The 908,679-nt window shown below is 60.9% G+C and carries 815 protein-coding genes, 7 tRNA genes, 1 other RNA gene, 7 pseudogenes and 1 riboswitch (2 of these 831 only partly in view); of the genes and pseudogenes, 483 read left to right on the plus strand and 347 right to left on the minus strand.

The features are described 5' to 3' along the window. The 3 genes from trxC to ACSQ17_RS13145 form a co-directional block, all read right to left on the minus strand. Positions 1–59 carry the 5' portion of a thioredoxin TrxC gene (gene trxC, locus ACSQ17_RS13135; RefSeq protein ID WP_436069160.1) on the minus strand. 376 nt of this gene lie to the left of the window's left edge, so the window shows 59 of its 435 coding nt (coding positions 1–59); its start codon is at positions 57–59; its stop codon lies off the left edge, out of view. A 60-nt stretch (positions 60–119) separates the two neighbouring features. Further along, positions 120–1,397, minus strand: a complete 1,278-nt coding sequence (locus tag ACSQ17_RS13140; RefSeq protein ID WP_436069161.1) for a bifunctional O-acetylhomoserine aminocarboxypropyltransferase/cysteine synthase — start codon at positions 1,395–1,397, stop codon at positions 120–122. A 207-nt stretch (positions 1,398–1,604) separates the two neighbouring features. Continuing rightward, entirely contained in the window at positions 1,605–2,585 is a 981-nt protein-coding gene (locus tag ACSQ17_RS13145; protein ID WP_436069162.1) for a sulfite exporter TauE/SafE family protein, read from the minus strand. A 215-nt stretch (positions 2,586–2,800) separates the two neighbouring features. On the opposite strand from ACSQ17_RS13145, the gene ACSQ17_RS13150 reads away from it, so the two are divergent. Continuing rightward, positions 2,801–3,496 (plus strand): aspartate/glutamate racemase family protein, encoded by a 696-nt coding sequence (locus ACSQ17_RS13150; protein ID WP_436069163.1) that lies wholly within the window; start codon positions 2,801–2,803, stop codon positions 3,494–3,496. Positions 3,497–3,615: 119 nt separating this feature from the next. Here the strand turns inward: ACSQ17_RS13150 and selO are convergent, their stop codons facing one another. From selO to ACSQ17_RS13175, 5 genes are all read right to left on the minus strand, one after another. Further along, positions 3,616–5,076 carry a protein adenylyltransferase SelO gene (selO, locus tag ACSQ17_RS13155; RefSeq protein WP_436069164.1) on the minus strand — a complete coding sequence of 487 codons (1,461 nt, stop codon included), beginning with the start codon at positions 5,074–5,076 and terminating at the stop codon, positions 3,616–3,618. A 53-nt stretch (positions 5,077–5,129) separates the two neighbouring features. Then, positions 5,130–8,495, minus strand: a complete 3,366-nt coding sequence (mscK, locus tag ACSQ17_RS13160) for a mechanosensitive channel MscK (RefSeq protein ID WP_436069165.1) — start codon at positions 8,493–8,495, stop codon at positions 5,130–5,132. Between the two features lie 80 nt (positions 8,496–8,575). Beyond that, positions 8,576–10,321, minus strand: coding sequence for a potassium/proton antiporter (locus ACSQ17_RS13165; RefSeq protein ID WP_436070476.1), 1,746 nt, complete (start codon positions 10,319–10,321; stop codon positions 8,576–8,578). 135 nt (positions 10,322–10,456) lie between these two features. Beyond that, the gene (locus ACSQ17_RS13170; protein WP_436069166.1) at positions 10,457–12,259 is read right to left on the minus strand and encodes an acyl-CoA dehydrogenase; all 1,803 of its coding nucleotides are present in this window, start codon (positions 12,257–12,259) and stop codon (positions 10,457–10,459) included. A gap of 171 nt (positions 12,260–12,430) precedes the next feature. Continuing rightward, on the minus strand, positions 12,431–13,474 hold the full coding sequence (locus ACSQ17_RS13175) for an NAD(P)H-dependent flavin oxidoreductase (RefSeq protein ID WP_436069167.1): 1,044 nt from the start codon (positions 13,472–13,474) through the stop codon (positions 12,431–12,433). 101 nt (positions 13,475–13,575) lie between these two features. Between ACSQ17_RS13175 and ACSQ17_RS13180 the strand changes: the two genes are divergently transcribed. Continuing rightward, positions 13,576–14,424, plus strand: a complete 849-nt coding sequence (locus ACSQ17_RS13180; protein ID WP_436069168.1) for a 23S rRNA (adenine(2030)-N(6))-methyltransferase RlmJ — start codon at positions 13,576–13,578, stop codon at positions 14,422–14,424. Here ACSQ17_RS13180 and ACSQ17_RS13185 read toward each other — a convergent pair. Further along, positions 14,421–15,674 carry an HD-GYP domain-containing protein gene (locus ACSQ17_RS13185; RefSeq protein WP_436069169.1) on the minus strand — a complete coding sequence of 418 codons (1,254 nt, stop codon included), beginning with the start codon at positions 15,672–15,674 and terminating at the stop codon, positions 14,421–14,423. The genes ACSQ17_RS13180 and ACSQ17_RS13185 overlap by 4 nt on opposite strands. Before the next feature lie 82 nt (positions 15,675–15,756). Next, positions 15,757–16,311 carry a PadR family transcriptional regulator gene (locus ACSQ17_RS13190; protein ID WP_436069170.1) on the minus strand — a complete coding sequence of 185 codons (555 nt, stop codon included), beginning with the start codon at positions 16,309–16,311 and terminating at the stop codon, positions 15,757–15,759. Positions 16,312–16,437: 126 nt separating this feature from the next. On the opposite strand from ACSQ17_RS13190, the gene ACSQ17_RS13195 reads away from it, so the two are divergent. Next, positions 16,438–18,090 carry a phytoene desaturase family protein gene (locus ACSQ17_RS13195; RefSeq protein ID WP_436069171.1) on the plus strand — a complete coding sequence of 551 codons (1,653 nt, stop codon included), beginning with the start codon at positions 16,438–16,440 and terminating at the stop codon, positions 18,088–18,090. Here the strand turns inward: ACSQ17_RS13195 and ACSQ17_RS13200 are convergent. From ACSQ17_RS13200 to ACSQ17_RS13210, 3 genes are all read right to left on the minus strand, one after another. Further along, the gene (locus ACSQ17_RS13200) at positions 18,087–18,278 is read right to left on the minus strand and encodes a putative motility protein (RefSeq protein WP_257776867.1); all 192 of its coding nucleotides are present in this window, start codon (positions 18,276–18,278) and stop codon (positions 18,087–18,089) included. The two genes, ACSQ17_RS13195 and ACSQ17_RS13200, sit on opposite strands and share 4 nt — an antisense overlap. Before the next feature lie 21 nt (positions 18,279–18,299). Beyond that, positions 18,300–18,947 (minus strand): peptide-methionine (S)-S-oxide reductase MsrA, encoded by a 648-nt coding sequence (gene msrA, locus ACSQ17_RS13205; protein ID WP_436069172.1) that lies wholly within the window; start codon positions 18,945–18,947, stop codon positions 18,300–18,302. A gap of 72 nt (positions 18,948–19,019) precedes the next feature. Beyond that, positions 19,020–21,659, minus strand: a complete 2,640-nt coding sequence (locus ACSQ17_RS13210) for a putative bifunctional diguanylate cyclase/phosphodiesterase (RefSeq protein WP_436069173.1) — start codon at positions 21,657–21,659, stop codon at positions 19,020–19,022. A gap of 131 nt (positions 21,660–21,790) precedes the next feature. Here ACSQ17_RS13210 and ACSQ17_RS13215 point away from each other — a divergent pair, with 131 nt between their 5' ends. Next, positions 21,791–22,267, plus strand: a complete 477-nt coding sequence (locus ACSQ17_RS13215) for a hypothetical protein (RefSeq protein WP_436069174.1) — start codon at positions 21,791–21,793, stop codon at positions 22,265–22,267. 93 nt (positions 22,268–22,360) lie between these two features. Here the strand turns inward: ACSQ17_RS13215 and aceF are convergent, their stop codons facing one another. Next, positions 22,361–24,040 (minus strand): dihydrolipoyllysine-residue acetyltransferase, encoded by a 1,680-nt coding sequence (gene aceF, locus ACSQ17_RS13220; RefSeq protein ID WP_436069175.1) that lies wholly within the window; start codon positions 24,038–24,040, stop codon positions 22,361–22,363. 11 nt (positions 24,041–24,051) lie between these two features. Next, positions 24,052–26,697, minus strand: a complete 2,646-nt coding sequence (gene aceE / locus ACSQ17_RS13225) for a pyruvate dehydrogenase (acetyl-transferring), homodimeric type (protein WP_436069176.1) — start codon at positions 26,695–26,697, stop codon at positions 24,052–24,054. Positions 26,698–26,963: 266 nt separating this feature from the next. On the opposite strand from aceE, the gene glnE reads away from it, so the two are divergent. The 13 genes from glnE (at position 26,964) to ACSQ17_RS13290 (ending at position 42,645) form a co-directional block, all read left to right on the plus strand. After that, a complete protein-coding gene (gene glnE, locus ACSQ17_RS13230; protein WP_436069177.1) occupies positions 26,964–29,909 on the plus strand; it encodes a bifunctional [glutamate--ammonia ligase]-adenylyl-L-tyrosine phosphorylase/[glutamate--ammonia-ligase] adenylyltransferase in 2,946 nt (981 codons plus the stop codon). An 87-nt stretch (positions 29,910–29,996) separates the two neighbouring features. Continuing rightward, a complete protein-coding gene (ilvE, locus tag ACSQ17_RS13235; RefSeq protein WP_090249834.1) occupies positions 29,997–30,920 on the plus strand; it encodes a branched-chain-amino-acid transaminase in 924 nt (307 codons plus the stop codon). A gap of 111 nt (positions 30,921–31,031) precedes the next feature. Beyond that, entirely contained in the window at positions 31,032–32,066 is a 1,035-nt protein-coding gene (waaF, locus tag ACSQ17_RS13240; RefSeq protein WP_436069178.1) for a lipopolysaccharide heptosyltransferase II, read from the plus strand. Position 32,067: 1 nt separating this feature from the next. Continuing rightward, positions 32,068–33,069: a lipopolysaccharide heptosyltransferase I gene (gene waaC, locus ACSQ17_RS13245; protein WP_436069179.1), complete on the plus strand. Its 1,002-nt coding sequence runs from the start codon at positions 32,068–32,070 to the stop codon at positions 33,067–33,069. Beyond that, positions 33,069–34,190 (plus strand): glycosyltransferase family 4 protein, encoded by a 1,122-nt coding sequence (locus ACSQ17_RS13250; RefSeq protein WP_436069180.1) that lies wholly within the window; start codon positions 33,069–33,071, stop codon positions 34,188–34,190. Before waaC ends, ACSQ17_RS13250 begins: the two co-directional genes overlap by 1 nt. Continuing rightward, a complete protein-coding gene (gene rfaP, locus ACSQ17_RS13255) occupies positions 34,187–34,993 on the plus strand; it encodes a lipopolysaccharide core heptose(I) kinase RfaP (protein WP_436069181.1) in 807 nt (268 codons plus the stop codon). Before ACSQ17_RS13250 ends, rfaP begins: the two co-directional genes overlap by 4 nt. Further along, a complete protein-coding gene (locus ACSQ17_RS13260) occupies positions 34,993–35,727 on the plus strand; it encodes a lipopolysaccharide kinase InaA family protein (RefSeq protein WP_436069182.1) in 735 nt (244 codons plus the stop codon). Before rfaP ends, ACSQ17_RS13260 begins: the two co-directional genes overlap by 1 nt. Next, positions 35,724–36,476: a lipopolysaccharide kinase InaA family protein gene (locus ACSQ17_RS13265; protein WP_436069183.1), complete on the plus strand. Its 753-nt coding sequence runs from the start codon at positions 35,724–35,726 to the stop codon at positions 36,474–36,476. Before ACSQ17_RS13260 ends, ACSQ17_RS13265 begins: the two co-directional genes overlap by 4 nt. After that, positions 36,476–37,924: a lipopolysaccharide kinase InaA family protein gene (locus ACSQ17_RS13270; protein ID WP_436069184.1), complete on the plus strand. Its 1,449-nt coding sequence runs from the start codon at positions 36,476–36,478 to the stop codon at positions 37,922–37,924. Before ACSQ17_RS13265 ends, ACSQ17_RS13270 begins: the two co-directional genes overlap by 1 nt. A gap of 14 nt (positions 37,925–37,938) precedes the next feature. After that, on the plus strand, positions 37,939–39,693 hold the full coding sequence (locus ACSQ17_RS13275; protein ID WP_436069185.1) for a carbamoyltransferase family protein: 1,755 nt from the start codon (positions 37,939–37,941) through the stop codon (positions 39,691–39,693). Continuing rightward, a complete protein-coding gene (locus ACSQ17_RS13280) occupies positions 39,680–40,594 on the plus strand; it encodes a glycosyltransferase family 2 protein (RefSeq protein ID WP_436069186.1) in 915 nt (304 codons plus the stop codon). Before ACSQ17_RS13275 ends, ACSQ17_RS13280 begins: the two co-directional genes overlap by 14 nt. Beyond that, positions 40,594–41,148, plus strand: a complete 555-nt coding sequence (locus tag ACSQ17_RS13285) for a serine acetyltransferase (RefSeq protein WP_436069187.1) — start codon at positions 40,594–40,596, stop codon at positions 41,146–41,148. The genes ACSQ17_RS13280 and ACSQ17_RS13285 overlap by 1 nt, the downstream gene beginning before the upstream one ends. A 36-nt stretch (positions 41,149–41,184) precedes the next feature. Next, positions 41,185–42,645 carry a hypothetical protein gene (locus ACSQ17_RS13290; protein ID WP_436069188.1) on the plus strand — a complete coding sequence of 487 codons (1,461 nt, stop codon included), beginning with the start codon at positions 41,185–41,187 and terminating at the stop codon, positions 42,643–42,645. A gap of 59 nt (positions 42,646–42,704) precedes the next feature. Here ACSQ17_RS13290 and ACSQ17_RS13295 read toward each other — a convergent pair whose 3' ends face one another. Then, positions 42,705–43,334 (minus strand): phosphotransferase, encoded by a 630-nt coding sequence (locus tag ACSQ17_RS13295; RefSeq protein ID WP_436069189.1) that lies wholly within the window; start codon positions 43,332–43,334, stop codon positions 42,705–42,707. A 103-nt stretch (positions 43,335–43,437) separates the two neighbouring features. Here ACSQ17_RS13295 and msbA point away from each other — a divergent pair, with 103 nt between their 5' ends. The 8 genes from msbA to ACSQ17_RS13335 all read left to right on the plus strand — a co-directional run bounded on the left by msbA (position 43,438) and on the right by ACSQ17_RS13335 (position 54,298). After that, positions 43,438–45,267 (plus strand): lipid A export permease/ATP-binding protein MsbA, encoded by a 1,830-nt coding sequence (gene msbA / locus ACSQ17_RS13300; RefSeq protein WP_436069190.1) that lies wholly within the window; start codon positions 43,438–43,440, stop codon positions 45,265–45,267. After that, positions 45,267–46,163 carry a GNAT family N-acetyltransferase gene (locus ACSQ17_RS13305; RefSeq protein ID WP_436069191.1) on the plus strand — a complete coding sequence of 299 codons (897 nt, stop codon included), beginning with the start codon at positions 45,267–45,269 and terminating at the stop codon, positions 46,161–46,163. Before msbA ends, ACSQ17_RS13305 begins: the two co-directional genes overlap by 1 nt. A 2-nt stretch (positions 46,164–46,165) precedes the next feature. After that, a complete protein-coding gene (locus ACSQ17_RS13310; RefSeq protein WP_436069192.1) occupies positions 46,166–47,563 on the plus strand; it encodes a PIG-L deacetylase family protein in 1,398 nt (465 codons plus the stop codon). 64 nt (positions 47,564–47,627) lie between these two features. Beyond that, complete coding sequence (gene hldE, locus ACSQ17_RS13315; RefSeq protein WP_436069193.1) at positions 47,628–49,052, plus strand: bifunctional D-glycero-beta-D-manno-heptose-7-phosphate kinase/D-glycero-beta-D-manno-heptose 1-phosphate adenylyltransferase HldE; 1,425 nt, start codon at positions 47,628–47,630, stop codon at positions 49,050–49,052. A 3-nt stretch (positions 49,053–49,055) separates the two neighbouring features. Continuing rightward, positions 49,056–49,703 (plus strand): acyltransferase, encoded by a 648-nt coding sequence (locus ACSQ17_RS13320; protein WP_436069194.1) that lies wholly within the window; start codon positions 49,056–49,058, stop codon positions 49,701–49,703. A gap of 52 nt (positions 49,704–49,755) precedes the next feature. Next, a complete protein-coding gene (locus ACSQ17_RS13325) occupies positions 49,756–51,696 on the plus strand; it encodes an acyltransferase family protein (RefSeq protein ID WP_436069195.1) in 1,941 nt (646 codons plus the stop codon). A 97-nt stretch (positions 51,697–51,793) separates the two neighbouring features. Further along, positions 51,794–53,077, plus strand: a complete 1,284-nt coding sequence (locus ACSQ17_RS13330) for an acyl-CoA dehydrogenase family protein (protein ID WP_436069196.1) — start codon at positions 51,794–51,796, stop codon at positions 53,075–53,077. Between the two features lie 12 nt (positions 53,078–53,089). After that, positions 53,090–54,298 carry an acyl-CoA dehydrogenase family protein gene (locus ACSQ17_RS13335; RefSeq protein ID WP_436069197.1) on the plus strand — a complete coding sequence of 403 codons (1,209 nt, stop codon included), beginning with the start codon at positions 53,090–53,092 and terminating at the stop codon, positions 54,296–54,298. A gap of 58 nt (positions 54,299–54,356) precedes the next feature. Here ACSQ17_RS13335 and ACSQ17_RS13340 read toward each other — a convergent pair whose 3' ends face one another. From ACSQ17_RS13340 to ACSQ17_RS13355, 4 genes are all read right to left on the minus strand, one after another. Then, on the minus strand, positions 54,357–55,241 hold the full coding sequence (locus ACSQ17_RS13340) for a metal ABC transporter ATPase (protein WP_436069198.1): 885 nt from the start codon (positions 55,239–55,241) through the stop codon (positions 54,357–54,359). Between the two features lie 69 nt (positions 55,242–55,310). Continuing rightward, positions 55,311–56,129, minus strand: a complete 819-nt coding sequence (locus ACSQ17_RS13345; protein ID WP_436069199.1) for an aldo/keto reductase — start codon at positions 56,127–56,129, stop codon at positions 55,311–55,313. Further along, positions 56,129–57,301, minus strand: coding sequence for an NAD(P)/FAD-dependent oxidoreductase (locus ACSQ17_RS13350; RefSeq protein ID WP_436069200.1), 1,173 nt, complete (start codon positions 57,299–57,301; stop codon positions 56,129–56,131). Before ACSQ17_RS13350 ends, ACSQ17_RS13345 begins: the two co-directional genes overlap by 1 nt. Before the next feature lie 202 nt (positions 57,302–57,503). Then, positions 57,504–57,836 (minus strand): DMT family transporter, encoded by a 333-nt coding sequence (locus ACSQ17_RS13355; RefSeq protein WP_090249763.1) that lies wholly within the window; start codon positions 57,834–57,836, stop codon positions 57,504–57,506. 87 nt (positions 57,837–57,923) lie between these two features. Here ACSQ17_RS13355 and ACSQ17_RS13360 point away from each other — a divergent pair, with 87 nt between their 5' ends. Then, the gene (locus tag ACSQ17_RS13360) at positions 57,924–58,808 is read left to right on the plus strand and encodes a LysR family transcriptional regulator (RefSeq protein WP_436069201.1); all 885 of its coding nucleotides are present in this window, start codon (positions 57,924–57,926) and stop codon (positions 58,806–58,808) included. A gap of 32 nt (positions 58,809–58,840) precedes the next feature. Further along, positions 58,841–60,136 carry a lipid IV(A) 3-deoxy-D-manno-octulosonic acid transferase gene (gene waaA / locus ACSQ17_RS13365; protein ID WP_436069202.1) on the plus strand — a complete coding sequence of 432 codons (1,296 nt, stop codon included), beginning with the start codon at positions 58,841–58,843 and terminating at the stop codon, positions 60,134–60,136. Positions 60,137–60,251: 115 nt separating this feature from the next. Here the strand turns inward: waaA and ACSQ17_RS13370 are convergent, their stop codons facing one another. Then, on the minus strand, positions 60,252–61,691 hold the full coding sequence (locus ACSQ17_RS13370) for a TolC family outer membrane protein (protein WP_436069203.1): 1,440 nt from the start codon (positions 61,689–61,691) through the stop codon (positions 60,252–60,254). 219 nt (positions 61,692–61,910) lie between these two features. After that, positions 61,911–62,017, plus strand: a riboswitch (TPP riboswitch). A 97-nt stretch (positions 62,018–62,114) separates the two neighbouring features. Between ACSQ17_RS13370 and thiC the strand changes: the two genes are divergently transcribed. The 10 genes from thiC to ACSQ17_RS13420 all read left to right on the plus strand — a co-directional run bounded on the left by thiC (position 62,115) and on the right by ACSQ17_RS13420 (position 73,340). After that, positions 62,115–63,998, plus strand: coding sequence for a phosphomethylpyrimidine synthase ThiC (thiC, locus tag ACSQ17_RS13375; RefSeq protein WP_436069204.1), 1,884 nt, complete (start codon positions 62,115–62,117; stop codon positions 63,996–63,998). Between the two features lie 89 nt (positions 63,999–64,087). After that, the gene (gene nudF / locus ACSQ17_RS13380; protein ID WP_436069205.1) at positions 64,088–64,687 is read left to right on the plus strand and encodes an ADP-ribose diphosphatase; all 600 of its coding nucleotides are present in this window, start codon (positions 64,088–64,090) and stop codon (positions 64,685–64,687) included. Next, on the plus strand, positions 64,678–65,142 hold the full coding sequence (locus ACSQ17_RS13385; protein ID WP_436069206.1) for a DUF1249 domain-containing protein: 465 nt from the start codon (positions 64,678–64,680) through the stop codon (positions 65,140–65,142). Before nudF ends, ACSQ17_RS13385 begins: the two co-directional genes overlap by 10 nt. A gap of 174 nt (positions 65,143–65,316) precedes the next feature. Continuing rightward, positions 65,317–66,138: a 3',5'-cyclic-AMP phosphodiesterase gene (cpdA, locus tag ACSQ17_RS13390; protein ID WP_436069207.1), complete on the plus strand. Its 822-nt coding sequence runs from the start codon at positions 65,317–65,319 to the stop codon at positions 66,136–66,138. Between the two features lie 55 nt (positions 66,139–66,193). Further along, positions 66,194–66,805, plus strand: coding sequence for a YqiA/YcfP family alpha/beta fold hydrolase (locus ACSQ17_RS13395; RefSeq protein ID WP_436069208.1), 612 nt, complete (start codon positions 66,194–66,196; stop codon positions 66,803–66,805). Positions 66,806–66,820: 15 nt separating this feature from the next. Further along, complete coding sequence (parE, locus tag ACSQ17_RS13400) at positions 66,821–68,719, plus strand: DNA topoisomerase IV subunit B (RefSeq protein WP_436069209.1); 1,899 nt, start codon at positions 66,821–66,823, stop codon at positions 68,717–68,719. Beyond that, the gene (locus ACSQ17_RS13405; RefSeq protein WP_436069210.1) at positions 68,719–69,702 is read left to right on the plus strand and encodes an esterase-like activity of phytase family protein; all 984 of its coding nucleotides are present in this window, start codon (positions 68,719–68,721) and stop codon (positions 69,700–69,702) included. The genes parE and ACSQ17_RS13405 overlap by 1 nt, the downstream gene beginning before the upstream one ends. Further along, entirely contained in the window at positions 69,699–70,223 is a 525-nt protein-coding gene (locus ACSQ17_RS13410; RefSeq protein ID WP_436069211.1) for a retropepsin-like aspartic protease family protein, read from the plus strand. Before ACSQ17_RS13405 ends, ACSQ17_RS13410 begins: the two co-directional genes overlap by 4 nt. A 7-nt stretch (positions 70,224–70,230) precedes the next feature. Next, the gene (gene parC, locus ACSQ17_RS13415) at positions 70,231–72,489 is read left to right on the plus strand and encodes a DNA topoisomerase IV subunit A (RefSeq protein ID WP_436069212.1); all 2,259 of its coding nucleotides are present in this window, start codon (positions 70,231–70,233) and stop codon (positions 72,487–72,489) included. A gap of 143 nt (positions 72,490–72,632) precedes the next feature. Beyond that, the gene (locus tag ACSQ17_RS13420) at positions 72,633–73,340 is read left to right on the plus strand and encodes a PqiC family protein (RefSeq protein WP_233683533.1); all 708 of its coding nucleotides are present in this window, start codon (positions 72,633–72,635) and stop codon (positions 73,338–73,340) included. A 96-nt stretch (positions 73,341–73,436) separates the two neighbouring features. Here ACSQ17_RS13420 and ACSQ17_RS13425 read toward each other — a convergent pair whose 3' ends face one another. Then, a complete protein-coding gene (locus ACSQ17_RS13425) occupies positions 73,437–74,960 on the minus strand; it encodes an AhpA/YtjB family protein (protein WP_436069213.1) in 1,524 nt (507 codons plus the stop codon). Positions 74,961–75,134: 174 nt separating this feature from the next. Between ACSQ17_RS13425 and serB the strand changes: the two genes are divergently transcribed. Beyond that, positions 75,135–76,349 (plus strand): phosphoserine phosphatase SerB, encoded by a 1,215-nt coding sequence (serB, locus tag ACSQ17_RS13430; protein WP_257776907.1) that lies wholly within the window; start codon positions 75,135–75,137, stop codon positions 76,347–76,349. Between the two features lie 64 nt (positions 76,350–76,413). Here the strand turns inward: serB and ACSQ17_RS13435 are convergent, their stop codons facing one another. From ACSQ17_RS13435 to ACSQ17_RS13455, 5 genes are all read right to left on the minus strand, one after another. Further along, positions 76,414–78,483 (minus strand): EAL domain-containing response regulator, encoded by a 2,070-nt coding sequence (locus tag ACSQ17_RS13435; protein ID WP_436069214.1) that lies wholly within the window; start codon positions 78,481–78,483, stop codon positions 76,414–76,416. 64 nt (positions 78,484–78,547) lie between these two features. Beyond that, positions 78,548–80,353: a molecular chaperone gene (locus ACSQ17_RS13440; protein ID WP_436069215.1), complete on the minus strand. Its 1,806-nt coding sequence runs from the start codon at positions 80,351–80,353 to the stop codon at positions 78,548–78,550. Between the two features lie 232 nt (positions 80,354–80,585). After that, complete coding sequence (asd, locus tag ACSQ17_RS13445; protein ID WP_436069216.1) at positions 80,586–81,446, minus strand: archaetidylserine decarboxylase; 861 nt, start codon at positions 81,444–81,446, stop codon at positions 80,586–80,588. Positions 81,447–81,473: 27 nt separating this feature from the next. Then, positions 81,474–82,289, minus strand: coding sequence for a rhodanese-like domain-containing protein (locus tag ACSQ17_RS13450; RefSeq protein WP_436069217.1), 816 nt, complete (start codon positions 82,287–82,289; stop codon positions 81,474–81,476). A gap of 46 nt (positions 82,290–82,335) precedes the next feature. Then, the gene (locus tag ACSQ17_RS13455; RefSeq protein WP_436069218.1) at positions 82,336–83,850 is read right to left on the minus strand and encodes an HDOD domain-containing protein; all 1,515 of its coding nucleotides are present in this window, start codon (positions 83,848–83,850) and stop codon (positions 82,336–82,338) included. 119 nt (positions 83,851–83,969) lie between these two features. On the opposite strand from ACSQ17_RS13455, the gene motA reads away from it, so the two are divergent. Next, a complete protein-coding gene (gene motA, locus ACSQ17_RS13460; RefSeq protein ID WP_233683541.1) occupies positions 83,970–84,821 on the plus strand; it encodes a flagellar motor stator protein MotA in 852 nt (283 codons plus the stop codon). 8 nt (positions 84,822–84,829) lie between these two features. Continuing rightward, positions 84,830–85,843, plus strand: a complete 1,014-nt coding sequence (gene motB / locus ACSQ17_RS13465) for a flagellar motor protein MotB (RefSeq protein ID WP_436069219.1) — start codon at positions 84,830–84,832, stop codon at positions 85,841–85,843. A 48-nt stretch (positions 85,844–85,891) separates the two neighbouring features. On the opposite strand, the gene rsgA is transcribed toward motB, so the two are convergent. Then, positions 85,892–86,923, minus strand: a complete 1,032-nt coding sequence (rsgA, locus tag ACSQ17_RS13470) for a small ribosomal subunit biogenesis GTPase RsgA (protein ID WP_436069220.1) — start codon at positions 86,921–86,923, stop codon at positions 85,892–85,894. Positions 86,924–87,042: 119 nt separating this feature from the next. Here rsgA and ACSQ17_RS13475 point away from each other — a divergent pair, with 119 nt between their 5' ends. Next, positions 87,043–87,816 (plus strand): class I SAM-dependent methyltransferase, encoded by a 774-nt coding sequence (locus ACSQ17_RS13475; protein WP_436069221.1) that lies wholly within the window; start codon positions 87,043–87,045, stop codon positions 87,814–87,816. A gap of 95 nt (positions 87,817–87,911) precedes the next feature. Next, positions 87,912–88,454 (plus strand): oligoribonuclease, encoded by a 543-nt coding sequence (gene orn, locus ACSQ17_RS13480; RefSeq protein WP_090249695.1) that lies wholly within the window; start codon positions 87,912–87,914, stop codon positions 88,452–88,454. Positions 88,455–88,509: 55 nt separating this feature from the next. On the opposite strand, the gene queG is transcribed toward orn, so the two are convergent. Further along, entirely contained in the window at positions 88,510–89,571 is a 1,062-nt protein-coding gene (gene queG, locus ACSQ17_RS13485) for a tRNA epoxyqueuosine(34) reductase QueG (RefSeq protein WP_436069222.1), read from the minus strand. Positions 89,572–89,631: 60 nt separating this feature from the next. Here queG and ACSQ17_RS13490 point away from each other — a divergent pair, with 60 nt between their 5' ends. The 14 genes and pseudogenes from ACSQ17_RS13490 (at position 89,632) to ACSQ17_RS13555 (ending at position 104,665) form a co-directional block, all read left to right on the plus strand. Continuing rightward, positions 89,632–91,131, plus strand: a complete 1,500-nt coding sequence (locus ACSQ17_RS13490; protein WP_436069223.1) for an NAD(P)H-hydrate dehydratase — start codon at positions 89,632–89,634, stop codon at positions 91,129–91,131. Further along, the gene (gene tsaE, locus ACSQ17_RS13495; protein ID WP_436069224.1) at positions 91,119–91,586 is read left to right on the plus strand and encodes a tRNA (adenosine(37)-N6)-threonylcarbamoyltransferase complex ATPase subunit type 1 TsaE; all 468 of its coding nucleotides are present in this window, start codon (positions 91,119–91,121) and stop codon (positions 91,584–91,586) included. The genes ACSQ17_RS13490 and tsaE overlap by 13 nt, the downstream gene beginning before the upstream one ends. 19 nt (positions 91,587–91,605) lie before the next feature. Then, on the plus strand, positions 91,606–93,024 hold the full coding sequence (locus ACSQ17_RS13500; protein WP_436069225.1) for an N-acetylmuramoyl-L-alanine amidase: 1,419 nt from the start codon (positions 91,606–91,608) through the stop codon (positions 93,022–93,024). Next, entirely contained in the window at positions 93,021–94,898 is a 1,878-nt protein-coding gene (gene mutL / locus ACSQ17_RS13505; protein WP_436069226.1) for a DNA mismatch repair endonuclease MutL, read from the plus strand. Before ACSQ17_RS13500 ends, mutL begins: the two co-directional genes overlap by 4 nt. A 28-nt stretch (positions 94,899–94,926) precedes the next feature. Then, positions 94,927–95,904, plus strand: coding sequence for a tRNA (adenosine(37)-N6)-dimethylallyltransferase MiaA (gene miaA / locus ACSQ17_RS13510; RefSeq protein WP_436069227.1), 978 nt, complete (start codon positions 94,927–94,929; stop codon positions 95,902–95,904). A gap of 102 nt (positions 95,905–96,006) precedes the next feature. Continuing rightward, a complete protein-coding gene (gene hfq, locus ACSQ17_RS13515) occupies positions 96,007–96,267 on the plus strand; it encodes an RNA chaperone Hfq (RefSeq protein WP_090249679.1) in 261 nt (86 codons plus the stop codon). A 14-nt stretch (positions 96,268–96,281) separates the two neighbouring features. Continuing rightward, positions 96,282–97,583: a ribosome rescue GTPase HflX gene (hflX, locus tag ACSQ17_RS13520; RefSeq protein WP_233683552.1), complete on the plus strand. Its 1,302-nt coding sequence runs from the start codon at positions 96,282–96,284 to the stop codon at positions 97,581–97,583. Positions 97,584–97,679: 96 nt separating this feature from the next. Continuing rightward, a complete protein-coding gene (hflK, locus tag ACSQ17_RS13525; protein WP_436069228.1) occupies positions 97,680–98,840 on the plus strand; it encodes an FtsH protease activity modulator HflK in 1,161 nt (386 codons plus the stop codon). Continuing rightward, entirely contained in the window at positions 98,840–99,709 is an 870-nt protein-coding gene (hflC, locus tag ACSQ17_RS13530) for a protease modulator HflC (protein WP_275960555.1), read from the plus strand. Before hflK ends, hflC begins: the two co-directional genes overlap by 1 nt. A 100-nt stretch (positions 99,710–99,809) precedes the next feature. Beyond that, positions 99,810–99,995 carry a DUF2065 domain-containing protein gene (locus tag ACSQ17_RS13535; protein ID WP_436070477.1) on the plus strand — a complete coding sequence of 62 codons (186 nt, stop codon included), beginning with the start codon at positions 99,810–99,812 and terminating at the stop codon, positions 99,993–99,995. A gap of 37 nt (positions 99,996–100,032) precedes the next feature. After that, the gene (locus tag ACSQ17_RS13540; RefSeq protein WP_436069229.1) at positions 100,033–101,220 is read left to right on the plus strand and encodes an ATP phosphoribosyltransferase regulatory subunit; all 1,188 of its coding nucleotides are present in this window, start codon (positions 100,033–100,035) and stop codon (positions 101,218–101,220) included. Between the two features lie 64 nt (positions 101,221–101,284). Beyond that, entirely contained in the window at positions 101,285–102,580 is a 1,296-nt protein-coding gene (locus ACSQ17_RS13545) for an adenylosuccinate synthase (protein ID WP_233683557.1), read from the plus strand. 966 nt (positions 102,581–103,546) lie between these two features. Further along, positions 103,547–103,807, plus strand: a pseudogene (locus ACSQ17_RS13550) (HAMP domain-containing protein); the annotation flags it as partial. After that, complete coding sequence (locus ACSQ17_RS13555; RefSeq protein WP_436070478.1) at positions 103,781–104,665, plus strand: methyl-accepting chemotaxis protein; 885 nt, start codon at positions 103,781–103,783, stop codon at positions 104,663–104,665. The pseudogene ACSQ17_RS13550 and the gene ACSQ17_RS13555, both read left to right, overlap by 27 nt. 99 nt (positions 104,666–104,764) lie before the next feature. Here the strand turns inward: ACSQ17_RS13555 and ACSQ17_RS13560 are convergent. Together ACSQ17_RS13560 and ACSQ17_RS13565 are read right to left on the minus strand one after the other, a co-directional pair. Next, positions 104,765–104,851 (minus strand) — tRNA-Leu (locus tag ACSQ17_RS13560). A gap of 84 nt (positions 104,852–104,935) precedes the next feature. After that, a tRNA-Leu gene (locus ACSQ17_RS13565) sits at positions 104,936–105,022 on the minus strand. Positions 105,023–105,224: 202 nt separating this feature from the next. On the opposite strand from ACSQ17_RS13565, the gene rnr reads away from it, so the two are divergent. From rnr to alr, 8 genes are all read left to right on the plus strand, one after another. Then, positions 105,225–107,771, plus strand: a complete 2,547-nt coding sequence (gene rnr / locus ACSQ17_RS13570) for a ribonuclease R (protein WP_436069230.1) — start codon at positions 105,225–105,227, stop codon at positions 107,769–107,771. Next, on the plus strand, positions 107,768–108,520 hold the full coding sequence (gene rlmB, locus ACSQ17_RS13575) for a 23S rRNA (guanosine(2251)-2'-O)-methyltransferase RlmB (protein WP_436069231.1): 753 nt from the start codon (positions 107,768–107,770) through the stop codon (positions 108,518–108,520). The genes rnr and rlmB overlap by 4 nt, the downstream gene beginning before the upstream one ends. A gap of 250 nt (positions 108,521–108,770) precedes the next feature. Then, positions 108,771–109,193: a 30S ribosomal protein S6 gene (rpsF, locus tag ACSQ17_RS13580; RefSeq protein ID WP_108485748.1), complete on the plus strand. Its 423-nt coding sequence runs from the start codon at positions 108,771–108,773 to the stop codon at positions 109,191–109,193. Between the two features lie 28 nt (positions 109,194–109,221). Further along, positions 109,222–109,452: a 30S ribosomal protein S18 gene (gene rpsR, locus ACSQ17_RS13585; protein WP_003246847.1), complete on the plus strand. Its 231-nt coding sequence runs from the start codon at positions 109,222–109,224 to the stop codon at positions 109,450–109,452. Positions 109,453–109,485: 33 nt separating this feature from the next. Then, positions 109,486–110,373 carry a hypothetical protein gene (locus tag ACSQ17_RS13590; RefSeq protein WP_436069232.1) on the plus strand — a complete coding sequence of 296 codons (888 nt, stop codon included), beginning with the start codon at positions 109,486–109,488 and terminating at the stop codon, positions 110,371–110,373. A gap of 21 nt (positions 110,374–110,394) precedes the next feature. Then, entirely contained in the window at positions 110,395–110,841 is a 447-nt protein-coding gene (rplI, locus tag ACSQ17_RS13595) for a 50S ribosomal protein L9 (RefSeq protein WP_090376762.1), read from the plus strand. A gap of 119 nt (positions 110,842–110,960) precedes the next feature. After that, positions 110,961–112,355 (plus strand): replicative DNA helicase, encoded by a 1,395-nt coding sequence (dnaB, locus tag ACSQ17_RS13600; protein WP_436069233.1) that lies wholly within the window; start codon positions 110,961–110,963, stop codon positions 112,353–112,355. 99 nt (positions 112,356–112,454) lie between these two features. Then, positions 112,455–113,534: an alanine racemase gene (gene alr / locus ACSQ17_RS13605; protein WP_436069234.1), complete on the plus strand. Its 1,080-nt coding sequence runs from the start codon at positions 112,455–112,457 to the stop codon at positions 113,532–113,534. A 1-nt stretch (position 113,535) separates the two neighbouring features. Here alr and ACSQ17_RS13610 read toward each other — a convergent pair whose 3' ends face one another. Continuing rightward, positions 113,536–115,446: a diguanylate cyclase domain-containing protein gene (locus tag ACSQ17_RS13610; protein ID WP_436070479.1), complete on the minus strand. Its 1,911-nt coding sequence runs from the start codon at positions 115,444–115,446 to the stop codon at positions 113,536–113,538. Positions 115,447–115,648: 202 nt separating this feature from the next. Between ACSQ17_RS13610 and ACSQ17_RS13615 the strand changes: the two genes are divergently transcribed. Next, complete coding sequence (locus ACSQ17_RS13615) at positions 115,649–117,964, plus strand: YgiQ family radical SAM protein (RefSeq protein ID WP_436070480.1); 2,316 nt, start codon at positions 115,649–115,651, stop codon at positions 117,962–117,964. A gap of 208 nt (positions 117,965–118,172) precedes the next feature. On the opposite strand, the gene ACSQ17_RS13620 is transcribed toward ACSQ17_RS13615, so the two are convergent. The 4 genes from ACSQ17_RS13620 to ACSQ17_RS13635 form a co-directional block, all read right to left on the minus strand. Continuing rightward, the gene (locus tag ACSQ17_RS13620) at positions 118,173–119,438 is read right to left on the minus strand and encodes an Hsp70 family protein (protein ID WP_436069235.1); all 1,266 of its coding nucleotides are present in this window, start codon (positions 119,436–119,438) and stop codon (positions 118,173–118,175) included. Between the two features lie 149 nt (positions 119,439–119,587). Next, complete coding sequence (locus ACSQ17_RS13625) at positions 119,588–120,562, minus strand: lysylphosphatidylglycerol synthase transmembrane domain-containing protein (RefSeq protein ID WP_436069236.1); 975 nt, start codon at positions 120,560–120,562, stop codon at positions 119,588–119,590. A gap of 327 nt (positions 120,563–120,889) precedes the next feature. Continuing rightward, a complete protein-coding gene (locus tag ACSQ17_RS13630) occupies positions 120,890–121,327 on the minus strand; it encodes a YqaA family protein (RefSeq protein ID WP_436069237.1) in 438 nt (145 codons plus the stop codon). Positions 121,328–121,369: 42 nt separating this feature from the next. After that, positions 121,370–122,098, minus strand: coding sequence for a VC0807 family protein (locus ACSQ17_RS13635; RefSeq protein ID WP_436070481.1), 729 nt, complete (start codon positions 122,096–122,098; stop codon positions 121,370–121,372). A gap of 315 nt (positions 122,099–122,413) precedes the next feature. Between ACSQ17_RS13635 and ACSQ17_RS13640 the strand changes: the two genes are divergently transcribed. The 6 genes from ACSQ17_RS13640 to ACSQ17_RS13665 all read left to right on the plus strand — a co-directional run bounded on the left by ACSQ17_RS13640 (position 122,414) and on the right by ACSQ17_RS13665 (position 127,400). Beyond that, positions 122,414–123,355 (plus strand): substrate-binding domain-containing protein, encoded by a 942-nt coding sequence (locus ACSQ17_RS13640; RefSeq protein WP_436069238.1) that lies wholly within the window; start codon positions 122,414–122,416, stop codon positions 123,353–123,355. A gap of 102 nt (positions 123,356–123,457) precedes the next feature. Further along, entirely contained in the window at positions 123,458–124,216 is a 759-nt protein-coding gene (locus ACSQ17_RS13645) for a substrate-binding periplasmic protein (RefSeq protein WP_436069239.1), read from the plus strand. A 55-nt stretch (positions 124,217–124,271) separates the two neighbouring features. Further along, entirely contained in the window at positions 124,272–125,024 is a 753-nt protein-coding gene (locus ACSQ17_RS13650) for a substrate-binding periplasmic protein (RefSeq protein WP_436070482.1), read from the plus strand. A 36-nt stretch (positions 125,025–125,060) separates the two neighbouring features. Beyond that, positions 125,061–126,059: a type II secretion system F family protein gene (locus ACSQ17_RS13655; protein ID WP_436069240.1), complete on the plus strand. Its 999-nt coding sequence runs from the start codon at positions 125,061–125,063 to the stop codon at positions 126,057–126,059. A gap of 136 nt (positions 126,060–126,195) precedes the next feature. Then, complete coding sequence (locus ACSQ17_RS13660) at positions 126,196–127,059, plus strand: isocitrate lyase/PEP mutase family protein (RefSeq protein ID WP_436069241.1); 864 nt, start codon at positions 126,196–126,198, stop codon at positions 127,057–127,059. 74 nt (positions 127,060–127,133) lie between these two features. Beyond that, positions 127,134–127,400, plus strand: a complete 267-nt coding sequence (locus ACSQ17_RS13665; protein ID WP_436069242.1) for a DksA/TraR family C4-type zinc finger protein — start codon at positions 127,134–127,136, stop codon at positions 127,398–127,400. 84 nt (positions 127,401–127,484) lie between these two features. On the opposite strand, the gene ureC is transcribed toward ACSQ17_RS13665, so the two are convergent. The 27 genes and pseudogenes from ureC to ACSQ17_RS13800 form a co-directional block, all read right to left on the minus strand. After that, positions 127,485–129,185 carry an urease subunit alpha gene (gene ureC / locus ACSQ17_RS13670; protein WP_436069243.1) on the minus strand — a complete coding sequence of 567 codons (1,701 nt, stop codon included), beginning with the start codon at positions 129,183–129,185 and terminating at the stop codon, positions 127,485–127,487. 87 nt (positions 129,186–129,272) lie between these two features. Further along, positions 129,273–129,578 carry an urease subunit beta gene (locus ACSQ17_RS13675; RefSeq protein ID WP_436069244.1) on the minus strand — a complete coding sequence of 102 codons (306 nt, stop codon included), beginning with the start codon at positions 129,576–129,578 and terminating at the stop codon, positions 129,273–129,275. Positions 129,579–129,585: 7 nt separating this feature from the next. Beyond that, positions 129,586–130,080, minus strand: coding sequence for an N-acetyltransferase family protein (locus ACSQ17_RS13680; protein WP_436069245.1), 495 nt, complete (start codon positions 130,078–130,080; stop codon positions 129,586–129,588). A 74-nt stretch (positions 130,081–130,154) separates the two neighbouring features. Continuing rightward, positions 130,155–130,457, minus strand: coding sequence for an urease subunit gamma (gene ureA, locus ACSQ17_RS13685; RefSeq protein ID WP_003317023.1), 303 nt, complete (start codon positions 130,455–130,457; stop codon positions 130,155–130,157). 3 nt (positions 130,458–130,460) lie between these two features. After that, positions 130,461–131,294 carry an urease accessory protein UreD gene (locus ACSQ17_RS13690; protein ID WP_436069246.1) on the minus strand — a complete coding sequence of 278 codons (834 nt, stop codon included), beginning with the start codon at positions 131,292–131,294 and terminating at the stop codon, positions 130,461–130,463. Next, positions 131,291–131,770, minus strand: coding sequence for a hypothetical protein (locus tag ACSQ17_RS13695; protein ID WP_436069247.1), 480 nt, complete (start codon positions 131,768–131,770; stop codon positions 131,291–131,293). Before ACSQ17_RS13695 ends, ACSQ17_RS13690 begins: the two co-directional genes overlap by 4 nt. Further along, positions 131,771–132,469, minus strand: coding sequence for an urea ABC transporter ATP-binding subunit UrtE (gene urtE, locus ACSQ17_RS13700; RefSeq protein ID WP_436069248.1), 699 nt, complete (start codon positions 132,467–132,469; stop codon positions 131,771–131,773). Between the two features lie 87 nt (positions 132,470–132,556). Then, positions 132,557–133,417, minus strand: coding sequence for an urea ABC transporter ATP-binding protein UrtD (urtD, locus tag ACSQ17_RS13705; protein WP_436069249.1), 861 nt, complete (start codon positions 133,415–133,417; stop codon positions 132,557–132,559). After that, positions 133,417–134,508: an urea ABC transporter permease subunit UrtC gene (gene urtC / locus ACSQ17_RS13710; RefSeq protein ID WP_436069250.1), complete on the minus strand. Its 1,092-nt coding sequence runs from the start codon at positions 134,506–134,508 to the stop codon at positions 133,417–133,419. The genes urtD (ACSQ17_RS13705) and urtC (ACSQ17_RS13710) overlap by 1 nt, the downstream gene beginning before the upstream one ends. Beyond that, positions 134,508–136,079, minus strand: coding sequence for an urea ABC transporter permease subunit UrtB (gene urtB / locus ACSQ17_RS13715; RefSeq protein WP_436069251.1), 1,572 nt, complete (start codon positions 136,077–136,079; stop codon positions 134,508–134,510). Before urtB (ACSQ17_RS13715) ends, urtC (ACSQ17_RS13710) begins: the two co-directional genes overlap by 1 nt. 116 nt (positions 136,080–136,195) lie before the next feature. Beyond that, positions 136,196–137,461, minus strand: coding sequence for an urea ABC transporter substrate-binding protein (gene urtA / locus ACSQ17_RS13720; RefSeq protein ID WP_436069252.1), 1,266 nt, complete (start codon positions 137,459–137,461; stop codon positions 136,196–136,198). Positions 137,462–137,556: 95 nt separating this feature from the next. Next, complete coding sequence (locus ACSQ17_RS13725) at positions 137,557–138,288, minus strand: GntR family transcriptional regulator (RefSeq protein WP_436069253.1); 732 nt, start codon at positions 138,286–138,288, stop codon at positions 137,557–137,559. Positions 138,289–138,292: 4 nt separating this feature from the next. Then, positions 138,293–140,095, minus strand: a complete 1,803-nt coding sequence (gene atzF / locus ACSQ17_RS13730) for an allophanate hydrolase (RefSeq protein ID WP_436069254.1) — start codon at positions 140,093–140,095, stop codon at positions 138,293–138,295. A 271-nt stretch (positions 140,096–140,366) separates the two neighbouring features. Next, a complete protein-coding gene (locus tag ACSQ17_RS13735) occupies positions 140,367–140,963 on the minus strand; it encodes a MarC family protein (RefSeq protein ID WP_311089400.1) in 597 nt (198 codons plus the stop codon). Between the two features lie 72 nt (positions 140,964–141,035). After that, complete coding sequence (locus tag ACSQ17_RS13740; RefSeq protein ID WP_436069255.1) at positions 141,036–143,816, minus strand: response regulator; 2,781 nt, start codon at positions 143,814–143,816, stop codon at positions 141,036–141,038. A 103-nt stretch (positions 143,817–143,919) separates the two neighbouring features. Continuing rightward, on the minus strand, positions 143,920–145,218 hold the full coding sequence (purD, locus tag ACSQ17_RS13745) for a phosphoribosylamine--glycine ligase (RefSeq protein ID WP_436069256.1): 1,299 nt from the start codon (positions 145,216–145,218) through the stop codon (positions 143,920–143,922). A gap of 199 nt (positions 145,219–145,417) precedes the next feature. Continuing rightward, positions 145,418–147,025 carry a bifunctional phosphoribosylaminoimidazolecarboxamide formyltransferase/IMP cyclohydrolase gene (purH, locus tag ACSQ17_RS13750; RefSeq protein ID WP_436069257.1) on the minus strand — a complete coding sequence of 536 codons (1,608 nt, stop codon included), beginning with the start codon at positions 147,023–147,025 and terminating at the stop codon, positions 145,418–145,420. Positions 147,026–147,116: 91 nt separating this feature from the next. After that, positions 147,117–147,437, minus strand: coding sequence for a DNA-binding transcriptional regulator Fis (fis, locus tag ACSQ17_RS13755; protein ID WP_108486851.1), 321 nt, complete (start codon positions 147,435–147,437; stop codon positions 147,117–147,119). Continuing rightward, positions 147,434–148,432 carry a tRNA dihydrouridine synthase DusB gene (gene dusB / locus ACSQ17_RS13760; protein ID WP_436069258.1) on the minus strand — a complete coding sequence of 333 codons (999 nt, stop codon included), beginning with the start codon at positions 148,430–148,432 and terminating at the stop codon, positions 147,434–147,436. The genes fis and dusB overlap by 4 nt, the downstream gene beginning before the upstream one ends. Before the next feature lie 179 nt (positions 148,433–148,611). Continuing rightward, positions 148,612–149,967 carry a DUF3426 domain-containing protein gene (locus tag ACSQ17_RS13765; RefSeq protein WP_436069259.1) on the minus strand — a complete coding sequence of 452 codons (1,356 nt, stop codon included), beginning with the start codon at positions 149,965–149,967 and terminating at the stop codon, positions 148,612–148,614. Positions 149,968–150,042: 75 nt separating this feature from the next. Further along, positions 150,043–150,921 (minus strand): 50S ribosomal protein L11 methyltransferase, encoded by an 879-nt coding sequence (prmA, locus tag ACSQ17_RS13770; protein WP_436069260.1) that lies wholly within the window; start codon positions 150,919–150,921, stop codon positions 150,043–150,045. A gap of 306 nt (positions 150,922–151,227) precedes the next feature. Next, on the minus strand, positions 151,228–152,577 hold the full coding sequence (accC, locus tag ACSQ17_RS13775; protein WP_436069261.1) for an acetyl-CoA carboxylase biotin carboxylase subunit: 1,350 nt from the start codon (positions 152,575–152,577) through the stop codon (positions 151,228–151,230). Positions 152,578–152,594: 17 nt separating this feature from the next. Next, complete coding sequence (accB, locus tag ACSQ17_RS13780; RefSeq protein ID WP_436069262.1) at positions 152,595–153,056, minus strand: acetyl-CoA carboxylase biotin carboxyl carrier protein; 462 nt, start codon at positions 153,054–153,056, stop codon at positions 152,595–152,597. A gap of 22 nt (positions 153,057–153,078) precedes the next feature. After that, positions 153,079–153,528: a type II 3-dehydroquinate dehydratase gene (aroQ, locus tag ACSQ17_RS13785; RefSeq protein WP_160013077.1), complete on the minus strand. Its 450-nt coding sequence runs from the start codon at positions 153,526–153,528 to the stop codon at positions 153,079–153,081. Positions 153,529–153,648: 120 nt separating this feature from the next. Continuing rightward, entirely contained in the window at positions 153,649–155,415 is a 1,767-nt protein-coding gene (locus ACSQ17_RS13790) for a protein-disulfide reductase DsbD (protein ID WP_436069263.1), read from the minus strand. Positions 155,416–155,542: 127 nt separating this feature from the next. Beyond that, a pseudogene (locus ACSQ17_RS13795) lies at positions 155,543–156,058 on the minus strand (methyl-accepting chemotaxis protein); the annotation flags it as partial. A 1,616-nt stretch (positions 156,059–157,674) separates the two neighbouring features. Next, a complete protein-coding gene (locus ACSQ17_RS13800; protein ID WP_436069264.1) occupies positions 157,675–159,294 on the minus strand; it encodes a diguanylate cyclase in 1,620 nt (539 codons plus the stop codon). 307 nt (positions 159,295–159,601) lie between these two features. Here ACSQ17_RS13800 and ACSQ17_RS13805 point away from each other — a divergent pair, with 307 nt between their 5' ends. From ACSQ17_RS13805 to speA, 4 genes are all read left to right on the plus strand, one after another. Continuing rightward, positions 159,602–160,675: a DUF2333 family protein gene (locus ACSQ17_RS13805; RefSeq protein ID WP_436069265.1), complete on the plus strand. Its 1,074-nt coding sequence runs from the start codon at positions 159,602–159,604 to the stop codon at positions 160,673–160,675. A 3-nt stretch (positions 160,676–160,678) separates the two neighbouring features. Continuing rightward, complete coding sequence (locus tag ACSQ17_RS13810) at positions 160,679–161,215, plus strand: NUDIX hydrolase (protein WP_436069266.1); 537 nt, start codon at positions 160,679–160,681, stop codon at positions 161,213–161,215. A 264-nt stretch (positions 161,216–161,479) separates the two neighbouring features. Continuing rightward, positions 161,480–161,851 carry a translation initiation factor Sui1 gene (locus ACSQ17_RS13815; protein WP_436069267.1) on the plus strand — a complete coding sequence of 124 codons (372 nt, stop codon included), beginning with the start codon at positions 161,480–161,482 and terminating at the stop codon, positions 161,849–161,851. A 124-nt stretch (positions 161,852–161,975) separates the two neighbouring features. After that, complete coding sequence (gene speA, locus ACSQ17_RS13820) at positions 161,976–163,889, plus strand: arginine decarboxylase (protein ID WP_436069268.1); 1,914 nt, start codon at positions 161,976–161,978, stop codon at positions 163,887–163,889. A 200-nt stretch (positions 163,890–164,089) separates the two neighbouring features. On the opposite strand, the gene ACSQ17_RS13825 is transcribed toward speA, so the two are convergent. Beyond that, positions 164,090–165,445 carry a 3-oxoacyl-ACP reductase gene (locus ACSQ17_RS13825; RefSeq protein ID WP_436069269.1) on the minus strand — a complete coding sequence of 452 codons (1,356 nt, stop codon included), beginning with the start codon at positions 165,443–165,445 and terminating at the stop codon, positions 164,090–164,092. A gap of 157 nt (positions 165,446–165,602) precedes the next feature. Here ACSQ17_RS13825 and ACSQ17_RS13830 point away from each other — a divergent pair, with 157 nt between their 5' ends. After that, positions 165,603–166,883 (plus strand): acetyl-CoA C-acetyltransferase, encoded by a 1,281-nt coding sequence (locus ACSQ17_RS13830; RefSeq protein WP_436069270.1) that lies wholly within the window; start codon positions 165,603–165,605, stop codon positions 166,881–166,883. Positions 166,884–167,108: 225 nt separating this feature from the next. On the opposite strand, the gene ada is transcribed toward ACSQ17_RS13830, so the two are convergent. After that, positions 167,109–168,146: a bifunctional DNA-binding transcriptional regulator/O6-methylguanine-DNA methyltransferase Ada gene (gene ada, locus ACSQ17_RS13835; protein WP_436069271.1), complete on the minus strand. Its 1,038-nt coding sequence runs from the start codon at positions 168,144–168,146 to the stop codon at positions 167,109–167,111. Positions 168,147–168,479: 333 nt separating this feature from the next. On the opposite strand from ada, the gene ACSQ17_RS13840 reads away from it, so the two are divergent. Further along, the gene (locus ACSQ17_RS13840; protein WP_436069272.1) at positions 168,480–169,367 is read left to right on the plus strand and encodes a PA4780 family RIO1-like protein kinase; all 888 of its coding nucleotides are present in this window, start codon (positions 168,480–168,482) and stop codon (positions 169,365–169,367) included. A gap of 161 nt (positions 169,368–169,528) precedes the next feature. Here ACSQ17_RS13840 and ypfJ read toward each other — a convergent pair whose 3' ends face one another. Both ypfJ and ACSQ17_RS13850 read right to left on the minus strand, forming a co-directional pair. Beyond that, a complete protein-coding gene (gene ypfJ / locus ACSQ17_RS13845) occupies positions 169,529–170,401 on the minus strand; it encodes a KPN_02809 family neutral zinc metallopeptidase (protein WP_436069273.1) in 873 nt (290 codons plus the stop codon). A 66-nt stretch (positions 170,402–170,467) separates the two neighbouring features. After that, positions 170,468–170,905, minus strand: a complete 438-nt coding sequence (locus ACSQ17_RS13850) for a DUF411 domain-containing protein (RefSeq protein ID WP_436069274.1) — start codon at positions 170,903–170,905, stop codon at positions 170,468–170,470. A gap of 141 nt (positions 170,906–171,046) precedes the next feature. Here ACSQ17_RS13850 and ACSQ17_RS13855 point away from each other — a divergent pair, with 141 nt between their 5' ends. Further along, positions 171,047–171,433, plus strand: coding sequence for a DUF4345 domain-containing protein (locus ACSQ17_RS13855; RefSeq protein WP_436069275.1), 387 nt, complete (start codon positions 171,047–171,049; stop codon positions 171,431–171,433). A 2-nt stretch (positions 171,434–171,435) separates the two neighbouring features. On the opposite strand, the gene trmA is transcribed toward ACSQ17_RS13855, so the two are convergent. Next, positions 171,436–172,524 carry a tRNA (uridine(54)-C5)-methyltransferase TrmA gene (gene trmA, locus ACSQ17_RS13860; RefSeq protein WP_436069276.1) on the minus strand — a complete coding sequence of 363 codons (1,089 nt, stop codon included), beginning with the start codon at positions 172,522–172,524 and terminating at the stop codon, positions 171,436–171,438. 67 nt (positions 172,525–172,591) lie between these two features. After that, a complete protein-coding gene (locus ACSQ17_RS13865) occupies positions 172,592–173,884 on the minus strand; it encodes an NCS2 family permease (protein ID WP_436069277.1) in 1,293 nt (430 codons plus the stop codon). 185 nt (positions 173,885–174,069) lie between these two features. On the opposite strand from ACSQ17_RS13865, the gene ACSQ17_RS13870 reads away from it, so the two are divergent. Further along, a complete protein-coding gene (locus ACSQ17_RS13870; RefSeq protein WP_436069278.1) occupies positions 174,070–174,624 on the plus strand; it encodes a DJ-1 family glyoxalase III in 555 nt (184 codons plus the stop codon). Here ACSQ17_RS13870 and ACSQ17_RS13875 read toward each other — a convergent pair. Then, positions 174,621–175,847, minus strand: a complete 1,227-nt coding sequence (locus tag ACSQ17_RS13875) for an MFS transporter (RefSeq protein WP_436069279.1) — start codon at positions 175,845–175,847, stop codon at positions 174,621–174,623. The genes ACSQ17_RS13870 and ACSQ17_RS13875 overlap by 4 nt on opposite strands. Positions 175,848–176,120: 273 nt before the next feature. On the opposite strand from ACSQ17_RS13875, the gene ACSQ17_RS13880 reads away from it, so the two are divergent. From ACSQ17_RS13880 to ACSQ17_RS13915, 8 genes are all read left to right on the plus strand, one after another. Then, positions 176,121–178,949: a xanthine dehydrogenase family protein molybdopterin-binding subunit gene (locus ACSQ17_RS13880; RefSeq protein ID WP_436069280.1), complete on the plus strand. Its 2,829-nt coding sequence runs from the start codon at positions 176,121–176,123 to the stop codon at positions 178,947–178,949. After that, entirely contained in the window at positions 178,942–179,481 is a 540-nt protein-coding gene (locus tag ACSQ17_RS13885; protein WP_436069281.1) for a (2Fe-2S)-binding protein, read from the plus strand. The genes ACSQ17_RS13880 and ACSQ17_RS13885 overlap by 8 nt, the downstream gene beginning before the upstream one ends. A 2-nt stretch (positions 179,482–179,483) precedes the next feature. Further along, entirely contained in the window at positions 179,484–180,692 is a 1,209-nt protein-coding gene (locus tag ACSQ17_RS13890; protein WP_436069282.1) for a cytochrome c, read from the plus strand. A gap of 16 nt (positions 180,693–180,708) precedes the next feature. Next, a complete protein-coding gene (locus ACSQ17_RS13895; RefSeq protein WP_436069283.1) occupies positions 180,709–181,680 on the plus strand; it encodes an XdhC family protein in 972 nt (323 codons plus the stop codon). 1 nt (position 181,681) lies between these two features. Then, positions 181,682–182,254, plus strand: coding sequence for a nucleotidyltransferase family protein (locus tag ACSQ17_RS13900; protein WP_436069284.1), 573 nt, complete (start codon positions 181,682–181,684; stop codon positions 182,252–182,254). Positions 182,255–182,498: 244 nt separating this feature from the next. Further along, the gene (locus tag ACSQ17_RS13905) at positions 182,499–183,938 is read left to right on the plus strand and encodes a cytochrome ubiquinol oxidase subunit I (protein ID WP_436069285.1); all 1,440 of its coding nucleotides are present in this window, start codon (positions 182,499–182,501) and stop codon (positions 183,936–183,938) included. A 2-nt stretch (positions 183,939–183,940) separates the two neighbouring features. After that, the gene (gene cydB, locus ACSQ17_RS13910) at positions 183,941–184,948 is read left to right on the plus strand and encodes a cytochrome d ubiquinol oxidase subunit II (RefSeq protein WP_436069286.1); all 1,008 of its coding nucleotides are present in this window, start codon (positions 183,941–183,943) and stop codon (positions 184,946–184,948) included. 150 nt (positions 184,949–185,098) lie between these two features. Then, positions 185,099–185,242 carry a DUF2474 domain-containing protein gene (locus tag ACSQ17_RS13915; protein ID WP_436069287.1) on the plus strand — a complete coding sequence of 48 codons (144 nt, stop codon included), beginning with the start codon at positions 185,099–185,101 and terminating at the stop codon, positions 185,240–185,242. Between the two features lie 66 nt (positions 185,243–185,308). Here ACSQ17_RS13915 and ACSQ17_RS13920 read toward each other — a convergent pair whose 3' ends face one another. Beyond that, positions 185,309–186,433 (minus strand): methyltransferase, encoded by a 1,125-nt coding sequence (locus ACSQ17_RS13920; protein ID WP_436069288.1) that lies wholly within the window; start codon positions 186,431–186,433, stop codon positions 185,309–185,311. Between the two features lie 392 nt (positions 186,434–186,825). On the opposite strand from ACSQ17_RS13920, the gene ACSQ17_RS13925 reads away from it, so the two are divergent. The 3 genes from ACSQ17_RS13925 (at position 186,826) to ACSQ17_RS13935 (ending at position 190,576) form a co-directional block, all read left to right on the plus strand. Continuing rightward, entirely contained in the window at positions 186,826–187,821 is a 996-nt protein-coding gene (locus ACSQ17_RS13925; RefSeq protein ID WP_436069289.1) for a DctP family TRAP transporter solute-binding subunit, read from the plus strand. Between the two features lie 106 nt (positions 187,822–187,927). Next, positions 187,928–188,701: a ferredoxin--NADP reductase gene (locus ACSQ17_RS13930; RefSeq protein ID WP_436069290.1), complete on the plus strand. Its 774-nt coding sequence runs from the start codon at positions 187,928–187,930 to the stop codon at positions 188,699–188,701. A gap of 321 nt (positions 188,702–189,022) precedes the next feature. Continuing rightward, the gene (locus tag ACSQ17_RS13935) at positions 189,023–190,576 is read left to right on the plus strand and encodes a TerC family protein (RefSeq protein WP_436069291.1); all 1,554 of its coding nucleotides are present in this window, start codon (positions 189,023–189,025) and stop codon (positions 190,574–190,576) included. 53 nt (positions 190,577–190,629) lie between these two features. On the opposite strand, the gene mscL is transcribed toward ACSQ17_RS13935, so the two are convergent. Both mscL and ACSQ17_RS13945 read right to left on the minus strand, forming a co-directional pair. Further along, positions 190,630–191,043: a large-conductance mechanosensitive channel protein MscL gene (mscL, locus tag ACSQ17_RS13940; RefSeq protein ID WP_436069292.1), complete on the minus strand. Its 414-nt coding sequence runs from the start codon at positions 191,041–191,043 to the stop codon at positions 190,630–190,632. A 65-nt stretch (positions 191,044–191,108) separates the two neighbouring features. Continuing rightward, positions 191,109–191,855, minus strand: coding sequence for an EAL domain-containing protein (locus ACSQ17_RS13945; RefSeq protein ID WP_436069293.1), 747 nt, complete (start codon positions 191,853–191,855; stop codon positions 191,109–191,111). 133 nt (positions 191,856–191,988) lie between these two features. On the opposite strand from ACSQ17_RS13945, the gene ACSQ17_RS13950 reads away from it, so the two are divergent. The 3 genes from ACSQ17_RS13950 to radA all read left to right on the plus strand — a co-directional run bounded on the left by ACSQ17_RS13950 (position 191,989) and on the right by radA (position 194,027). After that, on the plus strand, positions 191,989–192,231 hold the full coding sequence (locus ACSQ17_RS13950) for a YdcH family protein (protein WP_436069294.1): 243 nt from the start codon (positions 191,989–191,991) through the stop codon (positions 192,229–192,231). Between the two features lie 84 nt (positions 192,232–192,315). Continuing rightward, complete coding sequence (locus tag ACSQ17_RS13955) at positions 192,316–192,594, plus strand: YdcH family protein (RefSeq protein ID WP_257776995.1); 279 nt, start codon at positions 192,316–192,318, stop codon at positions 192,592–192,594. Between the two features lie 68 nt (positions 192,595–192,662). Further along, complete coding sequence (gene radA, locus ACSQ17_RS13960) at positions 192,663–194,027, plus strand: DNA repair protein RadA (protein WP_436069295.1); 1,365 nt, start codon at positions 192,663–192,665, stop codon at positions 194,025–194,027. 41 nt (positions 194,028–194,068) lie between these two features. Here radA and ACSQ17_RS13965 read toward each other — a convergent pair whose 3' ends face one another. From ACSQ17_RS13965 to ACSQ17_RS13975, 3 genes are all read right to left on the minus strand, one after another. Then, positions 194,069–194,440: a PilZ domain-containing protein gene (locus ACSQ17_RS13965; RefSeq protein ID WP_436069296.1), complete on the minus strand. Its 372-nt coding sequence runs from the start codon at positions 194,438–194,440 to the stop codon at positions 194,069–194,071. Between the two features lie 135 nt (positions 194,441–194,575). Beyond that, the gene (gene glyA, locus ACSQ17_RS13970) at positions 194,576–195,829 is read right to left on the minus strand and encodes a serine hydroxymethyltransferase (protein ID WP_233683632.1); all 1,254 of its coding nucleotides are present in this window, start codon (positions 195,827–195,829) and stop codon (positions 194,576–194,578) included. 125 nt (positions 195,830–195,954) lie between these two features. Beyond that, entirely contained in the window at positions 195,955–200,142 is a 4,188-nt protein-coding gene (locus tag ACSQ17_RS13975) for a bifunctional diguanylate cyclase/phosphodiesterase (protein WP_436069297.1), read from the minus strand. Positions 200,143–200,506: 364 nt separating this feature from the next. On the opposite strand from ACSQ17_RS13975, the gene ettA reads away from it, so the two are divergent. Beyond that, positions 200,507–202,174, plus strand: a complete 1,668-nt coding sequence (ettA, locus tag ACSQ17_RS13980; protein ID WP_257776998.1) for an energy-dependent translational throttle protein EttA — start codon at positions 200,507–200,509, stop codon at positions 202,172–202,174. Between the two features lie 50 nt (positions 202,175–202,224). On the opposite strand, the gene ACSQ17_RS13985 is transcribed toward ettA, so the two are convergent. Further along, positions 202,225–203,205 (minus strand): magnesium transporter, encoded by a 981-nt coding sequence (locus ACSQ17_RS13985; protein ID WP_436069298.1) that lies wholly within the window; start codon positions 203,203–203,205, stop codon positions 202,225–202,227. Between the two features lie 152 nt (positions 203,206–203,357). Here ACSQ17_RS13985 and ACSQ17_RS13990 point away from each other — a divergent pair, with 152 nt between their 5' ends. From ACSQ17_RS13990 to ACSQ17_RS14025, 8 genes are all read left to right on the plus strand, one after another. Further along, complete coding sequence (locus ACSQ17_RS13990) at positions 203,358–205,817, plus strand: Lon protease family protein (RefSeq protein ID WP_436069299.1); 2,460 nt, start codon at positions 203,358–203,360, stop codon at positions 205,815–205,817. 197 nt (positions 205,818–206,014) lie between these two features. After that, positions 206,015–206,356 carry a hypothetical protein gene (locus ACSQ17_RS13995; protein WP_436069300.1) on the plus strand — a complete coding sequence of 114 codons (342 nt, stop codon included), beginning with the start codon at positions 206,015–206,017 and terminating at the stop codon, positions 206,354–206,356. A 204-nt stretch (positions 206,357–206,560) separates the two neighbouring features. Then, positions 206,561–207,055 carry a TIGR00645 family protein gene (locus tag ACSQ17_RS14000; RefSeq protein ID WP_436069301.1) on the plus strand — a complete coding sequence of 165 codons (495 nt, stop codon included), beginning with the start codon at positions 206,561–206,563 and terminating at the stop codon, positions 207,053–207,055. A 139-nt stretch (positions 207,056–207,194) separates the two neighbouring features. Further along, a complete protein-coding gene (locus tag ACSQ17_RS14005) occupies positions 207,195–207,500 on the plus strand; it encodes a DUF6482 family protein (protein WP_257777003.1) in 306 nt (101 codons plus the stop codon). A gap of 4 nt (positions 207,501–207,504) precedes the next feature. Continuing rightward, positions 207,505–208,905, plus strand: a complete 1,401-nt coding sequence (locus ACSQ17_RS14010) for an exonuclease domain-containing protein (protein WP_436069302.1) — start codon at positions 207,505–207,507, stop codon at positions 208,903–208,905. Beyond that, positions 208,902–210,437, plus strand: coding sequence for a cryptochrome/photolyase family protein (locus ACSQ17_RS14015; RefSeq protein ID WP_436069303.1), 1,536 nt, complete (start codon positions 208,902–208,904; stop codon positions 210,435–210,437). The genes ACSQ17_RS14010 and ACSQ17_RS14015 overlap by 4 nt, the downstream gene beginning before the upstream one ends. After that, positions 210,434–210,562: a DUF2256 domain-containing protein gene (locus ACSQ17_RS14020; RefSeq protein ID WP_436069304.1), complete on the plus strand. Its 129-nt coding sequence runs from the start codon at positions 210,434–210,436 to the stop codon at positions 210,560–210,562. The genes ACSQ17_RS14015 and ACSQ17_RS14020 overlap by 4 nt, the downstream gene beginning before the upstream one ends. Before the next feature lie 79 nt (positions 210,563–210,641). Beyond that, entirely contained in the window at positions 210,642–211,259 is a 618-nt protein-coding gene (locus ACSQ17_RS14025) for an FKBP-type peptidyl-prolyl cis-trans isomerase (protein ID WP_436069305.1), read from the plus strand. A 229-nt stretch (positions 211,260–211,488) separates the two neighbouring features. On the opposite strand, the gene ACSQ17_RS14030 is transcribed toward ACSQ17_RS14025, so the two are convergent. Both ACSQ17_RS14030 and ACSQ17_RS14035 read right to left on the minus strand, forming a co-directional pair. Then, positions 211,489–211,716, minus strand: a complete 228-nt coding sequence (locus tag ACSQ17_RS14030; RefSeq protein ID WP_436069306.1) for a PA4570 family protein — start codon at positions 211,714–211,716, stop codon at positions 211,489–211,491. Between the two features lie 154 nt (positions 211,717–211,870). Next, positions 211,871–212,839, minus strand: coding sequence for a polyprenyl synthetase family protein (locus ACSQ17_RS14035; protein ID WP_436069307.1), 969 nt, complete (start codon positions 212,837–212,839; stop codon positions 211,871–211,873). 257 nt (positions 212,840–213,096) lie between these two features. Between ACSQ17_RS14035 and rplU the strand changes: the two genes are divergently transcribed. From rplU to ACSQ17_RS14060, 5 genes are all read left to right on the plus strand, one after another. Further along, positions 213,097–213,408 (plus strand): 50S ribosomal protein L21, encoded by a 312-nt coding sequence (gene rplU / locus ACSQ17_RS14040; RefSeq protein ID WP_160013129.1) that lies wholly within the window; start codon positions 213,097–213,099, stop codon positions 213,406–213,408. 39 nt (positions 213,409–213,447) lie between these two features. Then, positions 213,448–213,705: a 50S ribosomal protein L27 gene (gene rpmA, locus ACSQ17_RS14045; protein ID WP_085584170.1), complete on the plus strand. Its 258-nt coding sequence runs from the start codon at positions 213,448–213,450 to the stop codon at positions 213,703–213,705. Positions 213,706–213,880: 175 nt separating this feature from the next. After that, on the plus strand, positions 213,881–215,104 hold the full coding sequence (gene cgtA, locus ACSQ17_RS14050; protein WP_436069308.1) for an Obg family GTPase CgtA: 1,224 nt from the start codon (positions 213,881–213,883) through the stop codon (positions 215,102–215,104). Between the two features lie 68 nt (positions 215,105–215,172). Next, complete coding sequence (proB, locus tag ACSQ17_RS14055; protein ID WP_436069309.1) at positions 215,173–216,291, plus strand: glutamate 5-kinase; 1,119 nt, start codon at positions 215,173–215,175, stop codon at positions 216,289–216,291. A gap of 10 nt (positions 216,292–216,301) precedes the next feature. Next, complete coding sequence (locus ACSQ17_RS14060; RefSeq protein WP_436069310.1) at positions 216,302–216,766, plus strand: CreA family protein; 465 nt, start codon at positions 216,302–216,304, stop codon at positions 216,764–216,766. 123 nt (positions 216,767–216,889) lie between these two features. Here ACSQ17_RS14060 and rpsT read toward each other — a convergent pair whose 3' ends face one another. After that, on the minus strand, positions 216,890–217,168 hold the full coding sequence (gene rpsT, locus ACSQ17_RS14065; RefSeq protein ID WP_436069311.1) for a 30S ribosomal protein S20: 279 nt from the start codon (positions 217,166–217,168) through the stop codon (positions 216,890–216,892). Positions 217,169–217,345: 177 nt separating this feature from the next. Here rpsT and murJ point away from each other — a divergent pair, with 177 nt between their 5' ends. From murJ to ispH, 6 genes are all read left to right on the plus strand, one after another. After that, entirely contained in the window at positions 217,346–218,890 is a 1,545-nt protein-coding gene (murJ, locus tag ACSQ17_RS14070) for a murein biosynthesis integral membrane protein MurJ (protein WP_436069312.1), read from the plus strand. A gap of 219 nt (positions 218,891–219,109) precedes the next feature. After that, on the plus strand, positions 219,110–220,036 hold the full coding sequence (ribF, locus tag ACSQ17_RS14075) for a bifunctional riboflavin kinase/FAD synthetase (protein WP_233683650.1): 927 nt from the start codon (positions 219,110–219,112) through the stop codon (positions 220,034–220,036). 47 nt (positions 220,037–220,083) lie between these two features. Then, positions 220,084–222,915: an isoleucine--tRNA ligase gene (gene ileS, locus ACSQ17_RS14080; protein WP_436069313.1), complete on the plus strand. Its 2,832-nt coding sequence runs from the start codon at positions 220,084–220,086 to the stop codon at positions 222,913–222,915. Next, the gene (gene lspA / locus ACSQ17_RS14085; RefSeq protein WP_436069314.1) at positions 222,908–223,429 is read left to right on the plus strand and encodes a signal peptidase II; all 522 of its coding nucleotides are present in this window, start codon (positions 222,908–222,910) and stop codon (positions 223,427–223,429) included. The genes ileS and lspA overlap by 8 nt, the downstream gene beginning before the upstream one ends. Continuing rightward, positions 223,426–223,863 carry an FKBP-type peptidyl-prolyl cis-trans isomerase gene (gene fkpB, locus ACSQ17_RS14090; protein ID WP_436069315.1) on the plus strand — a complete coding sequence of 146 codons (438 nt, stop codon included), beginning with the start codon at positions 223,426–223,428 and terminating at the stop codon, positions 223,861–223,863. The genes lspA and fkpB overlap by 4 nt, the downstream gene beginning before the upstream one ends. 148 nt (positions 223,864–224,011) lie before the next feature. Continuing rightward, positions 224,012–224,956 carry a 4-hydroxy-3-methylbut-2-enyl diphosphate reductase gene (gene ispH / locus ACSQ17_RS14095; protein ID WP_436069316.1) on the plus strand — a complete coding sequence of 315 codons (945 nt, stop codon included), beginning with the start codon at positions 224,012–224,014 and terminating at the stop codon, positions 224,954–224,956. 73 nt (positions 224,957–225,029) lie between these two features. Here the strand turns inward: ispH and ACSQ17_RS14100 are convergent, their stop codons facing one another. The 8 genes from ACSQ17_RS14100 to ACSQ17_RS14135 form a co-directional block, all read right to left on the minus strand. Continuing rightward, positions 225,030–225,458: a type IV pilin protein gene (locus tag ACSQ17_RS14100; protein ID WP_436069317.1), complete on the minus strand. Its 429-nt coding sequence runs from the start codon at positions 225,456–225,458 to the stop codon at positions 225,030–225,032. Then, positions 225,458–230,431 carry a PilC/PilY family type IV pilus protein gene (locus ACSQ17_RS14105; RefSeq protein ID WP_436069318.1) on the minus strand — a complete coding sequence of 1,658 codons (4,974 nt, stop codon included), beginning with the start codon at positions 230,429–230,431 and terminating at the stop codon, positions 225,458–225,460. The genes ACSQ17_RS14100 and ACSQ17_RS14105 overlap by 1 nt, the downstream gene beginning before the upstream one ends. A gap of 15 nt (positions 230,432–230,446) precedes the next feature. Then, positions 230,447–230,782: a hypothetical protein gene (locus ACSQ17_RS14110; RefSeq protein ID WP_422911236.1), complete on the minus strand. Its 336-nt coding sequence runs from the start codon at positions 230,780–230,782 to the stop codon at positions 230,447–230,449. A 10-nt stretch (positions 230,783–230,792) separates the two neighbouring features. After that, entirely contained in the window at positions 230,793–231,314 is a 522-nt protein-coding gene (locus ACSQ17_RS14115; protein WP_436069319.1) for a pilus assembly PilX family protein, read from the minus strand. An 8-nt stretch (positions 231,315–231,322) separates the two neighbouring features. Next, entirely contained in the window at positions 231,323–232,129 is an 807-nt protein-coding gene (locus tag ACSQ17_RS14120; RefSeq protein WP_436069320.1) for a PilW family protein, read from the minus strand. Next, positions 232,126–232,686 carry a type IV pilus modification protein PilV gene (gene pilV, locus ACSQ17_RS14125; RefSeq protein ID WP_436069321.1) on the minus strand — a complete coding sequence of 187 codons (561 nt, stop codon included), beginning with the start codon at positions 232,684–232,686 and terminating at the stop codon, positions 232,126–232,128. The genes ACSQ17_RS14120 and pilV overlap by 4 nt, the downstream gene beginning before the upstream one ends. A gap of 5 nt (positions 232,687–232,691) precedes the next feature. Next, positions 232,692–233,219: a GspH/FimT family pseudopilin gene (locus tag ACSQ17_RS14130; RefSeq protein ID WP_436069322.1), complete on the minus strand. Its 528-nt coding sequence runs from the start codon at positions 233,217–233,219 to the stop codon at positions 232,692–232,694. Positions 233,220–233,317: 98 nt separating this feature from the next. Then, complete coding sequence (locus ACSQ17_RS14135; protein WP_436069323.1) at positions 233,318–233,836, minus strand: GspH/FimT family pseudopilin; 519 nt, start codon at positions 233,834–233,836, stop codon at positions 233,318–233,320. Between the two features lie 111 nt (positions 233,837–233,947). Between ACSQ17_RS14135 and thiO the strand changes: the two genes are divergently transcribed. Beyond that, positions 233,948–235,048: a glycine oxidase ThiO gene (thiO, locus tag ACSQ17_RS14140; protein ID WP_436069324.1), complete on the plus strand. Its 1,101-nt coding sequence runs from the start codon at positions 233,948–233,950 to the stop codon at positions 235,046–235,048. 53 nt (positions 235,049–235,101) lie between these two features. Here thiO and ACSQ17_RS14145 read toward each other — a convergent pair whose 3' ends face one another. The 4 genes from ACSQ17_RS14145 to ACSQ17_RS14160 all read right to left on the minus strand — a co-directional run bounded on the left by ACSQ17_RS14145 (position 235,102) and on the right by ACSQ17_RS14160 (position 239,424). Further along, entirely contained in the window at positions 235,102–236,439 is a 1,338-nt protein-coding gene (locus ACSQ17_RS14145) for a sigma-54-dependent transcriptional regulator (protein ID WP_436069325.1), read from the minus strand. A gap of 2 nt (positions 236,440–236,441) precedes the next feature. Further along, the gene (locus tag ACSQ17_RS14150) at positions 236,442–238,031 is read right to left on the minus strand and encodes a sensor histidine kinase (protein WP_436069326.1); all 1,590 of its coding nucleotides are present in this window, start codon (positions 238,029–238,031) and stop codon (positions 236,442–236,444) included. After that, positions 238,021–238,266 carry a PP0621 family protein gene (locus ACSQ17_RS14155; RefSeq protein ID WP_436069327.1) on the minus strand — a complete coding sequence of 82 codons (246 nt, stop codon included), beginning with the start codon at positions 238,264–238,266 and terminating at the stop codon, positions 238,021–238,023. The genes ACSQ17_RS14150 and ACSQ17_RS14155 overlap by 11 nt, the downstream gene beginning before the upstream one ends. A gap of 174 nt (positions 238,267–238,440) precedes the next feature. Beyond that, a complete protein-coding gene (locus ACSQ17_RS14160) occupies positions 238,441–239,424 on the minus strand; it encodes an outer membrane protein assembly factor BamD (protein ID WP_436069328.1) in 984 nt (327 codons plus the stop codon). A gap of 147 nt (positions 239,425–239,571) precedes the next feature. Between ACSQ17_RS14160 and rluD the strand changes: the two genes are divergently transcribed. From rluD to clpB, 3 genes are all read left to right on the plus strand, one after another. After that, complete coding sequence (gene rluD, locus ACSQ17_RS14165) at positions 239,572–240,546, plus strand: 23S rRNA pseudouridine(1911/1915/1917) synthase RluD (RefSeq protein WP_436069329.1); 975 nt, start codon at positions 239,572–239,574, stop codon at positions 240,544–240,546. A 17-nt stretch (positions 240,547–240,563) separates the two neighbouring features. Next, positions 240,564–241,289: a peptidoglycan editing factor PgeF gene (gene pgeF, locus ACSQ17_RS14170; protein ID WP_436069330.1), complete on the plus strand. Its 726-nt coding sequence runs from the start codon at positions 240,564–240,566 to the stop codon at positions 241,287–241,289. Between the two features lie 155 nt (positions 241,290–241,444). Then, a complete protein-coding gene (clpB, locus tag ACSQ17_RS14175; protein ID WP_436069331.1) occupies positions 241,445–244,009 on the plus strand; it encodes an ATP-dependent chaperone ClpB in 2,565 nt (854 codons plus the stop codon). A gap of 70 nt (positions 244,010–244,079) precedes the next feature. Here the strand turns inward: clpB and ACSQ17_RS14180 are convergent, their stop codons facing one another. Both ACSQ17_RS14180 and ACSQ17_RS14185 read right to left on the minus strand, forming a co-directional pair. Further along, complete coding sequence (locus ACSQ17_RS14180; protein WP_233683670.1) at positions 244,080–244,415, minus strand: PilZ domain-containing protein; 336 nt, start codon at positions 244,413–244,415, stop codon at positions 244,080–244,082. 9 nt (positions 244,416–244,424) lie between these two features. After that, on the minus strand, positions 244,425–246,779 hold the full coding sequence (locus tag ACSQ17_RS14185) for a DUF1631 domain-containing protein (protein WP_436069332.1): 2,355 nt from the start codon (positions 246,777–246,779) through the stop codon (positions 244,425–244,427). Positions 246,780–246,991: 212 nt separating this feature from the next. Between ACSQ17_RS14185 and ACSQ17_RS14190 the strand changes: the two genes are divergently transcribed. The 3 genes from ACSQ17_RS14190 to ACSQ17_RS14200 all read left to right on the plus strand — a co-directional run bounded on the left by ACSQ17_RS14190 (position 246,992) and on the right by ACSQ17_RS14200 (position 247,234). Continuing rightward, a tRNA-Asn gene (locus ACSQ17_RS14190) sits at positions 246,992–247,067 on the plus strand. A 9-nt stretch (positions 247,068–247,076) separates the two neighbouring features. Further along, positions 247,077–247,153, plus strand: a tRNA-Pro gene (locus ACSQ17_RS14195). Positions 247,154–247,158: 5 nt separating this feature from the next. Further along, positions 247,159–247,234: transfer RNA gene (locus ACSQ17_RS14200), tRNA-Lys, on the plus strand. Positions 247,235–247,379: 145 nt separating this feature from the next. Here the strand turns inward: ACSQ17_RS14200 and ACSQ17_RS14205 are convergent. The 4 genes from ACSQ17_RS14205 to ACSQ17_RS14220 form a co-directional block, all read right to left on the minus strand. Beyond that, the gene (locus tag ACSQ17_RS14205) at positions 247,380–248,681 is read right to left on the minus strand and encodes an NAD(P)/FAD-dependent oxidoreductase (protein WP_436069333.1); all 1,302 of its coding nucleotides are present in this window, start codon (positions 248,679–248,681) and stop codon (positions 247,380–247,382) included. 63 nt (positions 248,682–248,744) lie between these two features. Next, the gene (locus tag ACSQ17_RS14210; RefSeq protein WP_257777033.1) at positions 248,745–248,918 is read right to left on the minus strand and encodes a DUF3094 domain-containing protein; all 174 of its coding nucleotides are present in this window, start codon (positions 248,916–248,918) and stop codon (positions 248,745–248,747) included. Between the two features lie 70 nt (positions 248,919–248,988). Beyond that, complete coding sequence (locus ACSQ17_RS14215; RefSeq protein ID WP_436069334.1) at positions 248,989–249,483, minus strand: MOSC domain-containing protein; 495 nt, start codon at positions 249,481–249,483, stop codon at positions 248,989–248,991. Continuing rightward, complete coding sequence (locus ACSQ17_RS14220; protein ID WP_436069335.1) at positions 249,480–250,109, minus strand: DUF1780 domain-containing protein; 630 nt, start codon at positions 250,107–250,109, stop codon at positions 249,480–249,482. The genes ACSQ17_RS14215 and ACSQ17_RS14220 overlap by 4 nt, the downstream gene beginning before the upstream one ends. Positions 250,110–250,228: 119 nt before the next feature. On the opposite strand from ACSQ17_RS14220, the gene ACSQ17_RS14225 reads away from it, so the two are divergent. After that, positions 250,229–250,918 carry an energy-coupling factor ABC transporter permease gene (locus ACSQ17_RS14225; protein WP_436069336.1) on the plus strand — a complete coding sequence of 230 codons (690 nt, stop codon included), beginning with the start codon at positions 250,229–250,231 and terminating at the stop codon, positions 250,916–250,918. A gap of 104 nt (positions 250,919–251,022) precedes the next feature. Then, positions 251,023–251,238: a hypothetical protein gene (locus ACSQ17_RS14230; RefSeq protein ID WP_436069337.1), complete on the plus strand. Its 216-nt coding sequence runs from the start codon at positions 251,023–251,025 to the stop codon at positions 251,236–251,238. A 3-nt stretch (positions 251,239–251,241) separates the two neighbouring features. Here the strand turns inward: ACSQ17_RS14230 and yacG are convergent, their stop codons facing one another. The 5 genes from yacG to pilB form a co-directional block, all read right to left on the minus strand. Further along, positions 251,242–251,442, minus strand: a complete 201-nt coding sequence (gene yacG, locus ACSQ17_RS14235) for a DNA gyrase inhibitor YacG (protein WP_233683678.1) — start codon at positions 251,440–251,442, stop codon at positions 251,242–251,244. After that, entirely contained in the window at positions 251,439–252,053 is a 615-nt protein-coding gene (coaE, locus tag ACSQ17_RS14240; protein ID WP_436069338.1) for a dephospho-CoA kinase, read from the minus strand. Before coaE ends, yacG begins: the two co-directional genes overlap by 4 nt. Positions 252,054–252,314: 261 nt before the next feature. After that, positions 252,315–253,184, minus strand: a complete 870-nt coding sequence (locus tag ACSQ17_RS14245; RefSeq protein WP_436069339.1) for a prepilin peptidase — start codon at positions 253,182–253,184, stop codon at positions 252,315–252,317. Between the two features lie 3 nt (positions 253,185–253,187). Next, complete coding sequence (locus tag ACSQ17_RS14250; RefSeq protein WP_436069340.1) at positions 253,188–254,405, minus strand: type II secretion system F family protein; 1,218 nt, start codon at positions 254,403–254,405, stop codon at positions 253,188–253,190. A gap of 3 nt (positions 254,406–254,408) precedes the next feature. After that, positions 254,409–256,112 carry a type IV-A pilus assembly ATPase PilB gene (gene pilB, locus ACSQ17_RS14255; protein WP_436069341.1) on the minus strand — a complete coding sequence of 568 codons (1,704 nt, stop codon included), beginning with the start codon at positions 256,110–256,112 and terminating at the stop codon, positions 254,409–254,411. A gap of 222 nt (positions 256,113–256,334) precedes the next feature. On the opposite strand from pilB, the gene ACSQ17_RS14260 reads away from it, so the two are divergent. Beyond that, complete coding sequence (locus ACSQ17_RS14260) at positions 256,335–256,841, plus strand: pilin (protein WP_436069342.1); 507 nt, start codon at positions 256,335–256,337, stop codon at positions 256,839–256,841. Positions 256,842–256,902: 61 nt separating this feature from the next. Then, positions 256,903–258,558 (plus strand): Wzy polymerase domain-containing protein, encoded by a 1,656-nt coding sequence (locus ACSQ17_RS14265; protein ID WP_436069343.1) that lies wholly within the window; start codon positions 256,903–256,905, stop codon positions 258,556–258,558. Positions 258,559–258,646: 88 nt separating this feature from the next. On the opposite strand, the gene nadC is transcribed toward ACSQ17_RS14265, so the two are convergent. Next, positions 258,647–259,495 (minus strand): carboxylating nicotinate-nucleotide diphosphorylase, encoded by an 849-nt coding sequence (gene nadC, locus ACSQ17_RS14270; RefSeq protein ID WP_436069344.1) that lies wholly within the window; start codon positions 259,493–259,495, stop codon positions 258,647–258,649. Positions 259,496–259,851: 356 nt separating this feature from the next. Between nadC and ACSQ17_RS14275 the strand changes: the two genes are divergently transcribed. The 3 genes from ACSQ17_RS14275 (at position 259,852) to ampE (ending at position 263,691) form a co-directional block, all read left to right on the plus strand. Next, a complete protein-coding gene (locus ACSQ17_RS14275; RefSeq protein ID WP_436069345.1) occupies positions 259,852–262,167 on the plus strand; it encodes a DUF1631 domain-containing protein in 2,316 nt (771 codons plus the stop codon). A 127-nt stretch (positions 262,168–262,294) separates the two neighbouring features. After that, positions 262,295–262,858 carry a 1,6-anhydro-N-acetylmuramyl-L-alanine amidase AmpD gene (ampD, locus tag ACSQ17_RS14280; RefSeq protein WP_436069346.1) on the plus strand — a complete coding sequence of 188 codons (564 nt, stop codon included), beginning with the start codon at positions 262,295–262,297 and terminating at the stop codon, positions 262,856–262,858. Beyond that, positions 262,855–263,691, plus strand: coding sequence for a regulatory signaling modulator protein AmpE (gene ampE / locus ACSQ17_RS14285; protein ID WP_436069347.1), 837 nt, complete (start codon positions 262,855–262,857; stop codon positions 263,689–263,691). The genes ampD and ampE overlap by 4 nt, the downstream gene beginning before the upstream one ends. Here the strand turns inward: ampE and ACSQ17_RS14290 are convergent. Then, positions 263,684–264,586: an ROK family protein gene (locus ACSQ17_RS14290; protein WP_436069348.1), complete on the minus strand. Its 903-nt coding sequence runs from the start codon at positions 264,584–264,586 to the stop codon at positions 263,684–263,686. The two genes, ampE and ACSQ17_RS14290, sit on opposite strands and share 8 nt — an antisense overlap. 1,188 nt (positions 264,587–265,774) lie before the next feature. Between ACSQ17_RS14290 and ACSQ17_RS14295 the strand changes: the two are divergent. Together ACSQ17_RS14295 and ACSQ17_RS14300 are read left to right on the plus strand one after the other, a co-directional pair. Beyond that, a pseudogene (locus tag ACSQ17_RS14295) lies at positions 265,775–265,978 on the plus strand (HAMP domain-containing protein); the annotation flags it as partial. A 153-nt stretch (positions 265,979–266,131) separates the two neighbouring features. Further along, entirely contained in the window at positions 266,132–266,836 is a 705-nt protein-coding gene (locus ACSQ17_RS14300) for a methyl-accepting chemotaxis protein (protein ID WP_436070483.1), read from the plus strand. A 66-nt stretch (positions 266,837–266,902) separates the two neighbouring features. Here ACSQ17_RS14300 and ACSQ17_RS14305 read toward each other — a convergent pair whose 3' ends face one another. Further along, a complete protein-coding gene (locus ACSQ17_RS14305) occupies positions 266,903–267,601 on the minus strand; it encodes a response regulator (RefSeq protein ID WP_436069349.1) in 699 nt (232 codons plus the stop codon). Further along, positions 267,576–270,974: an ATP-binding protein gene (locus tag ACSQ17_RS14310; RefSeq protein WP_436069350.1), complete on the minus strand. Its 3,399-nt coding sequence runs from the start codon at positions 270,972–270,974 to the stop codon at positions 267,576–267,578. Before ACSQ17_RS14310 ends, ACSQ17_RS14305 begins: the two co-directional genes overlap by 26 nt. 279 nt (positions 270,975–271,253) lie before the next feature. Here ACSQ17_RS14310 and urtA (ACSQ17_RS14315) point away from each other — a divergent pair, with 279 nt between their 5' ends. The 7 genes from urtA (ACSQ17_RS14315) (at position 271,254) to ACSQ17_RS14345 (ending at position 278,240) form a co-directional block, all read left to right on the plus strand. Beyond that, the gene (gene urtA, locus ACSQ17_RS14315; protein ID WP_436069351.1) at positions 271,254–272,483 is read left to right on the plus strand and encodes an urea ABC transporter substrate-binding protein; all 1,230 of its coding nucleotides are present in this window, start codon (positions 271,254–271,256) and stop codon (positions 272,481–272,483) included. A 100-nt stretch (positions 272,484–272,583) separates the two neighbouring features. Further along, positions 272,584–273,501 carry an urea ABC transporter permease subunit UrtB gene (gene urtB / locus ACSQ17_RS14320; RefSeq protein WP_436069352.1) on the plus strand — a complete coding sequence of 306 codons (918 nt, stop codon included), beginning with the start codon at positions 272,584–272,586 and terminating at the stop codon, positions 273,499–273,501. 11 nt (positions 273,502–273,512) lie between these two features. Next, on the plus strand, positions 273,513–274,685 hold the full coding sequence (gene urtC / locus ACSQ17_RS14325; protein ID WP_436069353.1) for an urea ABC transporter permease subunit UrtC: 1,173 nt from the start codon (positions 273,513–273,515) through the stop codon (positions 274,683–274,685). Further along, on the plus strand, positions 274,682–275,443 hold the full coding sequence (gene urtD, locus ACSQ17_RS14330) for an urea ABC transporter ATP-binding protein UrtD (protein WP_436069354.1): 762 nt from the start codon (positions 274,682–274,684) through the stop codon (positions 275,441–275,443). Before urtC (ACSQ17_RS14325) ends, urtD (ACSQ17_RS14330) begins: the two co-directional genes overlap by 4 nt. A 152-nt stretch (positions 275,444–275,595) precedes the next feature. Continuing rightward, positions 275,596–276,285 carry an urea ABC transporter ATP-binding subunit UrtE gene (gene urtE / locus ACSQ17_RS14335; RefSeq protein WP_436069355.1) on the plus strand — a complete coding sequence of 230 codons (690 nt, stop codon included), beginning with the start codon at positions 275,596–275,598 and terminating at the stop codon, positions 276,283–276,285. A gap of 314 nt (positions 276,286–276,599) precedes the next feature. Further along, positions 276,600–277,829 carry a formamidase gene (fmdA, locus tag ACSQ17_RS14340; RefSeq protein ID WP_257777048.1) on the plus strand — a complete coding sequence of 410 codons (1,230 nt, stop codon included), beginning with the start codon at positions 276,600–276,602 and terminating at the stop codon, positions 277,827–277,829. 63 nt (positions 277,830–277,892) lie between these two features. Then, the gene (locus ACSQ17_RS14345) at positions 277,893–278,240 is read left to right on the plus strand and encodes an FmdB family zinc ribbon protein (protein ID WP_392540823.1); all 348 of its coding nucleotides are present in this window, start codon (positions 277,893–277,895) and stop codon (positions 278,238–278,240) included. A 9-nt stretch (positions 278,241–278,249) separates the two neighbouring features. Here ACSQ17_RS14345 and ACSQ17_RS14350 read toward each other — a convergent pair whose 3' ends face one another. The 3 genes from ACSQ17_RS14350 to ACSQ17_RS14360 form a co-directional block, all read right to left on the minus strand. Beyond that, positions 278,250–279,035 carry a TatD family hydrolase gene (locus ACSQ17_RS14350; protein WP_436069356.1) on the minus strand — a complete coding sequence of 262 codons (786 nt, stop codon included), beginning with the start codon at positions 279,033–279,035 and terminating at the stop codon, positions 278,250–278,252. Positions 279,036–279,126: 91 nt separating this feature from the next. Continuing rightward, the gene (locus ACSQ17_RS14355; RefSeq protein WP_436070484.1) at positions 279,127–279,597 is read right to left on the minus strand and encodes an REP-associated tyrosine transposase; all 471 of its coding nucleotides are present in this window, start codon (positions 279,595–279,597) and stop codon (positions 279,127–279,129) included. A gap of 111 nt (positions 279,598–279,708) precedes the next feature. Next, positions 279,709–281,292 carry a peptide chain release factor 3 gene (locus ACSQ17_RS14360; RefSeq protein ID WP_436069357.1) on the minus strand — a complete coding sequence of 528 codons (1,584 nt, stop codon included), beginning with the start codon at positions 281,290–281,292 and terminating at the stop codon, positions 279,709–279,711. A gap of 483 nt (positions 281,293–281,775) precedes the next feature. On the opposite strand from ACSQ17_RS14360, the gene ACSQ17_RS14365 reads away from it, so the two are divergent. The 5 genes from ACSQ17_RS14365 to ACSQ17_RS14385 all read left to right on the plus strand — a co-directional run bounded on the left by ACSQ17_RS14365 (position 281,776) and on the right by ACSQ17_RS14385 (position 289,826). Further along, a complete protein-coding gene (locus ACSQ17_RS14365; protein ID WP_436069358.1) occupies positions 281,776–282,939 on the plus strand; it encodes a type III PLP-dependent enzyme in 1,164 nt (387 codons plus the stop codon). A gap of 269 nt (positions 282,940–283,208) precedes the next feature. Then, a complete protein-coding gene (locus tag ACSQ17_RS14370) occupies positions 283,209–285,518 on the plus strand; it encodes a TonB-dependent receptor (protein WP_436069359.1) in 2,310 nt (769 codons plus the stop codon). Between the two features lie 202 nt (positions 285,519–285,720). Next, positions 285,721–286,401: a Fe2+-dependent dioxygenase gene (locus tag ACSQ17_RS14375; protein WP_436069360.1), complete on the plus strand. Its 681-nt coding sequence runs from the start codon at positions 285,721–285,723 to the stop codon at positions 286,399–286,401. After that, positions 286,398–287,501 (plus strand): alpha-hydroxy acid oxidase, encoded by a 1,104-nt coding sequence (locus tag ACSQ17_RS14380; RefSeq protein ID WP_436069361.1) that lies wholly within the window; start codon positions 286,398–286,400, stop codon positions 287,499–287,501. Before ACSQ17_RS14375 ends, ACSQ17_RS14380 begins: the two co-directional genes overlap by 4 nt. A 114-nt stretch (positions 287,502–287,615) precedes the next feature. Continuing rightward, complete coding sequence (locus tag ACSQ17_RS14385; RefSeq protein WP_436069362.1) at positions 287,616–289,826, plus strand: TonB-dependent receptor; 2,211 nt, start codon at positions 287,616–287,618, stop codon at positions 289,824–289,826. Between the two features lie 341 nt (positions 289,827–290,167). Here ACSQ17_RS14385 and ACSQ17_RS14390 read toward each other — a convergent pair whose 3' ends face one another. From ACSQ17_RS14390 to ACSQ17_RS14405, 4 genes are all read right to left on the minus strand, one after another. Further along, positions 290,168–291,718 carry a sulfite reductase subunit alpha gene (locus tag ACSQ17_RS14390; RefSeq protein WP_436069363.1) on the minus strand — a complete coding sequence of 517 codons (1,551 nt, stop codon included), beginning with the start codon at positions 291,716–291,718 and terminating at the stop codon, positions 290,168–290,170. 64 nt (positions 291,719–291,782) lie between these two features. Beyond that, positions 291,783–292,658, minus strand: a complete 876-nt coding sequence (locus tag ACSQ17_RS14395; protein WP_436069364.1) for a DUF4198 domain-containing protein — start codon at positions 292,656–292,658, stop codon at positions 291,783–291,785. A gap of 40 nt (positions 292,659–292,698) precedes the next feature. Continuing rightward, a complete protein-coding gene (locus tag ACSQ17_RS14400) occupies positions 292,699–293,211 on the minus strand; it encodes a DUF2271 domain-containing protein (protein WP_436069365.1) in 513 nt (170 codons plus the stop codon). A gap of 10 nt (positions 293,212–293,221) precedes the next feature. Beyond that, positions 293,222–293,821 (minus strand): PepSY-associated TM helix domain-containing protein, encoded by a 600-nt coding sequence (locus tag ACSQ17_RS14405; protein WP_436069366.1) that lies wholly within the window; start codon positions 293,819–293,821, stop codon positions 293,222–293,224. 198 nt (positions 293,822–294,019) lie between these two features. Between ACSQ17_RS14405 and ACSQ17_RS14410 the strand changes: the two genes are divergently transcribed. The 3 genes from ACSQ17_RS14410 to ACSQ17_RS14420 are packed head-to-tail and all read left to right on the plus strand — an operon-like array spanning position 294,020 to position 296,336. After that, entirely contained in the window at positions 294,020–294,763 is a 744-nt protein-coding gene (locus ACSQ17_RS14410) for a 5-oxoprolinase subunit PxpA (protein ID WP_436070485.1), read from the plus strand. Then, positions 294,760–295,437, plus strand: a complete 678-nt coding sequence (pxpB, locus tag ACSQ17_RS14415) for a 5-oxoprolinase subunit PxpB (RefSeq protein WP_436069367.1) — start codon at positions 294,760–294,762, stop codon at positions 295,435–295,437. The genes ACSQ17_RS14410 and pxpB overlap by 4 nt, the downstream gene beginning before the upstream one ends. Continuing rightward, entirely contained in the window at positions 295,434–296,336 is a 903-nt protein-coding gene (locus ACSQ17_RS14420) for a biotin-dependent carboxyltransferase family protein (protein WP_436069368.1), read from the plus strand. Before pxpB ends, ACSQ17_RS14420 begins: the two co-directional genes overlap by 4 nt. Here ACSQ17_RS14420 and lnt read toward each other — a convergent pair. From lnt to miaB, 5 genes are all read right to left on the minus strand, one after another. After that, positions 296,333–297,853: an apolipoprotein N-acyltransferase gene (gene lnt, locus ACSQ17_RS14425; RefSeq protein WP_436069369.1), complete on the minus strand. Its 1,521-nt coding sequence runs from the start codon at positions 297,851–297,853 to the stop codon at positions 296,333–296,335. The genes ACSQ17_RS14420 and lnt overlap by 4 nt on opposite strands. 101 nt (positions 297,854–297,954) lie before the next feature. Further along, positions 297,955–298,794 carry an HlyC/CorC family transporter gene (locus ACSQ17_RS14430; protein ID WP_233683707.1) on the minus strand — a complete coding sequence of 280 codons (840 nt, stop codon included), beginning with the start codon at positions 298,792–298,794 and terminating at the stop codon, positions 297,955–297,957. Positions 298,795–298,842: 48 nt separating this feature from the next. Next, positions 298,843–299,301 (minus strand): rRNA maturation RNase YbeY, encoded by a 459-nt coding sequence (gene ybeY, locus ACSQ17_RS14435; protein WP_436069370.1) that lies wholly within the window; start codon positions 299,299–299,301, stop codon positions 298,843–298,845. Next, complete coding sequence (locus ACSQ17_RS14440) at positions 299,294–300,298, minus strand: PhoH family protein (RefSeq protein WP_233683709.1); 1,005 nt, start codon at positions 300,296–300,298, stop codon at positions 299,294–299,296. Before ACSQ17_RS14440 ends, ybeY begins: the two co-directional genes overlap by 8 nt. Positions 300,299–300,386: 88 nt before the next feature. Further along, entirely contained in the window at positions 300,387–301,730 is a 1,344-nt protein-coding gene (gene miaB, locus ACSQ17_RS14445; RefSeq protein ID WP_436069371.1) for a tRNA (N6-isopentenyl adenosine(37)-C2)-methylthiotransferase MiaB, read from the minus strand. A gap of 135 nt (positions 301,731–301,865) precedes the next feature. On the opposite strand from miaB, the gene ACSQ17_RS14450 reads away from it, so the two are divergent. Continuing rightward, positions 301,866–302,189 carry a DUF1820 family protein gene (locus ACSQ17_RS14450; RefSeq protein WP_108486963.1) on the plus strand — a complete coding sequence of 108 codons (324 nt, stop codon included), beginning with the start codon at positions 301,866–301,868 and terminating at the stop codon, positions 302,187–302,189. A gap of 159 nt (positions 302,190–302,348) precedes the next feature. Here the strand turns inward: ACSQ17_RS14450 and ACSQ17_RS14455 are convergent, their stop codons facing one another. The 4 genes from ACSQ17_RS14455 to ACSQ17_RS14470 all read right to left on the minus strand — a co-directional run bounded on the left by ACSQ17_RS14455 (position 302,349) and on the right by ACSQ17_RS14470 (position 305,988). After that, on the minus strand, positions 302,349–302,900 hold the full coding sequence (locus ACSQ17_RS14455; protein WP_436069372.1) for a tetratricopeptide repeat protein: 552 nt from the start codon (positions 302,898–302,900) through the stop codon (positions 302,349–302,351). A gap of 285 nt (positions 302,901–303,185) precedes the next feature. After that, the gene (hemL, locus tag ACSQ17_RS14460; protein ID WP_436069373.1) at positions 303,186–304,475 is read right to left on the minus strand and encodes a glutamate-1-semialdehyde 2,1-aminomutase; all 1,290 of its coding nucleotides are present in this window, start codon (positions 304,473–304,475) and stop codon (positions 303,186–303,188) included. Positions 304,476–304,530: 55 nt separating this feature from the next. Then, positions 304,531–305,157, minus strand: coding sequence for a thiamine phosphate synthase (gene thiE, locus ACSQ17_RS14465; RefSeq protein WP_436069374.1), 627 nt, complete (start codon positions 305,155–305,157; stop codon positions 304,531–304,533). Between the two features lie 36 nt (positions 305,158–305,193). After that, positions 305,194–305,988, minus strand: a complete 795-nt coding sequence (locus ACSQ17_RS14470) for a hydroxymethylpyrimidine/phosphomethylpyrimidine kinase (protein WP_436069375.1) — start codon at positions 305,986–305,988, stop codon at positions 305,194–305,196. Between the two features lie 233 nt (positions 305,989–306,221). Between ACSQ17_RS14470 and ACSQ17_RS14475 the strand changes: the two genes are divergently transcribed. From ACSQ17_RS14475 to ACSQ17_RS14490, 4 genes are all read left to right on the plus strand, one after another. Continuing rightward, positions 306,222–308,603, plus strand: a complete 2,382-nt coding sequence (locus ACSQ17_RS14475) for a 7TM diverse intracellular signaling domain-containing protein (RefSeq protein WP_436069376.1) — start codon at positions 306,222–306,224, stop codon at positions 308,601–308,603. Positions 308,604–308,811: 208 nt separating this feature from the next. After that, positions 308,812–309,465 carry a TetR/AcrR family transcriptional regulator gene (locus ACSQ17_RS14480; RefSeq protein WP_436069377.1) on the plus strand — a complete coding sequence of 218 codons (654 nt, stop codon included), beginning with the start codon at positions 308,812–308,814 and terminating at the stop codon, positions 309,463–309,465. Beyond that, positions 309,462–311,114 carry an acyl-CoA dehydrogenase family protein gene (locus ACSQ17_RS14485; RefSeq protein ID WP_436069378.1) on the plus strand — a complete coding sequence of 551 codons (1,653 nt, stop codon included), beginning with the start codon at positions 309,462–309,464 and terminating at the stop codon, positions 311,112–311,114. The genes ACSQ17_RS14480 and ACSQ17_RS14485 overlap by 4 nt, the downstream gene beginning before the upstream one ends. Positions 311,115–311,124: 10 nt before the next feature. Further along, positions 311,125–311,556 carry a PaaI family thioesterase gene (locus ACSQ17_RS14490; protein ID WP_436069379.1) on the plus strand — a complete coding sequence of 144 codons (432 nt, stop codon included), beginning with the start codon at positions 311,125–311,127 and terminating at the stop codon, positions 311,554–311,556. A 65-nt stretch (positions 311,557–311,621) separates the two neighbouring features. Here the strand turns inward: ACSQ17_RS14490 and ACSQ17_RS14495 are convergent, their stop codons facing one another. Further along, positions 311,622–312,356 carry a hypothetical protein gene (locus tag ACSQ17_RS14495; RefSeq protein ID WP_436069380.1) on the minus strand — a complete coding sequence of 245 codons (735 nt, stop codon included), beginning with the start codon at positions 312,354–312,356 and terminating at the stop codon, positions 311,622–311,624. Between the two features lie 132 nt (positions 312,357–312,488). Here ACSQ17_RS14495 and amn point away from each other — a divergent pair, with 132 nt between their 5' ends. Continuing rightward, the gene (amn, locus tag ACSQ17_RS14500; RefSeq protein ID WP_436069381.1) at positions 312,489–313,961 is read left to right on the plus strand and encodes an AMP nucleosidase; all 1,473 of its coding nucleotides are present in this window, start codon (positions 312,489–312,491) and stop codon (positions 313,959–313,961) included. 138 nt (positions 313,962–314,099) lie between these two features. Here amn and ACSQ17_RS14505 read toward each other — a convergent pair whose 3' ends face one another. Beyond that, positions 314,100–314,966: a LysR substrate-binding domain-containing protein gene (locus tag ACSQ17_RS14505; RefSeq protein ID WP_436069382.1), complete on the minus strand. Its 867-nt coding sequence runs from the start codon at positions 314,964–314,966 to the stop codon at positions 314,100–314,102. Positions 314,967–315,135: 169 nt separating this feature from the next. Between ACSQ17_RS14505 and ACSQ17_RS14510 the strand changes: the two genes are divergently transcribed. The 4 genes and pseudogenes from ACSQ17_RS14510 (at position 315,136) to ACSQ17_RS14525 (ending at position 319,351) form a co-directional block, all read left to right on the plus strand. Continuing rightward, positions 315,136–316,152 (plus strand): agmatine deiminase family protein, encoded by a 1,017-nt coding sequence (locus ACSQ17_RS14510; RefSeq protein ID WP_436069383.1) that lies wholly within the window; start codon positions 315,136–315,138, stop codon positions 316,150–316,152. A 4-nt stretch (positions 316,153–316,156) separates the two neighbouring features. Beyond that, a complete protein-coding gene (gene aguB, locus ACSQ17_RS14515) occupies positions 316,157–317,065 on the plus strand; it encodes an N-carbamoylputrescine amidase (protein ID WP_436069384.1) in 909 nt (302 codons plus the stop codon). Positions 317,066–317,067: 2 nt separating this feature from the next. After that, positions 317,068–318,171, plus strand: a complete 1,104-nt coding sequence (locus ACSQ17_RS14520; protein WP_436069385.1) for an extracellular solute-binding protein — start codon at positions 317,068–317,070, stop codon at positions 318,169–318,171. A 54-nt stretch (positions 318,172–318,225) separates the two neighbouring features. Continuing rightward, positions 318,226–319,351, plus strand: a pseudogene (locus tag ACSQ17_RS14525) (agmatine deiminase family protein). Positions 319,352–319,369: 18 nt separating this feature from the next. Here the strand turns inward: ACSQ17_RS14525 and ACSQ17_RS14530 are convergent. Together ACSQ17_RS14530 and ahr are read right to left on the minus strand one after the other, a co-directional pair. Further along, positions 319,370–319,822, minus strand: coding sequence for a GNAT family N-acetyltransferase (locus tag ACSQ17_RS14530; RefSeq protein WP_436069386.1), 453 nt, complete (start codon positions 319,820–319,822; stop codon positions 319,370–319,372). Positions 319,823–319,880: 58 nt separating this feature from the next. After that, a complete protein-coding gene (ahr, locus tag ACSQ17_RS14535; RefSeq protein WP_436069387.1) occupies positions 319,881–320,915 on the minus strand; it encodes an NADPH-dependent aldehyde reductase Ahr in 1,035 nt (344 codons plus the stop codon). Positions 320,916–321,119: 204 nt separating this feature from the next. Between ahr and ACSQ17_RS14540 the strand changes: the two genes are divergently transcribed. Beyond that, complete coding sequence (locus ACSQ17_RS14540) at positions 321,120–321,689, plus strand: pseudouridine synthase (protein ID WP_436070486.1); 570 nt, start codon at positions 321,120–321,122, stop codon at positions 321,687–321,689. On the opposite strand, the gene ACSQ17_RS14545 is transcribed toward ACSQ17_RS14540, so the two are convergent. The 7 genes from ACSQ17_RS14545 to ACSQ17_RS14575 all read right to left on the minus strand — a co-directional run bounded on the left by ACSQ17_RS14545 (position 321,690) and on the right by ACSQ17_RS14575 (position 326,675). Next, positions 321,690–322,082, minus strand: a complete 393-nt coding sequence (locus tag ACSQ17_RS14545) for a globin (RefSeq protein WP_436069388.1) — start codon at positions 322,080–322,082, stop codon at positions 321,690–321,692. Between the two features lie 70 nt (positions 322,083–322,152). Continuing rightward, positions 322,153–322,371 (minus strand): DUF2788 domain-containing protein, encoded by a 219-nt coding sequence (locus ACSQ17_RS14550; protein WP_436069389.1) that lies wholly within the window; start codon positions 322,369–322,371, stop codon positions 322,153–322,155. A 139-nt stretch (positions 322,372–322,510) separates the two neighbouring features. Further along, the gene (locus ACSQ17_RS14555; RefSeq protein ID WP_436069390.1) at positions 322,511–322,990 is read right to left on the minus strand and encodes an Lrp/AsnC family transcriptional regulator; all 480 of its coding nucleotides are present in this window, start codon (positions 322,988–322,990) and stop codon (positions 322,511–322,513) included. 348 nt (positions 322,991–323,338) lie between these two features. Beyond that, on the minus strand, positions 323,339–323,872 hold the full coding sequence (locus ACSQ17_RS14560; RefSeq protein WP_436069391.1) for a BON domain-containing protein: 534 nt from the start codon (positions 323,870–323,872) through the stop codon (positions 323,339–323,341). Beyond that, positions 323,869–324,462: a phosphoheptose isomerase gene (locus ACSQ17_RS14565; protein WP_436069392.1), complete on the minus strand. Its 594-nt coding sequence runs from the start codon at positions 324,460–324,462 to the stop codon at positions 323,869–323,871. Before ACSQ17_RS14565 ends, ACSQ17_RS14560 begins: the two co-directional genes overlap by 4 nt. Before the next feature lie 30 nt (positions 324,463–324,492). After that, complete coding sequence (locus ACSQ17_RS14570) at positions 324,493–324,867, minus strand: YraN family protein (RefSeq protein WP_436069393.1); 375 nt, start codon at positions 324,865–324,867, stop codon at positions 324,493–324,495. Continuing rightward, positions 324,864–326,675: a penicillin-binding protein activator gene (locus ACSQ17_RS14575; protein ID WP_436070487.1), complete on the minus strand. Its 1,812-nt coding sequence runs from the start codon at positions 326,673–326,675 to the stop codon at positions 324,864–324,866. The genes ACSQ17_RS14570 and ACSQ17_RS14575 overlap by 4 nt, the downstream gene beginning before the upstream one ends. A 168-nt stretch (positions 326,676–326,843) precedes the next feature. Between ACSQ17_RS14575 and rsmI the strand changes: the two genes are divergently transcribed. The 18 genes from rsmI to lpxC all read left to right on the plus strand — a co-directional run bounded on the left by rsmI (position 326,844) and on the right by lpxC (position 346,154). After that, on the plus strand, positions 326,844–327,686 hold the full coding sequence (rsmI, locus tag ACSQ17_RS14580; RefSeq protein WP_436070488.1) for a 16S rRNA (cytidine(1402)-2'-O)-methyltransferase: 843 nt from the start codon (positions 326,844–326,846) through the stop codon (positions 327,684–327,686). A 41-nt stretch (positions 327,687–327,727) separates the two neighbouring features. Beyond that, positions 327,728–328,075: RNase P RNA component class A (gene rnpB / locus ACSQ17_RS14585), an RNA gene on the plus strand. Between the two features lie 308 nt (positions 328,076–328,383). Further along, positions 328,384–328,839 carry a division/cell wall cluster transcriptional repressor MraZ gene (gene mraZ, locus ACSQ17_RS14590; RefSeq protein WP_090249128.1) on the plus strand — a complete coding sequence of 152 codons (456 nt, stop codon included), beginning with the start codon at positions 328,384–328,386 and terminating at the stop codon, positions 328,837–328,839. Between the two features lie 2 nt (positions 328,840–328,841). Then, a complete protein-coding gene (rsmH, locus tag ACSQ17_RS14595; protein WP_436069394.1) occupies positions 328,842–329,783 on the plus strand; it encodes a 16S rRNA (cytosine(1402)-N(4))-methyltransferase RsmH in 942 nt (313 codons plus the stop codon). Further along, positions 329,780–330,073 (plus strand): cell division protein FtsL, encoded by a 294-nt coding sequence (ftsL, locus tag ACSQ17_RS14600; protein ID WP_233683756.1) that lies wholly within the window; start codon positions 329,780–329,782, stop codon positions 330,071–330,073. Before rsmH ends, ftsL begins: the two co-directional genes overlap by 4 nt. Further along, on the plus strand, positions 330,070–331,809 hold the full coding sequence (locus tag ACSQ17_RS14605) for a peptidoglycan D,D-transpeptidase FtsI family protein (protein WP_436069395.1): 1,740 nt from the start codon (positions 330,070–330,072) through the stop codon (positions 331,807–331,809). Before ftsL ends, ACSQ17_RS14605 begins: the two co-directional genes overlap by 4 nt. Further along, positions 331,809–333,272, plus strand: a complete 1,464-nt coding sequence (gene murE / locus ACSQ17_RS14610; protein ID WP_436069396.1) for a UDP-N-acetylmuramoyl-L-alanyl-D-glutamate--2,6-diaminopimelate ligase — start codon at positions 331,809–331,811, stop codon at positions 333,270–333,272. Before ACSQ17_RS14605 ends, murE begins: the two co-directional genes overlap by 1 nt. Then, positions 333,265–334,647, plus strand: coding sequence for a UDP-N-acetylmuramoyl-tripeptide--D-alanyl-D-alanine ligase (locus tag ACSQ17_RS14615; protein WP_436069397.1), 1,383 nt, complete (start codon positions 333,265–333,267; stop codon positions 334,645–334,647). Before murE ends, ACSQ17_RS14615 begins: the two co-directional genes overlap by 8 nt. Then, positions 334,647–335,729: a phospho-N-acetylmuramoyl-pentapeptide-transferase gene (gene mraY, locus ACSQ17_RS14620; protein ID WP_436069398.1), complete on the plus strand. Its 1,083-nt coding sequence runs from the start codon at positions 334,647–334,649 to the stop codon at positions 335,727–335,729. Before ACSQ17_RS14615 ends, mraY begins: the two co-directional genes overlap by 1 nt. A 7-nt stretch (positions 335,730–335,736) precedes the next feature. Further along, complete coding sequence (gene murD, locus ACSQ17_RS14625) at positions 335,737–337,083, plus strand: UDP-N-acetylmuramoyl-L-alanine--D-glutamate ligase (protein WP_436069399.1); 1,347 nt, start codon at positions 335,737–335,739, stop codon at positions 337,081–337,083. Further along, positions 337,083–338,309 carry a putative lipid II flippase FtsW gene (gene ftsW / locus ACSQ17_RS14630; RefSeq protein WP_436069400.1) on the plus strand — a complete coding sequence of 409 codons (1,227 nt, stop codon included), beginning with the start codon at positions 337,083–337,085 and terminating at the stop codon, positions 338,307–338,309. The genes murD and ftsW overlap by 1 nt, the downstream gene beginning before the upstream one ends. Continuing rightward, positions 338,299–339,369 carry an undecaprenyldiphospho-muramoylpentapeptide beta-N-acetylglucosaminyltransferase gene (murG, locus tag ACSQ17_RS14635; RefSeq protein ID WP_436069401.1) on the plus strand — a complete coding sequence of 357 codons (1,071 nt, stop codon included), beginning with the start codon at positions 338,299–338,301 and terminating at the stop codon, positions 339,367–339,369. Before ftsW ends, murG begins: the two co-directional genes overlap by 11 nt. A gap of 34 nt (positions 339,370–339,403) precedes the next feature. Continuing rightward, positions 339,404–340,813, plus strand: coding sequence for a UDP-N-acetylmuramate--L-alanine ligase (gene murC / locus ACSQ17_RS14640; RefSeq protein WP_436070489.1), 1,410 nt, complete (start codon positions 339,404–339,406; stop codon positions 340,811–340,813). After that, a complete protein-coding gene (locus ACSQ17_RS14645) occupies positions 340,810–341,760 on the plus strand; it encodes a D-alanine--D-alanine ligase (RefSeq protein ID WP_436069402.1) in 951 nt (316 codons plus the stop codon). The genes murC and ACSQ17_RS14645 overlap by 4 nt, the downstream gene beginning before the upstream one ends. Before the next feature lie 3 nt (positions 341,761–341,763). Further along, the gene (locus ACSQ17_RS14650) at positions 341,764–342,627 is read left to right on the plus strand and encodes a cell division protein FtsQ/DivIB (RefSeq protein ID WP_436069403.1); all 864 of its coding nucleotides are present in this window, start codon (positions 341,764–341,766) and stop codon (positions 342,625–342,627) included. Positions 342,628–342,647: 20 nt separating this feature from the next. Then, positions 342,648–343,895: a cell division protein FtsA gene (ftsA, locus tag ACSQ17_RS14655; RefSeq protein WP_090251236.1), complete on the plus strand. Its 1,248-nt coding sequence runs from the start codon at positions 342,648–342,650 to the stop codon at positions 343,893–343,895. 47 nt (positions 343,896–343,942) lie between these two features. Then, complete coding sequence (ftsZ, locus tag ACSQ17_RS14660; protein ID WP_233683765.1) at positions 343,943–345,130, plus strand: cell division protein FtsZ; 1,188 nt, start codon at positions 343,943–343,945, stop codon at positions 345,128–345,130. A gap of 112 nt (positions 345,131–345,242) precedes the next feature. Further along, positions 345,243–346,154 (plus strand): UDP-3-O-acyl-N-acetylglucosamine deacetylase, encoded by a 912-nt coding sequence (gene lpxC, locus ACSQ17_RS14665; protein ID WP_233683766.1) that lies wholly within the window; start codon positions 345,243–345,245, stop codon positions 346,152–346,154. Positions 346,155–346,234: 80 nt separating this feature from the next. On the opposite strand, the gene ACSQ17_RS14670 is transcribed toward lpxC, so the two are convergent. Then, positions 346,235–346,690, minus strand: a complete 456-nt coding sequence (locus ACSQ17_RS14670) for a DUF721 domain-containing protein (RefSeq protein ID WP_233683767.1) — start codon at positions 346,688–346,690, stop codon at positions 346,235–346,237. An 81-nt stretch (positions 346,691–346,771) separates the two neighbouring features. On the opposite strand from ACSQ17_RS14670, the gene ACSQ17_RS14675 reads away from it, so the two are divergent. From ACSQ17_RS14675 to ACSQ17_RS14705, 7 genes are all read left to right on the plus strand, one after another. Next, positions 346,772–347,698: a M23 family metallopeptidase gene (locus tag ACSQ17_RS14675; RefSeq protein WP_233683768.1), complete on the plus strand. Its 927-nt coding sequence runs from the start codon at positions 346,772–346,774 to the stop codon at positions 347,696–347,698. A 117-nt stretch (positions 347,699–347,815) separates the two neighbouring features. After that, positions 347,816–350,548 (plus strand): preprotein translocase subunit SecA, encoded by a 2,733-nt coding sequence (gene secA, locus ACSQ17_RS14680; RefSeq protein ID WP_436069404.1) that lies wholly within the window; start codon positions 347,816–347,818, stop codon positions 350,546–350,548. Between the two features lie 140 nt (positions 350,549–350,688). Next, positions 350,689–351,906 carry a bifunctional glutamate N-acetyltransferase/amino-acid acetyltransferase ArgJ gene (argJ, locus tag ACSQ17_RS14685; protein ID WP_436069405.1) on the plus strand — a complete coding sequence of 406 codons (1,218 nt, stop codon included), beginning with the start codon at positions 350,689–350,691 and terminating at the stop codon, positions 351,904–351,906. 126 nt (positions 351,907–352,032) lie between these two features. Continuing rightward, complete coding sequence (locus ACSQ17_RS14690; protein WP_436069406.1) at positions 352,033–352,665, plus strand: glutathione S-transferase family protein; 633 nt, start codon at positions 352,033–352,035, stop codon at positions 352,663–352,665. Continuing rightward, positions 352,662–353,603, plus strand: a complete 942-nt coding sequence (locus tag ACSQ17_RS14695) for a Nudix family hydrolase (protein ID WP_436069407.1) — start codon at positions 352,662–352,664, stop codon at positions 353,601–353,603. The genes ACSQ17_RS14690 and ACSQ17_RS14695 overlap by 4 nt, the downstream gene beginning before the upstream one ends. Before the next feature lie 69 nt (positions 353,604–353,672). Continuing rightward, positions 353,673–354,776, plus strand: a complete 1,104-nt coding sequence (locus tag ACSQ17_RS14700; protein WP_233684510.1) for an HPP family protein — start codon at positions 353,673–353,675, stop codon at positions 354,774–354,776. Positions 354,777–354,784: 8 nt separating this feature from the next. After that, a complete protein-coding gene (locus ACSQ17_RS14705) occupies positions 354,785–355,678 on the plus strand; it encodes an RluA family pseudouridine synthase (RefSeq protein ID WP_436069408.1) in 894 nt (297 codons plus the stop codon). Here ACSQ17_RS14705 and ACSQ17_RS14710 read toward each other — a convergent pair. The 4 genes from ACSQ17_RS14710 to ACSQ17_RS14725 form a co-directional block, all read right to left on the minus strand. Then, entirely contained in the window at positions 355,675–356,259 is a 585-nt protein-coding gene (locus ACSQ17_RS14710; RefSeq protein ID WP_436069409.1) for a cob(I)yrinic acid a,c-diamide adenosyltransferase, read from the minus strand. The two genes, ACSQ17_RS14705 and ACSQ17_RS14710, sit on opposite strands and share 4 nt — an antisense overlap. A 2-nt stretch (positions 356,260–356,261) precedes the next feature. Continuing rightward, on the minus strand, positions 356,262–358,280 hold the full coding sequence (locus ACSQ17_RS14715; RefSeq protein WP_436069410.1) for a sensor histidine kinase: 2,019 nt from the start codon (positions 358,278–358,280) through the stop codon (positions 356,262–356,264). A gap of 85 nt (positions 358,281–358,365) precedes the next feature. Further along, positions 358,366–359,274, minus strand: coding sequence for a putative 2-dehydropantoate 2-reductase (locus ACSQ17_RS14720; RefSeq protein ID WP_436069411.1), 909 nt, complete (start codon positions 359,272–359,274; stop codon positions 358,366–358,368). A 12-nt stretch (positions 359,275–359,286) separates the two neighbouring features. Continuing rightward, positions 359,287–360,249 carry a response regulator gene (locus ACSQ17_RS14725; RefSeq protein ID WP_436069412.1) on the minus strand — a complete coding sequence of 321 codons (963 nt, stop codon included), beginning with the start codon at positions 360,247–360,249 and terminating at the stop codon, positions 359,287–359,289. Between the two features lie 152 nt (positions 360,250–360,401). On the opposite strand from ACSQ17_RS14725, the gene ACSQ17_RS14730 reads away from it, so the two are divergent. Both ACSQ17_RS14730 and ACSQ17_RS14735 read left to right on the plus strand, forming a co-directional pair. Continuing rightward, on the plus strand, positions 360,402–360,881 hold the full coding sequence (locus ACSQ17_RS14730; protein WP_436069413.1) for a YajQ family cyclic di-GMP-binding protein: 480 nt from the start codon (positions 360,402–360,404) through the stop codon (positions 360,879–360,881). A 99-nt stretch (positions 360,882–360,980) separates the two neighbouring features. Next, positions 360,981–361,811 (plus strand): mechanosensitive ion channel family protein, encoded by an 831-nt coding sequence (locus ACSQ17_RS14735; protein WP_436069414.1) that lies wholly within the window; start codon positions 360,981–360,983, stop codon positions 361,809–361,811. A 27-nt stretch (positions 361,812–361,838) separates the two neighbouring features. On the opposite strand, the gene ACSQ17_RS14740 is transcribed toward ACSQ17_RS14735, so the two are convergent. The 3 genes from ACSQ17_RS14740 to ACSQ17_RS14750 all read right to left on the minus strand — a co-directional run bounded on the left by ACSQ17_RS14740 (position 361,839) and on the right by ACSQ17_RS14750 (position 364,863). Further along, on the minus strand, positions 361,839–362,552 hold the full coding sequence (locus ACSQ17_RS14740) for a lipopolysaccharide kinase InaA family protein (protein WP_436069415.1): 714 nt from the start codon (positions 362,550–362,552) through the stop codon (positions 361,839–361,841). A 74-nt stretch (positions 362,553–362,626) separates the two neighbouring features. Then, complete coding sequence (locus ACSQ17_RS14745) at positions 362,627–364,165, minus strand: AmpG family muropeptide MFS transporter (RefSeq protein WP_436069416.1); 1,539 nt, start codon at positions 364,163–364,165, stop codon at positions 362,627–362,629. A gap of 308 nt (positions 364,166–364,473) precedes the next feature. Continuing rightward, the gene (locus ACSQ17_RS14750) at positions 364,474–364,863 is read right to left on the minus strand and encodes an MGMT family protein (protein WP_436070490.1); all 390 of its coding nucleotides are present in this window, start codon (positions 364,861–364,863) and stop codon (positions 364,474–364,476) included. Between the two features lies 1 nt (position 364,864). On the opposite strand from ACSQ17_RS14750, the gene ACSQ17_RS14755 reads away from it, so the two are divergent. Next, positions 364,865–365,863, plus strand: a complete 999-nt coding sequence (locus tag ACSQ17_RS14755) for a DUF481 domain-containing protein (RefSeq protein ID WP_436069417.1) — start codon at positions 364,865–364,867, stop codon at positions 365,861–365,863. A gap of 120 nt (positions 365,864–365,983) precedes the next feature. Further along, entirely contained in the window at positions 365,984–366,988 is a 1,005-nt protein-coding gene (locus tag ACSQ17_RS14760) for a DUF481 domain-containing protein (protein WP_436069418.1), read from the plus strand. 69 nt (positions 366,989–367,057) lie between these two features. On the opposite strand, the gene ACSQ17_RS14765 is transcribed toward ACSQ17_RS14760, so the two are convergent. Then, positions 367,058–367,816 carry an SDR family oxidoreductase gene (locus ACSQ17_RS14765; protein ID WP_436069419.1) on the minus strand — a complete coding sequence of 253 codons (759 nt, stop codon included), beginning with the start codon at positions 367,814–367,816 and terminating at the stop codon, positions 367,058–367,060. 94 nt (positions 367,817–367,910) lie between these two features. Between ACSQ17_RS14765 and ACSQ17_RS14770 the strand changes: the two genes are divergently transcribed. The 5 genes from ACSQ17_RS14770 (at position 367,911) to ACSQ17_RS14790 (ending at position 372,200) form a co-directional block, all read left to right on the plus strand. Continuing rightward, positions 367,911–368,642, plus strand: a complete 732-nt coding sequence (locus tag ACSQ17_RS14770; RefSeq protein ID WP_436069420.1) for a HugZ family protein — start codon at positions 367,911–367,913, stop codon at positions 368,640–368,642. 63 nt (positions 368,643–368,705) lie between these two features. Further along, positions 368,706–369,155: an FxsA family protein gene (locus tag ACSQ17_RS14775; protein ID WP_257777147.1), complete on the plus strand. Its 450-nt coding sequence runs from the start codon at positions 368,706–368,708 to the stop codon at positions 369,153–369,155. A 248-nt stretch (positions 369,156–369,403) separates the two neighbouring features. Then, a complete protein-coding gene (locus ACSQ17_RS14780; RefSeq protein ID WP_436069421.1) occupies positions 369,404–369,697 on the plus strand; it encodes a co-chaperone GroES in 294 nt (97 codons plus the stop codon). Between the two features lie 59 nt (positions 369,698–369,756). Further along, a complete protein-coding gene (gene groL / locus ACSQ17_RS14785; RefSeq protein WP_436069422.1) occupies positions 369,757–371,400 on the plus strand; it encodes a chaperonin GroEL in 1,644 nt (547 codons plus the stop codon). Positions 371,401–371,972: 572 nt separating this feature from the next. Continuing rightward, positions 371,973–372,200 (plus strand): hypothetical protein, encoded by a 228-nt coding sequence (locus tag ACSQ17_RS14790; protein WP_436069423.1) that lies wholly within the window; start codon positions 371,973–371,975, stop codon positions 372,198–372,200. A gap of 86 nt (positions 372,201–372,286) precedes the next feature. Here the strand turns inward: ACSQ17_RS14790 and ACSQ17_RS14795 are convergent, their stop codons facing one another. The 7 genes from ACSQ17_RS14795 to ACSQ17_RS14825 all read right to left on the minus strand — a co-directional run bounded on the left by ACSQ17_RS14795 (position 372,287) and on the right by ACSQ17_RS14825 (position 383,826). After that, the gene (locus ACSQ17_RS14795) at positions 372,287–375,340 is read right to left on the minus strand and encodes a multidrug efflux RND transporter permease subunit (RefSeq protein WP_436069424.1); all 3,054 of its coding nucleotides are present in this window, start codon (positions 375,338–375,340) and stop codon (positions 372,287–372,289) included. 27 nt (positions 375,341–375,367) lie between these two features. After that, complete coding sequence (locus tag ACSQ17_RS14800) at positions 375,368–376,498, minus strand: efflux RND transporter periplasmic adaptor subunit (protein WP_436069425.1); 1,131 nt, start codon at positions 376,496–376,498, stop codon at positions 375,368–375,370. 191 nt (positions 376,499–376,689) lie between these two features. Further along, positions 376,690–378,315 carry a methyl-accepting chemotaxis protein gene (locus ACSQ17_RS14805; RefSeq protein WP_436069426.1) on the minus strand — a complete coding sequence of 542 codons (1,626 nt, stop codon included), beginning with the start codon at positions 378,313–378,315 and terminating at the stop codon, positions 376,690–376,692. A 194-nt stretch (positions 378,316–378,509) separates the two neighbouring features. Next, positions 378,510–379,619 carry a DUF1513 domain-containing protein gene (locus tag ACSQ17_RS14810; RefSeq protein WP_436070491.1) on the minus strand — a complete coding sequence of 370 codons (1,110 nt, stop codon included), beginning with the start codon at positions 379,617–379,619 and terminating at the stop codon, positions 378,510–378,512. A gap of 9 nt (positions 379,620–379,628) precedes the next feature. Beyond that, a complete protein-coding gene (locus tag ACSQ17_RS14815; RefSeq protein ID WP_436069427.1) occupies positions 379,629–380,690 on the minus strand; it encodes an imelysin family protein in 1,062 nt (353 codons plus the stop codon). A gap of 10 nt (positions 380,691–380,700) precedes the next feature. Then, positions 380,701–382,116, minus strand: coding sequence for a di-heme oxidoredictase family protein (locus ACSQ17_RS14820; protein ID WP_436069428.1), 1,416 nt, complete (start codon positions 382,114–382,116; stop codon positions 380,701–380,703). 375 nt (positions 382,117–382,491) lie between these two features. After that, the gene (locus ACSQ17_RS14825) at positions 382,492–383,826 is read right to left on the minus strand and encodes an imelysin family protein (RefSeq protein ID WP_436069429.1); all 1,335 of its coding nucleotides are present in this window, start codon (positions 383,824–383,826) and stop codon (positions 382,492–382,494) included. Positions 383,827–384,027: 201 nt separating this feature from the next. On the opposite strand from ACSQ17_RS14825, the gene ACSQ17_RS14830 reads away from it, so the two are divergent. Both ACSQ17_RS14830 and ACSQ17_RS14835 read left to right on the plus strand, forming a co-directional pair. Next, the gene (locus tag ACSQ17_RS14830) at positions 384,028–384,600 is read left to right on the plus strand and encodes a LemA family protein (RefSeq protein WP_436069430.1); all 573 of its coding nucleotides are present in this window, start codon (positions 384,028–384,030) and stop codon (positions 384,598–384,600) included. 3 nt (positions 384,601–384,603) lie between these two features. After that, complete coding sequence (locus ACSQ17_RS14835) at positions 384,604–385,506, plus strand: GIDE domain-containing protein (protein WP_436069431.1); 903 nt, start codon at positions 384,604–384,606, stop codon at positions 385,504–385,506. A 54-nt stretch (positions 385,507–385,560) separates the two neighbouring features. Here the strand turns inward: ACSQ17_RS14835 and ACSQ17_RS14840 are convergent, their stop codons facing one another. Further along, positions 385,561–387,624, minus strand: coding sequence for a putative bifunctional diguanylate cyclase/phosphodiesterase (locus ACSQ17_RS14840; RefSeq protein WP_436069432.1), 2,064 nt, complete (start codon positions 387,622–387,624; stop codon positions 385,561–385,563). 333 nt (positions 387,625–387,957) lie between these two features. Between ACSQ17_RS14840 and ACSQ17_RS14845 the strand changes: the two genes are divergently transcribed. Beyond that, on the plus strand, positions 387,958–389,253 hold the full coding sequence (locus tag ACSQ17_RS14845; RefSeq protein ID WP_436069433.1) for an ammonium transporter: 1,296 nt from the start codon (positions 387,958–387,960) through the stop codon (positions 389,251–389,253). A gap of 1 nt (position 389,254) precedes the next feature. After that, the gene (locus ACSQ17_RS14850) at positions 389,255–389,899 is read left to right on the plus strand and encodes a hypothetical protein (RefSeq protein WP_436069434.1); all 645 of its coding nucleotides are present in this window, start codon (positions 389,255–389,257) and stop codon (positions 389,897–389,899) included. 66 nt (positions 389,900–389,965) lie between these two features. Here ACSQ17_RS14850 and ACSQ17_RS14855 read toward each other — a convergent pair whose 3' ends face one another. The 3 genes from ACSQ17_RS14855 to ACSQ17_RS14865 form a co-directional block, all read right to left on the minus strand. Continuing rightward, positions 389,966–390,547: a superoxide dismutase gene (locus ACSQ17_RS14855; protein ID WP_436069435.1), complete on the minus strand. Its 582-nt coding sequence runs from the start codon at positions 390,545–390,547 to the stop codon at positions 389,966–389,968. A 188-nt stretch (positions 390,548–390,735) separates the two neighbouring features. Then, positions 390,736–391,347: a LysE/ArgO family amino acid transporter gene (locus tag ACSQ17_RS14860; RefSeq protein WP_436069436.1), complete on the minus strand. Its 612-nt coding sequence runs from the start codon at positions 391,345–391,347 to the stop codon at positions 390,736–390,738. Positions 391,348–391,352: 5 nt separating this feature from the next. Then, the gene (locus ACSQ17_RS14865) at positions 391,353–391,754 is read right to left on the minus strand and encodes an ACT domain-containing protein (RefSeq protein ID WP_436070492.1); all 402 of its coding nucleotides are present in this window, start codon (positions 391,752–391,754) and stop codon (positions 391,353–391,355) included. A 98-nt stretch (positions 391,755–391,852) separates the two neighbouring features. Between ACSQ17_RS14865 and ACSQ17_RS14870 the strand changes: the two genes are divergently transcribed. Next, positions 391,853–392,746, plus strand: a complete 894-nt coding sequence (locus ACSQ17_RS14870; RefSeq protein WP_436069437.1) for a LysR family transcriptional regulator ArgP — start codon at positions 391,853–391,855, stop codon at positions 392,744–392,746. Between the two features lie 2 nt (positions 392,747–392,748). Here ACSQ17_RS14870 and ACSQ17_RS14875 read toward each other — a convergent pair whose 3' ends face one another. Further along, complete coding sequence (locus tag ACSQ17_RS14875; protein ID WP_436069438.1) at positions 392,749–393,804, minus strand: saccharopine dehydrogenase family protein; 1,056 nt, start codon at positions 393,802–393,804, stop codon at positions 392,749–392,751. A 158-nt stretch (positions 393,805–393,962) separates the two neighbouring features. Here ACSQ17_RS14875 and ACSQ17_RS14880 point away from each other — a divergent pair, with 158 nt between their 5' ends. Continuing rightward, positions 393,963–394,955: an NAD-dependent epimerase/dehydratase family protein gene (locus ACSQ17_RS14880; RefSeq protein WP_436069439.1), complete on the plus strand. Its 993-nt coding sequence runs from the start codon at positions 393,963–393,965 to the stop codon at positions 394,953–394,955. Positions 394,956–394,972: 17 nt separating this feature from the next. Here ACSQ17_RS14880 and ACSQ17_RS14885 read toward each other — a convergent pair whose 3' ends face one another. Then, positions 394,973–395,284 carry a hypothetical protein gene (locus ACSQ17_RS14885; protein WP_436069440.1) on the minus strand — a complete coding sequence of 104 codons (312 nt, stop codon included), beginning with the start codon at positions 395,282–395,284 and terminating at the stop codon, positions 394,973–394,975. A gap of 378 nt (positions 395,285–395,662) precedes the next feature. Between ACSQ17_RS14885 and ACSQ17_RS14890 the strand changes: the two genes are divergently transcribed. Beyond that, entirely contained in the window at positions 395,663–396,508 is an 846-nt protein-coding gene (locus tag ACSQ17_RS14890; protein ID WP_436069441.1) for an ATPase, read from the plus strand. A 165-nt stretch (positions 396,509–396,673) separates the two neighbouring features. Here the strand turns inward: ACSQ17_RS14890 and ACSQ17_RS14895 are convergent, their stop codons facing one another. From ACSQ17_RS14895 to ACSQ17_RS14905, 3 genes are read right to left on the minus strand one after another with little or no spacing between them, the layout of a single operon-like run. Next, on the minus strand, positions 396,674–397,723 hold the full coding sequence (locus ACSQ17_RS14895) for an alkene reductase (protein WP_436069442.1): 1,050 nt from the start codon (positions 397,721–397,723) through the stop codon (positions 396,674–396,676). Positions 397,724–397,740: 17 nt separating this feature from the next. Then, positions 397,741–398,907 (minus strand): MFS transporter, encoded by a 1,167-nt coding sequence (locus tag ACSQ17_RS14900; protein WP_436069443.1) that lies wholly within the window; start codon positions 398,905–398,907, stop codon positions 397,741–397,743. A gap of 39 nt (positions 398,908–398,946) precedes the next feature. Then, positions 398,947–399,249, minus strand: a complete 303-nt coding sequence (locus ACSQ17_RS14905) for an ArsR/SmtB family transcription factor (RefSeq protein WP_436069444.1) — start codon at positions 399,247–399,249, stop codon at positions 398,947–398,949. A 127-nt stretch (positions 399,250–399,376) separates the two neighbouring features. Between ACSQ17_RS14905 and ACSQ17_RS14910 the strand changes: the two genes are divergently transcribed. Further along, positions 399,377–399,961: an ACP phosphodiesterase gene (locus ACSQ17_RS14910; protein ID WP_436069445.1), complete on the plus strand. Its 585-nt coding sequence runs from the start codon at positions 399,377–399,379 to the stop codon at positions 399,959–399,961. Here ACSQ17_RS14910 and ACSQ17_RS14915 read toward each other — a convergent pair. Together ACSQ17_RS14915 and olsB are read right to left on the minus strand one after the other, a co-directional pair. Then, on the minus strand, positions 399,958–400,737 hold the full coding sequence (locus ACSQ17_RS14915; RefSeq protein WP_436069446.1) for a lysophospholipid acyltransferase family protein: 780 nt from the start codon (positions 400,735–400,737) through the stop codon (positions 399,958–399,960). The genes ACSQ17_RS14910 and ACSQ17_RS14915 overlap by 4 nt on opposite strands. Before the next feature lie 139 nt (positions 400,738–400,876). Continuing rightward, on the minus strand, positions 400,877–401,626 hold the full coding sequence (gene olsB, locus ACSQ17_RS14920; protein WP_436069447.1) for an L-ornithine N(alpha)-acyltransferase: 750 nt from the start codon (positions 401,624–401,626) through the stop codon (positions 400,877–400,879). Between the two features lie 148 nt (positions 401,627–401,774). Between olsB and ACSQ17_RS14925 the strand changes: the two genes are divergently transcribed. From ACSQ17_RS14925 to ACSQ17_RS14950, 6 genes are all read left to right on the plus strand, one after another. Beyond that, positions 401,775–402,662, plus strand: coding sequence for an acyl-CoA dehydrogenase (locus ACSQ17_RS14925; RefSeq protein ID WP_436069448.1), 888 nt, complete (start codon positions 401,775–401,777; stop codon positions 402,660–402,662). Positions 402,663–402,749: 87 nt separating this feature from the next. Continuing rightward, entirely contained in the window at positions 402,750–403,535 is a 786-nt protein-coding gene (locus ACSQ17_RS14930) for an MBL fold metallo-hydrolase (RefSeq protein WP_436069449.1), read from the plus strand. A 120-nt stretch (positions 403,536–403,655) separates the two neighbouring features. Further along, positions 403,656–404,780: a serine hydrolase domain-containing protein gene (locus ACSQ17_RS14935; protein WP_436069450.1), complete on the plus strand. Its 1,125-nt coding sequence runs from the start codon at positions 403,656–403,658 to the stop codon at positions 404,778–404,780. After that, a complete protein-coding gene (locus ACSQ17_RS14940) occupies positions 404,777–405,109 on the plus strand; it encodes an amidase (RefSeq protein WP_436069451.1) in 333 nt (110 codons plus the stop codon). The genes ACSQ17_RS14935 and ACSQ17_RS14940 overlap by 4 nt, the downstream gene beginning before the upstream one ends. Positions 405,110–405,233: 124 nt before the next feature. Further along, positions 405,234–406,391, plus strand: a complete 1,158-nt coding sequence (locus ACSQ17_RS14945) for a phospholipase D-like domain-containing protein (RefSeq protein WP_436069452.1) — start codon at positions 405,234–405,236, stop codon at positions 406,389–406,391. Between the two features lie 89 nt (positions 406,392–406,480). Next, complete coding sequence (locus ACSQ17_RS14950) at positions 406,481–407,089, plus strand: DUF2846 domain-containing protein (RefSeq protein ID WP_436069453.1); 609 nt, start codon at positions 406,481–406,483, stop codon at positions 407,087–407,089. Positions 407,090–407,164: 75 nt separating this feature from the next. Here ACSQ17_RS14950 and ACSQ17_RS14955 read toward each other — a convergent pair whose 3' ends face one another. After that, positions 407,165–408,340, minus strand: a complete 1,176-nt coding sequence (locus ACSQ17_RS14955) for a thiolase family protein (protein WP_436069454.1) — start codon at positions 408,338–408,340, stop codon at positions 407,165–407,167. A 183-nt stretch (positions 408,341–408,523) separates the two neighbouring features. Between ACSQ17_RS14955 and ACSQ17_RS14960 the strand changes: the two genes are divergently transcribed. The 4 genes from ACSQ17_RS14960 to ACSQ17_RS14975 all read left to right on the plus strand — a co-directional run bounded on the left by ACSQ17_RS14960 (position 408,524) and on the right by ACSQ17_RS14975 (position 416,866). Next, a complete protein-coding gene (locus tag ACSQ17_RS14960) occupies positions 408,524–410,206 on the plus strand; it encodes a fatty acid--CoA ligase (protein WP_436069455.1) in 1,683 nt (560 codons plus the stop codon). Positions 410,207–410,577: 371 nt separating this feature from the next. Beyond that, on the plus strand, positions 410,578–412,464 hold the full coding sequence (locus ACSQ17_RS14965; RefSeq protein WP_436069456.1) for a DUF1302 domain-containing protein: 1,887 nt from the start codon (positions 410,578–410,580) through the stop codon (positions 412,462–412,464). A 31-nt stretch (positions 412,465–412,495) separates the two neighbouring features. Continuing rightward, positions 412,496–413,863 (plus strand): DUF1329 domain-containing protein, encoded by a 1,368-nt coding sequence (locus ACSQ17_RS14970; protein ID WP_436069457.1) that lies wholly within the window; start codon positions 412,496–412,498, stop codon positions 413,861–413,863. A 279-nt stretch (positions 413,864–414,142) separates the two neighbouring features. Continuing rightward, the gene (locus ACSQ17_RS14975) at positions 414,143–416,866 is read left to right on the plus strand and encodes a LuxR C-terminal-related transcriptional regulator (RefSeq protein ID WP_436069458.1); all 2,724 of its coding nucleotides are present in this window, start codon (positions 414,143–414,145) and stop codon (positions 416,864–416,866) included. Here ACSQ17_RS14975 and ACSQ17_RS14980 read toward each other — a convergent pair. Then, entirely contained in the window at positions 416,855–417,724 is an 870-nt protein-coding gene (locus tag ACSQ17_RS14980; protein ID WP_436069459.1) for a hypothetical protein, read from the minus strand. The genes ACSQ17_RS14975 and ACSQ17_RS14980 overlap by 12 nt on opposite strands. Before the next feature lie 84 nt (positions 417,725–417,808). Between ACSQ17_RS14980 and ACSQ17_RS14985 the strand changes: the two genes are divergently transcribed. Both ACSQ17_RS14985 and ACSQ17_RS14990 read left to right on the plus strand, forming a co-directional pair. Then, a complete protein-coding gene (locus ACSQ17_RS14985) occupies positions 417,809–418,489 on the plus strand; it encodes a TetR/AcrR family transcriptional regulator (protein WP_090382661.1) in 681 nt (226 codons plus the stop codon). 79 nt (positions 418,490–418,568) lie between these two features. Further along, positions 418,569–419,510, plus strand: coding sequence for an alpha/beta fold hydrolase (locus ACSQ17_RS14990; protein WP_436069460.1), 942 nt, complete (start codon positions 418,569–418,571; stop codon positions 419,508–419,510). A gap of 108 nt (positions 419,511–419,618) precedes the next feature. On the opposite strand, the gene ACSQ17_RS14995 is transcribed toward ACSQ17_RS14990, so the two are convergent. Beyond that, positions 419,619–420,458: a metal-dependent hydrolase gene (locus ACSQ17_RS14995; RefSeq protein WP_436069461.1), complete on the minus strand. Its 840-nt coding sequence runs from the start codon at positions 420,456–420,458 to the stop codon at positions 419,619–419,621. A gap of 401 nt (positions 420,459–420,859) precedes the next feature. Between ACSQ17_RS14995 and ACSQ17_RS15000 the strand changes: the two genes are divergently transcribed. From ACSQ17_RS15000 to ACSQ17_RS15020, 5 genes are all read left to right on the plus strand, one after another. Next, positions 420,860–421,879 (plus strand): AraC family transcriptional regulator, encoded by a 1,020-nt coding sequence (locus ACSQ17_RS15000; RefSeq protein ID WP_436069462.1) that lies wholly within the window; start codon positions 420,860–420,862, stop codon positions 421,877–421,879. Between the two features lie 2 nt (positions 421,880–421,881). Then, positions 421,882–422,529 carry an MBL fold metallo-hydrolase gene (locus ACSQ17_RS15005; RefSeq protein ID WP_422911364.1) on the plus strand — a complete coding sequence of 216 codons (648 nt, stop codon included), beginning with the start codon at positions 421,882–421,884 and terminating at the stop codon, positions 422,527–422,529. A gap of 112 nt (positions 422,530–422,641) precedes the next feature. Then, on the plus strand, positions 422,642–423,298 hold the full coding sequence (locus ACSQ17_RS15010; protein ID WP_392540701.1) for an OmpA family protein: 657 nt from the start codon (positions 422,642–422,644) through the stop codon (positions 423,296–423,298). Positions 423,299–423,471: 173 nt separating this feature from the next. Continuing rightward, positions 423,472–427,233, plus strand: coding sequence for a CHASE domain-containing protein (locus ACSQ17_RS15015; RefSeq protein WP_436069463.1), 3,762 nt, complete (start codon positions 423,472–423,474; stop codon positions 427,231–427,233). Between the two features lie 65 nt (positions 427,234–427,298). Beyond that, positions 427,299–429,452 (plus strand): putative bifunctional diguanylate cyclase/phosphodiesterase, encoded by a 2,154-nt coding sequence (locus ACSQ17_RS15020; RefSeq protein WP_436069464.1) that lies wholly within the window; start codon positions 427,299–427,301, stop codon positions 429,450–429,452. Positions 429,453–429,553: 101 nt separating this feature from the next. On the opposite strand, the gene ACSQ17_RS15025 is transcribed toward ACSQ17_RS15020, so the two are convergent. From ACSQ17_RS15025 to ACSQ17_RS15040, 4 genes are all read right to left on the minus strand, one after another. Further along, complete coding sequence (locus tag ACSQ17_RS15025) at positions 429,554–430,459, minus strand: acyltransferase (RefSeq protein ID WP_436069465.1); 906 nt, start codon at positions 430,457–430,459, stop codon at positions 429,554–429,556. A gap of 228 nt (positions 430,460–430,687) precedes the next feature. Further along, a complete protein-coding gene (gene pta, locus ACSQ17_RS15030) occupies positions 430,688–432,781 on the minus strand; it encodes a phosphate acetyltransferase (protein ID WP_436069466.1) in 2,094 nt (697 codons plus the stop codon). A gap of 63 nt (positions 432,782–432,844) precedes the next feature. Continuing rightward, complete coding sequence (locus ACSQ17_RS15035) at positions 432,845–434,032, minus strand: acetate kinase (protein WP_436069467.1); 1,188 nt, start codon at positions 434,030–434,032, stop codon at positions 432,845–432,847. Then, entirely contained in the window at positions 434,033–434,359 is a 327-nt protein-coding gene (locus ACSQ17_RS15040) for a DUF3565 domain-containing protein (protein ID WP_436069468.1), read from the minus strand. Positions 434,360–434,371: 12 nt separating this feature from the next. Here ACSQ17_RS15040 and ACSQ17_RS15045 point away from each other — a divergent pair, with 12 nt between their 5' ends. The 3 genes from ACSQ17_RS15045 to ACSQ17_RS15055 all read left to right on the plus strand — a co-directional run bounded on the left by ACSQ17_RS15045 (position 434,372) and on the right by ACSQ17_RS15055 (position 436,400). Next, positions 434,372–434,857: an FKBP-type peptidyl-prolyl cis-trans isomerase gene (locus ACSQ17_RS15045; RefSeq protein WP_233683837.1), complete on the plus strand. Its 486-nt coding sequence runs from the start codon at positions 434,372–434,374 to the stop codon at positions 434,855–434,857. A gap of 226 nt (positions 434,858–435,083) precedes the next feature. Continuing rightward, positions 435,084–435,566, plus strand: coding sequence for a glutathione peroxidase (locus tag ACSQ17_RS15050; RefSeq protein ID WP_436069469.1), 483 nt, complete (start codon positions 435,084–435,086; stop codon positions 435,564–435,566). A 96-nt stretch (positions 435,567–435,662) separates the two neighbouring features. Further along, positions 435,663–436,400, plus strand: a complete 738-nt coding sequence (locus ACSQ17_RS15055) for a nitroreductase family protein (protein WP_436069470.1) — start codon at positions 435,663–435,665, stop codon at positions 436,398–436,400. 118 nt (positions 436,401–436,518) lie between these two features. On the opposite strand, the gene ACSQ17_RS15060 is transcribed toward ACSQ17_RS15055, so the two are convergent. From ACSQ17_RS15060 to ACSQ17_RS15090, 7 genes are all read right to left on the minus strand, one after another. Then, positions 436,519–437,850, minus strand: coding sequence for a DUF58 domain-containing protein (locus ACSQ17_RS15060; protein ID WP_436069471.1), 1,332 nt, complete (start codon positions 437,848–437,850; stop codon positions 436,519–436,521). 40 nt (positions 437,851–437,890) lie between these two features. Beyond that, positions 437,891–438,997: an AAA family ATPase gene (locus ACSQ17_RS15065; RefSeq protein WP_392540692.1), complete on the minus strand. Its 1,107-nt coding sequence runs from the start codon at positions 438,995–438,997 to the stop codon at positions 437,891–437,893. Then, entirely contained in the window at positions 438,994–440,241 is a 1,248-nt protein-coding gene (locus ACSQ17_RS15070) for a DUF4350 domain-containing protein (RefSeq protein WP_436069472.1), read from the minus strand. Before ACSQ17_RS15070 ends, ACSQ17_RS15065 begins: the two co-directional genes overlap by 4 nt. Further along, entirely contained in the window at positions 440,238–441,815 is a 1,578-nt protein-coding gene (locus ACSQ17_RS15075; protein ID WP_436069473.1) for a DUF4129 domain-containing protein, read from the minus strand. The genes ACSQ17_RS15070 and ACSQ17_RS15075 overlap by 4 nt, the downstream gene beginning before the upstream one ends. After that, positions 441,802–442,782, minus strand: coding sequence for a stage II sporulation protein M (locus ACSQ17_RS15080; protein WP_436069474.1), 981 nt, complete (start codon positions 442,780–442,782; stop codon positions 441,802–441,804). Before ACSQ17_RS15080 ends, ACSQ17_RS15075 begins: the two co-directional genes overlap by 14 nt. Beyond that, entirely contained in the window at positions 442,779–443,501 is a 723-nt protein-coding gene (locus ACSQ17_RS15085; RefSeq protein ID WP_436069475.1) for an RDD family protein, read from the minus strand. The genes ACSQ17_RS15080 and ACSQ17_RS15085 overlap by 4 nt, the downstream gene beginning before the upstream one ends. A gap of 93 nt (positions 443,502–443,594) precedes the next feature. Continuing rightward, entirely contained in the window at positions 443,595–444,356 is a 762-nt protein-coding gene (locus ACSQ17_RS15090; protein ID WP_436069476.1) for a hypothetical protein, read from the minus strand. Between the two features lie 173 nt (positions 444,357–444,529). Here ACSQ17_RS15090 and sbcB point away from each other — a divergent pair, with 173 nt between their 5' ends. Beyond that, a complete protein-coding gene (sbcB, locus tag ACSQ17_RS15095; protein WP_436069477.1) occupies positions 444,530–445,960 on the plus strand; it encodes an exodeoxyribonuclease I in 1,431 nt (476 codons plus the stop codon). Between the two features lie 158 nt (positions 445,961–446,118). On the opposite strand, the gene mvaT is transcribed toward sbcB, so the two are convergent. After that, positions 446,119–446,493: a histone-like nucleoid-structuring protein MvaT gene (gene mvaT / locus ACSQ17_RS15100; RefSeq protein WP_233683848.1), complete on the minus strand. Its 375-nt coding sequence runs from the start codon at positions 446,491–446,493 to the stop codon at positions 446,119–446,121. 301 nt (positions 446,494–446,794) lie between these two features. On the opposite strand from mvaT, the gene purU reads away from it, so the two are divergent. The 3 genes from purU to ACSQ17_RS15115 are packed head-to-tail and all read left to right on the plus strand — an operon-like array spanning position 446,795 to position 448,313. Then, positions 446,795–447,646: a formyltetrahydrofolate deformylase gene (gene purU / locus ACSQ17_RS15105; RefSeq protein ID WP_436069478.1), complete on the plus strand. Its 852-nt coding sequence runs from the start codon at positions 446,795–446,797 to the stop codon at positions 447,644–447,646. A 46-nt stretch (positions 447,647–447,692) separates the two neighbouring features. Beyond that, on the plus strand, positions 447,693–448,118 hold the full coding sequence (locus ACSQ17_RS15110; protein ID WP_436069479.1) for a CBS domain-containing protein: 426 nt from the start codon (positions 447,693–447,695) through the stop codon (positions 448,116–448,118). 18 nt (positions 448,119–448,136) lie between these two features. Then, positions 448,137–448,313: a hypothetical protein gene (locus tag ACSQ17_RS15115; RefSeq protein WP_233683851.1), complete on the plus strand. Its 177-nt coding sequence runs from the start codon at positions 448,137–448,139 to the stop codon at positions 448,311–448,313. A gap of 95 nt (positions 448,314–448,408) precedes the next feature. Here the strand turns inward: ACSQ17_RS15115 and ACSQ17_RS15120 are convergent, their stop codons facing one another. Continuing rightward, a complete protein-coding gene (locus ACSQ17_RS15120; RefSeq protein WP_436069480.1) occupies positions 448,409–450,286 on the minus strand; it encodes a methyl-accepting chemotaxis protein in 1,878 nt (625 codons plus the stop codon). A 130-nt stretch (positions 450,287–450,416) separates the two neighbouring features. Between ACSQ17_RS15120 and ACSQ17_RS15125 the strand changes: the two genes are divergently transcribed. Further along, positions 450,417–451,916: a helicase HerA-like domain-containing protein gene (locus ACSQ17_RS15125; protein WP_436069481.1), complete on the plus strand. Its 1,500-nt coding sequence runs from the start codon at positions 450,417–450,419 to the stop codon at positions 451,914–451,916. 43 nt (positions 451,917–451,959) lie between these two features. On the opposite strand, the gene ACSQ17_RS15130 is transcribed toward ACSQ17_RS15125, so the two are convergent. Next, positions 451,960–452,172 carry a hypothetical protein gene (locus tag ACSQ17_RS15130; RefSeq protein ID WP_233684514.1) on the minus strand — a complete coding sequence of 71 codons (213 nt, stop codon included), beginning with the start codon at positions 452,170–452,172 and terminating at the stop codon, positions 451,960–451,962. Positions 452,173–453,009: 837 nt separating this feature from the next. Further along, the gene (locus ACSQ17_RS15135) at positions 453,010–453,990 is read right to left on the minus strand and encodes an IS5-like element IS1384 family transposase (protein ID WP_010466230.1); all 981 of its coding nucleotides are present in this window, start codon (positions 453,988–453,990) and stop codon (positions 453,010–453,012) included. A gap of 124 nt (positions 453,991–454,114) precedes the next feature. On the opposite strand from ACSQ17_RS15135, the gene ACSQ17_RS15140 reads away from it, so the two are divergent. Continuing rightward, on the plus strand, positions 454,115–455,107 hold the full coding sequence (locus tag ACSQ17_RS15140) for a TerC family protein (RefSeq protein WP_436069482.1): 993 nt from the start codon (positions 454,115–454,117) through the stop codon (positions 455,105–455,107). A 70-nt stretch (positions 455,108–455,177) separates the two neighbouring features. Further along, positions 455,178–455,483, plus strand: a complete 306-nt coding sequence (locus ACSQ17_RS15145) for a hypothetical protein (RefSeq protein ID WP_436069483.1) — start codon at positions 455,178–455,180, stop codon at positions 455,481–455,483. Positions 455,484–455,489: 6 nt separating this feature from the next. On the opposite strand, the gene ACSQ17_RS15150 is transcribed toward ACSQ17_RS15145, so the two are convergent. Further along, positions 455,490–456,014, minus strand: a complete 525-nt coding sequence (locus ACSQ17_RS15150; protein ID WP_436069484.1) for a tetratricopeptide repeat protein — start codon at positions 456,012–456,014, stop codon at positions 455,490–455,492. A gap of 167 nt (positions 456,015–456,181) precedes the next feature. Between ACSQ17_RS15150 and ACSQ17_RS15155 the strand changes: the two genes are divergently transcribed. Next, positions 456,182–457,318, plus strand: coding sequence for a M14 family metallopeptidase (locus ACSQ17_RS15155; protein ID WP_436069485.1), 1,137 nt, complete (start codon positions 456,182–456,184; stop codon positions 457,316–457,318). 41 nt (positions 457,319–457,359) lie between these two features. Here ACSQ17_RS15155 and gcvT read toward each other — a convergent pair whose 3' ends face one another. From gcvT to gcvH, 4 genes are all read right to left on the minus strand, one after another. After that, the gene (gene gcvT, locus ACSQ17_RS15160) at positions 457,360–458,484 is read right to left on the minus strand and encodes a glycine cleavage system aminomethyltransferase GcvT (protein ID WP_436069486.1); all 1,125 of its coding nucleotides are present in this window, start codon (positions 458,482–458,484) and stop codon (positions 457,360–457,362) included. A gap of 69 nt (positions 458,485–458,553) precedes the next feature. Beyond that, a complete protein-coding gene (locus ACSQ17_RS15165; RefSeq protein ID WP_436069487.1) occupies positions 458,554–459,930 on the minus strand; it encodes an L-serine ammonia-lyase in 1,377 nt (458 codons plus the stop codon). 324 nt (positions 459,931–460,254) lie between these two features. Further along, positions 460,255–463,107: an aminomethyl-transferring glycine dehydrogenase gene (gene gcvP / locus ACSQ17_RS15170; protein WP_436069488.1), complete on the minus strand. Its 2,853-nt coding sequence runs from the start codon at positions 463,105–463,107 to the stop codon at positions 460,255–460,257. A gap of 9 nt (positions 463,108–463,116) precedes the next feature. Next, complete coding sequence (gcvH, locus tag ACSQ17_RS15175; protein ID WP_436069489.1) at positions 463,117–463,500, minus strand: glycine cleavage system protein GcvH; 384 nt, start codon at positions 463,498–463,500, stop codon at positions 463,117–463,119. Between the two features lie 567 nt (positions 463,501–464,067). On the opposite strand from gcvH, the gene ACSQ17_RS15180 reads away from it, so the two are divergent. The 4 genes and pseudogenes from ACSQ17_RS15180 to ACSQ17_RS15195 all read left to right on the plus strand — a co-directional run. Beyond that, a complete protein-coding gene (locus ACSQ17_RS15180) occupies positions 464,068–465,819 on the plus strand; it encodes a DUF1302 domain-containing protein (RefSeq protein WP_436069490.1) in 1,752 nt (583 codons plus the stop codon). A 29-nt stretch (positions 465,820–465,848) separates the two neighbouring features. Next, positions 465,849–467,219: a DUF1329 domain-containing protein gene (locus ACSQ17_RS15185; protein ID WP_436069491.1), complete on the plus strand. Its 1,371-nt coding sequence runs from the start codon at positions 465,849–465,851 to the stop codon at positions 467,217–467,219. Between the two features lie 926 nt (positions 467,220–468,145). Then, positions 468,146–469,579: pseudogene (locus ACSQ17_RS15190) on the plus strand (hypothetical protein); the annotation flags it as partial. A gap of 150 nt (positions 469,580–469,729) precedes the next feature. Continuing rightward, positions 469,730–469,915 (plus strand): annotated as a pseudogene (locus ACSQ17_RS15195) (response regulator transcription factor); the annotation flags it as partial. Between the two features lie 98 nt (positions 469,916–470,013). Here ACSQ17_RS15195 and ACSQ17_RS15200 read toward each other — a convergent pair. Continuing rightward, a complete protein-coding gene (locus ACSQ17_RS15200; RefSeq protein ID WP_436069492.1) occupies positions 470,014–470,817 on the minus strand; it encodes a SirB1 family protein in 804 nt (267 codons plus the stop codon). 149 nt (positions 470,818–470,966) lie between these two features. Here ACSQ17_RS15200 and ACSQ17_RS15205 point away from each other — a divergent pair, with 149 nt between their 5' ends. Further along, positions 470,967–471,986 (plus strand): Leu/Phe/Val dehydrogenase, encoded by a 1,020-nt coding sequence (locus tag ACSQ17_RS15205; protein WP_436069493.1) that lies wholly within the window; start codon positions 470,967–470,969, stop codon positions 471,984–471,986. 160 nt (positions 471,987–472,146) lie between these two features. On the opposite strand, the gene ACSQ17_RS15210 is transcribed toward ACSQ17_RS15205, so the two are convergent. Next, positions 472,147–472,407 carry a YebG family protein gene (locus ACSQ17_RS15210; protein WP_436069494.1) on the minus strand — a complete coding sequence of 87 codons (261 nt, stop codon included), beginning with the start codon at positions 472,405–472,407 and terminating at the stop codon, positions 472,147–472,149. 308 nt (positions 472,408–472,715) lie between these two features. On the opposite strand from ACSQ17_RS15210, the gene ACSQ17_RS15215 reads away from it, so the two are divergent. Continuing rightward, positions 472,716–473,183, plus strand: coding sequence for a phosphate-starvation-inducible protein PsiE (locus ACSQ17_RS15215; protein ID WP_436070493.1), 468 nt, complete (start codon positions 472,716–472,718; stop codon positions 473,181–473,183). A 144-nt stretch (positions 473,184–473,327) separates the two neighbouring features. On the opposite strand, the gene ACSQ17_RS15220 is transcribed toward ACSQ17_RS15215, so the two are convergent. From ACSQ17_RS15220 to ACSQ17_RS15240, 5 genes are all read right to left on the minus strand, one after another. Continuing rightward, complete coding sequence (locus ACSQ17_RS15220; protein WP_436069495.1) at positions 473,328–475,964, minus strand: DEAD/DEAH box helicase; 2,637 nt, start codon at positions 475,962–475,964, stop codon at positions 473,328–473,330. Positions 475,965–476,138: 174 nt separating this feature from the next. After that, positions 476,139–477,017 carry a helix-turn-helix domain-containing protein gene (locus tag ACSQ17_RS15225; RefSeq protein ID WP_436069496.1) on the minus strand — a complete coding sequence of 293 codons (879 nt, stop codon included), beginning with the start codon at positions 477,015–477,017 and terminating at the stop codon, positions 476,139–476,141. Positions 477,018–477,103: 86 nt separating this feature from the next. After that, positions 477,104–477,862: a substrate-binding periplasmic protein gene (locus tag ACSQ17_RS15230; protein ID WP_436069497.1), complete on the minus strand. Its 759-nt coding sequence runs from the start codon at positions 477,860–477,862 to the stop codon at positions 477,104–477,106. Positions 477,863–478,054: 192 nt separating this feature from the next. After that, positions 478,055–479,128, minus strand: coding sequence for an ACR3 family arsenite efflux transporter (gene arsB / locus ACSQ17_RS15235; protein WP_436069498.1), 1,074 nt, complete (start codon positions 479,126–479,128; stop codon positions 478,055–478,057). Positions 479,129–479,179: 51 nt separating this feature from the next. Beyond that, a complete protein-coding gene (locus ACSQ17_RS15240; protein WP_436070494.1) occupies positions 479,180–480,247 on the minus strand; it encodes an ArsO family NAD(P)H-dependent flavin-containing monooxygenase in 1,068 nt (355 codons plus the stop codon). 118 nt (positions 480,248–480,365) lie between these two features. Here ACSQ17_RS15240 and ACSQ17_RS15245 point away from each other — a divergent pair, with 118 nt between their 5' ends. From ACSQ17_RS15245 to ACSQ17_RS15275, 7 genes are all read left to right on the plus strand, one after another. Next, the gene (locus tag ACSQ17_RS15245) at positions 480,366–481,139 is read left to right on the plus strand and encodes a metalloregulator ArsR/SmtB family transcription factor (RefSeq protein ID WP_436069499.1); all 774 of its coding nucleotides are present in this window, start codon (positions 480,366–480,368) and stop codon (positions 481,137–481,139) included. A gap of 24 nt (positions 481,140–481,163) precedes the next feature. Continuing rightward, positions 481,164–481,874: an arsenical resistance protein ArsH gene (gene arsH / locus ACSQ17_RS15250; RefSeq protein ID WP_436069500.1), complete on the plus strand. Its 711-nt coding sequence runs from the start codon at positions 481,164–481,166 to the stop codon at positions 481,872–481,874. 18 nt (positions 481,875–481,892) lie between these two features. Further along, positions 481,893–482,387 (plus strand): phosphatase domain-containing putative toxin, encoded by a 495-nt coding sequence (locus tag ACSQ17_RS15255; RefSeq protein WP_436069501.1) that lies wholly within the window; start codon positions 481,893–481,895, stop codon positions 482,385–482,387. Between the two features lie 7 nt (positions 482,388–482,394). Beyond that, positions 482,395–482,721: a YnfA family protein gene (locus ACSQ17_RS15260; protein WP_436069502.1), complete on the plus strand. Its 327-nt coding sequence runs from the start codon at positions 482,395–482,397 to the stop codon at positions 482,719–482,721. A 24-nt stretch (positions 482,722–482,745) separates the two neighbouring features. Then, positions 482,746–483,747 (plus strand): ArsJ-associated glyceraldehyde-3-phosphate dehydrogenase, encoded by a 1,002-nt coding sequence (locus ACSQ17_RS15265; RefSeq protein ID WP_436069503.1) that lies wholly within the window; start codon positions 482,746–482,748, stop codon positions 483,745–483,747. 238 nt (positions 483,748–483,985) lie between these two features. Next, positions 483,986–485,212 (plus strand): organoarsenical effux MFS transporter ArsJ, encoded by a 1,227-nt coding sequence (arsJ, locus tag ACSQ17_RS15270; protein ID WP_436069504.1) that lies wholly within the window; start codon positions 483,986–483,988, stop codon positions 485,210–485,212. A 317-nt stretch (positions 485,213–485,529) separates the two neighbouring features. Further along, positions 485,530–486,429 (plus strand): DMT family transporter, encoded by a 900-nt coding sequence (locus ACSQ17_RS15275; protein ID WP_436069505.1) that lies wholly within the window; start codon positions 485,530–485,532, stop codon positions 486,427–486,429. Between the two features lie 84 nt (positions 486,430–486,513). Here ACSQ17_RS15275 and ACSQ17_RS15280 read toward each other — a convergent pair whose 3' ends face one another. Next, positions 486,514–488,877, minus strand: a complete 2,364-nt coding sequence (locus ACSQ17_RS15280) for a DNA polymerase II (protein ID WP_436069506.1) — start codon at positions 488,875–488,877, stop codon at positions 486,514–486,516. A gap of 222 nt (positions 488,878–489,099) precedes the next feature. Between ACSQ17_RS15280 and ACSQ17_RS15285 the strand changes: the two genes are divergently transcribed. Then, a complete protein-coding gene (locus ACSQ17_RS15285; protein WP_436069507.1) occupies positions 489,100–491,097 on the plus strand; it encodes a peptidase U32 family protein in 1,998 nt (665 codons plus the stop codon). Positions 491,098–491,242: 145 nt separating this feature from the next. On the opposite strand, the gene ACSQ17_RS15290 is transcribed toward ACSQ17_RS15285, so the two are convergent. Genes ACSQ17_RS15290 through yaaA form a run of 4 tightly spaced genes read right to left on the minus strand, consistent with a single transcriptional unit; the run spans position 491,243 to position 493,750 of the window. Next, positions 491,243–491,626 carry a hypothetical protein gene (locus ACSQ17_RS15290; RefSeq protein ID WP_436069508.1) on the minus strand — a complete coding sequence of 128 codons (384 nt, stop codon included), beginning with the start codon at positions 491,624–491,626 and terminating at the stop codon, positions 491,243–491,245. Positions 491,627–491,637: 11 nt separating this feature from the next. Next, positions 491,638–492,468, minus strand: a complete 831-nt coding sequence (locus ACSQ17_RS15295) for an SDR family oxidoreductase (RefSeq protein WP_436069509.1) — start codon at positions 492,466–492,468, stop codon at positions 491,638–491,640. A gap of 34 nt (positions 492,469–492,502) precedes the next feature. Further along, entirely contained in the window at positions 492,503–492,967 is a 465-nt protein-coding gene (locus tag ACSQ17_RS15300) for a multidrug transporter (RefSeq protein ID WP_436070495.1), read from the minus strand. A gap of 3 nt (positions 492,968–492,970) precedes the next feature. Then, positions 492,971–493,750, minus strand: coding sequence for a peroxide stress protein YaaA (yaaA, locus tag ACSQ17_RS15305; protein WP_436069510.1), 780 nt, complete (start codon positions 493,748–493,750; stop codon positions 492,971–492,973). Between the two features lie 552 nt (positions 493,751–494,302). On the opposite strand from yaaA, the gene ACSQ17_RS15310 reads away from it, so the two are divergent. The 4 genes from ACSQ17_RS15310 (at position 494,303) to moaE (ending at position 497,051) form a co-directional block, all read left to right on the plus strand. Further along, entirely contained in the window at positions 494,303–495,694 is a 1,392-nt protein-coding gene (locus ACSQ17_RS15310) for a PhoH family protein (protein WP_233683884.1), read from the plus strand. 145 nt (positions 495,695–495,839) lie between these two features. After that, positions 495,840–496,328, plus strand: a complete 489-nt coding sequence (gene moaC / locus ACSQ17_RS15315) for a cyclic pyranopterin monophosphate synthase MoaC (RefSeq protein WP_436069511.1) — start codon at positions 495,840–495,842, stop codon at positions 496,326–496,328. Further along, positions 496,325–496,567: a MoaD/ThiS family protein gene (locus ACSQ17_RS15320; RefSeq protein ID WP_436069512.1), complete on the plus strand. Its 243-nt coding sequence runs from the start codon at positions 496,325–496,327 to the stop codon at positions 496,565–496,567. The genes moaC and ACSQ17_RS15320 overlap by 4 nt, the downstream gene beginning before the upstream one ends. Positions 496,568–496,592: 25 nt before the next feature. Continuing rightward, positions 496,593–497,051 (plus strand): molybdopterin synthase catalytic subunit MoaE, encoded by a 459-nt coding sequence (moaE, locus tag ACSQ17_RS15325; protein WP_436069513.1) that lies wholly within the window; start codon positions 496,593–496,595, stop codon positions 497,049–497,051. A gap of 7 nt (positions 497,052–497,058) precedes the next feature. Here moaE and ACSQ17_RS15330 read toward each other — a convergent pair whose 3' ends face one another. The 4 genes from ACSQ17_RS15330 to ACSQ17_RS15345 form a co-directional block, all read right to left on the minus strand. After that, positions 497,059–497,481 carry a group II truncated hemoglobin gene (locus tag ACSQ17_RS15330; RefSeq protein WP_436069514.1) on the minus strand — a complete coding sequence of 141 codons (423 nt, stop codon included), beginning with the start codon at positions 497,479–497,481 and terminating at the stop codon, positions 497,059–497,061. Between the two features lie 68 nt (positions 497,482–497,549). Continuing rightward, complete coding sequence (locus tag ACSQ17_RS15335; RefSeq protein WP_436069515.1) at positions 497,550–499,385, minus strand: sulfatase-like hydrolase/transferase; 1,836 nt, start codon at positions 499,383–499,385, stop codon at positions 497,550–497,552. A 119-nt stretch (positions 499,386–499,504) separates the two neighbouring features. Further along, positions 499,505–500,689: an NAD(P)/FAD-dependent oxidoreductase gene (locus ACSQ17_RS15340; protein WP_436069516.1), complete on the minus strand. Its 1,185-nt coding sequence runs from the start codon at positions 500,687–500,689 to the stop codon at positions 499,505–499,507. A gap of 84 nt (positions 500,690–500,773) precedes the next feature. Continuing rightward, entirely contained in the window at positions 500,774–501,721 is a 948-nt protein-coding gene (locus ACSQ17_RS15345; RefSeq protein WP_436070496.1) for a GlxA family transcriptional regulator, read from the minus strand. Between the two features lie 119 nt (positions 501,722–501,840). Between ACSQ17_RS15345 and ACSQ17_RS15350 the strand changes: the two genes are divergently transcribed. The 3 genes from ACSQ17_RS15350 to ACSQ17_RS15360 all read left to right on the plus strand — a co-directional run bounded on the left by ACSQ17_RS15350 (position 501,841) and on the right by ACSQ17_RS15360 (position 503,669). Continuing rightward, positions 501,841–502,311: a nuclear transport factor 2 family protein gene (locus ACSQ17_RS15350; protein WP_436069517.1), complete on the plus strand. Its 471-nt coding sequence runs from the start codon at positions 501,841–501,843 to the stop codon at positions 502,309–502,311. Positions 502,312–502,349: 38 nt separating this feature from the next. Then, the gene (locus tag ACSQ17_RS15355) at positions 502,350–502,667 is read left to right on the plus strand and encodes a GIY-YIG nuclease family protein (RefSeq protein WP_436069518.1); all 318 of its coding nucleotides are present in this window, start codon (positions 502,350–502,352) and stop codon (positions 502,665–502,667) included. A 66-nt stretch (positions 502,668–502,733) separates the two neighbouring features. Beyond that, positions 502,734–503,669 carry a glutathione S-transferase family protein gene (locus ACSQ17_RS15360; protein WP_436069519.1) on the plus strand — a complete coding sequence of 312 codons (936 nt, stop codon included), beginning with the start codon at positions 502,734–502,736 and terminating at the stop codon, positions 503,667–503,669. Between the two features lie 33 nt (positions 503,670–503,702). Here ACSQ17_RS15360 and ACSQ17_RS15365 read toward each other — a convergent pair whose 3' ends face one another. The 5 genes from ACSQ17_RS15365 to yjeH all read right to left on the minus strand — a co-directional run bounded on the left by ACSQ17_RS15365 (position 503,703) and on the right by yjeH (position 508,678). Beyond that, on the minus strand, positions 503,703–504,020 hold the full coding sequence (locus ACSQ17_RS15365; protein ID WP_436069520.1) for a glutaredoxin family protein: 318 nt from the start codon (positions 504,018–504,020) through the stop codon (positions 503,703–503,705). Positions 504,021–504,067: 47 nt separating this feature from the next. Beyond that, entirely contained in the window at positions 504,068–504,886 is an 819-nt protein-coding gene (locus ACSQ17_RS15370; RefSeq protein WP_436069521.1) for a polyphosphate kinase 2 family protein, read from the minus strand. Between the two features lie 2 nt (positions 504,887–504,888). Beyond that, positions 504,889–505,896 (minus strand): nucleoid-associated protein YejK, encoded by a 1,008-nt coding sequence (yejK, locus tag ACSQ17_RS15375; RefSeq protein WP_436069522.1) that lies wholly within the window; start codon positions 505,894–505,896, stop codon positions 504,889–504,891. Between the two features lie 36 nt (positions 505,897–505,932). Then, positions 505,933–507,267 (minus strand): TAXI family TRAP transporter solute-binding subunit, encoded by a 1,335-nt coding sequence (locus tag ACSQ17_RS15380; protein WP_233683899.1) that lies wholly within the window; start codon positions 507,265–507,267, stop codon positions 505,933–505,935. Positions 507,268–507,400: 133 nt separating this feature from the next. After that, positions 507,401–508,678 (minus strand): L-methionine/branched-chain amino acid transporter, encoded by a 1,278-nt coding sequence (yjeH, locus tag ACSQ17_RS15385; RefSeq protein ID WP_436069523.1) that lies wholly within the window; start codon positions 508,676–508,678, stop codon positions 507,401–507,403. Positions 508,679–508,806: 128 nt separating this feature from the next. Between yjeH and ACSQ17_RS15390 the strand changes: the two genes are divergently transcribed. From ACSQ17_RS15390 to ACSQ17_RS15405, 4 genes are all read left to right on the plus strand, one after another. Further along, positions 508,807–509,226, plus strand: coding sequence for an Lrp/AsnC family transcriptional regulator (locus ACSQ17_RS15390; RefSeq protein ID WP_436069524.1), 420 nt, complete (start codon positions 508,807–508,809; stop codon positions 509,224–509,226). A gap of 8 nt (positions 509,227–509,234) precedes the next feature. Further along, the gene (gene sbcD, locus ACSQ17_RS15395) at positions 509,235–510,455 is read left to right on the plus strand and encodes an exonuclease subunit SbcD (protein WP_436070497.1); all 1,221 of its coding nucleotides are present in this window, start codon (positions 509,235–509,237) and stop codon (positions 510,453–510,455) included. Further along, positions 510,452–513,886, plus strand: a complete 3,435-nt coding sequence (locus ACSQ17_RS15400) for an SbcC/MukB-like Walker B domain-containing protein (RefSeq protein ID WP_436069525.1) — start codon at positions 510,452–510,454, stop codon at positions 513,884–513,886. Before sbcD ends, ACSQ17_RS15400 begins: the two co-directional genes overlap by 4 nt. 111 nt (positions 513,887–513,997) lie before the next feature. Further along, the gene (locus tag ACSQ17_RS15405; protein WP_436069526.1) at positions 513,998–514,783 is read left to right on the plus strand and encodes a substrate-binding periplasmic protein; all 786 of its coding nucleotides are present in this window, start codon (positions 513,998–514,000) and stop codon (positions 514,781–514,783) included. Positions 514,784–514,799: 16 nt separating this feature from the next. Here ACSQ17_RS15405 and ACSQ17_RS15410 read toward each other — a convergent pair whose 3' ends face one another. Then, positions 514,800–515,942, minus strand: a complete 1,143-nt coding sequence (locus tag ACSQ17_RS15410) for an ABC transporter substrate-binding protein (protein WP_436069527.1) — start codon at positions 515,940–515,942, stop codon at positions 514,800–514,802. A 127-nt stretch (positions 515,943–516,069) separates the two neighbouring features. Further along, positions 516,070–516,867: a substrate-binding periplasmic protein gene (locus ACSQ17_RS15415; protein ID WP_233683906.1), complete on the minus strand. Its 798-nt coding sequence runs from the start codon at positions 516,865–516,867 to the stop codon at positions 516,070–516,072. A gap of 215 nt (positions 516,868–517,082) precedes the next feature. Here ACSQ17_RS15415 and ACSQ17_RS15420 point away from each other — a divergent pair, with 215 nt between their 5' ends. Beyond that, entirely contained in the window at positions 517,083–518,450 is a 1,368-nt protein-coding gene (locus ACSQ17_RS15420; protein WP_436069528.1) for a choice-of-anchor I domain-containing protein, read from the plus strand. 132 nt (positions 518,451–518,582) lie between these two features. Beyond that, the gene (locus ACSQ17_RS15425; RefSeq protein ID WP_436069529.1) at positions 518,583–519,821 is read left to right on the plus strand and encodes an SLC13 family permease; all 1,239 of its coding nucleotides are present in this window, start codon (positions 518,583–518,585) and stop codon (positions 519,819–519,821) included. Between the two features lie 4 nt (positions 519,822–519,825). Here ACSQ17_RS15425 and rlmF read toward each other — a convergent pair whose 3' ends face one another. The 8 genes from rlmF to ACSQ17_RS15465 all read right to left on the minus strand — a co-directional run bounded on the left by rlmF (position 519,826) and on the right by ACSQ17_RS15465 (position 529,702). Then, on the minus strand, positions 519,826–520,845 hold the full coding sequence (rlmF, locus tag ACSQ17_RS15430) for a 23S rRNA (adenine(1618)-N(6))-methyltransferase RlmF (RefSeq protein ID WP_436069530.1): 1,020 nt from the start codon (positions 520,843–520,845) through the stop codon (positions 519,826–519,828). Positions 520,846–520,922: 77 nt separating this feature from the next. After that, complete coding sequence (locus tag ACSQ17_RS15435) at positions 520,923–521,219, minus strand: winged helix-turn-helix domain-containing protein (protein WP_436069531.1); 297 nt, start codon at positions 521,217–521,219, stop codon at positions 520,923–520,925. Positions 521,220–521,267: 48 nt separating this feature from the next. Further along, complete coding sequence (nhaD, locus tag ACSQ17_RS15440) at positions 521,268–522,635, minus strand: sodium:proton antiporter NhaD (RefSeq protein ID WP_436069532.1); 1,368 nt, start codon at positions 522,633–522,635, stop codon at positions 521,268–521,270. A 144-nt stretch (positions 522,636–522,779) separates the two neighbouring features. Further along, positions 522,780–524,243, minus strand: a complete 1,464-nt coding sequence (gene nhaC / locus ACSQ17_RS15445) for a Na+/H+ antiporter NhaC (RefSeq protein ID WP_436069533.1) — start codon at positions 524,241–524,243, stop codon at positions 522,780–522,782. 109 nt (positions 524,244–524,352) lie between these two features. After that, positions 524,353–527,184, minus strand: coding sequence for a valine--tRNA ligase (locus tag ACSQ17_RS15450; RefSeq protein ID WP_436069534.1), 2,832 nt, complete (start codon positions 527,182–527,184; stop codon positions 524,353–524,355). Positions 527,185–527,278: 94 nt separating this feature from the next. Continuing rightward, positions 527,279–527,686, minus strand: coding sequence for a DNA polymerase III subunit chi (locus tag ACSQ17_RS15455; protein ID WP_436069535.1), 408 nt, complete (start codon positions 527,684–527,686; stop codon positions 527,279–527,281). A 9-nt stretch (positions 527,687–527,695) separates the two neighbouring features. Further along, entirely contained in the window at positions 527,696–528,145 is a 450-nt protein-coding gene (locus ACSQ17_RS15460) for a DNA polymerase III subunit chi (RefSeq protein ID WP_436069536.1), read from the minus strand. Between the two features lie 60 nt (positions 528,146–528,205). Further along, positions 528,206–529,702: a leucyl aminopeptidase gene (locus ACSQ17_RS15465; protein ID WP_436069537.1), complete on the minus strand. Its 1,497-nt coding sequence runs from the start codon at positions 529,700–529,702 to the stop codon at positions 528,206–528,208. Positions 529,703–529,846: 144 nt separating this feature from the next. Between ACSQ17_RS15465 and lptF the strand changes: the two genes are divergently transcribed. After that, positions 529,847–530,968: an LPS export ABC transporter permease LptF gene (lptF, locus tag ACSQ17_RS15470; RefSeq protein ID WP_436069538.1), complete on the plus strand. Its 1,122-nt coding sequence runs from the start codon at positions 529,847–529,849 to the stop codon at positions 530,966–530,968. Next, positions 530,961–532,022, plus strand: coding sequence for an LPS export ABC transporter permease LptG (gene lptG / locus ACSQ17_RS15475; RefSeq protein ID WP_436069539.1), 1,062 nt, complete (start codon positions 530,961–530,963; stop codon positions 532,020–532,022). Before lptF ends, lptG begins: the two co-directional genes overlap by 8 nt. A gap of 117 nt (positions 532,023–532,139) precedes the next feature. Here the strand turns inward: lptG and ACSQ17_RS15480 are convergent, their stop codons facing one another. From ACSQ17_RS15480 to ACSQ17_RS15490, 3 genes are all read right to left on the minus strand, one after another. Continuing rightward, entirely contained in the window at positions 532,140–532,634 is a 495-nt protein-coding gene (locus tag ACSQ17_RS15480) for an RDD family protein (RefSeq protein WP_436069540.1), read from the minus strand. Between the two features lie 167 nt (positions 532,635–532,801). Then, positions 532,802–533,014, minus strand: a complete 213-nt coding sequence (locus tag ACSQ17_RS15485; protein WP_090248782.1) for a cold-shock protein — start codon at positions 533,012–533,014, stop codon at positions 532,802–532,804. 360 nt (positions 533,015–533,374) lie between these two features. Then, a tRNA-Leu gene (locus ACSQ17_RS15490) sits at positions 533,375–533,459 on the minus strand. Positions 533,460–533,572: 113 nt separating this feature from the next. Here ACSQ17_RS15490 and queA point away from each other — a divergent pair. From queA to ACSQ17_RS15520, 6 genes are all read left to right on the plus strand, one after another. Continuing rightward, positions 533,573–534,622, plus strand: a complete 1,050-nt coding sequence (gene queA / locus ACSQ17_RS15495) for a tRNA preQ1(34) S-adenosylmethionine ribosyltransferase-isomerase QueA (RefSeq protein WP_436069541.1) — start codon at positions 533,573–533,575, stop codon at positions 534,620–534,622. A 14-nt stretch (positions 534,623–534,636) separates the two neighbouring features. Beyond that, positions 534,637–535,752, plus strand: coding sequence for a tRNA guanosine(34) transglycosylase Tgt (gene tgt, locus ACSQ17_RS15500; RefSeq protein ID WP_436070498.1), 1,116 nt, complete (start codon positions 534,637–534,639; stop codon positions 535,750–535,752). A gap of 39 nt (positions 535,753–535,791) precedes the next feature. After that, the gene (gene yajC, locus ACSQ17_RS15505; RefSeq protein ID WP_090375534.1) at positions 535,792–536,127 is read left to right on the plus strand and encodes a preprotein translocase subunit YajC; all 336 of its coding nucleotides are present in this window, start codon (positions 535,792–535,794) and stop codon (positions 536,125–536,127) included. Between the two features lie 62 nt (positions 536,128–536,189). Continuing rightward, on the plus strand, positions 536,190–538,058 hold the full coding sequence (gene secD / locus ACSQ17_RS15510; RefSeq protein ID WP_436069542.1) for a protein translocase subunit SecD: 1,869 nt from the start codon (positions 536,190–536,192) through the stop codon (positions 538,056–538,058). 8 nt (positions 538,059–538,066) lie between these two features. Further along, complete coding sequence (gene secF / locus ACSQ17_RS15515) at positions 538,067–538,975, plus strand: protein translocase subunit SecF (protein ID WP_436069543.1); 909 nt, start codon at positions 538,067–538,069, stop codon at positions 538,973–538,975. Positions 538,976–539,102: 127 nt separating this feature from the next. Further along, the gene (locus ACSQ17_RS15520) at positions 539,103–539,630 is read left to right on the plus strand and encodes a glycine zipper 2TM domain-containing protein (RefSeq protein WP_436069544.1); all 528 of its coding nucleotides are present in this window, start codon (positions 539,103–539,105) and stop codon (positions 539,628–539,630) included. Between the two features lie 63 nt (positions 539,631–539,693). Here the strand turns inward: ACSQ17_RS15520 and suhB are convergent, their stop codons facing one another. Continuing rightward, positions 539,694–540,509 (minus strand): type III secretion system regulator SuhB, encoded by an 816-nt coding sequence (gene suhB / locus ACSQ17_RS15525; protein ID WP_436069545.1) that lies wholly within the window; start codon positions 540,507–540,509, stop codon positions 539,694–539,696. Positions 540,510–540,651: 142 nt separating this feature from the next. Here suhB and trmJ point away from each other — a divergent pair, with 142 nt between their 5' ends. From trmJ to ACSQ17_RS15630, 21 genes are all read left to right on the plus strand, one after another. Then, a complete protein-coding gene (gene trmJ, locus ACSQ17_RS15530) occupies positions 540,652–541,425 on the plus strand; it encodes a tRNA (cytosine(32)/uridine(32)-2'-O)-methyltransferase TrmJ (protein WP_436070499.1) in 774 nt (257 codons plus the stop codon). Then, positions 541,418–542,194: a serine O-acetyltransferase gene (gene cysE / locus ACSQ17_RS15535; protein WP_436069546.1), complete on the plus strand. Its 777-nt coding sequence runs from the start codon at positions 541,418–541,420 to the stop codon at positions 542,192–542,194. Before trmJ ends, cysE begins: the two co-directional genes overlap by 8 nt. A gap of 139 nt (positions 542,195–542,333) precedes the next feature. Then, complete coding sequence (gene iscR, locus ACSQ17_RS15540; protein WP_233683938.1) at positions 542,334–542,825, plus strand: Fe-S cluster assembly transcriptional regulator IscR; 492 nt, start codon at positions 542,334–542,336, stop codon at positions 542,823–542,825. A gap of 48 nt (positions 542,826–542,873) precedes the next feature. Next, positions 542,874–544,088, plus strand: coding sequence for an IscS subfamily cysteine desulfurase (locus tag ACSQ17_RS15545; protein ID WP_233683939.1), 1,215 nt, complete (start codon positions 542,874–542,876; stop codon positions 544,086–544,088). A 47-nt stretch (positions 544,089–544,135) separates the two neighbouring features. Further along, positions 544,136–544,522, plus strand: coding sequence for a Fe-S cluster assembly scaffold IscU (iscU, locus tag ACSQ17_RS15550; RefSeq protein WP_040261926.1), 387 nt, complete (start codon positions 544,136–544,138; stop codon positions 544,520–544,522). Between the two features lie 12 nt (positions 544,523–544,534). Then, the gene (gene iscA, locus ACSQ17_RS15555; RefSeq protein ID WP_090248639.1) at positions 544,535–544,858 is read left to right on the plus strand and encodes an iron-sulfur cluster assembly protein IscA; all 324 of its coding nucleotides are present in this window, start codon (positions 544,535–544,537) and stop codon (positions 544,856–544,858) included. Positions 544,859–544,865: 7 nt separating this feature from the next. Beyond that, the gene (gene hscB / locus ACSQ17_RS15560; RefSeq protein ID WP_436069547.1) at positions 544,866–545,387 is read left to right on the plus strand and encodes a co-chaperone HscB; all 522 of its coding nucleotides are present in this window, start codon (positions 544,866–544,868) and stop codon (positions 545,385–545,387) included. A 48-nt stretch (positions 545,388–545,435) separates the two neighbouring features. Then, positions 545,436–547,301: a Fe-S protein assembly chaperone HscA gene (hscA, locus tag ACSQ17_RS15565; protein ID WP_436069548.1), complete on the plus strand. Its 1,866-nt coding sequence runs from the start codon at positions 545,436–545,438 to the stop codon at positions 547,299–547,301. Between the two features lie 2 nt (positions 547,302–547,303). Further along, positions 547,304–547,645 (plus strand): ISC system 2Fe-2S type ferredoxin, encoded by a 342-nt coding sequence (gene fdx / locus ACSQ17_RS15570; protein WP_436069549.1) that lies wholly within the window; start codon positions 547,304–547,306, stop codon positions 547,643–547,645. A 14-nt stretch (positions 547,646–547,659) separates the two neighbouring features. Beyond that, the gene (iscX, locus tag ACSQ17_RS15575) at positions 547,660–547,860 is read left to right on the plus strand and encodes a Fe-S cluster assembly protein IscX (protein WP_233683943.1); all 201 of its coding nucleotides are present in this window, start codon (positions 547,660–547,662) and stop codon (positions 547,858–547,860) included. A 94-nt stretch (positions 547,861–547,954) separates the two neighbouring features. After that, complete coding sequence (gene ndk, locus ACSQ17_RS15580; RefSeq protein WP_090248631.1) at positions 547,955–548,386, plus strand: nucleoside-diphosphate kinase; 432 nt, start codon at positions 547,955–547,957, stop codon at positions 548,384–548,386. Between the two features lie 23 nt (positions 548,387–548,409). Next, positions 548,410–549,558 (plus strand): 23S rRNA (adenine(2503)-C(2))-methyltransferase RlmN, encoded by a 1,149-nt coding sequence (gene rlmN, locus ACSQ17_RS15585; RefSeq protein WP_436069550.1) that lies wholly within the window; start codon positions 548,410–548,412, stop codon positions 549,556–549,558. Between the two features lie 13 nt (positions 549,559–549,571). Beyond that, positions 549,572–550,330 carry a type IV pilus biogenesis/stability protein PilW gene (gene pilW / locus ACSQ17_RS15590; protein WP_436069551.1) on the plus strand — a complete coding sequence of 253 codons (759 nt, stop codon included), beginning with the start codon at positions 549,572–549,574 and terminating at the stop codon, positions 550,328–550,330. Beyond that, positions 550,330–551,325 carry a RodZ domain-containing protein gene (locus ACSQ17_RS15595; RefSeq protein WP_436069552.1) on the plus strand — a complete coding sequence of 332 codons (996 nt, stop codon included), beginning with the start codon at positions 550,330–550,332 and terminating at the stop codon, positions 551,323–551,325. Before pilW ends, ACSQ17_RS15595 begins: the two co-directional genes overlap by 1 nt. Before the next feature lies 1 nt (position 551,326). Beyond that, entirely contained in the window at positions 551,327–552,445 is a 1,119-nt protein-coding gene (gene ispG, locus ACSQ17_RS15600) for a flavodoxin-dependent (E)-4-hydroxy-3-methylbut-2-enyl-diphosphate synthase (protein ID WP_392540279.1), read from the plus strand. 9 nt (positions 552,446–552,454) lie between these two features. Beyond that, positions 552,455–553,744: a histidine--tRNA ligase gene (hisS, locus tag ACSQ17_RS15605; protein WP_436069553.1), complete on the plus strand. Its 1,290-nt coding sequence runs from the start codon at positions 552,455–552,457 to the stop codon at positions 553,742–553,744. Positions 553,745–553,844: 100 nt separating this feature from the next. Continuing rightward, positions 553,845–554,426: a tetratricopeptide repeat protein gene (locus ACSQ17_RS15610; protein WP_436070500.1), complete on the plus strand. Its 582-nt coding sequence runs from the start codon at positions 553,845–553,847 to the stop codon at positions 554,424–554,426. Next, entirely contained in the window at positions 554,419–555,570 is a 1,152-nt protein-coding gene (bamB, locus tag ACSQ17_RS15615; RefSeq protein WP_436070501.1) for an outer membrane protein assembly factor BamB, read from the plus strand. Before ACSQ17_RS15610 ends, bamB begins: the two co-directional genes overlap by 8 nt. A gap of 127 nt (positions 555,571–555,697) precedes the next feature. Further along, positions 555,698–557,170 (plus strand): ribosome biogenesis GTPase Der, encoded by a 1,473-nt coding sequence (gene der / locus ACSQ17_RS15620; RefSeq protein WP_436069554.1) that lies wholly within the window; start codon positions 555,698–555,700, stop codon positions 557,168–557,170. Between the two features lie 105 nt (positions 557,171–557,275). Further along, positions 557,276–558,424: a pyridoxal phosphate-dependent aminotransferase gene (locus ACSQ17_RS15625; RefSeq protein ID WP_436069555.1), complete on the plus strand. Its 1,149-nt coding sequence runs from the start codon at positions 557,276–557,278 to the stop codon at positions 558,422–558,424. Continuing rightward, the gene (locus tag ACSQ17_RS15630; protein ID WP_436069556.1) at positions 558,412–559,212 is read left to right on the plus strand and encodes an amidohydrolase; all 801 of its coding nucleotides are present in this window, start codon (positions 558,412–558,414) and stop codon (positions 559,210–559,212) included. The genes ACSQ17_RS15625 and ACSQ17_RS15630 overlap by 13 nt, the downstream gene beginning before the upstream one ends. On the opposite strand, the gene ACSQ17_RS15635 is transcribed toward ACSQ17_RS15630, so the two are convergent. Then, positions 559,209–559,592: a MerR family DNA-binding protein gene (locus ACSQ17_RS15635; protein ID WP_436069557.1), complete on the minus strand. Its 384-nt coding sequence runs from the start codon at positions 559,590–559,592 to the stop codon at positions 559,209–559,211. The two genes, ACSQ17_RS15630 and ACSQ17_RS15635, sit on opposite strands and share 4 nt — an antisense overlap. Positions 559,593–559,668: 76 nt before the next feature. On the opposite strand from ACSQ17_RS15635, the gene ACSQ17_RS15640 reads away from it, so the two are divergent. Next, positions 559,669–560,736 (plus strand): SDR family oxidoreductase, encoded by a 1,068-nt coding sequence (locus ACSQ17_RS15640; protein ID WP_436069558.1) that lies wholly within the window; start codon positions 559,669–559,671, stop codon positions 560,734–560,736. Between the two features lie 15 nt (positions 560,737–560,751). Here the strand turns inward: ACSQ17_RS15640 and leuA are convergent, their stop codons facing one another. The 4 genes from leuA to xseA all read right to left on the minus strand — a co-directional run bounded on the left by leuA (position 560,752) and on the right by xseA (position 566,372). Continuing rightward, positions 560,752–562,422 (minus strand): 2-isopropylmalate synthase, encoded by a 1,671-nt coding sequence (gene leuA / locus ACSQ17_RS15645; RefSeq protein ID WP_436069559.1) that lies wholly within the window; start codon positions 562,420–562,422, stop codon positions 560,752–560,754. Positions 562,423–562,744: 322 nt separating this feature from the next. Further along, a complete protein-coding gene (locus ACSQ17_RS15650; RefSeq protein ID WP_436069560.1) occupies positions 562,745–564,001 on the minus strand; it encodes a mechanosensitive ion channel family protein in 1,257 nt (418 codons plus the stop codon). A gap of 103 nt (positions 564,002–564,104) precedes the next feature. Continuing rightward, positions 564,105–564,929: a peptidoglycan DD-metalloendopeptidase family protein gene (locus ACSQ17_RS15655; protein WP_436069561.1), complete on the minus strand. Its 825-nt coding sequence runs from the start codon at positions 564,927–564,929 to the stop codon at positions 564,105–564,107. A 63-nt stretch (positions 564,930–564,992) separates the two neighbouring features. Continuing rightward, the gene (gene xseA / locus ACSQ17_RS15660) at positions 564,993–566,372 is read right to left on the minus strand and encodes an exodeoxyribonuclease VII large subunit (protein WP_436069562.1); all 1,380 of its coding nucleotides are present in this window, start codon (positions 566,370–566,372) and stop codon (positions 564,993–564,995) included. Positions 566,373–566,477: 105 nt separating this feature from the next. On the opposite strand from xseA, the gene ACSQ17_RS15665 reads away from it, so the two are divergent. The 5 genes from ACSQ17_RS15665 to tadA all read left to right on the plus strand — a co-directional run bounded on the left by ACSQ17_RS15665 (position 566,478) and on the right by tadA (position 572,409). Next, a complete protein-coding gene (locus ACSQ17_RS15665; protein WP_436069563.1) occupies positions 566,478–567,029 on the plus strand; it encodes a sugar ABC transporter ATPase in 552 nt (183 codons plus the stop codon). Positions 567,030–567,146: 117 nt separating this feature from the next. After that, positions 567,147–568,616: an IMP dehydrogenase gene (gene guaB / locus ACSQ17_RS15670; RefSeq protein WP_436069564.1), complete on the plus strand. Its 1,470-nt coding sequence runs from the start codon at positions 567,147–567,149 to the stop codon at positions 568,614–568,616. A gap of 110 nt (positions 568,617–568,726) precedes the next feature. Next, a complete protein-coding gene (gene guaA, locus ACSQ17_RS15675) occupies positions 568,727–570,307 on the plus strand; it encodes a glutamine-hydrolyzing GMP synthase (RefSeq protein ID WP_436069565.1) in 1,581 nt (526 codons plus the stop codon). Positions 570,308–570,477: 170 nt separating this feature from the next. After that, the gene (locus ACSQ17_RS15680) at positions 570,478–571,848 is read left to right on the plus strand and encodes a multicopper oxidase family protein (RefSeq protein WP_436069566.1); all 1,371 of its coding nucleotides are present in this window, start codon (positions 570,478–570,480) and stop codon (positions 571,846–571,848) included. Positions 571,849–571,926: 78 nt separating this feature from the next. Further along, positions 571,927–572,409: a tRNA adenosine(34) deaminase TadA gene (tadA, locus tag ACSQ17_RS15685; RefSeq protein ID WP_436069567.1), complete on the plus strand. Its 483-nt coding sequence runs from the start codon at positions 571,927–571,929 to the stop codon at positions 572,407–572,409. A gap of 6 nt (positions 572,410–572,415) precedes the next feature. On the opposite strand, the gene mltF is transcribed toward tadA, so the two are convergent. Beyond that, positions 572,416–573,876, minus strand: a complete 1,461-nt coding sequence (gene mltF, locus ACSQ17_RS15690; RefSeq protein WP_436069568.1) for a membrane-bound lytic murein transglycosylase MltF — start codon at positions 573,874–573,876, stop codon at positions 572,416–572,418. 222 nt (positions 573,877–574,098) lie between these two features. Between mltF and purL the strand changes: the two genes are divergently transcribed. The 3 genes from purL (at position 574,099) to ACSQ17_RS15705 (ending at position 578,749) form a co-directional block, all read left to right on the plus strand. Continuing rightward, entirely contained in the window at positions 574,099–577,995 is a 3,897-nt protein-coding gene (purL, locus tag ACSQ17_RS15695; protein WP_436069569.1) for a phosphoribosylformylglycinamidine synthase, read from the plus strand. A gap of 18 nt (positions 577,996–578,013) precedes the next feature. After that, positions 578,014–578,283 carry a CDGSH iron-sulfur domain-containing protein gene (locus ACSQ17_RS15700; RefSeq protein WP_436069570.1) on the plus strand — a complete coding sequence of 90 codons (270 nt, stop codon included), beginning with the start codon at positions 578,014–578,016 and terminating at the stop codon, positions 578,281–578,283. Positions 578,284–578,431: 148 nt separating this feature from the next. Further along, positions 578,432–578,749 carry an NGG1p interacting factor NIF3 gene (locus tag ACSQ17_RS15705; protein ID WP_436069571.1) on the plus strand — a complete coding sequence of 106 codons (318 nt, stop codon included), beginning with the start codon at positions 578,432–578,434 and terminating at the stop codon, positions 578,747–578,749. A gap of 85 nt (positions 578,750–578,834) precedes the next feature. On the opposite strand, the gene ACSQ17_RS15710 is transcribed toward ACSQ17_RS15705, so the two are convergent. Together ACSQ17_RS15710 and ACSQ17_RS15715 are read right to left on the minus strand one after the other, a co-directional pair. Further along, positions 578,835–579,338, minus strand: a complete 504-nt coding sequence (locus ACSQ17_RS15710; RefSeq protein WP_436069572.1) for a L,D-transpeptidase family protein — start codon at positions 579,336–579,338, stop codon at positions 578,835–578,837. Between the two features lie 15 nt (positions 579,339–579,353). Beyond that, complete coding sequence (locus tag ACSQ17_RS15715; protein ID WP_436069573.1) at positions 579,354–579,911, minus strand: NUDIX hydrolase; 558 nt, start codon at positions 579,909–579,911, stop codon at positions 579,354–579,356. 173 nt (positions 579,912–580,084) lie between these two features. Here ACSQ17_RS15715 and ACSQ17_RS15720 point away from each other — a divergent pair, with 173 nt between their 5' ends. From ACSQ17_RS15720 to ACSQ17_RS15740, 5 genes are read left to right on the plus strand one after another with little or no spacing between them, the layout of a single operon-like run. Then, positions 580,085–580,690 (plus strand): CoA pyrophosphatase, encoded by a 606-nt coding sequence (locus ACSQ17_RS15720; RefSeq protein ID WP_436069574.1) that lies wholly within the window; start codon positions 580,085–580,087, stop codon positions 580,688–580,690. A gap of 18 nt (positions 580,691–580,708) precedes the next feature. Beyond that, the gene (locus ACSQ17_RS15725) at positions 580,709–581,233 is read left to right on the plus strand and encodes a gamma carbonic anhydrase family protein (protein WP_436069575.1); all 525 of its coding nucleotides are present in this window, start codon (positions 580,709–580,711) and stop codon (positions 581,231–581,233) included. Continuing rightward, entirely contained in the window at positions 581,233–581,424 is a 192-nt protein-coding gene (locus ACSQ17_RS15730; protein ID WP_436069576.1) for a DUF1289 domain-containing protein, read from the plus strand. The genes ACSQ17_RS15725 and ACSQ17_RS15730 overlap by 1 nt, the downstream gene beginning before the upstream one ends. Positions 581,425–581,451: 27 nt before the next feature. Then, positions 581,452–582,633: a formate-dependent phosphoribosylglycinamide formyltransferase gene (purT, locus tag ACSQ17_RS15735; RefSeq protein WP_436069577.1), complete on the plus strand. Its 1,182-nt coding sequence runs from the start codon at positions 581,452–581,454 to the stop codon at positions 582,631–582,633. Then, the gene (locus tag ACSQ17_RS15740; protein ID WP_436069578.1) at positions 582,630–583,364 is read left to right on the plus strand and encodes an SGNH/GDSL hydrolase family protein; all 735 of its coding nucleotides are present in this window, start codon (positions 582,630–582,632) and stop codon (positions 583,362–583,364) included. Before purT ends, ACSQ17_RS15740 begins: the two co-directional genes overlap by 4 nt. Here ACSQ17_RS15740 and ACSQ17_RS15745 read toward each other — a convergent pair. Together ACSQ17_RS15745 and ACSQ17_RS15750 are read right to left on the minus strand one after the other, a co-directional pair. Then, entirely contained in the window at positions 583,336–584,637 is a 1,302-nt protein-coding gene (locus ACSQ17_RS15745) for an HlyC/CorC family transporter (protein WP_436069579.1), read from the minus strand. The genes ACSQ17_RS15740 and ACSQ17_RS15745 overlap by 29 nt on opposite strands. Before the next feature lie 16 nt (positions 584,638–584,653). After that, the gene (locus tag ACSQ17_RS15750) at positions 584,654–585,454 is read right to left on the minus strand and encodes a cytochrome C assembly family protein (protein ID WP_436069580.1); all 801 of its coding nucleotides are present in this window, start codon (positions 585,452–585,454) and stop codon (positions 584,654–584,656) included. A gap of 191 nt (positions 585,455–585,645) precedes the next feature. Here ACSQ17_RS15750 and ffh point away from each other — a divergent pair, with 191 nt between their 5' ends. From ffh to ACSQ17_RS15780, 6 genes are all read left to right on the plus strand, one after another. Then, complete coding sequence (gene ffh / locus ACSQ17_RS15755) at positions 585,646–587,019, plus strand: signal recognition particle protein (protein WP_436069581.1); 1,374 nt, start codon at positions 585,646–585,648, stop codon at positions 587,017–587,019. Between the two features lie 191 nt (positions 587,020–587,210). After that, positions 587,211–587,462 (plus strand): 30S ribosomal protein S16, encoded by a 252-nt coding sequence (gene rpsP / locus ACSQ17_RS15760; protein WP_298113208.1) that lies wholly within the window; start codon positions 587,211–587,213, stop codon positions 587,460–587,462. A gap of 5 nt (positions 587,463–587,467) precedes the next feature. Further along, positions 587,468–588,004, plus strand: coding sequence for a ribosome maturation factor RimM (rimM, locus tag ACSQ17_RS15765; RefSeq protein ID WP_436069582.1), 537 nt, complete (start codon positions 587,468–587,470; stop codon positions 588,002–588,004). A gap of 5 nt (positions 588,005–588,009) precedes the next feature. Further along, on the plus strand, positions 588,010–588,762 hold the full coding sequence (gene trmD, locus ACSQ17_RS15770) for a tRNA (guanosine(37)-N1)-methyltransferase TrmD (protein ID WP_436069583.1): 753 nt from the start codon (positions 588,010–588,012) through the stop codon (positions 588,760–588,762). A 40-nt stretch (positions 588,763–588,802) separates the two neighbouring features. Beyond that, positions 588,803–589,153: a 50S ribosomal protein L19 gene (rplS, locus tag ACSQ17_RS15775; RefSeq protein ID WP_436069584.1), complete on the plus strand. Its 351-nt coding sequence runs from the start codon at positions 588,803–588,805 to the stop codon at positions 589,151–589,153. A 170-nt stretch (positions 589,154–589,323) separates the two neighbouring features. Beyond that, complete coding sequence (locus tag ACSQ17_RS15780; RefSeq protein WP_436069585.1) at positions 589,324–589,728, plus strand: acyl-CoA thioesterase; 405 nt, start codon at positions 589,324–589,326, stop codon at positions 589,726–589,728. 15 nt (positions 589,729–589,743) lie between these two features. On the opposite strand, the gene ACSQ17_RS15785 is transcribed toward ACSQ17_RS15780, so the two are convergent. Continuing rightward, a complete protein-coding gene (locus ACSQ17_RS15785; RefSeq protein ID WP_436069586.1) occupies positions 589,744–590,421 on the minus strand; it encodes a hypothetical protein in 678 nt (225 codons plus the stop codon). Between the two features lie 211 nt (positions 590,422–590,632). Between ACSQ17_RS15785 and xerD the strand changes: the two genes are divergently transcribed. From xerD to thrC, 4 genes are all read left to right on the plus strand, one after another. Continuing rightward, complete coding sequence (xerD, locus tag ACSQ17_RS15790; RefSeq protein ID WP_436069587.1) at positions 590,633–591,529, plus strand: site-specific tyrosine recombinase XerD; 897 nt, start codon at positions 590,633–590,635, stop codon at positions 591,527–591,529. A 93-nt stretch (positions 591,530–591,622) separates the two neighbouring features. Continuing rightward, a complete protein-coding gene (gene dsbC / locus ACSQ17_RS15795; RefSeq protein WP_436069588.1) occupies positions 591,623–592,348 on the plus strand; it encodes a bifunctional protein-disulfide isomerase/oxidoreductase DsbC in 726 nt (241 codons plus the stop codon). 113 nt (positions 592,349–592,461) lie between these two features. After that, the gene (locus ACSQ17_RS15800) at positions 592,462–593,766 is read left to right on the plus strand and encodes a homoserine dehydrogenase (RefSeq protein ID WP_436069589.1); all 1,305 of its coding nucleotides are present in this window, start codon (positions 592,462–592,464) and stop codon (positions 593,764–593,766) included. A gap of 65 nt (positions 593,767–593,831) precedes the next feature. Continuing rightward, positions 593,832–595,241, plus strand: a complete 1,410-nt coding sequence (gene thrC, locus ACSQ17_RS15805) for a threonine synthase (RefSeq protein ID WP_436069590.1) — start codon at positions 593,832–593,834, stop codon at positions 595,239–595,241. A gap of 59 nt (positions 595,242–595,300) precedes the next feature. Here the strand turns inward: thrC and ACSQ17_RS15810 are convergent, their stop codons facing one another. Both ACSQ17_RS15810 and ACSQ17_RS15815 read right to left on the minus strand, forming a co-directional pair. Further along, complete coding sequence (locus ACSQ17_RS15810; RefSeq protein ID WP_436069591.1) at positions 595,301–595,828, minus strand: 2'-5' RNA ligase family protein; 528 nt, start codon at positions 595,826–595,828, stop codon at positions 595,301–595,303. Between the two features lie 114 nt (positions 595,829–595,942). Then, positions 595,943–597,142 carry a CaiB/BaiF CoA transferase family protein gene (locus tag ACSQ17_RS15815; RefSeq protein WP_436069592.1) on the minus strand — a complete coding sequence of 400 codons (1,200 nt, stop codon included), beginning with the start codon at positions 597,140–597,142 and terminating at the stop codon, positions 595,943–595,945. A 96-nt stretch (positions 597,143–597,238) separates the two neighbouring features. Between ACSQ17_RS15815 and ACSQ17_RS15820 the strand changes: the two genes are divergently transcribed. Together ACSQ17_RS15820 and recJ are read left to right on the plus strand one after the other, a co-directional pair. After that, a complete protein-coding gene (locus tag ACSQ17_RS15820) occupies positions 597,239–597,778 on the plus strand; it encodes a YaeQ family protein (protein ID WP_436069593.1) in 540 nt (179 codons plus the stop codon). A gap of 202 nt (positions 597,779–597,980) precedes the next feature. Next, positions 597,981–599,693, plus strand: coding sequence for a single-stranded-DNA-specific exonuclease RecJ (gene recJ, locus ACSQ17_RS15825; protein ID WP_436069594.1), 1,713 nt, complete (start codon positions 597,981–597,983; stop codon positions 599,691–599,693). Positions 599,694–599,695: 2 nt separating this feature from the next. On the opposite strand, the gene ACSQ17_RS15830 is transcribed toward recJ, so the two are convergent. Beyond that, entirely contained in the window at positions 599,696–600,358 is a 663-nt protein-coding gene (locus tag ACSQ17_RS15830; protein ID WP_436069595.1) for a transglutaminase-like cysteine peptidase, read from the minus strand. A gap of 264 nt (positions 600,359–600,622) precedes the next feature. Here ACSQ17_RS15830 and ACSQ17_RS15835 point away from each other — a divergent pair, with 264 nt between their 5' ends. Together ACSQ17_RS15835 and ACSQ17_RS15840 are read left to right on the plus strand one after the other, a co-directional pair. Next, entirely contained in the window at positions 600,623–601,348 is a 726-nt protein-coding gene (locus tag ACSQ17_RS15835) for a tellurite resistance TerB family protein (RefSeq protein ID WP_233683990.1), read from the plus strand. Between the two features lie 85 nt (positions 601,349–601,433). Next, on the plus strand, positions 601,434–602,231 hold the full coding sequence (locus ACSQ17_RS15840) for a hypothetical protein (RefSeq protein WP_436069596.1): 798 nt from the start codon (positions 601,434–601,436) through the stop codon (positions 602,229–602,231). A 2-nt stretch (positions 602,232–602,233) separates the two neighbouring features. Here ACSQ17_RS15840 and ACSQ17_RS15845 read toward each other — a convergent pair whose 3' ends face one another. Then, complete coding sequence (locus ACSQ17_RS15845; RefSeq protein ID WP_436069597.1) at positions 602,234–603,871, minus strand: diguanylate cyclase domain-containing protein; 1,638 nt, start codon at positions 603,869–603,871, stop codon at positions 602,234–602,236. Positions 603,872–604,040: 169 nt separating this feature from the next. Between ACSQ17_RS15845 and prfB the strand changes: the two genes are divergently transcribed. From prfB to ACSQ17_RS15880, 7 genes are all read left to right on the plus strand, one after another. Further along, a protein-coding gene (gene prfB / locus ACSQ17_RS15850) for a peptide chain release factor 2 (protein WP_436069598.1) occupies positions 604,041–605,136 on the plus strand; the annotation gives its coding sequence in 2 pieces (ribosomal slippage) (positions 604,041–604,112 and positions 604,114–605,136; 1,095 coding nt in all). 101 nt (positions 605,137–605,237) lie between these two features. Beyond that, complete coding sequence (gene lysS, locus ACSQ17_RS15855; RefSeq protein WP_436069599.1) at positions 605,238–606,740, plus strand: lysine--tRNA ligase; 1,503 nt, start codon at positions 605,238–605,240, stop codon at positions 606,738–606,740. A gap of 144 nt (positions 606,741–606,884) precedes the next feature. Next, positions 606,885–607,598 carry a TetR/AcrR family transcriptional regulator gene (locus ACSQ17_RS15860; RefSeq protein WP_233683995.1) on the plus strand — a complete coding sequence of 238 codons (714 nt, stop codon included), beginning with the start codon at positions 606,885–606,887 and terminating at the stop codon, positions 607,596–607,598. Between the two features lie 39 nt (positions 607,599–607,637). Next, entirely contained in the window at positions 607,638–608,189 is a 552-nt protein-coding gene (locus tag ACSQ17_RS15865) for a hypothetical protein (protein ID WP_436069600.1), read from the plus strand. A 2-nt stretch (positions 608,190–608,191) separates the two neighbouring features. Further along, entirely contained in the window at positions 608,192–609,487 is a 1,296-nt protein-coding gene (locus ACSQ17_RS15870) for a flavohemoglobin expression-modulating QEGLA motif protein (RefSeq protein WP_436069601.1), read from the plus strand. Between the two features lie 119 nt (positions 609,488–609,606). Then, positions 609,607–610,353 (plus strand): TIGR00266 family protein, encoded by a 747-nt coding sequence (locus ACSQ17_RS15875; RefSeq protein WP_436069602.1) that lies wholly within the window; start codon positions 609,607–609,609, stop codon positions 610,351–610,353. Between the two features lie 93 nt (positions 610,354–610,446). Beyond that, positions 610,447–610,752 (plus strand): hypothetical protein, encoded by a 306-nt coding sequence (locus ACSQ17_RS15880; protein ID WP_436069603.1) that lies wholly within the window; start codon positions 610,447–610,449, stop codon positions 610,750–610,752. A 3-nt stretch (positions 610,753–610,755) separates the two neighbouring features. Here ACSQ17_RS15880 and ACSQ17_RS15885 read toward each other — a convergent pair whose 3' ends face one another. After that, positions 610,756–611,097 carry a pilin assembly protein gene (locus ACSQ17_RS15885; RefSeq protein WP_436069604.1) on the minus strand — a complete coding sequence of 114 codons (342 nt, stop codon included), beginning with the start codon at positions 611,095–611,097 and terminating at the stop codon, positions 610,756–610,758. Between the two features lie 160 nt (positions 611,098–611,257). On the opposite strand from ACSQ17_RS15885, the gene ppc reads away from it, so the two are divergent. The 7 genes from ppc (at position 611,258) to ACSQ17_RS15920 (ending at position 618,652) form a co-directional block, all read left to right on the plus strand. Beyond that, the gene (gene ppc / locus ACSQ17_RS15890) at positions 611,258–613,894 is read left to right on the plus strand and encodes a phosphoenolpyruvate carboxylase (RefSeq protein ID WP_436069605.1); all 2,637 of its coding nucleotides are present in this window, start codon (positions 611,258–611,260) and stop codon (positions 613,892–613,894) included. Between the two features lie 247 nt (positions 613,895–614,141). Beyond that, complete coding sequence (gene adk / locus ACSQ17_RS15895) at positions 614,142–614,789, plus strand: adenylate kinase (protein WP_436069606.1); 648 nt, start codon at positions 614,142–614,144, stop codon at positions 614,787–614,789. A gap of 193 nt (positions 614,790–614,982) precedes the next feature. Further along, on the plus strand, positions 614,983–615,768 hold the full coding sequence (locus ACSQ17_RS15900) for a 5'-nucleotidase, lipoprotein e(P4) family (protein WP_436069607.1): 786 nt from the start codon (positions 614,983–614,985) through the stop codon (positions 615,766–615,768). Positions 615,769–615,929: 161 nt separating this feature from the next. After that, entirely contained in the window at positions 615,930–616,610 is a 681-nt protein-coding gene (gene tsaB / locus ACSQ17_RS15905; protein WP_436069608.1) for a tRNA (adenosine(37)-N6)-threonylcarbamoyltransferase complex dimerization subunit type 1 TsaB, read from the plus strand. Between the two features lie 130 nt (positions 616,611–616,740). Then, complete coding sequence (locus tag ACSQ17_RS15910; protein WP_436070502.1) at positions 616,741–617,082, plus strand: hypothetical protein; 342 nt, start codon at positions 616,741–616,743, stop codon at positions 617,080–617,082. A gap of 3 nt (positions 617,083–617,085) precedes the next feature. Beyond that, the gene (locus ACSQ17_RS15915; protein ID WP_436069609.1) at positions 617,086–617,946 is read left to right on the plus strand and encodes a DUF72 domain-containing protein; all 861 of its coding nucleotides are present in this window, start codon (positions 617,086–617,088) and stop codon (positions 617,944–617,946) included. 13 nt (positions 617,947–617,959) lie between these two features. After that, positions 617,960–618,652 carry an extensin-like domain-containing protein gene (locus ACSQ17_RS15920; protein WP_436069610.1) on the plus strand — a complete coding sequence of 231 codons (693 nt, stop codon included), beginning with the start codon at positions 617,960–617,962 and terminating at the stop codon, positions 618,650–618,652. A gap of 194 nt (positions 618,653–618,846) precedes the next feature. On the opposite strand, the gene ACSQ17_RS15925 is transcribed toward ACSQ17_RS15920, so the two are convergent. After that, positions 618,847–619,650 carry a hypothetical protein gene (locus ACSQ17_RS15925; RefSeq protein ID WP_436069611.1) on the minus strand — a complete coding sequence of 268 codons (804 nt, stop codon included), beginning with the start codon at positions 619,648–619,650 and terminating at the stop codon, positions 618,847–618,849. A 67-nt stretch (positions 619,651–619,717) separates the two neighbouring features. Between ACSQ17_RS15925 and ACSQ17_RS15930 the strand changes: the two genes are divergently transcribed. Further along, positions 619,718–620,506, plus strand: a complete 789-nt coding sequence (locus ACSQ17_RS15930; protein ID WP_436069612.1) for a class I SAM-dependent methyltransferase — start codon at positions 619,718–619,720, stop codon at positions 620,504–620,506. Between the two features lie 61 nt (positions 620,507–620,567). Here ACSQ17_RS15930 and ACSQ17_RS15935 read toward each other — a convergent pair whose 3' ends face one another. Further along, the gene (locus tag ACSQ17_RS15935; protein WP_436069613.1) at positions 620,568–621,206 is read right to left on the minus strand and encodes a TetR/AcrR family transcriptional regulator; all 639 of its coding nucleotides are present in this window, start codon (positions 621,204–621,206) and stop codon (positions 620,568–620,570) included. 91 nt (positions 621,207–621,297) lie between these two features. Here ACSQ17_RS15935 and ACSQ17_RS15940 point away from each other — a divergent pair, with 91 nt between their 5' ends. The 5 genes from ACSQ17_RS15940 to ACSQ17_RS15960 all read left to right on the plus strand — a co-directional run bounded on the left by ACSQ17_RS15940 (position 621,298) and on the right by ACSQ17_RS15960 (position 630,787). Then, complete coding sequence (locus ACSQ17_RS15940) at positions 621,298–622,419, plus strand: efflux RND transporter periplasmic adaptor subunit (RefSeq protein WP_436069614.1); 1,122 nt, start codon at positions 621,298–621,300, stop codon at positions 622,417–622,419. Positions 622,420–622,424: 5 nt separating this feature from the next. Beyond that, positions 622,425–625,505 carry an efflux RND transporter permease subunit gene (locus ACSQ17_RS15945; RefSeq protein WP_436069615.1) on the plus strand — a complete coding sequence of 1,027 codons (3,081 nt, stop codon included), beginning with the start codon at positions 622,425–622,427 and terminating at the stop codon, positions 625,503–625,505. A gap of 370 nt (positions 625,506–625,875) precedes the next feature. Next, positions 625,876–627,315 carry a sodium:solute symporter family protein gene (locus tag ACSQ17_RS15950; protein WP_436069616.1) on the plus strand — a complete coding sequence of 480 codons (1,440 nt, stop codon included), beginning with the start codon at positions 625,876–625,878 and terminating at the stop codon, positions 627,313–627,315. Between the two features lie 1,019 nt (positions 627,316–628,334). Further along, positions 628,335–629,195: a restriction endonuclease gene (locus tag ACSQ17_RS15955; RefSeq protein ID WP_436069617.1), complete on the plus strand. Its 861-nt coding sequence runs from the start codon at positions 628,335–628,337 to the stop codon at positions 629,193–629,195. A gap of 71 nt (positions 629,196–629,266) precedes the next feature. Next, positions 629,267–630,787 carry a hypothetical protein gene (locus tag ACSQ17_RS15960; RefSeq protein WP_436069618.1) on the plus strand — a complete coding sequence of 507 codons (1,521 nt, stop codon included), beginning with the start codon at positions 629,267–629,269 and terminating at the stop codon, positions 630,785–630,787. A 110-nt stretch (positions 630,788–630,897) separates the two neighbouring features. Here the strand turns inward: ACSQ17_RS15960 and ACSQ17_RS15965 are convergent, their stop codons facing one another. Beyond that, positions 630,898–631,575, minus strand: a complete 678-nt coding sequence (locus tag ACSQ17_RS15965; RefSeq protein WP_436069619.1) for a DUF4197 domain-containing protein — start codon at positions 631,573–631,575, stop codon at positions 630,898–630,900. 212 nt (positions 631,576–631,787) lie between these two features. On the opposite strand from ACSQ17_RS15965, the gene ACSQ17_RS15970 reads away from it, so the two are divergent. Then, complete coding sequence (locus tag ACSQ17_RS15970; RefSeq protein WP_436070503.1) at positions 631,788–633,239, plus strand: transglycosylase SLT domain-containing protein; 1,452 nt, start codon at positions 631,788–631,790, stop codon at positions 633,237–633,239. A gap of 7 nt (positions 633,240–633,246) precedes the next feature. On the opposite strand, the gene ACSQ17_RS15975 is transcribed toward ACSQ17_RS15970, so the two are convergent. Both ACSQ17_RS15975 and plsB read right to left on the minus strand, forming a co-directional pair. After that, positions 633,247–633,468: a hypothetical protein gene (locus ACSQ17_RS15975; protein ID WP_436069620.1), complete on the minus strand. Its 222-nt coding sequence runs from the start codon at positions 633,466–633,468 to the stop codon at positions 633,247–633,249. Positions 633,469–633,599: 131 nt separating this feature from the next. Then, entirely contained in the window at positions 633,600–636,083 is a 2,484-nt protein-coding gene (gene plsB / locus ACSQ17_RS15980) for a glycerol-3-phosphate 1-O-acyltransferase PlsB (RefSeq protein WP_436069621.1), read from the minus strand. Between the two features lie 331 nt (positions 636,084–636,414). Between plsB and ACSQ17_RS15985 the strand changes: the two genes are divergently transcribed. The 8 genes from ACSQ17_RS15985 to ACSQ17_RS16020 all read left to right on the plus strand — a co-directional run bounded on the left by ACSQ17_RS15985 (position 636,415) and on the right by ACSQ17_RS16020 (position 643,449). Further along, positions 636,415–636,714: an HvfA family oxazolone/thioamide-modified RiPP metallophore gene (locus ACSQ17_RS15985; protein ID WP_436069622.1), complete on the plus strand. Its 300-nt coding sequence runs from the start codon at positions 636,415–636,417 to the stop codon at positions 636,712–636,714. Between the two features lie 23 nt (positions 636,715–636,737). Then, positions 636,738–637,580, plus strand: a complete 843-nt coding sequence (locus tag ACSQ17_RS15990) for an HvfB family MNIO-type RiPP peptide maturase (RefSeq protein ID WP_436069623.1) — start codon at positions 636,738–636,740, stop codon at positions 637,578–637,580. Next, on the plus strand, positions 637,577–638,275 hold the full coding sequence (locus ACSQ17_RS15995) for an HvfC family RiPP maturation protein (protein ID WP_436069624.1): 699 nt from the start codon (positions 637,577–637,579) through the stop codon (positions 638,273–638,275). The genes ACSQ17_RS15990 and ACSQ17_RS15995 overlap by 4 nt, the downstream gene beginning before the upstream one ends. 54 nt (positions 638,276–638,329) lie before the next feature. Continuing rightward, a complete protein-coding gene (locus ACSQ17_RS16000; RefSeq protein ID WP_436069625.1) occupies positions 638,330–638,929 on the plus strand; it encodes an HvfX family Cu-binding RiPP maturation protein in 600 nt (199 codons plus the stop codon). 228 nt (positions 638,930–639,157) lie between these two features. Continuing rightward, positions 639,158–640,495 (plus strand): OprO/OprP family phosphate-selective porin, encoded by a 1,338-nt coding sequence (locus tag ACSQ17_RS16005; protein WP_436069626.1) that lies wholly within the window; start codon positions 639,158–639,160, stop codon positions 640,493–640,495. A gap of 84 nt (positions 640,496–640,579) precedes the next feature. Further along, on the plus strand, positions 640,580–641,500 hold the full coding sequence (locus ACSQ17_RS16010) for a ParB/Srx family N-terminal domain-containing protein (protein WP_436069627.1): 921 nt from the start codon (positions 640,580–640,582) through the stop codon (positions 641,498–641,500). A 105-nt stretch (positions 641,501–641,605) separates the two neighbouring features. Next, positions 641,606–642,730 carry a GNAT family N-acetyltransferase gene (locus tag ACSQ17_RS16015; RefSeq protein WP_436069628.1) on the plus strand — a complete coding sequence of 375 codons (1,125 nt, stop codon included), beginning with the start codon at positions 641,606–641,608 and terminating at the stop codon, positions 642,728–642,730. A 113-nt stretch (positions 642,731–642,843) separates the two neighbouring features. Further along, positions 642,844–643,449 carry an MgtC/SapB family protein gene (locus tag ACSQ17_RS16020; RefSeq protein ID WP_436069629.1) on the plus strand — a complete coding sequence of 202 codons (606 nt, stop codon included), beginning with the start codon at positions 642,844–642,846 and terminating at the stop codon, positions 643,447–643,449. A 181-nt stretch (positions 643,450–643,630) separates the two neighbouring features. Here ACSQ17_RS16020 and ACSQ17_RS16025 read toward each other — a convergent pair whose 3' ends face one another. Genes ACSQ17_RS16025 through ACSQ17_RS16035 form a run of 3 tightly spaced genes read right to left on the minus strand, consistent with a single transcriptional unit; the run spans position 643,631 to position 645,949 of the window. Next, positions 643,631–644,185 (minus strand): peptidylprolyl isomerase, encoded by a 555-nt coding sequence (locus tag ACSQ17_RS16025; RefSeq protein WP_233684024.1) that lies wholly within the window; start codon positions 644,183–644,185, stop codon positions 643,631–643,633. 11 nt (positions 644,186–644,196) lie between these two features. After that, positions 644,197–645,009, minus strand: a complete 813-nt coding sequence (locus ACSQ17_RS16030; RefSeq protein WP_436069630.1) for an alpha/beta fold hydrolase — start codon at positions 645,007–645,009, stop codon at positions 644,197–644,199. Positions 645,010–645,022: 13 nt separating this feature from the next. Then, positions 645,023–645,949, minus strand: coding sequence for a LysR family transcriptional regulator (locus tag ACSQ17_RS16035; RefSeq protein ID WP_436069631.1), 927 nt, complete (start codon positions 645,947–645,949; stop codon positions 645,023–645,025). Positions 645,950–646,037: 88 nt separating this feature from the next. Between ACSQ17_RS16035 and ACSQ17_RS16040 the strand changes: the two genes are divergently transcribed. The 3 genes from ACSQ17_RS16040 to rarD all read left to right on the plus strand — a co-directional run bounded on the left by ACSQ17_RS16040 (position 646,038) and on the right by rarD (position 648,211). Continuing rightward, complete coding sequence (locus ACSQ17_RS16040) at positions 646,038–646,352, plus strand: 3-phosphoglycerate kinase (RefSeq protein WP_422911533.1); 315 nt, start codon at positions 646,038–646,040, stop codon at positions 646,350–646,352. A 158-nt stretch (positions 646,353–646,510) separates the two neighbouring features. Then, complete coding sequence (locus ACSQ17_RS16045; RefSeq protein ID WP_436069632.1) at positions 646,511–647,110, plus strand: FMN-dependent NADH-azoreductase; 600 nt, start codon at positions 646,511–646,513, stop codon at positions 647,108–647,110. Positions 647,111–647,314: 204 nt separating this feature from the next. Then, positions 647,315–648,211, plus strand: coding sequence for an EamA family transporter RarD (gene rarD, locus ACSQ17_RS16050; RefSeq protein WP_436069633.1), 897 nt, complete (start codon positions 647,315–647,317; stop codon positions 648,209–648,211). On the opposite strand, the gene ACSQ17_RS16055 is transcribed toward rarD, so the two are convergent. The 3 genes from ACSQ17_RS16055 to ACSQ17_RS16065 form a co-directional block, all read right to left on the minus strand. Beyond that, on the minus strand, positions 648,206–648,760 hold the full coding sequence (locus ACSQ17_RS16055) for a dihydrofolate reductase family protein (RefSeq protein WP_436069634.1): 555 nt from the start codon (positions 648,758–648,760) through the stop codon (positions 648,206–648,208). The genes rarD and ACSQ17_RS16055 overlap by 6 nt on opposite strands. Before the next feature lie 86 nt (positions 648,761–648,846). Then, complete coding sequence (locus ACSQ17_RS16060) at positions 648,847–649,251, minus strand: anti-virulence regulator CigR family protein (protein ID WP_436069635.1); 405 nt, start codon at positions 649,249–649,251, stop codon at positions 648,847–648,849. 56 nt (positions 649,252–649,307) lie between these two features. Beyond that, positions 649,308–649,961, minus strand: a complete 654-nt coding sequence (locus ACSQ17_RS16065) for a 7-cyano-7-deazaguanine/7-aminomethyl-7-deazaguanine transporter (RefSeq protein ID WP_436069636.1) — start codon at positions 649,959–649,961, stop codon at positions 649,308–649,310. 253 nt (positions 649,962–650,214) lie between these two features. On the opposite strand from ACSQ17_RS16065, the gene ACSQ17_RS16070 reads away from it, so the two are divergent. After that, complete coding sequence (locus ACSQ17_RS16070) at positions 650,215–651,564, plus strand: DEAD/DEAH box helicase (protein WP_436069637.1); 1,350 nt, start codon at positions 650,215–650,217, stop codon at positions 651,562–651,564. A gap of 75 nt (positions 651,565–651,639) precedes the next feature. Here the strand turns inward: ACSQ17_RS16070 and ACSQ17_RS16075 are convergent, their stop codons facing one another. Further along, the gene (locus tag ACSQ17_RS16075; protein ID WP_436069638.1) at positions 651,640–652,620 is read right to left on the minus strand and encodes a zinc-dependent alcohol dehydrogenase family protein; all 981 of its coding nucleotides are present in this window, start codon (positions 652,618–652,620) and stop codon (positions 651,640–651,642) included. Positions 652,621–652,780: 160 nt separating this feature from the next. Between ACSQ17_RS16075 and ACSQ17_RS16080 the strand changes: the two genes are divergently transcribed. Further along, on the plus strand, positions 652,781–653,503 hold the full coding sequence (locus ACSQ17_RS16080) for a substrate-binding periplasmic protein (RefSeq protein ID WP_436069639.1): 723 nt from the start codon (positions 652,781–652,783) through the stop codon (positions 653,501–653,503). Between the two features lie 12 nt (positions 653,504–653,515). On the opposite strand, the gene ACSQ17_RS16085 is transcribed toward ACSQ17_RS16080, so the two are convergent. Both ACSQ17_RS16085 and ACSQ17_RS16090 read right to left on the minus strand, forming a co-directional pair. Next, complete coding sequence (locus ACSQ17_RS16085) at positions 653,516–655,738, minus strand: LTA synthase family protein (RefSeq protein ID WP_436069640.1); 2,223 nt, start codon at positions 655,736–655,738, stop codon at positions 653,516–653,518. 207 nt (positions 655,739–655,945) lie between these two features. Further along, positions 655,946–656,134, minus strand: a complete 189-nt coding sequence (locus ACSQ17_RS16090; RefSeq protein ID WP_169852821.1) for a hypothetical protein — start codon at positions 656,132–656,134, stop codon at positions 655,946–655,948. 323 nt (positions 656,135–656,457) lie between these two features. On the opposite strand from ACSQ17_RS16090, the gene ACSQ17_RS16095 reads away from it, so the two are divergent. Beyond that, the gene (locus ACSQ17_RS16095; protein WP_436069641.1) at positions 656,458–657,294 is read left to right on the plus strand and encodes a CvfB family protein; all 837 of its coding nucleotides are present in this window, start codon (positions 656,458–656,460) and stop codon (positions 657,292–657,294) included. A gap of 89 nt (positions 657,295–657,383) precedes the next feature. After that, a tRNA-Thr gene (locus tag ACSQ17_RS16100) sits at positions 657,384–657,459 on the plus strand. Positions 657,460–657,808: 349 nt separating this feature from the next. Here ACSQ17_RS16100 and ACSQ17_RS16105 read toward each other — a convergent pair. From ACSQ17_RS16105 to ACSQ17_RS16115, 3 genes are all read right to left on the minus strand, one after another. Continuing rightward, a complete protein-coding gene (locus tag ACSQ17_RS16105; protein ID WP_436069642.1) occupies positions 657,809–658,651 on the minus strand; it encodes a hypothetical protein in 843 nt (280 codons plus the stop codon). 92 nt (positions 658,652–658,743) lie between these two features. After that, the gene (locus ACSQ17_RS16110; RefSeq protein WP_436069643.1) at positions 658,744–659,898 is read right to left on the minus strand and encodes a hypothetical protein; all 1,155 of its coding nucleotides are present in this window, start codon (positions 659,896–659,898) and stop codon (positions 658,744–658,746) included. Between the two features lie 90 nt (positions 659,899–659,988). Next, positions 659,989–660,687 (minus strand): hypothetical protein, encoded by a 699-nt coding sequence (locus ACSQ17_RS16115; RefSeq protein ID WP_436069644.1) that lies wholly within the window; start codon positions 660,685–660,687, stop codon positions 659,989–659,991. A gap of 280 nt (positions 660,688–660,967) precedes the next feature. Between ACSQ17_RS16115 and ACSQ17_RS16120 the strand changes: the two genes are divergently transcribed. Further along, positions 660,968–661,267 (plus strand): helix-turn-helix domain-containing protein, encoded by a 300-nt coding sequence (locus ACSQ17_RS16120; RefSeq protein ID WP_436069645.1) that lies wholly within the window; start codon positions 660,968–660,970, stop codon positions 661,265–661,267. A gap of 75 nt (positions 661,268–661,342) precedes the next feature. On the opposite strand, the gene ACSQ17_RS16125 is transcribed toward ACSQ17_RS16120, so the two are convergent. Further along, positions 661,343–661,909 (minus strand): recombinase family protein, encoded by a 567-nt coding sequence (locus ACSQ17_RS16125; RefSeq protein ID WP_436069646.1) that lies wholly within the window; start codon positions 661,907–661,909, stop codon positions 661,343–661,345. A gap of 505 nt (positions 661,910–662,414) precedes the next feature. Between ACSQ17_RS16125 and ACSQ17_RS16130 the strand changes: the two genes are divergently transcribed. The 6 genes from ACSQ17_RS16130 (at position 662,415) to ACSQ17_RS16155 (ending at position 667,670) form a co-directional block, all read left to right on the plus strand. Further along, positions 662,415–662,891, plus strand: coding sequence for a hypothetical protein (locus ACSQ17_RS16130; protein WP_436069647.1), 477 nt, complete (start codon positions 662,415–662,417; stop codon positions 662,889–662,891). After that, on the plus strand, positions 662,891–664,006 hold the full coding sequence (locus tag ACSQ17_RS16135; protein WP_436069648.1) for a hypothetical protein: 1,116 nt from the start codon (positions 662,891–662,893) through the stop codon (positions 664,004–664,006). The genes ACSQ17_RS16130 and ACSQ17_RS16135 overlap by 1 nt, the downstream gene beginning before the upstream one ends. Next, the gene (locus tag ACSQ17_RS16140) at positions 664,003–664,389 is read left to right on the plus strand and encodes a hypothetical protein (RefSeq protein WP_436069649.1); all 387 of its coding nucleotides are present in this window, start codon (positions 664,003–664,005) and stop codon (positions 664,387–664,389) included. The genes ACSQ17_RS16135 and ACSQ17_RS16140 overlap by 4 nt, the downstream gene beginning before the upstream one ends. Before the next feature lie 18 nt (positions 664,390–664,407). Beyond that, complete coding sequence (locus ACSQ17_RS16145; protein WP_436069650.1) at positions 664,408–666,189, plus strand: hypothetical protein; 1,782 nt, start codon at positions 664,408–664,410, stop codon at positions 666,187–666,189. Between the two features lie 146 nt (positions 666,190–666,335). Next, positions 666,336–666,950, plus strand: a complete 615-nt coding sequence (locus tag ACSQ17_RS16150) for a hypothetical protein (protein ID WP_436069651.1) — start codon at positions 666,336–666,338, stop codon at positions 666,948–666,950. 138 nt (positions 666,951–667,088) lie between these two features. Continuing rightward, positions 667,089–667,670, plus strand: coding sequence for a DUF6694 family lipoprotein (locus ACSQ17_RS16155; RefSeq protein ID WP_436069652.1), 582 nt, complete (start codon positions 667,089–667,091; stop codon positions 667,668–667,670). A 122-nt stretch (positions 667,671–667,792) separates the two neighbouring features. On the opposite strand, the gene ACSQ17_RS16160 is transcribed toward ACSQ17_RS16155, so the two are convergent. From ACSQ17_RS16160 to ACSQ17_RS16170, 3 genes are all read right to left on the minus strand, one after another. Further along, on the minus strand, positions 667,793–668,284 hold the full coding sequence (locus ACSQ17_RS16160) for a hypothetical protein (RefSeq protein WP_436069653.1): 492 nt from the start codon (positions 668,282–668,284) through the stop codon (positions 667,793–667,795). Positions 668,285–668,737: 453 nt separating this feature from the next. Further along, positions 668,738–669,520, minus strand: a complete 783-nt coding sequence (locus ACSQ17_RS16165) for a hypothetical protein (protein WP_436069654.1) — start codon at positions 669,518–669,520, stop codon at positions 668,738–668,740. Between the two features lie 670 nt (positions 669,521–670,190). Then, positions 670,191–671,341, minus strand: a protein-coding gene (locus ACSQ17_RS16170; protein ID WP_436067717.1) for an IS3 family transposase whose coding sequence is annotated in 2 segments (ribosomal slippage) — positions 670,191–671,098 and positions 671,098–671,341 — 1,152 coding nt in all. Because the reading frame shifts where the segments join, the coding sequence is not laid out codon by codon here. 415 nt (positions 671,342–671,756) lie between these two features. Between ACSQ17_RS16170 and ACSQ17_RS16175 the strand changes: the two genes are divergently transcribed. Beyond that, positions 671,757–672,092, plus strand: coding sequence for a hypothetical protein (locus tag ACSQ17_RS16175; RefSeq protein ID WP_436069655.1), 336 nt, complete (start codon positions 671,757–671,759; stop codon positions 672,090–672,092). Between the two features lies 1 nt (position 672,093). Here ACSQ17_RS16175 and ACSQ17_RS16180 read toward each other — a convergent pair whose 3' ends face one another. The 5 genes from ACSQ17_RS16180 to ACSQ17_RS16200 form a co-directional block, all read right to left on the minus strand. Next, positions 672,094–672,531, minus strand: coding sequence for an ABA4-like family protein (locus ACSQ17_RS16180; protein WP_436069656.1), 438 nt, complete (start codon positions 672,529–672,531; stop codon positions 672,094–672,096). A gap of 122 nt (positions 672,532–672,653) precedes the next feature. After that, positions 672,654–673,313, minus strand: coding sequence for a peptide-methionine (S)-S-oxide reductase MsrA (msrA, locus tag ACSQ17_RS16185; RefSeq protein ID WP_233684041.1), 660 nt, complete (start codon positions 673,311–673,313; stop codon positions 672,654–672,656). Between the two features lie 2 nt (positions 673,314–673,315). Further along, complete coding sequence (gene msrB / locus ACSQ17_RS16190; RefSeq protein WP_233684042.1) at positions 673,316–673,831, minus strand: peptide-methionine (R)-S-oxide reductase MsrB; 516 nt, start codon at positions 673,829–673,831, stop codon at positions 673,316–673,318. A 110-nt stretch (positions 673,832–673,941) separates the two neighbouring features. After that, positions 673,942–674,979, minus strand: a complete 1,038-nt coding sequence (locus ACSQ17_RS16195) for a diguanylate cyclase (RefSeq protein WP_436069657.1) — start codon at positions 674,977–674,979, stop codon at positions 673,942–673,944. Positions 674,980–675,147: 168 nt separating this feature from the next. After that, on the minus strand, positions 675,148–675,579 hold the full coding sequence (locus tag ACSQ17_RS16200) for a GNAT family N-acetyltransferase (protein ID WP_436069658.1): 432 nt from the start codon (positions 675,577–675,579) through the stop codon (positions 675,148–675,150). 138 nt (positions 675,580–675,717) lie between these two features. On the opposite strand from ACSQ17_RS16200, the gene ACSQ17_RS16205 reads away from it, so the two are divergent. Continuing rightward, positions 675,718–677,043, plus strand: coding sequence for a phospholipase (locus ACSQ17_RS16205; RefSeq protein ID WP_436069659.1), 1,326 nt, complete (start codon positions 675,718–675,720; stop codon positions 677,041–677,043). On the opposite strand, the gene ACSQ17_RS16210 is transcribed toward ACSQ17_RS16205, so the two are convergent. From ACSQ17_RS16210 to ACSQ17_RS16230, 5 genes are all read right to left on the minus strand, one after another. Beyond that, a complete protein-coding gene (locus ACSQ17_RS16210; protein ID WP_436069660.1) occupies positions 677,018–677,905 on the minus strand; it encodes a hypothetical protein in 888 nt (295 codons plus the stop codon). The two genes, ACSQ17_RS16205 and ACSQ17_RS16210, sit on opposite strands and share 26 nt — an antisense overlap. Positions 677,906–678,007: 102 nt before the next feature. Continuing rightward, positions 678,008–679,750: an N-acyl-D-amino-acid deacylase family protein gene (locus ACSQ17_RS16215; RefSeq protein WP_233684046.1), complete on the minus strand. Its 1,743-nt coding sequence runs from the start codon at positions 679,748–679,750 to the stop codon at positions 678,008–678,010. A 113-nt stretch (positions 679,751–679,863) separates the two neighbouring features. Beyond that, positions 679,864–680,190, minus strand: coding sequence for a DUF2025 family protein (locus ACSQ17_RS16220; protein WP_233684047.1), 327 nt, complete (start codon positions 680,188–680,190; stop codon positions 679,864–679,866). 179 nt (positions 680,191–680,369) lie between these two features. After that, on the minus strand, positions 680,370–680,990 hold the full coding sequence (locus ACSQ17_RS16225) for a hypothetical protein (protein WP_422911549.1): 621 nt from the start codon (positions 680,988–680,990) through the stop codon (positions 680,370–680,372). 189 nt (positions 680,991–681,179) lie between these two features. Beyond that, positions 681,180–681,881 carry a YebC/PmpR family DNA-binding transcriptional regulator gene (locus ACSQ17_RS16230; RefSeq protein WP_392540480.1) on the minus strand — a complete coding sequence of 234 codons (702 nt, stop codon included), beginning with the start codon at positions 681,879–681,881 and terminating at the stop codon, positions 681,180–681,182. 272 nt (positions 681,882–682,153) lie between these two features. Between ACSQ17_RS16230 and ACSQ17_RS16235 the strand changes: the two genes are divergently transcribed. Further along, positions 682,154–683,038, plus strand: coding sequence for an EamA family transporter (locus ACSQ17_RS16235; RefSeq protein WP_436069661.1), 885 nt, complete (start codon positions 682,154–682,156; stop codon positions 683,036–683,038). A 50-nt stretch (positions 683,039–683,088) separates the two neighbouring features. Here ACSQ17_RS16235 and ACSQ17_RS16240 read toward each other — a convergent pair whose 3' ends face one another. Next, positions 683,089–683,370, minus strand: a complete 282-nt coding sequence (locus tag ACSQ17_RS16240; protein ID WP_233684051.1) for a peptidylprolyl isomerase — start codon at positions 683,368–683,370, stop codon at positions 683,089–683,091. A gap of 125 nt (positions 683,371–683,495) precedes the next feature. After that, positions 683,496–684,716: a serine/threonine transporter SstT gene (gene sstT / locus ACSQ17_RS16245; RefSeq protein ID WP_436069662.1), complete on the minus strand. Its 1,221-nt coding sequence runs from the start codon at positions 684,714–684,716 to the stop codon at positions 683,496–683,498. Positions 684,717–684,983: 267 nt separating this feature from the next. Between sstT and ACSQ17_RS16250 the strand changes: the two genes are divergently transcribed. Then, entirely contained in the window at positions 684,984–685,643 is a 660-nt protein-coding gene (locus tag ACSQ17_RS16250; RefSeq protein WP_436069663.1) for a YceH family protein, read from the plus strand. A gap of 43 nt (positions 685,644–685,686) precedes the next feature. Here the strand turns inward: ACSQ17_RS16250 and ACSQ17_RS16255 are convergent, their stop codons facing one another. Then, positions 685,687–686,217 carry a hypothetical protein gene (locus ACSQ17_RS16255; protein WP_436069664.1) on the minus strand — a complete coding sequence of 177 codons (531 nt, stop codon included), beginning with the start codon at positions 686,215–686,217 and terminating at the stop codon, positions 685,687–685,689. 447 nt (positions 686,218–686,664) lie between these two features. Between ACSQ17_RS16255 and ACSQ17_RS16260 the strand changes: the two genes are divergently transcribed. The 4 genes from ACSQ17_RS16260 to ACSQ17_RS16275 are packed head-to-tail and all read left to right on the plus strand — an operon-like array spanning position 686,665 to position 690,577. Then, positions 686,665–687,906, plus strand: a complete 1,242-nt coding sequence (locus tag ACSQ17_RS16260) for a glutamine synthetase family protein (RefSeq protein WP_436070504.1) — start codon at positions 686,665–686,667, stop codon at positions 687,904–687,906. A gap of 51 nt (positions 687,907–687,957) precedes the next feature. Next, positions 687,958–689,280 (plus strand): MFS transporter, encoded by a 1,323-nt coding sequence (locus tag ACSQ17_RS16265; protein ID WP_436069665.1) that lies wholly within the window; start codon positions 687,958–687,960, stop codon positions 689,278–689,280. After that, positions 689,277–689,969, plus strand: coding sequence for a TIGR04283 family arsenosugar biosynthesis glycosyltransferase (locus tag ACSQ17_RS16270; protein WP_436069666.1), 693 nt, complete (start codon positions 689,277–689,279; stop codon positions 689,967–689,969). The genes ACSQ17_RS16265 and ACSQ17_RS16270 overlap by 4 nt, the downstream gene beginning before the upstream one ends. Next, positions 689,966–690,577 (plus strand): TIGR04282 family arsenosugar biosynthesis glycosyltransferase, encoded by a 612-nt coding sequence (locus ACSQ17_RS16275; RefSeq protein ID WP_436069667.1) that lies wholly within the window; start codon positions 689,966–689,968, stop codon positions 690,575–690,577. Before ACSQ17_RS16270 ends, ACSQ17_RS16275 begins: the two co-directional genes overlap by 4 nt. 2 nt (positions 690,578–690,579) lie before the next feature. On the opposite strand, the gene ACSQ17_RS16280 is transcribed toward ACSQ17_RS16275, so the two are convergent. The 4 genes from ACSQ17_RS16280 to flgA all read right to left on the minus strand — a co-directional run bounded on the left by ACSQ17_RS16280 (position 690,580) and on the right by flgA (position 693,222). After that, entirely contained in the window at positions 690,580–691,329 is a 750-nt protein-coding gene (locus tag ACSQ17_RS16280) for a flagellar brake protein (protein WP_436069668.1), read from the minus strand. 79 nt (positions 691,330–691,408) lie between these two features. Continuing rightward, positions 691,409–691,876: a flagella synthesis protein FlgN gene (locus tag ACSQ17_RS16285; protein ID WP_436069669.1), complete on the minus strand. Its 468-nt coding sequence runs from the start codon at positions 691,874–691,876 to the stop codon at positions 691,409–691,411. Between the two features lie 85 nt (positions 691,877–691,961). Continuing rightward, entirely contained in the window at positions 691,962–692,306 is a 345-nt protein-coding gene (gene flgM, locus ACSQ17_RS16290) for a flagellar biosynthesis anti-sigma factor FlgM (RefSeq protein WP_436069670.1), read from the minus strand. Between the two features lie 157 nt (positions 692,307–692,463). Next, complete coding sequence (gene flgA / locus ACSQ17_RS16295; protein ID WP_436069671.1) at positions 692,464–693,222, minus strand: flagellar basal body P-ring formation chaperone FlgA; 759 nt, start codon at positions 693,220–693,222, stop codon at positions 692,464–692,466. A 73-nt stretch (positions 693,223–693,295) separates the two neighbouring features. Here flgA and ACSQ17_RS16300 point away from each other — a divergent pair, with 73 nt between their 5' ends. Both ACSQ17_RS16300 and cheR read left to right on the plus strand, forming a co-directional pair. After that, positions 693,296–694,228, plus strand: coding sequence for a chemotaxis protein CheV (locus tag ACSQ17_RS16300; RefSeq protein WP_233684062.1), 933 nt, complete (start codon positions 693,296–693,298; stop codon positions 694,226–694,228). A gap of 44 nt (positions 694,229–694,272) precedes the next feature. Continuing rightward, positions 694,273–695,100 carry a protein-glutamate O-methyltransferase CheR gene (cheR, locus tag ACSQ17_RS16305; RefSeq protein WP_233684063.1) on the plus strand — a complete coding sequence of 276 codons (828 nt, stop codon included), beginning with the start codon at positions 694,273–694,275 and terminating at the stop codon, positions 695,098–695,100. 57 nt (positions 695,101–695,157) lie between these two features. On the opposite strand, the gene ACSQ17_RS16310 is transcribed toward cheR, so the two are convergent. Continuing rightward, positions 695,158–698,247 carry a transglycosylase domain-containing protein gene (locus ACSQ17_RS16310; protein WP_436069672.1) on the minus strand — a complete coding sequence of 1,030 codons (3,090 nt, stop codon included), beginning with the start codon at positions 698,245–698,247 and terminating at the stop codon, positions 695,158–695,160. A 290-nt stretch (positions 698,248–698,537) separates the two neighbouring features. Here ACSQ17_RS16310 and ACSQ17_RS16315 point away from each other — a divergent pair, with 290 nt between their 5' ends. Beyond that, on the plus strand, positions 698,538–699,224 hold the full coding sequence (locus ACSQ17_RS16315) for a class I SAM-dependent methyltransferase (protein ID WP_436069673.1): 687 nt from the start codon (positions 698,538–698,540) through the stop codon (positions 699,222–699,224). 7 nt (positions 699,225–699,231) lie between these two features. On the opposite strand, the gene ACSQ17_RS16320 is transcribed toward ACSQ17_RS16315, so the two are convergent. The 3 genes from ACSQ17_RS16320 to metR all read right to left on the minus strand — a co-directional run bounded on the left by ACSQ17_RS16320 (position 699,232) and on the right by metR (position 702,164). Continuing rightward, positions 699,232–699,972: a glutathione S-transferase family protein gene (locus tag ACSQ17_RS16320; RefSeq protein ID WP_436069674.1), complete on the minus strand. Its 741-nt coding sequence runs from the start codon at positions 699,970–699,972 to the stop codon at positions 699,232–699,234. Between the two features lie 242 nt (positions 699,973–700,214). Beyond that, positions 700,215–701,135: a bestrophin family protein gene (locus ACSQ17_RS16325; RefSeq protein WP_436069675.1), complete on the minus strand. Its 921-nt coding sequence runs from the start codon at positions 701,133–701,135 to the stop codon at positions 700,215–700,217. A gap of 111 nt (positions 701,136–701,246) precedes the next feature. Further along, complete coding sequence (gene metR, locus ACSQ17_RS16330) at positions 701,247–702,164, minus strand: transcriptional regulator MetR (protein ID WP_436069676.1); 918 nt, start codon at positions 702,162–702,164, stop codon at positions 701,247–701,249. A 219-nt stretch (positions 702,165–702,383) separates the two neighbouring features. Between metR and metE the strand changes: the two genes are divergently transcribed. Then, positions 702,384–704,687 (plus strand): 5-methyltetrahydropteroyltriglutamate--homocysteine S-methyltransferase, encoded by a 2,304-nt coding sequence (metE, locus tag ACSQ17_RS16335; protein ID WP_436069677.1) that lies wholly within the window; start codon positions 702,384–702,386, stop codon positions 704,685–704,687. Positions 704,688–704,887: 200 nt separating this feature from the next. Continuing rightward, a complete protein-coding gene (locus ACSQ17_RS16340; RefSeq protein WP_436069678.1) occupies positions 704,888–705,877 on the plus strand; it encodes an alpha/beta fold hydrolase in 990 nt (329 codons plus the stop codon). 340 nt (positions 705,878–706,217) lie between these two features. Here ACSQ17_RS16340 and ACSQ17_RS16345 read toward each other — a convergent pair whose 3' ends face one another. Genes ACSQ17_RS16345 through ACSQ17_RS16355 form a run of 3 tightly spaced genes read right to left on the minus strand, consistent with a single transcriptional unit; the run spans position 706,218 to position 708,184 of the window. Beyond that, the gene (locus tag ACSQ17_RS16345; protein WP_436069679.1) at positions 706,218–706,724 is read right to left on the minus strand and encodes a DUF1993 domain-containing protein; all 507 of its coding nucleotides are present in this window, start codon (positions 706,722–706,724) and stop codon (positions 706,218–706,220) included. Positions 706,725–706,754: 30 nt separating this feature from the next. Further along, the gene (locus ACSQ17_RS16350; RefSeq protein WP_436069680.1) at positions 706,755–707,225 is read right to left on the minus strand and encodes a MaoC family dehydratase; all 471 of its coding nucleotides are present in this window, start codon (positions 707,223–707,225) and stop codon (positions 706,755–706,757) included. Then, positions 707,222–708,184 carry a lysophospholipase gene (locus ACSQ17_RS16355; protein WP_436069681.1) on the minus strand — a complete coding sequence of 321 codons (963 nt, stop codon included), beginning with the start codon at positions 708,182–708,184 and terminating at the stop codon, positions 707,222–707,224. The genes ACSQ17_RS16350 and ACSQ17_RS16355 overlap by 4 nt, the downstream gene beginning before the upstream one ends. 416 nt (positions 708,185–708,600) lie before the next feature. Here ACSQ17_RS16355 and fadD2 point away from each other — a divergent pair, with 416 nt between their 5' ends. Together fadD2 and fadD1 are read left to right on the plus strand one after the other, a co-directional pair. Further along, positions 708,601–710,289, plus strand: coding sequence for a long-chain-fatty-acid--CoA ligase FadD2 (gene fadD2 / locus ACSQ17_RS16360; protein ID WP_436069682.1), 1,689 nt, complete (start codon positions 708,601–708,603; stop codon positions 710,287–710,289). Between the two features lie 361 nt (positions 710,290–710,650). Continuing rightward, positions 710,651–712,339 (plus strand): long-chain-fatty-acid--CoA ligase FadD1, encoded by a 1,689-nt coding sequence (gene fadD1 / locus ACSQ17_RS16365; protein WP_436069683.1) that lies wholly within the window; start codon positions 710,651–710,653, stop codon positions 712,337–712,339. 302 nt (positions 712,340–712,641) lie between these two features. On the opposite strand, the gene ACSQ17_RS16370 is transcribed toward fadD1, so the two are convergent. The 4 genes from ACSQ17_RS16370 to ACSQ17_RS16385 all read right to left on the minus strand — a co-directional run bounded on the left by ACSQ17_RS16370 (position 712,642) and on the right by ACSQ17_RS16385 (position 717,661). Beyond that, complete coding sequence (locus tag ACSQ17_RS16370) at positions 712,642–713,013, minus strand: hypothetical protein (protein ID WP_436070505.1); 372 nt, start codon at positions 713,011–713,013, stop codon at positions 712,642–712,644. A gap of 2 nt (positions 713,014–713,015) precedes the next feature. After that, the gene (locus tag ACSQ17_RS16375; RefSeq protein ID WP_436069684.1) at positions 713,016–713,822 is read right to left on the minus strand and encodes a putative RNA methyltransferase; all 807 of its coding nucleotides are present in this window, start codon (positions 713,820–713,822) and stop codon (positions 713,016–713,018) included. Then, the gene (gene dapE / locus ACSQ17_RS16380) at positions 713,819–714,973 is read right to left on the minus strand and encodes a succinyl-diaminopimelate desuccinylase (RefSeq protein WP_436069685.1); all 1,155 of its coding nucleotides are present in this window, start codon (positions 714,971–714,973) and stop codon (positions 713,819–713,821) included. Before dapE ends, ACSQ17_RS16375 begins: the two co-directional genes overlap by 4 nt. Positions 714,974–715,066: 93 nt before the next feature. Continuing rightward, positions 715,067–717,661, minus strand: coding sequence for a glycosyltransferase (locus tag ACSQ17_RS16385; RefSeq protein ID WP_436069686.1), 2,595 nt, complete (start codon positions 717,659–717,661; stop codon positions 715,067–715,069). A 251-nt stretch (positions 717,662–717,912) separates the two neighbouring features. Between ACSQ17_RS16385 and tcdA the strand changes: the two genes are divergently transcribed. Together tcdA and ACSQ17_RS16395 are read left to right on the plus strand one after the other, a co-directional pair. Next, positions 717,913–718,734, plus strand: coding sequence for a tRNA cyclic N6-threonylcarbamoyladenosine(37) synthase TcdA (gene tcdA / locus ACSQ17_RS16390; protein WP_436069687.1), 822 nt, complete (start codon positions 717,913–717,915; stop codon positions 718,732–718,734). A gap of 74 nt (positions 718,735–718,808) precedes the next feature. Next, a complete protein-coding gene (locus ACSQ17_RS16395; protein WP_436069688.1) occupies positions 718,809–719,612 on the plus strand; it encodes a substrate-binding periplasmic protein in 804 nt (267 codons plus the stop codon). On the opposite strand, the gene ACSQ17_RS16400 is transcribed toward ACSQ17_RS16395, so the two are convergent. The 7 genes from ACSQ17_RS16400 to map form a co-directional block, all read right to left on the minus strand. Beyond that, on the minus strand, positions 719,591–720,022 hold the full coding sequence (locus ACSQ17_RS16400; RefSeq protein WP_436069689.1) for a SufE family protein: 432 nt from the start codon (positions 720,020–720,022) through the stop codon (positions 719,591–719,593). The genes ACSQ17_RS16395 and ACSQ17_RS16400 overlap by 22 nt on opposite strands. Beyond that, positions 720,019–721,224 (minus strand): aminotransferase class V-fold PLP-dependent enzyme, encoded by a 1,206-nt coding sequence (locus tag ACSQ17_RS16405; RefSeq protein ID WP_436069690.1) that lies wholly within the window; start codon positions 721,222–721,224, stop codon positions 720,019–720,021. The genes ACSQ17_RS16400 and ACSQ17_RS16405 overlap by 4 nt, the downstream gene beginning before the upstream one ends. 81 nt (positions 721,225–721,305) lie before the next feature. Then, the gene (gene dapD / locus ACSQ17_RS16410) at positions 721,306–722,340 is read right to left on the minus strand and encodes a 2,3,4,5-tetrahydropyridine-2,6-dicarboxylate N-succinyltransferase (protein WP_436069691.1); all 1,035 of its coding nucleotides are present in this window, start codon (positions 722,338–722,340) and stop codon (positions 721,306–721,308) included. A 36-nt stretch (positions 722,341–722,376) separates the two neighbouring features. Beyond that, positions 722,377–722,724: an ArsC family reductase gene (locus ACSQ17_RS16415; protein WP_436069692.1), complete on the minus strand. Its 348-nt coding sequence runs from the start codon at positions 722,722–722,724 to the stop codon at positions 722,377–722,379. Further along, positions 722,724–723,920, minus strand: a complete 1,197-nt coding sequence (gene dapC / locus ACSQ17_RS16420) for a succinyldiaminopimelate transaminase (protein ID WP_436069693.1) — start codon at positions 723,918–723,920, stop codon at positions 722,724–722,726. The genes ACSQ17_RS16415 and dapC overlap by 1 nt, the downstream gene beginning before the upstream one ends. A gap of 72 nt (positions 723,921–723,992) precedes the next feature. Continuing rightward, the gene (locus tag ACSQ17_RS16425) at positions 723,993–726,695 is read right to left on the minus strand and encodes a [protein-PII] uridylyltransferase (protein WP_436069694.1); all 2,703 of its coding nucleotides are present in this window, start codon (positions 726,693–726,695) and stop codon (positions 723,993–723,995) included. 60 nt (positions 726,696–726,755) lie between these two features. Beyond that, a complete protein-coding gene (gene map, locus ACSQ17_RS16430) occupies positions 726,756–727,538 on the minus strand; it encodes a type I methionyl aminopeptidase (RefSeq protein ID WP_436069695.1) in 783 nt (260 codons plus the stop codon). Positions 727,539–727,824: 286 nt separating this feature from the next. Between map and rpsB the strand changes: the two genes are divergently transcribed. The 23 genes from rpsB to ispD all read left to right on the plus strand — a co-directional run bounded on the left by rpsB (position 727,825) and on the right by ispD (position 753,727). Continuing rightward, positions 727,825–728,568, plus strand: a complete 744-nt coding sequence (rpsB, locus tag ACSQ17_RS16435) for a 30S ribosomal protein S2 (protein ID WP_436069696.1) — start codon at positions 727,825–727,827, stop codon at positions 728,566–728,568. A 183-nt stretch (positions 728,569–728,751) separates the two neighbouring features. Continuing rightward, entirely contained in the window at positions 728,752–729,618 is an 867-nt protein-coding gene (gene tsf / locus ACSQ17_RS16440) for a translation elongation factor Ts (protein ID WP_436069697.1), read from the plus strand. A 187-nt stretch (positions 729,619–729,805) separates the two neighbouring features. Further along, positions 729,806–730,555 carry a UMP kinase gene (pyrH, locus tag ACSQ17_RS16445; RefSeq protein WP_160015693.1) on the plus strand — a complete coding sequence of 250 codons (750 nt, stop codon included), beginning with the start codon at positions 729,806–729,808 and terminating at the stop codon, positions 730,553–730,555. Then, positions 730,545–731,102 carry a ribosome recycling factor gene (frr, locus tag ACSQ17_RS16450; RefSeq protein ID WP_233684092.1) on the plus strand — a complete coding sequence of 186 codons (558 nt, stop codon included), beginning with the start codon at positions 730,545–730,547 and terminating at the stop codon, positions 731,100–731,102. Before pyrH ends, frr begins: the two co-directional genes overlap by 11 nt. A gap of 16 nt (positions 731,103–731,118) precedes the next feature. After that, positions 731,119–731,874 carry a polyprenyl diphosphate synthase gene (gene uppS, locus ACSQ17_RS16455; RefSeq protein ID WP_233684093.1) on the plus strand — a complete coding sequence of 252 codons (756 nt, stop codon included), beginning with the start codon at positions 731,119–731,121 and terminating at the stop codon, positions 731,872–731,874. After that, entirely contained in the window at positions 731,874–732,689 is an 816-nt protein-coding gene (locus tag ACSQ17_RS16460; RefSeq protein ID WP_436069698.1) for a phosphatidate cytidylyltransferase, read from the plus strand. Before uppS ends, ACSQ17_RS16460 begins: the two co-directional genes overlap by 1 nt. Beyond that, the gene (gene ispC / locus ACSQ17_RS16465) at positions 732,686–733,870 is read left to right on the plus strand and encodes a 1-deoxy-D-xylulose-5-phosphate reductoisomerase (RefSeq protein ID WP_436069699.1); all 1,185 of its coding nucleotides are present in this window, start codon (positions 732,686–732,688) and stop codon (positions 733,868–733,870) included. The genes ACSQ17_RS16460 and ispC overlap by 4 nt, the downstream gene beginning before the upstream one ends. A gap of 21 nt (positions 733,871–733,891) precedes the next feature. Next, on the plus strand, positions 733,892–735,244 hold the full coding sequence (gene rseP / locus ACSQ17_RS16470; RefSeq protein ID WP_436069700.1) for a sigma E protease regulator RseP: 1,353 nt from the start codon (positions 733,892–733,894) through the stop codon (positions 735,242–735,244). An 89-nt stretch (positions 735,245–735,333) separates the two neighbouring features. Next, entirely contained in the window at positions 735,334–737,694 is a 2,361-nt protein-coding gene (bamA, locus tag ACSQ17_RS16475) for an outer membrane protein assembly factor BamA (RefSeq protein ID WP_436069701.1), read from the plus strand. A 43-nt stretch (positions 737,695–737,737) separates the two neighbouring features. After that, entirely contained in the window at positions 737,738–738,241 is a 504-nt protein-coding gene (locus ACSQ17_RS16480; RefSeq protein WP_436069702.1) for an OmpH family outer membrane protein, read from the plus strand. Next, on the plus strand, positions 738,241–739,302 hold the full coding sequence (lpxD, locus tag ACSQ17_RS16485; RefSeq protein ID WP_436070506.1) for a UDP-3-O-(3-hydroxymyristoyl)glucosamine N-acyltransferase: 1,062 nt from the start codon (positions 738,241–738,243) through the stop codon (positions 739,300–739,302). The genes ACSQ17_RS16480 and lpxD overlap by 1 nt, the downstream gene beginning before the upstream one ends. Positions 739,303–739,349: 47 nt before the next feature. Then, positions 739,350–739,790, plus strand: a complete 441-nt coding sequence (gene fabZ / locus ACSQ17_RS16490; RefSeq protein WP_257777957.1) for a 3-hydroxyacyl-ACP dehydratase FabZ — start codon at positions 739,350–739,352, stop codon at positions 739,788–739,790. Continuing rightward, positions 739,787–740,563, plus strand: a complete 777-nt coding sequence (gene lpxA, locus ACSQ17_RS16495) for an acyl-ACP--UDP-N-acetylglucosamine O-acyltransferase (RefSeq protein WP_436069703.1) — start codon at positions 739,787–739,789, stop codon at positions 740,561–740,563. Before fabZ ends, lpxA begins: the two co-directional genes overlap by 4 nt. Positions 740,564–740,566: 3 nt before the next feature. Continuing rightward, positions 740,567–741,700: a lipid-A-disaccharide synthase gene (gene lpxB, locus ACSQ17_RS16500; RefSeq protein ID WP_436069704.1), complete on the plus strand. Its 1,134-nt coding sequence runs from the start codon at positions 740,567–740,569 to the stop codon at positions 741,698–741,700. Continuing rightward, positions 741,700–742,296, plus strand: a complete 597-nt coding sequence (rnhB, locus tag ACSQ17_RS16505; protein ID WP_436069705.1) for a ribonuclease HII — start codon at positions 741,700–741,702, stop codon at positions 742,294–742,296. Before lpxB ends, rnhB begins: the two co-directional genes overlap by 1 nt. A gap of 156 nt (positions 742,297–742,452) precedes the next feature. Beyond that, entirely contained in the window at positions 742,453–745,971 is a 3,519-nt protein-coding gene (gene dnaE / locus ACSQ17_RS16510; protein ID WP_436069706.1) for a DNA polymerase III subunit alpha, read from the plus strand. A 166-nt stretch (positions 745,972–746,137) separates the two neighbouring features. After that, on the plus strand, positions 746,138–747,088 hold the full coding sequence (gene accA, locus ACSQ17_RS16515; protein ID WP_436069707.1) for an acetyl-CoA carboxylase carboxyl transferase subunit alpha: 951 nt from the start codon (positions 746,138–746,140) through the stop codon (positions 747,086–747,088). Positions 747,089–747,148: 60 nt separating this feature from the next. Continuing rightward, positions 747,149–748,465, plus strand: coding sequence for a tRNA lysidine(34) synthetase TilS (gene tilS / locus ACSQ17_RS16520; RefSeq protein ID WP_436069708.1), 1,317 nt, complete (start codon positions 747,149–747,151; stop codon positions 748,463–748,465). Between the two features lie 167 nt (positions 748,466–748,632). After that, positions 748,633–750,264 (plus strand): CTP synthase, encoded by a 1,632-nt coding sequence (locus tag ACSQ17_RS16525; RefSeq protein ID WP_436069709.1) that lies wholly within the window; start codon positions 748,633–748,635, stop codon positions 750,262–750,264. Between the two features lie 3 nt (positions 750,265–750,267). After that, positions 750,268–751,113, plus strand: a complete 846-nt coding sequence (gene kdsA / locus ACSQ17_RS16530) for a 3-deoxy-8-phosphooctulonate synthase (RefSeq protein ID WP_436069710.1) — start codon at positions 750,268–750,270, stop codon at positions 751,111–751,113. A gap of 145 nt (positions 751,114–751,258) precedes the next feature. Continuing rightward, a complete protein-coding gene (gene eno / locus ACSQ17_RS16535; RefSeq protein WP_436069711.1) occupies positions 751,259–752,548 on the plus strand; it encodes a phosphopyruvate hydratase in 1,290 nt (429 codons plus the stop codon). A gap of 190 nt (positions 752,549–752,738) precedes the next feature. Then, positions 752,739–753,020 (plus strand): cell division protein FtsB, encoded by a 282-nt coding sequence (gene ftsB, locus ACSQ17_RS16540; RefSeq protein WP_436069712.1) that lies wholly within the window; start codon positions 752,739–752,741, stop codon positions 753,018–753,020. Then, the gene (ispD, locus tag ACSQ17_RS16545; RefSeq protein WP_436069713.1) at positions 753,017–753,727 is read left to right on the plus strand and encodes a 2-C-methyl-D-erythritol 4-phosphate cytidylyltransferase; all 711 of its coding nucleotides are present in this window, start codon (positions 753,017–753,019) and stop codon (positions 753,725–753,727) included. The genes ftsB and ispD overlap by 4 nt, the downstream gene beginning before the upstream one ends. A 139-nt stretch (positions 753,728–753,866) precedes the next feature. Here ispD and ACSQ17_RS16550 read toward each other — a convergent pair whose 3' ends face one another. Continuing rightward, positions 753,867–754,754 carry a LysR substrate-binding domain-containing protein gene (locus ACSQ17_RS16550; protein ID WP_233684109.1) on the minus strand — a complete coding sequence of 296 codons (888 nt, stop codon included), beginning with the start codon at positions 754,752–754,754 and terminating at the stop codon, positions 753,867–753,869. A gap of 123 nt (positions 754,755–754,877) precedes the next feature. Here ACSQ17_RS16550 and ACSQ17_RS16555 point away from each other — a divergent pair, with 123 nt between their 5' ends. The 9 genes from ACSQ17_RS16555 (at position 754,878) to rpoS (ending at position 762,956) form a co-directional block, all read left to right on the plus strand. Then, complete coding sequence (locus ACSQ17_RS16555; RefSeq protein WP_436069714.1) at positions 754,878–755,990, plus strand: S-(hydroxymethyl)glutathione dehydrogenase/class III alcohol dehydrogenase; 1,113 nt, start codon at positions 754,878–754,880, stop codon at positions 755,988–755,990. 102 nt (positions 755,991–756,092) lie between these two features. Then, entirely contained in the window at positions 756,093–756,938 is an 846-nt protein-coding gene (gene fghA, locus ACSQ17_RS16560; protein WP_436069715.1) for an S-formylglutathione hydrolase, read from the plus strand. 89 nt (positions 756,939–757,027) lie between these two features. Then, the gene (gene ispF / locus ACSQ17_RS16565) at positions 757,028–757,501 is read left to right on the plus strand and encodes a 2-C-methyl-D-erythritol 2,4-cyclodiphosphate synthase (RefSeq protein WP_436069716.1); all 474 of its coding nucleotides are present in this window, start codon (positions 757,028–757,030) and stop codon (positions 757,499–757,501) included. After that, on the plus strand, positions 757,498–758,556 hold the full coding sequence (gene truD / locus ACSQ17_RS16570) for a tRNA pseudouridine(13) synthase TruD (RefSeq protein WP_436069717.1): 1,059 nt from the start codon (positions 757,498–757,500) through the stop codon (positions 758,554–758,556). Before ispF ends, truD begins: the two co-directional genes overlap by 4 nt. Next, positions 758,544–759,293: a 5'/3'-nucleotidase SurE gene (gene surE, locus ACSQ17_RS16575; RefSeq protein WP_090383334.1), complete on the plus strand. Its 750-nt coding sequence runs from the start codon at positions 758,544–758,546 to the stop codon at positions 759,291–759,293. Before truD ends, surE begins: the two co-directional genes overlap by 13 nt. A 41-nt stretch (positions 759,294–759,334) precedes the next feature. Further along, complete coding sequence (locus ACSQ17_RS16580) at positions 759,335–759,970, plus strand: protein-L-isoaspartate(D-aspartate) O-methyltransferase (protein ID WP_436070507.1); 636 nt, start codon at positions 759,335–759,337, stop codon at positions 759,968–759,970. A gap of 23 nt (positions 759,971–759,993) precedes the next feature. Continuing rightward, positions 759,994–760,932 (plus strand): DUF368 domain-containing protein, encoded by a 939-nt coding sequence (locus ACSQ17_RS16585; protein WP_436069718.1) that lies wholly within the window; start codon positions 759,994–759,996, stop codon positions 760,930–760,932. 44 nt (positions 760,933–760,976) lie between these two features. Further along, positions 760,977–761,840, plus strand: coding sequence for a peptidoglycan DD-metalloendopeptidase family protein (locus ACSQ17_RS16590; protein ID WP_436070508.1), 864 nt, complete (start codon positions 760,977–760,979; stop codon positions 761,838–761,840). Between the two features lie 105 nt (positions 761,841–761,945). Then, complete coding sequence (rpoS, locus tag ACSQ17_RS16595; RefSeq protein WP_311088807.1) at positions 761,946–762,956, plus strand: RNA polymerase sigma factor RpoS; 1,011 nt, start codon at positions 761,946–761,948, stop codon at positions 762,954–762,956. 509 nt (positions 762,957–763,465) lie between these two features. On the opposite strand, the gene fdxA is transcribed toward rpoS, so the two are convergent. After that, positions 763,466–763,789 (minus strand): ferredoxin FdxA, encoded by a 324-nt coding sequence (gene fdxA, locus ACSQ17_RS16600; RefSeq protein ID WP_090248347.1) that lies wholly within the window; start codon positions 763,787–763,789, stop codon positions 763,466–763,468. A gap of 138 nt (positions 763,790–763,927) precedes the next feature. Next, positions 763,928–766,501, minus strand: coding sequence for a DNA mismatch repair protein MutS (gene mutS, locus ACSQ17_RS16605; protein ID WP_436069719.1), 2,574 nt, complete (start codon positions 766,499–766,501; stop codon positions 763,928–763,930). Positions 766,502–766,578: 77 nt separating this feature from the next. Here mutS and ACSQ17_RS16610 point away from each other — a divergent pair, with 77 nt between their 5' ends. The 3 genes from ACSQ17_RS16610 (at position 766,579) to recX (ending at position 768,707) form a co-directional block, all read left to right on the plus strand. Further along, positions 766,579–767,091, plus strand: coding sequence for a CinA family protein (locus ACSQ17_RS16610; RefSeq protein WP_436069720.1), 513 nt, complete (start codon positions 766,579–766,581; stop codon positions 767,089–767,091). A gap of 90 nt (positions 767,092–767,181) precedes the next feature. Then, the gene (gene recA / locus ACSQ17_RS16615; protein WP_257777979.1) at positions 767,182–768,231 is read left to right on the plus strand and encodes a recombinase RecA; all 1,050 of its coding nucleotides are present in this window, start codon (positions 767,182–767,184) and stop codon (positions 768,229–768,231) included. 11 nt (positions 768,232–768,242) lie between these two features. Continuing rightward, on the plus strand, positions 768,243–768,707 hold the full coding sequence (gene recX, locus ACSQ17_RS16620; RefSeq protein WP_436069721.1) for a recombination regulator RecX: 465 nt from the start codon (positions 768,243–768,245) through the stop codon (positions 768,705–768,707). A 181-nt stretch (positions 768,708–768,888) separates the two neighbouring features. On the opposite strand, the gene ACSQ17_RS16625 is transcribed toward recX, so the two are convergent. Beyond that, positions 768,889–769,968, minus strand: coding sequence for an LOG family protein (locus ACSQ17_RS16625; RefSeq protein WP_436069722.1), 1,080 nt, complete (start codon positions 769,966–769,968; stop codon positions 768,889–768,891). 132 nt (positions 769,969–770,100) lie between these two features. Continuing rightward, positions 770,101–771,504: an MBL fold metallo-hydrolase RNA specificity domain-containing protein gene (locus ACSQ17_RS16630; RefSeq protein ID WP_436069723.1), complete on the minus strand. Its 1,404-nt coding sequence runs from the start codon at positions 771,502–771,504 to the stop codon at positions 770,101–770,103. A gap of 129 nt (positions 771,505–771,633) precedes the next feature. Between ACSQ17_RS16630 and ACSQ17_RS16635 the strand changes: the two genes are divergently transcribed. Both ACSQ17_RS16635 and ACSQ17_RS16640 read left to right on the plus strand, forming a co-directional pair. Continuing rightward, positions 771,634–774,036, plus strand: coding sequence for a xylulose 5-phosphate 3-epimerase (locus ACSQ17_RS16635; protein WP_436069724.1), 2,403 nt, complete (start codon positions 771,634–771,636; stop codon positions 774,034–774,036). Positions 774,037–774,071: 35 nt separating this feature from the next. Then, positions 774,072–774,272 carry a hypothetical protein gene (locus tag ACSQ17_RS16640; protein ID WP_436069725.1) on the plus strand — a complete coding sequence of 67 codons (201 nt, stop codon included), beginning with the start codon at positions 774,072–774,074 and terminating at the stop codon, positions 774,270–774,272. Between the two features lie 5 nt (positions 774,273–774,277). Here the strand turns inward: ACSQ17_RS16640 and ACSQ17_RS16645 are convergent, their stop codons facing one another. Further along, positions 774,278–774,676 (minus strand): quorum-sensing-regulated virulence factor family protein, encoded by a 399-nt coding sequence (locus ACSQ17_RS16645; RefSeq protein ID WP_436069726.1) that lies wholly within the window; start codon positions 774,674–774,676, stop codon positions 774,278–774,280. A gap of 206 nt (positions 774,677–774,882) precedes the next feature. Between ACSQ17_RS16645 and ACSQ17_RS16650 the strand changes: the two genes are divergently transcribed. Next, the gene (locus ACSQ17_RS16650; RefSeq protein ID WP_436069727.1) at positions 774,883–775,593 is read left to right on the plus strand and encodes a tRNA-uridine aminocarboxypropyltransferase; all 711 of its coding nucleotides are present in this window, start codon (positions 774,883–774,885) and stop codon (positions 775,591–775,593) included. A 3-nt stretch (positions 775,594–775,596) separates the two neighbouring features. Here ACSQ17_RS16650 and ACSQ17_RS16655 read toward each other — a convergent pair whose 3' ends face one another. Then, positions 775,597–776,481, minus strand: coding sequence for a DMT family transporter (locus tag ACSQ17_RS16655; protein WP_436069728.1), 885 nt, complete (start codon positions 776,479–776,481; stop codon positions 775,597–775,599). A gap of 200 nt (positions 776,482–776,681) precedes the next feature. Between ACSQ17_RS16655 and erdR the strand changes: the two genes are divergently transcribed. Both erdR and ACSQ17_RS16665 read left to right on the plus strand, forming a co-directional pair. Continuing rightward, complete coding sequence (erdR, locus tag ACSQ17_RS16660; protein WP_436069729.1) at positions 776,682–777,341, plus strand: response regulator transcription factor ErdR; 660 nt, start codon at positions 776,682–776,684, stop codon at positions 777,339–777,341. 67 nt (positions 777,342–777,408) lie between these two features. After that, entirely contained in the window at positions 777,409–777,774 is a 366-nt protein-coding gene (locus tag ACSQ17_RS16665) for a diacylglycerol kinase (protein ID WP_233684130.1), read from the plus strand. 8 nt (positions 777,775–777,782) lie between these two features. On the opposite strand, the gene ACSQ17_RS16670 is transcribed toward ACSQ17_RS16665, so the two are convergent. Next, positions 777,783–778,709 carry a LysR family transcriptional regulator gene (locus tag ACSQ17_RS16670; protein ID WP_436069730.1) on the minus strand — a complete coding sequence of 309 codons (927 nt, stop codon included), beginning with the start codon at positions 778,707–778,709 and terminating at the stop codon, positions 777,783–777,785. A 125-nt stretch (positions 778,710–778,834) separates the two neighbouring features. Here ACSQ17_RS16670 and fpr point away from each other — a divergent pair, with 125 nt between their 5' ends. Then, on the plus strand, positions 778,835–779,614 hold the full coding sequence (gene fpr, locus ACSQ17_RS16675; protein WP_233684132.1) for a ferredoxin-NADP reductase: 780 nt from the start codon (positions 778,835–778,837) through the stop codon (positions 779,612–779,614). Positions 779,615–779,664: 50 nt separating this feature from the next. Here the strand turns inward: fpr and ACSQ17_RS16680 are convergent, their stop codons facing one another. The 11 genes from ACSQ17_RS16680 to ACSQ17_RS16730 form a co-directional block, all read right to left on the minus strand. Further along, a complete protein-coding gene (locus tag ACSQ17_RS16680) occupies positions 779,665–780,987 on the minus strand; it encodes a diguanylate cyclase domain-containing protein (protein WP_436069731.1) in 1,323 nt (440 codons plus the stop codon). A 141-nt stretch (positions 780,988–781,128) separates the two neighbouring features. Further along, complete coding sequence (locus ACSQ17_RS16685) at positions 781,129–781,542, minus strand: VOC family protein (RefSeq protein WP_233684134.1); 414 nt, start codon at positions 781,540–781,542, stop codon at positions 781,129–781,131. Positions 781,543–781,632: 90 nt separating this feature from the next. Beyond that, entirely contained in the window at positions 781,633–782,328 is a 696-nt protein-coding gene (tsaA, locus tag ACSQ17_RS16690) for a tRNA (N6-threonylcarbamoyladenosine(37)-N6)-methyltransferase TrmO (RefSeq protein ID WP_436069732.1), read from the minus strand. Between the two features lie 39 nt (positions 782,329–782,367). Continuing rightward, on the minus strand, positions 782,368–783,138 hold the full coding sequence (locus ACSQ17_RS16695) for an SDR family oxidoreductase (protein ID WP_436069733.1): 771 nt from the start codon (positions 783,136–783,138) through the stop codon (positions 782,368–782,370). Between the two features lie 120 nt (positions 783,139–783,258). After that, positions 783,259–783,720, minus strand: a complete 462-nt coding sequence (locus tag ACSQ17_RS16700; RefSeq protein ID WP_233684137.1) for a DUF1456 family protein — start codon at positions 783,718–783,720, stop codon at positions 783,259–783,261. Between the two features lie 50 nt (positions 783,721–783,770). Continuing rightward, the gene (locus ACSQ17_RS16705) at positions 783,771–784,481 is read right to left on the minus strand and encodes an rRNA pseudouridine synthase (protein WP_436069734.1); all 711 of its coding nucleotides are present in this window, start codon (positions 784,479–784,481) and stop codon (positions 783,771–783,773) included. A 155-nt stretch (positions 784,482–784,636) separates the two neighbouring features. Then, positions 784,637–785,338, minus strand: a complete 702-nt coding sequence (locus ACSQ17_RS16710; RefSeq protein ID WP_436069735.1) for an ABC transporter ATP-binding protein — start codon at positions 785,336–785,338, stop codon at positions 784,637–784,639. After that, positions 785,338–786,105 (minus strand): high-affinity branched-chain amino acid ABC transporter ATP-binding protein LivG, encoded by a 768-nt coding sequence (livG, locus tag ACSQ17_RS16715; RefSeq protein ID WP_233684140.1) that lies wholly within the window; start codon positions 786,103–786,105, stop codon positions 785,338–785,340. Before livG ends, ACSQ17_RS16710 begins: the two co-directional genes overlap by 1 nt. Next, a complete protein-coding gene (locus ACSQ17_RS16720) occupies positions 786,102–787,370 on the minus strand; it encodes a high-affinity branched-chain amino acid ABC transporter permease LivM (protein WP_436069736.1) in 1,269 nt (422 codons plus the stop codon). Before ACSQ17_RS16720 ends, livG begins: the two co-directional genes overlap by 4 nt. Further along, on the minus strand, positions 787,367–788,290 hold the full coding sequence (livH, locus tag ACSQ17_RS16725) for a high-affinity branched-chain amino acid ABC transporter permease LivH (RefSeq protein ID WP_233684141.1): 924 nt from the start codon (positions 788,288–788,290) through the stop codon (positions 787,367–787,369). Before livH ends, ACSQ17_RS16720 begins: the two co-directional genes overlap by 4 nt. 117 nt (positions 788,291–788,407) lie before the next feature. Continuing rightward, positions 788,408–789,529 (minus strand): branched-chain amino acid ABC transporter substrate-binding protein, encoded by a 1,122-nt coding sequence (locus ACSQ17_RS16730; protein WP_436069737.1) that lies wholly within the window; start codon positions 789,527–789,529, stop codon positions 788,408–788,410. Positions 789,530–789,840: 311 nt separating this feature from the next. Between ACSQ17_RS16730 and ACSQ17_RS16735 the strand changes: the two genes are divergently transcribed. After that, positions 789,841–790,158: a DUF2288 domain-containing protein gene (locus ACSQ17_RS16735; protein ID WP_436069738.1), complete on the plus strand. Its 318-nt coding sequence runs from the start codon at positions 789,841–789,843 to the stop codon at positions 790,156–790,158. Between the two features lie 73 nt (positions 790,159–790,231). Next, positions 790,232–790,600, plus strand: a complete 369-nt coding sequence (locus ACSQ17_RS16740) for a DUF5064 family protein (RefSeq protein WP_436069739.1) — start codon at positions 790,232–790,234, stop codon at positions 790,598–790,600. A gap of 43 nt (positions 790,601–790,643) precedes the next feature. On the opposite strand, the gene ACSQ17_RS16745 is transcribed toward ACSQ17_RS16740, so the two are convergent. After that, a complete protein-coding gene (locus ACSQ17_RS16745; protein ID WP_436069740.1) occupies positions 790,644–791,495 on the minus strand; it encodes a putative selenate ABC transporter substrate-binding protein in 852 nt (283 codons plus the stop codon). A 123-nt stretch (positions 791,496–791,618) separates the two neighbouring features. Between ACSQ17_RS16745 and ACSQ17_RS16750 the strand changes: the two genes are divergently transcribed. Both ACSQ17_RS16750 and ACSQ17_RS16755 read left to right on the plus strand, forming a co-directional pair. After that, positions 791,619–792,524 carry an NAD(P)-dependent oxidoreductase gene (locus tag ACSQ17_RS16750; protein ID WP_436069741.1) on the plus strand — a complete coding sequence of 302 codons (906 nt, stop codon included), beginning with the start codon at positions 791,619–791,621 and terminating at the stop codon, positions 792,522–792,524. Beyond that, complete coding sequence (locus tag ACSQ17_RS16755) at positions 792,521–793,303, plus strand: hydroxypyruvate isomerase family protein (protein ID WP_436069742.1); 783 nt, start codon at positions 792,521–792,523, stop codon at positions 793,301–793,303. The genes ACSQ17_RS16750 and ACSQ17_RS16755 overlap by 4 nt, the downstream gene beginning before the upstream one ends. 47 nt (positions 793,304–793,350) lie before the next feature. Here the strand turns inward: ACSQ17_RS16755 and ACSQ17_RS16760 are convergent, their stop codons facing one another. Next, positions 793,351–795,555: a hypothetical protein gene (locus ACSQ17_RS16760; protein ID WP_436069743.1), complete on the minus strand. Its 2,205-nt coding sequence runs from the start codon at positions 795,553–795,555 to the stop codon at positions 793,351–793,353. A gap of 310 nt (positions 795,556–795,865) precedes the next feature. Here ACSQ17_RS16760 and ACSQ17_RS16765 point away from each other — a divergent pair, with 310 nt between their 5' ends. Then, entirely contained in the window at positions 795,866–797,194 is a 1,329-nt protein-coding gene (locus tag ACSQ17_RS16765; protein ID WP_436069744.1) for a spinster family MFS transporter, read from the plus strand. A 109-nt stretch (positions 797,195–797,303) separates the two neighbouring features. Then, the gene (locus ACSQ17_RS16770) at positions 797,304–799,262 is read left to right on the plus strand and encodes an HD domain-containing phosphohydrolase (protein WP_436069745.1); all 1,959 of its coding nucleotides are present in this window, start codon (positions 797,304–797,306) and stop codon (positions 799,260–799,262) included. Between the two features lie 13 nt (positions 799,263–799,275). Here ACSQ17_RS16770 and ACSQ17_RS16775 read toward each other — a convergent pair whose 3' ends face one another. From ACSQ17_RS16775 to rapA, 4 genes are all read right to left on the minus strand, one after another. Beyond that, positions 799,276–800,166: a M48 family metalloprotease gene (locus tag ACSQ17_RS16775; protein ID WP_233684151.1), complete on the minus strand. Its 891-nt coding sequence runs from the start codon at positions 800,164–800,166 to the stop codon at positions 799,276–799,278. A 15-nt stretch (positions 800,167–800,181) separates the two neighbouring features. Beyond that, positions 800,182–800,685 (minus strand): SH3 domain-containing protein, encoded by a 504-nt coding sequence (locus ACSQ17_RS16780; protein ID WP_436069746.1) that lies wholly within the window; start codon positions 800,683–800,685, stop codon positions 800,182–800,184. Next, the gene (locus ACSQ17_RS16785) at positions 800,678–802,525 is read right to left on the minus strand and encodes a CHASE2 domain-containing protein (RefSeq protein ID WP_436069747.1); all 1,848 of its coding nucleotides are present in this window, start codon (positions 802,523–802,525) and stop codon (positions 800,678–800,680) included. The genes ACSQ17_RS16780 and ACSQ17_RS16785 overlap by 8 nt, the downstream gene beginning before the upstream one ends. A gap of 238 nt (positions 802,526–802,763) precedes the next feature. After that, complete coding sequence (rapA, locus tag ACSQ17_RS16790) at positions 802,764–805,607, minus strand: RNA polymerase-associated protein RapA (RefSeq protein ID WP_436069748.1); 2,844 nt, start codon at positions 805,605–805,607, stop codon at positions 802,764–802,766. A 173-nt stretch (positions 805,608–805,780) separates the two neighbouring features. On the opposite strand from rapA, the gene ACSQ17_RS16795 reads away from it, so the two are divergent. The 4 genes from ACSQ17_RS16795 to ccoM all read left to right on the plus strand — a co-directional run bounded on the left by ACSQ17_RS16795 (position 805,781) and on the right by ccoM (position 807,155). Continuing rightward, complete coding sequence (locus tag ACSQ17_RS16795; protein WP_436069749.1) at positions 805,781–806,080, plus strand: aspartate-semialdehyde dehydrogenase; 300 nt, start codon at positions 805,781–805,783, stop codon at positions 806,078–806,080. A gap of 41 nt (positions 806,081–806,121) precedes the next feature. Beyond that, a complete protein-coding gene (locus ACSQ17_RS16800; RefSeq protein WP_436069750.1) occupies positions 806,122–806,724 on the plus strand; it encodes an alpha-ketoglutarate-dependent dioxygenase AlkB family protein in 603 nt (200 codons plus the stop codon). After that, positions 806,721–806,882, plus strand: coding sequence for a hypothetical protein (locus ACSQ17_RS16805; protein WP_436069751.1), 162 nt, complete (start codon positions 806,721–806,723; stop codon positions 806,880–806,882). Before ACSQ17_RS16800 ends, ACSQ17_RS16805 begins: the two co-directional genes overlap by 4 nt. A gap of 156 nt (positions 806,883–807,038) precedes the next feature. Then, positions 807,039–807,155 (plus strand): cytochrome c oxidase subunit CcoM, encoded by a 117-nt coding sequence (gene ccoM, locus ACSQ17_RS16810; protein ID WP_325175658.1) that lies wholly within the window; start codon positions 807,039–807,041, stop codon positions 807,153–807,155. Positions 807,156–807,331: 176 nt separating this feature from the next. Here the strand turns inward: ccoM and glpD are convergent, their stop codons facing one another. Both glpD and ACSQ17_RS16820 read right to left on the minus strand, forming a co-directional pair. Next, positions 807,332–808,873: a glycerol-3-phosphate dehydrogenase gene (glpD, locus tag ACSQ17_RS16815; protein ID WP_436069752.1), complete on the minus strand. Its 1,542-nt coding sequence runs from the start codon at positions 808,871–808,873 to the stop codon at positions 807,332–807,334. A gap of 165 nt (positions 808,874–809,038) precedes the next feature. Next, on the minus strand, positions 809,039–809,797 hold the full coding sequence (locus ACSQ17_RS16820) for a DeoR family transcriptional regulator (RefSeq protein WP_436069753.1): 759 nt from the start codon (positions 809,795–809,797) through the stop codon (positions 809,039–809,041). A 96-nt stretch (positions 809,798–809,893) separates the two neighbouring features. Here ACSQ17_RS16820 and ybaK point away from each other — a divergent pair, with 96 nt between their 5' ends. The 4 genes from ybaK to ACSQ17_RS16840 all read left to right on the plus strand — a co-directional run bounded on the left by ybaK (position 809,894) and on the right by ACSQ17_RS16840 (position 813,665). After that, positions 809,894–810,364 carry a Cys-tRNA(Pro) deacylase gene (ybaK, locus tag ACSQ17_RS16825; protein ID WP_436069754.1) on the plus strand — a complete coding sequence of 157 codons (471 nt, stop codon included), beginning with the start codon at positions 809,894–809,896 and terminating at the stop codon, positions 810,362–810,364. A gap of 39 nt (positions 810,365–810,403) precedes the next feature. Then, positions 810,404–811,891, plus strand: a complete 1,488-nt coding sequence (gene glpK / locus ACSQ17_RS16830; RefSeq protein ID WP_436069755.1) for a glycerol kinase GlpK — start codon at positions 810,404–810,406, stop codon at positions 811,889–811,891. Between the two features lie 44 nt (positions 811,892–811,935). After that, positions 811,936–812,712, plus strand: coding sequence for a substrate-binding periplasmic protein (locus ACSQ17_RS16835; protein WP_436069756.1), 777 nt, complete (start codon positions 811,936–811,938; stop codon positions 812,710–812,712). A 134-nt stretch (positions 812,713–812,846) separates the two neighbouring features. Further along, positions 812,847–813,665, plus strand: coding sequence for a PhzF family phenazine biosynthesis protein (locus tag ACSQ17_RS16840; protein WP_436069757.1), 819 nt, complete (start codon positions 812,847–812,849; stop codon positions 813,663–813,665). On the opposite strand, the gene ACSQ17_RS16845 is transcribed toward ACSQ17_RS16840, so the two are convergent. Continuing rightward, positions 813,662–814,768 carry an ABC transporter ATP-binding protein gene (locus ACSQ17_RS16845; protein ID WP_436069758.1) on the minus strand — a complete coding sequence of 369 codons (1,107 nt, stop codon included), beginning with the start codon at positions 814,766–814,768 and terminating at the stop codon, positions 813,662–813,664. The two genes, ACSQ17_RS16840 and ACSQ17_RS16845, sit on opposite strands and share 4 nt — an antisense overlap. Next, on the minus strand, positions 814,765–815,685 hold the full coding sequence (gene argF / locus ACSQ17_RS16850; RefSeq protein ID WP_436069759.1) for an ornithine carbamoyltransferase: 921 nt from the start codon (positions 815,683–815,685) through the stop codon (positions 814,765–814,767). The genes ACSQ17_RS16845 and argF overlap by 4 nt, the downstream gene beginning before the upstream one ends. A gap of 309 nt (positions 815,686–815,994) precedes the next feature. On the opposite strand from argF, the gene ACSQ17_RS16855 reads away from it, so the two are divergent. Both ACSQ17_RS16855 and grxD read left to right on the plus strand, forming a co-directional pair. After that, on the plus strand, positions 815,995–818,103 hold the full coding sequence (locus ACSQ17_RS16855) for a molybdopterin oxidoreductase family protein (protein ID WP_436069760.1): 2,109 nt from the start codon (positions 815,995–815,997) through the stop codon (positions 818,101–818,103). 119 nt (positions 818,104–818,222) lie between these two features. After that, the gene (gene grxD, locus ACSQ17_RS16860; RefSeq protein ID WP_233684166.1) at positions 818,223–818,549 is read left to right on the plus strand and encodes a Grx4 family monothiol glutaredoxin; all 327 of its coding nucleotides are present in this window, start codon (positions 818,223–818,225) and stop codon (positions 818,547–818,549) included. Between the two features lie 119 nt (positions 818,550–818,668). On the opposite strand, the gene bfr is transcribed toward grxD, so the two are convergent. Both bfr and ACSQ17_RS16870 read right to left on the minus strand, forming a co-directional pair. Continuing rightward, on the minus strand, positions 818,669–819,139 hold the full coding sequence (gene bfr, locus ACSQ17_RS16865; RefSeq protein WP_090248283.1) for a bacterioferritin: 471 nt from the start codon (positions 819,137–819,139) through the stop codon (positions 818,669–818,671). A 214-nt stretch (positions 819,140–819,353) separates the two neighbouring features. After that, complete coding sequence (locus ACSQ17_RS16870) at positions 819,354–819,572, minus strand: bacterioferritin-associated ferredoxin (protein WP_257778020.1); 219 nt, start codon at positions 819,570–819,572, stop codon at positions 819,354–819,356. Between the two features lie 338 nt (positions 819,573–819,910). Here ACSQ17_RS16870 and flgB point away from each other — a divergent pair, with 338 nt between their 5' ends. From flgB to ACSQ17_RS16950, 16 genes are all read left to right on the plus strand, one after another. Next, positions 819,911–820,318, plus strand: coding sequence for a flagellar basal body rod protein FlgB (gene flgB / locus ACSQ17_RS16875; protein WP_436069761.1), 408 nt, complete (start codon positions 819,911–819,913; stop codon positions 820,316–820,318). Positions 820,319–820,333: 15 nt separating this feature from the next. Continuing rightward, positions 820,334–820,777 carry a flagellar basal body rod protein FlgC gene (gene flgC, locus ACSQ17_RS16880; protein WP_233684169.1) on the plus strand — a complete coding sequence of 148 codons (444 nt, stop codon included), beginning with the start codon at positions 820,334–820,336 and terminating at the stop codon, positions 820,775–820,777. Positions 820,778–820,802: 25 nt separating this feature from the next. Further along, positions 820,803–821,471: a flagellar hook assembly protein FlgD gene (gene flgD, locus ACSQ17_RS16885; RefSeq protein WP_436069762.1), complete on the plus strand. Its 669-nt coding sequence runs from the start codon at positions 820,803–820,805 to the stop codon at positions 821,469–821,471. 43 nt (positions 821,472–821,514) lie between these two features. Next, on the plus strand, positions 821,515–822,831 hold the full coding sequence (flgE, locus tag ACSQ17_RS16890) for a flagellar hook protein FlgE (RefSeq protein ID WP_233684171.1): 1,317 nt from the start codon (positions 821,515–821,517) through the stop codon (positions 822,829–822,831). A gap of 206 nt (positions 822,832–823,037) precedes the next feature. Continuing rightward, the gene (locus ACSQ17_RS16895) at positions 823,038–823,778 is read left to right on the plus strand and encodes a flagellar basal body rod protein FlgF (RefSeq protein WP_436069763.1); all 741 of its coding nucleotides are present in this window, start codon (positions 823,038–823,040) and stop codon (positions 823,776–823,778) included. A 46-nt stretch (positions 823,779–823,824) separates the two neighbouring features. Then, positions 823,825–824,610 (plus strand): flagellar basal-body rod protein FlgG, encoded by a 786-nt coding sequence (gene flgG / locus ACSQ17_RS16900; RefSeq protein ID WP_436069764.1) that lies wholly within the window; start codon positions 823,825–823,827, stop codon positions 824,608–824,610. Between the two features lie 121 nt (positions 824,611–824,731). Then, entirely contained in the window at positions 824,732–825,451 is a 720-nt protein-coding gene (gene flgH / locus ACSQ17_RS16905) for a flagellar basal body L-ring protein FlgH (RefSeq protein ID WP_436069765.1), read from the plus strand. 11 nt (positions 825,452–825,462) lie between these two features. Beyond that, positions 825,463–826,566 carry a flagellar basal body P-ring protein FlgI gene (locus tag ACSQ17_RS16910; protein WP_436069766.1) on the plus strand — a complete coding sequence of 368 codons (1,104 nt, stop codon included), beginning with the start codon at positions 825,463–825,465 and terminating at the stop codon, positions 826,564–826,566. A 13-nt stretch (positions 826,567–826,579) separates the two neighbouring features. Next, positions 826,580–827,752 carry a flagellar assembly peptidoglycan hydrolase FlgJ gene (gene flgJ / locus ACSQ17_RS16915; protein WP_436069767.1) on the plus strand — a complete coding sequence of 391 codons (1,173 nt, stop codon included), beginning with the start codon at positions 826,580–826,582 and terminating at the stop codon, positions 827,750–827,752. Positions 827,753–827,758: 6 nt separating this feature from the next. After that, complete coding sequence (gene flgK, locus ACSQ17_RS16920; protein ID WP_436069768.1) at positions 827,759–829,795, plus strand: flagellar hook-associated protein FlgK; 2,037 nt, start codon at positions 827,759–827,761, stop codon at positions 829,793–829,795. Between the two features lie 82 nt (positions 829,796–829,877). Beyond that, complete coding sequence (gene flgL, locus ACSQ17_RS16925) at positions 829,878–831,125, plus strand: flagellar hook-associated protein FlgL (protein ID WP_436069769.1); 1,248 nt, start codon at positions 829,878–829,880, stop codon at positions 831,123–831,125. 70 nt (positions 831,126–831,195) lie between these two features. Further along, on the plus strand, positions 831,196–833,523 hold the full coding sequence (locus ACSQ17_RS16930; protein ID WP_436069770.1) for a PEP/pyruvate-binding domain-containing protein: 2,328 nt from the start codon (positions 831,196–831,198) through the stop codon (positions 833,521–833,523). Continuing rightward, on the plus strand, positions 833,520–834,122 hold the full coding sequence (locus tag ACSQ17_RS16935) for a gamma-glutamyl-gamma-aminobutyrate hydrolase family protein (RefSeq protein ID WP_436069771.1): 603 nt from the start codon (positions 833,520–833,522) through the stop codon (positions 834,120–834,122). The genes ACSQ17_RS16930 and ACSQ17_RS16935 overlap by 4 nt, the downstream gene beginning before the upstream one ends. A gap of 7 nt (positions 834,123–834,129) precedes the next feature. Further along, positions 834,130–834,870, plus strand: a complete 741-nt coding sequence (locus ACSQ17_RS16940) for a phosphocholine cytidylyltransferase family protein (protein ID WP_436069772.1) — start codon at positions 834,130–834,132, stop codon at positions 834,868–834,870. Between the two features lie 17 nt (positions 834,871–834,887). Further along, complete coding sequence (locus ACSQ17_RS16945) at positions 834,888–835,433, plus strand: hypothetical protein (protein ID WP_436069773.1); 546 nt, start codon at positions 834,888–834,890, stop codon at positions 835,431–835,433. Between the two features lie 87 nt (positions 835,434–835,520). Next, on the plus strand, positions 835,521–836,000 hold the full coding sequence (locus ACSQ17_RS16950; RefSeq protein ID WP_436069774.1) for a hypothetical protein: 480 nt from the start codon (positions 835,521–835,523) through the stop codon (positions 835,998–836,000). A 15-nt stretch (positions 836,001–836,015) separates the two neighbouring features. Here ACSQ17_RS16950 and ACSQ17_RS16955 read toward each other — a convergent pair whose 3' ends face one another. From ACSQ17_RS16955 to ACSQ17_RS16970, 4 genes are read right to left on the minus strand one after another with little or no spacing between them, the layout of a single operon-like run. Continuing rightward, positions 836,016–836,735, minus strand: a complete 720-nt coding sequence (locus ACSQ17_RS16955) for a formyltransferase family protein (protein WP_436069775.1) — start codon at positions 836,733–836,735, stop codon at positions 836,016–836,018. Continuing rightward, on the minus strand, positions 836,732–837,307 hold the full coding sequence (locus tag ACSQ17_RS16960) for a hypothetical protein (RefSeq protein WP_436069776.1): 576 nt from the start codon (positions 837,305–837,307) through the stop codon (positions 836,732–836,734). The genes ACSQ17_RS16955 and ACSQ17_RS16960 overlap by 4 nt, the downstream gene beginning before the upstream one ends. Further along, complete coding sequence (locus tag ACSQ17_RS16965) at positions 837,304–837,825, minus strand: adenylyl-sulfate kinase (protein ID WP_436069777.1); 522 nt, start codon at positions 837,823–837,825, stop codon at positions 837,304–837,306. Before ACSQ17_RS16965 ends, ACSQ17_RS16960 begins: the two co-directional genes overlap by 4 nt. Continuing rightward, positions 837,825–838,889 carry a CDP-glycerol glycerophosphotransferase family protein gene (locus ACSQ17_RS16970; protein WP_436069778.1) on the minus strand — a complete coding sequence of 355 codons (1,065 nt, stop codon included), beginning with the start codon at positions 838,887–838,889 and terminating at the stop codon, positions 837,825–837,827. Before ACSQ17_RS16970 ends, ACSQ17_RS16965 begins: the two co-directional genes overlap by 1 nt. Positions 838,890–839,017: 128 nt before the next feature. On the opposite strand from ACSQ17_RS16970, the gene ACSQ17_RS16975 reads away from it, so the two are divergent. From ACSQ17_RS16975 to ACSQ17_RS17035, 13 genes are all read left to right on the plus strand, one after another. Further along, complete coding sequence (locus ACSQ17_RS16975) at positions 839,018–839,482, plus strand: acyltransferase (protein WP_436069779.1); 465 nt, start codon at positions 839,018–839,020, stop codon at positions 839,480–839,482. A gap of 1 nt (position 839,483) precedes the next feature. After that, a complete protein-coding gene (locus ACSQ17_RS16980; protein WP_436069780.1) occupies positions 839,484–840,593 on the plus strand; it encodes a DegT/DnrJ/EryC1/StrS family aminotransferase in 1,110 nt (369 codons plus the stop codon). Between the two features lie 147 nt (positions 840,594–840,740). Continuing rightward, on the plus strand, positions 840,741–841,151 hold the full coding sequence (locus ACSQ17_RS16985) for a sugar 3,4-ketoisomerase (RefSeq protein WP_013714967.1): 411 nt from the start codon (positions 840,741–840,743) through the stop codon (positions 841,149–841,151). A gap of 71 nt (positions 841,152–841,222) precedes the next feature. Further along, entirely contained in the window at positions 841,223–846,823 is a 5,601-nt protein-coding gene (locus tag ACSQ17_RS16990) for a glycosyltransferase (protein ID WP_436069781.1), read from the plus strand. A 268-nt stretch (positions 846,824–847,091) separates the two neighbouring features. Further along, complete coding sequence (locus tag ACSQ17_RS16995) at positions 847,092–848,246, plus strand: flagellin (RefSeq protein WP_436069782.1); 1,155 nt, start codon at positions 847,092–847,094, stop codon at positions 848,244–848,246. Positions 848,247–848,316: 70 nt separating this feature from the next. Beyond that, positions 848,317–848,709, plus strand: coding sequence for a flagellar protein FlaG (locus tag ACSQ17_RS17000; protein ID WP_436069783.1), 393 nt, complete (start codon positions 848,317–848,319; stop codon positions 848,707–848,709). Between the two features lie 74 nt (positions 848,710–848,783). Continuing rightward, positions 848,784–850,166: a flagellar filament capping protein FliD gene (gene fliD / locus ACSQ17_RS17005; protein WP_436069784.1), complete on the plus strand. Its 1,383-nt coding sequence runs from the start codon at positions 848,784–848,786 to the stop codon at positions 850,164–850,166. A gap of 3 nt (positions 850,167–850,169) precedes the next feature. Then, positions 850,170–850,556, plus strand: coding sequence for a flagellar export chaperone FliS (fliS, locus tag ACSQ17_RS17010; RefSeq protein WP_436069785.1), 387 nt, complete (start codon positions 850,170–850,172; stop codon positions 850,554–850,556). Positions 850,557–850,623: 67 nt separating this feature from the next. Next, a complete protein-coding gene (gene fliS, locus ACSQ17_RS17015) occupies positions 850,624–851,004 on the plus strand; it encodes a flagellar export chaperone FliS (RefSeq protein ID WP_436069786.1) in 381 nt (126 codons plus the stop codon). A gap of 27 nt (positions 851,005–851,031) precedes the next feature. After that, a complete protein-coding gene (locus tag ACSQ17_RS17020) occupies positions 851,032–851,328 on the plus strand; it encodes a flagellar protein FliT (protein WP_436069787.1) in 297 nt (98 codons plus the stop codon). Between the two features lie 242 nt (positions 851,329–851,570). Then, positions 851,571–853,043, plus strand: a complete 1,473-nt coding sequence (locus ACSQ17_RS17025) for a sigma-54 dependent transcriptional regulator (RefSeq protein WP_436069788.1) — start codon at positions 851,571–851,573, stop codon at positions 853,041–853,043. A gap of 186 nt (positions 853,044–853,229) precedes the next feature. After that, on the plus strand, positions 853,230–854,438 hold the full coding sequence (locus ACSQ17_RS17030; RefSeq protein ID WP_436069789.1) for a sensor histidine kinase: 1,209 nt from the start codon (positions 853,230–853,232) through the stop codon (positions 854,436–854,438). Between the two features lie 7 nt (positions 854,439–854,445). Next, on the plus strand, positions 854,446–855,855 hold the full coding sequence (locus ACSQ17_RS17035; protein ID WP_436069790.1) for a sigma-54-dependent transcriptional regulator: 1,410 nt from the start codon (positions 854,446–854,448) through the stop codon (positions 855,853–855,855). 236 nt (positions 855,856–856,091) lie between these two features. Here the strand turns inward: ACSQ17_RS17035 and lapD are convergent, their stop codons facing one another. The 4 genes from lapD to ACSQ17_RS17055 form a co-directional block, all read right to left on the minus strand. After that, a complete protein-coding gene (gene lapD, locus ACSQ17_RS17040; protein WP_436069791.1) occupies positions 856,092–858,041 on the minus strand; it encodes a cyclic di-GMP receptor LapD in 1,950 nt (649 codons plus the stop codon). 9 nt (positions 858,042–858,050) lie between these two features. Further along, positions 858,051–858,743: a cysteine protease LapG gene (gene lapG / locus ACSQ17_RS17045; protein ID WP_436069792.1), complete on the minus strand. Its 693-nt coding sequence runs from the start codon at positions 858,741–858,743 to the stop codon at positions 858,051–858,053. Between the two features lie 184 nt (positions 858,744–858,927). Next, positions 858,928–859,341 carry a YbaN family protein gene (locus tag ACSQ17_RS17050; protein ID WP_233684195.1) on the minus strand — a complete coding sequence of 138 codons (414 nt, stop codon included), beginning with the start codon at positions 859,339–859,341 and terminating at the stop codon, positions 858,928–858,930. Between the two features lie 9 nt (positions 859,342–859,350). Beyond that, positions 859,351–859,938, minus strand: coding sequence for a YecA family protein (locus ACSQ17_RS17055; RefSeq protein WP_233684196.1), 588 nt, complete (start codon positions 859,936–859,938; stop codon positions 859,351–859,353). Between the two features lie 166 nt (positions 859,939–860,104). On the opposite strand from ACSQ17_RS17055, the gene recQ reads away from it, so the two are divergent. From recQ to ACSQ17_RS17090, 7 genes are all read left to right on the plus strand, one after another. Continuing rightward, complete coding sequence (gene recQ, locus ACSQ17_RS17060; protein WP_436069793.1) at positions 860,105–862,231, plus strand: DNA helicase RecQ; 2,127 nt, start codon at positions 860,105–860,107, stop codon at positions 862,229–862,231. Positions 862,232–862,312: 81 nt separating this feature from the next. Continuing rightward, complete coding sequence (locus ACSQ17_RS17065) at positions 862,313–863,476, plus strand: diguanylate cyclase domain-containing protein (protein ID WP_436069794.1); 1,164 nt, start codon at positions 862,313–862,315, stop codon at positions 863,474–863,476. Positions 863,477–863,586: 110 nt separating this feature from the next. Then, positions 863,587–864,603 (plus strand): DUF2804 domain-containing protein, encoded by a 1,017-nt coding sequence (locus ACSQ17_RS17070; RefSeq protein WP_436069795.1) that lies wholly within the window; start codon positions 863,587–863,589, stop codon positions 864,601–864,603. Positions 864,604–864,707: 104 nt separating this feature from the next. Beyond that, on the plus strand, positions 864,708–865,142 hold the full coding sequence (locus tag ACSQ17_RS17075) for a MarR family transcriptional regulator (protein WP_233684200.1): 435 nt from the start codon (positions 864,708–864,710) through the stop codon (positions 865,140–865,142). Beyond that, positions 865,142–866,545 (plus strand): DHA2 family efflux MFS transporter permease subunit, encoded by a 1,404-nt coding sequence (locus tag ACSQ17_RS17080; RefSeq protein ID WP_436069796.1) that lies wholly within the window; start codon positions 865,142–865,144, stop codon positions 866,543–866,545. The genes ACSQ17_RS17075 and ACSQ17_RS17080 overlap by 1 nt, the downstream gene beginning before the upstream one ends. Positions 866,546–866,809: 264 nt before the next feature. Further along, a complete protein-coding gene (locus ACSQ17_RS17085) occupies positions 866,810–868,861 on the plus strand; it encodes a FimV/HubP family polar landmark protein (protein ID WP_436069797.1) in 2,052 nt (683 codons plus the stop codon). Positions 868,862–868,964: 103 nt separating this feature from the next. After that, a complete protein-coding gene (locus ACSQ17_RS17090) occupies positions 868,965–869,252 on the plus strand; it encodes a SelT/SelW/SelH family protein (RefSeq protein ID WP_436069798.1) in 288 nt (95 codons plus the stop codon). Here the strand turns inward: ACSQ17_RS17090 and ACSQ17_RS17095 are convergent, their stop codons facing one another. From ACSQ17_RS17095 to ACSQ17_RS17105, 3 genes are all read right to left on the minus strand, one after another. Beyond that, on the minus strand, positions 869,253–870,104 hold the full coding sequence (locus tag ACSQ17_RS17095) for a DMT family transporter (protein WP_436069799.1): 852 nt from the start codon (positions 870,102–870,104) through the stop codon (positions 869,253–869,255). It abuts the gene before it with no gap. After that, positions 870,101–870,436, minus strand: a complete 336-nt coding sequence (locus ACSQ17_RS17100) for a tRNA-binding protein (RefSeq protein ID WP_233684205.1) — start codon at positions 870,434–870,436, stop codon at positions 870,101–870,103. The genes ACSQ17_RS17095 and ACSQ17_RS17100 overlap by 4 nt, the downstream gene beginning before the upstream one ends. An 82-nt stretch (positions 870,437–870,518) precedes the next feature. Further along, entirely contained in the window at positions 870,519–871,271 is a 753-nt protein-coding gene (locus ACSQ17_RS17105; protein ID WP_436069800.1) for an AraC family transcriptional regulator, read from the minus strand. A 126-nt stretch (positions 871,272–871,397) separates the two neighbouring features. Here ACSQ17_RS17105 and ACSQ17_RS17110 point away from each other — a divergent pair, with 126 nt between their 5' ends. Next, entirely contained in the window at positions 871,398–872,216 is an 819-nt protein-coding gene (locus ACSQ17_RS17110) for a UDP-2,3-diacylglucosamine diphosphatase (protein WP_233684207.1), read from the plus strand. After that, positions 872,213–873,271: a glycosyltransferase family 4 protein gene (locus ACSQ17_RS17115; protein WP_436069801.1), complete on the plus strand. Its 1,059-nt coding sequence runs from the start codon at positions 872,213–872,215 to the stop codon at positions 873,269–873,271. Before ACSQ17_RS17110 ends, ACSQ17_RS17115 begins: the two co-directional genes overlap by 4 nt. On the opposite strand, the gene ACSQ17_RS17120 is transcribed toward ACSQ17_RS17115, so the two are convergent. Both ACSQ17_RS17120 and ACSQ17_RS17125 read right to left on the minus strand, forming a co-directional pair. Beyond that, on the minus strand, positions 873,264–874,652 hold the full coding sequence (locus ACSQ17_RS17120) for an adenylate/guanylate cyclase domain-containing protein (RefSeq protein WP_436069802.1): 1,389 nt from the start codon (positions 874,650–874,652) through the stop codon (positions 873,264–873,266). The two genes, ACSQ17_RS17115 and ACSQ17_RS17120, sit on opposite strands and share 8 nt — an antisense overlap. Positions 874,653–874,808: 156 nt before the next feature. Then, positions 874,809–875,126, minus strand: coding sequence for an Mpo1-like protein (locus ACSQ17_RS17125; protein WP_233684210.1), 318 nt, complete (start codon positions 875,124–875,126; stop codon positions 874,809–874,811). Between the two features lie 159 nt (positions 875,127–875,285). Here ACSQ17_RS17125 and ACSQ17_RS17130 point away from each other — a divergent pair, with 159 nt between their 5' ends. After that, positions 875,286–876,287: an AraC family transcriptional regulator gene (locus tag ACSQ17_RS17130; RefSeq protein ID WP_436069803.1), complete on the plus strand. Its 1,002-nt coding sequence runs from the start codon at positions 875,286–875,288 to the stop codon at positions 876,285–876,287. 208 nt (positions 876,288–876,495) lie between these two features. Here ACSQ17_RS17130 and ACSQ17_RS17135 read toward each other — a convergent pair whose 3' ends face one another. Further along, entirely contained in the window at positions 876,496–877,950 is a 1,455-nt protein-coding gene (locus tag ACSQ17_RS17135; RefSeq protein ID WP_436069804.1) for a TrkH family potassium uptake protein, read from the minus strand. Positions 877,951–878,029: 79 nt separating this feature from the next. Then, a complete protein-coding gene (locus ACSQ17_RS17140; protein WP_436069805.1) occupies positions 878,030–879,484 on the minus strand; it encodes a TrkH family potassium uptake protein in 1,455 nt (484 codons plus the stop codon). 151 nt (positions 879,485–879,635) lie between these two features. On the opposite strand from ACSQ17_RS17140, the gene ACSQ17_RS17145 reads away from it, so the two are divergent. Together ACSQ17_RS17145 and ACSQ17_RS17150 are read left to right on the plus strand one after the other, a co-directional pair. Continuing rightward, positions 879,636–880,007 carry a YkgJ family cysteine cluster protein gene (locus ACSQ17_RS17145; protein ID WP_436069806.1) on the plus strand — a complete coding sequence of 124 codons (372 nt, stop codon included), beginning with the start codon at positions 879,636–879,638 and terminating at the stop codon, positions 880,005–880,007. 69 nt (positions 880,008–880,076) lie between these two features. Next, positions 880,077–880,634, plus strand: a complete 558-nt coding sequence (locus ACSQ17_RS17150) for a nitroreductase family protein (RefSeq protein WP_436069807.1) — start codon at positions 880,077–880,079, stop codon at positions 880,632–880,634. On the opposite strand, the gene ACSQ17_RS17155 is transcribed toward ACSQ17_RS17150, so the two are convergent. The 5 genes from ACSQ17_RS17155 to ACSQ17_RS17175 all read right to left on the minus strand — a co-directional run bounded on the left by ACSQ17_RS17155 (position 880,609) and on the right by ACSQ17_RS17175 (position 883,995). After that, positions 880,609–881,943, minus strand: coding sequence for a sensor histidine kinase (locus ACSQ17_RS17155; protein WP_436069808.1), 1,335 nt, complete (start codon positions 881,941–881,943; stop codon positions 880,609–880,611). The two genes, ACSQ17_RS17150 and ACSQ17_RS17155, sit on opposite strands and share 26 nt — an antisense overlap. Before the next feature lie 64 nt (positions 881,944–882,007). After that, a complete protein-coding gene (locus ACSQ17_RS17160) occupies positions 882,008–882,430 on the minus strand; it encodes an LTXXQ domain protein (RefSeq protein ID WP_436069809.1) in 423 nt (140 codons plus the stop codon). 130 nt (positions 882,431–882,560) lie between these two features. Continuing rightward, positions 882,561–883,238: a response regulator transcription factor gene (locus ACSQ17_RS17165; RefSeq protein WP_436069810.1), complete on the minus strand. Its 678-nt coding sequence runs from the start codon at positions 883,236–883,238 to the stop codon at positions 882,561–882,563. Between the two features lie 4 nt (positions 883,239–883,242). Next, positions 883,243–883,644, minus strand: a complete 402-nt coding sequence (locus tag ACSQ17_RS17170; RefSeq protein WP_436069811.1) for a translation initiation factor 2 — start codon at positions 883,642–883,644, stop codon at positions 883,243–883,245. Positions 883,645–883,695: 51 nt separating this feature from the next. Next, a complete protein-coding gene (locus ACSQ17_RS17175; protein WP_436069812.1) occupies positions 883,696–883,995 on the minus strand; it encodes a YciI family protein in 300 nt (99 codons plus the stop codon). 150 nt (positions 883,996–884,145) lie between these two features. Here ACSQ17_RS17175 and ACSQ17_RS17180 point away from each other — a divergent pair, with 150 nt between their 5' ends. From ACSQ17_RS17180 to rluB, 6 genes and pseudogenes are all read left to right on the plus strand, one after another. Further along, positions 884,146–885,009 carry a PHP domain-containing protein gene (locus tag ACSQ17_RS17180; RefSeq protein WP_436069813.1) on the plus strand — a complete coding sequence of 288 codons (864 nt, stop codon included), beginning with the start codon at positions 884,146–884,148 and terminating at the stop codon, positions 885,007–885,009. 13 nt (positions 885,010–885,022) lie between these two features. After that, positions 885,023–885,652 carry an L-threonylcarbamoyladenylate synthase gene (locus tag ACSQ17_RS17185; protein WP_257778261.1) on the plus strand — a complete coding sequence of 210 codons (630 nt, stop codon included), beginning with the start codon at positions 885,023–885,025 and terminating at the stop codon, positions 885,650–885,652. Between the two features lie 48 nt (positions 885,653–885,700). After that, positions 885,701–886,915 carry a tryptophan--tRNA ligase gene (locus ACSQ17_RS17190; RefSeq protein WP_436069814.1) on the plus strand — a complete coding sequence of 405 codons (1,215 nt, stop codon included), beginning with the start codon at positions 885,701–885,703 and terminating at the stop codon, positions 886,913–886,915. A gap of 173 nt (positions 886,916–887,088) precedes the next feature. Beyond that, positions 887,089–887,787, plus strand: a complete 699-nt coding sequence (locus ACSQ17_RS17195; protein ID WP_233684534.1) for a segregation and condensation protein A — start codon at positions 887,089–887,091, stop codon at positions 887,785–887,787. A 2-nt stretch (positions 887,788–887,789) separates the two neighbouring features. Continuing rightward, positions 887,790–888,500 (plus strand): annotated as a pseudogene (scpB, locus tag ACSQ17_RS17200) (SMC-Scp complex subunit ScpB); the annotation flags it as partial. A gap of 254 nt (positions 888,501–888,754) precedes the next feature. Then, positions 888,755–889,930: a 23S rRNA pseudouridine(2605) synthase RluB gene (gene rluB, locus ACSQ17_RS17205; protein ID WP_436069815.1), complete on the plus strand. Its 1,176-nt coding sequence runs from the start codon at positions 888,755–888,757 to the stop codon at positions 889,928–889,930. A gap of 62 nt (positions 889,931–889,992) precedes the next feature. Here rluB and ACSQ17_RS17210 read toward each other — a convergent pair whose 3' ends face one another. From ACSQ17_RS17210 to ACSQ17_RS17230, 5 genes are all read right to left on the minus strand, one after another. Continuing rightward, positions 889,993–890,919 carry a GGDEF domain-containing protein gene (locus ACSQ17_RS17210; RefSeq protein ID WP_436069816.1) on the minus strand — a complete coding sequence of 309 codons (927 nt, stop codon included), beginning with the start codon at positions 890,917–890,919 and terminating at the stop codon, positions 889,993–889,995. A 215-nt stretch (positions 890,920–891,134) separates the two neighbouring features. Beyond that, positions 891,135–891,875, minus strand: a complete 741-nt coding sequence (locus tag ACSQ17_RS17215) for a YciK family oxidoreductase (protein WP_233684225.1) — start codon at positions 891,873–891,875, stop codon at positions 891,135–891,137. Between the two features lie 54 nt (positions 891,876–891,929). After that, positions 891,930–892,601: an N-acetylmuramic acid 6-phosphate phosphatase MupP gene (gene mupP / locus ACSQ17_RS17220; protein ID WP_436069817.1), complete on the minus strand. Its 672-nt coding sequence runs from the start codon at positions 892,599–892,601 to the stop codon at positions 891,930–891,932. Then, positions 892,601–893,299: a bifunctional 2-polyprenyl-6-hydroxyphenol methylase/3-demethylubiquinol 3-O-methyltransferase UbiG gene (gene ubiG / locus ACSQ17_RS17225; protein WP_233684226.1), complete on the minus strand. Its 699-nt coding sequence runs from the start codon at positions 893,297–893,299 to the stop codon at positions 892,601–892,603. Before ubiG ends, mupP begins: the two co-directional genes overlap by 1 nt. Before the next feature lie 138 nt (positions 893,300–893,437). After that, positions 893,438–894,757, minus strand: a complete 1,320-nt coding sequence (locus ACSQ17_RS17230) for a TRZ/ATZ family hydrolase (protein ID WP_436069818.1) — start codon at positions 894,755–894,757, stop codon at positions 893,438–893,440. A gap of 135 nt (positions 894,758–894,892) precedes the next feature. On the opposite strand from ACSQ17_RS17230, the gene mtnA reads away from it, so the two are divergent. From mtnA to ACSQ17_RS17280, 10 genes are all read left to right on the plus strand, one after another. Further along, positions 894,893–895,969 (plus strand): S-methyl-5-thioribose-1-phosphate isomerase, encoded by a 1,077-nt coding sequence (gene mtnA / locus ACSQ17_RS17235; protein ID WP_436069819.1) that lies wholly within the window; start codon positions 894,893–894,895, stop codon positions 895,967–895,969. Between the two features lie 244 nt (positions 895,970–896,213). After that, a complete protein-coding gene (gyrA, locus tag ACSQ17_RS17240; RefSeq protein WP_436069820.1) occupies positions 896,214–898,988 on the plus strand; it encodes a DNA gyrase subunit A in 2,775 nt (924 codons plus the stop codon). 92 nt (positions 898,989–899,080) lie between these two features. Beyond that, entirely contained in the window at positions 899,081–900,166 is a 1,086-nt protein-coding gene (gene serC / locus ACSQ17_RS17245; RefSeq protein WP_436069821.1) for a 3-phosphoserine/phosphohydroxythreonine transaminase, read from the plus strand. 1 nt (position 900,167) lies between these two features. After that, complete coding sequence (gene pheA, locus ACSQ17_RS17250) at positions 900,168–901,262, plus strand: prephenate dehydratase (RefSeq protein WP_436069822.1); 1,095 nt, start codon at positions 900,168–900,170, stop codon at positions 901,260–901,262. A gap of 91 nt (positions 901,263–901,353) precedes the next feature. After that, positions 901,354–902,460, plus strand: coding sequence for a histidinol-phosphate transaminase (gene hisC / locus ACSQ17_RS17255; protein ID WP_436069823.1), 1,107 nt, complete (start codon positions 901,354–901,356; stop codon positions 902,458–902,460). Further along, positions 902,457–904,712: a bifunctional prephenate dehydrogenase/3-phosphoshikimate 1-carboxyvinyltransferase gene (locus tag ACSQ17_RS17260; protein WP_436069824.1), complete on the plus strand. Its 2,256-nt coding sequence runs from the start codon at positions 902,457–902,459 to the stop codon at positions 904,710–904,712. Before hisC ends, ACSQ17_RS17260 begins: the two co-directional genes overlap by 4 nt. Further along, a complete protein-coding gene (gene cmk / locus ACSQ17_RS17265) occupies positions 904,709–905,395 on the plus strand; it encodes a (d)CMP kinase (protein ID WP_436069825.1) in 687 nt (228 codons plus the stop codon). The genes ACSQ17_RS17260 and cmk overlap by 4 nt, the downstream gene beginning before the upstream one ends. Before the next feature lie 151 nt (positions 905,396–905,546). Continuing rightward, positions 905,547–907,238 carry a 30S ribosomal protein S1 gene (gene rpsA, locus ACSQ17_RS17270; protein ID WP_436069826.1) on the plus strand — a complete coding sequence of 564 codons (1,692 nt, stop codon included), beginning with the start codon at positions 905,547–905,549 and terminating at the stop codon, positions 907,236–907,238. Between the two features lie 228 nt (positions 907,239–907,466). Next, positions 907,467–907,751 (plus strand): integration host factor subunit beta, encoded by a 285-nt coding sequence (ihfB, locus tag ACSQ17_RS17275; protein ID WP_090387490.1) that lies wholly within the window; start codon positions 907,467–907,469, stop codon positions 907,749–907,751. A 93-nt stretch (positions 907,752–907,844) separates the two neighbouring features. Beyond that, positions 907,845–908,679, plus strand: the 5' portion of a protein-coding gene (locus ACSQ17_RS17280; RefSeq protein ID WP_126624845.1) for an IS630 family transposase. It continues 203 nt past the right edge of the window; only the first 835 of its 1,038 coding nucleotides appear in the window; it begins with the start codon at positions 907,845–907,847; its stop codon lies beyond the right edge, outside the window.

A 908,679-nucleotide genomic window follows, 5' to 3' on the forward strand; every position in this document is an offset into this window, starting at 1 on the left:
GCGGGAATGCGGTTGAGGCCGTTGCAATGCGGGCAGGGGATCAGCAGGGGATTGGACATGGGCGACTCCAGAGACGGTTATCCCTAATCTGGAGTCGCTTGCGCGGATATCAAGGTCTGTCAGGCCCTGGCGGCATCCAGCGCCTGGGCCAGGTCGGCGAGGATGTCGTCGCTGTGTTCGATACCAATCGACAGGCGCACCATGTCGCGCGGCACGCCGGCGCGCTCCAGCTCTTCGTCATTCAACTGGCGGTGAGTGGTGGAGGCCGGGTGGCAGGCCAGCGACTTGGCATCGCCGATATTGACCAAGCGAACCACTAACTGCAGCGCATCGATAAAGCGCGCGCCGGCTTCCTGGCCGCCGACAATGCCGAAGGACAGGATCGAGGCCGGCTTGCCGCCGCAGAAGCGTTGCGCCAGGGCGTGCTCGGGGTGATCCGGCAGGCCGGCGTATTTCACCCAGGCCACCTGCGGATGATTTTGCAGGTAGTGGGCGACCTTCAACGCGTTCTCGCAGTGACGCTCCATGCGCAGGGCCAGTGTTTCCAGGCCTTGCAGAATCAGGAAGGCATTGAACGGCGACAGCGCCGCGCCGGTGTTGCGCAGCGGTACCACGCGGCAGCGGCCGATAAAGGCAGCGGGGCCGAAGGCCTCGGTGTAGGTCACGCCGTGGTAGGACGGGTCGGGCGTGTTGAGCAATGGGAAGCGCGCTTTGTTGTCTGCCCAGGGAAACTTGCCGGAATCCACCACGATGCCGCCGATGCTGGTGCCATGGCCGCCGATGTACTTGGTCAGCGAGTGCACGACGATGTCTGCGCCGTGTTCGAACGGACGGCAGAGGATCGGTGTGGCCACGGTGTTATCGACGATCAGCGGCACGCCATGGCGGTGCGCGGCCGCAGCCAGGGCAGCGAGGTCGACGATATTGCCGGCCGGGTTGCCAATGGATTCGCAGAACACGGCCTTGGTCTTGTCGTCGATCAGCGCTTCCAGGGCGGCGATGTCATCGTGCGCAGCGAAGCGGGTCTTGATGCCGAAGCGCGGCAGGGTGTGGGCCAGCAGGTTGTAGGTGCCGCCGTAGAGCTTGGCCACCGAGACGATGTTGTCACCGGCTTCGGCCACGGTCTGGATGGCGTAGGTGATGGCCGCCATGCCCGAGGCCACGGCCAAGGCGCCGACGCCACCTTCCAGCGCTGCAACGCGCTCTTCGAGCACGGCGTTGGTCGGGTTCATGATCCGCGAATAGATATTGCCGGCGACCTTCAGGTCGAACAGGTCGGCACCGTGCTGGGTGTCGTCGAAGGCGAAGGAGCTGGTCTGGTAGATCGGCACCGCCACGGCCTTGGTGGTCGGGTCAGGGCTGTAGCCGGCGTGGATGGCCAGGGTTTCCAATTTCATGCGCGCGTTCCTTCAGGGCAGATTGAAAGGATCGCAGCATGGATAAGGCAACAAGGCCCGGTCAATGCGCTGGAGCAAAAAATCGCCGGGAGCGATTTTTGACGTCGCGCAGCGACGGCCCAGCAGGGTGGCCGCCAGGGATGGCAAGCCACAATGAAACGGGCCTTTCTTAGACTGTTTTGTTAAGCGGTTATGCCGCCCTCGAAGTCAGCCCAGCGCCTTGTAGATGTTGTAGGCGCTGATCAGGGTGATCAGGCAGCCGACGATGGTCAGCAGGGTGCGCGCCGAGAGTTTTTTGCACAGCAGGGCGGCGAACGGTGCGGCGAACATACCGCCAAACACCAGCCCTGCCACCATCATCCAGGTGTCCGGTTGGCCAGCCAGGAGGATGAATGAAGTGGCACTGGTGATGGTCAGGAAGAACTCGGCGAAATTCACCGAGCCAATCGTGGTGCGCGGGTCGCTGCCGGAACCGAGCAGGCTGCTGGTGACCACAGGGCCCCAGCCGCCGCCGCCCGCAGCATCGACGAAGCCGCCGAACAGTGCCAGTTTGGCCACATGCTTGGGTTCGCGGCGTTGCTGCTGCACATGGCGATACGCCTTGCGCAGGATGTACAGGCCCATCAGCAGCAGGTAGGCGGAGATGAAGGGCTTCATCACTTCGCCATCGAAACTGGTGATCAACACCGCACCGAGCACCGCGCCGATGATGCCGGGCAGTAGCAGGCGCAGAAACAGTGATTTGTTGACGTTGCCCAGCTTGGCGTGGGAAATCCCCGACAGGCCGGTGGTGAACACCTCGGCGATGTGCACGCTGGCGCTGGCGGCAGCCGGAGACGCGCCAGCGCTGAGCAGAAAGGTGGTGGCGGTGATGCCGTAGGCCATGCCCAGTGCACCATCGATGACCTGCGCAAAGAAGCCAACCGCTACGGCGCTCCAGAAGGTCGGGCTGCGCAGAGTGGTTTCGATGATTTCCAGGCCGCTGTGGCCATTGTTGTCACCGAAAAACAGGCGCCAGGCGAGAAACAGCAGCAGGCCGATCAGGGTCAACGCGGCGAACCATACGGCTGCGCGCAATACCGGGTGATTGTCCGGGTGGGTAACGAAGTCTTCTACAGGGGGCAGCCCCAGCGCCTGGTGCTCGTCATTGAGCGGGCTTGGGCTGAGATCGAGATCACGAATTTTCATAACTAAAGGCGCGCCTGACAGCGGGTGGTAGAACAGGGCGTAAAGCAGGTCGCGAAGATAATCGGCTTTGCTTAGAGAGTCTAAGAATGTTTGGGAAGGTTTATATGCCTTTTCGATTTAATAGATAAGGCTGTACTGGCCGCTCTGGCGGGCACTGTGTCTGTGCGCTGAGTGACGCTCGGATTAGGCTGCGGTCTTTGTACGGCGGAGGTGATATGCGTCAGCTAGGCATTCTGGGCGGGATGAGCTGGGAATCCACAGCCAGCTATTACCGCTTGCTCAATCAGCGCGTGCGCGAGCAACTGGGTGGTCTGCACTCGGCCCCGTTATTGCTGCACTCCGTGAATTTCGCCGAAATCGCCGAGTTGCAGCGGCGCGCCGACTGGCAGGCGGCAGGTGAGCTACTGGCCAGGGCCGCGCAGGGTTTGCAGCAGGCCGGTGCGACCGCCTTGCTGCTGGCCACCAACACCATGCACAAGGTGGCACCGGCCATCGAGGCGGCGGTGGATATTCCCCTGCTGCATATCGGTGACGCGGTTGGCCAGGCCCTGCAACGTCAGGGTTTACGTCGCGCGGCCTTGCTCGGCACGCGCTTTACCATGCAGGAAGACTTCTACCGCCAGCGCCTGGCCGAGCACTTCGGTATTGAGGTCATCACTCCGGACGCCGTGCAGATGGCAGAGATCGACCGGGTGATCTTTGCCGAACTGTGCCAGGGCCAGTTTCTGCTGCCCGCGCGCGACTTTTATCTGGATTGCTTGCGCACGCTGCAAGAGCAAGGTGCCGAAGCGGCCATCCTTGGCTGCACCGAAATCGGTTTGCTGCTTGAGGGCCTGGATGCGCCGTTGCCGTTGCTCGACAGCACCGAATTGCATGTGGCCATGGGGCTGGAGTGGATGTTGGGCGCGTAGGGTGTTTACCGTGTGGGAGGCGCTTTAGCGGCGACTGTTGCGGCTAAAACCTCTCCCGCGTCTGGCTACAGGAACCGCCCGGCTAGCGTTGGGCTTCGTTGCAGGCTCCTTAATTCAACCTACGACGAGCAGCTGATTTCCAGGTGCTTGCCCCATTCCGGCGGGCGCTGGGCGTAGCGTTCAAAGCCGGGTTGTTCGGCGAAGGGTTGTGACAGCACCTGGTGCAGTTCGCGCACCGGGGCATAGTCGCCCTGTTCGGCGGCTTCGATCGCCTGCTGGGCCAGGTAGTTGCGCAGGATGTATTTGGGGTTGACCGCCTGCATACGCGCCTGGCGTTGCGCCGGGTCGTCGCCATCACGTTCGCTGCGCGCCAGGTAGTCGGCGGCCCAGGTGTCAAAGCCGGCCAGGTCGGTGAAGTCGTCGCGCAGGCGCGCCACCGCGTGCGCGGCCGGGCTGTCGCCGAGTTCGCGGAAGAACAGGGTGTAATCCACCGCGCTGCTCTGCATCAGTTGCAACAGGCGCTGCACCAGGGCTTCGTCGCCGTCATCGGCGCTGAGCAGGCCGAGACGTTTGCGCATTAGGTCGAGGTAATGCGCCTGGTACAGCGGCAGGAACAGGTCCAGCGTCTCACGCAGCGCTTCTATATCAACCAGCGGCACCAGGGCCTGGCCGAGGGCGGCGAGGTTCCACTGGGCAATCGGCACCTGATTGCTGAAGCTGTAGCGGCCGCTGTCATCGGAATGGTTGCAGATGTGCTGGGCATCGAAATCATCGAGAAAGGCGTAGGGGCCGTAATCGAAGGTGATGCCGAGGATCGACATGTTATCGGTGTTCATCACCCCATGGCAGAAGCCGTAGGCCTGCCAGTAGGCGATCATCGTCGCGTTACGTTCGACCACTTCGCGGAACATCGCCAGATACGGTTGTTCCTGCGTTAAACAATCAGCGTAGTGACAGCTCAGCACGTGGTCGGCCAGCTGTTTGAGCTGCTCATGCTGACGGGTGTAGTAGAAGTATTCGAAGTGGCCGAAGCGGATATGGCTGGGCGCCAGGCGCAGCACCATCGCTGCGCTTTCCTGCTTCTCACGCCACACCGGGGTGCTGGAGCCGGTGACGCACAGCGCCCGCGAGCTGGGGATGCCGAGGGCATGCAGGTGCTCGCTGGCGAGAAACTCGCGGATCGAGCTGCGCAGTACCGCGCGGCCGTCGCCCATGCGCGAGTAGGGCGTCTGTCCGGCACCTTTCAGATGCAGGTCCCAGTGCTCGCCGGCGTCATTGATGACCTCGCCCAGCAGCAGGCCGCGGCCGTCGCCCAGGCGTGGGCTGTAGCCGCCAAACTGATGCCCGGAGTAGACCATGGCGCGTGGCTCGGCGCTGCTCCACAGCTTGTGCCCGGTGAAAATCTGCGCGAACACGTCGGTCTCGGCTTCGTTCGGGTCCAGGTCGAGCAGGGCCATGGCCGCAGGGCTGGCGACCACCAGGCGCGGCTCGGAAATCGGCTCGGGCAGCACATGGGTGGAAAAGGCATCGCCAAGGCGGGCGAAACGGTTGTCGAACTGCAACTCGATCAGCGACTTCACGGTCAGGCTCCAGCCGGGCGGATCACGCCCGGCAGTGGTCAGGTGGCGGCAGGTTATTGCGGGTCCATTGCTGGCGCCGGGGGCGGCAGTTGCCCGCTGGGTGCGTTGGCGGCGGCGGTGCCGGCCACCAGTTGCCCGGTGGTCAGGTTGAGCTCTTCACCGTGCAGGTTCTTGATCAGCACTTCGACCTGGTTGAAGGCCATTTCCACATTGTTCTCGCGGAAACTCAGGGCAATGCGCGTGAGAATCTCGTCGGTGGCAGCATTGCGGTCGCCCAGCTCGCGCACATGGAAGCGCAGTTCGTAATCGAAGGTGCTCGGGCTGATGGTCAGGAAGAACAGCATGGGCGCCGGGTCACGCAGTACCCGTGGGTTTTCCTCGGCCGCTTGCATCATCAGTTTGCGTGCCAGCGGCAGGTCAGTCTCGTAGGCCACACCGATCTTCACGATAACCCGCGTGACGGTGTCGTTGAGCGACCAGTTGATCAGCTGTCCGGTGACGAAGGTCTTGTTCGGCACGATGATTTCTTTGCGGTCGAAATCGGTGATGGTGGTGGCGCGGATGCGGATTTTGCTGACCGTGCCGGACAGGTTGCCGATGGTCACCACGTCGCCGATACGCACCGGGCGTTCGAACAGGATGATCAGGCCGGAGATGAAGTTGGCGAAGATCTCCTGCAAGCCAAAACCGAGGCCGACCGACAGCGCGGCGACCAGCCACTGCAACTTGTCCCAGCTGACCCCGAGGGTCGACAGGGTGGTGACGAAACCGATGCCGACGATCAGGTAGGAGAGCAGGGTGGTGGTGGCGTAGGCGCTGCCCTGGGCCAGGTTGAGCCGCGACAGCACCAGCACTTCAAGCAGGCCCGGCAGGTTGCGCCCCAGGGCCACGGTGATGCCGACGATGATCAGCGCGCCGAGCACATCGTTGAGGCTGATCGGCACCAGGGTGGCGGCATCGCCCGTGCCGCTGCTGTATTGGTAGAGGGTGATGTTGTCGAGGTAGGCGAAGACCGAGATCAGGTCCGCCCAGACCCAGTACAGCCCGGCGATAAAGGTGCCGAGCAGGGCCAGGCGGATCAGTCGCAGCGATTGCTGGTTGACCTGCTCGATGTCCAGGGTGGGTTCCTCGACCACGGTTTCCGTGCCTTCGATGCCATCTTTGCTCTGCGCCTGACGCTTGCTCAGGGCGCGCTGATAGGCCAGGCGTCGTGCAGCCACCGAGAGGCCGCGGACGAAGGTGGCTTCGATGATCAGCCAGATCATCAGCAGGTAGAGGGTGTTGATCAGGCGGTCGCTGAGTTTCAGGGCGGTGTAGTAATAGCCGAAGCCAACCGCGACGATCAGTGCCAGCGGCAGCAGGCTCAGGGCAATGCCAATCAGCATGCGCAGCGCCGAGGCGTGCTCGCGAGCCGGGCCACTGAGCAGCAGTTTGTGCAGCAGCCAGACCATCAGGGCATAGCAGCTGAGCACCACGGTCAGACCGATCACGTCGTCGCCGAGGCTGGCCGGCTGGTGTTCGGCCACCGTTACCACGGCGACCAGGGCGATCACCACCAGGCCCAGTCGACGGATCTGGCGATGCAGGAAGGCCACCTGCGGGCGGCCCCAGCGGAAGTGCAGTTCGGCCACGCCGCCATCAGCAAGGATGCGGTACACGGTGTAGAACACCAGCCAGGCCTGGGCCATCTGGAACAGCGCCTGGCCCAGGTTGGCGTTCTGCCCGCGGGCGTCCATCTGCAGGGCGAAACCGCACAGCGCGAGGAACAGCGTACCAGGCAGGGCCAGCAGCACGTTGAGCATGATCGCCATGGGCGTATGCAGCTGGCTGTCGCGTTTGAAGTGGCCGATGTCCTGGTGCAGTTCGCCGAGCTTGCGGTACAGGTAGCCGCGTCGCCACAGCAGCACCACGATCAGCAGCAACAGCGGCAGAAACAGCAGCGGTCGTTCGGTCAGGCCGGCAGCCAGCTGACGCAGGTTGGCGCCCCAGGGCAGTTCGGCGATCTGCCGCTCCAGCAGGTGCGGCACCGATTTGAACCACTCCAGGTCCAGCGGTTTGTTGCTAGGGATCCAGAACATCTGCTCGTCGAGGGTGGCGCGCAGGGTTTCGGCCGTGGCCTTCAGCTGTTTCTGATTGAGTTGCAGGGTGATCGATTCGTTGAGCAGGGCGTTCAGCTCACGGTTGAGGCGGTCAATCAGCTCGCGGCGGGTGTCGATGATTTCCAGCAGGTTGCTGCGCAGTGCAGCGATATCGGCATCCGGGTCGCTGTTCGGGGCGGCCAGCAACTGGTCGACATAGGCGCTGGGGTTGTTGATGCTTTCGCGCTGCTGGTTGAGCTCGAACTGGTACAGGCGCAGGTCGGCAATCTGGTCGGGCAGGTCGCTGTCGATCTTCAGCGTCGGCAGTGCCTGCTGCTGCTTATAGAGAATGCGCGAGAGCAGCAGGCTGCCCTGCAAAACGCTGATCTGCTCGTCCAGGGCCTGGTCGCTCTGGCTCAGGCTGTCGAGTTGCTGCTTGGTTTGCAGATTTTCCCGGGTCAGCTGGTTGAGGCGGTCGGTGGCGCGCAGCAGGTAGTCAGACAGTGTCAGGTTGAGCGCACTTTCCCGCGCCAGCAGGCTGTCGCTGCCGGCCTTTTCAGCTTCGCGGGACTGCTCGGCGACGGTCTGCTCGGAGAGGTCGCGGCGTTTATCGTTGATCAGGTTCTGCAGGTCGAACAGCTCTTTCTCGATCCGCTTGATGCGTTCTTCCAGCAGGCTGCGGCGGCTGTTGCCGAGGTCCTGTAGCAGGCTGTTGCCGGCCAGCTCCTGGCGGCGCAGCTGGGTTTGCGCTTCCAGCTTGGCCAGCTCGGCATTGAGCTGGTCGCGGCGCTCATTGCTCAGCGGTTTGCCCGCATCGCGGGCGCTTTTCAGGATGCTGTTGATTTCCTGGCTGCGGCTCTGGTTGCTGCTGATCTCGGCCTGAGCACGTTCCGGGCGGGTTTGCGCGGTGATGATCAGGCTGTTGGCTTCGATGATCTGCTTCTGCCAGTCGCTCAGCTGGTTATTGCGCTCGGCCAGCAGCTGTTCGAGTTGCGGCAGCGGGCTGTTGGCATAGCGCAGGTTGACCTGGGTCGGCTGGCTGCCTTTGAGGCGCTCGAAGTCGCGCTGGGCTTCGCCGATCAGGCGCGGCGCTTGTTGCAGCTGTTTTTCCAGATCCGCCAGACGTTGCTGGCTGTCGGCCTGCTCGGCCAGCAATGCCAGGGTTTTTTCCAGGGTTTGCTTGATCGCCTGCTGCTCGGCTTCTGGCAGCTGGCGTTCGGCCAGGCTGTCGAGGCTGCGTTGCACGTCGGCGCTGCTGGGTGGCTCGCCTGCCAGCAATGTAGGGGCATTCAGGCACAGGCCGAGCAGCACGGCCGAGAGGTAGACGCGGAAAGAGGACATAGTGGTGATCGTAAGGCCCGAGAGGATGCTGAGTTTAACAGGCGGCCGGATAAACGCTGACCGCTGTTTCAGCTTCCTCGTCAGAGAAAGAGTGCCGGGCCCGGTCGGCTGCCTTCGGGGAATTTGACGCCGACTTTGCGGATCTTGTTCCCTTCCATGGTCGCCACGGTCCAGGTCAGGCCTTGCCACTGCACCTGGTCGCCAGTGACCGGCTCGCCACCAATCTCATGGGCGATAAAGCGACCCAACGGTTGCTCGCCGTCGGCATCGTCGAGTTTCAGGCCATAGAGCGCGGCCACGGCGGCCAGCTCCGCGTCACCTTCGAGGACGAAATCACCGAAGAAACGCAGGTCCTGGGCGCGTTTGGGGGCCTCGCTAAACAGTTTGCCGAGTGCTGGCAGGTCGTGTTCATGGCCGATCACGCAGAGGATGTCACTGGCTTCCAGGGTGGTACTGCCGGACGGGTGCAGCAGTTCATGGCCACGAAACAATGCAGCGATCCGCGTGCCTTCGGGCATGTTCAGGGCTTTCAGGGGCGCGCCGATGCACCATTTGTCTGCGCCGAGGCGATAGACGAACAACTCCCACTGGCTGGTTGGATGAATCTCCAGCCCGGCCCGCGAGATCGGCGACGGTACGGGTGGTACCTCCACTCGCGCCTTGCGTGCTGCCCAGCCGAGGGTGGTGCCCTGTAGCAGCAAGGATACAAGCACGATAAAGAACGCCACATTGAAGAACAGCTGGGCATTTTCCAGCCCGGCCATCAGTGGGAACACCGCGAGAATCACCGGCACCGCGCCGCGCAGGCCGATCCAGGAGATGAACACCCGCTCGCGCAGGTTGAAGCCCTTGAACGGCAGCAGACCGATAAACACCGACAGTGGTCGGGCAAACAGGATCATCCACAGCGAGAGCAGCAAGGCCGGTACGGCGATGGGTAGCAGGTTGCTCGGTGTGAGCAGCAGGCCGAGTACCAGAAACATGCCAATCTGGCTCAGCCAGGCCAGCCCGTCGAACATGTGCAGGATGCCATGGCGGTTGCGGATTGGCTGATTGCCCAGCAGTAGGCCGCAAACATAGACCGCGAGGATGCCACTGCCGCCAATGGCGCCCGACAGGGCGAAAATCATGATGCCGCCGCTGACGGCGAGCAGCGGGTACAGGCCGTCGGCCACTGACAGGCGGTTGATCAACTGCAACAGTAGCCAGCCACCAGCCAGGCCCAGGGCAATGCCGATGCCGAATTGCTGTACCAGGCTGCTGAGGATGCCCCAGCTGAAGCTGTTCTCGCCGGCGGCGATCATGGCGATCAGGGTGACGGTCAAGAACATCGCCATCGGGTCGTTGCTGCCCGATTCGATTTCCAGCGTGGGGCCGACGCGCTCGTTGAGGCCTTTGCCATTGAGCAGGTTGAACACCACTGCGGCGTCGGTGGAGCCAACGATGGCACCGATCAGCAGGCCTTCGATCAGGCTCAGGTTGAACAGCCAAGCCGCGGCCACGCCGGTCAGGCCGGCTGTGATAGCCACGCCCACGGTGGCCAGCGACATGGACGGCCACAACGCCACACGGAAGGTCGAGGCGCGGGTGCGCATGCCGCCGTCGAGAAGAATCACGGCGAGCGCCAGGTTACTGACCAGGTAAGCCAGCGAGTAGTCGTTGAAGACGATGCCGCCAATGCCGTCGACGCCGGCGAGCATGCCAACCGCGAGGAAAATCACCAGGATCGGGATGCCGACTCGGGTCGACAGGGAGCTGACCATGATGCTTATCGCGACCAGTAGCGCACCAATCAAAAACAGGTTGTTGATGGTGCTGGCATCCAAAATCATGTACTCCCGGAGGGTCGTTGACGGGCGCCATGCATGGCGCGTGCCAGGGATTCTAACCTGCTGCCTTGGCTTTCTGTCAAAAAAACGCCCGGCATGGGCCGGGCGTCTTGTAACAGCATGCTGTGCGCGTTAGAACCAGGCGTCCTGCATGCCCAGGCAGGTGTCGTCGCGGGCTTCGAGGATGGACAGGTCGTGGTGGCAGCTCGGCACCTCCCAGGTCAGGAAGTAGCGCGCGGCCTGCAGCTTGCCCTGGTAGAAGTCGACATCACCGGCATTGCCTTTAGCCAAACCTTCTTCAGCGCGAATCGCCTGCTCCAGCCAGCGCCAGCCGATCACGGTATGGCCGAACACCTTGAGGTACAGCGCCGAGTTGGCCAGGCCTTCATTGACCTTGCCGCTTATCAGATCACCCAGCAGCGCCAGTGTCACGCTTTGCAGACGTGCCAGCAGTTGCTCCAGCGGCTGGCGCAGGGCGGTCAGCGAAGCATGGGCTTCGGCGCGCTGGCAGGTGCCGTGGATCAGCTTGAGCAACTGCTTGAGCGCTGCGCCGCCGTTCATCGACACCTTGCGGCCGAGCAGGTCGAGCGACTGGATGCCGTGGGTGCCTTCGTGAATCGGGTTGAGGCGGTTGTCGCGGTAATACTGTTCAACCGGGTATTCGCGGGTGTAGCCGTGGCCGCCGAGAATCTGGATGGCCAGCTCGTTGGCCTTGAGGCAGAACTCCGACGGCCAGGATTTGACGATCGGGGTGAGCAGGTCGAGCAGTTCCAGGGCGGTCTTGCGCTGCTCCTCGGTCTCCAGAGTCTGGGTGTCATCGAACAGACGCGCGGCATACAGGCCGAGGTCGAAAGCGCCTTCCACATAGGCCTTCTGGGTCAGCAGCATGCGCCGCACATCGGCGTGCTCGACGATGGAAATCTGCGGGCTGCTTGGATCCTTGCCATCGGCGTGGCGGCCTTGCGGACGGTTGCGTGCGTAGTCCAGCGAGTACAGGTAGCCGGCGTAGCCGAGCATGATGGCGCCCATGCCGACGCCGATGCGCGCCTCGTTCATCATCTGGAACATGTAGCTCAGGCCGTGGTGCGGCTTGCCCACCAGATAGCCAACGCAGTCGTCGTTATCGCCGAAGTTCAGCGCGGTGGAGGTGGTGCCGCGCCAGCCCATCTTGTGGAACAGACCGGCCAGCAGGGCGTCATTGCGCTTGCCCAGTGAGCCATCTTCATTCACCAGGAATTTCGGCACGATAAACAGGCTGATGCCTTTCACCCCGGCTGGCGCGTCCGGCAGCTTGGCCAGCACCATGTGCACGATGTTCTCCGAGATCGGCTGGTCGCCGCCGGAGATGAAGATCTTGTTGCCCTTGATCCGGTAGCTGCCGTCGGCGTGCGGCTCGGCCTTGGTGCGGATATCCGACAGTGAAGAGCCGGCGTGCGGTTCGGTCAGGGCCATGGTGCCGAAGAAGCGACCGTCGATGATCGGCTGCAGGTATTTGCTTTTCTGCTCGTCATTGCCGAAGGCTTCGATCAGGTTGGCCACGCCCATGGTCAGCATCGAGTAGGAACTGGTGGCGATGTTGGCCGACTGGAAGTGGGCGAAGCAGGCTTGCGACAGCAGGTTGGGCAACTGCATGCCGCCATGTTCGAAGTCGCGTGTGGCATTAAGGAAACCGGCGTCGTGGAAGGCGCGCAGGGCCGGCTCGACTTCCGGGATAAGCACCGCGGCACCGTCCACGTACTGTGGCTCGTGCTCGTCGTTCTTGCGGTTATGTGGGGCGAATAGCTCCTCGGCGATACCGCGTGCGGTGCCGATAGCGGCGTCGAAGGTTTCGCGGTTGTGGTCGGCGAAACGTTCACGCTGGGTCAGGCCTTCGGCGTCCAGCACTTCGTATAGCTCGAAGGCCAGGTTGCGGGAACTGAGCAGGGACTCGGACATGGGTGTACCTCCGGTTGCGATGCAACGAGTCTAAGCAGCCGCGTACGCCGCTCCCAGCATTATTAATAAGCGTGATAGAGGCTCAGCGAGCAAAGCCACGGGCTGGCACTCAGGTAGGGTGGATGGAGGGAAACGTCATCCACCCTACGGTTTGCAAGGCAGCGCTTGTGTCTATTGGATAAAGCCCTGAGCCAGCTCGCGGGTCAGTTCCGCCGCGCTGATGGATTTGCAGCCGCTGACATTCTGCCCGGCCCAAAGCGGCGAGAAATCACCGCTGCCCAGGCTTTCTACCTTGCTGCGCAAAGGTGCGATGGCCGCCGTCGCCAGTGGGAAGGCCGGCGCATGCGGGCTGATCGGGCCCAGCTCGCGCATCACGCGGTTGACGATGCCACGCGCCGGGCGGCCGCTAAACAGGTTGGTCAGCGCCGTGTGCTGTGCGGCAGGGCTGCGCAGGGCCGCGCGGTGAATGGCGCTGGTGCTGGCTTCATCACAGCACAGGTAGGCGGTGCCGATCTGCACCCCAGCCGCACCCAGGGCCATGGCCGCGCGAACGCCTTGCGCATCGGCAATGCCGCCGGCAGCAATCACTGGCAAGCGCACCGCCTGGACGACCTGCGGCAGCAGGGCGAAGGTGCCGAGCTGGCTGCTCAGCTCATCGCAGAGGAACATGCCGCGATGGCCGCCGGCTTCCAGGCCCTGGGCGATGATCGCGTCCGCACCGTTGGCTTCGAGCCACAGCGCTTCTGCCACCGTAGTCGCCGAGCTGAGCACCTTGGCTCCACAGGCCTTGACCCGTGCCAACAACTCGGCTGAGGGCAGGCCGAAGTGAAAGCTCACCACGGCAGGTTTGAATTCATCAAGCAGATCAGCCATCTCGGCACTGAACGGCAGGCGGCCAGGGCCACTGGCGATGGTCGCGGGATCAATCCCGAACTCGGCATAGTAAGGGCTTAGCGCATCGCGCCAGGCCGCTTCGCGAGCAGCATCGACGGCTGGCGGGGTGTGGCAGAAGAAGTTCAGGTTATACGGTTTGCGGGTGTGCTCGCGCAGTGCCAGCAGCTCCTTGCGCAAGCCAGCCGCGTCGAGCATGGCGCAGGGCAGCGAACCGAGTGCACCGGCATTCGATACGGCAGCGGCCAAGCTGTGCAGCTGTACGCCGGCCATTGGCGCCTGGATCAGCGGCAGTTGGGTGCCCAATAGATCTTGCAGTGACATGGCGCTTCTCCTGGCCAGACGAGACGAAACAGCCGTCACCGTACTGATCCATCAGGCGCCTGGCAAACTGGTAAACTGCCCGGCCACAGGAGCCCGCCCACATGAACTACCGCCACGCTTTCCATGCCGGCAACCATGCCGATGTGCTGAAACACTATGTCCTCAGTCGTCTGATTGCCCTGCTGTCCCGCAAGGAAGCGCCGTTTGCCTACCTCGACAGCCATGCCGGCATCGGTTTGTATGACCTGCATGGCGACCAGGCCAGCCGCACCGGTGAGTGGCTGGAAGGCATCGCCCGGCTGTGGCAGGCCAGCGACGTGCCGGACCCGCTGCTGGATTATCTGGAAGTGATCCGCGCGATGAACCCGGATGGCGAGCTGCGTCATTACCCTGGTTCACCCGAACTGGCGCGCCTACTGACCCGCGAGCAGGACCGCCTGCACCTGAACGAGAAACACCCGGAAGACGGCCGTCTGCTCAAGGAAAACATGCACGGTGACCGCCGCGTGGCCGTGCACCTGGGCGAAGGCTGGTATGTCCCGCGCGCCTTGCTACCGACCCGCGAAAAGCGCGCGCTGCTGCTGATTGACCCACCGTTCGAGCAGGTCGATGAGATGGAGCGCTGCGCCCAATCGCTGAGCGAAGCCATCAGCCGCATGCGCCAGGCGGTAGTGGCGATCTGGTACCCGATCAAGGACCTGCGCCAGCTCAGCCGCTTCTACCGCGACCTGCAAAAAAGCAAAGCGCCGAAACTGCTGCGCGTGGAGCTTTATGTGCACCCCACCGACGAAGCCGCGCGGCTGAACGGCTCCGGCCTGGTGATCAGCAACCCGCCATGGGGCCTGGAAGACGAACTCAAGCAGATCCTGCCATGGCTCGCCGACTTGCTTGGGCAAAGCCAGGGCGGCTGGCGGCTGGATTGGCTGATCGAGGAAAACAGCGGCGGCTAGCGGCTGCTGCTCGGTTCGACGAAATACGTCAGCTGCTGACGCGGGTTGAGGTACTCCAGGGCCTCGCGCGGTAGCTGGGACGGGCGCAGGCTGGTGGCGATGCCCAGGCGTGGCTCCTGTTCCAGGTCGAGGATCAGCGCCTCGTGCTTGGGCACGGCGGCGTCGTAGACAATCAGCGTCGGTTTCAGCGGCTGGCTCGGGTTCATGCCGAGGATCAGGCCGTAGCGCTGGTCGTCCAGTTGCACCAGGCTGCCGGGCGGGTAGATGCCCATGCAGCGGATAAAGGCCTTCAGCGCCACCGCATCGAAGCGCGCATTGTATTGCTTGAACATCAGCGCCAGGGCTTCGTGCGGACTGAGGCCATCGCGTGGGTTGAGCGGGTTGCACAGGTTGTCGAACTGGTTGGTGATGCACACCAGGCGGCTCAGGCGGCCGATGGCGGCTTCACGCAGCTGACGCGGGTAGCCGCTGCCGTCGCAGTATTCGTGGTGCTCGTTGATGATGCGCAGCACCTCGTCGTCGAGCATCAGCTTGTGGCCCGTGCGCAGGCCGAATTCGCAGTGCAGTTGCAGCAGTTGCTGTTCCGGCCGGGTCAGCGGTTCGGGCTTGAGCAACACCTTGCTGGGGATGTCGAGCTTGCCGATATCGTGCAGCAGCGCGCCCATGCCGAGGATGTGGCAATCCTCGCTGTCCAGGCCGAGCTGGCGACCGAGCAGTAGGCTCAGCACAGTGACGTTCAGTGAGTGGAAATAGCTGTCCTCGGCCGCCTTGCTGTTGATGCTGTGCAACACCGCGCCGCTGCCACCGAGCAGGGCCTCGACCATTGCGCCGACAATCTCTCCGGCCTGTTTGCTGGCGTCTTCCGGGCGGCTGCGCAGGGTCTGGTTGAGTGCTTTGACCTGCTGGCTGGCTTGAACGAATTTGCGGTCCACCTCAGCCAGGCGTTTGCGCAGTGCGCCGAGCTTGGCGGCGCGTTGCTGGCGAGCGACGTCCTCAGGATTGGGCGTGACCGGCTCGATGGGCGCGGGTGCGCTTTCGGTCACGCGCTCCAGGGGCGGGCAGTCGCTGCGCGCCGGATCGTAGCGCAGGCGCTCCAGGCCGAGGGCGCGCAAGGCCTTGATCTGCCCTTCATCCTTGATCTTGAAATTGCTGAAGGCAAAGTTGTGCTCCCACCAGGCCAGTTCGAGCTGGATATACAGGCCGATACACAGTTGATCGGGTTCGATATAGGCAGGAGCGCTGGCAGGCATGCGGGTGTCGGCAATGATGGCTAATGGCTGGCAGTCTAGCGCTTTGCCTACCGCCTGACAGCAGGCGCCAGGCGTTTCTGCACTAATTACGGGGTGCTTCACTGCTGTCTTGTAGGACGTGCTCGACCTCATCGGCCCAGACCAGCCAGGACTGCTCGCCAAGGATGCCGCGGCGCAGGGTCAGGTAGGGCAGGCGCAGGGCTTTGCGTTGCTCGTCGGGCAGAGCCAGGTACTCGCGCTCAATATTCAGCAGGCTGTCCAGGGTCTTGCGGTGTATGGCGACATGCCGCTGCATTTCTTCGCGCAGGTTATCCGGCGAGGTATGCGCGCCGGCATAGAGTTTGACCAGCAATGCATCGTTGATCTTGTTCGGCTGCACCGGCTCGCCCAGCCAGCGCAGCAGTTCGGCATGGCCGGCAGGTGTGAGGCGGTAGTTCTTTTTGTCCGGGCGGGTGTCCTGAGCCTGCGCCTCGAACTCAAGCCAGCCGGCTTCACTGAGCTTTTTCAGCTCCAGATAAACCTGCTGATGTTTGGCGTTCCAGAAGTAGCCGAGGCCATCCTTGAAGCGCTTGAGCAGGTCGTAGCCGCTGCCAGGTTCGCTTTCCAGGAGGATAAGGATGGCGTGCTTGAGCGACATAAGCGGGTTTCACCGGCTGCAATTGAGGTGCGCCGCAGTATACGGATTATGCAAAAAGTTGCGTTGACTCCAATCGCTGCCTAGTATGCAAAAAATTGCATAACAAGAATAACGCAGGAGCATCCCATGAAACGCACCGGTACCCGCTTCCGTCCGCGCCTGGTTCAGGGTGATTACGACGCCATCATCATTGGTTCCGGTATCGGTGGCCTGACCACCGCCGCGCTGCTGGCCAAGCTTGGCAAGCGTGTGTGCGTGCTGGAGCAGCATTACACCGCCGGCGGTTATACCCACAGCTACGAACGTGAAGGCTACGAGTGGGATGTGGGGGTGCATTACATCGGCGAGGTGCATAAACCCTGGTCGACCATTCGCCGGGTGTTTGATGTGATCAGTGACGGTCAACTGCAGTGGGCACCGATGGATGCGTATTACGACCGCATCGTGATCGGCGAGCAGACCTACGACTACGTGGCGGGGCGCGATGAGTTCAAGGCCGAGATGCTGCGCCATTTTCCCGCAGAAGGCGCGGTGCTTGATCGATATGTCGACCTGCTCAGTGAGGTCAGTGCCAAGGTTCTAAGATTTTTCGCCGGTCAGGCAATGCCACGCTCAGTGGGCATGCTCTACAGCAAGCTGCGCCGGTTGTGGCTTCCGGATTACTTCTTCAAAACCACCCGTGAAGTGCTTGAAGGCCTGACCGACAACCAGCAGCTGATCGGCGTGCTCACCGCGCAGTGGGGTGATTACGGCCTGCCGCCTGCCGAAGCGGCGTTTGTCATGCATGCGATGGTGGCCAAGCACTACATCACCGGCGGCAATTACCCGGTGGGTGGTGCGACGAAGATTTCCGAAAGCATTATCCCGGTGATCGAGGCGGCCGGCGGCCATGTCTTCACTTACGCCGGGGTCGACAAGATTCTGGTGGAGCACGGTCGTGCAGTCGGCGTGCGCATGCAGAAAGATGGCTTCGAGATCCGCGCTCCGCAGATCGTCAGCTGCGCCGGCCTGGTGCCGACCTATACCCGCCTGCTTGACCATCAGGTGGCCAGTAACCATGGCCTGCTGGAGCAGCTGCCCAAGGTCAAGCTGTCGGCCGCGACACTGTGTCTCTACGCCGGCTTCAAGGGCAGCGCCGCCGAGTTGAAGCTGCCGAAGACCAACTACTGGGTCTACCCGACCCATGATCACGACCACAACGTCAGCAGTTTTATGGCTGGGCAAAATCCGGCGATGCCGCTGATCTATATCAGCTTCCCCTCGGCCAAGGACCCAGCCTGGGATGCGCAGTACCCGAACAAGGCCACGGTTGAGATCGTCGCACCGACGCAGCCCGAGTGGTTCGCCAAGTGGAAGGGCAGCACCTGGGGCAAGCGCGGTGCTGACTATGACGCCTTCAAGGCCGAGTTGACGGCGCAACTGCTGGCAACCCTCTACCAGCATCAGCCGCAATTGCGCGGTGCGCTGGACTTTTGCGAGCTGGGCACGCCGCTGTCCACCGAGTGGTTCCAGTGGAACGAGCAGGGCGAGATCTACGGCATTGATCACACGGTCGAGCGCTTTGAGCAGCACTGGATCCACACCCAGACGCCGATCAAAGGGCTGTACCTGACCGGTGCCGATACGGTCACTGCAGGAGTGGGCGGTGCACTGATGGCCGGCGTGCTGACGGCCTCGCGCATGCTTGGCTGGCGCGGCTACAAGGTCGGCAAACTGTTGAAAAGCTGGAAGGTACAAGCGCCTAGCGACGTCAGTGCGACTGCGGATGTAGCGGGCTAAACCACCACGTCGACACTATTACCCAGGTTCGGTGGATTGCTCGGCACGCTGGCTGGCGTGGCGGCCTGCACCAGGCCGCCGATGTTGGCAGTCTGCAGTTCCAGGGTTTTGCGTAGCAACAGCAGTGAGGCCAGGGCAGAGGCCTGAGCCGCTGCCTGGGTGGAAACCTGGCTGATGTTCAGTTCCATGGAATCGTCCTCAGCATATGCTCAACCCGGCAGGCAGACCCCGGTACCGCCCAGGCCGCAATAGCCGCCGGGGTTCTTCGCCAGGTACTGCTGGTGGTAGGCCTCAGCGTAGTAGAACGGCGGCGCTTCGCGCACTTCGGTGGTGATCGGGCCAAAACCGGCTTTTTCCAGCTCGGCCTGGAACTGCGCCTGGCTGGCCTGGGCGGCGGCCAGTTGCGCCGCGTCATGGCAGTAGATCGCCGAGCGGTACTGGCTGCCGATGTCGTTACCCTGGCGCATGCCCTGGGTCGGGTTGTGCGCTTCCCAGAAGACTTTCAGCAGGGCTTCATAGGAGGTGAGCTGCGGGTCGAACACCACCAGCACCACTTCGGTGTGGCCGGTCAGCCCCGAGCAGGTTTCCTCGTACGTCGGGTTGGGCGTATGGCCGCCGGCATAACCAACAGCGGTGCTCCACACTCCGGGCTGCTGCCAGAAACGTCGCTCGGCACCCCAGAAACAGCCCAGGGCAAACACCGCTTGTTGAAGGCCTTCCGGGAAGGGCGCTTGCAACGCGTTGCCATTGACGAAGTGGCTGCTGGGGACGGCCATCGCGGTGGCACGGCCGGGCAGGGCCTGTTCAGCGCTGGGCAGTTCGAGTTTATGGGCAAGTATTTGCGAGCGCAGAACCATGGGGTGTTACCTCGGCAGCAGGCGGTAAGGCATAGACAATTATCGGGCGGGCTTGTTACAGCCGGTGTGGGTTCAGCGCCGCTGATAGCGCTTGAGTTTGTCCAGCAGGTCGCGTCCGGCAATCGGTTTGTCGAACAGGTAACCCTGGCCGATATCGCATTGATGGCGGCGCAGGAAGGTCAGTTGGGCGAGGGTTTCGATGCCCTCGGCCACCACCTTGAGCTTCAGGTTGTGGGCCATGGCGATCACCGCCGAGGTGATTTCCATGTCGTCCTGATTCTCGGGAATGTCCTTGATAAAGCTGCGATCAATCTTGATCACGTCGATGGGGAATTTTTTCAGGTAACTGAGCGACGAGTAGCCGGTGCCAAAGTCATCCATGGCCAGGGTCAGGCCCAGGCTTTTCAGGCGGCTGAGTTGCTGGCGGGTGTCGCCAGTGGCTTCCAGCAGCAGGCTTTCGGTGAGCTCCAGTTCCAGCAGCGAGGGAGGCAGTTGTTCCTCATGCAGGATGGCGGCGATCTCACCCACCAGGTCCGGGTCGGAGAACTGCTTGGGTGACAGGTTGATGGCCATCTGCAAGGGCGCATGGCCGACTGCGATCAGCTGCTTGCTCATGCGGCAGGCCTGACGGGTGACCCATTTGCCGATGGGGATGATCAGGCCGGTTTCTTCCGCCACGCTGATGAACTTGTCCGGGCTGATCATGCCCTTTTCCGGGTGGTTCCAGCGCAGCAGCGCTTCCATGCCCAGTAACTGACCGCTTTTGAGGCACAGCTTGGGTTGGTAGAACACTTCCAGCTCGTTCTGCATCAGCGCACGGCGCAGGTTGCTTTCGACGAACAGCTTGTAATGCGCTTCGGCATTCAGCGCATCGGTAAACACCTGCAGCTGGTTCTTGCCGTTGGCCTTGGCTTTGTGCAGCGCCAGGCCGGTGTGTTTCATCAGGGTCTGCGGGTCATTGCCATGCAGAGGGGCGCAGCCCAGGCCGATGGAGCCGGTGACACTGATCAGTTGGTTGTCGACGAACAGGGGCTTGTCCAGGGTCTGCAGCAGCTTCTGCGCGATCATCTGGCTGTCGGCCTGGTTGGTTTCCAGCAGCACGGCAAATTCGTTGCTGGCAAAGCGCGCCAGCACGCTGCTGACTGGCAGGGTGTTGCGCAGGCGGCGGGCCAGGCTGACCAGCAGTTTGTCGCCGGTCTGGTGGCCGAGGCTGTCGTTGATCCGCTTGAAGTTGTCGATGTCCACCAGCAGCAGGCTGATCGGTTTGCCTGGGTGTTCGTTGAAGTGGCTTTCCAGCGAGCGGATAAACGCATAGCGGTTGCCCAGCCCTGTGAGGTTGTCCCGGAAGGCCAGGCGTTCGATGTGCTGCTGTGCCTGCTTGCTGGCGGTGATGTCCTCGTAGATGCCGATGTAGTGGGTCAGGCTGCCGTCGTCGGCGTGCACCTTGGACAGCGATAACTGACCCCAGTAGGGCTCAAGGTTCTTGCGCCGGCTCTTGAATTCACCCTGCCAGCTGTTCTGCTCGGCCAGGCTGGAGCGCGCGTCGAACAGCTGGTCGCTGAGGTTTTCCAGGGCGGGGATTTCGGACAGGCGGCGGCCTTGTACTTCGCTGGAGCTGTACAGGGTGATGGCGGTAAAGCTGGGGTTGACGTATTCCACCTGACCGTCGCGGTCGAGCAGGATGATCGCGCTGGAGCTTTGCTCGACGGCGCGTTGGAACAGGTAGCGGGCGCTGGTCGCCGAGCGCCGCTGCTGGCTGGTCAGCACCTGCGCGTACTGGTCAGCCAGCTCGCCGGCAAAGGCAATTTCGTCGGCCTGCCAGGTGCGCGGCAGACCGGTGTGTTCCAGGCACAGCACACCCACCACATCGCCTTCGATGCGGATGCTGGCATCGAGCATGGAGGTGATGCCCATGGGCTCCAGGTAGCCGCTCGCCAGTTCGCAGGTGCGCGGGTCGAGGTGCGCGTTATGCGCATCCAGCGAGCGGCCACTGTGCAGCGCCTGCAGGTAGGCTGGGTAGGCGCTGGCATCGATATCGCCCTGCTCGACATGCCGGCCCAGGTCACTCTGGTACAGCGCGACTGAATGCAGCATGTGGCCATCGATGTTCCAGATGCCCACGCGGTTGACGCCATACAGTTCGCAGGCACTTTTGCTGATCAGCTCGGCGGCTTCACGCAGTGGGTTGCTGTCGCTGTAATGGCGGCGGGCGAGAGACACAATCAGTTGCTGCTGGGCCTGTGAGCGCTGGTGCTGTTCCTGCAGTTCGGCCTGGGTACGCGGGTAGAGCGCTGGCGCCTGAGGGGCAGCCGTTTCCGGCTCGTCCAGCACCAGCAGATAGCCGCGCAGTAACTGACGACCATGCTGTTTGAAGCTCTCGCCCAACTCCATCAGGCTGAGGCTGCCGCGCGGGCTGTGCAGGCGGTACTGCACACAGTAATGGCGCTGTTGGGAGACCTGTTGCTGAATGACGTCGTGCAGCGCGTAGCGCGCACTGGGTTCCATCAGGCTGGCATAGGGCGCGTCGAGTAAGGAGCAGAGTTGGTTGGCCGGTAGGCCGATTTGTTGTTCACAGCCTGAATCGAGGTACAGCAGGGTCCAGCTGGCTTCATTCAAGCGCTCGAAACGCAGCAGGCCGAGGCGCGAAGGCACTGGCAACTGCGTCACAACCTCGGCCGCTAAACGACTTGCGGCATCGGGATGGCTTTTCATTCGGTGGCTGGCTTCCAGTATGCTGATTGAAGCGGCAATCGACTCACTTCATTTATCGCGTCGAGTAAGGGTGCATCATGCAATTGCGACTGACAAGAAAACTAATAACCGCCGTGTTGCTGAGCAGCTGTATGGTCACGGCTCCGCTGTTTGCCGCAGAGCCCGAAGGCGGCTTGAGCAGTGCCGAGCAGAGCAATTACCTGCTGGAACTCAAGCGCCTTTACCTGACCCAGGATGAGCGCCAGGCGCTGTTTGCCCACTGCAATGATCTGCTGAAAACCTATGCCCTGCGCGCCGCCTATCAGGTCAGTCAGTCACAGCGTCAGGACCTTGTCTATCAACTGCGCCAGGGCGAGGCTGGTGAGTTGCTGTTGCGTGAGGAAACCCGTGGCCAGCAGGGCACCGACCTTGCCGTGCGTAACCGCCGCATCGGCATATTCGGTACCGACCCGTTTGTGCGTTACGAGTGCCCAGCGAGCGGTATCAGCTGTGTGCTGCACAATCCCAACGACGGCAGTCCGCTGCTGACCATCGTGCGTGACCACAAGGGTGCCGCCGAGCTGGCCAAGGCGCTGAGCTTTCTGATCCGCAATCTGCAGAAGGGCTGATCGTCTGTTGTTCATCTAACGCGCACTCAAAAAAAACCCCGCCGAAAGGGGCGGGGTCGAGGATACGAGCGTGGCTGCTCGAAAGTTGATGCGTTACAGCAGCAGGGTGCGGATATCCGCCAGCACATCACCCAGGCGCTTGGTGAAACGCGCGGCAGCGGCACCGTTAATCACCCGGTGATCGTAAGACAGCGACAGCGGCAACATCAGCTTGGGCTGGAAGGCTTTACCGTCCCAGACCGGCTGAATGGTCGCCTTGCTGACCCCGAGGATCGCCACTTCCGGCGCGTTGACGATCGGCGTAAAACCGGTGCCGCCAATATGGCCGAGGCTGGAGATGGTGAAGCAGGCGCCCTGCATGTCATCGGCCGACAGCTTCTTGGTGCGCGCTTTCTCCGCCAGTGCGGCAGCTTCGGCAGCCAGTTGCAGCAGGCTCTTTTGATCGACGTTCTTGATCACCGGGACCAGCAGGCCATCCGGGGTGTCTACGGCAAAGCCGATGTGCACGTATTTTTTGCGGATGATCGCTTTGCCGCTCGGCGCCAGTGAGCTGTTGAAGTCCGGCAGTTCCTTGAGCAGGAAGGCGCAGGCCTTGAGCAGCAGCGGCAGCACGGTAAGTTTGACCCCGGCCTTTTCCGCCACGGCTTTCTGCGCGACGCGGAAGGCTTCCAGCTCGGTGATATCTGCCGAGTCGAACTGGGTCACGTGTGGCACGTTGAGCCAGCTGCGGTGCAGGTTGCTGGCACCGACCTGCATCAGGCGGGTCATCGCCACTTCTTCGATTTCGCCAAATTTGCTGAAGTCCACCACCGGGATCGGCGGGATGCCAGCACCACCGGTTGCACCGGCGGCCGGTGCGTCTTTGGCCTTCTGCATCATCGCCTTGACGTACGCTTGCACGTCTTCCTTGAGGATGCGGCCTTTCGGCCCAGTGCCCGGCACGGCAGACAGCTCGACACCGAACTCGCGCGCCAGCAGGCGTACTGCCGGGCCCGCATGCACCTTTGCACCGTCACGCTTGGGCGCGGCAGTAACGCTGGCGGCAGCGGCTGCCAGCGAGGCGATGGCGCTGACTTCAGCGGCGACTGCCGGGTGTGCGCCTTCTGGCACCTTGTGCACGTCGCTGGCGGGCGCAGCGGCCGGTGCTGACGCTGCGGCAGCGGCAGCTGGAGCGGAGCCGGCCACTTTCAGTTTGAGGATGAAATCACCGGTGCCGACTTCATCTTCCAGTTTGACGCTGATGCTTTCCACCACGCCGGCAGCCGGCGAGGGGATTTCCATGCTGGCCTTGTCCGACTCCAGGGTGATCAGCGACTGATCGGCTTCGACCGTATCGCCGACCTTGATCAGGATTTCGATGACCTTGGCTTTGCCGTCCGAGCCGATATCCGGCACATGCACGTCCTGCACACTGCTGCTGGCCTGTGCGGCTGGCGCAGGTGCGGCAGCTGGAGCAGGTGCTGCTGCTGGAGCAGGTGCTGCTGCTTTAGGTGCTTCTGCCGGTGCAGCAGCAGGCACCGCGGGTGCTGCTTGGGCTGCGCCTTCGGCTTCCAGCTCAAACAGTTCGTCGCCTTCTTTCAGGCGGTCGCCCAGCTTCACTTTCAGGCTTTTCACCACGCCGCCTTTCGGCGCGGGAATTTCCATGCTGGCTTTGTCCGATTCCAGGGTCAGCACGCTTTGGTCGGCTTCGATACGATCACCGACCTTGACCATCAGTTCGATAACTTCACCCTCACCACCACCGATGTCGGGTACGCGAATCAATTCACTCATCGTTTCGCTCCTTAGCAGTCCAGTGGGTTGAGTTTTTCCGGGTTGATGCCGAACTTGACGATGGCTTCGGCCACCACCTTAGGTTCGATATCACCACGGTCGGCGAGCGCTTCCAGGGCGGCCAGCACCACCCAGTGGCGGTCCACTTCAAAGAAGTCACGTAGCTTTTTGCGGCTGTCGCTGCGGCCGAAGCCGTCGGTGCCCAGGACTTTGAATTCCTTGCTCGGTACCCACTGACGAATCTGCTCGGCGAACAGCTTCATGTAGTCGGTGGAGGCGATGACCGGGCCTTTGCGACCGCTCAGGCACTCTTCCACGTAGGTCTGCTTGGGCTTCTGGCCCGGGTGCAGGCGGTTGCTGCGTTCCACGGCCAGGCCGTCGCGGCGCAGTTCGTTGAAGCTGGTGACGCTCCACACGTCTGCCGCAACGTTGAACTCGTCACGCAGAATCTTCGCCGCTTCGCGCACTTCACGCAGGATGGTGCCGGAACCGAGGAGCTGCACATGATGCGCGGCTTCCTTCTTGTCCTCTTCGAGCAGGTACATGCCCTTGATGATGCCTTCCTCGGCACCCGCCGGGATGGCCGGTTGCTGGTAGGACTCGTTCATCACGGTGATGTAGTAGAAAACGTCCTGTTGCTCTTCGGTCATCTTCTTCATGCCGTCCTGAATGATCACCGCCAGCTCGTAGCCGTAGGTCGGATCATAGGTGCGGCAGTTGGGGATGGTGGCCGCCATCAGGTGGCTGTGACCGTCCTCGTGTTGCAGGCCTTCGCCGTTCAGCGTGGTACGACCGGCGGTACCGCCGATCAAAAAGCCACGGGTGCGGCTGTCGCCAGCGGCCCAGGCCAGGTCGCCAATGCGCTGGAAGCCGAACATCGAGTAGAAGATGTAGAACGGCAGCATCGGCTGGTTGTGGCAGCTGTAGGAGGTACCGGCAGCGATGAACGACGACATGGCGCCGGCTTCGTTGATGCCTTCCTCGAGGATCTGACCCTTCTTGTCTTCGCGGTAGAACATCACCTGGTCTTTATCGACTGGCTCGTAGAGCTGGCCGACCGACGAGTAGATGCCGAGCTGGCGGAACATGCCTTCCATACCGAAGGTACGGGCTTCGTCCGGGATGATCGGGACGATGCGCTGGCCGATATCCTTGTCCTTGACCAGCTGCGCGAGGATGCGCACGAAGGCCATGGTGGTGGAAATTTCACGGTCGCCCGAGCCATCGAGGATCGCCTTGAGGGTTTCCAGCGGCGGCGTCGGGATGCTGAAGCTCTTGGCGCGGCGTTGCGGCACGAAACCGCCGAGTGCGGCGCGGCGCTCGCTCAGGTAACGGGCTTCGGCACTGCCTTCTTCCGGCTTGAGGAACGGCAGGTTTTCCAGCTCCTCGTCCTTGACTGGGATGTCGAAGCGGTCGCGGAACTGCTTGAGGCTTTCAACGTCGACCTTTTTGGTGTTGTGCGCGGTGTTTTTCGCTTCGCCGGCACCGGTGCCATAACCCTTGACGGTCTTGGCCAGGATCACGGTCGGCTGCTCTTTGTGGTTGACCGCCTGGTGGTAGGCCGCATAGACCTTGTACGGGTCGTGACCGCCGCGGTTGAGCTTCCAGATCTCGTCATCGGACAGATCGGCCACCATCGCCTTGAGTTCCGGCGAGTTGAAGAAGTGCTCACGGACGAACGCGCCGTCCTTGGCCTTGTAGTTCTGGTATTCGCCGTCGATGACTTCGTCCATGCGGCGCTGCAGGATGCCGTCGACGTCCTTGGCCAGCAGTGGGTCCCAGAAACGGCCCCAGACCACCTTGTTGACGTTCCAGCCACCGCCACGGAACACGCCTTCGAGTTCCTGGATGATCTTGCCGTTACCACGTACCGGGCCGTCGAGGCGTTGCAGGTTGCAGTTGATCACGAAAATCAGGTTGTCCAGCTTCTCGCGGCCAGCCAGGGCAATCGCCCCGAGGGATTCCGGCTCGTCGCACTCGCCGTCGCCCATAAAGCACCAGACCTTCTGCTTGCCGGCCGGGATGAAGCCGCGCGCTTCCAGGTACTTCATGAAACGCGCCTGGTAGATCGCCTGAATCGGGCCCAGGCCCATGGACACAGTCGGGAACTGCCAGAAGTCCGGCATCAACCACGGGTGCGGGTAGGACGACAGCCCCTTGCCATCGACTTCCTGGCGGAAGTTGTTCATCTGGTCTTCAGTGATGCGGCCTTCCATAAAGGCGCGGGCGTAAACGCCGGGCGAGGCATGGCCCTGGAAGAAGATCAGGTCGCCGCCATGCTCTTCGGTCGGGGCCTGGAAGAAGTAGTTGAAGCCGATGTCATACAGCGTTGCCGAGGACGCAAAGCTGGAGATGTGGCCGCCCAGATCCGAATCTTTCAGGTTGGTACGCATCACCATGGCCAAGGCGTTCCATCGCACCAGCGAGCGAATGCGGCGTTCCATAAACAGGTCGCCCGGCATGCGTGCTTCGTGGGTCAGCGGGATGGTGTTGCGGTAGGGCGTGGTGATTGCATACGGCAGCTGTGAACCACTGCGGGTGGCCAGCTCGCCCATACGGGTCATCAGATAATGTGCGCGGTCTTCACCCTCGTTATCGAGGACGGACTCAAGGGCGTCCAGCCATTCCTGGGTTTCGACGGGATCGAGGTCTTGCATGGCTTGCTCCAGGGCGGAAAGGCTTCCAGAATCGGAAGCCAGGTTTCGTGGCCGACTTCGTGAGTGGCCGCGTGAATTCTTGGATTGACCGGGGGTAGGACCGGCTGTGTGTAGTTTTACTACATTCTGATGCCGGAATCAGCCTCTTGGATACAATCTTTGGTAGTAAAACTACAATTATTTTTCTGTCCACGATTCGACCGCCTCTAGCGCGGGCGTTTGCCATCAACCGATGGGCCGTGGTCAGACCGCTAAAAGGATAGACCATGAGCCTGCCCGTGCTGGCCTCTTTGCCGGCTGCCTTGTCCCCCCTCGCAGTACGCGCTGAACAGTCCTTGCAACAGGCCTTCGCGGGGTTGTCCAGCGAGGCGGCGACGGCCTTTGCCGCGTGGCCTGCAGAGCGTCTCGAGGCCCTGCGGCGAGTTGGGGCAGCCAGTGAGTTTGTCCTGCAACAGGGGCTGCGTGATCCGCAGATGCTGCTGGATCTGGCCGCCTCTGGTGAGCTGGAGCGCAGCCTGGCGTCCGGTGAGCTGCGTGGTCAATTGGCGCAGGCCTTGGCTGAGTGTGCTGATGAGGATGAGCTGGCCCGGCGGTTGCGGCGTTACCGCAACCGTCAGCAGTTGCGCATCATCTGGCGCGATATAAGTCGCCAGGCTGATCTGATCGAAACCTGCCGTGACCTCTCCGACCTGGCCGATGCCTGTATCGACCAGGCCTATCAATGGCTCTACCCCCGTCATTGTGCGCAGTTCGGTACGCCGATCGGCCGACGCAGCGGTCAGGCGCAGCACATGGTCATCCTCGGCATGGGCAAGCTGGGGGCCCATGAGCTGAACCTGTCTTCGGACATCGACCTGATCTTCGGTTATCCCGAAGGCGGCGAAACCGAAGGGGTAAAGCGGGCGCTGGATAATCAGGAATTCTTTATCCGCCTGGGGCAGAAGCTGATCAAGGCGCTGGATGCGATCACCGTTGACGGCTTTGTGTTTCGCACCGACATGCGTTTGCGGCCTTACGGTTCAAGCGGTGCGCTGGTGTTCAGTTTCAATGCGCTGGAGCAGTACTACCAGGATCAGGGCCGCGACTGGGAACGCTACGCGATGATCAAGGCGCGGGTGGTTGGCGGTGATCAGGTCGCTGGCGCGCAGCTGCTGGAAATGCTGCGGCCGTTCGTCTATCGGCGCTATCTGGATTTTTCCGCCATCGAAGCGCTGCGCGCGATGAAGCAGCTTATTCAGCAGGAAGTGCGGCGCAAAGGCATGGCCGAGAACATCAAGCTGGGTGCTGGCGGCATCCGCGAGGTGGAATTTATCGCTCAGGCCTTTCAATTGATCCACGGTGGGCGCGACCTCAGCCTGCAGCAGCGTTCGCTGTTTGCCGTGCTCAATACCCTGCGTGATCAGGGCTACCTGCCGTCGACGGTGACCGACGAGCTGCGCGACGGTTACGCCTTTCTGCGGTATGCCGAGCACGCGTTGCAGGCCATCGATGACCGGCAGACGCAGATGCTTCCGGACAACGATCAGGACCGCGCGCGGGTCGCTTTTATCATGGGCTTCGACAGCTGGTCGGCGTTCCACGAGCAGTTGATGCACTGGCGTGGCCGGGTTGACTGGCATTTCCGTCAGGTGATTGCGGACCCTGATGAAGAGGAGGGCGAGGCGGTCGAGGACGCGGTGGGTTGCGAGTGGCTGCCGCTCTGGGAGGACGTGCAGGACGAAGAGGCCGCCTGCCGGCAGCTGGCCGAGGCTGGCTTTGCCGAGCCGCAGTCGGCCTGGCAGCGCCTGGCGGGGCTGAGCAATGGTAATCAGGTACGTGCCATGCAGCGCCTTGGCCGTGAGCGTCTGGATGCCTTTATCCCGCGGCTGCTGGCGCAGGCGGTGGAGCATGCCAATCCGGACCTGGTGCTGGAGCGCGTGCTGCCGTTGGTCGAAGCGGTGGCGCGGCGCTCGGCCTATCTGGTGCTGTTGACGGAAAACCCCAGCGCCCTGCAGCGTCTATTGACCCTGTGCGCGGCCAGCCCGTGGATTGCCGAGCAGATCACCCGCTTCCCGCTGTTGCTCGATGAGCTGCTCAACGAAGGTCGACTGTTCAAGCCGCCGTTGGCGCCTGAGCTGGCGGCTGAGTTGCGCGAACGGCTGATGCGCATTCCCGAGGAGGATCTGGAGCAGCAAATGGAGGCGCTGCGTCACTTCAAACTGGCGCACCGGCTGCGCGTGGCCGCCTCTGAAATTGCCGGCAGCCTGCCGCTGATGAAGGTCAGCGACTACCTGACCTGGCTGGCTGAGGCGATTCTTGATCAGGTGCTGGCCCTGGCCTGGCGCCATACGGTGAGCCGCTATGGCGCGCCACGCCGCGCCGACGGCAGCGTCTGCGATCCGGATTTTGTCATCGTCGGCTACGGCAAGGTCGGTGGCATCGAACTGGGTCATGGTTCGGACCTCGACCTGGTGTTTATCCACGATGGTGACCCGCAGGCAGAAACCGATGGCGAAAAGTCCATCGACGGCGCGCAGTTCTTCAATCGCCTGGGCCAGCGGATCATTCACCTGCTGACTACACAGACCAACTCCGGCCAGCTCTACGAGGTGGACATGCGCCTGCGGCCGTCGGGGGCTGCGGGGCTGCTGGTCAGCTCGCTGGGCGCCTTCGAGCGTTACCAGCAGGGCGAGGCCTGGACCTGGGAGCATCAGGCCCTGGTGCGGGCGCGGGTGCTGGTGGGTTGTGCGCGGGTTGGCAAGGCCTTCGAAGCAGTGCGCGCCGGTGTGTTGGGGCGTGAACGCGACCTGGCCACGCTGCGCGCCGAGGTCAGCGAGATGCGTGCGAAGATGCGCGACAACCTCGGCAGCAAGGCCACGGCGGCCGGTACCGCGGCGAATGCCTTCGAGGCCACGGCGCCGTTCGACCTCAAGCAGGACGCCGGAGGTATCGTCGATATTGAATTTATGGTGCAATACGCGGCCCTGGCCTGGTCGCGCCAGTACCCGGAATTGCTTGAGTTCACTGACAATATTCGCATTCTGGAAGGGCTGGAGCGGGTTGGTCTGTTACCGGGCGAAGATGCCCGCCTGCTGCAGGATATCTACAAGGCCTACCGCAGTGCGGCGCACCGTCAGGCCCTGCAAAAGCAGCCTGGGGTGGTCAGCGGTGAGCAGTTTGCCGATGAGCGGCGCACGGTGATGCGCATCTGGCAGGAGCTGGGCTTGAGCTGAAGCAGGCTGAGCTGAATTTAATAAGCGGCTGGTCACCTGGGGTGGCCGGTCAGTGCTGTACCAATCGAATCTGAGGAGCAGGCAACTATGTCGATGGCCGATCGTGATGGCGTGATCTGGTATGACGGCGAGCTGGTGCCGTGGCGCAACGCAACCACCCACGTGCTGACCCATACCCTGCACTACGGCATGGGCGTGTTCGAAGGCGTGCGCGCCTACAACACCCCGCAAGGCACGGCGATTTTCCGCCTGCAAGCGCACACTGACCGCCTGTTCGACTCGGCTCACATCATGGGCATGAAGATTCCGTTCAGCAAAGACGAAATCAACGAAGCCACCCGCGCCGCCGTGCGTGAGAACAACCTGGAAAGCGCTTATATCCGCCCGATGGTGTTCTACGGATCTGAAGCCATGGGCCTGCGCGCCAGCGGCCTGAAAACCCAAGTGATCGTCGCCGCGTGGAGCTGGGGCGCCTATATGGGCGATGAAGCCCTGCAGGTGGGCATCAAGGTGCGTACCAGCTCCTTCACCCGTCATCACGTCAACATCTCGATGACCCGCGCCAAGGCCAACGGCAACTACATCAACTCGATGCTGGCCCTGCAGGAAGCTATCTCCGGCGGCGCCGACGAAGCCATGCTGCTGGACCCTGAAGGTTACGTTGCCGAAGGCTCGGGCGAGAACATCTTCCTGGTCAAGAATGGCGTTATCTACACCCCGGAAGTGACCTCCTGCCTCAATGGCATCACCCGTAACACGATTCTGACTCTGGCCGCCGAGCATGGTCTTGAGGTGGTCGAGAAGCGCATCACCCGCGATGAGGTGTATATCGCCGACGAAGCCTTCTTCACCGGCACCGCCGCCGAAGTCACGCCGATTCGTGAAGTCGATGGCCGGCAGATCGGCGCAGGTCGTCGCGGCCCAATCACCGAGAAGCTGCAAACTGCTTATTTCGATCTGGTCACCGGTAAAACCGATGCCCATGCCGAATGGCGTACGCTGGTTAAATAACTGCTTCGCATGGGCTGGATGCTCCTGCATTCGGCCCGCAGGCTAGGCTGATAGTCGAGCGTTGAGTCTGTCCGGGAGGCGAAAGCCTCCTTGGTCGTTTCTGGATGTGGCATGAAAATACTGATCGTTGGCCCCAGCTGGGTGGGTGACATGGTGATGGCGCAGACGCTGTTCCAGTGCCTGCAACAGCGTCACCCCGGTTGCGCAATCGATGTGCTGGCCCCCGAGTGGAGCCGGCCGATTCTCGAACGCATGCCCGAAGTGCGTCAGGCCCTGAGTTTTCCGCTCGGTCACGGCGTGTTGGAGCTGGCCACGCGGCGTACGATCGGTAAGTCCCTGGCCGGCCAGTACGATCAGGCGATTCTGCTGCCCAACTCGCTGAAGTCCGCGCTGGTGCCGTTTTTCGCCGGGATCCCGAAACGTACCGGCTGGAAGGGTGAGCTGCGTTACGGCCTGCTTAACGATATCCGCACGCTTGATAAAGAGCGCTACCCGTTGATGATCGAGCGCTTTATGGTGCTGGCCTTCGAGCCCGGCGCCGCGCTGCCGCAACCTTATCCACGCCCCGCCTTGCAGATCGACGCGCAGAGCCGCGATGCTGCTCTGGCCACGTTCGGCCTGAGCCTGGACCGCCCGGTGCTGGCGTTGTGTCCGGGGGCTGAGTTTGGTGAAGCCAAGCGCTGGCCGAGCGAGCATTACGCCAAGGTCGCCGAGCTGAAAATACGCGCCGGCTGGCAGGTGTGGATTTTCGGCTCGAAGAACGATCACCCGGTTGGCGAAGATATTCGCAGCCGGCTGATTCCCGGCCTGCGTGAGGAAGCGGTGAACCTGGCCGGTGAAACCAGCCTGGCTGAAGCCATTGATCTGCTGTCCTGCGCCGGCGCTGTGGTGTCCAACGACTCCGGCCTGATGCATGTGGCCGCGGCGCTGAACCGCCCGTTGGTGGCGGTCTACGGCTCGACTTCGCCGGGCTTTACCCCGCCGCTGGCCGAGCAGGTGGAAATCGTCCGCCTGGGCCTGGAATGCAGCCCATGCTTCGACCGCACCTGCCGTTTCGGTCATTACAACTGCCTGGGCCAGCTCAAGCCGCGCCCGGTGATCGAGGCGCTGGATCGCCTGGTCAGCGACCCGGTTGAGGTTGAATAGCTTGCGGGTATTGCTGATCAAAACCTCTTCGCTGGGCGATGTGGTGCACACCTTGCCGGCGCTCACTGATGCGGCGCGGGCGATCCCCAGCATCCAGTTTGACTGGGTGGTGGAAGAGGGCTTTGCCGAGATTCCCGCCTGGCACCCAGCCGTGGTGCAGGTGATTCCGGTGGCCATTCGCCGCTGGCGCAAGCACCTCTGGCAGACCCTGAAAAATGGTGAGTGGAAGCGCTTTAAGCAGCGCCTCGGCGAAACCCAGTACGACCTGGTGATCGACGCCCAGGGCCTGCTGAAAAGTGCCTGGCTGACTCGTTATGCGCGGGGTCCGATTGCCGGGCTGAATCGTGATTCAGCCCGCGAGCCGCTGGCCAGCCGCTTCTATGACCGCCGCTATGCCGTGCCACGCGAGCAGCATGCTCTTGAGCGCACCCGCCAGTTATTCGCCCAGGCGCTGGGCTATGCGCTGCCGGCTGGTGTCGGCGACTACGGCCTCAATCGAGCGCAACTGGCTGATCAGGCGCCGCAGCCGTACCTGTTGTTTCTGCACGGCACCACCTGGCCAAGCAAGCACTGGCCGGAAGCCGATTGGCGGGCGCTGGCCGAACAGATGAGTGCGCAGGGCTGGGCGGTACGCCTGCCCTGGGGCAATGAGGTCGAGAAAGCCCGTGCCGAGCGGATTGCCGCCGGCATTGAAAACGCCGCGGTGTTGCCCAAATTGAATCTTGCAGGCGTGGCTAAAGTGATCGCCGGGGCCAGTGCCTGTGTGGCCGTGGACACCGGTCTGGGCCACCTGGCTGCTGCGCTGGATGTGCCGAGCATCTCCCTGTATGGCCCGACCCTGCCGGGCCGTGTGGGTGCCTATGGCCGTGGTCAGGTGCACCTGTGCGCCACGGGGCCGAATGCCGGCTCGGGCGATCGGCACAAAGCCTGTTTCGACGGCCTGGACGCCGAGCGCGTCGCCACGCAATTGCAGGCCCTGCTGCTGGCCGAGGACGTTGTCTGATGCAACTGGCTTTTATCCTTTATAAGTATTTTCCTTTTGGCGGCCTGCAGCGCGACTTTATGCGCATCGCCCTGGAGTGCCAGGCGCGCGGCCATGCCATCCGTGTCTATACGCCGATCTGGGAAGGCGAGGTGCCTGCGGGTTTCGAGGTGGTGGTGGTGCCGGTCAAGGCGCTGTTCAACCACAAACGCAACGAAAAGCTCACCGCCTGGGTCGAGGCCGACCTGGCCAAGCGCCCGGTGGATCGGGTGGTTGGCTTTAACAAAATGCCCGGTCTGGACGTCTACTACGCCGCCGATGGTTGCTATGAAGACAAGGCGCAGACCCTGCGCAACCCGCTGTACAAGTGCTGGGGCCGTTACAAGCACTTCGCCGACTACGAGCGGGCGGTATTTGCCCCCGAGTCGAAGACCGAAATCCTGATGATCTCCGAAGTGCAGCAGCCGCTGTTTATCAAGCATTACCACACCCCGCTGCAGCGTTTTCACCTGCTGCCGCCGGGCATCGCTCAGGACCGCCGTGCGCCGGCCAATGCCGCCGGGATCCGCGCCGAGTTCCGCACCGAGTTCAAGCTGGCGGATAGCGACCTGCTGCTGGTGCAGATCGGCTCAGGCTTTAAGACCAAGGGCCTGGATCGCAGCCTGAAAGCTCTGGCCGCCTTGCCGCGCGAGCTGAAGCAACGCACCCGCCTGATTGCCATTGGTCAGGACGACCCGCGTTCGTTCCAGCTGCAGGCCAAGGCGCTGGGCGTGTCTGATCAGGTGCAGATTCTCAAGGGGCGCAGCGATATTCCGCGCTTTCTGCTCGGTGCCGATCTGTTGATCCATCCCGCCTACAACGAGAACACCGGCACGGTGCTGCTGGAGGCGCTGGTCTCCGGCCTGCCGGTGCTGGTGACCGATGTGTGCGGCTACGCCCACTACATTGCTGAAGCCGATGCCGGGCGGGTGCTGGCCAGTCCGTTTGAGCAGGAGCGCCTCAATCATCTGCTCGCCGATATGCTGGCCGACGAGCCGCGCCGCGCCTTCTGGTCGCGCAATGGTCTGGCCTATGCCGATAGCGCTGATCTGTATTCCATGCCGCAGCACGCGGCCGACATTATCCTGGCGGCGCGTCCATGAAGTTGGTACTGGCTGAACCCTTTAAAACCCTGTGGGCCGGGCACGATGCCTTTGCCGCTGTCGAAGCGTTGCAGGGGCAGGTGTATCGCGAGCTGGAAGGCCGGCGCACGCTGCGCACCGAAGTCGATGGGCGCGGCTATTTCGTCAAGATCCACCGCGGCATTGGTTGGGGTGAGATCGTCAAGAACCTGCTCACTGCCAAATTGCCGGTGCTCGGGGCGCGTCAGGAGTGGGACGCCATTCAGCGTTTGACTGAGGTCGGTGTGGCGACCATGACGGCTGTGGCTTACGGCGAGCGCGGCAGCAACCCTGCGGCACAGCATTCCTTTATCGTTACCGAAGAACTGGCACCGACCACCGATCTTGAACAGCTCAGCCTGAACTGGGCGCAGCAACCGCCCGCGCCACGCCTGAAGTGGGCGTTGATCAAGGAAGTGGCGAACATGGTTGGCAGCATGCACCGCGCTGGGGTCAATCACCGCGACTGCTACATCTGCCACTTCCTGCTGCACACCGACAAACCGGTCACCGCCGATGATTTCCGCCTGTCGGTGATCGACTTGCACCGCGCCCAGGTGCGCAATCAACTGCCCTTGCGCTGGCGTAACAAGGATCTGGCTGCACTGTATTTCTCCGTGCTGGATATCGGTCTGACCCGCCGCGATAAACTGAGGTTTTTGCGCCACTACTTTCAGCAACCGTTGCGCCAGACGCTGAGTGCCGAGCGCTCCTTGCTGGCCTGGTTGGAGCGCAAGGCGGACGCGTTGTATGCGCGCAAGCAGCGGTATGGGGACGCATTGTGATGGCTGGCTGGACTCTCGATCCCCGATATGCCTCGTTGAGTGACGAGTTCGGTAATCTCTCGGCCGTATTTGCTCTTGAAGGTGAGGAGATTACTCGCGATCCCTTATCCGAAGTTGTCCGCATTGAGCGCGCGGGTGTGCGTTATTACATCAAGCGTTATCACAGTGCTGGTAGAGGAATCCGGCCATATTTGCCTCGGCCCAGGATCCGAACGGAATGGCAGAATCTTCGCTACTTCATGAACTGGGGTATTCCAACGGCTGAAATGGTGGCTTGGGGATTGGAGCGACAAATGGGCCGCTTCGTTCGCGGCGCACTGATTACTCGAGAACTGCCTGATACCGAAAATTTATGGATGCTTGATTATCTCGGTGACTACAGGTTGAGTGATCCTGCATGGGTCGATGTGATTAGTCGTCAGCTCGCTGATTCGACCCGGCGCATGCATGACCATAGGTTTGCTCATAACGATCTCAAATGGCGCAACTTGCTGGTTGATGGCCAGGGAAATCTGTTTTTTATCGACTGCCCTAATGGCGCATTCTGGTGCTGGCCGTTTCTTGATTATCGAATCGTGAAAGATTTGGCTTGCTTGGACAAAGTAGCCCGGAGGGTTCTGAGTCGTAGCCAGCGGTTGCGGTTTTATCTGCGTTATTGTGGCCGTAAACACACGGATGCACGTGATCGAAAGCGTATTCAGCGAGTCTTGAGATTCTTTGAGGGGCGTGAATGAGTGATTTCATCGCCGATACGGATCGCGCACTGCTTGTGCGCTATGGTCTGACTGATTTCGAAGCGCTGTGGGCGCTGACGCTAGAGGCTGTGGATGAACCAAATATGGAGCGTGGTGGGTGGAGTAGTGTCTATCGCTTGGATCTAGGAGAGTGTGCTTATTACCTCAAGCGTCAGAGTAATCACCTGACTCGTAGTCTTTGCAAGCCTCTGGGTGAGCCAACATTTACCCGTGAGTTCCGTAATATCCAGCGCTACCAAACCCTCGGTATTCCTGCTTTGCATGCTGCGTTCTTTGGCGAGCGTCACTCATCAGGTGAGCGTCGTGCGATATTGATGACGCGTGCTTTAGATGGTTGGGATGATCTCTATACGTTGTATCAAGGCTGGGGCGCGCTTTCTCCAGCACACCGTGAGGCATTGATTCGAGCCAGTGCCGAATTGGCGCGTGCCCTCCATGCGGCAGGGCAGCTACATGGCTGTTTTTATCCTAAGCATATTTTTCTGCGTGGGGGTGAGTACGGTTGTGAGGCGCGTCTGATCGATCTTGAGAAGACTCGGCCGTTGTTATTTGGGCGGCGTGATCGCGTTAAAGATCTGGAAACCTTGATTCGTCGTGCCGATCCATGGAATCAGGGCGATGTCATTACTTTTGTTGCTACCTATTTAGATATGCCGGCAGACAGTGCAACTGTTGCCGAGTGGGTCGCACGTCTGGTTCGGCGCATTCAGGACAAGGAGGCGCGGTGATGCAACTGGCCGAGCTGGCAGACGCCGGGCGCACTCCGCAGCTACCGCAGCTTTTGCAGTTGCCGGGAAGCGATTTGCAATTGCAGCAGCTGTTGCGCGTACTGCCTGGCCAGCGCTATGTGGCGTTGGCTCAGTGGCAGGGACGTGCGGTGCTGGCCAAGCTGTTGGTCGGCAGCAAGGCTGCGCGGCATTTTCAGCGTGAACTGGACGGTGCCCGCCAACTCGCGGAACAAGGCTTGAATACGCCGCAGTTGCTGGCCGACGGCCTGCGAGACGGTGAGGGCGGCTGGCTGCTGTTCGAATACCTGCAAGGCGCCGAGAGCCTGTGGGAGGCCTGGCGCGCGGTGGAACACCAGGCGCTGCTGAGTGCTGAGCAACAGGCTGTGCTGGCCAGCGCGTTGGCCAGTATTGCGCAGATGCACCGTCAGGGTTTGTGGCAGGCGGATCTGCACCTGGACAACCTGCTGCAGCATGACGGCCAGCTCTACGTTATTGACGGCGGTGGCGTGCAGGTTGAGACCGCCGGGCAGCCGCTGTCGCGCAAGCGCGTGCTGGAAAACCTCGGGGTGTTCTTCGCCCAGTTGCCGGTTGAGCTGACGCCCTTTATCGAAGAGCTGCTGGTGTATTACCTGTTGGTCAATGGCGAGCATGCCTTGCCGCTGGAGGCGTTGCTGGACGAGGTGGCCAAGGTGCGCCAATGGCGGCTGCGTGACTATCTGCGCAAAGCCGCCCGCGACTGCACGCTCTTCGCCGCCAGGATCGGGGCTTTTGGCCTGCGTGTAGTGCGCCGTGCCGATCAATCGACGTTGCAGCCCTTGCTGGAAAATATCGATCGATTCACCGAGCAGGGCCATATCTACAAAACCGGTGGTGCCGCGACTGTGGCGCAGGTGCAGCTGCAAGGCCGATCGCTTGTGGTCAAACGCTATAACGTGAAAAGCCTCGGTCACTGGCTCAAACGCTTCTGGCGGCCCAGTCGGGCTTGGCACAGCTGGATCGCCGGTAACCGCCTGCAGCTGTTGGGCATCGCCACTCCGCAGCCACTGGCTGTACTAGAGCGGCGCTGGTGCTGGCTGCGCGGGCGTGCCTACCTGATTACCGAATACTGCGGCGGGCAGGATATAATCGCGCGTTTTCAGGCGTTCCACGATGGGTCGCCCCCGGAAAGCGACCTGTTGGCGCTTGATCGCCTGTTCGCCGCGCTGCTGCGCGAACGCATCAGCCACGGTGATTTCAAGGGGCACAACCTGTTCTGGGATGACCGACTGGCGTGCTGGTCGCTGATCGACCTCGACGCCATGCAACAGCATCGCAGCGCGCGCAGTTTCGCCAGGGCCTATGCCCGCGACCGCGCCCGTTTCTTGCGCAACTGGCCGGCGGATTCTCAGCTGTTCAAACTGCTCGACCAACGTTTACCGCTGACGCCCGTCGTCGGCTCAGCAGACTAAAAGAGGCACAACCAGTGGCATTGACGATTCTCGGCCTTTCCGGCGCCCTCAGCCATGATCCATCCGCCGCCCTGTATATCGACGGCAAGTTGATCGCGGCCGCCGAAGAAGAGCGCTTCGTGCGCGACAAGCACGCGAAGAACCGCATGCCCTACGAGTCGGCCAAGTTCTGTCTGGAACAGGCAGGGATCAAACCGTCCGACGTTGATGTGGTGGCTATTCCATTTGCCCCGATCAGCATCTTCGAGAAGGCTCGCTGGCAGTACGCCAAACGCTACTGGTACGCACCGGACCGCGCCCTCGACGCCATCCTGATGGGCAATCGTCGCTACAAGCGTTACCACAAGAAGATTCAGTGGTGCCTGGAGCAGCTCGGTTTCGACCTGAAGAAGATCAAGATCGAGCCAGTCGAGCACCACCTGGCCCACGCTGCCAGCGCCTACCACTGCTCGGGTTTCACCGAGAAGACCGCGATCCTCGGCATCGACGGTAAGGGCGAATACGCCACCACCTTCTTCGGCTACGGCGAGAACGGCAAGATCCACAAGATCAAGGAGTTCTACGACCCGGATTCCCTCGGCGGCCTGTACGGCGCGATCACCGAATTCCTCGGTTTCGAGATGCTCGACGGCGAGTTCAAGGTCATGGGCATGGCGCCCTACGGTGACGCGGCCAAGTACGACTTCTCGCGTCTGGCCAAGTTCGAGAATGGTGAGCTGATTATCAACACCGACTACGCCAACGTCATCGGCTTCCGTCGCTACAAGGAAAACGGCAAGGGCTACTACTTCTCGCCCAAGCTGATCGAGTGGCTGGGGCCGAAACGGCAAGGCGATATCGCCGACGATCCGTACATCCACTACGCCGCCAGCATGCAGGCGTTGTTCGAGAAGCTGGCGCTGGAGATGATGGAGTACTACCTCGGTGACATCATCCGCGAGACCGGCAAGATCGCCTTCGCCGGCGGCTGCGCGCTGAACGTCAAGCTGAACCAGAAGATCATCGCCCGCGACGACGTGAAGGAGCTGTTCGTGCAGCCGGCTTCCGGCGATGCCGGTACTTCGGTCGGCGCGGCGGCCTACATTTCGCACCAGCGCGGCGTACCGGTGGAGAAGATGGAACATGTCTACCTTGGCCCGTCATACTCCAACGAAGACGTGATCGCCGCATGCGCCCGTCACCCGAGCAAGCCGGTATTCAAACAGATCGGCAACATGCCGCAGCGCATCGCCAAAATCATGGTCGATGCGAATCCTGTGGCCTGGTTCCAGGGGCGTATGGAGTTCGGTCCGCGCGCCCTCGGCGGTCGTTCGATCATCGGCTGCCCGAGCGTGGCCGGCGTGGCTGACCGGATCAACGAACAGATCAAGTTCCGCGAGCGCTGGAGACCCTTCTGCCCGTCGATGCTCGACACCGTTGGCCCGCAGATGCTCAAGGTCGACCACCCGAGCCCGTTCATGACCTTCACCTTCGAAGTCAATGAAGAGTGGAAGACCCGTGTCGGCGAAGTTGTGCACGAAGACGGCACCTCGCGCGCCCAGGTGCTCAAGCGCGAATACAACCCGCGCTACTACGACATGATGCTGGAGCTGGAAAAACTCACCGGCAACGGCGTGTCGCTGAACACCTCGCTCAACCGTCGCGGCGAGCCAATGATCTGCTCGCCGACCGACGCGCTGAACATGTTCTACGGCTCGGACCTGCAGTACTTGATCATGGAAGACATCCTTGTGGTCAAGGATGGCAAGGATTGGTATGACAACGTCTGAAGTGTTGATTAGCGTAGTCATTCCCGCATACAACTATGGGAAGACTTTGCCTAGGGCTGCTGAGTCGGTGCTGCGTCAATTAGATGAGCATGCCGAGTTGATCATTATCGATGATGGCTCGACTGACGATACGCCTGTTGTAGTGGCGGCTCTTGAACAAACATATCCTGGTCGGTTTCGAGCTATTCGTCAGGTCAATGCTGGGTTGGCTGCGGTACGTAACCGCGGTATTGATGAGGCTAATGGGTCTTATCTGGTATTTCTCGACGCTGATGATGAAATGGTCGATGGGGCGTTAGCCTTGTTGCTAAGACATATCGCTGAGAACCCTGATAGCCGGTTGATTATTGGCGGGCACATTTCTGTATACGCGAATGGGCGGCGTAACGAGCATACTCCCGATCCGTTACCTGCTACAGCCATGGAGCGGGTTAAAGGCTATTTGCTGGAAAAGACTTTGGGCGTGTCGAATGGCGCTTGTGCAATGCATCGTGAGGTCTTTGGGCTCGGTCGCTATCCGGAGCGGTTTCGCAATGCCGAAGATATTCCGGTGTTCGCTCAGGTTTTCGCTGCCTATCCTTGCACTTTGTTGCATAGCCCTCTGGCGCTAATTTACAAACACGAAGACAGTCTGCGGCACAATCTGAGTTATGGCATGCAGATCGGAGAGCAACTCATCGGGGAAGTGTTCGACAGTGGCCGTTTACCTGCCGCGATGCAGGTATTGAAGAAGCCATTTACTGCGCAGCGCTATTTGTCCTTGTTCCGGACGTTCTTGACCGCAGGGGAAACCCAAAGGGCTCGCGAGTTTTATAGCCAGGCATTGAAAGCTGACTGGCGAGCCGTGCTGCGTTGGTCCTACACCCGTAAAGCCATCAAGCTGTGGCTCGGAGGGGAGTGATGGGCGACGGTATGCAGCGTAAACCGTTGAAGTACTACTGGCAGGTCGAAGTACTGGATGGGGCGGATCAAGATTTTTCCTGGGTACGGCTTTGGCGCCGTGTCAGGCGTAATCGGCCGGCTCATTTCCTTTTTTGGTTTCGTCTGGCTGAACATCTGTCTTGGCAGCGTAATCGTATGTTCAAGTCGCTCGCCAAGGGGATCAACAATCGACTGATACAACGTCACGGTATTGAAATAATGCTCGGCGCTGAAATCGCTGAAGGCTTGCGCTTAAGCCACATGCAGGGGGTCGTTATTTTTCGCACCGTGCGTATTGGACGAAATTTCACTATTCGGCAGAACACAACAATTGGCACAGATTTTAAAAGTGATGCGTTATTGATAATTGGAGATAACGTTGATGTGGGCGCCAATAGCTGCATCATCGGCAGTAATATCCACATTGGTGACAATGTCACCTTGGGTGCCATGAGTTTCGTTAACAAAAGCATCCCTGCTAATCAAGTTTACATTACTGAGAAACAATGCAGGCTTATCCCGAAGTCAGTTTGATGTTTAATTATTTTAAATAAGCGGCAGGATTGTTCTGTGCAAAAGACCAAGAGTTTTTTACTGGAGTGGATTATTCAGTCGCCAGTGCTCGTAACATTTTTCAGCAGCTTGGTATTGTCGTTGATTGCTGTTGCAGGTGTGGTGACCGTTGGTAAAGACGCGGCTTTTTATCTCGATATAGCACAACAAACGAGCGAGCATGGTATTGCTGTCGCACAGGCGCAATTCAATTGGCCGTGGTTCATCTTGCTGCTCGCTGGTACGCACAAGTACTTGGGAGTCCCGCTGGAGTTGGCGGCCTACCTGTGGTGCGCGGTATTTATGGCTGGCACTTGCGCGTTGTTGGTCGATAACGTTCGCTGTCGCGTTCCGGCAGCCGCTTGGTGGGCCAGTCTGGTCGTGCTGGCGATGCCAGCTTTCAATGAGTTTCGTGGTGATATTCTACGGGAATTCGGTTTCTGGTTTTTCAGCGTCTTGACCCTCTGGTTTTCCCTACGTTGGCAGGTGGCAGGCGGGTGGTGGCGTGCGCTGAGTTTGTTTCCAGCGATTTTATGCGCAGCTCTGTTTCGTCTAGAGGCGTTACTGTTGTTGCCAGCGCTCGCTCTATGGCAGCTACCGAGTCTGCTGTGCAAGGAAAGGCGTGTTCGCGCGGCGCAGCTCTATACGTTGTTGATTTTGCTGGCTGGGGTTGCTGGGTTGGGCTTATTACTGCTTGTTGAAGTCTTTGCTTTGCCAGTCTCGCGTCTGGTCTATTATGCTAATTTGCTCAACCCTTCTCACCTGTTCCAGTCCTTTAGTGCTTTTGCCGAGCAGCTCGGCGACAGCATGACCTACAAGTATTCGCGTGATGATGCTGGGACGATTATCTTTTTTGGCATGCTTGCTACGTTACTGATCAAATTCGGTACTTTGCTCGGCCCGTTCGCGTTGCTGTTGTTAGATCGCGTTACTTGGAAACAACTGTTCCTTTCCGCACGCCATTTTCCTTTATTCGCATGGGCGGCACTGCTCTATCTGCTGGTACTGATGGTGTTCTTTATTCAGGAGCAGTTCACCATTTCTCGTTATGGCAGCTTTCTGAACTTGCTAGTGGTACCCCACGTTGCGTTGTTGCTCTACCTTTTCGCTCAGCGTCATCCGCGCTTGGTGAAAGGCTTAGCCGTTGTAGCATTGCTGGTGATGCTGGCGAACGTTGTTTCTCTTGGGGCGAAGAAAACGCACTACATTGAGGCGGGCCAGTGGTTGTCGCAGAACGTCGCGTCCGATTCGTCGATTTATTATGATGATCCACGAATTGCCTACTATGCGGAGCGGGGCTATCCGACCAGTCCACCTCTGGAACGGGCGCTGGCTGACCCAGCTGCATTCCGCTACTTGTTGATCGAAGCCGATGGCGATGAGCCTTGGTTGTTGGAGTGGCTGCAGCAACATGAGTTGCGTGTTCTGGCACGTTTTGCCAATCGTAAGGACGATGCGGTGCTGGTGATCGGTAATTGATTCGTTGTGAGTGAATGATTACGGGCCTTTCGAGGCCCGTTTGCATGTGTGGACGTTGGTCATTCTAGGTCGTTTAGGTGGAAGGATTGACCGCTGGCTGCACGGTAGGCGCTGGCGAAGCGTTTGTTGCCATTAGAGCGTAGCCATTCGCGATCTTTGCTGTCGCGCAGCATATGACGGAAATTACGCAATCGCTGGGCAGGACTGAGTGGCCTGCGCTGCTGTTTGAGGTCTGCGATGTCGATTAGACCCAGTATGCCGCTCGGTGTAAGAACCACGTTGCCTAGGTGAAGCGAGCGGAAATAGATGCCCTTTGCGTGCAGTTGGGCAATGAACTGGGCCAGCTTTTCAAGCAGATCCGGTGGCATGTCTTGGCTGTCGCGCAGTTGGCGCAGTGTCTGCCCAGGAAGTGGTCGATAGTGAACTAGATCACGCTTGAGCCAGGGCAATCGATACACGCTAATGATATGCGGGCAAGGAATTCCCTGTTGTTGCAGGCTTTGCGCGTTGTCGGCAAAGCGCTGTGCGTATGGCCAAAGCAGGGCCGAGGAAAGTAATCGCTTGCGGCGAAACAGCTTGAGGAAATTGCCATCTTTGAGGCGCAGAACCTTGTCGCCAAAGCTATCAGCCTCTAGAACTTGAGCGCCTGCACGCATCTGTTGGTAGTGCTCGGGGGCAAGGGTTTGCATAAAGCATCTCGTCTGGTCGGGAGGGCATCTTAACCGACTGTGCTTTCTCGGTCGCCAGAGGTGCCATGCTACAATTCGAGTCTTTTGAAGCTTGGGCCATTTCATGAGCGATACTGCGCAAAAACCTCCTTCCAGTTTAGCGATTTATCTGCGCCTACTGAGCTACGTGAAACCCTATGTCGGGCTCTTCATGATCAGTATCGTTGGCTTTGCTATCTTTTCTTCGACCCAGCCGATGCTCGGCTACATGCTGAAGTTTTTCGTAGATGGGTTGTCCAATCCCGATGCCAGTTTATTTGCTGAGGTGCCTTGGTTGTCTGAGGTGCCTTGGTTGGCAGACTTACGTTTACTGCAAGCTGTGCCAATGCTGATTGTTCTAATCGCTATCTGGCAGGGCATTGGTTCATTCTTGGGTAACTACTTTTTGGCGCGTGTTTCTTTGGGCTTGGTGCATGATTTGCGGGTTGCCTTGTTCAATAACCTGTTGATCTTGCCAAACGGCTATTTTGATAAACACAACTCAGGGCACTTGATTTCGCGTATCACCTTCAACGTTACCATGGTTACTGGTGCTGCCACGGATGCCATCAAAGTGGTAATCCGTGAGGGGATGACCGTAATTTTCTTGTTCGCCACGTTGTTGTGGATGAACTGGAAATTAACCTTGGTAATGGTTGCCATATTGCCCGTAATTGGCTTGATGGTTAGTAGTTCGAGCCGTAAGTTTCGTAAGCAGAGCAAGAAAATTCAGGTCGCCATGGGGGATGTTACCCATGTGGCCTCTGAAACTATTCAAGGCTATCGAGTGGTGCGCAGCTTTGGTGGCGAGGCCTATGAGCAAAAACGTTTTCTTGATTCCAGCTTAAGCAACAATGATAAGCAGCTGCGCATGACGAAGACTGCTGCGGTTTATACGCCCATGCTGCAAATGGTCATATTTACCGCTATGGCAGTCTTGATGTTTCTGGTTTTGTTGATGCGCGGTGATGCTTCGGCAGGTGATTTGATCGCGTATATCACCTTGGCAGGTATGTTGCCCAAGCCGATTCGCCAATTATCTGAAGTGAGTTCCACTGTTCAGAAAGGTGTTGCAGGTGCCGAAAGTATTTTCGAACAGCTTGATGAACCGGTTGAAGTGGATACAGGAAGTATCGAGCGTGAACGTGTCGAGGGCCGCTTAGATGTCAGCAATCTTTCTTTCCGCTACCCAGGTTGTGAAAAGAACGTACTAGACAATATCAGCTTCAGTGTAGAGCCTGGACAGATGGTCGCTCTGGTCGGCCGCTCCGGCAGCGGTAAATCGACATTGGCGGGCTTGATTCCACGTTTTTACCCGCATGTTGAAGGGCGTGTTCTTCTCGATGGCGTTGATGTGCAAGATTATCGTCTACGCAATCTGCGGCGTCATATTGCATTGGTTACCCAGCAGGTCACTCTATTCAACGATACGATTGCCAACAACATTGCATATGGTGATCTTTCAGGTGCGCCATTGGCAGATATTCGGCGAGCCGCTGAGGCAGCTTATGCTGACGAGTTTATTTCTCGTATGCCGGACGGCTACCAGACGCTAGTTGGTGAAAATGGTGTGTTGCTGTCTGGCGGCCAGCGCCAGCGTTTGGCTATTGCTCGTGCATTGCTTAAAAACGCGCCGCTGTTGATCCTCGACGAGGCCACGTCTGCTCTGGACACTGAGTCTGAACGACATATCCAGGGTGCTCTGGATGAGGTCATGAAGGGGCGTACTACCCTGGTCATTGCACACCGCCTAAGCACTATCGAGAAGGCTGATCTGATCCTCGTGATGGATCAGGGGCATATTGTCGAGCGTGGTACGCACAGCGAGTTGCTGGCGTTGAATGGCTACTATGCGCGGTTGCATGCTCGGGATTTTGTTGAGGCTGATGATGTCAGCGTGGGGCCGAACACCTGATGCTCAACCATCTGCGTGTCTGGCGTGAACGAGGCTGGACGTCGATTGATGCGGCTGCCTATGCCGAAGCCTGGCAGCATTTCGGTGGCAGTGTTGCCACTCATCCGCAGGTGCTGGAGCGGCTATCTGGCCTGGCGGGGATTGCTGTGCGCTACCTGGGCTGGTTTTCGGGCGGGGAGTTGCAGGCGGCGATTCCGACTTGGGGGCGGCATCTGGCGCTGTCCAAGGATGTGCTCAAACAGCAGGGTAAACGCGGCCTGTTCGATCTCGGCAATGCGGAATTGATTCTTCCGGCAGCGCCGTCAGCCGATGTCTCGCTGCGTCATCGCGGTCGCTATATCTCAATGCTGAATGTCGGTGCGATCAGCACGCTGCGTGAGCAGCCCGAGGGCCTGGCCTTGGCCCGTGAACCTGAGGAATACAGCAAGAAGTTTCGCTACAACCAGCGTCGCGAGCAGCGTTTGCTGGAAGAGGCGGGTGGGGTCATTCGACCGATGCTGGAGCTTTCCGCTGCCGAGCAGGCGTTGATTTATGCCGATCTGTTTCAACGACGCTGGGGCTTTGAGGCCACCGGCAAGGCGCACCTGACGGAGGTCTTCAGCCTGATGCGCGACTTTATGGCCGGCTCGCTGATTTACCTGAACGATCAGCCCGTGGCTATTCAAGTGCTGTATCGCGTCGAGGCCCCGCAGTGGGTCAGCCTGGAGTACATCAATGGCGGCGTTGATCCGCAAAACCGTGAATTTAGCCCTGGCAGCGTGTTGAGTTTTATCAATACGCAGAGCGCCTGGAGCGAGGCACGGGCGTTGGGTAAGCCGCTGCGTTATTCCTTTGGTCGGGCTGATCGTGAATACAAAGATCGCTGGTGCAACCGCGTTGCGGTTTATCAGGTGTAATCATGTCTGCCCGTAAACAGATCCTGCTCAAGCGCCATCGCCGACAAAAGCGTATCGCGTTGCTGTTGGCCCTTGTTGTGTTGGCCCTGATCGGCATTCTGGCAGCTTGGTGGTGGGTGCCAATTCTTATGTTGGCGGGCTGGGTAGCGCATGAGGCCTGGTTTGCCGACCACCTGTTCTATTCGCCCAGCGATGATTACAACTATGCCTTTGCCGAGTCGAGCGCCATAAAGGGTCGCATTGATGCCGGCTACGTGAGGCTGGAAGGCGAACTGGAGGCGGCGGATACCCTGATTCTGCAAGTGCACATAAACGCCAGCTGGCTGGGCCGTTGGCTCGATCCTTATGTGCTGATTGGCAATGATCGTCAGGATTTTGAGCGTGGCGTGAACGGGCGGCGTTATCTGAATCTGTCCGGGCAGGGCGAATTATTGGCGCAAGGCAAGCTGTCTCTGCGTGGCCGTTTTTGTCGCCTGGATCCGCTTGCCACGCTCCATGCGCAGTGCAACCCGGACTATGCCGAGCAGCGTTTGATGATTATCGCGCCGCACGCCGACGATGCCGAACTGGCCGCGTTTGGTCTGTACAGCCGGGCGCGTGAGGTCAGCATCCTGACTCTGACTCAGGGCGAAATAGAGGCCGAGGCTTACCAAGCCATGGGGTTGGATAAAGCGACTGCCGCTCAGCTCAAGGGCCGTTTGCGTGCCTGGGATAGCCTGGCCGTACCGCTGTGGGGCGGCGTGCCACAGAGCCAGTGCATGCAATTGGGCTACTACTGTCTGCAATTGCCGGCGATGCAGGCGCAGCCTGAGCAGGCGTTTGGCTCGCGTGAATCCGGCGAAGCGGATATCCGTAGCGTGCGGGCGAACAATGCCATGCCGTTGCCCGGTGATGCTGACGGTGTGCCCAACTGGCGCAATCTGCTGGCAGATCTGGTCGCAGCGCTTGAGCATTACCGGCCTGAGGTGGTTGTCACCCCGCACCCGCAGTTGGACCCGCACAGCGACCACGTCGCCAGTACTCAGGCGCTGCTAGAGGCGATTGAGCTGAGCAGTTGGAAGCCTAAAACCCTGTTGCTGTATGCCAACCACCTGCATGACAACGACCGCTGGCCCATGGGGCCGGCCGGGTTTGGTATCGCCCTGCCGCCGGCTATCGAGGCATTGCCGGCCGATGGCCTGTGGAGCCCGAGCTTGGATGCCGCGCAGCAGCTGGATAAAGCCATGGCGCTGGCCATGCAGCATGACTTGAAAGGTCGCTTGCCATTCAAGCGGCGCATCCGCCGCTGGATTCAGCGTGCGCTGGTCGGGCGACGCTGGCCTGCTACCGGTGAAGACGAATTCTTCCGCAAGGCGGTGCGCCGCCATGAACTGTTCTGGGTGCGCACGCTCGGCGGCTAGCCAGCGTAGTGGCCTACCAATGTTATGATCCGCGGCAATCTGTTCTGCCGTTTCTGGAGTGTTTATGAAAGTGTCCATGCCGCGTTTCGACCAGGCCGCCGTTCTGGTGGTGGGCGATGTCATGCTCGATCGTTATTGGCATGGCGGCACTTCGCGGATTTCGCCGGAAGCGCCGGTGCCAGTGGTCAAGGTCGAGCAGATCGAAGACCGTCCGGGCGGCGCGGCCAACGTCGCGCTGAACATCGCTGCCCTCGGTGCGCCGGCTACCTTGCTTGGCGTGACCGGTGAGGATGAAGCTGCCGCAAGTCTGCGCAACAGCCTGCAGGCGGTTGGCGTAAAGACCTTCTTTCAGACGATCAAAGACCAGCCGACTATCGTCAAACTGCGCGTGATGAGCCGTCATCAGCAGTTACTGCGCATGGATTTCGAAGAACCGTTTCGTACCGACAGCGCTGCTTTGGCTGCGAGCGTCGAAGCGCAACTGGGCGGCATCAAAGTGATGATTCTTTCTGATTACGGTAAAGGCGCACTGCAGAACCACCAGGCACTGGTGCAGCTGGCGCGCAGCAAGGGCATTACCGTGCTGGCTGATCCCAAGGGCAAGGATTTCTCCATCTACCGCGGTGCGAGCCTGATTACCCCGAACCTGCACGAATTTGAAACCATCGTTGGCCATTGCCGTGATGAAGCCGAGCTGGTGTCCAAGGGCGCCGCCCTGATGGCGGAACTGGAGCTGGGCGCGTTGTTGGTGACTCGTGGCGAACACGGCATGACCTTGCTACGCCCGGAGCATCCCGCACTGCATCTGCCGGCTCGCGCCCGTGAAGTGTTCGATGTCACCGGTGCCGGCGATACGGTGATTTCCACCCTGGCCGCCAGCCTGGCTGCGGGCGAGGAGCTGCCTTGTGCGGTGGCGCTGGCCAACCTGGCTGCGGGTATCGTGGTTGGCAAGCTCGGCACCGCCGCGATCAGCGCCCCGGAGCTGCGCCGCGCGATCCAGCGTGATGCCGGCTCCGAGCGCGGTGTGCTGAGCCTCGATCAACTGTTGTTGGCCATCGAAGACGCCCGCGCCCATGGCGAGAAGATTGTCTTTACCAATGGCTGCTTCGACATCCTGCATGCCGGGCATGTCACCTACCTGGAGCAGGCGCGTGCTCAGGGGGATCGACTGGTGTTGGCGGTGAATGACGATGCATCGGTCAGCCGCCTGAAAGGCCCGGGCCGGCCGATCAACGCCGTGGATCGCCGCATGGCCGTATTGGCCGGACTGGGCGCGGTGGACTGGGTGGTGAGCTTCAGTGAAGACACCCCGGAAAACCTGCTGCGCGCGGTCAGGCCGGATGTGCTGGTCAAGGGTGGTGATTACGGCATCGAGGGCGTGGTGGGCGGCGATATGGTGCGGGCTTATGGCGGCGAAGTGCGGGTGCTGGGGCTGGTAGAGAACAGCTCGACCACCGCGATTGTTGAAAAGATCCGTCAGAAGGACTGAGGTATGTTTGATCGACTGTATCTATTACTGCGCAATTTGGCCTATAAAAATCGACGTAAGATCAAAGCCGGTAATTTTATCGAGCTTCCCCAAAGTGCCGAATATTTGATGAAGAAAGTTACCATCAAGCTGGGTGGCCGCAATAACCGATTAATTATCGGAGATGGGGTAGAAATTAGTCACTGCGAAATTCGTATTGATGGAGAGAATAACCTCGTCGAAATTGGTGCTCGCACGCGTTTTAGCTCAGGGAAAATTTATCTTCGCCATACATCTGGTCAGCATATCCGCATCGGTGTTGATACCACTGTGGAGGGCGCTTATCTGCTGATTGACGAAGCCGCGAGCATCGACATTGGTAATGACTGCATGCTTTCCACGGACATCCTTATCCGTACTGGCGATAAGCATTCGATCATCGATGTAGAAAGCGGCAAACGTATCAACCCTTCGCGTGATGTATGTATCGCGGATCGGGTTTGGATTGGGCGTGATGTACAAATCCTCAAAGGGACGGTACTTCACCAAGAAACGGTTGTGGGAGCATGCTCACTCGTTTCTAAAGCCTTCGATGAGGGTAATTGTGTGGTTGCTGGTGTGCCAGCAAAGATTGTCAAGCGCGGTGTTCGCTGGGACCGTCAGCTCATATAACTAAAAGAGAAACGCGTCTGGTGACGTTTTTGATACATGGGGGAGAAACAAGGTGAGTGCAGCCGCAGGCGCAGTAGCGCAGGAGTTTCGGCAGGATATCAATGGACTGCGCGCCTGGGCAGTGATGGCAGTAGTGCTTTATCACTTTGGCGTTGCTGGCATCAGTGGCGGTTTTGCTGGAGTGGACGTGTTCTTCGTTATCTCCGGTTATCTGATGTGCGGGATCATCATTGGCTGCATTGAACGCAATGATTTTTCTATTTGGCGTTTTTATCTCGCACGTGCGCGTCGTATCTTCCCCGCGCTGGTTGTACTTTGTGTGGTCGCCCTGATTTTTGGCTGGTTCTTCCTGATGCCGGAGGAATATAAGCAGCTGGGTAAACATGCACGGGAAAGTCTGACGTTTAGTTCCAACTTACGATACTTCGATGAGTCGAGTTACTTTGATGTTGCCTCTCAGGAGAAGTGGCTTCTACACACGTGGTCGCTGTCAGTGGAGTGGCAGTTCTACTTGCTTCTACCGTTGGCTTTGATGTTGGTGAACAAGCTTTTGCCTGGACGCCGTGCCGCTACAATTTTGCTCGGTTTATTTTTTGTCATTTCGTTGGTTTTGTGCATATGGCGCACTGCAGTTGCACCCAGTGAAGCGTTTTACCTGATTCAAACACGTGCTTGGGAGATGCTGGCGGGTGCTCTGGTATTTATGCTGGGGCAGCGGGCGTGGCCCAGCATGGTGCAAAAGCTGCTTGAACTTGTGGGCTTTGGCCTGATCATTGCGACCATCGCATTACTCGATAAGAACAGTGTGTGGCCGGGTGGCTGGGCTCTTCTTCCAGTAATCGGCGCGGCTCTGGTGTTGTTGGCTGCACGCGGTCAATCACTGTGGACCGCTAATATCCCAGCGCAGTGGCTTGGTACCCGTTCTTATTCAATTTACCTCTGGCACTGGCCGTTAGTGGTGGCGCTGGCTTATCTGGAAAAACTTAGCGATCCCCTTTGGGTTGCCGTAGCGATTGTCGCCTCATTGTTGCTGGGGCATCTCTCGTACAGTTTCGTAGAGGTTCCTGCTCGACGCCGTTTAAGCCTGTTGTCTGCTGGGCGTGCTGGACTCGTATTGGTCGTAGTGCTGGCGCTGACTGCCACCGTTGCTCAGCAGGTTCGTCGTAGCGGTATTCCTGACCGCCTGCCTGACGCAGTGGCCGTGATCGAGGCTGAGCGCGACAATTACAATCCTCGTTTGAAAGAGTGTTTGGATCCAGAAAAATCCTGCATTTATGGTGAGGAGCCTGTTCGTGCGGTTTTGATTGGTGATAGCCATGCTGATGCGGTGGTCACGGCATTGCAGGCTGCATTGCCAGAGCATCAAGGCGGCATTCTATTTCGCGGTGGTAGTGGCTGTTTGGTAGCTTTTGGCATGCGCACTGCGAATGACAAGCCGTATTGCGAGAAACTCAACCAGGATTTGGAGAGGGAGTACTCCAGCTACCCGGCAGGTGTTCCGATCGTAATGGTTGGACGTACATCCGAGTACATTCGGGGAGGCCTACCTACTGGCGATAAACCTACGTTCCACTTCGGTGAAGCGTCAGATCACTTTACTGATGCCTTCCTGGATCAGTTCCGTGAGCGCTATCTGGAAACTGCATGCCGCTTAGCTGAGCACCATCCGTTTTATATTGTTCGTCCTACCCCTGAAATGGCGGTTGATGTTCCGACTCGTATGGGGCGTGCAATGATGCTTGGCCAGGAGCGTGAGATTAGTTTGTCTATCGCCGAATATAAAAAGCGCCATGCATTTGTCTGGGCCTTGCAGGACGATGCTGCTGAGAAGTGTGGTGCTCGGTTGTTAGATCCCTTGCCTGCATTGTGCTCGGATGGGCTTTGCCGTAGTGCACAGGATGGCCGGCCGCTGTACCGAGATCCTGATCATCTCAGTGAATTTGGTAATCGCCTCTTGGTGCCAATGTTCAGAGAGATTTTCCAAGACCAGTGACTGGCTGCTTTGCCAGCCATTCGCGTCGGCGCGGTCATAGGCGCTTGCTCTGACCGCGCGCATGATCCTTGGCATCCCCCGTATGGAGTGAGATGCCATGAGTTCCGACGTACAGGGCCGTGCCCTGGCAGTGTTGAATCGAGTCGCCCAGGCTGACTGGCCGGACCGTTTGAAGCTGCGCAAACCCTTCGAAAAACTGATCTACACGGGCAGCCGTGCGAGCTTTCGCGCGGCGGCGCAGCGTGCGGGCAAAGCTGCCAAATTGCCGCGTCCGGTTGACCCGGATGCGCTGTTCGATCTGTCCCTCTCCGATGAGCAGCAGATGCTGGTGGAGATGCTCGAGGCTTTCGCCAGTGAAGTGCTGCGCCCGCTCGCCCACGATGCCGATGAACAGGCTGCGCTGCCGGCCGCGTTGCTCAATCAGGCGCACGAGCTGGGGCTGACGCACTACGCGGTGAGTGAGGCGCAGGGCGGTATGGCCGGTGAGCGCACCACATTGAGCAATGCATTGATTGCCGAGGCGCTGGGCAAGGGCGATTTGTCCCTGGCCGCTGCTTTGTTGGTTCCCTTGTCGGCGGCCAACTGCATCCGCCGTTGGGGCAATGCCGGGCAGCAGGCCTGCTGGCTGCCAGCCTTTGTCGGCGAGGCGCCTGCGCCGGTGATGGCTATTGCGGTAAATGAACCGACGCCGCTGTTTGATCCGCACAAGCTGGCGACCCGTGCGCGTAAACGCGGCAAACACTATGTGCTCAGCGGTGAGAAGAGCCTGGTGTTGCGCGGGCTGGACGCCAGCCAGCTGATTGTCGCTGCGCAAGCGGCGGATGGTCCGGGGCTGTTTGTTGTCGAGGCCGGCGCCAAAGGTCTGCAACGTAGCCCGCAGCCGGCCATGGGGCTGAAGGCTGGCAGCACGACGCGCGTGCGGCTCAATGGCGTCAAGGTGCCGGTTGAGGCGCGATTGGCGGCCGAATCGTTCAACTACCAGAGCTTTCTCGATTATGCCGGGCTGGCCTGGTGCGCATTGGCCGTGGGCACGGCGCAGGCGGCGCTGGATTATGTGGTGCCGTACTGCAACGAGCGGGTGGCCTTCGGCGAGCCGATCAGCCATCGCCAGGGCGTGGCCTTTATGGTCGCCGATATGGCGGTGGAGCTGGATGCCATGCGCCTGATGGTTTGGCGTGCCTGCGCGCGGGCCGAGCAGGGATTGTCGTTTCAGCGCGAAGCCTATCTGGCACGCCTGCTGTGCAGCGAAAAGGCCATGAAGATCGGCACCGATGCCGTGCAATTGCTCGGCGGCCACGGCTTTACCAAAGAACATCCAGCCGAGCGCTGGTACCGCGACGTGCGTGCGCTGGCAGTTATGGCCGGCGGTCTCCAGCTTTAAGGGCACCTCAAAATGAATCTGGAAACCCCAAAGAAATTCCGTGGCCTGGTTAATCAGGCCCATCAGGTGGCGGAGAATTATTTTCGGCCGATTTCACGCAAATACGACAAGGCTGAGCATGCCTATCCCAAGGAGCTGGATCTGCTCGCGGCGCTGCTTGATGGCATGAACGCCGGATCGCCGGACGCCATCGGTGCCACCTCGGCGAGCAAGCGTGGCGCAGCCCGCGAGCAACAGGAAGGCATCAAGAATGGCGGTAATCTCTCTGCCCTGCTCGGGGTGATGGAGCTGTGCTGGGGCGATGTCGGCCTGCTGCTGGCAATGCCGCGTCAGGGCCTGGGCAACGCGGCAATTGCGGCGGTGGCCAACGATGAGCAACTGGCGCGCTTCGGCGGCACCTGGGCGGCCATGGCGATTACTGAGCCGGGCTGCGGCTCGGATTCGGCGGCGATCCGCACCACGGCGATCAAGGACGGCGATCACTACGTGCTCAACGGCGAGAAAATCTACGTCACCTCCGGCGAGCGTGCCGACGCCGTGGTGGTCTGGGCCACCCTGGACAAGAGCCTCGGCCGTGCAGCGATCAAGTCCTTTGTGGTCGAGCACGGCACGCCGGGGATGACCGTCACCCGGCTGGAAAAGAAGCTCGGCATCAAGGCCTCGGACACCGCCGCGATCAGCTTCAGCGATTGCCGCGTGCCGGCCGCCAACCTGCTCGGTAACCCGGAAATTGATGTGCAGAAGGGCTTTGCCGGGGTGATGGAAACCTTCGACAACACCCGTCCGTTGGTCGCCGGGATGGCGGTCGGTGTGGCCAAGGCCTCGCTGGATCGTACCCGCGAGCTGCTGAAAAAAGTCTGCAAGCTGGATTACCGCACGCCGCTACTCAGCGTCAGCCATGCCGAGGCGACCCTTTATCGCCTGGAGGCCGAATGGGAGGCCGCGCGACTGCTGACGATGAAAGCCGCCTGGATGGCCGACAACAAGCTGCCCAACTCCAGGGAGGCCTCCATCGCCAAAGCCAAGGCCGGGCGCGTGGCCAACGAGGTGACGTTGAAATGCGTCGAACTGGCCGGCGCGTTGGGTTACGGCGAAGATGAGTTGCTGGAGAAGTGGGCGCGCGACTCGAAGATTCTCGACATCTTTGAAGGCACCCAACAGATCCAGTTGCTGATTGTGGCGCGGCGCCTGCTGGGCAAGAGCTCCAGCGAATTGAAGTAGTTGTTCACGCGGGCTGGGTGAGCCCAGCCCACTTGCCTTGAATCCCTTTTTGCCCTGCTTAGGTGGGGCTTTTTTGTGTCTGCACCAGCCAATCTTTCCAGCGAATGCGCTCATCGCGTACCAGCCAGCCGTCCTGAGGCGCAAAGCTTTCGGCCAGCCACAGACCGCGAGTGCTGGCGGGTGAGAGCTGGCCCTGCTTCAGGGTCAGCAGCTCGGCGGTCGGCCGTCCCTCCTCCAGCGGAATCAGAAACAGGTCGGGCCGCGCGCGGTTGAGGCGGGCGATCAATTGGCCATCCTCAAGATGCTCATCGACATGCAGCAGGCTGAGTTGGCGTGTCTCCTTGGGCAGCTCCAGGCGCAAGTCGTAGACCAGCTGCAGCGAGGCGGTCGGCAGGTGCACGTAGGCGCGTGGGCGTTCGAGCAGCTTGAGGTTGCCGCATTGCACTGGGCGCGCGGCGCCGGACAGCGGGCTAAGGCTGAAGTGCGCGGTTTCCCGGTAGCGTAGGCTGCTCTGGTAGGGCGTGGGTAGCCAGGTGTCGCCAAAGCGTCCGCTGAGCCAGCCTTCCGGGGTTTCCAGCAGGCATTCTTCGGCCACTTCCTGAATTGCGGTGAGCAGCGGCAGGTTGAGTTCGTGGGTCGGTACGTAACCTGAAATCAGCTTGAGCACCACGTCGCCACGATCCGCCCGGCGCTGGCGCACCAGTATCCAGTGATCACGACCTTGCCAGTTGAGGGTCAGGCGCACCGAAACCCCCAGATTGGCCAGCTCCACGGCAAAGCGCTGGCTGTCGGCCACGGTCACCGGTTTGCGTTTTTCCAGCATCTGCGCAAAGTTCAGCGGCATGCCCAGGCCCTGGTAAACCAGCCCTTCCGGGCTTGCTTCGACAAACAGTTGCAGGGTCTTGAAGCTGTTGGGGGCTTTGCAGACCAGGGTGCGTGGCATGGCAACTCCTCGCGGGTATCAGCGTGGGCATGGGCTGAGAGCTTGGCACAGATCGCCGGATGAGACCCGTCAGGCAATATCCTGAATTACAGCGGCGGCCGTGGCGACGTTGTGCGCCAGGTGCTGCGGGTTGATGGTGCCGATAATCGCGCTGCAGGCACCTGGGTGGCCGAAGATCAGTTCGAAACTGGCGCGCACCGGATCGACACCGGGCGCCAGGCAGGCGTGACCGCTGGCCAGAGCCTTCTTGATCAGGATGCCTTTGCCGTGCAGTTCGGCATAGTCGAGTACGGCCTGTTCGCCTTGTTCGTTGAGGTTGTAGGTGACCATGGCGCAATCACCCTGCTCAAGGGCCAGCAGGCCGCCTGCAACGGTTTTGCCGGAGAGGCCGAAGCCGCGAATCTTGCCCTCGCGCTTGAGCTCGGCCAGGGTTTCGTACACGCCGCTGTCACGCAGAATCGCCACGTCGTTACCGTCGGAGTGCACCAGAACCAGGTCGATAAAGTCGGTTTCCAGGCGCTTGAGGCTGCGCTCCACCGAGAAACGGGTGTGCGCCGGGCTGAAGTCGAAGTGCGATTGGCCGTGTTCGAACTCTTCGCCGACCTTGCTGACAATCACCCACTGCTGACGATGGCCGCGTAACAACGGGCCGAGGCGGGTTTCGCTGGTGCCGTAGGCCGGCGCGGTGTCGATCAGGTTGATGCCCAGATCATGGGCCTGGGCCAGCAGTTCACGGGCTGCGGCGTCATCGGGGATGGTGAAACCGTTGGGGTATTTCACCCCCTGGTCGCGGCCCAACTTGACCGTGCCCAGGCCCAGCGGGGAAACCCGCAGCTCGGTGGCACCCAGTGGGCGATGCAGGTTGTGCAGGCTGTGCAGGGGATGCATCAGAACAGTTCCTCCCAGACGGCAGGGGCGACGCTCGGGCGTGGCAGTGCAGGCAGGGGTGCATGTACGGTCGGCTGAATGCCGTCGCGGTCGAGGGCAGCCAGTACACGGTCAGCAAAGTCCGGGGCCAGGGCCAGTTTAGTCGGCCAGCCCACCAGGAGTTTGTCTTGCTCATGCAGGAAGGCGTTATCCGGACGCACCAGGCCGGACTGCGCAGGCTCCGCGCGCTCTACCCGCAGCGTGGCCCATTGCGCAGCGGACAGGTCGACCCAGGGCAGCAGCTCGCTCAGTTCTTTTTTCGCCGCCTGGATCTGCGCGGCTTCGTCGCGGGCTACGCCATCCGCTTCGGCCAGATCGCCCCCCAGGTACCAGACCCATTGGCCGTCGGCTGCCGGGTGGGTGGTGATGGTCACGCGCGGCTTTGGTCCTCCGCCCAGGCAGTGGGCATACAGCGGTTTGAGTGTCGGGCCTTTGACCAGCGCCATATGCAGCGGGCGCAGTTGCTGAGCCGGTTGGCTCAGGCCAAGGGCGCTGAGTAATTCGGCATTACCACGGCCGGCACTGAGGATGATGCGTTGCGCGCGAACCTCGCGACCATCGATGGTCAGGCCGGCCAACTCGCCATTCTCCCGTAGCGGCTCAATGCGCTCGGCGGCCAACAAACCATCGCCAGCCAGTTCACTGAGACGGCTGATCAGGCTCGGCACATCCAGCACCAATTCGGCCAGACGATAGACCTTGCCCTTGAATTTCGGGTGCTGCAGGGCCGGTGGCAGCTGCTCGCCCTTGACCTGATCGACTCGGCCGCGCACCGCCTTGCTGGCAAAGAAACTGGTGATATTGCCGGCCAGGCTGCCAGGCGACCACAGGTAGTGGGCATCGGAGAGCAGGCGCACGCCGCTCAGGTCCAGCTCGCCAGTGCCCGCCAGGGCTTCGCGCCAGCGCCGTGGCATATCGGCGATGGCTTCGGAGGCGCCAGTCAGCGCGCCATGCAGGGCGTATTTGGCGCCGCCATGGATGATGCCCTGGGATTTCACACTCTGGCCGCCACCGAGGCGGGCATTGTCCACCAGCAGGGTGGCGAAACCCTGACGGCGCAGGCGCGCATTCAGCCAAAGGCCGGCAATGCCGCCGCCCACGATCAAAACATCGGTGCTCAATGCCTGGGACATGCAGGTGACTCAACGGGAAAACAGGCGCGCAGTATAACCCGCCCGCGCCAGCGCCTTACCCCGGAACCTGCTCAACGTCTCGCGAGCTAGAGCCATGCAAGGCAAAAACAGGCGAGGAAGCGGAGTTTACTGATGTAAATGAGCATTCCGAGCCTGTTTTTAACGCCGCAGGGCCGAAGCGCAGCAGGCGTTGGGCAGGTTCTCAGTGGCCGACGCTTTGCGAGAACAGCTGAATCACCACCACGCCGGCGACGATCAGGCCCATGCCGAGCATGGCCGGCAGGTCCAGCCGCTGCTGGTAGAGAAACACCGCCGCGATGCTCACCAGCACGATGCCCAGGCCTGCCCACACCGCATAGGCAACGCCGACCGGGATAGTCTTCACCACCAGGCTGAGCATCCAGAACGAAATGGCGTAGCCGACTACAACCAGCAGCAGGGGTAGAGGTTTGTTGAATCCATCCAGGGCCTTCATCGAGGTGGTGGCGATGACTTCGGCCGTGATGGCAATAGCGAGGTAGAGATAGCCGCCCATGATGTGGCCTCCATAGTGATCTGGCCGCCATTCTAGTGATCATGCGGATGGGATAAAGTCATTACCTATCTGAAATGGAGATGGGTTATGCAGTGGAGCCTGGAGCAGATTCGCCTGTTTGTCAGTGTTGCGGATGGTCAGTCGTTCTCCGCTGTGGGGCGGCAAATACAGCGCGCGCAATCGGCGGTGAGTAACGCAATTGCCATGCTGGAAACCGACCTTGGCGTACGCCTGTTCGAGCGCAGCAGCGGCCGCCAACCACGCCTGACCGATGCCGGCGCGGCTCTGCTGGAAGAGGCGCGCGAGGTGCTGCGCCAGTGTCAGCGTCTGGAAGGGCGGGCGCTGGGCCTGGTGCGTGGTGAAGAGGTGCGCCTGCGTCTGGCCCAGGACGAGGCGATGCCCTATCAGCCGGTGCTCGACAGCCTGGAGGCGCTGGCTCAGCAATTCCCGCTGCTGGAGGTGCAGTTGGCTAGCGGTGCCCAGGGCGATGTGGCGCGCAAGCTGCTTGAGCACCGCGCTGACCTCGGCCTGCTGTTTCACCATGAACACATGCCTGATGCGCTGGAGCGTCAGCGCTTGGGTACCATCGAGATGGTCACCGTATGCGGGGCGGGGCATGCCCTGGCGCGGGGTGGGCATGTCGATCGGCGTGAACTGGCGCGCCATCGGCAATTGTTGATGGCACCGCAGGACAGCCAGTACCCAGGCGGCGAGCAACTCAGCCCGTCGGTCTGGCGCACCGACAGTTTCTACGCCATGGCCGAACTGCTGATACGTAACCTGGGCTGGGCCTGGTTGCCACGCCATGTGGTGCAGTACCCGACGTATCAAGGCCAACTGGTGGAATTAAACAGCGATTGGGTGCCGCCACCGCTGGTGGTCGAGTTGGTCTGTCGGCGTGATGAGGCGCTGGGGCCGGCCGCGTTATGGCTGGCGGAATGCTTTGCCCAGCACCTGCAGGCCATCGGCTGATCAGTCCCAACCACTCTGTTAAGCTGCGCGCCATGAATAGAAGCCTCTACACCCTGCTGTTTCATCTCGGTCTGCCGCTGGTGGCCGGGCGTCTGGCCTGGCGCGCCTGGCAGGCGCCGGCTTATGCCAAGCGTATTGGCGAGCGCTTTGCCTTTGGCCTGCCACCGCTCAAACCGGGCGGTATCTGGCTGCATGCCGTGTCGGTGGGCGAGAGTATTGCTGCGGCGCCGTTGGTGCGTGAGTTGCTGGCGCGTTATCCGCAGTTGCCGATCACCATTACCTGCATGACGCCGACGGGTTCGGAGCGCATTCAGGCGATGTTCGGTGGTGCGGAGTACGCCGGTCGCGTGCAGCATTGCTATCTGCCGTATGACCTGCCCTGGGCGGCCGCGCGCTTTCTTGATCAAGTGCAGCCACAGCTGGCGGTGATCATGGAAACCGAGCTGTGGCCCAACCATATCCACCAGTGCGCCAAGCGTGGCATCCCGGTGGCGCTGGCCAACGGACGGCTGTCCGAGCGCTCGGCCCGTGGTTATGCGCGCTTTGCCAACCTTACCGCGCCGATGCTCGCCGAGCTGAACCTGCTGGCGGTGCAGACAGCGCTGGAGGCTGAACGCTTTCGCAGCCTGGGTGCGCGGCCTGAGTGTGTGGAAGTCACTGGCTCGATCAAATTTGATCTGACGATTGATCCGGCGCTGCTGACTCGTGCCGCCGCCCTGCGTGAGCAATGGCAGGCGACACAGCGTCCGGTATGGATCGCTGCGAGCACCCATGCCGGTGAAGACGAGGTCGTGCTAGCCGCCCACCGTGAGCTGCTCAAGCAGACTCCTGATGCCCTGTTGATTCTGGTGCCGCGCCACCCTGAGCGTTTCAATGCTGTGTTCGAGCTGTGCCAGCGGCAGGGCATCAATACCCAGCGTCGCTCTACGGGCGAGGTGGTGCAAGCGAGTGGCCAGGTGCTGCTCGGCGACACCATGGGCGAGCTGCTGTTTCTGTATGCCCTGGCCGATATCGCCTTTGTCGGCGGCAGCCTGGTGGCCAATGGCGGGCATAACCTGCTGGAGCCGGCGGCGCTGGGCAAACCGGTATTAAGCGGCCCACACCTGTTCAACTTCCTTGAGATTGCCGCGCAGTTGCGCGCTGCCGGTGCGTTGAGCGAGGTGGCGGATGCGAACGGTTTGGCGGAGCGAGTCGCGCAACTATGGCGTGAGCCCGAAACAGCACTGGCCATGCGTGATGCAGGGTTGGCGGTGATGCAGGCCAATCAGGGCGCACTGGCGCGTTTGCTGGCTGGGCTTGGGCGCTTGCTTGAGGGTAAATCGCAATAGGTTATGTAGGAGCGAGTCATGCCCGCGAGATTGCAATCGAGGGCATGACTCGCTCCTACAAATGGTGTTCCATAAAAAATCCCGCTGATTCAGCGGGATTTTTTGTTTTACCAACTCAGTACTGCGAGTTGCTGCGCAACTGCGCCTCGGCGGCCTTGGCCAGGTCTGGCGGGAGGAAGTCGCTGTCCGGGTTGTAGTCGGATTTCAGGTACTGCTCCAGGGCGTTCAGGTCGTCCGGGCTGAGGGTGCCGGCTGCCTGTTTCAGGCGCAGGTTGTTGAGGATGTAGTCGTAACGCGCGTTGTTGTAGTTACGCACCGAGCTGTACAGCTCACGCTGGGCGTCGAGCACGTCGACGATGTTGCGCGTGCCGACCTGGTAGCCGATTTCGGTGGCTTCCAGGGCGCTCTGGTTGGAGATGATCGACTGCTTGCGCGCCTGCACGGTTTCCACATCGGTGTTCACCGCGCGGTGCAGGTTGCGGGTGTTCTGCACCACCTGACGGCGCAGGCTTTCACGCAGCTGCTCGGTCTGATTCAGGCGCTGGTAGGACTCGCGCACCTGGGAGCTGGTCAGGCCGCCGCTGTAGATCGGGATATTCAGTTGCAGGCCAATCGAGCGCTGCTCGACGTCGCCGCTGAAGCGATTGACGGTGGCGGCGTTGTTGCTGAAACCGAGGCTGTCGTTGTCGCCTTTCTGGTAGCTGGCCACTGCATCCAGGGTCGGCGCATGGCCGGATTTGCGCTGGCGCAGGGTTTCTTCGGCGGCTTCAACGGCGTAGTTGCTGGCCTGTAGATTGAGGTTCTGCGCGGCGGCGGTGTCGACCCAGGCCTTGGCGTCATTCGGCGTCGGGGCGAGGATCGGCAGGCTGTGCTCGATCCCTTCCAGGGCGCTGAAATCGCGGTTGGTCAGGGTGGTCAGGGCCTGGAAGGTATCTTCCACCTGGCGCAGGGCAATGATGCGGTTGGCGCGGGCGGTGTCGAAACCGGCCTGGGCTTCCAGCACGTCGGTCTTGTCCGACAGGCCAACATCAAAGCGCTCGTTGGCTTGGTCCAGCTGGCGCTTGAAGGCGGCTTCTTCAGCCTTGGTCGAAGCCAGGTTGTCCTGGGCACGCAGCACGGCGAAGTAGGCTTCAGCACTTTGCAGAATCAGGTTCTGTTCAGTGGCCGATAGCTCCAGCACGGCTTGTTCGTTGCTGGCTTTGGCCGCTTGCAACTGGAACCAGCGGTCGGCACGGAACAGCGGCTGGCTCAGGTTGGCCTGGTACACGGTGCCACTGCGCGAGCTGGTGTTGGCTGGCGAATCGATCTGGGTGCGGGTGTCGCTCAGGTTGGCCCCGGCAGACAGGTTCGGCAGCAGGCCGGCGCGGGCCTGGGGCACCACTTCACTGCGCGCTTCATAATCAGCACGGGCGGCGGCCAGGTCGGCGTTGTTGGCGGCGGCTTCCTGGTAAACCGTGACCAGGTCAGTTTTGGTGGACAGCGGGGCTTGTTCAGCCCAGGCCATTGCGTTGGACGCGGCGGCCACGGCGATAGCCAGAGAGAGTCTGCGCAACATTAGGGGAAATCCTGAATTTGGCGGTAATCGACAAGGCTAAGGGGCCGTGCCTAGGGGGTCAAGGGCAGTTATGGCGGCTGTAGTGTAGTTTGCAACAAGCTATGTTGCCTGGGTGCAACAATTCGGGTGTTGGCGTCGGCTTCGTCATTATCCGACGCATGGGTCATGAATATTTGACTCGCGGGTTGGTTTTATTGCCTGGGGTTGATTAGACTGGCCGGGTTCTTGTCGGGGTGCCCCAATTGCGGGGCTGAGATTGGCAGCTGCCGGATCCCGTTGAACCTGATCAGGTTAAGGCCTGCGTAGGGAACAAGATGTGCTCGCCCGTCCCCTGGCGAGCCTCTGGCACCGCCCCAGGTGCGCCGTGCGCCGCTCGTCTCTTGCAGGTTCGCTCCGACATTCAGCCCTGGAGAGAGCCCGCCGATGAGTGCACAACAACAAAAGAACCTGAGTGAAAGCGCTCAGGTCGATCAGCAATCCATCCAACCCTTCCCGCGTTCGCAGAAGATCTACGTCCAGGGTTCGCGCCCGGACATCCGCGTGCCGATGCGCGAAATCAGCCTGGACGTCACCCCGACCGACTTCGGCGGTGAGATCAATGCCCCCGTGCTGGTTTATGACACCTCCGGCCCGTACACCGACCCGAACGTCACCATCGATGTGCGCAAAGGGCTGGCCGATGTGCGCTCGGCCTGGATTGATGACCGCGGCGACACCGAGCTGCTCGCCGGCCTGAGTTCGCACTTCGGTCAGGAGCGTCTGGCCAGCCCCGAGCTAACGGCGATGCGCTTTGCTCACGTGCGCAACCCGCGCCGCGCCAAGGCTGGCAAGAACGTCAGCCAGATGCACTACGCGCGTCAGGGCATCATCACCCCGGAGATGGAATACGTCGCCATCCGCGAGAACCTCAAGCTGCAGGAAGCCCGTGCAGCCGGTCTGCTCAAGGAGCAGCATGCCGGCCACAGCTTCGGCGCGAGCATTCCCAAGGAAATTACCGCCGAATTCGTGCGCGAGGAAATTGCCCGTGGCCGCGCGATTATCCCGGCCAACATCAACCACACCGAGCTGGAGCCGATGATCATCGGCCGCAACTTCCTGGTGAAGATCAACGGCAATATCGGCAACTCGGCGCTGGGTTCTTCGATTGAAGAAGAAGTGGCCAAACTGACCTGGGGCATCCGCTGGGGCTCGGACACGGTGATGGACTTGTCCACTGGCAAGCACATTCATGAAACACGCGAGTGGATCATCCGCAACTCGCCGGTGCCGATCGGTACTGTGCCGATCTACCAAGCCTTGGAAAAGGTCAATGGCGTGGCCGAAGACCTGACCTGGGAGCTGTTCCGCGACACCCTGATCGAACAGGCCGAGCAGGGCGTGGACTACTTCACCATTCACGCCGGCGTGCTGCTGCGTTATGTGCCGATGACTGCCAAGCGCGTCACCGGCATCGTTTCCCGGGGCGGCTCGATCATGGCCAAGTGGTGCCTGGCGCATCACAAAGAGAACTTCCTCTATACCCATTTCGAAGACATCTGCGAAATCATGAAGGCCTACGACGTCAGCTTCTCGCTCGGCGATGGCTTGCGTCCGGGCTCGATTGCCGACGCCAACGACGAAGCGCAGTTCGGCGAGCTGGAAACCCTCGGTGAGCTGACCAAGATCGCCTGGAAGCACGATGTGCAAACCATGATCGAAGGCCCCGGCCATGTGCCCATGCAGCTCATCAAAGAGAACATGGACAAGCAGCTGGAGTGCTGCGACGAGGCACCGTTCTACACCCTCGGCCCGTTGACCACCGACATCGCGCCGGGCTACGACCACATCACGTCGGGTATCGGTGCGGCGATGATCGGCTGGTTCGGCTGCGCCATGCTCTGCTACGTCACGCCCAAGGAACACCTGGGCCTGCCGAACAAGGATGACGTGAAGACCGGCATCATCACCTACAAGATCGCCGCGCATGCGGCGGACCTGGCCAAGGGTCATCCGGGCGCGCAGATCCGCGATAACGCGCTCTCCAAGGCGCGCTTCGAGTTCCGCTGGGAAGATCAGTTCAACCTCGGCCTCGACCCGGATACCGCGCGCAGTTATCACGACGAAACGCTGCCCAAGGACTCGGCCAAGGTGGCACACTTCTGTTCCATGTGCGGGCCGAAGTTCTGCTCGATGAAGATCACCCAGGAAGTTCGCGTCTATGCTGAAGAACAGCGCATTGCCGCTGTCGACCTGGAAGTCGAAGAGGGCATGCAGGCCAAGGCGCAGGAGTTCAAGGCGCAAGGCAGCCAGCTGTACCAGAAGGTATGAAGGGGCTTTTGCTAGGCAGTTTTGCGTAGCAGTATGAGCGTAACCAGGACGGGCCTTCGGGCCCGTTTCTGTTAATTGATGGGGGCGTTATGCAACGAGATGATGTCGAAGTGATCGCGCGTGAGGCCTGTTTCAGCGGCTTCTATAAGCTTGATCGGTTGCGCTTGCGCCATCGCCAGTTTGCCGGTGGTATGGGGCCGGAGCTCACCCGCGAGCTGTTCGTGCGCTTTGATGCGGTGTGCGTGCTGCCCTACGATCCGCAGCGCGATTGCGTGGTGCTGATTGAGCAATTTCGCGTCGGGGCGTTGGACAAGAGCGCCAACCCCTGGCTGCTGGAGCTGGTCGCCGGGTTGATCGACAAGGACGAGGTGCCCGAGGAGGTCGCCCGCCGCGAAGCCATCGAGGAAGCCAATCTGCAGCTGACCTCGCTATGGCCGATCACCCAGTATTACCCTTCACCGGGTGGCTCGGACGAGCGCGTGCATTTGTATGTCGGTCGCTGCGACAGCGAAGGCGCCGGTGGCGTGCATGGGCTGGCCGAAGAGGGTGAAGACATTCGCGTGCATGTCTGGCCGCTGGAAGATGCTCTGGCCGCCGTGCGCGATGGGCGGATCGACAACGCTGCCAGCATCATCGCCCTGCAATGGCTGGCGCTGAACCGTGCAGAAGTCCGGGGGCTGTGGTCATGAACCTGCTGCGCGAGCGCTATCGGGTCGATCTGGTCGAGCTGCAAGCGGCGTGCGAGGCCAACTATGCGCGCCTGATGCAGCTGCTACCGGCCATGCGCGATGGCCCGGCAGCACAGCCGCAGCCACGTCGCGTGGCCTTGAGTCAGGGCGAGCAGCAGCTGGGGGTATTGGCGCTGCACGTGCTGGAAACCTGCCCCTACACTTCGACCCTCTCCGTGCGTCAGGAACACAGCCTGCCCTGGTTGCCTGTGCCTCAGTTGGAAGTGCGCGTGTACCACGATGCGCGCATGGCAGAAGTGATTGGCGCGCAAAGTGCCCGGCGTTTTCGTGGCATCTATCCCTACCCCAATGCCGCCATGCATCAACCCGATGAGAAGACCCAACTCAACCTGTTTCTGGGTGAATGGCTGAGCCATTGCCTGGCCTGTGGTCATGAGCTGGAGCCGGTTCGCTAGGCTTTTCCCCACACCTGTCGATAGCCTGTTACAAGCGCATCTCAACGGGACACGCTAGCCTTAAGGCGGGCGCTGGATTTACAGCGGGCGTTCTGTGATCTATTCCCCTTTCACGGGTTTACCGCTCGCAGGGCTAACCACCATAATTCACGCATTCCGCTCAAGGAGAAGGTCTTGCCGGGCGCGCCGATTAAAACCACTGCTGTTGATCGCTCGGTACTGCTGGTGCAGTTGTCCGACAGTCACCTGTTTGCTGACGCCACGGGCAAGCTGCTGGGCATGGACACCCAGGACAGCCTGCAGCGGGTGATCGAGCGTGTGCAGGTGGAGCAACCGCAGATCGACCTGATCCTGGCCAGTGGTGATCTGTCCCAGGATGGCAGCGTGGCGTCCTATCAGCGTTTTCGCGAGATGACTGCCGCCATCCCGGCGCCGGCTCGCTGGTTCCCTGGCAACCATGATGAAGTCCCCGCGATGCAGGCTGCCTGCGTTGGCAGTGATCTGCTCGAACCGGTGGTTGACCTGGGCAACTGGCGCGTGACCCTGCTGGACTCCTCGATCCCCGGTGCGGTGCCCGGTTACCTCAGCGATCAGCAACTGGCCTTGCTGGAGCGTGCACTCAGCGAAGCGCCGGATCGCCATCACCTGATCTGCCTGCACCATCATCCGGTGTCCATCGGCTGTAAATGGATGGAGCCCATTGGCCTGCGCAATCCGGATGCCCTGTTTGCCGTGCTGGAGCGTTTCAGCCAGGCGCGGGCGGTGCTCTGGGGGCATATTCATCAGGAACTCGATCAGCAGCGCGGCCCGATCCGCCTGCTGGCCTCGCCATCCACGTGTGTGCAGTTCGCGCCCGGCAGCGAGGAGTTTCAGGTGGACACCACGGCGCCGGGCTATCGCTGGTTGCGCCTGTTCGATGACGGTCGTCTGGAGACCGGTGTCTCGCGGGTGACCGGGATCAAGTTCGAAATCGATTACACCATCAAAGGCTATTAAGCCGCTTGGCTAACCGGTTGCAGCCGGTCGCCGCAACCGGTTAGCCTCCCGCCCCATGACCGCATCCATTCTTTATATCCACGGGCTCAACAGCTCGCCGGCATCGCTCAAGGCCAGCCAGTTGCGCCGCGCCATGGAGCAGCTGGGGCTGGCCGCACAGCTGCGCGTGCCGGCGCTGCATCACCATCCGCGCCAGGCGATGGCTCAGCTTGAGGCGTTGATTGCTGAACTGGGACGCCCCGTGCTGGTTGGTAGCTCGCTGGGCGGCTACTATGCCACCCACTTGGCCGAGCGCCATGGCTTGCCGGCGCTGCTGATCAACCCCGCCGTGCGCCCACACCTGCGCTTCGATGGCTACCTGGGGCCGCAGAAAAACTATTACAGCGATGAAACCTGGGAACTGACCGCCGACCACGTCACGGCCCTGGCCGAGCTGGATGTAGCATGCTTGCAAGATCCCGCGCGCTATCAAGTGTGGCTGCAGACCGCTGACGAAACCCTCGATTACCGCGATGCCCAGGCCTATTACCGGGCCTGTGCGTTGCGCATCCAGGCCGGCGGCGACCACGGTTTCCAAGGCTTTGCCGAGCGCCTGCCGATGCTTTTTGCTTTCGCCGGTATTCCCCGCCATTTGTGGCAGGATATCGACTTTTCCGCTCTCAATTGACGAATAAGAGACCCCATGGCCCAGCAGAACACCTACAACGCCGATGCCATCGAAGTCCTTTCCGGCCTCGACCCGGTGCGCAAGCGCCCGGGCATGTACACCGATACCAGCCGGCCTAACCACCTGGCTCAGGAAGTCATCGATAACAGCGTCGACGAAGCACTGGCCGGGCATGCCAAATCGATTCAGGTGATCCTGCATGAGGACAACTCGCTGGAAGTACTCGACGATGGGCGCGGCATGCCCGTGGACATTCACCCGGAAGAGGGTGTGCCTGGCGTTGAGCTGATCCTCACCAAGCTGCATGCCGGTGGCAAGTTCAGCAACAAGAACTACCAGTTCTCTGGCGGCCTGCATGGCGTGGGTATTTCGGTGGTCAACGCGCTGTCGACACGGGTGCTCGTCACGGTCAAGCGTGACGGCAACGAATACCAGATGAGTTTTGCCGACGGTTACAAAGCCAGCGATCTGGCGGTGATCGGTTCAGTGGGCAAGCGCAATACCGGCACCAGCGTGCACTTCTGGCCGGATGCCAAGTACTTCGACTCGCATAAGTTTTCTGTTAGCCGCCTTAAACACGTGCTCAAGGCCAAGGCCGTGCTGTGTCCGGGGCTGGCGGTCAGCTTCGAGGACAAGGCCAGCGGCGAGAAAGTCGAGTGGCTGTATGAAGACGGCCTGCGCTCCTACCTAGTGGATGCCGTCAGCGAATTTGAACGGCTACCCAATGAACCCTTCTGCGGCAGCCTGGCAGGTAACAAAGAAGCGGTAGATTGGGCGCTGCTGTGGCTGCCGGAAGGCGGCGACGCGGTGCAGGAAAGCTACGTTAACCTGATCCCCACTGCGCAGGGCGGCACCCACGTCAATGGCTTGCGCCAGGGGCTGCTGGATGCCATGCGCGAGTTCTGCGAGTTCCGCAGCCTGCTGCCGCGCGGGGTCAAGCTGGCACCGGAGGATATCTGGGAGCGCATCGCCTTCGTCCTGTCGATGAAGATGCAGGACGCGCAGTTCTCTGGACAGACCAAGGAGCGCTTGTCGTCCCGTGAAGCGGCGGCATTTGTCTCCGGCGTGGTCAAGGATGCCTTCAGCCTGTGGCTCAACGCCCACCCGGAGTTGGGCCAGCAGCTCGCCGAGCTGGCGATCAGCAACGCCAACCGCCGCCTCAAGGCCGGCAAGAAGGTTGAGCGTAAACGCATCACCCAGGGCCCGGCACTGCCTGGCAAACTGGCTGACTGCGCCGGGCAGGACCCGATGCGTTCCGAGCTGTTTCTGGTCGAAGGTGATTCCGCCGGTGGTTCGGCCAAGCAGGCGCGGGACAAGGAATTTCAGGCCATCATGCCGCTGCGCGGAAAGATCCTGAATACCTGGGAAGTTGACGGCAGCGAAGTGCTGGCTTCGCAGGAAGTGCACGATATCGCCGTGGCCATCGGCATCGATCCGGGCTCCAGTGACCTGACCCAGCTGCGCTACGGCAAGATCTGCATCCTCGCCGACGCCGACTCCGACGGCCTGCACATCGCCACCTTGCTGTGTGCCCTGTTCGTCCGCCATTTCCGCCCGCTGGTGGATGCCGGCCACGTTTATGTGGCGATGCCGCCGCTGTACCGCATCGACCTCGGTAAGGAAATCTTCTATGCCCTGGATGATGCCGAACGCGATGGCATCCTCGACCGCCTGGTGGCCGAGAAACGCCGTGGCAAGCCACAGGTCACCCGCTTCAAGGGCCTGGGTGAAATGAACCCGCCACAGTTGCGCGAAACCACCATGGACCCGAACACCCGGCGTCTGGTGCAACTGACCCTGGAAGATTATCCCGGCACTCAGGAAATCATGGACATGCTGCTGGCCAAGAAGCGCGCCGGCGACCGTAAATCCTGGCTGGAGTCCAAGGGCAACCTGGCTGAGGTGCTGCTCTGATGCAGCGCTTGCTGGCTGCATGCCTGCTGCTCTGTGCGCCTTTGCTGAGTGTCGCTGCGGCGTTGGAAGAGCTGCAACTGCTTAACGAGCGGCCGGTAGAGGGCGTCAGTGGCGGTAACCTCTCGGGGCTGGCCTGGTGCGACGGCGCGCTGTGGGTGGTGTCCGACCGTGATGATCGGCAGATCTACCGTTTGGCAGGGCAGGATACGCAGTGGCAGGCTGCGGCCGAGTCTTTTGTCGCACCGCCCCCGCCGGATGTCCGGCTGCCCTGGGGCCTGCGCATGCGCAGCTGGATGGCCGGGCTAGTGCGCGGTGGCGAGCTGGATTTTGAAGGACTGAGTTGCGACGCCGCAGGCAACCGCTACCTGGTCAGTGAGGCGCATGCCGCCGTGCTGCAATTGCCGGTGATGGGTGAGCCGAACTGGCTCAAGCTGCCTCAGGGGTTGGTGCGCCAGGCGCGGGCCAGCGGCATGCTGCTGCACCACAACTCGCTGTTTGAAGGGATTGCCGTCGATCCGGCAGGCGAGCGCCTGTACCTGGCCGCCGAGCGCATGCGTCGCGGGCTGCTGGTGGTGCACAAGCAGCGTGCTACCTGGCGCTGTACGGGCGGTTGTGTGCTGTTCAGCGAGGCTGGCAGCGAAGTCGGGCCGGAGCAGCTGGGCAGCAAGGCGCAGCCACGGGATTTTTCCGGGCTGGCGTTTTATAACGAAAAACTCTTCACCCTGGAGCGTCAGGCGCACCGTATCTGTCGGCGCAACCTGAACAATGGCCAGGCCGAGAAGTGCTGGTCGTTTGCCGCTGAAGCGCTGACCCCGGAGCGTCGTTACCCGCCATCCTATGGCCTGGCCGAAGCGCTGTGGGTGGATCAGGACGGTGCCTGGGTCGGTGTCGACAACGGCCGTTTCAGCCGTGCGGACGGTGAGTCGCGGCCGATCATTTGGCAGTTTGCCGCGCCGAAAGGCGGCTGGGGCAGCAAGCCGTGAGTGAACAACCTGCTGGCAAGCGCGCCGGACGGGTGATGCTGGTGCTGGCCTGGGGGGCGGCCTTGCTGCTGGCCACGCAGTTCTTTGCCGACTGGGAAGAGGGCCGCCGCAACCCCAACCGTGCACCTGAGTCGTTGCATGGCAACGGTTATGTCGAGGTAAACCTGGCCAGCGGCCGGCAGGGGCATTACATGGCTGGCGGCAAGATCAACGGCGAGGCGGTGACCTTCCTCTTGGACACCGGTGCCACCCAGGTGGCGGTGCCCACTGAGGTGGCGCAGCGTCTGGGTTTGCAAGCCGGCGCGGCGATCACCATCAGCACCGCCAATGGTCGCGCCACGGCGCACCGTACCCGCCTGGCGCGTCTGGAACTGGGCGAAATCGTACTGACCGACGTAGAGGCTTTGATCGCCCCCGGTATGGGCGGCGATGACGTATTACTGGGCATGAGTGCCCTGAAACAACTCGAATTTACCCAGCGCGGCGGCACTTTGGTGCTGCGCCAATCCACCTTGCAATGAGGCACGCATGAGCGAACCCCTCGATTTGAGCCTGGACGGTGTAGAGCGCCGTTCCCTTGCCGACTTCACCGAGCAGGCTTACCTCAACTACTCCATGTACGTGATCATGGACCGCGCCCTGCCGCATATCGGCGATGGCCTCAAGCCCGTGCAGCGGCGCATTGTCTACGCCATGAGTGAGCTGGGCCTGGACGCCGACTCCAAGCACAAGAAATCGGCGCGTACCGTCGGCGACGTGCTCGGCAAGTTCCACCCGCACGGCGACAGCGCTTGCTACGAAGCCATGGTGCTGATGGCGCAGCCATTCAGTTACCGCTACACGCTGGTCGACGGCCAGGGCAACTGGGGTGCACCGGATGATCCGAAATCCTTCGCCGCCATGCGTTACACCGAGGCGCGCCTGTCGCGTTACTCGGAGGTGCTGCTCACCGAGCTGGGCCAGGGCACTGTGGACTGGGTGCCGAACTTCGACGGCACCCTGAATGAACCGGCCACGCTGCCGGCGCGTCTGCCCAACCTGCTGCTCAATGGCACCACCGGCATCGCCGTGGGCATGGCCACTGACGTGCCGCCACACAACCTGCGCGAAGTGGCGGCGGCCTGTGTACGCCTGCTGGATCAGCCGGATGCCACGGTTGAGCAGCTCTGCGAGCACGTGCTCGGCCCGGATTTCCCCACTGAGGCGGAAGTCATCACCCCGCGCAGCGACCTGTTGAAAATCTACGAAACCGGTCGTGGGTCGGTGCGCATGCGCGCCGTGTACCGCATCGAGGACGGTGACATTGTGGTCACCGCGTTGCCGCACCAGGTCTCCGGGGCCAAGGTGCTGGAGCAGATCGCCGCGCAGATGCAGGCCAAGAAACTGCCGATGGTCGCCGACCTGCGTGATGAGTCCGACCACGAGCACCCGTGCCGCATCGTCATTATCCCGCGCTCCAATCGCGTCGATGCCGATGAACTGATGACCCACCTGTTTGCCACCACCGAGCTGGAATCCAGCTACCGGGTCAACACCAACGTGATTGGTCTGGATGGCAAGCCGCAGGTGAAGAACCTGCGTCAGCTGCTGCGCGAATGGCTGGAATACCGCGTGGGCACCGTACGCCGGCGTCTGCAGTTCCGCCTGGACAAGGTGGAGAAACGTCTGCACCTGTTGGAAGGTTTGCTGGTGGCCTTCCTTAACCTGGATGAAGTGATTCATATCATCCGCACCGAAGATCAACCCAAGCCGGTGCTGATGGCACGCTTTGGCCTGACCGATGTGCAAGCCGATTACATCCTCGATACTCGCCTGCGTCAGCTCGCGCGTCTGGAGGAAATGAAGATCCGTGGCGAGCAGGACGAGCTGGCCAAGGAGCGCGCCAAGCTGCTGGCCCTGCTCGGCAGTGAAGTCAAGCTGAAGAAGCTGGTGCGTGACGAAATCATCAAGGATGCCGAAACCTACGGCGATGATCGCCGTTCGCCAATTGTGGCCCGTGCCGAAGCTCGCGCCTTGTCTGAAACTGAGCTGCTGCCGACTGAGCCTGTCACCGTGGTGGTGTCCGAGAAGGGCTGGGTGCGCTGTGCCAAGGGCCATGATATCGACGCCACCGGACTGTCCTATAAAGCTGGCGATGGTTTCAAGGTTGCTGCGCCCGGGCGCTCGAACCAGTACGCGGTGTTTATCGACTCCACCGGACGCAGTTATTCGCTGGCGGCGCATACGCTGCCTTCGGCGCGCGGCCAGGGCGAGCCGCTTACCGGCCGATTGACGCCGCCGCCGGGAGCGACCTTCGAATGTGTGCTGTTGCCGGATGACAGCGCGCTGTACGTGATCGCCTCTGACGCGGGCTACGGTTTTGTGGTCAAGGGTGAAGACCTGCAAGCCAAGAACAAGGCAGGCAAAGCCCTGCTTAGCCTGCCGGCTGGCGCCTTGGTGGTGCCGCCGAAAGCGCTGGCGAATCGTGAGGAAGACTGGCTGGCAGCGGTCACTACCGAAGGCCGTCTGCTGCTGTTCCCGGTGCGCGACCTGCCGCAACTGGGCAAGGGCAAAGGCAACAAGATCATCGGCATTCCTGGTGAGCGGGTTGCGTCGCGCGAGGAATACCTCACCGATTTGGCCGTGCTGCCAGTCGGGGCGACGCTGGTGCTGCAGGCCGGCAAGCGTACGCTGTCGCTCAAGGCTGACGATCTGGAACATTACAAAGGTGAGCGCGGGCGGCGTGGCAACAAGCTGCCGCGCGGCTTTCAGCGTGTCGACAGCCTGCTGGTCGAGGTTCAGGGCTAGCGGATGCATGCGGCTACAGTGTCGCGCTGGAGTCGCGCGTGGCTTTCAAGGATGATACGCAGCCGCAAGGCGGGTCGTGGTAAGTGACCCGCCGGCACCTAATAGGTATGCACGCCGGTGGTTCTGCCGGCTGGATGAGTGAAATGACTGCACTGCGTTTCCCCGCAATTCTGCTGCTGGCGGGCGTGCTCGGCCTGGCCGGCTGTACCCGCTATCAGCAAACACCGCTGTACCAGCTGGACAGTGGCAATATCCGCGTGCCAGCGGCCGAGCAGGGTGTGGCTGTGCTGATTGGTCCGGTGGCGATTGCCGATTACCTGCAGCGTGAAGCCCTGTTGCAGCGTCAGGCCGATGGCAGCCTGACCGCCGCCGAGGATGCGCGTTGGGCCGGCAGCCTGGCGGCCGAGATCGACCAGCAACTTTTACGGCAGCTGGCTTCGCGTCTGGACAGCCAGCGTCTGGTGCTGGCGCCTGCCACTGCCGGCTTTGTCCCGCAGGTGCGCCTGGGCTTGTCGATTACCCGTCTGGATTCCGGTCCGCAGCGCCCGGCAGTGCTGGAAGCGCAGTGGCGCCTGGCCGGGGCGGACGGCAAGCTGCTGGATGGCCGTCTGGTGCGTCTGGAAGAGGCGCACAGCGGCAGTATTGTGGATCAGGTGCGGGCGCAGAGCCTGGTGCTGCAACAGTTGGTCGAGCAGTTGGCTGACGCCGTGCAAACCCATGGCAAGCCCGCGCCGGTTGCCACTCCCGCGCCAGCGCGCAAGCCGGCTCCGGCTAAGCCAGCAGCGCCAGCCGTACCCCGTATACCGGTGGCTGAGCCGATTCGCAGTGAAGGCGAAGTGTTCCGCTTCTAGGGTCTGTTGACGTTTCGTTCGCGGTAACGCGGCTCACGACGAAACGTAATACCCCATAAAAAACCCGCCGATTGGCGGGTTTTTTATGGGTGCTGATCAGCGGCTTTCGTGCATGCGCGCCAACTGGCGCTCCAGCAGCGACGGGTAAGGCTCCAGCAGACGCTCGACGCAGCAGGCACCCTGGGGGCTGGCGATGGCGCGGATGCGGGCGCGCTGGCTGACCAGGGCATCGTCGGCGACGCTGCGCTCGACCAGCAGCAGGTTGCGGCTGTGTTGCGACAACGCCAGGGCGTTCTGCGCCGTTTCGCTCAACAGCAGGTCGCCCTGACTGAGGTTTGTGAGGTTTTCCCCGAGGGTCAGGCCGAGCTGCAGCTGCAGGGTAATGCCGCTGTCCGCCACTTCGATCTGCAGGGCATGGCCAAGGGCGCGCATCAGTTCACCGCAGCAGATGGCGTGGGTCAGGTAGTCCTCGTCGCAGTCCAGCTGATGGAACAGCATCAGGCTGCTGCCGTCGCTCAAGGTGTGCAGCTCGCCCTGATACAGGCTGGCGGCCTGATCCAGGCAGTCCCGGTAGCGTTGCAGCAGCTCCATCAGACGCGTGCGCGGCAGGCGTCGCAATTGTTCCTGGGCACCCAGCTGAATCGCCAGTACGGCGCTGGGCAGGGCCTGCTGGATCACGGATGGCGGTGCCAGTGCGGGCTCACTGTGGTCGCGCAGGTCGGCAAAGGGGTCATCCACTGCGCTGCTGTATTCATCACTGACGCTGGCCTGTGGGGCTAGCACTTCATCCTCAACGTCGAAACGCTCATCGTGCAGGTCCGGGACACTGAAGTCCGGTTCGTTGTCGAACGACTCCTCAAGGTAGTCGTCTTCATCTTGGGCAACCGGCTCTTCGTCGTACGGCTGTTCTTCGACCACTGCAGGCTTTTCTGGTACCAGGCGCGCTTGCAGCTGGCGCGCCAGGTCGCCGATTTCATCCTGGCGACCGGCGCCGGGGGCCGGGTCATCCGGGTCACGCAGCCAGACGCGCAGCTGCAGCAGCGGCGTGGAAATATGCCGCCCCAGGCGCATGCTCAGGGACAGGGTCAGGGCCAGCAGAATCAGGCTGAGGATGCCCATGCTCTGCAGGCTGATGGTCATCGGCTGCTGGAACTGCTGCATGTCGAGGCTTATACGCAGCTGTCCGGCGATCACTTCCTGAAAGGTAATCGGCGTCGAGTACAGCCCTTCGGTTTCCCCCAGCATGCTCTGGCTCGGCCGTGAGCCGGCCTCGGCGAGGATGCGGTTGTCCACGCTGTAGATCGCGGCATGGGCTACCAGCGGGTTTTTCACCAAGTTATTGAGCAGCACATTGAGGCTGAGAATATCGTTGGACACCAGCAGTTCGGTTGCCGAGGCGGCCGTCTGGGTGATCAGGCTGGTGCCCAGGGCTTCGGCTTGCTGCTGCATGGCGTGCTTGAACTGCATGCCGATCACCCAGCCGTAGATCACCAGGGCCAGAGCTACCAACAGCAAGCTGTGACTGACAATGCGCAGCGCCAGGGGAATGCGTCGCTGACGCAGGGCCTGGAACAGCAGGAGGAAGAAATTATCGGGCTTTACGGGGGCAGGCCGGTTCACAGAGCTCGGCTCTTGTCGACTGTAGTTGGCGCGCAGTATAGCGGTGCCCCCGCAGTGGGCAAAGCGCCGTGCGTGGCTGTTTGCCGGTGAAAATGGGTAGAATGTGCGCCTTTTCCACGGTGTGTGACCTGTTCAACACGCCGCTGCCCTTGACGCTGTCCCGGAGACCGAGCCTTGCGCGAAATCGTCCTGATCAATATCACCGGCGAAGATCGCCCCGGTTTGACTGCCGCCATCACCGGCGTACTGGCTCAGGGCGGGGTGAATATCCTCGATATTGGCCAGGCGGTGATCCACGACACCCTGTCGTTCGGCATCTTGGTGGAGATTCCCGATAGTGCTGCCGCCTCGGCCGTGCTCAAGGACATCCTCTTCACCGCTTACAAGCTCGATCAGCAGGTGCGCTTTACCCCGGTGTCTGAAGCGGACTACCAGCAGTGGGTCAGCGGCCAGGGCAAGGCGCGGCATATCGTCACCCTGCTGACCCGCAAGGTCACGGCCGAGCAGCTGCAGCGTGTCAGCGCCATTACCGCGCGTTATGACCTGAATATCGATCATATCGACCGCCTCTCAGGGCGTATGCCGCTGGACATGCCGGCCGAGCAGGGTAAGGGCTGCATCGAGTTCTCCGTGCGTGGTGAGCCTGCTGACCCGGCGGCCCTGCGCGCCGAGTTCCTCAGCGTGGCTCAGGAGCTGAATGTCGATATCGCCTTCCAGCGTGATTCGCTGTTCCGCCGCAACCGTCGTTTGGCGGTGTTCGATATGGACTCGACGCTGATCGAGGCGGAAGTCATCGACGAGCTGGCCAAGGCTGCCGGTGTGGGTGAGCAGGTATCAGAAATCACCGAGCGCGCGATGCGCGGCGAGCTGGATTTCGCCGCCAGCTTCCGCGAGCGCCTGGCGCTGCTCAAGGGCTTGCCGGAAACCGTGCTTGCGGATATCGGCGCTTCGTTGCGCCTGACCGAGGGGGCCGAGACGCTGTTCAGCGAGTTGCGACGCCTGGGTTACAAAACCGCGATTCTGTCCGGTGGGTTCACCTACTTTGCCAAGCAGTTACAAGCCAAGCTGGGCATCGATTATGTGTTTGCCAATGAGTTGCAGATTGTCGACGGTCTGGTGACCGGCGTGGCGGTGGAGCCCATCGTTGACGCGCAACGCAAGGCTGATCTGCTGCGTGAGCTGGCGGCCAAGGAAGGGCTGCGTCTGGAGCAGACCATTGCCGTAGGCGACGGAGCCAATGACCTGCCGATGCTGGCCATTGCCGGCCTGGGCGTGGCGTTTCGCGCCAAGCCGCTGGTCAAACAGTCGGCCAAACAGGCGATTTCCACCCTGGGGCTGGACGGTATTCTCTACCTGCTGGGCTTCCGTGATCGCGACGGTCAGGAATAAGCGCCAGGCAATAAAAAGCCGCCTACGGGCGGCTTTTTATTGCCTGTTTTCAGCGTGGCCAGCCTTACTCGTCACCAGCGGCGAAGTCGTAGTCCATCGATTGACTCGGCCCCTGCAGGTAATGGCCCTGGATATAGTTGACCCCGGCCTGCCAGAGGGTGGCCAGCACGCTGGCGCTCTCGACGAAGGGCACGATGGTCAGCTTGGCCTGGGAATGCAGGCTGGCCAGCAGGGTTTTCAGGGCTTCCTGGTTTTCCGCTTTGCTCAGATCCTGGGAGAACGAGCTGTCGACTTTGACGAAGTCGATATGCAGGTGCTTGAGCGTGTTGAACGGATTCAGCGAGCAACCAAACTGAGTCAGCGCAGTTTTGCAATGCAGCTCGTTGAGCCCCTGGGTGATGGCCTTGGCCTGTTTCAGGTAGGCAATCGCATCCGGTTCGCTGAACTGGAAGACCAGTGAGTCCGAAGGCAAGCGGGCGGCTTTCAGGGCCACGCTGAGCCATGGCAGCAGGGTCTGGTCCTGCAAGCTGGCGCTCGACAGGTGCACGAACAGGCGGGTGTTGTGGTCTTTGCTGCGGTGGTCAGCGAGCAGCTTGATCGAGTTGAGGATCACCCAACGGTCGATTTTCTCGGCCAGCCCGGCATCTTTGGCGGCGTTGAACAGTTCCACCGGCGGGATTTCTTCGCCTTGCGGGTTGATCAGACGCAGCAAGGCTTCGTAATGCTCAAAGCTGTCACCGCGCAGGCTGATGATCGGCTGGAACAGCAGGCGGAAGCTGTTGTTTTCCAGGGCCTGTTGGATCATCGCGACGATGTTGCCGCGGCTGGCTGCTGCGGCCAGTTCATCGGCTGGGTTGAATAGCTTGAGGGCGTTGCCGTCGCTCAGCTCATCGGCGCAGCGGTGGGCGCGATCGACCACTTCCTGAGCCTTGGCCGTCTTCTCATTGAGCCCGGCCACGCCAATCGACAGGGTGCTTTGCACGGTACGGCCGCTGACGTCGAACAGGTGACCTTCGACTTTTTTCAGCAGGCTGACCAGCTGTTCGCGGGTACTCTCCGGGCTGACGCCGGGTTGCAGCACGGTAAATACGTCATCGCCAAAGCGGGCCAGTTGCGCGTCGGCGCTGAAGTGTGCGCGCAGCAGGTTGGCCAAGTCGGTGAGCAGGATGTCGATGCCGGCCAGACCAATGTCGGCCAACAGGCTGGCATAGCGGTCGACACGGATATAGGCGAGGCTCGAAGGCTGGCCGGCATTCACCGCGCGCTCGGCGGCGCTGTCCATCAGTTCAAGGAAGTGGGTACGGTTGAACAGCCCGGTGACCAGATCCTGGCTGCTGATTTCGCGCAGTTTTTCTTCCAGTTCGGCATTGCCGGTTTCGGCGCGAATCACCACCTGGATACACGGCTCGCCATCGTAGGTGGCCGGGGAAAAGCTCATTTGTGCCTGGAAGCTCTGGCCGTTGGCCTTGATGCCGGTGCAGTTGAGCTCGGCATTACCTTCGGCACTCTGATAATTCTTCAGGAAGTCCTTGAAGCTGGATTGGTCGCTGCCGCCGATCAGGTCGATCATCGGCATGCCTTCCAGCTCGTCGGCATCTTCGTAGGCGAACAGTTCCAAGTAAGCGCGGTTGGCGTAGATGTGCATACCGTCGTGCACATAGGTAATCGCATCAACCGAGCTGTCGAGCAGCAACTGGCAGCGTTTTTCCGCTTCACGCAGGGCCACTTCCGAGGCGCGGCGGGCGCGGCGTTCTTCCAGGTTGGCCAGCTCGCGCTTGGCCACAAGAACCAGGCGTTCATCCTCGCCTTGCGGCATGGCGTCCTGAGCACCGAGCATCAGGGCTTCGGTGACGCTGTCGGAGTCGTTGTCGCTGAGTAGCTGAATAACCGGGATGTCTTTGGCCTGGCGGCGGATGGCGCCAATGGCCTCGCTGGGCGGCAGTTGTTCGCTGCTGGGCGCGCAGATCAACAGATCCCAGCTTTGTTGCAGGGCCTCATTGAGGTCGTCGCTGGAGGTCAGGCGATGCACACGGGTCGCGCGGCCTGCGTTGCGGAACAGGCTGACCAGTCGTTCGGCCTCGTTCTGCGAGTCTTCGAGAATCAGTAGCCGTATGGTTTTTTTTTCAATGGCCATGGTGTGGTATCAAATCTGCGCCGAACGGGCGCGAAAAGGCGACAAAAGGGAGTGCGTCGGCAATCTACAGCGACTTCCAGAGTGAGTCAAAGTCTTCCTCCCCGCCTGGCGTGCGGCTTTTCGGCGCTGTGACGGGCTTCCCGTGATCGCTGCTGGTCTGCTCGACGCTGCGGTATTCGAACTGGTTGAAACTGCCGGTGCTGGCCTGGCGTCTGCTGAGCACGGCGCGGTGTTCGCTGCCGTTGAGGTTGATGCTGACCTTGTTGCCTTCCTGGAACGGCAGGCGTGCGGTGATCAGGCTGGCTGGACGCGAGATGGCGCTGATTTCCGGCAGCAGCAGGGCGCGCAGGTACTGGCTGTTCTGTTCGGCCTTGCGCACCAGTTGCAGGCCGCAGGCCTGGGCGTGCGGGGCAATCAGCTCAATGCCCATCTGGGTGCCGCCGCCGCGTACCTGGCGAATCCAGCGCACTACGGCAATGCTCCAGCCCTGCTTGGGTAAGCCTTGTACACCGAGCAGTTCGCCGGCCTGCAACTGGCTGGGGACTTCTTTTGGCCAGGACAGGCAATAGCCGCCCGGGCTGATATTGACGATGGCCACTTCATAGGTCGGGTAGCTTTCGGCGCTGCTGGGTTCGGCGGCGACTGCGCCTTTGGCGGGCGCGTTGTACTGGATTTCCTCGAAAGGCAGGCCGTTCTCCCAGAGGTTGGTCTTCTGGGCATCGAAGGCATTCGACCAGACGTCCGGCGCGCCGGTGTCGGGCTTGAACACGGCAGCATTGGTGGTCTCGGGCAGTTGCAGCACTTCGTTGAACGGGCGCTTGCCTGCCAGGTGGTAGTGCAGCGAACTCATGCCGATGCACAGGGTCAGGGCGCCCTGGCCCTGGCTGCGCTGGAAGGTGCGCTCGGCAATATCACCCCAGGCGGCGGCCAGGTGCTGCAGCATGTCCTGGCTGAAGCCTTCCGGCACCAACAGGCGCGACGGGGTCTGGCTGTCGGCCGGTAGCAGCAGGTGCTCCTTGATCGCATCGACCAGTGAGCTGGGGTCGATGCCAACGGCATTGTGCAGTTCATTCTGCTGGAACAAGGAGATGTAGCGCGGCGGGCCATCCAGTTGTGGGGCTACGGCGAACAGGCTGGAGGCCTGATCGCCAGCTTGCAGGGTGGCCAGTACGCTCCAGGGCTCAAGCACTTCGGCCAACCTGGCGATGGCGCTCTGGCGCATCTGGTTGCAGCGGGCGCAGCCGAGCAGCAGGGCCACCAGGTAGCTTTGTTCAGTGCTCAAACCCTGGGTGTGAAGGGCCTGAGTGTCGCGTACCAGTATCTTATGCAGGTCGCGTGTGCGGGCTATCTGGTACAGCTGATGCAACTCCAGCCACAGTCCTTCCGGCACCGGGCAGTACAGCTGGCTGGCGCGGATCAACGGGCCACAGAGGCTGTGGGTCGAGCGTTGCAGGGCCACGGCCAGCAGCTGGTTGCGTGCCGGGTTCGCTTGTGCGGCGATGCGCGCGACGATCAGTTTGTAGCCGATGGCCAGGTGGTTCTGCAGGGCCTGGCACAGGTTGGCGACTTTGCGCGGGCGTTCATCCAGGACAATCGCCTGGTTGAGGAAGTGTTTCTCGAGTTGCTTGCAGACGAAATAGATTTCCGGACGGAGAATCTCCAGCAGTTGCAGGCGATTTTCCGAGGGGGTCAGCAGTTGGTTGAGTTCGACCAGGGCTTGGTAGAGCTGGCGTGCCGTTTCACCAATATTGGCCTTGGGCAGGCCGTCCACCCATTTCTTCAAGTCGCGGGGGCTGGCTTCGCAGAATGACAGGCTTTGCTTGTCTGGCGTGGTGACGCGCAGCAGCAAGTGAGAATTCTGTTTATCCATCTAAATCAGAGGCTCCAGCACACAGGCAAGGCGGGTGAATCTAAGAATTATGTTTCGACTCTAGCAGTATCTCGCAGGCCCCGCAGCCAAGACCTTGGCGCGATTGCCGCTATGGTGTGGCAAACCAATCAGCAGAAGGCATGCATATGTGACTGCATATGACGTGTGCAGGTTCACTGATGCGCGGGGCGATGACACACGCCGCCGCAGCGGCGCGTGCCACGGGGATTACTCAAGCACGTGGCGTGCCGAGACCCTGACCCATGCGTACCGGGCTGTTGGCCGCCAGTTCAGCAGCCCACTGCACCTGTTCGGGGCCAAACAGCACGATGGCGGTGGAACCCAGCTTGAAACGCCCCAGTTCTGCGCCTTTTTCCAGATGGATCGGCGCGCGGGCGGTTTCGTCGTACTTGACGGTTTTCAGGGTGCGCTTGGGCGGTGTGACCAGTCCGGCCCATACGGTTTCGATCGAGGCAACGATCATCGCGCCGACCAGTACCACAGCCATCGGCCCGCGCTCGGTGTCGAACAGGCAGACCACGCGCTCGTTGCGGGCAAACAGCTCAGGCACATTCTCGGCCGTGGTCTGGTTGACCGAGAACAGCCGGCCCGGCACATACACCATTTCTTTCAGGGTGCCGGCCAGCGGCATGTGCACGCGGTGGTAGTCCTTCGGCGACAAGTAGATGGTGGCGAAGTCGCCGCCCATGAAGGCCGCCGCGCGTTCGCTGTCACCGCCCAGCAGTTCGATCACGCTGAAACTGTGGCCTTTGGCCTGAAATACCCGGCCTTGTTCGATCTTGCCGAGCTGGCTGACCGCGCCGTCGGCCGGGCAGAGCACTGCGCCTGGCGTGCTGTCGAGTGGGCGCGCGCCATCTTTCAGGGCGCGGGTGAAGAAATCATTGAAGTGGGCGAAAGCGCTGAGGTCTTCGACCTGGGCTTCGCTCATGTCGACCTGGTATTGCTTGGCGAACCAGCCAATCAGGCGATTTTTGAACCAGTCCGCGCGGCACTCGGCCGCGCAGCCGATCAGGCGCGACAGCAGGTGGTGGGGCAACAGGTACTGGCTGAGGATAAACAGGCGATCTTTCATGGAGTTTCCTTAAGTGGGGGCGGGCGTTCAGCGTTCGACGGGGGTGTCGGGGTGGTTGCCCCATTCGCCCCAGGAGCCGGCATAGGCTTTTACGCGTGGATAGCCCAGGACCTTGGCGGCCAGGTAGGTGAATCCTGAGCGGTGATGGGTCTGGCAGTGGGTGATGATTTCCTTGTCGGCGGTGATGCCCAGGCTGTTGAGCTGGGTTTGCAGGTCCTGACGCATGCGCAGTGCGCGCGCCGGGTCCATGCCGGCTGTCCATTCGAAGTTGACCGCACCGGGAATGTGTCCAGCTTTCTGCGCCAGAACTTTCGCGCCGCTGTATTCACCTGGCGAGCGAGCATCCCAGATCGCCAGGTCGGCGGCGCCAAGGCGGCTTTGCAGGTATGCGCGGCTGGCAGTGGGTGCATCATTCAGGGTCAGGGCCACGCTGGCGTTGCCGGCTTGTGGTGTTTCGCTGCTGAGCGGGCGCTCTTCGGCCAGCCAAGCGTGCAGGCCGCCATCCAGGTAGTGATAGTGCGCGTGGCCAATGACATCCAGCAGCCAGATAAAGCGTCCAGCCCAGCCTCCGCCTTCATCGTCGTAGACCACATAGACCGCGTCCGGGTTGTGCCCCAGCTCGCTGAACAATTGCTCCAGCTGTTCACGTTCAGGTTGCAGGCCGGGCGCTGGTGGCTGGCCCAATTGGGTGCGCTTGGGGTCGACAAAGCGTGCGCCGGGGATATGCCCGGCGGCATAGCGCGCTGTGCTGGTCAGGTCGACCAGAATCAGCTCGGGGGCGTCCAGGCGGCTGGCCAGTTGGGCCGGCTCGATCAATAAGGGCAACTCAGCGAAGGCGGTCATGCCGGGCCTCTTTTCGTTCTCAAAGGGGGCGAATTGTAGCGGAAGCCTAGCGCCCACGGCTGGCAAAGGTGCTCAGCGCCCGCTCAATGCATTGCACGGTTTTGCCGAAACCCTGCACGCTGGCGTCGCTGAAGGCGCTACCCGCCTGGTCGGCGAAGATCAGCATGACCACCCGGTTGTTGTTGGCCAGCGAGCGAATCAGCAGGTGTTCACTGGGGAACAGGCTTTTCAGGGTGCCAGGCAGCGTGGCCGAGAACTGGGCAATGTTGCTCGGGCCGAGGCGTAGTTGCGCCGGCGCGCTGAGCAGGCGGCGCAGCAACTGGCTCTGCTGTGGATCAAGGCTGAGGCTGCTGGCTGACTTGTCCAGGCCACTGTGCTGCTGGGTCATCAGGCGGGTGTGATTACGGTCTGCCAGAAGAATCAGCACGCGTTGCATGCCACAGGCTTGCAGCGCCTGATTGGCGCAGGCGGTTAGCTGCAGGACATTGCTGAATGCACTGGGCTGGGCGAGAAGCTGAGCACAGTGCTGACGCCATGCGCTGACGACCACGGGTTTCGGCGGCTCGACGACGGCCTGCAAGTGGCGCGCCTGCCATGGCCAGAGCAAGGCTTCGGCTGGGTGCCAGAGGTCACTGCTGTACACCAGCCGTGCACTGCTGACGGCGTGTTGGTGCACCTGTTGCTGCAGGGTGTCCAGCGGCAGTTGCAGGAACAGGCCTGTCAGGCGCTGCCAGCGCAGGCTGTGCGGGCTGTTCCAGGCATAGTGCGCGGAAATCGCCAGGCAGTTGGCCAGCAGGATGCTGTTGGCGGGTTGGGTCAACCAGCGGCGCAGATGGCTGTCGGCATCCAGGCATTGCTGCTGTTGCAGCGGGTGCTCATTGTTGTGGGCAATGTGCAGCGCCTTGACCAGCAGGCGGCGGTCATTCACCAGCAGGCGGTAGCCGAGGGTGATCCACTCCGGCAGTCGCCAGTGTTCGCTGAGGGCCAGGCACAGCTTGAGCAGGGGCACGCCGAGCAGATCCTGCTCCACTGTGCTCGCCGCTTCACCCTTGACCAGCACCCGTTGTTCCCAGGCATCAAACAGTTCGGGGTGGGCGGCCAGCAAGGTCCAAACCGGGGCGAGAAACAGCAGGCTGCCCCAATGCACTTCCTGCCACAGGCGGGCCAGGCGGCCGGCGAACAGGCCATTGGCCTGCTGGCTGGCGTGTTGGCTGATCAGCTGAATCTGGCGCAGCGCCTTCGGCAGATCCTGTTCGGGGAGGGCAGGCAGACGGTTGAGCAGTGCTTCGGTGCGGCTCAGGCCGAGGCGACTGATGGCGGCTTCGAGGCTGTCAGTCTGTTCATTGAGCCCGCTGCTCTTGCTGTTGGCTTCGCGCAGCACGCTGAGGGCCAGTGCCGGGCAGCTTTGCATCAGATCAGCCAGTTCACGCCGTGAGCGGCTGCTGTCAGCCAGGGCACGACGTAGGGTTTGCAGGCTGTCGCTGGACGCGGGCAATAGCTGGTTGTCCAGCTTCTTGAGCCAGTCGTTGAGCGTGCGCGGAGAGTGGACTGGCTTATGCATGCGGGTTGAGACAAGCTGGCTTTTGACCTTAACTGGCTATAGTCTCGCGCAAAACTTCCGATAAATAGAAGGGTTGTTTTGCACAGCCTCTTTCTACCCTCTCTGGCAAGTCTCTTCCTATGGCAAAGATCATTGGCATTATCGTTGTATTCGCCAGCGTTTTAGGGGGGTTTATCCTCTCTGGCGGCAAGTTCATGGCGTTGGTCCACCCCTTCGAAGTGATGATTATTGGCGGCGCAGCATTGGGGGCATTTCTGCAAGCCAACCCGGGCAGCATGTTCATGCAGGTGTTCAAGAAGTCGCTGACCATGTTCAGCTCGCGCTTCACCCATCACTACTACCTGGATGTGCTCAAGCTGCTTTACGAGATCCTCAACAAGAGTCGTCGCGAAGGCATGATGGCCATCGAAGCGGATGTTGAAGACCCCGCCGCCAGCCCGATCTTCAGCAAGTACCCTGGCATTCTCAAGGATCAGCGGATGACCTCGTTCATCTGCGATTACTTGCGCATCATGTCCTCCGGCAACATGGCGCCGCACGAGCTTGAGGGGCTGTTCGACATGGAAATCGCCAGCCTCAAGGAAGAGCTCGAACACCCCGCACACGCTGTGGCCAAGGTTGCCGACGGTATGCCAGCGATGGGGATCGTGGCTGCGGTACTGGGGATCGTGATCACCATGTCGATTCTCGCCGAGGCGGACAACGCGGAAATCGGTGAGAAAGTGGGTACGGCCCTGGTCGGTACCTTCCTCGGCATCCTGGCGTCTTACGGTTTCTTTGGCCCGCTGTCTGGCGCGCTGGAGCACGATGCCAAGGAAGAGCTCAATGTCTACGAGGCGATCAAGGCTGGCCTGGTGGCGTCAGCCTCGGGCATGCCGCCGTCGCTGGCCGTGGAGTTTTCCCGCAAGGTGCTCTACCCGGCGCATCGGCCAAGCTTTGCCGAGCTTGAACAAGCCATGCGTGGGGGCTAAGACGCAGCATGGAGAATAACCAGCCGATTATCGTCAAGCGGGTCAAAAAGGTTGCTGGCGGCCACCACGGTGGCGCCTGGAAAATTGCCTTTGCCGACTTTGCCACGGCGATGATGGCGTTCTTTCTGGTGATGTGGCTGATGTCCTCGGCCACGCCCGAGCAGAAGAAACTGATTTCCGGCTACTTTCAGGATCCGGTGGGCTTTTCTGAAAGTGCCAGCCCCTATGTGATCGACCTGGGCGGCTCGCCCACCCCCGCGCCCGACCGTACTCTCAACCCGGAACCCAAGGACGAGCAGACCCCAGCCGAGGATGCCCAGGCTGACATCAACAAGGAGCAGGCCGAGTCGCTGGCGGAAGAGGTCGAGCGCGAGCGCCTGGAGCTGCTGTTGCAGGAATTGCAGAACAAGGTTGAGGAAAACCCGCAGCTGCAGAACTTCAAGGATCAGATCCTCTTCGAGATCACTCAGGACGGTCTGCGTATCCAGATCATGGATGCCGAGAACCGGCCGATGTTCGCCTCCGGCAGTGCGCGCTTGCAGCCGTATTTCGAGGACATCCTGCTGGCCATGACCGACACCATCGCGGCCGTGCCGAACAAGATCAGCGTCAGTGGCCATACCGATGCGGCGCCCTTCGTCGGGCGCGGTGGTTATGGCAACTGGGAGCTGTCAGCTGATCGGGCCAACGCGGCGCGACGCGTACTGATCGCCGGTGGCTATGACGAGGAGCAGGTCGCGCGGGTGGTGGGGTATGCGTCATCGGCGCTGTTTGATCGGGATAACCCACTCAATCCGGTCAACCGCCGTATCGATATCGTGGTGCTGACCAAAAAGGCCCAGCGCGCCATCGAGGGTGAGCAGGGTGAACCGGCCACTGATGCGCCACCCGCCGAAGCCGGCGCGGCGTCGGCTCCGGCAACGCCGGCGGCTCCGGGTGAACCGTTACCGGACGGCCAGCTGCGTGAACGGCTGAATATCTTTGAAGACGGTGTGCTGAAGTTCGATCAGCCCGCAGAATAAAGGATGTGAACATGAACAAGGCCGCGCAATGTCGCGGCCTTGTTCATTTCAGTACTCGGCTTCCGGCAGGCTGGCCAGAATGTGCCGGTAACTGGCCATACGCTGCGGGTGCAGGCGGCCCTCTTCCAGGGCTTTGAGCAGGGCGCAGCCCGGCTCGCGGTCGTGTTTGCAGTCGCGGAAGCGGCATTGGCCGATCAGGTCGTGAAACTCGATAAACCCCGCTTCGACGTCATCACGACTCACGTGCACCAGGCCGAATTCGCGAATCCCGGGGGAGTCGATCAGTTCGCCGCCACCGGGGAAGTGGAACAGTCGTGCGGTGGTGGTGGTGTGGGTGCCTTTGCCGGTCAGCTCGGACAGTGGTCCGACACGGGTATCGACTTCCGGCAGCAGGCTGTTGACCAGCGATGATTTGCCAACCCCGGATTGGCCGACGAATACGCTGACATGGCCATCGAGTTGCTGTTGCAACTGCTGCATGCCGTCGCCGCCATGGGCCGAGACTTCCAGCAGCGGATAGCCTAGTTCGCGGTAAACACCGAGCATGCGATTGAGGGCCACGGCGTTCTGCTCATCCAGCAGGTCGGTCTTGTTCAGCAACAGCAGCGGGCGGATGCCGGCGTGCTCGGCGGCGACCAGGTAGCGGTCGATCAGGTTGGCATGGGGCTCGGGCAGCGGGGCGAAGACAATCACGATCAGGTCGACGTTGGCGGCTACCGGCTTGAGTTGGCCACGGGTGTCTGGGCGACAGAGTTCGGTGCTGCGTGGCAGTTGCGCGACGATCACGCCGATGCCCTGGTTGCCGGCGCGCCATACCACCTGATCACCGGTGACCATGGTCGGCAGGTTGGCACGCAGGTGACAGCGGAATACCTGGCCGGCCAGCTCGCCCTCCAGGGCTTCTACTTCGACCTGTACGCCGAAGTGAGCGATGACCAGGCCGGTCTGTTCCGGGCCTAGGTCGCCGCCTTCAAGAATCTGTACCGCCTGCGACTCGCGCTTGGCGGCGCGTGCGGCGCGCTCGCCCTGAATTTTTTCGATACGCCAGTTTTGCCGGCGGTTGAGTTGGCGTTTGGCCATGGGTCTTCCGAGAGTTGAATTGCGCAATAAACGGTCGCGAGTCTAGCACGGGCTGCCTATTGAGCTGCTGGCGCAGCTAAACTGCGGCGCATCATCGGTCGGACGGTTGAGGAGTCTGCATGCTGCGTGTTGCCCGCCACTATCCGGCGTTGCTGGCCTTGTTTGCCCAGGTGGGGGCTACGCTGCTGGTCGGCTTGGCCCTGTACCTGACGGTGCAACTGGTGCCCTGGCGGCCCACCTGGCTGGCCGTCGGTCTGAGCCAGGGGCTGATCGCCGCTGTGCTGGCGCGTTACCTGGGGTTGTCGCGCTGGTGGTGTGGGCTGAATCTGCTATTCGTCCCGGCGCTGCTGCTGGCCAATGGTGCGCCACTGCCGTCCTGGGTGTTTCTCGGGGCGTTCGCGCTGGTGCTGTTGCTTAACTGGAACAGCTTTGGCGAGCGCGTGCCGTTGTACCTGACGGGTTCCGGCACGCGCCGCCAGTTGAGTGTGTTGCTGAGTGAGCAGTCGCCGTCGTTTCGCTTTGTCGACCTTGGCTGCGGGCCTGCGGGCATGCTGTTGGGTCTGGCTCGGCAGTTCCCGCAGGCGCAGTTTGTCGGGGTGGAGACCGCGCCGCTGTCCTTTGTTATCGCCTGGCTGCGTGCCTTGCTCCGGCGCAATTGCCAGATTCGCTATGAAAACCTCTGGCGTACCGATCTGGCGCTTTTCGATGTGGTGTATTGCTTCCTCTCGCCTGCGCCGATGCCCGAACTCTGGGCCAAGGCCTGCGCGCAGATGCCCGCAGGTAGTCTGCTGATCAGCAACACCTTCGAGGTGCCAGGACAGCCGGCGGATCAGCAGATCGAACTGCACGACTGGCGCCAGTCCCGTTTGTTGCTGTGGCGCATGCGCGGCTGATCTATTCACTCTTCGCTTGAGCACAATGCTGTCGGTCGAACGCAGTAGTTCTTCGGCGGCCTGTTAAACTGTCGGCCTTAGTTGAGGAGCCGCGCATGCAGAACGCCAATAACCTGATCTGGATCGACCTGGAAATGACCGGTCTGGAGCCCGAAACAGACGTCATCATCGAGATGGCCACCATCGTTACCGACAGCGACCTGAACATCCTCGCCGAAGGCCCGGTAATTGCCGTGCACCAGAGTGATGAGCTGCTGGCCGGTATGGATGAGTGGAATACCCGCACTCACGGGCAGAGCGGCCTGACCCAGCGCGTACGCGAAAGCACCATCGGCCCGGCCGAAGCGGAAGCCATGACCATCGCTTTCCTTGAGCAGTGGGTGCCGAAGGGCAAGTCGCCGATCTGCGGCAACAGCATCGGTCAGGACCGGCGCTTCCTTTACAAGTACATGCAGAACCTGGAAGCCTACTTCCACTACCGCTATCTGGATGTCTCGACCCTGAAAATCCTCGCCGGCCTATGGGCGCCGCAGGTCAAGGAGTCGTTCCAGAAGCAGGGTACACACCAGGCACTGGACGATATCCGTGAGTCCATCGCTGAGTTGAAACACTACCGACAGCACTTCCTTAAAGTCTGATGCATAAAAAAGCCCGCTAATGCGGGCTTTTTTATATGCGTTCAGATGTATTCGGCTACAGGCCGTGACGCGCCAGCGCCCATTCGACGTGCTCGCGGATCAGCTCCGATGGATGCTCCCGGCGCGCCTTTAGGGCTTCCAGCACCGGGATGCTTGAGGGCGCGTTGCCCAGGCCCACGGCCAGGTTGCGTAGCCAGCGTTCGTAGCCGGCGCGGCGTAGCGGTGAGCCCTCGGTGCGGTTAAGAAATTCTTCCTCGCTCCAGCAAAACAGCTCGGCCAGCTCGGCATTGTCCAGGCTATGGCGCGGTTGGAAGTCGCCCTGTTCGGTGGGTTTGGCAAAGCGGTTCCATGGGCAGACCATCTGGCAGTCATCGCAGCCAAACACTCGGTTGCCGATGGGGGCGCGCAGATCAACGGGGATCGCACCCTTGAGCTCGATGGTCAGGTAGGAGATGCAGCGCCGCGCGTCCAGCACATAGGGCCCGACAAAGGCGGCGGTCGGGCAGATGTCCATGCAGGCTGTGCAGCGCCCGCAGTGCTCCGTGGCATGCGGCTCATCCACGGGCAGTGGCAGATCGACAAACAGCTCGCCGAGGAAGAAGTAGCTGCCGGCCTTGCGGTTGAGCACCAGGGTGTTCTTGCCGATCCAGCCGAGCCCGGCCTGTTCGGCGATAGCCTTCTCCAGCACAGGCGCACTGTCGACAAAGGCGCGGTAGCCGAATGGGCCGGTCTGCTGCTGGATGCGCTCGGCCAGTTGCTGCAAACGCTTGCGGATCAGCTTGTGGTAATCGCGGCCCAGCGCATAGCGCGACACATAGGCCTTCTCCGGTTGGGCGAGGCGCTGCGCCATTTGCGTGTCGCCGGGCAGGTAGTCCATACGCAGTGACACCACACGCAGGGTGCCGGGCACCAGCTCGTCCGGGTGGGAGCGTTTGCTGCCGTGGGCGGCCATGTAGTCCATCTCACCCTGATAGCCGGCATCCAGCCAGCGTTGCAGGTGTGCTTCGTGCTCGCCCAGTTGCACATCGGCAATCCCGACCTGCTGAAAGCCCAGCTCACGGCCCCAGTCTTTGATCGACTGGGCGAGGGCGGCAAGGTCAAGGGTGTCAGTCTTCATATGAGGGCGGGTAACCGGAGCGCAGGTGGGTATAATTCTGCCAGACATCGGAGCCGACGCATGCTGCAATCGCCTGACAATCTTCCTCTGCCGCTTTACAGCGCTGCCCAGGTGCGCGAGCTGGATGCGCGGCTGATCGCTGCTGGCACGCCGGGTTTCGAGTTGATGAGTCGCGCCGCGCATGCCATTTGGCGGGCTCTGCGCCGCAATTGGCCGGATGCGGGCGTGCTGACGGTGCTGGCTGGGCGCGGCAATAATGCGGGTGACGGCTACCTCGTGGCCGCCTTGGCGCTGCGGGCGGGCTGGCGGGTACAGGTGCTGGCAGTCGGCGATGTTGCGCAGTTGCAGGGCGATGCCGCCCTGGCCCGCGATCAGGCGTTGGCTGCCGGGGTGGCAGTGCAGCCCTGGAGCGAATACGCCGAGTTGCAGGGCGTGGTGCTCGATGCCCTGCTTGGCACAGGCTTGCAGGGCGCCGTGCGTGAACCCTATGCCCAGGCCATCCGCCTGCTCAATGCCAGCGGTCTGCCGGTGCTGGCGGTGGATGTTCCGTCCGGGCTTTGCGCCGATACCGGCCAGGTGCTGGGCGTTGCCGTGCGTGCACAGCGGACGGTCACCCTGATTGGCCTCAAGCTGGGCCTGTTCACCGGACAGTCGGCGGATTATCGCGGTGAGTTGCAGTTTGACGATCTCCAGGCCGATGCGACGCTGGTTGCTGCTCAAGCATTTACGGCCCAGCGCCTGGCGCAAGACCGCTTGCCGCAGTTGCTGGCGCGTTCGCACGGTGTGCACAAGGGGCAGTTGGGTCATGTGCTGGTGGTGGGCGGGGATCGTGGTTTTGCCGGGGCCGGCCTGTTGGCGGCGCAAAGCGCGCTGCGCGCGGGTGCCGGTCTGGTCAGTCTTGCCACGCGCAGTGAGCATTTGTCTGCGGCGCAGGCGCGCTTGCCTGAGGTGATGGCGGCTGGCGTGGCCTCGGCCAATCAGTTGCTGAGCCTGGGGGCGAATGCCAGTGTCTGGGTCGTTGGGCCGGGGTTAGGTCAGGGCGCCTGGGGGCGTAGCCTACTGTCGGCTGCGGCAGTCAGTTCGCAAGCACAGGTCTGGGATGCCGATGCGTTGAATCTGCTGGCTCAGGGACTGGTCCAGCTACCGACGGGTACCGTGTTGACGCCGCACCCTGGTGAAGCCGCGCGCTTGTTGGGTGTCAGTACGGCCGAGGTGCAGGCTGATCGTCCGGCGGCCGCACGCGCTCTGGCCCGGCGTTATCAAACAGTGTGTGTGCTGAAAGGTGCGGGCAGCCTGATTGCTGCGCCGGATGGCGGCCTGTGGCTGTGTGAGCGTGGCCATCCCGCCATGGCCGGTGCTGGTTTGGGTGATGTGCTGGCCGGCTTTCTCGGTGCGTTGCTGGCGCAAGGTTTGGCTGCGCTGCCAGCGGCGCAGCTGGCGGTCTATCTGCATGCCGTGGCCGGTGAGCGTCTGGCGCAGCAGGGCCGTGGTCTGGCGGCCAGTGATTTGTGTGCGGTTATTCGTGAATTGTTGCAGGAGCAGTCTGCGTGTCTGAGTTAGAACTGTTTGCCGCTGATGAAGAGGCGATGCTGGCGCTGGGGGCGCGTATTGCCGCAGTGACCGGCGGGGTTGGGGTGATCTATCTGCATGGTGACCTCGGCGCCGGTAAAACCACCCTGTCGCGCGGCATCATCCGTGGGTTGGGGCATGTCGGGGCGGTAAAAAGTCCGACCTTTACCCTGGTGGAGCCCTATGAGCTGGGCGCGGTACGGGCCTTTCACTTCGACCTGTACCGCTTGGTCGATCCCGAGGAGCTGGAGTTTCTTGGTATTCGTGATTATTTCGAGGGCGATGCCCTGTGTCTGGTCGAATGGCCGCAACGCGGTGCAGGCGTTTTGCCAAAGGCAGACATGGACATTACCATTAGCCCGCAAGGAGCCGGCCGGGCGCTGCATTTGCAGGCGCAAGGCGAGCGCGGCAACACCTGGTGCGCCACCTTGGCCGTCGGGGCATGAATTAATAATGGGGTTGGCTATGCGCATAGGCGCGCGTTTCATCGCAATTGGAGTGGCATTGGTCGCCTTGGCCGCCGATGTGTTGGCCGCTTCGGATGTGCGCAGTGTCCGCTTGTGGCGCGCGCCGGATAACACGCGCCTGGTGTTTGATCTGTCCGGCCCGGTACAACACAGCGTGTTCCTGTTGTCGGCGCCCAATCGCATCGTGATTGATGTCAGTGGGGCCAAACTGGCCACCAATTTCGATCAGTTGACCCTGAGCAACACCCCGATCACTGGCGTGCGCTCGGCGCAACGCACTCCGGATGACCTGCGCGTGGTCATCGACCTGTCAGCAGCGGTCACACCGAAGAGCTTTACCCTGGCGCCCAATCAGCAATACGGCCATCGCCTGGTGGTTGACCTGTTCGATCAGGAAAGCGGGGCCGTACCTAGCCTGCCCGCCACAACCGTGACCACGGCTCCCCAAGTGCCGGTTACGCCGACCCAGGCTCCGCCGAAGCTGACGCCAGTGCCCAACGGCAAGCGCGATATCGTGATTGCCATCGACGCCGGCCACGGCGGTGAAGACCCGGGCGCACTGTCGCCGGTCAAAGGCCAGTATGAAAAGCACGTGACCCTGGCGATTTCCAAGGAACTGCAACGGCAGATCAATGCCGAGAAGGGCTTCCGTGCCGAGTTGGTGCGCACAGGTGACTACTTTATCCCGCTGCGCAAGCGCACCGAGATTGCCCGCAAGAAGGGTGCCGATCTGTTTGTCTCCATCCATGCCGATGCTGCGCCGCGCGCTGCTGCATTCGGTGCGTCGGTGTACGCCCTGTCAGATCGCGGTGCCACCTCGGAGACCGCACGCTGGCTGGCGGATGCGGAAAACCAGTCGGACCTGATCGGCGGTGCCGGCAATGTCAGCCTGGACGACAAGGACAAGATGCTCGCCGGGGTATTGCTTGATCTGTCGATGACAGCTTCGCTGTCGTCCAGCCTGAACGTCGGCAACAAGGTGCTTGGTCATATGGGGCGCGTCACCCCGCTGCATAAACGGCGGGTGGAACAGGCTGGTTTTATGGTGCTGAAGTCCCCGGATATTCCGTCGATCCTCGTTGAAACTGGGTTTATCTCCAACCCTAATGAGGCCCGCAAGCTGTCCAGTGCCAGCCATCAGCAAGCGCTGGCTCGCTCGATCGTTACGGGGGTGCGGCAGTTCTTCCACGAGAACCCGCCGCCTGGCACTCACGTGGCCTGGCTGCGTGACAATGGCAAAATCGCCCTCGGTCCGCGCGAGCATGTGGTCAGCTCCGGCGAAAGCCTGGCACTGATTGCCCAGCGTTATCAGGTCAGCCTGGGCGCCCTGCGCAATGCCAATGCGCTGAAAAATGATGTGATCAAGGTCGGTCAGCGCCTGCAGATTCCCGCCACTGCTCTGGCTGCGCAGCCATGAGTGAAGCCGCACGTATCCAGCTGCTCAGCCCGCGGCTGGCAAACCAGATTGCTGCCGGTGAAGTGGTCGAGCGACCCGCCTCGGTGATCAAGGAACTGTTGGAAAACAGCCTGGACTCCGGGGCCAGCCGCATCGAAGTGGATGTCGAGCAGGGCGGCGTCAAGCTGCTCAAGGTCCGTGACAACGGCAGTGGCATTTCCTCGGACGACCTACCGCTGGCATTGGCACGTCACGCCACCAGCAAGATTCGTGAGCTGGAAGACCTGGAGCAGGTCATGAGCCTGGGCTTTCGCGGTGAGGCGCTGGCGTCGATCAGTTCCGTCGCGCGCCTGACGTTGACCTCACGCACCGAAGGTGCCGAGCAGGCCTGGCAGGTAGAAACCGAAGGCCGCGATATGCAGCCGCGCGTGCAACCTGCAGCGCATCCGGTGGGCACCTCGGTAGAAGTGCGCGACCTGTTCTTCAACACCCCGGCGCGGCGCAAGTTTCTCAAGACCGAAAAAACCGAATTCGATCACCTGCAAGAAGTGATCAAGCGCCTGGCGCTGGCGCGTTTTGATGTGGCCTTCCATCTACGTCACAACGGCAAGACGGTGCTCGGTCTGCATGAGGCGCCAGATGAGCAGAGCCGTGCGCGACGCGTGGCATCGGTATGTGGCCCGGCGTTTCTGGAGCAGGCGCTGCCCATCGATATCGAGCGCAATGGCCTGCATCTGTGGGGCTGGGTTGGTTTGCCGACCTTCTCGCGCAGTCAGGCGGACCTGCAGTATTTCTATGTGAATGGCCGCATGGTGCGCGACAAGCTAGTTGCCCACGCGGTGCGCCAGGCCTACCGCGATGTACTGTTCAACGGCCGTCATCCGACCTTTGTGCTGTTTCTGGAAATCGACCCGTCGGTGGTTGACGTCAACGTGCACCCGACCAAACACGAAGTGCGCTTCCGTGATGGCCGCATGGTGCACGATTTCCTCTACGGCACGTTGCACCGTGCTCTTGGTAAAGTGCGCCCGGAGGATCAGCTCGCGGCTCCGGCGGCGGTGACTGAGATGGTGCGACCTACGGGGCAGGCAGCTGGCGAGTTTGGCCCACAGGGCGAGATCGGTCTGGCGGCCAGCCTGCTGGAGCCTGCGCCCAATGCATCCGTCTGGCGCTCGCCAGGTGCCGGCTATCAGGGCTATCGCCCGGAAACTCCGCTGCCGGCCGCCGAGGCTCAAGGCGCTTATCGTGAGTATTTCACTCCGCTGGCCAATACGCCGACGCCAGCGGTTCTGCCGGATGCGCAGGGCGACATTCCGCCTCTGGGTTACGCGATTGCTCAGCTCAAGGGCATCTATATCCTCGCCGAAAACGTGCAAGGCCTGGTCGTGGTGGACATGCACGCGGCCCATGAGCGCATCACCTATGAGCGGCTAAAGGTGGCCATGGCCAGTGAAGGGTTGCGTGGCCAGCCACTGCTGGTGCCGGAGTCGATTGCCGTAAGCCAGCGTGAAGCGGATTGCGCCGAAGAGCATGCCGAGTGGTTCCAGCGGCTGGGTTTCGAGTTACAGCGCCTGGGCCCGGAAACGCTGGCAATTCGGCAGATTCCGGCATTGCTCAAGCAAGCTGAGGCCACTCGTCTGGTGCAGGACGTGCTGGCGGACCTGCTGGAATACGGCACCACTGACCGTATTCAGGCGCATCTCAATGAGTTGCTCGGCACCATGGCTTGCCACGGGGCGGTGCGCGCCAATCGGCGGCTGACCTTGCCGGAGATGAACGCCTTGTTGCGCGACATGGAACACACCGAGCGAAGTGGTCAGTGCAACCATGGGCGTCCGACCTGGACGCAAATGGGCATGGATGACCTGGACAAGCTGTTCCTGCGCGGCCGTTAAGTCACCGCGCCACTAGGAGAATTTGAGCATGTCCGAGCGCTTGCCTCCGGCGATCTTCCTGATGGGGCCGACTGCAGCCGGTAAGACCGATCTGGCCATTGAGCTGGCGCGGGTATTGCCATGTGAGTTGATCAGCGTGGATTCGGCGCTGATCTACCGTGATATGGATATCGGCACCGCCAAGCCGGACAAAGCCACGCTGGCTGAGTTTCCACATCAATTGATTGATATCCGCGATCCGGCTGAGAGCTATTCGGCGGCCGAGTTCCGGGTTGATGCCCTGGCGGCCATGGCGGATATCACTGCGCGTGGCCGTATTCCGCTGCTGGTGGGCGGTACCATGTTGTATTTCAAGGCGTTGCTGGATGGTCTGGCCGAGATGCCGAGTGCCGATGCGTCGTTGCGCGCGCAGCTGGAGGCGCGTGCCCAGGCCGAAGGTTGGGCGGTGCTGCATGCCGAGTTGCGTGCGGTCGACCCTGAGTCGGCGGCACGTATCCACCCCAATGACCCGCAGCGCCTGATTCGCGCCCTTGAGGTCTATCACGTCAGCGGCGAAAGCATGACTGTTCACCGCCAGCGCCAGGCTGCAGAAAATACTGTGGACGGCACATCGGCGGCGCGTCAATTCCCCTATACTGTGGCGCAGTTGGCCATTGCCCCGGCGCAACGCCAGCTGCTGCACGAGCGAATCGCTTTGCGATTTCAGTTGATGCTGGAACAGGGGTTGGTTGCTGAGGTCGAACGCCTGCGTCAGCGAAGTGACTTGCACGTCGGTCTGCCGTCTATACGAGCGGTGGGGTATCGCCAGGTCTGGGATTATCTGGACGGCAACCTCGACGCTGCACAGATGCAGGAGCGTGGCATTATCGCTACGCGGCAGCTGGCCAAGCGGCAGTTCACCTGGTTGCGTGGTTGGCAGCAGGATGTGCATTGGCTCGATAGTGCGGCTTGCGACAATCTGCCGCGTGCCTTGAAATGCCTGGCAGCGGTCTCCATATTGACCTGAGACCTTGCCGTTGGCCGTCTACTCTTGGGGGTAGGACGGCTTTAAGCCGTTCGTTGGTTTACTAAAAATTATTGAAAATTGATCCTTAAAGGAGTGCGGCACATGTCAAAAGGGCATTCGCTACAAGACCCTTACCTGAATACCCTGCGTAAGGAACGCGTCCCGGTTTCCATCTATCTGGTCAACGGCATCAAGCTGCAGGGCCAGATCGAATCCTTCGACCAGTTCGTGATTTTGCTGAAAAACACTGTCAGCCAGATGGTCTACAAACACGCCATTTCCACTGTGGTGCCGAGCCGTCCGGTACGTCTGCCGAGCGCAAGCGAAACCGAGCAAGCTGAAGCTGAGCCTGGTAACGCCTGATTTAGGAGGCTGCATTGTTCTTCGAGCGCCATGAAGGTGGAGAGCGGGCCATTCTGGTTCATCTGGACGGCCAAAATTCCGAGGTGCGCGAAGATCCGCAAGAGTTTCAGGAACTGGCGCTTTCAGCCGGTGCCGAAACTGTTGCGTTTTTCAGCATTCCGAGCAATCGGCTGACCGCCAAGTACCTGATCGGCAGCGGCAAAGTTGAAGAACTGCGTGATCAGGTCAAGGCCGCTGAGGCCGACCTGGTTATCTTCAATCATGTGCTCACGCCCAGTCAGGAACGTAACCTTGAACGCGCTTTCGAGTGTCGGGTGCTGGATCGTACCGGCCTGATTCTCGATATCTTCGCCCAGCGCGCGCGTACCCATGAAGGCAAGTTGCAGGTCGAGCTGGCGCAGCTCGATCACATGAGCACGCGCCTGGTGCGCGGCTGGACTCACCTTGAGCGACAAAAGGGCGGGATCGGCCTGCGTGGGCCAGGTGAAACCCAGCTGGAAACTGACCGCCGCCTGTTGCGCGTGCGGATTCGCCAGATCAAACAGAAGCTCGAGAAGGTGCGCAGCCAGCGTGAGCAGGCGCGGCGTGGTCGCCAGCGTGCGGACATTCCGTCGGTGTCGTTGGTGGGTTACACCAACGCCGGCAAATCGACCCTGTTCAATGCCCTGACTACTTCCGACGTTTACGCGGCCGATCAGCTGTTCGCCACTCTTGATCCAACTTTACGCCGTCTGGAGCTGGATGACCTCGGGCCGATTGTGCTCGCCGATACCGTGGGCTTTATCCGTCATCTGCCGCACAAGCTGGTCGAGGCATTTCGCGCGACCCTTGAAGAGTCGAGCAACTCTGACTTGCTGCTGCACGTGATCGACTCCCACGAGCCTGAGCGTGATCAGCAGATCGAGCAGGTGCTGGCTGTGCTGGGCGAGATCGGTGCTCAGGAGCTGCCGATGCTTGAGGTGTACAACAAGCTCGACCTGCTTGAGGGGGTGGAGCCGCAGATTCAGCGTGATGCCGATGGCAAGCCGCAGCGGGTCTGGCTCTCGGCACGTGATGGGCGCGGTTTGCCGTTGTTGCGTCAGGCGATCGCGGAGCTGTTGGGTGACGACCTGTTTGTCGGTACATTGCAATTGCCGCAGCGCCTGGGGCGTATGCGTGCGCAGTTCTTTGCGCTGGGCGTGGTACAGAGCGAATCCTACAGCGAAGATGGCAGCAGTTTGCTGGCGGTGCGTCTGCCGCGCGTTGAGCTGAACCGCCTAGTGAGTCGCGAAGGGCTTGCGCCGCAGGAATTTATTGAGCAACACACTTTGCAATAAAGCCTGCGCCCGCGACTTTGCCGCGGGTTGCATGCATTCTGTAGCATTGGCGGGCGCGCCGTGGGCGCGTCTTTGCTTTATCAGATGGAGAGCGCTATGGCTTGGAATGAGCCGGGTGGCAACTCGAATAATCAGGACCCATGGGGCGGCCGTAAGAACGGTGATCGCAAGGGGCCACCTGATATCGATGAGGCCTTCCGCAAGCTACAGGAGAGCCTGAATGGGCTGTTCGGTGGCGGCAAAAAACGAGGCAGCGAGACTGGCTCAGGCAACGGTGGCGGTTTCGGCCTGCTGTTCGTGGGGTTGGGGCTGCTGGCTGCGGTCTGGCTGTACAGTGCTATCTATGTTGTCGACGAGCAGGAGCAGGCCGTGGTGCTGCGCTTCGGCAAGTACTACGAGACGGTCGGCCCGGGTCTGAACATCTACTTCCCGCCGATTGATCGCAAGTTTCAGGAAAACGTCACCCGCGAGCGTGCATACAGCAAGCAGGGGCAGATGTTGACCGAAGACGAGAACATCATCGAAGTGCCGCTGACGGTGCAGTACAAGATCAGCAGCCTGCAAGACTTCGTCCTCAATGTTGATCAGCCGGAAATCAGTCTGCAGCATGCCACCGACAGCGCCGTGCGCCACGTGGTGGGCTCCACCGAGATGGACCAGGTGCTGACCGAAGGTCGTGAGCTGATGGCCAGTGAGGTCAAGGATCGCTTGCAGCGCTTCCTCGACAACTATCGCACCGGTATCGCGGTTACCCAGGTCAACTTGCAGAGCGCTGCGGCGCCGCGTGAAGTGCAGGAAGCCTTCGATGACGTGATCCGTGCCCGTGAAGACGAGCAGCGCGAGAAGAACCAGGCGGAAACCTATGCCAACGGTGTGGTGCCGGAAGCGCGCGGTCAAGCGCAGCGCCTGATCGAAGACGCCAATGGTTACCGTGATGAGGTGGTTTCCCGCGCCCAGGGTGAGGCGGATCGTTTCACTGCGCTGGTTGCCGAGTACCGCAAGGCGCCGGAAGTGACACGCGAACGTCTGTATCTCGACACCATGCAGGAACTGATGACCAACACCAGCAAAGTGCTGGTAACCGGCGATAAAGGGCAGAACAACCTGCTTTACCTGCCGCTGGACAAGATGATCGACGGGCGTGCCTCGTCTGCGCCAAGCGCTATGTCCGGTGCGGCCGGTGCCGCTGATACCGGCAGTGCGCGCGTAACCATCGATCCGCGTCAGGTTGAGCTGCGTACAAGGGAGAGCCGTTGATGAGCAATAAATCGCTGATCGCCCTTATTGTTGGCGTGGTGCTGGCGCTGGTCGCCTGGAACAGTTTCTACATCGTGGCGCAGACTGAGCGTGCGGTGCTGTTGCAGTTCGGTCGTATCGTCCAGCCGGACGTGCAGCCGGGCCTGCATGTGAAGATTCCGTACGTCAACCAGGTGCGCAAGTTCGACGCTCGCCTGCTGACGCTGGACTCCACCAGCTCGCGCTTCCTGACCCTGGAAAAGAAAGCGTTGATGGTTGATGCGTTCGCCAAGTGGCGGGTGCTGGATGCCGAGCGTTACTACACCGCAACGTCTGGTATGAAGCAGATTGCCGACGAGCGCCTGGCGCGTCGTCTCGAAGCTTCGCTGCGTGACCAGTTCGGTAAGCGCACGCTGCATGAGTCGGTCTCCGGTGAGCGTGATGCGCTGATGGCCGACGTGACGGCTTCCCTGAACCGTGCGGCGCAGCGTGAGCTGGGTATTGAGGTGGTGGATGTGCGCGTCAAGGCCATCGATCTGCCGAAGGAAGTCAACCGCAGCGTGTTTGATCGCATGAGTTCCGAGCGTGAGCGCGAGGCTCGTGAGCACCGCGCCAAAGGTAAGGAGCTGGCCGAAGGTATTCGCGCCGATGCTGACCGTCAGCGTCGCGTGTTGCTGGCCGATGCCTACCGTCAGGCGGAAGAGCTGCGTGGTGAGGGTGATGCCCAGGCCGCGGCGATCTATTCCAAGGCTTATGGCATGGATCAGGAGTTCTATTCGTTCTATCGCAGCCTGAGGGCTTACCGCGAGAGCTTCGCGGACAAGCGTGATGTGCTGGTGCTGGATCCGAAGAGCGACTTCTTCCGCTACCTGGAGAAGTCCAAGCCTTAAGTCATCACCCCGGCGGGCAGCCGCCGGGGTGATCCTTGTGGAAAACGTGGTATCATGCGGCAGCCGGGAAAATCCCGGCTTTTTTGCGTCTGTGGGAAGCATGTGGCAGGAATTAGGCATCGCGTTGTGTCTCGTGTTGGTGCTGGAAGGCATCCTGCCCTTCCTGTGTCCGCGCCATTGGCGTGGCGCGCTTTTACAACTGACCCAGCTGTCTGATCGGCAGCTGCGTCTGATGGGGTTGGCCAGCATGCTGCTGGGAACAACCGTCCTTTATTGGCTTCACTGAAGGCTTGTGCCGCCCGGTTCAAGAGGGGAATGGCGAAATGGCAACGGTAGACCGCTGGCTGCTGCCAGATGGCATCGAAGAAGTACTGCCACCATACGCAGGGCGTATTGAAGTGGCGCGCCGCCAAGTGCTGGATCTGTTCCAGCGCTGGGGCTATGAATTTGTTGTGACCCCGCATATCGAGTATCTGGAATCGCTGCTGACTGGCGCGGGCCAGGACCTGGATCTGCGTACCTTCAAGGTGACCGACCCGCTGTCCGGTCGGCAGATGGGCTTTCGCGCCGACATCACGCCACAAGTGGCGCGCATCGATGCGCACACCTTGCGCCGCGAAGGGCCGAGTCGTCTGTGCTACGCCGGCAGTGTGGTGCATGCTCAGCCGCGCGCACTGACCACTTCGCGCAGCCCTATTCAGCTGGGTGCCGAGTTGTATGGCGACGCCAGTCCAGCCAGTGATGTGGAAGTGATCAGTTTGCTGGTCAATACCCTTGAGTTGGCAGCAGTGCCAGATGTGCACATGGACCTGGGTCATGTCGGCATCTATCGCGGCTTGGCGCGCGCGGCGCAACTGTCGCGGGAAGTCGAACAGCAGCTGTTCGACGCCTTGCAGCGCAAGGCCATCGACGAAGTGGTTGAGTTGACCGAAGCGTTGCCGGATGAGCTGCGCAAGATGCTGCGTGCCTTGAGTGAGCTGTGCGGTGGTCGTGAAGTGCTGGACCTGGCGCAAGCCTGCCTGATCGAGGCGCCGGACGATGTGCATGCGGCGTTGGACGATCTGATGGCGATTGCCGATGCCCTGAGCCTGCGTTACCCCGAGCTGCCGCTGTATTTTGATCTCGGTGAGTTGCGTGGCTATCACTATCACACCGGTGTGGTGTTTGCGGCCTTCGTTCCGGGCGTGGGGTATGCCATTGCCCAAGGCGGTCGCTATGACGATATCGGCGCCGATTTCGGCCGGGCGCGCCCGGCCACGGGTTTCTCCACGGACCTGAAAACCCTGGTAAGCCTGGGGCAGATGCAGTTGGGTGAAGAGCCTGCCGGTATCTGGGCTCCGGATAACCATGATGTGTTCCTGTGGCAGGCGATTGCGCGTTTGCGCCTCGAGGGGCAGCGGGTGGTGCAGGCGTTGCCTGGGCAATCCGTCGCTGACGCCGAGGCAGCAGGTTGTGATCGCCAGTTGCTGTTGCGTGATGGCCGCTGGCTGTTGGCTGCACTGACAGCCTGAGCGGTTGAGCAAAAAGTTTCCGTCGGTACGAGCCGGCATCAAGTTTGCGAAGAGGGTTAGTGTTATGGGTAAGAATGTCGTAGTCCTGGGCACCCAGTGGGGCGATGAGGGCAAAGGCAAGATCGTCGACCTGCTGACCGAACAGGCTGCAGCTGTTGTGCGTTACCAGGGTGGTCACAACGCGGGCCACACTCTGGTGATCGACGGCGAGAAGACCGTTCTGCACCTGATTCCCTCCGGCATCCTGCGCGAAAACGTGCAGTGCCTGATCGGCAACGGCGTGGTGGTTGCGCCTGATGCCCTGATGCGCGAAATCATCAAGCTGGAAGAAAAAGGTGTGCCGGTGCGTGAGCGCCTGCGCATCAGCCCATCCTGCCCGCTGATTCTGTCGTACCACGTGGCCCTGGATCAGGCGCGTGAGAAAGCCCGCGGCGATGCCAAGATCGGCACCACCGGACGTGGTATCGGCCCGGCTTATGAAGACAAGGTGGCGCGTCGCGGCCTGCGTATTGGCGACCTGTTCCACCGCGAGCGTTTTGCCGCCAAGCTCGGCGAGCTGCTGGACTACCACAACTTCGTGCTGGTCAATTACTACAAAGAGCCGGCCATCGACTTCCAGAAAACTCTGGATGAGTGCATGGAGTATGCCGAGCTGCTCAAGCCGATGATGAGCGACGTGACTGCCGTGCTGCACGACATGCGTCGTGACGGTAAGGACATCATGTTTGAAGGCGCCCAGGGCTCGCTGCTGGACATCGACCATGGCACCTACCCCTATGTCACCAGCTCCAATACCACGGCGGGCGGTATCGCTACCGGTTCCGGTTTCGGTCCGATGTACCTGGATTACATCCTCGGTATCACCAAGGCGTACACCACGCGTGTGGGTTCCGGCCCATTCCCGACTGAGCTGTTCGATGAGACCGGTGCATTCCTCGCCAAGCGTGGTCATGAGTTTGGTTCGACCACCGGTCGCGCGCGTCGCTGCGGCTGGTTCGACGCGGTGATCCTGCGTCGCGCTATCGAGATCAACAGCATCTCCGGCCTGTGCCTGACCAAGCTGGACGTGCTCGACGGCCTGGAAACCATCCGTATCTGTACGGGCTACAAGGATGCCAACGGTCAGGTGCTGGTCGATGCGCCGACCGACGCTGACAGCTACCTGGGCTTGCAGCCGGTTTACGAGGAAATGCCGGGCTGGAGTGAGTCGACCCTGGGTGCCAAGACCCTGGACGAGCTGCCGGCTGCTGCTCGCGCCTACATCAAGCGTGTGGAAGAGCTGGTCGGTGCGCCGATCGACATTATCTCCACTGGCCCGGATCGCAACGAGACCATTGTGTTGCGCCATCCGTTTGCCTGATAGTCACAGGCATGTGCACAGGGGGTCGCCAATTGGCGGCCCTTTGTCGTTTCAGGCCTCGGTAAAGGCGTTGAGAGAAATATCCGGGCTAGCCTTTATAAATCTGTTCCCCCGCCGTTAAAGGCATTACCGCTGTTAGGAGTGTCTGCCGTGTTTGCCATTATTTCTGTGTTGCGCAGTCGCCTGTTGTTGCCGGTGTTTCTGGCATTGGGGGTGGCCCTTCTGGTTCAGGTGGTGGTCGCGGTGGCGCTGACTCGCACCACGGTGGCGACGCTCGAGGCCGATCTGGCCAAAGGTATGCAGAGTGATACGGCGCGCCTGGTGGATGAGTTGAGTCAGGCGGGGGCTGAGGTGCGCGGTGGGCTGGACAGCCTGTCTGCCAGTACCCAGGCGCAGCTCGCCAAGGGACTTTCCGAGCGCTTGGCGCAAGAGCAGGGTCAGATACGTGCGGTACTCGATAGCAACCTCAAGCATTCGGCTGATGAGTTGGCTCAGCTGTTGGCAGCCGTTGCGCCGAAGGCCATCTGGGACGCCGATGTGCCGGCGTTGACCGAACTGGCGCGGGGTGCACAACGCAATCCGGCGGTGTTGTTTGCCGTGTACTTCGACGCCCAAGGGCAGCGATTGACGCGCCACCTCAATCGTCAGGATGCGCGAGTGCGTGCGCTGATGGCCAAGGGCGAGGGCGACGGTGCATTGGACAAGGTGCTGCAGGCGGCGGTCAATGATCCGGGGGTGTACATCGCTGAGGCATCGATCAGTCCGATGGGGTCGGATATCGGCAAGGTCCGGTTGGGGATTTCAACTGCCGCCGTGGATGAGGAGCTGGCTGCGTTGGATAAGCGCTTTGCCGGGCTGATCGACAGCAGCGGTCAGCTGGTGTCCGAGAGCTTGAGTGGGGCCGCGAGTAGCAGTGCCGAGGCTCTGGCTGCGCGTCTTGGTGTGGCGCGGGATACTGCAAGTGGCATGGCGCAAAGCAGCCGCGAGGTGGTGCAGAAGGCTGCTGCCGGGCTGCGCTGGAATATCAGTGTCGGTTTGGTAGTAGTGGCGCTGCTGATTCTGCTGGTGCTGGCGCTGGTGCTTGGGCAGCGGGTGGTCAGCAAGCTGCATACTCTGATTGCTGTGCTGAACAATTGGGCGGCGGGCGAGGGTGATCTGACCAAGCGCGTCGAGCTCAATAGCCACGATGAGATTGGTGATATGGCGGCGGCGGTTAATCGTTTCGTGGCCAAGTTGCAGCCGATTGTGCGCGAGGCTGGCGAGGTGGCTTCGCTCACTGGGCAGGAGATCGGTAGCCTGACTTCGCGCAGTGCTGCGGCACAGGCAGCCGCCGAGCGCCAGCGTGATGAAGTGGCCGGCAGCCTGCAGGCGCTGGCGGAAATGGCGGGTGAAGCTCAGGCTGAAAGTCAGGCTATGCGCGAGGCTCAGCAGCGGGTGGGGGCGATCCGCCAAGCGGCGGACGAAAATGCGGCGATTGCCCTGCGCGTGGGTGGCTCGATCGAAGAGCTGGTGCAGCGTGTGGAAACCGGCGCAGCGGTGATTGAGCGGCTGGCCAAACAGAGTGAGCAGATCGAGGTGGTGCTGACGGTAATCCGCTCGATTGCTGAGCAGACCAACTTGCTGGCGTTGAATGCGGCCATCGAAGCGGCGCGAGCGGGCGAAAGTGGGCGCGGCTTTGCCGTGGTGGCCGATGAGGTGCGGGCGCTGGCGAGCAAGACGCAGCAGTCCACCGGTGATATCCAGACTCATATTGGCGCCCTGCAGCAAGGGGCGCGTGAGGCGGTTGATGCGATCAGTCAGGCCGGTAAGCAGGCTGATCAGGGGCTGGCTGCTCTGCGCGAAAGTGCGCGGGTGCAGCAATCGGTGCGTGCGGCAGTCGAGGAAGTGCATGGCGCAATCAATGCGGCGACCGAGGCGGCGGCTCATCAGGCCGAGGGTGCGGATGCGGTGCGTGGTCGGGTTGAGGTGATTCACGTCGAGGCGCAGCGTGCGGCCGAGGCTGTGGCTGCAACGGCTAACAGTGGGCGTGTGCTGGATGGCTTGGCGAAGAAGCTCAAAGCCAGCCTGGGCCAGTTCCGCGTATAGCGGCCTGCGGCTGGCGGAGCAGGCTGTTGTCCGCCAGCAATTGCCTGATCAAATCGTAGGCAATAAAAAACCGAGCACTTGGCTCGGTTTTTTGAAATTTGGTGCCCAGGAGAAGACTCGAACTTCCACGACCTTGCGATCACTGATACCTGAAACCAGCGCGTCTACCAATTCCGCCACCTGGGCACTGCAGCAATGTTCACCGTTACCGGTACGGAGCGTTGCATCCGTTTATTTGCGAAGTGATTTATCAGACCACTTCACGAAATTTGGTGCCCAGGAGAAGACTCGAACTTCCACGACCTTGCGGTCACTGATACCTGAAACCAGCGCGTCTACCAATTCCGCCACCTGGGCACTGAAATCGATGATTGCTCATCTTTTCCGTGTTACAACGTCTGCTCGACGCTGTGGGCGCGAACTATACGGTCGCCCTTTTACCTTGTAAAGCCCTGATGGCGAAAAATTATTGTCGCGTAATGCTGACCCAGAGGGCTTTTTCGCGCTTCAATAGGCACATGGCAAACCGACTCTATATAGAACAGGCGAACACTCTCTAATGGCCGATTGGCAATCCCTCGATCCTGAGGCCGCTCGTGAAGCGGAAAAATACGAAAACCCCATTCCAAGTCGTGAGCTGATCCTTCAGCACCTGGACGAGCGCGGCTCACCTGCGGCGCGTGAAGAGCTGGCTGAAGAGTTCGGCCTGGTCAGCGATGAGCAGCTGGAAGCGCTGCGCCGCCGTCTGCGCGCCATGGAGCGTGACGGCCAGTTGATCTACACCCGGCGCGGCACTTATGCCCCGGTCGACAAACTTGACCTGATTCTCGGTCGCGTCAGCGGCCACCGTGATGGCTTCGGCTTTCTGGTGCCGGATGATGGCAGTGATGACCTGTTCCTCAGTCCGGCGCAAATGCGCCTGGTGTTCGATGGCGACCGTGCGTTGGCGCGGGTTTCCGGTCTGGATCGACGTGGTCGGCGTGAGGGTGCAATTGTTGAAGTGATTGCGCGGGCCCATGAAAGCATCGTCGGGCGTTACTACGAAGAGCATGGTGTGGGTTTTGTTGTCGCCGACAACCCCAAGATCCAGCAGGAAGTGCTGGTTACGCCAGGGCGTAATGCCGGTGCTAAACAGGGTCAGTTCGTTGAGGTGAAGATCACCCATTGGCCGACTCCGCGTTTCCAACCGCAGGGTGATGTGCTGGAGGTCGTCGGTAACTACATGGCGCCGGGCATGGAAATCGATGTTGCCCTGCGCAGCTACGATATTCCGCATGTCTGGCCTGAGGCCGTGATCAAGGAAGCGCGCAAACTCAAGCCGGAAGTGGAAGAGAAGGACAAGGAAAAGCGCATTGATCTGCGCCACCTGCCGTTCGTCACCATCGACGGTGAAGACGCCCGCGACTTCGATGACGCGGTGTATTGCGAGAAGAATGGCAGTAACTGGCGGCTGTTCTCCGGCGGCTGGAAGCTCTACGTCGCCATCGCTGACGTATCGCATTACGTGAAGATCGATTCGGCGCTGGACGCCGAAGCCCAGGTGCGCGGCAACTCGGTGTATTTCCCGGAGCGGGTCATCCCGATGCTGCCGGAAGAGCTGTCCAACGGCCTGTGCTCGTTGAACCCGCATGTCGACCGTCTGGCCATGGTTTGCGAGATCAGCATCTCGAAAACCGGCAAGATGACCGACTATCAGTTCTATGAGGCGGTGATCCACTCCCATGCGCGGCTGACTTACAACAAGGTCAGCGCCATGCTTGAGCAGCCGAAAAGCAGCGAAGGCAAGGCCCTGCGTGGTGAGTATAAGGAGGTGCTGCCACACCTCAAGCAGCTGTATTCGCTGTATCAGGTGTTGTTGGCTGCGCGCCATGAACGCGGTGCCATCGACTTCGAGACTCAGGAAACCCGCATCATCTTCGGTTCCGGGCGCAAGATCGCCGAGATTCGCCCGACTCAGCGCAACGATGCGCACAAGCTGATCGAGGAGTGCATGCTGGCGGCAAACGTCGCCACTGCTGCGTTTATGCAGAAGCATGAAATTCCGGCGCTGTATCGCGTGCACGATGGCCCGCCGCCGGAGCGCGTGGAAAAACTCAAGGCATTCCTCACCGAGCTGGGTTTGTCGCTGCATCGTGGCAAGTCCAAGGACGGTCCGACACCGAAGGACTACCAGTTGCTGCTGGAAAGCATTCGTGAGCGTCCGGATTACCACCTGATTCAGACCGTGATGCTGCGCTCGCTCAGTCAGGCGGTATACAGCGCTGATAATCAGGGCCACTTCGGCCTGAATTACGACGCCTATGCGCACTTCACCTCGCCGATTCGTCGCTACCCGGATCTGCTGATTCACCGGGCGATCCGCAGTGTGATCCGTTCCAAACTCGATACTCCGCATGTCAAGCGCGCCGGCGCGGCGATCATGCCGCGGGCACGGATCTATCCGTATGACGATGCGATTCTCGAGCAGTTGGGCGAGCAGTGCTCGATGTCCGAGCGCCGCGCTGATGAGGCAACCCGTGATGTGGTGAACTGGCTCAAGTGCGAGTTCATGAAGGATCGTGTCGGCGAGACCTTCCCGGGCGTGATCACCGCCGTGACGGGGTTTGGCCTGTTTGTCGAACTGCAGGATATTTATGTCGAGGGGCTGGTGCACGTCACCGCCTTGCCGGGTGACTACTACCATTTCGACCCGGTGCATCATCGCCTGGCGGGCGAGCGCAGTGGTCGCAGTTTCCGTCTGGGTGACAGTGTTGAAGTCAAGGTTATGCGTGTCGACCTTGACGAGCGCAAGATCGACTTCGAACTGGCCGAAGGCAAAACGGCTATGCCGGCAGGTCAGCGCCGTGGTGGTTTCGAGTCGGCTGCAGGCAAAACCGGTCGCCGCAGCGAGCGCGCAACGCCGGGTAATACCGATGTGGAAAAGAGCCGGGCATTGAAGAAGTCCTTGCTCAGCGAGTCGAAAGGCAAGCCGGCCAAAGGTGCTGCCGCAAGCAAAGGTGACAGCGCTCGCCCGGCCGCCAAGGGTAAGCCGAGTAGCCATCGCAAGGGTGCTGCTGGTGGTGCGCCGAGCAGCGGCGGGCCGCGCAAGCGTAAGGCGAAGTCATGAGCCAGTTGGAAAAAATCTACGGTGTGCATGCTGTAGAAGCGCTGCTGCGCCACCATCCAAAGCGGGTCAAGCAGATCTGGCTGGCGGAAGGGCGTAATGACCCACGGGTGCAAACACTGCTGGCGCTGGCCGCGGATGCGCGGGTGGCTGTCGGTCAGTGTGAGCGTCGCGAGATGGATGCTTGGGTCGAAGGCGTGCACCAGGGTGTGGTGGCTGATGTCAGTCCCAGTCAGGTGTGGGGCGAGGCCATGCTGGACGAACTGCTTGACCGCACTGAGGGAGCGCCGCTGCTGCTGGTGCTCGACGGTGTGACCGATCCGCATAACCTTGGCGCTTGCCTGCGCACGGCCGATGCCGCCGGTGCACTGGCCGTGATTGTGCCCAAGGACAAATCCGCCACCTTGAACGCCACTGTGCGTAAGGTGGCCTGCGGTGCTGCGGAGGTGATTCCGTTGGTGGCGGTGACTAACCTGGCGCGTAGTCTGGAAAAGCTCCAGCAGCGCGGCCTGTGGGTAGTCGGTACGGCCGGCGAGGCTGAGCAGGAGCTCTACGAACATGATCTGACCGGGCCAACCGTGCTGGTTATGGGCGCTGAGGGCAAAGGCATGCGCCGCCTGACCCGCGAGCACTGTGATTACCTGGTCAAGCTGCCGATGGCGGGCAGTGTCAGCAGCCTCAATGTGTCGGTGGCTACTGGCGTCTGTCTGTTTGAAGCGCTGCGTCAACGCAAGGCGGGCAGCAAGCCTTAGTGTCTTTCGGGCGCCCTGCGGCGCCCGCGTTCCTGCTGCGATGCGTGGTTTTCCCCTGTTTGGGCTAGTTTCTCGCTGTTCAAATAATCACCAGTTTACCTTGCGCCTGGTGGGGGGCTTCTCTAGAATGTCGCCCCTTGCCGCGACGGCAGGTGCTTTTGCGCCTTTTTGTTGTGGCAAGACAAACAAGTGAACTTCACTCCTTGCCTGACCGCGTTTGGCGGCAGGCTACAACCCGTAAGGAGCATTTATGCGTCATTACGAAATCATCTTTCTGGTTCACCCGGACCAGAGCGAGCAAGTCGGCGGCATGGTTGAGCGTTACACCAAGCTGATCGAAGAAGATGGCGGCAAAATTCACCGCCTGGAAGATTGGGGCCGTCGTCAGCTGGCTTACGCCATCAACAACGTCCACAAAGCTCACTACGTCATGCTGAACGTAGAGTGCACCGGCAAAGCCCTGGCTGAGCTGGAAGACAACTTCCGTTACAACGATGCCGTGATCCGTAACCTGGTCATCCGTCGCGACGAAGCCGTTACCGAACAGTCCGAAATGCTGAAAGCTGAGGAAAATCGTAGCGAGCGCCGCGAGCGTCGTGATCGTTCTGAAAGCGCTGACTCTGCCGATGGCGATGACAGCGACAACAGCGACAGCGATAACGCTGACGAGTAATCCACGGATCTATTGAGGAGCCACTCTCATGGCACGTTTCTTCCGTCGTCGTAAGTTCTGCCGTTTCACTGCTGAAGACGTGAAAGAGATCGATTTCAAAGATCTCAACACCCTGAAAGCCTACATCTCGGAAACCGGCAAAATCGTTCCAAGCCGTATCACCGGTACCAAGGCTCGTTATCAGCGTCAGCTGGCTACCGCTATCAAGCGCGCCCGCTTCCTGGCCCTGCTGCCTTACACCGACAGCCACGGCCGCTGAGATCAGGCTTAGACGGGATAAGAGATAGATCGCATGCGTGCCATAGCTGAATTCGTGATGCGCGGCCGTATGCAGGCCATCCTTGTGGTGGTGGGTTCGGCCATTGTGCCGTTGTTGTTCTGGTTGGGCGCTGCTGCAGGTGGTTTGGTGCTACTGCGCAGAGGCTTGAGTGATGCGCTCGGCATTATGGTCTGGGCAGTGTTGCCAGCAGCTTATATCTGCTACCTCGGTGAGCCGAGTGTACTGATGGTAATGCTGGGCACGCTGGCGCTGGCGCAGGTTCTACGCAGCAGTGCGTCGTGGGTCCGAGTTCTCATGGCATGTGTGCCGGTCGGCGTAGTGTTTGCACTGGTGGTAGGCGTAGCTTTCGTTGAAAACCTTGAGGCAATGGCCGAGATGTTTCGACAGGCTCTGACCGAACTGCCGGCGCAATCCGCCGGTGGCCCCAGCAGTGAGCAACTCCAGAGCATGCAACAGGCATCGCTGGTACCGCTTCTGGGCGGCTTCATGACGTTCTCGTTGTTGATGATGAGCGTCCTTAGCCTGGCTCTGGCGCGTTACTGGCAGGCGTCGTTATACAACCCTGGCGGTTTTGGTGAAGAGTTTCGCCAGATTCGTCTACCGGTGCCGCTGGCGCTTGCGTTGATCGCAGGTGTGTTTCTGGCGCCGTCGTTGCTCGGGGATGCAGGATGGGCGTTTACGCTGGTCTGCATGCTGCCACTGATGCTGGCAGGTTTGGCGTTGGGGCACGGCCTGATTGCGATGAAGCAGCTATCGAGCTTTTGGTCGATAGGGTTGTATGTGATGTTACTGGTGGCCGGAAACCTGATCTGTTTGTTAGCCGTTGTTGACAGTCTGTTTGATTTCCGTGGGCGCCTCTCTCGTAAGAGCGGTGCTGGCCCTGCGGACGGTGAAGGTTAAAAGTTAAGAGGTTATTACCAAATGGAACTGATCCTGCTGGAAAAAATCGCCAACCTGGGCAACCTGGGCGATAAAGTGAATGTTAAGGCCGGTTACGGTCGTAACTTCCTGCTGCCGCAAGGCAAAGCCACTGCCGCTACTCCTGCAAACGTTGCTGCGTTTGAAGCGCGTCGCGCCGAGCTGGAAAAACTGGCTGCCGAGAAGAAAGCTTACGCTGAATCCCGCGCTGCTCAGTTGGCTGAACTGGAAGTCACCATCACCGCTACCGCGGGCGATGAAGGCAAACTGTTCGGCTCCATCGGTACTCACGACATCGCTGAAGCCCTGACCGCCTCTGGCGTTGAAGTGGCCAAAGCTGAAGTGCGTCTGCCGAACGGCACCATTCGCCAACTCGGCGAATACGACGTCGCCGTGCACCTGCACAGCGACGTTGAAGCAACCGTCAAGGTTGTCGTCGTAGCAGCCTAATCAGCTCGCGACTAAGTGGGCTTGCACTCAGGTGCCGGGCCGCTAACAATCAGGCACGACATTACGTAAGTGATGTCGTGCCTTTTGTTTTCTGAACACAGAATTTTGCCCAGAGCCCTATGAACGACATCAGCCTGCCCGAACAGTACGACCTGCAAACCTCCGCCCTGAAGGTGCCGCCGCACTCGATCGAGGCCGAGCAAGCTGTACTCGGTGGCCTGATGCTCGACAACAATGCCTGGGAGCGCGTGCTGGATCAGGTCTCCGATGGCGACTTCTATCGACATGACCACCGGTTGATCTTTCGCGCCGTGCACAAGCTGGCCGAGCGCAATCACCCCTTTGACGTGGTGACCCTGTCCGAGCAACTGGACAAGGAGGGTCAGCTGTCGCAAGTCGGCGGCTTGGCCTACCTCGGCGAGCTGGCCAAGAACACCCCGTCGGTGGCCAACATCAAGGCCTATGCGCAGATCATTCGCGAGCGCGCCACCCTGCGCAAACTGATCGGTATCAGCAACGATATCGCTGACAGCGCCTATGCCCCGGAAGGTCGTACCGGCGAAGAAATCCTCGATGAGGCCGAACGGCTGATCTTCCAGATTGCCGAAGCGCGGCCGAAGACCGGCGGGCCTGTGGGGATCAACGACATCCTGGTCAAAGCCATTGACCGTATCGATGAGCTGTTCAATAACGGCGATGCGATCACCGGCCTGTCTACCGGCTTTTCCGATCTGGACGATCTGACCAGCGGCCTGCAGCCGGCTGACCTGATCATCGTTGCCGGCCGTCCGTCGATGGGTAAGACCACGTTCGCCATGAACCTGGTGGAAAACGCGCTGATGCGCAGCGACAAGTCGATTCTGGTGTACTCCCTGGAAATGCCTTCGGAGTCCATCGTGATTCGTATGCTGGCCTCCCTGGGGCGCATCGATCAGACCAAGGTGCGGGCCGGTCGCCTGGATGACGACGATTGGCCGCGACTGACTTCGGCGGTCAACCTGCTCAATGACCGCAAGCTGTTTATCGACGACACCGCCGGCATTTCACCGTCGGAGATGCGTGCGCGCTCCCGGCGTCTGGCGCGTGAGCACGGCGAGATCGGTCTGATCATGGTCGACTACCTGCAACTGATGCAGATTCCCGGTTCCAGCGGTGACAGCCGGGTCAACGAGATCTCGGAAATCTCGCGCTCGCTCAAGGCTCTGGCCAAAGAGTTCAACTGCCCGGTGATCGCCCTGTCGCAGCTTAACCGTGGCCTGGAGCAGCGCCCGAACAAGCGCCCGATCAACTCCGACCTGCGTGAATCCGGTGCGATCGAGCAGGACGCCGACATCATCCTGTTCGTCTACCGTGACGAGGTGTATCACCCGGAAACCGAATACAAAGGCGTGGCCGAAATCATTATCGGCAAGCAGCGTAACGGTCCGCTGGGTACGGCGCGTCTGGCCTTCCTTGGCAAGTATTCACGCTTTGAGAACCTGGCGCCGGGCAGTTACCAGTTCGACGACGAGTAACTGGCTCGGGGCAACAGGCCGTGTTGCCGCGCCAGATCAATAAAAACGGGCGACCAGTGGTTAAACTGGTCGCCCGTTTGGCTTTAAGGACTTTGCCCCATGCGCCCGCTTGTTGCCACTGTCGATTTATCCGCAATTGCCCATAACTATGCGCTGGCCAAACGCTGTGCGCCGGGGCGGCAGGCGTTTGCAGTGGTCAAGGCGAATGCCTATGGGCATGGCGTGCGCGAGGTGGTGACGGCTTTGCACGATGTCGCCGACGGCTTTGCCGTGGCCAGCCTGGAGGAGGCCGCCGAGGTGCGCGCGCTGCATGGCGAGGCACGGATTCTGTTGCTTGAAGGCTGCTTCGAGGCAGACGAGTACGCGTTCGCCGCGCAGTTAGGCCTGGATGTGGTGCTGCACAGTGATCAGCAGGCGCAGCAGCTGCTCGCTGCGAATCTGGCGCGGCCGCTGAACCTGTGGCTGAAACTGGACAGCGGCATGCATCGCCTGGGCTTCAGCGCTGCTGCCGTGCGTGACTGGCATGGCCGGCTGCAGAGGGCGGAACAGGTCGCTGAGCTAAATCTGCTGAGTCACTTTGCTTGCGCCGATGAGCGCGGCAGCGAGACCACCGAGTTGCAGCTGGAGCAGTTTCTCGACCTGCTGGATCTGGACTTCGCGCAGCGCTCGCTGGCCAACTCGGCGGCCATTCTGACCATCCCTGCGGCACATATGGACTGGTTGCGGCCCGGCATCATGCTGTATGGCGCGACGCCCTTTGCCGACCTGAGCGCGGCACAGCTGGGCCTGCGTGCGGCGATGAGCCTGACCGCGCAACTGATTGCCTGTCGTGAGATTGCCGCCGGCGAAACAGTGGGTTATAGCAACACCTGGCGCGCCGAGCGGGCGTCGCGCATTGGCACGGTGAGCTGTGGCTATGCCGACGGTTATCCGCGTCACGCCCCGACGGGAACACCCGTGGTGATTCTGGGGCAGCGGGTGCCGGTGGTGGGGCGGGTGTCGATGGACATGCTGATGGTCGACCTGACTGACTTGCCGCAAGCCGTGCAAGGTGACGCCGTGGAGCTGTGGGGCGCGCAACTGCCGGTGGATGAGGTGGCGCAGGCGGCGGGCACCATCGGTTACGAACTGCTCAGCAAGGTCACGGCGCGGGTGCCACGCCGTTACCGGCGCGGCTGAGTCAGAGCAGGCCGCTGGGGACGTTGAGCACATCCAGGTGCAAGCGCGCTTCGCTGCTCAGTTCGCCATCTTCACCACAGACTGCCCAGCCAGAGCGGCCACGGCTCTTGACCTTGTAGAGCATCTCGTCGGCGGCCTTGTAGAGCGTGGTGAAATTGCTGGCGTGGCGGGGGTACAGCGCCACGCCAATGCTGATGGTGACCGTCAGGCGTTCAGCACCGTAGATCACCGGTTTGGCCAGTTCGGCCAGCAGGCGGCGGGCAATTTCGCGGGCATGCTGCTCGGCATCCTCGCCACCAATCAGTACGGCAAACTCATCACCGCCCAGGCGTGCTACCGCGTCACCGGCACGCACATGTTCGCGCAGGCGCTGGGCGATGTTTTGCAGCATCAGGTCGCCGGCATCGTGGCCATACCTGTCGTTGATCGGTTTGAAGTGATCGAGGTCGATTAGCAGCAAGGCCGTGGCTTCACTGTGCCGGCGAGCGTTGGCCAGTGCTGCCTCGCAGCGCTCGACCAGAAAACGGCGATTCGGCAGTTCGGTCAGCGGATCATGGAAGGCGGCGTGTTGCAGTTCACGTTCGCGCTGCAGCAGGCGCTCGTTGGTGGCGGCGAGTTCTGCTGTGCGTTGCTCTACCGAGTGCTTGAGTTCGGCAGCGTTGGCTTGGGCCTGAGCCAGACGTGCGGTTTTCTCGCGGTCGACCTGCTGCAGGGCTTCGGCTTTCTCTTGCTTGAGCATCTGAATGCGGTAAGCCAGAGCGAACGAGAACAGAATGGTTTCTGCCGCTACAGAAATCGGGAACAGGTAAGCGGTGAAATTGCTGGGTTCGATCAGCCCCGCGGCTCGCATGACCAGCACGACGGTGCTGGCGAGAACCGCCCCGTAACCCAGCAGGTAAAAGCGTGAAGGGATAAAGCCCTGATAGCAGCGCACTCCGGCGCTGAACAGTGCGGTCGGGACAGTGACAATCGGGGTCAAGGCGATCATCAGTGCGCCTTCAGCACGGTAGCCGAAGGCATTGATCACAATGGCGATGACATAAAGGATGCAGCCTGCATTCAGCAGCCGGTGCGGCCAGATCAAGCCGCGTTTGGTGTAAAGCAACTCCTGGGTGAAGCGCATGACAAATATGCCCCACAGGGAGGGCAGGGTGATGCGATCCAGCCAGAAGGGCACGGGGTTATCCGGCCAGAGATATTGGGCACCGTGGCCAGTCATGCTGAGGATAAAGATCAGCACACAGGCGGTTGCCATCACATACCAGAAATAGGCACGGTCGCGCAGGGCGACGAGGATGAACAGGTTGTACAGCAGCAGGGCGAGAATTACCCCGTAGATCAAACCAAAGCCGATGTTTTCGTTGCCTGCCTGTTGTGCAAGGTCCGGTAGTTGCCAGATTTTCAGTGGGAAAGAATTACCGGCGGGGTCGAAGCTGCGAAAGTACAGCGTCAGCGGTTGTTCGCCAATTTCTGGCAGTTTGAACACCATGCGGCGATAAGCGTAGTCGCGACCGTCCAGGTAGGGCACGGCTTCACCCGTTTCACGCTGGCTCCAGCCGCCTTGACCGTCAGGCAGGTAGAGTTGCAGGTTGAAAATGGTGATGCCGGCGTTTTCCAGCCACCACTGGCTGGGGGCGTCGGCTGTGCGCTGCAGGGTAACTTTGATCCACCAGGGGTTGCGGCTCTGGCCAACGGTGGCGCGGCCTGCTGCCGGCTGGAAGCGGCTCTGCACGGCCGGATCGGCCATGTCACGAATGGTCAGTTGGGCGCCGACATCTTCCAGCAGTTCAATCTGTTCATTCAATGAACTGCCGCTGCTCTGCGGGGTGAGCACGATAGCGGCCTGGGCCAGACCATTGGCCAGTGCCAGGCTCAGCGTGAACAAGATCGAGAAGACTAAGCGTTGCACCAGATGTGCTCCCTGTCTCGGCTATTGGCGGCCGATGTTATGCGCTGGAGTATAGCCGTAAGCCACTACTGTGAAGCTACCGTGCGCAGATGGTTTTTTGCGTGTTAATCCGAGCGTCTGAGTCGGGTTTGGTTAAATTTTGTGCTATATTCCGCGCCCGCGATTTTCCATCCCTGTTCGCCAACGCCGGTTACTTTTCATGCCCATGCAAGCCGCCAAGCCGTTATTCGATTATCCAAAGTACTGGGCCGAGTGTTTCGGGCCGGCGCCTTTCCTGCCGATGAGCCGGGAAGAGATGGATCAGCTCGGCTGGGACAGCTGCGACATCATCATCGTGACCGGTGATGCCTACGTCGACCATCCGTCGTTCGGTATGGCGATTATCGGGCGGCTGCTGGAGTCGCAAGGCTTTCGCGTCGGCATCATCGCCCAGCCCAACTGGCAGTCGAAAGACGATTTTATGAAGCTCGGCGAGCCCAATCTGTTCTTCGGCGTCGCGGCCGGCAACATGGACTCGATGATCAACCGTTACACCGCCGACAAGAAAATCCGCTCGGACGACGCTTATACCCCCGGCGGCCTGGCCGGCAAGCGCCCGGATCGCGCCAGCCTGGTGTACAGCCAGCGCTGCAAGGAAGCCTACAAGCATGTGCCGATCGTGCTGGGCGGTATCGAGGCCTCGCTGCGCCGTATTGCGCATTACGATTACTGGCAGGATCGCGTGCGCAACTCGGTCCTGATCGACGCAAGCGCCGATATCCTGCTGTACGGCAACGCCGAGCGGGCGATTGTCGAAGTGGCCCAGCGTCTGTCCTACGGCCACAATATCGAAGACATCACCGACGTGCGCGGCACCGCGTTTATCCGCCGCGATACGCCGCAAGGTTGGTATGAGGTGGACTCCACCCGTATCGACCGTCCGGGCAAGATCGACAAGATCATCAACCCGTACGTGAACACCCAGGACACTGCGGCCTGCGCCATCGAGCAGGAGAAGGGGCCGCAGGAAGACCCGAACGAGCCTAAGGTCGTGCAGATCCTCGCCAGCCCGCGGATGACCCGCGACAAGACGGTGATTCGTCTGCCCTCGATGGAGAAGGTGCGTAACGACCCGGTGCTCTACGCCCACGCCAACCGCGTGCTGCACCTGGAAACCAACCCGGGCAACGCCCGCGCGCTGGTGCAGAAACATGGCGAAGTGGACGTGTGGTTCAACCCACCACCCATCCCGATGACCACCGAAGAAATGGACTACGTGTTCGGCATGCCCTATCAGCGCGTGCCGCATCCTGCTTATGGCAAGGAGAAGATCCCGGCCTATGAGATGATTCGCTTCTCGGTGAACATCATGCGCGGCTGCTTCGGTGGCTGCACCTTCTGCTCGATCACCGAGCACGAAGGCCGGATCATCCAGAACCGCTCGGAAGAATCGATCATCCGCGAGATCGAAGAGATCCGCGACAAGGTGCCGGGCTTTACCGGGGTGATTTCCGACCTCGGCGGGCCGACCGCCAACATGTACCGTATCGCCTGCAAGAGTCCGGAAATCGAGTCCGCTTGCCGCAAGCCGAGCTGCGTGTTCCCGGGTATCTGCCCGAATCTGAATACCGATCACTCCAGCCTGATTCAGCTGTACCGCAGCGCCCGCGCGCTGCCAGGAGTGAAGAAGATTCTGATTGCCTCGGGCCTTCGTTATGACCTGGCCGTCGAGTCGCCGGAGTACGTCAAGGAGCTGGTCACCCACCACGTCGGTGGCTACCTGAAAATCGCCCCGGAGCACACCGAGGAAGGCCCGCTGAATCAGATGATGAAGCCGGGCATTGGCAGCTATGACAAGTTCAAGCGCATGTTCGAGAAGTACTCCAAAGAGGCGGGCAAGGAGCAGTACCTGATCCCGTACTTTATCGCCGCGCACCCGGGCACCACCGACGAAGACATGATGAACCTGGCCCTGTGGCTCAAGGGCAATGGCTTCCGCGCTGACCAGGTGCAGGCGTTCTACCCGTCGCCGATGGCCACTGCCACGGCCATGTATCATTCGGGCAAGAACCCGTTGCGCAAGGTCAGCTACAAGAGCGACGGCGTGACCATCGTCAAGAGTGAGGAGCAGCGCCGCCTGCACAAGGCCTTCCTGCGTTATCACGACCCGAAGGGTTGGCCGATGCTGCGTGAAGCGCTGCTGCGCATGGGCCGTGGCGATCTGATCGGGCCGGGCAAGAACCAGCTGATCCCGCTGCACCAGCCGGCGACCGACAGCTACCAGAGCGCGCGCCGCAAGAACTCGACGCCTGCCGGTAGCCATAAAGTGGCTAAGGACACCACCAAGAGCAAGCCGATGCTGACCCAGCATACTGGCCTGCCACCGCGTGATACCGGCGCGGCCGGCGGTAACCCCTGGGACAAGCGCGAGCAGGCCAAGGCAGCTGCACAGGCGCGCAACCAGCAGGCGGCCAAGGAGCGTTCAGACGCAGCGAAAGGCAAGGGCAAGAAGCCGCCGAAGAAGCCGGTCGTGCCGCGCTGATTCTGCAGCCATAAAAAACGCCAGCGCTAAGCTGGCGTTTTTTATGGTGGCGTTTGCAGTTTTGTCGCGGCTAAAGCCCCTCCCACAGAGCCCGAAGCGTTTGTGGGAGGGGCTTTAGCCGCGAGTTCGTAGGATGGGTTAGCCGCGTAGCGGCGTAACCCATCGATCAGTCTGATGGGTATCGCTTCGCTCAACCCATCCTACGGTTTTAGCCGTAACGCTTCTTCGCCTCGATGGCCAGGCCGCTGCCGATGCTGCCGAACGTGTTGCCTTCGACATGGCGGGCGTTGGGCAGCATTGCCGCGACGCTCTGGCGCAGCGCGGGAATGCCGCTGGAGCCGCCGGTAAAGAACACCGTATCGACCTGCGCCACACCCACGCCGGCATCGCCGAGCAGCTTGCTGACGCTGGCGCGTACGCGCTCCAGCAGCGGCTCGATGGCGCCTTCAAACAGCTCGCGAGTCAGCTCGGCGACCAGGCCGTCTTCCAGGCGGCTGAGGTCGATGTGCCGGGCATCCTGCTCGGTGAGGGCAATCTTGCTGTCTTCCACCTGCATGGCCAGCCAGTGGCCGTCGCGGCGTTCGATCAGCTGGAACAGGCGGTCGATGCCGGTGGGGTCGACGATGTCGTAGCGCATGCTCTGCAGCTGGCGCTGCGACTGCGCCGAGTACACCGCGTTGATGGTGTGCCAGGTGGCGAGGTTCAGGTGGGTGCTGGTGGGCATCGGCGCGTCGCTCTTCATCCGGCTGCCGTAGCCGAACAGCGGCATCACGCCGGCTAGCGACAGCTGCTTGTCGAAATCGGTACCGCCGATATGCACGCCGCCGGTGGCCAGGATGTCGCTGTGCCGGTCAGCCACTGTGCGCCGCTCCGGGGCCAGGCGCACCAGGGAGAAGTCCGACGTACCGCCGCCAATATCGACGATCAGCACCAGCTCTTCGCGCTCGATGCCCGACTCGTAGTCGAAGGCTGCGGCAATCGGCTCGTACTGGAACGACACATCCTTGAAACCAAGCTTGTGCGCCACCGCCACCAGGGTGTTCTGCGCCTCCAGGTCGGCCACCGGATCATCGTCGACAAAGAACACCGGGCGGCCCAGCACCACTTGTTCGAATGGGCGCTCGGCCACGGCTTCGGCCCGACTTTTCAGCTCGCCGATAAAGAACCCGAGCAGGTCCTTGAATGGCAGGGCGCTGCCCAGCACGGTGGTTTCGCTTTTCAGCAGCTTGGAGCCCAGCAGGCTTTTCAGCGAGCGCATCAGGCGGCCTTCGTAGCCTTCCAGGTATTCCTGCAGGGCCAGGCGGCCATAGACCGGGCGGCGCTCTTCGAGGTTGAAGAACACCACCGAGGGCAAGGTGATCTTGCCGTCTTCCAGTGGGATCAGGGTTTCGGCGTCGGGGCGCAGCCAGCCGACGGTGGAGTTGGAGGTGCCGAAGTCGATGCCAATGGCACGGGCGGGGGTGGACACGGTCATGGTGCAGGCAGCCAGAAAAATTACCGGGAGAGGTTCTTGTTGCCGTATCACGACGGCCCGGAGGGTGACGGCCTGGAATGGGCGGCCGCCAAAAACGGCCGCGTATTCTATGTCAGAGCGGCGGCTTGTGCCGCTCTTTCAGATGAGGATCAGGAGGGTAGATCGATGTCGTCGCGTTTGTGCCTCCACTGCGACCATTCGAAACCCAGTACTACCAGCAGCGACAGGGCAAATGGCAGCAGCAGGTAGAAGCCGCGGAATACGATCAGTGCCGCGAGTACATCGGGCGCGGGTACTTCCGGCAGGGCGGCGATAAAGGTGACTTCCAATACGCCGAGGCCGCCTGGTGCGTGTGACAGCAGCGCCAGGGAGAAGGACGCGAGGAATACGCCGAGCACCACCAGGTAGCCCGGGTGGTTATCGGCCGGCAGGGCAAAGTAGATGATCGCCGCTGCGCACAACAGCTCCAGCGGGCCCGCCAGCAACTGACGACCGACGATGGGCAGGCGTGGGTATTCGACCCGCAGTTTGCCCAGGGTCCAGGGTTTGAACTGACGCCAGGAACCAAGCACGTAGAGCCCGACAATGCTCAGCAATAGCGTTCCGAGGGCCATGGAAATCAGCGGTGAGACGCTGACCACCCGGTGAATCAGATCGGGTTGGGCGATCAGCACGCAACCACTGGCGAAGATCGTGCCGAGGACGAAGGTGAAGGAGCAGAACACGATCAGGATGCCGATTTCCTGAGGCGTCAGACCCTTGGTGCGGTAAGCGCGGTAGCGCACCACGGCGCCGGAAAATACCGAGGCTCCGATATTGTGGGCCAGTGCATAGGTGGTGAAAGAGCACAGGGTGATGAACCGCCAGGAAATCTTTCGGCCCAGGTGGGCGACGGCGATGCGGTCGTACCAGGCCAGCGCCCAATAAGCACCGAGCGTGGCTCCGGCAGCCAGCATCCAGTTGGTATGGGATATCGCGCGTAGGCTGTCGGCGATTTCGTCGAGAGAGATAGTGCGCAATTCGCGGTAGAGCAGAAAGCAGGACAGCACTACAGCGCCAAGACCAATCAGCGACCAGATCAGGTCGCCGCGTTTCAGTTTGGGTTTGGCTTGAACAACAGACACTGCAACTCCTCACTCGATAGGCCCATGAGGCGGTGAAATGGGCCGTACGCCCCTAACGGGCATCTTTAAAAACTACCTGCGTTGTCATCGCTGAGCCTGTTTCTGCCTAGCGCTGACGGCCTCGCCTACGTTTTTAGAGGTGCCCTATCGAGGCTACTGTTCATCGGCTTTGTGGGCCGGTTATGCGGAGGGCGGACGTGTCATGCCCGCGCGGCGCGCTGCGCAGTATCACGGACGCGCGGCCGATGCTCAACCGCTATACGCATTTGCCGCGTTACCGAGTATGTCCTCGCAGAGGGTGTGGGTACCTGCGAACGGCTCGGTTGATCAGATCCAGGCCAGGGTGATAGCGGCCAGTACGGCATAGCGTCCGGCCTTGGCCAAGGTGACGATCAACAGAAAACGCCACAGGGGCTCGCGCATCACGCCGGCCACCAAGGTTAACGGGTCGCCGATCACTGGCATCCAGCTTAGCAGCAGTGACCAACGGCCATAACGTGCATACCAGGCCTGGGCCTGTTGCAGGCGAGCTTCGCTGACTGGAAACCAACGGCGTTGGCGATAGTGTTCGAGGGAGCGGCCAAGCAGCCAGTTGACCCAGGAGCCCAGTACGTTGCCGAAGGTGGCCACGGCAAGCAGCACCCAGGTGGTGTGGGCGCCGCCTAGCAGTAGTACGACCAGCACCGCCTCCGACTGCAATGGCAGCAGCGTGGCGGCAACCAAGGCGGAGAAAAACAGCGCCGGGTAAGCGCTCAGGCTCAGCATGGCGAAGACACGCGGCCAGACAGGCTGGTTTTCAACGGCCTGTCAGGACTGTTTTTCCTGCTCGACGTTGGCCATCACGTCTTCCAGCTTGAGGCCGGTCAGGCCGTGGATGGTGCGCCACAGGTAGTAGAAGATGGCCATCAGCATGATCATCGACGGGATGGCGATCATCGGGTAGCTGAGCAGGTTCATCTGCCCCAGTTCGGCGTTGAAGGCTTCGCTGCCAGCCGGGCTGATGACGATCCACTTGGCCAGCACGTAGTTCATCGCCGAGGAAAAGAAGAAGGTGCCGCTCAGCCAGTAGGTGGCTTTGAGCAGGCGGGCCTCGAACTGCTCGGTGTTGCCGGCCTGTTCCAGGCGCTCATGAATCTTGTCGACATTGAGCACGGCTTTATTGAACAGCATGGTGCGAATCAGCGGGAAGCGCGTACGGGTCGAGACCAGCACAGCGATGCCGATCAGACCGGGGATCGCGGCTTCCTTGATCGCCAGCCACTGGTTGTCCAGCTTGAGCAGGCCGATGCCGCCCGTCAGCAATACGCTGACCAGGCCGAGCAGGGCGATGAAGTTGAATTTGCGGTACTTGATCAGCTCGAAGCTGCCCCAGCCCAGCGGGAAGGCCAGTGCCAGGATCAGCGCGCCGTCAGCCCCGAGATTACTCTCGCTGCTGAGTTTCATCAGGATCAGGGACGGGATCAGGATGCTGACCAGCAAATCGATCAGAGGACGGGGTTTATGGGTTGCCTGGGTGCTCTGCGTGGTATCGGTCATGTCATTCAAGGTGCGGGAAAGAGTGCTGATCATCGCCTGCCTGAGGGCTTGCTACCAGCCCAGCTGTCGCCTTGAGTGTGAAAAAGTGTGAGGTGTCGGTGTGCGCCACGGTTTTCTGGCGGATGGCCGGCAACTCGGCGTCCGGCGTGGCTAATCGACTGATGCTAAAGTGATACTAGGGCCTGTTCCTGTTCCGATGCGGTAGCGAACGCAACGGGAAATAGGCCCGCATAACTCTACGGTGGCACCTGCGTGCTGTTCGGTATGGCGCATGCAGGTTGTGCATGGTGTCGCCAGGTTTTGGGAGTGATGGTGATGTACGGCCGATGGCAAGCGAAATATGTACTGCTGTTCGTTGTCTTGACCAGCTGGATCACTCAGGCGCTGGCAAAGGATTGCATCGGTGTAGTGGCAGTGGGTGCTACGCCCTTCTGGGTACAGGTAGAGGCCGGGGCGCGACAGGCTGCCACTGAGCGCGGCCTGGATATGCATTTTCGCGGGCCGAGCCAGGAGGGTCGCGCGGAGACCCAGTTGCAGATGATCAACTGGGTGCTGGCGCGCGGATGCAAGGCCTTGGTCATCGCCCCGGGAGGGCCGGAGATCGCCCCGCGAGTGCAGCAGTTGGCAGTCAGCGGTATCAATACCGTGTACGTCGATCGTGACCTGCCCGGCAGCGCAGTGCGCGGCGTGGTTGCCACCGATAACTTCCGCGCCGGTGTGCAAGCGGGGGATGCCATGGCGGCAGCCCTGGGCGGGCAGGGGCAGGTCGCATTGTTGCGCTTACAAACCGGGGTGCCGTCGACCAGCGCGCGCGCGCGCGGCTTTCGCCAAGCTGCCGAGCAGGGTGGTTTGAGTATTCTGGTGGATACCTATATCGGCGATGACAGCCAGGCCGCCGTGGCGGCGTTGCGCGATCATTTGCCGCAACTGGCGGGCGTGTTCACGCCCAACAGTACCAGCACGCGAGCGGCCCTTGCCGCGTTGCGGCGGCTCGGCAAGGCGGGTGAGTTGGTGCATATCGGTTTCGATGGCGACCAACTGCTGCTTGATGCGTTGCGCGAGGGCGAGGTCCACAGCCTGATGATTCAGCAGGCGCATGCCATAGGTTATCAAGCTGTCCAGCTGGCCGTGCAGAGCCTGCGTGGCGAGCTATCGGCGCAGCCTGTGAATATCGCGTTGCCAGTGCAGCAGGTAAACCGCGAAAACCTGGCGCAGTGGCTGCAAGCTCGGAAGGTGGAGCTGACGGCCAACCCATAGCCTCGCGCGGATTTGCCGCAGAGCTATGCTGGTTGCTGATTCAATGGCTGTTTATCATGCGGCCTTTCGGCTCGCTGTTCGTTTGTTTGCAGGTATTGCCCAATGCGGAAGCCCTGGCTCGTGGTGATGTTGCTTGGCTGCTGTACATCGGCGCTGGCGGCGCAGTTACAGCTGTACACCGAGGAATATCGCCCGCTGAGCTTTTACGACAACGGCAAGCTGACTGGGATGGCGGTGGAAGTGGCCGAGCAGTTGATGCAGCGTACCGGCACCTCTGCAGCCATCCAGGTAGTGCCCTGGACCCGTGGTTACCATCAGGTGCAACACGAAGCCAACAGCGGGCTGTTTTCCATTGTCCGCACGGCGCGGCGCGAGGCGCTGTTCCAGTGGGTTGGGCCGATTGCCCTGGGACACACCAGCTTTTACGCACGGCGCGGTGCCGGGTTGAATGTGCGCTCGCTTAAGGACGTTGAGCGCTTCAGCACTGTGGCCGTGCCGAAGCAGTGGTACTCCTACGAGTACCTCAGTGATCTGGGGTTGAAGAATCTCTACGGCGTACCGACCCCGCAGCACATGGTCAAGATGTTCAAGCATGGTCGCATCGAGTTGCTGGTGGCCAGCAGTCTGGCCCTGGACGATATGCTGGCTGAGCAGGGCATGAAAGCCGAGGATGTCGAGTTGCAGTTCACCCTGATGGGCACCAACTCCTACATCGCCTTTTCCCGGAATACGGACCCTGCGTTGGTGCAGGAGTGGCAGCTGGCGCTGGATCAATTGAACCGTGATGGCGGCCTGCTGCGCATCCACCGGCGCTGGTTCTCTGATCCCAACAGCATGCCGCTGCTGGCGCCGCTGCCTTGACGCAATCCGCCGACACTGAGCTAGTCTGACTGCAGTGCCGGGAGATTCCACCTTGCTGAAACGATGTTGCCTGCTGGGCATCTGGTTGCTCTGTGGCCTGATCGGCCCGGTGCAGGCCGAGCTGCAGTTGCTGACCGAAGAGGCGCCACCTACCAGCTACAGCCAGAACGGCGAGCTGCACGGTCTGGCGGTGGAGGTTGTGCGCCAACTGATCGAGCGCACCGGCGATGCCGCACACATCGAACTGCTGCCCTGGACGCGGGCCTACCACTTGGCGCAACAGCAGGCGGACACGGCGATCTTCTCCACGGTGCGCACGCCAGAGCGCGAGGCCAAATTCCAGTGGGTCGGTCCGTTGCTGATCGGCACCACCAGCTTCTATTCGCTGAAATCACGCAACCTGCGTTTCGACAGCCTGCAGCAAGCCGCCGAAAGTGGCCCGCTGGCTGTGCCGAAACAGTGGTACACCTATGAGACCCTGACCGCGCAAGGCTTCAAGAACCTCTACGGGGTGACCAGTTCGAAGAGCATGGTGACCATGCTCAAGCATGGTCGGGTGCAATTGATTGCCACCGAGGATCTCACCCTGGACGCCGAGCTGGCTCGGGGTGGGTTGCGTGCTGATCAGGTGCAGGCGCACCTGCCGTTTATGCGCTCGGCGTATTACATCGCTTTTTCCCGGCAGACCGATGCCGCTGTGGTGCAGCGCTGGCGACGCGCCCTTGATGCCATGCACCAGGACGGTAGTTTTGCCGAGATATTTCGGCGCTGGATGCCGCACGCACAGTTACCCACCGCCACTGAATAGCCCGGATCACTCCCGCTATCACAGCCGAGCCTGCTGATGCCCCGCTCCCCCTCTGTCGCACTGGATTTTGCTGCCCGCGCCCAGCTGTTCAGCCACTTGGAGGCCATGGAAAAGGCCGGTGTGCCGGTGGCGCAGGCGCTGCTCAGTGTGGCGTTGCCTGGGCACGCCAAGGCCGCGTTGCAGGGGTTGCAGGTGCAGGTTGCGAGCGGTCGCGATATGGCCAGCGCCGGGTTGCGCAGCGGCCTGTTTACACCCTTGGACAGCAGCTTGCTGGGCGCCGCGCAGGCCAGTGGTTGTCTGGCAGCGATTTACCAGCGCCTGGCGGAGCGCTATGCGCATCGGGCTCGGCAAGCCGCTGCGGTGAAGTCACGTTTACTGATGCCGGCGGCGGTGTTGGTGCTGGCGCTGCTTATTCAGCCGTTGCCGGCATTGGTCGGCGGCCAGCTGAGTCTCGCCGGGTATCTATGGGGTGTGCTCTGGCCGTTGCTGGTGCTGGGCATGCTCTACGCGCTAGGGCGTGGGCTTTATCGACGCAGCGAGTCGTCACCGGTGGGGATGGTGTCGTCGTCCGCAGGCTTATTGGCGAGTGTGCCGATCCTCGGCCCCACATTGCTGCGGCGTAATCTGCGCGACTTTTTCGACAGCCTGGGGCTGATGCTGGAGGCCGGGATGCCAATGCTTGAAGCCCTGCCCAAGGCCTGTGCAGTGATCCGCCATGCGCCGTTGCGTAAACGGTTCAGCAGTGTGCAACTGGCTGTGCAGCGTGGCCAGAGTTTGGCGCAGGTGCTGGCCAGCGTGGATTTTCCTGGCCAGGGGCTGGCTCTCGGGCTGATTCGTACGGGAGAGGCCAGCGGCACCTTGCCGGCCAGTCTGCTCAACTACGCAGGGGTAGAAACGCAGAAGCTGGATAGCCTGGTCGAGCAGTTGGCCACCTGGTTGCCGCGCCTGCTGTATGCCGCAGTGATGCTGTGGATGGCTTATGGGCTGCTCACCGGTACGGGCTTTGGCCCGCGCTTGCCGGCAGATTTGGGCTAGCACGGCGGATGGCGGGGCGAACTGAAAGGCGAGCGTAAGGTTACTGGTCGACTATGTAGTTTTACTACATGACGGGTTTTGTAGTTTTGCTACATAATGCCGTGCTTCGAATCGACCATGACCGATGGTGCACCCTATGCAAAGAGCCTCGCATCACGACCTTCGCGCGCAATTTCGCGCGCTTCTTGCCTCAAATAGCTGCTATCACACGGCCTCAGTGTTTGACCCTATGGCTGCGCGAATTGCGGCCGATCTGGGTTTTGAAGTCGGCATTCTGGGTGGTTCTGTAGCTTCACTACAAGTTCTCGCCGCACCAGACTTCGCCCTGATCACCCTCAGTGAGTTTGTTGAGCAGGCCACGCGGATTGGTCGCGTCAGCCGCCTGCCAGTGATTGCTGATGCGGACCACGGTTATGGTAATGCGCTCAACGTGATGCGTACCGTAGTGGAGTTGGAGCGCGCCGGGATTGCTGCACTGACCATCGAAGACACCCTGCTGCCCGCACAATTCGGACGTAAATCCACCGACCTGATCGGTATTGACGAAGGTGTCGGCAAGATCCGTGCGGCCCTGGAAGCGCGGGTTGACCCGGACCTGGCGATCATCGCCCGCACCCATGCCGGCGTGCTGGAAGTCGGTGAAGTGATTCGCCGTACCCAGGCGTATCAGGCGGCTGGTGCCGATGCCATCTGCCTGGTCGGAGTCGAGGATTTTGCCCACCTGGAGCAGATTGCCGAGGCCCTCAGCGTTCCGCTGATGCTGGTCACCTACGGCAACCCCAAGCTGCGCGACAACGCGCGCCTGGCCAGCCTCGGCGTACGCATCGTGGTCAACGGTCATGCTGCCTACTTCGCGGCAATCAAGGCCACCTACGACTGCCTGCGCGAGCAGCGCGGCGCCGAACTCTGCGACCTTAACGCCACCGAGCTGACCCACAAGTACACCCAGCCCGAGGACTATATCGTCTGGGCGCGCGAGTTTATGGAGGTCAAGGAGTAGGGTGACGGTGTGTGCTTGAGATTTGCCCGCAGACGGCGCATATCTAACAGAGCACACAACGGAGGGCGAAGCGCATGGCCGGCGGCTGGGCAAATGATGGTGCGGTACAGGAGCAGATCGACAGCAGCATCGAGGACGCCATTGCTCGCGCTCGCAGCCAGCTGCCGCGCGGCGAAAGCCTGAGCCACTGCGAGGAGTGTGATGCGGCGATTCCCGAGGCCCGGCGTAACGCCATCCCCGGTGTGCACTTGTGCGTCGCTTGCCAGAGCGAGCACGACAAAGAACAGGCCAGATTCAGCGGCTACAACCGCCGGGGCAGCAAGGACAGCCAGTTGCGTTGAGTGCGAGCGCGTAGGGTGCGCCGTGTGCACCGCTCACGACCGCTGTTGGTGCGCGCGGCGCACCCTACGCCTCAAGCAGCTGTATCAGAATAGAAAGTAGCGCTGCGCCATCGGCAGCACGTCGGCTGGCTCGCACCAGAGCAGCTGGCCGTCGGCCTTGACCTGATAGTTCTGCGGATCGACCTCGATATTCGGCAGATAGTCGTTGTGGATCAGGTCGGTTTTCTGCACCTCGCGGCAGCCTTTGACCACGCCGATCTTCTTCTTCAGGCCCAGTTGCTCGGGCACACCCGCCTCGAACGCGGCCTGGCTGATAAAGGTGATGCTGGTGGCATGCCGGCTACCGGCGTAGCTGGCGAACATCGGCCGGTAGTGCACGGGTTGCGGTGTGGGGATCGAGGCGTTGGCGTCGCCCATCAGGCTGGCGGCAATCGCCCCGCCCTTGAGGATCAGGGTTGGCTTGACGCCGAAGAACGCCGGGCGCCAGAGCACCAGATCTGCCCATTTGCCCACTTCGATCGACCCGACTTCATGGCTGATGCCGTGGGTGATCGCCGGGTTGATGGTGTATTTGGCGATATAGCGTTTGACCCGGAAGTTGCTGTTGCCGGGGCCGTCGCCTTCCAGCGGGCCGCGCTGCTTGTGCATCTTGTCGGCGGTCTGCCAGGTGCGGGTGATCACTTCGCCGACGCGGCCCATGGCCTGGCTGTCGGAGCTGATCATGCTGAATGCGCCGAGGTCGTGCAGGATGTCTTCGGCGGCGATGGTCTCGCGGCGAATACGGCTTTCGGCGAAGGCCACGTCCTCGGCGATGCTCGGGTCGAGGTGGTGACAGACCATGAGCATGTCCAGGTGTTCGTCGATGGTGTTGCGGGTAAACGGTCGGGTCGGGTTGGTCGAGCTGGGCAGCACGTTGGGGAAGCCGCAGGCCTTGATGATGTCCGGCGCATGGCCGCCGCCGGCACCCTCGGTGTGATAGGTGTGGATGGTGCGGCCCTTGAACGCGCCGAGGGTGGTTTCGACGAAGCCGGATTCGTTGAGCGTGTCGGTATGGATCGCCACCTGCACATCGTACTGGTCGGCGACGCTCAAGCAGTTGTCGATCGCCGCAGGGGTGGTACCCCAGTCCTCGTGCAGCTTGAGGCCGATGGCACCGGCCTTGACCTGCTCGATCAGCGGCTCGGGCAGGCTGGCGTTGCCCTTGCCGGTAAAGCCCAGGTTCATCGGGAAGGCGTCGGCGGCCTGCAGCATGCGCGCCATGTGCCAGGGCCCGGAGGTGCAGGTGGTGGCGTTGGTGCCGGTGGCCGGCCCGGTGCCGCCGCCGATCATGGTGGTGACGCCGCTCATCAGCGCCTCTTCGATCTGCTGCGGGCAGATAAAGTGGATATGGGTGTCGATGCCGCCAGCGGTGAGGATCATGCCTTCGCCGGCGATCACCTCGGTGCCCGCACCGATAGCGATAGTCACGTCCGGCTGGATATCCGGGTTGCCGGCTTTGCCGATGGCAGCGATGCGGCCGTCCTTGAGGCCGACGTCGGCCTTGACGATGCCCCAGTGGTCGATGATCAGCGCGTTGGTGATCAGCGTGTCGACTACATCGGCGGCGCACAGCTGACCCTGTCCCATGCCGTCGCGGATTACCTTGCCGCCGCCGAATTTCACCTCTTCGCCGTAGGTGGTGAAGTCCTTCTCGACTTCGATCCACAGCTCGGTATCGGCCAGGCGCACCTTGTCGCCGACGGTGGGACCGAACATATCGGCGTAGGCTTGTCTGCTGATCTTCATTGAATGCCCTCGTAGGGTGCGCTGTGCGCACCACTGCTATCGGTGTTGTGCCTGGTGCGCACGGCGCACCCTACGAAAATCGGTGTCTCAGAGGTCGCCCATCACTCGGCCGGCAAAGCCGAATACCCGGCGATGGCCAGCCAGGTCGACCAGTTCCACTTCGCGGCTCTGCCCCGGTTCGAAACGCACCGCAGTGCCGGCTGGGATGTTCAGACGCATGCCGCGCGTGGCGCTGCGGTCAAAGGTCAGCGCGTCGTTGGTCTCGAAGAAGTGGTAGTGCGAGCCGACCTGAATCGGCCGGTCGCCGCTGTTGGCCACGCTCAGGCTGATTGTGCGGCGGCCGGCGTTGAGCTCGATCTCGCCGTCCTGAATCTGGTATTCGCCGGGAATCATCGCTGCTTCACTCCAGGGTCAATTGCATAAAGGTGAGGTCCAGCCAGCGGCCGAACTTGCGGCCGACCTGCGGCATCTGGCCGGTGGTGACAAAGCCGAGGCGCTCATGCAGGCGTATCGAGGCGCTGTTGCCGCGCTCGATGGCGGCGACCATCACGTGCAGGCCGGCCGCTTGCGCGCGTTCTATCAAGGCGCGCATCAGCAACGGGCCGAGGCCTTGGCCGCGCTGGTCGCTGCGCACATACACCGAGTGCTCCACGGTGTGGCGAAAACCTTCGATGGCGCGCCAGGTGCCGTAGCTGGCGTAGCCGAGCACTTCGCCTGCGTCGCTGTGGGCCACCAACACCGGAAAGCCGGCCGCGGTGCGTTCATTCAGCCAGGCCTGGCGGTTGGCCAGGTCGACCAGGGTTTCGTTCCAGATCGCCGTGGTGTGCTGCACGGCATCGTTGTAGATGGCCAGGATGGCAGGCAGGTCGGCGGTGGTAGCGTCTTGGATAATCATGTGTTTTCCAGGAATCCATTCAAGGTCGTAGCGAGCGCAGCATGGGCAAGCGCAGTAGACATTGGATGGGTTCCTTAGGCGATCGGTTGATGGACGGTTACTAGCTTGGTGCCATCGGGAAAGGTCGCTTCCACCTGAATCTCCGGGATCATCTCCGCGATGCCTTCCATCACCTGATCGCGGCTCAGCAAGGTGGTGCCGTAATGCATCAGCTCGGCGACGGTTTGGCCGTCGCGCGCGCCTTCCAGCAGCGCGGCGGAGATATAGGCCATGGCTTCCGGGTAGTTGAGCTTTACCCCACGGGCCAGGCGGCGTTCGGCGACCAGGCCGGCGGTGAAGATCAGCAGTTTGTCTTTTTCGCGGGGTGTCAGGTCCATCGTTCAGGTGCTCCAGATTCTTGGGGGGACGGCCGTGCGGCCGAGCAGGGCCGGGCGCAACAGCTGCCAGAGGGCGATCAGCCAGGCGCGCGCGTGCAAGGCTTCGTCGGCCAGGCAGCGGGCCACCAGCAGGCCGGGTAATTGGCTCAGGTCGCCGCGCACCGGTGTACTGAGGTTGCGGCAGTGCTCCAGCAGGTCGCTGTCGATTTCACCGCTGATCAGCAGGGTGGCGAACACCGGTTTGCCCGCCAGGCCGATGGGCGAGTCGAGTAGGCCATCGCCACCCACGACGCGCTGGCGTTCGTGCCAGAGCAACTGGCCGTCGCGGCGGATATTCAGCTGGGCCTGGAAATGGCCAGCATTGAAGCGCTCGCCACTGGCCGGGCGGCCGAGGGCGACGATATCCCAGTAGAGCAGCTTGGCATCGCTAAGCAGGTCGATCTCGGTGGTCAGTTCGGCCTGGGCTGCGGCGTAGACGATGGTTTCCTGCGGCAGCCATTCCAGGGTGGCACCGGCTTCCACGCGCAGTTTCAGGCTCTGGTAAGCCGGGCCGGCGGCGCGGTACCACTTGGCTGCGCCGGGACTGGTCAATTGCGCCCAGGCGTTGCTGCCGACCGTGGCCGATATATCCAGGTGATCACCGCCGGCAATGCCACCGGGCGGGTGGACGATGATGTGTTGGCACACCTCGGGCCCTTCGGCATACAAGTGCTTCTGCACTCGCAGCGGGCCTTTATGGCGGCGCAAGGTTGGCCGCGTGCAGTCGCCGTCGCGGCCATAGCCCAGCGCCAGTTCGGCGTGCCAGCTGGGGGTAAATAAGGTAGCGGGGGCGTTCATGCCTTCACCCGGTTGCGCTGTTGACGCCAGGCTTGCACGGCGGAATAACCGCTCAGCAGAACCAGCCCAAGGCTGACCGCTAACCACCATTGCAGGTGCATGCCGTAGTAGGGCGGGGCATGCAGTGCACCTTGCAGCCAGAACAGCGCCAGGCCGATGGCCAACAGGCTGGCGCACAGCGCGCGGCCCCAGCTGCGGCAGTAAGAGCGCGGGCGCAGCAGCGCCAGCAACAGGCCGCATTCAGCCAGGACGATGGCGCAGAAAATCAGCACCGGTTTCAGCGGGTAGGGCACGTTGCTGCCGACTGGCAAGGCGCGCAGCATCCAGTAGTCCGGCTGGCTGCCGGCCCAGACCACCAAGGCGATACCCGTCAGTGCGGTGAGCGGGAGCAGGGCGTGACGCAGGGCAAACATCGGGGCCTCGAATCCGTCGGCGAAAGCCTGATTATGCGCAAAGTGCAGGGCCAGCGTCGCCATTCAGATTGCGACCAGTCCGCGCACGCCGTCGGCTTCCATGGTTTCGCCACGGCCCTGCTGGACGATTTCGCCACGGCTCATCACCAGGTACTGGTCGGCCAGCTCGGCGGCAAAGTCATAGAACTGCTCGACCAGCAGGATGGCCATGTCGCCGCGTTCGGCGAGCTTTTTGATCACCACGCCGATCTCCTTGATCACCGAGGGCTGAATGCCTTCGGTGGGTTCGTCGAGGATCAGCAGGCGTGGTTTGCTGGCGAGCGCGCGGCCGATGGCCAGCTGTTGCTGCTGGCCGCCGGAGAGGTCGCCGCCACGACGCTGCTTCATCTCGCGCAGTACCGGGAACAGCTCGTAGATAAATTCCGGCACCACTTTGGCTTCGCTGCCCGGGAAGCGTGACAGGCCCATCAGCAGGTTTTCTTCCACGGTCAGGCGGCCGAAAATTTCCCGGCCTTGGGGCACATAGGCGATGCCAGCGTGCACGCGCTGGTGCGGTTTGAATGCGGTGATCGGCTGGCCTTCCCACTGCACGCTGCCGTCCTTGGCCGGGATCAGGCCCATCAGGCACTTGAGCAGGGTGGTCTTGCCCACACCGTTACGGCCGAGCAGGCAGGTGACTTCGCCGACCTTCACGTCGAACGACAGACCACGGAGGATGTGGCTGCCGCCGTAATACTGGTGGAGTTGTTGGACTTGCAGCATAGGAATGTCCTTAACCGTTGTTCGGTGCGCATGGCGCACCCTACGGGATGTGCCATGTCGGGTAGGGTGCGCTGTGCGCACCGACTGTCAGCGACCCAGATAAACCTCGATCACCCGCTCGTCGTTCTGTACCTGCTCCAGCGAACCTTCTGCCAGCACGCTGCCCTGGTGCAATACGGTGACGTGGTCGGCGATGCTGCCGACAAAGCCCATGTCGTGTTCCACCACCATCAGCGAGTGTTTGCGCGCTAGGGACTTGAACAGCTCGGCGGTGAACTCGGTTTCAGCGTCGGTCATGCCCGCCACCGGCTCATCGAGCAGCAACAGTTGCGGGTCCTGCACCAGCAGCATGCCGATCTCCAGGAACTGCTTCTGGCCATGTGACAGCAGCCCGGCGGGACGCTGGCGCGAGCTGTCGAGGCGGATGGTTTTCAGCACTTCGTCAATGCGATCAAGCTGTTCGCCGCTGAGCTTGGCACGCAGGCTGGCCCATACCGACTTGTTGGTTTTCTGTGCCAGTTCGAGGTTCTCGAACACGCTGAGCGCCTCGAATACCGTGGGCTTCTGGAATTTGCGACCGATGCCGGACTGGGCGATTTCGACTTCGCTCATCTGGGGCAGGTCGTAGGTTTCGCCAAAGTAGGCGACGCCGTTATCCGGACGGGTCTTGCCGGTAATCACGTCCATCATGGTGGTCTTGCCGGCACCGTTTGGGCCGATGATGCAGCGCAGTTCACCGACGCCGATATACAGCGTCAGGTTGGTCAGCGCCTTGAAACCATCGAAGCTGACGTTGATGTCTTCCAGGGTCAGGATGGTGCCGTGACGCACGTTCAGGCCCTTGGTCGCAGCGCTGCCAAGGCCGAGGGCGTCGCGGCTGGTGCCGGCATCCTGATTGGGATCGTAGGCGGGTTCGAGCATCAATTCGGGTAGCGGAGTGGCGCGCATCATTGCTCTCCTTTTTTACGCAACAAACCGATCACGCCCTTGGGCAGGAACAGCGTCACGACGATAAATAGAAAGCCCAGAGCGAACAGCCAGTACTCGGGGAAGGCCACGGTGAACCAGCTCTTCATGCCGTTGACCAGGCCGGCGCCGAGCAGCGGACCGATCAGCGTGCCGCGCCCACCGAGGGCGACCCACACGGCCGCTTCGATGGAGTTGGTCGGCGACATTTCGCTGGGGTTGATGATGCCCACCTGCGGCACATACAACGCGCCGGCCAGGCCGCAGAGCACCGCGCTGAGCACCCAGATAAACAGCTTGTAGCCGCGTGGGTCGTAGCCGCAGAACATCAGGCGGTTTTCCGCATCGCGCAGCGCCGTCAGCACCCGGCCGAACTTGCTGCGTGCAAGCCGCCAGCCCAGGTACAGGCTGGCCACGAGTAGAACGACGGTGGCGAAGAACAGCACCGCGCGGGTATGCGCGGCGGTGATGTCGAAGCCGAGAATCGTTTTGAAGTTGGTAAAGCCGTTATTGCCGCCAAAGCCGGTTTCATTACGGAAGAACAGCAGCATGCCGGCAAAGGTCAGCGCCTGGGTCATGATCGAGAAGTACACGCCCTTGATCCGCGAACGGAAGGCGAAGAAGCCGAACACCAGCGCCAGCAACCCTGGTGCCAGCACCACCAGGCACAGTGCCCAGAGGAAGTTGCTGGTGCCGTACCAGTACCAGGGCAGCTCGGTCCAGGCGAGGAAGCTCATAAAGGCTGGCAAGTCGTCGCCGGCCGCTTCGCGCATCAGGTACATGCCCATGGCGTAACCGCCGAGGGCAAAGAACAGACCGTGGCCGAGCGAGAGCAGGCCGGCGTAGCCCCAGACCAGATCGAGCGCCAGGGCGACGATGCAGTAGCATAGGATCTTGCCGACCAGGGTCAGGCTGTAGGCCGAAACGTGCAGGGAGTTGTCCGCCGGCAGCAGGTGCAGCAGCGGCATGGCGATCAGCACGGCGAGTACCAGCAGGCCAATAGCCATGGACGCTTGCGGGCCGAGCGTGGCGCTGGCGCGCGCCAGCAGCGTTTGATTCAGGGGCATAGTCATCAGTCGATCACCCGTCCTTTCAAAGCAAACAGACCTTGCGGGCGTTTCTGAATAAACAGAATGATCAGCGCGAGGATAAGGATCTTGCCGAGCACGGCACCGATCTGCGGTTCGAGAATCTTGTTGGCGATGCCCAGCCCGAAGGCGGCCATGACGCTACCGGCCAGTTGCCCGACGCCGCCGAGCACCACCACCAGGAACGAGTCGATGATGTAGCTCTGTCCCAGATCCGGGCCGACGTTGCCGATCTGGCTGAGGGCCACGCCGCCGAGGCCGGCGATGCCGGAGCCGAGGCCGAAGGCCAGCATGTCCACCTGGCCGGTCGGCACGCCGCAGCAGGCGGCCATATTGCGGTTCTGGGTGACGGCGCGCACGTTGAGGCCTAGGCGGGTCTTGTTCAGCAGCAGCCAGGTCAGCACCACTACAAACAAGGCGAAGCCGATGATCACGATGCGGTTGTACGGCAGCACCAGGTTGGGCAGCACCTGGATACCGCCGGACAGCCAGTAGGGGTTGGCCACTTCAACGTTCTGTGCGCCGAAGATCACCCGCACCAGCTGGATCAGAATCAGGCTGATGCCCCAGGTGGCCAGCAGGGTTTCCAGCGGACGACCGTAGAGGTGGCGGATCACCGTGCGCTCCAGCGCCATGCCGATGGCCGCAGTGACGAAGAACGCCACCGGCAGCGCCACCAGTGGATACAGCGCCAGGGCTTCCGGGGCGAAACGCTGGAACAGCACCTGCACCATGTAGGTGGAGTAGGCGCCGAGCATCAGCATCTCGCCGTGGGCCATGTTGATCACGCCGAGTAGGCCGAAGGTGATGGCCAGGCCCAGTGCGGCGAGCAGCAGGATCGAACCGAGCGACAGGCCGCTAAACGCCTGGCCGAGCAGCTCACCGATCAGCAGCTTGCGTTTGACCTGGGCCAGGCTGGTTTCGGCAGCGGTGCGCACCGTCGGGTCGCTTTCCACGGCCGGGTCGAGCAGGGCTTCCAGGCGGGTGCGGGCCAGCGGGTCACCTGTTTCACCGAGCAGGCGCACGGCGGCCAGGCGCACCGCCAGGTCGCTGTCGACCAGTTGCAGGTTGGCCAGTGCCAGGGTCAGGGCGTCGCGCACGGCATCGTCGGTTTCGCTGGCGACCTGGGCGTTGAGCAGTTGCAGTTGCGCCGGCTTGGCGCTCTTTTGCAATTGCTTGGCAGCGGCCAGGCGCAACGCCGGGTCATCGACTAGCAGTTGATGGCTGGCCACGGCAGTGGCGATCAGGCCGCGCAGGCGGTTGTTCAGGCGCAGCTTCTTGGGCGTATCGAGAGGCTGTGCTTCACCTTCGGCAGCCTGGTAGTTGCCGGCGTTATCGATAAAGGCTGTCTTGCTGCTGTCGGTGGCAACGCGACTTTGTTGCAGGGCTTCGAGCAGCGGCAGGCGTGCGGCATCGGGCGCGGCGGACCAGCGTTCCAGCAGGCTGGCCTGCTTGGCCGGGTTGGCCGTGACAAAGTCCTGGGCGTCACCCGCGTGCGCGGCCAGGGGCAGCAGCAACAGCAGGCTCAGCAGAATTCGGGTAAAGGCAGTGGGCATAGGGCAGTCCTTTGGAAGTGCTCTTCGCCGCGTGGTCGCGGCGCAGAGCAAGCCATGGCCCGGATGTCATCCGGGCAGGGCGTTCCCGGCATACATCCGGGCTTACTGGCAGGTGCTTAGTTCGACTTGACCGCGTAATCCGGCTTCTTGTCGTTGCCTTCGATGTACGGGCTCCACGGCTGGGCACGGATCGGGCTGCTGGTTTCCCAGACCACGGAGAACTGCCCGTCTTCCTGGATTTCACCGATCATCACCGGCTTGTGCAGGTGGTGGTTGGTCTTGTCCATGGTCAGGGTGTAACCGCTCGGCGCGGCAAAGGTCTGGCCGGCAAGGGCATCACGTACTTTGTCGACATTGGTGGTGCCGGCTTTCTCTACGGCCTGGGCCCACATGTGGATGCCGACGTAGGTGGCTTCCATCGGGTCGTTAGTCACGGCCTTGTCGGCGCCTGGCAGGTTCTTGGCTTTGGCGTAGGCCTTCCATTTGGCGACGAACTCGGTGTTGACCGGGTTTTCTACCGACTGGAAGTAGTTCCACGCGGCCAGGTGGCCGACCAGCGGTTTGGTGTCGATGCCGCGCAGTTCTTCTTCACCCACGGAGAAGGCTACGACCGGTACGTCGGTGGCTTCCAGGCCCTGGTTGGCCAGTTCCTTGTAGAACGGCACGTTGGAGTCGCCGTTGACGGTGGAGATCACCGCAGTCTTGCCGCCGGCGGAGAACTTCTTGATGTTGGCGACGATGGTTTGATAGTCGCTATGACCGAACGGGGTGTAGACCTCTTCGATGTCTTTCTCGGCCACGCCTTTGCTGATCAGGAAGGCACGCAGGATCTTGTTGGTGGTGCGCGGGTAAACGTAGTCGGTGCCGAGCAGGAAGTAGCGTTTGGCCGCGCCGCCGTCTTCGCTCATCAGGTACTCGACTGCCGGAATGGCCTGCTGGTTTGGCGCGGCGCCGGTGTAGAACACATTCGGGGAAAGCTCTTCGCCTTCGTATTGCACCGGGTAGAACAGCAGGCCGTTGAGTTCTTCATAGACCGGCAGTACGGATTTGCGCGACACCGAGGTCCAGCAGCCGAAGGTCACGTCGACCTTGTCCTGGGTCAGCAACTGGCGGCCACGCTCGGCGAACAGCGGCCAGTTCGAGGCAGGGTCGACCACCACCGGCTCCAGCTGCTTGCCGAGTACGCCGCCCTTGGCATTGATTTCGTCGATGGTCATCAACGCCATGTCTTTCAGCGAGGTTTCCGAGATGGCCATGGTGCCGGACAGCGAGTGCAGGATGCCGACCTTTATGGTTTCGGCGGCTTGCACGGTCCAGGTCATACCCATGGCGGCGATGGATGCGGACAGGGTCAGGGCCTTGATCAGATTGCGACGTTGCATGGTGCGATCTCCATTCACGAACTTAAGTGTTTGAGCTGCTGGTTTTTAGTTGTTTGTCTGGCAGTTGAAACAGGGCAGGGCCCAGGGTCTTCACTTCAGGTCTTCACCTCTGGTGCCGGCATGGTGCGCTGACGCGCGCTGTGCAGCATGTGCAGGGTGATCTTGCGCACTTCGGCCTTGCTGACCTCTATATGGGTCTTGAGCAATAGCTGTGCCTCTTCGCATCGCCGCGCCAAAATTGCCGCGAGAATTTTTCCGTGTTCGTCATAAGTGGCCGCCACGCGCGGGCTCTGGGTGAAGTCCAGGCGCCTGATAATGCGGATTTTCTCGCTGACTTCGGCGTGCAGGCGGGCCATCTCGCGGTTGCCGGCGGCTTCCACCAGTTGGCAGTGAAAGCGCTCATCCAGGCGCGAAACTGCGCGACCGTCCCCTAAACGCTGCTCGGGTTGCACCAACCAGGTGCGCTCAAGTTGCACCAGTGCATCGCTGTGCTCGTCTTGGGGGCGTTCGCATAAACGCCGCACGGCCTCCAATTCGAGGACGATGCGCACGTCGTACAACTCCTCGAAATGTGTGAAGTCGAACGGCATGACCTGCCAGCCGCTGCGGAAGTACACCTGCAAGTAGCCCTCGCGTTGCAGGCGATACAGCGCCTGGCGCACCGGCGTGCGGCTGACCGCCATGCGCTCGGCGATCTCGCCTTCGGAAAAGCGATCACCGGGCAGCAGGCGGAACTCGAAGATGTCGTCCTTGAGTTGCAGGTAGATGCGCTCGGCGAGGTTCTCCGGGCGCTCCTTGCCGCTGCCTGGGGGGCCACTCAGCTGCATGGACTCAGCCCTGCTGCTGGCTGGCGATAAACGCGCGCCAGCCACCGAAGCTGGTGATGTCGCGCGCGCCATCCAGCGCATAGGGTTCGCAGATAAAGCCCTTGACCCGGCGGCCGTCGGCCAGTTGCAGATTGCCGATGCCCAATGGTGCGGGAATCTCCGCGACGAATTCGCCGAAGCGCGCCTGGGGGATATCCCACAACTCGACGATGATCGCTGCGCCATCGGCGGCTACCCGCGCCAGGCCGGGTTTTGGCGGCACGGTGCCGGGCAGGGCATACAGGCGATAGGTGGCGGCGCTGGTGGTTTGCTCGACCAGCACGGCGTCGCGACTGGTGAGTTGGACATTCAGCGGCATACCGGTCAGGTGTGCGCCGACTACGGCCACGCGCACGCTGCCGGGGGCTGGCGTGTTGCTTGGCGCCTGCTCGGGCAATGCTTTACCCGTGGCACCCAGCGGCAGATTGACTGCCTGCTGCCAGCGCTGGCCGAAGGCGGCCAATGCCTGGTCATGCCAGGCGGGGGCGAGCAGGGTAATGCCGGCCGGCAGTCCATCGGCGCGAAAACCGGCAGGTACGGCCAAGGCCGATAGGTCAGCGAGGTTGGTGAAATTGGTGTAGGTGCCGAACTGGCTGTTAAACAGCACGGGTTCGGCGTCCATCTCGGCCTGGGTGCGAAAGGTTGGCGAGGTCGGCACCACGAGGGCGTCGAAGCCGGCCAGGATGTCGTTGATCGTCCGACTCAGTTCGGCGCGGATATATTCGGCCTTGTAGGCATCACAGGCGCTGTATTTATGGCCGTTGGCGACGATGCCGCGCACCACCGGGTTGATATGTGCCGGGTCGACGCCTTCCAGCGCCACCGTGCGCTCGGCGACCCAGCTGCCGTAATACAGCTGCTCAGCCAGTTGCTGGAAGGGCGTAAAGTCGATTTCCACCAGCTCAGCGCCCAGCTCACGCAGTTTGCCCAGGGCCTGCTCAAACACCGCCTGGTTCTGCGTGTCGCCGAAAAACTCGGGGTTCTTCGGCACCGCCAGGCGCGGCTTGGTCGGCATACCGACTTTGGCGCTGCCTGGGTTTTTGCGGCTGTAGGGGTCGGCTGCGTCATAGCCGCCGGCAATCTGCGCCACGCTCAGGGCATCGCCGACGGTCAGGGCAAACACCGAGATGCAATCCAGCGTTTTGCAGGCCGGCACCAGGCCGGTATTGGACAGCCAGCCTTTGCTTGGCTTGAGCCCGACAATATTGTTGAAACCGGCCGGCACGCGACCGGAGCCGGCGGTGTCGGTGCCCAGGGCGAAGGGCACCAGGCCGCGCGCGACCACGCTGGCCGAGCCGGAGCTGGAGCCGCCGCTGACGTAAGCCGGGTTGAAGCTGTTGGGCACGGCGCCATAGGGCGAGCGGGTACCGACCAGGCCGGTGGCAAATTGGTCGAGGTTGGTTTTGCCGATCAGGATCGCGCCCGCAGCGCGCAGCTTGGCCACCACTGTGGCGTCGGCGTTGGCGGTGTAGGCGAATTCAGCACAGGCTGCTGTAGTGGGCCAGCCGGCGGCGTCGATATTGTCCTTGATGGCAAAGGGCACCCCGTACAGTGGGAGTTTGCCCAGGTCGCCGCCAGCGTTCTCCAACAGGGCCTGTAGGTCGGCCAATTGGGCATCCAGTTGCGCGGCGCTGGCCAGGCAGATCCAGGCGTTATCGCTGCTGCTCAGTTCGTTGCACAGGGCGCGCAGCAACTCGGCAGGTTGCTGGGCGTCGCGGTAGGCCTGTTGCCAGTCGGCGAGGGTGAAAGCGCTAGGGGCTTGGGACATGCTCTTAGATTCCATCTTGTATCCAAGTGATGGAGTGGCTAGAGCAAGGGTGGTGCCAGTTCTTTACAGCCCTTTATTTTCAAAGGGTTGCACGGTTTTTGAGGGCGTTCAGAGGTTTGATTGTTGCGCTGGTGCACCGGGGCGGGGCTGGCTTGCAAGCTTATGGTGCAGTTTGCCTCGTAGGGTGCGCCGTGCGCACCGCCAGATTCCGAGGTGCGCGCGGCGCACCCTACGAGAAGTACGTAGCCTGGGTTGAGCGTCTGAACCGTTGTTACAGCGCCAGGTAGTTCTTCACCCCGGTAAAGATGATCTGCGCGGCCAGGGCGCAGACAAACAGGCCCATCAGGCGGCTGACGATCTGCAGTCCCTGATCGCCGAGTAGGCGTTCGAACTGGTTGGACATATACAGCACCACGCCCACCGTGAGACTGGCCAGGGCGATGCCCAGCACGGCCACGGCCTTGTCGCCCCAGTCCGGCTGGCTGGCGCCCATCAGCAGCAGCGCACCGATGGTGCCGGGGCCGACGGTCAGGGGAATGGTCAGCGGCACGATGGTCACGTCCTGCTGCACGTTGTCGCTCTGTACTGCCGATTTGCCCTGGGCCATGCCGAGTGCCGAGATAAACAGCACGCTGCCCGCGCCGATGCGGAAGGCGTCGATGGTGATGCCGAACAGGGTGAAGATATGTTTGCCGAACAGGTACAGCAGCACACTGGCGATCAGCACGCCGGCGGCGACTTTCCAGGCCAGGCGCTTGCGCTCCTTGACGGTGTAGCCACGGCTCAGGCCGATAAAGCACGACAGCACGAAGAACGGGCTATAGAGCACCAGCAGTTTTAAATACAGGCTGAACAGCGCGGACGCCATGGAAAGGACTCGTTTCGGTAAAGAAGGGTGGCAGGGTAAGCGTGTAGCGGTTGCTGGGCAAATTCACCCTGCTCAGGATGGCAGGGCGTCGCGCTGGCGGCGGATTTCCCGTTCGGCAACCCAGTGTTCGATCAGCTCGCGCAGTTGCGACATTTCCACCGGCTTGGACATATGCCCGTCCATGCCAACCTGACGCGCGCGCTCCTTGTGTTCATTGAGGATATGCGCGGTAAGCGCCACCACCGGGGTGCGCGCGCGCTGTTCGGCGGCTTCCCAGGCACGCAGCTGCTCGGTGGCGGAGAAGCCGTCGAGCACCGGCATTTCGCAGTCCATCAGCACCAGGTCGTACTGCTGGGCCTTCATTGCGCTAAGGGCTTCTTCGCCGTTGCTGGCGGTGTCGGGTTGCAGGTTGAGCTTGCCGAGCATGCCGCGGATCACCTTGGTGGAGATGGTGTTGTCCTCGGCCACCAGGATGCGGAAGTCGCCGGGCACGTTCAGCGGCGCGCTGACCGGCGTCGGGCTGAACATCGGCGAATCGCCCTTGCCGCGCTGCGCCAGTTCATCGGCCAGGGTGGTTTTCAGGGTGTAGCCGGCCACCGGCTTGGCCAGGATGCGTTTGATCCCGGCGTTGCGCGCGATGATCTTGCTCGGCGCATTGCTGATACCGGTGAGCATGATCACCAGGATGTCGTGGTTGAGGTTGGCGTCTTCCTTGATCCGCGCGGCCAGTTGCATGCCGGTCATGCCGGGCATGTCCTGATCGAGCAGCACGGCATCGAAGTATTCACGCAGATGTGCCTTGGTGCGCAGCAGGGCCATGGCCTCTTTACCCGAAGGCACGGCACTGACCTGCATACCCCAGGCGCTGCACTGCTGTACCAGCACCTTGCGGCAGGTGTCGTTGTCGTCCACCACCAACAGGCGTGCGCCTTGCAGCGAAGCGTCGAGGTCGGCAGTGGGCTGCTCCAGGCGGGTGGCGTCCAGCGGCAGGGTCAGCCACAGGGTCGAACCCTGGCTACCGCCGCTCTGGATGCCAAACTCGCCCTCCATCAGGCGTACCAGTTGGCGGGCGATAATCAGGCCCAGGCGGCCGCCGAGTTTGGTGGCGGCCAGGAAATCCTTGCTGTGCAGTTCGGCATTCAGCAGAGCGTCGCGCTCGCTGGCATCCAGCGGTTTGCCGCTGTCCTGCACGGCAATGCGCAGGCGCGGTTGCTCGGTGTTGCTGTCGAGGGCCACCACCAGGAGGATTTCGCCTTCGTCGGTCTGTTTGAAGGCGTTGTCCAGCAGGCTCAGCAAGGTTTGGCGCAGTCGCGTGGGGTCGCCGCTGATTACCCGTGGCACTTGTGGCTGCATAAAACTGATCAGCTCGACCTTTTGCTGTTCGGCCTTGGCGCGGAAGATATCCAGGCAGTCTTCGATCAGCGCGTTGAGGTCAAACTGCACGTCATCCAGTTCGATCTGCCCGGATTCGAGCTTGGAGATATCGAGGATTTCGTTGATCAGGGTGAGCAGCTCATTGCCCGAGCTGTGGATGGTCTGCACGTAGTCGCGCTGTTTGGCCGAAAGCGGTGTGCCGAGCAGCAGCTCGGTCATGCCCAGTACGCCATTCATCGGCGTGCGGATTTCGTGGCTGATCTTGGCGAGAAACTCGGCCTTGGCCTTCAGTTCGGCGGAGCTGGCCGCCAAGGCGCGGCTGGTGCTGAACTGGTCTTGCACGATGCGCCGTTGCCGCTCGCTCAGCGCCATGCTGAGGATAAAGCCGCTGACAACGGTGATGGCGAGCAGGCCGTAGGCCATCCATTCGCTCTGCACTGCCCAGTAGCCGAACAGGATCGGCAGGGCACAGATAAAGGCCGCGCAGAACAGCAGGACGGCCAGACTGAACAGTCGTGCCGGTTGGTAGCCATGCCGCCAGTGCGTCAGCGATACCAGCAGGATGCTAAGACCAGCGACGGCGTTGAGCAGGTAGACCAACTGGTTGAATTGCAGGTTGGTGGCCACCAGCAGAACCACACAGACCAGGCTGATGACCACGACTTCACCAGTCAGCAGGTGGTTCAGTGGCGTGCTCGGGCAGACTTTGCGAAAGAAGCTGGCGGTAAAGCACAGGGCGCAGAGCGCAGCCAGCAGCATCGACAGGTTGGCGATCTGCGGTTGCAGGCTTTGCCATTCGTCCAACCAGGGCGTGCTGATACCGAGCAGGCTGATGACTGCGGCCAACTGGCAGAGCTGTGTAGCTGCCAGCCACAGGCCGCTGGCTGCACGGGTGTAGGCAAAGCGCACCAGGTTGTAGGCCACCAGCATGCCGAGGCAGCCGAGCAGCAGGCCGAACAGCAGCGGGCGGTTGTCATCGGCGACCATCTGCTGTGCGCTTTGCAGGGTGATGCTGGGGCGCAGTGCGTGTTCGGAGGCCAGGCGCAGGTAGATATCCAGCGGTTGTTCGGCTTTGGGCAGCGGCAGGAGGAAATCACGGCTGGCCAGCGGGCGGCTGGAGAACGGCAGGTTGCTGCCGGTATGCGCCTGTTCGATCAGTTCATCGCCTTGCAGCACGTAGAGATCGAGGTAGGCCAGGTAGGGCGCGAACACCCGCAGCATCTGTGCGTCGGTGTTGCCCGGTAGACGGTGATGCAGCCACAGGGCGCTGGAGCCGCCAGGGGTGTAGAGCTGAGTCAGGTCAGTGGCGCGGAACTGCGCCTGTTGTGCGGGGCTGCGGATGTCATTGAATTGCAGTGCAGCGCTGGGGTCGATGAGGCGCGACCAGGAAGCCTGCGGCTCTGCTTGAGCTGACGCCAGGGTAAGCGTCATCAGCAGTGTGCTGAACAGCAGGTAGGTGGCAATCCTCAGCCGGCGCACAGTGAAGTCCCTTCAAAAATAAGTGGTCGGATTATAGCCAAGCTGTTCGCGAGGGAAATATGACAAAGGTGGCCAATTGGCCACCTTTGTTGTGTTTTACCCTTTATTTACCTTCACTTTTCCCGCGTTCGCGGGCAATGGCGCGGTAACCGATATCGGTGCGGTAGAAACTGCCGCTCCAGCGGATTTTCTCGGCCAGGCGGTAGGCCTGTTGCTGGGCTTCCTCGACCGTGCGGCCGATAGCGGTGGCGCACAGTACGCGGCCGCCGGCGGTGACGATCTGGCCGTCTTTCAGCGCGGTACCGGCGTGGAATACCTTGCCGTCCAGTTGTGCGGCGTCATCCAGACCTTCGATCACGTCACCCTTGGCGTAGTCGGCCGGGTAACCGCCCGCCGCGATCACCACGCCGACAGTCGGGCGCGGATCCCAGGTGGCTTCGACCTTGTCCAGCGCCTTGGCCAGGGCGGCCTCGACCAGCAGCACCAGGGAGCTTTCCAGGCGGCACATGATTGGCTGGGTTTCCGGGTCGCCGAAGCGGCAGTTGAACTCGATGACTTTCGGTTTGCCGGCCTTGTCGATCATCAGCCCGGCGTAGAGGAAGCCGGTGTAGACGTTGCCTTCGGCGGCCATGCCGCGCACGGTCGGGTAGATCACTTCGTCCATCACGCGCTTATGCACGTCGGCGGTAACCACTGGGGCTGGCGAGTAAGCACCCATGCCGCCGGTGTTCGGGCCGGTATCGGCATCGCCAACACGCTTGTGGTCCTGGCTGGTGGCCATCGGCAGCACGTTCTCGCCGTCGACCATGACGATAAACGAGGCCTCTTCGCCATCGAGGAACTCCTCGATCACCACGCGCGAACCGGCGTCGCCGAACGCGTTACCGGCGAGCATGTCGCGCACGGCGTCTTCGGCTTCCTGCAGGGTCATGGCGACGATCACGCCTTTACCGGCAGCCAGGCCGTCGGCCTTGATCACGATCGGTGCGCCTTTCTCACGCAGGTAGGCCAGGGCCGGCTCGACTTCGGTGAAGTTCTGGTAGTCGGCAGTCGGGATGTTTTGGCGCGCCAGGAAGTCCTTGGTAAAGGCCTTGGAGCCTTCCAGCTGCGCGGCTGCTGCTGTAGGGCCGAAGATATCCAGCTTGCGGGCGCGGAACAGGTCGACCACGCCTTTAACCAGCGGCGCTTCCGGGCCGACGATGGTCAGTTGCACGTTCTTTTCGGCGAAGTCGGCCAGTGCCTGGATATCCAGCACGTCGATGGCGACGTTCTCGCACTTGGCCTCAACGGCGGTGCCGGCGTTGCCCGGTGCGACGAAGACTTTCTCGACGCGCTTGTCCTGCGCCACTTTCCAGGCCAGGGCATGTTCACGACCGCCGCTGCCGATGATCAATACGTTCATGTTTCTCTCCCAGTGGAGGCGGGCCTTGAGCCCGTTTGGTGGATAAGCGAAGCGTTATCCACCCTACAAATTCCGAGGCCGTGATCGGGCTGGTAGATGCAAGGCGCCTGGGGCTTTCTCAAGCGGAGTTGCCTAGCGGCAATGAGCATTGAGGAAGTCCCAGGCAACGCCGCAGATGCCTGTCCGAGCGCGACCGTTTTTAGTGCCTAAAGTGGCGCATGCCGGTAAACACCATGGCAATGCCAGCTTCGTCGGCAGCTGCAATTACTTCGGCATCACGCATCGAACCACCCGGCTGAATCACGGCGGTAATGCCGTTGGCGGCTGCATTGTCCAGACCGTCGCGGAACGGGAAGAAGGCGTCGGACGCCATCACTGAACCCGCAACCTGCAGGCCAGCGTGCTCGGCCTTGATCGCGGCGATACGGGCGGAGTTGACCCGCGACATCTGGCCGGCGCCGACGCCGATGGTCTGGCGGCCCTTGGCGTAGACGATGGCGTTGGATTTGACGAACTTGGCGACTTTCCAGGCGAAGATCAGGTCATGGATTTCCTGCTCGCTCGGCGCACGCTTGGTGACGATTTTCAGGTCTTCGGCTTTGATCATGCCGATATCGCGGCTCTGCACCAGCAGGCCACCGTTAACCCGCTTGAAGTCCCAGCCAGCACTGCGCTCGGCTGGCCATTCGCCGCACTCGAGCAAGCGCACGTTGGCTTTGGCGGCGACCACTTCACGGGCGGCAGCGCTGATTTTCGGGGCGATGATCACTTCGACAAACTGACGATCAACGATGGTCTGGGCGGTTGCGCCGTCCAGCTCACGGTTGAAGGCGATAATGCCGCCGAAGGCCGACTCGGTGTCGGTAGCGTAGGCCAGTTCGTAGGCCTGGCGGATGCCGCCTTCGCTGTCCAGGGCCACGGCCACGCCGCACGGGTTGGCGTGCTTGACGATCACGCAGGCTGGCTTGACGAAGCTCTTCACGCATTCCAGCGCGGCGTCGGTGTCGGCCACGTTGTTGAACGACAGTTCCTTGCCCTGCAGCTGGATGGCGGTGGCGACGCTAGCCTCGCCCTTCTGTGCTTCCACGTAGAACGCCGCGCTCTGGTGCGGGTTCTCGCCGTAGCGCATTTCCTGGGCCTTGATGAACTGGCTGTTGAAGGTGCGCGGGAAAGAACCGCGTTCTTCGGTGGAGAGGATGTCGCGGCTCTGGTCGATGGTGCCCAGGTAGTTGGCGATCATGCCGTCGTAGGCAGCGGTGTGCTCGAAGGCTTTCAGGGCCAGGTCGAAGCGCTGGGCATAGCTCAGGCCGCCGGCTTTCAGGCTTTCGACGATGCCAGCGTAGTCGCCGGCGTTGACCACGATGGCCACGTCTTTGTGGTTCTTGGCAGCCGAACGCACCATGGTCGGGCCGCCGATATCGATGTTCTCGATGGCATCGGCCAGGTCACAACCGGGCTTGGCCACGGTGGCGGCGAAGGGGTAGAGGTTGACCGCCACCAGGTCGATCGGCTTGATGCCGTGCTGCTCCATCACGCCACCGTCGAGGGCGCGACGGCCGAGGATACCGCCGTGGATCTTCGGGTGCAGGGTCTTGACGCGACCGTCCATCATTTCCGGGAAGCCGGTGTAATCGGCCACTTCCACGGCAGCGATGCCGTTGTCCTTGAGCAGCTTGTAAGTGCCGCCGGTGGAGAGGATTTCCACATTCAGGGCGACGAGCTCGCGGGCAAACTCGAGGATGCCGGTCTTGTCGGAAACACTGATCAAGGCGCGGCGAACGGGGAGGCGGGTGGTCTGGTCGGTCATTTCAGAGTCCATCAGGCGGAAGTTTTGGCAATCAAAGAGCTATCAGCAAAAAAGGCGGCTCATGTGGGCCGCCCTTTTCGGGGGTTCGGGGTTACAGCAGGTCGTACTGCTTGAGCTTCTTGCGCAGGGTGCCGCGATTCAGGCCGAGCAGTTCGGAGGCCTTGGTCTGGTTGCCCTTGACGTAATTCATCACGGTTTCCAGCAGCGGTGCCTCGACTTCGGTGAGCACCAGGTTGTAGACGTCACTGACGTCCGCGCCCTCAAGATGGGCGAAGTAGTTGTGCAGCGCCTTCTCGACACTGCCACGCAGGGTTTGGCCCTCTTCGCTTGGCGTATTGAGATGCTGCTTCAAGCTGCTGTTGTCACTCACGGGAGCCATTTCACTTCCTAAAGTCTCAGTCAACATCGTCATGCGGCCACCCCTTCTCCATTGTTATGCCGTTCGCTGAGAAACGCGCGAACGTTGGCGCACTGCGCGTCCGTACTGTCCAGACGATTGAATTGGGCGCGAAACTCCTTGGCGCCCGGCAAGGTTGCGAGATACCAACTGACATGTTTGCGGGCAATCCGCACGCCCATGACATCGCCGTAGAAGGCGTGCAGGGCTGTCAGATGTTCAAGCAGAATGCGTTCCACCTCGCCCAGGCCCGGTGCCGGCAATTGCTCGCCGGTTCGCAGGTAGTGCTCGATTTCACGGAATATCCACGGCCGGCCCTGAGCCGCGCGGCCGATCAGCAGGCCATCGGCGCCAGTGGCGGCCAATACGGCCTTGGCCTTTTGCGGTGAGTCGATGTCGCCGTTGGCCAGCACCGGGATCGACACCGCTTGCTTGATTGCGGCGATGGTCTCGTACTCGGCTTCGCCCATGTACAGGTCGGCGCGGGTGCGGCCGTGTACAGCGAGGGCGACAACGCCGCTGTCTTCAGCGATCTTCGCCACGGTGATGCCGTTTTTGTTGTCACGGTCCCAGCCGGTGCGGATCTTCAGAGTGACCGGCACGTCCACGGCGGCGACCACGGCCTGAAGAATCTCACGCACCAGTTGTTCGTCTTTCAGCAGGGCAGAGCCGGAAGCCTTGTTACAGACCTTCTTGGCCGGGCAGCCCATGTTGATATCGATGATCTGCGCACCCATCTCCACATTGCGCCGCGCCGCTTCGGCGAGCATCTCGGGATCACCACCGGCGATCTGTACCGAGCGGGGCTCGGGATCACCACTGTGAATCATGCGCAGGCTCGATTTGCGGGTGTTCCACAGGCGCACATCGCTGGTGACCATTTCCGACACCACCAGACCCGCGCCCATGCGCTTGCACAGCTGGCGAAACGGCTGGTCTGTGACGCCCGCCATGGGGGCGAGGATCAGCGAGTTTGGCAATGTGTAGGGGCCGATGCGTAGCGCCGACATAGGGCTTCCCTGCTCAAGAGACCTGCTGTTGAACAAATAGGAGAGTGCGAAAAAGGGTGGGCATGATACCCGCTCTGGATGACCGGAGAAAGGCTGTTTTGAACAAATTCTGAACAGCTGCGGGCTTATCGCGAAGGGTTTGGTTGTGGCGGATTTTCAAGCAATCCGCCGCGTACAGGCTATTCCGGCGAGTGGAAGCTGAGGCTGTAGTTCACCGCCTGGGTGCCGGGGTCGAGGATGTCCAGGGAGATGTGAATGGGCGTCTGCGGCGGCATTTCCGCGTTGCCTGCCAGCTCGCCGGCGAGGTATTCGCTGGGTTTGAAGCGGCGGCTGGCGAGCAGTTGGCCGTTGATGTCGGCGAAGCGCATTTCCAGCAGCGGGAAGGGCTGGGAGAACGCCGCGCGGTTGTAGAGGATGGCATCAACCACCAGGGCGCCGCTGAATTCCGGATGGCTGCGCACCACCAGGTTGCTGCTCTTGATCTGTGCAATATCGACTTTGGAGGGCAGCTGGCAGCCGATGGTCGGGCAGAGTTGTTCGAACCAGGGGCGGTACTGATCCTGGCGGGCCAGTTCATCGAAGTGATACATCACGTACTGCCCGGCGAGGGCCGCGGCACCCAGCAGGTTCAGCAGGCCCCAGCCGATCCAGCGGCCCCAGGGCTTTTGTGGTTGCTGCCAGGCCAGTTGCAGGGGCTCGTCATCCAGTTCGAAGAGGTGTTCGTCGCGCAGCTCGGGTTCGCTGCGTGGGATTTTCTTCGTAGCAACTGGAGGTGTCTCGTCGTCATCGTCACGTAGTGCGCTGAACGGTTTGCGCTCGGCATGCAGCTCGATGTGCTCAATCTCGGGTTCCGGCGGCGCAGCGCGGCGGTCGGTGGCGTTGAGGCTGAATGGCTGTTCTGTGGCGGACAGCGAAAAAGTCTCTGGCACGGCGACAGCCGGCTCGGTCGGGCTGGGCGCGCGTGCTGCTGTCGGCGTCGGGTTGCTCGTGCGCTCGCCCTGCAGGGCCAGGCTGGCAGTGGGCTTGGGTTGTTCGTCCTGCAACAGGGCTTCGGCCCAGCGCTCGTCGAGCGGGTCGTGCTCGACCGGCTCCGGGGCGAGGAAGGTTTCGCTGTATTTGGGCGCGTTATCAATCGCCAGAAATTGTTTCGACAGTTGCTGCTCTTGGGCTTCGAGCTTGGCTAGCTCCTCATCCAGGTCAAGGCTGTCGAGGTCCAGGTCGTCATGAATCCACAGGGTATCGCTGGCTTTACTGCTGGTGGGCGCGGCCGGTATTGCGGGGGCGGCGCTGGGCATAACCGGGCGCGGCGCGGACGGCACGGGCGGTTTGCTCGGCTGTGGTGCCGGCGTTGGCGTTGCGATTGGCGTCGCGGGGGGCGGCAGCGCCTGGCCTTGCTCGCGCAACTGCTGTGCGGCATTGAACACGTGCAGGCAGGCTCCGCAGCGCACGGCACCATGGGCGGCACCCAGCTGCGTGAGGTTCACGCGAAAGCTGGTGCGGCAATGGGGGCACTGGGTGACGAAGCTCTGGGTCATGCGGCGGTCCGGTTGAACAAGGCGGCTAGTCTAACGCAAGTGCTCGCTAATGCAGCAGCTGTGCGCGGTGGCCGGTTAGCGGCGTACGCCGCTGATGCGTACCCAGCCGTCTTTAACGGCGGTCGGGTCGAGGATAAAGGCATCGTTGTAAGCGGCGCGCACCTCGTCAGCCTGTTCGGCCAGAATCCCCGACAGGGCCAGGCGGCCGCCCGGTTTGACCAAGGCGGTGATCTGCGCCGCCAACGCCACCAGCGGGCCGGCGAGGATATTGGCTACCACTACGTCGGCCTGCTCCTGTGGCATATCGGCCGGCAGGAAGACTGGGAAGCGCGATGGGTCGATACCGTTGCGCCCGGCGTTGTCGCGGGAGGCTTCCAGGGCTTGTGGGTCAATATCGGTGCCGCGTGCAGTCGGTGCGCCGAGCAGCAGGGCGGCGATCGCCAGAATCCCCGAGCCGCAGCCGAAATCGATCACGCTGCAGTCGTCCAGCGGCTGGCCGTCCAGCCACTCCAGGCACAGCGCGGTGGTTGGGTGGGTGCCGGTGCCGAAGGCCAGGCCCGGATCGAGCAGCAGGTTGACTGCCTCCGGTTCCGGGGCGGCGTGCCAGCTCGGCACGATCCACAGGCGTTGGCCGAAACGCATGGGCTGGAATCCGTCCATCCAGCTGCGTTCCCAGTCCTGGTCTGCGATCACTTCAGCTTGATGTTCCGGCAATTCGGCGCCGGTGAGCAGTTGCAGGTGAGCGAATACTGCGTCAGCCGGGGTGTCGGCTTCAAACAGGGCGAGCAGATGGGTGTGTGACCACAGCGGCGTGGTGCCCAGGTCTGGCTCGAAAATCGGCTGGTCTTCGGCGTCCATAAAGGTCACCGAGACGGCGCCGACTTCCAGCAGTGCATCTTCGTAGGTTTCCGCCTGCTCCGGGGTGATGGCGAGACGAACTTGTAACCAGGGCATGGGGGAACCTCGTGAACACTGTGGCGGGACGCTGCAAATTGGCGCGCAGCTTACTTGAAGCGGTGGGGCGGCTGCCACCGCTTGCGGTCGGCAGAAACGACAAGGGCTGCCGAATGGCAGCCCTTGTTTAGCATTTCAGCTATGGCCTCGCGAGCTAGAGCGGTACAAGGCGCTACGTAGTAACAGCCTTTGGCTGGTCAAAGCGCCGAGGAAGCGGAGTTTACGTCTGTAAATGAGCATTCCTCGGGCGTTTTTAACGCCCCCTTCTTTTATCGAGAGGGGCCGACGCGCAGCAGGTCATTGGGCTTAGTGCTTATCCATACCCAGTTTTTTCTCCAGGTAATGGATATTCACGCCGCCTTTGCAGAAGCCCTTGTCACGAACCAGCATGCGGTGCAGCGGCACGTTGGTCTTGATGCCGTCGACCACGATCTCATCCAGGGCATTGCGCATACGGGCCATGGCCTCGTCGCGGGTTGCGCCGTAGGTGATGATCTTGCCGATCAGCGAGTCGTAGTGCGGTGGCACGCTGTAGCCGCTGTACAGGTGCGAGTCCATCCGCACGCCGTTACCGCCTGGCGCGTGGAAGTGCTTGACCTTACCAGGGCAGGGCATGAAGTTGTCCGGGTCTTCGGCGTTGATCCGGCACTCCAGCGAGTGACCGCGAATCACCACGTCACTCTGCTTGAACGACAGTTTGTTGCCAGCGGCGATGCTGAGCATCTCCTTGACGATGTCGATGCCGGTGACCATTTCCGAAACCGGGTGCTCAACCTGCACGCGGGTGTTCATCTCGATAAAGTAGAAACGGCCGTCTTCGTAGAGGAACTCGAAGGTGCCGGCGCCGCGATAACCGATTTCGATACAGGCATCGACGCAGCGTTGCAGCACTTCGGCGCGGGCTTTTTCATCGATGCCCGGAGCTGGCGCTTCTTCCAGCACCTTCTGGTGGCGGCGTTGCAGCGAGCAGTCGCGGTCACCCAGGTGGATGGCGTTGCCCTGGCCGTCGGAGATGACCTGGACTTCCACGTGGCGTGGGTTGCCGAGGAACTTCTCCAGATAGACCATCGGGTTGCCGAACACCGAACCGGCTTCGCTGCGGGTCAGCCTGGCCGATTTGATCAGGTCTTCTTCCTTGTACACCACGCGCATGCCGCGACCACCGCCGCCGCCAGCGGCTTTGATGATCACCGGGTAACCGACTTCGCGGGCAATCTGCAGGGCGGTTTCTTCGTCTTCCGGCAGTGGGCCGTCGGAACCAGGCACTACCGGTACACCGGCGCGCTTCATGGCGTCCTTGGCTGAGACTTTGTCGCCCATCAGGCGGATGGTCTCGGCTTTCGGGCCGATAAAGGCGAAGCCGGAGTTTTCCACCTGTTCGGCGAAGTCGGCGTTTTCCGCGAGGAAGCCGTAGCCGGGGTGAATGGCGGTGGCGCCAGTGACTTCAGCGGCGCTGATGATCGCCGGAATATTCAGGTAGGACAGCGCGCCCGAGGCCGGGCCGATGCACACCGACTCGTCGGCCAGGCCCAAGTGCATCAGTTCGCGGTCAGCGGTGGAATGCACCGCGACGGTCTTGATGCCCAGCTCTTTACAGGCGCGCAAGACGCGCAGGGCAATCTCGCCGCGGTTGGCGATCAGAACTTTTTCCAACATCGCAGGCTCTCCGCGGATCAAACGATGGTGAACAGAGGTTGATCGTATTCCACCGGCTGGCCGTTCTCGCCCAGGATGGATTCGATCACGCCGCTGGTTTCGGCCTCGATATGGTTCATCATCTTCATCGCTTCAACGATGCAGAGAATGTCGCCTTTCTTCACGCTCTGCCCGACTTCGACGAAGTTGGCCGCAGTTGGGCCTGAAGCGCGGTAGAAGGTGCCGACCATCGGCGAACGCACCACGGTGCCATTCAGTTTGGCAGCAGCCGGTGCGGCAGCTTCGGCAGCTACCGGGGCGGCAGCCACTGGCGCAGCTGTCGGGGCAGGGGCCTGGGCATACACCGGCTGTTGCATAAAGGCCGGTTGCTTGCTGTGGCGGCTGATGCGCACGGACTCTTCGCCTTCGCGAATCTCCAGCTCGTCGATACCGGATTCTTCCAGCAGCTCGATCAGTTTTTTGACTTTACGAATATCCATAGTGGTTCAACTCCCGGTGAGGTCAGGGACGCTTAAGTTCAAGTTGTTCGAGTGCAGCCTCCAGGGCCAGTCGGTAACCGCTGGCGCCAAGGCCGCAGATCACTCCCACCGCTACATCGGAAAAGTAGGAGTGATGGCGGAAAGCTTCGCGTTTGTGCACGTTGGACAAATGCACTTCGATGAATGGGATGCTCACTGCCAGCAATGCGTCACGTAATGCGACGCTGGTATGAGTAAAAGCGGCAGGATTGATCAGGATAAAGTCGACACCTTCGCCTTTTGCGGCGTGAATACGGTCAATCAGCTCGTATTCGGCATTGCTCTGCAGGTACAGCAGGTGGTGGCCTGCTTCGCGTGCCCGGCGCTCCAAGTCGAGGTTGATCTGCTCCAGGGTTGTGGCGCCGTAGGTGCCCGGCTCACGGGTGCCGAGCAGGTTGAGGTTGGGGCCGTGCAATACCAGTAGGGTCGCCATGGCGGTGCTTCCTTGTTTTTCTACTGCGCAGGACTATGCCGCGACAGCGTGGGGCTGTCCAGTTCTCAGCAATAGTCGACACGATGACCGCAGATTGCGGCAGATATATGACTCAGGGCGTTAAAAGCGTTCCCGAGCCGTGCTCAGGCGGGCAGCAAAGGTCGCCGCATCCACCTCGCCTACGACACGCAAATCCAGCCATTCGTCACCTTTGGCGTCGAATAGCAGGATGGCCGGTGGGCCGAACAGCTGGTAGCGGTCGAGCAGGGCGCGCTGGGCGGGGGTGCTTTCGGTGATGTCGAAACGCACCAGTTGATAGTCACCCAGTTGGCGGCCGACTTGCGGTGCGCTGAGCACTTCACGTTCGATTACTTTGCAGCTGATGCACCAGTCGGCATACCAGTCGAGCAGCAGCGGTTTGCCGTTGTTTTGTGCCGTGAGCAAGGCTGCATCCAGCTCGGCGGGTGTACTGATGGTTTGCCACTGACCGGATTGCACCTGAGTGGCTTCGGCGCTGCTGACCATGCGGCCGAGTGGCCGTAGCGGGTCGTCCTGGCCCTGCAGTGCGCCAACCCAGGCCACCAGTGCGTAGACCAGCAGGGGCAGGCCGAGCAGTTGCGCGAGTTTCTGGTGATGGGTCTTCGGCGTCAGTTCCAGTACGCCGAGCCACAGTGCGATGCCTGCGGCCAGCAAACCCCACAACGCCAGGCTGATTGGGCCGGGTACAACGCGCTCGAGCAGCCAGATGGCCACGGCCATCAGCAGTGCGCCGAACAGATTGCGCACGGTGAGCATCCAGGGGCCAGATTTCGGCAGCAATGCACCGCCACCGACGGCAAACAGCACCAGCGGCGCGCCCATACCCAGGCCTAGGGCCAGCAGTTTGAGACCGCCGCCCAAGGCATCGCCGCTAGCGCTGATATACAGCAGCGCGCCGGCCAGCGGCGCGGATACGCAGGGCGATACCAGTACGCTGGAGAGTACGCCCAGCGCTGCCGCGCTGAAAATCGTGCCGCCGTGTAGGCGTTGGCTCAGGCGCTGTAGTCGGCCGTCGATTGCTGCCGGCAGGCGTAGTTCAAGAAAGCCCAGGCTGGCCGCGCCGAACAGCGCGAAGAAGATCGCAAACGGCACCAACACCCAGGGCGATTGCAAGCGTGCCTGCAAGTTGAGTTCGGCGCCGAACAGGCCCATCAGTGCGCCAAGGATGGCAAAGCTCAGGGCCATCGGCAGCACGTAGGCCAGCGACAGCAGCAGGCTGCGCATGCCGCCCGGCTGGCCGCGCAGTACCACGCCGGTGAGGATCGGCAGCATCGGCAGTACGCAGGGGGTGAAGGTCAGTGCCAGGCCGCCGAGGAAGAACAGCGCCAGGTCCGTCCAGCTCCACGGCTGGGCTGCATCGGTTGCAGGATTGCCAGCACTTGCGCCGCCGCCAATCGCCAGTACTTCGGTCTCTGGGGGGTAGCACAGGCCTTTGTCGGCGCAGCCCTGGTAGCTGACGCTGAGGGAGAAGGGGCGATTGTCCGGGTTGTTGACCGGCACCTCGACATCCAGCACCTCGTAATACACCTCGACATCGCCGAAGTACTCATCATGCTTGGCCTTGCCGGCCGGCAGCACGGCCTGGCCCTGGTTTATAGCGGCCGGCTCGCTGCTAAAACCGAAGCGGTGCTTATAGAGGTAGTAACCCTCAGCAGCGACAAAGCGCAGTTTCACCGACTCACTGGAACTGCTGATCAGACTCAGCTTGAACGCCTCGCGCACCGGCAGGAAATCGGCGCTGTTGTTCAGTGGCGCACCCAGTTGTGCGGGCACGGGCGGCTTGTCGAACAGGCCGGCACTGGCCGGCAGGACGACGAGAAGCAGAAGCAGACTGAGAAAACGGTGCATGGCAGGCTCGCGAAGCGGGAGTCGCCGCATCATAGCGGAGGCGTGTAGCCCCGCGCATGCCCCAGCCTGTAAACGGTCTTGTCGAACGGCCGGATGGCGCGCGGCAGATTGCCGCGCCCAGGTGTGTTCAGACGCGAAAGGCCTGCACCGCCGTATGCAACTGGCCACCCAATTGCTGCAAATGTTCACCTTGTTGGCGGCCCTCGCCGATGCGTTGCAGGTTGTCGCTGCCAAGGCTGTGGATGCGCTCGCTATGCCCGCGAATTTCGCTGACTGCGCCGCTCTGCTGGGCGGTGGCATCGGCGATGCGCTCGGCCATGCTGGCGATGGTGCGGATTGCCGCGACGATTTCATCCAGCGCCCCGTCAGCCGCTTGCGCCTGACTTGCTGTGGTTTCGGCATGTTCAACCTGGTTGCGCATGGCCTGCACCGATTGCAGCGCGGCCTGCTGCAGGCGGCCGATCAACTCTTGAATCTGCGCGGTGGCACCGCTGGTGCGTTGCGACAGCGAGCGCACTTCATCGGCAACCACGGCAAAACCGCGGCCCAGTTCGCCGGCCCGCGCGGCTTCGATAGCGGCATTCAGCGCGAGCAGATTGGTCTGTTCGGCGATGCCGCGAATCACCGTCAGTACATTGCCGATGGTCGCGGTTTCCTCGGCCAGGCGCTCGATGGCCTGGGCGTTGCCTTGCACCTCATCAACCAGTGCATGCAGGCCGGTCAGGCTGTGTCCGATCACCTGTTGGCCCTGTTCCAGGGCGCGGTTGGCATCGCGACTGGCGTCGGCGGCCTGGCTGGCATCGCCGGCTACTTGTTGGATAGTGGCCTGCAACTCGCCGAGTGCATCGCGAATCTGCGCAGTATCGCCGGCCTGGCGCTCTGCGCCGTTGTGCAAACCGCCGCTGAGTTCGGCCAGGGTGCGGCTGGAGCCAACCACCTGTTCGGCATGCTGGCGAATGGTGCCGACCAGGTCCACCAGATAGGCACGCAGGCGGTTCAGCGACTCCTCGATATCGCGCAGTTCGCGGGTGCGTGAGTTGAGATGGATGTCATCGGCGAAGTCGCCGGCGGCCCAGGCGGATAGGGCTGGAACCAGGCGCTCAAGCACGCGGGTGAGGCGCCGCTGGATGGTGTCGATGATCAGTGCGATCAACAAGATCAGGCCGATCATCAGGCCGAGGATCAGCTGCACTTCACCCTGGATGCGTCCGTGCTCGGCGCGTACCAGGGGCTCCAGCGCTGCCAGCGCCTGCTGCACCTGGTCGATCTGCGTGCGTGTGCTGCTGGCCAGTGCACTGCGCTGTTCGATCAGACTGCGGGTGCGTTGCAGTTCGGCCGGGTAGCGGCTGGTCAGGCTGCTCAAGGCGCGTTTGAGGGCAATGCCACGGTCTTCAGCCTGGCTGTTCTCGCTGCTGGCATCCAGGCCCAGCAAATCGGCAAAAGCGTTGCCGGGTGTCGGGTTAGCGTCGGCTACGCCGAGTAGAGGAAGTTCGCTGAGCGTCTGAACCTGTTTGCCAAGGGCAGCCAGCTCACGTTCAACTTCACTGGCCAGCTCGCTGCGGCCACTGCGTACCAGCTTGTCGCGGGCATGCGCCAGGCGCGTCAGGTGGCGCGCGGCGTTGAACAGCGGGCGCCGATAGCTGGCCGCGGCGCTGGCCTCGCTGCTATCAGCGTATTGCGCCAGTTGCTCAAGGGTGGCGTCGATTTCTCGCTCGGCTTGCAAGAGCAGGCCTTGCGGGTCGGCGGAGAGCTTGCCGGCGGCCAGCAGCTCATTGGCACTGAACGCGCTGAGTGCGGCCAGGCTGGGGCGCAGGTCGCTGGCCAACTGGGCGGGCAGTTCATCCAGCGCGTGCTCAAGGTTGCCCAGTGCTTGCAGGGCGGCGCTATGACGCAAGGCGTCGCCGCTTTCCAGGTAGGCGCTGATGTTCTGTGCCACATCGCCCTGGAACTGCTGCGACAGGCTCAGGTAGCGCGCCATCAGCAGGTAGGGGCGCTCCAGGGCGCGCTGCGACCACCAGAGTGTGACGGCCAGGGCCACACAGACGGTGACCAGCAGCAGGGTGTTGAGGTTGGTAAGGGATTTCAGGCGCATGGGGCTCGACCGACAGCGAACGGTTCCAGCCGCGACGGATGCGTCAGGGCGGCTGCTAAGCCTCAGAATTTATTGCTTTTTCGTGACCGTAATATGACGCCGCCGACTGCGTCACAGTTCTCCGTCGATGGGCGGACGGATGGCGCGGCCAGGTGGCCGCGTCAGGCTCAGTCGCCTTGGTAGATGGCAACCTGATTACGTCCGCCGTGCTTGGCCACATAGAGCGCCAGGTCGGCCTGCTGCGAGAGCAGCTTGCTATCGAGCTGCGGGGCCAGCTGGGCGATGCCGCAGCTGAAGGTGCAGGAGAGGTCGTGGGGTTGCGCGGAGAACTGGATTTCCGCGAAACGCTGGCGGATGTCATCCAGTACGCGGCGCGCCGATTCGGCGTCGGTATCGGGCATGACCACCGCAAATTCTTCGCCGCCGTAACGGCCGATATGATCGCTCTTGCGCAGACGCTGCTTTAGGAACAGTGCCAGGCTCTTGATCACCCGGTCGCCCATGGGGTGGCCGTAGGTGTCGTTGACCTTCTTGAAGAAGTCGATATCGATCATCGCAAAGCTCAGCGGCTGGCCGTCGCGCTCGGCGCGGAAGCGCGCATCCTCAAGCAGTTGCAGGGTGTGGGTGTGGTTGTACAGACCGGTCAGGCTGTCACGCACCATGCGCGCCTTGAGGCTGCGCGCGCGCGCTGCACGGTTGCGTACGGTGGCGATCAGATGGCGCGGCTTGATCGGTTTGGTGAGGAAGTCGTCGCCGCCCTCGCTCATCGCGTCGAGTTGCTTGTCCAGGTCGTCTTCGGCGGACAGGTAAATGATCGGCACGCTGACATAGCGGTCGTTGTGGCGGATCACCTGGGCCAGTTCCGGGCCGTTGCACTCGGGCATATACATGTCGAGGATGATCAGATCCGGCTGGAAATCGGCCAGATGGCTCATGGCCTGGATCGGCTCGATCAGGGTGCGGGTAACGATGCCGGCGCTGTTCAGCACGCGCTCGGTGTGCGTGGCCTGAGCCCGTGAATCATCGACAATCAGCACCTTGTAGGGCTCGTACTGGGAAACGTTGGTCAGCACTTCGATGCGCTCGAACAGGTTCGATGCGTCGAGGCTGCCGGTGAAAAATTCGCGACCACCGGCGCGCACGGCGGCCAGGCGGGTCATGGTGTCGGTGTCTTCGGGGCTGAAGAACAGCAGCGGAATTTTGTGCTCCAGACCTTCCTGAACGCTCTGCGCCAGTTGCAGGCCACAACCGGGGCCGGAGAAGTCGACTTCCATAATGATCGCCGCCGGGTGGCGCTCAAGGATCGCGTTACGGAAGGCATTGGCGCTGTCCAGGGCAATGGCGTTCATGCCAAAGAACTCTAGGCGCTGCACCAGCTGTTCGGCACGCTCCAGGTGTTGCAGGGCCAGGTAGACCGGTTTGCGTAGCGGCGGCAGGATGGTTTGCTCGAAGCGGTCGCCATGGCGCAGGCCGGTGCGTGACAGGCGTTGCAGCAACTGGTTGAGCTGGCTGATCAGCTCGCTGTTGAGGCGCCCCCGGTTGTCGGCCACCAGTTGCAGGCAGTTGTCGATTTCCTGGGCCAGCTGACTGTGTTCGGCCTGGTCGAAGCGCTCGGCATAGCGTTGCAGCAACTGTGCGGCCTCGCGCAGCTCGCTCATGCCGGCTTCGCTCCATTCGCTGCGCTGCAGGCGTTGCCAGACTTCCAGCACCTGGCGCGCCTGATTGATCACGCGTTGGGCGAAGTGTTGCTTGAGGCGGTCGCGGCTGGGGTCTTCTTGCTCGGTCATGGCCTGAGTTCAGTAAGTGCGGCGTATGCCAGCAGGTGATGGCTTAGTGCTAGCAATCCTAACACTGGGATTTTTTTTTGCGAGCACCGTCGATCTATTGGCGTCGGCCTTCTGTCTATGTGTTCACAGTTATTCGCATTCACTCAACCGGCGCTAAGTTTGCTGTTTGCCGCTGCGCTGCGGGCTGTGCATCCCTTATAGTGCAAGGCAGTTGCGCAACCCTGCGCGCAGGTTGTGGTCGAACGAGCAGCCCCGATTTGTGCAGTACGGTGGCGAGCTTGCTACTTGGGTCAAAAAGGACAACGCCATGTTGGATTGGAAGAATCGAACGGCCGAAGCGCGTGATGGCGCGGCAGGCACCGCCAATACGTCATCGAGCCCATCCGCCGGCCGCCTGGCCGTGCGTAGCTTTGCCGGCCTGCTGGGGCTTTATCTGTTGGTGGCCCTGGTGGTGGGCTGGTACTGGAGTCAGGAGCCTGCGCAGTTCTCTGTGCAGCAGCGTGCCGAGACCAGTGCCGAGTTGAATGGGCGCAAGCTGGTCAACGGTTACACCACCGTGGAAACCCTCAAACAGGTGGCCGGTACGCTGCTCGACAAGCCGGGCGGCTATCTGTCCAACGATCTAGCGCCGCCGGGCTTGTGGCTCGACAACATGCCGAGTTGGGAGTTTGGCGTGCTGGTGCAGGTGCGTGACATGTCCCGCGCGCTGCGCAAGGACTTCACCCGTTCGCAGTCGCAGTCCACCGAGGACCCGGATCTGGCCAAAGCCGAGCCGCGTTTCCACTTCGACAATAAGAGCTGGGCGCTGCCGGCCTCGGAAGCCGAATACGCTGAAGGCATCAAATCGCTGGACCGTTACCTGGCGCGCCTGAGTGACCCGACCCAGGGCAATGCCCAGTTCTACACCCGTGCCGACAACCTGAATAACTGGCTGGGTGACGCCGCCACCCGCCTGGGTTCGCTGTCGCAGCGCCTGTCTGCCAGCGTTGGCCAGGTGCGCCTGAATACGGCAGTGGTTGATCCTGCGCCGGGCGAAGGCGTGGCGCAGCCGGATTTTGTCGAAGGGGTGAACTACGAAACGCCGTGGCTGCAGATCGATAACGTGTTCTACGAGGCGCGTGGCCAGGCCTGGGCGCTGGCGCATCTGCTGCGTGCCATTGAGGTGGATTTCGCCGATGTATTGGCGAAGAAGAATGCCACCGTCAGCGTGCGGCAGATCATCCGCGAGCTGGAAGCTGCGCAGGAAACCCTGTGGAGCCCGATGGTGCTCAACGGCAGCGGTTATGGCCTGCTGGCCAACCACTCGCTGGTGATGGCCAACTACATTTCCCGCGCCAATGCCGGTTTGATCGACCTGCGCCAGCTGCTGTCGCAGGGTTGAGCCGTGGCCTGGTCCGAAGCCGAGGTGGCGCACCGCGCCGCCTCGGATGCCGAGCGCATCGCCTGGGTCGATGAGCAGGATCGGCCGCTGGGTGGTGTATTGCGCAGTGAGCTGCGCGAGCGGCAGCTGATTGGCCGAGGCACTTATATCCTGCTATTCAACAGCGCCGGCCAGCTCTGTGTACACCGGCGTACCCTGAGCAAAGCGTTGTATCCCGGTTATTGGGATGTGTCCGCTGGCGGCATGGTGCTCGAGGGCGAGAGCTACGCCGAATCCGCCGCCCGCGAGCTGGCTGAAGAGTTGGGTATCGAAGATGTGCCGCTGATCGAGCACGCGCATTTCCTCTATGACGCGCCGGAAAGCCGCCTGTGGTGCATGGCTTATTCAGCGGTGTCCGATGCGCCGCTGCGCTTGCAGCCGGAAGAAGTGTTGGAGGCGCGCTTTATCTCCATTGAGCAAGCGCTGGCCGAGACTCAGCACCTGCCGTATTGCCCCGATTCGTTGGCCGCCCTGGAACGCTATCTGGCCGCCATTCGCTAGCCTCTCGATCTCGCCAAACCCCGCGCTGGCCCTGGCTTTGTGCAGGATATTTGGACGTTTCGTTCGGCATCCCGCACGGCGTCGCTAATCCGCCGATTAATGGCGCATTTTTACACTTAGCAGCTGCGCTTTTTGCCGTTACACTGCGCCGCCTTCAAGCCCTGGCCGTGTATCGCCAGGGTGCGCTGCCCCTGCCTGAGTGGGGCTTCGCGGCTGACAGCCGTCAGCCAGTCGCTATCCTGACCAGCCCAAGAGGAAAAGCCGGTGGTCAAGAAAGCCTCTTCATTTGCCGCTCTCGGCGGCCTGGTGTATTCCACTGACAGTGGTCGGCATTGCCCGGACTGCAGCCAGCCGGTGGACGCCTGCACCTGCAAACAGCCCCTGATCCCCGAAGGTGATGGCATCGCCCGCGTGCGCCGTGAGACCAAGGGTCGTGGCGGCAAGACGGTGACCACCATCAGCGGTGTACCCCTGGCCGAAGAACCCCTGAAAGACCTCGCCAGCGTGCTGAAAAAGCGCTGCGGCTGTGGTGGCTCGCTCAAGGACGGGGTGATCGAGATTCAGGGTGATCACGTCGAGCTGCTGCTGGCCGAACTGATCAAGCAAGGCTTCAAAGCCAAGAAGTCCGGCGGCTGATCCCGTCTTTTCTAAACTTACTCGGCGGACCACCGGTCACAGCTGAGTAATCGTCATTTCCAGACTTTAATCTGTAAGCGTCTTGGCACTGCCAAGGCCACCAACGCCAGCAAGGGAGACTTCGATGTCTGCACGACGCACACGCAAAGATGACGGCAGCCAGTGGACCGTAGCGGACAGCCGCAGTGTCTATGGCATTCGCCATTGGGGCGCGGGTTATTTCGCGATCAATGACAAGGGCCGTGTCGAGGTGCGCCCGAATGGTCCACAAAGTACGCCGATCGATCTCTATGAGCAGATCGATGAGCTGCGTTCCAGCGGTCTGTCGCTGCCCTTGCTGGTGCGTTTCCCGGACATTCTGCAAGACCGCGTACGGCAGCTGACCGGTGCGTTCGACGCCAACATTGCGCGCCTGGAGTACCAGAGCCGCTACACCGCGCTGTACCCGATCAAGGTCAACCAGCAGGAAGCGGTGGTGGAAAACATCATCGCCACGCAGAACGTCTCCATTGGCCTGGAAGCCGGCTCCAAGCCGGAGCTGATGGCGGTGCTGGCGCTGGCCCCGAAAGGCGGCACCATCGTCTGCAACGGTTACAAGGACCGCGAGTTCATCAAGCTGGCGCTGATGGGGCAGAAGCTCGGTCACAACGTCTTCATCGTCATCGAGAAAGAATCCGAAGTGCAGCTGGTGATCGAGGAGGCCGCCGAACTCAAGGTGGCACCGCAGGTCGGCCTGCGTGTGCGCCTGTCGTCGCTGGCCTCGAGCAAGTGGGCAGATACCGGCGGCGAGAAGTCCAAGTTTGGCCTGTCGGCGGCGCAGCTGCTGTCGGTAGTCGAGCGCTTCCGTGCCGCAGGGCTGGACCAGGGCATTCGCCTGCTGCATTTCCACATGGGCTCGCAGATCGCCAACCTGTCTGACTACCAACACGGTTTCAAGGAAGCCATTCGTTATTACGGCGAGCTGCGTGGCCTGGGCCTGCCGGTCGACCATATCGACGTCGGCGGCGGCCTGGGCGTGGATTACGACGGCACCCACTCACGTAATGCCAGCTCGATCAACTACGACATGGACGACTATGCCGGCGTGGTGGTCGGCATGCTCAAGGAGTTCTGCGACGCGCAGGAGTTGCCGCATCCGCACATCTTCTCGGAAAGCGGTCGCTCGCTGACCGCGCACCACGCCATGCTGGTGGTGCAGGTTACCGACGTGGAAAAACACAACGACGAGATTCCGCGTATCGAGGATGTCACCAGCCTGCCGGAAACCGTGCGTTACCTGGTCGAGCTGCTTGGGCCGACCGATATCGAGATGGTCACCGAGACCTACTGGCGCGCCACCCACTATATGAGCGACGTGGCCACTCAGTACGCCGACGGCAAACTCAGCCTGACCGAAAAGGCCCTGGCCGAGCAGTGCTACTTTGCCGTATGCCGCCGTTTGCACAACTCGCTCAAAGCCCGTCAGCGCTCGCACCGTCAGGTGCTCGATGAGTTGAACGACAAGCTGGCCGATAAGTACATCTGCAACTTCTCGGTGTTCCAGAGCCTGCCGGACACTTGGGCCATTGGTCAGGTGTTGCCGATTCTGCCGCTCAACCGCCTCGACGAAGAACCGCTGCGCCGCGCCGTGCTGCAGGACCTGACCTGTGACTCCGACGGCAAGATCCGCCAGTACGTTGATGAGCAGTCGATTGAGACCAGCCTACCAGTGCACGAGGTGCGCGAGGGCGAGGACTACCTGCTGGGTATCTTCCTGGTCGGCGCTTATCAAGAGATCTTGGGTGATATGCACAACCTGTTCGGCGACACCGACTCGGTGAACATCTACCAGAACGCCGATGGCAGCGTGTACCACGCCGGTATCGAGACCCACGACACCATTGAGGACATGCTGCGCTACGTGCACCTGTCGCCGGAGGAGTTGATGACCCACTACCGCGACAAGGTCGCCAGCGCCAAGATCAGCCCGCGTGAGCGCACTCAGTTCCTTGATGCGCTACGTCTGGGGCTGACCCGTTCGTCGTACCTGTCGTCTTGATCGCGGGCAAGTCCGCTCCTACGAAAGAAAAGGCCCCGCATTGCGGGGCCTTTTCTTTTAGAGCCTGATTTTAAGCTCTCGCGAGCTAGAGTCCTGCAAGGCAAAAAACGGCGAGGAAGCGGAGTGTACTTTTGTACATGAGCATTCCGAGTCGGTTTTTAACGCAGCAGGGCCGACGCGCAGCAGATCGAACATGTACCTCAGGCACCGAGTAGGCTCTGTCCGCACACACGCAGCACTTGTGCGGTGGTCGCGCCGGAACCCGGCTGGGCAAACCAGGCCACGGCTTCGGCGACATCCTGCGGCAGGCCGCCCTGGCCCATGGAGTTCATCCGCCGCCCGGCTTCGCGGATGGTCAGTGGGATCGCGGCGGTCATCTGGGTTTCGATAAAACCGGGTGCCACCGCGTTGATGCTGATGCCGCGCTTGGCCAGTGTCGGTGCCCAGGCCTGGGCCAGGCCGATAACCCCTGCCTTGCTCACCGCGTAATTGGTCTGGCCCATATTGCCGGCGATACCGCTGATCGAGGCGATTAGCACCACGCGGCCATTGTCGTGCAGCTTGCCGGCGTCCAGCAGGGCTTGGGTCAGCACCTGTGGGGCATTCAGGTTGACGTTGATCACCGAGTTCCAGAAGTCGTCGCTCATCTTCGCCAAGGTCTTGTCGCGGGTGATGCCGGCGTTGTGCACGACGATATCGATGCCGTCCGGCAGCGCCTCGACCAGTTGTGCGGCGGCGTCCTCGGCACAGATGTCCAGGGCCAGGCCGCGTCCACCCAGGCGGGCGGCCAGGGCATCGAGGGCATCCTTGGCTGGTGGCACGTCCAGCAGCACCACCTCGGCACCGTCGCGGGCCAGGGTTTCGGCGATGGCCGCACCGATGCCGCGCGAAGCCCCGGTGACCAGCGCCTTCTTGCCGGCCAGCGGGTGGGTCCAGTCCTTGACCTGCTCACTGCAGGCGTTCAGACGCAGCACCTGGCCCGATACATAGGCGCTTTTCGGCGATAGGAAGAAACGCAGCGCGCCTTCCAGCTGCGCCTCGCCGCCCTTGCCGACGTAGATCAGCTGCACGTTGCCGCCACGGCGGATTTCCTTGCCCATGGAGCGGCTGAAGCCTTCCAGCGAGCGCTGCACGCTGGCGGCAATCGGGTCTTTCAGCGATTCCGGGGCGCGCCCGAGGATCACCACGCGCGGGCATTTGCCCAGGCCCTTGAAGGTCGGCTGGAAGAAGTCGCGCAGCTCGATCAGCTGCTCGAAACGGGTCAGGTGGCTTGCATCAAATACCAGCGCCTTGAGCTTGGGGCCGTGTTCGGCGGTCCAGCGTGGCAGCTCGAACTGGCCTTCGCGGGCGGCAAACAGGGTGTCGGTCAGTTTGTGGGCGAACGGCAGCACGGCGCTGGCCAGGCTGCCTTCGCCGCCCAGCAGCAGGGCTCCGTCCACCGGCCGGCTGCGCCCGGCCATCCAGCGCTCCAGCAGCAGCGGTGCGGGCAGGCCGAGTGCGCTGACCAGGCGGCGACCGGACGTGGAGTTGGCAAAGGCGAGATAACGGTCGGACATGGAACGACTCCTGCGCATGGATCAAAAGTGCGCCCACTCTACGCAGGCCGCAGAAATGCGCAATTGACCGCGCCGCCTGCTGCACTGGCAAGGCGGCCAATGCCACACTGCCGCGACAGGTTAGCCTGTGCGCCATTCACTTCATCAGGAGTCATCCATGACCCAGCCGCGCCGCGTCGCCATTGTTGGTGGCAACCGTATTCCGTTCGCCCGCTCCAACACCGTCTATGCCACCGCGAGCAACCAGGAGATGCTGACCAGCGCGCTGGATGGCCTGGTCGAGCGCTTCAACCTGCATGGCGAGCGTCTCGGCGAGGTGGTGGCCGGCGCGGTGCTCAAGCATTCGCGCGACTTCAACCTGACCCGTGAATGCGTGCTGGGCTCGCGTCTGGCCCCGGAAACGCCGGCCTATGACCTGCAACAGGCCTGCGGCACCGGCCTGGAAGCCGCGCTGCTGGTGGCCAACAAGATCGCCCTCGGGCAGATCGAGTGCGGCATTGCCGGCGGCGTCGACACCACCTCGGACGCGCCGATCGGAGTCAACGAAGGGCTGCGCAAGATTCTTCTGCAGGCCAACCGTGGCAAGAGTACCGGCGAGAAGATCAAGAGCCTGCTGCAGATTCGTCCACGCCACCTGGCTCCGGCTATTCCGCGCAACGGCGAGCCGCGCACCGGCTTGTCGATGGGGGAGCACTGCGAGCTGATGGCGCAGACCTGGGCTATCCCCCGTGACGAGCAGGACCAGCTGGCCGTGGCCAGCCACCAGAAACTCGCCGCCGCTTACGCCGAAGGCTGGCATGACGACCTGCTGACGCCGTTCCGTGGCCTGACCCGCGACCAGAACCTGCGCGCTGACATCAGCCTGGAAAAACTCGCCACCCTAAAGCCCTGCTTCGAGCGCAGCCCGCGCGGCACCATGACCGCCGCCAACTCGACGCCGCTGACCGATGGCGCATCCCTGGTGCTACTGGCCAGTGAAGAGTGGGCCAAGGCCCGTGGTCTGCCGATCCTGGCCTACTGGAAGGACGGTGAAGCGGCGGCGGTGGATTTCGCCGGCGCGGGCAAGGAAGGTCTGCTGATGGCTCCGGTCTATGCGGTGCCGCGTCTGCTGGCGCGCAACAAACTGACGCTGCAGGACTTCGACTACTACGAAATCCATGAAGCCTTCGCCGCCCAGGTGCTCTGCACCCTCAAGGCCTGGGAAGACGCCGACTACTGTAAGACCCGCCTGGGCCTGGACGCGCCGCTGGGGGCCATCGACCGCAGCAAGATGAACGTCAAGGGCAGCTCGCTGGCTGCAGGTCACCCGTTTGCCGCCACCGGTGGGCGTATCGTTGCCAACCTGGCCAAGCTGCTTTCGGTGGCGCAGGAAGGCCGTGGGCTGATCTCGATTTGTGCGGCTGGCGGTCAGGGTGTGACTGCAATCCTGGAAAAGTAATCAAACAGCGGTATCCGCACGCGGTGCGGCTACTGATGTATGCAACTCCGTGATTTGGAGCGGCCCACCGAGGTGGAGCCGCTCTTTTTTTATGCGCGTCATTTGATGACTTCGCGCTCTGTGGGAGGGGCTTTAGCCGCGACAGATGTTCGTGGCGCTACACGTCGCGGCTAAAGCCCCTCCCACCCAAACCTGGCATTCAACCGAACGTTCAGATCGACGCGGCTATTGCGCCTGGCTATCGGCTTCGCCCTCAAGCAGCGCCGCCTTGCGCGCCAGCCCCCAGCGATAACCACTGAGGCTGCCGTTGCTGGCGATTACCCGGTGGCAGGGCACCAACAGGCCCAGCGGGTTGCTGGCGCAGGCGCGGGCTACGGCGCGTGGATGGCTGCCCAGTTGCGCGGCCAGTTCGGCGTAATTGCGTGTCTGCCCCAGTGGAATCTGTTGCAGGGCGCGCCATACCTGTTGCTGAAATGCCGTGCCGCGAATATCCAGCGGCAGCTGGGTGGCGCGTTGTGGTTCGCGCAGCTGGGTTAGCACCTGACGCAAGGCTTCACCTAGACCCGTGTCATCCACACGCAGCTCGGCGGCGGCAAAGCGTTGCTGCAATTCGCCCCGCAGTGCGTCCGGTGCGTCGCCGAACAGCAGCGCGCAGATGCCCTTGGCGCTGCTGGCTAACAACAAGTGGCCGAGCGGGCAGGGTGCGATGCTGTAACGCAGCTGCTCACCCGCCGCCTGCTTGCGCCGTTGTGCCGGGCTGAGGGGCGTTGGCTGCTGATACAGCGCGCGGGTGCCGGAGTAGCCGGCGCTGAGTGCGGCATCCAGCACGCTGTCTGCCGTCGGCAGCTGTTGTTCCAGGCGCGCGCGCCGTTGCGCCGCCGTCCAGGCTTTCGGCGTCAACCCGGTGCGGGCCTTGAAGGCGCGCGTTAGATGCGAGGCGGACAGGCCGATGCGCGCGGCCAGCTGGGCAAGGGTCAGCGGTTGTTCACTGTTGCTGAGCGATTCACAGGCGGCCACCACCAGCGCATCCAACTGTTCGGCCGGGCTCTGGCCCTGTGGCGAGCAGCGTTTGCACGGGCGAAAGCCAGCCGCTGCTGCGGCGTCAGCGTCGATATAAAAACTGACGTTTTCCCGCCTGGGCCGACGCGCCGGGCAGTTGGGCCGGCAATAGACACCGGTGCTGCGTACGGCAAAGACGAAGCGCCCATCCTGAGCGGTATCGCGTGTGCAGACGGCCTGCCAGCAAAGGTCTGAGTCGAGCATGGGGCATCTCCTTGAGCATAAGCCGATTGTCAGCTGTGCTCGGACGTACTGCCAATCCATATCTGACTTTCAAATAGTTGGCTAAACAGAGCGCCATCAGGGCAACGGTTTTTGCCCTCTGCGACAGGCTGCGCGGCGACATACGGCTCATCGCCGTTGTCGATGCGCACCTTCCACAGGCGCAGCGTTCTGCGTGGCTGTGCGGCTTCTATCGAGGCTCGGCATTGCAGCTTTCGCGCGGATGCCCCGCCCCAGGGTGGGCGCTTGGCGCAGATTGCCGTATAACGGGCGGCAGAGTCGATTTAGGCAACACAGGATCCCTGATTAAAGCTGATGAAGACGCCAAAACGTATTGAGCCGCTGGTTGAGGCCGGGCTGGTCGATGAAGTGGTACGGCCACTGATGAGTGGCAAGGAAGCCGCCGTCTATGTGGTGCGCTGTGGTGATGAGCTGCGTTGTGCCAAGGTCTACAAGGAAGCCAACAAACGTGGCTTTCGCCAGGCCGCCGAGTATCAGGAGGGCCGCAAGACGCGTAACAGCCGTGACGCCCGCGCCATGGCCAAGGGCAGCAAGTACGGGCGCAAGGAGCAGGAAGAGGCCTGGCAGAACGCCGAAGTGGCGGCGCTGTTCCGTCTGGCCAATGCTGGTGTGCGGGTGCCCAAGCCTTATGACTTCCTCGAAGGCGTATTGTTGATGGAGATGATCGATGACGGCGAGGGCGATGCAGCTCCGCGCCTCAATGATGTCGATCTGCACCCGGACGACGCCCGCGAATTCCACGCCTTTATGATTCGTGAAGTGGTGAAGATGCTTTGCGCGGGTCTGGTGCATGGCGACCTGTCGGAATTCAACGTACTGCTTGATCCGGGTGGCCCGGTGATTATCGACCTACCGCAGGCGGTAGACGCCGCCGGCAACAACCATGCGTTCAAGATGCTGGAGCGCGATGTGCGCAACATGGCCGAATACTTCGGTCAGTTTGCCCCGGAATTGAAGTTCACCAAGTACGCCAAGGAAATGTGGGCGCTGTATGAAGCCGGTGAGCTGACCCCGGAAACCCCACTGACCGGTGAGTTCGATGATCCGGAAGAAGAGGCTGATATCGACGCGGTGATGCGTGAGATCAAGGCCGCACTGGCCGACGAAGCACGCCGTCAGGCGCTGCTGAATGCCGAGGACGAACCCAAGGGCGAAGAACCGCCGCCGCCCTGGGCACAATAAGCACAGCGTGTTGCTGATAAAAAATGCCGCTGACCCAATCAGGCCAGCGGCATTTTTTATGCTGATGTCTCAATCATGTGTTGTCAGAAACACCCCATGCGGGCGAACCATGGCTGGTGCGCACGGCGCACCCTACGAGGCGGCCTTCACCTCGGGGGCAGCTACAGCCGTGCGGCCTTGAAGGTGTCGCAGCGGCTGATATCACCCCCGGCGAAACCGCTCTTGAACCAGCGTACGCGTTGCTCCGATGTGCCATGGGTGAAGGAATCCGGTACCACCTGGCCGCGGGCCTGCTTCTGCAAGCGGTCATCGCCAATGGCGTTGGCAGCGTTTAGCGCCTCCTCGATATCGCCTGGCTCCAGCCAGTCGTGCCGGCGCTGTCCGTGATAGGCCCAGACGCCAGCCAGGCAGTCGGCTTGCAGCTCCTGACGCACCAGCAGGCCGTTGGCACCTTCCACCCGCTCGCCACGTTGGCGGGCGGCATTGACCTTGGCCGAGACGCCCAGCAGGGTCTGCACGTGGTGGCCGACCTCATGGGCAATCACGTAAGCCTGGGCAAAGTCGCCGGCGGCGCCAAAGCGCTGTTCCAGCTCGCGGAAGAACGCCAGGTCGATATAGACCCGCTGATCGCCGGGGCAGTAGAAGGGGCCGACCGCCGCGTTGGCGAAGCCGCAGGCGGAGTTCACCCCGCCGCGAAACAGCACCAGGGTGGGATCACGGTACTGGCGGTTGGCGCTCTGGAAAATGTCGCGCCAGGTGTCCTCGGTATCGCCCAGCACGGCGCGGACGAATTCCGATTGCTCGTCATTGGCTGGCGGGGCTGAGTGTTGCGGTGCGCTGACCGAGCCACCCTGCATGGCCTGGCCGGCCAGTTGCCCGAGGATCTGCATCGGATCCTGGCCGCTGAGCAGGCCGACGATCACCACGATGGCCACGCCGCCGAGGGTCAAGCCCTTGCCGCCGCCCATGCGCATGCCGCCGCTGCCGCGTGCATCCACCACGTTGTCACTGCGTCTTCCGCGTTTCCAGCGCATCGCTACCGTCCTCTGTGTGCCGATCCTGAGTGTTGCTGCTGTAGGCAGGCCTGGCCAGCCCAGCGGTCAGTTGGCCGAATACTGGTTGATCACCCGTTCCGCACCCTGTTTGTCCAGGCCAATGACCTGATAGGCATCGCGCACATTGCCGTATTCCATACCGGGCGAGCCGGCGGGCATGCCCGGTACTGCCGCACCAATCAGGTCAGGTCGCTGACGCAGTTTGAGGATGTCGGCGGCCGGTACATGACCTTCAACAAACTGGCCGTTGATCACGCCGGTATGGCAGGACGCCAGGCGCGGTGGAACCCCGAGGCGCTGTTTGACCGCACTCATATCGATTTCCACGTGATCGTTGACGGTAAAACCGTTGTCCTGCAAGTGGCTGATCCAGGCCTTGCAGCAACCGCAGTTGGCATCGCGGTGTACATCGATGGTCAAAGGTTCGGCGGCGAAACTCAGGTTGCTGAGCAGCAGCGCGGCAAGCACAGACAGCTGGCGCATGGGGGACTCCTGGCAGGTAAAGGCTGAGCATAGCGCCCGGCGACCTCGGACAACCACTGACGATTTCCGAATCAGCCTGGTGCGGCTTATGCTGCGTGCTCGATTTCTGGGCTTTCGCTTTGCAAGAAAAGGATGCTGTCCATGCTGTTTGCGCGCGTTGTACTGCTGATTCAACTGCTGGCGCTGGCCGGCCTGGGGTTGGCCTACTTTGTTCAGCCCCATGAAATGACCAACCTCAGCGGCATGTTGCTGATGTCACCGGCCGCCGCCACGGATATACGGGCCTACTATGGTGGCTTGCAACTGGGTCTGGCAGCGTTTATCGGCCTGTCGCTAAGCCGCCTCGATCTGACCCGCGCTGCGCTGACCCTGCTGGTGCTGCTCTACAGCGCCTTGGCCTTGGCGCGCATTGGCGGGTTGTGGCTCGATGGCGGAGCGCAGCAGACGTTCAATCTCTACGCGCTGCTGCTGGAAGTGGTGTCAGCGGGGCTGTGCTATTGGGCGCTGCGCGGCTTGCAACGTCTCTAGCCTTAACGGCGCTCCAGCAGCACACCCGACTCCATATGGTGGGTGTAGGGGAACTGGTCGAACAGCGCGCAGCGCGTCACCTTGTGGGTGTCGTTGAGCTGGGCGATGTTGGCGGCCAGGGTCTCCGGGTTGCAGGAGATGTACAGGATGCGCTCGAAGCGGCGGGTCAGCTCGCAGGTGTCCGGGTCCATGCCGGCACGTGGCGGGTCGACGAATACGCAGCCGAAGTCGTAACTCTTCAGGTCGATATCAACCAGGCGGCGGAACGGCCGCACCTCGTTCAGCGCTTCGGTCAGCTCTTCGGCGGACAGGCGCACCAGGCTGATGTTGTCCACGCCGTTGTCGGCCAGATTGGCCAGGGCGGCATTCACCGATGACTTGCTGATCTCGGTGGCCAGCACCTTGCGCACGCGGGTGGCCAGCGGCAGGGTGAAGTTGCCATTGCCGCAATACAGCTCCAGCAAGTCATCCTGGCGTTCGCCCAGCACCTCATAAGCCCAGCCGAGCATCTTCTGGTTCACTTCGCCGTTGGGCTGGGTAAACGCGCCTTCCGGCTGGCGATAACTGAAGGTGCGCCCGGCGACCTGCAGTTTTTCCTCGACATAATCCTTGCCGATAACGATACGTTTGCCCTTGGAGCGGCCGATGATGCTGACCTGCAGCTCGGCGGCGAGCTTCTCTGCCTCGGCCTGCCAGGCAGCGTCCAGCGGGCGGTGGTAGCACAGGGTAATCAATGCATCACCCGCCAGGGTGGTGAGGAACTCGACCTGAAACAGCTTGAAGCTCAGGGTGCTATTGGCCTGCCAGGCGGCCTTCAGGCGTGGCATCAGGGCGTTGATTTGCGCGCTGGCGATGGGGAAATCTTCGAAGAAGATTGGTGTGTGCTTGTCGCCGGCTTCGAACATCGCATAGTGGCGATCCTCGCCTTCGCGCCACAGGCGGAATTCGGCACGCAGGCGATAGTGCCCGCGCGGCGACTCGAATACCTCGGGCGCGGGCGCATCGAAGGGGGCCAACAGCTCGATCAGGCGCTGCTGCTTCTCCGCAAGTTGGGCGGCGTAGTTGGCGGGATCGAACTGGGAACGGCTCATGGATTACTCGCTAATCAGCGCTGGAGGCGCCCGCCTGCATAGCTGCTGGCGGGCGGTGTGAACGGGCTTAAGAGAACAGGCCGAGCTTGATCACGCAAAACACCGCGAGAATCACCAGCATCGGGTTCAGCTCGCGCCAGCGGCCGGCCAGGGTCTTGGCGGCGACCCAGGCGATAAAGCCGAAGGCAATGCCGGAGGCGATGGAGAAGGTCAGCGGCATGGCCAGGGCGGTGATCAGCACCGGTGCGGCGACGGTGATGTCTTCCCAGTCGATTTCGGCCATCCCGGCGGTCATCAGTACTGCGACGAACAGCAACGCTGGCGCGGTGGCGAAGGCCGGCACGCTGCCCGCCAGCGGGGCAAAGAACAGCGCCAACAGAAACAGCACGGCGACCACGCAGGCCGTCAGGCCGGTACGTCCGCCGGAGCTGACCCCAGCGGCCGATTCGATATAGCTGGTGGTGGTCGAGGTGCCCAGCAGCGAGCCGCCCATGGCAGCAGTGCTGTCGGCGATCAGCGCGCGGCCCATCTTCGGCATATGGCCGTCCTTGCGCATCAGCCCGGCCTTCTTGGCGACGGCGATCAGGGTGCCGGAGTTGTCGAACAGGTCGACGAACAGGAAGGCGAAGATCACGCTGATCAGACCAATGTCCAGCGCGCCCATGATGTCCAGTTGCAGGAAGGTCGGGGCCAGCGACGGCGGCATCGAGACCACGCCGCCAAACTGCGAAATGCCCAGCGCCATGCTGATCAGGGTAATCAGCAGAATGCCGATCAGTACCGCGCCGGTGACCTTGCGCGCCTCCAGACCGACGATCACGAAGAAACCGAGAATGGCCAGCAGTGCCTGGGGCTTGCTGAGGTCGCCCATGCCCACCAGCGTGGCCGGGTGGTCGACCACGATGCCAGCGCTTTGCAGGGCGATCAGGGCGAGGAACAGGCCGATACCGGCGGCAATCGCTGAGCGCAGCTCCAGGGGAATGCTGTTGATGATCCATTCGCGGATCTTGAAGATCGACAGCAGCAGGAACAGGCAGGCCGAGAGGAACACTGCGCCCAGCGCCACCTGCCAGGTGTGGCCCATGCCCAGCACCACGGTGTAGGTAAAGAAGGCGTTGAGGCCCATGCCTGGTGCCAGGGCGATTGGGTAGTTGGCGATCAGACCCATGATGGCCGAGCCGATGGCGGCGGCCAGGCAGGTGGCGACAAAGATCGCACCTTTATCCATGCCGGTTTCACCGAGGATGCTCGGGTTGACGAAGAGAATGTAGGCCATGGTCAGGAAGGTGGTCAGCCCTGCCAGACACTCGGTGCGCACCGTGGTGTTATGGGCTTTGAGTTGGAACAGTCTTTCCAGCATGTGGCACTCCCCGTGACGGCGCTCTTGCCGCGTTTATGCAAACCGAAAGCAAAGCACATTCACACCTGAGTGCATGTTTTTGCTGGCGATCTGGAAAAAGGCGCGCATCATATCAGCTCGTCCGGAAGGGGTGAATTTATGACCGCTCGGACAGTTTATGTACCTGATTTGCAAGGAGCTAAACGATGACTGCACGGGCCCTTATCAGCGTTGCCGATGGTGTTGAAGACCTCGAATGCGTAACCCTGATTGATGTACTGCGGCGTGCCGAGGTTGAAGTGGTAGTGGCCAGCATCGAGAGCCGGCGGATGATTACCTGCGCCCGTGGCACGCGCCTGACGGCCGACACCATGTTGGTCGACGTGTTGGCTCAGCCCTTCGATCTGATCGTGCTGCCCGGCGGCATGCCGGGCGCACAACACCTCGCCGAGCACGAACCGTTGGCCGAGCGGGTGCGTGAGCAGGCCAAGGCCGGCAAGCTGTTCGCGGCGATCTGCGCGGCGCCCGCCGTCGCCCTGCAACAGTACGGCGTGCTCCGGCAGCGGCGCATGACCTGCTACCCGGCCTTCAGTGATCGCCTCAGCGGCTGCGTGTTTGTCGATCAGCCAGTGGTGGTTGATGGCAACTGCATCACCAGTCAGGGCCCCGGTACCGCCCTGGCGTTCGCTCTGACCCTGGTCGAGCAGTTGTGTGGCAAGACCATGCGCAAGCAGGTCGCCGAGGCCATGCTGGTGAGCTAGTCGTTGCTCCGCTCGGCACCTTGCGGGTGCAGATGGTCACGCTTGGCCAGCTCGGGGAACAGGCGGACCCACAGGCCGGTGACCAGAATCGCCCCGACGCCGCCGATCAGCACCGCCGGTACGGGGCCGAACCAGGCAGCGCTAACCCCGGCGCGGAAATCCCCCAGCTGATTGGATGCACCGATAAACAGGCCGTTGACCGCGCCGACGCGGCCGCGCATTTCGTCCGGGGTTTGCAACTGCACGAAGGCGCCGCGGATCACCATGCTGATCATGTCCGCTGCGCCCAGCACCACCAGCGCTGCCAGGCTGAACCACAGTGAGGTGGACAGGCCGAAGCCGATGGTCGCCACGCCGAAGATCGCCACTGAAGTGAACATCACCGGGCCGACCCGTCGCTCGATGGGGAAGCGTGCCAGCCACAGTGACATCAACAGCGCACCCACCGCTGGCGCCGAGCGCAGCAGGCCGAGGCCCCAGGGCCCGGTGAGCAGAATGTCCTTGGCAAACACCGGCAGCAGCGCGGTGGCGCCGCTGAGCAGCACCGCCAGCATGTCCATCGACACCGCACCGAACACCGCAGGTCGGCTGCGAATAAAGCGAAACCCGGCCAGCAGGGACTCCAGCGAGACTTTCTGTTTAAGCGGCAGCTGGCGTGCCGGCAGGCTCAGCATCAGGCTCAAGGCACCGCCATACAGCAGCAGGGCCGGGCCATAGACCCAGTGCGTGCCGAGCGCATAGAGCAGGCCGCCCAGCGCTGGCGCGACAATGGTGGCGGCCTGCATGGCCGAGGCTGACGCGGCTACGGCAGCAGGAAACAGGCCGGGCGGCACGATATTCGGCAGCAGGGCCTGTGTCGTCGGCATCTCGAACGCGCGGGCGGTGCCGAGCAGGAAGGCGATCAGGAAGATCATTTCGCGGCTGATGCTGCCGGCGCTGCTGCCCAGCAGCAGGCCCAGGGCAATCAGCCCCTGCGCGCCCTGGCAGAGTGCCGCCACCTTGCGCCGGTCGAAGCGGTCGGCGACATGCCCGGTGAGCAGGATAAACAGGATCTTTGGCAGGAACTCGATCAGCCCGACCAGGCCCAGGTCGAGCACGTTACCGGTCAGTGCATACATCTGCCAGCCAATCGCCACGGTAATCATCTGGAAGCCACTGGCGGTGAACACCCGGGCGAACCAGAAGGCCAGGAATGGGCGCTGGTGACGTAAAAGCTGGGACATGGCCGAAACAACTCGCACGGCTAGCGGGAGGCGCAGCCTAGCATGCGCCCGCGTGGGCGGCACGGTGAAGCCCGCGTTAGAGGCGTAGAGATAAATTTATCTGACTTTGAAGGCAGGTTTTTATTCTGTTGTGGTAGTGACTTGGGTAGAATCTGACTTTCAGGTCAATAATTCTGTCGTCTACGCTGATTATGCTCCGTGCTTGTAAGCGGCGCGCCTGTCTCTCTTTTGTTCACGCAAATGGCCAGGCTGCTCTGGCCCCGAGGAACGGACATGTCCACTCCTGAGTTGTCCCGCCGCGCCTTTCTGCAAGGCAGCGTTATCGCCGGTATCGGCATCAGTTTCGCCCCGCTGGGCAGCAAGGCGTTTGCCGCCTTGTTCGAGGAGCGTGTAACCGCCATGCCGCAGCCCTGGTACAACGCCAGTGGCAAGGCCGTAGCGCGCATCGATGGGGTCTCCAAGGTGGTCGGTGGCAAGGTGTTTGCCCGCGATATCCGTGCCAAGGACATGCCCGGCTGGCCGCAGCATCAAGGCCATGCGCTGTTGCTCAAGGCCACGCGTACCGAGCAGCTGTACCAGGGCTTCGACCTGTCGGTGCTGCCAGCCGAGTTTCAGCCGCAACGTGTAGTGACCGCCAGTGACCTGGTTAAAGACGGCATCGCCTTCCCCGATGGCCACAACCTTGATCCGCTGCTGCCCGAAGGCCAGGTGCCGATGTTTATCGGCCACCCGGTGGCGCTGCTGATCTGGCATGACTTCGAGCGCTATCGTCAGGCCAAGAACATCCTCAAGTTCAACGACAAGGTGATCCGCTATGGCGCTGCCGCGCCGGCGTTCCAGAGCGACCCCTACGGCAGTTTCCGCTTTGTGCGCGTCGGCGGCAGTACACCGTTCGAGCCGGACACCTTTTCCAGCCTTAAGGACAGCATGCTGTTTCCGCTGATCCACAACCGCAAGCCGGCCTGGGGCGAAGGCAAGGTCAGCGGCGACCTGACGCAGCAGGGCCTGTATCACGCCGAGCAGATGCTCAAGCAGTTGGAGACACCACCGGACGACTGGCTGGTGTTCGACGAGCGCTTCAAGACCCAGTCCATCGAGCCGGCCGCGCTGGAAGCCGACAACGGCAACGGCTGGTACGACGCCGCCACTGGCACCCTGCATTTTGTGGTCGCCACCCAGTGCCCATTCGAAGTGGCCGAGCAGTGCGCGCATATGCTCGCGCCATCCAAGTTCGGCGTGAAAAAGCTCAGCATGCATCCTGGCTACACCGTCGGTTACGGCTCCAAGGACAACAATATCTTCGTGTTCTACGCCGCCCTCGCGGCCATGTACGGCGACGGAGTGCCCGTGCGCCTGGCCAATGACCGCTACGAGCAGTTCCAGAGCGGCATCAAGCGCCATCCCTTCGACATGCATTACCAGTTGGCGGTGAATAAGCAGGATCACAGCTTCCAGATCTTCCGTGCGCATATGGATGTCGATGGTGGCGGTCGCGCCAACTACAGCGCCTCGGTGGCGGCAGTCGGTGCCACGGCGGCGCAGTCGATCTACTACCTGCCGCGCAGCGACCTGGCGGCCACCGCCTACTATTCGCGTGGTGTGGAAGCCGGCTCGATGCGCGGTTACGGCACCCTGCAGACCATGGCCGCCACCGAGATGATGGTGGACGAAGTGGCCGAGCGACTGAACCTCGATGCCATCGAGCTGCGCAAGAAAAACGTGTTCCAGTCCGGCATGAAGAACACCCAGGGGGCGATCCCGGCCGGTGCCCTGCGTCTCGACGAGATCCTCGACAAGGCCGCGCAGCACGAGATCTGGAAGGATCGCGTGGCGCGCAAGCAGCGCTTCGATGCCGAAGACCCGGACAACCTTTACGGCGTCGGCTTTGCCATCTGCCAGAAGGATTTCGGCACCGGCTCCGAAGCGCCGATGGCCAGCCTGGAGTTCAGTGTGGACGGGCGCGTCAGCCTGCGCCAGATCGCCATCGACATGGGCACCGGCATGGCCACCTCGCAGGCTCTGTTGGTCGCCGACTACCTCGGTCAGCCCGCCGATGAAATCAAAACCGGCGAAACCGAGTGGAGCGAGCTGGCGCTGACCACCAGTGGCAACCCCTACATGATCAGCCAGGCCGAGCAGGACGCCGCGCTGCGCAACCCGCGCTGGGTCGGCAAGCTGGCCTCGCCGTCGTCGGCGACCAACTCCTCCTACTACACCGGACACGCCACCCGTGAAGCCGCGCGCCTGCTGTTTATCCACGGCCTGTGGCCAGCAGCCCTGGCCATCTGGGGGCGCGGTGAGCACGGCGAGTTGGCCAACCCTTATGTAGTGCGCCGCGAGAACGCGCACTGGGTCGAGGGAAAACTGACCGCCGATGGCATGCCGCCGATTCCGTTCAAACTGCTGGCGCACAAGGCCCATGAGCTGGGATTGGTCACCGGTATCAGCGTGCATGGTTTCAACCGCTGGAGCTGGGCCGAGGGCGAGTTCGAGATCAACGGCCAGCGCGAGCGTGTGCCGCTGGATGCCATTGCGGTGAAATACGGCGACGGCGCAGCTGCGGCGCAAAAAACACTGATGAACCGCAACGGCTTCCACCTGCTCGATCGCGTCAGCATCAAGTACCCGGTCACCCAGCTGAACAACGCGATGGTCACCTACTACAGCCCGGTGGCCACCCTGGTCGAGGTCAAGGTCAACAAGGGCAGCGGCGAGGCGCGGGTGATCAACCATCACTCCTGGCTCGAATGCGGCCGGGTGATTGTCGAGGAACTGGTGCTCGGCCAGCTCGAAGGCGGCATCGCCATGGGTATCGGCCATGCGCTGCTGGAGGAAATGCCGCTGTATGAAGGCGGCCCCGGCGACGGCACCTGGAACTTCAACCGCTATCAACTGCCGCGCGCCAAGGATTGCGCGGTGTGGTCGCAAAGCGCGGAGATTCTGCCGCCGCTGTCGCCCAGTGACCCGGCCAAGGGCATCGCCGAAGTGGTGATGATTCCGGTGGTCGGCGCCATCGTCAACGCCGTGGCCCACGCCACCGGCAAGCGCCTGCGCGACCTTCCCCTGACTCCGGCCCGTATCAAGGAGGCCCTCCATGGCTAAGCGCCTGCTCAGCATGATTATCAACAGCCAGGCGGTCGGCCCGATGGAAGTGGCCGACGACTTGATGATGATCGACTTTCTTCACGAATACCTGAACCTCACCGGCTCACGCCTGGGCTGCGGCCAGGGCGTATGCCACGCCTGTGTGGCGATCCTCGACAAGCCCGACGGCACCAGCGAAGAAATCCGCACCTGCATCACCGGCGCACATTTCTTCGACGGCAAGCGCATCCGCACCATCGAGGGCCACGCCAAGCGTGACGCCCAGGGTGAGGTCAGCCAGCTCAACCCGATTCAGCAGCAGTTCGTCGACACGTTCGCCTTCCAGTGCAGCTACTGCACCCCGGGCTATGTCAACGCCGCCACCGTGCTGGTGGAAAAACTCCAGCGTCAGCCGGTCAAGCGCAGCGAGCTGGAAGGCGAGATCGAAGACGCCCTGGGCAAGCACATCTGCCGTTGCACTGGCTACGTGCGCTACTACAGCGCCGCGCGCGATGTGGTTGAGTCCCTCGGCCTGGTCAAGGAAGGTTAAGCATGAAGAACATTCTGATTGCTGCCGCCCTGTTGCTGCCGTTGGCCGCCCAGGCGGCGGATAAGCAACTGATCGAGCGCGGCAAGTACCTGGCGCGCGCCGCCGACTGTGTGGCCTGCCACAGCGTCGAAGGCGGCGCCGAGTACGCCGGCGGCCTGCCGCTGGAATCGCCGTTCGGCACTATCTACGGCACCAATATCACCCCGGACAAGCAGTACGGCATCGGTGAGTACAGCGCCGATGATTTCTACCGCGCGGTGGCCGAAGGTGAACGGCGTGATGGCAGCAAGCTCTATCCGGCCATGCCGTACACCTCCTATCACCTGCTCAAGCGCGAAGACTCCGACGCCATCTACGCCTACCTGATGAGTCTGGAGCCGATCGCCAAACCCAGCCCGCAAACCAGCCTGAGCTTCCCGTTCAATGTGCGCTTCGGCCTGGGCTTCTGGAACATGCTCTACAAGAATCGCGTGCAACTGCTGCCGGCTGAAGGCAAAAGCGAGACCTGGCAGCGCGGTCAGTACCTGGTCGAGGCCCTGGGCCACTGCGGCGAATGCCACACGCCGCGCAATGCTCTCGGCGCGTTGCAACAGGATCAACGGCTGCAGGGCGGTGTGCTGCTCGGTTACGAGGCCCCCAGCCTGCTCGCCGAGGACCTGGCCGAGCGCGGCTGGAGCACCGACGACCTGGCGACCTTCCTCAAACACGGCATCAGCGCCCAGGGCTCGATGTTCAACGAGATGTACCCGGTGCTGCACCACAGCACCCAGTACCTGCCGCTGGACGACCACAAGGCCATGGCCACCTACCTGCTCGGCGATCAGCCGCCTGCGCCGCGCAAGGTCAGCGCGGTGGCCTTCGAACAACTCGATGACAGCGCCCAGCAGGGCCGCCAGCATTACCTCAACCTCTGCGCCGGGTGCCATGGCGTGGTGGGCGAGGGCGTGCCGCATGTGGCTGTGGCGATGGACGGCAACACCACCCTGCGTCTGAACGATGCGCGCAACCTGTTGCGGGTGATCGATGACGGCATCAAGGAGCAGCAGTTCACCGGTTTCGAGCGCATGCAGCCGATGCCGGGCTTCAGCGACAAGCTGGACGACGGGCAGCTGCGCGATCTGCTGCATTACCTGCGCCAGACCTGGGGCGGCCAGGCGGCCGAGCTGAGCCCGCAGCAGGTCAGCCAGTTGCGCAGCGAGAAAGGCCATTGAGGACGGGTGAACTCTGATGCAACACCTTGACCTGCTGGTGGTGCGCCAGGCGCTGCAGTGGTCCGCCGCAGGGCAGCGCGTGTGGCTGTGTACGGTGCTGAGCACTTATGGCTCGGCACCGCGCGCGCCGGGTTCGCTGCTGGCTGCCACGGCGCAGGGCGAATGGATCGGCTCGTTGTCCGGTGGTTGCGTCGAGGATGATTTTCTCGAGCGCCTGGCCGCAGGTGCCTTTCCTGAACCTGTGCACCTGGTGCGCTACGGCGATGGCAGCGACCCGCGCTCGCAGATCAGCCTGCCCTGCGGCGGTGTGCTGGACGTGCTGGTGGAAAACCTGCCGGCCGACTGCGCGGTACAGGCTCATCTGCGTGAGCTGGAAAGCGCCTTGGCGGGCCAGCGCCGGCTGATCCGTGACGTGGCGCTGCCCAGCGGTGAGCGCCGTTTGCTGGCTGACAACACGCAGGGGCCAAGAGTTGAGCGTCAGTCGAATCGGCTGCGTGTGCGCGTTGGCGCGGCCCAGCGCTTGCTGCTGGCCGGTTACTCCTCGGTGGCGCAGGTCTGCGCGCAGTTTGCTCAAGGTTTGGGCTTCGAGGTGGTGCTCTGCGACCCGCGCGAGGAGGTGCTGCAAGGTGTCGAGTTGCCGGGGGTGGAGATCCGTCGCGAGCTGCCATCGGAGGTGATCCGCCGTGGCGGCTGCCATGCCGATACGGCCGTAGTGGCGCTGACCCATGATCCGCGTATCGATGATCTGGCGATGATCGAAGCGGTGCGCACCGAGGCTTTTTATATCGGCGTGATGGGCTCGCGACTGACCAGCGCCAAACGCTTCGAACGCCTGCGCCGGGTGGGTGGCCTGGATGATGCTGCGCTTGCGCGGATCATCGCGCCGATTGGCCTCAACCTGGGCAGCAAGACCCCAGCAGAAATCGCCCTGGCGGTGTTGGCCGATATCCTGCGGGTGCGCAACGGCCTGGCGCGGGATGCGCTCTAGCATGCCGCGCGTCGTGGCCCTGTTATTGGCGGCCGGTCGCGGTCGGCGCTTCGGCAGCGACAAGCGCCTGGCCCGTTTGCCGGACGGACGCGGCCTGCTGGCGGCCAGTGCCGAACGGGCGTTGCAGGTGTTCGCTGAGGTGCATGTGCTGCTGCGCGACGAAGACGATGCGCAGGCGTTGGGGCTGCCGGCGGCGTGCCGGGTTATCCGTTGCCGTGACGCCGATCAGGGCATGGGCCACAGCCTGGCGGCTGGCATACGCGCCCTGGCCGTGCAGGATGCCGATGCCATCGCCGTGCTGCTCGGCGACATGCCCTGGGTGGCCGCCGACAGCCTGTGGCAACTGTGCCAGCAGGCCGCAGCCGAGCGCATCGTTTATCCGCTATATGACGGTCAACGCGGACATCCGGTGTTGTTTGGTCGTGTCTTCTGGCCGCAACTGCAAGCCTTACGCGGTGATGAAGGTGCGCGCGTGTTGCTGCAGGCGCAGGCCGCTGCGTGCCAGGGCGTTGCGCTGGCCGATCCGGGTGTGCTCCTCGATGTTGATCGGCCGCAGGCGCTATCTGCTGTCTAGGCGGCCATCCTTGGCAGTGTGGCAGCCCGTCGCGTGACAATCGACCACAGCTGAACTTGGTGCGCCAAGCGCTACTCTCTGTATATCTCTTGACCCGCATCAACACTGAGTGTGCGTGGTTATGCAGGGCGCTTGACCCTGTGCGATGGCTAGCCAACCCAGAACAATAATCCCCCGACTGATTGCTTGTGACTGGCATGTGCGCCCGTGGCCGTGCCCCGTATCACCTGACTGAGGAAACGCCATGTTTGGATTGGAGGCTCTCGACCTCGCCCGAATCCAGTTCGCCTTTACCATCTCCTTTCACATCATCTTTCCGGCCATCACCATTGGTCTGGCCAGTTACCTGGCGGTGCTTGAAGGCTTGTGGCTGAAGACGGGTGAGGAGGTGTACCGCGACCTGTATCACTTCTGGTCGAAGATTTTTGCGGTCAACTTCGGCATGGGCGTGGTTTCCGGCCTGGTCATGGCCTATCAGTTCGGCACCAACTGGAGCGCGTTTTCCGACTTTGCCGGAGCGGTCACCGGCCCGCTGCTGACCTATGAAGTGCTTACCGCGTTCTTCCTCGAAGCGGGTTTTCTCGGCGTCATGCTGTTCGGCTGGAACCGCGTCGGCCCGGGCCTGCACTTCTTCTCCACGGTGATGGTGGCGGTCGGTACGCTGATCTCGACCTTCTGGATTCTCGCCTCCAACAGCTGGATGCACACCCCGCAGGGCTTCGAAATCATCGACGGTCGGGTGATTCCGGTGGACTGGTTTGCCGTGGTGTTCAACCCCTCATTCCCGTATCGCTTGCTGCACATGGCGACGGCAGCGTTCCTGGCTACCGCGTTCTTTGTCGGTGCGTCGGCGGCCTGGCACCTGCTGCGCGGCCGCGACAATCCGGCGATCCGCAAGATGCTGTCGATGGCCATGTGGATGGCGTTGATTGTCGCCCCGATCCAGGCAGTGATTGGCGACTTCCACGGTCTGAATACCCTCAAGTATCAGCCGGCGAAGATCGCTGCCATCGAAGGCCACTGGGAAAACCACGGCGACGAGCCGACCCCGCTGATTCTGTTCGGTTGGCCGGATATGCAGCGTGAAGAAACCCGCTTCAAAATCGAGATTCCGGCCCTCGGCAGCCTGATCCTGACCCACAGCCTGGACAAGCAGGTGCCGGCGCTCAAAGAGTTCGCCAAGGAAGATCGGCCTAACTCGACCATCGTGTTCTGGACCTTCCGGGTCATGGTCGGCATCGGCATGCTGATGATCCTCACCGGTCTCTGGGGCCTGTGGTTACGCAGCCGCGGCAAACTGTTTCAAAGCCGGCCGTTCCTGCATCTGGCGGTGTGGATGGGGCCGTCGGGGATCATCGCGATTCTCGCCGGCTGGTACACCACTGAGATCGGCCGTCAGCCCTGGATCATCCAGGGTCTGATGCGCACCGCCGATGCCTCGTCCGGACACAGTTTTGCGCAGATGAGCCTGACCCTGATCCTGTTTGTGGTGGTGTATTTCGCCCTGTTTGGCGCCGGCATTGGCTACATGATGCGCCTGGTGCGCAAGGGCCCGATCACCGACGAAGGCAAGGAAACCGCCGAAGGCGGCCCAGGCCAGAAACGCACGCCGTCGCGTCCGCTGTCTGCGCCTGAAGAGGGCCTGGAAGAAGGCGAAACTGATTCGCTGGCTGAGAGGAATTAAACATGGGTATTGATCTCTCGCTGATCTGGGCTGTGATCATCGCCTTCGGGGTGATGATGTATGTGGTTATGGACGGCTTCGATCTGGGCATCGGCATACTGTTTCCCTTCGTTAAAAGCGAAGGCGAACGTGATGTGATGATGAACACCGTGGCGCCGGTCTGGGACGGTAACGAAACCTGGCTGGTGCTCGGCGGTGCAGCGCTGTTCGGGGCTTTCCCGCTGGCCTACGCGGTGGTGCTCAGCGCGCTGTACCTGCCGCTGATCTTTATGCTGCTGGGGCTGATCTTTCGCGGTGTGGCCTTTGAGTTCCGCTTCAAGGCCAAGGCCGCCAAACGGCATATCTGGGACAAGGCATTTATCGGCGGCTCGTTGACCGCGACCTTCTTCCAGGGCGTGGCACTGGGTGCCTATATCGATGGCTTCAAGGTGGTTGACCGGGTGTATGTCGGCGGCGCACTGGACTGGCTGACGCCGTTCTCGCTGTTCTGCGGTCTGGCGCTGATCGCCGCCTACGCCTTGCTCGGCTGCACCTGGCTGATCATGAAGACCGAAGGCCGTCTGCAACAGCAGATGCACGACCTGGCGCGGCCGCTGGTGTTCGTCCTGCTTGGGGTCACCGGCATCGTCAGCCTGTGGACGCCACTGGCGCATGCCGACATCGCCGAGCGCTGGTTCAGCCTGCCGAATATCTTCTGGTTTATGCCGGTGCCGCTGCTGGTGCTGCTGTGCACCTGGGCGCTGCTGCGCGCGGTGGCACGCAACGCCAACTACTCACCGTTTCTGCTGACCCTGACGCTGATCTTTCTCGGTTACAGCGGCCTCGGCATCAGTCTGTGGCCAAATATCATCCCGCCGTCGATCAGCATCTGGGGCGCCGCCGCACCGCCGCAGAGCCAGGGTTTTATCCTGGTCGGGGCGCTGTTCATCATCCCCTTTATCCTGATGTACACCGCCTGGAGCTATTACGTGTTTCGCGGCAAGGTCACCGAAGAAGATGGCTACCACTGAGGCTCGGCTCCGGTCTGCTGCGCGTCGGCCCTGCGGCGTTAAAAACAGGCTCGGAATGCTCATGTACAAAAGTACACTCCGCTTCCTCGCCTGTTTTTGCCTTGCAGGACTCTAGCTCGCGAGACCTCAGGTCAGTTATGAGGACGCAAAATGAGTGATATAGAAGAGAAAAAGCCGCTGTGGCAGCGACTCGGCTGGCTGGTAGCAATCTGGGCTGGCAGTGTGCTGGCCTTGGGCGCGGTGTCCTATCTGCTGCGCCTGTTTATGCAGGCGGCCGGGATGGGCATACCGTAGGGTGCGCCGTTCGCACCGCCCAGGTTTGTAGGCTTTAGGTGCGCGCAGCGCACCCTACGAATTTGCTTACTTGATTGCCTTGAGCACCACAAACTTCGGCGTCGCGGCCACCTGTTCGACGCCACGGAACAGCCGTTTCAGCTTGGCGTGGTAACCCAGGTGGCGGTTGCCGACGATCCACAGCTCGCCGCCGGTTACCAGCGCTGCGCGGGCCTGCTGGAACATGCGCCAGGCGAGAAAGTCGCCGACCACCTGTTGCTGGTGGAACGGCGGGTTGCACAGCACCAGATCCAGTGAATCCTCTGCTTGTTCGGCCAGGCCATCGCCAGCGCGAATCTCGACCGGGCGTTCGCCCAGCGCCGCACGCCAGTTTTCTTCGGCCGATTGCACCGCCATATACGACTCATCCACCAGCGTCAGCTCGGCCTGCGGGCTGCCCAGCGCATAGGCGATGCCGAGCACGCCGTTGCCGCAACCGAGGTCAGCCACACGCATGCGGCTGAGGTGTTTGGGCAGGTGAGGCAGGAAGGCGCGGGTGCCGATATCCAGGTCTTCACGGCAGAACAGGTTGGCGTGATTAAGCAACTCGATAGCCGGCTTTTCCAGGCGATAGCGCGTCGGGTAAGGCGATACGGGCGCGGGTTTGGGCTCTGGTGTGGCAAACAGCAGGCGAGCTTTTTTCACCGCCAGCGAGGCCTGCACCGGGCCGATGTACTTTTCCAGCAGGTCGCCGGCGGCGCGTGGCAGGTGCTTGACCATCGCTGCGGCAATCACCTGCACGTTTGGGGCGAGCTGGCCGTGCAGGCGAATCAGCTGTTCTTCCAACAGCGCCAGGGTCTTGGGTACGCGGATCAGTACCACATCGAATGGCCCCTGGGCGACTGCGCTGGCCGGTACAAACGTCACGGCATCCGCCGGCAACTGATTGCGTTGCAGGTTGATCTGCAAGCCCAGATAGCCGAGGTGCGAGTCGCCGCTGCTGGTCACGTGCGCCTGGCCCGCCAGGCTGATGGCCAGGGCGCCGAAGCTGTCATTCAGTACCAATACCCGCGCGCCGTCCGACAGCCCGTGTTCATGCAGGTGGTTGAGCAGGTATTCGTCGGCGGCATCGAAGGCCTGCAGCGGCTCGTTGGGCTGGTCGGGTTGGCGAAGCAGGTCGAGCTGGGCAAACGAGGTGCTGAGCAGGGGCATGTATCACTCGGGTGGCAGGCCGCAAGGGCGCGATAAAAAGTGCAGTTGGTCGCTATTGTCAGTGCAAGCGCCGGAAAAGTCTCGGAACTGAGAGCTGGTTCAGCAAATCGCGGTTGTGCCACGCACGGCTTTACCGAAAAATGCCGCCCCCTTGCGGATCTGCTCAGTCGCCTCTGATACCCGTCAGTCAGCAAGCATGAGTCAGCAAGGTCGGCATTCGAATAATAACCAGGCCCCGAGCGATACGCCCGGCTGCGATCTGGTAGCGCCTGATGATCAGCCGCGTACAGGTTTCCTGTCACGCGGTCTGCGTTCATAGCCCACATTCCCAAACTCTCAATGAGGCCTGCCCATGCAGGTTTCATGGCGTTCTATTTGCAAAAGGTATGTCCATGTTCAAGTCTCTGCTGCCCTTAACCTTCAGTGCATTACTGGTCGCGGCAAGCCCGGCCCTGGCCGAAGGCACGGCGCCCATCGTGATCAAGTTCTCCCATGTGGTGGCTGAGGACACGCCCAAGGGCAAGGGCGCGCTGCTGTTCAAAAAGCTGGTGGAGGAACGCCTGGCCGGCCAGGTGGCGGTGGAGGTCTACCCGAACTCGACGCTGTTCGGTGATGGTGAGGAGGTCAACGCCCTGCGCGAGGGCAAGGTGCAGATGCTGGCGCCGTCGCTGTCCAAGTTCGAGGCGTATACCAAGCAGTTGCAGGTGTTTGACCTGCCGTTTCTGTTCGATGACCTCGAAGCGGTCAAGCGCTTCCAGAAGCGTGACAAGAGCCGCGAGTTGCTGCATGCCATGTCTGACCAGGGCATTTATGGCCTGGCTTACTGGAACAACGGCATGAAGCAGCTGACTTCTAACCGCGAGCTGCGCAAACCTGAGGATGCCAAAGACCTGGCTTTCCGTATTCAGCCGTCGTCGGTGTTGCAGGCACAGTTTGGCCAGCTCGGCGCCAAGACCGTGAAGATGCCATTCGCCGAGGCGTTCAAGGCGCTGCAGGCCGGCACCATCCAGGGCACCGAAGGCCCGTGGTCGAACATCGCCAGCCAGAAGGTCGACACCGTGCAGCCGTTTATCAGCGAGCTCAACCACGGCTCGCTGAGCTATATGCTGATCAGCAGCAAGGTATTCTGGACCAGCATTCCCTACAAGACCCGCACCGAGCTGGAAGCGATCATCGAGGAAGTGTCCTACGCGGTGAACAAGGACGCGGAGACGCTGAACAACAACGACCGCGCGCGCATCATCGCTGCCGGTAATGCCAAGGTGATCACCCTGACGGCCGATGAGCGTGCTGCCTGGCGCAGCGCCCTGAGCCCGCTGTGGAAGACCTACGAAGCGGAAATCGGCAGCGATGTGCTACGTGCTGCGCAGGCCGTCAATCGCCGCTAAGCGCGGGCTCCTGGCCAGGCCAAGAGCCCCCAGGTTTTACCGGTGTTTGTCCGGCCGGCGTTGCGCCACACTGGACCTGTGCAATCCGCATAGGTCTGGTGCTCGCATGAGTAGTGACGACAAGTACACACGACAAACCCTTACCTCTATTCAGGTCTGGTCGCCCAGCCTGTTCAGCCTGCGCTGTACGCGGGATGTGGGCTTTCGCTTCCAGGCTGGGCAGTTTGCCCGCCTCGGCGTCCTCAAGGCCGATGGTTCGGTGGTCTGGCGGGCGTATTCGATGGCCTCGGCACCGCATGACGAGTTTCTTGAGTTCTTCTCCATTGTCGTGCCGGGTGGCGAATTCACCTCCGAACTGAGTCGGCTACAGGTCGGCGACAGCCTGTTGGTAGAGAAGCAGGCGCTGGGCTTTCTTACTCTGGATCGCTTTGCCGATGGCCGTGACCTCTGGCTGCTGGCCAGTGGCACCGGCCTGGCGCCGTTTCTGTCGATTCTGCAAGGCTTGGAGGTGTGGCAGCGCTTTGCCCGTGTAGTGCTGGTGTACAGCGCGCGCACGGCCAGCGAGCTGGCTTATCAGCCGCTGATTCACAGGCTGATGCAGCAGGAACATTTGCAGGAATACGCCGAGCGGTTCACTTATCTGCCGCTGGTCACCCGCGAGCCGGTGCCCGGTTGTTTGCATGGGCGCATCACCACGTTGCTGGACAGTGGCGAGCTGGAAAGGGCGGCGGGGCTGAGCCTGGAACCTGAACATTCGCGGCTGATGATCTGCGGCAACCCGCAGATGATCGACGACACCCGCGCGCGGCTGAAACAGCGCGACTTGCAGCTCAGCCTGACGCGCCGTCCGGGGCAGGTAGCGGTGGAAAACTACTGGTAGGTGAGCGAGCAATATCAGGGCTGAAGCCCAGATATGTAAAAATCTGGTAACGCTTTAGCGCTTAGGCTTTTCTGTCGCAGCCTCTAAGATCACCGCCTTCTTGTGGCTTTTTCCGGACTATATGGACAGTGATAGATGTAAGCCGCCCTCGCCAATCGCGTCGAGTGCGGCCCTGAAATTAAGCGGCGCAGCCCTGCGCATGCTTCCTCGGCAGCACCCTGCTGCACGACCTTTCCCCCAGACGATGAACCTGCCGCGCGGCCAGTGCCTGCGTGTTGCCTTTGTCTGTGCCCGTTCAATTGACCCAAGAGCCACACACTAATGGAATGGATCGCTGATCCCACGGCCTGGTTGGGCCTGTTGACCCTGATCGTCCTGGAAATCGTCCTGGGCATCGACAACCTGGTGTTTATCGCCATCCTCGCCGACAAGCTGCCGCCCGAGCAGCGTGACCGCGCGCGCCTGATCGGTCTGAGCCTGGCGATGATCATGCGCCTGGGCCTGCTGGCCAGCATTGCCTGGCTGGTGACCTTGACCGAGCCGTTGATCGATGTATTCGGCAAGACCTTCTCCGGCCGCGACTTGATCATGCTGTTCGGTGGTGTGTTCCTGTTGTTCAAGGCCACCATGGAGCTGCACGAACGCCTTGAAGGGCACACGCACAAGGTTGCCGGCAGTCGTACTTATGCGCGCTTCTGGCCGGTGGTGGCGCAGATTATTGTGCTGGATGCAGTGTTCTCCCTGGATGCGGTGATTACCGCCGTGGGCATGGTGGATGAGCTGCAGGTGATGATGATCGCCGTGGTGATTTCCATGGGCCTGATGATGGTGGCGAGCAAGCCGCTGACTGCCTTCGTCAACGCCCGGCCGACGGTAATCATGCTGTGCCTGGGTTTCCTGATGATGATCGGTTTCAGCCTGACGGCCGAAGGCCTGGGCTTCCACATACCCAAGGGTTATCTGTACGCCGCGATTGGTTTCTCGATCCTGATCGAGGTGTTCAACCAGTTGGCCCGCGCCCGGCGTAAACGCAGCCTGCAGGGGGAGCGTGGCCTGCGTGAGCGCACGGCTCATGCGGTGATGCGTATGCTCGGCGGCAAGGTACAGGCTGATGAAGTGGGCGAAGACATTGCCGACATGCTGGAAGGCGGCGAGGGTGAAGCCGTGCTGTTCGACCGCCGCGAGCGGGTCATGATCAGTGGGGTGCTAAGCCTGGCCGAACAGTCGATCCAGAAGGTCATGACTGACCGCATGCAGGTCGACCGGATCAACTTGGATGATTCCCTGGAGGTTATTCACCAGGCGCTGCTGGAGTCGCCGCACTCGCGACTGTTGGTGTCGCGTGGCGATGCGGCGGATGAGCCGCTGGGCTATATCCACAAGAAGGAGCTGTTCAAGGAGTTGCTCAAAGGCGAACAGCCGGATATCGAAAGCCTGGTGCGTGCGCCGGTCAATCTGCCGGACAGCGCCTCGGTGCTCAGCGCCTTGGAGCAGATGCGCCAGGCCTCGACCCACGTGGCGTTTGTGGTCAACGAGTTCGGCGGCTTTGAAGGCCTGCTGACCCTGACCGACATCCTTGAGGCGATTGCCGGTGAGTTGCCGGACGCCAGTGAAGTGGATGGTCCGGATATCGAGAACGTCGACGGCGCCTACCGCGTCAGCGGCGCGCTAAACCTGGCCGTGTTGCGCGAGCGCCTGGGCTTCAAAGCGCCGCCGACCGATGACTACCAGACCCTGGCCGGCCTGGTGATGAGCTTGCTGGACCGCTTGCCGATGAAGGGCGATCAGGTCGAGTACGCTGACTGGCAGCTGACCGTGACCGAGGTCAAGGATCGCCGTGTGGCCAAACTGCTGCTCAGGCCTCCGCTCGGCTAAGCGCAGCGCAATAAAAAAAGGCACCCGCGGGTGCCTTTTTCAATTCATCAGGGTCAGTCCTTGGTGTGCTGCGCCTTGAGCAGGTCGCGGATTTCGCTGAGCAGTTCCTGATCCTTGGTTGGTGCTGGTGGGGCTTCCGGGGCGGCGGCTTCTTCGCGCTTGAGCTTGTTGAGCACCTTGATGCCCATAAAGATGGCGAAGGCGACGATCAGGAAGTCGATCACCGTCTGGATGAACTTGCCGTAGGCCAGCACCACGGCGGGCAAGTCGCCTTCGGCAGCTTTCAGGGTGATGGCCAGGTCAGTGAAGTCCACGCCACCAATCAGCACACCCAGCGGCGGCATTACCACGTCACCGACAAAGGACGAGACGATCTTGCCGAAGGCGGCACCGATAATGATACCGACGGCCATGTCGACCACGTTGCCCTTGACCGCAAAGGCCTTGAACTCACTGATTATGCTCATGTTGCGTTCCTTGGTAGGTGAGGTTGGCCTGAGTGTAATCCAGCGCGTCGCTTGCCAGCTACTTCTCAGCCCGGCAGGTGCACGGCAGGCAGGGCTTCGAATGCCGGCTTGGCCAGCAGGTAGCCCTGGAACAGTTCCACCCCCATGGCTTGCAAGGTGCGCAGCTCGCCGAGGCTTTCAATGCCTTCGGCAATCACTCGGATATTCAGCTTACGGCACATCTGCAGGGTCGCCTCGACGAGAATCTGTCGCACATTGTCCTGATCGATGTCACGGATCAGCTGCATGTCCAGCTTGATCAGGTCCGGCTGGAAGTCGGCTAGCAGGTTGAGCCCGGCATAGCCTGCGCCGAAGTCATCGATGGCGGTCATGAAGCCCTGCTTGCGGTAGGCCCGCAGGATGCCGGAGAGGTGGTCGATATCCAGTACCTGCTCCTGCTCTGTGACCTCGAAGATGATCCGTTGCAGCGGAAAGTTGAAGCGTTTGGCCGCCTCCAGCGTGGCGCGGATGCAGGTCTCGGCCTTGTACACCGCGTTGGGCATAAAGTTGATTGAAACCATGGCCGGCACTTGCAGCTTGGCCGCCCATTCCAGCGCGGTAATCCGGCAGGCCTGGTCGAAGGAATAAAGGTTGTCCTTGTTGAGCTTGCTCAGCAGGCTGCCAGCGGATTCCCCGGCGCTGCCACGCACCAGGGCTTCATGGGCGAAAATTACCCCGGTGCTGAGGTTGACGATGGGTTGAAATGCCATGCTGATGGGAAAATCCAGCGCCTGCCCGTCGCGGCAGGCCACACATCCCGTTTTGGTATCCATAGCCCTGTCTCTGGTGTTTGCAGTCGAATGCCAAGATAGCAGAAGTTGCAACGCGCTCATCATCTCCTAGTGGGGCAGCAGAGCCGGCGTGCGTGGGCTAGTCTCAAGCGAGAACCGCCATGAGGATGTCACTATGCCACTGGAACATCACCCGCTCAGCCGCGAGTTTCCTGAATTCCAGACGCAGTTGCGCAGCCTGCTGGCCAGCGACGGGCATTTTGCCCGACTGGTCGAGGAATACGATGAACTCGACAAGCGCATCTACGAAGTGGAAAGCGGGCGCGTTGCCATGGATGAAATCCTCCTGCTGGGCCTGAAAATGCAGCGCGTCAGCCTCAAGGACGAGCTGGCCGATTCTCTGCGCAAGGTGCCATAGCGTTGCTGGCTTGATCCGGGTCAAGTGCTGGGCCCGGCGCTGGGGATAGTCTGCAGGGAGTGACTATCCCCAAGGAGTGCCAGCATGCACGTTGAACACCATCCGCTGATCAAAGACTTCCCCGAACTGCGCAGCGCGCTGCATGACCTGCGCATCAGCGACGCCGATTTCGCCCGCCTGGCCGACACTTACGAGACACTAGATAAGCGCATTTGCCGCATCGAAGCGGGCAACGAAGTGTTGGCCGATGACGCCCTGTTGTCGCTCAAGCAGGAGCGCGTCGGCCTCAAGGATGACCTCGCGCGCCGCCTTAAGCGCGCTGCCGGGCAGTGTTGTGGCTGTGGTAACGGTTGCAAGGGATAGCTGCAAAGGGCTGTAAATATATCCAGCTATTTCGTATGATCCGGGCTCAGTTTGCAGAGGAGTCCGGCATGGCCAAGGCCAAGCGCATGTATGGCTGCACCGAATGCGGTGCGACCTTTCCCAAATGGGCTGGCCAGTGCGGCGAATGCGGCGCCTGGAACACCCTGGTAGAGACCCTGCTCGAAGCCAATGCGGCCACTCCCAGTGGGCGCGCGGGTTGGGCCGGCGATCAGGCGCAGCTTAAGACCTTGGCCGAAGTCAGCGTCGAGGAGGTACCGCGCTTTTCCACTGCATCTGGCGAGCTGGATCGCGTGCTCGGCGGCGGTCTGGTGGATGGCTCGGTGGTGCTGATCGGCGGCGACCCCGGTATCGGCAAGTCGACCATCCTGCTGCAGACGCTGTGCAATATCGCCACACGCTTTCCTGCGTTGTATGTCACTGGTGAGGAATCCCAGCAGCAGGTGGCCATGCGCGCCCGTCGCCTGGGTTTGCCGGAAGACAAGCTCAAGGTCATGACCGAAACCTGCATCGAAAGCATCATCGCCACCGCGCGCCTGGAAAAACCCAAGGTGATGGTGATTGATTCGATCCAGACCATCTTTACCGAGCAACTGCAATCGGCCCCTGGCGGTGTGGCCCAGGTGCGCGAGAGCGCGGCGCTGCTGGTGCGCTTTGCCAAGCAGAGCGGCACGGCTATCTTTCTGGTGGGCCATGTGACCAAAGAGGGGGCTCTGGCCGGGCCGCGCGTACTCGAGCACATGGTCGATACCGTGCTGTATTTCGAGGGCGAGTCCGATGGTCGCTTGCGTCTGCTGCGCGCGGTGAAGAATCGTTTTGGCGCGATCAATGAACTGGGCGTATTCGGCATGACCGACAAGGGCCTGAAAGAAGTCACCAACCCCTCGGCGATCTTTCTCACCCGCGCCCAGGAAGAAGTCCCCGGCAGTATCGTCATGGCCACCTGGGAAGGCACTCGGCCGATGCTGGTGGAGGTGCAAGCCTTGGTGGATACCAGCCATATGGCCAACCCGCGCCGCGTCACCCTGGGCCTGGATCAGAACCGCCTGGCCATGCTCCTGGCTGTGCTGCACCGGCATGGCGGCATCCCGACCTATGATCAGGACGTGTTCCTCAACGTGGTCGGCGGGGTCAAGGTGCTGGAAACCGCCTCGGACCTGGCGCTGATGGCGGCGGTGATTTCCAGCCTGCGCAACAAGCCGTTGCCGCATGACTTGCTGGTGTTCGGTGAAGTGGGTTTGTCCGGTGAGATCCGCCCGGTGCCGAGCGGTCAGGAACGCTTGAAGGAAGCGGCCAAGCACGGCTTCAAACGCGCCATCGTGCCCAAGGGCAATGCGCCGAAAGATCCGCCAGCAGGCTTGCAGGTGATTGCCGTGACGCGCCTGGAGCAGGCGCTGGATGCGTTGTTCGAATAGCCGATCCGCAAGCGTGAAAAAGGAGGCCGAGGCCTCCTTTTTTATTCGTCTTCGCCGAGGGCGGCGAGTTCGCGTTCCAGCAGGCTGTCGTCGCCGAGGTTGAGTTCCACCAGGCGGCGCAGGTGGCTGATCGAGTCCAGGTCGATATGCCGGCAGACAAACCCGAGCAGATCATCCTGGGTGCGGGTCAGCACCACTTCCATGCGCACGCGAGTGTCGTCAGCCAGCTGGATATTGGCTTCGAACGGCTGGTTGGGATCGCCGTTCCAGGCTGCGGGGCGCTTGATCAGCAGGCCCTTGAGGGAAACGTCATGCAGCTCAACTGTCCAGCGTCGCTCGCCTTGCACTATCTCGGTCGGTGCGTCGAAAGCGATGCGTTGAAAGCGCCGACGCTCATTGGCTGTTTCGCTCATGCAAAGAAACTCCTGCGAGGTTTTATCCACTATAGCCAAGGCCGCTGCCAATGGCTTGGTTTTATCTGTATTGAGGCCTGCGCCGCAGGTATAAAAAAGCCCGCCAAGAGGCGGGCTTTTCCGTGCGGGTAATGCTTAGTTGCCGTAAACCGGGAACTTGGCGCAAACCGCTTTAACCTGCTCACGCACGCGCGCTTCGACCGCTTCGTCGCCCAGGTTGGCGAGGATTTCGCAGATCCAGCCAGCCAGTGCACGGCACTCGTCTTCCTTGAAACCGCGGGTGGTCACGGCTGGGGTGCCGATGCGCAGGCCGGAGGTGACGAACGGCGAACGTGGGTCGTTCGGTACGCTGTTCTTGTTCACGGTGATGAACGCGCGGCCCAGGGCGGCGTCGGCGTCTTTACCAGTGATGTCCTGTTTGATCAGCGACAGCAGGAACAGGTGGTTCTCGGTGCCGCCGGAGACCACGTCGTAGCCGTTTTCGATAAACACGCTGGCCATGGCCTGGGCGTTCTTGATCACTTGCTGTTGGTAGGCCTTGAACTCAGGCTGCAGGGCTTCCTTGAAGCACACGGCCTTGGCGGCAATCACGTGCTCCAGCGGGCCGCCTTGGCCACCTGGGAACACTGCGGAGTTGAATTTCTTCTCCAGTGCTTCGTTGGCACGGGCGAGGATCAGGCCGCCGCGCGGGCCGCGCAGGGTTTTGTGCGTGGTGGTGGTGACCACGTCGGCGAACGGCACCGGGTTCGGGTACACGCCAGCAGCGACCAGACCGGCCACGTGGGCCATGTCGACAAACAGGTAAGCACCGACTTTGTCGGCAATGGCGCGGAAGCGTGGGAAGTCCAGTACCTGCGAGTAGGCGCTGAAGCCGGCGATGATCATCTTCGGCTTGTGCTCAACGGCCAGGCGCTCAACTTCGTCGTAGTCGATCAGGCCAGCATCGGTGATGCCGTATTGCACGGCGTTGTAGATCTTGCCGGAGAAGCTGACGCTGGCGCCGTGAGTCAGGTGACCACCGTGGGCCAGGCTCATGCCCAGTACGGTGTCGCCGGCTTCCAGCAGGGCCATGTACACCGCTGCGTTGGCCTGGCTGCCGGAGTGCGGCTGGACGTTGGCGTAGTCGGCGCCGAACAGCTCCTTGGCGCGGTCGATGGCCAGTTGCTCAACGATATCGACGTATTCGCAACCGCCGTAGTAACGCTTGCCTGGGTAGCCTTCGGCGTACTTGTTGGTCAGCACCGAACCTTGGGCTTCCATCACCGCTGGGCTGGTGTAGTTTTCCGAGGCGATCAGCTCGATGTGATGTTCCTGGCGTTGGGCTTCTTGCTCCATCGCGGCAAACAATTCGGCGTCATAACGGGCAAGAGTCAAATCACGGCTGAACATGGCATTCCCCTGAGAAAAATCAGCTGGGCGGTAGAAAGAGGGGGCGAATTCTAACCCATACGACGCGATCAGGCATATGAAGCTTGATCATCTGGCGGACAAGTGGGGCTCATCCAGGCGTGTTGTCAGCTCAGCATGAACAGCGCGGTGCCAGTGAACAGTGCGGTGAACTGGTGGGCTGGCATGGGGCGGCCGAGCAGGAAACCCTGTACTTCGTCGCAGTCGTGGCCGCGCAGGAAGTCCAGCTGGGCCAGGGTTTCCACGCCCTCGGCGATCACCGTGAGGTTGAGGCTGTGGGCCATGGCGATGATCGCCCGGGCGATCTGGCCGTCCTGCTCGCCGTGGGGCAGGCCGTCGACGAAGCTGCGGTCGATCTTCAGCACATCGATGGGGAACTGCTTGAGGTAGTTCAGTGAGCTGTAACCGGTGCCGAAGTCGTCGATGGCGATAAACACCCCGAGCTTCTTCAGGCTGGTCAGGGTCTGCATGGCGTTGGCCACGTCTTCCATCAGGATGCTTTCGGTCAGCTCCAGCTCCAGGCAGCCGGCAGGGATTGCGCTGTGCTGGAGAATATCGGCAATGCGCTGATCGAGGTCGCCTTCGGCAAACTGGCGGGCCGAGAGGTTGACGGAAATCTTCGGTACACGGATTTTCGCCTGATGCCATTCAGCCAACTGACGGCAGGCCTCGCGCAGTACCCAGTCACCGACCTGCACCACCAGGCCGAGTTCTTCCAAGACCGGAATGAATTCGCCCGGCGGCACCAGGCCACGCTGCGGGTGCTGCCAGCGCAGCAGCGCTTCGGTACCGGTCAGGCGTTTGCCGTCACTGGAGAACTGCGGCTGGTAATACAGGCGGAACTCGCCCTGTTCGAGGGCGTAGCGCAGGTCGCTTTCCAGCTCCAGGCGCTGCAGAGCGCTGGCGTTCATGTCGGCCTGGTAGAACTGGAAGTTGTTCTTGCCGCGTTCCTTGGCGTGGTACATCGCCGTGTCGGCGTTCTTCATCAGCTGGCTCAGCTCGTTGCCGTCCTGGGGGCTGAGGGCGATGCCGATACTGGCGGTGACGAAGAATTCGCGGCCTTCAAGGATAAACGGCTGCGCTAGGCTGGCGAGAATCTGCTCGCCGACATGGATGGCGCGGGTCATGGCGCTGTCACGCTGGGGCTGGGAATGCAGCAGCAGAGTGAATTCGTCACCGCCCATGCGCGCCACGGTGTCTTCACTGTCGACGCAGGCACTCAGGCGCACGGCCACATCCTTGAGCATGCGGTCGCCGGCGGCGTGGCCGAGGGAGTCGTTGATCGGTTTGAAACGGTCGAGATCGAGGAACATCAGCACCACCCATTCCTGGCGGCGCTCACCATGTTGCAGTGCGCTGTGCAGACGGTCCTGGAACAGCGTGCGGTTGGGCAGCTGGGTCAGGGCGTCGTAATAGGCCAGGCGGTGGATGCGCTGTTCGCTGGCCTTGCGCTCGCTGATATCGCTGAAGAAACACACGTAGCTGACCAGGTCACCTTCATCATCCCTGACCGCTGTGATGCCGACCCAGGCCGGGAATTTCTCGCCGCTCTTGCGCTTGAGCCACACCTCGCCCTCCCAGCTGCCCTGCTGGTTGAGCTGTTTGATCACATAGGCCAGGTGGCTGGCCTGCTGGGTGTCGGCGGTCAGCACGCTGGGCAGTTGATCGAGAATCTGCTGCGAGCTGTAGCCGCTGACCCGGCTGAACGCGTTGTTGACCTGAACGATATAACCGGCCGGGTCGGTGACCAGAATCGCCGCCGTGGAGTGTTCGAATACCGTGGCGGCCATGCGCAGGTCTTTTTCTGCGCGGCGTTGCAGGCTGATGTCGCGGCCCACGCCGAGCAGGCCCTCGAAGCGCCCGCTGTCATCCCACATCGGCACCAGGCGCAATTCCACCGGGATTTTCTGGCCGTCGGCGCGCAGCGCATCGAAGACGAACAGCTGCGGCAGGAACTGCGCGCGCAGTTCGGCCAGGCGCTGTGGGTCGCCCAGGGCGTTGCGCACGCGGTCGAGCAGGGCGTAAAAGCCAATCAGCTGGCGCGGGTTGGTGGCCAGGCTCTGGAAGCCGTTGGCCAGCGCCCATTCGCTGTCATAACCGAGCACCGGTTTGACCGACGGGCTGACGTAGTTGAGTTGCAGGTGACTGTCGGTTGAGAAGATCACGTCGCTGATGCTTTCCGCCAGCAGGCGATAGCGCTGCTCACTGGTGCGCAGCGATTCGCTGTGGGTGATCTGCTCGGTGATGTCCTTGGCCACGCCGATCAGTCGGCTGACCCGGCCGTGTTCATCGCGGGCCAGGGCCTGTTCGCGGATATCGAACCAGTGCCAGCTGCCGTCGCGGTGTCGCCAGCGCAGCTCGAACTGCATCAGCAGACCGTTGCCCACTACCTGCTGGATATTGCGCATGCGCTGGTACAGCTCAACATCATCAGGGTGCAGGATCTTTTCCCACAGGCGCTCGCCGAGCTGATGAATCTCGGCCTTGCTGTAACCCAGTTGCGGGCCGAGGTGGTTGTTGCTGTACATCACCCGTTTGCTGCACATGTCGTGCACATAGATGGTGTCTGGCACGGCCTTGACCACATCAGACCAGAAGCGCTCGCGCTCGATCAGCGAGGTTTCGATGCGCTTGCGGTTGGTGATGTCACTGATGCTCAGGGTGACCGCTTGCAGGTCATCGACGCTGTCTGGCAGGCGCAGCAGCAGCCACAGGTGGCGCTCATGGCCCTGCGGGGTGCGGATCTGTCGCTCCATTTCCAGCTGGCCGCTGCCGTTGATCAAGGCGTTGAGCAACTGCATGCGGAAACCATCCGGGCGCAGCGGGCCGCTGTTGAACAGGTGCTGCCACGCCTGCTGGTTAGTCTCCACACCGAGCAGTTGCAGGGCCACCTGGTTGGTCTCGGTGAGGCGCAGGCGCTGGCACAGCTCCGTGTGTCGCTGTGGCTCGCTGTCTAGCCAGTGCTGCAATTGCGCCGGGCTGTGCAGCTGATGCTGTTGCAGATAATGGTGCAATTCGGTGAGGTCGAGCACGCAAAGGGCGGTGCCGGTGCCGTCGAAAATATCCTGGTAACGTCGACGGGTTTCCTGCAGCACGTGGGAAGCGTGCTGTTCTTCGGTGACATCGCGTAGCACCCAGACAAAGCCGGCGCGTCGGCTGTCTTCATTGAAGTCGCTGCGGCTGATATCGAACAGGTGGGTGCGACCGTCCTGTTGGATCTCCACCAGGTCGGGACCAAGGTCGTTGTGCAGTGCAGTGTCATGCAGCAGCAGTGGGTCGAGGCGCGGCAACAGCTTGAGCAGGTGCCAGTGCTGAGCTTCCTCGCTGCGCAGGCCGAACATCGCCTCGGCTTGCGGGTTGAGGTACTGCAACTGGCCTTTGCTGTCGGTGACCAGCACGCGCTCCTCGATCGCCCCGAGCACGCTGGCAGCCTGTTGCAACGAACGCCGCGAGGCGGTGTTGAGCGCGTGCAGGGTGCGCTGTTCATGCAGCAAGCGATACAGCGCGAGCAGCGTCAGGCTGGCGCAGAGAATGAACAGCAGCAGTTTGCTGGCCTGTTGCGGCAGTTGCTGGGCGCGTACCTTGCGTTCGTTGAACAGCGCGCGCAGCTGCCAGTCGCTGCCCTTGAGCGGGGTTTCCAACATGCTCTGGTCAAGGTTCTCTGCGGTCACTGGTGGCGCTACGGCGGCGCTGTCGGTGGCCGGCGAGACATTGCTGGCAATCACCCGCTGCACGTTGCGATCTTCCAGCAGCCACTGGTGCGGGCTCTGGTGGTGCTCATGTAGCCAGCTGCTCAGGGCGCGATTGGTCAGGCGCAGCACCCAGAAACCGCTGGCCGGGCTGTCGGGGTTGTGTCGCAACAGCAGGTAGATGCGGCCCTTGTCGTTGGCACTGAAGGTATAGAAGAAGCTTTCACCACGACCACGCTGCACCAGCTCATCCAGGTACAGGCGGTCTTCGGTCGGCGCATGGCTGTCGGCGATCACTTCGCCACGGGCATTCAGCCAGGCCAGGCTGCGCAGGGTCGGGAACACGCCGCGCAGAGTTTGCAGCAGCTCCTCCAGCTCGTCAGGGCTGCTCGGTGGCAGCACATGGCCTTGCAGCAGGGCCTGGCCAGCGCTGGCCTTGAGGTCCATGTTCAGGCTCAGGTGGTTGGCCAGTTGCGAGCTGTAGGCCAGGCCCAGCTGGCGCTGGTTGTCGAGCAGTTGCTGGGACTCCTGGCGCAGTTGCCAGAGCAGTAACACCAGCATGCACAGCACCAGAACCACCAGCGCGCCACGGGTCGGCCCACGCATCGCCTCAGCCGGCGGAGCGCCAGGTGTACGCGGTGGAGGTGTGGGCGTGACTGTTGGCAAAGAGGTGCATCCTGGGGCTGGGGGGCTATCGGCGAGTCCCTGGGTAGTGCGCGCTCGTAGCGGCAGGCAGAGGGCGGCTAGCATGCCATAACCGTGGCAAAGTGCCAGCGCTGCCGACGAGCGTTGTTTGCCCTGTCTCGCGCATTCCGGTAGCTTTGCCGCACGCGCGCGCGACTGTGCAAAGCCCGAGGCTACACGCCTGCGTTGGCATCGTCTGGCGGCTCCGCCCCGCCGTGCAGCTTTAGCCAGCATGCACGCATTTGTTGGCGGCTCTCTTTCGTTTCAACCCAGAACCAAGGTCACCATGGCTCAATACGTTTACACCATGCATCGGCTCGGCAAAGTTGTGCCGCCGAAGCGGGAAATCCTCAAGAACATCTCCCTGTCGTTCTTCCCGGGCGCCAAGATTGGCGTGCTCGGCCTCAACGGCTCGGGTAAATCCACTCTGCTGAAAATCATGGCGGGCGTCGACACCGAGTTCGACGGTGAGGCACGGCCGATGCCGGGGCTGAATGTCGGTTACCTGCCGCAGGAGCCGCAGCTCGACCCGAGCAAGACCGTGCGTGAAGTGGTGGAAGAAGCGGTCAGCCAGATCAAGGACGCCCAGGCGCGTCTGGACGAGGTGTACGCCGCCTACGCCGAGCCGGATGCCGACTTCGACAAGCTGGCCGCCGAGCAGGCCAAGCTGGAAGCCATTCTGCAGACCAGCGACGGCCACAACCTCGAGCGTCAGTTGGAAGTCGCTGCCGACGCCCTGCGCCTGCCGGCCTGGGATGCCAAGGTCGAGCACCTCTCTGGTGGTGAGAAGCGCCGTGTGGCGCTGTGCCGTCTGCTGCTGTCGGCTCCGGACATGCTGCTGCTGGACGAACCCACCAACCACCTGGACGCCGACTCGGTGGCCTGGCTGGAGCACTTCCTGCACGACTTCCAGGGCACTGTGGTGGCGATTACCCACGACCGTTACTTCCTGGATAACGTCGCCGGCTGGATTCTCGAACTCGACCGCGGTGCGGGCATTCCTTACGAGGGCAACTACTCCGGCTGGCTGGAAGCCAAATCGGAGCGTCTGGCCCAGGAATCCAAGCAGCAGTCGGCCCATGAAAAGGCCATGAAGGAAGAACTGGAGTGGGTGCGCAAAGGCGCGAAAGCCCGCCAGTCCAAGTCCAAGGCGCGCTTGCAGCGCTTCGAAGAAATGCAGTCGCAGGAATTCCAGAAGCGCAGCGAAACCAACGAGATCTATATCCCGGTCGGCCCGCGTCTGGGCGACAAGGTCATCGACTTTGTAGGCGTCAGCAAGGGTTACGGCGACCGCATGCTGATCGACAACCTGTCGTTCAGCATGCCCAAGGGCGCCATCGTCGGCGTGATCGGCGGTAACGGTGCCGGTAAGTCGACCCTGTTCCGCATGCTGATGGGCAAAGAGCAGCCGGACTCCGGCAGCATCGAGATCGGCGACACCGTGCAGATGGCTTGCGTGGATCAGAGCCGCGACGACCTCGACGGTGGCAAGACCGTATGGGAAGCCGTGTCCGATGGCTTCGACATGATCAAGGTCGGCAACTACGAGATGCCGTCGCGTGGTTACGTCGGTCGCTTCAACTTCAAGGGTGCTGACCAGCAGAAGTTCGTCAAGGACCTCTCCGGTGGTGAGCGCGGCCGTCTGCACCTGGCCCTGACCCTGAAAGAGGGCGCCAACGTGCTGCTGCTGGACGAACCGTCCAACGACCTCGACGTGGAAACCCTGCGTTCGCTGGAAGAGGCACTGCTCGACTTCCCTGGCGCCGCTATTGTGATCTCTCACGATCGCTGGTTCCTGGACCGCGTGGCGACCCACATCCTGGCGTATGAAGATGACTCGCATATCGAGTTCTTCGAGGGTAACTACACCGAGTACGAAGCCGACCGCAAAAAACGCCTGGGTGATGCTGCCGCGCAGCCGCACCGCGTGCGCTACAAGAAGCTGGCTCAGTAAGCCAGGTCGTCAACAGGAACGGAGCCGCAAGGCTCCGTTTTTGTTTGGCATTACAGCAGCCAGGTGGCCAGGCTGAAATAGAACAGCAGGGTGCAGAGGTCGGCCAGAGCCAGCGTCACCGGGCCGGCGGCAATCTTCGGGTCCAGTTTCAGGGCGTGCAGCAGGGTGGGAATGCTCAGGCCGATCAGGCTGGCGGCGCACAGTGAAAGCACGATGCTGCTGCCGATGACCAATCCGGCAAAGGCTTCGCCGCGCCACAGCCAGACGATCAGCGCAACCACACTGCCGCAGGCGCTGCCGAGCAGAAGGGCGGTGCTCAGCTCCTGGCGCAGGTTGTGCGCATACCCGTGCAAAGTCGGTCTTACGCTGCGCAGGGCCTGGATAGTCAGCGACATCGACTGGATGCTCACGCTTTCGCCCAAACCCAGTACCAGAGTGAGAAAAAAGGCCAGCACCAGGCTGTTGGCCAGGGTCAGTTCATAGAGGCTGGCGAGAATGGCGCACAGGGTGCCGCTGGCAATGGTTGCCATCAGCCACGGTACGCGCAGGTGAAAGGCGCGCAGCGGCGATGCGCTGCCCAGTTGCGCCATATGAAAACCCAGGGTTTCAAACAACGCATCGGCCTGGTCGCGTTGGCGCAGGTCATAGCTCTCGTCATGCAGCAGGGCAATATCGACCAGGCCGCAGATGCGCTGCTGGGCATCCACCACGGGCAGCGCCAGGTACTTGTGTTGGGTCAGCAACTGGCAGGCCTGGAGGATGCTGGCGTCGTCTCGCAGGCTGACCACGGCGGTGTCCATCAGCTCGTTCAGGCGCGTATCCAGTGGCGCGGTCAGCAGGCGACGGCTGGGCAATACACCGAGCAGCACCTGCTGGTCGTCGACCACATAGAAATAGATGATGCGCTCGCCCAGGCCTTGCTGGCGGATATCCTCCAGTGCTTCGCGCACGCTGAGGCGGTGCGACAGGGCGGCGAAGTCATGCCGCGCCACATGCAGGACGGGCAAGTGCAGGTGCTGCTGAGTAGGCATGGCGGTTTATCCGTGACACAGGTTCTAACGCGCAGGGTACACCACCGTTGCGTCCAGGCTTTTGTGCTGAATCAATCCTTGATCGCGGCCGTGGCGCTGGCCCAGAATCAGGGCATCTTTGCGGCTAGAGCCGCCCGATGTAAGGATTCATCATGCCCAAGCCCAACCTTGCCGCTTTACGTTTGTCCCCCGAAGCCCTGACCCGCCCCTTTGCCCCCGAGCAGTTCAACTTCAGCAGCACCGCAGATCTGGAACCCTTCCGTGGCGTATTGGGCCAGGAACGCGCCGTCGAGGCGCTGCAGTTTGGCGTGGCGATGCCGCGCCCCGGTTACAACGTGTTTGTCATGGGCGAGCCCGGCACTGGCCGCTTTTCTTTCGTCAAACGTTACCTCAAGGCTGAAGCCAAGCGCCTGGAAACCCCGGCAGATCGGGTTTACGTCAACCACTTCGATGAGCCGCGCGAGCCGCGCGCACTGGAGCTGCCCTCTGGCACTGCCAGCGAGTTTATGGCCGATATCAACGGCCTGATCGACAACCTGCTGGCGACCTTCCCCGCGGTGTTCGAGCACCCTTCGTTCCAGCAGAAGAAGAACGCCATCGACCGCGCCTTCAACAAGCGCTACGACCAGGCGCTGGATGTGATAGAGCGGCTGTCGCTGGAAAAAAGCGTGGCCCTGTACCGCGACAGCAGCAACATTGCCTTCACCCCGATGCTTGAAGGCAAGGCGCTGGATGAGGCCGAGTTCGCCCAGCTGCCGGAAACCGAGCGCGAGCGTTTCCACGCCGACATCGCCACCCTGGAAGAGCGCCTCAACGAGGAGCTGGCCAGCCTGCCGCAGTGGAAGCGCGAATCGAGCAACCTGCTGCGTCAGCTCAATGAAGAAACCATCACCATCGCCCTGCAGCCGCTGCTGGCACCGCTGTCGGAGAAGTACGCCGAGAACGCCGGCGTCTGCGCGTACCTGCAAGCGGTGCAGGTCAACCTGCTGAAGACCGTGGTCGATCAACTGGTTGAAGTGGAAAAGGCCGACGCACAAACCCGCAAGCTGCTCGAAGAGCAGTACTGCCCGAGCCTGGTGGTCGGCCATCACGCCCAGGGCGGCGCGCCGGTGGTGTTCGAACCGCACCCGACCTACGACAACCTGTTTGGCCGCATCGAATACAACACCGATCAGGGCGCGCTCTACACCAGTTACCGCCAGCTGCGCCCCGGTGCGCTGCACCGCGCCAACGGTGGTTTTCTGATTCTCGAAGCCGAGAAGATGCTCGGTGAGCCGTTTGTCTGGGATGCGCTCAAGCGCGCCCTGCAGTCGCGGCAACTGAAAATGGAGTCGCCGCTGGGTGACCTCGGCCGCATCGCCACCGTGACCCTGACCCCGCAGATGATTCCGCTGCACCTCAAGGTGGTGATCATCGGCTCGCGTCAGCTGTATTACACGCTGCAGGACCTCGACCCGGACTTCCAGGAGATGTTCCGCGTACTGGTCGACTTCGATGAAGACATCCCGCTGGCCGACGACAGCCTGGAGCAGTTTGCCCAGCTGATGAAAACCCGCACCTCGGAAGAGGGCATGGCGCCGCTGACGGCGGCGGCGGTGGCGCGGGTCGCGACCTACAGCGCGCGCCTTGCCGAGCACCAGGGGCGCTTGTCGGCGCGGATTGGTGATCTGTTCCAGCTGGTCAGTGAAGCGGACTTTATCCGCAGCCTGGCGGGCGATGAAGTGACCGACGCCGGGCATATCGAGCGCGCACTCAAGGCCAAGGCCACCCGCACCGGGCGTGTGTCGGCGCGGATCATCGACGACATGCTGGCCGGGATCATCCTCATTGATACCGCCGGCGCCGCTGTGGGCAAGTGCAACGGTTTGACCGTGCTGGAAGTTGGCGACTCGGCCTTCGGTGTGCCGGCGCGAATTTCTGCCACGGTCTATCCGGGCGGCAGCGGCATCGTCGACATCGAACGCGAGGTGAATCTCGGCCAGCCGATCCACTCCAAGGGCGTGATGATCCTTACCGGTTACCTGGGCAGCCGTTATGCCCAGGAATTCCCTCTGGAAATCTCCGCGAGCATCGCCCTGGAGCAGTCTTACGGCTATGTCGACGGTGACAGCGCCTCGCTGGGTGAGGTCTGCACGCTGATCTCGGCCTTGTCGCGCACGCCGCTCAAGCAGTGTTTCGCCATCACCGGGTCGATCAACCAGTTCGGCGAAGTGCAGGCGGTGGGCGGAGTCAACGAGAAGATTGAAGGTTTCTTCCGACTGTGTGAGGCGCGCGGCCTGACCGGTGAGCAGGGCGCGATCATCCCGCACTCCAACGTCACCACCCTGATGCTGGATGAGCGGGTGCTGCAGGCGGTGCGTGCCGGGCAGTTCCATATCTATGCCGTGCGCCATGTCGACGAGGCGCTGAGCCTGCTGGTCGGTGAGGATGCCGGCTCGCCCAATGAGCAGGGGCAATTCCCGGCCGGCAGCGTCAATGCGCGGGTGGTTGAGCGTCTGCGCGATATTGCCGCCATGGGCATGGAAGAAGATGACAAGGAAGAACCTAAAAAGGCCGAGCCGGTGGCTGCCAAGGAGAAGAAGCCACGGGCGAAAAAGCCTGCGGCGGAATGAACGGCAATACGCACCATTCGTCCGGTGGCTGATCAGTCACTGAGCGAATGGGGCCAGCGGGCAGGGCGACGGGCTCTGCTCGCCTTTTCCTCACTTCATCCACACAGTTATCCACAGCTTGCGGGGATAACTGTTGGCTTCCCAGTGGCGTGTGCCCGGGTGTAGGCTGAAACCCTGCTCCCGAGAGGGTCGTCGCCATGTCGCGTCACCTCAATCTCACCCGGCACTGCCTGGGCCTGGATACCCGGATCGAATGCGCGGTGCTGCCACTGGCCGGCAATAATGGTCTTTGGACGCTGATCTGCGCGGCGGGTATGTCCGGTGCGCAGCCTTCTGCCATCAAGGCGCAAGGCCCATTCCACGGGGCTTTCGCGGCAGAAGATATCCTCGCTGAAATCGCTGAGAACCTCTGCGGCATGGGCTATGAGCCCTGTACCGATGTGCCCATCTGGCGTCTGCATATCCAGGCCGAGCTGCGCCGGTTGAATGCCGAGCGCGGGCATGCGCTGAGCGATTGCCAGTTCCGCCCGGAAACCTGAGCAACCGCCTGGCGCGTATTTGATCAGTCGCTGAAAAGCCTTTGTCGGGCTGGCTTGGCGCGATTAATCCTGACCCCATGCACAAGGTTATCCACAGTTGTCGGGGATAACCCGGCCGCACGTTTGCTGCGCTTACGCCAGGCTTGTCTGGCCCGACACGCTGGGTATACTCGCCGGCAGTTTTGAACCCCTGAGTGAGCCCTTATGGAACGCTTTATCGAAAACGCCATGTATGCCTCCCGCTGGCTGCTGGCTCCCATCTATTTCGGCCTGTCGCTGGCTCTGCTGGCGCTGGCGTTGAAGTTCTTCCAGGAAGTCTTTCATATCCTGCCGAACGTGTTTGCCATGGCTGAGGCGGACCTGATTCTGGTGCTGCTGTCGCTGATCGACATGGCGCTGGTCGGCGGTCTGCTGGTGATGGTGATGATTTCTGGCTACGAGAACTTCGTGTCCCAACTGGATATCCAGGAAGGCACCGAGAAGCTCAGCTGGCTGGGCAAGATGGACTCCAGTTCACTGAAGATGAAAGTGGCGGCGTCCATCGTGGCGATTTCCTCGATCCATCTGCTCAAGGTCTTCATGAATGCGCAGAACATCGATGACAGCAAGCTGATGTGGTACGTGATCATTCACATGGCCTTCGTGCTTTCGGCCTTCGCCATGGGCTACCTGGACAAGCTGACCAAGCACGATCACTGATCGATTGCTTGCGTGACCCACCGCCCGGCCGTTGCAAAACGGACGGGCGGTTTGCTTTGCGCCTTGTGCTTTTGCTGTGTTGTACAAGAATTGTGTTTGTATAGATTTTTGTATAACTTTGCTCGCCCGAGGACATGCCATGAATCTGCAAGATCTGTCGCTGCACGCCCATGCCGGGCATATCGACGCCCTCAACCTGATCTCCATCGAAGGCGGCATCTACCTGCTGGAGGCGCACATGGACGGCCGTGCTCATCCGCTCAGCGATGGTCATGGCAAGACCCTGCACCTGCGCTCGGTCGAGCATGCCCGCGACCTGTTGCAAGACCTGCCGCGCCTGCCTTTTCATCTGGTGCATGCAGTGGTGCATGACGAGATGTGCGGCATGCAGGACGGCACCCAGGACACCTTGCGCGTGCCGATTTCCTTCAACTCTTCCTGGTAATGCCTTGAGCGCCTCCTCTCCGCTGTTAGCCCGTGCGCTTGCCGTGATCGATGTACAGGTCACCGGCCTGCACCCCGCCAAGGACTGCATCTGGGAAATTGCCGTGCTGCAGGTTGAGGCAGGCGCGGTTGTCGCGCGGCATACCTGGTTGTTGAAGCCGGATTGTGCGCTACCAGCCAGCGTCTCGCGGCTTTGCGGAGTGTTGCCGGCTGAGCTGGATGCGCAACCTGCCTTTAACGAAATTGCTGCTGAACTGGCCAACGTGCTGGAAGGGCGAGTGGTGGTGGGGCACAACCTGCGTATTGCTCATGCCTTTCTGCGGCGTGCGTTTGCTACTGCGGGGCAGCCGGTGCGCTACCGGCAGTTGTGCACTTTGCAGCTGGCCCGCGCCGCTTGGTCGGATTTGTCAGAGTATGGCCTGGATGCGTTGTGTGAGGCCCAGCAGATCAGCCGCTTCTTTCGCCATCGGGCGCTACCGGATGCTGAAGCCGTCTGGCAGTTGCTCACGCGCCTGCTCGAACAGGTGCCTGCTGACTTCTTGCAACGGCAGATTGGCCGGCAGCTGCGCAAGGCGGCAGTGCCGCGCTATCTCAGCGCCGAACGTTTGCAGGCGCTGCCCGCGCGCCCGGGGGTGTATTACTTCTATGGCGAGAATCAGGCGCTGCTGTATATCGGCAAAAGCCGCAACCTGCGCCAGCGTGTGCAGTCGCATTTCCAGAATGACCACCACAGTCGCCGAAGCCTGCAGGTGGCTCAGCAGATCCGCGATATTCGCGTGCAGCCAACGGCAGGTGAGTTAGGTGCGCTATTGCTCGAGGCCGCGGAGGTCAAGCGCCTGCTGCCGCTGTACAACCGCCAGTTGCGTCGCCAGCGGGAGTTGCTGACCTGGGGGCTTGAGCATGCTGAGCAGGGGTGGCGAGTTACCTTGCTGGACGTGGATGCAAGCGCACAGGTTGGCGACAGTGTTGGCCTGTTCCGCTCGCGACGGCAGGCTCAGGGCTGGTTGCGCAGCCAGGCGCGCCAGCATCAGCTGTGCTTGCGGCTGCTCGGTCTGGAGGCCGGTGCCGGGGCATGCTTTGCCACGCAACTGGGCGGCTGTAAGGGGGCGTGCTGCGGGCAGGAGCCGCGTGCTGCGCATGACGCCCGACTGTTGGCGGCATGCGAGCAGTTGCGTGTTGCGGCCTGGCCTTGGCCGGGTGCAGTGGCGCTGGTGGAGCGCGACCCTGAGCATGGTTTCGCGCAGTGGCACGTGCTGGATCAGTGGCGCTACCTGGCCACTGTCGATGATCCGGCCTTGATCGATGCGGCCCGTCAGCAACCGACCCAGGCATTCAGCCTGGATGCCTACCACATTGTGCTCAGCCATTTGCGGCGCTGCCCACACACCGAGGTTGTCGTGTTATGACCATTCGCCGGCTCGCCCTGATACTGGGTGATCAGCTGTCTTTCGACCTGCCCAGTCTGCAGGCCCTGGACCCGCAGCAGGATGCCGTGCTGCTCGCTGAGGTGGCGGCAGAAACCGACTATGTGCCGCATCACCCGCAGAAGATCGCACTGATCTTCAGTGCCATGCGTCATTTTGCCGAGGCCCTGCGTGAGCGCGGCTGGCAGGTGCATTACGTGACGCTGGATGATGCGCAGAACAGTGGCTCGCTTGCGGGGGAGCTGCAGCGCTGGGCTACGCAGTTGCAGGCGGCTGAGGTTCACGTCACCGAGTGTGGTGAGTGGCGTCTGGAGGATCAGTTGCAGCGCAGCGGCGTGCCGATCACCTGGCATGCCGACAGCCGCTTTATCTGTGGTCGTGACGAGTTTGCACGGTGGGCCGATGGGCGCAAACAGCTGCGCATGGAGTTCTTTTACCGCGAGATGCGCCGTAAGACCGGCTTGCTGCTCAATGGCGACGGCACGCCGGTGGGTGGGGCGTGGAACTTCGATGCGGAGAACCGCAAGGCACTGCCCAAGCAGATCAAGGCACCGATGACCGCGCGCTTCCCGGCGGACGTCATTACCCAGGCCGTGCTGAAGCAGGTAGCCGAGCGCTTCAGTCATTACTACGGCAGCCTGGCGGCTTTCGACTACCCGGTGACTCACGCCGAGGCCGAAGCGTTGTGGCAGCACTTTCTCGATTTCGCCTTGCCGGCCTTTGGTGATTATCAGGACGCAATGGCAGTCGGTGAGCCGTTTCTGTTCCATGCGCGGATTAGCGCGGCGCTGAATATCGGCCTGCTGGATGTGCGCCGGCTGTGTGCGGATGTCGAGGCGGCCTACTGGCGTGGCCAGGTGCCGCTGAACGCTGCGGAGGGCTTTATCCGTCAGTTGATTGGCTGGCGCGAATACGTGCGTGGCATCTACTGGATGCACATGCCGGAGTACGCCGAGCGCAACGCCTTCGGCAACACTCGGCCGTTGCCGGAGTTCTACTGGACCGGCAAGACCCGCATGAAGTGCATGAGCCAGGCCATCGGCCAGACGTTGGAGCATGCCTATGCCCACCACATCCAGCGGCTGATGGTCACCGGCAACTTCGCCCTGCTGGCCGGTATCCAGCCCAGCCAGGTCTGCGACTGGTACCTGGCGGTGTATATGGATGCCTTCGACTGGGTTGAGCTGCCCAACACCCTGGGCATGGTCATGCACGCCGATGGCGGCTACCTGGGCTCCAAGCCCTATTGCGCCAGTGGTCAGTACATCAAACGGATGTCTAACTACTGCGGCGACTGCGCCTACAAGGTCACGGAAAGCGTGGGTGAGCAGGCCTGCCCGTTCAACGCGCTGTACTGGCATTTCCTCATGCGCCACCGCGAGCAGCTGTCCGGCAACCATCGGCTGGGCATGATCTATCGCGGTTTGGACAAGATGAGCGACGCCAAGCAGCAGGGCTTGTGGGCGCGCGGCGAGCAGCTGCTGGCACGGCTGGATGCCGGCGAGGCGCTATGAAAAAGGCCGAGCTGCCAGTTAAAACCTGTGCCGTGTGTGGGCTGCCCTTTACCTGGCGCAAGAAGTGGGCGCGCTGTTGGGATGAAGTGAAGTACTGCTCCGAGCGTTGTCGGCGCAACCGTTAGGGCGCCGCAGGCGGGTAGGGTGGCTAGGCGGTTTGTGCTAGTCTGGCCGACCTTTTTTAGCCCCTAGCGGAGCCGTGCCATGTCTGAACTCAATCTCTCGACTGACGAAACTCGCGTCAGCTACGGCATTGGCCGTCAGCTGGGTGGTCAGCTGCGCGACAACCCACCGCCGGGCGTGAGCCTGGAGGCCATCCTGGCTGGCCTGACTGACGCTTTCAACGGCCAGCCAAGCCGCGTCAGCGAAGCCGAGCTGTCGGCCAGCTTCAAAGTCATCCGCGACATCATGCAAGCCGAAGCCGCCGCCAAGGCTGAGGCTGCTGCAGGTGCAGGCTTGGCCTTCCTGGCTGAGAACGCCAAGCGTGACGGCATCACCGTACTGGCGTCCGGTCTGCAATACGAAGTGCTGACCGCTGGCAGTGGCGCCAAGCCTTCCCGTGAAGACACCGTGCGTACCCATTACCACGGCACCCTGATCGACGGCAGCGTGTTCGACAGCTCCTACGAGCGTGGCGAGCCGGCTGAGTTTCCGGTGGGCGGCGTGATCGCCGGCTGGACCGAAGCCCTGCAACTGATGAACGCTGGCAGCAAATGGCGCCTGTATGTGCCGAGCGAGCTGGCCTATGGCGCACAAGGCGTGGGCAGCATCCCGCCGCACAGCGTGCTGGTGTTTGATGTGGAGCTGCTGGACGTTCTTTAAGAGATCGCTCCACGATCTGCTGCGCGTCGGCCCTACTGCGTTAAAAACAGGCTCGGAATGCTCATGTACAAAAGTACACTCCGCTTACTCGCCTGTTTTTGCCTTGTAGGACTCTAGCTCGCGAGATCTTTAGTCTCTGTTCCATCGCGGGCATGGCCCGCTCCTGCGAGGCTCCAGCAAGTCTTGTGTAGGAGCGGGCCATGCCCGCGATGCGTTTAAGCGCGGATAGTCAGGGGCGCAAAGCCCGGGCGTAGCAGTAAAGAAACAGATTGCGCACCAACTCCTTGAGCACCAGCGGCTCGCTGGAGTTCAGCTCGTGCAGATCCAGGTCGCCCTGATCTCGCAGCTCATCCAGCGCTTCTTCCTGGAGCAGGGCACAGACTTCGCCGGTGTTGCGGTTGAGTATGCGCAGGTAAGGGTGCGGGCGGTCCAGCCAAGCATCAATCAGATAGGTCATGACTCATCTCCCTTTAAATGGTTAGATGAGAATAATTCTTATTGTATTTATAGCAAGGATTAATCGCTGCCTTTCGTCGTTTGGTGAGGCTGCTGCGTATCGTAGGCAATAAAAAGCCCACCATATGGGCGGGCTTTTGTTTGTTCAGGCGGCTTTAGTGCGTGCGGGCTACGGCAAAGCGGCTGAGTTCGATCAGGGCGTCGCGGTATTCGCTGGCGGGCAATGCATCCAGGCAGGCAATCGCGCGTTCAGCGTAATCGCGTGCCTGTTGGGCGGTGTAGTCCAGTGCGCCGGCAGCTTCCACGGCATTGCGGATACTCTCCAGATCCTCAATGCCACCTTTCTGGATCGCCTGGCGTACCAGTGCGGCCTGCTCGGACGTACCTTCGCGCATGGTGTAGATCAGTGGCAGGGTCGGCTTGCCTTCGGCCAGGTCGTCGCCGACGTTCTTGCCCAGGGTGCTGGCATCACCCTTGTAGTCGAGCAGGTCGTCGACCAGTTGGAAGGCCACGCCCAGATGATCACCAAAGGTGCGCAGGGCTTCGCTCTGCTCGCTGCTGGCTTCCGCCAGTGCGGCGGCGCTATGGGTCGAGGCCTCGAAGAGCATCGCGGTCTTGCCGCGGATCACTTCCATATAGGTTTCTTCGGTGGTGCTGGCGTCGCGGATCTTCGACAGTTGCAGCACTTCGCCTTCGGCAATCACTCGGGTGGCCTTGGACAGGATCTTCATCACCGGCATGGAGCCGAGTTCGACCATCATTTCGAAGGAGCGCGAATAAAGGAAGTCGCCAACCAGCACGCTCGGCGCGTTGCCCCACTGGGCGTTGGCAGTGCTGCGGCCGCGACGCATATCGGACATGTCGACCACGTCGTCATGCAGCAGGGTGGCGGTGTGCAGGAATTCGATGGTAGCGGCCAGCAGGCGCAGGTTGTCGCCTTCAAGGCCCAGGGCCTTGCCGCTGAGCAGAACGAGAAGCGGCCGCAGACGTTTGCCGCCAGCGGAGATAATATAGTCGCCGATCTTCTCTACCAGCGGTACGCGCGACACCAGTTGGGCGCGGATGATGCCGTCGACGGCGGTAAAGTCATCCGCCACCACGCGGTAGAAAGCCTGGGGTTGCATCGCTTGCACCTGCTACTCATGGGTTGCGCGGCATGCTAGGGGGCAGGGTAGGGGCTGTCAAGGCGAGTGGCTGGGCGCGGGCGTCTGGGCCTTGCGTCGTGCGGGCAGCTTGCGTACAATCGCGCACCCTGAACTTCCCCCTGGGTATTTCCCTGCCTTACGCAATTGCAAGGGTGTCCTTCCGGCCCCAAGCAGCCATGCCAGCCGACACTTATTCCTATAAAGCGCTGGGTGAGCAGGATTAACGGAGATTTACCATGTACGCAGTAATTGTTACTGGTGGCAAGCAATACAAAGTCACCGAAGGCGAATTCCTCAAGGTCGAAAAACTCGAGCTGGCCACTGGCGCAGCTGTGACTTTTGACCGTGTTCTGCTGGTCGGCAATGGCGACGACGTAAAAATCGGCGCTCCGGTTGTTGACGGTGCCAAAGTTGTGGCTGAAGTGGTTGCTCAAGGCCGTCACGACAAGGTCACCATCATCAAGTTCCGTCGTCGTAAGCACCACATGAAGCGCCAGGGCCACCGTCAGTGGTACACCGAGATCAAAATCACCGGTATCCAGGCCTGATTCGTTTCGGTCTGATCCCTTTATAGGAGTATTGAACTCATGGCACACAAAAAAGCTGGCGGTAGTACCCGCAACGGTCGCGACTCAGAAGCCAAACGACTTGGCGTGAAGATGTATGGCGGCCAGGCTATCAAAGCAGGCAACATCATCGTGCGTCAGCGCGGTACCCAATTCCACGCTGGTTACGGCGTTGGCATGGGTAAAGATCACACCCTCTTCGCGAAAATCGAAGGCGTGATCAAGTTTGAAGTAAAAGGCGCGTTCAACCGCCGTTACGTGAGCGTCGTTGCGGCTTAATTGCGCGACTGCTGGGAAAGCCCCGTCCTTGCGACGGGGCTTTTTTGTTTCTGTATTCTTGGGGTTCTTGCCAAACTGTCCTGGGTGTTCGCATTTGTTTTGAATGCAGGTCAATTTTGCAAGAGCCTAGTGTTTCTCGATTTAGATAACCCGCTCTGTTGCGGGAGGCGTACCCATGAAATTCGTCGATGAAGTATCGATTTATGTAAAAGCCGGCGACGGCGGTAACGGCATGATGGCTTTTCGTCGTGAAAAGTTTATCGAGAAGGGCGGTCCCAACGGTGGTGATGGCGGCGACGGCGGTTCGGTGTATATCGAGGCGGTCGAGAACTTCAATACCCTGGTGGATTATCGCTATACCCGTCGTTTCCAGGCGCAGAATGGCGAGAAGGGTGGCAGCACCGATTGCACGGGTGCCAAGGGTGAAGATCTGATCCTGCCCGTACCAATTGGCACCACGGTGATTGATGCCGGCACTCAGGAAGTGATTGGCGACCTGACCAAGGCGGGTCAGCGCCTGCTGGTGGCGCAGGGTGGTTGGCACGGTCTGGGCAATACCCGTTTCAAGTCCAGTACCAACCGTGCGCCACGCCAGACCACGCCGGGTAAGCCGGGCGAGGCGCGTGATCTCAAGCTGGAGCTGAAGGTGCTGGCCGATGTCGGCCTGTTGGGTTTGCCGAATGCCGGCAAGAGCACCTTTATTCGCTCGGTATCGGCAGCCAAGCCGAAAGTGGCCGACTACCCGTTCACTACGCTGGTGCCGAACCTGGGCGTGGTCAGCGTGGATCGCTACAAGAACTTTGTCATCGCCGACATTCCGGGGTTGATTGAGGGGGCGTCTGACGGTGCGGGTCTGGGGATTCGCTTCCTCAAGCATTTGTCGCGTACCCGCCTGCTGCTGCATCTGGTCGATATGGCGCCATTGGATTTGACCGATCCGGCCGAGTCCGCCGCCACCATCATCGCTGAGCTGACCAAGTTCAGCCCGGCGCTGGCCGAGCGTGAGCGCTGGCTGGTGCTGAACAAGGCTGATCAGATTCTCGATGAGGAGCAGGAGGCGCGGGTTGCTGAAATCGTCGAGCGGATTGAGTGGGATGGTCCGGTTTATGTGATTTCCGCACTGGCACGCCAAGGCACTGAAAAGCTCTGTTATGACATCATGGACTTCCTTGAGGCGCGCGCTGAGCGCATCCAGGAAAATCCGGAATACGCCGCTGAGCTGGCTGAGCTGGATGCCCGCATCGAAGACGAGGCGCGTGCTCAGTTGCAAGCGCTGGATGACAAGCGTGCGCTGCGTCGTTCCGGGGTCAAGGCGGTTGGTGACGTCGATGAAGACGACAGCTTCTGGGATGAAGAAGACGAAGAGGATGGCCCGGAAATCATTTACGTCCGGGATTAAGCAACTACAAAACGCCGCTTAATTGCGGCGTTTTTGTAATCACAGGTCGCGGCTAGGGTTGGATGATCATGCGTGACAAGGTAACCGGTGCTCAGCGCTGGGTGGTGAAGATTGGCAGTGCGTTGCTGACGGCCGATGGTCGTGGTCTGGATCGTGCGGCCATGGCGGTATGGGTCAAGCAGATGGTGGCGCTACGCGAGCAGGGCGTCGAACTGGTGCTGGTGTCCTCGGGGGCGGTGGCGGCGGGGATGAGCAAGCTGGGCTGGAGCGCGCGACCGAGCGCCATGCATGAACTGCAGGCGGCTGCCGCGATCGGTCAGATGGTTCTGGTTCAGGCCTGGGAGTCGAGTTTTGCCGAGCACGGCCGGCGCACGGCGCAGATTCTGTTGACCCACGATGACCTCTCGGATCGTAAGCGTTACCTGAATGCGCGCAGTACGCTGCGTACCTTGGTTGATCTGGATGTCGTGCCGGTGATCAACGAGAACGACACCGTGGTCACTGATGAGATTCGCTTTGGCGACAACGACACCCTGGCGGCATTGGTGGCCAACCTGGTCGAGGCTGATCTGCTGGTAATCCTTACCGACCGCGACGGCATGTATAACGCCGACCCGCGGCACAATCCGGATGCCGAGCTGATTTTTGAGGCGCGTGCCGATGATCCGGCGTTGGATGCTGTCGCGGGTGGTGTCGGTGGTGCGCTGGGGCGTGGCGGCATGCAAACCAAGCTGCGCGCTGCGCGGCTGGCTGCGCGTTCTGGTGCGCACACGGTAATCGTCGGTGGCGCCATCGAGCAGGTGTTGGCACGGCTCAAGGCGGGTGAGCGTCTGGGTACGCTGCTGGCGCCTGAGCGCGGCATGCTGGCCGCGCGTAAGCAGTGGCTGGCTGGGCATCTGCAGACGCGCGGCACGCTGGTGCTCGACGATGGCGCGGTCAAGGCTCTGGCCACTGGTACCAAGAGCTTGTTACCAGTGGGTGTCAAGGCGGTGCAGGGTAGCTTCCGGCGTGGCGAGATGGTCGTGTGTGTGGCGGCGGATGGTCGTGAGATTGCCCGTGGCCTGGCCAATTACAGCGCGCTTGAGGCGCAAAAGATCATTGGCCAGCCTTCCGATGCCATCGAGAAGCTGCTGGGGTATGTTGACGAGCCCGAGTTGGTGCATCGGGATAATTTGATCCTGGTATGAGGGGAAGTTGATGCGAGTACTAAAGGGATTGCTGGGTGTGCTGGTGCTGTTGCCTGGGTTGGTGGCGGCTGAGCAGATTGGTGAAGTGTCGACGGTGTTCAAAATCATGGGGCCGAACGACAAGATTGTCGTCGAGGCCTTTGATGATCCGAAGGTGGCGGGGGTGACCTGCTACCTGTCGCGCGCCAAGACTGGTGGGGTCAAGGGTGGTCTAGGTCTGGCCGAGGACCGTGCCGAGGCGTCGATTGCTTGCCGTCAGGTAGGGCCGATCAGCTTTCTGGATAGGCTCAAAGAGGGCGAAGAGGTGTTTCGTGAGCGCACTTCGCTGGTGTTCAAGACCATGCAGGTGGTGCGTTTCTTCGATCAGAGGCGCAACACCCTGGTCTATCTGGTCTACAGCGATCGGGTAATTGAAGGCAGTCCGCAGAATGCGGTGACCGCCATTCCAATTCTGCCCTGGCCGGAAAAGCCCTGAGCTGGGAGTTGTGATTGAAAAAAGCCCGAAATCATTCGGGCTTTTTTATGGTTGGTGTTTTTCAGGCAATAAAAAACCGGCGATTAAGCCGGTTTTTCAAGAACAGCAGCGAGTGCTTGCCGCTTAGGCTGCAGCAGCTTCGCCCAGGGCCTTGATGTGGCTATTCAGGCGGCTCTTGTGGCGAGCTGCTTTGTTCTTGTGGATGATGCCTTTGTCGGCCATACGGTCGATTACCGGCACAGCCAGGGTGTAGGCGTTTTTAGCCAGATCGAGGTCTTTGGCTTCGATAGCCTTGACCACGTTCTTGATGTAGGTACGAACCATGGAGCGCTGGCTGGCGTTATGGCTACGACGCTTCTCAGCCTGTTTTGCGCGTTTTTTGGCAGAAGGTGTATTGGCCACCGTCAAGCTCCTCGAAAAAAACTGGGGGGTTACAAACAAATAAGGCCGCGAATCATGCCGATATGAGGGGGTGCTGTCAAGCCTGTTGGCTTTTCCCTGTGCTGGCCTGACCAGTGGCGGCCCGTTACACTCGACGCCTTTGTGCGCCAGTGCTGGTTTGCGGAGCCGGGATATTACATGAATTTGCTCAAGTCGTTGGCCGCTGTCAGCTCGATGACCATGCTTTCGCGGGTGCTGGGGTTTGTACGCGATACCATCATTGCCCGCACCTTCGGGGCTGGCGTGGCGTCGGATGCCTTTGTGGTGGCGTTCAAATTACCCAACCTATTGCGCCGGATCTTTGCCGAGGGCGCATTTTCCCAGGCCTTTGTGCCGATTCTGGCCGAGTACAAAACCCAGCAGGGCGATGAGGCGGCGCGCACCTTCCTGGCCTACGTGAGTGGTTTGCTGACCCTGGTGCTGGCGCTGGTGACCTTTATCGGTATTCTGGCGGCGCCCTGGATTGTCTGGGTATCTGCGCCGGGTTTTGCGGATGAGGCGGAGCGCTTTGCGCTGACCACTGATCTGCTGCGCATTACCTTTCCTTATATTCTGCTGATCTCCCTGTCTTCGCTGGCCGGCGCGGTGCTCAATACTTGGAACCGCTTTTCGGTGCCGGCCTTTGTGCCGACGTTGCTGAATATCAGCATGATCGTCTTCGCGCTGTTTCTGACGCCTTATTTCGATCCGCCAATCATGGCGCTGGGCTGGGCAGTGCTGGTGGGTGGCTTGGCGCAGTTGCTGTTTCAGCTGCCGCATCTGCACAAGATCGGCATGCTCGTGCTGCCGCGGCTGAACCTCAAGGACGCCGGCGTGTGGCGGGTGGTGAGGCAGATGGGGCCGGCCATCTTCGGGGTGTCGGTCAGCCAGATTTCGCTGATCATCAACACCGTCTTCGCGTCCTTTCTGGTCGCCGGTTCGGTGTCCTGGATGTATTACGCTGACCGCTTGATGGAGTTGCCGGCCGGTGTGCTGGGCGTGGCGCTGGGCACCATTCTGCTGCCGGCCCTGTCGAAAACTCATGCCGGTGCCAGTCGTGAGGATTATTCCAAACTGCTCGATTGGGGATTGCGTCTTTGTCTGATACTGGCGCTGCCTAGTGCGGTAGCGCTGGCGATCATTTCCGAGCCGCTGATTGCTTCGCTATTTCAGTACGGCAAATTTACCGCTGCCGATACCTTGATGACCCAGCGTGCTTTGATTGCCTACTCGCTGGGTTTGGTCGGGATCATTCTGGTGAAGATTCTTGCGCCGGCCTTCTACGCCCAGCAGAACATCAAGACGCCGGTGCGTATCGGTCTGGTGACGCTGCTGGCGACCCAGGCGATGAATGTACTGTTTATCTTCGTGATTCCCTTGGCGCATGCCGGCTTGGCGCTGGCCATCGGTTTGGCCGCCTGCCTGAATGCGGGGCTGTTGTACTGGCAGCTGCGCAAGCGTGACATGTTTCAGCCGCAGCCCGGTTGGGCGCTATTCCTCTGCAAGCTGGTGTTGGCATTGTCGACGATGGTGGGTGTGCTGCTACTGGTCATGCAGCAGTTGCCCGCCTGGGCGGACGGCACCATGCTTTGGCGTTTGTTGCGCCTGGGGGGGCTGGTGAGTGTGGGGATGCTGGCCTATTTGGCCGTGCTGGCGCTGCTGGGTTTTCGGTTGAGGGACTTTGCGCGACGCAGCGCACTCTGAGAAGCGGTTTACGATCTGCTGCGCGTCGGCCCTGCGGCGTTAAAAGCAGGCTCGGAATGCTCATGCGCAGCTCGTACACTCCGCGTCCTCGCCTGTTTTTGCCTTGCAGGACTCTAGCTCGCAAGATCGTAATCCGATTCTATAGGCAACTGATTTGCCGCCTGTTGTCCGCTGCGCGGTGTGCGTATAATCGGCCACTTTATGAGCAAGAAGCGCGCTATGCAGCTGGTTCGAGGCCTACACAATCTGCGGCCCCAACATCGGGGCTGTGTTGCCACCATCGGTAATTTCGACGGCGTCCATCGTGGTCATCAGGCCATCTTGGCGCGTTTGCGTGAGCGCTCCGCCGAGCTTGGTGTGCCCAGCTGTGTGTTGATTTTCGAGCCGCAGCCGCGCGAGTTCTTTGCTCCGGATGCTGCCCCTGCACGCTTGGCGCGGCTGCGCGACAAGGTCGCCTTGCTCGCGGCCGAGGGCGTTGATCGGGTTTTGTGCCTGAGTTTCAACCGGCGTTTACGCGAGCTCAGTGCTGCCGAGTTCGTCGACCGTGTGTTGGTGGAAGGCCTGGGTGTGCAGCACCTGGAAGTGGGCGACGATTTCCGCTTTGGCTGTGATCGTGCAGGTGATTTTGCCTTTCTGGCGGAAGCCGGGGAGCGCGAAGGCTTCAGTGTCGAGGCCGCTACCACGGTTGAGTTGGATGGTATTCGCGTCAGCAGTACGCGGGTGCGTGAAGCTCTGGACGTTGGGGATTTCGCCCTGGCGCAACACCTGCTCGGGCGACCTTTCCAGATCGCCGGGCGTGTCCTGCATGGGCAGAAACTGGGGCGTCAACTGGATGCACCGACTGCCAATGTGCAACTCAAGCGCAAGCGGGTGCCGCTCAAGGGCGTGTACCTGGTGAGCACCGAGATTGACGGCCAAACCTGGCCGGGCGTCGCCAACATTGGTGTGCGCCCAAGTGTGGCGGGTGATGGTCGCGCTCATCTGGAAGTGCATTTGCTGGACTTTGCCGGTGATTTATATGGCCGGCGTTTGACGGTGGCTTTCCACCACAAGCTGCGCGATGAGCAGCGTTTCGCCTCCCTTGAGGCATTGAAGACGGCCATTGCTGCCGATATTGCTGCCGCCCGTGCCCATTGGCGCGTTTAAGCCCCGGTTTCAACTGCTGGGTGCCAATCGCTTACGAAGAGCCTGAGATGACCGACTACAAAGCCACGCTGAATCTGCCTGATACCCAATTTCCGATGAAAGCCGGCCTGCCGCAGCGCGAGCCGCAGATTCTGCAGCGCTGGAACGAGATTGGCCTGTATCAGAAGCTGCGCGCGCAAGGCGAAGGTCGGCCGAAGTTCGTTCTGCACGACGGCCCGCCCTATGCCAACGGCAGCATCCACATCGGTCATGCGGTCAACAAGATCCTCAAGGACATCATCACCCGTTCCAAGACCTTGGCCGGCTTCGACGTGCCCTATGTACCGGGCTGGGACTGCCACGGTCTGCCGATCGAGCACAAGGTGGAAACCACCTTTGGCAAGAATCAGCCGTCCGACCTGACCCGTGAGCGTTGCCGCACCTACGCCGGTGAGCAGATCGAGGGGCAGAAGGCTGATTTCGTTCGTCTCGGTGTGTTGGGTGATTGGGGCAACCCGTACAAGACCATGGACTTTGCCAACGAAGCCGGCGAGATCCGTGCACTGGCCGAGATGGTCAAGCAGGGCTTCGTATTCAAGGGGCTGAAGCCGGTCAACTGGTGTTTCGATTGCGGTTCCGCACTGGCTGAGGCCGAGGTCGAATACCAGGACAAGAAGTCCGACGCCATCGACGTGGCCTTCGTGGTTGAAGACGCCGACAAGCTGGCCGCTGCGTTTGGCCTGGCCAGCTTGCCGAAACCTGCTTCCATCGTGATCTGGACCACCACGCCGTGGACCATCCCGGCTAACCAGGCGCTTAACGTCCACCCGGAATTTACCTACGCGCTGGTCGATACCGGCGAGCGTCTGCTGCTGTTGGCCGAAGAGCTGGTGGAAGGCTGCCTGGCCCGTTATGGCCTGCAAGGCGAAGTCATCGCCACCGCTCCAGGCGCGGCGCTGGAGTTGATCCGCTTCCGTCATCCGTTCTACGAGCGCTTTGCGCCGGTGTATCTGGCCGAGTATGTCGAGTTGGGTGCTGGCACTGGTGTGGTGCACTCGGCTCCAGCCTATGGCGAGGACGACTTCCGTTCCTGCAAAGGCTACGGCATGAGCAACGACGACATCCTCAGCCCGGTGCAGAGCAACGGCGTGTATGTCAGCGATCTGCCGTTCTTTGGCGGCCAGTTTATCTGGAAGGCCAACCCGGCCATCGTTGCCAAGCTGGAAGAAGTCGGCGCGCTACTCAAGCACGAAGGCATCCAGCACAGCTACATGCATTGCTGGCGCCACAAGACTCCGCTGATCTACCGCGCCACCGCGCAGTGGTTCGTTGGCATGGATAAGCAGCCTAACGAAGGCGGCACCCTGCGCGAGCGCGCGCTGGCAGCCATCGAACAAACCCAGTTTGTCCCCGCCTGGGGTCAGGCTCGCCTGCACAGCATGATTGCTGGGCGTCCGGACTGGTGCATCTCGCGTCAGCGCAACTGGGGCGTGCCAATCCCGTTCTTCCTGCACAAGGCCACGGGTGAGCTGCATCCGCGCACTGCCGAGTTGATGGAGGACGTGGCCAAACGTGTCGAGCACGAGGGCATCGAGGCCTGGTTCAAGCTGGACGCCGCTGAGCTGCTGGGCGATGAAGCCGCCGACTACGACAAGATCAGTGACACCCTGGACGTCTGGTTTGACTCCGGCACCACACACTGGCACGTGCTGCGCGGCTCGCACAACCTAGGGCATGCCAACGGTCCGCGTGCCGATCTGTATCTGGAAGGCTCCGACCAGCACCGCGGCTGGTTCCACTCCTCGCTGCTGACCGGCGCGGCCATCGACGGCCACGCGCCGTACAAAGAGCTGCTGACCCACGGTTTTGTGGTCGACGAGAACGGTCGCAAGATGTCCAAATCTTTGGGTAATGTGGTCGCGCCGCAAGAGGTGAACGACAGCCTGGGTGCTGACATCCTGCGCCTGTGGGTGTCGTCCACCGACTACTCCGGCGAGATGGCCGTATCCAAGGTTATCCTGCAGCGCAGTGCCGATTCCTACCGGCGTATCCGCAACACCGCGCGCTTCCTGCTCTCCAACCTCAGTGGCTTCGATCCGGCGCAGCACCTGCTGCCTGCCGAGGACATGCTGGCGCTGGACCGTTGGGCCGTAGATCGCGCCCTGCTGCTGCAGCGCGAAATCGAAGAAGCCTACGACAGCTACCGCTTCTGGAACGTCTACCAGAAGGTGCACAACTTCTGTGTGCAGGAGCTGGGTGGTTTCTACCTCGACATCATCAAGGACCGTCAGTACACCACCGCTGCTGACAGTGTGGCGCGTCGCTCCTGCCAGACCGCGCTGTTCCACATCGCCGAAGCCCTGGTGCGCTGGATCGCCCCGGTGCTGTCGTTCACCGCCGATGAACTGTGGGAATACCTGCCGGGTGCGCGCAACGAGTCGGTGATGCTCAATGGCTGGTATCAGGGCCTGAGCGAGTTGCCGGAAGGTTTCGAGCTGGATCGTGCGTTCTGGGAACGCGTTATGGCGGTCAAGGTCGCGGTAAACAAGGAAATGGAAAACCTGCGTGCAGCCAAGGCCATTGGCGGCAACCTGCAGGCGGAAGTGACCCTGTACGCTGAAGACAGCCTGATCAGTGATCTGAACAAGCTGGGCAATGAGCTGCGTTTTGTGCTGATCACCTCCACCGCCAGCCTGGCACCGCTCTCCAGTGCGCCAAACGATGCCGTTGAGACTGAAGTTGCCGGGCTCAAGCTGAAAGTGCTGAAGTCAGGCCACGCCAAGTGCGCCCGTTGCTGGCACCACCGCGAGGATGTTGGCGTGAACCCGGCGCATCCGGAAATCTGCGGTCGCTGCGTGGACAACATCGAAGGCGCGGGCGAGGTTCGTCATTATGCTTAATAACGGCACGCCTAATGCCAGTCGTTTCGGGCGTTTAGCCTGGCTATGGCTGAGTCTGCTGGTGTTTGTGGTCGATCAGGCGAGCAAGTTCTGGTTCGACAACAACCTGACCATGTACCAGCAGATCGTGATCATCCCCGATTACTTCAGCTGGACCCTGGCTTACAACACCGGTGCCGCCTTCAGCTTCCTGGCTGATGCGGCTGGCTGGCAGCGCTGGTTCTTCGCCGCGATTGCCGTGGTGGTCAGTGCAGTGCTGGTGGTCTGGCTTAAACGCCTCAAACCGGGTGAAACTTGGTTGGCCGTGGCGTTGGCGTTGGTGCTGGGCGGCGCGTTGGGCAACCTGGTGGACCGCGTGGTGTTTGGTCATGTGGTCGACTTTATCCTGCTGCACTGGCATCAGCAGTGGTACTTCCCGGCCTTCAACGTGGCCGATATGGCGATTACCGGCGGTGCCATCCTGCTGGCGCTGGATATGTTCAAGAGTGAAAAGTCCGGAGAAACAGGCAAATGACTGACGTGCGTATCGGTCCGGACAGGGAAGTGACCCTGCATTTCGCCCTCAAGTTGGACAACGGCGATGTAGTGGACAGCACCTTCGATAAAAAACCCGCCACCTTCAAGGTCGGTGACGGCAACCTGCTACCAGGCTTTGAGCAGGCTATTTATGGCTTGAAAGCCGGCGACAAGCGCAGCCTGTCGATCAGCCCGGAGCAGGGCTTTGGTCAAGGCAATCCGCAGAATGTCCAGGTCATGCCGCGCAGCCAGTTTCAGGATATGGAGTTGTCGGAGGGCCTGCTGGTGATCTTCAACGACGCCGCCAATGCCGAGTTGCCGGGTGTGGTCAAAGCCTTTGACGATAACCAGGTAACCATCGACTTCAACCACCCGTTGGCTGGCAAGGCGCTGAGCTTTGAGGTGGAGATTATTGAGGTCAAAGCGCTCTAAGGTTTAGTCCGCTCCTGTGAGGGCGGGCTTTAGCCTTGAGTGTTCCCGCGTGATCCTCGCGATCACGGCGGCCTATACAGATTGCTTCCCCAGTGCGTGCGGCCGCGCCGTACACTAGTCCGCAAGGCCTACCGTCGAGATACCCGCCATGCATATCAAACTCGCCAATCCCCGTGGCTTCTGTGCCGGTGTCGACCGCGCCATTGAGATCGTCAACCGGGCCCTGGAAGTCTTCGGTCCGCCCATCTATGTGCGCCATGAAGTGGTGCACAACAAGTTCGTGGTCGAAGACTTGCGCTCGCGCGGCGCGGTGTTTGTCGAGGAGTTGGATCAGGTGCCGGATGACGTGATCGTCATCTTCAGTGCCCACGGCGTCTCCCAGGCGGTGCGCAGCGAAGCTGATCGACGCGGCCTGAAAGTCTTCGATGCCACCTGCCCGCTGGTGACCAAAGTGCATATGGAAGTGGTGCGCTATAGCCGAGAAGGGCGCGAATGCATCCTCATCGGCCACGAAGGCCACCCGGAAGTCGAAGGCACCATGGGCCAATACGACGCCAGCAACGGTGGCACGATTTATCTGGTCGAGGATGAAAACGACGTAGCTGAACTACAGGTACGTAATCCTGAAGCGTTGGCTTTCGTCACTCAGACCACCCTGTCGATGGACGACACCAGCAAGGTCATCGATGCCCTGCGCAGTAAATTCCCCTCCATCGGCGGCCCGCGCAAGGATGACATCTGCTACGCCACCCAAAACCGCCAAGACGCCGTCAAACAACTCGCCGCCGAATGCGATGTGCTGCTGGTGGTCGGTAGCCCCAACAGCTCCAATTCCAACCGCCTGCGTGAACTCGCCGAACGCATGGGCACCCCCGCCTACCTGATCGATGGTGCAGAAGACCTCAAGCAGGAGTGGTTTGCAGGTGTTGCGGGTATCGGCATTACGGCAGGTGCATCAGCGCCTGAAGTGCTGGTGCAAGGCGTAATTCAGCAACTGAGCGAGTGGGGCGCAACAGGCGCCCAAGAGCTGCTGGGGCGCCCAGAGAACGTGACGTTCTCGATGCCGAAGGAACTACGGCTAAAGCAAGTGTGACGGTCTATTTCGGGTTAAACGCAAAAGCCGACTCATTCGAGTCGGCTTTTGCGTTTTTGCTGCCATGAGCCTGTTACCAGCAGGTCTCTACAGTCCCTGTCCCTGCTTCACCTTTGGTTCCACGGCTATCCAATGTCAGGTCGCCGCATTCGTTATCCTGTAGCTGAGCGCCCACACGAGCAGCCGTTAGGACTACGCAGCGAGCAATACTACCGCCGCATGCTTGAGCAGTGATGTTGTATCGACGCTCGTCGGATGCAACTGCTGCATCGGCAGCAACACCATAGCCCAACCCCCCTGCACCCAAATTGGCCGTATAGGTCTGGTTCTGTGAGTAGAAGCGTTCTTGGGCTTGGAGTATTTCCATTAGTTTGGCCTGGCCGTCAGCTCGGCCAGAGCGTAATACATAGTTCTGGTAACTCGGGTAGGCGATAGCGGCAAGAATGCCGACTATCGCCACCACAACCATCAGTTCTATCAGACTGAAACCTTGTTGCTTCATCAATTCTCTCTCCAGTATGTCGCTTTGACTGCATCGCCAGCTCGGCAAACTTCCGCACCATCCACGCAATCATTGCGAAGGATTTCGGTACCAATGAGTACAGTAGGTTTGCCCTCGGAGAGGATCACCGACGGGGTTGGCGGAATCCCCGAGCGTTTCAAGTCGAAGCTGCGTACCGGGTTCTTGGTGCCGTCGGAGGCTGTTTCGGTATACAGAGCGCTGGCATCGACCAAGCTCAGGGCATAGGCGCGTCCGCGGCCCACGTCTGAGCCGCAGGTAGAAACGGCCTGTCCGCGAGGGCTGAAGGTACTGAAGAACACAGCACCGCGGAAGGATATCGAAGTGGAAAGCACCTTCTCACCCCGTGGCAGCTTCAGGTAGAAACCTTTGCTGGCCGCCAGCAGGCTGGTGTTGGGCGTATAGCTGTTGCCCGGGGTCAGCTTGGCATACTCCTTATCAATTTCTTTGCGCAAGTGCGGCAGGCCGTTGACGGTGCTTGCTGCATTGGCCAGGGCCTGATCAATCAGAAATTGGTAAGCATCGAAGAACGTTGGTGTTTCCGGTGCGGTTTGCGCCTGCAGTGCAGTGAGTTGCACTGCGGAAAGCAGTGCACTGGCAGGGTTATAGGCCTGTGCTGCCAGCACATCCGCTTCAGCCTGCAAGGCATTACCCGATGCAATCAGCGCTGCCTGTTCGGACAACAGGGTTGCGATCTGATTAACAATGGTCTGGCTGTTGGTTGCAGCAGCCCTCAGCGTGGCCGCCTTGGCGGCTTCTGTGCGGTCCAGGAGGTCGGCATAGTTATAGGGGAAGCCGACTGGAAGATCACCAATGTCAGCATCTGCAGCCAGTGCGGCCAATGCTGAGTTGGCTGCTGTAATGACATCGGCAGTTGCTCCTGACATATCCAGCGCGCTTTGAATCGCGGCTAGCAAGGTGTCCAGCTTGCTAGGTGATCCGGCATTAAGGTTTTCCCGTGTTTCGATAAAAGCAAGAGCCGCATAGTCTGTTCTCAAGACTTCCAGTTCGGCCTGCAGATTGGCGACTTCATCAGTGCGCGCAGGATCTGCCTTAGCAGCAAGAACTTCTGCTTCCTTGTTTTTGATGAATGCGAATGAGTCATCCAAGGAGCGCTGCAGTTCAGTCAGTCGTGCATATTCATAGGCCATTTTGTCTTTGGTGAGCACAAGAGCGGCAAGGTTATTGTCATTGAGCACTGCGTCAGCATGAGCCTGATTTGCGGCTGCAAGTGCGGCTTGGGCTGCATCTCGTGCGGCCAGTTTGGTGGCTGCATCCAGGGCTGAAGCGTTTGCGGTAGCCTGGGCGGTAGTTGCAGTGTTACGTAGGTTTGTGGCAGCGGTTGCCTTGTCTGTTGCGTCAGTGGTTGCGGCAGTCAAATTGTTTGCTGCTGCTGTTGCAGCCGTTGCTGTTGTGGTGACCAGATTATCAGCGGCAGTTTTGGCTGACGCTGCGTCGTTTGCGGCTGCTGTTGCAGAATTAAGGTTTGCCTGAGCTGTGGTATCTGCGGAAGTAGCATTGGTAAGCGCAGTAACGGCAGTACTTTCTGCATTCTGGGCTGCGACCAAGTCTGCTTGAGCATCAGCCAGGGCTTCTTGGGCTGCCAGGTCAGCAGCAGCATCGTAGGGGTTTGCAGCTGCAGCTGCAGCTGCAGCTGCAGCTGCGTCAGTTACATCAGCCTGCTTTGCAGTAACTTCAGCTTGTGCGTCAGCAAGTGCTGTTCCAGCAGCGGTTAAAGCAGCAGCAGAAGCAGCTTTATCAGCGGTGGCAGTTGCCAAAGCAGTATTGGCTGCTGTTAAGGCTGCTGCCGCAGCAGTTTGGGCTGTCAGCGCATCTGCAGCTTCCTGATCTGCCTGGTCTTTGACCTGCTGTGCATTTGCCTGAGCCTGAGCCGCATTGGCGGCCTCAGTCTCGGCCAAAACAGCAGCCGCTTCCGCGTTGGCTGCAGTAATTGCATCAGCATCCGCTATAGGTTGAGCGGCCGCGTAGGCATTGGCTGCTGCGGTATTGGCCGCGTCAGCAGCAATGCGTGCAGTGTCCAAGGCTGCTGCATCTGCAGAGTCAGCCAGTGCCAGGGTATCCAGATAGAGTTGCTGAACCTTGGCCAGTGCCGCCTGAGCTTTTTCCAGGCTGCTCTGCAGTTTGCTCTGTTGCTGCAGGTTCTCGTTGTTGTCGACCAGGTACGGGTCGTCGGTGAGAATCTCGTCGATCTGCAGCTGCCGTGCGTTGGCATCGCTCAATGCCTGGGAGGCAGCATTCTGCTTGGCGGTGTGGCCAATGCCTGCACGGTAGTCGACGAAATTCTGTCTGGCACCATCAACGGCATTGTTGAGGGCCAGCATTTGTGCTTCCAGCCCTTGAATGGTTGCCTGAGTCGCAGCGGTATCAGCTGCACTCAGATCGAAGCCGGTGACGTTAGTCAGGTCGCTCTCGGTGATGGTGGTGTAGGTGGTCGGTTTTTCGAATACGTTGCTGTCACGCAGCACGTAAAAGCGATCATCGGTTTCAGTGTTGAGTGGGCTTTCACGAAAGCCTGAGCCGACTGAGATGGTGAAATAGGTCTTGCCGCCACGCTCACGAATCAGTGCCACGTCTGGAGAGCCGAAGAAGCGGCGGTTATTTGCAGCGGTTGTGCCGCCCAGTTGAGCGATCCGTCCACCGGTGGCAAAGCCAGTAGCTATACCAGTGTTGACATTATTGATATCAAAGCGGAACACCTGGCCGCGCAGGTCGGTGGCATAAATGATGTCAGCAAGACCGTCACCATTGATATCGACGATTGTTGGGTCGGCCGGCATGCTGTTGGTCATGCTGCTGATCTGCAGGTTGGCACCTGTGTCGCTGTTGCTACCCGCGCGCCAGAGCAGTTTGCCCGTTTCAGCATCTGCAATGAACAGCGCGTTGCCGATATTGTCAGCCTTGGGTGCGTTGGCGCCGATGGTGTCGTGATCCTTATCGTAGCCACCGGTGAAAATTAGTACTTTGGTTTGCACATTATTGATCTTCACGTCGGCCAGTTTAGGCGCGGAGAAGGTCATGCCGAGCTTTTCAAAGCCAGGAGTTGGGGTGGGGTTATAGGCCCCTTTGATCATCCACTTGAAGGCCGGTGCATCAATATTGCTGACATCCAGCGCGTAGTAGTTGCTGCCGCCACGGCGCATGCCTGCATAAAGTGTGGCCTTTTCCAGCACGCGGCGCTTGGCTGCTATATCGCCATTGCCTGCTGTCGCCTCACGGTACTTGGTCCAGAGGTTGATCTGGCCGTCCATACCGTACTTTTTGCTGCTGGAGCCTTTGGCATTAGTTAAATAGGCGCCAGGGTTAGCTAAAAGCTCTTTAGGAATAAAGGCGAATTTTTCATTGCCAGTTTTGGGGTCGATAGCATGAATAAACCCCTCGTTCGATCCGAAGAACATATACAGCTGTTCTGGAGAGGTCAGCGGTGCGTTGTTTACACGTGCAAGGTCTTCGTCTGTAACGTAGGCAACCAGTTTGGGTTCGTTATGCAGTACGTCAGAAATTGCAAGGCGGTTTGTGCCATCGGTATTCTTGCCCCGGGCCCAGTTAATGAACCGGTCTTTTTGCGTGGTATTGCCAGCCCCCAGCATTGCATTGGTCAGTGCACTATTTGCGCTAGTCAGTCTATAACTCGCTGAGTTAAGGCTAACAGCATCGGTAACTCCTGCACTGGCTGTTGCTGTCCTGTCAGTGCCCGTCCAGGTAAAGATATTCCGTGTATCAGGGTCGAGCAGGCGCCCGGCAACCCCACCTTTGGCCACATCACTGCCATCTGGCGCGGTAGACCAGAAGCTGGAGGCGCTGTTGCTGAAGAACCCGGTGCTGTCATCAATGGCAGCATTTCCGTTCTGGTCAACGATCAATGGGTTTCCAGCAATATCTTGGCCCAGCTTGTAACGCTTGACGTTACCGGGCCAGTTAGCGCCTTCCGCCGGGCGGAACAATGCGTAATAAAGATCGTTACGGAAGCCCAGGTTGTTAAAGGCGCTTACCGCCACGCTTGGTGCAGCGAAGGAAGTGTTCTCTGCTGTGATGTCAACGATGATGGCTTTAAGAGCTTCGGTCAGGCCGGATACATTGTCCGAGGTGTAGTAACTGCCGCCACCGGCAGCTGCAGAATTTTGCAATATAGGCAGGTTGACTGCAAAACCAACAAAGTGCGATGTAACGGTTTGCTTACGGTTGGTCGGGTCAGAAAAAGGTGTTGGCGCCGGAAATAAGTCCTGACTGGCCATGTATTCAGCAAGATGTGGCAGGCACTGACCATTGTTATTACCGCAGGATGAGGCAGGATAGAGCGTGTTCTTATTAGTGACGAGTGTGCGTACGGCAGCGTTAGAGCCCTGGTCTTGAGTTGGCTCGCCGTCCGTTACATAGATAATGTGTGACTTCTGGCAGCTGTGTTCTATCGGTGAAATATATTTCTCACCGCTTCTGGACGACGAAACACTATTATCACCCCATACCCGGTTTTGCCCTGACATATAGCGATAGGCTTCGTAATAGGTTTCCAGCATCGGCGTGTTGCCATTTGCAGGGATGTTGTTGACTACTGTCTGCATGGTCGCCGCATTGGTAGTCGTTAAGCGCTGTACCGGGCTCAGTACATAGCCGCCGTCATTTCCGTCAAAACGCATAAAACCTATGTTGACGTCTTCCTTGGCTTTCAAATCATTGATCAGGTCATTAACAACCGCCTGCATAACCTGCCGGCGTGTTCGGTTTGTTTTGCTCGGGGGGATGGCGCTGTTGGCGACGGTGCTCCCCATTGACCCCGAAGAGTCGAGGACAAACAGAATGTTCGGACGTACCTGTTGATCGGCAGGCAAGTCACGTGGAACATAAATTTCGGTGTCATCAGCCAGGGCAGTATTGAAGGTCATAAACCCGTAAATGAAGGCGCTGATGCCAAGGGCGACTGGTCTTAGTTTAAACATGATCTTTCTCCAGTCTTAGTACATGGAAAACTTGAGGATATGGGTCGGCGCCTGGTCGGTGACCGTAATGGCTCCGGCCCAATCGACTTTGAGTGCCAGTTCACTGATCGGGCGTAGTTGACCATTGATCTCCAGTTGGGCGCTGGGGTCGATTGTCATACTGGTGGCTGGGCATTCCTGGCAGGTGTAGGCCATGACACGGCCGAGGCTTGTGTCGTTGGGGCTCCAGCTGACGATAAGGCGCTCCATTTCGATGATTCGAATCAAGGGCTCGTTGTTGGATTGCTCTTGGGCAAAACTGCTGAAGCTGAGCAAGAAGCTGAATAGGGCGAAGCAGATACGTGTGCTCATGGTTATATGCTCACTTGTTGTTCTGGAAGGTCATGCCCTGGGCTTGCCAGGAGTAGGTTCCGCTGTCGAGCTCTGCCCGTGCTTCCATGTGAAAATCAATGCAAATAAATCGCTCAACGCTGGAGCCGTCCTCGCAGGGTTTCTCCTGAACGTAACGAACGGTATTTGAGGCGCTTTGAGTACCGGTGATTGGTGTAATCGCCACGGTCGCTCCAGAAGTTGCAGGTAGGCCGACGTTTTTTAGAGCTGTTACTTCCTCTGCCGTTTTCGAGGAGCCCTTGAAGGCCATCGCTGCCAACAACGGTGCTCGATTGGCAAGGTTGGTATTAAAGGCCAGCAATTGTGCACGCAGTTCATTCTGCGCCTGCTGGAACACCTGGTTGCGGAACTGAGTATTACTGGCCATGCGTTCTTCAAATGTGGAGAAACGCATGGCGGTTACACCGGCGATGGTCAGTACCAGCAAGAAGACCAGCGCCACGATAAGAGTGGCGCCTTGCTGGCTGCGAGAGTCTCTAGGCAAGTTGCGCATGGTTCGCCTCAAAAGGTGTTCTTGAGCTGGATGGTGGTGCTGAAAATCTGCCGGGCACGACTGTCATTGAATGCCAGCGGCGCAGCATCGAGCAGAACAAAGTTGCGACCAGCAGGTGCGGGTGTCAGGTTGTCAATCGAATTGGCCAGCACGGATATGCGCACGGCGCGGACGTCGTTCCATTTATTCAGATTAGTGACACGATCGGCTGATACGTACTGATTGGCACTGCGGGAGTCGCCGCTGGTATTTATGCCGTAGAGCACTTGTAAACTATCAACGCCGGAGATTAGTTCCCGGGCGGTGGCGTCAACAATCCAAGTGCCGTTTTTTAAGTCATAACTACGGCAACGAAGAGAGCCGCCTGATACATAGTACTGGCTAACAATTAGCACATTATCGGCGACTTCTGTTCCCTGACAGTCGCGGCGCTTGTCGTCAATTTTGGGTGGTTGGTATACAAAGGCTATAGTGTCAGTGCCGACGCTCAAAGTAGGGGAAATATTATTACAGATGTCTGCAGGAAAACCGCTGCAGGTATCTGTTGGTACAAGTGTTGATGGTTTATTACCTGCATAAATTGGATCTGTGTAACCCGCTATGCGCGCACTACGGGCAATAAACTCAAGTGCAAAACGTCCGTTCTCCTGCAGTCGGCCCATGGCTTCGTTGGCTGCATAGGTTTGCCGGCTGGAGAGGAAAACCTGAATGACGCCGGTCATCAAGAGCAGCCCTAGCGCCATCGCAACCATAAGCTCAACTACTGATAAACCCAGCTGAGTGCGGCGCAATGTGGTGAAGTAGCTGATGCTCATCGGTGCACCTCAAAGGGGGGAATAGCGGGCGCAAAGGTATTTTTGGCTACACGGCCAAGCCAGAAGCCTTGCAGGGTTATTGTGTTGCCTACTGCTGCGACACCCAGTGTGATATCGCCGGCAGGCGGGGTAATAAAGTCGCGGCTGGTAAAGCGGCCATTGATGGTGTTGGAGGCCAGGTTGGCGTAGCTGCACTGTGCTTCCCAGCGGTCAAAAGCAGCCATCTGTGCTGCTGTACAGTTTTGGGCCGCAACCTTTGCCGAAGTGGCCGGAGAGTAGTAATCCGCACAGCGCGCCGTAGGAGGGTTTGCGCAGACGGGGGCTGCGGCATATTGGGCGGCGGTACCCGCAGGGTTGGCGCGAATGCGCTCGGCGATGTCTTGCAGGATCCAGGTGGACTGCGAGCGCTGGGCGCTGTCACTGGAACCTTGCAAAGCATTGAGTTGCAGTGCGGCCAAGCCGAGCATGCCGACGGTAAAGATCAACAGCGTGATAAGGACTTCAATCAGGGAGCTGCCGGATTGATTTGGACTGTATGTGTGCATGAACTGTCTCATCCTTCTCAGTTGCACGCCGTGTCACGGCTGACTTTGCGAAGTGTTGGGCGGCCCTGCCGGTTGATGTCTATGCAGCGGGCATCGGTGGGGGTCGCTTTGAGCTTGGTGGAGCTGATCTTGAAGGGCGTGCTGCCGCAGAGCGAGCAGGTACCGTCACGCTGAAATACCAGCTTGTTGCTTGCTTGTAGGAAGTTGCTGTTGACCGTCACGCCAGATTTGGCTTGAAAATTACGCAAACGGTTATTGCTGGTGCAGTTATCCATTGCGTCAGCGCCAGTGGCTGGGCCTACACACCAGCCATCGGCCCAGCCAGTAGCAGCGTTGGTAGCGGGCAGTACGGCGATTTCTCTATTCTGTTTGACCGCCTCTGAGCGTGCGAAGGCGAGCGCCAGCATCAGTTCACTGGCTTGCCCGCTGACGCGTTGACGAACTGCAAAGTCGCCCATGGCAGGAACCGCAAGCCCCAGGATAACGCCCAGAATGGCGACAGTGATCATCAGTTCTATGAGGGTAAATCCTTTACTTCGCAGCATGGGCGTTCTCGAAGGGAAACGTTCACCCTAATCCTGGCTGCTGCGATGCGTCCATTCAATACAAGGGTGATAGCTGGCGGCATTTGCTGCTTGAGTGGTCAGTGCGGGCACGTGCTATTTAAGCGTTCGCTTTTGAGGCGCCCTTGTTTGTTAAGGATTATGCGTCGGGTTTCGTTGATATTTCGATGGCACAGGGTGAATGTGCCGTTACTAACAAAAGTCAGGCCGTTGCCGCTGAAGTGCAACGAGTGCGTTGGGGCCATGCCGCGCCAGGTTAGGGTTGTGTGACTAGGCAGTGTCATGCGGGCAATGATTTCCTCGCCTGGATCGAGCGTGCGATTGCCGTTGCTGTCGAGAAAGTTGGTAAGGGTTCCGGACCAGGGTAGTTGGCACCGGCCATGCTCCTGCAGGGGGCAGAGCGTCACTCTGTTGGTATTGCTCATGGCCTGCCAGCGGGCCATGGTGATAAGCGTGGCAAGTTCGCTGTGGGTCGTTTGCAGGCGTTGTTTCGCTGCTACTTGGCCCAGCGCGCCAATGCACCAAGCGAGTGCAGAGATAATTGCTGTGGTGATTAGTATTTCGTGCAGAGTAAAGCCTTTTATCGCTTTGATGTTCATCCTGAACCCTCTATTGCTCCGTGTAATTGAGTTTGCGTATGTACAGGCATTACGCCTGTCGCCAATCCAGTGTTGCTGTGTAAGTTTTCCTCCCGATGGGGTGTCAGTGTGATGCGAGTTTTATCAGTGGGCGGTGGTGTAGTGGGTATGCTTGGTGCTTATCTACTTGCTCGACACAATGTAAATGTTGCTTTGCTTGATCGATTTCAGGCTGGCGAGGAGTCCTCCTGGGCCGGTGGCGGTATCGTCTCACCGCTTTACCCCTGGCGTTACAGTTCCGCGGTGACTGCATTGGCGCATTGGTCGCAGGATTTCTATCCGCGGCTGGCCGAGCAGTTGCTGGCGCAGACGCAGATTGATCCTGAGGTGCATGTCACGGGGTTGTACTGGCTGGATCTGGACGACGAAGCGGACGCGTTGGCCTGGGCGTTACGTGAAGGGCGGCCGTTGCGTTCTGTGGATATGTCCGCTGTGCAGCGCGCGGTGCCTGCGCTAGCGGAGGGCTTCGGGCGGGCGGTGCAGATGGCGGATGTGGCCAATGTGCGCAACCCGCGGCTGGTCAAGGCGCTGCGTGCAGCACTAGAGCAGATGCCTAATGTCACGCTGCATGAGCATTGTGCGGTCAGTGGCTTTATCCGTGAGGGTGGCCGTGTCACGGGGGTGCGCACGGCACTGGGCGATATGCATGCTGATCAGGTGGTGCTGGCGGCGGGCGCCTGGAGTGGTGAGCTGATGAAAACCCTTGGTATCGAGTTACCGGTGGTGCCGGTCAAGGGGCAGATGATTCTGTACAAGTGTGCCGAGGACTTCCTGCCAGCGATGGTGTTGGCCAAGGGGCGTTATGCAATTCCGCGGCGTGACGGTCATATCCTGATTGGCAGCACGCTTGAGCACGCAGGTTTCGATAAAACGCCGACCGACGAGGCGTTGGCCAGTCTGAAAGCGTCTGCAGTCGAGCTCTTGCCGGCGCTGGCGGATGCTGAGGTGGTTGGGCATTGGGCTGGCTTGCGCCCGGGGTCGCCAGAGGGCATTCCTTTTATTGGACCATTGCCCGGTCATGAAGGCTTATGGCTGAACTGCGGCCATTACCGCAATGGTCTGGTGTTGGCGCCAGCGTCCTGCCAGTTGCTCACAGACCTGATGTTGGGGCGAGAGCCCATTGTCGATCCGACGCCTTATGCGCCTGCTGGGCGGTTAGGCTTGGCCGTTTAAGGTAGCGACGTTGGCATGGCACTTCGCGGCTAAAGTGCCTCGCAGGTTCAGTGTTAGTCGATGCCAAGTTTCTTCAGTCGATAGCGCATTGAGCGGAAGCTGAGGCCCAGGCGCTGGGCGGCGGCGGTGCGGTTCCAGCGGGTTTCTTCCAGGGCTTGCATGATCAGCTTGCGTTCGATGGTTTCGAGGTAGTCTTCCAGATTATCGATCTGCGCAAGATTGGCTTCGCCGTTCTCGCTGAGCGGCATGCTGTCGGCCAGGCGCAGGTCGCTGGCGGTGATGCGGTCGTCTTCGCACAGGGTGTAAGCGCGCTCAAGCATGTTTTCCAGTTCGCGCACGTTGCCCGGAAAACGGTAGCTCTTGAGCTTTTCCAGAGCGTCGTCATCCAGCTTGGCCGGGCTTAAACCAGTGCCGTCGGCCAGGCGTTTGAGCATGATGTCGGCCAGCAGGGCGATGTCTTCGCGGCGTTCGCGCAAGGCAGGTACGCGCAGCTCAATCACATTGAGGCGGTAATACAGGTCCTGGCGGAAGCGTCCGGCCGCGACTTCGCCGGCGAGATCCTTGTGGGTGGCGCAGAGGATGCGCACATCGACGATCTGCTCCTGTTGTCCGCCGACAGCCCGCACGGCTTTTTCCTGGATCGCGCGCAGCAGTTTGACCTGCATCGGCAGTGGCAGGTCAGCAACTTCATCAAGGAACAGCGTGCCGCCGTTGGCCGCTTGGAACAGCCCTTGTTTATCCTCAATGGCGCCAGTAAAGCTGCCTTTCTTGTGGCCGAAGAACTCGCTTTCCATCAGCTCTGTGGGGATTGCGCCGCAGTTGACCGGGATAAAGGGCTGTTCGCCGCGTGAGCCCTGCTCGTGAATTAGGCGGGCGACCAGCTCTTTGCCGCTGCCGGATTCGCCGCAAATGTAGACCGGGGCCTGGCTGCGGGCCAGTTTGAGGATCTGCTTGCGCATCGCCTTCATCGGTGGTGAGTCGCCAAGCAGACGGCTGTCCACAGGCAGTTCTTCGCCATCGGCACTGCGCAGACGTAATGCAGCGGCGACCAGCTCACGCAGGCGGCCGAGGTCCACCGGTTTGGTCAGGAAGTCAAACGCACCAGCCTTGAGGGCATTGATCGCGGTGTCCAGGCTGCCGTAAGCGGTGATCATCGCCACCGGCACTTGCGGGTGGCGTTGCAGAATATGCTGTACCAGTTCAAGGCCGGTGCCGTCGGGCAGGCGCATGTCAGTCAGGCACAGGTCGAACGGTTCCTTGGCCAGCCATTCACGCGCCTCTTTGACATTGCGCGCACTGCGGGTGTCGAGCTTCATGCGCCCTAGGGTGATTTCCAGCAGTTCGCGAATATCGGGTTCGTCGTCGACGATCAGGGCTCTCTGGCGGGTCATGGTCAGCTCAGTTTGCGCGGGTGGGCGAAGGTGATACGCAGGCAGCTGCCGCCACCTTCACGCAGTTTATAGTCGAGGCGTGCCTGGTTGCTTTCGCACAGTTCACGGGAAATATACAAACCCAGCCCGGTGCCTTTGTTTTCCGTGGTGTAGAAGGGTTCGAACAGGTGGTGCAGTTGCTCCTCGGCAACCCCCGGGCCGTCGTCGAGCACTTCGAGCACTGGCAATTCGCTGTCCGGATCGCGAAACAGCTTCAGCCAGACCTGCCCTTGCTTGTGTTTCTGCGCGCTGTAGCGCAAGCCATTCTCCACCAGGTTGCTCAGCACCTGGGTGAGCTGGTGCGGGTCCATGCGGGTCTGGATGCTGCCGCTGCTGGTTTCCAGGTGCAGGGTCTGGTTGGGGGCTGCGCTGTTGCGGAATTCGCTGGCAAAGCGGTGCAGCCAGTATTTCAGATCCAGCAATTGCGGCTCGGCCTGGCGCCGTCGTGACAGTTGCAGAACGTTCTCGATCACCAGGTTCATCCGGCGCGAGTGATCCTGAATGATTTGTGCCAGGCGTAGGTCGGGGCCTTCCAGTTCTTCTGACTCCTGTAGCAACTGTGCGGCGTGGCTGATCGCGCCCAGTGGATTGCGGATTTCGTGGGCAATGCCGGCCGTCAGGCGGCCCAGTGAAGCCAGCTTGAGTTGTTGGGCCTGCTGGGCGATTTGTGAGATGTCGTCGAGAAATATCAGCGTGTGTTTCTGTGTGCCGCGCTGTAGAGCGATGAAACTGGGCTGTAGCACACGGCCGTCGGGTGCGGCCTGTAGGCTGGCGGGGCGCAGGCTGGGGTTGTGCAGCCATTGCTGCATGCGTTTGATCAGTTCGGGGCAGTGCGGATCAAGAATCTTGCCGGTCAGCTCGGCATGTCCCAGTAGATGGTTGGCACCTTGATTGGCCAGTAGTACGCGGTGTACTTCGTCCAATACTAGGATGCCAGTGCGCATGCGTTGCAGGATCAGGGCGTTCAGCGCCTCCAGGTTGGCCACGTCGGCGGCGCGTTGTTCGGCCAGGCTTTCGCTGGCTTGCAGGCGGCGGGTCAGGCCTTGTACAAACAAGGCGGCGGCAAAGCACAGCGCGCCAAATGCCCCGACCTGTACATACTGGCTGGCTGCAGTCGGGCGGCTAAGGCTGAGGTAGAAGGTCAGGTAGATCATGCCGATGGCTGCAATGGCGGCGATCAGTAGGCCGATCCGGCCACGCAGCAGAATGTTGGCGATGGCCACGGCCACGATCAGCAGGTTGCCGATGCCGCTGGGGGTGCCGCCGGCGGCATAGAACAGCCCGGAGAGCAGGATTACGTCGACCAGCGCCAGGCTGAATATCTGCGCCAGACGCTTCGGGCGGCGCACGGTGGCGATGATCAGAACGTTGAGTGCGAGGTACAGCCAGCTGCCATTGCGAAACAGCGTTGGATGCGCCATTTCCAGCAGTTCGGTATCCAGATCGCTGGATACCAACAGCACCAGGGTCAGGCCGATTACCAGCCTGTAGAGGTGGTAGAGCCGCAGGATGCGCCAGCTTTGTTCTCCGCTCAGGGCGAAGTCAGTGCTCATTATGATGAGAGCCTTGCTCAAGGTGGGCCTGGCTGCAGAACCATTGTTCGCCGGTAGTCAGCGCGCGGTCGCGGGGGACGTGAACGCCGCAGTGTTGGCAACGCACCATCGGTGCTGCTTGTGTGGGGGCATTCTGTGCGTCAGGGCGCGCGGCTGTCGATCGGCTAATGCGTCGCCATAGCCAGAATGCGCCGGCGATGATGGCAATCCAGAACAGCAAGCGGAACAGGCCCATGGTGCTCTCTTCTTGTCGGTAAGCGGGCAGTTTAGCTAACCCGTCTATGTGCGCCCAGCATTGGAGTAGTCTGCTCGGCGTCGTTTTGTGAGGGCTTCTCAGGTTTTGTGCCGCGATGCTGCGGCTAATAAAAAGGGAGGCGCCTGGCCTCCCTTTTTATTGATGCGCCTTGGCTTAGTCGAACAGGCCAAAGGTCAGGTAGCTGAACCAGGAGCGGCTTGGCTGCTCTTCGGTTGCGCCGGCTTTGAGTTCATCCGGGATCTGCTCTTCTGCGTCTTCGTACTGACGAATCACGTCCTGGCTGGCGCGGGTTTCGCCCGGCGGCAGCGGTGTGTCGGTTTCGATAAGACCCAGGGTCGCCTTGGCTAGCCAGGAGCGGCTGTTGGCTTCTGCTTCGCGCGGGACGAACTGGCCGTCGACCAGGCTTGCGTGATCTGGGTAGTTGAGCTTGAGGGTTTCCAGGCTGGTGGCTGCCAAGTCGTCCAGAGTCAGGCGCTGGTAGGCTTCGGTCATCACGGCCAGGCCGTCGCCAACGGCCGGGGTTTCCTGGAAGTTTTCCACCACGTAACGACCGCGGTTGGCGGCAGCCACGTAGGCGTTGCGGGTCAGGTAGTAGTGCGCCACGTGGATTTCATAGGCCGCCAGCAGGTTGCGCAGGTAGATCATGCGCTGCTTGGCATCCGGGGCATAACGGCTGGTGGGGAAGCGGCTGGTGAGCTGGGCGAACTCGTTGTAGGAGTCGCGTGCGGCGCCTGGGTCGCGCTTGGTCATGTCCAGAGGTACGAAGCGAGCAATCAGGCCGCGGTCCTGGTCAAACGAGGCCAAGCCTTTGAGGTAGTAGGCGTAGTCAACGTTGGCGTGCTGCGGATGCAGGCGGATAAAACGGTCGGCGGCGGATTTGGCCGCTTCCGGCTCAACGTTCTTGTAGTAGGCGTAGATCAGCTCCAGCTGCGCCTGTTCGGCATAGCGGCCGAATGGATAGCGCGATTCCAGGGCCTTGAGCTTGGCCACGGCAGCGGTGTAGCTATTATTGTCCAGGTCGGCTTGTGCCTGCTGGTAGAGTTCGGTCTCGCTCAGGTTTTCGTCAACCACCTGCTTCGACGAACAGGCGGCAGTGAGGGCGAGGATTGCGATCAGCAGCAGGTGTTTCACTTGCATGGCGGCTTGCGTCCCTGTGACGGCGGCTGTCTTGAGCAAAGCCGTCCTGTTATGATGAGCGCCCCCGGTACCCCTGGGGCAAAGACGCCGTATTTAACCACAAGCGTGTAGCCGAAACCAAAGGCTAGACCCCCTCTGTTGCCGAGCATGTCCTCTATTAATAAGCAGATCATTGAACTGAACGCCGAGGTGCCCTATGAAATGGGCGGTCAACGCCTCGATCAAGTCGCCGCACTCCTGTTTGCCGAGCACTCGCGTTCGCGTCTGTCTGCCTGGATTAAAGAGGGGCTGCTGACGGTTGACGGTGCGGTGTTGCGCCCGCGCGACATCGTCCACGGTGGTGCATTGCTGGCGTTGAACGCCGAGCAGGAAGCCCAGGGCGAATGGATCGCCCAGGACATCGCGCTAAACATCGTCTACGAAGACGAGCAGATTCTGGTGATCGACAAACCGGCTGGTCTGGTTGTGCACCCGGCTGCCGGGCATGCCGATGGCACGCTGCTCAACGCCTTGCTGCACCACGTGCCGGATATCATCAATGTGCCGCGCGCCGGCATCGTCCATCGCCTGGACAAGGACACCACCGGTTTGATGGTGGTGGCCAAGACCATCGAGGCGCAGACCCGCCTGGTCGATCAGCTGCAAAAGCGCACGGTCAGCCGTATCTACGAATGCATCGTGATTGGCGTGATCACCTCCGGCGGCAAGATCAACGCGCCGATCGGCCGCAGCTCCTCGCAGCGCCAGCGTATGGCGGTGAGTGATGGCGGCAAGCCGGCCGTCAGTCATTACCGCGTGCTTGAGCGCTTCCGCTCGCACACCCATACGCGGGTCAAGCTGGAAACCGGGCGTACTCACCAGATTCGTGTGCACATGAGTCATATCGGTTATCCGTTGGTAGGTGACCCAGTCTATGGCGGGCGTTTCCGCATTCCGCCGGCGGCCAATCCGAGCATGGTGCAGACCCTCAAGGAATTCCCGCGTCAGGCCTTGCATGCGCGGTTTCTCGAGTTGGATCACCCGCTTACTGGCGAACGGATGAAATGGCAGTCGCCATTGCCGGATGACTTTGTCTGGTTGCTGACGCTGCTGCGCCAGGACCGCGAGGCGTTTATTGGTTAACCAGATTGGGTGACGGGATGCACGACTGGCTGACACCGCAATGGCCTGCCCCAGCAAGGGTAAAGACCTGTGTGACCACGCGCGCGGGTGGTGTGAGTCTGGCGCCTTATGACAGTTGCAACCTGGGCGAGCATGTCGGTGATCAGCCGCCAGCGGTGCAGAAGAACCGGCAGCGCCTGGTCAGCCTGCTTGGTTGCAAACCGGCTTGGTTGCAGCAGGTGCATGGCGTGGGCGTGGTTGAGGCCGACCCTGTGCAGGTGCTCGAAGCCGATGCCAGTTGGACTAACAAGCCAGGCATCGCCTGCACCGTGATGACTGCCGACTGTTTGCCAGTGCTGTTCTGTGACCGCGCCGGCACCCGTGTTGCCGCCGCACACGCTGGTTGGCGTGGCTTGGCTAACGGCGTACTGGAAGCCACGCTGGATAAGCTGGGCGTACCGGCTGAGCAGGTGTTGGTCTGGTTGGGGCCGGCAATCGGACCACAGGCCTTCGAGGTGGGCGGTGAAGTGCGTGAAGCCTTTGTCACCCAGCACGCACAGGCCACAGCGGCCTTTGTGCCGACTGGCAACCCGGGCAAGTTCCTCGCCGATATCTATCAGCTTGCACGTATACGCCTGGCCGCGCGTGGTGTTGATGCGGTGTATGGCGGTGATTTCTGCACGGTCAATGACCCACGCTTCTTCTCCTACCGCCGGGCCGCACAGACCGGGCGTTTCGCTAGCCTGATCTGGCTGGTCAACTGATTCTGGCCTGCCGCATCTGCGGCAGCTGACTCAGGTCAACGTCGCACGGCTTGAAACCCGCACAATCGACCTCATCTACTCTTCATCCGCAGGCTTTTCTGTTTTGGGTGCGATTCAGTGCGCCGGCCTGCCATCACCACGAGGGTTGATTGTTTATGCGTATTGATCGTTTAACCAGCAAGTTGCAACTCGCGCTCTCTGATGCGCAATCTCTGGCTGTGGGGCTGGATCACGCGGCCATCGAGCCGCTGCACCTGATGCAGGCGTTGCTTGAGCAGCAGGGTGGCTCGATCAAACCGCTGCTGATGCAGGTCGGTTTTGACGTCAACAGCCTGCGTCTGGCCCTGGGCAAAGAGCTCGACCAGTTGGGCAAAATCCAGAATCCATCCGGCGACGTCAACCTGTCGCAGGATCTGGCGCGCCTGCTCAACCAGGCTGACCGCCTGTCGCAACAGAAGGGCGACCAGTTCATTTCCAGCGAGCTGGTGCTGCTGGCGGCCATGGATGAAAACACCAAGCTGGGCAAGCTGCTGCTCGGCCAGGGGGTCAGCCGCAAGGCCCTGGAAAATGCCATCGCTAATCTGCGCGGCGGTGATGCGGTTAACGACCCGAATGTCGAGGAAAACCGCCAGGCCCTGGATAAATACACCGTCGACCTGACCAAGCGCGCCGAGGAAGGCAAGCTCGACCCGGTGATTGGTCGTGACGACGAGATTCGCCGCACCATTCAAGTCTTGCAGCGCCGCACCAAGAACAACCCGGTACTGATCGGTGAACCTGGCGTGGGCAAGACGGCGATTGCCGAAGGCCTGGCGCAGCGCATCGTCAACGGCGAAGTGCCGGATGGCTTGAAGGACAAGCGCTTGCTGTCGCTGGATATGGGCGCACTGATCGCCGGGGCCAAGTTCCGTGGTGAGTTCGAGGAGCGCCTGAAGGCGGTACTCAACGAACTGAGCAAGCAGGAAGGGCGGATCATTCTGTTTATTGACGAGTTGCACACCATGGTCGGCGCCGGCAAAGGCGAAGGCTCGATGGATGCCGGCAATATGCTCAAGCCATCCCTGGCGCGCGGTGAGCTGCACTGCGTGGGCGCGACCACGCTCAATGAGTATCGCCAGTACATCGAGAAGGATGCGGCGCTGGAGCGGCGCTTCCAGAAGGTGCTGGTGGATGAGCCGAGTGAAGAAGACACCATCGCCATTCTGCGCGGCCTCAAAGAGCGCTATGAGGTGCACCACAAGGTGGCTATCACCGACGGCGCAATCATCGCCGCGGCCAAGCTGTCGCACCGCTATATCACCGACCGGCAGCTGCCGGACAAGGCCATCGACCTGATCGACGAGGCGGCCAGTCGCATTCGTATGGAGATCGACTCCAAACCTGAAGTGCTGGATCGTTTGGAGCGTCGCCTGATTCAACTCAAGGTCGAAGCCCAGGCGCTGAAGAAGGAGGACGACGAGGCGGCGATCAAGCGTTTGGCCAAGCTCAACGAAGACATTGCACGGCTGGAGCGTGAGTACGCCGATCTGGAAGATATCTGGAAATCGGAAAAGGCCGAAGTGCAAGGCTCCGCGCAGATCCAGCAGAAGATCGAGCAAGCTCGACAGGAGCTGGAAGCGGCACGGCGCAAGGGTGATCTCAATCGTATGGCTGAGTTGCAGTACGGGATTATTCCCGATCTGGAGCGCAGCTTGCAGATGGTCGATCAGCACGGCAAGAGTGAGAACCAGTTGCTGCGTAGCAAGGTCACCGAGGAAGAAATCGCCGAAGTGGTGTCGAAGTGGACCGGCATCCCGGTGAGCAAGATGCTCGAGGGCGAGCGCGACAAGCTGTTGAAAATGGAAGGCCTGCTGCATCAGCGGGTGATCGGTCAGGATGAGGCCGTAGTGGCCGTGGCCAATGCGGTGCGGCGTTCCCGCGCCGGGTTGTCCGACCCGAACCGGCCGAGCGGCTCGTTCCTCTTTCTCGGCCCAACCGGCGTCGGCAAGACCGAGCTGTGCAAGGCGCTGGCCGAATTCCTCTTCGACACCGAAGAGGCGCTGGTGCGTATCGATATGTCCGAGTTTATGGAGAAACACTCCGTGGCGCGGCTGATCGGCGCGCCGCCGGGCTATGTCGGCTACGAGGAAGGCGGTTATCTGACCGAGGCTGTGCGCCGTAAGCCCTATTCGGTGATCCTGCTGGATGAGGTGGAGAAGGCGCATCCGGATGTGTTCAACGTGCTGCTGCAGGTGCTGGAAGATGGCCGCTTGACCGACAGCCATGGCCGCACCGTGGACTTCAAGAATACGGTGGTGGTGATGACCTCCAACCTGGGCTCGGCGCAAATTCAGGAGCTGGTCGGTGATCGCGAGGCGCAACGTGCAGCGGTGATGGATGCGGTGAGCACGCACTTCCGTCCGGAATTTATCAACCGGATCGATGAGGTGGTGATTTTCGAGCCGTTGGCCCGCGATCAGATTGCTGGTATTGCGCAAATCCAGCTGAGCCGTTTACGTCAGCGTCTGGCTGAGCGTGAGCTGAGTCTGGAGTTGTCCGATGAAGCGTTGGACAAGCTGATTGCCGTTGGTTACGACCCGGTTTACGGTGCGCGGCCGCTCAAGCGTGCAGTGCAGCGCTGGATCGAGAACCCGCTGGCACAGTTGATCCTGTCGGGCAAATTTGCCCCTGGCGGCAGCATTGTCGGGCGGGTTGAGGCCGACGAGATTGTCTTCAGCTAAGGCATAGCCAGGCGACAAAATAAAAACACCCCGGTTCAGCGAGGCTGGCCGGGGTGTTTTTATATAGGGCTTACAAGTGTTTGAGCAGAACTTCCAGCGCGGCAGCCTGGTCATCGGCCAGGTCGATAATGTGAAAGCCCGCCCAACAGTGCTGTCCGTCGGCGCCTGGGCGGCTCCATAGACAGTCGGCGCCCAGGGTGATCTCACAGACCCCCTCAATTTCCTGTTCGCTGACCAGGCGGCATTCAATCAGTTCGTCTGCGGTCAGCGGGGTGTCGCTGAACAGCATGAAGCCATCGGCAGACAGATCCACCACGCGGCCCAGGCGCTGGCCCGAGTGCAGATCGAAGACCTCCAGCTGCAGCTCGGCGTTATGCCGGCTATGCAGGCGACGTTCGTCATCCATACGACTTCCTTATTCTTGAGGCTCTGTCGCGCGCCCGGTAAAACGCTGTAGCACGCGATAAATGGCGGTAAGGGCACGGTCCACCAGCGGTGCACCTCGTTCAGGGGTGACGATGCGCGCCAGCCCTTGTTCCATTTCGCTGGCCAGTTGGGTGATCGGTTTAATGGCCACCCGTTGGCCGCTTTGATCGACAAACATGTAGTTGCGGGTTGTCGGGCTGAACCAGGACAGCTTGAGCGTGCGCACCTGCTGGCCATTGAAGAACTCGAACCAGGTGCCGAACTCGATATGGCTCAGCTCCTTGATCAATGCCTGGGCGCGCGCTGAGAGGGTCGACTCGCGGGGCGCCAGGGTGGCCAGTGCAGCATCTTCGCCGAGCATGGCGCCCAATGGGCTTTCGGGCAGATTGGGTGTGAGCTTGGCTGCAACCAGGGGCTGTTTGGCCTGTACGGCGTGTTGGCAGGCAACCAGGTCCTGCAGCAGGCGGCGAATGCCATCCTCGTGATAGCCGCCGAGCAGCTCCAGGCCTTTGCGCAGGTCTTCAAGCAGCGGCACGCGCAGTTTCTGCAGGCGCTCACGGCCGGCATCGTCGAGCAGGGTGCCGCTCCAGGCCAGTTGCTCGGCTGCTTCACAGGCACGTTGCCATTCCGGGCTGCGTTCGCCATTGCGCAGCAACACGAAAACCAGAACGTCGGCCCAGGTCAGCTCAAGGAAGTTGCGAATGATGGTAGGCGGTTGGCGATCGGTCAGGCTCTTGGCGATAACCTCAACTGCGTGCTGGCGTGCGCCGAGCAGCTTGTCGCGGCCTTTGGCGGCCTCCACAGCACGGCGTTCGCGCAGTTCGACCTTATGCCTGAGGGTGGCAACGAATTCGTTGAACTCTTCCAGCAGGCCTTCAAACAACTGCAGGTCGCCGAAGAAATCATGGATGACCCGTTCGACCACCCACTGCATCTTGGCCAGCAGGCCGCGCTCATCGCCTTCACCGCCATACAGCACGCCAGCCTGGGCCATGGCGTTGAGCAGGCGCCGGGCTGGGTGGTGGTGCTGGGTAAACAGCGCTTTGTCCTGCAACGCAACCTTTAGATAAGGCGTGTGCAGGTGCGACAGGGTGGTCTTGCAGCTGTCAGGCAGGTTGTCGTCGTCGAGAATAAAGTCGAACAGCATGCCCACCAGGTCAATGACATCGGCTTCCTGATCGGAAACTTTCTGCTGGCCAGGCTGCTCGCTGTGGGCTTCCAGCTGTTGTTGCAGGTCCGCTTTGAGGCCTTCTACCTGCTGCGGACGGCTCAGGCGCTGTGACAGGTCATTGGCCGATTGCTGCTGCATGCGGTTGAGGGCATCCAGCAGGGCTGAGGCGCTGTAGGTGCTGGTCGCTTCACGCGGGGTGAAGCTGGCAATGCTGCGTGTGCCGCCAAGCAGCGGGGCGTCGAGGTCGCGTTGGCGGTGTTCACCGAGCAGGGCTGCCAGGCTGCCGAGCAACTCCAGTGGGTCGTTGGACGGAGGGCCGCTCAGATCCGTATTGCTGGCGTTGTATGTGCTTGCGCCTGGCTGCGTGGGCGTTGGGTTGACAGTGTTTCTGCCAGCACCGCTGTGGGTTTCTTGCGGCGTCTCAGCCGTGGCGCTTGCGGGAGTCTTGGGGCGCGCCTGGCTGTTGCGTTGGGCGCTGTACTTCAGATTGGGCAGTACGCCGGCTTCGATCAGGCGCTGGTTGAGCGCGGCGTAGATGCTGTCCAGGCTCTGCATGACGTGGGTGTCAAACAGGGTATAGAGGATCACCTTTATACGCAGTGGAAACGGGCAGGGCGTCAGGGCGTCACGAAACGCCTGGGCAATCATCTGCGGGCCGAAGGGGTTGATGTCTTCGCCGAGTTTCTGGCCGTTGTTCAGCAGGGCCAGGCGTTGTTCCAGGGCAAACAGGGGTTGGGCGCAGCGTGCTTTGACCCGGCTGACCATATTGGTGACTTGCAGGCTTTCTTCGTAATCCTCGTTCTGCACCAGTGCCATCTGCTCAGCATCCAGCTCGGTGGTGCTGGGCAGCGGCTTGAGCTTGCCTTCGAGGAAGTCGGAGAAGTTCTGCGCAATCTGCTGGTGGTAACTGCGCTCTATCTGTGGGCGCTGTTTGCGGATCTCACGCATGTTGTCGAAGAACAGCGTTTGTACCTGATTGTTCTCGGCTTTTTCGGCGCACTCGAACAGCGTGTCGTCGACCTGGGCGAAGACGCCGGTCAGGTGCTCAGCCAAACGATTCATCACCAGCTTGCGACAGCTCTGCACCAGTTCGCCGAAGCGTGGCTGAATGCCACGGTTGGCAAGGGTCTGCACTGAAGAAGGTGGGGTTGGCGGTATGCCCTGGTTACTCATGGACTTTCCTGGCTGGAGCCTTGCGGCTGGTGCGTCCTGCAATGAATACAGACATAGTGAAGATATAGCAGCCGCTCACACAGCTGCAAATCATTGTACTAAAAGCAATTTAAGGGGTTGACAGGTGCGCGCGGAACCGTAAAATGGCGCGCCTCAGAACAGCAAACGAGATTAACACCTCCAAGCGACTTCTGAGAAAGGATGTAAGTAGTTCCGCGATAGCTCAGTCGGTAGAGCAAATGACTGTTAATCATTGGGTCCCTGGTTCGAGTCCAGGTCGCGGAGCCAATCCTTCATCGGGGTATAGCGCAGTCCGGTAGCGCGCCTGCTTTGGGAGCAGGATGTCGGGAGTTCGAATCCCCCTACCCCGACCATTTTAGGGTCGTTAGCTCAGTTGGTAGAGCAGTTGGCTTTTAACCAATTGGTCGTAGGTTCGAATCCTACACGACCCACCATTTCAAGCGAGCTTGAAAGTAAAAAACCCGCCTAGAGCGGGTTTTTTATTGCCTGCGATTTATTCCGGCAACTGCCAGGGGCGTCGCGCGGGTGGCACTGCCTGCAGGCGCGGCGACGGCCGCTCCTGCAGGGCTGGCGCACAAATCAGTGCAGCTTGAGGCGAGGTTCGGTGCTGCGGCCGATACGGTCGCCCAGCATCATCAGCAAGGTGCGCGTCATGCCGTAGAGGGCAACCTGGTGCATGCGATAGAGCGACACGTAGAACATGCGGGCCAGCCAGCCTTCGAGCATGACGCTGCCGGTCAGATTACCCATCAGGTTGCCAACGGCGGAGAAGGTCGACAGCGAGATCAGTGAGCCGTAATCGCGATAACGATATTCCGGCAGCGGCTTGCCCTCGATGCGCAACTTCAGCGATTTGGCCAGCAGGGATGCTTGTTGGTGCGCCGCTTGTGCGCGTGGCGGCACGTTGCGGCCCTCGCTACCCGGTTGCGGGCAGGCAGCGCAGTCACCGAAAGCAAAGATGTTGTCATCCTGGGTGGTTTGCAGGGTCAGGCGCACCTGCAACTGGTTGATGCGGTTGCTTTCCAGGCCATCCAGATTCTGCAGAAACTCCGGTGCGCGGATGCCGGCTGCCCAGACTTTCAAGCTGGCCGGGATGATCTGCCCCTGCGCGGTGTGCAGCGCGTCGGCCGTGACCTGGCTGACGGCTGCGCCGGTGAGCACGGTGACGCCAAGTTTCTCCAAAGTCTGGTGTACCGGCTGGCTGATGCGTTCAGGCAAGGCAGGCAGTACCCGTGGGCCGGCTTCGATCAGGGTGATGCGCATGTTTTCCGGGCTGATGCGATCCAAACCATAGGCGGCCAGCTCGTGCGCGGCATGGTGCAGTTCGGCGGCCAGTTCGACTCCGGTGGCGCCGGCGCCGACGATGGCAATATTGATCAGCTCGGTGGCTTTGCTCTGGCTGGCGTGGGCACGCAGGTAGTGGCTCAGCAGCTGGCGATGGAAGCGCTCGGCTTGCTCGCGGGTATCGAGGAACAGGCAGTGCTCCGCTGCTCCGGCGGTGCCGAAGTCATTGGTGGTGCTGCCCACGGCAATCACCAGGCTGTCATAAGTCAGCTCGCGTGCCGGCATCAGCACCTGGCCGTGATCATCCAGGGTGGCAGCCAGGCTGATGCGTTTTTCCGCGCGGTTGAGGCCGCTCATTCGTCCCAGCTGGAACTCGAAGTGATTCCACTTGGCTTGGGCCACGTAGTTCAGTTCGTCACCGGAGGAGTTCAGTGAGCCGGCGGCTACTTCATGCAGCAGCGGTTTCCAGATGTGCGTCAGGTTGGCGTCGACCAGGGTGATTCTCGCCTGGCCACGCTTACCCAGGGTTCTACCCAGGCGGGTAGCAAGCTCCAGTCCGCCGGCGCCACCGCCGACAATTACGATTTGATGAGTCATCAGACACGCTCACAAGGCTTTTAAGAAAAGGCAGTGAGTCGGTATGGGCGAGCGCCAGGCAGCTCATAGCACCAATCGACTCAGAAGACGGCTCAGCACGCCGAGGGCAATCACCACGATCACGATGATCAGTAGCAGTCGCCAAACCTTGAACGGCTGCCGCTCGACCTGATGTTGTGGCGCGCTCAGGTAGTGCTCGACACGTTTCTGGTCATCAGGGTTCAGGCGACTGGACATGGTGGCCTCGAATAAAAGGGGCAATCAGGGGGCGATTGCGGGCTGAGGAGGGGCATTCTAGCTGCCCGGCTTATAAGGGCTCAACGCGCAGGCTGTCATTCAGGCGAATAATGCCGCCTTGCAACACGCGTGCGGTGATCCCGCCGTGGCCGCGCATGGCTTGAAAGGTTCCCGCTCCCAGGCGCTCTTCCAGTTTTGCGCAGGGTTGGCACCAGCCGGTGGTTTCCAGTATTGCCTGGCCGAGGCGAAAGCGCCGACCCTTGAGGCTGAACAGGTTGATGCCGCTGATGGCGATATTGCGCCGCAACTCAATAGCGCTGATGGGCGCGTCTGCAGCGCGACCCATGAGCGCACTGATGACGGCCAGGTGTTCCCACTGGATCAGGGTGACTTGCCGGGCATTGCGCGGGCCGGGACGGCTATGGTCGCCGGTGAGCCCTGCTTCGCGGCGTGCTTCGACAGCATCCAGTTCGATCATCGCGGCACGTGAGCTGGGGCGCACGCCAATCCAGCGTACACAACCCTGTTGCGGCACTGCGGCGAGCAGTTCATGCAATGGGCTCACAGGCTGATTCCTACATCAAAGAGCACGGTACGGCCGAGATTGTTGCGCAGAAACTCCGGTGCGTCCGGGTGGGCGAAGAGCACGCGGGCAAAGGTTGGGCCCACCAGTGACAGCGAGCGCCAGCCCTGGCGGAGGAACTCGGTTGGTGGTGGGAAGTGGCTGTTGAAATCCGGCACAGCGCGTTTGAGGTTGACGTAGGCAAGCAAATCCAACTCGCCCAGGTCGAGGCCGCGCTCTTGGTAGTTGCGGGCTTTCTTGCGCAGCGTCGGTGTCAGGCGTTGCTGCAACTCGCTGGCACCAATACGCCTGGGTTTGGCCTCGCGGCGCACCAGCTGACTGAGCGAGAAGGCGCTGCGCCGGCGCTCCAGTTCGGCACGCCACTCGTCATTCAGGCGCCGGCCCTCGTCGAGGACGAAGAACACTTCAAAGCTGGCTTCGCGGAACAGCACGTCAGGCGGTTCATGGCCGGCGGCGCTGAACTCATCGAGGCGGTGGCTGACATTCAGAGCCTGCAGCAAGCGCTGGCAGACCCAGCGCTCGCGCTCCCACTTGCGGGCGTTGGAGAGAAAGGCGTTGGCCTGTTCGGCCTGGTGCGTCAGCAGGCGCAGGTAGTCGGAGTCATCCATGGCTTCAGCTTAGCGCGCCGGCTTGGCGTCGTGGTAGCCCTCTGCGGCGGTTGTTTCAGGCTTGCCATGTGCGGCGGTAGACTGCTCCAGATTAGCCCACGGGTGTGGAGTGCTTCTGCATGATTGCCGCGCAATTGCTGTCTTCAACCAGCCTGCTGTTGGGATGGCTGATCTATCTGCCTCTACTGTGCTGGGCGATCTGGCGTGCTCCCTGGGTTGAGCTGTGCACTGATCTGCGTCGCCAGCACCTGCTGGGCGGTACGGCGCTGGCGCTGTTTCTGCTGTGGCTGGTGCGCCGCGATTTCGACTCTGGCCTGTCCTTCCACTTTATTGGCATGACTGCGGTGACGCTGTTGCTGGATTGGCCGCTGGCCATGCTGGCGGGACTGGTCGCGCAGTTGGGGTTGCTGGCGCTGGGGCGGCAAGATTGGGCTGCGTTGGGGGTGAATGGCGTGTTGTTGGTGGTGATTCCGGTGTGGGTCACCGAGGCCTGCGCCCTGTGGGTTGAGAAAAAGCAGCCGCGCAACCTGTTCGTCTACATTTTCTGCAGTGGCTTTTTCGCTGCGGCGCTGGCGACACTGCTATGTATTGCGACGGCCTTCACCTTGCTCTGGATTGATGGGTTGTTCCCAATGCCGCCCTGGCTGGAGGATTTCATTGGTTATCTCTGGTTGGTGATTTTCCCCGAGGCCTTTATCAACGGCATGCTGGTTACGGCACTTGTGGTTTTCTATCCGGATTGGCTGGAAACCTTCAATCGCACGCGCTACCTGGCTGCACCATGGAAGGATGACGATGCACCGCGCTGATGGTGTTGCCTTCGCTGCAGTGATCCGCCCGCCTCATTTGATGCAGGTCAAACTCTTGCAGTCGGTCTGAGTCATGCTGATGGCAACAGTCAGGAGGGTGAAGAATGGGTGTGCATGAGTGGGCCAGGCAGGAGATCGAGCGCAGTTTACAGGGCGTTGATGGTCAGGGTTTTGATCAGGCCATGGCGTTGCGGGCGCTACTGAGTGCCGTGGTTGAGCGTAGTCGTAGTGGTCGCAGTGCTGCGGATCTGGCCGCAGAGCTGCAGTTTCTCGCCGACAATCTGGACGATGAGCGCGACTACAGCTTTATGCGGCCTTGATGATTAGTGTTGGCGTGGCGGCAACTCGCCGGAAAACACGTCATCTTCCAGCGGGTCGCCGGCAATGGCATGTTCTTCCGCTGCCCAGGCGCCGAGGTCAATCAGCTTGCAGCGTTCGGAGCAGAAGGGGCGGTTCGGGCTTTGTGGGCCCCATTCAACAGGTGCCTTGCAGGTTGGGCAGGCAACCAAGGTTGGGGTGCTCATATTTGGCCTCCGCGTAGAGTCAGGTAATAGCTGTGCAGGCGTTCCACTTCCGTCTGTAACCAGTGCAGATCACGGTCGTTGAGCAGCACATCATGGGCGTGGCGCAGGCGCTCTTCGCGGCTAGCCTGGGCCTTGAGAATGGCCTGTACCTGCTCATTCGAGCTCTGGTCGCGAACCATGGTGCGCTCAACCTGCAATTGCTCGGGTGCATCCACCACCAGTATGCGCTGGGTCAGGCGATGTTGGCCGGACTCAACCAGCAGCGGTGAAACCAGGATGGCATAAGGTGATTCTGCGCGTGCCAGGTACTGGATGATTTCCTGGCCGATCAGCGGATGCAGCAGGGCTTCCAGCCAGCGTCGTTCATCAGCGTCGGCAAAAATCCGGTTGCGCAGCGCTGTGCGATCAAGCTGGCCGTCTGCTTGCAGCATATCGCTGCCGAAGTGCTCGACAATTCTGGCCAGGGCAGGTTTGCCGGGTTCAACCACCCAGCGTGCCGCATGATCGGCATCGACCACATGCACGCCGAGGTCGATAAAATGCTGCGCGGCAGCGCTCTTGCCGCTGCCGATGCCGCCGGTAAGGCCCAGTATCCAGGGTTTTGTCGTCAAGGTGCGGCGCTCGTGTGGTCGTCCAGAGGCGCGATTGTAGTGCAGCAGTTTGGTTGGTGGCGAACAGTAGGAGCGTGCCATGCACGCGAAAGAAATGGGCGTATCTACAGGCTCGCTGGATTGCTATCGAAAACCGTAGCCGGGATGTGAGCCTGGGGGATTCCCCGGATTGCATCCGGGCTCCGCTCGTAGGAGGGGCTTTAGTCGCGATAGCTCTTGCACCGCTCGCCGCTAGAGCGCCTCCCGTCGCCGTTGGTTTGATTAGAATCCTGCAATCTGCAAATAGCTGGAGGTGATTTGCTCACCCCAGAGCAAGGCAATCCACCCGGCAATTGCCAGATAAGGGCCAAAGGGGATCGGTGTGCTGGATTCGGCATTGCGCATGCGCAGCATGATGGTGCCCAGCACCGCGCCCACCAGCGATGACAGCAGGATGGTCAGCGGCAACACTTGCCAGCCTCCCCAGGCGCCGAGCATGGCCAGCAGCTTGAAATCGCCATAGCCCATACCTTCTTTGCCGGTAACCAGCTTGAACAGCCAATACACCAACCATAGGCTCAAATAGCCAGCAATCGCTCCCCAGAGCGCATCTTCCAAACTGGCAAACAGACCAAAGCTATTGGCAATCAAGCCAAGCCAGAGCAGCGGCAGTACCAACGAGTCCGGTAGCAGTTGATGGTCGACGTCAATGAGGCTCATCGCCAGCAGCCCCCAGGTCAACAGCAGCATGCCGCCAGCCTGCCAGGTAAAACCGAAGTGCCAGGCGATAAAAGCCGACAGCAAGCCGCAAGTCAGCTCAACCAATGGGTAGCGCAGGCTGATGGGCGATTTACAACTGGAGCACTTGCCGCGCAGAAACAGGTAGCTGATAACCGGGATGTTTTCCCAAGGTTTTATTTCATGGCTGCAGTGTGGGCAGCTGGAGTTGGGTAATACCAGATTGAAGGTTGTGGTCTGGGGCTCGGAGGGCAGCTCCAATATTTCGCGCGCCTGCTCGCGCCAATCGCGTTGCATCATGATAGGCAGACGGTAGATCACTACATTAAGGAAACTGCCGACCAGCAAGCCTGTAAGCATCGCGCACAAAACAAAGGCCAGCACATGGCTGGCCATAAAGTCGATTACGGACATAGATTAAACAACTGCACCCAGTTGGAAGATAGGCAGGTACATGGCAATGATCAGGCCACCAACCAATACGCCGAGCACAGACATGATCAGGGGCTCCATCAGGCTCGTAAGTCCATCGACTGCGTTGTCGACTTCTGCTTCGTAATAGCTGGCTACCTTATCCAGCATCATATCTAGTGCGCCGGATTCTTCACCGATAGCAGTCATCTGTATCGCCATTGAGGGGAATGCTCCGGTGGTGCGCATGGAAAAGTTGAGCTGCATGCCAGAGCTGACGTCCTGCTTGATTTTTTGAACTGCTGTCTTGAAGACAATATTGCCTGTTGCTCCTGCTACGGAGTCCAGTGCTTCTACGAGCGGGACGCCAGCAGCAAAGGTCGTGGCCAGTGTGCGTGCATAACGTGCGACTGAGGACTTGTAGATGATGTCGCCGACAATCGGTGCTTTAAGAGCGGTGCGGTCAATCCAGTTCCTGAATTTCTCTGAGCGCTTTTTGAATTCGCTTAGTGAGAATAGAGCTGCGAAGATTAATACAAGGATGATGAACCACCATTCTTGCAGTGCTTGAGATATTCCGATAACAAATTGAGTAAATGCTGGGAGTTCGGCGCCAAAATTAGCAAATACAGATTCAAACTGAGGCACAACTTTTATCAATAGAATGGCGGAAACAATAATTGCCACTACAACTACTGCTATAGGGTAATTCATTGCCTTTTTTATTTTGGCTTTCAGTGCTTCCGTCTTTTCTTTATATGTGGCAACGCGGTCAAGAAGATCCTCGAGTGCCCCTGCCTGCTCGCCGGCATCCACAAGGTTGCAGAATAAATCGTCGAAATATTCCGGTCGGGTTCTGAGTGACGCAGCAAAGCTGTTACCTGCCGCAACATGTTGTTTTATATCGTCTACCAGTTTACGCATGTTGGGATTATCCAAGCCCTCCGCAATGATATCGAATGCTTGCAAGAGCGGAACGCCGGCCTTCATCATGGTGGCCATCTGCCGAGCAAAAAGCGCTATATCAATGGGCTTGATTTTTTTGCCAGAGCTAAATAGTGATACAGATTTTTTTCGGACTTTGGTCGGATTGATACCTTGCTTACGTAGCTGGGCTTTTACCAGTGCAGGGTTGATACCACTGGTCTCACCTTTTACCTTGGAGCCTTTTTTATCAGTACCTTCCCACGCAAAGGTGCTGGTCTTTATCTCTTTAACGGCCATCGGTTAGTCCTTAGTCACGCGGTTCACTTCTGCGAGGCTTGTCACGCCTTGCATGGCTTTCAGCAGCGCTGAAGTACGCAGGTCATTAAAGCCGTCTTTACGCATCTGCTCGGAAATATCAATAGAGTTGCCTTCCTCCATGATAATCCGTTGCAGGGCCGGCGTGTTTTTAACCACTTCATAAATCCCGACACGCCCCTTGTATCCGCCATTGCAATTTTCGCAGCCGACAGGTTCATAAATCTTGAAGGTGCCAATCTTGTTTTCCGGGAAGCCTTCCTCAAGCAACGTTTCCCGTGGCACCTGTATCTCTTTCTTGCAATGATTGCAGAGTTTGCGGGCCAGACGCTGCGCGATGATCAGGTTGACCGAGGTGGCAATGTTGAATGAAGGAACACCCATGTTGCGAAGTCGGGTTAGGGTTTCTGCCGCGCTATTGGTGTGCAGCGTCGACATTACCATGTGACCTGTCTGTGCAGCCTTGATGGCGATAGAGGCGGTATCAAGGTCACGGATTTCGCCAACCATGATGATGTCTGGATCCTGGCGCAGAAATGACTTCAGTGCTGCAGTAAAGTCCATGCCCTGTTTCGGGTTAACGTTGACCTGGTTGATGCCTTCCAAGTTGATCTCAACAGGGTCTTCGGCGGTTGAAATGTTCACATCCACGGTGTTTAGGATGTTTAATCCTGTGTAGAGTGATACGGTCTTGCCTGAGCCGGTTGGACCGGTAACCAGAATCATGCCTTGGGGTTGCTTTAGGGCAGACATGTAGAGTTCTTTCTGCGACTCCTCGTAGCCAAGCGCATCAATGCCCATCTGTGCGCTTGATGAGTCCAGAATCCGCATCACGATCTTTTCGCCCCACAGCGTGGGGCAGGTGCTGACACGAAAATCGATCGATTTGCTTTTGGATATACGCATTTTGATGCGGCCATCCTGTGGTTTGCGTCTTTCTGAAATATCCAAACCAGCCATGACCTTTAGGCGTGCGGATATACGTGGAGAGAGTTGTATCGGCGGGCGTGCGATCTCATGCAGTATCCCGTCTGTGCGAAAGCGGACACGGTAGGCTTTTTCATAAGGTTCGAAATGCAGGTCGGACGAGCCGCCTTTAATAGCATCCAGCAGCATTTTGTTTACAAAGCGCACCACCGGGGCGTCATCGGCGGCATTGCCCTCGCCTTTGTCTTGAGTGTCGTCATTGACGGCTTCAACATCCAAACCATCAAGGTCAATATCGCCCAGGTCTTCCATGCCGCTTGAGGCTGAGTCGAAGAATTTCTCTATCGCCTCGCCAAGCTTGTCATCCTCTACCAGGATGGCTTCGGTATTCATCCCTGTACTGAACTGAATGTCAGTGACCGCTTGATGGTTGGTGGGGTCTGATACCGCAATAAACAGCTTATTGCCGCGTCGCCATAGCGGTAGTACGCGATGTTGGCGAACGAGCTTCTCCGTTATCAAATCCTTGGGCTGGCTTTCTTTATCGATTGAGTTGAGGTCAACGAATGAAACGCCAAACTGATCGGATGCGAGTTCGGCCAGTACGCGACTTTTTACAAGCTTGTTCTGCACGAGATAGGTGACCAGTGACAGCTTGTTGCGCTGGGCTTGGCTTTGCGCCTGCTGGGCGGTTTTCTCGTCCAGCAATTCAGCCAGAACCATCTGGCGGGCAAGGCCGGTAAGCGACACGGTATCGTTCATTGCGGGCTCCATAACAATCCCAGCCTTATAGCCTAGTTGATTTGTTTGTGCCAAACGCAATGCTGGTGGGTGACAAAAAATGGCAGTTAGTGCCCGCTGATTTGGATGTTTTGTGCGCCGCTGTGCATGCCGAGCTTGCACGGTGGTGGCTCTGTGGAGTTGGCATGAAGGATGCTTTGCTTGGGTTAGGTCGTTGACCTGAACATAACTAGGAGATGCTTTATGAAAGCTCAAATGCAAAAAGGCTTTACCCTGATCGAGCTGATGATCGTGGTTGCGATTATCGGTATTCTGGCTGCTGTTGCACTGCCTGCTTATCAGGATTACACCAAGAAAGCTAAGATGTCTGAAGTGACCTTGGCTGCCAGTTCTTGCCGTACAACAGTAACTGAGAAATATCAAACTCTTAGCAGTGGTCCTGGTGCAGGTAATTGGGGTTGTGAAAGCTCTGCTGGTACAACTCAGTATGTGCGTGAGATTGCTACAACTGCAGATGGTGCGGTTCGTGTAACCATTCGTAACCTTGATAGTACTGTTAATGGTGGGTATGTTTACCTTGAGCCAATGGACGGTGCAGCTACCCCTGCGCCACTCACTGTTGCGAGCATTGGCAATGCTATCAGTAGCTGGCGTTGTGGTGGTAATAACGCAGCTGTTCAAAAAGTGTTGCCGGGTTCCTGCAACCACGATTACAGCACGGCTCCAACTGGTACCTTTACCGCTCAGTAATTTTGGGTAAAAAAAAGGCAGCGTACGCTGCCTTTTTTTATTGGGGTGATGAGTTTTAATTATGAATAAGGGATTTGCTAGTCAGGGTTCGGCTGTTTGTGTTTTTTTCTTTTTTTTATTTGTTGCGTTATTTGCCCCTAATCATTATCAGCCTTGGTTTAATTTTTACAGTGAGTATGTGGCTTTTCTTGGTTTGTTTTTCTTTTGGGTTTTGGCTCGTAGAGATGACCTGGTAGTAGGGTTTCCGGTTTGTTTGATTTTTGTTTTGTTGTTGGTTGTGTGGGGGCAGTACTTTTCAACCATTATCTATTCTGTTGAAACAGCATGGTTGGTGAGTTTCTATCTGTTGTCAGCTGTTTTGGCCTTTATGCTGGGGCGTCAGGCGGGAGTGATTTATTTTGGCGCGGTTGGTTTTCTAGCGCTTGGTGTAATCTCTTCAGGTATTGCGCTTGGGCAGTGGTTTGATACGTGGGAAACTATTTGGGTGTTGACGCCGGGTGCCGGTGCACGCGCCACGGCAAATATAGGTCAGGCTAACCATCTAGTCACTCTTCTTGGGCTTGGGCTGGTGTCGGCGCTATGGCTGAATTACAAACGATGCATATCTGGATGGATGCTTGCCGTGGTCACGGTCTGGCTTGTTGTGGGTATGGTTTTAGCTGCATCAAGGATGGCGTTGCTGCAGTATGTATTGATCGGCGTGCTCTGGTTTTATTGGGGTGGCCTTAGAGGCGGTTTGGTTTTTTTTGCTTATCTTTTGGGTGGTCTGGTGCTCGTTTTGGGGGCCGCTTGGCAGGCTGATTTGGCTGCTGAATTTTATTTAATTGAGCCTGGTTCTGCCGTTGGTGTTTATGACCGCTTTACAAGTACGGAGCGGTTGCATATATGGTGGCAGTTGATACAAGCGTCGTGGGATAAAGGCGGGCTAGGTTACGGATGGGGGCAGGTGGCCGCAGCGCAAGTTGATTATGCATTGGCGTATCCGGTGGCAATGTTTACCTTGCATTCTCATAGTATTATCGTAGATATGCTTGTGTGGAATGGGATCTATGTAGGCGTTATTGTAGTCGTGTTGTTTGGCGTATGGCTGATAAAGACGTTCTGGTGTGTGCGTGATCTGGATTCAGCTTTTGCTGCGCTCTGTGTTGCAGTTATCGGGGTTCATGCTCTTCTTGAGTATCCTCTGGAGTATTCTTACTTTCTGATTCCGTTCTTTCTTTATCTTGGCTATCTTGGAGGAAAGGATTGTAAGCTCAGGTTTGTACCTTTTTTGGGGGTGATTGCTGCTTTTTGTTTTTTCCTTGTAGTTGTTTGGCGTGACTATCGGGTTTTGGAGGTTGACTTCCGAAACCTACGTTTTGAGATGGCGCGTGTCGGCGTTACAGAATACTCTTCGCCGGATAATTCGTATTTCTTCTTGACGGGTATGAGTTCGTTTATTGATTTTATGAGAATGCAATTGCCGGGTAGCCTTGATGAAAGAGCCGCTGAGGCCGAGCGACTTGTCTACAGTTACCCCTATGTGCCTGCATTTTATCGCTATATTCTGATTCTGGTAGAACAGGGTGATTTCGATAAAGCAGCCGAGATGCTCGAAAGAATGAGGTCCATGCATGGCGATCAGAATTATGCGGGCGCTATTGAATCTCTCCAGCAGGGCGCTCAAAACGATAGCTCTTTACGAGCATTTCTGGAGTTCATTAACTCGAGCAAGTAAGGCTATATCGACGTAACGTATTGTGTGGGTTGAGCGCAGTGATAGAATCACTGCTAGGCGGCTAAAACGCAAAACGCGTTTGCAGGCGCTAAAGGCTTAGCCGCATCGACAAATCGACCGCCTTTACATCCTTGGTCAGTGTGCCAATCGACACATAATCCACTCCAGTTTCAGCAATTGCCCGCAAGGTATTTTCGTTTACCCCGCCCGAGGCTTCCAGTTTTGCCTGGCCTTGGGTGAGGGCGACGGCTTGGCGCATTTCGTCCAGGCTTAGCTCGTCCAGCATGATGATGTCGGCCCCGGCATCCAGTGCCTGGCGCAGTTCTTCCAGACTTTCTACTTCAACCTCCACTGGCTTGCCTGGGGCGATCTTGTGGGCGGCGGTTACGGCTTGGGCGATACCGCCGCAGGCGGCGATATGGTTTTCCTTAATAAGGAAGGCGTCATACAGGCCGATGCGGTGGTTGTGGCAGCCGCCCTGGGTGACGGCGTACTTTTGTGCCAGGCGTAGGCCTGGCAGGGTTTTACGGGTGTCGAGCAGTTTGACGGCGGTACCTTGCACCAGGTCGGCATAGTGCTGGCAGCGGGTGGCGACGGCGGAGAGGGTTTGCAGAAAGTTCAGCGCGCTGCGTTCGCCGCTGAGCAGGGCGCGAGCGGGGCCTTCCAGCTCAAACAGCACTTGGTTGGGGTCGGCACGTTGGCCGTCCTGAACGTGCCAATGCACGCTGACGCAGTCGTCGAGTTGGCGAAACGCCGCATCCACCCAGGCGGTGCCACAGATGACCGCTGCTTCGCGGGTGATCACTTTGGCGTGGGCCAGGCGCTCGGCGGGGATCAGCTGGGCGGTGATATCGCCGCTACCAATATCCTCTGCCAGTGCGCGGCGCACGTTGGCCTCGATTTCGTGGGCGAGGTCGGCGAGGATAAGGTTAGGCATGATGAGCTCCAGTCAGCAGAATGCGCCGATTATAGGGTTTGATGGCTGTTTGCGCAGTCTTTGCCGCTGTTCACCAGGCGCTGTAGCGCTATGCTGATGAAATAGTTGTGTGCGGCCATTGTTCGATGCAGGGTTGCGTTGGTCGTACGCAGATAACCGTTGGGAGGCTGTAGCGCTACATCTGTGACCTGGGTCATGTCTGGAAGAAAAGTCAGCTTGGTATGTGTGCGTGCATCCCTATAATGGCTTTACTTTTTAAAATTGTTGACGCCAGGCCTTTGACGTTACGGATGACGCTCAGTTGATCGCTGTGCAGATCGGTTCGCCCAAGAGGGGCAGTCTGCAGGAGACTCGCAATGAAGACTGATGCGAATGTGGTTCACCTGAGCAAGGTGGTCCCTGAGCAATCGCCCACTTCGCCGGTAGGAAGACTGCCTGTGGCGCTGACAAATGTGCGGGATAAAGCGGCGCAACAGCTGAAAACAGCGTTGCAGGCGCTTTTCGACAATGCCGACGATACGCTGTTCGAGATGGCGGATCGGGCCACCAGCAATGCTGAGCAGAATGCTTTTTTCGAGGCAATGCGCGACTTGCGCCTGAAGCGCAAGAACATTGAGCGCGGCTTCCTGCAGAAGGTGTTTGAAGCCTTCGCCACCCTTAATCAATACGAAATCGGTAAACCGGCACCCTTGGATGCGGTGTCGTTCGACAGCCTGTCTCTGGTGCAGAACGATGCGTTGGAAGAGTCGGTAGCGCTGGACTCGATGGTCGCCAAGGTGATGAGCCGCGACGCTGCAGCGCTCAGCCACCTGACCACGCGTTTCAATGCCATGGTCAGCAAGAAGCTGGATGACAAGAGCAATCCGGTTGGCCCGACCTGCCTGTGCGAGTTCTTTCTGGATGCCTGTAGCAGTCTGGGTGTGGAGATCAGGGTCAAGCTGATCATCCTTAAGCTTTTTGAGAAATACGTTCTCAGCGACCTTGATCAATTGTATGGCGAGGCCAACCAAGCGCTGATTGCGGCGGGTGTTCTGCCTGAGCTGAAATCTGCGCCCGTGCGGCGTAACCCGTCGCGGGCCAGTACGTCTGCGGGCTGTGCCCGTGCGGATGCCGCGCCAGAGCTGAGTGGCGAGTTTGCTGATGAAGGCGTGCAGGAGGTCTTCGGCGCGTTGCAGGAGCTGCTGTCGCAGGCGCGCGGTACGCTGATTCCACGGCGTAACCGGCCGGCTGACGCCATGCCGATCTCGACCAATGATTTGATGCGCCTTCTCTCGCATATGCAGCAGAAGGCGCCTGCGCAGGTCAGTGATGACTTTGACTTGCGTGAACAGCTGGAAGGCCTGCTGACCCGTGCCAGCGCCAAGGCAGGTAAAGCTCGTGTGGTGGGTGAGGTTGATGAAGATGTCATCAACCTGGTGTCGATGCTCTTCGAGTTTATTCTGGATGATCGTACCCTGCCGGATTCACTCAAGGCCCTGATTGGTCGTTTGCAGATCCCGATGCTGAAAGTCGCGGTCATCGACAAGACCTTCTTCAGCCGTGGCAGCCATCCGGCACGCCGACTGCTGAATGAGATCGCCTCTGCTGCATTGGGCTGGGGCGAGCAGGATGATGCGCAACGTGACAGCCTGTATCAAAAGATTGAGCAGGTGGTGCAACGCTTGCTCAATGATTTTGTTGACGATCCGGTGATCTTCTCTGAGTTGCTGGCGGACTTCCTGGCTTTTACCGGGGATGAGCGTCGGCGCAGCGAGTTGCTTGAGCAACGTACCCGCGATGCCGAAGAGGGCAGTGCCAAGGCTGCGCTGGCTCGTCGTGAAGTCGAACAGGCATTGAACGAGCGTCTGCTCGGCAAGACCCTGCCGGAAGTGGTGGTGCGTTTGCTCCAGGAAGCCTGGAGCAAGGTACTGATGCTGACCTGCCTGAAGCACGGCGTTGAGTCGGCTGAGTGGCAGGCGGCGCTGGCGACCATGGATGATCTGGTCTGGAGCGTGGAACTGCACGAAGAGCCGGAAGCGCGCATGCGTTTGCTGGAAATGGTGCCGGGGCTGCTCAAGGCGCTGCGTGAAGGCATGGCCAGTGCGGCGTTTGATCCGTTCTCTACCGGTGAGTTCTTCAGTCAGCTGGAGGCCCTGCATGTGCAAGCCTTCCAGCGCTTCAAGCGCAGTCTGCCGGAAGAAGCGCCGGCAGCGGATGCCGAGCCACTGGTCGAGATCGATGAGCAGCAGCGCGCGGCACTGGCGGAGGCCGGCATCGAGCTGCCGCTGCTGGAGCTGCCTGCTGCCGAGGCCGTGGAAGAACCGGCCATGGTTGAGGTGGTCGAGGAAATCATTTTGCTGGCGCCAGGCGAGCTGCGTCCGCTGGAGCCGGAGGCCAGCCTGCCGGACGATGACGAGTCTCTGCAGCAAGTCGACAACCTGCGCGTTGGTAGTTGGGTCGAGTTTCAGGAAGACGAAGAGCACAAGCTGCGTTGCAAGCTGGCAGCGATCATCAAACCGACCGGCAAGTACATCTTCGTCAACCGCACCGGCATGAAGGTGCTGGAGAAAACCCGCATGGGGCTGGCTGTGGAGTTCCGCCGCAGCGCCATTCGCCTGCTTGATGATGCGCTGCTGTTTGACCGCGCGCTGGAGTCGGTGATCGGCAACCTGCGCAAACTCAAGGGCGCCTAAGCGCTCGCCGGCTGAGTTGCACAAATGAAAGCGCCGCCGGGCATTGCCTGGCGGCGTTTTCATTTGTGCGGCAGTTGGCCTTGGGGCGTCGCTGCACTAGAGTGGGGGCTCGTTCAAGGAGCTTTGTATGCAGCTGGACCCTTCCAGTGGGTGGTGTGATGGCATTGCGCACTGTCCGTCCCCCAACTTCAATCAGCGTCCGCTGGGTGAAGTGTCGTTACTGGTGATTCACAACATCAGCCTTCCTCCTGGGCAATTTGGCACAGGCAAGGTGCAGGCATTTTTTCAGAATCGTCTGGATGCGGATGAGCATCCCTATTTTGCCGGCATTGCCAGCATGCAGGTGTCGGCGCATTTTCTGATTGAGCGCGATGGTGTTGTTACCCAGTTCGTTTCCTGTAACGAGCGCGCCTGGCATGCCGGGCAGTCGCTATTTGCCGGGCGGGAGAACTGCAATGATTTTTCCCTGGGCATTGAGCTTGAGGGCACCGACGATCTTCCGTTTACGGCACAACAATATGCGGCGCTGATTGCCTTGACCCGACAGTTGCAGGCGGTTTATCCGGCTATCACCCTAGAGCGGATCTGTGGTCATAGCGATATTGCGCCAGGGCGCAAGACCGATCCGGGCCCGGCATTCGATTGGGCTGCGCTGCGCCTTGGACTGCAGCAAGACAAGGAGCTGACATGAATTTTCTGGTGCTACTGCTGGTGTTATGGGTCGAAAAGTTTTCGGCCTGGCGCGTCCGTATCCAACAGGACGGCCCCTGGCTGCACTTGCTGGCAGCCACTGAACGTAGCGCGGTGACTGCTTCGCAGCCCTGGCTGGCGCTGGCGGCTTTGGTGCTGTTGCCGGTTGCGGTGCTGGGTGTGGTTTTACTGGTGTTGGAGCCGGTGGCTTATGGCTGGCTGGCCTTGCCGGTGCACCTGCTGGTAGTGATCTACAGCCTGGGACGGGGCGATCTATTGGCGGCATTGGGGCCGTTCCGTGATAGCTGGCGACGGGGCGATGCCGAAGCCGCCTACCTGGTGGCGCGGCGTGACCTGGCGCTGGAAGCCGATGAAGAGGGTGAGTTGCTGCAGCGCGTACAGGGGCATCTGGTGTGGCAGGCCTACCAGAGTTTCTTTGCGGTGATCTTCTGGTATGCGCTGCTCGGCCCGTTGGCGGCGCTGGCTTATCGTCTGGTGGCGCTGAACAGTGAGCAGGCGACTCAGCCGGCCCTGCGTGAAGCCGCGGTACAGATCCGTCATGGCTTCGACTGGTTACCGGTAAGGGGGCTGGCGGCCAGCTTTGCTCTGGTGGGCAACTTTGCCGGCGTCAGTCGGGCCTTGCTGCATGAGTTGCTAAGCTGGGATATCAGCGCCGCCCAATTGGCAATCATGACCGCACGGGCGGCGGGCGAGACGCCGGAGCCGGTGATTGGCGAGGCCGGTGTCAGCAGTCTGGATGGCCTATGGCAGCTGCTGGTTCGGGCGGCGGTGTTCTGGTACGCGGTGTTTGCCGTATGGACGCTGCTTATCTGAGGTCGTCATTCCACAGCCAGGCGGCTCCGCGCACTCCGCTGGAGTCGCCGTGCTTGGCCGGCAGCAGACGCGTATTAACCTGGTCGGAAAACACGTAACGCGGCAGCCGCGGCAGTACCTGCTGGTACAGCTCGGCCGTATTGGACAGGCCGCCACCGAGCACGATGACGTGGGGATCAATCAGGTTGATTACTGACGCCAAGCCGCGTGCCAACTGATCGCAGTAGCGGCTCAACGCCTGTTGCGCTGCGGGGTTGCCGCTTTGGGCTGCCGGCACAATGGCGTTCGCTTCAAGGCCCAGCTCACTGCGTGCCGCCCAACCCGGGCCGCTGAGAAAGGTTTCAATGCAATCGTCCAGACCGCAATAGCAGCGTCGCGCTGGGCCGTCTTCGGCACGCCGCCAGGGCAGGGGGGTGTGTCCCCATTCGCCGGTAATCGCATTCGGGCCGCCGAGCAGTTGCTGGCGCACGACCAGGCCGCCGCCCACACCCGTGCCGAGAATGACCCCGAACACGCTGGGAGCGCCTGCCCCAGCGCCATCGCAGGCTTCGGAAAGAGTAAAGCAGTCTGCGTCGTTTGCCAGGCGTACCGGGCGTTGCAGGCGCTGTTCGAGATCGGCCTGCAGGTCCTGGCCGATCAGGCACTGCGAGTTGGCATTCTTGATGCGCCCGTGGTCTGGTGAGCGAGTGCCGGGGATGCCAACGCCCAGGCTGCCTTGCTGGCCCAGTTCACGCTCGCAATCTTCAACTAAGCTGACAATCAGACCAACGGTTTTCTGGTAGTCACCCTGAGGTGTCGGGGCGCGGCGGCGTATGACAGGCTGGCCGCCTTGCAAGGCGATAATCTCGGTTTTAGTACCACCCAGATCAATGCCCAGTTTCAGTGATGTGCGCATCATTAACCTTAAGTTACACAGATTGAGGTCGATAAGAGGTATACATGGCGCCATGCTCGGCCGCTATTTTGTGACATTGATCACGTTAATCTGCCCGTATTTCCCCCACTGATCCATATGCCGCAGGTCGAGCAGGAAGGGACATACAGGCCGCCATTTGCCATTCTGCGCGGCCAATTTGTAACCTGACACGACAATAATTAGAACTGGAGACGTCCTGTGAAGACCGTGTTGTATCCGGCCATCGCGCTAATGAATCGCCTCAGCTTCGGCATGAAGTTCAGTCTGATCAGTGTTCTGTTCTTTCTGCCCATGCTGGTCACCAACTTCTATCTGGTACGTGACTCCTACCGGCAGTTCATCAGCACTCAGGCGGCACTTGAAAGCATCGACCTGCTTGGCGAGAGCCTGACGCTGCGGCGTAACCTTGAAGATTTTGTCGATCTTATCGAAATCAACGCGATGATCGGTCAGTCCGGTCAGGCGGGCGATCTGGAAACTCGCCTGAGCAAACTGCAGCAGGAGATTTCCAGCGAGCTGCAAGGCCTGGCCGCGGTAGTGCGTGAAACCGAACAGATTGATGAGTTCAACAGCAAGCGCGATGAGCTGATCGCCGAGCTGGCAGCGGTGCAGAGTGAGACGTCCCTGCACGGCAAGATTGCCCTGGCCGAGAAGCTGCTGGGTTCCTCCCAGGTGTTTATCAAACTGGTCGCCAGCCAAGCCGGTCTGAGCCAGGACCGTGAAGGTGCTGTGCGGCAGATGGTCGAGCTGATCACTGTCGAAACGCCAAAGGTCACTGCTGCTCTCAGTGAGGGGCGTGCCATTGGCTCCTACTCGCTGGCGCAGGGCTTTCTCAATTCCTCGGCCAGTACCGCTTTTGACGAATTGTTGCTGGAACTGGAGAAGCTGCACGCCGAGTACGGCCTGAACCTGCAAGCCTCGCTCAACAGCAGTGCCCAGGCGCGTACCAGCCTGGCGACCCCAGCAGCCAGCAGCCTGGAAACCCTGAAAACCATCGCCGTGGTCTTTGAAGATCAGGTGGTGGTGGCCGACTCCCTGGATACACCTTGGGCGCAGTTCTACAACGATGTCAGCGCTGCCATGGAGCAGACCTACCAGCTCAACAGCGCGGTGCTGGTGTTCCTCGACAAGCAGCTGGAACAGCGCCTGGAAGAAAACCGTGTGCAGATGGTGCTGCTGGCAGTGGCTCTGGTGGTGGTATTCCTGCTGATCGTCTACCTGTACAGCGGCTTCTATGTGTCGATTCGCACCACGCTGAAAAAACTCGGCCAAGTGATGAATCAGGTTGCCGCCGGCGACATGACCGTCAGCTTCAAGGCGCAGAGCCAGGATGAACTGGGCGAGCTGGGCCAGGTGTTCAATGAAACCGTGAGCAAGATCCATGAACTGATCGAGCGCGTAGGGCAGACCGTGGTCGAGGTCGAGCGTCAGGCCGATCGCGTGCAGCTGGTTTCCGGTGAAAGCAACCAGGCGGTTACTGGCCAGCGCGGGCAGATCGATCAGGTGGCGACGGCGATGAATCAGATGTCGGCCACCGCTCAGGAAGTTGCCAGCAGCGCCGCCGCAGCTGTAGGCAGTGCGCAGAGCGTAAATGATGAGACGGTCACCGGACGTGCGCTGGTCGAATCGCAGGTGGGCAGCATCCAGCGTCTGGCCGGTGAAATCGACCAGTCGGTGGCGGTGATCAACAAGCTGGCCAGTGACAGCGCCTCGATCAGCCAGGTGTTGGACGTGATCAAGGGCATTGCCGAACAGACCAACCTGCTGGCGCTCAACGCGGCCATTGAAGCGGCGCGTGCCGGCGAGCAGGGCCGTGGATTTGCCGTCGTGGCCGATGAGGTGCGTAACCTGGCCAAGCGTACGCAACAATCTACCGAGGAAATCGAGTCGATGATCGCCAAGCTGCAAAGTGGCGTGAGCGCGGCGGTTAAGGCGATGAACACCAGCCATCAGATGGCCGATAACACGGTCAACGAGTCGGCCAAGGTGCAACTGGCGCTGGAGAATATCCTCGGGGCGGTGGGCATGATTGTCGACCAGAACCAGCAGATTGCTACGGCTGCCGAAGAGCAAACGGCTGTGGCGCAGGATATCGATCAGAACATCGTGCAGATCAGCCAGGCGGGTGAGCGCACCGCCGACGGTGCCAGCCAGACCGAGCAGGCCAGCCTTGAGCTGTCCGGGTTGGTGGCGCGCTTGAAGCAACTGATTAGCGCCTTCCGCGTCTGATCCGCTGCTACTTCAGAAAAGCCCGCCACTTCGGCGGGCTTTTTTATGCTCGTTTGCCCGTGTGGCTCAGGCGCGCTCGGCCATCGCTGAGAGAGCCACGGAGGTGGCGGCGGTGCGGGTTTCCACGCCGAGTTTGACGTAGACGTGCTCCAGGTGCTTGTTCACTGTGCGTGGGCTGAGGCCGAGGATGTCGCCGATATCGCGGTTGGTCTTGCCGCAGGCCACCCAGCGCAGCACTTCAACTTCGCGCTCAGTGAGCTGAAAGCGTGCCGAGAGCGTCGCATAGGCGGGCTCATCGTTCAGTGTCAGCGGTTGCACCTGACTGGCGGCGCGCGCTGTTTGCAGGATACGCGCGGTGCGCAGGTGTGAGGCTACGCGGGCGAGGACTTCTTCGGTATTGATCGGCTTGGTCACGTAGTCGATGCCCCCGGCCTCAAAACCTTTGACCACATGCTCGCTGTCGGTCAGGGCCGTCATAAACAGCACTGGAATGTCGGCAGTGGCCGGATCGGCTTTGATCCGCTGGCAGGTCTCGAAGCCGTCCAGCCTCGGCATCATGGCGTCGAGCAGAATCAGGTCCGGGCGCCGGCGCTGGATACGGTTCAACGCGCTCAGGCCATCCAGCGCCACCAGCACCATATAGCCCACTTCATCGAGGGCATCGGAGAGCAGCGCCAGGTTGTCCGGGGTGTCGTCGACGATCAGGATCACCCCGCGCTCGGCGGCGCGGCTGTGCTGCTCAGCTGGATGGGTCAGCACGTTCATGCTCGGCCTCCTTGAGTTGGCGATTGAATTCATCCAGGCGGTAGCTTTTCACCAGGGCGTGCAGGGGCGCGGTGAAGCTGGCGCTGGCGGGTGTCAGCCGATCCATGGCGTCGAGTTTCTCCTGAATGCCGCGGATGTAACCGATGGCCCCGAGTTCACGCAGCGCTTCGAGGTCACTGCTGCTCGGGCGTACGGCGGGGCCCATTGTGGCCGCCGGGCTGTGGGCGGTGCGTCGCAGCCATTGCAGGTCGAGGTGCTTGTGGATGCGCTCAAGCAACTCCGGGGTGTGCACCGGTTTGGCCAGGTAGTCGTTGCAGTCAGCGCTGACGCTGCGTTCACGGTCATCGGCAAAGGCATTGGCGGAGATCACGATGATCGGCGCCTGGGACATGGCATTGCGGCGGATCAGCCGGCTGGTTTCCCAGCCATCCATCTGCGGCATCGACAGGTCCATCAGAATCAGGTCGGGGTGCAGCAGGGCGGCCTGACGAATCGCTTCCTGACCGCTGGCGGCCTGGATGATGTTGAAGCCCAGCGGTTCGAGCATGCCGGCCAGCACGCGGCGGTGTTCGATATGGTCGTCCACCACCAGAATCAGCCGGCGCGGGCCCTGATAACCAATGATGTCGTGCTCTACATGCACCACCGCCTGGGGTACGCGCACCTCGGAGAGGAACAGGCGTACCTGGAAGCTGGTGCCCTGGTCTTGCACGCTTTTGACTGACAGCTCGCCGCCCATCAGCGAGGTGAGCATGCGCGTGATGGTCAGGCCGAGGCCGACGCCGTTGTCCTGGCGCATCAGGTCGCCGCGCTCGAACGGTTGGAAGATCCGTTCGATCTGCTCGGGGTCGATGCCGATGCCGGTGTCGACGATCTCGAAGCTGGCGGTTTCGCGCAGGTAGCTGACGCGCAGGCAGACCTCGCCGCTGTCGGTAAAGCGCACCGCATTGCCGAGCAGGTTGATCAGGATCTGCCGCACGCGCTTCTCATCGCCGCGTACCACCGCTGGCATACGCCCGCTGGTTTCCAGGCGAAAGCGCAGGCCTTTTTCCTCGGCCTGCGGAGTGAACATGCGTTCGAGCTGGTGGATAAATTCGGGGAAAGGGATTTCCGTCAGTTCCAGGTTGAGCTTGCCGGCCTCGATCTTGGCCACATCGAGCAACCCGTCGATCAGCGACAGCAGGTGCGAGCCGCTGCGAAAGATGGTGGCCAGGGCGTCCTGATGCTGCCCCGGCATGCCGGCATCACGCTGCAGAATCTGCGTGTAGCCGAGGATGCTGTTGAGCGGCGTGCGTAGCTCGTGGGACAGGCCGGTGACATAGCGACTCTTGGCGGCGTTGGCGGCTTCGCTGGCTTCCTTGGCTTTCTGCAGGGCTTCGTCGGTTTTGCGGTGCGCCTCGATTTCCTGCATCAGCAGTTGGGTCTGGCGGTCGGACTCCTCCTGGGCCACGCGACGGCTTTCGCGGGTCAGCACCACCCACCAGGCGAGAATCGCGGCGAATAGCGAGAGGGTCAGGAAGGCCTTGAGAAACGCCAGATAGAGGGTTTCCTGCGCCTCCGGCGATTGTGCCACCAAGCCCTGGGACACCTGGCTGTAGATCAACGCCAGGGCGCCGAACAACAGCGCCACCAACACCGTCAGCAGCCCCAGGTACTGAGCCAGGCGGCTGTGCAGGCGCGGGATCGAGACCCGTGGGAACAGCCAGCGGATAAAGTCGTCGAGCTGCTCGGACAATCGCGCCCTAGGTTTGCAGGCATCACCGCAGCGCGCATCCAGCGAGCAGCACAGCGAGCAGATCGGCGTGCTGTAGGCCGGGCAGAAGGCCATGTCTTCGCTTTCAAAGGCGTTACTGCACAGGCCGCACTGCACGGTGGTGGTGACACCATGTGGATAGAGCAACAGCGGGTCGCTGCTGCGCGCCAGGTAGTAGCGCCCGCCGGTCAGCCAGGCAATCAGCGGGGCGAAGAGCATGGCCGAGCCGAGCGCGACGACCGGTGAGGCAGCCTGCGCCAGTTGGCCGAACAGTCCGCCGTGGGCCAGGATCGACAGCAAGGAGGCGATCAGCATGGCGCCGACACCGACCGGGTTGATGTCGTAGAGGTGTGCGCGCTTGAACTCGATGTGCTTGGGCGACAGGCCCAGCGGCTTATTGATCACCAGATCAGCCACCACCGCGCCGATCCAGGCGATGGCGATGTTGGCGTACAGGCCGAGCACTTCCTCAATGGCCTGGAACACGCCCAGTTCCATCAGCATCAGCGCGATGGCGACGTTGAACACCAGCCACACCACGCGCCCCGGATGGCTGTGGGTGACGCGGGCAAAGAAGTTCGACCAGGCCAGCGAGCCGGCGTAGGCGTTGGTCATATTGATCTTCACCTGGCTGACGATAACGAACAGCACCATGGCCGCCAGCGCCCACTCCGGTGAGCTGAATACATAGTTGAACGCCACCAGGTACATCTGCGTCGGCTCGGCGGCGCGTTCCATGGGGATTTCATGCTGCAAAGCGAGAAAGGCCAGAAAGGCGCCGGCGAGCATTTTTAGCGCACCGGGGATGATCCAGCCCGGTCCGGCCATCAGCAGCGCGGCCCACCAGCGCTTGCGGTTGCGCCGGGCCTTTTCCGGCAGAAAGCGCAGGTAGTCGACCTGCTCACCAATCTGCGTGACCAACGCCAGGGCCACGGTGCAGGCGGCGCCAAAGTACAGCAGGTTGAACGCGCCGCCTTCTCCCTCGCGGCCGGCGAAGCTGGTCCAGTCGCTGATCGCTTCGGGGTTTTTGCCGATGACGAAGACGTAGGGCAGGAACAGCAGAAACAGCCACAGCGGTTGGGTCCACATCTGCAAGCGGTTGATCAGGGTGATGCCGTAGGCCACCAACGGGATAACGATCACCGAGCAGATGACATAGGCCAGCGCCAGCGGGATGTTGAAGTACAGCTCCAGGGCCAGCGCCATGATCGCCGCCTCAAGGGCGAAGAACAGGAAGGTGAAGCTGGCGTAGATCAGCGAGGTGATGGTTGAGCCGATATAGCCGAAGCCGGCGCCACGGGTCAGCAGGTCCATGTCCACGCCATAGCGCGCCGCGTAGTAGCTGATCGGCAGGCCGGTGAGGAAGATCACCAGGCTCACCGCGAGGATGGCCCACAGCGTGTTGGTAAAACCGTAACTCAGCGCCAGGGCGCCGCCGATGGCCTCCAGGGCGAGAAACGACACCGCGCTGAGGGCGGTGTTGGCAATGCGCAGCTCTGACCACTTGCGAAACGACTTGGGGGTGAAACGCAGGGCGTAGTCTTCCATGGTCTCGTCGGCGACCCAGCTGTTGTAGTCGCGGCGGATCTTGACGATGCGCTGGGTGCCAGTCGGCTGCACAAGGACGCTCCTGAGTCGTGGCTAATACGCTTGTTTGAATTTGCAACATCCATGCCCTGCGTCTGCAGCCGCCGTCCTTGCGCGCGCGAGCCTCTATCTGCCAGTAGCTCGGGCGTGAGCTTGCACCAGCGTGGGGCGCTGAGCTGTACGTCAGATGACGTATGCCGTTACGTCATGCTGCGTATACCGCCCGCACCGGTGGCAAACGCATGCTGGTGGCGAACCGAACTGGTACCCGCAAGGCGAGCCAGGGAGGAAAACCACCAGAGGAGCATGACCATGGATTCACCGACTCGCTTTCTCCCTCGTCGGCTAGCGTTGGGTGCTGCGGCACTCTCGCTGCTGGCGGCCAGTGTGTTCAGCCAGATGGCTCTGGCCGACGTCAACACCACCGGCCTGGCCGTGACCGACACCGAAGTGACGGTCGGTCAGCTGCATTCGGCCACCGGCACCATGGCCATTTCCGAAACCGGTTCGATCCAGGCCGAGCGCCTGGCCATCGAGCAGATCAACGCCAGCGGCGGCATCCTCGGCCGGCAGATCAAGATCATTCAGGAAGACGGTGCCTCCGACTGGCCAACCTTCGCTGAAAAAGCCAAGAAGCTGCTGGTCGGCGACAAGGTTGCTGCCGTGTTCGGCTGCTGGACCTCGGCCTCGCGCAAAGCCGTGCTGCCGGTGTTCGAGAAGGAAAACGGCCTGCTCTACTACCCGACCTTCTATGAAGGCCTGGAGCAGTCGAAGAACGTTATCTACACCGGCCAGGAAGCGACTCAGCAGATCCTCGCCGGCCTCGACTGGATCGCCAAGGAGAAGGGCGCCAAGACCTTCTACCTGATTGGCTCGGACTACATCTGGCCGCGCACCTCGATGAAGATCGCGCGCAAGCACATCGAAAACGTGCTCGGCGGCAAGGTGGTCGGTGAGGAGTATTACCCGCTGGGCAACACCCAGTTCGGCTCGCTGATCAACAAGGTCAAACTGAAGAAGCCTGATGTGGTCTTTACCGCTGTGGTCGGTGGCTCCAACGTCGCCTTCTACAAGCAGATGAAAGCGGCTGGCGTCACCAGCGCCAAACAGAACCTGCTGACTCTGTCGGTGACCGAGGATGAGCTGCTGGGCATCGGCGGCGAGAACATGGACGGTTTCTACGCCTCCATGAAGTACTTCCAGAGCCTCGACAACCCGAACAACAAGGCCTTCGTTGAAGCGTTCAAGGCCAAGTTCGGCAAGGACTCGGTGATCGGCGACGTGACCCAGGCCGCCTACCTCGGCCCATGGCTGTGGAAGGCTGCAGTCGAGAAAGCCGGCAGCTTTGACGTCGACAAGGTGGCTGTCGCATCGCCTGGCATCGAGTTGACCACTGCGCCGGAAGGCTACGTCAAGGTGCACGACAACCATCACCTGTGGAGCAAGACCCGCATCGGCCAGGTGCAGAAGGATGGCCAGTTCAAGGTGGTTTTCGAATCCGGCTTGATCGAGCCGAACCCATTCCCGAAAGGCTACCAGTAACAGCGGCCTAAGCCGGACTCAGGGCAGGGCGTACCCGCGAGGTGCGCCTGACGCCTGTACGGGCTGACGTGTTTCTTTCTTCCAGCTGGAGACCATCATCATGGAATGGCTATCGGAATTTGGTGCCATCGCGGCCATGCAGGGCTTCAACGGTTTGTCCGTTTTCTGCGTCCTGCTGCTGATGGCCCTGGGGCTGGCGATCATCTTCGGCCAGATGGGCGTGATCAACATGGCCCACGGTGAGTTCCTCACCATCGGCGCCTACACCACCTACGTGGTCTCGGTACTGACCGAGCAATACGCGCCGTTTTTCGGCCCGTACTATTTTTTTCTTGCCGTCGTGCTGTCGTTTTTTATCGCCGGTGCGATTGGCTGGCTCGCCGAGTGGGCGATGATCAGCAAGCTCTACCAGCGCCCGCTGGACACCTTGCTGGCCACCTGGGGGCTGTCGCTGGTGATGCAGCAGGCGTTCCGTTCGATCTTCGGTGCGCGGGAAGTCAGCGCCACCTTGCCGGAATGGCTGATGGGCTCATGGAACCCCACCGAGGCCATCGACATTCCGCGTAACGGCCTGTTCGTCATGGGCCTCACCGTGCTGATGACCGGCATGATCTTCCTCATGCTCTACCGCTCGCGCTGGGGCTTGCAGGTGCGCGCCACGGTGCAGAACCGGGTGATGAGCCGTGCCGTGGGGATCAATACCAAGAAGGTCGACCGCATGACCTTCGCCCTTGGCTGCGGAGTGGCCGGTGTGGCGGGTGCGGCCTTCACCACCATCGGCTCGACCGGGCCGACCGCCGGCTCGCTGTACATCGTCGACACCTTCCTGGTGGTGGTGTTTGGCGGCGCGTCGAGCCTGCTCGGCACCATCGCCTCGGCCTTCAGCATTGCCCAGGCGCAGTCGCTGATGGAGTTCTTCATGAGTGGCTCGATGGCCAAGGTATTCACCCTGTCGGCGGTGATCCTGATTCTGATGCTGCGTCCGCAAGGGCTGTTCTCCATCAAAGTGCGCAAGTAAGGAGCCGTCCCATGAACCCGACACTCGATAAGTTTCTTGGCGGCAAACAGGGCGCGATTGGCCTGGCGGTGCTGGCCACATTGATCCTGGTGGTGTTCCCGCTGGCGCTGGATGCCTTTCGCCTGAACATGGTCGGCAAGTACCTGACCTACGCCTTCGTCGCTGTGGGCCTGGTGCTCTGCTGGGGCTACGGCGGCATTCTCAGCCTGGGCCAGGGCGTGTTCTTCGGCCTCGGCGGTTACTGCATGGCGATGTTCCTCAAGCTCGAAGCCAGCGATCCGGAAAGCACCAAGATCCAGTCCACCCCCGGTATTCCGGACTTCATGGACTGGAACCAGATCACCGAACTGCCGCTGCTCTGGCAGCCGTTCCACAGCTTCGGTTTCACCCTGCTGGCGGTGATCGCGGTGCCGGTGATATTGGCGCTGGTGATCGGCGTAGCGATGTTCAAGCGCCGCGTCGGTGACGTGTACTTCTCCATCGTTACCCAGGCGATTGCGCTGATCCTCACCGTACTGATCATTGGCCAGCAGGGCCTGACCGGTGGGGTCAACGGCATCACCGACCTGAAAACCCTGATGGGCTGGGACATTCGCGACGACAGCTCGAAGATGATCCTCTACTTCATCAACGCCTTGCTGCTGTTCGGCTGCATCCTGATTGGCCGCTTTATCCTCGCTTCCAAGCTCGGCCGCCTGTTGATGGCCATGCGCGACAAGGAGGAGCGGGTGCGTTTCTCCGGCTACGACGTGGCCAGCTTCAAGATCTTCGTGTTCTGCGTGGCGGCGGCGTTCTCCGCTATCGGCGGGGCGATGTTCGCCTTGCAGGTCGGCTTTATGTCACCGAGCTTCGTCGGCATCGTGCCGTCGATCGAAATGGTGATCTTTGCTGCCGTCGGCGGGCGTATGTCACTGCTGGGCGCGGTGTATGGCGCGCTGCTGGTCAACTACGGCAAGACCTACTTTTCCGAAACCTTCCCCGAGTTGTGGCTGTACCTGATGGGCGGCCTGTTTATCGCCGTGGTCATGTACTTCCCCAACGGCCTCGCCGGGCTGTGGGAAAGCCACGGACGCAAATGGCTGGGCAAACTCAGCCGCAAACCCGCACTGGCCGCGACACCCTCGCCAGCCGCAGAAACCCCGGCGGCCACTAGCCAACCCCGTGAACTGGAGACCACCCCATGAGCCAGCCAAGCGGATTCCAGATGCCCAAACCGGTGCTGGCCATCGAGGGCCTGAGCGTGTCGTTCGATGGTTTCAAGGCAGTGGACGACCTCAACCTGTATATCGACCGCAACGAAGTGCGCGTGGTGATCGGCCCCAACGGCGCCGGCAAGACCACGGTACTGGACCTGATCTGCGGCAAGACCAAGGCCACCGCCGGCAGCATCCAGTTCGAGAACCGCGAGCTGACCAAGATGCGCGAGTTCGACATCGTCCGTGCCGGCGTCGGGCGCAAGTTCCAGAACCCCTCGATCTACGAAAACCTCACGGTGTTCGAGAACCTGGAGATGTCCTACCCCAAGGGCCGCAAGGTATTCGGCGCGCTGTTCTTCAAACGCACTGCCGAGGTGATTGCGCGGGTCGAGGAGGTGGCAGCGGAAATCCTCTTGGCCGAGCAGCTGTATATGCAGGCCGACCTGCTTTCGCACGGGCAGAAGCAGTGGTTGGAGATCGGCATGTTGCTGATGCAGGACCCGGCACTGCTGATGCTCGACGAGCCGGTGGCGGGCATGAGCGTCAACGAACGGCTGCAGACCGCCGAGCTGCTCAAGCGCATTAGCCAGGGCCGCTCGGTGCTGGTCATCGAGCACGACATGGAGTTCGTCAAAAGCATCGCGCACAAGGTCACCGTGCTGCACCAGGGCAAGGTACTGGCCGAAGGCAGCATGGAGGCGGTGCAGAGCAATCCCAAGGTCATCGAGGTGTACCTCGGGCATTGAGGTGCTTTTCGTAGGAGCCAGCTTGCTGGCGATCAACGCGCTATTTGGCCGCTGATCGCTAGCCCCGTAGCCCGGATGCAATCCGGGAGCAGTGCCCGCATCGAGTCCGAACCCCGGATTGCATCCGGGCTACGTTCAGCAAGGAGTTTTCCATGTTCCAGATCAGCAACCTCGCTTCCGGTTACGGCCAGAGCCAGATTCTCCATGACCTCAACCTGAACGTGGAAAAGCGCGAAATCGTCGCGGTCATGGGTCGCAACGGCATGGGCAAGACCACCCTGTTCAAGAGCCTGATGGGCGTGCTGCCGCAATGGGGCGGGCAGATCAGCGTGGACGGTCGCGACATCTCCAAGCTGGAAACCCACCAGCGGGTCGAAAGCGGCATCGCCTACGTGCCCCAGGGACGAATGATCTTCCCCAGCATGAGCGTGCTGGAGAATATCCAGACCGGCCTGCCGGCCTCTGCCAGGGGCCAGGTACCAGACGACCTGTATGCGTTATTCCCCGTGCTGCATGAGATGCGCCACCGCAAGGGCGGCAACCTGTCTGGCGGTCAGCAACAGCAACTGGCGATTGCCCGCGCGCTGGCCACCAACCCCAAGGTGCTGCTGCTCGATGAACCGACCGAGGGCATCCAGCCGTCGATCATCAAGGACATCGCGCGCACCCTGAAGGAGATTCGCAATCTGCGAGATCTGACCATCGTGGTCTCCGAGCAGGTGCTGTCGTTCACCATGGAAATCGCCGACCGTTTCCTGGTGATCGAGAAGGGCAAGTTCGTGGTCGAGGAGACTCGCGACAAGGTCGACGAGGCGACGATCAGCCGTTACCTGTCGGTGTAGCGCGGCGCTGTAGGTTGGGTTGAGGTACGAAGCCTAACGGCGATCCCCGAGGCTGCATTAACGTCGGTCTGTTGGGCTTCTTCGCTGCGCTCAACAACCCAACCTACGGCATCATTTTCTCGTTTTGCGGCTGGCGTGTTCTCCATGCGCTGGCCGCTTTTTCGCGTCCGCGAAAAAATCCTGCAGGCCTTATGAATGCTGATGCAGGGCATACGTCATCCGACGTATTTGCCGATTTCCTCGCGCGTTGAAGACTAGCTCCGTACCCCGGCGCCGTGGCGCCAAGTCCCCTCAATGGTCCCAGGAGCTTTGTCATGACCGAAACGCTGATCAAGGTCGACCTCAACCAGCCCGCCACCGAAAACGAGCAGATCCACAACCGCTGGCACCCGGATATTCCGATGGCTTGCTGGGTCAAACCGGGTGACGATTTCATTCTCGAAACCTATGACTGGACTGCCGGCGCGATCAAGAACAACGACGACGCCAGCGATGTACGCGACGTCGACCTGTCCACCGTGCACTACCTCTCCGGCCCGGTGGGCGTACACGGTGCCGAGCCGGGCGACCTGCTGGTGGTCGACCTGCTCGACATCGGTGCCAAGGCCGATTCGATGTGGGGCTTCAACGGCTTCTTCTCCAAACAGAACGGCGGTGGTTTCCTCACTGACCACTTCCCGCTGGCGCAGAAGGCCATCTGGGACTTCAAGGGCATGTTCACCAGCTCACGGCACATTCCGGGTGTGAACTTCGCCGGGCTGATCCATCCGGGGCTGATCGGCTGCCTGCCGGACCACAAGATGCTCGCCGATTGGAACAAGCGCGAGCAGGAGCTGATTGACACCAACCCGACTCGCGTCCCGCCGCTGGCCAACCCGCCGATGGCACCCACCGCGCACATGGGCAAGATGAAAGGTGAGGCCCGCGACCTTGCAGCGCTGACCGGCGCGCGCACCGTACCGCCACGTGAGCATGGCGGTAACTGCGACATCAAGGATCTGTCGCGCGGCTCGAAGATCTTCTTCCCGGTGTATGTGAACGGTGCCGGGCTGTCGGTGGGCGACCTGCACTTCAGTCAGGGTGATGGTGAGATCACCTTCTGCGGCGCCATCGAGATGGCCGGCTGGGTGCATATGAAGGTCGAGCTGATCAAGGGCGGCATGGCCAAGTACGGCATCAAGAACCCGGTGTTCAAGCCGAGCCCGATCACCCCCAACTACAAGAACTACCTGATCTTCGAAGGCATCTCGGTGGACGAGTCCGGTAAGCAGCACTACCTGGATGTGAACATCGCCTACAAGCAGGCCTGTCTGAATGCCATCAACTACCTGACCAAGTTCGGCTACTCACCGGCCCAGGGCTATGCCTTGCTGGGGTCGGCGCCGGTACAGGGGCATATCAGCGGGGTAGTCGATATCCCTAACGCCTGCGCCACCCTGTGGCTGCCGACGGAGATTTTCGACTTCGATATCAACCCCAGTGCCAGTGGCCCGACCAAGTTCCTCGACGGCAGCATCGACCTGCCCATCGCCCCGGACAAATAAGCCGATACCCCCCTCCCGAATACGGGAGGGGGTGGCTAAGCCACGATAACGAGGAGCCAGGCGATGCCCATTTATGAATACGACTGTGCCGCGTGCGGCGACTTTACTCAGCTGCGGCCGATGGCTGAGCGTGACCAGCCGTGTACCTGCCCCTGGTGCGGCGAGGCCAGTGCGCGGGTGATTCTCAGCGCGCCGGGGTTGGCAACGATGTCTGGCAGCCAGCGCCGCGCCATTGCTGCCAACGAACGCAGCGCCCATGCGCCGCAGACGGTTGAGGAATACGCACAGAGCCGCAAGCACCCGAAAGGCTGTGGTTGCTGCACGCCGAACAAACCGCTGGCCCCGACCAAGGCCAACCCCCATGCACTGAAAACCAAACCCAGTGGCCGGCCGTGGATGATCAGCCACTGAGGTTTCTGCTCAGGTAGGCGCCCAGCCAAACAATTCGGCTGCGTTGTGGCTGCTGGCGCTGGCCAGCTCATCCGCGCTGATACCCCGTAGCTCGGCAAGGGCTGCACAGATGTCTGGCAAGTATTCCGGGCTGTTGCGCTGATAGGCGTGCATCGCCGGGGCCATGTCGGGTGAGTCGGTTTCCAGCACGATGGCCTCCAGCGGCAGTTGCGCCACCACCTTGCGCAGCCGCAGCGCCTGCGGCCAGGTCGGTGCGCCACCGAGGCCGAGTTTGAAACCGAGCTTGAGGTATTCACGGGCTTCTTCGGTGCTGCCGGCAAAGGCGTGGATAATTCCGCTGCGTTTGGGTTTGTAGCGCTTGAGCGTGGCGATGGTCGCGGCATGGGCGCGGCGTACATGTAGCAGGGCGGGCAGTTCGAACTCGCTGGCCAGTTCAAGCTGTGCTTCAAACAGCTGCTGTTGCCGCGCGCGGTCCAGCTGTTCGAGAAAGTAGTCCAGACCAAACTCGCCCACTGCACAGAGCTTTGGGTGGCCGGCGCAGCGAGTCAGCCAGTCACGCAATTTGCTCAGGTGTTCTGGCTGGTGTTCATCCAGGTAAACCGGGTGCAGGCCGAACGCCGCATAGAGGCTGTCGTCGCTTTGCGCCAGATCCCACACCCGCTGCCAGTTGGCCTGGTGCACACCCAGCACCACCAGGCGCTCGATACCCCGCTCACGACTGCGCCACAGCACCTCGGTGCGGTCAGCGTCGAAGTCAGGGAAGTCCAGGTGAGTGTGGGTGTCGATCAGGTGCATGGGCTGAGCATCGGCGATTTGTCGTGGTTGCGCCAGTTGGCAAGGACAGCAATCGGTAGGAGCCAGCTTGCTGGCGATCAAGGTTTTTGCTTTACAGCCATATCGCATCCCACAGCGGGTAGTCGCCAACGCGTTTGACTAACTCGGCGCGAAGCGGGTTGGCGACGATATAACGCGCCACGCTTTGCAGGTCTTCTTCCCTGCGCAGCGCCCGGTCATGGAAGCCTCTCTGCCACAGCTTGCCGTTGTGTTCGGCGCTGGCTTTGTTGATGGCAATGGCGCTGCGAGATTTGATGCGTTGCATCAGTGTTTGCACAGGTGTGTTGCCAAGCTCGACCAGCCAGTGAAAATGATCAGGCATAACGACCCAAGCCAGTGACGTGACAATCTTTAACTCATGTGCCTGGCGCATTTCACTAATCAGCAGGCGTGCGAGTAGCCAGTCGTTGAATACCGGTGTTCGCTCGTGGGTCGTGGTAGTCAGCAGATAAGCCCGGCCAGGCTCAGAGAAGCGGCCTGTTCGCAGGGTGTGGCCACGGTGGGCGAAGAGGCTGGAATCCATTCCAGAGGCTCCAGAAACTTGCTTTATGTAGGAGCCAGCTTGCTGGCGATCTGGTCTTGCATAAACGCTGATCGCCAGCAAGCTGGCTCCTACACAGGGTAGTGCAACCCTTTAGTGATGCTCGCGTGTCGCGCGGAACTTGATGTCTGGCCAGCGCTCTTCCATCAGGCTCAGGTTGACTCGGGTCGGGGCCAGGTAGGTGAGGTGGCCGCCGCCATCCAGGGCGAGGTTTTCCACCGCCTTGTTGGAAAACTCCTCAAGCTTCTTCTTGTCGCTGCACTCAATCCAGCGCGCTGACCAGACGGTGATGGGCTCGTAGGCGCACTCGACCTTGTATTCCTCTTTCAGGCGGCTGGCGACCACGTCGAACTGCAGCACACCGACGGCTCCGAGAACGATGTCGTTGCTGCGCTCGGGGAAGAACACCTGGGTCGCGCCTTCTTCGGCCAGCTGCTGCAAACCTTGGCGCAGCTGTTTGGACTTCAGTGGGTCTTTCAGGCGTACGCGGCGGAACAGCTCCGGGGCGAAGTGAGGAATACCGGTAAAGCCCAGCGCTTCACCCTCGGTAAAAGTGTCGCCGATCTGGATGGTGCCGTGGTTGTGCAGGCCGATGATGTCGCCGGCATAGGCCTCTTCCAGCTGCTCACGCTCGCTGGAGAAGAAGGTCAGGGCGTCGCCGACGCGCACGTCCTTGCCCAGGCGCACGTGGCGCATCTTCATGCCTTGGCTGTACTTGCCCGAGCAGATGCGCATAAAGGCGATGCGGTCGCGGTGCTTGGGGTCCATGTTCGCCTGGATCTTGAACACGAAGCCGGAGAACTTTTCTTCAACCGGCTCCACCGTGCGCTCATGGGCGACGCGAGCCAGCGGACGCGGGGCCCAGTCGACCACGGCGTCGAGTACATGGTCGACACCGAAATTACCCAGCGCGGTGCCGAAGAACACCGGGGTCAGCTGGCCGTTCATGAATTCGTCCTGGTCGAATTCGTGGCAGGCCCCTTGCACCAGCTCAAGCTGCTCGAGGAAGCGCTCGTACTCATCACCCAGGTGGGCGCGGGCCTCATCCGAGTCGAGTTTTTCGATGATCTTGGTTTCGGTGCGCTCGTGGCCGTGGCCTGGGGTGTAGACGATGATGTAGTCGCCGGCCAGGTGGTAGACGCCCTTGAAATCCTTGTAGCAGCCAATCGGCCAGGTGATCGGCGCGGCCTTGATTTTCAGTACCGCCTCGATCTCGTCGAGCAGTTCGATCGGGTCGCGGATATCACGGTCGAGCTTGTTGACGAAGCTGACAATCGGCGTGTCGCGCAGGCGGCACACGTCCATCAGGGCGATGGTGCGTGGCTCAACGCCTTTACCGCCGTCGAGCACCATCAGCGCGCTGTCCACTGCGGTCAGGGTGCGGTAAGTGTCTTCCGAAAAGTCTTCGTGGCCGGGGGTGTCGAGCAGGTTGATCATGTGCTCGCGGTAGGGGAACTGCATCACCGAGGTGGTGATGGAGATACCGCGCTGCTTCTCCATTTCCATCCAGTCGGACGTCGCATGACGGTCGGACTTGCGCGACTTCACCGTACCGGCCACGGCAATCGCCTTGCCCATCAGCAGCAGCTTCTCGGTAATGGTGGTTTTACCGGCGTCGGGGTGAGAGATGATCGCGAATGTACGGCGTTTGCCGACTTCGGTGGCCTGGATGGTCATTGTGCGGGAACCCGTCGACTGAATAGTCGGTCTGTCAAAAAAGGCGGCGATTATAACGGTAAACGTCAGCGCGCGCGGTGACCTGTAGTCAGGGGAGAAAAACGCGGGTTTTTAGCGTGTTGTGCAGCATTTCATAACGTTTTGTTTTGAATATAAAACGATCAATCAATAAGGCGACAAAGAGGAGCAAAAGTACGGCATTTTTGATTGATCTCAGCCCCCCATGGCCCTAAAGTTCGCGCCCGAACGTCCATGCTGGCAACGATCCATCCGGCTCAAGTACTGACGACGAGAGGTTGCTCCGATGCGAGTAATCCTCGGCGACATGCCTTGGGAAGTAGGCGAACCAAAGTGGGGAAACTGATCAGACGTTCTGCCTGTGCGGGTTAGCCGCCAGGTCTCCCTGAATGGTGGGTGAGTGGCGCTAATGCCGGCTCATCTGCTGAATGCGTTTTAACTGGTTCTGCCAACTGGAGTCCGAGCATGTCGATCAAGGTCGAAGACTATTACGCACCCGCTACTTTTCAGCGCATGAAAGCCTTCGCTGATACCCAGGAAACCCCGTTCGTGCTGATCGATACCTCGATCATCAGTCAGGCCTACGACGACCTGCGCGCCGGGTTCGAGTTCGCCAAGGTGTACTACGCGGTCAAGGCCAACCCGGCGGTGGAAATCATCGACCTGCTCAAGGAAAAGGGCTCCAGCTTCGACATCGCCTCGATCTACGAGCTGGACAAGGTGCTCAGCCGTGGCGTGACGCCTGACCGCATCAGCTACGGCAACACCATCAAGAAATCCAAGGACATCCGCTACTTCTTCGAGAAGGGCGTGCGCCTGTTTGCCACCGACTCGGAAGCCGACCTGCGCAATATCGCCAAGGCTGCGCCGGGCGCGAAAGTCTATGTGCGCATCCTTACCGAAGGCTCGACCACGGCCGATTGGCCGCTGTCGCGCAAGTTCGGCTGCCAGACCGACATGGCCATGGACCTGCTGATCCTCGCCCGTGACCTCGGTCTGGTGCCTTACGGCCTGTCCTTCCATGTTGGTTCGCAGCAGCGCGACATCTCGGTGTGGGACGCGGCGATTGCCAAGGTCAAGGTGATCTTCGAGCGTCTGAAAGAAGAAGACGGCATCGAGCTGAAACTGATCAACATGGGCGGCGGCTTCCCGGCCAACTACATCACCCGCACCAACAGCCTGGAAACTTACGCCGAGGAAATCATCCGCTTCCTCAAGGAAGACTTCGGCGACGACCTGCCGGAAATCATTCTGGAGCCGGGCCGTTCGCTGATCGCCAACGCCGGCATTCTGGTCAGCGAAGTGGTGCTGGTGGCGCGTAAGTCGCGCACCGCCGTAGAGCGTTGGGTGTATGTGGATGTTGGCAAGTTCAGCGGCCTGATCGAAACCATGGACGAGTCGATCAAGTTCCCGATCTGGACCGAGAAGAAGGGTGAAGTGGAAGAAGTGGTAATCGCCGGCCCGACCTGCGACAGCGCCGACATCATGTACGAGAACTACAAGTACGGCCTGCCGCTGAACCTGTCGATCGGTGATCGCCTGTACTGGCTGTCCACCGGTGCCTACACCACCAGCTACAGCGCGGTGGAATTCAATGGCTTCCCGCCGCTGAAGTCGTTCTACCTGTAATAGCTGCTATGCAGGGCCAGAAGGCACGGACTGACCTCCGTGCCTTTTTTCTGTCTGCACCATTTGTGAGTAGCCGCTGGGGCGTGCTGACGGGCGCTATTGCCTGTACTAGAGGCTTTTGTTTGAAGGGTGCGCGCGAGGGTTCAGCGGCGCATGGAGGTGCCTGACAATTTTGTTACAAATGGGTTCCTGTAAACGATATGTAAAGATTGATTGAGAGTGCTTATTAATTAGAATCGCGCCAGTTTCTCAATCCTGGAGTGATTCTCATGCACAAAAATAACAAGCGCGGTGCTCTTCCGCAGCCTCGCCTGCTGGCCAGCGCCATCGGTTTTGCCATCGCCTCCTGTGCTGGCAGCAGCTTTGCCGCTGAAGCCGAGAAAACCCCGGTTGAGCTGGGTGGCGCAACGATCAAGGGGCAGCAGGACAGCGGTTACAAGGTCGATAAGGCCTCCTCGCCGAAGCAGACGGCGGCCTTGCTGGATACGCCGCAGACGTTCAGCGTGATCCCGGAAGCGCTGTTCAAGGAGCAGGGCGCACGCACCTTGACGGATGTGCTGAGCAACACCCCAGGAATCAGTTTCAACGCCGGTGAAAACGGCTTTGCCAGCGGCACCAACAATTTCAGCCTGCGTGGTTTCGATACCAGCGGCAGCATCTTTATCGACGGCGCGCGCGACAACGGCAGCTATACCCGTGATGTGTTCAACGTCGAGTCAGTTGAAGTGGCCAAGGGCCCGGCGGCCGACAACGGTCGCGGTGGTGCCGGCGGTTACGTCAACCTGGTGACCAAAACCCCGACCATGGAAGAGTTTATGGGTGGCGGCATCAGCTATGCCTTCGATCAATACGATTCCGAAGCCCGTAAACGCCTGACTCTGGATACCAACCAGGTGGTTAACGACAGCACCGCCGTGCGCCTCAATCTGCTGCTGGAAGACAGCGGCGTGGCCGGGCGTGAGCATGCCGAGAAGAACAGCTGGGGCATCGCGCCTTCGGTGGCGTTCGGCCTGGGCACTGATACCCGCGCGATCTTCGCCTATGAGCATGTGCAGATGAATGATCGTCCGGATTGGGGGGTATCCGGCGCCTCGGTCAAGGGACTCAAGGGCAATACGCCCTATGATCCGGCGTTGTCGTCGGTGGATCGCGACACCTTCTATGGCCTCAAGTCCGATTATGACGACACCACCAGTGATTCCTTCCTGGCACGCCTTGAGCACGACCTGTCCACTGGCATGACCTTGAGTAACCAGACGCGCTGGGCACGGGTTGACCGTGATGCGCGTTACACCATGCCTTTCCAGTACCGCCCGGCTCAACGTGACCTGCTGACCGACACCCAATTCTATGATCGGGTCAACACCAGCCTGAGCAACCAGACCAACCTGTCGGCACAGTTTGCCACCGGCACCTTGCAGCACAACCTGTCCACCGGCCTGGAACTGACGCGCGAGGAGTCAGAGGCGCGCACCTATGCTGAGGTGCGGCCGCAGGTTGTGGTCGACCCATTCAACCCGGATTGGCAGCGCACAGGGCCGACCGCCAAGCGCGGTCAACTGCGTGAGGCCAGCGAAGTCACCGTTGATACTGTTGCCCTGTATCTCTACGACACCATCCAGTTGAATGAGCAGTGGCAGCTCACGGGCGGGCTGCGCCTGGAAAACTACCAAGTTGATATCAGTAGCAAGACCGTTGCCGGCGCGCCTGTCGGCCCGGATGGCTACGATGACACTGAGTTCACCGTGGCCGGCAAACTGGGCCTGGTGTACAAGCCGGTTGAGTACGGCAGCATCTACGTGGCCTATGGTCGTTCGGTTCAGCCAGCAGGTTCCTTCCTGTCCGGCACGGATATTTCGCGTGTCAATGGCCAGGCCATGCCGGGGCTGTTGAAAGGTGCTGATCCGGTCAAGGCTGACAACTACGAGCTGGGCACCAAGTGGGATTTCTTCGATCAACGTTTGTCGACGGCTGCCGCACTGTTTTATACCGAGAAACGGGTTGCGATCAGTGGTCTGGATAACGGCGAGGTGGGGACTGCCTACCTCAAGGGGTATGGCGAGCAGATCGTTAAAGGTCTGGAGCTGAGTGCCACTGGCAAGATCACTGACGACTGGAATGTGTTTGCCGGCATCGTCTTTATGGACAGCGAGCGTAAGCACAGCGCCTATCTGGACCAGGTGCGCAAGAACGCTAACCCGGGTGACTATGGCGTGGTTGATCGTACCAGTGGTGACGAGCTGGCCTTCAGTCCGCGAGTGTCTGGGAGTCTGTGGACGACCTATCGTCTACCGGTTGGCGTGACCATTGGCGCCGGTGCCAAGCATGTGGGTTCGTCTTACCTGGGCCGTCCGGACGATGCTGAACGCATTATTCCCAACGGCGCAGTGGGCAAGCTGCCGAGCTACACCACCTTCAATGCGATGGCGTCCTACGCGGTCAACACGAACCTGGATGTGCGGGTCAATCTGGATAACCTGACCGATGAGGAATATGCCGTTTCCACCAACTGGAGTGGTCGTCGCGCCATGCTCGGTGATCCACGCACCCTGACCCTGAGCACTGACTTCCGCTTCTAAGTCGTCCAGGCTCTATCAGCGCCCCGAATACCTGTGGTATCCGGGGCGTTTTTATTGGTTCTGCGGCATCCTCAGGGGATGGTTTATTGGGCTGGATCAACGGTTCTGTTGCTGCGTGCTGTCATAGTGCGCGCCAGCTATTTAGAATCATTTGCAACTGATGGTTGCGGGCGCTCAGGGCGACCGGTGAGGAGAGCGAATCATGATGTTGAGCATTGCCGATGTGCTGACGCCCGAGCAGGTGCGTGAGTGCCGTCAGGCGTTTGAACAGGCCAACTGGCAGGACGGTCGGTTGACTGCCGGGCATCAGGCCGTGAAGGCCAAGGCCAATCAGCAACTGGCGCAGGATGATCCGCTGGTGGTGCAGATTGGCGACTTTATCGTGCAGCGTTTGGGTAACCATCCGCAGTTCGTCTCGGCTGCCTTGCCGCTGAAGGTGTTGCCACCGCGCTTCAACCGTTACACCGGCGGCGGCACTTACGGCAACCATATCGACAACGCGATTTTCAGCGTGCCGGGCACGCCGCATCGGGTGCGCAGCGATCTGTCGGCCACGCTGTTCTTCAGTGAGCCGGACGAGTACGACGGCGGCGAGCTGGTGGTCGAAGACAGTTACGGCAGCCATCGCGTCAAGTTGCCGGCCGGGCATCTGGTGCTGTATCCCGGCAGCAGTTTGCATCGGGTTGAGCCGGTGACCCGGGGCACACGCTATGCGGCGTTTTTCTGGATTCAGAGCCTGGTGCGTGATGACACCCAGCGCAGTCTGTTGCTGGAGCTGGACCGAGCAGTGCAGGCGCTGACCCTGGAAGTGCCGGAGAGTGCCGAGCTGGCTCGCTTGACCGGGGTTTATCACAACCTGCTGCGCCAGTGGGCCAATACATGACCGACCTGCCATTGCCGAAACTGACGCAGATTCCGCCAAGCGTCGCCGCCGTGGCGGACTATGAGCCACTGGCCCGCGAGCGCATGAGCGCCCAGGCCTGGGCTTATATCGCCGGCGGTGCGGCCGATGAATTGACCCTGGCAGAGAATCAGGCGGCGTTTCAGCGCATTCGCCTGCGCACGCGGGTGTTGGCTGACCTCAGCGGTGGTAATACCCATCTGCAGCTGTTCGGTCAGGTATTCGCTCACCCGATTTTCCTCGCTCCGGTGGCCTATCAACAGTTGGCGCATGCCGACGGTGAGCTGGCCACGGTGCTGGCGGCCTCGGCGGTGCAGGCCGGTATGGTACTCAGCACTCAGGCCAGCGTGTCGCTCGAAGCGGTGGCTGAGCAGGCGCACACCCCGCTGTGGTTTCAGCTGTATATCCAGCCGGATCGGGCCTTTACCGAGGCATTGGTCAGGCGCGCCGAAGCGGCGGGTTATCAGGCACTGGTGTTGACGGTGGATGCGCCGGTCAATGGCATGCGCAACCGCGAACAACGCGCCGGTTTCTGCCTGCCCGAGGGTGTCGAGGCGGTCAACCTGCGCGGTATGCAGCCGTTGCGTGAGGACGCACCGCCCAGCGGTGGCCTGTTGCTCGGCGGTGCCTTGCTGGCGGCAGCGCCTGGTTGGGCTGATGTGCAATGGCTGCGCTCACTGACGCGCCTGCCGATTCTGCTCAAGGGCGTGATGACTGCCGAAGATGCGCAGCGCGCGGTGGCCGAGGGTGTCGATGGCATTATCGTCTCCAACCATGGCGGGCGAACGCTGGACGGCCAGCCGGCGACCATCGAGGTGCTGGCGCAAGTTGCTGCTGCCGTGCAGGGGCGTGTGCCACTGCTGCTTGATGGCGGTATCCGTCGTGGTACGGATGTATTCAAGGCGCTGGCCTTGGGTGCCGATGCCGTATTGGTTGGACGACCTTATGTGTATGGCCTGGCTGCGGCGGGGGCGAGTGGTGTGGCGCATGTGGTGCAGTTGCTGCGGGCTGAGCTGGAGGTGGCCATGGCTCTGACCGGTTGCCGCGACCTGGCTGGTATCAATGCGACGAGTCTGCTGTAGAAAAAATAAGCTGTAGGGAACTAAACGCAAATAAAAGTGTAAATTCGTATTGCTTGGTAATCATTATCAAATAGAATCACGCCTCGTTTTTATCTGGGGGTGGTTCTCATGGGTATGGGTAAACAAGTCGGCAACCTGCCGCAGCGTCGTCTTCTGGCTACGGCCATCGGTCTGGCTGTAGCGTCCTGGGCGGGTGCCGGCATGGCAGCCGAGCAAGTGCCGCAAAAGGCCAAGACACCGGTCGAACTGGGTAGCGTGACGGTCAAGGGCCAGCAGGCCGAAAGCTACAAGACCGAAACCTCGTCTTCCGCCAAGTACGCGGTGCCGTTGCTCGATACCCCGCAGACCATCACCGTGGTGCCACAGGCGCTGCTCAAAGAGCAGAAAGCCCTGAGCATGAAAGAAGTGCTGGCCAACGTCTCCGGTATCACCTTTAACGCCGGTGAGGGCGGTGGTGGTTCAGGCGACAGCATCAACATCCGTGGCTTCAGTGCCAACGCCAACATGCAGATCGACGGCCTGCGCGACAGCTCGCAGAACAACCGTACCGACACCTTCAATATCGAAGCCGTTGAGGTCATCAAAGGCCCCAACTCGGTATTCGGCGGCTCCGGCACCACCGGCGGCAGCATCAACCAGGCCAGCAAGCAGCCACGTCAGCGCGACTTCACCGAAATCGGTGCCAGCCTGGGCACCGACAACTACCACCGCCTGACCCTGGACACCAACCAGACCCTGGATGGCGTGGGCACCGACAGCGCGTTTCGTCTCAACCTGATGGCCCATGAGAACGATGTGCCAGGCCGTGATCATGTGGATCGCCAGCGCTGGGGCATTGCGCCGTCGCTGCTGTTGGGCTTGAGCGAGTCGACTCGCCTGACCCTCAGCTACCTGCATCAAAACGATGACAACATGCCCGATTACGGTGTGCCGGCTTTCGACGGCAAGCGCCTGGCCGGTGTTGAGCGTGAGGGCTTCTTCGGCTGGAAGAACATCGACAAGGAAGAAATTCAGACCGACGCCTTTACGGTCAAATTCGAACACGACTTCAACGACAACCTGCGCTTGCAGAACCTCAGCCGTTACAGCCAGGTCAAGCGTGACACGGTCATTTCGGCCTCCCACGTCAACCTGGCCGTCGCCCCGGCTGGGCAATACCGGCCTGCCGGTCCGCAGGGCTATGGCCGTGATGTGACCAGCGAGATGTGGATCAACCAGACCAACCTGACCGCGTATTTCGACACCTTCGGCCTGGGTCACACCCTGGTGACGGGTGTTGAGATTTCGCGTGAGGATTACCACCGCAACACTTACAGCTATGGCTTGGATTTTGCCGGCCGCAGCTTCGATCTGGGTAACCCGCCAGGTTATTACACCGGGCCGATCAACAAGGCTCGCTCCGCTGAAACCAGCACCCAGCTGGATAACGAAGCGATTTATGTCTTCGACACCCTGGCCCTGAACGAGCAATGGGACCTGAGCCTGGGCCTGCGTTACGACTGGATCAAAGGCGATTCGAAGAACATCGCGCTGCCTGCCGGCACCGTGACCCGTGTGGATTCGCGTGACAAGGAACTCAGCGGCCGTGCCGGGGTGGTCTACAAACCGACCGAGAATGGCCGCATCTACCTGGCTTACGGTACGTCCTTCAACCCGGCGGCGGAGAACCTGGCGTCTTCCGGTGCGCTGACTGCTGCTGCCACCGAGCTGGACCCGGAAGAGAACGAAACCTGGGAGCTGGGCACCAAGTGGGAGCTGCTCAATAACCGCCTGCAACTGGATGCTGCGCTGTTCCGTGTCGAGAAGACCAACGCCCGTGAAACCATGGCCGATGGCTCGACCCAGCTGGCAGGTGAGCAGCGTGTGCAGGGCGTTGAGTTTGGTGTCACCGGTCGGATTACCGATCAATGGAACGTCTACGCCAACTACACCTTCCTCGACAGCGAAACCCTCAAGGCCGCAGACACTGCTGCTGGTATCGCCCGTGAAGGTCAGGCGCTGGGTAACACCCCGCCGCGCTCGTTCAACCTGTGGAGCACCTACGAGCTGCCAGCCGGCTGGCGCGTGGGTTACGGTGCACGTTATGCCAGCGAGCGTAACGTGACCTCCAGCGACAACGCCAAGCTGGACGCCTACTGGGTGCACAACGCCATGGTCGGCTACAAGGTGACCGATGAGCTTGATCTGCAGTTGAACATGAACAACCTGTTCGACAAGGAGTATGTGCAAAGCGTGCGGCAGAACGTGGGTCTGAATACCCGCTCTTCGGCGATCGAGTACGGTGATGCGCGTTCGGCGGTGCTGTCGGCGACTTACAGCTTCTAAGCCTGTCCGGGCTGCTACCGCCAGATTGGGTTGGCCGGTAGCGACCATCCGCTGACACGAAACCCCGGCCACTGCCTGCAGTGGCCGGGGTTTTGTTTTATGCGGCTATTCGAAGGCGGCGCGGGAGTTGGCAGGCTGACAGTGGTGCATCGCGGGGATCAGGTGAGGGTATCGTTGCCCGTATCGGAAGGGCCGAGCGTGCTGCTGGCATCGGCATCGGCATCGGCATCGGCATCGGCTAGGCGTCGTGGTCTCAGCTGTTGCTCTGTATTTCTGAGACGGGTGACTCACGCGCGGTCATTGCGAGGCGAGTGTGCCCAGGTCAGTCGAGCCTTGTGCTGTCAGTACAGATCTCGGCGATAACGGCCGCTCTGGCTCAACTGCTCAAGTGCTGCATCGCCCAGCAGTTGGCGCAGGCAGGCGTCGACATCGCGGCCCATGCCGTCGAGGCTGCCGCACAGGTAAATAGCGGCACCGTCGGCCAGCCAGGCGCGCAAGGTGCTGGCTGACTCGCGCAGGGCGTCCTGCACATAGCGCTGCGGATTGCCGTCGCGCGAATAGGTGAGGTCGAGGCGTTCGAGGTGGCCGCTGTGCTGCCAGGCGCGTAGCTCGTCGATCAGCAGGGCGTCGTGGGTGGCATGGCGTTCGCCAAACAGCAGCCAGTTGCGTGAGCCTGGATTGGTTGCGCGTTCCTGCAAGTGCGCGCGCAGGCCGGCGAGGCCGCTGCCGCTGCCGATCAGAATCAGCGGTGTAGTGGCGTCCGGGCCCTGGAAGCCAGGGTTGCGGCGGATACGCAGATCGATCTGGCTGCCAACGTCGGCATGCTGGCACAGCCAGCCGGAGCCCAGTCCGGGGCTGCCGTCAGCCTGGTGCTGCAGGCGTACCAGCAGGTCGAGGCTGCCACTGCTGCGGCACGAGGCAATTGAATATTCGCGGTGTGGCAGGGGCGTCAGTTCGGTAAGCCATTGTGCGATGTCGCGGTCATCCGGTCGGCTTGTCGGCAGGTGGCGTTGGCTCAGGGCATCGCTCAGCAGCTGGCCATCCGCTAAGCGCTGTTGCGGATCAAGGCCGAGGTGCTGCAGGCACGCGCTGACGCGCTGCGGGGCATGCCGTGGGCCGACTTCGACAATATCGCCGGCGCGCCACTCGACGTCCTCGCTGCTGCTCAGGCGCAGTTGGAAGATCGGGGAGCCGATGCTGTCAGGGTTGAGGCAGTGGCGCTGCGTCAGTTGCCAAGGTCGATAGTGCGCGGGCTGCCAGTCGACAAAATCGCTGCTGCCGCTGAGGTGGCCAAGTTGCTGCTGCCAGTGGCGCAGGGTGCCGGCGTCGAGGCTATCGACGCACAGCAGGTCGAACAGTGGCTGCGCCTTAAGCGCGTGCAGGCGCTGCTGCAGGCGTTGGCCAAAGGCGCAGAACTGCGGGTAGCTGCTGTCACCCAGGGCCAGGATGGCGAAGTGCAGTTGCGGCAGCGGTTGTTGGGCATGCAGGGCACGCTCAAAGCGTGCGGCGTTATCGGGTGCTTCGCCGTCACCGTAGGTGCTGACTACCAGCAGCAGGCGCTCAAGCGTTGCCAGCTGTGTGCTGTCCAGTTGGTTGAGTGCGATACAACGTGCCGGTGTGCCGCTGGCGAGCAGTTGCGCGCAGCTGCGTTCGGCCAGGTGCTGCGCCTGGCCGCCTTGGCTGGCGTAGGCAATCAGCAGTTCGCCGGCCTGGCCGGATGGGATACGGCGCTGTGGCCAGCAGTAGTGCAGGCACAGGGCGAGATAGGTAGCGCTGATCAATGCGGCGCTGAGTTCGCGCGCCGGTTGCAGCCAGAACAACAGGCCGGCCAGCAGCAGGCAGGTCGGCAATGGCCAGTGGCGCAGGGCGTGAAGTCGCGAGGCGGTGATCAAGTCGAGTCGTCAGCCAAGAGGAGGGAAGCGCTGTCGCCGGGTGGCGACAGCGTTCGGGCGGGCATCAGGGTGCCAGCACTTCCAGCGTCGCGCTGTAGGAGGCGCGGCGCTCGGTGGCCGGCGCAATGACGCCGTCCTTGCTGCTCAGCTCGGCTTCCAGCCAGTACATGCCGGCGTTCGGCCAGGTGATGCTGATCTTGCCGTTGGCGTCGCTGGTGGTTTTGATTTCACCCAACTCATCGCGGTAACGGTTGCCACCGGGGATCACGCTGACTTCAACACCAGCGGCGGGTTTGCCATCGAGCAGCAGGGTGAATTCGGCGGCTTCACCGGCGAACAGGTCGTTGGGGTGGGTAATCGGAGCCAGTTCAAGGCCCACACCGGTGGTTTTCAGGACTGTAGTGGTCGGGTTGCCGGAGGTGACGAAGACTTCCATGCGGCTGTTGTTCTGCGCCACTTTCAGCTCGGCGGCGCCTGCCGGTACCTGCTTGGCGAAGTCTTCGGCCTTGCCCATCCAGCGCTTGTTTTCCTGGCCTTCTTTCCAGCTGGCGAACAGGCCGCTGTTGGCAATGGCCAGTTTGTAGGTGCCTTTCTGGGTCAGGTGCAGGTCGAAGGTGCTGCGGTAACGGCCAATGCTGCCGTTCTCGGCCTTGGCGGCGCTGCCATCCGGGGCGAACAATTGCAGTACGGCGGCCGGGCGCGGACGCATGCCAGGTGGGCCGCCAGCGGGGGCGTTGTCGAGATTGCCGATGCCCTGAATGCGCAGCGGGAAGTGCTCGAAGTAGAACAGGTCATTGGACACGGCGGCGTCGACGGTGACCCACGGATCTTCACCGGACAGTACCGTGGCCGAAGGCAGCATCCAGGCGCGGTGGGCCTGGGCGGACAGCGGCAGGCAGATGGCCAGGGTCAGGGCGGTCCATTTTACGAGTGGGTGCATGGCAGTCTTCCTTAAGGGCAGTGATTCAAGGGGCTGAGGTTCAAGGCGTCAGTTGCAGGGTGATCTTGCCCAGCTCGCTGCTGCCCTGAACGCTGTGGTTGGCGGCTTGCTTGGGTGGCCAGGTGAACGGCAGGCGCAGCAGTTCGCGGCCGCCCACTTCACGGGCGGCTTCCACCACCACGCGGTATTCGCCGGCGGGTAACTGTTTGAAAGGAGCATCGGCGCTGCTGAAGCTCAGGCTCTGCGCGCCCACTGCGCGGGTTGCGCCGCTGACGCCGTCAACCGGCATCTCCAGGCTGCGGCCGCTGCGGCGCCACCATTGGCGCAGGTCTTTGAGCCACTTCTCGCCTTCCTTGTCCTTGAGCTTCTGGTCGTACCACACCGCCAGGTTGGCGACATGCTTCTGGTCCGGTTGCTCCAGCCAGATGGCCACATAGGGGCGGTGGTATTCGGCCACCTGCAGGCGCGGGATTTCCACCTCCAGCTTCACGTCGGCAGCCAGCACCGGGGTGCTCAAAAGGGCGCACAGGGGCAACAGCAAGCGTTTTGGCATAACGATGTCCTTAGTGAATAAACAGCAGAGCCAGCAGAACAGGGAGTACCAGGCCCAGGCCGAGCATCGGCCAGGTGCTGGGGCGGTTGCCGGCATAGCGTTGCAGCAACAGCAGGCCGCTGAGGCTGAACACCACGCAGAGCACGGCAAATACATCGATAAACCAGGCCCAGGCCGTGCCGGTGTTGCGGCCTTTGTGCAGGTCATTCAGGTAGGCGATCCAGCCGCGGTCGGTGGATTCGAACTCCAGCGCGCCGGATTCAATATCCAGGCTCAGCCAGGCATCGCCACCGGGGCGCGGCAGGCCGATATACAACTCGCCATCCGACCATTCGGCGTCGCGGCCATCCAGGCGAATCGCCAGCTCGGTTTCCAGCCACTGACGCAGCTCCAGTGGCAGGCCCTGGCTGGGCTGTTTGTCTTGCAGCGCGGCCTGCAGCGCCTCGGGCAGCTGCGCCTGATGATTGATCACCCGGGGTTTCGCTTCGATCTGCGTGGCATGGTTCAGGGTGATGCCGGTCACGGCAAACAACAGCATGCCGGCCAGGCACAGTGCGGAGCTGATCCAGTGCCATTGGCGCAGGGTGCCGAGCCAGAAGGAGTGAGGCATAGCCGAGTCTTGTCAGTGGGTTTGGGTTTCAGGGTGGCGATTCTAGTGAATTTTTAATGCTAAGAATGATTATTTACAAACAATATACATTCCTATTGAGCGGCGATGAGCTTTTCTTACCCGGACACGGCCGTGGTTGGGCATGGGCATGCTTGGGCGGGCTTCCCGTCGCTGCAATGCGCCACTAAGCTGATGGGCATGAAAAGAATCCTGCTGAATTGCGACATGGGTGAAAGCTTCGGCGTGTGGAGCATGGGCGATGATGTGCATGCCATGCCGCTGGTTGATCAGGCCAACCTGGCTTGCGGCTTTCATGCTTCCGACCCGATGACCATGCAGCGCACCGTCGCCCTGGCGGTGCAGCATGGGGTGAGCATTGGTGCGCACCCGGCCTATCCTGATCTGCTCGGTTTCGGCCGTCGGCATCTCGCCTGCTCGCCGGAGGAGGTCACCGCGCTGGTGCTGTACCAACTTGGCGCGCTGGATGCCTTCTGCCGCGCGGCCGGCACCCAGTTGGCCTACGTCAAACCGCATGGCGCGTTGTACAACGACCTGGTGCGTGACGATGCGCTGTTCAACGCGGTGCTTGAGGCCTGCGCCAGTTACCGCAAGGGCTTGCCGCTGATGGTGCTGGCGCTGGCTGACAACAGCCGCGAGCTGCGCCTGGCCGATGCCGCCGATGTGCCGCTGATGTTCGAGGCTTTTGCCGACCGTGCCTATCTGGCCGACGGGCAGTTGGCCCCCCGGCGTTTGAGCGGCGCGGTGCACCATGATCCGCAGCGGATATTTCAGCAGGCCCTGGCGATTGCCCGCGGTGAGCTGTTTGCCGATATCGATGGCAAGCCGCTGCAGCTGCGCGCCGACAGCCTGTGCGTGCATGGCGATAACGCCGACTCCCTGGCCGTATTGCGGCGTTTGCGGGCCAGCCTGGACGCTCTGTGATTCGCCTCGAACCGGCCGGTGCCGAAGCGCTGCTGCTGGTGCTGGCCGAACAGCCGGATGCGCAGTTGCCGCAGCGGATCGCGTTGCTGGCCGAGCGTATCCGTGGCGAGTTGGGTGAGGTGCTGACTGATCTGGTACCGGGCTGGACCAGCCTGCTGCTGCACTATGACCTGCTGCGCACCGATCACCTGGAGCTGGCCGAGCGACTCAAACCGCTGTTGGAGCGCTGGCTGGCCGAGCCTGTTGTTACGCAGGCCGGGCGGCTGTATGAAATTCCTATTTGGTACAACGGTGAAGACCTCGCCGAGGTCGCGCGTTTGTGCCAGCTGAGCAGCGCTCAGGTGATCGAGCTGCATGCGGCGACCGAGTACCGCGTTGGCGCGATTGGTTTTGCTCCAGGCTTTGCCTACCTCGGCGAGCTGGACGCGCGCCTAGCGTTACCGCGCCGCGCCACCCCGCGTCTCGCGGTGCCGGCCGGTAGCCTGGCAATTGCCGAGCGGCAGACGGCGATCTACCCGCACAGCTCGCCCGGCGGCTGGCACCTAATTGGTCGTTGCCCCTGGTCGTTGTTCGACGCTGCACAAACCCCGCCATGCCCGCTGGCGCTGGGTGACCGGGTGCGTTTTCGCCGTATCGACGAGCGCGACTTTATTCGCGAAGGCGGTCAGCCATGAGCGGCCTGCGGGTGCTCAAGCCAGGGCCGCAAAGCCTGTTGCAGGATGCTGGGCGGCGCGGCTGGCAACACTTGGGCGTATCGCCCGCCGGGCCGCTGGATTGGCACGGTGCGGCCTGGGCCAATCATCTGCTGAACAATCCCTGGGGCACGCCGCTGCTGGAAATCGCCTTGGGCGGCGTCGCGTTGCAGGCCGAAGTCGATACCTGGGTGGCGGTGTGCGGCGCTCAAGTGCCGCTGAGTCTGGATGATCAGCCGCAGCCGCTGTGGACGCGCCTGCCATTGCGCAAAGGCCAGCTGTTGCGCCTGGGCTTTGCCCGTAGCGGTCAACGTGCCTATCTGGCGGTGGCCGGCGGCTTTATTGCTGCGCCGGTGCTGGGGAGCGTTAGCGTGCAGCTGCGCGAAGGGCTAGGCCGGGCGTTGCAGGCGGGCGATCTGCTGGCCTGTCGGCCCGCACATTTTACTCACGCCGCCAGCGTGCCCTGGCCCTATGTGCCGGATTACCGCTGTAAACCTTTGCTGCGGGTGATTACCGGCGGCGATGCGGCGAGTTTCGAGGAAGACCAGTTGCAGGGCTTTTTTGCCCAGACCTGGCAGCTCAGCCCGCACTCTGATCGCATGGGCGCACGACTGCTCGGCGAGGCCGTGCAGCCACCTGTGCGGCAGTGGTCATTGGGGGTTGGTCGGGGCGCGATTCAGGTGCCGCCGGATGGTCAGCCGATCATCCTCCAGGCCGACCATCAGAGCATGGGCGGTTACCCGTTGCTCGGCTGGTTGCATCCGCTCGATCAGGGGCGCCTGGCGCAATGCCCGGCGCACCATCCATTGCGTTTTACCCCGGTCAGCATTGGCGACGCGCAGACTGAGCTGCGCGAGTTCTACCGATTTTTTCGTCGTTAAAGCGTTTTGGCCATACGGCTGGCCATCAACGCCCAGGCAAATAGCCCCAGGCAGATAATCAGCATGGGCCAACCACGCCACTGCAGATAAGGCGTGAGCCCCTGCATCGGTTGCACCTGGCCATAGAGCACTGCCTGTTCGAATTGCGGCAGTTGCGTGGTGATCTGGCCTTGCGGGTCGATCAGCGCGGTGACGCCGTTGTTGGTCGCGCGGATCATCCAGCGTCCGGCTTCCAGGGCGCGCATCTGCGCCATCTGCAGGTGCTGCAGCGGGCCGATGGAGCGGCCGAACCAGGTGTCGTTGCTGATGGTCAGCAGCAGGTCGCTCTGCGCAGCCAGGCTGGCAGCGAATTCGGGGTAGACCACTTCGTAGCAAATCAACGAGGCCAATGCGTGGCCTTTGGCTTGCAACAGCCCTTGTCCGGCCGAGCCGCGGGCGAAGTCGGACATTGGCAGGTCAAAGAAGGCAATCACCCCGCGCAGCAGATCCTGCAGTGGCACGTATTCACCGAAGGGCACCAGCTTCTGTTTGAGGTAGTCGCCGCTGCCCTGGCCGACCACGCTGATGCCGTTGTAGTAACGCGGTTCGCCGCGCTCGTTGCTCTGACGAATCGGCACGCCGGTGATCAGTGCAGCATTGCGGTCGTTGGCGAAGCGATTGATCACACCCAGGTAACCCTGAGCGCGGTCCTTGAGCACCGGAATGGCCGTCTCCGGCCAGATGATCAGGTCGGTCGGCTTGGCACTGAAGGTCATGTCGCGGTACAGCGCGAGCTGCGCATTGAGCTGCTCGGGGTCCCACTTCAGGTTCTGTTCGATATTGCCCTGCATGGCGGCCACGCTCAGCGGCTCACCCTGCGGCTGGGTCCAGGCGTGGCCCTTGAGGGCGAGGCCGGCGATCCACGGCGCGACTAACAGCACCACGCCGATGGCGAGAAACGCCTTGCGCGCCCGCAATTGCGCCAGGTTGACCAGCAGCGCGGCGCTCAGCGCCAAGGCAAACGACAGCAGCCATACACCGCCTACTGGGGCCAGGCCGGCCAGCGGACCATCCAGTTGGCTGTAGCCGGCGTAGAGCCAGGGGAAGCCGGTGAGAAACCAGCTGCGGAAGGCTTCCTGCGCCAGCCACAGCGCCGCGAAGGCCAGTGCGTCGGCCAGCGGCGCTTCGACCCGGCGCAGCCAGCGCGTCCAGACCCAGGCGCTAAGGGCGAACAGCAGGCCGAGCCCACCGACAAACAGCAGGGTCAGAAACACCGCCAGCGGCGGCGAGGCGGCGCCGTAATCATGGATGCTCACATACACCCAGCTGGTGCCGGCGGCGAACAGGCCAAAGCCATAGCTCCAGCCACGCAGAGCTGCCTGGCGTGGCGTCAGGTCACGCAGGCCGAGGTAGAACAGGGCGATGGACAAGAGCGCCAGCGGCCACAGGTCATAGGGTGCCAGCGCCAAGGGCGTGATGGCCCCCGCGACAAGCGCGATCAGGGTGCCGGGCCAGCCAGGTCGAGTTATCCAGTGCATTGCATGCAGGTCCTTGGATTGCGGTGGCGCAAGGGTAAAGCGCGCGAGCAGGCGGGGGAAGTGTTGCCCGCCGGCCACCATTGCCGGTGGCCGGCTGCAGATCAGTTATTGATCGGCGTCAGGCGCAGCAGATGAATGCGCCGGCTGTCGGCGTTGAGCACGCGGAAGCGGAACTCGCCGATCTCGGTGACTTCATTGCGCTTGGGCAGGTGGCCGAAGGCGCTCATCACCAGGCCGCCGACGGTGTCGAATTCATCGTCGGAGAATGTGGTGTCGAAGGCTTCGTTGAAGCTGTCGATCGGCGTCAGCGCCTTGACCAGGAAATCGCCTGAGGGCAGCGGTTTGACGTAGCTGTCCTCTTCCACGTCGTGCTCGTCTTCGATATCGCCGACGATCTGCTCGAGTACGTCCTCAATGGTCACCAGGCCGGCAACGCCGCCGTACTCATCGATGACCACGGCCATGTGATTGTGGTTGGCGCGAAATTCGCGCAGCAGCACGTTGAGGCGCTTGGACTCGGGCACGAAGGTGGCCGGGCGCAGCAGGTCCTTGATATTGAAGTTGGGCTGTTCGCCCGAGAGGATCAGTGGCAGCAGGTCCTTGGCCAGCAGGATGCCGACCACATCATCGAGGCTTTCGCCCACCACCGGGTAGCGCGAGTGCGCCGCTTCGATGATCGCCGGCAGGAACTCCTTGGGCGACTGATTGGCCTTGATGCTCATCATCTGTGAGCGCGGCACCATAATGTCGCGTACCTGCAGGTCGGCGACTTGAATAGCGCCTTCAACGATGGCCAGCGCTTCGCTGTCGAGCAGCTTGTTCTGGTGCGCTTCGCGCAGCACTTCCAGCAGTTCTTTGCGGTTCTTCGGCTCATGAGCAAAAGCCTGGGTCAGTCGGTTGAACCAGGACTTTTGCTCGTTGCTCGATCGATCTTCGCTCATGGTGGTTACTCAGGAACCTTCTGTTGTGTCTGTGGGGGTGGCAAATAATTATTCGTGGTCGGCGTAAGGGTCGGGATGCCCCAGCTCAGCCAGCAATTCTCGTTCCAGCGCTTCCATCTCTTCGGCTTCCTCATCCTCGATATGGTCGTAGCCGAGCAGATGCAGGCAGCCGTGGATCACCAGGTGCGCCCAGTGCGCTTCACTGGTTTTCGCTTGTTCCTGGGCTTCGCGTTCAACCACCGGCACGCAGATCACCAGGTCGCCGAGCAACGGGATGTCCAGCAGTTCATCCGGCACATCGGCAGGGAAGGATAGTACGTTGGTGGCGTAATCTTTATGACGCCAGGTGTGATTGAGCTCGCGACCCTCGGCTTCATCGACCAGGCGGATAGTCAGCTCCGAGTCAGCCGTGCGCTGGCGCAGGGCAATCTTGCACCAGGCGCGAAACTGCGCCTCGCTCGGCAGGGTGGCGGCGTCGCTGGCGATCTGCAGGTCAAGCTCAAGCATTGCGCTCATCCTGCTCGTCATCCAGTTTGCCGTGCATACGGTTGTCGTAGCGCTCGTAGGCTTCGACGATGCGTTGCACCAGCGGATGGCGCACCACGTCCTTGGGCTTGAAGTGGGTAAAGCTGATGCCCGGCACATCACGCAGCACGTCGATCACGTGGGTCAGGCCGCTTTTGGTGCCGCGCGGCAGGTCGACCTGAGTGATGTCGCCGGTAATCACCGCCGTCGAACCGAAGCCAATGCGGGTGAGGAACATCTTCATCTGTTCCAGGGTGGTGTTCTGGCTTTCGTCGAGGATGATAAAGCTGTTGTTCAGCGTGCGGCCGCGCATGTAAGCCAGCGGCGCGACTTCGATCACCTGCTTTTCGATCAGCTTGGCCACCTGCTCAAAGCCGAGCATCTCGTACAGCGCGTCGTACAGCGGGCGCAGGTACGGGTCGATCTTCTGCGACAGGTCGCCAGGCAGGAAGCCGAGCTTTTCACCCGCTTCTACCGCCGGACGCACCAGCAGGATGCGGCGAATCTGCTCGCGCTCCAGGGCATCCACGGCAGCTGCTACTGCGAGATAGGTTTTACCGGTGCCGGCTGGGCCGATGCCGAAGTTGATGTCGTGGTCGAGGATGGCTTTGACATAGCGTTGCTGATTGGCGCCGCGTGGGCGAATCATGCCCTTGCGGGTGCGCAGGGCAACGCTGGCTTCGACGGTCGGATTGCTCAGCTCTTCGATACCGGACTCCTGCAGGAACAGGTGCACCAGATCGGGCGACAGTTCGGTGCTTTGGGTTTCGCGGTAGAGGCGGCGCAGCAGTTGCTCGGCGGCGCGGGTCTGGCCGGCGGTGCCGACCAGTTCGAACTGGTTGCCACGGTTGCGCAACTCGATGCCCAGGCGCTGTTCGATCAGGCGCAGGTGTTCATCAAATTGGCCGCACAGGTTGGCGAAGCGGCGGGCCTCAAAGGGTTCAAGGATAAAGCGGAGTGGTTCTATGGGCGCGTTCAAGGTCGTGTGATGGCCGCCAGTCGGCTGGGGTAGTGAAACGAAGAATAGCGCTAGCGGCCGCGAGGGGGAAGCTCGGGCCGCTGCGGCTTTAGTTGCAGACGGTTTCGTTGATCAGCGTGCCGCGCAGCGAGTTGGGCATGGCTTCGTCGATATGCACGTCGACGAACTGGCCGATCAGGCGCGGATTATCGCTGCGGAAGTTGACCACCCGATTGCTCTCGGTGCGGCCCTGGAGCATGCCAGGGTCCTTCTTCGAGTAATCGTTGACCAGGATGCGCTGCACAGTGCCCGCCATGCGTCGGCTGTTCTCAAAACCCTGCTGGGTGATGCGGTGTTGCAGCAGTGCCAGGCGCTGTTTTTTCAGCTCCAGCGGGGTGTCGTCGGGCAGGTCAGCCGCCGGGGTGCCAGGGCGCGAGCTGTAGACGAAGGAGTAGCAAAAGTCGAAACCGACATCCTCGACCAGCTTCATGGTCTGCTCGAAGTCCTTCTCGGTTTCACCGGGGAAACCGACGATAAAGTCCGAGCTGATCAGGATGTCCGGCACGACGGCGCGCAGCTTGCGGATGCGCGACTTGTATTCGAGTGCGGTGTGGTTGCGCTTCATCGCCGCGAGAATGCGGTCGGAGCCCGATTGCACCGGCAGGTGCAGGTACTTCACAAGCTCGGGGATCTCGGCGTGGGCCTGGATTAGCGCGTCGGAGAACTCCAGCGGATGGCTGGTGGTGTAGCGAATGCGGTCGATACCGTCGATGGCCGCTACGGCATAGAGCAGTTCGGCGAAGTCGGCAATCTGCCCGTTCTGGGTCGCGCCGCGGTAACCGTTGACGTTCTGCCCGAGCAGGGTGATTTCGCGCACACCGTGTTCGGCCAGGTGGATGATTTCGCCGAGCACGTCGGCCATCGGTCGGCTGACTTCTTCGCCGCGTGTGTAGGGCACCACGCAGAAAGTGCAGTACTTGCTGCAGCCTTCCATCACCGACACGTAGGCGCTGGGCCCATCGACGCGCGGTTCGGGCAGGCGGTCGAATTTCTCGATTTCGGGGAAGCTGATGTCGACCTGGGCGATCTTGGTGGTACGCGCGGCGTCGATCATTTCCGGCAGGCGGTGCAGGGTCTGCGGGCCGAAGACCACGTCGACGTAGGGCGCGCGATCACGAATCGCCGCGCCTTCCTGGCTGGCTACACAGCCGCCAACGCCGATCACCAGGTCTGGGTTGGCAATTTTCAGTTTTTGCCAGCGGCCGAGTTGCGAGAACACCTTGTCCTGGGCTTTTTCACGGATCGAGCAGGTGTTGAGCAGGATGATGTCAGCGTCTGCGGCCTTCTCGGTGACTTCCAGGGCTTGATGTTCGCCCAACAGGTCAATCATGCGCGAGCTGTCGTACTCGTTCATCTGGCAACCGTGGGTTTCGATATAAAGCTTCTTGGTCATGCGCGCTCAAAAAGGGTGATTCGAAGAACCGCGCATTATAGGGAGCTAGTGCCAGGGTTCCTAGCGTTGGCTGCTAGGCGGCTATGCTATGATCCGCGCCCTTTCAATCAACCCGCCGGTACGAACTGCATAACCATGAGCAAGCGCGAACCCATCTACAAGGTGATTTTCCTCAACCAGGGTCAGGTGTACGAGATGTACGCCAAGCAGATCTTTCAAAGCGATCTGTGGGGCTTTCTGGAAGTGGAAGAATTCGTCTTTGGCGAGCGCACCCAGGTGGTGGTCGACCCCAGTGAGGAAAAGCTCAAAGCGCAGTTCGACGGTGTGGTGCGCAGCTTTATTCCGATGCACGCGATCATCCGCATCGATGAAGTCGAGCGCCTGGGTACACCGAAGATCAGTGATGCCAAGGGTGGCGGCAATGTGATGCCGTTCCCCATGCCGATGCCGGATAAGTGAAGCTACTGCGCTCGACCATGCGGCGTTAAAAACTGGCTCGGCATGCTCATTTACACCAGTAAACTCCGCTGCCTCGCTGTTTTGATCAGCCGAAGGCTGTTACTAACGTAGCGCCTTGCCTGCTCTTCGATCGCTACGCTTCGCGCCAAAACGGTTTGACTACGGCAGCGGGGCAAACGGCGAGGTAAAGGTGTCGGCGTTCTGCAATTCCAGCAGGTAGTTGCGGAAGATCTGCCCAAGCACCTGGCTGGCAATTTCCAGCTCATCGCGGGGCATCTGTGCGGCGATCAGGTCGGCGCTGTCCATGGCTTCGTCCGAACCATTGACTGCTGCCATCTTCAACACGATATAGGCCTGTACTGCATTGGCCGGCACGCCTTCGCCACGGAAGAACATCATGCCCAGGCGGTATTGTGATTGTGCGTGGCCTTGCAGCGAGGCTTGCTCGAACCATTTCAGCGCCTGGCCAAGGTCACGTTCGACGCGCTTGCCATCGTAGTAGAACTCGCCCAGCTCGTATTCCGCTTGCAGGTCGCCGTTAAGTGCGGCTTGTTGGCAGGCGTCGAGGGCGGCTGGCAGTTCTTCGGCAGTGGTATTCAGGGAGCAGCTGCCGAGCGCAGGGATCAGCAAGGAGTTGCCGCCCGCCGAAGCGAGCAGTGGCAGCAGGAGCAACAGGCAGCCCAGGGACAGGGTGCGGCCGGTGCGTTTCATGAAAATCCATGTACCTCGGGATGCAAGGCGGGCGCGGTGCCCGGTCGCCGGAACGCGGCAACCATCACATTATGAAATAAGCGGCGGCGTTCTTACAAAGTCTTTACCGGGTTTTCTTCTGTGCGGTGCTGCCTGACAGGCTCGGCAGCCGTCAGGCTAACAGTTCCACCACTGCCTCCGAAGCTGCTGTGGCAGACAAAAAACCTCAACAGCGCACAGAACAGCGCTGGCAATCGGCATCGGTTAGAGCCAATGCACCATCGCACAGCGCCGTGCTGTAGCGCCTCAGGCCTTTTTCAGTTCGGCAAAGGCGCGCTCGGCTGCGTTCAGGGTGATGGTCAACTCGGCATCGCCATGGGCGATGGAGGTGAAGCCGGCTTCGAAGGCGCTAGGCGCCAGGTACACGCCACCCTCCAGCATCAGGTGGAAGAAGCGCTTGAAGCGTTCGGCGTCGCTGGCCATCACATCGTCAAAGGTGACGATATCGTCGGCGCCGCTGAAATACAGGCCAAACATGCCACCGGCCTGGGTGGTGACAAACGGTATGCCGGCGGCATCGGCACGTTCTTGTAGGCCTTGCAGCATGCGGCTGGTGTAGTCGCTCAGCTCGGCGTGAAAGCCCGGGCGCTTGATCAGGCGCAGGGTAGTCAGGCCGGCGGCCATGGCCAGCGGGTTACCCGACAGGGTGCCGGCCTGGTACACCGGGCCGAGGGGGGCGATGCAGCCCATGATCGCGCGCTTGCCGCCGAAGCAGCCGACCGGCATGCCGCCACCGATGATCTTGCCAAAGGTGGTCAGGTCTGGCGTCACACCGTAATAGGCCTGGGCGCCGCCGAGGGCGACGCGGAAACCGGTCATCACTTCATCGAAGATCAGTACCACGCCGTGTTTGTCGCACTGCTCGCGCAGGCCTTGCAGGTAACCGGGGGCCGGTGGCACGCAGTTCATGTTGCCGGCCACCGGCTCGACGATGATGCAGGCGACGGTAGAGCCGACTTCGCTGAGCATCTGCTCAACGGCGGCCAGGTCGTTGAACGGCAGGGTCAGGGTGTGTTTGGCGAAGTCTGCCGGTACGCCGGCCGAGCTGGGTACGCCCTGGGTCAGCAGGCCGGAGCCGGCTTTAACTAACAAACTGTCGGAGTGGCCGTGGTAGCAGCCTTCGAATTTGATGATGTTGTCGCGGCCGGTGTAACCACGGGCCAGGCGGATGGCGCTCATGGTGGCCTCGGTGCCGGAGCTGACCATGCGCACCATTTCCATGGACGGCACCAGGCTGCACACCAGGTCGGCCATCTCGGTTTCCATGGCGGTCGGTGCGCCGTAGGACAGGCCGTGCTGCAGCTGATTGCGCACCGCGTCGAGAACGTCCGGGTGGCTGTGGCCGAGGATCATCGGGCCCCAGGAGCCTACATAGTCCACATAGCGCTTGTCGTCTTCATCGGTGACGTAGGCACCTTCGGCATGCTTGAAGAACAGCGGGGTGCCGCCAACACTTTTGAAGGCGCGCACCGGCGAGTTGACGCCGCCGGGGATGTGTTTCTGCGCGTTGGCGAAGAGGATTTCGGAGCGGGACATGGCAGGGCCTCTCAAACAGGGAGTCGGGGGCGAGCCGGGCCGCCCCTGAAAAGGGTTAGTTAGGGCTAAACAGGGCGCTAAAGGCGCGGGCGCGGCGCTCGACTTCATCTGCCGAGCCGGCACCGAACAGGCCGTGTACCACGGCAACCATGCTGGCGCCGTGGGCAATCAGCTCAGGGGCGTTTTCCAGGGTCACGCCGCCGATGGCGACAATCGGCAGGTTGACCTTGGCTTTCGCCGCCGCCAGCAAGGCGATGTCAGCCGAGGGCGCGCCAGGTTTGGTGGTGGAATTGAAGAAGCGGCCAAAGGCAACGTAACTGACGCCTTCCTTGGCAGCAGCTTCGGCCAGCTCCAGCTGGGCATGGCAGGTGCCGCCGATAATCGCCTGGCGGCCGAGCAAGGCGCGGGCGGCAGACAGCGAGCCATCGCCCTGGCCGAGGTGCAGGCCCACGCCAAGGCGCGCGGCCAATTCGGCGTCGTCATTGATGATCAGTGCCGCACCGTAACGGTTGCACAGTTCGCGCAGGGTTTCGGCTTCGCGCAGGCGGCGCGCGTCATCGCTGGATTTGTCGCGGTATTGCAGCAGCGTCGCGCCGCCCTTGAGTGCGGCTTCGACGTAGGGCAGCAATCTGCCCTTGAGCAGTTCACTGTCGGTGATGGCATACAGGCCACGCAGTTTCATCGGGCGCTCCAGCAGGTGTTCATCAGCGGCTCTCTATCAAAAGGCATCCAGCGGCAGGCGACGCGGGATGTACTGGCCGTGGCCCGGTTGTTCGGCGTCACGCAGGGTGCGCCAGGTGTAATCGAGGGCGAACTGCACGGCGCTGACCAGTTCCTGGTCCAGGGCCAGGCGGCCAGCCAGGGTGCTGGCCAGGGTGCAACCGGATCCATGGTAGCTGCCGGGCAGGCGCTGGCAGGTAAAGGTGTGGCGGCTGCCGTCGCGGCTGTACAGGCGGTTGTGCACTTCGTGCTCATCGCCATGACCGCCGGTGATCAGCAGGTGCTGGATATAGGGCAGCAGCTTTTCTGCGCACTCATCTGCTGTGCCGTCCGGCAGTTCGGCGAGTATTTGAGCTTCCGGCAAGTTCGGTGTGGCGATGGTCGAGACGGCAAACAGTCGCTCGCGCATGGCGTAGCCGACTTCGTCCTTACCCAGTGCGCCGCCGCCGCCAGCACGCAGCACCGGGTCGCAGACCAGCGGGATGCCCGGCAGGCGCTGCATGATTTCCAGTACGGTTTCGACCATCTCGACCGAGCCGAGCATGCCGAGCTTTACGGCCTCGACCGGCAGGTCGTTGATCACCGCATTGGCCTGGGCCAACACCCAGTCGCGGTCGAGCACACGGAAGTCGGACACATTGACGGTGTCCTGCACGGTCAGCGCGGTCACGGTGGGGGCAGCGTGACAGCCTTGGGCGAGCAGGGCTTCGATATCGGCTTGCAGGCCAGCACCACCACTGGGGTCGTGACCGGACAGGCACAGCACTACGGGGCGAGAGGTAGGCATTTTCATGGTGCGCGAGCTTATCACCAAACCAGGCGTTGCAGACCCCGCAAGACCAGCAAAGCGTTCTCAGCGGACGACCTGCATGCCGCCGGGAGGTGTCCGCCACTTCGTGAAAACCCCGCGCTATTTCAGCTTTTCCCGGCTTTGCGCCACGGGTGCCTATGCTAGAGTGCCAACCCCATGAATACACCGCTCCAGCGGCGCGCGATGGCGCTGCTGGCCTACTCTGGCTGAGCTGCATGCACTACATCCTTCTCTGCTTTTTAATGCTGGTGCCAGGCTTGGCCGGCGCATTAGTTTTTGATGAAACCACCCGCAGTCTGCCGCTCGGCAAGGCCATGGCGGTATTCGAGGATGTGCGCGGTGATGCCAGCATCGAGGACATCACCTCGCCAGCATTGCAAGGCAGCTTTCGTCAGCACGACAAGGGCGTGCTGAACGCCGGTTATTCGCGTTCGGTGTTCTGGCTGCGTCTGGATCTGGAATACCGCCCGCAGCAGACGAGCACGACACAGCCCTGGCTGCTGGAGCTGGCCTACCCGCCGCTCGACCATGTGCAGCTCTATCTGGCTGATGCCGAAGGCCGTTATCAGCTGCGTCAGCACACTGGCGATGCCCTGCCGTTCTCCACCCGCGAGATCAAACAGCACAACTACCTGTTCGAATTGCAACTGCCGCCCGGGCAGCCGCAGCGCGTCTACCTGCGCCTGGAAAGCCAGGGCTCGATCCAGGCCCCGCTGACCCTCTGGGCCCCCAACGCCTACCTGGAAGAACAGCCGACGCGCATCTATGTGCTGGGCATCATCTACGGCGTGCTGTTGGTGATGCTGATCTACAACCTGTTTATCTTCCTCAGCGTCCGCGACACCAGTTACCTGTATTACATCCTCTATATCGCTTCGTTCGGTTTCTATCAGCTGTCGGTCAACGGTGCGGCCATCGAGTATTTCTGGCCCAACAGCCCCTGGTGGGCGAATGCGGCCACGCCGTTCCTGATCGGCGCGGCGGCGTTGTTCGGTTGTCAGTTCGCGCGCAGTTTCCTGCACACCGCCGAACACAGCCCCTGGGTTGATCGCGCCTTGCTGCTGCTGATGGCCTGTGGCGTTTTGGTGATGACCCTGGCCCTTACGGCCAGTTACGCACTGTCGCTGCGCCTGGCCACCTACCTGGCTCTGCTGTTCACCGTGGTGATTTTCAGCGCCGGGATTCTCGCCTGGCTGCGCGGCATGCGCGTGGCGCGCTATTTCATCATCGCCTGGAGCACCTTTCTGGCCGGTGGGGCGATCAATACCCTGATGGTGCTGGGCTACCTACCGAACATCTTCCTCACCATGTATGCCAGTCAGATCGGCTCGGCGCTGGAGGTCGGGCTGCTGTCGCTGGCCCTGGCCGACCGCATCAATGCCATGAAGGAAGAGCGCACACGCATCCTGCAAGAAGCCGGGCTCAAGCTCGAAGCCTTCAACCAGGAACTGGCCACCAGCAACCGACTCAAGGATGAATTCCTCGCCACCGTCACCCACGAACTGCGTACGCCGATGAACGGGGTGATCGGTTCGCTGGAGCTGATGCAGATGCTCAATCTTGAGGGCGAGTTGGCGAATTATCAGAAAACCGCCGCCAGTTCGGCCCGCGACATGATGCGCATGGTCAATGACATCCTTGCCCTGACCGAGCTGCAAGCTGGCCGCCTGTACCCACGGCGCGAGCCTTTCAGCCTGCGCGGTCTGTTTGACGGTCTGCGCGCGCAATACGCGCCGCGCGCCGAAGAGAAGGGGCTGCGTTTTGTGCTGGAGCTGGATGACAACCTGCCCGACACCCTCGAAGGCGACGCCAGCAAATTGCAGCAAAGCTTGGGCTGCCTGCTGGATAACGCCATCAAGTTCACCTTGCACGGTGAGGTGCGGGTGCGCGTCAGTCGCGGTGGTACGGCTAACGATATCCTGCCGCTGCGTATCGAGGTGATCGATACCGGCGTGGGCTTTGCGGTCCCGGTCGATGGCAAGTTGTACCAGCGCTTTCAGCAGCTGGATGGCTCGATGACCCGGGAATACGGCGGGTTGGGTATTGGCCTGGCCATCTGCCGGCAACTGGTTGACCTGCTGGGTGGCAACCTCAGCCATGAATCCCAGCCAGGGCAGGGCAGCTGCTTCTGTCTGGAGTTGCCGTTGGCCCTGCCGGTACAATTGGCAACGCCGGCACAGCTGGCCCCCAAGGTCACGGGGCCGGCGTTGCGTGCGCCTGAGCAGTGCACGGTGTTGATCGTCGAAGACAACGCGATCAATCAATTGGTGACCCGCGGCATGCTGCTCAAACTGGGCTATCAGGTGCGCACCGCTGATAACGGTGGTGATGCCCTGGATGTGCTGCGTAACGAAGGGGTTGATGCGGTGCTGCTGGATTGTCAGATGCCGGTGATGGACGGTTTTGCCACCTGCCGGGCGCTGCGCAACCTGCCAGGTTGTCGCGACCTGCCGGTGCTGGCGATCACGGCCCACAGCCACAGCGGTGACCGGGAGCGCTGTCTGGCCGCCGGCATGAGCGACTACCTAGCCAAGCCCGTGAAGTTCGAACAGCTGCGCAATCTGCTGCATGACTGGGTGCTCTGCCGTCCGGCATAGGGCCGCTTGGTTTGTAGGGTGCGCTTTGCGCACCACTGAACCCCGCGCGCCCGGCAGGGCGGTGCCGCTCAAGCGCGTATTTAACTAAATCCTCCATGCTATATGCGTCAGTGGTTGGCGTTTATGCCGTCGACTGTGCCCGGAATCACCCTTTAGCCAAACTCTGAATCCTGATTCACTTGAATAAACGTGAATCAGGATTCAGACCATGGCCTATCGCACCACCGCCCTGCGGATCGACCGCGATCAAGCGCTGCGTGAGCGCATCATCAGCGCCGCTCTGGCGCGGGTGGCTGACGGTGGCTTTGCCGCGCTGACCATGCAAGCGCTGGCCGAAGATGTCGGCATTGCCACCGGCAGTCTGTACCGCCATGTGCGCAGCAAGGGCGAGCTGGCGGCGGAAGTGTTTGCCGTGGCCAGCCAGCGTGAGGTCGATGCCCTGGCGATCACCGTACGAGCATCAGGCAGCCCGGTAAAACGCTTGGCTGATGGCCTGGAGCGGTTTGCTGCGCGGGCCTGGGACAGTCGCCAGCTGGCCTTCGCCCTGATTGCCGAACCGGTGGACCCGCAGGTGGATGAACAGCGCCTGTTCTACCGCGAAGCCTATGCCGATCTGTTCGTCGAATTGCTGCAGGAGGGCGTCGCCCAAGGCGTGTTCCATGTGCAGCAGATCAACCTGGTCGCGGCCTGCCTGGTTGGCGCCATTGCCGAAGCCCTGGTCGGGCCGTTGTCACCACCTGCGCGTGCCGCCCGCGAAGCCGGGTACCCCGCCCCCAGCCTGGCCGAAGTCAGCCAGGCTCTGATTACGTTCTGCCTGCGCGCCGTTGGCGCCCCATTGCCCGAAGAGGAGCCTCAGCCATGAATGCCAGCCAACACGCCGAAACCCACGAAGTGTTCAACCAGGTGCCACCTCTGGATGGCGCCAACCTGTACCGCGTCGACCTGCCGCTGCAAGAGTGGAGCAAACGTTTTGGCGGTGGCTGGGCCGAGCAGCGCCTGGATGTGTATGGCGCGCTGGCCGGCGGCGAGCTGATGGCCGCCGGTTTTCTCGCCAACGAGAACAAGCCGGTGTTCAAGAGTCACGACCGCTACGGCCATCGCGCCGATCTGGTGGAGTTTCATCCGGCTTATCACCAACTGATGGCGGCGGCCATCGAGCATGGTATTCCTTCCATGCCCTGGACCGACCCGCGGGCCGGCGCTCAGGTGGCGCGCGCCGCCATGAGTTATCTGCACAGCCAGGCCGAAGCCGGCAGCGGTTGCCCGCTGACCATGACCTTCGCCAGCGTGCCGGCGCTCAAGCTGCAGGCTGATGTGGCTGAAAAGTGGCTGCCGAAAATCCTCGCCACTCAATACGATCCGCGCAATCTGCCGATCGAGCAGAAAGCTGGCGCGACCATCGGCATGGCCATGACCGAGAAACAGGGTGGCACCGATGTGCGCGCCAACACCACGCGTGCCTACCCGGTTGGTTTGGGCGGCCCGGGCCAGGCCTATGAGCTGGTCGGCCACAAGTGGTTCTGCTCGGCGCCGATGTGCGATGCCTTCCTGACTCTGGCGTATACCGACAAGGGCCTGACCTGCTTTTTGCTGCCGCGCCACCGTCCGGATGGCACGCGCAACGAGTTCTATATCCAGCGCCTGAAAAACAAGCTGGGCAATTGGTCGAACGCCTCCAGCGAGGTGGAGTTCCGCGGTGCGCTGGCCTGGATGGTTGGCGAGGAAGGCCGTGGCGTGCCGACCATTATCGAGATGGTGGCGCTGACCCGCTTCGATTGCATGATCGGTTCCAGCGCGCTGATGCGTCAGGCCCTGAGCCAGGCCGCGCACCACTGCGCGCACCGTCAGGTCGGTGGTCGTGTGCTCAGCGAGCAACCGCTGATGCAGAACGTGCTGGCCGATCTGGCCCTGGAAAGCGAGGCGGCGCTGGCGCTGACTATGCGCATGGGTAAGGCGCTGGACAATCCGCATGACGAGCAGGAAGACAAGTTCGCTCGCCTGGTGACCGCCGTAGGCAAGTATTGGATCTGCAAACGCGCCCCCGCGATGATCAATGAAGCGGCCGAGTGCATGGGCGGTGCCGGTTATGTCGAGGAAACCATCCTGCCGCGCCTGTACCGTGAAGCACCGGTCAACTCGACCTGGGAAGGCTCGGGCAACGTGCAGTGCCTGGACGTGCTGCGTGCGCTGTCCAAGGAGCCGGGCGTGCTCGATGCTCTGTTTGCCGAGCTGGGCGACGGTCACGGCGATGCACGGCTGAAAGCCCATATTGCGCAACTGCAGGCGGATTTCCGCGACACCGCCGATATCCAGTACCGCGCCCGTCAGCTCACCGAGGACGTAGCCCTGGCATTGCAAGCCAAGCTGTTGCTGGAAGCCGGCAATTCGGTGGTAAGCGATGCCTTTATCGCCAGCCGCCTGGGCGGGCAGGGAGGGCGGGTCTACGGCACCTTGCCGCGCGGGCTGGATGTCGAAGCACTGCTGGCGCGCAGTACGCCGCATCTGATCTGAGACCGCCAGCATGCACAGCAGTCTCTTTGAACAGTTACAGGTCTGGCTGACCGGTGATATCGCGGCGGACTACGGCATCTCCCGGTTGCAGGCTGCCGAAGGGGCGGCGAGCTTTAGCAGTCAGCCGCCGGCTGTGCACTTCAATCCACTTGGTGGTGTGCATGGCGGTTACACCGCCACGCTGTTCGATGCGGCGCTGGGGTTGGCGGTGTATTCGCAGGCCAGTGCTGAGGAGGTGTACGTGACTGCCAGCTTGCAGGTGAATTACCTGCGTCCGATTGGCCTGGCAGCCTGGCCGCTGCGCACCGAAGCGCGCGTGTTGCAGCGTGACGGGCGGCAGGTTTCCACGCAAGCCACGCTGCATGATGTTCAGGGGCAGCTGTGCGCCACCGCCAGTGCGGTGTTCACCTGCTTGCGCAACAGGGTTCACAACGCAATCTGAATGTTTTCAGCCGAGCTGCTGCTTCCCGATATTGCGGCGTTTTGCTGCGTGCCGGATTGGTGTATTCAGCGCCGCTGCCAGATCATCTTGCCGGTGTTGCTTTCGGTCACCAGGTATTGGTCGCTGAAATGGTAGCGGGCGGCCGGCTGATAGTCGTTCTGGCCTTGCAGCTGGACTTCCAGCAAGCCGGTGTTGGTGGTTATCCAGCGGCCGGTGTACTGCAGCTCGCCGGGGGCGTTGTAGTTCCAGTCGGCGCCGCCGGCGACGGTACGGCTCCATTGGCTCACGCCGCCATCAACGGTCAGTTGCAGAATCATCTGGGTGGTCATCGAGGCGAAGTTGGCACCGCCGCTGTTGGTGATTTTTTCGTGCACCCAGGTGCCGATCAGTGCCGGGTCGCGGAATTGGCGATTGGCCTTGCTGGCGATGGCGGCGTCGCTGAACGTCTGGCGATGGAACACGGCGCTGCGCTCCAGGGTTTCGCCCGTGCGCGGGTTGCGCGCAGCGATGTGGCTGTCGAGCACGCCGTTGGCATAGGTGGCCGTCATGTTGGCGATTGCCTGTCCGGATTGTGCTTCGCTGATCTGTGCTGTGAGCCGCTGGCCATCGAAGCTGCCACTTATCTGTAGACGCAACCGGCCACCCTCGATGTATTCACCACTGACCTGCGGCCCCTGGCTGCGCAGGTGCAGCTCGGCGGGTTGGCCGTCCAGGGTGGCCAGGTAGTGACCGTCCAGGCTGTCGGCCAGTAGCAGGCTGGGCAGTAAACTCAGGAACAGGATGAACAGGGCGTGCGGCATGCGGTGTCCTCGGGGCAATGGGTGCAACAAGATTAGCGGGTATTGGGTGACTGGGCGGTCAACGCCGCGCTATCCGAAGCGCGACGGATCAGGGCAAGATAGGGCCTGTCCGATCAGCCAGGAAGATGCCTTGTGAGCCCTTGTTCCGATGACTTCGTTGTCGCCACTACCGCCGAAGAGGCGGTGGATCGTCTCGCCGCGCTGCACCAGCAGGCTACCAGCGCCCTCAGTCAGGCGCTCAAGCGTTACCTGAAAGAGCGCATCAAACCCGATGCCGCGCAGCAGTGCCAGTTCCGCTACCCAGAATTGCGCCTGACCTACCTGTGCCAGGGCGAAGTGCCGACCACTGTGCGCGCCTATGCCAAGGTGCAGGTGCCAGGCACCTACAGCGTTACCGTCACGCACCCGGCGGCGTTCCGCAAATACCTGCTGGAGCAGCTGCGCCCGCTGATGAGCGACTTCACCGTGCGCGTGGAAGTGGGCATCAGCCAGCAGAACATTCCCTATCCCTACGTGGTGGAGCAGGGTGATGAATTGGCTGGCTCCGGGGTCACCGCCGCCGAGCTGGCGCGGGTGTTCCCCAGCACTGATCTGTCGGCCGCCACCGATGGCACCGCCGATGGCCTGTACGATTGGGAAAACACCGACCCGTTGCCGCTAGCGCTGTTCGATGCCGCCCGGGTGGATTTCTCCCTGCGCCGCCTGGTGCATTACACCGGCAGCGACTGGCGCCATGTGCAGCCGTGGATTCTGCTGACCAACTACCACCGCTACGTCGACCAATTCATCCGCCATGGCCTGGATATGCTGGTCGGCGACTCGCGTTTCACCCGCATGGTGCTGCCGGGCAACGTGGTGGTCGAGCGCGGCATGGCCGAAGGCGAGATGCAGGCGATCATCGAGAATGTGGTCTGGCACCGTTACCAGATGCCGGCCTACCACTTGCAAGCCGAAGACGGCCACGGCATTACCCTGGTGAATATCGGTGTCGGTCCGTCCAACGCCAAGAACATCACTGACCACCTGGCCGTGCTGCGCCCACACTGCTGGCTGATGATCGGTCACTGCGGCGGCCTGCGTCAGTCGCAGACCATCGGCGATTACGTGCTGGCCCACGCCTATATGCGCCGCGATGGCATTCTCGATCGCGTGCTGCCGCCGCATATCCCGCTGCCGGCCCTGGCCGAGGTGCAGCAGGCCTTGCAGGAGGCCGCCAAGCAGGTTACCGGCGAGCAGGGCGACGAGCTGAAAAAACGCCTGCGCACCGGCACCGTACTGACCTACGACGACCGCAATTGGGAGCTGCGCTGGGCCCAGGAACGGCCGCTGATCAACCTGTCACGCGCGGTGGCGGTGGACATGGAAAGCGGCACCATCGCTGCGCAAGGCTATCGCCTGCGAGTGCCCTACGGCACGCTGTTGTGTGTGTCGGACAAGCCGCTGCACAGCGAGATCAAACTGCCGGGCGCGGCCGGGGCGTTCTACGAGCGCGCCGTGACCCAGCACCTGCATATCGGCATCGCCGCGCTGGAGCTGATGCGCAGCCAACTCAACTCGCTGCATTCGCGCAAATTGCGCAGTTTCGACGAGCCGCCGTTTCGCTAAGAACCTATTTACGATCTGCTGCGCGTCGCCCCTACTGCGTTAAAAACAGGCTCGGAATGCTCATTTACGCCAGTAAACTCCGCTTCCTCGCCTGTTTTTGCCTTGTAGGTATCTAGCTCGCGAGATCGTAAACAGGTTCTAAGGCACCTCGCTGGTTAGCGCCGTATGTAGCCAGGCGCAGAAGCTGCGCGTTAGCGGGTCGCTTTCGCTGTCGCGGTGCACCAGCCAGGCCCAGTTGGGGCCGCGTACGCTCTGTTCCACCAGTGGTTGCAGTAGGCCGTTGCGCCGCGCCTGGTCAGCCAGCAACTGGCTGACCAGTGCGATGCCCAGACCTTGGCTGGCGGCATCCAGCAGCAGGCCAGGGTCGGAAAAATTCAGCCCGTTACTCTGCTGGCCCACATCCTGCCCGCCTTGTACTGCCCAGTGGCTCCAATCCATCTCCCGTTCGCCATGCAGGGTGCAGCGCTCGTCTGGTTGTTGCTCCAGCAGGTTGGGGTGGGCCGCCGGATAGAGGCGGTCTTCCAGTAGCACGCGAAAGCTGCACTCGGCCTGGGCGGTGAGGTCGTCACGCACGGCAATGTCGATGGTCTGAGTGGCCATGTCTGGCGCCTCATCACTGGTGAACAGCCACAGGTCTATTTCCGGGTGCAGGCGGTGGAATTCGCCCAGGCGCGGCACCAGCCAGTGGCGGGCGAAGGCCGGCGTGGTGTTGACCACCAGTTGGTTGGGTTTGCGGTACTGCTCCAGGCGACGGATGCCCACGGCCAGTTGCTGCAACAGCGACTGGGTGGTGCTCAGCAGGTCATGCCCGGCATCGGTGAGACTGACGCTGCGTCCGCTGCGGTAGAACAGCGGCTGTTCGAGAAAGCTTTCCAGGCTACGGATCTGCTGGCTGATCGCTGACTGGGTGAGGTGCAGCTCTTCGGCCGCCTTGTGGAAACTGCCCAGGCGGGCGGCGGCTTCGAAGCCGCGCAGGGCGTTCAGTGGAGGCCAGTGTTTGAGCATGTTTGATAAGTCCTGCTAATCAGAATTGCGCAAAATCTATCGTTTGTTACGGCATTTTTACAGGCCTAGCATGCAAGCCATCACCGCATTCGCGGTTTTCAGTGATAACAAAGGCTTAACTGAAGGCACTTGTGTGCAGCATAACGCAGTCGCAGAAAACACTTGGTTCATGCCCGCTGAATGGGCCCCGCACGCCGCCACCTGGATGGTCTGGCCGCACAACCAGCCGCTGTGGGAATCCGGCTGGGGCGTGACCCTGAACGAGGTGCAGGTCGACTTCGCCCGGGTGGCCAACGCCATTGCTCGCTTCGAACCGGTAAAGATTGTGGTTGATCCATCGGCAGCGCTGCGTGCCCGTGAGTTGTGCGGGCCCAACATCGAGCTGATCGAACTGGCGGTCAACGACAGCTGGTGCCGCGACTCCGGGCCGAGCTTCGTCTGCCATCCGCAATTGGGGCTGGCCGGGGTCAGCTGGCGCTTCAATGCCTGGGGCGGCAAGTCCGAGCATGATCTGGACGAGGGCCTGGCGCGGCGTATTCTCAACGGTCTGGGTATGGAGTGCTTCGGCACGCCGCTCTCCAACGAAGGTGGTGCCATTCACGTCGATGGCGACGGCACCCTGATCACCACCGAGTCGGTGCTGCTCAACCCCAACCGCAATCCGGGGATGAACAAGGTCGAGATGGAAGAGATCTTCGCCCGCTTGCTGGGCGTGAAGAAGACCATCTGGCTGCCGGGTGATCCGCAGTACGTCACCGGCGATATGACCGACGGCCATATCGATGGCGTGTGTGCCTTCGCCAAACCCGGCGCGCTGCTGGTGGACGCCACCCGCGACCAGGGGTCGGTGTATGCCGAAGTGGTGCGTGAAAACCGCCGGGCCCTGGAGTTGGCCACCGACGCCCGCGGCCGCACGTTCGAGATACTCGAGTTGTTCGAGGCCAGCGAGGCAGTGGACACCGAAGCCGAGGTGTTCTGCGCCTCCTACACCAACTTCTACATCTGCAATGGCGCGATCATCATGCCGGCCTACGGCATTGCTGCCGATGAAGAAGCGGCGGCAACCCTGCGCCTGGCCTTCCCGGGCCGCGAAGTGGTGGCGGTGCAGATCAACCAGTTGGCCCATGGCGGCGGCGGGGTGCATTGCATCACCCAGCAGCAGCCGGCCTGGCCGTTGAAGGGGTGAGGTTATGAGCAAACTGACCGTCGCCACCACCCAGTTCGCCTGCAGCTGGAACCTTGAGCACAACCTCGACCAGGCCGAGCGCCTGGTGCGCGAGGCGGCCGCCAAGGGCGCGCAGCTGATCCTGTTGCAGGAGCTGTTCGCCACCCCGTATTTCTGCATTGAGCAGGACCACAAGCACCTGGCGCTGGCCGAGGAATACAGCCAGAGCCGCGTGCTCAAGCGCTTCGCCGGCCTGGCCAAGGAACTCGGTGTGGTGCTGCCGCTGTCCTGGTTCGAGAAGGCTGGCAACGCCTACTTCAACTCGCTGAGCGTGGCTGATGCCGATGGTCGCCTGCTCGGGGTGTACCGCAAGACCCATATCCCCAACGCCATCGGCTACCAGGAGAAGGAATATTTCAGCCCCGGTGATACCGGCTTCAAGGTCTGGGATACCGCCTCTGGCCGTATCGGCGTGGCCATCTGCTGGGATCAGTGGTTCCCGGAAACCGCGCGCTGCCTGGCCCTGCAAGGTGCCGAAGTGCTGCTGTTTCCCACCGCCATCGGCTCCGAGCCTGGCGCTGCGGCGCTGGATTCGCGCGACCACTGGCAGCTCACCCAGCGCGGTCATGCCGCCGCCAACATCCTGCCGGTGATCGCCGCCAACCGTGTCGGCCGTGAAGTGGCGAGCACTGATCCGGCGTTGCAGATGAGCTTCTACGGCTCGTCCTTTATCACCGACCACAAGGGCAAATTGCTCGCCGAGGCGGATCGCGACAGCGCGGGTGTGCTGGTACGCGAGCTGGATCTGGCCGCGATGGGCGAAGAGCGCCAGACGTGGGGCATCTACCGCGACCGCCGCCCGGAAATGTACGGCCCGCTGCTGGGCTTGGACGGACGGCAAACCCATGTGCGCTGGAATCACCAAGGAGTCTGACGATGAAACCGGGTAATGCCTTACTGATCGCTTCACTGAACCTCGCCCTGGGTTGCTCCCAGGCCTGGGGCCAGACCGAGGAAAAGACTCTGCGGCTGTACAACTGGGCCGACTATTTCGCCCCGGAGACCCTGAGCAATTTCACTCAGGAAACCGGTATCCGGGTGATCTACGACGTCATGGAAGGCAGCGAGACGCTGGAGGCCAAGATGATGGCCGGGCGCAGCGGCTATGACCTGATCTTCCCGGGTGACACCGTGGCCGAACGGCTGATGCGCGCCGGTGCGCTGCAGAAGCTGGACACGTCCAACCTCGAGCATCTGGCTGACATCGAGCCTGGCCTGCGCAACCTGCAGACCCAGTACCCCTATTCGCGCCACGCCACCGTGCCTTACACCTGGGGCAGCATTGGTATCACCTACAACGCCGCGATGATTGAGCAGCGTATGCATGACGCACCAGTGAACAGTCTTGATCTGCTGTTCAAACCGGAAAACGCGGCCAAGTTCGCCGACTGCGGTATCTCGATGATCGACTCGCCCGATGAGGTCATGGCCGTGGCCCTCAATTACCTCGGCCGCTCACCGCGCAGCGCCAGACCGGACGATCTCAAGGCCGCCAGCGAGCTGTTGCTGGCGATCAAACCCTTTATCCGCAAGTTCCAGTCGCAACCGGTCACCGACTTGGTCAATGGTGACCTGTGCCTGTCGCTCGGTTATAGCGGTGATGTCACCCAGGCTCAGCGCGCTGCGGCCGGTGCCGGCAAACAGGTGGATTTTCGTTTCCACATCCCGCGTGAGGGCACCACGGTGTGGATGGACACCATGGCTATCCCGGTGGATGCCCGGCACCCGGAGTATGCCTATGCCTTTATCAATTTCGTCATGCGTCCTGCGCACATGGCGGCGATCAGCAACTTCACCGGTTACCCGACCTCCAGTGCCAAAGCTCGGCCGTTGGTTGATGCCGACATGCGCAACAACCCGGAGATCTATGTCGATGAAGCCACCTACGCGCGGCTGATCCCCGGTAAGGACATTCCCCAGCGGGACATGCGTGCCCGTATGCGCGCCTGGAGCCAATTCAAAACGGCCCGTAGTCACTGAGCCGCTGCCAGCCCCTCACCCTTCACAGCCGCCCGACCTAGAGAGAGCAGACCCATGTCGACACGTCGTGATTTCATCAAGCAACTGACTGCCGCCGCCGGCCTGGGCGTGGTCGCGTCCATGGGCGTTGGCCTGAATGCGCCGCGTGTGCGAGCGGCCCTGGGCAACAGTTGGTATATGCCGGACGAGCATGCGCCGCAGGAGCGGGTATTTCTCGCTTTCGCAGCCTCCAGTGCGGTGTGGGAAGATTGGGCAGCGCCAGTCAACGACTGCATCGCCCTGCTGGCCAAGACCATCGCCAAATACCAGCCGGTGACTGTGCTGTGCCGCGCCAACCAGCTGGCGCTGGCCAAGAGCAAGTGCGGCACCACCAATATCAAGTTTTTGACCATGCCGCTGGATGATGTCTGGGTGCGCGACTATGGCGGCTGCTTTGTGGTCGATGGGCAGGGCGGTCGCGGTCTGGTCGATTTCAACTTCAACGGGTGGGGCGGCAAGCAGCGCGCCAGCAACGACACCCAGGTGGCCGATGCGCTGAGCTACGAAACCTATGCCACCTATATCGCCAGCCAGCTGACCGGCGAGGGCGGCGGTATCGAGGTGGATGGCCATGGCACGGCGATCATCACCGAGAGCTGCTGGGTCAACAGCAACCGTAATCCGGGCATGAGCCGTGCGCAGATCGAGGCCGAGCTGAAGGCCAACCTTGGCCTGCGCAAGATCATCTGGCTGCCGGGGATCAAGAACAAGGACATCACCGATGCCCACGTCGATTTTTATGCACGCTTCGTCAAGCCGGGCGTGGTTATCGCCAACCTGGACAACGACCCCAAGTCCTACGACTACGCGGTAACCCGTAGCCATTTGCAGATATTGCAGAGCGCCACCGACGCCGATGGTCGCAAGCTGGTAGTGCACACCCTGCCTCCACCCTTGAAAGTGCGCAGCAACGTCTACATCCCGTAACAATCCGGATTTCGCGCCGGGCTATATCAACTACCTGCCGATCAATGGCGCGGTGATTGCGCCGCAGTTCGGTGACGCGGCGGCCGACAAGTACTGTAAAGATCTGCTGACCCAGCTGTATCCGGGGCGTGTGGTGGTACAGGTGAATATTGACCCGATTGCCGGTGGTGGCGGTGGTATCCACTGCGTGACCAAGAACATGCCGCGCCTGTAATCGCTCCGAGCGCGGGGTTCAGCGTGCTGGCTGTTGCAGGCGCAGGTGCAGAATGGGGAAAGGCCGCCCACCGCCATCCAGTGGTGAGTGGCCTGCTACAGCGAAGCCCTGTTTCAGGTAGAAACCGAGCGCTTTGGGGTTCTGCTCATTGACGTCAACCTGGCTAGCGCCGAGGCGCGTCACGGCATCGTCGAGCAGGGTGCGGCCGATGCCCGTACCGTGGACGTGCGGGTCGACGAACAGCATCTCCACCTTGCCCTCTGCATAACCGAGAAAACCAGCTACCCGGCCATCCTCTGCGCGTATGCAACTGAGCTGCACCTGGGGGAAGTACTGCTCGATCAACAAGGGTTTGAGCAGTTGAATATCGTGTTCTTCGAGGAAATCATGGGTAGCGCGTACCGCCGCCTCCCATACCTCAAGCAGACGCGGAAAATCGGCAGATGTTGGTGCTTCGATCAACGGCGGCATGACGGGCTCAGCGCTGGTGAAAAAAGGGGCAAATCATGCAACTGATTTGCCCCCGCTGTCACTTGCTGGCGTCGAGCACCACGCGGTAGCGCGCCTTGCCACTGCGCAGATGGTCAATGGCCTCGTTGACCTTGCTCATCGGGAAGTGCTCGACCTGCGGCAGGATCTGATGGCGTGCGCAGAATTCCAGCATGGTGGCCATATTCGCCGGCGAGCCGACCGGTGAGCCGGACAGACTCTTCTGTTTGGGGATCAGGCTGAACACATGCACCGGGATCGCGCTGGGTACGATGCCGACAAAATGCAGGCGGCCCTTGCCGCTGAGGGTGCCGAGCATGGCATTCCAGTCCAGGTCGGCGCTGGCAGTGACCAGCAGGAAGTCCAGGCTGCCGGCAATTGCCTTGAGTGCCGCGCTGTCGGTGGAGGCGACTACTTTGTGCGCGCCCAGGCGTTTGGCTTCATCCTGTTTGCTCAGTGATGAGGTGAAGGCGGTGACTTCGCAGCCCCAGGCATTGAGAAAGCCCAGCGCCAGATGGCCAAGGCCGCCGATGCCGACCACGCCGACTTTGTCAGTGGGTTTCACGTTGAAATCCAGCAACGGGCTGAACACCGTGGACCCGGCGCAGAACAGCGGGCCGACCAGCGCTGGATCAAGGCCGTCAGGCAGCGCTACCGCCCAGGCCCAGTGGCTGCGTAGACGGTCGGCGAAACCGCCGTTGCTGCCGACAATCGTCGGTTTTACTGTGCCGCACAGCTGGTGCGAGCCTTCCATGCACGAGCTGCAATGCATGCAGCTGCCCTTGTACCAGCCGATGCCCACCCGCTGGCCGAGCTTCAGGCCACGGGCCTGCGGGCCAAGGCGCACCACGGTGCCGACCACTTCATGGCCGGGGATAAAGGGGTAGCTCGCATTGCCCCATTCATTGTCGATCATCGACTGGTCAGAGTGGCAGATGCCGCAGTATTCCACGGCCACTTCGACCTCTTCGGCACCCAGTGGGCCGGGGTCATAACTGTGCGGTTCGAGGGGGGCGCCGGGGGCTTTGGCAGCCCAGCCGGTAAAGGTGTCGACGATGGATTCGGACGAACTCATAACAATGGCCTCGGGACGGGAAACACAACCTTGCCAGCATAGCCCGCTACACCGGTGAAGGTTGTGCGGATCACTCAGCCTGATAGTCCAACCGTGGCCTCGGTTACACTGGCCGCCTCGTAATCGGTTTCTGGATCACCTATGTCGCGCCCACCTCGCCCTGCGTCTTCTCGCCCGCACAGCAGCAAACCGGCGGTGCGCCGCGTGGCCAAGGCACCGCCGGCCGAACCGCGTTTGCTGGTGCTGAACAAACCGTTCGATGTGCTCACCCAGTTCAACGACGAACAGGGCCGTGCCACCCTCAAGGATTTTGTCGATGTGCCTGGCGTCTATCCGGCTGGCCGGCTGGACCGTGACAGCGAAGGCTTGCTGCTGCTGACCAATGACGGTGGCTTGCAGGCACGCATTGCCGACCCCAAGCACAAGCTGGCGAAAACCTATTGGGTGCAGGTGGAAGGCGAGCCCAGTGAGGCGCAGTTGCAGCAGCTGCGCGACGGTGTGCAGCTGAATGACGGCCCGACACTGCCGGCCGAAGCACGGTTACTGGATGAGCCGCAGCTGTGGGAACGCAACCCGCCGGTGCGCTTTCGCAAAAGCATCCCGACGGCCTGGCTGGAGCTGGTGATTCGTGAGGGGCGCAACCGCCAGGTGCGACGCATGACAGCGGCTGTGGGCCTGCCGACGCTGCGCCTGGTGCGCGTACGTATTGGTCCGTTCAGCCTGGACGGGTTGCAGCCCGGAGAGTGGCGCGAAGTGCCGGCCCGACGGGGCTGATCAGTAGCCGGCTTTAATCACCGCGATACCTTTTTCCAGTACCTCATTCCAGGCGCTGCGGGTTTTGCTGCAGCACTGCTGATCATGCTCGCCGATGGTGCGCAGCAACGCCTGCTGCCACAGCACATACAGCTCTGGGCGAATATCCATGGCCGCACGGGAATGGCTGCAGCCCAGGGCGCGCAGCTTGGTGTCCGGCAGGCCGCGCGCATGCATCACCAGGTTGAGAATGCCCTGACGCAGCAGCAACTTTTGCCCGTTCATCTCGGTATTAACGAACTTCTCACGCACCTCGGGTGAGCTGGCGAGGAAGTGGCGGTAGAAACTGTCAAAGAAATCAGGGCTGGCGCAGCAGCGGCCATAGCTCTGCATCACCAGATCAGCGGGGGACATGAAGACTCCTGGGGAACGACTGAAAACCGCAGGCGAGTGCGATCAGGAACCACTAAGCGCGCTGGGCTTGTTAGCCGTGGATGCCGCGAGCGGTTTCGATGATGTAGGTGATGATCGGCTTGGCCAGAAAGGCGAACAGGCACAGGCCCAGAGTAAGGAACAGAATGGCAGTGCCCATGCGGCCGGCTTTGGACTTCTTGGCCAGGTCCCAGATGATGAAGAACATGAACAGAATCAGCCCGCCCACCAGGGCGTACATCATCAGGGATTCAAACTGTTCGGTTTCCATTCGGGCCTCATGAACCTGCAGGTGCTCGGCTGGGTGCCGAAAATCGATGCGTAGGCGGGCGTGGTGACGCCCGCCAGAGGGTCGCGATTATACGCATCAGGGGCGGCCCTGGCAGCCGCGCATGGCGAGGGTGCGGCGATCAGCCGCGCAGTTGCTGCAAGGGCAGTTGCGTGGTGGAGAGAATCTGCTGCAGGACGAAGCTGGAGCGCACGCTGGAAACCCCCTCGATACGGGTCAGTGTGCCCAGCAGCAGCTTCTGGTAGTGATCCATGTCCGGCACCACCACCTTGAGTTGATAGTCCGCATCCATCCCGGTCACCAGGCAGCATTCGAGCACTTCTGGGCATTTGCGGATTTCGGCCTGGAAGTGCTCGAAGCGTTCAGGAGTGTGCCGGTCCATGCCGATCAGCACATAGGCGGTCAGCGTCAGACCGAGCTGCTTGCGGTCAAGCAAGGCGACCTGGCCGAGGATGTAGCCATCGTCCTGCAACTGTTTGACCCGTCGCGAGCAAGGCGAGGGTGATAGGCCGATGCGCTCGGCCAGGTCCTGGTTGGACAAGGTGGCATCACGCTGCAATTCGGCGAGGATATTCAGGTCGTAGCGATCAAGTCTGTTCATCTTTGCCATGCTTTTGTTTTCTGATTGCTGCTAATCATGCGCTTGTGGTGATTAATTGCGCAAGTGATGGCTATTTCAGCAATGTTCGCAATCTTTCGCTGCGCCGTCAGGCGTAAGCTTTACCTCAACTTCAAGGCCCGGACGACACGTCCAACCGCTTCGCCCAATCAGGTGAGCGGTCGCCGCCGATCCCACCGGATCGCCACGGCACCCGGGTCCGCACTGCCCAACCAGGCAGGCGAAGAAAAGGCGTTACCCTCGCCACAATGACGGACACACAAAAAAGGGAGGCCTGCAGGCCTCCCTTTTTTGTTGCAAGCGTTACGCAGGGGCGGTTTGCTGAAGCTATCAGTTGGTGTACTGGAACAGCTTCACCACTTTCTGTACGCCAGACACGCTTTGCACCAGGTTAGTGGCGTGAGTGGCTTCGGCTTGCGAGACCAGGCCGAGCATGTAGACGATGCCGTTCTCGGTGATCACCTTGATGCGCGTGCCTGGTACGGCGCTGTCAGCGAGCATCTGGGTCTTGATACGGCTGGTCAGCAGCGAGTCATTGCTGCGCACCAGCAGCGAGGTGGGTTGCAGAACCTGCAGCTCGTTGTGCACCTTCTTCACGTTGTTGACCCGGCGAGCGGCCTGTTCGGCCATGGCCTTGAGCTCGTTACGCGGTGTCTGGCCCGCCAGCAAGACAACGCCGTTGTAGCTGGTGACAACGATGTGCGACGTCGGGCTGGTCAGGTCAATGTGCGCGCGGGCAACGCTGGAGCTGACTTCCGAGGGGATGAACTGGTCGTCGATTTTGTTGCCGACGCTGCGGTTGCCGCAGCCGGTCAGGGCGAGTGTCAGGGCAAGGGCGGCAAGGATCAGCGGTGAACGGGTCATTCTTCACTCCCAAACAGTTGGCTGTCGATCAGGTCGCACAGGCAGTGGATGGCCAGCAGGTGGACTTCCTGGATGCGTGCGGTGACTTTCGAGGGGACACGGATCTCCACGTCTTCCGGCAACAGCAGTGACGCCATGCCGCCGCCATCGCGGCCGGTGAGGGCCACTACGGTCATTTCGCGGTCGTGAGCGGCCTGGATGGCCTGGATCACGTTGGCCGAATTGCCGCTGGTGGAAATCGCCAGCAGCACGTCGCCAGGCTGACCGAGTGCGCGAATCTGTTTGGAGAACACCTCGTTGTAGCTGTAATCGTTGGCGATCGAGGTGATGGTCGAGCTGTCAGTGGTTAGGGCGATGGCCGGCAGGCTGGGGCGTTCGCGCTCGAAGCGGTTGAGTAGCTCGGAAGAGAAGTGCTGGGCATCGCCGGCTGAGCCGCCATTGCCGCAGGAGAGGATTTTGCCTTCACTGAGCAGTGCCTGGACCATGGCCTGGCTGCCTTGCTCGATAAAGGGGGTGAGCACTTCCATGGCCTGCTGCTTGGTTTCAATGCTGGCTTGGAACAGGTGGCGAATACGGGCTTGCATGTCCATCGGAGTTATAACCTTCAGTGTGGCTTCTGGTCAGGTATCAAAGGCGTTTTGAATCCAGTCCAGCTGCGCGGGGGCTTGGCTGTCGGCGTTTATGGCAATCACATCAAAGCGGCATGGGTACTTGGCCCAGCGTGATTCTTGTTGCAGGAAGTGCTGAGCGGCGCGGCTGAGTTTCTCACGTTTGCGTGCATCCACGCTCTCTGCTGCGCCGCCCCAGGCGCTATGGCGCCGATAGCGAACTTCTACGAATACTACTGTATCGGTGTCGAGCATGACCAGATCGAGCTCGCCGAGGCGGCAGTGCCAGTTCTGTGCAAGCAGGCGCAGGCCGTGTTGCTCGAGATGCTGCCGAGCCTTTGCTTCGGCAGCATCACCGCGTTGTTGCGTGCTGATGCGCTCGCTCAATTGACACTTTCAGGCAGTGGTTGCACCTGGCCGTTGCGGAACTCGGCCCAGGGCAGCTGGCGCTCGATGCGCTGATTGGGGCTCAGGCTCAGGTTGCCTGACAGGCCTTGCAGGCGGGTGTCGGGCAGCGCTTTGAGCTGGGTCAGGCGCGGTGCCAGGAGGTAAGCGTCTGCGCCCATGGCATACAGGCGGCCGAGGCTGCCACCGGCCTGTGGCCATTGTGTGCTGGCCTGCTGGCGCAGTGGGTCGTTGACGTTCAGCAGCCAGGGTGTTTCGCAGAACATGATGCCGTTGAGGTCAAGGTACTGCGCCTGGTTGTAGGCTCCGGTGAACAGATGAGACGTGGCGTAGACAGGTACATCGCCGGCGTATTGGAAGGCCAGCGTCGGTTTGATCTGCTGGGCCTGTTGCGGGGTGGCGGCGAGGAAGATGAAATCAACATCACGGCGTCGCGACGGTGCGGCGGCAATCGCGCTGCCCAGGGTGTTCTGCAGGCGCTTGCTGCGTGCTTCGCTTTCGCGCAGCTGGAACAGGTCGGCGATCTGGCGGGCCAGTTCGACGGGCTGATCAACATGTTCAGCAGCAATCAGGGTGCCGCCCTGGGCTTGCCAGCTTTGGCGGAAGGCTGCAAGGACGCGGTCGCCCCATTCGCCGTTGGGCACCAGCGCAACCGCTCGGCGCATGCCGTCGGCCCAGGCGCGGCGGGCGACTTCGCGGGCTTCATCTTCGGCCGCCAGGCCAAACTGGAACAGTTGCGCCGGACCTTCCTGGCTGCTTTCGCTGTAGTTCAGGGCAAGGGTGGTAATCGGCAGTTGTTCGCGGCTGCTCAGCTGGCTGACCAGGTTCTTTTCCAGTGGACCGATCACCAGTTGCACGCCAGCAGCCTGGGCCTGGGTGTAGAAGGCGTCCATGGAGCCAATGCGCGAGCTGTCGAATATCTGGATGTTCGGCGGATTCTGTCCGGCCTGCTGAGCCTGGTAATGGGCGGCCAGAAAGCCGTCACGCAGAGCACGGGCCACGCTGGCCAGTTGGCCATCCTGAGGCAGCAGCAGGGCGATTTCGGTCAGGGGCTGGCTGGACAGTTTTTTCAGCTCAACCAGTGCCTGAGGCAGTTGCTGTGCAGCCGGGTGCTGCGGGTTGGCGGTAACCCAGGCAGCGACTGCGCTTTGCTGCTGCTCCAATGTACCGGCACTTTTAGATGCGCGGGCCAGCTCCAGCCAGCCGTCGAGATCAGTATCGCCGCTGGCTTGCAGTTCGTTTGCGGGCAGGCTGGAAACCAGCGTCCAGATAGTTTCCTGGTTCTGCGCGGCGCTGGTGGCGCTGAGCAGAGGTGCAATAAAGACCCGCTCCCGGGCGGCGGCCAGGGTTTGTCTGTTGGCTTGCAGGGCGCTGGCACGTACCAGTTGGCTGCGCACCTGCTGCTCAACCGGCAGTTCACCGAGGCGTTCCATGCTCGGGTGGCTGAGGGCGCGCAGGGCGGCTTTGGGCTTGTTGCGGCTCATGTCCAGCTCGGCGCGCAGGGTGCTGGCGTAGATCTGCTGGGCGGGTTTCAGACCTTCGAGTTGAACTTGTTCGAGAATGCTGCTGGCGCGTGCCAGATCCTTCTGTTTATAGGCCAGGTCGGCGGCTGACAGGCGCAGCTCAGCAGCTTGCTCGGTCGGGCTGTCTACCGCTTGCTGCAGCATTTGTTCGATGCTGGCTTGCGGTGTGCGGGGCAGCTCGCCCAGTGTCGATGAGGGCTGGCTGGCACAGGCTGCAAGCAGGCCGGCAAGGCAGAGGGCGGAAAGAGGGTGCAGGGAGGCGATCAGGCGGGTGGGCATGTAGGGCGTTCCTGATACTTGATCAAATTGAGCGTCGAATTGTACCCAAGCCCGCCGGGTGACGCGATGTCGAAGGTTGGAAACGGGCTACAATGCGCGCTTTGCTGATTTTGAGAGGCCTGTGCTGTGACCACTTCCGCTGCTGCAAATTCGCCGTTGGGCAGTCTTTATGTGGTGGCTACGCCGATTGGTAACCTGGATGACATCAGTGCGCGGGCGTTGAATATCCTGCGCAGCGTGGCGCTGATCGCGGCCGAGGACACCCGGCATTCGGCGCGCCTGATGCAGCATTTTGGTATCAGTACACCGTTGGCGGCCTGTCATGAGCACAACGAGCGCGATCAAGGTGGACGCTTTCTGGCTCGTTTGCAGGCGGGTGAGGATGTGGCCTTGATCTCCGATGCCGGTACCCCGCTGATTTCCGATCCAGGCTATCACCTGGTGCGTCAGGCGCGGGCGGCGGGCATTACGGTGGTGCCTGTGCCGGGTGCCTGTGCATTGATCGCGGCACTCTCAGCTGCGGGGCTGCCGTCTGATCGGTTTATTTTCGAAGGCTTTCTGCCGGCCAAGGCAGCGGGTCGGCGTGCACGGCTTGAGCAGGTAAAAGAAGAGCCGCGCACCCTGATTTTCTACGAGGCGCCGCACCGCATCCTTGAGTGTCTGCAGGATATGCAGGCGGTGTTTGGCGATGAGCGCCCAGCGCTGCTGGCGCGTGAGCTGACCAAAACCTTTGAAACGCTGAAAGGTATGCCGCTGGCTGAGCTGGCCGCCTGGGTGGCGGCGGACAGCAATCAGCAGCGCGGCGAGTGCGTGGTGCTGGTGGCGGGTTGGCAGGCGCCTGAGGGCGAGGAAGCCGTTAGTGCCGAGGCCATGCGGGTGTTGAATCTGTTGTTGGCGGAAATGCCGCTCAAACGTGCGGCGGCGCTGGCGGCAGAAATCACTGGAGTGCGCAAAAACCTGCTCTATCAGGTTGCGCTGGAGCAGCAGAAAGACGTTTAAGCCTTGTTCAATGGGGCGCGGGCCGTTAACCTTGCCGGCGGAGAGTCGATCGGACAGTCGCTGCCTTCGCAAGAAGGGGGAGGAAAGTCCGGGCTCCATAGGGCGGAGTGCCAGGTAATGCCTGGGGGGCGTGAGCCTACGGAAAGTGCCACAGAAAATAACCGCCTAAGTACTTCGGTGCCGGTAAGGGTGAAAAGGTGCGGTAAGAGCGCACCGCACGGCTGGCAACAGTCCGTGGCTAGGTAAACCCCACTCGGAGCAAGACCAAATAGGGTTCCATCGGCGTGGCCCGCGCTGGAACCGGGTAGGTTGCTAAAGGCGTGCAGTGATGTACGTCGTAGAGGAATGACTGTCCTCGACAGAACCCGGCTTACAGATCGACTCTCCACCTTCCTCATTTATCCGCTTCACTGTTCCGCCTCCTTTCTAATACCGAAAAAATCTTACTCTTAATAAATCACTTTAACTTCGAAGTTTAGTTCGTTGTTTTAGCTTGTTTTTGTACCCGAAACTTCGAGTTTTTTCTCCGTTTTGCCCCTCTCAAAGTTCGCTAAATCGCCGTTCTATAAGGATTTTTCCCGCCAAGCGTGCCTTGACGGTGGGGTGCGTGCGTTCCTATAGTGTGCGCGAGTGGTAAGAAGTGGCACAAAGTGGGTTTCTTAGGCACGGATAGCTAATAAAAAGGGGAAACGCGATCGTGTTTCGCGGAGCTAACGCCATCAGTCTCGACGCCAAAGGGCGACTCGCGATGCCAAGTCGGTATCGGGACGAGCTCGTGTCGCGTTGCGCCGGCCAGCTTATCGTCACGATTGATGCCATCGATCCTTGTCTGTGTGTCTATCCGTTGTCCGAGTGGGAGCTGATTGAAGCCAAGCTCCGTGAGCTCGCCTCCTTCCGTGAAGAAAACCGTCGTCTGCAGCGCCTGCTGATCGGTAACGCCGTTGACCTCGAACTGGATGCCAGTGGTCGTTTCCTGGTGCCGCCGCGCCTGCGTGAGTACGCCAAGCTGGACAAGCGCGCGATGCTGGTCGGTCAACTGAACAAATTCCAACTGTGGGATGAAGATGCCTGGAATGCTGTGGCCGACGCTGATCTGGCTGCGATCAAGCAACCGGGTGCTTTGTCCGACGACCTACGTGACCTGATCCTGTGACTATGAATAGCAACTATCGCCACATCACCGTGCTGCTCGACGAAGCTGTCGAAGGGCTGGCTGTGCGCGCCGATGGTTGTTACCTAGATGGCACCTTCGGGCGTGGCGGGCACAGTCGGCTGATTCTGGAAAAGCTCGGGCCAGACGGTCGTTTGCTGGGGTTTGACAAAGACCCCCTGGCAATTGCGACCGGGAATGCGCTGGCGGCCGAAGACGGCCGCTTTGTCGTTGTGCAACGCAGCTTTGCCGAACTGGCTGATGAACTGGCGCAGCGTGGTCTGGCAGGGCAGGTCAGCGGCATTCTGCTTGATCTCGGCGTATCTTCGCCTCAGCTGGACGACGCCGAGCGCGGCTTCAGCTTTATGAACGACGGTCCGCTGGATATGCGCATGAACCCGGATGCCGGCATCAGTGCTGCGCAGTTCATCGCTACGGCCGCTGAAGAAGAAATCGCCCGGGTGTTCAAGGAGTACGGTGAAGAGCGATTCGCCAAGCGTATGGCCCGTGCTGTGGTGCTACGTCGCGCCGAGCAGCCGTTCGAGCGCACGGCCGATCTGGCACAGGTACTGACTGTGGCCAACCCTGCCTGGGAAAAAGGCAAGAATCCGGCGACTCGGGCTTTCCAAGGGTTGCGTATCCACGTCAATAACGAGTTGGGTGATCTGGAGCGTGGCCTGGATGCTGCCCTGGATAATCTGGAAGTGGGCGGCCGTCTGGCGGTGATCAGCTTCCACTCGCTGGAAGATCGCATCGTCAAACTCTTTATGCGCAAGCATGCCAAGGGTGAGATGGACAAGCTGCCACGTGACCTGCCGATCATTCCGAAAGCCTTCGAGCCACGGCTGAAGTTGATCGGCAAACCGGTGTTCGCTTCTGAGGCCGAGCTTGCCGCCAACCCGCGTTCGCGCAGTGCAGTGATGCGTATTGCGGAGAAGGTGCGATGAGCGCGTTGTTCGCCAAGCCATTGCCCAGCGGCAGTCTGCTGATGCTGCTGCTGTTTCTGGCTGTGCTGGTATCGGCGGTGGGGGTTTCCTACAGCGCGCACTGGAACCGCCAGCTGCTCAATGAGCTGTACGCCGAACTCAGTGTGCGCGACAAGGCACAGGCCGAGTGGGGTCGGCTGATTCTTGAACAAAGCACCTGGACCGCGCACAACCGCATTGAAGCCCTGGCCAGCGAGCGCCTGGGCATGCGTATTCCGGATGCCGCTGAAGTGCGCATGGTGGCGCCATGATGGGGCTTGAAGGCGCACTCTACCCGTGGCGTTTCCGTCTGGTGCTGCTGTTGCTGGCGCTGATGGTCGGTGCGATTGCCTGGCGCATCGTTGACCTGCAAGTCTTTGATCAGAATTTCCTGCAGGCGCATGGCGACGCGCGCAGCGTGCGGCATATTCCGATTCCTGCGCACCGTGGCCTGATCACCGACCGTAATGGCGAGCCGCTGGCGGTCAGCACTCCGGTGACCACGCTCTGGGCCAATGGCAAAGAGTTGCAGCATGGCAAAGCCAAGTGGAACGAACTGGCGGCAGCCCTGGGGCAAGAGCCCAAGGCATTCAGCGTGCGCCTGCAGGCCAATGCCGAGCGTGAGTTTATGTACCTGGTGCGTGGCCTGACGCCGGAGCAGGGGCAGCGCATTCTCGATCTGAAAGTGCCGGGCGTGTACGGCATTGAAGAGTTCCGCCGCTTCTATCCGGCTGGTGAAGTGGCTGCTCATGTAGTGGGCTTTACCGACATCGACGACCGTGGCCGCGAAGGCATGGAACTGGCCTTCGAAGACTGGCTGGCGGGTGTGCCGGGCAAACGCCAGGTGCTCAAGGACAGGCGTGGTCGGCTGATCAAGGACGTCCAGGTTGCACAGAATGCCAAGGCCGGTAAGGCCTTGGCATTGTCGATTGACCTGCGTCTGCAATACCTGGCGCACCGCGAGCTGCGCAATGCCGTCACCGAGTTCGGTGCCAAGGCCGGCAGCCTGGTGCTGCTCGACGTGCAGACCGGCGAAGTGCTGGCCATGGTCAACCAGCCGACCTACAACCCGAACAACCGGCGCAACCTGCAACCGGCCGCCATGCGTAACCGGGCGATGATCGATGTGTTCGAACCGGGGTCGACCGTCAAGCCATTCTCCATCGCTGCCGCCCTCGGCTCTGGCCGCTGGACCCCGGAAATGACCGTAGACACCGCGCCAGGTAGCCTGCGTATCGGCCGTTACACCATCCGTGACGTGTCGCGCGGTGGCGTGCTCAACCTGACCCAGATTCTGATGAAGTCGAGCAACGTCGGCATCAGCAAGGTGGCTTTCGATATCGGCGCCGAGCCGATTTACGCCGTGATGCAGCAAGTCGGCCTGGGGCAGGACACCGGCCTGAGCTTTCCGGGTGAGCGCGTTGGCAACCTGCCGAACTACCGCGTCTGGAAGCAGGCCGAAACCGCCACCCTGGCGTATGGCTATGGCCTGTCGGTAACCGCCGTGCAGCTGGCGCATGCCTATTCGGTACTGGCCAACCATGGCAAGAACGTGCAGCTGTCGATGGTGCGCCTGGATCGCCAGCCCGTCTCGACCCAGGTGATTGACCAGCAGATCGCCAAGACCGTACTTGGCATGCTCCAGGCCGTGGTTGAAGAACCAGGCGGTGGCGGTGCACGGGCCAAGGTGCCGGGCTACCACGTCGGCGGCAAGAGCGGTACGGCACGTAAAGCTGCCACTGGCAGCAAGGGCTATGTCGACAAGGCTTATCGTTCGTTCTTCGCCGGTGTCGCACCCATCGACAACCCACGTATTGCTGCTGTGATCATGATCGACGAGCCAAGCGAAGGTGGTTACTACGGCGGCCTGGTTTCCGCTCCGGTATTCGGCAAGGTCATGTCCGGCGCCCTGCGCCTGATGAACGTTGCCCCGGATAATCTGCCGGCGCCTGAGGCTGCGCAGGTCGAAACCGCCGCTGCCGCACCCGTTAAAGGAGGGCGTATCTGATGCCCATGCCCCTTAATCAGCTGTTGCCGGAAGCCGCCAGCTCAACCCTGATTCGTGAATTGACCCTGGACAGCCGCAAGGTACGTCCGGGTGACCTGTTTCTGGCTGTGCCAGGCACCCAGCAGGATGGTCGCGTGCACATCGCTGATGCGGTCGCCCGTGGTGCCGCTGCCGTGGCCTATGAAGCCGAAGGCGCTGCCGTGATGACCGCGCACAGCGCGGAGCTGGTTGCACTTAAAGGCCTGGCGCAGCAACTGTCGGCAATTGCCGGGCGCTTTTATGGCGAGCCGAGCCGTGGTCTGCACCTGATCGGCATTACTGGCACCAATGGCAAAACCAGCGTCAGCCAGTTGCTGGCTCAGGCCCTGGACCTGCTGGGCGAGCGCTGCGGCATCGTCGGCACCCTGGGTAATGGCTTCTACGGTGCGCTGGAACAAGGCCGCCACACTACGCCGGACCCGATTGGCGTGCAGGCCACCCTGGCCGACATGAAGAACGCTGGCGCTCGCGCAGTGGCCATGGAGGTGTCGTCTCACGGTCTGCATCAGGGCCGCGTCGCTGCCCTGGCGTTTGATGTGGCGGTGCTGACCAACCTGTCCCGTGATCACCTGGACTATCACGGTTCGATGCAGGCCTATGCCGAGGCGAAAGCCACGCTGTTCGCCTGGTCGGGCCTGCGTTGTCGGGTGCTCAACCTGGATGATGCCTTTGGTCGTGAACTGGCGGCTGCCGAGCACGATTCCCGGTTGATCAGCTACAGCCTGAACGATGCCGAAGCCTATCTGTATTGCCGTGACGCGCAGTTTGACGAGCAGGGCGTGCGCGCCACGCTGGTCACTCCACGCGGCGAAGGCAGCCTGCGCAGCTCGCTGCTCGGCCGTTTCAACCTGAGCAACCTGCTGGCAGTGGTCGGCACGCTGCTGGGGTTGGATTACCCGCTGGATGAAATTCTCCAGGTGCTGCCGCAGCTGAAGGGGCCGATTGGTCGCATGCAGCGGTTGGGTGGCGGCAAGCAGCCGCTGGTGGTGGTGGATTACGCACACACCCCGGACGCCCTGGAAAAAGTCCTCGAAGCCCTGCGTCCGCATGTCAAAGGCCGCCTGCTGTGCCTGTTCGGCTGTGGTGGCGACCGTGACAACGGTAAGCGTCCGCTGATGGCCGCGGTGGTTGAGCGCCTGGCCGATGCGGTGCTGGTCACCGATGACAACCCGCGCACAGAGACACCTGCGCAGATTTTCGCCGATATTCGTGCCGGTTTCGCCATGCCGGAAGCTGTGCAGTTCGTTCATGGCCGCGGCCAGGCGATTGCTCAGCTAATCGCCAGCGCGTCCGCCGATGACGTACTGGTGCTCGCTGGCAAGGGTCACGAGGATTACCAGGAAATCAACGGCGTGCGTCAACCGTTCTCCGATCTGGTCGAGGCGGCCAACGCTTTGGCTGCATGGGAGGTGGCGCATGCTTAAGGCGCTGCGTTTGAGCGAAGTGGCTGGCCCACTGAGCGCCCAGGTGATCGGTGCCGATGTGGCATTCAGTGCCGTTAGCAGCGACAGCCGCGCCATTCAGCCAGGCCAGCTGTTCGTCGCCCTGGCCGGCCCGCGTTTCGATGGTCATGACTACCTGGCAGAAGTCGCCAGCAAGGGCGCAGTGGCGGCGCTGGTCGAGCGTGAAATCATCGGTGCACCACTGCCGCAACTGCTGGTCGCCGATACCCGTCTGGCCCTTGGCCAGCTGGGCGCGCTCAATCGTCAGGCGTTTAACGCGCCCGTGGTGGCGATTACCGGTTCCAGCGGCAAGACCACGGTCAAGGAAATGCTCGCCAGCATCCTGCGTGAGGGCCTGCAAGGTCCGGTGCTGGCTACCCGTGGCAACCTGAATAACGACCTGGGCGCGCCGCTGACCCTGCTGGAACTGGCCCCTGAGCATGTTGCCGGGGTGATCGAGTTGGGTGCCAACCATGTCGGTGAGATTGCCTACACCGTCAGCCTGACCCAGCCACAGGTGGCCGTACTGAATAACGCCGGCACTGCGCATGTTGGCGAATTCGGCGGCCCTGAGAAAATTGTTGAAGCCAAGGGCGAGATACTCGAAGGCCTGAGCGAAAGCGGTGTGGCCGTGCTCAACCTTGATGACCGGGCCTTTGCCATCTGGCAACAGCGCGCCAAAGGGCGCCGCGTCAGCAGTTTCGCCCTGGTTAATCCGGCGGCTGATGTCTACGCCAGCGAGTTGGCGCGCGATGCCCGTGGCTGCTCGGCCTTTACCCTGCATTGCGCCAGCGGCCAGGCGCGCATCCAGCTCAACCTGCTCGGTGAACACAACGTCGCCAATGCCCTGGCCGCTGCCGCCGCCGCTTTGGCGTTGGGTATCGAGCCTGTCGCCATCAAAGTCGGGCTGGAAAATCTGCAACCGGTCAAGGGGCGTGCTGTTGCGCAGATCGCGCCTAACGGCCTGCGCGTGATCGACGACAGTTACAACGCCAACCCGACTTCTGTGTGCGCCGCCATCGATATCCTCGCGGGTTTTCCTGGGCGTCGCGTGCTGGTGCTCGGTGATATCGGCGAGCTGGGTGCGTGGGCCGAGCAGGGCCATCGCCAAGTCGGCAGCTATGCGCTCGGCAAGGTCGATGCGGTGTATGCCGTCGGCCCGCTGATGGCGTTCGCTATTGAAGAATTCGGCACACAGGGTCGGCACTTTGCCGACCAGGCCAGCCTGATCGACGCGCTGCTCGCCGAACAAAGCGGGGAGCAGGGCGACACCACCCTTCTAATTAAAGGTTCACGCAGCGCGGCGATGGAAAAAGTCGTAGCGGCACTGTGTGGCACATCCGGGGAGATTCACTAATGCTGCTGCTGCTGGCGGAGTACCTGCAACAGTTCCACAAGGGTTTCGCAGTGTTTCAGTACCTGACTCTGCGCGGGATCCTCGGCGTGCTCACGGCGCTGGCATTATCGCTGTGGCTCGGCCCGTGGATGATCCGCACCCTGCAGATCCGCCAGATCGGCCAGGCGGTGCGTAACGACGGCCCGCAGTCGCACCTGTCGAAGAAGGGCACGCCGACCATGGGCGGCGCGCTGATTCTGTCGGCTATTGCCGTCAGTACTCTGCTCTGGGCTGACCTGTCCAATCGCTACGTGTGGACCGTGCTGGCTGTCACGCTGCTATTCGGTGCCATTGGCTGGGTCGACGACTACCGCAAGGTGATCGAGAAGAACTCGCGGGGCCTGCCAAGCCGCTGGAAATACTTCTGGCAGTCGGTATTCGGTCTGGGCGCGGCATTCTTCCTTTATATGACCGCACAAAGCCCGGTGGAAACCACCCTGATTCTGCCGATGATCAAGGACTTCAGCCTGGAGCTGGGCCTGGGCTTCGTGGTGCTGACCTACTTCGTGATTGTCGGTTCGAGCAACGCGGTCAACCTCACCGACGGCCTCGATGGCCTGGCCATTCTGCCGACGGTGATGGTCGGCGGTGCGCTGGGGATCTTCTGCTACCTGTCGGGTAACGTGAATTTCGCCGAATACCTGTTTATCCCTTATGTGCCGGGCGCGGGCGAGCTGATCGTGTTCTGCGCCGCGCTGGTTGGTGCTGGTCTGGGCTTTCTCTGGTTCAACACCTACCCGGCCCAAGTATTTATGGGTGACGTCGGTGCGCTGGCGCTGGGCGCAGCCCTGGGCACCATCGCCGTGATCGTCCGCCAGGAAGTGGTGCTGTTCATCATGGGTGGCATCTTCGTGATGGAAACCCTGTCGGTGATCATCCAGGTCGCCAGCTTCAAGCTGACCGGCAAGCGCGTGTTCCGCATGGCGCCGATCCATCACCACTTTGAACTGAAAGGCTGGCCTGAGCCGCGCGTGATCGTGCGTTTCTGGATCATCACCGTGATTCTGGTGCTGATCGGCCTTGCCACCCTGAAGCTGCGTTGAGGAAAGCATGAGCCTGATTGCGTCTGACCACTTCCGCATCGTTGTCGGCCTCGGCAAGAGCGGCATGTCCCTGGTGCGTTTCCTCGCACGCCAGGGCCTGCCGTTTGCCGTAGTCGACACCCGTGCCAACCCGCCGGAGCTCGCCACCTTGCGTGCGCAGTTCCCGCAGGTAGAAGTGCGTTGTGGCGAACTGGACGTGGAGTTCCTCTGCCGTGCCAGCGAGTTGCTGGTCAGCCCGGGCCTGGCCATCGCCACCCCGGCGCTGCAGGCGGCCGCTGCACGCGGGGTCAAACTGTCGGGCGACATCGACCTGTTCGCCCGTTATGCCAAGGCCCCGATCGTCGCAATCACTGGTTCCAACGCCAAGAGCACCGTGACCACTCTGGTCGGCGAAATGGCGGCAGCGGCGGGCAAGAAGGTTGCCGTTGGCGGTAACCTCGGTACCCCGGCGCTGGATCTGCTGAGTGACGAGATCGAGCTGTATGTGATGGAGCTGTCGAGCTTTCAGCTGGAGACCACCGATCAGCTGAATGCCGAAGTGGCCACCTGCCTGAACATCAGCGAAGACCATATGGATCGCTATGCCGATCTGCCGGCCTATCACCTGGCCAAGCACCGCATCTTCCGTGGCGCGCGCCAGGTGGTGGTCAACCGTGATGACGCATTGTCGCGTCCGCTGGTGGCCGATCAACTGCCTTGCTGGTATTTCGGTTTGGGCAAGCCGGACTTCAAGCGCTTCGGTCTGCTTGAAGAGAACGGCGAGAAGTATCTGGCCTATCAGTTCGACGCCTTGTTGCCGGTACGTGAGCTGAAAATCCGTGGCGCGCACAACCAGTCCAACGCTCTGGCGGCGCTGGCGCTGGGTCATGCTGTGGGCCTGCCGATGGATACCATGCTGGCCACCCTGCGTGAGTTCGCGGGGCTGCCGCATCGCTGCCAGTGGGTGGGTGAGCGCCAGGACGTGAGCTACTACGACGACTCCAAGGCCACCAACGTCGGGGCCGCCTTGGCTGCCATCGAAGGCCTGGGCGCGGATATCAGCGGCAAGCTGGTGCTCATCGCCGGTGGCGATGGCAAGGGTGCCGACTTCTCCGCACTCAAGGCCCCTGTGGGCAAGTTCTGCCGCGCGGTGGTGCTGCTTGGTCGTGATGCCGAGTTGCTTGCCAGTGCTTTGGGTGATGCTGCGCCGCTGATCCGGGTTAAAACCCTGGATGAAGCCGTGCAGCGCGCTGCCGAGCTGGCCGAGTCGGGCGATGCCGTATTGCTGTCGCCAGCCTGCGCCAGCCTGGACATGTTCAAGAACTTCGAAGAGCGCGGACGTTTGTTCGCCCAGGCCGTGGAGGGTTTGCGCTGATGCTTGCCCGCCTGCTCGCCGCGCCTTCGCCGCTGCACACCCGCCGTGGGATCGATATCGATTTCCCACTGCTGGCTGGCTGCCTGGCGCTGCTGGGTCTGGGCCTGGTGATGATTGCCTCGGCGTCCTCAGAGGTGGCCGCGGCGCAGTCGGGCAACCCGCTGTATCACATGATCCGCCACCTGGTTTACCTGGCGCTGGGTACGGGTGCGGCGCTGGTTACCCTGCTGGTGCCAATGGCGCTGTGGCAGCGTTACAGCGGCACGCTGCTGTTGGTGGCCGTCGTACTGCTGATTCTGGTGTTGCTGCCGGGGATTGGCCGTGAGGTCAATGGGGCCAAGCGCTGGATCGGTTTTGGCATCTTTAACCTGCAGCCATCCGAACTGGCCAAGCTGTTCAGTGTGATGTTCATTGCGGCCTATCTGGTGCGTCGACAGGAAGAAGTGCGCGAGAAACTCACCGGCTTTATCAAACCGATGCTGGTGCTGGGGCCGATTGCTGCACTGTTGCTGGCCGAGCCGGATTTCGGTGCCACCGTGGTTCTGGTCGGTGCGGCCATCGCCATGCTGTTCCTCGGTGGGGTCAACCTGCTGCGCTTTATTCCGCTGGCGGCCTGCGTGCTCGCTCTCGGCGTGTTTATCATGACCAGCCAGGCTTATCGCCTGGAGCGTCTGACCAACTTTGTCGACCCCTGGGCTGACCAGTACGGTGCCGGCTACCAGCTGAGCCAGGCGCTGATCGCCTTCGGTCGTGGCGAATGGTTCGGCGTTGGTCTGGGCAACAGCGTGCAGAAGCAGTTCTATCTGCCGGAAGCGCATACCGACTTCGTGTTTGCCGTGCTGGCCGAAGAGCTGGGCATGGTCGGCGCGCTGATCACTGTCGGCCTGTTTGTCTTCGTCAGCGTGCGCGCCCTGTACATCGGCCTGTGGGCCGAGAAAGCCAAGCAGTTTTTCTCCGCCTATGTGGCCTACGGTCTGGCGTTTCTGTGGATCGGCCAGGTGCTGATCAATATCGGGGTGAACATCGGCCTGCTGCCGACCAAGGGTCTGACCCTGCCATTCCTCAGCTACGGCGGCAGCTCGCTGGTGATCTGCTGCATCAGCCTGGCGCTGTTGCTGCGAATCGAGTGGGAACGCCGTACTCAGCTGGGCAGCGAGGATGTGGATTTCAGCGAAGCCGATTTCTTCGACGGCCAGGCTGCCGAGGAGGTTCGTCATGCGCGGTAATGTACTGATCATGGCCGGCGGTACCGGCGGTCACGTGTTCCCGGCGCTGGCCTGTGCTCGCGAGTTCAAGGCGCGCGGTTACAGCGTGCACTGGCTGGGCACGCCGCGCGGCATCGAGAATGAGCTGGTGCCGGCGGCCGGTCTGCCGCTGCATCTGATTGATGTCACGGGCCTGCGTGGCAAGGGCAAGCTGTCGCTGCTGAAAGCGCCGTTCCAGCTGCTCAAAGCATTGTTCCAGGCACGCAAAGTGATGCGTGAGCTGCAGCCTGTGTGCGTGCTGGGTATGGGCGGGTATGTCACCGGCCCCGGCGGCCTGGCCGCACGCATGACTGGCGCACCGCTGATCATCCACGAACAGAACGCCGTGGCCGGCACCGCCAATCGCAGCCTGGTGCCATTTGCCAGCCGCGTCTGCGAGGCCTTCCCGAATACCTTCCGTGCCAGCGACAAGCGCCGCACCACCGGCAACCCGGTGCGTGAAGAGCTGTTCCTGGAGACCCCGCGTGATTCGCTGCGCAGTCGCCGCCCGCGTTTGCTGGTGCTGGGCGGCAGTCTGGGTGCCGAGCCGCTGAACAAGCTGCTGCCCGAAGCCCTGGCACTGGTGGCCGCCGAGTTGCGTCCTGAGGTGTTCCATCAGGCCGGCAAGCAACATGACGCGATTACCACTGAACGCTATGCCGCGGTTGGCGTCGAAGCGACCGTTGCGCCGTTTATCAAGGACATGGCGCGGGCTTACGCCTGGGCTGATCTGGTGGTATGCCGCTCCGGTGCGCTGACCGTCAGCGAGCTGGCCGCCGCCGGCCTGCCGGCGTTCCTGCTGCCGCTGCCGCACGCGATCGACGATCACCAGACCCGCAATGCCGATTATCTGGCCAGTGCCGGCGCTGCCGTACTGCTGCCACAACGTTCCACTGACGCCGCCACGCTGGCTGCGCAGCTGACCGAGGTTTTGATGCACCCCGAACGCCTGAATGAAATGGGTCAGACCGCACGTCGTCTGGCCAAACCCGATGCAACCTGCACCGTTGTCGATATCTGCCTGGAGGTGGCCCGTGGCTAAGTCTCCCGCCGCTGCTCGTTCGGAAATCCGCCGCATGCGCCGCATCCGCCGCATCCACTTCGTCGGCATCGGTGGTGCCGGCATGTGCGGTATCGCCGAAGTGCTGCTCAATCTCGGTTATGAAGTGTCCGGCTCCGACCTCAAGGCCTCGGCCGTGACCGAGCGTCTGGAAAGCTTCGGTGCGCAGATCTTTATTGGCCACCGTGCCGAAAACGCCGAGCAGGCCGACGTGCTGGTGGTGTCCAGTGCGGTGAACACCAGCAACCCGGAAGTCGCCACTGCTCTGGAGCGTCGTATCCCCGTAGTGCCGCGCGCGGAGATGCTCGCCGAACTGATGCGCTATCGCCACGGTATTGCTGTTGCCGGCACTCATGGCAAGACCACTACCACCAGCCTGCTGGCTTCGGTATTCGCCGCCGGTGGTCTGGACCCGACGTTCGTGATTGGTGGTCGGCTGAATGCTGCAGGCACCAACGCCCAACTGGGCAGCAGCCGTTACCTGATCGCCGAAGCCGATGAGAGCGACGCCAGCTTCCTGCACCTGCAGCCGATGGTCTCGGTGGTCACCAATATCGACATGGACCACATGAGCACCTATGGCGGTGACTTCAATAAGTTGAAGAAAACCTTCATCGAGTTCCTCCACAACCTGCCGTTCTACGGTCTGGCAGTACTTTGTGTGGATGACCCGATCGTGCGTGAAATCCTGCCGCAGGTGGCACGTCCGACCGTGACCTACGGCTTCGATGAGGGGGCCGACGTCCGTGCGATCAACGTGCGTCAGCAGGGCATGCAAACCTTCTTTACCGTGCTGCGCCGCGACCGCGAGCCGCTGGACGTCTCGGTGAACATGCCGGGCAACCACAACGTACTGAACGCCCTGGCGACCATTGCCATCGCCAGCGACGAGGGCATCAGCGATGACGCCATCGTCCAGGGCCTGTCGCAGTTCCAGGGTGTCGGCCGGCGCTTTCAGGTCTACGGCGAACTGCCGGTGGACGGTGGCAGCGTGATGCTGGTCGACGATTACGGCCACCACCCACGCGAAGTTGCGGCGGTGATCAAGGCCGTGCGCGGTGGCTGGCCTGAGCGCCGCCTGGTGATGGTCTACCAGCCACACCGTTTCAGCCGTACTCGCGACCTGTACGACGATTTCGTTCAGGTGCTCGGCGATGCCCAGGTACTGCTGCTGATGGAAGTCTACCCGGCCGGTGAAGCGCCGATTCCCGGGGCGGACAGCCGCAACCTGTGCCACAGCATTCGTCAGCGCGGCCAGCTCGACCCGATCTATATCGAACGCGGCGTGGACCTCGCGCCCATCGTCAAGCCACTGCTGCGTGCTGGCGACATTCTTCTCTGCCAAGGTGCCGGCGATATCGGCGGCCTGGCTCCGCAACTGTTGCAAAGCCCGCTGTTCGCAGCGGCCGAAGGTAAGTCGAAATGAGTGCTGCCAGTCTGCAATCACAATTTCCGGTCAGCGCCTTTGGGCGCGTGGCCGTGCTGTTCGGCGGCAAGAGCGCCGAGCGTGAAGTCTCGCTGAAGTCCGGCAATGCCGTGCTGCAAGCGCTGCTGGCTGCCGGTGTGGATGCGTTCGGCATCGACGCAGGCGATGACCTGTTGCAGCGCCTGACCGCCGAGAAGATCGACCGCGCCTTTATTGTGCTGCACGGCCGTGGCGGCGAAGACGGCTCGATGCAGGGCCTGCTTGAGTGCGCTGGGATTCCTTACACCGGTAGCGGCATCCTCGCCTCGGCCCTGGCCATGGACAAGCTGCGCACCAAGCGTGTGTGGCTGAGCCTCGGCCTGCCAACGCCGGCTCACGCTGCGCTGGCCAGTGAAGCCGACTGCCATGCAGCCGCTGCCGAGCTGGGTTTCCCGCTGTTCGTCAAACCGGCCCACGAAGGGTCGAGCATCGGCATGGCCAAGGTCAGTGATGTCGATGCATTGATCGCTGCCTGGAAAGACGCCAGCCGTTATGACTCGCAGGTGCTGGTCGAGCAGATGATCGCCGGCCCGGAATTCACCATCGCCATGCTGCGCGGTCAGGTGCTGCCACCGATTGCCCTGGGCACGCCGCACAGCTTCTACGACTACGACGCCAAGTACCTGGCCAATGACACCCAGTACCGCATTCCCTGCGGCCTCTCGGCGGAGAAGGAAGCTGAACTGAAAGACCTCACCGCGCGCGCCTGTGAAGCAGTCGGCACCCAAGGCTGGGCCCGTGCCGATGTGATGCAGGACGCCGATGGCAAGTTTTGGCTGCTGGAAGTCAACACCGTACCGGGTATGACCGACCACAGCCTGGTGCCGATGGCGGCTCGCGCTGCGGGCCTTGATTTTCAACAACTGGTGTTGGCGATTCTGGCCGACAGCCTTGAGGCACGGGGTTAACTCATGACGGCCACTCTGCGTCACCAGCCAGGTTCGAACCGCGCCCCCGTGCGCGGCAAGCCTGCGCAGCGCGGCGCCAGCCGTTTGGTGGTCAAGGAGCCGATCAGCCTGCGGGTGAGCCTGCCGAAGACCAACTTCGCCTGGCTCAAGCGACTGACCTGGCCGCTGCTGCTGCTTGGTCTGGGTTATGGCACCTACGAGTTGTCGTTGCGTGCGCTGCCCTATGCCGATCAGCCGATTGCGCGGATCAGCGTTGAGGGCGACCTCAGCTACGTCAATCAGCAGGCCGTGCAGCAGCGCATTGCGCCCTATGCCAACGCCAGCTTCTTCAAGGTCGACCTGCTCAGCCTGCGCCGCGAGCTGGAGCTGATGCCGTGGATCGCCAGCGCCCAGGTGCGCCGCGTGTGGCCGGATCAGTTGGTGGTGCGTTTGGAAGAGCAACTGCCGATTGCCCGTTGGGGCGATGAGGCACTGCTGAACAATCAGGGCGAGGCGTTTGCCCCGCAGGAAGTCAGCAATTATCAGCACCTGCCGCAGCTGTACGGCCCACGCCGTGCCCAGCAGCAGGTAATGCAGCAATACCAGGTGCTCAGCCAGATGCTGCGGCCCATGGGCTTTTCCGTGGCGCGTCTGGAGTTGCGTGAACGCGGTAGCTGGTTCCTCTCCACCGGGCAGGGCATCGAGTTGCTGCTGGGACGTGATCATGTGGTGGAAAAAATGCGCCGCTTCTCGGCCATCTACAACAAGGCCTTGAAAGAGCAACAAACGAATATCGCGCGTATCGATCTGCGTTATGCCAACGGCCTGGCCGTGGCCTGGCGCGAGCCGGTAGCGCCCGCAGCGGCAACCACCGCTGTCGTGCAGTGAATCAGGAGAAGACAAGAGCCATGGCAAACGTGCAGAGCGGCAAGATGATCGTCGGCCTCGACATTGGCACCTCCAAGGTGGTGGCGTTGGTCGGTGAAGTAAATGCGGACGGCCAACTGGAAATCGTCGGCATCGGCACTCATCCGTCGCGCGGTTTGAAGAAGGGCGTGGTGGTGAATATCGAATCCACCGTGCAGTCGATTCAGCGCGCCGTGGAAGAGGCCCAGCTGATGGCTGGTTGCCGTATCCACTCCGCGTTCGTCGGTGTAGCCGGCAATCACATCCGTAGCCTCAATAGCCACGGCATCGTCGCCATCCGTGATCGTGAAGTCAGTCCGGCCGACCTTGAGCGTGTACTGGATGCCGCCCAGGCCGTGGCCATCCCAGCGGACCAGCGTGTGCTGCACACCCTGCCGCAGGATTACGTGATCGATAACCAGGAAGGCGTACGTGAGCCGCTGGGCATGTCCGGCGTGCGTCTGGAAGCCAAGGTGCACGTGGTGACATGTGCGGTGAACGCGGCGCAGAACATCGAGAAGTGCGTGCGTCGCTGCGGCCTGGAAGTCGACGACATCATCCTTGAACAACTGGCCTCGGCCTATGCCGTGCTGACCGACGACGAGAAAGAACTGGGCGTGTGCCTGGTCGATATCGGCGGCGGCACTACCGACATCTGCATCTTCACCGAAGGCGCGATCCGCCACACCGCGGTAATCCCGATTGCTGGCGATCAGGTCACCAATGACATCGCCATGGCCCTGCGTACACCGACCCAATATGCCGAAGAGATCAAGATTCGGTATGCTTGCGCGCTGGCCAAACTGGCCGGTGCTGGCGAAACCATTAAGGTGCCGAGCGTCGGTGATCGTCCGCCGCGCGACCTCTCGCGTCAGTCCCTGGCCGAAGTGGTCGAGCCGCGCTACGACGAGCTGTTCACCCTGATTCAGGCCGAACTGCGCCGCAGCGGCTACGAGGATCTGATTCCGGCCGGGATCGTCCTCACTGGCGGCACAGCGAAGATGGAAGGAGCCGTCGAGCTGGCCGAAGAAATTTTCCATATGCCGGTACGCCTGGGCGTGCCGCAAGGTGTCAAAGGATTGGCCGACGTAGTGCGCAACCCCATCTATTCCACAGGTGTAGGCCTGCTGCTGTATGGACTGCAAAAGCAGGCCGACGGCATCTCCATGTCTGCACTTGGCAGCTACAGCGATGAACCTAAACAACCTGTGCTGGAACGGCTGAAACGCTGGGTCCAGGGCAATTTCTGATTTTGCAGTAGGCGTTACAAAACTAGAAAGTAAAAAGGAGAGGGAAAATGTTCGAACTCGTAGACAGCGCTCCAGCAAGTGCAGTTATCAAGGTGATCGGCGTGGGCGGTGGCGGCGGCAACGCAGTCAACCACATGGCGAAGAACAACATCGAAGGCGTCGAGTTCATCTGCGCCAACACCGATGCTCAGGCTCTGAAAAACATCGGCGCACGTACCGTACTGCAACTGGGTACTGCGGTGACCAAGGGCCTGGGCGCCGGTGCCAATCCGGAAGTCGGCCGTCAGGCGGCTATGGAAGACCGCGAGCGTATCGCTGAGGTGCTGGCCGGCACCGACATGGTCTTTATCACCACTGGCATGGGCGGCGGTACCGGTACCGGTGCGGCGCCAGTCATCGCTCAGGTGGCCAAGGAAATGGGCATCCTCACCGTTGCGGTGGTGACCCGTCCGTTCCCGTTCGAAGGCAAGAAGCGTATGACCATTGCCGAGGAAGGTATTCGCGCGCTGTCGGAAAGTGTCGACTCGCTGATCACCATTCCGAACGAAAAACTGCTGACCATTCTCGGCAAAGACGCCAGCCTGCTGTCGGCTTTCGCCAAGGCTGACGATGTACTGGCCGGTGCCGTGCGCGGTATCTCCGACATCATCAAGCGTCCAGGCATGATCAACGTCGACTTCGCCGACGTGAAAACCGTGATGAGCGAAATGGGCATGGCGATGATGGGTACCGGCTGCGCCAGCGGTCCGAACCGTGCACGTGAAGCCACCGAAGCTGCCATTCGCAACCCGCTGCTGGAAGACGTCAACCTGCAAGGCGCGCGCGGCATTCTGGTGAACATCACCGCCGGTCCTGACCTGTCCCTGGGTGAGTACTCCGACGTGGGCAACATCATCGAGCAGTTCGCCTCCGAGCATGCCACCGTCAAGGTCGGCACCGTGATCGATCCGGACATGCGCGACGAGCTGCACGTGACTGTGGTTGCCACCGGTCTGGGTGCGCGTATCGAGAAGCCAGTCAAGGTTATCGACAATACTGTGCAAGTTTCTGCTAGCACTGGCGGCAACGCCGCAGCCCCGGCGCGTGCCGAGCAAAGCGTCAATTACAAGGACTACGAGCGCCCGACCGTTCAGCGTCAAAGCCACAGTGGCGCGGCCACTGCAGCCAAGCTGAACCCACAGGATGACCTGGATTACCTGGACATCCCGGCGTTTCTGCGTCGTCAGGCTGATTGATGAAATGTATCAGGAGTATTGGGGTGATTGGTGTTCAGCAAAGGCCGGTTCTGCTATCATCGCCGGCCATTGTTGAAAACAATTCGCAACTAGTGCTATAGCGGCCAAAGCCATGATCAGACAACGCACCCTGAAGAACATTATCCGCGCCACTGGCGTCGGCCTGCATTCCGGGGAGAAGGTATACCTGACCCTGAAGCCGGCACCTGTGGACACCGGTATCGTGTTCCGTCGTACCGACCTTGACCCTATCGTGGAAATTCCCGCGCGAGCAGGCAATGTCGGTGAAACCACCATGTCGACCACGCTGGTCAATGGTGATGTCAAGGTGGATACGGTAGAGCACCTGCTTTCGGCCATGGCTGGCCTGGGCATCGATAACGCCTACGTCGAGCTCTCCGCGTCCGAAGTGCCGATCATGGATGGCAGTGCGGGTCCCTTTGTATTCCTGATTCAATCGGCGGGCCTGCAAGAGCAGGAAGCCCACAAGAAGTTCATCCGCATTCTTCGTGAAGTCACGGTAGTCGAGGGCGACAAGCGCGCCACCTTTGTGCCTTTCGAGGGATTCAAGGTGACCTTCGAGATCGATTTCGATCACCCGGTCTTCCGCAATCGCACCCAGTCGGCCAGCGTTGACTTCTCCAGCACCTCGTTTGTGAAGGAAGTCAGCCGTGCGCGTACGTTTGGTTTTATGCGTGATATCGAGTTCCTGCGTTCGCAGAACCTGGCACTCGGCGGCAGCGTGGACAACGCCATCGTGGTAGACGAGTTCCGCGTGTTGAACGAAGACGGCCTGCGGTATGAGGACGAGTTCGTCAAACACAAGATCCTCGATGCGATCGGCGACCTCTACCTGCTGGGCAACAGCCTGATCGGTGAGTTCAAGGGCTTCAAATCGGGGCATGCGCTGAACAATCGCCTGCTGCGTACCCTGATCGAGCAGACCGATTCGTGGGAAGTTGTCACCTTCGACGATCCCAACACCGCGCCAATCTCTTACATGCGCCCGGTTGCGGCCGTGTAACGCAACACCCTCCTTCTTTACTTTCAAAGGCCACCCTCGGGTGGCCTTTTTTATGCCCGAGTGTTGGCTCGTTTGAAGGTCTACTGCTCGCTTTGGCGATGCTTGGCCAGGCGTTCAAGGGCGGCGCGTAGCTTGGGATCGCTGATGCTGTCGGCGGTCGCCTGGATGTTTTCCGCGGCGCTGTCGGAGAGGCTGATTGTGCGACCCGCAGCACGCCTTTCGGCAGTCGGAGGTTGCACCTTGAACAGAATCTTCGTTAAGGTCGCGAACTCTTCGAGTGCCTGCAGTTGTTTCAACAAGCGTTTTTGTTGATAGCGCAGGCGCGTGGCCCAGTGGCCATCGGTGATGATCAGCAGCAGGCAACCCTCGCGCCATGACGCTACATGGCAGTGTTCGCGAGCAGCCGGCTGCAGCTGGCTTTCCACCAGGTGCTGCAGACGATCAATGCGTTGCGCTTGATTGAACAGTGCCTTCAGGGGTTTCGCTTCGCGCAATAACGCGGCGGGAGCTTTGGCCGGCAAAGGACGAAAAGTCATGGCAGGACGCCTGAAAAAGTGAAGCCGCCATGGTAGCAGAGTCGCTGTTGCTGACTGACGCTTCACCACGAGGGGAAGGCCGTGCAGATTATCTTACTCAGTCGGCACCACGGTGCTGCGCGTTCGCTTAGCCTGGACTTGCGTTGGCTGTTGTTGGCGTTCGTCCTGTCCCTGGCGGCCGCGTTGGGCGGCGGGGTCGCTGTGGGTGCCTGGTGGGCACCGGCGACCGTAGCGGTGCATGACGACACACAACTCAATCAGGTGCTCGATCAGCAACGTGCCGAAGTCGGCGAGGTGCGGCGCGATGCCCAGCGTCAACTGGATGCCTTCGCGGTACACGTGGCCGAATTGCAGGCCCGTCTGACCCGTCTGGATGCTTTGGGTGCGCGGCTCACCGAGCTGGCGGATCTGGATGCCAGCGAATTCGACTTCTCCCTCAACGTGGGCCAGGGTGGTGCCGAGGATGCGCTGGGTGACGCGGCTTATGCGCCGCCACCGTTCATGGATGAGCTGGATCAACTCAGTCTGCGTCTGGACAGCCGCGAGCAGCTGCTGGAGGTGCTTGAGCAACTGATCGGCGAGCGCCAGTTGAACGAGGCCGAGTACCTGTCCGGCATGCCGGTGCGTCATGGATACATGTCTTCGCCCTTTGGCCGTCGTGTGCACCCGCTGACCGGGCGCAACACTCAGCACAAGGGCGTCGATTTTGCCGCCAAGCCGGGTAGTGATGTGGTGGCAGTGGCCGCAGGCGTGGTGAGTTTTTCCGGTAATCGCTCCGGTTACGGACATACCGTGGAAATCAGCCATGCCGATGGTTACACCACGCTATACGCGCACAATCAGAGCAATCTGGTGCAAATCGGTGATCTGGTACAGCGCGGGCAGACCATTGCGCGGGTCGGTCGTAGTGGCCGCGCCAGTGGCTACCATGTGCATTTCGAGGTCAGCAAGAAGGGGCGCCTGGTCAATCCAGCCAGCTATATCGCCCGCGTGAGCGACGTCGAATAACGTAGCTTTCCTCATTCGCATTTCCGAGTAGAATGCCCGCTTCGCACGCAGCCATGAAGGCTGCATGGGTCGCTGTTCGGTGCCCCTCAATCCATACGCCTGGAAGATCCTGTCGATATGTTTGCGCCTTTGTTGAAGAAACTCTTTGGAAGCAAGAACGAGCGTGAAGTCAAACGCATGCTCAAGGCGGTTCAGGCCGTCAATGCCTTCGAGGAGCAGATGCTTGCTTTGTCCGATGAGCAATTGCGTGCTAAGACGGCGGAGTTCAAAGCCCGTCTGGCCAAAGGCGAAACCCTTGACCAACTGCTGGCCGAAGCCTTCGCAGTCGCTCGTGAAGCGGGCAAGCGGGTGATGGGCATGCGTCACTTCGACGTGCAGCTGATCGGCGGTATGACCCTGCACGAAGGCAAGATCGCCGAGATGCGTACCGGTGAGGGTAAGACCCTGGTGGCGACTTTGGCGGTGTACCTCAATGCACTGTCCGGCAAGGGTGTGCACGTGGTAACGGTCAACGACTACCTGGCCCGCCGCGACGCTAACTGGATGCGTCCGCTGTATGAATTCCTCGGCCTTTCGGTGGGCATTGTTACTCCGTTTATGCCGCCGGAAGAAAAACGCAGTGCTTATGCGGCCGATATTACCTACGGTACCAACAACGAATTCGGCTTCGATTACCTGCGCGACAACATGGCCTTCAGCCTGGAAGAAAAATTCCAGCGCGAGCTGAATTTCGCCGTAATCGACGAAGTTGACTCCATTCTGATCGACGAAGCACGCACCCCGCTGATTATCTCCGGCCAGGCTGAAGACAGCTCGCGCCTCTACACCGAGATCAACAAGCTGATTCCGCGCCTCAAGCTGCACATCGAGGAAGAAGAGGGCGTGGTGACTCAGGAAGGTCACTACAAGGTTGACGAGAAATCCCGTCAGGTCGAGTTGAACGAAGCCGGTCACCAGTACGTTGAGGAAATGCTCACCGAAGTTGGCCTGCTGGCCGAAGGCGAGAGCCTCTATTCGGCGCACAACCTGGGCCTGCTGACTCACGTGTATTCGGGCCTGCGTGCGCACAAACTGTTCCACCGCAACGTCGAATACATCGTGCAGAACAATCAGGTGCTGCTGATTGACGAACACACCGGCCGTACCATGCCGGGTCGTCGTCTGTCCGAGGGCCTGCACCAGGCCATCGAAGCCAAAGAAGGCCTGCCGATCCAGGCTGAGAGCCAGACTCTGGCCTCGACCACCTTCCAGAACTACTTCCGCCTCTACACCAAACTGTCCGGTATGACCGGTACAGCGGATACCGAAGCGTTCGAGTTCCATCAGATCTACGGTCTGGCGGTGATCGTCATCCCGACCAACCGTGCTCTGGCGCGCAAGGACTTCAACGACCTGGTCTACCTGACTGCGGACGAGAAGTACGCGGCCATCGTCACCGACATCAAGGAAAGCATGGCCCTGGGCCGTCCGGTGCTGGTCGGTACGGCCACCATCGAAACCTCCGAGCACATGTCCAAGCTGCTCAATCAGGAAGGTATTGAGCACAAGGTGCTCAACGCCAAGTTCCACGAGAAGGAAGCCGAGATTATTGCCCAGGCTGGTCGTCCGGGTGCGCTGACCATCGCCACCAACATGGCCGGTCGTGGTACCGACATCCTGCTGGGCGGTAACTGGGAAGTTGAAGTGGCCAACCTGGAGAACGCCACACCTGAGCAGATCGCGCAGATCAAGGCCGACTGGCAGAAGCGTCATCAGCAGGTAATCGAAGCCGGCGGTCTGCATGTGATTGCCTCCGAGCGTCATGAATCGCGCCGCATCGACAACCAGCTGCGTGGCCGTGCCGGCCGTCAGGGTGACCCGGGCTCCAGCCGCTTCTACCTGTCGCTGGAAGACAACCTGATGCGCATCTTCGCCTCCGATCGGGTGAAGAATTTCATGAAGGCCCTGGGCATGCAGTCCGGTGAAGCCATCGAGCACCGCATGGTCAGCAACGCCATCGAAAAAGCCCAGCGCAAGGTTGAAGGGCGTAACTTCGACATGCGTAAGCAGTTGCTGGAATTCGACGACGTGGCCAACGAGCAGCGCAAGGTGATCTACCACATGCGCAACACGTTGCTGGCGGCCGACAACATCGGCGAAACCATCGCCGAGTTCCGTCAGGAAGTGTTGGATAACACCATCAACGAGCACATTGCCCCGCAGTCGCTGCCAGAGCAGTGGGATATCGCCGGCCTGGAAGATGCGCTGTACAGCGGCTTCAACCTGCGTCTGCCGGTTCAGCAGTGGCTCGACGAAGACGACAAGCTGTACGAGGAAACCCTGCGCGAGCGCATCCTCGACGAGTTGCTCAAGGCTTATAACGAGAAAGAAAACGAAGCCAGCGCCGAGGCCCTGCGTACCTTCGAGAAGCAGATTCTGCTGCGCGTGCTGGACGACCTGTGGAAAGACCACCTGTCGACCATGGACCACCTGCGTCACGGTATCCACCTGCGTGGTTATGCGCAGAAGAACCCCAAACAGGAATACAAGCGCGAGTCCTTCACCCTGTTCCAGGAGCTGCTGGAGTCGATCAAGCGCGACACCATCCGTGTCTTGTCGCATGTGCAGGTGCGCCGCGAAGATCCGGCCGAAGAAGAAGCCCGTCTGCGCCGCGAAGCCGAAGCGTTGGCCGAACGTATGCAGTTCCAGCATGCCGAGGCTTCGGCCCTGCTGCCGGAAGCCAGCGAGGAAGAGGGTGACCTGGCGGTGGCTACCGCACCCGTTCGCACCGAGCCGAAGATCGGCCGTAACGAGCCGTGCCCGTGCGGTTCCGGCAAGAAGTACAAGCACTGCCACGGTCAGGTCAACTAAGCCTGTCGTGTACCGAGGGTTGAGCCGACAGTGACGTTGGCTATGCTTGACCCCGCTTGATTAACGCCGCGAACGGTCTGGCCGCTCGCGGCGTTTTACCATCGCATTCAGATGTATTACCGCCTTAAGGAGCGTTCGCTATGGCTGTTGGTCTTGGCCCGTTGTCTACCCTGCACCCAGTTCCAGGTTTCGAATTGGGCATCGCTTCGGCGGGCATCAAGCGTCCAGGGCGCAAGGATGTGGTGGTGATGCGCTGCGCCGAAGGCTCCACCGTAGCCGGGGTGTTCACCCTCAATGCGTTCTGCGCCGCACCGGTGATTCTGGCCAAGAAGCGTGTTCAGGGCGGCGTGCGTTACCTGCTGACCAACACTGGTAATGCCAACGCCGGCACCGGCGAGCCGGGCCTTGCCAATGCTACGCGTACCTGCGCGGCGCTGGCCAAACTGACCGGTGTGGATGAGGGCGCGGTACTGCCGTTCTCCACCGGGGTGATCGGCGAGCCGCTGCCGGTGGAGAAGATCGAAGGCGCTCTGCAGGCCGCACTCGATGATCTGGACGAAAACCACTGGGCCGAAGCCGCCACCGGCATCATGACCACCGATACCCTGCCCAAGGGTGCCAGCCGCCAGTTCCAGCACGATGGCGTAACCGTCACCGTGACCGGCATCAGCAAGGGTGCTGGGATGATCCGCCCGAACATGGCGACCATGCTCGGCTACATCGCCACCGACGCCAAGGTCGCACGCAGCGTGCTGCAGGACCTGGTGCGCGACGCAGCGAACAAATCGTTCAATCGCATCACCATCGATGGCGATACCTCGACCAACGACTGCTGCATGCTGATTGCCACCGGCCAGGCCAAACTGCCGGAAATCAGCGAAGCCAGCGGTGAGCTGTTCGCCAAACTCAAGCAGGCGGTGCTCGAGGTCTTCATGGAAGTGGCGCAGGCCATCGTGCGTGATGGTGAAGGCGCGACCAAGTTCGTGACCGTACAGGTCAACGGCGGTGGCACGCACCAGGAGTGCCTGGATGTGGCCTATGCCGTGGCTCATTCGCCGTTGATCAAGACCGCGCTGTTCGCTTCCGACCCAAACTGGGGGCGCATCCTTGCTGCCGTCGGTTACGCCGGCGTGGCGCAGCTGGACGTGAGCAAGATCGACGTGTTCCTCGGTGAAGTGTGCATCGCCAGCAAGGGCTGCCGTGCGGCCAGCTACACCGAGGAGCAGGGCGCTGCGGTGATGGCCCGTGAAGAAATCACCATCCGCATCGAGCTGGGCCGCGGCGCGTGCAGTGAGACCATCTGGACCACCGACCTGTCCCACGAATACGTGAAGATCAACGCCGAATACCGCACCTGATCGGCCACGTCCCGGCTGTTTGACGGCCAGCATTCCCGTTGTTCATGCCTTCATGAACAACGGGAATTTGCTATTGCGCCAGTCGCCTTTTAAGGTCATTTGACCTTCCCACATCGAGTGCAGCCCATGTCACTTACTCTGGTTATCGGCGATAAAACCTATTCGTCCTGGTCGCTGCGTGCGGCGCTGGCCCTGGAGTTGACCGGTGAGCCCTATAGCGAACAGCTTATAACCCTGAACCGGCCTGACACCCGCGCGCGGATTTTGCAGCATTCGCCGAGCGGCAAGGTGCCGTTGCTGCTCAGTGAGGACGGGGCGATCTGGGATTCGCTGGCGATTGCCGAGTACCTGGCCGAGCGCTTCCCTGCGGCCCAGCTGTGGCCAGCCGCGCGCGATGCTCGCGCGTTGGCCCGCAGTGCCTGCGCGGAAATGCACAGCGGCTTTGTCGCGCTGCGCAGCCACTTGCCGATGGACCTCAAACGCACTCAAGCTTTGCCTGAGATCCCGGCCGATGCGCTGGCCGATATTCAGCGCATCTGCGCGCTGTGGGCCGAGTGCCGGCAGCGCTTTGCACAGGGCGGCGACTTTCTGTTTGGCCAGCCCACCCTGGCGGATGCCTTTTTTGCCCCGGTAGCCGCGCGTTTGCGCAGTTACCAGGTGGCACTGCCGGCGGACGCCAGTGCCTATGTCGCAACGATTTATCAGTGGCCGGCGTTTCAGCGCTGGTACCAAGCTGCCCAGGAGGAACATCTGGCGTGAAACGTATTCATGTAGCCGCAGCGGTGATTCGCGGGGTCGACGGGCAGATTCTGCTCGCCAAGCGTCCTGATGATAAGCATCAGGGCGGCCTGTGGGAGTTTCCCGGCGGTAAGGTCGAGGCCGCTGAAACGGTGCAGGCTGCCTTGGCCCGCGAGCTGGAGGAGGAGCTAGGTATTCGTCCCAGCGCTGCGCGGCCGTTGATTCAGGTGCGCCACGATTACCCGGACAAGCAGGTGCTGCTGGATGTCTGGGAGGTTTCGGCGTTTAGCGGTGAGCCGCATGGTGCCGAGGGTCAGCCGCTGGCCTGGGTCAGCCCGCGGGAACTGGGCGACTATGAGTTTCCGGCGGCCAACCGGCCTATCGTGGCGGCAGCGCGCCTGCCTGAGCGTTACCTGATCACCCCGGAAGGGTTGAGTGGGCCTGAGTTGCTGCGCGGTATTCAGGCTGCGCTGAAGAGCGGCATCCGCCTGTTGCAGCTGCGTGCGCCAGCGATGTTCGATGCGCAGTACCGCGACCTGGCTGTGGATGCCCTCGGTCTCTGTGCGGGCAAGGCGCAGCTGATGCTCAAGGGGCCGCTGGAGTGGCTGGGCGACTTTCCCGCTGCCGGTTGGCACCTGACGGCACAGCAGTTGCGCGAGTTGAGTGCGGCAGGGCGGCCGTTTCCGCCACAGCGCTGGCTGGCGGCGTCCTGCCACTCGGCGCAGGAGCTGGAGCTGGCCACGCAAATGGGCGTGGATTTCATCACCCTGTCACCGGTGCAAGCCACCCAAACCCATCCCGATGCGCAGCCGCTGGGTTGGGCGCAGGTAACCGAGTTGTTGCAGGGGTTCAACCAGCCAGCTTACCTGCTCGGCGGTGTGACCCCGGCCGATGTGGAGCGCGCCTGGCAGGCGGGGGCTCAGGGCGTGGCCGGGATTCGCGCGTTCTGGCCGCAGTAGCTGCCGGTGCAGGGCAAAGGGCGTTATAGTCGCGCCCTTAAATGGTGCGTGACGGGTGGGTAGTTGACGGTGCAAGGCATCAAGGCGTGGTTGAAGGGCTTCTGGCCGGCACCCATGGCGGTCAGCCTGAGTGAGCGCGGGCTCAGTTGTGTTGGCGCAGTACTGGGGCTGCTGTTCAGCGGCTGGCTCTGTCATGAGGTGCTGGGCAGTGCCAGCCCGTGGTTGATTGCGCCCATGGGCGCATCGGCGGTGCTGCTGTTTGCCGTGCCTGCCAGCCCGTTGGCCCAGCCCTGGTCGATCCTCGGCGGCAACCTGATTTCTGCCTTGGTAGGTGTCACCTGCGCGACCTGGCTCGGCCACCACGCCTGGGTAGCCGCGTTGGCCGGTGGTGCGGCGATTGCCGCGATGTTCGCCCTGCGCTGCCTGCATCCGCCAGGTGGTGCCGTGGCGCTGACGGCCGTGCTGGCCGGGCCGGAAGTGGCTCAGCTGGGCTATCACTTCGCCCTTTACCCCGTGGGGCTGAACTCCATCGGCTTGCTGCTGATCGCGCTGCTGTTCAATAACGCCCTGCGCCGTCAGTACCCGCATCGTCCGCTGGAGCACGGCAATGTGCACAAAACCCGTGATCCGTTGCCGCGTGATCGTCTGGGCTTCACCCCTGCGGACCTGGATGCGGTACTTAAGGCGCGTGGTGAGTTGCTTGATATCTCCCGCGAAGATCTGGAAGAAATCCTCCTGCAAACCGAAGCACGGGCCTATCAGCGCCGTTTTGGCGAGGTGCGCTGCGCCGACATCATGTCCCGCGATGTGCTGAGCTTGAGCGAGCAGGCCAGCCTTGCCGATGCGCGCACCAAGCTGCATGAGCATCGCCTCAGTGCCCTGCCGGTGCTCAACGCCGCAGGGCAGTTGCAGGGCATGCTGGGACTGCATGATGTGCTGCTGGCTGAACCCGAGAAGGCGACGGTGAGCAGTTGCATGCGCCGTCAGGCACCGACCTGTCGCCCTGAGTGGCCAGTGACTTACCTGTTGCAGACGCTTACTGATGCTGATGTGCACCAACTGCCGGTGGTCGATGAGCACCGCCAGTTGCTGGGCATCGTCAGTCAGTCGGATTTGCTGGCGGCGCTGTTTCGCCTGTCACTGCAGCCATCCCCTACGCCCGCTGGTGGTTGAATGCGTTTATGTCAGTAGATGCCCGTTCTCCCTCGAATATGCGCCCCAGCACCCTGCATTTGCCGCGCGGTAACTGGGCGACGGTGTTCGAGTGCCTGTGCGCGCATTTCCCGGCGATTGCCGCCGAGGTCTGGCAGGAGCGGATTGCCCGTGGCCGGGTGCTGGACGCACAGGGTCAGCCGCTCGGCATGGCTGCGGCTTATCGTGAAGGGCTCAAGGTGCATTACTTTCGCGAGGTCCCCGCGGAGACGCCGATTCCTTTCGAAGAAACCGTGCTGCATGTCGATGAACACCTGCTGGTGGCGGATAAACCGCATTTTCTGCCGGTGATGCCCGCCGGCGAATACGTCGAGCAGACGTTGCAGGCGCGCCTGGCCAAGCGCCTGGGCAATGCCGACTTGGTGCCGCTGCACCGGATTGATCGGCACACCGCCGGCCTGGTGCTGTTTTCCACCAACCGCGCCAGCCGGGGTCAGTACCAGGCGCTGTTTCGTTTGCGGCAGATGGACAAGTGCTACGAGGCGTTGGCGGCGGGTCTGCCACAGCTGGACTTTCCATTGTTGCGGGCGACGCGGCTGGAGGGCGCTGAGCCGTTTTTCCGCATGCAGGAAGTGGCCGGGGAGGCCAATACGGAAACGCGCATCGAGGTTGCCCAGCGTCTGGACGAGCACTGGCTGTACCGGTTGTACCCGGTGACCGGCAAAAAGCACCAGTTGCGCGTACACCTGGCCGCATTGGGCGCACCGATCCTCAATGATCCGTTCTACCCCGAGGTTACGGATGCACCGGACGCCCCGGACGACTACAGCAAGCCGCTCAAGTTGCTGGCTCGGGGACTGAGCTTTATCGATCCGCTAACCGGTCAGCCGCGTAGCTTCGCAAGCCAGCTCAGCCTGCTCTAGTTTTGCGTTTCTTTGGCAGCCGCCTGCCAGAGCACTTCATCGACTCCCTCGCGCTTGGCGATCAGCCGTGCGGCGACGAACAGCAGATCGGACAGGCGGTTGACGTAGGCCAGGCCGACGCCGCGAATCGGCTCCACCGCATTCAGGTGCTGGCAGCGGCGCTCGGCGCTGCGCGCCAGGCTGCGGCACACGTGAGCCTGGGCGATCAGGCGTGAGCCACCGGGCAGAATGAAATTCTCCAAGGGACCGACTTCTTCGTTCCAACGGTCGATGGCGGCCTCCAGGCGTTGGATTTCCGGGGCTTGCAGGGCTTGATAGTCCGGCATCGCCAGCTCGCCACCGAGATCGAACAGGCGATGCTGGCAGGGCGCGAGCACCTCGATGATCTCGCCCAGGCCCGGGCACTTGGCATGCTGTTCGGCCAGCTCAGCCAGCAGCAGGCCGATATGGCTGTTGAGGGTATCCACCTCGCCCATGGCATCCACCCGTGGGTGGTCCTTGGTCACGCGGCGGCCATCGGCCAGGCCGGTTTCGCCGGCGTCGCCGGTGCGGGTGTAAATCTTCGAGAGGCGGTAACCCATGTTCAGAGCCCTGTGTCGAGGTGGCTGGCGGTGAGTGGCAGGCGCAGGGTAAAGCAGGTGCCCTGGCCAGGCTTGGACTGCACCTCCATCTGCCCTTTGTGGTTGTTGGTGATGATGAAGTAGGACACCGACAGGCCGAGCCCGGTGCCCTGGCCGACCTCCTTGGTGGTGAAGAACGGCTCGAAGATGCGTTTGCGCACCAGCTCGGACATGCCCACGCCGTTGTCCTCCACCTGAATTTCCGCCCAGGGCGATGCCAGGCGCAGGCGTAGGGTGATCTGCCCGGGTTGGAGGTTGTCGGTGCGTTGGTGGATGGCCTGGGCGGCATTCTTCAACAGGTTGAGCAGCACCTGCTCCAGCTCGTTGGCGGTGGCCGGCACGGTGGGCAGGTTGTCGGCGAAGTCGCGCTGAATGCTCAGGCTCTTGAAGTCGAAGCTGTCGGTCAGGTCGAAGTCGTTGCTGGCAATTTCCACCGCCTGGTCGATCAGCGCCGGCAGGTTGCAAGGGGCCAACTGACGGTCGCTGCGGCGGCTGAAGTTGAGCATGTGGCTGACGATCTTTGCCGCGCGGCTGCCGGCCTGCTGGATGCCGTCGAGCAGGCGCGGGATCTCCCGGGCACTCAAGTAGCGGTCGATGGCTTGCAGGCTGATGCCGGCCTGTTCGGCTTGCTCGCGGTTCTTGTCCAGCTCGGCTGACAGACGCCGACGGATGTTCTGCACGTTGTGCAGGATGGCGCCCAGCGGGTTGTTGATCTCATGCGCCATGCCGGCGGCCAGGCCACCGACCGAGAGCATCTTTTCCGACTGCACCATCATCTCTTCCAGATTCAGGCGCTGGGTGATGTCGTCGATACGGATTACCACGCCGCGTCCGCTGCCGCCGCTCAATGGGTAAAAGGTCAGGGCAAAGTGGCGGGGCTGTTCATTGCTGCCCCAGGTGACCCGCTCGATCTTCTCCACCTGATGCTGTTCAACGGTGCGCTTGAGTTGCGGCAGGAAGGGTTTGAGCGGCGCGAAGGCGAGGAAGATGGGCTGGTTCAGCGCTTCGTCCAGGCGCGTGCCGGAGAGGCTGCTGGCTTCCTGGTTCCACTGCGTGACGTAGAGCTGTTCATCGAGGGCGATCAGCGCCGAGGGCATGGAGTCGATGATGCTGTTGAGGTAGTTCTGAAAGCCGGTGAGCTTTTTCTCGATCTTGCTGCGCACCTGCACTTCCAGCTCCAGCTTGCGGTTGGAGTGACGGGTTTCTTCGGCCAGGTGCTGGGCCTGGTCGAAGGCCTCCTGAGCGTCGTCGCGGGCGCGCTTGAGTTGCTGTTCACGGGCTTCGATGCGGATCAACATGGTGTTGAAGGCATCGGCCAGGCTGCCGATCTCGTCGGCGTTACCGCGGCGGGCGCGCAGGGCGTAGTTCTCTTCACGGGTGACCTGACGCGAGAGTTCTTCCAGGCGGCGGATCGGACGGGTGATCAGGCGCCGCACCTGGCGCGAGACGATCAGCCAGAGCAGTACGCTGAGGGCGAGAATCACCCCGCTGGCCGTCAGGGTGCCGGTGTAGAACACCCCCGGCAGCTCGCTGGAGGCCACCAGCAGCAGGTGCCCCGGATTGCCCGTAGTCTGCGGCAGCTCGACCAACTGGTTGATGCGAAACTCCTGATGGCGCCAGGACTCCACCTCTTCGATGCGCTGCGGCAGGCGCAGTTTGTCGCCGCGTTGCAGCTGCGCCAGGCTTTGCCCATTGCCGTCGTAGATCACTGCCGCGCGCAGGGGCGCGTAATCATCCAGGCGTTTGAGCAGGGCCTCTGCGGTTGTCGGTGAGCTGAGTGCCTGTTTGCTCAGCGGCGGGCTGGCAATCAGCCGGCCGAGGGTGTGCAGGGCTTGCGGGGCGACGCTTTCCTGGGAGATCCAGTAGGCGGCGCTGATAAAGGCCAGGTTGGCCACCAGCAGTACGGTGGCCAGCAGGGCCAGAAGGGCGACCAGCAGTTTGCGGCCAACCGGGAGGTTCTCAAGACGCTGACGCAGGGGCATGGCAGGGCGGGTCGTGGTGGTGAACGTGCAGGCAGGTTAGGGGCTGTTGCGGTGTGCGTGCAAGCGAGGAAAACCTCAACCAGCTTCAGTGGCTGGGCAGGCCGCGGCTGTCGAGGTGGGCCAGCAGTTGCGTGTGCAGGGCATGCACGTGCGGCAGGTGCAGCTGATGGCGTTGGGCGGCCTGACAGGCGTAGCCCAGCAGGTAGGCAATTTCCGTGCGGCGACCCTGGCTGACGTCCTGATGCATGGAGGAGTAGTTCAGCGCGGTGGCCTGGATGACCCGCAGCACATCCTCATGCAGGCCTTCGGCGGCGTTACTGTGGCCGCAGCGCTGTAGCAATTCGCTCAGTTCGCCGCTCAGGCAGGCAAGCTGCGCTGGGTGCTCGCGCAGTTCGCCATTGCGGCAGTCGTGCAACACCGTCAGCGGGTTGATCGCACAGTTCAGCGCCAGCTTGCGCCACAGTCGGCTGAGGATATCCAGGCTCCAGTCGTGGGCGATGCCGGCCTGGCGCAGGTCTGCCAGCCAGGCCGGTGGCTGCATGTTCTGTGGGTCGCCGAGCCAGGTATGGCCGTGGCCGGCAAACACCACCTGAAAATCAGCCTGACGAAAGGCGCCTTCGGTGCTGGAGGCAAATATGCAACGTGCCTGCGGCGCGACGCGGGCCACTTCGTCCTGGCTGCCCAGGCCGTTTTGCAGCAGCAGGATATCGGCATCAGGCGTCAGGCGAGGGGCCAGCTGCGCCACTGCGGGCGCGGCGTCATAGGCTTTGCAGGCCAGCAGCAGGTGCTGGATCGGTTGTGTATCCGCCACGGTCTGGGCTGCAATCGGGTAGTGCTGTGTCTGGCCTTGTTCGATCAAGGTCAGGCCGCCAGCCTGCTGGTAGCGGTGCAGGCGTTCAGCGTCGCGCAGCAGCAGCTGCACCGGGACGCCTGCACGGGCCAGGCGAGTTGCCCACAGGGTGCCGAGGCTACCCGCACCGAGAATGTGCCACATAGACGCTGCCGCTTAAGGCAAGGGCAGGCGCAGGGCAGTGACCCGGCCGCTGCTGTGTGACTCGGGCAGCAGTTTTTCCGCATGGCTGATGATCTGTTCGGGCGTGCAGGGCAGGCCCTTGGCGTCCAGCCCGACCAGGCTGATGCCGGCCTTGAGGCTGATAAAGCCTTCGCTGGTCTTGAAGGCCTTGAGGTTGATGCCGTCGTGCAGGCGTTTGAAGCTGCTCGGTGAGCATTCGTGCAGGTCGGTCAGCAGGGTAATCAGGCCGAAATGGCTTTCATCCAGGCGCACCAGAATATCCAGTGGCCGTACCAGCTGCTGCAGGCGACGGGCGACGCCAGTGAGCAGTTCGTTGTAGAACGTGTCGCCGTACTGCAGGTGCAGTTCGTGCATGTCCTGCAGGCCAATCAGCAGGTAACACAACGCACCGCCACGGGATTCGACCTGGCGCAGGCTGTCGAGGGTTTTCTGGTGCAGGTAGCGGCTGTTGCCCAGGCCTGTGAGTGGGTCGATCAGGTTGCGCTTTTCCAGGCTGGCGATGTTTTCCGTGAGCAGGCGGTTTTCCTGCAGCAGGCGCTGCAAGGTGTTGCACAGGCGATCGGCGGCATAGACCCGTGGCACCAGCTGCTCGTTCATCGCGGCTTTGCTGATGAAGTCATCGACACCGCTGTCGAAGGCTTCGCCCAGGACGTTTTCGCCTTCCTTGCCGGTGAGCAGGATGACGTAGGTGTAGTGGTGGGCCATTTCGTCGAACTGGCGCACCTGTACGGTCAGTTCCAGGCCGTTCATTTCCGGCATCAGCCAGTCTGCCAGGAGCACGCTGGCCGGACGCTGTTCGAGCAGTTTGATGGCTTCGGCGGCACTGCTGGCGAAACGCAGATCCTGATAGCCCGCCTGGCTCAAGGCGCGCCCGATCATGGCGCTGGAGAACTTGGCGTCATCGACGACCAAAATGCTCAGGTGGGGGTTAGGCATGGGGCAGGCTCGCTAGGGGGAAATCACAAGAGCCCGATACTTCGCCGGGCAGTGTTTGTTGCTACCGCTATATAATGGCCGGGTTTTTTTATCGTCAAGCCAGGCGTGTCCCATTCGTGATGCAGGGCGCGCCGTCTATCTGGAGCAAACCCATGCCTTCGTTCGACGTGGTGTCCGAGCTGGACAAACATGAAGTTACTAACGCCATCGACAACGCCATCAAAGAGCTGGAACGTCGTTATGACCTGCGCGGTAAAGGTAGCTTTGAACTGAAAGAGCTGACTGTCAACCTGACAGCCGATGCGGATTTTCAGTTGGAGCAGATGATCGAGATTCTCAAGCTGGCGCTGGTCAAACGCAAGATCGACGTGCAATGCCTGGAGTTCAAGGATGCCTATCCGTCGGGCAAGAGCGTCAAGCAGGAGGTGATTCTGCGCGAGGGCATCGAGAAGGAACTGGCGAAGAAGATCGTCGCCCACGTCAAGGACAGCAAGCTCAAGGTGCAGGCCGCCATTCAAGGCGAGCAGGTGCGCATCACCGGCAAGAAACGCGATGACCTGCAAGAGGCTATTGCTGCGCTGCGCGCCAAGGAATTTGGCATGCCGCTGCAGTTCAACAACTTCCGCGATTGAACCTTTGCTGCGTTGTAGCGTCGCAAGCAGCTCTATCCATCTGACCGCCATGGCTTGCCATGGCGGTTGCGTTTTATGCACAGGAAACAGGAGTCGCCCATGGAGATGAATGTCGAGCAATTGATCAAAGTGTCGGAGGCCTGGTTGCCTGTGATGCTGGAGTACAGCGGCAAGTTGACCCTGGCCTTGATCACCCTGCTGATCGGCTGGTGGCTGATTGGCAAACTCACCAACAGCATCGGCCAATTGCTGGCATTGCGTCAGGTTGACCGAGCGTTGAGCAGCTTTATCGGCAGCCTGGTGAGTATCGTGCTCAAGGTGCTGCTGTTGATCAGCGTGGCGTCGATGATCGGCGTGGAAACTACGTCCTTCATTGCCATGATCGGTGCGGCCGGTCTGGCGATTGGCCTGGCCTTGCAAGGCAGTCTGGCGAATTTTGCCGGCGGTGTGCTGATCATGCTGTTCCGGCCGTTCCGGGCCGGTGACTGGATCGAGGCGCAGGGTGTGGCCGGCAGTGTCGACAGCATTCAGATCTTCCACACCACCCTGAAAACCGGCGACAACAAGGTGGTGATCGTGCCCAATGGCAGCCTGTCCAACGGGCATATCACCAACTATTCACGCGAGAACAAACGGCGCGTTGATATCAACCTGGGGATCGATTATTCCAGCGATATCAAACAGGCCCGCGAAGTGCTGCTGAAGATTGCCGCTGACCCGCGGGTGCACCGCGACCCTGAGCCTGTGGTGTTTGTCACTGGGTTGGGGGATAACGCGATCAACCTGTCGCTGCGCGTCTGGGTGGCTACGGCGGATTTCTGGCCAGTGACCTTTGCCTTTACCGAACAGGCCAAGGAGCGCCTCAGTGAGGCCGGTATCGGCATCCCGTTCCCGCAGCGGGTGGTGCATTTGGTGCAGCAGGCGGGTTGAGCCCCGAGTGTCGAGGTAGCGCCGCCCTCAGGGGCGGCGTGCTCCGCAAAGCCGGGGGAAGGGCTGCCCCATGGCGGTCTGGTAGTGATTGATCAGAAACTGCCAATCACCCTCGTGCCACGGTGAGTGGCGGCGCAACTGAAGCATGTCATGCAGGGCCGCTTGCTTGCGATTGAGGCGACGGCGAGCCTTTTCCAGATCCAGCAGGGCAACCTCGCAGTTGCTTTCCTGTATGCGCACAAAGATATGTTTGGCATACATGCAGCCGTGTTGCAGGCGGGCTGTATGCAACTTGGCCAGGCATTCGGCGATGCCTTGCAGCAATTGCTGATGCTGGGTTTCGTCGCAGTGCTCGCGAGGATGCTCGAGATACCACTGATCGAGAGGCAGAAAGCCTTCTAGCGCCTTGGTTACTAGCAGCGCTCGCCAACCATCGGCCCCGCGCTCTGCGCCGCAGTAAACGATTTCTGGAACGGCGACCCCGGCTTTTGCCGCATTGAGCAGCGCATCGCGTTCACGCAGTACGGTGGGTCGACCCAGGGGGTATTGCAGGCTGCGGTAAGTGTGTCCCGCCTGCCTTTTGGCATAGAGCAACTGCCCTTGCACGGTGATGCGTTGCACACCGCTCTGGCCACCGCGGCGGTCATTGGGTTCTTCGACCCACTTACCCTGGGTTTGCCACCAACTGTTGAAGTCGTCTGATGGCGAGGTGTTGCGGGTGTTACTGCCGGTGGCGGCCATGATGTGTCCTTATCTGCATATCAATTACCAGCAAGACGCCTGCCATTGCGCCTGATATGCCATTGGGTGAGTTCTTATTGTTGTTCGATTGTCGCTGTTGCATCGCGCAGTTGCCCGCGCTCACGCCGCCATTGCAGCACAATCAGAATCAGTGTCGGGATGCCCAGCAGTGCGGTGGCCAGGAAGAACTGGGCGTAGCCGAGCTTCTCCACCATCACCCCGGAGTAGCCACCGATCAGGCGAGGCAGCAGCAACATGATCGAACTGAGCAGGGCATACTGGGTGGCGGAGAACTTCAGGTTGGTCAGGCTCGACAGGTAGGCGACGAAGGCCGCAGTGGCCAGACCCGCGCTGAAATTGTCAGCCGAGATGGTAAGGATCAGCATCTGCAGGTCTGCGCCCATGCCGGCGAGCATGAGGAACAGCAGGTTGGTCGCGGCTGACGCTGCGCCGCCGATAAACAGGATCGGCAGAATGCCGAAACGCACGATCAGCAAACCACCGAAGCCTGCACCAATCAGGGTCATGACCAGGCCGAAGAGCTTGCTGACGCTGGCGATCTGATCCTTGGTGAAGCCTTGGTCGATGTAGAACACGTTGGCCATTACGCCCATCACCGTGTCCGACATGCGGTAGGTGGCAATCAGTCCCAGCAGCAGAAAGGCTTGCCAGCGGTAACGCAGAATAAAGTCATTCACCGGCGTCAGCACAGGCGCCAGGCCACGGCGTCCCATGGACGACAGGCACATGGCAGTCAGGATGGTGTAGAGCAGGGCACGCAGGAAGGCGCGATCTTCCAGCAGCAGGTCGAGCAGGCTGGCCTCGCCGTTGACCAGGCTGGCGAAGTCGGTGTTGTAGAACTGGGTAAACATTGCCGGTACGGACACCAGCAACACGATCAGCACCACCACAGAGGCAATCTGGTGGCTGAAACCATAACGTGCAGCAGCCAGCTGGGTGCGCAGCGGCACATCAGGTTCGCGCATCCACAAGCTGGTGAGCAGGCCTGGCAGCATCAACAGGGCGAACAGCAGGTAGGTGCCGGCCCAGGCGCCATGCTGATAGAGCAGGGCGGTGGAGCCAAAGCCTTCGGCGAAGTACAGCGCGCCAGCGGTGGCCAGCAGTGCGGCGACCCGGTAGCCGGCCATGTAGCTGGCGGCCAGTGCGGCCTGGCGGGTGTCATCGACGATTTCCAGGCGGTAGGCATCGACGGCGATGTCCTGAGTGGCAGACGCGAAGGCCACCAGTACCGCCAGGGAAATCAGCCAGGTCAGATGGGTTTGCGGGTCGCACAGGGCCATGCCGGCCAGGCCAATGGCAATCAGTACCTGCGACAACACCAACCAAGAGCGGCGCCGACCAAGTTTGCCGAGCAGCGGCAGACGCCATTGGTCGAGCAGTGGCGACCAGACCCATTTGAAGGCGTAAGCCAGGCCGATCAGGCTGGCAAAACCGATGGTTTCACGGGCTACACCGGCCTCGCGCAACCAGACCGACAGGGTGGAAAACACCAGCATATAAGGCAGGCCGGCGGCGAACCCCAGCAGCAGCAGCACCAGTGTCGAGGGGCTTGAGTAGGCAGCAATGGCATCGCGCCAGCTTTTACGGGGCATTGAAGGGGTATCAGCCTGAGATTGACCTAATAAAGGGCGCACTCTAGGGTCTGTTACCGTTTTAGCGCAAGCCGCGTTGCCGCGAAAAATCTCGCCAGGCTAGGCGGAGGACGCAGGAAATGGCGTTCCCTTGCCAAGTCCTCCAACACCGCATGGCGAGATTTTGCGCGCAACCCGCAGGGCCGGGCCTGTTTTAGCGCGATGCGGCATTTCTCGACGGCTCATTTGAACGACCAAACTTCGCCTCTCGTGCCTTGCCTCGCGCTAAAACAGTCTCCGGCGCGGTCGCGATAAAACGGCAACAGACCCTACCCGCTGTGCTCCATTGGGCGCCAGCCGTAGCGCAGCATATCCACCCGATCGTTATGGATTTGCACGCCTTCCTCACGTAGACGGCTGCGTTGCTCCGCGCCGGACAGACTGCCTGCGGGCAAACTGAGGCGCCCGGCGGCGGCAATGACCCGGTGCCAGGGCAGGGTGCTGCCGTCCGGCAGTTGGCTGAGGGTGCGCCCGACCCAGCGCGCGGCGCGGCCTAAGCCTGCGTATGCAGCCAGTTGGCCGTAACTCACCACGCAGCCGGCTGGTATCTGCGCCAGCACCGCATAAAGCGCTGTGCGGCGTTCGGCCTGGCTTGCTGTCGGCTGGCCTGGCGCGGCATGCTTCGATCCCTGTTCTGGCTCGCTATCCGGCTTTCCCATCATGCTGCTACGTACTCTTTTGTGTTCTCTGGTTCTTGCTCTAGCCGCGCCTGCGTGGGCGGATACGGTGTGGCTGAACAACGGAGATCGCCTGAGTGGCGAGATCATCCTGCTCGATGGCGGCAAGCTGGCCCTGAAAACCAAGTACGCCGGGCAGGTACTGATCGCCTGGAAGGATATCGACACCCTGCGCTCCGATAAACCTCTGCTTGTACGCCGCCAGGGCTTCGACAGTGAACACAGCAAACAGTTGGAGGCGGCCGGCAAAGGCATGGTGCGGGTGGTCAATGCCAGCACCCAGACCATTCCTCTGGCCAGTATCAATCGTTTGATTCCGCCGCGTCCGGTGCTGCGTGATCGGGTCTGGGAGGGCAACCTGGACGCCAAGCTGGACATGAAGCGCGATGACAACGAAACCGATGAGTGGAAGCTCAAGGGCAATACCCGCGTCGAGCACGGCCGCTGGCGACATGTGCTCAGCAGCGAGCTGGAGCGCAAAGTCAAAAACGATGTGAAAACCGCTGACAACTGGCAACTGGAGTACGACCTCGACCGCTTCATTACCGATCATTGGTTCTGGCGTGCCGGGGGCGAGCATGACGAAGACGATTTTGCCTTTTTTACCCGCCAGCGCAGCATCGGCACGGGGCCCGGTTACCGCTTCTGGGATAACGAGCTGGGGCGTTTTGACATGATTGTTCAGCTCAATCGCCTGCAACTGCGCAGCAGTACGGCCGAGCTGGACTTCAACACCTACTCGCTGGAGTGGGATTACAAGCGTCTGCTCTGGGGTACGCGGCTGGAGCTGTACAGCAATGCCGAATTGCAGGTGCCGGAAATCGAGCAGATCGACTACGTGCTCGACGGTGAGGTGGGCCTGCGTTACCGCCTGAATGACTGGGCGCGGCTGTCGCTGCTCTACGAGCTGGATATGGCGCGCGGGCTTGGCCAAACCAGCAGCGAGCGGCGTTACCTGTTGGGTGTTGGCGTGGGCTGGTAACCGCCCCGTACAGGAGAAAAGCTGAACTCACGGTGATTCTGTCGGTCAGTGCTTGCTCTAGTGTCGTGCATACGGATAATGCCCGGCCTTCCGTGAACCTGAGACAGACAAGCCTTGCCTATGTTTTCCAGAACCCTGCTGTGCCTGGCCCTTTGTGCGACTGCAACCTCTGCGCTGGCCGATACCGTCTGGTTGAAGAACGGCGATCGCCTGACCGGCAAGATCAAGTTTTTCGACGGCGGCAAGCTGCTGCTGGAAACCGACTACGGCGGTGCCATTGCCCTGGACTGGAACAAGATCGCGACCCTGGAGAGCGATCAAGAATTGCTGGTCAAGGAAAGTGCCACCAGCGGTGAGCGGGCCAAAGCCCTGCAACCGGCCGAGCCTGGCAAAGTCACCCTGGCCAATGGCGAAGCGCCGAAAACCGTCGAGCTGGCCAGCATTCAGCAGATTCTCAAACCCAAGCCGCTGATCGAGGATTTTGTCTGGAAGGGCAATATCGATGCTGCGCTGGACTACAAGCGCGCCGAGCGCGACACCGACGATTACGACGTGCGCCTGAAAACCCAGGCCCGGCATGGGCTGTGGCGACACAATGGACAAGCCGAATACAACCGCGAGCTGCGCGATGATGTACTGAGTACCGATAACTGGGGCGTGGAATATGCCCTGGACCGCTTCTTGACTGAGCAGTGGTTCTGGCAGGGGCGCCTGGAATACAAGCGTGACCGCATCGAAGACCTGCGCCGCCAGCGCACCGTGGGTACCGGTCCGGGTTATCAGTTCTGGGATAACGAGCTGGGTGCCTTCTCCGTGGCCGGACTGCTCAACCGCACCGACTACGAATATGCCAATGGCGAGAATGACAACTTCTACGCCGTCAGCATGAAGTGGGACTACAACCGTTACCTGATCGGCAAGAGCGTCGAGCTGTTCAGCGATGGCGAAGTGGGCAAGCCACTGGCCAACGCGGCCGACTATACCCTGGATGCCGCTGTGGGCCTGCGCTACAAGCTGACCGACTGGGCCTCGCTGAACATGAAGGCGGAGAAGGATCTGGTTAGCGGCTCGGAAGGCGAGCTGGACGAAACCCGTTATAGCCTGGGTTTTGGCGTGGGTTGGTAAGGTCTTAGTCGCATAAAAAAGCCCCGCGTTTGCGGGGCTTTTTGTTGGCGGAGTGCTCGATCTAGCGGATTACAACCGCAGACCGCCATCCAGCTCCAGAACACGACCGGTGTAATAGTCGTTTTCTAGGATATAAGCCACCGAGTGAGCGATCTCGGCCGGTTTACCCATGCGGCGCAGCGGGATGACCGAGGTCATGCGCTCCAGCGCTTCCGGTTTCATGCTGGCAACCATTTCGGTTTCGATAAAGCCCGGGGCCACGCCGGCCACACGGATGCCATAACGCGCCAGCTCCTTGGCCCAGACCACGGTGTCAGCGGCTACACCGGCCTTGGCGGCGGAGTAGTTGGCCTGACCGATGTTGCCGGCACGGGAGATGGAGGAGATGTTGATGATCGCGCCTTCGTTTTTCAGCTCGATCATCTTCGCCGCCACTTCACGGGTGCAGAGGAACACGCCGGTCAGGTTGACGTCGATCACCGATTGCCACTGGGCCAGGCTCAGCTTGGTGATTTCGCCATCCTTGACCTTGATGGTCAGGCCATCACGCAGGATACCGGCGTTGTTGACCAGACCATTGATGGCGCCGAAGTCTTCGGCAACCTGGGCCACGGTCTGGGTCACTTGTTCTTCATTGGCGACGTTGCACAGGTAAGAGCGTGCTTCCACGCCCAGCGCTTTGCAGGCGGCCACAGCTTCGTCGAGCTTTTCCTGGTTCAGGTCGACCAGTGCCAGCTTGGCACCTTTGCCGGCCAGGTATTCGGCCATGGCACGGCCAAGCCCTTGGCAGCCACCGGTGATAATGATGACCTTGTCTGTAAGTTGCATCGCGATTCCCCTCAAATGGTGTCGTAGAGCCTTGCTGGCGCGGTAACCTAAGTGCCTGTCCGTTTGTGACGGATTCTATGCAAGGAGTCATAAGGTGAGCGTGAAAGCCGGCAAGCATGCCCGAGAATTGCTGCTCAAGGAATACCGGGGCGTGCTCAGCACCCATTCCAAGGCGATGCCGGGTTTCCCTTTCGGATCAGTGGTGCCCTATTGCCTGGATGCTGACGGTTATCCGCTGATCCTGATCAGCCGCATTGCCCAGCACACCCATAACCTCAAGCAGGACGGTAAATGCTCGCTGCTGGTGGGCGAGCGCGGTGCTGAGGATGTTCAAGCCGTCGGCCGCCTGACCCTGCTGGCTGAGGCGCGGCCGCTGGATGATGCAGAGCAGGTCGAGGCGGCCGCGCAGCGCTATTACCGCTATTTCCCCGAGTCACGCGGTTATCACCAGGCCCATGACTTCGACTTCTGGCGACTGGAACCGGTGCGCTGGCGCTATATCGGTGGTTTTGGCGCGATTCACTGGCTGGAGCAGGTGGCGCTGGCCAATGCCTTTGCCGGCGACAGTGAAGTCAGCATGCTCGAACACATGAACAGCGATCATGCCAAGGCCATCGCTCACTATGTCGAGCTGGCCGGTTTGCCTCGCCATGCGCCGGCTGAGCTGGTCGGTATCGACAGTGAGGGTTTCCACCTGCGTATCGGCCAGAGTCTGTATTGGCTGGCCTTTCCAACATCCTGTAACAGTCCGCTTGAAGTGCGTCAGGCCCTGGTGGCACTGGCCCGCGCCGAGGTCTGGCCGACCGACGGTCAGGCTTCAGCTTGAATTCAGCCCGACACCCCATACTTCTTACTTACTGGAAGCTGATCTTCCGTTAAGGACCCTGTGATGCGTGCGTTTCTGTTTTTGTTTCTGCTGTTCCCGATCATCGAGCTGGCGCTGTTGATTCAGGTGGGCAGCGCCATTGGTGTGTTGCCGACCCTGCTATTGGTGATTGGCACCGCCATTCTCGGCAGCATCCTGCTGCGTGTCGCCGGTGTTGCCACGGCCTGGCGCGCGCGGGAGAAACTGGCCCGTGGCGAGTTGCCCGAGCAGGAAATGCTCGAAGGCCTGCTGATTGCCGTCGGGGGCGGGTTGTTGCTGTTGCCCGGCTTTATCAGCGACATCTTCGGTGTGCTCTGCCTGATCCCCTTCACTCGGCGCTTGCTGGTGGGACAGGTGCGCAAGCGCGCCGCCGAACAGGCCATGCGCCAGCGCGCCTTCTATGACGACCAGGCCGCCCGTTCCGGACAAACCCGCCCCCAGGTGCTGGAAGGCGAGTACGAGCGCCGCGACTGAGCCCATCTGCTGGAGTTGTGGCTTGTCTGCGCACCCATCGCTGTGCCGGTGGATGAATAAAAAATTCACCGGCAGCCCTTGAAATCCCCTTGCACGCCCTTATGTAGCGGACACCGCAAGGTTTTCTGCCATTCAGGCAGAACAGACTTCAGCGCTACGCCTGGCGCAGCGCTACCGGCCCCGCCGGACTTTGCTAACCCGCCGGTGACTGCACCGGCCGATAAACCACCTATTGGGAGAGATCGACAATGAAGCTTCGTCCTCTGCATGACCGCGTCGTAATCCGTCGCAGCGAAGAAGAAAAGAAAACCGCAGGCGGCATCGTGCTGCCAGGTTCCGCTGCCGAGAAGCCGAATCAGGGCGAGATCGTGGCGGTAGGTACTGGCCGCGTGCTGGACAACGGTGAAGTGCGTGCTCTGGCCGTTAAAGTCGGTGACAAAGTGGTGTTTGGCCCTTACTCCGGCAGCAACACCATCAAAGTTGACGGTGAAGACCTGCTGGTAATGAGCGAGAGCGAAATCCTCGCTGTCGTTGAAGGTTGATTTCAGCGCTCCGTCGCTACGAATTCCGCTCTATCTGAACGAATCAAGGAATAACCATCATGGCTGCTAAAGAAGTTAAATTCGGCGATTCCGCCCGCAAGAAAATGCTCACCGGCGTCAACGTTCTGGCTGACGCAGTAAAAGCCACCCTCGGCCCGAAAGGCCGCAACGTGGTGATCGAGAAGAGCTACGGCGCTCCGCTGATCACCAAGGACGGCGTGTCCGTTGCCAAAGAAATCGAGCTGAAAGACAAGTTCGAAAACATGGGCGCGCAGCTGGTCAAGGACGTTGCGTCCAAGGCTAACGACGCGGCTGGTGACGGCACCACCACCGCCACCGTTCTGGCTCAAGCCATCGTCAACGAAGGCCTGAAAGCCGTCGCTGCGGGCATGAACCCGATGGACCTGAAGCGTGGTATCGACAAAGCCACCATCGCCATCGTTAAAGAAATCAAAGCCCTGTCCAAGCCGTGCGCGGACACCAAGGCGATTGCCCAGGTTGGCACCATCTCCGCCAACTCCGACAACTCCATCGGCGACATTATTGCCGAAGCCATGGAAAAAGTTGGTAAAGAAGGCGTGATCACCGTTGAAGAAGGCTCGGGCCTGGAAAACGAACTGTCCGTCGTAGAAGGCATGCAGTTCGACCGCGGCTACCTGTCGCCGTACTTCATCAACAAGCCGGACACCATGGTCGCCGAACTAGATGGCCCGCTGATCCTGCTGGTTGACAAGAAAATCTCCAACATCCGTGAGCTGCTGCCGGTTCTGGAGGCTGTTGCCAAGTCCGGCCGTCCGCTGCTGATCGTCGCTGAAGACGTTGAAGGCGAAGCCCTGGCAACGCTGGTGGTGAACAACATGCGTGGCATCGTCAAAGTCGCTGCCGTCAAGGCACCGGGCTTCGGCGACCGCCGCAAGGCCATGCTGCAGGACATCGCCATCCTGACCGGCGGTACCGTGATCTCCGAAGAAGTTGGCCTGAGCCTGGAGAGCGCGACCCTGGAGCACCTGGGTAACGCCAAACGCGTGATCCTGAGCAAGGAAAACACCACCGTTATCGACGGCGCTGGCGCGCAGGTGGATATCGAAGCCCGTGTTGCGCAGATCCGCAAGCAGGTTGAAGACACTTCCTCCGACTACGACAAAGAGAAGCTGCAAGAGCGTCTGGCCAAGCTGGCTGGCGGTGTTGCGGTGATCAAGGTCGGTGCCGGCACCGAAGTGGAAATGAAAGAGAAGAAAGCCCGCGTTGAAGACGCCCTGCACGCTACCCGTGCAGCCGTTGAAGAAGGCGTGGTACCTGGCGGTGGCGTGGCGCTGGTGCGTTCGCTGCAAGCCATCAGCGAGCTGAAAGGCGACAACGCCGATCAGGACGTTGGTATCGCTCTGCTGCGCCGCGCTGTTGAAGCGCCGCTGCGTCAGATCGTGGCCAACGCCGGCGGCGAGCCGAGCGTAGTGGTCGACAAGGTCAAGCAAGGTTCGGGCAACTACGGCTTCAACGCCGCGACCGACACCTACGGCGACATGATCGACATGGGTATTCTCGACCCAGCCAAGGTCACCCGTACTGCGCTGCAGGCCGCTGCCTCCATCGCCAGCCTGATGATCACCACCGAAGCGATGATTGCTGAAGTGGCTGACGACAAGCCGGCCGCTGGCGGTATGCCAGACATGGGCGGCATGGGTGGCATGGGCGGCATGATGTAAGCCAGCCCGGCTCCCGGCAGGCCATCGCCAGATGGCTTGCACGCTGTAAAGAAAACCCCGTGCCTGTCACGGGGTTTTCATTTTTCTCGGCTATAACAGTCCTGCGCGGCAAAGCGGTACGCCAATTGCTTTGTGTGATGCCTGCTCCCGGACTGGAGCCTGTCAATCCGCGCTGTGCTGCTGTTCAGCATTGCCGCTTCTTGTTTTGACCTCACTTGGATGTGCTTTACCACGCGGCCTGCGCTGTGCTGGTAGAGGGTTGGCCGGCTGTAGGCAGTTTTAAAGCCATGGGTTCTAGTGCGCCCAGTACTGATGCGGTTGGGCAATAAAGTGACCCTGAGGCTGTTACCGCAGGCCTGAGTGTTGGCGTGGCCAATCCTTGGTTGGTCTGGGGTTGAACCAATTCACCGGCGCGCGCTCGAAGGCTGGCTGTCGAGTGGTGTGTGAGGGGATCAGGACGATCCTGTAATGGGAAACAAACATAGCCGTCGGTCGCCAAAGGCACTGCTGCGGTTGTCCATGATCTAGGGTAATTACACAGCGTTTGGCAGCGCTATCAAGAGGTTGCAGTGATGAAGCTAGAAATCGCACGAGGTTTTTTTCTGGTGACCGCGCTTAGCGTGGCCTCGCTCGCGGCGGCGGCCTGGCAGGAAGCCAGCCCCCAGGTCATCACCCTGAACGAGCAACTGGGTTATTGCCCATTGCCGCCTCAGGCGCGAGCGACCCAGGCAGTACGTCCGGATCAGGATCTGCTGCTGTTTATGTTCAGCCTGTCCCAAGGTGTGCGTTCGCAGGGCTAGACGCTGTGCGGTGGTTGTACAGGTATAAAAAAGCCCGGCTCAGTGCCGGGCTTTTTGTTGCGCGCATCCTTGCGCAGCAGTGCGTGCTATCCGTGGGCCTTGGCGGCTGCTGTGGCGGGCGCATCAGGCTGCGCCAGCAGGCTGTACACGCAGGGCAGCACGAACAGGGTGAACAGCGTGCCGATCGACATGCCGGTGGCGATCACCAGGCCGATGTCAAAGCGGCTGACCGCACCCGCGCCGCTGGCCAGAATCAACGGCACCATGCCGAACACCATGGCGGCGGTGGTCATCAGCACCGGACGCAGACGAATCGCCGCCGCTTCTTCGACCGCTTCACGGCGTGACAGACCTTTCTCACGGCGCAGCTGGTTAGCGAACTCGACGATCAGGATGCCGTGCTTGGTGATCAGGCCGATCAGCGTTACCAGGCCCACCTGGGTGTAGATGTTCATGCTCGACAGGCCGAGGAACAGCGGAATCAGCGCACCGCAGATCGACAGCGGCACTGTGACCATGATCACCAGCGGGTCGCGGAAGCTCTCGAACTGCGCCGCCAGTACCAGGAAGATCAATGCCAGTGCAAGGCCGAAGGTGATGTACAGCGCATTGCCTTCCTGCACCAGCTGGCGCGATGCGCCGGCAAAGTCGTAGGCAAAGCCGGCAGGCGCTTCTTCCTGCATGATCTGGGTCACCGTCTCGATGGCCTCGCCCATGCTGACAATCGGTACGCCCTGGATGATCGCCGAGTTGAGCTGCTGGAACTGATTGAGCTGGGTCGGCCGTGCGCGGTCACTGACCTTGATCAGGGTCGACAGCGCCAGCATCGCACCGCTTTCGCTCTTCACGTAGTAACTGTTCAGCCAGCCCGGATTGTCACGGTAGGCCCGCTCGACCTGGGCGATCACCTTGTAGCTGCGTCCGTCGATGGTGAATCGGTTGATCTCACCTTCGCCAAGCAGGCTGGCCAGGGTCAGACCGAGGTCCTCCATGGACACGCCCATTTGCGCGGCTTTCTCGCGGTCGATTTCCACCACCACTTCCGGCTTGTCGAAGGCCAGGTCAACATCGAGGAAGGCAAACTTGCCGGATTCCACCGCGCGTTGCTTGACCCGTTCGGCCACCTGCAGCAGCGACTGGTAGTCGTTGGGCGTGTTGATCACGAACTGGAACGGCAGGCCCTCGCCAGTGCCCGGCAGCGACGGCAGGTTGAAGCCGAAGATCTGCAAGCCGGCAATCTGCGACAGACGCCCCTGCACCTCGGGGAGGATTTCCATCTGGGTGCGTTCGCGTTCGTTCCACGGCGTCATCAGAAAGCCGCCAATACCCGATTGCACACCGTTGAAGCCGTTGATCTGGAAGGATGAGTAGTACTCGGGGAACTCCTTGAAGATGCTCACGAACTCGTCGGTGTACTTGTTCAGGTACTCCAGGTTGGTCGGTTGCGGGGCGTTGGCGATCATGAAGATGATGCCTTGGTCCTCTTCCGGGGCCAGCTCGCTCTTGGTGAATTTGAGCAGCACCGGAATCAGGCACATGACGATCACCGCAAACACCAGCACCACCGGGCGGGTGTCCAGGGTGCCGTGTAGGGCACGCTGATAGCGGCGCTTGAGTCCGTCGAAGATCTGATCAAGCTTGTGTGCCAGGCCCGATGGGTTCTCTTCGTGGCGCAGCAGCTTGGCGCACATCATCGGCGACAGGGTCAGCGCGACGATGCCGGAGATGATCACCGCGCCGGCCAGCGTCAGGGCGAACTCCTTGAACAAGGCACCAGTGAGGCCTTCGAGGAAGCCGATAGGGGCGTATACCGCCGCCAAGGTGACGGTCATCGACACCACCGGCACGGCGATCTCGCGCGCCCCTTCGATGGCTGCATCGAACGGTGTCTTGCCTTCCTCGATATGCCGGTGGATGTTTTCCACCACCACGATCGCATCGTCCACCACCAGGCCGATGGCCAACACCATGGCCAGGAGCGTCAGCAGGTTGATCGAGTAGCCCATCAGCTGCATGAAGAACAGCACGCCGATCATCGACAGCGGAATGGTGATCACCGGGATCAGCACCGAGCGGAAGGCGCCGAGGAACAGGAACACCACCACGATGACGATCAACACCGCTTCGCCGAGGGTCTTCACCACTTCGTCGATGGAGGCCTGAATAAACAGCGTGGCGTCATAGGCGATGGAGACTTTCAGGTTCGGTGGCAGCTGCGCTTCTAGGTCAGGCATGACCTTGCGCACTTCCTTGATCACGTCCAGCGGGTTGGCCCCTGGCGTGCCCTTGATGGCGATGTACACCGATGGCGTGCCGTCGAAGGAGCTGATCGCATTGTAGCTTTCCGCGCCCATTTCCACCCGCGCCACATCGCGGATCAGCACGCGGCTGTCGCCCACGGTTTTCAGCGGAATGGCGGCAAAGGCCTCGGCGGATTTGAGGTCGGTTTCGGCGTTGATGCTGGTGACCACGTACTCGCCTTTCACTTCACCGGCTGCGGCGAGGAAGTTGTACTTGCGCACGGCGTCGTTAACGTCGCTGGCGGTCACGTTGTAGGCGGCCATCTTCACCGGGTCGAGCCACAGGCGCATGGCGAACACCTGATTACCGAGAATCTCCGCTTCGGCCATGCCCGGCAGGGTGGCCAGCTTGGGCTGAATGACCCTTGAGAGGTAGTCGGTGATCTGCGGGTTGCTCAGTTCCTGGCTGTAGAAGCTGATGTACATCAGTGCCGTGGAGTCGGCAGCTTCCTTGCTCAGCACCGGGTCTTCGGCGTTCTGCGGCAGCTGGTTCTTCACCTCGTTGGCCTTGGCCAGCAGTTCGGTGAACAAACGGTCGCTGTTGGCGCCAATGCGCGCATAGATCGAGATGATCGACACGTTCTGCCGGCTGACCGAGGTCATGTAGTCAATGCCGTCGGCACTCGCCAGGCTCTGTTGCAGCGGCTGAGTGATGTAGCCCTGAATGGTCTCGGCATTGGCCCCGGGGTAAGCCGTGGTCACCGTGATCAGGGCGCTTTCCATCTGTGGATACTGGCGGATGGTCAGTTTGCTGAATGCCTGGAAGCCAAGCAGGATGATCAACAGACTGACCACGGTCGCCAGTACCGGGCGACGGATAAAGGGATCAGTAAAAGCCATAAATAAGTTCCTTTGCACCGCGCCGGATTAATCGGCGCTCGGCTTGGCCTGCGCGTTGGCGATGCTGACGTGGGCGCCGTTATCCAGCTTCAGCTGGCCGGCGGACACCACCTGCTCACCGGCCTGCAGGCCTTTGAGAATCACCACCTGGCCTTCGCGGCGCTCGCCGGTTTCGACAAAACGGCGCTCGACGCTCAGCTCGGCCTGACCTTTGTCGTCTTTGACCACCTGGCCGTCTTCGCCTTTCTTCTCGCCGATGACGTACACCGAGTTGCCGTAGAGGGTGTAGGTGATGGCGGTTTCCGGGACGACGATCTGTGCCTGTTCGCCGGGCAGCAGCACTTCCAGGTTGGCGAACATGCCGGGCAGCAGTTTGCTCTCCGGGTTGGCCAGCATGGCGCGCACCTGCACGTTACGGGTGGTGTCTTCGACTTTGGGGTTGATTGCGGCGATCTCGCCTTCGAACACTTCGTCCGGGTAGGCAGCCACGCTGAAACGCACGCGCTCACCGATGGCCAGTTTGGGCACCGCCTGCTCGGGCAGGAAGAAGTCGACGTAGAGTTTGCTCAGGTCTTGCAGGGTGGCGATGGTGGTGCCCGAGGCGAGGTAGTCGCCGACGTCCACCTGACGGATGCCGATGGTTCCGGCAAACGGCGCGAGAATACGCTTTTTCGCCAGTTGCGCTTGCAGCTGGGCCACGCTGGCGTTGGCTTTCTGCAGGCTGGCGGAGAGGCGGTCGAACTCGCTTTTCGAGATGCTCTGACGGCTCACCAGGCTGCGGCCGCGCTCGTATTCCACGCGGGCCAGGCCCAGCTCGGCCTGAGCGGTGGCCAGGCTGGCCTGCTCGACATCGCTGTCCATCTGGATCAGCGGTTGTTGCAGGGTGACCTGCTCACCTGAGCGGAACAGCACCTGTTGCACGGTGCCGCCGACTTCCACGGTCAGGTCAACGCCCTGGAAGGCCTTGAGCGTACCGATGGCTGGCAGGCGACTCTGCCATGGGTGTTCTTCGGCGGTTGCCGCGTCGACACTGATGGCCGGTTGCGGAGCCGAGAACATCTGGATTTGTTGATAGATGGAGAAGCCTTTGTAGGCAGCCAGGGCGAGTACTACGACGAGTACTGCGCCGAGCATGATCAGCATGCGGCGGAGCAACATATTCCGGTTCCTTGGCAAAGCGGAAAGAGGGCCTGGGAATAGGCAAGAGGGGCACATTAGACCCCTTGTCAGAGCCTGTCAAAGATTCGCATTTACCAGACGTTACGGGGCATGTTGGGGCTGATCATTGAGTCAGTTATTCAGCAAAATGCCAGCATTTGCTGGCATTTTGTCGGCGTGTGTGAACAGCGTCAGGCACTCAGGCGTTGCGTGACCTCGTTGAGTTGCCCGGACAGTTCGTGCAGGTTGCGCCCGGCGCTTTCGGTACGCTGCACGTTCTCCTGGTTGGCGGTGGCGATGGCGGTGATTTCGGTGAGGTTGCGCGAGATGTCCTCAGCGACCGAGGTCTGTTCTTCGGCGGCGGTGGCGATCTGCCGGTTCATATCGCGAATCGCTTCCACGGCACGGGTGATCAACTGCAGGGTGGTGCCGGCTTCGGTGACCTGGGTGACGCCTTCCTCGCTACGGTTCTGCCCGCTTTCGATGGCGCGCACGGCATTTACCGCGCCGGTCTGTACGGTGTCGATGATCTGGTGGATTTCTGCGGTGGATTCAGCGGTGCGCTGCGCCAGGGTGCGCACCTCGTCTGCCACCACGGCAAAGCCACGGCCCTGTTCTCCGGCCCGGGCGGCCTCGATGGCGGCGTTGAGTGCCAGCAGGTTGGTCTGCTCGGCGATGCCGCGAATCACTTCCAGCACCTTGCCGATACGGCCGCTATCACTTTCCAGGCGGCGAATCACCTCCGAGGTGTTGCTGATTTCACTGCGGATATCGGTGATGGTCTTGATGGTGGCCTGCATCACCGTTTCACCCTGACGTGCGGCGTTGTCGGCGGCATCCGCAGCTCCGGCGGCTTCGGCGGCGTGGCGCGCCACTTCCTGGGCGGTGGCGGACATTTCGTGCATGGCGGTGGCGACCTGATCGGTACGCGAGAACTGCTCGCGGGTGCCCTGGGCCATCAGCGTGGCGATCGAGTTGAGCTCGCCGCTGGCGGTGTCCAGGTCGGCGGTGCTGCGTTTCAGGCGGGTGAAGGTGTCAGCGAGAAAATCACGCAGGATATTCGCCGCCACGGCCAGGTTGCCCAGTTCGTCCTGGCGGGTGGCGTCGACACGCTTGCCGAAGTTGCCCTGGCTGAGTTGGGCGATGTGCTCGATCAGTTCACGAATCGGGTTGATCAGGCTGCGGTTGATCAGCCACAGGCTGAACAGGGCAATGACCACGCTGGCACCAAGCATCAGCAAGGTGCCGTAGGTAATGGTGCGCTCGGCTGAGACATTGATCAGGCTGGCCTGTTCCAAGCTCTGCTTGTGCAGTTGATCGGCCAATGCTTCCAGTTGCTGGGTGGTGTTGCGGTCGATGCCGGACACGGCCTTGTCGCCCACCGCAGCATCGCCACCGGCGGCAATAAAGGCATCACGGCCTTTGCGGTAGTTGACGCCGAGGGTCTGGTGCTCGCGCCGCAGGGTGTCGATCTGGCCGCTCAGGGTGCGGGCATCAGCGGCCAGCTCACTCAGTTTGCCGAGGGAATCCTGCACCTTGCGTTCCTGAGCCTCGAACTGGCTCCAGTATTTGTCCAGCTGGGCCTTGTCGCTGCCGCGCAGCAACACGTTCTTCCATTCCTGCACTTGGGTCTTGAAGTTCAGATTGGTTACGTCGATCAGCGCGGAGGCTTCCAGCGGTCCTTCGAGCAGACCGCGGTAGGCCTGCATGCCGCTGGACAGAAAACTGAAGCAGGCCAGTGCGGTGACCAGAATCAGTGCCAGGCTACCGCCGAGCAGGGCGAGGATTTGCGCGCGCAAGGATTTCTGCAGAAACATGGGTGGATACCCCTGAAGGTGAACGGCGGGATGCCAGTGACGCCAGGTGCGCCCTAACTGCGAAGATCCCTATCGACTGGTATCAGTTGGGCCGTGATGAACGGCCTCTGAGGAGTATAGATCGGCTCTGCAGCAGCGTTCTTTAGCCTGCCGCAGGCGTGTTACAGGTGTGTGTGGCGTTCTGGTTTGCAGGTTCAAGCCAGGCGCAGGTGGTTGTCCCACAAGCCGGCGGGCAGTTGCAACGGTTGGCTGCTGATCTGGGCGCTGCGGCAGTCATATAAGCGGCAACGGCCGACACCACTGCTGACCACAAATCCGTCGGCCACCGCGCCCACTCCGGCACAATCCGGCAACGGCGCGTCGAGGCGCAGTGCGGCGCTGTCCAGGTCCCAGATAAACACCCGGTTGCCGCGCGGTGCAGTCAAGGCCAGCAGGCGCAGTTCGCTGTGGATCGCCACGCTGGCGGTGTACTGGTTCATCAGCTGACGCTGCGCATCGGCCACCGGGAAGTGCTGGAACGGCTGACCGGGACGTTTGATCGCCAGCAGCGGCACTGAATCACTGAGTTCGCCCATGTATTGCTGGCCGGTGACCAGGGTGCCGTCGCTGGCCACTGCCATATGGCGCACGCTGTTCATGCGCTCGGGCAGCTGTTCCTTGCTGATCAGGCTGCCGTCACGGCGCATCAGCACCAGGCTGGACTCCATGGCGTCGAGGTTCATTTCCACCCGGCTGTCAGCCTCGGTGCGGATGCCGCCATTGGCCACTGCCAGGGTTTCACCATCGGGCAGCCAGAGCAGTTGGTGCGGGCCCAGGCCGTGGGTCGACAGTTCGCTGCTGCGCAGCAGTTGCTCACCTTGCAGGCGATAGACCCCGAGTACGCCACGACCGGGGTCGGAGGTGTCGTTCTCGGTGGCATACAGCCGTTCGCCGTCCTTGTGGAACACTGCATGGCCGTAGAAATGACGCTGCGTCGGCGAATGAAGGGTTTGCAGCAGGCGGCCATCGCGGGTGTCGATCAGGTAGCTCTGGGTGCTCGGGCGGCGGCCGACAAACAGCGCCATTGGCAGAAACGGGTGGCCGATGACGTCGTGGCAGCGCTCGCTGACGGCGGTGGCGAACACTTGGCTGCCGTCCAGTCGGTAACCCACCGCAAAGTGCTTGCCACTGCTGTCGTTACGCGCTGACAGCAGCAGCGGCTGGGCGTTGCTGTGCATCAGTGTCCAGCCGCCATAAGTGCCGGTGGCCGCTGCCGTGGCGGCCAGGGCTGCGACACTCAGGCCGAGAAAAGTACGACGATTGATCTGCATGGGTTAGTCGCCGTCATGGGCGTTAAAGCCCAGCTGGATGCCCAGGGCTTTCGCCAGCTCGGCTTCGTGCAGGCGGTGCAGGGCGTTAAGGCTGTCATACAGCGCGTTCAGTTCGGCGCGGCCGGCTTCATCACCCAGCAGTTCGCCGAGTGGCCGCTGGGCTGCTGCCAGGCGCTGGCGGGTATCGCTGTAGGCGGCGTTGATGCGTTGTTTCAGTTCATCCTGATCACTGCTGAGCAGTGCCTGGATGCCGTTCTGCTCGGCTCCCAGCCAGATGCGTTCGGCGCTGGCCAGACTGGCGGCGAGGTTGGCCAGGCTGGCTTTGCTGCGCCAGGCTTCGGCCTGGTAAGGCTGCGGCTGGCCTTTGCTCTGCCGGCCGAGCGGCGTGCCGAGTTTTTTCTTCAGCCCGTCGATGGCGCTGACCTGGGTGCGCAGCAATTCGGCCACCGCTTCCGGTGCCTCGGCGTAGCGCTCATTGGGGAAGTTTTTCAGCTGGGCGGCCATGCCGTCCTTGCTCTGCCAACTGGCCAGAATGTCAGCGGCGAGGCTTTGCTGGTGTTCACCGATGGCGGCGAGCAGCGGGCAATAACGGGCCTTCTGCTCGCTGTTGTTAAGGTCCAGGGCTGGGTCGAACAGCAGGTATTCATAAGCTGTCAGGCCCTGCACCACGACGCTGGCGTTATCCAGATCGGCGGCGGTCAGTCCGGGCTTGCTGTTGAGCAGCGCTTCCACCTGGCGCGCCACTAGGTTCTTTTTGTCTGGCCAGAACTGAATCTGCCAGGCGCGGTTACCTTCTGCCAGTGGGCCGAGGGCAGCGGGTTGTACGGCGGCCCAGGCACTTTGCGCGCTGGTAAAGGCCTGGCGCGCCTCGACCATATTCTGTTGCCCGGCACAGAAGGCCTGGGCGCTGGCGGCCAGTTGCCGATCAGCTTCGCTCCAGGCGCTGTAGATGGGCAGCAGCACGCCATCGGTCAGCGCCCGGCTGACCTCCTGCTGCGGGTTGCCTGGGCTGCAGGCAGTCAGGGTCAGGCTAAGCAGGGCCAGGGTGAGGGGTGAGCGGATCATCTGCAGCTCCTTACAACGAATTCAGAAAAGCCAACAGCGCGCTGCGCTCGTCGGCATTGAAAGTCAGCACCTGCTGCTTGGCCGCTTCGGCTTCACCGCCGTGCCAGAGGATGGCCTCCAGCAGGTTGCGGGCGCGGCCGTCATGCAGGAACTGGGTGTGACCGTTGACTGTTTCCGTCAGACCAATGCCCCACAGCGGCGGGGTGCGCCACTCGGTGCCGCTGGCGAGAAATTCCGGGCGATTGTCGGCCAGTCCGGCGCCCATGTCATGCAGCAACAGGTCGCTGTAGGGGCGAATCAACTGATTGGCCAGCTCGGGCTCGGCGGCGTCACTGGCAGTGGTGAATTGAGGGGTATGGCAACCCTGGCAACCGGCCTGGTGGAACAGGTTCTTACCGGCCAGTACCTGCGGTGTGTCAGCGCCGCGGCGTGCTGGTACGCCGAGGTTGCGGGTGTAGAACAGGACGCTGGCGAGGATGTTGTCGCTGACTTCCGGTTCACCGCCATGGGGCGCGTGACGGCAGTCGAGTTGCGCTTCGGTGCAGTTATCCTGGCTGACCAGGCTGCTGGTCAGGCCCATGTCGTTGGCAAAGGCTTCGGCATTCTGCTGATTGAGGGTGGGCTGGCCGGCTTTCCAGCCAAAACGGCCGAGTACCGTGCGTTGTTGCTCGCGGTCCCAGACCTGATTGGCGCGCCCGGAAATGCCATCGCCATTGCGGTCCTCCGGGTCGGCATTGGCCAGGATGGCGGCTTCGGGAATGGCTTCCAGCAGGCCCAGGCCGATCATCGGCGGGGCGATGCGTGCCGAGAACAACGTGTCGGGATGCAGGGCGCCGTAACCGAGCTGGCTGATTTTCAGGTTGGGCTTGCGCAGTTCAACCTGGGTGCCATCGGTAAAGCTGACCTGCTGCGTGGTGTAACTGACGCGCACTTTACCTTCAGGGGCTACGCCGGGGTTGGCCATGTCCTGTAACTGACCGCCATAAGTGGGTTCGGCCAGTACGCCAAGGCGCTGGATAATCTCGGCATGTTCGCTGCCTGCTGGAATCGACAGGCGTATCAGCATCGACACCGCACTCTGCGCATCAGGGCCAGGTGGATGGCCGCGGCCGTCCTTGATATGGCAGTTCTGGCAGGCGTTGGTGTTGAAAAGTGGGCCGAGGCCGTCACGCGCCGTGGTGGTGGCGGGTGCGGTCACCCAAGGGTTGCGGAAGAAGCTGTTGCCGACGCTGAAATCCAGGCGGCGTGACGGTGACAGGTTGGCGGAGGGCAGGGAAAAGGCGTTCTGGTCAGCCTTGCGCACCGTGGCGCTGCCCGCAGACAGGGCTTCGCCGGGCTCGGCTTCGGTGAACTGTGGAGTTTTATCGCAGGCGACCAAGCTCAGGCTCAAGGCCAGCAGCAGCGCAACGCGATACGGCGCAAACATGACAGGACATCCGCAACAGAAAACAGGCGGCTGATCTTAACAGTCTGGCTGACTTTAAATAAGACGGATTTGCATTATCGATGGTGGTTAAAGGTCGCAGGGTGCCAAAACGGCTATATCCGAGCTGACTGTTGTCGGCGATTTCTGACCTGTAGTGGGGGCGTGCTTGGCCGTGATCGGGCGAGCCAACGATCCATCGTAAGAGGCGTTTCAGCGGCGAGCTTTCGGCGGTTGTTGTCGCGGCTGAAGCCCCTCTCATATAAGCCTCGTCATAAAAATGGCTGGCGTAAAAAAGCCGCGATTCCGGTTAAGGAGTCGCGGCTTTTTCATCACTACAAGCTAGGACTTCGTGAGTCGCAGCAAGTCCTACGCAGCTTAGAAGCTGTGGTCAGCGGTGTCTGGATTGAGATCACTGATGCCCAGCTTGCCTGCTGCCTGCTCGATGGCGCCGGTCTGCTTGACCAGTGCGGCGATGGCATCCCGAACGATCTGCTGGCCTTCGGCGTTGTCGGCGGCGATCAGTTGATCGAAGTGCTTGCCATTGTTAGCGCTGTCGACCAGCGCCTGCAGCTTGCCTTCGGTGGCTTCGAGGTCGGCTTTCAGGGTGCTGTCAGCGGCGGCGTCAACCTTGGCCACCAGTGACGACAGGCTTGGGCCGCTCAGGGTGGTGCCGTCGACCTTCTTGTACTCGCCCAGGTAGACGTTACGGATACCTTTGCCGTTGTAGAAGTGCGAGTTGTGGGTGTTGTCGCTGAAGCAGTCGTGCTCGTCTTCGGTGGAGTTGGCTTCCAGGGCGACCTTCATGCGCTCGCCCGCCAGTTCGCCGAGGGACAGGCTGCCCATGCCGAAGAGCATCTTGCGCAGGCCGTTTTCCGCCGATTCGGCTTCCAGTTTGGCGCGGTAGTTGTCGGCGTTGCCGGCTTGCCACTGTACGACCATGGCGTCGAGGTCGCTGACCAGCAGGTCGGTGGCCGCCTTGAGGAAAGCGCGGCGACGTTCGTTGTTGCCGCCAGTTGCACCGTCACCGACCACGTAGTCAGTGGCTGGACGCTCGCCAGCACCTGGGTTGGTGCCGTTGAGGTCTTGGCCCCAGAGTAGGAATTCGATGGCGTGGTAGCCGGTAGCCACGTTGGCTTCTGAACCGCCCAGCTCATTCAGGTTGGCCAGCAGTTCCGGGGTGATGGTGCTGACGTCGATCTTGTCTTCGCCGACCTGAATCTCGGTATTGGCGATGATGTTGGCGCTGGCACCTGGGTTACCCAGGGCGTGCTGATAGTCGGTGGCAACGTAGTCGATCAGGCCTTCGTCCAGCGGCCAGGCGTTCAACTGACCTTCCCAGTCGTCGACCACGGCGTTGCCGAAGCGGAACACTTCGGTCTGCATGTAGGGCACACGAGCGGCCAGCCAGGCTTCACGGGCGGCTTTCAGCGTATCGGCATTGGGGGTGGCGAGCAGGGCATCTACGGCCGCTTGCAGGGTTTTGCCGGTGCTGGCGGCATCGCTGAACACGGCCAGGGCCAGGTCCGCATAGTGGCTGACCACTGCCTTGGCGGCGGCTTCGTCGACCTGGCTGGCAGCTGCTGCTGGCGCGCTGGCGCTGCTGGCAGCCGGTGCTGCAGCTTGGTTGGCTGGCGCTTTGTCGTCGCCGCAACCAGCGAGAGAAATGGCAATGGCGAGCAGGCTGGCCGAGGCCAGGGGCATACGAAGCATGGCGAAATCCTTTGCAAGTGAGAGTAGGGCACCCATGCGAGTGAGTGCAAAAACCAAAGCATAATGCGAAAGATTTGCATTTTGCGCAAAGGGTCGTTGCGGTTTTTTCCGTAAAAGCTGTGGCGAGGGGCTGCGTCAGTGTTGAGCGCTGACGCTAGAATGCCTGCATTTCACCCCTCCAAACCTCTTCGGGAGTTGTGCATGAGCCTTACCAGCGTTGTCGTGAGTGTGTTGCTGATCCTGCTCGCGGCCTATGCCGTGATGCTCTACAACGCGCTGGTGCGCTTGAAGCACGGCGTCAGCAAGGCCTGGTCGAATATCGATGTGCTGCTCAAACAGCGCCATGATGAGCTGCCCAAGCTGGTGGAGACCTGCAAGCAGTACATGCAGCATGAGCGCACCACTCTGGAAGCGGTGATCATGGCGCGTCAGGCGGTTTCCACTGCCCAGGCCAGCGGCGACATGAATGCCCTGGGTAAGGCGGAAACGGGTTTGCGCACCGGCCTGGGCCAGCTGTTTGCGCTGGCGGAAAACTACCCGGAGCTGAAGGCCAACGAGAGCTTCCAGCACTTGCAGCAGCGCATCAGCGGCCTGGAAAACGGCATTGCCGACCGCCGCGAGCTGTACAACGAGGCGGTTAATCTGAACAACGTGCGCATCGAGCAGTTCCCCGATGTGTTGATCGCCCGCATGTTTGCCTTCAAGGAAGCCGTGTTGCTGGAATTCAGCGAGTCGGAAAAAGCGGATGTCGACCTTAAATCGTTGTTTGGCTAGGCCATGGATATTCAAGGACAGATTTTCGGGCTGACCTGCAGTGTGGCGGCCTGTGCCGGCGGTGCCTGGTGGTTTGTGCGGCGCTTCTCTCAGGCCCGGCATCTGCTCGATACGCCCACCTCGAAGATTCGCTCGGCGGCGCAAGGCTATGCCGAGTTCTACGGTGTGTTGCACCCGCAGGGCGATGAACAACAGCGTGGGCCGCTGACCAATACGCCGTGCCTGTGGTGGCGTTACAAGATCGAGGAAGAGCAGCGCTCTAGCGACAACAAGGGCAGCAGCTGGCGCATGGTGGAGAGCGGTAGCAGCGAGGCGCTGCTGCAACTCGATGACAGCACCGGCAGCTGCCTGATCGACCCACGCGGGGCGCAAGTGCGCCCGCTGACGCGCGAGGTGTGGAGGGGGAGTCAGCGTCATCCGCTGGGTCTGGCGAAAACCGGTTGGAGCGCGTTTTTCAGCGGCAGTGGACAATACCGCTACACCGAGGAACGCCTGCATGCGGGGCAGCCGCTGTATGCCATCGGGGATTTTCGCAGCAGCGGCGGTGGTCGTCAGGGGCTGGATCTGGCCTCGGCCAAAGGTGCCGTGATTCGCGAGTGGAAAAGTGACTTCAGCGGTTTGCTGCAACGCTTCGACAGCGACCGCAATGGTCAGCTCAATGAGCAGGAGTGGAATCGCGTGCAATTGGCTGCGACGCTTGAGGCCGAGGATCGCCATCGTCAGCAGAGCACACAACCGGCGCAGCACCACCTGGCCAAGCCGAGTGAGGCGCGGCCATTTATCTTGTCCTGCGCGGGCGAGGATGAGCTGGTGCGGAGTTTCTACTGGCAGGCGGCCGGTGCTGTTGTGCTATGCGTGTTGGGCGCAGTGGCGACCGCCTGGCTGCTGGGGGTTAACCGCTTCTAGTACCGAGCACGCAAGAAAAAGCCCGCCAATTGGCGGGCTTTTTTGTCGTTGGATTTAGAGTGTGGCCGGGTTGGCGGTGCTGTTCAGACGGCGGGCCTGTTTCAGGTAGGCGGTCAGCTCGCGCGCGGGCAGCGGCTTGCTGTACAGGTAACCCTGACCCTCGTTGCAGCCCTGGGCGATGATGTAGGCCTCCTGCTCGACCGTTTCCACCCCTTCGGCGATCACCTGCATGCCGAGGCTCTTACCCAGCTGGATGATGGCGCGCACGATGGTGGCATCGTCTTCGTCTTCCAGCAGGTCTTGCACGAAACTCTTGTCGATCTTGATCTTGTCCAGCGGCAAGCTCTTCAGGTAGCTCAGTGAGGAGTAGCCGGTACCGAAGTCATCAATGGCGATCAGCGCGCCGGAGCGGCGCAGGCTGAGCAGGTGCTGGGCGGCGGTGTTGATATCTTCCATCAGACCGGTTTCGGTGACTTCCAGCTCCAGGCTGCGCAGCGGCAGGCGGTAGACCTGCATCAGGTTGTTCACTACCCGTGGCAGCTCGGCGTGATGCAGCTGCACGGTGGAGAGGTTGACCGCCATGCGCAGCTCGGTGAAGCCCTGATCATGCCATTCGCGCAGCTGGCGACAGGTCTGGTCGAGAATCCATTCGCCAATCGGGATGATGGTGCCGTTCTGTTCGGCCAGCGGGATAAACAGATCCGGCGGTACGAAGCCATGTTGCGGGTGCTGCCAACGCAGCAGCGCTTCGACGCCAACCACGCTGTGGTCGCGGTAATCCACCTGTGGTTGGTAAACCAGGTGCAGCTGATTTAGGGCCAGGGCGTCGCGCAGGTCTTTTTCCAGCTCGCGGCGGCGGCGCATTTCGCTGTCGACGCTGGCGATATAGAACTGGTAACGGTTGCGCGAGCGGCTCTTGGCCAGGGTCATGGTCTGTTCGGCTTTCTGCAGCAGCTTCTCGGTGCTGTCGCCATCTTCCGGGAACAGGGTGATGCCGATGGTTGCGCGCAGACGTACTTGCTGCTGGTCGAGCATAAAGGGGTTGTCGAGGTCGTCGAGCACGCTCTGCGCCAGTTCGGCGGCCTCGTAAGGCTGCTCGATATCGGCCTGCACCAGGGCGAACTGGTCGCCGCCCAAGCGGGCCAGGGCACCGAGGCGACCGCTGTGGCTGCGCAGACGGTCGGACAGGGCCAGCAGTAGCTGGTCGCCGGTCTGGTAGCTGAACTGTTCGTTGATCCCTTTGAAGTCATCCAGGCCTACGCAGAGTACCGCTACGCGGCGCTGCAAGCGGCCGGCGTCTTCGAGAATTTGGTCGAGTTGCTGTTGCAGTTGCTGACGGTTCGGCAGGCCGGTGAGGAAGTCGTACTGGGCCATGCGCAGCAGGCTGTTTTCCGCTTCGCGGCGTAGATTGGTGTTGCGTTCGATGGAGGAGAGCAGCTGGTTGGCGGTGTTGATCCACAGGCCCAGTTCGTTCTTCTCGTTACCCTTGAGCATCGGCAGCTTGTGTTCGCTGGGGCGGTCCGGGTTGATGTTGGTCAAGTGCTCGATGATCTTCGACAGCGGTTTGGTCAGCAGCCAGTGATAGACCAAGTACAGCACCAGGCCCATGGCCAGGGCGCGCAGTACACCGGAGATAAAGATGATTACCGAGTTGGTGACAAAGCTCTCGCCGTAGGGGGCCGTGTCGAGGGTGATGCTGAGGTCGCCGTAGTATTCGCTGTAGGGGCCGCGGCCAACCAGCTGGGTGGTGAAATTCTGTTCTTTGCCAAGGATCGGATCGGTCAGCCAGCGGGTGGGGATATCGACCTGCTCTCGGGCTTTCTCCGCCAGCATCGGTTCGTTGGGGTGGCCGATGGCGGCCATGCGCACCGACTCATGCTGGAACAGGCCTTCGATCACCTGCATGCCCATTTCCCGATCCAGGCTGTAGACCGCCTGGGTGGATGGGTCGCGGAACATGCCAAGAATTCGGTGCGCGTCGTTGGCGACTGCCTGACGTGTTTTGTAAACGTCGAAAACAATCTGCGCAAGACTCAAGACCACGCCGACGATTAGCGCTGATAACAGCACTACGCGGAGCAACTTGAGAGACAAGCTGTTTTTAAGTTCCAGCTTCAAATGGCGGTTCCTTGTTCGAGGCCTTCGGCGTCAGACGCTAGTGAGTATTGGCAAAGTCGCGCTTGCAGTCAAAGGGCCATTACCAAACTTTGTCGAACAAATTATCTGCGCGGCGATGGCGCGGACCCTGGCAGCTGTGTTGGCTGCTTGCACTGTGTCGGTGCGAGTTGCCTATGGCTTGAGCACCGTTGGGCGGTTTTATATGGCCTGCCATCCCTGGCGGCCACCTTTCGGGCCGTTGCTACGCAAGGTTAAAAATCCCTCCCAGCTATTTTTTTCTTTGGCATGAGAGTTGCGAAGCCCCCTGTACTCACCGTTACGGGGGATGCTGCGATGAAAACTCGACTCTTAGGGATAGCTGTTTTTGCGGTTTCGCCACTGGCGCAGGCGGCCAGCGATGAGGCGCTCAACACGGCCTGGCTGGTGTTGGCCAGTGTGCTGGTGTTCTTTATGCAGGCCGGCTTTGCCTTGCTGGAAAGCGGCATGTCGCGAGCGAAGAACGCGGTCAATGTGATGATGAAAAATTACATGGACGGCTGCGTCGGCGGCATCACCTTCTGGCTGTTGGGCTTCGGCCTGATGTTCGGCAGCAATATCACCGGCTGGTTCGGCATGAGCCATTTCGCGCCGCATACGGGCGAGCCCTGGGATTTCACCTTCTTGCTGTTTCAGATGATGTTCGCGGCCACGGCGGCGACCATCGCCAGCGGCGCCATGGCCGAGCGTACGCGTTATTCGGCCTACCTGATCGGCGCGGTGGTGATCAGCGGGTTTATCTACCCGGTGTTCGGCAGCTGGGTGTGGAGCGGCATCTATGGCGGCCAGGGCTGGTTAGCGGCCTTGGGCTTTATCGATTTCGCCGGTTCGACCGTGGTGCATAGCGTCGGCGCCTGGTGTGCGCTGGCCGGCATTCTGGTGCTGGGGCCGCGTCTGGGCCGTTTTGCAGCGGACGGTACGCCGCGCAGCATTCCCGGGCACAACCTCAGCCTGGTCGCGTTGGGTGGTTTTATCCTCTGGGTCGGCTGGTTTGGCTTCAACGCCGGCAGCAGCCTGGAGATAAATGTCAGCCTCGGCCTGATTGCCCTGAATACCCATCTGGCGGCATCGGCTGGGGCGCTGGGCGCATTTCTGGCGCAGCGCAGCACCTCCAGCCCGGTGCTGTTGACCACCACGGTGAACGGCTCGCTGGGTGGCCTGGTGGGCATCACCGCCGGTTGCGCGAGCATGTCGCCGTTGTTTGCCTTGCTGACCGGGCTGGTCGCCGGCTTTGTGGTGGTATTCGGTATGCGCCTGCTGGAGCGCTGGCAGCTTGATGATGTGGTCGGCGCCGTGCCCGTGCATGGTTTTGCCGGCGTCTGGGGCACCGTGGCGGCCGGGCTGTTCTTCAGTGGTGATCTGTTCAACTGGTCGCGGGTCGGCGTGCAGCTGCTCGGCGCCGGTGTGGCGTTTGTCTGGGCCTTCCCGCTGGCGCTGATGCTTTATCTGTTGCTGGCGAAAACCCTTGGCCTGCGTACCTCTACCCAGCATGAGCAGCGCGGTCTGGATTATGCCGAGCACGCTGAGGTGGGCTATCCCGAGTTCAACCTGGCCGTCACCTTCGACAGCAACGACTTGCCGAGGAGGGTGTGAGATGAGCCTGGCAACTCGCCGACGGGCGATCTACACCGGGCTGGCCGGGCACTTTGCCGAGGACGAATTATTGGCCGTGCTGGCGCTGTGGGAAAGCAAATACGCCGACAAGCCACCGTTCGCCCTCAATGAGTTTCTCGGCGAAGTGGCCGCAACCACTGAACGCAAGCTGGAGCGCGCCAAGCTCTACCGCGAACTGGTGGGCGCGCTGACCGGGCCGTTATCGGCGTTACTGCCGGACCCGGAACCGCAGTTGCTCAGTTGGCGGCAACGCATGGGCCTGAGTGCGCCATCGAGCGTTGCGGCGAATGTACCGGCGCGGCATACCTTCGAAGCATTGAGCCGGGTGTTGTTCAATGAGTTGGATGCTGGCTTGCTGCCACGCCTGCAACGTTTTGCGGCAGGCAATCTGAGCAACCTGCGCGGCAGCAATGAGCAGCGCCTGCGTGTGCGGGCTTGGCTGGAACAGGGCGCGGAATTGGAACTGGCTGGCCTGGGCTTGGAGCAACTGCGGCAGTTGCTCAATCTGCTGTACATCGGTCTGTGTGAGTACCTGGGGCCCGTGGTGGCCGATCAGCGTCTGACTCAGGCGGTGCAGCAGGTTGAGGCGCTGCACCTGGCGTTTGCGCCGCGCAAACTGTTGTAAAACGCGGGTGCAGAGAACAAGAAACCCGGCACATGGCCGGGTTTCTTGTTATTCGGGAGCGCTGACTTAGGCGGCGTAGTTTTTCGCTACGAAGTCCCAGTTCACCAGGTTCCAGAATGCCTCAACATACTTCGGACGCAGGTTGCGGTAGTCGATGTAGTAGGCGTGTTCCCAAACGTCGCAGGTCAGCAGCGGGGTGTCGCCGCTGGTCAGCGGGCAGCCGGCACCGATGGTGCTGGCCAGAGCCAGGGAGCCGTCAGCCTTCTTCACCAGCCAGCCCCAGCCGGAGCCGAAGGTGCCGATGGAAACCTTGCTGAACTCTTCCTTGAACTTGTCGAAGGAACCGAAGGCTGCGTTGATCGCGTCAGCCAGAGCACCGGTCGGCTGGCCACCGGCGTTAGGCGCCAGGCAGTTCCAGTAGAAGGTGTGGTTCCAGACCTGAGCGGCGTTGTTGAAGATGCCGCCGGAGGAGGTCTTGACGATCTCTTCCAGGGTTTTGCCTTCGAACTCGGTGCCTGGGACCAGGGTGTTCAGGTTCACGACATAGGTGTTGTGGTGCTTGTCGTGGTGGAATTCCAAGGTTTCCTTGGAAATGTGCGGCTGCAGAGCGTCATGTGCGTAGGGCAGCGGCGGCAATTCGAAAGCCATTGTCTATCTCCTAATCAGGTCAGGTGCGGTGTGCGCGAAGCCGATCACGGGCGGCTATCTCAGCGGCGTGAGTTATCTCTTTGCGCCGCAAGCCCTGAATCATAGCACCGGCCCTGCGCCTTAAACACGCGGCAACTGTGTGGAAAACCAACTTGGCGCGCTCTGCGCCGGCCTGCGGCAGCGCTGTTTCAGCCGACTTGGCTGCCGCTGAGCAACTGCCAGGCAATACTGAACATCATCAGCGCCACGCTCAGATCTATAACTCGCCAGGTGCTCGGGCGCGCCAGCCAGGGCGCGAGCCAGGCCGCGCCCAGAGCCAGGCAGAAGAACCAGATCAATGAAGCGCTGGCCGCACCCAGCGCATAGGCACCCGGTACGGGTTGTTGGGCGCCGAGTGAGCCGATCAGCAGGACCGTGTCGAGGTACACATGCGGGTTGAGCAAAGTCACCGCCAGGGCCGCCAGCAGCACCGCTTTGCGTGAGCGCGGGCCGCTGTCGGCGTTGTAGCCCATGGCCTGCGGGCGGCTGGCCCGCAGCAGCGCCTGGGCTCCATACCAGAGCAGAAAAGCCGCGCCGCCCCAGCGGGCGATGCCCAGCAGCAGCGGACTTTGCGCCAGCACGGCGGCCAGGCCGAAGACGCCGGCAGCTACCAGCAGCGCATCGCAGATCACACAGAGCAGCGCCACCGGCAGGTGATGTTCGCGGCGCAGGCTTTGCGCCAGGACGAAGGCGTTCTGCGCACCGAGGGCGATGATCAGCCCGGCGGCGATCAATAACCCGTTGCTATAGCTTTGCCACATCTCGGTTACTCCACCTGCGCACTGAGTTGTTGCAGCACCGCAAGCGCACGCGGCCCATCGGCATGCGCGACGAACAGGTGATCGTGGTAGAAGCCTGCGATCACGTTGCAGCTGATCCCGGCTTGCGCCAGGGCGCTGGCGACAGCCGCCGTCAAACCCACGGCTTCGAGTGCCGAATGCACATGCAGGGTCAGCCAGGCGGCCGCATAGCTGTAAGACAGATGCAGTTGTTCTGCCTGCTGGCGCGCCAGGATCACAGTAAGGCCTTCGGCCTCCTGAAAGCTGCCCAGCGGTTGTGTGCCTTGTAGCTGCGCGGCATCGCTCAGGCTGCAGAACACGTAAGTGCCCTCGTTCAGCTGTGGGCTCATGCTGCGCAGCAAGGTGGTCAGTGAGGTTTCGCCGGCCATGTGGTTTGCCTGTTCCGAGTGGTGATGCTGGCCAGTCTGCTGCGGCTGGGTATATAAGAGAAACCAATAATCCTGATTGCTCATTAGGAAATCTTATTTTGCTCGATTACAAACTACTCGCCGCCCTGGCTGCTGTTGTCGAGCAAGCCGGCTTTGAGCGAGCGGCGCAGGTGCTGGGGCTGTCGCAATCGGCGGTGTCGCAGCGAATCAAGCTGCTCGAGGCGCGGGTCGGTCAGCCGGTGCTGGTGCGTGCGGTGCCGCCGGCGCCGACGGAAATCGGTCGACGTTTGCTTAACCATGTGCAGCAGGTGCGTTTGCTTGAGCGCGATATTCAGGCGCAGGTGCCGGGGCTTGATGAGGGCGGTTTGCCTGAGCGGTTGCGTATTGCGTTGAACGCCGACAGCCTCGCCACTTGGTGGGCCGGCGCCGTGGGCGCGTTCTGCAACGAGCAGCGTTTGCTGCTGGATCTGGTAGTGGAGGATCAGGAGGTCGGCCTCAAGCGTATGCGCGCTGGTGAGGTGGCGGCCTGCGTGTGTGCCAGCGAGCGTCCGGTGGCTGGTGCGCGGGCCATGCTGCTGGGGGCGATGCGTTACCGCGCGTTGGCCAGTCCGGCCTTTATCGCCCGGCACTTCCCCAATGGCGTCACGCCACAGGGCTTGGCCCATGCGCCCGCCATCGTGTTTGGCCCGGATGACCTGTTGCAGCACCGCTTCCTGTCTGGGCTGGGGGTTGAGGGGGGCTTTGCCCACCACCTGTGCCCGTCATCCGAAGGCTTTATTCGCCTGGCACAGGCGGGGTTTGGTTGGGGGCTGATTCCCGAGTTACAGGTGCAGGTCGAGTTGGCGCGTGGCCAACTGGTTGAGCTGATCGCCGAGCAGCCGATTGATGTGCCGCTGTATTGGCATCATTGGCGCAATGGTGGCGAGTTGCTCAACCAGTTGACGCGGCACCTGGCGCAGGCGGCAGGCAAGAGCCTGGTGGCACTGCCGTGAACTTAGAAAAGTTGCACCTTGCCCGAGCCCGGCAACTGTTCCACGCAACGCGCGCCGAGCAGTTTTGATGGGGTGAAGTAGCCACCAGGGCCGCTGTAGTCGAGCAAATGCCGCACGGCCAGCAAGGTACCGTGCACCGTTACGTCATAGCCGTTGGCGGTTTCCAGGCGCGCGGTTTTCACTTCACCGGCGGCATTGCGCGCCTCGCCCCACAGCCAGGTGCGCTGACGAGCGCGGCTGGCCTCATCGGGGCCGCTGACGCGTTTTTCGATCAGTCGCTTAAGCCAGTTCTGCACCGCATCCAGTCCCAGCAGCCCACGCAGTGGGTCGATCAGGCGCATCACGATTGCCGCAACCGTCGGCGTGGGCAGGTACACCTCGATATTGTCGATGCCGGTGGAGTGGTAGGCGGTGGAGACATCGCCCCAGGGGATCGTGACCGCCGGTTTTTCACCGCGGCCAAAGTTGATGGCGCGGCGCTTATAGCCCAGTGGCACATCGGTGATCACCCCTGCACGGCGTACCTTGCCGCCAAACTTCAGGCCTTCCACCGAGGTTTTTGCCGTGCCCGGCGACAGCCCACTGCCACTGTCAAACCCTAGCGCCAGGTGCGTGGCATCGGGCAGGGCCTGGTGCAGGCAGGCGGCCAGGCAATCACTGGGGATCACATCGAAGCCCACGCCGGGGCAGACCACCACGCCCAGTTCGCGGGCCTGCTGACCACGCTGATGGGCCGCTTCGAACACGCTGATCTCGCCAGTGATATCGACATAGTGGGTGGCGCTGGCCAGGCAGGCTTCCAGCATCGGTGCGCTGGTGGCGGAAAACGGACCCGCGCAGTGGGCAACCACGGCGACATCCGCCAGCGCTTCCTTGGCGCGATCCAGTTGGTGGATATCGAATATCCGGCATTCCAGGCCGAGCAAGCTGCCCAGCGCGTGCACCGCAGCCGGGTTACGCCCGGCAAGAATGGGCGTGAGGCCCTGGCGCTTGGCTTCGGCTGCGATCAGGTGGCCGGTGTAGCCGTTGGCGCCGTAAATCATCCAGTGCGTGGCCATCCAGTTTTCCTTTAATAAGCGGAGGTAGGGGCACAGCTTAGCGGGTGCTGTCGCCTTTGTTGGCCTATCGCAGGGTGTGTGCGGTCGCTGATATGGCCTGCAATGCCACAGCGTGCGCTGCTAGAGTGGCGCATCAGCCAGGCTAAACGGGGGTTGCAATGAAGATTCTGGTAACCGGAGCCAGCGGTTTTATCGGTGGGCGTTTTGCCCGTTTTGCCCTGGAGCAGGGCTTGAGTGTGCGGGTCAACGGGCGGCGCGCCGAAGGCGTCGAGCACCTGAGTTCGCGCGGTGCGGAATTTATTCAAGGCGATCTGTCTGACCCCGAGTTGGTGCAGCAGCTGTGTCGGGACGTCGATGCAGTGGTGCATTGTGCCGGCGCGGTGGGCGTGTGGGGGCGTTACGAGGACTTTCACCAGGCCAACGTCACGGTCACCGAGAACGTGGTGGAGGCCTGCCTCAAGCAGAAGGTACGACGCCTGGTGCACCTGTCGTCGCCGTCGGTGTATTTCGATGGCCGGGCGCATGTCGGCCTGCGTGAGGAGCAACTGCCCAAGCGCTTTTCCGATCACTACGGCAAAACCAAGTTTCTTGCCGAGCAGCAGGTATTTGCTGCCCAGGAGTTCGGCCTGGAAGTGCTGGCGCTGCGTCCGCGTTTTGTCACCGGTGCGGGTGATACCAGCATCTTCCCACGCTTGATCAACATGCAGCGCAAAGGGCGCTTGTCGATCATCGGTAACGGCCTGAACAAGGTTGATTTCACCAGCGTGCACAACCTCAATGAGGCCCTGATGAGCAGCCTGCTGGCCGCCGGGCCGGCGCTGGGGCAGGTCTATAACATCAGCAATGGCGCGCCGGTGCCGCTGTGGGACGTGGTCAACTATGTGCTGCGCAAACTCGACCTGCCGCCGGTCAACCGCCATCTGCCCTATGGCCTGGCCTATGGTGCGGCGGCCCTGAACGAGGGCGTGTGCAAGCTGCTACCAGGTCGCCCGGAACCGACGCTGTTCCGCCTGGGTGTGGCGGTGATGGCCAAGGATTTCTCTCTGGATATCAGCCGCGCCCGCCAGTACCTGGAGTACGAGCCCAAGACCAGCCTGTGGACGGCGCTGGATGAATTTTGCGCCTGGTGGCAGGCGCATCAGCGGAGTTGAGGCTCGGGTAACCAGGCTCAGGCGTAAACGCGCTGCCCGCGATACATACGTACCGACTCGCTGGCCGGGCGGTGCGCATGCTCTTCCACCAGCAGCGGGTGGCCGGCCTGCACACGTGGTGTGGTCGCGGGCTCGCCGAATGGGCGATCGCTATACTGGGCCAGCAACTGCCCCAGTTGGCGGGTTTCCTCATTGCTTGAAGTGAGACAGGCGCTGAGCATGCTGTTGATCGCATCAGGCTGGCTCATGCGAATGTCCACTGTCAGTTCTTCGCGCAGCCTGCGGCGCAGGCTCATCATGCAATCCAGTACTTCTCTGTTCAGCTCCATGGACCTTTCCCCCATTGGTACAAGTGGGCTGGGTGTCATCCATCCTGAATGCCACCGGCCTGGTCTCGCCGCGTTTGCCGCGTGCGGATCGCGCCTGTAACGGCCGGTTGCCCTGGCCCTACGAAAACGTCGCAAATAGACAAGTGCAAAGCGCGTACCAGCTCACATTCTGCGGAACTGCGCGGCCTGTAGCGGGTCGATGGCCTGAGCCGTGCCCTTCGTCGGTGCGTTTTGCACTGGCATGGCGCGACACTGAAGCGCTGCGCGCGAACCGTTATACTGCGCGGCAATTTGCTTGGAGCCTGTCGGGCTTTTCCGCAGCCGAGCAGTGTTAAGCCCGACAGGCTCCTCACCCCGCGCTTTCTTGAAGGTTGACCCATGCGTAACGATGCCCACGACGAACTTGATCACGTGCCCAGCCTGCGGGCTGACCACCGGGACCACGACGACTATGCCGCCGAGCAGCCGGAACCGGCGCGCAGCCCTGCCTATGGCCGCGCGGCGACCGCTGCCCCGGTGAAATCGGCCAGCACCGGCCCGCTCTGGGCCCTGGTTGGCGCCTTGATGATCGCCCTGGGTGGGCTCGGCTGGTGGAGCTTCCAGCAGATCAGCCTGATGGAGCAGCAACTGGTGGCGACCCAGGAAAGCTTTGCGCGCATCAGCGAGGAAGCCGCCGGTCGTATTCAGGATATTTCCGGCAAGGTAGTGGCCACCGAATCGTCAGTCACCAGCGGCAGTGAAGCGCTGAAACTGCAGGTCAAGCAGCTGGAAAGCAAACTGGCCGAGCTGAGCAAGCAACAGCAGGGCGCCAGTGGGCAGAACAGCGAGCAGAGCAAGCGCCTTGAGCAACTGGCTGCACAGCTAAAAGGCCAGGAAGGCGGGGATGCCAAGCTGGAAGGCATTCTCAACAAACTCAGCGCCGAACAGGCTGTATTGAAGAATGAGCAGGCCACCCTGAAAAGCGCACTGGCCGGGCAGAGCAAGTTCGACGAGAAGATTGCCGGCCTGCGCAGTGAGATCGATGCGCTTAAGAAACAGGGTAATTCCAGCCAGGCGATTGCCCGTGTGGAGCAGGACCTGCTGGTATTGAAAAGCGATCTGGAAACCCGCTCCGCCGGCAGCAGCACCGCCGAGTTCGATGCGTTCCGCGCGCAGATGAGCCGCAATATCAGCACCCTGCAGGCGCAGGTACTGAACCTGCAGCAGCAGATCGACGCACGCTGAGTGAGTCGCAACGAAAAAGCCCGCCAATTGGCGGGCTTCTTTTTTGGAGGCGTTTAAACCTCACGTAGATACTGGCGAGCCTCTGTAGGAGGCGCTTTAGCGGCGAGCGTTCGATAACGCTATCGCGGTTAAAGCCCCTCCTACGACAGAGCGGCAGCCTCAGGCTTACAGCGTTGGGTAGTCGAGGTAGCCGACCGGGCCTTTGCCGTAGAAGGTTTCCGGGTGTGGCGTATTCAGCTCGGCATCCTGTGCCAGGCGCGCAGGCAGGTCCGGGTTGGCGATAAACGGAATGCCAAAGGCCACCGCATCGGCCTTGCCCTCAGCCAGCCAGGTATTGGCCTGATCCTTGGTGAAGCGTTCGTTGGCGATAAACACGCCGCCGAAGGCTTGTTTCAGGCTTGGCGACAGGCTGTCGTCGGCTTCCTTCTCGCGGGCGCAGATAAAGGCGATGCCGCGTTTGCCCAGCTCGCGAGCGACGTAGGTGAAGGTCTCGGCGCGGTTGGCGTCGCCCATGTCATGGCTGTCGGCACGTGGTGCCAGGTGCACGCCCACACGGCCAGCGCCCCAGACTTCGACTGCCGCATCGGTGACTTCCAGCAGCAGGCGTGCGCGGTTTTCCAGGTTGCCGCCGTAGCGGTCTGTGCGCTGGTTGGTGCTGCTTTGCAGGAACTGGTCGAGCAGGTAGCCGTTCGCGCCGTGGATTTCCACGCCATCAAAGCCGGCGGCCTTGGCGTTTTCCGCGCCCTGGCGGTAGGCCTCGACGATATCGGCGATTTCTTCGGTTTCCAGGGCGCGCGGGGTGACGAAGTCCTTCATCGGGCGTATCAGGCTGACGTGGCCGGCGGGCTGGATGGCGCTCGGTGCGACCGGCAGTTGACCGTTCAGGTAGATCGGGTCGGAAATACGTCCAACGTGCCACAGTTGCAGCACGATCTTGCCGCCTGCGGCGTGCACAGCCTTGGTGATATTGCTCCAGCCGCGTACCTGATCATCCGACCAGATGCCGGGGGTGTCTGGGTAGCCGACGCCCATCGGGGTTACGGCGGTGGCTTCACTGATGATCAGGCCGGCGCTGGCGCGTTGCACGTAGTACTCGGCCATCAGCGCGTTGGGTACGCGGCCTTCATCGGCGCGGCAGCGGGTCAGCGGCGCCATGATGATGCGGTTGTTGAGGTGCAGATCGCCAATCTGGATCGGGTCGAAAAGTGTGGTCATGGAACGGTCCTCTCAGGTTATTCGTTGAGTGCAAGTTGCGGTTCAGGGCTACGGGTATTAAAGGTCAGCAGGGTGGTCAGCAGCGCCAGTACAGCCAGGGCGGCAGCAGCCAGGGGCACGCGGGTCAGGCCGAAACCTTCGGCAATCACCAGGCCTCCAACCCAGGCGCCGAGGGCGTTGCCGAGGTTGAAGGCGCCGATATTCAGGGTCGACACCAGGTTCGGCGCGCCGCTGCCAAAGGCCACCACATTGACCTGCAAGGCCGGCACGGCCGCGAAGGCGGCGGTGGCCCAGAGGAACAGGGTGATTTCGGCAGGGATCAGCGCCTGGCTGGTCCAGCTGAACAGGGTGGAAATCACCGCCATGGCGACGAACACGCCGACCAGGGTGGCTTTCAGGCTGCGGTCGGCCAGGCGACCGCCGAGCACGTTGCCAAGGGTCAGGCCGAGGCCGATCAACAGCAGAGTCCAGGTCACGCCGCTGGGCGACACACCCGTGACTTCACCAAGCAGCGGCGCGATATAGGTGAACAGGGCAAACATCGCCGCGGAGAACAGCACCGTGGTGCTTAGCGCCAGCCACAGACCGGCACCGCGCAGGGCGCGCACTTCACTGGCGAAGTCGGCCTTGGTTTCATCGGTTTTGCTCGGTAATACGCGCCACAGGCCAATCAGGGCAATCACGCCAATCAGGGTCACGGCCCAGAAGGTCGAGCGCCATCCAGCGTACTGACCCAGGGCGGTGCCCAGTGGCACGCCCAGCACGTTGGCCAGGGTCAGGCCGGTAAACATCAAAGCGACTGCTGACGCGCGGCGATTGGCCGGCACCAAGCTGGCGGCCACCACCGAGCCGATACCGAAGAAGGCACCGTGGCAGAGGGCTGTGATGACCCGGGCGAGCATCAGCATCTGGTAGTCGCTGGCCAGGGCGCAGAACAGGTTGCCGGCGATAAAGATGCTCATCAGCGTCAGCAGTGAGGCTTTGCGCGGCCAGCTGGCAGTGGCCAGGGCCATAAAGGGCGCACCGATGGCCACGCCGAGGGCGTAACCGGTGACCAGCCAGCCGGCACCGGGAATCGACACGCCAAGGTCGCCGGCCACTTCCGGCAGCAGGCCCATGATGACGAACTCCGTGGTGCCGATGGCAAACGCGGACAAAGCGAGGACGAGAAGCGCTGCAGGCATGCCGTCAGCTCCTGAAAAAGGGTGAATGAAAAAGGGGTTTTAGAGCGCTTGGCTTATGTGGTTGAGGAACGCCTGGATGGTCTCTTCATTGCGCTTGAAGAAGTTCCACTGGCCGACCTTCTTGCTGCTGATCAGGCCGGCGCGCTGCAGAGTCGCCAGGTGCGCAGAGACGGTTGATTGCGACAGCCCGGTGCGCTGGTCGATCTTGCCGGCGCACACGCCGATTTCCAGCGGGTGATCCTGGTCGGCGAAATACGCTTGCGGGTCTTTCAGCCAATGCAGGATGTCGCGCCGAACCGGATGGGCCAGGGCCTTGATCACTTCATCGATGTCGAGTGGCATGCGGGGTATCCCCTGTGTGCGGTAACGCCATATCGCGATGGAGCGAACTTTATATCGGCTGTTGACGATATACAGATCGTTCGTGACGATAGTCATCATCACGCGGGCTGATGTGTAAGCTGTGGTCATGAATTACCTCGCGCATTTACACCTTGGCGGCGACGCACCGGCACAACTGTTGGGCAGCCTGTATGGCGATTTCGTCAAAGGGCCGTTGGCCGGGCAGTGGCCGGCGGATATCGAGGCGGCTATCCGCCTGCACCGACGTATTGATGTGTTCACCGACAGCCACCCGCTGCAAGCGCAGGCGCGGGCGCGCTTTGCCGTAGAGCGGCGGCGCTACAGCGGCATCTTGCTGGATGTGTTTTTCGATCATTGTCTGGCGCGGAACGGGGCTGATTATGCTGCTGAGCCACTGCCGCGCTTTACCGGGCGGGTGTATCAGGTGCTGGCCGCCGAGCCGCGTTTACCAGAGCGCCTGGCGCACATTGCGCCGCGCATGGCCGCACAGGACTGGCTGGGCAGTTACCGCGAATTTGCCGTGCTGGAGCAGGTGGTCGCGGGGATTGACCGACGGCTGTCGCGGCCAGGTTTGCTGGCCGGCGGAGCGGCCGAGCTGGAGCGGCTGTATCAGCCGCTGCTGGAGGATTTTCGCCAGTTCTATCCCGAGTTGCAGGCCTTCGTGGCCCGCGAGCGTGGGCTCTTCGGTTAGGCCGCCTGGCTTTCTGCTTCTGAAGTTTCTACCACGCCAAACAGCGCCTGGCTGATCGCTTGCTGCGCCGCGCGAGCCAAGGCATTACGGTTCAGCTCGCTGCTGGCAATCGGCGTGAGCAGCTGGATCTGTACTTCACCCAGCTCGCTGCCGAGCAAACGCAGCAGGTGCGAGAGCATGTCGTCATCGCCGATAAACGGCGCCACGCTGCAGGGTTTGCCATCACGCAGGTAGCGGATGGCCACCGGTTGTACATAGACGCCGCTGTCGATGGCGCTGCTCAGCAGGCGGCCATGAAAGGTGCGCAGCCCCAGCCCGTCAGTGGTGGTGCCTTCCGGGAAGATCAGCAGGTTGCGCCCGCGTTGCAGGTGGTTGCCCAACTGCTGGCTGAGCAGGCCGCTATCACCCGAACCCCGGCGGATAAACAGGGTGCCGGCCTTGTGCGCCAGCCAGCCGGCCACCGGCCAGGTGCGCACTTCGGCCTTGGACAGGAAGGACAGCGGGGTGAGCATGCCGAGCAGCGGAATATCAGTCCACGACACATGGTTGCTGACCCACAGCATCGGCTGACGCGGCAGCTCGCCTTGCACCTGCAAGCGGAAAGGCAGCGCCCCGGCCAGGCGTGCGAGAAACCAGCGAGTCAGGCGTTGGCGGGTCGGCATCAAGTCATGCCGCACCAGGCGTTCAAGCAACGTGATGCCGCCAGCCAGCAGGGTGCCGAGACTGATCACCAGCAGCAGGCGCGCTAGGCGCAGGTATAAACGCAATTTCTTCATCTGCTGCTCCGCAGGCCGTGTGCTACAGCGGGTAGGGTGCGCCATACGCGCCGCAGGGTTTTTTGCGCCCGTCATCAGGGACGCTATGCGGTGCGCGCGGCGCACCCTACCGGGCTTGCTGCGATTTGGGCAAGTGCCTTCAGACGGCTGCCTTGAAGTGCCGGGCATAGCGCGGGCACAACTCATCGCGCTTGAGCAGGATAAAGACGTCGGCAACCTGGAAATCCTGGTCCCAGCACGGCTCGCCGCAGATCTTCGCGCCCAGGCGCATGTAAGCCTTGAGCAGCGGCGGCATCTCGGCGATCACGTTGCTCGGCACATCCAGCGTTGGCAGCGGAGTTTTCGGTTCGGCGCGCAGGTGTTCGGTGCACAGGTAGCGTTCGCGCAGGCGCTGCATGATCGCCTGGGCCTGGATGCCGCCGTCCTGCATGGAGATGCTGGCGCAGCCCATCAGGTAGCGGTAACCGCCTTCGTTGAGCACTTCGGCCAACTCGCCCCAGAGTACGGCGATGGTCGCGCCGTTGCGGTAGGCCGTATCGACGCAGGTGCGGCCGATTTCCAATACCGGGCCTTCGAGGTGTGGCAGGCCATGCAGGCTGAATTCTTCTTCGCTGTAGAAGCGCCCCAGGCTGGCGGCTGCGCGGTGGTCGAGCAGGCGAGTAGTGGCCACCAACTCACCGCTATTGAGGTCACGCACGCCGATGTGTTGGCAGTGAATGTCGTAATCATCCATGTCCAGGCCCAGTTCGGCACCTTTGAGCTTGGCATCGAATTCGGCACTGAATACGCGAAAACGCAGCGCCTGGGCTTCGCGCAGGGCGACGGGACCATGTAAGCGCTCGGCTTGCAGGCGACGTGCGGGAGTAGCGGTAAGTGCTATCTGAGTCATACCTGAGTCTCCGTTAGCCGGCTTTTTGCCTTGCAGCCGGTCGATCTTGTTGGGCAAGCTCAGGCTAGGTAGCGGTGGTGTCACCTCCATGAAGATTTGGTGATGCTTGTGTGACACTGATTTCAAACCCTCAAACAAGGAGCAAGGCATGCCCTGGCAACAGCTGTTGAGCCCGCAAACGCGTCTGCCGGTCACAGGCCTGGAGGCGTGGTACGCCAGCCTGCTGGAACGCATCGGTAACCCAGCTCCGCTGCAGCTGGCCTTGCTCGGTGGTCGGATGGCCGCGACGCCGGGGCTGGCGTTTCTTGCCGGCTATCAGGGTGCGCTACGTGCGCTCTGGCCGGCCGCGCCCTGGACTCTGGGCGCACTGTGCGTAACCGAGAACCGCAGCACCCGGCCGGCAGACATGAGTACGCGGATCAACGCCCTGACCCTGGACGGCCGCAAGGATTTCGTTACAGCTGCCGATGCCGCCGATTGGTTGCTGGTCGCAGCCCGTGAGGAAGCTGACGGTATGCCAGTGCAACTGGCGCTTGGGGTGGTGCGCAATGGCGCGCCGGGGGTACAGATCGAGACACTGCCGGCGCTGCCACTGATGCCGGACGTCAGTCATGGCCGCCTGCATCTGCAAGGCGCGCACTGTGAGCGTTTGCCCGGTGACGGTTGGGATGCCTACGTAAAACCCTTCCGTACCCTGGAAGACACCCACGTGCTGGCGGCGCTGACGGCCTGGTTGTTTGGCGTAGGCCAGGAGTCGGCCTGGCCGCAGGCCCTGCAATTACGCTTGCTTGGTTTGCTGGCCGGCTGCGCGGAAGTGGCGCGGCAATGCCCGGGTGCCGCAGCCAGCCACCTGCTGCTGGCTGGGCTGTTTGCCCAGTTCGACAGCCTGCGCACTGATCTGGACAGCGCTTTTGCTGCGGGTGACGCGCATTGGGCGAATCTCTGGCAGCGCGACAAAGGCCTGCTGGCGATTGCCGGAAGTGCGCGCAGCAAACGTCTGCAGAAGGCGCAGGCCGTGCTCGGCATCAACCTGTAAGCCGGTATGGCGCGTCGGCTTGATCCAGATCAGTAAGCTCGGGCCGCTGCGCCAGTAAGCTCGCGGGCTTTCCGGAGAGAGCCTGCCATGCGACGCGAGCCCATAGTGCTGTTCGATAACGGCGAGCATCAATGCATGATGTTCGATGACCTGGTCAGCGGGGAGGGCGTGCAGTCCAACCAGTTCCTGATCACCGACAACGAGCAGTACCTGCTGCTCGATCCGGGCGGCGACCTGACCTACACGCCGTTGTCGCTGGAGCTGTCCAAGCACATCCCGGTGCAGGATTTGACCTATATCTTCGCCTCGCACCAGGACCCGGATATCATCGCGTCGTTGGACAAGTGGCTGCTGCACACCCGCGCACGGGTGATCTGCTCCAAACTCTGGGCGCGCTTTTTGCCGCACCTGACGGCCAACTACCTGGCGCTCAGCCGCGGCATCAACACCTTTGACCGGATCATTGCGCTGCCAGATCGTGGCCAGTCGTTTGCACTGGGTAAATGCACGCTCAAGGCAGTGCCAGCGCACTTTCTCCATTCGGTCGGCAACTTCCAGCTGTATGACCCGGTGAGCAAGATCCTGTTTTCCGGTGACATGGGCGCCTCGCTGGTCGATGACGCGCACCCGGTGACGGACTTCGTCAACCATGTGCCGAACATGCTGGGTTTTCACCGGCGCTACATGGCGGGCAACAAGGCCTGCCGACTGTGGGCGGCGATGGTGCGCGAGATGGATGTGGCGATGATTGTGCCGCAGCACGGCCGACCCTTTGTCGGCGCGGAAATGATCAATGCCTTTCTCTACTGGATCGAAAACCTGGAGTGCGGCATGGATCTGATGGGGCCGGAGGATTATCGCCTGCCGAAGTAGTGGGTTTGCATGCACTGACTTTTCGCGCCGAATTGCCGGCTAAACCGGCGTGTTCGGCGCTTTTTGTCGTCATCAGGGCCATGCTAGGGTGCCGCCTTCGATCCCAGCAGAGGCGGCTCCATGTCCTTCACTCCCTTTCCCGTGCGGCGGCTGATACTGGCGTGCGTCTTCGCTTTGGGCTGCGCCACGGCGCAGGCCGAGAACTGGCCTGGCAGTGACTGGGACAGCCAGTTGGCCGTGCCCAGCGCCGCGCTCAGCGAGTTGGAAAACTACGCCTTCCCCACTCGCGATGACGCCACCCGCAAAGGTGTGCGCACCGATGCCCTGCTGGTGATCCGCGATGGCCAGGTGGTTTATGAGCGCTATGCCGCACCGACCACTGCCGCCACGCCGCACCTGACCTGGTCGATGGCCAAGAGTCTGCTGGCTACCACCATGGGCGTGGCTTACGGCCAGGGCCGCTTCCGTTTGGATGCGCCAGTGGCCGATTACTATCCGCCGTTTGCCGCACATCCGCAGGTCAAGGTTGGCCACTTGCTCAACTGGGCCTCGGGTCTGGACTGGCAGGAAGACTATGAATACGCGCCACTGAAATCGTCGGTAGTCGCGATGCTCTACACCCGTGGCCGCACTGATATGGCGGCGTTCACCGCCGCGCACAGTGCCGATGCCGAACCGGGTGCCCGCTTCCGCTATTCCAGTGGTGACACAAACGTGCTGGCCGCCGCGTTGAAGAACATGGTGGGTGAAGCCGCTTACGCCGATTACCCCTGGACCGCCCTGTTCGACCCGCTCGGCATCACCACCGCTGTGTGGGAGCGCGACGCTGCGGGCACCTTTGTCGGTTCCTCATACGCCTACATGAGCGCCCGTGACCTGGCCCGAGTCGGCCTGCTGATGCAGCGCGATGGCCGCTGGGGCGAGCAGCAATTGCTGCCCAAGGCCTGGGTCGAGTTCAACCGCACGCCGTTCGCCAACTACCAGCCGCAGGCCGACAAGCCGGGTGAAGCGGTGCCAGGTGGTCAGTGGTGGCTGAATGCGGCGGTAGCCGGCGCGAGCAAGCCGTGGCCGGATGCACCGGAGGACACCCTGGTGGCGTCCGGGCACTGGGGGCAGGGACTGTATGTGATCGCCAGCGAGAACTTGGTGATCGTGCGCTATGCCGATGACCGCGATGGCAGCTTTGACCGCAACCATTTCCTCAAACTGGTTCTCGCCGCGTTGGCCGATGAGGTGCAGCCATGATTCGTCGTCGTCCGTTCAGCAGCCTGTTACTGCTTATTCTGCTATTGCTCGCCGCCTTGGCGTGGCAGAACCGCACCCACTTGCAGGCCTTTCCGGGGATTATCGGTGCCTACTCGGCCAAGGAATACTGCTCGTGCCGCTATGTAGCGAACAATCCGGCCGACTACTGCGAGGGGTATGTGGCGCAGTATGTATCGCTCTCCGGCTTCTTCGATGACCCTGCCAACAAGCGTGTGACCGCGCGTGGCCTGGGCAGCACCCAGAGCGCGCAATGGCTGGGCCCACGCCAGGGCTGTCAGCTGTTACCGCAGGCCGCGCCGCTGCCGTAATCAGTGCTGCGCTCTGCTTGATCGCCCGGCAGGGTTTGCAAGGCCCTGCCGGGCGGCTATGGTGGCGTCTCCATTTTCCATGCGTGAGCCGCAATGCGCAGAGTCCCCCGCCGCGTGAACGCGCATGCCGCATAACGTCTTTCCCTGGCGCCGCGGTAACGCACTGAGCTTGCTGATCGACGGGCCACAGTTCTTCGTGCAGATGCTGGCGCGCATCGACGCCGCGCAGCGGCAGATCGAGCTGGAGCTTTACCTGGTGGAAAGCGGGGCCTGTAGCCGCACCTTGCTGGCGTCGTTGTGCGCGGCGGCCCAGCGTGGCGTGGCGGTGCGTTGCCTGTTCGATGCCTTTGGCGCACAGGGGCTGCAGGTGGCGGATCGGCAACTGCTGCAGGCGGCTGGCGTGAAGGTGCAGTGGTACAACCCGCTGCGCTGGAAGCACGGCGTGCGCAACTTTCACCGTGATCACCGCAAGTTATTACTGGTCGACGAACAGTTTGCCTTTGTCGGTGGCACCGGCTCGACCGATGAATTCTGGCTGCCCGGCCAAAGTAGCAGCAGCTGGCATGAGGTGATGGTGGAAATCAGCGGGCCGCTGGTGGCCGACTGGCAGCAGCTGTTTGAGCGCCAATGGCAGGCGATTCAGGCCTGGAGCGCCTGGCGACCGCGCATGCCGCTGCGCCTGAAGAACCTGCCAGCTTTGCCGGCGCTGGGGCAGGGTTTGGGCCGTGTGGCTTTTGCCGATGCTTCGCAGCACCGCGATATTCTGCTCTCGCTGGTACGCGCCTTGCGCGGTGCCAAGCGGCGTATCTGGCTGGCTACGCCTTATTTTCTGCCGACCTGGCGGGTGCGCCGCACCCTGCGCCAAGCGGCCAAACGCGGCATTGAGGTGCGCTTGCTGCTGGCCGGGCAGCATACCGATCACCCACCAGTACGTTTTGCCGGCCAGCGCTATTACGCCAGCCTGCTCAAGGCCGGGGTACAGATATTCGAGTACCAGCCACGCTTTCTGCACCTGAAGATGGTGCTGGTGGACGACTGGGTCAGTGTCGGCTCGTGCAACTTCGATCACTGGAACCTGCGCTTCAATCTGGACGCCAACCTCGAAGCGCTCGATCCGGCCTTTACCGCCAGCGTGGCGGCGAGCTTTCAGGCAGACTTTGCCGAGAGCCAGGAAATCACCCTGGCCGACTGGCGTGCGCGGCCCTGGTGGCGGCGCGTGCAGCAATCCATCTGGGGCGCGCTGGATCAGTTGCTGGTCAACCTGCTGGATCGCCGCCGCTGACCCAGGTTTTTCGGCCCGCACTTTTGTCTGGTGTCGGCCGAGTAGGGCACAGCTATGCTCGGCCTATAACTCGAATAAGGATGCTGTCGATGCGTGCGCTGTCTTGCCTTGTGCTGTTGGCCATCGCCCTGAGTGGCTGTTCGACCCCGGGGGCGTTCTGGGGCGCGACCGAGGGCGAGGTATTCCGTGAGCATGCGCTCAGTGACGAGAACCACGCCCTGGTTTACCTCTACCGCCCGCAGAGCGACTGGGCTGATCAAGAGCTGGAAGCGCCTGCGCTGTTTCTGAATAACGCACGCATTGGCAGCCTGCCGAGCAATGCCTACATGGTGCTGGAGTTCGATATCGCCAGTTACCAGCTGGAAATGCGTCGTCCGCTGTTCGGCACGCACTGGACCTTTTTCGCCGACGGCCCGCTGGATTTCACCCTGATCAGCAGCTTTGCCCTGGATGCCGAAGCCGGCGGCATCTATTACCTGCGTTATGACGAACTCAACCCGCCCCCGGTAAACGAGCAGGCGCCGATCCAGGGTGACGGGCCACTGCAACTGGTATCCAAGGCGGTAGCGGACGCGGAAATTGGCGCCACCCGGGAAATCCAGCCCTTCGAACGGATTGCCGCCAGTGGCGAAACCGAGCGCATGCAGCGCAGCTTCTGGCGCAAGGTCGGCAAGTCGCTGGACAAGATCGGGATATAAAACGTAACGGGCCAGCGCAAGGCTGGCCCGTTACTGTGGCTTTAACATGGCCATTGCGGCCATGCATCGATCCTTTTAAATCAGCTCAACCGCTACAGCAGTGGCCTCGCCGCCACCGATGCACAACGAAGCGATGCCACGCTTGCCGCCGGTGTTTTTCAGCGCATTGATCAGGGTCAGGATGATCCGCGAGCCGGTAGAACCGACCGGGTGGCCCTGAGCGCAGGCGCCGCCGTAGACGTTGACCTTGGCGTGATCCAGGCCGTGTTCACGGATCGCCAGCATGGTAACCATGGCAAAGGCTTCGTTGATTTCGAACAGATCAACTTCGGCCTTGTTCCAGCCGGTTTTCTTCAGCAGGTTGCTGATCGAGCCGATCGGCGCAATGGTGAACTCGCTGGGGTCCTGGCTCTGGGTGGCGTGCGCAACGATCTTCGCCAGTGGCTTGAGGCCGCGCTTGGCGGCTTCTTCAGCGGTCATCAGCAACAACGCCGAGGCACCGTCGGAAATCGAGCTGGCGTTGGCCGCGGTGATGCTGCCGTCCTTGCGGAAAGCTGGCTTCAGGCCTGGGATTTTCTCCAGGTTGGCGGTCAGGGGTTGTTCGTCATCCTTAACCACAACGTCGCCCTTGCGGCCGCTGACGGTGACTGGAACGATTTCCGCATCCAGTGCACCGCTGGCGATGGCGCTCTGTGCACGTTTCAGCGACTCGATGGCATAGGCGTCCATTTCTTCGCGGGTGATGCCGTACTGGTCAGCGGTTTCCTGGGCGAAGGAGCCCATCAGGCGGCCAGTACGCGCATCTTCCAGGCCGTCGAGGAACATGTGGTCCTTGATCTCGCCGTGGCCCATGCGCAGGCCCGCACGAGCCTTGGTCATCACGTAGGGCGCGTTGGACATGCTTTCCATGCCGCCAGCGATCATCACGCTGTTGCTGCCGGCTTTGAGCGAATCAAACGCCATCATCACGGCCTTCATGCCCGAGCCGCACAGTTTGTTGATGGTGGTGCAGCCAGTGGCCGACGGCAGACCGGCGTTCAGCGAGGCCTGGCGCGCCGGGCCCTGTTTGAGGCCAGCCGGCAGCACGCAGCCCATGATCACTTCCTGCACGTCGGCAGGGGCAATGCCCGCGCGTTCGACGGCTGCGCGAATGGCGGCGGCACCCAGGTCAACGGCGGCAATGCTCGACAGGCTGCCTTGAAAACCACCCATCGGCGTACGGGCGCCGCTGACGATGACGATATCGGACATCGGAAAAACTCCTCGTTTTGTAATAGGTCGCAGGCCAAACACATCGAATGCGAGCCGCTGATTCTACTGCGCGACTAAAAATGCCCAAAGAGTCACGCGGAAAATCATTCTTTGGGCTGATTTGAGCGGTGGCGCTGGGCTCTAGATTGGCCGCACTGAAAAAAGCCAATAATAGGTACCGCCATGCTGCAGACCCGTCTGATTGCTCCCGCTGACAATGCCCACAATGCTCCGCTGCTGATCAAGCGCCTGCTGCTGTCGGGTATTCGTTACGAGAAAACCCGCGAAATCGTCTACCGCGATCAGCTGCGCTACAGCTACGCGACGCTCAACGAGCGTGTGGCGCGCTTGGCCAACGTGCTCACCGAGGCGGGAGTCAAGGCCGGTGACACCGTAGCCGTGATGGACTGGGACAGCCACCGTTACCTGGAGTGCATGTTTGCCATCCCGATGATCGGCGCGGTGCTGCACACCATCAACATCCGCCTATCGGCTGATCAGATTCTCTACACCATGAACCATGCCGACGATAAGTTCGTGCTGGTCAATAGTGAGTTCGTGCCGCTCTATAAAGGTATCGAAAGCCAGCTGACCAGCGTGGAGAAAACCATCCTGCTGACTGATGCCGCCGACAAGACCGCCGAGCTGGGCGGCCTGGTTGGCGAGTACGAAAACCTGCTGGCCGCCGCCAGTCCGCGTTATGACTTCCCGGACTTCGATGAGAACTCGGTCGCCACCACCTTCTACACCACTGGCACCACCGGCAACCCCAAAGGCGTGTACTTCAGCCACCGCCAACTGGTGCTGCACACCATGGCCGAAGCCAGCGTGCTGGGTAGCCTGGATAGCATTCGTCTGCTCGGCACCAATGATGTGTATATGCCGATCACCCCGATGTTCCACGTACATGCCTGGGGCATCCCGTATGTCGCCACCATGCTGGGCATCAAGCAGGTCTATCCGGGGCGTTATGAGCCGGACATGCTCTGCCGCCTGATCAAAGAAGAAAAAGTCACCTTCTCCCACTGCGTGCCGACCATTCTGCAGATGGTGATGGCCGCTCCTAGCGCGCAGGGCCACGATTTCGGCGGCCTGAAAATGATCATCGGCGGCAGCGCGCTCAATCGCTCGCTGTACGACGCGGCCAAGGTACGTGGCATCCAGCTCACCGCGGCCTATGGCATGTCGGAAACCTGCCCGCTGATCTCCTGCGCCCACATCAATGAAGAGTTGCTGGCTGGCAGCGAAGATGAACGCACCACCTACCGCATCAAGGCTGGCGTGCCAGTGCCGCTGGTGGAGGCGGCGATCATGTCCGCCGATGGCACCCTGTTACCGGCCGATGGCGAAAGCCAGGGCGAGCTGGTGCTGCGTGCGCCGTGGTTGACCCAAGGCTACTTCCGCGAGCCCGAGAAGGGCGCTGAGCTGTGGGAACACGGCTGGTTGCACACCGGTGACGTGGCGACCATCGACGACTTTGGCTTTATCGATATCCGCGACCGTATCAAGGATGTGATCAAGACCGGGGGCGAATGGATTTCCTCCCTGGAGCTGGAAGACCTGATCAGCCGCCACCCTGCCGTGCGTGAAGTGGCGGTGGTCGGTGTGGTCGATCCGCAGTGGGGCGAGCGCCCATTTGCCCTGTTGGTACTGCGCGAAGGCCAGAGCCTGGATGCCAAGGGCCTCAAGGAACACCTCAAGCCGTTTGTCGATCAGGGCAGCATCAACAAGTGGGCGATACCGTCGCAGATTGCCCTTGTTACCGAAGTTCCCAAGACCAGCGTCGGCAAGCTGGATAAGAAACGTATTCGCCTGGATATCGTCCAGTGGCAAGCCGCCGGCAGTCCGTTCCTTTCCACGCTGTAAGGTTTTTTGTAACGGGCGCAGCAGCAGGTTGCGCCTGTTACACGGTACGCGTTCAGTGCCGCGCAGGCCAGGCAGGTCAAGGCTTACAGGTTTCTTTAGGGCGGTGAGTAAGTGGCTCGGGGCAGGTCAACTTGGCCGTTCAAATAACGGCAAATCAGGTCGTTTTGAGTGACTGCTCGGTCAAACAAGCGTTTGGCTTGCTAATTGCTCATTCCAAGCCATTCTTGGCTCTGCCGGTCGTGCTCAACACGCCGAAACCTGCGAGCCAGAGTGCCTGGGGGCTGCAAATCACACTTTCGAGGGATCAAGCAGAAGTACTCGCTGGCTATAGTCCGCACCATCCATAACAAAAAACACATGGAGTAGCGTCGATGACAAAAACAAAACAAACCTGGCGCCTGGCAAAACTGCCATTGGCCGTCAGCCTCGCATCCACCCTCGCCGCACCTGCATTCGGCGTTACTTTCAATATCGGTGAAATCGAAGGTCAGTTCGATTCGTCCTTGTCGGTTGGCGCGAGCTGGTCGGTGAAAGGTGCGGATAAAGATCTGATTGGTAAGAATAATGGCGGCGACGGTCTGTCGCAGACCTCAGATGACGGCCATTTGAATTTCAAGAGGGGGGAAACTTTCTCGAAGATTTTCAAAGGTATTCATGACCTTGAATTGAAATATGGTGATACCGGTGTTTTTGTTCGTGGCAAGTATTGGTATGACTTCGAACTGAAAGACGAGAGTCGCCAGTTCAAGGAAATTAGCGATAGCAACCGTAAAGAAGGTGCTCAATCCTCCGGTGCTCAAATTCTCGATGCTTTCGTTTATCACAACTACGCCATTGGCGATCAGCCAGGTTCCGTTCGGTTGGGTAAACAGGTAGTAAGCTGGGGCGAGAGTACTTTTATTCGCAACAGTATCAACGAGATTAACCCGGTAGACGTCTCTGCATTTCGTCGTCCCGGTGCCGAGATCAAGGAAGGTCTGATTCCGGTAAACATGTTTTATGTAGCTCAAAGCCTGACCGAGAATCTTTCTGCGGAAGCTTTTTATCAGCTTGAGTGGGATCAGACCGTTGCTGAAAACTGTGGGACATTCTTCTCCCAGGCTGACATTGTTGCCGATGGCTGTGATAACAACCTGAATGTATTGAGTGCTACGCCTGCCCAAATTGCGGGTATCAATGCAAATATTACGGGTGCTGGCCCGTTAGCCGGTTTTGGTGCGAATGCTATTTCCGGTACCAGCGAAGGCGTAATCGTGCCGCGTGGTGGTGATCGGGATGCCCGTGATAGCGGTCAGTGGGGCTTGGCGTTCCGCTATATGTTTGACCCGTTAGATACTGAGTTCGGCGCCTATTTTATGAATTATCATAGTCGCGCTCCTGTATTTAGTGCCACGGCTGCTGGCCAGAATGTATACACAGCAGCGGGCCTTGCCGGTGCAGCAGCTCCACTTATAGTTGCAGGTAATTCCCAGTACTTTATGGAGTACCCTGAGGATATTCAGCTTTATGGGCTGAGTTTCTCCACAACGCTCCCTACTGGTACTTCTTGGGCTGGTGAGTTGAGCTATCGCCCTAATGCGCCAGTTCAAATTAACTCAACGGATGTGCTTTATAGTGGCGTGAAGCTTTTGGGTGGCGCTTTTGCGAATGCATCTATTCTGAATGGTACGCCCGGCAATGATTTGCATGGCTACAATCGCAAAGAAATAACGCAGTTCCAAACTACCTTTACCCACTTCTTTGACCAAGTTATGGGTGCTTCTCGCTTAACGTTGGTGGGTGAGATCGGCATTGCTCATGTCGGTGGCTTGGAAAGCACTAATGAGGTTCGCTATGGTCGTGACCCTGTATTCGGTCCTGGTCCATTGCCTCCGACGCAAGTTGCCCCTGGTGTGTTTCGTGAAACGTGCTCTCAGATTCTCAATGGCAACTCCGGTAAAAACGTACGTCGCTATTGCGAAGATGACGGCTTCGTAACCTCTACCTCTTGGGGTTATCGCGCTCGTGCCATTTGGGATTACCCGGACGTATTCGCTGGCGTAAACCTGAAGCCAAGCGTTTCCTGGTCGCATGACGTAGACGGTTACGGTCCGAATGGCCTGTTCACTGAAGGCGCCAAGGCTGTCAGCCTGGGTTTGGATGCTGACTACCAGAACACCTACACCGCAAGTCTCGCTTACACCGACTTCTTTGACGGTAAATACAACACTTCCACTGACCGCGACTTCGTTGCGCTCAGCTTTGGCGTGAACTTCTAAGCAGACAGGAATTTTGAGGAAGAATATGCAGATGAAAACAACAAAAAACCTGCTGCAAACCGGTGCATTGGCATTGTCGCTGATGGCCTGCAGCGTAATGGCTGCCGTCTCTCCGGATGAAGCTGCCAAGCTGGGTACTAGCCTGACGCCAATCGGCGCAGAGACGGCAGGCAATGCTGATGGTTCGATCCCTGCCTGGACTGGTGGTCTGCCGAAGACTGCTGGCACTGTCGACTCGGCTGGTTTCCTGTCGGATCCATTCGCAAGTGAGCAGCCTCTGTTCACCATCACTGCGGCCAACGCTGATCAGTACAAGGACAAGCTGACCCCAGGTCAACTGGCGATGTTCAAGCGTTACCCGGACAGCTACAAGATGCCGGTGTTCCCTACCCATCGTAGCGCCGGCGCGCCGGACTTCATCTACAGTGCCGCCAAGAACAACGCCACCAACACCAAACTGGTCGAGGGCGGTAACGGGCTGGAGAACTTCGAGCAGGCTACTCCTTTCCCGATTCCAAAGGACGGTCTGGAAGCGATCTGGAACCACATCACTCGTTACCGTGGTGGTAGCGTGAAGCGTCTGGTCACTCAGGCGACTCCACAGCCGAACGGCTCCTACAGCCTGGTTTACTTCCAGGATGAGTTCACCTTCCGTGGTGCACTGAAGGATGTTGATGCCAGCAAGCCAAGCAACGTGCTGTTCTACTTCAAGCAACGGGTAACCGCGCCGTCGCGTCTGGCTGGTAACGTGCTGCTGGTGCACGAGACCCTCAACCAGGTGAAAGAGCCGCGTCTGGCGTGGCTGTATAACGCCGGTCAGCGTCGTGTGCGTCGTGCTCCGCAGGTGTCCTATGACGGTCCAGGTACCGCCGCTGATGGCCTGCGTACGTCCGACAACTTCGACATGTACAACGGTGCTCCTGACCGTTACGACTGGAAACTGGAAGGCAAGAAGGAAATCTACATTCCTTACAACAGCTACCGTCTGGACTCGCCGAAGCTGAAGTACAGCGAGATCATCAAGGCTGGCCACATCAACCAGGATCTGACCCGTTACGAGCTGCACCGCGTATGGCATGTGACTGCAACCCTGAAATCGGGCGAGCGTCATATCTATGCCAAACGTGACTTCTACCTCGACGAGGACACCTGGCAAGCAGCTGCAATCGATCACTACGACGGTCGCGGTACCCTGTGGCGTGTGGCTGAAGCCCATGCTCAGTACTACTACGACAAGCAAGTGCCGTGGTACAGCGTAGAGACCCTGTATGACCTGCTGTCTGGTCGTTACCTGGCTCTGGGTATGAAGAACGAAGAGAAAAGTGCTTACGAGTTCGACTACCCTGCCAAGGAAAGCGATTACACCCCAGCGGCCCTGCGCCAGGCTGGCGTACGCTAAACCTGAGTAACGCTGCATAAAGAACCGGCCCTTGTGGCCGGTTTTTTTATGCGCAGGCTTTTAGCGCGGTGGTTGGTCGTTGTCGCGTTTGCGACTTTGCCGATATGAAACCGCTAACCGTCAGTTTGTCTGGCTCGCGCCAGCACTATGCGGCAGATGGATAAGCAATCATTGCAGTTTGCTACCTGATGGCGGCAGGGGCTTCAAATGCGTGAGTCAAGGCGCTAGGCTGCGGGGCATTGGTAGTGCCTCTGCCTGACTACTACAAGAAACCGGCTGATGACTGATCTGTCCCGCATTCCTGGCTTGGTAGCCGCGCCCAACATACTGGGTGGGCACTTCTATCGGCCGCCGTTACCTGCCAGCTATGTGCCGCGTCCGCGTTTGTGTGAGCGTTTACTCGGTGGTTTGGCAGGGCGCTTGTTGCTGGTCAGCGCGCCGGCCGGGTTTGGCAAGAGTTCACTGGCTATCGAGTTCTGCGAGCACCTGCCGGAGCAGTGGCAAAGCCTGTGGTTGGGCCTTAGTCCGCGTGACAGTGATCCGGGGCGGTTTCTTGAGCGCTTGCTCAGTGGGCTGCAGCAGTTCTTCCCGGGCGTTGGCCAGGAGGCGCTTGGCCTGTTGCGCCTGCGTCAACGGCACCAGCCGTTTGCCTTTGAGGAGTGGCTTGATGGCCTGCTCGATGAGCTGGCTGTGCGCCTTGATCCGCAGCAGCCCTTGTTGCTGGTACTGGATGACTATCACCTGGCGCAGGGCGCGGTGCTGGATCGTTGCTTGCAGTTCTTTCTCAATCACCTGCCGCCGGGCCTGCTGATTCTGGTGACCAGTCGTCAGCGCCCGGACTGGCACCTGGCGCGTTTGCGCCTGTCGCGTCAGTTGCTGGAGTTGCACGAGCAGGATCTGCGTCTGACCGATGCTGAAAGCACTGCGTTGCTCCGCTTGCAGGGTGCCGAGCTGTCGGCAGATGCGCTGGCCGCGCTGTTGCAACGCAGTGAGGGCTGGGTCGCGGGGCTGCGCTTGTGGTCGCTGGCCGCCAGTGAGGCGCAGGAGTCAGCGGCGTTACCGGCGTTAGTGCAGGGTGGTGACGGGCTGATTCATGATTACCTGCTGGAAGAGGTGATCGAACGCCAGCCGGCTGATGTGCAGGCTTTTCTCTATGAGACGGCCAGCCAGGAGCGCTTCTGCGCTGAGCTGTGCGATGCCCTGCGTGATGCCCATGACAGCGCGGCGATTCTCCGTCACCTGCAGGCGCATCAGGTATTTCTGGTGCCGCTGGATGAGCAGGGCAAATGGTTTCGCTATCACCACCTGTTTTCCGATTTGCTGCGCAGTCGGCCTCAGCCAACCCCAGGCCTGCATTTGCGTGCGTGTCGCTGGTTCAGCGTCGAGGGCCTGCTGGATGAAGCCATCGAGCAGGCGTTGCGCGCGGGCCAGCCGGACGTGGCGGCGAATCTGGTGCAGAACCTTTCCGAAGAACAATTGCTGGCCGAGCAGAACGTCGCCACCTTGCTGCGCTGGAAGATGGACTTGCCGGATAGCCTGCTGACCAGCACGCCACGCCTGATTCTGCTCTACGGCTGGGCGCTGGCGCTGGCCTGTCAGCTGGATGCCGCCGAAGAACTGCTAGCTGAACTGGGGCGCTTTCTGCCGGCCCGCGAGCGCAGTGAACAGGAAGGTCTGCTGGCCCAGTGGCTGGCCCTGAGTGGCGTGATTGCCCGCGGTCGCGGTGACAGCGCCAAGGCTCAGGCCTATTGCAGTGAAGCGCTGAGCTGCTTGCCGCTGGATCGCTACGGGCAGCGGCTGATGTGCTTGTCCAGTCTGGCCAACCTGGCGATCGTGCACGGTGATCTGTGGCGAGCGCGTGGGTTGAATCGTGAGGCTCTGGAGCTGGCGCAGCGGGTCGGTAACCCGCTGTTTGAGGCTCTGGCCCACTACGACCGTGCGCGGGTGTTGCAAGCCCGTGGCGAGGTGCTGCGGGCGCTGGATGAGGTGCGTCAGGGGCAACAGCGCTTGGCCAATCTGCCGGCCCAGCGGCAGTACGCTGCACGCGGACGGTTGACCCTCTACGAAGGCTATCTGCTGAGCCTGCGCCTGCAACCACAACAGGCCCGCCAGCGCCTGCTGGCCGGGATTGCCGAAGCGCGGGGTTGCCGTGATATCAGCGTGCTGATCGGTTATTGCGTGTTGGCCAGTCTGGAAGGGCGCAGCGGCAACTTGGCAGAAGCTTTTGCCCAGCTGGCCGAGGCCGAGCGGCTGATGCATATCTGGGATATTCCGCCGATCTACTACCTGGCGATGATCACCCTGACCAAATGCGAGCTGTGGCTGCGTCAGGGGCAGACCGAGCTGGCCGGCGTCTGGCTGAGTCGTTTGCTGGATGCCTATGGCGGTGAGCAGGCGGCTGCCGCGCCGGAGTTTCATCCACAGCTGCCGTTGCATGTGCAGCTGCATCTGGCCACTTACGAGCGTTTGCAGGGCGAGGATGAGCTGGCCGAGCGGCGTTTGCGCGGCTTGAGTCAGCTGGCGCAGAACGCTGGCGGGCAGTTGCTTGGGGCGATTGCACAGATGCAACTGACCGATCTGCTGCGTGACGCCGGACGCGAGCGTGAGGCGCAGCAGCAGTTGCGCAGTGCCCTGCAAGCGGCGGCCGGTGGTGGCTTGTTGCCTTTCCATGGTCTGCTCACGCGACAGCCCGACTGGCTGCGGGAGCAGTTGCTAGCGCAGGAAGCCAGCCCGTTGATTGAGGCCTTGTTACAGCACCTGCCACAGTCAGTGCACGTCGTCAGCCAAGACGATTACGCGGGTGTAGTCGATGCGTTGAGTTCGCGTGAATTATCCGTGCTGCAACTGATCGCCCAGGGTTGCTCCAACCAGGAGATCAGCGACAGCCTGTTTATCTCCCTGCACACGGTCAAGACCCATGCCCGTCACATCAACAGCAAGCTCGGTGTGGAGCGGCGTACCCAGGCCGTGGCGCGGGCCAAGAGTCTTGGCCTACTGCGCTGATTCCACCGGCACCGATAGGTCCAGACTGCGCGCAGGTGCTTTGCGTGGTTGCGCCGCTGCTGCGGCCAGTTTGGCCTGCACATCCTGCTGGATGCTCAGCAGTACCGGCTGCAGTTCGCGCATGTTCTGCTGCACCTCGGCATAAGCATGTTGCTGTGCCAGTTGTTCGACGCGTTGCAGCAGGGTTTCGCGCACCTCCCCACTTAAATGGATAAACAGCTCGGGCAGCTGCTTGCTTAGCTCAGCGCTGTAAAGCACCAGTTCTTCACGGCCAAACTGTTTGGTCAGGCCCAGGTAGTCCAGAGCGCTGGAGGTGAGCATGGCCGCCGCCGCCTTAGTTTCATGCAGGCCTTGCAGGCGCACCGGGTTGCTTTGCTCGCTTTCCGACAGGGTCATCCAGAATTCGGTGGTCAGGGTGAACAGCACCGCCTGCTGGCGCAGTGAATAACTCATCAGCCCCAGTGCTTCGGCGGCATAGGGCTGTTGCACGGCGCGAAAATCAAAATACAGGCGCATCAGCTCCTTGAGACGGAACAATGCTTCGCGGGATTCGTTCTGCCGCAGCTCCAGTGGGGCGTAGATGTTCAACTGCGGGCGGAAATTCTCTTCGCTGACCATGCGCTGGTAGATCGGCCCGGTGAACTCGCCGCTACGCCGGGGCAGGGCGTTGAGTTGCGTGCTGTCGACCTTGTTCAGCGCCTCCAGCAGTTGCTGGTAGTCGGCGCTGTTCCAAGGTTTGTGGATGTCGGGAATCTTCTGCCCGAGGTAGAACAGCTCGGCGGCCTGCACGGGCGCAAGCAGAACCAGCAAAAGGATGGCCAGCGGTAGGGTGCGGCGTGATGGTAGCGTGTGCGGCACAAGAACAATCCTGCGGAGTAGGCGTGGCTCAGCGTAACCAGCTTGGCGGCCCGCGTCACCCGCGCCTTGGTTGGGAAGTGTGCGATGCAGCAGGCGTTGGCAGAACTGGGTGCCGTTCGTGCGGTATTCGAAGACCTCGGTGGTTACGGCGCGGTGGCCCAGCAGCAGGAGCAGGATGGCGACGGGCCACTGATCGGCCATCTGCAGCGCACCAATATCCAGCTGGCGGCAATTCCGGTATTTGCCCGCAAGGGCCTGGCAGACACCACGGTCAATGACCTGTTGGCGGCGGCCAACGTGTCGCGGCGCACCTTCTACAAATACTTCGAGAACAAGATGCAGGTGCTTGAAGGCATCTACCAGACGGCGGTATCCCTGCTGCTGTCGCGCTTCAGTGAAATGCAGAGCATCGCCGGCAGCCCACAGGCCTGGTTAGAGGGCATGGTCGGGCGTTACTTCGACTATCACCTGGCGGTCGGGCCGATTATCCGCCTGATGCAGGAAGAAGCCCTGCGCGCCGATTCACCGCTGGCCGCACATCGGCAGCGTGCACATACCGAGATGGCGCGGTTACTGGCCGAGCGCCTGCATGGCGCGACCCGCGCGGCGGACCCACTGACCTATCGTGCGCTGATCTGGGCCATGGAAGCGGCCTCGCTGGAGCTGCTTGGCCGCGCTGCCAAACGCGAAGAAATCGAACAGGCCAAGCGTGTGCTCAGTGAGCTGCTGATCGCCTCGCTGTGTCCTGCGTCCGGCTCAACCTAGGTTAGGCGTCAGCTCTGGGCGTACATGCTCTGATAGTCCGGATGTGTCTTTCTCATAACAACAATCTAGAGGTGCCTGCATGTCTGCTTCCAGTCTCTCGCTGACGCCACCGCTGGCGGCCGGTTTTGCCCGCCTGGGTTTCGGTGCCCTGCCGCTGGAACGTCTCAAAACGCGCTATGGCAATGCCGCCAACGACTCGCGCTATATCGAACTCGATGGCTTCAGCCTGCACTACCGCGACGAGGGCAGTCGCGACAAACCAGTGCTGGTCCTGATCCACGGTGTAGTCGCCTCGCTGCACACCTGGGATGACTGGCTACCAGCCTTTGCCGCTGATTACCGGGTGATTCGTTTCGATGTGCCGGGCTTCGGCCTCACCGGCCCGGCCCGCGATGGTGTGTATTCCGCCGAGCGAATGATCAAGGTATTCGGTCTGTTGCTCGACTACCTCGGCGTGAATAAAGCCTCGATTGTTGGCAACTCCCTGGGCGGCTACATCGCCTGGAATTTTGCACTGGCGCAGCCACAACGGGTGGAGAAACTGGTGCTGATCGATCCGGCTGGTTATCACATGCACAAGGTGCCGTGGATGATTGCCGCCGCTGCTTTACCGGGTGCCACCGTGGCCATGCCGCTGTGGATGCCACGCGCGTTGATCGCCCAGGGCATCAAGGAAGTCTACGGCGAGCCGGCGCGGATCAAGCCGGGTGTGGTGGACCGTTACAACGATCTGACGCGTCGGCCGGGTAATCGCCGGGCGATGATGGATATCTTCCGCGTGCTGCTCAAGGTCAACAAGGAAGAGCTGCACACCACGCCGGCACGGGTGGCGCAGATTCAGGCACCGACGCTGCTGCTGTGGGGCGAACGTGACCGCTGGATTTCGCCCAAGCACGTACCACTGTGGCAGCGCGACCTGCCGGGGATTCAGGTGAAAACCTATCCGGGTGTTGGGCATATTCCGATGGAAGAAATCCCGCAGCAAAGCGCAGCCGATGCCTTGCGTTTTCTTCAGGGCTGATCGAACAGAAGTCGATTGCGGTGGCAACAGCTGCCGCAGTCGGTGAGTAACAGAGGAATAAAAAAGGGAGCCATCTGGCTCCCTTGTTGTTTGGCTGCAGCGTCCGCCTCAGGCCGCCTGGCTTTGTACAGGCAGATCGAACTCACTGCGGGTCTGGTAGAGCAACTCCAGATTGTTGTGCTCCCAGGGGTGGAAGTTGGGCTTGAAGAAGTCGCGGTAGGTGCTGATCAGCGGACGGAACACGCCCTCCTTGCCCCACATCCACTGGATGCCATCGCGCCATACGCGCCAGTTCCACAGCAGGCCGTCCTGTTTCAGCATGTGCGCCAGGCCACGGGTGGTGTCGAGCACGAAGAAGAAGGTGCCCATCATCATGGCCCTGCGCAGCAGTTTGCGGCTGCCGCAGACCTGGTTGTACACGTCGAAGGCCACCGCCTTGTGCTCGGTTTCCTCCAGTGCGTGCCAGCGCCACAGGCGCACCATGGTGGGGTGGGCGCCTGCCAGGTGTTTCGGGTCCTTGAGCAGGCCGTCGGCCATGATCGCGGTGATGTGTTCCAGCGCGGCGGTGGCCGCCAGTTGCCTTTGCGGTGAGAACTTTTTCTGGGTGTAACGAATCCGCGCCTGAGCGCGTTTCTCAATGCGGGTGATGTTGTAACCCAGGTCACGCAGGCGGTTGCTGTATTCCAGATGTTCGCGGCTGTGGTGGCCTTCCTGGCCGATAAAACCACGGATCTGTTCTTTCAGCGCCGGGTCATCGATCTGGTCGCGGAAGTGCCGCACCGAGTCGATAAAGAAGCGCTCACCATCGGGAAACAACACCGACATGGCATCGAACAAATGACTTTTGAAGGCATCACCGCTGTGCCAATGTCGGGGCAGCGGATTGGGGAAATCGAAGTCCATATGCCGTGGGCGAATCTGCAAACCTTCCGGGGTAGTGCTAACCATGCTGACTCCCTGAGTCTGTGACTGAAGCGTGGTCTCACTATGGATTCACCAGGCGGCTCGGCAAAGGTTCACAACAGCCAATGTTTCGGTCATATATGGCCAATGTTGCACGGGTGTACCAAGCGCTGTGAGGCCTCATGATCATCATCGGCATGCTCTATTGCCCACGCTAGAGCCATGCCGTAGCGAAAATCAGCTCCTGTGACGGCCGCGCCCTGCATGCGCCCAACCTTCGGTTGTGGTGATTGCCTGAACCAGCCCTGAGTATGGAGCGGGCCATGCAGCGACTGCACAGATTGAGTAAGGCGATGGCTGTGCCGCAGGGCGGCCCTTGTCGGTTTTTGTCGAACAGGGTTATCGTCGCTGTCGGTGGTCATATCTGGCCAGATAATAAGAAAACCATGAAGCCATCACTGAATTTCTCTGCCGAACTGGTTCCTGTCGCCTACGCCGCTGCCTTGCTCGACCTGGTTGAGGAACTGGGCGTACCGCGTGCGCAGCTGTTTGCCGAGGCGCGGGTGCGCCCCGAAGTGTTGGGCAATCCGCAGGGGCGTTTGTCCTTTATCGATTTCACCCTGCTCACCAGCAGCGCCCTGCGTCTGTGTGACGAGCCGGCGCTGGGCCTGCTGCTCGGGCAGCGGTTGAATGTATCCACTCACGGCATCCTCGGTTATGCGGTGCTGTCCAGCGCCAACCTGGGCAAGGCCATGCAGTTCGCCCTCAAGTATTACCGTGTACTGGGCCTGACCTATGAGCTGGAAATGGTCGAGTTGGGTGCGCGCATCGAGTTGCGCGCCAGCGAGTCGATGCCGCTGGGGCCGCTCAGCCGCTTTGCCGCCGAGGGCTTGCTGACCAGCCTCTACACCATTGCGCGGTTTCTGGTGGGCGAGCGCTTGCAGGAGGTGGAGGTGGGCTTTGCCCATGCCGCGCCGCATTATGCCGAGCGCTACGAGCGCCTGTTTGGCGTTCCGGTGGCGTTTGAGCAGCCTTACCACCGCCTGAGCATGCCGATCAGCTATCTGGACCGGCCCATGGCCCTGGCCAACCCGGCCACGGTGCAGATGTGCGAGCAACAATGCGAAGCGCTGTTGGCCAGCCTGGATGTGCAAGATGGCCTGCTGACTCGCGTGCGCCGTCTGTTGCTGGCGCGGCCCGGTGATTTTCCCGACCTGGCCAGCGCCGCCGAAGCCCTGCACACCAGTGGCCGCAGCCTGCGCCGGCACCTGTCGAGCATGGGCACCAGCTACCAGCAGGTGCTCGATGAAGTACGCAAGAGCCTGGCCCTGCAATACCTCACTACCACCCACTTGCCGCTCTACGAAATCGCCTACCTGCTGGGCTTCAGCGACCCGTCGAACTTTCGCCGTGCGTTCAAGAAATGGACGGGTAAACTGCCCAGCGATTACCGCGCTGAGGAATAACCATGAGTTCTGCCGCAACCCCGACCCTGATCCGCGAAACCTTCCCTGTCGGGCCTTTGCAGTGCAACTGCACGATCATTGGCGACCCTGTGACCAAGAAGGCCATCGTGGTCGATCCGGGTGGCAATCCGGATCTGATCATGGCGCGTCTGGAGGCCCATGGGTTGAAGGTGGTGAGCATCATTCATACCCATGCCCATCTGGATCACTTCCTCGCCTCCGGGCAGATGAAGGAGAAGACCGGGGCGACGCTGCATTTGCATAAAGAGGATCAGTTCCTCTGGGATAACCTGGAGATGCAGTGCCGTATGTTCGGTGTGCCTTACACGCCGGTGCCGGCACCGGATCAGTGGTTGAGTGATGACGAGGAACTGGCCTGCGGCTGCGGCGTGGCCTTGCATACGCCGGGGCATACGCCGGGTTCGATGAGCTTCTGGTTCCCCCAGGACAAGCTGCTGATTGCTGGTGACACGCTGTTCAAGCGCGGTATCGGCCGCACCGACCTGTGGGGCGGCGATTACTCGACCATTGAGCGCTCGATCAAGCAGCGCCTCTACAGCCTGGACGAAGATGCCACGGTGGTGACCGGCCACGGCCCGGATACCCGCCTGGGTGATGAAATGCGCGAAAACCCGTTTATCCGTGCCTGATCACACTGCTTGCCAGGCGTTGACGGCTGGCAGAGCAGGAACTTCATGGCGGATTTCCGTTCGAAACCCCAGGTGAAAACCTCTGTATTCGAATTGAAATAAGGAAGCGCGCATGAACCTGTGGCGAAATCTTGCAGTTGTAACCCTCGGTGTCAGCGTTCTGGCTGGTTGTACCACCAACCCCTATACCGGTGAGCGTGAGGCGGGTAAGGCGGGCATTTACGGCGGTGTCGGTGCGGTGACCGGTGCGGTGATTGGCGCGGCCACATCGAGCAAGAAAGATCGCGGCAAAGGTGCCCTGATTGGCGCTGCAGTCGGTGGTGCGGCCGGTGGTGGTTACGGTTATTACGTCGACACCCAGGAAGCCAAGTTGCGTCAGACCCTGCAAGGCACGGGCGTGCAGGTGCAGCGTAATGGTGATGACCTGAAGCTGATCATGCCGGGTAATATCACCTTCGCCAGCAACTCGGCGGATATCTCCAGCAGCTTCTACCCGACGCTCAACTCGCTGGTCACCGTGTTCAAGGAGTTCAACAAGAACGGCGTGGACATCGTTGGCCATACGGACAGCACCGGCTCGTTCGAGTTGAACCAGAACCTCTCCAACCGCCGGGCGCAGAGCGTAGCGTCCTACCTGAGTGCCAATGGCGTAGCGGCTTCGCGCCTGTCAGCCTACGGTGCAGGCCCGAGCCAGCCGATTGCCAGCAATGCCAATGAAGCTGGCCGTGCGCAGAACCGCCGCGTCGAGATCAACCTGCGGCCGTTGTAAAGCACAACGCCTCCACAGCCGCGTATTCGGGCGAATACGCGGCTTTTTTATGCCAGCGATTCAGCTCCGGCTGCCTGTGCAAATCGTGACTAGACTGCTGGCAGTGGTTCATTTCAAACCTGCTGTCCCGGCCCGCTCGCCTGCGCCGGACATGGATGATGACTGGAGATCGCATGGACGACCGGCTCGCCTTTCTCGCCCGCAAACCCTGGTTACCGCTGTGGGTCACCCTGATTCTGCTGATCGGTCTGGGCGGTCTGTCGCTCTGGCAGTGGCAGGCGCTGGAGCGGCGCGAACACGAGCAACGTCAGCAACGCTTCGAGCTTGAGGCGCAGGACATCAGCCAGCGGGTGGTCAGCCGCATGCAAGCCTATGAGATGGTCCTGCGCGGCACCTCGGGGCTGATGACGGGCAGCGAGCATGTGTCCAGCGAGGAGTGGGAGCGTGCCGTTGATCAGCTTCAGCTACAGGACCGTTATCCCGGTATTCAGGCCCTGGCCTGGTCGCGCTATCTGCAACCTGATCAGCTCCAGGCGTTTGTGGCTGCGGAGCAGGCGAGTGGCCGGCCGGGGTTTCGTCTGTTCCCCCCTGGTGCGCGTGAGCACTACCTGCTGATTGATTACATCAGCCCGTTGGATTGGCGTAACCGTCGCGTGCTGGGTTACGACATGCTCAGCGAGCCGGTGCGGCGGGCTGCCGTGGAACAGGCAATAGACAGCGGGGTGGCGACCCTCAGTGCGCCGGTGACTCTGCTGCAGGAAACCGAAGAAAACGTGCAAGCCGGTGTGCTGCTGTATTTGCCGGTCTATCAACCGGGACGGCCGCTGAGCACTGCAGGGGAGCGGCGGGAGGCGTTGCTGGGGCTGGTGCACGCAGCGTTTCGCAGTTACGACTTGATGGAGGGCATCCTCGGCGCGCAGACCAGTCGCTTCGATATCACCCTCAAGGATCAGCAGGCTCCGGACACCGTGCTACTCAATGGCGAGTCCCGAGACGCCGCGACGACCCCGGCATTTCGGCATGTGCTGGAGCTGCCCCTCTATGGCCGCAACTGGCTGCTGGAGGTCAGCAGCACCGCGGTGTATGACGTGGAACAGGCGAGTCGTGGCAGCAGTTTCAGCCTGTGGCTCGGCCTTGTGGCGGCGGCCTTGCTGGCGCTGTTGGTCGGCGGTTACCTGTACCTGCGTGAGCGCGAACTGCACACCAACCAGCTGGCCACCGACAAGCTGCGTGAGCGTGAAGAGCGCTTCCGCCTGTTGATTGAACGCCTGCCGGTGGCCACGTTGTTGTGCAATGCCCAGGGGCGGATCGAGATGGCTAACCGCAGCGCCGCCGAGCTGCTTGATTGCAGCGCCGAGGGCTTGGTGGGTGAGCGGGTCAAACGTTTTTTGCCGGCGGTCGAGCAGCTCAGTGAGCTGGTGATTGGCGAGGAAAGCGCTGAGCTGGCCAGTGAGTACCAGGCTCGCCGCGACCTCGGCGAAGAAGTGCCGGTCGCGCTGAGTCTGAGCGTGCTGGCCGACTCTTCCGGGGTCAATTACCTGCTCAACCTGGTTGATCTGCGTGCGCGCAAAGGGGCCGAGGAGCGCTTCCGTCTGGTGGTCGAGGCGTCGCCCAATGCCATTGTGCTGGTAGACAGCAAGGGCTGCATCGCCATGGTCAACCGCCAGACCGAGCAGATGTTCGGCTACACCCGTGATTTGCTGCTGTCGCAGCCGGTGGAGGTGCTGTTGCCGACTGCTTTGCGCGGCAGCCATGTACCGATGCGCTCGGCGTACCAGAGCAACCCTGAGCCCCGTCGGATGGGCAGTAATCGCGAACTGTTCGGGCAGCACCGTGACGGGCGGCTGATTCCGTTGGAGGTGGGCCTGTCACCGATCAAGGGCGGTGAGGATGCTCTGGTGCAGGCGGTGATCATCGATATCAGCGAGCGCAAGGCGGCCGAGCAGCGCCTGCGTGACCAGGCCGAGCAACTGATTCTGGCTAACCGCTACAAGTCGGAATTCCTCGCCAACATGTCCCATGAGCTGCGCACGCCGCTCAACAGCATCCTGATACTCAGTGACCAGCTGCGGCAAAACAGCGCCGGCAACCTGACCGAGAAACAAACCAAGCATGCCGACATCGTGCACCGGGCTGGCAGTGACCTGCTGCAATTGATCAACGATGTGCTGGATCTGGCCAAGGTCGAGTCCGGGCGCATGCAGCTCAAGCTCGAACCGCTGAACATGCAGGACATTCTCGTGGAGCTGGATGCCAGTCTGCGGCCGATGGCCGAGATCAAGGGGCTGCGTCTGCATACGCAACTGGAAGCGGGCGTGCCGCGCGTCATCCACAGTGATCGCATCCGTCTGCACCAGATTCTGCGCAACCTGCTGTCGAATGCCTTGAAGTTTACCGAGCACGGCGAGGTCAGCCTGACGGTGGCCTGTGCCAGTGGCGAGTTGCAGGAGGGGCATGAACTGCTCGACTTCAGTGTGCGCGACAGTGGCATCGGCATCGCGTCTGATCAGCATGAGCAGATCTTCCAGGCCTTCCAGCAGATCGATGGCTCCACCAGCCGGCGTTTTGGTGGCACCGGGCTGGGCTTGGCGATTACCCGTCAGCTGGTCTTGGCAATGGACGGTGAGATCAGTCTGCAGAGCGCCCCAGGCGAAGGTTCCTGCTTTAGCGTGCGCCTGCCGGTGCGTGTCGTGCCCCTGGCGCAGGACGAACCGGCAGAGGAAGGGCCGCAGCGCAGTGGCGAAGGCCCGGCCGTGCTGATCGTCGAGGATGATGCGAATTTTGCCGCCGTGCTGGCCGAAGAGGCGCATGCCCATGGCTTTGCCAGCGTGCACTGCCGCAGCGGTGTGCAGGCGCTCAACCTGTTGCAGAACGAGCGCTTCAGTGCGGTGATCCTGGATATCCTGCTGCCGGATATCAGCGGCTGGCAGCTGTTCCGCCGCCTGCGCGGCAACGCCAGCCATCGCCTGACGCCGGTGCATATCATTTCCTGCGTACCGCAGCCGGTGGATTGGAATGACGATGGCACGCGCTACCTGGTCAAGCCCATCCAGCGCGCCGATCTGGAACAGGTGTTTGTCGACCTCCAGCAGCAGGACGCGCAACCGGCCCAGCGGCTGTTGCTGGTGGAGGACGTCGAGGTCGAGCGCGAACACTACCGCGAACACCTGCAGCAACTGGGCTTTACCGTGCAGGCCTGCTCCCGCGCGGATGAGGCGCTCAGCGCCTACGCTGATGAAGCATTCAACGCCCTGGTGATTGATCTTGATCTGCCGGATCAGGATGGCTTTGAACTGCTGGAAAGCCTGGATCGCCAGCTCCCTTTGAACGGCACGCGGGTGGTGATCAACACCGGTGTCGACGTCACCCGCCAGGCGCTGCAACGCCTGCGCCGCTACAGCGCGGTGGTGGTGCACAAGCATGGCGAAGATATGCAGGGGCTCAGCGAGGCCGTACAGGGCTTTCTCGGTGGCGTGCGCGACCCCGGCCGCCAGGCCGCCGGACGGCTGGACAATCCGCTGGAAGGTCGTCGCGTACTGCTGGTCGATGATGACGTGCGCAACGTCTACGCCATGAGCGCGCTGCTCGATGAGGTCGGGCTGATCATCAGTTCGGCCAAGGATGGGCTCGAGGCCATTGCCTGCTATACGCGTGAGCCGTTCGACCTGATCCTGATGGACATGTCCATGCCCACCATGGATGGCTACACCGCCACCCGGATACTCAAGACCGAACATGCTTGCAGCATCCCGATCATCGCCCTGACGGCCCATGCCATGAAGGGTGACCGCGAGAAATGCATAACCGCCGGCGCCGATGACTACCTGGCCAAGCCGGTTACCCGCGAAGTCTTGCTGGATATGCTGATGCGCTGGCTGCCCCATGCTCCAGGGGCGGCGACTGCGCCAACCACGCCGCATGCGACGCCCCGGTAGTTTTTCCGGGTGCTGCTAACCTGAACTTCAGCAGGGGCAAGACGGCCAGGGACAAGGGAGGAAACATGGCACACGTGCAGATAAAGGTCGCCGCCACGACCCAGACGCTTCTGGTGGTTGATGATCGCCCTGAGAACCTTGCGGCCATGGAGGCCTTGCTTGACGAGGGTGACTGGCGGCTACGCTGCGTGGATTCCGGCGAGGCGGCATTGCAGTGCCTGCTGGAGGAAGATGTCGGACTGGTGCTGCTGGATGTGCAAATGCCGCACATGGACGGTTTTGAAGTGGCCCGTCTGATGCGCGGCAACCCGCGCACTCGCTACACCCCGATCATCTTCGTTTCTGCCATTGCGCAAACTCAGGATTCGGTGCTCAAGGGCTATGCCACCGGGGCGGTGGACTTTATGCTCAAGCCATTCGACCCCAGTGTGCTGCGCCACAAAATCCACGCTCTGCTTGAACACGAGCGCAACCGCAGCGAGTTGTTGCAACTCAGCCAGCAGCTGGACAGCGCACGCGCCTTCAATGCCTCGGTGCTGGATAACGCCGCCGAAGGCATCATGGTGGTGGGCGAGGACGGTCGCATCAGTTTCGCCAACCCGGCCATGGCGCGCATGCTCGATGGCTCCGTGAGTGATCTGGAAGGTAGCGAAATGCTTTCCTATCTGGTCACTCCCCAGGTGACCTGCGAGTGGCGTCTGTCCCAGTTCTATCAGCAGTGGCGGCGTGGCGAGGCCTACCGCCTGCACGATGCCAACCTGCGTACCCTGAGCGGTGGCCAGGTGCCGGTGGCGCTGTCCTGCTCGCCCTTGCCGCGTCTGCAACATGCCATGGTGGTCATGGCGCTGGACATGTCGGTGGTGCGCAACCTGCATCAGCAGTTGGAGTCGCAAGCCATCACCGATGCGCTGACGGGGCTGCTCAATCGTCGAGGGTTCTACCAGGCGCTGGACTCGGCGCTGGCGCGGATTGATCGCAGTGGCCAGCGCATGGCCGTGCTGTACCTTGATCTGGATGGCTTCAAGCGGATCAATGATTCTCTCGGTCACGATGCTGGCGACCAGTTGCTCAAACGTGTGGGGGAGCAACTCAAGACCAGCTTGCGCCCCTATGACAGCCTGGCGCGCATCGGCGGTGATGAGTTCACCGCACTGCTCGACAGCCTGGAGCACCCCGAGGATGCCGCGCGGATTGCCGAGAAGCTGATCGAGCAGGTCTCGGTGCGGCACACCATCGACGGCATGGACGTGACCCTGGGGGCGAGCGTTGGGATTGCCTGCTTCCCCGAGTGCGGACAGAACGTCGAGGGCCTGCTGCGCGCGGCGGATATGGCCATGTACGAGGCCAAGCGAGCAGGGCGTCAGCAGTACCGCTTCTTCTCGCCGGAAATGAATGGTCGTGCGCGTTCGCGGCTGATGCTTGAGGAAAGCCTGCGCAACGCCATCGACAATGATGACTTTGTGCTGGTCTACCAGCCGCAGATCTACCTCGACAGCGGACGCTTGCGCGGCTTTGAAGCCTTGCTGCGCTGGCAGCACCGGGTGGCCGGGACCGTGGCGCCGGGGGTGTTTATTCCGCTGCTGGAGGAAACCCGGCTGATCAACCGCCTGGGCAGCTGGATCTTTCAGGCCGGAGTCGAGCAGTGCCGGCAGATGAGCCAGCAGTACGGCAGTGATTTGGTGATCAGCCTAAATGTCAGCCCGGTGCAGTTCGGCATGCCGCAGTTGGTCGAGGACCTGCGTCGGGTGCTGGATGAACAGCAACTGGCCCCCCAGCAGCTGGAAGTGGAGGTCACCGAAAGTGCGCTGATGCAGGACCTGGACACCAGCCGCGAACAGCTGCGCCAGTTGCGCCAGCTGGGGGTGAAAATCGCCATCGATGACTTCGGCACCGGCTACTCGTCCCTGGCCTATCTGCGCCATTTTGAACTGGACACGCTGAAGATCGACCGCCTGTTTATCTCCAATATGCTCGACTCGCCGCGCGATGCGGCGGTGGTTAGCACCATCATCGACCTGGGCCGCAACCTGGGGTTGGAGGTGATCGCCGAGGGTGTGGAAACCATGGCCCAGCGCGATTGGTTGGCGGCGCATGACTGCGCAATCATGCAGGGCTTTCTGGTCGCGCCAGGGTTGAGCGTGGAACAGGCCAGGGCGTTTCCTGCGCAACTGGACTGGCACAACCTGCCACTGCGCAATGAAAAGCCCGCCGGTCTGTAAAGCGCCAGTAGGGTGCGCTATGCGCACCGCGAGGTTGCTGATAGGAACATCCGCAGCGTGTGGCTCATCCTATCCATCACTCGGCACCGCGCAGGCAAGTATCAGCGTGCGGGGAAACGCTGTTTCAACTCGTCAAGCTGTGCATCCTTGTCCAGCCACAACTGGTTGACCCACTGCTGGAACTGCAGGCGATAGGCTTCGTCCTGGTCGTAGTTGCCGCCGATGAATTCGGCGGGAATCTGCAACTCCTCGAAACGCACCACCACCTGATTAACTCGGCCACACAGCAGGTCCCAGAAGCCAGGGTTGCCCTGCGGGTAGTGGATGGTGACGTTGACCAGGCAGTGCAGTTGCTCACCCATGGCGTCGAGCACAAAGGCGATCCCGCCGGCCTTGGGTTTGAGCAGGTGCTTGAACGGCGACTGCTGCTGCGCGTGCTTGGCTGGCGACAGGCGCGTGCCTTCGAGGAAGTTGAATACCGATACCGGGTTGGTTTTGTAGCGTTCGCAGGCTTTACGCGTGGTGGCCAGGTCCTGACCGCGTTTTTCCGGGTGTTTGGCCAGGTATTCCTTGCTGAAGCGCTTCATGAACGGGAATTCCAGGGCCCACCAGCACAGGCCGATCACCGGCACCCAGATCAGTTCCTGCTTGAGGAAGAACTTCAACAGCGGCATGCGTCGGTTGAGCAGGTACTGCAGCACCAGAATGTCCACCCAGCTCTGGTGGTTGCTGGTGACCAGGTACGAATGCTGTTTATCGAAACCGCTCAGCCCTTCGACATCCCAGTGGGTCTGGCCGACCAGCTTCATCCAGAACTTGTTGGTGCTGATCCAGAACTCGGCAATGCCATGCATGACAAAGCGTAACCCCCGCTGGATCGGGGCAATCGGCAACAGCAGCTTGAGCAGCGCCACGGCGAACAGCGGCCAGCAGCAAATCAGGGTGTTCAGGGCGAGGAGCAAGCCGGCAAGCAGGCCGCGCAACGGAGCAGGCAGAAAATGCAGCATTGGGGCAGGTGCCTCCAGCAAATGGGGGCAGGCTGTCTGCGGCCACTGCTGTGGTGTTCAAGCGGCCTGATCCCCGATTTATCTACGCCTGCGGTTTTGTACCGCAGATCGGTCGGCGCACAGGTTAACGTCTGTACACCGAACTGCAACCCCCTCGAAACGCTGGTGATCGCTGCGTTTCGCGGATTTTTACCGCTGATCCATGGCCTGTGCGGCTTCTGCCGCCGCTTATTGCGGCAGATTGGCGGCCTGAATGGCGGTCAGGGCGATGGTGTAGACGATGTCGTCGACCAGAGCACCGCGTGACAGGTCGTTCACCGGCTTGCGCAGGCCTTGCAGCATGGGGCCGACGCTGACGCAATCGGCACTGCGTTGCACCGCTTTGTAGGTGGTGTTGCCGGTGTTCAGGTCGGGGAAGATGAACACCGTGGCGCGCCCGGCCACCGGGCTGTTGGGGGCCTTCTGCCGGCCGACGCTTTCGATGGCAGCGGCGTCATATTGCAGCGGCCCGTCGAGCAGCAGCTGGGGATCACTGGCTTTGGCCAGGCGCGTAGCTTCACGGACTTTCTCCACTTCTTCACCGCTGCCGGAGTCACCGGTGGAGTAGCTGAGCATCGCCACCCGTGGGGTGATGCCAAAAGCGCTGGCCGATGCTGCGCTTTGCAGGGCGATTTCCGCCAGCTCCACCGCGCTCGGGTCGGGGTTTACCGCGCAGTCGCCGTAGACCAGCACCTGGTCGGGCAGCAGCATGAAAAATACCGACGACACCAGCTTGTAGCCCGGCGCAGTCTTGATCAGCTGCAGGGCCGGGCGGATGGTATTGGCCGTGGTATTGATCGCCCCGGATACCAGGCCATCGACTTCGTCCAGGGCAAGCATCATGGTGCCTAGCACCACGGTGTCTTCCAGCTGCGCGGCAGCCATCGGCGCGTTCAGCCCCTTGCCTTTGCGCAGCTCGACCATGGGCGCCACATAACGCTCGCGGATCAGGTCCGGGTCGAGGATTTCCAGCCCTTCCGGCAGCTCGATGCCATGGACGCGCGCCACCGCGTGGACATCTTCCGGCTTGGCCAGCAGCACGCAGCGGGCAATCCCGCGCGCCTGGCAAATGGCTGCCGCCTGCACGGTACGCGGCTCGCTGCCTTCGGGCAGGACGATGCGCTTGTTTGCTGCCTTGGCGCGTTGCACCAGTTGGTAGCGAAACGCCGGCGGCGACATGCGCAGCTCGCGTGGCTGGCCGCAGCGGGCGAACAGCCACTCGTGATCGATATGACTGGCGACGAAGTCGGCAACCTTCTTCGCGCGCTCTTTGTCATCGACCGGGATTTCCTTGTTCAGTCGGTTGAGGTTGGTGGCGGTGTCGTAGGAGCCGGTGCTGACTGTCATCACTGGCAGGCCGCCCTGCAGGGCGCCACGGCACAGCTCCATGATCCGTGGGTCAGGGGCGAAGTCACTGCACAGCAGCAGCCCGGCCAGTGGCATGCCGTTCATCGCTGCCAGGCTGGCGGCGAGGATGATGTCGTCACGATCCCCCGGCGTCACCACCAGGGTACCGGGCTTGAGCAGCTGCACGGTGTTGGCCACGGCGCGGGCGCAGAGCACGATCTGCAGCATGCGCCGCTGTTCATAGTCACCGGCATTCAGCACCCGCGCGCCGAGCAGGTCGGCGATGTCGCGGGTGCGTGGCGCGTTCAGCTCGTCCTGCCAGGGGATGCAGCCCAGCAGGCGGAAATCATCAGTCTTGAGCAGTGGCGACAGCTCTTTCAGGCGGCTGGCGAACGCCTCGATGCCGTCGTCGCTGCGCACCTTGTTGAGGATCACCCCGAGCACTTTTTCGTCCTTCGGGCCGCCGAACAGCTGCGCCTGAATTTCCACCCGGTCACTCAGTTCGCTGAGGCTTTCCTGTTCCGGGGCGGAGACCAGAATCACCTCGGCATCCAGGCTCTTGGCTAGGTGAAAGTTGACCCGCGCGGCATAGCTGGCCTGGCGGGTCGGCACCATGCCTTCGACAATCACCACGTCTTTGCCTTCAGCGGCCTGCTGATAGAGGCTGATGATTTCCTCCAGCAGCTCATCCAGCTGGCCGTCGCCGAGCATGCGTTCAACATGGGCCAAGGGCAGTGGTTTAGGTGAGTGCAGGCCATGGGTGCGGGCAATCAGCTCGCTGGAGCGTTCGGGGCCCATGTCGCCCTGGTGCTGCTGGGCGATGGGTTTAAAAAAACCGACCTTGAGCCCCGAACGCTCCAGGGCGCCGACCAGACCCAGGCTGATCGAGGTCAGGCCGACACCGAAGCCGGTTGGGGCAATAAAAAAGGTGTGCATGGGGCTTCCTTTATAACTGGGGCGGGCATACCCGCGAAAATCGTGATGCTGGTCGCTTGTGATTCAGGTGTCGAGCAGGGCCAGGGTGTCGAGCGCGATCTGGCGCTCCTCGTTGGTTGGTATCACCATGACCCGTGGATGGCCCGCTGCCTGGATAGGGCCAGATGCGCCGCGCACGGTGCGGGCATTGGCCGGCTCGTCGAGGGCCAGGTTGAGCAGTTTCAGGTGGGCAACGGTCTTGCTGCGAATCAGTGCCGAGTTCTCGCCGATGCCACCGGTAAAGATAAGACCGTCAAGCTGTTGCAGAGCGCAGCTCATGGCCGCTAGGGATTTGGCCAGGCGGTAGCAGAACACTTCGATGGCCAGGGTGGCGCCGACATGCCCCTGTTCGCGGGCCTGCTCCAAGCTGCGCATGTCGTTAGACAGGCCAGACAGGCCCAACAGGCCGCTGTCTTTATTGAGCAGGGTTTCGATCTGCTCCAGGCTCCAGCCCAGGGTACGCGCCAGATGGCTGTGCAGGTTGGGGTCGACATCGCCGCTGCGCGTACCCATCACCACCCCCTCCAGCGGGGTCAGGCCCATGCTGGTGTCGCGGCTCTGGCCACCGACGATGGCGCAGGTCGAGCAGCCATTGCCCAGGTGGGCCACCAGCCAGCTGCTGGCATTCATCGGTAGGCTGGCCAGTTCGGCGGCGCGCTGGCTGACAAAGCGGTGACTGGTGCCGTGGAAGCCATAGCGGCGAACGCCGTGCTCGCGGTACAGGGCATCGGGCAGGGCGTAGCGGTAGGCATGCTCGGGCAGGGTCTGGTGAAACGCGGTGTCGAACACGGCCACCTGGGTCAGTTCAGGGAACAGCTTGATCGCCGCTTCGATACCCAGCAGGTTGGCCGGGTTGTGCAGCGGCGCCAGCGGTGCGGTGGCGCGAATCGCCGCCAGGCTTGCTGTATCCAGGCGACAGGCTGCGGTGAAATGCTCGCCGCCATGCACCACGCGATGCCCAATGCCGTGCAGCTGGCCATCTGCGGCGGTCTGCACCAGTGGCAGCACCTGAGCGAGGGCGGCGCGGTGGTCGGCATGAGGCAGGATCAGGCTGTCTTTAATCTCGCCCTGTTGCCAGTGAACTTGTGCATCCGGGCTACCCAGGCGTTCAGCCAGGCCGCTGAGGATAAAGGCATCTTGCGCTTCGTTGATCAGGGCAAACTTGATCGATGAGCTGCCGCAGTTGATCACCAGAATATTGCGTGCCGGCATTTACCGCTCCTTGTTCAAATCTTGATGCGGGGGCTCTGTGCCCGCCGCGCGTGCGTCATGTTCGGCGGCGCACCAGCCGCAGGCGAAGGCTTTGCCCAGCTGCGCCTGGCGCTGTTGGGCATCCAGCACCCACGCACGATTTTGCCAGGGTGGCTGGTGGCGCAGGTGCTGGGTATGGCCGCAGGACAATACTGCCACCCAATCGCCGTGCTCATCCTGACGAAAATCAAGCAGGCGCACGTAGACGGCGTCTGCCCGTCCGTCTGCACCCGGTTCGCTTTCGCGCGTGCCCTTGGGTAAACTTGCCCGCTCTTTATTTCCAAGCAAAGGTCTCGCCCCATGCTGATCGCCGCCAATAAGGCTGTCTCCATCGACTATACCCTGACTAACGATGCCGGTGAGGTGATCGACAGTTCCGCAGGCGGCGCGCCGCTGGTTTATCTGCACGGCGCCGGCAACATCATTGGCGGCCTGGAAAAGGCCCTGCTGGGCAAGCAGGTTGGCGACGAGCTGGATGTTTCCGTCGAGCCGGAAGATGCCTATGGCGAATACAGCGCTGAGCTGGTAGCCACCCTCAACCGTTCGATGTTCGAAGGTGTGGATGAGCTGGAAGTTGGCATGCAGTTCCACGCTTCCGGCCCGGACGGCGGCATGCAGATCGTGACTATCCGCGAACTGGACGGCGACGACGTAATCGTTGACGGGAACCACCCGCTGGCCGGCCAGCGTCTGAATTTCAAGGTCAAGGTTGTCAACGTGCGTGATGCCAGCGAAGAAGAAGTCGCGCATGGCCATATCCATGGCGAAGGCGGTCACCATCATTGATGGTTTAGCCTTATGTGGTAGCCGCGAGTCGACTTATGGTCGTATCAACCGCTGGTTCCACTGCTAAGCTGCAACAGAAGAAAGGCGCCTTCAGATAGGCGCCTTTTTTATGAGCCACCATCCTTGGCGGCTCAGCCAGCGGGCCGTCGCGGTGCGACGTTAAAAATGGCTCTTGGCCACTTTTTTGCCCGCTACACGTAATCTGTGTGTTCTCAAGGAGTTCGCCATGAGTGCCTTTCACGACCTCAACCTGCGTGCACTGGATGGCCAGGATTTGCCGCTGGCACCCTTCAAGGGGCAGGTGGTGCTGGTGGTCAATGTGGCCTCCAAGTGTGGCCTGACGCCTCAGTACGCCGGGCTTGAGCGGCTCTATCAGCAATACAAGGATCAGGGTTTCAGCGTGCTGGGGCTGCCGTGCAACCAGTTTGTCGAGCAGGAACCGGACAGTGAGGAGGCGATCCGTGCGTTTTGCAGCCTCAACTACGGTGTGACCTTCCCACTGGGCAGCAAGCTTGAGGTGAATGGGCCGGAGCGTCATCCGTTGTACCGTTTGCTGGCGGGCGAGGGTGCCGAGTTTCCGGGGGATATCACATGGAACTTCGAGAAATTTCTGGTGGGCCACGACGGCCGCGTGCTGGCGCGCTTCTCGCCGCGCACCACGCCGGATGATCCGGCGGTGATTCAGGCGATCGAAAAGGCGCTCGGTTAAGGCCATTTGCGCCAAGGCTGCGGACTAAGCCGGTACACGGCTTGTTCGTGGCTGGGCATCGCGGCTTAATCGGGCAACCTGCCGAGGATGCCTCCGATGAGCCTGTTTCCTGCTGATCCCGCCATTGCCCCTGCCACCCCCGCAGCACTGCGTAAGCTGATCGAGAGCCGCCGTGCGGTGCGCCGTTTTACCGCCGAAGCGGTGCCTGATGAGGTGGTGCGTGATTGCCTGGAGCTGGCGGTGCTCGCGCCCAATTCCTGCAACCTGCAGCCCTGGAGTTTTCAGGTGATTCGCGACCCGGCGCTGCTGGCGCGGCTGCACCCGGTGTGCATGAGCCAGAATGCCGCCAAGGCGCCGCTGATTATTGCGGTGCTGGCGCGTCCGGACACCTGGAAACAGGCTTGCCAGAACATCATCGACTACTGGCCGGAGCCTGAAGTGCCAGCGCGGATTCGCAGCTTCTACAACAAGACCGCACCCTTTCAGTACAACCAGGGCCCATTCGGTCTGTTTGGGCTGTTCAAACGTCAGCTGCTGCGGGTGGCTGCCTGGCGCAAACCGTTGATGCGCGCGCCTAACAGTAAGGCGCAGATGCGTATCTGGGCGGTGAAGTCCACCGCATTGGCGGCGCAGAACCTGATGCTGGCCTTCCAGAGCCATGGCTATGCCACTTGCCCGATGGAAGGCTTTGATGAAGTGCGCCTGCGCAAGACTCTGGATATTCCGCATCAGGCTTTACCTATCATGCTGCTGGCGGTGGGCAAGCAGGATGAGAAGGGTGTGTATAACCCGCGCCTGCGCTTTCCGTTGGAACAGCATGTGACGTGGTTATAGCCGTAGGTTGGGTCGGGGCGCGTAGCCAGAGGAGCAGCGCGACGAAGCCCAACCTTACACGCGAATGTCTGTTGGGCTTCGCTGCGCTCAACGCCAACCTACGTCGGCATAGCCAGCGCTAGAGAACGCCGGCCTTTTTCCAGGCCAGATAACTGCTCACCAGCTGCGGTCCCAGCTCGCTCGGGCGTGCATCGAGCACCGGCACCTTGTGGGCAATCAGGCGTTCATGCAGGCCAGCGCGGGCGTTCAGGTAGTCCAGGGTGCCGCAGTAGTCCAGGGCGCTGGAGAGGTCCTGCACCGGGGTGTGGCGCAGGGTATCCAGCACTTCTTCACGCAGGCTGGCGACCAGTACGCGGTGCTGGCGGCTAAGGCGTTTGACAGCGCCGAGCAGGGCCTGATCATCCTCATCCCGCAGGTTGGTCACCAGCACCACCAGGGCGCGACGGCGCTGACGGCTGAGCAGGTTTTCCACGGCGGCGGTGAAGTCCGCCGGCTGCTGGGTGCTGCGCAGGTCGTACAGCGCATTGAGCAACACATTCAGCTGCGCCTGGCCTTTGACCGGTGCCAGGAAGCGGTTCTGCTCGCCGGCAAAGGTCGACAGGCCGACCGCATCGCCCTGGCGCAATGCCACGTAGCTGAGCAGCAGCGAGGCGTTAAGGGCGTGATCGAAATGCGACAGCTCGCCGTCCTGGCTGCGCATGCGGCGGCCGCAGTCGAGCAGGAAGACGATCTGCTGGTCGCGCTCGTCCTGATACTCGCGGGCAATCGGTGTGCGTTTGCGCGCGGTGGCCTTCCAGTCGATCTGCCGCAGGGTGTCGCCGTCACGAAATTCGCGCAGTTGGTGAAATTCCTGACCCAGGCCGCGGCGTTGCTGCTGGCGTACGCCCAGCTGGCTGAGCCAGTCATCCACCGCCATCAGTTGCGCGCCGTACAGACGGGCGAAATCCGGGTAGACGCGGGTTTCACCAGCTACGGGCAGATAGCGCCGGGCGCGCCACAGGCCCATGGGGCTGGGCAGGCTGACTTCGCACTGCGGGAAGTGGAAATGCCCGCGCAGCAGTGGGCGCACGCGGTAACTGACCTGGGTCTGTTCGCCGGGGTGCAGATCAACCTTGAGCGGCAGGTGCTCGAAGGCCATATCGCCGGGCAGATGGTCGAACACCTCCACCTGCAGCGCACGGGTGTAATTGTGGTGCAGGCTCAGCCGCACATCACTCCAGCGCCCCAGCGGCAGGTTGCCGGGTAGCTGGCGTTCGATGCGCGGCGAAGGTACTTGGCGCAGCAGCAGGGCGTCGATCAGTGTCAGGCCGAGCAGCACCAGCAGCAGGCCCCAGTAAATCGGCGTGAAGCTGCGCGGCACGGCAACGCCCAGGGCGCTGCAGATACCCAGGGCGATACCGAGCACGAACAGACCGGCGAGCAGCGCCAGCAGTGCGCGTGAGGGCTTCATGCGGGAGCGCCTTTAAGTGCGGGCTTTTGCCAAGTACGGGTCATAGGCGCGGTGCCGGAACCTGGTCGAGCAGCTGTTGCAGCACCTGATCCACCGACAGGCCTTCGATATCCAGCTCCGGCGACAGCCGCACGCGGTGACGCAGTACAGCCAGGGCGCAGCCCTTGATGTCATCTGGCAGCACAAAATCGCCGCCGCGCAGCAGTGCACGGGCGCGGCCGCAGCGTACCAGGGCAATCGAAGCGCGTGGCCCGGCGCCGATGGCCAGGCCAGGCCAGGTACGGGTGGCACGGGCGATACGTACGGCGTAGTCGAGTACCTGCTCATCAATCGGCAGGTCGCTGGCAATCTTCTGCAACGCGAGTACATCGCGGGCCTGCAACAGGGTGCGCAGCGGGGTGACTTCAAGCATGTCGGCTTTGCTTGAGCGCGCCACCTGGCGAACCATGTTCAGCTCTTCGCTCTGCTCGGGGTAATCCATGCGCAGCTTGAGCATAAAACGGTCGAGCTCGGCTTCCGGCAGCGGGTAGGTACCCTCCTGCTCAATCGGGTTCTGCGTGGCCAGCACCATAAACGGCAGCGGCACATTCAGCGCGCGGCCTTCCAGGGTGACCTGGCGTTCCTGCATGACTTCCAGCAGCGCAGCCTGGGTCTTGGCCGGGGCGCGGTTGATTTCATCCGCCAGCAGCAGGTTCGTGAACACCGGGCCCTTGCGCAGCTTGAACTGCTCGCTCTGCAGGTCGTACACGGCGTGGCCGGTGACGTCGCTGGGCATCAGGTCCGGGGTGAACTGGATACGCGCGAACTCGCCGCCAAAGCAGCGCGCCAGGGCACGCACCAGCAGGGTCTTGCCGAGTCCGGGAACGCCTTCGACCAGCACATGGCCACCGGCGATTAGGGCGCTGAGCACGTCGTCGATCACCGTTGTCTGGCCGATCAGGGCTTTCTGCAGTTCACCACGCAGGGCCTGAGCCAGTTGGCTGGCGCGCTGGCGCTGCGCATTTGGATTGGCCGCTGCGGCTGCCGGGGCAGCTGGTGCTGAGGCCGGTACAGGCGTCTCGCTGGCCGCCGCTTCGACGGTTTCAGCGGCGACAGGGGCTGATTCGATCTCGCTGTCCGGCTGTTCGGGGGTGTGTTCGCTCGTCATAGGGCATTCCTGAGGGTTTGCAGGTTGGCGACCTGGCGGGTGAAGTCGGCGGCGGCCAGGCGCTGCTTGGGCAGCGGCCGCATGGCTTGGCTGATAACGCTGGATGGCTGGCGGGTCAGGCGGCTCAGCACCTGCCACTGCTCGGCCACGGCGAGGCGTTCGAAACCGGGGTGACGATGGCGGGCGCGGCGCTGGATGTCTTGTTGCAAGCCTTGCAGCAGGCTGTGCTGACCGTTGTGGCGCAGCAGAAAATCGGCACTGCCACGCAGGTGTTCCTGCAACTGCCGGCGATTGCGGCTGGCGGGCAACAGCAGCGGGCCTTGGCGCATGCCTAGGTGCCAAAGGCCGAATGCCAGCAACAGCGCGAGTGCAGCCAATGCCTGGGGGAAGTGTTCGAGCAGCAGGCTGAACAGATCATTGCGGTCAGCGCGGTAGAGCAGGGTGACCTGGCTGTCCTGGGTCATGTACCAGAGCAGCCAGGCGTTGTCGTATTCGCCGATGCTCTGGTTCTGCCAGATCCAGCTGTCGCTGACCACGCTGATCAGGCCGTCGCCATGGTAGAGCTGTAACAGATGGGTGGCGGCGTCGCTGTTGGCCCAGGCGTGGGCGCGGTTCTCGGAGTCGTAGAGGTGGAAGTCGGTGTCGAAGTTGAAGTAGGCCGGCGCCTCTTCGTTTTCCAGATACAGCTGGGTCAGTTCCGGGTAGGCATTGTCTGAACCTGTGGCTGCATCTGCCCCAGCTTCCGCTTCAGCCTGCGGCTCAGCTTCGGTCGTGTCCTCAGCCGAGGCGTCTGCTTCCGCTGCTTCGCTGGCATCTTCGTCGAGCTCTTCGCTCTCGTATTGCTGGATGCCCAGGCTGTCGAGCAGCAGATCGCCGCTTTTACCTTCTTCTTCATCCCACAGCCGCTCGGCAACAAACAGCAGGTGGCCGCCTTTGGCGGTCCAGGCCAGCAGGCGTTCGGCCTGTTTGGGTGTCATGCGGTTGCGGTCGCCGAGCAGCAGCAGGGTTTGCCCTGCGCTGGGCAGGTCCTTCATGACCTCTAGGCCATCGGCGCGTTGCACCTGCAGGCCCTGTTTGCGCAGGAAATGTTCGGCCGCGAGATAAGGGTTGGCCCGCGCCTCAGGATCGGGGCCGTGCTCGAGGGTTTCCTCATAGGGTGTGAGCTTGCCCAGCAGGTAGATGCCGAGCAGACCGAGTAGCAACAGCAGGCCGGCACCGAGAAGGAACTGGAGACGCCGGTTCATGCCTGCGCTCCTTGTTCGAACAGGCGTCGCCAGGCGTTACACAGGCCCTGTTTGAGTGCCGCTGGTGGCAGTCGATGGCCGTAGGCGAGGTTCTGCCAGTGGCGGGTCAGGGCCTGACTGAAGTGACTGAGGTCTTTCTGCTGCAACGCCTGCACCAGTTGCAGCACTTCGGCTTCGGTGTGCGAGCTTTTCAGCGGCAGGCGCTGTTCGTGCAGCATACGGCTGAGCAGGGCGCGGTAGAGCAAGCCGAGGGCAGCGCGTGGCTGTTCGTCCCAGAGCCGTTCCACTTCGCCGGGAATATCCGTCGGCAGGCTTTGTGGTGCCACTTCCAGGCCGAACAGCTGTTCCGGTGGTTGATAGGTGCGCCCCTGCGGTAAACGTAAGCGTCCGGCAAAGGCATTCAGCCAGTCGCGGTAACGCCACAGCAGCCAGGCGACCAGGCTGAACAGTAGCGCCCACAGCAGCACCTCGAAGAACAGTGCCACAGCATCGACGCTTTTCCAGAACTCGGTGAGTTTGAAGAACTTTTCCAGCAGTTCGAGCAGGGCCTTGGCGTCTTCTTCGCTCGGCTCCTTGGGTTCTTCGCCAAAGCGCCAGCGAGTGACGGTTTCGCGGTGTTCGAAAGGTGGCTGATCGAGCAGTTGGCCGATATTCTTTTGCGCTTCGGCACTGGTCAGCGGTTGTTTGAGCAGACGTTCTGCTTGCGGTCCTAGGGGGTCTTCAACCGGCAGCGGGCAGCTGTTTACGGACGTGGTGGCCATGGCGCTGCCCGGCATCTGCATTAGCAGTACGCCGCAGCCCAGCAACAGGGCATAGGCTACGCCCGTCAGGCGCTGGCGTAGCTGACGGAAGACCAGTTCGATATCCCAGGCTTCCAGGGCCGTGCGGCGGTTCAGGTAAAGGGTAAAGCCGCAGGCGACGTAGATCGGTTCCCAGAGAATCAGCAGCAGAACGTAGGTCAGGTTGGAAAGATGCTCCAGCCACAGCCATTCGCCCGACGCGGCATTCACCAAGCTGTCCCAGCTCCAGTCCAGCTCGACCTGTGCCGGCAGGAGCATGTAGAAGAAGCTGACGATGCCGAACCACAGCGCCATTTCCAGGTGTACGCCGACGATGGTGAGCCAGCTGGCGCCGCCGGCATCGCGTTGTCCGAGGACGATCAGGCGTTGGCTGCGCGCCTTGCCGGACAGTCCTTCCAGCTGCATCACCGGCAGATCGAAGCTGCGTGTGGGGCTTAGCCGACGCCAAGTCAAACTGGCCAGCAGTTGCGGTTTGAGCAGACCGGGCAGGGCCTTTAGCGCCTGTTTGAGGCTTGGTGTTGCGCCGAACAGGGCATGCGAGAGGATATACAGCGGCAGGCGCTCAAAGGCCGGTTTCAGCCACCAGAAAATCAGTATGGCGATGCTTGGGTAATCCCACAGCAGCAGGCATAGCAGGGCAAAGACCGGTACCGTTACCAGCGCCCAACTGAGCATCAACAGGCCGGCATGCTGCTTGGCGAGCAAGACGCCGAGGTCCATCGCTTCCCAGGCGCTACGCGGGCGTATGGCCACGCTGGCATCAGTCAGGCGCATGTGCACCTCGTCCGGCCAGCAGCAGATAGGCCAGCACCAGCAGCCAGAGTGCCGCGCCGACAGCATACTTGATGCTCGGGCTGGCCAGGCTCATGGAAGACCAGTAAGCCTCGATAAAGGCCGCCAGCAGGAGAAACACAATCACCCCGCCGATCAGCCGTACGCTGTGGCCGGCCGCTACTCGCAGGGCTTCACCACGTGGTAGACGTCCCGGTACCAGCAGTGCCCAGCCGAGTTTGAGACCGGCGGCACCAGCCAGGGCAATGGCGGTGAGTTCAAATGCGCCATGGCCGACGACGAACGACCAGAAGGTTTCGCCATAGCCGATCTGCGTCAGGTGACCGGCCACTGCGCCAATCATCAGGCCGTTGAACAGCAAGTAGAAGAGGCTGCCCAGGCCAAACAGCAAGCCGCTGGCAAAGGTCTGAAAGGCAATGCCGATATTGTTCATGATGTAGTAGCCGAACATCATCCAGTCATCACCGGAGTCGCGCTCGCTGAAGCGGCCGATGCGCCTGGCGTCGGGGTCATACATCTTCTCCATCTCGGCCACTTGGTCGGGCGGCATTACGCCGTAGACCAGGTCGGGGAAGTGATACACCAGTGTGCCCATCAGCAGCAGGCTGCCGAAGAACAGCAGGCCGGCGGTGACGACAAAGCGCCATTCGGCGCGAACCAAGCGTGGGAAGCCAGCCAGGATAAACCCGAGCAGCTGTGCCCCCAGCGGGCTGCGGTGGCGATAGAACTGCTGGTGGCCACGCATGGCCAGTTGTTGCAGCTGCTCGATCAGGTGGCTGCTGTAACCGCGGCTCTGCGCCAGTGCCAGGTGTTGGCACAAGCGCCGGTAAGAGGCCGCAAAACCTTTGCACTGCTGGCTGTCGGCCTTGCCGCGCTCAAGGCTTTCGAGTTGGCTGGTAAAGGCTTGCCATTCGGCCTGGTGCTGGTACTCAAACAGGCTCTGTTTCATGTCGGCCCCAACAAGCCACGGGCGATGCCGTTGATCTGTTGTTCGGCCTGTGCCGCTGGCACCTGCAGAGGTTCTGCAAGGATGCTCGCCAGTTCCTGGCGACGTGCGCTGGACAGGTTTTGTGCGCGCTCGGCAAAACCAAGCAGGGCGCGTTGTTCATTAAGACTCAGGCTGAACGGTGCCCGCAGGGCGTCTGCCGGCGGCAGTTCGGGAGCGGCTGGCGTGCTGTCGCGGTAGACCACTAGGGTGCCGGCGGCGATATCGCCCAGGCGTTTGAATGCAGCGTGATTCAGACAGCTGAGGACTCCCAGGGTGTAACCAAAAGGCAGGATGTCGACGAAGCGCAGCAGGTTGCGGGTCAATGAAGCAGCCCAACCCACTGGTGTGCCATCGTCATGCACTACCCGCAGTCCCATCATCTGCTTGCCGGGCGAACGGCCCTGGTTGAGCACCTCAAACAACACCATGTACCACCAGGTCACCAGAAACAGCAGGATGGTGCCCAGACCCATGCCGAATTGGCCGAGTAGCGCCAGTACGGTGAACAGCGCACCTAGCAGCGCACCGCGAATCAGCAGGTCGATGGCGAAAGCCAGGGAGCGTGGCACTACGCCTGCCGGGCGCAGGATCAGGTCGATGCCTTCCGGTGTTTCCACCTGATAACGGGTATCCAGCAGCGGGCGGGCAGCGGCTGAATCGGGGGGGGGCGTGAGCGGCATCGGCAGACTGCGTCGAGGAAAGCCCGATGCTAGCCAGCAGCAGGCAGGGAAGCAACCGGCTCAATCGCTTGAGCCGGTAAGCACGGCGTTAATTTATTGCGGTACCGGTAGTACGCCGAAGATGGTGCGATAGAGCACACCGATAGCAATGGTGAACAACGGGATGGTCCAGACCAGGCCGATGCCCAGCGGGATGGCGCTGATACCAGTGATCAGGCCAAGTAGCAGAAACAGGCCGAAGACCTTGAACCAGTGTTGGCTAATCGCCTTGCGCGAGGCTTCCAGGGCTTGCCAGGGGCTAAGACCGCGCTCGACCACCAGAGGAATGGCCAGCATGTAGGCGATGGCCAGATACAGGCCGGGAATGATCAGCAGGATCATGCCGAGGTAGATCAACACCATGCTGATAATGGCGGTGATCACCAGCGGTACAGTGCGGCCGAAGTGGCTGAAGATGTCGTTGAAACTGATCGGCTGGTCGGCGGCGCGACGGATGCCGACCATGTTGATCCCGGCCATAAAGGGGTAGGCCAGCGCCGAGGCGAAAATGCCGACGACCATTTCGACCACGACACTCAGCATTGGGCTCTCACTGACCATTCCCAGGATGCCGAAGAAGCCGCCAATCAGAAAGGATGCGACGAGGAGTACAGCGTAGAACACCAGAAAGCCACCGATGATGATTCCTTTGGTGCCTTTTACCCGTTGCCAGGCTTCGCTGAGCAGGTCGCCGATGGTGAAGTCATAACCGCGACTCAGGGCTTCTTCAATGCTGGGTACCTGACTATCGCGGGGCGTTTCCTGCAAGGCACTGGCGGGGGCGGCATAGGGATTGCTGGAGCTGATATCACTCATGGGGCGTCCTTGATCATGGAGTGGTGGCTGACGTTGCACACTTTAGTCGGCGGCCAGACGCCCGACAAGGCGCGCCGGGTGCTGCGGGCGTGAGCTGGTGCAAGGTTCTGCGTTTGAATGTGCGGCAGCAGCAGGGTGTTAGACTGCCAGCGCCCCAGCATCAGGATGCCACTGTGACTTCCAGCCTTTTTTGGTACGACTACGAAACCACAGGTATTGACCCGCGCCGCGACCGCCCGCTGCAGGTTGCCGGAATCCGTACCGATGAACAGTTCAATGAAATCGGCGAGCCGCTGAATATCTACTGTCAGCCCAGTGACGACATCCTGCCGCATCCGGCTGCGTGTCTGGTGACTGGCATTACCCCGAGCATCCTGGCGCAGCGTGGGCTGGATGAGGCCGAATTTATGAGCCGCGTGCATGCCGAGCTGTCGCAGCCAGGCACATGTGGAGTGGGCTACAACAGCCTGCGTTTCGACGATGAAGTGACGCGCTACAGCCTGTACCGTAACTTCTATGACCCCTATGCCCGTGAGTGGCAAGGGGGCAACAGCCGTTGGGATCTGATTGATCTGGTGCGTACGGCTTATGCGTTACGTCCGGAAGGCATCGTTTGGCCCGAAGAGGACGGGCGGGTGACGCTCAAACTGGAGCGCCTGACCGCTGCCAATGGTATTGAGCATGGCCAGGCCCACGATGCGTTATCCGATGTGCGGGCGACCATTGCTCTGGCGCGCTTGCTGCGTAGTAAACAACCCAAGCTGTACGACTACCTGTATCAACTGCGCAGCAAGCAGCGCGTGCAGGATCAAATACGCTTGTTGCAGCCACTGGTACATATCTCCGGACGTTACGCCGGCGCGCGTCACTACCTGGCGGTGGTTTTGCCCCTGGCCTGGCACCCGCGCAATCGTAATGCACTGATTGTCTGTGATCTGCAGGCCGACTGCGCACCGTTACTCAATGAGTCCGCCGAAACGTTGCGTACGCGCCTTTACACACGCCGCGAACAGTTGGCTGAGGGTGAATTACCAGTGCCGCTGAAGTTGCTGCATATCAACCGCTGTCCGGTTGTGGCGCCCATGAATGTATTGCGTGCGCAGGATATTCAGCGGCTGCAACTGGATCTTCCTGCGTATCAGGCGCAGGCCGAGCAGTTACAGGTTAATACGGCGGTTTGGCAGAACAAACTGGTGCAGGTATATGGCGAAGAACAATTCGCGCCGAACGAAGATCCTGAGCAGCAGTTGTACGATGGTTTTATTGGTGACCGTGACCGGCGTTTGTGCGAACAGGTGCGGCGTGCCGAGCCACAGCGTCTGGCTGATACAGCCTGGGCATTTGATGATGGGCGTTTGCCTGAGTTGCTGTTTCGTTACCGTGCGCGCAACTTTCCCGCGACCTTGAATGCTGATGAGCAGCAGCGTTGGAGAGCATTTTGCCAACAGCGCCTGAGTCATCCGCACTATGGTGCACCCAATACCCTTGAACAATTTGAGCAAGCGCTGGTTGATGCGCTGGCCGGAGTGGATGCCGCGCAGCATGCAGTATTACTGGAGTGGCGTGAATATGCCGAGCGCCTGCGCCAGCAATATGCCCTCTGATATGTAAGGGTAATAGTGCGCTATTGCTATGCGATGTGCCTGTGCCGATAACAGTGCATGTATAGCGTGGCGCGAAGAGCGGCTGCCATGAATGGCCGATCATAAAAAACGCCAGCAAAGCTGGCGTTTTTAGGTGTGGCAAATGTGGCGTGTGCGGCTTAGCCCAGCAGGGTAGCCCAGCCTTCAACAACGTCACCGCCCCACTTGGCTTTCCACTCTTTTAGCGTTTTGTGGTTGCCGCCTTTGGTTTCGATAACTTCGCCAGTGTTCGGGTTTTTATACTGCTTAACTTTGCGGGCACGCTTGCTGCCAGCAGGTTTGGCGGCACGAGTGGCTTTGCTGCTTTTGGCTTCTGGGTCAAACATGGCAATGATGTCGCGCAGGGACTTCTGATATTCGCCCATCAGTGCGCGCAGTTTGCCTTCGAACTCCAGTTCTTTTTTCAGCTTGTCGTCTTGCGACAGATTTTTCAGGCGCTCTTGCAGCTCTTTGATGGCTTCTTCGGTGGCGCGGTATTCGTTGATCAACGACATGTGAGTTACCTGTATTCGGGGTTGACGATAAAGTGATAGCAATAGTAGTCAGGCACTTTTCACAAGTAAACCGCTTTATCGGTATTTTTTATGAATTGTATTGTTAAGTAATGCGTACGCGCTGGAATAATTCTGCAGTGCTGATTGTTTTCGCTCATGCGGATTAGTTTGTAGCGACGTTTACTTGCAGTTCTTTACATATGCCGGGCACTGCGTGGTGCCACAGCGGCCTTGGCGGGTACTGCAGTTTTTCTGCGCAGTGACTAGAATGGCCGACTTTATTTGCGTGCTGGAGCCGCTGATGCGTACTTTTCGATTGGTCATTGCCTGCCCGGATCGGGTTGGTATCGTGGCCAAGGTCAGTAATTTTCTGGCCACTTATAACGGCTGGATTACTGAAGCGAGCCACCATTCGGATAATCAGAGTGGCTGGTTCTTTATGCGCCACGAGATTCGCGCCGATTCCTTGCCCTTTGATCTGGATGGTTTTCGCCAGGCTTTTGCGCCGATTGCTCGCGAGTTCTCCATGGAGTGGCGAGTAACCGACTCCGCGCAGAAAAAGCGTGTGGTGCTGATGGCCAGTCGCGAATCACATTGCCTGGCTGATCTGTTGCATCGCTGGCACAGCGATGAACTCGATTGCGATATCCCTTGCGTGATCTCCAACCATGATGACCTGCGTAGCATGGTCGAGTGGCATGACATTCCGTATTTCCATGTGCCGGTTGATCCGCAGAACAAACAGGCGGCGTTTGATGAGGTCGAGCGGCTGGTCAAGGCACACGATGCCGATGTGATTGTTCTGGCGCGTTACATGCAAATTCTCCCCGCGCAGTTGTGCGCCGAGTTTTCCCAGCGGGTGATCAACATTCACCACAGCTTCCTGCCGTCCTTCGTTGGTGCCAAGCCCTACCATCAGGCCTCGCTGCGTGGGGTCAAACTCATCGGTGCAACCTCGCACTATGTCACCGAGGAACTGGACGCCGGGCCGATCATTGAGCAGGACGTGGTACGCGTCAGTCACCGCGACAGTATCGAGGAGATGGTGCGCCTGGGTAAGGATGTCGAGAAGATGGTGTTGTCCCGTGGTCTACGCTATCACTTGGAAGACCGAGTGCTGGTGCACGACAACAAGACCGTAGTATTCGACTGAGGTGCAGGCTGCGGTTCGGCTCAGGACACGCCAAGAGGATTTGCCGATGCTCAAGTCAATCAAGGTACGTGATTACATGACCCGTAACCTGGTGACCTTTCGTCCCGATATGAACCTGTTCACTGCCATCAATCGCATGCTGGAACACCGTATTTCCGGTGCGCCGGTGGTCGATGGGCAGGGCCACCTGGTGGGGTTGCTGTCGGAGGGTGATTGTTTGCGCGGCATTCTTTCCGGTGCTTATTACGAGTCGGCTGGCGGTGATGTCAGCGCTTACATGACCACGGATGTCGAAGTGATCTCGCCCGAAGCCGACATAATCGAGATATCCGAGCGTTTTCTGCGCGGTCGCCGCCGGCGCTTGCCGGTGGTTGAGAGCGGTCGTCTGATTGGCCAGGTCAGCCGCAGTGATGTGCTGCGAGCGGTCAAGGAGTTTGCCCAGCATGATCAGGGGCGCATGGGGCTCAATTGATGGCTGGAGGGGTGACGCATGAGTGATCCGCACGAGCGTGGTACCGCTACGGCACCGCCGATAGTCGGCGAGGGCTGTACGCAACGTTATGATCCCCAGGCCCTGGACCCGGAAGATGGCACCGAGTTTGCCGATGCTGCCGAGTTATGGCGTCAGTTGCAGCAAACACCGGCGGCAACCGATCCACAGAAATGACAACGGGGCGCTCAGTGAGCGCCCCGTTGCTTTTATGTTCAGCACGTCCATGTGCTTTACCCCTCAGGGCCGCCGCTATATGACGTTAAAGTCGATCAGATACGGAAGCTGTCAACCAGTTGCTTGAGGCGCAGTGCCTGTTGCTCCAGGTCGCCGCAGGCGCGCAGGGTGGCGTTGAGGTTTTCCACGCCCTCCTGGTTGAGGGTGTTGATTTCGGTGATGTCCATGTTCAGCGCCTCGATCACCGAGGTCTGTTCTTCGGTGGCGGTGGCTACCGATTGGTTCATGCCATCGATCTCGCCAATACGCTCCGTGACGCTGCTCAGGCGGGAGCCGGCCTGGTTGGCGATTTCCACGCTTTCTTCGCTGTAGCGCTGGCTCTCCGTCATGGTGGTCACCGACTCGCGCGAGCCGACTTGCAGCTCCTCGATCATCTTCTCGATTTCCTGGGCCGACTCTTGAGTGCGGTGCGCCAGGTTGCGCACTTCATCGGCCACCACGGCAAAGCCACGACCTGCTTCACCGGCGCGCGCCGCTTCGATGGCGGCGTTGAGTGCCAGCAGGTTGGTCTGTTGGGAGATGCTCTTGATCACTTCAAGAATCTGCCCAATGTTCACCGTCTTGCTGTTGAGGGTTTCGATATTGCCGCAGGAAGCGCTGATTTTGCCGGACAACTCATTCATCGCCTGGATGGTTTTTTCCACCACCTGGCGGCCGTCTTCGGCCAACTGGCGTGCATCGGAAGCCTGGTTGGACGCGTCGGCGGCGTTGCGGGCAATTTCCTGGGCGGCGGCGCCCAGCTCATTGATGGCAGCCGCCACGCTGTTGGTGCGACTGGCCTGTTCATCCGAGTTGATCATCGACGAGTTGGAGGCGCCGACTACCAGCTTGGCGACTTCGTTGACCTGGCTGGTGGCCGACGACACTTCGCGAATCGAGCTGTGAATCCGTTCGACAAAGCGGTTGAAGGCATTGGCCAGGCGGCCGAATTCGTCATTGGACTGGATGCTCAGACGCTTGGTCAGATCGCCTTCGCCCTGAGCGATGTCCTCCATGGCCTTACCCATGACATTCAGCGGTTGCATCAGCACGCTGATCAGCATGCTCAGCAGCAGAATGATCAGTACCACGGCGATGATGGTGGCGATGATCGCTGAAGCACGGAACTCGCTAAGCATCGAGTAGGCTTTGCTCTTGTCAACGGACAGCCCAACGTGCCAGCTCACCGAAGGCAGGCCTTTGACTGGAGCGAAGGTGAGTATGCGGGTTTCGCCGTTGAGCACGGCTTCGCTGAACTCGCCGCTGATCCGTGGGGTGTTTTGTGGGTAGACCTCGCTGAGGTTCTTCATCACCAGGGATTTGTCCGGGTGCACCAGAATCTTGCCGTCAGCACTGACCAGAAAGGCATAACCCATGCCGGCAAAGTCCAGCGAGTTGATGATGTCGACCAGGGTGGTGAGACTTAGGTCGCCACCGACGACCCCTGCCGCCTTGGCGGGTGTGGCAATGGTAATGATCAGCTCGCTGGTGGCAGCGTCGACGTAGGGTTCGGTGAGGGTGCTACCCCCTGCGGCCATGGCGTCCTTGTACCAGGGGCGTTGGCGCGGATCGTAGCCATCCGGCATTTTCTCGTCCGGGCGCATGGTGAAACTGCCATCGGCGCTGCCCAGATAAGTGAAGGCGAAGGTGGAGGTCAGCACCTTCTGCTCCAGTAGGCCGGTCAGGGCTTCACCGGAAGCGTCGCGGGCGACCGATTGAGCAACGTTTTCCACCAGCAGGATTCGTCCGGATAGCCAGTTAGAGATGTTGCTGGCGGTAACATTGCCCATTTCCTGCAGATAGCTTTCCAGGTCTTCCCGGATCGCATTGCGTTGCAGGTAATCGTTGTACAGGGTGAACAGGGAAAAGGCTGCGATGACCACCAGCGCGGCGGCGAGCAGAATCTTGTGGCTGAACTTGAGGTTGTTGGTCATGGCTTCTTGCGTCCGGTGAGTTCTGGCATCAGTCTTGTGCTGATGTACGGCAATCGCTGTCGCAGAGGCTGCGGCAATGCTGATTATGTCGGCCTGATTGCAGTAAAGCTTTAACCACGGAGATAACAAGATGGCAGAACTCGACCCGTTTGTTGTGGGGGCCGATCCACAGGGCCTGCCGGTGGGGCAGCCGCTGCGCCTGGCGAACCGCCACGGGCTGATTGCCGGTGCAACGGGCACCGGTAAAACCGTGACCTTGCAGCGCTTGATTGAAACCTTCAGCGATGCCGGTGTGGCGGTGTTTGCCGCTGATGTCAAAGGCGATCTCTGTGGTCTGGGGGCCGCCGGTGCACCGCAAGGCAAAGTGGCCGAGCGGATCGCCAGCATGCCCTGGCTCAACCACCAGCCGTGCGCTTACCCGGTCACCCTGTGGGATGTGCACGGCAAGAGTGGCCATCCGCTGCGTACCACGCTGAGCGAGATGGGCCCATTGCTGCTGGGCGCGCTGCTGGAGTTGACCGACAGCCAACAGGCGGCGCTGTATGCGGCGTTCAAGGTGGCGGATCGCGAGGGTTTGTTGCTGCTTGATCTGAAAGACCTCAAGGCGTTGCTCGCCCACCTGAAAAACCACCCTGAAGTGCTCGGTGAAGACAGCGCGCTGTTTACTTCGACATCTTCGCAGGCCCTGCTGCGCAAGCTGGCCGGGCTGGAGCAGCAGGGGGCCGAGGCGCTGTTTGGCGAGCCGGCACTGCAACTGGAAGATATTCTGCATCCTGATCGAGACGGGCGCGGGCGTATTCATCTGCTGGATGCCAGCCGTTTGGTGCATGAGGCACCGAAGGTTTATGCGACTTTCCTGCTCTGGCTGTTGGCGGAGCTGTTCGAGCAGTTACCGGAACGTGGCGATACCGACAAACCGCTGTTGGCGCTGTTCTTTGATGAGGCGCATTTGCTGTTTGCCGATACGCCCAAGGCCTTGCAGGAGCGCCTGGAGCAGGTGGTGCGTCTGATCCGCTCCAAGGGCGTGGGTGTCTACTTCGTCACGCAGTCGCCGGGCGATCTGCCGGATGCCGTGCTGGCCCAGTTGGGCCTGCGTATTCAGCATGGTCTGCGCGCCTTTACCGCGAAAGAGCAGAAGTCGCTGCGTGCAGTGGCAGATGGTTTTCGCCCCAACCCGAGTATCGACACCCTGGCAGTGCTGACCGAGTTGGGCATTGGTGAAGCGCTGGTTGGTACGCTGGAAATCAAGGGCACCCCGGCCATGGTGCAGCGAGTCGCAGTGGCGCCGCCGCAGTCGCGGATCGGGCCGCTGAGTGAAGCCGAGCGCGCGGCGCTGATCCGCCAATCACCGCTACTGGGGCGCTATGACAAACCGATCGACCGTGAATCAGCCTATGAATTGTTGATGGCCCGCGCCGAGCAGGCTGCTGCGCAGCAGGCCGAACAGGCCAAGCCCAGTGCGACCAGCAAGAAGGCTGAGGGCAATAGCCTGGGCAGTGCGGCGGGCGAACTGCTCGGCGGTTTGGCCAGTCAGGTGGTGAAAACCGCCATGCGCCAGGCCGCCAACCAGATCGGCCGGCAGTTGGTACGCGGCCTGCTGGGTTCGCTGATGGGCGGTAAAGGGCGTTGAATACCAGGCCATCCCCGTGCGGGGATGGCCTGTGAACCTCGCGTCAGCTGGCGGCCTCGTCGGCTTTGCTGCGCAGTTCCTTTTCGATTTTTTCCAGCTCTTTTTCAAACGCTTGGTCAAGAAGGTTGGCCTTCTTGCGCCACGGCTTGCGCTCGGGGTCCGGTTGAGCGGCGTAGGTGATGACTTCCCCGCCGTAAACATCCTTGTAACGCTGCGCCTGGCGCTCGAGTTCAGCGCGCAGTTCGTCTTTCGTCACGTAGTTACCCATGGTCTTGAAGCTGAAGTGTTGGCTGAATGTCAGGTGGTGCCTGAGCATTTGAGGCGGCCAATCAGGTTTGATTTGCGAGCTTATTAAGGCAGGGCGAATAGTTTCAGGGGCTATTGCCGCCGTATATAAACCCTTCAACGCGTTATTTAAAGGGCTGCTTAGTGCGCGCCGGGTAATTATGGCGATGCCAGGTTAAATGTCCAGCCTGCCAAGGACTGGCATAACGCCGCAGGGCTGTTGTTGTGAGGCGGCTTAGGCAGCGTTATTCGATATGGCTTTTCTGTTTCATTGCATATCTATTTGATTTTTATGAGTCTTCAATGGATTTAATTTGACGCCAAATTTGCGGCGTGGTCGCCGCATTAATTCGATACATCGCCCGCCTTCGCAACGCTTATACACACGGGCGTTAGATGTTGGCTGAGCAGTGAGGCATTAACCAATTGCTCGGGTAATGGCTTATTTCGCCATGCGGGGTTGTGGCGGCAATAAATCTGATGCACCTGCTTATCTACGGTTCATATTGGCCTGCGTGGGGTATATGCCGCCATTTACTGGTGGCATGTTCACAGAGTACATCCGCCGTGGTCTTGAAATACCTTGCAACCTCTGCGCGATTGAGGAAATTCATGCGTCTCTCTACATTTGCCCCCGCAACGCCGGGCCCCTCTGACAGCTAAGGATGGTCTGAAGTAGCCATGTATTTCCCCGGCATACCACCTAGCGCAACTTTTAAACTCGCCAAATGATCAAAAAACAATCAATTCGACGAGTATTTCTTACGTTTTCGCCACCCGGACCCCACTCCGGTGGCCATTTCCCGCATTACAGGCGCACCTCTCCTGCATTCGTCAGTAAATGTCGGCGCGCCATCCACAGGTTCGACAGAGCGAACAGTGTCACCAGTTGCGCCGTGTTTTTGGCCAAGCCGCGAAAGCGCACCTTGGTGTAACCGAACTGGCGCTTGATTACCCGGAACGGATGCTCGACCTTGGCGCGCACCTGAGCCTTGGCCTTTTCAATCTTGCGCTTGGCTTTGTACAGCACGCTGCGCTTATCGAGTTTTTTGTAGGTGCTGCGGCGTGCCGCCACCTGCCAGATAACTTCACGTCCTTCATGCTCGGGCCGCTTTTCGACACCGGTGTAGCCTGCATCGGCGCAGACCACGTTTTCGTCGCCATGCAGCAATTTGTCCACCTGGGTGACATCCGCCACATTGGCCGCCGTGCCCACTACGCTGTGCACCAGACCCGATTCGTCATCGGCGCCGATGTGGGCCTTCATGCCGAAATAATACTGGTTTCCCTTCTTGGTCTGGTGCATTTCCGGGTCGCGCTTGCCGTCCTTGTTCTTGGTCGAACTGGGCGCATTGATCAGCGTTGCATCGACGATGGTGCCCTGGCGCAGCGACAGGCCGCGGTCGCCCAGATAGCCATTGATGACAGCGAGGATGCCGGCCGCCAGCTCGTGTTTCTCCAGCAAGCGGCGGAAGTTGAGAATGGTGGTTTCGTCGGGGATGCGCTCCAGGTTCAGCCCGGCAAACTGGCGCAGGATCGTGGTTTCGTACAGCGCTTCCTCCATCGCTGGATCGCTGTAGCCGAACCAGTTCTGCAGCAGATGCACACGCAGCATCGCCATCAACGGGTAGGCCGGACGGCCACCTTCACCCTTCGGATAATGTGGCTCGATCAAAGCAATCAAGCCCTTCCACGGCACCACCCGATCCATCTCGATCAGGAACAACTCCTTGCGGGTTTGCTTGCGCTTGCCAGCGTACTCGGCGTCGGCGAAGGTCATCTGCTTCATCGGGAAACTCGGTGGGTGGGGTCGCGGTATTTTGCCAAATCAGAAAGTCTTTTTCAGAGTTTCCCTAACCGCTGCCATGTCGGAGTTGCAGTTTGTACAACTTCGACACTTAGAGGAGGGGCTCATGACTGCCCTAGAACCGTTCTTCCTGGCCGAATTTCTCGGCACTGCCACCTGGTTGTGGCTCGTCTTTATCAGCATCGTCATCAGCCTGTTGGTCTTTGACCTCGGGGTGCTGCACCGTGAGCATCGAGAAATTGGCGTTCGCGAAAGTCTGTTGCTGTCCGCTGGCTACATCACCGCTGGTCTGCTCTTTGGCCTCTGGGTCTGGCAGGTCAAGGGCGGTGACGCCGGGATGGATTTCTACACCGGCTTTCTGATCGAGAAGTCGTTGTCGATGGACAACGTATTCCTCATGGCGATGATCTTCAGCTTTCTGGCCATCCCGCGTAAGTACCAGCACGAGGTGCTGTTCTGGGGCATCCTCGGGGTGATCGTGCTGCGCGCGATCATGATTGGCCTGGGCGCTGCGCTGATCGCCGAGTTCAGCTGGATTCTCTACGTGTTCGGCATCTTCCTGCTGCTGACTGGGGTGAAGATGTTGTTCAGCAAGGTCGATGCCCATCCTGACCTCAGCGAAAACGCGCTGGTGAAGTTTCTGCGTAAACACATGCGAGTGACTGATCGCCTGCATGAAGGGCGCTTCTTCGTCCGTCAGGCGGATGCCAGCGGTAAATCCGTGCTCTGGGCGACGCCGTTGTTCCTGGCCCTTGTGCTGATCGAGTGTGCCGACCTGGTGTTCGCGGTGGACAGTGTGCCGGCGATCTTCGCCATTACCCAGGACCCTTTCATCGTCTACACCTCGAACATCTTCGCCATCCTGGGCCTGCGTGCTTTGTATTTTGCCCTGGCAGCGATGATTCACCGTTTCGCCTACCTCAAGTACGCCCTGGCGCTGGTGCTGGTGTTTATCGGCGGCAAGATCTTCCTGGTGGGCATCATCGGCAAGATCCCGGCTGTGATTTCCCTGAGTGTGACCCTGGGTCTGCTGTTGGGTGGTGTGCTGCTATCGCTGTGGAAAACCCGTGGCCAGGCCCCAGCTGAGCCGCAGGCCTGAATGCAAACCGGTGGCGGCCGCAGTCGGCTGCCACCGATCAAATTGGCAACACTGAGTAATGGAGACAATGATGAACAAAACGCTGCAAATGACGGCTCTTGGGCTGCTGCTGGTTGGCCTGGTCGGTTGTGACGCTGCCGAGCAATCGGCGCAGAAACTCGCCGAGAAGGCGGAACAGGCGGTGCAGGATGTAGCCCGCGAAGCGGTCGACGAAACCTTGCAACAACTCAACAAACAGGTGGACGAGGTTCAGCAGTCGACCAATGAGTGGCTGGGCAAGCCTGCCGAAGACGCGCAGCCGGATGATGCGGTGAAAGAGCAGCCGCCGGCCCGCGAGTCAGCGGAGCCAGTCGACAGCACGGCGGTAGAAACCTGAGGCCGCTCAGGGTGTTTTGCTGAGCGCCTCACAGCTGGGTGCGTAGTTCTGCTGGCAGGCACTCTGGAATAAGGCCCTGGCCTGCAGTGGATCGCGCGGTACGCCTTGCTCACCCGCCAGGTAGAGGTTGCCGAGGATGTGCTGAGCCATCGGGTTGCCGCCCGCCGCCGACTGGTTCAGGTATTTGAGCATCTGCTGCGGGTTGTTGAACTGCGGGTTGTCGCGGCCTGTGTATAGGTAAGCCAGGCTCACCGCCGCCATGGCGTGGCCCTTGTCGGCGGCCTGTTTCCACCAGTGTTCGGCCTGCTTGAGGTCTTTGGGCTGGCGGACGAAATACAGACTGCCGAGCTGGAACTGGCTGTCGAGGTCGCCACGGTTGGCCTGACGCTGCAAGTCAGCCTGGGCCGCGGCGGCATCGTGCTGCCCGGTATCGATCTGGGTTGCTGGCGGCTGAGAGGGTGGTGTGCTGGCACAGCCGCCGAGCAACAGCCCGCTGCACAGCAGCGTTGCGAATAGATAACGAAGCACCATGCGTGGTGTTCTCCTGTGCTGAGTGGGTCGTTAGCAGCAGACTGCCTGTGCGCCAGCAAGTTGCGCCTAGATACAATTCATATCAGTTTGTCGCTTGCAGCGTTTCCCTGTGTGCACAGAGCTGCGATTCTTGCAGCCAGTCGCCACCATCGGCCTGCGAGGCACCCATGCAGATCAGCTCCAACTTCGACAGCGGCAATATCGAGGTTATCGACGCCAGTAACCCAAAACAGGTGTTGTTGGCCATTCGCCCTGACCTCAACAGCGCGCATTTTCAGTGGTTTCACTTCAAGGTCGAGGGCTTGCAGCCCGGCCAGCGTTACGGCTTCAGCCTGAGTAACGCTGGCCAGTCGTCCTATAAAAATGCCTGGAGCGGCTATCACGCCGTGGCGTCCTATGATCAGGTCAACTGGTTCCGTGTGCCCAGTCGTTTCGAGGACGGTGCGCTGAATTTCGACATCGAGACGCAGCAGGCGCAGGTCTGGTTTGCCTATTTCGAGCCTTTTAGCCGTGCGCGACATGACCAGCTGATCGAGGACGCACAGCGCTTGGCCGGCGCCGAGTTGTTTGCCACGGGGCGCAGTATTGAAGGGCGCGCCATCGAGTTGCTGCGCATCAGTCGCAACCCTCAGGCGCAGCGCAAGATTTGGCTGATTGCCCAGCAGCATCCAGGCGAGCATATGGCCGAGTGGTTTATGCAGGGGCTGATCGAGCGCCTGCAACTGACTGATGACGCCGAGCTGAGCGCGCTGTTGGAACAGGCCGATCTGTACCTGGTGCCAAACATGAATCCGGATGGCGCGTTCCGTGGCCACCTGCGCACCAACTATGCCGGGCGCGACCTTAACCGTGCCTGGCAGTCGGCGAGTGAGGCGGACAGCCCCGAGGTGTATTTCGTCCAGCAACAGATGCGCGCGGTGGGTGTGGATCTGTTTCTGGATATCCATGGCGACGAGGAAATTCCTCATGTCTTCGCCGCTGGTTGTGAGGGTAACCCCGGCTACAGCCCACGCCTGGAAAGACTGGAAGAGCAGTTCAAGCAGTTGCTTGTGCAGCACGGGGCCGAGTTCCAGACAGTCTTTGGCTACCCGCGTGACGAACCCGGCCAGGCCAATACCACCCTGGCCTGCAATGCGGTGGGGCTGGAGTTCGACTGTCTGGCATTCACCATCGAGATGCCGTTCAAGGACCACGATGACCGACCTGACCCGAGCACGGGCTGGAGTGGTGCACGTTCGATGCAACTGGGTAAGGATGTACTGAGCGTGGCAGCCGCCATGGTTGGGCAGCTGCGCGACCAGTGACTCCGTAGCCCGGATTGCATCCGGGCTACGTTTGGGCTGTTTTAGCCGCGGTAATAACGCTGCGGTACAAACGGAGTCTTGGCCACTTTCATCGCCACGCGTTTGCCGCGCACCACGGCCCATACTTCGGTATCCAGGGCGATATGGCTGTTTTGCAGATAACCCATGGCCACCGGCGCAGCCAGGGTTGGGCCGAAGCCGCCGCTGCATACGCTGCCGATCACAGTGCCATCGGCATCGACGATTTCCGCGCCTTCACGCACTGGCACACGTTCCTGCGGCAGCAGGCCGACGCGCTTGCTTGCTACACCTTCTTGCTGCTGGGCGAAGATGCGCTCGGCGCCGGGGAAGCCGCCCGCACGGGCGCCATCGGCGCGGCGTGGTTTGGACATGGCCCACAGCAGGCTGGCTTCGATTGGTGTGGTGCTGGTGCTCATGTCGTGGCCATACAGACACAGGCCTGCTTCCAGGCGCAGTGAGTCGCGCGCGCCAAGGCCGATAGCGGCTACTTCCGGTTCAGCCAGCAGGCTGCGCGCCAGGGTTTCACAGTGTTCGGCCGGCACCGAAATCTCGAAACCGTCTTCGCCGGTGTAGCCGGAGCGGCTGACGTAGCAATCGACGCCGAGCAGGCGCACCGCGGCGAATTGCATAAAGGTCATCTTCGCCACTTCTGGGGCCAGGCGCGCCAGCACGTCGACGGCTTTCGGGCCTTGCAGCGCCAACAGTGCGCGTGCTTCGAACAGGCTTTCGATCTCACACTGGCTGCCGATGTGCTTCTGAAGGTGGGCCAGGTCCTGCTCCTTGCAGGCGGCGTTGACCACCAGGAACAGCGTGTCATTACCCAGGTTGGCGACCATCAGGTCGTCGAGGATGCCGCCGTTATCATTGGTGAACATGGCGTAACGCTGCATGCCCACCGGCAGGTCGATGATGTCCACCGGTACCAGGGTTTCCAGGGCCTTGGCGGCATTCGCGCCGCGCAAGACGATCTGACCCATGTGCGAGACATCGAACAGGCCGGCGGCGTCGCGGGTGTGCAGGTGTTCCTTCATCACGCCCAGCGGGTATTGCACTGGCATGTCGTAGCCGGCGAACGGCACCATGCGTGCACCCAGTTCAAGGTGCAGGGCGTGTAGCGGGGTTTTCGCCAGGGTTTCAGTGGTCATGCGGTTCTCCAGTAGGGTGCGCCATGCGCACCGTTGCAAGGGTTTGGTGCGCGCGGCGCACCCTACAAATCAGCATTCGACAATATTCACGGCCAGGCCGCCGCGAGCGGTTTCCTTGTACTTGTTGTTCATGTCAGCACCCGTCTGGCGCATGGTGCGGATCACTTTATCCAGCGAGACAAAGTGCTGGCCGTCGCCGCGCAGGGCCATGCGTGCGGCGTTGATGGCTTTTACCGAGCCCATGGCGTTGCGTTCAATGCAAGGCACTTGCACCAGACCGCCGATGGGGTCGCAGGTCAGGCCAAGGTTATGTTCCATGCCGATCTCGGCGGCGTTCTCCACCTGGTTGACGCTGCCGCCGAGCACTTCACACAAGGCCCCCGCAGCCATTGAGCAGGCCACGCCGACCTCGCCTTGGCAGCCGACTTCGGCGCCGGAGATCGAGGCGTTTTCCTTGTAGAGGATGCCGATGGCAGCGGCGGTGAGCAGAAAGCGCACCACGCCGTCGTCGTTGGCACCGGGGATAAAACGACTGTAGTAATGCAGCACCGCCGGCACGATACCGGCTGCGCCGTTGGTGGGTGCGGTGACCACACGCCCGCCTGTGGCGTTTTCCTCGTTCACCGCCAGGGCGTAGAGGTTGACCCAGTCGAGCACGCTCAGGGCGTCGCGCAGGTTGGCTTCCGGGTTCTTGCACAGTTGGCGGTGCAGGGCGGCAGCACGGCGTTTGACCTTGAGCCCGCCGGGCATGATGCCTTCGTTGCGGCAGCCGGCTTCGACGCAGTCCTGCATCACCTGCCAGATCTGCAGCAGGCGCGCGCGGGTTTCCGCTTCTGGGCGCCAGGCGGCTTCGTTGGCCAGCATCACCTGGCTGATCGACAGCTGGTGTTCGGCGCAGTGTGCGAGCAACTGCTTGCCGGTGGTAAAGGGGTATTGCAGGGCCGTCGTGTCTTCGACGATACGGTCGGCCCCGGCGGCCTGCTCATCGACGACAAAACCGCCGCCCACCGAGTAATACTCGCGCGAACGGATCTGCAAGCCGGCCGCGTCGAAGGCGCGAAAGATCATGCCGTTGGGGTGAAAGGGCAGCGGCTTGCGGATCATCGCCAGGTGCTGCTTCTCGATAAAACGGATGGGCTTTTCGCCGAGCAGCTTGAGTTCGCCGTTGCTGCGGATGGTGGCCAGGCGGGCGTCGACGCTGCCTGTGTCGACCGTGTCCGGCTGTTCGCCTTCCAGGCCGAGCAGCACCGCCTTGTCGCTGCCGTGGCCCTTGCCGGTCGCGCCGAGGGAGCCGTACAGCTCGACTTTTACGGCATCGGTTGCGGCCAACAGTCCATCGCGGCGCAAGCCTTCGGCAAAGCGCACGGCGGCGCGCATCGGGCCCACCGTGTGCGAGCTGGACGGGCCGATGCCGATCTTGAAGAGATCAAAAACGCTCAGTGACATGTTTGCTCCGACTGCGTGTTTTGCTGCCACCCTTGTGGGGCGGCTTGGCTGCGGCGCGCTGGGTAACCGCGCCGATAGTGGCAAAAACTGCGTACCGTCCTAGTCAGCGTAGACCGGGACGCTGGCGCACAGGTCGGCGACCTGCCCACGGACAGGCTCGATTCGTACGCTGCTATCAGTTAGCGGATGGCTGTGCTTGCTGAACATGGTGAGGCCCTCTGGTTTTTATATGAGGTGCAGCGAACCCGCCTCGGGTAGAGGTGAGTCGAAAATTGGGGAGAAAGCAGCCTGCGGCCCGGAGGTATTCCGGGCCGCAGGCTGTTATCACGCGTCCTGGTACGCCTCGATGGACGGGCAGGCGCAGATCAGGTTGCGGTCGCCGAACACGTTGTCCACGCGGCCGACCGGCGGCCAGTACTTGGCCTCGATCAGGCTGGCAACCGGGTACACAGCCTGCTCGCGGCTGTAGCCGTGAGTCCATTCGCCGGTCAGTTCCAGGGCGGTGTGTGGGGCGTTTTTCAGTGGGTTGTCGTTGGCGTCCAACTGGCCAGCTTCCACCGCACGAATCTCGTTGCGGATGGCGATCATGGCGTCGCAGAAGCGGTCCAGTTCTTCCTTGGATTCGCTCTCGGTCGGCTCGATCATCAGGGTGCCGGCCACCGGGAAGGACATGGTCGGGGCGTGGAAGCCGAAGTCGATCAGGCGCTTGGCCACGTCATCGACGCTGATGCCGCTGCTGTCCTTGATCGGGCGGATGTCCAGGATGCACTCGTGCGCCACCAGGCCGTTGGCACCCGAATACAGCACGGGGTAGTGCTCTTCCAGGCGGCGGGCGATGTAGTTGGCGTTGAGGATGGCCATCTGCGAGGCGCGCTTGAGGCCTTCGCCACCCATCATGCTGATATACATCCAGGTGATCGGCAGGATGCTGGCGCTGCCGAACGGCGCGGCGCTCACCGCACCTTCTTTACGGGCCATATGGCCGTGGCCGGGCAGGAACGGAATCAGGTGCTCTTTCACGCCAATCGGGCCGACGCCCGGGCCGCCACCACCGTGCGGGATGCAGAAGGTCTTGTGCAGGTTCAGGTGGGAGACGTCGCCGCCGAACTTGCCTGGGGCGCAGAGGCCGACCATGGCGTTCATGTTGGCACCGTCGATATACACCTGGCCGCCGTTGTCGTGGACGATCTGGGCGATCTCGCGGATGCCTTCCTCGAACACGCCGTGGGTCGACGGGTAGGTGATCATGATCGCGGCGAGGCGATCCTTGTGCTCTTCGGCCTTGGCCTTGAGGTCGGCGATATCGACGTTGCCGCTGCTGTCGCAGGCGGTCACCACCACACGCATGCCAACCATGCTGGCGGTGGCCGGGTTGGTGCCGTGGGCCGATTGCGGGATCAGGCAGATGTCGCGCTGATCATCGCCGCGGCTCAGGTGGTAAGCACGGATGGCCAAGAGGCCGGCGTACTCGCCCTGGGAACCGGCGTTCGGCTGCAGGGAGATGCCGTCGTAACCGGTGGCCGCGCAGAGCATGGCTTCCAGTTCAGTGGTCAGCTGGGTGTAACCCTGGCTCTGTTCGGCCGGGGCGAAGGGGTGCAGGTTGCCGAACTCGGCCCAGGTCACCGGGATCATTTCGCTGGCGGCGTTGAGCTTCATGGTGCAGGAGCCCAGCGGGATCATGCTGCGGTCCAGGGCCAGGTCCTTGTCGGCCAGCTTGCGCAGGTAGCGCATCAGCTCGGTTTCGCTGTGGTAGCGATTGAATACCGGGTGGCTGAGGATTTCCGATTCGCGCAGCAGGCCTTTTGGCAGCTTGGCGATTACGCCGGCAGCCAGCTCGTTGAAGGCTGGAACGGCTTTGCCCTCGGCGAATACCGCCAGCAGCGCTTCGACTGCGGCCTGGTCGCTGGTCTCATCCAGGGACAGGCCCAGGCGCTCGCCATCGACTTCGCGCAGGTTGATCCCGGCCTTGCGCGCCGCGGCGTGCAGGGCAGCGGTTTTGCCGCCGGTGGCCAGAGTCAGGGTGTCGAAGAAGAACTCCTGCTCGACGCTGTAACCCAGAGCACGCAGGCCCTTGGCCAGAATTGCGGTGAACTGGTGCACGCGCTGGGCGATCTGCACCAGACCTTTCGGGCCGTGGTACACGGCGTACATGCTGGCGATATTGGCCAGCAGCACCTGGGCGGTGCAGATGTTGCTGGTGGCCTTCTCGCGGCGGATATGCTGCTCGCGGGTCTGCATGGCCAGGCGCAGGGCCGGCTTGCCGAAGCGGTCGATCGACATGCCGACCAGACGGCCCGGCATATCGCGCTTGAAGGCATCGCGGGTGGCGAAATAGGCGGCGTGTGGGCCACCGAAGCCCAGCGGCACACCGAAGCGCTGCGCACTGCCCAGGGCCACGTCGGCACCGAATTCGCCCGGCGCGGTCAGCAGGGTCAGGGCCAGCAGGTCGGCGGCGACGGCGACCAGGGCACCGGCGGCGTGGAAGCGCTCGACCAGTTCGCGGTAGTCGAAGATGTCGCCATTGCTCGCCGGGTATTGCAGCAGCGCACCGAAGTAGGCGCTGGCGTCGGTGATGGCGGCTTCGTCGCCGATTACCACTTCAATGCCCAGCGGCTCGGCACGGGTGCGCAGCACGTCGAGGGTCTGCGGATGGCAATGCTGGGAGGCGAAGAAGGCGTTGCTGGCCTTGTTCTTCGACAGGCGCTTGCAGAAGGTCATGGCTTCGGCAGCGGCGGTGGCTTCATCCAGCAGGGAAGCGTTGGCGATCTGCATACCAGTAAGGTCGCTGATCAGGGTCTGGAAATTCAGCAAGGATTCCAGGCGACCCTGGGAAATCTCTGGCTGGTACGGGGTGTAGGCGGTGTACCAGGCCGGGTTTTCCAGCAGGTTGCGCAGGATCGGGCTCGGCGTGTGGGTGCCGTAGTAGCCCTGGCCGATAAAGGTCTTGAGCTGCTGGTTCTTGGCTGCGATGGTCTTGATCTTGGCCAGGGCGTCGGCTTCCGACAGGCCCGGCTGAGCACCCAGCACGCTGGTGCCCTTGATGCTGTCAGGGATGACGTTATCGGTCAGTGCGTCGATGCTGGCGTAGCCGAGCAGTTCGAGCATGGCCGCGGTATCGGCGTCACGTGGGCCGATATGGCGGGCGATAAATTCGTTCTGGGTGGTCAGCTTGGTCATCACAATCTCTCAGGCGTCAGCATTGGCGTTGAGCAGGCGCTCGTAGGCGGCCTGGTCGAGCAGGTCGGCTACCGCGCTGGCATTGGCCGGACGGAAACGGAAGAACCAACCCTTGCCCAGGGGGTCTTCGTTGACCAGCTCAGGGCTGGATTCTAGCTCGCCATTGACTTCGACCACCTCACCGTCCAGCGGCATGGCGATATTGCTCGCGGCTTTTACCGATTCCAGCACGGCCACTTCGTCACCCTCGGCGTAGCTTTGGGTTTCCGGCAGCTGGACGAATACCACGTCACCCAGGGCTTCCTGGGCATAGGCGGTGATGCCCACAGTCACCAGGCCATCGGCATCCTGACGCAGCCATTCGTGCTCAACGGTAAAACGCAACTCGCTCATGTGTACTCCTCAAGGATGGTGACTCGCCCTTTCTGCTGGGGGCGATGTGCTGGACGCGCGTACCGGGCACGCGCTAAAGATGGAAAGACCATAGCAAGGGTAGTGCCATTGTTATTTTTATCAATAAAAACAATTACTTATGTATTTTTATCTGAGTTAGTGCTGCATCGAGTGTCGCGATTTCGATACAGGTATATGCGGTTTCTCCAGAGGGCACCGCGCAAAGGCTTTAATGTCGTGGGCTGAATGATTTGTGTCGCTTTCATTACGCTGTATTTAAATCAATACAAGCGTGGTGGTGTACGTGATTGAGCCAGCGCCGAGGCTGTTAGGTGGCTGGATTGCTCTGGCAATGGCGGCCATCCCCTCTGCTCAACCGCCTGGGCTATTCACCCGTCCTATAAAGCGCCATTGAACAGGTCAATGGGCCCGCTGTAGAGCGGCTTTGCAGAGGTGTATTCACTCTTTCGGCTGACAGGGCAAATACCTCTTTCGGGCGCTTATCCCTTGGTTTGTGGCTGGTTAGCGTGATGGCTCTACACGAAATCCGCTTTCCAGGAGAGCCGCATGAGAACAACAACAAGACATGCCATCTTCCAGCCCAGCGTTTTGGCGATTGCCATTGCTGTTGGCTGTGTCGCGCCTGTCCAGGCTATTACATTCAATATTGGTGAGGTCGAAGCGCAGTTCGACTCATCGCTTTCTGTGGGGGCCAGCTGGAGCGTGCGCGGTGCCGATCCCGACTTTATCGGCACGCGCAACGGTGGCAAGGCATCGTCTCAGACCAACGATGACGGCCGCTTGAACTTCAAGAAAGGTGAGACCTTTTCGAAGATCTTCAAAGGTATTCACGACCTTGAATTGAAGTACGGCGATACCGGCGTGTTTATTCGCGGCAAGTACTGGTACGACTTCGAGACCAAGGACGAAAGCCGTCTGCTGTATGACATCGATGACCACAACCGCAAGACGGCGGCACAGGCCGCCGGTGCGGAAATTCTCGATGCCTTCATCTACCACAACTACAACCTGGGCAGCCTGCCGGGCAGTGTGCGGGTCGGCAAGCAAGTGGTCAGCTGGGGTGAGAGCACCTTTATCGGCAACTCGATCAACTCGATCAACCCCGTGGATGCGGCAGCGTTCCGCCGGCCGGGTGCGGAGATCAAGGAGGGGTTGATTCCGGTCAACATGCTCTATGTATCGCAGAGCCTGACCGACACCATAAGCATGGAGGCGTTCTACCAGCTGGAATGGGATCAGACCGTTATCGATAACTGCGGAACGTTCTTCGCGCCCAGCGACACGGCCGCCGATGGCTGTAACGACCGCCTGGTGGTAGCCGGGGCCGATGTTGCGCCAGATGCGTCGAATAACACCGGTGCGCCGGGCAACCCCGTTTTTATTCCGCGTGCGGGTGACCGTGATGCGCGTGACAGCGGTCAGTTTGGTGTTGCGCTGCGCTGGTTTGCCGAGTCGTTGAATGACACGGAGTTCGGCCTGTACGCGATGAATTACCACAGCCGTACCCCGAGCGGCAGCATCATTGTCGGCACCGGGGCGCCGCAGGCTGCCCGCTACTTCCTGGAGTACCCGGAAGACATCCGCCTGTATGGCATCAGCTTCCAGACCAATATTGATGGCACGGCGTTGTCGGGTGAGCTCAGTTACCGGCCAAACATGCCAATCGGCATCAACTCCACGGACATGACCTTTGCATCCCTGCGTCAGGGGTTTTCACCGGTCTTCACCAGTGGTCATGGGCGCAATGTCGTGGGTGAGGAAGTGGCCGGCTATGTACGCAAGCCGGTGACCCAGGCGCAAATCTCGGCGGTGCAGTTTTTCGACCGGGTGCTGGGGGCCAGTCGCCTGACCCTGGTGGGCGAGGTGGGTTACAACCATATCAGCGGTATCACTGATGATGTCGGTGAGCTGCGTTTCGGTCGCGATCCGGTCTATGGCATTGGCCAGCTCAACCCCAATGCGACCTGTACTGCCGGGGTGAACGCGGCCAATCCGGATCAGTGTAATGACGATGGTTTCTTCACCAGCAGCTCCTGGGGCTATCGCATGCGCGCCAGTCTCGACTACAGCAACGTGTTCGCCGGGGTCAACCTCTCGCCAAGCATTGCCTGGTCGCATGACGTCGATGGCCATGGCCCCAACTTCAGCGAGGGCAGCAAGGCGGTGAGCCTGGGCCTGAATGCTGACTACCAGAACACCTATACCGCCAGCCTCAGTTACACCGACTTCTTTGGGGGTGATTACAACACCAACGTCGACCGTGACTTTGTTGCCCTGAGCTTTGGTGTGAACTTCTGATTAACGCAGTGCAAAAGGATCCGTACACCATGAAAAACACAAGAATCCTGCAAACTGGGGCCCTGTTGCTGAGCCTGCTAGCCAGCAGCGTGATGGCCGCGGTCTCTGAACAGGAAGCGGCTCAGCTGGGTGCCAGTCTGACGCCACTGGGCGGGGAAATGGCCGGCAATGCCGATGGCAGTATCCCTGCCTGGGATGGCGGTCTGTCTACTAGTGCAGCGGCTGTCGATGGCAAGGGGTTTCTCGCTGATCCCTATGCCGGTGAACAACCACTTTTCACAATAACTGCAGCCAATGCCGAGCAGTACAAAGACAAGCTGTCAGCCGGCCAGTTGGCCATGTTCAAGCGCTACCCGGAGAGTTACAAGATTCCGGTTTACCCCTCGCATCGAACCACTGCCGTGCCGGCCGCGATTGCCGCTGCCGCCAAGCTCAGTGCGGTCAATACCACGCCCGTAGACGGTGGTAACGGCCTGCAGAACTTCAATGCCAGCCGTTACTACGCCTTCCCCATTCCCAAGACGGGCGTTGAGGTGATCTGGAACCACATCACCCGTTACCGTGGCGGTAACACCCGTCGGGTGGTGACTCAGGCGACGCCGCAGACCAATGGTTCTTACAGCCTGGTCAAGTTCGAGGATGAGGTGGCCTTCCCGGCGGATATGCCCGACCTTGATCCGGCCAAGGGCAGCAATGTCCTGCTGTATTTCAAGCAGCGGGTGACTGCGCCGTCGCGCCTGGCCGGTAACGTACTGCTGGTGCACGAGACCATCGATCAGGTCAAAGAACCGCGTCTGGCGTGGATTTACAACGCCGGTCAACGCCGCGTGCGGCGTGCACCGCAGGTGGCCTACGATGGGCCGGGTACGGCCGCTGACGGCATGCGTACGGCCGATAACTTCGACATGTTCTCCGGGGCGCCTGATCGCTACGACTGGCAACTGGTCGGCAAGAAGGAGATGTATATCCCCTACAACAGCTACAAGCTGGATTCGCCGTCACTGAAGTACGACGACGTGCTCAAGGCCGGGCATATCAATCAGGACCTGACACGTTACGAGCTGCACCGGGTCTGGGAAGTGGTGGCCACGCTGAAGAGCGGTGAGCGGCATATCTATGCCAAGCGCCATATGTATGTCGACGAGGACAGCTGGCAGATAGCGCTGGTTGATCATTACGACGGCCGTGGTCAGCTCTGGCGTGTTGCCGAAGGTCATGCACAGCACTACTACAACCACCAAGTGCCGGGCTACACCCTGGAAGCGCTGTATGACCTGGTGGCCGGTCGTTATTTGGCCCTGGGGATGAAGAACGAAGAAAAATCGTCTTATAACTTCGGCTTCAAGGCTACCGCTGCAGACTACACGCCAGCCGCACTGCGCAGCTCCGGCGTTCGCTAGGCCAATAACCAGCACGTGTTACTGCGCAATTGGGCGGCCTTCGGGCCGCCTTTTTATCGCCCGCCATCACCTGCTGTGATAGAGCTGTGAGCGATAGGCATTGAGGGTTAGCCTGCAATAATCCGGTTCCTGTAAAAACAATAAATCGAGCCGTCATGCACGCATTAGCGCCTTTCCCGCAAAGCGCGGCAGCGTCGTCCTGCGGCAGCGTACAGCGTCCACCGCCTGGGCATATCTTCCGGCTATCTGTGCAACAGCGGCTGCTGGCGCACGACTGTCGCCTGCGTTTGCTGGTTGGTCCGGCCGGCTTTGGTAAAACTGTGTTGTTGGCCGACTGCGCCCGTGAGTGTCCGGCCAATTACCGCCTGCTCTGGCTGACCTGCGCCGGTCAGGGCCTGTGTGCCGAGCAGCTTGCTCAGCAGTTGGGCAAGCTGCTCGACTACCCCGCAGGCCTCAGCAGTAGCGAGCTGCTGGCGACCCTGGCGCAGGAGTCGCGGCAGTTGTGGATCATGCTCAATGACTACCCGGCGCAGCCGAATCACGCCCTCGATGGCTTTCTCAATCAGTTGCTGATGGTCACCCCGCAGGGCATTGGCTGGTGGCTGGGAAGCCGGCGGCGGCCGGCGTGCAACCTTTCGCGTCTGCTGCTGGAAGGCGAGTTGCTCGAACTGGGTGCCAGCGAACTGGTCTTCAGCGAAGAGGACGTGCTGGCCTGGTTGCAGCAAGTGGATCCTAGCCGCAGCACCTGGGCGCACGACCTGCACGAGTCGACCCAGGGCTGGCCGGCGGCCTTGCGCCTGCACCTGTTGGCGGCTCAGGCCGAACCGACTGCGCTGGGCGCGTTGCAGGAAGCTGAGCATGATCAGTTGCTCGCCGAATATGTCGAACGCGAAGTGCTGCAAGGGTTGCCGGATGAGCTGTTGCAGATGCTCCAGCAACTGGCCCAGCTGCCGCGCTTCAATCCCGCGTTGTGTGATCACCTGTTTGGTGTAGGCGAAGGCGCGCAGTGGTTACGTGCGCTGATTGAGCGCGGCGTGTTTATCCAGGAGCTGGAAGCGGCCAAGGGTTGGTATGGGCTGTTCCCGCCGCTGGCTCGTTTGCTTCGGCGGCAGGCGCACCACCTGCCTTGCAGCGCTCTGCATGTGCATGCCAGCCAGTGGTTTGCCGGCCATGGCGATATTCGTGCGGCGGTGGAGCACGCCTTGCTGGCCGGGCAACCGGAGGTGGCGGGGAGTTTTCTTGAGCGTTTTACCGAGGAGCAGGTGCTGCAAGGCCAGGACCTGGCGTTGATCCTGCGTTGGCGCAGCGAGCTGCCGGACAGCCTGCTGTGCAGCACGCCGCGGCTGATTCTGCTCAATGCCTGGGTGTTGCTGTTGGTCGGGCGGCTGGATGAGGCACAAGCCTGCATCAACGAGCTGGCTCGGTTTCAACCGCGCAGTGATGGGCCGCGAACCCGCGAGCTGTTCGCTCACTGGCAAGCCATCCAGGGCATCATTGCCTATGGCCGAGTCTGTGCCGTGGATGCTCGCACTCACCTGCATGATGCCTTGCAGGGGTTGCCGCAAAGCGCGTGGTCGCAGGCGTTGCTGTGTCGTTCGGCGTTGACCCTGGTGGCCATTGGTGAAGGTCAGCTGGAGGTGGCGCATAAGCTCAGTTTTGAAGCCTTGAAGCAGGCGCGCCTGCATGGCAATCCGGTGTTTGAAGCGCTGCTGGAACTGGATCATGCCCTGCTGCTGGAAGCGCGGGGTGAATTTGCCCGCGCTGAAGCCTTGCTGCAGCGGGTGCTGAGCGCAACTGCGCCGACGGCCTTGCGCAACACGCCAGTGCTGGCGCGGCTTGAGTTGCGCCTGGGGCGTTTGCAGCTGCGCCAGGGCCGTGCGGATGAAGCACAGGCAGGGCTGCAACGCGGGCTTGAGCATGCGCTCGCCTGTGGCGATCCCGCGGCGTTCCATGGCTACCTCGGCCTGGCCGAGTTGGCGATGGGGCAGGGCGATATGGCCACAGCCTTTGCTCATCTTGGCCAGGCCGAACGGCAGATGCAGCGTCAGCGCGTCAATGAAACCCTGTACCGCGGTACCCTGTTGCTGGTCAGCAGCCATCTGTGGATTGCTCAGGGTCACTATGCGCGGGCGCGTGTCGCCGCGACGCGGGTACTGGGTTATGAGCAGCGGGTTAAAGGCGTGCTGCCGACACCCAATTTTCCCGAGCTGATCCCACGGTTTCAGGCGTTATTGCTGCAACTGGATCGTGTACAGGGCGAAGATGTGCGCGAGCCTCTGCGGCAGTTGCTGGAGCACGTATCAGCCCAGGGTCGGCAGGCGTTGGTCAGCGACTTGTGGCTGAGCTATGCCGATGCCTGCGCCGCCTGTGACGATAAGGTGGGCGCGGAACAGGCCCGGCAAACCGGCCAGGCGTTGCAGCGGCGTCTGGGGTATCTGCGCCCATGGTTTCGCGTCGTCAGCTCGGTTGATGACGCGCCGAATATTGCATCTGCCGCCAGCGCCAATGCGCTGAGCAGTCGTGAACTGGCGGTACTTGGTTTGATCGCTCAAGGGCTCTCCAACCAGGAAGTCGCCGAGCAGCTGTTTATCTCGCTGCACACGGTCAAGACCCACGCCCGTCGCATCAACGGCAAACTGGGCGTGGCGCGGCGTACTCAGGCGGTGGCCAAGGCCAAGGCGTTGGGCTTTTTCTAGGCGATGTACCTGCTGCGCTCGGACTGCGTAGCGTCCTCATAGCCGCCTCACCGCCGCTAACCCATCCTACAAAAGCGGCCTGCAACATATAGCCTTTGCTAATGCAGTGCCGGGCTGGCGCTGAGTTGGCGCAGGCGCTGGCTGAGGTGCAGGCGCTGCGCCGGGTCATCACAGAGCAGCAGGGCGCGTTCAAGGTCGAAGCGCTCGCCCTGTGGGCAGTCGAGCAACTGGTAGATGTCGGCTCGGGCCAGGTGATCAGGCAGGCTTGGCGGGCCGAGCAGCAGCACGCGCTCGGCATCCAGCAGCGCTGCCATGGGATCGTCGGCCAATTGATGCAGGTAGCGCAGGTTGCGTGACAGGCGCTGCAACATGCTCGGTGCATCGCAGGGCAACAAATGGCTGGCACTCAGCTCGGCGTTGGCACCCTGCTGGCGTTGCAGCAGTTCGCGGCATTCGCGGGTATACAGGCGCCGCCCACTGCACAGGTCCAGCAGGTGGTCTGCGCCAGGCACCCGCAGCAGAAAATGCCCGGGAAAATTGACGCCTTGCAGGGGGATCGCCAAACGCCGGGCCAGTTCCAGGGCGAGCAGGGCCAGCATCAACGGTTGACCGCGGCGCCGTCGCAGCACGCAGTTGAGCAGCGCCGCCTGCGGGCGCAGCGGGTGTTCATCGTCTTCATGAAAGTCCAGCTCACTGAGCCGGCGCAGCAGCGGTTGTGCCAGCTCCTGGGCGGGCAGGTTGGGCAGCCCCTGGCTGACCTGCTGCTGCAGGGTGTCGAGTTGACGCAAGACCTGCTCCGGCTGCAGCTGGGGCTGGTGTTCCACAGCAATCCACACGGCCGCCTCGAACAGCGCGGGCGGTTGTTGCTCCAGGCAGGCAAGGCAGGCAGCGCGTGGGGTCATGGGTCTGCTCCCGGGTGGTTAAGGCTTTGTAGCCAAGCGCAGCGTCTGCGTCCAGTGCCTTGTACGGGCGGCTGTGCAACTGACCACCGGGCGCTTGCCATCGGGGCGACTGCCTATACTGATGGGCAAATCAGTACGGGAGCCACAGCATGTTCGCCATGATGGAAACCGCCCGGCTGGAGTCGCTGCACTTCGCCGAGGATCCGCTGACCGGTCTCAAGGCGATTATCGCCATCCACAATACCCGCCTCGGCCCGGCGCTGGGCGGTTGCCGTTACCTGCACTATGCCAATGAGGCGAGCGCCATCGAGGATGCCCTGCGTCTGGCCAAGGGCATGAGCTACAAGGCTGCATTGGCGGGCCTGCGTCAAGGCGGCGGCAAGGCGGTGATCATCCGTCCCGCGCATGTCGATAATCGCGCTGCCGTGTTCGAAGCCTTCGGCCGCTTTATCGAAACCCTCAATGGCCACTACATCACCGCCATGGACAGCGGCACGTCCAGCGCCGACATGGACTGCATCGCCCAGCACACCCAGCATGTCACCAGCACCACGGCCGAGGGCGACCCATCACCACACACCGCCATGGGGGTATTTACCGGGATTCGTGCCACCGCCCTGGCACGCCTGGGCAGTGACAACCTGGAAGGTTTGCGGGTGGCGATTCAGGGCTTGGGCAATGTCGGTTATGCGCTGGCCGAGCAGTTGCATGCCGCCGGTGCCGAGTTACTGGTCAGTGACCTGGACTCCGCTCGGGTGCAGCGGGCGGTCGAGCAATTGGGCGCACGGCCTGTGGCCAGTGAAGCCTTGCTCGCCACGCCCTGCGACATCCTCGCGCCCTGCGGCCTGGGTGGGGTGTTGAATGCCAGCAGCGTTGCGCAGTTGCGCTGCTCGGCGGTGGCGGGGGCGGCGAACAACCAGCTGGCTAGCGCCGATATCTCCGACAGCCTGCAGGCGCGTGGGATTCTTTACGCCCCGGATTATGTGATCAACGCCGGTGGTCTGATCTACGTGGCGTTGAAGCATCAGGGGGAAAGCCTGGTGGCAATCACCGCGCACCTGACGCAGATCAGCCGACGCCTGACCGAGATTTTCGGCCATGCCCAGGCTGACAAGCGCTCACCGGCACGGGTTGCCGACGCGATTGCCGAGCGGCTGCTGTATGGCTGAACAAGTGCAGCACTGTGTGGGAGGGGCTTTAGCCGCGAGCCTGCGATCACAAACCAGCGATTAAAAACTCGCCGCTAAGGCGCCTCCACGGCGCAGTTGATAGTGGCCAGAAACACAAAACCCCAGCCATGGGCTGGGGTTTTGTTTATCACCGCTCAGGTTACTCGGCGGCAGGCTCGCTCAGCTCACTCAAGGCATCGGGCTGGTTCTTGAATGCCTTGGCGAAGATCTCACGGTTCTTCGCCATATAGATGCCCAGTTCTTCACCCTGGACCTCATTCAACGATGGCACGGCTTTCTGCAGCACCTCGGTGAGCAGCTCGGCCAGTTCGAGCATTTTGTCATGACGGTCGGCTTCGGCTTTATCCATGAACAAACGCTCCAAATCCCGGCTGCTGCGGTACACCACTTCGACGGCCATTCATCACCTCTACGCCTTCACGCTGGTAGGTTGCAGTTAACTGTTTATCTGTACAGTATTGCGAGCATAAAGAACTCGCCGGCATTTGGCCAGCAGCAATTGCCATGCCGGCTAACACCATAGCCGATTATCCAGGCTGCGGCGCTCTGACGCGCCCTTGTGCGTGCCTTGTGGCGCGCAGCGGTCATCTTCTGATGGCTGGTCTTGTTCCTGCATGGTGCAGGCACATTCCGCTGTTGGAGCGGGCCGGCGATGTGGGGAGTGCAAGAATCGTGAAGGACAATCTGGCTGAACGCGCCCGTGAGCGCATGCATGGCCTGGCGGAGTCGCTGGGCAATCTGCTGATGGAGGCATTCCACTACCTGGCGCTGTTCGCCATCGGCGCGATCACGGCCTGGGCGGCAGTGATGGCCTTTCTCGGTATGCTGGAAAAGGGCCACATCACGGTCGATGACATCCTGCTGCTGTTTATCTACCTGGAATTGGCAGCGATGGTGGGGATCTATTTCAAGACCAACCACATGCCGATCCGCTTCATGATCTATGTGGCGATTACCGCGTTGACCCGCCTGATGATTTCCGACATTTCGCACAACCACAAACCCGACATGGGCGTGGTGATGATCTCCGGGGCGATCCTGTTGTTGGCGCTGGCGATTTTTGTGGTGCGTTATGCCTCGTCGCGCTTTCCGGCGGTGCAGGCTGGCGGCGCACGCCGAAAGCGCAACCCGGAGGATGACGCGTCGGAAAGGGACGATATCCAGAGTGACGACTGAGAGGCTGTGGTTCAGTCACTCGCTCATTTGCGCTGTAGGGTGCGCCATGCGCACCGTCATCCAGCTTGGTGGTGCGCACGGCGCACCCTACCGCTGGCTACTGGGCAGCAACCTGTAGGCGCCCGCTTGCTGGCGATCAGCCGGTCAGTCACTCAGCGGCGCAAACAGCGCCTGCAGGTCGTCTTCGCTCAGTTGTAACTGGCTCTGGCTGCCGCCTTTCAGCACGCCACGGGCCAGGTTGGCCTTGGCCTGTTGCAGCTGCTGGATCTTCTCTTCCACGCTGCCACGAGCGATCAGTTTGTAGACGAACACCGGCTTGTCCTGGCCGATGCGATAGGCGCGGTCGCTGGCCTGGGCCTCGGCGGCCGGGTTCCACCAGGGGTCGAAGTGGATCACCGTATCGGCGGCGGTCAGGTTCAGGCCTGCGCCGCCGGCTTTCAGGCTGATCAGAAAGATCGGCAATTCGCCGGCCTGGAATTGCTGCACCGGGGTGCGGCGATCCTGGGTGCTGCCGGTGAGCTTGGCGTAAGGAATATTGCGCGTCTTCAATTCGGCTTCGATCAACGCCAGCATCGAGGTGAACTGCGAGAACAGCAGCACCCGCCGACCTTCGGCAAACAACTCTTCAAGCATGTCCAACAATCCGCTGAGCTTGCCGGAGTCGGCGCTGGTCAGGCTGCTGTCACTTTCCTCACCGAGCAGACGCAGGTCGCAGCACGCCTGGCGCAGGCGCAGCAGAGCCTCGAGAATAACGATTTGGCTGCGTGCCAAACCCTGGCGGGCGATTTCCGCGCGAACCTTCTGGTCCATGGCCAGGCGCAGGGTTTCATAGCGGTCACGCTGCGCCGCGCTGAGTTCGACCCAGTGGGTGATCTCGGTTTTCGGCGGCAGCTCGCTGGCCACCTGTTCCTTGGTACGGCGCAGGACGAAAGGCTTGATCCGCCCGGTGAGGTGCGCCAGGCGCTGCTCGTTGGCGTTTTTTTCGATGGGCGTGCGGTAGTCGCGGGTAAAGCTCTTGCTGTCACCCAGCCAGCCCGGCATGAGGAAATTGAACAGTGACCACAGTTCGCCCAGGTGATTCTCCAGCGGCGTACCGGTCAGGCACAGGCGTTGCCCGGCCTGCAACTGGCCAGCGGCGACGGCGGCCTTGCTGCGTGGGTTCTTGATGTTCTGCGCTTCATCCAGAATCAGCAGGCGATAGCGGTAGGCGCTCAATGCCTTGAGATCACGCGGCAGCAGGGCATAGGTGGTGAGGATAATCTGGTGCTGGTCGATCAACTTGAACAGCGCGCGGCGCTTAGGCCCGTGCAGGGCCAGCACCTTGAGCTGCGGGGTGAAGCGCGCCGCTTCATCCTGCCAGTTGGGAATCAGGCTGGTGGGCATAACGATCAGCGCCGGCTGAGTCAGGCGCCCGGCGTTGAACTCGCAGAGAATATGCCCGAGGGTCTGCAGGGTTTTGCCCAGGCCCATGTCATCGGCCAGCAATCCGCCGATGTCCAGCTCAGCCAGCCCCTGCATCCAGGCCAGGCCTTGCAGTTGGTAGGGGCGCAGCTCGGCGTGCAGCCCCGCTGGCGCGTGCAGGGTGGCGTTGTCCAGCTGTTGCAGGCGTTGGGCGAACTCACGCAGCTGGCCGCCACCTTGCCAGCTGATGGCCGGGCCTTCTTGCAGGTGATTGAGGCGCGCAGCATCCAGGCGCGACAAGCGCAGGCGCTGGCTGGACTCGCCCGGCTCGCGCACAAACAGCTCGCCGAGGGTCGCCAGCAACGGTTTCAGCCGCGCCAGCGGCAGGGCGGCGCGCTTGTGGTTATGCGGCAGGCTGACCAGGATCACTTCGTCATCGTCGCGTTTGCTCAGGGCTTCGCCGTTGAGCAGCCAGGGCTTCTGGCGGATTGCTTGCAGCAGAATCGGCAGCAGGCTGATGCGCTGGCCTTCGACCTCGATACCCAGCTCCAGGTCGAACCAGGTCTGCTCGGGATCTTCCTCAACCTCGGCGTACCAGTCATCGACCTGCGCCAGGTTGTACTGAAAGTCCGGCTGCATGCGAATCTGCCAGCCTTCCTCACGCAGCAGCGGCAGCTGCTCGCGGATAAACAGCAGCCAAGCAGCCTCATTGGGCTGCTCGTAGGCTTCGCCGGCGCTTTCCGGCAGCGCTTCGCTCTGCCGTAGGGCCACTTGCAGGCCGGTTTGCTCCAGGCGCTTGCGCAGTCGGGTTTCACTGCTCAGGTCACGCACGATACGCAGGCTGAGGCCGGGCCCCTGTTTGATCAGCAGATCCTTGCCCTGCTTGCCGGAGGCCAGGTGGCCCTGGTAATCGAAAGCCAGGGCGGCGCGGTGCTGGGTCTGCTCCTGCATGCGGCCCTTGCGCGCATCGAAGTGCACGCGCACCAGGCTGCCGAGGCTCAGCACTGGCGCCGGTTGCACATTCTCCAGGCATTCTTCTCGCACTGGCGGGCTGCTGACGATCAGCGGCGACAGGTCGGTGCCCTGTTCCTGCTGCTGTTGCAGGGTGAGCAGGGCGCTGGCCACGTGTTTGCAGTTAAAACCCACCGGGCAGCTGCAATGGCCGGTCACGCCCCAGCCCTGGCCGTAATGGTGCAGGGTGATGCGTTGCTGATAGGTCTGTGCCCCGGAGCCGCGGCAGCTGGCCAGCAGGGTGCTGTCCTTGAGGCTGAGCAGGCGGCTGCGGCCCTGGGCGGCATAGCCCTGACCGCGCAGCAGGTCGCCATCGCCGAATTCCGCACGCCAGTCTTCCTGGCGCAGATGCAGGATATCGAGGGCCATCAGCGGCACCGGGCAGGCGTGTGAGTGAGTCGTGACATGGGCAGCTTTCTCGAAGGCAGCCGATGATTCTTGCACAGCCTGCGCGGGATTAGCAGGCTGTTTTCAGCTGCTGGGGGCGCAAGTGGCAGGGGCTGATAGGCAGGTATGTGGCAGATTGATGCGGCGGGCGTGGAGTCAGTGCTGTTGCAGGGCGGCGCGGTACTGCCCTGGCGTAGCGCTGAAAGCCTGACGGAAGCGGTTGTTGAAGTGGCTGGCACTGGCAAAACCACAAGCCAGCGCCACCTCGGCCAGAGGCTGGGCCGTGTGTTGCAGCAGGTGCTGGGCTTGGCGCAGGCGCTGCGCCAGCACATAACGATGCGGCGGCAGCCCGAAACTGAGCTGGAACATCCGGGCGAAGTGGTATTCGGAGAGCGCGCACAACCCGGCCAGTTGCCCCAGGCTCAGCGGTGCACTGAGGTTGGCCTGGATAAACTCGCGCACCAGTCGCCGTTGGCTGGGGGCCAGGCCGCCAGTCAGACGCAGCCCTTCGCGGCGGCCGACCTGGGACAGCAGGGCGTGACTGATCAGACCATGGGCCAGGCTGCTGCTCAGCAGGCGTTCGGCGGGCTCCTGCCAGTCCAGCTGGCTGAGCTGCCGAAAGCGCTGGGCCTGCTGCGGGTCATCGAGAAAGGTGCCTTCGCGCAGTTCCAGTTCCCGTGGTTCGCGATCGAGCAGATTGACGGCCGCCAGGGCGAATTGCTCCTGGCTGATATAGAGGTGTGCCAGCTGGATTTCACCGTTGATCACCCAGGCCGACTGATGCCCGGCCGGGAGGATGCACAGCTTGTCCGGTGCGCCTTTGCTGTGCGGGCTTTCGCGGCGGAAGGTGCCCGTGCCGCCGGCCAGGTAACAGGACAGCGTGTGATGGCTGGGGGCCTGGTAGTCGCGTGCGTCATGACGGTTGCTCCATACGGCCGCCGCCAGCCCGTCGCCCAGCTCGGCGCTGCGTTGCAGGCGAGCGTGGGGTGAGCTGTACATGCTCTGAAAAACCTGTAGGTGTTCAAGTTGCGACATACATCCTCCGTCGCTCCATGCTACGCCCGGTATGTCGGCGTGCCAGCCCCCGCCGGCAGAAAAGCGCAAGATTATGCAAGGCGCGGCTATTTGTAGCTGTCGAGAATCTGCTGGTAGCGCGGTTGTTGTTTCAGCGCATTCAGGCCGTTCTGCAAGCGGGTCAGTTGCACGGCATCAGTATCCGGGCTGAAGGCGTAGTACATGGCGCTTTCCTTGAGCACATGCACGGGAGCGAAGTCGGTGCTGTGCATGTCCAGATTCCGGATAAACCAGTAGGCGGTGGTTTCGTCGTAGGCCCACAGGTCGATGCGGCTGTTGTGCAGCAGGTTGGCCAGCTGAATTGCGCTGGCGGAGATATGCAGGTTGTTGTCGCTGATGCCCAGGTTGTTGAGCAGATGATGGCCGACATCATCGCGAATCACGCCGATGCGGTAGGCGCTCAGATCAGCCGGGCGAGCCACGCTCAACTGGCGATCCCGGCGCGCCAGCAGCACGATGCGGCTGGGCATGATCGGCCCGACCCACTTGAATTGCGGGCCGCGTTCATCGGTACGGGCCATGGAAAACAGCAGCACGCCAGGCCCCCTGCGCGCCATCTGGTAGCCGCGCGCCCAGGGCAGTGAGCGAATATCCCGTCGCTCGATGGGCAAGCCGGCGATGGTGGCGGCTTCCAGCAGAATATCCACGGTGATACCGCGGGCGATGCCGCTTTCGGTGTAGTTGTAGGGTGGGAATTCTTCGGTGATGAAGTCCAGTGACTCCCACTTGGCGTCGGCATGTAGCACCGACGGCGTGAGCAAGCAGAGGAAAACCAGCGCAAGCGCGTTGCTCAGGCGAGAAGACATGCGGTGTACCTCAGGCTACAGCGACCGGCAAGGCCGGGTGGCTCAGGCAGTGTGCGGGGTGCGCATGGGTTAGCGACACCTGTTATTGACGCTAGCCTGCCGGGCATAGGCTGTCGACTCGGCACATATACCGCTCTGTATGGTTATCTGCGGGCTTGTGAGTGAATGGCTATTAACTGCCCAAGTGAGCCGTCAGTCCTGCGCGCGCTCGTACCAGCCCTTGCTGTTATTGATCATACGCACCAGCCAGAGCATCACCGGCACTTCGATCAGCACGCCGACCACTGTTGCAAGCGCCGCACCGGAGTTGAAACCGTACAGCGCGATGGCTACCGCCACGGCGAGTTCGAAGAAGTTCGATGCGCCGATCATCGCCGCAGGCCCGGCGATGTCGTGGCGTACCCTGAGCTGGCGGCACATCCAGTAACCGAGTGCGCCGATAAATAGCGTTTGCAACAGAATCGGCACCGCCAGCATGGCGATAATCAACGGCTGTTCGACCAGGGTCTGGCCCTGGAAGGAGAACAGCAGCACCAAGGTGGCCAGCAGGGCGAGGATGGAGAACGGGCCGATCCGCGTTTGCACGGCTTGCAACGCAGCATCACCCCGACGCAGCAAGCGTGCGCGTATCAATTGGGCAATCGCCAGGGGGATGACGATGTACATCACCACCGACAGCAACAGGGTGTCCCACGGCACCGGGATCGACGATACGCCCAGCAGCAGGGCGACGATGGGGGCGAAGGCGAACACCATCACCAGATCGTTGATCGCCACCTGGGTCAGGGTGAAGTTGGCGTTGCCCTTACACAGGTTGCTCCACACGAACACCATTGCGGTACAGGGCGCGGCGCCCAGCAGAATCAGCCCAGCTACATAGCTGTCGATCTGTTCGGCCGGTAGCCAGTCGGCAAATACATGGCGCAGAAACAGCCAGGCCATAAAGGCCATGGTGAAGGGTTTGATCAGCCAGTTGATGCTCAGGGTCACGCCCAGAGCGGCGCGCTGCTGATAAACCTCGCCGATGGCGTCGAAGTCGATCTTCATCAGCATGGGGATGATCATTACCCAGATCAGCAGCCCCACCGGGATATTCACCTGGGCAATTTCAAATGCGCCCACGGCCTGCGCCGCCTCCGGGGCAAACAGACCAAAGAGGATGCCGGCGATAATGCACAGAAACACCCAGAGCGTCAGGTAGCGCTCGAAAAACCCCAGCGGGGCATCTGTGGCTTGCTTGCCGATCACTTCACACGGGCTGGACATTGGGGTTTCCTTACGGTTGAGCGCCCAGTCTAGTGGCGCTCGGGTAATGGTCTATTGATCCAGATCGCCCAGCAGGGTGTCCGCTATTTCATTAACGGTGCTGCGGGCAGTGCGGGTGACGCCGATCAGGGTGGCCGAGGCCGCCCCGGTCCATTCGCCATACCCGACCAGCCACAGCCTGGGTTGTTTGCAGGCGCGGGTGCCGTCCACGGCGATTTTGCCATCGGCTTCCAGCACATTCAGGCCTTGCAGATGATCCAGGGCCGGGCGAAAACCGGTGCACCAGATCACCGCATCCACTGCCGCGCGGCGGCCATCGGCCCACTCCACGCCGTCTGCGGTAAAGCGCTGGAATGGTCGTTCAGCCACCAGCACGCCCCGCTCGCGGGCCGCCCGCACGGGCTCGACCATGACGATATCGCCTAGGCCGCCCACCGGCTGATCGATCACCCGACCGTCCTGTTGGGCCTTCCAGCGTTCGGTGGCGCGCTCGAACAGCACCCGGCCATCCACTTCATCGGGCAAAAAGGCCGGCGGCTCTGGAGTGACCCACCGCGTCTCGGCAACCTGCGAAACCTCGGCGAGAATCTGCGCCCCGGAGTTGCCGCCGCCCACCACCAGCACGCGCTGGCCGGCAAAGGCCTGGGGGTTGCGGTAATGCGCCGAGTGCAGCTGGCGGCCAGTAAATGCTGCCTGGCCTGGGTAGGCCGGAATAAACGGCTTGCTCCAGGTGCCGGTGGCGCTGATCAGGGCGCGACAACGCCATTGCCGGCTACCGGCGTGCACGACGAACAGCTCGCCCTCGCGGGTCACCGTATCAACATGCACCGGCCGCACAACCGGCAGTTGGTAACGCGCCTCGTACTGGGCCAGGTAGTCGATCACTGCATCGCGATGCGGGTAGCCAGGCTCCGGGTTGGGCATCTGCCAGCCGGCGATGGAGCTCCAGGTGGCCGGGGAGAACAGGTGTAGCGAATCCCAGCCCTGCTGCCAGGCGCCGCCGGGTTGTGCCTGATCATCCAGCAGCAGAAACGACAGCTGGGTGCGCCGCAGAAAATAGGCAGTGGCCAGGGCAGCCTGGCCACCACCGATGATCAGGATATCCACGGGGGCTTGCATGGTCATGCCTCTGCTCCTTGTGACGCGTCGTGGAGAGTGGACTATCAGGATATGCGGTTTACAAGATATACGGTTATCAATATATTCGCTAAACCGTATTTGCACGACGCCAACCGCCATGAGCCAGAAAATCCGCGTGCTGTTTCTTTGTGTGGCCAATGCTGCCCGCTCGCAAATGGCTGAAGCGCTGTTACGCCATACCGACCCTGAAGGTTATGAAGTTTTTAGTGCCGGCACCTTGCCTGGAGAGGTCGATCCGCGTGCGCGGCAGGCCCTGGAGCAGTTGGGCGTCAGCACGGAAGGCCTGCACAGCAAGGCGCTGGAGCGTTTCGACGGCCAGCAGTTCGATTATGTGATCACCCTGTGCGACAAGTCCGCTTTCGAGTGCAGCACCTTGCCCGGGGCCGGCGAATACATCGCCTGGGACTTCGAGGATCCCGCCAGCAGTCAGCAGCAGAATGCCTACATGCGTTGCCTGCAGCAGATCCACGAGCGCATCAAGATGTTCGTGCTGGTCAAAAGCAAGGTCAGCCAGCCTACGCAGATGCTCGCTCCGGTGACCCTGTTCAAGTGCCTGGCCGACGATACCCGCGCGCGCATGACTCAGCTGATCGCCCAGGAAGGCGAGCTGTGCGTCTGTGAGCTGACCGCAGCGCTTGAGGAGAGTCAGCCGAAGATCTCCCGCCATCTGGCCCAGCTGCGCAGCAGTGGCCTGCTCCAGGATCGCCGCGCCGGGCAGTGGGTCTACTACCGTCTGCATCCGCAGTTACCGGCCTGGGTCGGGCAGATTCTGGCGCAGGTGCTTCAGGCTGACGACCCGCAACTGGTCGAAGACCGCCTGCGTCTGCACAGCATGCGTGACCGTCCTGATCGCGCTTCATTGTGCGGCTGAGCCATTGTTTTCTGGAGCAAGACCATGACCCCCGAGCTGCCGAATATCGACCCTGAGCTGCTGGACATTCCCACGTCGGACATGCTGGTTCAGCCCCCCGTCACTCATAAGCCCCGCATTCTGCTGCTGTACGGCTCCAACCGCGCGCGCTCCTACAGCCGCCTGCTGACTGAAGAGGCCGCGCGTCTGCTTGAGCAGTTCGGCTCCGAAACCCGCATCTTCAACCCCAGTGGCCTGCCGCTGCCGGACGATGCCCCCGAGGATCACCCCAAGGTGGAGGAGCTGCGCGAACTGGTGCTGTGGAGCGAGGGCATGGTCTGGTGCTCGCCGGAGCGCCATGGCGCGATGACCGGGGTGTTCAAGTCGCAGATCGACTGGATTCCCCTGAGCATGGGCGCGGTACGCCCGACCCAGGGCAAGACCCTGGCGCTGATGCAGGTCAGCGGTGGCTCGCAGTCCTTCAACGCCCTGAACCAGATGCGCGTGCTGGGGCGTTGGATGCGCATGTTCACCATCCCCAACCAGTCCTCGGTGGCCAAGGCCTTTCTCGAATTCGACGAGGCCGGGCGGATGAAGCCCTCGGCCTATTACGACCGGGTGGTGGACGTGATGGAAGAGCTGGTCAAGTTCACCCTGTTGCTGCGTGGCCAGGCGGACTATCTGGTGGACCGTTACTCAGAGCGTAAGGAGTCGGCCGAGCAGCTATCCAAACGGGTCAATCAGGCTTCCATCTAGTTTTCAGGATCCATGCGCATGTCCCATCCCTTTGATGTTCTCTGCATTCCCAATCGCCCCGGCAGGTTGATCTTTACCCCCTGCCCGGGGACCAAAGACAGCAGCCTCGACAGCGCCTTGAGCACCCTGCAACAGGCCGGTGCCGCTGCCGTGCTGACCCTGATGCCCTATGCCGAGCTGGCGCAGAACGGCGCCAGCGAGTTGCCCGCGCTATGTGCCGCGCAAGGTTTGCTCTGGCTACATCTACCCGTGGCCGATGAGCAGGTGCCGCTGGCCGATTTCGACGCCGCCTGGCCAGCGGCCATGGCGCTGATTGCCGAGCTGCTGGCGGCTGACAAGGCCATTGCCATCCACTGCAAAGGCGGCTCCGGGCGTACCGGGCTGGTTGCCGCGCGCATCCTGGTCGACCTGGATATCGCTCGCAGTGAGGCGATCAGCCTGGTGCAGGCGCTGCGGCCGAAAGCCATTCAGCATCCGGCCCATGCGGGCTGGGTCGCCCAGTTCGGTCACTGAGGTGAGCATGCTCAACACCCTGGGCCTGTTTGCCCTCACGGCCCTGGCCGAAATCATCGGTTGCTACCTGCCGTACCTGTGGCTCAAACAGGGCAAAAGCATCTGGTTGCTGGTGCCGGCCGCCGCCGCGCTGGCGCTGTTCGCCTGGCTGCTGACCCTGCACCCAACCGCCGCCGGGCGTGTTTATGCCGCTTACGGCGGGGTCTATGTGGCGATGGCGATTATCTGGCTGTGGCTGGTGGACGGCATTCGCCCGACCCATTGGGACCTGCTGGGCGCGGCGGTGGCCATGCTGGGCATGGCGATCATCATATTTGCGCCGCGCAATATTTAACCCGTTCAACGAGAGAGTCTGTCCATGGCTATCAAAGTAGGTATCAACGGTTTTGGTCGTATCGGTCGTCTGGCGCTGCGCGCGGCCTGGGGCTGGCCGGAGCTGGAGTTTGTGCAGCTTAACGACCCGGCCGGCGATGCGGCGACCCACGCCCATCTGCTCAATTTCGATTCGGTGCACGGCCGCTGGCAGCATGAGGCGAGCAGTGAAGGCGACTGTGTGGTGATCGACGGCAAGCGCATCAAGGTCACGGCCAACAAGGCCATTACCGATACCGACTGGAGCGGTTGCGATCTGGTGATCGAAGCCAGCGGCAAGATGAAAACTGTGGCTGTGTTGCAGGCTTACCTCGACCAAGGCGTCAAACGCGTGGTGGTCTGTGCGCCGGTGAAAGAGCCGGGCGCGCTGAATATCGTCATGGGCGTCAACCAGCAGCTGTTCGACCCGGCCCAGCACCGCATCGTTACGGCGGCGTCTTGTACCACCAACTGCCTGGCCCCGGTGGTCAAGGTGATCCACGAGCACCTCGGCATCCGTCACGGTTCGATCACCACCATCCACGACCTGACCAACACCCAGAGCATTCTCGATACCCCTCACAAGGACCTGCGCCGGGCGCGGGCTTCGGGCATGAGCCTGATCCCCACCAGCACCGGCTCAGCCACGGCGATTGCCGAGATATTCCCCGAGCTGCGCGGCAAGCTCAATGGCCACGCCGTGCGCGTGCCCTTAGCCAACGCCTCGTTGACTGATTGTGTGTTCGAAGTCGAGCGCGCCACCACGGTGGAGGAGGTCAACGCACTGCTGAAAGCTGCCGCTGCTGGCCCGCTTGCCGGGATTCTGGGTTATGAGGAACGTCCGCTGGTATCCATCGACTACCGTACCGACCCGCGCTCGTCGATCATCGATGCGCTGTCGACCATGGTGGTCAATGGCACCCAGGTAAAGCTCTACGCCTGGTACGACAACGAATGGGGCTACGCCAATCGGGCAGTGGAGCTGGCGCGGATGGTCGGCGAGCAATAACTGCGGCCCTCTCCCCCAGCCCCCGCTCTGCGCCCCAGCCCTTCGCAGAACTCAGGGTGCGTTAGCGGGCGAAGCAGTGCTTCGCTTTCCCCGCACCGCAAGCGGGAGAGGGGAGTGTTACGCCTCTCGCTTCATTTCGTGGATTTCTTCAAACCACAGAAATCCGCTCCCTCGCCCCTTTGGGGAGAGGGTTAGGAAGAGGGGCTAAAGACACCACGATTGATCAGGAAATCAGCACATGCACGCTTTATCCCGTCTAGCTCCCGAAGTGCGCCAATACCTGCTGGTCACCGGCAATTACTGGGCCTTTACCCTTACCGACGGTGCGTTGCGCATGTTGGTGGTGCTGCATTTCCATAGCCTGGGTTACACGCCACTGCAAATCGCTGCGCTGTTTTTGTTCTATGAAATTTTCGGCGTGGTCACCAACTTGATTGGCGGCTATCTGGGCGCGCGGCTGGGGCTTAATCGCACCATGAATATCGGCCTGGGCCTGCAGGTGGCGGCCTTGCTGATGCTTACCGTGCCGGCGGCCTGGCTGACCATTGCCTGGGTGATGGGGGCACAAGCCTTATCCGGTATCGCCAAAGACCTGAACAAGATGAGCGCCAAGAGCTCGATCAAGCTGCTGGTGCCGGACAGTCAGCAGGGCACCTTGTACAAGTGGGTGGCGATCCTTACTGGTTCGAAAAACGCGCTGAAGGGCGTGGGCTTCTTTATGGGCGGCGCGCTGCTGGCGTTGTTCGGCTTCACCGGTGCGGTGCTGGCCATGGCCGCTGTGCTGGCGCTGATCTGGCTGGCCAGCCTGTTGCTGTTGAAAAAGGATCTGGGCAAGGCCAAGGCCAAGCCAAAGTTTCGCGACATTCTGTCCAAGAGCCGGGCGATCAATATTCTCTCAGCCGCACGCTTGTTCTTATTCGGCGCCCGCGATGTGTGGTTTGTCGTGGCATTGCCGGTGTACCTGTCCAGCGTGTTTGGCTGGGATTTCTGGCTGGTCGGCGGCTTTCTCGCTGCGTGGGTGATTGGCTACGGCATGGTGCAGTCCTTCGCTCCGGCCATCACTGGCAAGGCCAGCGGCCAGTTGCCGGATGGTCGCGCCGCCTTTGCTTGGGCTGCCGTGCTGGCCGGCTTGCCCGCTGCCATTGCCCTGGGTCTGAGCAGTGACTTGCCGGCGCAGTGGGTCTTACTTGGCGGGCTGATGCTGTTTGGCGCGCTGTTTGCGGTGAACTCCTCGCTACACAGCTACCTGATCGTCAGCTACGCCAAGGCAGACGGCGTGTCGCTGGATGTCGGCTTCTATTACATGTCCAACGCGCTTGGCCGGTTGATCGGCACGCTGCTCTCGGGTTGGGTCTATCAGGCTTATGGGCTGGAAGCATGTCTGTGGGTGTCCTCGGTTTTTGTTCTGCTGGCGGCGCTGATTTCCATCGGTTTGCCGCGGCATTCAAGGGATGCTGGCGGGTAGGTTGGGTTGAGGCGCGCAGCGCAGAAGCCCAAAGGTGCGTGCCAATTTCTGTTTGGCTTCGCTGCGCTCAACGCCAACCTACCCCGGCCATAGCACTCAATGGGTATCGCCATTTTTAACGTCGTGCAGCGACGGCCCGCAGGCTGGCCACCAAGGATGGCAGGTCATAAAAAATTGTCAGGATCAATTTTTAACGTCGCATCGCGACGGCCCGCAGGGTGGCCGCCAGGGATGGCAGGCCATAAAACCGCAAGTTTGTGCAAGAGCGCCAGGACCGATCAGGCGCAGACTCTCAACCATCTACCGGGAGTCTGTTGATGAACCTGTCGCTCTATCTGTTGACCGTACTGATCTGGGGCACCACCTGGATTGCCCTCAAGCTGCAACTGGGCGAGGTGGCGATTGCCGCGTCCATCGCCTATCGCTTTGCCCTGGCCGCTGCGGTGCTGTTCGCCGTCCTGCTGCTTAGCGGCCGCCTGCAGAAGCTCGATAAGCGCGGCCAGCTGATCTGCCTGGCGCAGGGGCTGTGCCTGTTCTGCATCAACTTTATGTGCTTCTACACCGCCAGCCAGTGGATCCCTAGCGGCCTGGTGGCGGTGATTTTCTCCACTGCAACGCTGTGGAATGCAATCAATGCGCGGCTGTTCTTCAAGCAGCGGATCGCCGCCAATGTGCTGGCCGGTGGTGCGCTGGGTCTTGGTGGTCTGGCGCTGTTGTTCTGGCCGGAGCTGGCCGGGCAGGAAGCCAGCCATGAAACCCTGCTGGGCATCGGCCTGGCACTGCTCGGTACGCTGTGCTTCTCCGCCGGCAACATGCTCTCCAGCCTGCAGCAGAAGGCCGGCCTAAAACCGCTGACCACCAACGCCTGGGGCATGCTGTATGGCGCGTTGATGCTGGTAGCGATCTGTCTGGTCAGTGGTACGCCGTTCGGCTTCGAGTGGAACACGCGCTATATCGGCACCTTGCTGTACCTGGCGATTCCCGGCTCGGTGATCGGCTTTACCGCTTACCTGACCCTGGTCGGGCGCATGGGGCCGGAGCGAGCGGCCTACTGCACCGTGCTGTTCCCGGTGGTGGCGCTGAATATCTCGGTGTTTGCCGAGGGTTACCAGTGGACGGCCCCGGCGCTGTTCGGTCTGCTGCTGGTGATGCTGGGTAACGTGCTGGTGTTTCGTAAGCCCAAGGCTGCGCCACTGTTGGCGACACGCGAGGCGTAGTGTGTGGAGATTGATGTGGGAGGGGCTTTAGCCGCGACTCAGGCGATAACGCTGTCGCGGCTAAAGCCCCTCCTACAAAAGCGTTCAGAATAATCCCAACTGCCCGCCGATCAGCGTGGTGAAGTCATCGTCGACAAACGGCAGGATGGCGTCGGCCACCGGTTGCAGTTGGCGGGTCAGGTAGTGGTCGTAGTCGATGGCGGCGCTGCGGGCTTCCAGCGGTTGCGGGCCAGCGCTGGTGATCAGGTAGCTGATCCAGCCGCCGCGCTGGTATTGCAGCGGGCGGCCGTGGGCGGCGTTGTACTCGTCGGCCAGGCGTGCGGCGCGCACATGGGGCGGTACATTGCGTTCGTAGTCGCTGAGTGTGCGGCGCAAGCGTTTGCGGTAGACCAGTAACTCGTCCTGCTCGCCATTCAGGGTACGCGCTACATAATCACGCACATAATCCTGATAGGGCTGGCCTAGGAAGATGCGCTCGTACAGTTCGCGCTGAAACTGCTGGGCTAGCGGCGACCAGTCGCTGCGCACGGTTTCCAGGCCCTTGAACACCATCTCATGGCTGCCGTCGCTGCGCTGTATCAGGCCGGCATAGCGCTTTTTACTGCCTTCTTCAGTGCCTCTGATGGTCGGCATCAGAAAACGCCGGTAATGGGTTTCGAATTGCAGTTCCAGTGCGCTTTCCAGGCCGTACTCCGCACGTAGATGTTCGCGCCACCAAGCGTTGACCCTGGCCACCAGATTGTGGCCGATCTGCGCCGCCTCGTCTTCGCCATGGGGTCGTTTGAGCCAGACGAAGGTGGAGTCGGTATCGCCGTAGATCACCGCATGGCCTTCGGCTTCGATCAGCGCACGGGTGCGGGCCATGATTTCGTGGCCGCGCAGGGTGATGGAGGAGGCCAGGCGTGTATCGAAAAAGCGGCAGCCGCTGGAGCCGAGCACGCCGTAGAAGGCGTTCATGATGATCTTCAGCGCCTGCGACAGCGGTGCGTTGTGTTCACGCTTGGCCGCTTCACGGCTCTGCCAGACGCGCTCGACGATGGCCGGCAGGCAATGCTGGCTACGGGAGAAGCGCGCCCCACGAAAACCGGGCACCGAGTGCGCGTCGTCGGGCTGGCGCAGGCCTTCGATCAGCCCCACCGGGTCGATCAGAAAGCTGCGGATAATCGACGGGTACAGGCTCTTGTAGTCGAGCACCAGCACCGATTCATACAGCCCTGGCTGCGACTCCATGACAAAGCCGCCGGGGCTGGCTTGCGGTGGGTTGTCACCCAGGTTCGGTGCAACAAAGCCGCGGCGGTGCATCAGCGGCATATACAGGTGTTCGAAGGCCGCCACCGAGCCGCCGTTGCGGTCAGCCGGCAGGCCGGTGACGGTGGCGCGCTCCAGCAGGAAGTCGAGGATGCCGGTTTTGCCGAAGATGCGCGTGACCAGCTCGCAGTCGCGCAGGTTGTAGCGCGCCAGGGCCGGTTTGTCCTCGCGGAACATGCGGTCGATCTCGTCCATGCGTTGGTAGGGCGTGGAAATATCCTTGCCTTCGCCGAGCAGGGTCTGCGCGACGTTTTCCAGGCTGAGCGAGGGGAAGCTCCAGGTCGCCGAACGCAGCGCCTCGATGCCGTCGATAATCAGCCGGCCGGCGGCATCGGCGAAAAAGTGGCCGTTGCCGCTGCCGTGTTCGCGCCACTGCATCTCGCTGCCATCGCGACCCAGGCGCAGGGGAATGGCCAGGTTACGTGCGTGCTCGTGCAGCACGCGCAGGTCGAACTGCACCAGGTTCCAGCCGATAATCGCGTCCGGGTCGTGCTGCTCCACCCACCGATTCAGGCATTCGAGCAACTGGCCCCGGCTGTCGCAGTATTCCAGTTGAAAGTCCACCTGCGGCGGCTGTTCCGGCGTGCGTCCGAGCATATACACGTTGCGCTGGCCACAGCCTTCGATAGCAATCGAGTACAGCTCGCCAAAGGCATTGGTTTCGATATCCAGCGAGGCCAGTTTGAGCGTGGGCCGGTAGTCGCTGCAGGGTTTGATCTGCGCTTCCAGCAGCAAGCCATCTGCATGTGCAGTGCCTGCAAACAGCACCGGTGCGGTGATAAAGCGCTCCATCAGGTAACGCTCCGGCGGGCGCACATCGGCCTCGTACACCTCGATGCCGGCGCGGCGCAGCAGTTTGCTGAGATCGATCAGTTGATGATGCTGCTGGCAATACAGTCCCAGCACGGGGCGCTGATGAAAGTCTTTAAGGTCCAGCGGCCGCAGCTCGACGCCACGTTCGTTGTTCAGCAGGGCCTCGGCCTGTTCGCGTTGCGCGGCCGGGATAAACGCCACCGAAGTTTGCAGCGGTAGGCGCAGCAGACGCGGGCCGTTGTCGGTGGCCAGCCAGAACTCCACCTGCGTGCCAGCCGGCGTATCACGCCAGTGCCGGGTCAGCAGAAAGCCCTGTTGTAAGTCCACCGGTATCGCCCTGACTTGCCTGAGTGTGTAGGGTGCGCCATGCGCACCAGTATCGGTTATTTGCAGTGGTGCGCACGGCGCACCCTACCTATTGCGGGGCAATTCTACCTGGGCTTTTATATGTATGCATATACAGTATTTTCGCGGCTGCCAAGCGGGCACATACAAATCCGGCTTTCCGGGTAAAATGCCCGCCCTGATTGACTGCCCGATACCCACGCCATGTCCCTGCCCAAGCACCACCTCGAACTGTTAAGCCCGGCGCGCGATACCGCGATTGCCAAGGAAGCCATCCTGCACGGCGCCGATGCCGTGTATATCGGCGGCCCCAGCTTCGGTGCGCGGCACAACGCCAGCAACAGCGTGGCGGATATCGCCGAGCTGGTGCAGTTCGCCCATCTGTTCCATGCGCGGGTGTTTGTCACCCTCAACACCATCCTGCATGAGGACGAGCTGGAGCCGGCGCGGCAGATGATCTGCCAGCTCTACGAGGCCGGCGTCGATGCGCTGATCGTGCAGGACATGGGCGTGATGGAAATGGACCTGCCGCCCATCGAGATCCACGCCAGCACCCAGTGCGATATCCGCACCCTGGAGAAAGCCCGCTTCCTCGACAACGCCGGCTTCTCCCAGCTGGTGCTGGCCCGCGAGCTGAACCTGCAAGAGATCAACACCATCTGCCGCAACGTCGATTCGGCGGTGGAGTTCTTTATTCATGGCGCGCTGTGTGTGGCGTTTTCCGGGCAGTGCAACATCTCCCATGCGCAGACCGGGCGCAGCGCCAACCGTGGCGACTGTTCGCAAGCCTGCCGCCTGCCGTACACCCTGAAAGATGATCAGGGCCGCGTGGTGGCCTATGACAAGCACCTGCTGTCAATGAAGGACAACAACCAGACCGACAACCTGATCCATCTGGTCGATGCCGGCGTGCGCTCGTTCAAGATCGAAGGGCGCTACAAGGACATGAGCTACGTGAAGAACATCACCGCGCATTACCGTCGCGAGCTGGATGCGATTCTCGAACAACGTCCGCACCTGGCCCGCGCTGCCAGTGGCCGTACCGAGCACTTCTTCACCCCGGACACCGACAAGACCTTCCACCGTGGCAGCACCGACTATTTCGTCACCGACCGCAAGGTGGACATCGGCGCGTTCGACTCGCCGACCTTTACCGGGCTCTCGGTTGGCTATGTGGAGAAAGTCGGCAAGCGTGACCTGATCGCCGTCACCGACACGCCGCTGTCCAACGGCGATGGTCTGAACGTGCTGATCAAGCGCGAGGTGGTGGGTTTTCGCGCCAATATCTGCGAGCTGAAAGGCGAGTTCGAGGAAGACGGCGAGAAGCGCTACCGCTACCGCGTCGAGCCGAATGAGATGCCCGAGGCCATGCACCGCGTGCGCCCGCAGCACCCGCTTAACCGCAACCTCGACCACAACTGGCAGCAGGCTTTGCTCAAGACTTCCGCCGAGCGGCGCATTGCCGTCAGCTGGCAGTTGATCCTGCAGGGTGATCAGTTGCAGCTGAGCGTGAGCAGCGAGGAGGGCATCAGCGCCTGCGTCAGCCTGAACGGGCCGTTCGCCGCCGCCAAGGATGCCGAGCAGGCCCGCGAACAGCTGACCGATGGCTTGAGCAAGCTGGGCACCACCATCTACTACAGCACCGGCGCGCAGATCGATTGCGAGGTCGTGCCGTTTATCCCAGGCTCGCAACTCAAGGCCCTGCGCCGCGAAGCCATCGAGGCGCTGACCCAGGCTCGCGTTGCCGCTCACCCGCGTGGCGGGCGCAAGCCGGTCAGCGTGCCGCCGCCGGTGTACCCGGAATCGCACCTGACCTTCCTCGCCAACGTCTACAACGACAAGGCCCGCACCTTCTACAAGCGTTACGGCGTGCAGCTGATCGATGCGGCCTACGAGGCCCATGAAGAGGCGGGCGATGTACCGGTGATGATCACCAAGCACTGCCTGCGCTTCTCCTTCAACCTGTGCCCGAAGCAGGCCAAGGGCGTCACCGGCGTGCGCACCAAGGTCTCGGATATGCAGTTGATCCATCAGGACGAGGTGCTGACCCTGAAGTTCGACTGCAAGCCGTGCGAGATGCACATCATCGGCAAGATGAAGGGCCATATCCTCCATCAGCCGCAGCCTGGCAGCGCCCAGAGCAACGGTGGCGCGGTGGGCTATATCACCCCGGACGATCTGCTCAAGACCATCAAGCGTTAAAGCCGAACAACGTTTCGTAGGGGGGGGTGAGCGCAGCGATACCCATCAGGTCCTGCATCAGGGTTACGGGCTGTGTTGAGCGCGCGATTACCGATGGGTATCGCGTTGCTCAACCCATCCTACGGGCTCTCGGATTGCATCCAGGCTACTGAGGTTTGTGCAGTTTGCTGAGAAACAGCCAGGCCATCAGCGGATAACAGAAATAGTGCAGGCCGAAGATCAGTAAGCCCATAGGGCTGGGGTCGTCCTTCCACGCCATCAGGGCCAGTAACCCCAGGTAGAGCAGCGCGAGAATGCCGCCATACAGCGCCACCAGGCGGCGACGTTCGCCTTGCAGGGGCGCGCGGCGATTACGCCAGGTAAACCACAGGGTCATGCCGCTGGCGACCAGGGCGGCGATCAGTACGGTGGTCAACAGCCCGCCGAGTTTGACGAAGGTGCGCAGCAGCAGGTTGAGCACGATAACCGCCAGCACGCCGCCAAGCGCCAGACGGGTGACCGCGACGCTGTTGGGGGTTGGTTCGTGCATCAGGTGTGCTCCTACAGGCTGCGATTAAGGCCGAAGCGTTTTTTCAGCACGGCCTCGAGCAGACGTTTAGGCAGCAGCGCGGCAAGCAGCGGCAGGCTGCGGCTGCCATTGCCCAGGCGCAGCAGGTTCGGTCGGGATTTGCTCTGCACGGCGGCCAGCAGGTTGCGGGCAAAGTGGCTGGCGGGCGTGGGGTTGTCCTGCGAGGCATTGGCGCGGGCGCGGATGCCGTCGCGGATCGGCCACCAGGGCGAGGCTTCGTCGATCAGTTGCTCGGCCTGTTGGCTGGCGTTGGCGCCGAAGCTGGAGGCAATCGCGCCGGGCTGCACTTCCATGACCTCAATACCGAACGGCGCCAGCTCCAGGCGCAGGGCGTCGGTCAGGGCATGCACGGCGGCCTTGGAGGCGCAGTAGGCGCCGGCAAACGGGGTGACCAATACGCCGGAGACGCTGCCGATATTCACCACCAGGCCTTTGTTCTGCCGCAGCAGCGGGAACAGCGCACGGGTCACGCCGATCAGCGAGAACACGTTGGTTTCAAACTGCTTGCGCATGGCCTCCACACCGCCATCAAGCAGCGGTCCCATAGCGCCGTAGCCGGCGTTGTTGATCAGCACATCGAGACCGCCGATTTCCGCTTTCAGGCGTTCGGCCAGTTGGCCCAGGCCCAGGCCATCGTTGACGTCCAGTTGCACGGCGTTGAAACCTGCAGCGCTGAGTGCGGCCAGGTCATCGGCTTTGCGCGCGGTGGCCCAGACCTGATAACCGGCCTGCTGGAACACTTCGGCCAGGGCGCGGCCGATGCCGCTGGAACATCCGGTGATCAGTACGCTGGGCTGGGTCATGCAGCTTTCCTTGTTGTTCTAATGGGGGCAAATATCAGCGGCTAAAGCTGCCTTGTAGACGTTCAGCGCGGAATTCTAATGTGCTGGCGCGGTAGCCGCTGCGCAGGGTTGGCAGAGGCAGGCAGGTTTGCCAGTCAGCGCCAGGCAGCAATTCGCCTGGGCCGCTGTAACGCGGGGTTTCATACAGGCGCTCGGCCAGGTTGACGCTGTCGCCAGGGCGGTAGGCGGTGATCTGCCAGTGCAGCTCAAGCAGTGCGGCTTCACTGCCGTTCTTCAGGTTCAGGGCCAGCGGACGATCTGCCGGGCAACGCTGCGGGGCGTAATCGAGGCGCAGTTCGAGGTGAGCCAGGTGGCGATTCTCGCGGCTTTCCTGCCAGAGCACCCAACTGGCGACCAGGCCGAGGCCGATCAGCGCCGCGAGGGAGATCGGCAGCGCCTTGCTCGGGTAGCGGATCAGCAGGATCAGCCAGCTCAGTACCAGAATTGCGCCTATCAGCATCACTCAGGCCTCGGGAGTGTCGCGGAGGAATACCAGACTATCAGCCTTGGAGTGCTCGGCCGAATAGCGATAGCCCTGGTAGTTGAAATCCTTGAGGCCGGCTGGATCGGTCAGGCGCTCCTTGATCACATAGCGCGCCATCAGGCCGCGGGCTTTTTTCGCGTAGAAACTGATGATCTTGTACTGACCGTTTTTCAGGTCCTTGAACTCGGTGTCGATCACCCGTGCGTTCAGCGCCTTGCGTTTGACTGCGCTGAAGTATTCGTTGGACGCCAGGTTGAGCAGCACGTCGTCGCCCTGAGCGGCCAGCGCTTCATTCAGCCAGCCGCTGATGCGCTCGCCCCAGAAGTCATAGAGGTTATTGCCGCGCGGGTTGGCCAGCTTGGTGCCCATTTCCAGGCGATAGGGCTGCATCAGGTCGAGCGGGCGCAGCACGCCATACAGGCCTGAGAGCATGCGCAGGTGCTGTTGTGCGAAGTCGAAGTCGGCTTCGCTGAAATCCTCGGCGTTCAGGCCGGTGTAGACGTCGCCCTTGAACGCCAGCAGCGCCTGTTTGGCGTTGGACGGGTTGAACGGCCGCGCCCAGCTGCCAAAGCGTGCGGCATTGAGACCGGCGAGTTTGTCCGAAAGGTGCATCAGCTCGGCGATTTGTGCAGGGGTGAAGTCGCGCAGCTGCTGGATCAGGTCCTGGGCGTGGTCGAGGTGTTCCGGTTGGGTAAAGCGCGGGGTTACAGGCGGCGTCTCGTAATCGAGGGTCTTGGCCGGGGAAATCACCATCAACATAAGCTGTGCTCCTGAAAGTCTGCGGCGATTCTAGAAGCTGGCGGCGGCTGAGACTACCTATAAGGTCGATTAGCTCCACCGATTCGGGCCCTGTTATTGCGCGTACCTGCACCGCGTTGGCGCAGCCTGGGGCCTGTGAGTGGCATGGGCTTGAGTGTGTGCGTGAGGCGGTTCAGGCAACAGCGTTGCAAGGGCGATAGCCAGTGCTGAGCCGGTGTACAGGGCTGGCGAAAAGAATGTGGAGGACAGCGGCAGGAAAAAACAGAGCGGCCCGAAAACCGGTGGGACTTCCGACTTTAACGGCGGTCGGGCAGACCGCCAAGCGCTATTTGTCGCACCGATAAATAAACCTGCAAATGCTGAAAAAAACGTTTTTCTGTCATCTGAATTGGAGTAATTAAAAGGCAAGACCGCCGAACCCTGCAGACAGGTGGCGGCCATTGGCCCTCACCTTGCTTGCATCCTTCTCAGCCCCGGCACTGAGGAGTCGGCGGCCCCTCCGCGGCGCACTCGCCCCTGCGCCGCTTGGCTACTACAAGAAGGTGACCGAGTATGGATGACCACGGACGCTCCAAGCCCACCGCCCCAACCCTGTACGCCCTCGACACCAATGTGCTGATCCACGATCCCAACGCGTTGCTGAATTTTCAGGAGCATCACGTTGCCATTCCGATGACCGTACTGGAGGAACTGGACAAGCTTAAAACCGGCAAACAGGGCGTGGCCGCCGAGTGCCGCCAGGCCATCCGCCTGATCGACAAGATTCTCGGCAGCGCCAACCCGGAGGAAGTGGAGCACGGCGTCGCCATCCAGCGGGAGAAGAGCGGCCCGTGCGGTTTTCTCTCCATTCTTATGAGCAAAAGCGCCGCCCCGGTGACTTGGCTGCCGGAAGACCTCAACGACAACAAGATCATCAACCAACTGGTCGAGCTGAAGTCCCGACGCCCCGGTCTTAACGTGGTGCTGGTGACCAAAGACATCAACATGCGCCTCAAGGCGCGGGCCTGTGGCATTGACTCCGAGGACTACCACACCGACCAGTTGGTCGACGACGTGTCGCTGCTGTCGCAGGGTTACCACAACATGGACGGTTCCTTCTGGGACCGTGTGAACAAGGTGGAAACCCGTCAGGACCACGGCCGCACCTGGCACCGCGTGCAACTCACCGATAACCTGCCGGCGGTGCACGTCAACGAGTTCATCCTCGACGAGCAGGGCTTTGTTGGCTGGATCAAGGGCATCAAACATGGCGAGCTGATGATTCTCGACATGCATCAGGAACCGCTGATGCACCAGGAAGCCTGGGGCCTGCGCCCGCGGGATATCTACCAGTCACTGGCGCTGTTTGCCCTGCTGGATCCGGACATCCATTTGGTCAACCTGTCCGGCGCAGCCGGTTCCGGGAAAACCATCCTGGCCCTGGCGGCGGCAATCGAACAGACCATGGTCAGCAAGCGTTACCGGCGCATCATCGCCACCCGCAGCGTGCAGGGGCTGGATCAGGAGATCGGCTTTCTGCCCGGCACCGAAGCCGAGAAGATGGAGCCCTGGCTTGGCGCGATCACCGACAACCTCGAAGCCCTGCACATGGACGACGAGAACACCCACGGCAGCGTCGACTACATCCTGCAAAAGGTCCCGCTGCAGTTCAAATCCCTCAACTACATCCGTGGCCGTAGCTTCCAGCAGAGCCTGATCCTGATCGACGAATGCCAGAACCTCACCCCGCACCAGATGAAAACCATCATCACCCGTGCCGGCAGCGGTTCCAAAGTGGTGTGCCTGGGTAACCTGGCGCAGATCGATACCCCTTACCTGTCGGCCCCCAGCTCGGGCCTGACTTACCTGACGGAGCGCTTCAAAGACTTCGAGCATGGCGTGCATATCACCCTGCAGGGTGTGCCACGCTCGATCCTCGCCGAGTACGCCGAAACCCATATGTAGACCTCACTTACACTCGCCCAGCAGGCTGTTACGGCTGCTGGGCCGGGTGTTCTCGTAACCTCCCGTCTGAATCCCCCGGCATTCACAGGTGCCGAAACCTGACCCGTGGGTTTACAATCGCCGGACACTTGCCCGGAGCCTGTCTGTGTTAACCCATCTCGATTCCCAAGGCCGCGCCAATATGGTCGATGTCAGCGATAAAGCCCTGACCGTCCGTGAAGCCGTGGCCGAAGCCCGGGTGCGCATGCGCCCTGAAACCCTGCAGATGATTACTCAGGGGGAGCATCCCAAGGGCGACGTGTTCGCCGTGGCGCGCATTGCCGGCATTCAGGCAGCGAAGAAAACCAGTGATTTGATCCCGCTGTGCCATCCGCTGATGCTCACCAGCGTCAAGGTCGAGTTGCTGCCGGAAGGCGTAGACGCGGTGCGCATTATCGCGCGCTGCAAGTTGACCGGGCAGACCGGGGTGGAGATGGAAGCCCTGACCGCCGCCAGCGTCGCCGCGTTGACCATCTACGACATGTGCAAGGCGGTGGATCGCGGCATGGTGATCGAGAGCGTGCGCCTGCTGGAGAAGGTCGGCGGCAAGAGTGGTGCCTTCAAGGTAGAGAGTGTGGCGGGGGACGAGGCATGATCCGCGTGCAGTATTTCGCCCGTTATCGCGAAGCCCTCGGCCTGGATGGTGAGCAGCTTAGCGGCGAGTTCGCCAGCCTTGATCAACTGCGCCAACACTTGCTGGCGCGCGGCGGTGTCTGGGACGTGCTGGCCGAGCAAAACCTGATGTGTGCACGCAATCAGGAGTTGTGCAGCCTGGATGAACCGCTGACAGCCGGCGATGAAGTGGCGTTCTTTCCTACCGTAACCGGCGGCTAAAGCCCCTCCCACAGAGAACATCTGCATGAGCATTCGCGTCCAGTCACAAGCCTTCGATCCGGGCGTTGAGCTTAACGCCTTGCATGCCGCCAACCTGGGCATCGGCGCGGTGGTCAGCTTTGTTGGCTATGTGCGCGATTTCAACGAGGGGCGCGAAGTCGGCGGCATGTTTCTCGAACACTTTCCCGGCATGACCGAAAAAGCCCTGGGCAAGATTGCCGAGGAAGCTGCGCAGCGCTGGCCGCTGCTGGGTATTGAGGTGATCCACCGCATCGGTCGGCTGGAACCGGGTGAGCCGATCGTTTTCGTCGGCACCACCAGTGCTCACCGTCAGGCGGCGTTCGATGCCTGCAACTTCATCATGGACTACCTGAAAACCCGCGCACCGTTCTGGAAGAAGGAAGACACAGCCGAAGGTCCGCGCTGGGTCGAAGGGCGGTGCTCCGACCAGAGTGCAGCCGAGCGCTGGAATCAGCCTGGCTGATCAGGTTCTAACTGGCGTGCCGATTGCGGCTGGCCTGGACGATCCGCTGGGCCGGCACACGTAATTGCGCCAGCAGATACTCGGCAAACTCCGGCGCGTAGGGTTGTAGTGCGATGGCCTGGGCCATGCAGTCGAGCCAACTCTGGCTCAGTTGCTCGCTGATCGGCCATTGGGCGTGAAAGGCCGGAATGGCGATGGAGCCATATCGCTCACTGAACAACCTCGGCCCGCCGAGCCAGCCACTGAGAAAACAGGCCAGCTTGTCGCTTGCCAACGTCAGGCTTTCGCCGTGCAACTGGCGCAGTGCAGTGGCTTCGGGCAATTCATCCATCAAGCGGTAGAAGTCTGCCACCAGGCGGCGCAAGCCCTCGATACCGCCCGCCGCCTGATAGGACTCATCGCCTTCACCGTACACCGCTGTCTGTTGCATCGTCTGCGCCTCTGAGCAAAGCGCGCAGTATAACGGCGCGCCGGATCAGGGCCGCTTCGCCTGGGTGATCAGTGGGCGAGAAAGCGGCGCAGGCTGCGGATTTCGCTCTGGATCATTGGCAGCTTGCTCTGCAACACCTGGCTGCTGTCTGGCAGCAGGCTGTCGTCAGCCTTGCTGGCTTGCAGGGCGGTAAAGCTGCCGCTGGTAAACGGCAGCACCACCTTGTACTGATCACCAAGGAAGGCCAGGCGGTCCCAGTCGCCGGCCAGCAGCAGTCGGCCGGGTTTGGCATCGAACAGGCTGCGGCCGATCGAGTAGTCCTGTTGTGGGTTTTGCACGCCGAGCAGTGGCAGCAGGGTGGGCAGCAGGTCGCTGTGGCTGGTGCGCAGGCTTTCCTGCTGGGCCGCGCGGCCGGGCACCCAGAGCACCAGCGGCACCCGTACCTGCTCGTCGACGAAGGTGGAGTTGTGGCCCCAACGGCCTTGCTCCATAAACTCTTCGCCATGGTCGCCTGTGATCACCACCAGGGTGTTGTCCAGCAGGCCGTTTTTCTCCAGGTGTTCGGTGACCCGCGCCAACTGGCTGTCCAGATGATGCACCGCGTTGAGGTAGCGGTTGTAGATGCCGCCGATGTCGCGTTGCAGGTTCATGCTGGCGTAGCTGAAATCTGGCAGGTAGTCCGGTTTGATCACCGACTCTTGCGGGAAGTTGTAGTTGGCGTGCGGTGACTCGAAGAACAGGAAGGTCATAAACGGCTTGTTGGGGTCGCGCTGGTCGACGAACTTCAACAGCCGGTCGACGTTGCGTCGATCACGTTCCCAGGTCTGGCCCTGGTCATCCTCGACCATCTGTTCACGCGGCACATTGACGAACAGGGTCTTGTCGAATTCCGGGTAGCTGAAGCGAGCGCTGGTGAACAGCTTGATCTGGTAGTTCTGCTGTTGCAGTACATCGATCAGCGGGCTGCCGACGCGGGCATCGAGCACCGGGAACCAGAGGTTCGCCGGCAGGCTGTAGAACTGGCTGAACATGCCGATGCGTGTGCCGTTGCCGCCGGAGTAATGGCTGACAAAGTGCTGAGCGCGCTGGGCAAAGGCATTCGTCTGCGGCATTACCTCGGGGTTGAGGCTGTCGGCGCGCCAGGATTCTGCCACCAGCCAGACGATATTCAGTGGCTTGGCCGGTGGCTCGATGCGCAGCGGGGCCTGCGGGTAGAGCAGCTGGCCTTGCAGTTCGGCATTGGCGACCTCCAGGCGTTGTGGGCGCTGCAGGCCAAACTGCTGTTCCAGCACGCGGCGCATGGTCAGCGGTTGGTAGAAGGGCACCCGTTGGGCGTTTTCCAACAGTGGGCTGTAGCCGTAGAAATGGCTGACGCCGTAGCTGACCCGTTCACCCAGGGTGACCACAATAAACAGTGGCAACACCCAGACCAGTCGTGGCAACGGCAGGCCTAGGCGCGCCAGGCCATTGGCTGCGGCTAGCAGCAGTGCTTGCAGGGCAAAGATGCCGACCGCAAGCAGGGCTACGTCGCGCTCAGTGGAGGCCGAGGAGCCTAGCGCGGCAATTCCGCCTGGCGTGGTGATGATGTTCCAGACAAAACCGTTGAGGTGGAAGCCATAGAGCTGCCAGAGCAGGTGGTCGCCATACAGCGCCAGTTGCACCATACCCGCCAGCACAACCGCCAGCATTGCGGCGGCTCTGCCTGAAACGCGCAGCAGCAGGCGCGTGATAGCCCAGGCGGGGGCGATAAACAGCAAGGCATAGCTGCCGATCAGCAGCAGTTGATAGAGCAGCAGCCATGACGGTGTGGCCAGATCAAAGAAACGACCCAGGTTCAGGGCGGCAGCCAGCCAGGTCAGAAGCCAATAGGCGGCATAGGGGCGACGCGATGCGGCGAGTGGCATGGACAGTCCTTGCAAGGGTCGACAGGAAGAGTGGCGCGGACAGGCGCCGGCCAAGGAAAGCATCCTTGGCTTAACTGCGGCTTAAATGTCGCGCAGACGTTGCAAGGGTCAGCCTGTGGTTATTGGCGCAAGCGAGCAGGCGACAGCATGGCTTGCGTCAAACCCGCCTGACGCAGATGCTCGGGCAAGGGTTCGCCGCGCGCCAGTGCAGCACAGGCCATGCCCATCGCGGGCGAGGTCTGAATACCATAACCCCCTTGTGCGGCCACCCAGAAAAAATTCGCAGCCTGTGGGTCAAAGCCTGCCACCAGATCGCCATCGGCAACAAAACTGCGCAGGCCGGCCCAAGTGTGATTCGGGCGGCGAATGCGCAAATGAGTGTATTGCTCGATCTGGTGGATGCCCAGGGCAATGTCCAGCTCTTCAGGGCGCACGTCATGCGGCTCGACCGGATCCGCGTTGGCGGGGGAGCCGAGTAGCTGACCGGCGTCAGGCTTGAAGTAGAACGACTCATCCAGGCTGACTACAAAAGGCCAATGCTGGCTGTTGAACTCCGGTTCGCAGTCAAAGGTAAACGCCGCGCGGCGTTTGGGACATAACCCGATAGGCGATACCCCGGCGATGCTGGCCATCTGGTCACACCAGGCGCCAGCTGCATTGATCAATACCCGGGTGCGGTAGTGCCGGCTGTGGCACCTGACGTGCCAGTGTTCGCCATCATGCTGGATGGCCAATACCTCGCTGTGCGTGTGAACAGCACCACCCTGTTGCCGAATCCCGCGCAAGTAGCCTTGGTGCAGGGCGTCGGTGTCGATGTCGGCGGCGCTTGGGTCAAGCAAGGCGCCGTGTACTCGCTCGCGGCGCAGTGCCGGAACATAAGCACAGGCTTCATCCGCGCTGAGCAGGCGCATGTCCGGCACATGCCGAAGGCCGCTGGCCAACTGACGCTGCAATTCCTCCGGGTTGCCATCAAAGTCCACCACCAACTCACCGCGCGGAGTCAGCAAGGGTTGCTCGGCAAAGTCGGGCGGCGGCGCCGCAAAGAATGCTCGGCTGGCCGCTGTCAGGGCGCGCACCTGCGACGTACCGTAGGCCACGCTGAACAGCGCTGCCGAGCGCCCTGTAGCGTGATAACCGGCCTGAGCCTCGCGCTCCAGCACGATGGTTTTGCCAAAAGGCGACAGAAAGTAGCCGGTCGATGCACCCGCGATACCGGCACCGATGATCAGGAAATCTACCGGTTGGCTATCTGTTGCAGGCACTTCGCTGTTGGGGCTTTGCAGCTCACTGGCTGGGCTTAACATGTGGCGCTCGATACCGATCTAGACAGGGTTGGGTATTTTGCGGGGCACACCGGTGAGCGGCAAACATTCTGCAAGTTGCGCCAGTCAGTGCGCGTGGCGCAAGCGTTTACGGTACGCCCCTGGGCTCTCTCCGCAGAGTTGCTTGAACAGCTTGGCAAAGGTGGCGCGGTCGGCATAACCGACCTGTTCGGCGATCTGCTCCAGCGATGCCGGGCTGCGCAGGGCGCGTTGCGCGGCGCTGATGCGCACGCGTTGCAGGTAGTCATTGGGGGTCAGCCCGGTGCTGGCCTTGAAACGGCGCAGCAGAGTGCGCGATGAGCAGTTGGCCTGGACGGCCAGACGGTTGAGGTCGATGGCTTCGCTGTGATGGCGGTGCAGCCACTGCAACACGGACGCGAGCTGGCAATCATTGCTGGGCGCTGGCAGCAGCGGGGCAAAGCGTGACTGCTGGCCGCGCTGGCTGTCGAACACCAACGTATTGGCCGCCTGTTGCGCCAGTGCGTCACCTGCATGCTGGCGGATCAGGTGCAGACACAGATCAAGCCCTGCGTGCGCCCCGCCGGAACTGAGCAGGCGGCCATCTTCGCAGACCAGTTGTTCAATCTGCAGATTGACCTGCGGGAAGCGCTGGCGGAACTGGCTGGCCAGCGCCCAGTGCGTGGTGGCGCGGCGACCGTCGAGCACGCCGGCAGCGGCCAGCAGAAAGGCGCTGCTACACAAGCTGGCCAGTTGTTGGGTGGGCGCGCGTTGTGCCAGCCAGGGCAGCAGGGCGGCGTTATCGCTCAGGGTGGTGTCGATGGCGCTGCCGCTGGCAGCCAGCAGAATCAGGTCGGCCTCTTCCGCCAGGCTCAGATCGCCATCGACCTGGATCTGCGCAAAGCCCAGATCAACCGCGTTGCCGTCCAGGCTGACGCGCTGTAATTCAAACAGCCGTTGTCCGGCCAGGCGGTTGGCCAGGACAAACGCATCCATGGCCATGCTCAGGCTGGAACACACGGTTTGCGGGCAGACATACAGGGCAATCTTCAATATGACGTGCTCAGATGTGATGGCTTTTGGCGATTATTGACACAAAGTTGTCTTTTGCGCCAATCGCGCGATGGCGGTTTAGCGACAATACTGCTCGCACGTCCACTACCGGAGTTCGCCCGATGACTCACCCCAACGCCGCCCTGATCACCCGTTTTTACCAAGCCTTCCAGCAGCTGGATGCCGAGGCCATGGCCAGCTGTTACAGCGCGGATGTTCAGTTCAGTGACCCGGTGTTTACCGATCTGCGTGGTGCGGCGGCTGGTGATATGTGGCGCATGCTTTGTGCCAAGGCCCAGGGTTTTTCCCTGACATTTGATGGCGTGGCCGCCGATGAGCACTCAGGCAAGGCGCGCTGGATTGCCACTTACACGTTCAGCCAGACCGGCAATCAGGTGGTCAACCACATCGAAGCCAACTTCCGCTTCCGTGACGGCAAGATCGTTGAGCACCGCGACCATTTCGATCTGTGGCGCTGGGCCGGTCAGGCGCTGGGTATCAAGGGCCTGTTGCTGGGCTGGACACCCTTTGTGCAGAACGCCATTCGCCAGCAGGCCGGTAAAGGCTTAGCAGCTTTTCAGAAGAGTCGTTAAGCTCGGCGGCCTTCTCTGCCTGTTGACCTGCCTTCGTTATGCCTGACGCGACTCCTGTTGCAAGTTCCGCAGCCGACAAGCCCTGGTTCGTTTATCTGGTGCGTGCGGCCAATGGCGCGTTGTACTGCGGCATCAGCGATGATCCACACAAACGCTTTGCCAAGCACCAGAGCGGTAAGGGCGCGCGCTTTTTCCACGTGAGCCCGGCCCAGGCTTTGGTGTATATCGAACCCTGTGCCGGCAAAGGCGCGGCGCTGCGCCGGGAACGCGCGGTAAAGGCCCTGAGCAAGGCGGCCAAGGAAACCCTGGTCGCCGCTGCTGTTATCGTTGCGACTGATAACGCACCATCAGCCTAAGCGGGTAGGCCGCTGCTGCCTGCGCGGTTAAGCTGCTGGTTTACCTGACCCCTTGCGGAGCCTGCCATGCACGAGTTGATCCTGCACCATTACCCGACCTCGCCCTTTGCCGAGAAGGCGCGGCTGATGCTCGGTTTCAAGCAGCTGTCCTGGCGCTCGGTGATGATCCCACCGATCATGCCCAAGCCGGATTTGACGGCCCTGACTGGTGGCTACCGCAAGACACCAGTGCTGCAGGTGGGCGCGGATATCTACTGCGATACCGCGCTGATCGCCCGTCGCCTGGAAGCCGAAAAAGCCACCCCGGCGCTGTTCCCCGAGGGCCAGGAATTTAACGTTGCCTGCTTCGCCCAGTGGGCCGACTCCCAGGTCTTCCTGCATGCGGTGAGCTTGGTGTTCCAGCCAGAATCCATCGCGGCGCGTTTCGGCAAACTACCGCCAGAGTTTCTCAAGACCTTTATCGCTGACCGCTCGACGCTGTTCAACGGCGGCCTTGCGACACGCATCCCGCTTGAAGTGGCCAAGCATCAGTGGCCCACGCTGATGACGCGCCTACAGCAACAGCTGGCCCGCGAGCCGGGTGATTTCCTGTTTGGCGAGCCGTCGCTGGCCGATATCGCCATGGCTCACCCGTTGTGGTTCCTGCGCGGCACCCCGGTGACAGCGCCGCTGGTTGATGCCTACCCGGACGTGGCGGCCTGGTTGGCGCGGGCGTTGGACTTCGGTCACGGCTCATTCAGTGAAATGAGCGCTGCAGATGCCATCGAGGTGGCCCGTGAAGCCACTCCAGCGGCTCTGCCGGCGGCCGCGTTGGCTGATCCCAACGGTTTTGCTATTGGTCAGCAGGTGGCGATTTCTGCCATTGATTACGGTGTGGATGCGGTTGAGGGTGAACTGGTGTTCAGCGGCAGCGAAGAGCTTATCCTTCGTCGTGAAGATCCGCGTGCGGGGACGGTGCATGTGCACTTCCCGCGACTCGGTTTTGCCATCAAGGCGCTGTAAGCACCAGGTTACGACCTACTGCGCGCTGGCTTTTCAGTAGGCAGCGCGCATCGCCTGCGGATCGTAACCGTGAATCAGCGTGCCCTTGATATCCAGCAAGGGCACGCCGCGCCCACCCAGGGCCTTGAAGGTCGCCTGGCCGGCGGGGTCTTTCTCGATATCGATTTCCCGGTAGGCAATCTGGTCTTGCGCCAGTTGCTCGCGGGTTTTCGCGCAGTAGCCGCACCATTGCGTGGCATACAACACCACTTCGCCTGGTCGATTGGCCAGGGGCGGTTGCAACCAGCGTTGCACCGTGTCCCAGTGTTGGAAGAGCGCCAGGGCGCTAAGCAGCAGAATGACTTTCTTCATGGGGCGTTCCTTTGCCTGCTTGTGTCGATGGTCTGGTGAACCGTGTGCTAGCTGCGCTGCAAGTCTTCCAGACTGAACGGCGGCGGGGTATCCGGCCAATCCAGTTTTAGCCCCTCCAGCTCGCGGGCCAGCAGGCTTGCCACCAGCCAGTCGCGCAGCCAGCGATGTTCCGCCGGAATTACATACCAGGGTGCTGCGTCGCTGTGGCTGGCTGCAAGTTGCTCGGCCCAGCGCTGTTGGCGGAGGTCGAATTCGCGGTAGGACTGCAGGTCGCTGCTGTGTAGTTTCCAGCGTTTATGCGGTTGTTCAACACGCTCCTGCAGGCGACGCTTTTGTTCATCTCTGGATAGCTGCAAAAAGCATTTGAGCGGTTGAATCGACTGGCTGATCAGCTGCGCCTCGAAGGCGTGAATCGCCAGCTGGCGCGCAGGCAGTTCGGCAGCACTGCACAGGCCATCCAGCGGATCGCTGATCAGCCCTTCGTAGTAACTGCGGTTGAATACCCCGAGCAGGCCCAGCCCCGGCAAGCGCCGTTGATAGCGCCAGAGAAAGTCATGGCGCTGTTCGCAGGCATCGGGCTTCTGAAAACTGTGGATGCGCAGACCCTGGGGATCGAAGCTGCTGATCACCCGGCGAATCACGCCATCCTTACCGGAGCAATCGGTGCCTTGCAGGATCAGCAGCAGGGCATTCCGCCTATTGGCCCAGAGCATGCGCTGTTGCTGGTTGAGCCAGGGGCGTAGTTCAGCCAGGGCTAGCTGCGCCGCCTGCTTATCCAGGCCGAAATCGCGCGCCGGATCCTGGGCAAAGGGCGCTGCCGGATCACAGCAGCAGGCATCCAGCAGGCTATCCGGCAGGCGGCTCATGCTTAGTTTTTGCGGCGCTTGAGCTGATCGGTGAGCTGCGTAGGCAGGTTACGGATCACCAGGGTGTCGGTGCTTTCGTCATACTCGATCTTCGAGCCCAGCAGGTGCGCTTCGAAGCTGATCGACAGGCCTTCGGCGCGCCCGGTAAAACGCTGGAACTGGCTGAGGGTGCGTTTGTCCGCCGGAAACTCCGGGGCCATGCCGTAATCCTTGTTGCGGATGTGCTCATAGAAGGCCTTGGGCCGTTCTTCGTCGATCAGTCCGGAGAGTTCGTCGAGGGTGATGGGCTCGCCTTGTTTGGCCTGGTTTGCGGCATAGCTGACCAAGGTCTTGGTCTTCTCGCGGGCCTGTTCTTCCGGCAGGTCTTCGCTTTCCACGAAGTCACTGAAGGCTTTCAGCAGGGTGCGGGTTTCGCCGGGGCCATCGACGCCTTCCTGGCAGCCGATAAAGTCGCGGAAGTATTCCGAGACCTTTTTGCCATTCTTGCCCTTGATAAAGGAGATGTACTGCTTGGAGTGGGCGTTGTTACGCCACTCGGAGATGTTGATTCGCGCCGCCAGGTGCAGCTGGCTCAAATCCAGGTGTTTGGCGGCGGTCACATCCAGCGCCTCGTTCACTGCCACGCCTTCGCTATGGTGCAACAGGGCGATGGCCAGGTAATCGGTCATGCCTTGCTGGTAATGGGCAAACAGCACATGGCCGCCAGTGGACAGGTTGGATTCTTCCATCAGCTTCTGCAGTTGTTCCACCGCCTGGCGGCTAAAGGCGGTGAAATCCTGTTCGTTATCCAGGTAGCGCTTGAGCCATCCGCTGAACGGGTACGCCCCGGATTCCTCGTGGAAAAAACCCCAGGCTTTGCCCTGCTTGGCGTTATAGCTCTCGTTGAGGTCGGCGAGCATGTTCTCAATGGCCTGCGATGCAGTCAGCTCGGTATCCCGGGCATGCAGCACGGCGGGTGTGCCATCGGGCTTCTTGTCGATCAGATGGACGATGCAGTGGCGGATCGGCATAGCGGCCTCGTGGTGCGTAAACGGAAAGCGCGCATGTTACCCGACCTGCTGTTCGAGCGTCGTGCGCCGCTTGTATGCGATCAGCCGTTCGATCATGTAACGCAGATGCATATGCAGCTCATACAGCTCGCTGGAGTAGGACAGCGGTACCTCGACCCGCGCCAGTTCGTCTTCCAGACGTTCTAGGCGAGCGATTTCGGCGTCCAGGTCGCTGGGTAGGCTGCCTTTGTAGAGCTGCTGATCGATTTCGCGCAGGTGTTTGTACCAGCGGTAGATCCGTGCGCGGATGCGCCATTGGTAGATCGGGCCGATGGCCTTGAACAGCGGGAACAGCAGTACCAGCAGCGGAATGGCCAGGATGATGTAGCGGTCAGCCAGAGAGGCAATGCGGAACGGCAAGTAGCGCTGCAGGATGGGCAGGCCCTTATCGTAGTAGTACTCGGCTTCGCTCAGGGTATTGAGTGACAGCGGCGGCTTGGCCGGATAGCTGCCGGCCGGGTCGAGCAGGCTGCCATTTTTCAGCACGGTTTTCGCCGCTTCAAGAATCAGCGGGGTGAGTGATGGGTGGAATTCCTCGCCGGCCACCAGCGTGGCGACTGGGCCGAGGGTGACGATGTCGCGGTCCGGGGTGTTGTGCTGCATGTTGAGCATGCCTTCGCCGACTTGCAAACGGCTCAGGTAGGGCAGGCGGGCCAGGTAGGCTTCGGTGCGGCGCAGGCTGACCAGCTGCACCTTGGACTCGGCCGCTAGGCGCTGGATCAGCGCATTTTCCGCCGGGCCGACGAAGAAGGCTGCGTCCAGTTCACCGGCGATCAGTGCATCGGCGGCCTTGCTGCCGCCCAATGCTTGCCAGCTTTGCGGATACTGCGCCGGTTCGATGCGGTTGGCGGCAAACAGGGCTGCCGTCACGGCCTGGGTGCCGCTGTTGGCGGCGCCGATGGCCAGGCGCAGTTTCATCAGATCGCTCAGGCGCTCGAACTTGACCTTGTTGCCGAGAAACAGCCACAGCGGCTCACGGTACATCACGCCCAGGCCAGCCAGTTTGTTGCGTTGCTCATCCGTCAGGGTCAGTTCCTGGCCGCTCTGCACCAGGGCCAGTTCCACCTCGCCACTGTCGAGTTTGCTCAGGTTGTCCTGTGAACCTGCGCTTTGTATCAGCTCCAGGGTGAAGCCCTGCAAGGCCAACTCGGCTTGCAGGCGCTCGCCGAACGCATGGTAGCCACCGCCTACAGCGCCCGTAGCCATGCGTGCGTGCATCGGCGGTGGCGGGGCGGCGAAGTAGAACAGCGCGCCAACCAGCCCGGCCAGCACCGGCACGATCCACAGGTTGGTGAGGATGAGGATTTTCAGGTCATGGAAAATGCGGCGCATGGTCAGTCCTTGTCATTACCTGAGCTGAGGATAGCCGCAATGACTGGCCAGCTAAATGCCCGCTTGCGATCTGCTACGCGTCGGCCTGCGGCGTTAAAAACAGGCCCTAGCTCGCGAAATCGTCAAGCTGATCCTAGAAGCCCTGGGTCTTCTGGTGTGTTAAGCCTGTGCTGCGCTGCTCGCGCCAGCGCTCCAACAACCCAAGTACCAGCAGCAAGCCCAGGGCATAGCCAGCATCGATTCCCAGCATCAGCAGCACCAGGCCGCACAGCAGTGCGCTAAAACCCGCCAGCACTCGCCAGATACCGCGCAACAGCACCACGCCGGCGGCCATGCTGAGCAGGTAGATCACCACGAAGTTGCCATTGGCGTAGCGGATCAGGTCGTCCACCGTCAGGTCGAGCAGCTGAGCCAGGCTGGCACACAAGGCGCAGCTCAGAATTACCAGCAGCAGTGCGCGGGCCGGGACGCCGTGTCTGTTGCGCTGGGCCAGGCTGGTCGGCAACTTGCCCTCGTCGGCCAGGCTCCAGATCAGTCGGGCAAAGCCCTGCATATAGACGTTCATCGAGGCAAAGCAGGCCAGGTAGCCCACCGTCGCGGCGATCCAGCGCGCATGGTCGCCCAGCAGCAGGTCGAGCATGCGTGGCAAGGATGCGGCATCGGTCTGCACATCGCCGTAGCTATGCAGGCTTAGCACGGCGACCGAACAGGCCCAGTACACCAGGCCGGCCAGCAGCACGCCAAATAGCAAGGCCAACGGGAAGTCGCGTTCAGGGTTTTTGAATTCTTCGCCCATATGGGTAAAGGCCTCGATGCCGACAAAACACCAGAACATCACCCCCAGCGCTGCCGGCAGCAGATGCCAGGAACCACTGATCTCAGGCAGCAGCGGCTGGCTGCTGACGGGCAGCTCACCGACCCACCAGATCAGCGCAATGGTGGCGATAATCGCCACGGCAATCACGCCCTGAATCATCCCGCTGGCCTTGGCCGGGCGCTGGCCGAGCAGCAACATGGCGGCCAGGGTCGCCAGTTGAATCGCCAGGGCCTGGCCACGACTGAGATCGAACAGCGCCTGCCAGAAGCCGCTGGCGATATTCAGCGCCGCCGGTAAACCCACCGGCAGCACGGCAAGAAACAGCAATGCGCTCAGGCGCTCCATGCGCGCACCAAATGCCCGGCCAATCAGATGCGGCGCGCCGCCGGCATGGGGAAAGCGGCGACCCAGTTGAGCAAAGGTAAAAGCCACCGGCAGTACCAGGGCGATCAGCAGCATCCAGGCCCACAGCGAGGCCTCACCGGCTGCCGTGGCAGCCAGCGCAGGGATCACGAAAATCCCGGTGCCCAGCAGTGAAGTGCTCAGCAGGCCAATGCCTTGCAGCAGGCCCAATTCCTGATTTAGACGACTCATGTTGTATGCTCTGCGGCTTCGTTCGCCATGTTAAATCGCCCGCCTGTTACAGGCTGCTGGCTAAGCGTCGGCATTGACCGACGATTTGGCGCATTTGGCCGTCAAGTTGCCTTTTCCGAGAGTCTCGAGTGGATAAGTTCGATCAACAGATACTTGCCCTGTTGCGCGCCGATGCGCGCTTACCCGTCAGCCAGATCGCCCGCGAGGTCAACCTGTCGCGCTCGGCGGTCAGCGAGCGCATTCGTCAGTTGGAGCAGGCCGGCGTTATCAGTGGTTATCAGGCCCAGGTGGTGCTGCCGGGCGAGGCGGCGATCAAGGCCTATCTGGAGCTGTTCTATCAGGGCGGGCGCTGCGAGCACTATGTCGAGCTGATGCGCGTCTACCCGGAGGTGCGCCGTTGCAGCGGCATCAGCGGCGAGACCGATATGCTGGTGTCCATCGAGGCCGCGTCGATGCAACGCCTGAGCGAGATTCGCGGCGAGATCGAAAACTTCCCCGGTATGCAGAAAGTGAAGACCCATATGGTGGTCAAGGACTGGCAGTTTTGACTCAGTCCATACGCATTCTGCACACCTCCGACTGGCACCTTGGCCAGCACTTTATGGGTAAGACCCGCCAGGCCGAACATCAGGCGTTCTGCGCCTGGCTAATCGATCAGGCGCGTGAGCAGGCCATCGATGCCGTGCTGATTGCCGGCGATATCTTCGACACCGGCGCGCCGCCCAGCTACGCCCGTGAGCAGTACAACCGTTTTATCGTCGAGCTGCGCGCCAGCGGCTGTGAGTTGGTGGTGCTCGGCGGCAACCATGATTCGGTGGCCATGCTCGGCGAGAGCAAGACCTTGCTGGCGCAACTGGGTACGCGGGTGATTCCTGGCGTCTGCGAGCAACTGGATGAACAGCTGCTGGTGCTGCACTGCCGCGACGGCACGCCGGGTGCGGTTCTCTGCGGCATCCCCTTTATCCGCCCGCGCGATGTGTTGCTCAGCCAGGCCGGGCAAAGCGCGCAGGACAAACAGCAGTCATTGCAGCAGGCCATCGCCCAGCACTATCAGCACCTCTATGCCCTGGCCGAAGCCAAACGCGCCGAGCTGGGCGGCGATCTGCCGATTATTGCCACGGGCCACCTGACCACCGTCGGCGCGAGCGCCAGCGATTCGGTGCGTGAGATCTATGTTGGCAGCCTGGAGGCCTTTCCCGCCAGCGCCTTTCCGCCCGCCGCTTATATCGCCCTGGGACATATCCACCGGCCGCAGAAAGTCGGCGGTCTGGAACATATCCGCTATTGCGGCTCGCCCATCCCGCTGAGTTTTGATGAAGCCAAACAGCAGAAGGAAGTGCTGCTGGTTGAGTTCGATGGCGGCGGCCTGCACCAGATCACTGCGCTGCCGGTGCCGTGTTTCCAGCCGCTGCTGTCGCTGCGTGGCTCATTAAAAGAGCTGGAAGCCCAGATCAAACAGGCAGCGCAGCAGGGCAGCGCCGAGCAGCCGGTCTGGCTGGAGGTAATGGTCGGCACCGACGATTACCTGAGCGACTTGCAACAGCGTATCGCCGCGCTGTGCGAGGGGCTGCCGGTGGAAGTGCTGCGTATCCGCCGTGAGCGCGGCAATGCCAGTGCCAGCCTGCAGGGCCAGGCCAGGGAAACCCTGGATGAACTGAGCGTGGAAGACGTGTTTACTCAACGCCTGAGCAGCGAAAGCCTGGATGAAGGCGAACAAGCGCGCCTACTGGGGCTGTATCAGCAGGTGGTCAGTGAGCTGCGCGAGGGCGAGGTATGAAGATCCTTAGTCTGCGCCTGAAAAATCTCAATTCACTCAAAGGTGAGTGGAAGATCGATTTCACCGCCGAGCCGTTCAAGGACAACGGCCTGTTCGCCATCACCGGGCCGACCGGCGCAGGCAAGACCACGCTGCTCGACGCCATCTGCCTGGCGCTGTACCACCGTACGCCGCGCATGAGCACGGTGTCGGCGAGTGCCAATGAACTGATGAGCCGACACACTGCCGACTGCCTGGCTGAGGTCGAATTCGAGGTCAAGGGCGTTGCCTATCGCGCGTTCTGGAGCCAGCGTCGGGCCCGTGACAAAGCCGATGGTGCGCTGCAGGCACCCAAGGTCGAGCTGGCGGCTGCCGATGGGCAGATCATCACTGACAAGATCAATGAGAAGCTGCGCGAAACCGAACGCCTGACCGGCCTGGATTTCGAGCGCTTCACCAAATCCATGCTGCTGGCTCAGGGCGGTTTTGCCGCCTTTCTTGAAGCCAACGCTAACCAGCGCGCCGAGCTGCTGGAAGAGCTGACTGGCACCGACATCTACGGGCAGATTTCCCAGCGGGTGTTCGAGCGGACCCGTGAGGTCAAAGTTGCTCTCGACCAGCTGCGTGCCAAGGCAGAGGGCGTGGAGTTGCTCAGCGACGAGCAGCGCAGCGCGTTGCAGACGCAGGCTGCGCAACTGACGGTTGAACAGGCCGCGCTCGATGCGCAGCAAACCGAGTTGCAGCGCCAGCGCCGTTGGTGTGAAGAACTGAGCAACGCTCAGGCTCAGGCACACACCAGCCAGCAGGCCGTGCAGCAGGCGCAGGATGATATGCGCGTGGCCCAGCCGCAGCTGGCGCAACTGGCCGCCAGTGAGCCGGCGCTGCGTTTGCAGCCGCTGCACCAGGATTGGCAACAGGTCCGCCAGAGCCTGAACCGCACTGAGCAGGGCTTGCAGGACAATGCCAGCGAGCTGCATCAGGTTGAGCAGGCGCTCACCGCGCATGGCTGGCAAGCACGTGAGTACAGCGCGTTGTTGCTTGCCGAGTGCCAGCTGCAGCGCCAGTTACTGGCCGAGCGTCTGCAAGAGGTGCAGCAGCACCTGGCCGCGCAGCCGCAGCATGGGCAGTTGGGCGAGCAGTTGGGCAGCTGGGACGAGCAACTGAAGGCACGCCAGCAACTGGCCGAGGAGATCGCCCAGCTGCAACGCAGTCAGCAGCAGCTGCACGACAGCATCGTCACCTTGCAGGCCCAGCTGGATCAGCACAGCGCACAGCTCAGCGCCGAGCAGAGCCGCCTGCAGCAGGCACGCGAACAGGAAAGTACTGTGCAGCAGCAACAGCAGGTGCTGCTGGCCGGACGCAGTGAGGCCGCCTTGCGCGAGCACTGGCAGCAGCTGCATATCCAGGGGGGTGTGCTGACTCAGTTGAGTGAACTGGCGGTGGCTCAGCAACGCCTGACGGACGAGCAAACCCAATTGACTGGCGCCCTGACCCTGCTGCGTGAGCAGCATCGGGCCAAGGATGTCGAGGTGGCGCAGTTGCGCCTGCGTTACAAGGACCTGCAGCAACAGGTGCAGGCCCAGGAAAAACTGCTGGAGCAGGAACAGCGCATTCAGGCCCTGGAAGCCCATCGCGCGCAGCTGCAACCCGGTGAGGCCTGCCCGCTGTGTGGCTCTGAATCGCACCCGGCCATCCGTGCCTACCAGGCGCTGGACATCTCGGCGACCAAAGCGTTGCTCAGCAGCAAGCGCACCGAACTGGAGGCGCTGACCGAGCAAGGCCGGCAACTGGCGGGCGAGCTGGAGAAACTTGCCGCGCGGCTGGAGCAACACCAGCAGCAGCTTGAGCGTGGTCGGCAAGCCCAGGCCGAGCAGGGCGAGCGTTGGCAGGCGTTGAGCGCACAGCTGCCAAACCCACTGGCCGACGCCAGCGGGCTGGCGGCACAGCAGGCGCAGCAGCGTGGTGAACTGCTGCACGTGCAACAGCAACTGGAACAGCTGCAACAGCTCAACCACAGCCTGGAGCAGTGTCAGCACGAGCGCTTCGCCTTGCAACAGCGCTGCAGCGCGCTGGAACAGCAGCAGGCACTTGATGGTCAGCAATTGCAGCAGCACCAGGCGCGTAGCGCGCACGATCAGCTGCGTTTGCAGCAGTTATTGGACCTGGCGCATGAGCGCAGTGAACGCCTGAGACAGGCCCTGGCGGGGTTTGGTTATCAACTGCCGGAGGATGCCAGTGCCTGGCTGGCCGAGCGCCAGACTGAGTGGCAGCGTTGGCAGCAGCACCAGCAGCAAAGCCTGGCGTTGCAGGGTCAAGTCAGCGAGCAGGAACATCGTCTTACCCAGGCAGCGCAGCAGGCCCAGTTGTGGCAGCAGCGTTGGGCCGCGTTGGCTCTGAGTGAGCCTGCCGCCCTGGCCAGTCCTGTCGATGCGCAGGCCGCTTTGCAACAGGCGCAGGCGCAGCTGGACGAAGCCCAGCGCCGGCAACAGCAATTGCTCGGCAGTCGCCAGGCGATGGCCAGTCGTTTGCAGGATGATCAGACGCGGCTGCAACAGGCTGAACAGCAATGGTTGGCAGCGTTGACGGTTAGCCCGTTCAGCGCCGAGGCCGAGTATCTGGCAGCCCTGCTGGATGAGCCGCAGCGCACCGCCTTGCAGCACCTGCGTCAACGTCTGGACAAAGCCCTGAGTGATGCCCAGGCCTTGGCCAGTGCCGCCACGCAGCAGCTTGAGACTCTGCAGGCCCGCCCGGCCACCACGCTCAGCCTGGCGCAACTGGACGAACAGCTGCTCGCCTTTAACGCCCAGCTCAAAGCCCTGAGCGAGCGCCAGGGCGAAATCCGCGCTCAGCTGCAGGGCGATGATGAGCGTCGGCTTGGCCAGCAAAGCCTGTTTGCCGCGATCAGCACCCAGCAGGACGAATACGATCTGTGGCAGCAACTCAACAGCCTGGTGGGCTCGGCCGATGGTGCCAAATACCGCAAGTTTGCCCAGGGCCTGACCCTCGATCATCTCGTCTACCTGGCCAATCAGCAGCTCGAACGCCTGCATGGCCGCTACCAGCTGGCGCGGCGCAGCAGTGGTGAGCTGGAACTGGAAGTGCTCGACACCTGGCAGGCCGATGCGGCGCGCGATACCCGCACCCTGTCCGGTGGCGAGAGCTTTCTGGTCAGCCTGGCGCTGGCCTTGGCGCTGTCCGATCTGGTCAGCCACAAGACCAGCATCGACTCGCTGTTTCTCGATGAAGGCTTCGGCACGCTGGATGGCGAAACCCTGGAGATTGCCCTCGACGCGCTGGATAACCTCAACGCCAGCGGCAAGATGATTGGCGTGATCAGCCATGTGGCTGCACTCAAGGAGCGCATCCCGGTGCAGCTGAAGGTGCACAAGTCCGTGGGCATGGGTTACAGCACGCTGGACCGCCGCTTTGCCGCCAATCTTGCCGACGATTGATCTGCGCCAGGGGCGATTGCGCAATGCTTACCTATACTGGACGGCAGTGTGCGCTGTTAGCGCCGTTGTCAGTTATGGATCTACCGCTGGGTGAGTCGTGGAGCATTACCTTTGATCAAGGCATTGTGTGGTCTGTTGTGTTGTCTGGCGCTCAATGTTCTGGCTGCTCCGCGCGAAGGCCCGGTGTTGAACCTGTGTTACGAGGATCAGGATTCCTACCCCTGGGTCATGGAGGACGGCAGCGGGCTCAATCTGCAACTGCTGCGCCTGGTTGAGCAGGCCCTGCACGGGCAATTCACCTTCGTCGCTATGCCCTGGAAACGTTGCCTGGCCGGCCTGGCCCAAGGCACCTATGACGGGGCCTTTGCTGCCAGTTTCAAGGCCGAGCGCTTGGGCCTGGGGCGTTATCCGCTGGACGCTGATGGTCGTCTGGATGAGCGCAAGCGCCTGCACACCTCAATCTATTCCCTGTACCGGCGCAAGGGCAGTGCGGTCAGTTGGAATGGCCAGGAGTTTCGTCAGTTGCAAGGGCGTATCGGTTCGTTGAGCGGTTTTTCGATTGTCGATTTTATCCGCGCCCAGGGCGCCGAGGTCGATGAAACCAACCGCGACCCGCTGGCACTGCTGCGCATGCTCAGCCACAAGCGCATTGAGGCCGCCGCCCTGCAAAGCCTGCGCGGTGATTTTGTCTTGCAGGCCAACCCGGACCTGGCCGCGAAGCTGGAGAAGATCGAGTTACCGCTGGAGGACAAGGCCTACTACCTGATGTTGTCTAACGGCTACGTGGCCAGCAACCCAGAGCAGGCGGCTGCACTCTGGGATGAGATCGAACGGCAACGTGAATCGCCGACCTATCAGCAGCAGGTGCAGGCATTCCTCGCACGGCCACAACCCTAATGACGCGCCCGTCGGGTTAGTCGCGCATCTTGTCGACGGTCACCGCCTGGCCGTTTTCGATACGCGTCAGGTACACCGCCTCAGAGCCCTGATGGTCGGCGCGGGAGAAGCTCACCTTGAAGCCGCCGAGGTCAGTGTTGATGTGTTCCAGTGCTTCGACAAATTTCTCACGGGTTGGCGCGGTGCCCGCATCGCGTAGCGCCTGAACGAAGACCATCGCACCGATATACCCCTCCAGCGATGCATGGCCCAGGTACAGCGGGTTTACGTCAGTGCGGTAGGCCTGCACCAGGGCCAATGAGGTGTCCTGCGGCGAGGGGACGACCTGGCTGATGTAGACGCCATCGGCATCGCTGCCGGCTTCGCGGATAAAGCCTTCGGTACCGATAAAGGATACGGTGAGAAAGCGCGTGTTCAGGCCGACGGCCTTGGCCTGCTTGATTGCAGCAGTAAGTTGCCGGTAAGTGCCGACAAAGAACACCGCCTGCGGCTGGGTGCTGCGCAGGGTGTCGATGGCGTCGGCCACATCCAGCGAGTTGCGCTGGATGCGCGCTTGCGCGTCGATCTGCAAGCCGCGCTTGAACAGCGCCCCGCTCAGGCCGCCCTTGATCGCTTCGCCAAAGGAGTCGTCCTGCATCAGGAGGGCGATGCGCTGGATGCCGAGGTCCTGGAAGGCGTGTTCGACCAGTTGCTCGGTTTCCTCGATATAGGAGGCGCGAATGTTGAATACCCCGGGTTTGGCCGGGGTGCGTAAAAACTCTGCGCCGGTAAAGGGAAACAGATAAGGCACCTGGCCTTGCAGGGCAATCGGCAGGGCGGCTCTGGATGTAGGCGTGCCGACATAGCCAAGCAGGGCAAACACTTCATGGGCCTTTACCAGCAGGCGGGTTTGCGCGGCCGTACGGGCAGGCTCGTAGCCATCATCTTTGCTGATCAACAGCAGCTTGCGGCCGTGCACACCGCCTGCGGCATTGACCCTTTGAAAATAGCCGAGGGCGCCGTGGTATATGCCCAGGCCAAGGTCGGCGGCGGGGCCGCTTTGAGCGTTAACCATGCCGACGCGGATTTCCGTCGCGCTTACCCCGTCTTCCGCTACGGCGCTAAAGGGCATTAGCAGGCTGCTGAGCATGAGGCCGTAAAGCCACTGGCGAAGCATCATCCGTGGTTTCCTTGAGCACTGTGGCCGTTGCCGCTGGTTGCGGTGGCTGGGTGGGTATCAGGTGCCGGGTACATCGGGAACATGATCACCTCTGGGGGCAGGAATCGGTTGTCCATATAGATTGCCGCTAGTTCGCGCCAGAGGTGTTGGTGGTCGGCTCTGGTTGGTAGTAACCCTGCTGCAGGTCGTCAAAATAGCGCTGGTAGCGCCCCGTCTCGCGATAGAGCTGCAGACGTTTATTAAAGCGTTCGAGTAGGGCCGGGCTGCCTTCCAGGCTTTTCGGCAACATCAGGTAGCTGCGGTTGACCAGCAGCGGCTTGGGGTGATGGGTAATACGCGCCTGATCGGCCGGGCTGAAGTAGCTGCGCAGCGCGGCATAACCGACGTTCATCTCTTGCGGATAAAGCACCACCCGTTCCTTGAGTAGTTTCTCGAAGTTCTGCTGGTCACTGGAGACGCGCTCGATCTTCACCTTGCCCTCGGCGAGAAAGGCATCGAACTGCGGGCCATAGCTGTATTCCAGGCCGCCGCCGAGGGTCATGCCGGTGAGGTCGTCAAATTGCTGCCAGTCGAAGGGCAGGCTTTTCAGGTGGAAGAACACGAACTGTTCATCCAGCAGCGGCGCGCTGAACAGGAAATCCGCCTCGCGTTCGGCTTTGTGCATCCACACGGCCGTGGCATCGAAGCGCCCAGCCGCCGCCGCTGAATAGGCGCGTGGCCAGGGCAGAAACTGGAAGCTGACGCGATACCCCTCATCGGCCAGCAGGTCACTGATCAGGTGGGCCACCACGCCGTTGTGTTTCAGGTTGCTTGCCAGGTAGGGCGGCCAGTCGCCGACGCTGATCTTCAGTTCCGGCTGTTCGCTGGCCTGCGCGGGTAGCCCCAGCAGCAGGCACACTGCGACGAACAGGTTTTTCCACTTCATTGCGACCCCTCTGTGGTTGATGCGCTGGCTATGGCGGTGTGTTCAACAGGCAGTAATACCACTGTGGCGGGTGCCCAGGCATCCCCTGGCTGAGCCATGGGCCGCAGCGGCAAATCGCGGCAACTGCCATGAATCGTTCATCAAGGCGTCACCTTCAGCGTGAAGACTGCTGCGGATTTGTTCAATTCCCTGATCTTTGCATAAGGATAGTTGCTGTGCTGCGAATCCCTACGTTGTGTGCGCTTTTTGTCCTGGCTCCCTTGGCCTCGGCTCTTGAGTTGAAACCCCTGGCGCTTTACCAGAGTGGCTTTGCGGCCGGCACCGAGATCGTCAACGTGCAGGCCTCGAGTATGCGCGTGATTGTCTCCAACAGCGCCGAAGGGCTGGTGGATATCCTGCAACTGGACCCGGCCAAGGGGCTTGAGCGTATTGCCCGGCACACCCTGGTGGCAAAAGACGCGGGGGAGATTACCTCGGCAATCTTCCACCCCAGCAAAGACCTGTTTGCCGTGTGCATCCGTGACCGCGACGGGCTGAGCAACGGCCGCGTTGAGTTCCGTGCGGCGGCCGATGGCACCTTGCTCAACTCCGTGGAAATCGGCATCTGGCCTGACAGCCTGGCGTTTTCGCCCAAGGGTGACTTTGTTGTGGTGGCCAACGAGGGCGAAGGCTATGTGCGTGACGGCGAAGGGTTTCGCAGCGGTGAGGGCTCCATCAGCCTGATCGACCTGCGCGCGGGTGTGGCTGAGGCCAAACACAGCCTGATCAGCCTGCCTGACCTTGCCGGTGTCGAGGGGGCGACCCAGGCCGAGCACCAGCGGCTGGTGGAACGCGTCATTGATGGCGAAGAACTGAAGATTCCCTTCGGCACCAGCCCTGAGCATATCGAGCCGGAATACGTGGCTTTCAGCCCGGACGGTGCGCGGGCTTATGTCAGCCTGCAGGAAAACAACGCAATTGCCGTGGTCGATGTGCTGCAAGGCAAACTGGACAAGGTGTTTGGCCTGGGCACCGTGCGCCATGCGGCAGATATCGTCGATGACGACAAATATGACCCGAGCGCCGAAGTATTCGCCTTGCGCGAGCCGGATGCCCTGGCGGTGAGTGCCGATGGCCGTTACCTGATCAGCGCCGATGAAGGCGACACCGACCCGAAAATCGCCAAGACCAAGGCCGGCCTGCCCAGCGGCGGCGGCCGCACGGTCAGCGTGTTTGATGCCATGAGCGGCAAGCTGCTCGGCGATACCGGCAGCCAGCTGGATGATAGGGCCGCTCAGGCCGGCGTTTACCCGGATGCGCGCAGCCCGAACAAGGGCAGTGAGCCGGAAGGGGTGATCAGCTTCGATGCCTTCGGCAAGCGCCTGGCGGTGGCGACCCTGGAGCGCGCCGATGCTCTGGCCCTGATTGACCTCGACCAGCCTGCCAAACCCGAGGTGTTGCAGGTGATCGGCGCTGGTGAAGGCGCGGGTTCGGGCAACCTCGCCCCAGAAGGCCTGGCCTATGTTGAACGCGATGGTCGACATTTCCTGGTCACCGGCCTGGAGAAGAGCGGCAACGTCGCGCTGCTCGAACTGCTCAAGTAAGTCGACTGGTCGGCCAGGTGCACATGCCGTGCGCCTGGCTGGCGCTTTTTTCTCTGTCGCCCGGTTCCCCGACAGCTTCCACCCCTTTAGAGTGCTGCAGCGCAATCGCGCGGTAACAGGGGATGGCAGCGCATGACCGTTTGGGTCGTTTCAATTCTGTTCGTATTGACCTACCTGGGCATGGCCGCAGGGGGCATCCGTGGCTTGCGCGTTGATCGCAGCTGGATTGCCGGCTGCGCGGCGATATTGCTGCTGTTCAGCGGTGCGCAGACGCCTGGCGAAGCGGCCGGTCATCTGGATGCCGGGGCGCTGTTGCTGCTGCTGGCGCTGATGCTGATCAGTGCGCAGTTCGACTTCTCTGGCGTGTACGCCTGGCTTAACCAGCAACTCAGTCACTCTGCCGAGCAGCCGGCGCTGCTGCTGCTGGGCGTGGTGTTGCTGGGCGGGGTGCTGTCGGCATTGCTGGTCAATGACATCGTCGCCTTTGCCCTGACGCCGCTGTTGTGCCACAGCCTGCTGGCCCGTGGCCTCGCCCCCCGGCCGTTTCTTCTGGCCCTGGCGCTGTCGTGTAATGCCGGCTCCAGTGCCAGCCTGATCGGTAACCCGCAGAACATCTTGATCGGTCAGGCCGGTGGCCTGGACTTCTGGTCTTACACCTTTATCGCCGGGCCACCTGCGCTGGCCGCACTGGCCATCACCTACGCGGTGATCTGGCTGCAATGGCGCAAGCGCTGGGGCACGGCCAAACCGGCGGTGCAGGCAGAAACCCCAGTGCAGCATATCTACGGCGTGCGCAGTTACCTCAAGCCGTTGCTGGCCAGCCTGGTGCTGCTCGGGCTGTTTTCCACCAGCCTGCCGCGGGAGATTTCCGCCCTGTTGATCGCGGTGTTGGTGATGGTGTCGCGGCGTGTGGACAGCCGCGACTATGTGCAGAAGGTCGACTGGAACCTGCTGCTGCTGTTTGCTGGGCTGTTTGTGGTCACTGGTGCGGCGATGGGCCTGCCGCAGGTGTCGGCTGCGGCCAGCCAGTTGGCAGATCTGGGTTTGCTGCCGCATGGGGTGATTACCCTGGCGAGCCTGTCGCTGCTGGCGGGTAACCTGATTGGCAATGTGCCCTATGTGATGTTGCTGCTGGGCGTTTTGCCGGAGGCCAGCGAGTCTTTGCTGGTTGGCCTGGCGATCATGTCGACGCTGGCCGGCAACCTGCTGCTGATCGGCAGTGTGGTCAATCTGATCGTGGCGGAAAGTGCACGGCGCCAGGGCGTGCCGCTGGGGTTTGTCGACTTTGCTCGTAGCGGCGTGCCGGTGACCTTGCTCAGCATGGGCGTGGCTGGGTTGTGGCTGGCGTTGGGCGGCTGGCTGCCCTGGTAGGCCGTTATTTCCAGCGGTTCTGCCGCCAGGCCTGCTGCTGCTCCATCGTCTGGAACGTCCAAGCGACAAAGCGGCTCTGCTTCTGGCCCTGGGCCATTTCCACGGTTTGTACCTGCAGCGCGCCGGCTTTTTTCAGCGCGCTGTAGACGCCCGGCAGGTTGCCGGCCTTGGAAATCAGGCTGCTGAACCACAGCACCTGCTGGCCTACCGCGACACTTTCCCTGATCAACTGGCTGACAAACGCCGCTTCGCCGCCCTTGCACCACAACTCTGCGGCCTGGCCGCCGAAGTTCAGCACCGGCAGTTTGCGCTTGGGGTCAAGCTTGCCGAGGTTGCGCCACTTACGTTTGCTGCCGCTGCTGGCTTCTTCCGCGCTGGCGTGGAAGGGCGGGTTGCACAGGGTCAGGTCGAAGCGCTCATCGTTCTGTAGCAATCCGTGGAAGATATGCGTGCTGTCGCGTTGCTGGCGCAGTTCAATCGCCTCGCTCAAGCCCGGATTGGCTTGCACGATGGTTTTGGCCGAAGCAATGGCGCTGGCGGCGATGTCCGCACCGAGAAACTGCCAGGCGTATTCGCGGTGGCCCAGCAGTGGGTAGATGCAGTTGGCCCCCACGCCAATATCCAGCGCACGCACCTTGGCCCCGCGCGGGATTTCGCCGCCATTACCACTAGCCAGCAGGTCGGCCAGGTAGTGCAGGTAATCGGCGCGCCCGGGGATCGGTGGGCACAGGTAGTCCGCCGGAATATCCCAATGCGCAATGCCGTAGAACTGCTTGAGCAGGGCGCGGTTGAACACCTTGACCGCCGCCGGGTTGGCGAAGTCGATGCTCTCCTTGCCATAGGGATTGATGATCACAAAGGCGGCCAGCTCCGGGCTGGCCTTGATCAGCGCGGGAAAGTCATAACGGCCCTGATGGCGATTGCGCGGGTGCAACTGGCCCTTGGCTGCGTCGGGCTTGCTGGCCTGCGGCTGGCTGGGCTTGGCGACGGGTTTACGGCTGGGGCGTTTGAGTGGCAGGGACATGGTGTGCGGATCGCGGACTGGGGGCGCGGGATTTTCCCACACTTGCTCCTTGTCCGCGATAAAACCCCGGCGGCCGGTTAGGGGTAACCGAGCACGCCCTTGATCTGCGCCAGATTGGCGGCAATCCACTGTGCATTGATCGGCCCCCAGTCGCGGATCAGATAGCGTCCGGCATTGTTGCGCTCGCCCGTTTCTTGCGCGAAGGCGCAGTCGATATCCAGCTCAGCCAGGGCGGTGAGGGTGTCCTGGGCGGTGCGCCGGGGCATGCCGGTGGCGCTCATCAGCGCCGGCACCGTGGTGGCACTGCCACTGTCGATCAGCCAGGCAACATACAGGCGGCGATAGAAACTGCTGCGGGTTTTACTGATTTCCATAGGGCAGGCTCCGGTGCTTGGCGGTGCGGCGTAGGGGCTGGTTGCCGGTCAGCTCAGGGTGGCAATCGCGATATAGGTCGCGGCCCCGGAGATATAACCAAGGAAGGCCAACAGGCTGATCTTCTTCAGGTACCAGATAAAGTTGATCTTCTCCATGCCCATGGCAGCCACTCCGGCGGCCGAGCCAATGATCAGGCAGCTGCCGCCGGTGCCGGCGCAGTAAGCGAGCAGTTCCCAGAAGGTGCCGTCGACGACGAAGTTGCTCAGCCAGCCGGCCTCGCTGCCGGCAGCGGCCAGGGTATCGGCGCTGACCAGCGGATACATCTTCATCGCCCCTGCCACCAGCGGCACGTTATCCACCACCGAAGACAGCAGGCCGATGGCGATATTGATCGTGTAGACGTTGCCCAGGCTGTCCTTCAGGGCACTGGCGACCTGGGTCAGGTGACCGGCAGTGGCCAGGCTGGAAACGGCCAGTAGGATGCCGAGGAAGAACAGCACGCTGGTGGTGTCGATCTTGCGCAGTACGCCGACGACCGAGAGCGGGTGCTTGTCTTCATCGTTCTTGCCGCGGTGGAGGATTTCGGTAATCACCCAGAGCACGCCCAGGCCGAACAGGATGCCCATATACGGCGGCAGGTGGGTCAGGGTCTTGAACACCGGGACGAATAGCAGGGTGGCGATGCCAAGTGTGAACACCAGCTTGCGTTCGAATGGGGTGGTTGGGTTGCGGCGTTCTTCTTCCGTTTCATGCACCTCGGGGCGCGCGTATTCGCCTTTCATGCTCAGGCTGAGAACGCACAGTGGCACCAGCAGGCAGACCAGACTGGGCACAAACAGCTCGGTGATGATGCCGCTGGCCGTGATCTGGTTGCCGATCCACAGCATGGTGGTGGTCACGTCGCCAATTGGTGACCAGGCACCACCGGCGTTGGCGGCGATCACCACGATGCCGACGTAGAACCAGCGCTCCTTCTGATCGGCCACCAGTTTGCGCAGCAGCGAGACCATGACGATGGTGGTGGTCAGATTGTCCAGCACCGACGAGAGGAAGAAGGTGATAAAGCCGATCAGCCAGAGCAGGGTGATGCGCTTGTTGCTGCGGATACGGTCGGTGATGACCTTGAAGCCCTCGTGGGCGTCGATCAGCTCGACGATGGTCATCGCGCCCAGCAGAAAGAACAGAATCTCGGAGATCTCGCCGAGGTGATGGCGCAGCTCTTCGGTGACGTGCTGGCTATTGGCGGCGGTGCCTGCATCGAGCAGCGGCAGAATGCTGTCTGCGCCCAGTACCAGCAGTGTCCAGCAGATCACCGCAGTGAGCAGCGCCGAAGCAGCCTTGTCGATTTTCAGCGGGTGTTCGAGGGCGATGCACAGGTAACCGAAGACGAAGATCAATGCCATCAACGCATACATGGTGGGGGTTCCATAGGCCGGGCTTTGTTATTGAATAGGCGGTGCCGCGGGCTTTTCGGCCTCGGTGAAGATGCCTGAATTGCGCAGCAATTGGGAGGGGAATTCATGCGCTCATAGCTTAGTCATGACCGGGTGGCGCTGGCATTACGCCTGCGCCAGTTTGCCGGACGCAGCATCGGTCGGCACCACGGCCTGCGGCGGGAAGATAAACGCCAGGCAGATGGCCAGCAGCGGCATCAGCAGGTTGAAGAAGCAGTACGGCAGGTAACTCAGGGTCGCCACGCCGAGGGTCGCGGCCATATAGGCGCCGCAGGTGTTCCACGGCACCAGTACCGAGGTCAGGGTGCCGCCGTCTTCCAGGGCGCGCGACAGGTTGACCGGAGCCAGCCCACGTTTTTCATACTCGGCGCGGTACATGCGGCCCGGTAGCACCAGGGCGATGTATTGGTCGGCGGTGATGATATTGGTGCCGATGGTGGTGGCAATGGTGCTGGCGATCAGGCGGCTGGTGCTTTTTGCCAGGTGCAGGGTACTTTGCAGCAGACGTTGCAGCAGGCCGAGTTTTTCCAGCACACCGCCAAAGCACATGGCGCAGATGATCAGCCACACGGTGGTGAGCATGCTGGCCATACCGCCCTTGGACAGCAGACCGTCCAGCGCCGGGTTGCCGCTGCTCGATGTGTAACCGGCGAACAGCGCGGTCCACACGGTTTTCAGTGGGGCCAGGCTGCCGGCGGCCGGATCGGCCAGGCGCGCCATGACCTCGGGCTGGAACACCACGGCGAATACCCCGCCCAGCAGCGCGGCGACAAATACCGCAGGGAAGGCCGCCCACTGGCGTACCGCGAGCAGCAGTAGAAACGCCACCGGCAGCAGCAGGTGCCAGCCCAGGCTGAACTGGCTTTCCAGCGCCCGCAGCACCTCGGCGATGCGTGCGGTGTCATGGCTGGCACTGGCCTGCTGGCCAAGGATAAAGAACAGCACCAGGGCGATACCCAGTGCTGGCACTGTGGTGCGCAGCATCAGGCGGATATGCGCAAACAGCTCGGCCCCGGCCGCCGCAGGTGCCAGGTTGGTTGTGTCCGACAGCGGCGAGAGCTTGTCGCCAAAGTAGGCCCCGGAAATGATCGCCCCGGCAGTAATCGCCGGGTCCAGGCCCAGGCCGGCGGCCACGCCCATCAGGCCGATGCCCAGGGTGCCGGCCACGGTCCAGGAGCTGCCGATGGACAGCGCAGTGAGGGCGCAGATCAGGCAGCTGGTGACGTAGAAGTATTCTGCCGAGATCAGCTTGAGGCCCAGCCAGATCATGGTCGGTACGGTGCCGGCGAGAATCCAGGTGCCAATCAGCGCGCCAACCGCTAGCAGGATCAGGTTGGCCTTCATCGCCATATGGATGCCGGCGAGGATGCCTTCTTCGATCTGCGTCCATTGCAGGCCGTTTTTCAGGCCGATCAGCCCGGCGACAAAGGCCGCACTCATCAGCGCGATCTGGTTCGGCCCACTGGAGGAACTGTCGCCATACAGGTAAACCGAAAGGCCCAGTAGCAGCACCAGCACGCCAATTGGCAGCAGGGCATCGAGCAGGGAAGGGGAGCGTGCATCAGTCATGGGTGTACCGGTCGATCAATGGCATTGGGGGGGGGCTGGATAAAGCGTACCCCCAGAAAAAACGAAACCCGCGCCGGTAAGGGCGCGGGCTGCGGGTGTTGCGGGGCGATCAGAGTGCGGCGATCTTGCCGCGCTGCTCGACCATCTTGCTCAGGGCTTGCTCGGCCTCGGCCAGCTTGGCGCGCTCCTTGTCGAGCACCTCGGCCGGCGCCTTGGCGACGAAGCCTTCGTTAGCGAGTTTGCCGCCGACGCGCTGCACTTCACCGGTCAGACGCTGGATTTCCTTGTCCAGGCGCGCCAGTTCGGCGTCCTTGTCAATCAGCCCGGCCATCGGCACCAGCACCTGCATCTCGCCGACCAGGGCGGTGGCAGACATCGGTGCTTCTTCGCCGGCAGCCAGCACGCGGACCGATTCCAGCTTGGCCAGCTTGTTCAGCAGCGGCTCGAAGTCGGCCAGGCGGCGCAGGTCGTCGGCACCCGCGTTCTGCACGATGATGTCGATGCGCTTGGCCATGGAGATCTTCATCTCGCCACGGATCTGGCGTACGCCGAGCATCAGCTGCTTGACCCACTCGATGTCGCCTTCGGCGGCGGCGTCGATGCGGCTCTCGTTCGCCACCGGCCAGGCCTGCAGCATGATGGTCTCGCCGCTGATGCCGGCCTGGCCCTTGATGCGCTGCCAGATTTCTTCGGTGATGAAGGGCATGAATGGGTGGGCCAGACGCAGGATCACTTCCAGTACGCGTACCAGGGTGCGGCGGGTGCCGCGCTGGCGCTCTACTGGCGCGTTTTCGTCCCACAGCACCGGCTTGACCAGCTCCAGGTACCAGGCGCAGTACTCATCCCAGATGAACTCGTACAGGGCCTGCGCGGCCATGTCGAAGCGGAAGGCGTCGAGGTGGCGGGTCACGTCCTGCTCGCAGCGCTGCAGGGCGGAGATGATCCAGCGGTCCACCGGCGACAGGTCGACCGGCTCACCATTGACGCCGGTGTCCTGGTTGTCGGTGTTTTCGATGACGAAGTTGGCGGCGTTCCACAGCTTGTTGCAGAAGTTGCGGTAACCCTCGACGCGGCCCATGTCGAACTTGATATCGCGACCGGTGGAGGCCAGCGCCAGGTTGGTGAAGCGCAGGGCGTCGGTGCCGTAGGCGGCGATGCCTTCGGGGAACTCGGCGCGGGTCTGCTTGGCAATCTTCTCGGCCAGCTTGGGCTGCATCATGCCGCTGGTGCGTTTCTCCAGCAGGGCGTCCAGTTCGATGCCATCGACGATATCCAGCGGGTCGAGCACGTTGCCCTTGGACTTGGACATCTTCTGACCCTGGCCGTCGCGCACCAGGCCGTGCACGTACACGGTCTTGAACGGGATCTGCCCGGTCAGGTGGGTGGACAGCATGATCATCCGGGCGACCCAGAAGAAGATGATGTCGAAGCCGGTGACCAGCACGTCGGTGGGGTGGAAGGTCTTGAGGAAGTCGGTCTGCTGCGGCCAGCCGAGGGTGGAGAAAGTCCACAGGCCGGAGCTGAACCAGGTGTCCAGCACGTCTTCGTCCTGGCGCAGGTTGGCGTCGCCGAGGTTGTGCGTGGCGCGTACTTCCGCCTCGTCACGGCCGACGTAGACGTTGCCGGCGTCGTCGTACCAGGCCGGGATGCGGTGGCCCCACCAGAGCTGACGGCTGATGCACCAGTCCTGGATGTCGCGCATCCAGCTGAAGTACATGTTCTCGTACTGCTTGGGCACGAACTGGATTTCGCCGCTCTCGACCACGGCGATGGCTTTCTCGGCCAGCGGCTTGGTGGAGACGTACCACTGGTCGGTCAGCCACGGCTCGATCACGGTGCCGGAGCGGTCGCCCTTTGGCACTTTCAGGGCGTGGTCGTCGATGCTCTGCAGTAGGCCGGCGGCTTCGAAAGCGGCAACGATCTGCTTACGGGCGACGAAGCGGTCGAGGCCGGCGTACTCGGCCGGCAGGCTGCCGTCGATCTCGGCATTGACGCTACCGTCGATATTGAACACTTGGGCCTGAGCCAGCACGGCGGCGTTCTTGTCGAAGATGTTGATCAGCGGCAGGTTGTGGCGCTTGCCGACTTCATAGTCGTTGAAGTCGTGGGCCGGGGTGATCTTCACGCAGCCGGTGCCGAACTCGGGGTCGCAGTAGTCGTCGGCGATGATCGGGATACGGCGGCCCACCAGCGGCAGCTCGATGTAGCTGCCGATCAGCGCCTTGTAGCGCTCGTCTTCCGGGTGCACGGCCACGGCGGAGTCGCCGAGCATGGTTTCCGGGCGGGTGGTGGCGACAATCAGGTAGTCCAGGCCCTCGGCGGTCTTCTTGCCGTCTGCCAGCGGGTAGCGCAGGTTCCACAGGTGGCCCTTCTCGTCGTGGTTTTCCACTTCGAGGTCGGAGATGGCGGTGTGGAACTTGGTGTCCCAGTTGACCAGACGCTTGCCGCGGTAGATCAGGCCGTCCTGATGCAGGCGCACAAAGGCTTCCTTCACTGCTTCCGAGAGACCTTCATCCATGGTGAAGCGCTCGCGCGACCAGTCCACCGAGGAGCCCAGGCGACGGATCTGCCGGGTGATGGTGCCGCCGGACTGTTCCTTCCACTCCCAGACCTTCTCCAGGAACTTCTCGCGGCCCAGGTCGTGACGACCGATGCCGTCGGCAGCCAGCTGGCGCTCGACCACCATCTGCGTGGCGATGCCCGCGTGGTCGGTGCCCGGCTGCCACAGGGTGTTGCGGCCCTGCATGCGACGGAAGCGGATCAGGCAGTCCATGATCGAGTTGTTGAAGCCATGGCCCATGTGCAGGCTGCCGGTGACGTTCGGCGGCGGGATCATGATGGTGTAGGGCTCGCCGGAACCTTGCGGGGCGAAGTAGTTGTTCGCTTCCCAGTTCTGGTACAGGGCGGTTTCGATGGCGTGGGGCTGGTAGGTCTTGTCCATGCGCGGCGGGACCCTTATGACGGCTAGACGGAAAAGCCGGCAAGTATAGCGGGGAAGGCCCTTGCGACGTAAGGGTCGGTGCGCGGTGGCTGACTTACGGCCGGCGTGGTGGCAGCAGGCGGCTTAGGCGGGCGTCCAGGCGGCGTTTCAGCTCGGCTTCGATCTGCGGCACGAAGTCGTCGATCACATCCTGCAGAATCAATTGGGCAGCGGCGCGCAGCTCGCTGTCCAGGCGATTCAGTTCACTGTCGCGGCTGACGCTCTGGTTAACGGTTTCACGCAGGGTCGGCGCGGCCGGTGGGGTTGCCGGTTTGGGCGTCGGCGCTGGGGTGGCCACCTGGGACGGCTGGGTGACGATATCCGAGAGCAGGGGGATGCTGTCCGGGTCGAGCGAGTCGATCAGCAGCGGTGGTTCGAGGTTTTCATCGCCCAGCAGTTGGCGGATCGACTCGAGGTCGTTCAGCAACTGGGCGGGTTTTTGCGGAGGCTTTGGGGTGTCCATGGTGTGCAACTAGAGTTCAACTCGTTTGGGATCATACCCGCGCTGCCGGTAGCTGCGGAAATTCTCTCGGCAGGCGGTCAGCAGATCGGGTTCCTGGTTGACGATTTCAATCACCCGGCTGAAGTGCTCGACTTGCGGTGAAAGCGTGCTGCCCAAGTTGATCAGCACGCCCTGCACGCATGCAGGTTCCTCGTCCAGACCAATGACCACTGGGGCTTGGGCGTCTTCTTCGTAGAGGCTGTGCGGCACAAAGCTTTCCGCTTTGAAGCGCCACAACCAGTCGTCCAACTCGGCGCATTGCGTTGCATCGCTGCCGCGCAAAAAAACCGGCATACCGGCGCGCCAGGCTTTCATCGCCAACTGGCAGGCCGCGCGCAGACGGTCGGCCGGGATGGCGGAGGAAAGGACGTAAAACTCGATGCGCACTGTCGGTCTCCAGATGTTGTAGGAGCGGGCCATGCCCGCGAAATTGTGCTCGCGGGCATGGCCCGCTCCTACACAGACAAAGGCTGGGCGGGATCAGTTGCCCGCGTTGCTACGATCCAACAGATATTGGGTCAGCATCGGTACTGGGCGACCCGTCGCACCTTTGTCCTTGCCGCCGCTGATCCAGGCCGTACCGGCGATATCTAGGTGCGCCCAGTGGAAGTTTTTGGCAAACCGCGAGAGGAAGCAGCCGGCGGTGATGGTGCCGGCTTTCGGTCCACCGATATTGGCGATGTCAGCAAATGGACTATCAAGCTGCTCCTGGTACTCGTCATACAGCGGCAGCTGCCAGGCGCGGTCGTCGGCGCTCAGGCCGGCGCCGAGAATCTGCTGCACCAGTTCGTCGTTATTGCCCATCAGACCGGAGACATTGCTGCCCAGGGCGACGATGCAGGCACCGGTGAGGGTGGCGATGTCGATCACCGCCTGCGGCTTGAAGCGCTCGGCATAGGTCAGGGTGTCGCACAGCACCAGACGGCCTTCGGCGTCGGTGTTGAGGATTTCCACGGTCTGCCCGCTCATGGTGGTGACGATGTCGCCGGGGCGCGTGGCACCGCCGCTTGGCATGTTCTCGGCGCAGGCCAGCAGGCACACCAGGTTGATCGGCAATTGCAGCTCCAGCACGGCCTTGAGGGTGCCGAATACGCTGGCGGCGCCACACATGTCGTACTTCATCTCATCCATGCCGGCTGCCGGCTTGATGCTGATGCCGCCGGTGTCGAAGGTGATGCCTTTGCCGACCAGGGCATAGGGTTTCTCGGACTTTTTGCCGCCCTGGTAATGCATGACGATCATCCGTGGCGGCTGCTCGCTGCCCTGGGCCACGGCGAGGAAAGCACCGGCACCGAGCTCCTTGAGTTTCTTTTCGTCAAGGATGTCGACTTTCAGGTTTTTGTAAGCCTTGCCCAGTGCCTTGGCCTCTTCGGCCAGGTAGCTGGGGTGGCAAAGATTTGGCGGCAGGTTGCCGAGGTCTTTGGTAAAGGCCATGCCGCTGGCAATCGCCTGGGCGTGCGTACTGGCACGCTCGGCATCGGCTAGGCTGGCTTTTTCCGTGAGCAGGGTAATTTTCTTCAGCGCGCTTGCTTCAGCCTTCTGGCTTTTGAAACGATCAAAGCAGTAGCTAGCGTCAGCCAGGCTTTCCACCAGCAGGCGGGTTTTGCCGTAGGTGTCACGGCCTTTGACCTGCAGCTCGTCGAGGGCCAGGACTGCATCGCTGCCCGCGAGGTTTTTCAGGCTGGCATAAACAGCAGTGATCAATTTGCGCAATTGGCGGTCAGACAGCTCGCCGTCCTTGCCCGTGCCGACCAGCAGCAGACGTTCGGCCTTGAGGCCGGTCAGGCTGTGTACCAGCAGGGTCTGGCCGAGTTTGCCGGCCAGGTCGCCGCGCTTGAGCAGTGCGCTGAGGGCGCCGGCGCTAGCTGCATCAACGGCCTTGGCTGTAGTGCCAAGGGTACGGCCTTCGCCGACAGGGACAACCAGGGTGGCGGTTTTCAGTGTTTCCGGGCGTGCGCTTTTAACAATAAATTCCATTACGTGGTGTCCCCAAGACAAGGCGGCGGTATTACAGGATAATATCCAGCTATTTTTCGATGGTTCGCCAGTTAGGCGGGCCGGCAAGCAGTGCGGCTAGTTTGATCGTGGTCGCCTGAGCCTGACAACCCTGGAGTGTCTGGTTTGATCGTCTTCCGTTATCTGTCCCGTGAAGTGTTGCTGACCTTGAGTGCTGTAAGCGCAGTGCTGCTGGTCATCATTATGAGTGGTCGCTTTATCCGCTATCTGGCCCAGGCGGCGCAGGGGTTGCTCGACCCTGGGGTGCTGCTGCTGATCATGGCCTATCGGATTCCCGGCTTTTTGCAGCTGATTCTGCCGCTGGGGCTGTTTCTCGGCATCCTGCTGGCCTATGGGCGGATGTACCTGGACAGCGAAATGACCGTGCTGTCGGCCACGGGCATGAGCCAGCAGCGGCTGTTTACTTACAGCCTGGCTCCTGCCGCAATTGTTGCCCTGCTGGCCGGCTGGCTGAGCCTGGGGTTGGCGCCACAGGGTGTTGAGCATGTAGCACGGATTCTCAACCAGCAAAGCGCCATGACAGAGCTGGATACCCTGGTGCCGGGGCGCTTTCAGTCCATGAAGAATGGCGCGCGGGTCACCTACACCGAGGAGTTGTCCGAAGACCGTGGCTCGCTGGCCGGAGTGTTTATTTCCGAGAAACAGCTGACGAGCAAGGGTGACAAGGAGCGTGGGATTTCCGTCTTGGTGGCAGAGTCTGGCCATCAGGAAATCCAGCCAGACGGCAGCCGCTATCTGATTCTGGAAAACGGCTACCGCTATGACGGCAATCCGGGGCAGGCCGATTACCGCGCCATCAAATATGAAACCTACGGTGTACTGCTGCCCAAGCCCGAGGTGGCCACGGATGTCACAGATCGCGAAGCCATTGCGACCCGCGAGTTGATTGGCAGCGATCAGCCGCGCTTGAAGTCCGAGCTACAGTGGCGTTTATCCATCCCTGTTCTGGTTTTTGTCGTCACCTTGCTGGCGGTGCCGTTGTCGCGGGTCAACCCACGGCAGGGGCGATTCCTTAAGTTGTTGCCGGCCATCCTTCTTTATATGGCGTACCTGGCAATGTTGATTGCAGCGCGCGGCGCGCTGGATAACGAGAAAATTCCGGCAGTGCTTGGCTTGTGGTGGGTGCATGGGGTGTTTGTGTTGATTGGTTTGCTGCTGCTGTACTGGGAACCCCTGCGTTTGCGCTGGGCTGCTCGCCGTGCCGTGTTGGAGGTGGCCCGTGGTTAAGCTGGATCGCTACATCGGCGCACAGGTGTTTGTCGCCATTCTTGGGGTGCTGGGGATTATCGTCGGCCTGGCTCTGTTGTTTGCCTTTATCGATGAGCTGGGGGATGTCGAAGGGGGCTACAGCCTGCTCGATGCCAGCTGGTACGTACTGCTGACCGCGCCACGTCGCTTGTACGAAATGCTGCCGATGGCAGCCCTGATCGGCTGCTTGATCGGCCTGGGATCATTGGCCAGCAACAGTGAACTGACCATCATGCGCGCGGCTGGGGTATCGATCGGGCGTATCGTCTGGGCCGTGATGAAGCCGATGCTGGTGCTGATGCTGGTCGGCGTGCTGATTGGTGAATACCTGGCGCCGTATACCGAAAATCAGGCCCAGGCCAGTCGCGCCATGGCGCAGGGCGGTGGCGAGGCGCAGACGGCCAAACGTGGTTTGTGGCACCGCCAGGGGCAGGAGTATGTGCACATCAACGCTGTGCAGCCCAATGGTGTGCTGTTCGGGGTGACCCGTTATCGCTTCGATGAAAACAAGCGCATGCTCTCCGCAAGCTTTGCGCGACGGGCCCAGTACGAGGGTGATCACTGGCAGCTGGAGGAGGTGGCAACCACGCACTTCCAAGAACGCAGCAGTGAAGTGATCAAGCAGGATAGCGAGCGCTGGGATGTCGAGCTGACGCCGCAACTGCTCGGTACCGTAGTGCTGGCCCCCGATGCGCTGTCGATTACCGGGCTGTGGGGCTATATCCACTACCTGGCTGAACAAGGGCTCAATAACAGCCAGTACTGGCTGTCGTTCTGGACCAAGGTGTTGCAGCCGTTGGTGACGGCGGCCCTGGTGCTGATGGCGATTTCCTTTATTTTCGGCCCGCTGCGTTCGGTGACCCTCGGCCAGCGCGTGTTTGCCGGCGTGCTGGTGGGCTTCGTGTTCCGCATTGCCCAGGATCTGCTGGGGCCATCGAGCCTGGTATTCGGCTTCTCACCATTGTTCGCGGTGCTTATTCCTGCGGGTATCTGTGCCTTGGTGGGCATCTGGTTGCTGCGCCGAGCCGGCTGATCAGGCAACAAAAAGCTGGCGTGTGCATCACTGCATACGCCGGCTTTTTTGTGCCTGCCCACTGCCGCTCAGGTTCTGGCGGGATTAATCATCGCGCCGGCGCACTGGCAGGGTGAGCTACTTCTTGTGAATATTCTTCGGCAACTGGACGACCTGGCTCTCTGAATAGATGTCATGCCAGCTGCGTTTCTCTTTGTCCCAGAGCGCCCAGAAAAAGCCCAGGCCGCACAACAGCCAGGAGCCAATCGCGACCAGAAAACGCAGCAGTGCCTGCCACAGGCTGATGGCGCTGCCGTCACGATTCTGGATGCGCAAGCCCCACACCTGCATGCCCAGGGTCTGGCCGTTGTGCGTCCAAAACTTGGCAAAGAAGCCGAACAGGCTGAGAAACAGCAGTGTCGATAGCAGGGGGTCGCCATCCAGCGCGCCAGCGTCGGACATCTGCTTGAGCTGCGCCTCGCCGTAGAAACCCATCAGAATCAGTTTGTAGACAAAGGTCACGACGATCAGCAGTGCCACACACAGCAGAAAGTCATAAAACATGGCGGCAAAGCGGCGGATCAGCCCGGCGCTGGGGAAATCACCCTGCGGGCGCAGCAGGTGGTTTGGCATAGTCGGCTCTTTATTCAATCGGCTGGCGGAATGGCGGCAAACAATACGGTATTCGCGTGCACTAATGGGTTTGACGTATTTTGCCTGTCGGCTGGCCTTGGTGCGACGTTTAGCAGCCATAAAAAAACCCCTGATGCTGCCATCAGGGGTTCTTCGAAGCGGCAGGATTACTCCTGGATTTGCACTTCGTCAGCCTGCATGCCTTTCTGGCCCTGCACGGCGATAAAGCTGACTTTCTGGCCTTCTTTCAGGCTCTTGAAGCCGTTGCCTTGGATCGCGCGGAAGTGCACGAACAGATCCGGACCGCTTTCAGGAGTGATAAAACCAAAACCTTTTTCGTCGTTAAACCACTTGACGGTACCGTTCTGACGATTCGACATGTTGTATTTCCTTGAAACTAGAGTTGATGACAGCCACCACTCAAGATGAGGGGCTGATACTGGTTGCAAGGAGTAATGCGGCGTCGAACGGGATGTAGCGGATCACGATGATCTACTGCACCAGGTCACGATTTTCGGCGACCCATGCAAACACAGTGCAGAAACTCTACGCTAACTTTCGCGCAAATGCCAACCCCCGCCAGGGCATGCAAACGCTGGGCTTTGACAGGGTTTTAGCGGGTTTTCACTGGAGGATTTACTGCGCCTGAATATCGCATGCGAGCGCGTTTATGGCATTGCGCCAAGATTACGCCGGGCAATAAAAAAGGCCTTGAATTTCAAGGCCTTTCTTCGAATCTATGGTGCCCCGGGGGAGACTCGAACTCCCACTTCTTTCGAAAACGGATTTTGAATCCGCCGCGTCTACCGGTTCCGCCACCGGGGCACAATGGCGGCGCAGTATAGGGATGAGGTGGGGGTTGGTCAATCCACTTGCGTGGTCAGTCTGCATGATTTCCGGTAAGCTTTGCCGCCCTGCTAGACGACCTCCTCCCGACCATGCGCGTTGCCGACTTCAATTTCGAGCTGCCAGACGCTCTGATTGCCCGCCATCCTCTTTCCGAGCGCCGTGCCAGCCGTTTGCTGGCGCTGGACGGGCCGACGGGTGAGCTGGCACATAAACAATTCAGTGATCTACTGGACTATCTGCGTCCTGGCGACCTGATGGTATTCAACAATACCCGGGTGATCCCGGCGCGGCTGTTTGGCCAGAAAGCCTCGGGCGGCAAGCTGGAGATTCTGGTCGAGCGCGTACTGGATAGTCATCGCGTGCTCGCCCATGTGCGTTCGAGCAAGTCGCCGAAACCGGGTTCGAGCATTCTGATCGACGGCGGTGGCGAAGCCGAGATGGTCGCGCGCCATGATGCGCTGTTCGAACTGCGTTTTGCCGAAGAGGTATTGCCGCTGCTCGAGCGCGTTGGCCATATGCCGTTGCCGCCCTATATCGATCGTCCGGATGAGCAGGCTGACCGTGAGCGCTACCAGACTGTATATGCCGACCGTGCCGGTGCTGTCGCGGCGCCTACTGCCGGGCTGCATTTTGATCAACAGTTGCTGGCGACGATTGCCGAGAAGGGTGTCGAGCGGGCCTTTGTGACCCTGCATGTTGGCGCGGGTACCTTTCAGCCGGTGCGCGTTGAGCGCATTGAAGATCATCACATGCACAGCGAGTGGCTGGAGGTCAGCCAGGATGTGGTCGATGCCGTGGCTGCCTGCCGTGCGCGGGGTGGGCGGGTGATTGCCGTCGGCACCACCAGTGTGCGTTCGCTGGAAAGTGCAGCGCGCGATGGTGTGCTCAAGGCGTTCAGCGGTGATACCGACATCTTTATCTACCCCGGTCTGCCGCTGCATGTGGTCGATGCGCTGGTGACCAATTTCCATTTGCCGGAGTCGACCCTGCTGATGCTGGTGTCGGCCTTTGCCGGCTATCCGGAAACCATGGCGGCGTACCAGTGCGCTATCGCCGAGGGTTACCGCTTCTTTAGTTACGGTGATGCCATGTTTATCACCCGCAACCCCGCACCACGCGGGCCAGAGGAACAGCTATGACGCGCACCTGCCGCATGTCTTTCGAATTGTTGGCAACCGAGGGCAAGGCGCGCCGTGGTCGGTTGACCTTCCCGCGTGGCGTGGTGGAAACCCCGGCCTTCATGCCTGTGGGCACCTATGGCACGGTCAAGGGCATGCTGCCGCGTGATATCGAAGCGATTGGCGCGCAGATCATCCTCGGCAACACCTTCCACCTGTGGCTGCGCCCAGGCACCGAGGTGATCAAGAAGCACGGCGATCTGCATGACTTTATGCAGTGGCAGGGGCCGATCCTCACCGACTCCGGTGGTTTTCAGGTGTTCAGCCTGGGTGCCATGCGCAAGATCAAGGAGGAGGGGGTGTACTTCGCCTCGCCGGTCGACGGTGCCAAGGTATTTATGGGGCCGGAAGAGTCGATGCAGGTGCAGCGCGACCTGGGCTCCGACATCGTGATGATTTTCGACGAGTGCACGCCGTATCCAGCCGAGTTCGATGTGGCCAAGCGCTCGATGGAGTTGTCGTTGCGCTGGGCCAAGCGTTCCAAGGAGGCCCATGGCGACAATACGGCGGCGCTGTTTGGTATCGTCCAGGGCGGTATGCATGAAGAGCTGCGCAAGGTTTCCCTGGATGGTCTGGAGCAGATCGGGTTTGACGGTTATGCCATTGGCGGCCTGTCAGTCGGTGAGCCGAAAGAGGAAATGATCAAGGTGCTGGATTACCTGCCCGCGCAACTACCGGCCGACAAGCCGCGTTACCTGATGGGGGTGGGCAAGCCGGAAGATTTGGTCGAGGGTGTGCGCCGCGGTGTGGACATGTTCGACTGCGTAATGCCGACCCGTAATGCGCGTAACGGTCACCTGTTTATCGATACCGGCGTGCTGAAAATCCGCAATGCTTTCCACAAACATGACGATTCTCCGCTGGATCCGACTTGTGACTGTTACACCTGCAAACATTTCTCCCGCGCCTATCTGCATCATCTGGATAAATGCGGCGAAATGCTGGGTAGCATGCTCAATACAATCCACAACTTACGGCATTATCAGGTGCTGATGGCTGGTTTGCGCGAGGCTATTCAACAGGGTACATTGGCCGCCTTTGTCGATGCCTTCTATGCCAAACGCGGGCTGTCAACGCCGCCTCTGGATTGATCCCCAACTGTTTAAAGACCCTTGCAACAGGAGTGTTACATGAGCTTTTTTATCCCCGCTGCTTTCGCTGAAGGCGCCGCACCGGCTGCCGGTCCTGCTGGTAGTGGCTTTGAATGGGTGTTTCTGGTCGGCTTTCTGGTCATCTTCTATCTGATGATCTGGCGTCCACAGGCCAAACGTGCCAAAGAGCACAAGAACCTGATCGGTGGCCTGCAGAAAGGCGACGAAGTGGTCACCAGCGGCGGTATTGCTGGCAAGGTGTCGAAAGTCTCCGATGACTTCGTGGTAATCGAAGTGTCCGATACCGTTGAGCTGAAGATTCAGAAAGTGGCTATCGCCGCTTCGCTGCCCAAGGGCACGCTGAAAGCGATCTAAGCAACACATCATTACCACTCGACGGGGCGCTTCATGCGCCCCGCGTCATAACGGGCGGCGTCATGCTCAACAAATTCCCTGTCTGGAAATACCTGCTGATTCTGGCTGTGCTGGCAATCGGCGCTCTCTATTCCCTGCCCAATCTGTACCCGGATGACCCGGCGATCCAGATCAGTGGCAACAGCAGCGCGATGCGTGTCGAGCAGGCTGATCTGGATCGCGCAAGTCGCGCGCTGGAAGCCGCTGGCATCAGCGTCAAGGTGACAACCCTGTCCAACCAGGGTCGCGCAGGCCTGCTGCGTCTGAATAAGGCCGAAGATCAACTGCCGGCCAAAGATTTGGTGCGCAAGGCGCTGAGCGACGAGTTCGTGGTGGCCTTGAACCTGGCGCAAACCACGCCGCAGTGGCTGCGTAACTTGGGTGGCAGTCCGATGAAGCTGGGTCTGGATCTTTCCGGCGGTGTGCACTTCCTGATGGAGGTGGACATGGACAAGGCGCTGGATGCGCGTCGCAAAGTCTACGAGGGTGAGGTCAAGAGCCTGCTGCGCAAGGAGCGTGTACGTTACCGCAGTCTGCCTGAGGCCAATGGCGCCATTCAGCTGGGTTTTGCCGATGAAGCGTCGCTGGAGAAAGCGCAGCGCCTGATCCGCAAGGACTTCACCGATTTTGAACTGAGCACTGTGCAGCGTGGTGAGCAGCAGGTGCTGCGTCTGGCATTGACTCAGGCCAAGCTGGCTGAAATCCGCGAGTACTCGATCAAGCAAAACTTGACCACCGTGCGTAACCGGGTCAACGAGTTGGGTGTGGCCGAGCCGCTGGTGCAGCGTCAGGGTGCCAATCGTATCGTGGTTGAACTGCCGGGCGTGCAGGACACCGCCGAAGCCAAACGTATCCTAGGTAAGACCGCCAACCTGGAGTTCCGCCTGGCCGCTGAGCCGGGCGCTGCCAAGGCCGCGACCGAAAGTTTTGAGTTCCGCCAGGAGGGTCGTCCGCCGGCACAGCTGGAGCGTGAGCTGATAATCACCGGTGATCAGGTGACCGATGCTCAGGCCAGTTTCGATGAGAACGGCAGCCCGCAGGTGAACATCCGTCTGGATGGCCGTGGCGGCGATCTGATGAACCGTGCCACCCGCAGCAATGTTGGGCGCAGCATGGCGGTGATTTTCATCGAGCAGAAGCCGGTTTCCCGCTATGTGCGCCAGGTCGTTGATGGTGTCGAGAAGGACGTCGAGCTGCAGACCTTCGTTGAAGAGAAGAAGATCATCAGCCTGGCCACTATTCAGTCGCCACTGGGCAGTCAGTTCCGTATCACTGGGCTGGACGGTCAGGGCGAATCGTCCGAGCTGGCCTTGCTGCTGCGTGCGGGTGGTCTGGCGGCGCCGATGTACTTTGCTGAAGAACGCACCATTGGCCCGAGCCTCGGGGCTGACAACATCACCAAGGGTATTGAGGCCTCGCTGTGGGGCATGCTCTTCGTGTCGTTGTTCATCATTGCCATCTATCGCTTCTTTGGTGTGCTGGCGACCATCGCTCTGGCGTTCAACATGGTCTTGCTGTTGGCGCTGATGTCGTTGCTCAGTGCCACCCTGACCCTTCCGGGTATTGCCGGTATCGTGCTGACCATGGGTATGGCGGTGGACGCCAACGTGCTGATCTTCTCGCGGATTCGTGAGGAAATTGCCAATGGCATGTCGGTACAGCGGGCGATTCATGAGGGCTTTGATCGTGCCTATACGGCAATTCTTGATGCCAACCTGACCACCCTGTTGGTTGGCGGCATTCTGTTTGCCATGGGCACCGGGCCGGTCAAGGGCTTCGCCGTGACCATGTCGCTGGGCATCGTGACGTCGATGTTTACCGCCATTCTGGTGACTCGTGCCATGGTCAACCTGATCTTCGGCGGGCGTGACTTCAAGAAGCTGTGGATCTAAGGGGTTAGATGATGCGTACGATCAACTTTATGGGCGCGCGCAACCTTGCGTTCGCCATCACGATGCTTCTGACCCTGCTTGCTCTGGGTAGCTGGTTCTACAAGGGTCTCAACTTCGGCCTGGACTTCACCGGCGGTACGCAGATCGAGTTGAGCTACACCCAGCCTGCCGATCTCGGCAAGGTGCGTGATCAACTGGTCGCGGCAGGTTATACCGATGCCGTGGTGCAGACCTTCGGTGCCACCACGGATGTGGTGGTGCGTCTGCAGGGTGATGATCCGAACCTGGGCAATCAGGTTGCCGCTGCCCTGCAGGGTGCTGGCGATGAAGCGGTAACCGTCAAGAAAGTCGAGTTCGTCGGGCCGCAGGTCGGTGAAGAGCTGCGTGACCAGGGTGGCCTGGGCATGCTGCTGGCGCTGGGTGGGATCATGCTGTACCTGGCGTTCCGCTTTCAGTGGAAGTTCGCCCTGGGCGCCATCGTTTCCTTGGTTCACGACGTGGTGGTGACCCTTGGCATTCTGTCGTTTTTCCAGATTACCTTCGACCTGACGGTGTTGGCGGCTCTGCTGGCGATCATCGGTTACTCGCTGAACGACACCATCGTGGTGTTTGACCGCGTGCGTGAGAACTTCCGGGTGCTGCGCAAGACCAGTCTGATCGACAACATCAACATTTCCACAACCCAGACGCTGCTGCGCACCATGGCCACATCGATTTCGACATTGCTGGCGATTGCCGCGCTGCTGATCTTTGCGGGTGACAACCTTTACGGTTTCTCCGTGGCGTTGTTCATGGGGGTGTTGGCGGGTACCTATTCGTCGATCTATATCGCCAACGTGGTGCTGATCTGGCTCAACCTGAGTGTGGATGACCTGATTCCCCCGGTAGTGGCAGAAGAGGTTGATGAGCGTCCCTGATTCTGTGCGTTTCATCGCAAATGGTTGAATGAACCGGGCATGTGTTGAACTTGCCCGGTTTTTTTATGCTCCAAGGCTGGGAGTAAGGTGCGCTGAGCACCGCAGTGATAGGTCGAAGGAGGCGTGCATGAACAAGTCAATGTTGGTAGGTGCGGTACTGGGTGCGGTCGGTGTGACAGCGGGTGGCGCTGTGGCGACTTATAGCCTGGTCAGTGCGCCGCAATATGCCGAAGTGCTAGCCGTGAAGCCTGTGAAGGAAACCATCAAGACCCCGCGCGAAGTGTGCAAGGACGTTGCCGTGACGCGTCAGGCGCCAGTCAAGGATGAACATCAAATCGCCGGCACCGCCATTGGTGCGGTGGTCGGTGGTCTGCTGGGTAATCAGGTCGGTGGTGGTAACGGCAAGAAGCTGGCAACGGTTGCCGGTGCGGTCGGCGGTGGCTATGCCGGCAACAAGGCGCAAGAGCATCTGCAGAGTCGTGATACCTACACCACCACGGAAACCCGCTGCAGCACAGTGACCGACACCAGCGAGAAGCTGGTGGGCTATGACGTCAAGTACGAACTGGAGGGCAAGGTCAGCCAGGTGCGCATGGCCAGTGATCCAGGCCGGCAGATTCCGGTGCGTGACGGTCAGCTGGTGCTGGTGGACTAATCGTCAGCAGTTTTTCCAGGCACAAAAAAGCGCCCCGCAGGGCGCTTTTTTTGTGGTCGCTGATCAGCGTTTCAGCGAAGCCGACAGATGCGGCTGAATGGCAGTCAGTACGGCCTTGAAGCATTTGGTGTTGCCGGCAACGATCTGGCCTTTCTCCAGGAAGTCGTGACCGCCGCTGAAGTCACTGACCAAGCCGCCTGCTTCCTGAATCAGCAGAGCGCCAGCTGCCATGTCCCACTCGGACAGGCCGAACTCCCAGAAGGCATCGAAGCGGCCGGCAGCCACGTAGGCCAGATCCAGGCTCGCTGCGCCTGCGCGGCGTACGCCAGCGGTCTGGCCGACCAGGCTGCGGAACATGCCGATGTAGTTTTCCAGGTTTTCCATCTGGCTGTCGCGGAACGGGAAGCCGGTGCCGAGCAGGGCGCCTTCCAGGCTCTTGCGGTTGCCCACGCGCAGGCGGCGGCCGTTGAGGGCAGCGCCACGGCCGCGGCTGGCGGTGAATTCTTCCTGGCGCACCGGGTCGATGATCACGGCGTGCTCAAGGCGACCGCGGTATTTACACGCAATGCTGACGGCGTAATGCGGAATGCCGCGGATAAAGTTAGTGGTGCCATCCAGTGGATCGATAATCCACAGGTAGTCGGCCCCATCGCCGCTGCCTTCGCTCAGGCCGCTTTCCTCGCCGAGGACGCCGTGGTTCGGGAAGGCTTTGCGCAGCGCCTGAATGATCAGCTGCTCAGCGGAGCGATCAATTTCAGTCACATAGTCCTTGGCTTCTTTCTCGTCGACCGAGATGACGTCCAAGCGTTCGGTCGAGCGGAAGATCATTTCGCCGGCGCTACGGGCTGCGCGCAGCGCGATATTCAGCATGGGCTGCATGGATGTTCACCTGGGTCGTTAAAGAAAGCCGGCCATTCTAGCAGAAAAGCGCGGCGGTTGAAGTGCAACCTGCGCCTTGCGTGGCGTAAGGCGAGTGACTTCTGTAAGATTTACCGTCTGATGTCATGCTCTGTGGGTGTTTGTGGTGCTGGAAAATATTCGCGTCGTGTTAGTGGGTACCAGTCATCCGGGTAATATCGGTGGCGCGGCGCGGGCCATGAAAAACATGGGTTTGTCGCAGTTGGTGCTGGTGGATCCGCAGGATTTTCCCAGTGACGAGGCTGTAGCGCGGGCTTCCGGAGCTACGGATATTCTGCAGGCCGCGCAAGTGGTCGGTACGCTCGAGGAGGCACTGGTCGGTTGTCGTCTGGTGCTCGGTACCAGCGCGCGGGATCGGCATATTCCCTGGCCGATGCTGGAGCCGCGAGAGTGCGGCGTGACGGCCTGCGAACAGGCGCGGCAAGGTGCACAGGTTGCCCTGGTGTTTGGGCGTGAATATGCCGGCCTGACCAACGAGGAGCTGCAGCGCTGTCATTACCATGTGCACATTCCGTCTGATCCGACGTTCAGTTCATTGAATCTGGCAGCGGCGGTTCAGGTGCTGGCCTATGAGGTGCGAATGGCCTGGTTGGCGAGCGAGGGGCAGCCCCTCGCGCAGGTGCCGGTTGCCGACGAGGGTGACGAGCCTGTGACGGCTGACGAGCTTGAATCGTTTTACCGTCACCTGGAGCAGGCGCTGGTTGAGATCGGGTTTCTTGATCCGCTCCGGCCGCGGCATTTGATGAGCCGTCTGCGCCGTCTCTATGGGCGCAGTTCAGTCAGCAAGCTGGAAATGAATATATTGCGCGGCATCTTGACCGAGACCATCAAGGCGGCGCGCGGTGAGCACCATAAGCGGGAGAAGGCAGATGTTTGAGCGCATGCGAGAGGATATTCAAAGTGTGTTTCATCGCGACCCGGCGGCGCGCAATGCGTTTGAGGTGGTCACCTGCTATCCGGGCTTGCATGCCGTTTGGCTGCACCGTGTGGCGCATGCTCTGTGGGTGTCTGGTTGGAAGTGGTTGGCGCGCGTGGTATCAAACTTCGGGCGTTGGCTGACGGGTATCGAGATCCACCCTGGAGCGAAGATCGGTCGGCGTTTCTTTATCGACCATGGTATGGGCATTGTCATTGGTGAAACGGCCGAGATTGGCAATGATGTAACGCTCTATCAGGGGGTCACCCTGGGAGGCACCAGCTGGAACAAGGGTAAGCGCCACCCGACGCTGGAAGACGGTGTGGTGGTGGGGGCGGGCGCCAAGGTGCTGGGGCCGTTTACGGTCGGTGCCGGTGCCAAGATCGGCTCCAATGCGGTGGTCACCAAGGAAGTGCCGGCGGGCGCGACGGCGGTGGGTATCCCGGGGCGGATCATTCTCAAGGTGGACGATGAGCAGGAGGCTAAGCGTCAGGCGATTGCCGAGAAGCTTGGGTTCGATGCTTATGGCGTGAGTCAGGACATGCCGGACCCGGTGGCGCGTGCCATTGGTCAGTTGCTGGATCATCTGCACGCGGTGGATGGGCGTCTGGAGGGTATGTGCGGTGCCCTCAAGTCCCTGGGTAGTGATTACTGCGCCAAAGATTTGCCGCAACTGCGTGACGAAGATTTCGCGGGCGTGGTCAAAGATGCGGACAAGCCGGCGGCCTGATGGTGTGAGGGGTGGTGGTTTGCTATGATGCGCGCCCCTTATGCTGCCTAATCCCGACTAGTGTGCTAGGTCTTATAGTTGACTTAAATGCTCGGGAATTAGATAATCGCGGCATATTGCGATCACGCGGTAAGCCCTTATGCGATTAACCACCAAAGGCCGTTACGCCGTCACCGCCATGCTGGATTTGGCGCTGCACGCACAGCGTGGGCCGGTGTCACTGGCTGATATTTCCGAGCGGCAGGGCATCTCCCTTTCCTATTTGGAGCAACTGTTTGCCAAGCTGCGGCGCGGCAATCTGGTGTCCAGTGTGCGTGGGCCGGGTGGCGGTTATCAGTTGTCGCGCGACATGCGTGGTATCCAGGTTGCCGAAGTGATCGATGCGGTCAATGAGTCGGTCGATGCTACCCGCTGTCAGGGGCAAGGCGACTGTCACGCGGGTGATACCTGTCTGACCCACCATCTGTGGTGCGACCTGAGCCAGCAGATACACGAATTCCTCAGCGGCATCAGCTTGGCTGATCTGGTAACCCGACGAGAAGTGCAGGAAGTAGCCCAGCGCCAGGATCAGCGCCGCTGCAATGGCAGGACGCCGTTTCTGGATAAGATCGAAGCGTCCGCCGTTGATTGAGCGCAAGGCGCTGGCCAGCTGGCCTGAGACCTGATTAGGAGAAAGTTGATGAAATTGCCGATTTACCTCGATTATTCCGCCACCACGCCGGTTGATCCGCGTGTTGCGCAAAAAATGAGCGAATGCCTGCTGGTTGACGGCAATTTCGGTAACCCGGCATCGCGCTCTCATGTATTTGGCTGGAAAGCTGAGGAAGCGGTTGAGAATGCTCGCCGCCAGGTGGCTGAGCTGGTCAATGCCGATCCGCGCGAGATTGTCTGGACGTCCGGTGCTACCGAGTCCAACAACCTGGCCATCAAGGGTATTGCCGACTTCTACAAGACGAAAGGCAAGCACCTGATTACCTCGAAGATTGAGCACAAAGCGGTGCTCGACACCATGCGCCAACTTGAGCGCGAAGGCTTCGAAGTCACCTACATTGAGCCGGGCGAAGATGGCCTGATTACTCCGGCCATGATTGAGGCCGTGCTGCGTGAGGACACCATTCTGGTGTCGGTCATGCATGTGAACAACGAAATCGGCACCATCAATGACATCGCAGCGATTGGTGAGCTGACCCGCTCGCGCGGCGTGTTCTTCCACGTTGATGCGGCGCAATCCACCGGCAAAGTGGCGATCGACCTGGAGACCCTCAAGGTCGACCTGATGTCCTTCTCTGCGCACAAGACCTATGGTCCGAAAGGCGTCGGTGCGCTGTTCGTGCGCCGCAAGCCGCGTGTGCGTCTGGAGGCGCAGACCCACGGTGGCGGTCATGAGCGCGGCATGCGTTCCGGCACTCTGGCGACCCACCAATGTGTGGGCATGGGCGAAGCCTTCCGCATTGCCAAGGAAGAAATGGCTCAGGAAAACCAGCGCATCCTGGCCCTGCGTGAGCGCTTCTTCAAGCAGGTGGACGGTCTGGAAGAGCTGTACATCAACGGCAGCATGACTGCCCGTGTGCCGCACAACCTCAACCTCAGCTTCAACTACGTTGAGGGTGAGTCGCTGATCATGGCGCTCAAGGATCTGGCGGTTTCCTCCGGTTCGGCGTGTACCTCGGCCTCTCTGGAGCCGTCCTACGTGTTGCGCGCCCTGGGCCGCAATGACGAGCTGGCACATAGCTCCATCCGTTTTACCTTCGGCCGCTTCACCACAGATGAAGAAGTCGATTACGCCGCGCAGAAAGTCTGTGAGGCAGTCACCAAGCTGCGCGAATTGTCGCCGCTGTGGGATATGTACAAAGACGGTGTCGACATCTCCAAGATCGAGTGGGCGGCGCACTAAGTAGTCGCCGAGCAAGAGCGACTCTCTGATGAGGAAGGAATACCAGCATGGCTTACAGTGAAAAGGTCATTGACCACTACGAGAACCCGCGCAACGTCGGCAAGATGGACGCGGAGGACCCGGACGTCGGCACCGGTATGGTCGGTGCGCCGGCCTGCGGTGACGTAATGCGTCTGCAGATCAAGGTCAACGAGCAGGGCGTGATTGAAGACGCCAAGTTCAAGACCTATGGCTGCGGTTCGGCAATAGCCTCCAGCTCCCTCGCCACCGAGTGGATGAAGGGCAAGACTCTGGACGAAGCCGAAACCATCAAAAACACCCAGCTGGCCGAGGAATTGGCCCTGCCGCCGGTGAAAATTCACTGCTCGGTACTCGCCGAAGACGCCATCAAGGCCGCTGTGCGCGATTACAAGCAGAAGAAAGGCTTGCTCTAAGGAGGTTTGTCGATGGCTATCAGCATGACCGAAGCTGCCGCTCAGCACGTGCGTCGCTCGCTTGAGGGGCGCGGCAAGGGCGAAGGTATTCGCCTGGGTGTGCGCACCACGGGCTGTTCCGGCTTGGCTTATGTGCTGGAGTTTGTCGATGAGGCCGCCAGCGAAGATCAGGTGTTCGAAAATCATGGCGTCAAGGTGATCATCGATCCCAAGAGTCTGGTCTACCTCGATGGCACCGAGCTCGATTTCGTCAAGGAAGGGTTGAACGAAGGCTTCAAGTTCAACAACCCGAACGTACGCGGCGAATGTGGCTGCGGCGAAAGCTTCAATATCTGAGGCGCGTGTGGGCAGTCCTTGTCACTTTGCATTGTTTGACCTGCAGCCAGGCTTTCGCCTGGATCAGGATTTGTTGGCCAGCCGTTACCGTGAGCTGGCACGGCATGTCCATCCGGACCGCTTTGCGGATGCCTCCGAGCGCGAGCAGCGCTTGGCACTTGAACAGTCCGCAAGTCTTAATGAAGCCTATCGGACGTTGAAGAATGCGCCGCAGCGTGCGCGTTATTTGCTAGCGCTGCGTGGCCCGGAGTTGCCGCTGGAAGTCACTGTGCAGGATCCCGGCTTTCTCATGCAGCAGATGCAGTGGCGTGAAGAGCTGGAAGAGTTGCATGAGAGCGCTGATCTGGTCGGCGTTGCGCAATTCAAGCGGCGTCTGAAAGTGGCTCAGGATGAGCTCAACGAAAGTTTTGCCGTTTGTTGGGATGATGCCGCGCGGCGCGAAGAGGCCGAGCGCCTGATGCGTCGCATGCAGTTTCTCGACAAGCTCTCTCACGAGGTGCGCCAGCTGGAAGAGCGCCTCGACGATTAACGCTGGTATGCCCTTGCCGCGTACCTGATACCTAAGCACTGATTAATCATGGCCTTACTGCAGATCGCTGAGCCCGGACAAAGCCCCCAGCCACACCAGCGTCGACTGGCGGTGGGGATTGATCTGGGTACCACTAATTCGCTGGTCGCTGCTGTACGCAGCGGCCTGTCCGAGCCACTGGCCGATGCTGCCGGGCAGGTCATTCTGCCGTCCGCTGTGCGTTATCACGCTGATCGCATTGAGGTGGGGGAGGCGGCCAAAGCATCTGCTTCGGCTGATCCGCTGAATACTGTGTTGTCGGTCAAGCGTCTGATGGGGCGTGGCCTAGCGGACGTCAAACAACTTGGCGAGCAGCTGCCGTACCGTTTTGTTGGTGGCGAATCGCATATGCCGTTTATCGAGACCGTGCAGGGGCCGAAAAGCCCGGTTGAAGTCTCTGCGGATATTCTCAAGGTGCTGCGTCAGCGCGCTGAAGCGACCCTGGGTGGTGAGCTGGTCGGTGCGGTGATCACCGTGCCGGCTTATTTCGATGATTCGCAGCGTCAGGCGACCAAGGATGCTGCGCGCCTGGCCGGACTGAATGTGTTGCGTCTGCTCAATGAGCCGACTGCCGCTGCAGTCGCTTATGGCCTGGATCAGCACGCCGAGGGCGTGGTCGCTATTTATGACCTGGGTGGCGGTACCTTCGATATTTCCGTGCTGCGTCTGACTGGCGGTGTGTTTGAAGTGCTCGCCACCGGCGGCGACAGCGCGCTGGGTGGTGATGACTTCGATCATGCGATTGCTGGTTGGATCGTTGAGCAGGCGGGTATTTCCTCTGATCTTGATCCGGCTCAACAGCGCCTGTTGCTGGAAGCGGCCTGTGCCGCCAAAGAAGCACTGACTGAGAGCGCCACGGCCAGCCTCAGCTATGCCGGATGGGCGGGGCAATTGAGTCGTGAGCAGTTCGATGCGTTGATCGAACCCATGCTGGTGCGCAGCCTCAAGGCCTGTCGCCGTGCAGTGCGCGATGCTGGTATTGAGTTGGATGAAGTTGAAGCCGTGGTCATGGTTGGCGGCTCCACCCGAGTGCCGCGTGTGCGTCAGGCGGTTGCCGAGTTGTTCGCGCGCGAGCCGTTGACCGATATCGATCCAGATCAGGTGGTGGCCATCGGTGCGGCGATTCAGGCGGATGCTCTGGCCGGCAACAAGCGCGGCGATGGCGAAGAGTTGCTGTTGCTGGATGTGATTCCCCTGTCGCTCGGCCTGGAAACCATGGGCGGGCTGATGGAAAAGGTCATCCCGCGCAATACCACCATCCCGGTTGCCCGTGCCCAGGATTTCACCACCTATAAAGATGGCCAGACGGCCATGATGATTCATGTGTTGCAGGGTGAGCGTGAGCTGATCAGTGATTGCCGCTCCCTGGCGCGCTTTGAATTGCGCGGCATTCCGCCGATGGTGGCAGGGGCTGCGAAAATTCGTGTGACCTTCCAGGTTGATGCCGATGGTCTGCTTAGCGTCGCGGCGCGTGAGCTGGCGTCTGGCGTCGAAGCGAGCATCCAGGTCAAACCGTCCTATGGCCTGACTGACGGTGAAATCGCCCGCATGCTGCAGGACTCCTTCAAGAACGCCGGCGACGACAAAGTCGCCCGTGTGCTGCGCGAACAGCAGGTCGATGCCCAGCGTCTGCTTGAGGCTGTCGAGGCCGCGTTGCTGGCCGATGGTGAGCGCCTGCTGGAGGCTGACGAGCGCCTGGCAATCGAGGCGCAGATGCAGCAGTTGCGTGATTTGATGGCCGGCACCGATGGTCTGGCGATTGAGCAGCAAACCAAACGGTTGACCCAGGTGACGGATGCCTTTGCGGCACGTCGTCTGGATGCCACGGTCAAGGCTGCATTGGCTGGCCGTAGTCTTGATGAGATTGAGGAATAAGCATGCCGCAGATCATTTTTCTGCCTCACGCCGTATTGTGTCCGGAAGGGCTGGTGGTTGACGTCGAGCCGGGTGCGTCGGTGCTTGAGGTGGCGCATGAGCATCACATCGAAATCGAGAGTGCCTGCGGTGGCGTCTGTGCCTGCACCACCTGTCACTGCATTATCCGTGAGGGCTTCGATTCGTTGGCCGAGGCTGATGAGCTGGAGGAGGACATGCTAGACAAGGCTTGGGGCCTTGAGGCGCAGTCGCGGCTGTCCTGTCAGGCTATTGTCGGTACTGAGGATCTGACCGTCGAGATTCCCAAGTACTCGCTCAATCACGCCGCTGAAGCACCGCACTGAGTTCAGGAGTTGTTATGAGTCTGAAGTGGGTTGATGTTCTGGAAATCGCCATTCAATTGGCAGAGTCCAAACCTGAGGTAGACCCTCGCTACGTGAATTTTGTTGATCTACATAAGTGGATTCTGGCATTGCCGGAGTTCAGTGACGATCCACAGCGCGGCGGCGAGAAAGTCCTGGAAGCTGTCCAGGCGGCCTGGATCGAAGAAGCCGACTGATACGGCTTGTGTCGCGCCCTACGCATTTAACCGGAACCCGCGTATAATTCGCGGGTTTAATTTTTCGCTTTAATCATTGTTTCTGGAGTTTCACATGGCTGTTCAACGCACTTTCTCCATCATCAAGCCTGATGCTGTTGCTAAAAACGTTGTTGGCGAGATCACCACTCGTTTCGAAAAAGCCGGCCTGCGCGTCGTTGCTTCGAAAATGGTTCAACTGTCCGAGCGCGAAGCTGCTGGCTTCTACGCTGAGCACAGCGAGCGTGGCTTCTTCAAGGATCTGGTTGCATTCATGACTTCCGGTCCGGTTATCGTTCAGGTTCTGGAAGGCGAAAACGCTGTTCTGGCTAACCGCGAACTGATGGGCGCCACCAACCCGAAAGAAGCAGCTGCCGGCACCATCCGTGCTGACTTCGCTGTTTCCATCGACGAGAACGCTGTCCACGGTTCCGATTCGGAAGCCTCCGCTGCCCGTGAAATCGCTTACTTCTTTGCTGCCACCGAAGTTTGCGCACGCATTCGCTAAGCGAATCGGGTGAGGGTGAAGCCATGACTGCATCGACCGGTAAAATCAACCTGCTGGGGCTGACCCTGGCAGAGATGGAACAATTCTTCGAAAGCATCGGGGAAAAGCGTTTCCGTGCCGGTCAGGTGATGAAGTGGATTCACCATTTTGGCGTCGATGATTTCGCCGCCATGAGTAATGTCGGCAAGGTCTTGCGCGAAAAGCTCGAGGCCTCTGCTGAAATCCGCGGCCCGGAAGTGGTCAGCGAAGATATTTCCACTGATGGCACGCGCAAGTGGGTTGTGCGGGTGGCGTCAGGCAGTTGTGTGGAAACCGTGTATATCCCCCAGGGCTCGCGTGGCACTTTGTGTGTGTCTTCGCAGGCCGGTTGTGCGCTGGATTGCAGTTTCTGCTCAACCGGTAAACAAGGTTTTAACAGCGACCTGAGTGCCGCCGAGGTGATCGGTCAGGTGTGGATCGCTAACAAGTCGTTCGGCAGCGTGCCGGCGAAGATCGACCGTGCCATCACCAACGTGGTGATGATGGGCATGGGCGAACCGCTGCTGAATTTCGACAACGTCGTCGCAGCCATGAAAATCATGATGGACGACCTCGGTTACGGTATCTCCAAACGCAAGGTGACCCTGTCGACCTCGGGCGTCGTGCCGATGATCGACAAACTTGGCGAGGTGATCGACGTATCATTGGCCTTGTCGCTGCATGCGCCGAACGATGCGCTGCGCAACCAACTGGTGCCGATCAACAAGAAGTACCCGCTGGAAATGCTGCTGGCGGCGTGCAAACGCTATGTCTCGCGACTTGGCGAGAAGCGTGTGCTGACTATCGAGTACACCCTGCTCAAGGATGTTAACGATAAGACCGAGCACGCTGAGGAAATGATCGCACTTCTCAAGGATGTGCCTTGCAAGATCAACCTGATTCCGTTTAATCCCTTCCCACACTCGGGCTACGAACGGCCGAGCAACAATGCCATCCGCCGCTTCCAGGACCTGCTGCACAAAGCCGGTCACAATGTCACCGTGCGCACCACGCGCGGCGAAGACATCGATGCCGCCTGTGGTCAGTTGGTTGGCCAGGTCATGGACCGTACCCGTCGTAGTGAGCGCTATATTGCTGTGCGTGAGTTGAGTAGCGAGGCCGAAACGCCAAGTTCCGCCGCCAATCGAACCTGAGGGGAGGATACCCATGACCTTGCGTCCCGCGTTATTGCTGTTGGCCGCCAGTCTGTTAGCCGGTTGTGTCACAACCGGTAATGTTGACCCGATGAAGACCGGCAAAGGCCGTGAAGAAGCCCGTGATGCTTATGTGCAACTGGGTATTGGGTATCTGCAGCAAGGGGAAACCGAACGCGCCAAGGTGCCGCTGAAAAAAGCGCTGGAACTCGACTCGTCAAATGCGGACGCGCATGCCGCACTGGCTCTGGTATTCCAGATCGAGATGGAGCCGAAACTGGCCGATGAGCACTTCCGCAAGGCCATTTCACAGCGGCGTGATGATGCTCGTTTATTGAATAACTACGGCAGCTTCTTGTTTGAGCAAAAACGCTACCAGGAGGCGATGGAACGTTATACCCAGGCGGCTCAGGACAACCTTTACCCTGAGCGCTCGCGGATTTTTGAAAACCTGGGTTTGACGGCCCTGCAGTTGCAACAGCGCGAAGAGGCCAAGGCTTATTTCGAGCGCTCTCTGCGTTTGAACAGTCGTCAACCCCGTGCGTTGATGGAAATGGCCCTGCTGTCTTTCGAGGACAAACAGTTCGTTCCGGCCCGCAGTTATTACGAGAGCTATCTGACTCTGGCGCCGCACGATGCGCGTAGCCTGCTGCTGGGTGTGCGCTTGGCGAAGGTTTTTGAGGAGCGCGACAATGCCGCGAGCCTCGGTCTGCAGTTGAAACGGCTTTATCCGGGCACCCCGGAATATCAGCAATACCTGTCGGAGCAATGATGAAAGCGGCGCATCCAGAAGTGCTAGCAGTTCCCCGTATCAACCCGGGTGAGACTTTGCGCAAGGCTCGTGAGAGTCGTGGTTGGACCATTGCCGAGGTTGCTGGCCAGCTTAATTTGACGCCGCAACGGCTGAGCCAAATCGAGCAGGGCGCGTTTGACAAGTTGCCGGGCAATACCTTTGCCCGTGGTTATGTGCGTGCCTACGCCAAGTTGCTGGAAGTTGACCAGAATCGTCTGGTGCTGGAGTTCGATCAATTTACCGGTAGCGATGCTGCGGGCAGCAGCGTGCATAGCTTGAACCGTATCGAAGAACCGGTGAGCTATTCGCAGCGTGTGTTGCGTATGGTCAGCTTTGTCTTGCTGCTGGCCTTGGCCGGGTTGAGCTTCTTCTGGTGGCAGGAGCAGGCTGAGCGTCGTGCGGAAGATCTGGCTGCGACCAGCCTTGAGCATGTGGAGGTCGACGGTGCCGATGGCACGACGCAGATTCACCCGCTGGATGAGCCTGAAGATCAGGCGGTAGAGGCTGCTCAGGCCGAGAGTGAAGCCCTGCCACCTCTGCTGGATGAAAGTGCTACGGTCGCCGCAGAGTCTACCGTCAGCCCGGTTGAGAGCACACCGACCGCCGCTGTCGCCCCCGCTACAGTGGCTCCGCCGGCACCCGCTCCAGCTCCAGCGGTAACTGAAGCTGTACCACCTGCCACGCCTGCTCCTGCTGCTGTGGCGGCTGCCCCCGTTCAACTGGCTGCCGGCGAAGCATTGGTCAGTGTGACCTTTATTGCTGACTGCTGGACTCAGCTAACCGATGCCAACGGCAAGGTGCTGTTCAGCGCCCTGAAACGTAAAGGCGACAGCCTGGCGTTGGCCGGCAAGGCTCCTTTGGAATTGCGTCTGGGTTTTGCCCGTGGCGCCCAGGTCAGCCTGAATGGCAATCCAGTCGATGTAGCTCCGTTTATCTCCGGTGAAACCGCGCGTCTGAAGTTGGGTGGGCAGTAACATGCATTGCGAGTCACCGATCAAACGCCGTATTTCACGCAAAATCTGGGTTGGTTCTGTACCGGTTGGCGGTGACGCCCCCATCGCTGTGCAGAGCATGACCAACAGCGATACCAATGATGTAGCCGCTACCGTGGCGCAGATTCGTCGCCTGGAAGATGCCGGTGCCGATATCGTGCGAGTTTCCGTGCCGGATATGGACGCTGCTGAGGCGTTTGGCCGAATCAAGCAGCAGGTTCGTGTGCCGCTAGTGGCCGATATCCACTTCGACTACCAGATTGCCTTGCGCGTAGCCGAGCTTGGCGTCGATTGCCTGCGCATCAATCCGGGCAATATCGGTCGTGAAGACCGCGTGCGTGCAGTGGTTGAAGCGGCGCGGGACAAAGGCATTCCAATCCGCATCGGCGTCAACGCTGGGTCGCTGGAAAAGGATCTACAGAAAAAATACGGCGAGCCGACGCCAGAGGCGCTGGTTGAATCTGCCTTGCGCCATGTCGAGCATTTGGATCGGCTGAATTTTCCGGACTTCAAAGTCAGCGTAAAAGCGTCTGACGTGTTTATGGCGGTTGAGGCCTATCGATTGCTAGCCAAGCAGATTGAGCAGCCACTGCATTTGGGTATCACCGAAGCTGGCGGTTTACGTTCTGGCACTGTGAAATCCGCCGTGGGGCTGGGCATGCTACTGGCCGAGGGGATTGGCGACACCATTCGCATTTCCCTCGCCGCTGACCCGGTGGAAGAGATCAAGGTCGGCTTCGACATCCTCAAGTCCTTGCGCCTGCGTTCCCGTGGCATCAACTTCATCGCCTGCCCAAGTTGCTCGCGGCAGAACTTCGATGTGGTGAAAACCATGAACGAGTTGGAGCAACGCGTCGAAGACCTGCTCGTCCCGTTGGATGTGGCGGTGATCGGTTGCGTGGTCAATGGTCCTGGTGAAGCTAAGGAAGCCCATATCGGCCTGACCGGTGGTTCGCCCAACCTGATCTATATCGATGGCAAGCCGGCGCACAAGCTGGGTAATGACAACCTGGTCGATGAGCTGGAAAAGCTCATCCGCCAGAAAGCAGCCGACAAGGTTGCTGCTGACGCCGCGGTTATCGTGCGCAGCCAAGACAGCTAAGGAATTGAAGTGAGCAAGCCCCTGCAAGCCATTCGTGGCATGAACGATATCCTGCCCGAGCAGACCCCGCTTTGGCGTTATTTTGAAGGTGCAGTCGCCAGTCTGTTGGACGGTTACGGCTATCGGCAGATTCGCATGCCGATCGTCGAGTTCACCGAGCTGTTCAAACGCTCGATTGGTGAAGTGACCGATATCGTCGAGAAAGAGATGTACACCTTCGACGACCGTAATGGTGACTCCCTGACGCTGCGCCCGGAAGGCACTGCGGCCTGCGTGCGTGCTGTGCTTGAACATGGCTTGTCCGGCGGTGGGCAGACGCAGAAACTCTGGTACATCGGCCCGATGTTCCGTCACGAGCGTCCGCAGAAAGGCCGTTACCGCCAGTTCCATCAGATCGGTGTGGAAGTCTTCAATATCGATGGGCCGGACATCGACGCTGAACTGATTACCCTGACTTGGCGCTTGTGGGGCCTGCTGGGCATCCGTGATGTGGTCAAGCTTGAACTCAACAGCCTGGGCACCAGTGCTGCACGTGCGGTGTACCGTGATGCGCTGGTCGAGTTCCTGACCGCACATGCCGATCAGCTGGATGAAGACAGCCGCCGTCGCATGGGCAGCAACCCGTTGCGCGTGCTGGACAGCAAGGTGCCGGAAACCCAGGCCCTGCTGGTCAATGCACCGAAATTGGCAGATTACCTGGATGAAGAGTCGCGCGTGCATTTCGAAGGGCTGAAAGCCCGTCTGGATGCAGCCGGTGTGCCCTATGTGATCAACCCGAAGCTGGTGCGTGGGCTGGATTACTACAGCAAGACCGTATTCGAGTGGGTGACCGATCAGTTGGGCTCGCAGGGTACGGTGTGTGCCGGTGGTCGCTACGATGGCCTGGTTGAGCAGATGGGCGGCAAGCCGACCCCGGGCGTAGGTTTTGCCATGGGCATCGAACGGTTGGTGCTGTTGCTCGAAACTCTAGGTAAAGTACCGGCTGAAATCGCCCGTACTGTCGATGTTTACCTCTGTGCGTTCGGTGAGCCGGCAGAATTGGCGGCGTTAGCCTTGAGCGAGCGTCTGCGTGATCAGTTGCCGAACCTGCGCTTGCAGGTGAATGCCGGTGCGGGCAGTTTCAAGAGCCAGTTCAAGAAAGCCGACAAGAGTGGCGCGCTGTACGCCTTGATCTTGGGTGAAGACGAATTGGCCCAGCAAGTGGTAGGTTGCAAGCCGCTGCGCGGTCAGGGTGAACAACAAAGTATTGCCTGGTCGGCATTGGCCGATCATCTGGCGAGCTGCGCCAATCAGGTTTGAAAACCTGCCAAGTGATTTAGCGAATAGGAGTGTTGGGGTGGTTTCGCGTACTGATGATGAAGAACTGGCCGTAATCAAGGACTGGTGGCAGCGCAATGGCATGCCATTGCTGACCGGTGTCGTGCTGGCCCTGGTGGTGGTATTCGGCTGGCAGGGCTGGCAGAAGTACCAGAGCAATCAGTCCTACGGCGCCTCTCTGGTGTATCAGCAACTGCTGGAAGCAGCGCTGGACCCGAGCGGCAAACCGGATGCCGGTAAAGTGGCTGAGCTGGCCAACACCCTGAAGAATGATTACTCCGGTAGCCATTACGCTCAATACGGTCGCCTGTTCGTGGCCAAGGTGGCGGTCGAGGCCGGCAAGCTGGACGACGCTGCCAGCGAGTTGCAGGCGATTGTCGACAAGCCGGCGGATGACAGCCTGGGTGAGTTGGCACGTCAGCGTCTGGCGCGCGTACTGGCGGCTCAGGACAAGGCTGAAGACGCTCTGAAACTGCTGGATGGCAAAGTCGCGCCGGCCTTTGCAGCCAGCCGCGAAGAACTCAAGGGTGACCTGCTGGTGCAACTGGGTCGTGCTGATGATGCCCATGCCGCTTACGAGAAAGCCAAGACCGCGCTGTCTGACGATGCCGCTGTCGGTGGTCTGCAAATGAAGCTGGATGATCTGGCCAAAGGGGATGCGTGACGTGATGCGCTGGAAGAATGCCGCACTGCTGGCCCTGGCCGTTCTGGCTGTAGGTTGCAGCAGCAATAGCAAGAAGGAACTGCCACCGGCCGATCTACCCAAGTTCGACGAAGAGGTGCGCCTGCAGAAGGAGTGGAGTCGTTCGATTGGCGAAGGCCAGGGCGAAACCTTCAACATGTTGGTGCCAGCAATTGATGGCGAGCAGATCTACGCGGCTGACGTCGAAGGCCTGGTGGTTGCCATGGACCGCATGACCGGTAAGGTCATCTGGAAAGCTGATCTGGAACTGCCGGTCTCTGGCGCAGTGGCTGCCGGCTATGGCCTGGTGGTAGTCGGCACGCTGAAAGGCGAAATTATCGCCCTCGACAGCGGCTCCGGTGAAGAGAAGTGGCGTGCCCGGGTGACCAGCGAAGTGCTGGCTGCGCCGGCGCTGAATGGCGACGTGGTGCTGGTACAGACCCAGGATGATCGCCTGATTGCTCTGGATATCAGCACCGGCGCTCAGCGCTGGATCTTCGAAAACACTCCGGCAGTACTGACCCTGCGCGGCACTGGCAGTCCCGTACTGACCAACCGTCTGGCCGTGGCCGGCCTGTCCACCGGCAAGGTGATTGCCCTGGACGCGCAGCGCGGCATCCCGGTTTGGGAGCAGCGCGTGGCGATTCCACAAGGTCGCTCCGAACTGGATCGCGTGGTCGATATTGACGGCGGTTTGCTGCTCTCGGCGGGTACCTTGTATGCCGTCAGCTACCAGGGCCGTGTTGCGGCACTGGATCTGGAAAGCGGTCGTATCCTCTGGCAGCGTGAAGCCTCCAGCTCGGTTGGTGTTGCTCAGGGTTATGGCAGTGTTTACGTGAGCCTGGCCAGCGGTACTGTTGAAGGTATCGACGAGCGTTCGGCTTCGGCTCTGTGGAGCAACGATGCCCTGGCACGTCGCCAGCTGTCGGCACCGGAAGTGTTCTCCAGCTACATCGCCTTCGGTGATCTGGAAGGCTATCTGCACCTGGTCAGCCAGGTTGATGGTCGATTCGTCGGTCGTACCCGCATCGACAGCGATGGCCTGCGTGCTCGTCCGCTGGTGGTGGGCGACTGGCTGTATGCCTTTGGCAACGGCGGCAACCTGGTGGCCCTGACCATCAAGTAATGCTGCGCTGAGCGTTGGCTATGCTGCACAACACCTGAGGTGCTGCAGCATGGCCAATGCAATGAATTCCGGCCGCTGCCCCTGCAGCGGCTTTTGTATTTTCTGAAATAACGAAGTGGAGAGCCTAATGGTTCCCGTAATTGCCCTGGTGGGCCGCCCGAACGTTGGCAAGTCCACCCTGTTTAACCGCTTGACCAAGTCCCGTGACGCGATTGTCGGCGACCTGTCTGGTCTGACCCGTGATCGTCAATACGGCGAGGCCAAGTGGCAGGGGCGAACCTATATCGTCATCGACACCGGTGGTATTTCCGGTGACGAGGAAGGCATTGACGCAAAGATGGCCGAGCAGTCGCTGCAGGCCATCGAAGAAGCCGATGCTGTGCTGTTCCTGGTGGATGCCCGCGCCGGACTGTCGGCCTCTGATCAGATGATTGGCGAGCACCTGCGCCGCCGTAACAAGCGCAGCTTTCTGGTGATCAACAAGGTCGACAACCTCGACACTGACCTGGCGCGCGCTGAGTTTGCCAGCATGGCCATGGGCGAGTCCCTGCCGATCGCCGGTGCCCATGGGCGCGGCATCACGCAGATGCTCGAAGCCGTGCTGGGTTCCTTCCCCAAGGATGCCGCTGAGCCGGAAGAGGGCGAGGAAGAGGAAGTTGTGCTCGAAGGCCAGGAAGCCAAGCGCATTCCAGGTCCGAGCGAGAAGGACGGCATCAAGCTGGCGATCATTGGCCGCCCTAACGTCGGCAAGTCGACCCTGGTCAACCGTATGCTCGGCGAAGAGCGGGTCATCGTGTATGACCAGGCCGGCACCACCCGCGACAGCATCTACATCCCGTTCGAGCGCGATGACGAGAAGTACACCCTGATCGACACCGCCGGCGTACGTCGCCGCGGCAAGATCTTCGAGGCGGTGGAAAAGTTCTCGGTGGTGAAAACCCTGCAGGCGATCCAGGACTCCAACGTCGTGGTGTTCGTCATGGATGCCCGCGAAGGCGTGGTTGATCATGATCTCAACCTGCTCGGTTTCGTGCTGGAAAGCGGCCGCGCGCTGGTCATCGCGCTGAACAAGTGGGACGGTATGGAGCCCAGCGAGCGCGACTACGTGAAGACCGAGTTGCAACGTCGGTTGTTCTTTGTCGACTTTGCCGATATCCACTTTATCTCGGCCTTGCACGGCACCGGCGTGGGCAATCTGTACAAGTCGGTACAGGCCTCGTTCAAGTCGGCGATCACCCGCTGGCCGACCAACCGCCTGACCCAGATTCTTGAAGATGCCGTCAGCGATCACGCGCCACCCATGGTCAGCGGTCGCCGCATCAAGCTGCGTTACGCTCACCTCGGCGGTGCCAACCCACCGTTGATCGTGATTCACGGTAACCAGGTCGAGGCGGTGCCCAAGTCCTATATCCGTTATCTGGAAAACACCTATCGCCGCGTGCTAAAGCTGGTCGGTACGCCGATCCGTATCGAGTTCAAGGGCGGCGAAAACCCCTATGAGGGTAACAAGAACACCCTCACGGATCGTCAGGTGAACAAGAAGCGCCGCCTGATGAGCCATCACAAGAAGGCTGAGAAGAAGCGCAAAGACAAGCGCTAAGCTTGGACTGAAACGCTCTATAAAGGCACCTTCGGGTGCCTTTTGCGTCTCTGGGGTATCGGCTATCCTGCGCCATCACTAGCGCTTAAGCCGGATGCCGCCTCGATGCTTATCAGCAAACTGCCGAATGTCGGCACCACCATCTTCACCCGTATGTCGCAGCTCGCCGTGGAAACCGGGGCGCTCAATCTGTCCCAGGGGTTCCCCGATTTTGATGGGCCGCAGGGGCTGCGCGAGGCAGTCAGTCGGCATGTCGCGGCCGGGCATAACCAGTACGCGCCGATGACTGGTTTGCCAGCCCTGCGTGAACAGGTGGCGGCGAAGATCGCGCGCAGTTATGGCCGCAGTGTCAGCGCTGACAGCGAAATCACTATTACGCCCGGAGCGACTCAGGCGATTTTCTGTGCGGTGCAGGCGCTGGTCCGCCCTTGTGACGAGGTAATCGTTTTCGACCCCAGCTATGACAGCTACGAGCCCTCGGTTGAGCTGGCAGGCGGGCGTTGCATTCATGTGCCTCTGGCGCTACCGGGATTCGGCATTGACTGGCAGCGTCTACAGGATGCCTTGAGCAGCCGAACTCGCTTGATCATCCTCAACACGCCGCACAACCCCAGTGGCGCGCTGATTTCCCGCGCCGATCTGGATCAGCTGGCAACGCTGATTCGTGGCCGCGATATCTACCTGATCAGCGACGAGGTGTATGAGCATCTGGTGTTCGATGGGGTGGCCCATGTCAGCGTGCTGGCCCATGACGAGCTTTATCAGCGCGCTTTTGTGGTCAGCTCGTTCGGCAAGTCCTACCACGTCACGGGTTGGAAGACCGGCTATGTAGTGGCACCGCCAGCGTTGAGTGTCGAGCTGCGCAAGGTGCATCAGTACGTCAGCTTCTGCGGCGTGACGCCGCTGCAATGGGCGCTGGCCGACTATATGGCCGAACACCCGGAACACGTCGAAGAGCTGCCGGCCTTCTATCAGGCCAAGCGTGACCTGTTCTGTGATCTGCTGGGTGGTTCGCGTTTTACCTTTACCCGCGCGGCTGGAACGTTTTTTCAGTTGGTCGATTATTCGGCCATTCGCCCGGATCTGGATGATGTGGCCATGGCCGAATGGCTGACCCGCGAGCAGGGTGTCGCGGCGATTCCGATTTCGGTGTTCTACCAGGCGCCGCCCAAGGACTTGCGTCTGGTGCGCTTCTGCTTTGCCAAGCGCGAAGAGACCCTGCGCCAGGCGGCGGAAAAGCTATGCGCGATCTGAGCCAGTTGCCTGATCTTGAACTGGCGCTGATCCAGACCCGCCTGGTCTGGCAGGATCCTGCCGCTAATCGTGCGCATTTCGACTCCCTGCTGGAGCAGGCGCGCGGTGCCGACCTGATCGTGCTGCCGGAGATGTTCAGCACGGGGTTCTCCATGGACTCCGCCGCGCTGGCAGAGCCTGAAGATGGCCCCACCAGCCAGTGGCTGCGTGAGCAGGCCCAGGCGTTGCAGGCTGTTATCACCGGTAGCCTGATTATCCAGGCTGCCGATGGTTCTTACCGTAACCGTCTGCTCTGGGCGCGTTCGGATGGCACGGTGGCGCATTACGACAAGCGCCATCTGTTCCGCATGGCCGGCGAGCACAAGCACTACAGTGCCGGTGAACAGCAGGTGTTGCTGGAGGTGAAGGGGTGGCAGGTGCGCCCGCTGATCTGTTACGACCTGCGTTTCCCCGTATGGAGTCGCGACTCGCAGCACACTGATCTGCTGCTTTACACCGCCAACTGGCCTGCCGCACGGCGTAACCACTGGAACCGCCTGTTGCCAGCCAGGGCGATTGAAAACCTCTGCTATGTCGCGGCGGTGAATCGTATCGGCGAGGACGGTAAGGGCCATGCGTACAGTGGCGATAGCCAGGTGCTGGATTTTCAGGGTGAGCCGTTGCTGGAGCCAGGGGCTGCGGATGGGGTGTTCCGTGTCAGTCTCAAAGCCGCCGAGCTGGCGGCCTATCGGCAGCGGTTCCCGGCGTATCTGGATGCGGATGCGTTTGTCTTGGACGCTACCTGCTAGAGCGCGCGGCGTTTGGCCAAGGCCGTCTGCTCGGCGGCGCTGGCTTCCAGGCGCAGTTTCTCACTGCGCAGAAAATCGCCCAACTGCTGCAGATCGGCAATCTTTTGCTCCACCTCGGCCAGTTTACGGCTGACCAGGGCTGCACCCTGGGCGCAGTCGAGCTGTTGCTCGCGCCGGGCTTTAAGGATTTCGCCAATCTCGCCGAGGGAGAAGCCCATGCTCTGTGCCTGCTGGATAAAGCCCAGGTCGTGCAGCGTCTGCAGGCTGTATTCGCGGTAGTTGTTGTCGCGGCGCAGGGCGTTGATCAGCCCCAGGCTCTCGTAATAGCGCAGGGTATGGCGGCTGGCCCCGCTGCGTTTTTCCAGTTCACCAATGCGCATACAAATCCTGCTTGACTGTAGAGTGTGCTCGACAGTTTAGCCTGCTTGGGTCATCAACGACTCAGGAGGATTGGCGATGAATCAGCCATGTTTTGTCACCGGCGGCAGCGGTTTTATCGGTCAGCATCTGCTGGCCTTACTCACTAGCAGAGGTCACCCGGTCAGCGTGCTGATGCGTCGGCCGCACAGCCTGCCAGCCTTGCGCGAGCAGGTCGAGCAATTGGGCGGGCGCGGCGATCTGCTTACGGCGGTTGCCGGTGATCTGGGCTTGCCAGGTCTGGGGCTGGATGCCGCTGCCCGTGAGCAGGTGCGTCAGGCGGCTGTGGTGTTTCACCTGGGTGTGCAGTTCGCCTGGGGGTTGTCAGTGGCGCAGGCGCGCCAGGTCAATGTCGAGGGTGCGCTCCAGGTAGCTGAGTTGGCGGCGCAGCAGGGCAGTCGTCTGCTGATGGTGGGCGGTTTTATGCTGGCCAATCATGGGCATTTGCAGCGTATTGGGGTGAACGTGCAGCATCCCGAGCGCACGGACTGGGATCGTCTCTATCGCCGCTCCGGGGCTTATGAAGGTAGCAAGCTGGAAGCGCACTTTCGTGTGCGCGCGCGAATGGCTGAGCTGCAGTCGCCGCTGACGCTGGTGCACCCGGCCACCGTCTGTGGCCATAGCCGTAGCGGACATATCCTGCCGGCGCAGCCGTTGGCGGGGTTGATCGACAATCTGGCCGCTGGCCGGCTTGGGGCGATTCCTGGTTCGGCAGCACACTGGCTACCGTTGGTCAGTGTGGATTTTCTCGCCGAGTTGATGCTGGCTGCGGCCTTTGATGAGCAGCAGGCCGGCCAGGAAATCCTCGCCCTGGATGTCGCGACGCCAAACCTGCAGAGCATGCTGCAGCAATTGGCCCGCACGCTGAGCGTGCAGGCGCCGAGCCGGCATCTGCCGATACCGCTGCTGCGGATGTTGCTGAAAATTCCGGGTGTGCCGCGCCTGCTGCATACCGATGCCGAGTCGTTGGATTTTATCCAGACCACCCGCTTTGATACCGCCGCGACCCAAGCCCTGGCGCAGCGCCATCAACTGCACTGGCCGGATATAGGCCAGGCGCTGCAGGCGACGGCGCGTTATCTGGCGAGAACGCCGTCAGTAGCCTGACGGCGTGCGCTGCGATCAGGCCGCTTGTTCGGCGGCCTGGCCGATTGCCCGGTTCAGTGCGCTGAACAGCGCGCGGAAGCTCGCCGTGGTGAGGTTTTCATCGATGCCCACGCCGTGCAGGGCGCGGCCGCCGTTGACGCGCAGCTCGATATAAGCCGCCGCTTTGGCATTGGTGCCAGCGCCGATGGCGTGCTCGCTGTAGTCCATGATTTCCACGTCTACCGGCAGGCCGGCGACCAGGGCTTCCAGCGGGCCTTTGCCGATCCCACGCCAGTGCTGGGTTTCACCGGCATTGACGACTTCGACATCGACCGCGCTGGTGCCGTTTTCTTCCTGCAGGCGATGGCCTTTCAAGGCGTAGGGTGCGGTGGCGTGCAGGTACTCGGTTTCGAGCAGCGTGTAGATTTGCGCAGCGGTCATCTCCAGGCCGAGGCGGTCGGTTTCCTTCTGCACCACCTGGCTGAACTCGATTTGCATGCGCCGCGGCAGGTTGATGCCATATTCCTGCTCGAGCAGGAAGGTGATGCCACCCTTGCCGGATTGGCTGTTCACACGAATCACCGCCTCGTAGTCACGGCCAATGTCCGCGGGGTCGATTGGCAGGTACGGTACTTCCCACAGCGCGTCGCTCTTCTGCTGGGCAAAGCCCTTGCGAATCGCATCCTGGTGCGAGCCAGAGAACGCGGTGTGGACCAAATCGCCGACGTACGGATGACGCGGATGCACGGGAATCTGGTTGCAGTCTTCGACCACCTTACGCACGGCGTCGATGTCGGAGAAATCCAGCTGCGGGTCGACGCCCTGGGTGTAGAGATTCAGTGCCAGGGTCACCAGGCAAACGTTGCCGGTGCGCTCGCCGTTGCCGAACAGGCAGCCTTCGACTCGGTCGGCGCCGGCCATCACCGCCAGTTCCGAAGCGGCGACGCCGGTGCCACGGTCATTGTGGGTGTGCACGCTGATCAACACGCTGTCGCGACGGTCGACGTGGCGGCCGAACCACTCGATCTGGTCGGCGTAATTGTTCGGCGTGGCGCACTCGATGGTGGCGGGCAGGTTGAGAATCAGCTTGCTCGTCGGGGTTGGCTGGAACACACCGATCACCGCGTTGCACACCTCGACGGCAAAGTCGATTTCGGTGCTGCTGAACACTTCCGGCGAATACTCGAAGCCCCACTGGGTCTCAGGCGCGGCATCGGCCAGGCGCTTGATGGTTTTTCCAGCCGCTACGGCGATGGCTTTGACGCCAGCCTTGTCCTGGTTAAAGACGATCTTGCGGAAGCTCGGCGCGCAGGCGTTGTAGTAATGGACGATGGCCTTCTTGGCGCCTTTCAGTGACTCGAAGGTGCGTTCGATAAGGTCGTCACGGGCCTGGGTCAGTACCTGGATGGTCACATCGTCAGGAATGTGGCCGCCTTCAATCAGCTCGCGGACGAAGTCGAAGTCGGTCTGCGAGGCGGACGGGAAGCCCACTTCGATTTCCTTCAGGCCCACGGCCAACAGGCACTTGAAGAAGCGCATCTTCTTCTCGGCATCCATCGGCTCGATCAGCGATTGGTTACCGTCGCGCAGGTCGGTGGACAGCCAGATGGGGGCCTTGTCGATGATCTGGTCCGGCCAGGTGCGGTCCGGAATCTGGATCTGGGTGAACGGGCGGTATTTGCTGGACGGGTCTTTGAGCATGCTCATGGTGTTGATCCTTGTGGCGCGGCTGCAAGCGGCGAGCCGGGCGAAAACTGAGAAAACAGGGCAGGGCGTGGGCTTGAACAATCAGCCACGCAGTCGCTGGCTCACCAGGCAGAGGTTGGCGTGTTGGCGCAGCAGGATAAGGGTGTGATGGGTGTTCATAGCGCCAACCCTAATCTTTGAGGTCAAAGCTGGCAAGCAATGCTTGGAAATTGGTGTTTTGGCGCGAGTTGTATGATTTAAAGCAATTTATTTTGCGCAAAAAGCCGTACGGCGGTATTTGAATTGCGGGCGGCGTCAGCTGCTTCGGCCGCCCGCTGCGGCATCAGGACTGAGTGCCAGGCAGCAAGCTATGTTTCAGTTCGCGCATGTCCGCCCCGCTGGGGTGCTGGAAGACCCGCAGACCAAACTCCGGAAGGATCGCCAGCAGGTGGTCGAAGATATCCGACTGAATGGCCTCATAGCGTGCCCAGGCGATGGTGTTGGTGAAGCAGTAGAGTTCCAGCGGCAGGCCGTCTGCGGTCGGGCTCAGCTGCCTGACCAACTGGGTCATCTCCTGATGGATACCCGGATGCTGGCGCAGGTAGTGTTCGACATAGGCGCGGAAGGTGCCGATGTTGGTAACCCGCCGGGTGTTTGCCGGCTCCTGGCTGGCCTCGGCCAGGGCACCATTCCAGCTGAGCAACTCGCTCTGCTTACTGTTCAGATACTGGCCGAGCAGCAGAAAACGCTGCAAACGGGCGATCTGCTCCGGGCTGAGGAAGCTGATGCTGGTTTGGTCAAGCAGCAGGCTGCGCTTGATCCGCCGTCCACCGGACTCCTGCATGCCACGCCAGTTCTTGAACGGGTCGCTGATAAAGCGCTTGGTCGGGATGGTGGTGATGGTCTTGTCCCAGTTCTGCACCTTGACCGTGTGCAGGGCGATATCGATGACATCGCCATCGGCGTTCAGCTGTGGCATCTCGATCCAGTCACCTACACGCACAATGTCACTGGAAGAAATCTGCACACTGGCCACCAGGGACAGCAGAGTGTCCTGGAAAATCAGCATCAGTACCGCGGCCATTGCGCCCAGGCCAGACAGCAGAATCAGCGGCGAGCGGTCGATCAGGCTGGCGACCATGAGTATTGCGGCAATCGCGAAGAGCAGAATCTTCACCACCTGCACGTAGCCCTTGATTGGCTTCAGATGGGCATTCGGGCGCTTCTGGTAGACGTTGTTGAGCAGGGTCAGCACGCCGCTGATGGCCAGGGCGATGGTCAGCACGATAAATGCGCTGCAAACATTGCCGGTCACTGCCACGACCGCTTTCGGCAGATTGGGCACCAGGGTGATGCCCGCAGAAATGATCAGCGCCGGGACGATATTGGCGAGCCGTGCAATCACCCGTGAGTCATGCAGGCTGCCGTCCTGGCCAATCGGTGTAGCTTTCAGTGCCCGGTACAGGCCGCGCAACAGGATGCGTTTGACCACCCAGTTGGCCAGCCAGGCAGCCAGTAGCAACAGCGACAGGCCTGTCAGGCTATAGAGTTCGGGGTAGTGTTCAAGCCACTGCTGGGCGTTTTTGTACAGCTCGTTCATGCTGCTCCTCGGGTGATCGTTCAGCGTGTTAACGCGGCCACCTTAACAAATGAGCGGGAGTCGGGCCGGCTGGGTTGTTTGCTGAACGTGTATCGAGGCAGGCTTATGGTTTGAAGGCGCCGATAAAAATCGCCGGGTCGACGCGGGCATCGTTCAGGCTGACGTTCCAGTGCAGGTGCGGCCCGGTGGCGCGGCCGGTGGCGCCGACCTTGCCGAGTACGCCGCCGCGCGGCAGGTCATCGCCGACCTTAACGCCGATGGCCGAGAGGTGGCAGAACATGCTGATCAGGCCCTGGCCGTGATCAACAAACACCGTCTTGCCATTAAAGAAATAGTCGCCAACCAGGATCACCTTGCCGGCGGCCGGGGCCTTGATCGGCGTGCCGCTGCCCACGGCGAAATCCAGCCCGGAGTGCGGGTTGCGTTCTTCGCCGTTGAAGAAGCGACGCAAGCCGAAGGGGCTCGACAGTGGGCCGTTGACCGGTTTGTCGAACAGCAGGTTGCTCGGCTGGCGCGGGCTGAATTGCTGATAGGCGCGGGTCTGCTCCGTCAGTTCGCGCTCAATGCGGGCAAGGTTCTTGGCGTTCGGATTGACCTGCTGCTGGTTCTTGATGGTGATGCGCTGCTCAACGTAGTGCTTGTTGCCGACCTGAAAGCTCAACGTCTGGCTGCCGTTGACGCTGATCTGCTGGTTGCCGGGCTTCACGCTTAGCGGGATGCCGACGATGGCGATCCAGCGTTGCTGGTCCTCGTGAATCACCAGTACTGGCTTGTTCTGATAGCGCACGCTGGGCGCGCTGGCGGCTGGCCCCAGATCAACCACGGCTACGCCGCCTGGCACCGGCTTATTCAGCAGGCGGCTGATAAAGCCTTCGGCGTGGATGGGCAGTGCAAGGCAGAACAGGGTGATAAGCGTGAATAGGCGCATTGGATATCCGTGGGGTGGATAGCACGAAGCTTATCCACCGCATTTAAAGGTAAATCGTAAAGGTCAATCGAGCAGCGAGAGGGTAACCGGTTGCACATGGTTGTCTTCGACCCGCACATCCAGCTCACCGCTGCCCAGGCGTGCCTTCAGGCGTTGGCCTGGTTGGGTATCGGCGGCATTGCGGATGGCGCGGCCGCGGTCATCGAGCAGGATGCTGTAGCCACGGCCTAGCGTCGCCAGCGGGCTGACTGCGTGTAGCGTCTGCACTTGGCTGTGCAGTTGCAGACGACGTGCCTTGAGTCCTTCACGCATGCTGCGTTGCAGGCGTTCGGCCAGGGCCTGCAGGCGTTGATCGAGCAGCTTGAGGTTGCGCTCCGGATGCACACTCAGCAGGCGGGTTTGCAGGTGATTCAGGCGTTCGCGGCGACTAGTCAGTTGACGCTCGAAGGCGCGGGTTAAGCGCATGTCCAGGTCATCCACGCGCTGAGCATGCTGGCGCAGGCGCTCGCCAGGGTGGCGCAAGCGCCGCTGCAAGCCTTCCAGGCGCATGCGTTCGCGCTCCAGGCGGTGCTGCATGCGCAGGTTCAGGCGGCGCTTGAGGTTGTGCAGGCGTTGCACCAGTTCGCTGCTGTCGGGTGCCAGCAGTTCGGCGGCAGCCGAGGGCGTAGGGGCGCGCACATCGGCGACGAAATCGGCGATGGACACATCGGTCTCATGGCCCACGGCGCTGACAATGGGGGTGACGCAGGCGGCAATGGCGCGCGCTACCGGCTCTTCATTGAAACACCAGAGATCTTCCAGCGAGCCGCCACCACGGGCCAGGATCAGCGCATCGAAGCCTTTTGCATCGGCAATGCCGAGGGCGCGGACAATTTGCGCGGTTGCTTCGCGGCCCTGAACGGCGGTGGGGATCAGGGTCAGCTCGACCTGCGGCGCACGGCGGCGGAATACGCTGATGATGTCGCGAATCACCGCGCCTGTGGGCGAGCTGACAATGCCAATACGTTTCGGGTGCGCTGGCAGGGCGACTTTGCCCTCGGCAGCAAACAGCCCTTCGGCGTTGAGTTTTTCCTTCAAGGCTTCGAAGGCCAAACGCAGGGCGCCATCGCCGGCCGGCTCGACCGCATCGAGAATCAGCTGGTAATCGCCGCGCCCTTCAAACAGCGAGACCTTGCCACGAACCTTGACCGCCAGACCGTCACGCAGCGCCTGACGTGCCTTGGCAGCGTTCTGCCGGAATAGCGCACAGCGCACCTGGGCCTGACTATCTTTAAGGGTGAAATAGATATGCCCGGACGCCGGCTTGGCCAGGTTGGAGATTTCTCCCTCGACCCAGATGCCGCCGAATACATCTTCCAGCAGCAGGCGTGCGCGGTTGTTCAGTTGGCTGACGCTGAGCACCTCGCGGTCGAGGTTCAGGCGTTGGAAAGAGTCTTTGATCATGCTCGGCATAGTAAAGGCTTTGCCTGGTCGGCCATAGTGGATTGGCCTTGACCGGCGTCGTGTGGCCATTAAGCTGCGCGCCTTCAACGCAAACCGAGTTCTGATATGAGTGAGCAGCAGGCGATCATCGTGCCGCAGATTTCCAGCTTTCCTGGCCATGAGGCGCGGGCGCGGTTGATCGTGCGTTGGCTGGTCAAGCAGAACATCATCAACGAGCAACTCACCACCTGCGGGCGCACCTTCAAGCATATGGGCTATGGCATTGCCGAGGGCGCGCGGCGGGTGGTCGAGCGCCCCGATTTGTTGCCGTTTGGGCAGGCGGTGCATGGCCTGGAGATTATCTATAAACGTTGCATCTATACCCCGACGGCGGGCTTTCTCGAAGAGGCCGGCTGCCCGGAGTGCCGTCGCGAGGTGGGCGAGCGCCTGTTCGATAGCCTGGAAGAGTGGATGCCGGGGCAGACCGATAACTTTATCTGTCCGCTGTGTGGCCATGAAGACGACATCAACGGCTTTCTGTTTCTGCAGCCCTGCGGTTTTTCCAACCTGGGTTTTATCTTCAATAACTGGGCCGATGCCGGCTTCAAGCAGGGCTTTCTCGACGAGTTCGCGGCGCGCCTGGGGTATCCGATTTCGCTGGTGCGGGTCGACTTGTAGGACAAGGTGGTCGGCTGGCCAAGGTTCCAGTCAGCCAGTCGATACTTTGCGTTGAGTGCAGGGGGGCGTCTGAGTATAATGGCGCGCTTCCAATTTTCCCGTCCGGGAGCCCCCGCCATGCTGCGTATCAGTCAAGAAGCTCTTACCTTCGACGACGTTCTACTTATTCCAGGTTATTCCGAAGTTCTGCCGAAGGATGTCAGCCTCAAAACGCGCCTGACCCGTGGCATCGAACTGAATATTCCATTGCTCTCTGCTGCCATGGATACCGTGACTGAAGCCCGTCTGGCGATTGCCATGGCTCAGGAAGGCGGCATCGGCATCATCCACAAGAATATGACGCCCGAGCAGCAGGCTGCCGAAGTGCGCAAGGTCAAGCGTTATGAGTCCGGTGTGGTGAAAGATCCGATCACCATCGAGGCCGACGCCACTGTGGGCGACCTGTTCGATCTGACTCGTCAAAACAACATCTCCGGTGTGCCCGTGCTGCACCACGGTGATCTGGTCGGCATCGTCACCAGCCGTGACGTGCGTTTCGAGACCAACATGAGCGCCAAGGTGCGCGACGTGATGACGCCGAAAGAGCGTCTGGTCACGGTCAAGGAAGGCGAAGACACCCAGGTGGTGCGCAAGCTGCTGCACAAGCACCGCATCGAGCGCGTACTGATCGTCGATGACCAGTTCCGCCTTAAGGGCATGATGACCGTCAACGACATCGAGAAAGCCAAGGCCTATCCGCTGGCCAGCAAGGACGACCAGGGTCGTCTGCGCGTCGGTGCAGCAGTCGGCACCGGTGCCGATACCGAAGACCGTGTTGCCGCGCTGGTGCATGCCGGCGTTGACGTGATCATCGTCGACACCGCCCACGGCCACTCCAAAGGCGTGATTGACCGCGTGCGCTGGGTCAAACAGAACTTCCCGGACGTGCAGGTGATCGGCGGCAACATTGCCACCGGCGCAGCAGCCAAGGCGCTGGCCGAAGCCGGTGCTGATGCGGTCAAGGTCGGTATCGGCCCAGGCTCGATCTGCACCACGCGCATCGTTGCTGGCGTCGGTGTACCGCAAATTTCTGCCGTGGCCAACGTCGCCGCTGCACTGGCTGGCACGGGCATCCCGCTGATCGCCGATGGCGGTATTCGCTTCTCCGGAGACCTGTCCAAAGCCATCGTTGCCGGCGCATCGGCCGTGATGATCGGCTCCATGCTCGCCGGTACTGAAGAAGCGCCGGGCGAAGTCGAGCTGTTCCAGGGTCGTTCCTACAAGGCTTACCGCGGCATGGGCTCGCTGGGCGCGATGGCGCAGGCGCAGGGCTCCTCGGACCGTTACTTCCAGGATTCGTCCGCCGGTGCCGAGAAATTGGTACCTGAAGGCATCGAAGGTCGTGTGCCGTACAAGGGCGCGATGGGCGCTATCGTTCACCAGTTGATGGGTGGCCTGCGTGCCTCCATGGGCTACACCGGTTGCGCGACCATCGAAGAGATGCGCAGCAAACCGGAGTTTGTGCGCATCACCGGTGCTGGTATGGCCGAGTCCCACGTTCATGACGTGCAGATCACCAAAGAAGCCCCCAACTACCGAGTGGGTTGATTAGGTTTGCAAGGCTGGGACAGCTTGCATTGAAAGTACTTGCACGGGGCTGCCGGTCACTAACACGCGCAGCCCCGTGTCATTTGTGAATTCCGCTACGAGAGACGGCCATGGCTCATCAAGACATCCACGCTCACCGCATCCTGATTCTGGATTTCGGCTCCCAGTACACCCAGCTGATCGCCCGCCGTGTGCGCGAGATCGGTGTGTACTGCGAACTGCACCCGTTCGACATGAGCGACGATGACATCCGTGCATTCGCCCCGCGCGGCATCATCCTCGCCGGTGGCCCGGAGTCGGTGCACGAAGCGGGTAGTCCGCGTGCGCCGCAGGCCGTGTTCGACCTCGGTGTGCCGGTGCTGGGTATCTGCTACGGCATGCAGACCATGGCCGAACAATTGGGCGGCAAGGTACAGGGCTCTGACGTGCGTGAGTTCGGCTATGCCCGCGTCGATGTAGTCGGCAAGGGCCGTTTGCTGGCCGGTATCGAAGATCACGTCGACGATGACGGCGTACTCGGCCTGGACGTGTGGATGAGCCACGGTGACAAGGTCACGGCCATGCCGACAGGCTTCAGCATTCTCGCCAGCACTCCGAGCTGCCCGATCGCCGCCATGAGCGACGATGCGCGTGCCTACTACGGCGTGCAGTTCCATCCGGAAGTGACCCACACCAAGCAGGGTGGCCGCATTCTGTCGCGCTTCGTGCTGGAAATCGCCGGTTGCGAAGCCCTGTGGACTGCCTCCAACATCGTTGAAGACGCCATCGCCAATGTGCGCGCCCAAGTCGGTAGCGCCAACGTGCTGCTCGGCCTGTCCGGCGGTGTGGACTCCTCGGTGGTTGCCGCCCTGCTGCACCGTGCCATTGGTGATCAGCTGACCTGCGTATTCGTCGACAACGGCCTGCTGCGCCTGCACGAAGGCGAGCAGGTTATGGCCATGTTTGCCGAGAACATGGGCGTCAAGGTGATCCGCGCCAATGCCGAAGAGCAGTTCCTTGGCAACCTTGCGGGTGAGTCCGACCCGGAGAAGAAGCGCAAGATCATCGGCCGCACCTTTATCGACGTGTTCGATGCAGAGGCCAGCAAGCTGGATAACATCCAGTTCCTCGCGCAGGGCACCATTTACCCGGACGTGATCGAGTCGGCTGGCGCGAAAAGCGGCAAGGCCCACGTGATCAAGAGCCACCACAACGTTGGCGGTCTGCCGGAGGAAATGAACCTCAAGCTGGTCGAGCCGCTGCGTGAACTGTTCAAGGACGAAGTGCGCAAGATCGGCCTGGAGTTGGGTCTGCCCTACGACATGGTCTACCGCCACCCGTTCCCGGGTCCGGGCCTGGGTGTGCGCATCCTCGGTGAAGTGAAGAAGGAGTACGCCGATCTGCTGCGCCGCGCCGACCACATCTTTATCGAAGAACTGCGCAAGGCTGACTGGTACCACAAGACCAGCCAGGCGTTCGTGGTGTTCCAGCCGGTGAAGTCGGTGGGTGTGGTCGGTGACGGCCGTCGCTACGCCTGGGTCGTCGCCCTGCGCGCCGTAGAAACCGTGGACTTTATGACCGCGCGCTGGGCACATCTGCCCTACGAGCTGCTGGAGACCGTCAGCGGCCGTATCATCAACGAAATCGAAGGCATCTCCCGCGTCACCTACGACGTGTCGAGCAAGCCGCCTGCCACCATCGAGTGGGAGTGATTCAGCCAACAAGGGCAGCGCAAGCTGCCCTTGTTGTTTGTGCTGCGGCATTCTGTCCGCTTCCCTGGGTCGTCAGTCCCGTTATTTAAATGAGAAGATATTGCAATTGGTAGTCCGGAAACATCCGGACTGATAGCGACCCCGGATTGCATCCGGCTACGGAAGTCTCAATGTCTTTTACCCGCAGACAAGTACTCGCCGGTTTGGCTGGCCTCGGTGTCGTCGGCCTTGGCACTGGCGGTGTGCGTTATTGGCTGGGTCGCCCGGAAAACGTGGCGACCCACGATTACGAACTGATTGCCGCGCCGCTGGATATGGAGCTGGTGCCGGGGCATGTGACGCCAGCCTGGGCCTACGGCGGTCAAGCCCCTGGTCTGGAGTTGCGTTGCCGGCAGGGCGAGCGGCTGCGGGTACGCTTTATCAACAAGCTGGAGGTGGACACCACCATCCACTGGCATGGCATTCGCCTGCCGCTGGAGATGGACGGTGTGCCTTATCTGTCGCAGCTGCCGGTCCAGCCTGGCGAGTATTTCGATTACAACTTTATCTGCCCAGATGCCGGCAGCTACTGGTACCACCCGCATACGGCCAGCACCGAGCAGCTTGGTCGCGGTCTGGTTGGCCCGTTGATTATCGAGGAGCGTGAGCCGAGCGGCTTTCGCCACGAGCGTACGCTAAGCCTGAAGACTTGGCATATCGACGAGGCGGGGGCTTTTACCGAGTTTCTGGTGCCGCGTCAGGCGGCGCGCGAGGGCACGCGGGGGCGCTTGAGTACCATCAATGGCGTGCCGACGCCGACGCTGGAACTACCGGCCGGCCAGGTGGTGCGCCTGCGTCTGATCAATGTGGATAGCACCATCACCTATCGGCTCAACCTGCCGGGTGGCGATGCGCGTATTTATGCGCTGGACGGCAACCCGGTCGAGCCGCTCCCGTTGGGCAAGGAGTACTGGATCGGGCCGGGGATGCGTGTCGATCTGGCGCTCAAGGTGCCGGCTGAGGGTGCGGAGCTGCCGCTGCGCAACGGCCCGCTGCGCTTGGCGACGCTGAAGAGTGTGGCCAGTGCTGAGCCTGCCGGAGACTGGCCACCAGCCTTGCCGGCCAACCCGGTGCTGGAGCCGGATCTGGCGCGAGCTGAAACCCTGCGCTTCAACTTCGAGTGGGCGGCGATGCTCTCGGGGGATGTCGAGCGTGGCGGCAGCTACAAATACTGGCAGATCAACGGCCAGGCCTGGGATATCAACGACAAGACCTGCGCCGATCGGCCCATCGCCACGTTGCAGAAGGATGGCCACTACATCTTCGTGCTACGCAACATGGCGCAGTACCAGCACCCGATCCATCTGCACGGCATGACCTTCAAGGTGTTGAGTTCAGACCGCCGCAAGATCGTGCCGTATTTCACCGATACCTATCTGCTGGGCAAAAACGAAACGGCGCGTATCGCTCTGGTGGCGGATAATCCTGGCGTGTGGATGTTCCACTGCCATGTTATCGACCACATGGAAACCGGCCTGATGGCCGCGATAGCGGTGGTGTAGGCTGGATGCCGCTTTTGGCATCCACCGGTTCTGCTGCTGGAGAACGCTGCGCAGTTTTTTGCCCTACGGATCGACTCAATGAAAAAACCACAGATCATCGACCGTTCGCGTGATCAGCACTTTATGTACGAGGCCCTGGCCCTGGCCGCTGAGGGCGCCGCGCTGGGCGAGGTGCCGGTCGGCGCCGTACTGGTGCAGGATGGCGAGGTTGTCGGGCGCGGCTTTAACTGCCCGATCTCCACCCATGATCCCAGTGCCCACGCCGAGATGGTGGCGATTCGCGCCGCCGCCCAAACCGTGGACAACTACCGCCTGCCGGGCAGCACCCTGTATGTGACCCTGGAGCCGTGCAGCATGTGCGCCGGGCTGATCGTGCATGCCCGTGTACAGCGCGTGGTGTATGGCGCGACCGAGCCTAAGGCGGGCATGGCTGTCAGTCGTGGCGAGTTCTTCAACCAGGCATTTCTCAACCACCGTGTTCTGGTCGAGGGCGGGGTGCTGGCCGAGGAGTGTGGTGCGGTGCTGAGTGCCTTTTTCAAGGCGCGGCGCGAGCAGCGTTAGCGGGTTTTATAACGGCGGGGTCTGCTCGTTGGGCTGACGTTTGTCGATGCCCGGCAGGTGCTGGCTGCTCTCGGCCAACTGTGAGCCTTCCAGCTGCGGCTGGGTTACCCAGGTGAGGATGTCGTAGTAGCGGCGGATGTTGCGCACAAAGTGCACCGGTTCGCCGCCACGGGCATAGCCGTAACGGGTTTTGCTGTACCACTGCTTCTGTGACAGGCGCGGCAGGATCTTCTGCACATCCAGCCACTTGTTCGGGTCCAGGCCTTCGGCTTCGGTGAGCTTGCGCGCATCTTCCAGATGACCGCCGCCGATGTTGTAAGCGGCCAGGGCGAACCAGGTGCGGTCGGGCTCTTGAATGCTCTCCGGCAGTTGCTCTTTCACGTGCACGATGTATTTGGCCCCGCCTTCGATGCTCTGCTTGGGGTTCAGGCGATCCGACACGCCCATGGCCTGGGCAGTGCGCAGGGTTAGCATCATCAGCCCGCGTACGCCGGTCTTCGAGGTGGCGCTGGGTTGCCAGAGTGACTCCTGATAGCCCATGGCCGCCAGCAGGCGCCAGTCCACCTGATTGGCTTGGGCGGCCTCGCGGAAGTATTTCTCGTAGCGCGGCAGGCGTTGTTGCAGGTGCTGGGCGAAGGTGTAGGCGCCAACATAGCCGAGTACGTCGACGTGGCCGTAGTAGCGGTCTTTGAGGCGTTGCAGGCTGCCGTTCTTCTGCGCGCGCTCGATAAAGGCATTCATCTCGTCGAGCAGGCTGCGGTCTTCGCCGGGAGCGGTGGCCCAGGCCAGATTTTGTGCATCGCCGAGGTCGAAGGCCACGCGCACGTTGGAGAAGTACACCTGGTTCATTGCCAGTTCGTTGGAGTCGACCAGGGTCAGGTCGATCTGTCCTTCATCGACCATGCGCAACAGGTCGACCACCTCGACCGCGGCGGATTCTTCGTAACTGAGTTCGGGCAATTGCAGTTTGAGCGCTGCCAGCTGTTCAGCGTGGCTGCTGCCTTTAAGCACCAGAATGCGTTTGCCGAGCAGGTCGTCCGGGCGGGTTGGGCGTTGTTGGCCGTTGCGGTAGATCACCTGCGGGGTGACCTCCAGATAGGGCAGGGAGAAGCGCGCCTGGGCTTGCCGTCCGTCGCTTTGCACCAGGCCGGCCGCAGCGAGCACCGGGCCGTTGGGCTGGTTCAGGCTGGCAAACAGCTCGTCGAGGTTATCGGCGGTTTCGATTTGCAGTTCGACGCCCAAGTCATCGGCAAAGCGCTTCACCAGCTCATATTCGAAGCCGGTTTCGCCGTTTCGGTCCTGGAAATAGGTGGCCGGGCTGTTACGGGTGATCACCCGCAGTACACCCTCCGCCTGAACGCGCTCGAGTGTGCTGGGTTCTTCAGCACAGCCGCCGAGCAGCAGGAGGATTCCGATCACCGACAGCCAGCAGGCGCAGCGCGCACGGAACGCAGATTGGGCAAACATTGGCGCAGTATACGCAAAGCCTGCTGCGCGCCATATATCGACAGCAACGGTCGTCTCTGTTAGCGCTGCGCGGCGTCGAGCCTGCGGGAGGCGCCCATTTGCAGGGCGCGGGCGGCTTGTCCGAAGCAGCTAATAGAGCCTGGCCGCCACGGGTGCTGTCGGCGACGCTTTAGGCTAGAATGCACGGCCTCAAAGTACACCCCTTCCCAGAGGCTGTCCCCGATGTTGATCCTGCGCGGCGCTCCCGCCCTTTCTGCTTTCCGTCACGGCAAACTGCTTGAACAACTGACCAGCAAGGTTCCTGCGGTCACCGGCCTGTATGCCGAGTTCGCGCATTTCGCCGAAGTGTCCGGCGTGCTTAACGCCGACGAAGAGCAGGTATTGGCCCGTTTGCTGAAGTACGGTCCGAGTGTGCCGGTGCAGGAGCCCAATGGCCGCCTGTTCCTGACCATTCCACGCTTCGGCACCATCTCGCCCTGGTCGAGCAAGGCCAGCGACATCGCCCGCAATTGCGGCCTGGCGAAGATTCAGCGTATTGAACGCGGCCTGGCCTACTACGTCAGTGGTGAGTTGAATGCGGCCGAGGCGCAGCAAGTGGCTGATCTGCTGCATGACCGCATGACCCAGTTGGTGCTGGACAACCTCGAAGGCGCGGCGGCCCTGTTCAGCCACGCTCAGCCCAAACCGCTGACGGCGATCGATATTCTTGGTGGCGGCCGCGCCGCACTGGAACAGGCCAACGCCGAGCTGGGCCTGGCCCTGGCCGAAGATGAAATCGACTATCTGCTGAATGCCTTCCAGGGCCTTGGGCGCAACCCGCACGACATCGAACTGATGATGTTTGCCCAGGCCAACTCCGAGCATTGCCGCCACAAGATTTTCAATGCCAGCTGGGATATCGACGGCGAAAGCCAGGACAAGTCGCTGTTCGGCATGATCAAGAACACCTACCAGATGCACAGCGAGAACGTGCTGTCCGCCTACAAGGACAACGCGTCGGTGATCGTCGGCCACACCGCTGGGCGTTTCTTCCCGAATCCGGAAACCCGCCAGTACGGTGCGGTGCAGGAGCCGGTGCATATCCTGATGAAGGTGGAAACCCACAACCACCCTACGGCGATTTCTCCGTTCTCCGGTGCATCCACTGGCTCCGGTGGCGAGATTCGCGACGAAGGCGCCACCGGTCGCGGCGCCAAGCCGAAAGCGGGTCTGACCGGCTTCACCGTTTCCAACCTGAACATCCCGGGTTTCGAACAGCCGTGGGAAGTGCCGTATGGCAAGCCCGAGCGCATCGTAACTCCGCTGGACATCATGATCGAAGGCCCGCTGGGCGGCGCCGCGTTCAACAACGAATTCGGTCGCCCGGCACTGACCGGCTACTTCCGTACCTTCGAGCAGTCGATCAGCACCCCGCACGGCGACGAAGTGCGCGGCTACCACAAGCCGATCATGCTCGCTGGCGGCATGGGCAACATCCGTGAAGACCACGTACAGAAAGCCGAGATCACCGTGGGCGCCAAGCTGATCGTGCTCGGCGGCCCGGCCATGCTGATCGGCCTGGGCGGCGGCGCCGCTTCGTCGGTTGCCACCGGTGCCAGCTCGGCTGATCTGGATTTCGCCTCGGTGCAGCGCGAGAACCCGGAAATGGAACGCCGCTGCCAGGAGGTCATCGACCGTTGCTGGCAGCTGGGCGACGCCAACCCCATCGCCTTTATTCACGACGTCGGTGCCGGTGGTATTTCCAACGCCTTCCCGGAGCTGGTCAATGACGGCGGCCGGGGCGGCCGTTTCGAGCTGCGTAACGTGCCGAATGACGAGCCGGGCATGGCCCCGCACGAGATCTGGAGCAACGAGTCCCAGGAGCGTTACGTACTGGCCGTCAGCGCTGTTGATTTCGAACGGTTCAAAGCCATTTGCGAGCGCGAGCGCTGCCCGTTTGCGGTCGTCGGCGAAGCCACCGAAGAAGCCCACCTGACCGTAACTGACAGCCACTTCGCCAACACCCCGGTGGACATGCCATTGGAAGTGCTGCTCGGCAAACCGCCGCGCATGCACCGTTCGGTGACCCGCGAAGCCGAGTTGGGCGACGATTTTGCTGCCGCCAATGTGGATATCGATGAAGCGGTAACCCGCGTGCTGCATCACCCGGCCGTAGCCAGCAAGAGCTTCCTGATCACCATTGGTGACCGCACTATTACCGGTCTGGTCGCGCGTGATCAGATGGTTGGCCCGTGGCAGGTGCCCGTGGCCGATTGCGCCGTGACCGCCACCAGCTTCGATGTGTACACCGGTGAGTCGATGGCCATGGGCGAGCGCACGCCGCTGGCGCTGCTGGATGCCGCCGCTTCCGGGCGTATGGCGATTGGCGAGACGCTGACCAACCTGGCGGCCTCGCGCATCGAAAAACTCTCCGACATCAAACTGTCCGCCAACTGGATGGCCGCTGCTGGCCACCCAGGCGAAGACGCGCGCCTGTACGACACCGTAAAAGCGGTTGGCATGCAGCTGTGCCCCGAGCTGGGCATCACCATTCCGGTGGGCAAGGACTCGATGTCGATGAAAACCCAGTGGCGCGATGAAGGCACGGATAAGAGCGTGACTTCGCCGCTGTCGTTGGTGGTGACCGGTTTTGCGCCGGTCAGTGATATTCGCAAGACCCTGACTCCGCAACTGCGCATGGACAAGGGCGAAACCGACCTGATCCTGATCGATCTGGGGCGTGGGCAGAACCGCATGGGTGCCTCGATCCTCACCCAGGTGTACGGCAAGCTTGGCACCCAGGCACCGGATGTGGATGACGCCGAAGACCTCAAGGCCTTCTTCGCGGTGATCCAGGGCCTGAATGCTGACGGCCATATCCTTGCTTACCACGACCGTTCCGACGGTGGTCTGCTGGTGACCGCACTGGAAATGGCCTTTGCCGGCCATTGCGGCTTGAACCTGTTCCTTGATGCCTTGGCTGATGACCGCGCTGAGCTGGCCGCCGTGCTGTTCAACGAAGAGCTGGGCGCCGTGATTCAGGTGCATCAGGACGCCACCCCAGAAGTGCTGGCGCAGTTCAGCGCCGCTGGTCTGGGCGACTGCGTGGCGGTGATCGGTCAGCCGGTCAACAGCGATGACGTGGCGATCAGCTTTAACGGTCAGCCGGTCTTCGGCGGCCAGCGCCGCCTGTTGCAGCGCCAGTGGGCGCAAACCAGCTACCAGATTCAGCGTCTGCGCGACAACGTGCAGTGCGCCGAGCAGGAGTTCGATGCCATCCTCGACGAGGAAAACCCAGGGCTGTCGGCCAAGCTCAGCTTCGACGTCAATCAGGACATCAGCGCACCGTATATCCGTAAGGGTGTGCGTCCGCAGATTGCCGTACTGCGTGAGCAGGGCGTCAACGGTCAGGTGGAAATGGCCGCAGCCTTCGACCGTGCGGGTTTCAATGCAATCGACGTGCATATGAGCGACATCCTCAGTGGCCGCGTCAGCCTGGAAGAGTTCAAGGGCCTGGTTGCCTGCGGCGGTTTCTCCTACGGTGACGTGCTGGGTGCCGGCGAAGGTTGGGCCAAGTCGATCCTGTTCAACAGCCGCGCGCGCGATGGTTTCCAAGCGTTCTTTGAGCGTAAGGACAGCTTTGCCCTTGGCGTGTGCAACGGCTGCCAGATGATGAGCAACCTGCACGAACTGATCCCTGGTACCGAGTTCTGGCCGCATTTCGTACGCAACCGCTCCGAGCAGTTCGAAGCGCGTGTGGCGATGGTGCAGGTGCAGGAGTCGGCATCGATCTTCCTGCAAGGCATGGCCGGTTCGCGTATGCCGATCGCCATCGCCCACGGCGAAGGTCATGCCGAGTTCGAGAACGAGGAAGCGCTGCTCGAGGCGGATCTGTCCGGCTGTGTGGCCATGCGCTTTATCGACAACCACGGCAAAGTCACCGAGACCTACCCGGCCAACCCGAACGGTTCGCCGCGTGGGATCACTGGCCTGACCAGCCGTGACGGCCGTGTGACCATCATGATGCCGCACCCGGAGCGGGTATTCCGCGCCGTGCAGAACTCCTGGAAGCCGGATGACTGGCAGGAAGATGCAGGCTGGATGCGCATGTTCCGTAACGCCCGCGTGTGGGTGGATTGACCCGGTTGGTGCAGGCTTATGTCGAGTAAGCCTGCGCCGATTCTGCCTGAGGTGCGCCAGGTCAAACCTGGCGATACCTTACTGCTGTGCCGCTGCGGGCATTCGCCCCGGCTTCCCGATTGTCCCTCTACCTGTCCTGATGCGCTTGAGCTGCAGCCTGAGCGTGAGCAGTTTCTGCTGCTGTGCCGTTGTGGCCAATCACAGCGCTTACCCTATTGTGACGGCCGGCATAATCAGCCGGTGCAGGGCTTGAAGGCCCGCTGGCGGCGCTTCTGGCGTGGCCTGTAGCGTGCGTCAGGATGGAACGCTTGGCCAATAAGCCGGTCATAGGATGCAAGTGTGATGGGCCTCGCGAACCGTGAGTGAGGCAAAGTGCCATTATTGTGTGGCATCATTACCGAGCTGTTTTTAATCAGTTTTGCCGGCGGGGACTTCGATGTACAAGCTGTGTTTTTATGTGCCTGAAACCCATCTGGACGCGGTGAAATCCGCCGTATTCAGCGCGGGCGGTGGCCGCATAGGTCAGTATGATCAGTGCTGTTGGCAGGTGCTTGGGCAGGGGCAGTTCCGTGCCCTAGAAGGCAGTCAACCGTTTATCGGGCAGCCGGGGCAGGTGACTCAAGTGGCTGAGTGGAAGGTCGAGATGGTGGTGGCCGATGAGCTGATCCACGATGCGGTCAAGGCCATGAAGAAGCAGCATCCCTATGAGACGCCTGCCTTCGAGGTGTGGCGCTTGTCAGACATCCAGTTCTAAGTGCTGAGCGGCTGCGGCTGGTTCGCAGGGCTCTGCGTCCGAACATGAAAAAGGCACCTTGAGGTGCCTTTTTTGTGCCTGCCGTTCAGGGCCGGATTTCGATCAATGTGCCGTCTTTGACCAGTGACCAGACTTCACGCATGTCGATGTTCTTCATGGCGATACAGCCTTCGGTCCAGTCCAGGGTGTGGAAGAACCATTCGGGGTATTCCTCGTCCAGCGGCGTGCCGTGGATCATGATCATGCCGCCGGCCGGTACGCCCTTGGCGCGGGCTTGCGCCTGGTCGCGGGCGTTGGGGTAGGAAATGTGCATGGACAGGTTGTACTTGTCACTGGTCTTGCGCCAGTCGATCCAGTAGAAACCCTCCGGGGTGCGCAGGTCGCCTTCGCGCTGTTTGGCGCCATCCGGCTGCTTGCCCAATGAGATGCGGTAGGACTTGAGGGTGTCGCCACGGCTGATCAGGTGCAGCTTGCGTTCGGATTTAACCACCAGCACCTTGTCGATGGTTTTACCGTTGAGGCTTGGGGTGGTGTTGGCGTGGCCAGTCAGAGAAACGGTCAGGCAGAGTAGGGCGAACAACCAGCGCATCGTAATTCCCATGGATCAAAAGGCTTTCTTGTAGTGTGCGCGCAAGGCTTCAAGCGGCTCGTTGCGGACCGGGTAGTGCTGCTGCAGGCGGTCTGCGAAGTAGCATTCTAAGGTACGCCCGATGGTCGGGAAAGCCAGCTCTGACCAGGGGATGTCCTGTTCGTGAAACAACTGCACCTCCAGGCTTTCCTCGCCGGGGGCAAAGTTCAGGTCGACCAGTTCGGCGCGAAACAGCATGTACACCTGGTTGATGTGCGGCAGGTCGAACAAGGTATACAAACTCAGGCTACGCACTCGGGCGCAGGCTTCTTCATGGGTTTCACGGGCGGCGGCCTGTTCCAGGGTTTCACCGTTTTCCATAAAGCCGGCGGGCAGCGTCCAGTAACCGCGTCGCGGTTCGATGGCGCGGCGGCACAGCAATACCTGTTCGCCCCATACCGGCAGGCAGCCGGCAATGATGCGTGGGTTCTGGTAGTGCACGGTCTGGCACTGCGCGCAGACATGGCGCGGGCGATTGTCGCCCTGCGGGATGATGTGGTTGATCGGGCCACCACAGTTGCTACAGAACTTCATGCCAGATCCTCGCTGCGTGTCGGCTATCTTGGCGTGCGTGCCGGGTGCTCGGCAAGCGACCTGAGCGTTTGGTTTATCGAGCGCCTGAATGATGCCTGGCTGCGGTACGGGGCTTGGGCCGTGCGCCGCTTTCGTGCCATGATCGACGGCAGAATAAAAGACCGAGAATCCCCATGCTGGACGAGTTGCTCCATCGCATGCGCGGCTATAGCCCGCTCAGTTTGCCGATCGACAAACACTACCCTGAAGCCGCAGTGCTGGTGCCCATCACCCGCAGTGACGAACCGGAGGTGGTGCTGACTCTGCGCGCCAGTGGTTTGTCCACGCACAGTGGCGAAGTGGCCTTTCCCGGTGGTCGGCGCGACCCTGAGGATGCTGACCTGGTACAGACCGCCCTGCGCGAAGCCGAGGAGGAGATCGGCCTGCCGCCAGGTCTGGTCGAGGTGATTGGGCCGCTCAGCACGTTGGTTTCGCGTCATGGCATACAGGTCACGCCCTACGTCGGGCTGGTGCCGGATTTTGTCGAATACCAACCCAATGATGGCGAGATTGCCGCCGTATTTGCTGTGCCACTGGCGTTCTTTCGTGACGACCCGCGCGAAACTACGCACCGTATCGATTACCTCGGGCGCAGCTGGTACGTGCCGAGTTACCGCTATGGCGAATACAAGATCTGGGGGCTGACGGCGATCATGCTGGTCGAGTTGGTCAACCTGGTATTCGACGATGTGCGGATCGACATGCATCAGCCGCCCGAGCACTTTATCAAGCTCACCTGAGCTTATGAGGAAGCAACCATGAAATATCGACTGGGTTCGTCCAGCGTCGACGCCCATCCAGAGAGTTGGGTTGCACCTAATGCCACCCTGGTGGGCAAGGTCAAACTGGAGCCGGGGGCCAGCGTGTGGTTTAACGCCGTGCTGCGCGGCGACAACGAGCTGATTCATATCGGTGAGAACAGCAACGTGCAGGACGGCACGGTGATGCACACCGACATGGGCTTTCCGCTGACTATCGGCAAGGGCGTGACCATCGGCCATAACGTCATGTTGCACGGCTGCACCGTGGGCGATTACAGCCTGATCGGTATCAATGCGGTAATTCTCAACGGTGCAAAAATCGGTAAGAACTGCATCATCGGCGCCAATAGCCTGATTGGTGAAGGCAAAGAAATTCCCGATGGCTCGCTGGTCATGGGCTCGCCCGGCAAGGTGGTGCGTGAGCTGACCGAGCCGCAGAAAAAGATGCTCGAAGCCAGCGCCGCCCATTACGTGCACAACGCCCAGCGTTATGCCCGTGATCTGCAAGAGCAGGACGAGTGATGCAATCGCAGGAACGTCCAGTCGCTTCGCCCTGCGTGCATGTCTGTGCGTTGGACGATGAAGATATCTGCATCGGCTGCCAGCGCACGGTAGCCGAAATTACCCGCTGGAGCCTGATGGACAACAGCGAGCGCCGCGAGGTGCTGATGCGCTGTCATGAGCGGGCCAAGGCCAAAGGCATTCTGCTGTAACTTTCTTGATCAGTTTGAGGATTCTCCATGCCCCGTATCGGAACCCCTTTGTCGCCGACCGCGACCCGTGTGCTGTTGTGTGGCTCTGGTGAGCTGGGCAAGGAGGTGGTGATCGAGTTGCAGCGCCTCGGTGTTGAGGTGATCGCCGTGGACCGTTATGCCAATGCGCCGGCCATGCAGGTGGCGCACCGCAGCCATGTGATCAACATGCTCGACGGCGCCGCCCTGCGTGCAGTGATCGAGCTGGAGCAGCCGCACTACATCGTCCCGGAAATCGAGGCGATTGCCACCGCGACCCTGGTCGAGCTGGAAAATCAAGGCTTTACCGTGATCCCCAGTGCGCGCGCTGCGCAGCTGACCATGAACCGTGAAGGCATCCGCCGCCTGGCCGCCGAAGAGCTGGGTCTGCCGACCTCGCCGTATCGCTTTGCCGACTCCTTTGAGGAATGTCGTGCGGCTGTTGAAGCGATTGGTTTTCCCTGCCTGATCAAGCCGATCATGAGTTCGTCCGGCAAGGGTCAGTCGGTACTGAAAAGCCTGGATGACCTGAAAGCCGCCTGGGATTACGCCCAGGCCGGCGGTCGCGCCGGTAAAGGCCGGGTGATCGTCGAGGGGTTTATCGACTTCGACTATGAAATTGCCTTGCTGACGGTGCGTCACAGTGGTGGCACGACATTCTGTGCGCCGGTCGGGCATCGCCAGGTCAAGGGTGACTACCAGGAGTCCTGGCAACCGCAACCCATGAGCCCCAAGGCGCAGGCCGAAGCCGAGCGTATTGCGCTGGCGGTGACCGGCTCGCTGGGCGGGCGCGGGCTGTTTGGCGTTGAACTGTTCGTCAAAGAGGATCAGGTGTGGTTCTGCGAAATCTCGCCGCGCCCGCACGACACCGGCCTGGTCACCCTGATTTCCCAGGATCTGTCCGAGTTTGCTCTGCATGCACGGGCCATTCTGGGGCTGCCAATTCCGGCCATCCGTCAGTTAGGGCCGTCCGCTTCTGCGGTGATTTTGGTTGAGGGCGAGTCGCAGCAGGTCAGTTTTGGCAACCTCGGCGTCGCGCTGGCCGAGCCGGATACCGCTCTACGCCTCTTCGGCAAACCGGAAGTCAGCGGTCAGCGGCGCATGGGTGTGGCGCTGGCGCGGGACGAGTCGCTGCAAGCTGCGCGGGCCAAAGCCACGCGTGCGGCGCAGGCCGTTAGCGTCGAATTGTGAGGGCCTGGCGCGCCTATGCCTGGTGGTTGGGGCTGCTGGCGTTGGCGCCGCTGGCCCTGCCACTTGCGCTGTATACCCGGCGCACGGCGTTGCGTCTGCCACCTGCTGGTGGCGAGTTGTGCGGGGTTGCTGGTGAGCATTTGCCGGGGTCACCGTTGCGCTTGTTGGTGCTGGGTGAGTCGACGGCAGTGGGCGTTGGTGTGGAGCGGTTGCAAGACGCCCTGGTGGGGCAGTTGGCCGGGGCTTTGGCGCAGCGCAGCGGGCGGCCTGTCACCTGGCGGGTCTGTGGCGAAAACGGTATCACGGCGGTGCAGGCCCAGGCTCGATTGCTGCCGCAGGCGCTGGAGCAGCCAGTGGATCTGGCGCTGTTGGTCTTCGGCGTTAATGACAGTACTCACCTGACGTCCCTGGCGCGCTGGCAAGCGGCCCTGGCAGACATGGCCACTGCATTGCAGGCGCACGGTGCGCAGGTGGCCTTCAGCAGCGTGCCGCCGCTGCAGCATTTCAGTGCCTTGCCCTGGTTGTTGCGGCGCTTGCTTGGCTGGCGGGCGGGCTTGCTGGATGCCCGGTTGCGGCAGTTGGCCGGGCGTTTGGGCGCTGGCCACCATGCGATCGAGCTGGAGTTTGCTGCGGCTTATCTGGCTCGCGATGGTTATCACCCATCTGCCCTGGGTTATCGCGTGTGGGCCGAGTGGTTAGCCCTCAGTCTGCTGACGGCTGCGTGGCCTTAGGTTTGGCGTTGGCCTGCCAGATACGCACGCTTTTTACCCGGTTCTCGGTTGCCTGCAGGATTTCCAGGCGGTAAGGGCCGATCTTCAGGCATACCGCGCTATCGGGAATGCTTTCCAGGGCCTCGGTGATCAAGCCATTGAGGGTCTTCGGGCCGTCGCTGGGCAGGTGCCAATCCAGTGCCTTGTTGATCTCGCGAATATAGGCCGCGCCGTCGATCACCTGGGTGCCATCTTCCTGGGGGTGGATGTCCGGGCTGCGCAGGGTGTCCTGGTTGCTGAAATCGCCGACGATTTCTTCGAGGATATCTTCCAGGGTGACGATGCCGATGACATCGCCATATTCGTCCACCACGATGCCAATGCGTCGTTTCTGCTTCTGGAAGTTGATCAGTTGGGTCGACAGCGGCGTGCCTTCCGGCACGAAATAGGGCTCGTTGCGGGCGGCCAGTAGTGCGTCCTTGCTGAGCTGGTTGTGCGTCAGCAGGCGGGCGATCTGGCGCATGTGCACGATGCCTTCGATCTGATTGATGTCTGTGCGAAACAACGGCAGGCGGGTGTGTGTGGTGTTGGTCAGCTGGTTGATGATGCTGTCGAGGTCATCGTCCAGATTGATCCCGGTCACTTCGTTACGCGGGATCATGATGTCATCCACCGTCACCCGTTCCAGGTCGAGAATGCCGAGCAGCATGTCCTGACGGTTTTTCGGCAGCTCATGGCCGGACTCGCGCACCACACTGCGCAGCTCCTCGGTGGTCAGGCTGTCGCTGCGTTTGCGGGTCGGGTCAACGCCCATCAGTCGGAGCAGGCCGTTGCTGATCCAGCCCAGCAGAATCACCAGTGGGTAGAACAGCTTGAGCAGCAATAACAGGGGCAGGCTGAACGGGTAGGCCACCGTTTCCGGGCGCAGGGCGGCCAGGGTCTTGGGCGTGATTTCACCGAAAATCAGCAGGGCCAGGGTCATGCCAAGGGTGGCAATGACAATCCCGGCCTCCCCCCAGTATTGCAGGGCCAGAACGGTGGCGATGACTGAGGCGAGGATGTTGACGAAGTTGTTGCCGATCAGAATGGTGCCCAGCAGGCGATCCGGGCGACTGAGCAGGGCGCTGACACGCTTGGCGCCGCGATGTCCTTCCCGTGCCAAGTGCTTGAGGCGGTAACGATTGAGGCTGAGGATGCCGGTTTCCGAGCTGGAGAAAAATGCCGAGCAGAGCAGCAGGAAGATCAGCAGGAAGATCAGCAGGCCGAGGAGGAAACCAGGGGGTATGTTGTCCACGCAGCGGCCTTGGCTGTCAGATGTGCAGGATGAATTCGCGAACCAGCTTACTGCCGAAATAGGCCAGCATCAGCAGGCAGAAGCCGGCCAGGGTCCAGCGAATCGCTTTATGGCCACGCCAGCCGAGTTGATGTCGGCCCCACAGCAGCACGGCAAATACCACCCAGGCGAAGAATGACAGGAAGGTCTTGTGCGCCAGGTGCTGGGCAAACAGGTCATTGATAAACAGTGCGCCGGACAGCAGTGACAGCGACAGCAGTGCCCAGCCAGCCCAGAGAAAGCCGAACAGAAGGCTTTCCATGGTTTGCAAAGGTGGGAAGTTCTTGATCAGCCCGGAGGGATGCTTGTGCTTGAGCTGATGGTCCTGCAGCAGCAGGAGCAGCGACTGGAATACGGCGATGGTCAGCATGCCGTAAGCCGTCACGGACAGCAGGATGTGCGCCAGGATGCCGGGTGCCTCATCAATCGGTCGGCTTGTGCCGCTGGGCATGAACTGCGCGAGCAGGACGGTCAGAAAACCCAGTGGGAACAGCAGAATCAGCAGGTTTTCCACGGGGATACGCGCACAGGCCAGCAGGGTCAGCAGAATGACCGAGGCGGCAATCAGGCTCGCGGCATTGAAAAAGTCCAGTGACAGGCCCGTTGGGCTGTACATCTGCATGAACAGGCTGCTGGTATGGAACAGCAGGGCGAAAACGCCGAGCACAACCAACAGGCGCTTGTTGATGGTGCTGCGCTGATGCAAGCGCAGGCCCTGATAAGACGCGGCTGCCACGTAGAAGCAGGCGGCGGCGAGGCTGGGTAGCAGAGGGTGCATAAATCCTTGTCAGGCAAACCCGAAAGACGCGCAGTGTGGCATACAACCGCCGCACCACGAAAGCATCTGAGCTGTGTCGAGGGCTCTGGCGCGGTGGCGATGAAACGTCAACAGAACCAACCACTCTTCGCTATAATCCGCCGCCTGTTACAAGCCTACCCTCGGCTCAGTTGAGCCTGAAAGGAACGAGCATGTTTGAAAATCTGACTGATCGGCTCTCACAGACCCTGCGCAATGTCACTGGCAAGGCCAAGCTGAGCGAAGACAACATCAAGGACACCCTGCGCGAAGTGCGCATGGCCTTGCTGGAAGCTGACGTGGCCCTGCCTGTGGTCAAGGACTTCGTTAATAAGGTCAAGGATCGTGCGGTCGGTACTGAAGTCTCGAAGAGCCTGACTCCTGGTCAGGCCTTCGTGAAGGTTGTGCGTGCCGAGCTGGAAGAGCTGATGGGCGCGGCCAACGAAGATCTCGCGTTGAATGCGGTGCCACCTGCCGTGGTGCTGATGGCGGGTCTGCAGGGGGCGGGCAAGACCACCACCGTTGGCAAGCTGGCGCGCTTCCTTAAAGAGCGCAAGAAGAAAACCGTGATGGTGGTGTCGGCTGACGTTTATCGCCCAGCCGCGATCAAACAGCTGGAAACCCTGGCCAATGACATTGGCGTGACCTTCTTCCCTTCTGACATCAGTCAGAAACCGGTGGCGATTGCCGAGGCGGCGATCAAGGAAGCCAAGCTCAAATTTATCGACGTGGTGCTGGTCGATACTGCCGGTCGTCTGGCCATAGATGCCGAGATGATGGCGGAAATCCAGGCGCTACACGGGGCGATCAAGCCGGTGGAAACCCTGTTCGTGGTCGACGCTATGACCGGTCAGGACGCTGCCAACACCGCCAAAGCCTTTAATGATGCGCTGCCGCTGACCGGGGTTGTGCTGACCAAGGTTGACGGTGATGCCCGTGGTGGTGCGGCGCTGTCGGTGCGGCACATCACCGGCAAGCCGATCAAGTTTATCGGCATGGGCGAGAAGACCGAGGCGCTGGAGCCCTTCCATCCCGATCGTATCGCTTCGCGCATTCTCGGCATGGGTGATGTGCTCAGCCTGATCGAACAGGCCGAGCAGACCCTGGATCGCGAGAAGGCCGAGAAACTCACCAAGAAGCTGAAGAAGGGCAAGGGCTTCGACCTCGAAGACTTCCGCGACCAGCTGCAGCAGATGAAGAACATGGGCGGCCTTGGCGGCCTGATGGACAAGCTGCCGCAGATGGGTGGCGTCAATCTGGCGCAGATGGGCAATGCCCAGGGCGCGGCCGAGAAGCAGTTCAAACAGATGGAGGCGATCATCAACTCGATGACCCCTCAGGAGCGCCGCGACCCGGACATCATCAGCGGCTCGCGCAAGCGCCGCATCGCCATGGGTTCCGGCACGCAGGTGCAGGATATTGGCCGTCTGATCAAGCAGCACAAACAAATGCAGAAGATGATGAAGAAATTCACTGCCAAAGGTGGTATGGCCAAGATGATGCGCGGCATGGGTGGGATGATGCCGGGCGGTCTGCCGAAGCTTTAACAGCAGTAATGAAAGGTAGTGTGCGGGCTGGCGAGATTGTTTGTCAGCCTGATGCATAGCCAGCACCGACCGGCTGCTTGAAAAAGAGATTTGCAAAAAGCCGGATAATCCTTAGAATATGCGGCCTTTCGGGCCTAGTGCCCTATGCTTGCATTTCAGTTTTGCAGCACCGACTACAGGAAAGAAGTTCAATGGTAACCATCCGTCTTGCCCGTGGCGGCTCCAAAAAGCGCCCGTTCTACCACCTGACCGTGACCAACAGCCGCAATGCGCGCGATGGTCGCTTCGTTGAGCGTATTGGTTTCTTCAACCCGGTTGCTTCGGGCGCAGAAGTCAAACTGTCTGTTGACCAAGAGCGTGCCGCTTACTGGCTCGGTCAAGGTGCACAGCCGTCTGAGCGCGTAGCTCAGCTGCTCAAGGAAGCTGCTAAGGCTGCAGCCTAAGCATCATGAGCATGACGCCAGCTCCCGCCGAGGGCCTTGTAGTTCTCGGCAAGATTGTCTCGGTGCATGGCGTAAAGGGTGATGTGAAGGTGTATTCCTTTACCGAGCCTTTGACCAACGTGCTCAATTACCCTCACTGGACGCTCAAGCGTGACGGCGAGGTTAAGCAAGTTGAAGTAGCCAGTGGACGTTTGCAGGGCAAAGTTCTGGTGGCAAAGCTGAAGGGTCTGGATGATCGCGAAGTGGCTCGTACCTTCGCGGGGTTTGACATTTGTGTACCTCGCAGCCAGTTACCGGAACTCAGCGACGGCGATTACTACTGGTATCAGTTGGAAGGTCTCAAGGTCATTGATCAGGCAGGGCAATTGCTCGGCAAGGTTGATCATCTGTTTGAGACTGGTGCCAACGATGTGATGGTGGTCAAACCCTGCACCGACAGCCTGGATGGTCGCGAGCGCCTGTTGCCCTATACCGAGCAATGTGTGTTGTCGATTGATCTGGCCTCTGGCGAAATGCGGGTCGACTGGGATGCGGACTTCTAAGCCTGATGTCAAATCTGCGCGTTGAAGTCATTACGTTGTTCCCGGAAATGTTTGCCGCTATCAGCGAATACGGCATCACCAGCCGAGCGGTGAAGCAGGGTTTGTTGCAATTGACCTGCTGGAACCCGCGCAGCTACACCACAGACCGCCATCACACTGTTGATGACCGGCCTTTTGGCGGTGGCCCAGGCATGGTGATGAAGATCAAACCGCTTGAAGATGCTTTGCTTGAGGCGAAGCAGGCAGCAGGTGGTGCGGCCAAGGTGATTTACCTGTCGCCGCAAGGTCGTCAGCTGACGCAGTCAGCAGTACGCGAACTGGCTAACGAAGAGGCTTTAATCCTAATCGCAGGTCGCTACGAAGGCATTGATGAGCGCTTTATTGAAGCGCATGTCGATGAAGAATGGTCGATTGGGGATTACGTCCTGTCTGGCGGTGAGCTGCCAGCCATGGTGCTGATCGACGCGGTAACGCGCCTTTTGCCTGGTGCATTGGGTCATGCAGACTCGGCCGAGGAAGACTCCTTTACGGATGGCTTGCTCGACTGCCCGCACTACACCCGTCCGGAGGTGTATGCGGATAAACGTGTTCCCGAAGTGTTGCTGAGTGGCAACCATGAACACATCCGGCGCTGGCGTTTGCAGCAGTCCCTTGGTCGGACCTACGAACGACGCGCTGATCTTCTGGAAAGCCGCTCGCTTTCTGGAGAAGAGAAAAAGCTGCTGGAGGAATACGTCCGCCAGCGGGACGATAGTTAATGTATCGATGACCGGCTAAGGCCTGTCTTAGGAGCGCAGCATGACCAACAAGATTATTCAGCAGATCGAAGCTGAACAGATGAGCAAAGTGATCCCGACTTTCGCACCAGGCGACACCGTTGTCGTTCAGGTTAAAGTGAAAGAAGGCGACCGTCAGCGTCTGCAGGCGTTCGAAGGCGTTGTAATCGCCAAGCGTAACCGTGGTCTGAACAGTGCGTTCACTGTTCGCAAGATCTCCAACGGTGTTGGCGTTGAGCGTACTTTCCAGACCTACAGCCCGCTGGTTGACAGCCTGGCCGTTAAGCGTCGCGGTGACGTACGTAAAGCCAAGCTGTACTACCTGCGTGACCTGTCCGGTAAGGCAGCGCGCATCAAGGAAAAACTGGGCTAAGTCTCAGCTTTTCAACAAAAAAGCAGCCTTCGGGCTGCTTTTTTCGTTTCTGGGCCGGTGACTGGTGAGTTTTGCCCGGCTTCAACATTGCCCATTTGGCAGCGTGAAAATAACCATAAGAACCCGCAGCACTGTGGCAGCCATATCCGATTGAATCTGGCAGTAGTGGCATGACCCCGAGAGAGCAGGAAATTCAGCGGCGCACCGTGTTATCGGAAACCCGCGTGACCAAGGCGGTATTCCCGCCGACCACTAATCATCACAACGCCCTCTTCGGTGGTACGGCATTGGCCTGGATGGACGAAGTGTCGTTTATCGCCGCCACGCGCTTCTGTCGCTTGCCGCTGGTGACGGTGTCGTCGGATCGCATCGATTTCAAACACGCGATACCAGCCGGCTCAATCGTTGAGCTGATTGGTCGGGTGGTCAAGGTAGGCACCACCAGCCTCAAGGTTGAGGTCGAGGTATTTGTCGAAAGCATGAGCAGTGACGCCCGCGAGCGGGCGATCAGTGGCGTGTTCAGTTTTGTTGCGATCGATGAGCAGCAGAAACCGGTGCCTGTGCTGCCATGCTGAGCGCAGGCTCCGTTCCTACTGATGCAGGCTGATCTTCAGGGAGGCCTGCGACAGGTCGATATCGTGCAGGCTGATGCTGCCCATGCTCTGGCCCTGCGGCGCGCCGGCGACACGGATATTGTCGAAGCGCAGCTCACCAATCGAGCTGGGCAGGCGCACATTGACCGAGCCATCGGCGTTGATCACTGAGGTCAGCTTGCTGGTGTCGTACTGCACGTCTTTCATCGAGGTTTCCGCCTCAAGACTGCTCAGTACCGGCATCACCAGTTTGCTCAGTTGACCAACGGTGCCTAGGCCGTCGCCACTGCCAGCCTGGAGAAACAAGCCTTGCAGTACGTCGTCGAGGCCCTGGGCGCTGACATTGCTCATTTCCAGGTCGCTCAAGGGGCGCAGGCCGCGTGGCGTCTGTTCCTGGCTGACCGCGCTGACTTGCGAGCGTGGTGCGTCGGCGCTGGCGATCTGGAAGGGTGTGAGCAGGGCTGCGACTAGAGTCGCTGCGAGGCGCAGGTTGCTTTGTTTGCTGAGGGCTTTTTTCAGCTGGCGTTCGCTCAGCCAGCCCTGCTCGACAAGGATTTCACCCAGGCGCTTCTGGCTGGTGAGTTGCAGTTTGATGGCAGCATCCAGCTGACCGCGGTTAATCAGTCCCTTGTTGATCAGAATCTGACCAAGGCGTGAGTGCTGTTGGCTGGACATCGCGTGGGCCCATTGTGCTGTAGTGGCGTGATGCAATCATGGTCTGCAAATGGCTGCCTGTCACCCACCCAAAGATAGGGTGACGTCGGCTTTCAGCGTTGGTCTAGCGACCGTTGGTCGGCTGCCAATCTGTGAGCAGATGCGGTGCGTGAGGCTGGTCGAGGGTGCCGGGCTGGTGGACACTAGCCCAACTGTTCAATGAGGTTATTTGATGCCTGCTATCGATCATCCACTGATTGAGCGTTTTCTGGAGTCGCTCTGGCTGGAAAAGGGCTTGTCAGCTCATACGCGAGCGGCGTATCGCAGTGATCTGGCGTTGTTCAATGGTTGGTTGCAACCGCGTGATGTGCAACTGGCGGATGCCGGGCGTGAGCTTATTCTGGATCACTTGGCCTGGCGTCTGAATGAAGGTTACAAGGCGCGCTCCACGGCGCGACTGCTCTCGGGGTTGCGCGGGTTCTACCGGTTTCTCCTGCGTGAGCAGTTGATTAGCCGTGATCCGACCTTGCAGGTTGACTTGCCGCAGTTGGGGCGGCCACTGCCCAAGTCGCTGTCCGAGGCGGATGTCGAGGCGTTGCTGGCCGCGCCGGAGCTGGACGATCCGATCGGCCTGCGCGACCGTGCGATGCTCGAAGTGCTGTATGCCTGCGGTCTGCGGGTCAGTGAGCTGATCAGTCTGACGCTGGAGCAGGTTAACCTGCGCCAGGGTGTGCTGCGGGTGTTTGGCAAGGGCAGCAAGGAGCGCCTGGTGCCGCTGGGTGAAGAGGCGATTGCCTGGATTGAACGCTACAGCAAGGAAGCGCGGCCGTTTCTGTTGGATGGCAAGCCCAGTGATGTGCTGTTTCCCAGCCTCCGGGGCGAGCAAATGACCCGGCAAACCTTCTGGTATCGCATCAAACACCAAGCCAAGATGGCGGGGATCAGCAAGAGCCTGTCGCCGCACACCTTGCGCCATGCTTTCGCCACTCATTTGCTCAACCATGGTGCTGATTTGCGCGTGGTGCAGATGCTCCTCGGGCACAGCGATCTGTCGACTACGCAGATCTACACCCACATTGCCCGCGCGCGGTTGCAAGAGTTGCATGCGCAGCACCACCCACGCGGCTGAGAGTGCCGCCTGGCCTACCGTGGTCGGTCTGTTCGGGCTTCTATGGTAGGCTGTGCCGATTATTCGTCAGAGCGTCTTTCGACAGGAGTTTGTATGCGTTTCAACCGCATTGTTGTCGCGTTGGCCTTGAGCCTGGCCAGCACCATTGGCGTTGCTGCCGACCCTGATCAGGCTATCCGTAGCACGCTCAAAGCGATTGACCCTGAGCTGCCAATCGAGGCGATTGCCGAGAGCCCGATGACCGGTCTGTACCAAGTTCAGCTGCAAGGCGGTCGCCAGTTGTATGCCAGCGAAGATGGCCAGTTCCTGTTGCAGGGCTACCTGTTTCAGGTCAAGGATGGCAAACCGGTCAACCTGACCGAAGCCGCGGAGAGCAAGGGTGTGGTCAAGCTGATGGAGGCCATTCCTGCTGCTGAAATGGTGGTGTTTGCGCCCAAGCAACCCAAGACCCATATCACCGTGTTCACCGACACCGATTGCGGCTACTGCCAGAAGCTGCACAGCGAAGTGCCCGAGCTGAATCGCTTGGGTGTTGAGGTGCGTTACCTGGCCTTCCCGCGCCAGGGCCTGGAAAGTGATGCTGCCAAGGAACTGTCGAACGTCTGGTGCGCCAAGGATCGTCAGGATGCAATGAACCGTGCGAAAACCCGTCAGAGCATAGCCGATGCGCAATGCGACAGTCCGGTCGCCAAGCAGTATGCCCTGGGTCAGATGATCGGGGTCAGCGGCACGCCGGCCATTGTGCTGGCCAACGGCAAGATCATCCCGGGTTATCAGCCGGCTCCGCAGCTGGCGAAAATTGCTCTGGAATCCAAGTGATCTGAGGCGTGCGCCTGATTGACTATTAAACAGCCGCTTCGTATGGTGCGGCTCTTTTTCTACGGCCGGGGCTTGCTCCGGCCGTTTTACGCAGTGCAGATGGGGAGTTCAGTGTGAAACCGGTCAAAGTAGGCATCTGTGGGCTGGGTACCGTCGGTGGCGGTACGTTCAATGTGCTCAAGCGCAACGCCGAGGAAATCGCGCGTCGTGCCGGGCGTGGTATTGAAGTGGCGCAGATTGCCCTGCGTTCGCAGAACCCGCAGTGCGACATTACCGGTACCCCCATTACCCAGGATGTCTTCGAGCTGGTTAACAACCCGGACATCGAGGTTGTCGTTGAGCTGATCGGCGGTTACACCCTGGCCAAGGAGCTGGTGCTCAAGGCCATCGAAAACGGCAAGCACGTGGTCACCGCGAACAAGGCGCTGATCGCCGTGCATGGCAATGAAATCTTCGCCAAGGCCCGCGAAAAGGGCGTCATCGTCGCCTTCGAAGCGGCGGTTGCCGGCGGTATCCCGGTAATCAAGGCGATTCGTGAAGGCCTGGCGGCCAACCGCATCAACTGGCTGGCCGGCATTATCAATGGCACCGGCAACTTTATCCTCAGCGAGATGCGCGAAAAAGGCCGTGCTTTCGCCGATGTGCTGGCCGAAGCGCAGGCGCTGGGGTATGCCGAAGCCGACCCGACCTTCGACGTAGAAGGTATCGACGCTGCGCACAAGCTGACCATCCTGGCGTCCATCGCCTTTGGTATCCCACTGCAGTTCGACAAGGCCTACACCGAAGGCATCACCAAGCTGACCACTGCCGACGTGAACTATGCCGAAGCGCTGGGTTATCGCATCAAGCACCTCGGTGTGGCTCGCCGTACCGAGGCCGGTATCGAGCTGCGCGTACACCCGACGCTGATTCCGGCGGATCGCCTGATTGCCAACGTCAACGGCGTGATGAATGCTGTGATGGTCAATGGCGACGCCGCTGGCAGCACGCTGTTCTACGGTGCCGGCGCCGGTATGGAGCCGACCGCGTCCTCGGTCATTGCCGATCTGGTTGACGTGGTGCGTGCCCTGACGGCCGATCCGACCAACCGTGTGCCGCACCTGGCCTTCCAGCCGGATTCGCTGTCCGATCACCCGATTCTGCCGATCGAAGCCTGCGAGAGTGCTTACTACCTGCGTATTCAGGCCAAGGATCATCCGGGCGTGCTGGCCCAAGTGGCGAGCATCCTCTCGGCGCGCGGGATCAATATCGAGTCGATCATGCAGAAGGAAGTCGAGGAGCAGGACGGCCTGGTGCCAATGATCCTGGTCACGCATCGCGTGCTCGAAACGCAGATCAACGAGGCGATCAGTGCGCTTGAAGCGCTCGACGATGTGGTTGGCAGCGTTGTGCGTATCCGCGTCGAGCAGCTGAACTAATCCGTTTTTGGTCGCCGCGCTCAGGCTGCGGCGGATCTTGAAGATTCAACCGAAGGTTTGCCCCTATGCGCTATATCAGTACCCGTGGCCAGGCACCGGCCCTGAATTTCGAAGACGTGCTGCTCGCCGGCCTGGCCAGCGATGGTGGCCTGTATGTACCGGAAAACCTGCCGCGCTTTACTCAGGAAGAAATCGCCTCCTGGGCTGGCCTGCCGTATCACGAGCTGGCCTTCCGGGTGATGCGCCCGTTCGTCACCGGCAGCATTCCGGATGCTGACTTCAAAAAGATCCTCGAAGAAACCTATGGTGTATTCGCCCATAGCGCCGTGGCTCCGCTGCGCCAGTTGAATGGCAACGAGTGGGTGTTGGAGCTGTTCCACGGCCCGACCCTGGCCTTCAAGGACTTTGCCCTGCAACTGCTAGGCCGTCTGCTTGATTACGTGCTGGCCAAGCGCAATGAGCGCGTGGTGATCATGGGGGCGACCTCCGGTGATACCGGCTCGGCCGCCATCGAGGGCTGCAAGGCCTGCGAGAACGTCGACATTTTCATCATGCACCCGCACAACCGGGTGTCCGAGGTGCAGCGTCGGCAGATGACCACCATCCTCGGCGACAACATCCATAACATCGCCATCGAAGGCAACTTCGATGACTGCCAAGAAATGGTCAAGGACAGCTTTGCTGACCAGGGCTTCCTCAAGGGTACGCGCCTGGTTGCGGTCAACTCGATCAACTGGGCGCGGATCATGGCTCAGATCGTCTACTACTTCCATGCGGCCCTGCAGCTGGGTGGCCCGGCACGTTCCATCGCGTTCTCGGTGCCGACCGGTAACTTCGGCGACATTTTCGCCGGCTACCTAGCGCGCAACATGGGTCTGCCGATCAGCCAGCTGATCGTCGCCACCAACCGCAACGACATCCTGCACCGTTTCATGAGCGGCAATCAGTATGTGAAGGACACTCTGCATCCGACGCTGTCGCCGTCCATGGACATCATGGTCTCGTCGAACTTCGAGCGTCTGCTGTTTGACCTGCACGGCCGTAACGGTGCGGCAATTGCCGAGCTGATGGCGACCTTCAAGCAGGGTGGCGGTTTCAGCGTTGATCAGGATCGCTGGACCGAAGCGCGCAAGCTGTTCGATTCCCTGGCGGTGGACGATGCGCAGACCTGCGAAACCATCACGGAGGTGTTCAACGAGTGTGGCGAGCTGCTCGATCCGCATACGGCGATTGGCGTGCGTGCCGCCCGTGAGTGCCGTCGCAGCCTGGCTACGCCGATGGTCATCCTCGGTACCGCGCACCCGGTTAAATTTCCGGAAGCCGTGGAGAAGGCCAATGTCGGTCAGGCGCCTGCCTTGCCGGCGCACCTGGCGAACCTGTTCGAGCGTGAAGAGCGTTGCACCGTGCTGGCCAATGACCTGAAAACCGTACAGGCCTTTGTGGCCCAGCACGGTAACCGCGGCAAACCGCTGTAACGGTCACTGCGTCCATAAAAGAACGGCACCCGCGTGGTGCCGTTTTTTATGGGAGCAGGTTAAGTGCCGAGGCTGAAGGACTGGCGCACGCGCAGCGGGCTGAATAGCTGACGCGCTCGGTAGTGGGCAAATTGCAGGCTGTTGACCGGCAGCTTGCGTGGCTGCCCTTCTGCCAGCTCAGCCAGGCGTGCGCGAATTAGGGTGGCATCTACGCGCTGTCGATAAAGGCCGAGGGTGATGTGCGCGTGGTAGGGGCTTTGCCGCACCTCTTGGCTGTGTTCGCTCAGTAAAGCGCGCCATTGCTGCAGCTGGCCCGAGGGGTCGCTGACCGGCAAGAAGGCGGCGCTGGCAAAGCTGTCAGGCTGGCCAATCAGTAGCGTCAGTGGTTGGCGAGAGGTGTGCCCGATTGCCCTGAGCTGGCGCTGGCGTTGCTGCGTGCTGAAGTCGTCATTGTGCCGCGCCTGGCCGCTGACAAAGCCGCAAACAAAGACGGTGATGTGCGCCTGGCGGTGTCCGGGTAGATGCAGCCAGTCGCCAAGTGCATCTTGCAGGTGAGCGATATGCGCCAGCAGGTGCGGGCATTGCACGGGCAAGATCCAGGCAGCATAACGGCTTCGCCCCAGATGCCACTCTGGGTAATCACGCTGCTCCGTGATCAGGCTGTGCGCAGGGCTGGTGAGTGGATTGCAAATCAGCACGACTCAAATCGCGCCCTGGTGTTTCAGTTCGGCGATTTGTGCCTCGCTGTAGCCCAGCGCGAGCAACACGGCCTGGTTGTGTTCGCCGAGAGTGGGGCCGACCCATTCCACCGCACCGGGCGTGTCACTGAGTTTGGGCACAATGCCGGGCATCTTGAAGGCTTTGCCGTCGGGTAGCTTGGCCGCCAGCAGCATCTCGCGGGCGAGAAATTGCGGGTCGTGGAACATGTCTTCAGCGCTGAAAATACGGCTGGCCGGCACATCAGCCTGATTCAGGGTGGCCAGCACCTGCTCCAGCGGCAGCGCACCGACCCAGCGGTCGATCACGCCATATAGCTCGTCGCGACGTGCATCACGGCCGTCATTGCTGGCCAGTGTCCCATCGTCGGCCAGATCCTGGCGGCCGATGGCCTGCATAAAACGCTTGAAGATCGCATCGCCGTTGGCGCCGATCTGAATGTGTTTACCGTCGGCACTGGTGTGGATGGAGGAGGGCGTGATGCCGGGCATGATGTTGCCGGTGCGTTCGCGAATAAAACCGAACACATCGAACTCCGGCACCATGGACTCCATCATGGCGAAGATCGCCTCATACAGCGCCACGTCCACCACCTGACCGCTGCCGCCGTTTACTTCGCGGTGACGCAGCGCCATCAGCGCGCCGATCACGCCCCACAGCGCGGCAATCGAATCACCAATGCTGATGCCAGTACGCACCGGCGGGCGGTCCTCGAAGCCGGTGATATAGCGCAGCCCGCCCATCGACTCGCCGACCGCGCCGAAGCCTGGCTGATCCTTCATCGGCCCGCTCTGGCCGAAGCCAGACAGGCGCACCATGACCAGTTTGGGGTTGAGGGCATGCAGCACCTCCCAGCCCAGACCGAGCCTTTCCAGCACGCCGGGGCGGAAGTTCTCAATCAGGATGTCCGCTTCGCTGAGCAGCTTCTTCAGCACCTCGCGGCCGGCTTCATGCTTGAGGTTGAGGGTGATCGATTGCTTGTTGCGCGCCTGTACAAACCACCACAGCGACGTGCCCTCGTAGAGCTTGCGCCACTTGCGCAGCGGATCACCGCCATCCGGTGACTCGACCTTGATCACCTCGGCACCGAATTCGGCGCAAATACGCGAGGCAAAAGGCCCGGCGATCAGGGTGCCGAGTTCGATCACTTTCAAGCCGGCGAGGGGTTTGTTGGGCAGCTGCATCGGGTTCCATCCATCAGGCTAAGTGCGCGACTCTAACGTGAGCAGGCGGCATCGGGTAGACTTGCCGGCTTATTCGATCAGTCAAGAAGCCCGTCCATGGCCCTGCCGTCTACCACTTACAAAATCGAGCTGAACCTTACCGACATGGACCGCAGCGTCTATGAAAACCTGCGTTTCACCGTGGCCCGGCACCCTTCGGAAACCGAAGAGCGGTTGGCGGCGCGGCTGGTGGCCTATGCCTTGTTCTATCACGAGCACCTGGCGTTCGGGCGTGGTCTATCGGATGTGGATGAGCCGGCGTTGTGGGAAAAGAGCCTGGATGATCGTGTGCTGCACTGGATCGAAGTCGGCCAGCCGGACAGCGACCGCATCACCTGGTGTTCGCGGCGTACCGAGAAGTTCAGCCTGGTGGCCTACGGCAACCTGCGCGTATGGCAAACCAAGGTGCTCGACCCGGTGCGCAGCCTGAAAAACATCAACGTGGTTGCCCTTGACCAAGAGGCTCTGGCCGCCTTGGCGCTGGATATGCCGCGCTCGCTGAACTGGAGCGTGATGATCAGCGACGGCGAGCTGTTCGTCACCGACGAGCGTGGCCAGCATGAGCTGCCTATCGAGTGGTTGGCTGGCGAACGCTAAGAACCTATTTGCGATCTGCTGCGCGTCGGCCCTGCGGCGTTAAAAACAGGCTCGGCAAGCCGCTTGCGGCTAACGCGCTTTAGCGCGGTCCGAAGGGCGAGCGAAGCGGGTAGTGCTCATTTACAGCTAGTCGTAGTGCGGGCAGCACCCGCCCCGTTTTTGATTTCGGCGGGTTGCCCCCGCCCTACAAGATAAAACCACCATGCGTATCGAATCCCGCCCGCTTCCTGAAACCCTGCCTGATTTGGGCGCTCTGCCGCCGTTGTTGACCCGCCTCTATGCCGCCCGTGGTGTGCAATCCGCTGCCGAGCTGGATAAAGGTCTGGCGCGGTTAATTCCCTATCAGCAGCTCAAAGGCATGGATGCGGCGGTCGAGCTGCTGGTGCTGGGTCTGCAGCAAGGTCAGCGGATGCTGATCGTCGGCGATTTCGATGCCGATGGCGCCACTGCCAGCACAGTGGGAGTGCTGGGTTTGCGCATGCTCGGCGCGGCGCATGTCGATTATCTGGTGCCCAATCGTTTCGAATACGGCTATGGCCTGACTCCGGAAATCGTTGCGGTGGCGCTGGAGCGCGAACCGCAATTGCTGATCACCGTGGATAACGGCATCTCCAGCGTCGAGGGCGTCGCGGCGGCCAAGGCCGCTGGTTTGACCGTACTGGTCACCGATCACCATTTGCCGGGGGCCGAGTTGCCGGCGGCGGATGCCATCGTTAATCCGAACCAGCCGGGCTGTGAGTTCCCCAGCAAGGCGTTGGCTGGCGTTGGCGTGATGTTTTATGTGTTGCTGGCCTTGCGTGCGCGGCTGCGTGATATGGGGTGGTTTACAGCGCAGCGCCCGGAGCCGAACCTCGGGGAGTTGCTTGACCTGGTGGCTCTGGGCAGTGTCGCCGACGTGGTGCCGCTGGATGCCAACAACCGCATTTTGGTGCATCAGGGTCTTGCGCGAATCCGCGCTGGGCGTGCGCGGCCTGGGCTGCGGGCGATTCTGGAGGTGGCCGGTCGCGATCATCGGCGCATTACTTCCACCGATCTCGGTTTTATTCTCGGCCCACGGCTGAATGCGGCGGGTCGCCTGGACGATATGGCGCTGGGCATCGAGTGCCTGCTGTGCGAGGACGAGGTGCTGGCCCGCGATATGGCCGTACAGCTTGATCAGCTCAATCAGGATCGCAAGGCCATCGAGCAGGGCATGCAGCGCGAGGCGCTGGCCCAGCTCAAGGACTTGCCGCTGGAAGATATGCCTTTCGGCCTGTGCCTGTTCGAGCCGGACTGGCATCAGGGGGTGATCGGCATTCTCGCCTCGCGGATGAAAGAGCGTTATCACCGCCCGACCATCGCTTTTGCCGATGCTGGCGATGGTGTGCTGAAAGGCTCGGCGCGTTCGGTGCCGGGCTTTCATATTCGTGATGCGCTGGATGCGGTCGCCGCCAAACACCCTGAGCTGATCAGCAAGTTCGGTGGGCATGCCATGGCGGCCGGGCTGTCACTGCCACAGGCGAATTTTGCAGCTTTTGCAGCGGCCTTCGATGCCGAGGTGCGCCGCCAGCTGTGTGAAGACGATCTGACCGGTCGTTTGCTGTCCGATGGTGCCCTGTCCATCGAAGAGTTTCATCTGCCGTTGGCCAAGGAACTGCGCAATGCCGGGCCTTGGGGCCAGCATTTTCCCGAGCCGCTGTTTCATGGCGTATTTCAGCTGGTGCAGCAGCGCGTGGTTGGCGAGCGACATCTCAAAGTGGTGCTGAAAAGCGAGTGCGGCAGCGTGCAGCTCGATGGCATTGCCTTTGGTGTGGACCGCGATATCTGGCCGAACCCGACGGTGCGCTGGGTTGAGCTGGCCTACAAGCTGGACGTCAATGAATACCGTGGGCAGGAAAGCGTGCAACTGCTGATTGTCCATATCAGCCCGCGCTGAGCCTAGCTCTGTGGTAATGGCATGGCCGAACCATCGGCCATGGCCCGCTCGCTCAGCTCATTCCAGCGTGCGAGAAACTCGGGTGGCTGGCTGACGCGCTGCGGGTTTTTCGCCAGAAACACGCCGTGGTTATTGAAGGAGTACACCGGCAGCAGATCGCCACGCTCACTGGCCGGGCGGATGCGTGGGTCGAGGTTGTCGAGAATCAGCGGTTGTGCGCTGGGCGTCGGGTAGTAGGCCAGCACCATATGTGCCTGCTGAGCGCTAAGCGCCTTGACGAAGGTCAGGCGCAGTTTTTCGCTGGGTACGCCCATGCGCACCAGGCTGAAGTATTTGGCGATGGCAAAATCTTCACAGTCCCCTTTGCCCAGGCTCAGCGTTTGCGCGGGGGTGGCCCAGTAATCATCTGCGCCCCAGGCTTGCTGGTCGCTGACGAAGCTGATCGAGCGATTGATGAAGTGGTTGACCCGCTCCAGCTGTTCGCGCTCCTCATCACCTGCTGAGTTGTCGAGCAGGCTGAGCCAGCTGGCCAGGCGGGCGTCACTCAGTGCCGTCGCCAGGGCGCTGTGCTGCGGTGGGGTCGCATCAGCCACCAGCAACGGGCTGAACAGCCAGCAACTGGCGAGCAGGCTGCGTAGCAGGCGATGTGCGGTGGAATGCGCCATGGGCGAAGTCTCTGGCGTCGGCTCTTGATAGCCTTTTGCCGTAGTGTTTTTTCGAAGTGCCATCCTATCGGCGCCAAATATAGAACGACCATGGCGAAAGTGTGACCGTGACCACTCTTTGACAGGTTTTGTGACGACTAACCGACGAACAGTCGCTTTTACCTGTGTTTGGCAATCTTTCGAAGCACACTGGCGTTAGGTTGAGGCAAACCTTGCTCTCTAGAATCGGTCTGTCTGCCACACCATATTTAGGGAGCGCGTGTCATGAATACCCGTGGATTGCTTGATCAATTGCTGAAATCCGGCCAGGACCTGTTGCAGCAGAAGTCCGGTGGTGCCTCCGCCGGTGGCCTGGGTGGCTTGCTGGGTGGTGTGGCTAAAGGCGGGCAGGGTGGCGACCTTGGCACCTTGCTCAAGGGCGCTGGCGGCGGGGCGCTGGCTGCCGGTGCGCTAGGGTTGCTGCTCGGTAACAAGAGTGCGCGCAAGATGGGCGGCAAAGCCCTGACCTATGGCGGGCTGGCGGCGCTTGGGGTGGTGGCCTACAAGGCCTACAGCAATTGGCAAGCGCAGCAGGCCAGTGCGCCGCAGGCCGAGCCGCAAACCCTGGACCGTCTGCCTGCTCCGCAGGCCGAGCTGCACAGCCAGGCGATTCTCAAGGCGCTGGTCGGTGCCGCCAAGGCTGATGGGCATGTCGATGCCCGTGAACGGCAGCTGATCGAGGGTGAGCTGGTCAAGCTGACCCAGGATGCTTCGTTGCAGCATTGGTTGCAGGCCGAACTGAACAAACCGCTGGATCCGGCTGAGATTGCTCGTGCAGCGAGTACACCGGAAATGGCTGCGGAAATGTACGTGGCCAGTGTGCTGATGGTGGATGAAGAGCACTTTATGGAGCGCGCCTACCTGGAAGAGCTGGCCCGTCAGCTCAAGCTGGACCCGGCGCTCAAGCGCGAGCTTGAAGCACAGGTGCGCCAGGAGCTGGTACAGGGCTAAGCCTGTACGGCTGAGTTGAGGGTTCTGGCCGCTGCCCGGCGGCCTCCCTATAATCGGCGTTTTTCCCGCAATGGATGGATGCCCGATGCGCCGCACCTACACAAATTGTCTGCTGAGCCTGGCGATGGTTCTTTTCAGCTCGATGTTGCAGGCGGCGCCCGACGTGGCGTTGGCGCAGGTGCAACAGGCTCAGGTGCAGGTGTTTCGCGCCAGTACGGACCTGTTCATTCATCGCGGTGAGGGCGGGCATGCCGAGCTGGCGGCCAAGGTGCATGCTGATCTGGGCAAGCTGCGTGAAAGTCTGGCGACGCTGCAGGCGCAGCCGCTGACCGACTCGGCTCGGCTGGCCATGCAACAGCTGCAGGCACCGCTGACAGCCTTTACAGCGCTGGTTGAGCAGACTCTGGCCTACAAGCCGGGTGAGCCGGACCTGCCGTGGGAATTCAACTTCCAGTACAGCAAGGCTCAGCGCGAGTTGGTCGCAGCCCTGGAAACCCTCGAGCAGCAATTGCTCAAGGGGCTGGCGCAGCCATTAACCGCTGCCGAGCAGCGCTTGCAGAGCCTGCCGGCCAAGGTGCAGTACCTGGCCGCGCGCTACACCGCTCGCGCTTATGTCGGCGATATCGAAACCCTGCCGGAACAACAGCAGCACTACCTGAATCAGGATATCGACGTGCTGGCCAAACAGGTGGATGGCGAGTTGCTCAGCCTGGCAAGCGAGCTAACCGATGCCCAGGCGCAGCAGCGTTTGCAGCGGGCTCTGCCGCGCTGGAAGTTCATCTACCCGCGTTTGCTGGATTACAGCGAGGATCTGGTGCCATTGATCGTTGAGCGTCACGCCGCTGAACTGGCTGGCCAGCTACTGCGGCTGCAAGGGCAATAACTTCACTGCGGGCGCGCAGCATGGAACATTGCGCAGTTTTTACCGGCGTGTTTGGCGCGGTATAGCGACTGGTCGGCCAGCTCCAGGGTTTCCGCCATGTTGCTGCTGTCCAGGGGCCAGAGTGCGCCGCCGATGCTGCAGCCGATCTGCACCCGGTTGTCACCCAGGTCGATCGGCTCGCGCAGGGCCAGCAGGGTGCGCTCGGCCACTTGCTGGGCCTGGGCCAGGGCGTCGTTGTTGGGCACCAGCAGCACCATTAAAAACTCATCGCCGCCCAGGCGCGCCACCAGGTCGCCTTCACGCAGGCAGCCGCGCAGACGTACGGCCACCTCGCGCAGTAACTGATCGCCGGCCGCATGGCCGAACTGATCGTTAACCGGTTTGAAACCATCCAGGTCCAGGTAGAACAGGGCCAGGCAATTGTTATGGGCCTGGCTGTGCTGTTGTGCGCGGGGCAGGTAGCTTTCCAGCGCCACACGGTTGGGCAGGCCAGTGAGTGCGTCGTGGTGGGCGAGGTTTTCCATCACGCCGAGGGCGTTTTGCTGGTGGGTCAGGCTTTCCACCAGGTGGCGGATCGAGTTGCACAGCGTTTCGATTTCACGGGTGGTCTTCAGCTCTGGAATCACGCTGATTTCGCCCGCACTGAGGCGGTCGGCGGCTTCGGCGATCTGCCGCAACGGGCGGGTGAAGTAACCGGCGATCAGCCAGCCGAGCAGGGCGAAGAGGATGGCCAATAAGCTGCCCCAGAGCATGATGTTGCGCGTGGTGGCGCGGGCCGGTGCGTAGGCTTCATCCAGCGGTTGGCGGGCGATAACCGTCCAGCCCAGGCCCTGATAATCCAGGTGACCCTGGCTGAGGGCCAGGCCGGTGAGGTACTCCTGACCGTCGGGCCACTTTTGTACGGCCCAGATATCCTGCTTTGGGGTCAGTTCGTTGAGGGCGGGCAGGTGCAGGCGCTGGCCGATCATCTCCTTGGGTGCCAGGAGAATCGTGCGGTCCTTGCCAATCACGAAGAACTCGACATGGCGACGCTGCTGGATTGGCTCAAGGATCGCCAGGCGCACTTCGTCAGCCCAGGACCAGGATAGGTGCGACGCCAACACGCCAACCAGGCTGCCATCGGCGGCGAATACCGGCAGGCTGATGTCGACAAACTTCATCGCCTCGCCTGTAGGGTTGGGCAGCAACTTGGCCAGCAACACCGCTTCGTGTACATCACCGATAAACAGTTTCTCCCGCGCTTCCAGGTAGACCGGGCGCTGGGCAATGCTGGCGCCTTCCAGAACACCGTCGCTGGACGCCAGTACCGTGCCGTGCGCATCGGTGAAGCCGATCCAGGCGATGCTGGGGAATTCGGTCTGCAGGCGATCAAGCAGTACGCGGACTTCACTGATGTCATCCGGCTGGCTCAGGGCACGCAGCTTGCCGATCACCTGCAACATGGCAGCGCGGCTCTGCATGTCACGGTCCAGTCGATCAACCATCATGTAGGCGATTTCGGCCAGGTCATGGCCAACTTCCTGGCGAATACGCTGGCTGGCATCCTGGCCGATCAGGGTGCCAAGCAACCAGCTCAGGCTGGCGACCAGTAAGGCGATCAGGATGGCGAAACGGCTGCGCAGGCTGTGCGATGAGCGCATGGCACGACGGCTCCTGTGACGGTTGGCTGAGCGACAAGTGGGGTTCAGTATAGTGCGCCGTTGGTCTGCGTTGCTGCGTATCACTGCCGATTGCAGGCTGCCAGGCGTGGGATGACTGCGTTATACTCGCCGGCTTTTCCGAAAGTTTGACCTACGAGTGCTGCCAGCCATGGAAATCAACCCGATCCTTAATAGCATCAAGGACCTGTCCGAGCGCACCCAGACTATTCGGGGGTATCTTTGACTACGATCACAAGCATGATCGTCTGGTCGAAGTAAACCGCGAACTCGAAGACCCGAACGTCTGGAACAAGCCCGAATACGCCCAGAGCCTGGGCCGTGAGCGCGCCATGCTGGCGCAGATTGTCGAGACCATCGACGACCTCACCGGCAGCCTGGCCGACTCCCGTGACCTGCTCGATATGGCCGTCGAAGAAGACGATCAGGGCGCCGTCGACGACGTTGCCGCAGAAATCGAGCGCCTGCGCGAAATTCTCGAGAAGCTGGAATTCCGCCGCATGTTCAGCCACGAGATGGACCCGAACAACTGCTACCTGGATATCCAGGCCGGTTCCGGCGGCACCGAGGCGCAAGATTGGGCCAACATCCTGCTGCGCATGTACCTGCGTTGGGCTGACAAGCGCGGCTTCAGTGCCGAGATCGTCGAGCTGTCCGAAGGTGAAGTGGCCGGCATCAAAGGTGCCACCGTGCACATCAAGGGCGAATACGCCTTCGGCTGGCTGCGCACCGAAATCGGTGTGCATCGCCTGGTGCGCAAGAGCCCGTTCGACTCGGGTGCCCGTCGCCATACCTCGTTCTCGGCGGTGTTCGTCTCGCCCGAGATCGACGACAAGGTCGAGATCGAGATCAACCCGGCTGACCTGCGCATCGACACCTACCGCTCCTCCGGTGCCGGTGGTCAGCACGTCAACACCACCGACTCGGCCGTACGTATCACCCACGTGCCGACCAATACCGTGGTGGCCTGCCAGAACGAACGTTCCCAGCACGCCAACAAGGACACCGCCATGAAAATGCTGCGGGCCCGGTTGTACGAGCAGGAAATGCAGAAGCGCAACGCCGCGTCCCAGGCCCTGGAAGACACCAAGTCGGACATCGGCTGGGGCCACCAGATCCGCTCCTATGTGCTCGATGACTCGCGCATCAAGGATCTGCGTACCGGCGTCGAGCGCAGCGACTGCCAGAAGGTTCTGGATGGCGATCTCGACCAGTATCTAGAGGCCAGCCTCAAGCAGGGCCTTTAACCGCAACCCTGTAGGAGCCAGCTTGCTGGCGATGATCTTTGCGACAAGCTGGCTCCTACCAAACCCCATTTGCATACACACGCCAGGCAGATAAAACGACCATGAGCGACCAACAACTCGACCAGCACGAACTGCAACAGGAAGAAAACAAGCTGATTGCCCAGCGCAAGGAAAAGCTTGCCGCTATCCGTGAGCAGGGCAACGCCTTCCCCAATGACTTCCGCCGCGAAAACTACTGCGCCGACCTGCAGAAGCAGTACGCCGAGAAGAGCAAGGAAGAGCTGGCCGAAGCCGCGATCCCGGTCAAGGTTGCTGGTCGCATCATGCTCAACCGTGGCTCGTTCATGGTGATTCAGGACATGACCGGGCGCATTCAGGTCTACGTCAATCGCAAGACTCTGTCGGAAGAGACCCTGGCCGCGGTGAAAACCTGGGACATGGGCGACATCATCTCCGCCGTTGGCACCCTGGCCCGTTCCGGCAAGGGCGACCTGTACGTGGAAATGACCGACGTGCGCCTGCTGACCAAGTCGCTGCGCCCACTGCCGGACAAGCACCACGGCCTTACCGACACCGAGCAGCGCTACCGCCAGCGCTATGTCGACCTGATGGTCAACGAAGACGTGCGCCAGACCTTCCGTGTGCGTTCGCAGGTTATTGCGCACATCCGCAGCTTCCTGATGAAGCGCGATTTCCTGGAAGTGGAAACGCCGATGCTGCAGACCATCCCCGGCGGCGCGGCGGCCAAGCCGTTCGAGACCCACCACAACGCCCTGGATATGCAGATGTTCCTGCGTATCGCCCCGGAGCTTTACCTCAAGCGGCTTGTTGTTGGTGGGTTTGAAAAAGTGTTCGAGATCAACCGCAACTTCCGTAACGAAGGCGTCTCGACCCGGCACAACCCCGAGTTCACCATGCTCGAGTTCTACCAGGCCTACGCCGACTACGAAGACAACATGGACCTGACCGAGGAGCTGTTCCGCGAGCTGGCCCAGCTGGTTCTGGGCACCACTGACGTGCCTTACGGCGACAAGGTGTTCCACTTCGGCGAGCCGTTCGTGCGCCTGTCGGTGTTCGACTCGATCCTCAAGTACAACCCGGACATTACCGCTGCCGACCTGACCGATATCGACAAGGCCCGCGCCATCGCCAAGAAAGCCGGCGCCAAGGTGCTCGGCTTCGAAGGCCTGGGCAAATTGCAGGTGATGATTTTCGAGGAGCTGGTCGAGCACAAGCTGGAACAGCCGCACTTCATCACCCGTTACCCGTTCGAAGTCTCGCCGCTGGCCCGTCGCAGCGATGACGACCAGAGCGTCACCGACCGCTTCGAGCTGTTTATCGGCGGCCGCGAGATCGCCAACGCCTACTCCGAGTTGAACGACGCGGAAGACCAGGCCGAGCGCTTTATGCAGCAGGTGGCCGACAAGGACGCCGGTGACGACGAAGCCATGCACTACGACGCCGACTTCGTTCGCGCCCTGGAATACGGCATGCCGCCGACCGCTGGTGAGGGCATTGGTATCGACCGTCTGGTGATGCTGCTGACCAATTCACCGTCGATTCGCGACGTGATCCTGTTCCCGCATATGCGTCCGCAAGCCTGATGTTGCTAAGCCGCCTCCGGGCGGCTTTTTATTATCTGATTTTTAGCCTGCCAGTCATTTTTATGAGCGAGCAGTGGATTAATTTTGCGATTTACTGACTAAGTCATTATTAATCCTGAATAACCGACAGAGGATCGTCTTGCAGTGACAGCCAAGCCCGCCCAAGAGAGTGCCACTCTGGTTGCCAACGCCGTGGTCGAAAGCGTGCAGTACCAGGGGCGCAAAGCCAGTCGTCAGGGCAGTGAACAACGACGTCAGGCCATTCTCGATGCCGCCATGCGCATCATCGTGCGCGACGGTGTGCGCGCCGTGCGCCACCGTGCGGTGGCTGCTGAAGCGGATGTGCCGTTGTCAGCAACCACCTATTACTTCAAAGACATCAATGACCTGATCACCGACACCTTCGCTCAGTTTGTCGAGCGCAGCGCTGCACACATGGGCCAGTTCTGGAGTGGTACCGAAGGGCTGCTGCGTGAGCAGGTCAGCCGTTTGGACGGCAGCGCCGAGGCGCGTCGTCGGCTGGCCAACGAAATCGCCCGGCTGGCCGTGGAGTACGTGCGCCAGCAATTGCTTACGCGGCGTGAGCATCTGCTGGCCGAGCAGGCCTTTCAGCAGGAAGCGCTGCTCAACCCGCGTTTGCATGGCTTGCTGCGGGCTCATCGGCAGATTCTGCTGCAAGGCGTGACGCACTTCTTCGAGGTGCTGGGCTCGCAGCAGGCCGAGCAGGATGCCAAGCTATTGACGGCGATTATTGTGCGCATGGAGTATCAGGGGCTGCTCGATGGTATCGATCATCTGGACAGTGAAGAGATGTTGGCCATGCTTAAACGTTATATGCATCTGGTACTGGGCCTCTAACCAACCTGGCCCGCTCAATCCGTTCACGAGGAGAGCTGAATGAACGCCTGGCGCGCGCTGCTTGCCGTGTCCTTCCTGCTACTGAGTGGCTGTCTGGTGACCTTCAAGGACCCGATACCGGCCAATGAGGCAGCCCCGATTCCCCTGCTTGGCGAGTGGTCGCGCAAGAACGAGTGGGGTGAGCAGCTGTACCTGCAGATCACCCGCGCCGGTTCCAACGTGTACAAGGCGCGGGCCTATGTCGACAGCCTGGATAACCTCGACAGCGTGGAGGAGTACGGTTTCACCGTGGCCCACCATGGTCGCCGCTGGTACCTGTCTGCTGGTTTGCCGAAACGCATGGGGGCCAACTTCGCCATCGCTGGCTTCGAGTTGACCACCGGCAATGAGCTGGTGATCTACAACCTCGACGTCGACCGGATTCTCCAGGAGCTGGAGCAGGGTACGTTGCAGGGCGAGGTGATCGATGCCGCCGAAGGTGATGGTGTGCTGATCAGCAGCCCGCTGGAGCAGGTGTTCAGCTACCTTGATGACCAGGCCAACTCGGATGTGTTTATCGAAGTGGCGCGCTATCAGCGTGTTGGGGACTAACAATGAACAGCCACACCGGTCTGGACGACTATCAACTGATCGTACGGGCCCTGTCTGACCGAATTGTCGAGGCGCAGACACCGATCCGTGTACTTGATGCGGTGAAGTGGGATGACTCGATCCGCAGTGAGTTTCTCAAACACAAGGGTAAGCAGTTACCCAAGGTGGATCGCGACTATTACGCCAGCCGGCCCTTGGCGTTCGATGCCGCCGCGAAGAAGCTGGAGTTCCAGAACATCGAGCGCGATATCACCCGCCAGCTGGGTCAGTTCAATCCGGTCGGGCAGATCATGCGCCGCATGTGCCGCGAGTACCGCATGGTTATCCGCATGCTCGAAGCGCGTGGCACCGAGGACTTTGGCCTGATCAGCCAGGAGTTATATGGCGCCGCGTCTGATGCCTTCCATGCCGGCGACCCGACCCTGGCCGATCTGGGCATGATGTTTTCCGATTTTCTCAACAACATCGACAAGCGCGGTGACCTCAAGGACGAAGCCAAGAACCTCAATGCCAAGGAAGCAGTCAACCTGCTGCAACAGCGCTTGAACAAGGTGTTTGGCGAGGAAGAGGGCACCATTCGCGTGTTCGAGTCAGACGGTATCCTCGCTGATGCCGCTGCCGGGGCCGATTACATCAAGATTCGCAGCGACGCGATGTTCAACGAGCGCGATGTGCGCGCCCTGGAAGTGCATGAAGGCCTGGTGCACGTGGCCACCACCCTGAATGGGCTGAACCAGCCTGTGTGTACCTTCCTGGCCAAGGGACCGCCCTCGTCCACGGTGACCCAGGAAGGCCTGGCGATCCTGATGGAGGTGATCACCTTCGCTTCCTACCCGACGCGTTTGCGCAAGCTGACCAACCGCACCCGCGCCATTCACATGGCCGAGGAGGGGGCAGATTTCCTCCAGGTGTTCGATTTCTACCGCGAGCAGGGCTTCAGCCAGGAGCAGAGTTACAGCAATGCCAACCGCGTGTTCCGCGGGTCGACCCCCGTTGGCCTGCCTTTCACTAAGGACCTGTCCTACCTGAAAGGCTTCATCATGATTTACAACTACATCCAGCTGGCCGTGCGCAAAGGCAAGCTGGAGCAGATCCCGCTGCTGTTCTGCGGCAAGACCACCCTGGAAGACATGCGCACCCTGCGCCAACTGGTGGATGAAGGGTTGGTCACACCTCCCAAGTACCTGCCGCCGCAATTCAGCGACCTCAACTCGCTGTCGGCCTGGATGTGTTTCTCCAACTTCCTCAATCACCTGAGTCTGGATCGGATCGAAGCCGACTACGCCAACATTCTGTGACCATTTTGCCGAGCACAAGCGCAACCCGCAGGCTTGTATCCGGTCGTAGGTTGAGCCGGGCAGCACTTCCATAGGTCGCACCGTTTCGAAGCCCGCTCTCAATCAGCCCAGGAGCCACTATGCCCAGCCATCAACTCGACTACGAAATCCTCGGCGCCTCCGCGCAGAGTGTGGAGATCATCCTCGATCCGGGTGAAACGGTGATCGCCGAAGCCGGGGTGATGAACTACATGACTGACGGCATTCGCTTTGAAACGCGGATGGGTGACGGTGCCGCCAGTGGGGTGCTGGGCAAGTTGTGGAGCGCCGGCAAACGCATGCTCACGGGGGAGTCACTGTTTATGACGCACTTCTCCAATGCCGGTAAAACCCAGGCGCGGGTGGCCTTTGCCGCGCCTTATCCCGGCACGGTGGTGCCGATTCAGCTAGCCGAACATGGCGGCACGCTGATCTGTCAGAAGGACGCTTTTCTTTGCGCCGCCTATGGCACGGCAGTCGGCATCAGCTTCAACAAGCGTCTGGGCGCCGGTTTCTTCGGCGGTGAGGGGTTTATCCTGCAGAAGCTTGAAGGCGATGGCCTGGCGTTTGTGCACGCCGGCGGTACGGTGATCCGTAAGCAGCTGAATAACGAAACCCTGCGCCTGGACACCGGCTGCCTAGTGGCGTTCAGCAGCGGCATCGACTACGACATTGCCCTGGCTGGTGGTCTGAAAAGCATGCTGTTTGGTGGCGAAGGCATTCTGCTGGCCACGCTCAAGGGCACGGGAACCGTGTGGGTGCAGAGCCTGCCGTTCTCGCGGCTGGCCGAGCGCATCTATGAGGCCACGTTCAAGGCCCGCGAAGAAGTCCGCGCCGGCGGCAAGTGATGCGGCAATCTGGGGCTTTGCAGGCGCATGGGTTTGTAGCAAGCTGCGCCGCCTGTTGCTCAGCCCGCCAACTGATAACTCCGAGAGCCTGCCATGAGTGAAGTAAACCCTATCCCGCTTATCCTTACCGCTGTTGGCAGCATCTGCGCCACGGTGGCCGTGCTCGGTTACTACGGGTACCTGCATGTGGCCAAGCCGGAAGATGCCCTGCTGCTGGCCGAGTTCACCATGCTCAAGACCGTGCCGGGCGAGGATTACAAGGTCTCGGTCAAACCCGCCAGTCAGGTCGCCCAGTGCATCGATGGCGTGCTGGTGCTGTTTGACCTGGAGCAGAAGGGCCTCAGCGGTGTGCTGGTTGATCCGCGTAAGCAGGCCGTGCGTTGCAACCCTGGCCAGTAACGGCTAGCTTGCGCGGCTCTGCTGCTCGTTAAGACGCTGTAGATGCCGGCGCGACAGGGCGAGAAAGCGTGGCGTCAGGCCGATGTCTTCATACAGCGGATCGCCCTGTTCATCGGTGGCTACCACCTTGTTGCCCTTGACGTAGGGCAGGCTGGCTTCCAGCTCGTCGAGCGCGGCGCCCAGCAGCTCTCCGAGCAGCTCCTCCACGTGATGCTTGGGGTACATCTCTTGCAGCGCGGCTAGCCGTGCTGCGGCTTCCAGGTCGAGTCGTATTTGATAGGGCGTGACGCTTAGGCGGCCACGGGCGTTTTCCTGCCAGTGCTGAACAAGCTCGCGAATCTTCATGATTGCCTCGTGTCTGTTCTATGCCCGCCGAGTCAGTCTGCGCCGGGCTTGCCTAACTAAGACTAGTGCCTGCCCTGATAAGTGCGGGCAAGGCGTCGCGCACTTGTAAGAAGTTGGCGCGCTGGGCACTCTGCACGCAGGATCAGTGGAGGCAATAGTCATGGCAGAAATCGACGCGCGCCTGCGCGAGGACGTTCACCAACTCGGCGAACTCCTGGGTAACACCATCAGCCTGCAGCACGGTGCAGCCTTTCTCGACAAGATTGAACGCATTCGCAAGGGCGCCAAGGCCTCTCGTCGCGGCTCATCAGAGGGGGCTGAGCAACTCAGTGCAACCCTGAACCAGTTGGACGATGACGAGTTGCTGCCGGTAGCGCGCGCCTTCAACCAGTTCCTCAACCTGGCCAATATCGCCGAGCAGTACCACCGCGTGCGGCGTCGTGCACCAGGTGAGCCGGAGCCATTCGAAGACAATATCCTCGCCGACCTGCTGCAGCGTCTTTCGGCCCATGGCCACAAGGGTGAAGCGCTGGCCCGCCAGGTTGGTCGCCTGGATATCGAACTGGTGCTGACGGCGCATCCCACTGAGGTGGCGCGGCGTACCCTGATTCAGAAATACGATGCCATCGCCGAGCAGTTGGCTGCCGGCGACCACAGCGACCTTTCGCCGGGCGAACGGGAGCAGGTCAAGCAGCGTCTGCAGCGGCTGATTGCCGAAGCCTGGCACACCGAGGAAATCCGCCGCAGTCGCCCCAGTCCGGTGGATGAAGCCAAATGGGGCTTTGCGGTGATCGAACATTCGCTCTGGCATGCCATCCCCAATGTGCTGCGCAAGGCCGATCAGGTGTTGCACAGCGCCACCGGGTTGCACCTGCCGCTGGATGCCGCGCCGATTCGTTTTGCTTCCTGGATGGGCGGCGACCGCGACGGCAACCCGAATGTCACGGCCAGTGTCACCCGTGAGGTACTCCTGCTGGCCCGCTGGATGGCGGCGGATCTATACCTGAGGGATGTCGACAACCTGGCTGCCGAGCTGTCCATGCAACAGGCCAGCCCGGCATTGCTGGCGCGGATCGGCGAGAGCGCAGAGCCTTATCGCAGCCTGCTCAAGCAACTGCGTGAGCGCCTGCGCGCCACCCGTAGCTGGGCCCAGGCCGCGCTGCATGAACAGATCCCCGCGCCCGCTGCCGTGTTGCAGGACAATCGCGAGCTGCTGGAGCCGCTGAGCTTGTGCTACCAGTCGCTGCATGAGTGCGGCATGGGCGTGATTGCTGATGGCCCGCTGCTCGACTGCCTGCGCCGTGCGGCGACCTTTGGGCTGTTTCTGGTGCGCCTGGATGTGCGTCAGGATTCCAGTCGCCATGTTGCGGCCATGAGTGAAATCACCGATTACCTCGGTCTGGGGCGTTACGCTGAGTGGGACGAAGAGGCGCGCCTGGCGTTTCTGCTGCAAGAACTGGAAAACCGCCGGCCGCTGCTGCCGGGGCATTTCAAGCCCAGCGGCGAAACCGAAGAGGTGCTGGCGACTTGCCGTGAAGTGGCGCGGGCACCGGCGGCGTCCCTGGGTTCCTACGTGATCTCCATGGCCGGTGCAGCCTCCGATGTGCTGGCGGTGCAACTGCTGCTTAAAGAAGCCGGGTTGCAACGGCCGATGCGCGTGGTGCCCCTGTTTGAAACCCTGGCCGATCTGGACAATGCCGGGCCGGTGATCAGCCGGCTATTGGCGCTGCACGGCTACCGCGCGCGGCTACACGGGCCGCAGGAAGTGATGATCGGCTATTCCGATTCGGCCAAGGACGCCGGCACCACGGCTGCGGCCTGGGCGCAGTACCGTGCGCAGGAAACCCTGGTGCAGGTGTGCCGTGAGCAGCAGGTCGAATTGCTGTTGTTCCATGGCCGTGGTGGCACGGTGGGGCGTGGCGGCGGCCCGGCGCATGCGGCGATTCTGTCGCAGCCGCCCGGTTCGGTGGCGGGGCGTTTTCGCACCACCGAGCAGGGTGAAATGATTCGTTTCAAATTTGGCCTGCCAGATATCGCCGAACAAAACCTTAATCTGTACCTGGCTGCGGTGCTGGAAGCCACCTTGTTGCCGCCGCCCAGCCCGGAGCCAGCCTGGCGCGAGCTGATGGACAAACTGGCCAGCGATGGCGTCAGTGCCTACCGCGCGGTGGTGCGTGAACACCCGCAGTTTGTGGCTTATTTCCGCCAGGCCACGCCTGAGCAAGAGCTGGGTCGCCTGCCGCTGGGCAGCCGTCCGGCCAAGCGCCGCGAGGGCGGGGTGGAAAGTCTGCGCGCCATTCCATGGATCTTTGCCTGGACCCAAACGCGCCTGATGCTACCGGCCTGGCTAGGCTGGGAAGCGGCATTGAACAACGCTCTGCAACGCGGCGAAGGCGAGCTGCTGGCGCAGATGCGCGCGCAGTGGCCGTTTTTCCGTACGCGCATCGACATGCTGGAAATGGTGCTGGCCAAAGCCGACGAGTCGATTGCCCTGCTGTACGACCAGCGCCTGGTCGAGCCGGCCCTGCAACCGCTGGGCGCGCATTTGCGCGGCCTATTGTCGCAGGCGGTGGTCGCGGTGCTGGGTCTGACCGGTCAGTCGCAGCTGTTGGCACACAGCCCGGAAACCCTGGAGTCGATCAGCGTGCGTAACACCTATCTGGACCCGTTGCACCTGCTCCAGGCTGAGCTGCTGGCGCGTTCACGGTCACGTGATAATCAGGCTGACAGCCCTCTGGAACAGGCTCTGCTGGTCAGTGTGGCGGGTATTGCCGCCGGTTTGCGTAATACCGGTTGAGACGCCTGGTCGGGCCTGCCAACGCATTGCGCGGCAGGCCCGGCGAGTCACCGATAGCGCTGCTTTGCGCCTGCCTTGGTCGTAGGTGTATCCGACTTTCGGTGGCTTGTGCGCTATGGGTGCGCTGTGTATCTTGAGCGGCCTTTCGGCACTCTGGCCCATGTTGGCAGCGCTGCCTGAACAATTCTGAGATTGGCCCCACGAGGCGAGTCCGACGATTTTTACTTAAATCTTGAGGAGCACATCGATGCGCGTGATTCTGCTGGGGGCGCCCGGGGCCGGCAAAGGTACCCAGGCTGGTTTCATCACCAAGAAATTTGGTATTCCGCAAATCTCCACTGGCGACATGCTGCGTGCTGCGGTCAAGGCGGGCACCGAGCTCGGTCTGAAAGCCAAGAGCGTGATGGACAGCGGCGGTCTAGTCTCTGATGACCTGATCATCAATCTGGTCAAAGAGCGCATTGCCCAGGCCGATTGTGCCAATGGCTTCCTCTTCGATGGCTTCCCGCGCACCATTCCTCAGGCTGAAGCCCTGAAAGAAGCTGGCGTGGTTATCGACAACGTGGTCGAGATCGCTGTCGACGACGAAGAAATCGTCGGCCGTATCGCCGGTCGCCGCGTACACGAGGCCAGTGGCCGCGTTTACCACATCGTCTACAACCCGCCGAAAGTTGAAGGCAAGGACGATGCAACCGGTGAAGACCTGGTGCAGCGTAAGGACGACACCGAAGAAACCGTGCGTCATCGCCTCTCCGTCTACCACTCGCAGACCAAGCCGCTGGTGGATTTCTACCAGAAGCTCGCCGCCGCTGAAGGCACGCCGAAGTACAGCGCCATCGCTGGCGTTGGCTCGGTCGACGAGATCACTGCCAAGGTGTTTGCTGCGCTCAGCTAAGCCTTGTTGCAGTCAGCCAACGGCCCGCTTTGCGGGCCGTTGTCGTTTCTGCGGTTGGCGCGCTGGGCTCGCTGGGCGTCGTTCATAGAACAGTAACCTTGCTCACCTAAGTTAGCATCGGTTTGGTCTATACCAGGATGCGATGGTCATAGACGTCAAGCCTTAACCCACACTAAGGAAGAGAGCGCGTTCAATGACCAAGAAAACAGCTAAGAGTGCTATCTGGTTAGGCCTGGCAGTTGCGCTGGCGGGGAGTCCGGCAGCGTTTGCCGACACCGCGGCGAAGCCCAAGACCGATTGCAGCGTGGCCGAGTTCACCATGGGGCTGCGTTTCCAGCAGCAATCGGCGGAGGTGCAGGCCCTGCAACTGCAGGCCTACAACATCGCCACCCTGAAGCTGGATGCGGCCGTGGCTGCGGCGAAAGATCCATCCAAGCTGGCCATCGTCACCGACCTGGATGAAACCGTTATTGATAACAGCGCCCTGTTGGCCCGTGATCTGGCCAACTGTCACACCTATGACGCCTGGGACACCTGGCTGCCCTGGGAGCGTGATGGCACCCCGGTACTGATTCCGGGTGCGAAGCAATTCCTGGAGCACGCCGACAAGCTCGGGGTGACCATTCGCTACATCTCCGATCGCGCTGATGAGCAGAAGAAATACACCCTGGCCACGCTGAGCAAGCTCGGCCTGCCGCAGGTCTCTGAACAGAGCGTACTGCTGTTGGGCCCGCCCAAAGTGGAGCGTCGCGCCATCGTCAGTGCCGATCATCAGATCGTGTTGCTGCTGGGTGACACCCTGCATGACTTCGATGCGCGTTTCCGCAAGACGCCACTGGCCGATCAGCGCGCCACTGTCGCCGCTGAAGCTGGCAAGTGGGGCACCGAGTGGATCGTCTTCCCCAATGCTGGTTATGGCACCTGGTCGAAAGCGCCATTGCAGGGCTGGGACGCCAAGACCGTAATCGAGGCCTGGTAAGCACGCTTTAGTCAGGCTGCAGCGGGTCTGTTCGGGCCCGCTGCTGGCTTGTGGTGCTGTGAGTTCGCCCGCGTGACAGGCGCGGGCGACAGTGATTGCGCTGGAAAAAAAAGCCTCAAGCCGGTCTAATGCCCGTCCTTTTCCTCACCTGTCCGACTGCAATGACCACTCTCCTGGCCCTGGATACCGCCACCGAAGCCTGCTCCGTTGCCTTGCTGCATAACGGCCAGGTGCTCAGTCATTACGAAGTGATTCCGCGTCTGCACGCCCAGCGCCTGCTGCCAATGATCAAGCAGTTGCTGGCGGATGCCGAGGTGCCGTTGTCGGCGCTCGATGCGATTGCCTTTGGCCGTGGCCCGGGTGCTTTTACCGGCGTACGGATTGCCATCGGTGTGGTGCAGGGCCTGGCGTTTGCCCTGGAGCGGCCGGTACTGCCAGTGTCCAACCTGGCCGTGCTGGCGCAGCGCAGCCTGCGTGAGCATGGCGCGCAGCAGGTGGCAGCGGCCATCGATGCGCGCATGGACGAGGTCTATTGGGGCTGCTACCGCGCCGAGCAGGGTGAAATGCGCTTGTCCGGCGTCGAGGCTGTCGTGGCGCCCGAACTGGCTGGCCTGCCGCGTGATGCGACGGGCGACTGGTTTGCTGCGGGCACTGGCTGGGGCACCTTTGCTGCGCGTATTCCTGTTGCGGTCAGTGGACAGGATGCAGCCATGTTGCCGCACGCCGAAGACCTGCTCAGCCTGGCGCGCTTTGCCTGGGCCCGTGGTGAAGCGCTGGACGCTGATCAAGCGCAGCCCGTCTACCTGCGTGATCAGGTGGCCACTCCGAAAGCGGCGGTCTGAGGCTCACCTTGGCGACACCTTCTGTCGTGCTTATCGCCGTGTGGCGGTTGCTTGATTGCCAAGCTGCCCGGCTGGGGCTAAATTGCCATCACCTGTGTCCATCGTTGGCCAAGTGGCCGAGCAGTCATTGATGCGTATCGACGGTTTTACCTCCTCTTATTCGCCAGACCGCAGTGCCCGACCGGGCGCTGCGGTTACGCCATTTCGCGAAGCGCAGCGCGAAGTTGAGGAACGTCGTGAGCAGCCAACGGCACCGGCCAGCACTCAGGGTCTGGAAACCGTTGCCCAGCCGCGCCGGGTTGAGGCCAGCAATGCCAGCACCGATAGCCTACCGGCCCGCCTGCAAGACCAGCTGTACCAGCCGCCGCTGAACAACCGCGCCGCTCAGGCCTTGGCCAGCTACAGCACAACCGCCAGTTTCGCCAGCGAGGCGGATGCCCAGCAGGTACTGGGCCTCGATCTTTACGCTTAATTAATGCTGCCTTACTACCTCGGCTGCCCGTCATGGAGCGAGCCCGCCTGGCGCGGTTCCTTGTATCCGCAGAGCAGTCGCAGCGCCGACTTCCTGCCGTTGTATGCCCAGCTATTCAACGCCGTTGAGGGTAATACCACCTTCTACGCGCAGCCCTCCGTCGATACCGTGGCCCGTTGGGCTGAGCGTATGCCGGCGCATCTGCGTTTTTGCGCCAAGCTGCCACGTGAGATCAGCCATAACGGCGACCTGCGTGACCAGCTAAGCGCCACCGAGGATTTTCGCCGACTGCTGACGCCACTGGGCGAGCGGGTGGCGCCGTTCTGGTTGCAATTGCCGGCGAGCTTTGGCCCGCAGCGTCTGGCGGAGCTGAGCGCTTTTATCGAGCCTTGGCAGGCTGGAGAGTTGGCCGTCGAAGTTCGTCATCCGGGGTTCTTTGCCAAAGGCGAGGAGGAACGTAGCCTCAACCGTCTGCTGCATGATCGCGGTATTGAACGTATCTGTCTGGATTCGCGGGCGCTGTTCAGCTGTAACTCCACGGCACCGGCAGTGCTGCATGCCCAGGCCAAGAAGCCGCGCTTGCCGCTGCGCCCTACGGCGTTTAGTCAGGCCCCACAGCTGCGCTTTATTGGCCATCCCGAGTTGCTGGCCAATGACCCGTTTATGGCGCCCTGGCTGGATAAGGTGGCGAGCTGGATTGAAGAAGACCGCACGCCCTATGTCTTTCTGCACACCTCGGACAACCGCCTGGCGCCGCAGCTGGCGCAGCGGTTTCATCAGCAACTGATGCAGCGTCTGCCGGGTTTGCCCGCCTTGCCACAGGTGCAGGTCGATGAGCAGGTCGAGCAACTAGGCCTGCTCTGATAGGCTGCGCTGCATGACTGAATTCCGTGCTTTTTTGCTGCTCTGTGTTGTGCTCGCCGGCCTGTTGCTGGCGATTTGGCGTGGCTGGCTGGAGGTGCCGGCGCGCTGGAACCCCTGGGCGGTACTGGATATTCGTGAAACACCAAACCTGCTGACCCGCTTCAAGCTCTGGCGGTTGCAGGATGATCCGGCGCTGTGCCAACTGGCCTTGAGCAGCTCTTCACTGCGTGTTACCCCGCAGGCCGACAGCCGTCCGGAGGTGGCCTGTCCGCTGATCAACACCCTGCGTGTACACCACTCTGGTGTTGCGTTCAGCAGCAGCTTTATCGCCAGTTGCCCGCTGGCAGCGGCCTTTGCCCTGTTTGAGCAACATGACCTGCAACCGGCTGCCCAGGCCGTTTTCGGCCAGCGGGTGGCGCGGGTTGAGCACGTCGGCAGTTTTGCCTGCCGCACCATTGCAGGCACTCAGCGGCGCAGCCAGCATGCTTCGGCCAACGCGCTGGATATTGTCGGTTTTCGTTTGGCGGACGGGCGGCGCATCAGCGTGTTGCAGGATTGGCCCAAGCAGGGCAAGAACGCCGAGTTTCTGCGTCAGGTGCAACAGGCGGCCTGCCGGCGGTTCAACACCACCCTGGGGCCGGAGTACAACGCCGCGCACCGCGACCACTTTCACGTGGATATGGGGTTGTGGCGCATGTGCCGCTGAGAATCTGTTTCGGATCTGCTACGCGTCGGCCCTGCTGCGTTAAAAACCGGCTCGGAGTGCTCATGTACAAAAGTACACTCCGCTTCCTCGCCGTTTTGACCAGCCGGAGGCTGTTACTACGTAGCGCCTTGCATGGCTCTAGCTCGCGAGATCGGAACACAGCTTCTGAAACTGTCCCTTAGGGCCGCTTTGATTTAACGCTCAGCCAATAGCAGATCCGCCGCCTGACCAGTGCGCCCGTCGGCGAATTCGAAGCGGCCGAGTTGGGCGATTTCATCGTAGGCGCCCAGGGCGATCTTCACGTCACGTGCCTGTAGGTGGATGGCGCTGACCCCGGCCTCACTCAGCGACTGGCTGGATTGCCGGCCCTGAGCATCGAAACGCAACAGGCTCAGGCGTTCGAAGATCGCATCCTGGCTGTCGATGCGGCCGTCGCCGTTGTCATCGTATTTGCTCAGTTCGGCAAAACCGTTGGCTGCACCGTTCTGGTCGCCGAACAGCTCGCGACCATCGTCGATGCGGCCGTTGCCGTTGCGGTCATAGGCGAGCAGGGCGTCGTCGCCGGTAGGTGCGCTGATCTGGCCGAGTTTACCGTCGGCATCCAGGTCGAAGCGTACCGAGCGGGTCAGGCCGCTGGTGCTGAAGCCGTTACCAGCCAGATCGAGCACCAGTGGATCGGTTTTCTTGGGCTCGGCGTTGATGTTGACGTTCAGCTCCAGCTCGCGCTGGGCTGCCATTTCCTGAAAATCACTGGCCTGAGCAGTGACGGCGGGCGGCTCGTTGGGTGTTTCCGGTGCCTTGGCAGGCGCTTCGGCGTCCACCTCATCGGGCATCAGGGTGCGCCGCAGAATCTGGTAGTCCAGCGAGGCGCGTTTGCCTTCATCCAGCGTTTCGCTGATCGAACGGGTGTTGGCGGCCGTTGGCGCGGCGCCGCGTGGGGCGGAAATCACATCGAACATGGCGAACTCGGTGCGGCTGGAAGCTGCCGGGTCTGGCAAAATGCCGCTCAGGCAGGTTATCGGCCGCTGAGGCGGTCAATTGAGTGATTTTTGAGCACATTTTCTGATGAGTGATGAGCGGCTAATAGCCAGAATTCGTATGCAAGCCCTGGCTCCCCATCTGCAATCGGCAGCTGACGCCTGGGCTGTGCGCCTGGGTTTACCGCTGGAAGGCGACAGCGAGTTTGCTCTGCAACTGGGCGAGGGCGGCCTGCAACTGGTGGAGCTGGGGCCGCAGGCACCGGGGCCGGTGAAGGTGGATTTTGTCGAAGGCGCGGTGGCGCATCGGCGGCTGTTCGGTGGTGGCAGCGGGCAGATGATTGCCAAAGCGGTGGGTGTGCAGGCCGGGGTGCGCCCGACGGTGCTGGATGCCACGGCCGGCCTGGGTCGCGATGCCTTTGTGCTGGCCAGCCTGGGTTGCCGCATGACCTTGATCGAGCGCCAGCCACTGATTGCCGCACTGCTGGAAGATGGCCTGGCGCGCGCTGCGCTTGACCGCGATGTGGCGCCGATTGCCGCGCAGATGCAGCTGCTTAATGGCAATGCTATCGAGCTGATGCGCGCCTGGCATGGCGAGCCGCCGCAGGTGATCTACCTTGACCCGATGTTCCCGCACCGCGACAAGAGCGCGCTGGTGAAGAAAGAGATGCGCCTGTTCCGACCGTTTGTCGGCGATGATCTGGATTCGCCGGCGCTGCTGGACGCGGCGTTGGCGCTGGCCAGTCACCGGGTGGTGGTCAAGCGCCCACGCAAGGCGCCGCTGATTGAAGGCGCCAAGCCAGGCTATGCCCTGGAAGGCAAATCCAGTCGCTACGACATCTACCCGAAAAAGAAGCTGCAAGCCGCCAGCGAGTAAGGCTGGCGACGCTTTGCGTTAGCAGCCCGTTGAAAAACTACCTACGTTCTTCAACTGCCTACTAGTCGGCACGGAAAGCGCGCAGAAACACCTCGACCGCATCACGCACATGGGCTTCGGCTTCGGCACCTTGCAGCGCCTCACCGCAGCCGATCAGCAGGCGAAAGTTGGCGCCGCCCTTGATCAGGCAGAAGAACTGATCCGCTGCGCTCAGCGGATCGGGTACGCGCAGCTTGCCGCTCTGGTCGGCCTGGCGCAGCAGCTCTTCCATGCCGTGCTGTACACGCTGCGGGCCAGCCTCATAGAACATCCGGCAGAGCTTGGAGTCCTGCGCGGCCAGGCTCACCATCACCCGGTGCAGCTCCACCGACTCGCGGCTATTGATCAGCTCATTGAAGCCTCGGCCGATGCTCATCAGCACCTGCGCCAATGGCACTTCGTCGTCCAGTTCGAACAGCAGCTCGGGCAGTTGCTCCTCGCACTTGGATTTCACCGCTTCGGCAAACAGCTTCTCCTTGTCGGTGAAGTGGCTGTACACCGTGAGTTTGGAAACTCCGGCTTCCGCGGCAATCGCATCCATACTGCTACCGTCATAGCCATTGCTGAGAAACAGGGTTTTCGCCGCTTCCAGAATGGCTTTGCGTTTGGCCAGGTCTTTCGGGCGACCTGGGCCGCTGGGTGGCAACACTTTGTTTGGCATTGGTCGTTTTTAATACTGGACTAGTGAGTTTGCTATTTTTACTATACCCGCCAGTATAAATATTCAAAAGCCTCCACAAAGGTTAGTCATCATGTTTCGTCATGCACTGTCTGTTGCGTTGCCTGTCAGTCTTATCCTGTTGCTCGGCGCTTGCGGCAATGGCGAGCCCGCTAAGGTTGCCGTGCGTCCGGCCATGGTGGTGCAGCCACAACTGGCTGGCGACCTGATGGATGCCTACCCCGGTGAGGTGCGTGCGCGCCTGGAGCCGGAGCTGGCGTTCCGTATCGGTGGCAAGGTGGCCAAGCGCCTGGTCGATGTCGGTGCGCGGGTGAAGAAGGATCAGCCCCTGGCCGAACTGGACCCGCAGGACGTGCGCCTGCAGCTGGAAGCCATCCGCGCTCAGGTGGCAGCGGCCGAGGCCAACCTGCAACTGGTGCGCGCCGAGCGTGATCGCTACAAGGCGCTGCTGGCACGCAACCTGGTCAGCCGCTCGCAGTACGACAATGCCGAGAACACCTACCGTTCCGGTGAAGCGCGCCTGAAGCAGGTGAAAGCCGAATTCAACGTGGCCAACAACCAGGCCGGTTATGCCGTGCTGCGCGCCTCCCAGGATGGTGTGGTGGCGCGGCGCATGGTCGAGGTCGGCCAGGTGGTCGCTGCCGGACAGACCGTATTCACCCTGGCCGCTGACGGCGAGCGTGAAGTGCTGATCAACCTGCCAGAGCAAGCCTTTGAGCGCTTTCAGGTCGGCCAGGAAGTGGCGGTTGAGCTGTGGTCGCAGCCGGATCAGCGCTTCCCTGGGCGCATCCGTGAGATGTCGCCATCGGCCGATCCGCAATCGCGCACTTTCGCCGCTCGCGTGGCCTTTAGCGAAGGCAAGGTACCGGCCGAACTGGGCCAGAGCGCCCGCGTATTTATTGCCCACAACGGTGATGTGCCGCTGGCCGTGCCACTGTCGGCGCTGACGGCGGAGAAAGGCCAGCCCTACGTCTGGGTGGTCGATCCGAAGGACTCCACCCTCAAGCGCACCGACGTGCGCATCGGTGCCTACGGCGAGAAGACCGTGCCAGTACTCGAAGGCCTGCAAGCGACGGATTGGGTAGTGGCAGCCGGTGGTCAGGTACTGCGTGAAGGCCAGCAGGTGCGTCCGGTTGACCGCGACAACCGTGCGGTGCAGCTGACGGCCAAGGCCGACCTGACGGTTGAGGAGTAAGCCTGATGGATTTCAACCTGTCCGCCTGGGCGCTGCGTAACCGCCAGATCGTCCTGTACCTCATGCTGCTGCTGGCGGTGGTGGGGGCTATTTCCTACACCAAGCTGGGCCAGAGCGAAGACCCACCCTTTACCTTCAAGGCCATGGTGGTGCGCACCAACTGGCCGGGGGCGAGCGCCGAGGAAGTCTCGCGCCAGGTCACCGAACGCATCGAGAAGAAGCTGATGGAGACCGGCGACTACGACAAGATCGTCTCGTTCTCGCGCCCCGGCGAATCTCAGGTGACCTTTATCGCCCGTGATTCGATGCACTCCAAGGACATCCCCGAACTGTTCTACCAGGTGCGCAAGAAGGTCAGCGACATTCGCCACACCTTGCCCCAGGGCATCCAGGGGCCGTTCTACAACGATGAATTCGGCACCACCTTCGGCAATATCTACGCCCTGACCGGCGAAGGCTTCGACTACGCCGTGCTCAAGGACTACGCCGACCGCATCCAGCTGCAATTGCAGCGGGTCAAGGACGTCGGCAAGGTCGACCTGCTCGGCTTGCAGGACGAGAAGGTATGGATAGAACTGTCCAACACCAAGCTCGCCACCCTCGGCCTGCCGCTGGCCGCGGTGCAACAGGCGCTGGAAGAGCAGAACGCGGTAGCGGCAGCGGGCTTCTTTGAAACTGCCTCCGACCGCGTGCAGCTGCGTGTCACCGGGCGTTTCGAAACGGTTGATGAAATTCGCAATTTCCCCATTCGCGTGGCTGATCGTACCTTCCGCATCGCCGATGTGGCCGAGGTCAAACGCGGCTTTAACGATCCACCCGCACCGCGCATGCGCTACATGGGTGAGGATGCCATTGGCCTGGCCGTCTCGATGAAAACCGGCGGCGACATTCTGGTGCTCGGTCAGGCCCTGGAAGGCGAGTTCGCCCGCCTGCAGGAAACCCTGCCGGCCGGCATGCAGCTGAGCAAGGTGTCGGACCAGCCCGCAGCGGTGAAAACCGGGGTGGGTGAGTTCGTTCGCGTGCTCACCGAAGCGGTGATCATCGTGCTGCTGGTGAGCTTCTTCTCCCTCGGCCTGCGCACCGGACTGGTGGTGGCGCTCTCGATTCCGCTGGTGCTGGCGATGACCTTTGCCGCCATGTACTACTTCGGCATCGGCCTGCACAAAATCTCCCTCGGCGCGCTGGTGCTGGCGCTGGGCTTGATGGTGGATGACGCGATCATTGCCGTGGAGATGATGGCGATCAAGATGGAGCAGGGTTACGACCGCATCAAGGCGGCCAGTTATGCCTGGACCAGCACCGCCTTCCCGATGCTGACCGGCACCCTGATCACCGCCGCCGGCTTCCTGCCGATTGCCACCGCGCAGTCCGGCACCGGTGAATACACCCGCTCGATCTTCCAGGTGGTGGCCATTGCCCTGCTGGTGTCATGGATTGCGGCGGTGGTGTTCGTGCCATACCTCGGCGCCAAACCGCTGCCGGACCTGGCCAAGTTGCACGCGGCTAAACACGGCGGCCGCGATGATGGCCATGACCCCTACGGCACGCCGTTCTATCAGCGCGTGCGGCAGGCGGTGGAGTGGTGCGTGCGCCGGCGTAAAACCGTGATCATGCTGACCATTGTGCTGTTCGTCGCCTCGATTGCCCTGTTCCGCTTTGTGCCGCAGCAGTTCTTCCCGGCTTCTGGCCGTCTGGAGCTGATGGTCGACCTTAAGCTCAGCGAAGGCGCATCCCTGGCCGCCACCGAAGAGCAGGCCAAGCGTCTCGAGGAGCTGCTGCGCGGGCGTGAAGGGGTGGACAACTTTGTTGCCTACGTCGGCACCGGTTCGCCGCGCTTCTACCTGCCGCTGGATCAGCAACTGCCGGCCGCCAGCTTTGCCCAGTTCGTGGTGCTGGCGAAAAGCATCGAGGACCGCGAGAAGATCCGCACCTGGCTGATCGAAGTGCTCAACGACGAGTTCCCGACCCTGCGCACGCGCATCTCGCGCCTGGAAAACGGCCCACCTGTGGGCTATCCGGTGCAGTTCCGGGTTTCCGGCGAGCACATTGATGAAGTGCGTCAGCTGGCCCGTCAGGTGGCCGACAAGGTGCGTGAGAACAGCCACGTGACCAACGTGCACCTGGACTGGGAAGAGCCGAGCAAGGTGGTGCGGCTGAACATCGATCAGGAGCGTGCCCGTGCCCTGGGCGTAAGCACCGCTGACCTGTCGCGTTTCCTGCAAAGCTCGCTCACCGGCTCGCCGGTGAGCCAGTACCGCGAAGGCAACGAGCTGATCGAGATCCTCCTGCGCGGCACCCTCAGCGAGCGTCAGGAACTCAGCCTGCTGCCGAGCCTGGCGGTGCCGACCGACAATGGCCGCAGTGTGCCGCTGTCGCAGATTGCCACCCTGGAGTACGGCTTCGAGGAAGGCATCATCTGGCACCGCAACCGCCTGCCAACCGTCACCGTGCGTGCGGATGTGTACGGCAAAGAGCAGCCGGCCAGCCTGGTCAAACAGATCCTGCCGACCCTCGAACCGGTGCGTGCGCAACTGCCGGACGGCTACCAGCTGGACGTCGGTGGCACCGTGGAAGACTCCAGCCGTGGGCAGGCCTCGGTCAACGCCGGTATCCCACTGTTTATCGTGGTGGTGCTGACCCTGCTGATGCTGCAGCTGAAGAGCTTCTCGCGTTCGGCCATGGTGTTCCTCACCGCGCCGTTGGGGCTGATTGGCGTGACCCTGTTCCTGCTGATCTTCCGTCAGCCGTTCGGCTTCGTCGCCATGCTCGGCACCATCGCCCTGTCGGGGATGATCATGCGTAACTCGGTGATTCTGGTCGACCAGATCGAGCAGGACATCGAAGCCGGCATGGACCGCTGGCACGCGATCATCGAAGCCACCGTGCGGCGCTTCCGTCCCATCGTGCTGACTGCCCTGGCGGCGGTACTGGCGATGATTCCGCTGTCGCGTAGCGTGTTCTTCGGCCCTATGGCCGTGGCCATCATGGGCGGCCTGATCGTCGCCACGGCGCTGACCCTGCTGTTCCTGCCGGCGCTGTATGCCGCCTGGTTCCGGGTCAAGGAAGTGGAAGCGAAACCGGCCTGAGGCGCGGCATGCAGGTAAGAAACCAGGCCTTCGGGCCTGGTTTTTTTATGCCTGTTGATTGCCTGCCGTGTCGGGTTTATGGCAGGCGAGTGTCAAAAATATACAACTGCCTGCTGCGGCGCGTGAACAGCTTATACAGCGATTACAGTCGGTTACATGGGTGTTTAGGGCGATTAAACGAATTATCTGCTTACATTTCGTCGTTTTTGTTTGACATATTTTACGTATTTGCCAGACTGCGCGACCTTGATGGGCGCGTGCGCTACCCGTCATGAATGGCCATAACAAAAACCTGTAGCCCATCGATCCGTCCTGCGCAGCCTGCGCGGGGCATGCATGTGGTGGGCTGACGTCTGTGGAACGGGAAAGCATGCTGATCTGGTTCGTTGCGCTCTACCTGCTGGTGACTGTCGCCATCGGTTTCTACGCCTCTACCCGGGTGCACAACACCCGCGATTTCGCCTCCGGTGGCCGCAGCATGGGCTTCCCCATCGTCGCCGCCATGGTGTTCGCCACCTGGTTTGGCAGCGAGGCGGTACTGGGTATCCCCGCTACCTTTCTTGAAGAAGGCTTTGCCGGCATCGTCGAAGACCCGTTCGGCTCCTTCGGCTGCCTGTTTCTGGTCGGCCTGATCATCGCCCGCCCGCTGTACCGGATGAACCTGCTGACCATCGGCGACTACTTCAAGAAGCGCTACGGCTCGCAGGTCGAGTTGATCATCAGCCTGGTCATCGTCATGTCCTACCTGGGCTGGATCGCCGCGCAGCTGATTGCCCTGGGCCTGGTGTTCAACGTCATCTCCGACGGCAGCATCAGCACCACCCAAGGCATGTTCCTCGGCACCTTTATCGTGCTGCTGTACACCCTGTTCGGCGGCATGTGGTCGATTGCCCTGACCGACTTCTTCCAGATGATCATCATCGTGGTTGGCCTGATCTACCTGGTCTGGCTGTTCAGCGACATGGCTGGCGGTGCCGACCTGGTGATCAACAAGGCGGCCAGTGATGGCAAATTCACCTTTATGCATGCCTTCGAGCCCAAGGATATCGTCGCCTTTATCGGCGCAGCGGTGACCATGATGCTCGGCTCCATCCCGCAGCAGGACGTCTACCAGCGCGTGATGTCGGCCAAGAGCGAGAACATCGCCGCCCGCGCCTCGATGGCCGGAGCGGTGTTCTACCTCGGCTTCTGCATGCTGCCGGTGTTTCTGGTGTACGCGGCCTCGATGATCGACCCGGCGCTGGTCGAGAAGTGGCTGGCCGAAGACTCGCAGATGATTCTGCCGCTGCTGATCCTCGACAAGACGCCGCTGTTTGCCCAGATCATGTTCTTCGGTGCGCTGCTCTCGGCGATCATGTCCACCGCCTCGGGCACCCTGCTGGCCCCGTCGGTGACCCTGACCGAGAACGTGCTCAAGCGCTTTTTGCCGGTGCTTAACGACAAGCAGTTCCTGCTGCTGATGCGCGTCACCATCGTGTTCTGCGCCGTGGCCACCCTGAGCTTTGCCCTGTACTCGGATGCGAGCATCTACGAGATGGTCGGCAACGCTTACAAGGTGACCCTGGTGGCGGCCGTGGTGCCGTTGTTTGCCGGGCTGTTCTGGAAGCGCGCGACCACCCAGGGCGCACTGGTGGCCATCGCCTTTGGCCTGGTGTCGTGGATCTACCTGGAAACCACCTGGAGCGAAGCTGCCTTCTGGCCGCCACAGCTAGCGGGCCTGCTGTTCAGCATGGCCGGGATGTTGATTGGTACGCTGCTGCCGCAGTGGAGCCGTAACCACAACGGTACGCTGGTGGCGCAGGCGAAATAAGCCTGACGTTTGGCTGACAAAACCCCGCTGATTAGCGGGGTTTTGTTTTGCGCCTGACGAAGGCTGTCAGCCCGTGGGAGGGGCTTTAGCCGCGAGCTTTGTTGTTTATTGGATTGGTCTTTGTTTACGCCGCTTTTGCAGCGTTTCGGATATTGGTTCCGCCCTTACGGCGGCTCACTTTTGGCAAACGCCCCAAAAGTAAGCAAAAGGTCTTGCCCCTTGCATCCGGGTCTCGCTGCGCTCGACTTCCCTCATTCCATCATTGCTCCAGGGGCCGGCGTACAAGGGCCGTCCCTAGCCCTTTACGCCTCTCGCCGCATCCATGCGGCTCGTTCCCTTCCACAACGATTCCACTCGGCCTGCTGATGGGGCGTTTGTCCTGGCGCGAGCGGATTGGTTCGGCGGTGTAGCAAGTTGGCTTTTGATTTGTAGGATGGGTGGAGCGTAGCGGTACCAATCAATCAACCACATGGGTATCGCGCGGATTAACCCATCCTACGAATATCCGCCGACCCTGTAGGAGCGGGCTTGCCCGCGATGCTTTTGCTTCGGCTTTTCCGTTCTGCTTTTGCCTTTCGCTCTGTAGCCCACAAATCGCCCAAACAACGCGGTCCCCGAATCCCGTCAGGAGGCCGAGCGTAGGTGTTGTGGAGAGGGGCGTTTGGCATGGATGCCAAACGAGGCATGCCGGGCCATGGATGGCCCGTCTTGCCGACCCTCGGAACAGCACCGTAGCGAGGGAAGTTGAGCGCAGCGAAACCCGGATGCCGGGCGCGCTTTCTCTTTGGTTACTTTCTCTTTGCGCGGGCAAAGAGAAAGTAACTCGGCGTAAGGCCGAAACCAGTAGTAGCAGTCAAAGGAGGTGCTGCGGGCGTTAGAGGCAGGCGGGGTACCGCTCCGCAGTCGCGCGCTGATAATGAAAACGTGACGTAGTGAACGTTTGGGTTTCCCTGCTCATACCTTTGCGGCATGATCCGGTATCGCTGATGGCTTATTGCCACGTACTGCTGGAGTCAAGGATGGCCCGTCGTAGCAAAACATCCCCCTTCGAAGACCTGATCTTTATCGCCTCACGCCTACCTTGGTGGCTTAGCCTGCTGATCGCTTTGGCCGCCTGGCTGTACTTCCATTCCGTTGCCATCAGCCCACCGCCTACCGCCACTGATCCCAAGCAGTTTGCCTCGGCCATGACCGGGCAAATGTGGCGAACCTTCGCCATGTTTCTGCAATACATCGTGCCTGTGGCATTTATCTTGGGTGCGATTGGCTCGGTATTCGCCCGCACCAAGCGGCGCAAGTTGCTGGACGACGTTACCAATGCCACACGCCCCGGCAAAACGGTTGATGGCATCAACTGGCAGCAGTTTGAGCAACTGGTTGGCGAGGCATTTCGCCGGCAGGGCTTTACCGTGACGGAAACCGGCGGCAACGGCCCGGATGGCGGTATTGACCTGATTCTGCACAAAGGCAGCGAAAAGCATCTGGTGCAATGCAAGCAGTGGCGAGCGACCAAGGTTGGCGTTGCAGTGGTACGTGAATTCTTTGGGTTGATCGCCGCAGAAGGCGCTACCGGTGGCTTTGTAGTGACTTCCGGCAGCTTTACCGCAGATGCCAAGAGCTTTGCCAGTGGCCGCAATATCCGCTTGGTGGAAGGCCCAGAGCTTAATCGCTGGATCTCTACTTCACGTACCGCTCAACCCGAGCCCTCGGCTGTTCCCCCGGCTCCAGCTCGCTTCGTACCTGCACAAAAAAGTGCGCCAAATTGTCCTGTTTGTAACTCGGCTATGCAAAAACGAGTAGCAAAGCGTGGGGCGAATATTGGTAAAGAGTTTTGGGGCTGTTCGCAGTATCCGAAGTGCAGAGGGGCGCAGGCATTATAATTTTTAATGCATGAGTGGTTTCTAAGATGCTGGTGAGTTTATTTTTTATTTAATCTGGTTTGGAGGTGGGTTTGTCTATTCTAGGTATTGGTCGTGATGAGTTTGAAAATTTTAAGTCTGATATTAATAGTAGGTTAAGCTCTTTTAGTAATCAGTCTCTTGGTAGGTTTTCAGAGCTTGAAGGTGCTATTCAGCATAAAGTTACAGATTCTGAGGAAGAGGCCAGAGTAGCGGCAAGTAACTCTAGAGATCTTGAAACTCAAGTGCGAGAACTGGTTGCGAGTATAGCCTCTACATTAAGCGAGGTTGACTCTTATAAGGTGTTGGCTGGGGAGGAGGTTTCTCAGGTCGTAGAAATAAGAAATAAACTTAATGTTGAAGGTGAATTTCTTGCTAAGTCTATTGTTGAGTTAAGGTCGCAGTACGAATCTATAACTCAGCAAAAGGTTGCTGTGGATGCAGCTATTGCCGAGTCGTACGAGAAATTATCTGCTCTTGAAAAGGTTGTTGCGCGGCAGGATTCTTTGGTTGCTCAAGTAGATGGTATTGGAGAGCTGTCTGTAAAGGCTGCTGCTCTACATAAGGACCTTACTGTTCTTCAGGAAAATGCACTGAAGAGGCGGGGTGCCATAGAAGATATATATTTTGAGATTTTTGGACGCGATGTTAAAGCGGAAGATGGTACTGTTCAAAGAGAAGAGGGGCTTCGAGAGCTTTTAGATAATGCCTATGGGGAGCTACAGGAAAGAGCCGAGTCCATTGGTGTAAGTGTTGAGGAAATGCTTAAAACGGTACTTGATGACTACAGTGAACGGCTTGGCGAACAAAAGGAAATCTTTGATAAATTGATTGGAGATTCTGCTTTAAGGGTAAAGACCGTGGATGATGAGCTTACAGCTCTTTTGCCCGGTAGTATGGCGGCGGGTCTAAGTGCTGCCTATGAGAAAAAAGCAGATGATGAAATTGTTGCTCAAAGTAAGTACGCAAAAAGTTTTGGTTGGGCGATATTTGCTATGATTGCAATATCTGGTATTCCTTTTGCTGTTGATGCTTATTTGCTTGTTGGGCGAGGCATGGATATAGTTCAGGTTATTAAAGGTACGCCTAATCTGATATTTTCAATATTTCCGCTATATTTCCCTGTTCTTTGGTTTGCATATTCTTCTAATAAAAAACTAAATTTATCTAAACGGTTAATAGAGGAATATACCCACAAGGCTGTTTTGGGCAAAACATTCTCCGGGTTGTCTACTCAGATTGAAAGTTTGCCTCGTGAGACTGCTGTAAGAGAAGAGTTGAGGACAAGGTTGTTGTTTAATTTGTTGCAGGTTAGCTCTGAGAATCCGGGTAAGTTGATCACGGACTACAATAAAACTGATCATCCCTTTATGGAGGCTCTGGAAAAGAGTGCAAAATTAAGTGAGGCTGTTGAGTCGTTGTCTAAACTTCCAGGGTTCTCCGCTATGGCTGAGAAGTTAGCATCTAGCAATAAAAGAATAATTGCTGAGCAGGCACAGAAAGTGGAGCAAGGCCTTGCTATCCAAGGAGTGCTTGACTCAAATGCGGACTCTGATGACCAGCCTAAGGCTTGATTTTTATATTTTGAATAAAGTCAGCGGGTTACCTGTTCACTGAATTGGATTTCCAGCATGAAAAAAGCCAGACCCCAAGGTCTGGCTTTTTCACATCTATCCAACCCTTCTTACAACGCCCCAAACACCTTCTTAGCCAAGCTTGTCGCCGCCCCAGCCGGGTTCTCACGGATGCTGGCTTCCTGCTCAGCAATCATCGCAAACAGGCCATCCAGCGCCTGCTCAGTCACATAGTTCTCGATATTCGCGCTTTTCGCGTCGATCACGCCGAAGCTCGCGGCTTGGCCGGCGAAGCTGTTGTATTGCTTGGCCAGGCCGACCTGGTCGGTGGCTTGCTTGACGATGGGCAGGAACTTGGCGCGGATCTGTTCGCGGCTGGTCTTGTTCAGGTACTGGGTGGCGGAGTCCTGCGGCCCGCTGAGGATGCTCTTGGCGTCCTGTACGGTCATCTTCTTCACTGAGTCCACCAGCAGCGCCTGGGCTTGCGGTACGGCGGCTTCGGCGGCTTTGTTCATGCTCGCTTCAAGCTGATCAACCTGCGCGCCCATGCCCATCATCTTCATGGTTTTCGCGGCTTTGCCGAGGTTGCCCGGCAGTTCGATGCGCACGTCCGGGTTGTTGCTGAAACCGCCAGGTTTGCCCAGTTGCTGCACGGCCACTTTGGCGCCTTGGGTGAGGGCGTCCTTGAGGCCGCCGCTGGCGTCGCTTTGCGAAAGGTCGGCCAGCGACAGGGCGAAGGCGCTGCTGGACAGGGCAAGGCCGGCGGCGAGGGAGAGTAGACGAAGCATGATGAGCATCCTTGTACGGTGGGAGGGAGAGCAGTTGCTGGAGCTTAACGGAGTGTAGCGCGCAGGCAAATCTGCATCCGTGTGCGCCTGGCACAGTCGCAGGGCCTGGGCCAGTATTTAGCCACGGCGTTAAGCAACGGCTTAGGCGGGGAGTGGTTATGCAGGGTTACCGAAGGATGGGCGGGTGTGTGCTGGCGGCGCTGTGGCTGTGGATGGTCAGCCCTGTGGCGCAGGCCGGGCTGTTTGACTGGATGTCGACGCAACTCGATGAGGCCGAAGAAGCCGAGGTGGATAACCTGGTGCTGCCGGTGCCGGAGGACTGGATCGGCGACTTTGATGGTATGCGTGAGCGTCGCCTGGTGCGGGTGCTGGTGCCGTACAGCAAGACCTTCTTTATGGTCGATCGCGGCCGCCAGCAGGGCATCAGCTATGAGTTGGGCAAGGCGCTGGAGGCGTGGCTTAACGCCAGGCATCCCTATCCGCAGAAGTCGCTGCGCTGGCAGGTGATGTTTATTCCGGTGGCGCGCAATGAGCTGATGCCGCGGTTGCTCAGCGGTGGTGGCGATATCGCCGCTGGTGGTCTGACGATTACCGAGGGGCGGCTGCAAACCGTGGATTTCGCCGCGCCGTTCGCCAGTAATATCCGTGAGGCGGTGATTACCGGGCCGGCCAGTGCGCCGCTGAGCAAGCTGGAGGATCTGGCCGGGCAAGAGGTGATGGTGCGCGCCTCAAGCAGCTATTTCGAGCACCTGGTCGCGATCAACCGGCAGTTCAAGGCGCGCGGTTTGAAACTGATCAAGATCATCGCGGCGGATGAGAACCTGGAGTCCGAGGACCTGCTGGAAATGCTCAATGCCGGGCTGCTCAATGCCATTGTGGTCGACCGCTATATCGCCGAGGCCTGGAGCCCGCTGTATAGCAAGCTGCAGATTCATGATGAGTTCTATATCCATGAGGGCGCGGAGTTTGCCTGGGCGATCCGCAAGAGCAGCCCATTGCTCAAGCAGGAGCTGGCGGCTTTTGTGAGCAAACACAAGGCCGGTACGGCGTTTGGCAATAGCTTGCGCAACAAGTATGTGAAGAACAGCAAGCGCGTGCTGAATGCCGCCAGCGAGGCGGAGCTGAAGAAATTCAACGAGTTGGTCGGTTTGTTCGAGAAACACGCCGGCACCTATGAGTTCGATTACCTGATGCTGATGGCGCAGGGTTATCAGGAGTCGCAGCTCAATCAGGCGGCGCGCAGCCCGCGTGGCGCGGTGGGCATCATGCAGTTGCTGCCGACCACGGCGGCGGACCCGGTGGTGGGCATCAAGGGCATCGACAAGAGCGCCGACAAGAATATTGAAGCGGGCAGCAAGTACATGCGCGTGTTGGCCGACAAGTACCTGGACGACCCCGAACTGACGCCGATGAACAAGACCCTGCTGAGCTTTGCCGCCTACAACGCCGGGCCCGGCAACCTGCGCAAGTTTCGCCGCTTGGCGGAGAAGTCAGGGTTGGACAAAAACGTCTGGTTCGGCAATGTCGAGCACGCGGCAGCGCGGGTGGTCGGCCGCGAGACGGTCGATTATGTCGGCAATATCTACAAGTACTACGTCGCCTACAAACTGGCCGAGGACAAGCACCGCAAGCGCCGTGTGCTGACGCACAAGACTGAGCATTAACCGGGCTCTAGTGTTTTGCGCTTAAACGCTGCAACTCGCGGCGCACCATTTGCGCATAGGCGGCAGGTTTTAACGCGTACAGCTCGGCGGCAACCCAACTGAGCCAGCGCACGCCCAGTTCGGCCTTGGCCGCCAACAGGCGCTGCGCTTCGGCTTCAGCGCGGGCCTGGTTGGCCTGGTGAAACTCGGCGCGGGAGGGTTTGCTGGTTTGATCGTTGTCTGAAGGCATGGCGGCGGGCGGTTGTGGTCGATCCTAGGGTTATGCACGTCTCGCAAACGGTAGGAGCGGGCCATGCCCGCGATAAGGTCGCCGGGCATGCCTTATTCGCGGCCATGGGCCGCTCCTACAATCACCGTGGTTTACACCGGCTCGGCGACATCCACGTTGCGGTCCATGGCCACCTGGCGGATCGACAGGCGAATCTCCGCCGGCAGCACGCGCTTGGCGGCGCCTTCGGCCAGTTCGCTGAGCAGCGGGTGGTGGCTGAGCTTGCCGGCTTCGTCCTGACGCAGCACGCCCTGGTCGAGCAGGCTCTGGATAAAGTGGCGGAACAGGCTCTTGTCGAAGAACTCCGGGGCGTTGAGGCCATGCAGGATCGACAGGCGTTGGGCCATTACGGTGCAGAGGTCTTCCAGTTCTTCGGCGCTGATGGCGTTCTGGCCGGCATTCAGCAGCAGGGCGGTGGCCATATAGAAGCGTTGCAGGGTCTGCACGATGGCGCGAGCCAGCAGAGTCAGCAGAACGAATTCACGCGAGCTGGGGGCCGGGCGCACGTACATGTCGCCGTCGAGTTTGAGCAGGCCCTGTTCAACGAAGGCGGCCAGCCACTGATCGACCACAGCGTCCAGCTCATCCAGGTTCCAGCGGATAAACAGTTCGGCTTGTAGGTAGGGATACAGCGCGCGGGTGTAGCGCAGGATCTGCTCGCGGCTCATCCGTGAACTGCTCTGGAAGAAGCTCGCCAGCAGCGCCGGCAGGGCGAAGATGTGCAGCACGTTGTTGCGGTAGTAGGTCATCAGAACGGCGTTCTGCTCGTCCAGATAGAGGATCTTGCCGAGGGCGTCCTTCTGTTCGGCGAGCAGGTCCATCTTCTGCACGTATTCGATCAGCGCCTGGCCGTTGCCGTCTGGCAGGGTGGTGTGCGGCGAGTAGGGCACGCTGCGCAGCAGGGCCAGATAGAGGTCGAGCACCCGCGACAGGGCGCGTTCGTCCAGGGCCAGCTTGCTGGTGGAGAGCAGCGCCAGGGCCACCAGGTTGACCGGGTTGATCGCTGCCGCCTCGTTGAGGTGCTGGGCCACACGCTCACCGAGGTTGTTGGTGACTTCATTGAGCCAGGCCGGACGGTACTGCGTGCCATAGTCCTGCTCGCGCCAGTTTGGTTGCTCGCTGTCGAGGAATTCCGCCAGCTTGATCGGCTCACCGAAGTTGACCCAGACATGGCCAAAGCGCTGCTTGAGTGCGCCGATGACCTTGAAGATGTCGAAGATCGATTCTTTCTTCTTGCTCGCGCCGCGCAGCTCGCCCAGGTAGGTGCGGCCTTCCAGCACGCGCTCGTAGCCGATGTACACCGGCACAAACACCACTGGCAGGCGGTTGCTGCGCAGGAAGCTGCGCATGGTGATGGCCAGCATGCCGGTTTTCGGTTGCAGCATGCGCCCGGTGCGCGAGCGGCCGCCTTCGACGAAGTACTCAACCGGGAAGCCCTTGCTGAACAAGGTGTGCAGGTATTCGTTGAACACGGCGGTGTACAGCGGGTTACCCTTGAAGGTGCGGCGCATAAAGAACGCGCCGCCACGGCGCAGCAGGCCGCCGATGACGGGCATGTTGAGGTTGATGCCGGCAGCGATATGCGGCGGTGTCAGGCCATTGCGGAACAGCAGGTAGGACAACAACAGGTAGTCGATATGGCTGCGGTGGCAGGGCACATAGATGACTTCGTGCCCTTGGGCGACTTCCTGCACGCCTTCGATATGGTTGACCTTGATGCCGTCGTAGATCTTGTTCCAGAACCAGCTCAGCACCAGTTCGAGGAAGCGAATGGCGGTGTAGGTGTAGTCCGAGGCGATTTCGTTGCCATAGCGCAGGGCCTGGCTTTCGGCCTTCTCCAGGCTGATGTTTTCGCGTTCGGCTTCCTCGATGATCGCCTGACGCACCTGCGGGCCGTGCACCAGGCCCTTGACCAGGTTGCGCCGGTGCGACACGTCCGGGCCGATTACAGCGGATTTCTGGTTGCGGAAGTGCACGCGCAGGATGCGCTGGACCATGCGCAAGGTGCGCTCGTGGCCTTTGTCCTGCTCGACCAGCTCGCGCAGGTGAATCGGTGTGGAGAACTGCACGCGGGTCTTGCGGCCGAGAATCAGGATGCTCACCAGCCGGCGCAAGCGCCCGGTAACCGCCCAGCTGTCGGCGAACAGCAGCTTCCACGGGCTGGTTTCACGGTCCGGCGACTGCCCCCAGAACACGCTGACCGGAATGATCTGCGCATCGTCCACGGCATGCTGGCTCAGCGCGCTGACCAGGCGTTGCAGGGTCGGCGAGATGCCGCGTTTGTCCTGCCGGCCGAGCCAATCGGGCTCCGGGGTCAGGTAGAAGAAGGCGGCAGGCTCCAGCAGCTCACCCACCGCCACCGGCAGCACCGGGCGTGGCAGGCCGGCCTTGCGGCACTCGGTATCGACCACCGCTAGGTCACTCAGCGACGGCTGTTGCAGCACGTAGAACACCGGCTTGCTGCGGTCGAGCTTGAGGGTAAAGGCGGACTGGTTGATGGTTTCCGAGCGCACCCAGAGGTACAGCACGCGGCGCAGGGTGCCAAAAACGAGACGGCGGAGCGGAGATCGGGTCATACGGAGTCTGCAAGCTGGAAAACGAGCATTTGCTCGGGGGGCGTAGTGTGCCGGATCAGTTGGCCGTCGGCAAAAATCTTCTAGGGTTGGCCGGGTATGAACGCCGTTGGCTGATGAAGGGCTTGGCCCCGTGCCGTTGAGCCGGCTCTGGCTAGGTGGCGGCTTGCCCGCGAGCCAGGGCCGTTCCTTCAGGTTGCGTAGTGGCCGCTGGTATTGTTGACGACGAATTGCCAATTTTTTTCCGATGACCTGTAACAACCACTTGTCAGCCGCGTCTATTGGGCCGAGGTAGCCAATCGGCCACCACTGCAAACCACACTGGAGAGTTGCCATGAACCACCTGAACACTGTTGTTGCATCCCTGGGCGCAGTACTGCTGAGCAGCGCCGCATTCACCGTACAGGCCGCCAGCAACCCGTTTGCCGCACAGGAACTGAGCAGCGGCTACAGCCTGGCTGCCGGCGAGAAATCCGCCGAAGGCAACTGCGGTGAGGGCAAATGCGGCGGCGAGATGAAGAAAGCCGAAGGCGAAGGCAAATGTGGCGAAGGTAAATGCGGTGGCGAAGCCAAGGCCGATGCCGAGGGCAAATGCGGTGAAGGCAAGTGCGGCGGCGAGAAAAAAGCCGAGTAAAGGACCGAGTGCAGGGGCAGAACATGCAGATGGATTTCGTTAACGGTGCCGGGCTGGGCCTGCGTCGCGGCCTGCTCGGTGCGCTGCAGGCGTGCAGCGCAGACGAGGTGGACTTCCTCGAACTGGCACCGGAGAACTGGATCGGTGTCGGCGGGCGCCTGGGCAAGCAGCTGCGTGCCCTGAGCGAGCGCCTGCCGCTGCTCTGCCATGGTCTGTCCCTCAACCTCGGTGGCTTTGCCCCGCTGGATCTCGAGCTGCTCAAGGCCATCAAGGGCTTTCTCGACCTGCATGGCGTGCGCGGTTACAGCGAGCATCTGTCGGCCTGCGCCGACCATGGCCAGCTGTATGACCTGATGCCGCTGCCGTTTTCCGGGGAGTCGGTGCAGCGCATTGCCGAGCGCGTGCGCACCGTGCAGGACGTGCTGGAGCGGCCGCTGATCATCGAGAACGTTTCAGCCTACGCGCAGTTGCCGGGTGAGCTGGATGAGGCGGCTTTTGTTCGCGCGGTGCTGGATGAGGCCGACTGCCAGCTGTTGCTGGACGTGAACAACGTCTTCGTCAACAGCATCAATTTCAACTTCGATGCGCAGGCTTATATCGCCAGCCTGCCCAGTGCGCGCATCGCCTATCTGCATGTGGCCGGGCATTACGATGAGGCCCATGATCTGAAAATCGACACCCACGGCGCGCCGGTAATCGACCCGGTGTGGGCCTTGCTTGCGCAGGCCTATGCCGTGCACGGTGTGCGCCCGACCTTGCTGGAGCGCGACTTCAACTTCCCGCCGATTGCTGAGCTGTATGCTGAGGTGGCGCAGATTCGTCAGCTGCAAGCAGCTGCTACTCCGCTGAAAGGGTACGGCACATGAGCGGTGTTGAGGCACAACGCGCGTTTGCTGCGCGGATTCGCCAGCCGGCAGCGCAGCCGTTGCTGGAGGGCATTTCGGCCGAGCGGATGGCGGTCTATGAAGCGCTGTTCTTCAACAATATCGAAGGCTTTATTCGCGGGGCCTTCCCGGTGCTGCACCGGCTGATCGAGGCCCGTCGCTGGCAGCGCCTGGTAGGCAGTTTTATTGCCGAGCATCAGGCGCGCACGCCGTATTTCTTGCAGATCAGCCAGGAGTTTCTCGCCTGGTTGCAGCAGGGCTATGTCGCCGAAGCGGGCGATCCGCCGTTTATGTTGGAGCTGGCGCATTACGAGTGGGTCGAGCTGGCGCTGGATGTCAGCGAAGCCGAGCTGCCTGCACAGGGCTGGTCGCCACTGGCCTGGCCGCTGGCGTATCGGTGGCCGGTGCAGCGTATTGGCGCCGACTTCCAGCCCAGTGAGCCAGAGGCTGAACCGACCTGTCTGCTGGTCTGGCGCGATGGGCAGGAGAAGGTGCGCTTTATGCAGCTAAGCCCGTTTTCCTACCAGTTGGCGGCGCGTCTGCAGGCCGGCGAAGCGGCTGATGCGGTGTTGCTGGCGCTGGCCCAGCAGCATGGCCTGAGCGCCGATACGCAGTACTTCAATAACGCTCAAACTTTACTGGATGAGTGGCAGAGCCAGGCTGTCTGGCGTCCTTGAAACCCTCGCTGTACCTGACCTTCGGTGCCTCGCACCGGTTTGTGGAGATTCACCATGCTGAGCTTTTTCAATCGCCTCCAGGACGCCCTGGACGCTAGCCGTCGCCTGGATGTTCTCGGGCCCTTGCTGCTGCGCTTGTACCTGGTGCCGGTGTTCTGGATGGCCGGCATGCACAAGCTGGCCGATATCGACGCCACCGCCGCCTGGTTTGGCAACCCGGATTGGGGCTTGGGTTTGCCATTCCCCGAGCTGCTGGCTTGGGCTGCGGCCTTGACCGAGGCGGGCGGGGCGCTGCTGCTGTTGTTCGGCCTGGCAGTGCGTTGGGTGAGTATCCCCCTGATCGTCACCATGTTGGTGGCGATCTTTGCCGTGCATCTGCCTTATGGCTGGCAGGCGATTGCCGATGCCAGCGCGCCGTTCGCCAATGAACGGGTTATGGACTCTGTGGGCAAGCTCGAGCGCGCCCGCGAGCTGCTCCAACAGCACGGCAATTACGATTGGCTGACCAGCAGCGGCAAACTGGTGGTGCTGAACAACGGCATCGAGTTTGCCGCCACTTACCTGGTGATGCTGGTAGCGCTGTTTTTCAGCGGCGCTGGGCGCTGGTTGAGCCTGGACTATTGGCTTGACCGGGCATTGCGTCAGCAGCCCTGAGCCCACTACGGCCCGCTGCTGCAAGGGTGGTGGGCCGTCGGCAAAGCAGCGGCCTAGAGCGCTTTCCACTGCTTATAGGCAAAGGGAGTAAAAAGTTCCGCTGTAATCAAATATTTATATATCAGCAACTGCCCTGAAATATCCCGCCGCCAAGATTCCCTCCAGCACGAACGAGCCCCAGCGCTCGGGTGTTTTCAACACTTAAAAGTCCATTTAGAGGAATCTTCGATGATCCGTAAGCACAGCTTTCGTGGAGTAATGGCCGGCTTCGCTACCAGCGCTCTGGCCCTGGCCGTTTCCGCCCAGGCTTTCGCCGGTACTGTCACCACTGACGGCGCCGATCTCGTGATCAAGACCAAGGGTGGCCTGGAAGTCGCCACTACCGACAAAGAATTTAGCTTCAAACTGGGCGGCAAGTTGCAGTGGGATGCCACCAACTTTGACGGCCTGCAGGCAGCCGATCAGAACAACCCGTTCGATGACACCTTCAACACCTACATCCGTCGCGGTGAAATCGGTCTGGAAGGTGTGGCTTATAAGGACTGGGGCTGGGGCTTGCGTCTGAGCTATGACGGTTCTGCTGATGGTGCCGAGACTGCTGTTGACCGCGCCTATATCACTTACACCGGCCTGGATCTGGCCACCTTCACTGTTGGCCGTTTCGGCGTTGACTACGGCTTGGAGGGCACCACCAGCTCGTCGTGGATCACTGCCATCGAGCGTCCATTCATGTACGACTTCCTGCACGGTGACGAGGATGCTCAGTTCGGTTTGAACGTTAAGCACTCGGGCGACAACTACGGTCTGATGGCTCAGGTTGCGACCTACGATGACAGCGATAACGTCAACAACTTTGAGTCCGATGGCAACGACGAGCTGTTCGGTTACACCCTGCGCGCTCACTGGGCACCGTACCTGAATGGCACTGACGTAGTTCATCTGGCGGCCAACTACCACGACAGCAGCTCGGATGATGACCGCGCTCGTGCCCGTACCCGCATGGGTATCCGCAGTGACAACGATTTCCGCCTGACCTTCGGCGATGTGCGTGTAGCTGACAAAGACAGCGAATGGGTACTGGAGTCGGGCGCTCAGTTCGGTGGCCTGCGTGGTCAGGCTGAATACTTCCAGCGCAGCATTACCGGTGAGAACCTTGTAGGTGCTGATTCCGATGTGGAAATGAGCGGTTACAGCGCGCAGGTTTCCTACATGATCGGTGCCGCCCGTGGCTACAAGGGTAGCGACGGCAAGTGGGACAAACCGACTGACATGAAAGGCACCTGGGAAGTATTCGCTCGCTACGAGAGCACGACTATCGACTCCGATGCGACCGCCATCCCGGGCAACCTGGGTCTGGCCGGTATCGTGGCTGCGGATGCCAGCGATGAGTTCGAAGCCAGCGCCATGGTGGTGGGTGTCAACTACTTCGCCACCCCAGCTGTACGTATGAGCCTGAACTACGTTGACTACGAAGTGGACAACATCGACACCACCCGTCAGGTAGGCGGCAAGAATGTCCAGGACGACGGCAAAGCCATCATCGGCCGTCTGCAGTACGTTTTCTAAGCAACATCGCTTCACTGCTGCTCCTATCTTTGAGCCCCGCATCGTGCGGGGCTTTTTTTCGCAATTTTTATGGGGGAAGAACCGATGCGCGTGTATGCGCTGTTGTTACTGATGACGGGGTTGAGCACCGTGGTCGTGGCCGAGGATTACCGCGCGGCTAAACCGGGTGAGCTGCTACAGGTCCGTCTTGAGCAGTTGCACCCGACCCAAGCGGTGGTGGGGTATGACCAGATCTATTACAAGCTCGGGCGCTTTAGCAAAGAGCCGAACAAGCTGTTCGACGAGTACTGCGAGGCCAACGGTCAGGGCGAAAGCAGCAAGGTGCCAAAGGGTGCCAGCCTGCATCGGCCGGACAGTTTCAGTTGTCAGGGGGCTGTCGGCTCGCACAGCAGCGAGATGAAAACCGTGGTGATCGGCCCTGAGGGCCGGCTGTACCTGACCGACGGACACCATACGTTCACCACCCTGTGGGAGCAGCCCGAAGGCGGCGCAACGCTGCCGATGTGGGTCAAGGTGACGGACAACTTCAGCGACAGCCAGGACCTGGCCAGCTTCTGGCAGCGCATGCAGGCCGCGCGCAAGGTCTGGCTCAAGGACGGTCAAGGTCAGGCGATTACTCCAGAGCAGATTCCGGCCCAGCTTGGCCTGGCCACACTGGGTGATGATCCCTACCGCGCGCTGGTGTATTTCACCCGTGAGGTGGCCTACGACAAACCGCGTTCGGGTGATGTGGCTCCGGAGGTTCTGGAGTTCTACTGGGGTAACTGGCTGCGTGAACAGCTCAACCTGAGCGACTACGATTTGCGTGACAAGGGTGACTACCGCGATGCGATTGGCGAGGCTGCCAAGCTGATGGTCGCCCTGGCCCCCGACAGCCCGGTTGGTGACAGCGGTTTCAAGGCCCGTGAGTTGGGCGGCTACACCAGCATCGACCGCAAGGAGCTGGGCAAGATGGCTAACAATAAGCTGCCTTACATGATCAACCACAAGGCCACTCGCCGTTGATTGAAGGGTAGGCGCGGTTGCCGAGCATTCGCAGCGGCAACCGCGCCTGGCTTGACGCTATAGTGCAGCCTTGTCTGACCGCCACAGAGCCCGACTGAGCTGCCCATGTTGCCGACCTGCCTGACCGCCATCCATGACGTGACCGCCAGCCAGTGGGATGGCCTGCTGACGGAGCCGCAGCCGTTCTTGCAGCACGCCTTTCTCGCAGCGCTGGAGGACAGCTGCAGTGTCGGTGGGCGCACTGGTTGGCAGCCAGCTCATGCCGCGTTGCTGGACGCGCAGGGGCAGCTACTGGCGGCCATGCCGGGCTATGTGAAAAGCCACTCCTATGGCGAGTATGTGTTCGACCATGGTTGGGCTGATGCCTGCCATCGCGCCGGCATCGACTATTACCCCAAGCTGCTCGGCGCGATTCCCTTCTCTCCAGTTACCGGTCAGCGCCTGCTGGGCGCGCCCGAGGCGGTTGGGCAATTGCTCGATGGCCTGAGCGCCGGGCTGCAGCAACAGGGTTTGTCGAGCCTGCATATCAACTTCACCACCGACGCTGAAAATGCCTTGCTGCACGGCCGTGACGGCTGGTTGCAGCGTCTGGGCTGTCAGTTCCACTGGCGCAATCAGGGTTACCGGGATTTTCAGGATTTTCTCGACGCCCTCAGTTCGCGCAAACGCAAGCAGATGCGCAAGGAGCGTGAGCAGGTGGCGGGGCAGGGTATCGAGTTCGAGTGGCGCGAAGGCCATCAGTTGCGTGAAATCGAGTGGGATTTCGTCTACCTGTGCTACGCCAATACCTACCGGGTACGCGGCCAGTCGCCTTACCTGACCCGTGCCTTTTTCAGCCTGCTGGCCGAACGCATGCCGCAGATGATCCGCGTGGTGCTGGCCCATCAGACCGGCCGCCCCGTAGCCATGGCCTTTAGCCTGGTCGGCGGCGACAGCCTGTATGGGCGCTACTGGGGTTGTCTGGCGGAGTTTGATCGGCTGCACTTCGAAACCTGTTTCTACCAGGGCATGGAGTACGCCATCAGCCATGGCCTGCAACGCTTCGATGCCGGCGCCCAGGGTGAACACAAGCTGGTTCGCGGTTTCGAGCCGGTCATGACCCACTCCTGGCACTACCTCTGCCACCCCGGCCTGCGTGCGGCCGTGGCGAACTTTCTCACGGAAGAACAGCAGGGTGTGCGCGGCTATGCCGAGGATGCGCGCAGTTTATTGCCGTATCGGCAGGGCTGAGATTTTCGCGGGCATGGCCCGCTCCTACAGGTCGTGTGGTGTTAGCCAGCTCGCGCAGGTTGTCGGCGCGGCAACTACGCTCAGAGCAGGTTTGCTGCTGCGCGAGGTGTGGTGTGAGTGTATGGGCTCTGCTCGATAAGTTCTGGCTGCTGCCGGGGGTGGCGGTCAATCTGACCCTGTTTATCAATATGCTCGGTGCCTTGCTGCTGGGGCTGCTGGTGGGCTACGAGCGCTCCTACCATGGCCGTGCGGCGGGCATGCGCACCTACGGCATGGTGTGCATGGCGTCCTGTGCGCTGACGGTGTTGTGTATCTATCCGCAGCACTGGCTGGGGGATCACTCGCTGGCCGGGGTCGACCCGACGCGGGTGATTCAGGGGGTGGTCACCGGTATCGGTTTTCTCGGTGCCGGGTTGATGATGTGGGGTGCCAAGCTGGAGGCGCGGCTGCCGTCGCGGCCGGCGATTGCCATTGTGCTGCGTTTTGCACCGGGGTTTGTGCGGCCGGAGGAGGCCACGCTGCGGCGCATCGCCCGTGAACGCGGTTATGTGATTGCCGGGGGCTCGTTCAGTGTGAATTTCGAGCAGGGCCAGTTGGAGTGGCGCTTTGTTGCGGTGGCGGTGGACGGGCAGAAGAGTGCGCGGATCAGCGACATGGCTGATGAGTTGGCGCAGTTGGATGGGGTGGCGAAGTTTCACCTGGCCCATGCGCGCAACTGACGGCTGGTGTTTTTAGAACGTGCTTACGATCTCGCGAGCTAGAGCCATACAAGACGCTACGTTAGTAACAGCCTTCGGCTGGTCAAAACGGCGAGGAAGCGGAGTGTACTTTTGTACATGAGCATTACTCGCCTGTTTTTAACGCAGTAGGGCCGACGCGCAGCAGATCGTAAACAGGTTCTTACAGGCGTTTGGCTTCGGTGATCAGCACCGGCTCACGCGGTACGTTCTGGTGGCCGCCACGGTTGCCGGTCGGCACCTGGGCGATCTTGTCGACCACGTCCATGCCTTTCACCACCTTGCCGAATACGGCGTAGCCAAAATCACGCGAGCCGTGGTCGAGGAAGGCGTTGTCCTTGTGGTTGATAAAGAACTGGCTGGTGGCTGAGTCGCGCACCTGGGTGCGGGCCATGGCCAGGGTGCCGCGCACGTTGTGCAGGCCGTTGTCGGCTTCGTTCTTGATCGGTGCCTGGGTGTCTTTCTGCTGCATGTCGGCATCGAAGCCGCCGCCTTGCACCATAAAGCCCGGAATCACGCGGTGGAACTGGGTGCCGGCGTAGTAGCCGCTGTCGACGTAGGCGAGGAAGTTGGCGGTGCTGATCGGCGCTTTCTCGGCATTCAGCTCGATCTCGATGTCCCCAAGGCTGGTGGTCAGCAGCACTTTCGGGTTTTCGGCGGCGAGCAGGCTGCCGGCAAACAGGATGGAGCAGGCGGCGAGGGTAAGGGTCTTGAACATGCAGGGCGTCCTTATTGTTGGGTGGCAGTCGGAGCGGCCTGTTCGACTTCCGCAAGGAAGGCCAGCAGGCTGCGGTTGAAATATTCGGGTTGATCCATCGGTGTGGCGTGGCGCGAGTCTTCGATCACCAGCAGGCGGGCATTGGGCAGTTCATCGACATACGCCTGCTTTTGCGCCACCGGGGTGTAATCACGGTCGGCCGTAACCACCAAAGTCGGACAGCTGATCCGGCTCAGGCGTTCCCGCACCCCCCAGCCGATAATCGCATCCAGGCTGGCCAGGTAAGCACGCTTGTCGTTCTGCGGCCAGCGTTGCAGGATTTTCTGCCGCAGTTCTTCCTGCTCGGGTTTGGGGAACAGCAGTTTGCCCAGGGCTTTGGCAATGGTATCGAGGCTGAGCAGGCGCGACAGGCTCCAGCGTTTGCCGATCTCGATATAGTCGCGCAGGCTTTTCGCTTTCACTTCCGGGCCGCTGTTGACGATGCACAGGCTTTTCAGCAGTTCGGGGCGATCCACACCCAGCTGAAAGCCGATCATGCCGCCCATGGAAATACCCACCAGATGCACCGGCTGCAGTTGCAAGTGTTCGATCAGCGCGGCTACGTCCTCGGCAAACCCCTGAATGCTGTAGCGCTCGCGCGGTTTATCCGAGCGGCCGTGGCCGCGCATATCGAGGGCGATCACCCGGTAGTGGCGGGCCAGTTCGGGAATCTGGTATTCCCAGTCGCGGGTGCTGGAGCCAAGGCCGTGAACCAGCAGCAGCGGCGCGCCGTGGCCGTACTCTTCGTAGTGCAGTTGGCAGTCGTCGTTATCGAAAAATGGCATGCACAAATTCCTCTCAAGCGGAGGGCAGTGGCGCAGCAAAGGCTGCATTCAACGGGGCGGCATCGAAGCGCTGGATCAGCTCGACGAGAATCTGCGTGGCCGGGCCCAGGGGTTTGTCCTTGTTCGAGTAGAGAAAGAACAGCGGATTGCGGCTGCCGCCTTGCTCCAGCTGCAGCGGTTTGAGCAGGCCGTCCTTGAGTTCACGTTCGATCAGGTGGCGCGGCAGCCAGGCAAAGCCCAGGCCGTTGCTGACAAAGTTGGCTGCTGTGGCCAGGCTGCCGACCGTCCAGCGTTGTTCGGCGCCGAGCCAGCCGACATCACGCGGTTGCTGGCGGCCGGAGTCGCGGATCACCACCTGCATCTGGGCTTCCAGGTCCTGGAACGTCACCACGCGCTGCAAACGGTGCAGGGCGTGTTCCGGGTGGGCCACGGCGACAAACTCGACGGTGCTCATTTCCGCACCGAGAAAGCCGGGAATGTTCAGTGCGCTGATGGCCAGGTCGGCCATGCCATCTTTAAGCACTTCTTCCACGCCGGACAATACTTCCTCGCGCAGGCGCACACGGCAGCCACGGCTTTGCGGCATAAAGGCGGTCAGCGCGCGTACCAGGCGCGCGTTGGGGTAGGCGGCATCGACCACCAGGCGCACTTCGGCTTCCCAGCCCTGTTCCATGTGGTGGGCCAGGTCTTCCAGCTGGCTGGCCTGCTTGACCAGTTGGCGTGAGCGGCGCAACAACACATCACCCGCTTCGGTGAGTACCGCCTTGCGCCCGTCGATGCGCAGCAGCGGCACGCCCAGCTGCTCCTGCATGCGCGCCACGGTATAGCTGACCGAGGATTGCGAGCGGTGCAGCACCTCGGCGGCTTGAGCAAAACCGCCGTGGTCGACCACCGCCTGCAGGGTGCGCCATTGGTCGAGGGTTACGCGGGGGGCTTTCATATTCGGTTCCTGTGCTTGCTCAAGTTCCAGGGTGCAAATGCTGACTCAATCAACCTAAACTGGCCGTCTTTTGCCGGAGACTGCCCTGATGAAAAAGCTCTGTTGCGCCTTGCTGGCCTGCCTGCCGCTGACTGTAATGGCCTACCCGATCGAGGTGGAGAAACAGCTCAACGGTGCCGAAGTGGCGGCCACCACCCAGGAAATCGATCACAACATGGGCGGTTTGCAGCTGTACAACTACGGCCGTGCGGACGCCAAGTGCACGGCGGTATTTCGCAACGGCCCGGAAGCCCCGCGTACTCGCAAGGTCAGCCTGCCGGCTGGTGAAAGCAGCAGCCTGGCGGTGAAGTTCAGCCGCAGCATTATCAAGCTGCGGATCAAACTGACCTGCGAAGTCAGCTAGCTAAAGCTGTTGTCGCAACAAGCCTGAGACTAAGCCTGGATTGTGAATAAATCAATTTATTCGATTGTTTAGTGCGGATATTTGCGCTTTTTAATCGATCCTGGTGCTCATATTCTTTGCCCATCGACGCTCAACACCCCTTCGATGGAGCACACAACATGGCTAATGTCTTGGTAATTGAAAGCAGCGCCCGCCAACAAGGTTCAGTTTCCCGTCAACTGACCGAGCAATTTATCGCCAACTGGCAAGCGGCGCACCCCGCTGATCAGATCAAGGTGCGTGACCTGGCGGTTGACCAGGTGCCGCATCTGGATGCCAACCTGCTGGGTGGCTGGATGACCCCCGCTGCGCAGCAGAGCGACGCGGAGCAAGCGGCGCTGGCGCGCTCCAATCTGTTGACCGATGAGCTGCTGAACGCCGATGTGCTGGTGCTGGCAGCGCCCATGTACAACTTTGCCATTCCCAGCACCCTGAAGGCTTGGCTCGACCACGTGCTGCGTGCCGGGGTCACGTTCAAATACACCGAAACCGGCCCGCAAGGTCTGCTCAGCGGCAAGCGTGCTTTTGTGCTGACCGCGCGCGGCGGTATCTATGCCGGCGGCAGTCAGGATCACCAGGAGCCTTACCTGCGTCAGGCGCTGGCGTTTGTCGGTATCCACGACGTCAGCTTTATCCACGCCGAAGGCCTCAACCTGGGCGGCGAGTTTATGGAAAAGGGCCTGAACCAGGCCAAGGCGCAACTGGCCCAGGCCATCTGATTTACCGCTGCATCCTGCTCTCCTGGCGTCCGCCGCTCCTGGACGTCTCTGCCCGCGCTGCTCTTACAGTGCGGGCTTTTTTATGGGCGGCGCTTGGCTTTTTCGGCTGTATGGGTGTTTCAGTATCCAGCTGTGTCGCTTTGTGGCTGTGGTCTTAACTACAAGCGAGGCAAGATGCTGAGGTCTGATTGAGCAGGGTGGTGTATGCAGCTGTCTGGGCGCGGTGTGGCGCTGTCGATTATCGCTTCGGGGTTGTTTGCCCTGGTGCCGGGCTATGTCGGGCTGTTGGCCCCCCTTGATGGCTTGCAGGTGTTTGCCCAGCGGGTGTTGTGGTCGATGCCGGCGGTGTTGCTGCTGATCACCTTGTCGCGGCAATGGCCCGTGCTACTTGCCGCCTGCGGCCGTGTGCGCCGTGAGCCGTTGCTGCTGGCAAGCCTGCCGCTGGCGGCGCTGCTGATGGGCATCCAGTGGGCGTTGTTTGTCTGGGCGCCGCTGGCGGGGCGCATGCTGGAAGTGTCGCTGGGCTATTTCCTCCTGCCGCTGGCGATGGTGCTGGCCGGGCGGGTGTTCTATGGCGAACGGCTGCGGCCGTTGCAGCGTCTGGCGGTGTTTTGCGCGTTGCTCGGTGTGGCCCATGAGCTGTGGCTGACCCAGGCGTTCTCCTGGGTGGTGATGGTCACGGTGCTGGGTTACCCGCCGTATTTCATGCTGCGCCGCTGGATGCGCCTGGATGCCTTGTCCGGTTTTGCCTTCGAGATGCTGTTTATGGCGCCGGTGGCGATCTGGCTGGTGCTGCAATGGAGCCCGCCGCAGCTGTTCACCCAGGCGCCGCAGTTGTGGTGGCTGCTGCCGGGGCTGGCGATTCTCAGCTCGTTGGCCTTTGCCGCGATGATGGCTGCCAGTCGGCTGCTGCCAATGGGCCTGTTCGGCATTCTCAGTTATGTCGAGCCGGTGCTGCTGTTTCTGGTGGCGCTGCTATTTCTCGGCGAGCAGTTCAATAGCGCGCAATGGCTGACGTTCCTGCCGATCTGGCTGGCTGTGCTGCTGGTCGGCTGGGACAGTGCGCGCCTGCTGCTCAAGCAGGCACGACAAGGCTTATAGGCCATTGTCCACAGGGCTTTCCGGCAGTACTTGATAATGCAGCTGTACCACGCCGCTGCTGAAACTGCGTTGTTCATGCAGTTTCAGGCTGCGCTCCAGCCCGCTGGAGAACATCGGAATACCGGCACCCAGCAGATAAGGCACCACGCTCACCACCAGTTCGTCGAGCAAGCCGGCAGCAAAACAGTTGCCGGCCAGTGAGCCACCGCCTACCAGCCAGATACGTTGATGGCCCTGTTCGGCCAGCTCCGTTAGCGCTTCGATAGGTGTGCAGTGATGCATGCTCACGCTCTCGGGCAATTGTTCATGCGGGCGACGGGTCAGTACCCGGCAGGGCTTGCCGGGGTAAGGCCAGTCGCCCTCGAAATCCATCAGGGTATCGAAGGTCATGCGGCCCATCAGCAGCGCATCAATGCCGTCATAGAAGGCGTGGTAACCATGGTCGATGCCAGAGGCCTGGGTGGCCTCCAGCCAATCGACCCGGCCATCCGGGCGAGCGATATAACCGTCCAGACTGGCGGCCACGTAGTAGATCAAGGTGGGTTTCATGCTAAGCCCCCAAACACCGGCGTAGGGCTCGGCTGAAGCCCCTGATCAGTGGAGTGGCAATAGGGGGCAAAGTTTCCTGGCGATCTTCAATCCAGCACGTTCTGCAGGATTTCGTAGATCAGCCCCGTCGCCAGAGCTACCAGCACCACGTCGGTGCCAGCCTGCCGCCACTCATAGCCCTCGTAGTGCGGCAGTTGGCCGAGCAAGCGATTGTCGAAACGCTTGGCGATGCCCGGCGGCATGGGCTTGCCGCGCGCCAAATTCTTGCGAATACCCGGTGGCAGAGACTGGGCTGGGCCGATCAGGTCGCGGTTATCGCCCAGGATGATGCGCACCTGGCCAATGTCGATGCTCGGGCCGCGCAAGTCGACGCGCACCTCGCTGTCATCGCCATGTTTATGGGCTTTGTCATGTTTGGGCGCGGCTTCTACGTTGGCGAGCGCTAGCGCCAGGCCAAGGCCGGTTAATAACAGGGGCAGCGAACGGGACATGGCGGAACTCCGTAGCGGGGTATGAACCTTGGAGATCGGCCTGACGTTAAGGTTCCTCAGGCCGACTTCGCCGTGGTGGCGGTCATGACGCGGAGTATGGCATTGAGCAGCATGCCGTAGAGCGGCACGAAGAGCAGCAGGCTGACCGCCAGCTTGACCCCGTAATCCACCGTAGCGATTTCCACCCAGTGTTCGGCCATAAACGGGTTGCTGCTGTTCCAGAACGCCACCGAAAAGAATGTGTAGGTATCCAGCAGGTTGCCGAAGATGGTCGACACGGTTGGCGCTACCCACCACAGCGACAGCTGGCGCAGGCGGTCGAATACCTGAATGTCGAGGATCTGCCCCAGCACGTAGGCGAGGAAGCTGGCGATGGAGATGCGCAGAACGAACTCGTTGAATTCCAGCAAGGCGCCGAAGCCGCGGAAGCTGGCCTCTTGAAACAGCACCGAGACGATGTAGGAAATCAGCAGCGCCGGTAGCATCACCTGGGCGATCACCCGGCGCGCCGCCTGTTTGCCGAGCAGGCGTACGGTCAGATCGGTGGCCAGGAAGATAAACGGGAAGCTGAATGCGCCCCAGGTGGTGTGCCAGCCGAACAGGGTAATCGGCAGCTGCACCAGGTAGTTGCTGGCGATGATGATCAGAATGTGGAACAGCACCAGGGCCACAAGCGCATTGCGCAGGCGCTGAGGGGCAGTAATGAGCATGTCTTAACCTTTTTGCTGAATGGGGTTAGGGAACCCATGCCATCCGGGATTGAAGGGCGGCGCGCATTCTACCGGCGCAACGCAGTGCATGCGTAGTGGCCTGACCGAAGGCGTCGGTCTGCGCTGTTTCAGCTTCACATGGCCGCCGCACAAACCTGGCGGTAGACGCCATTGGCCAGGCCGTTCGGGCTTTTAGCCGGCAGAACCGGTAATCTATGCCGCTGTATTGCTGATTTTTTGTCGAGGTATGCCCGTGTTTTCCCAATTCGCCCTGCATGAACGCCTGCTCAAAGCCGTGGCCGAGCTTAACTTTGTCGAGCCCACCCCGGTGCAGTTGGCGGCCATTCCGCTGGCGCTGCAAGGAAAAGACCTGCGGGTAACTGCGCAAACCGGTAGCGGCAAGACGGCGGCCTTTGTGCTGCCCATGCTCAATCGCCTGCTCGGCGATGGCGCTTCCCAGCCGCGCATGAGTGTGCGCGCGATGATCCTGCTGCCGACCCGCGAGCTGGCCCAGCAGACGCTCAAGGAAGTCGAGCGTTTTGCCCAGTTCACCTTCCTCAAGGCCGGTCTGATTACCGGTGGGGAAGACTTCAAGGTGCAGGCTGCGATGTTGCGCAAGGTGGATATCCTGATCGGCACGCCAGGCCGTCTGATCGAACACGCCAACGCCGGTAACCTGCTGCTTGATGAGGTCGAAGTGCTGGTGCTTGATGAAGCCGACCGCATGCTCGATATGGGCTTCGCTGAAGATGTGCAGCGTCTGGGCGAACTGTGCAATGCCGCGCGCCAGACCCTGTTGTTCTCCGCCACCAGTGGTGGTGCGGCGCTGCGTGAAGTGGTTGGCAAGGTGCTGAAAGACCCTGAGCACCTGCAACTCAACCGCGTCAGCCAGCTTAACGAGGGCACCCGTCAGCAGATCATCACCGCCGACCACAACCACCACAAAGAGCGCCTGGTTGACTGGCTGCTGGCCAACGAAACCTACGAGAAAGCGATCATCTTCACCAACACCCGAGTCCAGGCCGACCGTCTGTACGGCAAGCTGGTGGCCAAGGAGTTCAAGGTCTTCGTGCTGCACGGTGAGAAGGATCAGAAGGACCGCAAGCTGGCCATCGACCGCCTTAAACAGGGCGCGGTGAAAATTCTGGTGGCCACCGATGTGGCCGCTCGCGGTCTGGACGTTGACGGTCTGGATCTGGTGATCAACTTCGATATGCCGCGCTCCGGCGACGAATACGTGCACCGCATCGGCCGTACCGGTCGTGCCGGCGCTGAAGGTCTGGCGATCTCGCTGATCTGCCATAACGACTGGGCGCTGATGTCGAGCATCGAGCGCTACCTCAAGCAGCGCTTCGAACGCCGCAACATCAAGGACCTCAAGGGCATCTACCAGGGCCCGAAAAACCTCAAGGCATCTGGCAAGGCGGTTGGCCCGAAAAAGAAAAAGGTCGACCCGAAAACCGGCAAGAAGCTGGCGAAAAAACCAGCAGCCAAGGCGCCGAGCAAGCGCAACACCATCAACAAGCCCAAGGCGGATACGCCGGTGCTGGTCAGCCAGGACGGCCTGGCCCCGCTGAAGCGGCGCAAACCTGCTGCTGAGTAACCCGGCGGGTTGCACAGCACGGGATCAACAACGGCGGATAGGCGTGGTGCTTATCCGCCGTTGTCGTTTCTGGGCTTATTTCGGCACGATCAGGATCTTGCCATCGCGCTCACCACCGGCCGCAGCGGCCACGGCCTGCTTGATCTCGCTGACGTCGTAGGTGGCGGCCACACGGGTGTGCAGTTTGCCGCTGGCGATCAGTTGCACCAGTTCGCCAAACACCTTCATCTGTTCAGCCTGGCTGGCGTTCTGGAACCACTTGGCCAGCCAGAAGCCGCGCAGGCTGACATCACGGAACACAAACGACGCGGGCGAAACCTGGCATGGCTGGCGGCTCATCATGCCGTAGTTGACCAGCACGCCGCCCTCACACAGGCTGGCGGCCAGGTGATCGGTGGCTTCACCGCCCACCGCATCGATGCCCAGGCGCACGCCGACGCCGCCAGTTGCAGCGCGCACGCGCTTGGCCAGGTCAGGGCCATCGACCAGCACCACGTCACCGCCTTCCGCTTCAACGCCGGCCACCGCCGACTCACGGCGCACCACGTTGATGGTCTTGAAACCGCGCAGCTTGGCCAGTTGGATCAGGTAGCTGCCGACGCCTGAGTTGGCGGCGTTCTGGATCACCCAGTCGCCGGGCTTGAGGTCAACGAACTGGCTGAGCATCAACGAGGCGGTCGGCGGGTTGACCGTCAGCATCGCCAGTTGCTGCGGATCGGCCTCAGGCAAGGGGATAAGTTTGTTGGCCGGGGCATTCAGGTGGCTGACCCAGGTGCCGCAACCGACCGGCAGCAGCACCATCTGACCGACTTTGATGTTGCTGACCTCTGCCCCGAGTGCTTCGACGCGGCCAACACCTTCATTGCCGCCGACGGCCGGCAGGGGCGGCAGCATGCCGTATTCGCCGGTGAGTGTAAGCACGTCGGATGGGTTGATCGGCGCGGCCAGCACCTTGATGCGCACCTGGCCAGCGCCAGGCTCGGGCAGTTGCAGGGCGACGGCGCTAATTACCTCGTGGGGTTGTGGGCCGCGCTGTTGGTATTCGGCTTTAAGCATGAACATTCTCCAGTGGTGCATCGACTGACTCGGGTGCACAGAGTCTAGCCCTGCACGCGCCCCTGGCGACTAATTCGCATGCATCGATTTCAGTGATGGCGCAGTGCAGAGCCAGGGCATAGCCGTCTATGCTGGGGGCTGGTTCAGCTCGGGTATTGCCATGAAGTGGATGTGGGTCTTATTACTGCTGTCATGCAGCCTGGCGGTCTCGGCACAAGGCCTGCGGGTTGGCTTTGGTACGCACAAACCGCCTTATCTCTTCGAGGGGCAGGGGCGGGGGCTGGAGTACGACATCGTCGTGAGTGCCGCGCAGCATGCCGGCCTTGAGGTTGAGCCGCACTATGCGCCGATGGAGCGTCTGCAGTTGATGCTGACGCAGGGGAAAATCGATGCGATTACCACCACCAACGAACGCAGTGGCGGCAATATCTTCTATTCCAATGTGTACATCCGCTACCAGAACGTGGCCGTTGCCCTGCGTTCGCGCAACCTGGATATCCAGCGCATCAGTGACCTGGGGCGTTACTCGGTGAATGCCTTTCAGCGCGCGCGCTTTCTGCTGGGTAGCGAGTACCAGGCCATGGCTGAAGCCAATCCGCGTTACCGTGAGGAAGCCTTCCAGATTGCCCGCAACCGCATGCTCTACAGCGGACGGGTGGATGTGGTGGTGACGGATATGCGCATCCTGCGCTACTTCAACCGTGAGGTGTATACCCAGGTCGATGTCACCCAACCGCTGACGCTGTACCCGATCTTTGCGGCCACGGGCTACAAGCTGGGGTGCCGGCAGCAGGCTGATTGCCAGCGCTTCAATCTGGGCCTGGAAACCATTCGCAGCAATGGTGAATACGTGGCCATCGAACGGCGTTACGCCGTGCACTGATGGCTCGCGTGCTCACTGAGCGGGTATCACCTCTTCCAGCGACTCCTGGGCGGCGAGCAATTTTTCCTCGTCTTCCAGTGGGGTGCTGCGCACGCTGAAATCAACAATCTCGATTGCACCCTGGCCCTGGCCGACCAGGTGGAAGGAAAACGCCTTGCGTGCCTTGGGGTTGTCAAAGGTGAAACTGACTTCTACCGGTTGATCGCGCGTCAGCAGCGGCAGTTCCGGGATGGGCAGGGCCACATCGCGGTCGTACTCCTTGGTTTTCAGCTGCAGCTTGGCGCCTTGCTTGCTCATGCGCAGTGCGCGAATTTTCAGGGTCACACTGGTCTGGGTGTCGGCAGCCAGGGTCAGGTACTGCGCACCGACCAGGTTGTCAGCCCAGTCATCGCTGGCGTCGGGCTTGAGTTTGACGGGCTGCTGGTTGGCAAACTGGTAACTCTGCTCGCTCTGACTTGTGGTCAGCGATTGGTCGAGCACGCTGGCACGCTGGCTGACCAGCCGTGCCGGCTTGCCGGTGAAACGGCCCAGATAACGGGCGCTGTCCGCAATGAAGCCTGGGCTTTCGTAGCGGCGGCAGACACTCTGGAAATCGCATTCGGTCAATGTGCCTTGGCCGTCATGTTGGCGCAGCAGACCATTGGTGTAGGACATGATTTCCCGTCCGTTGCTGTAGTCACGCAGCATGGAGCGGCCGGAGATGCTTGCCGGTACGGGGAAGGCAAAGTAATCGAGCACCGAGGCGGTCAGGTCGACGTGGCCGTAGATGCCATGTTTGAGGGCGGGCAGTTTCGACTGTTCGGGCGCCAGCAGCAGGTTGAAACCCCAGGCCGAAGCCAGGCGCACATTCTCCACGCCATGGGACTCGTCCGAGGTAACGATCACCAGGGTATCTTTCAGTACCCCTTGTTTTTCCAGGGCGTTGAGGAAGTCCGCTACCGCGTCATCCAGGTAGGCAATTGCGGCCAGCTTGGCGTTTGGATGGCGGTCGAGGTAGTCCTGCGGCGCTGAATAAGGCTGGTGAGTACCAACGGTGAGCAGCGTCAGCATCCAGGGTTGGCGCTTGCTGCGCAGTTGCTTGACGTAGCCCAGTGCGCCTTCGAAATAGGCCTTGTCATCCATGCCCCAAGGGAACTCGATGTAGGGCTTGTTCTTGAACCAGTCGCGGCCAAGGGTCTTGTCGAAGCCCATGCGCGGCATGATCTGATCCTTGGCCATAAAGCGCAGGCCGGCACCTTGCAGAAAATGCGTACTAAGGCCGCGTTCACGCAGTTGCGCGGGCAGGCAAAGCTCGCTGCGAGCAGGGTTGTTGAGCAGTTCCACACCTTTGGGGGTGCCAGAGTCGAGCTTGTTGTAGTCGCCACACAGCATGGCGTAGAGCCCGCGAATGGTCTGGTGACCGTGCAGCACGTAGTCATAGGTAAGCATGCCGCGCTCGGCCCATTGGCTCAGACGTGGCATCGGTTGTTCCGTGTAGCTGCTGCCGATGGCCTGACGGCTGGCTTGCAGATAGGCCCCGGTCACGCCTTCCAGGGTAATGATCAGTACGTTGCGCGCACTGCCGGCTTGGGCCAGCAGCGGGGTCCCGTTGAGGTCGAGCTGGTTCAGGGCGCTGATATCCGGCGGGCTGCCGGGCTCATTGCCGTCCAGCCAGTCAGCCAGGTACTGCTGGCCGCTGTTGGTGCTTTCGGCCAGTAGTTTGTGCGGCAGGTTGAATTGCAGCCATTGATCCGCTTCGCTGGGCTTGAGTTGCTGACACACGCTGTGCACGGCAAACAGTGACAACGGCAACAGCAGCCAGGCGCGGGACAGTGGTGCGGCGCGGCGTGGTGTCTGCCAGCTGCGCAGGCCGAGATAGACTGCCACCAGCAGCGCCATGGCCAGCGCCAGCAGCGGTTGGCTTAAACCACCGCCCTGTGTGGAATGACTGACAAATTGGGCGTCGCCCAGGTACTGCAGATCGGCCGGTTCTGGCATGCGACCAACGGCATTGACCAGTTCGGCGGTACTCAGATTGAAGATGCACCAGACCAGCAACAGCGGCACCGCCAGCAGCCAGGAACGCTGATGCAGCACCACCAGCAGCAAACTGCCAATTGCCAGGTCAGAGAGATAGCCATAAGGGTGGGACCAGCCCAGTGTGTAGCGGCTGAGCATCGGCAAGGCAAGCAACAACAGGCTGAGCGCCAACAGGGTGCTGGAAGGGTGTCGCAGCCAATTGCAGGTAAAGCGCACGGGTACTCCTGGGGCATTCGCCATCATTCAGCAACGGCAATGCCGAAACAGCCGCAAAGTGCGGGCTGACATGATTCTGAAACAAGGTTGTGCTAAGCGCCAGAGGGCCAGGTGTAAATGGATAAAACAGTGGAGGAGGGAGAGGGTCAATCAAGCACTGGCCAGCGCCTTGTCATTGCGAGCAAAGCGCTGCGTGGCCAGAACGCGTTACTTTTTGCCGATGGTGATCTGCTTGGTGGTGCCGTACACCTGACCGCTGACACCTTTGGCGATTTGCTGGATTTCCCCGCCAGACTTCAGAAAGGCTTCGATCTGTGCGTCGATCGAGGCGCTGGTTTCCACGGCTGGCGCCGGCTTGGGTTTACTGTTGGATGCTTTTACGCGCATGACGGCCATTAACCTATTTAAAAATTAATTTGGCCGCGCATGGTACTCGAAATGCTTGACAATTGCTTGATAAATAAAGCTCGGATGTCAAATTGCACCGCGCAATAATTTTCCAATAGCTCGATTTAATACTGCAGTAGTTCACTAAGTAATTGTTTTAATTGAGTGCAAAATACCGGCGCAGAGTTTTCTGGCGGGCACTGTGACGTGGCAGGCCGCTGGTCAGTTGCGCAAGCCGACACGTGTTTCGGCGGGGGCAGATGTGCCCAGTTGTCGAGAAATTCAGAGGCGACTCGGCTAGAATGCCGGCCTGGTAATGAGGGTAGGGCATCATGGCGGTAATTGGACGGATGAATAGTTTGCAGGTCGTGAAGCACACCGACTTCGGCCTGTATCTGGATGGCGGCGCAGACGGCGAAATTCTCCTGCCGAAACGCTATATCCCAAGCGACAGCCCAAGTGAAGTGGAAGACTGGTTGAATGTCTTTATTTACTTGGACAGCGAAGACAAATTGATTGCCACCACGGAAAAACCAAAAGTTCAGGTGGGTGAATTTGCCAGTTTGAAAGTTGTGGATATAAATCGCGTTGGTTTATTCCTTAATTGGGGACTGCCGAAAGATTTATTGTTGCCGCACTCCGAAGAGAAACGCCCGCTGCAGATCGGTGATTACTGCGTGGTGCATGTGTTTCTCGACAAACGCAGCAAACGCATCACCGCCACCGCGCGTCTGGACCGCTACCTGGACAAGCTGCCGGCAACCTATCAGGCCGGTGAGGAAGTCGACTTGCTGGTGGTTGAAAGCACCGATATGGGCTTCAAGGCCATCATCAACGGCAAGCACTGGGGGCTGATCCACAAGAACGAGGCTTTCAAATTCCTCCGTTCCGGCATGCAGGAAAAAGGCTACATCAAGGAAGTGCGCAGCGACGGCAAGATCAGCCTGAGCCTGCAGCCGATTGGTGAAGACCTGCGTGACAGCCTGGGTGAGCAGATCATGACCAAGCTGCGTGAGCAGGGTGGCACCCTGGCACTCAGTGACAAGAGTTCGCCGGAAGCCATCAGCGCCCACTTCCGCGCCAGCAAAGGCAACTTCAAGAAGGCCATCGGCGGTCTGTACAAACAGGGTCGTATCGTCATTCACGCTGACCGCATCGAGCTACCATAGCGCTGATACGCCCTCGCAACACAGCTGCTAGGCTTGCAGCAAGCCGTACCCCGCATTGCCGTGCGGGGTACGGTGAGTCGTTTGATGTCGCCGGTGTAGCTCAGTAGGTAGAGCAGCGCACTCGTAACGCGAAGGTCGCAGGTTCGATTCCTGTCTCCGGCACCATATAAATCAGTAAGTTACGCAGTTTCATCCCGGCAGAAGTTGGCGCTCTGACAGCAGGGTGACAGCAACAGTAAAGAAAAGGCCCCGCTCTCGATCTCTCGAAGCGGGGCCTTTTTGTTCAAATCAATGATCTAAGCATAGCCGTCCGCTGTACAGACGATTTTGGCTCTCTCTCCACTCCTATGTAAGGGAGCTCCAGCCACTGGCGTCACAAACGGCGGCCCCCGCTGGGACACTGTTCTGTAGAGCTTTCAGGGGCCTCGTAGGCGGGGCTTAGAGATTCGGATCAGCAAATGAGCAGTCCTGCTGAGCTAGTCGCTTTCAGCGTTGAATTTGGAGCGGTTTGGGGCTAGCTTCCCACGCATTGAAGGGTGGTCGCATAGAACTTCTCTGCGTCTTCCCCATTACCCAACGGATTTGAAGAGTCCGGGTACTCGATAATGGTTTGAACGCTCTCGCGCTCCTTCTTGAATACGCAGCTGCATGCAAACGAATAGGCTAGAGGGTCGAGCTTCTTGAAGTCTGACGTCTCGACATGCTCCGGACAGACCTGCATCCAGGCCTTGTATGCCTCAACATCAACTGCCGGCAGCAGCATTGCGGAAGCTGCATTTATCTGCGCGGCCATACTTGAAGCGAAGTCCTCACCCTTAGTCGCGTTCAGCTTTTCGAAGTGAATAAGCTCAGCCGTGCCAGTCTTAGCCACGCCGGCCTTTTCCCATTTGCTTACGGCCTGGACTAGGCCGTAGCCACTGCAGTAAACGTCGGTAGTCGTATCGTCAACAACAGAAATACATGGCTTCAGCTCACCGTTTGGTCCTTCGTGCGTAAGTCCCGTCTTTAGCACTCCAGCCTTAACCGGATATGAATCGGTGAACGTGAGCGGGTATTGGTTAGTTTTCACCATAGACTTATGGATGATCGCGGTATCGCTGATTTGGTACTGATTCGAGATCGGTGGGTAAATTTTGTCTGCGACCGTAACACCTACCTTGTTTACCCGACCATTGTTGCTCGAGATCGCCTCAATCTTATACGCAACTATCTTGCCTTCTTCCTTATAGGCAACCGTTTTCAGGTAAGCGCCCTCAATCCCCAGATAGGCAGCCGTACTTTGCTCTTCAGGCTTACAGCCCATCGCCAATCCAATGGCTATAGTCAGCAGGCTTGCCACACCAATTTTTCGCATCATCGATCCCTCATTGCCCAGAAAACGTTGTGAACTTTGAATTCTTTTAATTGCTATTAGGCTTTAGCACGGAAAAATATTCATGGACGGTAATTCTAGTTTTGCGACTTGTTGATAAGAACCTTGTTAGCGCAATAGGTCACATAGAGTATCGGAAAAAGCAAAGTTAGTAGCATGCTTGGTGAGGTGCCATAAGTCTTTGCGATATCATTGCGCATAATTGCGGATATGCCACTCAACGCAAGAATTCCAATCGCAAGCGATGAGAGAAGTGGCGGCCCCTCTTGAGGCATTACATCAATAAATATTTCAAAAGATATTGCAGCAAAAATCAGCAGCCCATTGGGCTTGAATTTGACAGGCAACTGATTTAGAGCAAGCCATATGACAAGAATCCATAGTATTGAGCCGCCAGGTATCAACATACCGAAAAAGGCCGCAAGTGATGCAGGGACAATTAGTATCAACTTTCCTGGCAGTTTCGACATGGGCAGGGTAGGTTGATTTTCAGCGGTCTTACTGACTGAGACAGGCAATCCTCTTGCCTTGAGTTGGGCAATAATTTTTGCAGCCTGATCCTTCAGTAATCCTTGGCGTATCGGTAATAGGTCATCTTTGAATGCTGCTCGAATTTGACTTTCAGGTTTATTCAATAAAGCAGACAGCTTGCTCACTTTTTCTGAAGCATCTTGATCAGATAGGCCGGCCTTGTTAAATGATACGTTAAATAATTCAACGGGCTCAGGTTTTGACTTGATTAACTTCTGGATGGCTGGAATGAAACCATCAATGCTATCGTACATGTTTCGGGATATCTCAATTACTTTACGACCAATCAGGCTGTTGTAGGTAAGCTCAATAGCGTGGCTTGCTGCTTCGGCTGAGACAATATGCTCGGCAGGTATGACCAACCCTTGGTGCATAAAAGAAGCCGGAATATGCACCGCTTTTGAAGTCACGACTAAGGCCCCTTGCGCGCGCCTTGCTGAGCATACAAAACGGATACACATATCAATCAAAAATATTGCAACCATCATAGAAATAGTGCCGAGAGCGACAAGTATTGAAGCTGCAGTTTCTCTATGATCAGGAAACCTAGCCAACAATCGCTGAATTGGGGAAATATCTAATAGGGGCTCAGAGGGGTAGAGGAATAGGACGCAGATGGCAATCATGAGCAAAGCACCTAATACAAGCATGCCGCCCCCCTTTATATAACTGGCTTTACTACTAAATAAAATATTATCCATTTATAGCTCAACTTTTTCCATGAGCCCGCAAAGGGCTTTTTTAGGGGGTGTTAACCGGTAGCCGAACAGCGCGAAAACCAATAATTTGAGCTATAAATTACCACAGTCACTTGCTACAACCTCAAATCGAGCAATGACTACACCATCGTTGCCGCTATATGAGAATATGTATACCCCGCCATTTTGAAGCGAAGATGCCATTCCTTGGCTATTACAAACACCATTCGTAACTGTTGATTGAGCGCTCGCGAGATCCCAAGTGCGTTTGATGTCTTGGGAGGAGTAGCCTGGGAATGAATAGAAATATGTTAGCTTAGCGCCAGGCCCCGCAATGGTTTGATCCAGTCGGGTATTTTGATCCACCATGATTGGGCCTTTTGCATTTGCTTCTGCAGCCGCTTTGGCAAAGCCTTCAGCAACCTGACCTAATTGTGAGGCTTCAGCTACTTTGTACAATCCATCTAGTGAGCCTTGGGCACTCAAGCCACAATAGCTTTCACAAGATCTTGTCGTTACTTTCAACATGTCTCCATCAAGGCCCAGCAAAACAGTACATTTATCCTCTGGATCGCTTGAGGTATATACCGCACGGTGTGCATCAACCATTACCGCAGCCCCACTAATCTCGCACACGTGCATATCGACAGATGAATTTATAGAGAACTCTACTGCCTGTCCCGATGCCTTTATAGATGCAATTGCATTGTCTTTTGAGTATTCATTTGCGGTTTCGGCATACGCATTGTTTATGCCCATGGCCGCTATAGAAAACAAAACTCTCTTCAGCATATTGAACTCCTTGAGAAAGGTCGCATGACCTCTAATTCACAGTAACCGTAGTACGGTATGTCCACTTCAAGAAAGCGCTGGCATTTGTATCTAGCTTTAAAGCAGCTTCACCCTGCACCGGCAGGGGTATTTCTTATGCAGCCCGCCAGAAGATATGCGATGGCTACCCTCACGCGGCAACCCTCTCAGCAGTTGTCGCTCGCGGATACTACCAAAACGGTAGCACCTGGCGCATACCAACACCGGACGATCTTGTTCTTTGCTGACAACAAAGAACGCCATGTCCACTCTGTCGAAGAGACTCAAAGAAGCACGATTACTAGCAGGGCTGTCCCAAGAGCAGCTCGGCCTTCGCATCGATCTTGATCCGGCATCCGCGAGCACGCGGATGAATCGCTACGAGCTTGCGAAGCGTGAGCCGGATCTTGAGCTGGTTGAGCGGATCGCTGACGAGTTGGGCCTGCCGGCTGCGTTCTTCTATGCAGTCAGGGACGAGGAAGCAGAGCTGCTGCGGCTGTTCAACACGCTAAGTGCCGAGGGGAAAGAGCGGGTGCTGGGGTTGCTGCGGGGAGAGTCTTGATCGGGGGCTTTGTGAAATGACACCGATTGAAGCCTAATATCAACTCAGGCACCCGGGTTAATCCAATATGCCAGTCTAAGGGGCATTCCAAAGCCGCTTAACCGTGCTCAAGCTGATTACAAGCTCGGCGGCCACTTGAGACTGCGACATGCTGCGCCTCTTGAGCGCTTGTACCTGTTCAGATGATGCTTTTACAGGGCGCCCCAGAGCCTTACCCTCTGCCTTTGCGCGCTCTAGGCCTGCCTGAGTGCGCTCAATTAACAGATCCCTCTCGAATTGCGCCACTGCTGCGAGAACGGTCATTGTCATCTTGCCTGCCGGGCTAGTCAGGTCAACGCCGCCAAGTGCCAGGCAGTGAACCCTAATGCCCATACCCTCTAGCCGCTGCACGGTGCTCTGCACATCGATGGCATTCCGCCCAAGTCTGTCCAGCTTGGTCACCACAAGTACATCGCCGGACTCCATGCGGTCTAGCAGTGTGTTGAAGCCTTTACGTTCACTACTGCCGGTGCTGCCCGAAATAGTCTCCTCAATGCAGCGCTGGGGCTGGATATCGAAACCTGCGGATTTGATCTCTTGAACTTGATTCTCTGTGGTTTGGCCTACGGTAGAAACGCGGCAGTAGGCAAAGGTGCGGGACATGGTTGAGCCCTATATTGGTGTCAAAAACGTAGGCTCATTATTTATTTGTGCTCATAAATAGTCAACCCATAATTTATGGCACCTCTATGGGGGCCAGTTTATCCGGGGTCATAAACGGTCGTTTATGGCCTAGTCGATACTACGAATAGACACTGGATATCTCCGGCACCATCACTGGCTCGCAATGCATACACTTTGGCCAGTGCGATGGTTTGCCGACCAATCCAGGAGCACCCTGCCAGACCAGCGATCTCTTGCTTATCCAGACCGCTATTGCTGCGGTAACCCACGTCCTGAGGTGCCTGGCATAACCGGCTTTCATGGGGGGCGAATCACGCGCGCTGTGGCAATTCCAAGCTGCCAGGGCGCTTCTTGAGTGCCGACTCACTAGCTGGCAGTGCCGCTGGCTACTTGGGGTGGCGGATAGTTGGCGCCATTGATTTGTACTCCGGTTCACTTATAGAGTGTCACATTGCCATCGCACTCATGGACGGAGGAATACAAAATGCGTAATCGCGTCATCATCGCTTCGCTGCTTACCACCTTGGGTCTGTCCGGCTGTGCCCAAGTCATCCCAGCTCTTAACTCGGAAGGGAAGAGCCCAATGGTGGGTACTTGGCAGGGACAGATGAATTGCCGCCTTAGTGCAGATCAGCGCACGCAAAAGATCATCTGGTCTTTCAAGGAGTCGGGAACGACCGGCGTAGCTACTGGCGAGGTCTACTCGCTGTCGAAAAATCTCTTGGGCGTGGAGGAGTTGGTGGTAATCACCGCTGACGCGACCGTAAACGCAGGCAAAACGCTCTTCATCGACCAGAAGGAAGTCATCGTCAATCCCGGTAGCCGTTGGGCTCCGTCGGATTGGGAGGGCACCCTTGCAAGTGAAGATAGCCTCACTATGGATGGCTGTGGCACTAGCATGACGCTGACTCGCACGTCCAAGGAATACAACCCTAATGCATGGATGCTTTGGAGCAAGTGATGCGTGAACGAGTCGTAAAAGGCCTCTGTTTGTCGATCATCACTCTGGGCATCCAGTCGCAGGCTTACGCCATTCCAGCATTGCCGGCAGACGCCAACATGGATCGCTTACCCGAGCAGGTTGAGCTGATGCGGCGTGGCTATTACATCGAGGCTTGGGGCTCTCTAAAACGCTTGAATGCACCCGATCAGCTCGGCTGTAAAGGTTTCGAGATTCAGGCCCATCGAGGTCATCCACAGTATACGGAGAACGGGCCGGGCGCAGTGATGACCGGCATCACCAGCCGTTTCAACGGTGTTGAGGTTGATGCACGGCAGCTGGGCGATGGCAACTGGGTGTTTAACCACGATGCTACAACGGGGCGAACGCTTGTCCATCGTAATGGCGATGTATCCCTGAGAAGCCTCGATCTCAACTCGTGGATGACTGCAAAAGGCCGTAATCGGCTGGGGGCAGCCACCAATGAGGATATCTATGGCGCATTCGACATCTTGGCCGTTGTAAACGAGCTCACCCACCCTGCGCAGATAATCAATATCGAGATCAAGAGCGATACAGGGCTGCAATGTGGCTCGCTAGGCACATTCGACGCTGGTGTGAAGACCCTGTTCAGCAGGGGCAAGATCGGCTACAGCAGCATGGATGGGTTGCCACCTCTGCAATGCATACGCCAGTTCAACAAGGACGCTTATGTGGCGCTTATCCAGGGCCCAAGTCAGCCTGCGCTGGAGAAATGGGCCGTAGCCAACCATGGCGACGAGCTAAGCAGGCTTAAGGGGCGCCAACGCCTCATGGCAGGCGCCCGCCTGGCCACCCAGGCATTTGGTGTCTACAAGTATCCGCGCTGGGCTACTGCGGCCGCTCTCACCGAGTTGAAAACCAAGATCGGGGGCGATGTAGGGCTCCATGTCGAAATCACCGATCTGTTGTCCGATCCTGGCCTCACAACTCGTGCTCACAAAGCCGGCATCAGCAAGGTTATGACTTACACCCTGACGGATAACGAGAGCCACATTGAGGGCCTGAAGCAACTCAAGGCCAGAGGCGCCATGCCTGACGGTGCAATTGTCGATTCGACGCCGATCAAGACCTGCAAAATGCTGGGGTTGGAATGAACACCAAAGCGATTATTGGCCTTTTAGCTGTATCAGTTCTGTCGGGCTGCGCTCAACACCAAGCCAGCTCAGAGGAACCCGGCAGCAGTCTTAAGTCGCGGAAAGTCATGTTCATGAGTAACAAGGTCGCCGACATTATCCGCCAGCTGCCTGCCGATGCTGACCTTGAAAACATGGCTGATCAGCAAACCCTGGTCAAAGAAGGCATGTATCTGACCTGGAGCGGTGAACACCGTTACCTCGACGAGGCCGCCAACAAGGCGCGGGTGGATTCGGTTGTCAAACCCGTAGAGGCCCCGGCAGCCCCGCGCAATAAAGCAACGCCTATCCAGTCTGAATCCATTCAGATGGACACGATGCCTGCACCAATCGTGATCGAGTGATTTAGCAAGGACAGCATTTTGGAATCGCAGAAGCGCACTTTGTGGCCGTTCGTCTTCGGAACGATCAGTCTGATTTACGTACTCATGGAGTTTGTCTTTAACGCAGACCTGGTAGACCTCGCATCTTCGGCAACACCTGGCGCTGATGAGATGGAGGCCATCGCTCTTCGTGGAGAAACGCTCTCGGGTATTGGTCTGGCTATAGCCCTCATGACCCTGCTTAAGCTAACCAAGCCACTCAAGGATCGAGGCACTCTGCTCTCACTCGGTATTTTTACGGCCATGGCTGTGTTTGCCACGGTACCGTTCATGCGCTGGGCTCAGCCGGCTCTGATCGATAGCCTGGTCGACAAGACTACGGCTGAAGACCGAAGCAGCGCTCTTGGCCTGAATCTCTTCAAGTTCGGCGTCGCCCATGGCGCCATCCAATTGAAAGGCCAGCAGTTGGGTACCACTCCAGAGGATAAGGCTCTTCTAGCCCTGCTTGGGCCGATGGCTAGCGGTAATCAAAAGATCGAGAGCATCGTTCAGGCCAACCAGAAAACAATTTTTGACCGCGTGCTGATTGGTACCAGTAACAGTACCTCTGTGCGCAGATGGAACGAGTACCAGCAAATACGCCAAGACGTGGCATCGAAGTACAACCAGTACGCAGACAGCGCTAACAAATACGAGTCGTCGCTGATATCTGCCTCTGGAAAAACAGGCGGCCAAGCTAGCAATACGCTGGCGGCGATCCGCCAAGGCGTTGAGGCTGACTACAAACGTCATCTGGAAGCAGGGCGACGCTTTGAGGACTCATTGTTGGCGCAAGAGTCAGTCGTCAGTGCGGAAGTCCGTAAATATGCCCAGTCAATCAATTCGCGCTCACCTAGCGCGAGTTACGCCCCTGCCATGCAGCGTATATACGGCTTCACTCCAGACATCGAGCAGTACCTGTCGATCGACGGCTCCCGCAAGCTGAATGAACAAACGATCCGTAGTGGGCACTTGCGCCAGATAGATCGCGCCTTTGCTCTGAAGTCTGATGGCATTCCACGCAAGATCACCCTCAACCAGTTCCTGCGCCATCCAACAGTCTGCAAGAAGGCCCGTGCGCAGGTGGTGGCTAAAGGCATGAGCCTACCCGGCAACTGGTGCCCAGACGATGAAGTCGCTGTTACTGCCTCCGTTAGTAACGAAGCGCAGAAGCGCGTGAGGACAGAGTGGGAGAAAGGCACCAAGGCGAAGTTCGGTCAAATTGTGGAAGCCAATCTGACCGAGGGCCAATTCCGCAACCTCCCATCCGTTCAACGCAGCATCCGCGAAGCTTTGGCTAATGCACCTTGTACCAAGGGTAATGCCTACCTGAGTGCAGCCCAGTTTAAGGCTACATGTATTGCTCCGGAATTCGACAGGCAGCGTGTCGAACTGAAGTCGGCATTCAGCGCACCGGTCGAGCAGCTGGGCGATGACGGTATCCACTCTGATAAAGGGAGGCAGGCAGTCAAAGCGCTGGTCATCCCTCCGGTTGCCATGGCGATAAGTCTGTTCTTCAGCCTTCTGGCAGCAATGAACCTGCTCTTCAAGGCGCTTCCGAAAAAGGTGATGTTCCAGAGTATATACGCCAAGGGCGCCGCCTTTGCTGTGCTGCTCATCTGGCCTGCCCTGGCCGCACCTGGCAAGCACAGTGCCATGGCTGAACTCGTCCTGAATGACGGTCATGGTTATCGGGGAATTTACACATGGGTCATAAATGCTGAGCCAACCGTTTATAAGATTGGCAAAGCATTTAGTAGGGGCAGCTCTCGCAAAGGTTGAGCGGGAGAAGGCATTCGGAAATAGGCTAATTGAACATTTTCAGGCCGAACGATTATTTCACCAAGGAGCTTCACAGCATTAGAAAAATACAAAATTTATTTATATTGGCTGAATTAAAGAATAGATAAATTATCAAGGAAAATTCTATGGAAGATTTGACTTACAAAGGCGAAGAGCTTGAGTTTTGGGGCGTGACTGGCGAGGTTTTGTCTAGCAGCAAAAATAAAGAAACCCAAGTCTACTCAACCGGAGGGGGGCTAGTTGGAAGTGACGGCCATGTTACACAACCCCAAGTGCACTCTACAACAATCACAAATCATGAATTTTGGATTAAAAGAGAGAACGGTGTAGAGGAGCCAATCCGTCTGAGAGGGGTTGATATACCCCTGAGAGCTGGGCAAAAAATAACAATAATTTCGGCCCGTAAAAAAAGCTCAGGTATCGGCTGTATGAGCATTTTAGTAAACCATACCGCTAGTAAACACTGGTATATCAATGATGCTAAGGAGCTCAGCAAATATCTAGAAGCCTTTAGAACCACTGGTAAAACATTCTTGATTGCATTGATCGCATGGTTCGGTATTTTCTTTTTGGGGGATTGGCTGGGGGATGGCAGTGAAGCTTTCACTCTAGCTGGTTGGGTCTTCGCCGGGATTGTTTTGTATCGAGTCCCTGTCGGTCTGTGGAGACGATTTCAATTTAATAAGCTGCTCGCCTTACATCTCGAATCCTTAGCGAAAAGAGCATATCAAAATAGTTGATACTCTAGTGCAGAGCTACTTGTGCCATAGGGTATTACCCTTGCACAACCAATGATGTGAATTAAGGGTAAGCGTCTGCCCAAGTAATTTTGCGTTAGCAAACTATGCAGAAAAATCTTCTCAATAAGGAACTTCACCATGAAACACGTTCTTCGTACTTGGGTTGTTCTGACCCTGGCTGGTCTGATTTCCGCCTGCGGTGGCCCAGAACTGAACGGAAAATCTCAGGAAACCCTCCAGTCCTCGATGAAAGAAATCATTGAGTCTCTGGATACCAAGGAAGCCCACCAATTTCAGGAAGATTTTGTCTTCATCAGCACTTCCATGATGAAGGACGTGAAGTTTAACTTGAGCGCCATCAGCGCTAAGCAGAATGAGCTTCTGGAGACTTTTGACGGTAAAACCGCCGAAGACGTGGCTGACATGGCCAATGAGATACGTGAAGCGAAGAAAGTCGCAGATGAAAAGCGCGGCCCGGTGATCAATGGCGAATCGATCTCAACCTTTGAGAGGTCGATGCAAGAACTTGCGCAAAGCCTGAGTAATGAAGAGCGAGCACAGCTTAAAGTCAACATCGAAATGATCAGCATGGATATTTCCAATCAATACAAGGGCCAATTGGTTGGAAAAGAGCTAGCTAAGACTAAATTCTTGCTCGCCATCGATGGCAAGTCCTTCAGCGAAGTGGCTGAAATGGCGGATGCACTCCGCACCAATTAAGGTCGATCTTACTTGCTCAAAAACCCAGCTCATGCACGGCTGGGTTTCTCGACATTTACTCGATTAGGGATGGCCCGAAAAAAGCCGGCCCCTTTGCTCACATTCAAAGAGAGATGTTGAGTTCATGCGTGGCTTTGCAAATAGAGCTCAGCCTCTAGCAGACCGGCTTTAATGCGCTCGGCAGAAGCACTGTAAAAGCCCAGGAAGTGATAGCCATCAATCGCGATGCCGTTAGCATTGATATTGCCAAAGCCAATGAGCATATGCTTGGCAATTTCTTTCACCAGTGCGAGAGCCTTGTGGCTACACAGGCAAAAAATTTGTCCCGCCGATGTCAATTTCCAGAATTCATCCTGCAAGTCGTTGTCAGCGGCAATCCGCAGAATGGCATCAATGGTTTCCTCCGGGAGAGGCGCCGAAGCATCACCAACCATCAGTAGGAATGGGCGCGTGTAGGTCAAGCTAGCATCATCATTAAACGCTTCCAGGTCGCGCCGATAATTATGCACCAGCGCCTTCATTTCCTCGGCCGCCTGAGAAGTCAGCGTTTCATCAACAAGCGCTCGCATGAATTGAACAGTTTTCTTCATCATTTCTTGCTTGCTCAGGGTCATCGTAAATCTCCAGGCATGGTTATCCTCTGAATATTCGCCTTTATCAAAAGGCCCACTGAATGTACTTGCGCACAGTGCTTGAACAGATACTCGTCGAGATATTATTTTTGCCCGTTAGCCCCAGCCTGTGATTTAGCACATATTCGTCACGGATGTAAGCTTCAGGCTGTTCTCATTGCACTCAAAGCAGCGAGCAATTTCTTTTAATTCGCTAGTTGGTGCTGGATAGGTGCCGGTTTTACAAGAATACTCGACAAGCCCCAGATGGCCGCTTTCCGTTAATTCAAGCGCAACCACAACCCGTGGAGTTTCTGAAACGAGAAATCTTTCTTGCGCGCCACAAGTACAAGTATAGCCATAAATAACACGGCTTAACGGTTCAGAGGGGTAGCGAAGCTGTTCTATCGAATGGTATGCCATCGTATTTGACCATATAGATAATGGGTTATTAAGCTATTTCAGCGGCTTTAGATGCAGCAGGAACTCTCTTTTAAAGCTTTTAATATCTACGGGGCCTCCCTGTAAGGCTATGAATGCCGCTTCATAAATGAAGTCTTTGAACTCGCTCCATTTGCCAGGATTTTTAAGCGTAGCATGGGTGTATTTAGGCTTAATAAGCGATCCATAGCGCTCATAAAACATCGAATTGTATGTTTTGCTCGTTTTAATTTTTTCTAGGGCTATATACCCAGCAATCATTAAGGTTCTGAGTTTTTTTAGCGTTCGCGCTCTTTTTCCGCCATAAGAAATGAATCTGGTTAGCTCATCAACATAGATAATGTATTTAGATTCATTGCCGGGGCTGCTTTCGAGTATTCTCTTTTGACTAAGCTCAAGCAGCAGATTATCTAGATGATTTTTCTTTTGAAAACGTAGAAAAGCTATATCTCTTTTAGGATCAATTTTCAATATTTCTTCAATGTGTCGTCTTTTTTTAGACTTGCGCAGATCTTTTATTTCAATGTAATTATTGACGATATCTCCTAAATAAAGCTCTACTTTCTTAAGAATCGTATTGTTGTCCATATCGTCGTCAACAGCCCATTTTTCAACTAGATGGCTGCGCTTTATCTTTAATCCCCCAGAAAGGTAATTGTTCCCAAAATTTCTATTCTGGTACGAACCCCCATAAAACAGGTTTTCATAATGTAATAAACCTATTGAGTTTTTGCCTTTCGCTGGCGCGATATGGCAAATCTCTATATCTCCTTTTGGTTTGTTCTTGATGAAATCCATGGTTATCGTGAAAGACTCTAAATTGTGATTGCTTAGAATCTGCACGGTTCCTGCTCTTCGGCACTCCTTTATTAGGTAGGTTATATGGGGAACCTGTACTAACAGTGATTTTCCCTTCTTAATACGAGTTTCCGTAGAAAGCTTTTTCCTAGATGCTATCTTTCTACAGTTGGTAGAGCAGTATTTCTTATTTTTCCACTGCTTAGAATTCTTTAATATTGGTGTTTTACATTCCTTGCATGGTTTGGTCATGATGGGTTACCTAGCGACGCATACTATTCATCTATATAGATGATGTGAGGGTGTATAGGGTATGTGGATATATAGGACTATCTAAGGTGTACCTATACCACTACTAGCCACCCCCAACCTGTTAGATACCGTACAAGGTCTTTTCTGTCCGGTTGAAAGGCACAAAGACGTGTATTTGGGGGTGAGTTACGGCAAATACGCGCAATTTGGGTAAATCTGATGAGCCGATTGCAGGTTGGTTGCAATGATTCTTCAGGTCTCAGCCACCGACTCGCCCTAAGGTATCGCCGGGTATTCAAAACGCTGTTTCAGGCGACCTCTCTTTGGGATAAGAGCCGGTCGCATTGCAATTAGATGTCACGGGAAAGTTATGCCGGGTCGTGATCACCTCCGCCGGGAATGAATCGCCCCGGATTTCCTAGACACTTTCCAGGCTCAGTAAATGTCGCTTCTCAAACTCTACCGGTGACAGCTGGTTGTTGAAACCATGTCGGCGTTTTGGGTTGTAAAACATCTCGATGTAGTCGAACACATCAGCGCGAGCATCCTGCCTAGTGCTATAGATCTTTCGCCTGACCCGCTCCCGTTTCAGCAGCTGGAAAAAGCTTTCCGCTACCGCATTGTCATGGCAGTTGCCACGTCGGCTCATGCTGCCAAGCAAGTTGTTGGCTTTCAGGAAACTCTGCCAGTCGCCGCTGCTGAACTGGCTACCCTGATCTGAGTGAATCATTACTTCCAGCTTGGGCTTACGCCGCCAAACCGCCATCAGCAATGCATCAATAGCCAGGTCGCTGGTCATCTGCGGCTTCATTGACCAGCCAATTACCTGCCGCGAAAACAGGTCGAGCACCACCGCCAAATACAACCAGCCCTCATAGGTGCGGATGTAGGTTATGTCCGTAACCCAGACCTTGTTGGGTTCGGTGACATTGAATCGACGCTCAAGATGATTCGGAGAGGCCACTGGAGGCTTACCACCATAACGGCCCGGTCGACGCCGATACCCTGTCTGCGAGCGCAGTCCTTCCTGGCGCATTAATCGAGCAACGCGATGCCTGCCGCACTGTTCTCCCAGCTCACGCAGGTCGTCATGGATTTTGCGGTAACCATAGACGCCACCGCTTTCTAACCAGGAGTGCTTGATCAAACCCAGCAGACGCTGATCATCCTTAGCTCGTGCCGACTTCGGCTCAGACAGCCAGGCGTAGTAACCGCTGGCATGTACTTTCAGGGTCAGGCACAGACGGCGAACCGAATAGTCTGCGGATAGCTGACTGATGAAGGCGTACTTCAGCCGCACTCCTTGGCAAAGTACGCGGCGGCCTTTTTTAGGATGTCTCGCTCTTCGGTCACGCGCTTGAGTTCAGCACGCAGGCGACGTAACTCAGCGTGTTGATCGTCTTCTTGTGCCCGCTGCTTTTGGGGCTTGCTGTAGCGCTTCACCCAGGCATACAGACTGTGTGTCGACATGCCCAAGCGAGCAGCTACCTCAGCCACCGGCAGACCCCGTTCGGTCACCTGCTTGACTGCTTCGATTTTGAATTCTTCGGGATAACGCGGGTTACTCATGGCACCTCCTAATGGGCCGTATTATGAGGCCTGGAGGTGTCTACGAAACTAGGGGCGATTCACTGGTTGGTAGGTGTCGTATACCCTATAAGCCTTATCCTGGGGCTTTAGATTGGCGACGTTTTGCGGGGTTAGCTTGATCTTCATGTTCGTCCTGACAGCGCTGTGACAGCAAATATGACTATACCGGCCCGTATCCATGGACTCAACTGGACTATAAGTTGCTGATTTTAAAGGTAAGTTGTTGATTTGCTGATGTCTTTAAACGCACTCGTAACGCGAAGGTCGCAGGTTCGATTCCTGTCTCCGGCACCACCAACCTGCTAGCGTCGGGCCCTGATCAACGGTGTGAACTTGCGTTGCGGCGCTGCTGCCCAAGTGCTGCTGACGTAGTGTTTTCGAGGTCGAGGTGTTTATGGCGTACTACAGATCGGTTGTCGCTCTAGTCGGTTTACTGCTGGCTGCGCCGCTCTATGCCGAGCAACAGGCCCCGCAAACGCTGCGGGTCATTCCGAAAACCTACATCAGCCCGGGTGCCAGTGGCAGCATCGGCAGCTCGCAGACCATCGAAAGCCATAACCTCTATGGCGGGCAGCGCCTGCCTGACGGCTTGCAGCGCCATGAGCAACGCTATGACAACCATTCGGTGGAAAGTCGCGGGGGGATTCAGCAGAGCATCGAATACCCCAACGGCTATCGGGTGCAGCAGTACCCTGGGCAGAGTACTCAGTACCAGCAGCGCAGCCGTTGATTCAAACGGCCACCGCTAATCCCCATCGCAGCGCCAGAAACGCCAGCAGCCCCAGTGGGCCGAACATCAGCGTCAGTACATAACAGGGCAGCAGCGCCCAGTGGCTGATGCCGGCGATGGCGCCTTCGTGGCGGATATACAGCCCCACCATCAGATCGAACGCCAGAATATGCACCCAGGCGGCCAGCGCTGCCGTGGGTTGGCGCAGCAGTGAGAGCACGCCGCCCAGGCTGAAGAAACCGGGGCGTCCGCTGCCCGGTTCGGGGCGCTGGCGCATGGCGACGGCCAGGAGCCAGCTGTAGACCATAGCCAACAAGACCACGCTGAGGCCCAGCACCAGTTCGTCGGTATAGGGCCAGAACGGCAGGCAGACCAGCATCAACCAACCGCCCAGGGCGATCAGCGAGGTGAGTTTGAACAGGGGTTTCAACGGTGCCATGGTGAGCTAGCTGCAACAGAGGTGGGCTCAACCATAGCGGATACGACGATTGCCGCATCCTGGTATCAGCGGCTGAATACAGCGCCATCAGCCAGCGCGAGGGCCAGCTGATGGGCGGCGGTTTACTGTTTCTTGCCCCAGAGTTGCTCCAGGCGCTGGTCGCGGCCGCAGCCGTGGCGGTAGTAGTTGTAACGCAGCGGGTTACGCTGGTGGTAATCCTGGTGATAGTCCTCGGCGGGGTAGAAGGTGCTGGCCGGGAGAATCTCCGTGACCACTGGGCCAGGCAGGCGGGCGGATTTGTCCAGGGCCGCCTTCGAGGCTTCGGCCAGTTGCTGTTCTTCGGGGTTGCTGTAGAAGATCGCGCTGCGGTACTGCGGGCCACGGTCACAGAACTGGGCATTGGCGGTAACCGGATCGATGGTTGGCCAGAAGGCTTCCAGCAGTTGGGCATAGCTGGTCTTGCTCGGATCAAAGCGCACGCGAACGGCTTCGATATGCCCGCTGGTGCCGGCCGAGACCTGTTCGTAGGTGGGGTTTTCGACATGCCCACCGATATAGCCGGATGTGGTTTCAATCACCCCAGGCATCTTGTCGAAATCAGATTCGGTGCACCAGAAGCAGCCGCCGGCAAAGATCGCCACGCCAGGGTTGGCCACCGCTTGTTGGGTAGCTTGTGGCTGTGGCGCCTGCGCGGCTGTAGGTTCGCAGGCAGCCAGCAGGCCGCCGAAAACGAGGATGGCGCTGGCCAGCAGACGGCGGCGCCAGGTGGAGATGGCAGTCATGTTCAGCTCCGCAGTTCGGGTAGAGGTTCGCCTTGGGGGATAAAGCGTAAGGCCACGCCGTTATTGCACCAGCGTTCGCCACGCGGTTTCGGGCCGTCATCGAAGACATGGCCTTGGTGCCCACCACAGCGTGCGCAGTGGTACTCGGTGCGAAGGAAAAACAGCTTGAAGTCGCGTTTGGTGCCCATATGCCCGGCAATCGGCTGGGTAAAGCTGGGCCAGCCGGTGCCGCTTTCATATTTGTCCTGGCTGGCGAACAGCGGCAGGTAGCAGGCGGCGCACAGGTAGGTGCCGTCGCGCTTTTCCTGGTTCAGCGGGCTGCTGCCTGGGGCTTCGGTGTCTTCCTCGAACAGCACGGCATAGGCTTCGGGCGTCAGCAGATCGCGCCAGTCACGGTGCGGTTTGTCGAGAGGTGTCACGCTGCTGGCAATGCTTTGCGCAAGGCTGAAGGGAGCGTGAATGAGCAGGGGGAGGGCTGGCAGCAGGGCCATTCCCTTGAGTAATGAACGTCTGTGCATGGCGGTGCTCTCCAGATGGTGTGGCCAATAGACAGAGACTGGCCCGAGTTGTTACAGGCCAGTCGCACGCTGATGCAGATTTTTCTGGAGAGCAGGGCGTAAACGACTGTTCAGTTTACGGACAGGGCATCGCTAGCCAGTGCGCCATCATCGATGATGATGCAGTTGCGTCCGGCGCTCTTGGCGCGGTACAGGCGTTGGTCGGCGCGTTGCAGCATGTCTTCCCAGTGTTCGTCACGCCGCAGGATGGCCCCGCCAACGGACATCGTCACTGCGCCGCCGGGCCCGCGCAGGTGCTGGGTTATCTGCTGTTGCAGGTGTTGCGCGGCGGCCAGCAGGCCGGCTCTTTCGGTATTGGGCAGCAGCAGGAGGAACTCTTCACCGCCAAAGCGGAACAGGCGGTCTTCCTTGCGTGACGAGCTTTTGATCAGCTCGACAAAATCCACCAGTACCTGGTCGCCAGCCTGATGGCCGTAGTTGTCGTTGATCCGCTTGAAGTGATCCAGGTCCATGATCAGTACGCCGTAGGTGTTGCCATGGCGACGGTAGGTGGAGGCGGCGATCTTCAGTTCTTCATTCATCGCGCGGCGGTTGCGTGCGCCGGTCAGCGGGTCATGAATGGCCAATTGTTGCAACTGGTCGCGCTGATTGTTGGTGCGGTAGGCAAAAATGAAGCTGAGAGTGCTGGCCATCATGCTGGTGACCAGAAATGACACCATCTGGTAGTCGCTCTCGAATACCGCATTGGGGTTGAGCTGCCCATAGGTGACCAGGCTGATCAGCACCAGAATGGTGGCAATCAAGGCCTTGCCCGGCGACACCATGAAGAAGTTGAAGAGGATCAGTGGGTAGATCCAGAACAGGCCGTTGACGCCCAGGTTGACCGCAATCAGGGTGGCGCCGATAGAAAAGATGGTGGCCAGGTAAATCCCTGGTTTGATCGTATCGCCGGTACGCCAGGCATAGATCACGGCCAGGACGGTGGAGGTGACGATGATGCTGTCCGCCGAACCGACCAGATAATTGCCAGTGGCCAGACGGTAAACGGCGTAGGGGGTAATGCCAATTACGCCAAACAGGCCCATCAGCGTGATGATGGACAGCTGAAAGTCGTTACGCAGGCGCCTGAGCACGCGCGGTGTTCGCATAGGAATAAGCCAGCTTTGTAATTGTTATGGGGCAAGCATGCAGAGCTTTACCTGACTATAGCAATAGGAAAATTAAGCAAAGTGCCAGTATGCGCCACTATCTGCCGAGTGGTGTCTATGCCTTCTGGTACGGGCGTTCCAGGCTAGGAGTTGTATGGCTGTGTGCATTTAGCGGGTAAAAGCCAGCAAGGATTTGCTGCGTTGATAGCGGGCCAGGCGCTCAGCCAAAACCAGCGGCAAGTCATCGGCGGGGGCAAATCCGAGGCGCTGATAGAACGCACTCAGCTGTGGGTGACAAAACAGCCACAACGGCGTGTGGCAACTGGCTTGGGCTGTGTCGATCAACTGGCGGGCCAGGCCCTGGCCGCGTTGTGGTGTCGCCACCAGCAGGCTGGTCAGCCAATGACCATGGGCAACCGGTTGCAGGCACAGGGCAGCGACGATTGCCGTGTGTTCCGCGACCCAGACCTGCGCGCCAGGCGCGGTACGCATGGGCGAGCGTTGGGCGCGGTAGAACTTGTCGGCCAGGGGTGTGAGTGCGGTGGGGAGTTGGCGGTAATGCATATGGCAAGGGTCGCAGGTGATAGTACGGCGCTGCAAGTCATGGGCGGTGCAGAGTGTTGTGGTGGGGGCTGGCTGCTCGATTGGTGAATGGTGTGACTTGATACGACAGTGCCAGGTGGATGCTTTGGCGTTAGGCTACGCATCTTCGTACTGCCGCCTGCTGTTGGAGTTGCCGTGAAGCCATTGCTGCTGTTGTTATCTGCCTGTTGCCTGGCTTGCCAGCCGTTGAGTGCATTGGCCTGGTCCAACCATTCGCTGGGCAGCCAATTGGCCTTGCAGAACCTGCCGGAGTTACAACGCAACCTCACATATGAGCCGCTGGAGGCTTTTCTCGAGACGCAGGCTGTCGCCATCGAGCAACTGCTGGATGAGCAGGAGGCTTTTGCTCGCGTGCATTTCCCGGATTATCCAGTGCGCCCGGATGATCTGCGCTTCGATGCTGCGAGCACCTCGCCAGAGCAGCGCCGTCAGGCGTTTCTGCACGCGCTGCGGGTCAACCCGGAGATCCGTCTGGCCGGTTTTGTTCAGCAACTGCCCGGGCAGGCCGATGATGCCCGGCCACGCCTGAAAGCCGAGCAGGTGCTGGTGTTTCGCAAGATCGGTCCCTGGAGCCACTGGCGCTACCTGGCGTTGCAGCCGGGGGAGGCGGTCAATGCCGTGCAGGTGCTGAGCAGCGCTGCCGATGAACCGGATTATGGCCACGACATCAACTTGTTCAGTGACAACCCGGGCGAGGTCGCCGCACGCTATAACTTTGGCGAGCAACCTTTCGGCGATGCGCGCTTTGAGTATTCCTCCCAGGCACCGTTCCATATTGGCTATTACCACGAGCCGGAGCTGGTGTTTCAGGCTGCTCCCTACCTGCGCCGCACGCTGCCGCACTGGCGCATCTACCAGTACAGCGGCCTGGCGCGGCTGGCTCTGGCCAGTGGGCACGACTACTGGGGTTACCGTTTCCTCGGCTGGGTGCTGCATTACATGCAGGACCTGACTCAGCCCTACCACGCCAAGACAGTGCCGGGCTTTAGCACGCTAGAGCTGATGCTGATTGCCCTCAAAGGCGCCGCCGGTTACCCCGAGGATCGGCTGGCGGCCATCGCCCGTGTGGCGGATCGGCACACGGCCGTTGAGGAATACCAGCTGCAACGCATGCAGCAGTTGATGGGGGAACATGCCGATTCAGCGTTGCTGCAGGCTTATACCGCGAACCCGGCAGGCAGTAGTTATCCGGCTTTTTCAGTGGATTATGCACAGCAGGTGGTGGCGGCTGAAGCCTACGCCAGCGCCGATGGCTTTGATGAACTGATCGGCCAGTGGCTGGCGCGTAAGCCGGCGGCCGCACCAGGTTTTAGCGGCGGCAACCAATTGGCTCTGGCACAGGCCGATCCTGTGCTGGAGCAGGTACTGGTGGAGTTGTTCAAACGCTTCGGGGCGCACAGCCGTAATGCCGTGCAGACCACCCTGGCGGTGCCGGTCAGCGTTTCAGCGGTGCCGGACTGAACCACAGCTCGCGGCGCTGCAAGGGCGTCGCGCCAGGCAGCAAAGGGTTGCGCAACTCGATCACCTGGCGTTGTTCGAGTTGTGCGCGCTGCAGGCTGGCGGCGAAGTGCTGTTGAAACAGGCGCTCAAAGGATCCATCGACAATTGCCTTTTCCATACCTTGGCGGACGGTCTCTGCCAGATCCGGACGTTGACGAGAGAAGAAGAAATACAGCGCCGTAGGGTAGTGCAGCAGCACATGCGAGTCGGCGACTAGATGCCGCCCGCGAGGGTGTTCCAGCTCATCCCAGATCTCGATCACCGAGCGCGGAAAATAATCGAAGCGCTGCGCCTGCAGCATGCGAAACAGGCTGCCATAACTTGAGGAAACCTTGACCGGCAAACCATGACTGCGCAGGATCGCGCTGTCTGGCCAGTCATGGCCCTGGCCTGCGGAGAACTGGCGCAAGTCAGCCAGGTTGCGCACATCCTTGAGCAGCTGCGCGCGGTCTTTGGACAGCAGGGCGATACGCCAGCCGAACAGGCCCTTGTCCAGCGGAATACGCACCGGCAGCAAGCGCTGCTCGCGCTCAACACTGGTCATGCTCCAGGCAACATCGAGGTGGGCGTTGCGCTCCAGGTTAACCAGTGCGCGCTCCTGCTCCATGCTGTAGTGCGACGGTTCCAGGTGCAGCGGACTGCCGGCTTTTTCTAGCGCCAGCTGCAGCTGAGCCAGGGCGTAGACGGAACGAAATTCATCGCCATCGGCCCTGCGTGGATAGCGCAGGGAACCGTTTTCATCGGCCTGTAGCGGGGTTAACAGGCTGGCCAGCAGCAGGCCGCAAAGCCAGCGCCAGGCCACCTGCACAAGCATGCGGGGCATTTCGGTTAGAGTCCTTCCAATACCGGCCCGGGGTCGCGTGACCGGGCAGTGCGGCGCGCATTATGCCAGCCTGGTGCCGCCTCGGTGCGCCGTAGGTCGCATCTAGCCCCGGCTGCGCAAGAACTCACCGTAACCGCGCGCCTGCCCCAGGTCGTTGGCGAACTGATTGTTTTGGAAGGCTACGCGGCCATTGATTAGCACAGCGTCCACCGCCGCACCGCGGTTAACCATACGCTGCAGGCCGCCGAAGGCCTCCATCGGTGCTTCCTGGTAGCTGGCCAGGGATTCATCCAGTGCCGCCGGGTCGATTATCACCAGGTCAGCCCTGGCCCCTTCGTAGAGGGTGCCTGCATCGATATTGAACCACTCACCTAGCTCACCGGTCAGGCGCCAGATGGCTGTTTCGATCGGCATTACCGGTTGCCCGCGCAGTTCGGCGTCGCGCACCAGTTTGAGCAAGCGCAGACCGAAGTTGTAGAAAGCCATATTGCGGATATGCGCGCCGGAGTCGGCAAAGCCGATCAGGGTGCTGGGTTCGCACACCAGTTTTTCCACCACCTCGGGGCGGTGGTTGGCGATCAGGGTGCGCCAGCGCAGGCGCGGGCCGTGGGCCACCAGCAGATCGAGAAAAAGGTCGGCAGGATGTTCGTCGCGGCTCTTGGCCAATTCGCCGACGCTTTTACCAACCACGCTGGCGTCCGGGCAATCGACGATCCAGGCGTCGTCGAAGTCGCGGTGCCAGACCCTCGGGCCGAATTTCTTTTCCACGTCCTGGCGAAAGCGCAGGCGGTAGGCCGGGTCCTGGAACAGTTGACTGCGCATGTCGTGGTTGGCCAGGTGCAGGGCGGCCTGGCCGGCGGGGAACTCCTCGAAGACCACGAATTCCATGCCGTCGGCATAGGTTTCGAACGGTACCGGCAGGGTTTGCCAGCGGAAGTCAGCGTTACTCAGGCGATTGATCCAGCGCGTCAGTGGGCCGAGGACCGGTGCCAGCCAAGGGTCGGCCTTGACGTCCATCAGGGTGATCAGGGTGGTCTTCAGCGGTTTGCGCCACCAGCCGCCGATGCTGTCCCAGAGAAATGCCAGCACATTGAGCTTGGTCACCAGGTTCGGCGCGCCCTGATGAATGCGCCCGCGCCGGCGCAGGATCTTGTTCAGCCGTGCGTATTCGGCCCAGGGCGCATACACCGAGGGCAGGGATTTTGAGCGCTGGCGCTCGCCGTCGAGTTTGTCCCAGGGGTTGGTCATGCTCGACAGGCCGAGTAGGCCGGCATCCAACGCCTCTTCGAGCAGGCGCTCCATCTGTTGCAGCTCGTTTTCGCTGGGGCGCACCTGGGCGTCTACCGCGCGCGCCAGGCCGAGCACGGCGACGCGCAAGTCGGAGTGGCCGAGGAAGGAGCAGATATTTGGCCCCAGCGGATGCTGATCGAGAAAGGCGGCGAACTCGCTGGCGCTGTTCCAGGTCTTGCGCGCCTGGAGCAGTGGCAGCACATGCTCACGCGGCACCGATTCAACGCGAGTGAACAGGTCAGAGCAATCTTCCGCGCCGGACAGCACCATGCTGATCGAGCAGCTGCCGATCATCACCGTGGTCACGCCGTGGCGCACCGATTCTTTGAGCGCAGGTGCGGCCACCAGCTCGGCGTCGTAGTGGGTGTGCATGTCGATAAAACCGGGGGTTACCCAGCGGTTTTGCGCATCGATCACCTGCCCGCAGTCCTGTTCATCCAAGGCGCTGGCGCTGATGCAGGCCAGCTTGCCGTCACGAATGCCGAGGTGACGTACGACGCCGGGTGCTCCGGTGCCATCGAAAAACAGCGCGTTCTTGATCAGCACATCGAACATCGGCAGGCTCCTGGGCGAGTGAATCTGGCCAGACGAGCTTAGTCTGCTACGGGCAGCCGCTGTGAGGGTGTAAGTGAACAACCCTGGGTCGATTCGGCCACCTACTCATTCGCTCAAGCGTTCAGGCGTCGACGCTCGGCGCTGATTTCCGGCATATCGCTGCGGCGCACGTAGACCCGCAGCGGTTCGCTGATGTTCAGGCGCTCATCGATGTTCTGCTCCAGCAGCAGTTGCAGGCGCGTGCGGTCGAGGTTCATCAGCTCACCGTCAAAGGCGCGCCAGACAAATTCGCAGGTCGGCGTGATGCTCTTTTCAAGCACGTCGAGGCCGAAGGAATCTTCGGAGAAACGCACGATATAGCGCCCGGTCTTGGCATTGAAACCGACAAAACCCTGCAATTGGTCGGCGGCGGCGCAGATGCTGGCAGAGGTGATGCTCATGGGAACCTCGTCGATGGCAATGGGTGTCATCGGCATAGGCTAAAGCGCTACAGGCAAAGGGTCTTGCGGTGGATCAATGAGTGGGTGCGCGTAGCACCCGTTGTGGGCCGGTTGAGCGGGTGTTTTTAGTGTGAGGGGTGCTGCCTGGTGAGCCGTTGCAGCTCGCCAGGGCGGTGTGTTCAGTCTTTTCGAGTGCTGGAGAAGGCGCTGATCTTGCCGAATGGCGAGCTGTGCATGCCCACCTTGACCGCCATCAGGGGCGAGTTGTTGACCCAGACATCGTCGATCACGATGGTCTGACCGATGTCGTCGTTGTCGGCGGCCACCAGCAGGTAGTAGGTGCCGTCTTCGGCGGCTTCGCCATCCCAGCTGAGGCTGATCTGACCGACCACGGCTTCGGCGCGCGAGGGTTTGTCGGCAATCACTGCGCCGTAGGCGTCCAGCAGCATGGCGCGAGGCTTCAGGGCGTATTTGCTGACACCCATGCAGGGTTCGTTGCACAGCGAATGCACATTGAGGGTGTAGCGCTCGCCTTTTTTCAGTTGCAGGGAAAAGATCCGGTAGTTGGAGATCGAACTGCCGAAATCCAGGCGCGGCTCGTCGGCGCTGATCGGCCATTGCGGGGCCAGCAGGCCAGGGTTGAGTGGCAGCGGGATGGCCTGGGTGTTGTGGATGGCTTCCAGGGCGCTCTTGGCCATTGGCGTTTTGCCCGCCTTGACCTCTTGCTGGTAGGTCGTCTGCGGGTTGCTGGCGCAGGCGCCGAGCAGCAGGCATGCGGCCAGAATCAGAAACTTGTGCACGGTAAAACTCCTGTGTGACGACGTCCTTGTGTACACGCCGGGCATGGGTAGCGCGGCGGGCGACGATTCTACCCGCTTTGTCGGCTGCGGGCAGTGGTCAATCGGCCGAATCGACGAACTGCGCACATTGCAGCGTGCCGTTCGTGGACCCGCTGCGCCTCCTGCGCAGCGGGTCTGGTCAGCCTGGGGTTAGCCGGAAAGCCCGACGTAGACGTTCTGCACGTCATCGTGAGCGTCGAGGGCTTCGAGGAAGGCTTCGACTTCTTCCAGTTGTTCTGCCGTCAGGCTGCTCACCGGGTTTTTCGGGATGTAACCGATTTTCGCCGAGTTGACGCTGAAACCATGCTCCGGCAACGCGCGGCACACGGCGTCGAGGTCGGTCGGTTCGGTGATAAACAGGGTGTTGCCTTCATCGGCTGGCTCGAAATCCTGAGCGCCGGCTTCGATGGCGGCCATTTCCGGGTCGGCATCGCTTTCGGTGCTGGCTTCGATCATACCCACATGGTCGAAATCCCAGGTTACCGAGCCGGAAGCGCCCATCTGGCCCTTGCGGAACAGCACGCGGACTTCGGCCACGGTGCGGTTGATGTTGTCGGTCAGGCATTCGATGATCACGGGCACCTGATGCGGGGCGAAGCCTTCGTAGGTGGCGGAGTGGAAGGTCACGGTGTCGCCCAGCAGGCCGGCACCTTTCTTGATCGCTCGCTCGAGGGTTTCCTTGGGCATCGAGGCTTTTTTCGCCTGATGGATGGCCAGGCGCAGCTTGGGGTTCAGGTCCGGGTCGGCGCCGTTGCGGGCTGCGATCATGATTTCCTTGACCAGGCGGCCGAAGATCTTGCCTCTGGCGTTGGCCGCGGCTTCTTTAGGTTTGGCTTTCCACTGAGCGCCCATGGGTTATCTCGTCGTTGCGGGTTAATAGGTGAATTTCGGGCCTGCTGTGCGTCGGCGATTGCGCGTTAGAAATGGCTTCATTCGCGCGGCGCAAGTTCCGAAATAAATACGAAAGGCTGCGATTCTAGCCCTTCGAGGCGCTGGCGGCACCTGTGGCGCAGCAATCTGCCGATCAGTGATGCGCTGTACGGCTTATTTGCCGGGTTTCTGTATGGGCGCGATGGCGCGGCTGGCCGCTTTAATAAGCGCTGATTTATTAGTCTGGAACGCCCATGCAACCCAAGGATTTACTGCTGGCCCTGGTGGTGATCGTCGTCTGGGGTATGAACTTTGTGGTGATCAAGATCGGCCTGCATGAGATGCCGCCGATGTTGCTGGGCACCTTGCGTTTTCTGCTGGCGGCCTTTCCGGCCGTGCTGTTTATCAAGCGCCCACAGATTCCCCTGCGTTGGCTGCTGGCCTATGGCTTGACCATCTCGCTGGGGCAGTTTGCCTTTCTCTTCTCGGCCATGGCGGTCGGCATGCCGGCCGGGCTGGCGTCGCTGGTGCTGCAGTCGCAGGCCTTTTTTACCTTGCTGTTTGCCGTATTGCTGCTGGGCGAGCGTTTTCGTCTGGTCAACCTGTTCGGGTTGCTGGTGGCGGCCTGCGGTTTGCTGCTGATCGGTGCACAGGGCAATTGCTTGATGACCCTCGCCGGCTTTCTGTTGACGCTGTGCGCGGCGGCCATGTGGGCGTTGGGCAATATCGTCACGCGCAAGCTGGGCAAGGTGAATCTGGTCGGGTTGGTGGTGTGGGGCAGCCTGGTGCCGCCGTTGCCGTTCTTTGCCCTGTCCTGGTTGCTGGAAGGTCCTGAAGCGATCGAGGCTGCGCTGCGAGGGTTCAACCTGAACAGCCTGTGGGTGCTGGGTTACCTGGCGTTCGGGGCGACCATTCTGGGGTATGGCCTGTGGAGTCGTTTGCTGTCGCGTTATCCGGCCAGCCAGGTGGCGCCGTTCTCGCTGCTGGTGCCGGTGGTGGGCATCACGTCATCCGCCTTGCTGCTGGATGAGCGGTTGGGCGGTTTGCAGTGGCTGGGCGCACTGCTGGTGATGCTGGGGTTGTTGCTGAATGTCGCGGGTGGTTGGTTGCAGGCGCGCTGGCGAAACGCGCGCCGGTAAAAACCCGGGTTGACTGTGCTGGGCCCCAAAGACCCAGCGAACACACGGGCTCAGTCCTGACGGCTGGTGACTTCCAGCAGGTGATAACCGAATTGGGTTTTCACTGGGCCTTGCACCACGTTGATCGGCGCGCTGAACACCACGGTGTCGAATTCCTTGACCATCTGGCCTGGGCCGAACGAGCCGAGGTCACCGCCATTACGGCTGGATGGGCAGCTGGAGTTGTCTTTGGCGACCTGGGCGAAGTCGGCACCGCCTTCGATGGCAGCTTTCAGTTCGTTGCACTTGTCTTCAGTGGCAACCAGGATGTGACGGGCAGTGGCGCGGGCCATGGGCATTGCTCCTTATAAAGAAGCGGCAAAGCCTACCGTAATCGTTCGGTCAGGCAAACGCCGCAGGGATAACCGGTGATAAACCAGACCTGCTGCTGGAGCAGGCCTGGTGCGCGGCTGGGGGGTTAGCTGCGCGGCTGAACGGCCTGGCAGGCCGCAGCAGTGAACAGGACGTCAGTGGAGGAATTCAGTGCGGTTTCCGCCGAATCCTGCACGATGCCGATGATAAAGCCGACTGCCACGACCTGCATGGCCACCTCATTGGGAATACCGAACAGGCTGCAGGCCAGTGGAATCAGCAGCAGCGAACCACCTGCCACGCCGGATGCACCGCAGGCGCAGATCGAGGCCAGCACGCTGAGCAGCAGGGCGGTCGGCAGGTCCACGGTGATGCCCAGGGTGTGCACGGCGGCCAGGGTCAGCACGCTGATGGTGATCGCCGCGCCGGCCATGTTGATGGTCGCCCCCAGGGGGATCGACACCGAGTAGGTTTCCTCATGCAGGCCCAGGCGCTGGCACAGCTGCAAGTTGACCGGGATGTTGGCGGCCGAGCTGCGGGTAAAGAAGGCGGTAATACCGCTTTCACGCAAGCAGGTCAGCACCAGCGGATAGGGGTTGCGACGAATCTTGATGAACACGATCAGCGGGTTGACCACCAGGGCCACAAACAGCATGCAGCCGACCAGCACCAGCAACAGGTGCAGGTAGTCGAGCAGGGCGGACATGCCGGACTCAGCCAGCGTGGCAGCTACCAGGCCGAAGACCCCCAGGGGTGCCAGGCGGATCACCAGTTTGACGATGCTGGTGACGCCATCAGAAAGGTCGGCGAGCATCTGTTTGCTGCTTGGGCTGGCGTGACGGAAGGCAAAACCCAGGGCGATGGCCCAGGCCAGGATGCCGATAAAATTGCCGTTGAGCAGGGCATTGATCGGGTTGTCCACCACGTTCAGCAGCAGGGCTTTCAGGACTTCGCTTATCCCGCCGGGGGGCGACAGTTGCGCAGCACTGCTGGCCAGGGTCAGGGGCGAGGGAAAGGCAAAACTGGCCGCCACTGCGATCAGCGCGGCGCTGAAGGTGCCGATCAGATACAGCAGCAGAATCGGCTTGATATGGGTTTCCTGGCCTTGCTGATGGTTGGCGATGGAGGCCGCCACCAGCACCAGGACCAACACCGGCGCTACGGCCTTCAGGGCCGAAACGAAAACGCTGCCGAGGAAGCTGGCGCTGGCGGCAGCTGCCGGGAAAAACAGGGCCAGGGCAATACCAGCCAACAGGCCAATGACGATTTGCAGCACTAGGCTGGTGCGGTTGAGCAGTTGTAACAGTGGGTGTTGGGCAGCGGTCATGACAGGGTCTCTATCTGGGCGGGCAGCCTGCGCTCTCTTCGGGTGGCCGGGGCTTGTGGCCAGGCACTGGAGGCATGGTTGCAATGCGCGTTATGAGGCTTTTCGCGGTGGGTAAAGCGGGGCCACGCTGAAAAATAGCGCGCGACTCTATCACAATGGTCAGCTTTTACGCGCGCGGGCCAGCCCTGGGCTGCTCAGTGGCATCCCTGTCTATCAACCTGCCGTTAGCTGGGCTAGGTTAGAGCCTTTGTCAGTAACGAGGTGGTTATGTCCAACGAGGAAATCCTGGCTGTGGCTGTTGAAACCCTGAGTGCTGTGGAAGCGCGCGTGCTGGGCTGTCTGATCGAGAAACAGTTGACTACGCCGGAAGCCTATCCCCTGACCCTCAATGCGCTGGTGCTGGCCTGCAATCAGAAAACCAGCCGTGAACCGGTGATGAACCTGGCCGCCGGGCAGGTCGGGCAGGCGCTGCGTAGCCTTGAGGGGCGCGGTATGGCACGCCTGGTCATGGGCAGTCGCGCCGACCGCTGGGAACATCGTGCCGACAAGGCGCTGGAGTTGGTGGCTGCTCAGGTGACGTTGCTCGGTCTGTTGCTGCTGCGCGGTCCGCAGACGCTCAACGAGCTGCTGACACGCAGTAACCGCATGCATGACTTTGATGACACCGAGCAGGTGCAGCACCACCTGGAGCGCCTGATCAGCCGCGAGTTGGTCTGTCTGCTGCCGCGTCAGAGTGGCCAGCGCGAAGAGCGTTATATGCACGTACTGGGTGATCCGGCTGATTTACAGGCCATCCTCGAGGCCCGTTCCAGTGAGCCATCGCGGCCCGCAGGTGGCGCTCAGGAGGCGCGTGTAGACGCGCTGGAAGCCCGTATCGCGGCACTGGAAGAGCGCTTGCTGCAACTGGAGTCCGGTGTAAACGCATAAAGCCCCCAAGCGGGGGCTTTATGTGCAGGTGCAGCAGGCGGGCTTAGCTGGTGCGCAGCAGCTGTTGCTGGCGCTCGCTCAGGCGATCAGCACCGCCTTCGGCAACGCGCAGGCGATCCATCTGGCGTTCGTGGTTGCGGTCAGCGCCACCTTCGGCAACGCGCAGACGCTCCAGCTGGCGTTCGTGAACGCGATCAGCACCGCCTTCGGCGACACGCAGGCGATCCATCTGGCGCTCGTGGTTGCGGTCAGCACCACCTTCGGCAACGCGCAGACGCTCCAGCTGGCGTTCGTGAACGCGGTCAGCACCGCCTTCGGCGACACGCAAGCGATCCATCTGGCGCTCGTGGTTACGGTCAGCGCCACCTTCGGCAAGGCGCAGACGATCCTGTTGACGTTCGTGGACGCGATCTGAGCCTCCTTCAGTCTGCAGGTTGCTACCAAAACCCATTAGCGTTTTGACGCTGCTGTCCTGCTTTTCACCCAGCAGCGGTTGCGGGCTGTGCTGTGGCAGAGCAAAAGCGTTGATCGACAGGCTGCTCAGGATTACGGCGGTGAGAATTTGCTTTTTCATGTTCAGGCTCCTCGTAAGGGCGGGTAGTAAGTGAGTACGGGGCCCATGATACGTATGAAAATTTGATGAAGAAGTGCAGCTGGTTCATGGTAATCATCGATGTGATCGATAGTGGATTTATTTGTATTTAAATCAATGGTTTGATCTATTTTTAAGGCGGGTTTTAACTCGTCTTTGAGGTTTTTTGAGATGATTAAATCTATCCATTAAATCGATAAATAGGATGGGCGCGAGGAGAGTTCAGTCGCTGTACCGTGCTTTGCTTGAAATATCGAACGGCTGATGCGTATTTTGTACGTCTCGCCGTTTGACGACGGCCTCTTGCATCAATAAGGACAACAGCAAATGAGTACCCTCGACCGCACCGCCCTGGCTGAGCTGCTGCGTGGTGTTGATGAAGTTGAATGTGTAACGCCGGACCTCAATGGCGTGCCGCGCGGCAAGGTGATGACGGCGGAGGGGTTTCTCGAGGGGCGGCGTTTGCAGTTAGCGCGAGGGGTGTTGCTGCAGTGCATGATGGGTGGTTATCCGGCTGCACGCTTCTACGGCAGTGACGACGGTGACCTGGCGCTGAATGCCGTGGCGGGGCAGGTGCACCGCTTACCCTGGAGTGAGACGCCGCGGGCACTGGCGATCTGCGATGCCGATGAGCTGGATGGGCGCAGTTCCGGCCTGTCGAGTCGGGGGCTGCTCAAGCAGGTTGTGGCGCGCTATGCCAGCCATGGCTGGCAACCGGTGGTGGCGACTGAGCTGGAGTTTTTCGTGTTTGCCCGCAATGCCGATCCGCTGCAACCGTTCCAGCCGCCGCTGGGCCTGGATGGTCGGCGTGAGGATGGCGCGTCGGCATTCAGTGTCAGTTCCAATAATGGCCTGCGCCCCTTCTTCAATGAGGTGTATCAGTGCATGGCCGCCCTGGGGCTGCCGCGCGATACCTTTATGCACGAGATGGGCGTGAGTCAGTTCGAAATCAACCTGCTGCATGGCGATCCGCTGCTGCTGGCAGACCAGACTTTTCTGTTCAAGCACTTGCTCAAGGAAGTCGCCCTCAAGCATGGCCTCACTGTGGTGTGCATGGCCAAGCCGCTGGCACACACGCCTGGCAGTTCGATGCACATTCACCAGAGTGTGGTGGAGCAAAGCAGTGGGCGGAATATCTTCAGCGGCGCTGATGGGCAGGCAACACCGGCTTTCTACCAGTTCATTGCTGGGCAGCAGGCTGCCATGGCGGATTTCACCTTGCTGTTTGCCCCGCACGTGAATTCTTATCAGCGGCTTTGTCATCCTTACGCCTCGCCGAACAATGCTTGCTGGTCTGAGGACAACCGCGCTGCCGGGCTGCGCATTCCCGCCAGTGCGCCGGTGGCGCGGCGGGTGGAGAACCGCCTGCCGGGGGCTGACGCCAATCCCTATCTGGCGTTGGCGGCAAGTCTGGCTGCCGGGCTCTATGGTATAGAACAGCAGTTGCAAGCCAGTGCGCCGATCCAGGGGGAGTTCGAGGTGCCGGATGAGTTGGCGCTTCCCTGTACCATGCATGCCGCCATTGAGCGTCTCAAGCGCAGTGGTCTGGCGCTGGAACTGTTCGGCAAAGAGTTCATCGAAGGGTACATTGCCAGTAAGACGATGGAGCTCACCAGCTTCTTTGATGAAATTACCCCGTGGGAGCGCCGTGTGCTGGCGGCCCACGCCTAGTCGGTTGTCGAGCTTGTTTCGGCGGCCGTGAATGGAGCCAGGCGTCGCCCCATGTCCGTGATCCTCAAGTCATTCAGTTCGCTGTATTTCGCTACCCTGTTGATGCTGCTCGGCTCCGGGTTGCTGAGTACTTACCTGGCGCTGCGTCTGGCCGAAACGGCAGACGGCCTGTGGGTCGGCGCACTGATGGCGGCCAACTACCTGGGTCTGGTGTTGGGGGGCAAGCTGGGGCATCGGCTGATCGCCCGCGTTGGGCATATTCGTGCCTATGTGGCCTGTGCCGGGGTGGTCACGGCCGCTGTACTCGGCCATGGCCTGAGCGATTGGCTGCCCAGTTGGTTGCTGCTGCGCATGCTGGTCGGTCTGGGCATGATGTGCCAGTACATGGTGATCGAGAGCTGGCTCAATGAGCAGGCCGATACCAGTCAGCGTGGTCAGGTGTTTGCCGGTTATATGGGGGCCTCCTACCTGGGGTTGATCCTCGGTCAGTTGGTGCTGGTGGTGCATCCTGCTCTGGGCCTTGAGTTGCTGATGCTGGTGGCGCTGTGCTTTGCCCTGTGCCTGGTGCCTGTGGCGCTGACCCGCAAATTGCACCCGGCGCCGCTGCATCCGGCACCGCTGGAGATGCGTTTCTTTATCGAGCGAGTGCCCCTGTCGCTAACCACCATCGTGGTGGCTGGGCTGCTGATCGGCTCGTTCTACGGCCTGGCGCCGCTATACGGCACGCGCATGGGCCTGTCCACCGAGCAAGTGGGGCTGTTTATGGGCTGCTGCATCATTGCCGGCCTGTTGGTGCAGTGGCCGCTAGGCTGGCTGTCTGATCGGCATGACCGCGTGCGGCTGATTCGTGGTTGCGCCGCTTTGCTGGCGCTGGCCGCGCTGCCTCTGGCGCTGCTGCCGCAGGCGAGCCTGGCGTTACTGTTCGCCGTTGGTTTTCTGGTGTGTGCATTGCAGTTCAGCCTTTACCCGTTGGCGGTGGCACTGGCCAATGACCATGTTGAGGCCGAACGGCGGGTGTCGCTGACAGCCATGTTGCTGGTGACTTTCGGCGTTGGCGCCAGTATCGGGCCGCTGCTGGCAGGCGTGTTGATGCGGTTTCTCGGGGCCAACATGCTGTATGCCTTCGTCTGCGGTTGTGCACTGATTCTGGTGCTGCGCGTGCGGCCGGAGCGGGTGACCCACTTGCACCAGGTAGACGATGCGCCGCTGCACCATATCCCCATGCCTGACAGCACCACCAGTTCACCGCTGACCGCTGCCCTCGACCCGCGCGTGGCTGAAGAAGTGGTGCAGGAACAGATGCATGACAACAGCACCGCGCCTGGCGCAGACGAGGGTGTGCCAACGGCGCCCGAGCCGCAGGTGCGCGAGTGACACCGCTGCTCAGTGTGGTGATCCCTGTACGCAACGAGGCTCAGGCCTTGCCTGCTCTGCTGGATGATCTGGCCGCGCTGCGGGCGGCGGGTGCCGAGCTGATCGTGGTGGATGGTGGCAGCAGTGACGGCACCGTTGAACGGGTGCAGGGGCGGGCTGATCAGGTGCTCAAGGCTGAACCCGGTCGTGCTCTGCAGATGAATGCTGGTGCTGCACGTGCGCAAGGGGAGTACCTGTGGTTCGTACATGCCGATACACGGGTCACTGGGCCGTCACTGCGGCGCTTGCAGGATGTGTTGCAGCAGCGGCCGCTGTGGGGGCGCTTTGATGTGCGCCTCTCGGGGCCTGGGGTGGCGTTTCGGGTTATTGGGACGATGATCAGCCTGCGCTCGCGGTTGACCGGTATTGCCTCTGGCGATCAGGGTATTTTTGTACGCAAGACGGCCTTTATCGCGTTAGGCGGTTATGCCCCGATTCCGCTGATGGAAGACTTGCAGCTGTGTCGCCAGCTCAAGGCGCAGGCCCGTCCGCGCTGCCTGCGCCCGCCATTGTCGACCTCCAGCAGGCGCTGGGAGCAGCACGGTATATGGCGTACCGTAATGCTCATGTGGTGCCTGCGTTTGGCTTATTACTGCGGCGTCAGTCCGGACAGGCTGGCCCGCCAGTACCGTCGAGGATCGCTGCTATGAGCCTCTCGATTTCCTTGCATCTGTTGGCGCGTGCGCCCGTGGCGGGTCGGGTGAAGACCCGGCTGATTCCTGCTCTGGGTGCCCAGGGCGCTTGTGACTTGCAGCAACTCCTGCTGGAGCGCGCCTTGCAGTTGCCGGCCAGTGGTTTTAGTGAACGCTTCCTGTGGCTCGATGATCTGCCCAGTGCCGAGTTGCAGGCCTTGGCCGATCTGCAGGGGTGGACTCTGGTCGAGCAGCCTGAGGGGGATCTCGGGGAGCGCATGCGGCGTATCGCGACCCTGGGGCTGGCGGACAGTGATGCGGTGATTCTGATTGGCAATGATTGCCCGGCCCTTGACGGCATCTACTTGCAGGCAGCTTGCCGCGCCTTGCAGGAGCATCCAGTGGTAATTGGTCCGGCTGAGGATGGCGGTTATGTGCTGCTGGGGTTGCGGAGCATGGCGCCGACGCTGTTCAGTGACATGCCGTGGGGCACTGAGCAGGTCTTCGACCAGACCCTGCAACGCCTGCAGCAGCTGAATTGGCATCCGGCCTTGCTGCCTGCGTTGTGGGATGTGGATCGACCCGAGGACCTGTCGCGCCTGGCGGCGCTGAATATCCTGATTTAGGGCTAGAACAGGCCGTCGCTGTCGAAGCGACGTGCCTCGCGTTGCAACTGGTAGACAAAGCGTTCTACCAGGCGTTGTTCCTGGCCGTTGATGCGGTGAAAGCGGGCACCGATAAAGGTGATGTCCAGCTTGTCTTCATATTGCACATGACGCACTTCGACGGCGGTGGTCATCGGCCCAAAGGGGAAGCGCGCGGTGAAGCGTTCATACACCTGGCCAGCCTGCAGGCTGCTGCTGATATTGCCGGGAAAGCGCAGTTTGCAGCCGGTTGCCGAGATATCCAGCAGCTGCCCGGTGATGGCTGTGCGCAGCTTGTCGCCGGCCAGTTCGATCTTGATCAGCTCACCTTGTTTGAGTGGCGCGCGGAAGGCGCTACGCCGCTGGTGGTAGGTGATTTCCGGCGGGATCGTGCTGAAGTAGCAGCGCGCGCCTTCATGATCGGTAATGCGTACGCTCTGCTCGCACTTCCAGGCCACGCGCACGCCGTCGCGGAAGGCTTCGACATTGAAGGTTTCCCCGTTGGCCAGGTAACGCTCGCCGTCATTGGGCACCAGCTCATCGAGAATCAGCAGGTTTTTGTCGCGGTCAACCTCGATCACATAGCTTTGAAAGCGCTGATTGCGTTCTTCAAAGGTGATGATCAGCGGGTCATGGTTCTGTTGCAGTTGGCGCAGGTTGGCCACGATTTCCACCGGTGTCTTGAGCACCTTGGGGGGTTGCGGGCCATCTTCCTGGCTAAAAGGACTGGGCACGGTCCATTACACTCCGAGCAAATGCTATGGCACTAGCATACTGGCTATATGACAGCATGTCCCTGTGCCTTTATAGGTTTCAGGCCTGGCTGAGCGGGCGCTGCTGGCCGATTCTAGCGGCACTGCCACGGCTGTCATAGAGGCTCGGGGTCTCGTTGCCACGCAGAATACTGAGCATGCTGTTGGCTGATGCCTGGCTGGAACGGATCAGGCGGCCGTTACGCAGGTTGGCGGCCTGGCAGCGTTCCAGCAGTGCGCTTAGCTGATCGCCGTGTTCAAGCAACAGGCTGCCCTGCTCGGACTGTGCTGCGAGGGCCTGCAAGCCGTTGCGATCAGGGCTAAGGCTGAGGCTGGTGAGCAACTGGCTACGTTCCTTGCCGTGCTGGTCGAGCAAGGTCAGCAGTGGCAGCTTGTCGGTCAGAATGCTTTGCAGGCGGGGGAGGTCGCGATCACTGAGGGCTTGGAATTCAGTGTCGATGAGTTCAAGCAACTGCTCGGCGGTGCCGATATCGTTGATGAACAGTTCAAGCAGCTTGGTATCGTGCATTGCGGGCTCTTAGGGGGTAACGGCATTCATTGCGTGTGCAGGAAATGTCCGTTGGGCGACCAATACCCCCAGCGCAGCCCTGTGACTAGCGCTGGGATTCGAAATTAAGCAGTTTGCTGGCAACGCGTTGGCTGTCGACCTGATAGCTGCCATCTTCAATGGCTTGTTTGAGCTGAGCCACGCGTTCTTTGTTGACGGTGGGCTGGTCGCGCAGTTTTTCGCTGACTTTCTGCAATTGCTGAGCATCGCGGCTCAACTGTACCGATTCGCCGCTCTTGCCGGCCTGTTGTGCCTGTGCGGTCGGGTTTGGCACATTGCTGGGTTGCTTGTTGCCGATGGCTTCATTCTGGCCACCTGCCTGAGCACTGCCGGCACGCCCCGAATTGGCTGGCGTTGCGGCATTGTTGAGCCGGTTGATATCGATGACCATGATGCAAAACCTCGAACAGTGTTTGGACGCTTGCCTAGCTTGTCGGCGCTGCCTGGAAAAACTTTAGGGCAAAAAAGTGTGCGTCAGCTAACAGTCTAAACACAGTGTGGAAAATCGTCAGCTCGGTTGATACACAAAGTTTAGTCAAGATTCATGCCTACATCGCAACTTCGACCTGGCCTGGGCCGACGACTCGCGCTCTGATAACCCGATTCGAGCGCTGGTTACGCACGCTGATCTGCTTGCCAACAGTGCCGTCCGAGAGCGCTTCGCCGGGCATGCGGACACTGATCCCACCACTGCGTGCGCTGATCACCACTTGATCGCCTTTGCGTATCGCTTCGGCCATTTGCACGTGAACGGGGGCAAGTACCTGATCCGGTAGCAGTGGGCGCGTCAATTTTTTGCCGATGGCCTGAGGTAGGGCCGTCAGATAACCCTGGTTGAGCAGGCCGACATCGCGTTCGGCGAGCAGCACATCCATTTCTGTCAGCAGATTGTCGCGTTTCAACGGGCGGCTGGCGATCACCACCTGCCGATACAGGCGCACCTGGCCGGGCACGAACACCGTCCAGGGCGTGTCGCCATCGCAGCGCACGCGCAATGTGACGCGGCCAATCGGTTCGGCGGGGCTTTCCAGAGTGGTTGTCAGGGGCTGCCCGCACAGTGGCAGGCGTAGACGTGGATCGAGTCGGTTGATTTGAATCTCATGACGACCGGCGATGTTGCTACGCTGTAAATAATCACTCACCGCCTGCTCAAGAAAAACTTCGCCAGCGCCGATAAGTTGTTCAGGCCGCGTCGCCTCGGCGCTTACCAGGCTGCTATAGCCGAGTGCCAGCAAAGCGGGTACAACTGCCAGCCAGTAGCGGCACTTTGCCAGTGAGCGTCGGTTAGTTGTCGTTTCAGTGTTCATATGGGTTAGATAGCAAGGCGCGTGCCGCCTGCTACGCTGACAGCAATCTGTTACTCAAATAAGGAGTTTGGGTATGGCCGGTGTGATGGATTCGGTTAACCAGCGAACTCAGTTGGTTGGCCAGAATCGTTTGGAGTTGCTGCTGTTTCGTCTGAACAGCAACCAGTTGTACGGCATCAACGTATTCAAGGTGAAAGAGGTGCTGCAGTGCCCGAAACTCACCATCATGCCCAAATCCAGTCCGGTTGTTCGCGGTGTGGCCAATATCCGTGGCGGCACCATTCCGATTCTTGATTTGTCCATGGCTACGGGCAACACCCCGCTGGCGAATATCGACAGCAGCTTTGTGATCATTACCGAGTACAACACCAAGGTGCAGGGTTTCCTGGTGCATTCGGTCGAGCGCATCGTCAACATGAACTGGGAGTCGATACATCCGCCACCCAAGGGCACTGGGCGCGATCACTACCTGACGGCGGTGACTCATCTGGATGACAAGATGGTCGAGATCATCGATGTCGAGAAAATTCTCGCAGAAGTGGCGCCGACCTCCGAGGTGATCTCCGAAGGTGTGCTTGATGCCCGTACCCAGGCCCGTGCCGTGAGCAAACGTGTGCTGACCTGCGACGACTCATCGGTTGCACGCAAGCAGGTGACGCGCTGCCTTGAAACCGTCGGCGTGGAGGTGGTTGCGCTAAATGATGGTCGACAGGCTCTGGATTACCTGAAGGCGATGGTCGAGGAGGGCAAGAAGCCGGAGGAGGAATTCCTCATGCTGATTTCCGATATCGAAATGCCCGAGATGGATGGTTACACCCTGACTGCGGAGATTCGTTCCGATCCGCGTATGCAAAAGCTGCACATCATCCTGCATACTTCGCTTTCTGGCGTGTTTAACCAGGCCATGGTCAAGAAGGTGGGCGCGGATGATTTTCTCGCCAAGTTTCGCCCCGATGACCTGGCCGCACGGGTAGCTGACCGCATCAATATAGCGGCAGGGGACTGAGGGCCTGGCCCTCAGTGAAACATATGTTCGTCGAGGCCTCGCGAGTGTCTACAGGTAATTTGGATTTCGAGCAGTTCCGGACTTTCCTGGAAAAAGCCTGCGGCATCCTGCTTGGCAGCAATAAGCAGTATCTGGTTTCCAGCAGGCTCAACAAGCTGATGGAGCAGAACAGCATCAAAACCCTGGGCGAGCTGGTGCAGCGCATGCAAAGCCAGCCACGTAGTGGCTTGCGCGAGCAGGTGGTCGATGCCATGACCACCAACGAAACGCTGTGGTTTCGCGATACCTACCCCTTTGAAGTGCTGAAAAACCGGGTGCTACCCGAGATGATCAAGGCCAGCCCAGGGCAGCGCTTGCGCATCTGGTCGGCGGCCTGCTCTTCGGGGCAGGAACCCTATTCGCTGTCGATGACCATCGATGAGTTTGAAAAAACCAACCTGGGTCAGCTCAAGAGCGGTGTGCAGATTGTTGCCACTGACCTGTCGCCGTCCATGTTGCTCAACTGCAAGTCGGGTGAGTACGACAGTCTGGCGATGGGTCGTGGTTTGTCCCAGGAGCGGCTGCAGCGTTATTTCGACCCCAAAGGGCCGGGACGCTGGGTGGTCAAGCCGGCTATCCGCAGCCGTATCGAGTTCCGTCCGCTGAACCTGCTGGACAGCTATGCCAGCCTGGGCAAGTTTGATGTGGTGTTCTGCCGTAACGTGCTGATCTACTTCTCCGCCGAAGTGAAGAAAGACATCCTGACGCGCATTCATGCGATGTTGAAACCGGGTGGTTACCTGTTCCTCGGAGCATCCGAGGCACTCAACGGCCTGCCTAACCATTATCAGATGGTGCAGTGCAGCCCGGGGATCATTTACAAGGCGAAGTGATTTGCGCGCACATATAGAACGGGAGGCCATGGCCTCCCGTTTTTTATGGCAGCTATTTCACTGCGCGTTGCTGGTATCACTTGGGTTTGTCGCCAACTGGCACAGGCTATGGGCATTTGGTTGCAGATAGGGTGACAGGATCGGTGCCATGCCCTTGAGCACCTGCACCGGCAGTGCCGAGGTGAAACGGAAGTTTTCCGCTGCGCGGCCGGGAACGAAGGCGGTGAGGGTGCCGTAGTGGTTGTCCCCCAGGTAGAAGACGAAGGTGGCGGTACGGTTCATCGCGCGCGAGCTGAGCACGCGGCCGCCGGCCCCTACCGTTTCAATGCGGTTGTCCCCTGTACCGGTTTTGCCACCAACCTTGAGTGGTTGACCATCTGCCAGGCTGAAGCTGCCAAGCAGCCGGCGTGCCGTGCCGGCCTCGACGACATCGGCCAGGGCGTTGCGCAGTGCGGCGGCCACTTCCGGCGCCATGACCCGTTTGCCTTCCTTGTGGTCGCGCACCACCTGGGTGTCGTAGGGCGTGTCTGCGGCGAAATGCAGGCTGTCGATACGGGCCGTGGTTTGCCGGATACCGTCGTTCTGAATGATCCCCATCAACTCAGCCAGGGCTGCCGGGCGATCGCCTGAGCTGCCAATTGCCGTGGCCAATGAAGGCACCAGGTGGGCGAAAGGGTAGCCCAGGTTCTGCCAGCGCCGGTGAATGTCGAGGAAGGCCTCGACCTCCAGCATGATGCGGATGCGGCTATCTCGAGCGCTCTTGTGCCGGGTGCGCAGCAGCCAGCCATAGACTTCCTGGCGCTCATCCTGACTGGCGGCGACGGCATCGCTGAAGCGCGCCTGCGGGTGTTCGATCAGATAGCCCAGCAGCCACAGCTCCAGCGGGTGAACGCGGGCAATATAGCCCTGGTCGGGCAGGCTGTAGGCCCCAGGGCCATAACTGCGATACAGCTCGCTAATGCGTTTGTCGCTGAGCTGCTCCTGAGGCAGGTATTTGCGCAGGAAGGCAGCAAAGCTGGCTTCGTCGGCAGTGGGCTGCAGGTAGCGGTGTACGGCGGCCAGGCGTACCGAGGTGTGACGCAGGCCGTTAAGGAAGGTATCCAGACGTTGCTGTTCCGGCTGGCCCTGGTATTTGCGCCAGAAGCGCAACAGGAAGGTGGTGCCCTCGCGGTCGGCGAAGTCGCGCAGGTAGGCCTGGCGGCGCGGGTCCTTGTCGTCCTTGAGCAATTCGGCGCTGTTGTTGGGTCCCTGGTAGGTGGTGTAACGCACCAGATCGCGCATCAGGCGGATAAACGGCAGGTTGAGTGATTCACGCAGGGCTTCACGCATGCTGGCGATGCGTTGGTTGTCTTCACGGCGGAAGTTGTTGAAGGTATGAATGCCCCCGCCAGTAAAGAAGCGTTCGCCAGGGTTGGCCGAGTATTTGCGCTCCAGGGCGGCGTCCAGCATGGCTGTCAGGCTGGCGTTGGGCGTGTTTTGCAGGTAGTCGACGGCCCAGCGGGTCAGGTTGTCCTGTGCGTTCACGGCACGCAGTTCGCTGGCGCTCTGCCCAGCATGGCGCTGGTGCAGTTCGGCGATGATTTCCAGGTAGGTGGCCAGCACCCGCAGCTTGGCCGTTGAGCCCAGCTCCAGCTTGCTGCCTTCGTTAATGTCGAAGGGCTGGTCGGTGTTATCGGTCTGTACCCGCACCACGCTGCCATTTTCAGTGCGCTCAAACAGGGTGAAACTGTAGCGCACGTCAGCCGTCTTTTCCGGTGACAACAGGCGTTCGCCAAACAGCCCGATCTGCCCGGCAAAGGTGGGCTCGGCCAGCTGTTGCAGGTACTGGCTGACGGCTTGCTGCAGGTCATTGTTGAGGGTGCTGGTGGCGCTCAGATCGAGGCGATCGAGGTCGTATAGCGGCATGTTGAGCATGGCTGACAGGCGCGCCCGTGAGACGCTGATGCCCTTGTTGCTGTCCACCGGCTGTAGGTTCGGCTCCAGGGCCCAGTCGCGGTACTTGAGTGTTTGCTGCAGGGCGGCGTCGCGCAGGGCGGTGTCGATCAGACCACCGCCAGCCAGCAGGCGAATATGGCTGTCGGTCAGGCTGGCCAGGTCGTTGCGACCCTGAGCCAGGTAGTAGGACGGGCGGCGCTGGGCAATCATCAGGGCCAGTACCTGGCGCAGGGCCAGGCCGCGCTCGGCCAGGCTGGCTTGTGGCGAGCGCGCAGGGTCGAGCAGCAGGTTGACCTGGGCGAAGTCTGCGCCGAACCAGATACGCAGACCATCGGCCAGGCCATGCACCTCACCATGTCCGGGGGCGGCAGAGAGCGGCACGCTGTTGAGGTAATCGCGCACGATGTTTTCTCGCGCGGCCATGGTCTGCGGGCCGCTCTGGTAGGCACGTACGCTGGCCGAGAGCATCTGCCGCAGCTTTTCCGTGGCCGACAGGGTCAGGCCATCCGGTGAATGGCGGTATTTCTCCAGCTGAGTGGCCAGGGTGCTGCCGCCCGCCGACTGATCCTGCATGTCGAGCAGTTTGCCGACCTGGGACAGAGCGGCCATCACAAAACGCGGCCAGTCCACTGCCGGGTTGGCCATGGGTTGTTGTGGGTCGAGCAGGTTGCGGTTTTCGATAAATAGCAGGCTACCCGCGACCAAGGGCGGGATCGCACTGAAACTCGGGTAACGCTGCTGCGGATAGCGGAACTCGTAGAACGGCGTGCCGCTGCAGTCACTGATGCTCAGGCCGCTCTGAATTTTCTCCGGGTAGGGGATAAACAGGCCGCGCTGGGCATAGTCGAGCAGGGCCGGAGAGAACCGCGCCTGCTGCTGCACGATGAAATTGCGCTGGCTGAGGCGCTCCAGCATCAGCGGCAGGTAGGTATACCCCTGACGTTTGTCGAAGGGGCCTTCCTTGGGGTAGATGATGGCACTGCTGGGGCCTGGCTCGACCCGGTAGCTGAGGGTTTGCGCGTAGCGGCTGAGTTCCTGAGCCTGATAGCGCGAGGTGCGCAGCTCTTCGGCGAGCAGCAGGCCCGCGACGATGCACAGGGCCAGAAGCAGCAGCCAGAAAATGATTTTTAGCGTGCTGCGGCGTTTACGCGGTGCCGGCCGCTGCTGGCTTGCTGGAAGTGGGGTGATGCTGGGTTGCCATGATGCGCCCATATTCATTTAGCCTGATGTACTCATCCATAGGTTTGACAGGTTGCTGAATAACATCAGCGGGCTTGTTCACTGAGCTCCGCTCAGTTGGCCACTGTTTGCAGTTTAGCCGCTGCCTCGGCGCTCAGGCAGGGATGCGTTTGGCAGACGTGAGATTTTCCCGGTATTTATACAACGCATGAATAAGTGATCAGCGGCAATGCACACGGACGCGAACAGGTGCAGGATTGCCAGGGCTGCATCTGTGCAGGCAGGTGCAAGTAACGGACGACTGAACAGGCAACGAGTGAGCTATGCAGCGCGACCATCGGGAGCAACTCAACCTCAGCTGGCAGGCCAATGCCGATGCCTGGACCGCCGCCGTGCGCGAGCAGCGCATCGAGAGTCGCCGGCTGGTCACTGATGCAGCCATCGTTCAGGCGATTCTGGCCCTGGCGCCGAAGCGTGTACTGGACCTCGGCTGTGGCGAAGGCTGGCTGTGCCGTGGGCTGGTCGAGCATGGCATCGAGGCGGTTGGTGTGGATGCCTCCGCGCCGCTGATTGCCGTGGCGCAGCAGGCTGCGGTTGGTACGTCGCATTACCGCGTGTGCGGTTATGCCGAGCTGGAAAGCCAGGCTGAGCTGCTGGGGCGTTTTGATGTGCTGGTGTGCAACTTTGCCCTGTTGGAAGAACCCCTGGCGCCGACCCTGAACGCTCTGCATGGCCTGTTGGCCGACGACGGCCGCTTGCTGATCCAGACCCTGCACCCTTGGCGGGCCTGCAACGATGCGAGTTATCGTGATGGCTGGCGGGTGGAAACCTTCGCCGGTTTTGGCGAGGGCTTTGCCCAGCCGATGCCCTGGTTCTTTCGCACACTGGAGTCGTGGCTGGCGCTGTTCAGTGAAACCGGCTGGCGTTTGCAGTGGTTGCAGGAACCGCTGCACCCGGAGAGCGAGCAGCCGGTGTCATTGCTCCTGCTGCTGAGTTCCGAGCGCAACTGAGTTCAAATCAGGCGCGGCGCTGACGATCTTCGGCGTAGCGGCGCATGACCCACTGCCCCGCCGGGTGGGCATGCAGCTCATCAAGGAAGGCCTGGGTCTTGGCGTCGTGCCCGGCAATACCTTCCCACGGTGTACCGGCGGGGGTGAACAGCGGCGCGAACAGTGCGGCGGCGCTGATGTCGGCCAGGCTCAGCTGTTCGCCGACCAGATAACGTGAAGGGTCGCCATGAATGTGCGACTCGATCAGCGCCAGGCCTTCGAGCAGCTCGGCCTGGGATTTCGCCACCCGCGGTGGCGTCACGCCATACAGGCGCTGTACGCCGTTGATCAGCACCGGCTTCATCAGGTCGCGCAGGCCCAGCAGCGGGCGATAGACCTTGAGCATGGCGTGCATCACCGAGTCCCATTGTTTGATCTGGCCATACAGCCAGCGGCGCACATGCACGCCCATGCGGTCGAACTGTTCTTCCAGTTCCAGCACCTCGGCGCGCTGCGCAGCATCGCTTGGCAGCAGCGGCCGCTCGGGGTAGCGCTGCTCCAGATAGAGGGCGATCTGCGTGGAGTCGCCGATCACCTGCTCGCCATCCTTGAGGATCGGCAGGGTCACGATATTGGCCAGGCGTGTGCTTTTCAGCCGGTGCAGGCCGGGGAACAGGTTGTCGACCTGGAAATCGAGGCCTTTGTGATCCAGGTGCCAGCGGGTTTTTTCGCAGTAATGGGAAATCGGGAACTGGTACAGCGTACGCATGATGGGCCCTCGGCAATGGTGCGCCGAGTGTACGGGCTGCTGCGCCGACTGCCCAGTCGCAAACGGCAGTCCAGGCTTTCGATGGGGGAGCCCATGACTGGGCTGGGATTTTCGGTGGCGGCCTGTGCTACCGCCCGGCTTTGTGGCTGTTGCACACCAGCAGATGCTTCGCTGGCCAACACTACTTGCTCATGGCTGGCACCTGGCGCTGCTTCGCGCGGTTGCAAGGCGCCGAGCGCGATCTACTGCAGGATGTAGTCTTGTGGTTGCAGCGGCTCGGGCAGGGCGTCGCCGAGGCTTTCCAGCAAGTCGATCTCGATGCTGCGCACCATGGCGCTCAAGGGCAGGTCGTTATCTGACAGGCCGAAGGGCTCTTCCAGCTCATCACCCAGAGCATCCAGACCGAAGAAGGTGTAGGCAATGATCGTTACCAGAACCGGTGTGAGCAGTTCCAGTGAGCTGACCAGGCCAAATGGCAACAGCATGCAGAACAGCCAGGCCGTGCGGTGCAACAGCAAGGTGTAGGCGAACGGTGTGGGTGTGCTCTTGATGCGTTCACAGATGGCCTGGCTGGCGGCCAGGGTATCCAGGCGCTGTTCCAGGCCCCGGTAGAGCACATCGCTGATGCGCTGTTCACGTACGCATTGGGCCAGATCCTGGTTGATCCAGTTGAGGAGCGTGTCCGGCACGTTGCGCCGTTTGCGCAGGATCGTCAGTTCGTCTGGGCTGACCCAGGCGGCACAGGCCGCTGCGCCATCCTGGCCGCGCAGATGAGCGGCCAGGGCATGGGCAAAGGCAATACAGCGCTGGATGGTTTGGCGGCGCAAGCCTGCGTTGTCATCACCGGGCAGCAGGGCGTGGCTTTCACGGGCGAGGCCGCGAGCCTGGATGATCAATTCGCCCCACTGTTTGCGTGCTTCCCACCAGCGGTCATAACAGGCGCTGTTGCGAAACCCGAGAAACACCGAGAGCGCCAACCCCAGCAGTGAAAACGGTGGAGCGCTGACCTGGTCGAGCCACTGCAGCCAACCGTATTCATAAAACCCCACCACCACGCAGGAGAGCAGCGTGATGCTCAGCAGCTTGGAGGCAATGTGCGGGAAGATGGAACCACGGCGAACAAAGAACAGGTGCAACGCACTGGGGCGCGGGCGAACGATCATGGCGGAAGTGCATCCAGGGATCGGAGGGGGCTTGAGCGGCGCGAATTATGCGCCGCGCCTCGGTGTCTGCCTAGGGCCTGTTTAATCTGCCACGACGTTTCTGCAAGGCCTCTAACGCGCCACGCTGACGCCTTCCAGATTGGCAAAGGAGGTGTCCTTGGCGGTCAGCAGGAAGTCGCGCATAAACGGCGCGTCGAGCATGTCGGTGCGGATGCCGGCGTACAGGGTGGCAAACAGCCCCTTATCGCCCAGGCGTTTGGCGGTCACGTAGCCACGCGAACTGTATTCATGCAGCGCCCAGTTAGGCAGGCCGCATACTCCACGGCCGCTGGCCACCAGTTGCATCATCATCACCGTCAGCTCGGAAGTGCGCACCTGGGCCGGTTCGACATCCGCCGGCTCGAGAAAGCGGGTGAAGATATCCAGGCGATCACGCTCCACCGGGTAGGTGATCAGGGTTTCCGTGGTCAGATCCTGCGGTTTGATGTGCGCTTTGCTGGCCAGCGGGTGCTGGTTAGCCACGGCAAGCATGGCTTCGTAAGTAAACAGCGGCACGTAGGTAATACCGGCCAGCTCGACCGGGTCGCTGGTCACCACCAGATCGAGGTCGCCACGTGCCAGCGCGGGCAGCGGGGCGAAGGAGAAGCCCGAGGCCAGGTCCAGCTCCACTTCCGGCCAGGCATCGCGGAACTGGTCGATGGTCGGCATCAGCCACTGGAAGCAGCTGTGGCATTCGATGGCCATGTGCAGGCGGCCGGCCGTGCCGCCGGCCAGGCGCGCCAGGTCGCGTTCGGCACCGCGCAGCAGCGGCAATACCGTGTCGGACAGCTGCAACAGGCGCAGGCCGGCACTGGTAAAGCGTACCGGCTTGGTCTTGCGCACGAACAGCGGCATGCCCAGGCGCTCTTCCAGCTCTTTGAACTGATGCGACAGCGCCGATTGCGTCAGGTGCAGGCGTTCGGCGGCGTCCACCAGGCTTTCGCTTTCGCGCAGGGCGTGCAGGGTTTTCAGGTGGCGCAATTCGAGCATGGCGGACCTCGGGTATTTCGCAGATGTGCTTTGTGCAGGAGCGGGCCATGCCCGCGATCAGGTTTGCTGGAAGCATCGCGGGCAAGCTCACTCCAACAGTCATGCCGGCTAGCAGAACATGAGTAAAACTATAGATCAAGGCGAATAGATTGAGTTTGTCTCACGCAGAGGGTCTGTCGAGAATGGCGCCATCTTATTGATCTGCTGGAGCGTTTTGACATGGCCTTGTCTCATTCCCTGGGGTTCCCCCGTATCGGTCGTGACCGTGAACTGAAAAAAGCCCTGGAGGCCTACTGGAAAGGCGAGCTGGACGAGGCCGGCCTGCGAGCGGTTGGCCGCAAGCTGCGTGCCGAGCACTGGCAGCTGCAGAAGGACGCCGGTATCGATTTGCTGCCGGTCGGCGACTTCGCCTGGTACGACCAGGTGCTGACCCACTCGCTGACGTTCGGCGTGGTCCCCGAACGCTTTCGCCCGCACACCGGCAAGCCGACCCTGGACACCCTGTTTGGCATGGCCCGTGGTGCAGTTGCAAACAAGAGTGGCAACAGCTGTTGTGGCGGGGCTCACGCCCAAGAGATGACCAAGTGGTTCGACACCAACTACCACTACCTGGTCCCCGAGTTCACGGCCGATCAGCAATTCCAACTGAGCTGGGAGCAGCTGTTCGAGGAAGTCGAAGAAGCCCAGGCCCTGGGCCACCGCGTCAAACCGGTGCTGATCGGCCCGCTGACCTACCTGTGGCTGGGCAAAGCCAAGGGCAGCGAATTTGATCGTCTCGATCTGCTGGAGCGGCTGCTGCCGGTCTACGGCGAAATCCTCCAGCGCCTGGCCGCTCAGGGCGTGGAATGGGTGCAGATCGACGAGCCGATTCTGGTGCTGGACCTGCCGCAAGCCTGGAAGAATGCCTTCGAACGTGCCTACAACCTGCTGCAACGCGAGCCCGGCAAGAAACTGATCGCCACCTATTTCGCCGGTCTGGAGGACAACCTCGGTCTGGCCGCCAGCCTGCCAGTGGATGGTCTGCACATCGACCTGGTGCGTGCGCCCGAGCAGTTTCCGACCATCCTCGATCGTCTGCCGGCCTATAAGGTGTTGTCGCTGGGTGTGGTCAACGGCCGCAACGTCTGGCGCACCGATCTGCAGCAGGCCCTGACGGTTTTGCAACAGGCTCAGGAGCGACTGGGCGAGCGCCTGTGGGTGGCACCGAGCTGCTCGCTGTTGCACAGCCCGGTCGATCTGAGTCGTGAGGACAAGCTAGATAGTGAGCTGAAAAGCTGGCTGGCGTTCGCTGTGCAGAAGTGCGAGGAAGTGGCGTTGCTGACTACCGCCCTGAATGCCCCGCAGGATGCTCAAGTGCAGGCCGCGTTGGCGCAAAGCCGCGCCGTGCAGGCCAGTCGCGCGCAATCGCCGCGTATCCACAAACCGGCGGTGCAGGCGCGTTTGGCGGCTATTACTGCTGCTGATAGCCAGCGTCAGTCGCCATTTGCCACACGCATCGAGCAGCAGCGCGCACGTTTGCATTTGCCGGTCTTGCCGACCACCAGCATCGGCTCGTTTCCGCAAACCGCTGCCATCCGTCTGGCGCGTCAGGCGTTCAAGGCGGGCAAGCTGTCGGCTGCCGATTATACCGAGGCCATGCACAGCGAAATCCGTCATGCCGTCGAGGTGCAGGAAAACCTCGGCCTGGATGTGCTGGTGCACGGCGAGGCCGAGCGCAACGACATGGTCGAGTACTTCGCCGAGCAACTCGACGGCTATGCCTTCACCCGTTTCGGCTGGGTGCAGAGCTACGGTTCGCGCTGCGTCAAACCGGCGGTGATCTACGGCGACCTGAGTCGGCCCAAGGCCATGACCGTGAGCTGGATCGGTTATGCGCAAACCCTCACCCGTAAGGTGATGAAGGGCATGCTGACCGGCCCGGTGACCATGCTGATGTGGTCTTTCCCGCGGGATGATATTTCCCGTGAGCAGCAGGCGCGTCAGCTGGCGCTGGCCATTCGTGACGAGGTGGTGGACCTGGAAACGGCTGGGATCAAGATCATCCAGATCGACGAAGCCGCCTTCCGCGAAGGCCTGCCACTGCGCCAGGCGCAGTGGCAGGGTTACCTGAACTGGGCCACCGAGGCATTCCGCCTGTGTGCCTCGGGCGTGCGTGACGAAACGCAGATCCACACCCACATGTGCTACAGCGAGTTCAACGATGTGATCGAGTCCATCGCTGCCATGGATGCCGACGTGATCACCATCGAAACGTCCCGTTCGGACATGGAGCTGCTGGAAGCCTTCGAGCGCTTCGACTACCCCAACGACATCGGCCCCGGCGTGTATGACATCCACTCGCCACGGGTGCCGGACAGCCGGGAGATGGCCAACTTGCTGCGCAAGGCCGCACAGCGTATTCCGCTCGAGCGGCTGTGGGTCAACCCGGATTGCGGCCTGAAAACCCGCGCCTGGCCGGAGACCGAAGCCGCGTTGGTGAACATGGTCGCGGCTGCACGTCAGCTGCGCACTGAACTGGCCTGATCCGCGTTCTGTTACGACTAAAGCCCCTGCCATGGCCCTGATCGGCTGTGGTGGGGCTTGGTTTTTCTGGCAGCAAAAAATACCGCTCGTCTCCCTTCATCAAACTGTCACGGTTGTGTGGCAGCGCGCTTGTACAAACATCACCACACTCGCGTCTTAATGGGGGGCTGCGTTCTGCTGTCCCATGGCCGGGTGATGCCATGCGTAGTTTGATTATTCTCGTCGCACTGCTGTGCGGCCTGCCGGCTTTTGCCGCACAACCTTGCAGTGTTCAGGTGCCAACCCTTACCGCCGAGGTCGGCGACGTGCGCCTGGCTTACCAGAGTATCGGGCGTGACAGCGATCCGGCCTTGCTGCTGGTGATGGGCTTGGGCGGGCAGTTGATCCATTGGCCGGATGAGGTGGTCGAGCGCCTGTGTCAGCAGGGGTTTCGGGTGATCCGCTTCGATAACCGCGATGTCGGCTTGAGCAATTGGGTCGCTACCGCCCCGGAAATCAACCTGACCTATGAAGCGCTGCGCTATCGCCTGGGGCTGTCGGTGGCAGCGCCTTACGGCCTGCGCGACATGGCCCGTGATGCCCTGGGGTTGCTGGATAGCCTGAAGATCGAGCGTGCCCATGTGCTGGGCGCCAGTATGGGCGGGATGATTGCCCAGCATATGGCCGACCTTGCGCCTGAGCGGGTGCAGAGCCTGACGTTGGTGATGACCAGCTCCGGTGCCCAGGGCCTGCCGGCGCCGAGTAGCGAATTGCTGAGCTTGCTGGCCCGGCGCGATTCACCCAATCGCACGGTGGCGCTGGAGCAGCAGGCCGACCTGCTGGCCGCGCTGGGCAGCCCGGCAGTCAGTGATGATCGGCAGTTATTGTTGCAGCAGGCACAAGTCGCCTATGACCGCGCCTTCAACCCGGAAGGCGTGCAACGCCAGTTATTGGCCATCCTCGCCGAACCGAGCCGGGTTGAACTTCTCAACCGCTTGCAGGTGCCAACGCTGGTGGTGCACGGCACGGCGGACCCGTTGCTGCCGGTGATGCACGGCGTGCATGTGGCGGCGCATATCAAGGGCAGTGAACTGCGCCTGATTCCAGGGCTGGCCCATCGCTTTCAGGATGCGTTCAAGGAGCCGCTGCTGGCTGCGGTATTGCCGCACCTGCAGGCCCATCGTGCGGATGGGCAGTGGGCGCGGCTGTGACCAGCGACCATCCGCCGGTATGTATTTTCATTTGACGAACGGTTCCGCCTTTACGGCGGCTCACTTTTGGCAAACGCCCCAAAAGTAAGCAAAAGGTCTTGCCCCTTGCATCCGGCCCGACTTCGTCGGGTTCCCTCGTTCCATCATTGCGTCAGGGGCTCGCCGCGAAGGGCCATCCCTGGCCCATCGCGGCTCTCGCGGCCTCCATGCCGCTCAACCCCTTGCGCAACGATTCCACTCGGCCTCCTGATGGGGCGATTGGCATTGTCTGGGCAATCGCGGCTTGCGCCCCCAAGCAAATGGGCATCGCTATGCCTAACCCACTCAATGGTTTCTAGCCTTAACGAGTACCGAGGAAATCGCGTTTGCCGATGCTGACACCGTTGTGGCGCAGGATGGCGTAGGCGGTGGTGTAGTGGAAATAGAAGTTCGGCATGACGTGGTCGAGCAGGAAGGCCTGACCCTGGAACTGGGTTTCCTTGTCGCGACGCTTGAGGACAACGGTGCGCGCTTCGCTGCCATCGATCTGCGCTGCGCTCAGGCTGGTGAGGAAGTCCAAGGTCTTGCTGATGCGCGCTTGCAGCTCGGCGAAACTGGTTTCGTTGTCGGCATGGCTGGGTGCGTCGACCCCTGCCAGCAGGGCTGCGCCGGCCTTGGCGCCGTCACAGGCGATCTGCACCTGGCGGCTCAACGGGAACATATCGGGGGCCAGGCGCGCGTTGAGAAATACGCTTTGCTCGATCTTTTTCTCTTCGGCATGGGCGGCGGCGAGGCCGAGGATGGTCGAGAGGTTGTTCAGTTGGCGGGTAAAGACCGGGATGGAGGCGTGGTACATAGACAGGGACATGAAATTCTCCAGTGAAACAGTAGGGGTGGCTTAGCCGATGGTGATCGGCGGCAGCTTGGTCAGTTCAACGGTCTGCGCCTTGCGCGGGGCGAGGATTTCCGCTTCGCCATCGACCACCAGCTCATCGTTCTGATTGAACACGCGGGTGGCCATACGCACGCGGAATTTCGGCAGTTTTTCCAGCACTTCCAGGCGCACGGTGAGGGTGTCACCGAGCTTGACCGGTGCAGTAAAACGCATGCTCTGGCCCAGGTAGATGGTGCCCGGGCCAGGCAGCTCGCAGGCCACGGCGGCGCTGATCAGTGCGCCGCTGAACATGCCGTGGGCGATACGCTCCTTGAACATGGTTTCGGCGGCGTACTCGGCGTCCAGGTGCACCGGGTTGTGATCACCGGACACTTCGGCGAACAGTTGCACATCGCGTTCGCTGACAGTTTTGCTGTAGCTGGCGGTCTGGCCGACTTCGAGGGCGTCGTAGGGCGTGTTGCTGCTCTGGGTCATGGGTGACTCTCTTGGCTCTGTTGGTGGCACTGGCGCGGTTGGCTGAGGGCCTGCTGCAACCAGTCAATGATGTAGGCGGTGACTTCGTCGCGGTTGCTCTCGTTGAGCAGCTCATGACGCGCATCTGGATAGAGTTTGACCTGCACGTGCTGGTTGCCGGCGGCGCTCAGGGCGTTGCCCAGGTCTTGCTGACGGTGGCCGTCGCTGACTGGGTCACAGGTGCCGCCGATTACCAGCAGCGGCAGGCTGCTGTCGATCTGCGCCAGGCTTTGCAACGGTGTGATCTGTTGCAGGCCGCCCAGCAGGTCGACCCATAGCTGATTGCTGCAGCGGAAGCCGCACAGCGGATCGTTGATGTACTTGTCGACTTCCTGCGGGTCGCGGCTCAGCCAGTCAAAGGCCGTACGATTGGGCTTGAAGGCTTTGTTAAATGAGCCAAATGATACGAACTCCAGCAGGGCGCTGCGTCCCAGCGGGCCTTGTCGCCAGCGCTCGAAGCGCGCCAATAGCTGCCCGATACGGTACAGCGCCACGGGCTGGTAGTTGGAGCCGGAAAGAATCGCCCCTTGCAGGCTGCAGCTGTGGTGCATCAGGTACGCCTGGCTGATGTAACTGCCCATGCTGTGGCCGAGCAGGAAGATCGGCACCTGCGGGTGAGTCTGGCGCATATGGTGGTTGAGGTTGGCCAGGTCATTGACCACCAGCTCCCAGCCCTTGCTGTCGGCATAGTGGCCAAACAGGCCGTGTTCGGCGGTTTTGCCGTGGCCGCGCTGATCATGCGCATAAACCTCGAAACCCTGCGCCACCAGCGCTTCAGCCAGGCGTGCGTAACGTCCGCTGTGTTCGGCCATGCCGTGGGCGACCATCAGCAAGGCTTTTGGCGGCTGTTCGGCATACCAGCGGTTGACAAAGAGGGGCGCTGCATCGGTGCTATTGAGCCAGAACGCTTGGTGGAGCATGGCGAATCCCTTAAGCCTGCAGAAGCTGCGCATTGTGCACCCCGCACGGCGCGCCGCAAAGTCCGTACAGGTGCAACGGTCGCTTGAAGGCATGTGCGGCCGTCTGCTGCCGGTAAGGCTGCGCCAAAGCGGCAGGATAGTTGTGCCGGGAGCGGCAAGATTCAGTGCGTCAATGACGCTGCTCGGCTATTTGCCTGTTTGGCGTTAGCTGTTAACGTCCAGCCAACTCCGCTAGAGGATGCTTACAAAATACTGCGCTCGCCCATGCTGCGTTGAGCCCAGCCTCAAAATGCTCATGTACAACTCGTACACTCCGCTTTTTCGGCTGATCTCGCCTTGCCTGGCCATCGCTCGTTACTTTTGTAAGCACCCTCTTTCGCGGATTAGGATCATCTCAGGGCAAGAGGATAAAAATAATGCAGCCTGATTTCTGGAGCGACAAACGTCCGGCCGGCGTTCCCAATGACATCGATCTGGGGGCTTACAAGTCGGTGATCGAGGTGTTCGAGCGCTCGTGCAAGAAGTTCGCTGACCGTCCGGCGTTCAGCAACCTGGGCGTAACCCTGACCTATGCCGAGCTGGATCGGCTCTCGGCGGCTTTTGCTGCCTACCTGCAGAAACACACCGACCTGCAACCGGGTGATCGCATTGCCGTGCAGATGCCCAACGTGCTGCAGTACCCGATTGCCGTGTTCGGTGCCATGCGCGCCGGGCTGATTGTGGTCAACACCAACCCGCTGTACACCGCCCGCGAGATGCGCCACCAGTTCAAGGATGCCGGCGTACGTGCGCTGGTGTACCTGAACATGTTCGGCAAGCTGGTGCAGGACGTGCTGCCGGATACCGAGATCGATTACCTGATCGAAGCCAAGATGGGTGACCTGCTGCCAAGCCTCAAAGGCTGGCTGGTCAACACCGTGGTGAAGAAGGTCAAGAAGATGGTGCCTGACTACCACCTGCCGCAGGCAATAGCCTTCAAGGGTGCACTCAAGCAGGGCCAGGGCCATGCGCTGAAACCGGTCAAGGTCGCTCAGGAAGACATCGCCGTGCTGCAATACACCGGTGGCACCACTGGCGTGGCCAAGGGCGCGATGCTGACGCACGGTAATCTGGTGGCCAACATGCTGCAGGTCGATGCCTGCCTGTCACAGCTGGGCGATGACGGCACCCCGCTGATGAAGCAGGGCCAGGAAATCATGATCGCGCCACTACCGCTCTACCATATCTATGCCTTCACCGCGAACTGCATGTGCATGATGGTCAACGGTAACCACAACGTACTGATCACCAACCCGCGCGACATTCCTGGCTTCGTCAAGGAACTGGGTAAGTGGCAGTTTTCCGCGCTGCTGGGTCTTAACACGCTGTTTGTCGCGCTGATGGACAACCCCGATTTCAAGAACCTGGATTTCTCCCATTTCAAATTGACCAACTCCGGCGGTACGGCGCTGGTCAAGGCCACTGCCGAGCGCTGGCAGGCCATGACTGGTTGCCCGGTGACTGAAGGCTATGGCCTGACCGAAACCTCGCCGGTAGCCAGCACCAATCCCTACGGCGACAAGGTGCGTTTGGGTACGGTCGGTATTCCGGTGCCGGGCACGGCATTCAAGGTCATCAATGATGACGGTGTCGAGCAGCCGCTGGGCGAGCGCGGCGAGCTGTGCATCAAGGGGCCGCAGGTGATGAAGGGCTACTGGCAGCGTGAGGAAGCCACCGCTGAAGTGCTGGATGCCGAAGGCTGGTTCAAGACCGGTGATGTGGCAGTGATCGATCTGGATGGCTTTGTACGCATCGTCGATCGCAAGAAGGACATGATCATCGTTTCCGGTTTCAACGTGTACCCCAACGAGATCGAAGACGTGGTCATGGCGCATCCGAAAGTCGCCAGCTGCGCGGCCATCGGTGTGCCGGACGAGAAGTCTGGGGAAGTGGTCAAACTGTTTGTCGTGGCCCGTGACAGCAGCCTCAGTGCCGAGGAGCTGAAGGCCTACTGCAAAGAGAATTTCACCGGTTACAAAGTGCCTAAGCAGATTGTCTTCCGTGACGCCCTGCCGATGACCCCGGTGGGCAAGATCCTCCGTCGCGAGCTGCGCGATATCGCTTAAATGCTTGCGTTCTGTGGTCGCTGTGCCGCCCGCGATGGGCGGCACAAGGCGAGCGCAAGGGCTGTAGCGCGGCATTTGCAGGCGATTTATGAAAAGTGACCGCCACGCAATACTTGGTCACTTTTGTGACCGTTGCGGCGCTTATTGGTGCTAGTCGCTGTTTGGCAAAGCTGCTACTCTCGGGCAGCTTTTTTGTGATCCGCCATCCACGGCGAGCGGGCTCCAGGGCCTTCGCTGTGCGACGTCAGAAATTGCTTTTGGCAGTTTTTGGCCGTTCAAGTCGCAAGAAATCACGCGAACCTACAATAAACAACCGTCTACGCGCGGTGAAGATCAAGCTGTTGCTGAGGAGTGGGCTTCCATGACCGAAAACTTTTGGAAGGATAAGTATCCCGTTGGGATTGCTGCCGAAATCAATCCTGACCAGTACCCGAATATCCAGGCGGTACTGAAAGAGTCCTGCCAACGCTTCGCCGACAAGCCAGCTTTCAGCAATATGGGTAAAACCATTACCTACGGTGAGCTGTACGAGTTGTCCGGCAACTTTGCCGCCTACCTGCAGCAAAACACTGATCTGCAGCCCGGTGACCGCATCGCTGTGCAGCTGCCTAACGTGCTGCAGTACCCGGTTGTGGTCTTCGGTGCCCTGCGCGCCGGCCTGGTGGTGGTCAACACCAACCCGCTGTACACCGCGCGGGAAATGGAACACCAATTCAACGATTCCGGCGCCAAGGCCCTGGTCAGCCTGGCCAACATGGCCCACCTGGCCGAGCAGGTTCTGCCGAAAACCGGGATCAAGACGGTCATCATCACCGAAGTCGGTGACATGCTTTCGCCGCTCAAGCGCCTGCTGGTCAACAGCGTGGTCAAGCATGTGAAGAAGATGGTGCCGGCCTACAACCTGCCGCAAGCCGTCAAGTTCACCGCCGCCATGGCCAAAGGCCGTGGCCAGAGCGCCAAGGACGCTGCGCCGAGCAATGGCGATATCGCCGTGCTGCAATACACCGGCGGCACCACCGGTGTGGCCAAGGGCGCGATGCTGACCCACCGCAACCTGATCGCCAACATGTTGCAGGTCAAGGCGCTGATGGGCTCGGAAATGAGCGAGGGCAGCGAAGTGCTGATCGCGCCGTTGCCGCTGTACCACATCTACGCGTTCACCTTCCATTGCATGGCGATGATGCTGATTGGTGGGCACAACGTGCTGATCACCAACCCACGTGATCTGCCAGCCATGACCAAGGACCTGGCCAAGTACAAGTTCACTGGTTTTGTCGGTCTCAACACCCTGTTCGTTGCCCTGTGCAACAACGAGGACTTCCGCAAGCTGGACTTCTCTACCCTGAAAGCCACGTTCTCCGGCGGCATGGCCCTGCAACTGGCCACTGCTGAGCGTTGGAAGCAGGTGACCGGCTGCCCGATCTGCGAAGGCTTCGGCATGACCGAAACCAGCCCGGTCGCTTCGGTCAACCCGTTCAGCAATATCCAGATCGGCACCATCGGTATTCCGGTGCCGTCGACCGTGTGCAAAGTGATCGACGACGAAGGCGTCGAGCAACCACTAGGTTCGATTGGCGAGCTGTGCGTAAAAGGCCCGCAGGTGATGAAAGGTTACTGGCAGCGCCAGGAAGCCACCGACGAAATCCTCGACGCCGAAGGCTGGTTGAAAACGGGCGACATCGCGGTGATCCAGGACGATGGCTACATGCGTATCGTCGACCGCAAGAAGGATATGATTCTGGTGTCCGGCTTCAACGTCTACCCGAACGAGCTGGAAGACGTGCTGGCCACGCTGCCGGGCGTATTGCAGTGTGCAGCCATCGGTGTGCCGGACGAGAAGTCGGGTGAAGCGATCAAGATCTTCGTGGTGGTCAAGCCGGGTGAAACCCTGACCAAAGAGCAGGTCATGGAGCACATGCGCGCCAACGTCACCGGTTACAAGGTGCCAAAAGCCGTGGAGTTCCGCGACGTGCTGCCGACCACCAACGTCGGCAAGATCCTGCGCCGTGAGCTGCGTGACGAAGAGCTGAAGAAACTGGGCAAGAAGTAGGCACCCGGTTAAACAAAACCCCGCCTAGGCGGGGTTTTTTGTGCCTCTTTGAAACCGGTCGTTGAAAACGTAGCGAGCGATGGCTAGGCAAGGCGGAAGTAGCCGAAAAAGCGGAGTGTACATCTGCACATGAGCATTTGATTCGCTGCGCTCACCCCTTTGGGGCCGTGCTAAAGCACGTTCAGCCTTCGGCTGTGAGGCTGCTTTTCTCGCATCGCTCGCCCCCGGATCCGCCTTCGGCTGTTACTCCTGTTGGTCTTTGCAACGCAGGATAGCCGAGCGCAGTAGTTTTCAGCGGTCGGTCAGCCGGTGCGCCAGGTGATTTCCTCCACCCCATCGGCGCTGATGCGCATCCAGCGGTCGGCCTGTTCGTCGCTTTCTTCTTCCTGCCAGCCGCCTGGTGCGCAGCGTACTTCAACATTCAGCGCGGCGAAGGCGGCCTGGGCGCAGGCCAGGTCGTCGGCCCAGGGCGTGGCGTCGCTTTCCAGAAACAGGCTGTGCCACTTGCCCACGGCCTTGGGCAGCCAGGTGACGGGCACGTTGCCAGCCATGCATTTGAAGGTCTGGCCTTTCTGCTGCCAGGGTGTACAGCTGCCCAGGGCTTGGCTCAGCCACTCGCCGATAGCCGTGTGGTCGGCGTCTTTCAGGTAAATCTCGATATCCGGTTGGCGCATGGTCATAGTCTCTTGATCCAGTCGTAGCGGATGGCGACAGTCACGTCGCAGGGTTCGGCGATCACCGCCGCGCGGCGTTCGGCGCTGGCGCGCCAGCCGTGCGGGGTCATGGCCAGCAGGTCAGCGCGGGCTTCACTGCTATCCAATTGCAGGTTGAACGTGAGGGTTTCGCTGTGGGCCAGGCGCATGCCTTCCGGGATCAGCTCCAGGTGCTTTTGATCATCGTAGTCGCGCACTTCGTCGTACAGCTTCTGGCGCAACTCCATCAGGTGTTCGCTGGTTGGGCCCATGCGCAGCAGACCACCGCCGGGTGCGAGCAGACGCTTGGCTTCCTGCCAGTCGAGCGGGCTAAAGACGCTGGCCAGCAGGTTGCAGCTGGCATCACTCAGTGGCACGCGGGCCATACTCGCCACCAGCCAGGTCAGTTGCGGCGCTCGCTTGCAGGCACGTTTGACTGCCTCGCGGGAGATATCCAGGGCGTAGCCATCGGCCTGCTGCAGGGCATCGGCGATCTGTGCGGTGTAGTAACCCTCGCCGCAACCAATATCCAGCCAGCGCTGCGGGTTATAGCGGGCTGCCAGTTCGGCCAGGCGCTGTGCCAGCGGTGCGTAATGGCCACCGTCGAGAAAGCGCCGGCGGGCTTCGACCATGGCAGCGTTGTCGCCTGGATCGCGGCTGTTCTTGTGCTGCACCGGCAGCAGGTTGAGGTAACCCTGGCGTGCACGGTCGAAACGGTGGTTGGCCGGGCAGGCCACACCGTTGTCGACGACGCTTAGCGCCGCCTGGCAGATAGGGCAGATCAGGCTCATACGAGCAGATTGACCAGGGTCTGATAATAAATTTCGGTCAGCACATCCAGATCGCTGGCCAGTACGCGTTCGTCGACCTGGTGAATGGTGGCGTTGACCGGGCCGAGTTCGACCACCTGGGTGCCGAGGGTGGCGATAAAGCGGCCGTCCGAGGTGCCGCCGCTGGTCGATGGCTGGGTGTCGCGGCCGGTGACCGCTTTGATGCTGGCGGCCACGGCGTCGAGCAATGCACCCGGCTCGGTAAGGAAGGGCAGACCGGACAGTGCCCAGTCCAACTCGAAATCCAGACCGTGCTTGTTGAGGATGGCCTCAACGCGCTGTTGCAGACCCTCGACCGTGGACTCGGTGGAGAAGCGGAAGTTGAAGATGGCTTTCAGCTCACCCGGAATCACGTTGGTCGCGCCCGTACCTGAATTCAGGTTGGAAATCTGGAAGCTGGTCGGCGGGAAGAAGGCGTTGCCGTTATCCCAATGTTCGGCGGCCAGTTCGGCCAGGGCCGGTGCAGCCAGGTGAATTGGGTTACGCGCCAGGTGCGGGTAGGCCACGTGGCCTTGCTTGCCGCGTACGGTCAGGGTGCAACCAAGTGAGCCACGCCGGCCGTTTTTCACCACGTCACCGACCAGGGTGGTACTCGACGGCTCGCCGACGATGCACCAGTCCAGGCGCTCATTGCGTGCGCGCAGGCGTTCGACCACGGCCTTGGTGCCGTGGTGCGCTGGGCCTTCTTCGTCGCTGGTAATCAGAAAGGCAATACGACCCTTGTGCTGTGGGTATTCGGCGACGAAGCGCTCAACAGCGATGATCATCGACGCCAGGCTGCCTTTCATATCCGCCGCGCCACGGCCGCAGAGCATACCGTCTTCGTCGATCAGCGCATCGAACGGCTGGTGCTGCCAGTTTTGCACCGGGCCGGTGGGCACCACGTCGGTGTGCCCGGCAAAACACAGCACTGGCCCATTCTCTCCGCCGCGGCTGGCCCAGAAGTTGTCCACATCCTCAATCCGCATCGGCTCGATGGTGAAGCCACAGGTCGCCAGGCGACGCATCATCTGCTCCTGGCAGCCTTCATCAAGAGGCGTGACGGACGGACGGCGGATCAGCTCGCAGGCAAGCTCCAACGTCGGGGAAAGGGGCGTGGTGTGGGTGGTCATTACAGCTCCGGGGCGGCTTCAGGCACAAAGGCCGCCATCTTAAAGCAAAACGGCGGCCATTGGCCGCCGTCTGGCATTGCGAAACGCCCGCGATCAGCTGACCGCAGCGGTTTCCTGCGGGTTGGCCTGCGAGGCTGGCAGGGACGACAGCAGGGCCATGATCAGTGCAGCCAGGTACGGCAGCGACTGCACCAGTAGCATGGCTACCCAGAACTTCACGTCGGCGCTAGGCAGGCCCTGGACGATGCCAATGCCGATGGCGGCGCCCCACAGCAGCAGCATGATGAACACTTCTTCGCGGGCCTCAGCCAGGGCCACCAGGATGCCGTGGTTGCTGGCCATCTTCGGCGTGCGGAAGAACGGGATGGTCTTGGTAAAGGTGCCGTAGAGCACCGCCTTGGCAATCGTGTGCGACAACGCAAGACCCGCCAGCGCGGCCTGGAATGAACGCACCAGATCAACGCCCATGGCCTTGCGGTAGAGGAACAGGATCTTGCCCAGCTTAAAGAAGAACAGCGCCAGCGGCGGAATGGCGAAGATCATCAGCGGCGGATCGACCCGCTGCGGCACAATGATCATCGCCGCCGACCAGAGCAGCGCACCGACGGTGAAGAAGATATTCAGGCCGTCGGCGATCCACGGCAGCCAGCCGGCGACGAAGTGGTAGCGCTGCCCGGTCTTGAGCTCGGAACCCTTGCCGAGGAACAGGCTGCGGGCGTGGCCCTTCATGATCTGAATGGCGCCATAGGCCCAGCGGAAACGCTGCTTCTTGTAGTCGATAAAGGTGTCCGGCATCAGCCCGCGGCCAAAGCTCTGGTGGGCATAGGCGGCGGAGTAGCCTTTTTCGAACACACGCAGGCCCAGCTCGGCATCTTCACAGATGGTCCAGTCGGCCCACTTCAGCTCGTCCATCACGGTGCGGCGGATCATGGTCATGGTGCCGTGCTGGATGATCGCGTCGCGGTCGTTACGGGTGACCATGCCGATATGGAAGAAGCCTTTGTACTCGGCGTAGCAGAGCTTCTTGAAGATGTTTTCGTTGCCGTCGCGGTAATCCTGCGGCGACTGCACCACGGCGATTTTCGGGTCGCTGAAGTGCGGCACCATGTACTTGAGCCAGTTCTTGTCGACGCAGTAATCGGCGTCGATCACCGCCACCACTTCGGCATCTGCTGCGGTGTGCGGCAGGATGTAATTCAGCGCGCCGCCTTTGAAGCCGGCAATCGGTGAGACGTGGAAGAAGCGGAAACGCGGGCCGAGAACCTTGCAGTAAGCCTCTACCGGCTCCCAAACGGCCGGGTCCTTGGTGTTGTTGTCGATGATCAGGACTTCGTAATCCGGGTAATCCAGCGCAGCGAGGGCATCGAGGGTCTGTTTGACCATCTCCGGCGGCTCGTTGTAGCAGGGCACGTGGATCGACACCTTGGGCCGGTAGGCGGTGTCGCTTTCCACCGGCTGGAACGGCCGGCGGCGGGCGCGGGTCCACGCGGTTTCGGCCAGCTCGTGGGCTTCGGTGAGCAGCACGATAAACACCCCGAAGGCACCGATCCCCAGCAGCAGGCCAACCAGGGTACTGAACCAGGTGCTGTATTGCTGGCTGTAGTCATAGCCGATCCACACCAGCGCGGAACCGCCGGCGAAGGCGACAAAGGTCAGGAAGGTGCGCCCACGCTGACGCAGGGCGCTGCCATCGATCAGCATCAATGCCAGGCTGAGCAGGGCCAGTACCACCGAGGCAATGGCCAGCAGGCGCCATTGCGGGATGGCCACCACCGGGCCTTCAAAGGCGAACTTGGCCTGCCGATCAAGGTTGTAGACGCCCCAGTAAGCCCCTACCGAGCCTTCATCACTGGCCTTCCACGGTTGGTCGAAGGCTTCGATGACGAAGTAGTTGTAGCCCTTGGCGTTCAACGTATTGACCAGGGTGCGCAGGTAGATCGCCTGGTCCGCCTGGGAGGCATCGGCGCCGCCGCGCATGCGGCCGTTGCTCGGCCAGCCGACTTCGGAGAGCAGCAGCGGTTTTTTCGGGAAGAGTTTTTTCAGATCCTTGGCGCGCTCAAGAACGAAATCGGTGGAGTCCTCCATCGGCACGAATTCCCAGTAGGGCAGTACGTGCGCGGCAACCAGGTCGGTGTGCTGGGCCAGCTCCGGGTATTCCTGCCAGATGTGCCACTGCTCGGAGGTGGTCACCGGCACCTTGACCGCAGCGCGCACGCGGTCGATGTAGGCAATCAGGTCTTGCGGGGTGACTTCCTTGCGGAACAGGGCTTCGTTACCCACCACCACACGCACGACGCTGCGCGAATCGTTGGCAATTTCGATGGCCTTGGCGATTTCCCGCTCGTTGCGCTCCAGGTCCGGGCTGATCCAGATGCCCAGGGTTATGCGCAGGCCGAACTCTTCAGCCAGGTAAGGGATCTTGCCCAGTGCGCCGTCCACCGAGTAGGTGCGGATGTTGTCGGTCTGCGTGCTCAGCAGCTCCAGGTCGGCGCGCATCTGCTCGTCGCTGGGGTAGGTATCCTGCTGCGGGTTTTGCCCGGCGCGGAAGGGTGAGAAGGAGAATCCGGAGATCTGCTCCGGCCAGTCAGGGGCAGTGACCGGGCGGTTGTACAGCGCCCAGAAACCGGTGAACAAGGCGGCAATCGCCAGGAACACGACCAGATTCAATCCAAACTTACGCGAAGGCATAGTGAGCAGGTCCAGCGAAGGGGCAATAAAAAGCGACAGGCGTCGGGTGGCGCATGCTACGCCGCCGCTACAGGGCTGTATAGCCCGGCCTGCGGGCATATTGATGGGATGCCGACGGCCGATAGAGGTTCAGTAACTGGCAATTTGCCACTGCTGTTCATCGGCTGCCGTGCGTAAGCGCAATAGAGTGCTTGGGTGCCGCTTGCCAGCTCCCTATAATGCGCGCCGCCTGTGGCTGGTAAGAGATAGGAATGCCTGTGGATGAACAACGCTTTGCCGGAATAGCCCGCCTGTATGGCCGCGAAGGTGCCGAACGGCTGGCGGCTGCGCATGTGGCAGTAGTCGGTATTGGCGGTGTGGGTTCCTGGGCAGCCGAGGCCCTGGCGCGTTCCGGGGTCGGTGAAATCTCGCTGTTTGACCTGGACGACGTCTGCGTGAGCAACAGCAATCGTCAGGCGCATGCGCTGGACAGCACTGTTGGCCAGCCCAAGGTCGAGGTGATGGCGGCACGTATCCGGGCGATCAACCCGGCCTGTGTGGTGCATGCGGTGGCGGATTTTGTCACCCGCGAGACCATGGCTGAGTACATCACCGAGCAGTTGGATGCGGTGATCGACTGCATCGACAGCGTCAATGCCAAGGCGGCGCTGATCTCATGGTGCAAGCGGCGCAAGATTCAGGTCATCACCACCGGTGGCGCGGGCGGGCAGATCGACCCGACGCAGATCCAGGTTGGCGATCTGAACAAGACCTGGAATGACCCGCTGGCCTCCAAGGTGCGTTCAACCTTGCGCCGCGATTATGGGTTTTCCCGTACGCCGGGGCGCAATTACAGCGTGCCGTGCGTGTTTTCCAGCGAGCAGCTGCGCTATCCCAAGCCCGATGGCACGGTCTGCCAATACAAGGCGTTTGTCGGTGACGGTGTGCGCCTGGACTGCGCCGGTGGTTTTGGCGCGGTGATGATGGTCACCGCGACCTTCGGCATGGTGGCGGCGGCACGTACCGTCGACAAGCTGGTGGCCGGTACGCGGCGCCCGGCAGAGCGGCGCTCAGCGTCTGATGATGTTGGCTAGACTTTAAAAAATGACCGATTGCGGTCGATGTTCAGCAGGGATGTGCTGGTAGTTCTCGTTTGAGGTGTGTGGTGTTGTCCCTGCTGCGTCATGTGTTGAGTGGTTATCCACGTTATGTGCTGCTGTTTGCAGCACTTTCTGCCTGCCTGGGCGCCAGTGCCCATCCGGTTGTACGCATTGGTACCGGTGACTGGGTGCCTTATGTCGATCAGCAGCGTGCCGACGGTGGCGCGTTGGCGCGCCTGACGCGCGAGATATTCAAGGCGGCCGGTTATCAGGTCGAGTTCGTGTTCTATCCCTGGGATCGCAACCTGCTGATGCTGGAGCAGGGCAGCCTGGATGCGGTCATGCCGTATTCCTGTTCAGAACAGCGCCGCCGTATCAGTGTGTGCAGTGATCCTGTGGTGCAGGGTGAGATCGTGCTGTTTCAGCGCACTGATCAGCAGCTGAACTGGACGAACATCGATGACCTCAAGCGCTTTCGTATCGCCACCACGCTCGGTTATTCCTACGGCCCGCAGTTCGATGCGGCGCTGCAGGCTGGACAATTGCAGGTTGAGCAGAGTGGCAAGGAAGACACCGGTTTGCGTTTGTTGAACCTGGCCCGGGTCGATTTTCATCCGCAGGATCGGGCAGTGGGCTATGCCATGCTGCAGCGTTTGTTTTCGCCGCAGGAGCGTGCGCTGATCACTCATCATCCGCGCGTGCTGAATAGCGAACCGCTGCACCTGCTGTTTCGCAAGAACGATACCCAGGCGAATCGGTTGCGCGAGGTATTTAATGCCGGTTTACGCCGCCTGGCGAAAAATGGTGAGCTGGAACGCCTGCAACAGGCGCTGTACTCCGGGCAAACCGATCAGTGGCGAGCCGCACCCTGAGCGGCACCTGCCAGTAATTCCTGCATGCGCGCGAGCACGGCCTGTAGGCCATTGCTCCGCGAGGGAGAGAGGTGGCGGGCCAGGCCCAGTTGAGTAAACCAGTCCGCTAGATCCAGTTGCGTCAGTTCGGCCAGGGGCAGGCCGTTGACCCTGGCCAACAGCAGCGCAAGCAAACCACGTAACAGGCGCGCATCACTGCTGGCGCGAAACTGCCAGTGTTCGCCGTGCGCCTCGGCCAGCAACCACACCTGGCTTTCGCAGCCATTCACCCGATTGTGTTCACCGCATTCGTCATCACTGAGCGGGGCAAGCTGGTTGCCCCACTGCATCAACAGGCGCGTGCGTTGCTCCCAGCCAGGACAATCAGCAAAGGCGCGTAGCGCCTCCTGGGCGCTAATGGGCAGGCTCATTGCAGCAGCTCCAGGGCCTGATCGAGGGCGCTGAAGAAGCGTTGCAGATCGCTGCCATCGTTATACAAACCCAAAGACACGCGAACGGTGCCACTCAGGCCGAGCCCTTGCAGCAATGGCATGGCGCAGTGATGACCGGCGCGCACGGCAATACCCTGTTCGCTCAGCAGGTGGGCGAGGTCGGCATGGTGCACGCCGTTGACCACAAAGCTGGCCAGGGCGACGGCGGGCGTACCGAGCAGGCGTATACCTTGGCGCTGCTTCAGCCCGGCGATCAGCTCGGTATGCAAGGCCGCTTCATGGGCGCAGACGGCACTGGCGTCGAGGTTGCTGAGGTAATCCAGACTGGCCCCCAGGGCGATCACCGAGGCAATCGGTGGCGTACCGGCCTCAAAACCTAAGGGCGCTGGGCGAAAGCTGGCGTTGTGGTAGTCGGTGTGCAGCAGCATCTCGCCGCCAAACTGCCAGGGTGTCAGCTGCGCCAGGGCCTGCGGACGGCCATAGAGCAGGCCAACGCCGTCAGGGCCGTAGAGCTTGTGGCTGGAGCAGACATAGAAATCGCAGTCCAGCGTTTGTAAGTCATGGCGGCCGTGCACCACGCCCTGGCTGCCGTCGATCACCGTCAGCGCGCCATGCGCCTGTGCCAGGGCCAGTAGCGGTTCCAGCGGCTGCCAGCAACCGAGCACATTGGACAGCTGACTGAGCGCCAGCAGGCGCGTGCGCGGGCCAATCAGCTGCGCAGCTTGGGCCGGGTCGATCAAACCATGCTGATCCAGCGGCAATACCACCAGTTTGAGCTGACGACGCAGTGCCAGTTGCTGCCAGGGCAGCAGGTTGGCGTGATGTTCCAGGGCACTGACGACAATTTCATCGCCTGGCTGGAATTGCTGTTCCAGGCCATAAGCCAGCAGGTTGAACGCTTCAGTAGCACTGCGAGTGAAAATGATCTGCTGCGCGTCGGCAGCGTTGAGCCAGCGTGCAGCTTTCTCACGCGTTGCTTCGAAGGCACGGGTGGCGCGCTCGCCTGGTAGATGCTGGGCACGGTGCACGTTAGCGGCGCCGCCGGCGTAATAGCCGAGCAGGGCATCGAGCATGGCCTGGGGTTTTTGCGCGGTGGCGGCGCTGTCCAGGTAGGTCTGGCCTTCGGCTGCGAGGGCCAAAATGCCAGGGAAGTCTGCGCGCCAGGGGGAAGTCAGTGACATGGGAGCCTATCCCGTAGGGTGCGCCATGCGCACCGGGTTGCGTATGGGCTTGCGGTGCGCACGGCGCACCCTACTGTGGGATCAGTTGTGGGCGTGCAGGGCTTCGTTCAACTCAATGGCCGACTTGTGGGTCTTGCACTCCACGGCGCCGGTTTGCGAATTGCGGCGGAACAGCAGGTCCGGTTGGCCAGCCAGGTCGCGGGCCTTGAGCACCTTGACCAACTGGTTGTCGGCATCGAGCAGCGCCACCTTGGTGCCAGCAGTGATGTACAGGCCGGACTCCACGGTGTTGCGGTCGCCCAGTGGAATGCCGATGCCGGCGTTGGCACCGATCAGGCAGCCTTCGCCCACGGAAATCACGATATTGCCGCCACCGGACAGGGTGCCCATGGTCGAGCAGCCGCCGCCCAGGTCTGAGCCCTTGCCGACGAATACGCCCGCCGACACGCGGCCTTCGATCATGCCGGGGCCGGCAGTACCGGCGTTGAAGTTGACGAAACCTTCGTGCATTACGGTGGTGCCTTCGCCCACGTAAGCGCCCAGGCGAATGCGGGCGCTGTCAGCGATACGCACACCACTCGGCACTACGTAGTCGGTCATTTTCGGGAACTTGTCCACCGAGAACACTTCCAGCAGTTCGCCCTTCAGGCGTGCTTCCAGTTGGCGCTCAGCCAGCTCGCCGAGGTCTACGGCGCCCTGGCTGGTCCAGGCCACGTTCGGCAGCAACGGGAAGATGCCGGTGAGGTTCAGGCCGTGCGGCTTGACCAGGCGGTGCGACAGCAGGTGCAGCTTGAGGTAGGCCTCAGGTGTGCTGGTCAGCGCGGCGTCTTCGGCGAGCAGGGTGACTACCAGCGGCTTCTGGCTTTCGGCCAGACGGGTGAGCAGGGCCGATTGCGCGGCATCGAGATTTTTCAGCGCTTCGGCCAGGTCGCCGGCCTGATTGTTGCTGATGGCAATCGCCTGGTTGCCGCCCTGGTAGCCGAGTTTTTCCACGACCTTGGCCACCAGCTCGCTGGCCGGGTTGAGCAGCGGTTGTGCATAGAAGACTTCCAGCCAGGTGCCCTGACGGTTCTGAGTGCCAACGCCGAAGGCCAGGCTGAAGAGGGTAGTGCTCATGGTGCTTTCCTTAACGCGAATTCAATGGGGGACGGATCAGGCCAGTTCAGCGGCGTAACGCTCGGGCTTGAAACCAACCAGGGTCTTGTTGCCGAGATCCAGCACCGGGCGTTTGATCATCGACGGTTGGGCGAGCATCAGTTCGATCGCCTTGTGCTGGTCGAGGTCACTCTTCTGCGCCTCGTCCAGCTTGCGGAAGGTGGTGCCGGCACGGTTCAGAAGGGTTTCCCAGCCATGCTCGTTGCACCACTTTTCCAGGTTGCCACGGTCGATGCCGCAGGCTTTGTAATCATGAAAGGCGTAGCTTACCCCGCGCTCGTCGAGCCAGGTGCGGGCTTTTTTCATGGTGTCGCAGGCTTTTATGCCAAACAGGGTCTTGCTCATCAGAGGCTCTTCACAAAAGTACGGATACGCTCAGCTGCGGCCATGCATTCGGCCAGCGGCGCAACCAGGGCCATGCGCACACGGCCGGCGCCAGGGTTGTGGCCATCCACGGCCCGCGACAGGTACGAGCCGGGCACCACGGTGACATGCTCGCGGGCAAACAGCTCGCGGGTAAATGTTTCATCGTCTATCGGGGTTTTCGCCCACAGGTAGAAGCCGCCGTCCGGCCGCTGCACATCCAGCACACCGTCGAGAATCGCCAGCACCGCATCGAACTTCTCGCGGTACAGGTCGCGGTTGGCTTTGACGTGAGCCTCGTCGTTCCAGGCGGCCACGCTGGCCAGCTGGGTTTGTACCGGCATGGCGCAGCCGTGATAGGTACGGTACAGCAGGAAAGATTTCAGAATGTCGGCGTCGCCGGCAACAAAACCCGAGCGCAGGCCCGGCAGGTTGGAGCGCTTGGACAAACTGTGGAATACCACGCAGCGTTTAAAGTCGTGGCGGCCCAGTTCGGCGCACGCGGTCAAAAGGCCGGCCGGTGGATTGGCTTCATCGAAATACAGTTCGCTGTAGCACTCGTCGGCGGCGATCACGAAATCGAACTGGTCAGCCAGGGCGATCAGCTTTTTCAGGGTCTCCACCGGAATCAGCGCGCCTGTCGGGTTGCCCGGCGAGCAGAGGAAGAGGATCTGGCAACGCTGCCACACGTCGTCGCTGACCGCGTCGAAATCCGGGTTGAAACCATGTTCTTCCAGGCAGGGCAGGTAGTGCGGCTGCGCGCCGGCAAGGAAAGCGGCGCCTTCATAGATCTGATAGAAGGGGTTGGGGCTGACTACCAGGCCATCGACATCGCGCTTGACCACGGCCTGGGTAAAGGCAAACAGCGCTTCGCGGGTGCCGTTGACCGGCAGCACATGGCGCGCCGGGTCAAGCACACCGGCCGGCAGACCGAAGCGGCGCCCGCACCAGTTGGCGATGGCTTCACGCAGCGCCGGGATGCCCAGGGTGGTCGGATAGACCGCCAACTGATCGAGGTTGGCGCTCAGTGCGTCGGCAACGAAATCCGGCGAACGGTGTTTCGGCTCGCCAATCGACAGGGCAATCGGGCTTTTAGCGGCGGCTGTCTGCACGCTGCCGAGCAGGGCACGAAGCTTTTCGAACGGGTAGGGCTGCAGCTGGTTTAACGCGTCATTCATTGTGTCTTCCTGAGGTCTCCAGGCGCCCGGCGGCGTGGTAGCCGGGCAGCTCAAGGCGTAAGGGCAAAAGGGTTAGATGCTGATACGAGTCGGTTCGACCGGCAGGCTGGTGGCGTCAGACAGTTGCGCCACCATGGTTTCCTGCAAGCGCAGACACAGTTCCGGGTCGGCCAGTGGCTGGTTGTGCGCGTCGGTGACGAAGAACACGTCTTCCACGCGCTCGCCTAAGGTGGCGATCTTGGCGTTCTGCAGCGACAGGTCGAAATCGAGGAAAATCCGCCCGATGCGCGCCAACAGGCCAGGACGATCCGGTGCGGTGACTTCAAGGATGGTCACCGGGCGGTGTGCATCGTTGTGGATGGTCACCTGCGGGGCGAAGGCAAAGTGCTTGAGCTGACGCGGTACGCGGCGCTGAATGATGCTCGGGTACTCGTCAGGGTTCTTTAGCGCATCGACCAGGCCCTGGCGGATTTCCTTGATTCTCGACGGATTGTCTCCGATCGAGCCGCCTTCCGCTTCCAGCACGATATAGGTGTCGAGGGTGAACTGGCTGGTGGACGTGAGAATCCGTGCGTCATGGATGTTCAGGTTGAGCTGGGCCATCGCCGCCACGGTCACGGCGAAGAAGTCGTGCTGATCCGGGGCATAGATAAAGATCTGCGTGCCGCCTTCGAACTCACGCTGGGTGGTTTCCTTGATCAGCACCAGCGGGTCGCCGTCGGCTGGGTGTTGCAGGATGGCCTCGCTGTGCCAGGCGACATCGGCCGCGGTATGGCGCAGGAAATAGTCATCGCCCAGTTGCGACCAGAGTTGTTCGGCGTCGTCGGCGTCAGTGCCGCCGCGCACCAGAATGTCCAGGGCGGCGCTCTGCGTCAGACGAATCTGCTCTTCGCGGTCCAGCGGGTTTTCCAGGCCACGGCGCAGGGCGCGCTTGGTCTCGGTGTAGAGTTGGCGCAGCAGGCTGGCGCGCCAGGAGTTCCACAGGCTGGGGTTGGTGGCGTTGATGTCGGCCACGGTCAGCACATAGAGGTAATCCAGGCGGGTCTGGTCGCCGACCAGGCGAGCAAAGTCGAAGATCACCTGCGGATCGGACAGGTCCTTGCGCTGCGCGGTGGTGGACATCACCAGATGATGCTGCACCAGCCAGACAATCAGTTTGGAGTCCCAGTTGGGCAACTGGTGGCGTACGCAGAAGGCTTCGGCATCCACTGCGCCCAGCTCCGAGTGATCACCGCTACGGCCTTTGCCGATGTCGTGGTACAGGCCAGCCATGTAGATCAGCTCGGGCTTGGGCAACTTGTCGATCAGCTTGCTGGCCAGGGGGAATTTTTCCGCCAGCTCGGTCCACTTGAACTTGCGCAGGTGCTTGATCAGGTTGAGGGTGTGTGCGTCGACCGTATAGATGTGGAACAGGTCGTGCTGCATCTGCCCGACGATATGGCCGAACTCCGGCAGGTACAGGCCGAGGATGCCGTAACGGTTCATCCGCCGTAGGTTACGGTGGATGCCCTGAGGACTTTTGAACAGTTCGACGAACAGGCTGGTGTTGCGAATGTCTCGGCGGAACTCGTCGTCGATCAGGTGACGGTGTTCGCGCAGCAGGCGGATGCTGTTGGCGCATACGCCCTTGATTTCCGGGTGCTGGGCCATCAGCACAAAGATTTCCATGATGGCGAATGGCGTGCGCTTGAATACGTTCGGGTGCGCCACCTCGATATAGCCGTCGCGCAGCAGGAAGCGGCTGTTGAGCGGCGTAGCCTGGCCGATCTCGCCAGCGCGGAGGATCTGCTCCTCGAAGTGCTGAACGATCAGGTCACTGAGTTCGGCAATCGCCATCACCACGCGGTAGTACTTCTGCATAAAGCGCTCGATGGCGCGTTTGCTGTCGCTGTCTTCAAAGCCCAACAGGGTAGCAACCTTGCTCTGGTGATCGAACAGCAGGCGGTCTTCGGCGCGGCCGGCGAGCATGTGCAGGGCGTAGCGCACTTTCCAGAGAAACTCCTGGCTGGAGGCGAGCAGGGCGTACTCGCTTTCCAGGAGAAACCCCTGGCCGACCATGGCGTGCAGGTTCAGGGTGCCGAAGTGTCGGCGTGCAACCCAGAGGATGGTCTGGATATCACGCAGGCCGCCGGGGGAGCCTTTGACGTTGGGCTCCAGGTTGTATTCGGTGTCGTTGTACTTGCCGTGCCGGGCACGCTTTTCGCTGTGTTTGGCGAGGAAGAAATCCTTGCTCGGCCACATCTGCTCGGTGCTGGTGACTTCCTGCATGCGCAGGCGCAGGCGCTCGGGGCCAGCGATGGTACGGCTTTCCATCAGGTTGGTGATGACCGTCAGGTCGGCGCGGGCTTCGCTGGCGCACTCGTCGATGCTGCGTACGCTTTGCCCGACTTCCAGGCCGATGTCCCACAGCAGAGTGAGAAACTGCTCGATCGGCTCGCGGAAGGTTTCGTGGTCGGCGTTGTCCAGCAGGATCAGCAGGTCAATATCCGAGAAGGGGTGCAGCTCGCCGCGGCCATAGCCACCGACCGCCAGCAGGGCGATGTCGGCGTCTTCGCTCCAGGGCAGGCGATCCCAGGCTTCGCGCAGGATCTGGTCGACAAACCAGGCGCGGTCTTCCACCAGGCGGCGCACATCGCGGCCGGCCCGGAAGCGTTCGTCGAGCACTTCGCGGGCATGGCGGATGGCCTTTTTGAAGGCGGCGATGGGGCTGGCCTTGAGGGCCAGCTCCGCTTGGAACTGGCCGCGGTCGAACAGCTCGGGATCTACCTGCGGCATGTGCGCGCCTTCCTTATCAACTATGTAGGGTGCGCCGTGCGCACCAATGAGCGGGAAACCTCAGGCCGAGGTACGCGCAATGGTGTCATCACTGCGCAGGGTGAAGATCTCGTAGCCGTCGGCGGTCACCAGAATGGTGTGCTCCCACTGGGCGGAGAGCTTGCGGTCCTTGGTGATGGCGGTCCAGCCGTCGCCCAGGGTGCGGGTTTCCGGGCGGCCCTGGTTGATCATCGGCTCGATGGTGAAGGTCATGCCTTCTTGCAGCTCCATCCCGGTGCCGGCGCGACCGTAGTGCAGCACCTGCGGCTCTTCATGGAATACCGCGCCGATACCGTGACCACAGTACTCACGCACCACGGAGAAGCCGTTCTTCTCGGCATGCTTCTGGATCACTTCGCCGATATCGCCCAGGCGCGTACCTGGCTTGACCAATTCGATACCTTTATACATGCACTCCTGGGTGATCTTGGCCAGGCGCTCGGCCCACTCGGGAACCTTGCCAACCATAAACATCTTGCTGGTGTCGCCGTGATAACCATCCTTGATCACGGTGATGTCGATGTTGATCACATCACCTTCTTTCAGCGGCTTGTCGTTCGGGATGCCGTGACAGACCACATGGTTGACCGAGGTGCAGATCGACTTGGGGAACCCTTTGTAGTTGAGCGGCGCGGGGATGGCCTGCTGCACGTTGACGATATAGTCGTGGCAGATGCGATCAAGCTCTTCGGTGGTGACGCCGGGCTTGACGTGTTCGCCGATCATTTCCAGAACTTCGGCAGCCAGGCGACCGGCTACGCGCATTTTCTCGATTTCGTCGGGCGTTTTAATGGTGACGGTCATAGTGCGGCTCTCGGACGCGAACAGAAAGGGCGTTATCTTAACAGCTACCAGCCGCCTGCCATAAGCAGCACGTGAGTCCGTTGTGCGGGTTTAGTAGGCTTTGCGCTGTGCGCGTGTAGCCTGTGCCCATCTTTTATGGTATAAAACGCGCCGCTTTACGGGCTGTGTGCCCGAAAGCTTAAACCCACACACGTATCGACACGGTTTCCTGGGTGCCTTGCGACAAGTTCGCGGGGTTGGAGATCGGGATACGTGGAGGCCTAACCCGACTTATCAAGGAACTATCATGTCCCAAGTCAACATGCGCGATATGCTGAAGGCCGGTGTGCACTTCGGCCACCAGACCCGTTACTGGAACCCGAAAATGGGCAAGTACATTTTCGGCGCGCGTAACAAGATTCACATCATCAACCTCGAAAAAACCCTGCCGATGTTCAACGAAGCCCTGTCTTTCGTTGAGAAGCTGGCTGCTGGCAAGAACAAGATCCTGTTCGTTGGCACCAAGCGCTCCGCTGGCAAAATCGTGGCTGAAGAAGCCGCACGTTGCGGCTCGCCGTACGTCGACCATCGCTGGTTGGGCGGCATGCTGACCAACTACAAAACCATCCGCGCCTCGATCAAGCGTCTGCGTGATCTGGAAGTTCAGTCTCAGGACGGTACTTTCACCAAGCTGACCAAGAAAGAAGCCCTGATGCGTAGCCGCGATCTGGAAAAACTGGATCGCAGCCTGGGTGGTATCAAGGACATGGGCGGCCTGCCGGACGCACTGTTCGTGATCGACGTTGACCACGAGCGCATCGCCATCACCGAAGCCAACAAGCTGGGCATCCCGGTCATCGGCGTTGTCGATACCAACAGCAGCCCGGAAGGCGTTGACTACATCATCCCAGGCAACGATGACGCCATTCGCGCCATCCAGCTGTACATGGGTGCCATGGCTGACGCTGTTGTGCGTGGCCGCAGCAACGCTAACGGCGGCACCGACGAGTTTGTCGAGCAAGCCCCGGCTGTAGAAGCTGCTGAAGGCTAAGTAAAACGCGTACAGCGTTTGCTTAGTTCGCAAAAAGGGGGCTTGGCCCCCTTTTTGCCACCTTGAAAACCATCGCCGACATACCGTTGCAAATGTTTCAGGTCATTGTCGGCAGTGCGTTACGAATTGAGCGCCCGTTTTTGGCGGGTGGAATGGTTAACAACCTATCCAGAGGATTTTGAAATGGCAGAAATTACTGCAGCGTTGGTTAAAGAACTGCGTGAGCGTACTGGCGAAGGCATGATGGATTGCAAAAAAGCCTTGACCAAGGCTGGCGGCGACATCGAAAAAGCCATCGACGACATGCGTGCTTCCGGCGCGATCAAGGCTGCCAAAAAAGCCGGCAACGTAGCTGCCGAAGGCGCGATCAGCATCAAGGAAGACGGCAAGGCTGCCGTTATCATCGAAGTCAACTCGCAGACCGACTTCCTGGCCCTGCAGGACGACTTCAAGAACTTTGTAGCTGCCAGCGTTGAAAAAGCTTTCGCTGACAAACTGACCGAAGTTGAGCCGCTGATCGCCGCTCAGGAAGAAGCCCGTCTGGCCCTGGTTGCCAAATGCGGTGAGAACGTCAACATCCGTCGTCTGGCGCGCATCGAAGGCGACGTTCTGGGTTCTTACCTGCACGGCAACAAGATCGGTGTTGTGGTTGTGCTCAAAGGCGGCAACGTCGAGCTGGCTAAAGACATCGCCATGCACGTAGCGGCCAGCAACCCAGAGTTCCTGCTGCCTTCGCAGGTTTCCGCTGAAGCCATTGAGCGCGAGAAAGCCGTGTTCATCAGCCTCAACGAAGAGAAAATCAAAGGCAAGCCGGAAAACATTGTTGAGAACATGGTCAAGGGCCGTATCAGCAAGTTCCTGGCCGAAGCCAGCCTGGTCGAGCAGGCGTTCGTCAAAAACCCTGAAATCAAGGTCGGTGAGCTGGCCAAGCAGGGCGGCGCTGAAATCGTTTCCTTCACCTACTTCAAAGTGGGCGAAGGCATCGAGAAGCCAGTCGACAACTTCGCTGAAGAAGTTGCCGCGCAAGTGGCTGCTGCCAACAAGCAGTAAGACGGTTCTTTACTGTCGACAGGAGAGGCTGCCCGCTAACGCGCGCAGCCTCTTTGTCAAATAAGGACGGGGAGTTGTTGTTCGCTTCTATTATTGAGGCGCACCAATTGTCCGGGGCGCAGTCAAAGCGCTCGATAATTCGGGTTTAAACCCGTAAAGAATTCAAACGCCGCAGGAGAGACTCGCAATGGCTCAGCAGATGAGTGGTCGTCAACCGCGTTACAAGCGCATTCTGCTCAAACTTAGCGGCGAGGCCCTGATGGGGTCCGAAGATTTCGGCATCGATCCCAAGGTGCTTGACCGCATGGCGCTGGAAGTCGGCCAGCTGGTAGGTATCGGCGTGCAGGTTGGTCTGGTGATTGGGGGTGGCAACCTGTTCCGTGGTGCGGCCCTGAGCGCTGCGGGCATGGACCGGGTAACCGGCGACCACATGGGCATGCTGGCCACGGTAATGAATGCCCTGGCCATGCGCGACGCCCTGGAGCGCTCGAACATTCCGGCCATCGTCATGTCGGCCATTTCCATGGTCGGGGTGACCGATCATTACGACCGACGCAAGGCCATGCGTCATCTGAAAACCGGTGAGGTGGTGATTTTCGCTGCTGGCACTGGTAATCCGTTCTTTACCACTGATTCGGCTGCCTGCCTGCGCGCCATCGAAATCGATGCCGATGTGGTGCTCAAGGCGACCAAGGTCGATGGCGTGTACACTGCCGACCCATTCAAGGATCCGCATGCCGAGAAGTTTGATCGCCTGACTTATGACGAGGTGCTCGACCGCAAGCTGGGTGTGATGGACCTGACGGCGATCTGCCTGTGCCGCGACCATAATATGCCGCTGCGCGTTTTCAACATGAACAAGCCCGGCGCCCTGCTGAACGTTGTAGTCGGCGGCGCTGAAGGCACTCTGATCGAGGAAGATAAGCATGATCAATGAGATCAAGAAAGACGCCCAGGTACGCATGCAGAAGAGCCTGGAATCGCTGATTCACGCCTTCAGCCGCATCCGTACTGGCCAGGCGCACCCGAGCATCCTGGCGGGGGTGATGGTGCCGTATTACGGTGCCGATACTCCGATCAACCAGGTGGCCAACGTGACCGTCAAGGACTCGCGCACCCTGCAGGTGGTGGCGTTCGAGCGCAATATGCTGTCCGCCGTGGACAAGGCCATTCAGAGCTCTGGTCTGGGTTTTAACCCGACTAACCTGGGCGAGCTGTTGCTGGTAACCATGCCGGCACTGACCGAAGAGACCCGTAAGGGCTTCACCAAACAAGCGCGTGATGCCGCTGAAGACGGCCGTGTTGCGGTGCGCAATATCCGCCGCGATGCCCTGAGCCAGCTGAAAGACTTGGTCAAGGAAAAGGAAATCAGCGAAGACGAAGAGCGCCGTGCGGCGGATGACATCCAGAAGCTGACCGACAAGTTCGTAGCGGAAATCGAAGTGGCGGTGAAGCAGAAAGAAGCGGATCTGATGGCCGTTTAACGGTCAGATTATCGCCATGGACAAAACCAACGACGGTAATCGGATTGCCGTGCCACGGCATGTGGCAATCATCATGGACGGCAATAACCGCTGGGCGAAGAAGCGTCTGCTGCCTGGTGTTGCCGGCCACAAGGCTGGCGTTGATGCCGTGCGTGCAGTGATCGAGGTGTGTGCCGAGGCTGGGGTCGAGGTGTTGACCCTGTTCGCGTTCTCCAGTGAAAACTGGCAGCGCCCAGCCGAGGAGGTCAGCGCGCTGATGGAGCTGTTCCTCAGTGCGTTGCGGCGTGAGGCGAAAAAGCTTGATGCCAATGACATCAGCTTGCGCATCATCGGTGATCGTTCACGTTTTCACCCCGAGCTGCAGGCGGCGATGCGCGATGCAGAAGCGCAAACCGCTGGTGATAAGCGCTTTGTTCTGCAGGTGGCGGCCAACTACGGTGGTCAGTGGGATATCGCGCAGGCGGCGCAGCGGCTGGCGCGTGAAGTGCAGGGCGGCCACCTGCGCGCCGAAGATATCACCCCGGAGCTACTGCAAAGCTGTCTGGTGACCGGCGATCTGCCGTTGCCTGATCTGTGCATCCGTACCGGCGGTGAACATCGCATCAGCAATTTCCTGCTCTGGCAACTGGCGTACACCGAGCTGTATTTCTCCGACCTGTATTGGCCGGATTTCAAACACGACGCCATGCGCAAAGCCTTGGCCGATTTTGCTAGCCGCCAGCGTCGCTTCGGGAAAACCAGCGAGCAGGTTGCAGCTGAGGCGCGTAACTGATGCTCAAACAACGAATTATCACTGCTTTGGTACTGCTGCCGTTTGCGCTGGGCGGTTTCTTTCTGCTGGATGGCGGTTTGTTTGCGCTGTTTATCGGGGCGGTGGTCAGCCTGGGTGCCTGGGAATGGGCGCGTTTGGCTGGTTTTGCCGCGCAGGTGCAGCGTGTGGCTTATGCCGTGTTGGTTGCAGCGTTGCTGTTGGGCTTGTACCTGCTGCCGCAGCTGGCGCCCTGGTTGTTGTTGATCGGCGTCGCGTGGTGGGTAATTGCCACGTTTCTGGTGCTGGGCTACCCCGGCAGCAGCCGGTATTGGGTGGCGGCGCCTGTTAGGCTGCTGATCGGTTTGCTGATTCTGTTGCCGGCCTGGCAGGGGTTGGTGCTGTTCAAGCAGTGGCCTGAGGCCAACTGGTTGATCCTGGCGGTGATGGTGCTGGTCTGGGGGGCTGATATCGGTGCCTATTTTGCCGGTCGCCGTTTCGGCAAGCGCAAGCTGGCGCCGCAGGTCAGTCCTGGCAAGAGCTGGGAAGGCGTGTTTGGCGGCCTGCTGGCGACGCTGCTGATCTGCGCAGGTGTGGCGATCTACCGTGATTGGTCGATTTCCAGCGCGCTGCTGGCATTGCTCGGTACTGCGGTGGTGGTGCTGATCTCGGTAGTCGGTGATTTGACCGAAAGCATGTTCAAGCGCCAGTCGGGCATCAAAGACAGCAGCAACCTGCTGCCAGGGCATGGCGGCGTGTTGGATCGTATCGATAGCCTGACGGCTGCTATCCCGGTATTTGCCGCGTTGCTTTGGCTGGCGGGTTGGGGCGCGCTGTGAGCCAGCTGCAACAGATTACGGTGCTGGGAGCTACTGGTTCGATTGGCCTCAGCACCCTTGATGTGATTGCCCGTCACCCTGAGCGCTATCAGGTGTTCGCGCTTTCTGGTTTCAGCCGTCTGGCTGAGCTGGAAGCCCTGTGCATGATCTATCGTCCGCGCTTTGCCGTGGTACCGCAGGCTCTGCAAGCTCGCCAGCTTCAGGACTGCTTGCGCGCGGCCGGCTTGGTCACCCAAGTGCTCCATGGTCCCGAGGGATTATGTGAAGTGGCGGCGCATCCCGACGTGGATGCGGTGATGGCGGCGATTGTCGGTGCTGCCGGCTTACCGCCGACCCTGGCGGCTGTTGAGGCTGGCAAGAAGGTGCTGTTGGCCAACAAAGAAGCTCTGGTGATGTCAGGCGCGCTATTTATGCAGGCGGTGCGTAAAAGTGGCGCTGTACTGTTGCCGATTGATAGCGAGCACAACGCGATTTTTCAGTGTCTGCCGGGTGACTATGCCCGTGGTCTGCAACAAGTTGGTGTGCGGCGTATCCTGCTGACCGCTTCCGGCGGGCCGTTTCGCGAGATGCCGTTGGATCAGCTGCATGCAGTCACGCCCGAGCAGGCGTGCGCGCACCCCAATTGGTCGATGGGGCGCAAGATCTCGGTGGATTCGGCCAGCATGATGAATAAAGGGCTGGAGCTGATCGAGGCCTGCTGGCTGTTCGATGCTGCGCCTGCCCAGGTTGAAGTGGTGGTACACCCGCAGAGTGTGATCCACTCGCTGGTCGATTATGTCGATGGCTCGGTATTGGCTCAGCTGGGCAATCCGGACATGCGCACGCCGATCAGTCATGCCCTGGCCTGGCCGGAGCGTATTGACTCCGGGGTGGCACCGCTGGATCTGTTCGCGATCGCCCGTCTGGACTTTCAGGCACCTGATGAGCAGCGTTTCCCCTGTTTGCGTTTGGCGCGCGAGGCTGCTCAGGCCGGTGGTACTGCGCCGGCCATGCTCAATGCGGCCAATGAAGTGGCTGTAGCGGCTTTCCTGGCCGGACGCATCTGTTTTCCCGAGATCGCGCGTATCATCGAAGATGTTCTGCATACTGAGCCCGCTCTGGCGGTTGAGAGTCTGGAAACAGTATTGGCAGCCGATGGCCGTGCTCGTTTCCTGGCCGAACAATGGCTGAGTCAGCGCTGATCGCTGACGCGGAGAAGTTTGATGAGTGCCTTGTATATGCTGGTCGGTACCTTGGTGGCGCTTGGGGTGCTGGTAACCATCCATGAGTTTGGTCATTTCTGGGTGGCTCGCCGTTGCGGGGTCAAGGTACTGCGTTTTTCTGTCGGCTTTGGCAGTCCGCTGTTGCGCTGGCATGACCGCCAGGGCACGGAATTTGTTGTGGCGGCCATCCCGCTGGGTGGCTACGTGAAAATGCTTGATGAGCGTGAGGGCGATGTGCCGCCCGAATTGCTTGATCAATCTTTCAATCGCAAATCGGTAAAGCAGCGCATCGCCATCGTGGCGGCGGGGCCGGTGGCGAACTTCCTTCTTGCGCTGCTGTTCTTCTGGGTGCTGGCGATGCTCGGTAGCCAGCAGGTGCGTCCGGTCATTGGCGCGGTTGAGGCGGGCAGTCTGGCGCAAGCGGCGGGTTTGCAGGCTGGGCAGGAAATTGTTGCGATAAACGGTAAGCCGACCACCGGCTGGACTGCGGTCAACCTGCAATTGGTCACGCGGCTGGGCGAGACGGGGCAGCTGGATGTGGCTGTGCGCGAGCCTGGCTCTTCTGTCGACAGCCTGCTGCGGATCGAGTTGGACAACTGGTTGCGTGGCGCTGATGAGCCAGATCCGATTGCCTCCTTGGGTATTCGGCCATGGCGTCCGGTGCTGGAGCCGGTTCTGGCGCAACTTGATCCAAAGGGGCCGGCATTTGCTGCCGGACTGAAAGAAGGTGACCGCTTGCTAGCGCTGAACGGTCAGGCGTTGGCTGATTGGCAGCAACTGGTCGATCAGGTGCGTGGTTTGCCGGGTAAAAGCATCACGCTGCAAATTGAGCGGCAAGGACAGCAGTTGGATGTGCCACTGACCCTGGCTGCGCGAGGGGAGGGCGAGACGCTGACGGGTTATATGGGGGCCGGTGTTGCGGGCGGTGAATGGCCTGCCGAGATGCTCCGTGAAGTGCGCTTTGGTCCGCTGGAAGCCGTTGCCGAGGGTGCCAGGAATACCTGGGCAATGAGCGTTCTGACCCTTAATTCACTGAAGAAAATGCTGTTTGGTGAGCTCTCGGTAAAAAACTTGAGCGGGCCGATAACCATTGCTAAAGTGGCGGGCGCTTCCGCTGAGTCGGGCTTGAGTGATTTCCTGAAATTCCTCGCCTACCTGAGCATTAGCCTGGGGGTTCTTAATCTGCTGCCCATCCCCGTGCTGGATGGGGGGCATCTGCTTTTTTATCTGGTCGAGTGGGTGCGTGGTCGCCCGCTGTCGGAACGGATACAGGGTTGGGGAATGCAGATCGGCATCAGTTTGGTGATCGGGGTCATGTTGCTGGCCCTGGTAAACGACTTGAGCCGCCTGTAACCGCTGCTGAATTACGCTCTCGGTATGTACAAGAAGTGTCGCGCTAAGCGGCGGATTTTTTATTGTCAGTTGGAATAAGAAAGGACTTCATGAAACGTCTGCTGCTACCTGCGGTGCTTGCCGCACTGATGATCACCGAAGTTCACGCCGAGTCCTTCACCATCTCCGATATTCGGGTTACCGGCTTGCAGCGGGTTTCCGCTGGTAGCGTATTTGGTGCCCTGCCACTCAATGTGGGCGCACAAGCCGATGACCGCGCGCTGGTCGAGGCGACCCGCGAGCTGTTCAAAACCGGTTTCTTTCAGGATATCCAGCTTGGCCGTGATGGCGACGTGCTGGTTATTACCGTCGTTGAGCGTCCATCGATTTCCAGCATCGAGATCGAAGGCAACAAGGCCATCAGCAGCGAAGACCTGCTCAAAGGCCTGAACCAGTCGGGTCTGGCCGAAGGCGAGATTTTCCAGCGCGCTACCCTAGAAGGTGTGCGCAACGAATTGCAGCGTCAGTACGTTGCCCAAGGCCGTTACTCTGCGGAAATCGAAGCCGAAGTAATCCCTCAACCGCGTAACCGCGTGGCCTTGAAGATCAACATCAACGAAGGCTCGGTTGCTGCGATTCAACACATCAACGTGGTGGGTAATACCGTCTTCTCCGACGAGGACCTGATTGCCCTGTTCGAGCTGAAGACCACCAACTGGCTGTCCTTCTTCAAGAACGACGACAAGTATGCTCGCGAAAAGCTGTCTGGTGACTTGGAGCGTCTGCGTTCCTACTACCTGGATCGCGGCTACATCAATATGGATATCAGCTCGACCCAGGTATCCATTACCCCGGACAAGAAACATGTATATGTCACCGTCAACGTCGACGAGGGTGAGAAGTACACCGTACGTGAGGTCAAACTCAGCGGTGAACTGAAAGTGCCGGAAGAAGAAGTCCGCGCACTGCTGCTGGTTCAGGAAGGCCAGGTGTTCTCGCGTAAGGTGATGACCACCACTTCCGAGCTGGTTACCCGTCGTCTGGGTAACGAGGGTTATACCTTCGCCAACGTCAACGGCGTGCCGGAGGCTCATGACGATGGCACTGTGTCGATCACCTTTGTGGTCGACCCAGGCAAGCGTGCTTACGTCAACCGCATCAACTTCCGCGGTAACACCAAGTCGGAAGACGAAGTGCTACGCCGCGAAATGCGCCAGATGGAAGGTGGTTGGGCCTCGACTTACCTGATTGATCAGTCCAAGACCCGCCTGGAGCGTCTCGGTTACTTCAAGGAAGTCAACGTTGAAACCCCGCAGGTGCCAGGTACCGACGATCAGGTGGACGTTAACTACAGCGTCGAAGAGCAGGCCTCTGGTTCGATTACTGCCAGCGTTGGTTTTGCCCAGAACGCCGGTCTGATTCTGGGCGGTTCGATTACCCAGAATAACTTCCTCGGTAGCGGTAATAAGGTCAGCGTTGGTTTGACCCGCAGCGAGTACCAGAGCAACTACAACTTCGGTTTCGTTGATCCCTACTGGACGCCGGACGGTGTCAGCTTGGGCTATAACGCGTTCTTCCGTGAGACGGATTACGATGAACTGAACACTGACGTGTCCAGTTATGCAGTCGATAGTTTTGGTGCTGGTGTGAGTATCGGTTACCCGATCAGTGATACCTCGCGCCTGACCTACGGCCTGACCATTCAGAATGACAGTATCAGCACCGGTGTTTATACCGTTGATGAAATCTTCAACTTTATCGAGGCCGAGGGTGATAACTACCTAAACCTCAAAGCCTCTATTGGCTGGTCGGAGTCGACTCTTAACCGTGGTGTGCTGGCCAACCGTGGTCACTCACAAAGTCTGGTTTTTGAAACCACCGTGCCTGGTAGTGATCTGTCGTTCTTCAAGATTGACTACCGCGGCCAGGTATTCAAACCACTGAGTGACACCTATACATTGCGCTTCCACAGCCAACTGGGCTTTGGCGAGAGCTATGGTTCGACATCCGATTTGCCGTTCTATGAACATTATTACGCGGGTGGTTTCAACTCGGTACGAGGGTTCAAGGACAGCAGCCTTGGGCCTCGTAGTACACCGAGTCGTGGTCAGGCAGTTACTGGAAACAAAGGCACTGCATTTGACCCGGATCAAGACCCGCTGCCGTTTGGCGGCAACGTACTGGTTCAAGGTGGTGTAGAGCTGTTGTTCCCCATGCCCTTCGTTAAAGATCAGCGTTCGCTGCGTACTGCGCTGTTTTGGGATGTGGGTAATGTCTTCGATACCAACTGCGGCAAGACTCAGACTGATTGCAACAATATCGATCCGGGACAGCTCGCCAGTTCCGTGGGTGTCGGTCTGACCTGGATCACCGCGTTGGGGCCGTTGAGTTTCAGTCTGGCCATGCCAATCCTCAAGCCGGATGATGCTGATACGCAGATTTTCCAGTTCTCTCTCGGTCAGACGTTCTAAGCGTCAGATTATTGAATACCAACAGTTTTGCAGGAGTTGCACCGTGCGTAAGTTGACTCAACTGGTTTTGCTAAGCGTCGCCATGCTGGCCACTCCGGCATTTGCCGAAATGAAAGTGGCGGTATTGAACTATCAGATGGCGCTGCTTGAGTCTGATGCAGCCAAGCGTTATGCCGTCGATGCCGAGAAGAAATTTGGCCCGCAACTGAACAAGCTGAAAACTCTGGAAAGCGATGCCAAGCGTATTCAGGATCGCCTGGTCAAAGATGGTGAGAAGATGCAGACCGCCGAGCGTGAGCGTCTGGAACTTGAATTCAAGCAGAAGGCCCGTGATTTCCAGTTCCAGTCCAAAGAGCTGAACGAGTCCAAGGCTGTGGCTGACCGCGAGATGCTGAAGAAGCTCAAGCCGAATCTGGACAAAGCCGTGGAAGAAGTGATCAAGACCGGTAACTTTGACCTGGTTCTGGAGCGCGGTGCAGTGATTGATGTCAAACCTCAGTTCGACATCACTCGCCAGGTTATCGAGCGCATGAATCAGCTGCGCTGATCATGAGTGCAATGGTTTATACCCTCGGTCAACTGGCCGAGCGCTTGGGAGCCACGCTGCGTGGCTCCGCAGAGCAGACTGTCAGCGGCCTGGCGACCTTGCAGGAAGCCAGTGCTGAACAGTTGAGTTTTCTGGCCAATCCCCAGTACCGCAAGTACCTCTCCAGCAGCCAGGCAGGTGCAATCCTGCTGACAGCTGCGGATGCTGAAGGCTATGCCGGTAATGCTCTGATTGTCGCTAATCCCTACCTGGCGTATGCCGAACTGTCTCACGTGTTTGATCGCAAGCCGCGTGCTTTGGCAGGTGTGCATCCGACTGCGGTAGTAGCGGTCGATGCGCAGGTTGATGCCAGTGCCAGTATCGGTGCCTATGCGGTGATCGAGAGTGGTGCGCAGATTGCTGCTGGCGTAACCGTTGGCGCGCAGTGCGTGGTCGGTGCGCGGTCGGTCATTGGCGAGGGCGGCTGGCTCGCACCGCGAGTGACCCTGTATCACGATGTGCGCATTGGGAAGCGTGTGGTGATTCAATCTGGCGCAGTGGTCGGCGGCGAAGGCTTCGGCTTTGCCAATGAGAAGGGCGTCTGGCAGAAGATCGCCCAGATCGGCGGGGTCACCATCGGTGATGACGTCGAGATCGGCGCCAACACCACGGTCGACCGTGGCGCGCTGTCCGATACGCTGATCGGCAACGGGGTCAAACTGGATAACCAGATCATGATCGCGCACAACGTGCAGATCGGCGACAACACCGCCATGGCCGGTTGCGCTGGGATTTCCGGCAGCACCAAAATCGGCAAGAACTGCATGATTGCTGGCGGCGTGGGCATGGTTGGGCATATTGAGGTGTGCGACAACGTGTTCGTGACCGGTATGACCATGGTCACCCGTTCGATCACTGAACCGGGTTCCTATTCGTCAGGCACCGCCATGCAGCCGGCCGCCGAGTGGCGCAAGAGCGCCGCGCGCATTCGTCAATTGGATGACATGGCGCGTCGCCTGCAACAGTTGGAAAAGCAGCTGGCCACCGTGACCTCGGCCGCCGACACTTCATCTGATGCCTGAGCCGGTTTTGCCGGCTTCTCTTTTTTCTCTTACAGGCTTCTCTGCACATGATGGACATTAACCAGATTCGCGAATACTTGCCGCACCGCTATCCGTTCCTGCTGGTGGACCGGGTGGCTGAGCTGGACCTCGAGGGCAAGAGCATTCGTGCCTACAAGAATGTCAGCATCAATGAGCCATTCTTCAACGGCCACTTCCCGGAACACCCGATCATGCCGGGCGTGCTGATCATCGAGGCCATGGCCCAGGCTGCCGGTATTCTTGGCTTCAAGATGATGGACCTTAAGCCGGCAGACGGCACCCTGTATTACTTTGTCGGTTCCGACAAGCTACGCTTTCGTCAGCCGGTAGTGCCGGGCGATCAGTTGATCCTCGAAGCCAAATACCTGAGTAACAAGCGCAGCATCTGGAAGTTCGAGTGCAAGGCCAGTGTCGACGGCAAAGAAGTCTGCTCGGCAGAAATCATCTGTGCGGAACGCAAGCTATGAGTTTGATTGACCCTCGCGCCATTATTGACCCCAGTGCCAAGCTGGCCGACGACGTTGTCGTCGGCCCTTGGTCGATAATCGGGGCCGATGTGGAAATTGGCGAGGGTACAGTGATCGGCCCCCATGTGATTCTCAAGGGGCCGACGCGGATCGGTAAGCACAACAGGATCTATCAATTCTCCTCGGTGGGTGAAGACACCCCTGACCTCAAATACCAGGGTGAGGCGACTCGTCTGGTTATTGGCGATCACAACGTGATCCGTGAGGGCGTGACCATCCATCGCGGTACCGTGCAGGATCGTAGTGAAACTACGATTGGCGATCACAATCTGATCATGGCCTACGCCCACGTTGGCCATGACAGCGTGATCGGCAACCATTGCATCCTGGTCAATAACACCGCATTGGCTGGACATGTATGGGTGGACGACTGGGCAATTCTCTCCGGTTACACCCTGGTGCATCAGTTCTGCCGTATTGGCGCGCACAGCTTTTCCGGCATGGGCACGGCGATTGGCAAGGATGTACCGGCCTTTGTCACCGTATTCGGTAATCCGGCCGAAGCGCGCAGCATGAACTTCGAAGGCATGCGCCGTCGTGGTTTCAGCGCCGAGGCGATTGCCGCCTTGCGTCGTGCTTACAAGATTGTCTATCGGCAGGGACTTACTGTTGAGCAGGCGATGGCCGAGTTGGCCGAGTCGTCTGCAGAATTTCCCGAAGTCGCGATCTTCCGCGACTCCATCCAGGCTTCAAGCCGCGGCATTACCCGATAATTTATGACTGACCTGATGCGTGTCGCGCTGGTCGCTGGCGAGGCGTCTGGCGATATTCTTGGTGCGGGCCTGATGCAGGCCCTCAAAGCCCAATACCCGCAGATCGAATTTATCGGTGTCGGTGGCCCGCTGATGCAGGCGCAAGGGCTGACTTCCTACTTTCCGATGGAACGCCTGGCTGTCATGGGCCTGGTAGAGGTGCTCGGCCGTCTGCCCGAACTGCTGTCGCGACGCAAACGCCTGATTCGTACCCTGATTGATGCCAAGCCCGACGTGTTTATCGGCATTGATGCCCCTGATTTCAACCTGACGGTTGAACTCAAGCTGCGTCAGGCTGGCATCAAGACTGTGCATTACGTCAGCCCGTCGGTTTGGGCCTGGCGGCAGAAGCGCGTGCTGAAGATTCGTGAAGCCTGCGACCTGATGTTGACCCTGTTCCCCTTTGAGGCGCAGTTCTATCAGGATCATCAGGTGCCGGTGCGTTTTGTTGGCCACCCGCTGGCCGATACCATCCCACAGCAAGCCGACCGTCATTCCGCCCGCGATGCGCTGAATTTGCTGCAGGATCAGCCGGTGGTGGCCCTGCTGCCAGGTAGTCGCGGTGGTGAAGTGGCACGTCTGGGCAGTCTGTTTCTTGATGCTGCCGTACGTTTGCGCACCTTGCGTCCAGGTATCCAGTTCGTTCTGCCGTGCGCCAGCCCCGAGCGTCGCGCGCAGCTTGAGCAGATGCTGGTGGGCCGTGATCTGCCGCTGACCCTGCTCGACGGACGTTCCCATGAGGCGTTGGCAGCATGCGATGCCGTATTGATCGCCTCCGGTACGGCGACCCTGGAAGCCCTGTTGTACAAGCGGCCCATGGTGGTGGCGTACAAGGTTGCGCCGCTCACCTACCGCATCCTCAAGCGTCTGGTCACCAGTGCCTATATTTCCCTGCCGAACCTGCTGGCCGAGCGTTTGCTTGTGCCGGAAATGATTCAGGATGCGGCTACGCCAGAAGCGTTGGCTCAATTACTGGCTCCGTTGCTGGATGGCGGTGAAGTGCAGACCGAAGGCTTCGATGTGATTCACCGTGCGCTGCGTCGCGATGCTTCGGTGCAAGCCGCCACGGCGGTATTGCAGCTGGCAGGTCGCGGCTGATGCAGTTGGGGTTGGATTTCACTCTGGTGCAGGAACTGGTCGCCGGTGTCGATGAAGTCGGTCGCGGCCCGCTCTGTGGTGCGGTGGTGACAGCTGCGGTGATTCTCGATCCGGCGCGGCCGATTCTGGGTTTGAATGATTCGAAAAAACTCAGCGAAGCCCGTCGCGACAAACTCTTCGATGAAATCCGCGAGAAAGCCCTGGCCTGGTGCATTGCTCGCGCCGAGGTTGAAGAGATTGACCGCCTGAATATTCTCCACGCCACCATGCTGGCCATGCAGCGTGCGGTCGAAGGCTTGAGCGTGACACCCAAGCTGGCGCTGATCGACGGCAACCGTTGCCCGAAACTGCAGGTGCCTAGCGCTGCGGTGATCAAGGGCGACAGTCAGGTGCCAGCGATTGCTGCGGCCTCGATCCTGGCCAAGGTCAGCCGTGATCGCGAGATGCAACTGCTGGATGCGCAATACCCCGGCTACGGCATTGCCGGGCACAAGGGTTATCCCACGGCTGTGCACCTGGATGCCTTGCGCCGTTTGGGGCCAACGCCGATTCATCGGCGCTCATTCGGTCCTGTACGTGCGCTGCTTGAGCAGTAGTTGGATCACGCCTTATCGGTCCACCAGCTCAGGCTCGGCAGATATAGCGCGCTACATCCAGCCTACGCATAGATCCGCTGATCCACATGCTGGTGTTTGCACTTTGGCCCGGTACAATCCGGGCCTTATCGTTTTTGTGTTTTGTATAGGACTGCCATGACTGCTTCCTTCGTCCACCTGCGTTTGCACACCGAGTTTTCCCTGGTCGATGGGCTGGTGCGGGTCAAACCACTGATCAAGTCAGTGGCGGCAGCCGGGATGCCGGCGGTGGCGGTCACTGACATGAGCAATATGTGCTCGCTGGTGAAGTTCTATAAGGCGGCCATGGGCGGTGGCATCAAGCCGATCTGTGGTGCCGATATCTGGCTGGCCAGTGCCGAGGAAGATGGCCCATTGAGCCGCATGACCCTGCTGGCGATGAATGCCAAGGGCTACCGTAACCTCACGGAACTGGTCTCGCGCGGCTGGAGCGAAGGGCAGAGCAATGATCTGGTGATTATCCAGCGTGACTGGGTCAAGGAAGCGGCCGAGGGGCTGATTGCCTTGTCTGGCGCGAAAGAGGGAGAGATCGGCCATGCCTTGCTCGATGGTGAGCTGGCCACGGCTGAAGCGCTGTTGCAGGAATGGATGGCCGTTTTCCCCGAGCGTTTCTACCTGGAAGTACAACGCACCAACCGGGTCAATGATGAAGAGCACCTGCATGCTGCCGTAGCTCTGGCTGACAGGTTCGGTGCGCCGTTGGTGGCGACCAACGATGTGCGTTTTATCAAGCCGGACGATTTCGAGGCCCACGAAACCCGTGTATGTATTGGTGAAGGCCGCAGCTTGGACGACCCGCGCCGGCCGCGCAGCTATTCCGATCAGCAATACCTGAAAAGCCCGCAAGAAATGACCGAGTTGTTCAGCGACCTGCCCGAGGCGCTGGAAAACACCGTCGAGATCGCCAAACGCTGCAACATCGAAGTGCAGCTGGGTAAATACTTCCTGCCGGACTTCCCCGTGCCGGCGGGTATGACCATCGACGAGTACTTTCGTCAGGTGTCCTTCGAGGGCCTGGACGAGCGGCTGGAAGTGCTGCTGCCCAAGGACACCCCGGACTACGAGGCAAAGAAACAGGTCTATATCGACCGGCTGAATTTCGAGCTGGATATCATCATCCAGATGGGCTTCCCCGGTTACTTCCTGATCGTAATGGACTTCATCAAGTGGGCGAAGAACAACGGCGTGCCGGTCGGCCCTGGCCGGGGCTCGGGCGCCGGCTCGCTGGTGGCCTACGTGCAGAAAATCACCGACCTCGATCCGCTGGCCTATGACTTGCTGTTCGAGCGCTTCCTCAACCCGGAACGGGTCTCCATGCCCGACTTCGACGTCGACTTCTGCATGGATGGCCGCGACCGGGTAATCGACTACGTGGCCGAGAAATACGGGCGTAACGCGGTGAGCCAGATCATCACCTTCGGCACCATGGCGGCCAAGGCGGTGGTGCGCGACGTGGCACGGGCCCAGGGCAAGTCCTACGGCCTGGCCGACCGCCTGTCGAAGATGATCCCCTTCGAAGTCGGCATGACCCTGGAAAAAGCCTACGAGATGGAGGAGCCGCTGCGCGACTTCCTCAAGGTTGACGAAGACGCCCGGGAAATCTGGGACATGTCGCTTAAGCTCGAAGGCATCTGTCGCGGTACCGGTAAACACGCCGGTGGTGTGGTGATCGCGCCGACCAAGCTCACCGACTTTTCACCGATTGCCTGTGATGATGAAGGTGGCGGTCTGGTAACTCAGTTCGACAAGGACGATGTGGAGCAGGCCGGCCTGGTGAAGTTCGACTTCCTCGGCCTGCGTACCCTGACCATCATCAAATGGGCGATGGAGACCATCAACCGTGAGCAGGCCAAGCAGGGCCTGCCGGATTTGAATATCGATTTCATTCCGCTGGACGACAAGCCGACGTTCGCCATGTTGCAAAGGGCTGAAACCACCGCGGTGTTCCAGCTTGAATCGCGCGGCATGAAGGAGTTGATCAAAAAGCTCAAGCCCGACTGCCTGGAAGACATGATCGCTCTGGTGGCGCTGTTCCGTCCTGGTCCGCTGCAATCGGGCATGGTGGACGACTTCATCAACCGTAAACACGGTCGCGAGCCGATTTCCTACCCGCACCAGGACTACCAGTACGCCGGCCTTGAGCCAGTACTGAAACCGACCTACGGCATCATCCTGTACCAGGAGCAGGTGATGCAGATTGCCCAGGTGATGGCCGGTTACACCCTTGGTGGAGCGGACATGCTGCGCCGCGCCATGGGTAAGAAAAAACCCGAGGAAATGGCCAAACAGCGCGGCGGCTTTATTGAAGGTTGTGCCAATAACGGCATCGATGCCGACCTGGCCGGCAACATCTTCGACCTGGTGGAAAAGTTCGCCGGTTACGGCTTCAACAAATCCCACTCCGCCGCCTATGGCCTGGTGTCCTATCAGACTGCATGGCTCAAGGCGCACCATCCGGCGCCATTTATGGCCGCGGTGCTGTCGGCGGATATGCACAACACCGACAAGGTGGTCACCCTGATCGAGGAGTGCCGCAGCATGAAGCTGCGCCTCGACGCGCCGGATGTGAACATCTCCGAGTTCAAGTTCACGGTGAACAACGAGGGCTGGATCGTTTACGGCCTGGGTGCGATCAAGGGTGTCGGTGAAGGGCCGGTGGAGGCGATTGTCGAGGCGCGCGAGGCTGGTCCGTTCACGGATCTGTTCGACTTCTGTGCGCGGGTTGACCTCAAGCGCATCAACAAGCGCACCCTGGAAGCGCTGATTCGCAGCGGTGCACTGGATCGCCTCGGCCCGCATTTCCATGAAGAACTGAAAGCCTACAAGGCCAATATCGACCGTAACCGTGCGGTGCTGTTGGCGGCGATGGAAGAGGCCGTACAGGCCGCCGAGCAGACCGCGCGCAGCGCTGAAAGCGGGCACATGGACCTGTTTGGTGGCGTCTTTGCCGATGCCGAGGCGGATGTTTACCTCAATCATCTGCGTGCCCGCGAGTTGACGCTCAAGGAGCGTCTCAAGGGCGAGAAAGACACTCTTGGGCTGTACCTGACCGGTCACCCGATTGATGAGTACGAAGGTGAGGTGCGGCGCTTTGCTCGCCAGCGCATTGTCGACCTGAAGGCCGCGCGCGGTGACCAGACGATTGCCGGGCTGGTGGTCAACCTGCGCGTGATGAAGAACAAGAAAGGCGACAAGATGGGCTTTATCACCCTCGACGATCGCTCCGGGCGCATCGAGGCTTCGCTGTTTGCCGAAGCCTTCAACAGTGCTCAGGCCTTGCTGCAGACCGATGCTCTGGTGGTGGTCGAGGGTGAGGTGAGCAACGACGACTTCTCCGGTGGCCTGCGCCTGCGTGCCAAGCGGGTGATGAGCCTGGAAGAGGCGCGCACCGGCCTGGCCGACAGTTTGCGCCTTAAAGTCGCCAGCAGTGCGCTGCAGGGCGACCGCCTGCGCTGGTTGGCCGAGCTGTGCAGTCGTCATCGCGGCGCGTGCCCGATCACCGTCGATTACAGCGGCAGCGAGGCCAGCGCGCAGCTGCAATTTGGCGATAACTGGCGCATCGAACCGGCTGACAGTCTGATTCAAGCATTGCGTGACCAGTTCGGCCGCGACAACGTCTTTCTGCACTACCGCTGATTTGCGGGGCTGCGGCCTCGCCGGTTGGTCGTGATACGCCGCAATGTGCCTGGAAAACTTTCCTGCCATTTCGGGTGTCGACCTGAATGCGCCCGCTGCTATATGGTAGGGCGCGATAACGGATACAGCTCCCGGCCACTTGGCCGTCGACGCAAGACGGATGACTATGAACCCGAATTTTCTCGATTTCGAACAGCCGATCGCCGACCTGCAAGCCAAGATCGAAGAGCTTCGCCTGGTCGGTAACGACAACTCGTTGAACATCACTGATGAAATCGCCCGCCTGCAAGACAAGAGCAGCGCGCTGACCGAAAGCATTTTCGGCAACCTCAGCAGCTGGCAGATCGCTCAGCTGGCGCGTCACCCGCGCCGCCCCTACACCCTGGATTACCTGCAGCACATCTTTACCGAATTCGACGAGCTGCACGGCGACCGCCACTTCTCCGACGATGCCGCCCTGGTCGGTGGCGTGGCGCGTTTGGATGGGCAACCGGTCATGGTGATTGGTCATCAGAAAGGCCGCGAGATTCGCGAAAAGGTCCGTCGTAACTTCGGCATGCCGCGCCCTGAAGGCTACCGCAAGGCCTGCCGTCTGATGGAGATGGCCGAACGCTTCAAGATGCCGATCCTCACCTTTATCGATACGCCAGGTGCTTATCCGGGGATCGACGCGGAAGAGCGTGGGCAGAGTGAGGCGATTGCCTGGAACCTGCGTGTCATGGCGCGACTGAAAACCCCGATTATCGCCACCGTGATCGGCGAGGGCGGCTCCGGCGGCGCACTGGCCATCGGTGTGTGCGACCAGCTGAACATGCTGCAGTACTCCACCTACTCGGTGATTTCGCCGGAAGGCTGTGCCTCGATTCTGTGGAAGACTGCCGAGAAGGCACCTGATGCAGCCGAAGCCATGGGGATCACCGCCGAGCGTCTGAAAGGACTGGGCATTGTCGATCAGGTCATCGGTGAGCCGCTGGGCGGCGCACACAGTGACCCGGCAGCTGCGGCCGAATCGATTCGTCAGGCGCTGCTAGCTCAGCTGAAAACCCTCAAGGGGCTCGATACCGATGCGCTGCTCAAGCGTCGTTATGAGCGCCTGATGAGCTATGGCATTGCCTGATTGCTCAGGTGTAGCGCATACAACGGGCCTTCGGGCCCGTTGTTGTTTTAAGCTTGGCCAATGAACGCTCTGCATACCCGTCTATACGATGCTTTACAGTCCTGGAGGGATGCTCCGGGCTGGTGTGTGGCGCTGTCCGGCGGGCTGGATTCCACGGTGCTGTTGCACCTGCTGGCCAGCCTTGCGCAGCGAGAGACGTTGCCGCCTCTTTCCGCTATTCATATTCATCACGGTATGCAGGCTGTGGCTGATGCCTGGCCGGCGCATTGTCGTGATCTTTGCGCCGCCTTGTCTGTGCCGTTGCAGGTTGAATATGTGCAGGTGGCGCCTGGCGCCAGTCTTGAGCGTGCTGCGCGCGATGCCCGCTATGCGGCCTTTGCGGCCCGTCTCGGCGCAGGCGAATTGCTGCTGAGCGCGCAGCATCGCGATGACCAGGCGGAAACCCTGCTGTTTCGTCTGTTGCGCGGCGCGGGTGTGCAGGGGTTGGCGGGTATGCCGGTCAGCCGCGCGTTGGGTGCAGGGTATTTACTGCGCCCCTTGCTGGACTGCTCGCGCACCGAGTTGCTGGATTATGCGCAAGCTCACGGGCTGGTCTGGGTCGATGATCCATCCAATGCCGATGAACGCTTTTCACGCAACTATTTGCGGCGCCAGGTGTTGCCACGGCTGTCCCAGCGCTGGCCGCAGGCACATAACGCCCTGGCACGCAGCGCTGCACACCTGAGCGAAGCGCAACACCTGTTGAATGAGTTGGCGCAGCAGGATTTGCATGCAGCAAATGTTCCCACCGACTTTGCCTGGCTGCCAATGCCGTGTCTCGGGTTGCCGGCATTACGTGAGCTGAGTGAGGCGCGCCAGCGTAATGCCCTGCGTTACTGGCTGCGCCCTCTGACCACCATGCCGGACACAGAACATTGGGCCGGTTGGCAGGCGCTGCGCGATGCGGCGCCGGATGCCTCGCCGGTTTGGCAATTGGCCTCTGGTGAGCTGCGCCGTAGCCACGACCACCTTTGGTGGTTGGCGGGTGACTGGCTGCGCTCACCGCCATCGCCCGACATCTTCATCGAGGCTAACCAGCATCTACCGCTGACTGGTAATGGCGTCGTGCATATTCAGGGCAGCTTGCCCGTAGGTGACTGGCAGCTGGGTTACCGTCGGGCGGGTGAGCAGATCATGCTGCCAGGGCGCGGGCATCGTGACCTGAAGCGTCTGTTTAATGAATGGCGCATACCGGCGTTTGTCCGTGACCGTCTGCCGCTGCTGCGCCTGGATAACCAGGTTGTAGCAATCGCCAACCTGCCAGGTTTGCAGGGCGCCGCCGATGGCAGTTGGCAATTGCATTGGCAGCCATTGAGCGATGATCAAGGTTTGAGCTGATAAGCCCTTTCCGGTAGACTACGCTCCCGTCTTACTAGAGCTTTTGTTGACCCCCTTGGGGATCGACAGGGCTAGCTCATTGCAGAGCATCGCAGAGAGCCGCTTCGGTATTCCTTCGCTTTCCCTGGCGGCATTGACCGCTTAAACGCAGACTTCTAGGGTTTTTCATGACGCGCTACATATTCGTCACGGGTGGTGTTGTTTCTTCATTGGGGAAAGGCATCGCCTCGGCTTCATTGGCGGCTATCCTGGAGGCGCGGGGCCTGAAGGTCACCATGCTCAAGCTGGATCCCTATATCAACGTCGATCCGGGCACCATGAGCCCGTTCCAGCACGGTGAGGTGTTCGTCACCCACGACGGCGCTGAGACCGACCTTGACCTGGGCCACTATGAGCGGTTTATCCGCACCACCATGACCCAGAACAACAACTTCACCACTGGTCGCGTCTACGAAGACGTGCTGCGCCGTGAGCGCCGTGGTGATTACCTGGGCGCGACCATTCAGGTTATTCCGCACATCACCGATGAAATCAAGCGCCGCATCATCAAGGGTGCTGGCGATGCCGACGTGGCCATGGTCGAAATCGGCGGTACGGTGGGTGACATCGAGTCGCAGCCGTTCCTTGAGGCCATCCGCCAGCTGCGTGTAGAAGTGGGTGCCAAGCGCGCCATGCTGATGCACCTGACCCTGGTGCCGTACATCGCCACCGCTGGCGAAACCAAGACCAAACCAACCCAGCACTCGGTGAAGGAGCTGCGCTCCATCGGCCTGCAGCCGGACGTGCTGATCTGCCGTTCCGACCATCCGGTGGATGTGTCCTCGCGCCGCAAGATCGCCCTGTTCACCAACGTCGAAGAGCGTGCGGTGATCAGTCTGGAAGACGTCGACACCATCTACAAGATTCCGGGCGTGCTGCATGCTCAAGGTCTGGATGACTTTGTTGTCGAGCGCTTCGGTCTGGAATGTGGCGGTGCCGATCTGTCCGAGTGGGACCGCGTGGTCGATGCCAAGCTGAACCCGGAAAAAGAAGTCAACATCGCCATGGTCGGCAAGTACATGGAGTTGCTGGACGCTTACAAGTCGCTGATCGAAGCGATGAGCCATGCCGGCATCCAGAACCGCACCAAGGTCAACCTGCGCTATATCGACTCCGAAGACATCGAGAACAAAGGCACCAGCCTGCTCGAAGGTGTTGATGCCATTCTGGTGCCAGGCGGTTTCGGTCTGCGCGGCGTGGAAGGCAAGATCAAAACCGTGCAATACGCCCGTGAGAACAAGATTCCTTATCTGGGCATCTGCCTCGGCATGCAGGTCGCGGTCATCGAGTTCGCCCGCAATGTGCTGGGTTGGACGGATGCCAACTCCACCGAATTCGATACCTCCAGCCAGCATCCGGTGGTCGGCCTGATCACCGAGTGGCAGGACGCGACCGGCGAAGTTGAGACGCGCAGCGACTCTTCTGACCTGGGTGGCACCATGCGTCTTGGGGCTCAGGACTGCCAACTGTTGGCCGGTTCGCAAGTGCATGCCTGCTACGGCAAGGATGTGATCGTCGAGCGCCATCGTCACCGCTATGAAGTGAACAACAACCTGCTGCCGCAGTTGATCGATGCTGGCCTCAAGGTTACCGGGCGTTCCGGCGACGGCGCGCTGGTTGAAGTAGTTGAAGCGCCGGATCATCCATGGTTCGTGGCCTGCCAGTTCCACCCCGAGTTCACTTCGACGCCGCGTGATGGCCACCCGCTGTTCAGTGGCTTCGTCAATGCCGCCCTGGCCCAGCAAGCGAAGAAGGCCTAAGGCATGACCCAGAAGATCATCAAGGTCGGCAACATCGAGATCGCCAACGACAAGCCCTTTGTGCTGTTTGGCGGGATCAACGTCATTGAGTCGCGCGATCTGGCGATGCGTGCGTGCGAAGAGTACGTGCGGGTAACCGAAAAGCTCGGTATTCCCTACGTGTTCAAGGCCAGTTTCGACAAAGCCAACCGTTCGTCCATCACCTCCTTCCGTGGCCCTGGCCTGGAAGAGGGCATGAAGGTCTTCGAGGAAGTGAAGAAGACCTTCGGTGTTCCGGTGATCACCGACGTGCATGAGCCGTATCAGGCGCAGCCGGTGGCCGATGTCTGCGACATCATCCAGCTGCCGGCGTTTCTCTCGCGGCAAACCGATCTGGTCGTGGCTATGGCCAAGACTGGTGCGGTGATCAATATCAAAAAGGCCCAGTTCCTCGCGCCGCAGGAGATGAAGCACATCCTGACCAAGTGCGAAGAGGCGGGGAATGACCAGCTGATCCTCTGCGAGCGCGGTTCCAGCTTCGGCTACAACAACCTGGTAGTGGACATGCTCGGCTTTGGCATCATGAAGCAGACGAACTACCCGGTGTTTTTCGACGTGACCCACGCCCTGCAGATGCCAGGTGGTCGCGCCGATTCGGCCGGTGGTCGCCGTGCCCAGGTCACCGACCTGGCCAAGGCGGGCATGAGCCAGGGCTTGGCTGGTCTGTTCCTGGAAGCCCATCCGGACCCGGACAACGCCAAGTGCGACGGCCCTTGCGCCTTGCGTCTGGACAAGCTGGAGCCGTTCCTCACCCAGCTCAAGCAGCTGGATGATTTGATCAAGAGTTTTGCGCCGATTGAGACTGCCTGAAACGGCAAATCTCCGGTAAAGTGCCTTTTGTATACAATCTGACTGAATAGTCAGTACACGTTGTGCGCTGGAGTTACTGTCAGCGCGCAATGAGTGTGCAACTCGGTACTACCCTTTTCGTCAATTTTTTGGAGTGCTACACGCAATGGCAAAGATCGTCGACATCAAAGGCCGTGAGGTTCTCGATTCCCGTGGTAACCCGACTGTGGAAGCCGATGTAATTCTCGACAGTGGCATCATCGGCAGCGCCTGTGCGCCGTCCGGTGCCTCCACCGGCTCGCGCGAAGCGCTGGAACTGCGTGATGGCGACAAGAGCCGTTACCTGGGCAAGGGCGTGCTGAAGGCCGTCGCCAATATCAACGGCCCGATTCGTGACCTGCTGCTGGGTAAAGATGCTGCCGATCAGCAAGCCCTGGACCAGGCGATGATTGCCCTTGATGGCACTGAAAACAAAGCCACCCTGGGTGCCAACGCCATCCTCGCCGTGTCTCTGGCTGCCGCCAAGGCTGCTGCTCAGGCCAAAGGCGTGCCGTTGTACGCGCACATCGCCGACCTTAACGGCACTCCCGGCGTTTACTCGATGCCGGTGCCGATGATGAACATCATCAACGGCGGCGAGCACGCCGATAACAACGTCGATATTCAGGAGTTCATGGTTCAGCCGGTAGGCGCCAAGACCTTCTCCGATGCACTGCGTATGGGCACCGAGATTTTCCATCACCTCAAAGCCGTGCTTAAGGCCCGTGGTCTGAGCACCTCCGTGGGGGACGAGGGTGGTTTCGCACCGAACCTGGCTTCTAACGAAGACGCTCTGGCCGCCATCGCCGAAGCCGTGGCCAATGCGGGCTACAAGCTGGGCACTGACGTCACCCTGGCCCTGGACTGCGCTTCCAGCGAGTTCTTCAAGGACGGTCAGTACGACCTGGCTGGCGAAGGCAAGGTGTTCAGCGCCGAAGGTTTTGCCGATTACCTGGCGGGCCTGACCCAGCGTTACCCGATCATCTCCATCGAAGACGGCATGGACGAGTCCGACTGGGCTGGCTGGAAAGTGCTGACCGACAAGATCGGTGAGAAGGTGCAGTTGGTCGGCGACGACCTGTTTGTAACCAACACCAAGATCCTCAAGCGTGGCATCGACGAGTCGATCGGCAACTCGATCCTGATCAAGTTCAACCAGATCGGCACCCTGACCGAAACCCTGGAAGCCATTCAGATGGCCAAGGCTGCTGGTTACACCGCAGTGATTTCGCACCGCTCGGGTGAAACCGAAGACAGCACCATTGCTGACCTGGCGGTCGGTACTGCTGCTGGCCAGATCAAGACCGGCTCGCTGTGCCGCTCGGACCGTGTGTCCAAGTACAACCAACTGCTGCGTATCGAAGAGCAGCTGGCGGGTAAGGCACCGTACAAAGGCCGCGCCGAGTTCCGCGGCTGAAAACCGCTGCGCTCGACGATGCGGCGTTAAAATCAGGCTCGGCATGCTCATTTACTGCAGTAAACTCCGCTGCCTCGCCTGATTTTGCCTTGCCTAGTCTTCGCTCGCGATGTTTTCAGTGACCACTCAAGGCATGGTAAAAGAGGGGCGGCGCGAGTCGCCCCTTTTTCATCCGGAATCTTTTGCTGCTATGCGTAGTCGTTCTTACTGGGTGTTTATCGTCCTGCTGACCTTGTTGGCTGGCCTGCAATATCGCCTGTGGGTGGGCGACGGCAGCCTGGCGCAAGTCACTCAGCTGAAGCAGCAGATTGCCGATCAGCAGGGTGAAAACCAGCAGCTGCAAGAGCGCAATCGGATTCTTGAAGCCGAAGTGCTGGAGCTGAAAAGCGGGATGGAAACCGTCGAAGAGCGTGCACGCCATGAGCTGGGCATGCTTAAAGAGGGCGAAACCCTCTATCAGTTGGCTGAATGAATACGTCCGCATTACCCCCTTTCTGGGCGTTGATCCCTGCTGCCGGTATTGGCAGCCGGATGCGCGCCGATCGGCCCAAGCAGTACCTGCAGCTGGCCGGCAAAAGCATTATCGAACATACCCTGGCGTGCTTTCTTGAGCATCCGCAGCTGCGGGCCGTAGTGGTCAGCCTGGCGCTGGATGATCCGTACTGGCCGATCCTTGACTGCGCCAGTGATCCGCGTATCCAGCGCGCCGACGGCGGCACCGAGCGCGCCAACTCGGTGCTCAATGGCCTGCTGCGCCTCACAGAGCTGGGCGCTCAGGAGCAGGATTGGGTGCTGGTGCATGATGCCGCGCGGCCGAACCTGGCACGCAGCGATCTCGACCTGCTACTCAGCGAGCTGGCCGATGACCCCGTCGGTGGTGTGCTCGCCGTACCGGCACGCGATACGCTCAAGCGGGCTGGTGCCGATGGTCGGGTGCACGCTACGGTGGATCGCTCGACCATCTGGCAGGCGTTTACCCCGCAGATGTTCCGGCTCGGCGAGTTGCAGCGTGCCTTGGCTGATGCCTTGATTGCCGGGGTGGCGATTACCGATGAGGCCTCAGCTATCGAGTGGGCTGGGCAGGCACCGCGCCTGATCGAGGGCCGTGCTGATAACCTCAAGCTCACCCGCCCGGAAGACTTGCGCAGTCTGGCCAGTCTTTGGCACCTCAAGAACTAAGAGCCTGTTTAGGATCTCGCGAGCTAGAGCCATGCAAGGCAAAAGCAGGCGAGGAAGCGGAGTTTACGAGCTGTAAATGAGCATTCCGAGCCTGTTTTTAACGCAGCAGGGCCGACGCGTAGCAGATTGTAAACAGGTTCTAGCGATACTCGCTGCGCTGTGCCAGCCCTTGCTTAAGAAACTCCACCAGCTGCCGCACCTTGGGTGACAGGTGGCGTTGCTGTGGGTACAGCGCCCACACGGCGGTGTCCGGCGGTTGCTGGTTATCCAGCAACGAGACCAGCGCGCCGCTGCGTAAATGCTCCAGCACGTAATAATCCGGCAGCTGGCACAGGCCAATGCCGCGCAGCGCGGCTTCCAGCACTGCCTGGCCGCTGTTGCAGCGCCAGTTGCCCTGCACCCGCAGGCTGGAATCGCGGCCGCTGGCCTGAAAACTCCAGAGGTCTGAACTGCCAATCAGGCAGTTGTGCCGTGCCAGTTCCGACAGCGAATGCGGCCTGCCATAGCGTTGCAGGTACGCCGGTGCAGCACACAGGTACATCTGCCGTGGTGCCAGACGTGTGGCCACCAGGCGCGAGTCCTGCAAGCGGCCGAGGCGGATGGCCAGGTCGAGGCCTTCATGCAGCAGATCCAGCGTGCGATTGCTCAGCTCGATATCCACCCGCAGCTGCGGGTGCAGCACCATAAAGTCGGTGACCAGCGGCACGATAAAACGCTCGCCATAGGCCACGGCACAGGTCATGCGCAGCAGGCCCTTGGGCTCACTGCCTAGGTCTCCAACGGCGCGCAGCGCTTCCTCGCGGGCATCCTGCAGGCGCTGACAGTGCTGTAAGAATGTCTGCCCGGCCTCGGTCAGCGCCACACGACGGGTGCTGCGGTAGAACAGGCGGGTTTGCAGGCGTTCCTCCAGTCGCGCGATCTGCCGGCTGACCTGGGAGGATGACAGGCTCAGGCGTTCGGCAGCAGCGGTGAATTGGCCGCATTCGGCGACCGCGACAAATTCATCAAGGCCTTCCCAGCGGTTCATGCGGATGTCCTGTTGTGAATTGATTGTCCCTATATAGCAAGAATGTTTTGTTTTTTGTTCGATTATCTATCTGCATCACTGATCTACACTCTGCGCCACTGTTGAATCCGCTGGAGAGCGATCATGATCAAGTCCCGTGCTGCCGTAGCCTTTGCCCCCAATCAGCCGCTGCAAATTATCGAAGTCGACGTGGCGCCGCCCAAGGCCGGCGAAGTGCTGGTGCGTATTGTCGCCACCGGGGTGTGCCACACCGATGCCTACACCTTGTCGGGTGAGGATTCCGAAGGGGTATTCCCGGCGATTCTCGGCCACGAAGGCGGCGGCATTGTCGAAGCGATCGGCGAGGGCGTGACCTCGGTGAGCGTCGGCGACCACGTGATCCCGCTCTACACCGCCGAATGCCGCGAGTGCAAATTCTGCAAGTCCGGCAAGACCAACCTGTGCAGCTCGGTGCGTGCCACTCAAGGCAAGGGTCTGATGCCGGATGGCACCAGCCGTTTCAGCTACAACGGCGAGCCGATCTACCACTACATGGGCTGTTCGACCTTCTCCGAATACACCGTGCTGCCGGAAGTCTCCCTGGCGGTGATCCCCAAGGACGCGCCGCTGGAGAAGGTCTGCCTGCTCGGCTGCGGCGTAACCACGGGCATCGGCGCCGTGCTCAACACCGCCAAGGTGGAAGAGGGCGCTACCGTAGCGATCTTCGGCCTGGGTGGTATCGGCTTGGCGGCAATCATCGGCGCGAAGATGGCCAAGGCCAGCCGCATCATCGCCATCGACATCAATCCGGCCAAGTTCGACGTTGCTCGCGAGCTGGGCGCGACCGATTTCGTCAACCCGAAGGATTTCGCCAAGCCGATCCAGGAGGTCATCGTTGAAATGACCGATGGCGGCGTGGACTACAGCTTCGAGTGTGTCGGCAATGTGCAGCTGATGCGTGCCGCGCTGGAGTGCGCACACAAGGGCTGGGGGGAGTCGGTGATTATCGGTGTGGCCGGTGCCGGTCAGGAAATCAGCACCCGTCCGTTCCAGTTGGTGACTGGCCGCGTCTGGCGCGGTTCGGCGTTCGGCGGGGTCAAGGGTCGTACCGAGCTGCCGAGCTATGTGGAAAAGGCGCAGAAGGGTGAAATCCCGTTGGATACCTTTATTACCCACAACATGCCGCTGGATGACATCAATAAGGCCTTTGACTTGATGCATGAAGGCAAGAGCATCCGCACCGTCATTCACTTCTGATGAACGAACCGTACGGCCGCCTGGCCGTGCGGGTTTCTCGTAGGGTGCGCCGCGCGCACCGCAGATTACTGGTGCGCTAGGCGCACCCTACGGAGTGGGGTTATGACTCTGGAAAATATTTCCTGCCAGAAGAGTGCCGGCGGCTGGCACAAGCGTTATCGCCACCGTTCGGCGGTGCTGGGCTGCGACATGGTGTTTGCGGTGTACCTGCCTCCGCAGGCGGAGCAGGGCGGCATATTGCCGGTGCTGTACTGGCTGAGCGGGCTGACCTGCACCGATGAGAACTTTATGCAGAAGGCCGGCGCACACAAGCTGGCGGCCGAGCTGGGGTTGATCATCGTCGCGCCAGATACCAGCCCGCGTGGTCCTGAGGTGCCGGATGATCCCGACAAGGCCTGGGATTTCGGCTTGGGTGCGGGCTTTTATCTGAACGCCACCCAGGAGCCCTGGGCGCGGCATTACCGCATGTACGACTATGTGGTGCAGGAGCTGCCGGCGCTGATCGAGGCAAACTTCCCGGTATCCGACAAGCGCGGTATCAGTGGCCACTCCATGGGCGGGCACGGTGCGCTGGTTTGTGCGCTGCGTAATCCGGGGCGCTATCAGTCGCTGTCGGCCTTTGCGCCGATCAGCAACCCGATCAATTGCCCCTGGGGTGAGAAGGCGTTCTCGCGTTACCTGGGTGAGGAGCGCTCGCGCTGGCGCGAATGGGACGCCTGCGCCTTGCTTGGCGAAGCCACGGAAAAGCTGCCGATTCTGGTCGATCAGGGTGATCGTGATGACTTCCTGGAAAACCAGCTCAAGCCGGATGCGCTCAAGGCGGCGGCGCAGGCCGCAGGACATCCGCTGACCTTGCGGCTGCAACCGGGCTATGACCACAGCTACTACTTTATCGCCAGCTTTATCGATGACCACCTGCGTCATCACGCCAAGGTGTTATTGAGCTGAACCGGTACTGATCGAAAGCCAGCCAGCCGGGTTGATCCTCTGGCTTTCAGTTAGAATCACGCCCTGACTTTTTCAGGGCGTTGTTTCTTATGCGTATTGGCCACGGCTACGATGTGCACCGCTTCGGTGAGGGCGACTTCATCACCTTGGGCGGCGTGCAGATTTCCCATAAATTCGGCCTGCTGGCCCATTCCGATGGTGACGTGCTACTGCATGCCCTGAGCGATGCCCTGCTCGGCGCGGCGGCGCTGGGCGATATCGGCAAACACTTCCCCGACACTGATCCGACCTTTAAGGGCGCTGACAGTCGCGAGCTGCTGCGCCATGTGCTCGGTCTGATTCACGCCAAGGGCTGGCAGGTCGGCAATGTCGACGCCACCATCGTCGCCCAGGCACCAAAGATGGCGCCGCATATCGAGACCATGCGCGCGCGGATTGCCGAAGATCTGCAGGTGAGTCTGGATCAGGTCAACGTCAAAGCCACGACTACCGAGAAGCTCGGCTTTACCGGCCGCGAAGAAGGCATTGCCGTGCATGCCGTAGCGCTGTTGGTCGCCCGATGAACGAACTCGAATTGCTGGGCCCGCGCGCCTATGGCGAACCCTGCGGCACGGCGGTGCTCAAGGCTGTGGCGGAGGATTTTCAGGTCGATGAAGTGCTGGATATTGCCTTGGCCGGTGAGGGCGAACACCTCTGGCTGTGGGTGGAAAAGCGCGAGCTGAACACCGAGGAAGCGGCCAAGCGTATTGCACGCGCGGCCGGCGTGCCGTTGAAGTTGATCAGCTACGCCGGCCTCAAGGATCGTCAGGCGCTGACCCGTCAGTGGTTCAGCCTGCACCTGCCGGGTAAAGTCGACCCAGACCTGAGTGCCGCCGAAGATGCCAGCCTGCGCATCCTCAAGCAGGTGCGCCATAGCCGTAAGCTGCAGCGCGGCGCCCATGCGGCCAACGGCTTTACCCTGCGCCTGACCCAACTGACGGCGGACCGTCAGGCACTGGACAAGCGCCTGACGCAAATTGCCGCTCAGGGCATTCCCAACTATTACGGCTTGCAGCGTTTTGGTCATGAGGGCGGCAATGTTGCCCATGCCCGGCATTTTGCCGCGAACAAGAGCCTGCCGGAGAAACGCAATGTGCGTTCGCGGGTGCTTTCGGCGGCGCGCAGTTACCTGTTCAACCAGGTGCTGGCCGAGCGGGTTGCCGCCGGCACCTGGAATCAGGCGTTGTTGGGGGATCTTCTGGCCTTTACCGACAGCCGCAGTTTCTTTGCGGCCGGCGAGGCGGAGTGCAGCGATCCGCGCCTGGCGATTCTCGATCTGCACCCAACGGGCCCGCTTTGGGGCGCAGGCGTCTCCGCTGCTGCGGGTGTCGCGCAAGGGCTGGAGCAGGATCTGGCCGCACGCGAAAGCGTCTTGGTCGACTGGTTGGCAGAAGCGGACATGACGCACGAACGGCGTATCCTGCGCCTCCCCATTGGCGGCCTGTCGTGGCATTATCCCGAGCCTGACATTCTGCAACTGGAATTCGTCCTGCCGGCTGGATGCTTCGCCACCGTACTGGTGCGCGAGCTCGTCGATCTTTTGCCGGCAGGGCAGACGGACAACCCATGCGTATTCTGATTTCCAATGATGACGGCGTTGCTGCGCCAGGCCTGGCTGCGCTGCATGCGGCGCTGGCTGACTATGCCGAGTGCACGGTGATTGCGCCTGATCAGGACAAGAGCGGCGCGAGTAGCTCGCTGACCCTCGATCGTCCGCTGCACCCGACCACGCTGCCCAACGGCTATATCAGCCTGAACGGTACGCCGACCGACTGCGTGCACCTGGGCCTTAACGGCCTGCTGCCGCAGGTCGCGGATCTGGTGGTGTCCGGTATCAACCTGGGCGCCAACCTGGGTGACGACGTGCTGTATTCCGGCACCGTGGCGGCGGCTTTGGAAGGGCGTTTTCTGGCGCGTCCGGCGTTTGCCTTCTCCCTGCTTTCACGCCTGCCGGATAACCTGCCGACTGCCGCCTATTTCGCCCGCAAGCTGGTTGAGGCGCATGAGCAGCTCGATCTGCCGCCGCGCACCGTACTCAATGTGAATATCCCCAACCTGCCGCTGGAGCATATTCGTGGCATCCAGCTGACTCGTCTGGGCCATCGCGCCCGCGCGGCGGCGCCGGTCAAGGTGGTCAATCCGCGGGGCAAGGAAGGCTATTGGATTTCGGTGGCTGGCGATGCGGAGGATGGTGGCCCCGGTACGGATTTCCATGCGGTGATGCAGGGCTATGTTTCGGTCACGCCGCTGCAGCTGGACCGTACCTTTGCTGATGGCTTCAACAGCCTGCAGCCCTGGTTGGAGGGGCTGCTGTGATCCGTCGGGAACAAGACGAGCTGCAGCATCGCGGTATCGGCATGACCTCGCAGCGCACGCGCGAGCGGCTGATTCAGCGGCTTTACGAGGAAGGGTTGTCCAATGCCCATGTGCTGGAAACCATTCGCCGCACGCCGCGTCACCTGTTTGTCGATGAGGCCTTGGCCCATCGTGCCTATGAAGACACCGCGTTGCCAATCGGCAACAACCAGACCATCTCGCAGCCTTATATGGTTGCGCGCATGAGCGAGCTGCTGCTGGCGGCCGGGCCGCTGGACAAGGTGCTGGAGATCGGCACCGGTTCCGGCTATCAGACCGCGATTCTCGCGCAGTTGGTCGAGCGGGTATTCAGCGTTGAACGTATTCAGAGTCTGCAGGACAAGGCCAAGGAGCGTCTGGCTCAGCTCAACCTGCGCAATGTGGTGTTCCGCTGGGGTGATGGTTGGGAGGGCTGGAATGCCCTGGGGCCGTATAACGGCATCATCGTCACGGCTGCGGCGGCCAATGTGCCGCAGGCCTTGCTGGAGCAACTGGCTCCGGGCGGACGCCTGGTGATTCCAGTCGGTGCGGGGGATGTGCAGGAGTTGTTGCTGATTGTCCGAGAGGACGACGGCTTCTCCCGGCATGTGCTCGATGCGGTGCGGTTTGTACCGCTGCTAAATGGGCCGCTGGCCTGAGCCACTTGTTTACGGATGAACCCATGAAAAAATACTTCCTGCTTTACGCCAAAGGTATTGCCATGGGCGCTGCTGACGTCGTGCCGGGGGTGTCGGGTGGCACTATCGCGTTTGTCAGCGGTATCTATGACGAACTGCTGCGTTCGATTGCCAGTGTGCCAATCGCGTTGGGCCTGCTGTTGCGCGGGCGTATTGTCGAGGCCTGGAAGGCCGCCAATGCAACCTTTCTGCTGGTGCTGCTGCTGGGCATCATGACCAGTGTGTTGAGCCTGGCGCGCTTGATCACCTATTTATTGGCCGAACAACCGATTCCGGTCTGGTCGTTCTTTTTTGGCCTGATTCTGGTGTCCACCCACCTGGTGGTCAGGGAAATTCAGCGCTGGAACTGGACGCGTGTGATCAGTCTGCTGCTGGGCGTGGCGTTCGCCTACTGGATTACCGTTGCCGCTCCGTTGCAGTGGGGGCATGACCCGTTGAGTCTGTTCCTTGCGGGTGCCATCGCCATCTGCGCGATGATTCTGCCAGGTATTTCCGGCAGCTTTTTGCTGGTATTGATGGGCCTTTACAGCTTTGTGTTGGGAGCGGTGAAGAGCCTGGACATCACCGTGTTGTTGATCTTCGCCAGCGGTTGCCTGGTGGGGATTGTCAGTTTTGCCGGTTTCCTGCGTTGGTTGCTGGCTCGCTGGCGTGACCTGACCCTGGCATTTCTGACTGGGCTGATGGTCGGCTCGCTGAACAAGATCTGGCCCTGGAAGGAAACCCTGAGCTGGCGTACTGACAGCCAAGGTGCTCAGGTGCCTGTATTGCAAAACAACCTCTGGCCTGAGCGTTTCGCCGAGGTCAGCGGGCAGGATCCACAGGTGCTGTTAGCCATTGTGTTGGCCGTTGCCGGTATTGTCCTGGTGTTGGGCCTGGAATGGTTGGCAAGTCGTAGCCTGCAAAGCGCTGGTGATAACCCATAATTGCGGCACAATGCATGCCAGCAAGATGTAGTCAGTTTCGGGAGATGCAGGTGAGTTTTACAGCCATTCAATTGCCGAATCGCGCCAGCGGTGCCCGTAGCCTGTTGAGTGGCCTTGTCCTCAGTGCGTTGCTCAGTGCCTGCGCGAGCCCGCCACCGGGTGGGGTGAAAGTGGTTGATCGCAGCCATGGTGGTGCCAGCCAGGCACCGCAGCGTCAGCCGGTCAGCAGTGGGCAATACCAGGTGCAGCGTGGCGATACCCTGTATTCCATCGCGTTTCGCTTTGGCTGGGACTGGAAGGCGCTGGCTGCCCGTAACGGTATTGCGCCGCCTTATCTGATACGGGTTGGCCAGGTCATTCGTTTTGACGGCCAGCCGGCCAGCCGACCGCCAGTTGTTGCGACTGCACCTGTGGTGGTTGCGCAGCCGTCCAGCCGTCCAAGCACACCGGTGCAGAGCCGCCCCGTACAAACCACGCCGCCAGCGCCGGTCAAGACAACCCCAAGTGTGACGGCGCTGCCGCCGACGCAGCGTTCTGCTTCCGGGTGGTTATGGCCCTCCAATGGCCCGGTTATCGGGCGATTTTCCTCAAACGGCAGTTTGAATAAAGGCATTGATATCGCCGGAGAATTGGGCCAGCCTGTTTTAGCTGCGTCTGATGGTTCAGTGGTCTACGCCGGGAGTGGTTTACGGGGCTACGGCGAATTGGTAATCATCAAACATAGCGATACCTACGTAAGCGCTTACGGTCATAACCGCAGGCTGTTGGTGCAGGAGGGGCAACAGGTCAAAGCCGGGCAGAAAATTGCCGAGATGGGTTCCACAGGAACCGACCGGGTGAAGCTGCATTTTGAAGTGCGCCGCCAAGGTAAACCTGTAGATCCGCTGCAATACCTGCCACGACGTTGATCTAGCGCTAGCCTGTCTCCACCACGTGGGAGGGACAGGCTTTGGTGTAACCAGGGACTTGGTCACGCTAGGGCTTGCTGTCGAACTCAGCAAGGAATAACAAAAATGGCTCTCAATAAAAAAGAAGCGCCGGAGTTTGACGTCGATGATGAAGTGCTCCTGATGGAGCCCGCTATTGTCCTTGACGATGATTCAGACGAAGAAGCGCAACCGCCACTTTCCCGCAGCAAAGCAAAAGCATCCGCGACCAGCAGCAAGCAACACAAATACATCGATTACACCCGCGCACTCGACGCCACTCAGCTGTACCTCAACGAAATCGGCTTTTCCCCCCTCCTGACCCCTGAAGAAGAAGTGTTCTTCGCGCGCTTGGCGCAGAAGGGTGATCCCGCTGGCCGCAAGCGCATGATCGAAAGCAACCTGCGTCTGGTGGTGAAGATCGCCCGTCGCTACGTCAATCGAGGCCTGTCCCTGCTGGACCTGATCGAAGAGGGCAACCTTGGTCTGATTCGCGCGGTTGAGAAGTTCGACCCTGAGCGTGGTTTCCGTTTCTCGACCTACGCCACTTGGTGGATCCGCCAGACCATCGAACGGGCGATCATGAATCAGACCCGAACTATTCGTTTACCTATTCATGTGGTCAAAGAGCTCAACGTTTACCTGCGTGCTGCACGCGAATTGACTCAGAAGCTCGACCACGAGCCCTCGGCAGAAGAAATTGCCAACCTGCTGGAAAAACCGGTAGGTGAAGTCAAACGTATGCTCGGCCTGAACGAGCGGGTTTCCTCGGTGGATGTCTCGTTGGGGCAGGACTCTGACAAGACCCTGCTTGATACCCTGACTGACGACCGTCCAACCGATCCTTGCGAGTTGCTGCAGGACGATGACCTGTCGCAGAGCATCGATCAGTGGCTGTCCGAGTTGACCGATAAGCAGCGCGAGGTGGTGATTCGCCGCTTCGGTCTGCGTGGCCATGAAAGTTGCACGTTGGAGGAGGTTGGCCAGGAAATCGGCCTGACCCGTGAACGCGTGCGGCAGATTCAGGTAGAGGCTCTCAAGCGGCTGCGGGAGATCCTGGAGAAGAACGGGCTGTCGAGCGACTCACTGTTCCAGTGAGTGTCAGGCGGTAACCTGAGAACCCGGCTTATGCCGGGTTTTTTATGGTTCGCAGTTTGTTGGTGTAGAAGAGGAGTTTTTGTGAGTGCTCTTGTAAGCCATTACTTACAAGAGGCGTAAGCTTTCGGTGCTTTGGTAGGGTAGGAAAGCATCCTTTTATTTTATAAGTATTTGTTTTTATTGATTTATTTTTATGTTCGCAAAGTCGGAGATATCGCCGCATGGGTATTTTCGCTGCTTGTTCAGGGCGCCGAAGTCGCTAGTATTACACCTGTGCTCAGGGATAAGCACAGGTTGTCAGGATGACAATCAGGACATCGCAGGGTGCGATTCATCAGGACGGTGAGCTGGGAAATACAGGGACTATGGACAAAAGAGTGGGCGACGCGAGTCGCCCCTTTTTTTGTCTGCGTTTTATGCCCTGTGCCTGCTCCTGGCATTTTCTGGCAGCAGAAAAATAAAAACCCGCGTAAGGCGGGTTTTTAGTGTGCAGCGCGCAAACGTAGCGACTAGCGCTCCAGGTACTGCAGTTTGTCTTTCACGCCATCCCACTCTTCAGCGTCCGGCAGGGACTCTTTCTTCTCGGTGATGTTTGGCCAGACTTCGGCCAGATCAGCGTTCAGCTCAATGTACTCCTGCTGGTCTTCCGGCACCTCATCTTCGGAGAAGATGGCTTGTGCAGGGCACTCAGGCTCGCAGAGTGCGCAGTCGATGCACTCGTCCGGGTGAATCACCAGGAAGTTCGGGCCTTCGTAGAAGCAGTCCACCGGGCAGACTTCTACGCAGTCGGTGTATTTGCATTTGACGCAGTTGTCGGTAACGACGAAGGTCATCTCTGATTCTCTCCTCGGGCGCCAGCCTGCCCGTTCTATGCGGGTTTCAGCAGGCTAGGGGGTAATGGCCACGGCTCAGGCTTGAAGTCGGGCTGTCGTAAAAATGCGCGCGATTCTAACAGTTTGCGCGCAATAACGTTAGAAGCGTGTTTTCCATGTATATAACAGCTCCAGCGCTTTGCGCGGAGTCAGATCATCAGGATTGATCTTCTGCAATTCCTCCAGCAGCGGGTGCGGCAGGCTGGCGAACATGTCGCTTTGCAGTGGCGCAGCGCCCTGGCCAGGCTGCGCCGGCGGTAATTCGTGGGGCAGACTGGTGGTTTCCAGGCGCGCCAAGTGCTCGCGTGCACGCAGGATAACTTCGCTCGGTACACCCGCCAGTTGTGCCACGGCCAGGCCATAGCTCTGGCTGGCCGGACCGGGCAGAACGTGGTGAAGGAACACGATGCGTTCATTATGCTCGGTAGCATTCAAATGTACGTTGGCCACGATGGGCTGGCTTTCCGGCAGCACCGTCAGCTCGAAATAGTGGGTGGCGAACAGGGTGTAGGCACGCAACTTGGCCAGCTGCTCAGCAGCAGCCCAGGCCAACGACAGGCCGTCGAAGGTACTGGTGCCGCGGCCCACTTCATCCATCAGTACCAGGCTACGTTCGCTGGCGTTGTGCAGGATGTTGGCGGTTTCGCTCATCTCCACCATAAAGGTCGAGCGGCCCCCGGCCAGGTCATCACTTGAGCCGATACGGGTAAAGATGCGATCAACCAGTGACAGCTCGCAGCTTTTCGCCGGCACGAAGCTGCCGATATGCGCGAGCAGCACAATCAGTGCGGTCTGGCGCATGTAAGTGGATTTACCACCCATGTTCGGCCCGGTGATGATCAGCATGCGCGTGTCATCGTCGAGGCTCAGGTCGTTGGCCACAAACGGCGTGGTCAACACCTGCTCGACCACAGGGTGACGGCCCTGATCGATACGCATGCAGGGCTCATCAACAAAGCGCGGGCGATTGAGGTCCAGGTTCAGCGCACGTTCTGCCAGGTTGCTCAACACGTCTAGCTCGGCCAGGGCTGCGGCGCTGTCCTGCAGCGGGCCGAGGTGACTGATCAGGCGTTCGAGCAGCTCATCGTAGAGCATCTTTTCGCGGGCCAGGGCACGGCTCTTGGCTGACAGCGCCTTGTCTTCGAACTCCTTGAGTTCCGGCGTGATAAAGCGTTCTGCGCCTTTGAGGGTCTGGCGGCGGATATAGTCGGCCGGCGCGGATTCGGCCTGCTTGCTCGGCAGCTCGATAAAGTAGCCGTGCACGCGGTTGTAGCCGACCTTGAGGTTGGCCAGACCGGTGCGGGCTTTCTCGCGGGTTTCCAGATCCATCAGGTATTGGCCGGCGTTTTCGCTAAGTGATTGCAGCTCGTCCAGCTCGGCGTCATAACCAGTTTTCAGCACGCCGCCATCGCGGATTACCGCCGGCGGATTATCGATAATCGCCCGGGCCAGCAACTCGGCCAGTTCCGGGTAGGTGCTGACTACCGCCGCCAGCTCGCTCAGGTGCGGCGCTTCCAGATTGGCCATAGCCATCTGCAGCGTTGGCAGGGCGGCGAGGGCATCACGCAGGCGCGCCAGGTCACGCGGGCGCGCATTGCGCAGGCCGATACGCGCGAGGATACGTTCCAGGTCGCCGATTTCCTTGAGTTGCGGCTGCAGCGTCTCGAAGCGATAACGCTCCAGCAAGCAGGCAATCGACTCCTGACGCGCTTCGAGAATATTGCGGTCGCGCAGCGGGCGGTTCAGCCAGCGGCTGAGCAGACGGCTGCCCATAGCGGTCTGGCAGCGATCGACCACCGATTGCAGGGTGTTATCGCGTCCGCCTGCAAGGTTGATATCCAGTTCCAGGTTACGCCGGCTTGCCCCGTCGAGAATCACTGTGTCGTCGAGACGCTCGTGACGCAGGCTGCGCAGGTGCGGCAGGGCAGTGCGCTGGGTTTCCTTGGCGTAGGCCAGCAGGCAGCCGGCAGCGCCGATGGCCAGGGTCAGAGTCTCGCAGCCAAAACCCTTGAGGTCCTGGGTACCGAATTGCTGGCACAGGCTCTTATGTGCGGTATCGCGCTCGAAGTCCCAGGGCGCACGGCGACGTGAACCGCGACGTTTCTCGGCGGGCAGGTCTTGTGGCCAGTCATCGGGGATCAGCAGCTCAACCGGATTGAGGCGTTCAAGCTCGGCCAGCAGATTTTCCCAGCCTTTGATCTCCAACACGCTGAAGCGCCCGCTGGTGATATCCAGTACGGCCAGGCCGAACAAGCGCTCATCGCCCAGCACGGCAGCCAAAAGGTTGTCGCGGCGCTCATCGAGCAGGGCTTCGTCGCTGATGGTGCCGGGGGTGATGATGCGCACCACCTGGCGTTCCACCGGGCCCTTGCTGGTGGCCGGGTCGCCGATCTGTTCGCAGATCACCACCGATTCGCCGAGCTTGACCAGCTTGGCCAGGTAGCCTTCCAGGGAATGGAATGGGATACCGCACATGGGAATGGCCTGGCCGGCGGACTGGCCGCGGGCCGTCAGGGTGATATCCAGCAGCTTGGCGGCCTTTTTCGCGTCCTCGTAGAAGATCTCGTAGAAGTCGCCCATGCGGTAGAACATCAGTTGTTCTGGATGCTGATTTTTCAGTTTCCAGTACTGCTGCATCATCGGCGTGTGAGAACTGAGGTCGCTTTGGCTCATCGTTTTAGCTGTCCGGCTGAATCGCAAAAGCGCCTAGTGTAGGGTATCCAGCTTGTCGGTTTCACCCCGGAGTGCAGATGACTGCGAATGAACAAGGCCTGACCCAACTGGCCGCTGAGTTGGGCGCACAACTGATTGCCGCAAAGTCTCAAGTGACCACCGCCGAATCCTGTACCGGCGGTGGCATTGCAGAAGCGATTACCCGCATTCCCGGCAGCTCGGCCTGGTTTGAAGCCGGGTATGTCACCTATTCCAATGCGCAGAAAACCAAGCAGCTTAATGTGCCGACGGCATTTTTCAGTACGGTTGGAGCTGTCAGTCAGGAAGTAGTCGAGGCCATGGTACGTGGTGCCCAGGCCCATAGCGGGGCGCGTTATGCGGTGGCGGTCAGCGGTGTGGCAGGACCCGATGGTGGCTCATTGGAGAAACCGGTAGGCACGGTCTGGCTGGCTTGGGGCGATGGTAAGCAGCTATTTAGCGTGCGTCGGCAGTTTGCCGGGGACCGCAGTGACGTTCGCCGACAAACGGTTGAGGCCGCACTGGCGGGGCTGTTGCGCCTACTTGCGCAAGAAAATCCAAACGCGGGGTAGGCGGGCGACTTGCCCTGTGGAATAATACTGTCTACTTATACAGTTGTTGGTGGCCGCTAGCTGGCCCTTCTTGATTACGTGAGGACTCAAATGGACGAGAATAAGAAGCGCGCCTTGGCGGCAGCCCTGGGCCAGATTGAAAAGCAATTCGGCAAGGGCGCGGTGATGCGCATGGGCGATCATGAACGCCAGGCGATTCCGGCCATTTCCACTGGTTCTCTGGGGCTGGACATTGCCCTGGGCATCGGCGGTTTGCCGAAAGGCCGCATCGTCGAAATCTACGGTCCTGAGTCCTCCGGTAAAACCACCCTGACCCTGTCGGTGATCGCTGAAGCACAAAAGCTCGGCGCCACTTGCGCCTTCGTCGATGCCGAACATGCGCTTGACCCGGATTACGCCGGCAAGCTCGGCGTTAACGTTGACGACCTGCTGGTGTCGCAGCCGGATACCGGTGAGCAGGCTCTGGAAATCACCGACATGCTGGTGCGCTCCAACGCCATTGACGTGATCATTGTCGACTCCGTGGCGGCCCTGGTGCCGAAAGCGGAAATTGAAGGCGAGATGGGCGATATGCACGTGGGCTTGCAGGCTCGCCTGATGAGCCAGGCGCTGCGCAAGATCACCGGCAATATCAAGAACGCCAACTGTCTGGTGATCTTCATCAACCAGATTCGCATGAAGATCGGCGTGATGTTCGGCAGCCCGGAAACCACCACTGGTGGTAACGCGCTGAAATTCTACGCCTCGGTACGTCTGGACATCCGCCGTACCGGCGCAGTGAAGGAAGGCGACGAAGTGGTTGGCAGTGAAACCCGCGTTAAGGTGGTGAAGAACAAGGTTGCGCCGCCGTTCCGTCAGGCCGAGTTCCAGATCCTTTACGGCAAGGGCATCTACCGCAACGGCGAGATCATCGACCTGGGTGTGCAGCTTGGCTTGCTGGAAAAATCCGGCGCCTGGTACAGCTACCAGGGCAACAAGATCGGTCAGGGCAAGGCCAACTCGGCCAAGTACCTAGAAGACAACCCGGAAGTGGCACGTACCATTGAAGGTTTGATCCGCGAGAAGCTGCTGGTCAGCAATGTGCCGGGCAAAGCCAACGCGGCTGTTGACGAACTGGCTGACGCCGAACTCGACGCTTGACCCACGCGCCCATGTCCATAGCTCTAGATAACCCCGTCGCGGTGCGACGGGCGGCCATGGATCTGCTGGCCCGGCGTGAACATGGCCGGGTCGAGTTGACCCGCAAATTGCGCAGTCGCGGGGCGACAAATGAGTTGATCGAAGCCGCTCTCGATCGACTGGCTGAAGAAGGCTTGCTGTCTGAGGCCCGTTATCTGGAGGCCTTTGTCAGTTATCGCGCGCGTGCCGGCTATGGGCCGTTACGCATTCGTGAAGAGCTGACCCAGCGCGGTCTGGCCCGTAGCGATGTTGAGCAGGCCCTGCGCGACAGTGCTATCGACTGGCGTGAGCAGCTGCAGGAAACCTGGCAGCGCAAGTTTGCCGGGGCACTGCCTTGTGATGCTCGCGAGCGGGCTCAGCAAGCACGTTTTCTCAGTTATCGGGGGTATCCGCCAGAGCTGATTGGGCGTTTGCTACGCGGCGCGCTGGACGATTAGGTCGCAGCGGATTGTTGCTTGGCTCTGCGCTATTTTCTCTTTTCCCCATTCACTGCTCCACACGCATTTCAGTACAGGAAGCACGTGCGTTCTGTACTGAAATGTGTGTGTTCGTTTTTGTCTTGTTAGCCTACTGGCCCGCGATTACCGATAGCCCGAAGGCGGCTATCGGTGGCGGCGCTCAGGCGTTTTTCGCCCAGTTGTGCGGCTGATTGGTGAAGTCCAGCAGTTCGCGTAAGCGGCCATGGCTACGGCCGTTAAAGGCAAAGGCCAGGCGCGTCATGTGGCACAGTTCGGGTTCATCAAGCTCTGAGTCGCAATGCCCTTGCTGCTGGTAGTCGCCATGGATACACAGGTCACGGAACTCCAGGTTGAGCTGCTGCATGGCCTGTTCACTTAGCGCATGGTTGAGGCGGATCACGTAACGCTCGTTAAGCCAGCGGCTGGAGTGGTAGTTGCGGTAGAACTGGGCAATTTCCTCGGCGGCTTCTTCGGCGCTGTGCACCAGGCGCATCAGGCGCATGTCACTGGGCAGGATATAGCCGTTGTCTTGCAGTTGCTCCTGGAGAAAGGTCAGGGCGCTGGTCCAGAAGCTGCCGCCCGGTTGATCAAGCAGTACCACGGGCACCATCGGGCTTTTTCCGGTCTGGATCAGGGTTAGCACTTCCAGCGCTTCATCCAGCGTGCCGAAACCACCCGGGCAGAGCACCAGGCCGTCGGCTTCTTTGACGAAGAACAGCTTGCGCAGAAAGAAGAAGTGGAAGGACAGCAGGTTGTTGCTGCCTTGCATGGTTGCATTGGCGTTCTGCTCGAAGGGCAGGGTGATGTTGAAACCTAGGCTGTTTTCCAGGCCGGCACCTGCATGGGCAGCGGCCATGATGCCGCCGCCGGCACCGGTGATGACCATCAGGTTGTGCCGAGCCAGGGTGGCGCCGAGCTCGTGGGCCAGTTGGTACACCGGATGCTCGGCCGGGGTGCGGGCCGAGCCGAATACGGTGACTTTACGCCGCCGCTTGAATTGTTCCAGCATGCTGAAGGCATGCTCCATTTCACGCAGGGTTTGCAGCATGATCTTGGCGTCCCAGCGGTTGCGATCCGCTTGCGCCATGCGGATCACGGTGCTGAGCATTTCCTGGTAGAGCTTGAGGTTGGGGCTGTCTGGTGGGGTGGCCAGCTTGCTCAGCTCTTCCACTTTGCTGTTCAGGTCGACGCCATTGATCTGAAAGTGCCGGGACAGGTAATCGTCCGTTTCGTAGGGCATACAACTTCTCCTTCTGGGTGCGGGCCGGACAGCTTGTGGCTGCGGCGGCCGTGTCCTGAGTATGGCCGGCGGCGCCAGGTTTGTACTGTGCGGGCTGCTGGAGCCTAACCCGCCGCCGGGCTCAGGCCTGCATCAGAGGGCAATTTGTTCGCCAGGTTCAGGGATATTGGCGATCCAGTTCAGGCGTTCGCGCAAGGCCTGTTGCAGGGCCTGCATCTTCTCCAGTTCGCCATGCACCAGGTACAGCTCGGGGTGATGCTCGAAGTGGCTGACCCAGTCGAGCAACTGGGATTGTCCCGCGTGTGCGGAAAAGCCGCCCAGGGTGTGGATCTTGGCTTTCACGGCAATGCGCTGATGGAGGAGTTTCACGTGCTCGGCACCGTCAACCAGGGCTCGGCCAAGGGTGCCTTTAGCCTGGAAACCGGGGAAGATCAGGTGGCAGTCGTCACGCCAGAGGTTGTGCTTGAAGTGATGGACGATGCGTCCGCCGGTGCACATGCCACTGCCGGCGATGATGATTGCGCCACTTTTTATCCGGTTGATCGCCATCGACTCCTCGGCTGTCGCGGTGCAGCGCAGGATCGGCAGCCAGTCTTCGATGTGTGTGCTGCCGCGGGCTTGCAAGGCGGCGCGGTCTTCGGCGGCAAACTGGTCCTGATAGCGCGAGTAGATGGCGTTGGCACGGATGGCCATGGGGCTGTCGAGAAACACGGCCTGCTGCGGTAGCCGGCCTTCGTGGTAGAAACGTCCAAGGTAGTAGATCAGGTCCTGGGTGCGACCGACGGCGAAGGAAGGAATCAGCACGTTGCCACCGTCGCGATGGGCCTGTTGCAGGATGTCCGCCAACTCGTCCAGGGTGTCTTCGCTGCAGCGGTGGTCACGGTCGCCATAGGTGGACTCGAGCAGCACCACATCGGCCTGGCTCAGGGTGCTGGGGTCACGCATCAGGGGTGAGCAGGTGTTGCCCAGGTCGCCGGAAAACACCAGGCGGCGGGTCAGGTGATGGTCCTGCACTTCGAGTTCGACAATCGCCGAGCCGAGAATATGCCCGGCATCGTGAAAGGTAGCGTGGACGCCCTTGGCCACTTCGCGGCTTTCGCCATAGATCATCGGCCGGCGTTGGCTCAGCGCCTGCTCGGCATCGCGGGTGGTGTACAGCGGGCTGATTGGGGGCTTGCCCATGCGCGCGCGCCATTTGTTTTCCCACTCGGCATCTTTTTCCTGCAGGAAAGCCGAATCGAGCAGCATCAACTCCATCAGTTCGCAACTGGCGTCAGTGGCGAAGATTGGCCCGCGGTAGCCGGCTGCGGTGAGTTTGGGCAGCAGGCCTGTGTGGTCGATGTGCGCATGGGAGATCACCACGGCATCCAGGCTCTGCGGATCAAAGGCGAACGGCGCATGGTTGCCGTCTTCCTCCTCGCGGCGGCCTTGGCGCATGCCGCAATCAAGCAGCACTCTGGCACCGTCGCGGCTTTCGATCAGGTAGCAGGAGCCGGTGACTTGTTGAATTGCACCGAGGAAATTGAGCAGGGCCATGGTAAGTCCTTGATCGGATGAAGGGGCACTTGCAAGGCTGGCCTAGGGGGTGGGCGAGTGTCTTGATGCAGGTCAGCATCCCCATGCGTTTCGGGTTCTAGACTCGTTGCATCTTTATGGAGCAAGCCCATGACTCAGTTATTTCCCAGTGCCAGCGAGTTGGCTGAACACGCCCGGGTGCGCCCGGATTTTGCGGCCTGGCAGCGCGGTTATGGCCCGTTACAGCATAGTCCGCAGACCTGTGCGGCGGTGTACCGCTTGGCCCATCAATTGGTACAGGCGGGCCAGCAAGCCGACCTGGCGACGGTCTATCGACACTTTTATGCACTGGACAGGCTGACCGCTTTCGGCCTGTGGCTAGTGGTGCACATGACCTATGCCCGGCGCGTGCGTCTCGACGGTGTGGCGCTGGCCGCCGAGGATTTCAAAGTCACGCCTGAAGGTCATACCGGTGGCGCGTTGAACATGGTGCCGGCTTATGCCGGTTATCTGGCGCTGAACAACCTGACCGGTGAAACCCGTGGCTGGCTGATGGGGCAGGGCCACTGCGTGGCGGCCATCGAGGCGCTTAACCTGCTGACTGCCAATCAGCAGCCGGAACAGGCCGACCGTTATACCTGTGACGAAGCCGGGATGAGCCAACTGGTGGCGGATTTCTACAGCTATGCACAGAACGCCGCTGGGCAGGTCAGTGCGCCGCTGGGCAGCCACGTCAACCCGCACACGGCGGGCGGTATTGCCGAAGGTGGTTACCTGGGCTTTGCCGAGTTGCAATATGCCCACCTGCCACTCCCGGGTGAGACGCTGGTGGCGTTTCTCTCCGATGGCGCTGCCGAAGAGCAGCGCGGCAGTGACTGGATGCCGCGTTGGTGGCGGGCCGAGGACTGTGGCCTGGCCTTGCCGGTGATGATTGCCAACGGCCGGCGTATCGAACAGCGCACGGAGCTGGCGACGCCGGTGGGGCTCGACAATTTTCGCGAGCATCTGCGCCAGTGCGGGTTTGATCCTTTGAGTTTCGATGGCCGCGATCCGGCCGCGTTTGTCTGTGCCTTGTGGGACATGGAACAACGCCTGGGCCGGCGGGTGCAGGAGCTGCACGATGGCGTACTGAACTACCCACTGCCGTTGCCATACGGTATCGCTGAGACCGTCAAAGGCTTCGGTTTCTACGGGGCCGGCAGCAATGCGGCGCATAACCTGCCCTTGCCGGCCAGCCCACACAGCGATGCTGAGGCTCGCGCCCTGTTCAATCAGCATGCGGCGCAGTTGTGGGTCGCCCCGGATGAGTTGCGTGCGGCCTGTACGCTGTTTGCCGACCGTGGTGACCGTCCTCTTGAGCGCGATAACCCCTTGGCGCAGCGCCATCCGGTGTTGCCGCAATTGCCCGCGTTGCAGTATCAGGATCGCGCCTGCTCACCGATGCTGGCGCTGGATCGGTTTTTTGTCGATCTGGTGCAGGCCAATCCACAGCTGCGTCCGCGCGTCGGCAACCCGGATGAACTGGCCAGCAATCGCCTGGGCGGCGTACTCAATGCACTCAAACATCGCGTCAGCGCGCCGGAAAGTGCCTTGGAGGCTGTGGATGGCGCAATTATCACGGCCCTCAATGAAGAGGCGGTGGTGTCTGCCTGCCTGGCCAATCAGGGCGGCTTGAACCTGGTGGCCAGTTACGAAGCCTTCTGCGTAAAGATGCTGGGCGCTGTGCGTCAGCGCATCATCTTTGCCCGCCAGCAAAAGGAAGTGGGACGACCGGCCGGCTGGTTGGGCTGGCCGCTGGTGGCCACCTCGCACACTTGGGAAAACGGCAAGAACCAGCAGTCGCATCAAGACACTACGTTCTGCGAGGCCCTGCTTGGCGAGATGGGCGACATGCTGCGGGTAATGCTGCCGGCCGATCACAACTCGGCGCTGGCGCTGTTGCCGGGCATTTACCAGGCGCGCGGCCAACTGGCCTGTATGGTGATTGCCAAGCGTGAGCAGCCTTGCGTATTCAGCCCCGCACAGGCCGAGCAACTGGCCCGCGACGGTGCCCTGGTGCTGGCCGAACACGCGGGCGAGCAGCCGTTGCTGCTGATTGCCAGTGGCAGCTATCAACTGACGGCCATGCAGCGGGCAGCCGTTCGTCTGAGTGCGGCCGGTTGTGCCTGGCGTCTGATTTACTTGCAGGAACCCGGTCGTTTTCGTGCGCCGCGCGATGCCTGGGAGGCCGCCTCGGTTGCCGAGGCGGCACTGGTGGAACAGTTGTTCCCCAGCGCCTGTACGCGGCGTGTATTGCTTACCCATATGCGCCCGGAAGTGGCGCGGGGGCATCTCTGGCCCATCCTCGGGGAGGCATGCAACAGTCGTGTGCTGGGTTACCGTAACCGGGGAGGTACGCTGGACGAAGCCGGCATGTTGTTCGCCAATCAGGCGAGCTGGGCGCATGTGTTGCAGGCTGCCGCCGGGTTGCTGGATAAACCCGTTACGGAGCTGCTGAGTATTGAGGAACTGGCGGCCGTGCAGGGGCGAGGAGATCCGCGCTGCCTGCGTTAGCCACCGGCTGTGCGCGCTGGAAGGGAGGGGCAGGTATGCCTAGGTTGATTCTGGAACTTGATGTGGCACTGTACCGTCTGCTGCAGCAGGCGGCTCACAGTAACCAGCTGAGTCTGGAGGAGGAGTGCTTGCGCCGGCTGGAAGGAGCAACAAGGCGCTCGCAGTACATGCATGCCTTGCTGGCTGATCTGCGCGCCGATGATGCACAGCGTCGCGCAGATCAGGAGGGCGGCTGAGGGGCTTACAGGCCGCAGTCAGCCTTGCTGAAGCGTTCGGTGGTGACCGGGCGATTGCTCTTGTACTCGCTGAACTCGTAGCGCAGTGCTGCGCCACGGGCCAGCAGCTGACGATAGCCAGGGTTGCGACAGACGCTATTGGCCAGTTGCACCCTTACCGCGTCCGGGTTGCCACGCATCTGGGCGGCATGCCCGCTGCGCACACTGAGGTGGTTGACCAGCTCGCTGCCATCCACGGTGTAGCCCTGATCGAGGATGTCTTCGTTGATGGCCCGGGGTGTGCCGACGCTGCTTTCGCGGGCAACCTTTTCCAGCATCTTGTTCAGTTCGAAGTCTTTCAGCGTGGCAGCATGGGCCAACAGGGGCAGGCTCAGCGCCAGGGTCAGGCTGATGAAACGCAGCATGGGGTTCTCCAAAGTCGATTCGCTCCTCTGACCGGCAAGCCCTGGCAGAGGTTCAGTGGCGCTATCTTACTCGCCTGCCGCTACTTGCGGCAGCTGCTCTGGGGACGCACGGTTGAATAAGCGGGTGCGGGCTTTGCTAGACTGCCGCGCCTGCCGATCCCTGGATGACCCATGCCGTACGTTCTTTACCCTCAGGTGCACGCCTGATGAGCCATGCTGTTGCGCGTTTGCGCGCCGAGCGGATTGCCCGCAGTGCCAAACCCTTTCTTGCCCGTGGCAGCCGAGCCATCCGTTGCACCGACTGCCGCCTGGCCCTGAGCCATTGCCTGTGTGCCTGGCGTCCACGGCTGGAAGCCCGGTCGGCCATGTGTTTGCTGATGCACGATGTTGAAGCGCTCAAACCGAGTAATACCGGCTGGCTGATTGCCGATGTGGTGGCTGACACCTCGGCGTTCGGCTGGTCACGGGTAACGGTTGACCCAGGCTTGCCAGCCTTGCTCAAGGACCCGCAGTGGCAGCCGTATCTGGTATTTCCCGGCGAGTATGTGGCGGCTGAGCGCGTGGTCAGTGAGGTGATGCCAGCTGCCGGCAAACGGCCATTGTTCGTACTGCTGGATGCGACCTGGAGCGAGGCGCGCAAGATGTTTCGCAAAAGCCCGTACCTCGACAGCCTGCCGGTGCTCAGCCTGCAGGCCGAACAGCTGTCGCGCTATAAGCTGCGCCGCTCCAAGCGTGATGATCATTTCTGCACCGCAGAAGTCGCCGCGCTGTGCCTGGAACTGGCGGGTGATCAGCGGGCCGCCGATGGGCTGAATGCCTACCTGGATGTCTTCAGCCTGCACTACCTGGCGGCCAAGGCCCCGCGCGCCGTGGCCCTGGATGATCCATTGCATCAGCGGCTGCGCGAGTTCCTGTAGAGGCTAGACGGCCTTTTTTGGCCACAGCTGCGCCAGCAGCATGCCGGCGAACATCAGCGCGCAACCGAAGTAACCGCGCAGCTCCAGCGATTCGCCAAGCAGCCAGGCACCGGCGATGGCGGCGAACACCGCTTCAAGGGACAGGATGATGGCGGCGTGGGAGGCGATGGCATCCTTTTGCGCCACCACCTGCAGGGTAAAGCCGACAGCCACACCGAAGATCCCGCCATAGAGAATTGCCGGGCCCGCAGCGATGATCGATTGCAGCTGAATTTCCTCGAAGATCACGGCCAGCACCAGGCTGATCACCGCGCAGGTAATGAACTGCACCAGGGCCAGGCGCAGCGGGTCATGCCGGCCAGCGAAAAACCCCACCAGCAGCACATGCACGCCCCAGACAAAGGCTCCGGCCAGCTGCAACCAGTCGCCGGAGGCCACCGTGAAGCCCTCACCGACACTCAGCAGGAACATGCCCACCACCGCCAGGCAGGCACCTAGCCAGATGCCCAGGCCGGTCTTGTGACCGATAAACAGGCCCAGCAACGGCACGATGATCACGTACAGCCCGGTGATAAAGCCGGAGTTGGTCACGCTGGTAAACAGCAGGCCAACCTGTTGCAGGTTGATCCCCAGTGCCAGGGCCAGGCCCATCAGCACACCGCCACGCAGCAACTGGCGATTCAGCGGTGCCACTGGCGCGCTGCTGCTGCGGCCCTCCAGCAGGTGTAGCACCGGCAACAGAACCAGCGCCGCCAGGGCGAAGCGTAATCCGCTATAAAGAAAGGGACCGATGGCATCCATGCCCAGGCGCTGTGCGACAAACGCCGAGCCCCAGATCATGGCGGTCAATAGCATCAACAGATCGGCGCGCAAGGCATGGCTTCGCATTTCTAGCTCTCGTTGGCAAAGGTGCGAACTGTGCCGCAAAGCATCGTGCTTGACCACCCCGTCAGCGCTCGGCATGCTGGGGCGCTTTTTTGCGCGGTCGGGGTTGATGGGGTTGTCATCCGGCTCATTGCACGCGCTGCGCTACCGTGCCCTGGACACTGCCCATCGTGGGTATCCACATAACAAAAACAGGATTCACCATGGCCGCTTTTGAAATCCTCATTGCTGATGATCACCCCTTGTTTCGCAGTGCCTTGCAACAGGCGCTGACGCTCGGCCTGGGGCCGGATGTACGGTTGGTTGAGGCGGCCAGCATCGCCGAGCTGGAAGCCCGTCTGGCCGAGAAAACCGACTGGGATCTGGTCCTGCTCGACCTCAACATGCCAGGCGCCTACGGCTTCTCCGGCCTGGTGCTGCTGCGAGGGCAATACCCGCATGTGCCGGTGGTGATGATTTCGGCTCAGGAAGAGGCGTCCATCGTTGCCCGCTCGCGTGAGTTTGGCGCCAGTGGTTTTATCCCCAAATCCAGCGCGTTGGAAACCATCCAGCAGGCGGTGCGTCAGGTGCTTGATGGCGAGGTCTGGTGGCCACAGCAGAGCCAGGAAGCGATTGCCTTGTCGGCCGAGGCCAAGGCCGCCAGTGCCGGTTTGGCCAGCCTGACGCCACAGCAGTTCCGGGTGTTGACCATGGTCTGCGATGGTCTGCTGAACAAGCAGATTGCTTATGAGTTGAGTGTGTCCGAAGCCACGGTAAAAGCCCATGTGACGGCGATCTTCCGTAAGTTGGGCGTGCGTACCCGCACCCAGGCGGCTTTGCTGCTGCAACAGCTGGAGTCGATTCCTGCGCAAACGGATGGTTAAGCCTGCGTTAATCTTTGCTCGGCAGACTTGCTGGGCTGTTTTCTCCCTCTTGTTGTGATGATCCCCAATGTCGCCATTCAAGGGCCAGACCGGCCTCAAACGTATTCTCAATGCCACAGGCTATTCGCTAGCTGGCCTGCGCGCGGCCTTCACCGGTGAAGCGGCATTCCGCCAACTGCTGCTGATCAATGTGCTGCTGGTGCCGCTGGCCTTCTACCTGGACGTCAGCCGTGTCGAACGCGCCCTGATGGTGGCGGTGTGTCTGCTGGCGCTGATCGTCGAGTTGCTCAACTCGGCAGTGGAAGCAGCGATTGACCGCATCTCCCTGGAGCTGCACCCACTGTCAAAAAATGCCAAGGACATGGGCAGTGCCGCGCAGTTCACCGCCCTGACGCTGATTGCCCTGGTGTGGGCGATCATTCTGCTGGGCTGACACGTCGATCAGGCAATCGCCGGCAGGACGATCTGGTCACTGCGCGTCACGCCAGCGGTGAGGGCGCGACACAGTTCGATGAACTCGCGCATGGCGGCGGTCTGGTATTTCTGTTTGTGCCAGATGAAATAGAACTGCCGGCGCAGGTCCAGCTGCGGCGTTTCCACTGCCACCAGGCTGCCCCGGCGAAATGCATCGCGTAGCGCCAGACGGGAAATACAGCCGATGCCCAGGCCGGACTCCACCGCGCGTTTGATCGCCTCGGTGTGCTCCAGCTCCAGGCGCACATTCAGGCTACTGGGATGATGGCGCATGGCCTGGTCGAAGGTCAGTCGCGTACCGGAGCCTTGCTCACGCAGAATCCAGGCCTCGCGGGTCAACTCCTCCAGGCTCGCCTCGCCGCGTTGTGCCAGGGCGTGCTGCGGCGCGCAGAACACCACCAGCTCATCTTCGACCCAGGGTTGTACCTCGATATCCGGGTGCTGGCAGTCACCTTCGATCATGCCCATGTCCAGCTCGTAATGGGCGATTTGTTGCACCACATGGGCGGTGTTGTGCACCTGCAGTTTCACCCGACATTCCGGGTGGCGCTGCATAAAACTGCCAATCAGCAGGGTTGCCAGGTAGTTGCCCACCGTCAGCGTGGCGCCGACATTCAGCGAGCCGTAGCCGCTCTTGCCGCCGAGCAAGCGTTCGATTTCCTTGGCCTGATCGAGCAGTGCCACGGCTTGCGGCAGCAGTTGCAGGCCCAGCGCATTAAGGCTCAGGCGCTTGCCGGCACGGTCGAACAGCTGGCAGTCGGATTGCCGCTCCAGCTCGCTCAATGAGGTACTGGTCGCCGACTGCGACAAGGCCAGGTAATCAGCGGCGCGGGAGACACTTTCCTGCTGGGCTACGGCCACAAACACCTGCAGTTGTCTAAGCGTAAATCGCATATCTATATAACCGATAACCCATATCTTGATAATCAAGTTAACAGATATTATGTCGCTCTTTACAATACCGTCCAATTACGCGCGCCCGCGCACAGGACTTTACCTTCGTCGGAGCCCCCGAGCACATGAGCAACCTCAATTCCGAGCGCATCCTCAGCGTCCACCACTGGAACGATACCCTGTTCAGTTTCAAGTGCACCCGCGATCCGGGTCTGCGCTTCGAGAATGGCCAGTTCGTGATGATCGGCCTGCAGCAGGACACTGGTCGTCCGCTGATGCGTGCCTACTCGATTGCCAGCCCGAACTGGGAAGAGCACCTGGAGTTCTTCAGCATCAAAGTGCCGGACGGCCCGCTGACCTCGCAGCTGCAGCATCTCAAGGAAGGTGACGAGATCATCATCAGCAAGAAGCCTACCGGCACCCTGGTGCTCGATGACCTCAATCCGGGCAAGCATCTGTATCTGCTCAGCACTGGCACTGGCCTGGCGCCGTTTATGAGCGTGATTCAGGACCCGGAAACCTATGAGCGTTTCGAAAAGGTGATCCTGGTCCACGGCGTGCGTTATGTGAACGAAGTGGCTTACCGTGAGTTCATCACCGAGCATCTGCCGAAAAATGAATTCTTCGGCGATGCGTTGAAGAACAAGCTGATCTACTACCCGACCGTTACCCGCGAGCCGTTCGAGAATCAGGGCCGTCTGACCGACCTGATGCGCAGTGGCAAACTGTTCCAGGACATCGGTCTGCCGCCGATCAACCCACAGGACGACCGCGCGATGATCTGCGGCAGCCCGAGCATGCTCGATGAAACCAGCGAAGTGCTCAACGAGTTCGGCCTGAAGATTTCCCCGCGCATGCGTGAGCCGGGTGACTACCTGATCGAGCGCGCCTTCGTTGAGAAGTAAGCGTGACTGAATAAAAGAGCCCGCCAATCGGCGGGCTTTTTCATGTCTGGCTAGCTCTGCTCAGGCGCGCTGTGAAAGCGATTGCCGCCGTTCTGCTTGGCACGGTACATGGCGTTGTCGGCGTGCAGCAGTAACTGCTGTGCGTCCTGGGCATGTTGCGGGTAGAGGGCGATGCCGATGCTGGGCAGGACAGTCTGGTGCTGGCCAAGCAGCTCGAAGGGCTGGTTGAGTGCCTGGCGAATCTTCTCGGCGACTCCGCTGGCGTGGTCGGCGGTATGGAAGTCTTCCAGCAGCACGACAAACTCATCGCCGGCAAAACGTGCCACCGTGTCAGCCTCACGCAGGCATTGCTGGATGCGCAGGGCGACGCCTTGCAGCAGCAGGTCGCCCACGGCGTGGCCGAAGCTGTCATTGACCTGCTTGAACTTGTCCAAGTCGAGAAACAGCAAGGCCACCTGCGACTGTTCGCGGCGTGCGCGGGCCAGGGCCGTGTGCAGGCGATCGCGCAGCAGCTCGCGGTTGGGCAGTTGGGTGAGCGAGTCGTATTGCGCCATGTATTGCAGACGACTGAGCATCTGCTGGCGTTCAATGGCAGTCGCCACCTGGGTTGAGACGAACTGCAACAATTCCCTGTCCGGTGCGCTGTAGCGGGTTATTGCGCCGCTCTGTACCAGCAAGGCGCCGATAATGCCTTTGTGCGATTTCAGTGGAATGCCTAGCCAGTCGTACAGAGCGTTGTCGGGTTGCTGCTGTGCGGGGATTAGTTGGCTCTTGCCGCTTTGGATCACCGCTTGACTGAGCGCGCTGACCTGCGGCCAGTGCTGTGCGGATGAGGGCAGGGCGGGATAGGGGAAGCTCAGGGTCTGCGTTTGCTCATCGTAAAGCGCCACTGCAAATTCGATGCTCGGCAGCAGCTCAGCGACGATCAGGTGTACCTGCTGAAACAGCCCGAGCAGATCTTTGGCCGAATGCGCGGCTTCGGATATGCCGTACAGCGCGGCCTGCACGGCCTCACTGCGTTTGCGCTCGCTGATGTCATGGGCCACGGCAATGCGCACCTGATCATCCTCCGACCAGCGTGCCGACCAGAGAATATGCACGGTCTGGCCATCCTTGCGCAGGTAGCGGTTCTCGAAGTGCGGGTGAGCGATGCCGGCCATGATCTCCTTAGCCGCTTGCAGGGTTTTCGCCCGGTCTTCCGGGTGAACCATCTCGATCATGCGGCGGCCGATCATCTCATCGGCGCGGTAGCCGAAAATATGCTGGCAGGCGGCGCTGACAAATACAAAATAGCCTTGTTGGTCGACCACACAGATGGCATCGAGCAGCAGGTCGACGAGGTGCTCGGTCGGCGCGTAGGTGCTGGTGTGCATAGTTTCACAGGGTGTTAAGTCATGAGGGAGCAGCGGCTGCTGGCTATTTGCAAGCATAGCCGCAGCTGCTCACCTTACCCACATGATGATCAACAAAGAACATCTGCCGCAGGTCGCCGCCGAACGGTTGTTCTGTGTGCGCTAATCGGCCTGGCTGAAGCGTTGCCCGGAAACTGCAGGGTGGTAGATCGGCTGCACCTTGTTGCCGGCGGGGTCGAGCAGGTGAAAGCTGTGCGCGCCGTCGCCATGGGCAAACGGGCGGTCAAGCAGGGTGACGCCTTGTGCCTTGAAGTAGGCATACCAGGCGTGCAGCTCATCGATGCTGTCGACGATAAAACCGTAGTGATCCACCGCCTGCTCGCCGCTGCTGGGCACGCAGGCACGGCCCAGCGAGAGGTTGTCGTTACCACAGGTCAGGTAGACCAGATCCTCATTGGCGCGGTGCAGTACCTGCATGCCAAGAATGTCTACATAGAAGCGCTCGCAGGCTTCCAGATTGGGGACCAGCAGGGCGATATGGCGTAAGCCGTTGAGGCGACCGGGGCGTTCAAGCATGGCAAGCATCCTGTTTTGTATACATTTATCTGGTAAATATAAGACAAAATTGCTGGTCGGCCTATGCGCGCGAACGGGGTGTGGTTCAGATCAAATGGTCGGCACGACCTCCAGCACGCAGATGCTGCCGGGCTGCGGGTAGTGCCAATGCACGTCGACATCCCAGAAGCGCACCCCGTAGCGGCGCTCGGTGCTGGGCTGCTGGTAGGCTGGGCGCGGGTCCTGGGCCAGGCACTGCTCGATCAGCTCGATCAGCGGCTCACCCAGGCGTTGGCCATGCGCATGGGCCTGGCTCAGTGCGCTGTCCTGCCAACTGACGTCGATCAGCGCCGGCGCGCTGTCAGCGATGCGGTTGTAGGCATCGGCAACGCTGTCGGCATAGGGCACGTAGGGTTTGATATCCAGCACCGGGGTGCCGTCGAGCAGGTCGATGCCAGAGAGCCACAGTTTGCCGGCTTCGACCTTGTCCAGCTTGACCACCGACTGGCCGATGCCATTCGGCCGGTGGGTGGCGCGGGTGCTGAACACCCCGACCGACTGATTGCCGCCCAGGCGCGGCGGGCGCACCTTGAGCCGGGGTTTGTCTTCCAGCGCCTGATGAAACAGAAACAGCAACCAGATATGGCTGACCTGCTCCAGCCCCTGCACGGCATCGCCGTTATCGAACGGGGCGACCAACTCCAGCACGCCACGGGCCGCTGGGGCCAGTTGCGGCTGACGGGGAATGGCGAACTTTTCCTTGAAGCAGGAGCGGACAAAACCGATGGGCGAAACCGAGTAGGACATGGCGGCGTGATCGAGTGAAAACGCCGCCATAGTACGCGATTACAGGTGGAAACCGCCGTCGATCGGGATGATCGCACCGGTCATATAAGCCCCGGCGGTGCTCGCCAGGCTGATGGCCAGGGCGGCCATTTCTTCCTCGCGGCCCCAGCGCTGCATCGGGATCAGCGCACAGTCCTCGGCCATGGCCGCTTCATCCTGGGCAATAAACTGGGTCATCTTGCTTGGGAAGCGCCCGGGGGCGATGACGTTGACGTTGATGTGCTGGCCCACCAGCTCGCGGGCGAGCATGCGTGACAGCTGGTGCAGCGCCGCCTTGCTCGGGCCGTAGGCGTAGGCGTCTTCACCGTGCGAGGTGATCCCGGCCACCGAGCCGATATTGATCACCCGTGCCGGATTGGCCGCGCTGCCGCCCTTGCGCAGCAGCGGCAGGAGTTTCTGGATGCAGCTGAACACTGACGTCACGTTAAGCTGCATGACCTTCTCCCAGCCCTTGGCCGGGTAGCTTTCCAGCGGGGCGCCCCAGGTGGTGCCGGCGTTGTTCACCAGAATATCCAGGCTGTCGATCTGCCCTGTCAGCTGCTCGGCCAGTACCTGCACACCGTCTTCGCTGGCCAGGTTGGCAGCAATACCGTGGCAGGTGCCGAAGGCCGATAGCTCGGCGGCAGTTTGCGCGCAGGCCTCGCCATCACGGGCGCAGACGTAAACGGTGGCGCCGGCCTCGACAAAGGCTTTGGCGATCATCTTGCCGATACCGCGGGTACCGCCGGTGACCAGGGCGGTGCGGCCTTGCAGACTGAAGTAGGGGTGCATGACTAATCCTTGTGGCGGATAAAGGTCATTACCCTAACGCGATGCCTGCTTGGCGGCAGGCACTATTGCCCGTGGAAATACGCTGCCATGCGGGCAGGCATGGCAGCGAGAGGGCGCGACTCAGCCGCGAACGCGCAGGGTTAGACCCTTGAGGAAATTACGCAGGAACTGATCACCGCAGGGGCGGTAGTTGCTGTGGCCGAACTTGCGGAACAGCGCGCTCATCTCCGGCTTGGACACCGGGAAGTCAACGCTTTGCATGATCGCGTGCATATCGTCTTCTTTCAGCTCGAAGGCCACGCGCAGCTTTTTCAGCACCATGTTGTTGGTGATCGGCAGTTCAAACGGCTGGGCCGGACGGCTGTCATCCTTGCCGCGTTTGAAATACACCAGGCCGTCGAGAAAGTGCGCCATCAGTTCGTCGTCGCAAGGGCTAAAGCCGTCTTCATCCTCTTTCTTGAGTATCGCGGCGAGGTCGTCGAGGGCGACCTGCTTGCCGCTGAGCTGGATGATCTCGAGCAATTCTGCGTCGCTGATGTCGAGGGTGTAGCGCAGGCTGCGCAGGATGTCGTTGTTAAGCATGAGGATGTCCTGAAGTGCGCAGCAGCCAAGGGCTGTCGCTGGAAAAATGGTTAGAAGCGTTCTTTTGCGGCCAGGTAGCGCCATTGTCCCGGTTGGACCTTGGCCATTGGCACGCCGCCGATACGGATGCGTTTCATGCTCAGCACCTTGAGGTCGACGCTGTTGCACATAAAGACGATCTGCCCGGGCAGTGGGTTCTTCAAGGCGAAACGCAGGCGGGTTTCGTTCTGCCAGCTGACCTTGCAGGGCTGCAAGGCGACGCCGTTGAAGGTCAGGCCGTGGGCCAGCTGCTTGAGCTGGTTGGCACTCAAGGTGCCGACGACTTCGACCACGTATTCCTGTTCGAGCTTGCTCAGGTCTTCCCTGAGCTTGCGTTCGATGCGCCAGTCCTGAGTCAGTACATGCAGGCCATCGGCACCGGCTTGCAGCGGGATGCAGGGCGTCAGTCGATTGAAGTGGCTTTTCAGTACGCGGATGGCCGAACCATCGTCAGCCCAGTGAGTGGCTGGGTTGATGCTTTCAGCGGCGCGCTCCGGGTTGTGCCCGCTGGGTACGTGCAGCAACAGGGTGACCGGTTCGATTGGCGCCAGAACTGCACCCGGCAGCAACTCGACACGCTGTTCGGCTACTTTGAATTGCGGCTCTTCCACCACCACGCCATCCACCGTGACCCAGCCGCCTTCGATATACAGCTCGGCCTCGCGGCGCGAACAGCCGATCACTTCGATCAGGCGTTTGGACAGGCGAATGGGATCGGTCATAGAAACGGTCATCGGCAAAAAAAGGGCGGCCATTGTAACTGCCCGGGGCTGGCATGCACGGAACATCGGGCGAACGGTGGCGATAAAAATGACCGGTGATAAAAAAACCGCTCCTGGGAGCGGTTTCTATTAAGCATGGCCGAGCGCAGTAGTTTTTAGCCGCCCAGATAGGCGTCGCGCACCTTTGGATCATTCAGCAGCTGTTCGCCGCTGCCCTGCATAACGATCCTCCCGTTCTCCAGCACGTAACCGCGGTCTGCCAGCTTGAGCGCCTGGTTGGCGTTCTGCTCAACCAGGAACACCGTCACGCCATCCTTGCGCAGCTGTTCGATGATGTCGAAGATCTGCTGGATGATGATCGGCGCCAGGCCCAGCGACGGCTCATCGAGCAGCAGCAGTTTGGGCTTGCTCATCAGCGCGCGGCCGATGGCGAGCATCTGCTGCTCACCGCCGCTCATGGTGCCGGCGCGTTGGGCAAAGCGTTCCTTCAGGCGCGGGAACAGGTGCAGGACCTTGTCCATCTGCTCCTGATTGTCGGCCGTACTGCCAAAGAAGCCGCCCATCACCAGGTTCTCTTCCACCGTCAGGCGGGAGAATACGCGGCGGCCTTCCGGCACCACGGCGATGCTTTTGCGCATGATGCTCGGAGTGTCCTGGCCGATCAGCTCTTCACCCTGGTAACGGATGCTACCGCTGGCCGCCTGCGGGTTGCCGCACAGGGTCATCAGTAGCGTCGATTTACCGGCACCGTTGGCACCGATCAAGGTGACGATCTCGCCTTGCCGTACTTCGACGCTGACGTTATGCAGTGCCTGGATCTTGCCGTAGAAGGTGGAAACGTTCTCGAAATACAGCATCACGCTTCCCCCAGGTAGGCTTTGATCACGTCCGGGTTTTCGCGGATCTGCTCCGGTGTACCGTTCGCCAGGGGCGTGCCCTGGTTGATCACATAGATATGGTCGGAAATGCTCATGACCAGCTTCATGTCGTGTTCGATCAGCAGCACGGTGACGTTGTGTTGATCGCGCAGTACGCCAATCAGCGCCTTGAGGTCGTCGGTTTCGCGCGGGTTGAGACCGGCGGCGGGCTCGTCGAGCATGAGGATGCGCGGGCGGGTCATCATGCAGCGGGCGATTTCCAGACGACGCTGCTGGCCGTAAGCCAGGGTGCCGGCCGGGCGGTTGGCGAATTCGGTCAGGTTGACCTGATCCAGCCAATGCGCGGCATATTCCATGGCTTCACGTTCGCTGCGGCGAAACGCCGGAGTCTTCAGCAGGCCGGAAAGGAAGTTGGTGTTGAGGTGGCGGTGTTGCGCCACCAGCAGGTTTTCCACCGCGGTCATGTCCTTGAACAGACGCACGTTCTGGAAGGTGCGCACCACGCCTTTGCGGGCGATCTTGTGGCCGGGCAGGCCTTCGATGCGCTCGCCATCCAGGCTGATGCTGCCCGAGGTCGGCTGGTAGAAGCCGGTCAGGCAGTTGAATACGGTGGTCTTGCCGGCGCCGTTCGGGCCGATCATCGAGACCACTTGTTTTTCATTGACGGACAGGCCCACCCCGTTGACGGCCAGCAGGCCGCCGAAGCGCATGGACAGGCCGCTTACTTCTAGAATCGGGCGGCTCATTGTTTCAGCTCCAGGTGTGGGCGCTGCATGGGCAACAGGCCCTGCGGACGCCAGATCATCATCAGCACCATCAGGGCACCGAACATCAACATGCGGTACTCGCTGAATTCACGCATCAATTCCGGCAGCAGAATCATCACGATGGCCGCGAGGATGATGCCCAGCTGCGAGCCCATGCCACCCAGTACGACGATGGCGAGGATGATCGCCGACTCGATAAAGGTGAACGACTCCGGTGTGACCAGGCCCTGGCGTGCGGCGAAGAAACTGCCGGCAAAACCGGCGAAGGCGGCGCCCAGGGTGAAAGCCGAGAGCTTGATCACGGTGGGGTTCATACCCAGTGCGCGGCAGGCTATTTCGTCTTCGCGCAGGGCTTCCCAGGCACGGCCAATAGGCATGCGCAGCAGACGGTTGATCACGAACAGGGTCAGCAACACCAGCAGCAGGGCGATCAGGTAGAGGAAGATCACCTTGTTGATGCCGTTGTAGGCAATCCCGAAGTACTCGTGGAAGGTCTGCATGCCCTCAGCGGCGCGGCGCTCGAAGGACAGGCCGAACAGGCTTGGCTTCTCGATGTTGCTGATGCCGTTGGGGCCACCGGTGACTTCAGTCATGTTGCGCAGCAGGATGCGGATGATCTCGCCGAAACCGAGGGTCACGATCGCCAGGTAGTCACCACGCAGACGCAGCACCGGGAAACCGAGGATAAAACCGAAGAATGCCGCCATCAGGCCGGCAATCGGCAGGCAGATCCAGAAACCCAGGCCGTAGTAGTGCGACAGCAGCGCGTAGCTGTAGGCGCCGACGGCGTAGAAGCCGACATAACCCAGGTCGAGCAGGCCCGCCAGGCCGACCACGATGTTCAGGCCGAGGCCGAGCATCACGTAGATCAGAATCAGCGTGGCAATGTCCACCGCGCCACGGCTGCCGAAGAACGGCCAGGCCAGGGCAACCATGATCAGACCGAGAATGACCCAGCGCTGGGTGGAGGGCAGGGTGAGGAAGTTGCTGGCCTTACTCGGTACGCTCGGCAGCTTCGGTGCGTGGCTCCAGGCGGCGCTCAACTGGCTGCGGAACAGCTGCCAGAAGAACATGGCGATGGCGCAACCGGCGATGGTCCAGAGGATGGCCGGACTGGCGCCATGGACTTCCAGCTTGATGCCAACGGTGGTCAGCTTAAGGCCCAGCACCGGGTAGGCCACGGCCAGCACCAGCAGGGCGCTGAAAATCGCGGTCTTGAGATTTTTCGTAATGGCAGTACTCATACTTTTTCAACCTCCGGACGACCCAGAATGCCCGTCGGACGGAACAACAGAACCAGGATCAACAGGCTGAAGGCCACCACGTCCTTGTACTGGTCGCCGAAGATATCGGCACCAAAGGCTTCGGCCAGGCCGAGCAGCAGGCCACCCAGTACCGCGCCCGGAATACTGCCAATGCCACCCAGTACTGCGGCGGTGAAGGCCTTGATCCCGGCGAGGAAGCCCAAGTGTGGGTTGATCACGCCGTATTGCATACCCAGCAATACCGCCGCGACGCCTGCCAGGGCGGCGCCGATAACGAAGGTCAGGGCAATGATGTTGTTGGTGTTGATGCCCAGCAGGTTGGCCATCTTCAGGTCTTCGGCACAGGCGCGGCAGGCGCGGCCCAGACGCGAGCGCGAAATGAATGCGGTCAGCGCCAGCATCACCACGAAGGTGACGACGAAGATCAGCACCTGCATGTAGGAGATCACCACGCCATTCATCGCGCTTTCACCCAGCACGAAATTGCCGGGCAGCAGGTTGGGGATGGCTTTGTCTTTCGAGTCCTGAGCCAGCAGCACTTCGTTCTGCAGGAAGATCGACATGCCGATCGCCGAGATCAGCGGGATCAGACGGTTACCACCGCGCAAGGGCCGGTAGGCCACCCGTTCGATGCTGTAACCGTAGGCACTGGCGATAATGATGCTGCCGGCAAAGGCGGCGATCATCACCAGCGGTAAGCTGTCCAGACCCATCAGGGTCAGGCCGGCTATGACAATAAAGGCTACGTACGAGCCAATCATGTAAACCTCGCCGTGGGCGAAGTTGATCATGCCGATGATGCCGTAGACCATGGTGTAGCCGATGGCGATCAGGGCATAGGTACTGCCAACAGTCAGACCGTTGATCAGCTGTTGCAGGTAGTGATAAAGATCAGGCATTGCCTAACTCCTGGGTTGTCACGCAAGGCAGCGCTTGTGGCGCAGCATGCAACCGGAATTCTTCTAATAAACAAAGCCCACTGCATGGGCAGTGGGCTTTGGGTTCAGGCGGGGAGCTTACTTGGCTTCGGACTTGGTACCGTCCTGGTGCCACTCGTAAACCACGAAGCTGAAGTCTTTCAGGTCACCCTTCTCGTCGAACGCCAGGTTGCCAGTCGGGGTGTCGAAGCTGTTGGCACGCAGTGCAGCAGCCACTTTGGCGGTGTCGGTGTCGCCCGCCTTGGTGATGCCCTCAGCGATGACTTGCACGGCAGCGTAGGCCGGGAACACGAACGGACCGCTCGGGTCTTCGTTCTTGGCCTTGAACGCATCAACCAGCGCCTGGTTGCGTGGGTCCTGGTCGAAGGACTTCGGCAGGGTCACCAGCAGGCCTTCGGAAGCCGGGCCAGCAATGGCCGAGATTTCCTTGTTGCCGACGCCTTCAGGACCCATGAACTTGACCTTAAGGCCTTTTTCCGAGGACTGACGCAGCAGCAGGCCCAGCTCTGGGTGGTAGCCACCGTAGTAGACGAAGTCGACACCGGCTTGCTTGAGCTTGGCGATCATCGCGGAGAAGTCCTTGTCGCCGGCGTTGATGCCTTCGAACAGGGCGACTTTGGTGCCTTTGCTTTCCAGGGTCTGCTTGACCGCGGTGGCAATGCCTTCACCGTATTGCTGTTTGTCGTGGATCACGGCAACCGCTTTCGGCTTGATGTGGTCGGCGATGAAGTTACCGGCGGTCGGGCCTTGCAGGCTGTCCAGGCCAATGGTGCGGAACACCAGCTCGTAGCCACGGGCGGTGATGTCCGGGCTGGTGGACGCGGCGGTGATCATCAGGATGCCTTCGTCTTCGTAGATGTCGGACGCAGGCTGGGTGGAGCTGGAGCACAGGTGGCCAACCACGAACTTGACGTTGTCGTTGACGATCTTGTTGGCCACAGCCACCGCTTGTTTCGGATCGCAGGCATCGTCATAAACCACACCTTCGAGTTGTGCGCCGTTTACCCCACCGGCCTTGTTGATCTGCTCGATGGCCATTTTGGCCCCGATGAATTGCATTTCACCGTATTGCGCGACGGCGCCGGTGACTGGGCCAGCCAGGCCAATCTTGATGGTGTCAGCCGCTACCGAGTAGCTGGCAACGCCAGCCATGGCCATGGCGGCAAACAGTTTGGAAATCTGCTTAGTAGCCTTGTTCATAGTGCTCCACTCTTATTGGTTTTGATTGTTGTAGTTCTGGCGGCCAAAGCTGCAGAACCGGGTTGTTCCCCGGTCATTCCCCCGGCAACTGTACCGGTGCAGTGTAGAGCGCGGCTTTACGGCTTGAAAAGCGGCTTACTGGGGGCAAAACCTGGGGGTGTCGCTTTAACACAACAAACGTATAGAAAAACGGCGTGTCCTGGTTGGCTTGGCCAGCGTCGCGAATTTGCCTGCTGGCGGCTCGACGTTATCATGCTGGTCGATTCGTTAAGCGGCCATTGATAACAGGGCAATCCATGTCTGAGCTACCCATGACAGAACAACCTAGCACCCTCTATGCCAAGCTGCTTGGAGAAACGGCAGCAATCCGCTGGCAGGAGTTGCAACCATTCTTCGCCCGTGGCGCTCTGTTGCTGGTCGAAGGCAGTCAGGACCTGATCGAAGTGGCGCAGGCCGTGGCGCAGAACGATCAGGAGAAAGTCGCTGCCTGGCTGGCCGCAGGTCAGTTGCGCAAAGCCGATGACGGCCAGGCGCAAGACCTGTTGCAGCGCGACCCCGAGTTGTGGGCCGTGGTGGTCGCCCCCTGGGTGCTGGCGCAGGAGCGCAGTGAGCGTGCAGCGCTGCACTGATCTGGCGCGCCGTTAACGCGGCTTATCAGCGGCTATGCTGGCAGCACACCGGCTGATTAAAGGAGCTGCCAGCATGTTTGAACCCGGCCATCTGCATCGCGCCAACACCATTGCCAGCGGTGATATGCCGCTGTTCAGTGTCGATCTTTTTTACGAAGTGCGTCAGGACCCCAACGAAGGCCCGATGTTGCACATGCGCTTGCAAGGCCAGGTGAACGGTCAGGCATTCGAGGAGGTCTTCGAACTGCACCGTGACACCGCCTTCAACTTCGCCAGTGTGGCCAGTCGGCTGGCACACAAGCATGGTTTGCCGACCAACAACAGCCTGATCATGCGCAGCCATGCCGAATATGACCTGATGTTCGAGGACATCCGCAGCAAGCTCGGCGCTCACAGCGGCGAGCCGGTCAACCTCGATCATCTGCAACAGGATGGGCTGTAGCCGTTTGCGCGATGCCGACTCGGTGGGCCTCGTGCAGCCGCTGCTAACGCAACAGCCCGGCGGCATGGGCGGCCTGCTCCAGCTCGGCGTAGTTTTCCGGGCGGGTTTCGATAAAGCGGCTGGCGCCTTGCAGTTCGAGAATGGCCTGGTGTTGCGCGTTGTCGGGGTTGAGCTGGAGAAAGGCCTGGCGGATCTGCTCGCGCAGCGCCGGTTCGAGTTTGCCGCGTACACTCCAGCTGTAGTCGAAGTAGGGCGCGGTGGTGGCAATCACACGTACGTGCTCAGGATCGACCTGGCCGCTCGCCAGTAGCTGCTCCCAGGCGCTGCTGCTCAGGGCACCTGCATCGGCTTTACCTTCCTGCACCCAGCGGGCAGTCGCTTCTTGGGCAGCGGAGTAGGCGGTGTGGCTGAAGAAGGTTTCCGGGCGGATGCCGTGCTGCAGCAGGAAGTAGCGCGGCATCAGGCTGTCGGATGTCGATGACAGCGAGCCGAAGGCAAATGTCTTGCCTTGCAGGTCCTGCAGGTTTTGCACGGCCGGGTTGGCGCTGATGATCTTGCTGGTGAATTTCTCATCTTCGGCGCGTTGCACCAGGGGCAGCACATCGCGGCGCTTGAGGCGTGCCTGTACCAGGTTGAAACCACCCAGCCAGGCCAGGTCGATGCGCTCATCGGCGAGGGCGTCAACCACGGCGTCGTAGTCGGCGAGGGTGACAAACTCCACACGCATACCCAGCTGTTGGCTCAGATAACTGCCCAGCGGTTTGAATTTGCGCAGCAGCTCTGTCGGGTTTTCATCGGGGATGGCTGACACCCGCAGGGCATCGGCGGCGCTGACAAGAGGTGCTGCCAGGCTCAAGGCAGCTGCAAGGGTGACGGCCACGATACGGCTCAGCATGGAGGCTCCGGTTCAATCCTGATCAGGGCGTTCTGAGTAGAGGTAAGCAGGCGCCCGGCAGTGGCGCGGGCAGGCGTGCAACCTACGTTAAGATAGTGCCCATCATTGAGTCGGAGTCTGCATATGTCCACACCTCTTCCTGCTTTGGCGTTCGCCGGTATTGGCCTGATGGGGTTGCCCATGACCCAGCGTCTGCTGGCTGCTGGTTATCCGCTGACAGTCTGGAACCGTTCTGCCGACAAGTGCGCGCCCGTGCAGGCAATGGGCGCTCAGGTGGCTGCTCAGCCATCTGCGCTGTGTGCGGCAGCGGATATTGTCATGCTCTGTTTGGCCAACACTGACGTGGTGCGCGAGGTGGTGTTTGGCCCCGGCGGGATTGTGGAAACGGGCAAGCCAGGGCAATTACTGGTGGATTTCTCCAGCCTGGAACCAGTGGCCACCCGCGAGATGGCTGCAGAGCTGCACCGCCGCTGTGGCATGCGCTGGGTCGATGCCCCGGTGTCCGGCGGCACGCCGGGCGCAGCCAGCGGCACGCTGGCGATCATGGCCGGTGGCCGGGTTGCGGATGTTGAACGGGTGCGGCCGATTCTCGCCCATCTGGGACAACGCCTGACGCGCATGGGCGATGTCGGCGCAGGCCAGGTGACCAAGGTGTGCAATCAGATGATCGTCGCCTGTAACGCCCTGGTAATTGCTGAAGTGGTGGCGCTGGCCGAGCAGGCCGGGGTCGATGCCAGCCTGATTGCCCCCGCGCTGGCCGGCGGCTTTGCCGATTCCAAGCCGCTGCAGATTCTTGCGCCGCAGATGGCCGAGAGTCAGTTTGAACCGGTCAAATGGCACGTACGCACCTTGCTCAAGGATCTTGATACGGCGGTGAAGCTGTCGCAGCAGATCGGCTCGGCCACGCCGCTCAGCGGCCTGGCTGCACAGCTGATGCGTCAGCACGGCAGTCAGGGCAACCTGGAGCGTGATCCGGCGACCCTGGTGCAGCTGTACCGAGCGCCAGAGTCTCAAGGGCCAAAATCATGAAGATTGCGGCCAACCTATCGCTGCTGTTTACCGAGTTGCCGCTGATCGACCGCGTGGTGGCTGCCGCTGCTGCGGGCTTTGATGGCGTGGAAATCCAGTTTCCCTACGAACTGCCGGCGCTTCGCTTGAAAGAGGCACTGGAGGCGGCGGGCATGCCGCTGCGCCTGATCAATCTGCCTGCGGGGGATTTGATGAGTGGTGGGCCTGGTTTGGCGGCGGTACCTGCGGGTCAGGCCGGCTTCGATGCCGCGCTGCAGGAGGCGCTGAGTTATGCCGCCATGGTGCGCCCTGCGTTGGTCAACGTACTGCCGGGCCGTCTGGCTGAGGGCGTTGAGCCTGAGCAGGCGAAGGCTTGTCTGATCGACAACTTGCGCAAGAGCGCCGAGGCCTTTCAGCGATTGGGCATTGGCGTGGTGGTGGAAGCGATCAACCCGCTGGATATGCCGGGCTTTCTGATCAACACCCCGGCGCAGCTGGATGAGTTGCTCAAGGCGGTGGCTCATTCCAATCTGGCTGCGCAGTACGACCTCTACCACATGGCGCGGCAGGGGCTGGATGTGCAGGCGGGTATGGCGTTGCTGGCAGGGCGTATCGGCCATGTGCAGTTTGCCGATTACCCGGGGCGTGGTGCGCCGGGTACAGGCGAGTTGCACTTTGCGCCGCTGCTCAAGGCACTGCGTGACAGTGGCTATCAGGGCTGGCTGGCGGCCGAGTATCGACCGGGAGAGGCGGGCACCCAGGCCAGTCTGGGCTGGCTGAATGAGTGGCGAGAGATCTGAGGCGCCACCTGCAACCCGATTGACCCCAGGTTGCAGGTGGCAACGGCTTACTCGGGTTTGTCTTCGGCGTACTTGTTGAGCGAGATGACACGGGTCTTGCCGATGCGGTGGCGGTAGATCTCGCGCAGGTACTTGATGGCTTTTTTCACGCTTTCGCGTGACAGGCGGATGTCGTTGATCGAGACGAACTTGTCCTGATCGTGGATCAGCTCGCGGTACTTCTTCTCGTACATCGGTTTGATCGCGTACCAGTTGGTATCGAGGATCTTCGCCGGGTTCTCGTACTCGTTGAGCATGGCATCGAGCCGCGCATCATCGAACTCGTCAGAGATGATGAAGTCGAGCATGGCGTTGTCCAGCGTTTCATCGAAGCGATGCGGGTCGCGGGCGAAGCAGCGCTTGATAAAGGCCACGATCAGGGTCAGGAAATCATCCGACAGGCATGGGCTCTTGGCGATCAGGGTGGTCAGCGAGAGGTTGGCCGACGCACCGATTACCAGTGCATAGCGCTTCAACGTGGTGTTGGGGAACAGGCTGTTGAGGTGAGTCTTGAGCCGATTCAGGTCCATATAGGACAGCTTGTAATCCTTCGGCAGCGAGACGATCGATACCACCGAGGAGCAGTTCTTGAAGAAGTGCAGGTCGCTGAGCTTGGCGGCGTTGTAATCGGATTTCTTGTAATCATCCAGTGCTTCGCGATAACGCTTGGACTCGATCGGCAACAGGCTGATGCCTTCGATGGCCTGGGTGACCTTGTTGAAGTGTGGCAGGTCGATGGAGCGGAAGAACAGGTCGTCGATGTTCAGACGCGACGGTTCCTTGTCCAGCACGCGGAACTTGTCCAGCGCGGCGGCGCTTTGCTCGGGCACCACTGACTCGGCGTAAGCCACGGCCACTGGGCCGGCCAGGCTCATAAACAGGTCGTTGGCATCCAGGCGAATGGTTTCGCCGATGTCGATGCCGGCGCGGCGGAAGTAGTTCTGGTCGTAGTCGGTGGTCACCGCCTGGGCGGTGAGGATGTTGAAGATCTGCTGCGAGATGTACTGGTTGGCGTGGCGCTCCATGGCGTTGACGTCGATGTTCTGGATATTGCCGTCATCGCTTTCTTCGGCATAACGCATGATGTCGTTGGAGATCAGCATCATGGCATTCCACGGGCGGATGCGCCGCATCACGCTTTCTTCGCTGTTCTCTTCATTGTCGAAGTTATAGGAGAAGTCCCATTCCTCGGCCAGGTACTTGCACAGCAGGCGGCCGGCGTTGATGTGCAGGGCTTCGGACATCTCGCTGCGCTGGTCGGAGATGTTCGGCAGGATGCAGATGCCGCTGGTGAAAATCGGCTCGAAAACGAAGCTGTGGTCGCGGTTCTCCGGGCTCTGTTCGGCATTCTTGGTGTCGAAGGTCTTGCTCATGTAGGCGAACTGCTGGGCCAAGCCGAATTCCGACGCCATGCCCGAGCCGGTGCCGCCACCGGCGCTGAAAATGTAGAAGTACAGGCGCGACTGGTTGGCCTTGATGCCGCAGGAGTCGATCAGGTAGCTGTGGATGAACTTCCAGTCTTCGTTGGTGAAGCGCTGGGTGTCCTTGTTGAGGATGATCTTGGCCAGGTACTGGCCGAGGATCGGCGCGTTACCCGCACCCCCGGCATGCACCTCGGAGAGGTCCATGATCTTCATCTTGCTGTAGTCGCTGAGGAAACCGCTGGTTTCGCCCTTGCGTGAGAAGCGGATGCGCCCCTCGATGTCCTTGTCCAGGTCACCGAGCATCACCAGTGGCTCGATCAGAAAGACCGGTTTGCTGTCGCGGCTGGGTGCACGCAGCAGGTTGCTGCGGATCCAGCGGGTGGGGCGGAAATCCTGTTCGGCAACGGTCTTTTCTTCGCTTTTGAACTCGCTCAGGTAGAACTGCCGGGCGTTGTAGACCAGGGAAGCGACATCCAGAGCGATGTTCGAGCCGCAGCGGCCAAGACCAATCAGGCACACCGACGGGAAGTGCTGTACTCGCCGGTCGTTCTCCTCGTCATGTGGCGCTGGCGGGAACACCAGGTTGCGCAGGCCGTCGAGGTTATCGAGGATGCGATCAATGTCGCGCTCGGTGAAATACATGTACTGCTCACCACTGCTGTCGATACGCACGGGTATCAGCGGCGCGGGCGGCGGCAATGGCTCCAGCGGTGCCAGCAGCGTATCAGCCAGGTCAGCCAGAGTGGCTTCGGTCGCGGGGGAGGTCACAGCGTTTTTTTTTGTTTTCATTTGGAGACAGTCCGGCGGCTAGCAGGGGTGGAGGGGCAAATGGCCACATTGCACTCAACAGGCTTGTTTGTAGCATGAAAAATGGAAAATCTCGCTGTTTTGCATGGTTTTACTGAGGCATATCCGGAGTTTTTCTGAGCCGCTTTGTGACGCAGATGCTTGCCGGTCCACCGATTACCCGGCATACACACTACAAATAGTCACAGACAGCCCAGGCGCAAGGCTCTAGATTGCCCCTGCACGTGCTGGGCACGGCAGCTGGCCAAAGGCCGCGGACGTGTTTCGATAACAACAATTAGAGATGGATTCCATGCAGCAGTCCCTACAAGCGGCGAATGCCTGGCGCATTCTGTTCCTGCTTTTTCTGGCCAACTTGTTCAACTTCTTCGATCGCACCATTCCGGCGATCATCATCGAACCGATCCGTATGGAGTGGAGCCTCAGCGACCTGCAGCTGGGCCTGATCGGTACGGCTTTCACCATCGTCTACGCGATTGCCGGCATTCCGCTGGGGCGCATGGCGGATACCGGCGCTCGGCGCAAGATCATGGGCTGGGGCCTGGCCGTCTGGAGCGGCCTGACGGCGGTGAACGGCATGGCCTGGAACTTCTGGAGCTTTCTGCTGATTCGCATGGGCGTCGGCATTGGTGAGGCCAGCTACGCGCCGGCAGCCAATTCGCTGATCGGTGATTTGTTCCCGGCACACAAGCGGGCACGTGCCATGGGCATTTTTATGCTGGGTCTGCCGATTGGCTTGCTGCTGGCCTTCTTCACTATTGGCGCGATGGTCAAGGCGTTCGACAGCTGGCGTGCGCCATTCTTTATTGCCGCAGTGCCGGGGCTGATCCTCGCGGTGTTCATGTTCTTTATCAAAGAGCCTAAGCGCGGTGCTGCCGAGCAGGTGCAGTCGTTGAGTGCACCCGTGGAAAAACCGCTGCGCAAGGTCCTGGCGATTCGCACCTTCTGGTGGCTGGTGGTGGCCGGTCTGACTTTCAACTTCGCCACCTATGCCTGCAACTCGTTCATGGTGCCGATGCTGCAGCGCTACTTCCTGCTGCCGCTGGAGCAGGCGGCGATGGCCACTGGGGTGATCGTCGGTCTGACCGGTCTGGTTGGTTTGACGTTGGGCGGTTGGCTGGCGGATAAGATCCACCAGCGTTGGCAGACTGGCCGACTGCTGTTCGCCGCCTTGAGCATGCTGATTGCCTCGCTGGCCACAGGTTATGCGCTGCTTGCCGGGCGGGTTGAAATCGCCGTGTTTGTAGCGCTGTTCAGCATCGGCTGGCTGTTTGCCTACAACTTCTACACCTGCGTCTACACGGCTATTCAGGACGTGATCGAGCCGCGCCTGCGCGCCACGGCGATGGCGCTGTTCTTTGCCGGCCTGTACCTGCTCGGTGGCGGCCTGGGGCCGGTGGCTGTGGGCATGTTGTCGGACCACCACTCGCAGGCAGCGATGCTCGCGGCCGGGGCCAGTGAGATGAACGAAACCTTCAAGGCCGTGGGCCTGCACAACGCCATGTACCTGATTCCGGTGGCGCTGCTGCTGACCATGCTGGCGCTGCTGCAGGCTTCGCGCTGTTTTGTCAGCGACGCCGCCAGAATGCAGCAGGGCATGCAGGCGCAGCCCGCCAGCTAAGGCATGTTGGCCGGTCATCTGGCCTGCGCTGGCTGGCCGGTCAGCGGTTAAATCCTGTGCAATACTCAGTCGCACTTCTGTCACGCAACTGCGACTGAGGACAACCACCATGAGCGCTTCCCCCCTGGTGCTGGGCCATAGCCATGCGCTGGGCGAGCACCCGCTGTTTACTGTGTTGGGCCAGTGCCCACTGACCCTACAGAGGCTCGACTCACCCGATGGCTTGCCAGAAGGGCTGGCGGTGATTCTGCTGGATGACAGCCTGCTGGCGCTCAAGCCCCTGGCCGACTGGCTCGGGTGTGGGGCGATTCTGGTGGGTTGCATGGATCAGCCGGGTGTGTTGCCGCTACCGCGCACCGCCAGTCGTGATGAGCTGTCGGCACTGCTGCGTTTTGCCGGCGAGCAGTACAGCCTGCGTCATCAGACTGAACAATTGGCCGCCGCCCTGGCGGGTAAACACGATGACCTGAGCAAGCTGGTCGATGTTGGCCTGGCGTTGTCGGCCGAGCGCGACCTGGATCGTCTGCTGGAAAAAATTCTGGTTGAGGGGCGGCGCTTGTCCAACAGCGATGCGGCCTCGCTGTTTCTGATCAGTCGACGTGCGGATGCGCCGGCGCAGTTGATCTTCAAACTGACGCAGAACGGCACGCTCAGCCAGAACAGTTTTCAGGACCAGCGCATGCCGCTGAGCAAGGCCTCGATTGCCGGTTATGTGGCGCTGACCAGCACCGAGCTGAATATCGAAGATGTGTATGCGATTGCGGCTGACGCGCCGTATCGCTTCAACCGCTCCTTCGACTTGCAGATGGGCTATCGCACCATGTCGATCCTGGCGATTCCCATGCTCAATCACCGCCATGAAGTGGTCGGGGTGCTGGAGTTTATCAACCGTCAGCGCAAGGGCAGTGAGTCGTTCGAGCCCGAGCTGATTGCCTTCGATGAAGAAATTGCCGTGTCCCTGCGCGCCCTGGCCAGCCAGGCGGCGGTGGCCATTGAGAATCGCCAGTTGCTGGATGACATCAGCCGGCTATTCGACGGTTTTGTGCAGGCCTCGGTGTTTGCTATCGAGCAGCGCGACCCTACCACCAGCGGCCATTCCTTCCGGGTGGCTGAACTCTGCCTGACCCTGGCCAATCAGCTGCCGCATGCACCGAGCAGCCGTCTGCGCGAACAGGCCCTGGCTGACGATGGCCTGCGTGAGCTGCGTTATGCCGCTCTGTTGCATGATTTTGGCAAGGTCGGGGTGCGTGAGCATGTACTGGTCAAGGCCAAGAAGCTGCCCGAGCAGGTGCTGGAGAACCTGCGTTACCGGGTGGCCCTGGCGCAGGAGAACCTGCACAACCAGACCCTGCGCAAGATGCTCCAGGCCTACCGTCAGCAGGGTGGTCTGAGCGAGGAGCGGCGGTTGCAGTTGGAAGCCGAACTGGCCTACGAATGCGAGCGGCTGGAGCGCTACCTGAGCAATATCATCCAGGCCAACGAGCCGAGCATGCTCAGCGAAGGGGATTTTCAGCACTTGCAGGAAGTGCAGGGCGAGTTGGTCAAGGCGCCTGGCAATTGCCTGGTCAGCCTGCTCAGCGAAGGCGAGTTCAGTGCTCTGGCTGTGCGCAAAGGCAGCTTGACCACGGCCGAGCGCGAAGAGATCGAGCGGCATGTGGTGCACACCCAGCAGTTCCTCAGTCTGATTCCCTGGACGCCGGATCTGCAGGGTGTACCGCACATCGCTGGGGCGCACCATGAAAAGCTCGATGGCAGCGGCTACCCCAAAGGCCTGATCGGTGATGCGATTCCCTGCGCTTCACGGATCATGACCATCTGCGATATCTACGACGCCCTGACGGCAGCCGATCGGCCCTACAAACCGGCGATGCCACTCGAACGTGCCCTGGATATCCTCAAGAGTGAAGCGCAGAGCGGTTTGCTCGATGCCGAACTGGTGCAGCTGTTTATCAACAACCGCTGCTTCCAGGTTACGGGAGCGCCGGGTTCACATACCACCGCGCCGTTCAGTCACCACGTGTGTGATTACGAACCCTCGTGCACCCGCGAACACCCCCACTCGCACTGACATGGGGGCGGATTTAGCGGTTGCTTTTGAGCGCCTGCTGATAGCGGGCGTCGAGGCTCTGGGTCGGGCCGCTGGCGGTTTTATCGATATACAGATACACCGGTTGCAGGCGTTGCAGGCGGTCATCAATGCCCGGGTGCACCTTGAGGAAGCTGCTTAGCGCCGCATCATCCTGACGTGTGGTGCCCAGTGTCTGCAGCACCCCGGCCAGGCCGTAGGCGTCGTAGCCGGCACGTGCCGCAATCACCGCGCCCATGGCATCGGCTTCATACTCGTCGCCACGGTCCAGGCCGCGGCTGTACAGGTCGGCCACGCTGCGGCTGAAACGGTCAGTCAGCTCGCCGGCATGGCTGCCACCCTTGTCAGCTGCTCCGGCTTGTACGGCCAGGGTGGCAAGGTCGGTCAGCAGACCGGTCTGGGCCTGTTGCTGAATGGCCTGGAGGTGATGCTTCTGCACCACATGGGCGACTTCGTGGGCCAGTACGCCGGCCAGTTCGGCTTCGCTGTTCATCCGCGTGAGCATGCCGCTGGTGATGAATACGTAACCGCCGGGGGCGGCGTAGGCGGCCACCTGCGGGCTGTCGAGTACGACGAAACGCCAGGGCAGATCTGGCCGTTCGCTGTGCTGCGCAACCCACAGGCCGACGCGGTTGACGTAGGTCTGCAGTGGTGGGTTGTTGAGCACGGCGGCCTTGCTAAGCAGGATGGTGGCGGTGTTCTGCCCGATCACTCGCTCTTCATCGACGCTTTTCTGGCCCATGTTGGTCAGGTGTTGGCCGGCACTGGCCAGTTTGCCCAGGTCGACCCCTTGCACCTGCACGCCTTCCAGCCCCTGGCAGGCACTGAGGCTGATGATCAGGCCGAGCAGGCCGGCATATTTGAGCACTGAGATGGCTGTTGGCATGTCGTATCCTCCCGATCAGCGCGCGTAGGGCAGGTTCTGGCTGTGCAGGCCGCCTTGCTGGGCAAAACTGCGCGCCTCGCTTGGGCTGGCGGCAAAGGCATCCAGGCTCTGTACGCTGGCTGAGGTGTTGGCGGCACCGCTGCGCAGTTCTTCGTCGCTGATGCCGCGTATACCCGTGGCCACACCGCCTGTGGGCGAGGTCTGGTTGCCGAGCTTGAGCAGACCGCCGAGTTCATTGCTGCGTCCGGCCTGGGTATCCTTGGCGAAGCGCAGGCTGAGCAGGGGCAGCCAGCCGCGCTGACCGCTGGCCGTTTCGACCTGATACCAACCGCCCTGGCGTTCCAGAACCTGAACCTGGCTCTGCTTGCCGACTTGGCCGACGCTGGCCGCAGCGGCACTGGGTTCGGCACGCAGGGCGCTGTCTTGCAGGGTATGGGCCTGGCGCACATCGGCCATGATCGCCGTGGCGCAGAGACTGAGAGTCAGCGCCACAAGGACACCGGATAAGCGCTTATTCATCATTTCTCCTTTGTGGTTCGTACAGCATGACAGCCTCGGCACGGCCTTTGACCTGGTGCTCGCCCATGGCTACGAAGTCCAGGTCGAGCGTGCAGGCCTCACGGGTGGCAGCGGAAACCAGCAGGTGGGCACGACCTTTGGTCAACCCCTCGATGCGGCTGGCCAAGTTCACCGTGTCGCCTATTGCAGTGTAGTCATAGCGCTGCTTGGCGCCGACCAGGCCGACCACCGCTGGGCCGGTATGCAGGCCGATGCCGATATCGAAGTCCGGACAGTTGTACTCGCGGCGGAAGGCGTCGAGGTTATCGAGCATTTCCATGGCCGCCAGAATGGCCTGATCGGCCTGCTGCGGGTTGTCCAGCGGCGCGCCCCAGAAGGCCATGATGGCGTCGCCGATAAACTTGTCGAGGGTGGCTTGGTGCTTGAACAGCACCTCCACTTGGCTGCTGAAGTAGCCTTCGAGCAGGCGTACGATTTCTGCCGGCGTGTGCTGTTCGGACAAGGTGGTGAAGTTGCGGATATCGGAAAACAGCACCGTCAGCTGACATTCCTTACTGGCCAGCAGGGCCTCAGGATCATCGCGGGTCACCAGTTGGTTGACCACTACCGGATCCATAAAGCGGCTGAACAGGCGGATGGTGTCCTGCAATTGCTGGCGGCGACGCAGGTAGAACAGTGCCAGTGCCGCTGCCAGCAACAACCACAGGCAGATCAACCCTGGCAACACACCCAGCAGTGTGCCTTGCAAGGCCAGCCAATAACTGCCGGCAAACAGCGCCAGGCTGCCGCCCAGGCACAGGGCGAACGCCACGGGCAGTTGCTCGCGCAGCAGCAGAGTGCTCAAGCCGAGTAACAGCAGCAGCGGGCCGAGCAGTTCAAGCCAGGCGCTGGCTTCGTGCAGCTGGCTGCCGTTGAGCAGGTTGTCGATCGCGGTCATCAGGATAAAGGGAGCCGGGTACAGCGTATCCAGCGGTGTTGGCCGCAGGTCGTGCAGACCGGCAGCCGTGGTGCCAATGACGATAATGCGGTCTTTGAACAACTCGGCGGCCAGTGGCTCACCCTGATTGCGTGCTGCGGCCAGTACCGCCGCGTAGGGCAGCCGTGGGTAAGGCAGACGGCTGCTGCCGGGCCAGTCCAGCAGCAGGCTCTGTTGCGTTGGCAGGCTGCCACCGAGGTCATGCACGATGCGCGCGGGCAGGCTGGGTAAACGCCAGTCGGCAAAGCTGCGGTACAGCTCATAGCGGCGGCCGATACCGTCCGCATCCGGACGGAAATTGATGCTGCCCAGCCGCCACAGTTCGCTGGGGATCGCTTTAGGTAACAACAGCAGACCGCGTTGCTCATCCGCCCCGCGTTGTCCGGGTGCTTGCCAGGTGGTTGCAGGGTAATCGCGCAATAGCGGGGCCTGGCTACTGTCATCCGCCTGCTGAACCAGGGCTGCGAGGTAAGTGTTGGGACTGCGTTGCAGCACTTCGGCAAAGTAGCTGTCGGCATCGGGGTTGAACTGATCCGGCTCGCTGAACAGAACGTCGAAGGCTACGGCCTTGGGTTGTTGGCTCAACAGGTATTCCAGCAGTTCGCCATGCAGCGAGCGCGGCCACGGCCATTTACCGGCTTCACCGGCCAGCACTTGCAGGCTCAAATCGTCGATATCGATCAACAACAGGCGCGGGTCGGGCGTCTGCTCGGCGGCGCGCTGGCGAATCAACCAGTCGAGGTGGGCATTGTTTAGCCCGCTCAGCGCGGGCCACAGGTGCAATAGAGGGAGTAGGAGCAGCGCCAGCAGGCAGAGCCCGCCGAGGCTATGGCGAAACCGGCGCGAGGCGGCGCGTGCAGGCACAGAAAGCTCCTGTGGGCAGTGATGACAGAAGTAGTGCTTCTGACTCTAGCAGCCCGTAGGCAGTTACTCAGGTAGACGCGGCATAGCCTGTTCAAAGGCTTGCGAGCTAGAGTCCTGCAAGGCGCTACGTTAGTAACAGCCTCCGGCTGGTCAAAACGGCGAGGAAGCGGAGTGTACTGTTGTACATGAGCATTCCGAGCCTGTTTTTAACGCCGCAGGGCCAACGCGCAGCAGCCTTTTAGCCAGCAACCAGTACGCGAATAGCCTCCAGACGCAATGCCGCTTTATCGAGCATGGCCAGGCCTTGCTCGCGCAGCTGGCGCAGGGCATTGAGTTCGCTGTCGCGCACGCTGGGGTTGACCGCCTGCAGGGCGATCAGGCGGGCCAGCTCTTCATCGGTTTCGGCGGCCAGGCGACGCTTGGCTTCGTCGACGCGCGCCGTGTGGCGTTCAGCAACCTTGCCTTCCCCGGCATTAATTAGCGGGTTGAGGCTGTCGCGCTGGGCCTGGACGAACTTGTTGGCACTGGCGCGTGGCACGGTTTCCAGTTGCTCGTTGAGCTTCTCGAACGAAACCTTGGCCGCCAGGTCGTTGCCGTTGGCATCGAGCAGGCAGCGCAGGGCGATCGGCGGCAGGTAGCGGCCCAGTTGCAGGGTGCGCGGCGCCACCACTTCGCTGACATAGAGCAGTTCCAGCAACACGGTGCCGGGTTTCAGCGCCTTGTTCTTGATCAGCGCCACGCCGGTGTTGCCCATCGAGCCGGAGCGCACCAGGTCCATGCCGCCTTGCACCATGGGGTGTTCCCAGGTGAGGAACTGCATGTCCTCGCGGGCCAGGGCCAGGTCGCGGTCATAGGTGATGGTCACGCCTTCGTCGTCGCCCAGGGGGAAGCTGGCATCCAGCATCTTTTCGCTGGGACGCAGGATCAGCGCGTTGTCGGAATGGTCTTCACTGTCGATACCAAAGGCGTCGAACAACTGCTCCATATAGATCGGCAGCGCGAACTGGTCATCCTGCTCGAGGATCGCCTCAACCAATGCCTCGCCTTCGCCAGCACCGCCGGAGTTGAGTTCCAGCAGGCGGTCGCGGCCAGCGTGCAACTCACCTTCCAGGCGAATGCGCTCAGCTTTGGCGTCATCAACCAGCGCTTGCCATTCACTGTCGTCGCCGCTTTCCAGCAATGGCAGCAAACGGCTGCCGAACTGGTGCTGCAGGGCGTTACCGGTCGGGCAGGTGGCGAGAAAGGCGTTCAGTGCCTGGTGATACCACTGGAATAGGCGTTCTTGCGGGCTGTTTTCCATGTACGGCACATGCAGCTGGATACGGTGCTTCTGACCTATACGGTCGAGGCGGCCGATGCGCTGCTCAAGCAAATCCGGGTGAGCCGGCAGGTCGAACAGCACCAGGTGGTGGGCAAACTGGAAGTTACGACCTTCCGAGCCGATTTCCGAGCAGATCAGCACCTGGGCACCGAACTCTTCGTCGGCAAAATAGGCCGCTGCGCGGTCGCGCTCCAGGATGCTCATGCCTTCATGGAACACCGTCGCCGGGATGCCTTTGCGCACGCGCAGGGCGTCTTCCAGGTCCATGGCGGTCTCGGCATGGGCACAGATCACCAGCACCTTGAATTTTTTGAGCATCTTAAGGGTGTCGATCAGCCACTCGACGCGCGGGTCGAATTTCCACCAACGCTGCTCTTCATCGACATCCGGCTGCGCCTGGTAGCTGACTTCCGGGTACAGGTCAGCGTGCTCGCCAATCGGCAGCTCCATATATTCATCAGGGCTGGCCAACGGGTAGGGGTGCACTTCACGGTCCGGAAAACCCTGCACGGCGGCGCGGGTGTTACGGAACAACAGGCGACCGGTGCCATGGCGATCCAGCAACTCGCGCACCAGGCGCGCCGAGGCTTCGCTGTCACCGGCATTGACGGCGGCCAGCAGCTCTTCGCCGCCAGCGCCGAGGAAATCGTGAATGGTCTTGTGCGCGGCATCCGACAGGCGCCCCTGGTCGAGCAGTTCCTGTACGGCTTCGGCAATCGGCTTGTAGTGCTCACTTTCGGCGCGGAAGGCGGCCAGATCATGGAAGCGGTTCGGGTCGAGCAGGCGCAGGCGGGCGAAGTGGCTGTCCTGACCGAGCTGTTCCGGTGTCGCGGTGAGCAGCAGCACGCCCGGGATGACCTGAGCCAGCTGTTCGACCAGGGCGTACTCGGGGCTAGCGTGTTCCGGATGCCAAACCAGGTGGTGCGCTTCGTCGACCACCATCAGGTCCCAGCCAGCGGCAAACAACGCATCCTGGGCCTTTTCGTCCTCGCACAGCCATTCCAGCGCGACCAAGGCCAGCTGGCAGTCTTCAAACGGGTTGCTGGCATCGCTTTCGATAAAGCGCTCTTCATCGAACAGAGCAACATCCAGGTTGAAGCGTCGGCGCATTTCCACCAGCCACTGGTGCTGAAGGTTTTCCGGTACCAGGATCAGCACCCGGCTGGCGCGCCCGGAGAGCAGCTGGCGATGAATCACCAGACCTGCTTCGATGGTCTTACCCAGGCCCACTTCGTCGGCCAGCAGTACGCGCGGGGCAATGCGGTCGGCGACTTCACGGGCGATGTGCAACTGGTGGGCAATCGGTTGCGCACGCACGCCGCCCAGGCCCCAAAGGTTGGATTGCAGCTGGCGGCTGGTGTAATCGAGGGTGTGGTAGCGCAAGGCGAACCAGGGCAGCGGGTCGATCTGTCCGGCAAACAGGCGGTCACTGGCCAGGCGGAACTGGATAAAGTTCGACAGCTGGGTTTCCGGTAGGCTGACGCTTTGGTGCTGTGCGTTGAGGCCGTGGTAGACCAGCAGGCCGTCGATGTCGTCGACTTCCTGCACGGTCAGTTTCCAGCCTTCGAAGTGGGTGATTTCGTCACCTGGCGAGAAACGCACGCGGGTCAGCGGTGCATTGCGCAGAGCGTACTGACGGGTTTCGCCGGTGGCCGGGTAGAGCATGGTGAGCATGCGGCCGTCCTGCATCAGAACGGTCCCCAAACCCAGCTCCGCCTCGCTGTCACTGATCCAGCGTTGCCCCGGTTCATACTGCGCCATGCTTGTCTCCCGCGTAAAAAAGCCGACTATGTTAACGGAACCCTGGGTTCAGGCCCAAGGCGCATTACTGGGTATTGGGCACTTTGTGTGCTCAGATCACTCAAAAGTGTAGTGAGGCACGGTTCAAGTCGCGGCTTGTCTGGCCGACAGTCTGACCAAAGGAGGGCTAATAGATGCTGCCGCCGATCCCCCATAGCCTGGTACCTGTGACCGTTCAGCAGGACGTGATCAAGCCGCGCCCAGACATTCCGCCGGTTACACCCTCGGCGGAAAGCGCCAAGGAAAGCGGCGTGGGCCTGGATAAACGGCATCCTCAGGAGGCTGAGGAGTTGCTGCGTGAAGAGCAGCGCCGCCGTCAGCGCCGCCATGGCTATACCCCGGAGGAGCTGGCCGAAGGTGAAGTGGCCGAGGCCGACGAGGCGGTGGTCAGTGAGCTGCCGCGTCAGGGTTTGTGGGTGGATGTGGAAGTCTGAGCTGGGCACACTAGGTGCTCCGTCTGTTCGAGTCTTGTTTCGTGGATCTATTTGCCGACAGCCCCCTGCAGTTGCCTGACGCCGAGTTGCAGTTGCATGCGCCGTGGCTGGATGTTGCAACCGCCGACCAATGGCTGGCCGCGTTAACCACGCAGACACCCTGGCAGCAGCCGCAGGTGCAGATATATGGGCGGCAACTGCCGGTGCCGCGTCTGGTTGTCTGGTACGGAGACGCCGAGGCCAGCTACCGCTATTCGGGGTTAACCCATCAGCCGCTGCCCTGGACGCCGCTGCTGGCGCAGATTCGTGCGCAGGTGGAGCAGGCCGTGGGGCAATCACTCAATGGCGTGTTGCTCAACTATTACCGTGATGGCCAGGACTCCATGGGTTGGCACAGTGATGACGAGGCTGAGCTGGGCGAAAATCCGCTGATTGCTTCACTGAATCTGGGCGGCACGCGGCGCTTCGATCTGCGCCGCAAGGGCCACAACCGCATCGAGCATTCACTGCTGCTGACGCACGGTTCGCTGCTGGTCATGCGCGGGCCAACCCAGCATCATTGGCAACATCAAGTGGCGAAGACGCGCAGCCCCTGTGCGCCACGTCTGAATCTGACCTTTCGTTTGATCAAGCCAAAACCATGAGCAAAGACGACAAGCTGGTTGATTTCGCGGCCGAGCGCGACAAGCGCATCCATGACCTGCGCGACAAAAAACTCAATGAAATGCGCGAGGCGTTCGAGCAGGCGTTGCCGCTACCCAAAGGCAAGAAAAAGCCCAAGGGCAAACCGAAAAAGCCTTGAGGTCGTTCTGGCATAGGCTGATTTGTTGATCTGGATCAGCTAATCAAAGCCTCATCCCGCCAGTGCCCGCCGCTTGTTGATCTGGATCAATGGCGCCCCTGCAGCCCCTGTTAATTTGAAGCCATACCCACACAGGCTTCACAGCAGGAGGCAACCATGTTTATCGATGTCGTAGTTCTCGCCGGTATCGGCACCGTCGGTCTGATGGTCGCCTTCTTCGCCGGTGTCGGTTATTTCATCTGGCAGGATTCGCACAAGCGCAAGCAGAGCTGATTCTGTCGGGAAGGATCGATTTAAGGCCTGCGCAGCAGCGCTTTGAATCGGTTCGAAAGGGGCACGCAAGGCAATTTGGGCGACTTAGGTCGCCCTTTTTTATGCCTGTCATCCATGGTGGCCACGCTACGGGCCGTCATTATTTAGAGCACAGATTTATCTGCGCGGGTTTGTGCTCAGGCGGCGTGTGCATCTTCCGGGCTGTGCGGTGATTCGAGGCGCAGGTAGCTGTGCAGTCGCGCCTGCTGCGATGCATTGGTGAACAGTCCGAGCTTGCTGCGCCGCCAGAGAATGTCATCCGCCTGCATGGCCCATTCTTCCTGGCACAGGTAGTCGACCTCACGCGCATACAGCCCACCGCCCAGGTGTTCGCCCAAGTCGCTGAGGTTACTGACACCTTTGAGCATGACCCAGCTGCGGCTGCCGTAGCTGCTGGCCCAGCGCCGCGCCAGCGAGGTGGGCAGCCAGTCGAAACGTTCGCACAGGGCTTCGACCAGCGCGCTCTGGCTGTCCAGTTGTTCGGCACCGGGCAACAGGCTGCTGGCGGTCCAGCTCGGGCCCATTTTTGGGAAAAACGGTGCCAGCGGCACCAGTGCCGACTCGGCGAGCTTGCGGTAAGTGGTGAGCTTGCCGCCGAAGACTGAGAGCAGCGGCGCTTCGCCGGGATGAGCGGACAGCGACAGGGTGTAGTCGCGGGTCACCGCTGACGGATCGTCCGATTCGTCGTCGCACAGCGGCCGCACGCCGGCATAGGTGTGCAGGATATCGCTGCGCTGAACCTGCTTCTTGAAGTGGGCGTTGACCACGTTCAGCAGGTAGTCGGTTTCTTCATCGGTGATGGCCACCTTGGCCGGGTCGCCCTGGTATTCGCGGTCGGTGGTGCCGATCAGGGTGAAGCGTTCTTGATAGGGGATGGCGAAGACGATGCGGCGGTCTTCGTTTTGCAGGATGTAGGCCTGCTCACCGTCGAACAGGCGCGGCACCACGATATGGCTGCCCTGAATCAGGCGAATGCCGTAGGGCGATTCCTGCTTCAGGTCTTCGCGGATAAATTTCGCGACCCAGGGGCCGGCAGCGTTGACCAGGGCGCGGGCGCGAATCGAGAACAGGCTGCCGTCGTGGCGCTCCAGGTGGATATGCCACAAGCCTTTGCTGCGCCGGGCGCTGACGCAACGGGTACGGGTGTGAATGTGCGCGCCTTGCTCGCGGGCGGCCATGGCATTGAGGACCACCAGGCGGGCGTCATCGACCCAGCAATCGGAGTATTCGAAGCCGCGGCTGATCTCGGCCTGCAGCGGGCTGCCGGCGCCGAAACGCAGGCCGCGTGAACCAGCCAGCTTCTCGCGCTTGCCCAGGTGGTCATAGAGAAACAGCCCTGCACGGATCATCCAGGCCGGCCGCAGGTGCGGACGGTGCGGCAGGATAAAGCGCAGTGGTTTGACGATATGCGGCGCTTTGTTCAGCAGCACCTCACGCTCGGCCAGGGCTTCGCGTACCAGGCGGAATTCATAGTGCTCCAGGTAGCGCAGACCGCCATGGATCAGTTTGCTGCTGGCTGATGAGGTGTGTTGCGCCAGGTCGTCCTTTTCGCAAAGGAACACGGACAGGCCGCGCCCGGCGGCATCAGCGGCAATCCCGACACCATTAATGCCGCCGCCGATTACGGCAAGGTCATAGACTTCAGCGAGTGGGGTAAGGCTGGTAGAACGAGTCGGCATGGCGGCACCAGAAAGTCAGTATTGAACTTTAAATGTTCACTTTCGAAAATATGCTAGTCGAATATGCACGGCTTCGCCACCCCGAAGTGCGTTTTCGCGCTCGGCGGTTGTCAGGTATCGGTAATGGGATATGGCTAGGCGGGCGCCTGGTTGGTTCTGGCGGGCTTACACCATGTCAAGGTGAACCTTGTGCTCGCTGAGCAGGCGGTTGATTGCCGCGGAGGGCACCGCGTCGGTAAACACGCGGTCAACCAGGGCGACCGAACCCAGGCGTACCACGGCATTGCGGCCGAACTTGCTGGAGTCAACGGCGAGAAACACCTGGCGCGCATTGCTGATGATGGCCTGGGAAACCCGTACTTCCTGGTAATCGAAGTCGAGCAGGCTGCCGTCTTCATCGATGCCACTGATGCCGACCAGGGCGAAATCGACCTTGAACTGCTGGATAAAATCCACCGCTGCCTGGCCGACGATGCCGCCGTCGCTGCGCACGGTGCCGCCAGCCAACAGCACTTCGAAGTCGGCCTTGGCACTGAGCTGGGCGGCCACATGCAGGTTGTTGGTGATGATCTTCAGGCCCTTGTGGCCGAGCAGTTCACGGGCAATGGCTTCAGTGGTGGTGCCAATGTTGATGAAGAGCGAGGCGTGGTCGGGAATTTGCGCAGCAATCGCGACCGCAATGCGCTGTTTCTCGTCGCGCATCTGCCCGGCGCGCATGCTGTAGGCGGTGTTCTGCGTGCTGGAGCTTTCACTGGCTGCGCCACCGTGGGTGCGGCGCAGCAGGCCCTGTTCGGCGAGCTGGTTGATGTCGCGGCGGATGGTTTGCGGGGTGACGGCAAATGCCTGAGCCAACTCGTCAATGCTGACATAGCCGCGTTCGCGGGCGAGTTCGAGAATGTCGTGCTGGCGGGGCGGCAGGGTCATGAAAACTCCTTGAAAGTGCGCGGCATTATAGGCTGTCGTCGCGGCCAAATTGGGCTAAGGTACGCCAACTTTGTCAGATTGTTTTCACATTCGAACATGACGCCTGCCATCGATCTGCTGAAAAAAGCCAAGGCTGCGCACCAGGTGCACAGTTATCACCACGACCCCAAGGCGGCTTCCTATGGCCTGGAAGCGGCGGAAAAGCTCAACCTTGAGCCTGCCCAGGTGTTCAAGACGCTGCTGGCCGCCGGTGAGAAAGGCGAGTTGCTGGTGGCGGTGGTGCCGGTGGCCGGCACGCTGGATCTGAAAGCCCTGGCGCAGGCTGCCGGGGTGAAGAAAGCCGATATGGCTGACCCCAATGCAGCGCAGCGCGCGACCGGTTACCTGCTCGGTGGCATCAGCCCGCTGGGGCAGAAGAAGCGTTTGCGTACCTTTATCGATGAGTCGGCGCAGCAGTTTCCCAGCATTTATGTCAGCGCCGGGCGGCGCGGGCTGGAGGTGCAGCTGGACGCTGCTGTGCTGGCACAACTGACCCAGGCCGTGTTTGCACCCATTGGCCGCCTCTGAACAACCCGCTCGACGCCCATAACAATAAGGAAACCGTGTATGTCTCATTACCTGCTTGCCATTGATCAGGGCACCACCAGCAGCCGGGCGATTGTCTTCAGTGCCCAGGGTCTGCCCGTTGCCCGTGCTCAGCAGGAGTTCAAGCAGTACTTCCCGCAGGATGGCTGGGTTGAGCACGACGGCGAAGAGCTGTGGTTGAGCACCCTCAAAGTCTGCCGCGAAGCGCTCAAGCAGAGTGGGCTGAGCGCCAGTGATGTGGCGGCCATCGGTATTACCAACCAGCGTGAAACCACCCTGGTGTGGGATGCGCAGACCGGTACACCGATCCATCCGGCGATTGTCTGGCAGGACCGGCGTACCGCCGACTATTGCGCCGAGCTCAAAGAAGCCGGGCATGAGGCGACCGTGGCAGGCAAAACCGGGCTGTTGATCGATCCGTATTTCTCGGCCACCAAGCTGCGCTGGATTCTGCAGAAGGTGCCCGGTGCCCGCGAACGTGCTGAACGCGGCGAGCTTCGTTTCGGCACTGTGGATTCCTTCCTGCTGTGGCGCCTGACTGGCGGCAAATCGCACAAGACTGACGCCAGCAACGCCTCGCGCACGTTGCTGTTCAACATCCACACCCAGCAGTGGGATGAGGAGCTGCTCAAGCTGTTCGAGATTCCCGCCAGCCTGCTGCCGGAGGTACTCGATTGCGCCGCTGATTTCGGCAGCACCGAGGCCAATCTGCTCGGCGCGGCGATTCCAGTGCTGGGGATGGCCGGTGATCAGCAGGCGGCCTTGATTGGCCAGGCCTGTTTCGAGCCGGGTATGGTCAAAAGTACCTACGGCACCGGCTGTTTCATGATTCAGAACACCGGCAGCACACCGGTGACCTCGAAAAACCGCCTGCTCACCACCGTGGGCTACCGCCTCAATGGCCAGGTTACCTATGCCGTTGAAGGCAGCATCTTCGTTGCCGGCGCGGCGGTGCAGTGGCTGCGCGACGGCATCAAGCTGATCAGCCATGCCCGCGATACCGAGGCGATGGCCGAGCAGACCGGTGATGCCTGTGGTGTGTACCTCGTGCCGGCGTTTACCGGCCTGGGTGCGCCGTACTGGGACCCGAAAGCCCGTGGCGCGATCTTCGGCCTGACTCGCGACACCGGGATCAAGGAGATCGTCACCGCCGGCTTGCAGTCAGTGTGCTATCAGACCCGTGACCTGTTGGAAGCCATGCGCCAGGACGGCGCGGCGGAGCCCAGCGCGCTGCGGGTGGATGGCGGCATGGTGGAAAACAACTGGGTCATGCAGTTTCTCGCCGACATTCTCGGTGTGCCGGTGGAACGCCCGGAAGTGACCGAAACCACGGCGCTGGGCGTGGCCTACCTGGCCGGCTTGCAGGCCGGGCTGTATCAGGACCTGGCGAGCATCGCCCGGCATTGGCACCGTCAGCAGCGGTTCGAACCGCGTATGGCCGACAGTCACCGCAGCAAACTCTACGACGGCTGGCTGGATGCGGTGAAAAGGGTGCGCAGCGAAGGCTGAGGGTGGTAAAACTTCCAGCAACCCTATTGCTCGTGGAGCCCTGCATGTCGAGATGGCGCTGGCTGGTTGCGCGTGGATGCATGCTGGTGCTGCTTGTCTGGGCCGGTTTGGCGCGGGCCGAGACACTGGTGATTGCCGGAGACATCTGGTGCCCGGTGAATTGCCAGCCTGGCTCCGAGCGGCCGGGCATCCTTGTGGAGCTGGCGCAGGAAATCTTTGCCGAGGCCGGTATCGAGGTACAGTACAAGGCCCTCAACTGGGCGCGTACCCTGCAGATGGTGCGGCGTGGCGAGTTGAATGCGGCTGTCGGTGCCGGTGTTGAAGACGCGCCGGATTTTCTTTATGGCGCCACGCCTGTGGCGTCCTCGCGCAGCTGTTTTTTCACCCGGCAGGATTCCACTTGGCGTTTTACTGGCACCACCTCGCTGGCGCAGCGGCGCCTTGGGGTGATCAACGACTACAGCTATGGCGATGAGCTGAACACCTATATCGCCTTGCACCGCAACGACTCGGAGCGTGTGCAGATTGCTTCCGGGGACAAGGCGCTGGCGTTGAACATCGGCAAACTGATGCACGGGCGGGTCGATGTGGTGCTGGAAAACGCCTGGGTCATGCAGGCTATGCTGGCCACTCAGGGGCGCGTCGGCGAGCTGCGCGAGGCCGGTTGTCGGGCACCGGACGTGCCGATCTACCTGGCGTTCTCGCCGGTGCTGGAATCCAGTCCGCGCTATGTCGCGCTCTTCGAGCAAGGCTTGCAGCGTTACCGTGCCAATGGCCGTTTGCAGGCCTTGTTGGCGGCGTATGGGGTGCAGACACCCTGACAGTCTGCACGCTGTGTTGTCTGTATCGGGGGCGTTGTGGCGAGCTGTATGGCTGTTATTGGCCGCCGCTGTAGTGGGCATGTCGGGTGTGCTTTCGGCATGCTGCAACCCACGATGACTCCGGAGTGCGCCCCATGCAGCTTGAATTTCACCAGGTCGATGCTTTTGCCACACAGCCGTTCAGAGGGAACCCGGCGATGGTCTATCGTCTGGACCACTGGCTGGATGCGGCCCTGATGCAGCAGATTGCCGCCGAACATAACCTGGCGGAAACCGCCTTTGTGGTAAAGGAAGGCGCTTCCTGGCACATCCGCTGGTTTACCCCGAGTGCGGAAGTGCCGCTGTGTGGTCATGCCACCCTGGCCAGCGCCCATGTGCTGTTCGAGGTCTATGGCGAGCCGGGTGAGGTTCTTGATTTCACCTGTTTGTCTGGTGCGTTGCGCGTGACCCGGCAGGGCACACAGCTGCTGCTGGATTTCCCTGTACGCCGGGCGCAGTCAGGCGCGCTACGTGCCGAGGTCGAGCAGGCGCTGGGCCAGCCGGTTGAGGAAGTGCTGGCGCTGCATGAGGGGCAGGGGGTACAGGAGCTGCTGGCGATTATGGCGAATGAGGCTGCAGTTCGCGCCTGTCAGCCCGATCTGGCCGCAGTGACCCGCTTGCCAGGGTTGGGGCTGCTGATCAGCGCGCCGGGGGAGCAGCATGACTTCGTCTCGCGCTACTTTGCGCCGGCCATTGGTATCGATGAAGACCCGGTGACCGGCTCAACCCATTGCATCCTTACGCCGTACTGGGCGCAGCGTCTGGGCAAATCCCGGCTGAGCGCCTTCCAGTGTTCGGCTCGCGGTGGTGAGCTGCACTGCGAGCTGGACGGCGAGCGGGTGAAGATCGCGGGTCAGGCGTTGCTGGTTGCCAGTGGCCGGCTGTTGCTGCCCGCCACGTGGGCTGGGGCTTAACTGGCGCTGCTGTAGCGGCGCACGCCCGATTCCGCCAGGTTGACCTGGGCGGCGATGCTGCCGGGGGCGGCAAACACCACCAGATGGTCGGCGGCGACACGAATGCCGACCTGCTGACCGGGCAGGTGGTCGGCGTGGCTGGGGAAGATCGACTCCAGCTGGCTGCCGGTAGGCAGTTGCAGGCGGTACAGGGTCGCCGCACCGAGGAAGGTCTTTCCGACGATCAGGGCTTTCAGGCTGCTGTCCGGGTCATACACGATGTCGTCCGGACGCAGCAGCACGTCCACCGCACTGCCGGTTGGCCAGGTATAAGCGCGGTTGCCGCGAATCAGGCCCAGTTCGGTTTGCACGGCATCCGGGCTGAGCAACTGACCGCGAATAAAGTAGCCCTGGCCGATAAAACTGGCGACAAAGGGCGTCAGTGGTTCGTGGTAGAGGTTGAATGGGGTGTCCCATTGCTCCAGTCGACCATCCTTGAACACGCCGACGTGATCGCTAACGGCGAAGGCTTCTTCCTGGTCATGGGTGACCAGAATCGCGCTGGTGCCGCGCGCTTTGAGAATGTCGCGCACCTCGTGGCTGAGACGCCTGCGCAGCTCGCCATCCAGATTGGAAAAAGGCTCGTCGAGCAGCAGCAGTTGCGGCTCTGGCGCAAGGGCGCGAGCCAGGGCCACGCGTTGTTGCTGACCACCCGACAGTTCGTGCGGGTAACGCTTGCCCAGGTGGCCGAGCTTGACCAGTTCCAGCAGTTCCTGGGTGATGCGTTCGCAGTTCGGCTGTTTGCGGATGCCGAAGGCAATGTTCTCTGCCACGCTCAGGTGCGGGAAGAGTGCGTAATCCTGAAACACCATGCCGATTCGGCGCTTCTCCGGAGCCAGGGTAAAGCCGGCTTTGGAGATGACCTGCTCGGCCAGCTGGATCTCGCCTTCCAGCACCGGCTCGAAGCCGGCAATGGCGCGCAATGTGGTGGTCTTGCCGCAGCCCGAAGGGCCGAGCAGGCAGCCGATATCACCGGCATTCAGGTGCAGATTGAGGTTCTGTACCACCTTGTGCCCGGGGTAGCCGCAACTCAGTTCGCGCAGGTTCAGCAGGGGCTGGCTCATGCGTGGTGGTACGCCGGTTCAACCAGGAATTCGAGCAGCGCCTTCTGTACATGCAGGCGGTTTTCAGCTTGATCCCAGGCGGCTGAACGCGGGTCGTCGAGCAGGTCTTCGCTGATTTCCTCGCCACGGTGCGCCGGCAGGCAGTGCAGGAACAGCACATCGTCGGCGGCCGCATCAAGCAGGGCGCGGTTGACCTGGTAGGGTTGGAACAGCTTGAGGCGTTCGGCGGCTTCGTCTTCCTGGCCCATGGAGGCCCACACATCGGTGCTCACCAGGTGGGCACCGGCCACTGCGGCGCGTGGATCGCGAACGACCTGCACACGCTCGCCTGCAGCAGCGAGGAATGTGGCGTTCGGCTCATAGCCTTCAGGGCAGGCGATGCGCAGCTGGAAGTCGAACTGCATGGCCGCTTCTATATAGGAGTTGCACATGTTGTTGCCGTCGCCGATCCAGGCCACAGTCTTGCCTTTGATACTGCCGCGCTGCTCCTGATAGGTCTGCATGTCGGCCAGCAGTTGGCAGGGGTGCAGGTCATCGGACAGGCCGTTGATCACCGGCACGCGCGAGTTGGCGGCAAATTCGGTCAGGGTGCTGTGGGCGAAGGTGCGGATCATCACCGCATCGAGCATGCGCGACATGACGATGGCTGCATCGCCAATCGGCTCGCCACGGCCCAGCTGGGTGTCACGCGGGGACAGGAAAATGGCCTGGCCACCGAGCTGGATCATGCCGGCTTCAAACGACAGGCGGGTACGGGTCGAGGCTTTCTCGAAGATCATGCCCAGTACGCGATTCTTCAGCGGCTCGAACAGTACACCGCGGTTACGCAAGTCCTTCAGCTCCATGCCGCGGCGGATTAGCCCCACCAGTTCATCCGGTGTGCAATCCATCAGCGAGAGAAAGTGTCTTGCGCTCATCATCAACTACCTTTTGACAGCAGGGCGCAGGTTCAATGGCCTGGTGAAATGAAAGAAACGGCAGAACCTGCGGCTGGGGGGCCGCACTATGCGACGAAACGGGGAAGTCGCGATCTTATAAGCAAACGCCGATCAGGCGCAAATTGCCGGCGGTTTATGGTGCTGTGGGGCAGGGGCGAGATGCATCTATCGGCTGACCTGATGCTGCGCAATTCACGCCGCGAACCCTGCTGGTGCAGGTTCTGATCTGCCGACATAGTTCATACTTTACGGTGCTTTGCGCGCCGAACCAAAACAAGAGGCCCGGCCATGACCAAGACCCTCCACCACCGTGCATGCCACCTGTGCGAAGCCATTTGTGGCTTGAGCATTGAAACCGAAGTGCAGGACGACGGTTCCACGCAGATCCGTTCGATCAAGGGCGATGCCCAGGACAGTTTCAGTCGCGGCCATATCTGCCCCAAGGCCGTGGCGTTACAGGATATTCAGAATGATCCCGATCGCCTGCGTCAGCCGATGCGCCGCGTGGGGACTGAGTGGCAGGCCATCGACTGGAATGAAGCTTTTGAGCTGGTGGCCGAGCGCCTGAGTGCGATTCAGGCCGCGCATGGGCAGAACGCGGTGGCGGTGTATCAGGGCAATCCGAGCGTGCACAACTACGGCCTGATGACCCACAGCAACTACTTTCTCGGGCAGCTGAAAACCCGTAATCGGTATTCCGCGACCTCGGTCGATCAGTTGCCGCATCACCTGACCAGCCACCTGATGTACGGTCACGGCCTGTTGATTCCGATTCCGGATATTGATCACACCGACTTTATGCTGATTCTCGGCGGTAACCCGCTGGCGTCCAACGGCAGCATCATGACCGTACCGGATGTGGAAAAGCGCTTGAAGGCTATCCAGAAACGCGGTGGCAAGTTAGTGGTGGTTGACCCGCGCCGTAGCGAAACCGCTGCAATTGCTGATCAGCATGTGTTCGTCCGTCCGGGGCAGGATGCTGCGCTGCTGTTCGGCCTGCTCAATACCCTGTTTGAAGAAAACCTGGGTCGTACCAGCCACCTGGCGATCGATGGGCTGGATGAGGTGCGCCAGGCGATTGCCGGCTTTACTGCCGAAACCATGAGCGCCCGCTGTGGCGTGCCGGCGCCAACGATTCGCCAGTTGGCGCGGGACTTCGCGGCCGCCGAGTCGGCGGTGTGCTACGGCCGCATGGGCGTTTCCACCCAGGCGTTTGGCACGCTGTGTCAGTGGCTGGTGCAACTGATCAACCTGGTCACCGGCAATCTGGACCGCGTTGGCGGTGTGCTGTGCACCGAACCTGCCGTGGATCTGGTGGCCTCGACTTCCGGCGGGCATTTCAATCGCTGGCAGAGCCGGGTATCCGGCTTGCCGGAGTACGGCGGTGAATTGCCGGTGTCGGCCCTGGCGGAGGAGATGCTCACGGCCGGCGAAGGGCAGATACGGGCACTGGTCACGGTGGCGGGCAATCCGGTGCTGTCCACGCCCAATGGCCGTCAGCTGGAGCAGGCGCTGGAGGGGCTGGAGTTCATGCTCAGCCTCGACTTTTACATCAATGAAACCACCCGCTATGCCGACCTGATCCTGCCGCCGACGGCGCCGCTGGAACACGATCACTACGACACCACCTTCAATGTGTTTGCGGTGCGTAACGTCACCCGCTTTAACGAGGCGGTATTGGCCAAGCCGGAGGGTGCGCTGCATGACTGGGAGATTTTCGTCGGCCTGGCCAAAGCCTTTGCCGCCAAGACCGGCGTAGAACTCAAGCCGACCATGGCCCCGGAGCAGATGATCGACATGGGCCTGCGCTTTGGTGCTTACGGCGACAAGTCGGAACATAAGTTGTCCCTGGCCGCGTTGCGCGAGCACCCCCATGGCCTCGACCTGGGCGCACTCAAACCCAACCTGGCCAGTCGTCTGAAAACCGTCAATAAGCAGGTAATGGCGGCGCCAGCGGTGATCATGGCTGACCTGCAGCGTTTTGCCGAACAGCCGACGGCCAAGGCTGACGAGCTGCTATTGATTGGCCGTCGTCATGTGCGCAGCAATAACTCCTGGATGCACAACTATCATCGCCTGGTAAAAGGCAAACCCCGTCATCAGTTGCTGATGCATCCGGTGGACCTGAGTCAGCGTGGGCTGAGCGATGGCCAGTTGGTGCGGGTGCGCTCGCGGGTGGGGGTGATTGAGGTAGAAGTGGCCGCCAGCGATGAAATGATGGCCGGGGTGGTCAGCCTGCCACACGGCTGGGGGCACGCCCGACCGGGCGTACATATGGCGATTGCCAGCGAGCAACCGGGGGCCAGCGCCAATGACCTGACCGATGAGCGGCAGCTTGATGCCTTGTCCGGCAATGCGGCGCTAAATGGGGTGCCTGTGCAGGTGTTTGCGGCCTGAGCAGGGATATTCGGCGTGTGGAAAGTGGCTTGGAAGGCCGAGCATTGCGCTCGGCTTTTCGCTACAATGCCGCCACCGTGCCGACCCGTGAGTCGGGAAGTTAAGTCCTGAGGTGCCCAATGGATATCATCGAAACCATCAAAGAGCAGATCGCCAACAATACCGTTCTGCTGTACATGAAAGGCTCGCCGAACGCTCCGCAGTGCGGCTTTTCCTCCAAGGCTGCGCAGGTTGTGATGGCCTGTGGCGAAAAGTTCGCCTATGTCGACATTCTGCAAAACCCGGAAATCCGCGCCAATCTGCCGAAATATGCCAACTGGCCAACCTTTCCACAGCTGTGGGTCGGTGGTGAACTGGTCGGCGGCAGCGACATCCTGGTGGAAATGTTCGAGAAGGGTGAGCTGCAAACCCTGATCAAGGACGCAGCACAGAAGGCCGGTGCCTGAGCCGTTAGCTGTCCTGAAAAACCCCGCGCTGGCGGGGTTTTTTGTGTCTGTTGAGCCGCGCATTAAATAAAAACGGGAGCCCATGGGCTCCCGTTTTCAGTTGTGCGCATGGGCGACGGTTATTCGTCCATCTGCGACTGCAGGTAGTTTTGCAGGCCTACTGCTTCGATCAGGCTGAGCTGGGTTTCCAGCCAGTCGATGTGGTCTTCTTCGGAGCAGAGGATTTCTTCAAGCAGTTCGCGGCTGGCGTAGTCGCCGATGCTTTCGCAGTAGGCAATCGCTGCTTTCAGATCAATATGCGCCTTGTGTTCGATCTTCAGGTCGCACTCAAGCATTTCCTTGGTGTTTTCACCGATCAGGATCTTGCCGAGGTCTTGCAGGTTGGGCAGACCTTCGAGAAACAGGATGCGCTTGATCAGCTTGTCCGCATGCTTCATCTCATCGATGGACTCGTGATACTCGTGCTCGCCGAGTTTCTTCAGGCCCCAGTCCTCGTACATGCGCGCGTGCAGGAAGTACTGGTTGATCGCGACCAGCTCGTTACCGAGGATCTTGTTCAGATGCTGGATGACTTTCTTGTCGCCTTTCATATCTGCGCCTGCCTTGCAAGGTGAGTTAGCTCCAAATTCTGGGCCGATGATTTTCGGCTGTCAAACCTAAGTAGTTGAATCCAAAGCTAAAATTAATATGAATGCGAATGTTTAAGTTCTGCATCTTGGCGCTAAGGTATTGAATTAAAGGTATAAAAAATGGCCGGCCATAAAAAAACCGGACGCGAGGTCCGGTTTCTAAATGCTGATCAAGTCAGGCGGCGACGAAGCTTGCCGGGTAGGCGAGGGCTGCCTGGCTGCTCTGCACTTCACTGAGGGTTTCACGTACAACCTGCTTGGCCAGGCAAGCACATTTGCCGCACTGGCTGGCGACGCCAAGGGTGGCCCGTACATCACGGTAGCTGCAGCAGCCTTCGTAGATGGCTTCGCGAATCTGACCGTCAGTTACACCTTCGCAGAGACAGACGTACATGATTGAGGCTCGTAGCAGGCAGTTAAGATGCGAAAGATACTAATGTTAATGAGAATGCTTGTCAAAACTGAATGTGATTGTCTGATGAGTGGTGTGTTGGTGTCTGCGATATCTCCTTAAACAGTCAGCATTGTGTGTTGTACACGGAAGGTGGCAACGACCGCGGAGCCGTTGCCGCTTTACTTGCCAGAAGGCGGAAAGCCTTTGCCGCTTTGCCGCTAAAAGGGCTGTTATATTTATATAAAGTATTGAAATATAAGCAAAAAATAAAATGGCACACGCCTTGCTTATGGTCTTGCACGGAAAACAGCAACGCCAACTGGCAAAGGTTTCTGACCATGAGCATCAGCTTCGATCGGGCACTCGGTATTCACGAACAGGCACTGGGCTTTCGCGCTCAGCGTGCCGAAGTGTTGGCCAACAACATCGCCAACGCCGATACGCCGCATTACAAGGCGCGTGATCTTGAATTCGCCAGCGTGCTGGCCGAGCAGAGTGCCAAGAGCCAGCGTGGCCAGGTCAGCCTGAACCGCACCAACAGCCAGCATATCCCGGCCGATGGTGTGGCGATGGGCGACGCCAGCCTGGCGTACCGCACGCCGCTGCATCCATCGATTGATCAGAACACCGTTGACCTGCAGATCGAGCAGTCCAACTACGCCGAGAACTCGGTGCAGTTCCAGGCCAGCTTCACCTTTCTCAACAGTAAGTTCAAAGGGCTGGTCAACGCCCTGCGCGGCGAATAACAGGAGCCTGATGCCATGTCACTTGCCAGTGTTTTCAATATCGCCGGAATGGGGATGAGCGCGCAGAGCACTCGTTTGAACACCATCTCCAGCAACATTGCCAACGCCGAGACGGTTTCCTCGAGCATTGACCAGACCTACCGCGCACGCCATCCGGTGTTTGCCACGGTGTTCCAGTCGGCGCAGGGCGGTGACCGTGGTTCGTTGTTTGCCGATCAGGACAATGCCGGGGTAGGCGTTCAGGTGCTCGGTGTGGTCGAGGACCAGAGCACCCTGATGCCGCGCTACGAGCCGAACCATCCATCTGCGGATGAAAACGGCTACGTCTACTACCCCAACGTCAATGTGGTGGAAGAGATGGCGGACATGATCTCTGCCAGCCGGGCCTTCCAGACCAACACCGAAATGATGAACACCGCCAAGCAGATGATGCAGCGCGTGCTGACCCTCGGTCAGTAAGCCAGCGGATAAGGAGCGCAGACCTATGAGCACTGTTGGCGATGTAGCCGGTTCGGTACTGGATAAATACCAGATCAAGAACGAGACCAAGACGAACAAGGACCTCGGTAAGAATGAGTTTCTCAACCTGTTGGTGGCCCAGTTGAATAACCAGAACCCCCTGGAGCCACAAGGCAATGGTGAGTTTATCGCCCAGCTGGCGCAGTTCAGTCAGGTGGAGGGAATCGAGAAGTTGAACACCAGCATGGGCTCGCTGCTCACCGGTTATCAGTCTTCCCAAGCGTTGCAAGCCTCATCCCTGGTTGGGCGCAAGGTCATCATCCCGAGCGAAAAAGCGGTGGTTGATACCAGTGAAAGCTTCAAGGCCAGCCTGGTGCTGCCGGCCAGCAGCAGTAACGTCTACGTCAACATTTATGACAAGGCTGGCGCGGCAGTAGGGCGAGTCAACCTGGGTGAGCAGGCTGCCGGCAATGTCAGCTTTATCTGGGATGGCAAGGATGCCAGCGGCAATCTGTTGCCGCCTGGCACCTACAAGTTCGAAGCGCAGGCTACCTACGCCGATGGCACCAAGGGCCTCTACACCTTGCTGCCGGCCAACGTCGACAGTGTGACCCTGGGCGGCAAAGAGTTGATGTTGAACCTGGCAGGGCTCGGCAGTGTGCCGATGTCGCAAGTGCAGGTCATTGGTCAGTAACTAACAGGTTTTAACCGCCGGTTGCCCGGCAAAGGAGTCTTCCATGGCGTTCAATATCGGTCTTAGTGGTCTGCGTGCCGCGACCAGTGACCTCAACGTGACCGGCAACAACATCGCCAACGCCGGCACTGCAGGCTTCAAACAGTCGCGGGCCGAGTTTGCCGATGTGTATGCAGCCTCGGTGCTGGGCACCGGTAAAAACCCCCAGGGCAGTGGGGTGCTGCTGGGCGATGTGTCGCAGCTGTTCAACCAGGGCAACATCAACTACACGCAGAACGCGCTGGATCTGGCGATCAACGGCAACGGCTTCTTCCAGACCAGCAATAACGGCGATATCAGCTATACCCGTGCGGGCTACTTCGGTACGGATCGTGACGGTTTTATGGTCAACAACTTTGGCTATCGCCTGCAAGGCTATGCCGTTGACGCCGCCGGCAACCTGCAAAATGGTGTGGTCAGTGACCTGCGTATTGAAACGGCCAGTCAGGCGCCGTTGCCAACCAGCAACCTGGACCAGACCTTCAACCTCAATTCGAACAATATCGTGCCGACCACGACGCCGTTCAACCCGGCGGACCCGACGACTTACAACTCGTCGACCTCGACCAACATTTATGACACCCAGGGTAACTCCCACGTATTCACCCAGTATTTCCTCAAGACCGGGCCGAACACCTGGCAAATGAATGTGCTGATCGATGGGCGCAACCCGGATGACCCGACGCTGACCACACCGTCTTCAGTTGATCTGCAGTTCACTGCGGCGGGGCAGCTGGATGTGGCGGCGTTGATTGCGTCGACGCCTACCGGTTTCACAGTTGGAGCCGATGGCACCATCGACCTGACCACCTGGGTACCGGGTGCGCCGGATAACTCGGTGCCGCCGGTGTGGGGCCCCAACGGTGCTGATGCCAGTGCCACTGGGGTGAATATCGACCTGCGACAGTCGACCCAGTTTGCCAGCAACTTTGCGGTCAACCGCGTCAGCCAGGACGGTTACACCACCGGCCAACTGGCAGGCCTGGAAATTGACGACACCGGGGTGATCTTCGCGCGCTACACCAACGGCCAGTCAAAGGTGCAGGGGCAGGTGATTCTGGCCAACTTTGCCAACGTGCAAGGCCTGACGCCAGTGGGCAAGACCGCATGGGTACAGTCCTTCGAGTCCGGTGAGCCGGTACGCGGAACCCCGCGCAGTGGCACCCTGGGGGCACTGCAGTCCGGCGCCCTGGAGGATTCCAACGTTGAGCTGTCGGATCAACTGGTCAACTTGATCGTTGCGCAGCGTAACTATCAGGCCAACGCCAAGACCATCGAAACCGAGAGTGCGGTTACTCAGACCATCATCAACCTGCGTTGATGCGGCGTCAGTGGCAGGCGCGAGGTCTGCCGCAGGCGGCAAAACTACGCCGCCTGGCTGCGCAAAAGGGCTCCTTATGGAGCCCTTTTTATTTTTAAAAATACATATTTATCAATATCTTGCTTCTATTTTTCGAATGCTGGCATAGTCATTGCTTTGTATCTTGCATAGAGCAGCGGGCGGCAAGCCCAACTCGGAGAATAACCATGGACAAGATGCTGTACGTTTCCATGACTGGGGCCCACAACAACACCCTGGCCCAGCGTGCCCACGCCAACAACCTGGCGAACATTTCCACCAATGGCTTCCGTCGGGATTTTGAACAGGCCCGCTCGATGCCGATCTTTGGTGACAGTTATCCGGCGCGTGTCTATGCCATGAGTGAACGTCCAGGAACCGACTTCACCCCGGGGTCGCTGCAGGAAACTGGGCGCGAGCTGGATGTGGCGGTGGGCGGCAAAGGCTGGCTGGCTGTGCAGGCACCCGATGGCAGCGAAGCATACGTGCGCACTGCCAGCCTGAATGTTGATGCGCTGGGCATGCTGCGTACCGGCAATGGCTTGCCGGTGATGGGCAATGCCGGACCGATTGCGGTACCCCCGGAGCAGAAAATCGAGATCGGCAAGGACGGCACCATCAGTATCCGCGCCCTCGGTGAGGCGCCCAGCGTGCTGGCCGAGGTGGACCGTTTGAAACTGGTCAACCCGGATCTCAAGCAGATGGAAAAAGGCACTGACGGCCTGATCCGCTTCAAGGGCCAGGGCCCGGTACAGGCGGATGCGACCATAGAAGTGACCTCGGGCTTCCTTGAGTCGAGTAACGTCAACGCCGTGGAAGAGATGACTGCGATTCTCTCCCTGTCCCGCCAATTCGAGTTGCAAGTGAAGATGATGCGCACCGCCGAAGACAATTCGGCGGCCATGGCGCGCGTCTTGCAGATGACCTAATTACCAGCACGCGGCGTCGTTAAAACGACACCCGAGGAGAATCGATATGCTTCCGGCACTGTGGGTCAGTAAAACCGGTCTGTCCGCCCAGGACATGAACCTGACCACCATTTCCAACAACCTGGCCAACGTCTCGACCACCGGCTTCAAGCGTGATCGCGCCGAGTTCGAAGACCTGCTGTACCAGATCCGTCGTCAACCCGGCGGTCAGACCAGCCAGGACAGCCAACTGCCATCCGGTCTGCAACTGGGTACGGGTGTGCGGGTGGTCGGCACGCAGAAGATCTTTACCCAGGGCAGCCTGCAAACCACCGAGCAGCCGCTGGACCTGGCGATCAACGGCCGTGGTTTCTTTCAGGTGCTGCTGCCCGATGGCACGGTGTCCTACAGCCGTGACGGTAGCTTCCATCTCAACTCCGATGGTCAGGTGGTGACCTCCAATGGTTACGCCCTGGAGCCGGCCATCGTGCTGCCCAACGAAGTGCGCACTTTTACTGTGGGTGAAGACGGCACCGTGTCGGTGACCACTGCCGGTAACCCACAGCCGCAGATCGTCGGCAACCTGCAGACGGCCGACTTCATCAACCCGGCGGGGTTGGAGGCCATCGGCAACAACCTGTTCCTGGAGACTGCTTCCAGCGGTGCGCCGCAGGTCGGTACGCCGGGGCTCAATGGCCTGGGCGTCATGCTGCAGAACACCCTGGAGAACTCCAACGTCAGTGTGGTCGAGGAGCTGGTGAACATGATCACCACGCAGCGCGCCTATGAGATGAACTCCAAGGTCATCTCCACTGCGGACCAGATGCTCGGCTTTATTTCGCAGAATCTTTGATAGCTAAGGCCGGCTAGTCGCGCAGCGTCTGGCGGGCCTTGAACACGGCAAGGAATGGCTTGAACGGCACGGGTGGCAGAAGGCTGTACAGCCACCCCTGGCAACGCATGAGGTAGTAGAGATGAACCGGCTGATAATCATAAGTGCACTGCTTGGCCCCCTGGCTTTGAGCGGTTGCATGGCACCTGCGCCTAAACCGGATGATCCCTATTACGCGCCCGTGATGCCGCGTACGCCACTACCTGCTGCGCAGAACAATGGTTCGATCTATCAGGCCGGCTTTGAGAATGGCTTGTTTGGTGACCGTAAGGCCTATCGGGTGGGTGACATCATCACCATCACCCTGAATGAGCGTACCCAGGCCAGCAAGAACACCAATAGCAAACTCAGCAAAGACAGTTCGGCTAGCCTTGGCGTACCCAATTTGTTTGGTATGGCCGCAGCCCCGAAAAACCCGCTGGCCTCGATTGGTGCCTTGGGCATGACTAATGACACCCTGAGCCTGAGTGCCGACTTCGACGCCACCCGTTCGGCCGATGGTTCCGGCCAGGCCGGGCAGAGCAACAGCCTAACGGGTTCGATCACTGTTTCAGTCGCTGAAGTCATGCCCAACGGCATTCTGCTGGTGCGCGGGGAGAAGTGGATGACCCTCAACACCGGTGATGAGTTGGTGCGTATTGCCGGCCTGGTTCGGGCGGATGATATCGCCACTGACAACACCGTGTCCTCGACCCGGATTGCCGATGCGCGCATCACCTACTCAGGCACTGGCGCATTCGCCGATGCTACCCAGCCTGGCTGGATGAGCCGGTTCTTTATTAGCCCAATGTGGCCGTTCTGAGGGTGGCCACTATGAAACTATCCACGTATTTTCTGGCCGTCGCTGTCTCGCTGCTGGCCGCGACTGCTCAGGCCGAACGGCTTAAGGACTTGGCCAGCATCCAGGGCGTGCGGACTAACCAGTTGATCGGCTACGGCCTGGTGGTCGGCCTCAATGGCAGTGGTGACCAGACCACTCAGACGCCCTTCACCGTGCAGACCTTTAACAACATGATGGCGCAGTTCGGCATCAAGGTGCCGCAGGGCGGCAACGTGCAGCTGAAGAACGTCGCTGCTGTTTCGATTCACGCCGACTTGCCGCCCTTCGCCAAGCCGGGGCAAACCATCGATATCACCATTTCCTCCATCGGCAACGCCAAGAGCCTGCGCGGCGGTAGCCTGTTGATGACGCCGCTCAAGGGTATCGACGGCAATGTCTACGCCATCGCTCAGGGCAACCTGGTGGTCGGTGGTTTTGATGCGGGCGGTGCGGACGGCTCGCGTATTACGGTAAACGTGCCGTCGGCCGGGCGTATTCCGGGCGGTGCGATCGTTGAGCGCCCGGTGCCGAGTGGTTTCGATCAGGGCAATTACCTGACGTTGAACCTCAATCGCCCGGACTTCACCACAGCCAAGAATATCGTCGACCATATCAATGAGCTGCTTGGCCCTGGCGTGGCCCAGGCGCTTGACGGAGGTTCGGTTCGCGTCAGTGCGCCGCTCGATCCCAATCAGCGTGTCGATTACCTGTCGATCCTGGAAAACCTCGAAGTCGATGTCGGCCAGGCGGTGGCCAAGGTCATCATCAATTCGCGCACCGGCACCATCGTGATTGGCCAGAACGTCAAGGTACAGCCTGCTGCGGTGACCCACGGCAGCCTGACCGTGACTATTACTGAAGACCCGATTGTCAGTCAGCCGGATGCCTTGTCCGGTGGCCAGACGGCAGTGGTGCCGCGCTCGAAGGTCAATGCCGACGAAGAAGCCAAGCCGATGTTCAAGTTCGGTCCGGGGACCACGCTGGATGAGATCGTCCGCGCGGTGAATCAGGTGGGCGCTTCGCCTTCCGACCTTATGGCCATCCTGGAGGCGCTGAAACAAGCCGGCGCTCTGCAGGCTGACCTGATCGTGATTTAAGGGAGCGCACGCTATGGACTCTCGCCTTTCAGCCGGTTTGCTCGGCGGCACCAGCACCGTCGACAGTGGTGCCTATAACGATCTCAATCGCCTCAACCAGTTCAAGGTCGGCGGCGACAGCGAAAAGAACATCAAGAAGGTGGCTCAGGAGTTCGAGTCGCTGTTTCTCAATGAAATGCTCAAGGCCATGCGCTCGGCCAACGAAGTGTTCGGTGAAGGCAACTTCATGAACAGCAACGAGAGCAAAACCTACCAGGACATGCATGACCAGCAGCTATCGGTGACCATGTCCAATCACCAGAACGGTATCGGCTTGGCCGACGTGCTGGTGCGGCAGATGTCGAAGATCAAGGATGCCAGCAGCCGCCCGAATCCGTTTGCCCAGGTCGATGAACCGGTGCCGAGCGCGCCGAGCAAACCCTTGGCCAAGGTTGACGGCGCACGTGACGACACCTCGTTGATCAACCAGCGGCGCCTGTCGCTGCCGGGCAAACTGACTGATCGTCTGTTGGCTGGCATCGTGCCATCGGCTACTGCCGCCGATGGCCAGCCATTGGCGCAGAATGACTGGATTCCCGCCAAGGCCTTTGCCGCACCCGCCGATACCGCGTTGGGCTTGAACGGCATGGACGCGATCACCGGCCGGCGCATTGCCCAGCCGCCACTGGCGCCAGGCAAAGCGGCGTTCGACTCGAAGGATGAGTTTATTGCCGCCATGTTGCCTATGGCCGAAAAGGCCGCCGAGAAGATTGGCGTCGACCCGCGTTATCTGGTGGCTCAGGCCGCGCTGGAAACTGGCTGGGGCAAGTCGATCATTCGCCAGCAGGACGGCAGCAGCAGCCACAACCTGTTCGGCATCAAAACCCACAACACCTGGGAAGGTGACTCGGCGCGGGTACTGACCACCGAATTCAAGGGTGGCAAGGCCGTCAAGGAGGCGGCATCTTTCCGCGCTTACGAGTCCTATGCACACAGCTTTGAAGATTACGTGAGTTTCCTGCAAGGCAACGGCCGTTACGAAAAAGCCCTGGCTGTGACAGACAAGCCTGAGCAGTTCGCCCGTGAGTTGCAGAAAGCCGGTTACGCCACGGATCCGCAGTACGCCCGCAAGATCGCCCAGATAGCGCGGCAGATGCAGACCTATCAAACAGTCGCGGCAGTCAGTACGCCGTCCACTAACGGATGATGAAACATGGCTGACTTACTCAATATTGGCCTGTCCGGGCTGTCGGCGAACAAGACCGCGCTCTCGGTCACTGGTCATAACATCACCAACGTCAACACGCCTGGTTACTCGCGCCAGGATGCTGTGCAGGCCACCCGCGTGCCGCAGTTCAGTGGTGTTGGCTATATTGGCTCGGGCACGACCCTGGTTGATATCCGTCGCACCTACAGCGAGTTTTTGACCGCGCAAGTGCGCAGCAGCACGGCGCTGAGCGCCGATGTGGAGGCTTACAAGGCGCAGATCGAGCAACTCGACTCTTTGTTGGCAGGTACCACCACTGGTATTACACCGTCGCTGCAGTCGTTCTTCTCAGCCTTGCAGACAGCGGCCGAAGATCCGGCGAATATCCCTGCTCGGCAGTTGGTGCTGTCTGAGGCCGAAGGTCTGGCCAAGCGTTTCAATACGGTCTACGACCGCGTCAGCGAGCAGAACGAGTTCATCAATAAGCAGATGTCGGCCGTGACCGAACAGGTCAATCGTCTGGCCACCTCGATAGCCAGTTTAAACGAGGCCATTGCCGTCGCAGCGGCCAATGGCAAGCAACCCAACGACCTGCTCGATGCCCGTGAAGAAGCGGTACGCCAACTGTCTACCTATATCGGTGTCAGTGTGGTGGCGCAGGACGACAGCTCGCTGAACGTATTTGTTGGTTCCGGCCAGCCACTGGTGGTTGGCAGTACCGCAAGCCGCCTGGAAGCGGTTGCAGGTCGCGATGACCCGACCCGTTTCGAGATCGAGTTCGTCAGTGGTGGCTCGCGTCAGGGGGTCACCTCGCTACTGACTGGCGGCGAGCTGGGTGGGCTGATCCGCTACCGCAGCGAAACCCTCGACCCTACGCTCAATTCCATCGGCCGCCTGGCATTGGCCGTTGCGGACCAGGTGAATAGTCAGTTGGGGCAGGGCTTGGACCTCAAAGGCCAAGTGGGCACCGCCCTGTTCGGTGATTTCAATGACCCGGCCACGGCCCAGTTGCGAGTGCGTGCTTCTGCCGGCAACACCAGCAACGTGCAGCCCGCTTTGAACATCACCGACAGCAGCGTGCTGACCACCAGTGACTACCGTCTTGAGTTCGATGGCACGCAATACTCGGCCCGGCGCCTGAGCGATGGCGCGACCCTGACAGTCAACCCCAACCCTCCGGGTAGCTATCCAGCTGCGCTGAGCTTCACCGATGCCAGCGGTCGCGATCAGGGCTTCGAGATCGCCCTGGATGCTGCCCCGTCGGCCAATGATCGCTACCTGTTGCAACCGACACGGCGCGGTGCGACGGCCATCGAAGCCGTACTCGACCAGCCCGACCAACTGGCTTTCGCTGCGCCCGTGCGGGCCGACGCCACCGTGCAAAACCGCGGTACCGCGACCATCGGCCAGCCGACGTTGCAAAGCACCGGCAGCAATATTGATCCTGCCGCGTTACAGGCGGTGTTGCCGGTGACCCTGACGTACGATGCTGGCACCAGTGATTTTACCGTGCCTGCTGGGGCTACGCTGACGCGCATCAATCCCAATGATGGTACGCCGGCGACACCTGCTACCTTCCAGTCCGGGCAGCAGAACACCTATGAACTGGAGCTGAGTGACGGCAGCCGGATGCGTATGACCCTGAGTGGTCGTCCGGAAAACGGCGACACCTTCAGCTTGTCGTTCAACCAGAATGGTGTCTCGGATAACCGCAATGCCTTGGCCCTGGCAGACTTGCAGAGTAAAGCCACCGTTGGCCTTGATCCGACAATTACCGGTATCAGCACGGGCAGCAGTTTCGTCGACAGCTATGGCGACACGGTCGAGCGTGTCGGCACCTTGACTGCCCAGGCGCGACAGGACAGCCTGGCAACTACCTCGATACTCAAGCAGGCCACCGATAACCGAGATTCATTGTCGGGGGTGAGCCTCGATGAAGAGGCGGCCAACCTGATCAAATTCGAGCAGTACTACAACGCGTCAGCGCAAGTCATTCAAGTTGCGCGCTCGTTGTTCGATACCCTGATTGGTGCCTTCCGGTAACGGTAGTGTGTAAAGACGTCGTTTCACTGGCGGTCAGCTAACTGCGGTGGGTATTGCTCCAGCATCCATGAGGTAAGGTTTCATGCGCATCTCCACGATCCAGGCATTCAACAATGGCGTCACCGGCCTGCAGCGCAACTATGCCGACGTGACGCGTACGCAAGAGCAAATCAGTACCGGCAATCGCATCCTTACACCTGCGGATGATCCGGTTGCCTCCGTGCGTCTGTTGCAACTCGAGCAGCAGCAGAGCGTGCTGGGGCAGTACAACGAGAACCTGGCCGCGGCCAACAGCAGCCTGACGCAGGAGGAAGTCACGCTCAACTCGGTCAACACCGTCCTGCAGCGCGTGCGCGAGCTGACGGTACAGGCGGGCAATGGGGCGCTGAGTAAGGAAGACCGAGAATCCATCGCCGCTGAGCTGGTTGAGCGTGAAGAGGAGCTGTTCTCGCTGGTCAATACGCGCAACGCGCGAGGCGAATATCTATTCTCCGGGTTTCAGGGAAAAACCCAGGCCTTCGTGCGGGATGGAGACGGCTCCTACAGTTACCAGGGCGATGAAGGCCAGCGCAAGCTGCAGATCGCCAGCTCCCTGCAAGTACCGATCAGCGACAGTGGCAAAGCGATTTTTGAAAACATCGTTAATGCCGGGCGTCTAGATGGTGCCCTGGACCTCACTGGAGCGCCTGGCTCCACGCTTCGTGCCTCGGCGCCCCTGGTGCAAGATGAAGTGGCCTTCGGCAGTACGCCGCCTTTCCCTGAGGCAGGGGTGGAGGTCATCTTCGGTAACCCAGATGCCAACAGCTATGAGGTGTTCGAGATCGGTGCCGCAGCCCCGGCACCGGTCCTGGCCAGTGGTACCCTTGACGATGATCCGGATACTCGTGATCAGATGGTTTTTCGAGGGGTTAGTGTTCTGTTTGACGGCACCGCATTGGGTGGAGAAAGCTTGCAGGTCACGGTCGACCCGGCGCGGCAGAAGCAAGGTATTCTCGATACCATCGCCACCCTACGCCGCACCCTGGAGGATCCCGCCAGCACCGATGCGCAGATCCGCGATAGCGTTGCGGTGGGGCTCACCAACCTGGATAACGGCATGATCAATGTCGACAGCGTACGCGGCGCCATCGGCGCGCGGCTTAACGTGATCGAGACCACCCTCACCGACAACGAGGACGTTGCTCTGGTGAACAAAGGCATCCAGGCCGACCTGCGTGAGCTGGACTATCCTGAAGCCTTGTCGCGGCTGTCGTTTCAGACGATCATTCTGGAAGCATCGCAGCAGAGTTATGTGAAGATTGCAAGTTTGAATTTGTTTAATAAGATGTGATTGGCTGCAGTCGCCAGGCCGTGCGTCGTAGCGCTAGTGCACGTTCTACTCATCAGGTATATGGCAGCGCATGACCGAACAGATTCTGGCTTTTTCTACCAAGGCGGGTTCACTCGCTCTGCTCGACGGCCGTCTGCACAGCGCTTGCGTGCTCCCGCAGGTGCTCTTCAGTGTCGCGCAATGGCGCGAGAGGGCTGACGCCTGCCTAGCCGAGGTGCTCACGTACGGCTGGGCCAGCATGGCGGTACGCAGCAGCAGCTGCCGTGAGGACGGCGAGCAGTCTTCGGCGGCCGGAGCGTTTGACTCCTGCCTGAACGTCGACTCCGACGGCTTGCCTGCGGCCATCGAGCAGGTGCTCGAGTCGATGGGTGGACTGGGCGCCAGTGAGTACGATCAGGTCTTCGTTCAACCTATGGTCGGCGATGTGCGCATGGCAGGTGTTGGTTTTGGCCTCGATCCGGCCACCTTGGCGCCGTACTTCGTGATCAACTACGACGAGAGCAGTGGGCGCACCGATGCCGTGACTTCCGGGCGCTCCAACGAGCTGCGCACCTTCTATGCACATCATGCTGCCAGTGAGCTGCCGTCTTCGCTGGCGCCCGTGGTGGCGCTGTTGCGCGAGTTGCAGGCGCTGTTCGGGCGGCAGGCCATGGACATCGAGTTTGCCGTGGATGCGCAGGCACGACTGTATCTACTGCAGGTGAGGCCGCTGGTGCTCGGCGCCGAACCGGCCGATGCCCAGGCGCATGGCAAGCTGGTTCGCCTGATCCATGACCGTATTGCCCAAGGTATTCGTCCGCAGCCCTTTCTACATGGCGAGCGCACCGTATTCGGGGTGATGCCGGACTGGAACCCGGCCGAAATCATCGGCGTGCGACCGCGGCCGCTGGCGCTGTCGCTGTACCGCGAATTGGTCACCGACATGATCTGGGCCTACCAGCGCAACAACTATGGCTACCGCAATCTGCGCAGCTTCCCGTTGATGCTGCATTTCCATGGGCTGCCTTACATCGATGTGCGCGTCAGCTTCAACTCCTTCATCCCGCGCGACATCGACGGTGCCCTGGCCGACAAGCTAGTCAACTACTACATCGAGCGTCTGTTGGCCGCGCCCAATCTGCATGACAAGGTCGAGTTTGAGATCGTCTTCTCCTGCTACACGCTGGATCTGCCGCAGCGCCTGCAGGACCTGCAGGGCGCCGGTTTTACCGAGGCCGAGTGCCGGCGCCTGGGCGACAGTCTGCGCGAATTGACTAATCGTATTGTGCACAACGAAACCGGTCTGTGGCGCACCGACCGGCAGAAGCTCGACGTGTTGCTGGCTAGGCGCGACGAGATACTCGGTGCCGATACCGATCCGGTTACGCGCATCTACTGGCTGTTGGAAGACTGCCGTCGCTATGGCACGCTACCGTTCGCAGGGTTGGCGCGGGCCGGTTTCATTGCGGTGCAACTACTACGCTCGCTGGTCACCGTGGGCGTGCTCGACCAGAGCGAATACGATGCCTTTCTCAATGGCCTGTCCACGGTCAGCGGGCAGATGACTCAGGATCTGGCGCAGCTGGATCGCACCACCTTCTTGGCCCGCTACGGTCACCTGCGGCCGGGCACCTACGACATCCTGTCGCCGCGCTACGACGAGGCTCCCGATCTCTATTTTGATTGGCACAACCTGGCGGTCGAGACGCGTCACGACAGCACGCGTTTCGCTCTATCGCTGGCACAGATGCGCGAGATCAGTCGCCTGCTCAGCGAGCACGGGCTGTCACACGACGTGGTGGGGCTGTTTGATTTTCTTCAGGCCGGTATCGAGTTGCGCGAATACGCCAAATTCGTGTTCACGCGCAACCTGTCCGATGCGCTGTCACTGTTCCGTGAGCTGGGCCATGACCTGGGGTTCAGCGCCGAGGACATGTCCTACGCCAACATCCAGGTGATCAAGGAGCTGCATGCTGCCAGTGCCGACCCCAGGGAGCTGATCGCCGCCAGTATCGAGGAAGGGCGCCGGCGCTACGGCGAAACCTGCCAGATCGTGCTGCCGCCGCTGATCACCAGCGCCGAGGACGCCTTCTGTTTCCATCTGCCGCAGGCCGAGCCGAACTTCATCACCCAGCGTCAGGTGATCGGCGCGGTGATGGACTACCACCAGCGCGACCAGCTGCAGGGCGCTATCGTCATGATCCCCAGCGCCGATCCTGGGTTCGATTGGATCTTCTCCCACTCTATCGCTGGCTTTATTACCGCCTATGGCGGCACCAATTCGCACATGGCCATCCGCGCCAACGAACTCGGCCTGCCGGCCGTGATCGGGGCAGGAGAGGTGCTCTACCGCAAGTGGGCTGCGGCGCAGATGCTCAACATCGACTGCGCCAACCGGCGCGTCGAGGTGTTGCGGTGAGGGTGGTGCTGGTCAGCCAGCGCGTAGATGTGCTGGCCGACCGGGGCGAGCGGCGTGATGCGCTGGATCAGCGCCTGCCGGACTGGCTGGCGAGCCATGGACTGTTACCGGTGCCGGTGCCCAATCGCCCTGAACGAGTGGATGCCTTGTGGACGCAGTTGAAGCCCCGCGCGGTGGTGCTCAGCGGCGGCAACGATCTTGCCGAGTACGGTGGCGATGCTCCGGAGCGTGACGCTGTCGAACGTGCGTTGCTGGCGCGAGCCATGGCCGAGCGGGTGCCGCTGTTTGCCTTGTGCCGTGGGGCACAATTGCTGCTTGATGCCTTTGGCAATCGTCTCGAACGGATGGCTGGGCATGTTGGTACGCGTCACCGCTTGGTGATCGACGGGCGCGAGGCGGAGGTCAACAGCTATCACCAATGGGGCTGCCGTTCGCTGATCGCGCCACTGGAAGTCCTGGCATGCAGCGAGGATGGCGTAATCGAGGCCTTCTTTCACCCGCAACTGCCTCTGCTTGGCGTGATGTGGCACCCCGAGCGGGAAATGCCTTTCGCCGAGCTGGACGGTCTGCTTCTGAATCGCTGTCTTAACAAGGAATGAGCTTTACATGACACGAGCCATCATCCTTGCCGCCGGGCGCGGCAGTCGCATGGGCGAGCTAACCGCCGAGCAACCTAAGTGTTTCGCCCGCCTGCACGGTCGCCGCCTGCTGGACTGGCAGCTGGGCGCGCTGCGTGGCGCCGGAATCGAGCGCCTGGGCCTGGTGCGGGGCTATCGCGGTGAATGCTTTGACGAGCCGTTGACCTATTTCGAGAACACGCGCTGGCAACAGAGCAACATGGTGCGCACGCTGCTGGCCGCGGACGCTTGGCTGGCGACGGAGGCGTGCATCGTCTGTTACAGCGACATCTTCTACAGCGCCGCCACCGTGGTCGCGCTGAGCCGGGTCGAGGCGGACCTGGCGATTGCCTACGACCCGCACTGGTATGCGCTTTGGTCGCAGCGTTTCGCGGATCCGCTGGCCGATGCTGAGAGTTTTCGCCTGGATGCCAATGGCAATCTGGCGACTATTGGCGAGCGCTGCCAAAGCGCAGCCGAGATCGAGGGGCAGTACATGGGCCTGCTCAAATTCACTCCGGTCGGCTGGGCACAGGTGCGCGAGTTGCTGCAGCGGCTCGGTGACGACGCGGTGGATCGCCTGGACATGACCAGACTGCTGCGGCTGCTGTTGCAGGCTGGTATGCCGATTGCTGTGTCGCCGGTGCAAGGGTCGTGGGGGGAGGTGGACGCCGCCGACGACCTGGCGCTCTATCATCGGATTATGCCTCTCGCTGCAATTGCCCCCTGAGTTCTGGAGCTGCCTTCATGCCACTATGTTTCCCCATCGACACGGTGTTGGCCATTTTCAAGCGTTTTCCCCGTCCTGCCGATCCTCTGGAGCAGCAGGCGCTGGAGTGCTTGAGGACGATGGAGGCGCAGGAAGCCGACTTGCTCTGGGAACAGCTGTGCCTGAGGGTGCTACTCAACCCTGTGTACCTAGAGGCGCTCTGGCCTGACGGCTGTGTGCAGCATCCGGAAATGCGCCAGCTCCTGCAACGCTTGCAGGAACGGCTTTGGGTGCCGGATGTTCGCGTGCAGACCGAGAACGACAGTGCTCAGTGGGTGCTGGAGCAGGGGGATGCCGAGCAGCACGGCACCCTGATGCATCGCCTGCTTGCTTACCTCAGAAGCGGCAACCCGAACGGCGGTGCACCCTTTGCCTTCCTGGCGCGCTACTACACCTGGCGTGACCTGCTGGTGACGCAACTGGTCGTGCCCGAGCGCATCGATCTGGTCGAGCGCGTTTTCGCTTTGCTGGATATGCAGAACAAACAGTGGTGCAAGCCCTACTGCGGCGGATACGCTTACTAGGACTATGCCCGATTCGGTATCGCCGGCGTCAAGCCGACCGAGGAGCGTCTGGACGGCTACGCTTTTATACCCTGGCTGAACGATGGAATGAGCGTGCTGGAGATCGGCCGTATCACCGCTGAAGCGCTGGGCCAGCACAATGTGAATTTCCATGTCGCAGATTTCAGCAGTTGGAGGCCGAACCGGCGCTATGACGTGGTTCTCTCATTCGCTAACCACTGCACCATCGACGGAAACCTGGCCGTCGAGTTCGAGAACTTCGTGGCCAAACTCTGGTGTTTAACGCAGGACGATGGCTTGCTGCTGTTCGAGAGCCACAATGTGTTCGGCGCAGGCACTGGCGCGGCAGGCGACGACGGTGATCTGGACCGCAAGTTCGACATCATGGCGCGTTACTTCGAGCTGCAGGACTCCAAGATGACGCGGGCATTCGTGCCCAGTCATGACATCGACAAGTTGTTTGTCGTTCTGCGTCGGCGTCCAGAGGTGCTCCCTTGCGTTCAGCGCTGCATGAACCTCCCGCATGCTCGCCAGCGTTACAGCTATCAGGGCGAGCCGTTCGCCTGAACCGGTCAGGCAGATTCAGGCCTCGGGCAGGCTCAGCAACGCCAGGTGCTTGAGCACCGGATGGATGACGTAATAGGTGTTGCCCTGTTCGGCGTCTTGCTGCATTACCACCTCCAACTCGCCGCTGGCCTGATAGCCACGCAGCACCTCCAGCAGCAGGTCGGCGCGGATGGCCGTGTCGTAGCGGCGATCGATGTCTGTGCCCCGCGGCGGCGGCGGATAGCGCTTGCGGGCGAGTACCGGGCCGGTGTCGATGTGGGTGTCGAGCAGGATGGCGCTGGCGGCGCAAGTACCTTCCTCCAGCAGGCTGTAGTAGACGGTCGTGCTGCCACGGTATTCGGGTAGCCAGCCGCTGTGTACGTGCAGCAGCGGTATGCCCAGCGCGATCAGTGGCGGCTTGACGATTTGCCCGCCATAGCCGGAGAAGATCACCAGACGCGGCGCCCGTTCACGCACGGCTTCGATGACCTGCTGATCGTTGATGTCGCGCGTTTCCAGATAAGTGACCGGTACAGCGCAGTCGGCCAGGGTGCGGCTGAGGGGGATACCCAGATCCGGCAGCAGAACCCCCATCAGCTCGCGGGCCGGCTCGCTCGGTGCCGTGCAGGCTGGCGCCGCATCGCCGAGCAGCAACGCATGGGACGGCATAAGCCCGTGGGCGGCCAGGGTCTGTACGTAGGCCTGGCTGCGTGCGCTGTGTGCCGCGATCAGCATAACGTCGTCGAGGTGGGTCATGGGGCGATCTCCACTTTGGCCTGCGCGGCAATACGAGTGACCCAGTCCTGCTCGGCGGCGATCAGCCAGGCGAGTTGAGCGCCCTGGGCCGGGGTCAGGCGCGGGTGGATCGAGATCAAGCTGTCGATGACCTTGAGGAGGCCATTGAGAAAGGGTAATGCGCAAGGCTGTTCGGCCTGGTGCAGGCACAGTGCGGCGAAATGCAGGTAAAGATTCAGGTCGTCATAGCCGCTGTCGGCGACGGCCTTGAAATCGCTATCGTAGCGACGATGCAGGCGCTTGCTGACTTCGAAGCGCTTTAGCAGGCGTTCGGCTAGACGCCGCTTGCCGGGCGCATCCGCGGCCGCATGCAGCAGCTCGGCCAGCAGCTCGGCTGTATCCTGAGTGTTTTCGCCGTGTTTGGGGGCTACCGGTAACGGTACGAGGCGCGCTGACGGTAGCTCCTCCAGCGCTGCCTGACGGCTCGCGCGCCAGGCCGGGAAGAAGGCCGCTCCGTGGTACTGGCTGTAGAAGTAGGTGTTGCGTTCTTCGAGCCGATCACCCTTGCTATAGGGGTAGTCGATATCGCTCATACCACCGACCCCTGTGCCCGTTGGAGGATGTCACGTGCCAGTTCGGCGATGTCGGCCGGATGGCTGGTATCGATTTCCAGATCGGCTGCGGTGGGGGCCGGGAAGGGAATGTCCACGCCCACCATGTCGCTCATCTCGCCGGCCAGAGCCTTGCTGTAGAGCCCCTTGGTGTCGCGTTCGACCAGCGTCTGCATGGGTGGATTGAGGTAGACCTCGTAGTAGTGGCGAAAGCGCGTACGGTTCAGATCGCGCAGATCCGGAAAGACCGACAGGATGCTGCACACCACGTTGATTTCCTGCGCATCGAGCCATGCGCACAGTTCGAAGATGCGCTCGGCGTTGAGGCGTCGCCCAGCCAGGCTGTAGTCCGCAGCCTGGGTGTCCTGGCGGAAGATGCGCCGAACTTCGTCGCCATCCACCAGCAGGGTATTGGGCGTCTGCAGCTTCCATTGGTGGGTTATCTCGCGTCCGAGCGTGGTCTTGCCCGAACCGGACAGGCCGATCAGCCAGATGACCATCAGCCTCTCCCTGCCAGGGAACGGGCGCTGTTGGCGATTGCCACGGCGGCGACCTGGCCGGCATAACCGTAGAATGGCGCGAAGTAGTACTGGCTGAGGGTCTTGCGGATCGGCCGCTGGGCCTCCCACAGGCTGGCATCCTCCAGCAACTCTTCGAGACGGCCGCTGTGCTGGGCGCCAAGGTGCGGCAGGTACTTTCGCAGCCAGATGTCCGAAGAGTCCTCACCCATCAACGGGTCGGCCTCGGCATTGGGCAGGTCGAGCAGCAGCACGTTGCGATCAGTGTAGATGCCGCCGAAGGCAGAGCCGCCGTAGTCGCACAGCAGGAAGTCGGCAAGCTGGAACAGTTCGACGTTGTCGATGTGTTCGCGGATCACGCAGGCAAAGCGCTCCAGCTCGCGCATGCGCGCTGGTTCTTCGGTGATGGTGATCGGGTGGGGTTTGACGATGACGTTGTAGCGCGCCTGCAAACGTGCGACGGCGGCAGCGAACAGGTCGATCGAGCTGAGCGTGCTCCAGGTCGGCAGCCACACCACGGTCTGCCGATTGGGGTCGAGTTTCAGCTCGGTCAGGCGCGCTGTGCGATCCAGCGGCTGGTTGAAGAAACGGTCGAAGCGGGGGTAGCCCATCTGGATCTTCAGCGTGTCCTGGCAGAATTCCAGGTGCTCAGCCTGATAAGGGCCGAAGCAGAGGATGCTGTCGTACACCTGGTTCCAGGACTGGAAGTTCCAGCCAGCCTTGCCGTTGGCGTACATGAACCGTAGGTTGTAGCGTCCGATGGACTTGGGCAGGTAGGGCGAGTCTGCGCCACGCAGGTAATGCTGGGGGAAGTTCGACACCAGGGTGGTGTAGCGCTCCTTGCGGGCGAGCATTTCGCGTGCGTCGCGCCATGGCAACTGATGCCGCTGGCAGCCGGCGACCACGGCGTCGATGTCCTGCTGCGTCTTGCCGGTAACGGCGATCTCCACGCTGCCTGCCGGCAGGTGCTGCCAGACCGCGTGGTAGTGATTGAACATCTCAGGGTTGTGGATCAGAAAACCGAAGCGTTCGAGTTCGCTAGCCATGCCGTCCCGTCCTGGCGATTACCGATGCGCCATGTTACTGGAAATTAACCGGCGGTTGAGGCGCTTCTTCCGTGACGCTTCAGGCTAGGCTTGCTACGCTCGAAACTTCTCTCAAGGGCAGTCCATACATGGCATCGATCCATCCGTCCGCGGACGTCAAAAGTCAGTCTATTGGTGAGGGTACCTCGGTCTGGCAGTTCGTGGTGATCCTTGCGCAGGCGCGCATCGGTCGTGACTGCAACATCAACGCCCACTGCTTCATCGAGAACGACGTGGTGCTCGGTGATCGGGTTACGGTGAAATGCGGCGTGTACCTGTGGGACGGCCTGCGTATCGCCGACGATGTTTTCATCGGTCCCAACGCTACCTTCACCAATGATCGACTGCCGCGTTCCAAGCAATATCCCGACAGCTTCCCGCAGACCGTGATCGAACGCGGCGCCTCCATTGGTGCCGCGGCGGTCATCCTGCCAGGCCTGACCATAGGCGCCGGTGCCATGGTCGGCGCCGGCGCGGTGGTGACCCGCGACGTTCCTGCCCGCGCGCTGGTCGTTGGCAACCCTGCACGTATCGTGCGTTACCTGGATGAGTGACATGTTTCCTTTTCTCGATCTGGCCGGGATCAACCGGCGCGATGAAGCAGCACTGACCGAGGCGTTTCAGCGGGTGCTGCGTTCTGGCTGGTATGTACTGGGTACCGAAGTCGCCGCGTTCGAGGCCGAGTACGCGGCTGCCTGTGGAGTGGCGCATGCCATCGGCGTGGGCAACGGCCTGGATGCACTGACCCTGATTTTGCGTGGCTATCGGCAGTTGGGGCGTCTGGCCGAGGGTGACGAGGTGATCCTGCCCGACAACAGCTTTGTCGCCACCGCGCTGGCCGTCAGTGAGGCTGGGCTGACGCCGGTCTTGGTCGAGCCCGAGGCGGACACGTTCAACATCGATCCGGCTGCCGTCGAGACCGCAATCAGCCCGCGCACACGGGCAATCATCGCCGTGCACCTGTACGGGCGTCTGGCTGACATGCAGCGTCTGCGCACACTCGCCGATCAGCACGGGCTGTTGCTGATCGAGGATGCAGCTCAGGCACATGGCGCAGTGGATGCCCGCGGGCACGCTGCGGGTGCCCTCGGCGATGCGGCAGGCTTCAGCTTTTTTCCGGTAAAGAACCTTGGCGCACTTGGCGATGCCGGTGCTCTGACCACCAACGACGATGATCTGGCCGAGCAGGTGCGCAAGCTGCGTAACTACGGCTCCAGCCGCAAGTACGTGCACGAGTTGCAGGGCATCAATTCGCGCCTTGACGAGTTGCAGGCTGCGCTTTTGCGGGTAAAGCTGGCGCGTCTGGGTGATGATGCCCTGGCCCGACGCGACCTGGCGGCGCGTTATCTGGCCGGCATAGACAACCCGCATCTGCAACTGCCCCAGGCTCCGCACGTGTCCGGAAGCCACGTCTGGCACCAGTTCGTCATACGCTGCGAGGCACGAGAGGCCTTGCAGGCGCATCTCGAGCGTCACGGCGTACCGAGCCTGATCCACTACCCGATTCCCATCCATCGCCAGGCCGCTTACCCCGAGTTTGCCGACCGGCACCTGCCGCTCTCGCAACGCCTGGCTGGCGAGGTGCTCAGCTTGCCGCTATACCCGGGAATGGCAAATGAATGGGTCGAGCAGACCATTGAAGCGTGCAACGCTTTCCGCGTCTGATAGGGAAGGTGGTTCGAGTTTTGCTTTGGAGCATAACGACCCTGTCTATCATGTTTTCTTGACGCAGCGACTGCATGGGCTCGGTCACCTGGAAGGTGATCGGGAGGCAGACGGGAATGGTTTACACCAGCGTATTTGGAGCTTTCTATGTCTCTTCAGCACTGCAAGATCATCGATCTGCCAATCGTCGAGGATCGGCGTGGCAACCTCACTTTCATCGAGGGAGGGCGACACATTCCCTTCGATATCCAGCGTGTCTACTACCTCTATGACGTTCCCGGCGGCTCTCACCGCGGCGGCCATGCTCACAAGGGGCTGCACCAGCTGTTGATCGCCATGTCGGGCAGTTTCGACATCCTGCTGGATGATGGGCGAACCAAGTTCAAGTACCACCTCAACCGTTCCTATTACGGTCTTTATATTCCGCCGATGATCTGGCGCGAGATCGACAACTTCTCCAGCGGCTCGGTGTGCATGGTGCTGGCGTCCGAGCACTACAGCGAAGACGATTACTACCGCGACTACGACCAGTTCTCCCTGGCTGCCAACGGCAAGTAATCCGCCATTGCGGCCTGTGGCCGCCATAACCCGGCTGGCTGTTTTCACTTTTTTCAATCGGAGTTTTCTGCATGCCCCAGGGAAGTCATCTGCCAGACGCAGTGGTCAGCGCCAGGGTCGTTTCCGCCCGAAGCGCCAAGGGCTGTGTCGATCTGACCGAGCTGGCTGCCGCCGAGAGCTGGTCGCCGGCACCGCTGGAGATGGTGGGATTCTCTCTGCCGGAAAGCGTGCGGCAGGCCCGGCAGCGCATGTTGGTTCAGTACCGCGGACGCTTTCACGATGTGCGCCTGGTCGCCGGCATGGCCGGTATTGGCGATATCGCCAATGGTGAGTATGTCTGCGACGGCGTTTACGACAACCTTGGGCGAGTGAATAACGCCTGGTATGAAAAACACGGGTTGCGCGTCGATGACAACGGCACGTGCGCGTTTTTCGCCGGCAAGGGCGAGTCGTTGCAGGTGGCCAATGCCATCAGCTTCTTCGGCTGGGAAAACGGCAACTATGCGCACTGGTTGAGCGAGAAGCTCGGGCGCTTCTACTGGATCGAGCAGGCCGACCTGCCACACGATACCGTGGTGCTGGTCGAGGCTGGCTTGCCGGCTTCTATCATGGATGCCCTGGCTTTGTTCTGGCCGCGTGAGCGTACGCTTTGCGTGCCGCCGGGAAGTGCTTGCCAGGTGGCTGTGCTGCACCATTTCTCCGACACCGCCGATATCTGGGAGCCGCGTGCCGGCTACGTCTATCGCGGTGACGAATACCATCTCTATCCGCCGGCCATTGCCTGGATGGCCAGCCAGGTCAAGGCCCGCTGCGCTGCGGTCGAGGGCCAGGACAAGGCCTACCTGATTCGGCCGCCGGGCGGCAATGGCCGTACTATCGTCAACCAGCAGGAGCTGATCCGCGAGCTCAGTCGCGATGGCTTTCAGGCCTTTCAGCCGGAGGTGCGCGACTTTGCCTCGCAGGTGCGTGCGCTAGCCGGTTGCGAACTGGCGATCCTCGGTTCTGGCGCGGCTGCCGCCAATCTTCTGTGGATGCCCCGTGGCGGCACCCTGGTGATGCTGATCCAGGATAATCCGCAGATGTGGTACTGGTTCTTCCATGCCCTGGCTGCTGCGGTGGGCGTGCGTTTGGTCTATCACCCGGTCAAGGGCTTGCCTGGCACCCACAGCGTTGTCTACCACTGGAACGTAGAAATTCCCATCGAGGCCCTGCGCCAATGGCTGGCCCAGGATGCACAGCGCGCCAGCCAGGCGCTGCCTGAGCAGCCGCTGGGCGTCGCGACTTTGCAGAGCGAGCTCGCCGGGCGGCGCCGCAGAACGCTGGCCGAGCCGCTTTCTGTCGAGCCACAGGAGGAGGGCGTAGATGTCACCGTTGCGGTGATGTCCTACAACAATGCCGCATTCCTGGCTCAGACCCTCGATTCGATCCTGGCTCAGGAGGGTGTACGGCTCGAGGTGGTGGCCTACGACGACTGCTCGAAAGACGACAGCCTGGAGGTTCTGAAACGCTATGCCGGCGAGCCGCGCCTGCATTTCGAGGTCAACCCCCAGAACCTGGGCATGACCGGCAACTACAATAAGTGCGTGGCGGCCGGGCGCGGTCGTTACGTGGTGGTACTGGGTTCCGATGACGTGCTCTACCCGGGCCACCTGGCCTCGTTGGTCGAGGCCATGGATGCCAGTCCGCAGGCTGCGCTGGGCTATACCCAGTGCTACTGGATCGACGAGCAGGGGGTACGCCAGCAGTACGCGGATCACCCAGGGCACCGGCGCGCATCGTATTGCGGTGGGCGCGACGAAGTAATCGACCTGCTGTGTTTCGACAACTACATCACGCCTTCCGCCGCCATGTTGCGCCGTAGTGCACTGCATCTCGTCGCACTGCCGGAAGGCGGCATCCACCGCCACGACATGCTCGCTGGCGATTGGGAACTATGGATTCGCCTGGCCCGTGTGGCGCCCGATTTCGTATTCCTGCGCCAACCCAGCGTCGGCTATCGGGTGCACGGCGGACAGATCTCCAAGAGTTTCTATGGCAGTGACCGTCCGCTGCGCGAGCACACCGAGATTCTCGAGATGTGCCTGGATGACGCGCCGACCCGTGTGCGCATGCGGGACGCCGCGCAACCTATCTGGCAACTCTATCGTCAGCGTATCGAGGCCTACTCGGCGGAGGTCAGGGCGCCGCTGCAAGTGCGCATTGATGCCATACGCCGCGCGCTACTGGAGCAGAGTGCCGATGATTCGGTCGCACAGTGTTTGTTTTCCATAATTCTCACCACCTACAACCGTCCCGATCTGCTAAAGGATGCTCTGGCAAGCGTTGGCACCCAGACGTTGCGCGATTTTGAAGTCATCCTGATCAACGATAATGGGGAGCCGGTTGAGCACCTGCTGGTGGACTACGACTTTCCGATTACTTACCTCTATCAGGGACGTAATCAGGGGTTGTCGGTTGCGCGCAATGCCGGGTTAAAGCTCGCGCGCGGACGCTACGTCTGTTACCTGGATGACGATGACCTCTACCTGCCAGATCACCTCGCCAGCCTGGCCGAGGTGTTTGAGCGTCAGCCGCAGTGTGTGGTTTACAGTGGGGTTGAGTACATCAACGAGCGGCTTCAGGACGATGCACGCATTGAGCTTAGTCGGCAGGCGCCGTTCACTCACGAGGCCTTTGATAAGGAACGCCTGTTCGTACAGAATTACATTCCTGTAAATACTTGGGCACATCCGCACAGCATGTTGGCAGAAGTCGGTGATTTTGATACCGGCCTGACAGCATTCGAAGACTGGGACATGCTCTTGCGTCTTGCGGCCCGCTACCCTTTTGTACACCAGGCGCGCATAACTGCTGAAGTGCATCTGCGGGATGCACCCAATACAGGCTCGGACCACATGCTTGGCCGCGAGCAGAAAAACTTCGGTGGCCTCTATCAGGAGATGTACCGCCGCCACTCTGACTTGGGCAGCGAGCGAGTGCGTGCCGGGCGACAGGAAATGCTTGAGCGTTTAGGTTTAGGCCATGGCGCTCAACAGCCACGCAAGGCAGGCCTACGGGGTTGGTTGCAAGCACGAGAGCTAAACCCGACTCAGCGGCGGCTGCTGGATGAGCGCCTGCAGGTGCATGCGGGTGGCCCAAGTATTGGGGTGGTGGTGCTTGACCTTAAAGATGATGAAGAGGGGAGAGCGCAAACCCTGGAGTCCCTGCATGCATCGCACAATGGCTACAGCAATATACAGCCGCTGCTCTTGTCCGCCAGTGGTTCAACGGTGGTTGATGGAGTTCTGCAGGTTGCTGTTACCTGCGATACCTGGGTGGCTGTTCTTAACCAGGTGCTGCAGGATGCCGAGTTTGAGTGGTTGATATTGGCCCAGGCAGGTGAAGTTTTTACGGCCAATGGCTTGCTGCTAGCCAGTTTGGAGTTGCTTGTTGCTCCTGATTGCCGTGCCGTGTATTGCGACCAGATTTATCGCCAGGTCGATGGGGGATTAGGTGTCGGTTTCCGTCCGGCATTTAATCTGGATTATCTGTTGAGCTTTCCTGTCGGCATGGCCCACCATTGGCTGTTCCGCCGTGATCTCTTGCTGCAGATTGGCGGGTTCGATGCTGCGCTGCCTTGTGCGGTCGAATTGGATGTGATCCTTCGGTTAATAATTGACGGCGGTCTTGCTGGGCTGGGGCATGTCAGTGAGCCCCTGCTGACTACTGAGACACCAGTGCTTTTAGATGTCGAGGATGAGCGTCGGGCGATCCTGCGCCATCTTCAGGCGCGGGGCTATGAACAGTCGTATATCGAGTCAAGTCAACCGGGGCAATACCGCATTCGTTATGGGCACCCCCAACAGCCTCAGGTGTCGATTTTGATGTTGGCGGGTAGCCAGCTTGCGCAACTCCAGCGCTGTGTTGAAAGCTTGCTGGAAAGCACCCGCTACCCCAACTACGAACTCCTGCTAATCGAGACTGACCCAGCCGCGAGAGAGGTGCATGACTGGCTGGTAGCTATGGCCGGGTTGGATGAGCTGCGATTGAAAGCTGTTTGGCCGCAAGAGGAGCAGATGCTTGTAGGCAGCACCATAAATGGTGCTGCAGCTCAAGCCAAAGGTGATTTCTTGCTGATGCTCTCCGCGGAAACTGCGGTGATTGATGAGCCCTGGTTGGACGAGATGCTTAATCATGCTCTTCGTCCAGAAGTCGGGGTGGTGGGTGCCAAGCTAATTGCAGCTGATGGCTCGATTCGTCACGCCGGCCAAATCCTGGGGCTTGAAGGGCCGGTGGGATTCCCCTTTGTAGGTGAGAGACTTGATTCGCCTGGTTACATGCAACGTTTGCGTGTGGATCAAAACTACAGTGCCGTCAGTCGCGAATGCCTGATGATCCGGCGTGAACTTTATGCCGAGCTGGGTGGCTGTGCGCTCGACCTGCCTGAGTGCTACCTGGATGTAGATCTTTGCTTGCGCGCACAGCGGGCGGGTTACCTGACGGTCTGGGCGGCCAATGCGACGCTGATGCTGGATGCCAGTACGACGGTACCTGCCAGTGCAGAGGAGCAGAATGTCCTGTATAGCCGTTGGTTGCCCGTGCTGGCTAGGGACCCTGCTTATAACGCTAATTTCTCCCTCATGCAGCCTGGCGGCTTCAAGCTGGCCGACGCTGGTTTGGCCTGGCGCCCGTTAGAGTCTTGGCGCCCGTTACCACGGATTCTTGCGCATCCGGCCGATCTCTTCGGCTGTGGACATTACCGAATTGTCCAGCCTTTCAAGGCGCTGGAAGATGCGGGTTTAATTGAGGGTGCGATGTCCACAAGCTTGCTGCCGCTAACCGAGCTTGAGCGCTATCAGCCCGATGTGATTCTGTTGCAGCGACAGGTTGGTGATGAGCGCTTGGCTGCGATGCGGCGCATGAAGGCGTTTTCGTCAGCATTCAAAGTCTACGAGTTGGATGATTACTTGCCCAACTTGCCAATGAAAAATGCCCATCGCCAACATATGCCCAAGGATATCTTGCGATCATTGAGGCAAGGCTTTGCCTGTGTTGACCGCTTCGTGGTCTCCACCGATGCGCTTGCCGAAGCATTCGTGGGCATGCATGAGCAGGTTAGGGTTGTGCGCAATTATCTACCGACTCATTGGTGGGGCGATTTGCAAAACCTGCGCCGGATATCGACCCGGCCACGAGTCGGTTGGGCAGGCGGAGCCGGTCACAGCGGCGACCTTGAAATGATCGCCGACGTTGTCAAGGAGTTGGCCAGCGAGGTTGACTGGGTGTTCTTTGGCATGTGCCCAGAAGCACTTCGCTCCCACGTAAAAGAGTTTCACCCAGGCGTTGAGATCAATCGCTATCCCAAGGCCTTGGCGGCTTTGGGTTTGGACCTTGCCCTAGCGCCGGTCGAGCAAAATTTATTCAATGAATGTAAGAGCAACCTACGCTTACTTGAGTATGGCGCCTGTGGGATCCCGGTCATCTGCAGTGACGTGCGTTGTTATCAGGATGGGTTGCCCGTGACGCGGGTCAAGAACCGTTTCCGCGATTGGGTTGACGCCATTCGTATGCACCTCGCTGACCTCGACGCCTGCGCCAAGGCGGGAGATGAATTGCGTAGGGTGGTGCAGCGCGACTGGATGCTCGAAGGCCAGAACCTGCACGCATGGCGAACGGCCTGGCTTCCCGACTGACATGGTCATCTATCAGGCCGCTTTCGAGCGGCCTGACTCGTTTTCAGGAGTGGCTAAAGCTGGGGCTGATCGTGCCGATAGAACTGACGTGGATTAGGGTGTGGTGCTGCTGTCAAGGCAGAAAGAAATTTTTTCCACTTAGCCCTAAAGCTTCAGCCGCACAAGCCGATAAGTAATACGAATGCGAACTCAATGGCTGCCTGAGAACTGCAGGACCGGGTTTCGCAGCCTCAGGTAACTAAGCTAGGTCCGATGGAGGACATACATCATGGCTCTTACAGTCAACACGAACATTGCGTCCCTCAACACTCAGCGCAATCTGAACAGCTCTTCCAAGGCCCTGGACACTTCCCTGCAGCGCCTGTCTACCGGTTCGCGTATCAATAGCGCCAAAGATGATGCTGCCGGTCTGCAGATTTCAAACCGCCTGAGCAGCCAGATCAACGGCCTCAACGTAGCGGTGAAGAACTCCAATGACGGCATTTCCATGGCGCAGACCGCTGAAGGTGCACTTCAGCAGTCCACCAGCATTCTGCAGCGTATGCGTGACCTGGCACTGCAATCGGCCAACGGCTCGAACAGTGACGAGGAGCGCACGGCTCTGAACTCGGAAGTGACCGAGTTGAAGAAAGAGCTGAACCGTATCTCCAATACCACCACTTTCGGTGGCAAGAAGTTGCTCGACGGCTCTTTTGAGACCACTACCTTCCAGGTAGGTAGTGCCGCGAACGAAACAATCAGTGTCAAGATTGACGAAATGAGCACCACATCGTTGACCGGTAAGTACTACGAAGGCGCTGTCGCGGCGACCAGTGGTACTGCTAGTGCTTCTGGCGAGGCGACTGTCTCGATGACCGTGGATGGTAAGAGCGTCACCGTTACAACCAATATCGCTAGCGGTGCTACTGCTGTTGAGGCTTCCCGCCAGTTGGGCGCAGCAATCAACGACGCCAACCTTGGGGTGGGAGCCTTTGTTGCAGATGATGGCTCCATGAGCATCATCTCCCAACAAACCGATGGTGCTAACGAGCTGACTGCACTGACCTTCTCCGGCGTTCCTGCTGGTCTTACTGCCGGTGGTTATACCGCTGCTACTGCTGTAACTACTGATGAGATTTCTGATATTGATGTCAGTAGTGTGCAGAACTCTCAGGAAGCAGTACTGGTGATCGACCAGGCGATTCAGAAAATAGACTCCCAGCGAGCAGACCTCGGTGCTGTGCAGAACCGCTTCGAGAACACTATCGGTAACCTGCAGAATATCTCGGAAAACGTGTCGGCAGCTCGTGGTCGAATTCAGGACACTGACTTCGCAGCGGAAACGGCTAACCTGACCAAGAACCAGATCCTGCAACAGGCAGGTACTGCGATCCTGGCCCAGGCCAACCAGTTGCCGCAGGCTGTGCTCAGCTTGCTGGGCTAAGCTCCGGGGTAGCGTTGATGGGGAGCCAGGGGAACCTGCCTCCCCATTCCCTCTTTTTGAGGAAAAGACTATGGACATTGGTTCGATACGTGATTCGATGAAGCAAGGCGGTTTGATGGCAGAGCCCGTCAAGCCCCGTGCAACTGACGTTGCTGATAAAGGTGGTGCACTATCGGCGATTGCCGATACGGCGCAGGCCAAGGTGGCCGCCGATAAGCAGCAGGCTGAAAAGCCGGCGACCCGGGCTGAGCTGGAAACGGCCATGAACAACATCCAGGAATTTGTGCAGTCCGTGCGGCGCGATATCAATTTTTCCCTCGACGATGGCAATGGACGGGTCGTGGTGAAAGTGACCGACGCCACTTCAGGGAATGTGATTCGTCAGATCCCCTCGGAAGAAGCGCTGAAGCTGGCCGAAAACCTCACGGAGGTTCGCAGCTTGCTGTTCAAGGCTGAGGCATGAGCGCAATGGCATGAAACTTGTTTACCGCTTAGGTAACAGGAATAGGGTGTCAACCCTTTGGCGAGGTAGCTAACATGGCTGGTATCACGGGTATAGGATCGGGGATCGACATCGATGCGATCGTCAAGGCATCAGTGGCTGCAGAACGTGCGCCTAAAGACGCACAGCTGGCGCGGTTGACAACCAAGACAACAACGCAGATTACCTCATTGGGCTCTTTCAAAAGTGCCTTGAGTGAATTTCAGACAGCGGCCAAGGGCCTGAATGATGCCAGCCTGTTCGGTACCAGAAAGGCCTCGTCCTCTGATGCGACCCACCTTACTGCCAGTGCCGAAAAATCTGCACTTACCGGGACTTATCGAGTCGAGGTCGAGCAGCTTGCCAGTGCGTCCAAGATTGCTTCTGGCAGTCTCAGTGGGGATTCGAGCTTCGCTTTTGCCTCTGGCGGTAAGCTGACTATCGGCCTGGGTGCCGACAGTTTTGATGTCGACGTCGCTGCGGGTGCCACGCTCAAGGAAGTCCGCGACACCATCAACACCCAGCTCAATGAAAAGGGCATCAGTGCCAACATCATCAGCGACCCCGCCAATGGCACCTCACAGCTGGTGCTCTCGTCCAACAAGACTGGTGCCGGTAACGACTTGAGTCTGGAGGCAGAGGGTGCCGACCTGGAAGGGCTGGTGACCAATATGCCGGCTGCGCTCAGTGAGGCGCAGAACGCCAAGTTCAAGATCGATGGTTTGTCTCTGGAAAGCGCCACCAATGTGGTCAGTGGAGCGATCGAGGGTGTGACCTTCACATTGGTCAAAGCTGAGGAAGGGGTGAGTACGACCCTGACCGTGGGTGAGAACACGACGGCGGTCAAGGACAGCCTGAAGAAGTTCGTTGACGCCTACAACAAACTCATGACAACGACCAATAGCCTGACCAGCTTTACTAAGGTTGGTGAGAGTGGCGAACCGTTGACAGGTGCCCTGCTTGGCGACTCTACGGTGCGTAATGTGCTCAATGGGTTGCGTTCTGAGCTGAGCAATACGGCGGCAGGTCAAGGCGGCGATGCGTTTCGCGCGCTGGCTGATCTGGGCATTACCACGCAAAAAGACGGCAAACTGGCCATCGACGATACCAAGCTAACAGCGGCTCTTGATGATAATTTCGATGCTGTTGGGGCCTTTATCACCGGCGACAATGGCCTTATGGACCGTCTCAGTCAGCGTGTAGACGGTTATGTCAAATCGGGCGGTGTTTTAGAGCAGCGCATCAGTGGTCTGCAAAAAACTGATGCTGATATCAAAGAACAAAAAGCCGATCTGGAAACTCGCGTAGCCGCGATTCAGGCGCGTCTTTATTCGCAATATAACGCCATGGATAGCTTGATCGGACAATTAACCCGAACCAGCGATTCATTGGCCAGCGCATTGTCCAGCCTGCCGGGCGTGGTAAGAAAGGATAGTTGATCCATGAATAAGCCAATTGATACCTATAAGAAAGTCAAAACTAGCCAGGATGTCTCGCAGTACCGTGCCGTTGCCCTGTTGCTTGACGGTGCCATTGAGCGGGTCAAGCTGGCACGTCAGGCACAAACCGAGGGTAACAGTGAGGTACGTGGGCTTGCAGTGGGCACCACCATCACTATTTTGGGTGTATTGCAGGCCAGCCTAGACAAGCAGCTCGGTGGAGAAATTGCCGAAAATCTCGACGTGCTCTATGCCTACATGACTCGTCGCTTGGCTGGCGCGGCTATTGAGCGCGAAGCGGGCAGTCTCGAAGAGGTTGAAGCCTTGCTGGTTCAACTCCAGGAAGCTTGGGCTGGGATAGAGGTCGAAGTAGAGCCATCTGCCAGCTGAATACGTTAAAGTTTTCTGGCTGGGCGTCGATATAGAAGTATCTGCAGCCCAACAGCGAGACATGACGATGAACGCAATGGCAGCTCTGCGCCAATACCAGCATGTGAATACTCACGTGCAGGCCGTTGAGGCGACTCCGCACCGTCTGATTCAAATGCTTATGGAGGGCGGTCTGACACGGCTGGCCCAGGCCCGCGGCGCCATGGAGCGCAATCAAGTCGCCCTCAAAGGTGAGCTGATCAGTAAAGCCATCGGCATCATTGGCGGCTTGCGCGAAGGTCTAAACCTGGAGCAGGGCGGTGAAGTGGCTGCCAATCTGGATAGCCTCTACGAATACATGGCTACACGTTTGGTTGATGCCAACGTGCAGAATGAAATAGCGCCGCTGGATGAAGTTGCAGGCCTGCTTCGCAATGTAAAAGCTGGCTGGGATGCCATCGCCGAGTGATGCTGTTTCCCGCCTGAGGAATTGTTTATGAGTTCATCCGTGCAGCGTCTAGAAGAAACCGGTAGCGCTTTGCGTACGGCCTTGGCTACCCAGGACTGGGCCGCCATTGGCGAGCTGGATCTGCAGTGCCGTCAGGCTGTTGACGAAGCCATGGTCGAATCCGCCAGCGATGAAGAGACTCTGCGTGCGCGCATGCAGGAGCTGCTGGATCTTTATCGTGAGCTGGTCAGCATCTGCCAGGCCGAGCAACAGCGGCTTGCTCATGAGCTTGTACAGCTGAATCAGTCGCAACAAGGCGCCAAGGTCTACCAGCTGTTTGGTTGATTGGCGTTTTCGGTCGGTGCTGTCTGGTATCGACCCTCTGGTATCTGTCCGCGTTCTGCCCCGATACTCCCCCTTCTTTGTTAAACAGCTGCTTAGTCTGCTTGGCGGACACAATAAAAAGCACGCCATAAAATTGACTATTAACAAAAAATTGACTTAACTAGTGGCCAGTTGCCGTCGCTGGATTGAGCGGTACTTGGGCGGCCGGCGCGTTTTTCACTCCAGGATCAGTAAATAAAATTATGTGGCGTGAAACCAAAATCCTCCTGATTGACGATAACAGCGAGCGCCGTCGTGACTTGACGGTGATTTTGAATTTTCTGGGTGAAGATCATCTGGCCAGCGACAGCCAGAACTGGCGTCAATGTGTGGCGGAGTTAGCGTCCAGTCGTGAAGTGCTCAGCGTGGTGCTTGGCGAAGTGAAAGCCAAAGGCGGCGTACTGGAAATGCTCAAGCAGCTGGCTGCCTGGGATGAGTTTCTGCCGACGTTGCTGATTAACGATCAGGTGGCTGCCGAGTGGCCGGAAGAGCAGCGTCGTAGCGTGCTGGCGACGCTGGAAATGCCAGTGAGCTACAACAAGCTGCTCGACTCTCTGCACCGCGCCCAGGTCTACCGCGAGATGTATGACCAGGCCCGCGAGCGCGGCCGTCAGCGCGAAACCAATCTGTTCCGTAGCCTGGTCGGCACCAGTCGGGCCATCCAGCAAGTGCGGCAGATGATGCAGCAGGTTGCCGATACCGAGGCCAGCGTGCTGATCCTTGGCGAATCGGGCACTGGCAAGGAAGTGGTCGCGCGCAATCTGCATTATCACTCCAAGCGCCGTGAAGCGCCTTTTGTACCGGTTAACTGCGGCGCGATTCCTGCCGAGTTGCTTGAGAGCGAGCTGTTCGGCCACGAAAAGGGCGCATTCACCGGTGCGATCACCAGCCGTGCCGGGCGCTTTGAGCTGGCCAATGGCGGCACCCTGTTCCTTGATGAAATTGGTGACATGCCGCTGCCGATGCAGGTGAAGTTGCTGCGCGTACTGCAGGAACGCACCTTCGAACGGGTCGGCAGCAACAAGACCCAGAGCGCCGATGTGCGGATCATTGCGGCCACCCACAAGAACCTCGAAAAGATGATCGAAGACGGCAGCTTCCGTGAGGATCTGTATTACCGCCTCAACGTATTCCCGATCGAGATGGCCCCGCTGCGCGAGCGCATCGAGGACATCCCGCTACTGATGAATGAGCTGATCTCGCGCATGGAGTTCGAGAAGCGTGGCTCCATCCGTTTCAATTCGGCGGCGATAATGTCGCTCTGCCGGCATGACTGGGCGGGTAACGTGCGCGAACTGGCCAACCTGGTCGAGCGCATGGCGATCATGCATCCCTATGGTGTGATTGGCGTAGGCGAGCTGCCGAAGAAATTCCGCCATGTCGATGATGAAGACGAGACCTTGGTTGCCAGCCTGCGTGAGGACTTGGATGAGCGCGCCACCATCCTGGCTGGTTTGCCGGGCGTGGATTCGATGGCCATGCTGCCGCCTGAGGGCCTGGACCTGAAGGATTACCTGGGCAACCTTGAGCAGGGTCTGATTCAGCAGGCGCTGGATGATGCCAGTGGCGTCGTGGCGCGCGCTGCCGAGCGTTTGCGCATTCGTCGCACCACCCTGGTCGAGAAGATGCGCAAGTACGGCATGAGTCGGCGTGATGACGAAGGGCTGGACGACTGAGTCTTCTGCGTCAGGCAATCGTCAGTGACTTGGCGCTTGTCCTTCCAATAAAGCCGAAGGTTTGACGTAACCTTCGGCTTTGTTTTTTTATAGTGTTGATTTTAAAGGGTATTTTTTCAGGCACGGGTATTGCTATCTCTCTTGCAACTGACTGTCTTATGACGGCTCGCTGCGCGAGAGAGAACCATGAACGCTAACGCCCAACGCCCTGAAGAATCCGAAGTACCTGCTCCTGTGGAGCAGGCCAGCCGTGCCGGGCTTGAACAGGCTTTTGCCTTGTTCAATCAGATGTCGACTCAACTGAGTACCTCCTACAGCATGCTCGAAGCCCGGGTGACTGAGCTCAAGGGCCAGTTGGCGCTGGTCAGCGCCCAGCGCATGCAGGAGCTGGCTGAGAAAGAACGTCTGGCACATCGCCTGCAGAGCCTGCTGGATCTGTTGCCCGGCGGGGTGATCGTGATCGACGGTCAAGGTGTGGTGCGCGAGGCCAATCCCGTTGCGCGAAACCTGCTGGGCCAGCCGTTGGTGGGCATGCTTTGGCGCCAGGTGATCGCCCGCAACTTCGCCCCGCGCGAGGATGATGGTCACGAAATCTCCCTGAAGGATGGCCGGCGCCTGTCGATTGCCACCCGTTCTTTGCACGCAGAACCTGGCCAGTTGGTGCTGCTGACCGATCTGACAGAAACCCGGCGCTTGCAGGATCAGTTGTCCCGCCATGAGCGCTTGTCTGCCCTCGGCCGCATGGTGGCGTCGCTCGCGCATCAGATTCGTACGCCCCTGTCAGCTGCCTTGCTGTATGCCAGCCATCTGACTGAGCAGGTCTTGCCGGTCGAGCAGCAGCAGCGCTTTGCCGGACGCCTGAAAGAGCGTCTGCATGAGCTGGAGCATCAGGTGCGTGACATGCTGATCTTTGCCCGTGGCGAGCTGCCGCTGCCGGATCGTCTGGCTCCTACGGGGCTGTTCGATGCGCTGCGCAGCGCCGCCGAGCCGCATGTATTAGGGATGCAGGTGCGTTGGCAGTGCGACAGCCGCATGGGTGAGTTGCTGTGCAACCGCGACACTCTGGTAGGGGCGGTGCTTAACCTGATCGAAAATGCGATTCAGGCTGGCGGCCGTGAGGCGCGTTTGAAGATTCATCTCTATCAGCGCGGCGAGACCCTGCGCCTGTGCATCAGCGATAACGGTCCGGGCATCGACAGCGTGACGCTGGCACGGCTTGGCGAACCTTTCTTTACCACTAAAACCACTGGAACCGGGCTTGGCCTGGCCGTGGTCAAGGCAGTGGCGCGCGCCCATCAGGGCGATGTGCAGCTGCGTTCGCGGCCTGGGCGTGGCACCTGCGCCATCCTCACCCTGCCGCTGCTGGGTGCTAAGCACCCTTTGATTCAGGAGTAACCACCCTATGGCGAGCAAAATTCTGTTGGTCGAAGATGACCGCGCCCTGCGCGAGGCGCTGGCCGATACCCTGGCGCTGGGTGGGCATGATTACCGCGCAGTGGATTGCGCCGAAGCGGCGCTGCTGGCGATTGCCGAAGAGTCTTTTGGCCTGGTGGTCAGTGACGTCAATATGCCCGGCATGGATGGCCATCAGTTGCTCGCGCAGATTCGTCAGCGCCAGCCGCAACTGCCGGTGCTGCTGATGACAGCTTTTGGTGCGGTAGAGCGGGCGGTGGATGCCATGCGCCAAGGCGCGGCGGATTATCTGGTCAAACCATTCGAGCCGAAAGCGCTGCTGACGCTGGTTGATCGGCATGCCTTGGGCCGGGTTTCTGCCAGCGAGCAGGACGGTCCTGTCGCCGAGGAGCCAGCCAGCGTGCAACTGTTGGCCCTGGCCACGCGGGTGGCACAGAGCGATTCCACGGTGCTGATCACCGGCGAGTCAGGCACTGGTAAAGAGGTGCTGGCGCGGTTTATTCACCAGCAGTCACCACGTGGCAGCAAACCCTTTATTGCCATCAACTGCGCAGCGATTCCGGACAACATGCTGGAAGCCACGCTCTTCGGGCATGAAAAGGGCGCATTTACCGGGGCGATTGCCAGTGCGCCGGGCAAGTTTGAGTTGGCCGAGGGTGGCACCATTCTGCTCGACGAGATTTCGGAAATGCCCCTGGGATTGCAGGCCAAGTTGCTGCGGGTATTGCAGGAGCGTGAAGTAGAGCGAGTCGGCGCGCGTAAGCCAATTACTCTGGATATCCGCGTGCTGGCCACCAGTAACCGCGATCTGGCCAGTGAAGTGGCAGCAGGGCGCTTCCGTGAGGACCTCTATTACCGCCTGTCGGTGTTCCCGCTGGCTTGGCGGCCATTGCGTGAGCGCCCGGCGGATATCGTGCCGTTGGCCGAGCGGCTGCTGGCCAAGTACGTGAAGAAAATGAATCACGCGCCGATTCGGCTTTCCCCGCAAGCGCAGATGAGCCTGATGAGCCACAGCTGGCCGGGTAATGTGCGTGAGTTGGATAACGCCATTCAGCGCGCGCTGATCCTGCAACAGGGCGGCTTGATTCAGCCGCAGGACCTCTGCCTGCTGGCTCCGATTGGCGCAGCAACGCAGCCTTTTGTACCGCCGCAGTTGGCAGTGGTGGCGAATAATCTGCCGCCGGTGGCGCTGGATACGCCAGCTGCTGAAGCCGGGGCGCTGGGCGATGACCTGCGTCGGCATGAGTTTCAGATGATCATCGACACCCTGCGCGCTGAGCGTGGCCGGCGCAAGGAAGCGGCTGAGCGCCTGGGCATCAGCCCGCGCACCTTGCGCTACAAGCTGGCGCAGATGCGTGATGCCGGAATGGATGTGGAAGGTTATCTATTTGCCAGTTGAGCCCGATTACTCTCGATAATTGTGCTTGCAGGTTCTAGGGGGGGCGGGACGTCCTAGGCTACGTCCGAAAAACACTATCGCGGGCATGGCCCGCTCCTACGCTTAGAGCGGTAGGGTGGCTGCTGCTCTTTTCATTCGCCATAAGGGCGCTGCTGGTGGATGGATAAAGCGTCATTCAGCCTAAGCTTGGCGTCGGGGTAGACCGTAGAACGGGCTACCCCGTTTGCGTTGGCGGATCAGCCTTTCCAGGGTTCTGGCGCACCGAGCAGGCGGCCCATGGCGCCGTAGAGGCCCAGCTCCTTGAGCACCGCCAGCTCACCCTCGGTTTCCACCATCTCGGCAATCAAGGGCAGATCAATGCTGTTGGTGGCGCGGAATACCGCCTCGATAAACATGCGCTTGTCGCTTTCCTGATCGATGGCGCGGATGTAAGTGCCATCGAGTTTCAGGTAGGCCAGACCCAAATGGGTCAGGTTACCAATCAGGCTGAAGCGCCCCCCGAAGTGTTGCAGGCCCAGGCTGAAACCGCTGTCGCGGATGCCTTGGCTAAGCGCTTCCAGTTCGGCTGCCGGTGGCAGGTGGCGTTCGTCCACCTCCAGCGTCAGCAGGCTGGCTTGTTGCGGGTGTTGTCGGAGAATCTCGAACATGCGCTTGAGGGTTTCGTTATCGCGCAGGGTGGCGGCCGACAGGCTCAAGGCCAGTGGGGCGGCATGTTCGTTCAAGTGGGCGAGGCTGTGTTCGAGCATGGCCAGGTCGAAGCGAGCGGTCCAGCCCAGGCGTTCGATCCAGGGCAGGAAGCGCCCGGCAGCAATCGCCTCACCCTGCGGGTCAAGCAGGCGCGCCAGCACCTTGTGATGCAGCAGTTGGCCGCGATCGGCACATTGTGTGACAGGCTGGAAATACAGTTGCAGCTTGCGTTTGTTCAGTGCGTCGTCGATCCAGATACGCCAATCGTGCAGGCCCTGGGCCGGTTGTGCGTGGTAATCGTCCAGGCGTACCCAGTCACGGCTCGGATCGTTCTGTGCCTGCGCCAGGGCCTGGTCGGCGCGGCTGATGACCTGGCCGGGGTCTTCGCCCGGGCGGAAGGCGGCAATGCCCATATGGGCCACTGGCTTGCAGTCACTGGCACCGGTCTGGCGCAGGCTTTCCAGGCCACTGTGCAGCTCACCGGCGAGCAGGTCGGCTTCCTCGCTACCAATCCCTGGAGCCAGCAGACTGAATTCACCGCCACGGCTGCGCGAGGCCAGCCAGTCGGCGCGTTGGGTTTGATTGAGCAGGCGCTTGAGCAGTTCGCCGATGGCGGCAATCAGCGCATCGGTCTGTTGGCCGCCGAGGCGCTGGTTGAGGCCGCCCAGGTCGTTGACTCGCAGCAGAATCAGATAGCCTTCAGCGTTCTGCTCACTGACCACCAGTTGGTGGGCCAGGCGAATATCGAACAGGCGGCGGTTGGCCAGGCCGGTGATGCTGTCCTGATAGGCCTCCTCACGCAGTTTCTCGCTGCGCGCCGCTTCTTCGGCGAACAGGGTTTTCAGTTTTTCCACCATCTGGTTCATCGCGGTGACCACGCGCTTGAGTTCCGGCGTGCGCGGCACTTTGGGCAGGGTGAGAAACTCGCGGCGGGTGATGGCCTGGGCCTGCTGCACCATGTTGTCCAGTGGCCGCAGCTGGGTGCGCAGCAGCCAGCCACCGAGGATCGCACTGACCAGGCCGCAGAGCAGCAGCCAGAGCAGACTGCCGATGGCACTGTCCCAGAGTTTGGCCAGAGCGAACTGCGGATGACTGAGCACTTCGACCCGCGCGGCCTGTTCCCAGCCGCGCATGATCAATGCATCACCACCCTGGGGTTGCAGGTTCACCAGTTCACTGAACCAGAGCGGTACGCTTTCCGCTGTGGAATCGTCGCTGCGGCGTTCGACGATGACCTCGTCATCCGGAATGCGTACCACGCGGATGCTGGTGAAGTAACCGCTGTCGAAGATCGAGCTGACCATCAGCTCAATCATCGCCGGGTCATCCACGTGAGGGGTCATCGACAGGCCCAGGGCTGTGGCGGCGTCTTGGGCGTGGGAACGCAGCTGGCTGAGCAGCTGTTCGCGCGAGCTTTCCACGCCGGCGATAAAACTGCCGGTAAAGGCCACGATCAGGAACAGGCAAATGGCGAGAAATAGCTGTTTGAGCAGAGACATGGGTTCCTCCTAGCCTTCGCCGATGGCGAAGCCCTCAGCGCGCATCTTTTTCAGCAGATCCTGCCAGCGCGAAAGCTTCTTGGTGTCGCTCTTCTTGTTGTTGGAGCCGGGGAGATACAGCCCTTCGGCGTTAAATGCATAGACAGGCAGCAGGTCGCGGCGCTGCGACGCGGGCTTGATCTCGTTGATCAGGTTGTCCAGTACCAGGGGCTCGGCGCTGGGGCTGGCGTAGTAGGTCAGCACCATGTGGGCCTGGTTGTAGTTGAGGGCCTTGACGTAGGTGATGCGCAGCTTGTCGCTGGGGATGCCGAGGCGGCGCAGGGTGAAGTACTTGGCGATGGAGTAGTCCTCGCAATCCCCGGCACCTTTGACCAGCATCTCGACGGGGGTTGCCCAGTAGTCGTTCTGCTTCCACACCTTGATGTCATCGGAGAAGCGGATCTGCCGGTTGAAGAAGCGGTTGACCTCGGTGAGCTTGTCTCTTTCGTTGCTGTTTGCGCTGGCCTTGATCTGCGCTTCCCAGGCCAGGATGCGCTGCTTGGCAGGGCCGAGGGTGCCGTAGCGGCTTTCGGCTTTTTGCAGGATTACCCCGAAGTCCCAGTTGGCCAGGGCGCTGGCCAGACCAATCAGCAGGATGCAGCCGCCCAGCAACGCTCGGTTGAGGCGCTTGAACCATCCATGAATGAGCTGACGGGGTTGCATGTACCGCGCCTCGGCCGGGGATTGGGGAAGTCTAGGTGCTGGTGGTGTTTTTTGCCGTGCCGAATATACCGAATGTCGGCGCGCTGTAGGGCAGCTTGGGTTGCTTTACTGATTTTCCGCCAGCTCTCTAGGGCGGCGTTTCAGCGCGTTTGGCGGGAAAGCACTAACAGGTGAAGTGACAAGGCTAGGGTTTGACCAGGGTTTTCTGCTTGAGGATATACAGGCTGACCAGTACGGCGCTGGTCAACATAAACGCGCGGGCCCAGAACAGTGGCACCAGGTAGTACGACAGACCGATGCTCAGCCACATCAGGCTGATGGCGTAGACCTTGCCTTTGAGCGGGATACCCTGGCCTTCGAGGTAGTCGACGATCCAGGGCCCTAGCTGACGGTGATTGACCAGCCACAGGTAGAAGCGCCTTGAGCTGCGCATAAAGCAGGCGGCAGCCAGCAGTAGAAAGGGGGTGGTGGGCAGAACCGGGAGAAAGATACCGATGACGCCCAGCGCCACGCTCAGCCAGCCGATGGCCAGCAGAGCGTAACGGATGGCGGGGTTGCGCTGTTCCTGAACTCGCGGTTCCTGAATGTGGCGCACCATGGCGCGGTCTTAGTGGTGGCGCGGCTTCAAAAGGGCCGGTTTTTCTTCCGGCGCATTGCACAGCAGGAACAGGGCGGTCAGCAGCTCGGGGATCTGATCGACCATGCTGTCGACCAGGTCGCGGTCACGGGCGATTTCGGCGAATTCGGGTTGCTCGTCAAACAGGCCAGAGCCGACCATGATCGGCAGCAGCAACTCGCTGACTTCATCTTCGGCATCGTCGAACCACACCGCTTCACGCAGGAACACACCCTCCATAAAGCCGATGCACCAGCCGCGCAGGTCGGAGTCGTCGGGCTCATCGCCCAGGTCGAGTTCGCACGGTACTTCCGGTTCATCATCGCTGGCCAGTTGGCGGGCGATATGGCTTTGCAGCTGAATCAGGGTGGCTTCGATCTCTTCGCGCTCGGCATCACTGCGATAATGCGGCGGCTCGGAGAACAGCGCGTCGATCCACTCGCGCTCTGGCACCTTTTCCGGGCAGATCGACAGGGCGGTCAGGTAGCCATGGGCGGCGATGTAGTCCAGTGCCTCTTCATGCAGCTCATCGGCATCAAGGAAGGCTTGCAGGCGGGAGAGTTGCTCGGCGAAGGACATCGGGGGCTACCTTGAGGGAGTAAACGAGGCTGAATTCTAGTCTAGAGCGGCCACAGCAGCCATAGCCGCAGGCCATGGCGGGTGAAATTCGGATCAAACTCCAGCATGCCTGCGCGTGCCCAAGCGGCACTTGCGTATAATGCGCGGCTTGTTTCGGAGACCTTTCATGCTCGAACACGCGCAACGCATCCTCAAAGACGTATTTGGCTACGACAGCTTCCGTGGCCGTCAGGGTGCGATTATCGAGCGTGTGGCCAGTGGCGGTGATGCCCTGGTGCTGATGCCCACCGGTGGCGGCAAATCGTTGTGCTTTCAGGTGCCGGCGCTGCTGCGTGATGGCCTGGCGGTGGTGGTGTCGCCGCTGATTGCGCTGATGGATGATCAGGTCGCCACCCTCGACGAGCTGGGTGTGGCGGCGGTGGCACTGAACTCAACGTTGAGCGCTGATGAGCAGCGTGAGATTGCCGAGCGTATTCGCCGTGGCGAAATCAAGATGCTCTACCTCGCCCCCGAGCGGCTGGTGCAGCCGCGCATGCTGGCGTTTCTGCAGAACCTGCAGATTGCCCTGTTCGCCATTGACGAGGCGCACTGCGTGTCGCAGTGGGGGCATGATTTCCGCCCGGAGTATTTGCAGCTGGGGCAACTGGCCGAGCTGTTCCCCCATGTGCCGCGTATAGCCCTGACTGCCACGGCGGACATGCGCACCCGTGAGGAAATTGTCCAGCGTCTGCATTTGCAGAATGCCGAACGGTTTCTGTCGAGCTTCGATCGGCCGAACATCTTCTACCGCATTGTACCCAAGGAGCAGCCACGCAAGCAGTTGCTTAGCTTCCTTGCGGCGCGCAAGGGCGATGCCGGTATCGTCTATTGCCTGTCGCGCAAGAAAGTCGAGGAGGTCGCATCCTTCCTGTCCGAGCAGGGCTTCCCGGCTTTGCCCTATCACGCCGGCCTGGCCAATGAGTTGCGCGCCTACCACCAGAAGCGCTTTCTCAACGAGGAAGGGCTGATCATGGTGGCGACCATTGCCTTCGGCATGGGCATCGACAAGCCCAATGTGCGCTTTGTCGCTCACCTCGATCTGCCGAAATCCCTGGAAGCCTATTACCAGGAAACCGGGCGCGCCGGCCGCGACGGCTTACCGGCGGATGCCTGGATGGCCTACGGCCTGCAGGATGTGATTTTCCTCAAGCAGATGCTCAACAACTCCGAGGGCGACGAGCGGCACAAGCGCGTCGAGCAGCACAAGCTCGACGCCATGCTGGCGCTGTGCGAGGAGACGCGCTGCCGTCGTCAGGCGTTACTTGCCTACTTCGATGAAGACATGCCACAACCCTGCGGGCATTGCGACAACTGCATCGACGGTGTGCAGACCTGGGATGCCACCGAGCCAGCACGCCAGGCGCTGTCGGCGATCTACCGCACCGGCCAACGCTATGGTGTGGGCCATCTGGTCGATGTTCTGCTCGGGCGCGATAACGAGAAAATCCGCGCCGTGGGTCATCAGCACTTGGCCGTGTTCGGCATTGGCAAAGCGCTGGTGGAAGGGGAGTGGCGTTCACTGTTCCGTCAGCTGGTGGCGCGTGGCCTGGCGGATGTCGATCTGGAAGGCTTTGGTGGTCTGCGTCTTTCTGACAGTTGCCGGCCGCTGCTCAAGGGCGAGGTCAGCCTGCAATTGCGCCGTGATCTGAAACCGCAGCAGAGCGCCAAGGCGTCCAGCAGCGCCGCCAGCCAACTGGTGCGTGGCGAAGAACGCGGCCAGTGGGAAGCGCTGCGTGCGTTGCGCCGCAAACTGGCGGAAGAGCATGGCGTGCCGCCTTATGTGATCTTCCCGGATGCCACCTTGCTGGAAATGCTGCGCAGCAAGCCCAGCACCCTGGCCGAGATGGCGCGGGTCAGCGGGGTCGGCGCGCGCAAGCTGGAGCGTTACGGTGAGGCTTTCCTCGAGGTGCTCGGTGCTGCCGATGAGGCGCCGCGCGCGGTGCTCGATCTGCGTCACGAACTGGTCAGCCTGGCCCGTGCCGGCATGACCCCGGCGCAGATTGCCGGGCAGCTCAACTGCAGTGAAAAGAATGTCTACGGCCTGCTGGCTGAAGCCATTGCGCGGCAGCAGCTGTCGCTGGAGCAGGCCCTGGATGTTCCGGAAGCGCTGCTGGGCGAAATTCAGGATGCTTTCCTGGATGGTGAGGGCGAATTGCCGGCTGTCGCGGCGATCAGCGAGCAGTTCGCTGGACGGGTTGAGCTGGGCATCCTGCACTGTGTGCGTGCTGCCTTGCAGGCGGAATTCGAAGCCTGAGTGGCGTCCGCGCTGCCGATGCTTGTGGCACCGGGTGGGAGCGGCTAAGGTGGTCTCAGCCATCCAGCTGTTGAGGTCCCGGTGCCGCATCCCCATGCCTGGCTCGATGATGTTCGCCCCAGTCCCTATGCCGACCAGCTCGCCTTGGGGTTTCGTCTGTTGCGTTTCTCCCGGCCGCTGGAGCAGGAATACCGCAACTATGTGCGGGACGACACCTTCGACCTCAAGCGCATTGCCCTTGTCGTGGGCATTCTGGTGTGGCTGGCCTTTGCCGCGTTTGATTTTGTCCTGATCAAGGCCCCTGAGGTGTGGTGGATGTTAGCCATCCGCCTCGCCGTTCTGGTGTTGCTCTGCCTGTTCGGCGGGTTGCTGATTCAGCGCAAGCACACCTACCTGCTACAACCGCTGAGTCTGGTGAGCCTGTTGGCGCTGGGGGCGGCGGCGTCCTTTGTGGTCGGCATTGCCCATCGGGTTGATCCCAGCTACCCGTATGAAGGCTTGTTGCTGGTTTGTATGGCGGCCTACTTTCTGGCCGGATTACGTCTGATCGAAGCCTTGTGCTGCTCCTTGCTGGTATTGCTGGTCTACGTTTGCGTTGAATTGCTGGTGGCCGGTTTACCGCTGCCTCGGCTCATCAATAACACCCTGTTTCTGCTGTTCGGCAATCTGATGGGCGCGGTGGGGTGCTACCTGCTGGAGTTCAAGTCACGCGAACATTTTCTGATCAGCCGATTGATGCGCGTGCTGGCGGATCACGACAGCCTCACCGGCTTGCATAATCGCCGCAGTTTCAACCGTCAGTTCGAGCGTCTGTGGCGCCAGGCTCAGCGTGAACAGCGGCGTTTGGCCCTGCTGCTGTGTGACGTCGACCATTTCAAGGCGTACAACGACCGCTATGGTCACCAGGCAGGTGACAACGTGCTGCAGCGCATTGGCAGCCTGTTGCAGGACGCGGCGCGCCGCCCGCTGGATATGGCCGTGCGCCTGGGCGGTGAGGAGTTTGCCGTGCTGCTGTATGACATCAGCGAAGCCGAAGCACGCAACCACGCCGAGGCGCTACGCCAGACCTTGCAGACCTTGAACATCGAACACGCCGCTTCCGACACGGCGAGCATGCTGACCATGTCGATTGGCATCGCCTGCATCCAGCCGGGCGAGGGCGGGGCATTGGCGCAGCTGTATGAGCATGCCGACCGCGCGCTGTATGAGGCCAAGGCGTTTGGCCGTAATCAGGTGGTGGCCTGAAGCGCTTAGGAGGTGGCCGATTTTGCCGCTGTGCTTGGCGCGTGTGGTGAATGCCGGCTGATGAACCCTGGTGCTAGCATCCCCGGCAGTTTCCTTGAGTGAATTGCCCCATGGACCGACTGATTCAAGCCAACGGCCAACCGCATTACGGCATCTTTCCCGCTGCGCCGGGGCTGATCAATTACCGTGATTTCGACTTCCGCTCGCCCATGGGCCGCAAGCTGGGCGCGCTGGCCAAGTGGCGGCGCTTTCATCAGTTCCAGTATTTCGGCCTGATCAGTGACGAGCTGATTGGTGGCTGCGCGCTGGCTAACCTCAGCCTGTTGGGCGTGGGCTTTGTCTATTTGTTCCACCCGGCCAGCGGCCGCATGATCGAGCGTCAGTTCAAGCTGCCGCTGGGCCTTGGCAGCCAGTTCTCGCAAACCCCGGATCAGGGCGTCTGCGAGCTGCGCTTTGGCCGTAACCTGCTGCGCTTGGAGAACAGTGCCACATCACGGGAAAAGCGCCTGCTGGTGGAGTTGGATGACGGCACGCGCATCGATGCCTGTTTCTCCGAGGCTGAATCTGCTTTTCAGCCGATGTGCATCAATACGCCGACGGCCGTCAACGGCTGGGTCTATGCGCAGAAAGTCGCGGGAGTGCGTTGCACGGGCCAGGTACGCAGCGCATTGGGCGATTTCGATTTGGCGCAGATCGGGGCCTTTGCCCATCACGACTGGTCGGCTGGCTATATGCGCCCTGAAACACATTGGAACTGGGCCTGTCTGTCCGGCCAGGCCGGCGAGCAGCGGGTCGGGCTGAACCTGTCCTGCGGAGTCAATGAGACCAGCTTTACCGAGAACTGTTTCTGGCTGGATGGCGAGTTGCTCAAGGTTGATACCGTGCGCTTTGTCTTCGATCGTGATCAGCCGCTTCAGCCCTGGACGATCACTTCCCATGATGGCCAGGTGGAACTGCGCTTCGAGGGGCGTGGCCTGCACAAGGAACGCCTGAACGCGGGGCTGCTGGCGAGCAACTTCAAACAGATCTTCGGTCAATTCAATGGCGTGCTGCGGCCATTGGGTCGACCGCCAGTGCGGATCGACAACCTCTGGGGGTTTGTCGAGGACCAGTATGTAAAGTGGTGAAACATTTGCGAGGGGCGGTTCTAGACCTTCGCAGGCTTGCCTCGGTAAAGGGGTTATGGTTAGCTGGCTAATAATTAGTTTTTTATAGTTAAGAGCCGTTGTCCATGTCGCACACCGATCAACACCGTTTCGCCATGCAAGTCGCTCAATTGTCACGCGCCTGGCGCGCCGAACTGGACCGTCGCCTGGTCGGCCTGGGCCTGTCCCAGGCGCGCTGGCTGGTGCTGTTGCACCTGGGGCGCTTTGCCGAACTGCCAACTCAGCGTGAACTGGCGCAGAGCGTTGGCGTTGAAGGGCCGACCCTGGCGCGTTTGCTCGACAGCCTGGAAGCCCAGGGGCTGGTCAGCCGCCAGGCTGTACCGGAAGACCGCCGCGCCAAGAAGATCGCCCTCAGCCCACAGGCGCGTCCGCTGATCGAGAAGATCGAAGCCATCTCCGCGCAGTTGCGCAAGGAAGTTTTCGCGGGTATCGACGAAGACGAACTACGGCGCTGCCAGAAGGTTCACGCCCAGGTGTTGAGTAACCTGGAAAAACGCTGATGGGGGATGACCTGCAGACGCTGCAACAGCGTTTCGGTCCGCGTTATCCGCAGTGGCTGCTGGCGCTGTTGATGGTTGGCAGCATGGCCATGGTCCTGGCCTCTACCAGCATCAATGTCGCCTTGCCGGCGATCATGGCGGACTTTGCCATTGGGCGGCCGCTGGCGCAGTGGTTGTCCACCGGTTTTCTCGCAGCCATGACCGCAGGCCTGCTGCTGGCCGCCTGGGCCCAGGCGCGTTTTGGCGCGCGGCGTACGGCGCAGTTCGGCCTGCTGCTGTTTATCCTCACTTCACTGCTGGCGCTGGTGGCCCAGGCGGCCTGGCAACTGATCACGCTGCGTATCGTTCAGGGTCTGTGTGCCGGGATTGTCCAGCCACTGGCCATGGTGCTGATCTTCCGTGTCTTTGCTGAAGGTGGCCGTGGCATGGCGCTGGGTCTGTATGGCCTGGGTGTGATGCTGGCGCCGTCGCTGGGGCCGGCCGTTGGTGGCTATCTGGTCGATCACTTCGGCTGGGCCGCAATATTCTGGATGCCCTTGCCGATGTGCCTGCTGGCGCTGTGCGCGGGGCTGTGGCTGTTGCCGAGTGCGCGTGAGCGCAGTGCCCCGCGCCTGGATCTGCTGGCCTTTATCTGTTTGTGCGTATCCATCTTTGCCGCCTTGGGTTTTCTGGCCGAGGCCCAGCGCTTTGCCTGGAGTGCACCGCGGGTCTGGCTGCCGGGCGTGGTGGCGTTGGTGGCCGCGCTGCTGTTTGTGCGGCGTAGCCGGCGTGTAGAACAGCCACTGTTGCCCCTGGCGTTGTGGCGGCATGCCGGGTTTCGCAGTGCCAGCTGGGTGGCCCTGACCCTGGGCTTGGGCCTGTATGGCTCGACCTACCTGATCCCGCTGTACCTGCAGACCGTAGACGGTTTCAGCGCTGGGCGCGCTGGCATGCTGCTGTTGCCGGCCGGTTTGCTGATGGGTATGGCGTCCTTTCTCGGTGGCTGGCTCAGTGATCGGTTATCGGCGGCTGTGCTGCTCAGCACCGGGCTGCTGATCTTTGCGCTGTCAGCGGCCGGCTTGGCCTGGGTCGAGCAGGGCGCGTCCTTTGTCCTGCTGTGCTTCTGGGCCTGTGTCGGGCGCATCGGTCTGGGCATCCTGCTGCCGGCCTTGAGCACCGGTTCGCTGGATATTCTCAGCGCCGAGGAACTGGCTCAAGGGGCAGGGGCCATTACCTTCGTACGCCAGTTGGGTGGGGCGTTCGGGGTCAATCTGCTGACCTTCTTTCTGGAGTGGCGGCACAGCGCCGAGGGCGGTGATCAGTGGGCCGAACTGCTGGCGTTCAAGCAGAGTTTCTGGCTGGTGGCCGGAGTATTCGCGATCACGGTTTTGGCGGCCTGGGGCGTTAAGTCGACAAAGCGCTGACAGCCAAACGGTAGTGTGACGGACTTGTCATTTTATTGACTGCGGGCCTATGCTTGATCCTGTGATGGCTTTTTGCCAAACGGCTGTTGGCATTTCTGTATTCAGTACGCCTTATTCACTGCCATGCACACGCCGGGTTCGACATGGAACGTACTTCCCAAGGCACTATTTGCCGTCTCCTCTGACTTTCTCATGCGCTGGAAGCGCACGTCCTGGACGTGTAGTGGCGAGGGTCAGGGAGCGGATTCACCGGGAGCGTTTTTTATGGCAAAGGTTCGTCAACTGTTGATCGGCCTGGCATCCAGCTCGGCCCTGTATTCCGGGCTGGTTCCTGCCCTTGGTCTGGGCGAAATCACCCTGCATTCGGCGCTCAGTCAGCCGCTGGATGCCGAAATCGAATTGTTTGATGTGGGCGACCTGACCGCTGAGGACATGCGTGTGCGCCTGGCACCGGCCGATGTTTTCGCTCGTTCCGGGGTCGACCGGCTGTACTTCTTTAACGACCTACGCTTCACCCCCTTGCTGCGCGGCGGCAAGAGTGTGATTCGGGTGGTGTCGACCCAGCCGGTGCGCGAGCCCTACCTGAACTTTATCGTCGAAGTGGCGCGGCCCAGCGGTCAGCTCTACCGCGAATACACAGTGCTGCTGGATCCGCCCAGTTCGGCGGCCTATCGCAGCCTGGCGGCACCTGTTGCTGCGCCTGTGGTCGCCAGCGCCTCGCGCGCGGCAGCTGTGGAGCGTACCCGTCCTGCGGTGTTGCCGGCTGCGCAACAGGGCAACAGCTACAGCGTGGTCAGCGGTGACAGCCTGTGGAAAATTGCCAATCGGCTGATCGTTGAGGGCGGTGGGCAGTCCTCAGCAGCGGCGCTGATGGACGATCTGTATGCGCTCAATCCGCAGGCCTTTATCAATGGCGACAGCAACCGCCTGCGTGCCGGGTCGCGTCTGTTGTTGCCAGACAGCCTGGCCAGGCGTGCGCCGGCGCCCCTTGCGGAGGCTGTTGCCGAGGTGGCCAGCCCGGCACCCGTGCAAGCGCAAACGCCGCCTGCCGGCAGCGTCGAGCAGCCACTTGACCCGGCTGCCGAGCTGCTGACACAGGAGCAGACCCGCGTTGAGCAGGAGTTGGCCAGCCAGATTGCCGAGACCCTGCAGCTGCAGCAGAGTTTGGCCGAGTTGGGCGTGCAGGTGCAGCAGTTGCAAAGCCAGATGGAGGCGCGTGATCAACAGATTGCGGGTTTGCAGGCCGAGCTGGCTGCCCGCCGTGCAAGTGCCGCAGCCAGCACCGCTGTTGCGCCACCCGCCGCGCAACCAGCGCCGCAGGTTGTCCAGTCTGGCAATCATTGGCTGGCGGTCATTGCCGGCTTGCTGACGCTATTGCTGGCGGGTGTTGCCGGGCTGTTCTGGCGCAGCCGGCAAACTACACCCGCAGCGCCTGCGCCCGCTGAACCGGTGCGCACGGCGGTCATGCCAGCTGCGCCAGTGGCAACTGCCGTGGTCGCGCCCGCAGCCGCTGTGGCACTCAATGTACGTGACGTACCGCGCGCTGGGCCGGTGTGGCCTGCGGCCGGTGAAGACGCGCTGCAGAGTGCCAACGTGTACATCGCCTACGGCCGCCTGAACGAGGCTGCCAGCACCCTGCGCAAAGCCTGGGAGGCACAGCCGCAGCGCAGTGACATCGGTTTTCGTCTGCTCGAAGTGCTGGCCTTGCTGGGCGATGCTCAGGGCTTTGTCGCCGAGGAAGCACGGGTACGGGCGTCCGGCTTTACCCCGGCGCGTATCGATGAACTGAAAGCGCGTCACGCCGAACTGTTCAGCGCGCCGCCGGCCAGCCTGCTGGATGACGTGGTGCTGGAGCTAGACGAGGTTGAAGTGCCGGCGCTGGAACAAGCGGCCAATGATGGCCAGCTCAACCTGGATGATCTGTCACTGGATGCCGACTGGGATCTGGTCAGCCCCTTTGCCCCGGGCAAGGGTGCTGACAAGGCCGAGAGCAGCGAGGCCCCGACCAAGCGCATGACCTCGGACATCTTCGAACTGTCAGGCAGCCGCGATGCACGCAGCCCGTTTGCCGAAACCATGCTGGTGGAGGAAACCTCCAACGACGACTGGAATGTTGATGAGTTCAGCGCGGCCTTTCTGGAAGACCTTGATCCGTTGGCAACCAGCCGCAATACCCTGTCCAAGCTGAATATGGCGCTGGCCTATATCGAACAGGGCAGCCTGGACAGCGCCTGCCAGATCCTCAATGAGGTGATCGACGAGGGTGATGAACAGCAGAAGCAGGAGGCGCGTCAGTTGCTGGCCAAGATCGCCTGATTGCACAGCCCCTCAAACAACGCCCGCGAGCCCAGGCTGTGCGGGCGTTTTTGTCTGCGCGCCATGGGGTATGATCGCCGCCAGTTTGCCCTGAGGAACGCCCATGTCCAGTCACAAAGCCGATGTAGTCATCACCTATTGCACCCAGTGCCAGTGGTTGCTGCGCGCCGCCTGGCTGGCTCAGGAACTGCTGTCGACGTTCAGTGATGACCTAGGCCGAGTCAGCCTGGAGCCTGGCACCGGTGGGGTGTTCCGCATCACCTGCGATGGTGTACAGATCTGGGAGCGCAAAGCCGATGGCGGCTTTCCCGAAGCCAAGGTGCTCAAGCAGCGGGTGCGCGATCAGATCGATCCGGCTCGTGACCTGGGTCATAACGACCGCAGCAATTGACTATCTGGCCATGCGCGCCGAAATAAAGATCGCGCTGACAATCAGCAGCCCGCCAGCCAGCATGCGCAGGGTTGGCACCTCGCTGAACAGCAGCCAGGCGAAGGCAATGCCGTAGATCGGTTCCAGGGCAAAAATCACAGCAGTGGTACGCGCCTTGAGCACCCGCAGGCTGGCCACGAACAAGCTGTGCGCCAGGCCCGTGCAGAAGATCCCGAGCATGGCCATCCACAACCAGTCCTCAGCTTGCACGCTGGGCAGCGTTGGCCAGGCCAGCGGCAGAAACATCAGCAGCACCGTCAGGTTCTGATACAGCGCCGCCTGCACCGGTTCGATGCCACGGGTGCTGGCGCGGTTGAGCAGCGACAACAGGGCAAACAGCAGGCCGGACAACACCGCCCAGAGCAGGCCACTGGTGGCCTGGCTGCTCAGGTCGAAATGCGGGGTGACCAGCACCAGGCCCAGGCACACCAGCGCCACCATGGCGTACTCGACCGGCCGCGTGCGTTCTTTGAACAGCAGCCCTTCCAGCAGCACGGTAAAGGCCGGAAAACTGGCAAAGCCGAGGGTGGCGATGGCCACGCCAGAGATATGCACCGACTCGAAAAAACTCCACCAGTGAGCGCCCAGCAGCAAGCCTCCGAGGGCCAGCAGGGCGGTCTGGTGCAGGCCAAGGCGCACCAGGCGCGCGTTGCTGATCAGTTTGGCGAACAGCAGCAAGGCGGCCACGGCGAACACCGCGCGGCCAGCGGAAATCATCTGTGGGGTGGTGTTGGCCAGCTTGCCGAAGATGCCGGACAGGCCAAATAGCAGGGCGCCCAGATGGATTGCCCACAGTGCAGTACGTTGCTTCATGCCAGGCGTGCACCGTTGGGGACGGGATGCTCGAAACTGGCCAGCACCACTTTGTTGTCAGCGTCATACACCCCGGTCACCAGAACCTCCGAGCGCACCCCGGCAATGCGCTTGACGGCAAAATTGCACACGCAGAGTACCTGACGGCCGATCAGTTGGGCGCATTGGTAATGGGCGGTCAGCTGCGCGCTGGATTGTTTGATGCCCAGTTCACCCAGGTCGACCTGCAACACGTAGGCCGGCTTATTGGCCTTCTCATTCACTTCGGCCGACAGCACGGTGCCAACGCGCAGCTCGACCCGTTGAAAGTCTTCCCATTCGATTTGTTGCATCGCAGCGCTCCTCGGACTGATGGCTGCAGTCTAGGGGGCGACCGGGCAGAAGTCTGTCGCAGGACTTGCGGGGTTTGTCGCGTTACTCGCGGCGCAGGCGCAAGGTGCGGGCAGAGCGGCCGAACTGCCGGGTCAGCGCGGCGGTAAAGGCGCTCTGCGAGCTGTAGCCTACCCGTGCGGCGATTTCGCCAATCGCCAGGTTGCTGTTTTGCAGCAGTTGGTGCGCCAGCTGCAGGCGACGGCGGCGCACATAATCCATGGGGGTTTGTCCGGTTTCGCTGAGGAAGCGCACATGAAAACGCGCTGCTGACAGCCCGGCCAGGCGCGCCAGATCATCGACCTGCAGTGGATACGCCGCGTGCTGGTCGATATGCGCATCCAGTGCCGCCAGCGGCAGCGTGCTGGCGGTATGCGCCGGGCTATCGCCGTTGGCCAGGCTGGCCAGGAGCAGCGCTGCGCCTTGCTGAGCGATCACCGGGTCATTGATCGGGCTGGCGGCCAGCCAACTGACCAGCTGGCTTTGCGCCGGGCTAAGGCTGACGGCCGCCGGTTTTTCCAGCAGGCGGCGGGTGGCGTCCAGGTGCCGGCCCAGTTGTTGTTGCAACCAGCATTCGTCCGGTACGTCGAGCACCAGGCAGTGGCTGCCGCTCTTGCTGCCGCAGGCGTGTTGCGCCTCGCTGGGCACCACGGCCAGGGTCTGGCGAGTGACCTGGCTGCCTTGGCCGGCCACTTCGAACTCCAGCAAGCCGCTCAGGCCGAAGACCAGTTGCGCGTGGTCATGGCTGTGGCTGAGCAGTTCATGGCTGTAGTGACGCAGCGAAAGCAGCGAGTGCATGGCGGACTCCTTGTTCAAGGGGCCAAGTCTATACCGGTTATGGCGTGTCACCGAATTGCCATGAATGTGTCATGGGTGCTTCACCGCTGCTGCGCAGACTCGAGCAAACCCAGCCGGAGGTCGTCCATGACCAGCGCTCAGCTCGCCAAGCCCAGCCGCAAGCAACGTGTCCGTACCTTGTGGATTTCCGATGTGCACCTGGGCACCCGGGATTGTCAGGCCGAACACCTGGCCGCCTTTCTCAAGCGTTACCAGACTGACAAAATTTACCTGGTCGGCGACATCATTGATGGCTGGAAGCTGCGCAGCGGGGTGTACTGGCCGCAGTCGCACAGCAACGTGATCCGCCGCCTGCTGACCATGAGCAAGCGCGGCACCGAGGTGATCTACGTCACCGGCAACCATGATGAGTTCCTGCGCCGCTATTCCAGCCTGATGCTCGGCAATATCCAGCTGGTCGACGAGGCCGAGCACTTCACTGCCGACGGCCGTCGGCTGCTGGTGATTCATGGCGATCAGTTTGATGTGATCACCCGTTATCACCGTTGGCTGGCCTTTCTCGGCGACTCGGCCTACGAGTTCACCCTGACCCTCAATCGCTGGCTGAATTACTGGCGTAGCCGCTATGGCTATGGTTACTGGTCGCTGTCGGCCTACCTCAAGCACAAGGTCAAGACGGCGGTAAACTTTATCAGCGACTTTGAGGAGGCCATCGTCCACGAGTGTGCCAAGCGCGGTTTCAATGGCGTGGTCTGCGGGCATATCCATCACGCCGAGATTCGCCCGATGGGCGAGGTCGAGTACATGAACTGTGGTGATTGGGTGGAGTCCTGCACGGCGCTGATCGAGCACCTGGATGGCAGCATTGAGTTGTATCGCCTGGCCGATGAGCAGGCGCGATTGCTGCAATCTCAGCCAGTTGCTGCCGCTGAGCCTGCTCTATGAGAATTCTGATCGTCTCCGACGCCTGGTCACCTCAGGTCAATGGCGTAGTCACCAGCTTGCAGGCGCTGATCAGCGAGCTGCGCGGCTTGGGGCATCAGGTCAAGTTGTTGTCGCCGGCTGACTTTCGCGCGTTGCCGTGCCCCAGCTACCCGGAAATTCCCCTGGTATGGAACCTCTGGCAGGTGGGTGCAGCGATTCGCGGGTTTCGCCCGGACTGCGTACACCTGGCCACCGAAGGCCCGCTGGGCTGGGCCGCGCGGCGCTGGCTAAGCAAGCGTGGCCTGGCGTTTTCCAGCGCGATTCATACGCGTTTTCCCGAATATGTACACACCCGCTGGCCCTGGATTCCACTGCGCTGGGGTTATGCCTTTCTGCGCGCCTTTCACCGACCGAGTCAGGCGGTGCTGGTGACCACCGAACGCATGCGCGAGGAGTTTGCCGGCTGGGGCTTCAAGCGTCTGGTGTTGTGGCGCAAGGGCGTTGATACACGGCTGTTTCGTCCAGCCGAAACGCGGCCAAGCCCAGCCAATCCAGTGTTTCTGTATGTCGGGCGGATTGCGCCGGAGAAAAATATCGAGGCCTTTCTCGCCCTCGATCTGCCGGGCCAGAAGCAGGTGGTCGGCGATGGCCCGCAGCGCGAGGCACTAGAGGCGGCTTATCCGCAGGTGCGCTTTCTCGGCTACCAGCATGGCCAGGCACTGGCCGAGGCGTTTCAGAATGCCAGTGTGCTGGTCTTTCCCTCGCGTACCGACACCTATGGTCTGGTGATGCTTGAGGCTCTGGCCTGCGGTACGCCGGTGGCGGCGTTTCCGGTAGCGGGGCCGTTGGATGTGTTGCAAGTAGGCGTTAGCGGGGTCATGCATGAGGACCTGCGCACAGCCTGCCTTGATGCTGTGAAACTGAACCGCGCGCGTTGCGCCGAGCTGGCGGCGCGGCAGTCCTGGCGGGCTTCGGCGCTGGAGTTTCTGGCGCAGCAGCCGCTGCTCGACGGTGAATTGTGCATGCCGGTTGCGCCACCGTTGGCCAGCGTCGAGCCTGCCCAACTGCTTACATGATGATCTTGTCGCGCAGCTTGTCAGCGGCCTGATTAAGCGCCTGGATCACCTTTTCCTTGTCGAAGTTCTGGATGCCGTTGGTGTCCAGGTACATGGAAAAGCCCGGCAGTTCGTGTTCGACATAGCTCGACGTGGCGCCCAGGTCGCGGCGGAAATCCACCACCTGGTAGATCTGCACCGGGCGGGTAAAGCCTTTGACGGTGATCTGGCCTTTGTCGCGGCACATGATCACGTCCTTGATCAGCGAATAGGTCTCGTGGGAAATCAGGATTTCCCCAGACTCGGCGGCGCTTTCCAGGCGGCTGGCAAGGTTTACGTCGCGACCGATGATGGTGTAGTCCATGCGCGTGTCAGCACCGAAGTTGCCCACGGTACAGTAGCCGGTGTTCAGCCCCATGCGGATTTCCAGTGGCTTGGTGATGCCCTGGGCGCGCCACTGCTGGCGTAGTACTTTCATGTGCTTGCGCATGGCGATGGCCATGGAGACTGCCGCCACGGCGTCCTTTTTCGCGCCTTTGCTACTCGGGTCGCCGAAAAATACCATCACGCAGTCGCCGACGAACTTGTCGATGGTGCCGCCGTATTTCAGACAGATTTTCGACATTTCGTTGAGGTAGGTGTTGAGCAGGTCGGTCAGGGCCTCGGCTTCCAGTTCCTCGGACAGCTCGGTAAAGCCCTTGATGTCGGAGAAGAACACCGTGAGCTTCTTGCGCTGGGTTTCCAGGCGCACGCTCTTCTTACCGGTGAAGATCGATTCCCACACCTGCGGTGACAGGTACTTGGCCAGGTTGCGCGCCAGGCGTGCGGCCTTCTCCTGTTCGCGGCTGATTTCGCTGCGCACCTGAGCCAGGCGCAGGCCCTGCTGGTGCACGAAATAGGCGGTGATGCAGATATACAGGGTGGTAAAGGCGATGCTGACCAGCGCGACCAGCGCGGGGGTGTGTACGTTGGGCGTGGCACCGATCAGCGCGAGGATAAAGACCGCACTGCTCAGGGCGATCAGGGCAGCCAGCCCGAGGTAACGCAGGCCGCCGATGACCAAGGCGCTGAACGTCATGATCAGCAACGCCATCAGGCTGGGCACCACCGAAAAGCCCAGCAGGGCGATAGCGCCACCACAATGCAGGGCGTCGATAAACAACAGGCTGAGGGTGGTGCGCTGCGGGTGCTCACGCTTGAAACGCAGGCTCAGATGGTGTGCCAGGTGCGGGTAGAGCAGGGCGTAGGGCACCATCCAGAGAATGTCGTAGCCGAAATGCTTTGTGTAAGTGCCGGCGGCAATGCTGGCAGCGATGGCTATATAGGCCAGCACGCGGGAGTAGTACTCGCGCAGCGGCGGTGCCGGCAATGCAGAAAGTCGAGGGGCGCTTTTGACATTCATCCGATGGGGCTATCCCTACTGCGTTCTCATGCACCTCTACCGGGTGCCTGGGTTGCACGCCATGGCTGGCGTGCAAAATAGCCAGGGATCATAACCAAGCCCACCACGCCCGCCAAGCGCGGCAGCCGAACGGCAGCGCGGCCCCGCAATGGGCATCTAAAACTTGATGCGGCCGGTGAAGGCATCCTTGAGCATCACCCAGTCGCCCATCAGCGAGTACAGCGGGTAGTCGAAGGTGGCCGGACGGTTCTTTTCGAACACAAAGTGGCCAATCCAGGCAAAGCCATAGCCAATCAGCGGGATGCTCAGCAGCCACAGCCACTGCTGTGTACCCAGGGCGTAGGCCAGCACACACAGCACCAGCAGGCTGCCGACATAGTGCAGGCGGCGGCAGGTGGCATTGCTGTGTTCCTGAAGGTAGTAGGGGTAGAACTCGGCGAAGCTGCTGAAGCGCTCGCGGGTTTCAGTGCTCATCTGGGGCCTCCTCTTATTGTTTTGCGCGCCACCAAGGGTTGCAGCGGTGGCGGCTTACTTGCAGTCTAGGTCGACTGACGCGCTGGGCCACTGACATTCAGTGCCAGTTTAGTATCCTTCCGTCGCCCTTCAGACTCACGAATAAGAACTGAACAAGTCATGAGTGAACGTACCACTTCCTCCAGCTGGGCCTCCGGAATTGTCGCGGCACTGGAGCTGGGCGGTGTTGATTGCCGCAGCCTGTTTGGCCAGCTGGGCCTCGACTATGCGGCGCTGAGCAATCCCGATGCACGGTTTGCCCAGGATGCCATGACCCGCCTCTGGCACCTGGCGGTTGAGGCCTCCGGTAACCCTGCTATTGGTTTGAACATGGCGAAAGCCTTGCGGCCATCCTCGTTCAATGTAGTGGGTTACGCGGTGATGAGCAGCCGTAATCTGCAGGAGGGGTTTGCGCGTCTGGTGCGGTATCAGCGGATTATCGGTGAGGGCGCCGACCTGTGTTTCCACCCGACAGCCGAAGGCTATGAAATGCTCCTGGCGATTCATGGTGATCGCCTGCCTTCCGCACGGCAAAGCGCTGAAGCCTCATTGGCGTATTCGCTGGCGTTCTGCCGCTGGCTGACGGGCAAACCGCTGCGCCCGCGGCTGGTCAGCCTGATGGGCCCGGCGCCTGAGAACCAGTTGCCTTACCAGGAGGTGTTCCAGTGCCCCTTGAAGTTCAACGCTGAGCGTTATGCGCTGTTGTTCGAGCGCGCCGACCTGGATGCACCGTTGCCGTCGGCCAATGAAGCGCTGGCGCAACTGCATGACCGTTTTGCCGGCGATTACCTGGCGCGCTTTTCCGGCTCACGGGTGACCCATCAGGTGCGTCAGGTGCTGTGTCGTTTGCTGCCTCAGGGCGAGCCCAAGCGTGAGGCGGTGGCCCAGGCCTTGTTGTTGTCCGAGCGCACCTTGCAGCGACGTTTGCAGGATGAAGGCACCAGTTATCAGCAACTGCTCGATGACACCCGCCGCGAGTTGGCTGGGCAATACCTGGGGCAGGCCAACCTGACCCTGCTGGAAATTTCCTACCTGCTGGGGTTCTCCGACCCGAGCAACTTCTTCCGTGCCTTCCGCCGCTGGTTTGACAGCACGCCGGGCGAGTACCGCGCGCGCCTGTAATTACGTCCGTGAATCTGTTTACGAGCTCGCGAGCTAGAGCCATGCAAGGCAAAAACAGGCGAGAAACGCAGCGTAGCGCAGTAACAGCCTTAGGCTGGCCCGCAGGGTGAGCGCAGCGAATCAAGCGGAGTGTACGAACTGTACATGAGCATTCCGAGTCTGTTTTTAACGCAGCAGGGCCGACGCGCAGCAGGTCGTAAATAGATTCTTAGTGTCGCCAGAACGCGGGAAGCATCAGCACCAACACGGTCAGAATTTCCAGGCGTCCGAGCAGCATGCCGAAAGTCAGCAGCCATTTGGCGGTATCCGGCAGGCTGGCGTAGGTGCCCGCCGGGCCGATGATCGGGCCCATGCCGGGGCCGACGCCGGAGACGGTGCTGGCCGCGCCGCTGAGCGCGGTGATCCAGTCCAGGCCGCAGAGGGTCAGGGCCAGGGCCAGTATGGCGATGGTGATGGTGAAGAAAAACGAGAAGGTCAGAATCGAGCGAACGATGTCTTCATCCAGGTTGTGCCGATTGTACTGCTGTTTGATCACCGCCCGTGGGTGCACCAGTTGCATCAGGTTGGCCTTGAGCAGGGTGTAGGCAACCTGGAAACGGAAGATCTTCAACCCGCCCGCAGTCGAACCCGAGCAACCGCCGATAAAACCCAGGTAAAAGAACAGCATGCCGGCGAAGCCGCCCCACAGGCTGTAGTCGTCAATGGCCAGGCCGGTGGTGGTCATGACCGAGGTGGTGTGAAAGGCCACATGGCGAATGGCATCCACCCAGTGCAGGTTGCTGCTGAAGCAGTACCAGGTGCCCAGTATCAGCCAGGTGCTCAGCAAAATGGTCAGGAAGCCACGTACCTGCTGATCCTTGATCAGGGCCTTGTAGTTGCCGCGCAGCATCGAGGCAAACAGCACGAAGGGCACGCTGCCAAGAATCATCAGGACGATGGTGACCCAGTGCACGGCAGGCTCGGTCCATTTGCCCAGTGACTGGTCCGAGGTGGAAAAACCACCCGTTGAGATGGAGGACATGGTGTGGTTGATCGCATCGAATAGGTTCATACCGGCCAGCCACAGCGCCAGGCAGCCGATCAGGCTGATGCCCAGGTAAGCGGCGACCATGTATTTGGCCACCATGTGCGAGCGCGGCATGATCTTTTCGGAACGATCCGATGACTCGGTCTGGAACAGGCGCATGCCACCGATACGCAGCATCGGCAAAATCGCCACGGCCATGGCGATAAAACCGATGCCGCCGAGCCAGTGCAGCACCGAGCGCCAGATCAGAATGCCCGGTGACATGCTGTCCAGCCCAACCAGTACGGTAGCGCCGGTGGCCGTGATGCCCGACATGCTCTCGAACACCGCATCGGTCAGCCCCAAGTGCTGCGAGAACATAAAGGGCAGGGCGGCGAACAGCCCCACCAGCACCCAGCTGGATACCGTCAGCAGGTACATGTCGCGCGGGCGCAGTTGCACATCCTTGGGCCGGCCCTGAACGATCATTGTCATGCCGGCGATAAAGGTGATCAGGCTGGACCAGAGAAAGGCGTTGAGCTCATGCGCCCGGCCAAACAGCACCAGGGTCAGCATCGGGATGGTCATGCTGATGGCCAGCGTCAGCAGAAAGATGCCGTTGATAAACGAGATGATCCGTAAGGTCGGCCAAGCCATCTACGCGGTTTCCATTTCTGTAGACCAGGGGTCTAGGTACAAGTCAGGGCATGCCGTTTGACGCGGCGTTCAGTGTGCATCAGTGCCGCCAGAATGCGCGGGTAACCAGTACCAGTACGGTGAGGATCTCCAGACGCCCGAGCAACATGCCGACTGTCAGCAGCCATTTGGCGGAGTCAGGCAGTGTCGAGAAATTACCCGCCGGGCCAATGATCGGCCCCAGCCCTGGCCCCACGTTGCACACCGCAGTGGCCGCACCGGTAAGGGCGGTGACCCAATCCAGGCCGATCAGCGCCAACCCCAGGGCGATCACGCCGATGGTGATGGCGAAGAAAAACGAGAAGGTGATCAGCGAGCGGACGATCTCTTCATCGAGGTTGTGGTTGTTGTACTGCTGCTTGATCACGGCACGCGGGTGAATCAGTTGCTGCAGGTTGGCCTTGAGCAGCACATAAGCCACCTGGAAGCGGAAGATCTTCAGCCCGCCGGCGGTGGAGCCCGAGCAGCCGCCGACGAAGGTAAGGTAGAAGAACAGCAGCACGGCGAAGCTGCCCCAGGTGGTGTAATCACCCAGGGCAAAGCCAGTGGTGGTAACCACCGAGGTGACATTCACTGCAACGATGCGAAAGGCGTCCAGCCAGCTGTTGTCTGAGTGCAGCCACAACCAGGTGCCAAATACCAGCCAGGTCACTAGCAGAAAACCGAGAAAACCGCGTACCTGATGATCCTTGAACAGCGCCCGGCGATTGCCACGCAGGGTGGCCACATAAAGGGTGAAGGGCAGGCTGCCGAAAATCATGGTGAGCACTGCGACCCAATGCACGGCCGGCTGTGACCAGTTGGCCAGGGACAGGTCCGAAGTGGAGAAACCGCCCGTGGAGATCGAGGCCATGGAATGGTTGATGGCATCGAAGGGGGTCATGCCTGCGGCCCAGAACGCGAGAAAACCCACCAGCGTAAGGCCCAGGTAGACAAACAGGATGTACTTGGCCGCCATGTGCGAGCGCGGCATGACCTTCTCGCCCCAGTCGGAAGATTCTGTCTGGAACAGGCGCATGCCACCGACCCGCAGCAGTGGCAGGATCGCCACGGCCATACCGATAAAGCCGATGCCGCCCAGCCAGTGCAGCATTGAGCGCCAGATCAGCAGGCCCGGTGATGCCTTGTCCAGCCCGACCAGAATGGTGGAGCCGGTGGTGGTGACCCCGGACATGGTTTCGAAAAAAGCATCGGTGTAGCTGATGTGATGAATCAGCACCATCGGCAGGGCGGCAAAGACACACACCACCAGCCAGCTACAGGTGGTCAGCAGGTACATGTCGCGCGGGCGCAGCTGCGCGTCCTTGGGGCGTCCGGGAAGGAGCATGGCAATCCCGGCGACGGCGGTTACCAGGCTCGACCAGAGGAAGGCATTGAGGTCGTCCGTGCGTGAATAGAGCAGCAGCGTGAGCATGGGAATCAACATGCTCACGGCCAGGGTGATCAGGAAAATGCCGAGAATGAAAGCAATGATGCGCAGTGTCGGCAATGACATGGAGGCTGGCTCGGGCTCTGGGGCAAAGGGGCGTCATTCTACGCGCGCTGTAGCCGCTGTACAGCCGCCACATTGGGTGCTTTACAAGCGCTTGGCGCTGCATAGAATAGCCGCCAGGTGCCGGCCCTTGCCGGTTTCTGAGCCTTCCATCATGTCCGATAGCAATCCTTGTCTGAGTTGTGGCGCCTGCTGCGCGCACTTTCGTGTGTCATTTTTCTGGGGTGAGTGCCAATCGGCCGGCGGTCTGATGCCGGATGATCGGGTGGTGCTGATCACCCCGCACCGTGTCGCCATGCGTGGCACGGAAAGCAAACCTGCGCGTTGTAACGCCCTGCTCGGTGAAGTCGGCCAGGGGGTGCGTTGCACCCTGTATGAGCAGCGCTCCAGCACCTGCCGTGAATTCGAGGCGTCCTGGGCCAATGGCGAACACAATCCGCATTGTGACGCCGCGCGCCAGGCATACGGCCTGCCGCCTCTGACGCCGCCGATCATGCCCAGTGTCTCGCCAGACCGGGTGGCCTGAGCCAGCGAGTACCCGTCAGCCCCGCGCAAGCACTAGAATGGCCACCTGAATGAATACTTGAGGTGGCTGATGGACGCTCTTGATGCGCTGCTTAACCGTGTTTCCGCGCCGCGCCTGATTGCGCCGGCTCCCGATGCCGCCCAGCGCGAGTTGCTGTTCCGTGCGGCTTTGCGCGCCCCTGACCATGGACAACTGCGCCCCTGGCGCTTTCTCACCGTGGAAGGCGAGGCGCTGACGCAACTGGGCGAACTGTTTGCCAGCGCCTTACCCGCCGATGCCAGCCCTGAAGCCCTGGCCAAGGCGCGTGCCATGCCGTTGCGGGCACCGTTGCTGGTACTGGTGATTGCGCGGGTGCAGGCCAGTGCGAAAGTACCGGCGCAGGAGCAGGTACTGGCGGCGGGCTGTGCGGCGCAAGCGATCCTGCTGGCGGCCCATGCACAGGGCATCGGCGCGGTCTGGCGTACCGGTGATATGGCGTATAACCCACAGGTGGCGGCTGGTCTGGGCCTGGCGGCTGATGAGCAGCTGATTGCCTACCTCTACCTGGGCACCCCGGAGCGCGAATTGCGCGCGGTGCCCCAAGTGCAGGTCAGTGACTTTGTCAGGGTCTGGCCGGCGGCTGAGTAAGCGGTAAACGCAAGGTGGCGACAAAGCCGCCTTGCGCATGGTTGGCCAGCTCAAGCTGACCGCCATGCCGTTCGGCGGCGCGACGAGCAATGGCCAACCCCAGGCCATGACCGCTGCTGGTCTGCCCGGGCGCGCGGAAGAATGGCTCGCCTAAGCGGCTCAGATGCTCAGGCGCCGCACCGGGCCCATGGTCGCGCACGCTCAGGCACAGCTGCTCGCCTTCACGGTAGGCGCTGATTTCAATCGCTTGCCCCGTTGGGTTAAAGCGCAGGGCGTTGCGCAGCAGGTTATCCAGCGCCCGCTGCAACATATCCGGCCAGCCGTTGAGTTGCAGGCCACTCTGCAACTGAATGCTGAGTGGCTGTTCGGGGGCATCCAGATGGGCATCGTCTTGCACCTTGCGCAGCAGCTCATCGAGGTTGATCGGCTGCGCGGCACCGGGCTCGGCATCGAGACGGGCGAGGGCAAGGATTTCACTGATCAGCGCTTCCAGGCGATCACATTCCTGACCGAGGCGTGGCCAGTAGCTTTCCCGCGTGGCGGCATCGGCGCGCTCGGTCAGGGCCAGGGCAATGCGCAGGCGCGCCAGCGGCGAGCGCAGTTCATGGGACACATCACGCAGCAGTTGCCGCTGGCTGCTGATCAGGCCCTGCACGCGCTCGCCCATGCGGTTGAAGTCAGCGGCCAGAACCCCGAGTTCATCGCGGCGTTCGGCCAGTTTGGCCAAGCTGTTCTGCTGGTAGGCCGTTTGCCCCAGGTCGTGTACGGCGCCGCGCAGGCGGTTCAGCGGGCGGGTAATCGACAGCGTCAGCCAGAGGCTGAACAGCGTCAGCACCAGCATGGCGATACCCAGGGCGCTGAGCGGCCACAGCAGGCTGTCGCGTTGCCATGCGGCGATTTCGGGCAGCGGAATGCGGTAGATCAGCAGGTAGGTTTCGCCGCTTTGCGGGCTGGTGTACTCGGCGCTCAGGCGGCGCCAGGGCAGGCGCTTTTCATTGCGGTGACGCGCTTCGAATGCCGCCGCTCGGGGTGGAAAGGTGCCCTTGACCAGTGGCTGACCACTGTCATCGAGTACCTGCACGTCGATGCGGAACTTGCGTTTGCGCTGCTCCAGCAGCGCCTGGGCGGCACGCGGGCCCTCGCTCTCGTAACGCTGCGTCCACTTTTCGGCAAAACGTTCCAGTGCCGGGTGCTGGCTGAGCAGCCAGGCATCCTGATTGAGCATGCGCCCAAGCAGCATGGACAGCCCGGCAACCAGGGCGATTGCCAGCCAGAAACTGGCAAAGATGCGCCAGAACAGTGAACGCACGGCTATTCCTCATGCAAAAAACCGCCGAGCCTGGTGGCGCGGCGGTGGTGGGCTGGCTTCAGGCTTAGTTGGCCTGTTTGTCCTTCTCGGCTTTCCAGACTTTGAACTCGGCCATTTCGGCGCGGCGCTCGTTCATTTTCTGCTGGTGTTCGTCGAAGGCTTTCTGTTGTTCGGGTTTGAGCAGCGCGCGGATCGCCGTATGCTGTTTGTCCTTGGCGGCCTTCAGTTCATCCTGCATGGCTTTCTGTTCAGCCGCTGGCAGCTTGCTCAGGTAGCGCTGAGTGATCTCATGGCGACCTTTCATCTGCTCGCCCATCAGTTTGCGGATTTCGCGGTGCTGCTCTTGGCTCAGGTCTAGCTCTTTGAACAGGCGGGAACCATGTTCGCCATGCTGGCCGCCGCCGTGCCGTGGGCTGCCGTCAGGCATGGCCATAGCCAGAGTTGGCAGCGTCATGGCGAGCAATACAGCAGTCAGGGTCTTGCGCATGGTGTGTCTCCTTGTCTGAAACCGGTAAGTCCCGGATGAGCCCAGTCTAGGGCGGTCAAGGTCAAGGGCCGTCAGGGCAAGGTAAAGCTTGGGTAAAGAGCGTGGCGCGGTGGATTTACCGATGCGGCGCTCAGACGCTGTAGTAATAGCCGCGACTTCGCAGCGCCAGAATGCGCTGGCGTCCATCGGCGTGGGGGCCGAGTTTCTTGCGCAGGTTGCTGACATGCATGTCCAGGCTGCGGTCATACAGCGTCAGCTTGCGGCCCAGAGCCAGTTGCGCCAGTTGCTGTTTGTCCACCGGCTCACCTGGATGTTGCAGCAGCGCCTCCAGAATGCGGCTTTCCGAGAGGGTCAGCAGCACTTCCTGCTCGCCCAGGGTGACAGTGCCGCGTGCCTGGCTGTAATGCAGGTCGCCGAGGTCCAGCGGGCTGCTCGGGCTAGCTGGCAAGCTGCGGCGTAACACCGCGCGCAGGCGGGCAGTGAGTTCGCGGGGGTCACAGGGTTTGGCCAGGTAATCGTCGGCACCCAGTTCCAGGCCGAGAATCCGGTCCAGCGGTTCGCCGCGTGCCGAGAGCATCAGTACCGGCAGCTCTGGGTGGTCGCTGCGCAGCTGCTTGAGTAATTCCAGGCCGCTGCCATCAGGCAGCATGACATCCAGCACCACTGCATCCGGGCTGGATGCGCTCAGGGTCTGGCGGGCGCTGCTGCCATCATGACAGGCGCTGACCTGAAAGCCTTCCTGGGTCAGCCAACTGGTCAGCAATTCGCAGAGTTCGACGTCGTCGTCGATTAACAGCAGGTTACTCATAGGGTCAGTTGAGCCACTCGCTACGGGAGCGCCGACCACGCCGCAGCACAGAGCCGATAATCACCCCCAACAGGCCGGCTCCAGCGCCGATGGCAAACCACATCTGCTGCTCGCTGACCAGCGGTTGTGGCGCGCTGGCCTGGACTTTCTTCAGCTGTAGCTTGAGGCGCTGGTTTTCCTGGCGCAGGCGCTGCAGTTGGACGGTTTCGCGCTCACCGGTGTTGGTTTGCAGTTCTGCACTGAGGGCTTCGCGCTGCTCTTCGCTGAGTGCCAGGCGCTGTTCCAGTTCGTCGACTTGCGCTTGCATCGAGGTGGCTTCTGCCAGCGGTTGAGGTGGGTTTTCCTCGGCCAGGGCAGCAACTGGCAAGCACAGGGTTAAGAGCAAAAACAGCGGGCCTGGACGCATCGGAACTCCTATCTTCTAGTTGTTATCGGGTGGTTCAGCGAAGGCATGGCTTCAAGGCAAGACCAGCTTGAAGGGTTTCACCACGACGTTGGCATATACACCCGCGGCGCGATAAGGATCGGCATCGGCCCATTGTTGCGCGGCCAACAGCGATTCGAATTCGGCGACGATCAGGCTGCCGGAAAACCCGGCCGGGCCTGGGTCATTGCTGTCGACGGCCGGATGCGGCCCAGCGAGGATCAGACGGCCTTCCGTTTTCAGTTGCTCCAGGCGTGCCAGGTGCGCCGGGCGGGCATTCAGGCGGTTTTCCAGGGAGTTCTGCACATCGGTGGCAATGATCGCGTAGAGCATCTCTATCCTTAATAAGGTGTTTGGCACTGGTCGCTGCAAGGGAGAAAAGCAGCCTGTCCGGGCAAAGTCGAGGAAATATTGGCGCAAGCCAGCAAGAATCTACATCTGGCGGCATAATAACAAACATAAATGACTCGGAAAGTGCCCCCTATGGACGTTGATTTGCATTGCCACAGCACCGCTTCGGATGGCGCCCTGGCGCCCGCTGTGGTGGTGGCGCGGGCGTTCGAACGGGGTGTGCGTCTGCTGGCGTTGACCGATCACGACACCCTCGAGGGCCTGGACGAGGCCGCACAGGCGGCGCAGACGCTGGGCATGCAGTTGGTCAACGGCATTGAGCTGTCCTGCACCTGGGGTGGTGCGACCATTCACGTGCTGGGTTATGCCTTTAACCGTGATGCGCCGGCCCTGCAGCAGGCCATTGCCGAGTTGCATGAAGGGCGCTGGTTGCGCGCTGCGGAAATCGCCAAACGCCTGGAAGCCAAGGGCATGCCGGGAGCGCTGGAGGGCGCGCGGGCCTTGCAGCAGGAGTTGGGTGACAGCGGCAATGCGCCGGCGCGGCCGCATTTCGCCGATTTTCTGGTGCACAGCGGTTATGTCAAGGATCGCGCTGAAGCGTTCCGCAAGTGGCTCGGCTCGGGCAAGCTGGGTGATGTCAAACAGCACTGGCCGGAGCTGGCGCAAGCTGTTGATACCCTGCGTCGCGCCGGGGCCTGGGTCAGCCTGGCGCATCCCTGGCAGTACGACTTTACTCGGAGTAAGCGGCGCAAGTTGATTGCCGACTTTGTTGGCGCGGGCGGGCATTCTCTGGAAGTGGTCAATGGCATGCAGCCGGCCGAACAGGTGGGCAGCCTGGCGATTCTGGCCCGTGAATTCGGCCTGTTCGTCACCGCAGGCAGTGATTTCCATGCGCCGGGTCAGTGGTCTGAGCTGGGTGTCTACCGCCCGGTGCCCGAGGATCTACCGCCCTTGTGGGCACGGTTTCAACATGTCCAGCAGCCTACTGCAATTTGACCAGGGCCTTAGCGTGAGCCAATTCTTCCAGATTCATCCGGAAAACCCGCAAGCGCGCCTGATCAAACAGGCTGTGGAAATCATCCGCAACGGTGGGGTGGTGGTCTACCCGACCGACTCATCCTACGCGGTTGGTTGCCATATCGGCGACAAGAACGCGGTGGAGCGTATTCGTCGCCTGCGCCAGTTGGACGACAAACACAACTTCACCTTGGTGTGTCGCGACCTGTCGCAGCTCAGCACCTTTGCCAAGGTCGACACGGCGGCCTTCCGTCTGCTCAAGAGTCATACCCCAGGGCCTTACACCTTTATCCTCAACGCCACCCGCGAAGTGCCGCGCATGCTGCTGCATGCCAAGCGCCGCACCATTGGCCTGCGTGTGCCCAGCCACCCGATTGCCATGGCCTTGCTGGCGGAGCTGGATGAGCCGTTGATGAGTGTCAGCCTGATCCTGCCGGGTGAAACCCTGCCGATGAGTGACCCGTATGAGATGCGCCAGATACTTGAGCATCAGGTCGACCTGATCATCGATGGCGGTTTCGGCGGGCTGGAGGCTTCTACGGTGGTCAGCCTGCTCGACGACGAACCTGAGGTATTCCGGGTCGGCTGCGGTGATCCGTCGCCTTTTACGGATGACCTGTGAGCCTGTCTCGCTATAATCCGGCTCTTTCGAGTTTTCAGGTAACCGGTTTTGAGTCTTGTAGACGCTGAACGTCGCGTACTGTCTGGCATGCGTCCAAGTGGTCAGCTGCACCTGGGACATTACCAGGGTGTGCTGAAAAACTGGGTGAAGCTGCAGCACAGCTATGAGTGCTTCTTCTGCATCGTCGACCTGCATGCGCTGACCACCGATTACGACGATGTCGGCCCGTTGTCGCAGCGGGTCATGGACATGGCGGTAGACTGGCTGGCCGCTGGCGTCAGCCCAAGTTCGGCGACCCTGTTTATCCAGTCGCAAGTCCCTGAACACGCCGAGTTGCACTTGCTGCTGTCGATGATCTGCCCGCTCAGCTGGTTGGAACGCGTGCCGTCTTATAAAGAGCAGCAGGAACAGCTGCACAGCAAGGACCTTAGCACCTTCGGCTTTCTCGGTTACCCCTTGCTGCAAGCCGCCGATATTCTGCTGTACCGCGCCGGTGTGGTGCCGGTGGGCGGTGATCAACTGGCGCACATCGAATTTGCTCGTGATGTGGCGCGGCGTTTCAACCACCTCTACGGCCGTGAGCCAGGCTTTGAGGAAAAGGCCGAGGCGGCGATCATTAAGCTGGGCAAGAAAACGGCGACGCTCTACAACAACCTGCGCAGGGCCTATCAGGAACAGGGTGATGCTGAGGCCCTAGAGACCGCACGGGCGTTGCTCAAGGATCAGCAGAGCATCACCCTGGGTGACCGCGAGCGCCTGTATGGCTACCTGGAAGGTGGCGGCAAGATTCTTTTGATCGAGCCGCAGGCCATGCTCGGCGAGGCGCCCAAGTTGCTGGGGCTGGATGGCGGCAAGATGTCCAAGTCCAACAATAATGCGATTTTTCTGCGTGACAGCGGCGCGGTGATTGAAGAGAAGATTCGCCGCATGCCGACTGATCCGGCGCGGGTGCACCGCGACGATCCCGGCAATCCGCAACACTGCCCGGTGTGGCCGCTGCACCAACTGTACTCGACCGATGCCACTTGCGAGTGGGCCCAGCAAGGTTGCCGCAGTGCCGCAATTGGCTGCCTGGAATGCAAGGCGCCCCTGGCCGAGGCCTTGCAGCGTGAGTTGCAGCCCTTACAGGCGCGTGCTGCGGATTATCAGGACAATCCTGATCTGGTCCGGCAGATTCTTGCCGATGGCGCCGAGCGTGCGCGTGCCGAGGCGCGTGAAACCTTGAGTGACGTGCGCCTGGCCCTCGGCCTGAATTACCGCTGAAGTCAGCCCCGAATCTAATTCCGAGAGTACCCATGTCCAGCGTGCCAGTCCCGGAACACCCCGACAGCCATCCCCATGATCAGGCTCATGCGCAGCAGGAGCTGCCGTTTGCCCTGGTGTATGGCCAGGCGGTCACCGAAATGCCGCTGGACCTGTATATCCCGCCGGATGCCCTGGAGGTATTTCTCGAAGCCTTCGAAGGCCCGCTGGACCTGCTGCTGTACCTGATTCGCAAGCAGAACATCGACGTGCTGGACATCCCGGTGGCGGAAATCACCAAGCAGTACATGGGGTATGTCGAGTTGATGCAGTCAGTGCGTCTGGAGTTGGCTGCTGAGTACCTGGTGATGGCGGCCATGCTCGCCGAGATCAAATCGCGCATGCTGCTGCCGCGTTCCAGTGAAGCCGAGGCTGAGGAAGACGACCCGCGTGCCGAGCTGATTCGCCGTTTGCAGGAGTACGAACGCTACAAGGCCGCGGCAGAGGGGATCGACGGTCTTAGCCGGGTGGGTCGTGACCTCACCGTGCCGCAGCTGGATGCCCCGCAGGCGCGGGCACGCAAGCTGCTGCCGGATGTCAGCCTGGAAGAACTGCTGCTGTCGATGGCCGAAGTGCTGCGCCGCGCTGATATGTTCGAGAGCCACCAGGTGACCCGTGAAGCGCTGTCGACCCGCGAGCGCATGAGTGAAGTGCTGGAGCGCCTCAAGGGCGGCGCCTTTGTGCCCTTTGTCAGCCTGTTCAGTGCCGATGAAGGCAAACTCGGTGTGGTGGTGACCTTTATGGCGGTGCTGGAGTTGATCAAGGAATCCCTGGTCGAACTGGTGCAAAATGAGGCTTTCGGGCCAATCCATGTGCGTGCGCGGGCTGAATAAGCATGAACCTTAACGAACCTCGTGAGCTGGCCAGCCTGCTCGAAGCCTTTCTGCTGGCCTCCGGCAAACCGCAATCGCTGGAGCGTCTGTTCGAGCTGTTTGAAGAGGCCGAGCGGCCGGAGCCGGCGGTATTCAAGAAGGCCCTGACGCACCTGGGCAAATCCTGCGAAGGGCGCGCTTTTGAGCTGGTTGAGGTGGCGTCCGGTTACCGCCTGCAAGTGCGCGAGAAATTTGCGCCTTGGGTGGGGCGCCTGTGGGAAGAGCGCCCGCAGCGCTATTCGCGGGCCATGCTGGAGACCTTGGCGCTGATCGCCTACCGCCAGCCGATCACTCGGGGCGAGATTGAGGATGTGCGCGGCGTGGCGGTCAATAGCCACATCGTCAAAACCCTGCTGGAGCGTGAGTGGATTCGCGTGGTGGGCTACCGCGATGTGCCGGGCAAACCGGCGATGTTTGCCACCACCAAGGGCTTTCTTGATCACTTCAACCTGAAAAGCCTCGACGAACTACCGCCACTGGCCGCGCTGCGTGAGCTGGAGCCGGAACCGGTATTGGCCTTCGAGGATGACCCGCAGGTGCCAGAAGGCTTGCAGGCGCGCGCCGACCTGGCCATGGCCGATGAACCCGCAGCTGAGGCGAGCGAGGAAACCAGCTTTAGCAGCCTGTTGGCCGAACTGGATTCGATGGAGCAGGGTTTGAAGACCGATTTTGATGACCTGACGCTGCTCGATGATTCTTCCGATGCCGATGCCGATGCCGATGCCGATGCCGAGCAGTCGAGCGAAGCAGCGTTACCGCCCCAGCCCTGAGCACCGTTGGTCGGGGCAGAGGCTGACGGTTGTTCGTCTGCCCGCTAGCCTCAATCCGTGCGCTACTGCCGCGTTTCGCGTATGCTCCGCGCCCCTTCGACAAACAGGCACGGCCTGAATTGTCCTAATCACCAGAGAAAACACCGGGAGGTGCCCAGATGAGTGAATCCGAAGAATACAGCCCCGCAGGCGAGAAACTGCAGAAAGTCATGGCGCGCATGGGCCTGGCTTCACGCCGCGAAATCGAAGCCTGGATCAGTGCCGGCCGCGTCAAGGTCAATGGTGCAGTCGCCAGCCTCGGCATGCGCGTTGACCTGCACGACGCCATTGCCGTCGATGGCAAGGTGATCCGCCGCGAAGAAAGCGCCGAGAGCGTGCGCCGCGTGATCATCTACAACAAACCCGAAGGCGAGATCTGCACCCGTGACGACCCGGAAGGCCGTCCGACCGTATTTGACCGCCTGCCACGACCGAAAGATGGCCGCTGGATCAATATCGGCCGCCTCGACATCAACACCACCGGTTTGTTGATGTTTACCACCGACGGTGAACTGGCCAACCGCCTGATGCATCCGTCCTACCAGATGGACCGTGAGTACGCGGTGCGCGTACGTGGCGAAGTCGACGAAGAGATGATCGAGCGCCTGAAAACCGGCGTGATGCTCGAAGACGGCCCGGCCAAGTTCACCGACATCAAGGAAGCGCCTGGCGGTGAAGGCTTCAACCACTGGTATCACTGCGTGGTGATGGAAGGTCGCAACCGCGAAGTGCGTCGCCTGTGGGAGTCCCAGGGCCTGGTGGTCAGCCGCTTGAAACGTGTGCGTTTTGGCCCGGTGTTTATCACCTCGGACCTGACCATGGGCCGCTGGCGCGAAATGAGCCAGCGTGAGGTCGATATCCTCAGCGAGGAGGTCGGTCTCAAGCCGGTTGCCCTGCCGGATATGAAAGAGAAGACCCGCGACAAGCTCGACCGTTTGCAGCGCAAATCGGCCAAGCCGGTGGGCCGCGCCGCACGTCCGGAGCGCACTTTGCGTCCGGCGCATGGTGGCCCGGCCACAGCGGGTGATCAGGGCCGTTCGCGTCCTGCCCGTGGTGAAGGTAGTGAGCGTCCAGCACGTAGCCCGCGTGGTGATCAGAGCAAAGGTACGCCGGTCGCCGAGCGTCCGAGCGACGTCAACAAGAAGCGTCCGACCAAGCCGGGTGCGCAGCGTCCTGGCGTTGAGCTGACGGATCGGCCGTCGCGCAAGCCGGCCGGTGCACCGGTCAAGCGTCGCAGCCAGCCGGGCCGTGAAGGCCAGCGACCGGGCTTTGGCCGTGATCGCAAGCCGGAATAAGGCGTTCTGACAGGCAATAAAAAGGCGACCCTCGGGTCGCCTTTTTGCTGGCTGAGTTGGCGTTAGCCGGCCATCGACAGGCGGTTGCGGCCTTCACGTTTGGACACGTACAGCGCGTTGTCGGCGCGGCGCAACAGGCTGTCCATCGATTCACCTGGCAGCAGGCTGGCACAGCCAAGGCTGACCGACAGTTCAATGGCGCGATTTTCCACCAGGTACTGAATGCCCAGTACGGCCAGGCGCAGGCGCTCGCCAACCATAGAGGCGGCTTCGCGGCTGGTGCTGGAGAGCAGCACCATGAATTCTTCACCGCCGTAGCGGAACACCATGTCGACATTGCGCAGGCTGTCTTTCAGGGCGCTGGCTACAGCCTTGAGGGCCTGGTCGCCGACGATGTGACCGTGGGTGTCGTTGATCCGTTTGAAGTGGTCGATGTCGACCATCAGCACCGACAGCGGCTGTAGATTGCGCCGGGCAATGTCCACTTCACGTTTGAGCGTCTGCTCCATGGCAATCCGGTTGCCGGTTTCGGTCAGTGGATCGCGCAGGGCAGTTTGCAACGCTGCGCGGTAGAGCAGGGCGTTGCGCAGTGGAAACAGCAGGCTGGCGAGCAGTGATTCGAGCTGACCAAGCTCATCTTCACTGAAGCGTTGGTTGCGCCGGAAGGTCAGCTCGCCGAGGAATTCGCCATCGTGGTTCAGGCGGTAGCCAGCTGAGTGGCTGGCACGCTCGCCCAGCTCCAGGCGCAGGTCGCAGGAGGCCAGCTGATAGCTGAGGGCGCTGAGCGGCACCAGGCGCTGCACTTCGTTGTAGAACAGCTCCAGAATGCGTTCGGCTTCCAGCGAGGTCTGCAAGCGCAGGCTCAATTGCTGGCGCAGCTGCGCCAGGCTGACTGGCTTCAGGTTTTTCTGCAGGCGACTGGCATAGCCAAGACGTTGCAGTTTGGCTGCGTCGAAATCAATGGTGTTGGACTGGTTGTGCGGGGCCATGAAGCTTTACCTCTAGCGCTATACGCGGCGATAGCGAGGCTTCAGCGAAATCCATGCCAGTTTTTGAAATGACTTAAAAGTGCTTTTATTTCAGCTGCTTGGAGTTGTTGCGGGGCGCGGGGCGCAAGCTTTTGCCGGTTAACTGGCGGTGCTGCTGGCAATCTGATGCCAGCTGACTCAGCCGCCGCCGGAAAACCGGCGGCGGCTATTCAGGCTTATTGCGCGTCAAATGCCTGACCATTCACCCCGGTGCTATCCGGCCCCATGAGGTACAGGTACACCGGCATGATGGCTTCCGGCAGCGGGTTGTTGGCCGGGTTTTCCCCTGGGTAGGCCTGGGCGCGCATGTCGGTGCGGGTTGCGCCTGGGTTGACGCTGTTGGCGCGCACGTTGCTGATGCCGTCGATTTCATCAGCCAGGACCTGCATCAGGCCTTCGGTGGCGAACTTCGAGACGGCATAGGCGCCCCAGTAGGCGCGGCCTTTGCGGCCGACGCTGCTGGAGGTGAACACCACCGAGGCGTCCGTCGAGAGCTTGAGCAGCGGTAGCAGGGTGCTGGTGAGCATAAACATGGCGTTGACGTTGACCTGCATGACGCGCATGAAGTTATCGCCAGACAGCTGTTCCAGTGGTGTGCGTGGGCCAATGATCGAGGCGTTATGCAGCAGGCCGTCGAGTTTGCCGAATTCGGCTTCGATCATCGCCGCCAGTTCGTCGTACTGGTGCGGCAGGGCGGTCTCCAGATTGAACGGGATGACTGCGGCCTGCGGGTGGCCAGCAGCTTCGATGGCGTCGTAAACGCGGCTGAGGTTGTCTTCGGTCTTGCCCAGCAGCAGCACGGTTGCGCCGTGAGCAGCGAAGGTCTTGGCGGCGGTTGCGCCAATGCCACGGCCGGCACCGGTTACCAGAATCACGCGGCCCTTGAGCAGGTCAGGGCGGGCGGAATAGTTATGCATGGGTACAACCTCATTCATTCAAAAGCGTATGCGTCGGCGCGCAGCGGGCGATTTTCAGCAACTGCACAGGGCTCGTTCGAGTACGGCGCGCAGTTCCAGTGGGTGATCCACCACGGCATCGGCACCCCAGTTGCGTGGGTTGTCCTGCGGGTGGATATAGCCGTAGGTGACGGCGGCGGTCTTGCAGCCGGCGGCGCGGCCTGCGGCGATGTCACGTTCGTCATCGCCGACGAATAGGGTGGTGGCGGGTTCCACACCCATCTTCGTGCAGGCCAGCAGGATCATCTCCGGATCGGGCTTGCTGCGGCTGACGTGATCTGGGCAGACCAGTACGGCTGAGCGCTGCGCCAGGCCGAGTTGCTGCATGATCGGTTCGGCGTAGCGCACCGGCTTGTTGGTGGCCACGCCCCAGATCAGCTTGGCTTGTTCGATGTCGTTCAGCAGCTCTTGCATGCCGTCAAATGGCCGGGTCAGCACCGCGCAGTGGTTCTGATAGCGTTCAAGAAACTCCAGGCGCAGGGCTTCGAAGCCCTCGGCCTCGGGGTCCATGGCGAAGTTGGCAGCAACCATGGCGCGGGCACCGCCTGAGACCTGATCGCGGATCAGTTTGTCGGCAATCGGCGTTAGGCCGCGCTCGGCGCGCATGGCCTGGCTGATGGCGATAAAGTCCGGCGCGCTGTCGAGCAGGGTGCCGTCCATATCGAAAAGAACTGCGCGCAGGCGCATCAGGCCTCCTTGAGGGTCTGAATCATGTAATTGACGTCCACGTCGGCTTCCAGCTTGTAGCGTTTGCTCAGCGGGTTGTAGGTCAGGCCGATGATGTCCTTGACCTGCAGGCCGGCGTCGCGGCTCCAGGCGCCCAGTTCGGATGGGCGAATGAACTTCTTGAAGTCATGGGTGCCGCGTGGCAGCAGGCGCATCAGGTACTCGGCGCCGATGATGGCGAACAGGTAAGCCTTGGGGTTGCGGTTGATGGTCGAGAAAAACACCTGACCGCCGGGTTTGACCATCTTGTAGCAGGCGCGGATGACCGAGGATGGATCGGGTACGTGTTCGAGCATTTCCAGGCAGGTGACCACGTCGAACTGGCCGGGCATTTCCTCGGCCAGGGCTTCGGCGGTGATCTGCCGGTACTCGACGCTGACGCCGGACTCCAGCTGGTGCAGCTGGGCTACCGCCAGCGGCGCTTCACCCATGTCGATGCCGGTAACGCTGGCACCGCGCTGGGCCATGGATTCGCTGAGGATGCCGCCGCCGCAGCCGACGTCCAGCACCTTTTTACCGGCCAGGCCGACACGCTCGTCGATCCAGTTGACGCGCAACGGGTTGATGTCATGCAGCGGCTTGAATTCGCTTTCACGGTCCCACCAGCGATGGGCGAGGGCTTCGAATTTGGCGATTTCAGCGTGGTCGACGTTGCTCATATAAATCCCTGAATCAGGCTGCGGCGAGAATGGGAGCGCAAGGTGCTCATGTTGCCAGTTTCGCCGGATGGATTGGACGCCTGTTGTGCGGCCAATGTATGTCAGTTTGTCGCAGTGCTCACATTTCTGGATTTGCCGCTATTTGCCGGCAATTTTTGTCCCCCAGGCCTGGGCATTGGCGATGATCCGTTGCTCGTCCAGTCGGGTCAGCTGGCCGCCGTCGAGCAGTTGCTTGCCGCCCACCCAGAGGTGCTCGACGCAAGCACGGCCGCCGGCATAGATCAGCTGTGAAACCGGGTCATAGACCGGTTGCTGGGCCAGGCCGGAGAGGTTGAATACGGCGATATCCGCCGCCTTGCCCAATTCCAGTGAACCGATCTGCTCGTCCAGCCCCAGGGCGCGGGCACCGTTGAGGGTGGCCATGCGCAGTGCGCGGTGGGCATCCAGGGCGGTGGCCGAGCCGGCGACGGCCTTGGCCAGCAGGGCGGCGGTGCGGGTTTCGCCCAGCAGGTCGAGGTCGTTGTTGCTCGCGGCGCCATCGGTGCCAACGGCTACATTGACGCCGGCCTGCCAGAGCTTTTCCACCGGGCAGAAGCCGCTGGCCAGCTTGAGGTTGGATTCTGGGCAGTGGATCACGCTGCTGTTGCTGGCCACCAGCAGCGCCAGGTCATCGTCATCGATCTGGGTCATGTGCACGGCCTGAAAGCGCGGGCCGAGCAGGTCGAGGCGCGCCAGGCGGGCTAGCGGCCGCTCACCGCGTTGTTCCAGGCTCTGCTGCACCTCGAAGGCGGTTTCGTGCACGTGCATATGAATGCCGGCATCCAGCTCCTCTGCGAGCACGCGGATATTCTCCAGCTTGTCATCGCTCACGGTGTAAGGCGCATGCGGGCCAAACGCCACGCTCAGGCGCGGGTGGTGTTTGAGGTCGTCGAACAGCGCCAGACCCTTGCGCAGGGCTTCGTCGGCGTCGCGTGCGCCAGGAATCGGGAAATCCAGCACCGGAATGGTGATCTGTGCGCGGATGCCGCTGCTGTGTACTAGCCGGCTGGCGGTTTCCGGGAAGAAGTACATGTCGGAGAAGCAGGTGATACCGCCCTTGATCTGCTCGGCGATGGCCAGCTCGGTGCCGTCCTCAACGAACTGCTCGTTGACCCACTTGGCCTCGGCCGGCCAGATGTGTTTTTCCAGCCAGGTCATCAGGGGCAGGTCATCGGCCAGGCCGCGGAACAGGGTCATGGCTGCATGTCCGTGGGCATTCACCAGGCCTGGTGTGAGCAGTCGATCCGGTAGCTCGAGCACTTGCAAAGCGCTGTGTTTGAGGGCTTCGGCGCGCGGGGCGATCAGGGCAATGCGTCCGTCACGAATACCCAGGCCATGTTCCAGCAAGACCACGCCAGCAGGTTCGACCGGGACCAGCCAGGTGGGCAGGAGCAGCAGGTCGAGGGGGGCTTGGGGCATGGTGGCGCTTCCGGCAGTCATAAAGTGGCGAGTTTATAGGGGAACGCCCTAGGCTTGAAGCTGCATGGCCTGATCTAACCCGACAGCTGGCGCGCTGTGCGTATAATGGTCGGCTTTTTCCGGCGGAGGTGTGTGATGCGCGAGCAATTACTAGCGGCAGAGAGGGTGAAGGCCATTGACTGGCGTGATGGCGCTCTGCATCTGCTCGACCAGCGCGCGCTGCCCTTTGCGCACACCTGGCTCAGCTATCACTCCGTCGCCGATGTCGCCGAGGCCATCCGCAGCATGGTGGTGCGTGGTGCGCCGGCCATTGGTATCACCGCTGCTTATGCCGTGGTGCTGTCGCTGCGGGCCCGGTTGCAGGCCGGGGGCGACTGGCGCGCCGCCTTGCAGGCGGACTTTGATCTGTTGGCAGCGTCGCGGCCGACGGCGGTCAACCTGTTCTGGGCGCTCAATCGCATGCGTGAACGGTTGGATCGGCTCAAGGACAGTGATGACTTGCTTGCTCAGCTTGAAGCCGAAGCCGTCGGCATTCACCAGAGTGACCGCGAGGCCAATCTAACCATGGCTCAGCTCGGCGCCGAGTTGATTCGCAAACACCAGGGCAATGCACAGAACCTGCTGACCCACTGCAATGCCGGGGCGCTTGCCACCGGTGGTTTCGGTACCGCCCTGGGGGTGATTCGCGCAGTCTTCCATGACGGCTTGTTGGAACGGGTGTATGCCGACGAAACCCGGCCCTGGCTGCAGGGCTCGCGCCTGACTGCCTGGGAGTTGGCGGAGGATGGCATCCCGGTTACGGTGAATGCCGACTCGGCCGCCGCGCACCTGATGAAAACCCGTGGCATTACCTGGGTGATCGTCGGCGCTGACCGGATTGCGGCCAACGGCGATGTGGCCAACAAGATCGGTACCTATCAGTTGGCCGTGAATGCCATGCATCACGGCGTGCGCTTTATGGTGGTGGCACCGAGTTCGACCATCGACATGGCCATGGAGCATGGTGACGACATCGTGCTCGAAGAGCGCGCCGCCAGTGAGTTGCTGGAGTTGGGTGGAGCGCCGATTGCTCGCGGCGTGGAGGCGCTCAATCCGGTGTTCGACGTGACCCCAGCCGATCTGATCGACTTTATCGTCACCGAAAAGGGCGTAGTCGACCGTCCGGATGCGGAAAAGATGGCGCAATTGATGTGCCGCAAGCGCTTGCATTGAGTTTTTCTGCCTACTGGCGCACCTAGTCGGGCCGCTGGCGCTGGGGATAGGTGCGCCGCAGTGATTGTGGTAAGCTCCGGCGGTTTTCAGGAGTGCCCGTTATGGGCCTCTTACCTGCGCAGATACATGGCATAACTTATTGATTTGTCGTGAGTCGCTGTAAGCCTTGAGGCACAGCGACAGGCTCCACCCCGTTCAGGACGAATGGCGCGGAGTTTCACCAGAAAAAGGAACCAGGCTACTCATGGGCGAACTGGCCAAAGAAATCCTCCCGGTCAATATTGAAGACGAACTCAAGCAGTCCTACCTCGATTACGCAATGAGCGTAATCGTCGGGCGCGCGCTGCCGGATGCACGTGATGGCTTGAAGCCCGTGCACCGCCGTGTGCTGTTCGCCATGAGCGAGCTGGGCAACGACTGGAACAAGGCATACAAGAAGTCCGCCCGTGTGGTTGGTGACGTGATCGGTAAGTACCACCCTCACGGTGATACGGCGGTCTACGACACCATCGTGCGGATGGCTCAGCCATTCTCCCTGCGTTACCTGCTGGTCGACGGCCAGGGCAACTTCGGTTCGGTGGACGGCGATAACGCGGCCGCCATGCGTTACACCGAAGTGCGCATGACCAAGCTGGCCCATGAGCTGCTGGCCGACCTGCACAAAGAAACCGTGGACTGGGTGCCGAACTACGACGGCACCGAGATGATCCCGGCGGTCATGCCGACCAAGATCCCCAACCTGCTGGTCAACGGTTCCAGCGGTATCGCCGTGGGCATGGCGACCAACATCCCGCCGCACAACCTCACCGAAGTGATCAACGGCTGCCTGGCGCTGATCGACAACGGCGAGCTGACCGTCGATGAGCTGATGCAGTACATCCCCGGTCCGGACTTCCCGACGGCAGGCATCATCAATGGTCGCGCCGGCATCATCGAGGCTTACCGCACCGGCCGTGGGCGCATCTATATGCGTGCCCGCGCAGAAATCGAGGACATCGACAAGGTTGGTGGCCGCCAGCAGATCGTCGTCACTGAGCTGCCGTACCAGCTGAACAAGGCGCGACTGATCGAAAAGATCGCCGAGCTGGTTAAAGAGAAGAAGCTTGAAGGCATCACCGAGCTGCGTGATGAGTCCGACAAGGACGGCATGCGCGTGGTGATCGAGCTGCGTCGTGGTGAAGTGCCGGAAGTGGTGCTGAACAACCTCTACGCTCAGACCCAGATGCAGAGCGTGTTCGGCATCAACGTGGTAGCGCTGATTGATGGCCAGCCGAAAGTCCTGAATCTCAAGGACATGCTCGAAGCCTTTATCCTGCACCGCCGCGAAGTCGTCACCCGACGCACAGTGTTCGAGCTGCGTAAAGCCCGCGAGCGTGGGCATATCCTTGAAGGCCAGGCGGTCGCGCTGTCCAACATCGACCCGGTCATCGCCCTGATCAAGGCCTCGCCGACTCCGGCCGAAGCCAAACAGGCGCTGATTGCGACTGCCTGGGAATCGACTGCCGTGGAAGCCATGGTCGAGCGCGCCGGTGCCGATTCCTGCCGTCCGGAAGACCTGGAGCCGCAATACGGCCTGCGCGACGGCAAATACTACCTGTCGCCCGACCAGGCTCAGGCCATTCTCGAGCTGCGTCTGCACCGCCTGACCGGTCTCGAGCATGAAAAACTGCTGGCCGAATACCAGGAAATCCTTACCCAGATCGGCGAGCTGATCCGCATCCTGACCAGCGCTGTGCGCCTGATGGAAGTGATCCGCGAAGAGCTGGAAGCGGTCAAGGCCGAGTTCGGCGATGCCCGTCGTACCGAGATCGTCGCTTCCCGCATGGACCTGACCATGGCAGACCTGATCACCGAAGAGGAGCGGGTCGTGACCATCTCCCACGGTGGTTATGCCAAGAGCCAGCCGCTGCATGCCTACCAGGCGCAGCGTCGCGGCGGTCGCGGCAAGTCTGCTACTGGCGTGAAGGACGAGGACTACATCGAGCACCTGTTGGTGGCCAACAGCCACGCCACCCTGTTGCTGTTCTCCAGCAAGGGCAAGGTGTACTGGCTGAAAACCTACGAAATTCCCGAAGCCTCGCGCGCAGCCCGTGGCCGTCCGCTGGTCAACCTGTTGCCGCTGGACGAAGGCGAGCGCATCACCGCCATGCTTCAGGTCGACCTGGAAGCCCTGCAGCAGAACGCTGGTGACGAAGAACTGGATGACAGTGAAGGCGTGGTGCTGGAAGGCGAAGTGATCGAGGCCGAAGTGGCCGAAGACAGCGACGCTGATGTGGCCGACGACGAGCAGGACGAGCCGACCGGTGCCTACATCTTTATGGCAACCGCCTTCGGTACCGTGAAGAAGACCCCGCTGGTGCAGTTCAGCCGTCCGCGTACCAGCGGCCTGATTGCCTTGAAACTGGAAGAGGGCGACACCCTGATCGCGGCAGCCATCACCGATGGTGCCCGTGAAGTGATGATGTTCTCCGATGGCGGCAAGGTTATCCGCTTCAAGGAAAAACATGTCCGCACCATGGGGCGTACCGCTCGCGGTGTGCGCGGCATGCGTCTGCCGGAAGGTCAAAGCATCATTTCCATGCTGATTCCGGAGCGTGAGGCGCAGATTCTTACCGCTTCCGAGCGTGGCTACGGCAAGCGCACGGCGATGGCCGAGTTCCCGCGTCGCGGGCGTGGCGGTCAGGGCGTGATCGCCATGGTCAGCAACGAGCGTAACGGCAAGCTGGTCGGTGCGGTGCAGGTGCTGGAGGGCGAGGAAATCATGCTGATTTCCGACCAGGGCACCCTGGTGCGTACCCGCGTCAGCGAAGTCTCCAGCCTGGGTCGTAATACCCAGGGCGTGACCCTGATCAAGCTGGCCAAGGATGAAACCCTGGTTGGCCTTGAGCGGGTTCAGGAACCGTCTGCCGAAGATGACGAAGAGCTGCTGGAAGGCGAAGAGGGTGTTGAAGGCGCAGTGGAGGATGCAGGTGATGCACCCGAGGCTGCGGCTGACGAAAGCCCGATCAGCGAAGAGTGATCTGTCGGGGTGAGTGTGCTCGCCCCTGACGGCATAGGATTTGGCGGCTGGTAGCAATGCCAGCCACCCAGCATTTTTGAGCGAGAGTGGATGTGAGCAAGCGAGCCTTTAACTTCTGCGCCGGCCCGGCCGCGCTTCCTGAAGCTGTTCTGCAACGCGCCCAGGCGGAACTCCTCGATTGGCAAGGCAAAGGCCTGTCGGTCATGGAAATGAGCCACCGCAGCGATGAGTACACCGCCATCGCGGAAAAGGCCGAGCAGGACCTGCGCGACCTGATGAACATCCCGTCGGACTATAAAGTGCTGTTCCTGCAGGGCGGGGCCAGCCAGCAGTTCGCCGAAATCCCGCTCAACCTGCTGCCTGAAGACGGTGTTGCCGACTACATCGACACCGGCATCTGGTCGAAGAAAAGCATCGAAGAAGCCAGCCGCTACGGTCGCATCAATGTCGCGGCCAGCGCCAAGGGCTATGACTACTTCGCCATCCCTGGGCAGAACGAGTGGCAGCTGTCGAAAGACGCCGCCTACCTGCATTACGCCAGCAACGAAACCATCGGCGGCCTGCAGTTCGACTGGGTTCCCGAGGTCGGTGACGTGCCGCTGGTGGCGGATATGTCTTCGGACATCCTCTCGCGCCCGATCGATGTGTCGAAGTTCGGCCTGATCTACGCCGGCGCGCAGAAGAATATCGGCCCTTCGGGCCTGGTCGTCACCATCGTTCGTGAAGACCTGCTCGGTCGTGCCCGCAGCGTTTGCCCGACCATGCTCAACTACAAGATCGCCGCCGATAACGGCTCGATGTACAACACCCCAGCGACCTTCTCCTGGTATCTGTCGGGTTTGGTATTCGAGTGGCTGAAGGAGCAGGGCGGCGTTGAGGCCATGGAGCGGATCAACCGCGCCAAGAAAGACCTGCTGTACAAGGCCATCGATAGCAGCGATTTCTACAGCAACCCGATTGCTCATAACGCCCGCTCGTGGATGAACGTGCCATTCCGCCTGGCCGATGAGAAACTCGATAAGGCCTTCCTGGCCGGTGCCGATGCCCGTGGCTTGCTCAACCTGAAAGGCCACCGTTCGGTCGGCGGCATGCGTGCCTCGATCTACAACGCCGTTGGACTGGATGCTGTCGAGGCGCTGGTGGCTTATATGGCCGAGTTCGAAAAGGAGCACGGCTGATATGTCGGAACAGGAACTGCAGGCCCTGCGCCTGCGCATCGACAACCTCGATGAGCGCATCCTTGAACTGATCAGCGACCGCGCGCGCTGCGCCGAGGAAGTGGCGCGGGTGAAGATGAAGGAGCTCAAGGAAGGCGAGTTCCCGGTGTTCTATCGCCCTGAGCGCGAAGCCCAGGTGCTCAAGCGCATCATGGAACGTAACCAGGGCCCGCTCGGCAATGAGGAAATGGCGCGGTTGTTCCGTGAAATCATGTCCTCTTGCCTGGCGCTGGAGAACCCGCTGAAGGTTGCCTACCTCGGCCCTGAAGGCACCTTTACCCAGGCCGCGGCGATGAAGCATTTCGGCCATGCGGTGATCAGTCAGCCGATGGCGGCGATCGACGAAGTGTTCCGTGAAGTGGCCGCTGGTGCGGTGAACTTTGGCGTGGTGCCAGTGGAAAACTCCACCGAAGGCGCGGTCAACCACACCCTGGACAGCTTCCTTGAGCACGACATGGTGATCTGTGGCGAAGTCGAGCTGCGTATTCACCACCATCTGCTGGTCGGTGACACCACCAAAACTGACAAGATTACCCGCATTTATTCCCACGCCCAGTCCCTGGCCCAGTGCCGCAAGTGGCTGGACGCGCACTACCCGAATGTCGAGCGCGTGGCGGTGTCGAGCAACGCCGATGCAGCCAAGCGGGTGAAAAGCGAGTGGAACAGTGCGGCGATTGCCGGCGATATGGCGGCGGGGCTGTATGGCCTGACCAAACTGGCCGAGAAGATTGAGGATCGCCCGGACAACTCCACGCGCTTTTTGATCATCGGCAATCAGGAAGTGCCACCGACCGGCGATGACAAGACCTCGGTGATCATCTCCGTGAGCAACAAGCCGGGTGCGCTGCACGAACTGCTGGTGCCGTTCCACAACAACGGCATCGACCTGACCCGTATCGAAACTCGTCCGTCGCGCAGCGGCAAGTGGACCTACGTGTTCTTTATCGACTTCGTTGGCCACCACCGCGATCCGCTGATCAAAGACGTGCTGGAAAAAATCAATCAGGAAGCCGTGGCGCTCAAGGTGCTGGGCTCCTACCCCAAAGCGGTACTTTAAAACTGCTGCGGCACGCCTCAGGTCTCAAGCTACACGCGCATCGACGCCGGGCTGTACTTGGGGCTTGCGGCTTTAAGCGTGAGGCATTGCTATGACTGATTTCCTCGCCCTGGCCCAGCCAGGCGTACAGCAGCTGTCGCCCTATGTGCCGGGCAAGCCGGTGGATGAGCTGGCCCGTGAGCTGGACCTGGACCCGGCCAGCATCGTCAAGCTGGCCAGCAACGAGAACCCGCTGGGCCCAAGTTCCAAGGCGCTGGAAGCGATTCGCCAGGCGTTGCCCGAACTGACCCGTTACCCCGATGGCAATGGCTTCGAGCTGAAAAGCCGACTGGCCGCGCGCTGCGGTGTGCAGATCAACCAAGTCACCCTGGGCAATGGTTCCAACGATATTCTCGATCTGGTGGCTCGCGCCTATCTGGCCCCTGGCCTGAATGCGGTGTTCAGCCAGTACGCCTTTGCCGTCTACCCCATCTCGACCCAGGCCGTCGGTGCCCAGGGCAAGGTAGTACCGGCCAAAGACTATGGGCATGACCTAGACGCCATGCTGGCGGCCATCGATGAAAACACCCGTGTGGTGTTTATCGCCAACCCGAATAACCCGACCGGCACCTGGTTTGGCCCTGATGCGCTGGAGCGTTTTCTCGCGCGCGTGCCGCAGAGCGTGCTGGTCGTGCTGGACGAAGCCTATATCGAGTTCGCCGAAGGTGATGAGCTGCCCGACGGCCTCAAGTACCTGGCGCGCTATGACAACCTACTGGTCTCGCGCACCTTCTCCAAGGCCTATGGCCTGGCGGCGTTGCGCGTCGGTTATGCGCTCAGCTCGGCGCAGATCGCCGATGTACTCAACCGTGTGCGTCAGCCGTTCAACGTCAACAGCCTGGCCCTAAGTGCGGCCTGTGCGGCGCTGGATGATGCCGATTACCTGGCGCAAAGTCGCCAGCTCAACGATGCCGGTATGGCGCAGCTGGAAGCCGGCCTGCGCGAGCTGGGCCTGAGCTGGATTCCGTCGAAAGGCAACTTTATTGCCGTGGATTTTGGTCGCGATACTGCGGCGATCAACCAGGCATTGTTGCGTGCCGGGGTGATTGTGCGGCCGGTGGCCGGTTACGGCATGCCGAACTTTCTGCGCATATCGATTGGCCTGCCGGCTGAAAATGCGCGCTTCCTCGAGGCCCTGGCCAAGGTGCTGAGCGCGTGAGTGAGGTCAAGTCTGCTGTCACTCAGGTGCAATCTGTTACCCCTAAGCTCGGCCGCCTGGTAATTATCGGCCTGGGCCTGATTGGCGGTTCTTTCGCAAAGGGTTTGCGTGAGCGCGGCCTGTTTCGCGAAGTAATTGGCGTCGATCTGGACCCCGAATCGCGCCGTCTGGCGGTTGAACTGGGTGTGGTTGATCGCTGCGAAGTTGATCTGCTTGCTGCCTGTCAGGGTGCTGATGTGATCCAGCTGGCGGTGCCTATCCTGGCCATGGAGAAGCTGCTGGCTGAACTGGCCAAGCTTGAGCTGGGTGCTGCGGTGCTCACTGATGTGGGTAGCGCCAAAGGCAATGTGGTGCGCGCCGCTCGCTTGGCCTTTACCGGCAAAGCGGTACGCTTCGTGCCGGGGCACCCGATTGCTGGTTCCGAGCAGAGCGGGGTAGAGGCTTCCAATGCGCAGCTGTTCCGCCGCCACAAGGTCATTCTCACGCCCTGCGAGCAAAGCGACGAGCCGGCTCTGGAACTGGTCGATGCGCTGTGGCGCGAGCTGGGTGCGGATGTCGAGCATATGGAGGTCGAGCATCACGACCAGGTACTGGCCGCGACCAGCCATCTGCCGCATTTGCTGGCGTTCACCCTGGTTGACTCACTGGCCAAACGCAGTGAGAACCTGGAGATCTTTCGTTACGCCGCGGGTGGTTTCCGTGACTTCACGCGGATCGCCGGCAGTGATCCGGTCATGTGGCATGACATCTTCCTCGCCAACCGCGAGGCGGTGCTGCGCACGCTGGACGTATTTCGCGACGACCTCGACGCCTTGCGCGACGCGGTTGACGCAGGGGATGGGCATCAATTGCTGGGCGTTTTCACCCGCGCCCGCGTGGCCCGTGAGCATTTCGGCAAAATTCTGGCCCGCAGGGCCTATGTGGACGCTATGCACTCGAACGATCTGGTTTTTCTGGCTAACCCTGGCGGCAAACTCTCCGGGCGTATTCGCGTTCCGGGCGACAAGTCCATCTCCCACCGCTCGATCATGCTCGGCTCGCTGGCCGAAGGCACCACGCATGTTGAAGGCTTTCTGGAAGGTGAAGATGCCCTGGCGACCATTCAGGCGTTTCGCGATATGGGTGTGGTCATCGAAGGCCCGCATCACGGCCGTGTTACCGTGCATGGGGTCGGTCTGCATGGTCTGAAGGCGCCCGTGGGTCCCCTGTATATGGGCAACTCCGGTACGTCGATGCGCCTGCTTTCTGGCCTGTTGGCAGCGCAGCCATTCGACACCACGCTGACCGGTGATCCCTCACTGTCCAAGCGGCCGATGAATCGTGTGGCCAAGCCGCTGCGCGAAATGGGCGCAGTGATCGAAACCGGTCCGGAAGGTCGTCCGCCGTTGATGATCAAGGGTGGCCAGCGCCTGACTGGCATGGACTACGAAATGCCCATGGCCAGCGCCCAGGTGAAATCCTGCCTACTGTTGGCTGGTCTCTACGCGGCAGGTCGTACTTCGGTGACCGAGCCGGCCCCGACCCGTGACCACACCGAGCGTATGCTGCGTGGCTTCGGCTATCCGGTAACTGTGGATGGCAGCACGGCAAGCGTTGAGTCAGGCCACAAGTTGACGGCGACCCATATCGAAGTACCTGCGGATATTTCCTCCGCAGCGTTCTTCTTGGTGGCGGGCAGCATCGCTGAGGACTCGGAATTGGTGTTGGAACACGTCGGCATTAATCCGACCCGTACCGGCATCATTGATATCCTCAAACTGATGGGCGGCGACATCAGCCTGGAAAACCAGCGCGAAGTGGGCGGTGAAATAGTGGCCGATATCCGCGTGCGCAGCGCCAAGCTGAAAGGCATCGATATTCCGGAAGACCTGGTACCGCTGGCCATCGACGAATTCCCGGTGCTATTCGTAGCGGCTTCGGTGGCCGAAGGCCGTACCGTGTTGCGTGGCGCCGAAGAGCTGCGTGTCAAGGAGTCCGACCGGATTCAGGTAATGGCCGACGGCCTGATTGCGCTGGGCGTCAAGGCTGAGCCAACGCCGGACGGTATCATTATTGAAGGCGGCAGCATCGGTGGTGGCGAAGTCTGGGCCCATGGTGATCACCGCATTGCCATGTCGTTCAGTGTGGCTTCGCTGCGCGCCACTGCGCCGATCCGCATCCACGATTGCGCCAACGTCGCCACCTCGTTCCCCAACTTCCTCGCTTTGTCGGCCCAGGTTGGCATCCGCGTAGCCGAGGAGGGCAAAGCATGATCAATGCACCGGTTATCACCATCGATGGGCCAAGCGGCTCGGGCAAAGGCACCATTGCCGGCTTGCTGGCCAAACAGCTGGGTTGGAATCTGCTGGATTCTGGGGCGTTGTACCGCCTGCTGGCCTTTGCTGCCGGTAACCACGGCGTTGACCTGACCAATGAAGAGGCGATGAAGCTGCTTGCTGCCCATCTGGATGTGCAGTTCATCGCCGCCGGTGATGGCCATGGTCAGTGCATTATTCTTGAAGGTGAAGAAGTCACCGATCTGATTCGCAACGAGCAGGTTGGTGCTGGTGCTTCACAGGTAGCCTCTTTGTCTGCCGTGCGTGAAGCCTTGCTGCAGCGTCAGCAGGCATTTCAGGAAATGCCTGGCCTGGTCGCTGATGGTCGCGATATGGGTACCGTGGTATTTCCCGATGCACCGTTAAAGATTTTTCTCACCGCCAGCGCCGAGGAGCGCGCCCGCCGCCGCTACTTGCAGTTGAAGGCCAAGGGCGATGATGTTAATCTCGCGAGTCTTCTTGATGAGATTCAGGCGCGCGATGAGCGCGATACCCAGCGTGCAGTGGCGCCGCTCAAGCCGGCAGCCGATGCGATCCAGCTGGATTCCACTGAACTCTCCATCGAACAAGTGCTTGAACGAATTCTGAGTGAAGTCGCCAATCGCGATCTCGCCGGATGATAAGAGCCACAGCTGCTTAAGCTGACCGGCTCGCAAGGAGGCGTACGGGAGTCCAGTCTCAATCCCGTTTGCCTCTTTTTACATGAACGTACCCACATTGTCTGGAGTGTGGTTTGGGCGGATTCCCTGCCCTGAATCAACAGGAATTAAAATGAGCGAAAGCTTTGCTGAACTGTTTGAAGAAAGCCTAAAAACCCTGAACCTTCAGGCTGGCTCGATCATCACCGCTATCATCGTCGACATCGATTACCAAGCTGGTTGGGTAACCGTTCACGCTGGTCTGAAGTCCGAAGGCCTCATTCCGCTTGAGCAGTTCCATAACGACGCTGGCGAGCTGACCATCAAGGTCGGTGACGAAGTTCACGTTGCCCTGGACGCGGTTGAAGATGGCTTTGGTGAAACCAAGCTGTCCCGCGAAAAAGCCAAACGTGCCGAGTGCTGGATCGTTCTGGAAGCAGCTTTCGCCGCTGAGGAAGTGGTTACGGGCGTTATCAACGGTAAGGTTAAAGGCGGCTTCACAGTCGACGTTAACGGCATCCGTGCGTTCCTCCCAGGTTCCTTGGTCGATGTCCGTCCGGTGCGTGATACTACTCACCTGGAAGGCAAAGAGCTCGAATTCAAAGTCATCAAGCTGGATCAGAAGCGCAACAACGTTGTCGTTTCCCGCCGCAGCGTGCTGGAAGCCGAGAACAGCGCCGAGCGCGAAGCTCTGCTGGAATCCCTGCAGGAAGGTCAGCAAGTCAAAGGTGTCGTCAAGAACCTCACCGACTACGGCGCGTTCGTGGATCTGGGTGGCGTCGACGGCCTGCTGCACATCACCGACATGGCTTGGAAGCGCATCAAGCATCCGTCGGAAATCGTCAACGTTGGCGATGAGATCGACGTCAAGATCCTCAAGTACGATCGTGAGCGCAACCGTGTTTCCCTCGGCCTCAAGCAGCTGGGCGAAGATCCATGGGTTGCCATCAAGGCGCGTTACCCGCAGGACACCCGTGTTACTGCGCGCGTAACCAACCTGACCGACTACGGCTGCTTCGCAGAGCTGGAAGAAGGCGTGGAAGGCCTGGTGCACGTATCCGAAATGGATTGGACCAACAAGAACATCCATCCTTCGAAAGTCGTTAACGTCGGCGACGAAGTGGAAGTTATGGTTCTGGATATCGACGAAGAGCGTCGTCGTATCTCCCTGGGTATCAAACAGTGCAAAACTAACCCGTGGGAAGATTTCTCCGGTCAGTTCAACAAAGGCGACAAGATCTCCGGCACCATCAAGTCGATTACCGATTTCGGTATCTTCATTGGTCTGGATGGCGGCATCGACGGCCTCGTTCACCTGTCCGACATCTCCTGGAACGAAGTAGGCGAAGAGGCTGTACGCCGCTTCAAGAAAGGCGACGAGCTGGAAACCGTTATCCTCTCCGTTGATCCGGAGCGTGAGCGCATTTCCCTCGGCATCAAGCAACTGGAAGAAGATCCGTTCTCCGACTACGTTGCAGTCAACGACAAAGGCACTATCGTTCGCGGTACTGTGAAAGAAGTTGACGCCAAGGGCGCCATCATCACCCTGGCCGATGGCATCGAAGCTACCCTGAAAGCCTCCGAAATCAGCCGTGACCGCGTTGAAGACGCGCGCAACGTGCTGAAAGAAGGCGAAGAAGTAGAGGCCAAGATCATCAGCGTTGACCGTAAGAGCCGCGTAATCAGCTTGTCGGTTAAGTCGAAAGACGTTGAAGACGAAAAAGAAGCCATCAAAGAAATGCGTACTAAGCAGGACGAAGTTGCTTCTGCTGGTCCGACCACCATTGGTGATCTGATCCGTGCGCAAATGGAAAACCAGAACTAAGTTCAGGTAATCCAGAAAGGGGCGACTTCGGTCGCCCTTTTTTGTATCTGCCATCTATGGCAGCCACCCCTTCGGGGTCGCCGCTACGCGACTTCATAAATTGCTCCAGGCAATTTTTTGTGCCCCGAAAAGCGCTAACGTGTTGTTTTATAGGCTGTTCAAAATCGGCAATGCATGCTAAAACCTTCTTATCTAGTGATCTAGCCGCTTGAAAAAGAAGGGAAAACCATGACCAAGTCGGAGTTGATCGAGCGCATCGTGACCCATCAGGGGCAGCTCTCATCCAAGGATGTCGAGTTGGCGATCAAGACCATGCTTGAGCAAATGTCGCAGGCGTTATCGACCGGGGATCGGATCGAGATTCGCGGCTTTGGCAGCTTCTCGCTGCACTACCGTGCGCCGCGCGTTGGGCGTAACCCGAAGACCGGTGACTCGGTTCGACTGGATGGCAAGTTTGTGCCGCACTTCAAACCTGGCAAGGAATTGCGTGATCGGGTGAATGAAGACGAATGATTTTTGATCTTCCCCAGTGCCCCCCCTCCAGCAAAACTGTCATGTAGATATTAACCTGGCAAATAAATAGGGCATATCGGATAATCTGTCTCCATGAAAACAGATGCCCGCAAACTCAGCCCCCAAGAACAGCGTGAAAAGCGCGCCACGGCCCTGCGCATGCGTGAGCAGGGTTACACCTACAAGGCTATTGGCGAAGCGGTTGGTGTTCACCCCCGCACCATCGCTCACTGGGCGCAGGTCGCAGAACACAAAGGCGAAAAGGCTGCCATTGCCGGCGGCCAGCGCGGTGTGCGCCAGGGTGATCGCCGCAGTTTGAGCCCCAGCCAGGAAGTGCTGGTGCGCACCTTGATGACCGATAAGATGCCCGACCAACTCAAGCTCGGCTTTGCACTCTGGACGCGTGATGCCGTGCGAGAACTGATCCGCCAGCGCTGTGGTTTTCTCATGCCGGTTCGAACGGTTGGTGAATACCTCAAGCGTTGGGGCTACACCCCGCAGCGACCACTGCATCGGGCTTATCAGCAGAAACCTGAAGTGGTTCAGCGCTGGCTGGATAATGAATATCCACGCATCGCACAGCGGGCCAAGGCCGAGAATGGTGAGATTCAGTGGGGCGACGAAACCGGTATGCGCAGTGACAGCCAGGCTGGCCGCAGCTACGCCCCTATTGGCGAAACGCCAGTGCGCCAGGTCAGCGGCAGTCGCTTTTCCACCAACATGATTTCCACTGTGACCAATCGGGGCAAACTGCGCTTCATGCTGTATCGGGAAACGCTGACAGCCCCAGTGCTGATTCGCTTCCTGGGTCGCCTGATTCGCGATGCGCAGGGCCGCAAAGTGTTCTTGATTCTCGACAACCTGCGCGTACACCACAGCAAAAAGGTGAGCGCCTGGGTCGCCGACCGCAAAGAGCAAATCGAACTGT

This window comes from Pseudomonas sp. LjRoot71 (assembly GCF_964253255.1).
Lineage (GTDB): Bacteria > Pseudomonadota > Gammaproteobacteria > Pseudomonadales > Pseudomonadaceae > Aquipseudomonas.

Excerpts from the sequence above, each read along its gene's own strand:
- ACSQ17_RS16215 (WP_233684046.1), bottom strand. The coding sequence starts at position 679,750 with ATGTTCGATGTGCTGATCAAGAACGCGCTGTTTTTCGATGGCACCGGA.
- ACSQ17_RS16045 (WP_436069632.1), top strand. The coding sequence starts at position 646,511 with ATGGCTAATGTCTTGGTAATTGAAAGCAGCGCCCGCCAACAAGGTTCA.
- ACSQ17_RS13875 (WP_436069279.1), bottom strand. The coding sequence starts at position 175,847 with ATGTCCCAGCTTTTACGTCACCAGCGCCCATTCCTGGCCTTCTGGTTC.
- ypfJ (WP_436069273.1), bottom strand. The coding sequence starts at position 170,401 with ATGCGCTGGAAACGCGGAAGACGCAGTGACAACGTGGTGGATGCACGC.
- ACSQ17_RS14135 (WP_436069323.1), bottom strand. The coding sequence starts at position 233,836 with ATGAACATCAAAGCGATAAAAGGCTTTACTCTGCACGAAATACTAATC.
- fliS (WP_436069785.1), top strand. The coding sequence starts at position 850,170 with ATGAATAAGCCAATTGATACCTATAAGAAAGTCAAAACTAGCCAGGAT.
- ACSQ17_RS14130 (WP_436069322.1), bottom strand. The coding sequence starts at position 233,219 with ATGCTGCGAAGTAAAGGATTTACCCTCATAGAACTGATGATCACTGTC.
- ACSQ17_RS13195 (WP_436069171.1), top strand. The coding sequence starts at position 16,438 with ATGAAACGCACCGGTACCCGCTTCCGTCCGCGCCTGGTTCAGGGTGAT.
- fliS (WP_436069786.1), top strand. The coding sequence starts at position 850,624 with ATGAACGCAATGGCAGCTCTGCGCCAATACCAGCATGTGAATACTCAC.
- urtB (WP_436069251.1), bottom strand. The coding sequence starts at position 136,079 with ATGCCCACTGCCTTTACCCGAATTCTGCTGAGCCTGCTGTTGCTGCTG.
- ACSQ17_RS13555 (WP_436070478.1), top strand. The coding sequence starts at position 103,781 with ATGGCGGCGGCGGTTAATCGTTTCGTGGCCAAGTTGCAGCCGATTGTG.
- ftsW (WP_436069400.1), top strand. The coding sequence starts at position 337,083 with ATGCTTGCCCGCCTGCTCGCCGCGCCTTCGCCGCTGCACACCCGCCGT.
- ACSQ17_RS15880 (WP_436069603.1), top strand. The coding sequence starts at position 610,447 with ATGAGTGAAGTAAACCCTATCCCGCTTATCCTTACCGCTGTTGGCAGC.
- ACSQ17_RS15780 (WP_436069585.1), top strand. The coding sequence starts at position 589,324 with ATGACCCCGAGAGAGCAGGAAATTCAGCGGCGCACCGTGTTATCGGAA.
- ACSQ17_RS16125 (WP_436069646.1), bottom strand. The coding sequence starts at position 661,909 with ATGTCCCGCACCTTTGCCTACTGCCGCGTTTCTACCGTAGGCCAAACC.
- ACSQ17_RS16990 (WP_436069781.1), top strand. The coding sequence starts at position 841,223 with ATGCCCCAGGGAAGTCATCTGCCAGACGCAGTGGTCAGCGCCAGGGTC.
- ACSQ17_RS14935 (WP_436069450.1), top strand. The coding sequence starts at position 403,656 with ATGTCCTTCACTCCCTTTCCCGTGCGGCGGCTGATACTGGCGTGCGTC.
- ACSQ17_RS13825 (WP_436069269.1), bottom strand. The coding sequence starts at position 165,445 with ATGTCCGACCGTTATCTCGCCTTTGCCAACTCCACGTCCGGTCGCCGC.
- xseA (WP_436069562.1), bottom strand. The coding sequence starts at position 566,372 with ATGATCAAAGACTCTTTCCAACGCCTGAACCTCGACCGCGAGGTGCTC.
- dsbC (WP_436069588.1), top strand. The coding sequence starts at position 591,623 with ATGCGTTTCAACCGCATTGTTGTCGCGTTGGCCTTGAGCCTGGCCAGC.
- purL (WP_436069569.1), top strand. The coding sequence starts at position 574,099 with ATGTTGATCCTGCGCGGCGCTCCCGCCCTTTCTGCTTTCCGTCACGGC.
- ACSQ17_RS15020 (WP_436069464.1), top strand. The coding sequence starts at position 427,299 with ATGGCACACGTGCAGATAAAGGTCGCCGCCACGACCCAGACGCTTCTG.
- ACSQ17_RS14820 (WP_436069428.1), bottom strand. The coding sequence starts at position 382,116 with ATGTTTGCGCCGTATCGCGTTGCGCTGCTGCTGGCCTTGAGCCTGAGC.
- ACSQ17_RS17070 (WP_436069795.1), top strand. The coding sequence starts at position 863,587 with ATGGACCGACTGATTCAAGCCAACGGCCAACCGCATTACGGCATCTTT.
- ACSQ17_RS13490 (WP_436069223.1), top strand. The coding sequence starts at position 89,632 with ATGCTGCAATCGCCTGACAATCTTCCTCTGCCGCTTTACAGCGCTGCC.
- ACSQ17_RS14930 (WP_436069449.1), top strand. The coding sequence starts at position 402,750 with ATGCGACGCGAGCCCATAGTGCTGTTCGATAACGGCGAGCATCAATGC.
- ACSQ17_RS16425 (WP_436069694.1), bottom strand. The coding sequence starts at position 726,695 with ATGCCGCAGGTAGATCCCGAGCTGTTCGACCGCGGCCAGTTCCAAGCG.
- ACSQ17_RS13725 (WP_436069253.1), bottom strand. The coding sequence starts at position 138,288 with ATGCAGCTGAGTGGCCCCCCAGGCAGCGGCAAGGAGCGCCCGGAGAAC.
- ACSQ17_RS15055 (WP_436069470.1), top strand. The coding sequence starts at position 435,663 with ATGAGCCTGTTTCCTGCTGATCCCGCCATTGCCCCTGCCACCCCCGCA.
- ACSQ17_RS16750 (WP_436069741.1), top strand. The coding sequence starts at position 791,619 with ATGTCCACACCTCTTCCTGCTTTGGCGTTCGCCGGTATTGGCCTGATG.
- fabZ (WP_257777957.1), top strand. The coding sequence starts at position 739,350 with ATGATGGACATTAACCAGATTCGCGAATACTTGCCGCACCGCTATCCG.
- ACSQ17_RS16310 (WP_436069672.1), bottom strand. The coding sequence starts at position 698,247 with ATGGGCGCATCATGGCAACCCAGCATCACCCCACTTCCAGCAAGCCAG.
- aguB (WP_436069384.1), top strand. The coding sequence starts at position 316,157 with ATGAGCAAACTGACCGTCGCCACCACCCAGTTCGCCTGCAGCTGGAAC.
- murG (WP_436069401.1), top strand. The coding sequence starts at position 338,299 with ATGCGCGGTAATGTACTGATCATGGCCGGCGGTACCGGCGGTCACGTG.
- ACSQ17_RS16910 (WP_436069766.1), top strand. The coding sequence starts at position 825,463 with ATGAAACTATCCACGTATTTTCTGGCCGTCGCTGTCTCGCTGCTGGCC.
- ACSQ17_RS14145 (WP_436069325.1), bottom strand. The coding sequence starts at position 236,439 with ATGACCCGCCAGAGAGCCCTGATCGTCGACGACGAACCCGATATTCGC.
- rlmB (WP_436069231.1), top strand. The coding sequence starts at position 107,768 with ATGAGCCAGTTGGAAAAAATCTACGGTGTGCATGCTGTAGAAGCGCTG.
- grxD (WP_233684166.1), top strand. The coding sequence starts at position 818,223 with ATGGATATCATCGAAACCATCAAAGAGCAGATCGCCAACAATACCGTT.
- ACSQ17_RS14900 (WP_436069443.1), bottom strand. The coding sequence starts at position 398,907 with ATGCCTGCAGCGCTTCTCGTCCTCGCTTTGTCCGCGTTTGCCATCGGC.
- ACSQ17_RS14565 (WP_436069392.1), bottom strand. The coding sequence starts at position 324,462 with ATGGACATGCAAGCCCGTATTCGCCACCTGTTCCAAGCCAGCATTGAA.
- hscA (WP_436069548.1), top strand. The coding sequence starts at position 545,436 with ATGGCCTTACTGCAGATCGCTGAGCCCGGACAAAGCCCCCAGCCACAC.
- ACSQ17_RS13435 (WP_436069214.1), bottom strand. The coding sequence starts at position 78,483 with ATGGCCATTGAAAAAAAAACCATACGGCTACTGATTCTCGAAGACTCG.
- ACSQ17_RS16870 (WP_257778020.1), bottom strand. The coding sequence starts at position 819,572 with ATGTACGTCTGTCTCTGCGAAGGTGTAACTGACGGTCAGATTCGCGAA.
- arsB (WP_436069498.1), bottom strand. The coding sequence starts at position 479,128 with ATGTCCAGCCCGTGTGAAGTGATCGGCAAGCAAGCCACAGATGCCCCG.
- ACSQ17_RS16250 (WP_436069663.1), top strand. The coding sequence starts at position 684,984 with ATGTCCAACGAGGAAATCCTGGCTGTGGCTGTTGAAACCCTGAGTGCT.
- ACSQ17_RS16195 (WP_436069657.1), bottom strand. The coding sequence starts at position 674,979 with ATGCGAACACCGCGCGTGCTCAGGCGCCTGCGTAACGACTTTCAGCTG.
- gcvP (WP_436069488.1), bottom strand. The coding sequence starts at position 463,107 with ATGACCAAGCTGACCACCCAGAACGAATTTATCGCCCGCCATATCGGC.
- lysS (WP_436069599.1), top strand. The coding sequence starts at position 605,238 with ATGAGCGACCAACAACTCGACCAGCACGAACTGCAACAGGAAGAAAAC.
- guaB (WP_436069564.1), top strand. The coding sequence starts at position 567,147 with ATGCTGCGTATCAGTCAAGAAGCTCTTACCTTCGACGACGTTCTACTT.
- ACSQ17_RS16010 (WP_436069627.1), top strand. The coding sequence starts at position 640,580 with ATGCGCGTGTATGCGCTGTTGTTACTGATGACGGGGTTGAGCACCGTG.
- ACSQ17_RS15230 (WP_436069497.1), bottom strand. The coding sequence starts at position 477,862 with ATGTCTTCTCGCCTGAGCAACGCGCTTGCGCTGGTTTTCCTCTGCTTG.
- glpK (WP_436069755.1), top strand. The coding sequence starts at position 810,404 with ATGTCTCATTACCTGCTTGCCATTGATCAGGGCACCACCAGCAGCCGG.
- ACSQ17_RS16765 (WP_436069744.1), top strand. The coding sequence starts at position 795,866 with ATGCAGCAGTCCCTACAAGCGGCGAATGCCTGGCGCATTCTGTTCCTG.
- ffh (WP_436069581.1), top strand. The coding sequence starts at position 585,646 with ATGTTTGAAAATCTGACTGATCGGCTCTCACAGACCCTGCGCAATGTC.
- ACSQ17_RS16095 (WP_436069641.1), top strand. The coding sequence starts at position 656,458 with ATGGCGGTAATTGGACGGATGAATAGTTTGCAGGTCGTGAAGCACACC.
- ndk (WP_090248631.1), top strand. The coding sequence starts at position 547,955 with ATGGCTGTTCAACGCACTTTCTCCATCATCAAGCCTGATGCTGTTGCT.
- frr (WP_233684092.1), top strand. The coding sequence starts at position 730,545 with ATGATCAATGAGATCAAGAAAGACGCCCAGGTACGCATGCAGAAGAGC.
- ACSQ17_RS13630 (WP_436069237.1), bottom strand. The coding sequence starts at position 121,327 with ATGCTGAGCCTGAGCGCTTACCCGGCGCTGTTTTTCTCCGCCTTGGTT.
- ACSQ17_RS14550 (WP_436069389.1), bottom strand. The coding sequence starts at position 322,371 with ATGGAAACCGAACAGTTTGAATCCCTGATGATGTACGCCCTGGTGGGC.
- ACSQ17_RS16220 (WP_233684047.1), bottom strand. The coding sequence starts at position 680,190 with ATGAGCATCACCTCTGCCAGCATCTGCGCCGCCGCCGACCAATTGCAG.
- secA (WP_436069404.1), top strand. The coding sequence starts at position 347,816 with ATGTTTGCGCCTTTGTTGAAGAAACTCTTTGGAAGCAAGAACGAGCGT.
- ACSQ17_RS14950 (WP_436069453.1), top strand. The coding sequence starts at position 406,481 with ATGCGTGCGCTGTCTTGCCTTGTGCTGTTGGCCATCGCCCTGAGTGGC.
- ACSQ17_RS15260 (WP_436069502.1), top strand. The coding sequence starts at position 482,395 with ATGCTCAACACCCTGGGCCTGTTTGCCCTCACGGCCCTGGCCGAAATC.
- ACSQ17_RS15045 (WP_233683837.1), top strand. The coding sequence starts at position 434,372 with ATGCTGATCGCCGCCAATAAGGCTGTCTCCATCGACTATACCCTGACT.
- ACSQ17_RS16025 (WP_233684024.1), bottom strand. The coding sequence starts at position 644,185 with ATGTTCAAGACCCTTACCCTCGCCGCCTGCTCCATCCTGTTTGCCGGC.
- ACSQ17_RS16090 (WP_169852821.1), bottom strand. The coding sequence starts at position 656,134 with ATGGCCGTCATGCGCGTAAAAGCATCCAACAGTAAACCCAAGCCGGCG.
- ACSQ17_RS14015 (WP_436069303.1), top strand. The coding sequence starts at position 208,902 with ATGACCATTCGCCGGCTCGCCCTGATACTGGGTGATCAGCTGTCTTTC.
- rfaP (WP_436069181.1), top strand. The coding sequence starts at position 34,187 with ATGAAGTTGGTACTGGCTGAACCCTTTAAAACCCTGTGGGCCGGGCAC.
- ACSQ17_RS14735 (WP_436069414.1), top strand. The coding sequence starts at position 360,981 with ATGGAGATGAATGTCGAGCAATTGATCAAAGTGTCGGAGGCCTGGTTG.
- secF (WP_436069543.1), top strand. The coding sequence starts at position 538,067 with ATGATGCGTACGATCAACTTTATGGGCGCGCGCAACCTTGCGTTCGCC.
- ACSQ17_RS16980 (WP_436069780.1), top strand. The coding sequence starts at position 839,484 with ATGTTTCCTTTTCTCGATCTGGCCGGGATCAACCGGCGCGATGAAGCA.
- ACSQ17_RS13620 (WP_436069235.1), bottom strand. The coding sequence starts at position 119,438 with ATGACCGTGTCCACCCCCGCCCGTGCCATTGGCATCGACTTCGGCACC.
- ACSQ17_RS16720 (WP_436069736.1), bottom strand. The coding sequence starts at position 787,370 with ATGAGTACTGCCATTACGAAAAATCTCAAGACCGCGATTTTCAGCGCC.
- ACSQ17_RS14905 (WP_436069444.1), bottom strand. The coding sequence starts at position 399,249 with ATGCCACTCGACATCGATGAAGTGATCAAGGCCCTGGCCCATCCGGTT.
- ACSQ17_RS13895 (WP_436069283.1), top strand. The coding sequence starts at position 180,709 with ATGCAACACCTTGACCTGCTGGTGGTGCGCCAGGCGCTGCAGTGGTCC.
- gcvT (WP_436069486.1), bottom strand. The coding sequence starts at position 458,484 with ATGACCACTGAAACCCTGGCGAAAACCCCGCTACACGCCCTGCACCTT.
- ACSQ17_RS16755 (WP_436069742.1), top strand. The coding sequence starts at position 792,521 with ATGAAGATTGCGGCCAACCTATCGCTGCTGTTTACCGAGTTGCCGCTG.
- ACSQ17_RS14185 (WP_436069332.1), bottom strand. The coding sequence starts at position 246,779 with ATGAGTAACCAGGGCATACCGCCAACCCCACCTTCTTCAGTGCAGACC.
- ACSQ17_RS13945 (WP_436069293.1), bottom strand. The coding sequence starts at position 191,855 with ATGGATACCAAAACGGGATGTGTGGCCTGCCGCGACGGGCAGGCGCTG.
- ACSQ17_RS14670 (WP_233683767.1), bottom strand. The coding sequence starts at position 346,690 with ATGACTTTTCGTCCTTTGCCGGCCAAAGCTCCCGCCGCGTTATTGCGC.
- accC (WP_436069261.1), bottom strand. The coding sequence starts at position 152,577 with ATGTTGGAAAAAGTTCTGATCGCCAACCGCGGCGAGATTGCCCTGCGC.
- urtC (WP_436069250.1), bottom strand. The coding sequence starts at position 134,508 with ATGACTATGCCCCTGAATCAAACGCTGCTGGCGCGCGCCAGCGCCACG.
- urtE (WP_436069248.1), bottom strand. The coding sequence starts at position 132,469 with ATGCTGCAAGTCCAACAACTCCACCAGTATTACGGCGGCAGCCACATC.
- ACSQ17_RS14910 (WP_436069445.1), top strand. The coding sequence starts at position 399,377 with ATGAATTACCTCGCGCATTTACACCTTGGCGGCGACGCACCGGCACAA.
- iscX (WP_233683943.1), top strand. The coding sequence starts at position 547,660 with ATGAGTCTGAAGTGGGTTGATGTTCTGGAAATCGCCATTCAATTGGCA.
- ACSQ17_RS13215 (WP_436069174.1), top strand. The coding sequence starts at position 21,791 with ATGGTCACGGCTCCGCTGTTTGCCGCAGAGCCCGAAGGCGGCTTGAGC.
- ACSQ17_RS15870 (WP_436069601.1), top strand. The coding sequence starts at position 608,192 with ATGAACAGCCACACCGGTCTGGACGACTATCAACTGATCGTACGGGCC.
- ACSQ17_RS14420 (WP_436069368.1), top strand. The coding sequence starts at position 295,434 with ATGAGCGGCCTGCGGGTGCTCAAGCCAGGGCCGCAAAGCCTGTTGCAG.
- ACSQ17_RS15990 (WP_436069623.1), top strand. The coding sequence starts at position 636,738 with ATGCAGATGGATTTCGTTAACGGTGCCGGGCTGGGCCTGCGTCGCGGC.
- ACSQ17_RS15985 (WP_436069622.1), top strand. The coding sequence starts at position 636,415 with ATGAACCACCTGAACACTGTTGTTGCATCCCTGGGCGCAGTACTGCTG.
- ACSQ17_RS14725 (WP_436069412.1), bottom strand. The coding sequence starts at position 360,249 with ATGCCTAACCCCCACCTGAGCATTTTGGTCGTCGATGACGCCAAGTTC.
- ACSQ17_RS15285 (WP_436069507.1), top strand. The coding sequence starts at position 489,100 with ATGTCCCTGCCCAAGCACCACCTCGAACTGTTAAGCCCGGCGCGCGAT.
- ACSQ17_RS15955 (WP_436069617.1), top strand. The coding sequence starts at position 628,335 with ATGGCCCGTCGTAGCAAAACATCCCCCTTCGAAGACCTGATCTTTATC.
- ACSQ17_RS16005 (WP_436069626.1), top strand. The coding sequence starts at position 639,158 with ATGATCCGTAAGCACAGCTTTCGTGGAGTAATGGCCGGCTTCGCTACC.
- ACSQ17_RS17085 (WP_436069797.1), top strand. The coding sequence starts at position 866,810 with ATGGCAAAGGTTCGTCAACTGTTGATCGGCCTGGCATCCAGCTCGGCC.
- ACSQ17_RS13355 (WP_090249763.1), bottom strand. The coding sequence starts at position 57,836 with ATGGGCGGCTATCTCTACCTCGCTATTGCCATCACGGCCGAAGTCATC.
- ACSQ17_RS15455 (WP_436069535.1), bottom strand. The coding sequence starts at position 527,686 with ATGGACACCCCAAAGCCTCCGCAAAAACCCGCCCAGTTGCTGAACGAC.
- ACSQ17_RS14775 (WP_257777147.1), top strand. The coding sequence starts at position 368,706 with ATGCGTGCGTTTCTGTTTTTGTTTCTGCTGTTCCCGATCATCGAGCTG.
- ACSQ17_RS14690 (WP_436069406.1), top strand. The coding sequence starts at position 352,033 with ATGTCACTTACTCTGGTTATCGGCGATAAAACCTATTCGTCCTGGTCG.
- ACSQ17_RS14020 (WP_436069304.1), top strand. The coding sequence starts at position 210,434 with ATGAAAAAGGCCGAGCTGCCAGTTAAAACCTGTGCCGTGTGTGGGCTG.
- ACSQ17_RS15225 (WP_436069496.1), bottom strand. The coding sequence starts at position 477,017 with ATGTCGCAACTTGAACACCTACAGGTTTTTCAGAGCATGTACAGCTCA.
- mscK (WP_436069165.1), bottom strand. The coding sequence starts at position 8,495 with ATGTCCTCTTTCCGCGTCTACCTCTCGGCCGTGCTGCTCGGCCTGTGC.
- ACSQ17_RS16550 (WP_233684109.1), bottom strand. The coding sequence starts at position 754,754 with ATGAACCGCTGGGAAGGCCTTGATGAATTTGTCGCGGTCGCCGAATGC.
- pilV (WP_436069321.1), bottom strand. The coding sequence starts at position 232,686 with ATGAGACAGTTCATGCACACATACAGTCCAAATCAATCCGGCAGCTCC.
- ACSQ17_RS15080 (WP_436069474.1), bottom strand. The coding sequence starts at position 442,782 with ATGAAACAGAGCCTGTTTGAGTACCAGCACCAGGCCGAATGGCAAGCC.
- ACSQ17_RS14350 (WP_436069356.1), bottom strand. The coding sequence starts at position 279,035 with ATGCACCTGATCGACACCCACACTCACCTGGACTTCCCTGACTTCGAC.
- ACSQ17_RS16065 (WP_436069636.1), bottom strand. The coding sequence starts at position 649,961 with ATGCTCATTACTGCCCCTCAGCGCCTGCGCAATGCGCTTGTGGCCCTG.
- ACSQ17_RS16680 (WP_436069731.1), bottom strand. The coding sequence starts at position 780,987 with ATGCACACCAGCACCTACGCGCCGACCGAGCACCTCGTCGACCTGCTG.
- aceE (WP_436069176.1), bottom strand. The coding sequence starts at position 26,697 with ATGCAAGACCTCGATCCCGTCGAAACCCAGGAATGGCTGGACGCCCTT.
- ACSQ17_RS16665 (WP_233684130.1), top strand. The coding sequence starts at position 777,409 with ATGTCGCCATTCAAGGGCCAGACCGGCCTCAAACGTATTCTCAATGCC.
- ACSQ17_RS14380 (WP_436069361.1), top strand. The coding sequence starts at position 286,398 with ATGACCGACCTGCCATTGCCGAAACTGACGCAGATTCCGCCAAGCGTC.
- ACSQ17_RS16075 (WP_436069638.1), bottom strand. The coding sequence starts at position 652,620 with ATGCTTAAAGCCGAATACCAACAGCGCGGCCCACAACCCCACGAGGTA.
- yaaA (WP_436069510.1), bottom strand. The coding sequence starts at position 493,750 with ATGTTGATGGTGATTTCCCCGGCCAAGACCCTCGATTACGAGACGCCG.
- flgE (WP_233684171.1), top strand. The coding sequence starts at position 821,515 with ATGGCGTTCAATATCGGTCTTAGTGGTCTGCGTGCCGCGACCAGTGAC.
- ahr (WP_436069387.1), bottom strand. The coding sequence starts at position 320,915 with ATGAGTTCGTCCGAATCCATCGTCGACACCTTTACCGGCTGGGCTGCC.
- ACSQ17_RS16840 (WP_436069757.1), top strand. The coding sequence starts at position 812,847 with ATGCAGCTTGAATTTCACCAGGTCGATGCTTTTGCCACACAGCCGTTC.
- rpoS (WP_311088807.1), top strand. The coding sequence starts at position 761,946 with ATGGCTCTCAATAAAAAAGAAGCGCCGGAGTTTGACGTCGATGATGAA.
- rpsF (WP_108485748.1), top strand. The coding sequence starts at position 108,771 with ATGCGTCATTACGAAATCATCTTTCTGGTTCACCCGGACCAGAGCGAG.
- ACSQ17_RS14865 (WP_436070492.1), bottom strand. The coding sequence starts at position 391,754 with ATGGCCGGCGAAACCTCACTGACCACCTTGCTGCGCAGCATGAGCCCA.
- ACSQ17_RS14120 (WP_436069320.1), bottom strand. The coding sequence starts at position 232,129 with ATGAGCATCAGCTACTTCACCACATTGCGCCGCACTCAGCTGGGTTTA.
- flgH (WP_436069765.1), top strand. The coding sequence starts at position 824,732 with ATGAACCGGCTGATAATCATAAGTGCACTGCTTGGCCCCCTGGCTTTG.
- ACSQ17_RS14835 (WP_436069431.1), top strand. The coding sequence starts at position 384,604 with ATGGATATTCAAGGACAGATTTTCGGGCTGACCTGCAGTGTGGCGGCC.
- rnhB (WP_436069705.1), top strand. The coding sequence starts at position 741,700 with ATGCAGTTGGGGTTGGATTTCACTCTGGTGCAGGAACTGGTCGCCGGT.
- ACSQ17_RS14475 (WP_436069376.1), top strand. The coding sequence starts at position 306,222 with ATGCACTACATCCTTCTCTGCTTTTTAATGCTGGTGCCAGGCTTGGCC.
- ACSQ17_RS13540 (WP_436069229.1), top strand. The coding sequence starts at position 100,033 with ATGGCAACGGTAGACCGCTGGCTGCTGCCAGATGGCATCGAAGAAGTA.
- queA (WP_436069541.1), top strand. The coding sequence starts at position 533,573 with ATGCGCGTTGCCGACTTCAATTTCGAGCTGCCAGACGCTCTGATTGCC.
- arsH (WP_436069500.1), top strand. The coding sequence starts at position 481,164 with ATGACCCCCGAGCTGCCGAATATCGACCCTGAGCTGCTGGACATTCCC.
- ACSQ17_RS15835 (WP_233683990.1), top strand. The coding sequence starts at position 600,623 with ATGAATACCCGTGGATTGCTTGATCAATTGCTGAAATCCGGCCAGGAC.
- ACSQ17_RS16780 (WP_436069746.1), bottom strand. The coding sequence starts at position 800,685 with ATGAATAAGCGCTTATCCGGTGTCCTTGTGGCGCTGACTCTCAGTCTC.
- waaF (WP_436069178.1), top strand. The coding sequence starts at position 31,032 with ATGAAAATACTGATCGTTGGCCCCAGCTGGGTGGGTGACATGGTGATG.
- ACSQ17_RS15025 (WP_436069465.1), bottom strand. The coding sequence starts at position 430,459 with ATGCTGCATTTTCTGCCTGCTCCGTTGCGCGGCCTGCTTGCCGGCTTG.
- murJ (WP_436069312.1), top strand. The coding sequence starts at position 217,346 with ATGAATTTGCTCAAGTCGTTGGCCGCTGTCAGCTCGATGACCATGCTT.
- ACSQ17_RS13535 (WP_436070477.1), top strand. The coding sequence starts at position 99,810 with ATGTGGCAGGAATTAGGCATCGCGTTGTGTCTCGTGTTGGTGCTGGAA.
- ACSQ17_RS17160 (WP_436069809.1), bottom strand. The coding sequence starts at position 882,430 with ATGCGCAAGACCCTGACTGCTGTATTGCTCGCCATGACGCTGCCAACT.
- iscU (WP_040261926.1), top strand. The coding sequence starts at position 544,136 with ATGGCTTACAGTGAAAAGGTCATTGACCACTACGAGAACCCGCGCAAC.
- ACSQ17_RS16370 (WP_436070505.1), bottom strand. The coding sequence starts at position 713,013 with ATGCGCCAACCGGATATCGAGATTTACCTGAAAGACGCCGACCACACG.
- ACSQ17_RS14105 (WP_436069318.1), bottom strand. The coding sequence starts at position 230,431 with ATGTTTAAACTAAGACCAGTCGCCCTTGGCATCAGCGCCTTCATTTAC.
- bfr (WP_090248283.1), bottom strand. The coding sequence starts at position 819,139 with ATGAAAGGCGACAAGAAAGTCATCCAGCATCTGAACAAGATCCTCGGT.
- ACSQ17_RS14005 (WP_257777003.1), top strand. The coding sequence starts at position 207,195 with ATGAATCTGCAAGATCTGTCGCTGCACGCCCATGCCGGGCATATCGAC.
- fadD2 (WP_436069682.1), top strand. The coding sequence starts at position 708,601 with ATGCAGCCTGATTTCTGGAGCGACAAACGTCCGGCCGGCGTTCCCAAT.
- rpsR (WP_003246847.1), top strand. The coding sequence starts at position 109,222 with ATGGCACGTTTCTTCCGTCGTCGTAAGTTCTGCCGTTTCACTGCTGAA.
- ACSQ17_RS14205 (WP_436069333.1), bottom strand. The coding sequence starts at position 248,681 with ATGACTCATCAAATCGTAATTGTCGGCGGTGGCGCCGGCGGACTGGAG.
- ACSQ17_RS15340 (WP_436069516.1), bottom strand. The coding sequence starts at position 500,689 with ATGTTAAGCCCAGCCAGTGAGCTGCAAAGCCCCAACAGCGAAGTGCCT.
- ACSQ17_RS13395 (WP_436069208.1), top strand. The coding sequence starts at position 66,194 with ATGACCGCATCCATTCTTTATATCCACGGGCTCAACAGCTCGCCGGCA.
- tadA (WP_436069567.1), top strand. The coding sequence starts at position 571,927 with ATGAAAAAACCACAGATCATCGACCGTTCGCGTGATCAGCACTTTATG.
- rapA (WP_436069748.1), bottom strand. The coding sequence starts at position 805,607 with ATGGCGCAGTATGAACCGGGGCAACGCTGGATCAGTGACAGCGAGGCG.
- cydB (WP_436069286.1), top strand. The coding sequence starts at position 183,941 with ATGGGTATTGATCTCTCGCTGATCTGGGCTGTGATCATCGCCTTCGGG.
- ACSQ17_RS14560 (WP_436069391.1), bottom strand. The coding sequence starts at position 323,872 with ATGACCCGTTCACCGCTGATCCTTGCCGCCCTTGCCCTGACACTCGCC.
- ampE (WP_436069347.1), top strand. The coding sequence starts at position 262,855 with ATGAATTTTCTGGTGCTACTGCTGGTGTTATGGGTCGAAAAGTTTTCG.
- ACSQ17_RS15680 (WP_436069566.1), top strand. The coding sequence starts at position 570,478 with ATGTCTTTTACCCGCAGACAAGTACTCGCCGGTTTGGCTGGCCTCGGT.
- ACSQ17_RS17215 (WP_233684225.1), bottom strand. The coding sequence starts at position 891,875 with ATGCATAACTATTCCGCCCGCCCTGACCTGCTCAAGGGCCGCGTGATT.
- ACSQ17_RS14230 (WP_436069337.1), top strand. The coding sequence starts at position 251,023 with ATGGGTGTGCATGAGTGGGCCAGGCAGGAGATCGAGCGCAGTTTACAG.
- lnt (WP_436069369.1), bottom strand. The coding sequence starts at position 297,853 with ATGCACTGGATAACTCGACCTGGCTGGCCCGGCACCCTGATCGCGCTT.
- ACSQ17_RS14100 (WP_436069317.1), bottom strand. The coding sequence starts at position 225,458 with ATGAAGCAACAAGGTTTCAGTCTGATAGAACTGATGGTTGTGGTGGCG.
- ACSQ17_RS14645 (WP_436069402.1), top strand. The coding sequence starts at position 340,810 with ATGAGTGCTGCCAGTCTGCAATCACAATTTCCGGTCAGCGCCTTTGGG.
- ACSQ17_RS16135 (WP_436069648.1), top strand. The coding sequence starts at position 662,891 with ATGCGTGAACGAGTCGTAAAAGGCCTCTGTTTGTCGATCATCACTCTG.
- ACSQ17_RS15050 (WP_436069469.1), top strand. The coding sequence starts at position 435,084 with ATGAGTGCCTTTCACGACCTCAACCTGCGTGCACTGGATGGCCAGGAT.
- suhB (WP_436069545.1), bottom strand. The coding sequence starts at position 540,509 with ATGCAGCCCATGCTGAATATCGCGCTGCGCGCAGCCCGTAGCGCCGGC.
- lapD (WP_436069791.1), bottom strand. The coding sequence starts at position 858,041 with ATGTCTCTGCTCAAACAGCTATTTCTCGCCATTTGCCTGTTCCTGATC.
- fliD (WP_436069784.1), top strand. The coding sequence starts at position 848,784 with ATGGCTGGTATCACGGGTATAGGATCGGGGATCGACATCGATGCGATC.
- ACSQ17_RS16580 (WP_436070507.1), top strand. The coding sequence starts at position 759,335 with ATGACCTCGCAGCGCACGCGCGAGCGGCTGATTCAGCGGCTTTACGAG.
- cmk (WP_436069825.1), top strand. The coding sequence starts at position 904,709 with ATGATCAATGCACCGGTTATCACCATCGATGGGCCAAGCGGCTCGGGC.
- ACSQ17_RS15290 (WP_436069508.1), bottom strand. The coding sequence starts at position 491,626 with ATGCACGAACCAACCCCCAACAGCGTCGCGGTCACCCGTCTGGCGCTT.
- der (WP_436069554.1), top strand. The coding sequence starts at position 555,698 with ATGGTTCCCGTAATTGCCCTGGTGGGCCGCCCGAACGTTGGCAAGTCC.
- ACSQ17_RS16165 (WP_436069654.1), bottom strand. The coding sequence starts at position 669,520 with ATGGATTTCATCAAGAACAAACCAAAAGGAGATATAGAGATTTGCCAT.
- ACSQ17_RS14750 (WP_436070490.1), bottom strand. The coding sequence starts at position 364,863 with ATGGGAAAGCCGGATAGCGAGCCAGAACAGGGATCGAAGCATGCCGCG.
- prmA (WP_436069260.1), bottom strand. The coding sequence starts at position 150,921 with ATGCCCTGGTTACAAGTTCGTCTCGCCATCACCCCGGAGCAGGCGGAA.
- ACSQ17_RS16740 (WP_436069739.1), top strand. The coding sequence starts at position 790,232 with ATGTTTGAACCCGGCCATCTGCATCGCGCCAACACCATTGCCAGCGGT.
- ACSQ17_RS16975 (WP_436069779.1), top strand. The coding sequence starts at position 839,018 with ATGGCATCGATCCATCCGTCCGCGGACGTCAAAAGTCAGTCTATTGGT.
- ACSQ17_RS16625 (WP_436069722.1), bottom strand. The coding sequence starts at position 769,968 with ATGCCCTACGAAACGGACGATTACCTGTCCCGGCACTTTCAGATCAAT.
- ACSQ17_RS13455 (WP_436069218.1), bottom strand. The coding sequence starts at position 83,850 with ATGCATAAGCCAGTCCACTCTCCGCGCACGCTCAACGACTGGCTCAAG.
- radA (WP_436069295.1), top strand. The coding sequence starts at position 192,663 with ATGGCCAAGGCCAAGCGCATGTATGGCTGCACCGAATGCGGTGCGACC.
- ACSQ17_RS14990 (WP_436069460.1), top strand. The coding sequence starts at position 418,569 with ATGTCTGCTTCCAGTCTCTCGCTGACGCCACCGCTGGCGGCCGGTTTT.
- ACSQ17_RS13140 (WP_436069161.1), bottom strand. The coding sequence starts at position 1,397 with ATGAAATTGGAAACCCTGGCCATCCACGCCGGCTACAGCCCTGACCCG.
- fadD1 (WP_436069683.1), top strand. The coding sequence starts at position 710,651 with ATGACCGAAAACTTTTGGAAGGATAAGTATCCCGTTGGGATTGCTGCC.
- aceF (WP_436069175.1), bottom strand. The coding sequence starts at position 24,040 with ATGAGTGAATTGATTCGCGTACCCGACATCGGTGGTGGTGAGGGTGAA.
- ACSQ17_RS14405 (WP_436069366.1), bottom strand. The coding sequence starts at position 293,821 with ATGCCTCACTCCTTCTGGCTCGGCACCCTGCGCCAATGGCACTGGATC.
- ACSQ17_RS13640 (WP_436069238.1), top strand. The coding sequence starts at position 122,414 with ATGTACGGCCGATGGCAAGCGAAATATGTACTGCTGTTCGTTGTCTTG.
- ACSQ17_RS14615 (WP_436069397.1), top strand. The coding sequence starts at position 333,265 with ATGCTTAAGGCGCTGCGTTTGAGCGAAGTGGCTGGCCCACTGAGCGCC.
- murE (WP_436069396.1), top strand. The coding sequence starts at position 331,809 with ATGCCCATGCCCCTTAATCAGCTGTTGCCGGAAGCCGCCAGCTCAACC.
- ACSQ17_RS15255 (WP_436069501.1), top strand. The coding sequence starts at position 481,893 with ATGTCCCATCCCTTTGATGTTCTCTGCATTCCCAATCGCCCCGGCAGG.
- ACSQ17_RS15910 (WP_436070502.1), top strand. The coding sequence starts at position 616,741 with ATGCGTATCGACGGTTTTACCTCCTCTTATTCGCCAGACCGCAGTGCC.
- tsaB (WP_436069608.1), top strand. The coding sequence starts at position 615,930 with ATGACCACTCTCCTGGCCCTGGATACCGCCACCGAAGCCTGCTCCGTT.
- ACSQ17_RS15820 (WP_436069593.1), top strand. The coding sequence starts at position 597,239 with ATGGCCCTGCCGTCTACCACTTACAAAATCGAGCTGAACCTTACCGAC.
- ACSQ17_RS13665 (WP_436069242.1), top strand. The coding sequence starts at position 127,134 with ATGGCCGGCGGCTGGGCAAATGATGGTGCGGTACAGGAGCAGATCGAC.
- ACSQ17_RS15545 (WP_233683939.1), top strand. The coding sequence starts at position 542,874 with ATGAAATTGCCGATTTACCTCGATTATTCCGCCACCACGCCGGTTGAT.
- ACSQ17_RS16685 (WP_233684134.1), bottom strand. The coding sequence starts at position 781,542 with ATGCTTGAACGCCCCGGTCGCCTCAACGGCTTACGCCATATCGCCCTG.
- fkpB (WP_436069315.1), top strand. The coding sequence starts at position 223,426 with ATGACTGACGTGCGTATCGGTCCGGACAGGGAAGTGACCCTGCATTTC.
- dusB (WP_436069258.1), bottom strand. The coding sequence starts at position 148,432 with ATGTCGGCGCTACGCATCGGCCCCTACACATTGCCAAACTCGCTGATC.
- ACSQ17_RS16120 (WP_436069645.1), top strand. The coding sequence starts at position 660,968 with ATGTCCACTCTGTCGAAGAGACTCAAAGAAGCACGATTACTAGCAGGG.
- ACSQ17_RS14790 (WP_436069423.1), top strand. The coding sequence starts at position 371,973 with ATGAAGCTAGAAATCGCACGAGGTTTTTTTCTGGTGACCGCGCTTAGC.
- ACSQ17_RS14225 (WP_436069336.1), top strand. The coding sequence starts at position 250,229 with ATGATTGCCGCGCAATTGCTGTCTTCAACCAGCCTGCTGTTGGGATGG.
- ispG (WP_392540279.1), top strand. The coding sequence starts at position 551,327 with ATGCATTGCGAGTCACCGATCAAACGCCGTATTTCACGCAAAATCTGG.
- ACSQ17_RS16635 (WP_436069724.1), top strand. The coding sequence starts at position 771,634 with ATGACTCAGTTATTTCCCAGTGCCAGCGAGTTGGCTGAACACGCCCGG.
- dapD (WP_436069691.1), bottom strand. The coding sequence starts at position 722,340 with ATGAGCACTACCCTCTTCAGCCTGGCCTTCGGCGTTGGCACTCAGAAC.
- flgA (WP_436069671.1), bottom strand. The coding sequence starts at position 693,222 with ATGAACACTGAAACGACAACTAACCGACGCTCACTGGCAAAGTGCCGC.
- atzF (WP_436069254.1), bottom strand. The coding sequence starts at position 140,095 with ATGTCCCAAGCCCCTAGCGCTTTCACCCTCGCCGACTGGCAACAGGCC.
- lpxB (WP_436069704.1), top strand. The coding sequence starts at position 740,567 with ATGACTGACCTGATGCGTGTCGCGCTGGTCGCTGGCGAGGCGTCTGGC.
- motA (WP_233683541.1), top strand. The coding sequence starts at position 83,970 with ATGGCAAAGATCATTGGCATTATCGTTGTATTCGCCAGCGTTTTAGGG.
- ACSQ17_RS15650 (WP_436069560.1), bottom strand. The coding sequence starts at position 564,001 with ATGAACGAGCTGTACAAAAACGCCCAGCAGTGGCTTGAACACTACCCC.
- ACSQ17_RS16235 (WP_436069661.1), top strand. The coding sequence starts at position 682,154 with ATGCAACCCAAGGATTTACTGCTGGCCCTGGTGGTGATCGTCGTCTGG.
- lpxA (WP_436069703.1), top strand. The coding sequence starts at position 739,787 with ATGAGTTTGATTGACCCTCGCGCCATTATTGACCCCAGTGCCAAGCTG.
- ACSQ17_RS14450 (WP_108486963.1), top strand. The coding sequence starts at position 301,866 with ATGAGCAAGCGCGAACCCATCTACAAGGTGATTTTCCTCAACCAGGGT.
- flgJ (WP_436069767.1), top strand. The coding sequence starts at position 826,580 with ATGGACTCTCGCCTTTCAGCCGGTTTGCTCGGCGGCACCAGCACCGTC.
- waaA (WP_436069202.1), top strand. The coding sequence starts at position 58,841 with ATGAATAGAAGCCTCTACACCCTGCTGTTTCATCTCGGTCTGCCGCTG.
- parC (WP_436069212.1), top strand. The coding sequence starts at position 70,231 with ATGAGCGAACCCCTCGATTTGAGCCTGGACGGTGTAGAGCGCCGTTCC.
- ACSQ17_RS13615 (WP_436070480.1), top strand. The coding sequence starts at position 115,649 with ATGCAAGCCGCCAAGCCGTTATTCGATTATCCAAAGTACTGGGCCGAG.
- ACSQ17_RS14155 (WP_436069327.1), bottom strand. The coding sequence starts at position 238,266 with ATGGGCCTGTTCCGCTTGCTGTTCTGGATTGCCATCATCGCCGGCGCA.
- ACSQ17_RS15630 (WP_436069556.1), top strand. The coding sequence starts at position 558,412 with ATGCGCGATCTGAGCCAGTTGCCTGATCTTGAACTGGCGCTGATCCAG.
- ACSQ17_RS16845 (WP_436069758.1), bottom strand. The coding sequence starts at position 814,768 with ATGAGCCAGCCCCTGCTGAACCTGCGCGAACTGAGTTGCGGCTACCCC.
- ACSQ17_RS14965 (WP_436069456.1), top strand. The coding sequence starts at position 410,578 with ATGACAAAAACAAAACAAACCTGGCGCCTGGCAAAACTGCCATTGGCC.
- ACSQ17_RS14800 (WP_436069425.1), bottom strand. The coding sequence starts at position 376,498 with ATGTTGCTCCGCCGCATGCTGATCATGCTCGGCGCAGTACTCGTCGTA.
- ybeY (WP_436069370.1), bottom strand. The coding sequence starts at position 299,301 with ATGCTTGAGCTTGACCTGCAGATCGCCAGCGACGCCGCCACCCTGCCG.
- ACSQ17_RS13985 (WP_436069298.1), bottom strand. The coding sequence starts at position 203,205 with ATGCCTACTCAGCAGCACCTGCACTTGCCCGTCCTGCATGTGGCGCGG.
- ACSQ17_RS13680 (WP_436069245.1), bottom strand. The coding sequence starts at position 130,080 with ATGATTATCCAAGACGCTACCACCGCCGACCTGCCTGCCATCCTGGCC.
- nhaD (WP_436069532.1), bottom strand. The coding sequence starts at position 522,635 with ATGTATGCGTTGATGGCATTGATCTTCGTCTTCGGTTACCTGTGCATC.
- ACSQ17_RS16610 (WP_436069720.1), top strand. The coding sequence starts at position 766,579 with ATGACTGCGAATGAACAAGGCCTGACCCAACTGGCCGCTGAGTTGGGC.
- ACSQ17_RS16320 (WP_436069674.1), bottom strand. The coding sequence starts at position 699,972 with ATGCGTACGCTGTACCAGTTCCCGATTTCCCATTACTGCGAAAAAACC.
- ACSQ17_RS16375 (WP_436069684.1), bottom strand. The coding sequence starts at position 713,822 with ATGAGCCTGATCTGCCCTATCTGCCAGGCGGCGCTAAGCGTCGTCGAC.
- ACSQ17_RS17120 (WP_436069802.1), bottom strand. The coding sequence starts at position 874,652 with ATGAATGTCAAAAGCGCCCCTCGACTTTCTGCATTGCCGGCACCGCCG.
- ACSQ17_RS16315 (WP_436069673.1), top strand. The coding sequence starts at position 698,538 with ATGCAGCGCGACCATCGGGAGCAACTCAACCTCAGCTGGCAGGCCAAT.
- orn (WP_090249695.1), top strand. The coding sequence starts at position 87,912 with ATGCAGAACGCCAATAACCTGATCTGGATCGACCTGGAAATGACCGGT.
- flgK (WP_436069768.1), top strand. The coding sequence starts at position 827,759 with ATGGCTGACTTACTCAATATTGGCCTGTCCGGGCTGTCGGCGAACAAG.
- hisC (WP_436069823.1), top strand. The coding sequence starts at position 901,354 with ATGACTGATTTCCTCGCCCTGGCCCAGCCAGGCGTACAGCAGCTGTCG.
- ACSQ17_RS13635 (WP_436070481.1), bottom strand. The coding sequence starts at position 122,098 with ATGACCGATACCACGCAGAGCACCCAGGCAACCCATAAACCCCGTCCT.
- ACSQ17_RS15215 (WP_436070493.1), top strand. The coding sequence starts at position 472,716 with ATGCATGGCCTGGCGGAGTCGCTGGGCAATCTGCTGATGGAGGCATTC.
- livG (WP_233684140.1), bottom strand. The coding sequence starts at position 786,105 with ATGAGCCGCCCGATTCTAGAAGTAAGCGGCCTGTCCATGCGCTTCGGC.
- ACSQ17_RS16300 (WP_233684062.1), top strand. The coding sequence starts at position 693,296 with ATGGCCGGTGTGATGGATTCGGTTAACCAGCGAACTCAGTTGGTTGGC.
- urtA (WP_436069351.1), top strand. The coding sequence starts at position 271,254 with ATGGATTCACCGACTCGCTTTCTCCCTCGTCGGCTAGCGTTGGGTGCT.
- speA (WP_436069268.1), top strand. The coding sequence starts at position 161,976 with ATGTCTGCACGACGCACACGCAAAGATGACGGCAGCCAGTGGACCGTA.
- thrC (WP_436069590.1), top strand. The coding sequence starts at position 593,832 with ATGCGCTATATCAGTACCCGTGGCCAGGCACCGGCCCTGAATTTCGAA.
- aroQ (WP_160013077.1), bottom strand. The coding sequence starts at position 153,528 with ATGGCGACCCTACTGGTATTGCACGGCCCCAACCTCAACCTGCTCGGC.
- ACSQ17_RS13265 (WP_436069183.1), top strand. The coding sequence starts at position 35,724 with ATGAGTGATTTCATCGCCGATACGGATCGCGCACTGCTTGTGCGCTAT.
- ACSQ17_RS15635 (WP_436069557.1), bottom strand. The coding sequence starts at position 559,592 with ATGCGCATTGGTGAACTGGAAAAACGCAGCGGGGCCAGCCGCCATACC.
- thiO (WP_436069324.1), top strand. The coding sequence starts at position 233,948 with ATGCGAGTTTTATCAGTGGGCGGTGGTGTAGTGGGTATGCTTGGTGCT.
- thiC (WP_436069204.1), top strand. The coding sequence starts at position 62,115 with ATGAGTGCACAACAACAAAAGAACCTGAGTGAAAGCGCTCAGGTCGAT.
- ACSQ17_RS15945 (WP_436069615.1), top strand. The coding sequence starts at position 622,425 with ATGGATTTCAACCTGTCCGCCTGGGCGCTGCGTAACCGCCAGATCGTC.
- yejK (WP_436069522.1), bottom strand. The coding sequence starts at position 505,896 with ATGCCGATCCGCCACTGCATCGTCCATCTGATCGACAAGAAGCCCGAT.
- erdR (WP_436069729.1), top strand. The coding sequence starts at position 776,682 with ATGGCCGCTTTTGAAATCCTCATTGCTGATGATCACCCCTTGTTTCGC.
- ACSQ17_RS15435 (WP_436069531.1), bottom strand. The coding sequence starts at position 521,219 with ATGGAAATCAGTAAAACCCGCAGCAGTTTCTATCGCCGCCTGTATGTT.
- recJ (WP_436069594.1), top strand. The coding sequence starts at position 597,981 with ATGCGTATCGAATCCCGCCCGCTTCCTGAAACCCTGCCTGATTTGGGC.
- ACSQ17_RS15950 (WP_436069616.1), top strand. The coding sequence starts at position 625,876 with ATGCTGATCTGGTTCGTTGCGCTCTACCTGCTGGTGACTGTCGCCATC.
- ACSQ17_RS16645 (WP_436069726.1), bottom strand. The coding sequence starts at position 774,676 with ATGCTGCGTTTCATCAGCCTGACCCTGGCGCTGAGCCTGCCCCTGTTG.
- urtE (WP_436069355.1), top strand. The coding sequence starts at position 275,596 with ATGTTCCAGATCAGCAACCTCGCTTCCGGTTACGGCCAGAGCCAGATT.
- ACSQ17_RS15995 (WP_436069624.1), top strand. The coding sequence starts at position 637,577 with ATGAGCGGTGTTGAGGCACAACGCGCGTTTGCTGCGCGGATTCGCCAG.
- bamB (WP_436070501.1), top strand. The coding sequence starts at position 554,419 with ATGCGTGACGTGATGCGCTGGAAGAATGCCGCACTGCTGGCCCTGGCC.
- hflC (WP_275960555.1), top strand. The coding sequence starts at position 98,840 with ATGAGCAATAAATCGCTGATCGCCCTTATTGTTGGCGTGGTGCTGGCG.
- msrB (WP_233684042.1), bottom strand. The coding sequence starts at position 673,831 with ATGCACAGACGTTCATTACTCAAGGGAATGGCCCTGCTGCCAGCCCTC.
- pheA (WP_436069822.1), top strand. The coding sequence starts at position 900,168 with ATGTCGGAACAGGAACTGCAGGCCCTGCGCCTGCGCATCGACAACCTC.
- ACSQ17_RS15110 (WP_436069479.1), top strand. The coding sequence starts at position 447,693 with ATGCTCAAGTCAATCAAGGTACGTGATTACATGACCCGTAACCTGGTG.
- fdxA (WP_090248347.1), bottom strand. The coding sequence starts at position 763,789 with ATGACCTTCGTCGTTACCGACAACTGCGTCAAATGCAAATACACCGAC.
- ACSQ17_RS13450 (WP_436069217.1), bottom strand. The coding sequence starts at position 82,289 with ATGACCGCCTTCGCTGAGTTGCCCTTATTGATCGAGCCGGCCCAACTG.
- ACSQ17_RS13975 (WP_436069297.1), bottom strand. The coding sequence starts at position 200,142 with ATGCGTGGGCCGACCCGTGGCGCGCTGGTGGTTCTGGTGCTGTGCATG.
- ACSQ17_RS13345 (WP_436069199.1), bottom strand. The coding sequence starts at position 56,129 with ATGCATCCCCTGCACAGCCTGCACAACCTGCATCGCCCACTGGGTGCC.
- proB (WP_436069309.1), top strand. The coding sequence starts at position 215,173 with ATGCGTGACAAGGTAACCGGTGCTCAGCGCTGGGTGGTGAAGATTGGC.
- recQ (WP_436069793.1), top strand. The coding sequence starts at position 860,105 with ATGCTCGAACACGCGCAACGCATCCTCAAAGACGTATTTGGCTACGAC.
- ACSQ17_RS15640 (WP_436069558.1), top strand. The coding sequence starts at position 559,669 with ATGAATCAGCCATGTTTTGTCACCGGCGGCAGCGGTTTTATCGGTCAG.
- ACSQ17_RS14400 (WP_436069365.1), bottom strand. The coding sequence starts at position 293,211 with ATGCCAAAACGCTTGCTGTTGCCCCTGTGCGCCCTTTTGAGCACCCCG.
- ACSQ17_RS17135 (WP_436069804.1), bottom strand. The coding sequence starts at position 877,950 with ATGGCTTGGCCGACCTTACGGATCATCTCGTTTATCAACGGCATCTTT.
- mutS (WP_436069719.1), bottom strand. The coding sequence starts at position 766,501 with ATGAGCCAAAGCGACCTCAGTTCTCACACGCCGATGATGCAGCAGTAC.
- ACSQ17_RS16930 (WP_436069770.1), top strand. The coding sequence starts at position 831,196 with ATGACCGAACAGATTCTGGCTTTTTCTACCAAGGCGGGTTCACTCGCT.
- miaB (WP_436069371.1), bottom strand. The coding sequence starts at position 301,730 with ATGACCAAGAAGCTTTATATCGAAACCCACGGTTGCCAGATGAACGAG.
- ACSQ17_RS17210 (WP_436069816.1), bottom strand. The coding sequence starts at position 890,919 with ATGGCCCCGCACAACCAGTCCAACACCATTGATTTCGACGCAGCCAAA.
- ACSQ17_RS16385 (WP_436069686.1), bottom strand. The coding sequence starts at position 717,661 with ATGCCTTCGCGTAAGTTTGGATTGAATCTGGTCGTGTTCCTGGCGATT.
- ACSQ17_RS16275 (WP_436069667.1), top strand. The coding sequence starts at position 689,966 with ATGAGCCTCTCGATTTCCTTGCATCTGTTGGCGCGTGCGCCCGTGGCG.
- ACSQ17_RS14000 (WP_436069301.1), top strand. The coding sequence starts at position 206,561 with ATGGAACGCTTTATCGAAAACGCCATGTATGCCTCCCGCTGGCTGCTG.
- ACSQ17_RS16405 (WP_436069690.1), bottom strand. The coding sequence starts at position 721,224 with ATGTCACTGACTTCCCCCTGGCGCGCAGACTTCCCTGGCATTTTGGCC.
- bamA (WP_436069701.1), top strand. The coding sequence starts at position 735,334 with ATGAAACGTCTGCTGCTACCTGCGGTGCTTGCCGCACTGATGATCACC.
- ACSQ17_RS13915 (WP_436069287.1), top strand. The coding sequence starts at position 185,099 with ATGAGTGATATAGAAGAGAAAAAGCCGCTGTGGCAGCGACTCGGCTGG.
- ACSQ17_RS15335 (WP_436069515.1), bottom strand. The coding sequence starts at position 499,385 with ATGCCACTCGCCGCATCGCGTCGCCCCTATGCCGCCTATTGGCTTCTG.
- ureA (WP_003317023.1), bottom strand. The coding sequence starts at position 130,457 with ATGGACCTGACACCCCGCGAAAAAGACAAACTGCTGATCTTCACCGCC.
- ACSQ17_RS16730 (WP_436069737.1), bottom strand. The coding sequence starts at position 789,529 with ATGAACAAGGCTACTAAGCAGATTTCCAAACTGTTTGCCGCCATGGCC.
- ACSQ17_RS14375 (WP_436069360.1), top strand. The coding sequence starts at position 285,721 with ATGATGTTGAGCATTGCCGATGTGCTGACGCCCGAGCAGGTGCGTGAG.
- trmD (WP_436069583.1), top strand. The coding sequence starts at position 588,010 with ATGTCAAATCTGCGCGTTGAAGTCATTACGTTGTTCCCGGAAATGTTT.
- ACSQ17_RS14370 (WP_436069359.1), top strand. The coding sequence starts at position 283,209 with ATGCACAAAAATAACAAGCGCGGTGCTCTTCCGCAGCCTCGCCTGCTG.
- ACSQ17_RS16960 (WP_436069776.1), bottom strand. The coding sequence starts at position 837,307 with ATGAGCGATATCGACTACCCCTATAGCAAGGGTGATCGGCTCGAAGAA.
- ACSQ17_RS13965 (WP_436069296.1), bottom strand. The coding sequence starts at position 194,440 with ATGAGCGAAACAGCCAATGAGCGTCGGCGCTTTCAACGCATCGCTTTC.
- ACSQ17_RS15370 (WP_436069521.1), bottom strand. The coding sequence starts at position 504,886 with ATGAGCCGCCTGCCGGATAGCCTGCTGGATGCCTGCTGCTGTGATCCG.
- ACSQ17_RS15115 (WP_233683851.1), top strand. The coding sequence starts at position 448,137 with ATGAGTGATCCGCACGAGCGTGGTACCGCTACGGCACCGCCGATAGTC.
- urtA (WP_436069252.1), bottom strand. The coding sequence starts at position 137,461 with ATGCAACGTCGCAATCTGATCAAGGCCCTGACCCTGTCCGCATCCATC.
- ACSQ17_RS14430 (WP_233683707.1), bottom strand. The coding sequence starts at position 298,794 with ATGAGCGAAGATCGATCGAGCAACGAGCAAAAGTCCTGGTTCAACCGA.
- ACSQ17_RS16585 (WP_436069718.1), top strand. The coding sequence starts at position 759,994 with ATGAAAAAATACTTCCTGCTTTACGCCAAAGGTATTGCCATGGGCGCT.
- ACSQ17_RS15465 (WP_436069537.1), bottom strand. The coding sequence starts at position 529,702 with ATGGAATTTATTGTTAAAAGCGCACGCCCGGAAACACTGAAAACCGCC.
- ACSQ17_RS15700 (WP_436069570.1), top strand. The coding sequence starts at position 578,014 with ATGTCGAGTAAGCCTGCGCCGATTCTGCCTGAGGTGCGCCAGGTCAAA.
- ACSQ17_RS14850 (WP_436069434.1), top strand. The coding sequence starts at position 389,255 with ATGAGCCTGGCAACTCGCCGACGGGCGATCTACACCGGGCTGGCCGGG.
- ACSQ17_RS15920 (WP_436069610.1), top strand. The coding sequence starts at position 617,960 with ATGACTGAATTCCGTGCTTTTTTGCTGCTCTGTGTTGTGCTCGCCGGC.
- guaA (WP_436069565.1), top strand. The coding sequence starts at position 568,727 with ATGGCTCATCAAGACATCCACGCTCACCGCATCCTGATTCTGGATTTC.
- ACSQ17_RS15885 (WP_436069604.1), bottom strand. The coding sequence starts at position 611,097 with ATGAAGATTCGCGAGCTTGTTCAGCACTGGCAGGAAAACGCCCGTGGC.
- urtD (WP_436069249.1), bottom strand. The coding sequence starts at position 133,417 with ATGCGCGCCACTCCGCTACCCGAATTGATGCTCGAACCCGCCTACGAT.
- ACSQ17_RS15845 (WP_436069597.1), bottom strand. The coding sequence starts at position 603,871 with ATGCGCTCATCGCACAGCCTGCGCAGCCGTTTCGCCATCCTGATCGCC.
- ACSQ17_RS13170 (WP_436069166.1), bottom strand. The coding sequence starts at position 12,259 with ATGTCCGAGTCCCTGCTCAGTTCCCGCAACCTGGCCTTCGAGCTATAC.
- ACSQ17_RS14875 (WP_436069438.1), bottom strand. The coding sequence starts at position 393,804 with ATGGCCACGCACTGGATGATTTACGGCGCCAACGGCTACACCGGCCAC.
- ACSQ17_RS17100 (WP_233684205.1), bottom strand. The coding sequence starts at position 870,436 with ATGCAACAAATCGAATGGGAAGACTTTCAACGGGTCGAGCTGCGCGTT.
- ACSQ17_RS15450 (WP_436069534.1), bottom strand. The coding sequence starts at position 527,184 with ATGGACAAGACCTACCAGCCCCACGCCATCGAAACCGCCCTGTACCAG.
- ACSQ17_RS17115 (WP_436069801.1), top strand. The coding sequence starts at position 872,213 with ATGAGAATTCTGATCGTCTCCGACGCCTGGTCACCTCAGGTCAATGGC.
- hflK (WP_436069228.1), top strand. The coding sequence starts at position 97,680 with ATGGCTTGGAATGAGCCGGGTGGCAACTCGAATAATCAGGACCCATGG.
- ACSQ17_RS16080 (WP_436069639.1), top strand. The coding sequence starts at position 652,781 with ATGAAGTGGATGTGGGTCTTATTACTGCTGTCATGCAGCCTGGCGGTC.
- ispF (WP_436069716.1), top strand. The coding sequence starts at position 757,028 with ATGCGTATTGGCCACGGCTACGATGTGCACCGCTTCGGTGAGGGCGAC.
- ACSQ17_RS14825 (WP_436069429.1), bottom strand. The coding sequence starts at position 383,826 with ATGCTTCGTATGCCCCTGGCCTCGGCCAGCCTGCTCGCCATTGCCATT.
- ACSQ17_RS13500 (WP_436069225.1), top strand. The coding sequence starts at position 91,606 with ATGCGCATAGGCGCGCGTTTCATCGCAATTGGAGTGGCATTGGTCGCC.
- truD (WP_436069717.1), top strand. The coding sequence starts at position 757,498 with ATGAACGAACTCGAATTGCTGGGCCCGCGCGCCTATGGCGAACCCTGC.
- ACSQ17_RS16630 (WP_436069723.1), bottom strand. The coding sequence starts at position 771,504 with ATGGCCCTGCTCAATTTCCTCGGTGCAATTCAACAAGTCACCGGCTCC.
- ACSQ17_RS17140 (WP_436069805.1), bottom strand. The coding sequence starts at position 879,484 with ATGTCATTGCCGACACTGCGCATCATTGCTTTCATTCTCGGCATTTTC.
- ACSQ17_RS16030 (WP_436069630.1), bottom strand. The coding sequence starts at position 645,009 with ATGCCATTTTTCGATAACGACGACTGCCAACTGCACTACGAAGAGTAC.
- ACSQ17_RS15210 (WP_436069494.1), bottom strand. The coding sequence starts at position 472,407 with ATGGCCGTCGAAGTGGTGTACCGCAGCAGCCGGGATTTGGAGCGTTTG.
- ACSQ17_RS13250 (WP_436069180.1), top strand. The coding sequence starts at position 33,069 with ATGCAACTGGCTTTTATCCTTTATAAGTATTTTCCTTTTGGCGGCCTG.
- ACSQ17_RS14360 (WP_436069357.1), bottom strand. The coding sequence starts at position 281,292 with ATGACCATCCAGGCCACCGAAGTCGGCAAACGCCGTACATTCGCGATC.
- ACSQ17_RS13405 (WP_436069210.1), top strand. The coding sequence starts at position 68,719 with ATGCAGCGCTTGCTGGCTGCATGCCTGCTGCTCTGTGCGCCTTTGCTG.
- rlmN (WP_436069550.1), top strand. The coding sequence starts at position 548,410 with ATGACTGCATCGACCGGTAAAATCAACCTGCTGGGGCTGACCCTGGCA.
- ACSQ17_RS14755 (WP_436069417.1), top strand. The coding sequence starts at position 364,865 with ATGCTGCTACGTACTCTTTTGTGTTCTCTGGTTCTTGCTCTAGCCGCG.
- ACSQ17_RS14830 (WP_436069430.1), top strand. The coding sequence starts at position 384,028 with ATGAGCCTTACCAGCGTTGTCGTGAGTGTGTTGCTGATCCTGCTCGCG.
- ACSQ17_RS14555 (WP_436069390.1), bottom strand. The coding sequence starts at position 322,990 with ATGAACAGACTTGATCGCTACGACCTGAATATCCTCGCCGAATTGCAG.
- ACSQ17_RS15355 (WP_436069518.1), top strand. The coding sequence starts at position 502,350 with ATGCCTGACGCGACTCCTGTTGCAAGTTCCGCAGCCGACAAGCCCTGG.
- ACSQ17_RS14765 (WP_436069419.1), bottom strand. The coding sequence starts at position 367,816 with ATGCAACTTACAGACAAGGTCATCATTATCACCGGTGGCTGCCAAGGG.
- ACSQ17_RS14470 (WP_436069375.1), bottom strand. The coding sequence starts at position 305,988 with ATGAAAATGCCTACCTCTCGCCCCGTAGTGCTGTGCCTGTCCGGTCAC.
- ACSQ17_RS16760 (WP_436069743.1), bottom strand. The coding sequence starts at position 795,555 with ATGAAAACAAAAAAAAACGCTGTGACCTCCCCCGCGACCGAAGCCACT.
- rluD (WP_436069329.1), top strand. The coding sequence starts at position 239,572 with ATGTCCTCTATTAATAAGCAGATCATTGAACTGAACGCCGAGGTGCCC.
- ACSQ17_RS15400 (WP_436069525.1), top strand. The coding sequence starts at position 510,452 with ATGAAGATCCTTAGTCTGCGCCTGAAAAATCTCAATTCACTCAAAGGT.
- ACSQ17_RS13935 (WP_436069291.1), top strand. The coding sequence starts at position 189,023 with ATGGAATGGATCGCTGATCCCACGGCCTGGTTGGGCCTGTTGACCCTG.
- tgt (WP_436070498.1), top strand. The coding sequence starts at position 534,637 with ATGTCTTTCGAATTGTTGGCAACCGAGGGCAAGGCGCGCCGTGGTCGG.
- ACSQ17_RS13885 (WP_436069281.1), top strand. The coding sequence starts at position 178,942 with ATGGCTAAGCGCCTGCTCAGCATGATTATCAACAGCCAGGCGGTCGGC.
- ilvE (WP_090249834.1), top strand. The coding sequence starts at position 29,997 with ATGTCGATGGCCGATCGTGATGGCGTGATCTGGTATGACGGCGAGCTG.
- rimM (WP_436069582.1), top strand. The coding sequence starts at position 587,468 with ATGAGCATGACGCCAGCTCCCGCCGAGGGCCTTGTAGTTCTCGGCAAG.
- ettA (WP_257776998.1), top strand. The coding sequence starts at position 200,507 with ATGGCTCAATACGTTTACACCATGCATCGGCTCGGCAAAGTTGTGCCG.
- rsgA (WP_436069220.1), bottom strand. The coding sequence starts at position 86,923 with ATGGCCAAACGCCAACTCAACCGCCGGCAAAACTGGCGTATCGAAAAA.
- ACSQ17_RS16160 (WP_436069653.1), bottom strand. The coding sequence starts at position 668,284 with ATGACCCTGAGCAAGCAAGAAATGATGAAGAAAACTGTTCAATTCATG.
- ACSQ17_RS16745 (WP_436069740.1), bottom strand. The coding sequence starts at position 791,495 with ATGCTGAGCCGTATCGTGGCCGTCACCCTTGCAGCTGCCTTGAGCCTG.
- ACSQ17_RS13805 (WP_436069265.1), top strand. The coding sequence starts at position 159,602 with ATGTTGGATTGGAAGAATCGAACGGCCGAAGCGCGTGATGGCGCGGCA.
- accA (WP_436069707.1), top strand. The coding sequence starts at position 746,138 with ATGAACCCGAATTTTCTCGATTTCGAACAGCCGATCGCCGACCTGCAA.
- ACSQ17_RS13180 (WP_436069168.1), top strand. The coding sequence starts at position 13,576 with ATGAACTACCGCCACGCTTTCCATGCCGGCAACCATGCCGATGTGCTG.
- ACSQ17_RS14495 (WP_436069380.1), bottom strand. The coding sequence starts at position 312,356 with ATGCCGCACGCCCTGTTCATCCTGTTCCTGAGTTTACTGCCCAGCCTG.
- ubiG (WP_233684226.1), bottom strand. The coding sequence starts at position 893,299 with ATGAGCAACGTCGACCACGCTGAAATCGCCAAATTCGAAGCCCTCGCC.
- ACSQ17_RS16945 (WP_436069773.1), top strand. The coding sequence starts at position 834,888 with ATGCCACTATGTTTCCCCATCGACACGGTGTTGGCCATTTTCAAGCGT.
- ACSQ17_RS15065 (WP_392540692.1), bottom strand. The coding sequence starts at position 438,997 with ATGACGAGCGAACACACCCCCGAACAGCCGGACAGCGAGATCGAATCA.
- ACSQ17_RS14035 (WP_436069307.1), bottom strand. The coding sequence starts at position 212,839 with ATGCAACCCCAGGCTTTCTACCGCGTGGTGGCGGATGACTTTACCGCC.
- ACSQ17_RS16795 (WP_436069749.1), top strand. The coding sequence starts at position 805,781 with ATGCTGCCGCCGATCCCCCATAGCCTGGTACCTGTGACCGTTCAGCAG.
- ACSQ17_RS15265 (WP_436069503.1), top strand. The coding sequence starts at position 482,746 with ATGGCTATCAAAGTAGGTATCAACGGTTTTGGTCGTATCGGTCGTCTG.
- ACSQ17_RS13310 (WP_436069192.1), top strand. The coding sequence starts at position 46,166 with ATGTCTGCCCGTAAACAGATCCTGCTCAAGCGCCATCGCCGACAAAAG.
- rpmA (WP_085584170.1), top strand. The coding sequence starts at position 213,448 with ATGGCACACAAAAAAGCTGGCGGTAGTACCCGCAACGGTCGCGACTCA.
- msrA (WP_436069172.1), bottom strand. The coding sequence starts at position 18,947 with ATGGTTCTGCGCTCGCAAATACTTGCCCATAAACTCGAACTGCCCAGC.
- ACSQ17_RS13285 (WP_436069187.1), top strand. The coding sequence starts at position 40,594 with ATGGGCGACGGTATGCAGCGTAAACCGTTGAAGTACTACTGGCAGGTC.
- ACSQ17_RS13660 (WP_436069241.1), top strand. The coding sequence starts at position 126,196 with ATGCAAAGAGCCTCGCATCACGACCTTCGCGCGCAATTTCGCGCGCTT.
- nudF (WP_436069205.1), top strand. The coding sequence starts at position 64,088 with ATGCAACGAGATGATGTCGAAGTGATCGCGCGTGAGGCCTGTTTCAGC.
- ACSQ17_RS13270 (WP_436069184.1), top strand. The coding sequence starts at position 36,476 with ATGCAACTGGCCGAGCTGGCAGACGCCGGGCGCACTCCGCAGCTACCG.
- ACSQ17_RS15965 (WP_436069619.1), bottom strand. The coding sequence starts at position 631,575 with ATGCTTCGTCTACTCTCCCTCGCCGCCGGCCTTGCCCTGTCCAGCAGC.
- ACSQ17_RS16650 (WP_436069727.1), top strand. The coding sequence starts at position 774,883 with ATGAGCCATGCTGTTGCGCGTTTGCGCGCCGAGCGGATTGCCCGCAGT.
- ACSQ17_RS16140 (WP_436069649.1), top strand. The coding sequence starts at position 664,003 with ATGAACACCAAAGCGATTATTGGCCTTTTAGCTGTATCAGTTCTGTCG.
- ACSQ17_RS14505 (WP_436069382.1), bottom strand. The coding sequence starts at position 314,966 with ATGCTCAAACACTGGCCTCCACTGAACGCCCTGCGCGGCTTCGAAGCC.
- ACSQ17_RS14960 (WP_436069455.1), top strand. The coding sequence starts at position 408,524 with ATGCTGCAGACCCGTCTGATTGCTCCCGCTGACAATGCCCACAATGCT.
- eno (WP_436069711.1), top strand. The coding sequence starts at position 751,259 with ATGGCAAAGATCGTCGACATCAAAGGCCGTGAGGTTCTCGATTCCCGT.
- moaE (WP_436069513.1), top strand. The coding sequence starts at position 496,593 with ATGAGCATTCGCGTCCAGTCACAAGCCTTCGATCCGGGCGTTGAGCTT.
- ACSQ17_RS15485 (WP_090248782.1), bottom strand. The coding sequence starts at position 533,014 with ATGTCGAATCGTCAGAACGGTACCGTCAAGTGGTTTAACGACGAAAAA.
- ACSQ17_RS16355 (WP_436069681.1), bottom strand. The coding sequence starts at position 708,184 with ATGCTCCACCAAGCGTTCTGGCTCAATAGCACCGATGCAGCGCCCCTC.
- rarD (WP_436069633.1), top strand. The coding sequence starts at position 647,315 with ATGCAGCTGTCTGGGCGCGGTGTGGCGCTGTCGATTATCGCTTCGGGG.
- ACSQ17_RS14410 (WP_436070485.1), top strand. The coding sequence starts at position 294,020 with ATGAAAAGAATCCTGCTGAATTGCGACATGGGTGAAAGCTTCGGCGTG.
- ACSQ17_RS15135 (WP_010466230.1), bottom strand. The coding sequence starts at position 453,990 with ATGAAGCAGATGACCTTCGCCGACGCCGAGTACGCTGGCAAGCGCAAG.
- ACSQ17_RS17165 (WP_436069810.1), bottom strand. The coding sequence starts at position 883,238 with ATGAGTAACCTGCTGTTAATCGACGACGACGTCGAACTCTGCGAATTG.
- ACSQ17_RS17000 (WP_436069783.1), top strand. The coding sequence starts at position 848,317 with ATGGACATTGGTTCGATACGTGATTCGATGAAGCAAGGCGGTTTGATG.
- ACSQ17_RS14265 (WP_436069343.1), top strand. The coding sequence starts at position 256,903 with ATGAATAAGGGATTTGCTAGTCAGGGTTCGGCTGTTTGTGTTTTTTTC.
- pilW (WP_436069551.1), top strand. The coding sequence starts at position 549,572 with ATGACCTTGCGTCCCGCGTTATTGCTGTTGGCCGCCAGTCTGTTAGCC.
- ACSQ17_RS13690 (WP_436069246.1), bottom strand. The coding sequence starts at position 131,294 with ATGAACGCCCCCGCTACCTTATTTACCCCCAGCTGGCACGCCGAACTG.
- ACSQ17_RS15865 (WP_436069600.1), top strand. The coding sequence starts at position 607,638 with ATGAACGCCTGGCGCGCGCTGCTTGCCGTGTCCTTCCTGCTACTGAGT.
- ACSQ17_RS15205 (WP_436069493.1), top strand. The coding sequence starts at position 470,967 with ATGTTCGCCATGATGGAAACCGCCCGGCTGGAGTCGCTGCACTTCGCC.
- ACSQ17_RS15180 (WP_436069490.1), top strand. The coding sequence starts at position 464,068 with ATGAGAACAACAACAAGACATGCCATCTTCCAGCCCAGCGTTTTGGCG.
- ACSQ17_RS13900 (WP_436069284.1), top strand. The coding sequence starts at position 181,682 with ATGCCGCGCGTCGTGGCCCTGTTATTGGCGGCCGGTCGCGGTCGGCGC.
- ACSQ17_RS15715 (WP_436069573.1), bottom strand. The coding sequence starts at position 579,911 with ATGAAGTTCTGTAGCAACTGTGGTGGCCCGATCAACCACATCATCCCG.
- ACSQ17_RS16180 (WP_436069656.1), bottom strand. The coding sequence starts at position 672,531 with ATGGCACCGTTGAAACCCCTGTTCAAACTCACCTCGCTGATCGCCCTG.
- trmA (WP_436069276.1), bottom strand. The coding sequence starts at position 172,524 with ATGAGCCGTTCCCAGTTCGATCCCGCCAACTACGCCGCCCAACTTGCG.
- ftsA (WP_090251236.1), top strand. The coding sequence starts at position 342,648 with ATGGCAAACGTGCAGAGCGGCAAGATGATCGTCGGCCTCGACATTGGC.
- pilB (WP_436069341.1), bottom strand. The coding sequence starts at position 256,112 with ATGAACGATACCGTGTCGCTTACCGGCCTTGCCCGCCAGATGGTTCTG.
- ACSQ17_RS13675 (WP_436069244.1), bottom strand. The coding sequence starts at position 129,578 with ATGATTCCCGGCGAATACCAGATTCAGGACGGCGAGATCGAGCTCAAC.
- ACSQ17_RS17125 (WP_233684210.1), bottom strand. The coding sequence starts at position 875,126 with ATGAGCACTGAAACCCGCGAGCGCTTCAGCAGCTTCGCCGAGTTCTAC.
- ACSQ17_RS15310 (WP_233683884.1), top strand. The coding sequence starts at position 494,303 with ATGGATGACCACGGACGCTCCAAGCCCACCGCCCCAACCCTGTACGCC.
- ACSQ17_RS16940 (WP_436069772.1), top strand. The coding sequence starts at position 834,130 with ATGACACGAGCCATCATCCTTGCCGCCGGGCGCGGCAGTCGCATGGGC.
- ACSQ17_RS17090 (WP_436069798.1), top strand. The coding sequence starts at position 868,965 with ATGTCCAGTCACAAAGCCGATGTAGTCATCACCTATTGCACCCAGTGC.
- ACSQ17_RS17170 (WP_436069811.1), bottom strand. The coding sequence starts at position 883,644 with ATGCGTCCAGGCCCGCTGTTTTTGCTCTTAACCCTGTGCTTGCCAGTT.
- motB (WP_436069219.1), top strand. The coding sequence starts at position 84,830 with ATGGAGAATAACCAGCCGATTATCGTCAAGCGGGTCAAAAAGGTTGCT.
- pyrH (WP_160015693.1), top strand. The coding sequence starts at position 729,806 with ATGGCTCAGCAGATGAGTGGTCGTCAACCGCGTTACAAGCGCATTCTG.
- adk (WP_436069606.1), top strand. The coding sequence starts at position 614,142 with ATGCGCGTGATTCTGCTGGGGGCGCCCGGGGCCGGCAAAGGTACCCAG.
- ribF (WP_233683650.1), top strand. The coding sequence starts at position 219,110 with ATGCAGCTGGTTCGAGGCCTACACAATCTGCGGCCCCAACATCGGGGC.
- metR (WP_436069676.1), bottom strand. The coding sequence starts at position 702,164 with ATGCTCGAATTGCGCCACCTGAAAACCCTGCACGCCCTGCGCGAAAGC.
- ACSQ17_RS14480 (WP_436069377.1), top strand. The coding sequence starts at position 308,812 with ATGGCCTATCGCACCACCGCCCTGCGGATCGACCGCGATCAAGCGCTG.
- ACSQ17_RS13920 (WP_436069288.1), bottom strand. The coding sequence starts at position 186,433 with ATGCCCCTGCTCAGCACCTCGTTTGCCCAGCTCGACCTGCTTCGCCAA.
- ACSQ17_RS16700 (WP_233684137.1), bottom strand. The coding sequence starts at position 783,720 with ATGCTTAACAACGACATCCTGCGCAGCCTGCGCTACACCCTCGACATC.
- ACSQ17_RS16345 (WP_436069679.1), bottom strand. The coding sequence starts at position 706,724 with ATGTCCCTGTCTATGTACCACGCCTCCATCCCGGTCTTTACCCGCCAA.
- ACSQ17_RS17180 (WP_436069813.1), top strand. The coding sequence starts at position 884,146 with ATGGACGTTGATTTGCATTGCCACAGCACCGCTTCGGATGGCGCCCTG.
- ACSQ17_RS16640 (WP_436069725.1), top strand. The coding sequence starts at position 774,072 with ATGCCTAGGTTGATTCTGGAACTTGATGTGGCACTGTACCGTCTGCTG.
- ACSQ17_RS14290 (WP_436069348.1), bottom strand. The coding sequence starts at position 264,586 with ATGCGCACATCACTGAAACTGGGCATTGATCTGGGTGGTACTAAAACC.
- ACSQ17_RS13870 (WP_436069278.1), top strand. The coding sequence starts at position 174,070 with ATGACTGCACGGGCCCTTATCAGCGTTGCCGATGGTGTTGAAGACCTC.
- ACSQ17_RS15365 (WP_436069520.1), bottom strand. The coding sequence starts at position 504,020 with ATGAAGAAAGTCATTCTGCTGCTTAGCGCCCTGGCGCTCTTCCAACAC.
- ACSQ17_RS14250 (WP_436069340.1), bottom strand. The coding sequence starts at position 254,405 with ATGGCCGTTAAAGAGATAAAGACCAGCACCTTTGCGTGGGAAGGTACT.
- purU (WP_436069478.1), top strand. The coding sequence starts at position 446,795 with ATGCGTACTTTTCGATTGGTCATTGCCTGCCCGGATCGGGTTGGTATC.
- ACSQ17_RS15245 (WP_436069499.1), top strand. The coding sequence starts at position 480,366 with ATGAGCCAGAAAATCCGCGTGCTGTTTCTTTGTGTGGCCAATGCTGCC.
- flgM (WP_436069670.1), bottom strand. The coding sequence starts at position 692,306 with ATGGTCATCGATATCAACCGGCTCAACAATGCCGCAACGCCAGCCAAT.
- ftsB (WP_436069712.1), top strand. The coding sequence starts at position 752,739 with ATGCGTAGTCGTTCTTACTGGGTGTTTATCGTCCTGCTGACCTTGTTG.
- ACSQ17_RS14180 (WP_233683670.1), bottom strand. The coding sequence starts at position 244,415 with ATGGATGACGAACGTCGCCTGCATAGCCGGCATAACGCCGAGCTGCAG.
- ACSQ17_RS14345 (WP_392540823.1), top strand. The coding sequence starts at position 277,893 with ATGCCCATTTATGAATACGACTGTGCCGCGTGCGGCGACTTTACTCAG.
- ACSQ17_RS14730 (WP_436069413.1), top strand. The coding sequence starts at position 360,402 with ATGCCTTCGTTCGACGTGGTGTCCGAGCTGGACAAACATGAAGTTACT.
- ACSQ17_RS16695 (WP_436069733.1), bottom strand. The coding sequence starts at position 783,138 with ATGCACCCCTACTTCAGTCTGCAAGGCCGCACCGCCCTGGTCACCGGC.
- ACSQ17_RS14955 (WP_436069454.1), bottom strand. The coding sequence starts at position 408,340 with ATGTCCGATATCGTCATCGTCAGCGGCGCCCGTACGCCGATGGGTGGT.
- ACSQ17_RS16105 (WP_436069642.1), bottom strand. The coding sequence starts at position 658,651 with ATGATGCGAAAAATTGGTGTGGCAAGCCTGCTGACTATAGCCATTGGA.
- ACSQ17_RS16340 (WP_436069678.1), top strand. The coding sequence starts at position 704,888 with ATGCGTAGTTTGATTATTCTCGTCGCACTGCTGTGCGGCCTGCCGGCT.
- ACSQ17_RS15520 (WP_436069544.1), top strand. The coding sequence starts at position 539,103 with ATGAACAAGTCAATGTTGGTAGGTGCGGTACTGGGTGCGGTCGGTGTG.
- ACSQ17_RS13905 (WP_436069285.1), top strand. The coding sequence starts at position 182,499 with ATGTTTGGATTGGAGGCTCTCGACCTCGCCCGAATCCAGTTCGCCTTT.
- ACSQ17_RS16210 (WP_436069660.1), bottom strand. The coding sequence starts at position 677,905 with ATGCCCCGCATGCTTGTGCAGGTGGCCTGGCGCTGGCTTTGCGGCCTG.
- ACSQ17_RS15720 (WP_436069574.1), top strand. The coding sequence starts at position 580,085 with ATGCTGGACGAGTTGCTCCATCGCATGCGCGGCTATAGCCCGCTCAGT.
- ACSQ17_RS16965 (WP_436069777.1), bottom strand. The coding sequence starts at position 837,825 with ATGGTCATCTGGCTGATCGGCCTGTCCGGTTCGGGCAAGACCACGCTC.
- leuA (WP_436069559.1), bottom strand. The coding sequence starts at position 562,422 with ATGAGCATGCTCAAAGACCCGTCCAGCAAATACCGCCCGTTCACCCAG.
- ACSQ17_RS15000 (WP_436069462.1), top strand. The coding sequence starts at position 420,860 with ATGAAGCCATCACTGAATTTCTCTGCCGAACTGGTTCCTGTCGCCTAC.
- flgG (WP_436069764.1), top strand. The coding sequence starts at position 823,825 with ATGCTTCCGGCACTGTGGGTCAGTAAAACCGGTCTGTCCGCCCAGGAC.
- ACSQ17_RS16955 (WP_436069775.1), bottom strand. The coding sequence starts at position 836,735 with ATGACCCACCTCGACGACGTTATGCTGATCGCGGCACACAGCGCACGC.
- rpsP (WP_298113208.1), top strand. The coding sequence starts at position 587,211 with ATGGTAACCATCCGTCTTGCCCGTGGCGGCTCCAAAAAGCGCCCGTTC.
- ACSQ17_RS16590 (WP_436070508.1), top strand. The coding sequence starts at position 760,977 with ATGCAGGTGAGTTTTACAGCCATTCAATTGCCGAATCGCGCCAGCGGT.
- ACSQ17_RS16000 (WP_436069625.1), top strand. The coding sequence starts at position 638,330 with ATGCTGAGCTTTTTCAATCGCCTCCAGGACGCCCTGGACGCTAGCCGT.
- ACSQ17_RS15145 (WP_436069483.1), top strand. The coding sequence starts at position 455,178 with ATGAACAAAACGCTGCAAATGACGGCTCTTGGGCTGCTGCTGGTTGGC.
- ACSQ17_RS13545 (WP_233683557.1), top strand. The coding sequence starts at position 101,285 with ATGGGTAAGAATGTCGTAGTCCTGGGCACCCAGTGGGGCGATGAGGGC.
- rluB (WP_436069815.1), top strand. The coding sequence starts at position 888,755 with ATGAGTGAATCCGAAGAATACAGCCCCGCAGGCGAGAAACTGCAGAAA.
- ACSQ17_RS13185 (WP_436069169.1), bottom strand. The coding sequence starts at position 15,674 with ATGCCTGCCAGCGCTCCTGCCTATATCGAACCCGATCAACTGTGTATC.
- ACSQ17_RS13260 (WP_436069182.1), top strand. The coding sequence starts at position 34,993 with ATGGCTGGCTGGACTCTCGATCCCCGATATGCCTCGTTGAGTGACGAG.
- ACSQ17_RS14300 (WP_436070483.1), top strand. The coding sequence starts at position 266,132 with ATGTCGGCCACCGCTCAGGAAGTTGCCAGCAGCGCCGCCGCAGCTGTA.
- hldE (WP_436069193.1), top strand. The coding sequence starts at position 47,628 with ATGAAAGTGTCCATGCCGCGTTTCGACCAGGCCGCCGTTCTGGTGGTG.
- mraY (WP_436069398.1), top strand. The coding sequence starts at position 334,647 with ATGCTGCTGCTGCTGGCGGAGTACCTGCAACAGTTCCACAAGGGTTTC.
- ACSQ17_RS16950 (WP_436069774.1), top strand. The coding sequence starts at position 835,521 with ATGAGCGTGCTGGAGATCGGCCGTATCACCGCTGAAGCGCTGGGCCAG.
- ACSQ17_RS15360 (WP_436069519.1), top strand. The coding sequence starts at position 502,734 with ATGCACGAGTTGATCCTGCACCATTACCCGACCTCGCCCTTTGCCGAG.
- argJ (WP_436069405.1), top strand. The coding sequence starts at position 350,689 with ATGGCTGTTGGTCTTGGCCCGTTGTCTACCCTGCACCCAGTTCCAGGT.
- ACSQ17_RS15165 (WP_436069487.1), bottom strand. The coding sequence starts at position 459,930 with ATGTCACTGAGCGTTTTTGATCTCTTCAAGATCGGCATCGGCCCGTCC.
- ACSQ17_RS16655 (WP_436069728.1), bottom strand. The coding sequence starts at position 776,481 with ATGCGAAGCCATGCCTTGCGCGCCGATCTGTTGATGCTATTGACCGCC.
- uppS (WP_233684093.1), top strand. The coding sequence starts at position 731,119 with ATGGACAAAACCAACGACGGTAATCGGATTGCCGTGCCACGGCATGTG.
- ACSQ17_RS15830 (WP_436069595.1), bottom strand. The coding sequence starts at position 600,358 with ATGGCGCATTCCACCGCACATCGCCTGCTACGCAGCCTGCTCGCCAGT.
- cgtA (WP_436069308.1), top strand. The coding sequence starts at position 213,881 with ATGAAATTCGTCGATGAAGTATCGATTTATGTAAAAGCCGGCGACGGC.
- ACSQ17_RS14160 (WP_436069328.1), bottom strand. The coding sequence starts at position 239,424 with ATGCAAGTGAAACACCTGCTGCTGATCGCAATCCTCGCCCTCACTGCC.
- gcvH (WP_436069489.1), bottom strand. The coding sequence starts at position 463,500 with ATGAGCGAGTTGCGTTTTACCGTTGAGCACGAATGGCTGCGTCAGGAT.
- ACSQ17_RS16805 (WP_436069751.1), top strand. The coding sequence starts at position 806,721 with ATGAGCAAAGACGACAAGCTGGTTGATTTCGCGGCCGAGCGCGACAAG.
- ACSQ17_RS15815 (WP_436069592.1), bottom strand. The coding sequence starts at position 597,142 with ATGCAGCTGCCCAACAAACCCCTCGCCGGCTTGAAAGTGATCGAACTC.
- iscA (WP_090248639.1), top strand. The coding sequence starts at position 544,535 with ATGGCTATCAGCATGACCGAAGCTGCCGCTCAGCACGTGCGTCGCTCG.
- ACSQ17_RS15075 (WP_436069473.1), bottom strand. The coding sequence starts at position 441,815 with ATGCGCCTGACTGATGCCAGCGTGGCCATACGCCCGCGTAGCGCCTGG.
- ACSQ17_RS14110 (WP_422911236.1), bottom strand. The coding sequence starts at position 230,782 with ATGAGCACACGTATCTGCTTCGCCCTATTCAGCTTCTTGCTCAGCTTC.
- mscL (WP_436069292.1), bottom strand. The coding sequence starts at position 191,043 with ATGAGCATAATCAGTGAGTTCAAGGCCTTTGCGGTCAAGGGCAACGTG.
- ACSQ17_RS14970 (WP_436069457.1), top strand. The coding sequence starts at position 412,496 with ATGAAAACAACAAAAAACCTGCTGCAAACCGGTGCATTGGCATTGTCG.
- ACSQ17_RS14650 (WP_436069403.1), top strand. The coding sequence starts at position 341,764 with ATGACGGCCACTCTGCGTCACCAGCCAGGTTCGAACCGCGCCCCCGTG.
- ybaK (WP_436069754.1), top strand. The coding sequence starts at position 809,894 with ATGACGCCTGCCATCGATCTGCTGAAAAAAGCCAAGGCTGCGCACCAG.
- ACSQ17_RS14925 (WP_436069448.1), top strand. The coding sequence starts at position 401,775 with ATGCCCTGGCAACAGCTGTTGAGCCCGCAAACGCGTCTGCCGGTCACA.
- ACSQ17_RS15750 (WP_436069580.1), bottom strand. The coding sequence starts at position 585,454 with ATGCACCCTCTGCTACCCAGCCTCGCCGCCGCCTGCTTCTACGTGGCA.
- ACSQ17_RS15710 (WP_436069572.1), bottom strand. The coding sequence starts at position 579,338 with ATGCGCTGGTTGTTCGCCCTACTCTGCCTGACCGTTTCTCTGACTGGC.
- ACSQ17_RS14220 (WP_436069335.1), bottom strand. The coding sequence starts at position 250,109 with ATGGATGACTCCGACTACCTGCGCCTGCTGACGCACCAGGCCGAACAG.
- ACSQ17_RS14385 (WP_436069362.1), top strand. The coding sequence starts at position 287,616 with ATGGGTAAACAAGTCGGCAACCTGCCGCAGCGTCGTCTTCTGGCTACG.
- ACSQ17_RS13950 (WP_436069294.1), top strand. The coding sequence starts at position 191,989 with ATGCCACTGGAACATCACCCGCTCAGCCGCGAGTTTCCTGAATTCCAG.
- tsaA (WP_436069732.1), bottom strand. The coding sequence starts at position 782,328 with ATGTCCTACTCGGTTTCGCCCATCGGTTTTGTCCGCTCCTGCTTCAAG.
- groL (WP_436069422.1), top strand. The coding sequence starts at position 369,757 with ATGGCTGCTAAAGAAGTTAAATTCGGCGATTCCGCCCGCAAGAAAATG.
- ACSQ17_RS16710 (WP_436069735.1), bottom strand. The coding sequence starts at position 785,338 with ATGCTGTATTTCGAGAACGTTTCCACCTTCTACGGCAAGATCCAGGCA.
- livH (WP_233684141.1), bottom strand. The coding sequence starts at position 788,290 with ATGCCTGATCTTTATCACTACCTGCAACAGCTGATCAACGGTCTGACT.
- ACSQ17_RS14940 (WP_436069451.1), top strand. The coding sequence starts at position 404,777 with ATGATTCGTCGTCGTCCGTTCAGCAGCCTGTTACTGCTTATTCTGCTA.
- ACSQ17_RS13925 (WP_436069289.1), top strand. The coding sequence starts at position 186,826 with ATGTTCAAGTCTCTGCTGCCCTTAACCTTCAGTGCATTACTGGTCGCG.
- ACSQ17_RS14260 (WP_436069342.1), top strand. The coding sequence starts at position 256,335 with ATGAAAGCTCAAATGCAAAAAGGCTTTACCCTGATCGAGCTGATGATC.
- ACSQ17_RS15915 (WP_436069609.1), top strand. The coding sequence starts at position 617,086 with ATGCTGCCTTACTACCTCGGCTGCCCGTCATGGAGCGAGCCCGCCTGG.
- surE (WP_090383334.1), top strand. The coding sequence starts at position 758,544 with ATGCGTATTCTGATTTCCAATGATGACGGCGTTGCTGCGCCAGGCCTG.
- glyA (WP_233683632.1), bottom strand. The coding sequence starts at position 195,829 with ATGTTCAGCCGTGATTTGACTCTTGCCCGTTATGACGCCGAATTGTTT.
- ACSQ17_RS15085 (WP_436069475.1), bottom strand. The coding sequence starts at position 443,501 with ATGCCGCTCACGCCCCCCCCCGATTCAGCCGCTGCCCGCCCGCTGCTG.
- ACSQ17_RS15185 (WP_436069491.1), top strand. The coding sequence starts at position 465,849 with ATGAAAAACACAAGAATCCTGCAAACTGGGGCCCTGTTGCTGAGCCTG.
- asd (WP_436069216.1), bottom strand. The coding sequence starts at position 81,446 with ATGAAAGATCGCCTGTTTATCCTCAGCCAGTACCTGTTGCCCCACCAC.
- ACSQ17_RS15415 (WP_233683906.1), bottom strand. The coding sequence starts at position 516,867 with ATGAAGTGGAAAAACCTGTTCGTCGCAGTGTGCCTGCTGCTGGGGCTA.
- accB (WP_436069262.1), bottom strand. The coding sequence starts at position 153,056 with ATGGATATTCGTAAAGTCAAAAAACTGATCGAGCTGCTGGAAGAATCC.
- ACSQ17_RS17130 (WP_436069803.1), top strand. The coding sequence starts at position 875,286 with ATGAGTGAACGTACCACTTCCTCCAGCTGGGCCTCCGGAATTGTCGCG.
- ACSQ17_RS13930 (WP_436069290.1), top strand. The coding sequence starts at position 187,928 with ATGAGTAGTGACGACAAGTACACACGACAAACCCTTACCTCTATTCAG.
- ACSQ17_RS16175 (WP_436069655.1), top strand. The coding sequence starts at position 671,757 with ATGGCGTACTACAGATCGGTTGTCGCTCTAGTCGGTTTACTGCTGGCT.
- ACSQ17_RS15840 (WP_436069596.1), top strand. The coding sequence starts at position 601,434 with ATGCGCCGCACCTACACAAATTGTCTGCTGAGCCTGGCGATGGTTCTT.
- ACSQ17_RS15665 (WP_436069563.1), top strand. The coding sequence starts at position 566,478 with ATGAGTGAGCAGCAGGCGATCATCGTGCCGCAGATTTCCAGCTTTCCT.
- ACSQ17_RS13765 (WP_436069259.1), bottom strand. The coding sequence starts at position 149,967 with ATGACCCAGAGCTTCGTCACCCAGTGCCCCCATTGCCGCACCAGCTTT.
- dapC (WP_436069693.1), bottom strand. The coding sequence starts at position 723,920 with ATGAATGACGCGTTAAACCAGCTGCAGCCCTACCCGTTCGAAAAGCTT.
- ACSQ17_RS14520 (WP_436069385.1), top strand. The coding sequence starts at position 317,068 with ATGAAACCGGGTAATGCCTTACTGATCGCTTCACTGAACCTCGCCCTG.
- ACSQ17_RS13280 (WP_436069186.1), top strand. The coding sequence starts at position 39,680 with ATGACAACGTCTGAAGTGTTGATTAGCGTAGTCATTCCCGCATACAAC.
- ACSQ17_RS15625 (WP_436069555.1), top strand. The coding sequence starts at position 557,276 with ATGCTTATCAGCAAACTGCCGAATGTCGGCACCACCATCTTCACCCGT.
- ACSQ17_RS16260 (WP_436070504.1), top strand. The coding sequence starts at position 686,665 with ATGACGGCGGAGGGGTTTCTCGAGGGGCGGCGTTTGCAGTTAGCGCGA.
- ACSQ17_RS15935 (WP_436069613.1), bottom strand. The coding sequence starts at position 621,206 with ATGCCAAACAAAGTGTTGCCACCCAGCGGCCCAGGTCGCCCGAAAGAC.
- ACSQ17_RS13440 (WP_436069215.1), bottom strand. The coding sequence starts at position 80,353 with ATGGATAAACAGAATTCTCACTTGCTGCTGCGCGTCACCACGCCAGAC.
- ACSQ17_RS14245 (WP_436069339.1), bottom strand. The coding sequence starts at position 253,184 with ATGTCCGTAATCGACTTTATGGCCAGCCATGTGCTGGCCTTTGTTTTG.
- ACSQ17_RS14115 (WP_436069319.1), bottom strand. The coding sequence starts at position 231,314 with ATGCGCAACTTGCCTAGAGACTCTCGCAGCCAGCAAGGCGCCACTCTT.
- mutL (WP_436069226.1), top strand. The coding sequence starts at position 93,021 with ATGAGTGAAGCCGCACGTATCCAGCTGCTCAGCCCGCGGCTGGCAAAC.
- ACSQ17_RS14455 (WP_436069372.1), bottom strand. The coding sequence starts at position 302,900 with ATGAAACGCACCGGCCGCACCCTGTCCCTGGGCTGCCTGTTGCTCCTG.
- mtnA (WP_436069819.1), top strand. The coding sequence starts at position 894,893 with ATGCGCGAGCAATTACTAGCGGCAGAGAGGGTGAAGGCCATTGACTGG.
- ACSQ17_RS15460 (WP_436069536.1), bottom strand. The coding sequence starts at position 528,145 with ATGGCCCGCTCCTACAACATCTGGAGACCGACAGTGCGCATCGAGTTT.
- ACSQ17_RS13735 (WP_311089400.1), bottom strand. The coding sequence starts at position 140,963 with ATGGCGTCCGCGCTGTTCAGCCTGTATTTAAAACTGCTGGTGCTCTAT.
- mltF (WP_436069568.1), bottom strand. The coding sequence starts at position 573,876 with ATGTTTGCCCAATCTGCGTTCCGTGCGCGCTGCGCCTGCTGGCTGTCG.
- ACSQ17_RS15120 (WP_436069480.1), bottom strand. The coding sequence starts at position 450,286 with ATGACCAACAACCTCAAGTTCAGCCACAAGATTCTGCTCGCCGCCGCG.
- ACSQ17_RS15005 (WP_422911364.1), top strand. The coding sequence starts at position 421,882 with ATGAGTTCTGCCGCAACCCCGACCCTGATCCGCGAAACCTTCCCTGTC.
- ACSQ17_RS15785 (WP_436069586.1), bottom strand. The coding sequence starts at position 590,421 with ATGTCCAGCCAACAGCACTCACGCCTTGGTCAGATTCTGATCAACAAG.
- ACSQ17_RS15350 (WP_436069517.1), top strand. The coding sequence starts at position 501,841 with ATGACTCACCCCAACGCCGCCCTGATCACCCGTTTTTACCAAGCCTTC.
- ACSQ17_RS14485 (WP_436069378.1), top strand. The coding sequence starts at position 309,462 with ATGAATGCCAGCCAACACGCCGAAACCCACGAAGTGTTCAACCAGGTG.
- ACSQ17_RS14915 (WP_436069446.1), bottom strand. The coding sequence starts at position 400,737 with ATGAAGAAATTGCGTTTATACCTGCGCCTAGCGCGCCTGCTGCTGGTG.
- ACSQ17_RS14365 (WP_436069358.1), top strand. The coding sequence starts at position 281,776 with ATGTCGATCAAGGTCGAAGACTATTACGCACCCGCTACTTTTCAGCGC.
- ACSQ17_RS13320 (WP_436069194.1), top strand. The coding sequence starts at position 49,056 with ATGTTTGATCGACTGTATCTATTACTGCGCAATTTGGCCTATAAAAAT.
- rplI (WP_090376762.1), top strand. The coding sequence starts at position 110,395 with ATGGAACTGATCCTGCTGGAAAAAATCGCCAACCTGGGCAACCTGGGC.
- ACSQ17_RS16325 (WP_436069675.1), bottom strand. The coding sequence starts at position 701,135 with ATGATCGTTCGCCCGCGCCCCAGTGCGTTGCACCTGTTCTTTGTTCGC.
- ACSQ17_RS16265 (WP_436069665.1), top strand. The coding sequence starts at position 687,958 with ATGTCCGTGATCCTCAAGTCATTCAGTTCGCTGTATTTCGCTACCCTG.
- xerD (WP_436069587.1), top strand. The coding sequence starts at position 590,633 with ATGCCTGCTATCGATCATCCACTGATTGAGCGTTTTCTGGAGTCGCTC.
- map (WP_436069695.1), bottom strand. The coding sequence starts at position 727,538 with ATGACCGTCACCATTAAAACGCCCGACGAAATCGAGAAAATGCGCGTA.
- ACSQ17_RS16855 (WP_436069760.1), top strand. The coding sequence starts at position 815,995 with ATGACCAAGACCCTCCACCACCGTGCATGCCACCTGTGCGAAGCCATT.
- ACSQ17_RS16820 (WP_436069753.1), bottom strand. The coding sequence starts at position 809,797 with ATGACCCTGCCGCCCCGCCAGCACGACATTCTCGAACTCGCCCGCGAA.
- metE (WP_436069677.1), top strand. The coding sequence starts at position 702,384 with ATGGCCTTGTCTCATTCCCTGGGGTTCCCCCGTATCGGTCGTGACCGT.
- ACSQ17_RS13150 (WP_436069163.1), top strand. The coding sequence starts at position 2,801 with ATGCGTCAGCTAGGCATTCTGGGCGGGATGAGCTGGGAATCCACAGCC.
- ACSQ17_RS14975 (WP_436069458.1), top strand. The coding sequence starts at position 414,143 with ATGACTGATCTGTCCCGCATTCCTGGCTTGGTAGCCGCGCCCAACATA.
- ACSQ17_RS17230 (WP_436069818.1), bottom strand. The coding sequence starts at position 894,757 with ATGCCCCAAGCCCCCCTCGACCTGCTGCTCCTGCCCACCTGGCTGGTC.
- ACSQ17_RS14715 (WP_436069410.1), bottom strand. The coding sequence starts at position 358,280 with ATGCCCCTGCGTCAGCGTCTTGAGAACCTCCCGGTTGGCCGCAAACTG.
- ACSQ17_RS13190 (WP_436069170.1), bottom strand. The coding sequence starts at position 16,311 with ATGTCGCTCAAGCACGCCATCCTTATCCTCCTGGAAAGCGAACCTGGC.
- ACSQ17_RS15595 (WP_436069552.1), top strand. The coding sequence starts at position 550,330 with ATGAAAGCGGCGCATCCAGAAGTGCTAGCAGTTCCCCGTATCAACCCG.
- ACSQ17_RS13210 (WP_436069173.1), bottom strand. The coding sequence starts at position 21,659 with ATGAAAAGCCATCCCGATGCCGCAAGTCGTTTAGCGGCCGAGGTTGTG.
- ACSQ17_RS14995 (WP_436069461.1), bottom strand. The coding sequence starts at position 420,458 with ATGGTTAGCACTACCCCGGAAGGTTTGCAGATTCGCCCACGGCATATG.
- ACSQ17_RS17080 (WP_436069796.1), top strand. The coding sequence starts at position 865,142 with ATGGGGGATGACCTGCAGACGCTGCAACAGCGTTTCGGTCCGCGTTAT.
- lspA (WP_436069314.1), top strand. The coding sequence starts at position 222,908 with ATGCTTAATAACGGCACGCCTAATGCCAGTCGTTTCGGGCGTTTAGCC.
- murC (WP_436070489.1), top strand. The coding sequence starts at position 339,404 with ATGCGCCGCATCCGCCGCATCCACTTCGTCGGCATCGGTGGTGCCGGC.
- ACSQ17_RS13790 (WP_436069263.1), bottom strand. The coding sequence starts at position 155,415 with ATGCACCGTTTTCTCAGTCTGCTTCTGCTTCTCGTCGTCCTGCCGGCC.
- purD (WP_436069256.1), bottom strand. The coding sequence starts at position 145,218 with ATGAACGTATTGATCATCGGCAGCGGCGGTCGTGAACATGCCCTGGCC.
- ACSQ17_RS14805 (WP_436069426.1), bottom strand. The coding sequence starts at position 378,315 with ATGTTTCTGCAGAAATCCTTGCGCGCGCAAATCCTCGCCCTGCTCGGC.
- iscR (WP_233683938.1), top strand. The coding sequence starts at position 542,334 with ATGCGATTAACCACCAAAGGCCGTTACGCCGTCACCGCCATGCTGGAT.
- ACSQ17_RS16775 (WP_233684151.1), bottom strand. The coding sequence starts at position 800,166 with ATGCCAACAGCCATCTCAGTGCTCAAATATGCCGGCCTGCTCGGCCTG.
- ACSQ17_RS15010 (WP_392540701.1), top strand. The coding sequence starts at position 422,642 with ATGAACCTGTGGCGAAATCTTGCAGTTGTAACCCTCGGTGTCAGCGTT.
- ACSQ17_RS16240 (WP_233684051.1), bottom strand. The coding sequence starts at position 683,370 with ATGGCCCGCGCCACTGCCCGTCACATCCTGGTTGCCACTGAAGACAAG.
- ACSQ17_RS14210 (WP_257777033.1), bottom strand. The coding sequence starts at position 248,918 with ATGTCCAGTCGCCTGAACCCTGATGACCAGAAACGTGTCGAGCACTAC.
- ACSQ17_RS16130 (WP_436069647.1), top strand. The coding sequence starts at position 662,415 with ATGCGTAATCGCGTCATCATCGCTTCGCTGCTTACCACCTTGGGTCTG.
- hemL (WP_436069373.1), bottom strand. The coding sequence starts at position 304,475 with ATGTCCCGCTCCGAAATCCTCTTCGCCAACGCGCAGAAACACATCCCC.
- rnr (WP_436069230.1), top strand. The coding sequence starts at position 105,225 with ATGGCCGATTGGCAATCCCTCGATCCTGAGGCCGCTCGTGAAGCGGAA.
- fmdA (WP_257777048.1), top strand. The coding sequence starts at position 276,600 with ATGACCGAAACGCTGATCAAGGTCGACCTCAACCAGCCCGCCACCGAA.
- ACSQ17_RS15300 (WP_436070495.1), bottom strand. The coding sequence starts at position 492,967 with ATGCTGATAGGCGCAATTCTGGTACTGAGCTGGCTGATCCTGCTGATC.
- ACSQ17_RS16970 (WP_436069778.1), bottom strand. The coding sequence starts at position 838,889 with ATGGCTAGCGAACTCGAACGCTTCGGTTTTCTGATCCACAACCCTGAG.
- kdsA (WP_436069710.1), top strand. The coding sequence starts at position 750,268 with ATGACCCAGAAGATCATCAAGGTCGGCAACATCGAGATCGCCAACGAC.
- ACSQ17_RS13850 (WP_436069274.1), bottom strand. The coding sequence starts at position 170,905 with ATGCGCCAGCTGTCTGTGCTTGCCGCGCTGCTGCTCAGCAACCTGAGT.
- ACSQ17_RS14530 (WP_436069386.1), bottom strand. The coding sequence starts at position 319,822 with ATGCCGCCGTTGATCGAAGCACCAACATCTGCCGATTTTCCGCGTCTG.
- ACSQ17_RS14890 (WP_436069441.1), top strand. The coding sequence starts at position 395,663 with ATGCGTAACGATGCCCACGACGAACTTGATCACGTGCCCAGCCTGCGG.
- ACSQ17_RS16015 (WP_436069628.1), top strand. The coding sequence starts at position 641,606 with ATGTTGCCGACCTGCCTGACCGCCATCCATGACGTGACCGCCAGCCAG.
- ureC (WP_436069243.1), bottom strand. The coding sequence starts at position 129,185 with ATGAAGATCAGCAGACAAGCCTACGCCGATATGTTCGGTCCCACCGTC.
- ACSQ17_RS17025 (WP_436069788.1), top strand. The coding sequence starts at position 851,571 with ATGTGGCGTGAAACCAAAATCCTCCTGATTGACGATAACAGCGAGCGC.
- ACSQ17_RS16055 (WP_436069634.1), bottom strand. The coding sequence starts at position 648,760 with ATGAAACCCACCTTGATCTACTACGTGGCCGCCAGTCTGGACGGTTAT.
- ACSQ17_RS16110 (WP_436069643.1), bottom strand. The coding sequence starts at position 659,898 with ATGGATAATATTTTATTTAGTAGTAAAGCCAGTTATATAAAGGGGGGC.
- urtC (WP_436069353.1), top strand. The coding sequence starts at position 273,513 with ATGAACCCGACACTCGATAAGTTTCTTGGCGGCAAACAGGGCGCGATT.
- miaA (WP_436069227.1), top strand. The coding sequence starts at position 94,927 with ATGTCCGAGCGCTTGCCTCCGGCGATCTTCCTGATGGGGCCGACTGCA.
- ACSQ17_RS16400 (WP_436069689.1), bottom strand. The coding sequence starts at position 720,022 with ATGAGCCTGCCCATTAGCGCCCAGGAGGCGCTACGCGCCTTTGCTGAT.
- ACSQ17_RS13590 (WP_436069232.1), top strand. The coding sequence starts at position 109,486 with ATGCGTGCCATAGCTGAATTCGTGATGCGCGGCCGTATGCAGGCCATC.
- urtB (WP_436069352.1), top strand. The coding sequence starts at position 272,584 with ATGGAATGGCTATCGGAATTTGGTGCCATCGCGGCCATGCAGGGCTTC.
- fghA (WP_436069715.1), top strand. The coding sequence starts at position 756,093 with ATGACTCTGGAAAATATTTCCTGCCAGAAGAGTGCCGGCGGCTGGCAC.
- ACSQ17_RS16285 (WP_436069669.1), bottom strand. The coding sequence starts at position 691,876 with ATGCACGATACCAAGCTGCTTGAACTGTTCATCAACGATATCGGCACC.
- ACSQ17_RS16040 (WP_422911533.1), top strand. The coding sequence starts at position 646,038 with ATGAAAAAGCTCTGTTGCGCCTTGCTGGCCTGCCTGCCGCTGACTGTA.
- ACSQ17_RS16705 (WP_436069734.1), bottom strand. The coding sequence starts at position 784,481 with ATGACCGATCCCATTCGCCTGTCCAAACGCCTGATCGAAGTGATCGGC.
- ACSQ17_RS14880 (WP_436069439.1), top strand. The coding sequence starts at position 393,963 with ATGAAGATTCTGGTAACCGGAGCCAGCGGTTTTATCGGTGGGCGTTTT.
- ACSQ17_RS15240 (WP_436070494.1), bottom strand. The coding sequence starts at position 480,247 with ATGCAAGCCCCCGTGGATATCCTGATCATCGGTGGTGGCCAGGCTGCC.
- ACSQ17_RS13695 (WP_436069247.1), bottom strand. The coding sequence starts at position 131,770 with ATGGCGACGCTGGCCCTGCACTTTGCGCATAATCAGGCTTTCGCCGAC.
- queG (WP_436069222.1), bottom strand. The coding sequence starts at position 89,571 with ATGAAGACTGACACCCTTGACCTTGCCGCCCTCGCCCAGTCGATCAAA.
- rseP (WP_436069700.1), top strand. The coding sequence starts at position 733,892 with ATGAGTGCCTTGTATATGCTGGTCGGTACCTTGGTGGCGCTTGGGGTG.
- ACSQ17_RS15140 (WP_436069482.1), top strand. The coding sequence starts at position 454,115 with ATGACTGCCCTAGAACCGTTCTTCCTGGCCGAATTTCTCGGCACTGCC.
- flgC (WP_233684169.1), top strand. The coding sequence starts at position 820,334 with ATGTCACTTGCCAGTGTTTTCAATATCGCCGGAATGGGGATGAGCGCG.
- ACSQ17_RS16525 (WP_436069709.1), top strand. The coding sequence starts at position 748,633 with ATGACGCGCTACATATTCGTCACGGGTGGTGTTGTTTCTTCATTGGGG.
- ACSQ17_RS13305 (WP_436069191.1), top strand. The coding sequence starts at position 45,267 with ATGCTCAACCATCTGCGTGTCTGGCGTGAACGAGGCTGGACGTCGATT.
- ACSQ17_RS14740 (WP_436069415.1), bottom strand. The coding sequence starts at position 362,552 with ATGGCCGCCACCGGCAGTAACACCCGCAACACCTCGCCATCAGACGAC.
- ACSQ17_RS13475 (WP_436069221.1), top strand. The coding sequence starts at position 87,043 with ATGCTGCGTGTTGCCCGCCACTATCCGGCGTTGCTGGCCTTGTTTGCC.
- ihfB (WP_090387490.1), top strand. The coding sequence starts at position 907,467 with ATGACCAAGTCGGAGTTGATCGAGCGCATCGTGACCCATCAGGGGCAG.
- purT (WP_436069577.1), top strand. The coding sequence starts at position 581,452 with ATGCCCCGTATCGGAACCCCTTTGTCGCCGACCGCGACCCGTGTGCTG.
- yacG (WP_233683678.1), bottom strand. The coding sequence starts at position 251,442 with ATGAGCACCCCAACCTTGGTTGCCTGCCCAACCTGCAAGGCACCTGTT.
- ACSQ17_RS13840 (WP_436069272.1), top strand. The coding sequence starts at position 168,480 with ATGAAGACGCCAAAACGTATTGAGCCGCTGGTTGAGGCCGGGCTGGTC.
- ACSQ17_RS14395 (WP_436069364.1), bottom strand. The coding sequence starts at position 292,658 with ATGCACCCACTCGTAAAATGGACCGCCCTGACCCTGGCCATCTGCCTG.
- flgD (WP_436069762.1), top strand. The coding sequence starts at position 820,803 with ATGAGCACTGTTGGCGATGTAGCCGGTTCGGTACTGGATAAATACCAG.
- ACSQ17_RS17105 (WP_436069800.1), bottom strand. The coding sequence starts at position 871,271 with ATGCACTCGCTGCTTTCGCTGCGTCACTACAGCCATGAACTGCTCAGC.
- ACSQ17_RS13955 (WP_257776995.1), top strand. The coding sequence starts at position 192,316 with ATGCACGTTGAACACCATCCGCTGATCAAAGACTTCCCCGAACTGCGC.
- sstT (WP_436069662.1), bottom strand. The coding sequence starts at position 684,716 with ATGACCGCTGCCCAACACCCACTGTTACAACTGCTCAACCGCACCAGC.
- ACSQ17_RS14745 (WP_436069416.1), bottom strand. The coding sequence starts at position 364,165 with ATGCCCCGTAAAAGCTGGCGCGATGCCATTGCTGCCTACTCAAGCCCC.
- ACSQ17_RS14985 (WP_090382661.1), top strand. The coding sequence starts at position 417,809 with ATGCAGCAGGCGTTGGCAGAACTGGGTGCCGTTCGTGCGGTATTCGAA.
- ACSQ17_RS15725 (WP_436069575.1), top strand. The coding sequence starts at position 580,709 with ATGAAATATCGACTGGGTTCGTCCAGCGTCGACGCCCATCCAGAGAGT.
- ACSQ17_RS14510 (WP_436069383.1), top strand. The coding sequence starts at position 315,136 with ATGCCCGCTGAATGGGCCCCGCACGCCGCCACCTGGATGGTCTGGCCG.
- ACSQ17_RS15295 (WP_436069509.1), bottom strand. The coding sequence starts at position 492,468 with ATGACCCAGCCCAGCGTACTGATCACCGGATGTTCCAGCGGCATCGGC.
- fis (WP_108486851.1), bottom strand. The coding sequence starts at position 147,437 with ATGACGATGTTGACTGAGACTTTAGGAAGTGAAATGGCTCCCGTGAGT.
- ACSQ17_RS13655 (WP_436069240.1), top strand. The coding sequence starts at position 125,061 with ATGCCCCGCTCCCCCTCTGTCGCACTGGATTTTGCTGCCCGCGCCCAG.
- ACSQ17_RS16995 (WP_436069782.1), top strand. The coding sequence starts at position 847,092 with ATGGCTCTTACAGTCAACACGAACATTGCGTCCCTCAACACTCAGCGC.
- ACSQ17_RS16670 (WP_436069730.1), bottom strand. The coding sequence starts at position 778,709 with ATGCGATTTACGCTTAGACAACTGCAGGTGTTTGTGGCCGTAGCCCAG.
- ACSQ17_RS16985 (WP_013714967.1), top strand. The coding sequence starts at position 840,741 with ATGTCTCTTCAGCACTGCAAGATCATCGATCTGCCAATCGTCGAGGAT.
- ACSQ17_RS16735 (WP_436069738.1), top strand. The coding sequence starts at position 789,841 with ATGACAGAACAACCTAGCACCCTCTATGCCAAGCTGCTTGGAGAAACG.
- flgL (WP_436069769.1), top strand. The coding sequence starts at position 829,878 with ATGCGCATCTCCACGATCCAGGCATTCAACAATGGCGTCACCGGCCTG.
- rsmH (WP_436069394.1), top strand. The coding sequence starts at position 328,842 with ATGAATAGCAACTATCGCCACATCACCGTGCTGCTCGACGAAGCTGTC.
- ACSQ17_RS16150 (WP_436069651.1), top strand. The coding sequence starts at position 666,336 with ATGGAAGATTTGACTTACAAAGGCGAAGAGCTTGAGTTTTGGGGCGTG.
- recA (WP_257777979.1), top strand. The coding sequence starts at position 767,182 with ATGGACGAGAATAAGAAGCGCGCCTTGGCGGCAGCCCTGGGCCAGATT.
- ACSQ17_RS16155 (WP_436069652.1), top strand. The coding sequence starts at position 667,089 with ATGAAACACGTTCTTCGTACTTGGGTTGTTCTGACCCTGGCTGGTCTG.
- ACSQ17_RS15610 (WP_436070500.1), top strand. The coding sequence starts at position 553,845 with ATGCCATTGCTGACCGGTGTCGTGCTGGCCCTGGTGGTGGTATTCGGC.
- ACSQ17_RS13335 (WP_436069197.1), top strand. The coding sequence starts at position 53,090 with ATGAATCTGGAAACCCCAAAGAAATTCCGTGGCCTGGTTAATCAGGCC.
- ACSQ17_RS15655 (WP_436069561.1), bottom strand. The coding sequence starts at position 564,929 with ATGCGCCTATTCACGCTTATCACCCTGTTCTGCCTTGCACTGCCCATC.
- ACSQ17_RS15975 (WP_436069620.1), bottom strand. The coding sequence starts at position 633,468 with ATGCCTTCAGACAACGATCAAACCAGCAAACCCTCCCGCGCCGAGTTT.
- ACSQ17_RS14710 (WP_436069409.1), bottom strand. The coding sequence starts at position 356,259 with ATGGGTTACCGCCTCTCGAAGATTTACACCCGCACCGGCGACGCCGGC.
- ACSQ17_RS13200 (WP_257776867.1), bottom strand. The coding sequence starts at position 18,278 with ATGGAACTGAACATCAGCCAGGTTTCCACCCAGGCAGCGGCTCAGGCC.
- tcdA (WP_436069687.1), top strand. The coding sequence starts at position 717,913 with ATGCCTGTGGATGAACAACGCTTTGCCGGAATAGCCCGCCTGTATGGC.
- ACSQ17_RS16555 (WP_436069714.1), top strand. The coding sequence starts at position 754,878 with ATGATCAAGTCCCGTGCTGCCGTAGCCTTTGCCCCCAATCAGCCGCTG.
- ACSQ17_RS13330 (WP_436069196.1), top strand. The coding sequence starts at position 51,794 with ATGAGTTCCGACGTACAGGGCCGTGCCCTGGCAGTGTTGAATCGAGTC.
- ACSQ17_RS15015 (WP_436069463.1), top strand. The coding sequence starts at position 423,472 with ATGGACGACCGGCTCGCCTTTCTCGCCCGCAAACCCTGGTTACCGCTG.
- mvaT (WP_233683848.1), bottom strand. The coding sequence starts at position 446,493 with ATGTCGTTGATCAACGAATACCGCGCCACCGAAGAAGCCATCAAAGAG.
- nadC (WP_436069344.1), bottom strand. The coding sequence starts at position 259,495 with ATGCCTAACCTTATCCTCGCCGACCTCGCCCACGAAATCGAGGCCAAC.
- ACSQ17_RS13145 (WP_436069162.1), bottom strand. The coding sequence starts at position 2,585 with ATGAAAATTCGTGATCTCGATCTCAGCCCAAGCCCGCTCAATGACGAG.
- lapG (WP_436069792.1), bottom strand. The coding sequence starts at position 858,743 with ATGCAACCCCGTCAGCTCATTCATGGATGGTTCAAGCGCCTCAACCGA.
- ACSQ17_RS16460 (WP_436069698.1), top strand. The coding sequence starts at position 731,874 with ATGCTCAAACAACGAATTATCACTGCTTTGGTACTGCTGCCGTTTGCG.
- ACSQ17_RS14760 (WP_436069418.1), top strand. The coding sequence starts at position 365,984 with ATGTTTTCCAGAACCCTGCTGTGCCTGGCCCTTTGTGCGACTGCAACC.
- tsf (WP_436069697.1), top strand. The coding sequence starts at position 728,752 with ATGGCAGAAATTACTGCAGCGTTGGTTAAAGAACTGCGTGAGCGTACT.
- ACSQ17_RS13995 (WP_436069300.1), top strand. The coding sequence starts at position 206,015 with ATGTCGCGTCACCTCAATCTCACCCGGCACTGCCTGGGCCTGGATACC.
- cysE (WP_436069546.1), top strand. The coding sequence starts at position 541,418 with ATGTTTGAGCGCATGCGAGAGGATATTCAAAGTGTGTTTCATCGCGAC.
- msbA (WP_436069190.1), top strand. The coding sequence starts at position 43,438 with ATGAGCGATACTGCGCAAAAACCTCCTTCCAGTTTAGCGATTTATCTG.
- ACSQ17_RS13360 (WP_436069201.1), top strand. The coding sequence starts at position 57,924 with ATGCAGTGGAGCCTGGAGCAGATTCGCCTGTTTGTCAGTGTTGCGGAT.
- ACSQ17_RS16770 (WP_436069745.1), top strand. The coding sequence starts at position 797,304 with ATGAGCGCTTCCCCCCTGGTGCTGGGCCATAGCCATGCGCTGGGCGAG.
- ACSQ17_RS14355 (WP_436070484.1), bottom strand. The coding sequence starts at position 279,597 with ATGGATTCCAGCCTCTTCGCCCACCGTGGCCACACCCTGCGAACAGGC.
- ACSQ17_RS17035 (WP_436069790.1), top strand. The coding sequence starts at position 854,446 with ATGGCGAGCAAAATTCTGTTGGTCGAAGATGACCGCGCCCTGCGCGAG.
- dnaE (WP_436069706.1), top strand. The coding sequence starts at position 742,453 with ATGACTGCTTCCTTCGTCCACCTGCGTTTGCACACCGAGTTTTCCCTG.
- ACSQ17_RS15425 (WP_436069529.1), top strand. The coding sequence starts at position 518,583 with ATGACCGTTTGGGTCGTTTCAATTCTGTTCGTATTGACCTACCTGGGC.
- ACSQ17_RS15380 (WP_233683899.1), bottom strand. The coding sequence starts at position 507,267 with ATGCGCCGCATTTTCCATGACCTGAAAATCCTCATCCTCACCAACCTG.
- ACSQ17_RS17075 (WP_233684200.1), top strand. The coding sequence starts at position 864,708 with ATGTCGCACACCGATCAACACCGTTTCGCCATGCAAGTCGCTCAATTG.
- glpD (WP_436069752.1), bottom strand. The coding sequence starts at position 808,873 with ATGCCGACTCGTTCTACCAGCCTTACCCCACTCGCTGAAGTCTATGAC.
- ACSQ17_RS13350 (WP_436069200.1), bottom strand. The coding sequence starts at position 57,301 with ATGTCCCAGGCATTGAGCACCGATGTTTTGATCGTGGGCGGCGGCATT.
- lpxC (WP_233683766.1), top strand. The coding sequence starts at position 345,243 with ATGATCAGACAACGCACCCTGAAGAACATTATCCGCGCCACTGGCGTC.
- ada (WP_436069271.1), bottom strand. The coding sequence starts at position 168,146 with ATGCTCGACTCAGACCTTTGCTGGCAGGCCGTCTGCACACGCGATACC.
- ACSQ17_RS14490 (WP_436069379.1), top strand. The coding sequence starts at position 311,125 with ATGCACAGCAGTCTCTTTGAACAGTTACAGGTCTGGCTGACCGGTGAT.
- ACSQ17_RS17175 (WP_436069812.1), bottom strand. The coding sequence starts at position 883,995 with ATGCTCTACGCGATCATTGCCACCGATGTGCAGAACTCCCTGGAAAAC.
- plsB (WP_436069621.1), bottom strand. The coding sequence starts at position 636,083 with ATGACCCGATCTCCGCTCCGCCGTCTCGTTTTTGGCACCCTGCGCCGC.
- clpB (WP_436069331.1), top strand. The coding sequence starts at position 241,445 with ATGCGTATTGATCGTTTAACCAGCAAGTTGCAACTCGCGCTCTCTGAT.
- ACSQ17_RS13990 (WP_436069299.1), top strand. The coding sequence starts at position 203,358 with ATGCCCAAGCCCAACCTTGCCGCTTTACGTTTGTCCCCCGAAGCCCTG.
- ACSQ17_RS17150 (WP_436069807.1), top strand. The coding sequence starts at position 880,077 with ATGGACGCTCTTGATGCGCTGCTTAACCGTGTTTCCGCGCCGCGCCTG.
- ACSQ17_RS14030 (WP_436069306.1), bottom strand. The coding sequence starts at position 211,716 with ATGACCTATCTGATTGATGCTTGGCTGGACCGCCCGCACCCTTACCTG.
- ileS (WP_436069313.1), top strand. The coding sequence starts at position 220,084 with ATGACCGACTACAAAGCCACGCTGAATCTGCCTGATACCCAATTTCCG.
- dapE (WP_436069685.1), bottom strand. The coding sequence starts at position 714,973 with ATGACCACCCACACCACGCCCCTTTCCCCGACGTTGGAGCTTGCCTGC.
- ACSQ17_RS14705 (WP_436069408.1), top strand. The coding sequence starts at position 354,785 with ATGTCAGTAGATGCCCGTTCTCCCTCGAATATGCGCCCCAGCACCCTG.
- ACSQ17_RS16035 (WP_436069631.1), bottom strand. The coding sequence starts at position 645,949 with ATGAAAGCCCCCCGCGTAACCCTCGACCAATGGCGCACCCTGCAGGCG.
- ACSQ17_RS15480 (WP_436069540.1), bottom strand. The coding sequence starts at position 532,634 with ATGCCAAACCACCTGCTGCGCCCGCAGGGTGATTTCCCCAGCGCCGGG.
- ACSQ17_RS14815 (WP_436069427.1), bottom strand. The coding sequence starts at position 380,690 with ATGATCCGCTCACCCCTCACCCTGGCCCTGCTTAGCCTGACCCTGACT.
- ACSQ17_RS14545 (WP_436069388.1), bottom strand. The coding sequence starts at position 322,082 with ATGTCCCCCGCTGATCTGGTGATGCAGAGCTATGGCCGCTGCTGCGCC.
- msrA (WP_233684041.1), bottom strand. The coding sequence starts at position 673,313 with ATGACTGCCATCTCCACCTGGCGCCGCCGTCTGCTGGCCAGCGCCATC.
- arsJ (WP_436069504.1), top strand. The coding sequence starts at position 483,986 with ATGCACGCTTTATCCCGTCTAGCTCCCGAAGTGCGCCAATACCTGCTG.
- ACSQ17_RS16415 (WP_436069692.1), bottom strand. The coding sequence starts at position 722,724 with ATGAGCAAGACCCTGTTTGGCATAAAAGCCTGCGACACCATGAAAAAA.
- ACSQ17_RS14895 (WP_436069442.1), bottom strand. The coding sequence starts at position 397,723 with ATGACCACACTTTTCGACCCGATCCAGATTGGCGATCTGCACCTCAAC.
- tilS (WP_436069708.1), top strand. The coding sequence starts at position 747,149 with ATGAACGCTCTGCATACCCGTCTATACGATGCTTTACAGTCCTGGAGG.
- ACSQ17_RS16895 (WP_436069763.1), top strand. The coding sequence starts at position 823,038 with ATGGACAAGATGCTGTACGTTTCCATGACTGGGGCCCACAACAACACC.
- ACSQ17_RS15940 (WP_436069614.1), top strand. The coding sequence starts at position 621,298 with ATGTTTCGTCATGCACTGTCTGTTGCGTTGCCTGTCAGTCTTATCCTG.
- mupP (WP_436069817.1), bottom strand. The coding sequence starts at position 892,601 with ATGCGCCTGCGCGCAGTTCTTTTCGATATGGACGGCACCCTGCTCGAC.
- ACSQ17_RS13340 (WP_436069198.1), bottom strand. The coding sequence starts at position 55,241 with ATGCCACGCACCCTGGTCTGCAAAGCCCCCAACAGCTTCAAGACCCTG.
- ACSQ17_RS17050 (WP_233684195.1), bottom strand. The coding sequence starts at position 859,341 with ATGGTGCGCCACATTCAGGAACCGCGAGTTCAGGAACAGCGCAACCCC.
- ACSQ17_RS14605 (WP_436069395.1), top strand. The coding sequence starts at position 330,070 with ATGATGGGGCTTGAAGGCGCACTCTACCCGTGGCGTTTCCGTCTGGTG.
- ACSQ17_RS15970 (WP_436070503.1), top strand. The coding sequence starts at position 631,788 with ATGGTCAGCCCTGTGGCGCAGGCCGGGCTGTTTGACTGGATGTCGACG.
- ACSQ17_RS15875 (WP_436069602.1), top strand. The coding sequence starts at position 609,607 with ATGCCCAGCCATCAACTCGACTACGAAATCCTCGGCGCCTCCGCGCAG.
- ACSQ17_RS15930 (WP_436069612.1), top strand. The coding sequence starts at position 619,718 with ATGAGTGATGAGCGGCTAATAGCCAGAATTCGTATGCAAGCCCTGGCT.
- ACSQ17_RS15060 (WP_436069471.1), bottom strand. The coding sequence starts at position 437,850 with ATGAAGCCCTCACGCGCACTGCTGGCGCTGCTCGCCGGTCTGTTCGTG.
- flgB (WP_436069761.1), top strand. The coding sequence starts at position 819,911 with ATGAGCATCAGCTTCGATCGGGCACTCGGTATTCACGAACAGGCACTG.
- secD (WP_436069542.1), top strand. The coding sequence starts at position 536,190 with ATGCTCAACAAATTCCCTGTCTGGAAATACCTGCTGATTCTGGCTGTG.
- ACSQ17_RS15200 (WP_436069492.1), bottom strand. The coding sequence starts at position 470,817 with ATGACCCCACGCGCTGCCTGCCTTGCCTGCCTGGAGCAACAACCGCCC.
- ACSQ17_RS17020 (WP_436069787.1), top strand. The coding sequence starts at position 851,032 with ATGAGTTCATCCGTGCAGCGTCTAGAAGAAACCGGTAGCGCTTTGCGT.
- ACSQ17_RS14885 (WP_436069440.1), bottom strand. The coding sequence starts at position 395,284 with ATGGAGCTGAACAGAGAAGTACTGGATTGCATGATGAGCCTGCGCCGC.
- ppc (WP_436069605.1), top strand. The coding sequence starts at position 611,258 with ATGGCAGAAATCGACGCGCGCCTGCGCGAGGACGTTCACCAACTCGGC.
- ACSQ17_RS14720 (WP_436069411.1), bottom strand. The coding sequence starts at position 359,274 with ATGTGGCACATTCTCGGTGCGGGTAGCCTCGGCACCCTGTGGGCAACT.
- rpsB (WP_436069696.1), top strand. The coding sequence starts at position 727,825 with ATGTCCCAAGTCAACATGCGCGATATGCTGAAGGCCGGTGTGCACTTC.
- parE (WP_436069209.1), top strand. The coding sequence starts at position 66,821 with ATGGCCCAGCAGAACACCTACAACGCCGATGCCATCGAAGTCCTTTCC.
- yjeH (WP_436069523.1), bottom strand. The coding sequence starts at position 508,678 with ATGAGTCGTCTAAATCAGGAATTGGGCCTGCTGCAAGGCATTGGCCTG.
- ACSQ17_RS15070 (WP_436069472.1), bottom strand. The coding sequence starts at position 440,241 with ATGAACCGGCGTCTCCAGTTCCTTCTCGGTGCCGGCCTGCTGTTGCTA.
- urtD (WP_436069354.1), top strand. The coding sequence starts at position 274,682 with ATGAGCCAGCCAAGCGGATTCCAGATGCCCAAACCGGTGCTGGCCATC.
- ACSQ17_RS15410 (WP_436069527.1), bottom strand. The coding sequence starts at position 515,942 with ATGATGCTTCGCCAGTGGCTTTACGGCCTCATGCTCAGCAGCCTGCTA.
- ACSQ17_RS15900 (WP_436069607.1), top strand. The coding sequence starts at position 614,983 with ATGACCAAGAAAACAGCTAAGAGTGCTATCTGGTTAGGCCTGGCAGTT.
- pgeF (WP_436069330.1), top strand. The coding sequence starts at position 240,564 with ATGCACGACTGGCTGACACCGCAATGGCCTGCCCCAGCAAGGGTAAAG.
- ACSQ17_RS16835 (WP_436069756.1), top strand. The coding sequence starts at position 811,936 with ATGTCGAGATGGCGCTGGCTGGTTGCGCGTGGATGCATGCTGGTGCTG.
- ACSQ17_RS15090 (WP_436069476.1), bottom strand. The coding sequence starts at position 444,356 with ATGAGTGATATCAGCTCCAGCAATCCCTATGCCGCCCCCGCCAGTGCC.
- ACSQ17_RS14060 (WP_436069310.1), top strand. The coding sequence starts at position 216,302 with ATGCGAGTACTAAAGGGATTGCTGGGTGTGCTGGTGCTGTTGCCTGGG.
- ACSQ17_RS16060 (WP_436069635.1), bottom strand. The coding sequence starts at position 649,251 with ATGTCCCGTTCGCTGCCCCTGTTATTAACCGGCCTTGGCCTGGCGCTA.
- ACSQ17_RS14795 (WP_436069424.1), bottom strand. The coding sequence starts at position 375,340 with ATGGCTTTTACTGATCCCTTTATCCGTCGCCCGGTACTGGCGACCGTG.
- rlmF (WP_436069530.1), bottom strand. The coding sequence starts at position 520,845 with ATGTCCCTGCCACTCAAACGCCCCAGCCGTAAACCCGTCGCCAAGCCC.
- ACSQ17_RS13175 (WP_436069167.1), bottom strand. The coding sequence starts at position 13,474 with ATGTCACTGCAAGATCTATTGGGCACCCAACTGCCGCTGATCCAGGCG.
- nhaC (WP_436069533.1), bottom strand. The coding sequence starts at position 524,243 with ATGACTGATGCACGCTCCCCTTCCCTGCTCGATGCCCTGCTGCCAATT.
- ACSQ17_RS14275 (WP_436069345.1), top strand. The coding sequence starts at position 259,852 with ATGAAGACTGATGCGAATGTGGTTCACCTGAGCAAGGTGGTCCCTGAG.
- ACSQ17_RS14150 (WP_436069326.1), bottom strand. The coding sequence starts at position 238,031 with ATGAGCACTGACTTCGCCCTGAGCGGAGAACAAAGCTGGCGCATCCTG.
- ACSQ17_RS15320 (WP_436069512.1), top strand. The coding sequence starts at position 496,325 with ATGATCCGCGTGCAGTATTTCGCCCGTTATCGCGAAGCCCTCGGCCTG.
- hfq (WP_090249679.1), top strand. The coding sequence starts at position 96,007 with ATGTCAAAAGGGCATTCGCTACAAGACCCTTACCTGAATACCCTGCGT.
- ACSQ17_RS17145 (WP_436069806.1), top strand. The coding sequence starts at position 879,636 with ATGTCCGATAGCAATCCTTGTCTGAGTTGTGGCGCCTGCTGCGCGCAC.
- ACSQ17_RS13295 (WP_436069189.1), bottom strand. The coding sequence starts at position 43,334 with ATGCAAACCCTTGCCCCCGAGCACTACCAACAGATGCGTGCAGGCGCT.
- olsB (WP_436069447.1), bottom strand. The coding sequence starts at position 401,626 with ATGACTCAGATAGCACTTACCGCTACTCCCGCACGTCGCCTGCAAGCC.
- recX (WP_436069721.1), top strand. The coding sequence starts at position 768,243 with ATGTCCATAGCTCTAGATAACCCCGTCGCGGTGCGACGGGCGGCCATG.
- ACSQ17_RS15155 (WP_436069485.1), top strand. The coding sequence starts at position 456,182 with ATGCAGATCAGCTCCAACTTCGACAGCGGCAATATCGAGGTTATCGAC.
- fdx (WP_436069549.1), top strand. The coding sequence starts at position 547,304 with ATGCCGCAGATCATTTTTCTGCCTCACGCCGTATTGTGTCCGGAAGGG.
- murD (WP_436069399.1), top strand. The coding sequence starts at position 335,737 with ATGAGCCTGATTGCGTCTGACCACTTCCGCATCGTTGTCGGCCTCGGC.
- ACSQ17_RS16230 (WP_392540480.1), bottom strand. The coding sequence starts at position 681,881 with ATGGGCGCTCAGTGGAAAGCCAAACCTAAAGAAGCCGCGGCCAACGCC.
- ispH (WP_436069316.1), top strand. The coding sequence starts at position 224,012 with ATGCATATCAAACTCGCCAATCCCCGTGGCTTCTGTGCCGGTGTCGAC.
- ccoM (WP_325175658.1), top strand. The coding sequence starts at position 807,039 with ATGTTTATCGATGTCGTAGTTCTCGCCGGTATCGGCACCGTCGGTCTG.
- ACSQ17_RS14305 (WP_436069349.1), bottom strand. The coding sequence starts at position 267,601 with ATGAACGTGCTGACCCATCCAGCTGAGCAGCACAGCCGCGCCGCCGAG.
- ACSQ17_RS17030 (WP_436069789.1), top strand. The coding sequence starts at position 853,230 with ATGAACGCTAACGCCCAACGCCCTGAAGAATCCGAAGTACCTGCTCCT.
- ACSQ17_RS15220 (WP_436069495.1), bottom strand. The coding sequence starts at position 475,964 with ATGGCCCTCGATATCCTGCATCTGCGCCAGGAAGACTGGCGTGCGGAA.
- ACSQ17_RS15275 (WP_436069505.1), top strand. The coding sequence starts at position 485,530 with ATGAACCTGTCGCTCTATCTGTTGACCGTACTGATCTGGGGCACCACC.
- ACSQ17_RS17055 (WP_233684196.1), bottom strand. The coding sequence starts at position 859,938 with ATGTCCTTCGCCGAGCAACTCTCCCGCCTGCAAGCCTTCCTTGATGCC.
- rplS (WP_436069584.1), top strand. The coding sequence starts at position 588,803 with ATGACCAACAAGATTATTCAGCAGATCGAAGCTGAACAGATGAGCAAA.
- ACSQ17_RS14945 (WP_436069452.1), top strand. The coding sequence starts at position 405,234 with ATGCCGCATAACGTCTTTCCCTGGCGCCGCGGTAACGCACTGAGCTTG.
- rpsA (WP_436069826.1), top strand. The coding sequence starts at position 905,547 with ATGAGCGAAAGCTTTGCTGAACTGTTTGAAGAAAGCCTAAAAACCCTG.
- ACSQ17_RS15330 (WP_436069514.1), bottom strand. The coding sequence starts at position 497,481 with ATGCAACAGACAGCGGTGTACGGTGAAGGCGATGAGTCCTATCAGGCG.
- purH (WP_436069257.1), bottom strand. The coding sequence starts at position 147,025 with ATGACCGACCAGACCACCCGCCTCCCCGTTCGCCGCGCCTTGATCAGT.
- ACSQ17_RS14860 (WP_436069436.1), bottom strand. The coding sequence starts at position 391,347 with ATGTGGCAAAGCTATAGCAACGGGTTATTGATCGCCGCCGGGCTGATC.
- ACSQ17_RS16255 (WP_436069664.1), bottom strand. The coding sequence starts at position 686,217 with ATGAAAAAGCAAATTCTCACCGCCGTAATCCTGAGCAGCCTGTCGATC.
- pta (WP_436069466.1), bottom strand. The coding sequence starts at position 432,781 with ATGCACACCTTTTTTATTGCCCCAACCGGCTTCGGTGTCGGCCTGACC.
- alr (WP_436069234.1), top strand. The coding sequence starts at position 112,455 with ATGCGCCCGCTTGTTGCCACTGTCGATTTATCCGCAATTGCCCATAAC.
- fpr (WP_233684132.1), top strand. The coding sequence starts at position 778,835 with ATGAGCAACCTCAATTCCGAGCGCATCCTCAGCGTCCACCACTGGAAC.
- ACSQ17_RS14845 (WP_436069433.1), top strand. The coding sequence starts at position 387,958 with ATGAAAACTCGACTCTTAGGGATAGCTGTTTTTGCGGTTTCGCCACTG.
- ACSQ17_RS13800 (WP_436069264.1), bottom strand. The coding sequence starts at position 159,294 with ATGACCGAGCAAGAAGACCCCAGCCGCGACCGCCTCAAGCAACACTTC.
- ampD (WP_436069346.1), top strand. The coding sequence starts at position 262,295 with ATGCAGCTGGACCCTTCCAGTGGGTGGTGTGATGGCATTGCGCACTGT.
- ACSQ17_RS13855 (WP_436069275.1), top strand. The coding sequence starts at position 171,047 with ATGCTGTTTGCGCGCGTTGTACTGCTGATTCAACTGCTGGCGCTGGCC.
- ACSQ17_RS13370 (WP_436069203.1), bottom strand. The coding sequence starts at position 61,691 with ATGTTGCGCAGACTCTCTCTGGCTATCGCCGTGGCCGCCGCGTCCAAC.
- ACSQ17_RS16115 (WP_436069644.1), bottom strand. The coding sequence starts at position 660,687 with ATGCTGAAGAGAGTTTTGTTTTCTATAGCGGCCATGGGCATAAACAAT.
- ACSQ17_RS15705 (WP_436069571.1), top strand. The coding sequence starts at position 578,432 with ATGTACAAGCTGTGTTTTTATGTGCCTGAAACCCATCTGGACGCGGTG.
- ACSQ17_RS14025 (WP_436069305.1), top strand. The coding sequence starts at position 210,642 with ATGTCTGAACTCAATCTCTCGACTGACGAAACTCGCGTCAGCTACGGC.
- ACSQ17_RS15150 (WP_436069484.1), bottom strand. The coding sequence starts at position 456,014 with ATGGTGCTTCGTTATCTATTCGCAACGCTGCTGTGCAGCGGGCTGTTG.
- ACSQ17_RS15125 (WP_436069481.1), top strand. The coding sequence starts at position 450,417 with ATGGCAGAACTCGACCCGTTTGTTGTGGGGGCCGATCCACAGGGCCTG.
- ftsL (WP_233683756.1), top strand. The coding sequence starts at position 329,780 with ATGAGCGCGTTGTTCGCCAAGCCATTGCCCAGCGGCAGTCTGCTGATG.
- ACSQ17_RS13420 (WP_233683533.1), top strand. The coding sequence starts at position 72,633 with ATGACTGCACTGCGTTTCCCCGCAATTCTGCTGCTGGCGGGCGTGCTC.
- glnE (WP_436069177.1), top strand. The coding sequence starts at position 26,964 with ATGAGCCTGCCCGTGCTGGCCTCTTTGCCGGCTGCCTTGTCCCCCCTC.
- rplU (WP_160013129.1), top strand. The coding sequence starts at position 213,097 with ATGTACGCAGTAATTGTTACTGGTGGCAAGCAATACAAAGTCACCGAA.
- ACSQ17_RS13830 (WP_436069270.1), top strand. The coding sequence starts at position 165,603 with ATGACCCAGCCGCGCCGCGTCGCCATTGTTGGTGGCAACCGTATTCCG.
- ACSQ17_RS13645 (WP_436069239.1), top strand. The coding sequence starts at position 123,458 with ATGCGGAAGCCCTGGCTCGTGGTGATGTTGCTTGGCTGCTGTACATCG.
- gyrA (WP_436069820.1), top strand. The coding sequence starts at position 896,214 with ATGGGCGAACTGGCCAAAGAAATCCTCCCGGTCAATATTGAAGACGAA.
- ACSQ17_RS15730 (WP_436069576.1), top strand. The coding sequence starts at position 581,233 with ATGCAATCGCAGGAACGTCCAGTCGCTTCGCCCTGCGTGCATGTCTGT.
- ACSQ17_RS13890 (WP_436069282.1), top strand. The coding sequence starts at position 179,484 with ATGAAGAACATTCTGATTGCTGCCGCCCTGTTGCTGCCGTTGGCCGCC.
- ACSQ17_RS17110 (WP_233684207.1), top strand. The coding sequence starts at position 871,398 with ATGACCAGCGCTCAGCTCGCCAAGCCCAGCCGCAAGCAACGTGTCCGT.
- ACSQ17_RS13865 (WP_436069277.1), bottom strand. The coding sequence starts at position 173,884 with ATGCTGGAAAGACTGTTCCAACTCAAAGCCCATAACACCACGGTGCGC.
- argF (WP_436069759.1), bottom strand. The coding sequence starts at position 815,685 with ATGAGCGCAAGACACTTTCTCTCGCTGATGGATTGCACACCGGATGAA.
- ACSQ17_RS15035 (WP_436069467.1), bottom strand. The coding sequence starts at position 434,032 with ATGCCGGCACGCAATATTCTGGTGATCAACTGCGGCAGCTCATCGATC.
- thiE (WP_436069374.1), bottom strand. The coding sequence starts at position 305,157 with ATGAAACTGCGTGGCCTGTATGCCATCACCGACAGTGAACTGCTCAAG.
- yajC (WP_090375534.1), top strand. The coding sequence starts at position 535,792 with ATGAGCTTTTTTATCCCCGCTGCTTTCGCTGAAGGCGCCGCACCGGCT.
- ACSQ17_RS14780 (WP_436069421.1), top strand. The coding sequence starts at position 369,404 with ATGAAGCTTCGTCCTCTGCATGACCGCGTCGTAATCCGTCGCAGCGAA.
- ACSQ17_RS17095 (WP_436069799.1), bottom strand. The coding sequence starts at position 870,104 with ATGAAGCAACGTACTGCACTGTGGGCAATCCATCTGGGCGCCCTGCTA.
- dnaB (WP_436069233.1), top strand. The coding sequence starts at position 110,961 with ATGAACGACATCAGCCTGCCCGAACAGTACGACCTGCAAACCTCCGCC.
- ftsZ (WP_233683765.1), top strand. The coding sequence starts at position 343,943 with ATGTTCGAACTCGTAGACAGCGCTCCAGCAAGTGCAGTTATCAAGGTG.
- ACSQ17_RS13880 (WP_436069280.1), top strand. The coding sequence starts at position 176,121 with ATGTCCACTCCTGAGTTGTCCCGCCGCGCCTTTCTGCAAGGCAGCGTT.
- ACSQ17_RS16350 (WP_436069680.1), bottom strand. The coding sequence starts at position 707,225 with ATGACCCAGAGCAGCAACACGCCCTACGACGCCCTCGAAGTCGGCCAG.
- ispD (WP_436069713.1), top strand. The coding sequence starts at position 753,017 with ATGAATACGTCCGCATTACCCCCTTTCTGGGCGTTGATCCCTGCTGCC.
- ACSQ17_RS14855 (WP_436069435.1), bottom strand. The coding sequence starts at position 390,547 with ATGGCTTTCGAATTGCCGCCGCTGCCCTACGCACATGACGCTCTGCAG.